Origin of the sequence: Pedobacter frigoris, from assembly GCF_005116445.1 — a bacterium.
In the GTDB taxonomy this organism is placed as follows: Bacteria; Bacteroidota; Bacteroidia; order Sphingobacteriales; family Sphingobacteriaceae; genus Pedobacter; species Pedobacter frigoris.
The window spans coordinates 1-922,746 of record NZ_SWBQ01000002.1 but is presented as its reverse complement, the minus strand read 5'-3'; the positions used below and the strand labels follow the sequence as shown (position 1 = coordinate 922,746).

Annotated in this window: 823 protein-coding genes, 9 tRNA genes and 2 pseudogenes; 532 read left to right on the top strand and 302 right to left on the bottom strand. The window is 40.1% G+C overall.

Annotated elements, in window-relative coordinates:
• The first annotated feature begins 237 nt into the window (after positions 1 to 237).
• Positions 238 to 1,620 carry a histidine--tRNA ligase gene (hisS, locus tag FA047_RS10540; protein WP_136835994.1) on the top strand — a complete coding sequence of 461 codons (1,383 nt, stop codon included), beginning with the start codon at positions 238 to 240 and terminating at the stop codon, positions 1,618 to 1,620.
• Between the two features lie 22 nt (positions 1,621 to 1,642).
• Here the strand turns inward: hisS and FA047_RS10535 are convergent, their stop codons facing one another.
• Positions 1,643 to 2,116, bottom strand: a complete 474-nt coding sequence (locus FA047_RS10535) for a nuclear transport factor 2 family protein (protein WP_136835993.1) — start codon at positions 2,114 to 2,116, stop codon at positions 1,643 to 1,645.
• A 126-nt stretch (positions 2,117 to 2,242) separates the two neighbouring features.
• Between FA047_RS10535 and ku the strand changes: the two genes are divergently transcribed.
• The gene (gene ku / locus FA047_RS10530; protein ID WP_136835992.1) at positions 2,243 to 3,013 is read left to right on the top strand and encodes a non-homologous end joining protein Ku; all 771 of its coding nucleotides are present in this window, start codon (positions 2,243 to 2,245) and stop codon (positions 3,011 to 3,013) included.
• Here the strand turns inward: ku and FA047_RS10525 are convergent.
• The 3 genes from FA047_RS10525 to FA047_RS10515 all read right to left on the bottom strand — a co-directional run bounded on the left by FA047_RS10525 (position 3,010) and on the right by FA047_RS10515 (position 5,596).
• Entirely contained in the window at positions 3,010 to 3,402 is a 393-nt protein-coding gene (locus tag FA047_RS10525; protein ID WP_136835991.1) for a response regulator transcription factor, read from the bottom strand. The two genes, ku and FA047_RS10525, sit on opposite strands and share 4 nt — an antisense overlap.
• Positions 3,403 to 3,634: 232 nt before the next feature.
• A complete protein-coding gene (locus FA047_RS10520) occupies positions 3,635 to 4,936 on the bottom strand; it encodes an ABC1 kinase family protein (protein ID WP_136835990.1) in 1,302 nt (433 codons plus the stop codon).
• A 6-nt stretch (positions 4,937 to 4,942) separates the two neighbouring features.
• The gene (locus tag FA047_RS10515; RefSeq protein WP_136835989.1) at positions 4,943 to 5,596 is read right to left on the bottom strand and encodes a TetR family transcriptional regulator C-terminal domain-containing protein; all 654 of its coding nucleotides are present in this window, start codon (positions 5,594 to 5,596) and stop codon (positions 4,943 to 4,945) included.
• A gap of 200 nt (positions 5,597 to 5,796) precedes the next feature.
• Between FA047_RS10515 and FA047_RS10510 the strand changes: the two genes are divergently transcribed.
• From FA047_RS10510 to FA047_RS10500, 3 genes are all read left to right on the top strand, one after another.
• A complete protein-coding gene (locus FA047_RS10510) occupies positions 5,797 to 6,138 on the top strand; it encodes a hypothetical protein (protein WP_136835988.1) in 342 nt (113 codons plus the stop codon).
• A 131-nt stretch (positions 6,139 to 6,269) separates the two neighbouring features.
• Positions 6,270 to 8,570 (top strand): TonB-dependent receptor, encoded by a 2,301-nt coding sequence (locus tag FA047_RS10505; protein ID WP_136835987.1) that lies wholly within the window; start codon positions 6,270 to 6,272, stop codon positions 8,568 to 8,570.
• 202 nt (positions 8,571 to 8,772) lie between these two features.
• On the top strand, positions 8,773 to 9,762 hold the full coding sequence (locus FA047_RS10500; RefSeq protein WP_136835986.1) for an alpha/beta fold hydrolase: 990 nt from the start codon (positions 8,773 to 8,775) through the stop codon (positions 9,760 to 9,762).
• Here FA047_RS10500 and FA047_RS10495 read toward each other — a convergent pair.
• Positions 9,757 to 10,539: a M90 family metallopeptidase gene (locus FA047_RS10495; protein ID WP_136835985.1), complete on the bottom strand. Its 783-nt coding sequence runs from the start codon at positions 10,537 to 10,539 to the stop codon at positions 9,757 to 9,759. The two genes, FA047_RS10500 and FA047_RS10495, sit on opposite strands and share 6 nt — an antisense overlap.
• Positions 10,540 to 10,542: 3 nt before the next feature.
• The gene (locus FA047_RS10490) at positions 10,543 to 11,556 is read right to left on the bottom strand and encodes a Gfo/Idh/MocA family oxidoreductase (protein WP_136835984.1); all 1,014 of its coding nucleotides are present in this window, start codon (positions 11,554 to 11,556) and stop codon (positions 10,543 to 10,545) included.
• Positions 11,557 to 11,614: 58 nt separating this feature from the next.
• On the opposite strand from FA047_RS10490, the gene FA047_RS10485 reads away from it, so the two are divergent.
• On the top strand, positions 11,615 to 11,962 hold the full coding sequence (locus FA047_RS10485; RefSeq protein ID WP_136835983.1) for a hypothetical protein: 348 nt from the start codon (positions 11,615 to 11,617) through the stop codon (positions 11,960 to 11,962).
• A gap of 145 nt (positions 11,963 to 12,107) precedes the next feature.
• Here the strand turns inward: FA047_RS10485 and FA047_RS10480 are convergent, their stop codons facing one another.
• From FA047_RS10480 to FA047_RS10450, 7 genes are all read right to left on the bottom strand, one after another.
• On the bottom strand, positions 12,108 to 12,788 hold the full coding sequence (locus FA047_RS10480; RefSeq protein WP_136835982.1) for an OmpA family protein: 681 nt from the start codon (positions 12,786 to 12,788) through the stop codon (positions 12,108 to 12,110).
• A 164-nt stretch (positions 12,789 to 12,952) separates the two neighbouring features.
• Entirely contained in the window at positions 12,953 to 13,651 is a 699-nt protein-coding gene (locus FA047_RS10475; RefSeq protein ID WP_136835981.1) for an ABC transporter ATP-binding protein, read from the bottom strand.
• The gene (locus FA047_RS10470) at positions 13,648 to 15,126 is read right to left on the bottom strand and encodes a DUF5687 family protein (RefSeq protein WP_136835980.1); all 1,479 of its coding nucleotides are present in this window, start codon (positions 15,124 to 15,126) and stop codon (positions 13,648 to 13,650) included. Before FA047_RS10470 ends, FA047_RS10475 begins: the two co-directional genes overlap by 4 nt.
• Position 15,127: 1 nt before the next feature.
• The gene (locus FA047_RS10465) at positions 15,128 to 16,408 is read right to left on the bottom strand and encodes a replication-associated recombination protein A (RefSeq protein ID WP_136835979.1); all 1,281 of its coding nucleotides are present in this window, start codon (positions 16,406 to 16,408) and stop codon (positions 15,128 to 15,130) included.
• Positions 16,409 to 16,435: 27 nt separating this feature from the next.
• Entirely contained in the window at positions 16,436 to 17,659 is a 1,224-nt protein-coding gene (locus FA047_RS10460; RefSeq protein WP_205943281.1) for a DEAD/DEAH box helicase, read from the bottom strand.
• Positions 17,660 to 17,702: 43 nt separating this feature from the next.
• Positions 17,703 to 18,446: a DUF4197 domain-containing protein gene (locus FA047_RS10455; protein ID WP_136835978.1), complete on the bottom strand. Its 744-nt coding sequence runs from the start codon at positions 18,444 to 18,446 to the stop codon at positions 17,703 to 17,705.
• A 5-nt stretch (positions 18,447 to 18,451) separates the two neighbouring features.
• The gene (locus FA047_RS10450; RefSeq protein WP_136835977.1) at positions 18,452 to 20,029 is read right to left on the bottom strand and encodes a vWA domain-containing protein; all 1,578 of its coding nucleotides are present in this window, start codon (positions 20,027 to 20,029) and stop codon (positions 18,452 to 18,454) included.
• A 135-nt stretch (positions 20,030 to 20,164) separates the two neighbouring features.
• Here FA047_RS10450 and FA047_RS10445 point away from each other — a divergent pair, with 135 nt between their 5' ends.
• The gene (locus tag FA047_RS10445; RefSeq protein ID WP_136835976.1) at positions 20,165 to 20,743 is read left to right on the top strand and encodes an RNA polymerase sigma factor; all 579 of its coding nucleotides are present in this window, start codon (positions 20,165 to 20,167) and stop codon (positions 20,741 to 20,743) included.
• Positions 20,736 to 22,100, top strand: coding sequence for an energy transducer TonB family protein (locus FA047_RS10440; protein WP_136835975.1), 1,365 nt, complete (start codon positions 20,736 to 20,738; stop codon positions 22,098 to 22,100). Before FA047_RS10445 ends, FA047_RS10440 begins: the two co-directional genes overlap by 8 nt.
• Here the strand turns inward: FA047_RS10440 and FA047_RS10435 are convergent.
• From FA047_RS10435 to FA047_RS10400, 8 genes are all read right to left on the bottom strand, one after another.
• Entirely contained in the window at positions 22,097 to 23,107 is a 1,011-nt protein-coding gene (locus FA047_RS10435; RefSeq protein WP_136835974.1) for an inorganic phosphate transporter, read from the bottom strand. The genes FA047_RS10440 and FA047_RS10435 overlap by 4 nt on opposite strands.
• Before the next feature lie 12 nt (positions 23,108 to 23,119).
• Entirely contained in the window at positions 23,120 to 23,761 is a 642-nt protein-coding gene (locus FA047_RS10430) for a DUF47 domain-containing protein (RefSeq protein ID WP_136835973.1), read from the bottom strand.
• Between the two features lie 86 nt (positions 23,762 to 23,847).
• The gene (locus tag FA047_RS10425; protein WP_136835972.1) at positions 23,848 to 24,873 is read right to left on the bottom strand and encodes a sensor histidine kinase; all 1,026 of its coding nucleotides are present in this window, start codon (positions 24,871 to 24,873) and stop codon (positions 23,848 to 23,850) included.
• 94 nt (positions 24,874 to 24,967) lie between these two features.
• Positions 24,968 to 25,735: a TIGR03915 family putative DNA repair protein gene (locus tag FA047_RS10420; protein WP_136835971.1), complete on the bottom strand. Its 768-nt coding sequence runs from the start codon at positions 25,733 to 25,735 to the stop codon at positions 24,968 to 24,970.
• A gap of 79 nt (positions 25,736 to 25,814) precedes the next feature.
• Positions 25,815 to 27,071 carry a putative DNA modification/repair radical SAM protein gene (locus tag FA047_RS10415; RefSeq protein WP_136835970.1) on the bottom strand — a complete coding sequence of 419 codons (1,257 nt, stop codon included), beginning with the start codon at positions 27,069 to 27,071 and terminating at the stop codon, positions 25,815 to 25,817.
• Between the two features lie 45 nt (positions 27,072 to 27,116).
• A complete protein-coding gene (locus FA047_RS10410; RefSeq protein ID WP_136835969.1) occupies positions 27,117 to 27,752 on the bottom strand; it encodes an HD domain-containing protein in 636 nt (211 codons plus the stop codon).
• A gap of 262 nt (positions 27,753 to 28,014) precedes the next feature.
• On the bottom strand, positions 28,015 to 28,527 hold the full coding sequence (locus FA047_RS10405) for a hypothetical protein (protein ID WP_136835968.1): 513 nt from the start codon (positions 28,525 to 28,527) through the stop codon (positions 28,015 to 28,017).
• A gap of 78 nt (positions 28,528 to 28,605) precedes the next feature.
• Positions 28,606 to 29,796 (bottom strand): THUMP domain-containing class I SAM-dependent RNA methyltransferase, encoded by a 1,191-nt coding sequence (locus FA047_RS10400; protein ID WP_136835967.1) that lies wholly within the window; start codon positions 29,794 to 29,796, stop codon positions 28,606 to 28,608.
• Positions 29,797 to 29,868: 72 nt separating this feature from the next.
• Here FA047_RS10400 and FA047_RS10395 point away from each other — a divergent pair, with 72 nt between their 5' ends.
• Both FA047_RS10395 and FA047_RS10390 read left to right on the top strand, forming a co-directional pair.
• On the top strand, positions 29,869 to 30,237 hold the full coding sequence (locus FA047_RS10395) for a DUF3127 domain-containing protein (RefSeq protein WP_136835966.1): 369 nt from the start codon (positions 29,869 to 29,871) through the stop codon (positions 30,235 to 30,237).
• Between the two features lie 174 nt (positions 30,238 to 30,411).
• A complete protein-coding gene (locus FA047_RS10390; RefSeq protein WP_136835965.1) occupies positions 30,412 to 30,873 on the top strand; it encodes a hypothetical protein in 462 nt (153 codons plus the stop codon).
• 20 nt (positions 30,874 to 30,893) lie between these two features.
• On the opposite strand, the gene FA047_RS10385 is transcribed toward FA047_RS10390, so the two are convergent.
• Positions 30,894 to 31,367 (bottom strand): pyrophosphohydrolase domain-containing protein, encoded by a 474-nt coding sequence (locus FA047_RS10385; RefSeq protein WP_136835964.1) that lies wholly within the window; start codon positions 31,365 to 31,367, stop codon positions 30,894 to 30,896.
• 388 nt (positions 31,368 to 31,755) lie between these two features.
• Between FA047_RS10385 and FA047_RS10380 the strand changes: the two genes are divergently transcribed.
• The 3 genes from FA047_RS10380 to FA047_RS10370 all read left to right on the top strand — a co-directional run bounded on the left by FA047_RS10380 (position 31,756) and on the right by FA047_RS10370 (position 35,707).
• Positions 31,756 to 32,931 carry a DUF5690 family protein gene (locus FA047_RS10380; RefSeq protein WP_225872696.1) on the top strand — a complete coding sequence of 392 codons (1,176 nt, stop codon included), beginning with the start codon at positions 31,756 to 31,758 and terminating at the stop codon, positions 32,929 to 32,931.
• Positions 32,932 to 33,090: 159 nt separating this feature from the next.
• A complete protein-coding gene (locus FA047_RS10375; protein WP_136835963.1) occupies positions 33,091 to 34,932 on the top strand; it encodes a sensor histidine kinase in 1,842 nt (613 codons plus the stop codon).
• Between the two features lie 79 nt (positions 34,933 to 35,011).
• The gene (locus FA047_RS10370) at positions 35,012 to 35,707 is read left to right on the top strand and encodes a response regulator transcription factor (RefSeq protein ID WP_136835962.1); all 696 of its coding nucleotides are present in this window, start codon (positions 35,012 to 35,014) and stop codon (positions 35,705 to 35,707) included.
• Here FA047_RS10370 and FA047_RS10365 read toward each other — a convergent pair.
• A complete protein-coding gene (locus FA047_RS10365) occupies positions 35,704 to 36,486 on the bottom strand; it encodes a GLPGLI family protein (RefSeq protein ID WP_136835961.1) in 783 nt (260 codons plus the stop codon). The genes FA047_RS10370 and FA047_RS10365 overlap by 4 nt on opposite strands.
• Before the next feature lie 8 nt (positions 36,487 to 36,494).
• Entirely contained in the window at positions 36,495 to 39,290 is a 2,796-nt protein-coding gene (locus FA047_RS10360; RefSeq protein WP_136835960.1) for an outer membrane beta-barrel family protein, read from the bottom strand.
• A gap of 373 nt (positions 39,291 to 39,663) precedes the next feature.
• Between FA047_RS10360 and FA047_RS10355 the strand changes: the two genes are divergently transcribed.
• Entirely contained in the window at positions 39,664 to 41,940 is a 2,277-nt protein-coding gene (locus FA047_RS10355; RefSeq protein ID WP_136835959.1) for a helix-turn-helix domain-containing protein, read from the top strand.
• On the opposite strand, the gene dapF is transcribed toward FA047_RS10355, so the two are convergent.
• Positions 41,937 to 42,722, bottom strand: a complete 786-nt coding sequence (dapF, locus tag FA047_RS10350; protein WP_136836058.1) for a diaminopimelate epimerase — start codon at positions 42,720 to 42,722, stop codon at positions 41,937 to 41,939. The genes FA047_RS10355 and dapF overlap by 4 nt on opposite strands.
• A 167-nt stretch (positions 42,723 to 42,889) precedes the next feature.
• Here dapF and FA047_RS10345 point away from each other — a divergent pair, with 167 nt between their 5' ends.
• The gene (locus FA047_RS10345) at positions 42,890 to 44,422 is read left to right on the top strand and encodes a Do family serine endopeptidase (protein ID WP_136835958.1); all 1,533 of its coding nucleotides are present in this window, start codon (positions 42,890 to 42,892) and stop codon (positions 44,420 to 44,422) included.
• Positions 44,423 to 44,520: 98 nt separating this feature from the next.
• Here the strand turns inward: FA047_RS10345 and FA047_RS10340 are convergent, their stop codons facing one another.
• The gene (locus tag FA047_RS10340) at positions 44,521 to 45,453 is read right to left on the bottom strand and encodes a thioredoxin family protein (RefSeq protein WP_136835957.1); all 933 of its coding nucleotides are present in this window, start codon (positions 45,451 to 45,453) and stop codon (positions 44,521 to 44,523) included.
• Positions 45,454 to 45,739: 286 nt separating this feature from the next.
• Between FA047_RS10340 and FA047_RS10335 the strand changes: the two genes are divergently transcribed.
• The 3 genes from FA047_RS10335 to FA047_RS10325 are packed head-to-tail and all read left to right on the top strand — an operon-like array spanning position 45,740 to position 49,217.
• A complete protein-coding gene (locus tag FA047_RS10335; RefSeq protein ID WP_136835956.1) occupies positions 45,740 to 46,420 on the top strand; it encodes a succinate dehydrogenase cytochrome b subunit in 681 nt (226 codons plus the stop codon).
• Positions 46,421 to 46,444: 24 nt separating this feature from the next.
• Complete coding sequence (locus FA047_RS10330) at positions 46,445 to 48,424, top strand: fumarate reductase/succinate dehydrogenase flavoprotein subunit (protein ID WP_136835955.1); 1,980 nt, start codon at positions 46,445 to 46,447, stop codon at positions 48,422 to 48,424.
• 22 nt (positions 48,425 to 48,446) lie between these two features.
• Positions 48,447 to 49,217 (top strand): succinate dehydrogenase/fumarate reductase iron-sulfur subunit, encoded by a 771-nt coding sequence (locus FA047_RS10325; RefSeq protein WP_136835954.1) that lies wholly within the window; start codon positions 48,447 to 48,449, stop codon positions 49,215 to 49,217.
• A gap of 118 nt (positions 49,218 to 49,335) precedes the next feature.
• Here FA047_RS10325 and FA047_RS10320 read toward each other — a convergent pair whose 3' ends face one another.
• From FA047_RS10320 to FA047_RS10305, 4 genes are all read right to left on the bottom strand, one after another.
• Complete coding sequence (locus tag FA047_RS10320; RefSeq protein WP_136835953.1) at positions 49,336 to 51,351, bottom strand: M56 family metallopeptidase; 2,016 nt, start codon at positions 51,349 to 51,351, stop codon at positions 49,336 to 49,338.
• Positions 51,348 to 51,725, bottom strand: a complete 378-nt coding sequence (locus tag FA047_RS10315) for a BlaI/MecI/CopY family transcriptional regulator (RefSeq protein ID WP_136835952.1) — start codon at positions 51,723 to 51,725, stop codon at positions 51,348 to 51,350. Before FA047_RS10315 ends, FA047_RS10320 begins: the two co-directional genes overlap by 4 nt.
• Before the next feature lie 217 nt (positions 51,726 to 51,942).
• On the bottom strand, positions 51,943 to 52,725 hold the full coding sequence (locus tag FA047_RS10310) for an ABC transporter permease (RefSeq protein WP_136835951.1): 783 nt from the start codon (positions 52,723 to 52,725) through the stop codon (positions 51,943 to 51,945).
• Position 52,726: 1 nt separating this feature from the next.
• A complete protein-coding gene (locus FA047_RS10305; RefSeq protein ID WP_169304378.1) occupies positions 52,727 to 53,635 on the bottom strand; it encodes an ABC transporter ATP-binding protein in 909 nt (302 codons plus the stop codon).
• A gap of 672 nt (positions 53,636 to 54,307) precedes the next feature.
• Here FA047_RS10305 and FA047_RS10300 point away from each other — a divergent pair.
• Both FA047_RS10300 and FA047_RS10295 read left to right on the top strand, forming a co-directional pair.
• A complete protein-coding gene (locus tag FA047_RS10300; RefSeq protein ID WP_225872695.1) occupies positions 54,308 to 55,123 on the top strand; it encodes a sensor histidine kinase in 816 nt (271 codons plus the stop codon).
• Complete coding sequence (locus FA047_RS10295; protein WP_136835949.1) at positions 55,120 to 55,869, top strand: LytR/AlgR family response regulator transcription factor; 750 nt, start codon at positions 55,120 to 55,122, stop codon at positions 55,867 to 55,869. The genes FA047_RS10300 and FA047_RS10295 overlap by 4 nt, the downstream gene beginning before the upstream one ends.
• On the opposite strand, the gene FA047_RS10290 is transcribed toward FA047_RS10295, so the two are convergent.
• From FA047_RS10290 to FA047_RS10275, 4 genes are read right to left on the bottom strand one after another with little or no spacing between them, the layout of a single operon-like run.
• A complete protein-coding gene (locus FA047_RS10290) occupies positions 55,866 to 56,618 on the bottom strand; it encodes a lysophospholipid acyltransferase family protein (RefSeq protein ID WP_136835948.1) in 753 nt (250 codons plus the stop codon). The genes FA047_RS10295 and FA047_RS10290 overlap by 4 nt on opposite strands.
• 43 nt (positions 56,619 to 56,661) lie before the next feature.
• Positions 56,662 to 57,216: an NUDIX domain-containing protein gene (locus tag FA047_RS10285; protein WP_136835947.1), complete on the bottom strand. Its 555-nt coding sequence runs from the start codon at positions 57,214 to 57,216 to the stop codon at positions 56,662 to 56,664.
• Positions 57,217 to 57,250: 34 nt separating this feature from the next.
• Positions 57,251 to 59,644: an outer membrane beta-barrel family protein gene (locus tag FA047_RS10280; RefSeq protein WP_136835946.1), complete on the bottom strand. Its 2,394-nt coding sequence runs from the start codon at positions 59,642 to 59,644 to the stop codon at positions 57,251 to 57,253.
• A gap of 9 nt (positions 59,645 to 59,653) precedes the next feature.
• Positions 59,654 to 62,164 (bottom strand): TonB-dependent receptor domain-containing protein, encoded by a 2,511-nt coding sequence (locus tag FA047_RS10275; RefSeq protein WP_225872694.1) that lies wholly within the window; start codon positions 62,162 to 62,164, stop codon positions 59,654 to 59,656.
• A 72-nt stretch (positions 62,165 to 62,236) separates the two neighbouring features.
• Between FA047_RS10275 and FA047_RS10270 the strand changes: the two genes are divergently transcribed.
• Complete coding sequence (locus tag FA047_RS10270; protein ID WP_136835945.1) at positions 62,237 to 62,836, top strand: thioredoxin family protein; 600 nt, start codon at positions 62,237 to 62,239, stop codon at positions 62,834 to 62,836.
• A gap of 11 nt (positions 62,837 to 62,847) precedes the next feature.
• Here the strand turns inward: FA047_RS10270 and FA047_RS10265 are convergent, their stop codons facing one another.
• Entirely contained in the window at positions 62,848 to 63,129 is a 282-nt protein-coding gene (locus FA047_RS10265; protein ID WP_136835944.1) for an ATP-dependent Clp protease adaptor ClpS, read from the bottom strand.
• Positions 63,130 to 63,206: 77 nt separating this feature from the next.
• On the opposite strand from FA047_RS10265, the gene FA047_RS10260 reads away from it, so the two are divergent.
• Positions 63,207 to 64,256 carry a 3-oxoacyl-ACP synthase III family protein gene (locus FA047_RS10260; protein WP_136835943.1) on the top strand — a complete coding sequence of 350 codons (1,050 nt, stop codon included), beginning with the start codon at positions 63,207 to 63,209 and terminating at the stop codon, positions 64,254 to 64,256.
• A 4-nt stretch (positions 64,257 to 64,260) separates the two neighbouring features.
• Here FA047_RS10260 and FA047_RS10255 read toward each other — a convergent pair whose 3' ends face one another.
• The 4 genes from FA047_RS10255 to dcd form a co-directional block, all read right to left on the bottom strand.
• Positions 64,261 to 65,136 carry an SDR family oxidoreductase gene (locus FA047_RS10255; protein WP_136835942.1) on the bottom strand — a complete coding sequence of 292 codons (876 nt, stop codon included), beginning with the start codon at positions 65,134 to 65,136 and terminating at the stop codon, positions 64,261 to 64,263.
• 2 nt (positions 65,137 to 65,138) lie between these two features.
• Entirely contained in the window at positions 65,139 to 65,900 is a 762-nt protein-coding gene (locus FA047_RS10250; RefSeq protein ID WP_136835941.1) for an enoyl-CoA hydratase/isomerase family protein, read from the bottom strand.
• A 9-nt stretch (positions 65,901 to 65,909) separates the two neighbouring features.
• Positions 65,910 to 68,588: a TonB-dependent receptor plug domain-containing protein gene (locus tag FA047_RS10245; protein WP_136835940.1), complete on the bottom strand. Its 2,679-nt coding sequence runs from the start codon at positions 68,586 to 68,588 to the stop codon at positions 65,910 to 65,912.
• A gap of 85 nt (positions 68,589 to 68,673) precedes the next feature.
• Positions 68,674 to 69,210, bottom strand: a complete 537-nt coding sequence (gene dcd, locus FA047_RS10240) for a dCTP deaminase (protein ID WP_136835939.1) — start codon at positions 69,208 to 69,210, stop codon at positions 68,674 to 68,676.
• A 149-nt stretch (positions 69,211 to 69,359) separates the two neighbouring features.
• Between dcd and FA047_RS10235 the strand changes: the two genes are divergently transcribed.
• The 5 genes from FA047_RS10235 to FA047_RS10215 all read left to right on the top strand — a co-directional run bounded on the left by FA047_RS10235 (position 69,360) and on the right by FA047_RS10215 (position 72,305).
• Positions 69,360 to 70,001 (top strand): 4'-phosphopantetheinyl transferase family protein, encoded by a 642-nt coding sequence (locus FA047_RS10235; protein WP_136835938.1) that lies wholly within the window; start codon positions 69,360 to 69,362, stop codon positions 69,999 to 70,001.
• Between the two features lie 27 nt (positions 70,002 to 70,028).
• Positions 70,029 to 70,724 carry a lipoyl(octanoyl) transferase LipB gene (lipB, locus tag FA047_RS10230; protein ID WP_136835937.1) on the top strand — a complete coding sequence of 232 codons (696 nt, stop codon included), beginning with the start codon at positions 70,029 to 70,031 and terminating at the stop codon, positions 70,722 to 70,724.
• A gap of 91 nt (positions 70,725 to 70,815) precedes the next feature.
• Complete coding sequence (locus tag FA047_RS10225) at positions 70,816 to 71,136, top strand: CD225/dispanin family protein (protein WP_136835936.1); 321 nt, start codon at positions 70,816 to 70,818, stop codon at positions 71,134 to 71,136.
• 81 nt (positions 71,137 to 71,217) lie between these two features.
• Positions 71,218 to 71,538 carry a DUF2752 domain-containing protein gene (locus FA047_RS10220; RefSeq protein ID WP_205943289.1) on the top strand — a complete coding sequence of 107 codons (321 nt, stop codon included), beginning with the start codon at positions 71,218 to 71,220 and terminating at the stop codon, positions 71,536 to 71,538.
• A gap of 122 nt (positions 71,539 to 71,660) precedes the next feature.
• The gene (locus FA047_RS10215) at positions 71,661 to 72,305 is read left to right on the top strand and encodes an SGNH/GDSL hydrolase family protein (protein WP_225872693.1); all 645 of its coding nucleotides are present in this window, start codon (positions 71,661 to 71,663) and stop codon (positions 72,303 to 72,305) included.
• Here the strand turns inward: FA047_RS10215 and FA047_RS10210 are convergent, their stop codons facing one another.
• The gene (locus FA047_RS10210) at positions 72,306 to 73,040 is read right to left on the bottom strand and encodes an RDD family protein (protein ID WP_136835933.1); all 735 of its coding nucleotides are present in this window, start codon (positions 73,038 to 73,040) and stop codon (positions 72,306 to 72,308) included.
• Between the two features lie 87 nt (positions 73,041 to 73,127).
• On the opposite strand from FA047_RS10210, the gene FA047_RS10205 reads away from it, so the two are divergent.
• Genes FA047_RS10205 through FA047_RS10180 form a run of 6 tightly spaced genes read left to right on the top strand, consistent with a single transcriptional unit; the run spans position 73,128 to position 79,224 of the window.
• Entirely contained in the window at positions 73,128 to 74,072 is a 945-nt protein-coding gene (locus FA047_RS10205) for a stage II sporulation protein M (protein WP_136835932.1), read from the top strand.
• Between the two features lie 5 nt (positions 74,073 to 74,077).
• The gene (locus FA047_RS10200) at positions 74,078 to 74,971 is read left to right on the top strand and encodes a hypothetical protein (protein WP_136835931.1); all 894 of its coding nucleotides are present in this window, start codon (positions 74,078 to 74,080) and stop codon (positions 74,969 to 74,971) included.
• Positions 74,937 to 75,707, top strand: a complete 771-nt coding sequence (locus FA047_RS10195; RefSeq protein ID WP_136835930.1) for a hypothetical protein — start codon at positions 74,937 to 74,939, stop codon at positions 75,705 to 75,707. Before FA047_RS10200 ends, FA047_RS10195 begins: the two co-directional genes overlap by 35 nt.
• A complete protein-coding gene (locus FA047_RS10190) occupies positions 75,704 to 76,885 on the top strand; it encodes a DUF4350 domain-containing protein (RefSeq protein ID WP_136835929.1) in 1,182 nt (393 codons plus the stop codon). The genes FA047_RS10195 and FA047_RS10190 overlap by 4 nt, the downstream gene beginning before the upstream one ends.
• Before the next feature lie 3 nt (positions 76,886 to 76,888).
• On the top strand, positions 76,889 to 77,866 hold the full coding sequence (locus FA047_RS10185) for an AAA family ATPase (protein WP_136835928.1): 978 nt from the start codon (positions 76,889 to 76,891) through the stop codon (positions 77,864 to 77,866).
• A gap of 11 nt (positions 77,867 to 77,877) precedes the next feature.
• The gene (locus FA047_RS10180; RefSeq protein WP_136835927.1) at positions 77,878 to 79,224 is read left to right on the top strand and encodes a DUF58 domain-containing protein; all 1,347 of its coding nucleotides are present in this window, start codon (positions 77,878 to 77,880) and stop codon (positions 79,222 to 79,224) included.
• Here FA047_RS10180 and FA047_RS10175 read toward each other — a convergent pair.
• The 12 genes from FA047_RS10175 to FA047_RS10120 all read right to left on the bottom strand — a co-directional run bounded on the left by FA047_RS10175 (position 79,221) and on the right by FA047_RS10120 (position 96,587).
• A complete protein-coding gene (locus FA047_RS10175) occupies positions 79,221 to 80,648 on the bottom strand; it encodes an L-serine ammonia-lyase (protein WP_136835926.1) in 1,428 nt (475 codons plus the stop codon). The genes FA047_RS10180 and FA047_RS10175 overlap by 4 nt on opposite strands.
• 17 nt (positions 80,649 to 80,665) lie before the next feature.
• Positions 80,666 to 81,322, bottom strand: a complete 657-nt coding sequence (locus tag FA047_RS10170; RefSeq protein WP_136835925.1) for an MgtC/SapB family protein — start codon at positions 81,320 to 81,322, stop codon at positions 80,666 to 80,668.
• A 39-nt stretch (positions 81,323 to 81,361) separates the two neighbouring features.
• Positions 81,362 to 82,396 carry a PorP/SprF family type IX secretion system membrane protein gene (locus FA047_RS10165; protein WP_317130914.1) on the bottom strand — a complete coding sequence of 345 codons (1,035 nt, stop codon included), beginning with the start codon at positions 82,394 to 82,396 and terminating at the stop codon, positions 81,362 to 81,364.
• A gap of 2 nt (positions 82,397 to 82,398) precedes the next feature.
• Positions 82,399 to 87,846: a PKD domain-containing protein gene (locus FA047_RS10160; protein ID WP_136835924.1), complete on the bottom strand. Its 5,448-nt coding sequence runs from the start codon at positions 87,844 to 87,846 to the stop codon at positions 82,399 to 82,401.
• A gap of 180 nt (positions 87,847 to 88,026) precedes the next feature.
• On the bottom strand, positions 88,027 to 89,667 hold the full coding sequence (groL, locus tag FA047_RS10155) for a chaperonin GroEL (protein WP_136835923.1): 1,641 nt from the start codon (positions 89,665 to 89,667) through the stop codon (positions 88,027 to 88,029).
• An 87-nt stretch (positions 89,668 to 89,754) separates the two neighbouring features.
• The gene (locus tag FA047_RS10150) at positions 89,755 to 90,045 is read right to left on the bottom strand and encodes a co-chaperone GroES (RefSeq protein ID WP_136835922.1); all 291 of its coding nucleotides are present in this window, start codon (positions 90,043 to 90,045) and stop codon (positions 89,755 to 89,757) included.
• Between the two features lie 246 nt (positions 90,046 to 90,291).
• Positions 90,292 to 90,642 carry a preprotein translocase subunit SecG gene (secG, locus tag FA047_RS10145; RefSeq protein WP_136835921.1) on the bottom strand — a complete coding sequence of 117 codons (351 nt, stop codon included), beginning with the start codon at positions 90,640 to 90,642 and terminating at the stop codon, positions 90,292 to 90,294.
• Positions 90,643 to 90,657: 15 nt separating this feature from the next.
• Entirely contained in the window at positions 90,658 to 91,731 is a 1,074-nt protein-coding gene (locus FA047_RS10140) for a hypothetical protein (RefSeq protein ID WP_136835920.1), read from the bottom strand.
• 33 nt (positions 91,732 to 91,764) lie between these two features.
• The gene (locus tag FA047_RS10135) at positions 91,765 to 92,262 is read right to left on the bottom strand and encodes an LptE family protein (protein WP_136835919.1); all 498 of its coding nucleotides are present in this window, start codon (positions 92,260 to 92,262) and stop codon (positions 91,765 to 91,767) included.
• A 2-nt stretch (positions 92,263 to 92,264) separates the two neighbouring features.
• Positions 92,265 to 93,500 (bottom strand): sigma-54 interaction domain-containing protein, encoded by a 1,236-nt coding sequence (locus FA047_RS10130; protein ID WP_136835918.1) that lies wholly within the window; start codon positions 93,498 to 93,500, stop codon positions 92,265 to 92,267.
• A gap of 84 nt (positions 93,501 to 93,584) precedes the next feature.
• Entirely contained in the window at positions 93,585 to 95,123 is a 1,539-nt protein-coding gene (locus FA047_RS10125) for a MiaB/RimO family radical SAM methylthiotransferase (protein WP_136835917.1), read from the bottom strand.
• Positions 95,124 to 95,390: 267 nt separating this feature from the next.
• Entirely contained in the window at positions 95,391 to 96,587 is a 1,197-nt protein-coding gene (locus FA047_RS10120) for a hypothetical protein (RefSeq protein ID WP_136835916.1), read from the bottom strand.
• Between the two features lie 202 nt (positions 96,588 to 96,789).
• On the opposite strand from FA047_RS10120, the gene FA047_RS10115 reads away from it, so the two are divergent.
• The 14 genes from FA047_RS10115 to FA047_RS10050 all read left to right on the top strand — a co-directional run bounded on the left by FA047_RS10115 (position 96,790) and on the right by FA047_RS10050 (position 112,747).
• A complete protein-coding gene (locus FA047_RS10115) occupies positions 96,790 to 97,416 on the top strand; it encodes an OmpA family protein (protein ID WP_136835915.1) in 627 nt (208 codons plus the stop codon).
• Positions 97,417 to 97,442: 26 nt separating this feature from the next.
• The gene (locus tag FA047_RS10110) at positions 97,443 to 97,925 is read left to right on the top strand and encodes a PRC-barrel domain-containing protein (protein ID WP_136835914.1); all 483 of its coding nucleotides are present in this window, start codon (positions 97,443 to 97,445) and stop codon (positions 97,923 to 97,925) included.
• A 90-nt stretch (positions 97,926 to 98,015) separates the two neighbouring features.
• Positions 98,016 to 98,816 (top strand): TIGR04325 family methyltransferase, encoded by an 801-nt coding sequence (locus FA047_RS10105; protein WP_136835913.1) that lies wholly within the window; start codon positions 98,016 to 98,018, stop codon positions 98,814 to 98,816.
• Positions 98,809 to 99,816 (top strand): glycosyl transferase, encoded by a 1,008-nt coding sequence (locus tag FA047_RS10100; protein ID WP_136835912.1) that lies wholly within the window; start codon positions 98,809 to 98,811, stop codon positions 99,814 to 99,816. The genes FA047_RS10105 and FA047_RS10100 overlap by 8 nt, the downstream gene beginning before the upstream one ends.
• Positions 99,800 to 100,186, top strand: coding sequence for a sugar 3,4-ketoisomerase (locus FA047_RS10095; protein ID WP_136835911.1), 387 nt, complete (start codon positions 99,800 to 99,802; stop codon positions 100,184 to 100,186). Before FA047_RS10100 ends, FA047_RS10095 begins: the two co-directional genes overlap by 17 nt.
• Positions 100,183 to 101,265: a DegT/DnrJ/EryC1/StrS family aminotransferase gene (locus FA047_RS10090; protein WP_136835910.1), complete on the top strand. Its 1,083-nt coding sequence runs from the start codon at positions 100,183 to 100,185 to the stop codon at positions 101,263 to 101,265. Before FA047_RS10095 ends, FA047_RS10090 begins: the two co-directional genes overlap by 4 nt.
• Before the next feature lie 57 nt (positions 101,266 to 101,322).
• Positions 101,323 to 101,808 (top strand): CHRD domain-containing protein, encoded by a 486-nt coding sequence (locus FA047_RS10085; RefSeq protein ID WP_136835909.1) that lies wholly within the window; start codon positions 101,323 to 101,325, stop codon positions 101,806 to 101,808.
• Positions 101,809 to 101,811: 3 nt separating this feature from the next.
• Positions 101,812 to 102,450 (top strand): RNA polymerase sigma factor, encoded by a 639-nt coding sequence (locus FA047_RS10080; RefSeq protein ID WP_225872692.1) that lies wholly within the window; start codon positions 101,812 to 101,814, stop codon positions 102,448 to 102,450.
• Positions 102,451 to 102,460: 10 nt separating this feature from the next.
• Positions 102,461 to 103,450, top strand: coding sequence for a FecR family protein (locus tag FA047_RS10075; RefSeq protein WP_136835908.1), 990 nt, complete (start codon positions 102,461 to 102,463; stop codon positions 103,448 to 103,450).
• Complete coding sequence (locus tag FA047_RS10070; protein WP_136835907.1) at positions 103,431 to 105,986, top strand: TonB-dependent receptor; 2,556 nt, start codon at positions 103,431 to 103,433, stop codon at positions 105,984 to 105,986. The genes FA047_RS10075 and FA047_RS10070 overlap by 20 nt, the downstream gene beginning before the upstream one ends.
• 1 nt (position 105,987) lies before the next feature.
• A complete protein-coding gene (locus FA047_RS10065; protein ID WP_136835906.1) occupies positions 105,988 to 106,827 on the top strand; it encodes a DUF4249 domain-containing protein in 840 nt (279 codons plus the stop codon).
• Between the two features lie 51 nt (positions 106,828 to 106,878).
• Entirely contained in the window at positions 106,879 to 108,717 is a 1,839-nt protein-coding gene (locus FA047_RS10060; RefSeq protein ID WP_136835905.1) for an AsmA family protein, read from the top strand.
• A 49-nt stretch (positions 108,718 to 108,766) separates the two neighbouring features.
• On the top strand, positions 108,767 to 110,566 hold the full coding sequence (locus tag FA047_RS10055) for a hypothetical protein (RefSeq protein WP_136835904.1): 1,800 nt from the start codon (positions 108,767 to 108,769) through the stop codon (positions 110,564 to 110,566).
• Positions 110,567 to 110,608: 42 nt separating this feature from the next.
• Positions 110,609 to 112,747: a prolyl oligopeptidase family serine peptidase gene (locus FA047_RS10050; protein WP_169304377.1), complete on the top strand. Its 2,139-nt coding sequence runs from the start codon at positions 110,609 to 110,611 to the stop codon at positions 112,745 to 112,747.
• A gap of 127 nt (positions 112,748 to 112,874) precedes the next feature.
• On the opposite strand, the gene FA047_RS10045 is transcribed toward FA047_RS10050, so the two are convergent.
• The 5 genes from FA047_RS10045 to FA047_RS10025 form a co-directional block, all read right to left on the bottom strand.
• Positions 112,875 to 114,995: a S9 family peptidase gene (locus tag FA047_RS10045; protein WP_136835903.1), complete on the bottom strand. Its 2,121-nt coding sequence runs from the start codon at positions 114,993 to 114,995 to the stop codon at positions 112,875 to 112,877.
• A gap of 91 nt (positions 114,996 to 115,086) precedes the next feature.
• Positions 115,087 to 116,151, bottom strand: a complete 1,065-nt coding sequence (locus tag FA047_RS10040; RefSeq protein WP_136835902.1) for a branched-chain amino acid aminotransferase — start codon at positions 116,149 to 116,151, stop codon at positions 115,087 to 115,089.
• Positions 116,152 to 116,221: 70 nt separating this feature from the next.
• On the bottom strand, positions 116,222 to 117,193 hold the full coding sequence (locus FA047_RS10035) for a tryptophan 2,3-dioxygenase family protein (RefSeq protein WP_136835901.1): 972 nt from the start codon (positions 117,191 to 117,193) through the stop codon (positions 116,222 to 116,224).
• A gap of 47 nt (positions 117,194 to 117,240) precedes the next feature.
• Complete coding sequence (locus tag FA047_RS10030; RefSeq protein WP_136835900.1) at positions 117,241 to 118,539, bottom strand: HAD-IB family phosphatase; 1,299 nt, start codon at positions 118,537 to 118,539, stop codon at positions 117,241 to 117,243.
• A gap of 1 nt (position 118,540) precedes the next feature.
• Entirely contained in the window at positions 118,541 to 119,512 is a 972-nt protein-coding gene (locus FA047_RS10025) for an NAD-dependent epimerase/dehydratase family protein (RefSeq protein ID WP_136835899.1), read from the bottom strand.
• Between the two features lie 75 nt (positions 119,513 to 119,587).
• On the opposite strand from FA047_RS10025, the gene FA047_RS10020 reads away from it, so the two are divergent.
• The 3 genes from FA047_RS10020 (at position 119,588) to FA047_RS10010 (ending at position 123,273) form a co-directional block, all read left to right on the top strand.
• On the top strand, positions 119,588 to 120,769 hold the full coding sequence (locus FA047_RS10020) for a formimidoylglutamase (protein ID WP_136835898.1): 1,182 nt from the start codon (positions 119,588 to 119,590) through the stop codon (positions 120,767 to 120,769).
• Between the two features lie 125 nt (positions 120,770 to 120,894).
• Positions 120,895 to 122,034, top strand: a complete 1,140-nt coding sequence (locus FA047_RS10015) for a TlpA disulfide reductase family protein (protein WP_136835897.1) — start codon at positions 120,895 to 120,897, stop codon at positions 122,032 to 122,034.
• Positions 122,035 to 122,160: 126 nt separating this feature from the next.
• Positions 122,161 to 123,273 carry an acyltransferase family protein gene (locus FA047_RS10010; RefSeq protein ID WP_136835896.1) on the top strand — a complete coding sequence of 371 codons (1,113 nt, stop codon included), beginning with the start codon at positions 122,161 to 122,163 and terminating at the stop codon, positions 123,271 to 123,273.
• Positions 123,274 to 123,386: 113 nt separating this feature from the next.
• Here FA047_RS10010 and FA047_RS20470 read toward each other — a convergent pair whose 3' ends face one another.
• Together FA047_RS20470 and purD are read right to left on the bottom strand one after the other, a co-directional pair.
• Positions 123,387 to 123,527 carry a DUF6266 family protein gene (locus tag FA047_RS20470; RefSeq protein ID WP_169304376.1) on the bottom strand — a complete coding sequence of 47 codons (141 nt, stop codon included), beginning with the start codon at positions 123,525 to 123,527 and terminating at the stop codon, positions 123,387 to 123,389.
• 310 nt (positions 123,528 to 123,837) lie between these two features.
• Positions 123,838 to 125,109: a phosphoribosylamine--glycine ligase gene (gene purD / locus FA047_RS10000; RefSeq protein ID WP_136835895.1), complete on the bottom strand. Its 1,272-nt coding sequence runs from the start codon at positions 125,107 to 125,109 to the stop codon at positions 123,838 to 123,840.
• 156 nt (positions 125,110 to 125,265) lie between these two features.
• On the opposite strand from purD, the gene FA047_RS09995 reads away from it, so the two are divergent.
• From FA047_RS09995 to FA047_RS09960, 8 genes are all read left to right on the top strand, one after another.
• Complete coding sequence (locus tag FA047_RS09995) at positions 125,266 to 125,568, top strand: hypothetical protein (protein WP_136835894.1); 303 nt, start codon at positions 125,266 to 125,268, stop codon at positions 125,566 to 125,568.
• Between the two features lie 131 nt (positions 125,569 to 125,699).
• Positions 125,700 to 129,011, top strand: a complete 3,312-nt coding sequence (gene secA / locus FA047_RS09990; protein ID WP_136835893.1) for a preprotein translocase subunit SecA — start codon at positions 125,700 to 125,702, stop codon at positions 129,009 to 129,011.
• 67 nt (positions 129,012 to 129,078) lie between these two features.
• Positions 129,079 to 129,522, top strand: coding sequence for an SPOR domain-containing protein (locus FA047_RS09985; protein WP_136835892.1), 444 nt, complete (start codon positions 129,079 to 129,081; stop codon positions 129,520 to 129,522).
• Positions 129,515 to 130,702 carry a M20 metallopeptidase family protein gene (locus tag FA047_RS09980; protein WP_136835891.1) on the top strand — a complete coding sequence of 396 codons (1,188 nt, stop codon included), beginning with the start codon at positions 129,515 to 129,517 and terminating at the stop codon, positions 130,700 to 130,702. The genes FA047_RS09985 and FA047_RS09980 overlap by 8 nt, the downstream gene beginning before the upstream one ends.
• Complete coding sequence (locus tag FA047_RS09975) at positions 130,702 to 131,649, top strand: hypothetical protein (RefSeq protein WP_136835890.1); 948 nt, start codon at positions 130,702 to 130,704, stop codon at positions 131,647 to 131,649. The genes FA047_RS09980 and FA047_RS09975 overlap by 1 nt, the downstream gene beginning before the upstream one ends.
• A gap of 23 nt (positions 131,650 to 131,672) precedes the next feature.
• Positions 131,673 to 133,652, top strand: coding sequence for a DNA primase (gene dnaG / locus FA047_RS09970; RefSeq protein ID WP_136835889.1), 1,980 nt, complete (start codon positions 131,673 to 131,675; stop codon positions 133,650 to 133,652).
• 1 nt (position 133,653) lies between these two features.
• Entirely contained in the window at positions 133,654 to 134,016 is a 363-nt protein-coding gene (locus tag FA047_RS09965) for a YraN family protein (protein WP_136835888.1), read from the top strand.
• A complete protein-coding gene (locus FA047_RS09960) occupies positions 133,997 to 135,088 on the top strand; it encodes a glutaminyl-peptide cyclotransferase (protein WP_136835887.1) in 1,092 nt (363 codons plus the stop codon). The genes FA047_RS09965 and FA047_RS09960 overlap by 20 nt, the downstream gene beginning before the upstream one ends.
• 42 nt (positions 135,089 to 135,130) lie before the next feature.
• On the opposite strand, the gene FA047_RS09955 is transcribed toward FA047_RS09960, so the two are convergent.
• A complete protein-coding gene (locus FA047_RS09955; protein WP_225872691.1) occupies positions 135,131 to 135,664 on the bottom strand; it encodes a DUF4251 domain-containing protein in 534 nt (177 codons plus the stop codon).
• A 122-nt stretch (positions 135,665 to 135,786) separates the two neighbouring features.
• Entirely contained in the window at positions 135,787 to 137,433 is a 1,647-nt protein-coding gene (pgi, locus tag FA047_RS09950; protein WP_136835886.1) for a glucose-6-phosphate isomerase, read from the bottom strand.
• A 209-nt stretch (positions 137,434 to 137,642) separates the two neighbouring features.
• Here pgi and FA047_RS09945 point away from each other — a divergent pair, with 209 nt between their 5' ends.
• The 3 genes from FA047_RS09945 to FA047_RS09935 all read left to right on the top strand — a co-directional run bounded on the left by FA047_RS09945 (position 137,643) and on the right by FA047_RS09935 (position 140,182).
• Entirely contained in the window at positions 137,643 to 138,140 is a 498-nt protein-coding gene (locus FA047_RS09945; RefSeq protein ID WP_136835885.1) for a hypothetical protein, read from the top strand.
• Positions 138,141 to 138,193: 53 nt separating this feature from the next.
• A protein-coding gene (gene prfB / locus FA047_RS09940) for a peptide chain release factor 2 (RefSeq protein WP_136835884.1) occupies positions 138,194 to 139,268 on the top strand; the annotation gives its coding sequence in 2 pieces (ribosomal slippage) (positions 138,194 to 138,253 and positions 138,255 to 139,268; 1,074 coding nt in all).
• Positions 139,268 to 140,182: an alpha/beta hydrolase gene (locus FA047_RS09935; protein ID WP_136835883.1), complete on the top strand. Its 915-nt coding sequence runs from the start codon at positions 139,268 to 139,270 to the stop codon at positions 140,180 to 140,182. The genes prfB and FA047_RS09935 overlap by 1 nt, the downstream gene beginning before the upstream one ends.
• On the opposite strand, the gene FA047_RS09930 is transcribed toward FA047_RS09935, so the two are convergent.
• Positions 140,177 to 141,046 carry a transglutaminase-like domain-containing protein gene (locus FA047_RS09930; RefSeq protein WP_136835882.1) on the bottom strand — a complete coding sequence of 290 codons (870 nt, stop codon included), beginning with the start codon at positions 141,044 to 141,046 and terminating at the stop codon, positions 140,177 to 140,179. The two genes, FA047_RS09935 and FA047_RS09930, sit on opposite strands and share 6 nt — an antisense overlap.
• Positions 141,047 to 141,081: 35 nt before the next feature.
• On the opposite strand from FA047_RS09930, the gene FA047_RS09925 reads away from it, so the two are divergent.
• The 3 genes from FA047_RS09925 to FA047_RS09915 all read left to right on the top strand — a co-directional run bounded on the left by FA047_RS09925 (position 141,082) and on the right by FA047_RS09915 (position 144,583).
• Positions 141,082 to 141,864, top strand: a complete 783-nt coding sequence (locus FA047_RS09925; protein WP_136835881.1) for an O-methyltransferase — start codon at positions 141,082 to 141,084, stop codon at positions 141,862 to 141,864.
• A 107-nt stretch (positions 141,865 to 141,971) separates the two neighbouring features.
• Entirely contained in the window at positions 141,972 to 142,337 is a 366-nt protein-coding gene (locus FA047_RS09920) for a BlaI/MecI/CopY family transcriptional regulator (protein ID WP_136835880.1), read from the top strand.
• A complete protein-coding gene (locus FA047_RS09915; RefSeq protein WP_136835879.1) occupies positions 142,337 to 144,583 on the top strand; it encodes a M56 family metallopeptidase in 2,247 nt (748 codons plus the stop codon). The genes FA047_RS09920 and FA047_RS09915 overlap by 1 nt, the downstream gene beginning before the upstream one ends.
• A 4-nt stretch (positions 144,584 to 144,587) precedes the next feature.
• Here FA047_RS09915 and FA047_RS09910 read toward each other — a convergent pair whose 3' ends face one another.
• A complete protein-coding gene (locus tag FA047_RS09910; protein WP_136835878.1) occupies positions 144,588 to 145,718 on the bottom strand; it encodes a BamA/TamA family outer membrane protein in 1,131 nt (376 codons plus the stop codon).
• A 373-nt stretch (positions 145,719 to 146,091) separates the two neighbouring features.
• Between FA047_RS09910 and FA047_RS09905 the strand changes: the two genes are divergently transcribed.
• The 20 genes from FA047_RS09905 (at position 146,092) to FA047_RS09810 (ending at position 166,056) form a co-directional block, all read left to right on the top strand.
• Positions 146,092 to 147,072: a deoxyhypusine synthase family protein gene (locus FA047_RS09905; RefSeq protein WP_136835877.1), complete on the top strand. Its 981-nt coding sequence runs from the start codon at positions 146,092 to 146,094 to the stop codon at positions 147,070 to 147,072.
• A gap of 252 nt (positions 147,073 to 147,324) precedes the next feature.
• Complete coding sequence (locus FA047_RS09900) at positions 147,325 to 148,614, top strand: c-type cytochrome (RefSeq protein ID WP_136835876.1); 1,290 nt, start codon at positions 147,325 to 147,327, stop codon at positions 148,612 to 148,614.
• A 47-nt stretch (positions 148,615 to 148,661) separates the two neighbouring features.
• Positions 148,662 to 151,748, top strand: coding sequence for a TAT-variant-translocated molybdopterin oxidoreductase (locus FA047_RS09895; protein WP_136835875.1), 3,087 nt, complete (start codon positions 148,662 to 148,664; stop codon positions 151,746 to 151,748).
• 32 nt (positions 151,749 to 151,780) lie between these two features.
• Positions 151,781 to 153,253, top strand: a complete 1,473-nt coding sequence (gene nrfD / locus FA047_RS09890; protein ID WP_136835874.1) for an NrfD/PsrC family molybdoenzyme membrane anchor subunit — start codon at positions 151,781 to 151,783, stop codon at positions 153,251 to 153,253.
• A 2-nt stretch (positions 153,254 to 153,255) separates the two neighbouring features.
• Positions 153,256 to 153,792 carry a DUF3341 domain-containing protein gene (locus tag FA047_RS09885; RefSeq protein ID WP_136835873.1) on the top strand — a complete coding sequence of 179 codons (537 nt, stop codon included), beginning with the start codon at positions 153,256 to 153,258 and terminating at the stop codon, positions 153,790 to 153,792.
• Positions 153,785 to 154,393 carry a c-type cytochrome gene (locus FA047_RS09880; RefSeq protein WP_225872690.1) on the top strand — a complete coding sequence of 203 codons (609 nt, stop codon included), beginning with the start codon at positions 153,785 to 153,787 and terminating at the stop codon, positions 154,391 to 154,393. Before FA047_RS09885 ends, FA047_RS09880 begins: the two co-directional genes overlap by 8 nt.
• Before the next feature lie 14 nt (positions 154,394 to 154,407).
• The gene (locus FA047_RS09875; protein ID WP_136835871.1) at positions 154,408 to 155,619 is read left to right on the top strand and encodes a quinol:cytochrome C oxidoreductase; all 1,212 of its coding nucleotides are present in this window, start codon (positions 154,408 to 154,410) and stop codon (positions 155,617 to 155,619) included.
• A gap of 62 nt (positions 155,620 to 155,681) precedes the next feature.
• Positions 155,682 to 156,902 carry a cytochrome c oxidase subunit II gene (locus FA047_RS09870; protein WP_136835870.1) on the top strand — a complete coding sequence of 407 codons (1,221 nt, stop codon included), beginning with the start codon at positions 155,682 to 155,684 and terminating at the stop codon, positions 156,900 to 156,902.
• A gap of 20 nt (positions 156,903 to 156,922) precedes the next feature.
• Positions 156,923 to 158,815, top strand: a complete 1,893-nt coding sequence (locus FA047_RS09865) for a cytochrome c oxidase subunit I (protein ID WP_205943280.1) — start codon at positions 156,923 to 156,925, stop codon at positions 158,813 to 158,815.
• An 85-nt stretch (positions 158,816 to 158,900) separates the two neighbouring features.
• Positions 158,901 to 159,965, top strand: coding sequence for a COX15/CtaA family protein (locus tag FA047_RS09860; RefSeq protein WP_136835869.1), 1,065 nt, complete (start codon positions 158,901 to 158,903; stop codon positions 159,963 to 159,965).
• A gap of 11 nt (positions 159,966 to 159,976) precedes the next feature.
• Positions 159,977 to 160,858, top strand: coding sequence for a heme o synthase (cyoE, locus tag FA047_RS09855; RefSeq protein ID WP_136835868.1), 882 nt, complete (start codon positions 159,977 to 159,979; stop codon positions 160,856 to 160,858).
• A 6-nt stretch (positions 160,859 to 160,864) separates the two neighbouring features.
• Positions 160,865 to 161,455 (top strand): cytochrome c oxidase subunit 3, encoded by a 591-nt coding sequence (locus tag FA047_RS09850; RefSeq protein ID WP_136835867.1) that lies wholly within the window; start codon positions 160,865 to 160,867, stop codon positions 161,453 to 161,455.
• Between the two features lie 30 nt (positions 161,456 to 161,485).
• The gene (locus tag FA047_RS09845; protein WP_136835866.1) at positions 161,486 to 162,193 is read left to right on the top strand and encodes a cytochrome c oxidase subunit 3; all 708 of its coding nucleotides are present in this window, start codon (positions 161,486 to 161,488) and stop codon (positions 162,191 to 162,193) included.
• A gap of 18 nt (positions 162,194 to 162,211) precedes the next feature.
• On the top strand, positions 162,212 to 162,571 hold the full coding sequence (locus FA047_RS09840; protein ID WP_136835865.1) for a cytochrome C oxidase subunit IV family protein: 360 nt from the start codon (positions 162,212 to 162,214) through the stop codon (positions 162,569 to 162,571).
• The gene (locus FA047_RS09835; RefSeq protein ID WP_136835864.1) at positions 162,571 to 163,278 is read left to right on the top strand and encodes an SCO family protein; all 708 of its coding nucleotides are present in this window, start codon (positions 162,571 to 162,573) and stop codon (positions 163,276 to 163,278) included. The genes FA047_RS09840 and FA047_RS09835 overlap by 1 nt, the downstream gene beginning before the upstream one ends.
• A 19-nt stretch (positions 163,279 to 163,297) precedes the next feature.
• On the top strand, positions 163,298 to 163,864 hold the full coding sequence (locus tag FA047_RS09830) for a DUF420 domain-containing protein (RefSeq protein ID WP_136835863.1): 567 nt from the start codon (positions 163,298 to 163,300) through the stop codon (positions 163,862 to 163,864).
• A gap of 29 nt (positions 163,865 to 163,893) precedes the next feature.
• Positions 163,894 to 164,148 carry a hypothetical protein gene (locus FA047_RS09825; RefSeq protein ID WP_136835862.1) on the top strand — a complete coding sequence of 85 codons (255 nt, stop codon included), beginning with the start codon at positions 163,894 to 163,896 and terminating at the stop codon, positions 164,146 to 164,148.
• Complete coding sequence (locus tag FA047_RS09820) at positions 164,132 to 164,530, top strand: DUF983 domain-containing protein (RefSeq protein ID WP_136835861.1); 399 nt, start codon at positions 164,132 to 164,134, stop codon at positions 164,528 to 164,530. Before FA047_RS09825 ends, FA047_RS09820 begins: the two co-directional genes overlap by 17 nt.
• Positions 164,527 to 165,189: a DUF2461 domain-containing protein gene (locus tag FA047_RS09815; protein ID WP_136835860.1), complete on the top strand. Its 663-nt coding sequence runs from the start codon at positions 164,527 to 164,529 to the stop codon at positions 165,187 to 165,189. The genes FA047_RS09820 and FA047_RS09815 overlap by 4 nt, the downstream gene beginning before the upstream one ends.
• 24 nt (positions 165,190 to 165,213) lie before the next feature.
• Positions 165,214 to 166,056 (top strand): OmpA/MotB family protein, encoded by an 843-nt coding sequence (locus FA047_RS09810; RefSeq protein ID WP_136835859.1) that lies wholly within the window; start codon positions 165,214 to 165,216, stop codon positions 166,054 to 166,056.
• Between the two features lie 40 nt (positions 166,057 to 166,096).
• On the opposite strand, the gene rfbC is transcribed toward FA047_RS09810, so the two are convergent.
• From rfbC to FA047_RS09795, 3 genes are read right to left on the bottom strand one after another with little or no spacing between them, the layout of a single operon-like run.
• Entirely contained in the window at positions 166,097 to 166,651 is a 555-nt protein-coding gene (gene rfbC / locus FA047_RS09805) for a dTDP-4-dehydrorhamnose 3,5-epimerase (protein ID WP_136835858.1), read from the bottom strand.
• A gap of 5 nt (positions 166,652 to 166,656) precedes the next feature.
• Positions 166,657 to 166,959, bottom strand: coding sequence for a DUF4286 family protein (locus tag FA047_RS09800; protein WP_136835857.1), 303 nt, complete (start codon positions 166,957 to 166,959; stop codon positions 166,657 to 166,659).
• A gap of 16 nt (positions 166,960 to 166,975) precedes the next feature.
• Entirely contained in the window at positions 166,976 to 168,787 is a 1,812-nt protein-coding gene (locus FA047_RS09795) for a tetratricopeptide repeat protein (RefSeq protein WP_225872689.1), read from the bottom strand.
• Positions 168,788 to 168,929: 142 nt separating this feature from the next.
• Here FA047_RS09795 and FA047_RS09790 point away from each other — a divergent pair, with 142 nt between their 5' ends.
• From FA047_RS09790 to FA047_RS09780, 3 genes are all read left to right on the top strand, one after another.
• Positions 168,930 to 170,909: a S9 family peptidase gene (locus FA047_RS09790; RefSeq protein WP_225872688.1), complete on the top strand. Its 1,980-nt coding sequence runs from the start codon at positions 168,930 to 168,932 to the stop codon at positions 170,907 to 170,909.
• 56 nt (positions 170,910 to 170,965) lie between these two features.
• On the top strand, positions 170,966 to 172,588 hold the full coding sequence (locus tag FA047_RS09785) for a sensor histidine kinase (protein WP_317130913.1): 1,623 nt from the start codon (positions 170,966 to 170,968) through the stop codon (positions 172,586 to 172,588).
• A gap of 156 nt (positions 172,589 to 172,744) precedes the next feature.
• Positions 172,745 to 173,434 (top strand): response regulator transcription factor, encoded by a 690-nt coding sequence (locus FA047_RS09780; protein WP_136835855.1) that lies wholly within the window; start codon positions 172,745 to 172,747, stop codon positions 173,432 to 173,434.
• On the opposite strand, the gene FA047_RS09775 is transcribed toward FA047_RS09780, so the two are convergent.
• The 6 genes from FA047_RS09775 to FA047_RS09750 form a co-directional block, all read right to left on the bottom strand.
• Positions 173,431 to 174,321 (bottom strand): UbiA prenyltransferase family protein, encoded by an 891-nt coding sequence (locus FA047_RS09775; protein ID WP_136835854.1) that lies wholly within the window; start codon positions 174,319 to 174,321, stop codon positions 173,431 to 173,433. The two genes, FA047_RS09780 and FA047_RS09775, sit on opposite strands and share 4 nt — an antisense overlap.
• Positions 174,322 to 174,337: 16 nt before the next feature.
• Entirely contained in the window at positions 174,338 to 175,627 is a 1,290-nt protein-coding gene (locus FA047_RS09770; RefSeq protein ID WP_205943279.1) for a metallophosphoesterase, read from the bottom strand.
• 20 nt (positions 175,628 to 175,647) lie between these two features.
• Positions 175,648 to 177,144, bottom strand: coding sequence for a P-loop NTPase family protein (locus FA047_RS09765; protein ID WP_136835853.1), 1,497 nt, complete (start codon positions 177,142 to 177,144; stop codon positions 175,648 to 175,650).
• Between the two features lie 114 nt (positions 177,145 to 177,258).
• Complete coding sequence (locus FA047_RS09760; protein WP_136835852.1) at positions 177,259 to 178,353, bottom strand: vWA domain-containing protein; 1,095 nt, start codon at positions 178,351 to 178,353, stop codon at positions 177,259 to 177,261.
• A 106-nt stretch (positions 178,354 to 178,459) separates the two neighbouring features.
• Positions 178,460 to 179,341, bottom strand: a complete 882-nt coding sequence (locus FA047_RS09755; RefSeq protein WP_136835851.1) for a cupin-like domain-containing protein — start codon at positions 179,339 to 179,341, stop codon at positions 178,460 to 178,462.
• A 241-nt stretch (positions 179,342 to 179,582) separates the two neighbouring features.
• Entirely contained in the window at positions 179,583 to 180,134 is a 552-nt protein-coding gene (locus tag FA047_RS09750; RefSeq protein ID WP_136835850.1) for a fasciclin domain-containing protein, read from the bottom strand.
• Positions 180,135 to 180,276: 142 nt separating this feature from the next.
• Here FA047_RS09750 and FA047_RS09745 point away from each other — a divergent pair, with 142 nt between their 5' ends.
• The 3 genes from FA047_RS09745 to FA047_RS09735 all read left to right on the top strand — a co-directional run bounded on the left by FA047_RS09745 (position 180,277) and on the right by FA047_RS09735 (position 184,726).
• Complete coding sequence (locus FA047_RS09745; RefSeq protein WP_136835849.1) at positions 180,277 to 182,217, top strand: DUF1800 domain-containing protein; 1,941 nt, start codon at positions 180,277 to 180,279, stop codon at positions 182,215 to 182,217.
• A gap of 16 nt (positions 182,218 to 182,233) precedes the next feature.
• Positions 182,234 to 183,499: a DUF1501 domain-containing protein gene (locus tag FA047_RS09740; protein ID WP_136835848.1), complete on the top strand. Its 1,266-nt coding sequence runs from the start codon at positions 182,234 to 182,236 to the stop codon at positions 183,497 to 183,499.
• Positions 183,500 to 183,580: 81 nt separating this feature from the next.
• A complete protein-coding gene (locus FA047_RS09735; protein WP_136835847.1) occupies positions 183,581 to 184,726 on the top strand; it encodes a formylglycine-generating enzyme family protein in 1,146 nt (381 codons plus the stop codon).
• A 69-nt stretch (positions 184,727 to 184,795) separates the two neighbouring features.
• On the opposite strand, the gene FA047_RS09730 is transcribed toward FA047_RS09735, so the two are convergent.
• Positions 184,796 to 186,100, bottom strand: a complete 1,305-nt coding sequence (locus tag FA047_RS09730; protein ID WP_205943278.1) for a DUF3472 domain-containing protein — start codon at positions 186,098 to 186,100, stop codon at positions 184,796 to 184,798.
• 152 nt (positions 186,101 to 186,252) lie between these two features.
• On the opposite strand from FA047_RS09730, the gene FA047_RS09725 reads away from it, so the two are divergent.
• Positions 186,253 to 189,411 (top strand): glycoside hydrolase family 2 TIM barrel-domain containing protein, encoded by a 3,159-nt coding sequence (locus FA047_RS09725; protein ID WP_136835845.1) that lies wholly within the window; start codon positions 186,253 to 186,255, stop codon positions 189,409 to 189,411.
• Positions 189,412 to 189,617: 206 nt separating this feature from the next.
• Here the strand turns inward: FA047_RS09725 and FA047_RS09720 are convergent, their stop codons facing one another.
• Positions 189,618 to 190,403 (bottom strand): SDR family oxidoreductase, encoded by a 786-nt coding sequence (locus FA047_RS09720; protein WP_136835844.1) that lies wholly within the window; start codon positions 190,401 to 190,403, stop codon positions 189,618 to 189,620.
• A 21-nt stretch (positions 190,404 to 190,424) separates the two neighbouring features.
• Positions 190,425 to 191,564: a radical SAM family heme chaperone HemW gene (gene hemW, locus FA047_RS09715; protein WP_136835843.1), complete on the bottom strand. Its 1,140-nt coding sequence runs from the start codon at positions 191,562 to 191,564 to the stop codon at positions 190,425 to 190,427.
• A 209-nt stretch (positions 191,565 to 191,773) separates the two neighbouring features.
• On the opposite strand from hemW, the gene FA047_RS09710 reads away from it, so the two are divergent.
• The 8 genes from FA047_RS09710 (at position 191,774) to FA047_RS09675 (ending at position 198,939) form a co-directional block, all read left to right on the top strand.
• Positions 191,774 to 192,847, top strand: coding sequence for a site-specific integrase (locus tag FA047_RS09710; RefSeq protein WP_136835842.1), 1,074 nt, complete (start codon positions 191,774 to 191,776; stop codon positions 192,845 to 192,847).
• 1 nt (position 192,848) lies between these two features.
• Positions 192,849 to 193,784, top strand: a complete 936-nt coding sequence (locus FA047_RS09705; protein WP_136835841.1) for a hypothetical protein — start codon at positions 192,849 to 192,851, stop codon at positions 193,782 to 193,784.
• Positions 193,785 to 193,917: 133 nt separating this feature from the next.
• Positions 193,918 to 194,271 (top strand): helix-turn-helix transcriptional regulator, encoded by a 354-nt coding sequence (locus FA047_RS09700; RefSeq protein WP_136835840.1) that lies wholly within the window; start codon positions 193,918 to 193,920, stop codon positions 194,269 to 194,271.
• Positions 194,272 to 194,279: 8 nt separating this feature from the next.
• Positions 194,280 to 195,479, top strand: coding sequence for a primase-helicase family protein (locus FA047_RS09695; RefSeq protein ID WP_136835839.1), 1,200 nt, complete (start codon positions 194,280 to 194,282; stop codon positions 195,477 to 195,479).
• 234 nt (positions 195,480 to 195,713) lie between these two features.
• Positions 195,714 to 196,589, top strand: coding sequence for a toprim domain-containing protein (locus FA047_RS09690; RefSeq protein WP_136835838.1), 876 nt, complete (start codon positions 195,714 to 195,716; stop codon positions 196,587 to 196,589).
• Positions 196,590 to 196,970: 381 nt separating this feature from the next.
• Positions 196,971 to 197,348: a plasmid mobilization protein gene (locus FA047_RS09685; protein ID WP_136835837.1), complete on the top strand. Its 378-nt coding sequence runs from the start codon at positions 196,971 to 196,973 to the stop codon at positions 197,346 to 197,348.
• Positions 197,338 to 198,312, top strand: coding sequence for a relaxase/mobilization nuclease domain-containing protein (locus FA047_RS09680; protein WP_136835836.1), 975 nt, complete (start codon positions 197,338 to 197,340; stop codon positions 198,310 to 198,312). Before FA047_RS09685 ends, FA047_RS09680 begins: the two co-directional genes overlap by 11 nt.
• 30 nt (positions 198,313 to 198,342) lie before the next feature.
• Entirely contained in the window at positions 198,343 to 198,939 is a 597-nt protein-coding gene (locus tag FA047_RS09675) for a hypothetical protein (RefSeq protein ID WP_136835835.1), read from the top strand.
• Positions 198,940 to 198,978: 39 nt separating this feature from the next.
• Here the strand turns inward: FA047_RS09675 and FA047_RS09670 are convergent, their stop codons facing one another.
• Positions 198,979 to 199,617, bottom strand: coding sequence for a histidine phosphatase family protein (locus tag FA047_RS09670; RefSeq protein ID WP_136835834.1), 639 nt, complete (start codon positions 199,615 to 199,617; stop codon positions 198,979 to 198,981).
• A gap of 406 nt (positions 199,618 to 200,023) precedes the next feature.
• On the opposite strand from FA047_RS09670, the gene FA047_RS09665 reads away from it, so the two are divergent.
• The 5 genes from FA047_RS09665 to FA047_RS09645 all read left to right on the top strand — a co-directional run bounded on the left by FA047_RS09665 (position 200,024) and on the right by FA047_RS09645 (position 203,291).
• The gene (locus FA047_RS09665; RefSeq protein WP_136835833.1) at positions 200,024 to 200,668 is read left to right on the top strand and encodes a Crp/Fnr family transcriptional regulator; all 645 of its coding nucleotides are present in this window, start codon (positions 200,024 to 200,026) and stop codon (positions 200,666 to 200,668) included.
• A 114-nt stretch (positions 200,669 to 200,782) separates the two neighbouring features.
• On the top strand, positions 200,783 to 201,250 hold the full coding sequence (locus FA047_RS09660; RefSeq protein ID WP_136835832.1) for a hypothetical protein: 468 nt from the start codon (positions 200,783 to 200,785) through the stop codon (positions 201,248 to 201,250).
• A 24-nt stretch (positions 201,251 to 201,274) separates the two neighbouring features.
• Positions 201,275 to 202,300, top strand: coding sequence for a helix-turn-helix domain-containing protein (locus FA047_RS09655; protein ID WP_136835831.1), 1,026 nt, complete (start codon positions 201,275 to 201,277; stop codon positions 202,298 to 202,300).
• Between the two features lie 168 nt (positions 202,301 to 202,468).
• Positions 202,469 to 202,918, top strand: a complete 450-nt coding sequence (locus FA047_RS09650) for a MauE/DoxX family redox-associated membrane protein (protein WP_136835830.1) — start codon at positions 202,469 to 202,471, stop codon at positions 202,916 to 202,918.
• Between the two features lie 82 nt (positions 202,919 to 203,000).
• Entirely contained in the window at positions 203,001 to 203,291 is a 291-nt protein-coding gene (locus FA047_RS09645) for a hypothetical protein (protein ID WP_136835829.1), read from the top strand.
• 72 nt (positions 203,292 to 203,363) lie between these two features.
• Here FA047_RS09645 and FA047_RS09640 read toward each other — a convergent pair whose 3' ends face one another.
• From FA047_RS09640 to FA047_RS09620, 5 genes are all read right to left on the bottom strand, one after another.
• Positions 203,364 to 204,875, bottom strand: a complete 1,512-nt coding sequence (locus tag FA047_RS09640) for a TlpA family protein disulfide reductase (protein ID WP_169304375.1) — start codon at positions 204,873 to 204,875, stop codon at positions 203,364 to 203,366.
• Positions 204,876 to 204,921: 46 nt separating this feature from the next.
• On the bottom strand, positions 204,922 to 206,316 hold the full coding sequence (locus FA047_RS09635) for a RagB/SusD family nutrient uptake outer membrane protein (RefSeq protein WP_169304374.1): 1,395 nt from the start codon (positions 206,314 to 206,316) through the stop codon (positions 204,922 to 204,924).
• A gap of 4 nt (positions 206,317 to 206,320) precedes the next feature.
• Positions 206,321 to 209,821: a SusC/RagA family TonB-linked outer membrane protein gene (locus tag FA047_RS09630; RefSeq protein WP_169304373.1), complete on the bottom strand. Its 3,501-nt coding sequence runs from the start codon at positions 209,819 to 209,821 to the stop codon at positions 206,321 to 206,323.
• A gap of 172 nt (positions 209,822 to 209,993) precedes the next feature.
• On the bottom strand, positions 209,994 to 211,109 hold the full coding sequence (locus FA047_RS09625; RefSeq protein WP_136835825.1) for a FecR family protein: 1,116 nt from the start codon (positions 211,107 to 211,109) through the stop codon (positions 209,994 to 209,996).
• An 81-nt stretch (positions 211,110 to 211,190) separates the two neighbouring features.
• Entirely contained in the window at positions 211,191 to 211,748 is a 558-nt protein-coding gene (locus FA047_RS09620) for a sigma-70 family RNA polymerase sigma factor (protein WP_136835824.1), read from the bottom strand.
• Positions 211,749 to 212,230: 482 nt separating this feature from the next.
• Here FA047_RS09620 and FA047_RS09615 point away from each other — a divergent pair, with 482 nt between their 5' ends.
• The 4 genes from FA047_RS09615 (at position 212,231) to FA047_RS09595 (ending at position 217,448) form a co-directional block, all read left to right on the top strand.
• Positions 212,231 to 212,605, top strand: a complete 375-nt coding sequence (locus FA047_RS09615; RefSeq protein ID WP_136835823.1) for a bacteriophage CI repressor — start codon at positions 212,231 to 212,233, stop codon at positions 212,603 to 212,605.
• A 33-nt stretch (positions 212,606 to 212,638) separates the two neighbouring features.
• On the top strand, positions 212,639 to 213,898 hold the full coding sequence (locus FA047_RS09610) for an AAA family ATPase (protein WP_136835822.1): 1,260 nt from the start codon (positions 212,639 to 212,641) through the stop codon (positions 213,896 to 213,898).
• Between the two features lies 1 nt (position 213,899).
• Positions 213,900 to 214,661, top strand: coding sequence for an HNH endonuclease (locus FA047_RS09605; protein WP_136835821.1), 762 nt, complete (start codon positions 213,900 to 213,902; stop codon positions 214,659 to 214,661).
• Between the two features lie 1,488 nt (positions 214,662 to 216,149).
• Positions 216,150 to 217,448, top strand: a complete 1,299-nt coding sequence (locus FA047_RS09595; protein ID WP_136835820.1) for a hypothetical protein — start codon at positions 216,150 to 216,152, stop codon at positions 217,446 to 217,448.
• Positions 217,449 to 217,473: 25 nt separating this feature from the next.
• Here the strand turns inward: FA047_RS09595 and FA047_RS09590 are convergent, their stop codons facing one another.
• Positions 217,474 to 217,947: an aminotransferase-like domain-containing protein gene (locus FA047_RS09590; protein WP_136835819.1), complete on the bottom strand. Its 474-nt coding sequence runs from the start codon at positions 217,945 to 217,947 to the stop codon at positions 217,474 to 217,476.
• A 242-nt stretch (positions 217,948 to 218,189) separates the two neighbouring features.
• Here FA047_RS09590 and FA047_RS09585 point away from each other — a divergent pair, with 242 nt between their 5' ends.
• The 9 genes from FA047_RS09585 (at position 218,190) to FA047_RS09545 (ending at position 227,229) form a co-directional block, all read left to right on the top strand.
• Positions 218,190 to 218,894: a metallophosphoesterase gene (locus FA047_RS09585; protein ID WP_169304372.1), complete on the top strand. Its 705-nt coding sequence runs from the start codon at positions 218,190 to 218,192 to the stop codon at positions 218,892 to 218,894.
• Between the two features lie 479 nt (positions 218,895 to 219,373).
• Complete coding sequence (gene istA / locus FA047_RS09580) at positions 219,374 to 220,912, top strand: IS21 family transposase (protein WP_262709978.1); 1,539 nt, start codon at positions 219,374 to 219,376, stop codon at positions 220,910 to 220,912.
• A gap of 14 nt (positions 220,913 to 220,926) precedes the next feature.
• Positions 220,927 to 221,682 (top strand): IS21-like element helper ATPase IstB, encoded by a 756-nt coding sequence (istB, locus tag FA047_RS09575; protein WP_110829120.1) that lies wholly within the window; start codon positions 220,927 to 220,929, stop codon positions 221,680 to 221,682.
• Between the two features lie 141 nt (positions 221,683 to 221,823).
• On the top strand, positions 221,824 to 222,123 hold the full coding sequence (locus FA047_RS09570; protein ID WP_136835816.1) for a hypothetical protein: 300 nt from the start codon (positions 221,824 to 221,826) through the stop codon (positions 222,121 to 222,123).
• A gap of 122 nt (positions 222,124 to 222,245) precedes the next feature.
• Positions 222,246 to 223,001: an NERD domain-containing protein gene (locus FA047_RS09565; RefSeq protein ID WP_136835815.1), complete on the top strand. Its 756-nt coding sequence runs from the start codon at positions 222,246 to 222,248 to the stop codon at positions 222,999 to 223,001.
• A gap of 380 nt (positions 223,002 to 223,381) precedes the next feature.
• Complete coding sequence (locus FA047_RS09560; protein WP_136835814.1) at positions 223,382 to 225,094, top strand: hypothetical protein; 1,713 nt, start codon at positions 223,382 to 223,384, stop codon at positions 225,092 to 225,094.
• A 38-nt stretch (positions 225,095 to 225,132) separates the two neighbouring features.
• Positions 225,133 to 225,522, top strand: a complete 390-nt coding sequence (locus tag FA047_RS09555; RefSeq protein WP_136835813.1) for an energy transducer TonB — start codon at positions 225,133 to 225,135, stop codon at positions 225,520 to 225,522.
• Positions 225,523 to 225,989: 467 nt separating this feature from the next.
• Positions 225,990 to 226,457, top strand: coding sequence for a hypothetical protein (locus tag FA047_RS09550; protein ID WP_136835812.1), 468 nt, complete (start codon positions 225,990 to 225,992; stop codon positions 226,455 to 226,457).
• Positions 226,458 to 226,536: 79 nt separating this feature from the next.
• Entirely contained in the window at positions 226,537 to 227,229 is a 693-nt protein-coding gene (locus FA047_RS09545; RefSeq protein ID WP_136835810.1) for a hypothetical protein, read from the top strand.
• Between the two features lie 13 nt (positions 227,230 to 227,242).
• On the opposite strand, the gene FA047_RS09540 is transcribed toward FA047_RS09545, so the two are convergent.
• The 3 genes from FA047_RS09540 to FA047_RS09530 form a co-directional block, all read right to left on the bottom strand.
• The gene (locus FA047_RS09540) at positions 227,243 to 227,470 is read right to left on the bottom strand and encodes a hypothetical protein (RefSeq protein WP_136835808.1); all 228 of its coding nucleotides are present in this window, start codon (positions 227,468 to 227,470) and stop codon (positions 227,243 to 227,245) included.
• A gap of 393 nt (positions 227,471 to 227,863) precedes the next feature.
• Positions 227,864 to 229,003, bottom strand: a complete 1,140-nt coding sequence (locus tag FA047_RS09535; RefSeq protein WP_136835806.1) for a sensor histidine kinase — start codon at positions 229,001 to 229,003, stop codon at positions 227,864 to 227,866.
• Positions 229,004 to 229,197: 194 nt separating this feature from the next.
• Positions 229,198 to 229,404, bottom strand: coding sequence for a hypothetical protein (locus tag FA047_RS09530; protein WP_136835804.1), 207 nt, complete (start codon positions 229,402 to 229,404; stop codon positions 229,198 to 229,200).
• 284 nt (positions 229,405 to 229,688) lie between these two features.
• Between FA047_RS09530 and FA047_RS09525 the strand changes: the two genes are divergently transcribed.
• Positions 229,689 to 231,548 carry a tetratricopeptide repeat-containing sensor histidine kinase gene (locus FA047_RS09525; protein ID WP_169304371.1) on the top strand — a complete coding sequence of 620 codons (1,860 nt, stop codon included), beginning with the start codon at positions 229,689 to 229,691 and terminating at the stop codon, positions 231,546 to 231,548.
• Positions 231,549 to 231,616: 68 nt separating this feature from the next.
• On the opposite strand, the gene FA047_RS09520 is transcribed toward FA047_RS09525, so the two are convergent.
• Together FA047_RS09520 and FA047_RS09515 are read right to left on the bottom strand one after the other, a co-directional pair.
• The gene (locus FA047_RS09520; protein ID WP_136835800.1) at positions 231,617 to 232,339 is read right to left on the bottom strand and encodes a LolA family protein; all 723 of its coding nucleotides are present in this window, start codon (positions 232,337 to 232,339) and stop codon (positions 231,617 to 231,619) included.
• Positions 232,340 to 232,352: 13 nt separating this feature from the next.
• Positions 232,353 to 233,327, bottom strand: a complete 975-nt coding sequence (locus tag FA047_RS09515) for a c-type cytochrome (RefSeq protein WP_136835798.1) — start codon at positions 233,325 to 233,327, stop codon at positions 232,353 to 232,355.
• Between the two features lie 264 nt (positions 233,328 to 233,591).
• Between FA047_RS09515 and FA047_RS09510 the strand changes: the two genes are divergently transcribed.
• The 3 genes from FA047_RS09510 to FA047_RS09500 are packed head-to-tail and all read left to right on the top strand — an operon-like array spanning position 233,592 to position 236,211.
• A complete protein-coding gene (locus tag FA047_RS09510) occupies positions 233,592 to 234,098 on the top strand; it encodes a DUF6252 family protein (RefSeq protein ID WP_136835796.1) in 507 nt (168 codons plus the stop codon).
• Positions 234,099 to 234,144: 46 nt separating this feature from the next.
• Positions 234,145 to 235,068, top strand: a complete 924-nt coding sequence (locus FA047_RS09505; protein WP_136835794.1) for a phosphate/phosphite/phosphonate ABC transporter substrate-binding protein — start codon at positions 234,145 to 234,147, stop codon at positions 235,066 to 235,068.
• Positions 235,069 to 235,092: 24 nt separating this feature from the next.
• Positions 235,093 to 236,211: a serine hydrolase domain-containing protein gene (locus tag FA047_RS09500; RefSeq protein WP_136835792.1), complete on the top strand. Its 1,119-nt coding sequence runs from the start codon at positions 235,093 to 235,095 to the stop codon at positions 236,209 to 236,211.
• Between the two features lie 239 nt (positions 236,212 to 236,450).
• On the opposite strand, the gene FA047_RS09495 is transcribed toward FA047_RS09500, so the two are convergent.
• The 3 genes from FA047_RS09495 to FA047_RS09485 all read right to left on the bottom strand — a co-directional run bounded on the left by FA047_RS09495 (position 236,451) and on the right by FA047_RS09485 (position 238,843).
• Positions 236,451 to 236,684: a hypothetical protein gene (locus tag FA047_RS09495; RefSeq protein WP_136835790.1), complete on the bottom strand. Its 234-nt coding sequence runs from the start codon at positions 236,682 to 236,684 to the stop codon at positions 236,451 to 236,453.
• 208 nt (positions 236,685 to 236,892) lie between these two features.
• On the bottom strand, positions 236,893 to 237,636 hold the full coding sequence (locus FA047_RS09490; protein ID WP_136835789.1) for a carboxypeptidase-like regulatory domain-containing protein: 744 nt from the start codon (positions 237,634 to 237,636) through the stop codon (positions 236,893 to 236,895).
• Between the two features lie 37 nt (positions 237,637 to 237,673).
• Entirely contained in the window at positions 237,674 to 238,843 is a 1,170-nt protein-coding gene (locus tag FA047_RS09485) for a hypothetical protein (protein ID WP_136835787.1), read from the bottom strand.
• A 349-nt stretch (positions 238,844 to 239,192) separates the two neighbouring features.
• On the opposite strand from FA047_RS09485, the gene FA047_RS09480 reads away from it, so the two are divergent.
• Both FA047_RS09480 and FA047_RS09475 read left to right on the top strand, forming a co-directional pair.
• Positions 239,193 to 241,616 carry an outer membrane beta-barrel protein gene (locus FA047_RS09480; RefSeq protein ID WP_169304370.1) on the top strand — a complete coding sequence of 808 codons (2,424 nt, stop codon included), beginning with the start codon at positions 239,193 to 239,195 and terminating at the stop codon, positions 241,614 to 241,616.
• A gap of 151 nt (positions 241,617 to 241,767) precedes the next feature.
• The gene (locus FA047_RS09475) at positions 241,768 to 242,274 is read left to right on the top strand and encodes a cupin domain-containing protein (protein WP_169304369.1); all 507 of its coding nucleotides are present in this window, start codon (positions 241,768 to 241,770) and stop codon (positions 242,272 to 242,274) included.
• On the opposite strand, the gene FA047_RS09470 is transcribed toward FA047_RS09475, so the two are convergent.
• Positions 242,271 to 242,990: a LytR/AlgR family response regulator transcription factor gene (locus tag FA047_RS09470; RefSeq protein WP_136835781.1), complete on the bottom strand. Its 720-nt coding sequence runs from the start codon at positions 242,988 to 242,990 to the stop codon at positions 242,271 to 242,273. The two genes, FA047_RS09475 and FA047_RS09470, sit on opposite strands and share 4 nt — an antisense overlap.
• Before the next feature lie 12 nt (positions 242,991 to 243,002).
• Positions 243,003 to 244,121, bottom strand: coding sequence for a sensor histidine kinase (locus FA047_RS09465; protein WP_136835779.1), 1,119 nt, complete (start codon positions 244,119 to 244,121; stop codon positions 243,003 to 243,005).
• A 293-nt stretch (positions 244,122 to 244,414) separates the two neighbouring features.
• Between FA047_RS09465 and FA047_RS09460 the strand changes: the two genes are divergently transcribed.
• From FA047_RS09460 to FA047_RS09445, 4 genes are all read left to right on the top strand, one after another.
• Positions 244,415 to 245,080 (top strand): GIN domain-containing protein, encoded by a 666-nt coding sequence (locus FA047_RS09460; protein WP_136835777.1) that lies wholly within the window; start codon positions 244,415 to 244,417, stop codon positions 245,078 to 245,080.
• A 133-nt stretch (positions 245,081 to 245,213) separates the two neighbouring features.
• Positions 245,214 to 245,846 carry a YceI family protein gene (locus FA047_RS09455; protein ID WP_136835775.1) on the top strand — a complete coding sequence of 211 codons (633 nt, stop codon included), beginning with the start codon at positions 245,214 to 245,216 and terminating at the stop codon, positions 245,844 to 245,846.
• Positions 245,847 to 246,291: 445 nt separating this feature from the next.
• Positions 246,292 to 247,584, top strand: a complete 1,293-nt coding sequence (locus FA047_RS09450) for an OmpA family protein (RefSeq protein ID WP_136835773.1) — start codon at positions 246,292 to 246,294, stop codon at positions 247,582 to 247,584.
• Between the two features lie 157 nt (positions 247,585 to 247,741).
• Positions 247,742 to 249,880 (top strand): tetratricopeptide repeat protein, encoded by a 2,139-nt coding sequence (locus tag FA047_RS09445; RefSeq protein ID WP_136835771.1) that lies wholly within the window; start codon positions 247,742 to 247,744, stop codon positions 249,878 to 249,880.
• A 235-nt stretch (positions 249,881 to 250,115) separates the two neighbouring features.
• Here FA047_RS09445 and FA047_RS09440 read toward each other — a convergent pair whose 3' ends face one another.
• Positions 250,116 to 250,988 carry a PKD domain-containing protein gene (locus tag FA047_RS09440; protein ID WP_136835769.1) on the bottom strand — a complete coding sequence of 291 codons (873 nt, stop codon included), beginning with the start codon at positions 250,986 to 250,988 and terminating at the stop codon, positions 250,116 to 250,118.
• 465 nt (positions 250,989 to 251,453) lie between these two features.
• Between FA047_RS09440 and FA047_RS09435 the strand changes: the two genes are divergently transcribed.
• The 12 genes from FA047_RS09435 to FA047_RS09385 all read left to right on the top strand — a co-directional run bounded on the left by FA047_RS09435 (position 251,454) and on the right by FA047_RS09385 (position 261,387).
• Positions 251,454 to 252,272, top strand: coding sequence for a helix-turn-helix domain-containing protein (locus FA047_RS09435; RefSeq protein ID WP_169304368.1), 819 nt, complete (start codon positions 251,454 to 251,456; stop codon positions 252,270 to 252,272).
• Between the two features lie 56 nt (positions 252,273 to 252,328).
• Positions 252,329 to 253,219, top strand: a complete 891-nt coding sequence (locus tag FA047_RS09430; protein ID WP_136835765.1) for a hypothetical protein — start codon at positions 252,329 to 252,331, stop codon at positions 253,217 to 253,219.
• A gap of 11 nt (positions 253,220 to 253,230) precedes the next feature.
• Positions 253,231 to 253,686, top strand: coding sequence for an anthrone oxygenase family protein (locus FA047_RS09425; protein WP_136835764.1), 456 nt, complete (start codon positions 253,231 to 253,233; stop codon positions 253,684 to 253,686).
• 51 nt (positions 253,687 to 253,737) lie between these two features.
• Positions 253,738 to 254,247, top strand: coding sequence for a hypothetical protein (locus FA047_RS09420; RefSeq protein WP_136835762.1), 510 nt, complete (start codon positions 253,738 to 253,740; stop codon positions 254,245 to 254,247).
• Positions 254,248 to 254,385: 138 nt separating this feature from the next.
• A complete protein-coding gene (locus tag FA047_RS09415; protein ID WP_136835760.1) occupies positions 254,386 to 255,051 on the top strand; it encodes a hypothetical protein in 666 nt (221 codons plus the stop codon).
• A gap of 32 nt (positions 255,052 to 255,083) precedes the next feature.
• Positions 255,084 to 255,467, top strand: coding sequence for a hypothetical protein (locus FA047_RS09410; protein WP_136835758.1), 384 nt, complete (start codon positions 255,084 to 255,086; stop codon positions 255,465 to 255,467).
• Positions 255,468 to 255,493: 26 nt separating this feature from the next.
• On the top strand, positions 255,494 to 255,592 hold the full coding sequence (locus FA047_RS21135) for a hypothetical protein (RefSeq protein WP_225872687.1): 99 nt from the start codon (positions 255,494 to 255,496) through the stop codon (positions 255,590 to 255,592).
• Positions 255,593 to 256,278: 686 nt separating this feature from the next.
• Positions 256,279 to 257,127 carry a helix-turn-helix transcriptional regulator gene (locus tag FA047_RS09405; RefSeq protein ID WP_136835756.1) on the top strand — a complete coding sequence of 283 codons (849 nt, stop codon included), beginning with the start codon at positions 256,279 to 256,281 and terminating at the stop codon, positions 257,125 to 257,127.
• Positions 257,128 to 257,271: 144 nt separating this feature from the next.
• Positions 257,272 to 258,522 carry an OmpA family protein gene (locus FA047_RS09400; RefSeq protein WP_169304366.1) on the top strand — a complete coding sequence of 417 codons (1,251 nt, stop codon included), beginning with the start codon at positions 257,272 to 257,274 and terminating at the stop codon, positions 258,520 to 258,522.
• Between the two features lie 34 nt (positions 258,523 to 258,556).
• Positions 258,557 to 259,501, top strand: a complete 945-nt coding sequence (locus tag FA047_RS09395; RefSeq protein ID WP_136835752.1) for a collagen-like domain-containing protein — start codon at positions 258,557 to 258,559, stop codon at positions 259,499 to 259,501.
• Between the two features lie 44 nt (positions 259,502 to 259,545).
• Complete coding sequence (locus tag FA047_RS09390) at positions 259,546 to 260,331, top strand: hypothetical protein (RefSeq protein ID WP_136835750.1); 786 nt, start codon at positions 259,546 to 259,548, stop codon at positions 260,329 to 260,331.
• Between the two features lie 21 nt (positions 260,332 to 260,352).
• Positions 260,353 to 261,387 carry a hypothetical protein gene (locus FA047_RS09385; RefSeq protein ID WP_136835748.1) on the top strand — a complete coding sequence of 345 codons (1,035 nt, stop codon included), beginning with the start codon at positions 260,353 to 260,355 and terminating at the stop codon, positions 261,385 to 261,387.
• Positions 261,388 to 261,398: 11 nt separating this feature from the next.
• Here FA047_RS09385 and FA047_RS09380 read toward each other — a convergent pair whose 3' ends face one another.
• Entirely contained in the window at positions 261,399 to 261,782 is a 384-nt protein-coding gene (locus FA047_RS09380) for a nuclear transport factor 2 family protein (RefSeq protein ID WP_136835746.1), read from the bottom strand.
• A 125-nt stretch (positions 261,783 to 261,907) separates the two neighbouring features.
• Here FA047_RS09380 and FA047_RS09375 point away from each other — a divergent pair, with 125 nt between their 5' ends.
• From FA047_RS09375 to FA047_RS09295, 17 genes are all read left to right on the top strand, one after another.
• Positions 261,908 to 263,182, top strand: a complete 1,275-nt coding sequence (locus FA047_RS09375) for a hemolysin family protein (RefSeq protein ID WP_136835744.1) — start codon at positions 261,908 to 261,910, stop codon at positions 263,180 to 263,182.
• A gap of 86 nt (positions 263,183 to 263,268) precedes the next feature.
• Positions 263,269 to 264,138 carry a universal stress protein gene (locus tag FA047_RS09370; RefSeq protein ID WP_136835742.1) on the top strand — a complete coding sequence of 290 codons (870 nt, stop codon included), beginning with the start codon at positions 263,269 to 263,271 and terminating at the stop codon, positions 264,136 to 264,138.
• Between the two features lie 29 nt (positions 264,139 to 264,167).
• Positions 264,168 to 265,151, top strand: coding sequence for a PstS family phosphate ABC transporter substrate-binding protein (locus tag FA047_RS09365; RefSeq protein ID WP_169304365.1), 984 nt, complete (start codon positions 264,168 to 264,170; stop codon positions 265,149 to 265,151).
• A 2-nt stretch (positions 265,152 to 265,153) separates the two neighbouring features.
• Entirely contained in the window at positions 265,154 to 266,041 is an 888-nt protein-coding gene (gene pstC / locus FA047_RS09360) for a phosphate ABC transporter permease subunit PstC (protein ID WP_205943277.1), read from the top strand.
• The gene (pstA, locus tag FA047_RS09355; protein WP_136835739.1) at positions 266,034 to 266,897 is read left to right on the top strand and encodes a phosphate ABC transporter permease PstA; all 864 of its coding nucleotides are present in this window, start codon (positions 266,034 to 266,036) and stop codon (positions 266,895 to 266,897) included. The genes pstC and pstA overlap by 8 nt, the downstream gene beginning before the upstream one ends.
• A complete protein-coding gene (pstB, locus tag FA047_RS09350; protein ID WP_136835737.1) occupies positions 266,873 to 267,670 on the top strand; it encodes a phosphate ABC transporter ATP-binding protein PstB in 798 nt (265 codons plus the stop codon). The genes pstA and pstB overlap by 25 nt, the downstream gene beginning before the upstream one ends.
• Before the next feature lie 18 nt (positions 267,671 to 267,688).
• Positions 267,689 to 268,342, top strand: coding sequence for a phosphate signaling complex protein PhoU (gene phoU / locus FA047_RS09345; RefSeq protein WP_136835735.1), 654 nt, complete (start codon positions 267,689 to 267,691; stop codon positions 268,340 to 268,342).
• A gap of 604 nt (positions 268,343 to 268,946) precedes the next feature.
• A complete protein-coding gene (locus FA047_RS09340) occupies positions 268,947 to 269,513 on the top strand; it encodes an RNA polymerase sigma factor (RefSeq protein ID WP_136835733.1) in 567 nt (188 codons plus the stop codon).
• Between the two features lie 185 nt (positions 269,514 to 269,698).
• Positions 269,699 to 270,826 carry a FecR family protein gene (locus FA047_RS09335; protein WP_136835732.1) on the top strand — a complete coding sequence of 376 codons (1,128 nt, stop codon included), beginning with the start codon at positions 269,699 to 269,701 and terminating at the stop codon, positions 270,824 to 270,826.
• A 161-nt stretch (positions 270,827 to 270,987) separates the two neighbouring features.
• A complete protein-coding gene (locus tag FA047_RS09330; protein WP_136835730.1) occupies positions 270,988 to 274,365 on the top strand; it encodes a SusC/RagA family TonB-linked outer membrane protein in 3,378 nt (1,125 codons plus the stop codon).
• Positions 274,366 to 274,376: 11 nt separating this feature from the next.
• Complete coding sequence (locus FA047_RS09325; protein ID WP_136835728.1) at positions 274,377 to 275,831, top strand: RagB/SusD family nutrient uptake outer membrane protein; 1,455 nt, start codon at positions 274,377 to 274,379, stop codon at positions 275,829 to 275,831.
• Positions 275,832 to 275,848: 17 nt separating this feature from the next.
• Positions 275,849 to 276,622 (top strand): DUF4843 domain-containing protein, encoded by a 774-nt coding sequence (locus tag FA047_RS09320; protein ID WP_136835726.1) that lies wholly within the window; start codon positions 275,849 to 275,851, stop codon positions 276,620 to 276,622.
• 17 nt (positions 276,623 to 276,639) lie between these two features.
• Positions 276,640 to 278,169: a PKD-like family lipoprotein gene (locus tag FA047_RS09315; RefSeq protein ID WP_136835724.1), complete on the top strand. Its 1,530-nt coding sequence runs from the start codon at positions 276,640 to 276,642 to the stop codon at positions 278,167 to 278,169.
• Between the two features lie 80 nt (positions 278,170 to 278,249).
• On the top strand, positions 278,250 to 279,638 hold the full coding sequence (locus FA047_RS09310; protein ID WP_136835722.1) for a TlpA family protein disulfide reductase: 1,389 nt from the start codon (positions 278,250 to 278,252) through the stop codon (positions 279,636 to 279,638).
• Between the two features lie 63 nt (positions 279,639 to 279,701).
• Entirely contained in the window at positions 279,702 to 280,850 is a 1,149-nt protein-coding gene (locus tag FA047_RS09305) for an AhpC/TSA family protein (RefSeq protein ID WP_136835720.1), read from the top strand.
• Positions 280,851 to 280,887: 37 nt separating this feature from the next.
• Entirely contained in the window at positions 280,888 to 281,808 is a 921-nt protein-coding gene (locus FA047_RS09300; protein ID WP_136835719.1) for a retropepsin-like aspartic protease, read from the top strand.
• Positions 281,805 to 282,947, top strand: a complete 1,143-nt coding sequence (locus tag FA047_RS09295) for a thioredoxin family protein (protein ID WP_136835717.1) — start codon at positions 281,805 to 281,807, stop codon at positions 282,945 to 282,947. The genes FA047_RS09300 and FA047_RS09295 overlap by 4 nt, the downstream gene beginning before the upstream one ends.
• Before the next feature lie 149 nt (positions 282,948 to 283,096).
• Here the strand turns inward: FA047_RS09295 and FA047_RS09290 are convergent, their stop codons facing one another.
• On the bottom strand, positions 283,097 to 284,074 hold the full coding sequence (locus FA047_RS09290; RefSeq protein ID WP_136835716.1) for a GlxA family transcriptional regulator: 978 nt from the start codon (positions 284,072 to 284,074) through the stop codon (positions 283,097 to 283,099).
• 142 nt (positions 284,075 to 284,216) lie between these two features.
• Between FA047_RS09290 and FA047_RS09285 the strand changes: the two genes are divergently transcribed.
• From FA047_RS09285 to porN, 8 genes are all read left to right on the top strand, one after another.
• Positions 284,217 to 284,591, top strand: coding sequence for a DoxX family protein (locus FA047_RS09285; RefSeq protein ID WP_136835714.1), 375 nt, complete (start codon positions 284,217 to 284,219; stop codon positions 284,589 to 284,591).
• Positions 284,592 to 284,597: 6 nt separating this feature from the next.
• Complete coding sequence (locus FA047_RS09280) at positions 284,598 to 284,981, top strand: VOC family protein (protein ID WP_225872686.1); 384 nt, start codon at positions 284,598 to 284,600, stop codon at positions 284,979 to 284,981.
• Between the two features lie 230 nt (positions 284,982 to 285,211).
• On the top strand, positions 285,212 to 286,192 hold the full coding sequence (locus tag FA047_RS09275; protein WP_136835711.1) for a DUF4271 domain-containing protein: 981 nt from the start codon (positions 285,212 to 285,214) through the stop codon (positions 286,190 to 286,192).
• Positions 286,193 to 286,207: 15 nt separating this feature from the next.
• Entirely contained in the window at positions 286,208 to 286,978 is a 771-nt protein-coding gene (locus FA047_RS09270; RefSeq protein WP_136835710.1) for a uroporphyrinogen-III synthase, read from the top strand.
• 115 nt (positions 286,979 to 287,093) lie between these two features.
• Positions 287,094 to 288,461, top strand: coding sequence for a T9SS ring complex lipoprotein PorK/GldK (gene porK, locus FA047_RS09265; protein WP_136835708.1), 1,368 nt, complete (start codon positions 287,094 to 287,096; stop codon positions 288,459 to 288,461).
• Between the two features lie 55 nt (positions 288,462 to 288,516).
• Entirely contained in the window at positions 288,517 to 289,332 is an 816-nt protein-coding gene (gene porL / locus FA047_RS09260) for a type IX secretion system motor protein PorL/GldL (RefSeq protein ID WP_136835706.1), read from the top strand.
• Between the two features lie 48 nt (positions 289,333 to 289,380).
• Positions 289,381 to 290,919 carry a type IX secretion system motor protein PorM/GldM gene (gene porM / locus FA047_RS09255; protein ID WP_136835705.1) on the top strand — a complete coding sequence of 513 codons (1,539 nt, stop codon included), beginning with the start codon at positions 289,381 to 289,383 and terminating at the stop codon, positions 290,917 to 290,919.
• A 7-nt stretch (positions 290,920 to 290,926) separates the two neighbouring features.
• Positions 290,927 to 291,817, top strand: a complete 891-nt coding sequence (gene porN / locus FA047_RS09250) for a type IX secretion system ring subunit PorN/GldN (protein WP_136835703.1) — start codon at positions 290,927 to 290,929, stop codon at positions 291,815 to 291,817.
• A gap of 157 nt (positions 291,818 to 291,974) precedes the next feature.
• Here porN and uvrC read toward each other — a convergent pair whose 3' ends face one another.
• Genes uvrC through porW form a run of 3 tightly spaced genes read right to left on the bottom strand, consistent with a single transcriptional unit; the run spans position 291,975 to position 298,797 of the window.
• The gene (gene uvrC, locus FA047_RS09245; RefSeq protein WP_136835701.1) at positions 291,975 to 293,771 is read right to left on the bottom strand and encodes an excinuclease ABC subunit UvrC; all 1,797 of its coding nucleotides are present in this window, start codon (positions 293,769 to 293,771) and stop codon (positions 291,975 to 291,977) included.
• Between the two features lie 24 nt (positions 293,772 to 293,795).
• Positions 293,796 to 296,018, bottom strand: coding sequence for a transglycosylase domain-containing protein (locus FA047_RS09240; RefSeq protein ID WP_136835699.1), 2,223 nt, complete (start codon positions 296,016 to 296,018; stop codon positions 293,796 to 293,798).
• A 1-nt stretch (position 296,019) separates the two neighbouring features.
• On the bottom strand, positions 296,020 to 298,797 hold the full coding sequence (gene porW / locus FA047_RS09235) for a type IX secretion system periplasmic lipoprotein PorW/SprE (protein ID WP_136835698.1): 2,778 nt from the start codon (positions 298,795 to 298,797) through the stop codon (positions 296,020 to 296,022).
• 68 nt (positions 298,798 to 298,865) lie between these two features.
• On the opposite strand from porW, the gene FA047_RS09230 reads away from it, so the two are divergent.
• The 8 genes from FA047_RS09230 (at position 298,866) to atpG (ending at position 304,653) form a co-directional block, all read left to right on the top strand.
• Positions 298,866 to 299,090, top strand: a complete 225-nt coding sequence (locus tag FA047_RS09230) for an AtpZ/AtpI family protein (RefSeq protein ID WP_136835696.1) — start codon at positions 298,866 to 298,868, stop codon at positions 299,088 to 299,090.
• A gap of 145 nt (positions 299,091 to 299,235) precedes the next feature.
• Complete coding sequence (locus FA047_RS09225) at positions 299,236 to 299,523, top strand: hypothetical protein (protein WP_225872684.1); 288 nt, start codon at positions 299,236 to 299,238, stop codon at positions 299,521 to 299,523.
• A gap of 17 nt (positions 299,524 to 299,540) precedes the next feature.
• On the top strand, positions 299,541 to 300,668 hold the full coding sequence (atpB, locus tag FA047_RS09220) for a F0F1 ATP synthase subunit A (protein ID WP_136835695.1): 1,128 nt from the start codon (positions 299,541 to 299,543) through the stop codon (positions 300,666 to 300,668).
• Positions 300,669 to 300,709: 41 nt separating this feature from the next.
• Positions 300,710 to 300,919 (top strand): ATP synthase F0 subunit C, encoded by a 210-nt coding sequence (gene atpE / locus FA047_RS09215; RefSeq protein WP_062551197.1) that lies wholly within the window; start codon positions 300,710 to 300,712, stop codon positions 300,917 to 300,919.
• Positions 300,920 to 300,997: 78 nt separating this feature from the next.
• The gene (locus FA047_RS09210; RefSeq protein WP_136835694.1) at positions 300,998 to 301,492 is read left to right on the top strand and encodes a F0F1 ATP synthase subunit B; all 495 of its coding nucleotides are present in this window, start codon (positions 300,998 to 301,000) and stop codon (positions 301,490 to 301,492) included.
• Positions 301,493 to 301,521: 29 nt separating this feature from the next.
• Positions 301,522 to 302,070, top strand: a complete 549-nt coding sequence (atpH, locus tag FA047_RS09205; RefSeq protein WP_136835692.1) for an ATP synthase F1 subunit delta — start codon at positions 301,522 to 301,524, stop codon at positions 302,068 to 302,070.
• Between the two features lie 62 nt (positions 302,071 to 302,132).
• Positions 302,133 to 303,707: a F0F1 ATP synthase subunit alpha gene (gene atpA / locus FA047_RS09200; protein ID WP_136835690.1), complete on the top strand. Its 1,575-nt coding sequence runs from the start codon at positions 302,133 to 302,135 to the stop codon at positions 303,705 to 303,707.
• A 58-nt stretch (positions 303,708 to 303,765) separates the two neighbouring features.
• Entirely contained in the window at positions 303,766 to 304,653 is an 888-nt protein-coding gene (gene atpG / locus FA047_RS09195; protein WP_136835689.1) for an ATP synthase F1 subunit gamma, read from the top strand.
• A gap of 54 nt (positions 304,654 to 304,707) precedes the next feature.
• On the opposite strand, the gene FA047_RS09190 is transcribed toward atpG, so the two are convergent.
• On the bottom strand, positions 304,708 to 306,324 hold the full coding sequence (locus FA047_RS09190) for a DUF4139 domain-containing protein (protein ID WP_136835687.1): 1,617 nt from the start codon (positions 306,322 to 306,324) through the stop codon (positions 304,708 to 304,710).
• Positions 306,325 to 306,452: 128 nt separating this feature from the next.
• Here FA047_RS09190 and FA047_RS09185 point away from each other — a divergent pair, with 128 nt between their 5' ends.
• Together FA047_RS09185 and FA047_RS09180 are read left to right on the top strand one after the other, a co-directional pair.
• Positions 306,453 to 306,668, top strand: coding sequence for a hypothetical protein (locus tag FA047_RS09185; protein WP_136835686.1), 216 nt, complete (start codon positions 306,453 to 306,455; stop codon positions 306,666 to 306,668).
• A gap of 167 nt (positions 306,669 to 306,835) precedes the next feature.
• Positions 306,836 to 307,693: a DUF4349 domain-containing protein gene (locus tag FA047_RS09180; RefSeq protein ID WP_136835684.1), complete on the top strand. Its 858-nt coding sequence runs from the start codon at positions 306,836 to 306,838 to the stop codon at positions 307,691 to 307,693.
• Between the two features lie 44 nt (positions 307,694 to 307,737).
• On the opposite strand, the gene ruvC is transcribed toward FA047_RS09180, so the two are convergent.
• On the bottom strand, positions 307,738 to 308,301 hold the full coding sequence (gene ruvC / locus FA047_RS09175) for a crossover junction endodeoxyribonuclease RuvC (protein ID WP_136835682.1): 564 nt from the start codon (positions 308,299 to 308,301) through the stop codon (positions 307,738 to 307,740).
• Positions 308,302 to 308,345: 44 nt separating this feature from the next.
• On the opposite strand from ruvC, the gene FA047_RS09170 reads away from it, so the two are divergent.
• The 6 genes from FA047_RS09170 to FA047_RS09145 are packed head-to-tail and all read left to right on the top strand — an operon-like array spanning position 308,346 to position 314,148.
• Positions 308,346 to 309,323, top strand: coding sequence for a lysylphosphatidylglycerol synthase domain-containing protein (locus tag FA047_RS09170; protein ID WP_136835681.1), 978 nt, complete (start codon positions 308,346 to 308,348; stop codon positions 309,321 to 309,323).
• Entirely contained in the window at positions 309,301 to 310,437 is a 1,137-nt protein-coding gene (locus FA047_RS09165) for a glycosyltransferase family 2 protein (RefSeq protein ID WP_136835680.1), read from the top strand. Before FA047_RS09170 ends, FA047_RS09165 begins: the two co-directional genes overlap by 23 nt.
• Positions 310,438 to 310,474: 37 nt before the next feature.
• Positions 310,475 to 311,086: a ribonuclease HII gene (locus FA047_RS09160; RefSeq protein WP_136835678.1), complete on the top strand. Its 612-nt coding sequence runs from the start codon at positions 310,475 to 310,477 to the stop codon at positions 311,084 to 311,086.
• 18 nt (positions 311,087 to 311,104) lie between these two features.
• Positions 311,105 to 312,307 carry a glycosyltransferase family 4 protein gene (locus FA047_RS09155; RefSeq protein ID WP_136835676.1) on the top strand — a complete coding sequence of 401 codons (1,203 nt, stop codon included), beginning with the start codon at positions 311,105 to 311,107 and terminating at the stop codon, positions 312,305 to 312,307.
• Positions 312,308 to 312,347: 40 nt separating this feature from the next.
• On the top strand, positions 312,348 to 313,427 hold the full coding sequence (gcvT, locus tag FA047_RS09150) for a glycine cleavage system aminomethyltransferase GcvT (RefSeq protein WP_136835674.1): 1,080 nt from the start codon (positions 312,348 to 312,350) through the stop codon (positions 313,425 to 313,427).
• A 7-nt stretch (positions 313,428 to 313,434) separates the two neighbouring features.
• Positions 313,435 to 314,148, top strand: a complete 714-nt coding sequence (locus FA047_RS09145) for a 2-phosphosulfolactate phosphatase (RefSeq protein WP_136835672.1) — start codon at positions 313,435 to 313,437, stop codon at positions 314,146 to 314,148.
• On the opposite strand, the gene FA047_RS09140 is transcribed toward FA047_RS09145, so the two are convergent.
• Together FA047_RS09140 and gldB are read right to left on the bottom strand one after the other, a co-directional pair.
• On the bottom strand, positions 314,145 to 314,936 hold the full coding sequence (locus FA047_RS09140; RefSeq protein ID WP_136835671.1) for a patatin-like phospholipase family protein: 792 nt from the start codon (positions 314,934 to 314,936) through the stop codon (positions 314,145 to 314,147). The genes FA047_RS09145 and FA047_RS09140 overlap by 4 nt on opposite strands.
• Positions 314,937 to 314,940: 4 nt before the next feature.
• Positions 314,941 to 315,981: a gliding motility lipoprotein GldB gene (gldB, locus tag FA047_RS09135; protein ID WP_136835669.1), complete on the bottom strand. Its 1,041-nt coding sequence runs from the start codon at positions 315,979 to 315,981 to the stop codon at positions 314,941 to 314,943.
• Positions 315,982 to 316,038: 57 nt separating this feature from the next.
• On the opposite strand from gldB, the gene FA047_RS09130 reads away from it, so the two are divergent.
• Complete coding sequence (locus tag FA047_RS09130; RefSeq protein WP_136835668.1) at positions 316,039 to 316,710, top strand: porin family protein; 672 nt, start codon at positions 316,039 to 316,041, stop codon at positions 316,708 to 316,710.
• A 36-nt stretch (positions 316,711 to 316,746) separates the two neighbouring features.
• Positions 316,747 to 318,387: an NAD+ synthase gene (locus FA047_RS09125; protein ID WP_136835667.1), complete on the top strand. Its 1,641-nt coding sequence runs from the start codon at positions 316,747 to 316,749 to the stop codon at positions 318,385 to 318,387.
• On the opposite strand, the gene lnt is transcribed toward FA047_RS09125, so the two are convergent.
• The 3 genes from lnt to rsmI all read right to left on the bottom strand — a co-directional run bounded on the left by lnt (position 318,362) and on the right by rsmI (position 321,560).
• The gene (lnt, locus tag FA047_RS09120) at positions 318,362 to 320,008 is read right to left on the bottom strand and encodes an apolipoprotein N-acyltransferase (RefSeq protein WP_136835665.1); all 1,647 of its coding nucleotides are present in this window, start codon (positions 320,006 to 320,008) and stop codon (positions 318,362 to 318,364) included. The genes FA047_RS09125 and lnt overlap by 26 nt on opposite strands.
• Positions 320,009 to 320,016: 8 nt before the next feature.
• Positions 320,017 to 320,670: a PH domain-containing protein gene (locus tag FA047_RS09115; RefSeq protein ID WP_136835663.1), complete on the bottom strand. Its 654-nt coding sequence runs from the start codon at positions 320,668 to 320,670 to the stop codon at positions 320,017 to 320,019.
• A 179-nt stretch (positions 320,671 to 320,849) separates the two neighbouring features.
• A complete protein-coding gene (gene rsmI, locus FA047_RS09110; protein WP_136835662.1) occupies positions 320,850 to 321,560 on the bottom strand; it encodes a 16S rRNA (cytidine(1402)-2'-O)-methyltransferase in 711 nt (236 codons plus the stop codon).
• A gap of 131 nt (positions 321,561 to 321,691) precedes the next feature.
• On the opposite strand from rsmI, the gene serS reads away from it, so the two are divergent.
• Positions 321,692 to 322,963, top strand: coding sequence for a serine--tRNA ligase (gene serS / locus FA047_RS09105; protein ID WP_136835660.1), 1,272 nt, complete (start codon positions 321,692 to 321,694; stop codon positions 322,961 to 322,963).
• A gap of 247 nt (positions 322,964 to 323,210) precedes the next feature.
• Here serS and FA047_RS09100 read toward each other — a convergent pair whose 3' ends face one another.
• The 5 genes from FA047_RS09100 to ileS form a co-directional block, all read right to left on the bottom strand.
• Complete coding sequence (locus FA047_RS09100; RefSeq protein ID WP_136835658.1) at positions 323,211 to 323,525, bottom strand: hypothetical protein; 315 nt, start codon at positions 323,523 to 323,525, stop codon at positions 323,211 to 323,213.
• A 125-nt stretch (positions 323,526 to 323,650) separates the two neighbouring features.
• Entirely contained in the window at positions 323,651 to 324,358 is a 708-nt protein-coding gene (locus FA047_RS09095) for an SIMPL domain-containing protein (protein ID WP_136835657.1), read from the bottom strand.
• A 74-nt stretch (positions 324,359 to 324,432) separates the two neighbouring features.
• Positions 324,433 to 325,035, bottom strand: a complete 603-nt coding sequence (locus FA047_RS09090; RefSeq protein WP_136835655.1) for a lipoprotein signal peptidase — start codon at positions 325,033 to 325,035, stop codon at positions 324,433 to 324,435.
• Positions 325,035 to 325,415, bottom strand: a complete 381-nt coding sequence (locus FA047_RS09085; RefSeq protein WP_084237845.1) for a TraR/DksA family transcriptional regulator — start codon at positions 325,413 to 325,415, stop codon at positions 325,035 to 325,037. The genes FA047_RS09090 and FA047_RS09085 overlap by 1 nt, the downstream gene beginning before the upstream one ends.
• A gap of 5 nt (positions 325,416 to 325,420) precedes the next feature.
• Positions 325,421 to 328,813, bottom strand: a complete 3,393-nt coding sequence (gene ileS / locus FA047_RS09080; protein WP_136835654.1) for an isoleucine--tRNA ligase — start codon at positions 328,811 to 328,813, stop codon at positions 325,421 to 325,423.
• Between the two features lie 255 nt (positions 328,814 to 329,068).
• Between ileS and FA047_RS09075 the strand changes: the two genes are divergently transcribed.
• The 5 genes from FA047_RS09075 (at position 329,069) to FA047_RS09055 (ending at position 332,718) form a co-directional block, all read left to right on the top strand.
• A complete protein-coding gene (locus tag FA047_RS09075; RefSeq protein ID WP_169304364.1) occupies positions 329,069 to 330,583 on the top strand; it encodes a M60 family metallopeptidase in 1,515 nt (504 codons plus the stop codon).
• Between the two features lie 124 nt (positions 330,584 to 330,707).
• Positions 330,708 to 330,926 carry a sulfatase-like hydrolase/transferase gene (locus tag FA047_RS21050; protein WP_136835651.1) on the top strand — a complete coding sequence of 73 codons (219 nt, stop codon included), beginning with the start codon at positions 330,708 to 330,710 and terminating at the stop codon, positions 330,924 to 330,926.
• A 162-nt stretch (positions 330,927 to 331,088) separates the two neighbouring features.
• Complete coding sequence (locus tag FA047_RS09065; RefSeq protein WP_136835649.1) at positions 331,089 to 331,715, top strand: GDSL-type esterase/lipase family protein; 627 nt, start codon at positions 331,089 to 331,091, stop codon at positions 331,713 to 331,715.
• Positions 331,716 to 331,735: 20 nt separating this feature from the next.
• Positions 331,736 to 332,365: a YdeI/OmpD-associated family protein gene (locus FA047_RS20655; protein ID WP_205943276.1), complete on the top strand. Its 630-nt coding sequence runs from the start codon at positions 331,736 to 331,738 to the stop codon at positions 332,363 to 332,365.
• 71 nt (positions 332,366 to 332,436) lie between these two features.
• Positions 332,437 to 332,718 carry an isoleucyl-tRNA synthetase gene (locus FA047_RS09055; protein WP_136835648.1) on the top strand — a complete coding sequence of 94 codons (282 nt, stop codon included), beginning with the start codon at positions 332,437 to 332,439 and terminating at the stop codon, positions 332,716 to 332,718.
• A gap of 5 nt (positions 332,719 to 332,723) precedes the next feature.
• Here the strand turns inward: FA047_RS09055 and FA047_RS09050 are convergent, their stop codons facing one another.
• From FA047_RS09050 to FA047_RS09015, 8 genes are all read right to left on the bottom strand, one after another.
• Positions 332,724 to 335,084, bottom strand: a complete 2,361-nt coding sequence (locus FA047_RS09050; RefSeq protein ID WP_136835646.1) for a phosphocholine-specific phospholipase C — start codon at positions 335,082 to 335,084, stop codon at positions 332,724 to 332,726.
• Between the two features lie 62 nt (positions 335,085 to 335,146).
• Positions 335,147 to 336,499, bottom strand: coding sequence for an alkaline phosphatase family protein (locus FA047_RS09045; RefSeq protein ID WP_136835645.1), 1,353 nt, complete (start codon positions 336,497 to 336,499; stop codon positions 335,147 to 335,149).
• A 12-nt stretch (positions 336,500 to 336,511) separates the two neighbouring features.
• Complete coding sequence (gene eboE, locus FA047_RS09040) at positions 336,512 to 337,720, bottom strand: metabolite traffic protein EboE (RefSeq protein ID WP_136835644.1); 1,209 nt, start codon at positions 337,718 to 337,720, stop codon at positions 336,512 to 336,514.
• A 2-nt stretch (positions 337,721 to 337,722) separates the two neighbouring features.
• The gene (locus FA047_RS09035) at positions 337,723 to 338,901 is read right to left on the bottom strand and encodes a 3-dehydroquinate synthase (protein ID WP_136835643.1); all 1,179 of its coding nucleotides are present in this window, start codon (positions 338,899 to 338,901) and stop codon (positions 337,723 to 337,725) included.
• A gap of 16 nt (positions 338,902 to 338,917) precedes the next feature.
• A complete protein-coding gene (eboC, locus tag FA047_RS09030; protein WP_205943275.1) occupies positions 338,918 to 339,838 on the bottom strand; it encodes a UbiA-like protein EboC in 921 nt (306 codons plus the stop codon).
• Positions 339,839 to 339,840: 2 nt separating this feature from the next.
• Entirely contained in the window at positions 339,841 to 340,863 is a 1,023-nt protein-coding gene (locus FA047_RS09025) for a TatD family hydrolase (RefSeq protein ID WP_225872683.1), read from the bottom strand.
• Positions 340,838 to 341,548 (bottom strand): EboA domain-containing protein, encoded by a 711-nt coding sequence (locus tag FA047_RS09020; RefSeq protein WP_136835642.1) that lies wholly within the window; start codon positions 341,546 to 341,548, stop codon positions 340,838 to 340,840. Before FA047_RS09020 ends, FA047_RS09025 begins: the two co-directional genes overlap by 26 nt.
• 3 nt (positions 341,549 to 341,551) lie before the next feature.
• Complete coding sequence (locus tag FA047_RS09015) at positions 341,552 to 341,932, bottom strand: transmembrane 220 family protein (protein WP_225872682.1); 381 nt, start codon at positions 341,930 to 341,932, stop codon at positions 341,552 to 341,554.
• Positions 341,933 to 342,127: 195 nt separating this feature from the next.
• On the opposite strand from FA047_RS09015, the gene FA047_RS09010 reads away from it, so the two are divergent.
• Positions 342,128 to 343,534 (top strand): PQQ-dependent sugar dehydrogenase, encoded by a 1,407-nt coding sequence (locus FA047_RS09010; RefSeq protein ID WP_136835640.1) that lies wholly within the window; start codon positions 342,128 to 342,130, stop codon positions 343,532 to 343,534.
• Positions 343,535 to 343,594: 60 nt separating this feature from the next.
• Here the strand turns inward: FA047_RS09010 and fabV are convergent, their stop codons facing one another.
• Positions 343,595 to 344,788: an enoyl-ACP reductase FabV gene (gene fabV, locus FA047_RS09005; protein WP_136835639.1), complete on the bottom strand. Its 1,194-nt coding sequence runs from the start codon at positions 344,786 to 344,788 to the stop codon at positions 343,595 to 343,597.
• Between the two features lie 75 nt (positions 344,789 to 344,863).
• Positions 344,864 to 345,436: an acyl-CoA thioesterase gene (locus FA047_RS09000; protein WP_136835638.1), complete on the bottom strand. Its 573-nt coding sequence runs from the start codon at positions 345,434 to 345,436 to the stop codon at positions 344,864 to 344,866.
• A 269-nt stretch (positions 345,437 to 345,705) separates the two neighbouring features.
• Between FA047_RS09000 and FA047_RS08995 the strand changes: the two genes are divergently transcribed.
• The 5 genes from FA047_RS08995 to rlmF all read left to right on the top strand — a co-directional run bounded on the left by FA047_RS08995 (position 345,706) and on the right by rlmF (position 348,157).
• A complete protein-coding gene (locus FA047_RS08995) occupies positions 345,706 to 346,140 on the top strand; it encodes a diacylglycerol kinase family protein (RefSeq protein WP_225872681.1) in 435 nt (144 codons plus the stop codon).
• Positions 346,141 to 346,142: 2 nt separating this feature from the next.
• On the top strand, positions 346,143 to 346,868 hold the full coding sequence (gene recO / locus FA047_RS08990; protein ID WP_136835637.1) for a DNA repair protein RecO: 726 nt from the start codon (positions 346,143 to 346,145) through the stop codon (positions 346,866 to 346,868).
• A gap of 104 nt (positions 346,869 to 346,972) precedes the next feature.
• Positions 346,973 to 347,050, top strand: a tRNA-Val gene (locus FA047_RS08985).
• 46 nt (positions 347,051 to 347,096) lie between these two features.
• A tRNA-Val gene (locus FA047_RS08980) sits at positions 347,097 to 347,171 on the top strand.
• 35 nt (positions 347,172 to 347,206) lie between these two features.
• Positions 347,207 to 348,157 carry a 23S rRNA (adenine(1618)-N(6))-methyltransferase RlmF gene (gene rlmF / locus FA047_RS08975; protein WP_136835635.1) on the top strand — a complete coding sequence of 317 codons (951 nt, stop codon included), beginning with the start codon at positions 347,207 to 347,209 and terminating at the stop codon, positions 348,155 to 348,157.
• Between the two features lie 27 nt (positions 348,158 to 348,184).
• Here the strand turns inward: rlmF and FA047_RS08970 are convergent, their stop codons facing one another.
• Positions 348,185 to 349,468 (bottom strand): DUF2130 domain-containing protein, encoded by a 1,284-nt coding sequence (locus tag FA047_RS08970; protein ID WP_169304363.1) that lies wholly within the window; start codon positions 349,466 to 349,468, stop codon positions 348,185 to 348,187.
• A 14-nt stretch (positions 349,469 to 349,482) separates the two neighbouring features.
• A complete protein-coding gene (locus tag FA047_RS08965) occupies positions 349,483 to 350,145 on the bottom strand; it encodes a metal-dependent transcriptional regulator (protein WP_136835633.1) in 663 nt (220 codons plus the stop codon).
• 113 nt (positions 350,146 to 350,258) lie between these two features.
• Between FA047_RS08965 and FA047_RS08960 the strand changes: the two genes are divergently transcribed.
• Positions 350,259 to 352,538: a TonB-dependent receptor gene (locus tag FA047_RS08960; RefSeq protein WP_136835632.1), complete on the top strand. Its 2,280-nt coding sequence runs from the start codon at positions 350,259 to 350,261 to the stop codon at positions 352,536 to 352,538.
• Positions 352,539 to 352,561: 23 nt separating this feature from the next.
• Complete coding sequence (locus FA047_RS08955; protein WP_136835630.1) at positions 352,562 to 353,704, top strand: putative sensor domain DACNV-containing protein; 1,143 nt, start codon at positions 352,562 to 352,564, stop codon at positions 353,702 to 353,704.
• Positions 353,705 to 353,706: 2 nt separating this feature from the next.
• On the opposite strand, the gene FA047_RS20465 is transcribed toward FA047_RS08955, so the two are convergent.
• A complete protein-coding gene (locus FA047_RS20465) occupies positions 353,707 to 353,865 on the bottom strand; it encodes a hypothetical protein (protein WP_169304362.1) in 159 nt (52 codons plus the stop codon).
• Between the two features lie 289 nt (positions 353,866 to 354,154).
• Here FA047_RS20465 and FA047_RS08950 point away from each other — a divergent pair, with 289 nt between their 5' ends.
• Both FA047_RS08950 and FA047_RS08945 read left to right on the top strand, forming a co-directional pair.
• Positions 354,155 to 354,508: a PadR family transcriptional regulator gene (locus tag FA047_RS08950; protein ID WP_136835628.1), complete on the top strand. Its 354-nt coding sequence runs from the start codon at positions 354,155 to 354,157 to the stop codon at positions 354,506 to 354,508.
• A 4-nt stretch (positions 354,509 to 354,512) separates the two neighbouring features.
• Positions 354,513 to 356,057 (top strand): PspC domain-containing protein, encoded by a 1,545-nt coding sequence (locus FA047_RS08945; protein WP_136835626.1) that lies wholly within the window; start codon positions 354,513 to 354,515, stop codon positions 356,055 to 356,057.
• 43 nt (positions 356,058 to 356,100) lie between these two features.
• Here the strand turns inward: FA047_RS08945 and FA047_RS08940 are convergent, their stop codons facing one another.
• Positions 356,101 to 358,824: a carboxypeptidase-like regulatory domain-containing protein gene (locus FA047_RS08940; RefSeq protein WP_136835625.1), complete on the bottom strand. Its 2,724-nt coding sequence runs from the start codon at positions 358,822 to 358,824 to the stop codon at positions 356,101 to 356,103.
• A 171-nt stretch (positions 358,825 to 358,995) separates the two neighbouring features.
• Here FA047_RS08940 and FA047_RS08935 point away from each other — a divergent pair, with 171 nt between their 5' ends.
• A complete protein-coding gene (locus FA047_RS08935; RefSeq protein WP_169304361.1) occupies positions 358,996 to 359,982 on the top strand; it encodes an outer membrane beta-barrel protein in 987 nt (328 codons plus the stop codon).
• Positions 359,983 to 360,027: 45 nt separating this feature from the next.
• On the opposite strand, the gene FA047_RS08930 is transcribed toward FA047_RS08935, so the two are convergent.
• Both FA047_RS08930 and msrA read right to left on the bottom strand, forming a co-directional pair.
• Positions 360,028 to 360,501: a copper resistance protein NlpE gene (locus FA047_RS08930; RefSeq protein ID WP_136835623.1), complete on the bottom strand. Its 474-nt coding sequence runs from the start codon at positions 360,499 to 360,501 to the stop codon at positions 360,028 to 360,030.
• Positions 360,502 to 360,547: 46 nt separating this feature from the next.
• Positions 360,548 to 361,147 carry a peptide-methionine (S)-S-oxide reductase MsrA gene (gene msrA, locus FA047_RS08925; protein ID WP_136835622.1) on the bottom strand — a complete coding sequence of 200 codons (600 nt, stop codon included), beginning with the start codon at positions 361,145 to 361,147 and terminating at the stop codon, positions 360,548 to 360,550.
• Positions 361,148 to 361,402: 255 nt separating this feature from the next.
• Here msrA and FA047_RS08920 point away from each other — a divergent pair, with 255 nt between their 5' ends.
• Positions 361,403 to 362,368 carry an isopenicillin N synthase family dioxygenase gene (locus FA047_RS08920; RefSeq protein WP_136835621.1) on the top strand — a complete coding sequence of 322 codons (966 nt, stop codon included), beginning with the start codon at positions 361,403 to 361,405 and terminating at the stop codon, positions 362,366 to 362,368.
• Positions 362,369 to 362,546: 178 nt separating this feature from the next.
• On the opposite strand, the gene FA047_RS08915 is transcribed toward FA047_RS08920, so the two are convergent.
• A complete protein-coding gene (locus FA047_RS08915) occupies positions 362,547 to 364,364 on the bottom strand; it encodes a serine hydrolase domain-containing protein (RefSeq protein ID WP_136835620.1) in 1,818 nt (605 codons plus the stop codon).
• Between the two features lie 140 nt (positions 364,365 to 364,504).
• Between FA047_RS08915 and mutL the strand changes: the two genes are divergently transcribed.
• The 7 genes from mutL (at position 364,505) to FA047_RS08880 (ending at position 372,523) form a co-directional block, all read left to right on the top strand.
• Positions 364,505 to 366,376 (top strand): DNA mismatch repair endonuclease MutL, encoded by a 1,872-nt coding sequence (gene mutL / locus FA047_RS08910; RefSeq protein WP_136835619.1) that lies wholly within the window; start codon positions 364,505 to 364,507, stop codon positions 366,374 to 366,376.
• A 6-nt stretch (positions 366,377 to 366,382) separates the two neighbouring features.
• A complete protein-coding gene (locus tag FA047_RS08905) occupies positions 366,383 to 367,135 on the top strand; it encodes a rhomboid family intramembrane serine protease (RefSeq protein WP_136835618.1) in 753 nt (250 codons plus the stop codon).
• Complete coding sequence (locus tag FA047_RS08900) at positions 367,128 to 367,994, top strand: rhomboid family intramembrane serine protease (RefSeq protein WP_136835617.1); 867 nt, start codon at positions 367,128 to 367,130, stop codon at positions 367,992 to 367,994. The genes FA047_RS08905 and FA047_RS08900 overlap by 8 nt, the downstream gene beginning before the upstream one ends.
• A 2-nt stretch (positions 367,995 to 367,996) precedes the next feature.
• Complete coding sequence (locus FA047_RS08895) at positions 367,997 to 369,109, top strand: endonuclease/exonuclease/phosphatase family protein (RefSeq protein WP_136835616.1); 1,113 nt, start codon at positions 367,997 to 367,999, stop codon at positions 369,107 to 369,109.
• 18 nt (positions 369,110 to 369,127) lie between these two features.
• Complete coding sequence (gene cysS / locus FA047_RS08890; protein ID WP_136835615.1) at positions 369,128 to 370,588, top strand: cysteine--tRNA ligase; 1,461 nt, start codon at positions 369,128 to 369,130, stop codon at positions 370,586 to 370,588.
• Positions 370,589 to 370,664: 76 nt separating this feature from the next.
• Positions 370,665 to 371,522, top strand: coding sequence for a DUF4440 domain-containing protein (locus FA047_RS08885; RefSeq protein ID WP_136835614.1), 858 nt, complete (start codon positions 370,665 to 370,667; stop codon positions 371,520 to 371,522).
• A gap of 113 nt (positions 371,523 to 371,635) precedes the next feature.
• Complete coding sequence (locus FA047_RS08880) at positions 371,636 to 372,523, top strand: glycerophosphodiester phosphodiesterase family protein (protein WP_136835613.1); 888 nt, start codon at positions 371,636 to 371,638, stop codon at positions 372,521 to 372,523.
• Here the strand turns inward: FA047_RS08880 and FA047_RS08875 are convergent.
• The 3 genes from FA047_RS08875 to FA047_RS08865 all read right to left on the bottom strand — a co-directional run bounded on the left by FA047_RS08875 (position 372,515) and on the right by FA047_RS08865 (position 375,440).
• A complete protein-coding gene (locus tag FA047_RS08875) occupies positions 372,515 to 373,477 on the bottom strand; it encodes an AAA family ATPase (RefSeq protein ID WP_136835612.1) in 963 nt (320 codons plus the stop codon). The genes FA047_RS08880 and FA047_RS08875 overlap by 9 nt on opposite strands.
• A gap of 5 nt (positions 373,478 to 373,482) precedes the next feature.
• Positions 373,483 to 374,847 (bottom strand): peptidylprolyl isomerase, encoded by a 1,365-nt coding sequence (locus FA047_RS08870; protein ID WP_136835611.1) that lies wholly within the window; start codon positions 374,845 to 374,847, stop codon positions 373,483 to 373,485.
• 65 nt (positions 374,848 to 374,912) lie between these two features.
• Positions 374,913 to 375,440 (bottom strand): hypothetical protein, encoded by a 528-nt coding sequence (locus tag FA047_RS08865; protein ID WP_225872680.1) that lies wholly within the window; start codon positions 375,438 to 375,440, stop codon positions 374,913 to 374,915.
• A gap of 174 nt (positions 375,441 to 375,614) precedes the next feature.
• Here FA047_RS08865 and FA047_RS08860 point away from each other — a divergent pair, with 174 nt between their 5' ends.
• Complete coding sequence (locus FA047_RS08860; RefSeq protein WP_136835609.1) at positions 375,615 to 376,214, top strand: hypothetical protein; 600 nt, start codon at positions 375,615 to 375,617, stop codon at positions 376,212 to 376,214.
• On the top strand, positions 376,214 to 376,786 hold the full coding sequence (rdgB, locus tag FA047_RS08855; RefSeq protein WP_136836039.1) for an RdgB/HAM1 family non-canonical purine NTP pyrophosphatase: 573 nt from the start codon (positions 376,214 to 376,216) through the stop codon (positions 376,784 to 376,786). Before FA047_RS08860 ends, rdgB begins: the two co-directional genes overlap by 1 nt.
• On the opposite strand, the gene FA047_RS08850 is transcribed toward rdgB, so the two are convergent.
• Entirely contained in the window at positions 376,764 to 379,088 is a 2,325-nt protein-coding gene (locus tag FA047_RS08850) for an OstA-like protein (protein ID WP_225872679.1), read from the bottom strand. The genes rdgB and FA047_RS08850 overlap by 23 nt on opposite strands.
• Before the next feature lie 29 nt (positions 379,089 to 379,117).
• Between FA047_RS08850 and tilS the strand changes: the two genes are divergently transcribed.
• From tilS to bshA, 3 genes are all read left to right on the top strand, one after another.
• Positions 379,118 to 380,443: a tRNA lysidine(34) synthetase TilS gene (gene tilS, locus FA047_RS08845; RefSeq protein ID WP_136835608.1), complete on the top strand. Its 1,326-nt coding sequence runs from the start codon at positions 379,118 to 379,120 to the stop codon at positions 380,441 to 380,443.
• 88 nt (positions 380,444 to 380,531) lie between these two features.
• Positions 380,532 to 381,014 carry a hypothetical protein gene (locus FA047_RS08840; RefSeq protein WP_136835607.1) on the top strand — a complete coding sequence of 161 codons (483 nt, stop codon included), beginning with the start codon at positions 380,532 to 380,534 and terminating at the stop codon, positions 381,012 to 381,014.
• 80 nt (positions 381,015 to 381,094) lie between these two features.
• Positions 381,095 to 382,240 (top strand): N-acetyl-alpha-D-glucosaminyl L-malate synthase BshA, encoded by a 1,146-nt coding sequence (bshA, locus tag FA047_RS08835; protein ID WP_136835606.1) that lies wholly within the window; start codon positions 381,095 to 381,097, stop codon positions 382,238 to 382,240.
• A gap of 85 nt (positions 382,241 to 382,325) precedes the next feature.
• On the opposite strand, the gene FA047_RS08830 is transcribed toward bshA, so the two are convergent.
• Together FA047_RS08830 and FA047_RS08825 are read right to left on the bottom strand one after the other, a co-directional pair.
• Complete coding sequence (locus tag FA047_RS08830; RefSeq protein WP_136835605.1) at positions 382,326 to 383,435, bottom strand: lactonase family protein; 1,110 nt, start codon at positions 383,433 to 383,435, stop codon at positions 382,326 to 382,328.
• A gap of 6 nt (positions 383,436 to 383,441) precedes the next feature.
• Positions 383,442 to 384,920: a pseudouridine synthase gene (locus FA047_RS08825; RefSeq protein ID WP_136835604.1), complete on the bottom strand. Its 1,479-nt coding sequence runs from the start codon at positions 384,918 to 384,920 to the stop codon at positions 383,442 to 383,444.
• Positions 384,921 to 385,216: 296 nt separating this feature from the next.
• On the opposite strand from FA047_RS08825, the gene FA047_RS08820 reads away from it, so the two are divergent.
• The 4 genes from FA047_RS08820 (at position 385,217) to FA047_RS08805 (ending at position 391,061) form a co-directional block, all read left to right on the top strand.
• Positions 385,217 to 386,008, top strand: a complete 792-nt coding sequence (locus tag FA047_RS08820) for a lytic transglycosylase domain-containing protein (protein WP_136835603.1) — start codon at positions 385,217 to 385,219, stop codon at positions 386,006 to 386,008.
• A 94-nt stretch (positions 386,009 to 386,102) separates the two neighbouring features.
• Positions 386,103 to 387,155: a ferredoxin--NADP reductase gene (locus FA047_RS08815; protein ID WP_136835602.1), complete on the top strand. Its 1,053-nt coding sequence runs from the start codon at positions 386,103 to 386,105 to the stop codon at positions 387,153 to 387,155.
• 100 nt (positions 387,156 to 387,255) lie between these two features.
• Complete coding sequence (gene uvrA / locus FA047_RS08810; protein ID WP_136835601.1) at positions 387,256 to 390,099, top strand: excinuclease ABC subunit UvrA; 2,844 nt, start codon at positions 387,256 to 387,258, stop codon at positions 390,097 to 390,099.
• Between the two features lie 17 nt (positions 390,100 to 390,116).
• The gene (locus FA047_RS08805; RefSeq protein ID WP_136835600.1) at positions 390,117 to 391,061 is read left to right on the top strand and encodes an NAD(P)H-hydrate dehydratase; all 945 of its coding nucleotides are present in this window, start codon (positions 390,117 to 390,119) and stop codon (positions 391,059 to 391,061) included.
• Here the strand turns inward: FA047_RS08805 and FA047_RS08800 are convergent.
• From FA047_RS08800 to lipA, 3 genes are all read right to left on the bottom strand, one after another.
• Positions 391,024 to 391,914 carry an anti-sigma factor gene (locus FA047_RS08800; RefSeq protein WP_136835599.1) on the bottom strand — a complete coding sequence of 297 codons (891 nt, stop codon included), beginning with the start codon at positions 391,912 to 391,914 and terminating at the stop codon, positions 391,024 to 391,026. The genes FA047_RS08805 and FA047_RS08800 overlap by 38 nt on opposite strands.
• Before the next feature lies 1 nt (position 391,915).
• Complete coding sequence (locus tag FA047_RS08795; protein WP_136835598.1) at positions 391,916 to 392,467, bottom strand: RNA polymerase sigma factor; 552 nt, start codon at positions 392,465 to 392,467, stop codon at positions 391,916 to 391,918.
• Positions 392,468 to 392,698: 231 nt separating this feature from the next.
• Complete coding sequence (lipA, locus tag FA047_RS08790) at positions 392,699 to 393,577, bottom strand: lipoyl synthase (protein ID WP_136835597.1); 879 nt, start codon at positions 393,575 to 393,577, stop codon at positions 392,699 to 392,701.
• 124 nt (positions 393,578 to 393,701) lie between these two features.
• On the opposite strand from lipA, the gene FA047_RS08785 reads away from it, so the two are divergent.
• A complete protein-coding gene (locus FA047_RS08785) occupies positions 393,702 to 394,106 on the top strand; it encodes an OsmC family protein (RefSeq protein ID WP_136835596.1) in 405 nt (134 codons plus the stop codon).
• Here FA047_RS08785 and FA047_RS08780 read toward each other — a convergent pair.
• A complete protein-coding gene (locus FA047_RS08780; RefSeq protein WP_136835595.1) occupies positions 394,096 to 395,004 on the bottom strand; it encodes an alpha/beta hydrolase in 909 nt (302 codons plus the stop codon). The two genes, FA047_RS08785 and FA047_RS08780, sit on opposite strands and share 11 nt — an antisense overlap.
• 513 nt (positions 395,005 to 395,517) lie before the next feature.
• Between FA047_RS08780 and FA047_RS08775 the strand changes: the two genes are divergently transcribed.
• From FA047_RS08775 to FA047_RS08760, 4 genes are all read left to right on the top strand, one after another.
• Positions 395,518 to 395,724, top strand: a complete 207-nt coding sequence (locus FA047_RS08775; protein ID WP_136835594.1) for an RNA polymerase sigma factor — start codon at positions 395,518 to 395,520, stop codon at positions 395,722 to 395,724.
• 29 nt (positions 395,725 to 395,753) lie between these two features.
• The gene (locus FA047_RS08770) at positions 395,754 to 396,029 is read left to right on the top strand and encodes an RNA polymerase sigma factor (RefSeq protein WP_262709977.1); all 276 of its coding nucleotides are present in this window, start codon (positions 395,754 to 395,756) and stop codon (positions 396,027 to 396,029) included.
• A gap of 278 nt (positions 396,030 to 396,307) precedes the next feature.
• Complete coding sequence (locus FA047_RS08765) at positions 396,308 to 397,333, top strand: helix-turn-helix domain-containing protein (protein WP_136835592.1); 1,026 nt, start codon at positions 396,308 to 396,310, stop codon at positions 397,331 to 397,333.
• Between the two features lie 100 nt (positions 397,334 to 397,433).
• Positions 397,434 to 398,639 carry an ATP-binding protein gene (locus FA047_RS08760; RefSeq protein WP_136835591.1) on the top strand — a complete coding sequence of 402 codons (1,206 nt, stop codon included), beginning with the start codon at positions 397,434 to 397,436 and terminating at the stop codon, positions 398,637 to 398,639.
• 44 nt (positions 398,640 to 398,683) lie between these two features.
• On the opposite strand, the gene FA047_RS08755 is transcribed toward FA047_RS08760, so the two are convergent.
• From FA047_RS08755 to FA047_RS08730, 6 genes and pseudogenes are all read right to left on the bottom strand, one after another.
• A complete protein-coding gene (locus tag FA047_RS08755) occupies positions 398,684 to 399,961 on the bottom strand; it encodes an erythromycin esterase family protein (protein ID WP_136835590.1) in 1,278 nt (425 codons plus the stop codon).
• A 105-nt stretch (positions 399,962 to 400,066) separates the two neighbouring features.
• Positions 400,067 to 400,549 (bottom strand): annotated as a pseudogene (locus FA047_RS20805) (PDDEXK nuclease domain-containing protein).
• 387 nt (positions 400,550 to 400,936) lie between these two features.
• Positions 400,937 to 402,649 carry a glycosyltransferase family protein gene (locus tag FA047_RS08745; RefSeq protein WP_136835589.1) on the bottom strand — a complete coding sequence of 571 codons (1,713 nt, stop codon included), beginning with the start codon at positions 402,647 to 402,649 and terminating at the stop codon, positions 400,937 to 400,939.
• Between the two features lie 29 nt (positions 402,650 to 402,678).
• Entirely contained in the window at positions 402,679 to 403,695 is a 1,017-nt protein-coding gene (locus FA047_RS08740; protein WP_136835588.1) for a hypothetical protein, read from the bottom strand.
• Positions 403,696 to 403,706: 11 nt separating this feature from the next.
• On the bottom strand, positions 403,707 to 404,771 hold the full coding sequence (locus FA047_RS08735) for a hypothetical protein (RefSeq protein WP_136835587.1): 1,065 nt from the start codon (positions 404,769 to 404,771) through the stop codon (positions 403,707 to 403,709).
• A 36-nt stretch (positions 404,772 to 404,807) separates the two neighbouring features.
• Positions 404,808 to 405,506, bottom strand: coding sequence for a hypothetical protein (locus FA047_RS08730; RefSeq protein WP_136835586.1), 699 nt, complete (start codon positions 405,504 to 405,506; stop codon positions 404,808 to 404,810).
• 306 nt (positions 405,507 to 405,812) lie between these two features.
• Between FA047_RS08730 and FA047_RS08725 the strand changes: the two genes are divergently transcribed.
• A complete protein-coding gene (locus FA047_RS08725; RefSeq protein ID WP_136835585.1) occupies positions 405,813 to 408,083 on the top strand; it encodes a peptidase domain-containing ABC transporter in 2,271 nt (756 codons plus the stop codon).
• Positions 408,084 to 408,119: 36 nt separating this feature from the next.
• Positions 408,120 to 409,469 (top strand): HlyD family secretion protein, encoded by a 1,350-nt coding sequence (locus FA047_RS08720; protein WP_136835584.1) that lies wholly within the window; start codon positions 408,120 to 408,122, stop codon positions 409,467 to 409,469.
• Positions 409,470 to 409,491: 22 nt separating this feature from the next.
• Here FA047_RS08720 and ytxJ read toward each other — a convergent pair whose 3' ends face one another.
• The 3 genes from ytxJ to FA047_RS08705 all read right to left on the bottom strand — a co-directional run bounded on the left by ytxJ (position 409,492) and on the right by FA047_RS08705 (position 411,285).
• On the bottom strand, positions 409,492 to 409,824 hold the full coding sequence (gene ytxJ / locus FA047_RS08715; protein ID WP_136835583.1) for a bacillithiol system redox-active protein YtxJ: 333 nt from the start codon (positions 409,822 to 409,824) through the stop codon (positions 409,492 to 409,494).
• Positions 409,825 to 410,048: 224 nt separating this feature from the next.
• Positions 410,049 to 410,540 (bottom strand): 6,7-dimethyl-8-ribityllumazine synthase, encoded by a 492-nt coding sequence (gene ribH / locus FA047_RS08710; protein WP_136835582.1) that lies wholly within the window; start codon positions 410,538 to 410,540, stop codon positions 410,049 to 410,051.
• Between the two features lie 76 nt (positions 410,541 to 410,616).
• Positions 410,617 to 411,285, bottom strand: a complete 669-nt coding sequence (locus FA047_RS08705; protein WP_136835581.1) for a tetratricopeptide repeat protein — start codon at positions 411,283 to 411,285, stop codon at positions 410,617 to 410,619.
• A gap of 187 nt (positions 411,286 to 411,472) precedes the next feature.
• Between FA047_RS08705 and recF the strand changes: the two genes are divergently transcribed.
• Both recF and FA047_RS08695 read left to right on the top strand, forming a co-directional pair.
• Positions 411,473 to 412,576 carry a DNA replication/repair protein RecF gene (gene recF, locus FA047_RS08700; RefSeq protein WP_136835580.1) on the top strand — a complete coding sequence of 368 codons (1,104 nt, stop codon included), beginning with the start codon at positions 411,473 to 411,475 and terminating at the stop codon, positions 412,574 to 412,576.
• Positions 412,569 to 412,859: a DUF721 domain-containing protein gene (locus FA047_RS08695; protein WP_136835579.1), complete on the top strand. Its 291-nt coding sequence runs from the start codon at positions 412,569 to 412,571 to the stop codon at positions 412,857 to 412,859. The genes recF and FA047_RS08695 overlap by 8 nt, the downstream gene beginning before the upstream one ends.
• Positions 412,860 to 413,110: 251 nt before the next feature.
• Here FA047_RS08695 and FA047_RS08690 read toward each other — a convergent pair whose 3' ends face one another.
• Together FA047_RS08690 and FA047_RS08685 are read right to left on the bottom strand one after the other, a co-directional pair.
• Complete coding sequence (locus FA047_RS08690; RefSeq protein ID WP_136835578.1) at positions 413,111 to 413,857, bottom strand: FKBP-type peptidyl-prolyl cis-trans isomerase; 747 nt, start codon at positions 413,855 to 413,857, stop codon at positions 413,111 to 413,113.
• A 93-nt stretch (positions 413,858 to 413,950) separates the two neighbouring features.
• The gene (locus FA047_RS08685) at positions 413,951 to 414,370 is read right to left on the bottom strand and encodes a nucleoside-diphosphate kinase (RefSeq protein WP_136835577.1); all 420 of its coding nucleotides are present in this window, start codon (positions 414,368 to 414,370) and stop codon (positions 413,951 to 413,953) included.
• A gap of 144 nt (positions 414,371 to 414,514) precedes the next feature.
• Here FA047_RS08685 and FA047_RS08680 point away from each other — a divergent pair, with 144 nt between their 5' ends.
• The 5 genes from FA047_RS08680 (at position 414,515) to FA047_RS08660 (ending at position 419,874) form a co-directional block, all read left to right on the top strand.
• A complete protein-coding gene (locus FA047_RS08680; RefSeq protein ID WP_136835576.1) occupies positions 414,515 to 415,525 on the top strand; it encodes a DHH family phosphoesterase in 1,011 nt (336 codons plus the stop codon).
• Positions 415,526 to 415,530: 5 nt separating this feature from the next.
• Positions 415,531 to 416,520, top strand: coding sequence for an FKBP-type peptidyl-prolyl cis-trans isomerase (locus tag FA047_RS08675; protein WP_136835575.1), 990 nt, complete (start codon positions 415,531 to 415,533; stop codon positions 416,518 to 416,520).
• Positions 416,521 to 416,598: 78 nt separating this feature from the next.
• The gene (locus FA047_RS08670; protein ID WP_136835574.1) at positions 416,599 to 417,366 is read left to right on the top strand and encodes a TatD family hydrolase; all 768 of its coding nucleotides are present in this window, start codon (positions 416,599 to 416,601) and stop codon (positions 417,364 to 417,366) included.
• Positions 417,367 to 417,368: 2 nt separating this feature from the next.
• Complete coding sequence (locus FA047_RS08665; RefSeq protein ID WP_136835573.1) at positions 417,369 to 418,385, top strand: asparaginase; 1,017 nt, start codon at positions 417,369 to 417,371, stop codon at positions 418,383 to 418,385.
• Positions 418,386 to 418,458: 73 nt separating this feature from the next.
• Complete coding sequence (locus FA047_RS08660) at positions 418,459 to 419,874, top strand: MBL fold metallo-hydrolase (protein WP_136835572.1); 1,416 nt, start codon at positions 418,459 to 418,461, stop codon at positions 419,872 to 419,874.
• Here FA047_RS08660 and FA047_RS08655 read toward each other — a convergent pair.
• Positions 419,871 to 420,866 carry an alpha/beta hydrolase gene (locus tag FA047_RS08655; protein ID WP_136835571.1) on the bottom strand — a complete coding sequence of 332 codons (996 nt, stop codon included), beginning with the start codon at positions 420,864 to 420,866 and terminating at the stop codon, positions 419,871 to 419,873. The two genes, FA047_RS08660 and FA047_RS08655, sit on opposite strands and share 4 nt — an antisense overlap.
• A gap of 72 nt (positions 420,867 to 420,938) precedes the next feature.
• Between FA047_RS08655 and FA047_RS08650 the strand changes: the two genes are divergently transcribed.
• Complete coding sequence (locus tag FA047_RS08650; RefSeq protein WP_136835570.1) at positions 420,939 to 421,910, top strand: polyprenyl synthetase family protein; 972 nt, start codon at positions 420,939 to 420,941, stop codon at positions 421,908 to 421,910.
• A gap of 61 nt (positions 421,911 to 421,971) precedes the next feature.
• Positions 421,972 to 423,420 carry a M28 family peptidase gene (locus FA047_RS08645; RefSeq protein WP_136835569.1) on the top strand — a complete coding sequence of 483 codons (1,449 nt, stop codon included), beginning with the start codon at positions 421,972 to 421,974 and terminating at the stop codon, positions 423,418 to 423,420.
• Here FA047_RS08645 and xrtN read toward each other — a convergent pair.
• The 6 genes from xrtN to FA047_RS08615 all read right to left on the bottom strand — a co-directional run bounded on the left by xrtN (position 423,391) and on the right by FA047_RS08615 (position 430,385).
• The gene (gene xrtN, locus FA047_RS08640) at positions 423,391 to 424,701 is read right to left on the bottom strand and encodes an exosortase N (protein WP_169304360.1); all 1,311 of its coding nucleotides are present in this window, start codon (positions 424,699 to 424,701) and stop codon (positions 423,391 to 423,393) included. The genes FA047_RS08645 and xrtN overlap by 30 nt on opposite strands.
• Positions 424,698 to 427,214 carry an XrtN system VIT domain-containing protein gene (locus tag FA047_RS08635; RefSeq protein ID WP_136835567.1) on the bottom strand — a complete coding sequence of 839 codons (2,517 nt, stop codon included), beginning with the start codon at positions 427,212 to 427,214 and terminating at the stop codon, positions 424,698 to 424,700. The genes xrtN and FA047_RS08635 overlap by 4 nt, the downstream gene beginning before the upstream one ends.
• Before the next feature lie 2 nt (positions 427,215 to 427,216).
• Positions 427,217 to 428,584, bottom strand: coding sequence for a cell envelope integrity protein CreD (creD, locus tag FA047_RS08630; protein WP_136835566.1), 1,368 nt, complete (start codon positions 428,582 to 428,584; stop codon positions 427,217 to 427,219).
• Between the two features lie 50 nt (positions 428,585 to 428,634).
• Positions 428,635 to 428,937: a winged helix-turn-helix domain-containing protein gene (locus FA047_RS08625; RefSeq protein WP_136835565.1), complete on the bottom strand. Its 303-nt coding sequence runs from the start codon at positions 428,935 to 428,937 to the stop codon at positions 428,635 to 428,637.
• On the bottom strand, positions 428,934 to 429,554 hold the full coding sequence (locus FA047_RS08620) for a hypothetical protein (RefSeq protein ID WP_136835564.1): 621 nt from the start codon (positions 429,552 to 429,554) through the stop codon (positions 428,934 to 428,936). The genes FA047_RS08625 and FA047_RS08620 overlap by 4 nt, the downstream gene beginning before the upstream one ends.
• Positions 429,555 to 429,620: 66 nt before the next feature.
• The gene (locus tag FA047_RS08615; protein ID WP_136835563.1) at positions 429,621 to 430,385 is read right to left on the bottom strand and encodes a DeoR/GlpR family DNA-binding transcription regulator; all 765 of its coding nucleotides are present in this window, start codon (positions 430,383 to 430,385) and stop codon (positions 429,621 to 429,623) included.
• 198 nt (positions 430,386 to 430,583) lie between these two features.
• On the opposite strand from FA047_RS08615, the gene FA047_RS08610 reads away from it, so the two are divergent.
• The 8 genes from FA047_RS08610 (at position 430,584) to FA047_RS08575 (ending at position 443,433) form a co-directional block, all read left to right on the top strand.
• On the top strand, positions 430,584 to 432,185 hold the full coding sequence (locus tag FA047_RS08610) for a glycerol-3-phosphate dehydrogenase/oxidase (RefSeq protein WP_136835562.1): 1,602 nt from the start codon (positions 430,584 to 430,586) through the stop codon (positions 432,183 to 432,185).
• Between the two features lie 130 nt (positions 432,186 to 432,315).
• A complete protein-coding gene (locus FA047_RS08605; RefSeq protein ID WP_136835561.1) occupies positions 432,316 to 435,591 on the top strand; it encodes a SusC/RagA family TonB-linked outer membrane protein in 3,276 nt (1,091 codons plus the stop codon).
• Between the two features lie 11 nt (positions 435,592 to 435,602).
• Positions 435,603 to 437,237 carry a SusD/RagB family nutrient-binding outer membrane lipoprotein gene (locus FA047_RS08600; protein WP_136835560.1) on the top strand — a complete coding sequence of 545 codons (1,635 nt, stop codon included), beginning with the start codon at positions 435,603 to 435,605 and terminating at the stop codon, positions 437,235 to 437,237.
• 33 nt (positions 437,238 to 437,270) lie between these two features.
• Positions 437,271 to 438,818, top strand: a complete 1,548-nt coding sequence (locus tag FA047_RS08595) for a DUF5689 domain-containing protein (RefSeq protein WP_136835559.1) — start codon at positions 437,271 to 437,273, stop codon at positions 438,816 to 438,818.
• Between the two features lie 101 nt (positions 438,819 to 438,919).
• A complete protein-coding gene (locus FA047_RS08590) occupies positions 438,920 to 440,329 on the top strand; it encodes a calcineurin-like phosphoesterase C-terminal domain-containing protein (RefSeq protein ID WP_136835558.1) in 1,410 nt (469 codons plus the stop codon).
• Between the two features lie 76 nt (positions 440,330 to 440,405).
• Positions 440,406 to 441,308 carry a glycerophosphodiester phosphodiesterase family protein gene (locus tag FA047_RS08585; RefSeq protein WP_136835557.1) on the top strand — a complete coding sequence of 301 codons (903 nt, stop codon included), beginning with the start codon at positions 440,406 to 440,408 and terminating at the stop codon, positions 441,306 to 441,308.
• Positions 441,309 to 441,367: 59 nt separating this feature from the next.
• A complete protein-coding gene (gene glpT, locus FA047_RS08580; protein ID WP_136835556.1) occupies positions 441,368 to 442,729 on the top strand; it encodes a glycerol-3-phosphate transporter in 1,362 nt (453 codons plus the stop codon).
• Positions 442,730 to 442,743: 14 nt separating this feature from the next.
• Positions 442,744 to 443,433, top strand: a complete 690-nt coding sequence (locus tag FA047_RS08575) for a GDSL-type esterase/lipase family protein (RefSeq protein WP_136835555.1) — start codon at positions 442,744 to 442,746, stop codon at positions 443,431 to 443,433.
• Between the two features lie 3 nt (positions 443,434 to 443,436).
• Here FA047_RS08575 and FA047_RS08570 read toward each other — a convergent pair whose 3' ends face one another.
• A complete protein-coding gene (locus tag FA047_RS08570) occupies positions 443,437 to 444,585 on the bottom strand; it encodes a fatty acid desaturase family protein (RefSeq protein WP_136835554.1) in 1,149 nt (382 codons plus the stop codon).
• Between the two features lie 476 nt (positions 444,586 to 445,061).
• Here FA047_RS08570 and FA047_RS08565 point away from each other — a divergent pair, with 476 nt between their 5' ends.
• Positions 445,062 to 446,024 carry an acetyl-CoA carboxylase carboxyltransferase subunit alpha gene (locus tag FA047_RS08565; protein ID WP_136835553.1) on the top strand — a complete coding sequence of 321 codons (963 nt, stop codon included), beginning with the start codon at positions 445,062 to 445,064 and terminating at the stop codon, positions 446,022 to 446,024.
• A 378-nt stretch (positions 446,025 to 446,402) separates the two neighbouring features.
• Here the strand turns inward: FA047_RS08565 and FA047_RS08560 are convergent, their stop codons facing one another.
• Entirely contained in the window at positions 446,403 to 449,429 is a 3,027-nt protein-coding gene (locus tag FA047_RS08560) for a DUF2723 domain-containing protein (protein ID WP_136835552.1), read from the bottom strand.
• Positions 449,430 to 449,825: 396 nt separating this feature from the next.
• Here FA047_RS08560 and FA047_RS08555 point away from each other — a divergent pair.
• The 4 genes from FA047_RS08555 to pth all read left to right on the top strand — a co-directional run bounded on the left by FA047_RS08555 (position 449,826) and on the right by pth (position 452,152).
• Positions 449,826 to 449,896 (top strand) — tRNA-Gln (locus FA047_RS08555).
• Between the two features lie 73 nt (positions 449,897 to 449,969).
• On the top strand, positions 449,970 to 450,911 hold the full coding sequence (locus FA047_RS08550) for a ribose-phosphate pyrophosphokinase (protein WP_136835551.1): 942 nt from the start codon (positions 449,970 to 449,972) through the stop codon (positions 450,909 to 450,911).
• Positions 450,912 to 450,935: 24 nt separating this feature from the next.
• Positions 450,936 to 451,514 (top strand): 50S ribosomal protein L25/general stress protein Ctc, encoded by a 579-nt coding sequence (locus FA047_RS08545; RefSeq protein WP_136835550.1) that lies wholly within the window; start codon positions 450,936 to 450,938, stop codon positions 451,512 to 451,514.
• A 77-nt stretch (positions 451,515 to 451,591) separates the two neighbouring features.
• Entirely contained in the window at positions 451,592 to 452,152 is a 561-nt protein-coding gene (gene pth / locus FA047_RS08540) for an aminoacyl-tRNA hydrolase (protein ID WP_136835549.1), read from the top strand.
• Here the strand turns inward: pth and FA047_RS08535 are convergent.
• From FA047_RS08535 to FA047_RS08515, 5 genes are all read right to left on the bottom strand, one after another.
• Positions 452,142 to 453,728, bottom strand: a complete 1,587-nt coding sequence (locus FA047_RS08535) for a response regulator (protein WP_136835548.1) — start codon at positions 453,726 to 453,728, stop codon at positions 452,142 to 452,144. The two genes, pth and FA047_RS08535, sit on opposite strands and share 11 nt — an antisense overlap.
• A gap of 23 nt (positions 453,729 to 453,751) precedes the next feature.
• Positions 453,752 to 454,579: a CheR family methyltransferase gene (locus FA047_RS08530; RefSeq protein WP_136835547.1), complete on the bottom strand. Its 828-nt coding sequence runs from the start codon at positions 454,577 to 454,579 to the stop codon at positions 453,752 to 453,754.
• A 1-nt stretch (position 454,580) separates the two neighbouring features.
• Positions 454,581 to 458,081, bottom strand: a complete 3,501-nt coding sequence (locus FA047_RS08525) for a response regulator (protein ID WP_136835546.1) — start codon at positions 458,079 to 458,081, stop codon at positions 454,581 to 454,583.
• A 93-nt stretch (positions 458,082 to 458,174) separates the two neighbouring features.
• The gene (locus FA047_RS08520) at positions 458,175 to 458,858 is read right to left on the bottom strand and encodes a LytR/AlgR family response regulator transcription factor (protein WP_136835545.1); all 684 of its coding nucleotides are present in this window, start codon (positions 458,856 to 458,858) and stop codon (positions 458,175 to 458,177) included.
• Positions 458,859 to 458,867: 9 nt separating this feature from the next.
• Positions 458,868 to 460,277: a sensor histidine kinase gene (locus FA047_RS08515; protein ID WP_136835544.1), complete on the bottom strand. Its 1,410-nt coding sequence runs from the start codon at positions 460,275 to 460,277 to the stop codon at positions 458,868 to 458,870.
• A gap of 115 nt (positions 460,278 to 460,392) precedes the next feature.
• On the opposite strand from FA047_RS08515, the gene FA047_RS08510 reads away from it, so the two are divergent.
• The 3 genes from FA047_RS08510 to FA047_RS08500 all read left to right on the top strand — a co-directional run bounded on the left by FA047_RS08510 (position 460,393) and on the right by FA047_RS08500 (position 463,594).
• Positions 460,393 to 460,740: an arsenate reductase gene (locus FA047_RS08510; protein WP_136835543.1), complete on the top strand. Its 348-nt coding sequence runs from the start codon at positions 460,393 to 460,395 to the stop codon at positions 460,738 to 460,740.
• A gap of 46 nt (positions 460,741 to 460,786) precedes the next feature.
• Positions 460,787 to 461,551, top strand: coding sequence for a carboxypeptidase-like regulatory domain-containing protein (locus FA047_RS08505; protein WP_136835542.1), 765 nt, complete (start codon positions 460,787 to 460,789; stop codon positions 461,549 to 461,551).
• Positions 461,552 to 461,683: 132 nt separating this feature from the next.
• Complete coding sequence (locus tag FA047_RS08500; protein WP_136835541.1) at positions 461,684 to 463,594, top strand: M1 family metallopeptidase; 1,911 nt, start codon at positions 461,684 to 461,686, stop codon at positions 463,592 to 463,594.
• A 47-nt stretch (positions 463,595 to 463,641) separates the two neighbouring features.
• Here the strand turns inward: FA047_RS08500 and FA047_RS08495 are convergent, their stop codons facing one another.
• Positions 463,642 to 464,277: a hypothetical protein gene (locus FA047_RS08495; RefSeq protein WP_136835540.1), complete on the bottom strand. Its 636-nt coding sequence runs from the start codon at positions 464,275 to 464,277 to the stop codon at positions 463,642 to 463,644.
• Between the two features lie 54 nt (positions 464,278 to 464,331).
• On the opposite strand from FA047_RS08495, the gene FA047_RS08490 reads away from it, so the two are divergent.
• The 6 genes from FA047_RS08490 to rpsJ all read left to right on the top strand — a co-directional run bounded on the left by FA047_RS08490 (position 464,332) and on the right by rpsJ (position 469,449).
• Positions 464,332 to 464,553, top strand: coding sequence for a VF530 family protein (locus FA047_RS08490; protein ID WP_136835539.1), 222 nt, complete (start codon positions 464,332 to 464,334; stop codon positions 464,551 to 464,553).
• Positions 464,554 to 464,847: 294 nt separating this feature from the next.
• The gene (locus FA047_RS08485; protein WP_136835538.1) at positions 464,848 to 465,702 is read left to right on the top strand and encodes an AraC family transcriptional regulator; all 855 of its coding nucleotides are present in this window, start codon (positions 464,848 to 464,850) and stop codon (positions 465,700 to 465,702) included.
• A 351-nt stretch (positions 465,703 to 466,053) separates the two neighbouring features.
• Positions 466,054 to 466,467: a 30S ribosomal protein S12 gene (rpsL, locus tag FA047_RS08480; RefSeq protein WP_008244597.1), complete on the top strand. Its 414-nt coding sequence runs from the start codon at positions 466,054 to 466,056 to the stop codon at positions 466,465 to 466,467.
• Between the two features lie 16 nt (positions 466,468 to 466,483).
• On the top strand, positions 466,484 to 466,951 hold the full coding sequence (gene rpsG, locus FA047_RS08475) for a 30S ribosomal protein S7 (RefSeq protein WP_136835537.1): 468 nt from the start codon (positions 466,484 to 466,486) through the stop codon (positions 466,949 to 466,951).
• A 16-nt stretch (positions 466,952 to 466,967) separates the two neighbouring features.
• Positions 466,968 to 469,082, top strand: coding sequence for an elongation factor G (fusA, locus tag FA047_RS08470; RefSeq protein WP_136835536.1), 2,115 nt, complete (start codon positions 466,968 to 466,970; stop codon positions 469,080 to 469,082).
• Positions 469,083 to 469,143: 61 nt separating this feature from the next.
• Positions 469,144 to 469,449: a 30S ribosomal protein S10 gene (rpsJ, locus tag FA047_RS08465; protein ID WP_008244591.1), complete on the top strand. Its 306-nt coding sequence runs from the start codon at positions 469,144 to 469,146 to the stop codon at positions 469,447 to 469,449.
• A 69-nt stretch (positions 469,450 to 469,518) separates the two neighbouring features.
• On the opposite strand, the gene FA047_RS08460 is transcribed toward rpsJ, so the two are convergent.
• Positions 469,519 to 470,124 (bottom strand): hypothetical protein, encoded by a 606-nt coding sequence (locus FA047_RS08460; RefSeq protein WP_136835535.1) that lies wholly within the window; start codon positions 470,122 to 470,124, stop codon positions 469,519 to 469,521.
• An 80-nt stretch (positions 470,125 to 470,204) separates the two neighbouring features.
• Here FA047_RS08460 and FA047_RS08455 point away from each other — a divergent pair, with 80 nt between their 5' ends.
• The 31 genes from FA047_RS08455 (at position 470,205) to rplQ (ending at position 486,598) form a co-directional block, all read left to right on the top strand.
• Positions 470,205 to 471,041, top strand: a complete 837-nt coding sequence (locus tag FA047_RS08455; protein ID WP_136835534.1) for a sulfite exporter TauE/SafE family protein — start codon at positions 470,205 to 470,207, stop codon at positions 471,039 to 471,041.
• Positions 471,038 to 471,433, top strand: a complete 396-nt coding sequence (locus FA047_RS08450; protein ID WP_136835533.1) for a DUF1634 domain-containing protein — start codon at positions 471,038 to 471,040, stop codon at positions 471,431 to 471,433. The genes FA047_RS08455 and FA047_RS08450 overlap by 4 nt, the downstream gene beginning before the upstream one ends.
• Positions 471,434 to 471,615: 182 nt before the next feature.
• Positions 471,616 to 472,233, top strand: coding sequence for a 50S ribosomal protein L3 (rplC, locus tag FA047_RS08445; RefSeq protein ID WP_136835532.1), 618 nt, complete (start codon positions 471,616 to 471,618; stop codon positions 472,231 to 472,233).
• A 4-nt stretch (positions 472,234 to 472,237) separates the two neighbouring features.
• Positions 472,238 to 472,867, top strand: a complete 630-nt coding sequence (rplD, locus tag FA047_RS08440; protein WP_136835531.1) for a 50S ribosomal protein L4 — start codon at positions 472,238 to 472,240, stop codon at positions 472,865 to 472,867.
• A gap of 1 nt (position 472,868) precedes the next feature.
• The gene (gene rplW, locus FA047_RS08435; protein ID WP_136835530.1) at positions 472,869 to 473,159 is read left to right on the top strand and encodes a 50S ribosomal protein L23; all 291 of its coding nucleotides are present in this window, start codon (positions 472,869 to 472,871) and stop codon (positions 473,157 to 473,159) included.
• Positions 473,160 to 473,182: 23 nt separating this feature from the next.
• A complete protein-coding gene (rplB, locus tag FA047_RS08430) occupies positions 473,183 to 474,007 on the top strand; it encodes a 50S ribosomal protein L2 (RefSeq protein WP_136835529.1) in 825 nt (274 codons plus the stop codon).
• Positions 474,007 to 474,273, top strand: coding sequence for a 30S ribosomal protein S19 (gene rpsS / locus FA047_RS08425; RefSeq protein ID WP_008244581.1), 267 nt, complete (start codon positions 474,007 to 474,009; stop codon positions 474,271 to 474,273). The genes rplB and rpsS overlap by 1 nt, the downstream gene beginning before the upstream one ends.
• 7 nt (positions 474,274 to 474,280) lie before the next feature.
• Positions 474,281 to 474,643, top strand: a complete 363-nt coding sequence (gene rplV, locus FA047_RS08420) for a 50S ribosomal protein L22 (RefSeq protein WP_012780780.1) — start codon at positions 474,281 to 474,283, stop codon at positions 474,641 to 474,643.
• Positions 474,644 to 474,648: 5 nt separating this feature from the next.
• On the top strand, positions 474,649 to 475,506 hold the full coding sequence (gene rpsC, locus FA047_RS08415; protein ID WP_136835528.1) for a 30S ribosomal protein S3: 858 nt from the start codon (positions 474,649 to 474,651) through the stop codon (positions 475,504 to 475,506).
• 38 nt (positions 475,507 to 475,544) lie between these two features.
• Positions 475,545 to 475,967 (top strand): 50S ribosomal protein L16, encoded by a 423-nt coding sequence (gene rplP, locus FA047_RS08410; protein WP_008244578.1) that lies wholly within the window; start codon positions 475,545 to 475,547, stop codon positions 475,965 to 475,967.
• A 72-nt stretch (positions 475,968 to 476,039) separates the two neighbouring features.
• A complete protein-coding gene (rpmC, locus tag FA047_RS08405) occupies positions 476,040 to 476,249 on the top strand; it encodes a 50S ribosomal protein L29 (protein WP_136835527.1) in 210 nt (69 codons plus the stop codon).
• A gap of 13 nt (positions 476,250 to 476,262) precedes the next feature.
• Complete coding sequence (gene rpsQ, locus FA047_RS08400) at positions 476,263 to 476,517, top strand: 30S ribosomal protein S17 (RefSeq protein ID WP_048907439.1); 255 nt, start codon at positions 476,263 to 476,265, stop codon at positions 476,515 to 476,517.
• 1 nt (position 476,518) lies between these two features.
• The gene (gene rplN, locus FA047_RS08395; RefSeq protein WP_008244575.1) at positions 476,519 to 476,887 is read left to right on the top strand and encodes a 50S ribosomal protein L14; all 369 of its coding nucleotides are present in this window, start codon (positions 476,519 to 476,521) and stop codon (positions 476,885 to 476,887) included.
• Between the two features lies 1 nt (position 476,888).
• Positions 476,889 to 477,227 carry a 50S ribosomal protein L24 gene (rplX, locus tag FA047_RS08390; RefSeq protein WP_136835526.1) on the top strand — a complete coding sequence of 113 codons (339 nt, stop codon included), beginning with the start codon at positions 476,889 to 476,891 and terminating at the stop codon, positions 477,225 to 477,227.
• Positions 477,227 to 477,793 carry a 50S ribosomal protein L5 gene (gene rplE, locus FA047_RS08385; RefSeq protein ID WP_136835525.1) on the top strand — a complete coding sequence of 189 codons (567 nt, stop codon included), beginning with the start codon at positions 477,227 to 477,229 and terminating at the stop codon, positions 477,791 to 477,793. Before rplX ends, rplE begins: the two co-directional genes overlap by 1 nt.
• The gene (rpsN, locus tag FA047_RS08380; RefSeq protein ID WP_012780786.1) at positions 477,793 to 478,062 is read left to right on the top strand and encodes a 30S ribosomal protein S14; all 270 of its coding nucleotides are present in this window, start codon (positions 477,793 to 477,795) and stop codon (positions 478,060 to 478,062) included. The genes rplE and rpsN overlap by 1 nt, the downstream gene beginning before the upstream one ends.
• A gap of 112 nt (positions 478,063 to 478,174) precedes the next feature.
• On the top strand, positions 478,175 to 478,573 hold the full coding sequence (gene rpsH, locus FA047_RS08375; protein ID WP_048907435.1) for a 30S ribosomal protein S8: 399 nt from the start codon (positions 478,175 to 478,177) through the stop codon (positions 478,571 to 478,573).
• A gap of 18 nt (positions 478,574 to 478,591) precedes the next feature.
• A complete protein-coding gene (gene rplF / locus FA047_RS08370) occupies positions 478,592 to 479,149 on the top strand; it encodes a 50S ribosomal protein L6 (RefSeq protein WP_136835524.1) in 558 nt (185 codons plus the stop codon).
• A 5-nt stretch (positions 479,150 to 479,154) separates the two neighbouring features.
• Complete coding sequence (rplR, locus tag FA047_RS08365) at positions 479,155 to 479,508, top strand: 50S ribosomal protein L18 (protein WP_136835523.1); 354 nt, start codon at positions 479,155 to 479,157, stop codon at positions 479,506 to 479,508.
• Between the two features lie 18 nt (positions 479,509 to 479,526).
• On the top strand, positions 479,527 to 480,045 hold the full coding sequence (rpsE, locus tag FA047_RS08360; protein WP_008244566.1) for a 30S ribosomal protein S5: 519 nt from the start codon (positions 479,527 to 479,529) through the stop codon (positions 480,043 to 480,045).
• A 4-nt stretch (positions 480,046 to 480,049) separates the two neighbouring features.
• Entirely contained in the window at positions 480,050 to 480,229 is a 180-nt protein-coding gene (rpmD, locus tag FA047_RS08355; protein WP_136835522.1) for a 50S ribosomal protein L30, read from the top strand.
• Positions 480,230 to 480,340: 111 nt separating this feature from the next.
• Positions 480,341 to 480,787 (top strand): 50S ribosomal protein L15, encoded by a 447-nt coding sequence (gene rplO, locus FA047_RS08350; protein WP_136835521.1) that lies wholly within the window; start codon positions 480,341 to 480,343, stop codon positions 480,785 to 480,787.
• A 3-nt stretch (positions 480,788 to 480,790) separates the two neighbouring features.
• Positions 480,791 to 482,125 (top strand): preprotein translocase subunit SecY, encoded by a 1,335-nt coding sequence (gene secY, locus FA047_RS08345; protein ID WP_136835520.1) that lies wholly within the window; start codon positions 480,791 to 480,793, stop codon positions 482,123 to 482,125.
• 9 nt (positions 482,126 to 482,134) lie between these two features.
• Entirely contained in the window at positions 482,135 to 482,920 is a 786-nt protein-coding gene (gene map, locus FA047_RS08340; protein ID WP_136835519.1) for a type I methionyl aminopeptidase, read from the top strand.
• A 71-nt stretch (positions 482,921 to 482,991) separates the two neighbouring features.
• Complete coding sequence (infA, locus tag FA047_RS08335) at positions 482,992 to 483,210, top strand: translation initiation factor IF-1 (RefSeq protein WP_048907428.1); 219 nt, start codon at positions 482,992 to 482,994, stop codon at positions 483,208 to 483,210.
• Between the two features lies 1 nt (position 483,211).
• Entirely contained in the window at positions 483,212 to 483,328 is a 117-nt protein-coding gene (gene ykgO, locus FA047_RS08330) for a type B 50S ribosomal protein L36 (protein WP_008244551.1), read from the top strand.
• A 112-nt stretch (positions 483,329 to 483,440) separates the two neighbouring features.
• Positions 483,441 to 483,818, top strand: coding sequence for a 30S ribosomal protein S13 (gene rpsM / locus FA047_RS08325; RefSeq protein ID WP_048907427.1), 378 nt, complete (start codon positions 483,441 to 483,443; stop codon positions 483,816 to 483,818).
• Between the two features lie 21 nt (positions 483,819 to 483,839).
• Complete coding sequence (gene rpsK, locus FA047_RS08320; RefSeq protein ID WP_136835518.1) at positions 483,840 to 484,229, top strand: 30S ribosomal protein S11; 390 nt, start codon at positions 483,840 to 483,842, stop codon at positions 484,227 to 484,229.
• A gap of 65 nt (positions 484,230 to 484,294) precedes the next feature.
• On the top strand, positions 484,295 to 484,903 hold the full coding sequence (gene rpsD / locus FA047_RS08315; RefSeq protein ID WP_136835517.1) for a 30S ribosomal protein S4: 609 nt from the start codon (positions 484,295 to 484,297) through the stop codon (positions 484,901 to 484,903).
• Positions 484,904 to 484,981: 78 nt separating this feature from the next.
• A complete protein-coding gene (locus FA047_RS08310; RefSeq protein WP_136835516.1) occupies positions 484,982 to 485,974 on the top strand; it encodes a DNA-directed RNA polymerase subunit alpha in 993 nt (330 codons plus the stop codon).
• A gap of 90 nt (positions 485,975 to 486,064) precedes the next feature.
• On the top strand, positions 486,065 to 486,598 hold the full coding sequence (gene rplQ / locus FA047_RS08305; RefSeq protein WP_136835515.1) for a 50S ribosomal protein L17: 534 nt from the start codon (positions 486,065 to 486,067) through the stop codon (positions 486,596 to 486,598).
• 58 nt (positions 486,599 to 486,656) lie between these two features.
• Here the strand turns inward: rplQ and FA047_RS08300 are convergent, their stop codons facing one another.
• Positions 486,657 to 487,211: a 2'-5' RNA ligase family protein gene (locus FA047_RS08300; RefSeq protein ID WP_136835514.1), complete on the bottom strand. Its 555-nt coding sequence runs from the start codon at positions 487,209 to 487,211 to the stop codon at positions 486,657 to 486,659.
• 57 nt (positions 487,212 to 487,268) lie between these two features.
• Between FA047_RS08300 and FA047_RS08295 the strand changes: the two genes are divergently transcribed.
• Positions 487,269 to 488,480 carry a class I SAM-dependent methyltransferase gene (locus tag FA047_RS08295; RefSeq protein WP_136835513.1) on the top strand — a complete coding sequence of 404 codons (1,212 nt, stop codon included), beginning with the start codon at positions 487,269 to 487,271 and terminating at the stop codon, positions 488,478 to 488,480.
• Between the two features lie 166 nt (positions 488,481 to 488,646).
• The gene (gene dnaK / locus FA047_RS08290; RefSeq protein ID WP_136835512.1) at positions 488,647 to 490,563 is read left to right on the top strand and encodes a molecular chaperone DnaK; all 1,917 of its coding nucleotides are present in this window, start codon (positions 488,647 to 488,649) and stop codon (positions 490,561 to 490,563) included.
• 67 nt (positions 490,564 to 490,630) lie between these two features.
• Here dnaK and FA047_RS08285 read toward each other — a convergent pair whose 3' ends face one another.
• The 7 genes from FA047_RS08285 to FA047_RS08255 all read right to left on the bottom strand — a co-directional run bounded on the left by FA047_RS08285 (position 490,631) and on the right by FA047_RS08255 (position 498,872).
• Complete coding sequence (locus tag FA047_RS08285; protein WP_136835511.1) at positions 490,631 to 491,530, bottom strand: nucleotidyltransferase family protein; 900 nt, start codon at positions 491,528 to 491,530, stop codon at positions 490,631 to 490,633.
• Between the two features lie 102 nt (positions 491,531 to 491,632).
• Positions 491,633 to 493,183: a helicase HerA-like domain-containing protein gene (locus FA047_RS08280; RefSeq protein ID WP_136835510.1), complete on the bottom strand. Its 1,551-nt coding sequence runs from the start codon at positions 493,181 to 493,183 to the stop codon at positions 491,633 to 491,635.
• A gap of 132 nt (positions 493,184 to 493,315) precedes the next feature.
• The gene (locus FA047_RS08275) at positions 493,316 to 494,431 is read right to left on the bottom strand and encodes a M42 family metallopeptidase (RefSeq protein ID WP_136835509.1); all 1,116 of its coding nucleotides are present in this window, start codon (positions 494,429 to 494,431) and stop codon (positions 493,316 to 493,318) included.
• Between the two features lie 52 nt (positions 494,432 to 494,483).
• A complete protein-coding gene (locus tag FA047_RS08270) occupies positions 494,484 to 494,903 on the bottom strand; it encodes a GNAT family N-acetyltransferase (RefSeq protein ID WP_136835508.1) in 420 nt (139 codons plus the stop codon).
• A gap of 3 nt (positions 494,904 to 494,906) precedes the next feature.
• A complete protein-coding gene (locus FA047_RS08265) occupies positions 494,907 to 496,070 on the bottom strand; it encodes an MFS transporter (protein WP_136835507.1) in 1,164 nt (387 codons plus the stop codon).
• Positions 496,070 to 497,611: an acyl-CoA carboxylase subunit beta gene (locus FA047_RS08260; protein ID WP_136835506.1), complete on the bottom strand. Its 1,542-nt coding sequence runs from the start codon at positions 497,609 to 497,611 to the stop codon at positions 496,070 to 496,072. Before FA047_RS08260 ends, FA047_RS08265 begins: the two co-directional genes overlap by 1 nt.
• A 25-nt stretch (positions 497,612 to 497,636) precedes the next feature.
• Positions 497,637 to 498,872 (bottom strand): porin, encoded by a 1,236-nt coding sequence (locus tag FA047_RS08255; RefSeq protein WP_136835505.1) that lies wholly within the window; start codon positions 498,870 to 498,872, stop codon positions 497,637 to 497,639.
• A 195-nt stretch (positions 498,873 to 499,067) separates the two neighbouring features.
• Between FA047_RS08255 and FA047_RS08250 the strand changes: the two genes are divergently transcribed.
• The 15 genes from FA047_RS08250 (at position 499,068) to FA047_RS08180 (ending at position 515,609) form a co-directional block, all read left to right on the top strand.
• Positions 499,068 to 499,406 carry a hypothetical protein gene (locus FA047_RS08250; RefSeq protein WP_136835504.1) on the top strand — a complete coding sequence of 113 codons (339 nt, stop codon included), beginning with the start codon at positions 499,068 to 499,070 and terminating at the stop codon, positions 499,404 to 499,406.
• An 81-nt stretch (positions 499,407 to 499,487) separates the two neighbouring features.
• Positions 499,488 to 501,092, top strand: coding sequence for a SulP family inorganic anion transporter (locus tag FA047_RS08245; protein WP_136835503.1), 1,605 nt, complete (start codon positions 499,488 to 499,490; stop codon positions 501,090 to 501,092).
• Positions 501,093 to 501,103: 11 nt separating this feature from the next.
• On the top strand, positions 501,104 to 501,739 hold the full coding sequence (locus FA047_RS08240) for a carbonic anhydrase (RefSeq protein ID WP_136835502.1): 636 nt from the start codon (positions 501,104 to 501,106) through the stop codon (positions 501,737 to 501,739).
• Positions 501,740 to 502,450: 711 nt separating this feature from the next.
• Positions 502,451 to 503,065 carry a GNAT family N-acetyltransferase gene (locus tag FA047_RS08235; protein ID WP_136835501.1) on the top strand — a complete coding sequence of 205 codons (615 nt, stop codon included), beginning with the start codon at positions 502,451 to 502,453 and terminating at the stop codon, positions 503,063 to 503,065.
• Between the two features lie 17 nt (positions 503,066 to 503,082).
• Entirely contained in the window at positions 503,083 to 504,195 is a 1,113-nt protein-coding gene (locus tag FA047_RS08230) for a M20 family metallo-hydrolase (protein ID WP_136835500.1), read from the top strand.
• A 10-nt stretch (positions 504,196 to 504,205) separates the two neighbouring features.
• Positions 504,206 to 505,540: a sigma-54-dependent transcriptional regulator gene (locus FA047_RS08225; RefSeq protein ID WP_136835499.1), complete on the top strand. Its 1,335-nt coding sequence runs from the start codon at positions 504,206 to 504,208 to the stop codon at positions 505,538 to 505,540.
• A 182-nt stretch (positions 505,541 to 505,722) separates the two neighbouring features.
• Positions 505,723 to 506,076 carry a zinc-binding metallopeptidase family protein gene (locus tag FA047_RS08220; RefSeq protein ID WP_136835498.1) on the top strand — a complete coding sequence of 118 codons (354 nt, stop codon included), beginning with the start codon at positions 505,723 to 505,725 and terminating at the stop codon, positions 506,074 to 506,076.
• Between the two features lie 275 nt (positions 506,077 to 506,351).
• Positions 506,352 to 506,429, top strand: a complete 78-nt coding sequence (locus tag FA047_RS08215; RefSeq protein ID WP_136836037.1) for a potassium-transporting ATPase subunit F — start codon at positions 506,352 to 506,354, stop codon at positions 506,427 to 506,429.
• Between the two features lie 10 nt (positions 506,430 to 506,439).
• Positions 506,440 to 508,158 carry a potassium-transporting ATPase subunit KdpA gene (kdpA, locus tag FA047_RS08210; RefSeq protein ID WP_136835497.1) on the top strand — a complete coding sequence of 573 codons (1,719 nt, stop codon included), beginning with the start codon at positions 506,440 to 506,442 and terminating at the stop codon, positions 508,156 to 508,158.
• 11 nt (positions 508,159 to 508,169) lie between these two features.
• Entirely contained in the window at positions 508,170 to 510,200 is a 2,031-nt protein-coding gene (gene kdpB, locus FA047_RS08205; RefSeq protein ID WP_136835496.1) for a potassium-transporting ATPase subunit KdpB, read from the top strand.
• Between the two features lie 22 nt (positions 510,201 to 510,222).
• A complete protein-coding gene (kdpC, locus tag FA047_RS08200) occupies positions 510,223 to 510,789 on the top strand; it encodes a potassium-transporting ATPase subunit KdpC (RefSeq protein WP_136835495.1) in 567 nt (188 codons plus the stop codon).
• A gap of 160 nt (positions 510,790 to 510,949) precedes the next feature.
• Positions 510,950 to 512,023: a porin gene (locus tag FA047_RS08195; RefSeq protein WP_136835494.1), complete on the top strand. Its 1,074-nt coding sequence runs from the start codon at positions 510,950 to 510,952 to the stop codon at positions 512,021 to 512,023.
• Positions 512,024 to 512,245: 222 nt separating this feature from the next.
• Complete coding sequence (locus FA047_RS08190) at positions 512,246 to 513,376, top strand: sensor protein KdpD (RefSeq protein ID WP_136835493.1); 1,131 nt, start codon at positions 512,246 to 512,248, stop codon at positions 513,374 to 513,376.
• Between the two features lie 20 nt (positions 513,377 to 513,396).
• A complete protein-coding gene (locus tag FA047_RS08185) occupies positions 513,397 to 515,151 on the top strand; it encodes a HAMP domain-containing sensor histidine kinase (RefSeq protein ID WP_136835492.1) in 1,755 nt (584 codons plus the stop codon).
• A gap of 5 nt (positions 515,152 to 515,156) precedes the next feature.
• Positions 515,157 to 515,609, top strand: coding sequence for an Lrp/AsnC family transcriptional regulator (locus tag FA047_RS08180; protein ID WP_136835491.1), 453 nt, complete (start codon positions 515,157 to 515,159; stop codon positions 515,607 to 515,609).
• 126 nt (positions 515,610 to 515,735) lie between these two features.
• Here the strand turns inward: FA047_RS08180 and FA047_RS08175 are convergent, their stop codons facing one another.
• The gene (locus tag FA047_RS08175; RefSeq protein ID WP_136835490.1) at positions 515,736 to 516,638 is read right to left on the bottom strand and encodes a prohibitin family protein; all 903 of its coding nucleotides are present in this window, start codon (positions 516,636 to 516,638) and stop codon (positions 515,736 to 515,738) included.
• Between the two features lie 436 nt (positions 516,639 to 517,074).
• Complete coding sequence (pruA, locus tag FA047_RS08170; RefSeq protein ID WP_136835489.1) at positions 517,075 to 518,709, bottom strand: L-glutamate gamma-semialdehyde dehydrogenase; 1,635 nt, start codon at positions 518,707 to 518,709, stop codon at positions 517,075 to 517,077.
• Positions 518,710 to 518,791: 82 nt separating this feature from the next.
• Between pruA and lpxK the strand changes: the two genes are divergently transcribed.
• The 3 genes from lpxK to FA047_RS08155 are packed head-to-tail and all read left to right on the top strand — an operon-like array spanning position 518,792 to position 522,646.
• On the top strand, positions 518,792 to 519,835 hold the full coding sequence (gene lpxK / locus FA047_RS08165) for a tetraacyldisaccharide 4'-kinase (protein WP_225872678.1): 1,044 nt from the start codon (positions 518,792 to 518,794) through the stop codon (positions 519,833 to 519,835).
• Positions 519,807 to 520,622 carry a purine-nucleoside phosphorylase gene (locus tag FA047_RS08160; RefSeq protein ID WP_136835487.1) on the top strand — a complete coding sequence of 272 codons (816 nt, stop codon included), beginning with the start codon at positions 519,807 to 519,809 and terminating at the stop codon, positions 520,620 to 520,622. Before lpxK ends, FA047_RS08160 begins: the two co-directional genes overlap by 29 nt.
• The gene (locus FA047_RS08155) at positions 520,622 to 522,646 is read left to right on the top strand and encodes a putative porin (protein ID WP_136835486.1); all 2,025 of its coding nucleotides are present in this window, start codon (positions 520,622 to 520,624) and stop codon (positions 522,644 to 522,646) included. The genes FA047_RS08160 and FA047_RS08155 overlap by 1 nt, the downstream gene beginning before the upstream one ends.
• 226 nt (positions 522,647 to 522,872) lie before the next feature.
• Here the strand turns inward: FA047_RS08155 and FA047_RS08150 are convergent, their stop codons facing one another.
• On the bottom strand, positions 522,873 to 524,054 hold the full coding sequence (locus FA047_RS08150; protein WP_205943274.1) for an asparagine synthetase B: 1,182 nt from the start codon (positions 524,052 to 524,054) through the stop codon (positions 522,873 to 522,875).
• Between the two features lie 175 nt (positions 524,055 to 524,229).
• Between FA047_RS08150 and FA047_RS08145 the strand changes: the two genes are divergently transcribed.
• The 4 genes from FA047_RS08145 (at position 524,230) to FA047_RS08130 (ending at position 526,760) form a co-directional block, all read left to right on the top strand.
• Positions 524,230 to 524,667 (top strand): peptidylprolyl isomerase, encoded by a 438-nt coding sequence (locus tag FA047_RS08145; protein WP_136835485.1) that lies wholly within the window; start codon positions 524,230 to 524,232, stop codon positions 524,665 to 524,667.
• Positions 524,668 to 524,669: 2 nt separating this feature from the next.
• Positions 524,670 to 525,200 carry a DUF5606 family protein gene (locus FA047_RS08140; RefSeq protein WP_136835484.1) on the top strand — a complete coding sequence of 177 codons (531 nt, stop codon included), beginning with the start codon at positions 524,670 to 524,672 and terminating at the stop codon, positions 525,198 to 525,200.
• 389 nt (positions 525,201 to 525,589) lie between these two features.
• Positions 525,590 to 526,240, top strand: a complete 651-nt coding sequence (locus FA047_RS08135; protein WP_136835483.1) for a Crp/Fnr family transcriptional regulator — start codon at positions 525,590 to 525,592, stop codon at positions 526,238 to 526,240.
• A gap of 64 nt (positions 526,241 to 526,304) precedes the next feature.
• On the top strand, positions 526,305 to 526,760 hold the full coding sequence (locus FA047_RS08130; RefSeq protein ID WP_136835482.1) for an Lrp/AsnC family transcriptional regulator: 456 nt from the start codon (positions 526,305 to 526,307) through the stop codon (positions 526,758 to 526,760).
• A gap of 204 nt (positions 526,761 to 526,964) precedes the next feature.
• On the opposite strand, the gene rlmH is transcribed toward FA047_RS08130, so the two are convergent.
• Entirely contained in the window at positions 526,965 to 527,438 is a 474-nt protein-coding gene (gene rlmH / locus FA047_RS08125) for a 23S rRNA (pseudouridine(1915)-N(3))-methyltransferase RlmH (RefSeq protein ID WP_136835481.1), read from the bottom strand.
• Between the two features lie 95 nt (positions 527,439 to 527,533).
• Between rlmH and FA047_RS08120 the strand changes: the two genes are divergently transcribed.
• The 3 genes from FA047_RS08120 to FA047_RS08110 are packed head-to-tail and all read left to right on the top strand — an operon-like array spanning position 527,534 to position 531,200.
• Complete coding sequence (locus FA047_RS08120) at positions 527,534 to 529,351, top strand: MutS-related protein (protein ID WP_136835480.1); 1,818 nt, start codon at positions 527,534 to 527,536, stop codon at positions 529,349 to 529,351.
• A 37-nt stretch (positions 529,352 to 529,388) separates the two neighbouring features.
• On the top strand, positions 529,389 to 530,726 hold the full coding sequence (locus FA047_RS08115) for a GH1 family beta-glucosidase (RefSeq protein WP_136835479.1): 1,338 nt from the start codon (positions 529,389 to 529,391) through the stop codon (positions 530,724 to 530,726).
• Positions 530,727 to 530,762: 36 nt separating this feature from the next.
• A complete protein-coding gene (locus FA047_RS08110; RefSeq protein ID WP_136835478.1) occupies positions 530,763 to 531,200 on the top strand; it encodes a putative signal transducing protein in 438 nt (145 codons plus the stop codon).
• Positions 531,201 to 531,279: 79 nt separating this feature from the next.
• On the opposite strand, the gene FA047_RS08105 is transcribed toward FA047_RS08110, so the two are convergent.
• Both FA047_RS08105 and FA047_RS08100 read right to left on the bottom strand, forming a co-directional pair.
• Positions 531,280 to 533,559 carry an aconitate hydratase gene (locus FA047_RS08105; RefSeq protein WP_136835477.1) on the bottom strand — a complete coding sequence of 760 codons (2,280 nt, stop codon included), beginning with the start codon at positions 533,557 to 533,559 and terminating at the stop codon, positions 531,280 to 531,282.
• Positions 533,560 to 533,875: 316 nt separating this feature from the next.
• Positions 533,876 to 534,493 carry a polysaccharide deacetylase family protein gene (locus tag FA047_RS08100; protein WP_136835476.1) on the bottom strand — a complete coding sequence of 206 codons (618 nt, stop codon included), beginning with the start codon at positions 534,491 to 534,493 and terminating at the stop codon, positions 533,876 to 533,878.
• Between the two features lie 91 nt (positions 534,494 to 534,584).
• Between FA047_RS08100 and FA047_RS08095 the strand changes: the two genes are divergently transcribed.
• The 4 genes from FA047_RS08095 (at position 534,585) to FA047_RS08080 (ending at position 538,852) form a co-directional block, all read left to right on the top strand.
• Entirely contained in the window at positions 534,585 to 536,033 is a 1,449-nt protein-coding gene (locus tag FA047_RS08095) for a TolC family protein (protein ID WP_136835475.1), read from the top strand.
• Between the two features lie 10 nt (positions 536,034 to 536,043).
• The gene (locus FA047_RS08090; protein ID WP_136835474.1) at positions 536,044 to 537,384 is read left to right on the top strand and encodes an efflux RND transporter periplasmic adaptor subunit; all 1,341 of its coding nucleotides are present in this window, start codon (positions 536,044 to 536,046) and stop codon (positions 537,382 to 537,384) included.
• Positions 537,385 to 537,464: 80 nt separating this feature from the next.
• A complete protein-coding gene (locus tag FA047_RS08085) occupies positions 537,465 to 538,463 on the top strand; it encodes an NAD(P)H-dependent glycerol-3-phosphate dehydrogenase (protein ID WP_136835473.1) in 999 nt (332 codons plus the stop codon).
• Between the two features lie 50 nt (positions 538,464 to 538,513).
• The gene (locus FA047_RS08080) at positions 538,514 to 538,852 is read left to right on the top strand and encodes a hypothetical protein (RefSeq protein WP_136835472.1); all 339 of its coding nucleotides are present in this window, start codon (positions 538,514 to 538,516) and stop codon (positions 538,850 to 538,852) included.
• 60 nt (positions 538,853 to 538,912) lie between these two features.
• Here FA047_RS08080 and FA047_RS08075 read toward each other — a convergent pair whose 3' ends face one another.
• Positions 538,913 to 540,799 (bottom strand): DEAD/DEAH box helicase, encoded by a 1,887-nt coding sequence (locus FA047_RS08075; protein WP_205943273.1) that lies wholly within the window; start codon positions 540,797 to 540,799, stop codon positions 538,913 to 538,915.
• A gap of 84 nt (positions 540,800 to 540,883) precedes the next feature.
• Positions 540,884 to 541,348 (bottom strand): DUF4293 domain-containing protein, encoded by a 465-nt coding sequence (locus FA047_RS08070; protein WP_136835471.1) that lies wholly within the window; start codon positions 541,346 to 541,348, stop codon positions 540,884 to 540,886.
• An 84-nt stretch (positions 541,349 to 541,432) separates the two neighbouring features.
• Between FA047_RS08070 and truA the strand changes: the two genes are divergently transcribed.
• The 13 genes from truA (at position 541,433) to FA047_RS08005 (ending at position 563,371) form a co-directional block, all read left to right on the top strand.
• Positions 541,433 to 542,200: a tRNA pseudouridine(38-40) synthase TruA gene (gene truA, locus FA047_RS08065; RefSeq protein WP_136835470.1), complete on the top strand. Its 768-nt coding sequence runs from the start codon at positions 541,433 to 541,435 to the stop codon at positions 542,198 to 542,200.
• 3 nt (positions 542,201 to 542,203) lie between these two features.
• The gene (locus tag FA047_RS08060) at positions 542,204 to 544,000 is read left to right on the top strand and encodes an ABC transporter ATP-binding protein (protein WP_136835469.1); all 1,797 of its coding nucleotides are present in this window, start codon (positions 542,204 to 542,206) and stop codon (positions 543,998 to 544,000) included.
• Between the two features lie 160 nt (positions 544,001 to 544,160).
• Positions 544,161 to 546,188 carry an ATP-binding protein gene (locus FA047_RS08055; protein ID WP_225872677.1) on the top strand — a complete coding sequence of 676 codons (2,028 nt, stop codon included), beginning with the start codon at positions 544,161 to 544,163 and terminating at the stop codon, positions 546,186 to 546,188.
• A gap of 122 nt (positions 546,189 to 546,310) precedes the next feature.
• The gene (locus tag FA047_RS08050) at positions 546,311 to 546,889 is read left to right on the top strand and encodes an RNA polymerase sigma factor (RefSeq protein ID WP_225872676.1); all 579 of its coding nucleotides are present in this window, start codon (positions 546,311 to 546,313) and stop codon (positions 546,887 to 546,889) included.
• Positions 546,890 to 546,971: 82 nt separating this feature from the next.
• On the top strand, positions 546,972 to 548,015 hold the full coding sequence (locus FA047_RS08045; protein ID WP_136835468.1) for a FecR family protein: 1,044 nt from the start codon (positions 546,972 to 546,974) through the stop codon (positions 548,013 to 548,015).
• 210 nt (positions 548,016 to 548,225) lie between these two features.
• Positions 548,226 to 551,510 (top strand): SusC/RagA family TonB-linked outer membrane protein, encoded by a 3,285-nt coding sequence (locus tag FA047_RS08040; protein ID WP_169304358.1) that lies wholly within the window; start codon positions 548,226 to 548,228, stop codon positions 551,508 to 551,510.
• Positions 551,511 to 551,531: 21 nt separating this feature from the next.
• On the top strand, positions 551,532 to 553,412 hold the full coding sequence (locus tag FA047_RS08035; protein WP_136835466.1) for a RagB/SusD family nutrient uptake outer membrane protein: 1,881 nt from the start codon (positions 551,532 to 551,534) through the stop codon (positions 553,410 to 553,412).
• Positions 553,413 to 553,429: 17 nt separating this feature from the next.
• Positions 553,430 to 553,903 carry a DUF5018-related domain-containing protein gene (locus tag FA047_RS08030; protein WP_136835465.1) on the top strand — a complete coding sequence of 158 codons (474 nt, stop codon included), beginning with the start codon at positions 553,430 to 553,432 and terminating at the stop codon, positions 553,901 to 553,903.
• Between the two features lie 128 nt (positions 553,904 to 554,031).
• Positions 554,032 to 556,962 (top strand): glycoside hydrolase domain-containing protein, encoded by a 2,931-nt coding sequence (locus FA047_RS08025; RefSeq protein WP_136835464.1) that lies wholly within the window; start codon positions 554,032 to 554,034, stop codon positions 556,960 to 556,962.
• A gap of 120 nt (positions 556,963 to 557,082) precedes the next feature.
• Positions 557,083 to 558,258, top strand: a complete 1,176-nt coding sequence (locus FA047_RS08020; protein ID WP_136835463.1) for a hypothetical protein — start codon at positions 557,083 to 557,085, stop codon at positions 558,256 to 558,258.
• Positions 558,255 to 560,060 carry a right-handed parallel beta-helix repeat-containing protein gene (locus FA047_RS08015; protein ID WP_136835462.1) on the top strand — a complete coding sequence of 602 codons (1,806 nt, stop codon included), beginning with the start codon at positions 558,255 to 558,257 and terminating at the stop codon, positions 560,058 to 560,060. The genes FA047_RS08020 and FA047_RS08015 overlap by 4 nt, the downstream gene beginning before the upstream one ends.
• Positions 560,061 to 560,071: 11 nt before the next feature.
• A complete protein-coding gene (locus FA047_RS08010; RefSeq protein WP_225872675.1) occupies positions 560,072 to 562,471 on the top strand; it encodes a glycoside hydrolase family 95 protein in 2,400 nt (799 codons plus the stop codon).
• 90 nt (positions 562,472 to 562,561) lie between these two features.
• Positions 562,562 to 563,371, top strand: a complete 810-nt coding sequence (locus tag FA047_RS08005) for a 3-keto-disaccharide hydrolase (protein WP_136835460.1) — start codon at positions 562,562 to 562,564, stop codon at positions 563,369 to 563,371.
• A gap of 310 nt (positions 563,372 to 563,681) precedes the next feature.
• Here the strand turns inward: FA047_RS08005 and FA047_RS08000 are convergent, their stop codons facing one another.
• The 4 genes from FA047_RS08000 to FA047_RS07985 are packed head-to-tail and all read right to left on the bottom strand — an operon-like array spanning position 563,682 to position 567,228.
• Positions 563,682 to 564,287 carry a hypothetical protein gene (locus tag FA047_RS08000; protein ID WP_136835459.1) on the bottom strand — a complete coding sequence of 202 codons (606 nt, stop codon included), beginning with the start codon at positions 564,285 to 564,287 and terminating at the stop codon, positions 563,682 to 563,684.
• Entirely contained in the window at positions 564,288 to 565,529 is a 1,242-nt protein-coding gene (locus tag FA047_RS07995; protein ID WP_136835458.1) for a hypothetical protein, read from the bottom strand.
• A gap of 16 nt (positions 565,530 to 565,545) precedes the next feature.
• Positions 565,546 to 566,712, bottom strand: a complete 1,167-nt coding sequence (locus FA047_RS07990; protein ID WP_136835457.1) for a 6-bladed beta-propeller — start codon at positions 566,710 to 566,712, stop codon at positions 565,546 to 565,548.
• A 39-nt stretch (positions 566,713 to 566,751) separates the two neighbouring features.
• Positions 566,752 to 567,228, bottom strand: coding sequence for a hypothetical protein (locus FA047_RS07985; protein ID WP_136835456.1), 477 nt, complete (start codon positions 567,226 to 567,228; stop codon positions 566,752 to 566,754).
• A 351-nt stretch (positions 567,229 to 567,579) separates the two neighbouring features.
• On the opposite strand from FA047_RS07985, the gene FA047_RS07980 reads away from it, so the two are divergent.
• The 3 genes from FA047_RS07980 (at position 567,580) to FA047_RS07970 (ending at position 571,145) form a co-directional block, all read left to right on the top strand.
• Complete coding sequence (locus tag FA047_RS07980) at positions 567,580 to 568,662, top strand: carboxypeptidase-like regulatory domain-containing protein (RefSeq protein ID WP_136835455.1); 1,083 nt, start codon at positions 567,580 to 567,582, stop codon at positions 568,660 to 568,662.
• On the top strand, positions 568,659 to 569,669 hold the full coding sequence (locus tag FA047_RS07975) for a hypothetical protein (protein WP_136835454.1): 1,011 nt from the start codon (positions 568,659 to 568,661) through the stop codon (positions 569,667 to 569,669). The genes FA047_RS07980 and FA047_RS07975 overlap by 4 nt, the downstream gene beginning before the upstream one ends.
• A 379-nt stretch (positions 569,670 to 570,048) precedes the next feature.
• Positions 570,049 to 571,145, top strand: a protein-coding gene (locus FA047_RS07970) for an IS3 family transposase (protein WP_136835453.1) whose coding sequence is annotated in 2 segments (ribosomal slippage) — positions 570,049 to 570,301 and positions 570,301 to 571,145 — 1,098 coding nt in all. Because the reading frame shifts where the segments join, the coding sequence is not laid out codon by codon here.
• 266 nt (positions 571,146 to 571,411) lie between these two features.
• Here the strand turns inward: FA047_RS07970 and FA047_RS21130 are convergent.
• The 7 genes from FA047_RS21130 to FA047_RS20800 all read right to left on the bottom strand — a co-directional run bounded on the left by FA047_RS21130 (position 571,412) and on the right by FA047_RS20800 (position 577,519).
• Positions 571,412 to 571,747 carry a DUF2304 domain-containing protein gene (locus FA047_RS21130; protein WP_136835452.1) on the bottom strand — a complete coding sequence of 112 codons (336 nt, stop codon included), beginning with the start codon at positions 571,745 to 571,747 and terminating at the stop codon, positions 571,412 to 571,414.
• A complete protein-coding gene (locus FA047_RS07960; protein ID WP_136835451.1) occupies positions 571,737 to 572,459 on the bottom strand; it encodes a glycosyltransferase family 2 protein in 723 nt (240 codons plus the stop codon). The genes FA047_RS21130 and FA047_RS07960 overlap by 11 nt, the downstream gene beginning before the upstream one ends.
• Positions 572,416 to 573,897, bottom strand: coding sequence for a hypothetical protein (locus FA047_RS07955; RefSeq protein ID WP_136835450.1), 1,482 nt, complete (start codon positions 573,895 to 573,897; stop codon positions 572,416 to 572,418). Before FA047_RS07955 ends, FA047_RS07960 begins: the two co-directional genes overlap by 44 nt.
• Positions 573,898 to 573,974: 77 nt before the next feature.
• Complete coding sequence (locus tag FA047_RS07950; protein ID WP_136835449.1) at positions 573,975 to 575,270, bottom strand: MBL fold metallo-hydrolase; 1,296 nt, start codon at positions 575,268 to 575,270, stop codon at positions 573,975 to 573,977.
• A 42-nt stretch (positions 575,271 to 575,312) separates the two neighbouring features.
• Entirely contained in the window at positions 575,313 to 575,783 is a 471-nt protein-coding gene (locus FA047_RS21125) for a GtrA family protein (protein ID WP_136835448.1), read from the bottom strand.
• 26 nt (positions 575,784 to 575,809) lie between these two features.
• Positions 575,810 to 576,799 (bottom strand): glycosyltransferase family 2 protein, encoded by a 990-nt coding sequence (locus FA047_RS07940; protein WP_136835447.1) that lies wholly within the window; start codon positions 576,797 to 576,799, stop codon positions 575,810 to 575,812.
• A 285-nt stretch (positions 576,800 to 577,084) separates the two neighbouring features.
• Entirely contained in the window at positions 577,085 to 577,519 is a 435-nt protein-coding gene (locus FA047_RS20800; RefSeq protein WP_136835446.1) for a hypothetical protein, read from the bottom strand.
• A 158-nt stretch (positions 577,520 to 577,677) separates the two neighbouring features.
• Here FA047_RS20800 and FA047_RS07930 point away from each other — a divergent pair, with 158 nt between their 5' ends.
• Complete coding sequence (locus tag FA047_RS07930; protein WP_136835445.1) at positions 577,678 to 579,048, top strand: DUF3472 domain-containing protein; 1,371 nt, start codon at positions 577,678 to 577,680, stop codon at positions 579,046 to 579,048.
• A gap of 3 nt (positions 579,049 to 579,051) precedes the next feature.
• On the opposite strand, the gene FA047_RS07925 is transcribed toward FA047_RS07930, so the two are convergent.
• Positions 579,052 to 579,867: a winged helix-turn-helix domain-containing protein gene (locus FA047_RS07925; RefSeq protein ID WP_205943272.1), complete on the bottom strand. Its 816-nt coding sequence runs from the start codon at positions 579,865 to 579,867 to the stop codon at positions 579,052 to 579,054.
• Positions 579,868 to 580,182: 315 nt separating this feature from the next.
• Between FA047_RS07925 and FA047_RS07920 the strand changes: the two genes are divergently transcribed.
• The 10 genes from FA047_RS07920 (at position 580,183) to fabG (ending at position 589,887) form a co-directional block, all read left to right on the top strand.
• Positions 580,183 to 580,746 carry a YceI family protein gene (locus FA047_RS07920; protein ID WP_317130916.1) on the top strand — a complete coding sequence of 188 codons (564 nt, stop codon included), beginning with the start codon at positions 580,183 to 580,185 and terminating at the stop codon, positions 580,744 to 580,746.
• A gap of 116 nt (positions 580,747 to 580,862) precedes the next feature.
• Positions 580,863 to 581,735 carry a succinate--CoA ligase subunit alpha gene (sucD, locus tag FA047_RS07915; RefSeq protein ID WP_136835443.1) on the top strand — a complete coding sequence of 291 codons (873 nt, stop codon included), beginning with the start codon at positions 580,863 to 580,865 and terminating at the stop codon, positions 581,733 to 581,735.
• 138 nt (positions 581,736 to 581,873) lie between these two features.
• Positions 581,874 to 582,368 carry a methionine-R-sulfoxide reductase gene (locus tag FA047_RS07910; RefSeq protein ID WP_136835442.1) on the top strand — a complete coding sequence of 165 codons (495 nt, stop codon included), beginning with the start codon at positions 581,874 to 581,876 and terminating at the stop codon, positions 582,366 to 582,368.
• A 110-nt stretch (positions 582,369 to 582,478) separates the two neighbouring features.
• A complete protein-coding gene (locus tag FA047_RS07905; protein WP_225872674.1) occupies positions 582,479 to 582,934 on the top strand; it encodes a septal ring lytic transglycosylase RlpA family protein in 456 nt (151 codons plus the stop codon).
• A 375-nt stretch (positions 582,935 to 583,309) separates the two neighbouring features.
• Complete coding sequence (locus FA047_RS07900) at positions 583,310 to 584,284, top strand: ribonucleoside-diphosphate reductase small subunit (protein ID WP_136835441.1); 975 nt, start codon at positions 583,310 to 583,312, stop codon at positions 584,282 to 584,284.
• A gap of 109 nt (positions 584,285 to 584,393) precedes the next feature.
• Positions 584,394 to 586,778, top strand: a complete 2,385-nt coding sequence (locus FA047_RS07895) for a ribonucleoside-diphosphate reductase subunit alpha (RefSeq protein ID WP_136835440.1) — start codon at positions 584,394 to 584,396, stop codon at positions 586,776 to 586,778.
• A gap of 106 nt (positions 586,779 to 586,884) precedes the next feature.
• On the top strand, positions 586,885 to 587,088 hold the full coding sequence (locus FA047_RS07890; protein WP_136835439.1) for a cysteine-rich CWC family protein: 204 nt from the start codon (positions 586,885 to 586,887) through the stop codon (positions 587,086 to 587,088).
• Between the two features lie 57 nt (positions 587,089 to 587,145).
• Positions 587,146 to 588,021, top strand: a complete 876-nt coding sequence (locus FA047_RS07885; protein ID WP_136835438.1) for a carbon-nitrogen hydrolase — start codon at positions 587,146 to 587,148, stop codon at positions 588,019 to 588,021.
• Between the two features lie 21 nt (positions 588,022 to 588,042).
• Positions 588,043 to 589,113 (top strand): agmatine deiminase family protein, encoded by a 1,071-nt coding sequence (locus FA047_RS07880; RefSeq protein WP_136835437.1) that lies wholly within the window; start codon positions 588,043 to 588,045, stop codon positions 589,111 to 589,113.
• Between the two features lie 30 nt (positions 589,114 to 589,143).
• Positions 589,144 to 589,887: a 3-oxoacyl-[acyl-carrier-protein] reductase gene (fabG, locus tag FA047_RS07875; RefSeq protein ID WP_136835436.1), complete on the top strand. Its 744-nt coding sequence runs from the start codon at positions 589,144 to 589,146 to the stop codon at positions 589,885 to 589,887.
• Between the two features lie 68 nt (positions 589,888 to 589,955).
• Here the strand turns inward: fabG and FA047_RS07870 are convergent, their stop codons facing one another.
• Positions 589,956 to 590,654, bottom strand: a complete 699-nt coding sequence (locus FA047_RS07870; protein WP_225872673.1) for a L,D-transpeptidase family protein — start codon at positions 590,652 to 590,654, stop codon at positions 589,956 to 589,958.
• A gap of 118 nt (positions 590,655 to 590,772) precedes the next feature.
• On the opposite strand from FA047_RS07870, the gene FA047_RS07865 reads away from it, so the two are divergent.
• On the top strand, positions 590,773 to 592,857 hold the full coding sequence (locus tag FA047_RS07865; RefSeq protein WP_136835434.1) for a hypothetical protein: 2,085 nt from the start codon (positions 590,773 to 590,775) through the stop codon (positions 592,855 to 592,857).
• Positions 592,858 to 592,863: 6 nt separating this feature from the next.
• A complete protein-coding gene (locus FA047_RS07860) occupies positions 592,864 to 593,475 on the top strand; it encodes a trimeric intracellular cation channel family protein (protein ID WP_136835433.1) in 612 nt (203 codons plus the stop codon).
• Here FA047_RS07860 and FA047_RS07855 read toward each other — a convergent pair.
• The 7 genes from FA047_RS07855 to carA form a co-directional block, all read right to left on the bottom strand.
• Entirely contained in the window at positions 593,472 to 593,771 is a 300-nt protein-coding gene (locus tag FA047_RS07855) for an FtsB family cell division protein (protein ID WP_136835432.1), read from the bottom strand. The genes FA047_RS07860 and FA047_RS07855 overlap by 4 nt on opposite strands.
• Before the next feature lie 31 nt (positions 593,772 to 593,802).
• Complete coding sequence (locus FA047_RS07850; RefSeq protein WP_136835431.1) at positions 593,803 to 593,994, bottom strand: hypothetical protein; 192 nt, start codon at positions 593,992 to 593,994, stop codon at positions 593,803 to 593,805.
• An 88-nt stretch (positions 593,995 to 594,082) separates the two neighbouring features.
• Complete coding sequence (gene eno, locus FA047_RS07845; protein WP_136835430.1) at positions 594,083 to 595,378, bottom strand: phosphopyruvate hydratase; 1,296 nt, start codon at positions 595,376 to 595,378, stop codon at positions 594,083 to 594,085.
• Between the two features lie 146 nt (positions 595,379 to 595,524).
• Positions 595,525 to 596,217 carry an aquaporin Z gene (aqpZ, locus tag FA047_RS07840; protein WP_136835429.1) on the bottom strand — a complete coding sequence of 231 codons (693 nt, stop codon included), beginning with the start codon at positions 596,215 to 596,217 and terminating at the stop codon, positions 595,525 to 595,527.
• 233 nt (positions 596,218 to 596,450) lie between these two features.
• Complete coding sequence (locus FA047_RS07835) at positions 596,451 to 597,542, bottom strand: ABC transporter permease (protein WP_136835428.1); 1,092 nt, start codon at positions 597,540 to 597,542, stop codon at positions 596,451 to 596,453.
• Positions 597,543 to 597,556: 14 nt separating this feature from the next.
• Positions 597,557 to 598,324, bottom strand: a complete 768-nt coding sequence (locus tag FA047_RS07830) for an ABC transporter ATP-binding protein (protein ID WP_136835427.1) — start codon at positions 598,322 to 598,324, stop codon at positions 597,557 to 597,559.
• 47 nt (positions 598,325 to 598,371) lie between these two features.
• The gene (carA, locus tag FA047_RS07825; RefSeq protein ID WP_136835426.1) at positions 598,372 to 599,484 is read right to left on the bottom strand and encodes a glutamine-hydrolyzing carbamoyl-phosphate synthase small subunit; all 1,113 of its coding nucleotides are present in this window, start codon (positions 599,482 to 599,484) and stop codon (positions 598,372 to 598,374) included.
• Positions 599,485 to 599,766: 282 nt separating this feature from the next.
• Here carA and panB point away from each other — a divergent pair, with 282 nt between their 5' ends.
• Together panB and FA047_RS07815 are read left to right on the top strand one after the other, a co-directional pair.
• The gene (panB, locus tag FA047_RS07820; protein WP_136835425.1) at positions 599,767 to 600,582 is read left to right on the top strand and encodes a 3-methyl-2-oxobutanoate hydroxymethyltransferase; all 816 of its coding nucleotides are present in this window, start codon (positions 599,767 to 599,769) and stop codon (positions 600,580 to 600,582) included.
• A complete protein-coding gene (locus FA047_RS07815) occupies positions 600,582 to 601,268 on the top strand; it encodes an RluA family pseudouridine synthase (RefSeq protein WP_136835424.1) in 687 nt (228 codons plus the stop codon). The genes panB and FA047_RS07815 overlap by 1 nt, the downstream gene beginning before the upstream one ends.
• Here FA047_RS07815 and FA047_RS07810 read toward each other — a convergent pair.
• Positions 601,265 to 601,756 (bottom strand): hypothetical protein, encoded by a 492-nt coding sequence (locus FA047_RS07810; protein WP_136835423.1) that lies wholly within the window; start codon positions 601,754 to 601,756, stop codon positions 601,265 to 601,267. The two genes, FA047_RS07815 and FA047_RS07810, sit on opposite strands and share 4 nt — an antisense overlap.
• A gap of 190 nt (positions 601,757 to 601,946) precedes the next feature.
• On the opposite strand from FA047_RS07810, the gene FA047_RS07805 reads away from it, so the two are divergent.
• Both FA047_RS07805 and FA047_RS07800 read left to right on the top strand, forming a co-directional pair.
• The gene (locus FA047_RS07805; protein ID WP_136835422.1) at positions 601,947 to 602,918 is read left to right on the top strand and encodes a FecR family protein; all 972 of its coding nucleotides are present in this window, start codon (positions 601,947 to 601,949) and stop codon (positions 602,916 to 602,918) included.
• Between the two features lie 169 nt (positions 602,919 to 603,087).
• Positions 603,088 to 603,660 (top strand): HPP family protein, encoded by a 573-nt coding sequence (locus tag FA047_RS07800; protein ID WP_136835421.1) that lies wholly within the window; start codon positions 603,088 to 603,090, stop codon positions 603,658 to 603,660.
• Here FA047_RS07800 and FA047_RS07795 read toward each other — a convergent pair whose 3' ends face one another.
• The 3 genes from FA047_RS07795 to FA047_RS07785 form a co-directional block, all read right to left on the bottom strand.
• A complete protein-coding gene (locus tag FA047_RS07795) occupies positions 603,661 to 604,398 on the bottom strand; it encodes a ThuA domain-containing protein (protein WP_136835420.1) in 738 nt (245 codons plus the stop codon).
• A gap of 89 nt (positions 604,399 to 604,487) precedes the next feature.
• Positions 604,488 to 606,545, bottom strand: coding sequence for a TonB-dependent receptor (locus FA047_RS07790; RefSeq protein WP_136835419.1), 2,058 nt, complete (start codon positions 606,543 to 606,545; stop codon positions 604,488 to 604,490).
• A gap of 49 nt (positions 606,546 to 606,594) precedes the next feature.
• On the bottom strand, positions 606,595 to 609,312 hold the full coding sequence (locus tag FA047_RS07785; RefSeq protein ID WP_136835418.1) for an outer membrane beta-barrel protein: 2,718 nt from the start codon (positions 609,310 to 609,312) through the stop codon (positions 606,595 to 606,597).
• Positions 609,313 to 609,601: 289 nt separating this feature from the next.
• On the opposite strand from FA047_RS07785, the gene FA047_RS07780 reads away from it, so the two are divergent.
• Complete coding sequence (locus FA047_RS07780) at positions 609,602 to 611,821, top strand: NADP-dependent isocitrate dehydrogenase (RefSeq protein ID WP_136835417.1); 2,220 nt, start codon at positions 609,602 to 609,604, stop codon at positions 611,819 to 611,821.
• Positions 611,822 to 611,925: 104 nt separating this feature from the next.
• Positions 611,926 to 612,351: a hypothetical protein gene (locus tag FA047_RS07775; protein ID WP_136835416.1), complete on the top strand. Its 426-nt coding sequence runs from the start codon at positions 611,926 to 611,928 to the stop codon at positions 612,349 to 612,351.
• Here the strand turns inward: FA047_RS07775 and FA047_RS07770 are convergent.
• Positions 612,348 to 614,201 (bottom strand): DNA polymerase III subunit gamma/tau, encoded by a 1,854-nt coding sequence (locus tag FA047_RS07770; protein WP_136835415.1) that lies wholly within the window; start codon positions 614,199 to 614,201, stop codon positions 612,348 to 612,350. The genes FA047_RS07775 and FA047_RS07770 overlap by 4 nt on opposite strands.
• 92 nt (positions 614,202 to 614,293) lie before the next feature.
• Here FA047_RS07770 and FA047_RS07765 point away from each other — a divergent pair, with 92 nt between their 5' ends.
• The 5 genes from FA047_RS07765 (at position 614,294) to mtgA (ending at position 617,496) form a co-directional block, all read left to right on the top strand.
• Positions 614,294 to 615,517, top strand: a complete 1,224-nt coding sequence (locus FA047_RS07765) for a hypothetical protein (protein WP_136835414.1) — start codon at positions 614,294 to 614,296, stop codon at positions 615,515 to 615,517.
• Between the two features lie 90 nt (positions 615,518 to 615,607).
• A complete protein-coding gene (gene rpsF / locus FA047_RS07760) occupies positions 615,608 to 615,970 on the top strand; it encodes a 30S ribosomal protein S6 (RefSeq protein ID WP_136835413.1) in 363 nt (120 codons plus the stop codon).
• Positions 615,970 to 616,233, top strand: coding sequence for a 30S ribosomal protein S18 (gene rpsR / locus FA047_RS07755; protein WP_131594648.1), 264 nt, complete (start codon positions 615,970 to 615,972; stop codon positions 616,231 to 616,233). Before rpsF ends, rpsR begins: the two co-directional genes overlap by 1 nt.
• Before the next feature lie 10 nt (positions 616,234 to 616,243).
• Positions 616,244 to 616,687 carry a 50S ribosomal protein L9 gene (gene rplI / locus FA047_RS07750; RefSeq protein WP_136835412.1) on the top strand — a complete coding sequence of 148 codons (444 nt, stop codon included), beginning with the start codon at positions 616,244 to 616,246 and terminating at the stop codon, positions 616,685 to 616,687.
• 86 nt (positions 616,688 to 616,773) lie between these two features.
• Entirely contained in the window at positions 616,774 to 617,496 is a 723-nt protein-coding gene (gene mtgA / locus FA047_RS07745; RefSeq protein WP_136835411.1) for a monofunctional biosynthetic peptidoglycan transglycosylase, read from the top strand.
• A gap of 8 nt (positions 617,497 to 617,504) precedes the next feature.
• On the opposite strand, the gene FA047_RS07740 is transcribed toward mtgA, so the two are convergent.
• Positions 617,505 to 617,984, bottom strand: a complete 480-nt coding sequence (locus FA047_RS07740) for an ABC transporter ATPase (protein WP_136835410.1) — start codon at positions 617,982 to 617,984, stop codon at positions 617,505 to 617,507.
• Between the two features lie 50 nt (positions 617,985 to 618,034).
• Here FA047_RS07740 and FA047_RS07735 point away from each other — a divergent pair, with 50 nt between their 5' ends.
• Entirely contained in the window at positions 618,035 to 618,517 is a 483-nt protein-coding gene (locus FA047_RS07735; RefSeq protein WP_136835409.1) for a hypothetical protein, read from the top strand.
• On the opposite strand, the gene FA047_RS07730 is transcribed toward FA047_RS07735, so the two are convergent.
• The 3 genes from FA047_RS07730 to FA047_RS07720 are packed head-to-tail and all read right to left on the bottom strand — an operon-like array spanning position 618,483 to position 621,403.
• Positions 618,483 to 619,280 carry an MBL fold metallo-hydrolase gene (locus tag FA047_RS07730; RefSeq protein WP_136835408.1) on the bottom strand — a complete coding sequence of 266 codons (798 nt, stop codon included), beginning with the start codon at positions 619,278 to 619,280 and terminating at the stop codon, positions 618,483 to 618,485. The two genes, FA047_RS07735 and FA047_RS07730, sit on opposite strands and share 35 nt — an antisense overlap.
• On the bottom strand, positions 619,270 to 620,070 hold the full coding sequence (locus FA047_RS07725) for a (Fe-S)-binding protein (RefSeq protein WP_136835407.1): 801 nt from the start codon (positions 620,068 to 620,070) through the stop codon (positions 619,270 to 619,272). The genes FA047_RS07730 and FA047_RS07725 overlap by 11 nt, the downstream gene beginning before the upstream one ends.
• Positions 620,071 to 620,107: 37 nt before the next feature.
• On the bottom strand, positions 620,108 to 621,403 hold the full coding sequence (locus FA047_RS07720; RefSeq protein ID WP_136835406.1) for a 4Fe-4S dicluster domain-containing protein: 1,296 nt from the start codon (positions 621,401 to 621,403) through the stop codon (positions 620,108 to 620,110).
• Between the two features lie 211 nt (positions 621,404 to 621,614).
• Between FA047_RS07720 and FA047_RS07715 the strand changes: the two genes are divergently transcribed.
• The 3 genes from FA047_RS07715 to hflC all read left to right on the top strand — a co-directional run bounded on the left by FA047_RS07715 (position 621,615) and on the right by hflC (position 623,826).
• Positions 621,615 to 621,687 (top strand) — tRNA-Phe (locus FA047_RS07715).
• Between the two features lie 197 nt (positions 621,688 to 621,884).
• Positions 621,885 to 622,886 carry an FtsH protease activity modulator HflK gene (hflK, locus tag FA047_RS07710; RefSeq protein WP_136835405.1) on the top strand — a complete coding sequence of 334 codons (1,002 nt, stop codon included), beginning with the start codon at positions 621,885 to 621,887 and terminating at the stop codon, positions 622,884 to 622,886.
• Between the two features lies 1 nt (position 622,887).
• Positions 622,888 to 623,826: a protease modulator HflC gene (gene hflC / locus FA047_RS07705; protein WP_136835404.1), complete on the top strand. Its 939-nt coding sequence runs from the start codon at positions 622,888 to 622,890 to the stop codon at positions 623,824 to 623,826.
• A gap of 39 nt (positions 623,827 to 623,865) precedes the next feature.
• Here hflC and FA047_RS07700 read toward each other — a convergent pair whose 3' ends face one another.
• Positions 623,866 to 624,444, bottom strand: coding sequence for a sigma-70 family RNA polymerase sigma factor (locus FA047_RS07700; RefSeq protein WP_136835403.1), 579 nt, complete (start codon positions 624,442 to 624,444; stop codon positions 623,866 to 623,868).
• Positions 624,445 to 624,574: 130 nt separating this feature from the next.
• On the opposite strand from FA047_RS07700, the gene FA047_RS07695 reads away from it, so the two are divergent.
• The 6 genes from FA047_RS07695 to FA047_RS07670 all read left to right on the top strand — a co-directional run bounded on the left by FA047_RS07695 (position 624,575) and on the right by FA047_RS07670 (position 634,076).
• Complete coding sequence (locus tag FA047_RS07695) at positions 624,575 to 625,723, top strand: FecR family protein (RefSeq protein WP_136835402.1); 1,149 nt, start codon at positions 624,575 to 624,577, stop codon at positions 625,721 to 625,723.
• Between the two features lie 198 nt (positions 625,724 to 625,921).
• A complete protein-coding gene (locus FA047_RS07690) occupies positions 625,922 to 629,245 on the top strand; it encodes a TonB-dependent receptor (RefSeq protein ID WP_136835401.1) in 3,324 nt (1,107 codons plus the stop codon).
• Positions 629,246 to 629,257: 12 nt separating this feature from the next.
• Positions 629,258 to 630,898, top strand: a complete 1,641-nt coding sequence (locus FA047_RS07685; protein ID WP_136835400.1) for a RagB/SusD family nutrient uptake outer membrane protein — start codon at positions 629,258 to 629,260, stop codon at positions 630,896 to 630,898.
• Between the two features lie 18 nt (positions 630,899 to 630,916).
• Positions 630,917 to 632,044, top strand: a complete 1,128-nt coding sequence (locus tag FA047_RS07680; RefSeq protein ID WP_136835399.1) for a SusE domain-containing protein — start codon at positions 630,917 to 630,919, stop codon at positions 632,042 to 632,044.
• Between the two features lie 6 nt (positions 632,045 to 632,050).
• On the top strand, positions 632,051 to 633,208 hold the full coding sequence (locus FA047_RS07675) for a glycoside hydrolase family 76 protein (RefSeq protein ID WP_136835398.1): 1,158 nt from the start codon (positions 632,051 to 632,053) through the stop codon (positions 633,206 to 633,208).
• Between the two features lie 310 nt (positions 633,209 to 633,518).
• Complete coding sequence (locus tag FA047_RS07670) at positions 633,519 to 634,076, top strand: carboxypeptidase-like regulatory domain-containing protein (RefSeq protein ID WP_136835397.1); 558 nt, start codon at positions 633,519 to 633,521, stop codon at positions 634,074 to 634,076.
• 34 nt (positions 634,077 to 634,110) lie between these two features.
• On the opposite strand, the pseudogene FA047_RS21120 reads toward FA047_RS07670, so the two are convergent.
• Positions 634,111 to 634,245: pseudogene (locus tag FA047_RS21120) on the bottom strand (LacI family transcriptional regulator); the annotation flags it as partial.
• Between the two features lie 300 nt (positions 634,246 to 634,545).
• On the opposite strand from FA047_RS21120, the gene FA047_RS07660 reads away from it, so the two are divergent.
• The 5 genes from FA047_RS07660 (at position 634,546) to FA047_RS07640 (ending at position 637,070) form a co-directional block, all read left to right on the top strand.
• Positions 634,546 to 635,013, top strand: a complete 468-nt coding sequence (locus FA047_RS07660) for a mobile mystery protein A (RefSeq protein ID WP_136835396.1) — start codon at positions 634,546 to 634,548, stop codon at positions 635,011 to 635,013.
• The gene (locus tag FA047_RS07655; protein ID WP_136835395.1) at positions 635,004 to 635,606 is read left to right on the top strand and encodes a mobile mystery protein B; all 603 of its coding nucleotides are present in this window, start codon (positions 635,004 to 635,006) and stop codon (positions 635,604 to 635,606) included. The genes FA047_RS07660 and FA047_RS07655 overlap by 10 nt, the downstream gene beginning before the upstream one ends.
• Before the next feature lie 103 nt (positions 635,607 to 635,709).
• On the top strand, positions 635,710 to 636,057 hold the full coding sequence (locus tag FA047_RS07650) for a hypothetical protein (protein ID WP_136835394.1): 348 nt from the start codon (positions 635,710 to 635,712) through the stop codon (positions 636,055 to 636,057).
• A gap of 160 nt (positions 636,058 to 636,217) precedes the next feature.
• A complete protein-coding gene (locus tag FA047_RS07645; protein WP_136835393.1) occupies positions 636,218 to 636,817 on the top strand; it encodes a Crp/Fnr family transcriptional regulator in 600 nt (199 codons plus the stop codon).
• 49 nt (positions 636,818 to 636,866) lie between these two features.
• Positions 636,867 to 637,070 carry a response regulator gene (locus FA047_RS07640; protein WP_136835392.1) on the top strand — a complete coding sequence of 68 codons (204 nt, stop codon included), beginning with the start codon at positions 636,867 to 636,869 and terminating at the stop codon, positions 637,068 to 637,070.
• Here the strand turns inward: FA047_RS07640 and FA047_RS07635 are convergent.
• The gene (locus FA047_RS07635) at positions 637,067 to 637,630 is read right to left on the bottom strand and encodes a type 1 glutamine amidotransferase domain-containing protein (protein WP_136835391.1); all 564 of its coding nucleotides are present in this window, start codon (positions 637,628 to 637,630) and stop codon (positions 637,067 to 637,069) included. The two genes, FA047_RS07640 and FA047_RS07635, sit on opposite strands and share 4 nt — an antisense overlap.
• 835 nt (positions 637,631 to 638,465) lie before the next feature.
• Entirely contained in the window at positions 638,466 to 639,020 is a 555-nt protein-coding gene (locus FA047_RS07630) for a YciE/YciF ferroxidase family protein (RefSeq protein ID WP_136835390.1), read from the bottom strand.
• 290 nt (positions 639,021 to 639,310) lie between these two features.
• Here FA047_RS07630 and FA047_RS07625 point away from each other — a divergent pair, with 290 nt between their 5' ends.
• The 3 genes from FA047_RS07625 (at position 639,311) to FA047_RS07615 (ending at position 641,081) form a co-directional block, all read left to right on the top strand.
• Positions 639,311 to 639,919: a DUF4142 domain-containing protein gene (locus tag FA047_RS07625; RefSeq protein ID WP_169304355.1), complete on the top strand. Its 609-nt coding sequence runs from the start codon at positions 639,311 to 639,313 to the stop codon at positions 639,917 to 639,919.
• Between the two features lies 1 nt (position 639,920).
• Positions 639,921 to 640,721 carry an inorganic diphosphatase gene (locus tag FA047_RS07620; protein WP_136835388.1) on the top strand — a complete coding sequence of 267 codons (801 nt, stop codon included), beginning with the start codon at positions 639,921 to 639,923 and terminating at the stop codon, positions 640,719 to 640,721.
• Between the two features lie 165 nt (positions 640,722 to 640,886).
• Complete coding sequence (locus FA047_RS07615) at positions 640,887 to 641,081, top strand: hypothetical protein (RefSeq protein WP_136835387.1); 195 nt, start codon at positions 640,887 to 640,889, stop codon at positions 641,079 to 641,081.
• Positions 641,082 to 641,180: 99 nt separating this feature from the next.
• On the opposite strand, the gene FA047_RS07610 is transcribed toward FA047_RS07615, so the two are convergent.
• Both FA047_RS07610 and FA047_RS07605 read right to left on the bottom strand, forming a co-directional pair.
• Complete coding sequence (locus FA047_RS07610) at positions 641,181 to 641,501, bottom strand: YtxH domain-containing protein (RefSeq protein ID WP_169304354.1); 321 nt, start codon at positions 641,499 to 641,501, stop codon at positions 641,181 to 641,183.
• Between the two features lie 113 nt (positions 641,502 to 641,614).
• Positions 641,615 to 641,767, bottom strand: a complete 153-nt coding sequence (locus tag FA047_RS07605; RefSeq protein ID WP_136835385.1) for a lmo0937 family membrane protein — start codon at positions 641,765 to 641,767, stop codon at positions 641,615 to 641,617.
• Positions 641,768 to 641,919: 152 nt separating this feature from the next.
• Between FA047_RS07605 and FA047_RS07600 the strand changes: the two genes are divergently transcribed.
• From FA047_RS07600 to FA047_RS07590, 3 genes are all read left to right on the top strand, one after another.
• Positions 641,920 to 642,375 (top strand): ferritin-like domain-containing protein, encoded by a 456-nt coding sequence (locus FA047_RS07600; RefSeq protein WP_136835384.1) that lies wholly within the window; start codon positions 641,920 to 641,922, stop codon positions 642,373 to 642,375.
• Positions 642,376 to 642,631: 256 nt separating this feature from the next.
• On the top strand, positions 642,632 to 643,264 hold the full coding sequence (locus FA047_RS07595; protein ID WP_136835383.1) for a BRO-N domain-containing protein: 633 nt from the start codon (positions 642,632 to 642,634) through the stop codon (positions 643,262 to 643,264).
• Between the two features lie 32 nt (positions 643,265 to 643,296).
• A complete protein-coding gene (locus tag FA047_RS07590; RefSeq protein ID WP_136835382.1) occupies positions 643,297 to 643,557 on the top strand; it encodes a DUF6266 family protein in 261 nt (86 codons plus the stop codon).
• A gap of 114 nt (positions 643,558 to 643,671) precedes the next feature.
• Here FA047_RS07590 and FA047_RS07585 read toward each other — a convergent pair whose 3' ends face one another.
• Complete coding sequence (locus FA047_RS07585) at positions 643,672 to 644,406, bottom strand: SRPBCC family protein (RefSeq protein ID WP_136835381.1); 735 nt, start codon at positions 644,404 to 644,406, stop codon at positions 643,672 to 643,674.
• A 162-nt stretch (positions 644,407 to 644,568) separates the two neighbouring features.
• Between FA047_RS07585 and FA047_RS07580 the strand changes: the two genes are divergently transcribed.
• Positions 644,569 to 645,192 carry a hypothetical protein gene (locus FA047_RS07580; RefSeq protein ID WP_136835380.1) on the top strand — a complete coding sequence of 208 codons (624 nt, stop codon included), beginning with the start codon at positions 644,569 to 644,571 and terminating at the stop codon, positions 645,190 to 645,192.
• Position 645,193: 1 nt separating this feature from the next.
• Here FA047_RS07580 and FA047_RS07575 read toward each other — a convergent pair whose 3' ends face one another.
• Together FA047_RS07575 and FA047_RS07570 are read right to left on the bottom strand one after the other, a co-directional pair.
• Entirely contained in the window at positions 645,194 to 646,411 is a 1,218-nt protein-coding gene (locus FA047_RS07575) for an erythromycin esterase family protein (protein ID WP_136835379.1), read from the bottom strand.
• Positions 646,412 to 646,521: 110 nt separating this feature from the next.
• Positions 646,522 to 646,857: a hypothetical protein gene (locus FA047_RS07570; RefSeq protein WP_136835378.1), complete on the bottom strand. Its 336-nt coding sequence runs from the start codon at positions 646,855 to 646,857 to the stop codon at positions 646,522 to 646,524.
• A 634-nt stretch (positions 646,858 to 647,491) separates the two neighbouring features.
• Between FA047_RS07570 and FA047_RS07565 the strand changes: the two genes are divergently transcribed.
• The 5 genes from FA047_RS07565 (at position 647,492) to FA047_RS20450 (ending at position 651,609) form a co-directional block, all read left to right on the top strand.
• Entirely contained in the window at positions 647,492 to 648,541 is a 1,050-nt protein-coding gene (locus FA047_RS07565) for a response regulator (protein WP_136835377.1), read from the top strand.
• 115 nt (positions 648,542 to 648,656) lie between these two features.
• Entirely contained in the window at positions 648,657 to 650,036 is a 1,380-nt protein-coding gene (locus tag FA047_RS07560) for an alpha-L-fucosidase (protein WP_136835376.1), read from the top strand.
• A 328-nt stretch (positions 650,037 to 650,364) separates the two neighbouring features.
• Positions 650,365 to 650,730 (top strand): hypothetical protein, encoded by a 366-nt coding sequence (locus tag FA047_RS07555; protein WP_136835375.1) that lies wholly within the window; start codon positions 650,365 to 650,367, stop codon positions 650,728 to 650,730.
• Positions 650,731 to 650,830: 100 nt separating this feature from the next.
• On the top strand, positions 650,831 to 651,358 hold the full coding sequence (locus FA047_RS07550; RefSeq protein ID WP_136835374.1) for a ferritin: 528 nt from the start codon (positions 650,831 to 650,833) through the stop codon (positions 651,356 to 651,358).
• A gap of 113 nt (positions 651,359 to 651,471) precedes the next feature.
• Positions 651,472 to 651,609: a hypothetical protein gene (locus FA047_RS20450; RefSeq protein ID WP_169304353.1), complete on the top strand. Its 138-nt coding sequence runs from the start codon at positions 651,472 to 651,474 to the stop codon at positions 651,607 to 651,609.
• Here the strand turns inward: FA047_RS20450 and FA047_RS07545 are convergent, their stop codons facing one another.
• Complete coding sequence (locus FA047_RS07545) at positions 651,610 to 655,677, bottom strand: hybrid sensor histidine kinase/response regulator transcription factor (protein ID WP_136835373.1); 4,068 nt, start codon at positions 655,675 to 655,677, stop codon at positions 651,610 to 651,612.
• Between the two features lie 242 nt (positions 655,678 to 655,919).
• On the opposite strand from FA047_RS07545, the gene FA047_RS07540 reads away from it, so the two are divergent.
• The 6 genes from FA047_RS07540 (at position 655,920) to FA047_RS07515 (ending at position 669,170) form a co-directional block, all read left to right on the top strand.
• Entirely contained in the window at positions 655,920 to 657,362 is a 1,443-nt protein-coding gene (locus FA047_RS07540) for a right-handed parallel beta-helix repeat-containing protein (RefSeq protein WP_136835372.1), read from the top strand.
• A gap of 176 nt (positions 657,363 to 657,538) precedes the next feature.
• Positions 657,539 to 660,436, top strand: a complete 2,898-nt coding sequence (locus tag FA047_RS07535; RefSeq protein ID WP_169304352.1) for a SusC/RagA family TonB-linked outer membrane protein — start codon at positions 657,539 to 657,541, stop codon at positions 660,434 to 660,436.
• A gap of 10 nt (positions 660,437 to 660,446) precedes the next feature.
• Positions 660,447 to 662,096: a RagB/SusD family nutrient uptake outer membrane protein gene (locus FA047_RS07530; RefSeq protein WP_136835370.1), complete on the top strand. Its 1,650-nt coding sequence runs from the start codon at positions 660,447 to 660,449 to the stop codon at positions 662,094 to 662,096.
• A 37-nt stretch (positions 662,097 to 662,133) separates the two neighbouring features.
• Positions 662,134 to 665,250, top strand: a complete 3,117-nt coding sequence (locus tag FA047_RS07525; protein ID WP_169304351.1) for a SusC/RagA family TonB-linked outer membrane protein — start codon at positions 662,134 to 662,136, stop codon at positions 665,248 to 665,250.
• A 10-nt stretch (positions 665,251 to 665,260) separates the two neighbouring features.
• The gene (locus tag FA047_RS07520) at positions 665,261 to 667,015 is read left to right on the top strand and encodes a RagB/SusD family nutrient uptake outer membrane protein (RefSeq protein WP_169304350.1); all 1,755 of its coding nucleotides are present in this window, start codon (positions 665,261 to 665,263) and stop codon (positions 667,013 to 667,015) included.
• Between the two features lie 91 nt (positions 667,016 to 667,106).
• Positions 667,107 to 669,170, top strand: coding sequence for a glycoside hydrolase family 2 protein (locus tag FA047_RS07515; protein ID WP_136835367.1), 2,064 nt, complete (start codon positions 667,107 to 667,109; stop codon positions 669,168 to 669,170).
• An 8-nt stretch (positions 669,171 to 669,178) separates the two neighbouring features.
• Here the strand turns inward: FA047_RS07515 and FA047_RS07510 are convergent, their stop codons facing one another.
• Positions 669,179 to 669,772 (bottom strand): thymidine kinase, encoded by a 594-nt coding sequence (locus FA047_RS07510; RefSeq protein ID WP_136835366.1) that lies wholly within the window; start codon positions 669,770 to 669,772, stop codon positions 669,179 to 669,181.
• A 99-nt stretch (positions 669,773 to 669,871) separates the two neighbouring features.
• On the opposite strand from FA047_RS07510, the gene FA047_RS07505 reads away from it, so the two are divergent.
• Positions 669,872 to 670,954: a hypothetical protein gene (locus FA047_RS07505; RefSeq protein ID WP_136835365.1), complete on the top strand. Its 1,083-nt coding sequence runs from the start codon at positions 669,872 to 669,874 to the stop codon at positions 670,952 to 670,954.
• 3 nt (positions 670,955 to 670,957) lie between these two features.
• Here FA047_RS07505 and FA047_RS07500 read toward each other — a convergent pair whose 3' ends face one another.
• From FA047_RS07500 to purN, 10 genes are all read right to left on the bottom strand, one after another.
• Positions 670,958 to 671,785 (bottom strand): glycoside hydrolase family 16 protein, encoded by an 828-nt coding sequence (locus FA047_RS07500; RefSeq protein WP_136835364.1) that lies wholly within the window; start codon positions 671,783 to 671,785, stop codon positions 670,958 to 670,960.
• A gap of 93 nt (positions 671,786 to 671,878) precedes the next feature.
• Positions 671,879 to 673,147 (bottom strand): rod shape-determining protein RodA, encoded by a 1,269-nt coding sequence (rodA, locus tag FA047_RS07495; RefSeq protein WP_136835363.1) that lies wholly within the window; start codon positions 673,145 to 673,147, stop codon positions 671,879 to 671,881.
• On the bottom strand, positions 673,144 to 675,129 hold the full coding sequence (gene mrdA / locus FA047_RS07490) for a penicillin-binding protein 2 (RefSeq protein ID WP_136835362.1): 1,986 nt from the start codon (positions 675,127 to 675,129) through the stop codon (positions 673,144 to 673,146). The genes rodA and mrdA overlap by 4 nt, the downstream gene beginning before the upstream one ends.
• Entirely contained in the window at positions 675,129 to 675,644 is a 516-nt protein-coding gene (gene mreD / locus FA047_RS07485; RefSeq protein ID WP_136835361.1) for a rod shape-determining protein MreD, read from the bottom strand. Before mreD ends, mrdA begins: the two co-directional genes overlap by 1 nt.
• The gene (gene mreC, locus FA047_RS07480) at positions 675,634 to 676,473 is read right to left on the bottom strand and encodes a rod shape-determining protein MreC (RefSeq protein ID WP_136835360.1); all 840 of its coding nucleotides are present in this window, start codon (positions 676,471 to 676,473) and stop codon (positions 675,634 to 675,636) included. The genes mreD and mreC overlap by 11 nt, the downstream gene beginning before the upstream one ends.
• Before the next feature lie 51 nt (positions 676,474 to 676,524).
• A complete protein-coding gene (locus FA047_RS07475) occupies positions 676,525 to 676,893 on the bottom strand; it encodes a four helix bundle protein (protein ID WP_136835359.1) in 369 nt (122 codons plus the stop codon).
• A gap of 36 nt (positions 676,894 to 676,929) precedes the next feature.
• Entirely contained in the window at positions 676,930 to 677,952 is a 1,023-nt protein-coding gene (locus FA047_RS07470; protein WP_048907325.1) for a rod shape-determining protein, read from the bottom strand.
• Between the two features lie 87 nt (positions 677,953 to 678,039).
• On the bottom strand, positions 678,040 to 679,566 hold the full coding sequence (purH, locus tag FA047_RS07465; RefSeq protein ID WP_136835358.1) for a bifunctional phosphoribosylaminoimidazolecarboxamide formyltransferase/IMP cyclohydrolase: 1,527 nt from the start codon (positions 679,564 to 679,566) through the stop codon (positions 678,040 to 678,042).
• Between the two features lie 176 nt (positions 679,567 to 679,742).
• Complete coding sequence (locus FA047_RS07460; RefSeq protein WP_136835357.1) at positions 679,743 to 682,322, bottom strand: TonB-dependent receptor; 2,580 nt, start codon at positions 682,320 to 682,322, stop codon at positions 679,743 to 679,745.
• A gap of 332 nt (positions 682,323 to 682,654) precedes the next feature.
• Complete coding sequence (gene purN, locus FA047_RS07455; protein WP_136835356.1) at positions 682,655 to 683,233, bottom strand: phosphoribosylglycinamide formyltransferase; 579 nt, start codon at positions 683,231 to 683,233, stop codon at positions 682,655 to 682,657.
• A gap of 699 nt (positions 683,234 to 683,932) precedes the next feature.
• On the opposite strand from purN, the gene FA047_RS20445 reads away from it, so the two are divergent.
• The 15 genes from FA047_RS20445 (at position 683,933) to FA047_RS07395 (ending at position 697,334) form a co-directional block, all read left to right on the top strand.
• Positions 683,933 to 684,100 carry a hypothetical protein gene (locus tag FA047_RS20445; protein WP_169304349.1) on the top strand — a complete coding sequence of 56 codons (168 nt, stop codon included), beginning with the start codon at positions 683,933 to 683,935 and terminating at the stop codon, positions 684,098 to 684,100.
• Between the two features lie 427 nt (positions 684,101 to 684,527).
• Positions 684,528 to 684,668 (top strand): hypothetical protein, encoded by a 141-nt coding sequence (locus FA047_RS20440; protein WP_169304348.1) that lies wholly within the window; start codon positions 684,528 to 684,530, stop codon positions 684,666 to 684,668.
• 182 nt (positions 684,669 to 684,850) lie between these two features.
• Complete coding sequence (locus FA047_RS07450) at positions 684,851 to 685,222, top strand: hypothetical protein (protein ID WP_136835355.1); 372 nt, start codon at positions 684,851 to 684,853, stop codon at positions 685,220 to 685,222.
• Positions 685,141 to 685,671, top strand: coding sequence for a C40 family peptidase (locus tag FA047_RS07445; protein ID WP_225872672.1), 531 nt, complete (start codon positions 685,141 to 685,143; stop codon positions 685,669 to 685,671). Before FA047_RS07450 ends, FA047_RS07445 begins: the two co-directional genes overlap by 82 nt.
• A 17-nt stretch (positions 685,672 to 685,688) precedes the next feature.
• Positions 685,689 to 685,862: a hypothetical protein gene (locus FA047_RS20435; RefSeq protein WP_169304347.1), complete on the top strand. Its 174-nt coding sequence runs from the start codon at positions 685,689 to 685,691 to the stop codon at positions 685,860 to 685,862.
• Complete coding sequence (locus FA047_RS07440) at positions 685,856 to 686,353, top strand: DUF6266 family protein (RefSeq protein ID WP_225872701.1); 498 nt, start codon at positions 685,856 to 685,858, stop codon at positions 686,351 to 686,353. The genes FA047_RS20435 and FA047_RS07440 overlap by 7 nt, the downstream gene beginning before the upstream one ends.
• A gap of 128 nt (positions 686,354 to 686,481) precedes the next feature.
• A complete protein-coding gene (rpsT, locus tag FA047_RS07435; RefSeq protein WP_136835353.1) occupies positions 686,482 to 686,736 on the top strand; it encodes a 30S ribosomal protein S20 in 255 nt (84 codons plus the stop codon).
• A gap of 75 nt (positions 686,737 to 686,811) precedes the next feature.
• Positions 686,812 to 687,510: a RadC family protein gene (gene radC, locus FA047_RS07430; protein ID WP_136835352.1), complete on the top strand. Its 699-nt coding sequence runs from the start codon at positions 686,812 to 686,814 to the stop codon at positions 687,508 to 687,510.
• A gap of 43 nt (positions 687,511 to 687,553) precedes the next feature.
• The gene (gene pheT, locus FA047_RS07425) at positions 687,554 to 689,953 is read left to right on the top strand and encodes a phenylalanine--tRNA ligase subunit beta (RefSeq protein WP_136835351.1); all 2,400 of its coding nucleotides are present in this window, start codon (positions 687,554 to 687,556) and stop codon (positions 689,951 to 689,953) included.
• A gap of 10 nt (positions 689,954 to 689,963) precedes the next feature.
• Positions 689,964 to 690,254, top strand: a complete 291-nt coding sequence (locus FA047_RS07420) for a hypothetical protein (RefSeq protein WP_136835350.1) — start codon at positions 689,964 to 689,966, stop codon at positions 690,252 to 690,254.
• A gap of 32 nt (positions 690,255 to 690,286) precedes the next feature.
• Positions 690,287 to 690,577 (top strand): cell division protein ZapA, encoded by a 291-nt coding sequence (locus FA047_RS07415; protein ID WP_136835349.1) that lies wholly within the window; start codon positions 690,287 to 690,289, stop codon positions 690,575 to 690,577.
• 309 nt (positions 690,578 to 690,886) lie between these two features.
• Positions 690,887 to 692,449 carry a ribonuclease Y gene (rny, locus tag FA047_RS07410; protein ID WP_136835348.1) on the top strand — a complete coding sequence of 521 codons (1,563 nt, stop codon included), beginning with the start codon at positions 690,887 to 690,889 and terminating at the stop codon, positions 692,447 to 692,449.
• A 94-nt stretch (positions 692,450 to 692,543) separates the two neighbouring features.
• Positions 692,544 to 693,065, top strand: coding sequence for an Mpo1 family 2-hydroxy fatty acid dioxygenase (locus tag FA047_RS07405; RefSeq protein WP_136835347.1), 522 nt, complete (start codon positions 692,544 to 692,546; stop codon positions 693,063 to 693,065).
• 113 nt (positions 693,066 to 693,178) lie between these two features.
• Positions 693,179 to 695,995 (top strand): TonB-dependent receptor, encoded by a 2,817-nt coding sequence (locus tag FA047_RS07400; protein ID WP_136835346.1) that lies wholly within the window; start codon positions 693,179 to 693,181, stop codon positions 695,993 to 695,995.
• A 133-nt stretch (positions 695,996 to 696,128) separates the two neighbouring features.
• Positions 696,129 to 697,334: a hypothetical protein gene (locus FA047_RS07395; protein ID WP_136835345.1), complete on the top strand. Its 1,206-nt coding sequence runs from the start codon at positions 696,129 to 696,131 to the stop codon at positions 697,332 to 697,334.
• 58 nt (positions 697,335 to 697,392) lie between these two features.
• Here the strand turns inward: FA047_RS07395 and FA047_RS07390 are convergent, their stop codons facing one another.
• Together FA047_RS07390 and FA047_RS07385 are read right to left on the bottom strand one after the other, a co-directional pair.
• Entirely contained in the window at positions 697,393 to 698,604 is a 1,212-nt protein-coding gene (locus FA047_RS07390) for a hypothetical protein (RefSeq protein ID WP_169304346.1), read from the bottom strand.
• Positions 698,605 to 698,813: 209 nt separating this feature from the next.
• Entirely contained in the window at positions 698,814 to 700,565 is a 1,752-nt protein-coding gene (locus tag FA047_RS07385; RefSeq protein ID WP_136835344.1) for a lysophospholipid acyltransferase family protein, read from the bottom strand.
• 110 nt (positions 700,566 to 700,675) lie between these two features.
• Between FA047_RS07385 and FA047_RS07380 the strand changes: the two genes are divergently transcribed.
• The 3 genes from FA047_RS07380 to FA047_RS07370 all read left to right on the top strand — a co-directional run bounded on the left by FA047_RS07380 (position 700,676) and on the right by FA047_RS07370 (position 703,045).
• Entirely contained in the window at positions 700,676 to 701,608 is a 933-nt protein-coding gene (locus FA047_RS07380) for a ComEA family DNA-binding protein (protein ID WP_136835343.1), read from the top strand.
• Between the two features lie 8 nt (positions 701,609 to 701,616).
• Complete coding sequence (locus FA047_RS07375) at positions 701,617 to 702,144, top strand: adenine phosphoribosyltransferase (RefSeq protein WP_136835342.1); 528 nt, start codon at positions 701,617 to 701,619, stop codon at positions 702,142 to 702,144.
• 163 nt (positions 702,145 to 702,307) lie between these two features.
• Positions 702,308 to 703,045 (top strand): response regulator transcription factor, encoded by a 738-nt coding sequence (locus FA047_RS07370; RefSeq protein ID WP_136835341.1) that lies wholly within the window; start codon positions 702,308 to 702,310, stop codon positions 703,043 to 703,045.
• Positions 703,046 to 703,058: 13 nt separating this feature from the next.
• On the opposite strand, the gene FA047_RS07365 is transcribed toward FA047_RS07370, so the two are convergent.
• Positions 703,059 to 704,096 (bottom strand): P-loop NTPase family protein, encoded by a 1,038-nt coding sequence (locus FA047_RS07365; RefSeq protein ID WP_136835340.1) that lies wholly within the window; start codon positions 704,094 to 704,096, stop codon positions 703,059 to 703,061.
• 199 nt (positions 704,097 to 704,295) lie between these two features.
• On the opposite strand from FA047_RS07365, the gene FA047_RS07360 reads away from it, so the two are divergent.
• The gene (locus FA047_RS07360) at positions 704,296 to 705,468 is read left to right on the top strand and encodes an acyl-CoA dehydrogenase (RefSeq protein ID WP_136835339.1); all 1,173 of its coding nucleotides are present in this window, start codon (positions 704,296 to 704,298) and stop codon (positions 705,466 to 705,468) included.
• Positions 705,469 to 705,548: 80 nt separating this feature from the next.
• On the opposite strand, the gene FA047_RS07355 is transcribed toward FA047_RS07360, so the two are convergent.
• Positions 705,549 to 705,920, bottom strand: coding sequence for a hypothetical protein (locus FA047_RS07355; RefSeq protein WP_136835338.1), 372 nt, complete (start codon positions 705,918 to 705,920; stop codon positions 705,549 to 705,551).
• Between the two features lie 155 nt (positions 705,921 to 706,075).
• Here FA047_RS07355 and rpsU point away from each other — a divergent pair, with 155 nt between their 5' ends.
• The 18 genes from rpsU (at position 706,076) to FA047_RS07265 (ending at position 721,565) form a co-directional block, all read left to right on the top strand.
• Positions 706,076 to 706,270 (top strand): 30S ribosomal protein S21, encoded by a 195-nt coding sequence (gene rpsU, locus FA047_RS07350; RefSeq protein WP_012781007.1) that lies wholly within the window; start codon positions 706,076 to 706,078, stop codon positions 706,268 to 706,270.
• A 131-nt stretch (positions 706,271 to 706,401) separates the two neighbouring features.
• The gene (locus FA047_RS07345; protein ID WP_136835337.1) at positions 706,402 to 707,286 is read left to right on the top strand and encodes a tyrosine-type recombinase/integrase; all 885 of its coding nucleotides are present in this window, start codon (positions 706,402 to 706,404) and stop codon (positions 707,284 to 707,286) included.
• 16 nt (positions 707,287 to 707,302) lie between these two features.
• A complete protein-coding gene (gene hpf / locus FA047_RS07340) occupies positions 707,303 to 707,650 on the top strand; it encodes a ribosome hibernation-promoting factor, HPF/YfiA family (RefSeq protein WP_136835336.1) in 348 nt (115 codons plus the stop codon).
• Between the two features lie 207 nt (positions 707,651 to 707,857).
• Positions 707,858 to 707,930, top strand: a tRNA-Thr gene (locus FA047_RS07335).
• A gap of 7 nt (positions 707,931 to 707,937) precedes the next feature.
• Positions 707,938 to 708,020 (top strand) — tRNA-Tyr (locus FA047_RS07330).
• An 88-nt stretch (positions 708,021 to 708,108) separates the two neighbouring features.
• Positions 708,109 to 708,181: transfer RNA gene (locus FA047_RS07325), tRNA-Gly, on the top strand.
• A gap of 83 nt (positions 708,182 to 708,264) precedes the next feature.
• A tRNA-Thr gene (locus tag FA047_RS07320) sits at positions 708,265 to 708,336 on the top strand.
• 119 nt (positions 708,337 to 708,455) lie between these two features.
• Positions 708,456 to 709,643 carry an elongation factor Tu gene (gene tuf / locus FA047_RS07315; protein ID WP_136835335.1) on the top strand — a complete coding sequence of 396 codons (1,188 nt, stop codon included), beginning with the start codon at positions 708,456 to 708,458 and terminating at the stop codon, positions 709,641 to 709,643.
• 133 nt (positions 709,644 to 709,776) lie between these two features.
• A tRNA-Trp gene (locus tag FA047_RS07310) sits at positions 709,777 to 709,847 on the top strand.
• A 13-nt stretch (positions 709,848 to 709,860) separates the two neighbouring features.
• Positions 709,861 to 710,058, top strand: a complete 198-nt coding sequence (secE, locus tag FA047_RS07305; RefSeq protein WP_108206554.1) for a preprotein translocase subunit SecE — start codon at positions 709,861 to 709,863, stop codon at positions 710,056 to 710,058.
• Positions 710,059 to 710,068: 10 nt separating this feature from the next.
• Positions 710,069 to 710,611 (top strand): transcription termination/antitermination protein NusG, encoded by a 543-nt coding sequence (gene nusG, locus FA047_RS07300; RefSeq protein WP_136835334.1) that lies wholly within the window; start codon positions 710,069 to 710,071, stop codon positions 710,609 to 710,611.
• 69 nt (positions 710,612 to 710,680) lie between these two features.
• Positions 710,681 to 711,124, top strand: coding sequence for a 50S ribosomal protein L11 (gene rplK, locus FA047_RS07295; protein WP_037443979.1), 444 nt, complete (start codon positions 710,681 to 710,683; stop codon positions 711,122 to 711,124).
• Between the two features lie 23 nt (positions 711,125 to 711,147).
• Positions 711,148 to 711,846, top strand: a complete 699-nt coding sequence (gene rplA / locus FA047_RS07290; protein ID WP_136836028.1) for a 50S ribosomal protein L1 — start codon at positions 711,148 to 711,150, stop codon at positions 711,844 to 711,846.
• 2 nt (positions 711,847 to 711,848) lie between these two features.
• The gene (gene rplJ / locus FA047_RS07285) at positions 711,849 to 712,370 is read left to right on the top strand and encodes a 50S ribosomal protein L10 (protein ID WP_136835333.1); all 522 of its coding nucleotides are present in this window, start codon (positions 711,849 to 711,851) and stop codon (positions 712,368 to 712,370) included.
• Between the two features lie 62 nt (positions 712,371 to 712,432).
• Complete coding sequence (gene rplL, locus FA047_RS07280; RefSeq protein WP_008243131.1) at positions 712,433 to 712,807, top strand: 50S ribosomal protein L7/L12; 375 nt, start codon at positions 712,433 to 712,435, stop codon at positions 712,805 to 712,807.
• A gap of 154 nt (positions 712,808 to 712,961) precedes the next feature.
• Positions 712,962 to 716,765: a DNA-directed RNA polymerase subunit beta gene (gene rpoB / locus FA047_RS07275; RefSeq protein ID WP_136835332.1), complete on the top strand. Its 3,804-nt coding sequence runs from the start codon at positions 712,962 to 712,964 to the stop codon at positions 716,763 to 716,765.
• 89 nt (positions 716,766 to 716,854) lie between these two features.
• Positions 716,855 to 721,141 carry a DNA-directed RNA polymerase subunit beta' gene (rpoC, locus tag FA047_RS07270; RefSeq protein WP_136835331.1) on the top strand — a complete coding sequence of 1,429 codons (4,287 nt, stop codon included), beginning with the start codon at positions 716,855 to 716,857 and terminating at the stop codon, positions 721,139 to 721,141.
• A 109-nt stretch (positions 721,142 to 721,250) separates the two neighbouring features.
• Complete coding sequence (locus FA047_RS07265) at positions 721,251 to 721,565, top strand: DUF3467 domain-containing protein (protein ID WP_136835330.1); 315 nt, start codon at positions 721,251 to 721,253, stop codon at positions 721,563 to 721,565.
• Here the strand turns inward: FA047_RS07265 and miaA are convergent.
• The 6 genes from miaA to FA047_RS07235 all read right to left on the bottom strand — a co-directional run bounded on the left by miaA (position 721,562) and on the right by FA047_RS07235 (position 727,161).
• Positions 721,562 to 722,470, bottom strand: coding sequence for a tRNA (adenosine(37)-N6)-dimethylallyltransferase MiaA (gene miaA / locus FA047_RS07260; protein ID WP_136835329.1), 909 nt, complete (start codon positions 722,468 to 722,470; stop codon positions 721,562 to 721,564). The genes FA047_RS07265 and miaA overlap by 4 nt on opposite strands.
• A 9-nt stretch (positions 722,471 to 722,479) precedes the next feature.
• Positions 722,480 to 723,127 (bottom strand): IS1096 element passenger TnpR family protein, encoded by a 648-nt coding sequence (locus FA047_RS07255; protein ID WP_136835328.1) that lies wholly within the window; start codon positions 723,125 to 723,127, stop codon positions 722,480 to 722,482.
• An 81-nt stretch (positions 723,128 to 723,208) separates the two neighbouring features.
• Complete coding sequence (locus FA047_RS07250) at positions 723,209 to 724,615, bottom strand: CCA tRNA nucleotidyltransferase (RefSeq protein WP_136835327.1); 1,407 nt, start codon at positions 724,613 to 724,615, stop codon at positions 723,209 to 723,211.
• 25 nt (positions 724,616 to 724,640) lie between these two features.
• The gene (locus FA047_RS07245; RefSeq protein WP_136836027.1) at positions 724,641 to 725,207 is read right to left on the bottom strand and encodes an L-threonylcarbamoyladenylate synthase; all 567 of its coding nucleotides are present in this window, start codon (positions 725,205 to 725,207) and stop codon (positions 724,641 to 724,643) included.
• A 2-nt stretch (positions 725,208 to 725,209) separates the two neighbouring features.
• Positions 725,210 to 726,337: a glycosyltransferase family 4 protein gene (locus FA047_RS07240; RefSeq protein ID WP_136835326.1), complete on the bottom strand. Its 1,128-nt coding sequence runs from the start codon at positions 726,335 to 726,337 to the stop codon at positions 725,210 to 725,212.
• Between the two features lie 5 nt (positions 726,338 to 726,342).
• Positions 726,343 to 727,161, bottom strand: coding sequence for a 2,3,4,5-tetrahydropyridine-2,6-dicarboxylate N-succinyltransferase (locus FA047_RS07235; RefSeq protein WP_205943271.1), 819 nt, complete (start codon positions 727,159 to 727,161; stop codon positions 726,343 to 726,345).
• A 74-nt stretch (positions 727,162 to 727,235) separates the two neighbouring features.
• On the opposite strand from FA047_RS07235, the gene FA047_RS07230 reads away from it, so the two are divergent.
• On the top strand, positions 727,236 to 727,634 hold the full coding sequence (locus FA047_RS07230; RefSeq protein ID WP_136835325.1) for an RNA-binding S4 domain-containing protein: 399 nt from the start codon (positions 727,236 to 727,238) through the stop codon (positions 727,632 to 727,634).
• Here FA047_RS07230 and FA047_RS07225 read toward each other — a convergent pair whose 3' ends face one another.
• The 3 genes from FA047_RS07225 to FA047_RS07215 all read right to left on the bottom strand — a co-directional run bounded on the left by FA047_RS07225 (position 727,635) and on the right by FA047_RS07215 (position 729,551).
• A complete protein-coding gene (locus FA047_RS07225) occupies positions 727,635 to 728,360 on the bottom strand; it encodes an EcsC family protein (protein WP_136835324.1) in 726 nt (241 codons plus the stop codon).
• 48 nt (positions 728,361 to 728,408) lie between these two features.
• On the bottom strand, positions 728,409 to 728,891 hold the full coding sequence (locus FA047_RS07220; RefSeq protein WP_136836025.1) for a nucleoside deaminase: 483 nt from the start codon (positions 728,889 to 728,891) through the stop codon (positions 728,409 to 728,411).
• A gap of 66 nt (positions 728,892 to 728,957) precedes the next feature.
• On the bottom strand, positions 728,958 to 729,551 hold the full coding sequence (locus FA047_RS07215) for an OmpH family outer membrane protein (protein ID WP_136835323.1): 594 nt from the start codon (positions 729,549 to 729,551) through the stop codon (positions 728,958 to 728,960).
• A gap of 158 nt (positions 729,552 to 729,709) precedes the next feature.
• On the opposite strand from FA047_RS07215, the gene gyrB reads away from it, so the two are divergent.
• The 6 genes from gyrB to FA047_RS07185 all read left to right on the top strand — a co-directional run bounded on the left by gyrB (position 729,710) and on the right by FA047_RS07185 (position 740,510).
• Positions 729,710 to 731,668 (top strand): DNA topoisomerase (ATP-hydrolyzing) subunit B, encoded by a 1,959-nt coding sequence (gene gyrB, locus FA047_RS07210; protein ID WP_136835322.1) that lies wholly within the window; start codon positions 729,710 to 729,712, stop codon positions 731,666 to 731,668.
• 344 nt (positions 731,669 to 732,012) lie between these two features.
• Positions 732,013 to 732,591 carry an RNA polymerase sigma factor gene (locus FA047_RS07205; protein WP_136835321.1) on the top strand — a complete coding sequence of 193 codons (579 nt, stop codon included), beginning with the start codon at positions 732,013 to 732,015 and terminating at the stop codon, positions 732,589 to 732,591.
• Positions 732,592 to 732,709: 118 nt separating this feature from the next.
• Entirely contained in the window at positions 732,710 to 733,861 is a 1,152-nt protein-coding gene (locus tag FA047_RS07200; RefSeq protein ID WP_136835320.1) for a FecR family protein, read from the top strand.
• Positions 733,862 to 734,104: 243 nt separating this feature from the next.
• Complete coding sequence (locus tag FA047_RS07195) at positions 734,105 to 737,542, top strand: SusC/RagA family TonB-linked outer membrane protein (protein WP_136835319.1); 3,438 nt, start codon at positions 734,105 to 734,107, stop codon at positions 737,540 to 737,542.
• An 11-nt stretch (positions 737,543 to 737,553) separates the two neighbouring features.
• Entirely contained in the window at positions 737,554 to 738,984 is a 1,431-nt protein-coding gene (locus FA047_RS07190) for a RagB/SusD family nutrient uptake outer membrane protein (protein ID WP_136835318.1), read from the top strand.
• Between the two features lie 11 nt (positions 738,985 to 738,995).
• Positions 738,996 to 740,510 carry a TlpA disulfide reductase family protein gene (locus FA047_RS07185; RefSeq protein WP_136835317.1) on the top strand — a complete coding sequence of 505 codons (1,515 nt, stop codon included), beginning with the start codon at positions 738,996 to 738,998 and terminating at the stop codon, positions 740,508 to 740,510.
• 105 nt (positions 740,511 to 740,615) lie between these two features.
• Here the strand turns inward: FA047_RS07185 and FA047_RS07180 are convergent, their stop codons facing one another.
• The 3 genes from FA047_RS07180 to mdh form a co-directional block, all read right to left on the bottom strand.
• Positions 740,616 to 741,035 (bottom strand): SRPBCC family protein, encoded by a 420-nt coding sequence (locus FA047_RS07180; protein ID WP_136835316.1) that lies wholly within the window; start codon positions 741,033 to 741,035, stop codon positions 740,616 to 740,618.
• 110 nt (positions 741,036 to 741,145) lie between these two features.
• Positions 741,146 to 741,574, bottom strand: a complete 429-nt coding sequence (locus FA047_RS07175) for a retropepsin-like aspartic protease (protein ID WP_136835315.1) — start codon at positions 741,572 to 741,574, stop codon at positions 741,146 to 741,148.
• A complete protein-coding gene (mdh, locus tag FA047_RS07170; RefSeq protein WP_136835314.1) occupies positions 741,575 to 742,513 on the bottom strand; it encodes a malate dehydrogenase in 939 nt (312 codons plus the stop codon).
• 215 nt (positions 742,514 to 742,728) lie between these two features.
• Here mdh and FA047_RS07165 point away from each other — a divergent pair, with 215 nt between their 5' ends.
• The 4 genes from FA047_RS07165 to FA047_RS07150 all read left to right on the top strand — a co-directional run bounded on the left by FA047_RS07165 (position 742,729) and on the right by FA047_RS07150 (position 749,116).
• On the top strand, positions 742,729 to 743,211 hold the full coding sequence (locus FA047_RS07165) for a lipocalin family protein (protein WP_136835313.1): 483 nt from the start codon (positions 742,729 to 742,731) through the stop codon (positions 743,209 to 743,211).
• Positions 743,212 to 743,311: 100 nt separating this feature from the next.
• Positions 743,312 to 747,739 (top strand): DNA polymerase III subunit alpha, encoded by a 4,428-nt coding sequence (dnaE, locus tag FA047_RS07160; protein WP_136835312.1) that lies wholly within the window; start codon positions 743,312 to 743,314, stop codon positions 747,737 to 747,739.
• 71 nt (positions 747,740 to 747,810) lie between these two features.
• Complete coding sequence (gene trxA / locus FA047_RS07155) at positions 747,811 to 748,128, top strand: thioredoxin (RefSeq protein WP_136835311.1); 318 nt, start codon at positions 747,811 to 747,813, stop codon at positions 748,126 to 748,128.
• A 67-nt stretch (positions 748,129 to 748,195) separates the two neighbouring features.
• Positions 748,196 to 749,116 (top strand): DUF58 domain-containing protein, encoded by a 921-nt coding sequence (locus tag FA047_RS07150; protein WP_136835310.1) that lies wholly within the window; start codon positions 748,196 to 748,198, stop codon positions 749,114 to 749,116.
• A gap of 102 nt (positions 749,117 to 749,218) precedes the next feature.
• Here the strand turns inward: FA047_RS07150 and FA047_RS07145 are convergent, their stop codons facing one another.
• From FA047_RS07145 to FA047_RS07120, 6 genes are read right to left on the bottom strand one after another with little or no spacing between them, the layout of a single operon-like run.
• On the bottom strand, positions 749,219 to 750,406 hold the full coding sequence (locus FA047_RS07145) for an aspartate aminotransferase family protein (protein WP_136835309.1): 1,188 nt from the start codon (positions 750,404 to 750,406) through the stop codon (positions 749,219 to 749,221).
• A gap of 26 nt (positions 750,407 to 750,432) precedes the next feature.
• On the bottom strand, positions 750,433 to 750,882 hold the full coding sequence (locus FA047_RS07140) for a hypothetical protein (protein WP_136835308.1): 450 nt from the start codon (positions 750,880 to 750,882) through the stop codon (positions 750,433 to 750,435).
• Between the two features lie 11 nt (positions 750,883 to 750,893).
• On the bottom strand, positions 750,894 to 751,535 hold the full coding sequence (locus tag FA047_RS07135; protein WP_136835307.1) for a hypothetical protein: 642 nt from the start codon (positions 751,533 to 751,535) through the stop codon (positions 750,894 to 750,896).
• A gap of 34 nt (positions 751,536 to 751,569) precedes the next feature.
• The gene (locus tag FA047_RS07130) at positions 751,570 to 752,130 is read right to left on the bottom strand and encodes an RNA polymerase sigma factor (protein WP_136835306.1); all 561 of its coding nucleotides are present in this window, start codon (positions 752,128 to 752,130) and stop codon (positions 751,570 to 751,572) included.
• 27 nt (positions 752,131 to 752,157) lie between these two features.
• A complete protein-coding gene (locus FA047_RS07125) occupies positions 752,158 to 753,117 on the bottom strand; it encodes a transketolase family protein (protein WP_136835305.1) in 960 nt (319 codons plus the stop codon).
• Positions 753,118 to 753,127: 10 nt separating this feature from the next.
• Positions 753,128 to 753,973: a transketolase gene (locus tag FA047_RS07120; RefSeq protein ID WP_136835304.1), complete on the bottom strand. Its 846-nt coding sequence runs from the start codon at positions 753,971 to 753,973 to the stop codon at positions 753,128 to 753,130.
• A 189-nt stretch (positions 753,974 to 754,162) separates the two neighbouring features.
• Here FA047_RS07120 and FA047_RS07115 point away from each other — a divergent pair, with 189 nt between their 5' ends.
• The 4 genes from FA047_RS07115 (at position 754,163) to FA047_RS07100 (ending at position 760,066) form a co-directional block, all read left to right on the top strand.
• Complete coding sequence (locus FA047_RS07115) at positions 754,163 to 756,061, top strand: heparinase II/III domain-containing protein (protein WP_136835303.1); 1,899 nt, start codon at positions 754,163 to 754,165, stop codon at positions 756,059 to 756,061.
• A gap of 63 nt (positions 756,062 to 756,124) precedes the next feature.
• Complete coding sequence (locus tag FA047_RS07110; RefSeq protein WP_136835302.1) at positions 756,125 to 756,856, top strand: endonuclease; 732 nt, start codon at positions 756,125 to 756,127, stop codon at positions 756,854 to 756,856.
• Positions 756,857 to 757,025: 169 nt separating this feature from the next.
• The gene (locus tag FA047_RS07105; RefSeq protein WP_225872671.1) at positions 757,026 to 758,309 is read left to right on the top strand and encodes a sugar MFS transporter; all 1,284 of its coding nucleotides are present in this window, start codon (positions 757,026 to 757,028) and stop codon (positions 758,307 to 758,309) included.
• A 185-nt stretch (positions 758,310 to 758,494) separates the two neighbouring features.
• The gene (locus tag FA047_RS07100) at positions 758,495 to 760,066 is read left to right on the top strand and encodes an ATP-binding protein (protein WP_136835301.1); all 1,572 of its coding nucleotides are present in this window, start codon (positions 758,495 to 758,497) and stop codon (positions 760,064 to 760,066) included.
• Between the two features lie 51 nt (positions 760,067 to 760,117).
• Here the strand turns inward: FA047_RS07100 and bcp are convergent, their stop codons facing one another.
• From bcp to FA047_RS07080, 4 genes are all read right to left on the bottom strand, one after another.
• Entirely contained in the window at positions 760,118 to 760,585 is a 468-nt protein-coding gene (gene bcp / locus FA047_RS07095) for a thioredoxin-dependent thiol peroxidase (protein ID WP_136835300.1), read from the bottom strand.
• Positions 760,586 to 760,589: 4 nt separating this feature from the next.
• A complete protein-coding gene (locus FA047_RS07090) occupies positions 760,590 to 762,314 on the bottom strand; it encodes a M23 family metallopeptidase (RefSeq protein ID WP_136835299.1) in 1,725 nt (574 codons plus the stop codon).
• 5 nt (positions 762,315 to 762,319) lie between these two features.
• Entirely contained in the window at positions 762,320 to 762,931 is a 612-nt protein-coding gene (locus FA047_RS07085; protein ID WP_136835298.1) for a fumarylacetoacetate hydrolase family protein, read from the bottom strand.
• 87 nt (positions 762,932 to 763,018) lie between these two features.
• Complete coding sequence (locus FA047_RS07080) at positions 763,019 to 763,540, bottom strand: T9SS type A sorting domain-containing protein (RefSeq protein WP_225872670.1); 522 nt, start codon at positions 763,538 to 763,540, stop codon at positions 763,019 to 763,021.
• Positions 763,541 to 763,750: 210 nt separating this feature from the next.
• On the opposite strand from FA047_RS07080, the gene FA047_RS07075 reads away from it, so the two are divergent.
• Positions 763,751 to 765,703 (top strand): KUP/HAK/KT family potassium transporter, encoded by a 1,953-nt coding sequence (locus tag FA047_RS07075; protein ID WP_136835297.1) that lies wholly within the window; start codon positions 763,751 to 763,753, stop codon positions 765,701 to 765,703.
• Between the two features lie 311 nt (positions 765,704 to 766,014).
• Here the strand turns inward: FA047_RS07075 and FA047_RS07070 are convergent, their stop codons facing one another.
• From FA047_RS07070 to yihA, 4 genes are read right to left on the bottom strand one after another with little or no spacing between them, the layout of a single operon-like run.
• On the bottom strand, positions 766,015 to 767,970 hold the full coding sequence (locus FA047_RS07070; protein ID WP_136835296.1) for an amino acid permease: 1,956 nt from the start codon (positions 767,968 to 767,970) through the stop codon (positions 766,015 to 766,017).
• 57 nt (positions 767,971 to 768,027) lie between these two features.
• Entirely contained in the window at positions 768,028 to 769,743 is a 1,716-nt protein-coding gene (locus FA047_RS07065) for a M3 family oligoendopeptidase (protein WP_136835295.1), read from the bottom strand.
• Positions 769,744 to 769,748: 5 nt separating this feature from the next.
• The gene (locus tag FA047_RS07060) at positions 769,749 to 770,615 is read right to left on the bottom strand and encodes a UbiA-like polyprenyltransferase (protein ID WP_136835294.1); all 867 of its coding nucleotides are present in this window, start codon (positions 770,613 to 770,615) and stop codon (positions 769,749 to 769,751) included.
• Between the two features lie 8 nt (positions 770,616 to 770,623).
• Positions 770,624 to 771,253, bottom strand: a complete 630-nt coding sequence (gene yihA / locus FA047_RS07055) for a ribosome biogenesis GTP-binding protein YihA/YsxC (RefSeq protein ID WP_136835293.1) — start codon at positions 771,251 to 771,253, stop codon at positions 770,624 to 770,626.
• 52 nt (positions 771,254 to 771,305) lie between these two features.
• Between yihA and ubiE the strand changes: the two genes are divergently transcribed.
• The 14 genes from ubiE (at position 771,306) to FA047_RS06985 (ending at position 784,810) form a co-directional block, all read left to right on the top strand.
• A complete protein-coding gene (gene ubiE / locus FA047_RS07050) occupies positions 771,306 to 772,037 on the top strand; it encodes a bifunctional demethylmenaquinone methyltransferase/2-methoxy-6-polyprenyl-1,4-benzoquinol methylase UbiE (RefSeq protein WP_136835292.1) in 732 nt (243 codons plus the stop codon).
• Positions 772,034 to 772,762 carry a type IX secretion/gliding motility protein PorT/SprT gene (gene porT, locus FA047_RS07045; RefSeq protein ID WP_136835291.1) on the top strand — a complete coding sequence of 243 codons (729 nt, stop codon included), beginning with the start codon at positions 772,034 to 772,036 and terminating at the stop codon, positions 772,760 to 772,762. The genes ubiE and porT overlap by 4 nt, the downstream gene beginning before the upstream one ends.
• 49 nt (positions 772,763 to 772,811) lie before the next feature.
• Positions 772,812 to 773,570, top strand: a complete 759-nt coding sequence (locus FA047_RS07040; protein ID WP_136835290.1) for an SDR family NAD(P)-dependent oxidoreductase — start codon at positions 772,812 to 772,814, stop codon at positions 773,568 to 773,570.
• Positions 773,571 to 773,578: 8 nt separating this feature from the next.
• Complete coding sequence (locus tag FA047_RS07035; protein WP_136835289.1) at positions 773,579 to 774,025, top strand: GatB/YqeY domain-containing protein; 447 nt, start codon at positions 773,579 to 773,581, stop codon at positions 774,023 to 774,025.
• Positions 774,026 to 774,139: 114 nt separating this feature from the next.
• The gene (locus tag FA047_RS07030) at positions 774,140 to 774,904 is read left to right on the top strand and encodes an alpha/beta fold hydrolase (RefSeq protein WP_136835288.1); all 765 of its coding nucleotides are present in this window, start codon (positions 774,140 to 774,142) and stop codon (positions 774,902 to 774,904) included.
• Positions 774,904 to 775,566, top strand: a complete 663-nt coding sequence (locus FA047_RS07025) for a CBS domain-containing protein (RefSeq protein WP_136835287.1) — start codon at positions 774,904 to 774,906, stop codon at positions 775,564 to 775,566. The genes FA047_RS07030 and FA047_RS07025 overlap by 1 nt, the downstream gene beginning before the upstream one ends.
• Positions 775,567 to 775,639: 73 nt before the next feature.
• Complete coding sequence (locus FA047_RS07020; protein ID WP_136835286.1) at positions 775,640 to 776,521, top strand: NAD kinase; 882 nt, start codon at positions 775,640 to 775,642, stop codon at positions 776,519 to 776,521.
• Between the two features lies 1 nt (position 776,522).
• Positions 776,523 to 777,347: a type IX secretion system protein PorG gene (porG, locus tag FA047_RS07015; protein WP_136835285.1), complete on the top strand. Its 825-nt coding sequence runs from the start codon at positions 776,523 to 776,525 to the stop codon at positions 777,345 to 777,347.
• 19 nt (positions 777,348 to 777,366) lie between these two features.
• A complete protein-coding gene (locus FA047_RS07010) occupies positions 777,367 to 778,107 on the top strand; it encodes an isoprenyl transferase (RefSeq protein WP_136835284.1) in 741 nt (246 codons plus the stop codon).
• 63 nt (positions 778,108 to 778,170) lie between these two features.
• The gene (bamA, locus tag FA047_RS07005; RefSeq protein WP_169304345.1) at positions 778,171 to 780,717 is read left to right on the top strand and encodes an outer membrane protein assembly factor BamA; all 2,547 of its coding nucleotides are present in this window, start codon (positions 778,171 to 778,173) and stop codon (positions 780,715 to 780,717) included.
• Between the two features lie 15 nt (positions 780,718 to 780,732).
• A complete protein-coding gene (locus FA047_RS07000; RefSeq protein ID WP_136835283.1) occupies positions 780,733 to 781,263 on the top strand; it encodes an OmpH family outer membrane protein in 531 nt (176 codons plus the stop codon).
• A 55-nt stretch (positions 781,264 to 781,318) separates the two neighbouring features.
• Positions 781,319 to 781,876, top strand: a complete 558-nt coding sequence (locus FA047_RS06995; RefSeq protein WP_317130912.1) for an OmpH family outer membrane protein — start codon at positions 781,319 to 781,321, stop codon at positions 781,874 to 781,876.
• Positions 781,877 to 781,972: 96 nt separating this feature from the next.
• Positions 781,973 to 782,809, top strand: a complete 837-nt coding sequence (gene murI, locus FA047_RS06990) for a glutamate racemase (protein ID WP_136835281.1) — start codon at positions 781,973 to 781,975, stop codon at positions 782,807 to 782,809.
• Positions 782,810 to 782,908: 99 nt separating this feature from the next.
• Positions 782,909 to 784,810: an amidophosphoribosyltransferase gene (locus FA047_RS06985; RefSeq protein WP_136835280.1), complete on the top strand. Its 1,902-nt coding sequence runs from the start codon at positions 782,909 to 782,911 to the stop codon at positions 784,808 to 784,810.
• A 52-nt stretch (positions 784,811 to 784,862) separates the two neighbouring features.
• Here FA047_RS06985 and FA047_RS06980 read toward each other — a convergent pair whose 3' ends face one another.
• Positions 784,863 to 785,489, bottom strand: coding sequence for a LysE family translocator (locus tag FA047_RS06980; RefSeq protein ID WP_136835279.1), 627 nt, complete (start codon positions 785,487 to 785,489; stop codon positions 784,863 to 784,865).
• A gap of 239 nt (positions 785,490 to 785,728) precedes the next feature.
• On the opposite strand from FA047_RS06980, the gene FA047_RS06975 reads away from it, so the two are divergent.
• From FA047_RS06975 to FA047_RS06955, 5 genes are all read left to right on the top strand, one after another.
• Entirely contained in the window at positions 785,729 to 787,159 is a 1,431-nt protein-coding gene (locus FA047_RS06975; RefSeq protein WP_136835278.1) for an MFS transporter, read from the top strand.
• Positions 787,160 to 787,254: 95 nt separating this feature from the next.
• Complete coding sequence (locus FA047_RS06970) at positions 787,255 to 787,704, top strand: deoxycytidylate deaminase (RefSeq protein ID WP_225872669.1); 450 nt, start codon at positions 787,255 to 787,257, stop codon at positions 787,702 to 787,704.
• An 8-nt stretch (positions 787,705 to 787,712) separates the two neighbouring features.
• A complete protein-coding gene (gene guaA, locus FA047_RS06965) occupies positions 787,713 to 789,242 on the top strand; it encodes a glutamine-hydrolyzing GMP synthase (protein WP_136835277.1) in 1,530 nt (509 codons plus the stop codon).
• Positions 789,199 to 790,428 carry an ABC transporter substrate-binding protein gene (locus FA047_RS06960; RefSeq protein WP_136835276.1) on the top strand — a complete coding sequence of 410 codons (1,230 nt, stop codon included), beginning with the start codon at positions 789,199 to 789,201 and terminating at the stop codon, positions 790,426 to 790,428. The genes guaA and FA047_RS06960 overlap by 44 nt, the downstream gene beginning before the upstream one ends.
• Positions 790,425 to 791,588 (top strand): RsmB/NOP family class I SAM-dependent RNA methyltransferase, encoded by a 1,164-nt coding sequence (locus FA047_RS06955; protein WP_136835275.1) that lies wholly within the window; start codon positions 790,425 to 790,427, stop codon positions 791,586 to 791,588. Before FA047_RS06960 ends, FA047_RS06955 begins: the two co-directional genes overlap by 4 nt.
• Before the next feature lie 137 nt (positions 791,589 to 791,725).
• Here the strand turns inward: FA047_RS06955 and FA047_RS06950 are convergent, their stop codons facing one another.
• The 3 genes from FA047_RS06950 to FA047_RS06940 all read right to left on the bottom strand — a co-directional run bounded on the left by FA047_RS06950 (position 791,726) and on the right by FA047_RS06940 (position 796,405).
• Positions 791,726 to 792,295, bottom strand: a complete 570-nt coding sequence (locus tag FA047_RS06950) for a MarC family protein (protein ID WP_136835274.1) — start codon at positions 792,293 to 792,295, stop codon at positions 791,726 to 791,728.
• A gap of 101 nt (positions 792,296 to 792,396) precedes the next feature.
• Complete coding sequence (locus FA047_RS06945; protein WP_136835273.1) at positions 792,397 to 793,887, bottom strand: amino acid permease; 1,491 nt, start codon at positions 793,885 to 793,887, stop codon at positions 792,397 to 792,399.
• Between the two features lie 124 nt (positions 793,888 to 794,011).
• Positions 794,012 to 796,405 carry a sodium-translocating pyrophosphatase gene (locus FA047_RS06940; protein ID WP_136835272.1) on the bottom strand — a complete coding sequence of 798 codons (2,394 nt, stop codon included), beginning with the start codon at positions 796,403 to 796,405 and terminating at the stop codon, positions 794,012 to 794,014.
• 282 nt (positions 796,406 to 796,687) lie between these two features.
• Between FA047_RS06940 and FA047_RS06935 the strand changes: the two genes are divergently transcribed.
• From FA047_RS06935 to FA047_RS06880, 12 genes are all read left to right on the top strand, one after another.
• Positions 796,688 to 798,115: an APC family permease gene (locus tag FA047_RS06935; protein WP_136835271.1), complete on the top strand. Its 1,428-nt coding sequence runs from the start codon at positions 796,688 to 796,690 to the stop codon at positions 798,113 to 798,115.
• 248 nt (positions 798,116 to 798,363) lie between these two features.
• A complete protein-coding gene (locus FA047_RS06930) occupies positions 798,364 to 799,215 on the top strand; it encodes a sigma-70 family RNA polymerase sigma factor (RefSeq protein ID WP_136835270.1) in 852 nt (283 codons plus the stop codon).
• 12 nt (positions 799,216 to 799,227) lie between these two features.
• A complete protein-coding gene (locus FA047_RS06925; protein WP_136835269.1) occupies positions 799,228 to 799,482 on the top strand; it encodes an RNA recognition motif domain-containing protein in 255 nt (84 codons plus the stop codon).
• 463 nt (positions 799,483 to 799,945) lie between these two features.
• Positions 799,946 to 800,542, top strand: a complete 597-nt coding sequence (locus tag FA047_RS06920) for an RNA polymerase sigma factor (protein ID WP_136835268.1) — start codon at positions 799,946 to 799,948, stop codon at positions 800,540 to 800,542.
• Between the two features lie 70 nt (positions 800,543 to 800,612).
• Complete coding sequence (locus FA047_RS06915) at positions 800,613 to 801,800, top strand: FecR family protein (protein ID WP_136835267.1); 1,188 nt, start codon at positions 800,613 to 800,615, stop codon at positions 801,798 to 801,800.
• 212 nt (positions 801,801 to 802,012) lie between these two features.
• A complete protein-coding gene (locus FA047_RS06910; RefSeq protein WP_136835266.1) occupies positions 802,013 to 805,384 on the top strand; it encodes a SusC/RagA family TonB-linked outer membrane protein in 3,372 nt (1,123 codons plus the stop codon).
• Between the two features lie 35 nt (positions 805,385 to 805,419).
• Positions 805,420 to 806,976: a SusD/RagB family nutrient-binding outer membrane lipoprotein gene (locus tag FA047_RS06905; protein ID WP_136835265.1), complete on the top strand. Its 1,557-nt coding sequence runs from the start codon at positions 805,420 to 805,422 to the stop codon at positions 806,974 to 806,976.
• A gap of 42 nt (positions 806,977 to 807,018) precedes the next feature.
• Complete coding sequence (gene eat / locus FA047_RS06900; RefSeq protein ID WP_136835264.1) at positions 807,019 to 808,335, top strand: ethanolamine permease; 1,317 nt, start codon at positions 807,019 to 807,021, stop codon at positions 808,333 to 808,335.
• Positions 808,332 to 809,690, top strand: a complete 1,359-nt coding sequence (locus FA047_RS06895; protein WP_136835263.1) for a glutamine synthetase family protein — start codon at positions 808,332 to 808,334, stop codon at positions 809,688 to 809,690. Before eat ends, FA047_RS06895 begins: the two co-directional genes overlap by 4 nt.
• 14 nt (positions 809,691 to 809,704) lie before the next feature.
• Entirely contained in the window at positions 809,705 to 810,853 is a 1,149-nt protein-coding gene (locus FA047_RS06890) for an iron-containing alcohol dehydrogenase (protein ID WP_136835262.1), read from the top strand.
• 20 nt (positions 810,854 to 810,873) lie between these two features.
• A complete protein-coding gene (locus FA047_RS06885) occupies positions 810,874 to 811,587 on the top strand; it encodes a gamma-glutamyl-gamma-aminobutyrate hydrolase family protein (RefSeq protein ID WP_136835261.1) in 714 nt (237 codons plus the stop codon).
• Complete coding sequence (locus FA047_RS06880; protein ID WP_225872668.1) at positions 811,584 to 812,951, top strand: aldehyde dehydrogenase family protein; 1,368 nt, start codon at positions 811,584 to 811,586, stop codon at positions 812,949 to 812,951. Before FA047_RS06885 ends, FA047_RS06880 begins: the two co-directional genes overlap by 4 nt.
• Here the strand turns inward: FA047_RS06880 and FA047_RS06875 are convergent.
• The 10 genes from FA047_RS06875 to FA047_RS06830 form a co-directional block, all read right to left on the bottom strand.
• Positions 812,948 to 814,021 (bottom strand): SO2930 family diheme c-type cytochrome, encoded by a 1,074-nt coding sequence (locus FA047_RS06875; RefSeq protein ID WP_136835260.1) that lies wholly within the window; start codon positions 814,019 to 814,021, stop codon positions 812,948 to 812,950. The genes FA047_RS06880 and FA047_RS06875 overlap by 4 nt on opposite strands.
• 3 nt (positions 814,022 to 814,024) lie before the next feature.
• Complete coding sequence (locus tag FA047_RS06870) at positions 814,025 to 815,305, bottom strand: parallel beta-helix domain-containing protein (RefSeq protein WP_169304344.1); 1,281 nt, start codon at positions 815,303 to 815,305, stop codon at positions 814,025 to 814,027.
• 16 nt (positions 815,306 to 815,321) lie between these two features.
• Complete coding sequence (locus FA047_RS06865) at positions 815,322 to 818,069, bottom strand: TonB-dependent receptor (protein WP_136835258.1); 2,748 nt, start codon at positions 818,067 to 818,069, stop codon at positions 815,322 to 815,324.
• Positions 818,070 to 818,147: 78 nt separating this feature from the next.
• On the bottom strand, positions 818,148 to 819,020 hold the full coding sequence (locus FA047_RS06860; RefSeq protein WP_136835257.1) for a LytTR family DNA-binding domain-containing protein: 873 nt from the start codon (positions 819,018 to 819,020) through the stop codon (positions 818,148 to 818,150).
• 15 nt (positions 819,021 to 819,035) lie between these two features.
• Positions 819,036 to 820,559, bottom strand: coding sequence for a serine/threonine protein kinase (locus FA047_RS06855; RefSeq protein ID WP_136835256.1), 1,524 nt, complete (start codon positions 820,557 to 820,559; stop codon positions 819,036 to 819,038).
• A 22-nt stretch (positions 820,560 to 820,581) separates the two neighbouring features.
• Positions 820,582 to 821,859, bottom strand: a complete 1,278-nt coding sequence (locus FA047_RS06850; RefSeq protein ID WP_136835255.1) for a serine/threonine protein kinase — start codon at positions 821,857 to 821,859, stop codon at positions 820,582 to 820,584.
• Positions 821,860 to 821,898: 39 nt separating this feature from the next.
• Complete coding sequence (locus FA047_RS06845) at positions 821,899 to 822,693, bottom strand: FHA domain-containing protein (RefSeq protein WP_225872667.1); 795 nt, start codon at positions 822,691 to 822,693, stop codon at positions 821,899 to 821,901.
• Positions 822,690 to 826,691 (bottom strand): FtsW/RodA/SpoVE family cell cycle protein, encoded by a 4,002-nt coding sequence (locus FA047_RS06840; protein ID WP_225872666.1) that lies wholly within the window; start codon positions 826,689 to 826,691, stop codon positions 822,690 to 822,692. The genes FA047_RS06845 and FA047_RS06840 overlap by 4 nt, the downstream gene beginning before the upstream one ends.
• A gap of 9 nt (positions 826,692 to 826,700) precedes the next feature.
• Positions 826,701 to 828,146: a protein phosphatase 2C domain-containing protein gene (locus FA047_RS06835; protein ID WP_136835253.1), complete on the bottom strand. Its 1,446-nt coding sequence runs from the start codon at positions 828,144 to 828,146 to the stop codon at positions 826,701 to 826,703.
• A gap of 94 nt (positions 828,147 to 828,240) precedes the next feature.
• Entirely contained in the window at positions 828,241 to 829,188 is a 948-nt protein-coding gene (locus tag FA047_RS06830; RefSeq protein WP_136835252.1) for a hypothetical protein, read from the bottom strand.
• Positions 829,189 to 829,626: 438 nt separating this feature from the next.
• Between FA047_RS06830 and FA047_RS06825 the strand changes: the two genes are divergently transcribed.
• The 4 genes from FA047_RS06825 to FA047_RS21045 all read left to right on the top strand — a co-directional run bounded on the left by FA047_RS06825 (position 829,627) and on the right by FA047_RS21045 (position 835,117).
• Positions 829,627 to 831,435: an alpha-L-fucosidase gene (locus FA047_RS06825; protein WP_136835251.1), complete on the top strand. Its 1,809-nt coding sequence runs from the start codon at positions 829,627 to 829,629 to the stop codon at positions 831,433 to 831,435.
• A complete protein-coding gene (locus tag FA047_RS06820) occupies positions 831,435 to 831,779 on the top strand; it encodes a DUF6122 family protein (RefSeq protein WP_136835250.1) in 345 nt (114 codons plus the stop codon). The genes FA047_RS06825 and FA047_RS06820 overlap by 1 nt, the downstream gene beginning before the upstream one ends.
• 180 nt (positions 831,780 to 831,959) lie before the next feature.
• Positions 831,960 to 834,647, top strand: coding sequence for a glycoside hydrolase family 2 protein (locus tag FA047_RS06815; protein ID WP_136835249.1), 2,688 nt, complete (start codon positions 831,960 to 831,962; stop codon positions 834,645 to 834,647).
• Between the two features lie 311 nt (positions 834,648 to 834,958).
• Complete coding sequence (locus FA047_RS21045) at positions 834,959 to 835,117, top strand: hypothetical protein (protein WP_205943270.1); 159 nt, start codon at positions 834,959 to 834,961, stop codon at positions 835,115 to 835,117.
• 3 nt (positions 835,118 to 835,120) lie between these two features.
• Here FA047_RS21045 and FA047_RS06805 read toward each other — a convergent pair whose 3' ends face one another.
• From FA047_RS06805 to FA047_RS06795, 3 genes are read right to left on the bottom strand one after another with little or no spacing between them, the layout of a single operon-like run.
• Positions 835,121 to 836,497 carry a putative oxidoreductase C-terminal domain-containing protein gene (locus FA047_RS06805; RefSeq protein WP_205943269.1) on the bottom strand — a complete coding sequence of 459 codons (1,377 nt, stop codon included), beginning with the start codon at positions 836,495 to 836,497 and terminating at the stop codon, positions 835,121 to 835,123.
• Positions 836,497 to 837,927, bottom strand: a complete 1,431-nt coding sequence (locus FA047_RS06800; protein ID WP_136835248.1) for a Gfo/Idh/MocA family protein — start codon at positions 837,925 to 837,927, stop codon at positions 836,497 to 836,499. Before FA047_RS06800 ends, FA047_RS06805 begins: the two co-directional genes overlap by 1 nt.
• A 35-nt stretch (positions 837,928 to 837,962) precedes the next feature.
• Positions 837,963 to 838,829: a ThuA domain-containing protein gene (locus tag FA047_RS06795; RefSeq protein ID WP_225872665.1), complete on the bottom strand. Its 867-nt coding sequence runs from the start codon at positions 838,827 to 838,829 to the stop codon at positions 837,963 to 837,965.
• A gap of 129 nt (positions 838,830 to 838,958) precedes the next feature.
• Here FA047_RS06795 and FA047_RS06790 point away from each other — a divergent pair, with 129 nt between their 5' ends.
• The 3 genes from FA047_RS06790 (at position 838,959) to uxuA (ending at position 841,993) form a co-directional block, all read left to right on the top strand.
• Entirely contained in the window at positions 838,959 to 839,990 is a 1,032-nt protein-coding gene (locus FA047_RS06790; protein WP_136835247.1) for a LacI family DNA-binding transcriptional regulator, read from the top strand.
• Positions 839,991 to 840,055: 65 nt separating this feature from the next.
• The gene (locus FA047_RS06785; RefSeq protein ID WP_136835246.1) at positions 840,056 to 840,808 is read left to right on the top strand and encodes an SDR family NAD(P)-dependent oxidoreductase; all 753 of its coding nucleotides are present in this window, start codon (positions 840,056 to 840,058) and stop codon (positions 840,806 to 840,808) included.
• A gap of 21 nt (positions 840,809 to 840,829) precedes the next feature.
• Complete coding sequence (uxuA, locus tag FA047_RS06780; protein ID WP_225872664.1) at positions 840,830 to 841,993, top strand: mannonate dehydratase; 1,164 nt, start codon at positions 840,830 to 840,832, stop codon at positions 841,991 to 841,993.
• Positions 841,994 to 842,172: 179 nt separating this feature from the next.
• Here the strand turns inward: uxuA and FA047_RS06775 are convergent, their stop codons facing one another.
• Positions 842,173 to 843,480, bottom strand: coding sequence for a Fic family protein (locus tag FA047_RS06775; protein WP_136835244.1), 1,308 nt, complete (start codon positions 843,478 to 843,480; stop codon positions 842,173 to 842,175).
• A 56-nt stretch (positions 843,481 to 843,536) separates the two neighbouring features.
• Here FA047_RS06775 and FA047_RS06770 point away from each other — a divergent pair, with 56 nt between their 5' ends.
• The 3 genes from FA047_RS06770 to FA047_RS06760 all read left to right on the top strand — a co-directional run bounded on the left by FA047_RS06770 (position 843,537) and on the right by FA047_RS06760 (position 846,130).
• The gene (locus FA047_RS06770; protein WP_205943268.1) at positions 843,537 to 843,998 is read left to right on the top strand and encodes a DUF805 domain-containing protein; all 462 of its coding nucleotides are present in this window, start codon (positions 843,537 to 843,539) and stop codon (positions 843,996 to 843,998) included.
• Between the two features lie 124 nt (positions 843,999 to 844,122).
• On the top strand, positions 844,123 to 845,151 hold the full coding sequence (locus tag FA047_RS06765; protein ID WP_136835243.1) for a nucleoid-associated protein: 1,029 nt from the start codon (positions 844,123 to 844,125) through the stop codon (positions 845,149 to 845,151).
• Between the two features lie 64 nt (positions 845,152 to 845,215).
• Complete coding sequence (locus FA047_RS06760) at positions 845,216 to 846,130, top strand: alpha/beta hydrolase (protein ID WP_136835242.1); 915 nt, start codon at positions 845,216 to 845,218, stop codon at positions 846,128 to 846,130.
• A 29-nt stretch (positions 846,131 to 846,159) separates the two neighbouring features.
• On the opposite strand, the gene FA047_RS06755 is transcribed toward FA047_RS06760, so the two are convergent.
• Positions 846,160 to 846,747 (bottom strand): hypothetical protein, encoded by a 588-nt coding sequence (locus tag FA047_RS06755; RefSeq protein ID WP_136835241.1) that lies wholly within the window; start codon positions 846,745 to 846,747, stop codon positions 846,160 to 846,162.
• Between the two features lie 103 nt (positions 846,748 to 846,850).
• On the opposite strand from FA047_RS06755, the gene FA047_RS21115 reads away from it, so the two are divergent.
• Positions 846,851 to 847,039, top strand: a complete 189-nt coding sequence (locus FA047_RS21115; protein ID WP_136835240.1) for a PLDc N-terminal domain-containing protein — start codon at positions 846,851 to 846,853, stop codon at positions 847,037 to 847,039.
• A 6-nt stretch (positions 847,040 to 847,045) separates the two neighbouring features.
• Here the strand turns inward: FA047_RS21115 and FA047_RS06745 are convergent, their stop codons facing one another.
• Entirely contained in the window at positions 847,046 to 847,963 is a 918-nt protein-coding gene (locus FA047_RS06745; protein WP_205943267.1) for a helix-turn-helix domain-containing protein, read from the bottom strand.
• 20 nt (positions 847,964 to 847,983) lie between these two features.
• Positions 847,984 to 848,748, bottom strand: a complete 765-nt coding sequence (locus FA047_RS06740; protein WP_136835238.1) for an SDR family NAD(P)-dependent oxidoreductase — start codon at positions 848,746 to 848,748, stop codon at positions 847,984 to 847,986.
• Between the two features lie 159 nt (positions 848,749 to 848,907).
• Here FA047_RS06740 and FA047_RS06735 point away from each other — a divergent pair, with 159 nt between their 5' ends.
• Positions 848,908 to 849,684 carry a hypothetical protein gene (locus tag FA047_RS06735; RefSeq protein ID WP_136835237.1) on the top strand — a complete coding sequence of 259 codons (777 nt, stop codon included), beginning with the start codon at positions 848,908 to 848,910 and terminating at the stop codon, positions 849,682 to 849,684.
• Between the two features lie 72 nt (positions 849,685 to 849,756).
• Here the strand turns inward: FA047_RS06735 and FA047_RS06730 are convergent, their stop codons facing one another.
• Positions 849,757 to 850,344, bottom strand: coding sequence for a hypothetical protein (locus FA047_RS06730; protein WP_136835236.1), 588 nt, complete (start codon positions 850,342 to 850,344; stop codon positions 849,757 to 849,759).
• A gap of 321 nt (positions 850,345 to 850,665) precedes the next feature.
• On the opposite strand from FA047_RS06730, the gene FA047_RS06725 reads away from it, so the two are divergent.
• The 13 genes from FA047_RS06725 (at position 850,666) to FA047_RS06670 (ending at position 863,594) form a co-directional block, all read left to right on the top strand.
• Positions 850,666 to 852,375: a hypothetical protein gene (locus FA047_RS06725; RefSeq protein ID WP_136835235.1), complete on the top strand. Its 1,710-nt coding sequence runs from the start codon at positions 850,666 to 850,668 to the stop codon at positions 852,373 to 852,375.
• A gap of 1 nt (position 852,376) precedes the next feature.
• Positions 852,377 to 853,276: a hypothetical protein gene (locus FA047_RS06720; protein ID WP_136835234.1), complete on the top strand. Its 900-nt coding sequence runs from the start codon at positions 852,377 to 852,379 to the stop codon at positions 853,274 to 853,276.
• Positions 853,277 to 853,400: 124 nt separating this feature from the next.
• The gene (locus FA047_RS06715) at positions 853,401 to 855,110 is read left to right on the top strand and encodes a hypothetical protein (protein ID WP_136835233.1); all 1,710 of its coding nucleotides are present in this window, start codon (positions 853,401 to 853,403) and stop codon (positions 855,108 to 855,110) included.
• Between the two features lie 232 nt (positions 855,111 to 855,342).
• Positions 855,343 to 856,911, top strand: a complete 1,569-nt coding sequence (locus FA047_RS06710; RefSeq protein WP_136835232.1) for a hypothetical protein — start codon at positions 855,343 to 855,345, stop codon at positions 856,909 to 856,911.
• 25 nt (positions 856,912 to 856,936) lie between these two features.
• Entirely contained in the window at positions 856,937 to 857,605 is a 669-nt protein-coding gene (locus FA047_RS06705; protein WP_136835231.1) for a hypothetical protein, read from the top strand.
• Positions 857,606 to 857,638: 33 nt separating this feature from the next.
• Positions 857,639 to 859,165 carry a hypothetical protein gene (locus FA047_RS06700; protein WP_136835230.1) on the top strand — a complete coding sequence of 509 codons (1,527 nt, stop codon included), beginning with the start codon at positions 857,639 to 857,641 and terminating at the stop codon, positions 859,163 to 859,165.
• Complete coding sequence (locus FA047_RS06695) at positions 859,162 to 860,100, top strand: hypothetical protein (RefSeq protein WP_136835229.1); 939 nt, start codon at positions 859,162 to 859,164, stop codon at positions 860,098 to 860,100. Before FA047_RS06700 ends, FA047_RS06695 begins: the two co-directional genes overlap by 4 nt.
• 6 nt (positions 860,101 to 860,106) lie before the next feature.
• Positions 860,107 to 860,793 carry a hypothetical protein gene (locus FA047_RS06690; protein ID WP_136835228.1) on the top strand — a complete coding sequence of 229 codons (687 nt, stop codon included), beginning with the start codon at positions 860,107 to 860,109 and terminating at the stop codon, positions 860,791 to 860,793.
• A gap of 58 nt (positions 860,794 to 860,851) precedes the next feature.
• A complete protein-coding gene (locus FA047_RS20430; protein WP_169304343.1) occupies positions 860,852 to 861,004 on the top strand; it encodes a hypothetical protein in 153 nt (50 codons plus the stop codon).
• Between the two features lie 89 nt (positions 861,005 to 861,093).
• Positions 861,094 to 862,038, top strand: a complete 945-nt coding sequence (locus FA047_RS06685) for an SRPBCC family protein (RefSeq protein WP_136835227.1) — start codon at positions 861,094 to 861,096, stop codon at positions 862,036 to 862,038.
• Between the two features lie 38 nt (positions 862,039 to 862,076).
• Positions 862,077 to 862,460, top strand: a complete 384-nt coding sequence (locus FA047_RS06680) for a hypothetical protein (RefSeq protein WP_136835226.1) — start codon at positions 862,077 to 862,079, stop codon at positions 862,458 to 862,460.
• 25 nt (positions 862,461 to 862,485) lie between these two features.
• A complete protein-coding gene (locus tag FA047_RS06675; RefSeq protein WP_136835225.1) occupies positions 862,486 to 863,193 on the top strand; it encodes a DUF2071 domain-containing protein in 708 nt (235 codons plus the stop codon).
• Positions 863,194 to 863,207: 14 nt separating this feature from the next.
• The gene (locus FA047_RS06670) at positions 863,208 to 863,594 is read left to right on the top strand and encodes a DUF805 domain-containing protein (RefSeq protein WP_136835224.1); all 387 of its coding nucleotides are present in this window, start codon (positions 863,208 to 863,210) and stop codon (positions 863,592 to 863,594) included.
• A gap of 55 nt (positions 863,595 to 863,649) precedes the next feature.
• Here FA047_RS06670 and FA047_RS06665 read toward each other — a convergent pair whose 3' ends face one another.
• On the bottom strand, positions 863,650 to 863,904 hold the full coding sequence (locus tag FA047_RS06665) for a hypothetical protein (protein WP_136835223.1): 255 nt from the start codon (positions 863,902 to 863,904) through the stop codon (positions 863,650 to 863,652).
• A 516-nt stretch (positions 863,905 to 864,420) separates the two neighbouring features.
• Between FA047_RS06665 and FA047_RS06660 the strand changes: the two genes are divergently transcribed.
• The 4 genes from FA047_RS06660 to FA047_RS06645 all read left to right on the top strand — a co-directional run bounded on the left by FA047_RS06660 (position 864,421) and on the right by FA047_RS06645 (position 869,233).
• A complete protein-coding gene (locus FA047_RS06660; protein ID WP_169304342.1) occupies positions 864,421 to 865,704 on the top strand; it encodes a TlpA family protein disulfide reductase in 1,284 nt (427 codons plus the stop codon).
• Positions 865,701 to 866,690: a TlpA family protein disulfide reductase gene (locus FA047_RS06655; protein WP_136835221.1), complete on the top strand. Its 990-nt coding sequence runs from the start codon at positions 865,701 to 865,703 to the stop codon at positions 866,688 to 866,690. Before FA047_RS06660 ends, FA047_RS06655 begins: the two co-directional genes overlap by 4 nt.
• 39 nt (positions 866,691 to 866,729) lie before the next feature.
• Positions 866,730 to 868,250: a TlpA family protein disulfide reductase gene (locus tag FA047_RS06650; protein ID WP_136835220.1), complete on the top strand. Its 1,521-nt coding sequence runs from the start codon at positions 866,730 to 866,732 to the stop codon at positions 868,248 to 868,250.
• A 356-nt stretch (positions 868,251 to 868,606) separates the two neighbouring features.
• A complete protein-coding gene (locus tag FA047_RS06645) occupies positions 868,607 to 869,233 on the top strand; it encodes a cyclic nucleotide-binding domain-containing protein (protein ID WP_136835219.1) in 627 nt (208 codons plus the stop codon).
• A gap of 3 nt (positions 869,234 to 869,236) precedes the next feature.
• Here FA047_RS06645 and FA047_RS06640 read toward each other — a convergent pair whose 3' ends face one another.
• Positions 869,237 to 870,028, bottom strand: a complete 792-nt coding sequence (locus FA047_RS06640) for a hypothetical protein (RefSeq protein WP_136835218.1) — start codon at positions 870,026 to 870,028, stop codon at positions 869,237 to 869,239.
• A 305-nt stretch (positions 870,029 to 870,333) separates the two neighbouring features.
• Between FA047_RS06640 and FA047_RS06635 the strand changes: the two genes are divergently transcribed.
• From FA047_RS06635 to FA047_RS06605, 7 genes are all read left to right on the top strand, one after another.
• On the top strand, positions 870,334 to 870,702 hold the full coding sequence (locus FA047_RS06635; protein WP_136835217.1) for a DUF805 domain-containing protein: 369 nt from the start codon (positions 870,334 to 870,336) through the stop codon (positions 870,700 to 870,702).
• A 205-nt stretch (positions 870,703 to 870,907) separates the two neighbouring features.
• On the top strand, positions 870,908 to 871,969 hold the full coding sequence (locus tag FA047_RS06630; protein ID WP_169304341.1) for a ComEC/Rec2 family competence protein: 1,062 nt from the start codon (positions 870,908 to 870,910) through the stop codon (positions 871,967 to 871,969).
• Positions 871,962 to 873,065 carry a serine protease family protein gene (locus tag FA047_RS06625; protein WP_136835215.1) on the top strand — a complete coding sequence of 368 codons (1,104 nt, stop codon included), beginning with the start codon at positions 871,962 to 871,964 and terminating at the stop codon, positions 873,063 to 873,065. Before FA047_RS06630 ends, FA047_RS06625 begins: the two co-directional genes overlap by 8 nt.
• A complete protein-coding gene (locus tag FA047_RS06620; RefSeq protein ID WP_136835214.1) occupies positions 873,055 to 873,555 on the top strand; it encodes a hypothetical protein in 501 nt (166 codons plus the stop codon). The genes FA047_RS06625 and FA047_RS06620 overlap by 11 nt, the downstream gene beginning before the upstream one ends.
• Entirely contained in the window at positions 873,543 to 875,462 is a 1,920-nt protein-coding gene (locus tag FA047_RS06615; protein ID WP_136835213.1) for an AAA family ATPase, read from the top strand. The genes FA047_RS06620 and FA047_RS06615 overlap by 13 nt, the downstream gene beginning before the upstream one ends.
• A gap of 58 nt (positions 875,463 to 875,520) precedes the next feature.
• Positions 875,521 to 875,850: a nucleotide pyrophosphohydrolase gene (locus FA047_RS06610; protein ID WP_136835212.1), complete on the top strand. Its 330-nt coding sequence runs from the start codon at positions 875,521 to 875,523 to the stop codon at positions 875,848 to 875,850.
• Complete coding sequence (locus FA047_RS06605) at positions 875,847 to 878,042, top strand: DNA/RNA helicase domain-containing protein (protein WP_136835211.1); 2,196 nt, start codon at positions 875,847 to 875,849, stop codon at positions 878,040 to 878,042. The genes FA047_RS06610 and FA047_RS06605 overlap by 4 nt, the downstream gene beginning before the upstream one ends.
• Positions 878,043 to 878,081: 39 nt before the next feature.
• Here the strand turns inward: FA047_RS06605 and FA047_RS06600 are convergent, their stop codons facing one another.
• On the bottom strand, positions 878,082 to 878,525 hold the full coding sequence (locus FA047_RS06600; RefSeq protein WP_136835210.1) for a hypothetical protein: 444 nt from the start codon (positions 878,523 to 878,525) through the stop codon (positions 878,082 to 878,084).
• A gap of 648 nt (positions 878,526 to 879,173) precedes the next feature.
• On the opposite strand from FA047_RS06600, the gene FA047_RS06595 reads away from it, so the two are divergent.
• The 3 genes from FA047_RS06595 to FA047_RS06585 all read left to right on the top strand — a co-directional run bounded on the left by FA047_RS06595 (position 879,174) and on the right by FA047_RS06585 (position 882,767).
• Positions 879,174 to 880,757 (top strand): HEPN domain-containing protein, encoded by a 1,584-nt coding sequence (locus tag FA047_RS06595; protein WP_136835209.1) that lies wholly within the window; start codon positions 879,174 to 879,176, stop codon positions 880,755 to 880,757.
• A 172-nt stretch (positions 880,758 to 880,929) separates the two neighbouring features.
• Positions 880,930 to 881,796, top strand: a complete 867-nt coding sequence (locus FA047_RS06590; RefSeq protein WP_136835208.1) for an Abi family protein — start codon at positions 880,930 to 880,932, stop codon at positions 881,794 to 881,796.
• A gap of 308 nt (positions 881,797 to 882,104) precedes the next feature.
• Positions 882,105 to 882,767: a hypothetical protein gene (locus FA047_RS06585; RefSeq protein WP_136835207.1), complete on the top strand. Its 663-nt coding sequence runs from the start codon at positions 882,105 to 882,107 to the stop codon at positions 882,765 to 882,767.
• Between the two features lie 371 nt (positions 882,768 to 883,138).
• Here FA047_RS06585 and FA047_RS06580 read toward each other — a convergent pair whose 3' ends face one another.
• The 8 genes from FA047_RS06580 to FA047_RS06545 all read right to left on the bottom strand — a co-directional run bounded on the left by FA047_RS06580 (position 883,139) and on the right by FA047_RS06545 (position 887,324).
• Positions 883,139 to 883,375 (bottom strand): YcxB family protein, encoded by a 237-nt coding sequence (locus tag FA047_RS06580; protein WP_169304340.1) that lies wholly within the window; start codon positions 883,373 to 883,375, stop codon positions 883,139 to 883,141.
• A gap of 141 nt (positions 883,376 to 883,516) precedes the next feature.
• Entirely contained in the window at positions 883,517 to 883,864 is a 348-nt protein-coding gene (locus tag FA047_RS06575) for a hypothetical protein (protein WP_136835205.1), read from the bottom strand.
• 75 nt (positions 883,865 to 883,939) lie between these two features.
• On the bottom strand, positions 883,940 to 884,290 hold the full coding sequence (locus FA047_RS06570; protein WP_136835204.1) for a hypothetical protein: 351 nt from the start codon (positions 884,288 to 884,290) through the stop codon (positions 883,940 to 883,942).
• A 263-nt stretch (positions 884,291 to 884,553) separates the two neighbouring features.
• Positions 884,554 to 885,126 (bottom strand): dihydrofolate reductase family protein, encoded by a 573-nt coding sequence (locus tag FA047_RS06565; protein ID WP_136835203.1) that lies wholly within the window; start codon positions 885,124 to 885,126, stop codon positions 884,554 to 884,556.
• A gap of 5 nt (positions 885,127 to 885,131) precedes the next feature.
• Positions 885,132 to 885,581, bottom strand: coding sequence for a GyrI-like domain-containing protein (locus FA047_RS06560; protein ID WP_136835202.1), 450 nt, complete (start codon positions 885,579 to 885,581; stop codon positions 885,132 to 885,134).
• A gap of 44 nt (positions 885,582 to 885,625) precedes the next feature.
• Positions 885,626 to 885,838, bottom strand: a complete 213-nt coding sequence (locus tag FA047_RS06555; RefSeq protein ID WP_136835201.1) for a helix-turn-helix domain-containing protein — start codon at positions 885,836 to 885,838, stop codon at positions 885,626 to 885,628.
• Positions 885,839 to 885,841: 3 nt separating this feature from the next.
• Positions 885,842 to 886,792: a DUF2975 domain-containing protein gene (locus tag FA047_RS06550; protein WP_136835200.1), complete on the bottom strand. Its 951-nt coding sequence runs from the start codon at positions 886,790 to 886,792 to the stop codon at positions 885,842 to 885,844.
• Positions 886,793 to 886,943: 151 nt separating this feature from the next.
• A complete protein-coding gene (locus FA047_RS06545) occupies positions 886,944 to 887,324 on the bottom strand; it encodes a PH domain-containing protein (protein ID WP_136835199.1) in 381 nt (126 codons plus the stop codon).
• A 128-nt stretch (positions 887,325 to 887,452) separates the two neighbouring features.
• On the opposite strand from FA047_RS06545, the gene FA047_RS20785 reads away from it, so the two are divergent.
• Positions 887,453 to 887,656, top strand: coding sequence for a DUF5808 domain-containing protein (locus FA047_RS20785; protein WP_225872663.1), 204 nt, complete (start codon positions 887,453 to 887,455; stop codon positions 887,654 to 887,656).
• A gap of 7 nt (positions 887,657 to 887,663) precedes the next feature.
• On the opposite strand, the gene FA047_RS06540 is transcribed toward FA047_RS20785, so the two are convergent.
• Both FA047_RS06540 and FA047_RS06535 read right to left on the bottom strand, forming a co-directional pair.
• A complete protein-coding gene (locus tag FA047_RS06540) occupies positions 887,664 to 888,116 on the bottom strand; it encodes a DinB family protein (RefSeq protein ID WP_136835198.1) in 453 nt (150 codons plus the stop codon).
• A 14-nt stretch (positions 888,117 to 888,130) separates the two neighbouring features.
• A complete protein-coding gene (locus FA047_RS06535) occupies positions 888,131 to 888,550 on the bottom strand; it encodes a DinB family protein (RefSeq protein ID WP_225872662.1) in 420 nt (139 codons plus the stop codon).
• A 151-nt stretch (positions 888,551 to 888,701) separates the two neighbouring features.
• On the opposite strand from FA047_RS06535, the gene FA047_RS06530 reads away from it, so the two are divergent.
• The 4 genes from FA047_RS06530 (at position 888,702) to FA047_RS06515 (ending at position 891,228) form a co-directional block, all read left to right on the top strand.
• Positions 888,702 to 889,334, top strand: a complete 633-nt coding sequence (locus FA047_RS06530; protein ID WP_136835196.1) for a hypothetical protein — start codon at positions 888,702 to 888,704, stop codon at positions 889,332 to 889,334.
• A gap of 55 nt (positions 889,335 to 889,389) precedes the next feature.
• Complete coding sequence (locus FA047_RS06525) at positions 889,390 to 889,848, top strand: DUF4112 domain-containing protein (RefSeq protein WP_136835195.1); 459 nt, start codon at positions 889,390 to 889,392, stop codon at positions 889,846 to 889,848.
• 18 nt (positions 889,849 to 889,866) lie between these two features.
• Complete coding sequence (locus FA047_RS06520) at positions 889,867 to 890,790, top strand: bestrophin family protein (protein ID WP_449415935.1); 924 nt, start codon at positions 889,867 to 889,869, stop codon at positions 890,788 to 890,790.
• An 87-nt stretch (positions 890,791 to 890,877) separates the two neighbouring features.
• Positions 890,878 to 891,228, top strand: coding sequence for a DUF2200 domain-containing protein (locus tag FA047_RS06515; protein WP_136835193.1), 351 nt, complete (start codon positions 890,878 to 890,880; stop codon positions 891,226 to 891,228).
• A 65-nt stretch (positions 891,229 to 891,293) separates the two neighbouring features.
• Here FA047_RS06515 and FA047_RS06510 read toward each other — a convergent pair whose 3' ends face one another.
• Together FA047_RS06510 and FA047_RS06505 are read right to left on the bottom strand one after the other, a co-directional pair.
• Positions 891,294 to 893,171 carry a M60 family metallopeptidase gene (locus FA047_RS06510; protein WP_136835192.1) on the bottom strand — a complete coding sequence of 626 codons (1,878 nt, stop codon included), beginning with the start codon at positions 893,169 to 893,171 and terminating at the stop codon, positions 891,294 to 891,296.
• 391 nt (positions 893,172 to 893,562) lie between these two features.
• Positions 893,563 to 894,918, bottom strand: coding sequence for a serine hydrolase domain-containing protein (locus tag FA047_RS06505; RefSeq protein ID WP_136835191.1), 1,356 nt, complete (start codon positions 894,916 to 894,918; stop codon positions 893,563 to 893,565).
• 102 nt (positions 894,919 to 895,020) lie between these two features.
• On the opposite strand from FA047_RS06505, the gene FA047_RS06500 reads away from it, so the two are divergent.
• From FA047_RS06500 to FA047_RS06490, 3 genes are all read left to right on the top strand, one after another.
• The gene (locus FA047_RS06500; RefSeq protein WP_136835190.1) at positions 895,021 to 895,635 is read left to right on the top strand and encodes a CDP-alcohol phosphatidyltransferase family protein; all 615 of its coding nucleotides are present in this window, start codon (positions 895,021 to 895,023) and stop codon (positions 895,633 to 895,635) included.
• Between the two features lie 143 nt (positions 895,636 to 895,778).
• Positions 895,779 to 896,258, top strand: a complete 480-nt coding sequence (locus tag FA047_RS06495) for a DUF3347 domain-containing protein (RefSeq protein ID WP_225872661.1) — start codon at positions 895,779 to 895,781, stop codon at positions 896,256 to 896,258.
• Positions 896,259 to 896,268: 10 nt separating this feature from the next.
• The gene (locus FA047_RS06490) at positions 896,269 to 898,437 is read left to right on the top strand and encodes a multicopper oxidase family protein (protein WP_136835189.1); all 2,169 of its coding nucleotides are present in this window, start codon (positions 896,269 to 896,271) and stop codon (positions 898,435 to 898,437) included.
• Here the strand turns inward: FA047_RS06490 and FA047_RS06485 are convergent.
• A complete protein-coding gene (locus FA047_RS06485) occupies positions 898,434 to 899,003 on the bottom strand; it encodes a hypothetical protein (RefSeq protein WP_225872660.1) in 570 nt (189 codons plus the stop codon). The two genes, FA047_RS06490 and FA047_RS06485, sit on opposite strands and share 4 nt — an antisense overlap.
• On the bottom strand, positions 899,000 to 899,266 hold the full coding sequence (locus tag FA047_RS20780; protein ID WP_225872659.1) for a hypothetical protein: 267 nt from the start codon (positions 899,264 to 899,266) through the stop codon (positions 899,000 to 899,002). Before FA047_RS20780 ends, FA047_RS06485 begins: the two co-directional genes overlap by 4 nt.
• A gap of 165 nt (positions 899,267 to 899,431) precedes the next feature.
• Between FA047_RS20780 and FA047_RS06480 the strand changes: the two genes are divergently transcribed.
• Positions 899,432 to 899,926, top strand: coding sequence for a DinB family protein (locus FA047_RS06480; protein WP_136835188.1), 495 nt, complete (start codon positions 899,432 to 899,434; stop codon positions 899,924 to 899,926).
• Here FA047_RS06480 and FA047_RS06475 read toward each other — a convergent pair.
• On the bottom strand, positions 899,923 to 901,494 hold the full coding sequence (locus tag FA047_RS06475) for an ATP-binding protein (protein WP_136835187.1): 1,572 nt from the start codon (positions 901,492 to 901,494) through the stop codon (positions 899,923 to 899,925). The two genes, FA047_RS06480 and FA047_RS06475, sit on opposite strands and share 4 nt — an antisense overlap.
• 168 nt (positions 901,495 to 901,662) lie before the next feature.
• Here FA047_RS06475 and FA047_RS06470 point away from each other — a divergent pair, with 168 nt between their 5' ends.
• The 3 genes from FA047_RS06470 to FA047_RS06460 all read left to right on the top strand — a co-directional run bounded on the left by FA047_RS06470 (position 901,663) and on the right by FA047_RS06460 (position 903,544).
• The gene (locus FA047_RS06470; RefSeq protein WP_136835186.1) at positions 901,663 to 901,980 is read left to right on the top strand and encodes a hypothetical protein; all 318 of its coding nucleotides are present in this window, start codon (positions 901,663 to 901,665) and stop codon (positions 901,978 to 901,980) included.
• 104 nt (positions 901,981 to 902,084) lie between these two features.
• A complete protein-coding gene (locus tag FA047_RS06465) occupies positions 902,085 to 902,546 on the top strand; it encodes a hypothetical protein (RefSeq protein WP_136835185.1) in 462 nt (153 codons plus the stop codon).
• Positions 902,547 to 902,587: 41 nt separating this feature from the next.
• A complete protein-coding gene (locus tag FA047_RS06460; protein WP_136835184.1) occupies positions 902,588 to 903,544 on the top strand; it encodes a TIGR01212 family radical SAM protein in 957 nt (318 codons plus the stop codon).
• Here the strand turns inward: FA047_RS06460 and FA047_RS06455 are convergent.
• Positions 903,523 to 904,005, bottom strand: coding sequence for an SRPBCC family protein (locus FA047_RS06455; RefSeq protein WP_136835183.1), 483 nt, complete (start codon positions 904,003 to 904,005; stop codon positions 903,523 to 903,525). The two genes, FA047_RS06460 and FA047_RS06455, sit on opposite strands and share 22 nt — an antisense overlap.
• Positions 904,006 to 904,347: 342 nt before the next feature.
• On the opposite strand from FA047_RS06455, the gene FA047_RS06450 reads away from it, so the two are divergent.
• The 3 genes from FA047_RS06450 (at position 904,348) to FA047_RS06440 (ending at position 907,443) form a co-directional block, all read left to right on the top strand.
• Entirely contained in the window at positions 904,348 to 905,730 is a 1,383-nt protein-coding gene (locus FA047_RS06450; protein WP_136835182.1) for an ammonium transporter, read from the top strand.
• A 43-nt stretch (positions 905,731 to 905,773) separates the two neighbouring features.
• Positions 905,774 to 906,796 (top strand): outer membrane beta-barrel protein, encoded by a 1,023-nt coding sequence (locus tag FA047_RS06445; protein WP_136835181.1) that lies wholly within the window; start codon positions 905,774 to 905,776, stop codon positions 906,794 to 906,796.
• Between the two features lie 62 nt (positions 906,797 to 906,858).
• Positions 906,859 to 907,443 (top strand): DUF4468 domain-containing protein, encoded by a 585-nt coding sequence (locus FA047_RS06440; RefSeq protein ID WP_225872658.1) that lies wholly within the window; start codon positions 906,859 to 906,861, stop codon positions 907,441 to 907,443.
• 1 nt (position 907,444) lies between these two features.
• Here the strand turns inward: FA047_RS06440 and FA047_RS06435 are convergent, their stop codons facing one another.
• Positions 907,445 to 907,918, bottom strand: coding sequence for a ribonuclease H-like YkuK family protein (locus FA047_RS06435; protein WP_136835180.1), 474 nt, complete (start codon positions 907,916 to 907,918; stop codon positions 907,445 to 907,447).
• Positions 907,919 to 908,166: 248 nt separating this feature from the next.
• Here FA047_RS06435 and FA047_RS06430 point away from each other — a divergent pair, with 248 nt between their 5' ends.
• The 4 genes from FA047_RS06430 to FA047_RS06415 form a co-directional block, all read left to right on the top strand.
• Entirely contained in the window at positions 908,167 to 908,385 is a 219-nt protein-coding gene (locus tag FA047_RS06430; protein ID WP_136835179.1) for a hypothetical protein, read from the top strand.
• A 23-nt stretch (positions 908,386 to 908,408) separates the two neighbouring features.
• A complete protein-coding gene (locus FA047_RS06425; RefSeq protein WP_136835178.1) occupies positions 908,409 to 909,716 on the top strand; it encodes a DEAD/DEAH box helicase in 1,308 nt (435 codons plus the stop codon).
• A gap of 1 nt (position 909,717) precedes the next feature.
• A complete protein-coding gene (locus tag FA047_RS06420; RefSeq protein ID WP_136835177.1) occupies positions 909,718 to 909,957 on the top strand; it encodes a DUF1456 family protein in 240 nt (79 codons plus the stop codon).
• Positions 909,958 to 910,261: 304 nt separating this feature from the next.
• A partial coding sequence (locus FA047_RS06415; RefSeq protein ID WP_136835176.1) for a DUF7927 domain-containing protein occupies positions 910,262 to 922,746 on the top strand: 12,485 nt, incomplete at its 3' end.

Sequence of the window (922,746 nt, the reverse complement as noted above, 5' to 3'; positions counted from 1 at the left end):
ATCCTCAAATAAATTCAGGACGACGAAGTACATAAGAAAGGTTGTTTGCCTATAAAGCAGACAACCTTTTTATTTTACCTCATCCTGAGAACAGATTATTAAAAGTATAAAGAAGTAGCGAAGACGTCATGCCATAGGCTCCTCGTCATCACCTGTCAAGAGGTCTTTCTATCCCGGATCCTGAAATAAATTCAGGATGACGAAGAGCATAACTGTTACTTTTTGTACTTTTGCGCCATGTCGAATATCAAACCCTCTTTAGCTAAAGGAACCAGAGATTTCTCTCCCCTGGAAATGGTGAAGCGCAATTATATTTTTGATACCATTAAAACGGTATTCAAAAAGTATGGTTATGCAGAGATACAAACTCCTTCAATGGAAAATCTATCTACACTAACAGGGAAATATGGCGATGAGGGAGATAAGCTGATATTTAAGATCCTGAACAGCGGGGATTACCTTGTCAAGGTAAAGCCGGAATTGCTTGCTCAGGCACAGTCAAATGCAATGATCTCCTCGATCAGCGAAAAGGCTTTGCGTTACGACCTGACTGTTCCTTTTGCCCGGTATGTGGTGATGCACCAGAATGAGATCTCCCTTCCCTTCAAGCGATTCCAGGTGCAGCCGGTATGGCGTGCCGACAGGCCTCAAAAGGGACGATACAGGGAGTTTTATCAGTGCGACGTGGATGTTGTAGGATCGGATAGTTTATTGAACGAGGCAGAGTTTATATTGATCTATCAGGAGGCGCTGAGCAATCTGGGGTTAAAAGACTTTACCATTAAGATCAATAACCGTAAAATATTATCAGGGATAGCCGAAGTAATAGGTAAGCCAGAGCTGATCATAGACATGACTGTCGCCATTGATAAGCTGGATAAGATCGGCCTGGATGGTGTCACTAAGGAGCTTATCGAACGCGGCTTTACAGCGCAGGATATCGAGAAATTAAAGCCTGTTATTTTACTGGAAGGTAATAATGAACAAAAGCTGGATAGCTTGAAAAGTGTGCTTGGATCTTCCGCAACTGGTCTTGCAGGAATTCAGGAGATAGAGACTGTATTTGACTATGTAAAAGCGATGCTTGGCTCAGGATCAGGACTCAATCCGGATGTCGAACTGGACATTACGCTGGCCCGCGGACTGAACTATTATACCGGATGTATTTTCGAAGTGAAAACCAATGAAGTGGCGATGGGAAGTATTGGCGGGGGCGGAAGATATGATGACCTTACCGGTATGTTTGGTTTAAAAGGCCTAACCGGAGTGGGTGTGTCATTTGGTGCAGACAGGATCTATGATGTATTGTATGAACTGAATCTTTTTCCGGAATCTGCCGCTGCGGGAACTAAGGTGCTCATCAGTAACTTCGACAAGGAAGCCGAAAAATATGCCTTGCCGATCTTACAGCAACTTCGTGCTGCGGGTATTGCTGCAGAGCTTTATCCATCTTCTGCCAAACTGAAAAAGCAAATGAGCTATGCCGATGATAAACACATTCCTTATGTAATGCTAATCGGTAGTGACGAGATGCAGAGCGGACAGCTGACTTTGAAGGATATGCAAAGTGGACAGCAGCAGAAATTATCTGCAGAAGCAATAGTTGGTTTGCTGAAATAGTTGCTTTACCACTACATCACGTTCAGGATTTAACAGAGGCCATAAAGTTCTCCAGATTCTTCTTTGCAGTTTTGCTTATTTTATCTCTAAGGAAGGATGTCCAGCCAAGAAGCAGACCAGTAAAGCCCAGGGCTTGCCTTGACCAGTTGTAGAAGCTGAAATGGTCTCTGTGTGCTACAATTTTTCCATCCCGGATTTCAAAAGAAGCTTTGATACGGTTCAAGACCTTATTTCCCGTCAGGGAGAAAGTATACCAGGCATCCCATTCTGCAGTTGCGCCGGTATCAGTTCCTTTGACATTTCTAAACTGCATTCTCATATCTTTACCGTTTTTAATGAGCATTGCCCACATGGCGCGGACTTGCTGTGCATCAAGGTTGGTAAATACAGGATCGCTGAAAGTGGCATTGTCTGCATAACAGTTTTGCATAGCCTGTACGTCCTTCTGTTGAAAGTTGAGGTAAAAATGATTGATAAGCTCTTCATTGCTGTTCATGGGAATTCAATTGTATCTATCTAATTTAGTGATAAGATTTGCATTTGAGGTGATTTGTGCCGTATTACTATTGACGGTTTGAAACAATGCATTAAAACGCTTGTTAATAATGTAAAATACGATGATATGAAAGCAATTTGGAAAGGCTCCATTGGTTTTGGGTTAGTTAACATACCCGTAAAGCTTTTCTCGGCAGTTCAAAATAGCAATCTGGATTTTGACATGCTGGATGAAAAAGATCATTCGAGGATTAAGTTTAAGCGCATTAATGAGCAGACCCGCAAAGAGGTGCCTTTTGATAAGATAGTCAAAGGTTATCTGCTCAATGAAAAATATGTGATCTTGGATAATGAAGATTTTCAGGATGCAAGTCCGGAGAAAACCAAAATGATTGAACTGGAGAACTTTGTGGATATCAAGGAAATCAATCCAATATACTACGAGACCTCTTATTATACGCAGCCCGAAACGCAGGGAAAAAAAGCTTATGCTTTATTGGTAAAGGCACTGGTCAAGTCTCAAAAAGCAGGGGTCGCCCGTTTCGTATTGAGAAGTACAGAGAACTTATGTGTAATACATCCAATGGGGGATGTACTGGTGATTACCAAGATTCGTTTTCCGGAAGAAATCCGTTCAACTGAAGACATTAATGTGCCGTCCATAAGTACGATCAATAAAAAGGAGCTGGATGTGGGCCTTGCCTTGATCAAGCAATATACGGCTGAGTTTAATATTGAAAGCTTCCACGATGAGTACAGTCGCGAACTTTTAAAAATTATAAAGGCAAAGGCAAAAGGAAAACGCGCCACGGTTAAAAAACTGAAACCACGTGAGGAATTAAGTGACGATTTGTATGGTCAGCTGATGAGAAGCCTGGATAAGAAAAAAGGAGCCTAATAGGTTTTTCCTGCAAGAATCCCTTCGATTCTGTCTAGTAGGTCGTCTATATCGAATGGTTTGGCTAAAAAACCATTTGGTTTATATTCCCCGTGTTGGATGTTCTCTTCAGTATAGCGTGCAGAGATGAGTAATACAGGGATATGTTCCGTTTTGATATTGGTACGCAGTTGCTTTAGAATGTCTCTGCCATCACCGTCAGGAAGCATGATGTCCAGGATAACCAGGTCAGGTTCTGACTCCTGAATATGTGCCATCATATCAATGCTTTTATTGAGGCCAGTCACTTTATAGGCTTCGCTTTGCAGGATCAAAGTGATGACATCGAGGATTGCATGGTTGTCCTCAATTACTAATATGTTTTTGTAAACTATGGAGCCTTTTGCCAAAACGGGATTCTTTAGGATGCAAATATATCAAGTAGTTTGATTTGTTTATGGTTTATTTGTTTTTTATAAACAAATTTTTACAATTCTCTATAGCGATAGCCCTTTAAGGTTGTTTAGAGGTGATCGAAAAATAATTAGAGCTAGAATGAAACCTTTTGAACTTTTAATAGTCAAATGTGTAGTTTTTAGTTTTAGGTTAGGTAAGGGTACAGCCGTGGCGACTGTACCTTTCCTATTTTATATGGGGTTTATAAGTGTCTGTATTTACTACAGCTTTTAATTCCTGAAGTATGGTGTAAAGCCCGAAGTTGGTGCGGTTTACATAAATGAAATGCTTCACTCCTCTGGCTTGTTTAAACTCAGGCATTTTCGAGATCTTATCTCCATAATTGTACAATTGCTGAAAGAAGTCGGGATTGTCGAAATCAAAGGTTCTGCTGGTATAAGGCTTTGCAAACAACACAATCATTTCCAGGTACATTTTATGGTAGAAAGTAATCTGCTGTTCATTGTCATTTGGAAGGATCATCTCTAGCTTTCGGAATGCCTCAATGGTTTTCTCTTTATCATTAATGATATCTGTGGAGATGAGAGAAAAGAAGGGGAAATAGAAATCGTCAGGCATCTCTTTGATGCAACCAAAATCTATCACGCCTAATTTTTCATCAGGGGTAATCAAAAAATTGCCAGGATGGGGATCAGCATGCACTGCTTTTAATTCATGCTGCTGGAAATTGTAGAAATCCCACAGCGCCTGACCGATCTTATTTCTTAATTCCTGTGAAGGATTTGTTTTTAAAAACTCTTTCAGGTGCATGCCTTCAATCCAGTCCATGGATATAATTCTTTTACCTGATAATTCAGGATAATAGGTAGGGAATACCACATTGCTAAGGTTTCTGCAAGCTTCAGAGAACTGAATGGAACGCCGTACTTCCAGCTCGTAATCCGTCTCTTCCAGTAAACGTTCTTCAACTTCCTTGATGTAGATGTTTAAATCCTTTTCACTCATATTGAGTAAACGGAAGGCAAATGGTTTTACCAGCTTAAGATCAGAAGAAATACTATCTCCAACGCCCGGATACTGGATTTTGACAGCTAGTTTTTTACCATTCAGCTCAGCAGTATGTACTTGTCCGATTGAAGCAGCATTGGTGGATTTCAAGTTGAACTTATCAAAGATCTTTTCAGGCGGTTTTCCGAAGCTCTTGCTAAAGGTTCTAACAATTAGCGGTCCCGAAAGTGGGGGAGCATTGTATTGTGACTGAGTGAATTTATCGACATAAGATTTTGGAAGGATGTTCTTATCCATGCTGAGCATCTGCGCGATTTTCAGCGCACTTCCTTTTAGCTCGCTTAAAGACTTATAGATATCTGTTGCATTGTCCTCATTTAGCTCGTCTCTGCTAAGGTCGGGATTAAACAGTTTTTTTGAATAATGTTTAATGTAGTTGCCGCCGATTTGAATTCCTGTCTTTACGAATTTAGCTGACCGTTGGGTTTTGGTAACAGGAATACTTTTTTGCTCTTTCATGACGCCTTATAATCCCATCTTTTCTTTAAACCTGCTGTTTCTGGAGAGGAATTTTCCATATTCCAGTAAGTTGTCTATCGGTGAATGCTGAAACAGATCGAAGGTAACATTGATGCCTTTTTCTATCGCCTCGTCTGTCTTTTCAAAATCAGCACTCTCGTCATTCATCCAGAATTTTACGATAAAGGCAAACTGGAGCCATACCGCATCTTTATATTTTTTGCTTATAAATCTGCGCTCAGCCAGCTCTCCGCTTTCGAGGCCTTCATTGATGATCTCTTCTGCAAAATGCTCAAAGATGGGTTTGACACCAGAAAGTACATCAGGTGTTGAGAAGCCGTTTCGACTTGATCTTATGGTATACAGTACGAAACTTCTTTGTCTTTTGAGGACTTCAACGTAGCTGTAAAAGAAGGCAAGGATTTTATCTCTTGAAGAGTATTCGTTCCATACCTCCTGCTGTTGCAGCGTATCTATGGTTTCAATGGTAAGCTCTGCCCAAACAACTTTCTCTATGCTTTCGAATGAGGCATAGAATTCGTAGAATTCAGGTTCAGAGATCTTAAGTTTTTTGGTAAAGCTGTAAACTGATTTGGGTTTTTCATCGTGGGTCAGGACATAGTCGATATAACCCTTTTTTATTTGCTGAGCGGTGGCCATTTCTTTTTATTCTATATAACGAATAAATGGATTGCATAGTTTGCAAGACGCTTAAAGTTAGGAGATTATTGTATCATCTTTGTGTAATAAAAGATATAGAGGGTGCTGAAGATTTGGTTTGTTAGTCCAGTCATACGTTGGCAATGTTATCAAACAAATGTTTGGAATTGTATAGAATTGACTAATTTTGGCTTTTGAAATTGAAAAAGAAGCTTCTACATATCCATCAGTTGATGTCGGTCTTGCTGCTAATGGTATTTGCCATTGCCCTGACCCCTTTTTCAGCGTTTCATAATCACCACCATCAGGAGGAGGTCGCTTGTAAAAAAGACCATAAGGACTGCGGACATAGATTTCATATCCATAGTAGTTCTGATGACTGTCTGATTTGTAAAGCACATTTTGAAAAGAACTATACACATGTACATCATCATTATCAGCTATTCAAAGATGTAAAGTTTGTGTCTAAGTATTTTATAGTAGCTCAGGGCAATTACGCTGAGCTCATCAGTCTGGCCCTAAGAGGTCCTCCTATAGCTTAGCATTGTCTTCTTCGGGATACTCTCCTAATTAAATTATATTTTATAAGAAATCAGCACTTCTTTAGATGCGCTATGTATTGGCATAGGCCTTAAAGATGATGTTTGTATGCTGATTTTTCAATCACACATTCATGAAAAAGATAAAACTTTTATTAGCAGTAATGCTATATACATTTATAACAACAACGGCCTTTGCAACTGAATTAGCAGAGTTTAAGGGGAAGGTCATTGATGCATCAACCCAGGAACCGCTTGCTGGGGCTACAATTTATATTACCGATTTAAAAGCTATTACGACCACAAATTCAGACGGTGAGTTTACCCTGAAAAATGTTCCTGCAAAAGGGAGGTTTCTGTTGGAGGTACGCTTTATTGGCTATAAAACACATTCGCAGATGATAGATCTGGCAGTGCCGACAAAGCTAAATATAACTATGCAGCCTTCGATTATAGAAAGTGCTGAAATCGTAATTACAGGCTCTCCGTTCAGTTCAAATAATAAAACCAATAGCTTGTCCGTGGTAACCGTTGGGAAAGAAAAATTGACCCAGGCAGGAGGTACGAATTTAATTGACGCAGTAGCCAAAGTGCCCGGGATTTCACAAGTGAGTACTGGCGGCGCTATTTCTAAACCGGTAATCCGCGGATTAGGTTACAACAGGGTACTGACCATGGTAGATGGTGCGAGGGAAGAGGCTCAGCAATGGGGCGATGAACATGGTATCGAGGTAGATCAGTTTTCAGCCGCAAGGGTTGAAATCCTGAAGGGGCCGGCGAGTTTACTTTACGGTTCTGACGCATTAGGAGGGGTTATCAATATTATTGATGATCTGGTTCCTGCCCCTGGAACGCATCAAGGAAATTTTATCAGCTCATACAGTACGAATAATGGGCTTACAGCATCTTCTTTAATGATGCAGGGTAATGACAATGGGTTTGTGTACAGAGGACGTGCGTCTTATAAAAATGCATATGGATTTAGTTACAAAAATGCGGTAGTTCCCAATTCAGGATTTAATGAATTTAACCTGAATGGCATGGTGGGGCTGAACAAAAGCTGGGGATATTCTCATTTAACTTTCTCCAGATTCAACACCAACGTAGGACTGGTAGAGGAAGGACCGGATGACAGTGGGGATTATCTGGATGAGGATGGAAATCAAATTGACAGATCAACGGCACAAAGAAGAGACCTTAATCTGCCATTTCAGAATATCAACCATTATCGTGCTGCGCTCAACAGTAATGTTATCCTTGGAAAAGGACAGTTGAGAACTACTTTTGCTTTTCAGCGCAACATCCGCAAAGAGTTTGAGGAAAGTAGGGCTGAGCCGGGGTTGAATCTGAACCTGAATTCGTACACCTATGATTTGAAGTATTATTTCCCTAATGCAGGAAAATGGGAGCCGGCAATTGGTGTTCAGGGTATGTACCAAGAGAACAGCAATCATGGAGATGAATTTTTAATTCCTGATTATACAAGCAACAACATCGGAGCATTTGCTTATCTGAAACGTAATTTTGAAAATGGGGCAATCAACATTGGTGCCCGATATGATTATAAAAAGGTAGATGGAGAAGGGCTTGTATTCGATGGAGAAGAGGTTTTTAGTGCTTTCAATAACAAGTTTTCCAATGTGTCAGGTTCCCTTGGCTTCGCATTTGAAGTGGCTAAAGACCTGGTCATTAAAGGAAACGCCGGATCAGGGTTCAGAGCTCCGAATATTGCAGAGTTGGGTGCCAATGGACGTCATGAAGGGACTTTCAGATATGAAATTGGTAATAGTAATTTGAAACAGGAAACAAGTTTGCAATTCGATCTGGGGCTAGAATATACTGCACATCATATCACTTTCGGGTTAAATGGTTTTGCCAACCGCATCTTCAATTACATCTACCTCGGCAATTTTAACAATGAAAGTAAAGAGCTTGAGAATGAAGATGGAGGACTTGAGACTTTACCGGTTTATCGTTTCGTACAGACTAAGGCCGATCTGATAGGCGGAGAAGCTTCAGTAGATTTCCATTTGGTGAAGTCATTGCATTTTGAGAACTCTTTTTCTTATGTGAAAGGGATCAACCGCGCTGATGATAGTCCGCTGGCTTTTATCCCCGCTGCAAGTTTAAATAATGAGCTGCGTTTTGAGCCGGAAATCAAAGGCTTTGATGGCGCTTACATTAAAATCGGGGTTACTAACGTTTTCAAACAAGCCCGCTTCGATAGCTTTGAAACCCAAACAAATGGATATACGTTACTCGATGCAGGTATAGGCACAAGCATTAAGACGGCGAAAGGTAAATTCAATTTATGGGTGACCGGACAGAATCTTTTAAATAAAGAATATTACAACCACCTGAGCAGATATAAGCTGGCAAATATTTACAATCCGGGAAGGAATGTGACTTTTGGAATTAGCTTGCCTTTCATGTAAAAGGTATGGCTTACCAAAAAAGGGCAGGTAAATTGTTTACCTGCCCTTTTTTGGTACATTACTTTTTTGTCTCCAAGCCGCCCACTGAGTATATTTCCGCAAAAACATAAATAATGCTTAAGTTTAGTGTTTTCAGGTCTGATTATTGTTTCTTACCGGAAGCTAACTTAACTGAAGAAAGCGGCTTATTAATACCTAACTTATGATTAAAAGAAACTTATTTTTTGTTGTTCTATTTCTTTGTGCATCGATGGCTGTCAAAGCCCAGAAGACTGATACGTTATCCATTAACCTAGAGAATGTAAAGTATCCATATCCGGTAAAGTTTTTTAATGTAAGTGCCGAGGGGCAGGATTTGAGAATGGCATATATGGATGTGCCTGCGGCAAAAATGGTTAATGGACGGACTGTAATACTTTTTCATGGAAAGAATTTCGGGGGATATTACTGGACAAATGTAATTCAGGCATTGAGTAATAGGGGTTTTAGGGTGATTGTGCCAGACCAGATTGGATTTGGAAAATCATCAAAAGCCTTTATTCATTATAGCTTTCATCAAATGGCACAGTGGAATAAGGCATTGCTAGATCAGCTAGGTATTCAAAAAGCTAGCGTTTTAGGGCATTCTATGGGAGGCATGCTAGCTACACGCTTTGCGCTGATGTATCCGGAGCAAACTGAAAAGCTGCTGCTGGAGAATCCCATCGGACTGGAAGATTACCGCCGGTTTATTCCCTATGTAAGCACAGAGGATCAATATAAAACTGAATTGAAATCGACAGCTGAAAGTGTAAGGAAGTATTATCAAAGTTCTTACTTTACGGTTTGGAAGCCTGAATACGAAGAACTGGTACGCATTGCCGGCGGTGTTACCAACAGTGCTGATTTCCCCCGCTGGGCAAAAGTAGCTGCGATGACCTTTACTATGATCTATGAACAGCCGGTAGTGTATGAATTTTATAACATTAAAGTACCGACAGTTTTGTTCATTGGCAAGGAAGATAAGACAATTGTAGGTAAAGGTTTATTGAGCCCGGACCAACAGGCCTTATACGGCCAATACAGATTATTGGGAAAACAAACAGCTGCCAAAATACCAGGGGCTAAGATCATAGAATTTGAAGCCTGCGGACATATTCCTCATATTGAAATACCAACAGAGTTTACTGTTGCGCTATTAGGAAGTCTATAACTGCTTAGCAGCAGCGGGATCCTGTAAGAAAATAGCAGACAAACGATCGTAAAGTTCAGGATGTTTGGTCCTGAACTGATCTGGTTTTTCAAAAAAGTATTCCGATACAACAGCAAAGAATTCTGCCTCATTGGTAATTGCATAGGGGTTAATGTCTGATTTTCCCTTCTCAATTCTCTCCATTTCTTCGTGGATCATTTTAATCCAGGGAATGCTGTATTCATGTCTCATCAGGTTTTCCGGAATGCCGTCTGTGGCACCGTCTGATTTATCCAGCAAATGAACAAATTCGTGTATGGCGGTATTTTCTTTGTCGGCAGCATTGGAAAAGCCAAGCAGAAGCGCAGATCTGGACAAGATCATTTGCCCGTTCATATACCCGCTGCCCACCATGCCGAGAATATTTCTATCTCCACCCTCATATTGGAACTCAGTATTAAACGTGTCTGGATAGAGCAAAACATTACTGAGGTTATTGTACTTCCATGTAGTGAAACCAAATATAGGTATTACGGCGCTGGAAGCAACCAGGAGCTTGTCAAGGGGAGTAACTGGCGTTCCTACCCCTTCAATATGAACATAGCTTAAAAACGAGGAAATCTTATCTTCAAACTTTAACCGGTCATCTACATTTAAATGTTGATAAAAAACGACGTTTTTGAATAGCAATTCCCTATCAGCTTCACTGAGCTGTACATAGTTTTTTCTATTGTCCTTTCTGAGGATGAAGTAAAATACCAAAAGCAAGATCGGAATTAAAATAAAGAAGCTCTCCATGGGTTAAGCCTCAAGTATTTCAAGTTGTGTAAGGATTTGCTCTTCAGTTATAGGGTATGGGATATCATTGGTCAGTGACTGATAGACAGCCTCAAACAAACCCATATAGTTTCCATGTTCAGACTCTACCAGACTTAGGTGAGGCGTTCCCTGCTCATCCATAATGGTCAGGTGTCCCTTGTCTTCCGGGGCTTCTATCCCCAATGCAGGATTACTCAACTTCATGCCTGCCAGCAATTGTCCTTCCTGTACATCCGAACGGCCTTTTACAAAGGAGCCTGCAGACCCATGCAGCACAAAAGCTTTCTGAGGATCGGCAATTAGCAGACCAGAGGTTAGAAAGACATTTAGGTCATTAGGATAAGAAAGGTGGATCATGAAATAATCATCCACTTTGGTGTTTTCTCTATGCTTGCCCAATACTTTATAGAACGATGTTGGTTTGCCAAAAAGACTGATAGCCTGATCGAGCAAATGAGGACCAAGGTCGTACATTAAGCCGCTTGCAGGCTGAGGTTCTTCCTTGAAAATTTTAGGGCCTATGGCCTTTCTGTAGCGGTCATAACGGTAATGGACTTCAACAAGCCTGCCCAGTTTGCCGCTTTCCACTACTTTTTGAATAGAGGTGCAATCACTATCCCACCTGCGGTTGTGGTAAATAAAAATCTGTTTTCCTACACTTTTAGCAAGTTCAAACAGCTCTTTCGCTTCGGCAGACGTAGGAGTAAAGGGTTTTTCTATCAGCACATGCTTTCCGGCCAGTAGACTACGGCGGGTATAATCTGCATGCGTAAAGTTAGGCGTATTTACAATCACCAGTTCAATCTCCGGATCGGCAATGAGGGCTTCAAAAGTATCGTAGCTTTTCACTCCGGGATATGCTGCTGCAGCACTTTTCTGATTGCGTTCCAGGACTGCATGAAACTTAAATCCTGGGTGGGCATCTATAAATGGTGCATGAAATACTTTGCCGGACATTCCGAAGGCTAATAAGCCAGTTACAATTGCTTTTTCCATAGGCCTAAAATTAGCGTTTTTATCACAAAGCTCCAGCACTAAATTGTATCTTTGCAGCATGAAGCCTGCAGAAATACATGTAAAATGGAAAGAGTTGCAAAATAAAATAGCACAAGAGTTTGATTCAGATATTCCCGATCTTAAGGTAGTGCTGTTTTTAATCGGCGTTCAGGAGTTGGGCAAAGGGCCGGGTAAATACAGTAAGCGCCAGAAAGAGGAGCTGATGCATATCGCAACTTGTCGCTTATTGAGTGAAATGGGCTTTTATGAATTAGAAGGACTTGACCAGGATGGCTGGCCGCATTGGAAACTGGTAAAGGCTGTGCCTTCCTATGCCATGATGGAGCAAGAGTTATTGTTGAAATCTCTGGCTGTACAATATTTTGAAGACATTTACAAAGATTAGATATTTATGATTTTAGAATTGCGAATTAAGATTGGCAATTAGCAGTTTGACAAATCGTAAATCTAAGATCATACATCGTAAATCAAAAAACCCGAAGTACATCAGTACAACGGGTTTTTACTTTTACATAGGTAGATGTAATATTTTATTTGCCTTGTTGCTTAGCTTCGTTCTTCAATGCATCATTCGCAACGATAACCACTTCAACACGACGGTTAGCAGCTCTTCCATCTTCAGTTGCATTGTCAGCAATTGGCTCAGAGAAACCTTTACCTAAAGTGATTAGACGAGACGAAGGAACACCTTGAGAAACTGCATATGCTTTAACGGCAGCAGCTCTTCTTTCAGAAAGACTCATATTGTAAGATTCAGTTCCTTTGTTATCAGTATGGCCAATTACTTTAATGTCAGTACCAGGATATTGATTTAATGAACCTGCGAGTGATTTTACATTTGATTTAGCTGTAGCTGTTAAATCTGATTTATCAAATCCGAATAAGATGCCGCTATCAAATTTTACAATGATACCTTCACCTTCACGGATTACTTCAGCATTAGGGATTGCATTTTGAATCTCAGCCGCCTGCTTATCCATTCTTTTTCCGATGAAACCACCTGCAGTACCACCAACAGCAGCACCTATTATAGCACCAACTGCAGTATTACCTGCTTTTTTACCTATAATAGCGCCAATTACACCGCCAGTTGCCGCACCGATACCTGCTCCTTTTTGTGTTTTAGTTAAACTATCGCAACCTTGAAATGCCATTGCACCAAGTGATAATGCGATACTGAATGTTGCTATTTTAAATTTTGAAGTAATCATAACGTAATTATTTGTTTTGTTTTCACGATAACTCAAACCTAGTGCCAGTTTTATTGTTTGGCCGTTTTTTTATTCTGCTGCGTTATAATTTTGCTGTCTGATGTATTGAAATAAGTCTTTTAACACTTAACGTATCGTGATTGTGACCATAATTTAGTACAGCGCTATACTGAAAAATAAGCTTCCAGTTCTTTTAAGGTATTTTCATTGGTCTGGAAATCTTTGATGATCAGCCCTTTTTCTAAGAGAATAATTCTGTCACAAACATCAGTTACATGATTTAGATCATGGCTCGAAATTAATGTGGTCATTTTATCGCCGGTCTTTAGTAATTTAATCAATGACTTTAACCGAATTTGAGTCGTTGGGTCAAGATTTGCAAAGGGCTCATCCAGTACCAATAGCTCGGGATTCTGCATCAACGCTGCGGCTATGCCTATTTTATTTTGATTCCCTTTTGAGAAGTCCCTGATGTATTTTCCTTTACCGAGTATTTCTCCATTGAAAAACTCTTCATAGCTTTTCAGGTAATCCAGTACATGCGCCTCACTTAAATTATGGAGACTGCCGATGAAGAAGAAATATTCCTCAGAGGTTAAGTAATCTATTAAAAAGCCTTCGTCAAGGTAAGATGCCGTATAGTTTTTCCATTGGTCGCTTGCGGCAACATTTTCTCCTTTGGAAATGATTTGCCCTTCATCCGGACGGATGAGGTCAAGTAACATTCTAAAGAGCGTTGTTTTGCCAGCTCCATTGTTGCCAACTAGTCCGATCGTTTCTCCTTCATTGATCTGAAGTTCATTTATGTTGACAACGGTTCTTGAACCATAAGTCTTTTTCAGGTTAGAAATTTCTAAAATCATGGTGTTTGTCTGAAGCCTTCGGCAATTTTGTATTTTCTTTTATTAAACTCTCTCAATATAAATTCTATCCAATAGCTGCGTGTTAGCAGGCCTGTCAGTCCAAAAAAACCAAGGCAGATCAGTCCGTAGTAGGGTTTGCCTGCAGAAGCAAAGGGCTGGTAGAAAAGATAAGGTAATGCAAAGTAAGGGATCATGAGTACAAACTGGCTTGCGCTAACTCCCTGGTAATTGAATGTAGAGCCTTTGCTCAGGTCTATCGCTTTATAATTTCGTGTAGCAAAATAGAGAATGACCACAGTACCTAAGCCAATATTGTAAAGGTATGCAGCGAATTGTACCGCCAGGATTTTCCAGCTCAGGAATCCGTAAAAAGTTATGATGCAGGTAGTGATCGTAGACATAATCGTAAACAGTAGGAACTTTGCTTTTATGAAGTTTCTAAAGTTGGTCTTGTTGGCCAGAAGTCCATCAAAATAAGAACCCTGCCAGCCAAACATAAACTGTCCATATATGGTAACAGCGCTTCCCGTCATAAATGTGGCAGCAAAAATAACCATACCTAAAGCGTCTTTTTTCAGCACATCTTCCTTATAGAATAAAAAGCCATAAAAAATAAACAGCAGACTCATCATCAATGCACTTCTCGTTCTTTTATGTCTTAAAATTAATTTTAACTCCAGGGCTACCAGGGTTCCGGCTTCTCCAAAGTGGTTTAGTAAGGGGTAGTCGGTGCTAGTTTTTTTCTCTTCGGAAGATCCGAGTTCTTCGGTATACAGGTTTTTGCGCAGGTATTTTGCATTCACGATAAACATCAGGATGGCAATACCTGTAAAACCCAGCGCCACAACAGGCTGCTTGCTGATTGTTCCAAAAACTGCATTAGAAACTGCTTTGATAGAAAATATTTTATAATACTCTAATGCGGCGAGCAATGAAATTGCCACAATAGTCACGATCACATATTTGGTGCTGGCAAGTGTAAGTCGCTTCACATAAAGCGCAGTGTAATTGTTGAATACAATCAATGAAAGGATAGAAACGCAAAACATCAATGAAGCATATGCCCCATGAACATCTGAAATGTAAGTGCAGCAAAAAGGAATAAAGAGGAATAGCGGGAGTATATTAAATGCATTGAAAAGTGCCCTGGCATTTAAAAAATTAACTATTTTCCTTTTTGGGATGCGTAGATGCAGGTATGGAACGATACTCATTGTCGGTAGTTCCTGCAATTGTAACCTCATGATGAAATCTATGGCGAAATAATAGATAATGATACCATTGAATATCACACCTACATCTTTACCAGGGCTATACTTCCCGATGAAGAATTCCAGGAGAAAGCCCAGAATTATAGCCAGCGTTAGCAGGTAAAGTGTAAAAAAGCCAATGAGTATATTTGCAGCGATGGTGCCCCCTTTGCTCTTGGAGCGCCAGAAGCCTTTCCATTGGTGGCTTAAAAAAGTTGTGAGCATATTAGTAATTGTATTTGTTTTTCCAGTTCTGTTTTAGCTTTTCTCTCAGCTTTTCTTCCGCCGGATTCTTGCCCGGATCATATAATTTAGTGCCACTGAGCTTTTCGGGAAAGTACTCCTGTGCGGAGAAATTTCCTTCATAACCATGAGCATACTGATAGTCTTTTCCATACCCAATATTCTTCATAAGTTTGGTGGGCGCGTTTCTTATATGTAATGGGACTGGCAAATTGCCGGTTTGTTTCACTAAAGCCTGTGCTTTATTTATTGCATCGTAGGACGCATTACTTTTAGCAGAGGAAGCTAGATAGGTAACCGCCTGGGAAAGGATGATCCTGGATTCGGGGAACCCGATTACATTTACAGCCTGAAAACAATTGTTGGCTAATAACAAAGCATTGGGATTGGCATTGCCGATATCTTCTGACGCGAGAATGAGGAGCCTGCGCGCGATGAATAAAGGATCTTCTCCTCCTTCTATCATCCTGGCAAGCCAATACACTGCTGCATTTGGATCGCTGCCACGAATGGATTTGATAAAAGCCGAGATGATGTCGTAGTGCTGCTCCCCCGCCTTATCATAAAGCGCGAGATTTTGCTGCGCGTGAGCGAGCACATTTTCATTGGTCAGGACGACTTTATTCCATCCAATTCCATTGATCGCAATTTCCAGTACATTCAGCAATTTTCTGGCATCTCCACCAGATAATCTGATCAAGGCCTCGTGCTCTTTAATGGTGATGTCCTTTTCCTTCAGCACCACATCCTGTTTTATGGCAGTTTTCAGTAAGCCGGAAAGCTCAGTTTCATCCAGTGCTTTCAGTATGTATACCTGGCAGCGGGAAAGCAAAGCGGAGATGACTTCAAAGGATGGGTTTTCCGTTGTTGCGCCAATCAAAGTCACCAGTCCCCGTTCCACTGCTCCAAGTAAACTGTCTTGTTGTGATTTACTAAAGCGATGGATCTCATCAATAAATAGTATAGGTAGGCCCAGCAGACTATCTTTTAGCAATGCAGCTTTGTCTATTACTTCACGAATATCTTTAACACCAGAGTTGATCGCGCTCAGGTTGAAAAAGGGACGGTCCAGTGTTTTCGATATGATAGAGGCAAGTGTTGTTTTCCCCACACCCGGAGGCCCCCAAAAGATCATCGATGGAAGTTGTCCACTTTGAATAGCTTTTCGGAGTACGGCATCAGGCCCTACAATGTGTTTTTGCCCAACATATTCATCCAGGCTTTGCGGCCGCATACGTTCAGCTAAGGGAGGTAGGTTTTGCATATTAGTAAAGATACAAAACCCAAAGTATTATGCCTTCTTTTTAAAGAATTTGCGTTTAGGATTGCTTGATGGCCTATGTGAAGCGCTTCCTGAAGCTGGTTTGTGTTCTGTAGAAACCGGGATGTTTGCCAGATGTTCAGGAACTGCTATTCTCGGAATCTCTTTTTCAATCAGTTTCTCTATGCTGGCCAGTTTACGCTTGTCCCTGCTGTTGACCAAAGTGATCGCCGTGCCTTTGGTAGCCGCACGTGCGGTACGTCCGATTCGGTGTACATAATCTTCTGCATCATGTGGTACGTCAAAATTAATAACCAGGTCAATCCCTTCCACATCGATACCCCGACTTAAGACATCAGTGCCGATAATGATCGGCAGTTGCCTGTTTTTAAACTTCAGTAAAATCTCTTCTCTCTCTTTTTGTCCCAGATCAGAGTGAAATGATTCGGCTTTCAGTCCCAAATTTCGGAATACTTTGCCCAGATTCTTCACCTTCTCTTTAGTTGAGGCAAAAACAATGATGCTTTTATAGTCGCCGGATTTTAAGATCTCAGTAAGTAAGGGTACTTTCTGTTCATCATAAGCCATATATACCTGCTGAGAAATTCCCTCAGCCGGTTTTGAGATTGCAATGTTGATCTGCTCAGGATGTTTTAAAAGGTTCCCTGCCAGTTTTCTGATCTTTGGCGGCATCGTTGCGGAGAACATTACCGTTTGTCTTTCTTTTGGTAGATAACTTACGATGCGCATGATGTCATCATAGAAACCCATATCCAGCATACGGTCGGCTTCATCCAACACAAGGTGTTGCAACTGGTCCAGTTTAAGTACTCCCGAAGAAAGGTGTGATATTAATCTGCCAGGGGTAGCGATGATGATGTCTACACCTTCACGCATTGAACGTTTCTGTTGTTCATAAGCTATGCCATCACCTCCACCATACACAGTTAGCGAACTGATGTTGGTAAAATAGGAGAGTGCTTCAACCTGAAGATCAATTTGCTGTGCTAGTTCCCTTGTCGGGGCCAGGATCAATGTATTGTTATGTCGCTCCTCTGTTCCAGCAATCATGTTCATGATAGGCAGGAGATAGGCTCCGGTTTTTCCTGTCCCTGTTTGCGCACAGGCGATTAAATCTTTTTTATCTAAGATAAGCGGAATCGCATCTTGCTGAATCGGCGTGGCATTGCGAAATCCCATTGCCATAAGACCCTCATATAAATCAGGGTTGAAATTAAAATCTTTAAAATCCAATCTTCTATTAAGTTGTTAGTTTTACCGGATAAAAGTAACCTTTTTATTTGGTTTTATTCTTATCGGCATAACCGAACACTTTTTGCAGCAATGAAGTTGAGCGTGCACCAATATTTTCCCTGATTTTCAGCTCTTCCTGGGCTACCTGGATAAACATTCCATCAATCGCTTTTTGGGCAACATAAGCCGATAAATCTGTGGAAACCGGTTTTACCAAAGGGATTTTATTGTATTGGTTTGCCGCATCACCCCAGTATTTGGTAGCGCCTACTTTGCTCAAGCTGGCAGTGATTACTGGTTTAAATTTTTCCATTAGCTGCGCAGTAGTAACTCTTTTAAAGTAATTGGTAGCAGCATCTTTTTGTCCAAGGAGGATGTTTGTCGCATCAGCAATGGTCATCTGCTTAATTGCTGATATGAAGATCGGCTTGGCCTCTTTTGCCGCATCCTCAGCAGCACGGTTTAAGCTGGTGATTACGTTGTCGGCCAATGAACCCAAACCGATGGTACGCAAAGTTTTCTCTACTTTTTGGGCCTCCGGAGGGAATAAGATTTTTACAGCCATATTTCCCAAAAAGCCATCTTTTGCAGAAAGCAGATCTGCGCCCCTTGAAGTTCCAATTTCCAATGCCTGTTTTATACCCAACCCTATTTCTGAGGTAGTTGGATTACCACCAGTAGGAATTTGTTTGAGGATACTTCCCAGCTGTGCCTGACTTTGTACATCACAGCTATTGAACAACAGTCCGCTAAGCAGGGCCAGGGAAAGGAGTTTGATTTGTTTCATGGTCTTCATTTATCAGTCGAAGATAACAATTCTCCTGCCACGTTTGAGTCCAGCCCTGCATATTTCCTAATGAGCCTGTTTAGCAATGCATTAAGTTGTTCTACCTGGTAGCTTCCCGTTGTGGGTTTGAGGTGGGAATTCCCTATTCCGCTGTCATCAGTGAGGAAAACATATGTGCCATTTGTACCCATCGCCATTAAGCGCATGAGGAATTCCGTGTTTTTATCAATCCCGCTTGCCACTACAGGGATCATTGTAATTCCTTTAGCCGCGGCTTCTTTAACAGAACGCTGAATGCTTTTTACTCTTGCCTGATCATGGTGTGGAGGGGCATCAAGGATCATAAACATGAGCTTGGCTGCAGGGCCCTGTGTTGTCCATTGTTGCTGATAAATTGCACTTTCCATGGCTTCTTCCACTGCCTCCTCAAAATCACCACCACCAGAAGCATATTGCTTGGACAAGTTGTTTTTGACATTCATCAGGTTGGCGTCAAATCCAAAATCACGTACCACATATTCGTCGCCTTTGTCTCGATAAAATACCAGCCCTGTCCTCGTTTTGATCGGACTAGCATTGTTTAGGTGCCCGATGATGTCTTCCAGCTCGGACTTCAAATAATCTATTTCATCACCCATTGACCCGGTTGCATCTACCATAAATAAGACATCAAGATTTTTGATGCTTTCTGCCTGACGGTTTAAAGTTATATCCAGCTTTCGCACATTCTTTGCAAAGTCTTTTTTATACAGTTCCTTGCCATCTGCAGCATTAACCACGATTGTCAACCCCTCTTTTTCATTGTTGAATAATGATGGCCAAAGCTCTGCCTTTCCTTCAAAATTACTCTGTGCTTTCCAGAGTGGCGTTCCGTTGCGCAATGCCGTAACCGAATAATTAATCAGTGGTTGCTGGTTTTTACTTTTCAGGGTTACACTTACCCTGTTGGCCGTATAAAATGCCCAGTGAGATCGTTTGGCCGACCAGTCCTGATTGTTCATCAAATCTTTCCAGAAGTCCCAGTTTTTAAGGTCATTCCATTCGCCTGCGGTAAGCAGATTCGACTGAGGCTTTTCCTTTCCCGGATGCCTGTCTTCGATCTTAAGCGCTTCTGCACCTGGCTTGTCAAAGGTTTTGATGGAGGTGGGTCTTTCTCCTTTGCGAGGGGATAAACCGGCTACTTTTCCTGTAAGCATAGAGGTTGCGTCTGCAGCACTTCCAACACTAATCGATTTGGATTTTGAAATGTATCCAGCTACAACTACTTCGTTGAGATCTGCCTTATCTGCGGCGAGGGAAACATTGATCTCTTTGCTGTTGTTTATTTCTATGATAGCTGGGGCATATCCAATAAATGCAAACCTTAAAGTCTTTTCTTTTTCATCTATGTTTATGGAATATCTTCCGTCCGCACCAGTACTGGTTTTTACTTTTCCACCTGAGGTACTTACGGTAACCCCCGGTATAGGATTGCCGTTGTCTTTATTTTTCACGGTTCCTGTAATGGTTTTTAGTACAGTACTGTCGGGCTTAAAAGCTGCAAGCAGCAAAATAATAATGGTCGGAAGCAATAACTTTTTCATGGCTTTTCTCTTTTACTCATGATGTATGCTTTAAAGAAATTCCATACTGGTCTCGAAAAATATTTTTATACTTGATAAAACGATTGTAAGTTTACAGCTTACAACAGATCTACTTATCGTTATAATTGATCCCTTTTGAAGTTTATAAAGAACAACGCCCGAATACAGGAGCAGGATGATGCTGCTCTGATTGCCAGCTATAAAGCCAATGGCAATCTTGAGGTATTGGGTACGCTTTATAACAAATACATGCACCTGGTTTTTGGTGTTTGCCTCAATTATTTGAAAGATGAGGAGCAAAGTAAAGATGCAGTGATGCAAATCTTCGAGGAACTCGTACTCAAACTAAAGATTCATGAAGTGCAGAATTTTAAAAGTTGGCTGCATGTACTCGCCCGGAACCATTGTTTAATGGCTTTGCGCAAGCAATCAAAGAATACAACCGTTTCATTAGAAGATACTTTTGTGGAAAACACAGAATTTGTGCATCTTGATATCGATGATACAAAAGAGACGAAGCTTACCATTATGGAAAAGTGCATGGAAACACTTCCTGAGGAGCAACGCGTGAGTGTGGATTTGTTCTACCTGCAGGAGAAATGTTATAAGGAAGTAGCAAACATTACAGGCTTCGATATGCCTAAAGTAAAAAGCTATATCCAGAATGGGAAAAGGAACTTGAAAATTTGTATAGAAAAGAATAGTGGTGAATAAGGATTGGTTAGATATCGCAATTTTGGAAGATTACCTTGATGGTAAGCTTGATGCCAAAACCATGCATCGGGTAGAGCGTGAAGCGCTTGAAGATCCCTTTGTGGCTGAAGCACTGGCGGGTTTAAGCGAATCGCCTAAGCGCTCATTAAACTCTATTTCTTTACTTCAAAAACAATTGCAGGAACGGATCGCTGAACAGCATGTCATAAAAAAACGTTCTGTAATAACCTGGCAACGCTTAAGTATTGCGGCTACGGCGGCAGTAATGTTTATCGCTGTGAGTGTTGTTTTCTGGATGAAGGAAGATAACAGGCGTAAACAAATGGCCGCATTACCTAAGAAAGTAGATGTAACCATTGCCCAGAAAAAGACTGAAGCTCCCGTGCAGACGGCAGCAGCAGATAAAGCTCCGGTTGCTATCGAAGAGGCGATAAAATCGATTAAGAAAGAGTCATATGCCAGCTTAAAAGCTAAAAAGAAGTCAGTAGCAGATCCTGTTCAGGCAGAAAACCCGGTGCTGAATGAAGCAGTTGTCATGGCCGCTCCTGCGGCTGAGGCAAAACAAGCTACAGCAGCCACTCCATTGATGCTTAGAGGTGTTAGCACTATGAATTTTGTAAGAAAAAATGCGTTCAGCGGAACGGTAGTGGAGCAGAATAACGGAAAGCCAATACCAGGAGTTAGCGTCAGCGTGGCAGGAACCAGTCTTAATGCGGTAACTGATGCTTACGGTAAATTCACCATCAATTCAGATACTTTACTTAAGGGTAACGTTATTGCCAATTATATCGGGTATAAGCCTGCAGAGGCAAAGCTGAATGCCAATCAACCTATAAATCTTTCTCTGGTAGCTGACAACAACTCACTGAATGAGGTGGTTGTAGCGGGATATGTACCAAAGGCTAAATCGCTCAACGCAGGGAGTGCTGAAAACATAATATCAGGAAAAGACATTAAGGCTGTGCCTGCAGAAAACGTTGTGAGTCTGTTGCAGGGGAAAGTAGCGGGACTTAATATTCAGAATAACACAGACGTTCCCACCTCAAAAAACAATATCATGATCAGGGGCATAAGCACAGGTTCTCCGGCCTATAGTCTTTCAGAACCTGAAGGCGGATGGGAAAAATTCACTGCCTACCTCAAAAAAAATAACCGATTCCGCAATGAAGCGAAAATCGGTCAGACTGTTATTCTTACATTTACTGTGAGTAAGAAAGGCAAACCTGAAAATATAAAAATACTTAAAGGTATTGCCGAAAAATATGATCAGGAAGCCATAAGGCTGATTCTAAAAGGACCAAAATGGGCTCAGCCCACAGCTAACGACCTACAACTTATGGCTGCTGTTGACTTTTAAAAGAAAAGGTGTATAATGCTGTAAACAAGTGCAGCTAAGGTAGCAGAAACCGGAATGGTTAATACCCATGCCCAAAGTAAGCTTACCGTAACACCCCAGCGCACAGCAGATACCCTTTTTAATAAACCAACACCTACAATCGAACCCGTAATGGTATGTGTTGTAGATACCGGGATACCAAAATGTTCTGTGATACCTAAGGTTACTGCGCCTGCTGTTTCAGCAGCCACACCTTCAAAAGCATTTACTTTAGTGATTTTAGAACCCATTGTTTTTACAATCTTCCATCCGCCACTCATTGTTCCCAGCGCAATCGCTGCGTAACATGAAATCGGGATCCATTCGGGCATTGCATCTCCGGTTTTTAGTACGTTTGCGGCCACCATGGCAACATAGATAATACCCATTACTTTTTGGGCATCGTTACCACCATGAGTAAAGCTAAGTGCAGCTGAAGAAATCAACTGAAGTCTTTTGAACCACTTTTCTGCAACAGATGGCCTTGCGTTTTTGGAGATGTGTAAAATGATAATCGAAATAACTACCGAAATGACCATCCCGATCACCGGGGCAAGGACAATAAAAGCCACAACTTTTAAAATAGGGGCAAGGTTGATTGCTGACATAGCACTGGCGCCAACTGTTACCGCCTTGGCCATACCTGCACCAGCAAAACCGCCAATTAAAGTATGTGATGAACTTGAAGGGATGCCAAACCACCAGGTAAAAAGGTTCCAGGTAATTGCGGCTATCAATCCTGAAAGGATCACTTCAAGCGTAATGAAATTTTCAACGACAGTTTTAGCAATTGTATTGGCTACTTTGTGGTCAGTGAAATAAAAATAAGCAGCGAAGTTAAATACTGCCGCCCATAATACCGCCTGAAATGGCGATAGTACTTTGGTTGATACGATTGTCGCAATCGAGTTTGCCGCATCGTGAAAGCCGTTTATATAGTCGAAGGCAATAGCCATGACAATTACAACGACCAATAAGGTAGTTACCATTTTTTAAAGGTTTTAAGCGTTCTTTACCAAAATAGATTCCAACACATTCGCTGCGTCCTCACATTTATCCGTAGCCAACTCTAAAGTTTGCAGTACTTCTTTTTGTTTGATCAGTTCAATTGCATTGGTCTCAAATTCGAACAAACGGGCAATTGCAAGATTACAAACATAATCTGCCTGATTTTCTCCGCTATTGATCCTGACACAGGCATCAGCTATTACACGGATATTTTTGAAACTTCTTAACTCTTTGATTGCTTTTTCCAAATCGGTACACATTTCCACCAGCAACTCTGCAAGTTTGATCATTGCATCACCAATATTCGATACGTTATACAGTTCTATGTTGCTTGCTGAAGCATGGATGTAATCTGCGATGTCATCTACAGCACTGGCAAGTGCATGAATATCTTCCCTGTCAAAAGGAGTGATAAAATTTTTGCTCAGCTCCAGGAATATTGAATGGGTAATGTCATCGCCAACGTGCTCAAGACGTTCAACTTCTTTGATATATTCCTTACGTTTTTCCAGATCAGTAGCGCTTAATGCAAGTAGCAAAGCCTCAGAAATTTTCAATACATTACTTCCTGCCTGTTCAAACAAAGGCTGAAATTTTTTGTCTCTTGGGGTAAAGAACTTAAAAATACTATTCATCTTTTCTATATAATATGGTACAAAAGTATGAGTGTAATGTTAAGTTAGTGTTAAGTGTTAAGTTTTTTTAACCATGCTTAACGTTGCTAACCAATCTTTTCCAGTGTAAAGGCAAATGTGGTTCCGATCTGTAAAGTGCTTCTCACAGAGATAATCTGCTGGTGTGCTTCTAAAATGTGTTTTACAATGGCGAGCCCAAGACCTGTCCCTCCTTCTTCCCTTGATCTGTGCGTATCTATTCTGTAAAATCTTTCAAATAAACGAGGCAAATGCTTCTCGTCAATGCCGATCCCATCATCAGTTACCTCAATTAAATACTGGTCATGCAATTCAAATATTTTAATTGCTGTAGAACCTCTTTCACGACCATATTTTAAAGAATTTTCGATCAGATTTACCATCACCTGGCGTATTTTCTCCCGGTCGGCCCTGACAAAAGCAGGATGGGTATATTTTTCTTTAAAAGACAAAGTAATTCCTCTCGATCTGGCCTTATCTTCCAACAACTCCATTACCTCTTTGGCCAGCATAACAAAGTCAAACTTTACATAGTTTATCGGGATTTCACCAGTTTCTAATTTGGAGATAGAATCAAGGTCATTGATCAGGTAACTTAATCGTTCTACATTATTTCCCGCCTTTTTTAAAAACTTTACTGCCATGTCCGGATCGTCTACAATACAATCCTGAAGCGTTTCAATGTAGCCTTGTATGGCGAATAAGGGGGTTTTAAATTCATGAGATACGTTGGACAGAAATTCCCTTCTGAACTGCTCCTGCTTTTTCAATACCTCTATTTCGCGTTTTTTTGCCCCGGCCCATTCTTTTACTTCCTGTTCCACATCATTGATAGGGTCAGAACTCACGTATTCGCCCAGCGCATCTTTAAGGTCTTTGCCGAGCTTCAGATTATGGATCAGCTTATAGATCAAAACAATCTTTGAATATATGTATTTTTCAAGCAGGTAATAAAAGACAATAAAGCAGGTAAAAAATGAAACGCCAAAAGAGATCAGTAGGTAATACCAGCTTTGCTGGAAATGGTAATTTACCAAGCCAATCGATAGCGCTACTGCAAGTGAGGTAATTAGAACGAGAATGCTTAATTTCATAATATTTTTGCCGGTCGTCATCCTGAACACAAAGGAGCTGCAAAGCAAAATAAATTCAGAGTGACGCTTGTACTAAGGCAAGTTACAAGATATTTTATAAAACGTCCTGTTTTTCAGTAAGATATTTCCAATATCTTTTCGGCACGTGCTGCACATGTAATTTCGTGTTTTTTCTAGCTACAATATTGGTGCTTTTAAAGTAGTCTTTCCAGAGTGTAGCGTACAAAGCTTCTTTTTCGGACAGCAGGTTTTCGGCAGGTTTGTAATTGGTTTTCAGTCTTGCTTCCTCCATCTCGATCTCCTCCACCTTGTTGAGATCATAGAATAAGCCATAATGCCGTTTGAGATCATAAATGATCCATTGCTGATCGGCATACCTGTTTTTAAAATGCTGCATGATCAATGGCAATACATTGAAATCAGGATCAATACCACAGTAGAACATTCCGTCTGTAGTATGTTGAAACCGGATAAAGGCTTCCATCCGGTGCTTTTCTCTTTCCACCTTTCTGGCTGTCTGGGCTACAGCCAGTACGAAGGGGTTCCCATAATTTGATTCTGCACCATTAGAATTGGAAAATATGTAACAGGCAAATTCAAACAATTTGGTATAAGCTTCAGGTGTTTCTGAAAGAAATGTGCAATAAAACTTCCGCATCCATCCCCTGGCGAGCTTTTTCTGCAAGCCTGTCCACACGCGATCCGCTTTTTTCGGGTCTTTGTGAACCAAAAATACTTCAGTAAAAGCATCAGGTTGATGCTGGCTTCCCAGTTGGACCGATACTTTGCCGGGCTTGTGTTCGAACCACTCAAACACCGCGCAAAGCAGGCTCTCCAGGCTTCCATCTATCAGGTATATCATTCTATTTATTATCTGCCTGTCATCTCAAAAATACGAGAGATGACGGGTTGCTTTTCCATGCGATCTACTGTGTGCTCTGTTAAAATAAAATCAGCTGTTGCACGCTGTTTTTTAAATACTTACTCTGACTTTCTGCCATGATAAACGATTTAATCTGAGTAGCCTGATAGTCTTTCAGCTGATAAGGCGTATCAGCGCAGACTATGAAATGCTTCGCCCGGTTGTATGCTACACCAATCTTTTTCAACTGATCAATCCGAAGGCGGCCAAACTTCCTTGCCTGAACGATCTTTTGTGCTGAAGTTACCCCAATCCCGGGAATGCGAAGGATCATCTTATACGCCGCCACATTAATATCTACAGGAAAAAACTGCAGGTTACGCAAAGCCCAGCTCAATTTAGGGTCCATGTCAATATCCAGATGCGGGTTCGCATCGTTTAGCAATTCATTCACATGGAAGCCATAATATCTCATCAGCCAATCTGTTTGATAGAGCCTGTTTTCGCGAATTAACGGAGGTTGGGAACCTAAGACAGGCATCCTGCTGTCATTACTTATAGGAATGTAGCCGGAATAGTAAACCCGTTTTAAAGAAAAATTTTTGTAAAATGCAGCTGCAGTGTGCATAATATCCTTGTCCGTTTCAGGTGTTGCGCCAATCACCATTTGAGTACTTTGTCCGGCCGGTACAAATTTCGGGATGCTCTTGATTAGTTTCCGCTCATCTTTTAGCTGAATGATCTGACTTTGTACTAAAGCAAGCGGCTTTTTCACATCTTCGTGGCTTTTCTCGGGAGCCAGCAATTTCAATCCGCTTTCTGTTGGCATTTCAAGATTGATACTCATCCTATCAGCATACAGGCCAGCTTCTTTGATCAATTCGTCGCTGGCACCGGGAATGGTTTTCAGGTGAATATAGCCGTTGAAACGTTCTTCCAACCGCAATTTTTTTACTACTTTCAGCAAGCGCTCCATGGTAAAGTCAGCATTTTTAAATATGCCTGAACTCAGGAACAAACCTTCAATATAATTGCGCCGATAGAAATTGATAGTAAGTGATACCACTTCTTCAACAGTGAAAGCTGCCCGCTCTATGTCGTTGTTTTTACGTGAAACGCAGAAAGCACAGTCATAAATGCAATGGTTGGTGAGCAGGATCTTTAACAGAGAGACGCAACGGCCATCTTCAGTGTAAGTATGGCAAATTCCTGAACTGTGACTGTCGCCCAGACCCTTGTTGTCGTTCTTTCTCGTTCCTCCACTGGAGGAGCAGGAAACATCGTACTTCGCCGCATCCGCTAATATGCTTAGCTTTTCTCTTATCCGCTCAGACATGTTACTATATTTTTGCTAACAAATATAGTAAAAATACTAATTAATTTAGATTTCTGAATAAAGTTGTTCTAAATATGCGCACATAAACTCGTGTCTGTTATTTGCCATAGACCTACCCTCACTTGTTTTCATAAGATCTTTTAATAGCAGCAGTTTTTCGTAAAAATGGTTGATGGTAGGGGCCTGAGTATTTTTGTATTCCTCTTTGGACATATGGAGGTTGGGTTTAATCTCCGGGTCATAAAGCACCCTGTTTTTATAACCCCCATAGGTAAATGCCCTTGCTATGCCTATTGCACCTATCGCATCCAGCCGGTCTGCATCCTGAACGATATCCAGCTCTTTAGATTGGAAAATAATTGTACCAAGGCTCGCTTTATAGCTTAGGTTTCTGATGATCTGCTGAACGTGTTCAATAATTTCATTCTCCAGGTGCAAGCTTTTGAGGAAATCACCGGCTATTCTGGGGCCGATTTCTTCATCGCCATTGTTGAATTTAGCATCAGCAATGTCATGCAACAAAGCAGCAAGCGCTACGATCAGTTTGTCGCCTTTTTCCGTAGCATTGATTCTTTTTGCATTGTTGTATACACGCTCAATGTGAAACCAGTCGTGACCCGCTTCGGCATCAGCCAAAGTGGCCTTAACAAATGTGATTGTTTTTTCTATAATTTGTTCCATAAACATTCTATTTGAAAACACAAAGATAGCAGATCAGCTGTCAACTGCGGGGAAAGGTATAAATTGTTAATTCATTTAACTTATATGACACCTCATAAGGCATACAACGATATGTTAAATTTATAGTGAGCCCACCATGACCCCACGTTTTTACGGAAAAACGTGGGGTCATGGTGGGTTAACTATAGGTTAATGGTGCTGTTAGTGCAAACTTGTATGGTATCTTAAGTGGATCAGGTCATATTTTAACCCTTTGGCTCTTTTAAATCCTGCCTGCTTCTTTTTTGTTTTCCCTGCGTTCTTGTCTTTTTTCTTTTTGCTCTTCCTGAAAATCTCTTTTAAGTTCTCTCAGGTCTTCCTTCATTTCTCTGCGCGCTTCTCTTTTTTCTGAAGCATCGTCAAAAGAATCATTTTTAAAATCTTCGATGATCTCTTTGCGTTCAGTTTCGTAGTCAGCTTTATCGGTTGCCGCTTCCATTTCATCAGACATCATATCAAACTTGAAAACACTCTGTTGAAGAGATTTAGGGTCAAGATTTGTAAGTTTATCCGGATCGATGTTTTTCAACTGCTTGATCATGACTTTTGCAATATCTTTAGGAACGCTGGTCTTGATTTTCTTTTCCAGCTCTTTCCATTCTTTTTCAGAAAAGGTCTTTTTGGCAGTATCGATAACTTCGGAATGCTGGAATGCTTGTAGCTGTGGTTTGCTTTCAGCAGCAAACAAGGTGCCGAATGGCAATAGTGCCAGCACCGGGATCAATAGGTTTTTCATAGACTTGTGTGTTAATACAAATCTAATATACAAATATTTGAGAAACAGACATTAGGTTGCTTACATGTAATAAGAATATTAATCTTCTTTTACAGGTCTTTCGTTTTCCGGTCTGCGCGTGCCATCATATAATTCATACTCCAGCATTCTACAATCCAGTTTACCATTATAGAACTCGATTTTGCGTGTGGCTTTTAATCCGATTCTCTTTGCAAGGTCGGGGTTGCCGGTAAAGATATAACCGAAATAACCCTTACATTGCTGTTTCATGAAATCGCCCATACGCTTATAGGTCAGTTCCAGTTTGGAATGTACACCAAGGCGTTCCCCATATTCAGGGTTGAAGACAACTACGCCTTTACCACCTTCAGGTACTGGGGTTTCAGCAAAATCACAAACCTCAAACTGGATCAATGTATCTACACCGGCAGTTTTTGCATTTTTGCGGCTTACATCAACAGCATCTTCGGAGATATCTGTCGCGATGATCTGCAGGTCTACATTTTTTATCACCTGATCTTTCAGTATTCTGCGTTCAGCAAAGAACTCTTGCTCATCATAGCCCATGATGTGCATAAAGCCATAGTTCATACGGTACAGGCCGGGTCTGCGGTTCGTCGCAATCAGTGCAGCTTCAATGGCAAGAGTACCTGAGCCACACATTGGATTTACAAAAGGTGATTTTTTGTCCCATTGCGTACTCATAACCACACTCGCTGCAAGTGCTTCCAGCATCGGAGCTTTACCGGGAATTTTACGATACCCATGTTTTGCAAGGGTTTCTCCTGAAGTATCTATAAATACGTCAGCCTCGCTATCTTTCCAGTATAAATGGATCACTGCTTTATTGGCATCAGAACCCGAATTCGGACGGATTCCTTTCTTCTCTTTTATACGATCTACGATTGCGTCCTTTACTTTAAGATTGGCAAATAAAGGAGTGGTAATCGTTGGGTTATCCACATTTGAGGTTACGGAAAAGTATCCCGAAAAATCAATCAGGTCTTCCCATGCGATAGCTACCATTTCACGATAGAGTTCTTCAGGATTATTAGCTTTGAAGCTGCTCAGACAGTATAAAATCTGGCTTGCACATCTTAAATTCAGGTTTAGTTTGATGCATTCCGTTAAGGTAATGTTCAATTCTACACCTGTTGGAAAATCCCTTACGATCTCATAACCCAGGTCTTTGACCTCTTCTAATAAATAGGAGGAAAGGCGCTTATTGCAGGTTATAATAACCTTACTTTTTGTGTGGAAAACTTGCATAATTAATTCTACGAAGTTATCAATAAAAATATAGAGATTTGAACTTCGGATAAGAATAAAATAGTATTTGATATGGAAATTAAAGGAAAAGTGCATGAAATTGGTGCATTACAGCAGGTGAGTGAGACTTTTAAGAAACGTGACCTGATTATAGAATATGCAGAAAACCCTACTTATCCTGAATACATCAGGTTTGAGGCCTTACAAGATAAAACAGCTTTGTTTGATACTTTAAAACAAGGAGATGATGTTGAGGTTTCTTTCAACTTGCGCGGTCGTCCATGGACAGATAAAGCCGGAAAAACATCTTATTTCAATAGTTTAGTAGTATGGCGTATCAATGCCTTACAGGCAGGTGCTCCAGTTGCATCTACACCAGCATATGCACCTCCGGCTGATTTAAACAGTGCGCCAGGTGAAGATGATGATCTTCCTTTCTAAAAAGACCTTTTTTAAATAAACAAATTGACCACCGTGCCGCCCTTCAACAGGGGCGGCATTTTTTTGTCCTGAAATACAGGCTTAATATGAAAGCTTTTGGCACTGGAATACCCGTTTAACTCTCCAGTGAGTATTATTTTTGCACTGTTTTAATCGAATTTAAATTTTGTAGTAATGCAGGATAAGGCAGAAGATAAATTGGCAACATATATTCCTTTGCTTGAAAAGGCGATGACGGGGTTAAAGAGCCGTTCAACTCAGGTAATCTCTTTTGAGGAGCTGCTGAAGAATGACAGGGAGAAAATTTACAACATGGCAGCGCTTTTACTGCCATTTTCTATCCTTCAGCCTGAAGATCTTTTAAATGTTCTTTTAAAGGATGATACACGTAAATATGTGAGCAGTCGGGATACGCTGGTTAAACAGGTGACAGATATTCTGACAATGAGGATAGGTGGTTTGCTGGATTCCGGTCAGGTAGTGCTTGCAGCAGATTTAACAACTTCGATGATCAAAGTTATAGAGGATGATTTTCTTAAGGGAGGTTGTAAGAGTGAGCTGCATAAAGAAATACTTGCCAGGGCTAGTGATTTCATGATTGGACTAATGGACGTAGGGTTGTCAGAATTTGAATAAAGTTTTAAAAAAAGGTTGTTTTAAATGTCTTGCAGCATGCCTTTAATGTTTGCCGGCGAGTAGTTGATTGATTTCAATGTTTTGTTGTCATTAGTTCTATATATTAGAAATAATGAATCCTCTTCTTTATGGTATGCATCACACTGGTGGTTTTTACGGTAATGCTGTATGGTATCGTTAGCTTCTTCTATCGATTTACAGGCCTTACTCATATTTGAACGGTGTACCTCATCAAATAAGTCTTTAAACTTTTCACCAAGTCCAAATTCGAGTACCGCACCGCTAAGTACATATTGTAAATCGCATAAAGCATCAGCTACTTCTACAAAATCATTGCTTTCGATGGCTTGTTTTAGCTCCTGAAGCTCTTCCGCAAGTAGGGATACCCGCAAGTTTGCCCTTTCTTTTGAAGGAATACCTGGGGCGTCTCTAATTGGGTGCTTAAATGTTTTATGGAATTCTGCTACCTGATTTAATGGATTTGGTTCTTGCATGATGATCTGGGGTTTTTTAATAAGCTTTAAAATTACAGTTAATTTTCATCTGATAAAAATTGATCTTCTATTGTGATGAAGTTATCAAGGTTATTTGTGCCAGGTAGTAGATTGAAAAATCCTTTAGCAATGTTGGTTACAATTTGATAACATAGACTTTGTTTACTAATAATAAACAAAGTTTAGTATTGCATAACAATTGGTGTGATATGTTTAGTAGATTGATTTCGAGCCAGCAGGGTCTCCTGTTGGTTGTAAAGCGGGAGGTATAAGATGAAAAAAGCGCCTTATTGGTTAATAACCCTGATTGGAGGACTTGCTGCATTTGGCTGTTACACCAGCATGTATGCTTTTCGTAAAGCATTTGCGGCTGCCACTTTCGAACATAATGAACTTTTTTGGAGTAGATTACATGGTCTGGCTGGTTATTGTACAGATGATGGGTTATACCTTTAGTAAGTTTTACGGCATCCGGTTTATCTCAGAATCGGGCAAGCAGAATCTGGCCAAAAGCATCATTTTGCTCCTGTTAATCTCCTGGGTCGCCCTCCTTGGATTTGCCGTTATCCCTGCGCCTTATAATGTCTTATGTTTATTCGTGAACGGACTTCCTTTGGGTATGATCTGGGGATTGGTATTCAGTTATCTCGAAGGTCGAAGAACTACGGAGTTTACGGGGGCTGTGATGTCCATCAGTCTTATTTTTGCCTCAGGTTTTGTAAAGACCGTTGGCAGAAATATCATGGTTGTATTTTCTGTAAGTGAATACTGGATGCCTTTTCTAACAGGACTGGTGTTTTTAGTTCCCGCTCTTCTTTTTGTCTTTCTACTGGAAATTTTACCTCCTCCAAATGAAGAAGATTTGCGACTGCGTACCAAGCGGGTGCCGATGGATCAAAAACAGCGAAAAGCTTTTATCGCCAACTTTTTACCGGGAATTGTTTGTACAGTTGTCATTTATGTAGTGCTTACTTGTATCCGTGATTTGAGAGATAATTTTGAGGTAGAGATCTGGAATGGTTTGGGAGTTCACGATAATCATATTTATACGCAAATAGATACCATTATTTCATTAGTAGTATTGCTTATGGTTGGGTTTTTAATCCTCATCAAAAATAACCTCAGGGCTTTTACGATCATTCATGTTATGATCATTTCAGGTTGTATTCTTGTAGGTTTAAGCACTATTCTTTTTGATTATGGATACTTGAGCCCGGTTGCCTGGATGGCTGTTCTGGGCACCGGGTTATATATGGCTTACATACCTTACAATGCTATTTTTTTTGAAAGGATGATCGCGACGTTCAATTACAAAAGTAACATAGGCTTTATCATGTATGTTGCCGATTCCATCGGTTATGCAGGAAGCTTTTCGCTATTATTATTCAGGGAGTTCGGACACGTAGAGATTAGCTGGGTGCAATTCTTTAAAGAATGTCTGCTGGTAGTTCCATTAATCGGCGGCACATTCAGTATCCTGTCTCTGGTTTATTTTAGGAGGAAAAAAGCAGGTAAGCGCAGTATTGGCGAAGGGAAGTTTACAACGCCTGAGGTCAGTTTGTAACCTTGCCTGGCAGCAGTTTCTGTATAAGATTTATTGGGCCACAGCTCTTTGTTGTCAGAATATCAGCGGTAAGTTCTTGTAAATTAGAAAGGTATTCTGTTAAAAATTGTTAAATAGAGGTGATTCTGTGTTTGCTTCATTAATTTTGTATATCATATAATGAAGAAAAGAAGCCTTTGGTTGATCACCGCATTGATGACTTTAGCCTTGCTAGGGGTGTTTGTAATGCAGTTGTATTACATCAGGCAAGCCTATAATCTAAATTCACGACTTTTTCAGCAGGACGTAAATCAGGCATTGAATGCCGTGGTAAACAAAGTGCAGAAGAGAAATGCAGCCCTGCATATCAATAAAAGAGATCTTAAGCTGGAAAGAAATCGAGAGACCGAGATTCGTAATCAGGCACAGCAGCTGGTAGATTATAAAGAAAGGTATAAAGCCGAAGAGGAGAAACGGCTGATCAAGCTGGAAGGTCTTGTTTTTGCTGACCTCAATAGAACCGAAAAGGACATTGCAAGAGCCTATGTAAATCCGGTACGGATTACAGAGAATGAATTTGCGGCGGCTTCTGATATGAGTAATCCTTTGAGTTCTCCGGTGCATGTGGATGTGAATGTTGGTCTGGATGCTTATGGGAATGTGGTAGGCGGACAAATCAAATCAACTTTTGTTCCCCAGCGGGTGAAATCATTTAGCATTATTTCTAATGAGATACCGGATAGTATTCGGTACCATGCAATAGATCCCGTGACTGGTAAGTTGGTGCTGATCAGTGTAAAAACTATGGATAACGAGTTGGAAAGAAAGTTTAAGCTCGAAAGCGACCTGGCTAAAAGGAAATATGAAGAGGGGCTTAAAAGATTAATGACCGATACTTTGCCTTTAGAACCGGAGGCAAACCTGATGATCCAGGATGTGGCCAAGGAAATGAGGGAAGCAAATGTTCCGCTCAGTAAGTTGGTTTCCAGAGATATGCTGGATACACTTTTGAAAAAGGAACTGATGAACCGAAACATCAGTCTCAAATATGATTTCTGGGTGAGCCTGGCTCAGAAGGATTCTTTGGTGTATATGAAGGCTTCTAACGGTCATATTGATGAAGAATTTTTGCCCAAAAATACACATAAGGTAATGCTGACTAATTTCATTACCCGTGATCCCGGAATGCTTTACATTCATTTTCCAAATGAGAATTCATTGATTTTTTCAAATCTAAGTGTGGCTATGGCTTCTTCGGCCGGTCTACTGTTTATACTGGTATTCATATTTGCTTACACGATCTATGCGATTATGAAGCAAAAGAAAATCTCTGAAATGAAGACAGATTTCATCAACAACATGACCCATGAGTTTAAAACTCCTGTTGCGACGATCATGATTGCGAGTGAGGCTCTTAAAGATCCTGAGATCGCAGAGGATAAAGGAAGGATCAGCAGACTTGCAGGTATTATTTACGATGAGAATGTAAGACTTGGTAACCATATTGAACGTGTTTTAAGCATTGCAAGACTGGAAAAGAAGGAACTGAAACTGGAATACAGCGAATTGAATATGAACGATCTGATTGCTGTAGTGGTTGATAGTATGGGACTTCAACTACAGAAGAAAGATGCGGAATTGCTCTTGAATCTTAACGCAGAAAATCCTTTTGTTTTTGGTGATGAATTGCATCTGTCGAACGTGATCTATAATTTGATCGACAATGCAAATAAATACAGCTCTGGTGCTCCTAAAATTCAGGTTACAACGATAAATACCGGAAAAAATCTGATCGTCGAAATTGCAGATGAAGGAATAGGCATGACTAAAGAGCAGACTAAGCGTATATTTGATCAGTTTTACAGGGTGCCTACTGGCAATCTTCACGATGTAAAAGGATTTGGCCTGGGACTAAACTATGTTCAGGACATCATCACACAAATGAATGGAACGATTAAGGTGCATAGTGAGAAGGATAAGGGTACTGTATTTGAAATCAGCTTACCAATTAATAGAAATTAACTACATATGAAACTTATGACCGGCCAGGCTAACGCTTAAGGTCATCATAGCTTCATCGCCACATACAAAATAGAAACACATGAAAAAGATCCTATTGGTAGAAGATGACCCTAATCTCGGACTGTTACTTCAAGATTATTTGCAGATTAAAGGCAAGTTTGAGGTAGTACTATGTGCAGATGGGGATGAGGGCCTGAAAGCATTTACTAAGAAGGATTTTGACTTGTGTATCCTGGATGTGATGATGCCTAAAAAGGATGGGTTTACGCTTGGAAAGGAAATTAGGAAGATCAACCAGGATGTGCCAATTATTTTTGCTACTGCAAAGGCCATGATGGAAGACAAGGCTTCTGCATATGATCTTGGAGGTGATGACTACATCACCAAACCTTTCAGGATTGAGGAGCTCTTATTGAGAATTAATGCCTTGCTGAAAAGGGTTGCTGTTAAGGAATCTTCGGATGTGTCTCCTGCCCAGACCCTGTTTCAGATCGGTGACTACTCTTTTGATTATACCACGCAGCTGATCCATTATAAAGGTCAGCAGCAAAAACTATCGACAAAAGAGGCGGAATTGCTACAGTTACTTTGTCTGAAAAAGAACAGTGTGTTGACAAGGGAAGAGGCATTATTGAGTATCTGGCATGACGACAATTATTTTAATGGCCGCAGTATGGATGTGTTTTTAAGTAAATTAAGAAAATACCTTAGGGAAGACCCTAAGGTAGAGATACTGAATGTACACGGCAAAGGATATAAACTGCTGGTGAATTAAAGCGAAAATGCTTTAAGTGCAGATTTAGCATGGTCTCCCCAATCCTTTAATGCCGAATTGATGGTTTCCTTTAAACTTTTATAGGTTGCGGCTTTTCCTTTTGAAGGTATTTTCATTTCTGCTGTTGAAACGGATTTGTCGGTTACAGTCTTTGCGAACCAGGTTATATTTTCATGAGGGAGCGCTACGCCCAGAATCATTCCCGGTAAGCCGGTAAAAGATTCAGGACCACCAGATACAGGGATCTTGTCAGTATAAAATGCAACAACATAAATGGAATCAAGAATGATTGCATTGGCCCTTCGGCACTCATAACCAGCAATAGTTCGCATCTCGCTGGTTAACTTCCAATTTATTTGTCTGATTGTATCTTTTAACAGAAAGGTTTCCTCATAAACTGTCTTCTGTGCAGTGAACATTCCGGTTGCAAAATCTGTATGGATGGTGTTGTTTTGTGAAACGATAGGATCATTGCCGAAGAAAAAGCCTCTTTGAGCTTCTGTATCGGCGATGGGAGTAAAAACGGTTTTATTGGTTGAAAAGGCAAGTGTGCTCTTTAAAATCTTAAACTGAGGTTGGCTCCGCTTGTAATTGTCATACATGTCCCTCCAGAAGCTCCCAGAACTTTCGTTCATATTTTTCTTCATCATGGCAAACATGTTTATACTCTTTTCATATTCAATAACCCCACTGAAAGGGAATCTTGCATTCTGTGCGAAGCTGCAGGTAGCAGCAAGAAGGAGGCTTAAGAAGATGATTGTGGTTTGTTGTAATTTCATAAGATGCGTTATTTAGTAGGAGCTCCACCCATTTTGTTAAAATCCCAAACAAGGCTGAACAAGAAATATCTTTGAATAGTTGTATAGCTGTTTTGTGACTGCATGTTTGCACTGGCATACCTACTGAAGCCGACATTTTGATTGAGCAGGTCATTTCCGGAAATGGATGCCTTCAGGTTTTCCTGCTTAAAGAATTTCTTACTGATAGCTGCATTCCATATGATGCGCTTGAAGTCTTCATTAAATGTTTGCGTTTTTCCGGTATACTGAAAATTTCCATCGGTACTGAACTCTATTTTAGCAGGCAGATAGACGCTCAGGTTTCCATTGGCATCAAAGCCCCAGCCTCTGTTGGTGGTCCCTGTTTGAAGAGAGGAGCGGGTGTCGCTGTATCGTGGTCCACCAGAAATTCTGAAGCTATATTTTTTCTCGGCGTATTTTGATGCACTTAAGTTGCCTGTATAATTGTAAGTATTTGTGGTGTTAATTACATTATTGATCATACCGTAATTTTGATTGGCGTTGATTCCTACATCCAGCCCAACACCTATTCCTAAACTTTTAATTTTTCTTCCGGTATTGATGTTGAAATCAAAACTGGCTTGATTCCTGTCCAGATTGATCGACTGGTAGGTGCTGTTACCTGTTTCGGGATCAGTAACCCTGTTGCTGGTAATCGGATTGGCAGTAAAACTGTAACTAGCGTCAAGCCACATTGATTGTTCGCTCAAAATCTTGTACATCTCATACATTAGACTGAAGCCGTTTGTGAAAGAAGGTCTGAGATCCGGATTACCTAATCTGATGTTCTGAGGATCTGTGTTTTCCCTAATGGGCTGGATTTGATCGATACCCGGCTGGCTGGTACGTCCATTAAAACTTAGCCTAAGTGATTCTTGCTGTTTGAGGCGATATTGAAAGCTTGCATTGGGATTCCAGTTGATGAACGTTCTTTTGTAAGTCTTGTTGGTGTAGGCATCGAATTGTTTGAAGCTGACGCTTGTTGCATTACTCCCCAGCCTGATGTTGGTTTTTTCATGAGTATAGGATAGTGCCGCCCCTGCCTGATTTGACAGTTGGTTGAGCTGAAAGTCATTGCTAAACCTGGGGTCAAAGTTACTGTACTCATCTTTACCCGTTTTGTTGAATGACTTGCGATCTGAACTGCTGTTGTTGATATTCAGACCATAATTTAACGTCAGCGCTACTTTTTTAGAAATGGGCTCAGTATATGTCATGCTGGTATAGAATGAATGACTGAGGCTATTGTTTGTTTTGAACTGATTTATGTTGACTGTGCTGTCTATTTGTCCGGGTATTAACCTGTTGTAATAAACATTTTCTGAGATGAGATATCCTTCCGTGTCATTTTTGTTAATGGACTCCCTCATGTTGACTGAAATCGTTCTGCCTTTTTTCTTTAGTCTTTTTGAAAAGAAAGCCGATGCATTAAATAGTTGCTGATCACTTTCATTATCAAGGTTGCGCTCCCCAGTATTCAGCAGGTTGTTGCCGTTACCTCTGCTCGAGGAATTATAGCTGTCTTTGGTTGTGCTGTTTTTCAAGGTGCCGTCTACTGAGATTTTCAGTGTAGAAGTAGAGTCTAATTTCAGTGTATAAGTAGCATCCAGCTTTTGCCTGAACATCATGTTGTCGAAATTCTGGTCAGATACGTTAAGTAAATCGCCGCTGGGCAAGTTGTTTAAGCTCTGGTTGTTTCTATTTCCTTTTACGCCAACGGAGCCTAATTTGTAATTGGAATTTAGCGCATGTTTGTCGTTATTCCATTTGTCCTCGTAATGAAAACCACCACTATTTGCTGAAGGGATACCCTGACCATTGTATCTGCCGTCGAAAGAGTCAAAGTCATCTCCCCCACCGAAGGAGAACATCGTGCCTCCATCTATGGAAAAACCCATTTCGCCTGAAGAGCCATATTTGCTGGCATCTCCCCAGTTCAGACCGGTTTGTCCGGTATTTCCAAAGATACCATAGGCCGAAATCCTCTGCTTGCCTTTAAAATGATTGAACATGGCTTGTCCCTGATAGAACTTGCCGGTACCTCCGGCGAGATCTATTTTTCCGAAATAGCCATTCTTCTTATCCTCCTTTAACTTGATATTAATGGTTTTTGACTTTTCCCCATCATCAATACCAGTAAATGTTGCCTGATCACTTTTCTTGTCATAAAGCTGAACTTTGTCGACCATGTCTCCGCGGATATTTTTGGTGACGAGGGTCGGGTCATCGCCAAAGAATTCTTCGCCGTCTACTAATACCTTATTTACCGTCTGTCCCTGCGCAGTGATCTTTCCATCTTTATCAACCGTGATACCGGGCAGTTGCTTGAGCAGATCTTCTACTTTTGAATTTGGTTGAATGACATAGCTACCTGCATTGAATTCTGTGGTATCGCCTTTTATTTTTATGGCAGCGACTTTCCCCTTGATGATTATTCCTTCAAGCAAGTTGGATTTAAGTATAAGATCTATGTCGCCAAAATCTTTGACAGGATTGATGGAATCGAGGCTAAATTCTTCAGCATAATCTGCATATCCGGGATAAGTGAGCAAAAGTATAAATTTGCCGGCTTTCAAATCGTTTATAACAAAATGCCCATCGTCATTTGCGCGTGCGAATTTTACCAATGTAGAATCTTTTTGATTGATAATGGTGACACTAGTGTTCACCAGTTTGTAGGTAGCCATCGTATCCGTTACGGCGCCTTTTATTGCATATGGCTTTTGAGCAAAAGAAAATATTGCACAGCATATAAAAAGGGTGGTTAGAGCTATTAATTTCATATTGTGTGTTTGGTTAAGCTAAATTATAACTAAAAGCTTAGTAGTTAATTGCTTTTTTTGTTAAAAGATGTTAAAGTTTTAATAAGTGATTTTGCATGGCTCATTGCTCGCTATTCTGCTATTTTTATTGTACGAATATTTTCGTAATCAAATATACGAATCTATTCGTATACTAAAAATAGTTTTGTTTTCCGGTATTGTGATCAAACCTGGTGTGTAAATTATTTTGATGAAAATTCCGTGATTCTGGTGCTAGCACAACCTGGGCTAAAGTTATTTTTTGCCTTGTTTATAGTCATATTTAACTTAGCTTAAGTGGTAATGGTTTTTTGTGCATTAGGTTTAAGTAAGCAATTCTTGTTAGCTTTGTAACATGTTGAATTCAGAAACTGCTAATCCTGCCGGACTTGCTGCGAGATTTGTTAATTATACTTCTAAACACATTTTTCTGACAGGAAAAGCTGGGACTGGTAAAACAACCTTTTTAAGGAATTTAATTGACCTTACTCATAAAAAAGCTGTTATTGCTGCACCGACGGGTATTGCTGCTATTAATGCAGCGGGAGTTACGATACATTCATTATTTCAGCTTCCTTTTGGTACGTATTTGCCCAAGCAGCCCGCTGCCGATGGGGATCATAACGATCAGCAGTACAATACGCCGAAGTCTATCGTAAGACACTTGAATATGACTGCGACCAAGCGAAAAGTGTTGGTGGACATGGAACTGTTGATTATTGATGAGGTCAGCATGCTCCGTGCTGATCTGCTGGATGCTATTGACATGGTGCTACGCTATATCAGAAGAAATAATGCCAGTTTTGGTGGAGTGCAAATGCTGTTTATAGGAGATTTACATCAGTTGCCCCCCGTTGTCAAATCCAATGAGTGGAATTTATTAGGTCAGTATTATAAAAGTGTTTACTTTTTTGACGCCTTAGCGCTACAACAGGATCCTCCAGTTTATATTGAACTGGAAAAAATTTACAGGCAGGCAGATGGTGTTTTTATTGGCTTGCTGAACAACCTTAGAAATAATCAGATAACTCCACAGGATGTTGCATTGCTTGAGAAATATTATCAGGCTGATTTTAAGCCGTCTTTAGACGATAAATACATCACCCTTACTACACATAACAATAAAGCAGACACTTTAAATAAGCAGCGCCTGGAAGAACTAAAGTCTCCATCTTACTTGTATCGCGCAAAGGTGGAAGATGAATTCAGCGAATATGCGTACCCTGCGGAGAACATTCTAGAACTAAAAGTAGGTGCCCAGGTAATGTTCATCAAAAATGATCCGACAGGGGAGCAGCGGTTTTTTAATGGAAAAATAGCGACCGTTACTGAACTGCGAACGGATTTGATTGAGGTGCAGACAGAAGGCAACACTGAAAAAATTACACTCGAGAAATACAAATGGGAAAATATCAGGTATACTACTGATAAAGTGACTGGAGAAATAAAGGAAGAACTAATTGGGACATTTACCCAATATCCTTTGAAACTGGCTTGGGCAATTACGGTGCATAAAAGTCAGGGTCTGACATTTGACAAGGCAATAATTGATATTGGAAATGCATTTGCCCCTGGACAAATTTATGTGGCATTATCCCGGTTGCGCTCATTGGACGGCCTGATACTGACTTCACAGATTTCGGGAACAGGAATCAGACAAGACCAGAATGTGTCTTTGTTTTCAAGAAACAAGCAAGCAGTAGAAGAATTGGAAACAAGAATACACCAGGAAAGTGAGACTTTTCTTAGGTCCTACCTTTTGCAGTGTTTTGACCTTACGCCTCTTGATAATTACGTATATGAACATGTGCACTCCTATACAAAAGACATTAATAAATCAGCCAAACAAAAGCATGTAAAATGGGCTGGCCAGCTATTGAAAGATTTTAGTGAACTAAAAGTACATGCTAGTAAATTTCTTTTGCAGATTCAACGCTTGTGTCAGGTGAAAACAGTAGAGGGTACGGCAATACTTTTGGAAAGGACTGAAGCGGCCGAGAATTATTTCAACCCACTGTTGTCTGCCTTCTCCAAAAAGATTTTTGAAAGGATGGAACTGGTAAAGCAGGACAAGCAAGTAGTCGCCTACCTCACGGAACTTCTTGAAATGGAAGCTTTATTTTATGAACAGGTTAAGAAAATAAGTAAAGCTACAGGCTTGTTAAGAGCCACAATTAAAGGAGAGGAGTTTACGAAAAAAGATGTAAATGGCTTGCTAAATCAAGCGCAGCGTGCCGCAGAGATGGAAAAAGTGTATGCAATGCCGGGTAAACTTGATTTCACAGAAAAGAAATCGAGAAGCAAATCTACAGCTGTTAAGGATAAGGAAGCAAAACCAGATACCAAAGACTTGTCGCTGGAGCTTTTCCTGGAAGGCAAGGCTATCGCAGAGATTGCATCTGAACGTAAAATGGCTGTAGGAACAATAGAGGGACATCTCGCGCATTTTGTTGCCAGGCAGGAAATATCAGCGGAGGATATTCTAGGCCCTAAAAAACTGGAGAAGATTCTTCAGGCTATAAAAGTGCTGCAGACCATAAATATGACGCCTATCAGATCCCACCTTGGAGCCAAATTTAGCTTTGGAGAGATCAAAATAGGTGTGGCAGCCCATCTCGCTGAAAGAGATTAAAAAGTGATTTCCCCCTCAAATACCCTTTCCGCTGGTCCGCAGAGAAATACGTTGGTAAACTGCTTGCCGTCGTAATCGAATGTTATTTTCAAATCTCCACCCAATACTTTGACAGGAGTCTGGATATGACCGGTTTGGTTTTTATGTTTAGCGATGGAAATGGCTGCGGCAGTAACGCCGGTTCCGCAAGCGTAGGTTTCATCTTCAACGCCGCGTTCAAATGTACGTACGAAAAGATGATCGCCCTGGTCTTCCACAAAATTTACATTAATGCCGTTTTCTTTATAGGTATCATTATTTCTGATGGTTTTTCCATTATGATACACATCGAAATTAATCAGGTCTTGCTGCTGTATCACATAGTGTGGCGAGCCTGTATTTAGCACATAAGCTTTGCCATCTCTGTTTATCGTGTCAAGATCAATCATTTGTAATTCTATCCAATTGCCTTTTTCAGAAATTCTGGCATAATGAGGGCCGTCAACCGCCAGAAAGTCAGTCTCTTTGTCGATAATACCAAGGTGTTTGGCAAAAGCTACAATACACCTTCCGCCGTTTCCACACATACTTCCTGGTCTTCCGTCTGCATTAAAATAAAGCATCTCGAAGTCATATTCAGGATGTGCTGTCAGAAACATCAGACCATCTGCGCCGATTCCAAAACGCCTGTCGCAAAGTTGTTTAATGCTTTCATAATCAATATCTTTGATTGGACTAATGCGGTGGTCTATCAGTATGAAGTCATTTCCGGCTCCCTGATATTTATAGAAATGGACATCCATTTTTGACGAAGATTGGCTATTTAACATTTTTTAACAGAATTCGTGACGTACTACAGATGCAAATATCGTTTATATGGTATTAAATTTGACTATATCATTGAAAAGAAAATGATCATTTTGCTTAAAGATGAGAATGATATGAATTTTGGACTTAAAACAATATATAAATGAAAAGAATAGGAATAATGGTGGTTGCTGCATTTATAGGTGGTGCGGCTGCAATTGGGGGCTATAAATTATTAGAACCTAAAGGTGGTGATGCGTTATCATTTCAAGAACAACAAAATGTATTATTTGCAAGCAATCCAAAAGTTGCGTCGACAGGGGCGGTGGATTTTGTAGAAGCTGCTGCGTCTGTTTCGCCTGCGGTTGTGCATATTAAAACCTCTTATACCGGTAATAGCTCCAATCAAAGGGGTGGTTCGCCGTTTGATATGTTTGAAGATTTTTTTGGTGGTGGAGGAAGAGGGATGCAGCGTGCCCCAAGGGCAGCTTCAGGGTCTGGTGTGATTCTAACTCCGGATGGTTATATTGTAACTAATAACCACGTGGTAGATAAAGCTGATAAGATCGAAGTGATTTTGTCGGACAGACGTAAAGTGAGTGCCAAGGTAATTGGTAAAGATCCGAATACAGATTTGGCATTAATAAAGGTAGAAGCTACAAATCTGCCGGTAGTGAAAATGGGTAATTCTGACAATGTTCAGATTGGAGAGTGGGTTTTGGCTGTAGGTTTCCCTTTGGACTTGCAAACTACAGTTACCGCAGGTATCATTAGTGCAAAAGCACGTAGTATTGGTATTTTGGGAAGAAGTCAGCAACAACCTACTGAAGAGGAGTACGAAGAATATCAGAGAACAGGGAAGATGCCTACGAATAATAGTATCGAATCTTATATTCAAACAGATGCAGCTATCAATCCGGGTAACAGTGGGGGTGCATTGGTAAATGCTAACGGGGAGTTGATTGGTATCAATGCCGCAATCGCATCACAGACAGGTACAAATGTGGGTTATGGATTTGCTATTCCTGTTAATCTGGCTAAAAAGATCCTCGATGATTTCAGGAAATACGGCGCCGTGAAACGTGGTTATATCGGTGTAACTTTTGCTGCTCTTGATGCAGATGAGGCTGAGAAATTAAAAATCGACGATATTACCGGATTGTATGTAACTGATGTTGTACCAGGTAGTGGCGCAGAGGCCGCGGGATTAAGAAAAGGTGATATCATTAAAAAAGTTGGAGGTGCAACCATTTACGATTCTCCGGATCTGCAGGAAAAGATCGGTAGAATGAGCCCTGGAGATAAAGTACAGTTGACTTACCTGAGAGATGGACAGTTGAAAAATACGAATGTAACCCTTAAAGGCGAAAATAGTGTGGCTTCAACCTTAAAGCCTGCGGTTGCTAAAAACACTAATAAAGCAACAATCGATAAACTGGGAGCTTCCTTTGCGCCAGCTTCTGCTCAACTTAAAACTAGGTATAGAGTGCAAAATGGAGTAGTTGTGACCGGGATAGAGCAAGGTAAACTGTTTGATTCATGGGAAATTCCTAAAGGAGTATTAATTACTTCGATCAACGGAAAACCGGTAAACAGTAGTAAAGATGTGGAGGATGCATTGCCGGCAACCAGGAATGGAATGACGAGGATTTCCGGAGTAGGACCGGAAGGTGCATTTACCTTTAATATCAACTAGGCAACCTTGAAATATTTAAAAATGGCGGAAGAGTTACTCTTCCGCCATTTTTTATTTGGCTTTTGATAGCCAGTCTTCTATTTCAAAACTCAGATTAGTCAGCGGAATATCAGCAACGAGTATGATCCCGGCTTTATCTGTGATGGATATATAGGGCGCCCTGTAGTTGCTGAGTTTGCCAGGGTTGGGAGATTTTGAACCCAGTAGGTCCGAATATTGGGGCCATGTGAGGCCGTCCTTTTGATTATTGATTTCCACCACTTTTCATGTTTGTCGTAAGAAATGCCGATAAATTCAACATCTTTGCCGTTGAATTTTTTATATAGATCGACTAAACCCGGACTGTACTTTCTTGATTCCTGGTCGTAGGACATCCAGCAAATAAAGACATTTATCTTTTTTAAGATTTTCTGATCAAAAGGAAGGCCTGCAGGATTCTTTCCGTTAATTTCCGCCATCTTTTGGCTTGGTTGCATCTGTGTAATCCGGTCTATTTCTTTAAGTAGCATTTGAATATCTTCGCTTTCCCGAACCTCTGGACTAAGGTTTTTAATTATTGTTTTGTACTCGCGAGCAAATGATTCCGGACTACCAAAGCGATCTATAAGGATCGGAGTAAGCATAGATGCTGGATAACTCTTTGCAAATGATTCAATAACTGATGTCATGGCCCGCTTTGACTTATCTTGCCATTCATCGTATTCTTTTAAAGAAACTGCTATAGTTTCTCTGGGTGCTGTTTTCGTTTTTTTAAGGGCAATTTTGAGGTTTTTATTGGTCTCTCTTGATAGGCTGTCCTGAAGCTTGTAAAACTCTGCGAGCTCTTTCACCTGTTGGGAATTTGTATCCGCTAATGGATACTGCTTAATGTTTTCTCCATCCAGATTGACCTCATAAGTGTTACCGTCGAGATAGATCAGGAATTCCATTTTTTGGCGTCGTTCAGTATTAATTACCAGTCTGCCATACCCGGGAGTATTGGGTTTTATTTTGAAAGACCTGGGTTCATTTTTAAGGTTTTCTGTTAACAAAGGTTTTGATCCGGAGAGGCTATAAATCTCAATTACTGCGTTTGGGCCAAAATTCTCGGATTTAATGTTGAATGTTGTGTCTTTTGGTTTGCAAGAAAACAGGAATAAAAACAAGATCAGTACAATAGCTAAATATGGGGTTTTTTTTTCATTTTGTTTTCGGCGTTAAATCATTAAATCTTAGAACGTTTCTAAATAGCTTATTTGTCTGTTTTTTATGCAAAGGATTAACCAATTAATTCTTTTATTAAATACTTTTGCATGACAAAACTAAAAATAGATATAAATGGCTGGTTTCGGAAACGCTTTTTCCTCATCTATAGGAAAAAAATTAATAATGGGCATCACAGGCCTTTTTCTTATTTCATTTCTTGTGGTTCACTGCTTCCTCAATTCACTGATTTTTGTGAATGACGGTGGATTGACTTTCAATACAGGGGCTCATTTTATGGCAACGAACTGGTTGATCCGAGCGATGGAAGTGGTTTTATTTGCAGGTTTGCTTGCGCACATTATCCAGGGCTTTAGACTTGTGTTTCAAAACCAGTCTGCAAGACCCGTTAAATATGCAGTAACAAATGGTTCTGCTAATAGTAAATGGTACTCACGTTCTATGGGTTTATTGGGAACTTTGTTATTGATTTTCCTGATTGTCCACATCTCTAAATTTTGGGTAATTTCACGTTTTACCGGAATTCCTACTGTAGATGCAAACGGACATGATGATATGTTTGTGATTATGGTGGAAACCTTTAAAAATCCATTTATTGTGGCGCTTTATGTGTTTTCAATGTTTTCATTGGCGTATCACTTATTGCATGGATTTTCTTCTGCATTCCAGACCTTAGGATGGAATCACAAGAAATACACCCCACTTATTAAAGCGCTTGGGGTTTGGTATTCAATTATCATTTCATTGATTTTTGCTTCCATGCCTATTGCAATGTATCTGGGTCTTATTAAATAATTTTTGATCTTAAGTTTAAATAACATGGCAGAATTAAATGCTCATATACCCGAAGGAGAATTAACAGAAAAATGGACTAAGTTACGTTCTTCTATGCCATTGGTTAATCCGGCCAATAAAAGAAGCATAGAGATAATCGTTGTTGGTTCAGGTTTAGCTGGAGCTTCAGCTGCGGCTACTCTTGCAGAGATGGGTTATAAGGTTAAATGTTTTTGTTTCCAGGATTCACCAAGGAGGGCGCACTCTATAGCTGCTCAGGGTGGTATCAATGCGGCAAAGAATTATCAGAATGATGGCGATAGTACTTATCGCTTGTTTTATGATACTATAAAAGGTGGTGATTATCGTGCACGTGAGGCTAACGTTCATCGTTTGGCTGAGGTAAGTGCAAATATTATAGATCAGTGTGTAGCGCAGGGTGTTCCTCTTGCGAGAGAATATGGAGGTCTGCTTGACAACCGTTCTTTTGGAGGTACACAGGTTCAAAGAACCTTTTATGCGGCTGGACAAACAGGTCAGCAATTACTTCTAGGAGCTTACAGTGCTTTAGAGCGTCAGGTAGGTATGGGTAAGGTTGAGATGTTTACCCGTCATGAAATGCTTGAAGTAGTTGTTGTTGAAGGTAAAGCAAGAGGTATTATTGCCCGTAACCTGCTTACTGGTGAGTTAGAGCGTCATTCAGGCCATGCAGTATTGTTGTGCAGCGGTGGTTATGGTAACGTATTCTACCTTTCGACCAATGCAATGGGTAGTAATGTAACTGCCGCATGGAAAGCACACAAGAAAGGGGCTTTCTTCGGAAATCCTTGTTATACTCAAATTCACCCTACATGTATCCCTGTATCTGGCGATCATCAGTCTAAACTGACCCTGATGTCTGAGTCGTTACGTAACGATGGACGTATATGGGTTCCTAAGAAAAAAGATGATCCGCGTAAGGCTTCGGAAATTCCTGAAGATGAGAGAGATTATTATTTAGAGCGCAGGTATCCTGCTTTCGGTAACCTGGTTCCTCGTGATGTAGCTTCACGTGCAGCTAAAGAACGTTGTGATGCTGGTTATGGTGTAGGTAACTCTAAGCTTGCGGTATATCTGGATTTTAAAGCAAATACGGAGCGTTACGGAAGAATTGAAGCCAATAAGCAGAATATACATAATCCGGATAAGGAAACCTGTATGAAACTGGGCCGTGAGGTAATCAAAGAAAAATATGGTAACCTGTTTGATATGTATGCGCAAATCACCGGAGAAGATCCTTATGAATTGCCGATGCGTATCTATCCTGCTGTTCACTATACCATGGGCGGTCTTTGGGTAGATTATAATCTGATGACCACTGTGCCGGGTTTATATGCTTTAGGTGAGGCCAACTTCTCAGATCATGGTGCTAACCGTTTAGGTGCATCAGCTTTGATGCAGGGATTGGCCGACGGGTATTTTGTGATCCCTTACACTATTGGAGCTTACCTGTCTAAAGAGCTGGCAACTAAACCTATTCCACAAGATCACCCGGCATTCGTAGAAGCGGAGGCTAGCGCAAAAGCGATCATAGATCAATTCTTGTCCATTAAAGGGACAAAATCTGTAGATCATTTCCACAAGAAATTAGGAAAGATCATGTGGGATAAATGTGGTATGGCAAGGAATGAGCAGGGTCTTAAGGAAGCAATTGTAGAAATACAGCAGTTACGAAAAGATTTTTGGAGCGATCTGCGCGTACCTGGGACTGCGGACGAAATGAATCCTGAATTGGAAAAAGCTGGCCGTGTGGCAGACTTCATCGAATTGGGTGAATTGATGTGCATGGATGCATTGAACAGAAATGAATCATGCGGTGGTCACTTTAGAGAAGAGTACCAGACAGAAGAAGGTGAAGCGATGCGTGATGATGAAAACTATGCTTATGTAGCTGCATGGGAATATAGTGGTGATGTAACCTTTAAACTTCATAAGGAAGAGCTGAAGTTTGAAAATATCAAGGTTGCACAAAGAAGTTATAAATAGAAAGTACTAAAATCTCAATATCATGAGTACAGGAAATATGAATTTAACGCTGAAAATCTGGCGTCAGAAGAATAACAAAGCTAAAGGTAATTTGGTAGACTATAAGATATCGGAGGTTTCTCCCGATATGTCTTTCTTAGAAATGTTCGATGTCTTGAACGAGGATCTGGTTGCTAAAGGCGAGGAGCCAGTTGTTTTCGACCATGACTGCAGGGAAGGAATATGTGGCGCATGCTCTATGTTCATCAACGGCAGACCTCACGGACCTAAAGAAGGAATTACTACTTGTCAGTTGCACATGCGTTCTTTTAATGACGGGGATACAATTGTTGTAGAGCCATGGCGTGCAAAGGCTTTCCCGGTGATTAAAGATTTGATGGTAGATCGTACTGCATTCGATAGAATTATTGCTTCCGGAGGCTTTATTTCAGTAAACACGGGCAACGCACAAGATGCTAACAGTCTTCCTATTCCAAAAGTACAGGCGGATTCAGCTTTCGAAGCGGCAGCATGTATTGGTTGCGGAGCTTGCGTAGCTACTTGTAAAAATGCGTCTGCGATGTTGTTTGTATCTGCTAAGATTTCGCAATTAGCACAATTGCCACAAGGACAGCCTGAAAGATACAGACGTGTTCAGAGTATGGTGGCGCAAATGGATGCAGAGGGTTTTGGTAACTGTACTAATACAGGCGCATGTGAAGCGGAATGCCCTAAAGGAATTTCGTTAGAGAACATTGCACGTATGAATAGAGACTTTTATTCAGCAAAATTTGTATCTGAGGAAGATATTTAATAAATTTATACAACGAGACAAGGTTATTACACACAAAACGCCGGCTAATTTAGCCGGCGTTTTGTGTGTAAAGGAAATTCGAAAATTTAGAGTATAATCGAAAACGTAGTAAATGAAATTAATTTTTATCCTTTGAGTCCTTACCGGTTTTTGTTGTAATTATAATAACACCGTCTTTCCCTGCATCTCCGTATAATGCAATAGCATCAGAACTTTTCAGGATACTAATGGTCTCTATGTCTTGAGTTTTTACTAGTCCAGCCTTTTCTGTTTCCATCTTTTTCCCATCTACTACATAAAGCATGTTCTTTGAAAGATTGGCAGTCGCAGAGCCGATAGTTTGGCCTTTTATATTCTCCCTAATTAAGATTTGGTCTTTAAGAAGGCCGGTTTTGTTGCTTCCCATGTCTAAGGTAAAACTGATTGGAATGTTATATTTTACCCTTACAATTTTACCTCCAGCTACACCAGGAATCCATTTAATACTGTTTTTTATCACTCTCATTGCTTCTTCATCCGTTCCCCACCCAAGCTTTCTGTCTACTTTAATATTGGTAAGCGAACCGTCTTTCTCAACAATAAATGAAAGTAAAACTTTTCCCTGTACTTTATTATTCTGTGCTTCCTGAGGATATTTAACAGTTCTTTGAACATACTGGTAGAATTTCTCTATGCCTCCTGGGTAACTTGGGTTTTTTTCAAGAGTAGTAAAATCATACACTTTATCATCATCTGATGCAGTTCCGGTTATTACTACCTGAGATAAATTTCCGGTTCTTACTGTTTTGTCGCCCGCAAATGCAGATACTACCACTTCAGATAAGCTATTATAACCTTCAATAGCCGCTATGTTTTCATTTAAAACAGTAGATTTTGCTCCTTGCAATGTGAAGCTTGCAATAAAAGTGTATTTACCATTGGACACGTTTTTAAAATTCTTATAACTTAAAATCCTGGTAATAACCTCAGCATCAACTCCGGAACCCAATGTTTTGGAAGCTAAGGCCAAACCTTCTATTTCTCCATTTTCTATGGCAAATTTAACCTGGCATTTTCCTTGCATTTCGTTTTGCAGAGCTTGGGCAGGATATCTTAAATTCATTTGCATGTACTTGTAAAAGTCTTCCCAATCTGCAATAGTTTCTGCAACTGCAGGAATAATTGTGGAGGTCTGAATAGATTTGAAGCTTGTTTTTGGCATTACAATTTCCTTTACAGGCATAATGATAACATCTGTAATTGTTTCTTTGGCCAAAGAAAGAGGCTCTTCAAGAGGAATCTGATCTGCTATTTGTAGAATCTGTTCATTACTACGCACGGTGGCCGAAGACAATACAAGAGTGAGTGCGAAAAGGGGTACAAAAAGGCCATACTTCAGTACGGCCGTTTTTGCGGAGCGTTGTTTGTGTAACATAAAAATTCTTCTTTTAATTAGAGATTTATTGTAGAAACTATTTGTAAGGCTATTGGGGCTTATGCCAAAGGCACTGCTCAATAGTAATAAAGCATACTCTTCCTTGTCTCCCTGAAATCTGGCAGCTTCTTCATCAGCAAGATACTCATGGATGTTTTTTATAGTGTTTTTATAGAAATAAATAATAGGATTAAACCAGGTAATGGCTCCGAGTATTTCAAAAAATAGAACGTCTAAAGTATGCAGCTGGCGTACGTGGATTTCCTCGTGTCTGTCAATTGTATTACTATTTGGTAATTCGTTGTCCACCACTTTGTACTTGAAAAAGGAAAAGGCCAGACCGGATTTTTTTTGCTTTAGGGCCAATCTTATCGACAATAGCTGATAAATGAATTTAGTAATAAAAAATAAAACACCAGCTATATAGATCAGTACGACGAAATTTCCTAAACTAAAGCTTGTAGGGGTCTCTGGTGTCACCGCTATCTGAGTTACAAGTTGGTTTAATTGATCAACACCCACATATACTGGCTGGACAACCTGTTGCTGCGTAAACCACTCAAACCTTATGAAAGGGATGATAAGTGAGAATACGCCAGCAGATACTAAGTAAATCCGGTTTAGAATAAAATAAGTTTCTTTATCTAACAATAACTTATAAAAGCCATAAAATATAACCAGGTATATATTGACTTGCAGGATATAATGTGCCCAACTCATCTCGGTCTGTTTTTAATTTTGTTAATCATTTTAAGAATTTCATCTACATCGCTGAGATCGAGTTTTTCTTCTTTAACAAAGAATGAAAACATACTCTCAACTGAATTTTCAAAATAGCCACCAAGTAATTTTTCTGTAGCATGACGTTTGTAGTCTTCCTTGCTGATCAATGGATAATATTCATGAGCTTTCCCGAATGCTTCGTGGCCGATGAATCCTTTTACTTCGAGAATACGAATAATGGTAGATACAGTATTGTATGCTGGCTTTGGTTCAGGTAGGAAGTCCATTACATCCTTAACGAATCCTTTTTCTATCTGCCATACAATTTGCATGATCTGCTCTTCTGCTTTTGTTAAGTCTTTAATTTCCATGTTTTAAGTTTAGGTTTTTAATTCTTTGAAAGTCAAAATAATGCGCATTATTTTTCTATAACTAAGAACTTAGTATAAACTTAAAACTAAAATATTAGTTTTCAAAATATTTTATTATAAATTTTTATTCAGATGGTATTTTTACCAAATTGATGTATAAAAGAAAAGGCGGATGTAAATCCGCCATTCCTTAACTATTAAACTAAAACTAAACTTATTATTTCATGCTTTTTCTAGCCACAATGAAGTAACCTAATATGAAAAATATAGCAGCATATACAAGGCTGCTGTATATTTCCTGTGTGAAGAATACCTGCGGTTCTTTGCCCTTTGTCGCAGTTAATACCATGGCAGGATGACTATAAGGTATTAAATAAGCATATTCCCAGCCTTTAGTTGCTGTAATTATGCCTGCTATAATCCCAATGAAACCTATACCCATAGGTTTTAAAAAATCACTCCATATTAAACTGGCGATAAATTGCAGTGAGAGAATACCAAGTGAGGATAGAAACAATTTTAAATATACTTTTGAAAGTAATCCCAGAGGATTAACTTCATTGAAGTTATAGCCTTTGACCAGCAGATGTAATAGATTCCCGGAAAGGTAGGTCAGCAGAACAAATAGCGATAAACAAATAAATATCAGCAAAACTGCATAAAGGTACTTTGCTGCATATATAGAGAATTTATTTAAAGGTTGCGCAAACAAGGTTTTCCAGGTGTCATTCTTATGTTCTATATTATTCACTGAAAAGGCCATAAAAATAACATAGAATGGCAAGATCAGCATACCCATGACGCTTAGTGCTGAGCCGCTGTACATCATCCACAAGGCCTCTGCAGGGTAGTGAACTTTAGACATCCTTGCCGACTGGCTGAAAAAGCCGAAAGCAATCAATGAACAAATCAATAACGGGAGTAAAATAGCGGCCCAAAAGGCTAGTGTTTTTCTGGATTTGTAAAACTCAGATTTAAGGGATATCAATAGAGCGTGCATATTAATTGTTTTTTGTAATGTCCAGGAATAGATGTTCAAGGTCCTTTCTAACCTGATATATGCTTGAGACGGTAAAACCATTTTGAACCAGAAGCGTATTTATTTTGCCACTTTCTTCAGCCGATTTATACATTAAGCTTATTTTCTTTTCTTCAATTGTATTGACCTCAAAGCCATTTGATTTTAGGAATTCCGATGCCCGGTCAATATCTGATACCTCAATTTCTATGGTTGGTTTGCTTAGGTCATGGAGTTCTGTAATTGTTCCCTGAAATAGCAGCTTGCCTTTGTTGATAATCCCAACATGGGTGGCGATTCTTTCAATTTCACTCAGCAGGTGACTGGAAACAAGGATGGTCTTGCCGTGTTTGCTGGCCAATTCAATCATCAAATTACGAATTTCTATAATTCCATTTGGGTCAAGGCCATTAGTCGGCTCATCAAGCAGTAACAATTCAGGATCAGATAGTAAAGCCAGGCTGATACCAAGGCGCTGCTTCATTCCAAGAGAATACTTCCCTGCTTTTTTATCTGCAGCTTCTGTAAGGCCTACCAAAGCTAGCATTTCATCAGCCTTTCTTTTGTTAATACTCAACAAAATGCACCTGTTTATCAGGTTTTCTTTTCCGGATAAATGGGCATAAATAGCAGGTTGTTCCACCAGGGCTCCAAGTCTTTTCAGGCTTTTAATTCGGTTGCTGTTGATTTCTTTTCCAAACAGGTAGACTGTATCCTTCTGTGATTTTAACAGATTTAAAAGAATTTTAATGGATGTTGTTTTTCCTGCACCGTTAGGTCCAAGAAATCCATATATACTTCCTTTTTGAACTTTTAACGACAGATTGTCGACGACCTTCTGCTGACCAAAATAGTGGTTCAGTCCACGCGTTTCAATTACCAGTTCGCTCATTTATTATTTAGAAAAAGGATTACTTACTTTTATAATATTTGTGTTTGATGCTGAAGACTTTACAGTCATTTCTTCGTTCTGGCTATTGTTGCTATTTTTTGCCAGTGTTAACAGCATCATAACGAATACTGGTACTAAAAGAAGTAGAAATGGCGATACGTTTGTTAACTTTTTCATAGTTGTTTCGTTTTTCGAGTGTTTTAATACTGTTTGTGCTCTCTTAAGAGCTTGTTACACTCGGTTTGATGAAACAAATAGAATAATAAATTAAAGGCTATTAAAATGTTTTAGACCAAGTTCAAATAATTCTAGATAAACGCCTTAAAAGCATAGTTTTGTGATTAATTGGTTTATTTGGGGATTTGGTAGAAAAAAAAAGGCTGTTCGTCGAAACGAATTAACTAAAACGGTTAGATTCCGTTATTTTCGACCACTGGAATCTTTGTCAACAGGCATCTAATGAAGAGTAAAAAATCTTTTATAATACACTTGGTTTTTTGGTTAGCAACGCTTATTGTTCCAATAATAGGGGCTATTAATAGTGATTTAGGGTCGTACGATATCACCGTAAAATATGGATATTTTGCGATCATTAATTTGTCCATTTTTTATATTAACTACACGCTGCTGATTCCTCTACTGATTCAGCAGAAAAAAAGATATGGTCTTTATATGCTTGCTATAGTATTGGTAATTGTGATTATGGCGATTATCAAGACATTTTTAGCCGCTGTATATAGCAATATTATATTGTCGCATCATGTGATAGCCTCAAATGTCCCATTTTACGAAGAGTTAGGGACATTTGCTGTTCAGGCTATATTTACTTCCGGATTTTTTATTGTAGTAAGTGCTTTGCTTAAGTTTGCAATAGACTGGGTAGGAAATGAAAAAATTCAAAAGAACCTCGTTAGTGAGAAAAGAGAAATGGAGCTACAATTTCTAAAATCTCAACTGAACCCACATTTTTTGTTTAATTCGTTAAATAACATTTATTCCCTTGCTTATCAAAAATCAGATAAAACAGCTGACGCAATATTAAAACTTTCGGAAATCATGCGGTATATGATCTATGAAAGTAACGACAGCTGGGTCGCACTGAGCAAAGAAATAGATTACGTCCAGAGTTTTATTGAACTGCAGAAACTTAGATTTAAAGATGGGGCCGCTGTAGAGATGACTTTACAGGGGGAAATTGATGACCAGCATATAGTTCCACTTATTCTGATTTCATTCGTAGAAAATGCGTTTAAACATGGGATAGCCAACGATCCACAGAACCCAATTAAGATCAATATTATCGCTAATCAAAAAATCCTTCATTTCAGTATTACTAATAAAAAGAACACCTATAATAAAGATGAAATGGGAGGTGTTGGATTAAATAATGTCGAACGGAGATTACAGTTACTTTATCCGGACAGGTATAAATTAAATATTGTAAATTCGGCTACCCATTACACCAGTGAGTTAATGCTTGACATATGATAAAGTTAAAATGTATTGCGGTAGATGATGAGCCGCTGGCACTCGATATTATAGAAGATTATGTTTCTAAGGTGCCTTTTTTAGAATTGGTAAAAAGAACTGAAAATGCTATTGAAGCTCTACAAATGGTGCAAGCAGGGGGTATAGACCTTGTTTTTCTTGATATTCAGATGCCCGAGCTCACAGGAATCCAATTCCTTAAAATAGCCAATGGGAAAGCAAATTACATCCTCACAACAGCGTATTCTCAATACGCGCTTGAAAGTTATGATCTTAATGTGTCAGATTATCTATTAAAACCGATTGCGTTTGACCGATTCTATAAAGCAGTTGAAAAAGTACATAATCAGACGAAGCCCGCTGAACCAATTTCTCCTCCTCAGCCCCTTCTGACATCAGCCCCTTTTTCCACAACGGCAAATCCAATCCAGGATTTTATATTTGTCAAAACTGAACATAAAATTCAAAAGATTGAGCTTGATGACATACTTTATATAGAAGGTTTAAAGGATTACATCTCTATATATACGAAATCAGAACGCATCATTACACTTCAGAATATGAAGAAGATGGAAGAAACATTACCACAGGGTCAATTTATCAGAGTGCATAAATCCTATATTATTTCCCTTGATAAAATAGAGAGCATTGAGCGTAGCAGGATCTCAATATGTTGTAAAGTAATACCAATAGGTGATACCTACAGAGACGAATTCTTTAAGCGTATTGACAATAAGAATATTTAGTGTAGTTCCGTTAAAGATTTATTCAGCTTAGTTCTTATTGCATTTTCAGCGTCCATCGTGACTTCTTCAGGTTTTTTTCCTGCAGGCTCTAAAGGTTCTAAAACAGTCCAGCGGAGTCTTTCTCCAAAGCTTAAGGGGTAACTGCCATATTGCACTAGTTTCCATGAGTTTTCTATTGCTATCGGGACTATCAATGCATCAGGTACCACTTTTAAAAGTGTCGCGATACCACCTACCTGGAAAGGCTTTAGTTTTCCATCTTTAGATCTTGTACCTTCCGGGAATATCATCGTTGACCATGTGTTCTCTTTCATTCTCCTACCAAGCTTTATGATTTCTGATACAGCCTGTTTGCTGTCCTTGCGATCTATGTTTGCCCCGCCACCATATTTGAGATTGAATGAAATGGAAGGGATTCCCTTAGTCAGCTCTATTTTAGAAATGAATTTAACATGGTGTTTTCTCAGAAACCAAATAAGTGCAGGTATATCATACATGCTTTGATGGTTGGCTATAAAAATTATGGAACGGTTCGTTGGAATGTCAAATTTGTTATCAAAAGATATTGAGGAGCCCAAAAAAAGGTCACAATAAGTTAGGAAGAAATTGAGTATATCCACAGAAACCTTATGTGCTTTATATCCAAAAAGCTTATAACATACCCATTGAATAGGCTGGAAGATGACCAGGGTAAGGAAGAAAAGAAGATAAAAAAGAGGGCTAAATATGTAGCCTAAAAACTTGTTCATAATTGATCAGTAAAAGCCTTTACAATATTAAGGTATTTTTGAATTACAAAGCTCCCTGAAGCAATAGAATTTTCGCTTTGAGAATTGCAGCTACACTCATACTATCTGTTATTTGTCCATTCATAACCATTTGATAGGCTTCTTCAAAAGATACCTTCCGCACTATGAGCTGTTCTGTTTCTTCGGGTTCTGCGATCCCTTCTTTCAATCCTTTAGCGATATAAATAATCGCGAGTTCATTGCTTACAGAATTTGACAGGTGCATTCTCTGGATCTCAGTCCATTCAGTGGCTGTAAGACCTGTCTCTTCCAGGAGTTCCCTTTTGGCACTTTCCAGTGGTTCCTTGTTTAAGGGACCTCCACCTTCGGGAATCTCCCAGCTGTATGCCTTTAAAGGAAACCTGTACTGGCCGATCAGCCATGTATTCAGGTCATCGTCCAGGGGTAAAATTCCAATTGCATAATTTTTAAAATGGACCTCCCCATAAATGCCTTTCCCTCCGGAAGGATTGATAACCTGATGTTCAGTTAGCCCTATCCAGTTGTTTTCATAAATTTTATGGCTTTCTATAGTGATCCAGGGGTTGATATCTTCCATAACGACCAATATACAAATTCTGTTTTCAAATTTATCAGGGCTTTGTTGCCGGGGGTGGGATAGGTTTTGTTTTACTTACCTTCGTAAATCTGTAGTTGAGGCTTAGCGTCACATTACTGGTGTTGCTTGTGTAAAAGTTTTCCGATCGGAAGTTGATTCCCTCGTTGATAGAAGAATTGCTGCTCCTGCCGAATGGATCGCTTATGCTGATTCGCGCATTCAGTTTATTTTTAAGAAACACCTTTCTAGCGCCCATCCAAGTGGTAATGGAGCCTTTGTTTCTACCCTGAGCGGAAATATTATTATAATAATTTACATTTCCCTCAAATGCTGTTTTGAAAGGTAATTCCATCGATAAACCAATGCGTCCGCGAAGATTTTTGCCTTTTCTGTTTAGGGCACTGTTTCGGTCAGATTTATAGGCTGCCTGGCTAAAACTAAAATTGGCATTCGTAGAGATGGTCTTGTGCGGACGGTAATTGCCGATAAGGAATAAACTATATTCGGTATTGGAACCGACATTGTCAAAGGTTGTTTCTGAAACCCCTGTCTGGTCGACAAACCGATACCTTTCTATTACCGCTTTTCGGGTAGAGTATGCCAACTTTGGAATAAACGACCATAGCTTGCCATAGACATTAAAGCTGATGTCCATTTGGTGGGTCAACTCAGGTAGTAGGTTTGGGTTGCCATAGTTGATATTGAGCGGATCTGTATTGTTTACCTGCGGATTCAACGAGTTTTCCCTTGGCCTGTTTACGCGAACACTATAAGAAGCGCCAATGTTGTACCTTTTCCTAAAATTTCTGTTAATTGAAAAACTTGGAAACAGGCTAACATAAGGGTCTATGGTATAGCTTTCTCCCGAAGACAAGTCAAAATCAACCTTCGTTAATTCAGCTCTTAAACCTGCCTTGGCTCCCCAGTTTTTGCCTCTTAAATTATAAGTTGCATACCCTGCAAAAATGTCTTCTTTGTATAAAAATTGATTACTTAGGTTTTCATTAACTACATACTGACCTGTGTTAAAATCAAAGCTTTGAATCAATTGATCATTATTGTTGTTACGGAAATTGTACATCAAACCAAGCTCAATATGATCTCTTTTTTTGAACACCGGCCGGTCATAGTCCAATTTAAAACTCAGTCCGTTGTTGGTGATGCCATTTCTATTTTCCTGCAACCTCGAACTCCGGTTTGCGGGTGTATAGGTCGTGTTTTGTAACCTGCCGTTAAAATTATTATTGTCATTGTATGTAATTCCTGCTGATAATTTTCCGCCGGTAGTATCGGTCTGGATGTCATAGTCAGCGTCAAAAACGAAGGTATGGCCTGTCCGTTCCCCGGTTGTATTCTGATTTCTCAAACTACTCTCAATAAGGTCTTCATCCAAATAGTGATTGTATGCTCCGGATTTATTGTTGTTTACGTTGTTGTTGTAGTTTGTGGATACATGCAGATTTTGCTTCTTCGTAATATCCCAATCAAAATTTACTCTGTAATTGCCACCATCACCTGAGTCGCGGTTGTCATTAAAATTATTATAGTAAAAAGTAGTGTCTGAAAAGAAGTTTTCCCGGTAATTCTCATTTGTATTCTTTCGGATGTTATAACGGTAGGAGGCCCCTCCATTAATGGAATAAGTCTTGCTTTTATAGGATGCATTTGTGTTGACGCTGGTGTTACCTTCCAATCCAACAGAAGCTCCGGCATTTCCTCCAAGACCAATTTTGAAATTCTTTTTCATCACGATGTTGATGATACCTTCGCCATCACCGGAATATTTTGCCGGAGGGTTGGTCATGACCTCAATTTTTTCAATGGCATCCGAAGGCAAGACACTTAGCAGATCGGCAATGTTTGAGGTCATGTAATCCGAAGGCTTTCCGTCTATGAAGATCCGTGTATTTCTTTTTCCGGAAATTGAAGCATTCCCATCCAGGTCTACTTCCACCATTGGTACATTTTTTAAGATATCAGAGGCAGTGCTCCCTTCAGATTGGATAGACGACTCCACATTGTAAGTCATCATATCCGCTGCATACTGAATCAGGGGCTTTTCGGCATTTATGGTTATTTCATTTAAGCTGGTTTGATCTGCAACTAATTTTAAGGTACCGAGCCTTTTCTCATATTCTTTTTCTGTAAGAATGATATCGTTTATAACCAAAGGGCTAAAGCCGACGTAGCTGACTTTTAATGAATAGCTTCCATGCTTTAATGAACTGATCTTAAACAAGCCATTTTCATCAGTGGGCACCGTTATCAATGGCTGCTGTGTTCCTGTAATGTAAAGTGAAACTACAGCTGCCGGCACAGGGAGAGCTCCTATCTGCTCTACTATTTTCCCTGATATTATACCTTTGTCGGCCGCATACGTATGCAGAGTAATCAATACTAGACAGGATACAATGATCAAGCGTTTCATATGTGAGGCTTAGAATGACTCTTCGTCAGAGCGCATTTCCTGATCTAGCTTTTTGCTCTTCTTAAAATTGAAATCATTTTTACCAAAGCGATAAGAGAAGGTCAGATTGGCCATAGTACCCTGCATTCTTCTCCTGAAATCGATAATGGTATTATTTGCTTCAGTCGTCATGCTCCATTGGCGTGTATTAAACACATCTCTTACATTAAGACTTAGCGATGATTTCTTGTTTTTAAAGTCATATTTTGCTCCGGCATCAACAGCATACATCGCATTTCTTTTTCCTTGAGCCATCACCTCTGGTGCACGGTAATCACCTTTTAATTGCATAGTAATGTTGTATGGAAGTACAAAGTTGTTGGTCAAATTTGCATTCCAGCTAAAACCGGAATTTTCCAATATGCCATAAGAAGGCACGCCTTTAATTTTGCTTTGATATAAATTTACATTCGCGGTAAAATTCCAGGCCTTGCTCACATCTACCCGGCCTATAAATTCCATTCCGCTGTTGAGCTGACTTGTTAAATTCTGAGGAGTACTAATGGTAATCCCATTTTCGTCGGGATCTGTTCGTACACGCTGTATTACATCATTTGTCTGACGCACATAGACACTTGAAGTAAAAGTTATTTTAGACCAGAATTTCATATAACTCAGCTCAAAAGCATGAACATCTTCCGGTTTCAGATTCGGATTTCCCTGACGGTAGTTTAACGGGTCTGACACATCTAAGAAAGGGTTGGTATCCCAGCCTCGTGGTCTGTTTACACGTCTGCTATAGTTTAACTGTACTTGTTGCTCTCCCTTAAATTTTTGCGTTAAAAACATACTAGGATACAATCTGGTGTATTCTACTTTACCTGGGCTATATTGTAAGCCTGACGACGTATACATGCCGAGACGCGTATCCAAAGTGGCATCTTCTGCCCTTAGTCCAAATTGATATCCAAAGTCTTTTACCTGATTCTGATAATTTACATATAATGCATGAACCTGATCTTTACTGTTGAACTCATTGGTAAGTGAGTAATTCACCTCATATTCACCAGTAATGTTGTTGAATCGGTCTGAGTAAGTATTATTCTCGGCAAATTTAATCTGACTGCGGTATCCGGCTTCAATTTTTCCGGCTTTACCTACAGGCAATGTATAATCTGTTTGTATATTGTAATTCCTGTTAAGCCCATTTCCATCGTTGCGCTGAATATCAGGGAGAGTTCCCACAGCATTGCCACCTATGTTATAAATATTAGTGTTATAAATCTGATAATTGTCGTTTGTCCCCTCAGAGAAACTGAAATTAAAGGTGAGCTCTTCCTTGGGCTTATTGAATTTTTGTGTAAAATCCAGGTTCAAATCATAACTGCCGCCAGAACCCAGGTTTGAGTTATCACGATTGCTAAGCTCTAAAGGGGAATTTTGTTTGTTAAATTTGTCAATCTTCAGGAATTCATTTCTGTCATTGTCTCTATTGTTAAACCCCGCGGTAAAGCTCAATATGCTTTTATCAGTTACATAATAGTCTATCCCTGCTTTTACATTATGCCCTTTTTCCAGAGATTTTGAGTCCGTATTTTGATTTGCGTATGCAGTAGCAAAAGCACTGTTTAAATAGGTGATGTTGTTGTATCCTCCACCTAATCTATTTCCATATCTATAGCTGTAATTTCCGTAGATATTTATCTTTTTGTTCTGGAAACTCAAATTAGTGCTTGCATTGTAGTTATTTTGATTGCCACCGGTTAAGGCAACAGAACCATTAAACCCTAATTTTTTATTCTTTTTAAGGACAATATTAATGATGCCCGATTGTCCTTCTGCGTCATATTTTGCTGAGGGGTTGGTGATCAACTCAACACTTTCAATTGAACTTGCAGGCAGGGACTGAAGAATCTGGGCGACATTTCCTCCAGCAATTAAGGAAGGCTTTCCATCTATAAGTACCTTTACCCCGGTTGAACCGCGCAAGCTCACATTGCCATCTATATCTGTCTGAACTGACGGCACATTTTGAAGTAGGTCTGATGCAGATCCGCCTTCGCTCACCAAACTTTGATCTACTGAGAAAACTTTTTTATCTATGCCCAGTTGCATTGAGCTTTTTTGTGCCGTAATTGCTACTTCATTTAACACTGTTCCTTTGGCTGTCTTCATTTTGATTGTGCCAAGGTTAATCGTCTTAGCAGCATCAGAAATAGATATGGAGTCCCTTACCATAGTTTGATAACCTACATAGCTTATTTTAAAAGTAAATACGCCATTAGGTATCCCTGCTATTACCAAATTGCCTTCTGCGTCAGTTTGAGCTCCTTTTACCACTGCTTTTGTTTTTGTGTTGATGACAATGGCTGTTGCATAAGGCACACTTTCATTATTTTGTGCGTCAATTACTTTGGCAGTAATTTTACCATCTCCTGTAGTTTGTGCATTAAGTTTTACAGAAACAATACAAATAGCAATCGTTAAAAGCAGTACTTTGCACACATAATTCTTCATTGGGGATCTTTCTTTTTTCATCATTTATATAAGAGGGACAAAGAAACGGCGAGGAAGTTTAAAAAAATAGGGCGTAACTATTTTATTACAGCAATTATGATTAACTACAGTAATATTTTTGATAATGATGGTATAAGCTATTCTGCTTATAGGGATTTAATAGACAAACTTTTAAGTGAAGGCAAGACAACGGGCCCTGACGATTCGGAAGCAATGCTTCATTATACGAAGATGAATATACAGCGGATGAGCAGAGTAGATAAAACGCTTGAATTACAAGAATCACTTATCAATGTCCTTACTGATGTCAAAAATAAGCACCTTTTTTTAGTCGTAACTGAAGGCTGGTGTGGTGATGCAGCACAAATTGTCCCTGTTTTTAATAAGATCGTTATTGATTTCTCTGATAAATTTGATCTGAGGTTTGTTTTAAGAGATAAAAATTTGCCATTGATAGATGCCCATCTCACAAATGGTGGCAGGGCAATTCCTGTACTCCTGATCTTAAATGAAGAAGGTGCGCTATTAGACAGTTGGGGACCCAGACCTGCCGTGCTTCAGGAGCTATTGGCTCAATGGAAAAAGGAAACGACTGACATGATGGAGATTGCAGAAAAGCTTCATGGTTGGTACGCTAAAGATAAAACCTATACCACTCAACGAGAATTGACAAAGCTATTAAGGAAATTGAAATAGGCTCCCGTAAACTAATCAACAGAAACGGTCAAGCCTTCCTGTTGCAGAATTTTACGATAAACTTCCATTTCAGTAAATGAACCTTCCAAAACAGCACATTTGCCTTTGTTGTGTACCTCCCATGCAATTTTTTCGGCCTGATGTTCTGAATAGTCAAGGTATTTCATCATACAGTGTATTACGTGGTCAAAAGTATTTACATCATCATTCCAAAGTATTAAGCGATGAACCGTTTTTAATGAGGTAAGGATTTCTTCCAATGTAAATGTTTCTTCTTTAGTTTCTGTAGACATAGTGCAAAAATAAGCTAATTTCAAAATAATGTTGTAGTTAAAGTTATTTTTGCTTAAAATTAATACAAACTCCAAATATGATGCAGCGTTCAAAGATTGCCGGTATCGGATATTATGTCCCTAAAAATATTTATACAAATAACGATCTGTCCCGTTTCATGGATACCAACGATGAATGGATACAGGAACGCACTGGGATTAAAGAACGAAGGTTTGCCGATCGTCTTGAAGAGACAACTACAACAATGGGGATTGAGGCAGCCAAAATTGCTATTGAACGTGCCGATATTACTGCTCAGGATGTGGATTTTATTATTTTTGCAACATTAAGCCCCGATTATTACTTTCCTGGCTGTGGAGTCCTGCTCCAAAGGGAAATGAAGATGAAAGAAATCGGAGCACTTGATATCAGGAACCAATGCTCTGGATTTGTATATGCTTTGTCTGTTGCTGATCAATTTATTAAAACCGGAATGTATAAGAACATCCTGGTGGTAGGAAGTGAGAAGCATTCCTTCGCTATGGATTTCGAAACCAGAAGCAGGAATGTATCTGTAATATTCGGAGATGGAGCAGGGGCTGTGGTCCTTCAGCCGACAAATAATGAAAACCAGGGTATTTTAAGTACACACCTGCATAGTGATGGTGCCGATGCAGAAATCCTCGCTATGTTTTATCCGGGATCAAACGCTAATAAATGGCTTAAAGACAAGCCTGGATATCCTGATCAGGAACTAGGAGGGTTGTTTTTAACCACAGAGCAGCTGGAAAGTGGTGCAGCTCTTCCTTACATGGATGGGCCGGCAGTATTTAAAAAGGCTGTCGTTAAGTTTCCGGAAGTTATAAAAGAAGCCTTAAATGCAAATAATTTAAAGCCCGAAGATATTGATCTCCTTGTACCACATCAGGCAAATTTGAGGATAAGCCAGTATGTGCAGCAGTTGTTGGGCCTGCCAGACGAAAAGGTCTTTAATAATATTCAAAAATATGGCAATACTACGGCCGCGTCCGTTCCTATAGCCTTATGTGAGGCCTGGGAAGCAGGAAAAGTTAAAGAAGGGGACCTGGTTTGTCTCGCCGCATTCGGATCAGGATTTACCTGGGCCAGTGCACTAATCAGATGGTAAAAAATCAGCTGCCTTTTGCAGATCTTGTCATTTGCTCAAAAGCATCCCACATCTCGTTAGGTATAGCTTCTAATCCATTGAACTGACCGGCACCCTGTAACCATTCACCGCCATCAATGGTGATGACCTCTCCATTGATATAACCCGCGAAATCGCTAATGAGAAATGCAGCGAGGTTTGCGAGTTCTTGATGATCACCCACACGTTTCAGAGGGACACGATTTTTAAAATCAAACTTTTCAGCAAGATCACCGGGCAGCAGCCTTTCCCAGGCACCTTTTGTTGGGAATGGTCCTGGTGCTATAGCATTTGTTCGGATACCATATTTGCCCCACTCTACGGCGAGTGACCGGGTCATTGCCAATACGCCGCCTTTGGCGCAGGCAGAAGGTACTACATAAGCTGATCCAGTGAAAGCATAAGTGGTCACAATGTTTAAAACACTTGCGGCCTGTTTTTCACTAATCCAGTGTTTGCCGAATGCAAGTGTACAGTTTACTGAGCCTTTCAAAACAATATCTATAACAGCGGAGAATGCATTGGCAGATAAACGTTCTGTAGGGGCGATGAAATTCCCTGCAGCGTTGTTGATCAGTCCATCAACTTTTCCGAAGACCTTTATGCTTTCTCTCAGAACATTTTCTACCTGTTCGTACTCTCTGACATCACAGGCTACGGCAAGTACTTTTCCGCCTGTTTCTTTCTCCATTTCTGTCGCAGTCTTTTGAAGCACATCAACCTTACGACTTGTAATCACTAAATTTGCACCCAACTTTAGGAAATAAGTACCCATTGCCTTTCCTAAGCCAGTTCCTCCACCAGTAATTACTATGGTTTTTCCTTTTAACGCATCATCTCTTAACATGGATTGATTGTACATAGCTATTTTTTTTGAAGGTTATCTATTATTGTTTTAAGGATACTTCTGGTAGAAGGGGACCACCACTGCTTAAGCATAATTTCCAGTGATGCACTTTGATCCGCGCCAGCAACCGAGATCAGGCTCTGTCTTATATTTAGCTTGCTCTGTTCCCATGTATTGCGCTCCATAGCCATATACTTTCTGATTTTCCGTTCTGCTGCGGTAAGTATGCTGGCCGGATTTACAATTTCGTCTATCAAACCAACCTGAAGAGCTTCTTCAGGACTAAACAGTTTTCCTTCAAGCAAGCTTCTTGAAGCATTAGCCTGCCCAATCCAGAATGAATACAACTGGAATATACTGTTAGGTACTATAATTCCTACAGGTACCTCATTTAATCCTATGATATACTTTCCTTCAGACATTATCCTGTAGTCGCATGCAAGCGCAATTACACATCCTCCGGCGGGGCTATGTCCATTTACAGCAGCAACGATGGGTTTTTTAAATGAGATAATATTTGCCACAAAATCTAAAAATAGATTCCAGAATGATTTTACCTCTTTTTCTCCGTAATTATAAAGTTCTATCAGGTCCAATCCCGCTGAAAAGAAATGTTCCTTCCCTGTGATGATTACACCTGCTATATTTTGATCAGTTGAAATATTTTTCAATATGTCATTCAATTCTGTAATCATCTCAGCATTGAGGGCATTAGATTTGCCTCTGTTAAGGGTAATAATAGCCAAATGATCCTTTACACTAACTTTAATTGTGTTCATCGTTATTCCTTATTTAACTTCGTATGTATACACAGATCTGGCTAGATTTCCAGCCATATCTATCCCTTCAACAACAACACGGTAGTTTCCTGCTTCGTTTGAATTGTAAAAGCTGAACTGGCCTTTACCGCCTTCATTGGTTGAAATATGTGGAGCCCAATAGATCGTAGTCCTTGAATCAGTTGCACTATTTGGAACGTCGTATTTAGGTGAATAGAATTGACGGGGAACAGAATAGCCTTTAGGAGAGTAAGAGATGATACCAGGAACAAATGTAGACGCACTGGAGAACCCGCCACCTCTCTTCGTAGTAATAACCAATACGCCACCTCCACCGTTCGAACCATAAATAGCGGTATTGCCTATCGATTTAAGAACCTCGACACCTTCAATATCAGTGACATTGATGTTGTCAAGAGTTTCAGGTTCTATTTGCATGCCATCTAATGTAATGTGCATAGGTGTATTTCCATTTCTCATAAGGTAAGGTATTCCATTTCTGAAAATCAGCCCCGCTACCCTTCCTATCAGGCACTGAGAGATTGTGGTACAATTCTGAAGTTGCTCGGCAGTTATCACCGCATCTGCGTTTCTGCTGAGGTTAGAAGAGTTCTTAATTACATCTTTCTTCTCTACAATGCTCACTTCTTTCAAAGTGATGGTCTTCTCTAATAAACCACGTTTGGTCAGTTCATCAAAAAAGCTACTGCTTTTTCTTAAATAGCCCGATAGTGCTTCATTTACATTGATTTCAATATCACCATTGTTCTTGCTTTTTGTAATAATTTGACCATCAGTTACATCAAGCTTTATGTCTACATGTTTTTTGTCTTTAGCGTTTCGGGCCTGTACAATAAACTTGGTGCTGTCGTTGAAACTCATCGGTTCAAAACTAAAGTGACCCTGCTCATCTGTCAATGTGTCGGTTGCAAAAAAACCGCCGGATGATGAAAACAACGATATTTTGCCTTTAGGCACTGGTTTTCCTCCATAAGTAGTAAGGATGCCGCTAATTTTTAATGCCTTTTCAGGCTGGTATCTGATTATTGGGGCGAGGTCATTGATCACATTTTTCCAGATAAACCTTCTCCAACCCTGAGTTAGTAAAAGATTGTCCAGGTCTTGCAGTGTTTTTGAGTCCGAATTCAGGAAGTAGTAATTTGGCTTTTCTACGTATCCAACGATATCTGATGTCAGTAAAAGTGAAGTGAAGATATTGGTTTCATTTTCTTCATCAGGTTTAACTGAGGCCGTGTTTGTAACAGAAACAGAAAAGCTCCCCTGTACAGGTTTGTCAGCAAAGGCGGCTTGAATATCAATGTCTACTTTTTCCTTTCTCTGATAGGTTGTCTTGGAAGATGATATACTGGTTTTTATATTATCGTTGGGGTTTTTTACAAAAATAAGCCTCTCACACAATGGTGTATTATTTGCTGAAAATAATGTGAGTTGGATGATTCCAGATGGTAAATCTTTTTTAGGGATGTTGGTGATAAAGATTTGTTTCGATGAAGACGTTTTGGAAACAAAATAAACATTTCCATTATGCTGGGCAACCAGTTTTAATTCCCCGGTACCAACCAGGTTTTCGCTTCGTAAAACCTTGGCGGTTAAATTATCAGAAGAATTGTTTGTTGTCAGGATATATCCGCTTTGGAGAGATTTAGGTAAGTTAATCGTTCTTTCTGAGCCATCTTTAAACTTGACCTTAGCTGTATACGTTTTGCCGGGTTGTGGGTTAAGGATTAAGCTACCTATGCCCAGATGCTGAGTGCCAAATGTATTGATTTCAGTACCGTCGTTATCCACAACCGTACCTGTGATGTCTTCACCAAGACCAGAAGCATTAGTTGCTTTAATGCCTATTTTATTTGGTAGATTTTCTACCAGATTTCCGCTTTCAGGAAAGAATTGGACATCAACAGCGGTTGAGGTAGCCTTTACAGGAATATTTTTAATGACCTTTTTGTTTTCCGGAAGAGAGATTGTCGTAACAATCTTGCCTGATTTATAAATTGAAGGTTGGGCATTCAGAAAACTAATGTTGATTTCTCCCTGCTCATTGGTTGTTGCTTTTCCTTTTGCCTGATTCCTGAAGTTTAGCTCTACTTCATAAGACACATCTTTTTGTACATAAGGACTACCTTCCTTGTCTGTAAACCTGATTTTTGCATCAACTTTTTCTGTTTGATTTTGCTTGCTAAAGCTGTAAGTAGCATTCGTAAAAACACTATTAGCCCAGGAATTGCCAATTTTTATTGTTTTATCGAAAAAGAACTCAGTGCCCATATTTCTCATCCATTGGGTATAAGCTCTTATCCTGTAGTTGCCTTCAGATAAAGAATCAGGCAGCTTAAAATCCCCCCAGGTCAGGCCCGCAATAACAGGAAGCCTTACTTGTTTTTTTAGCGAATCTTTTTCATTGATTAGGTCAACGTATAATATGCCGCTTAAGTCAGATGGTTTCGAAGTTTGCGCATTGATGATGTATGCTTTAAACCAGATGTCATCGCCGATAGCATAATAAGGTTTGTCTAAATGCAGGTATACTTTCTCCTGAGGATTCTTTTCATTGTAGACTTCCAGCTTTTTCAAAAGCGCACTAAAAGGATCATCGTCGGCAGTATAAGCGAGAATGGTAAAAAATACAAAAAAGGAGAAAACTGGTAACGCTATTCGAAGTTTCATGAGCAATAAGCATTAGCAAAAATAATGCCTCAATATAAGAATATTGAGGCATTAAATCAATTTAAAACTTAGTTACAAATCGTACTTAAAATTTGTTTTTCCACATCATACTTTCCACGGGTTTAGTGGTTTTATTGTTGTATTTTGCGTTGTTCTTTGTATTGTACATGGTTTGAATATCGCCCTCTACGGTGAAATAGATCAGCTGACCAATTGGCATACCGGCATAAATTCTTACAGGCTGAGCACAGGAGATCTCTAAGGTCCAGGTATTGCAAAATCCAACATCTCCTTTTCCTGCAGTTGCATGGATATCTATTCCTAATCTCCCTGTACTTGATTTCCCTTCTAAAAATGGAATATGTGCATGAGTTTCTGTATACTCTAGTGTAACGCCAAGGTATAATGTTCCCGGGTGTAAAACGTAACCTTCTTTCGGGATCTCAAAATGATCAATTTTATTGTGGGCTTTTGCGTCCAGGATCCTGTCTTTGTAAGTGGCCAGATACTTGCCCAAATGAACATCATATGAATTTGTGCCCAGGCATTCTGCTTTAAAAGGTTCAATAATTATTGTTCCTTTATCTATTTCTTCAAGAATTCGTTTGTCGGACAGTATCATTTCTCGTTAAATGTGAATGTTTTTGATTGGCTATGAAGCTTGCGATACTCACTTATCAGTATTCCCAATTGTAAGTTTTGCAACAATCTAGCATTTGGACGAAATTATGATTAATTTAAGATACTTTTGCATAGTTTTCTAAAATAGACATGCCCGTAGTTTTTAATAAAAAAATTGACGATGATACCATGCTGGCGGTATGGAAGATCGAAGAAACTGAAGAGCAGCTGATATCAGGTCTGCAGTTGAAACAGCATGAGCTGGATTTTATTTCTTCCTTAAACAACGGGAAGCGCCTATTGCATTGGCTAAGTACTAGAGTATTACTGCGGACAATGTTAAACACTTCTGAATATATCGACTGTAGGATGGATGAGCATGGTAAGCCTTATCTGCCAGATCTTGACTATCACATTTCATTAAGCCATTCTTATGATTATGCCTCAGTGATTATTGGTAAAGTCAAGAAAGTAGGTGTAGATATAGAATTGATTAAACATAAAATCAAGAGCATCAGACATAAATTTCTTTCAGATTCGGAACTGGCGCAGAAGCAAATAGGAGATAATATCAACGGACTTTATATCTGCTGGTGTGCAAAAGAGGCAATCTATAAATGGAATGGACGTAAAGGACTTGAGTTTAAAAAGGACATCCATATTAAACCATTCAAATTAAAAGATAGCGGTAGCTTAAGTGCTTTAGTAGACCTGCCTGAAGGAACACAGGAGCTTACAGTAAACTATTTTAAAACTAATGATGGCTACATGCTGGGCTATGTAGTCGGCTAAACAGGATTAGGTAATCCATTTGTTAAAATGAATAAAAGAGTTGAATTTATAGATTGGGGACTGACCGATTATCAGATTGCCTGGAACAACCAGGAAGAGATATTTAATCGTACAGTAGCTGTAAAAACACAAAATAGAACCAATAGTGCCCACTTGGATACGCCCAATTATCTTGTGTTTTGCGAGCATCCGCATGTCTATACGCTTGGTAAGAGTGGTCATCCTGAGAACCTGCTGCTGGACGAGAGTGAACTTAAAGCGAAAAATGCGACCTATTACAAGATCAACAGGGGAGGAGACATTACTTATCACGGTCCCGGACAGATTGTAGGCTACCCCATTCTGGATCTGGATAACTTTTTTACAGACATACATCTTTACCTGCGCACATTAGAAGAAGCGGTTATCCTTACTTTAAAAGATTATGGAATAGAATCTGGCAGATATCCCGGCTTTACCGGAGTGTGGCTGGATGCTGACAATGACAAAGCCCGCAAAATATGTGCTATGGGCGTAAGGTGCAGCAGGTGGGTTACCATGCATGGTTTTGCATTTAATGTTAACGCCGATCTGGATTATTTCAAGAACATTGTCCCTTGCGGGATCGATGATAAGGCAGTGACCTCCATGCAAAGCGAATTAGGATATGCTTTGGATATGAATGAGGTAAAAGAAAAATTGAAAAACCACATTGCGAGTCTTTTCCATATGGAGCTAGTTTGAGAAAATTAATCCCTTCACTATTTCATCTTTAATTTAAAAAATCTACATTTAGAAAAGGTTTCACTTAAAAAATTAAAATCTAAATCAATCTATGGAAAATCAACAATCTCAAGGCCAGCCATTTGGCCAACAACCTTTTGGCAATGCGCCAACTCCTCAGCCTAAAAATTGGTTGGTAGAATCAATTCTTGTTACTTTATTCTGCTGCCTTCCACTTGGAATAGTCGGTATAGTTAATGCTGCAAATGTAAATAGCAGGTATGGAGTTGGAGATTATGCTGGTGCTCAGGCCGCTTCGGACGCTGCAGGTAAGTATACAAAAATAGGCTTCTTCGTAGGTATAGGTGTAATCGTTTTATATATCCTATTTTTCGTAGTAATGGGTCTGGGAGGAGCAATGTTTAGCTCTTAAGTTTTGATAAAATTAAAATACATCTTGGGGTTAGTTGTGGTTATTGGCCTGGCCATTTTATATTACAAGTATGACCCTAAGATGTACGATTTTTTTCCTGAATGTCCATTTCACAAGTATACAGGGCTGGATTGTCCTGGGTGCGGCTCTCAAAGAGCTGTTCATGCATTGCTGCACGGCAATATTTTGCTAGCCTTGAATTACAATTCCTTACTGGTAATTAGTATTCCATTTCTGTTCATTCATCTGATCACAAAAATTATATCTTATTTGACACAAAAAGATTTCATTTGGAAAATTTGGTACAACCCAATTACTCCCAAAGTAATATTTGTTATAGTTATAGTTTTTTGGATTAGCCGTAACATTCCCTGCACTCCTTTTGATTATTTAGCAGCCTAAAGCTTTTTAAACCCCATGAAATCTACCACCATGCATTCTACGTAAATAGCATCATGAGATTTTCTATTTTATTTACATCATTATTCTTAATATTGGCCTGCAAAAAAGCAGAACTGAAAACTATGGATACAAAGGAAATTCCCACAAATGCTAATTCCGGCCAATTTAGCTATCTTGCTCTTGGCGATTCTTATACCATAGGTGAATCTGTCGAGCAATCAAAAAACTTTCCATATCAGTTGGTTGCACAGCTTAAAGCAAATGAGATTGCTGTCAAAAATCCTGTAATCATTGCAAAAACAGGATGGACTACAAGTGAACTGCAAACTGCAATTAAATCAGCCGCTTTAAAACAGCAGTTTGACATCGTAACGCTATTGATCGGAGTAAACAACCAATACAGAGAAGAGTCTAAGGAAACTTATCGAAAAGAGTTTAAAGAATTACTCCAAACCGCGATATGCTTCGCCGCTAAAGGCAGTTCCCGGGTTTTTGTAGTTTCAATACCCGACTGGGGGGTGACCCCTTTTGGTAAGCAGAGCGGAAGAGGTACAGAGAACATTGCAAATGAGATTGACGCGTTTAATGCCATCAATAAAGAAGAGACACTTAAAGCGGGAGTAAGCTATACTGACATCACACCTGCATCTAGACAGGCACTGAATGATCAGACATTAGTCGCCGCAGATGGACTCCATCCTTCCTCAAAAATGTATCTTGACTGGGCCCTGAATGTAGCCAAACCCATAATAAAAAGTGTGAAATAACTATTCTGCCACAGCAGTAATGTAATTATAGTCTTTTACTATCGTCTTCAGAAATTCCATTTGATTCATTCCTTCTGGTATAGTCAGAGACAGGTGATCTGCAATTTTTGCAGCCATCGAGTAGACAAGCTCAGGATTTCCAGTCTTATAATAAGTCGTGATCACTTCATGAATCAATTCCAGGTCACGGTCAGAGAGTTCGTGCGCATCATGAAATACAGCTGTATACTTCTCTTCTGTAGGATGGAAGGCGATGTGCTCAGAAGTTGTTCTTGGTACAGTTTTAATCACAGTAGTTCCGGCCACAATATCCCCAATCCTTTGTTTTTTTTCTGAAAGCGCAATACAGATCAACCCGCCTATCTGCGCAGTAAGCAGAAAATCTACCAGCCTGAATACCCAGCGGATAAAATATTGGCCTATACTTGCCTGCCCGCCATCCAAACTCACTACTCTGATCTTCATGAGCCTTTTCCCGATACATTGCCCATTCATAAAAACCTCACAAATAAGGTTGTAGAAAATGTAGGATGCCACATACAAGGAGATCACTACAATAAAAGCAATGTCCCCACTTGAGATCGTATTTGTCAGCAACGCTAAAAGTACAAATAAGATATATAGCCCGATAAAGCAAGCCAAATCTATCAATCTGGCGGCTATCCTTTCGCCTATGCCGGCAACAGGATAATCAATATCTACATGTTGGGAGGTATTTACCTTAACTGTTTCCATATAGGCTCAAATATAATATTGTTTAATTTATTCTTGTAAAATTGTTTTTTGTGGTATTTTAACAAAAAATTATACGCCTTAAAATCTATGAGAGAGTCTTTATTTGTAAAGCAGAATTCCGCTAAATGGAAATCTTACGAGCAAATGCAATCAGCAAGCCCCGATGAGCTGGCTGATCGATTCATAGATATCACAAATGACCTGGCCTACGCCAAAACCTTTTATCCTAAATCCAGGACTACAGCTTATCTCAACGGAATCGCTTCGGTACTCCATCAATCCATCTATAAAAACAAAAAAGCGGATAGCAACCTGTTTATCAATTTCTGGAAAACTGAATTGCCATCTTTATTTTATACCTACCGCAGACCTTTGTTGTATGCTTTCATATTCTTTGTAATATCCTCCTTAATAGGAGCGCTTTCTGCAAAATATGATGATTCTTTCATCCGTCTCATTCTTGGTGATGGTTATGTGAACATGACGAATGAGAATATTGCCAAAGGCGATCCCTTCGGGGTATATAAGCAAGACGGAGAGTTTTCTATGTTCCTGAAAATAGCCAGCAACAATATCTATGTTTCCTTAGTGATGTTCCTGAGCGGTATTTTTCTTTCTGTTGGCCCTGTCTTCTTTATTTTAAAAAACGGAATTATGCTCGGCTCATTTGAATATTACTTTTTTAGTAAAGGATTAGGTTTGGAATCTGTGTTGGTCATCTGGATTCATGGCACCCTGGAAATCCTAGCAATTATCATTGCAGGCGGTGCGGGACTAGTGCTTGGGCATGGCCTATTATTTCCAAAAACCTTTACAAGATTTCAGGCATTTCAGCAGAGTGCTAAAGACGCTACAAAAATAGCTTTAGGTATATTACCCATCATCGTCCTTGCAGCGATATTTGAAAGTTTCGTAACCAGACATACCGATATGCCGATATGGTTAAGCGTTTCCATTTTGGCGGGATCACTTTTATTTATGATATGGTATGTAATTATATATCCAAGACAAATTGTTAAACGCACTCAATAAAAAAAATGGCAGAAAAAGTAGAGTTCAAAAAGATCAGAGATTTCGGGGAAATCATTAATGATACCTTTTTATTTATAAAGCAGAATTTTAAACCGCTGATGAAGGTGTTTATCTACCTTTGCGGATTCTTTATCCTTGCAGCAATGCTGTCTGCGATTATGCAGCAAATCGGTTTGCAAAATGCAATCAGAAGTGGCATTGGTGCTGGTTCTGATGGCGATGCTGCCCTAACCAGGTTCGCACAGGTATTAACACTGGATTCCCTGATATTAATTGTTTTTTCAATGGCAAACTATACGGCGATCTACGTTACCGTCATTAGTTTTATTGCATTGTACGTTGAAAAAGGAAAAATTGCACCATCAGTGGAAGAGGTATGGGCCTATTTTAAGTATTATTTTTTCCGTGTTTTAGGAAGTAGTATTATCGTTGGTTTGTTTCTGATCTGTTGTTTTGTAGCATGTTTTGTCCCATTCGTCTATGTATTTCCGGCAATGTCCCTATTTTTCCCTATCATGATATTGGAAAATGCAGATTTCGGGTATTCATTCAGCAGGTCGTTTAAGCTGCTAAAAGATCAATGGTGGGTAAGTGCGGGGACTATATTTGTACTGTGGATCATTACTTATGCGTCTATGTCTTTTGCCTCATTGCCTGCCATCATTCTTAGTATCTTTAGTGCTTTTACAGAAGGCGCAAACGGCATATCAAATACGGTAATCATTATATCTACTATTATCCGATACCTTTGCCAGATCTTTATGGTGCTGCCTGTCATCGGTATTTGTCTGTGCTATTATAACCTCAACGAACGTCAGGACAATACAGGTTTGCTTGAAAGGATTGATAAATTCGGAAAACCCAATGCGGACATTAATCCTATTCCTGAAGAATATTAATATGCGCTTTCTGCTTTCAGCTTTTCTATTATTTGTATCATTGCAGATCCGGGCAGTTGATAAACCAGGGACCTTGCCTTCACATCCGGCAGTGGTGAAAACAGATAGTAGTAAGGTTGCGCTCCGCAGCTTTGATGCAAAAAAGCTCAACAGCTTTAAAGCATCAAAAGATTTTCAATATGATGATGTGCCCCCTCAGCAGGAAAGTTTATGGGACAGATTCTGGAGATGGTTCTGGAGTTTAATCAGCCGGCTTTTTAGTAATATTCATTCGCTCTCAGGTAGTGGGAGCTTCATCAAATATTTGGCAATCACCGTTTTTTTTGCACTGGTAGTTTTTGCGGTAATCAAAATAATCGGCGCAGATCTGGCCATTTTTTCGAAAAAGTCTAAAGCCATCCAAATTCCATATTATGAAACTGACGATAATATTCATGAGATCAATTTCAATGAAGAAATCGATAAGGCCATATCCAGCGGGAATTACAGACTTGCAGTTCGCTTGCTTTACTTATTGTCGCTAAAACAACTTAATGATAAAAGTCTGATCCACTGGCTTCCGGAAAAAACAAACCAGACCTACCTCAGTGAGATAAAAGATGAAAACAACAGGATACAGTTCTCCACCCTTACCCGGCAGTTTGAGTACATTTGGTATGGTGAGTTCATGATCAGTAAAGATAATTTTACGCTTGTAAAAAACTCCTTTGAACAATTCAATTCTCAAATATCATGAAAGGACTGAGGAGATATCTGATTGTGAGTGCGATCCTGCTGGTCGCATATCTGGTCGCACAATATTATAAACCAAAGCCCACGGATTGGACACCTACCTATTTAAAAGAACATAAGATTCCTTTTGGAACTTTTATCCTTCATCAGCAGATCCGAAACATTTTTCCTAATGCACAATTAAAAATAGCCAATAAAAGAGCATACAATACACTTAAGGATAAAGCACATAAAAATGCCGTTTATCTGCTAATTGCCTCGAAAATAGATCTTGATAAACTTGATCTGCAGGAACTGATGAAGTTCATGTCTTCCGGTAACCATGTTTTTATCGCCTCATTTGATATCGCCAATATATTGAGTGATACTTTAAAATTGAAATCGACATCTTCATATAACTATGTCAACAAGAAAAGCGATGGAATTAATTTTACAAATCCACAGCTAAAATCGCGGAATGCTTATCATTTTAAGAAGGGATTAGGCGATCAGTATTTTAGTGAATTCGACACAGCCAGAGCAATCGTATTGGGTAAAAACGAGAGAGGAAATGCCAATTTTCTGAAGTACACTTTTGGTAGGGGTGCTTTGTATATTTTGCCAAATCCTCAATTGCTAACTAACTATAGCTTACTAATGCCTTCCGGGGCAGATTATGCCACTAAAGCATTATCGCATCTGCCTTCATCAGAAACACTGATTTGGGATGAATTTAATACCAAGCCGGATACCGGCGACACCTCGGTATTGCGCGTCATCTTTAGAAATGAACACCTGAGATGGGCATATTACCTTGCTTTAATCGGTTTGGTCATTTTTGTCATTTTTGAGATGAAACGCAGACAGCGCATCATACCTATCGTAGCGCCATTAAGTAACTCCTCTGTAGACTTCGTGAAAGTCGTAGGACAGGTATATTACCAGCAACGTGACAACAGGGATATAGCCAACAAAAAATCCAGCTATTTTCTGGAGCACATCAGGAGTACTTATCACTTTAAAACTGCTGAGCTGGATGAAGAACTTCAAGAAAAATTAAGTATAAGATCTGGTGTCAAAGCAGATACAATAAACCAGCTGTTTAAGCTCATCAAACAGATTAATGGCAGCCATAAGGTCGATGACCAATTGCTCATTGACTTTAATAAACTAACTGAACAATTTTATAAACAAGCCCAATAAATTATGGAAACGGAAATGTTTAACGAAAGAACCGATTTAACTCAATTAAATATAGCTGTAGAACAGATTAGAAAAAGTTTGGGCAGTATCATCATCGGCCAAAATGAAACCATTGATTTTTTAATTGCAGGACTACTGGCTGATGGTCATATCCTGCTGGAAGGCGTTCCAGGTGTAGCCAAAACACTCAGTGCCAAATTGGTCGCAAAAAGTATCGATGCCTCTTTTTCACGGATACAGTTTACACCTGATCTCATGCCTTCCGATGTATTAGGCACCTCTATATTCGACCCCAAGTCTTCCGCTTTTGAATATAAAAAGGGCCCTATTTTCGGGCATATCATATTGGTTGATGAGATCAATCGCGCACCAGCTAAAACGCAATCTGCGCTATTTGAGGTAATGGAGGAACGGCAAATTACTGTTGATGGACATACTTATCTGATGGATGAACCATTTATGGTGCTGGCGACACAAAACCCCATAGAACAGGAGGGTACCTACCGTTTACCTGAAGCTCAGCTGGATCGTTTTCTTTTTAAAATAGAAGTAAGATATCCAAGCCTGGAAGAAGAAATCCTTATCCTTCAGAACCAGCACCACCGAAAACTTGACGTTGAGATTGAAGCAGTAAAACCAGTGCTTAGTATTGATCAGATCAAATCCTGTCGTGCCATTATTAAAGCAATTCATGTAGAGCCTAAATTGATTGAGTATGCGGCGAAGGTTATTCATGAAACCAGAAATAATAAATCCCTTTACTTAGGGGCGTCTCCAAGAGCTTCTCTGGCATTGATCAACAGCGCCAAAGCAATAGCAGGAATGCAGGGACGGGATTTTATTACTCCTGAGGATATCATTAAAGTTGCTGCTCCCGTACTTGCCCATCGAATCATGCTCACACCTGATAAAGAGATGGAAGGACTTACAGCTGCCGATGTTGTTGCGCAGATTATTCAAAAAATTGAAATACCAAGGTAAACCTAAAGCAGTTGAAAAACCTTTTTAAAATATACTACAAAGATCTGTTTCTGGGCAAAAGGCTTTTTGTTGGAATTGGAATATGTGTTAGTCTTTTTCTTTTCACTTTCTTTTTGCCATGGCTTGGCGATCTGCCGTATATCGCTTTTTGTGCACTGATCGCATTGGTGACAGTAGACTTTTTATTGTTATACAACCATAAAAGAGGGGTTTTTCTTCGAAGGGATGTCCCCGAAAGATTGAGTAACGGGGATGAAAATGAACTCAATATATATGTAGAGAATTTTTACTCATTCGGTATTAATATCGGTGTGATTGATGAAATCCCATTTCAGTTTCAGAAGCGGAACCTATGGTTTAAAGCCACTCTGAATGCTAAAACCCATAAAACCATCAATTATACATTAAGACCTACCAAGCGTGGGGAATATGTATTCGGTATGGTCAGGTTATATGTACAGTCTCCGTTGGGGCTGATTACGCGAAGGTTTAATTTTGAAACGGATAAAACAGTGCCGGTTTACCCTTCATTCCTACAGCTGCGTAAATATGAACTTATGGCCATATCCAACAGGCTGAGTGAGGTAGGCATAAAAAAGATCAGGCGCATAGGGCACAGTATGGAATTTGATCAGGTAAAAAACTATGTAAAGGGCGATGATTACCGGACCATCAACTGGAAGGCTACTGCCCGAAGGGGCGACCTCATGGTAAACTCGTTCACAGATGAGAAATCGCAGCATGTGTATAGCATAATTGATAAGTCAAGGGTCATGAAAATGCCATTTGACGGTCTTACACTGCTAGACTACGCAATCAATGCAAGTCTCGTGCTTTCTAATGTAGCATTGGTCAAGGACGATAAGGCCGGCTTAATTACAATAGCAGAAAAAACAGGAAGTATAGTGTCCGCCGACAGGAGACCTGCACAGCTTGGAAAGATCATGAACGTGCTTTATAAAGAAAAGACACGTTACCTGGAAACGAATATGGAAGCGTTATACATCAGCATCCGTGGCCTGATCAAACAAAGAAGCCTGATTGTATTCTACACAAATTTTGAAAGCATGTCTGCATTAAACAGGCAGCTTCCATTTCTAAAGCGAATAGCAAAATTTCACCTGCTGCTCATCGTTTTCTTCGAAAACACGGAGTTAAAAACCCTGACGGAAAAGCCTGTAAATAATGTAGAGGATATTTACATCAATACAATCGCAGGAAAATTTGCCTACGAAAAAAAGCTAATGGTAAAAGAACTTGCCAAACACGGCATACTCAGCATACTGACGCCACCAAACAAATTGACCATAAATGTGGTCAACCGATATCTTGCAATTAAAGCCCAGCAGAAAATCTAACACTCCGGCAAACTGATCGGAATGTTCGTCGCCAATCCGCCGTCAGAAGTTTCTTTGTATTTGGAATTCATGTCAAGGGCTGTCTCCCACATCGTATTTACTACAGCATCCAGACTCACTTTCGCCTTATCTGGATTGCTTTGCAATGCAAGCTGACTGGCAGTAATCGCCTTGATCGCACCCATGGTGTTTCTTTCGATGCATGGAATTTGTACCAGACCTCCAATAGGGTCGCAGGTAAGCCCGAGATGATGCTCCATCGCAATCTCAGCTGCCATCAGTACTTGTCGCTGAGAACCGCCCAGACATTCCGTTAAAGCAGCTGCGGCCATCGCTGAAGATACACCTATCTCGGCCTGACAGCCTCCCATTGCTGCAGAAATTGTCGCGCCTTTCTTAAATATACTTCCGATTTCAGATGCACATGCAATGAACTGAATGATCTTATCATCAGAAAAACCATCGCAAAAAGCGATGTAATATTGCAACACCGCTGGTATTACACCTGCTGCGCCATTTGTTGGAGCCGTAACAACCCTGCCAAACGAAGCATTCTCTTCATTTACAGCAAGTGCAAAGCAACTCACCCAGTCAAGGGTGTAATTGAATCCGTTACCACCACTTTTAATGGCAGTTACCCAGCTTTCATAGTCGGTATATATGTTGTTTCCGATCAATCGTTTATTTAATGCCGCCGCTCTTCTGCCTACATTTAGTCCCCCTGGTAAAAATCCAGAGGTATGGCAACCGCGATAAATGCACTCTTTCATCACATTAAAATGCTGCATAATGCCTTTTCTGGTCTCTGCTTCGGTACGCCAGGCCAGCTCATTTTCCATGACTACTTCGGACACCTTTAATCCGGTGGTCAGGCACCAGTGCCACAGGTCATTTGCTTTTTCAACGGGAAAAGGGAGTTCTACCTGTTCTTTTTCATTCCCGCTTTCTCCTTCTTTCACCACAAATCCTCCGCCTATAGAATAATAGGTTTCAGAAATTGCTTTACCTGAGCTTAAGAATGCCTGAAATGTCACTGCATTGGGATGAAATGGAAGGCTTTCAAAAAATAGAAAAATCAGGTCTTCATCGTAGTTAAATGGCAGCAACTTTTCTCCGCCAAAATTGATCTGCTGTTCCTTCTTGATCGCATCTACAGTCGAGTCTATTGCATTCACATCGAAAGTAACAGGATCGCCGCCATGGAGACCCAGTAAAATGGCAATATCTGTACCATGGCCTTTGCCCGTCTTTGCAAGGGAACCATAAAGCAGGATCTTTATTTGTTCTACTTCATCAAGAACCCCCTGTTGTTTCAGAGAAGCCGTAAATTGCTGTGCGGCCCTCCATGGACCCAAAGTATGTGAGCTCGAAGGCCCGATTCCTATCTTAAAAATATCAAATACCGATATCTGTTCCCTTTGCATATCTACAAAGCTAAAACTTAAAAATCAAATGCAATGATTTTCTTATCCTGAAGCATTCTGTCTACGAATTTTTTATGGTTCTTAGGGCTTCCAATAGCAATCCAGGTCCCGCTGATGATGCCGTTTGCAAGCTCCTGTTTACCACGGGTAAACTTTAATCTAGAAGTCCGGATGTATTCTTCATAAGTCTCCAGGCTTTCATCTTCATATTTTTTTACGATCCTGTATATCCGCTTGGTAAAACGTCGTTCAGCCATCTCTTCCAGGTAGGGGAAGATGAGTAGAGCAAGAAGAACTACGACTGTTACGCCGATTGCCTGCTCGTAATATCCTGACCCGATCGCCATGCCTATTGCCGCCACAATCCAGATCACACAGGCTGTCGTTAATCCTTTTACCTGGTTGTCTTCCTTGAAAATAACGCCCGCACCCAAAAATCCGATTCCTGTCACAATGTTTGATGCGATGCGGTCATGACTGCTAAGGCCGATTTTCACAGAAAGAATCGTAAACAGCGTAGAGCCCAGTCCAATCATGATCATCGTTTTCAATCCCGCCTGTTTGCTCCTGAACTCCCGTTCTGCCCCGATCAGGCCGCACAGCAACGTAGCCATTAAAAATTTGTTCACTTCACTTACTGTAAGGAAATGGTCGTTGTTTAAAATATTCTCCATGGTTGATTTAACAACCTAAATATAACAAACAATTCTATTTTAATAGAAATGATAGCACCTCAGGCCATTAAATTTATTATAACCTGAGCTGTTAGGGAAATATTTTTCAAAGCCTATACTGGCTTCAGTTGTGCCGCTGGTGTTGGTGTAATTTATCTTTGAAGTAGTGGCATCATGACTGATTCCGAGTCTCAGTTTCTCGCCATTCTCTCTGTTGGTAAAGATGTCGAAGATAAAGGATACCACAATTGCATCCGGACTTCCCTGTCCGCTGCTGCGGTACCATAATCCAGTGTTTAAGTTCCTGTATTTAAATTGTGCACCGGCACTGACAGAGTTTACATTGGCCTGTTTGTAATAAACTACCGATGGGATCAGGTAAGGCCCGTCATCTTCCTGTCCGTAGCCATAGTAGGAACTCAAAGGAATTCTGAAACTTGCATTTGCCGTCAAACGCATCGGCAGCTTCGCCTGTGTTCCGGTAAATGACTCGTCGGGTTTATTGATATGATGTACAGCTGCTCCGGCCATAAAATTGCGGTAAACCAGGTTTACCCCTCCGGCAGCATCAAAATAGAACTTGCTCGAAAAATCAGGTACCTGCGCCGATGATGCGCTTCCGGGGACATAGCCCAATCTCATGTCTATCTGATCTGAAAAAACCAGTTTACCCCAATCAATCTGCCTGTTTGTAAAGCCGGCTTGGATACCGAATGACAATACCAGGTCTTCTCCGCCAACACTATAGGCGTAATTTGCCGCGATATTGTTTTTACGTAAATAAGCTGTTCCCTCACTGCTGCGGGTAAATAACAAGCCCACGCCGCCTCCAAACTTAGGAATATTCAAATCTGCAGAGGCACTCAGGTAGGAGAGGTCTCCGCTCAATCCCGACCATTGATTTCTATAGATCATGTTCAGCCTGATGTCACCTTCAAACTGACCGGTAAGTGCCGGATTCAAATAAGCAGGGGCATTAAAAAATTGTGAATAAATATGGTCCTGCGCAAATGCCGATAACCCGGTACACGTTATCAGAACTGCCGTTAAATAATTTTTGATCCCTTTCATCATCCCTATCTGATTAAATGTATTGCTCCTGTGCGTTTGGGTGCTGAGCTATTGTAGGTCATGCCCTTCCATTCAGAACCATTAATAAACTGTACGTCGATTTTCCAGAAGTAAATCCCCTGTGGCATAGGTGATCCCCTGAAGGTGCCATCCCAGCCTGCCGCGGGTTTTCCATCATTCAGGGATGTTGTCTCCCATAGCGTTTCTCCCCATTTGTCAAAAATGCTGAACCTCCAGGATTTAATTCCCATACCCTTGGCCTTGAATTCACGGAGCTCCGTCTGCTCACTTCCTGGAATAAAGGAATTCGGAACATACAGGAAACCCGGCACTCCGGTAATAGAAACTGATTTAAATGTCGTTGATGAACAATTGTTTTGATTGGTCACAGTTAGGGTCACTTTGTAAGTGCCAACATCATAATAACTGTGCTTTGGATTGCGCTGGGTCGATGTGGTACCATCCCCAAAGTCCCAGTGCCATATATCCGGGTTATTAGTGCTTTCATCAGTAAAGCTGAATGTGTAATTAGGGATACTGATTTCCACGCCTGGTTGTACGCTGAATTGTGCAACAGGCGGCGGCACAATATGAATGAAGTTGGTTAAAGTCGTTGTGCTGGAACATCCTAAACTGTTTTTAGCCGTAAGCGTTACAGTATAAAATTCCTGAGTACCACTGTAGGTGTGTGCAGGATTGGTTTCTGTTGAAAGTGCCGAACCATCTCCAAAATCCCAGGTATAGCTGATTCCCCCAACTGTCGTATTGTTAAACTTAACCTCAAGACCTGAGCAGCCCAGTGTTTTGTCTGCCGTAAATGCAGTTTGCGGTTGTGCCAGCACAACAATGGTCTCCGTTGTTGATGCCGTTGAACAATCATTGCTTGCCGTTAGTTTTACGGTATAAGTGCCCGCTTTTGTAAAGGTATGGACCACCTTTTCAGGAGCCGAAATTGTGGTAGTGGTATTGCCGTCATCAAAATCATAAACAAATGAATTTGCACCGCTGCTGTTATTGAAGAAATTTACTGTAAAAGGCGCACAGCCTCTTTTCTCGGTACTGTTTACAACAAGTTCTGCGACTACATTATTCGGAGCCACGCTGATCGTGTGTTCGGTAGTATGTTCTCCGCAGTCCCCCTTGGTTGTCATTCTAACGATATAAGTCCTCACAACATTGGTCGTCGTATAAGTGTGTGTGACGCCTGAACGGTCTGTTTTGACCTCAACAGGAGAGCCGTCTCCAAAGTCGAAAGTGTAAGTTGTATTGCTTGCAACAGGTGAGGTATTGCTAAAATTCACCAGCATAGGCGAACATCCTTCAGTCTTATCCGGGGAGAATACAGACAGGGCAGGAGCTTTCACCAGTACCGTAGCCGTGTAAGGTGTGGCTACTCCGCAGGATGTAGTGGCAGTCAGCGTAACGGTGTATGCTTTATCCTTCCCAGTGGCGTCGTAAGCAAAAACAACCGCATCAGGCATGATCTGGGTCGACGTTTGTCCGTTTCCAAAATCCCAACTGAAAGCAGTATTCGCCAATGAGGTGGAGGTGTTCACAAAGTTTACAGTGAACGGTCCGCATCCGACTGTTTTATCCTGGGTAAATGATAAGGTAATGTCCTGGCGGGTCGAGAAGGTTTGGCTCATTTCATCCGCACTGCAGCCCTGTCCGCTGGTCGTTACCAGCTTAATCACAACAGATGTGTTTCCGCTTGTAATCTGGTACCCGGGGAAATCAATTCCTGTTCCTATCGGCGTTCCATCGGCATACCAGGTATAGCTCGCATTCTGCGGATAAGAATCTGCTTTGATGTTTTGGGCGGTAATCGCAAATGGGGCACAACCATTATCAGCAGTAAATGTAAACAAGGCTTTCGCATTTGGGTTGATGGTAATGCGTACCTCATTACTTCTATTTTGTAAGTTTCCCGCACAGGCAGCAGTACTCACCAGCCGGCGGTATAAGGTGGTCATGTTCAGCGTTGGGGGACTGAAATCTTTTGATGAAGCATTGGTGATGTCAGTCCAGGTATTTCCATTGTCTACGCTGGATTGCCATTGATAAGTATATACCCCATCGCCGCCGGTTGGTACAGTTCCGATAAGCGGGTTAGATATACCTCCGCCACAAATTGCCTGATCTGCTGAAACCACATTATTGCCCAGAGGTGGCTGGGAATTAATCGAGACAGTATTGCTGACCAGCGTGCATGAGCCACTTTTTACCGTTCTCCGGAAGCTAAGTGTACTGGTCAGTATGTAGCTTAGGTTTCTGCTGCTCTCATTCGGAATGATCTCCCAAGTAGTACCGTCAACACTGCTTTCCCAGGTAAAAGTGTAAGTGCCATTGCCACCTGTAGGCAGGTCTCCTGAAATCAGGATGCTTTGTCCTGAGCATACTGTTGTATTTGTACTACTGATGCTGTTTTGCAACGGCAACAGATTGCTGATCTTTACATTCGCTGATGAGGCGCAGTTTGCGGGAGTAGTAATTGTCCATTTAAACACATAATCTCCGCCATCCTGCAAGCCCGAGACCACGGTGTTTGGATTGGTATCGTCCGCAAAAGTCACTGGCCCCGGACCGGAAACTAAAGTCCATTTCCCGGTGCCCACTACAGCCACATTTCCTTTCAACACATAGGTAGCGGTGCTGCATATGCTTTCATCTGCACCGGCATTTGCGACTGTAGGTGCAGGATTTATAACTACCGTCACACCTTCCGGTGTCCCATTGCACCCATATACAGAAACCGGCGTAATGATATAAGTAACGGTGCCACTTGTCGTTCCGGTATTTACCAGTAGATCACTGATTTGGGTGATTGTTGCTGAAACTGTAGCATTATTGCTGTTTCCGCTTATCAATGAATCAGATGTGGTGCTTGTCCAAAGGTATTTGGTGCCCGCCAGGTTAGATGTAACCGTAATTCCCGCTGGTTGCCCGCTGCATATTTCCGTACTTGCCAGACTTGGTGTAACGGTGGGAGTGGGGCCGATAGTTACCGTTAAATCAAAAGGATCTCCAGCACACCCGTCAAATGAAGGCACAATCCGATAGGTCACACTTGCATCCGCTGTTGCACTTGTATTGGTAATCTGGTCATTAATTGTTGCCCCGCTTCCCGTGGCCGCAAATCCCGTAGCAAGGTTCGAAGAAATGACTGTCCATGTAAAATCACTGCCTGCCAATGTAGAAACAGGGGTGTAGGCCACAGTACTGCCTGTACAGATTCTTTTTGTTGACGGACTGGTAATGGTGTTTTTTGGCTTTATATTGATGGTTGTAAAGCCCTCAATTATATTACAGGGAGCACCGAGTGAGGTCAACGCCCTCAATGTCAGGTTTACCTGGCCAGCGGTTCTTTCAGCTGGACTAGGCGTATAAACTGCGTTTAGCGTATTTCTGTTCGGGGCAAAAGTACCGCTGCCGCCTACCCATTCATAGCTGTCCACCGAGCCCGTAATGGTCGCGTTTAACTGTACAACATCGTCATGGCAGATCGCCGGATAATTCCCGGCATCAACTACCGGAGAAGCAGTGAAGGTTATATTCTGAACATCTGTAGCAGTACCGCAATCATTTTGATGCGAAACCGATATGGTATAAGTTTTATATTCGGTAAACTGAATGGTAGGGTATTTGGAACCGGCGTTCGTACCCCCTATGAAGTTATATGCCCCTCCTGAAATGGTCCAGGTATAGGTGCCTGCGGGAGCAGGATCCTGAGTCCCGGTAAGTGTTGTTTTAGTAGGGCCGCTCGTGGTATTGTTAAAATCATAAGCCGTTAAATTACAGACAATGATATTATCTGAGAGATTCGCTGTTGGCAGCGCATTGATGGTAATTGTTTGTTCAGGTGTCAAAAACTCTCCGCAGGAGGTGATGGATGCTGCCAGCTGTATTTTATAGGTGCCAGCTGCAGTAAATCTGATCTGAGGTTCAAAACTGGCCGCAGTTGTGCCATTTTCAAAAGTGAAACTGCCGCCGGTTATAATCCATCGGTAGGTAGTAGGGATGCAATTTTCATTAACTATGGAAGTGTTGATAGGTTTTAAGGTGACGGGGTTACATAGTGTAATGCCTGAACTACTCCCGTTAAGCGTAAAAGAAGGCTTTGGTGGTTCTTGTATGCATATGGTTTTGTAGTCTTCACTTGGCCTGCAAATGCCGACATTATTTGAAGCTACGAGTTTGATGCTATGTGTACCCGGAGTTGCAAATCCAGGATGAGTATAGGTTTCATTTGTGCTCATTAAAACCCCGTCAACGTACCACTCCCAGTTCATTGCCATAGAACAATCGGAGTTGTTCCCCTTGGTTGAGAGGTTGGATAAGACAATTGGGGTATTGGTGCAAATCGTTGTCGCAGCCGGATCAATTTTCGCTATTGGCCTGGAAAATACCTTAGGATAAATACTGGCACTAACCAGGTCATTCTGACAAAATGGATTGACACTGGTTACAGATACACGGTAAGCATTCAGGATTGAGGTTCCATTGCCGAGATCTATTGGAGGCTGCCCGCAAGAGGTCTTTTTGTAATTGTGGGTGATGATTCCGTTGCTGTTGGCCAGTTCACAGTGTGTCAGTATATCCTCTTGACCATCTCCCCAGGTGATGCTATATCTCGAGCCTGGATAATTGTTTTGGATGCCATTTGCACCTGTAATGTCTATCGCGTAGGAAATATCTGCACCAGTTCCTGCTATCGGATCAATACAGCCGAACGGCGATCCGTATGACTGTATACTTACTTTTGACAATACATTTAGCAGGAGATAAGACTTTGTTGATTTTACAGTTATACCCGCATTGGTAGTTTCTCCTGTTACTGTGACGGTGTAATAAGATTGTGCCAGACCTGTAATGGGATACATTTGATTTGCTGAAGAAAATTCCTGCACAGTTCCCGTTTTCTCATCTTTTATACTGAGCTTTTGCACAACAGGAGGATTCGTGTCATCTGTGAAAATGATGGATTTATTGTCCCCTACAGCACTTCCACACCAGCCAAACGTTTTTTGAGGTGATAAGACCTGGGCCGGGTTTGATGGCGCGGTACCTACAAAAGGTCCTGTGGCATTCACAACAGGGATCGTTCCCGGATAATCCGTTGAAGATAATGGACTTGTAGTTATAATTCTTAACTTATAGTTACCTGTTGTCAGATCTCCTGGTAAGGTGCCATTGATATAAGTGGAAAATGTTCCGCTGATCTCCCCGATCTTTCTTCCCGGACTAAAGTTCTGACTGGCATCGGAGATCCACAGTTCAAAAACATTTGATGCGGCGTAACAGGCGTTGGACGGTACGTTGATTGGTACAGCGATGCTACTGCCCCGCCCATACGGACCAGGATCAATCGTTCCAAAAGAGAGTTGAGCGTTAACTTTAATTGATGACACCAGACTGCATAACACAATCAGTGGCACGATTAAAATTTTTAACATACAAAAGCAATAGGGTACCTAAATGTACCCATTATTTTTAGTTTATTTCAAAATTTTGTAAACACATAGAAGTTTATTTGAAATAAATTCAGCTTTTTGAACAAATCAGATTTCCAGATACAAGAAAAAAGCCACAGATATATAATATCTGTGGCTTTTAAATAAGGTTTGAGTTAATGATTACATCATTCCGCCCATACCGCCGCCGCCCATTGGAGGCATACCGCCACCTGCAGGAGCTTCTTCCGGATCGTCAGCCAACACAACTTCTGTTGTCAACAACATAGCTGCGATTGAAGCTGCGTTCTCTAATGCTACACGACCAACTTTAGTTGGATCAATAACACCAGCAGCAATTAAGTTTTCGTAAACGTCAGTACGTGCGTTGTAACCGAAGTCAGCAGTACCTTCTTTAACTTTCTGAACTACGATAGATCCTTCGATACCAGCATTCTGGCAGATCTGACGTAAAGGCTCTTCGATAGCACGACGGATGATCTGGATACCAGTAGTCTCGTCATCATTAGATCCTTTCATACCTTCTAATGCTTCAATAGCACGGATGAAAGCAACACCACCACCTGCAACGATACCTTCTTCTACAGCCGCACGGGTTGCATGTAAAGCATCATCAACACGGTCTTTTTTCTCTTTCATTTCAACCTCTGAAGCTGCACCTACATAAAGAACTGCAACACCGCCCGCTAACTTAGCTAAACGCTCTTGTAATTTTTCTTTATCGTAATCAGAAGTAGTAGTCTCAATTTGAGATTTGATCTGATTTACGCGAGCTTTGATGTCTTCTGACTGACCAGCACCATTGATTACAGTAGTATTGTCTTTATCAACAACAACTTTCTCAGCAGTACCTAAATAAGTAAGGTCAGCATTTTCTAATTTATAACCTCTTTCTTCAGAGATCACTGTTCCACCAGTCAGGATAGCGATGTCTTCAAGCATAGCTTTACGACGGTCACCAAATCCTGGAGCTTTAACGGCAACAACTTTCAGAGATCCACGGATCTTGTTCACTACCAAAGTAGCTAAAGCTTCACCGTCTAAATCTTCTGCAATGATCAATAAAGGTTTGCCAGTCTGAACTTGTTTCTCTAAAACAGGCAACAATTCTTTCATGTTGCTGATTTTTTTATCGTAGATCAAAATGTAAGGGTTTTCTAATTCCGCTTCCATTTTATCAGCATTGGTTACAAAGTAAGGAGATAAGTAACCACGGTCAAACTGCATACCTTCAACTGTTTTTACTTCAGTCTCAGTACCTTTAGCTTCTTCAACAGTAATTACACCGTCTTTACCTACTTTACCCATTGCCTCAGCAATTAAAGCACCAATAACTTCATCATTGTTTGCTGAAATAGAAGCAACCTGTTTGATTTTGTTATTGTCTTCACCTACAGTCTGAGACTGAGCTTTAAGGTTTTCAACGATTGCAGTTACTGCTTTATCGATACCGCGTTTCAAATCCATTGGATTTGCACCGGCAGCAACGTTTTTAATACCTGCAGTTACAATTGCCTGAGCCAATACAGTTGCAGTTGTTGTTCCATCACCTGCGATATCAGCAGTTTTAGAAGCAACTTCTTTAACCATTTGAGCACCCATGTTTTCAATAGGATCTTTCAGTTCAATTTCTTTAGCCACAGTAACACCATCTTTAGTGATTGCTGGGGAACCAAATTTCTTGTCAATAATTACGTTACGACCTTTTGGTCCCAAAGTTACTTTTACTGCATTAGCCAATGTATCAACACCTCTTTTCAGGGCGTCACGGGCTTCTACATTATATTTTACTTGTTTTGCCATTGTTATTTTAGATTTTAGATTTACGAGTTACAATTTGCAACATCCTAAAACACAAATTTTGATTTTTACTTATTTGATTTGATACGTTTAGCCAAGTACAGCGTAGATGTCAGTTTCGCGCATGATCAGGTAATCTTTACCCTCATAAGGAAGTTCTGTACCACCATATTTACCGTAGATAACCACATCTCCAACTTTAACTGTTGGTTTTTTACCTTCTGAATCTTCTTCTGAAACGGATACTACAGTTCCTTTGGATGGTTTTTCTTTTGCAGTATCTGGGATATAAAGTCCCGATGCTGTCTTTTCTTCTGCCGCAGCAGGCTCAACAATTACTCTGTTTGCTGTACCTGAAATGGGTTTAAGGTTTAAAGCCATAACTTGATATTAATTATATTTTTAAGTTAAAATTTTAGTACGTATGTATACGTATCATTGATCGTATCAGTTTTTATGCCAAGCACTCTTTGCTTGACAAATTTACACAGCCTTGTCAGCTAATGGATTATGATCAGGTGATTTTGTGTCAGAGTGGCAGGGGGTATACGAAAAAAGCCTGAATCATGACTTATGATTCAGGCTTTTTTTGCTCATCGTCCCGTAGTATAGCGTGACGTGATTAGTTTATTTTTTAGTCGTATCGTTTGTAACCGGAGGTGTGTTTGCCGGAGCGGTTGTTCCGCCTCCCAGTGGAGATGGAGTAGGCGTTTTATCCAATTGCTGCTGAATCTTAGAATCTACACCCGAAGCTGAACCACCGGTTTTAGCAATTGTTGTAATAGACAAAGTAAGCACTACAATTAGGGCCAATAAAATCCATGTTCCTTTTTCAAGAACATCACCGGTACGCTGAACGCCAAACATATTGCTTCCCGATCCACCTGTAGCTAAACCGCCGCCTTTAGGGTTTTGTACTAAAACAAATAGCGCTAAAGCAATACAAATAATGATTAATAATATAATTAAAAAAAGCATAGTATGTTATGTTGTTTAAATTTTCTTTTCTATCGATTGAATAAGGTCGGCAAAGTAACGGCTTTTTTCTGGAAACTTCAAACTTAATTTTTCATAAGTCTCTATGGCCTTGTCATAAAGCATTTGTTCTATATAGATTTTTGCCAGGGTCTCAGATACGAGGTCATTGTGGTCCTCCGCACTCTTTTTCGCTTTATTCTCGTTATTGATCTGTTCTGGTTTTGGCGGACTGATCTGAGGTTCGTTTTTAATAAAACTTTCGATGATCTCATCGCCTTTGTTGTGGCGCTTGAAATGTGAAGGAACATAATCTGTCTCTTCTTCATTAAAAGGGCTTTGCATGTGGAAAATGTGCTCCACATATTGCTGCTGAAGTTCACTCTGCCGCAAAGGCTGCTGTTGTTCCGCTGGGGCTTCCTGACGTTTCGGAGAAGCATAAGGCTGAAAAATCTGCTGATGCTCTTTCCTTGTTTTTGCCAGCCACCATAAAAAGGTATAAGGCAATTTATCGTCATCGTATTTGCTGATCACCGTCTCTTCTGATTCCAGAGGCTCAGGCTCGACAAGTTCTTCGGTCGCAGGTTCTACTTTGAAATTATCCTGAAAAGCGAAGAAGTCAGTAGCTACAATGTTTTCCAGCACCAGTTCAGATTCAGCCCTCTGTTCCTGTCTGAATTCATTGATGTTAACCTCGCCAATCTCTTCGAAGGTCTCCTGTTCATCTGCTGTCGGTTTTTCTGTTGTTTCAGCTTGTACTTCGTCGATGGCTACCTCGTCCAGTGCTTCAGGCTGACTGGCATCAGTACCAAAAGTTGCCTGCATGACGACATTAAACTCCCGGCTGCTCCGCAATTCCCCCTGAACAAAATTGTGAAGCAATTGTCCGTTGGTATATAAAGCCGCATTTGCCAGATAAGCATTAGCGTCATTTGTGCCAAGAGCTGCTTTAGCAGCCAGTAAATGGATCGGTTGGAAATAAGGATACAACATAGCCAGCTCATTGAGCATAGGCGTATCCCGCTGAGATACTTTCCCGGGCTCTGCAATTAATTCTGCAAGCTGTTGTCTGATGTCTGTTTGCTGCTCCAAGTCGCTAAGTTACTAATTGATCTCTATTTTAGCCTACCATTGTGCAAAAGCGGCATTAAAAATATCTTCGGTAAGCATTGCTGTCACATCTTTCGCAATGCCCTGTTCCTGGATCTGAAGACTTCCTGCCAGTTTGAACACCTTATATTTTTCAAAACTCTGTTCAAAGCTCTGCTTAGGGTTCAGGTTATTGGTATACTTCACACTTACCCTGATGGTCAGGCGGGTTGCCCCGGCCGTTGGTCTGTTGTTATCGGTAATCGCTTCCGGCGTCAGGCTGTATCCTGTAATGTTTCCTGAAAAAACACCGTCTGCATCACCTGTGGTGATACGCAAACTCGTCTGGTTACGGATACGTGTTTTTAATTCCTCAGTAAAATTGGAGCTTAAAGTCGGTACTACCAACGGAGCATTGTTTTCAAAAACCCTGACGCTTACAGACTTCATTTCTGGTGGAATTGAAGCTCCGTTTAGTGCTATTTTGCAGCCGCTAAAGGCCAATAAGCAGATCAAGCCATACAAATATTTCATACCTAGTTTAAATTAAGTTCTTTAATCTTTCTATATAAAGTACGTTCAGAAATTCCGAGTTCCTGGGCAGCAAATTTACGTTTGCCTTTGTGTTTCTTTAGCGCCTTTTTAATCAGATCAGATTCCTTGTCTATCAAAGATAATGATTCTTCAACCTCTTCTGCCTCATGCGTATAGTTATAATCCACAGGTGCATTTTGCAAAGGCTTTTTAATCGTTAAGGTGTTGGAATCATGCCCTGTGGTCTGGTCAATCTCCTGGTAAAGCTGATTGATGTAATGCGGATTGTCAGCCATAACATGAGCAGTGTTGCCCCCATTCTGAATGATTTCGGCTACCAGTTTTTTCAATTCCATCATGTCCTTTTTCATGTCAAAAAGCACCTTGTACAGAATGTCCCTTTCCGTATAATCTTCTTTATTGTTCCCGTTGATGGCCACCGGCAAATTTGTAGCACTTTCATTAGGGATATAATTTAGTAAAGCTGCCGCAGTTACATTCCTGTCTTTTTCCAGTACGCAAATCTGTTCCGCTATGTTTTTCAGCTGTCTTACGTTTCCCGGCCAGCTGTAATTGCTCAGGATCTGTATCGCATCGGGCTCCAGTTGTATGCCCGGACTGCGGTATTTGTCGCTAAAGTCGGCCGAGAATTTTCTGAACAGCAGGTAAATATCCTCCTTGCGTTCATGCAAAGCCGGAATGCGCAAAGGCACGGTATTTAATCTATAGTAAAGATCTTCACGGAATTTTCCTGATTTCACACGGTTATATACGTCCACGTTTGTAGCCGCAATAATCCTTACATCCGTTTTCTGAACTTTTGATGAACCCACCCTCAGGTATTCTCCGCTTTCCAGGATCCTCAATAATCTGGCCTGGGTACCCAGTGGCAATTCAGCTACCTCATCCAAAAAGATTGTACCGCCATTTGCTACTTCAAAATATCCTTTGCGGGCCTCATGAGCACCGGTAAAAGAGCCTTTCTCATGACCAAACAGTTCAGAGTCAATAGTTCCTTCCGGTATTGCCCCGCAGTTTACGGCGATAAAGGCACCGTGTTTTCTGGTACTCATCTGATGGATGATGTGAGAAAATACTTCTTTACCACTACCGCTTTCACCGGTAATTAAAACAGACATATCGGTAGGGGCAACCTGTCTGGCTATATCTATAGCTCTGTTTAACAAGGGAGAGCCCCCAATTATTCCAAAGCGGTTTTTAATGTCTTGTATATCCATATTATGATTTACGAATTTTGATTTACGAATTACGATTGGCGTGTCTGTCGATCAAATCCACAATCGTAAATCTACAATCGTCAATTAATTCACAACCCTTCCGATCAGCGTGGCCGAGGTGCAGCGTTCTACATAAACATTTGCATATTCTCCAGGTTTTACGGTTTCTGTAACCGGAAAAACCACCATCGCATTCTCGTCGTTACGGCCTCTGTATTCTTTATCAGATTTTTTAGAAAAACCTTCAATCAGCACTTTCACTGTTTTGCCCACAAATTCCTCCAGGCAAGCCAGGGAATCTTCCTGTTGTTTTTTAAATATCTCAGCCAGACGACGTGCTTTTACCTCTTCCGGAACATCATCCTTATACTTTCTTGCTGCTAAAGTACCCGGGCGTTCCGAATAAGAAAAAGTATAGGCAAAGTTATACCTCGCATAGTCCATGATACTCAATGTATCCTGATGTTCTTCTTCTGTTTCCGTACAGAACCCTGCAATGATATCTGCTGAGATGGCGCAACCCGGAATGATGCGGCGTATGGCATCAATCCTGTTCATATACCATTCACGGGTATACGTTCTGTTCATCAGGGCCAGTATCCTGGAGTTGCCTGACTGAACTGGCAGGTGAATATAATTGCAGATGTTGTGGTATTTTTTTATCGTATACAATACCTCATCTGTAATGTCTTTTGGATGGGAGGTAGAAAAGCGTATCCTTAATTCAGGACTGATTTCAGCAACCATCGCCAGTAACTGCGCAAAATTTACATCAACATTGCTCAGCCCTGCTTTTAATCGATGCGCAGGCAATTCGCTTTCTTTGCTCAGTGCATCCAGCAAGGCATCGCCCGTTAAAGTATTGATGTCATCAGCAAGCGCATCAGTTTTAGGCTGATCCTCTGCCGACTTGTTCCATTGATAAGAATCTACATTCTGTCCGAGTAAAGTCACCTCTCTGTAGCCTCTTTCAAATAAATCATTTGCTTCAGCCAGGATAGAGTGCGGATCTCTGCTGCGTTCACGGCCCCTGGTGAAAGGAACCACGCAGAAAGAACACATATTGTCGCAACCCCTCATGATGGAAATGAAAGCTGTAATGCCATTTCCGCTTAACCGCACAGGACTGATGTCTGCATAAGTTTCCTCACGCGAAAGCAATACGTTGATGGCTTTCTGTCCGCTTTCTACCTCGCTCAATAGCTGTGGCAATTCACGGTAAGCATCCGGCCCTACAACAACATCTACCAGTTTTTCCTCATCGAGAAATTTAGATTTTAAGCGTTCAGCCATGCAACCCAGCACACCTACAATTAGTTTAGGATTTCTGCGTTTTTCAACACCGAACTGCGAAAGTCTGTTGCGTACCCTTTGTTCTGCATTTTCACGTATCGAGCAGGTATTGATGAATACCACATCTGCTTCTTTATAGTCGCCGGTGGTTTCAAATCCCTGATCCAATAGGATAGATGCAACAATCTCACTGTCAGCAAAATTCATCTGGCAACCATAGCTTTCAATATACAGTTTCCTGCCATTGCGAACTATGGGTGCGTCAATAATCAAAGCTTCTCCCTGGCGCTCTTCATCGTGTGTTTTATCTGTCAGCTGTAGATCAATCATAAAAGGTCAACATTATTGTGGGGATCAAAAATACACAATTTAATTTGTAAATGACAAATTGGCAGAGTGCTAAATGAAGATTTGGTGACAATGAATATTACTCCTGTTGAGAGCTGCTGTACAAGAGATCTGGGGCAGACAGGAGATTGGGACGTAAACAGTTATATTTGGGAGAAGTTGTGGTTTGAAGGCTTTAATGATTCCCGGATAAAGTCCGGGAATCATTAGTGTCAACAAAATCCAGGTACTAAGTTATTTTACTTAGATCTATGGTGCAGTTATGTTGATATTAGGTACTCCATTTACGAAACTAAACGAATAATTATAAGTTTTGACTACCCCATTCTGACAAATCAATCTGATTTTCATTTGGTAAGGGGTATTTGCCTTTTCATAGAGCTCGCTTACCTTCATATTGATATTAAAGGAAGTCCCACTACTGATGTCTTGTTTAAATGCAACCGCATTGTAGTCTGTATTACCACCTGTACCTTCATTATTAACATTTGGATCAAGGTAAATGTCGACAGATTTCACCGTCACCGTACTGGCAAAAGATCCACTGGCCTGAATGGTTTGGGTCGAGGCATTGTAGTTCGCAGTTAACGCAGTTAGTGATGAAGTAACGGCTCCATGATAAGTTATGGAAGTAGAATTTTGAAAAACCTGATTTTGATTTAAGATTGCACAATCTGCATGTGTTAAAAATGTCGGAGAAATTCCATAAGTATAATTTCCTGCGCCCATTAAAGCGGTGCCTAAGGCAGTAGTCTGGTAAACCTGACCCTTATTATGGGGAAGATTTAAACCGTGTCCCAACTCATGGGCCATTCCCCCAATCCATTTGGTAGCCCTGGTTCCAGCTGTACCCCCGGTGCCAAGTGCCGAATAGGCCATTCCATTATAATCAAGCGCATAACATACCCTGCCGGTTCCATAAAATGGTCCGCCACTTGGTTCTCCGCTTGCATTGTATGAATAAGCAGGAAGAATAATTAAATAATGATCACTATCGAATTCAGTCGGGTGGGCTGTTTTGTAAGCCTGCACTTCAGACCATACAGCGCCATTTCCCCCTGAATATGGGTATTGCGATTTACCATAAGCGCCGTTGATTGTTATGATTCTTACGTTGGCACCGTCTTTATAAAGACCAAACGTTTTCATGCCATAGCCGTTCCTTGACATTTCATTTTTGTAAAAGGTCTGCAGGTTAATCAAAATCTCACTCAGTCTGCTTTGATAATTAGCTACGGCAGGAACATCATTCGGAACAAAATAAACCACGTTGAGATTATAGGTATGGTCTGTTGTATAGGCCAGGGTAGTGATGGGTGCATTAACAGCAAGCTTGTTATCTAATGACAATCCTGCTGATACTGGTTCTTGCTGTGTTTCCTGTTTTTTACAGGCAGTGCTTAATAATAAAAGTAACAAAGGCAATAATGTTAGATTATTTTTCATTTCTAATTAGGTTTAAGGGTTGAATATTGGTTAGATTTTGTTGACGCTCTGAGAATACATTAAATCTAGCTATAGCATTAAACTACTACGGATGACGATCTCCCTTATTTGGGGTGAAAATCCCCTTTAAAACATTTTCTATTGGCGGGTGTTGTATCTCCGGTTTCAAATCAGGAACCACATCAACCTAAAAACGAGAAATATGGCACATTTAGAAGTAGAACCAAAACCGTCGAGGCCCTGGTGGGTCTGGCTGTTAATTGTATTGTTGGTCATCCTGCTGGCAGGTTTACTGATGAGTAAATGCAACAATGAAAGTACCACAGCAGATCCGGACACCATTGCTGCTGATAATACCAGGACACCAATCGCGAAGACTGCTCCGGACTGGGCCAGTATCGATTTCAATTCAGCGACACAAACAGATGCGGATATCACTGATGCGGATATCCAGACACGCAGCAGCGGAACCTATACCATTTATTCTCTTGGTGAAAACATTCTTTTCCCCACTGCAGGCAATGACTTATCTGAAAATGGGGTTCAGAAACTTAGAATGATTGCCGATGTGCTGAACAAACGTTTTGAGGGTGCAACCATAGGTGTGTTCGGAAGTACCGATTCAACCGGTCCCGCGGATGAAAACAAGGAGCTCGGCAAGGAGCGTGCTGCAACTGTGAGAAATTGGCTGACTGAAAAGGGTAGCGTTCCGGCCGATAACGTATCCGTACAATCGCTGGGCGAAACGGAACCGGTAGCGACTAATGAAACCAAAGCCGGAAGACAACAGAACCGGAATGTTTCTATTGTAGTATTTCCAAAACAATAGTCATCATCATACCTAAAAGAAAAAACATGGAACAAAATACGTATAGAAGCCTGCAAGAACTGACTGGCAGTGATTTTCAGATTGTTGACAACGAGCCTAACATCATTGGCTGGGAAGTAAAAGACGAAATCGGTACTTATATAGGCGAGGTGGAAGAACTGCTGTTTGATCCGCAGACACGTGCTGTTCGGTACCTTATCATAGATCTGGATGATAATGGAATGAACTTGGAAGATAAGAAAGTGATGATACCGCTAGGCATCGCTCACCTGCATTCGAATGACGATGAGGTAGTGCTTCCGGGGTTGCATATTGATCAGTACAATGCGCTTCCGGATTATGATAAAGATGACATAGGTCCGGATACAGAAGTGCTCATCCGATCTGTAATCGGAAGTCCGGCTGCGTTACGCATAGAAGATTCGATCACTGAGTTTGATCAGAATGAGTTTTATAACCATCATCATTTTGACAAGGGTAGATTTTATCAAAGAGGAGGAGGCCGATGAGCCTCCTTTTTTTATGTGAAATATTTTTTAAAATCGTATAGGACTTTTTGAACAAACCATTGTCTTGATATCAGAATCTGATATCAATATATGCTGAAAAGACTTTTCTCAAGATCTAAAAAGAATCCGTATGGTTGGTTTGGGGATTATTCATCCTGGTCTGCCGTACTTGAGAAAGCCGGCGGATATGATAAAGACATCATATTAGAACGTACAAAAAATGCATTGCTAAAGGTAAAAAATGGTGAGGCTGTTTATGAACGTGATTCGGTAACTTTCGATAAAAAAGAATATCCTTATGCCTTAATTGCTTTTCTGCAACTGAGCGCTTCCATAAAGAAACGGCCCATTCATGTTTTGGATTTTGGCGGCTCTCTGGGAACCACATACTACCAGGTAAAGGATTTTTTTACTGCTGAACAGTGTGCGAGCTGGAATATTGTAGAGCAGCCTCACTACGTAGATTGTGGTAAAGCAAATTTTGAAGACCAGACTCTTAAATTTTATAAATCTATTGAAGAATGTCAGGCTGAAAAAAAGGTTGATCTGGTATTGCTGTCCAGCTCTGTTCAATACCTGGAAAAGCCGCATGCTTTTCTGAGTAAACTGGCATTGTATAATTTTCCTTTCATTATTTTCGACAGGACAGCCTTTAACAATAGTCCGAATGACCGCCTGACATTACAGGTTGTTCCGCCTGAAGTTTATCCTGCATCTTATCCTTCCTGGTTTTTCCATGAAGAATTTTTTCTAAGCCACTTTTCCAATCAATATAAAGTAATAGCTCAGTTCCCTTCTTATGTAGAAGGTGAAGAGATTATGTGTATAGATGAAAAGCCGGTGGCAACCAACAAGGGTTTTTACTTAATTAACTTATCTGAAAATGCTTAAATTCTGTACGTTATTTAACGCTGCTTATTTATCCCGCGGTCTCGCCATGTACAATTCACTTGAGCAACATTGTGAAGATTTTCATCTTTATATTCTTGCTTTTGGTGATGACTGTTTTGAGGCAATGACAAAGTTAAATCTATCCAATGCGACCATCATCAGTCTAAAGGAATTTGAAAATGAAAAGCTGCTTGATGTAAAAGTAGGGAGGACGGCAACTGAATACTGCTGGACCTGCGCTTCTTCGTCTATCAAATACTGCATTGGAACGTATGACCTGGACCATTGTACTTACGTTGATGCTGACCTGCTTTTTTTCAGTAACCCAATTGCATTGTTTAATGAAATGGGTGAAAAGTCTGTTCAGATTACAAAACACAGGTATACACCCTGCTTTGACCAGTCTGAGACCAGTGGAATTTACTGCGTTCAGTACATGACCTTCAAAAATAACAAGGAAGGAATGGAAGTGTTGAACTGGTGGGTAGATGCTTGCCTGGAATGGTGTTTCTGCAGAATGGAAGATGGAAAATTCGGAGATCAGAAATACCTGGACAACTGGCCGAAAACATATAGCTGCGTGCAGGAACTTAAAAACCTGGGCGGGGGTGTAGCTCCATGGAATGTGCAGCAATATGCCTTTAAAAACGAATCGGGAAAAGTGAAGGGCACAGAGTTTTTTAGTAATAAGAAGTTTGACCTCGTATTCTACCATTATCATGCGTTTACCTATACCTGGAATAATAGCTTCAGATTGACAGGCGATACTTATCCGCTGAACAGCAACCAGATTAAACATGTCTATAAGCCATATGTGCTGGCCTTGTCGAAAGCCGAACAGATGATAGCTCACCTCAACGAAGACATCATGTGTTACAAAAGCTCAGAGGAAGGTGTATGGATCAAAAAGGTGATCGGACGTGCATTTTTATATACCGTAAGGGGATTTCATAAACAATATTACTCCAGAAGATTTTTTCAGTATGGCTTCTTTAATTAATCTTAAAACGTTTACGGACGACAGGGGAAACCTGACCGTAATTGAAAAGGTAGTCCCTTTCGACATCAAAAGGATCTTTTACATCTATGGTGTAGATGACAGCGAAAGGGGTGGTCACCGACATTTGAATACCATCCAGGCGGCGATTTGTATACGTGGGCATTGCATCATTTATAGCAACAATGGCATCAGTGAGTCTAGTTTTTTACTGGATTCTCCTGATAAATGCCTGCTGATACAGCCCGAAGACTGGCATACCATGCATAGCTTCAGCGATGATGCCATATTGATGGTACTCGCATCTGAGTATTTTGATGCGCAGGATTATATACATACACCTTATCCTTTTCAATATAGCAAAGCAGTATGATCGCATATGAAGACCTTTATTTGCTGAATGAACCGTTTATGCAGCAGTACCGCGAAAGTTTTGCGGACAGCCTGGATAAGGGGTGGTTTATTTTGGGCAATAAAGTGACTGCATTTGAAACGGAATTTGCCAGCTATTGTGGCGGCGGGTATTGTGCCGGACTGGCTTCAGGATTGGATGCCTTGGTGCTGGCACTTAAGTATTTTGAGTTTCCCGAGGGATCGGAAGTCATCGTGCCTTCAAATACTTACATCGCTACAATCCTCGCGATTTACAACAACGGGCTGGTGCCGGTATTGGTGGAGCCTGATATCAATACTTATAATATAGATCCGCTGAAAATAGCGGAGAGGATAACGGATAAGACCAGGGCCGTCATGGTAGTGCATCTGTATGGCAAATCTTGTGATATGGGTACAATAATGGATATCGCAGACAAACACGGACTCAGGGTAATCGAAGATTGTGCACAATCCCATGGCGCAATGTATAGAGGAAAACAAACCGGAACTTTCGGAGACTTTGGAGCATTTAGTTTTTACCCCACCAAAAACCTTGGTGCGTTAGGCGATGGTGGTGCATTGCTAAGTGCTGCTCCGGACCGGATTGAAAAAATAAAAGCCCTGAGGAATTATGGTTGTCATGAGAAATACTACAACAATTATGTAGGTGTCAATTCAAGACTGGATGAAATACAGGCGGGTTTTTTGTCGGTAAAGCTGCCTTTTCTGAATCAGATCAATGCGCATAAAAGAAAGCTTGCTGACCTGTACCATGAAGGATTGAAAGAGGATTTTATTCGTCCTGTAGTGCATGAAGATTACCATGATGTATACCATATTTACGCAATCAGACATCCAAAAAGGGATGAACTGAGGGCGTATTTGCTGAAACATGACATTAAAACAGAAATACACTATCCGGTGCCTCCTCATCATCAGCAAGCATTAAAAAATAAACTGGATGGAGCGTATCCGGTGTCTGAATTGATTCATCAGACTACTTTAAGTTTACCTGTTTCGTATTGCCATAACGAGCAGCAAATCAGAAAAGTAATTGATGTGATGAATGCTTTTTAGGAATAGGTTATAATATCTGAGAATTTAGTATTTTAGTCCTGAGTTAAAATACTTGAAATGAGGGGTAATGTAATTTGGTTTTTTTTACTGAGAATGGCTGTAGTCGTATTGCTGGCTGGTGCCGTTGGCTGTAAAAAAAATATAGCCAATGAAGACGATACAAGGATTAAACCTCCGGTGAGGACTTATATCGTGACGGCCAGGATAGATAAAAAAGGAACAAACAGCAGTTCGGAAGGGACTGCCGTTTTAAAAGGTGAGTATGATGAGCATACAAAATCGCTTGATTATTCTCTTGAATATAAGAATATAGATCCTCAGCTGATCGCTTTCAGGAGCGGTGCGAAAGGATCTGTAGGTACTTTGATAACTGAAATATATAAGAAAGGCGATGGAAAGCCTGTAGCAGATCCGATAAAAGGCAGCCTGGTGCTGACTCCGCTACAGGAAAGAAGTTTGCTGAAAGGACAATGGTTTGTTGTGGTAAACACGCTGGTCATGACCCCTGAAATCTCTGGTGTGCTCACATTCAAGCAGAAATAGAGCATGAGATTGAGAAGAGAAATGATCAGTCCGAAAGAGGAAGATGCTGCCTTTATTGATGCGATAGTACATCGCGATAAAAAGCAGTTTGAAATATTGTATAAAAAATATTATCAGCAATTGTTTGCCCTTGCATACAGGTATGTAAAACAGCAGCAGGTTGCAGAAGAAATAGTACATGATGTATTTATAAAAATATGGAGTAAGGCCAGTGAGCTGAACATTCAGTATTCGATGAAGAGCTATCTGTTTAAAGCAGTTGTGAATTCATCATTAAACTATATCAAAAAAGAAAAAATGGATACAGAGAAAAAAATGGTATACCTGTCTGCACATGATGTGGTGCCTGATGAAGGAGAGCGTGAGTCTGAAGAGGCTTTGCTGGCCGGACTTGAGGCTGCGCTCGAGCTTTTGCCTGCAAAATGCAGAGAGGTAATGTACCTGAGCCGTTTTGGAAAGCTGAAGCAAAATGAAATTGCCAGCCAGCTCGATATCTCTGTAAAAACAGTTAAAAATCACCTGACTTATGGATTTCAGAAGTTAAGGGATCATTTAAGTCAACACAAACAAATCATCATATCACCAATTACGGTCTCTGCTTTTTCAGCGCTCTCGACACTCTCGATGTTGTTAAAGTTTTAAATCATCTCCCATGGAACAATTTGAAACAAACGAAGAATTTATATACTCACTGATCATCGATGATCTGGACGGAACCATTTCCGCAACAGATAAGGTCATCCTGGACCAGTGGAGAAATGCTGCTGATGAAAACGAAAGGACTTACAATGACTTTCGTAACATACAGCTTGGAATGGATAAATTGTACAGTAGACATAGCACTGACCCGCAATTGTCCTGGGAAGCTTTGGATCAGAAAATAGCCTCAGAACCGCCGACTGTTGTAAAATCAGGTAATATTAAAATGTGGTACAAAATAGCCGCCGCAGTGCTGGTGATTTTATCGGTAGGCTATTACTTCGTGCTTGACAGCGGGTATGTGGTGATCCGTACAGAGGATAATGCAGCCATCACTCGTGTGGTTTTGCCTGATGGAACAGATGTTAATCTGAATGCCTCTACTGTCGTAAGGTACAATAAAGCAGATTTTTTAGATGACAGGAAGCTTGAATTGTTGAAAGGTGAAGTCTTTATTCATGTAGCGAATCATGAGCTCAAGTCGCAGTTTAGGGTTGCAATGGGTGAGCTAGAGGCACAGGACATCGGTACCAGTTTTAATATTGAAAAGCAGGATGGAAAAATTGCTGTGATAGTTGAAGCGGGGATTGTAGCCTTGAAACATGCCCCGACAGGAAAGCAGGTAGTGCTTGAGAGTGGTAAGCTGGGGGTTTATAATGAGGAGACCAAAGAACTGAGTACACTGAACAATTCGGATCTGAACTATAAGGCATGGATAGACCGTAAATTTACTTTCGTCGAAATCCCCTTAGCTGAAGTAGCGAAACAAATGGAAAAGGTTTACCTGATTCCAATCAGCCTAAAGGGAGACGGATTGAAAAATAAGAAGCTAACTGCCCGGCTACACTACCAGACTTTGGATAGCGCACTTGCTGTTATTTCCGCATCTTTACAATGCAAAGTGACGAAGGAGAGGGATAATTATGTTTTATCGGATAAGTAGACCTGTATTTCTAACATTTCTTTTTTTTATATTTTGTGGCATACAGTATGCTTTTGCACAGCAAAAGGAATTGCTTGAGACTCCTGTAACCATTAATTTGCCGCCGGATTCTTTAATCAGGTCACTTTCTAAACTGGAATACCAGACCAGAATCAATTTCGCTTTTAATCCTGATTTGCTCCGCAATAAAAAAACTGAAGGGTTTAGGTTCGTACATACCCCTCTTCGGAGCCTGTTGACCAGACTCTTGTTTGGTACTGGTCTGGGGTATAATCTTGTCGGAAATGATATTGTGATTTCTCCTCAGAGGATCATACTGCGGACCGTACATGGTCACGTTAGGGACAATTCTAATGGAGAGGAACTGATAGGGGCAACAGTACAGATCTCCGCATTGGAAGCTGGTGTCAATACCAATCAATATGGCTTTTATTCACTTTCTGTACCTGAAGGTAATTACCAGTTGCTCATTTCCAGTTTGGGCTACCAGTCTAAACTGATCAATATTCGTTTGGATGCCGACAAACAGGAAGAGATTGAACTTTCGCTTCAGGAGCGTAAACTGGAGGAGGTGGTGATCAGAAATTCCAGGGCTACTCCTAATCCTATTTTATTAAACGAACAAAATTATGCTGCCAAGCAGCTCAACAATGCACCTTACTATGCCGGGGAGACCGACGTGATGAAGAGGCTGCAAATGGAAAATGGAATTAAAGCCATTACAGAGGGGAGTTCCGGATTGTTTGTTAGAGGAGGGAATTCAGATCAGAACCTCATTCTTCTGGACGAGGCTATCGTATATAATCCTTCTCATTTGTACGGACTGGTATCTGTATTTAATTCTGACGCGGTAAATAACCTTCAGGTTTACAGGGATTATATGCCAGCCAATTTTGGCGGAAGATTGTCATCGGTTATTGTCAACAGGATGGCAGAGGGTAATAGTAAGGAATTTCACCTGAACGGCGGTGTAAACCTTATGTCGGCACGGGTTGCCGCTGAGGGGCCAATCGTTAAAGACAGGGGTTCTTTTATTGTCGCATACAGGCGCAGCTTGCTTGATGTTTTTCAGAGTAAATTCAAACTGTTCAATCCCAATTCAGTGTATTACGACCTGAATGCGAAGGCCAACTTTAAAGTTGATAAAGACAACAGTGTGTTTTATTCGGTTTATTATGGCAAAGATCACCTGTTGTCTGAAAATTCATATACTAATGAATGGGGCAACCTGACTTCAACATTGAGATGGAACCATATTTTTAATTCCAGGGTATTTTTAAATGTCTCTGCGATTTATAGCAATTACAGTAACCTGCTGGATCTGAATGCGGATACCTTATCGCAAAAAAGCCAATGGAGTACGGCCGTAAAAGACCTCACTTTAAAAGCCGATTATACCTATTACAGAAGCCCTTCCAATCAGATCAAGTTTGGTATTTCTGGTATCTATCACTCATTTGTACCAGGTGAAATGTATCGTCAGGAGGCATTTGAATTTAACATTTCAAGAGATAAATCTTACGAATCTGCAGTGTATTATTCACAACAAATGATCTTGAGTAAATCTTTTGAATTGAATTACGGGATGAGGCTGGGTGTTTTTAGAAATGCACAGGAGAAACGTAATGTCTTCGATGAAAATGGCAACAGGCTGGAGCAATATGAACATAAAGTCTACTTTAACCCGGAACCCCGGATCAACATCAGTTACCTGCCTCAGGCCAATCAAAGGTTCTTTATCACCTATAACCTGAATTATCAATATCAGCAGCTGATTCAAAACAGTACCCTGGCATTTTCTTCACTTGAGCCCTGGATCCCGGCATCAGTAAGGATCAAGCCACAGAGGTCTAACCATCTCGCGTTGGGTTACCGATATTCGCCACAGGTGTATATCATTTCTGCCAATGCCTATTATAAGAAACTGGACCACCAGCTGGACCTGATTCCTCATGCGCAGATCATTCGCAACCCTGACATCAGAAATCAGCTGAGGTCGGGAAGATCAGATGCCTGGGGAATGGAGTTCGAATTGAATAAGACCGAGGGAAGGTTTTCAGGTTCACTGGCCTATACCTATTCCAAAGTGTACAGGAAGATTAAAGACCTCAATTTCGGAGAAAGGTTTGTTGCAAATTATGACATCCCCCATGAATTAAAATTGAGTGCAAAGTTTGAACTGAGTAAGTCCTTCTCCTTCCAGTCATTTTTCACCTATTCTACAGGAAGGCCACTGACTTTGCCGGTAGGTTATTACCAGCATGATGGCTTGAATGTGCCCATATATGAGGGAAGAAATACTTCCAGGTTTCCGGACTTCAGCAGGCTTGACCTTTCGGCGCAATATAAACTCAAAACAAGGATTGCCGGCCAGCGTTTTATGGGACATACCTTTTCAATTGGGGCATATAATTTATATAATCGAAAAAACCCCTTATATTACCATTTGAATTCTTCTTCTTTTGGATCAGAAAAGAGTACCACAGAATATGGATTCGGATTTTATCCCTGGATTGCCTACAGCTTTAAGATATAATATGAACAGGTGCTGGATATATTTTTTGCTAACAGGATTGCTGATTGCTTTTGGCTGCAAGAAAAGTGCGCTTGATGATAATTCTTTTTTGAAGCCTGTAAGGCAGTACGATATGGCCATTGAAGGTGGTATCAATACCCGGACCACTGATCAATATATCAGACTGACCAAGCCTGCCCTTAGTCCGGATTCGTCGCCCGTGCCCATCAGAAAGGCAGTTGTGGTAGTGAATGATGGAAGAACGGACATTGCTTTTAAAGAAGTCGCCGCCACTCCGGGTGTGTATGTAGGCCTGACCAAAAGTGATCCGAACTACAACAAGGCGTACATACTCACGATTAAATACAACAACAAAACTTATACTGCTGTAGATACATTAAGACAGGTGGTCAATATTATTGATGATTTTCTACCCTTGTCGACTAGGGCGATGGCAGATAAATCTGTGAATGGGACCATACCCAAACATACATTCGGTTATTTGAATCCTAATAAATGGTACATTTCATACCCTGATCTACCGTTATGGAATCCGTCTAAGTTTGACCAGAGTAAATACTACAGCTATACCCATATATTAGGATCGCCGAATTCCCTTTATCCCTTGAATAATTTGAAAAGAACATTTGCAGTGGGGCAGGATGATTACATCTCAATCTATAAGATCTCGCTTTCTGAAAACTATGCCAAGTATTTGTATTCTGTGTTTATGGAGACCGACTGGAGTGGATTATTCAGCAGCGTGCCGGTTAACGTTGAAGGAAATGTATCTGGCAACGTACTGGGATATTTCTCAGTAAGTGACGTGGATTATCGAAGATATAAAGCCAAAGAGCTGTAACCTAAACATTGTGGCCCTGATATTGTTGATATTACTTATACTCACAATATTATGGCAACAAATCGACCAGGGAAATACAAAGTGCTCAAATGGGTAGGAGGCATCTTCGGTGTTTTACTCATTCTGATCGCTGCAGCTGCAATCTACTTAAGTGCCAAATGGAAGCCTATGCTTACTGAAAAGATCAAGGAGGGGGTTTACAATGGCTCACATCGTCTTTACCGGATAGATTTTAAGGACATTCATTTAAATCTCTTGACAGGCAGTGCCTCCTTGGATAGTGTGACGCTAATGCCGGATACTGTCGTGTTCAACCAGTTGAAAGCGCTAAAACTGGCGCCGGTACATTTGTTCCAGATCAAACTTGCCAGATTACGGTTGAGTCGTGTAGGTGTGCTTACTGCTTATTTTAAGAAGAGGATAGAAATGAATGCAATCGTGCTGGATCACCCGTCCATTAATATCATTCACAATAAGGTTGTAAAGCGACCCGATACTATAAAGGAGGAAAAGAGTTTATATGAGCAAATTTCCAAAACCTTAAAATCCATCCACGTTAAGTCCATTAAAATTGTGGATGCGGATCTGGATTACATCAATGGCGCGACATGGAAACCCCTGAACTCTATAAAACACCTCAACATCAATGTGAAGGATTTGCTGATAGATTCGCTTGCTCAGTTTGATACCACCAGGTTTTACTATACAAAAGACATCAGCTTTGAGCTGACCGGCTACAGGTCTACCGGTAAGGACAAGATGTATACCATGAAGATCGATACGGTTAAGGGTTCTGCAGCGGGAGGAAATGTTGTTGTAAAGGGATTTCAGATGATTCCGCTTCATCCTGACCTGGCTTTTACCAGGATGTATAAATACGGTAAGGACAGGTATGACCTGAAGTTTGATGAGATTAGGTTTGCTGGGGTAGATTTTGCGAAGTTAAACAGCGATGGGGATTTTCATGCCAGGTCGCTAAAGATCGGGCCGGCAAAAGCAGGGATATTTGTCAACCGGGAACTTCCCCCGCCCCCGGGTCTGGATAAGGTGAGGAATTTCCCTCATGTAGCATTGAAAAGAATGCCCATCCCAGCGATGGTTGATAGTGTGAATCTGGAGAATGTAGACGTGGCTTACACCGAGTACAATCCCATTAGTCAGAAGCGGGGAACAATTTATTTTCAGAACCTGACCGGAAACATTACCAACCTCACCAACGACTCTTTGCGCCTGTCGCAAAATAATCATGCCATTGCTCGTCTCCATGCTATGGTCATGAAGACGAGCAGGATAGATATCACAATAGATTTTAACCTTACGGATAAAAACGCGGCTTTCAGTTATAGCGGAAAGGTAGCGCCGATGAATATGACGGTACTGAATCCGGTAGCAAAAGATATGGGATTGGTAGAGATTGAAAGCGGCAAGATGCAAAGTGCAAGTTTCAATATAAAAGCAAATGCTTCAGGGTCTTCGGGTCTGGTTCGGTTCAATTATACTGATCTTAAAATTAAGCTGCTGAAAGAGGGAGAAGAGGGAGAACCGATCAAGAAAAAAGGTCTGCTTTCTTTCCTGGCAAATAGCCTCCTGATCAAGGATGACAACCCTTCTAAAGGCGAAGCCCCAAGAACCGCAAACATTACTTTTCAACGGACTTCCGCAGCGTCATTCTTTAACCTTCTTTGGAAAAGTTTTTTTATAGGTATGAGAGAAATCGTAGGCATTGGCATCGTGCCGGTGAAAACTCCTGAACAGGCATTGGAAAAGGTAAAGGATAAGAAGGAAGAGCGCAGAGAAAAACGTGCTGAGCGCAAGGCGGACCGTGAAAGAGAGCGTCTAAGAGAGCGTAAAAAGGACGAAGAGAAACGGGCTGAAAAAGAAAAGAATTAAGGCCTGTTCAACGGGAATTAATTTGTATCTTGGAATAAACCCCCTGCCTATGACCAAGAAAGTCCGAAAGAGTTACAATTCACTAAAATGGGTATTGGGTATCCTGCTCTTCGGTATTTTGTTGCTGGTCGCTATGTCCTGGTATTTAGGTGTTAAAATTCAGCCTGTGATCAAAACACAGGTGCGTACCATGGTTTTGAACGCTACCGATAGTCTTTACAGAATAGAATTTTCAGACGTAAGCACCAATTTCATCACAGGCTCTGCTACATTGAACGATGTTACCATCATACCTGATACAGTGGTATACAAGAAACTTACCGGCTTAAAATTAGCTCCAAATAATATTTACTACGTGCGGCTTAAAAAGCTAATGGTAAAGAATTTTCATCCCTGGAATGCTTTACGTTTCAGAAAGCTAAAAATAGACGTACTGCTTTTTGATAATCCGGATGTGGTGATGGTCAATAAACAGTTTGATTTCAATGAATCCAAAAGAGCGTATCCCGATAAGTCGCCTTATGACTATATTTCAGGATACCTGAAGGAACTAAAAGTGAAGACCATTGATTTCAAAAACATCAGGTTTAAATACGTAAATAACAATACTAAAGTGCCGCAGGTGGATTCCATTAAAAACCTAAATATCACGCTTAAGAACTGGCTCATCGATAAGAACTCTGCGAAAGATGTAAACCGCTTTTACCTGTTAAAGGACATTGTCATCAACCTCAATAATTACTCCTTTGCTACACCTGATAGTTTATACCACCTCAATCTAAATGAACTTAATTTTTCTGCTGCTTCCGGAAAGCTTTATATCAAAAGCTTTAAGGTAGTGCCTCGTTATGATGAAATGAAGTTTGGGCAGGTCGCAGGCTTTGCTAAAGACAGGTTCAATATCGAAATGAGTGACATGAGCCTGGAGGGAATTAACCTGCCGCTTTATATACGCAAGCAGGAACTGTATGCAAAAGAGATGAATATCTCCAATGGCTTTGTTCATGTATTCAATAACAATGCTTTACCAAAGGAAATGGAAACCAGGATCGGTAAATACCCTCATCAGTTGCTTCAGAAAGTAAAGGGCCTGGTTACGGTGAAACAACTTAACTTGAATAATGTAGACATCAGCTATGCTGAATTTGACAGGGACAGCAAGCAAAAAGGAAAGATTACTTTTGAAAAGACATCAGGAAGCATTACTAATGTCACAAACTCAGCCGTAGTAAAGGCACAGAATCATTATATGTTTGCCGGTCTGACCAGTTATATGATGGGGCGGGGCAGGCTGGACGTGAATTTCAGGTTTGACCTGAATGCGACGGATGGCGCTTTTACTTACTCCGGTAAACTGGGGCCGATGGATGGGCGTGTGCTAAATAGGATTACCAAGCCTTTGGGTATGGTAGAAGTAAAAAGCGGTAAAGTAAGGCAGCTTGATTTTAACATTAAGGCCAACGATTTGGAGGCCTCTGGAAAAGTGGATTTTGCCTTTAAAGATCTTTCAGTAGCCTTGTTGAAGAAAGATGAAGCACAGGGTCGTTTGGTAAAACAAGGTCTTATGTCCTTCTTGGCTAATGCAATGGTCATCAATTCCGATAACCCAAATGCTGCCGGAGTATCGCTCACCGCACCGATCAAATATGAAAGAGTAAAAACCGCTTCATTTTTTAATTTTATTTGGAAGACCTTGTTTCAGGGGATCAAATACAGTGTAGGTGTGACCCCTGAGAAAGAAAAGAAAATCAAGTTGCAGATCGCCAATTTTGAACAGATGAAATCTGACCGGGATAAGCGGCGTGCAGAGCGACAGAAGCGTAAAGCCAGGAAAGAAAACAGAAGATAAATAGCTATTTTAGTGCTTTCATTACTTATAAAATATATACCTATGAATTTTTTAAAGCAAGGCCTTTGGTTGATGGCTTCATTCTGTTCATTAACTGCTTATTCACAAAACAACAACCAACTGAAATCAACAATGACCTATCCTGAAACGAAGAAGACTGACGTAAAAGATACCTATTTTGGAACTGTAGTTGCTGATCCTTACCGGTGGCTGGAAGATGACCGTTCTGAGGAAACCAGGCGTTGGGTAGAAGCGCAAAATGCGGTAACACAGCAGTTCATGGCAAAGATCCCTTATCGCAATGTGATTAAGGAACGTCTTACCAAACTGATGAACTATGAGAAATATTCCAGTCCGTTTAAGGAAGGGAAATACACCTACTTCTATAAAAACACAGGACTGCAGAATCAAAGCGTTTTATACAGACAGGAAGAAGGAAAGGAAGCTGAAGCATTTCTTGACCCCAATACCTTTTCTAAAGACGCTACAACTTCACTGGCTGGATTAAGCTTTACGAAGGATGGGAGTATGCTGGCTTATCAATTGTCTGCAGGTGGTTCCGACTGGACCAGTATTGTCGTGATGAAGGCCTTAAATAAGAGCCTGATAGGAGATACGTTAACGAACATCAAATTTTCAGGCGTAGCCTGGAAAGGGAACGATGGGTTTTATTACAGCACCTATGATAAGCCTAAAGAAGGCAGCCAATTGTCCGGACTGACCCAATACCACAAACTTTATTATCATAAGTTGGGTACTGCCCAAACAGATGATGTGCTGATCTTTGGCGGAGAGAAAACACCAAGGAGATATATCGGTGCTTCATTAACTGAAGATCAGAAATACCTGGTGATATCTGCCGCGAATTCTACCTCCGGTAATGAACTGTACCTTCAGGATTTGACTAAGCCAAATGCGCCGATTGTTACAGTAGTGGGTAATTTTGAGAAGACCCACGATGTCATCGATAATATTGGTACTAAGTTATACCTGTATACCAATCTCAATGCGCCTAATGGACGTATTGTGACGGTGGATGCTGCGAATCCCCAGCAGCAGAACTGGAAGGAATTTTTAAAGGAGACAGAAAATGTATTAACTCCTTCTACAGGCGGAGGGAAGCTTTTTGCCAACTATATAAAGGATGCGGTGTCGCTCGTACTGCAATACAACATGGAAGGCAAACTGGAACATAGCATCACATTGCCGGGGATAGGTACTGCAGGAGGATTTGGTAGTAAAAAGACGGAAAAGGAGCTGTATTATACGTTTACCTCTTATGTATACCCGCCTACAATATTCAAATACAATGTGGAAACGGGAAAATCTGAGGTGTATAAAAAAGCAGGAGTAGATTTTAATCCTGCGAATTATGAATCCAAACAGGTATTCTACGCCTCTAAAGACGGCACGAAGGTACCAATGATCATTACTTATAAAAAGGGCATCAAACTAAACGGAAAGAATCCTACTATACTTTATGGTTACGGGGGCTTTAACGTGAGCCTGACCCCGGCATTTAGTACCGCTAACATTGTATTGCTGGATCAGGGTGGTGTTTATGCTGTAGCTAACCTGCGCGGAGGCGGTGAATATGGAGAGAAATGGCACCTTGCCGGTACAAAGCTAAGTAAACAAAATGTTTTTGATGATTTTATCGCTGCTGCAGAATACCTCATTTCTGAAAAGTATACTTCTAAAGATTATCTTGCAAGTATGGGGGGCTCCAACGGAGGATTACTGGTAGGGGCTACCATGGCACAGCGTCCAGACTTGTTTAAAGTTGCTTTCCCTGCGGTTGGTGTGATGGATATGCTTCGCTACCATAAATTTACTTCAGGGGCAGGCTGGGCATATGATTATGGCACGTCGGAGGACTCAAAGGAAATGTTTGATTACCTGTACAAATATTCGCCTGTACACGCCTTGAAAGCAGGAGTGAAGTATCCGGCTACGTTGGTGACGACCGCTGATCATGACGACAGGGTTGTCCCTGCGCACTCCTTCAAATTTGCGGCTAACCTGCAAAAAGATCAGGTAGGTGGTGCACCGGTATTGATCGCCATCCAGACCAATGCCGGTCATGGCGCAGGAAAGCCGACAGATAAGGCAATTGAAGAGATCGCCGACCGCTGGGCGTTTATGTTTTACAATATGGGAGTTATTTATAGAGACCAGTAAAAATGAGGCTGTTTTAGCATTTAATTATACGACACGTCATCCTGAATTTTTCAGTAGCATTCATTGATTTTTGTCTTCAAGAATACTACGTATTTTATTTCAGGATGACGAATGCGCAAAATATTAACTATTTCAGCCACTCTGCAGGAACAGGCTTGTTCAGTAAATTCTGATAATAGAAACGGGCGCGTTCTGCACCGTCATGAGGTGTTTTTACACCGCCCCATCCATGTCTGCCACCCGGATAGATCATCAGTTCAAAATGTTTGTTTGCATTCTGCAATTTATCTACCAGCTGAATGGTATTTTGCATATGCACGTTGTCATCCATATCGCCGTGCATGATGCGCAATAAGCCTTTGTAATTGTCAACGTAAGTCAATACTGAGCCATTTTTATAACCTTCCGGATTTTCCTGCGGAGTATCCATGAAACGCTCAGTGTAATTGGTATCATACAATTCCCAGCTGGTTACCGGAGCACCTGCATAACCGAAATCAAAAACATCAGCACCTTTAGTTAGGGCCAGACAAGTCATGTATCCACCATAGCTGTGACCGGTAATCAATAGTTTTTTATTGTCTACCCATGGTTTCGCTTTCAGCCATTTCCCAGCCGTCGCATAATCTTTCATTTCCCAGTTGCCCAGGTTGCGGTGCATCAATGCAACACCTTCCTTGCCAAACTGTCCCGATGCACGGTGGTCTACTGAGATCTGAACAATACCCTCATTGGCCCATAACTGGTTGCCCGTACCTTTCCAGGTATTTGTTACCGTACCTGCATTTGGTCCGCCATAAATGCTCATTACAACAGGGTATCTTTTGGTTTCATCAAAATCGGTAGGATAGGTAATTACTGCAGGCAGGTTATAACCATCTTCTGTAGGAATGGTGATCATTTCCGTCTTTCCGAATTTATAATCAGCAAAATCATCAGCTTTGCTATCACCAAGTTCCTTAATGATTTTGCCCTTATTGTCCAATAATGTTTTTTTAGGCGGAGTAGACACGTTAGAATAAGTCGTGATAAAGCTGGTTCCGTTTGGAGACATCAATACCTGGTGGGTATAGTCGCCAAATGTCAGACGCTTTAAGTTTTTGCCGGTATAGCTTACACTATAGAAATCGGTTCTTGTAGATGCCTCTTTACGTGCAGTAAAATAAACCACCTTATTCTTCTCATCTACATGAACAAGATTCGTCACCTGCCATTTGCCGCTGGTAATTGGGTTTACCAGTTTTCCATCTAAAGTATACAGGTAAAAGTGTGCCCAGCCTGTTTTGTCACTTTTAAGAATATAATGTTTTTTATCTTCAAGGTACTCTATACGGCCATCATAATCCAGATCAACCCACGATGGCTGCCTCTCGTCATAAATTTCTTTCTTCGCTCCCGTAGCGGGATTTACCGAATAGAATTTCAGGTTGTCCTGTCCCCGGTTCATCCATTGAACCATCAGGTTGCTACCATCAAAACTCCAGTAAGGCGTTCCGAAGTACTGGTCGTCTTTCTCATTGAAATCAGCCCATATCACTTTGCCACCTGTTACGGGAACAAAGCCTACCTTTACCTCAGGGTTGGGATCCCCGGCTTTAGGATAGCGGGTTTTTTCAGTATAGCCGTGTTGTCCTGTCGACCCATTGATCGGAAACATTGGAACCTTCGTGTCATCAAAACGCATGAAAGCAATGTTTTTACTGTCGGGAGACCACCAGAATGCTTTATAATTGGTAGATCTTCCCAGGATTTCCTCATAATATACCCATGACGACCAACCGTTGTAAATGACATCAGTGCCATCATTAGTATACCTTGTTTCTTTACCTGTGGCTACCTCAACTGCATATAAGTCGTTATTGCGGGTAAAGGCTACATACTTTCCGTCAGGAGACAACGTAGGGTTTTTCTCTTCATCTTTGTCATTGGTAAGACGTTTTACTTCTTCTGAACCATATTGAATGAAGATGTCGCCATTTCTTACGTTAACATTAACATTACTCTTTGGAGGAGCAGTATAAGGTGTTTTTGCTCCTGATTTAATATCTACAGCATACATTTTCCTCTCTTTCGAATCAATTTCAATGTAGTGCGAGTCGTCGCTCCATCCATTGGTTATTGGAATTGGTTTCGTAAGAGAGGGTTGGCGTCCAAGTATTTGTTGCTGCGTAAGTTTTTTGAGTTGTGCCTGTGCGGATATATTGATGAATAATGACATGGCTAAACTGGTCAATAAAATTCGTTTCATACTGCTGATACGGTTTGTTTGATTTGAGGGGTGGAAGATAAGCATAAAAAAAGCGCCTTTAAAAAGGCGCTTTGTAAAATGTGTGATGCGATTAAAGCACAAAGTTCCATCCGAATTCATCAGGAACGATTCCATAACGAATGTCATTTAATGTTTTTGCAATATTTGCAGAAACAGTACGGGTAGACACATCAGCTAAAGTATATACTTTACCCTGGTATCCGATTTCACCGATCGGTGTAACTGTTGCTGCGGTACCGGCTGCAAAAGCATCGGTTAACCGTCCGCTTTCTATCCCTTCGATGACTTCTTTTACGCTTACACGTCTTTCTTCAACTTCAATTCCGGCTTTTTTAGCCAGTTGAATAATCGTGTCGCGGGTTACACCGTCCAATACTGTACTTCTCACAGAAGGAGTAACTAACTTACCGTCAATTACGAAAATCAGGTTGGCAGTTCCGGCTTCTTCAATATACTCATGAGATACCGCATCTGTCCAGATCAACTGATCAAAACCTTCTTTTTGGGCTTCAGCAAATGGGTAGAGAGAACGCGCATAGTTGCCGGCAGTTTTGGCAAAACCAACTCCACCTTCATCAGCACGTGTGAATTCAGTTTCTATTTTAACTTTTAACGCTTTGCTGTAGTAAGGTCCTGTAGGAGTAGTCAATAGCGCAAAGGTATATTTATCAGATGGCTTAACACCAAGATATGGATCAGTAGCAAACATCACCGGACGTATATATAAAGAATAACCTTCTTGTGCAGGTACCCATTTTTCGTCGATATCGATCAAAGCAGCAATACCCTGCATGAAAATATCATGAGTAATGGCTGGCATGGACATACGGTTTGCCGACTTATTGAAACGCTCAAAGTTTTTATCCGCTCTGAATACACTGATTTTATCATCAGCCTGGCGATAAGCTTTCATGCCTTCAAAAATCGCCTGTCCATAATGAAGTGCAGAAATTGCAGGGCTCATTAAGATTGGTCCATAAGGCAACACCTGTAGGTTAGACCATTCTCCGTTATCATATTCCGCAATAAACATGTGATCGGAAAATACTTTTCCGAATGGTAATTGAGAGAAATCTGTTACCGTTAATTTGCTTTGATCAGCTTTAGTGATCGTTATATCCAATGTCTCGTTCATTATTGTAATATTTCGTAGGGGCAAAAATAAGAAAATTGCCCCTTTTATTCGCTTTTATTTTGTAATAAGGTTACGGTTGTTGCTCATTTTTAAGTGTTTTCAATACACTAAGCACCCATCCCTTACCCCATTCTTCCATTTGGTCTTCCGTCCAGAGGAAAGGATAGAAGATCCTTTTCTGAAAGCGTGGAGGCAGGTACTTCTGCCAGTTCGTTCCGCCCGTAGCAGCAATGTCTACCGGATCTTTTTCCAGGTACCTTACCGCCGACTTGTAATGTGACAGCGGCCATTCTACGTTCACGTACAAATCCAGTTTTCTAAGCTCTTCTGCCAATGCGCTTACATCCTGACCTTCAGCAGCCAGTTTATGGTATAACGCAGAGAAATTAGTATGCTCCCTGTCCTTAGCCAGTTGCCGGAATTGTGCAGCATATTTATTGATGAATTGTTTTAAGGTCAGGGTTTGTTTCCCCGTCGCCAATTCTGTAGCGCCAAACTTCCAGTAAATGTGTTCGAATTGCTCATCTATTGTTGCTGTGACCAGGTCAGACCTTTTACTCTTGTCTACCAGCTGTATGAAACTGGCCGCACTGATTTCTATCATGCGGTACTGACCGGATTGGAAACCGCTTGCTGGTAATAATGACATCCTGAATTTCAGGAACTGTTCTTTTTCCATTCCGTTTACCATCACTTCAAAAGAAGTAGTAAGTGCATTGAAATATGCATTGATCCGTTTTACACGATCAGTAATAAATTGCGCGGTTAAATTCGGATGTTCTGCAATTTGACGGCATTCATGCAGAGAAAGCTTAAAATACAGTTCCGTGATCTGGTGATACATGATAAAGATCTCCTCGTCAGGGAAAGGCGTTTTTGGGCTTTGCAGGCTCAATAAAGTATCGAGATGAATATAATCCCAGTACGTTAAGAAATCTGCATACAATAAACCATCCAGGTAGGCCGACATGTCCTGGCCCATTGCAGCATATTTCTCCTGCAACTGATCTAGTTTATCTTTAATTTGTGGTGTTAATTCCATTACAGTAAGTTAGTTGCCGGCAAATGTAATAAAACCGGGACTGACAGTTAATATAAAACCCTAAACTTTATTGTGTGTTCAATTTTCTTAAGGGATTTAAACAACTGTTTGTCGTACTCCGCATTGATGTCTGTGATCACATAACCGATCTCCGGGTTCGTCATCAGGAACTGCCCGACAATGTTGATGTCGTGTTTCGCAAAAATGGTGTTTACCTTGGCCATAATTCCCGGTACATTTTTGTGAATGTGGATGAGCCTGTGCGATTTTTCAATTCTCGGTAGCTGAAGGTTCGGGAAGTTACTGCTTAGATAAGTAGTTCCGGTATTCATAAAGTCAATCATTCTCTTAGGGATGAAATCAAGATTACGCGGGTTGTTCTTCGGGTCTTCAAATACCACAACCCCTTGCTGTATACAGGTCGCGATATCGACCCTGCCTTTTGAATTGCCCAGGTAGCCGATGGTTTTCAGTTTTACGGCACGTTTTAATTTTTCAAGTTCCAGCTTCTCGCCATCTGCCAAAAGCATCATGTGCACATCTGCCACGTATTTTTCTTCAAATGTCTCTTTATGACGGATAGAAAAACCATCTTTTTTTAACAGTTCTATGCTCAGCGGGTTTACCTCTCCTATGACAAGACAAAGAATCCTGTTTTTAGGATAGGAAATGGCCCTTGGCAGGTTATTCACATATAAAAACTCATCAAAGCTGGGCGTAATGTGATCCGCTTTTTTGACAATGCTTTCCCTTGAAATGTTCTCTGTAAAAGCATAGAATTTTTTGATCAGTCCGCTTTCGCGAAGCTGAAAGTCAGAATACCCATCGCCAATGCCGTATAGATCCCCTTCCAGGTTCAGCTGCTGCATTAGTTTAACTTTTCCACCTTCTTCACTTAACGGGTTGGAATGGTCGTAATCGATGATCTTTCCATCACCTGTGGTTACGAACGTATTGGCATAGATGTTCTCCTTTTTAATGTGGTACTGACTCACCACAGGAGTAATGAATTCTTTGAACCCACCGGAAACAATCAATACTTCATCAGCATGTTTTTTAAAGAACTCCGCATTGCGGGAAAATGAAGCAGATACTTTTTTCTTCAGTCTGGTAATCAGCTGCTTCAGGTGATCTTCTGTAGCTTCCAGTAATTTTACGCGCTGGGCAAGGCTTTCTCCAAATGAAAGTTTTCCTTCCATTGCCAGGTTGGTATAATCTTCGATTTTCTGAAATATAGCTTCTTTTTCAGGATGCTTTTTCAGAGAGATTCGGGCCAGCTCATCCAATGCCTCTACCTGTGTAAAGGTGCTGTCGAAATCGATGATGTAAATGTTCTTTTGCTTCATATCAATTGTTTTTTAACCGCTCGCAAACTTCTTCAATACTTTGCTTAAGTGGTTTAAATGCTATTCCGGTTGTGTGTTTTATTTTTTCGTTGCTGTATAAACTTTCATTGAGACTGCTGCGGGCGGCATCACTGGTGAGGGCGGCAGGCTTTCCTGTAAACATGGAGGCTAATTTAGCCGCTCTCCATGCAATACCCAGCATCCAGGGCCTCGCTTCTTTTGCCGGTGCTTTTACCCCAAATCCTTTGGCTATTTCTCCAAAGAACTGCTGGTAATGATAATTCTCTGCAGAGATGGTATAACGTTCGCCACTTTCCTTGCTGTTCATCAGCAGGATCATACTTTTCGCCACATCAGCTACATCTACAATCCCTGTCGCGCCCCTGGTATAAAAAGATAAACCTTGTTTTACCAGTTTAAATATGGCGCCGCTTCCCTCAAATCCTGCGCCCGGACCGATGATCACTGAAGGGTTTACAATGACAGCATCCAGGCCTTCAGCTATGCCGCGCCATACTTCCATTTCACCTTCGTATTTAGAAATCGCATAACTGTGCGATTTGGAATCATATTCCCAGAAATCCTTTTCCGTGATCAGAGAAGCCCCTTTTTTGGGGTTTCCCAGCGCTGCTACCGAGCTCACGTGTAGCAATCGTGCATTATACTCAGCACAAAGATTTACCACATTGCTGGTGCCTTCAATGTTGATCTTTAAAAGCTTTGTTTTGTCTTTCGGGTTGAATGAAACCAGTGCCGCACAGTGATATACCTGGCTGATTCCTTCGAAGGCATCATCCAGAGCAGAAAGGTCGTTAATGTCTGCCACAACCCATTCTACCAGGCTGTTGTCCTTTATTAAAGCAGGTAAAACAGAGTGCTCCCGTTTTAGTCCTCTTACCTTTAAACCTTGTTCAGTTAACTGATGTATTAATTCTGCTCCTAAAAATCCAGTAGCACCGGTAACCAATATCATTTCATTTTTTTTAGGATGTTCATTAAAATATGCTCTCAAAAATAGATATTTGATGCCATACATTTATAGTGCAATATGTCTTTATCAGATTTTTTTTCACCCTTAAGTCCGGACAAATTTACTCCAAAAGCAGGTTTTTATACCAGTCAGCTTGGTTTAAAGACTACTTTTTTTGTCGATAAATTTCCTGAACTTGACGAAAACGCTTATGATATTGCCATTTTTGGTGTTGAGGATGACCGTGCCGCGGTCAATAATGAAGGCTGTGCACTGGCTCCTGATTATTTCAGGGCGCAGTTCTACACTTTAAATGAGGGACCTTACACGACCAGGATCATTGATCTGGGCAATATCCGGGCCGGAGCATCTATCTCCGATACCTATGTTGCCGTAAAAATGGTCGTAGCCGAATTGGTGAAGCTAAACATCGTGCCTGTGATTATTGGCGGCGGACAAGACATTACCTATGCGCAGTACCTTGCTTATGAGGAACTGGAACAAAAAGTAGATCTGGTGGTCGTAGATCATAAATTTGACCTTGATGAAGACGATCAGGAGGGACTGGCGGCCAAGTCAGACACCTACCTGAACAAAATACTTTTACACCAACCCAATTACCTGTTCAATTTCAGTAATATCGGCTACCAGACCTATTATGTAAATCAGGAGAGTTTAAAGGTGATGAGCAAGCTGTATTTTGATGTACACCGACTCGGAGAATTTGCCGATGATATTTCCTTGACGGAACCCATCGTCCGTAATGCAAATATGATCAGTTTTGATATCGGAGCCATCCGTTCTTCGGATGCGGGTGCCAATTCAAATGCAGGTCCGAATGGCTTTTATGGAGAGCAGGCCTGTCGCATTTCGAGATATGCAGGTATGAGCGATAAGCTCACTTCGATTGGCTTCTATGAATTTAATCCTGCTTTTGACCGCAACGGACAAACAGCCATGTTGCTGGCCCAAATGGTCTGGTACTTCATGGATGGGTACTACAACCGTAAAAAGGATTTTCCGCTTATGCCTAAATCACAATACTTAATTTACCGGGCCAGTCTGAATGATGGTACGGGAGAACTGCTGTTTGTAAAAAGCAAGAAATCAGACCGCTGGTGGATGCAGGTTCCATATCCTACAGGGATTTCAAAAAACGAGCGCTTTCATTTGGTGCCATGCCGTTATGAAGATTATACAACCGCTGTAAACGGAGAAATGCCTGATCTGTGGTGGCGAACTTTCCAAAAGCTACTATAATTTTACAATCAGTTTTACGTTTTATTAATTGTTCAGTTCATACATTTACTCCTAATAAAAAAAACCTGAATGTTAAACCTATTGAAAAAGATCAGGTCTATTAACTTAAAATAAGTAGAAAAACGATGAAAAAACTATTAATCGCAGCGGTATGCCTATTACCTGCTGCAACTATGGCTCAAAGCAAATTTACCTTAAATGGTACAGTTGCTGGATTAAAAACACCGGCTAAGGCCTTTTTGTATTATGCGGCCAATGGCACAAGAGTTGCTGATTCTGCGGCTGTAACAGGTGGTAAATTTACTTTTTCAGCTCCTTTAGCAGGAATTACCCAGGCGCAGGTTGCTATAAAACGTGAAGGCGTAGTGGCAAAACCTGGAAAAGCTGATATGGTTTCAATTTATCTTGAACCAAAGGTGATGACACTAGAGTCTAAGACCGACTCTGTAAAGTATGCTACAGTGAAAAACTCACAGGTAAATGACGACAACGTAAAATACAACGCATTGACAAAAGCTGCTAATGAAAAAAGTGCTGCTTTAATGGCTGAATTTCGCGCTAAAGGACCTGATGCGCGTAATGATGAGGCATACATGAAAACTGTAATGGATCGCGATGGTGCTATTAGAAAAGAACTTAACGACATCAACAAACAATTCTACATGACCAACCGTGATTCTTATGTAGGCATCGTCGCTTTCAGAAGCGTTATGGATCTTGATGGCGATCCTGCTGGAACAGAATCAGAATTCAATAAGTTCTCTGCTGCTGTAAAGGCAACTGAAGTAGGAAAAGGTATTGCGCAGCAAATAGAAGCAGGTAAGAAAACTGCAATTGGTCAGGTTGCGATGGACTTTACACAGAATGATGTAAATGACAAACCGGTTAAATTATCTGATTTCCGTGGAAAATATGTATTGCTTGATTTCTGGGCTTCATGGTGTGGACCATGCCGTGCAGAAAACCCTAACGTGGTAAAAGCATACAATACTTACAAAGACAAAAACTTTACCGTATTAGGTGTTTCTTTGGATAACCCTGGTAAAAAAGCAGACTGGTTAGCAGCTATTGAAAAAGATGGATTAACCTGGACTCAGCTTTCTGATCTTCAGGGCTGGAAGAATGCTGCATCTACAATGTATGGTGTACGTGGTATCCCTGCTAATTACCTGATTGATCCAACTGGAAAAATTGTTGGTAAAAACCTTAGAGGCGAGAAGCTGGAAGCTAAACTTGCTGAATTATTAGGACAAGGCACTAAATAAAGTAGTCAATTATGTTTTTCTAAAGAGATCTTTTAGAAAAACATAATTTTAAAAAGCCCCAGACGTTCGTCCGGGGCTTTTTTTGTTTACGTCTTAACAAAAAGAAAGTATCTTTACGACTGTTACATGAGAACTGACCTAAATAATGAGCTGGCCACCAAGCCGCACTATCCTATATTAGACGGCCTTAGGGGTGTCGCCGCCATTATCGTCGTAACCTTTCACCTGGCCGAGCCATTCTCAACAAGTAATTTAGATAAATTTGTCAATCACGGTTACCTGGCTGTTGACTTTTTCTTTTTATTATCAGGATTCGTGATGGGTTATGCTTATGACGATCGATGGAATAAAATGACCGTTGGTAATTTCTTCAAACGCCGTGTCATACGTCTTCAGCCAATGGTAGTTTTGGGAATGACTCTCGGTGCCATCGGATTCTATTTTACAGATTCTACACTATGGCCACTTATTCATACCGTCCCTCTTTGGAAAATGCTGCTGGTGATGCTAGTCGGTTATACTATCCTACCAGTACCATTATCACTTGATATACGCGGTTGGGAAGAGATGCACCCCCTAAATAGTGTGGGCTGGTCATTGTTTTTCGAATACATTGCCAATATTCTTTATGCCGTCTGGATCAGGAAGTTTTCCAAAACAACATTAACTATCCTGGTAGGCGTAGCTGCTATCGCACTCGTACACCTGGCCATTACCAATGGCGATGTAAGCGGTGGCTGGACACTGAATGTAGAACAGGTGTGCATTGGACTAACGCGCGTTATGTTTCCGTTCTTTGCGGGTCTCCTGCTATCACGGATTGCCAAGCCGACTAAAATTAAAAATGCGTTGTTATGGTGCAGTCTTCTGGTAGCCATCGTACTTTATATGCCGCGGATTGGCGGCGCCGGGCATCTTTGGCTGAATGGAATCTACGATTCTGTTTGCATTATCATCGTTTTCCCGCTGATCGTGTACCTCGGTGCCAGTGGTGTGATGCAAAGTCAAAAAGAGCATAAAGTATGCAAATTCTTAGGTGACATATCTTATCCGCTCTACCTGGCGCATTACCCGATTGTGTATTTTTATGTGGCCTGGATCAGCAATAACAAAGGCATGACGATTGCACAGGCATGGCCGTATGCCTTGCTCATTTTAATGGGCAGTATCGTTTTGGCCTATGCCGCATTAAAATGGTATGATGAGCCTGTTCGCAAATGGTTGCGGAAATACTACTAACTTTCAATCCAAACACTATCACTTACACTCAGCCTGTCATCTCCAACGAAAGCGATGTAGGTATGTATTGTCTGTTCCAGTAGCTCCGGCTCTAAGGGCAGAAATCCCTAAGCTCACTCCCCTTTACTGACCAGTGCCTTACTAAAATCCATTGCTATATCCGGATATTCACCCTGCAAAGCAAACCGTTTATTGTAAGAAACTGCTTCATTATGCTGATTTCGCCTTGCCTTTGATGTCCTTTCGATCTGCATTCGTATAACGACACTCAAAATGAAATCACTATGCAATTCCTACACAACTGTTAGAAAAGCCGTGGCCCTTCCAACCCTTGAGTAGCCCCTATGAAGGGATTGTGAAGAGCTTTTGTAGATACGAACGCACACCGAAGGCATAGCAAAAGAAGAGCGAAACTACAATCTTCTAGAAAGTTCCAAATGCCCACCTAAGCCAATTTCAACTATTTTTTGAAGCGTGAAAATCAAACTTCTTATATTATTCTCAAGCTTAAAGTAGTACCTGTTTTTTCAGCCAGTTCTTGCTGTGTTAAACCTTTTTCTGATTTTACACTAAATCAAATCCGATGTCTTCTCTAAAATATTTGCCGTCGAAATAGATACGTGCGGCATCTGCTGTGGCAGATTGCAAAGCTTCAAACTGATTGTCCTGCAAACTCGTTACCGCAATTACACGACCACCATTTGTTTTTACAACACCGCCCTCTAATGCTGTGCCTGCATGAAATACAACCGATTGGCGAACATTATCAATACCGGTGATACTTTTGCCTTTCTCGTACTCGCCAGGATAACCTCCGGCTACAATCATCACGGTTGCCGCATTCTTATCGCTGATCTTCAGTTGATAATCTTTTAGTTTCTTTTTGGAAGTAGCAACGAAGAGCTCTACAAGATCATTCTCAATACGCGGAATCACACTTTCAGTTTCCGGATCGCCCATACGGCAATTGTATTCTATGATCATAGGCTTGTCGCCAACTTTAAACAGGCCGAAGAAGATAAAACCAGAATAGTCTATGTTGTCCTTTTTTAACCCATTTATCGTTGGGATGATGATGCTTTGCTCTACCTCATCAAGGAATTTTTTATCGGCAAAGGGTACAGGAGATACAGAACCCATTCCTCCGGTATTTAACCCGCTATCGCCCTGTCCGATTTTCTTATAGTCTTTCGCTTCAGGAAGAATCACATAATTCTCTCCGTCTGTAAGTACAAAAACAGAAAGCTCAATGCCATTCAGGTATTCTTCTACCACGACAAGAGAACCTGCGGTTCCGAATTTGCCGCCCAGCATCAGTTTCAGTTCTTCCTGCGCCTCAGCTACAGTCTGACAGATCAGTACACCTTTTCCTGCGGCCAGACCGTCGGCTTTAAGTACGATCGGGAGACTGTGGTTTTCCAGATAAGCAAGCCCTTCAGTTAAAGTTTCGTTAGTGAATGACTCCGAACCAGGTGTAGGGATGCCGTGACGGGCCATAAATTGCTTAGAGAAATCTTTACTTCCTTCGAGAATTGCGCCTTCTTTTTTAGGGCCTATCACAGGAATATTTGATAAAGCCTCATCGTTTATGAAAAAATCGTGGATTCCATTTACCAATGGTTCTTCCGGACCAACAACAACCAGTTCAATATTTTCTTTTAATACCAGTGCTTTTACAGCTTCAAAATCATTGGGGTTAAGCAGTACGTTTTTTCCGTAAGCGCCTGTTCCTCCGTTACCTGGAGCAATAAATAGTTTTGAGCAAAGAGCTGACTGGCTGATTTTCCAGGCAAAAGCGCTTTCTCTTCCTCCTGATCCTAGTATTAAAATATTCATTGTAAAATATGATTTAATTGTTGGTCTATGCCGGCAAATATACCGCTTTAACGATATTATTATAGCTTAAGTTGAAATATAAGCTATACAAAATTCAGTACGTCAGTGCGTTTAAATTTCTGTATGTAAAAGATTAAAATTAGATTTGCCCCCTGCATGAGACACATAGTTACGTTATCGCTGGTATTTTTTAGTCTTACCCATTTGGCAAAAGCCGAGAGGGTGGAAGGGCTAAGACTATTGACGGACCGTTACTGTAATAAGCATCAGATCAGTTTAAATTCTGCTGAAGCAGGCGCTAATCAGGTTGATGATCAGGATCATCCGTTTTTCTTAACCTATAGTGAACTGACTTCAATAGGAGTGTCTTTTGAAATCCGGGTGCCTAAGTACAGGGCGTACAATAACGTCATTGCAGACCTCACTATAAGGGATCAACCGAAAAATAACAGTCCCTAGGTTTCTTCTTCATCTCCGCCCTTTTAAATACAAATTAACTGCCAATGTGACTGAATAGTCTATTGGTCTGGTTGTTGTAATTTGAATCACACAATTAATTAAAGAATAATAATAAAACACAATCATAAAACATGTTAGGATTTTTAGCCAAGATATTTGGAAGCAAATCAGAAAGAGATATAAAGGTAATCCAACCTATAGTAGTCAAGATCAACGAAGAATACGCAAAGCTCTCTGCATTGAGCAATGATGAATTGCGTAATAAAACAGTTTATTTTAAAGAAATCATCTCAAAGGCCTTAGCTGAAATTGATGCAAAGATCAGTGGATTGAAAGCTGATGCTGAAAATCAGGAATTGTCATTGACGGAAAAAACAGCTATCTATGACCAGATCGATGCTTTAGGTAAAGACCGTGATAAAGAACTGGAAGTAGTTTTACTGGAGATTTTACCAGCTGCGTTTGCGGTAGTAAAAGAAACATCAAGACGTCTTTCTGAAAATGAATTCCTGGAAGTTACTGCTACGCAGTTTGACAGAGACTACGCTGCACGTAAAAAGAATGTAACCATTCAGGGTGATAAAGCGCTTTGGGCAAATAGATGGGATGCTGCGGGTACAGAGGTGGTTTGGAATATGGTACATTATGATGTACAGCTTATTGGCGGTATGGTATTGCACGGCGGTAAAATTGCCGAGATGGCTACTGGTGAGGGTAAAACCCTTGTAAGTACGTTGCCTGCTTACCTGAACGCACTTGCCGGACAAGGTGTACACATCGTAACGGTGAATGATTACCTGGCACGACGTGACTCTGAGTGGAACGGTCCTCTGTTTGAATTCCACGGTATTAAAGTAGACTGTATTGATAAGCACGAACCGAACTCTCAGGAGCGCAGGGATGCTTACCTGGCAGACATTACTTATGGTACCAACAATGAATTTGGTTTCGATTACCTGCGCGACAACATGTCGCAGACTCCGGATCAGCTGGTACAGCGCAAGCTACACTTTGCGATGGTGGATGAGGTCGATTCAGTATTGATTGATGATGCCCGTACACCTTTGATCATTTCAGGACCGGTTCCTTTTGGAGATCAACATGAATTCCATGAGCTGAAGCCACGTATTGAACGTTTGGTTACTGCTCAGAAAGATTATGTAAGCAAAGCTTTAAATGAAGCCAAGAAATTAATCAATGACGGTAAAGCAGGTCCTGAAGAAGGCGAAGGTGGTTTGGCATTGTTACGTGCCCACCGTGGTTTACCAAAAAATAAGGCGTTGATTAAGTTTTTAAGTGAAGGAAGTGTTAAGCAGACTTTACTGAAAACTGAAAACCACTACATGGCAGATCAGTCGAAGAACATGCCTAAAGTTGATTCAGAACTGTTCTTCCATATTGATGAGAAAAACAACCAGGTAGAGCTTACTGAAAAAGGGATTGAACTGATCACCAAATCAGGTGAAGACCATAATTTCTTTGTACTGCCTGATGTGGGTACTGAAATTGCGGAGATTGAAAAATCAGCATTGTCAGCAGAAGAGAAAATTGCACAGAAGGATGCCCTGATGCGCGATTATTCTATCAAAGCAGAACGTATCCACTCTGTGAACCAGTTGTTGAAAGCTTATACTTTGTTTGAAATTGATGTAGAATACATCATTGACGAAGGTAAAATCAAGATTGTAGATGAGCAAACGGGTCGTATCATGGATGGCCGTCGTTATTCTGACGGATTACACCAGGCGATTGAGGCAAAAGAGAATGTGAAGGTAGAAGATGCTTCACAGACTTATGCTACGGTTACTTTGCAGAACTTCTTCCGTATGTACCACAAACTTTGCGGTATGACGGGTACTGCAACCACTGAAGCTGGTGAGTTTTGGTCTATCTATAAACTGGATGTGGTTGAAATTCCGACCAATAGGGTGATCTCAAGAAAGGATCAGCAGGATTATGTATACCGTACAGTTCGTGAGAAATACAATGCGGTAGCAGAAGAAATCGTGAAGTTAACTGAAGCGGGCAGACCTGTACTGGTGGGTACTACTTCGGTAGAGATCTCTGAATTGCTGAGCCGTATGCTTAAGCTTCGCGGAATCAAACACAATGTACTGAATGCGAAGATGCACCAGAAAGAGGCTGACATTGTAGCTGAGGCTGGTCAGGCAGGACAGGTAACCATTGCAACCAACATGGCTGGTCGTGGTACGGATATTAAGTTAGGCCCAGGTGTTAAAGATGCTGGTGGTTTAGCTATCGTAGGTACAGAACGTCATGAGTCGCGTCGTGTAGACAGGCAGTTGCGCGGTCGTGCAGGTCGTCAGGGAGATCCGGGTTCATCTCAGTTCTTCGTGTCACTGGAGGATAATTTAATGAGGTTATTTGGTTCTGAAAGAATCTCTAACATCATGGTTAGAATGGGTATTGAGGATGGTGAAGTTATTCAACATTCGATGATCACCAAATCTATAGAGCGTGCGCAGAAAAAAGTAGAAGAGAATAACTTTGGTATCCGTAAGCGTTTATTGGAGTATGATGATGTGATGAACTCACAGCGTTCTGTGATCTATGCTAAACGTAGAAATGCCTTGTTTGGTGAGCGTCTGGATGTAGACATGAGCAACATGGTGTTTGACGTAGCCGAAGATATCGTAACAGAATATAAAGAAACGAGCAATTTTGAAGGTTTTAAGCTTGAGGTCATCAAAAACTTCTCTGCAGATACTACAATTGACGAGCATGAATTTAGTTCAAAAGGGGTTCATCACCTGACTGATAAGTTGTTTGAGGAAGTAAGCGCATTCTATGAAAGAAAATCAGATGTGATCATCAACCAGGCGATGCCGGTATTGAAACAGGTTTTTGAAGAGAGAGGTGAGCAGATCGAACAAATCATCGTTCCTTTTACAGATGGTATCCGTCACGTACAGGTGCCTGTAAGTTTGAGGAAAGCGATAGAGAACAACGGTCGTGAAGTGACCAAGTCGTTTGAGAAGACAATCGTGCTTGCATTGATCGACGAATCATGGAAAGAGCATTTGCGTGAGATGGATGAGTTGAAGCAGTCGGTACAGAATGCTGTTTATGAGCAGAAAGATCCACTGATCATCTATAAAATGGAAGCATTTAACTTGTTTAAAAACATGCTGAATGCTGTAAATAAAGAAGTGGTCAGTTTCTTGTATAAAGGCGGAATTCCTGTGCAAACTGATCCGAACGATGTAAGAGAGGCCCAGGCTCCAAGACCTGCTCCAAGCAAACTGAAGATGTCTAAGCCCGAATTTGCACAGTCGAGCAGCACAGGTATGCCAGAGATGGAAGATACACGCGAGCATGTTCCTCAGCAGCCTATTCGTAAGGATGTGGTGATTGGAAGAAACGAGCCTTGTCCATGCGGAAGCGGCAAAAAATACAAAAACTGCCACGGCGCAGGATTGTAATTTGTAATAAACATATAGAATGCCGATTTTTGTAAAAAAGTCGGCATTCTTTTTTTAAGCCTTATCCATGAAATTGTTATTTACTGTTATTCTTTCCTTTCTTTCTGCCGGTCTGTTTGCTCAGGCCAGGGGTGTGGTCACTGTGATTAAGGACCCTATGATCGATAGTCTTATTGCAAAGCGAATTGCATTAAATACGAGTATTCCGGCGACAGGAACGGTCGTAACAAAGCCGGCACCGATAGTTTCCAATATGGGGTACCGGGTTCAGATATTTTACGGATCCGACCGGCGGCAGGTGTACAGTGAGCAATCGAAGTTCAGCGCGCTGTATCCGACTTTAAATACCTACATTACTTACAAAGAACCCAATTATTATTTAAGGGTGGGTGATTTTAGAACAAGGCTGGAAGCTCAGAGATTAATCAGCGAGCTCAGACCTAACTTCCCAACGCTTTTTATTTTCAGGGAGAAGATTAATGCACCCAATTTAGATTACGACAATGATTAATAAAGATAAAATACAGGCAATTTCCAACGATATTTTTGAAAAGGTAGTTGGTTACCGCCAGCATATACACGCTAATCCTGAGCTGTCATTTCATGAATTTGAAACTTCAGCATATATCAAAAAACACCTGACAGAATGGGGTATTCCTTTTTCAGATATGGCTAATACAGGTGTTGTGGGTCTGATCACAGGAGGCATTCCTTCGGATAAGGTTATTGCTTTGCGCGCAGATATGGATGCTTTGCCAATACTGGAGGCCAATGAAAAACCTTATGCTTCTAAAAATGCAGGTGTAATGCATGCTTGCGGGCACGATGTGCACAGTTCATCTTTGTTAGGCACGGCTTACATCTTGAATAGCTTAAAATCAGAGTTTGCAGGTACGGTGAAACTGATATTTCAGCCTGCAGAAGAGCTTTTGCCGGGAGGCGCGAGCATCATGATCAAAGAAGGTGTGCTGGAAAACCCTAAACCAGAGGCAATCGTTGGCCAGCATGTAATGCCGTTGATTGAAACCGGTAAAGTAGGTTTTCGTTCCGGAATTTACATGGCCTCTACAGATGAGTTATATGTGACCGTACATGGAAAAGGCGGACATGGCGCACAGCCACATCAAAATATAGATCCTGTTCTGATTGCTTCTCATATCATCATTGCTTTACAGCAGATTGTAAGCAGAAATGCTGATCCGCGACTTCCATCGGTACTTTCTTTTGGAAAAGTACAGGCAAACGGAGCTACGAACATTATCCCCAATGAGGTAAAAATAGAAGGTACATTCAGAACGCTGAACGAAGAATGGCGAAAAGAAGCAAAGCGTCTGATGAAAAAAATGGCGGAAGGCATTGCTGAAAGTATGGGTGGCAGTTGTGACTTCAGGATTATGGATGGCTATCCTTACCTGATCAATGAACCAAAGCTTACTGAGAACGCACGCGCTTTTGCAGAAGACTACCTGGGTAAAGAAAATGTGCTCGACCTGGACATCTGGATGGCAGCTGAAGATTTTGCTTATTATTCACAAGTAACCAATGCTTGTTTTTATAGATTGGGAACAGGAAATAAAGAAAAGGGAACAACCTATTCCGTGCATACACCGAATTTCGATATTGATGAAGAGGCCTTGAGGACTTCTACAGGATTGATGGCTTACATCACACTTAAGCAACTAGGTAATTAATGAAAAAAGCACTCTTACTGGCAGGTTTGATGGTGGTTTTGCTGAAAGCTTCTGCCCAGGAGATCAACCGCTTTAATCCTGATACATTAAAGACCATTCAGCTGGATTCGGTGATCAACATCAAGGCCGAAAAACTGGGCGTAGAGAAATTCATCAACGCGATCATTACAGATAATAGCTTTTATCAGGCTTTCAGGAATATGAAGAAGTATGACTTCATTGCTGAGAACAGGATTTATACCTACAACAAAAAGAACAAGATTGACGGGCGGATTTATCGTAAGATCAAGCACAGCAATTCTGGGACTAATAAAATGCAATACCTGGTAAAACAGGATACCGGTAATGTGTATAAGAAGAATGGTAAATATCAGCTCTATACCATTGAGATGTTCGATTACATCTTTATGAACGCTTATCAGACCGATTTTGTAGCCGAAGGCCCTATGGCTGCAGGTAAAGCTGAGGATACTAACCAGAGTTATAAAGACAAGCTAAAAACATTAATATTTGCTCCCGGGAGGCCTATTAAAGGGTTGCCTTTTATAGGAAGTAAGACGCAGATCTTTACAGCGAATATGCGCCAGTATTATGATTATACTTACCATAGCGGTACTTATCTGGATTCCATCCCGGTCTACCGTTTTAAAGTAACTATGAAAGAAGATCTGAGCAGCGGTACTAAAGACGGTTTAATGATTAAGGAACTTACTACCATCTTTGACAAGCGGAATTTTGAGATTCTGGGCAGGTACGTAGATATGAAGTACAGCAATATGCTATTTGACTTTGATGTGCAGATGAATATCGAAACCAGTTATGTCGAGGGTGAAAAACTACCGGTGAAAATCACTTACCAGGGCAATTGGGATTACCCTTTTAAAAAGGAAGAACGTGCGAGTTTTTTAGTCCTTCATAAGGACTATAACCTTGGAAAAGGAAAGTAATTCCCTAACTTCGCAGATAGAAAATGATTAATCAGGATACCATAAATAAAATCATGGATACCGCCCGTATTGAGGAGGTAGTAGGTGATTTTGTATCCCTCAAAAAGCGCGGCACCAGTTTAATTGGTAACTGTCCTTTCCATAATGAAAAAACACCATCTTTTCATGTGTCTGTCGCCAAGGGTATTTACAAGTGCTTTGGCTGCGGCAAAGGAGGGGATTCTGTCCATTTCATCATGGACCACGAGAAATATTCCTATCCTGAAGCGTTAAAATTCCTGGCCAATAAGTACAACATTGAAGTTGAAGAGATTGTACAGTCGCCGCAGAATATTGAGGCCCAGAACGCACGAGAAAGTTTATATATTGTTTCAGAGTATGCAGCAAATTACTTCGCCAATGAACTGTGGACGGGAGAGCAGGGCCGTGCCATTGGCTTAAGCTATTTTAAAGAGCGCGGTTTTAGGGAAGACATTGTCAAGAAGTTTCAGCTTGGCTACTCCCCGGATGTATGGGATGCGCTGATTCAGAGTGCGGTAGCTGGAGGACATAAGGAAGAATACTTGGAGAAAACTGGTCTTGCGATCAGGAATGAAAAAGGCAAGCTATACGACCGGTTTAGGGGCCGGGTCATGTTTCCGATCCACAACTTTACAGGAAGGATCATTGGATTTGGCGGGCGTACCTTAAAAACAGATAAGAATGTTCCGAAGTATGTCAACTCTCCGGAAAGCGATATTTATCATAAGTCGAACGTACTGTATGGCTTGTTCCATGCGAAGAAAGCCATCAGGGAATTTGACAACTGTTACCTGGTAGAAGGATATGCTGACGTGCTGGCTGTACATCAGGCGGGTATTGAGAATGTGGTGGCTTCTTCCGGAACTTCATTGACAACAGAGCAAATCAGACTCATCGGACGTTTTACAGAAAATGTAACCATACTGTATGACGGAGATGCCGCGGGTATAAAGGCCTCTTTACGGGGCCTGGATATGATCCTTGAAGAAGGACTGAATGTGAAAGTAGTATCCTTCCCGGATGGGCACGACCCGGATTCTTACATGCACCATGTGGGGGCAGGGGAATTTAAAAAGTACATTGAAAATGCCCGTAAGGATTTCATCCTTTATAAAGCAGAAATACTGCTTAAAGAGGCAGGTACAGACCCGATCAAACGGGCAGGTATCATCAGGGATATCGTTGAGAGTATAGCCAAAATACCGGATGATATCAAGGCTGCGATCTTCATTAGAGAGTGTAGCGGTTTGCTGCAGCTGGAAGAGCGAATCTTACTTTCAGAACTCAATAAAATACGTGCTGCTAAGTTTAAAAAAGCAAGCAATAACAATAATTATAATACGCAGCAAAACCAATATCAGCAGGCAGACCCCTATCGGGATGGTCCGCCGGATAATTTGTTTGAAAATCCAGATCCACTGGCTGGTTTGGAACCGGAATCCAATGCTCCGGAGACTGACGAGATCCAGGAACAGGAAATTGTTCGTTTATTACTGGCCTTTGGTCATGAACTGGTGAATTGGGATAAGATCGATAACATGTATATCGGTTCATTTATCATGCAAAACCTTTCTGATGTAAGCTTTGAAGATAAGTTGTGCAAACGGATCATTGATACGTACAGAGACGAGATAGAAAACGGGCATTTGCCGGTTGCGAGTCAGTTCATTAAGGGCGAAGACAGGGAAATTGCCAATCTTGCCATAACGCTATCTACATCTCCACATACCCTCAGTGAAAACTGGTACAATAAACATCAGATCTACGTACGTGATGAAACGGTAAATCTTAAAGCGACAATTCTGGGAGGGATATTCCACCTCAAGAAGCGTAAGGTAGACAGGATGCTGCTCGATATTCTACAGGAAATAAAAACCGAAAGCGATCCGGTAAATCAGGAAATCCTGATGCAGCGCTACTCCTTTATCAAAGGAGTAGAAAAGGAAATCTCTAAATTCTTAGGCTCAGTTATATTAAAGTAAGATGGCAAGTCACAATGATCTGGGCAGACGGGGCGAGGAAATCGCAAAAGACTATTTAGAAAACATTGGATACCGCATTTTAAACCTAAACTGGGCATACGGAAGAGCTGAAGTAGACGTTATTGCTCATCATAATGGGGCAATCATATTTGTAGAAGTAAAGACGCGAAGTTCGACAGATTATGGAGAACCAGAAGATTTTGTAAACATCAAAAAGGAAAGACAGCTCGAATATGCGGCGGAAGCGTACATAGAAATGAGTGGTCACCAGGGAGAGATTCGTTACGATATTATTGCAATTGTTTTTGAAAATAAACACCTTTATAAAATTAATCATATAGAAGATGCATTCTGGCCAAGTTAAAAAAATCACTCCATCAGTATCTACGCTATGCTTATTGCTTAGCATCCTTTTTATCAGCTCTTGTAAAGATCAGGCTGGCAGTTCAGCTATAGGGTTTAAGCTGCCTGAGCAATATCAGAGTGTTGCCCTTGGTGAAGATGTTAAAGTTGAACTGGACGTTCCCAAAGATGCCAATATTACCTCTGCAACCTATCTGTTAGACGGAAAGGTTGTTGCCACTAAAAATAACGCCGAGTCGGTATTGTTCAAAACTACAGGACAGTCTGTAGGGATTAAAGTGATCACCGCAATTGTCGGGAATGAAGATAAGACGGATACATTGACGACAAACATAGAGCTGAGGTCAAATGTAAAACCAGAATTATATGGGTATAAGATCATAAAGACTTATCCTCATGATACCAGTTCTTATACTCAGGGATTAGAATACCACAATGGCAGGTTATTGGAAAGTACCGGGAAGGAGGGGCATTCGACATTGAGGTGGGTAGACATTTCTTCAGGTAAAGCTTTACAGAAGACAGACCTGGATAAACAATATTTTGGAGAGGGCTCTACGCTTGTGGGCGATAAGATCGTGATGCTTACTTATAAGACAAATACTGGGATGGTATATGACGCCAAGACTTTTAAACAGTTGAGTACATTTCCTTATCAGACCAGTAGAGAAGGTTGGGGGCTATGCTATAACGGTAAGCAATTGATCATGAGTGATGGCAGCAACAGGCTATATTTCATGGATAAAGATACTTATAAGGATCAGCACGCAATAGATGTTTACGACAATGAAGGTATGGTAGATTCGATTAACGAGCTGGAATATATAGATGGTAAGATCTATGCGAATATTTACACGAAAAACTATCTTGTGGTAATAGATCCTTCTTCCGGTATTGTAGAGAAGAAAATCGACCTTTCTGGTTTATTAGAAGATGGGTACTTTAAAACAGAAGAGGATATCAGCAATAATGTACTCAATGGGATTGCATGGGATAAACAAGGGAAACGACTGTTTGTGACCGGTAAAAAATGGCCAAAGCTGTTTGAGATTTCATTGGTTCCGAAGAAATAGCATAAAAAAGCCCGGTCTTAAAAAACCGGGCTTTTTTATGCTTTATTTTTTATCAGCAGGGTCGCTGATGTATCCCATGTAGGAAATGGATTGCCTGTTGTTACTGTTAACACTCAAAAAAGCATAACCATTAGTTCCGATAGTTAGCATCAGTTCCTGTGCGTCTTTGGTATCCTTAGGTTTTATGGTGATTACCCAGTTGCCCTTTTTCTTTTGTTCACTTTTATAAGTGAAGTTTTTAGACTTGAATTTGATCCCTGAATCATTAGGGTTCAGATTGGCAGTATAAGCTCTTCCAAAATAAGGGAGATAAGCTTCAACGCTATCTTTACTGATTTTTAGATCATACGATGACCCACTCAGTTGGATGGAACCACCGCCTCCCAAGCCGCCTGGCATTTTACTCAATACCGCATTTAAATCTGCAACAGCAAGTGGCTGAGCACTCGTCGCATTAAATTTAAGCGTCTTCGCATTTACCAGTCTGGTCGTTGTTTCTTTATCTGTCTGGGCTGATACTTGCATTGTTGTGAATACAGCTGCAAGTATTAAAAGATTTTTAAGCGTTTTCATCATTATTGATTTTATATAATTGATTATCCTAAATATACGTATAAAACCTGTTATACTACGGAGTTAGAACAAAGTAACCGATAAAAGGTTTAATGAGAAAACGCCTAGCAGTGTCATATTAATTGTTATCTCCAGGCTTTGTACTGGTTGATCAGTCCATTTGTGGAACCATCATGAGATGAAACTTCCTGTTCGCCTTCCAATTCAGGGAGGATGCTTTTGGCCAATTGTTTTCCAAGTTCTACACCCCACTGATCGAAGCTGAATATATTCCAGATAATACCCTGTACAAAGATTTTATGCTCATAAAAGGCAATCAGACTACCTAAACTAAAAGGAGTAACCTTCTTAAGTAAAATGGAATTGGTCGGTCTGTTTCCTTCAAATACTTTGAATGGTGCCAGTTTCTCGATCTCTTCAGCTGTTTTCCCATCTTTTTGAAGCTCTTCAACTACCTGTTCTTTTGTTTTGCCGTTCATGAGCGCTTCTGTCTGCGCAAAGAAGTTGGACAACAAGATGGGATGATGGTCGCCAATTGGGTTCAGACTCTGTGCCGGCGCAATGAAATCGCAAGGAATCAGTCGCGTACCCTGATGGATCAGCTGATAAAAAGCATGCTGCCCATTCGTTCCTGGTTCTCCCCAGATGATAGGGCCTGTCTCATAGCTTACATCGTTGCCATTGCGGTCGACATGCTTACCATTACTTTCCATATCTCCCTGCTGGAAATATGCTGCAAAGCGATGCATGTACTGATCATATGGCAATATCGCCTGGGTCTCTGCATTAAAGAAATTGGTGTACCATACACCGATAAGTCCGAGGATAACCGGGATGTTGATTTCAAACTCAGCGGTTTCAAAATGCTGATCAGCAGCATGCGCACCTGCCAGAAGCTGTTTGAAGTTGTCGAAACCAATGCTCAATGCAATTGGCAGTCCAATGGCGCTCCATAGCGAATACCTGCCGCCTACCCAGTCCCAGAACTCAAACATATTTTCGGTATCAATACCAAAAGCAGACACATCTTTAGCATTGGTAGACAATGCCGCAAAATGTTTGGCAATGTCTTCTTTCTTCGCGCCGTTATCTAAGAACCATGTTCTCGCCGTATTGGCATTGGTCATGGTTTCCTGAGTAGTAAAAGTCTTGGAGGCAATGAGGAACAAAGTAGTCTCAGGATCTACCTGTTTCAGTGTTTCTGCAATGTGTGTGCCATCTATGTTTGACACAAAATGCATATTCAGATGGTTTTTATAAGCTTTTAAAGACTCAGTTACCATTACCGGGCCCAGGTCTGAGCCGCCGATGCCGATGTTTACGATATCGGTGATCGGTTTTCCGGTGTATCCTTTCCAGTTTCCTGAAATTACAGCGTTACTGAATTTCTCCATTTTACTGAGTACCTGGTGTACATCAGTTACTACATTTTTACCATCAACAAGGATCTCTCCGTTTGCAGGTTCTCTAAGCGCAACATGCAGTACCTGTCTGTCCTCAGTCTGGTTGATCTTGTCTCCGCTGAACATAGCTTTGATGGCCTCATCGAGCTTACATTCCCTTGCCAGCTGAATGAGCAATGCAATGGTAGTATCATCAATCCGGTTCTTTGAATAATCTACCAGGATATCTTCAAATACCAGGGAGAATTTTTCAAAGCGACCGTCATCTTCAAGGAATAATTGTTTTAAGTTTTTTTCATTGATGCTGATGAAATGATCAGCAAGATATTTATAGGCAGCGGTTTCTGTAAAGTTTACTGTAGGAAGCATAATCTAAGTGTTTTTGTAAATGTAATGGTTTATTTTATTTCATAAAATCCAAATGAAAATATTTATAACGATAAATAAATTCCTACAGACATCTTTATTTTAACTCATAAAATGTATTGAAATAAACTGGTTTAAGCCTTGTTTTTAATGGAATTATTTTGATTACATTTAGTGTATAAAACGGTATTAATACCATTAAAACATCAACCATGATAGAAAATTTAAAACAACTTGTAAAAGAAAATGTTCAGGACGCAATTGTAAATAACAGCGCAGTTCCTAACGAACAAAATGAGGCTGCAATTGAGGCTACTTCAGGGTCAATTATAGATGCATTGAAAGCTAAGTTCGCTTCGGGGGATATTGCCGGACTGGTAGACGCCTTTAAAAATGGCAATAGCAGTGCCGTTGTGAACCAGGCTTCTTCAGGTCTTACAGAAAAGCTGGCCGGAATGGGTATCAACCTTGAGTCAGCAAAGAACATTGCTGCATCAGTTTTGCCTGGTATAGTAGATAAATTCATAAAAAAGACCAATGATCCGAATGACAGTTCTTTCAATATTCAGGATGTATTGAGTAAGGTTTCCGGTGATGACGGTAAATTTGACCTGTCGGATGTAACCAGGATGTTTACTGAAAAGACTGATACAAACGGAGACGGTAAAAATGACAGCATCATAGATAAAGTAAAAGGACTATTTAGTTAGGCCTCTGTACCTCCTCATCGCCTACTTTACAATTTTATCCTATATTTGCGATTATGACAAAAGAACAAATTCAGGATTTAAGGGACAGAGTAGCGTCGCTGAGGAGGTATCTTTGACGTCGAAAACCGTTTAGAAGATATCCGTATAGAGCAGGAACTCACCCTGCAGCCAAATTTTTGGGACGACCCAAAGAAAGCCGAAAAACATATTGCTGAAATCAACTCCAAAAAGGTGTGGACCGATGGCTGGCAACACGCCAATAGCCTGATGGAAGATACCCAGGTGCTTTTTGACTTCTGGCAGAGCGGAGACGCCACTGAAGAGGAAATGCAGGAGCAGTTTGACCTATGCTTAAATGTTATTGAAAGTCTTGAATTGAAGAACATGCTCAAGACCAAGGAAGACCAGCTGCCTGCGGTCATGCAGATCACTGCAGGTGCCGGAGGAACAGAAAGTTGCGACTGGGCGTATATGCTGATGCGCATGTACCTGATGTGGGCAGAGAAAAATGGCTATAAGGTAGCCGAACAGGATTATCAGGAGGGGGAGGTAGCCGGCATTAAAACGGTAACGATCGAAATCTCAGGTGAATTCGCTTACGGGTACTTGAAAGGAGAAAATGGAGTACACCGACTGGTGCGGATCTCTCCGTTTGATTCTAATGCAAGAAGGCATACCTCTTTTGCTTCCGTTTATGTATATCCCCTGGTAGATGATACCATAGAAATCGAAGTCAATCCCTCTGAAATTGAGTTTGAGACCTTCCGCTCAGGTGGAGCCGGCGGACAAAACGTAAACAAGGTAGAAACCGCAGTTCGCCTGTACCATAAACCTTCGGGAATCATCATCAAGAATCAGGAGTCCCGCTCACAGCTTCAGAATAAAGAAAATGCCATTCGCTTACTCAAATCACAGCTTTATGAGGTCGAAATGCGTAAGCGTATGGAAGCCACAGCTTTGGTAGAAGGCAGTAAGAAAAAGATAGAATGGGGTTCGCAGATCAGGAGCTATGTGCTGGACGACAGGAGGGTAAAAGATCACCGGACCAATTACCAGACCTCAAATCCTCAGGCTGTGCTCGATGGAGACATCAATGACTTTTTAAAAGCATACTTAATGGAGTTTTAATGAAATACTTTATAGCATTGCTCATGATACTGACATCTTCAACATTACTGGAGGCCCAGGAAATTGTTAAACTCTATGAGGGAAAGATTCCCGGATCGAAAATAGCTCCCGCTGACTATGTGGAAGAAGCTCAGGTTGGCAATGATAAAATGACCAGGATCAGTAAAGTGACAGTGCCGACGATAAGTGTATTTTTGCCCGCAAAGGAAAAAGCTACAGGAACAGGAGTAATTGTTTGTCCTGGCGGAGGCTATGGGATGCTTTCTATAGATCTTGAAGGCTATGAGGTTGCCAGGAAATTAAATGCGGCAGGCATTGCCGCATTTATACTCAAATACCGCTTGCCAAGCGACGCTGTTATGGAAGATAAATCTTCTGGGCCGCTGATGGATGTACAGCAAGCGATGTATCTGGTGCGAAAGAATTCGGAAAAATGGAATGTAAAAGCAGACCGTATAGGGGTTATGGGCTTTTCTGCAGGTGGGCATCTGGCTTCGTCCTTGGCAGTTCACTATGCTGATGCTAAGATTCCAAATAAAGAGAACGTTAGCCTGCGACCAGATTTTTCTGTTCTTATCTACCCTGTCATCTCTTTTACAGCATCCTACCATGCCGGATCAGTAAATAACCTGATCGGTAAAAATGCTGCGGAGGAAAAATGTGATTATTTTTCAAATGATAAACATGTCACCCCACAAACTCCGCCCACATTTCTTGTACATGCCAATGATGATGGCGGTGTCGCTGTTGAAAATAGCATTCTTTTTAACCAGGCCCTCGTTAAAAATAAAGTAAAAGCTGAGATGCATCTTTATCAGGCTGGTGGTCATGGTTTCGGACTGAACAACAAAACCACTACCGACGATTGGTTTGAACGCCTGATCAACTGGATGAAAGCCAATAAATTTCTATAAATCTGTATTAATAAGTATATCCTGGAGTTGCTTTAACTCATCCACCTTTTCCTTTGAGCCGAGGTTTTCATAAGCTGAGATCAGGTTACGAATGACACGTCTGATGATTTCTACATTGCTGCAAGGCGCATAGAAACCAGGCATTGGATCAAGATTGAGCTGGCGCAGAAACTGGTCTACATCATGTTTGCCGAAGATAGCCCCTTTATTGAAGGCATTGATGTAAAACAATACGCCAAATTCATGTTCTTCACGCTTGCTTTCATCAATATATCCCAAAATGAAATGTTGAGGCAGATTGACGCCGTAGACCGGAATGTCCAGTTTTTGAGCAAGGGTAGCATAAATGATGGCTAAAGAGATTTGGTTTCCTTTTTTACTCTCCATGACCTGGTTGATGTAGGAATTTTGAGGATCGTGGTGATTCTTGGTATTTCCGCTGAAGCCATAAATGTTATAGAACACGTGATTGATCAACTTAATTTTTTCAATAGAACTCATTTCATATTGCAGTCCCAGCCAGATCTCCCGTTTGATTTCTTCAATCTGAAGGATGATCTTTTCTTCGTCGAGGTCAGGGTACTGGTAGCGGTTGACAACAAGTGCACCCTGTAAAAGATCAAAAGCTCCGCTTTGGTACCATAAGTTGAGGTCTTCCTTTACGTTGGTGAATTGTATCTTGTGGACTATATTTTCAATCCGTTGTTGAAGCAGGGTGTCCAATGATTGTTCCCAGGCATTTTCCAGGTAATCGATGACTTCACTGCCATATTCTAAGAGACGTCCTTCCACATGCTGGTAGATTTCCTGATCAGGATCATCAAGTAATTTTACTAAAGCGCTTATTTCTTTAACGTTTTCCATTAAACATACAAATTTGAATGCCTATTTTTGCGGTTATGATTGTTAACTTTATCAGTGATTATCTGAAACATCGCTTTACCTCAAAAAGCAGACATGGTACACATTCCCCATTTGTTTATAAACTTACGGATGAGGTAATTTACGATTTTAGTCCTAAAAACGATTATAAAAGCATAGAAGCTCAGAGAAAAAAACTTTTTAATGACCATTCTGAGGTTACTGTGACCGATTTAGGGGCTGGTTCTCATTTGAATAAAAACAGAGTTAAGAAGGTAAGCGAGATTGCTAAAAATGCTTTGAAGAACCCGAGATTGGCACAGCTGATTTACAGATTGGCAAAAGAAAACAATCCTAAGAATATTATTGAACTGGGCACCTGCCTGGGCATCACCTCTTCATATCTGTCAAAGGCCGCGCCTGATGCTGATGTCATTACAGTAGAAGGATGTCCTCAAACTGCGAAGGTAGCTTATAGAAATTTCCAGGACCTTGAACTTGATAATGTAGAGTTACAGGTAGGTAATTTTGACCTGCTTTTCCCGGAAATCATTGAAAGTGCAGACCGTTTAGATTTCGTTTATATAGACGGCAATCACAGGAAGCAGGCTACTATAGATTATTTCAATTGGTGCTTGCCAAAAGTACATGAGGGATCGCTGCTGATATTTGACGATATCTACTGGAGTAAAGGAATGAAAGAGGCCTGGGAAGAAATCAAGAGCCATCCGGATGTAACTGTGACCATTGATTTGTTCTGGATCGGACTGGTTTATTTTAGAAAAGGTCAGGCTAAGGAACATTTTAAAATCAAGTATTAAAAATTATTTATTTGATTATCAGCATAATATAATTATAAAACTGATAAATACGTTTATTAACTGAATTTACAGTTGTAAAACTGAAAAATAAGTTATAGCTTTATGTTATGGAAGAATTAACTAAAGCAGAAGAGCGTATTATGCAAATCATCTGGAAGATTCAGAAAGGATTTGTGAAAGACATCATTGAGGAAATGGATGAGGAGCCTAAGCCCCCATACAATACCATTTCATCTATCGTAAGACTTTTAGAGAAAAAGGGCTACCTGAGCTATAAAGCTTACGGAAAGACGTATGAATATTACCCTGCGATTGGTAAGGAAGAATACGCCCGTACTACTTTCTCTAAACTCTTCTCCGGATATTTTGATAACTCACCGGCGAACCTGTTGTCTTTTATGGTAAAGGAACAGGCCTTAAGCGAGGCAGACATCGCTGAACTCAAAGCACTCATCAACAAAAACGAAAAATAATGGAATGGCTGACCTACCTGCTGAAAGTAAGCGCCTGCATGGGCTTGTTTTACGCGCTGTATTATTTGTTTTTACAAAGGCTTACTTTTTTTAGCTTCAATAGATTTTATTTATTGTCGACTCTGGTTGTTAGTTTTCTTATTCCCGCTTTGCAGCTGGAAGTAGAAAGGCAGGTAGAGGTACAGCAGGAGGTGCCGCAGGAAACACCAATATCCACTGTTGAATCATTTACTCCAGCTGGCGTTTCCAATGCAGAGGCTCCTATTGTACATGCGCTGCCGAATTCAGTATCAGAGGATTCTCTTTTTTCTGAATACAGCTGGCAGGAGATTATGAATGCTACTTACTGGCTGATCGCGGCAGTGATGTTGGTGTTGTTTGTTTATCAGATGGCACAGCTTTTAAGACATATTGCTAAAGTCAACAAAAAGGTAGGTCATTTGAAGGTTGTTTATAAACCCACAGGTTTTACCAATTGTTCCTTCCTGAACTACGTTTTTGTAGATCAGCAGGATCTGAAAGAAGAAGAGATTGCAGTGATCCTTCAGCATGAAGCAGTGCATGCCAACAGGCTTCATTCCCTCGACAAGTTGTTCGTGAATGTCTGCAAAGTATTTTTATGGTTCAATCCTTTGACTTATCTGTATGCACATGCATTGGAGCAGGTACACGAGTACGAAGCAGACCAGGAGGCTTCTTCAATTATCGGAAATACTTCCTATGCCAATTTGCTGCTGACTATAGCTGTTCGTAAGAACAACCCGCCTTTTGTGCACAGTTTTGTGAAAAGCCCATTGAAGGCACGTATTGAAATGTTATTCACTAATCAATCAAAAAATATGAAAAAGTTAGCGTATCTATTAACAGTGCCGGCATGTCTGGCATTGGGATGGTTGTTTGCAGTTCAGGTAGTTTATGCTGAAGTACCAAAAACAATCGCCAAAACAATTAATGGAACTGAGTCAGTTAGTTCCACTGGTTTCATAAAAGTGAAAAATACCTTTTTTGGAAATTCAACTGATCCTGCCATTTTAGTCGAAGTCAACTCACCCAATGGCAAGCAGATGAAAACAGGCGGACCACCTAACATTGTAGTGAAATTTTTTATAGATGATAAAGTATTTAGCTTAGAAGAAGCAAAAGCATTTACTCCCACATTCTTAAAATCATTAAGTTCAAAGCAGGGCTTGGGATCTGGGAGACAGTACGATGTCGATGGTTTAGATGAAAAAGATAATGTTTTTTGGTTTGGGAAAGAGCCTAAGCTCACTGAAGCTGAGACGAAAGCCCGCTATTACTCGTCGAAATATACAGGTAAAACTATTTACGGAAAATTAACAGGTTTCGCTTTCAGAGAAGATCGGTCTATAATGGACGGGTTTTTTATAAAGCTGAACAATGGCGAGCGAATCAAAGCGTATGTTGCTCCCGAGTCCGCTGTAGAAGTAAGCAAAAACCTTAAACTTGGTGATCAGATAAAGATTAAGGTGTTTCACGTTTATTATTCTGTGCTTAATGAATGTGCTCAAATTGGCTCCGGTACATATTCCAAAGGAAACAAAGTGATTTTTGATAGAAATAAATTAATGGTGAGCAATAATACGCTGAATCAACAGGAGCCATTTATAAAAACATCAACTAAGAAGTACAAGGATCATGTTCAATATGTTTACGACGTGAAGTCTCCAAAAGGGAAGAAGATGACAATAATCAAAGGTTTAGATAAACTGAAACCAATGTTTGTTGTTGACGGTAAGGTTTATTCATTCGAAGAAGCTCAGAAATTTGATCAGGCATTTTTAAACAAGTTAAGCGGTAATCAAGGTGGAGGTCCAGCCAGTCTTTATAGCCTGGATGGATTGCAAAAGGGAGATTGGGTTTTTTGGTTTGGTACAGAACCAAAGCTCAGCGACGATGAGAAAAGAAATAGAAGTATTTATGCTAAGTATAATGGGAAAACCCTTAAAGCAAAAGTAATGGGCTATTCTTATGGAACGCCAACTAGGAAACTTATGGATGGGTTCTACATAGAAACCAATGAAGGTGAAAAGATGAAGGTTTTCATCGAAGTGAAATTCGCAAAACAGATCAACGCACAACTTAAGGAAGGCGACCAGTTGACAATCTCCATATCTAATGCAAGTTACTGGCCAAAGGAAGAATCCATTGTAATTCACAACAGCAAGATTGAAAAAAACGGAAGAGTGCTATTCGATCGTAGCAGACCTGTAATAAACGAAGGATAATTTATTAAAACGCCTCCGCCAGACTGATGTAAAATCCGGTCTGGCGTTTTTCATTTGCACGCTTTTCGCCGATACCATAATCTACACGAACGCTCAATCCTTTTTCAGGATCAAAGAAATACCTTCCTCCTGCACCATACGAAGGCTTGAAGCTTTTTAAGGAAAGATCGCCATTGTCGAAAACTTGTCCGCCGCCACCAAATACCGCCAATCCAAAACGGTTATTGTATCGATACCTTAGTTCTGCTTGTGCGGCAAGCAGGTTGCGTTCTCTATATCTACCGGTATAATAACCCCTCATCATTTCGTCATTACCCATTTGTTGTAAAAGGTAAAAGGGGGTGTTTTTGCCTTGAACAGTATTGAACATACCATGTACACCGAGCACAAATTTGGGCGACAGCGACCAGAAATTGCGAATGTTGGCTTTGATTAAACTTCCCGTGAAGTTTTCCCCGCCCCAGAAATCGGGAGCGTATTGGTAGGAAATTTTCGCCATCATACCTTTTGTAGTATAATTATTGGAGCTTCTGGTATCGTAGGTTTGGGAAACGCCAGCATAAACAACAGATCCGCCAAATTTATGAACTATAGACTGGTCAGTGCTGAATATTCCGCCGACTTCTTTATCTGTGAAATGGTAATTTTCGAAACCTACTGAAAATCCGGTATACATATTCTGCCAAAACCGCTTTTCGGCCTCCAGAACCACTTTGATATAATCCTGCACTAACCTGTCTTTATCTGCCTCAATGGTTTCGTTGCCTATGCCGAAAAAATCAAAGGGCATTTTCCTAAAACGTACTTCGGCTATATAATGATGCTTATTCTTTTTTGTCCAGATGTCGCTTTTGAGAGAAATGTTGTACTGGCTTTTGGTGGAAACTGAAACCAGTCCGGAGAAATTTGAGCTCCTGTTTGTCAGGTCTTTTCTGTCTAAATATGCCGAATAAAGTATTCCTGCACCAAATTCAAGACCTATTTCCTGAGAATACCTTAAAATTGGCACTGGCATAAAACTCGCTCTGCGTGAAGAATCTGTCTTATTAGAAAGATAGCGATCAATAAATTTGTTTTGTCCCAACACATTCGCAGCTATCAAAACCAAAGTGGTGCATAGCGAAATTTTCTTCATAGGCCTAAAATAGCAGAAAGTTTTAGTTATTCGTTCAGCCAAGCAAGTTTAAGGCCATTAATTGAGTAATTACTGATTTCATACCAGATAGTTTATGTCTGGCTTGGATCAAGGTGCATGTGTGAGCATATTGAGAATATAATAAATGCAGGGTAAGTGCACCTTTTTTCTAGTAAAAGGTGCACTCACCCTGCACTCATGGTGCAGTCATGGTGCACTCACCTTAAGGTAGGTTAGCACAAATCCGTATTCAAATATATTCCAGGATTCTCATGATTACTGATGTTGTAATTAGGTGTTAGCCCTATTCTTTTTATGGAAGCTCTAATTAAATAGCTATTTTTGCGGCAAAGCAATAAAAATATAGATTAAGATGAGTACAACAAGAGGACCTATATCTCAATTCATGGAGCGCAATTATCTCCATTTTAATGCTGCGGCAATGATGGATGCGGCCAAAGGATATGAAACACATTTAGATGAAGGTGGTAAAATGATGATCACACTTGCCGGTGCGATGAGTACCGCAGAGCTGGGTATTTCATTGGCAGAGATGATCCGTCAGGATAAAGTAGCCATCATTTCATGTACCGGTGCAAACCTGGAAGAAGATATCATGAATCTTGTTGCGCATTCACATTATAAAAGAGTGCCTAACTACCGTGACCTGAGTCCTCAGGACGAGTGGGATTTGCTGGAAAATCATTATAACCGCGTTACCGATACCTGTATTCCTGAGGAAGAGGCTTTCCGCAGGTTGCAAAAGCATATCCATAAAATCTGGAAAGATGCAGATAATGCCGGCGAGCGTTATTTTCCTCATGAATTCATGTACAAAATGTTGCTGAGCGGTGATCTGGAACAATATTACGAAATCGACCCTAAGAACTCATGGATGCTGGCTGCGGCAGAAAAGAACCTGCCAATCGTAGTGCCGGGATGGGAAGATTCTACTATGGGCAATATCTTTGCTTCCTACGTGATGAAATCTGAACTGAAAGCAACCACGATGAAAAGCGGTATTGAGTACATGGGCTGGCTGGCAGATTGGTATATCGCCAATAGTGAAGGCAAAGGAATCGGCTTTTTCCAGATTGGAGGAGGTATCGCAGGAGATTTTCCTATTTGTGTAGTGCCGATGCTTTACCAGGATATGGAAATGGAAAACATTCCTTTCTGGAGCTATTTCTGTCAGATCTCAGATTCGACTACTTCTTACGGATCTTACTCAGGTGCAGTGCCTAACGAGAAGATTACCTGGGGTAAATTAGACATACATACACCGAAATTCATAGTAGAATCTGATGCGACAATTGTCGCTCCTCTGATCTTTGCATGGATCCTAAAAATGTAATTTAAATAAACAAGTCTTACCGAAATTGGGAGACAAATAAAAGATCAGCAGTTTTTTAAAAATTGCTGATTTTCTTCGTTTAAAGCATAAAAAACGAACTATTTAGATTGATTATAAATTGTATTTACTGTCATTTATTTGTCATTGGTAAGTTAATAAATTTTACTTTTGTGGACGTTTTGGTGGAGAACCTAAGTTTAAACATCAAATACGTTTTATAAGTTTTTTAAAAAATAGCATAAAATACTCATTATGAGGGATATCTCATTGATCGTTAGAAGAGTTTGGAAGTCGGCATTCATGTTTACGGCTCTATCTGTTTTAATCGTTTCTGGAACACAGGCACAAGATGTAGTAGAGGGCCGCAAGTTATTTAAGGATAATTGTGGGTCTTGTCATACTTTGGATCGTAACAGTACTGGTCCTGCATTAACTCCTAAATTGACTGAACTTGATGAAGCTTTTGCGATCAAATGGATCAGGAACTGGAAAGAGTTGGTTGCGTCAGGTGATCAGCAGGCAATAGAGGCAGCAAAGTTTTCTCCTGCGGAGATGACTACGTTTCCACGTTTGACCGATGATCAGATTAAAAACATCATCGCTTACTCTAAAGCGGGTGAACCTAAAAAAGAAGGTGATGCGGCTTTATCTGCAGCAGCAGGGTCAGACGAAGTTTCTGATTTTTCAATTGCTGGTATCGCAGCCATCATTATCATTTCAATAGTTATATTGGTAGTATTAGGTCGCGCTATCAAAATGTTGGAGCGTCTGATCTTGAAGAGACAAGGCGTAGAGTTGGCTGAAGAAGTGCCATTTAGCACAGGTATCAAGCATTTGTTTAAGAACAAGAAATTTGTATTCTTCTTTATACTGTGTGTAATCGTATGCTTAGGTTCATTTGGTTGGATGGGTATGTGGGAAACAGGTGTTCATACAGGTTATCAGCCGGTACAGCCAATTAAATTCTCACACGAACTACACGCAGGTACAAACAAGATAGATTGTCAGTACTGCCACACTGGAGCATTCAAGTCTAAGAATTCAACCATTCCTTCAATGAATGTTTGTATGAACTGTCACAAATCAGTACAGGCTACGGAGAAATATGACGGAGAGATCTCTCCTGAAATCCAGAAGATCTACAATGCTGTTGGTTATGATCCTGCGACAATGTCTTACGACAAGTCTAAAGAAAAACCAGTGGAGTGGGTACGTGTACACAATCTGCCTGACTTTGCTTATTTCAATCACTCACAACACGTTGTAGTTGGTGAAGAGGCGATCAGAAAAGAAAAAGGTTTACAGCCAAATGAGCCGGTATGTTTTGCATGTCACGGTCCGGTTGATACGATGGAAGAGATTTATCAGTACTCTCCACTGACCATGAAATGGTGTGTTAACTGTCACAAAGATACCAAGCTGGAGGTTAAAGGAAATGCATTCTATGATAAGGTTATAGAAGCGCATGAGAAAATCAAAAAAGGCGAAAAAATTACGCCGGCTGCTTTGGGTGGTTTAGAGTGTGGTAAGTGCCACTATTAATTAGAGTTTAATAAAAAGAACGTTCGATAAACAGTAATATAGCTTAAATGGAAAGCAATAAAAAATACTGGAAAGGCTTAGAAGAGTATAAAAACACTCCGGATTTTGTTGAAAACAACAAGAACGAATTTGCTGAGCCCCTTCCAATTGAAGATGTTTTAAATGAAGCAGGATTAAGTACAGTAACTCCGCGCCGTGACTTTTTAAAAGCGTTAGGCTTTGGGTTAGGTGCAGTTACACTGGCTGCTTGTCAGACAGCTCCTCTTCATAAATCAATCCCTTACGTAATTAAACCTGAAGAAGTAGTTCCTGGTATACCTAACTACTATGTGTCAAGTTTTAATGGTCAGAGTGTTTTGGTTAAAACCAGAGAAGGTCGTCCTATTAAGATTGAACCAAATCCAAATGCAGGTGTATTCAATTCCGGTACAGATGCACAGACTCAGGCTTCAGTTTTAGATTTATATGATGTATCTAAACTAAAATCTCCTGTATTAGATAAAGCAGAGGTTAACTGGTCTAAAGTTGATGAGTTTGTAAAAGGTGAACTGAATAAAGCCCAGGCTTCAGGAAAGAAAATCCGTGTTATTTCATCTTCAGTAAACAGCCCATCTTCTAAAGCTGTTATTGCTGATTTTATTACTGCATACCCAAATACTAAACATGTTCAATATGATGCTGTTTCTTATACAGGTATCATCAAAGCAAATGAAAACAGTTTTGGTAAGGCAGTAGTTCCTAAATATAATTTTGATAAAGCTGACCTGATCGTAAGTTTCGGTGCAGACTTTTTGGGTACATGGATCAGCGGTGAAGAGTTTACTGCCCAGTATGTATCTAACAGGGATGCTAAATCTTTGAAAGCAGGAAAAATGTCACGTCACTTCCAGTTTGAGGCTGGTATGAGCTTAACGGGTACTAACGCAGATACACGCGTTCCGGTTAAGTTATCTGAAGAAGGACCTGCATTGATCACTTTATATAATGCAATCACAGGAAATACTTTGGCTGGCGGAACATTGCCTAACAATGTAACTGCTGATAAAGCACTTAAGCTTGTAGCTAAAGAGTTACTTCAGAATAAAGGAAAAGCATTAGTAGTTTCAGGTTCAAATGATGTATCTACCCAGATTTTGGTAAATGCGATCAACTCTGCAATCGGTAGCTACGGTACTACAATAGATCTTGACAATCCTTGCAAGCGTTACGCAGGTAACGATGCTGAGTTTGCTGAGTTCATCAATGAAATGAACAGAGGCGAAGTTGCAGCTGTTTTCATTTTAGACAGCAATCCTGGTTATGACGCACCAAATGCAAAAGCATTTGCTGATGGATTGGCAAAAGTAGGTTTGAGAGTTTCATTCTCAGACAGAAAAGATGAAACTGCTTCACTATGTAATGTAATAGCAATCAACCACAACTATTTAGAGTCATGGGGTGATGCAAATGCATACGAAGGATATTATTCAATCGTACAGCCAACAATCAACCCGGTATTCAACTCTCGTCAGGCTGAAGAAAGTTTATTGATCTGGTCTGATGCACCGGTTAAAGAATACTACCAGTATGTACGTAACAACTGGGAGAAAACAATTTTACCTGCATTGGGTAAAACGTGGAAAGATGTATTGCAAACAGGAGTTTTTGCAGCTACAGCTAAGCCAGCAGGTGCTTATACATTTGGTTTATCACTTACAGCTGTAATTCCTTCTATCCTAAATAACAGCAAAGCATTAGCTAAAGATATCGAGTTGCAGGTTTACGAAAGCATCCCGATGCGTGATGGTAAACATGCAAACAATGCATTCCTTCAGGAATTACCTGATCCTGTTTCTAAAGTAACATGGGATAACTACATCGCACTTGCGCCTAAGTTTGCTGAAAAATTAGGTTTCAAAGAATTTGATGTAGTTTCTGTTAAGGATGATAGAGGTTATACTATTGAATTGCCAGTGCTGATTCAGCCAGGACAAGCTCAGGGTACAGCTTCAATCGCTTTAGGTTACGGACGTACTAAGGTTGGTAAAGCAGGTGACGGCGTAGGTCAGAACGCTTATCCATTTGTAAGCTTTACAAACGGCACCACTAAATATGCGACTACAGTTAAGTTAAGCGGCACAGGAAAGAGAGAAGAACTTGCTCAAACGCAAACTCACCACTCTTTTGAAGGTAGAAATATCATTCGTGAGACCACTTTCACAGAATACAAAAAAAATCCGGCAACTGGTTCAGGTAATGAGCACGGTAAACATAAATCATACGATCTATGGGATAAATATGAGAAACCAGGTAACAACTGGGTTATGGCAATCGATTTGAATGCTTGTACTGGTTGTGGGTCTTGTATTGTAGCTTGTAACGTAGAGAACAACATTCCTGTTGTAGGTAAAGAAGAAGTACGTAAGCGCAGAGAAATGCACTGGATCCGTATCGATCGTTACTACAGCTTCAACCAGGAGAATGATGGTCATGATGATCATGCAGCTCATGGTGCACACGGACACAGCAATGGTATCAATTCGGTAACTAAAGAGAAGGAAATTGCGGATCTTACAGAAGATAAGATGAATAATGTTTCTGTAGTTCACCAGCCGATGCTTTGTCAGCACTGTGATCACGCACCTTGCGAGACTGTATGTCCGGTATTGGCGACAGTACACTCGTCAGATGGTTTGAACCATATGGCTTACAACCGTTGCGTAGGTACACGTTACTGCGCGAATAACTGTCCATATAAAGTACGTCGTTTCAACTGGTTTAACTACTGGAATGATTCACGCTTTGACAACTACCTGAACAATGAGTTCACTCAGCTGGTATTGAACCCTGATGTAACTACGCGTTCAAGAGGGGTTATGGAGAAATGCTCAATGTGTATCCAACGTATTCAGGCAGGTAAACTGCAGGCTAAGATTGAAAAGCGTCCGTTGAAAGATGGCGATATCAAAATGGCTTGTCAACAAGCTTGTTCCGCAAATGCAATCATATTTGGTGACGGCAACGATCCTAACTCAGAAGTATCTAAAGCATTGCGTAGTGAGCGTATTTACTATGTTTTGGAAGAGATCAACGTACAACCGGGTATAGGTTATATGACAAAAATTAGAAATACAGATACAACAGTACAAGCGTAAGAGCGTAAGCTGATATTAAAAGAACATAAATTATGTCAGGACATAACGAATCAATATTAAGAGAACCATTAATTACCGGACAGGATATCACGTATGCAAAAATTACGGATGATATTTTGATGCCAGTAGAAAATAAGCCTAACAGGGCATGGTGGATAGGATTTATACTTTCACTTTGTGGTGCCACACTTTGGGTAGTAGCTGTAGGTTACACCTTCTGGTTTGGTATCGGAGCATGGGGTTTGAATAAAACAGTAGGCTGGGCATGGGATATCACCGGTTTCGTATGGTGGGTAGGTATCGGTCACGCAGGAACACTAATCTCTGCGGTACTATTACTTTTCCGTCAGAATTGGCGGAACTCCATCAACCGTTCTGCAGAGGCAATGACAATTTTCGCCGTTATTTGTGCGGCAACATATGTAGTATCCCACATGGGCAGACCTTGGTTAGCTTATTGGGTACTTCCTTTACCAAATCAATTCGGATCACTATGGGTTAACTTTAACTCGCCATTGGTTTGGGATATGTTTGCGATCTCTACTTACTTCTCGGTATCATTGTTATTCTGGTATACAGGTCTATTGCCTGATATCGCAACTATCCGTGACCGTGCAACAGGTGTAAGACGTAAAATTTATTCAATTTTCTCATTCGGATGGAATGGTAACGTAAAAACATGGCAGCGTTTTGAGGCGGTTTCCTTGATCTTAGCTGGTATTTCAACTCCACTTGTACTTTCCGTACACACGATTGTATCCATGGACTTTGCTACCTCGGTAATTCCGGGATGGCATACAACGATCTTCCCTCCTTATTTCGTGGCAGGGGCAATCTTCTCAGGATTTGCGATGGTATTGACCTTATTATTGGTAGCGCGTAAAGTATTGGGATTAGAGAACTACATCACCATGTTCCACATTGAATCGATGAATAAGATCATCATTCTGACGGGATCTATTGTAGGTGTGGCTTATTTGACAGAGTTCTTTATTGCATGGTATTCAGGTTCTGAATATGAGCAATATGCATTCATCAACCGTTCGACTGGTCCTTACTGGTGGGCATACTGGATGATGATGACTTGTAACGTAATTTCTCCTCAGTTGCTATGGTTTAAAAAGATCCGTACCAATATTCCAGCTACCTGGATCTTATCTATTGTAGTAAACATAGGTATGTGGTTTGAGCGTTTTGTAATCATTGTAACTTCATTGCACCGTGATTATATTCCTTCGAGCTGGGCGATGTTCTATCCGACATGGGTTGACGTGAGTGTGTTTGTTGGGTCGATCGGAGTGTTCTTTACTTTATTCCTGTTGTTCCTGAGGGTATTACCTTCAATTGCGATAGCTGAGGTGAAGATGATTTTGAAGAGCGCCAGTGAGAAAGCTAAATTAGAGCAGATTAAAGAAGGTCATTTGGATAAAGAACAAGTAGCAGAATACGTTGAGTCTTTAGAGAAATTTGATAGTGTTAAACAAGAAGAATACGCAAAAATATAACAATGAGTAATATCAAATATATTTTAGGCAGTTTTGGTGATCCTGATGAATTGATGCATGGCATTGATAAGTTGCAGGAAAATAACATTAAGATTTATGATGTTTATACGCCAATGCCTATTCACGGCATCGAAGCTAAATTAGGGATTAAAAGATCCAGGTTAGATATACTCGCATTTTTCTGCGGAATAACCGGAACGGCATCTGCATTTGCACTGATCTATCTGACCTCGGTAGTAGATTGGAAACACAATATTGGTGGTAAGCCGGCTCTGGCACTTCCGGATTTTATTCCGATTATGTTTGAGTTGACTGTTTTGTTCTGCGCATTCAGTTTGGTAGGTTCATATTATGCATCTACACATTTGTTCCCAGGAAGAGCACCAAGAGTGATGGACCTTAGGGCTACTGATGACAGGTTCATTATTGCTATCGATGCACAACAAAATGTTGAGCATAGTAAAATTGATGGTTTATTAAAAGATGCAGGTGCTTTGGAAGTAAAGCATAATGAAAGGAAGTATATTAGCTATGAATAAGAATAAAGTAGTTTTAGCCTCATTTTGTATCCTTGCAAGTGCTGTTGTATTTTCAGCATGCAGAGATAAGCAGAGCACAGGCTTGGAATACGCAAGGAATATGTATGATCCGATTGCACTTAATCCGGATCAACCAGTTTCAACTACAAATGAAATGTTAAAGAGCTTTAAAGGGCAAACTGCACAGACTCCGCCTAAAAATACTGCTCCTGTTGGATTTGTAGAAGATGATATTTATCCAAATACTAAAGAAGGTTTTGAAGCAGCAGGTGTTAACCTGGTAAATAACATGCCTTTGACAGAAGCGAATTTATTAAAAGGAAAGCACCTCTACATCGTTATGTGCGGACCTTGTCATGGTGAAAAGGGTGATGGTCAGGGCCATTTGGTTAAGATTGAAAAATTCAGCGGTGTTCCTTCATTCCACGATCCTTTGAAAGAATCGTCAAGAGGTGGCCTGATGAAAGATTTATCAGCAGGAAAGATTTATCATACCATTAAATATGGTGTTAACATGATGGGTTCTTATGCCTCTCAGTTGTCACCTGATGAAAGATGGAAAGTGGTATTGTACGTACAAGAATTACAAAAAGCAAAATAGTAAAGAAGAAATAAATGGGAACTCATAATTATAATTTAACTGAGCAGTTTGAGTTTACAGGTAAAGCAAAAACTTTAAGCATCGTCGCTATCGTAGTAGGGATTGTAGCTATAGTTTTAGGCTTTGTTCAAGGGGCGCATGAGCGTACTTTTGCTAACCTGTTGCTAATGGCTTATTACTTCGCTTGTGTTTGTATGTCCGGCGCATTCTTTTTAGCCGTTCAGTTCGTAGCACAGGCAGGATGGTCTGCTTCAATACTACGCGTACCTCAGGCTATGGCAAAGACATTACCAATTGCAGTAGTGATTTTAATCGCTGTCATAGGACTTGGTTTATACACACACAACTTATATCATCACTGGCATGCAGATGGTCTTACTGACCAGAACAGCGCGAATTATGATAAACTAATCGATGGTAAATCTGCATTTTTAAATGTGCCTTTCTTTATGGCACGTCAGGTGATCTTTTTAGGAGTGTACTGCATATTTGCTGTATTACTTGCTAAATTGTCTAATAACGAAGATTTAGAAGGAGGGTTAAACTCTTACAGAAAGAGCTTTAAATACTCATGTATATTTTTAGTAATCTACGGATTCACTACTCCAATCTTTGCTTTTGATACCGTGATGTCCTTAGAGGCACACTGGTTCTCTACCATGTTTGGATGGTATAACTTCGCTGCAATGTGGGTGAGCAGTTTGGCTACTATTGCTATCATCATCATTCTTTTGAGAAAATCAGGTTACATGAGCTGGGTAAATAATAGTCACCTTCACAACTTGGGACAGTTTATCTTCGGATTCTCTATCTTCTGGACTTACGTTTGGTTTGCTCAGTTTATGCTGATCTACTATGCGAACATACCTGAAGAGACTGTTTATTTTTACAAAAGATTTGAGCACTATGAGTTCTGGTTTTATTTGAACCTGATACTTAACTTCCTGTCTCCGGTATTGCTGTTGATGGACAGAGATAACAAAAGACAAGAGAATATATTGTTAACCGTATCTATTATTGTATTGTGCGGTCACTGGGTTGATTATTATCAAATGATCATGCCGGGAACTGTTGAAGAACACCATAAGTTTGGATATATTGAAATCGGTACGGCCATTGGTTTTGTAGGATTGTTTACCTTTACCGTATTAAATGCGTTGAGTAAAAAGCCTTTGATTGCAAAGAACCATCCGTTTTTACAAGAGAGTTTAAATCACCACTTGTAATTGGTGGATAGCATAAATAAATAATAGTATAGTAGAAGTACAGTGTTACTACTTTTAAGGAAATGAGTTTAAGAAAATTTATAAGTAATAAAACAATAGCGGCACTAGCAGTGATTGTAACTGCGTTTGCAAGTACAAGTGCATTTGCACAGGAAGCTGCCGCTGCGAAACCAGTTGACATGGGGCCGGTTTATAAATCGGTGATTTTTTACACCATGGCATTCTTACTGCTTTGCTTGTTCATCGCAATCATAGGTAAAGCACTAAAGGTATATGAATTGACCCGTGAGGCTCAGGACAAACCAAAAGGAATCAACTGGGATACAGTAAACGGAGTACTTTTTGCATTATTCCTTATTGTAGGTTTGTATGGTGTTTACTGGGAGTATACAGTACATGGTAACATGATCCTGCCTGAAGCAGCATCTGAGCATGGTAAGAAAATTGACCAGATGTTCAACATCACATTGATCATCACGACAATCGTATTTATCCTGACGCACATTGTGCTATTTGCCTTTGCTTATGTTTACAGATATACTGGTAAAAGAAAAGCTTACTACTACCCACACAACAATGCATTAGAGCGTCTTTGGACAATCATTCCTGCTGTTGTGTTAACAGTATTGGTACTGATGGGTTTCCTTACCTGGAGATCAATATTCTATAAAATTCCTGATCCTAATAACAAGCCATTGAGCATTGAGATCACTTCATCTCAGTTTGCATGGGCTATCCGCTATGCAGGTGCTGATGGTGTGGTAGGAGTGAAAAACTACAAACTGATCACTTCTGAAAATGCTTTGGGTATCGACTTTAAAGACAAGAATACATTAGATGATCAACTTGCTGAGGAAATGGTAATTCCTGTGAATAAGCCAGTTCGTTTGATCCTGACCAGTAAAGATGTTTTGCATAGTTTTTATATGCCTCACTTCAGAGTACAATTGAATACCGTACCTGGTATGACTTCTTATTTTGAATTTACGCCTACCATCACCACAGAGGAGATGAAGACTAAGACAAATGATCCTAAGTTTGAATATTTGTTCCTTTGTGCTAAAATCTGCGGTGAAGGTCACTACAAAATGCAGAGAAAAGTAAGAGTTGTTTCGCAACAGGAATATGATACCTGGGTTGCACAGCTGCCAACATATTTAACTGACGATTTGAGAAAGCAATTTAACATGCCTGTAACTGCTGCTCCTGCAACAGCACCAGCCGATACAGCAGCAAAAGATACTTCTGCAGTTAAGACAAATCAAATAGCTTTAAAAAAATAATAATACTGGAATAGCACATTATGTCAACTATATCATTACACGATACACATAACCACGATAGCCATGATGATCATGGACATCACAAAGAGACTTTTTTAACGAAGTACATCTTTAGCCAGGATCACAAGATGATCGCAAAGCAGTTCCTGATAACTGGTATTATCATGGCTGTAATAGCAATGGGCTTATCCATATTGTTCCGTTTACAATTGGCTTGGCCAGACAAAAGCTTCCCTATCCTGGAGACATTTTTAGGAAAATGGGCTGAGGGAGGAAGGATTAAACCTGACTTTTATCTGGCTTTGGTGACGATACACGGTACCATTATGGTATTCTTTGTATTGACTGCAGGTTTGAGTGGTACGTTCAGTAACTTATTGATCCCTCTTCAGTTGGGTGCAAGAGATATGGCATCGCCATTCCTTAACATGCTTTCATACTGGTTCTTCTTTACGGCTTGTGTGATCATGATGGGCTCATTCTTTATTCAGACTGGTCCGGCAAGTGCGGGATGGACTGTATATCCTCCTTTATCTGCTTTGCCTACGGCAATTAGCGGTTCAGGTTTGGGTATGACCATGTGGTTGATCAGTATGGTTCTCTTCGTTGCATCATCTTTGATGGGTGGTATCAACTATGTGAGTACTGTATTGAACATGCGTACAAAAGGTATGGATTTATGGAAAATGCCATTGACAATCTGGGCATTCTTCCTGACAGCTATTTTGGGTATATTATCATTCCCTGTTCTTGTAGCAGGTGTGGTATTATTGATCTTCGACCGTAGTTTTGGAACAAGTTTCTACTTGTCTGACATCGTTATGGGTACTCAGGTATTGCCTAATGAAGGTGGGTCGCCAATTTTATGGCAACACTTATTCTGGTTCCTTGGTCACCCAGAGGTATATATAGTAATTATGCCTGCATTGGGTATCTCGTCTGAGGTAATCTCTGTAAACTCAAGAAAACCGATCTTCGGTTACCATGCAATGATTTATTCATTGATCGGTATCACTATACTTTCGTTTATTGTATGGGGTCACCACATGTTTGTAACGGGTATGAACCCGCTATTAGGTGGTGTGTTTATGATCACTACTTTGATCATTGCTGTACCTTCAGCAGTTAAGACTTTTAACTACCTGGCTACATTATGGAGGGGTAATATCAAATTTACACCTGCGATGCTTTTTGCAATTGGTTTGGTATCTTTCTTTATCTCTGGTGGTTTGACCGGTATCTTCTTAGGAAATGCTTCATTGGATATTAACTTACATGATACTTACTTTGTTGTTGCCCACTTCCACCTTGTAATGGGATCTGCGGCAATATTTGGTATGCTTGCGGGTGTTTATCATTGGTTCCCTAAAATGTTCGGAAGAATGATGAGTAGCAAATTGGGTTATCTGCATTTTTGGTTGACATTTATTGCGGCTTACCTGGTATTCTTCCCATTACACTTCTTAGGACTTGATGGTGTACCTCGCCGCTACTATGCATTTACTGAATTTGAGTTCATGCAGAAATGGTTAACAGTAAACGTATTCGTAACATGGGCAGCTATATTCGGAGCATTAGCTCAGGTAGCTTTCTTATGGAACTTCTTCTATTCGATTTTCAGAGGCAAGAAAGCGCCGCAAAATCCTTGGGGAGCAAATACATTGGAGTGGACTACTCCTGTAGAACACTTGCATGGTAACTGGCCGGGAGAGATCCCTACAGTATACCGTTGGCCATATGACTATAGCAAGCCAGGTGCTGAAGAAGACTTTATTCCACAGACTGTACCTTTCTCTCAGACGATGAGTTCTAATATGCCTCATGATTTTGAAGGTGATGTAGAATCAGAACGCATCCAAAGAGAATGGGAAGCAAATAATAAAGCTGCTGACGATACAGAAAAATTAGACTAATTCATAGTTTATAATAGAATGGGGTATCTGCAGTAGGTAAGTACTTACAACAGATACCTCATTTTTTTTAACTCAAATACACACCATGGTTCCTAAATCTGAAAAGAGATTTATCAGGCTAAACCTCATTACTATAGTTGTTACCTTATTGCTGATATTGGCAGGGGGAATCGTACGTAGTACTGGTTCTGGTATGGGATGTCCGGATTGGCCTAAGTGTTTTGATCAATATATTCCCCCGACCCATGCTTCTCAACTTCCTGCTGATTATAAAGAAAAGTATGTTTCAGAGCGTGTAGCGAAAAATGAACGTTTTGCGAAGACGCTGGAAAGGATGGGCAAAGCTCATTTGGCAGATAGTATCAGGCATGATGAATCTATACTGCTTCCGGAGACTTTCAATGTGGCCAAGACCTGGACGGAATACATCAACAGACTAATGGGTGCAATAACAGGTTTTCTTTTATTGGGACTGGTGGTCTATTCTTTTGCTTATGTAAGATCAGCAAAGCGGGTGGTGGTATTGAGTTTTGCAAATTTAATCATAGTTGGGTTTCAGGCATGGCTGGGATCTATTGTAGTTTCTACCAATCTAATGCCATGGATAGTTACGGTTCATATGCTTCTTGCACTTGTAATTCTGGCGATCCTGGTATATACCTATAATTATACTCAGCAGCTACATAGGCAAACTACAGTAGTTATGGCGAAGGTAAACTGGCTGAAAGTAATTATTTTTGTTGCTATTTTAGGAAGTGTCTTTCAGATCGTTTTAGGAACGGAAGTTCGGGAGGCTATTGACGCAATTGCGAAAAACCTTCAATATACTGGTCGGGCAAAATGGGTTGAGATGGTTGGTAAAACTTTTTCATATCACAGGGATCTGGCGATGTTTGTGCTGATATTAAACATCATCATCTACAAATTGGTAAAAGATAGATTTAGTGGGAAGGCAACGGCTTTGATGGTCGCTAACGGGATCGCAATTACATTGATCATTCAGATTGTAACCGGGTTATTATTGTCTAACTTTGCACTGCCTCCATACGCACAGGCATTACATATTTTATTTTCTACCCTGTTGTTTAGTTTACAATATTATCTGTATTTGCTGGTTTACAGAACAGATACTTATCATCAGGGACATTAATCGTATATAATTTGAAACAGTTTTTAGCAGATTTCTCTAAGCTCATAAAATTCAGACTAACGTTTCTGGTTGTGTTTTCTGCGTCGGTTACTTTTCTGATTGGATCGAAGGTTTCCATCGGAGGGGGAGAAGCGCCAGGAATAGACTGGATAAACTGGCTGATACTAATCGTTGGAGGGTTTTTGGTGACTTCTGCTGCCAATTGCTTCAATGAAGTAATTGAGGTAGATCTGGATAAGCTGATGACCCGTACTAAAGACCGTCCGATGCCTGCCGGCCACATGACCACCGGTCAGGGGCTTGTTTCCGGATTGGTTATGGGTATGCTGGGTACCTGGCTCTTAGGTAAGTTGAATATAGAGACTGGGTTGTTGTCTGTTTTTTCCATCTTCTTATATGCTTTTGCTTATACACCATTGAAACGTAAAAGTCCAATTGCAGTATTTGTTGGCGCTATTCCGGGTGCATTACCCCCGCTTATCGGATATGTTGCGGCACATGGAAGAATCGACGGTATTGCTGTGATATTGTTTTTGGTTCAGTTTGTCTGGCAGTTTCCACACTTCTGGTCAATTGCCTGGGTACTGGACGATGATTATAAAAAAGCTGGATTCAGGTTGCTACCCACCACTAAGAGAGACAAAATCAGTGCTTTTATTACGTTTTTAAGCACGTTGATCTTAATTCCTGTAAGTTTGCTACCTACTTTTTATGGGTTTGGCGGTTATTATATAGCCGGGGTATCATTGTTGGCAGGATTGGTATTTGCCTGGCTGGCGTTTAAGATGTGGATAAATATGGATTTGGCGAGTGCAAGAAAAGTAATGTTTTGCTCATTCTTTTATCTTCCGTTAGTTCAACTGGTTTTATTATTTGATTTCATTGCTAAATAGATTAAAATGGTACATACATTAAATAAACAAGATATAAATGTAGACGCTGGAGAGGATACCAAGCCTAAGAAGTTTATTATGTGGCTTTTTGTAGTTTCATCTACAATTATGTTCGGTGGCTGGACGAGCTTTTACATTGTTTTTGCTGCGTCGAAAGGGAAAGGTCATGGTTTGGTACTGCCAGATGCATTCATGTACAGTACAGGAATTATACTGGCGAGCAGTGTTTGTCTTTTCCTGGCTGCAAGAGGTCTTAGAAAGGGAGATATTAGTTTATCAAGGATTTTTCTCCTGGCTACGATGGTTTTGGGGGTCGCTTTTGGTTATGTGCAATTTGATGCATGGAAAAGTATGGTCAATACGGGTGCAGTATTGACTAATAATAATGCAGCGATATCACTGATATATATCGTATCCGGATTCCATTTATTGCACATTTTTGCAGGTTTATGTATTGTATTGAATGCCTTTGTGGGCACTTATAAAGAGATGTCTTTAGAGCAGCGGAAATACCGGATGGAAATCGCTTCTATATTTTGGCATTTTATAGATATATTATGGATATATCTGTATGTTTTTTTACTTTTGAACAGTTAGATTTTTTAACAAACTATTACTATTTACAAAATGAGTTCATTATCACAATTAGATCAGGTAAAAACTACTCCATGGAGTGGAGGCCGCTCGCCGTGGTCAGTCGAATACGGCAAAATAATGATGTGGTTTTTTCTGGTTTCTGATGCATTCACATTTTCGTCATTATTGATTTACTATGGAGCTCAACGCTTCAGTAAGTTTACATGGCCAGATCCTGATTTGGTTTTCCAGTCAGTTCCAGGCTTAGCAGATGGCGGTTATCCACTAGTATTTGTGGGTATTATGACCTTTATCCTGATCATGAGCTCGGTAACTATGGTGTTGGCAGTAGAAGCTGGCCACAGACGTTCTAAGAGAGAGGTGATCTGGTGGATGGTTGCTACTATCATTGGTGGTTTTATGTTTTTGGGCTGTCAGGCAGCTGAGTGGACTCATTTGTTCCATGAAGGTTTCGGATGGGGTAAAATACCTGATATGGAAACACTGAAACATTTGTTTACAGGTGAGGTATCTACTGTATCTGCACTTCAGTTTTCAAACTTATTCTTTACCATCACAGGTTTCCACGGATTCCACGTATTTAGTGGTGTGATCATTAATATCATCATCTTGTGCATGACTATTAACGGTACATTTGAAAAACGCGGACATTACCTGATGATAGAGAAAGTTGGTTTATACTGGCACTTTGTTGATTTAGTGTGGGTATTCGTATTTACATTCTTCTATTTGGTTTAATCATTCAAAAAAAATATTATGTCGGAAATACATACAGAACACGGACACGATGATCACGGGCATGGCGAACATGCTGGTTTAGATAAGAAAAAGATTTGGCAGGTATTTGGTATTCTATTGCTGATCACGGTAATTGAATTCATCATTGCACTTTGGGTGTTGCCAAAAGGATATATGTCTCATGGCATAGGTAACTTTGTCTACATCGCATTAACATTATTAAAAGCATATTATATTGTTGCTTATTTTATGCACCTTAAATATGAGAAGCTTGGACTTCAGTTGTCTCTAACAGTTTCATTTATTTTTATCATTTACTTTATTGTACTGATGCTTATTGAAGGTGGATATTTACACTTACATATGCCATTGGTTTAATGAAGGGAGCTTCAATAAAAAAAGTATTAATCCTGGTCACCATATTAGCGGTACCAGGATTTTTATATTATTTACTTCAGGACCAGGGGAAAAATAGGTACAAACCGCTGCCTTTTTTTGGTAAAAAAGAAGTAGGAAAGACTTTTCACTCTGTGAGAGGCAAAATGATCCCTGACACGATTTATCATCATGTGAATGATTTTAAACTGGTTAATCAAAAAGGTGATACTTTATCCTGGAAAAGCTACGAAGGCAAAATAATTGTGTTAAATGTCTTTTATACAAAAGGTGCTACCGATGGGGTTGGTTTTGCAAATAAGGCGATGAAGGCTTTCGATGCGACATATGCGCACAATAAGGCTGTTAATTTTATTGGTCTGACTATAGATCCTGTGCACGATACACCTAAGGTAATTGCAGAGTTTGCTCAGAAATTATCGGCTCAGGCAGGTAAATGGGATATTCTTACCGGTGACAGTACTCAGCTATATAACCTAATCAATAACGGTTTGATCATTGATGCCAGACAGGAGCCGGTTCGGGGAGAAATGCGATTCGTGTATAGTAATATGTTTGTGTTATTAGATACAGAACGACGTATCAGAGGATATTACGAAGCGACCAGTCAGGAAGCTTTGTCTAAATTGGATGATGAAATTAAGGTGCTATTGGCAGAACAGCTAAGAAATACCAAAGACGGGAGATAATCCCTCAAATTATAGAGATATGAATGACAAATTCTTTTTACGCTTAATCTGGATCGTTACTGCAGTAGTGCTTTTAGTCGTAATTGCACTTAAACTGGTACCACCACCTCAGACCAGACCTTCATTTATTTATATACTGCCGCATTTAATTGGTGGTATCAATGCTACGTGTTCAATTCTGCTGATTGTTTCGTTGATTTTCATAAAGAACAAGAATATTCAGGCGCATAAGGTAACTAACGTGATTACTTTCATCCTATCTGCAATCTTCCTTGTTTTTTATATTGTTTTTCATCTCTATGAGAAGGATACAAAGTTTGGAGACATAGATCACAACAATATTGTTGATGCAGCAGAACTTGCCGCGGTAGGTGCCACGCGATACATATATTTCTTCATTCTTGCTACGCACATTATTCTTGCAGTAGTGGTACTCCCTTTGATTTTGATTAGCTTTTTAAGAGGGTTTAGTATGGAAGTAGAGCGACACAAAAAGATTGTTCGCTGGGCTTACCCAGTATGGTTATACGTAGCAGTTACGGGGGTTGTGGTTTATCTGATGATCTCTCCTTATTATAATTTTTAGTCCAGATTTTCTTTCCCTATATTTGTAGCATGAAAAGGATAGCATTTGTTTTTGTTCTTATTTTGCTGCTTGCGGGTTCATCCGTTACCCCGGCAAAAGCACAATGTGCGATGTGTACTATTAGTGCAGAGCAGAGTACAAAGAATGGAAATACACAAGGTAAAGGCCTGAACTCAGGTATCCTATATCTCCTTGCAATTCCATATCTTCTCATATCCGGAATGGGTGTATTGTGGTATGTAAAGTACCGTAAAAAATCGACTGGGTATGCAGGGAACATCTAAGCTCTATGCAATAGTAAAAGGTAAATGTCCTCAATGCAGAAGAGGCGACATTTTTACCGGAAGTCTCTACGGCTTCAACATACAACGTACCAATACAATTTGCGGCCATTGCGGTTTGCGCTTTGAAATCGAGCCTGGGTATTTTTATGCAGCAATGTATGTAAGTTATGCTATGAATTGTGCTGAGATGATCACGCTTGGTGTGGCAACTTATATATTATCGGGAGGTAATCTTGAGTTCGAATCGCTTTGGCTTTACCTTACTGTGATTTTTACAGGATGCTTACTTTTGGCTCCATTTAACTATCGTTATTCCCGCGTGATTTTATTACATTGGCTCTCGCCAAAAATAAAATACAAGGCCATTTACGATAAACCATGATTAAATCAGATACACTATCTTTTATAACTGATGTAGCTCAAAATAATAACCGCGAATGGTTTGCGGAGCATAAAGCCAGATATGAAACTGCGAAGGCAGATGTATTGGCTTTTGTTGATCAGTTGATTCCCCAATTAGCAGCAGCAGATCCAGAGTTTTCTGTGGATACTCAAGCTAAAAAATGTCTTTTGAGAATCTACCGGGATGTTCGCTTTAGCAAGAACAAAGACCCTTATAAAAACAATTACGGGATTTATTTTGCGGTAAAAGGAAAGAACGTGAATGAGCCAGGCTATTATCTGCACATTCAACCAGGCGGTTGTTTTTTTGCTGCTGGTGTTTGGATGCCTGAAGCTGCCGACCTGAAAAAAATAAGAGAAGAAATAGATTACAATACTTCAGAATTTCTGGATATTATTAATGCTAAAAAGTTTAAAGATCTTTTTCAACTCAGTAAAGAAGATACCTTAAAAAATGCGCCAAAGGGGTATGAGACTGACCACCCACATATTGAACTTTTAAAGTTGAAGAGTTTTATTGCTACTTTTCCAATTAAGGATGAAGAATTTTTAAAGCCGGGAATCGTTGATAAGTTGAAAACTGCGTTTGAAGCAGTCTATCCATTTATTGTATTTTTGAGAAACGCAGTAGCGGAATAAGAATTATAAACACCAAACACACAAATGAGAAAAATCAGTTTATTTTTATTTATAGGATTGCTGGCAAGCGCATTCAGTTCTTGTGTAATCCTGTCCCCAAAGAAGTATAAAGCTTTACTGGCCAAACAAGATTCATTAAGTACCGGATGGACAGAATCACAATTGATGAATGAAAACCTTGAAAGCCTGATTGCTAAACTTCGCAAGGATACAACAGGATTGAGCAGTGCCTTAAATGACTTAAGGAATCAGTATTCTGAAATGAACACTAACTATGATAAGCTACGTAGTAACAGTTCATCAGAAATTAAAAAACTTTCGAGCGATCTGGAAAAACGTGAGCAACGTTTGAAAGAAGTAGAGGAAATTCTGCGTAAACGGGATGCCGCTACTAACCAGCTAAAGGAGAAACTTCAGCAGGCCTTACTTGGTTTTACAAAGAATGGGCTGACTGTTGAAATCAGAAATGGGAAAGTATATGTTTCGCTTACTGACAAGCTTTTATTCCCGTCGGGAAGTATCATTATAGATGAAAAAGGTAAACAGGCATTAAGCCAACTGGCAGAAGTATTGAAACAACAACCAGAAATCAATATTGCTGTCGAAGGTCATACAGACTCACAGAAGATCAATAATCTTGGACAGATCAAAGACAATTGGGATTTGAGTGTTTTGAGATCGACATCGGTAGTGCGGTATTTAACTGAGGTGAGCAAAGTAGAGGCCGTGCGCATGACAGCTACAGGTAAAGGAGAATTCCAGCCGCTGGGAGCAAACACTACAGCGGAGAGCAGAAGTAAGAACCGCAGGATTGAAATTGTATTGTCTCCGAAGCTGGATGAGTTATACGATTTGATAAAGCAATAACAGAAAAAAGCCCCGGTAAATAATTGCCGGGGCTTTTTTGCTAAAATGGACTTTTAAAATCTTTAAATAGTGGTAGTCCCAGATCTTTCTCAGAAAACAGAAAATCTTCAGAAGCTACTTCGGTGCCCCAATCGATGTTCAAGTCAGGGTCGTTCCACATGACTCCAATTTCTGAGTTTTTGTCATAGTAGTTTGTTACTTTATAAGTGAAGATAGTCTCATCTTCCAGTGTCAGAAAACCATGAAGGAATCCAGGGGGAATCCACAGTTGTTTATGGTTGTCTCCGCTAAGTACAACATTGTAGCTCTGTCCAAAAGTTGAGGAATCTTTTCGAATGTCTACCGCAATATCCAGTACACTGCCCTGGATTACACGGACCAATTTGCCTTGTGCAAATGGGTCACTCTGTGCATGCAAGCCTCTTAATGCTCCCTTTTGTGAGAAAGACTGGTTGTCCTGGACAAAGTTTCCATTGATCCCTGCTTCGGCAAATAATTTGGCACTAAAGCTTTCATAGAAATAACCGCGGTTATCTTTCCACACTTTAGGTTCAATAATAAGAAGATCTTCTATTGGGGTTTTTGTGATGTTCATAAAGGCTAAGCTACATACTCCATTAAAGTCCTGAAAGAGACAGCCTGATTTGCAAAAAGTTCTGCTGCTTCGGCTTGTAGGGCGGGTGCAAATTGTTGCTGGTAGGTTTCATAATCTTCTATGCTGTCGGCTACGTATTGGGCGCAATAAGTTACGCCTTCATTTGGAGAATCAAGAACCTTAAGCAGACGGTGAGATACAAACATGCCGGTTGCCATTACCTGTGGGATGTGGACGTCCTGCATCCACTGCAGCCAGCGGTCCGCTGATGCGTCTTCAATTATTGAGGTTACATTGTATAATAACATCTTGCAAAGATATGAACTATGTGCCAACATTGTCTCCGCGAAGTTTTCTAAAACGTTTGCGGGCTTCAGTAGTAAACATACTTCCTGGATGATCATTGATTAGTTTTTGATATTGAATTTTAGCCTGTTCAATGTCTTTTAAGCTTTTTTCATAAAGATCGGCAAGTGTAAAAAGTGCATCGTCTGCCCAAATACTTGTTGTCTGGGTTTCGGTCAGTTCCTTTAGCATTTTTACAGCGTTGCCAATGTCATTATTCTTAATGTATATCCTGGATTTGGCCATCATTATGTCATCAGGAAGACTATTGTTTGGGTAGGCAATCGCAATGCTATCTAATTTTACTAAAGCCTGTGCCGACAAGTTTCTGAACTGCAGCATTTCTGCGTCAGCATACATTTTCAGCGCATTTGAGTCGACGGCAGATTGAAGATTGTCTGATATAAGCAAGCTTAGGTTTAACGCATCATTGGCTATCAACTGTGATGTTGAAGCCTTAAGAACATCGGCCTGTGACTTTGCATAAGTAAAATTGCCCTGATAGAAGGAAAGCTTTGCTGAACGGTAATGTGCTTCATTTCCGACAGATTGATTTTCAAATTGTTTAGCTACTTGTTCATAAACAAGGAATGCTTCCCAGGGCTGTTTGTTTAAAATATAAATATCGCCAAGCTCAAGTTTCATCTCACCGATTTCCGTGTTGCTTATACCTGGGATAGCAAGAGCTGTTTCGAGAGCCTTTTCTGCATTTTCCGGTTGATTAAGATAGTATGCCTGAAGGTGGGATAGTTTTTTTAACGCAAAAACTGTTTGTGCGGTTTTTCCGTATTCATCGATAATGGAGGTGTAGGCTACAGCAAGATCTGCAATTGCCTTTTTATCAAACTGACCAGCTATTACCAGTTGATATTGCGCATCAATCATTTCTACTTTTGCCGGTAGGAAATAAGGATTTTCTTTGCCTTTACTGATGATGTATTCAAAGGTCTTTATTGCAGTAAGGTAAGCCTTGTTCGTAAGGAACGTGTTGGCCGCATTAAATAATATTGCTCCATCGTCTTTGATGCGTTTATCTTGTGCAATTAATTGACGGAGTGCCATTTCATATTCCTGTTGCTGCAGGTATTGCCAAATAAGGAGTTTGCTGTACACTTCTGTTTGAGGATCTTTTTGTATTTTCTTTAGTAACGCAGTTTGCAGTAATTGATAGTCCGCATTGTCTTCGAATACCGTTGACAGTACACTTTCGGCCTGGGGCAACAATTCCGGCATTTCGGGCAAAGCATTTACATATTCCTGAACCAGCATGTTTTTGTCCTTCTTAAACCGGTAAATGGTGAGGAGCTCATAGGTAAACATCTTATTGTTATTTAATACCTTTCGGCCCTGCAGAAAAGTAGAGACAGCAAGGTCGTAAGCTTGAAAACTATAAAACTGGTTAGCTACTTCACGGATTTTAAATTCATCTGCAGGCAGCTTGTTTAGGGTTTCCATGTACATTTTATTGGCAGCATCAGTTTGTCCTTTTTCCTGGTAAACCCTCGCGAGTGCCATGCTATACTGCAGGTTTTGGGGACTTTGCCTAATGAGTTTTTTTATGACTTTTTCGGCTTCTTCATATTTCTTCAACTTGATTAACGATGAAGCATACAAGTTAAAATAAGCATCGTTTTTTGTAGTGCTGAATAGTTTTTCTAACAGGATTGAAGCCTCCTGGTATTTGCCTTGCTGATAATATTGGAAGGCCAGTGCATCATCAATATTGTCCTGACCAAAACAAAACAGGCAGGTCATACAGCATAGAACAATCACGGTTAATTTCTTCATCATTATGTATTGATCAACGGAAATCCTAAAATAGCAATTTGCAGGTTAAAAATATCTTTATTACCATAACAATAATACTGGTGCGTATTTTAAATGTTACTCAGAATTTGTTTTCATATTTGCGGAAATATCTATTTTGAACTTTATGAACACTGAAAGCTTCAAAGTAACAATGTTGGTGTATTGCCGCTTTACAAAGTTGGTGTTGTGTAGCTTTGCAGTAGAAAATAACATGATGGTATACAAAAGATACTTTTGCCTTTTCTTAATGCTGCTGGGGCTTTCCTGCAGTCAGGGGGAGGGGGTGCGTACCATGCCGGTCGAGGATTTTTTTAAATCCCAGGACAAAGTGGGCTACAGAGTATCGCCAGATGGCAAGAACTTGTCTTATTTGAAACTTGAGGGTAAGAATCAAAATCTATATATAGAGAACCTGGAAACGGGAAAGGATAAGAAGGTTACAAAACTGAAGGAAAAAAATATCAATTTCTATTTCTGGGTGGGGAACAACGACCTTATTTATTACAAGGAAAATGGGGATGCGAGCAGGGAATCTGACATTTTTATCATTAATAAGGATGGGAGTAATGAGCGACAGTTGACTGAAAACGAAAGAAGCAGGATAAGAGTACTTGACGACCAGCTAATGGATGATAAGTATTTGTTGGTTTCATCAAATAAAAGAGATTCGACTGTTTTTGATGTTTACCGCTTAAATGTACGTGAGGGGGCGATGGTTATGGCAGCAAAGAATCCAGGTAACATCACAGATTGGATCACTGACGCTGAAGGCAAACTGAGGCTTGCGATCAGCAGTGATGGCGTGAATGAAACTGTGCTTTACAGGGCAAATGAGGCATCGGCTTTTAAACCAGTGATGACCAATAATTTTAAGACCTCCGTGCGTCCTATAGCCTTTGCTCATAATCAGCCTAATATCATTTATGCGATTTCTGATGTAAACCGTGATAAGGCCGCTTTGGTTGAAATAGATTGTAATACGGGTAAAGAAAATAAGGTTCTATTTGGTAATGATACCATCAATATAACAGATGCGCAGTATTCACGAAAAAAGCAACGGTTGTCTTTCGTTGTGTATGAGACCTGGAAAAAGGAAAAGCACTACCTGGATGACTCCGCAAAAATACTATACAACAATCTAGACAAGCTATTACCCAAGACAGAGACACGCATCATGGACAGGGATAAGGCGGAGAATGTATATCTGGTGAGAACTTTTACCGATCGCAATCCTGGATCTTATTATCTATACGTTGCCGAGACTGGTAAGCTGAGGAAGCTGAGCGACTTTAATTCGGCGATCAGAGAGGAAGAAATGTGTGAGATGAAACCTATCGTTTATACATCAAGAGATGGGCTTAAAATTCATGGATACCTGACATTACCATTGAACAAAAAAGCAGAAAACCTACCTGTCGTAGTATTGCCGCATGATGGCCCCGTGGGTCGTAATTTATGGGGGTATAACCCTGAAGTTCAGTTTTTAGCAAATAGAGGATATGCTGTTTTTCAGGTAAATTACCGTGGATCTGCGGGATATGGAAAAGCTTTTATGGCTGCCGGTTTTAAAGAATGGGGCTGTAAAATCCAGAAGGATATCAATGATGGTGTAAAGTGGCTGATCAGTAAAAAAATTGCTGATCCTAAAAGGATTGCTATTTATGGAAGCGGGTTTGGCGGGCAAATTGCGCTAACAGGTTTATATTCAGGTAAAGGAACATATGTTTGCGCTGCTTCAAACTCCGGAATTATAAATCTCTTTACCTATCTTAAATCGATCCCCCCTTATCTGAAGCCAAGCCTCCAGATGTATTATGAAATCATTGGAAATCCTTTAACCGATGTAGAACGGATGAGACAAGCTTCTCCGTTGTTTCAGGTGGATAAGATTAATTTTCCGGTATTTATTGCACATAACACAAAAAGCAGGAACATCAATTCAGGAGAAACGATTCAATTCGTAAAGAACTTACAAAAGCGTAATATCAGTGTTAATTACCTGGAGATGGAGGGAGATCCATTTCATGGGAAAAATGATGAAAGCAGGCAGAAATTTTACCTGGGTTTAGAACAGTTTTTAGAAGCTAACCTGAAAAAGAAGTAACTTAGGGCATGTCCTCAGAGAAAAAAAGCGGATACCGTAAGAGTTTTTCATTGATTATGACCTTCATTATTATGATGTCGGTTCTCTTTGCTTTTTCGTTGTTACTCGCCTACCGCTTTAGTACAAAATTTATTGAAAATGAATTTGTATCTGAGAAGGTTAATGTGCTGGAGCAAAGTATCAAACCCTACAATGATTTCTTTCAAAAGAAGCTGCCTGAAGTATCTTATTACAATGGTTACCTGGATTCTGCCACCGCTTGCAATTTTGTAGATACAGTATTGCTCGAATATCCTTTTGTGGCCAAGGTTATCTTTTACGATTCTGAAGTTCGTAATACTCCTGTGGTAAATGATGGTCTGAATATAGGTCGATTGACTTTTAGCCCGAAGAATATTTATCAGTTTGGCAGCCTGGTGCCTGCAGATTCGGTTTTGCTGTTTACCAGGGATAAGACTGGTAACTTTAAGGTCGGAGACGATTTTAATGCGCTGGTATTAAAATTAGCCTCCTATATCCAGGGTTTGGATACGAGCAAGGTGCCTAGCCAGGAAGATTTGTTTAGTAACTTTAGTAATGTAAGGGCAAATAAGATCACTTATCTGAACATACCCAGAATAGAGGATTTAAAAGTTTATAAGTCGATGTCGCGCAGAACGCTTGATCCTCAGCCTGTTTACCAGCAAGATATGCTCTCATTTCATCTTGATCCGTATAAAATAAAGATCATCAATTCCCGTCCATTGCTGTATCAATATATTAAAATTGAACCTTTGACCTATGATCCACTGGATACATCGGATTCTTACCTGACTACGGAAATCACATTGCCAGGGCCATTCTCAGATTATAAGCTTTATTTCATTTCTTCAAAATCCTTTATCGACAAAGAGATTTTAAGTTATTTTTTGCCGATTGCACTGGGAATACTTCTTTTCTATGGCATCGTAGTGCTGGTCGCCGTTCTAATTTACCGCAATCTGAACATCAACCAAAAGATGTTTAAGTTGCAGTATGATTTTATGAATAATCTAACGCATGAGTTTAAAACCCCGGTTAGCGTTATTAAAATAGCAGGCAATAACATTAAAAGTGCATCGAGCTTAACCGATAGAGAGCTGAAAATGTATGGGAAGATCCTGGATGAAGAAGCAGATAAGCTCAACGGTTTGATGAATAAGTTGCTGGCTTTTACTCAGATTGAGAATAAGGCTATAGAACTCAATCAGGATAAGATCAACATAGAAGATTTCATAGAAAGTACTGTAGAATCTCACCGGTTAAAGCATCCTGATTTCAATTTTACCTATGAAGTAACGGGGTTCATGACTTTTGTGACAGATCCTGTATTACTGGGTAGTCTATTTGATAACCTTGCCGAGAATGCCTATAAGTATTCACCTGCAGAGCGTAAAAAACTGCATATTAGTGCTAGGTTGATCAAAGGGAAAGTTGTACTTAGGTTTACAGATCAGGGTATAGGTATTCCTGCATCAGAAATTAATAATATATTTAAGAAGTTTTTCCGCATTCAGAATCAATACAACCAGAATGGTAGTGTGGGTTTAGGTTTGGCTTTCTGTAAAGAACTGGTTAACTTTATGGATGGTGAAATTTCCGTTAAAAGTAAAGTAAATAAAGGAACAGAGTTTAAAATTGTACTGCCATATAATGATTAAGATTGTCTGTTGCGGCGGTTGTCATGCTGAATTTATTTCAGCATCCTGTTTGAGCGGATCTTGAATAGCATATCCGGGATGCTGAAATAAATTCAGCATGACGAGATGTATAAATGCGAGTGCGGAGTAGGTTTTATGTTAAATAAGAAATAAATTATGTCTAAAGGAATTAAAATATTAATAGTTGAAGACGATGAAAATTTACGTTTTTTAGTAGTACACCGCTTAAAAGCTGAAGGATATGAAGTTCTGGAAGTGGGAGACGGAGAGGCTGCTGAAAAGATGATATTAAGTGAAAAGCCTGATATTGTTCTTTTGGATTGGATGTTGCCAGGTAAACAGGGGGCTGAAGTATGCGAAGAAGTACGTAAGCAAGGATTTGAAAACCTGATTATTATGATGACAGCCAAAGCACAGGACGTTGATAAGATTGATGCGTACAATTTTGGCGTTTCTGATTATGTAACGAAGCCATTTAACATGGATGTATTGGTAGCAATGCTCGATAGTAAAGTGAAGTTCATATTAAATAACGATCGTTCGGAGATTCATCGCTTTGGGAATATGGAGCATCATCCTAATATCCATACTTTGTTTAGAGATGGCAAGAAGATAGAACTCACCATATTGGAGAATAGAATTTTACTTTACTTCTTAAGAAATCCCAGCAAAGTCATCAACCGTGATGAACTTATGCTGGTTGTATGGGGGTATAATTCTGATGTAAATACGAGGACATTAGATATGCACATCGTGCGGTTGCGTAAAAAGATTGAGATCAATCCTGACAATCCCCAATTGTTGCAAACAGTTCGCGGAGTCGGATATCGCTTTAATCCTAGCTAAATAAACACAGCAAGCCATCCAAAGAGGATGAGCATAAGGTATTGCAGTAACATGGTTCCATCGAGATAGAAGAAATAATAATATTCATTCTTTTTGATGTTAGATTTGAATATTAGCCAGCCTGTTAGGCCAAGGGTTAATGTTGTAGCGATTACATCAGCATAGGTAGCCTGTCTGAACAGTAACAATAGTGCAAGGTATCCGATTAATAAAAACTGACAGAAGATAAAAGCCTTTTTTTCTCCCAGCATTACGGGGATAGTTTTAAGGGCATATAGCTTGTCCTGAAACAGATCTCTGATGTCGAAGGGCACTGTGATGGCAGCTATAAATAAAAACCTCTTGGCGACCAGTAATAGGGTGTCTGCAGAAGAAATATTAATCTGATGGCTACGTTCCAGTTCTACAATCGGCAGTAATACACAGCTTACAGACCATACCAGTGAAATTAAGAATAATTTAATTCCAGGGATATTACGTAGTCCAATCTTTTGCTGGTTCAACGTTAAAAAAGGAACGTTATAACCGACAGCCAGCAGGCCTGTAAATGCCATCAATAACTTTGATTCAATGCTTAAATACCATAATCCGAGGGGAATGAGGCAAAGTAAAGAAATCAATGTGATTGAAATGATCATCCTATGGTGGGAGAATATCCAGCGGACTCTTATAAAGGGAGACTTTTCCGGATTAACTGGTTTTGCAAGCAGCATGCTAAAATTGTAAAGGCCTATGGTTGCGAAAAACAGAAAGGCCAGAATGTAGGCGTCTGCAGGTACCTGTAATAAGTGGTAGGTAACGAGACCTTGGGCTACAGCACAAATGCCAATAAACAAGTTGCTGAACAATAGAAAATCAAGAATAGCAAGCAGTCCTTTTTTTAACATTGGCAGAAGCGGTTTGTTATGCCCGCTTCAATTCAAATATCGTGATTTCCGGTAATATTCCAACTCTACCCGGATAACCTAAAAATCCATAACCTACATTGACGTATAATTGCTGGTTTTGTTCCCGATAGAGACCTGCCCATTCTTTGTACAGATACTGTACTGGACTCCACTGATACTGTTCCATTCTAACGCCAAACTGCATTCCATGCGTATGTCCACTAAACATCACATCTATTTGAGGGTAGTCTGTGAGTACCTGTCCCCGCCAGTGTGAGGGATCATGAGAAAGCAATAGTTTTACAGGAAGGTCATCCGTGTTTTTCACAGCAAGATCCATGCGGCCATATTTAGGGAACCGGCCCATTCCCCAGTTTTCGATGCCTAAAACACCAATTTCTTCGCCCTCAACTTTCAATCTCCTATGTTCATTCATTAATAAATCCCAGCCCATTACTTTGTGGGTTGCGATTAGATCTTTAAGGTTTTTAGTTTTTGCAGGTGAAGATTCTCTCCCGAACTGATAATCGCCGTAGTCATGATTTCCTAAAGTGGAATAGACTCCGAGAGGAGCTTTTACTTTGCTAAAGATATCCTGGTAATCCCTCATTTCTGTGGCAACATTGTTTACCAGGTCGCCCGTAAAGAAAACGAAATCAGGTTTTTCTCCCAGCAGCATTTCTACCCCTCCCAGTACAGCTTTTCTATTGTAAAAACTGCCGGAATGGACGTCTGATATCTGCCCCATCTTAATGCCATCGAAAGCTTTGGGCAGATTTGGCAGAATGAGTGTTCTGCGTTTGATCTTATAATCATAGGCTCCTGAAATGATCCCCCAACTCAGTGAACTCAAAGGGATGGCCGCGGTAACCATACCGGCTTTAATCAGAAATGAGGACCGGCTAATTGGAGGTCCGGTTGTCTCTGCTACAAGATTTGCTGTTTCATCCTTGGCAAGTGGGATATCCTTTTTATTAGACGATCTGGATAATGCAATTATTCCTCTTCTCAGATCATCGACTAATAAAAAAGGAAGCATGACTAATTTACATACTACGGTTAGGAAGAATGCGACCATAATTATTGAGCGCATACTCAAATAAAGCGGGATATAGGATGGCATAAAAATAGCAGCGAAGACACCGACTACCAGGATAGCGGTATATGTCCACCAGATGATGCTAAAAAGCTTTTTTGTACGGGGTTTCCAGTTTTTAAAAACAGATAAAATGGCTTTGAAACAATAGTAATCAAAAGCCAGAAGAAAAACTGATAAAATAATAAGCACTGGTAGTCTGCCTGTCATAAAATATTTATAATTAAAAATTATCTGAAATCAACATCGTCTTCGTCTTCCTCAAAATCACCGGTATTAAATAGACTTTCAAACATATCTGAAAAGCCAAAACCTCCATCAAGATACTTTTTATTTAATTGAGAATGTTCGGCAAGTCCATGGAGAACAAATTCCATTAATAAAAGTGTCTGGTTTTCACTTAGTTTGGGATGAAACTTTTTGACCAGATCATACAATCCCGGTACCTCCATTAACGTCTTTTTATATTTTGCTGACGTTAATGCATCAGATATATCCAGCGTGTTGCCTTCAGTAAACCATTCCGTAATGCTGGTATAGGGATTGGCAGACTTGCTCTTCTTTGCTTTTTCCGGATCCGGGAAATAGCGTGCAAACAAGCTCTTTACGGCTTTTCCTATTAAGGTGTTCGCTACTTTGGCCGGCCCTTCCAGTTCACCTTCATAAACAAGTTCAATTTTTCCAGTTACAGCGGGGATAATCCCTGTAAGATCGGAAAGGCGAACAAACGTGGTTTTTTCTTTATTGATCAGCATCCGCCGCTCTGCAGTGCTGATGAGATTTTCATATGCAGAGATGGTCAACCTTGCAGACACCCCGGATTTCTGATCAATGAATTCACTTTTGCGTGCTTCAAAAGCTACCTGCTCTACGAGATCCTTAACCAATCCATCTGCTTCTACAAGTTTCTGTTCTTCTGTGAGCCTTGCTTCCTGGAGAGTGATCTTTCTGGAAATGCTGATTGTTTTAGGGTAGTGTGTAAGGATCTGGCTTTCTATCCTGTCTTTTAGAGGAGTTACGATAGAACCGCGGTTGGTATAATCTTCAGGATTTGCAGTAAAGACAAATTGAATATCCAAAGGCAAACGTAGTTTAAAACCTCTTATCTGAATGTCTTTTTCCTGAAGCATATTAAATAAAGCTACTTGTATACGGGCCTGAAGATCGGGCAACTCATTAATTACAAATATGCTCCTGTGTGCACGTGGGATCAAACCAAAGTGAATTACCCGTTCGTCATTATAGGTGAGCTTTAAGGTGGCAGCTTTGATGGGGTCTACATCTCCAATTAAATCGGCCACCGTAACATCTGGGGTAGCCAGTTTTTCAGTATATCTTTCAGAACGGTGCTGCCAGCTGATTGGCGTATTGTCTCCATGGATCAATATTTCGTGTTTGGCAAACCATGAAATTGGATGGAGTGGGTCATCAAAGATCTCGCTTCCTGTTATGTAAGGGATGTATTCGTCCAATAGATTGACCATTAAGCGGGCTATTCGTGTTTTAGCCTGTCCACGCAATCCCAGCAGCAGGATATTATGTCTTGATAAAATAGCGGTTTGAAGTTCCGGGATCACTGTTTCGTCATAGCCGAGGACACCTTCAAATCCCGCTTCTTTATTTTGAAGCTGTTTGATCAGATTTTTACGAAGCTCTTCTTTTACAGATAAAGATTTATAGTTGGAAGCTTTTAGCTCTCCGAGGGTTTTTATAGTATTGTGATCCATGTTTTCTTTCTGTTTGCATCAACGTCATGCAGAAATGAATTCAGCAACCCGGACATGTTATTTTTCATTCTCTTCCGGGATCCTGAAATAAATTCAGGATGACGATGGCTTTAATTACCGTACTGTCTTTCTTCTATTTTTTATATAATCTTCAAAAATGTATTCACCAAGGCCGGTTAATGAGCTGTAAAATGCCCTACCTCCATTGATTTGAGTAAATTCCCTTACAAATTGTTGCAGGTAAGGGTCTTGTGCAATCATAAAAGTAGTGATTGGAATGTTAAGTCTTTTGCATTGAGCTGCCATGTTCAGGGTTTTATTGATCACTTTGCGATCCAATCCCATGCTGTTTTTATAATAACGGCCATTTTCCTTTAGACAAGTGGGTTTGCCGTCGGTGATCATGAATATCTGCTTGTTGTGGGTTTTTCTTCTACGCAGTAAATCCGCCGCAAGCTCCAGCCCCGCAAAGGTGTTGGTGTGATAAGGGCCGACTTGTAAATATGGGAGGTCTTTTATACTTATTGGCCAGGCATCATTGCCAAAAACGACAATATCTAGTGTATCTTTTGGATAACGTGTTTTAATCAATTCGGCCAAAGCCATAGCAACCTTTTTAGCAGGAGTGATGCGATCCTCTCCATATAGGATCATGGAATGTGAGATGTCTATCATGAGGACGGTAGAAGTTAATGTCTTATAATCCTTTTCTTCAACCTCAAGATCACGTTCTGTTAACGTGAAGTTGCCAATTCCATGATTAATTTGCGCATTCTGTATAGATGCAGTCATGTCGATCTGATCCAAGCTGTCACCAAAGGTGAATTCCCTTCTGTCGGCATTTTTTTCTTCACCGATTCCTGAGATGTTGGTATTGTGATTGCCTCTTCCGGCTTTTTTAAGTTTGCCAAATATTTCTTCCAGTGCAGACTTTCTAATGGTTTGCTCCGTTTTAGCAGTAATTTTTATATCGCCTTTACCGTCTTCTTTGAGATAGCCTTTTTCTTTGAGCTCATCTATAAAATCACCCATGCCATAATCGTTATTGGTGAACTTATATTTTTTATCCAGCTCATTCATCCAGGCCAGTGTTTCGCCCGCATCGCCAGCCGTATAATTTAGCAACTGCGTGAATAGCTTAAGCAATTCATCAAACCCGCCTTTTGGCAAGTCATCAGGCTGAAAATTAGAAAAATGAAAACCTCTCATATATTCATGATAAACGAATTATCGAAGTTAAAAGTTTGGCAGGCTATTAATGTTATACTGTTGTAAAATAAAAAGGCCTCATTATTTTTAAAATGAGGCCTTTTTATTATTTCGGGTTACCATTTGCCAGTGCTTTTTCGGCTCGTTTAACAGCGAGTTTTTCCCGCCAATGGGCATAAGGCGCTTTGAATGCCATTTTCAATACACTGTCTAAACCACCTTTAATAGCCAGGTTAAATACACTTTGAGCTTTGCGGGTCACAGAGGCATCCCAGGCTCTGAGGCTCAATGAAAAAGAACCATCGAGGTATTTCATCCAGTGCCACATGCCGGTAGGCATGAACAAGGTGTCGCCATGTTCCAGGAAAACCTCATAACCTTCGACTCCCTTAAGCGCAGGGAATTTTTCGAAATCAGGATTTGCCACATCGTAGTCTTCCAGTGCGTAAGTTGCATTTGGAATGCAATAAAGTCTCTTTTTCCACTTGTTATCAAACAAGATGATGTGCTTTCTCCCGCCAAAATGCGTATGAAAAAGATGAGGTAAATCTATATCGTAGTGCAGGAAAGTAACAGAGTTTGATCCGCCGAAAAACATGGCAGGCATACTTTCAATAAAACCTCCCATCAGGTCTTTAGGTATTACAATATCATTGATAAGGTCGGGGTGGTGTTTAAAAAGATTAAAAAAGAAAATACGCAACTCCGTAGGCTCTCTTTTGATCAGATCAAGATAGTCTCCAAACTTCATTTCGGCCACGGAGGCATTGATGGGCTTTGAAGGGTCTGCCTTGGAATTATCCATCAAACTAACCTTTATATCGCCACCTATCTGCTTTAAATAATCAGTTGTCCATTTTTCACGGGCGGGCCATGATTTTGTTAGACCTTTGATGATTAAAGGACGCCTTGCATCCAGGTAATTTTTTTTAAAATCAGCGGGGCTGATGCTCTCAACGGTATCTACCGGCTTTAAAATAAAGCTCATAAGTTTTGTTATAAAGTACTGATAAGAGGCTTAATGCCTGATTACCGACCTTATTTAAAACAAATGTAAATTATTTATTAGAATTTAGTATTGAGTAGTTAGTATTTAGACAAAATGTGTCTCCGGCGACCCAACAACTATTTTATAGAAAACAAAAAGTCAGAATGTATTAATTCTTAATAAAAAAAACCGGCGACATTAAATCGCCGGTCTCCTCAAATCCCCCTCTTACTTACTCCAATTATTTAGGCATTAATACGGTGTCAATTACATGGATGACGCCATTTTTTTGCATTACATTAGCTATAGTTACTGTGGCTGAACCACCTTTTTCGTCTTTGATCATTAATTTATTCTCTTCCATCCAGGCCCATAGTTTGCCTCCGCTTACCGTGGTTAATTCTGCTTTGCCTTTTCCTTTTTTAATTGCTGCGGCAATGCTTTTTGCATCCATTTTACCAGCTACCACATGGTAGGTTAAAATTTTAGTAAGCGTGGCTTTGTTTTCTGGCTTAATTAAAGTTGATACAGTTCCGGCAGGCAGTTTATCAAAAGCTGCATTGGTGGGTGCAAATACCGTAAATGGTCCGGCTGATTTTAATGTTTCCACTAATCCCGCTGCCTTTACTGCTGCAACAAGGTTCGTGTGATCTTTAGAATTTACTGCATTGTCGACAATGTCTTTGTTAGCATACATTGCTGCACCGCCTACCATTGGGTTTTTCTGTGCGTAAACTTGTGTGGTGAATGCCAAAGCTACTAAGGCAACTACTGATAAGATTATTCTTTTCATAATAAAGTTTTGTTTCTTTTACACAGTTACGATGAAAAGATAGCCGTGGTTTTAGAAGTAGAAAAATTATTATACACTCTTTAATCTTTTTGGCGTTTTAATTGTCTTAGTAAGTAATAAGTCTCAAATAATAGCAATTACTATGAAAGCGCCATTAAAGGTTATCTGTTCATTCGTATTTCTCCTGCTCTCTGCTTTATTGTTTTCCTCTTTTGACAAGGGAGGATCTAAAACAATAAAAATCGTATTTCCTTATAAGCAGGCAGGATTGACGGAACGCCAGGCCGCTGCACATTTGCTGAGCCGATTTACCTACGGTGCAAAATCAGGAGATGTCGACAGGGTGTTAAAAATGGGTTTGGAAAAGTGGTTTCAGCAGCAACTGGATGGTAATATTAAGAATGAGTCGCTGGATAAAATGTTGGACCAATATGAAGACATTAACCTGACGAATTCAGAGGTTGAGAATAAATATCCAAGACAAGCAAAAGTAGTAAGAATGGCCATTAGGGATGGCTTTGTGAATAAGGATTCCGTTGGAAAGGGTGATCAAAAAGCTTATCGCAAGCAGCTTCAGGATTATATGGCTGCTAATGGTCTGAAACCTGAAGGGGAGTTGTTGCGTCAATTCATCAATCAGAAAATACTACGGGCAGCTTATACAAATAACCAGTTGCATGAACTGCTAACGGATTTCTGGTTTAATCATTTTAATGTTTCACTTACTAAAAATCAATGTGCTTCATTCGTGCCGGCATTTGAACGGGATGTGATCAGACCAAACGTAACCGGAAAATTCCAGAATCTATTGATGGCGACGGCAAAATCGCCTGCAATGCTGGTTTTTCTGGACAATTTTACCAGTACAGGTGAGCAAGGTGCAACAACCAGTATAGAAGATATGCAGATGGGTGAAAAACTCAAGCCCGTCGCGCTGAAAAGATTGAAACAATTACAGAATAAAAAGAAAGCCGGCGGATTGAATGAGAACTATGCCCGTGAAGTAATGGAACTTCACACGCTCGGTGTAGATGGTGGATACACTCAAAATGATGTTACGCAAGCTGCCAGGGTTTTAACCGGGTGGACTTTGGCTCCTATGGGTACTGACGGATATGGTGCAGCTATGGAAAAAGTGATTGAAAAAGTTGGTGAAGCTAATCTTCAAAAAAGAGGGTTCGTAAGGAATGGAGATTTTTTATTTGTGCCTACACGTCATGATAACGGAGAAAAAACGGTACTGGGGAAAAAATTTGCTGCGGGAGGTGGCTATGAAGAGGGTGTCGAATTGTTGAGTATGCTGGCTCATCATCAGAGCACGGCTAAATTCATTTCTAAAAAGCTGGCTACACGCTTTGTCAATGATCATCCTGCTCAAAAATTGGTAGACAAGATGGCAAATACATTTAATAGTAGCGATGGAGACATTAAGCAGGTAATGATAGCAATGGTGTCTTCACCTGAATTCTGGACGTCAGATGCCCTTAGGGAAAAGACAAAATCGCCATTCGAGTTGGCCATGAGTGCAGTGCGGAGTCTGGATGCAGAAATTACACAACCCTACCAACTGTTTAGCTGGATCAATAAAATGGGTCAGAAAATGTATTACTATCAGGCTCCTACAGGTTTTCCGGATAGGGGACAATACTGGATCAATACCGGATCTTTGCTGAACAGGATGAATTTTGGTTTAGCACTGGCCTCACAGCGGATTCCTGGGATCAAGATCAATTTATCTTCTTTAAATAATAATCATGAGCCTGAGAGTGCAGAGGCGGCATTATTGACTTACGGTAAATTGATTATGCCTGAACGTAATTTGGAGGAGACTGTAAAGCGGTTGAAACCTATGCTTAACGATCCTGAATTGGTGAGCAAGGTGGAGAAGGCTGCAGCTAAAGCCCCGATAGCACAACCGGAAGTACAAATGAAAGAAGAATCAGGTGATATGATGATGGCAGGGCTTAATAAGGAAAGACCACGCAGAAATGCAAATGCCGTGCAGCTGGCAAATGGTAACAATACGATGCTTGCCCAGGTGGTGGGTGTAATTATAGGTTCTCCTGAATTTCAACGTAAATAATTAAAAAAAAATAGCCATGACATCAAGAAGAGGGTTTTTAAAAGCTGGCGGATTAGCGTTATTCGGTATAGGTTTAGGAGGTGTTCCAGGATTTCTAATGGACGCAGTTGCAGGTACAAAACCTTTAGGCTTATTTAAGCGAAGAAAAATCATGGTATGCATTTTTCAGCGTGGTGCAATGGATGGTCTGATGGCGGTGACTCCTTTTACAGACCAGTATTTGAAAGCAGCAAGACCTACGTTGTTTATGTCGGCCGCAAAGGGCTCGGCAGTCAAGCCGCTCATCGATCTCGACGGCCGTTTTGGGCTCCACCCTTCTATGGCAGGTTTTGAAAGTGTTTTCAGAGATAAAAGAATGGCAATAGTACATGGGATTGGTTCGCCTAATACGACAAGGTCTCATTTTGATGCACAGGACTATATGGAATCCGGTACGCCGTTTAAAAAAGGAACCGAGACAGGATGGCTGAACCGTGCTGTAGGGTTATTGGGGCATGATGCTGCTACGCCATTTCAGGGGGTTAGCCTGACTTCATCCTTACCAAGATCATTTTATGGGGACAACCCTGCGGTTGCAATCAGTAATCTTCAGGATTTTAATATACAGATGCGCGGCAATATAAAGGGAGCAAACCTGGCTGCCAAAAGCTTTGAAGACCTTTATGATCAAACTTCTTCCGGATTACTGAAAGAAACCGGAAAGGAAAGCTTTGATGCGATTAAAATGCTGCAAAAAACGGATACAAAGAATTACAAACCGGCTAACAACGCCATTTATCCAAATACATCATTGGGAAATTCCTTAAAACAAATTGCTCAACTCATTAAAATGGATGTAGGTATGGAAGTTGCGTTTGCTGAATCAGGTGGATGGGATACTCATTTTAACCAGGGTACAGATACCGGAATATTTGCACGTAACGTGAATGACCTTAGTGAGAGCATTATTGCTTTCTGGACTGATATGGGTACGCTGCAGGATGACGTGACGGTGATGACAATGACTGAGTTTGGCCGTACCGTTAAACAAAATGGCACAGGCGGAACAGACCATGGCAGGGCTTCATGTAATTTCATTTTAGGAAATGCAGTAAAAGGAGGCCTGGTGCATGGAACAATAAATCCACTTGCCATTGAGAATTTGGAAGATGGCAGAGATCTCGCAGTTACAACAGATTTCAGGAGTGTATTTAGTGAGGTCGCAGATAGGCACTTAGGAATTTCCAATGATAAAGTGTTGTTTCCGGATTGGAATGGTAACAAAATTGGTGTAATGAGTTAGCCCGGCTTTCATGCTAATGTTTTTATGGCTAATTTTCCGGTCACAACCTCAGGTGCTTAATCCAGGTACCGCTAATGTTATATGAAGAAACAGATTTTGTATTTATGTTTGGTGTTTTTGGCATCAGCCTGTCGCCAAAGTAATCAAAAGGACTCCTCCGCCTTAGATAGTACTTCACAGAATAGAGAAAACGCGGCCATGTCTGATAGTGCGATGAGCTGCAGTTCAAATTTACCAAAGCGATATGGTGGACTGGGAGAACTTGATACTGTAAAAAATGAAAAAAGCCCTGTTTCTCATAAGGGTATGAAATTTATTCCTGCTGGTACGTTTACAATGGGTGCGGTTGATAAGGAAGGCAGACGGGATGAATATCCCGCCCATCAGGTTAAGCTTAATGGATTCTGGATAGATGAGACCGAGGTGACTAATACACAATTTGCCGCTTTTGTAAAGGCTACAGGTTATGTAACACAGGCAGAGCGCAAGCCGGATTGGGAAGAATTAAAAAAACAATTGCCTCCCGGTACGCCTAAGCCTGCAGAAGAATTATTACAGCCAGCGTCGTTGACGTTTGTTCAGCCAAAGCAACAGGTAGATATCAATGATGTATCGCAGTGGTGGAGTTGGACTGTCGGTGCAAGCTGGAAACATCCTCAAGGACCGAAGAGCTCTATCAAGGGTAAAGATAATTATCCTGTTACCCAGATTTCCTGGATAGATGCGCAAGCTTATGCTAAATGGGCTGGTAAACGACTGCCTACTGAGGCCGAATGGGAATATGCTGCCAGAGGCGGCCTGAAATCAAAAAAATATCCCTGGGGTGATGAAGATCCTTTGTCTGGAAAAATCAAAGCAAATACCTGGCAGGGAGAGTTTCCTTATGCTGATAAAAAGACTGATGGGTTTGGTAACATGGCACCTGTAAAATCATTTGCCGCAAATGGATATGAACTTTATGATATGGCAGGTAATGTGTGGGAATGGACTGCAGACTGGTATACCGAGGATTATTATCAGACATTAAATGGTACTGCTGAAAATCCAAGAGGTCCGGTAAAAAGCTACGATCCTGCTGAGCCGACAGTGCCTAAGAAAACCGTAAGAGGAGGATCGTTTATGTGTCATTTTTCTTATTGTAAAGGCTATAGAGTCAGTTCAAGAATGAAAACATCCGTAGATACCGGGCTGGAAAATACCGGCTTTCGCTGTGTAAGTAGTAGATAGAGCTAAAAAATAGGAAGAGGCAGTCCATTTCGGACGGCCTCTTCTGTTGAAGATTAATCAATTTCTCTTTTAAGGCAGTTTATTGAAATCTATTACAGGATGTGGTTTTCCCGATGGTTTTCTTTGTAGCGGCGTTGATATTGGAGTGAAGTCACTAAAGAACCCACAATTTTTCAAGTAGAAAGATTTATCATCGGATCCACCTGCGTAATCCTTCCTATAGTTTTTCCTTGCAGTATTATCTGCAGAAAATCCTGCGCCAGTTACCTCGTGCCAGTTGCCTTTTGCGTCTATAGCCCATTGGTTTTTATAGTCGCCTCTTCTTGTTTGATCTCCTGTTTGAGGAGAGAAGCACTCCAGGAATGAGTGTAAGCCTTTCAGGTAAGTGCCTGATTTAGGTCGCTCAAAACTTGCTACTAATTGCCAATCGCCTTTTTGAACATCTTTGAAGTATGCCGTGTATATTGTAGATTTTTTAGCGGTATTAGGTTGTGCACGAATCAGGAAAGCATAAGTTTTTCCAGCTTCCCATGGATACAGCATATAGCTTTGTCCTCCGGAACCTTCATTCCCAAACTCTCCGGTCTTTGTATTCGGTCCCTTTTTTAACATGATTACTTTCATGCTGTCCGGAATTTCTTTTGGATTATCCGTACTGAATGGACTCCAGATAGAAAAAAGTACCCTGCGTTCTGTTGGGGAGTTGGTTTGCATACCGAAATATCCGCCGCTGAAACCATTGGCCATGTAATAGGTGCCTAATACATCATCACCTACCGGTACCGTTACTTCATTATAGAACCATTCTGTATTATCGTCAGCAGCACTTGGAATGCGATAGTTTAAGTGCACAGACGGGCCTCTGTGTCCCCAGTAAAAGAAGTTGCCTTCGTTATCTTTTACGTAGGCTGTACCTTTTTCTAGTGCTGGGCCACTTACGATAAGGTCTGATACCTCTGCGTATACCTGACCGGTTTTTGAAAGGCCTCTTAGTTCAACTTTCACATAGCCAGGATTTTTGATGTCGATAGTGCCAATTTGAACAATAGCAGACCCAAGATTACTTACTTCCTTCGTTAAAGTTGCTCCTGCGGCAGTTATGCTGATTTTGCTATTCCCTTCAGGTACACTAAGCTTTAAAGAAAGGTCAGCCTTACCGGCACTTTCCGTTCTAAAATAGATAGAAATTACATCTGATTCTGCTGACCAGTTTGTGATTCCGTTATTTCTAATTCGGGCTTTCGAATTTTTACTAACCCATCCATTTCCACCAAGTGGTACAGTAATGGGATCTACTGCCGCATTGTAATCTGCAAAGCAGATTGAGCTAAGGGTTAGCTGAAATGCGAACAGAATAAATAGGATTCTTTTCATATTCATTTGTTAATGTGTGGTTTGTATTGTTTATTGCTATGAATGTATGAAAAGGGCAAGGAATTTTTGCTGCTAAAATTCAGTCAAACGTTTGCGTTGGCGTTTTACTTAAAAATATATTAAGTTCGACTTAAATACAATCTAATACACAAATGAAGAATTTTTTTACAACATTTTCTCTATTATTAGCCTCTTCAGGGCTAATGGCCCAGCAGCTTCCAACTGAGCTTCAAACTCCTGAAGTTGTTTCTGTAAACAGGATGCCTATGCGGGCCTCGGCATTCGCTTTTGAAAACAAAGCGCTTGCGTCAAAAAGAGAGAAAGAGAAGTCAAACTATTTTTTAACGCTCAATGGACAATGGAAGTTTAACTGGGTACAAGACCCACGTAAACGTCCGGATGATTTTTATAAAACGGCATTTGATGATAGCAAATGGGATAATTTTAAAGTTCCCGCAAATTGGGAGACCAATGGTTATGGTCTGCCAATATATGTAAATCAGCCCTATGAATTTGCCGGACGCCGGAATACAGGTGCCAGAATGAATCCTCCATTTGATATTCCGGAGGATAACAATCCGGTAGGTTCTTACAGAAAGAAATTTAATCTTCCTCAGAATTGGGATGGCAGACAGGTCTTCATTCATTTGGGAGCGGTAAAGTCTGCATTTTTTATCTGGATCAATGGAGTTAAAGTAGGCTATAGTGAGGATAGTAAGCTCGCTGCGGAATTTGACATTACGAAATACGTGAAGGCAGGAGAGAATCTGGTTGCTTTACAGGTTTATCGCTGGAGTGATGGCAGCTATCTGGAGTGTCAGGATATGTGGCGTATTTCGGGTATCGAACGCGATGTTTATCTCTACTCAACACCAAAACTTGATATCAGGGATTTTAAGACAATAGCTACGCTGGATAAAAGTTATAAAAACGGGTTGTTGTCAGTAAGCGCTGAAATTGACAATTATAGGATTGACAGGAGAACCAATCACAGTAAGCCAGATACGTTTGCTGTAGAGCTGGAACTGATAGATCCAAAAGGCAAATCAGTTTATAAGGATGAAACAAAAGGCATCAAAACAGTGCTTGGCAATTTTAAAAGTACTGTTCAGTTCAACACTGAAGTGGGAGATGTTGCTCAATGGAGTGCCGAAATACCAAATCTTTATACCCTATTCATTACATTAAAAAATAAGAAGGGAGAGATTCTGGAAGTTATTCCGCAGCGTCTTGGTTTCAGGACTGTGGAACTGGTTGGCAATAACTTCCTGGTAAATGGCAAGAGGGTATTCTTTAAAGGAGTGAACAGGCATGAGCACAATGCTACACAAGGTCATACACTGACACATGAGGATATGCGTAAGGATATGGAAATGATGAAGAAACTGAACGTAAATTCAGTAAGGCATTCACATTATCCTCCAGATCCTTACTGGATGGAACTTTGTGATGAATACGGTTTATACGTGGTGGATGAGGCGAATATTGAATCTCATGGCCGTTATTATGATCTAGCTTATACTTTTGGTAATGATAAGCAATGGAGAATACCACATTTAGAGCGTATCAAAAGAATGTATGAACGTGATAAAAACCATTCTTCAGTAATTACGTGGTCATTAGGAAATGAGGCTGGTAACGGCGTGAATTTTTATGAAGGATATGATTGGTTAAAGGCCAATGACATGAGACCCGTTCAATATGAGCGTGCAGAGAATGATTACAATACAGATATGATCGTACCTCAATATCCTGATCCAAACTGGTTGAAAAGATACGCTAACAGTAATCCCAACAGGCCATTGATCATGAGTGAATTCGCTCACATTATGGGTAACAGCTTAGGGAACTTTAAAGAATACTGGGATGTGATAGAAAGTCAGCCGAATTTACAAGGTGGCTTTATCTGGGAATGGATAGACCAGGCGATTGATACTGTGAGAAATGGCAAGAGGTTTAATGCCTATGGAGGTGATTTTCCGCTAAGTGGCCCTGTAAATGAAGATTTTAGTGATAACAACTTCTCTGTAAAAGGCGTGGTAACCAACTATAGAGGAATGACTCCAATGGCTGTAGAGGTAAAAAAAGTTTATCAATACATCAAAACCGCTTACGAAGGAAACAACAAAATAAAAGTTAACAACTCTTACTTCTTTAAAGGGCTGGATAATGTAAAACTTGATTGGGAATTATTGGAGAATGGAAAGGTTGTAGAAAAAGGTACATTAAGTACGCTAAATATTGATCCAAGAACAGAAAAGGAAATTCTTCTTCCTGTTAAAACTAAGGCTAAAGCTGGTGCTGAATATTTTTTAAATGTGTATTACGATTTAAAAACCGCTGAGCCATTCTTGCCAGCTGGTTACAATATATCTGCTGAACAATTTGCCTGGAATGGAACTGCGGTGCCAGTTAAGATGGCTGCAACCAGCGCTAAAGTGACAATTGAAAAACCTGCAGGAAAGACACTGGTAAAAGGTAAAGATTTTTCCGTTGAATTTGATCTGAACAAAGGAACAATGACTGCTTACACCGTAAAAGGAACCCAGCTGCTAACTGAAGGGCCAACTCCTGGATTTTGGCGTGCTCCTACAGACAATGACATAGGTGCGGGTTTCAACAGAAATTTAAGAAAATGGCGTAATGCTTATACTGAAGGTAAATTGATCTCTGCAGATGTACAGTATGGTGCAGGGGGAGTGGCGATCGTTACGTTCAAAAAAGATCTGATAGACGGAGATGCCAGTGTGGAACAAGTATTCACAGTCAGAGGAGATGGAGCCATTAAAGTAGACAGTAAATTTACAGCAAATAAGGGTAAATATGCCTTGATGCTGCGTATAGGTAATGATTTGCAATTGAACAAAGAGTTCAGTAAAATCACATTTTATGGGCGTGGACCAGGTGAAAATTACTGGGACCGCAAAACCGGCTCGTTTGTGGGTTTATACAATCAAACCATAGACGATCAGTATTTTCCATATGCCCGTCCGCAGGAGAGTGGCAACAAAACAGATGTACGGTGGGTAAATTTTACAGATAAAAAAGGAAAGGGCCTGAGTTTTGGTATGGCGGATAGCTTATTGAGCTTTGCTGCGGTTCCATATTCTTTGGACGATCTGGATCCTGAAGTTGAAAAGAAACAATACCATTCCGGTGAGCTCGTTAAGCGCGATAAGATTTATATGCATGTTGACTTGATACAAAGTGGTATGCAGGGAATTGACAGTTGGGGTTCAATGCCAATGAAAGAGTATAGAGTTCCCTTTGCGAAACATGAATACTCATACTGGATAAAGCCAATTCAATAAATATTATTTGACGATACTAAAAAGGGTTTTCACAAACGTTTATGTTTTTGAAAACCCTTTTTTATTGGTTCTGTCATATTTTGGATAGAATGTTCTCGTTTTTTAACATGATGATTTGTAGACATTTGTGTTTTTAATTCTGTAATTATAGCGCAAACGTTTGCGCTGAACAATTCAATAGCGATGTTGCTGACTGTAAATACTGGTTAGGTTACTTTGGCCGTTCTGAGGTATTTTGAAAATCTCAGAGGGAAGAGCCGTTTAAATAAAACTCCTTTCACTTCTTTTCCTCCTATATATACCTCTTCTTTTTTTGATTTAATGGCATTGATGATCTGCATTGCACATTCTTCTGGCAACATGCCATTCTCCTGAGCGATATCCATAGTTCCCTGAGCTTCTCCTGTCGCAGTTAATGCATTTAGTGTCACATTGGTTTTTATAAAGCCAGGGCAAATGATGGTGATTTGAATATTCTTGTCAAATACTTCCGAACGCAGAGAGTCAAAATAACCATGAAGTGCATGTTTAGATGCTGAATATGCGGAACGCATTCTTGTGCCAAATTTTCCAACCAGGCTACTAATACACACTATAGTTCCTCCTCCATTTTTTATCATTACGGGTAGAACTGCCTTGCTGAGTATAACTGTACCCCAGAAATTAACATTCATGAGCCGTTGTTCAGTTTGGAGTCCTATCTCTAAGGCTAGTCCGCGCTGACTGATTCCGCCACTATTAATCAGGAGATCAATTGTGCCATAAATTTTAATGGCATCAGCTGCCTTATCTGTTAATGCAGCAGTATTTTCAAGATCTATCGGAAGCACATGTATGTTGACAGGACTTTTACAAGCCATCTTGACTCTGTATAATTCGTCACGGTTACGCGATGATATGATGAGCCTGGCACCAGCCTTGTCATAAGCGTAAACAAGTGCCTCACCTATACCGGATGACGCACCGGTAATCCAAACTACTTTATTCTTCATCTATGATTTTATTAATAATATTTAAAGATGATCATCTTGCATCAAAAATAACTCTGATGCGATGTAATCGGCGAATAATTTACCTTCCTGTGTCAGAATCAAATGATCATTCTGATTGATGAGCCATTGTCGTTCTATAAAAGGTTTGATTGCTTTTAATGTGTCTTCAATAAATAGTTTGCCAAATTCCATTTTTACCTTATTAAGGTCTGTTCCCCACATGGTGCGAATAGAGGTCATAATGTATTCATTAAATCTATCGTATTGATCAAGCTCTTCGATAGTTTCCGGTAATTCGTTTATAAGGAGTTTGTTCATGTACAAGGCATTATTGGCGATATTCAGATAACGAACGTATCCATCAAAACCATGAGCGGAAGGGCCGATTCCCAAATAGGGAATACCCCGCCAGTAATTGGTATTGTGGACAGCGTGTTTGCCTGGCTGACTATAATTTGAAATTTCATAATGCTCAAAGCCTGAGGCGCCCAGTTTTTCAGTCAATATCGTGAATTGAGCTGCGCTCTGCTCATCATTAACAGGTGGTTGCTGCCCTTTTTTTATTGCACTTGCAAGAGCCGTTCTCGGCTCAACTGTTAATGAGTAAGCAGAAATATGTGGTGTTTGAAATTCAACGGCTTTATTGATATTGCTAAGCCACTTGTTATCATTCAATAGCGGATAACCATAAATAAGATCTATGCTCAAATTTTCAAAGCCTGCATCCTGACTTCTTTTAATACATGTTTCTGCCTCTCCTGCATTATGGGCTCTGTTCATCCAGCGAAGATCCTCATCAAAGAAAGACTGAATACCTATGCTGAATCTATTTACAGGTAATTGTTTAAGCTCAGTAATTTTTTTTGCGTCCAGGTCATCAGGGTTTGCTTCAATGGTAATTTCAGCTCCGGATTTTATAGAAAAGTTTCTGGTAATGGTGTCGAATATCTTCTCAAAATGTTTCTGAGGTAGCACCGAAGGAGTTCCCCCTCCGAAATAAATTGTGCCTACCTGATCTGATATTCTATGTTTTTTTAAAGTGATTTCTTTACAGATGGCATCAGTTAGTTCATCAATGTATTTGAAAGAAGTGCTGAAATGAAAGTCACAGTAGTTACATGCTTTTTTGCAGAAGGGTATGTGGATATAAATTCCTGACATGTTACTGAGGTCGGTTAAATCGTAATAGATCAATATAGAATATCATTGTTATTTGCCTCATTTTCAATGTTTAGTGTATTTTATTTTTACTCCCATCTATTGTAGTTTACCGTAGTTTTCGTTATTTTTGTTACTCATTTGTTACTCGTTCACTTTTTTGAGTAACACGAGTAACAAAATATTGTTCAAACCTTAAAAAACGTAATCTCATGGTAAAGGTAAGGTATAAAAAATTGGCTAGTGGAAAGTTTAGTGCGTATTTGGATATTTATTCGAATAATAGTGGTGATGGGCCCCGCAATTATGAATTTCTCAAAATATATGTATCAAAGGACTATTCTGATCCCAAAACAAGGGTTGCTGAAGCCGACAAAGATAATATGAAGGTAATCAATGCCATCAGGAATTCCAGGGAGACCGACACGAACTTTTCTGAGAACGGGTATAAGAAGCCTGGTAAAACCGATTATAATTTGATCAATTATTTCCGGCAATGCCTAAAGAGTAAGTATAATTACAGGTTAGAATGTGTCACCATTCAACTTGAAAAATACTATGGGAAAAGAACCGTATACTTCCAGGACGTGGATAATGAATTATTGGATACTTTTCAAACCCATCTCCTTAACACTGTTGCGCAAAATACAGCTAACTCTTATATGTGTACTTTTCGCCAATTCTTCAATAAGTTGGTCACCAAGGGTATTTTAAAAACATCACCTTTCTCAACATTCAAAGTTGTAAGTGAAGCAGATGTTGAAAAGACCACCTTAACGATGGAAGAAGTTAGGGCACTTGCTGAATACGTTCCCAAGAGAGGCAATCCTCAAATAAAGGAGGCCTTTTTGTTTTCATGTTTTACGGGATTGAGGTTGTCAGATGTGAAGAAATTTACCTATGATGAAATTGTCGGTGATGAGATTGTTTTTCGTCCTGCTAAGACATCAAAAAAAATTGTTCGAGTGCCATTAGTTGATGATGCTAAAGCTATTATAGCCAGCATTCCGAAGCATCCAAAAAATTCTAAAGTTTTTTGGAATTTGCCATCTGGTCAAGTAATCAATACTTATTTAAAGTTTTTTGGTTTAGGGGCGGGGATTCAAAAAAATCTTCATTTTCATGCTGCCAGGCACACATTTGCCACAATAGGTTTAACTTATGGCATTGATATATATACAATGAAGGAGCTGCTGGGACACAGTAAAATTGAGATGACCCAAATATATGCGAAAATTGTTGACCAGAAAAAAGTAATGGAGATGGCTAAATTCCCAAAACTCTGATATGAAAAAGATATTTTTTGAAATTGGCCTGGTAATTATTTTTTCGCTGCTGTATTTGCTTTTTCCAACGGTACGAATAACTTTAATAGTCGTATTTAGTTGCTTGGCTATTTGGATTGTGCCAGTACAGTTATTTCTTTCCATAAACTTGCAGAACTGGTTGAATGAATTAGGTGGACGCTTCCATAAACTTACTCCAGATGATCGCCTGATGCAAATAAGAGGGACTTTTAAGGGCCTGGATTACATAGATGCAAGTAAACTTCGTAGATTTTATATCCATGTTAGCGTGTTTCATTATGTATTAATGATCCTCTTTGCCCTCGGCTTTTTAATGATGGGAATATTTTTTTTATTCTTAGGCGTCATATTCCCAGAACAGAGCATGGTTACAATAAGTCTGGTTGGATTTGTTATTACTAGTATTGTAGGCTACATCCTGGTAAATAATCTATTTCCCACCAGTGTCAAGAAAAATATTGACGGTGTTTTGTTTCTGTTTTGGGGTAAAGATTGGCGTAAGAAGTTATTTGGAGGAGCTGATGGTGAGGAAACTTTCGATACCATACCCCCGAGCTTCTTTAGTTATTGGCTTATAGGAAAAACACGAGAAGAAAAGGAGGCAAATTTTAAGGCATTTATTAATGACTTAAATAGTGCTAGTAAAAATGGTCAATTGTTCAATATTAGAGATGATGGAAAAATATTAATTAATGAGATTGCCTATGCAGGATCATTTAACAAATCCTTTTCGGGCTTCTTGAAGTATTGTATTGATGAGGTTAAAGTACTTTCAAGCGATATTCTTCGTAACAAAAAAAGGCATTTATTGAGGGAAGTTTTTGCGCTAGAGAACTCAAAATCTTTAATATTTCTTGAAGATAGCCGTATGAAGTCCGTTGGGGATGAGTACGTAAAGGTCTACAGGGTGAAGTAAAAAAACATAGTAAATTACTGTTGTAACTAAATTATGATAGAACTTTTTATTAGATCATTCGATAACGAACAATCGTTCGTATAGGTTTATTTTCTTCTATTTTTTTGCTTCCGTTAATCAAAACGGAGGTAAAATGAATATCAATGAAAACACCAGGCTAATAGATTTGAAAGTGTCCGATCTATTAACCATTCTTAAAGAAACAAATCCACCTATGGAGGGGAAAGCCCCTACTATGGGGCGCCCTGGAGAAGATGAGATCGGCGGTTATGAGATCGCCGAAAAGGTTACAGGTTATGCTCGGCAGACACTTTATCAGCTCAAGTCAGAAGGGAAAATTCCTTATATCGGATTGCCAAATGGTGGGGTCAGGTTCTCAAAAAATGCAATTTTGGAATGGCTTTTATCCCACAAAAAGTTAAGCGATGCTGAGGTAGCAGACAGGGCGGAAGATTTTGTTCTCAAACGCAAATTGCGAAGAAAGTGAGGGCTAATATGGAACAGGCGCACCCTTACATCCGCATTGGCACCAGCTATTATAAAACTGTCAGAAAACCTTTAGCTTCAGGAGATGCAATGGTTATGCTCGTCCCTTGGTCAGCAGAATGCATCAAGCAGGATCACGGGAAAAGCTATTTGTCTGAAATAGAAAAGTATGATGGCTTCTGTTTTGTTCCCAGCCATTTAAACTATCAGCGGATAGTTGAGAATTTTTACAACCGTTATTACCCTTTTAAACATAAAGCTAAGGAAGGTGAGCCGCTTACCAGCCTTAACTATCTCCGGCATATATTCGGTGACCAGTTGGAGATTGGCTTAGACTATTTGAAGCTCCTTTTGGAAAGGCCTATGCAAAGGCTCCCAATCCTTTGCCTGGTCAGCGCTGAGCGCAATACAGGCAAAACTACATTCCTAAACTGGCTGAAAGCCATCTTTGGTGACAACATGACGATCAATACCAATGAGGATTTTCGTTCCAATTTCAATGCGGAATGGACGCAAAAGCTGTTGATTGGTGTCGATGAGACTTTTCTTGAACGAAGAGAGGACTCAGAACGGCTTAAAAATCTGAGTACTGCCACATTCTACAAAACTGAAGCTAAAGGAATGGATCGGCAGGAGACGGAATTTTTCGGCAAGTTTGTCCTTTGCAGTAATAACGAAGATAACTTCCTGATCATTGATCCAGGTGAAACAAGGTATTGGATAAGGAGAATCCCGGTGCTTATCTCTGATAATCCAAATCTGCTAGCAAAATTGAAAGAAGAAATTCCCATGCTGGTATATTACCTAACTAAACGGAAAATGACCAGCGCTAATCAAACCAGAATGTGGTTTAGTCCTGAACAAATCTTCACGCCTGCCTTGAAAAAAGTAATTCGGCAGAACAGAGTTAAGCTCGAAGTTGAGCTTGCAGGGGTGCTACTGTCAATAGTAGACGACCAGGAATTAAAAGAGATCCGTTTTTGTATCGGTGATGCCCAGGGATGGTTAAACCGAAGAGGCATCCGAAGCCCGGATACTACCTCGATAAGACGAGTGCTGCAAAACGTATGGAATTTAAAACCAGCATCTAATTCCAATGCCTATATGCAATACAAATTTTCTACCGAAGGAAATATATATGAACAGGCAAGTAAAGGCAGATTTTATACGCTGGATATGGAAACCATTTTAAAACTAAATGATTGTTGATGATTTGATGACAATCAATATAAATAATTGATTATGAATAAAATAACTGTCATCAAAACTTCATCATCAGTTCATCAAATAGAGATGCTGATGAAGAGAAAATGATGGAACAAAAAGTGATGATGCGTTTGATGAACAATTGATGACGCTACAACATTCTGTAATACAGTATATTAGTGGTGCTGTTCATCAAATCATCAAAAAATAGAGTACGAACCCTATAAAGTAATTAGTATGAGTAATTTAACATGTGAGCAAGCAAGGTTAATTCCAATAATAGAATACCTGAAACACCTGGGTTTTAACCCGCAAAATAGCAAAGGATACAATCACTGGTATATATCCCCTTTTAGAAATGAGAAACACGCCTCTTTTAAAATAAATAGCCTTCGTAATATATGGTATGATTTCGGTGAGGGATGCGGTGGAAACCTTATTGATCTCGGTACCCGCCTGCATCAATGCAGTGTTTCTGATTTATTGCAAATGCTTTCAGGATCAAATTATACTCCGGTATTGATTCCAGTAGATAGAGCTGCCCTTAATAAACAGGAAGAAGAAAGTAAAGTTAAGATTATAGGTGCCTATGATCTGGTGGATCAAAGTTTATTAGCCTACCTGAAGAGCAGAGGAATCAACCTTAACATTGCCAAAAAGTATTGTCAACAAGCCGACTTTACAATATATCGAAAAAAATATACTGCAATTTCATTCGCCAATAAATCGGGCGGTTATGAATTACGAAGTTCATTGATAAAGGTTAGCTCTTCTCCAAAGGACTTTACCCTAATTGATAACGGATCAAAAAACTTAAAATCAGTGGAGGGTTATATGGACTTTTTGTCGCTGTTGACTATGCACCCTAAAGACCATGCCGATTTTAATTACTTGATCTTAAATTCGGTGAACATGCTCTCCAGGGCACTTGATATTATGGGCGACTACAAAAATATCTTCGCCTATTACGACCAAAACAGTGCTGGGAGAAAAGCAACGGAACTCGTCATGAATACCTTTAAGAATGCCGTTGATGCATCCGTTTTTTATCCCAAGTTCGAGGACGTTAACGACTATTGGGTTGACCAACTCAGTCGAGGGAAGCCCAGGTAGGTTTGATAAGAAACAGGACATATTCGTATAGCTGTATATCTGAATATTTGTATATCTAGATATTCAGATATATAGTATAGGTGATCTCGGATCTAATCGGATTGATGCTTTTATCTGTTATATCTGTGAACAAAATCCTGTTACCATTTTACGATCTGCCAGAACAATTGTCCTGTCGGCAGTCATGGGGAGTCTAGATCCTATTTACAGTTAAAAAAAAGTAAGATGAACCGCCAATCAGTTCGTACCCTCACTATTGGCGGTTGGTAAGGAGCGAGTTAATGTTTTTGCTATACAAAAACTCCCCGGCACCCCAAAAAGGTGCTTCGGGGAACTCGCTCCCGGTGGTCGACATTCCAAACAGTTTAATGAAGGAAATTAATGACAGCAACACAATCTAATCCCAAAGACAACAATAAGCGTCTGCCAGGCAGACCAAAAAAATTGATCAAAAAAAGTGATTTGCTGATGGTAAGGATGACTCCTACTGAACGCCTTTTTATAGAAAACAAATCTAAAGTTGCCGGAATGAAGCCCAGCGAATGGTGCCGCAAAGCGGCGAAAAGTGCAAAGGTAGTTCCACGCTTTTCAACCGAGGAAGTGGGCTGGTTCAGGGATTTATCAGGCTTGTCAAACAACCTCAATCAGCTGACACATCTAGCGCATGTTAATGGACTATTTAGCCTGGCTTTAAAGTGCCAGGCGCTACTGGTTCAAATAGAAAGTTTGTTAACTAAAATCAGTAATCATGATCGGTAAACCAATCACTGGAAAAAGCTTCGGAGGCTGCGTCCGGTATCTCCTGGATAAACCAGATGCGAAAATCCTTTCAGCAGAGGGGGTGAGGATTCAGGATGCAAAATCAATTACACAGGATTTTAATTTGCAACGCAAGTTGCGACCAGGTCTGGGAAAGGCTGTCGGGCACTTGGTACTCAGCTGGAGCAAAGAGGATTTGCCTAAGCTCAACGATGAGCAAATGGTCGCAAGAGCGCAGGAATACATGAAAAAAATGGGGATTGCTAATACACAATGTTTAATTGTGAGACATCATGACAGGGAGCATCCGCACTTGCATATCGTGTATAACCGGGTTGATAATTCCGGTCAGACAATTACTGATAAAAATGATTACCAGCGCAATATAAAAGCTTGTAAAGACATCACATTAAAGTATGGCTACCACCTTGGAGAAGGCAAAGAACTGGTCAACCGTCTCGCCTTGAAAGGAAAAGAAAGTCTGAAATATGAACTCTATGATTCCATTAAAAGTGCATTGAAGCAGTCGATCAGCTGGAAAGGATTTGAAAGTAAGTTGAATGCGAAGGGAATAGCCGTAGCCTATAAATACCGTAGTGGAACCAATGAGGTGCAAGGCATTTCGTTTGAAAAGGGAACCCTAAAAATGAAAGGTTCTTCAGTAGATCGTAGCTTCAGCTTTGCCCAATTGGATAGACAGCTGGACAGGAATTATCAGGTAAAACAGTACCAGGAAGCATTAGCAGCTAATAGGCCTTCTCTGGCTGATCAGTTGAGGGAAGCAATCCGAATTGACGTCCAAGCGGAACATCAGCACAGCCATGACCGAGGGGAAAGTTTATTGGATATTTTGTTTCGCAGTGAATTTATTCCGGCGCAATCAGATCCCATTGGCGATGCAGACAAACGCCGTAGAAAAAGGAAGAAACATGAGACCGAGCAATCCCAAGGCGTAACCAGATAGGTAAATATTTAACCCCAAAACCCACCTAGTATGAAAGAAATAGAAGAAAGAGTAAACATGTTAGAAGAATTATTTGAAGGATTTGTTGAAAGAGTAAAGGTCTTAGAAAGTGTAGTGCCTGAATATTTAGACACCTTTTTAAAACATTATAACAAGTCCATGACTGATATCTATGGGCAGATTGAAAAATCAAATAACAGATATGATCACTCTAAAATTCAACAAAACATCGATGAGGTCAAGCAAATTCTGGCTTCAACTCCGAAAGTTATAACAGTAAGAAACTCCCATCATTTCGGGGCATGGTCGAAAAATCTGATCATCGGTGTAGTGGTTTGCATTTTATTGACCACAAGTTCGGTTGGAACAGCCTTATACCTGAACCACCGTAACAATAGGCTCAATGATGAAGCCTATAATTTCTGGCTCATCAGGGCGCTATATCCTGAAGCGGCTAAAACCATACTCACCAAGTTAGGGGAAGATCCAAACGCACTGGTGGAAATGGCGGAAAAGGAGATGGCCAAACAGAATGCCATTATCGCAGCGCAGGCACAGGCTGAGCAGGCAGAAAAACAGCAGCAAGCGGCGAACGAAAATTTGAAAAAAGCCAAGTCAGGGCAGTAATTATAACGCAATAGAGGGAGGCGATTTGATCAAATCCCTTTATGTTTTTTCTATCGATTGTAAATTTGGATTTATAACCGTCCATTTATTATCATCATATTCACACTTGAAAATAGCCGTATTTTCAACAGAAAGCTTACTCATTTTGTCCCTGAAATAGCGCATACTTTGATTGTCTATATTCTCGTTGCTAGTCTGGATATATTGACATGTCGCCCGGATTACATGACCATGCACAAATACCAGAATAAAATTCTCACTTCGGTTTTGCAGTCGCTTAATCCCATTGATTACCCTACCTTTAAAGTCAATAAAGGACTCTGCGCCTGTTCCATGAACATACGTTGCCTCGCTCTTATTCCAGTAATCTCTTACCCAGGGCTTGCGATCTTCTACACTGGTCCCAATACATTGAGCTGGAGACAGAAAATCATATTCCTGCAACGGCCAAACTTCAATAGGCACATCTGGAAACTTAACTGTTGTTGGCTCGGCAGTTTGTTGAGTGCGTAGGTAAGGAGTCACTACAATTAATTCAGGTCGCTTATCTATAGTTTTGGCTAGGGCTTCTGCCTGGGATTTTCCCTTTGATGTTAGAGGTATAGTTCCCGGATCAGTAGTGGGTAATCCGGCATTAGCCGAACTTTCACCATGTCGTATAAACCAAACAACTTTCATGTCAAATAATTTTTAATTATCCAATATTACGAAAACGCTATTAAATTGTTCGTGCAGGACTTCCTTATTTGCTGGTCATAAAGCAGAAACTGTTTAGTTGTCAAGTGTTTTACTCGGATTTTAGAGCGCATTTAAAACCTAACTCATATAATTTAAATATTATATTTCTTTTGACAAATCGGCGGTGCTTTCATTTTGCTCGAAAAAGTGGGGATGGTCGTTAAAGAGAGGGTAATGCCCATTCTTCTCCTTTTATTTTTATCACCTAAAATCGATTATTAAGAGTTACTTGCGAATATGAAGATTTGCTTGTCTAGAAATTTTGGTCAATATTTGCATCTGCTGACAACTATTCTTAATTGAACTAAATATTAACCTCTGCGCTCGCAGTATTTTAATTCTTCCTATGGACAATCATCCCAAAAAAGCTCCGGTTACCCCTATATCCGACGAGTCCTTCGAAATTTTAATTGGCATTATGGGACATTTTATCGAATTAAGCAAAGAGTTTAAAGCTATGTTACGCCGCATGCTTTTTGAAGTAACTTACGGCAAAGGCAATACTATCCTAAGCCCTGGGGCAAAACAGAATATCGTGTGGTTTACAATTGATGGTCTGCTCCGGGAAATAAGTGTCGATAAAGATAGCTACGCCGAAAAAACTAGTTGGTTTTGGTTTGCCCTTACCTTTATCTACGCTATTCCTGGATTCTTTGACCAGGAGCCGTCCCAGGTCAAGATTAAAGTTGTCAAGGATAGTAAAGTCATATTCATCAGCTATGACAATTGGAAAATTTTAAAGGATACTTTTGCAGAGACAGATAAACTTACCGAGAAGATCCGGAGCGATTTTGAGGTGGCAAGGAAACAGCATGCGAACGATATTATTGATCTCAGTACAACAGAGCGTTATTTAAAGAAAGAGGTTGAACTGAATTTGCTTTTTCCCTATATACAGCTAAAATATATTGCTGAATATATGGGCATGTCTACCGATACGCTCGGCAAGCTTAGAAGGCGGTTTAAGAATAGACAACTACCCACCGTCTGAAAAAAAGCAGACCAAAGTCTGAAAAAAAGGCGACGCAGATCGTGTTTTTTTACGATCTGCGTCGCCTTTTTTTGATTATAAAGTTTCGAGCTTTAGGTAAGTTAAAGTACTGATATGAATAATCAAACAATCTACGCCGTCCAAGCACGGGATTGGGATGACCTGGATTCCGTCCATGCGATATTTGATAGTTTGGAGAAAGCGGAAAACTTTTTAGTCCGCTTCAAAACCAAACAGGATCTGAGAATTATTGATCTGATTTTAAACCCCGATTTTATCAGCGATAAAAATCAAGATCCTTATCGGGTAGAGCTGGCTGGCACCAAAACTATTCCCGACGATGTATCGATCTGTACGTCAATTGAAGATGCTGAGGAGGCGTTGGCCCGGACTTTTTTGGTTGAGGTATGTGCAAGCCCTGACATTGAGCAAGCTGATTTCTCCGTTAAGGTTTTCGCACAATCACCAGAGGAAGCTATTGATAAGGCAGTCAAAATCAGGAACGAAGGAATTGCACGTGGAGACTGGCAAACTGCACACCTTGAGATGTTAACACTGATAAAGAAACTGGAAAGTCGCTAGCGGCTCTCATTCCCCCATCCCTGAATGAAAGAGCCTCTATCCTTTAATTTTCCAGCGGAGCTGCTGAAAGAAATAAGCCATCATGATAAATGCCCGGACGATCTTGAGCCTAAGATTTCCTATGCGCAGGTGAATTACATTGTTGGGCCAAAGTTGCGTCTGCTGAAGCAATCATATAGCGGTTCCAATATTTTTATCACACTGTTTCATGCACATATAACCGATTCGTTTGCTGTCACTACTATAGTGCCACAGGCCTTTCTCGGTTTCTTTTATATAATGGAAGGGGAAATAAATTTTCTGATGCGGGGTAAATCAGAAATGATATGTTTAAAACAGGGAACATGCTTCGTTATGTATGTGCCCGCAGGTGAGTATTCATCTCCTTGGTTTCCTGGCAAAAGCATGGTGGCTTATTTCGTCTTGCATCCCCATCTTTTAGGGAAAATGCATGATGATTATCCAGAACTTCAATTGCCAATTAAAAAGCTTCTTCAAAATGATTCCGATCCGAACATATTCCATGTATGTGAAATTAGCAAGGCGATGCACTTATATTTGCGTAATCTAGGGAACTATACACAGCAGAGAATCCTTGGAATCGAAGCAGCAATCCTTAAACTTTTCAATGAACTGCTTGAAGCGCATTTGCAACAAGAAAGTCCGCAAAGGTTTTCTCAACCAGGACGGTTAGAAATTGTAATCAGAGTATATGAGTACATTAGATATCATTCTTTTTTGGGGCCACTTCCAACGGTGGAAGAATTCGCCGACATGTTCAATATTAGTCACCGTACCTTAGCGAGAACTTTTTTTAAAACCTTTAAGGTTACCGTTAAAGATTTTTGTGACCAGGAAAAAATGGATGCTGCACATTACTTAATAGCCCAAGATAATCTTTCAGTAAAGAGCGTATCAGAAAGATTTGGGTATGGAGATCCCCAATCCTTCTCACGGAAATTTAAGAAGCACTTTGGTTTTTCTCCTACGGATGCCAAAAAACATGCCCCTTTCCTTAATACCCGAAAAGTGTCCAAAATGGTTAGGTGATTTTGTCCAATTCGGTTAGGTGCTTTTTTTAACCATTGATTTAATTTTACTATACCCAACAGGGAAATTGATTGCCGGCTGTTCAATACGTCTTGATCAGCTGGTTTTTAAGCCTGAAATAAAACTATGATTGTGAACAACAATTTTTGAAATTAAGCGAACTTAAACATGGAAACTTCAATAAATAAACCAGGATTATTTCTGTGGACAGAAAAAAATAAGAGGATCATTTTTGATGCTATTACTTATCTATTTGTATTGCTATTTGTCTACACTGCTGGTGGTAAATTAATTACCATTGAAACATTTAAGGATGTACTGACGAAGTACCCACTCATTAGTGATTACAATACTATAATAGCCTACCTGGTTCCAATCACGGAATTGTTAGTGTCGGCACTGCTTATTATTCCTGCGACAAAAAAATATGGAATAATGGCATCATTAGGATTAATGACCTTATTTATTATATACATCATATACATGTTCCTGTTTAAACAGGAACTGCCTTGCAGTTGCGGGGGAATCATTTCTAAACTCTCATGGAAGCAACATATCTGGTTTAATTCAATTTTTCTCTTCCTGTCAATATTTGGGTTGATCATTTATAAGAAATAAAGATTTTGCTTAGGCAAGGCAGGTAAAGCCGTACCCTGGTTAAAGAAATATGGTAAAAAATCAAACCTTAATAAATACGATTATGAAAAAAGTATTTTTTGGCTTAGCAGTAGCAGCGGTTGCACTAAGCGCGAGTGCATTTACAAATGCGGTAAGGCTTAATCAAGCCTATGTAACAGGAGCAACAGGAACAGCTCCAAACAGAACATTTAGTTACAATCAAATTGAACAGGATTGTGAAGGTGATGAAAATCCCTGCAAGCTGATTTCGGCGGGTAGTTCTCCGTTCAATTTTGGTACTTCGGGAAACATTGCCGAATCAGTAGTGAATGGGCCAAATGTGGATATTGACTCGGAAAAAGGGGCGCTTTAATAATAAGGAGGAGGATTTCCTCCTCCTTATTGCCATTAATTATCTTCTGCAATATTTACTACAGACTTAGAGTCAGAGCAACTCATTAATTGCTGCTGTTAACAATTCCTCCTGATATAGATTGTTCGAGTTGAAAAATTTAATCCTGTTTTCCCTGTCTAATAAGATCACAAAGGGGTAGCCGGTGATATTGTTTCGGGTAACAATGGGATCTAAGGCCCGTAACCCATTGGTATAGACATTTTCTGCATCCAGGGAGGTATAAGTACCCTTTTTAACACTTTCTTTCCATACCGGTTTATCTCTGTCAATGGAAATGGAAAGAAATACGACATGCGGATTATCTTTGAATTTCTTTTCTGCTTTTATTAATGTCTTTCGGTAGAAGTCCTGGCAATGCCCGCATCCGGTATACCAGAAGTCAATTAATACAACTTTATTTTTGAAATCTTGTAGTGTTTTGAATAGACCATCGATGCTTTCCAGTTTAAAATCTGTGAATTTTTTACCTGGACTCCTAATCGATAATTCTTTTAACAGTGCGAGGTAGCTGGAGTCTTTAACGATAGTCCTTGCCATTGCATAATAAACTTCTGGGTTTTCAGCTAGTCTAAAGGTAGTAAGCTGCATCATTACCATTAATTCCTTGAGTTCGGGGTTAAAATGTGCATCTTTTGCTTTGTTAAAGATCCATTCAGGCGAATATTTACCAGTGCTCAGTCTTGATGCGGTTTGTAGCTTATTGGCCATGAAATGCAAAAAGTTTATTGATTTCGCCAGATACTTTTCCTCAATACCATAATTGTGTTCAAAGTCGTATGAATAATTGAACCTGTTGATGATAGCTTCCCGGGATTTCAAATCCAGCGTCGAGAATTGTCCGGAAGCAACAAATGCAGAAATCTCACCAAAATAAGCGCTCTTGCCAGCATATATTAAATTTGCTTTTAAAACGTTATAGCTTTCAGCACTGAGTTTTCTTTTGTAGTTTTCCAGTAATTGCAGTTTGGCTTGCGTTACTGTTGGTATTGCATCAAATTGATCATATTGGAGAATATTGCCATTCCATCCTTTAGGCCACATCTCAGTAATCTTTATTAGCTTGTTGTCTACAACTACATGTTTAAACTGATTAATCAGGTTGTATTTATCGGCTCCCCGGCCATTAAATTTACATTCTGCTCCTAATCCAAGCTTACTTTCTTTAAAACTTAATCGAATAGTTAAACTATCGTTGATTTCCCAAAATTGCGGTTCAAGTATAGATACGGATTTTTTAAAAGCGACTTCTCCCATTACCCTGTTTTTTCTCAAATCAAAATATCCTGAAGATTGAGAAACAGGTATTTCAAATCGGAAATAGCCTTTGTCATTTTTTACCGCTTTATAATCAGACCTGTTGTTCCTGAAAGCGGTTCCTTTTAAGGTAGCCAGCATATTTTTGCCCAGTGATACAGTTAATGTGTCTGCAGCTGTCGCTTCGGAGAAATAGATATTTAGGTATAAATACCCCTTGGTTAGTTTATTAGGTGCTGATTTAGTTACTGTTCCGCAAAACACATTGAAAAAAATAATTAGTAGCATAGCTTTATGAAAGCCAGTTGAATTCTTTATCATCGTAATATTTTATTTATCTATCATTCTGTTTAATTCCACTTAACCGGATTTCCTGAGTAGGAATGGGCAGTGTATAGCGTTTATCATTTGGAAGCAGGGTATATGAAGTTCCATTTACGCTTCGGGTAAGAGTCTTCTGAAATCGGGTTTCCTGATTCAACCTCCTCAGGTCTTCCCATCGGATATTTGCTGTTGCCGGAAATTCTTTCCTCCTTTCGTTGAGGATAATCTGTAGCGCATCATCTGCACTGGCAGTCGTTTTTTCAGTGAAGCTTCCGGATTTGAACCTATTTTTTAGTACTAAATTCAGATCTGCCAATGCGCCCGCTGCATCGCCATCTCTGGCACGGCATTCTGCGCGTATGAAATAAATTTCGTTAGCAGCTAAACCACAGAAATTTGGGGATCTTCCGGAGTACCCGCCTCTAAATTTTACTCCAGTACTTACGGTAGCAAAAAAATATACTCTTCTTAAATCCTCCTGTTCATAGGTTCCATATAAGTCCCGGTCTATGAATCCCCTGCTGGAGCTGCTGGCAAGAACCTGCGAGAATTGATTGCTTTCGGTATAGAACAATACCTCGGGGTTATTTTTGGCATATGCAGGAAACCTGTATGTCGTTGATAAATTAACAATGGTATCGTCATTGAAATCTAAGAGTTGGGGGCTTAGTGCTAAACATTTGTCCGCATACTGGGCGCCGTTGGTATAATCACCCATATTCAAATAGATTTTTGCCAGCAGCGCGTAAGCTGCTGATCGTACCGGACGTTGAACATAAGTTTGTGATGTTGCGAGTAGTTCTGTAGCAAGGAGCGCATCACTGATGATCTGTTCATAGGTCTGGCTTAAAGAGGCACGTTGTGTTATAACGGTTACGTCCGAATTGGTTCTAAGTGGAAGCCCAAGGTCTGTATTTGCTGATGGACTATAAGGGTGGCAAAATAACTGCGCCATATTGTAATAAGCAAAAGCACGGTGAAAAAGTGCCTGTCCCTTAATGTTATTGTATATTTCTCCCTTTGCCTCGATTTTGTTTAAGCCATCCAAGATTACATTTGCGAGTCCTATGGTTCTAAAACTGTAACTCCAGGTAATCGCATTGTCCAGGGACCAGATTTCCTTTTTCCAGGTATAGAGGTTTCGTTCATCTTGTGTGGAGGCTGAAAAAGAAGCATCTGTCAGATAAGTATTATCTGATCCTGGTAAACCAGCAGCAGAAGTTACGTTCATTCTGTCCGTATTATCCAATATAGCCTGGAAGTCTGTTAAAGTTTGTGGAACTACATCATTTTTATTTGCTTTGATGTCCAGCCAATCGTTTTGCTTTTTGCAACCAAGAAATATTAAGCAGGCAATTAAAAGGTACATGTAATTCATATGGAATAGTCTGTCAGTTCTTTTCATGAGTTTAAAAATTAGCATTTATACCGAACGAAATTGTGAATGGATTTGGGTACTGGCTCCTTGTTCTTGGATCAGTGGCTGGGTCAATACCTGATTTATTTTTTCTCCAAATGATTCCTATATTATTGGCAAAACCAAATACGTTTAGGGATGCCAGGCCAATTGCCTTTAAAGCTTGAGCGTTAAGCTCATATCCTAATCGAACATCCTGAAGCCTGATATGATCCCCGGGTTCCACTAGAATTTCAGAAAGTTGATAAAAAGAGTTTCTGTTCGAATCTCCTGGATAGATTATGGAGGGCACATTGGTGGAGCTTTCATCACCAGGTCTTTTCCATGCTAATTGATAATCAGCATGCCCCGCTTGTATAAGGTTCTCATAGCTTGTGTTCACCGAAGGTCTGCGAAAGACAAAACCAAGACGATAGGATATATTAACAGACAGACTGATCCCTTTTAAACTAAAATCATTTCTGAATGAACCATAAACACTCGGAATTTGAGATCCGTTAAATACTAAACTGTCAGGATTGAAATTGTTCCTGATGGCTAAATAGTCTTCACTGATTTGTCCATTTAGATAACCCCTTGGATTACCGTTAGCAGGATTTAAGCCTGCCCATTTGTAGCTGAATATGGAGTACAAGGGTTTACCCTCAACATAATCACCATTGCTTATACTGGACGCATTTAAAGGCGAATCATATTTTATGACCTTATCTTTTATGCAGCTCAATAAGAATGTCGTTGCCCACTTAAATTTTCCGTTGAGATTTTGACTTTTTAAAGTCAGGTCTATTCCTTTTGTTTGGGTGCTGGCTGTATTAGCCAGGTAGGTCATAAAGCCCGTTTGAGCGGGCAACTCGGTTGGCTGAATTAATTCCTTTCCGTACTTATGGAACAATTCTAAGCTACCTGTAAGGGTATTGTTTGCAATGCCAAAGTCTGCACCAAGATTGACGTTGTTAACGCGTTCCCACTGAAGCCGTGGGTTAGGAGCTGAGGTAATATAAATGGAACTAGCTCCTGTGGTATTATTGTTGGTGTAATATCCGGAAAGGTAAGCTGAGCTAAGTTCGTAGGTATTGCCCTGGTAGCCATAAGAGGCTCTTAAACGTAGATAAGGAAGCCATTGTAATTTGTAAAATGATTCCTTAGATAAATCCCAGCCCAGTCCTGCGGATAAAAAGGGTTTAAATTTATCATTCACTTTAGCCCCGAAGAGATTTGCGCCATCTTTTCTTACACTTACATTTATGGTATAGCGACTGTCATATTGATAAGTAGCTATAGAGAAGTAAGAAATGGTTCTCCGCAACATTCCGCCTACGGTCCCCAGCGGAGCAGGAATGTTTGCAGATCCGGATGGGTTTATGGGATAAAAAGTTTCATAGTTTAAGTTATTGACGGATAAGCCAAATTGGTCATTATAACCATAAGAGGTGCGGCTATAGGCTTCTGTTTCTAATTCGTTTACCTCTGCGCCAATCAAACCACTTATGGTGTGCTTGTTAATGGTTTTTTCAAAATTGACTTGTCCTCTTAGGTTGTTGCTTTGCCAGTTCACATTGGATAGATCCAATATGCCATTCTTGGGAAATGGATAGGAGATGCTTCCGGATGAAGCATCATAAGCACTAAACTGATTGATCAAATTGCGGGCATAATAGGTATCGATGCTTCGATAATTGCGATCTATTATGATCTGCTTCTCGCTTTGATAATTTAGCTGTATACTTAAATAGGGCAGAACCTGGTACTTAGCGCCAAATTTCAAAAGTAAATCGCTGTTTTTAATTTTATGGTCAGCGAGTTTGATCTCATCCAATGGTCTGAGATTCCAATCTAAAAACCCCAGAGAGCTGGTATTGTCAATGTATTGACGCCTTAGATTTTGCAATACAGGCAAACTATTGCCCTGATTATCCGCGAAACTGGCGTAGGGATAAATAGAAATATACGGATAAGCTAAACCTGTAAATGAACCATAGATGTATTCATTATTGGCTAAGGTTTCATTTTGGGAGTAATTTATTCCGGCTGTCAGCTCCAAATTTCTGATAGGGGTGTAGGTATTCAAAGAATTAATCGAAATCCTACTGTACTCATTTCTGATGAGGTTGTTTTTGTTTTTATCATAGCCTGCTGAAAGGGTATAGGTCATGTTGTTCGTGCCACCACGAATACCTAATGAATATTGCTGGTTAAGTCCCTTCTGATATAGATAGCGGCTGTAATCATCGCGGACATCACTAGCTTTAAGGAGGTTTAGTTCTTGTTGAATCTCATTGCGCTGTTGATCTGTAGTAGCTGATCTGTATTTTGTCATTAATTCAATAGCAGGTGTGATCGTTGGAAAGGTCACATCATCGGCTAGTTGACTGTCAAAATAGCCATTGTTAAACAAAACCTCTTCTACTTCAATATAGTCCTTAGAGCTTAAAAAGGCTTGGTCGTATTTAAGATTAGGTTTGTTGATAATGGTAAAATTGCTGCTGAAATCAATTTTTGTTTGCTGATTTAATTTGCCCCTTTTGGTCGTAATGACGATTACTCCATTAGCCGATCTTGCGCCCCAGATGGATGCTGCAGATGCATCTTTTAAAATTGAAATGCTTTCAATGTCATTCGGATTAATATTATTGACCTCACCCTCATAGGGGAAATTATCCAGGATAATCAAAGGCTCTTTTGATGCATTGAATGTACTTTGTCCGCGAACAGTTATTCCCGTACTTTTGGCAAGCGGGTTTGTAGTGATGCTATTTAATTGGGGATCACGATCCTGAAAATATACACCAGGGACCAAATCTTTAATCCGATCGATTAGGTTAGATGAAACACTTCTATTAAGAAGTTGATTGTCTATTTGCGCAAAACTTCCCGTTGTTTTAGACCTATCCAAAGTCTGATATCCTGTTGATACATTAACTTCTTCTAGCTGACCTGCTTTAAAACCTAACTTAATTATGCCGATATTTTCAGAAGCTGTAATTTCTAGTGTTTCATAGCCTATATAAGATATAACCAATATTGCATCCTCAGCAACATTTTGCATAAAAAATCTACCCTGACGGTCAGTCCTGACGATGGTGGTACTACTCTTAATTTTTATAGTTGCCCCGACAAGTGGCGATCCCGTTTCATCGACAATGGTTCCCTGGATATCTATATTGCTGAATTTATCTGCAAGCCTTTGAAATAGCGATGTTTTTTTTGCCGTTATTATGATGTTTTTTCCTTTAATCGAGTAAGTAAGTGGTTGACCTTTAAAGCATTTATCCAGAACCTCAGTAATACTGGCTTTGGTAACTGAAATAGTAATCAGGCCAACTTTGGAAATCTGTTGTTCCGAATAAGAAAAATCATAGTCACTTTGCATCATGATTTCTTCAAAAACAGCGCTAATGGATGCATTTTGCTTGTTTAAAGTAATGGTTTGTGCTTTGGATGAAGCCGTAACCTGTATCAAGGGTATGATCAAGAAGAGAAAACTTAGCTTCATAATGATCAAAAATTTGGCAGTGCAGCTCCTGGCGGGCGCACCGTATAAGTAAATATTGTACATTTGTCTCGGTTTAGTTGATCGTATCGTGTTATCGCATTTTTACTTTTGACTGAGCTAGACCGGCCCACAGTTCCTACGCTGGGGCCGGTTGCTATTCACCAGGTGATATTTATTTCATTACAAATACCTTCCTTTCTTCTATTTTAAATCGGACTTCTCCGGTGGTTTCCAGAAGGCTTAAGACTTCTGAAATATTTTTAGATCTGGAAATAGAGCCAGTAAACTTAGCTTCCTTTGGATAGTATTGATAAATTACCTCAATGTCATACCATCGGCTGATCATGTCCATGACAGATTTTAGATCTGCTCTTACAAATTGTATTTTGCCTTTTTTCCAGGCTAGCTCTAATTCTACATTCACTTTTTTAATCAATGTGGCGGCTTCAGAGGATATTGCCTGTTCCCCTGGTTTTAGATTAGATTTTCTAAAAGTCCTGTCTTTTTTAAGGCTAATTACTCTCACAGCCCCTTCTTGCAATGTTGTTTTTATAACTGCTTTCGGCTCATAGGCATTAATATTGAAATGAGTGCCCAACACCAATATTTCTTGATGTCCGACCTTAACGACAAAGGGACGGCTCTTGTCTTTAGAAACTTCAAAGTAGGCCTCGCCGCTCAAAGTCACCCTGCGCTTGTCCTCTCCACGCTCTCTAAAAGAGGTTGCAAAAGTTAACGTTGAAGCGGCGTTAAGCCATACTTTTGTCCCGTCAGAAAGGACTATGTGGTACTCACCACCTTTTGGTGTTGTGATTGTTGCTAATCCTGAAAAACTATCAGCATTGTTGCGAGAGATTTTTGTGCCATCATTGTATTTGATTTTAGCTGCATCAACTGCAATTCCTGTTTTAGCGCAACTTAAGTTTATGACCTTGCCGTTTGCAAAGGTGAGAGTAGCTTTATTACTCCCAGGAGCAATGTCTTGGACAATTTTACTTGTAATTGGGTGTTCTTCTGAGCGATAATTGAACAATATAACGCCAGCTGCAATTAGAGTGATAGAAACTACCGCAGCAATTACTGACCAGAGTTTGATGATTTTCGATTTGCCATCAAAGCCAGGAAGATTTTTAATTTGTTCACCTAAGCTCTCAATAGTTTTTGGAGAGATATTGACGTCTTGAACGTCCAGTTGCATATACCACTTCTCTAGTAATGCTTTTTCCTGGTCAGTGCAGTTTCCTGCATTGTATTTAGAAATTAATCGTTTTGCTTCTTCAGTTGTCATTATCAAAAGGTAATGGATTGAAGAAGTGTCGGTTTTACCGACGGGAATGGGAAAATAAAAAAGTATTTTTTTTAAAGGAGTTTAAAATAGAGCCGTCAGTTTGGTTTTTAATACTTTGATTGCACCGTTTATATGTTTTTGAACATTATTCTCAGTCGTATTAAGCTTTTTGGCTATCTCTTTATACGATAAATTGTCCGATTTATTTAGCTGAAATATTTGCCTCATTTTTTGTGGTAGCGACTGAATAGCCAAATCAATATATTTTTCCCACTCTCGCTCTCTGGTTAAATAGTCTGTATGAGCAATGTTTCCGGTATTGGCATAATCCGTTAAAGATGCAATGTATTTAGATTCAACATTCTGATGGTCAAAGAAGTCAAAAATGCGAAATTTTACCGCTGTAAGTAAATAACCAGCTAAGTTGTCGACGTCTGTTGATGTTTGTCGTTTTATCCAAAGATTTACAAAAAGTTCTTGTACAATGTCCTTTGTCAGTTCTTCATCACCAAGTTTTCTATAAGCCTCAATAAATACTAAATAATGGTACCTTTCGTGGATTTCGGTATAGGCAGCATGATCCCCATCTCTTAATAAAGAGATCAGATCAAGGTCAGAAAGGGTGTGATAGTCCGACATAGCTCATGAAATTTATTCCAATTTGAATAATTATGAGCTTCATTAGAACGGCAGTAAGTGTCTAGAATAACAATAGGGCACGGTAACTTGCCATCCTCTACTGCCTGGCTCTGGTGGGCCTACCAACCTTTTCAAGTTGGCGCAAAGTAAAGTATAAGCAAGCACCGCACCCTATAATTTATAGGGAGCAAATGCTATACTTACTCCACTTTGCAAAATTTACCAGATTTGGCAGCGAAGCTCGTTTTTAGCGATGCTTTATTATTTTCATAAGGGTACCGCTAAATTATAATTTTTTGTAATCTATTTTTTATATCATGTTATTAAATAAAAGGGAATGCTGTTATAATCAACAGTGTTACTTCATTCGCTTTATCAAATATACATTTTTTACAAATACTATCAAAATATCATAGTTTTTACTATTAATAAATTGTAGTGTCATCTGGGATATCTGTAATCCTGTTTTAGCAGCTTTGTATATGGCTGTAGTAATTGGCGAAATCATCCACAAATTGGTTAAAGAAAGCGGTCTGAAAGCTAAAGTTATTGCTGAACATGTAAATGTAAGCGAGTCCACACTTTTCGGAATTTACAAAAGAGATACAGTTGATATTGATAAGCTGATTTCCTTTTCAAAACTTCTTAATAAGAACCTCTTTCTATTTTATTTAGATGAAGAACCACTTAAAAGCATGTTTAGCAATGATACCGTAGCACTTCAAAATCGCATTATGGATTTAGAACTTGAAGTGAACGCTAAGAATGAAAAAATAAAAGATATGTCAGTCATCATTGAAACCCAAGAAAAGGTTATCGCCCTACACGAACAAAAGTCATACAAATCTAAAAAGTAGCTATCAACCAACCTAGGATTTAATTATTTCATAATGCAGATAAATAAGTTATATATCCAGAATTTTAGAGGGTTTGAAGAAAAGAATTTCAATCTTAATCCTTCTTTTACCGTAGCAATTGGGGATAATGGCACTGGAAAGTCAACCTTATTGCATGCTGTCCAGATAGCAACTGGTGCTTTTTTTCTAGGTTTGCCCTACGTTACCCGAAGAAATATAAATGAGAATGAAATTAAGTTTGCGATAAATATGCGTTCTAAGCAATCCGAATATTTCACCCCAACTATTGTGGAGGCTACAGGCTTTATAAACGGAAGTGGCGAATTTTCATGGCGTAGGATGATACTTGAACATGGAAAGTCAACTTCTCGCGACAAATCCGGCACTGCCAAAATAAAAATAATCGCTGAGGATTATGCAAAATCTTTAAATGATCTAGATCGACCGGTGCTCCCCGTTATTGTTTTCTTTGGCGTAAAGCAATTAGGTGGTAATGTTACCAGGAAAAGCAGAACCAAAAAAAACCGGGTGATCATTCGTGATGGCTACTATAATGCGCTAGGGGCCAAATCGGATGAGGACACTTTCACTCAATGGTTTTACTATTACAAGGAAAATCTAGAGGCTGATCTTGAATTTAAAGGTACCTATGAAGCCGTAATTGAAGCTATTGAAACCGCTATTCCATATCTAAAAAATGTTTCGTTTGATAACTTCAGAGTAGAACTTGTCGCTGATTGCGAAATTGAGGGGCAACAGACCAAACGGTTACCGCATTCATTAATGAGTGACGGCGTGAAACGAATGTTGGGGATTGTTACTGACATAGCTTATCGTTGTGTTATTTTAAATGGATTTAAAGGAAAAGAGGCAGTAAAGCAAAGTAGCGGCGTGGTTATGATTGACGAATTAGATATGCACCTGCATCCTAACTGGCAAAGAACTGTGGTTGCCAATTTAAAAAAAGCGTTCCCAAAAATACAATTTATAGTTACCACTCATTCCCCGTTTATTGTGCAATCGGTTAATAGTGACGAACTAATTAACTTAGATTTTATCATGGATGTGCCACCTAATGAAATGAAGATTGATGAAGTAGCAATAGACGTTATGGGTGTAGAAAGTGCATACGCAGTGGACAATACTAAACGTCACGATAAAGCAAAGAAAATTTTGCAATTAATGGCTTCCGAAACTAATCCAGATTTAATTTCAAAGGAAATCCAGGAAGTAAGTGATCCCGGATTGCGGGCATTTCTTGAACTTAATTACCTCTCGAAAGGAAAGAAATAATATGCGGCCATTAGACAAAGGTTTGTGTCCAACTGAAAATAACGTTGAAATAGTCGTTACCGATTATACCCATTGGAGGAATCACCTAATTCAAAGAATCGGTTACTATTGTGCGTATTGTAATATACCGCTAAGTCATAGTTTAAATGTAGAACATGTAGTTCCAAAAAATCCACATGACGGCGATCCCGTCGGAGATGTACTTACATGGGAAAATATGCTTTTAGCTTGTGGCCCTTGTAACAATGCTAAAAGTAACAACCCCGTAGATTTCTCTAAGCTATATTTTCCAGAAGAAAACAATACTTTACTGGCTTTTGATGTATCCACACATACTGATAATCCGCAAGCAAGTATCATTGTCCCCAAACTAGGGCTAACTCATGGACAGACTGAAAAAGCAGATAATACGATAAATTTATTAGGATTAACCGATGTTGACAATAGACCTAACATTGTAGATATTAGATGGAAACGTCGTCGAGGGGCATTAATTGCAGCAGAAGCGTCGCTTGATTTATTTAATAGAATAAAGCAAGTTGCTCCTGATGATATTGAAACGGCTGGAAAATATATTGCCATCAATGCTGCTGAAATAGGCTTCTTTATTGTTTGGTTTAAAGTATTCGCTAATGAACCAATTGTTATCAAGCATTTAACCGATACGGAATTAATCCCAGGTACCGCGCAGAGTTGTTTTGATGCAGAGCAGGATTATAATTTAATAAACCGTAATCCCGAGAACGAAATTGATCCGATTTGATTAGGCAACAACATCATATCGGCATGAGCTTCTTTCTTATCAGTAATAATTTTCTTATATTCTAGCATGACCATATCATTAGGCTATGTTACCAAAATGTGTCGCCACCGAAAAAGCCAGATTTGCTTCCATTCTGGAAGCTCGGTGCATTATGTTCAGTTTGAAATGGACGTATAAAAGCCGGAGGGATATTAACGGTAAACGGATCAAACATCGGCAGGGGCAGACTCGTACAAAAGATCGGCTTATCAATGTACACTTTGCGGGGGATACCATATCATCAAATGGAACGCAATAAAATTTGAAAACAACCTGCATTATCGGGATGAAAGGTTAAGTCTCAAACAACTTCACCTGTTCTAAATATTTTGATAACGGCGCCCAAATGCTGCCGAAAGGCAGCTACAACTGGCTTCCGCCATATCCGGCGGAGTATAGTAATCGGAATTTTGTATTCCTTGGCAAAATAATACCAAGTATAGTATTAAGGGGATTTTGTCAGCATAAATCTGACATATTTCTAAATAATTTGGAAGTCATACTTCCGATGTACCATCCTCATTTTATATCAATAGAAATATTTCCGTACTTTTGTGCTGAGAGCGTTAATACGCGGGGGATCGGAACCCAATTCCGGCCCCTGCTATTTGCACAACTCTTAACTTATTATTGTATTAGACAACGAACTCATAAACGCTCCATATAGTGGACATAATCATCCCATCTTATGTTACTTTCTGATAATCTCCCGAAAATTAATTGTGTCCATATATCAAAAATTGAAGCAGGTGTCGTTCTGGCAAATCTAGGCGAGCTTCTAGAAATTGAAGAACGTAGCGATTGCTACGCACTGATAATTTCAAGGATGAATGAAAAACAGGTATTCAAATTTGAGAAAAACACAGTATTGGTTACCATATAGTATACCATATTAAAGTATATGAGATAAAGAGGAAATGGGGGCGATGTAGTCATTTTTTCATTTGTTCTCCGGTGGTAACTGGTGGCTTTTATAGTTATAAAGAGAATTTTAATTAATCTCGCTTTAGTCGCGTATTACAGTTTCACGCATTTCTTCTATATCAATCACAGTAATCATTCTATTTTGGTCTCTTCACCTTTTCAACTCAAAAAGTACCGTTGTCATAAAATGTGGATTAAAGTGTTCCAACACGATCTTTTTAAAAGGAATTATCTCTTTAAAAATGCTCCTGTGCGCAAATTTTGCGCCTTTGCAGCTTTCTTGACTAGATAGCCAAAGGGGTGAAAAAAACAAATGGAACACAGACAGCTGCCATCTGCATTGCCTAAAATTGATTTGGTATTTTTTGAACTTGCTAAGTATGCCTGATAACCGGTCTGACCGGCTGACTTATATGCCATTTGACACCGATATGCTGTCGTATATCTCTAGAAAACAGTCGTATCGTTCCGAATGTTGTTTTCGGGGCAGACTGTCGACAGGTTTGTGGATTAATTTTAGTTCAAATGAAAAATATAAGCGTAAAAAAAATCGGGATAGATTTACAAAGATTGATCTTGCCCATCTGCCTGCTATTGATGATAGCCGGGCTGGAAGGCTGTAAGAAAAAGCCTGATCTGCCCAAGGAGGAGCCTCCTATGGAAACCCCAAACCATGGACAAGTGCTTGGTGAGATCACCGAGCAGACTATCGGTGCCTCGGGCGGACAACTGGCAACCGCCGATGGAAACGTTAAGCTCGTTGTCCCACCAGGAGCGCTGGATAACGATGTGAAGATTAGTATTCAGGAGGTTTCAAACACAATTGGCAAGGTAGGGGTGGGGAGAGCCTATCGCCTGTTGCCGGAAACAGTAAAATTTTTGAAGGATGTGGAACTGACCTTCGGATACACCGATGCCGACTATAGCGGGACAAGAAGGGAACTGCTGTACATGGCCTATCAGACCACCGATGGCAAGTGGCATAAGACTAATACCTCAGTCTATAACACCACGCAGAACCTTGTGAGCGTAAAGACCAGACATTTTAGCGATTGGAGCATCTATGCGGGCGCAAAGATCGTACATAACATCGGAAAGGACGAGCTTTTTGCAAGAGATGTTGCGAAGTTAGAGGTAATTTCAGTAGAACCGCCGAAGGAAAATAATGATGACGATTTGTTGTATCCCGTTGTAACAGCTGTAAAGATTAAAAGATGGTCACAGAGCGGTTCCTCGGAACATACTAGCGGGCAGCTGATAAATGAGGGGGAAAGTGCTACCTATATTGCCCCTAACGAGATTACCAGTGGCGGGGAACTGGAGATAATTGCGTATCTGGATATGACCTCAGTCCAATGGGATCCAAAAAGGCCATATCCTGATTTTGTCTATTTCCTGCGTGATAGGATGATTCTTCTGCCAGATGAATTCATCTACTGGGACCGTTATGGATCAAAAGTTTTTTCCCAGACCGTTGAAAAATCTTTCATTAAAGGAAAGATGGACATAAAAGGACTCTATAACTCAGAGACCCAACATGGCCAGACCGTAAGGATCTTCTGCGCCACACCTACACAAGGCATCCACAAGTTTGCGGGTCGTGATGACGCCTATGTGACGCACTATATTTCCGGGTTTTATTCAAGCTCGATCTACGAATGCGAGTATGTTGAGAAATATGAGAAGGGTTCGGTGCTGATTACAAAGGTTGAGGATGGTTACATCGAGGGGCTTGTTTCAGGAAATCTGCACTATACTGATAAGCCATGCATTGCATTCGCCTATGACAAGATGTTCATGAAGTTCAGGATCAAAAAAACGTAATGCACCAGATAAAGACAGCTGTTTCCTATTTCACTGTTTTGAATTGTGCCGCTAGCAGTCCAAATGCCTTTTCATACGTTTCAATATCTGGAGAACCAAACCCAGCCCTGATCCCAACTATCGGCAGCTTTGTGTCAAGTTGTGGGTTATCATTTGGTTGATAAATACCGATCTCGGCCAGTGGTGCCAGTATTGGCGATATGTGCTGATCTTGGTTCAATTTTATCCATGCACCTAATCCTCCGGAAGGCATATTAAACACTCCATACTTTGAAAGGTATTCATTGTAGACTACCTGGAGTCTTTGCAATTTCTCCTTATAATACAACCGCAACTTTTCCAAATCAGATGCATAAGAATTAGACTGTAGCATTTTTACTGCTTTCATGATCTTCTCATCCTCTGTTAGCGGACGGGCTGCATTTTCCTGTGGATTATATTTCAATAGTACAGGATGGCTATAGTCAGGGATTTCAGTTCCCAGGATAAGGAAATTCATTAGTCCGGCATTGAGTTATCGTAAATTGAAATTGTAGTTGTCAAAAATACATAATAATTGGGGGTTTCCGGTCGCCTCCACCGCTTTACGTTTTACATTCGGCAACAAATTGCCGTTCAATCCTGTTTTTATATAACTTCGCTTTGAATATTATTGTATGGAAAGACCATATCTGAAATTATTGCCGAAAAAAAACAAATTGATAGCCCGGAAAGAAAATACACCAAAAAGAGCCGATGTCTATGAAGCATATTTTTATTCCAGATTTACATGGCCGCAATAGCTGGCAGGATATTGACTTTAAACAATATAACAAGATCGTATTTTTAGGTGATTATGTGGATTCCTTTACTGAAGAAGATGAGGCTATCTATAACAACTTGGTTGCGGTTATCAAACTCAAACGCAAATACTGGAAAAGGGTTATATTGCTTTTAGGCAATCATGATGTGCAATACCTACATTTTCCCAGGTATCAGATTAAGGGTTTTCGCCCGAGTATGCAAAGGCGGTTAACCGAACTGTTCAATCAGAACAAAGATTGTTTTCAAATGGCTTACCAGCGAGGAAACTATATATTTACACATGCCGGAATTTCCAATTCCTGGTACCGGGAGTTTTTGAGATCGCCAATAATTAATGACATTAGGTACGATAATGATACTATCGCCGATCTCATTAATAAAGTTGAGGCAGAAGGAAGCCCACAACAACGGTATATGTTATATAGCGAGGGTATACACAGAGGCGAGCCAGGTGATCTGGGACTAGGTAGCCCGATATGGGCAGATCGAAAGGAAACTATGCTAGATATGCTCATTGGTTATCACCAGGTCGTAGGACATACCCAGGTGCCTGAGCCTGAAGCAATTCGCTACACTTGCAATTCTATCACCTATATTGATGTACTGCATACCATGACTTATTTTCATGAAATGGATATTTAATGCCATGTGAGCATTTGTTTATTTGGTGATTTCAAGACAATACATATATTTGCGATTGTCTAAACTGTTATCTACTGCATGTCACCAGGATGCAGCGACCGATTGAACACAATTTCTCCTACCGGAAGGACTGGCAAAGTCCCCGGAATTGTGTCGAGATGATCTTTCCATAATAACAGGAAAACTAATATTATTATATACTCCAATTCATTTGGGGCCGCCGCAGATTTAAGCACGAATTTTCCTATCGGAATGACTTCGAGGTTGCTGAAATAAGTGTTTATATGATCTGAGAGTATTAGAAAATCAAGTCATTTTATACCGATAGTTGCCGATACTTACCACTAACTAGGGGGTTAAAGCAATATGTTTTCAAAATGTAAATCACATGATCTTTCTTGTGTTCTCATGCTGTAGCGGCCTATTCAAGTTGGAGGATTTCAATAATCATTCAATTAATGGCTAATACCACTATAAGTATGAATAAAATCAGACAAATTCTAAGGTTGTATGACCAGGGGAAGGGAAAGCAAAAGATTGCTGACTATGTCGAAATATCCCGTAATACAGTAAAAAAATACATTGCCGCATTTGAAGCCTGTGATTATCCTATTAAGGATGTTGATGGCTTAGACGACGATGAATTGAACGATCTGTTTGGTGAGATCAAAGAAAAACCTAAATTAAAAAACCGACGTATGGAGGCGTTGGTACGCTGCTTTCCAAAGATGGAAAAGGAGCTAAAACGTACCGGAGTCACCAGGGCTACGCTTCATGAAGAATACATGAAAGAATTTCCTAATGGCTATAAGTACACTCAATTCTGCCATTATTTTAACTTATGGCAAGAGAAAGTCAGTCCAACAATGCACCAGACACATAAAGTTGGGGATAAGCTATTTGTTGACTTTGCGGGTAAAAAGTTGAGCTATACGGACATGGAGACCGGAGAGGTAATCGAGGTTGAGGTTTTTGTGGCGATCTTAGGCGCAAGCCAGCTTACCTATATTGAAGCTGTTGCAAGCCAGCAAAAAGAGGACTTTGTTAAGGCTTGTGAAAATACGTTGCACTACATTGGGGGTGTTCCCTCGGCTATCGTCCCAGATAATCTGAAAGCAGCCGTAATCAAGAGCCACCGTTACGAGCCGACCCTAAATCAAACTTTTGAATCTTTTGCACAACATTATGACACGTGCGTGCTTCCCGCCAGGGCCTATAAGCCAAGAGATAAGGCATTAGTTGAAGGAGCCGTCCGGATCATGTATACCCGGATATATCTTCCGGTTAAGCAGAAAGTCTTTCACTCCCTTGCAGAGTTGAATAAGGCCATTTGGAAAAACCTGGAACACCATAATAATCATTTACTAAAAGGGCGTGATTACAGCCGGAGAATGCAGTTTGAAGAGATTGAACGGAAAGAACTTAAACCACTTCCGGTTGATCGATTTGAAATCAAAGATCAGGTCTGGTCTAAGGTAAAAACCGATGGTCATGCCTATCTTGGTCAGGATAAACACTATTACAGTGTTCCGTTTCGCTTTGTCCATTCTAAGGTAAAGATCCTATATACGGCTTCTACTGTAGAAATCTTTTTCAAAAACGAACGTATTGCAGTCCATAAACGGGATAAAGCAAAATACGTTTATACCACCAACAAGAATCACCTAAGCCAACGGCACCAGTACTCCGCAGATCGTTCACCGGAACGGTATTTGGAACGGGCTGCGGCTATCCATGAAGATGTTAGGGCGGTTATTGCAGTGATGTTGGAAGGCAACCGGCACGTAGATCAGATCAACCGCTCATGTGAAGGCGTGTTGAGCCTGGTAAAAAAGTTTGGCCCCGAACGCCTTGCTGGTGCATGCCGAAGAGCAATGGACTTTGGTGTACATACCAAGTTCAAATCTATCCAATCGATTTTGGAGAGTAATATGGATGGCCACCGGGAAAACCCTTTTGCTGGCGAACTCCCGATGCCTAGCCACAAGAACATCAGAGGTGAAAAATATTATAAATAGACTTAACAATTATTATGAACAATTCAGACACATTAGATAAGCTAAGAGAAATGAAATTCTTTGGCATGTTCCACACCTTTAAAGCACAGTTAGACACTGGAAATACGGAGAAATATACTCCTGATCAATTTCTAGCAGAATTGGTGGAGGCAGAATACGAGGATCGTGTAAACCGCAGGATCAACAGGCTTATAGACGCAGCAAAATTCCGATATAAGGGTTCCATAGAGGACATCAACTTTCATCGTGACCGAAGCATCGACCGCAATCAGATCATGAGGCTTGCAGAATGTGGTTTTATTGAAAAGCATGAAGATGTGCTAATCACTGGCCCAACCGGAATAGGCAAGAGCTATATTGCCTCAGCACTAGGGTACCAGGCTTGTGCCAAAGAATACAAAGTGCTATACTGGAGTACGCCTAAGCTCTTCACCAGATTGAAACAGGCTAAGGCAGATAACAGTTACATTAAAGAAATGGCGAGAATCGAAAAAGCAGAATTGTTGATCCTGGACGACTTTGGTCTGCATCCGCTGGATGCCACATCCAGAGCGATGTTGATGGATATTATCGAGGACAGGCATGATAAAATGTCCCTGATCATTACCTCACAGCTCCCGGTGAAAGATTGGTACAATATCATTGGAGAAAAGACCATTGCTGATGCGGTGCTAGACAGGATCGTTCATAGTGCGCATAGAATTGATGCCACGGGAGAATCCATGAGAAAGACCCGTCCAAAAAAGACGGAAGAAAATAACTATGAATAACTAAAGAGGCGGTAAAAGTGGCCACTAGATCAAAGTCCGGCAGATCCGACAAAGGTGGCCACTCAATTCTCATTACTGTCGCAGAGTTCCGTTAGAAACTGACTTCGCCATTCAAGGCAGAGGCTTTGAATTCCATTTATTATGAAATCTAAACCATATACAGGCATAAAAAAGTATAGAATTGAAGAGCTGTTGGAATACCTTACAAACAAAGAATATAAATTTGTGATGAAAATTCTTCCAGGTATCCTCGGTATTTCACGGAGTACCCTAACAAATTATATGACCTTAGAAGAAGGCAGCCCAGGAGATATACCATATCAGAAAGTTGTTGCACTAGAAAGATTCATTGGTATAAAAGAAGGAGATTTAGCAAACATTAAACCCTGGGGGAAAACCTTTCGGGAGCTATATAAAATTTCGAATAAGGGCAAATTATGATTACAGTTATTTAGTAGATTAGTACCCGACTTTACATTTCTAAGGAAAGAGTTGGTTTCTGATCTCTTAAATATAACTTAATCATTAAAACGATATCTTGAAATGCGAAAACAGATTACACTATGCTAGATCTCAATGTAAATATTTGGATTTTAATTATCGTTATCGCCCTAGCTGTGATCTATTCAGTCTATAGAAGGCGACTAAAGGGCGTAATAGGAGAGAAAACCATAGCTTGGAAGCTAGCGAGATTACCCAAGTCTAAATACATGGTGATCAATAATCTGGTATTAGAAGTCGGAGATAGGGCATCACAGATTGATCATTTGATTGTTTCAAATTTTGGATTGTTTGTGATCGAGACGAAGAATTTGAAAGGTTGGATTCTTGGCTATGAGAATTCTGAGTATTGGACGCAGATTATTTATAGCCGAAAGGAGCGTTTTTATAATCCAGTACGCCAAAATTTGGGGCACATAAGGGCTTTAAAGGCTAATCTTGTCGGTTTTTACAAAATAAATTATATTCCTATAGTTGTTTTTACAGGTGATACAACTTTGAAGGTCGAATCGGATTCTGGTGTTATCTATTCCGGACAACTCTTGAGGACGATTAAAGCTTACAAAGAGGTCACACTCTTAGATATAGAAAAAGAGGCGATTTTTGATAAAATAAAATCCCTCAATATCAGTCGTAAGTTTAAGCGAAGCGATCATATAAGAAGTATTAGAAAACGTGAATATGAGCGTTCAAGATTAATCGATGGATATCTGTGCCCAAATTGTGGAGGCGCTTTGGTCATACGCAGTGGTCGGTTTGGAAAATTCAAAGGTTGCAACAACTTCCCTAATTGCAAGTTTACCACAAATAATAGATGAGTGATTTTATTTAGTTGTCTTATATAAATTAGCAGATAGAAAAAAACTGGTATTGGTTGCTTTTGGTGTCCGAGTGCAAAAAATCAAGAATGAAAGGCGTTTATGAAAGCTACTTTTTTGTATGGGAGCTTCGGCAAAACTGACCCCTGCATTCCGCAATTATACTCCGGCATAATACTTAATTATTGGGGGTCACTTCACGAAACGCAAACATTTTACGTAATAATTTAAATGTCCGTAAGTGATTATATTGGCTGTATATAATATCGTAAATTAATGAAACGGAAGAAAATGGTATTGATGATTAATTAATAATTATTTAATAATATATGAATGTATATATTAATATAATTTTTTAACTTTAGTTAAACCCTATTCTTATGAAAAAAACGCTCTCATTAATTTTCTCCGTTAGTATCATTATTTTTTATAGTTGTAAAAAAGATCTTTATCCTTTAAAGGCAACCGACAGCAACAAAATAGAGTTTATAGAACCATCCTCTCTTACTGGTACAAAAATAACCGGAACTCCGATTATTAAAAAGCTATGGTTTAACGAGGGGCAGAAAGTCAACAAACTAGCTTCTGAAGAATCAAGTCTACTATCTTTAAATGCTTTACCTACGACAGGCCCCGAATCACCAGCTGAAATTAGTTTTAGTACGAATGTATTGATAGATGAAGGTAGAGTAAGGCCAGCACAACCTCTTACTGCGGATATTATTAAAAACTTTTTTGCCGACACTACGCAAGCCACCTATTTTGAATGGGGTCTATATGTAGAAACTCCCTGGCCTGTAGTTCGTGACAATGTTTCCATGTATATCACAGGTGATGCTAAAATACACTTAGGACACTCATTTTTAAGTTTGTCAACCACAGATGCTGATGGTACCGTTAGGAGATTAAGCGTTGGTTTCTATCCCTCTGGCAATGATCGCATGGGCAAGGTTTACTCACCGGGATACATGTATAATAATGAAGCCCACCGTTATAATGTAAAATATTTATTTTCTGGTACAGGGGTAAACTATAAACTGGGTTTTCAAAAAATAGTTGATATGTTACAAAAAACAGAACAACAACCTTCAGCCCCTTTTGACTATTCCGGACAATTTGTGTTGTACGATACGCCATATGCCTGGCGATTAAATCCGAACTCTAAATATAAATACTCACATAATGATGCATCAAGAGTATTGAAATTATTTGCTCAGGCACGTATATTGCCAGCTGTATATTCTCCGAGTGTTAATTTTCCTTATGGCAGCCTACAAAGTCCTTACTTTTTCACGGCTGAATTTAATGGAAGACTTGCAAACCAGTTAGATTCCGCAAGAAGATTCCCAACTTCTAATTATGGACAGAATTATCTCAATGTGCAGGGCATTGATCCAAACTATCAAACCTTTTTTTGGAATACTCTAATTTCCACTAATCCTGATTATCAGTATTCTGTCATTGGAAGTAATATCAACATTACTAGTACCCCTTCTTTAACTGCCATTACCAAATCAAATGGAATGACCCAAACGCAGAATAATGTGTTAAACTCGACACTAACATCACAGCTAAATTTGTCATGTTATTATGGCAATGTCTATTCAGGATTAATTAATAAGTCCGTTAAGTTTAATTTCAATGTTAATACGAGTACAGCAGGCGCGTATAACTACACCAATAATAACCTATATTTTCAAAGCATTAACACTATTACTGCTAATGTTTTGACTGAAGAGTTATTCCACGCCTATCAGCATTATTTTTATCCGGGAGGTGGCTTGGCTCAATATACCAATGTCGGCAGGTCTAATATCGAGTTTGAAGCCAAATTAGCATTTGATATTAGCCAGGCAATTGAAGGGGGCGGCTGTTGTTTGGCCATAAGCAATGACACCGAATATTTAAATTGGATATACGATTTGGTAAATATTTCCGCAGTAGACCCTACATATCCAACGAGCGCAACCGTTGAGGCAAAGTATTATCACTTTTTACAGAAGTTCATAATCGCAAAACCACAATATAATTTTCCAATCAACTATAGCTTAAAACCTCTTGCCTACTATTCAATTGCAGATCAATGTAGATAACCTTTTAATTTAGTTTAAAAATCTTAAATTTAGAAATAATGACACGTATCATATATTTAATCGTTCTGACAGTTGGCATTTCCATAACAGGTTATGCACAAAGCAAAAAAGCTGATTCCTCAACAATCGAACAAGAGACTTTGCCGGAGTTTCCTGGAGGACAACTGAAAATGGTGGATTTCACGAAGAAAAACCTTTCTTTAGCTAAGCCATCTAATGCGGGTAAAGCAGCAAGTGGCAGAGTTGTAGTGAGTTTTATAGTCAAGGCAGACGGCTCATTAACTGATATTAAAGTCTTACGAGGAATGGGTGAGCCATATAATACGAACGCACTTAAGTTAGTTCGCTCCTTTCCAAAATTTAAACCAGCAACGAAAAATGGGAAAAATATCGACTATCCCTTCTCAATTCCGATACCCGTTAACTAAGAATTTAATCATAAGAGGCAATCGAAATAGAAATAGTGCCGATTCGTATCCTGCGGATAGAGTGTTAGTCCAGATTGCGGACTGAACCGATTATACGGGCTTATTTAAGGTGACTTTGAAATGCCTGGCATGATGGTCTAATCCGAAGGTTTGTTTGTTCTGAAAAGGCGGGTGAAGAGAATGATAGCGAGGTTGAGCTACTTTAGCTCAATGCAAGATCGGGGGTTGTTAAGAATTAATTATCTTTGATAAGACTTCGTGGGGCATTCGCTACCACGCTCGGCAGCCAGTCAGGTGGTCAGTTTGATCCGAAATGCAGGGGTCAGTTTCACTGAAATACGCAACACCTAAAAACTAGCTTTTTTAGCTAGAAAGCTATATATTTTAGCTAAAAAACACGTGTTAATCATCGTTATTTATTTCAACAAAAAGCCTAATTTAACTACAGCAAAAGTTTAAAGCAAATTATGACAAAAAGTGAATTTATAACATTACATATCGACGCAATTCTTGCCCTGACAACTGCTGATGCTAAAAAGAAAGAATTGACAGTCTTACTATTCCAATACCTGCTCAGTTTTAAAAAACGAGAAGTTGAGTTTCACATTGACCACTTCGCCAAATACTCAGGTCTGGCGGCATCATTTTTAAATCAACCTTATGATACCTATAAACAACCTGATTTTGCAGCTCCGGTAATGGATATTTTCGGACTTCGCCACCTGTTAATAGATGAAAATAAATATCAATCATTACTTGAATCCGCATTGATTTTATTGATGATGTCCAATATCGATATATTCCCGGAAAGATATTTCCATTATACTGTTATATCATCCATTCTAAAATCAGATAAACAGGACGAATTTTTTGCTTCGGAATTCCAGGCCCGCTTTTCCGAGGATTTCTGGGATCAACTTAAAACATTAAAGTAGTATCCCTAATATTGATTTAAATAAACTGCTCAATGTTTACCTTAGCGGTATTTATTCTAAGACACAAAACAAGCCCTAAATGACAATTAAAGAATATCCCATACTTAAATACTTGGACAACAATGAACTCACACGTGGTATTTATACGATGTTGGATAATTCGGGATATAATGAAGATGGCATAATTGACATTGAAAAGAGCTTTAAATATTTTGCCGGAAGAGCAATTCATATCAACCATATATCCCAAGAGGTGCTTGGCTCACTAGAAAAGACACCTAATTTCAACCGTGATAAGACACTATTGGCTGGAACGAAAGAAAGTGCAGGGTTACTTTTACTGCCAAAAACTATTTTACCAGATTTTAGCAATGTTCCTGAATATGCCGAGGCAAATCCGTCAGCTTATCCCATCAATGCCATATTGTATTCCTGGCTAAGTTTTAATAACCATGATATTATAGACGGGACTTTCGACCCTGAAGATGCTTATCGAGGTGATGAAGGTCGGTCATTGGTCATTATCCCAATTTGTGATGATCGAATTACCCAGGCGACAGATGAGTACCACATGACAAGCAACGATGAAATTTATGGTTGGCCTTGCAGTGAAAGTGAGGGCCGAGAATGGTACGGAACAATTCATGATATGATCATGTCACTGATTCTGGTGAATACTTTTCCTGACGTTTATGATCACATAATCACTAATCATCCTGCAAAAAGAGAAATCGTAGTCTGTAACTATAACGATATTGAAATGATCGCTTAAGCGGGGGGTAAAGTTATGTTTGGCCTGGCTGTAGCGCATATTTGTCGAAAACGGTGATTAACAATGCTTCGAACCGCTCTTTGTCATCTTCAATAAATTCAAATTTGTTATAACGTTCAAAGAGAGCTTTCTCATCACTATTGAAGATGTCATAATCAATGTATTCACTTCGTATTCGCTCATCAGAATCGTATTTAGACCGAACCACACAAAAGGCATTGTTTATGAAATCTATTGTCATGCCATAACTATATCCCTCAGCATTCCTTAGTATCGAGATTAAGATTGCATGGCCTTTATGTGGTTTTGTTTTTTTTTCTTACGGAAAAGACTAGTAAATTTCATTATGAATTTTTGTTATAATTTTAAACGTCTCACGCTGAAAAGTGGAAGCACATTCATATCAATACAAATCTTTGCAGTCCATTAAGTTAACAATTCTTAGCTGATGTACGATTAATTAATAGCCCCACGCACATTTGCGGCCTGTAAAAACAGCCATCCCCATAGTCCATCGCAGGTTTTTACTTCGGGTGTTTACGGGGAAAAGACGGGGAGGGTAATAGACGGCAGTGGTAGAACCGAAGCTTAGCTGTTTAAACTTACTTCCGTCTAATGGATCAGATAATTTAAATTAATTTAAACGGTGGACACTACAAGGAATCTCAAAGAAAAAAGTCGAACCACTTCCGGGTGTACTTTCCACCCAAAGTCTGCCTTGATGTCGCAAAATAATCTCATTGCACATATAAAGACCGATTCCTAGTCCTGAAATATGACTATTTGATTTATTCGCTCGATAGAACCGGTGAAATATTCGCCCTTGCTCTTCAACTTCAATCCCTATACCGAAATCCTGAACAGAAACATTCGCAACATCTTGCACAGCCGAAATACGAATTACCACATGATTTGCTTGATAGGAATATTTGGTAGCATTGGATATCAAATTTGTTATGACCTGTTCCATTCGTTTCTGATCTCCGGTAACCGAAAGTTCATCCCGATCACTATAGAGCGTGAGCTCATGGCTGGGATTGATACGCCGCATCATTTCAATTACCTCTTTAACAAGAACAATCAGGTTAAAGTCATTAGTCGATAAGTCCAAAGAGCCGGTTTGTAGTTCTGTAATATCGAGCAGATCGGCGATCAAGGTATTTAATTTGGCCAGTTGATATTGCGCCTTTGATATCAGGGTTTTAGTTGAGTCTTCTGGTGAGAACGTTCGTGCGATTAGTTGTAAGTAGGCTCCGATTGTGGTAACTGGGGTTTTCAACTCATGGCTGGCAAGGCCGATAAATTCATCTTTTCTTGCATCAAGAAGTCTCGTCTCATCAAGTAATTTTTGAATCTGGGCGTTTGATTTCACCTGATCAGTTATGTCAATCAGGGTATTAATGGCCCCGGTTAGATTACCTTCGTTATCATATAGCGGGACAGGGTGTGGAATTATATTCCTTTTAGCACCATCCGGACACTGCACAACAATCTTCGCTCCTGTAATAGGACGGTTTTCTTTTAAGGCCATGGCCATAGGACAAGTATCTAGCGGCATTGGGCTGCCATCTTCACCAAAAATCTTCCAGGAACCACACCAAAGGTCTTTTTTTAACTCTGGCTCTCTGCCCCATAAAGCGACCGCCGCTTTGTTATAAGACGTAATATATCCCAGCCTGTCACAAGTATATATTGCAACCGGCAAAGTATCAAACAATTCCGGTGGAAAAAATTCAGAACCAAATTTCGAAGTAAGTGAAGTATCTTGATTCATAATTACTGCCTGGAAACTCCTAGTGTAGAATTAAAAACTGGTTTTAATGGATAATTGCTAATAGAACGTTAACATCCTAAGTATAATTTTGTTCAATAAATATAAAATCACGATTTGTTAAGATGTGTTTACTACCAATTTAGATCAATGCAGTCAATTCATTCGTTATGATCGTAGATATTGATGCACTCCGTTTAAATATAATCTGTCATTCTTGAAGGATACCCCACAGAATTAATCCCATGTGCATCAAGAGTGCCGTTGGTTGCAATAAGCGCATTACCGGTAAACAAATCTTGGTTATGATATGCAGATAGAAGTCTGTCAGCTTTTTTGCCAATTTCTTGTGCCTGTACAAAAAAGTGAAATAATAGTAATAGTAAGAATAATAATGGTTTCATGTTTGTTTTTATTTTAGACTTTAAGCTTCGTTACATATTACAGATATAGTTATATGCTTAAAAAGCGGTTTTTATTTAAATTGCTGTATATCAAATTATTATAATTTCTCTGAAGATGAAAAGCATTGGTTTGTAGATAAACTGCAAATCCTTATACCAATTGCGCTTGTTGTTTGTCGACAAAATGATGCTATTTGTCTTAAAGTATAAGTTAAGATATGGCTGTTTACTGGTTACATTGTATATTCGTTAATTACACTAATTTATTTGCTCTAATGTCAAGAATGAAACTTAAAAGAATATCTTTTCTTTTCATCTTTTTTTGCACCATCTGCTCTACTTCTCAAGCGATTAATAGGCACTTTGCCATTCAGGAGAATCAAGTTAAAATTGATAATACTTTGGCCCAATTAGAAAAACTGGTTAAAGCTGGCCAACTCGATTCTGCTGAAAATATACTTAAACAATTATACGGTACTCACGGTTTTAGTTCGCCAGATAAAGCTAAGGAATATCAATTCTACAAGCTTTATAACTATGTGCTGTTTAAAAAATCGAGGTTTCTCGAAGCAAAAAAGATAGCTGCTATAATGTTAGAATTAAGTTTGGATATGAAGGATCCAGACATGATAGCCGGTTCATATTATATACTGGCCTCCAGCCAAAAAAAGTCAGGAGAATTAAATAAAGCGGCTGAGAGTATAACTAGAGCACTTAAAGCCGCTGAAAATCTAAATAACGAGGAGGAAAAGGCGAAATATTACTTCCTCTTGTCTGATATTTTTTTTGATCTGAGAGATACCAGAAAATCCCTATTCTATTCTTCAAAGGCGTATGGAATACTCAAGGATTGTGGAAATCCCGATTTAATGAAAGCTAAATTGACTGTTATTCTAAGCGAGATATTAAGTGGTCAGTTAGCCTCAGCCGAAAGGCATTTGAGAGAGGCAGAAAGAAATATCGATCCAAAAGAGCAACCATTGATAGCTGCAAAGATACACTTGCAATTAGGGCATCTGTATTTTGAGAAAAAGCAATATGCACATGCTATAGAGCAACTGAACCAAATCCCACAGTATTATAAATTTATCGATAACAAGTCTGAAATGCAGCTGCATACCGAAATGTCTATGGCAGAAAGTTATATCGAACTAAAGGATTATAAAAAGGCAGGCTACTACTACGAAAAAAACATCAATCAGGCTCTTAAAGAAATGGATGTTAATGATTTAAAGATCATTTTACAGATGGGGTTTAAGATATACGAGGCGTTGGGAGATAGTGCCAAAACCATTGACTATCTAAAAAAATATGCAGCATTTATTGATTCGGTGAGTAGAACCTCTATGCAGAAAGCTGTTCAGGAAACAGAGATTAAATACCAAACAACACTTAAAGAAAAAGCGATCTCGGACCAAAAACTACAGTTAATTAATAAAGATCTTGAACTGCAGAAAAAAAACAGGTATCTTATTTATGGTTTCTCAGCTTTGTTTTTGCTTCTGCTGTCGGCACTAATAGTATATTTAATTTACCGCAACAGAAACCAGGCTATAGAGTTAAGTTTGTTAAAGGCTCAAATTCATCCACACTTTCTTTTTAATACACTGAACAATCTGTATGCACTTAGCATAAGTAAATCTGATGCAGCTCCTGGTGTGGTAATGAGTTTATCAAGTATTTTACGGTATATTCTTTATGAATGTAATACGTTAAATGCTGATCTACAAAAAGAGATGGATATCATAGCTGAATATATTAGCCTGGAGAAGATTAGATATGGAGATGGACTTGAAGTAAACACTTATTTTGATAGAGATTTTACCGGTTATACTGTAGCTCCTTTATTGCTTTTACCACTTGTGGAGAATGCGTATAAGCATGGTGTAAGCAAATTAGAGAAAGATTCGTGGATTAATATTGAAGCCAAATTAAAGGGGGATAGATTTGTTTTTAAGATTTCTAATAATAAACCAATTAATAAAAATGTACTTCAGCAGAAAACAATATATGGAAATATTGGGCTAAAGAATATCAAAAAGAGATTAGCTATCATCTATCCTAAGCAGCATAAATTTAGGATTACCGAATCTGAAGATGTGTTTATTGTTACCCTTGAACTTGTGGCGAAAAGAAAGGTTTAAGTTAAATGTCATAAAAAAAGGTTTCAATGATTATCCATTAAAACCTTTTTTACTTATATCTTTTATAATTAATTTAACCAGTGTACTTTGCCAAATTGATTGGGATCGAATATAGCCTCATCCAGTTTAATGTTCGTTTTAAACTCGCTATACTCTTCCTTTTGCAACATTTTATTATTTTTATAGACATCAACAATAGTTTCATGCCAGGTATTACCAAGCTTTTGTTGCCCACTAAAGTGGACATCTAGCGTGGAATTTTCTTCCTTCTGGATGAATCTAACTAGGTATAGTTCTTTTGCGTCAAACCATAGTTGGGTTTTTGTGGCGTCATCTTTAGTCGTCCCAACAACCAGAACATTCTTTCCGTTCCAGGTATTCGTGCTTTCTAAGGTATGATCTACACCAATTTTTGATAGCTTGTTTTTTACGGTGTCTATGCTGTCAAAGTACATACCGCCAAGTAAATAAATAAGCGGATTGTTATTTTTACCAGTACGGGTTAGTTTGTTTTCTTTAAAATAATACTCTTTATCACCATCAAAAATAACCGTATTGCCCTTTTCCCTATTAAAATCTATTCTGAAATAGTTTGGTAAAGATCCCGCTTCGAACCATGTTTGTTTCACTTCTCCTTTGGGAGTGAAAAGGGTTGTTGTTTGCGTAAATGAAAGTGTTTTTGGCCATTTGCCACCATATCTGCCAATTACCTTGCTTAAGATATTTGTTTGTGCCTGCGTGTTTAAGTTTAGTGCTACCAAAGCAGCAAAAAATAATGATTTTTTTAGCATGTTATCTTTATAGTTACTTGTTAAATGTTCTTACAGTTACCTTATTTGGGCTGGGTTTTAAACTTTTTAGATAACCATAAATGGCTGCAAGATCAGTTTCTTTCATACCGGCGTACATTGTCCAGGGCATTGTGGTATTGAGGACGGTTGTGCCAACGCTTTCTGCTTTGTAATTGCTGTCGACATAAAATTTAAATCTGGCTATAAATGCATCTTTTGTCCAATTTCCTAAACCATTTGTTTTGTGCATAGTAATGTTAGGTGCCGTTAATGTACCCGTAGGAAACTTAAACTCCATACCTCCGCCAAATTCGGTGCCTTCAATAATTTTTCCTTTATCAGTTTTACTATGGCAGTCTATACAACCTGCCGCATTTACCAGATAGCCACCATATTTAACAGTATCAGCTTCTGATGGAATTTTTTGAAAATTTGCTTTTGTAGGTAAGGTTTTGTTAATCAGGTTAACAGGAAAATTTAACGCAGTTTGTGGTATATTTTTGGAAATAGGTTTTAGCAATCTGATGTAGGCAATAATGCTATAAATATCTTCTTGATCCATTTTTCCAAACCTAGGGTATGCCATTACCGGGAATAATGCCCTTCCATCTTTACTTTCTCCGGTGGTTATTGCCTTTAATATTTCTCCATCTGTCCAGCTGGATAAAGTATGTGGTGTAATATTTGATGAGTATATTTTTCCTGGAAAGCCCATGTTTTCCTCAAATTTTTCGCCACCACCGCCTAAAGTTCCATCAACCATTGGGCCTGCGTATTGTTCCCAATTTCTTGAGCTGTGGCAATCCATACAAGCTGCAACATGGTTGGCAAGGTATTTTCCTCTTAAAACTCGCTCAGGAGTGATATCAACTTTTACTGTAGGGGCAGTGCCGACATTTGGTAGTGCAAAATTTACAAATAAGCCTCCTGATAACGCGATTAGCACGATTGATACCAATATAATTGCAAGTACTTTTAATTTTTTCATTTCTATTAATTTTTGATAGCGTAAAAATGTTTAGAAATATATCGGCATAAAATCATTATCGACAGACGGCAACTTTAAGCCGACAGATTGTTTATTTATTTGATTTTTTGAATTAAACAGGTCGATTTAATTCTGGGTTAGGACAAATCTCATCTTACTATCGTAGCATAGGGTTTCTTAATAGTTGTTTGGCTATAATTCCCTGATTTCCGTCGCTATTTCTTGAATAAACACTTTGGTAATGTTTTTTTTGCATGACAAAAGATGAAGAAATATATATTAACACATGCCAATCTCTTTGCTTTACTTGCATTATGTGTGATGGTATCTTGTAAAAAGGACAGAAAGTTAATCCAAATGCCAAAATTAAAACAATTTGCCAGCTGGTCTTTGGATGGGAAAGCCATGAGGTCTGAAGTTGCCCGCTCATTTAATATCGGTGATCAACTGATTATTCTAGGGGAGCGAGATAAGGCATACTTTCACATCAAAATAAACAACGCTAAAAAAGGTGTTTTTCCATTCGGAAAAGACAACGAGAAAGGTAAATCGGTCTTTTCCGCTTTGGATAATACGCTAAGTTATTTCAGTGAACTCTTAGACTGTAATCTTGTAAGTCAGGATGCTGATGGTTATGTAGAAATTAAGAGCTTTGGGAAGGTTGGTGAATATATAACAGGGAATTTCTTAGGAAAAGCTCTTATCCAAGAAAATTGTGAAATAAGTCAAAAAGATATCAGCGGCTCTTTCAAAGTAATCCGCTCCAAATAGCCAGCTATAACTGCACTATATTTAATTTTTAATCGAAAATACTAAAATGAAAAAAATATTAATTTGCCTTCTTATTTTGTATACAACTATATCACAAGCGAAAAAAAGAAATGATGTGGCCTTCATAAAGCCGATTGTTATAGCAACCTATCAATATGCAGACAACAACCGATTGGTAAATATTCAGCCTTTAGCATCGCTCCTGGAGAAAGAAACAGGTTATAAAGTTACTGCTAAAAGTTATCCCACAATTTTTGAATTTATTTCTGCAATTAAAAATGGCGAGGTAGACATTGCCTTGATTAATACTTTTGGATATATGCTTCTGCAAGAATCAGGTAATAATATGTTAACCTCTGTTGCTTTAGAAGTACGAGCAGACGCAAAAGACAATTATAAAACAGCTATAGTTGTTCCTTCTACTTCAAAAATTTCTTCATTTGACGACATCAAGCAGGATACCGAAAATTTTAACCTTAAATTGGTTACGGAAGGTTCAACGTCTGGTAATCTTGTACCGAGATTATTATTCACAAAACTAAGTATAGGTGATGCAGAAAAACATTTTAAATCAGTTTCTTATGGAAAAACCCATAAACTGACCATTGAGGCTGTTGCAAATGGACTGGCAGATTTAGCCGCCATGGGGAGTGCCGAATATTTTTCTTTTATTGCCAACAATGAAAATAAGGATAAAGTACGTTTGTTGCAGCTTTCTCCCGAAATACCTCTTGGCCCTGTTCTTTTAAATAAAATGCTGCCTCTGCATTTCCGAAATAAGATAAACCTTGTTTTATTAGGGCTTCATGATAAAAACCCTAACGAACTTGAGTTTGTAAAAGCAGGTTGGACAGAAGCTCGCCAAGCTGAAAAATATGTTAAAATTAATCCTTCGTATTATGATGCATTCAAAAAAGCACTTGGTAAGAAAAAGGATTTGTTAAAGATAATAAAGCAATTCGCAAATTAATATTCAACAAATATTTATTTAAAGATGAAACAAATATTATTTATACTCACATTTTTCCTAAACCAGTATATATGCCTGGCGCAAACTAATTATAAAAAGCAAAATGACTCTGCAGAAGTCTTTATTCAACAAACGATTAAAGATTTGAATGTTAGTGGCCTGGCTGTTGCAGTCATAAAAGATGGAAAAGTTTTAAAAATGTCTTGCTATGGAAAGGCTAATTATGACTGGAATTTGAAAATAGATGCGCATACCAATTTTCAGATAGCCTCCACAACTAAACTCCTTACCTCAACATTAGTAATGAAAAGCCTTTATAATAAAAAGTTCGCTTTGGATGATCTTGTAAGCAATTATGTTGAAAATGCCCCTAACAGCTGGCAGGGAATGAAAATACGCCATTTATTAAATCATACCAGTGGTATAAGAGATTTTAAAGGTGATCGGTACACGAGTACCGATAAAGTAGTTAATTCTTTGAAGGATTCTACCTTAGCCTATCCGACAGGAACCAAGCAGGCCTATATGAGTGGTGATTTCACTATTTTATTACACATTCTGGAGAAGATATACAAAATGCCTTACCCCGAAATATTGAGAACCGAAATAACCAACCCTCTTAGAATGAAAGACGGTGCTTTTGATCGTGAACGGATGGTTAGTGAGTGGATGGAAACCGACTCGGTACACAACAAGGCATCCACTTATTATGTTAAAAATGGAAAAAGAATACCTTATAAATTTTTTTATCCACAGTTTACCTATACAGCTGGCGGATATTTTGCAAGCTTAACAGATTTAGTTAATTGGGCGATTGGAATCGATGAAGAAATTTTATTTCCATCTGTATTTGAGAAATCTATAGCCTATAAGGCTGATACAGTCGGAACTACCAAATCGGGATTTAGCCAAATAGGTCTCTCTATTGGCGATTTCAATGGGATGAGGTTTGGAGGACACAGTGGGGGGCCAGCTCTTGGAGATGTTTTGCGTTTTCCGGATGAAAAAATAACCATAATTATACTCTCAAATGATGGTGAATTATTGCCTTATTTTGCCCCAGCGATATTGACCTTTTATGTGCCAGGATTATTTTTTGAAAGGAAAGTTACCAAATTTAAAAGAACGCAAGCTTTAAAGTAAGGGTAGTATTTATGATAGAATTGAGATAAAAAGAAATATTATCAAGATTAATCAATTTAGATTATGGTTTGTAAAAAAAGGTTCAAATTATACTTAGGGGTAATTTGAACCTTTAATAAGTCTATTTAGATTTTTTAGTTTAATCTACTATGTGTTTTTTAAAATAATCTATTGAACTTGTTTGGCTCTAGTCAAACGGTCAATTACTTCCTTCGCTTCCTCATTATTTGGATTAAGAATTAAGGATTTTTATACATCTCAAGCGCTTCGGCCTTTCTTTCTGTTTGCAAAAGTGCTATACCAAAGCTATCATAGACATTCCAACTTGTGGGATATAGTATTGTGCAAAGTTTAGGTGCTTCCAAAGCAGCGTCCTCATGCTTGTCTTCTAATAGCTCCAATGCTAAATCATTAAGCTCTTGCTCACTTTTATAATATGTTTCAGTATCGTCTTTATGTACATTAAAAAACACAGCAGCTTGATTAATACCTTGAGCATATAAAACTTTTATGTACGCTGCAAATGGATATTCCGCTGCATGTCATGTTTGTTTTTTGAAATGGTATAAAAAAAATCATAAAAAGCTAATACCATCTCCTTTTGAAAATGGTATTCAGCTTTTTCATTTTGATATGAGCATCAATATAATAAGGGTGAGTTATTAAATTTTCAAAAATCTCCTACTGGTTATAAGAAATTCTCGCGATTGGAGTACCTGTGCTTATATACTGCTCAAATTCAATGCTCATTGTATTACTATATGCCTGGTTGCTGTCTAATTTTTTTAATCTTAAAGGCACTCCATTGTAAGTTGCAGATACAGTGTACTTACCCAATGGTATATCATGAACCATACCATAGCTGGTAACTATTGGGCGTTTGGTTAATGTAGTTCCTGCAGAGCCATCAATAAGGTTTCCTATCGGAATTAAAGTTAAAGTGATGTTGGCCTCATTAATGTAATAACCCGGTTCATTATAAAGTTCTATAGTTGAACCATAATAACCATCAAGTGCAACAGGTTTTTCTCCAGTTAATCGCCATTGAAAATCTCTAACCGCACCTTCATTTCCAAAAGCGTCATTATCATCGCAATGTAGCTCCAGTTTATATTGCTTACCATTAAAGGTTTTGTTTAGGTATGCCGATGCGTGGAATGTACCAACGTTCGATACTTTTATTTTATAAAGCCCTTTACTATCCGTTACTCCATTAGCGGTTGAATGATAGCCAACAAGCGTATTTTCTATAGCAACCTCAACTCCCGGAATTGGTTGTCCTTTTGTATCTGTTATTTTGCCTGTGGCATAACCTTGCTGAGTTCCGGCTTCGTTTTTTTTGCATGAACAGGCACTAACCGATATTATGGTAAGCAATGTTAGTACAATGATGTTTTTACCTATTTTATAGCTTTTTGTTGTCATTTTGATACTTGATTTATGTTAAATTATTTTTGATTTGTTAATTTCTAATGTCGTGCATGATGACACTGGTAGCAGAGTTATTTTGAAGTTTTACTAATTTTCCATCCTTCCAATAAACCGACGTATTTCCTTCAGTTCCACTTACAAAAATGTTTGTTCCGCTATCAAATATGCCATTAGTACTATAGCTTGAAGTACCATTTGTTTCAAGTAGTATTTTTTTAAGTGTAAAAGAAGCACCTTGTCCGTTTAGTTGATAATATTGTGCTGCTTTATCGCCAGCAACGTTTCCAAATAGAAGCACATTATTATCCTTAACTAACATCGTTCCCATACTAAAATTGCTTGGAAACCCTAATCTTTGAGATTGACTGGCCTTGGTATTAATGTTTACAGTTACATATAAATACTCGGTAGCTCCTGTAGGATCGTATCTGGCCGAGCAAATGAAAGCTGCCGTATGATCATTCACCATAACCATATCCATTGGATTGATATAACTAAAATCCTGAATTTCTAATCTATAATTGCCCAATGAATTGTTGTCACGATACATCGCAATATCAGTCCAGAATAACCTGGCATCGTAGGTATGCGATAGATATACCCCGGCGTTGCTGGCTGCAATAAATTTATAGTCTTTATTGGGCAGCAGGTGATGAACAGTTGGCGTTCCGTTTCTGTTAATTTTATAATAATAGCGTTTATCGGCAAGATCTGTTGCAGTTGCGGCAGCTAATAAATAGGCTGATTTGTTAAATGTTGTATGGGCGATAAAAGCTTCTGTAAAACTGGATGATAAGCCAAGGTTTAACTGATCAGCCAAGGTTGCATAATTTTTTTTGTTGAAATAGGTAATCCTTGATCTTGTTTGTGTAAATAGCTTTGAACCAAAAAAATGGACAGTTTTCGTTCCTGAATTTTCCTGAATAAATATGCCTTCTAAACCCGAACCTTCCAATGAATAATCGGTGAAGTTTTCTTTTAGCGTACGCTCTGCCCATAAAGCATAATTACCGGCATAACCTACGTATTTTGTGCCTAAAAGATAGATGTCTGCTGTTGCGGGGATTGTTTCAGTTCCATCACCTGTACCACCGCCATTTTCAATTGGGGGTATGGTTTCCGGATCAACAGGTTTTGGGTTTTTCTTGCACGAACTCAAACTGAGTGCAATAAGCATAGTGTAGATTAAAATTTGTTTCATGTTTTTTTGTAGATATTCCATCATGCAAAATTGGATGTCATGAAAATTTTGTTCAACTATTATCGACAGATACAGGTATAGTGTTGATAAACGGCTAAATATTGCCTGATTTATGACAATATACTTATAAGGCTAAGCCAAAACTGTAAACTGCCATTTTGAAGTCGTCTGTCGGCTAAAACCCCTCATTAATTGGCAAAGCTTTGAATGTATTTTGTACCAGCATAGCTTTGCCTTTAAATACAAGAAAGACCGTCAGCTTTGGAGCTTGACTTAACAATCAATTTATAATTATTCTTTTTCAATGAATTTTAGGTTCGCAATAATAAAGCCGGCAATACAATTGGTGTTGGCATTATTCATCTCAGTTTCTGCAGCGTTTGCACAACAAAATTCCTTTAAAATCTACGGTCGTGTTTTGGATGATAAAGGAAAACCCCTTGAGCAAATTAATATAGCTCTTTATACAGTTGCTAATGCTATGGCAGTTAAAGCAACAGTAACTGAACACGATGGTAAATTTAGCATTTCAGCACCCCAACTTGGAGAATACCTATTAAAAGCATCTTTAGCAGGGCAGGTAGCTTACCAGAGTAAACCAATAATATTAAAGGATGGTTTATTTGAAGTAAACTTAAACGACATTATAATCAAGATTAAATCAACAGAACTTAAAGAAATAGTAATTAGCTCAAAAAAAGCATTTTCAGAACTTAAGTCTGATAGGACAGTTATAAATGTTGATGCGTTGATATCTAATACAGGAATTAGCACTATGGATGTTTTGGCAAAATCTCCGGGAGTAGCTGTTGATGGTAATGGTTTGATTAGCCTAAAAGGAAAATCTGGTGTTAATGTATATGTTGATGATAAACCTACCTACATGTCTGGAAATGATTTGGAAAACTATCTTAGATCTCTTCCATCATCCTCTGTTGAGCAAATTGAACTGATTACCAATCCATCAGCCAAATATGATGCAGCAGGAAATGCAGGCATTATTAATATTAAAACAAAAAAAAGTAAAGCCGGTGGCTTTAATGGAACTCTTAATTTAAGCCTTAACCAAGGAAAACTAACCCGATTAAATAACAGTTTAAATTTAAACTATTATAAAAATAAAATTAATGCTTTTGCGAATTTTAGCCATAATCTAAACAATTCTTTTATTGATCTCGACTTACGTAGGATTTATAAAAATGAAGATGACTCTCCAAAATATTATTTTAATCAAAACACTTTTCTTAAACGTAACGGAAATACTTTTAATACCAAAGCCGGCATAGATTTTTATCAAACAAGTAAAACGACCTGGGGATTTGTATTTAATGGAACACTTAGAAAATCCTCGCAAACAAATCGTAATACAAGTAATCTGCTAAACGCTTTCAACCAGCTTGATTCAATAATACAAGCCTCAAATAATGAAAAATCGAGATTTGAGAATACTAATTTTAACCTAAATTATCGCCATAAATTTGGTAAAGAAACCGGCGAATTAACCTTTGATTTAGATTATCTAAATTATAGCCACCAAACCGAACAGCAATATTATAATTATAGCTATTTTCCGGATATGAGTTTGAAATATGCTGACCTGTTGACTGGTGAGTTGCCCTCTGGAATAGATATTTACTCGGCGAAGGTTGATTTTTCAAAACCTTTAAAAAATAACCTAAAATTAGAAACGGGCATAAAAAGTAGCCATATCATTACCGATAACGTTGCAGATTACCACTATGTTGTTGGGAATACCTCGGCTCCTGATTTCGAAAAAACAAATCATTTTGTGTACAAAGAAAATATTAATGCTGCATATATTAACTTGAGCATTCAAGGTAAAAAGCTTACAGTTCAAGCTGGCCTTAGGTTTGAGAATACCCGTTCTAATGGTCACCAACTTGGAAACCCGGTAAAACCCGATTCGGCATTTAATAGAACTTACAATAATCTTTTTCCTACTTTTTATCTTTCTTATAAACTTGATTCGGCTGCAAATAATCAAATTGGATTAAACTTTGGTCGCAGGGTCGATCGTCCATCATACCGTAGCCTTAATCCATTTTATATGCCGTTAGATAAATTTACCTACTATTTAGGAAATCCTTTTCTAAAACCTACGTTTACTAATGTTTTCGAACTGTCTTATACACATAAAAACAAATTTACCACAACCATTTCTTATAGCAGTATTAAAGATCAGGTAACCGAAACAATTGAAATTGTAGATGGAACTTATTATAGTAGGCCTGGAAATATTGGTTCGGGAAATATTAAAACTATTTCTGTTAATGCAGAAGTTGATTTTTATAAATGGCTTACCTTACATGCCTATGGCGAACTTTCTAATGTGGTAACTAAAACAGATTTTTATACCGGCTTTTTAACCACAAACGGCACTTATTTCAGAACAACTCCAAATCTGCAAATAAAAATTAGCCCCAGCTGGAATGCAGAAGTAAATTTTCTCTATCAAAGTAAATTTTCGAGTACCCAGTTTGTTAGAAATAGTGTGAACGAGTTTGGAGCTGCTATTCAAAAGAAGCTATCTGCTAAAAGTAACTTGAAATTTAATGTAACTGATATTTTTCGCACCCGTGTTTATGTAGGAACTATAAATAATCTGGCGGCTACTACTGCCGGATGGGTGAATAAATCTGATAGCAGAAACTTTATACTTACTTATAGTTATAGGTTTGGAAAGATGTTCTCCGCTCCGAAAAAATATAATCCTTCTGGTGCTGATACTGAAAAGCAACGGGCAGGCTCTTAATTATCAAAATTGTATTTATTTAGATCTTTTCACTCTACTAAGCTATATTTTAATTAAAAATTAACAAAAAATGATTTTAAAGTTGATCTGTGTTAAAGAATTGCCAGGACATGTTAAATTTTTAAACATTATTTCATATTATGATGAAATAATGAATGACATAACCGGGCAGAAAATAAAAATTATAGGTACCATTGATGATGTACTGGAGATGGAAACTGTTTATCCATCATTTTCAGAAGAACCACCAATGCATTTTCATCCAAAACAACAAGAGTATTTTGAAGTGCTTGAGGGCGAATTAACCGTACGTTATAAAGATAAAATAAAACATTACGAAAAAGGAAGTATCATTCATATACAGGCTAAACAAGCTCATGCCATGTGGAATAGCGGGTTTACACCTGCAAAAGTAACCTGGAAGGTAAAACCTGCATTAGCTACCGAAAAATTATTAAGGGAAACATTTAAACTGGCCAACGATGGTAGAACTGACCAGTTTGGAAAACCCTATCCGTTGGTGTTAATTTATTTGTTGAAGAAATATAGCGGTACATTTCGTTTAGCAAGGCCAAAGTTTATTGTAATTATGATACTTTATGTGCTATTTAGCCCAATATATTATTTTTGCAATTACAAGAGAAATTTATTCCACTAAGTTATTCTTAGGCGCTTTTGGCATTCGGCTTTATAGTTTCTTCCTATAGGTAATTCTTTTCCCAGTACATCAATTGAGTAGGAATGGTAACTTTCAATTTTATTTAAGGCCACGATAAAAGAGCGATGTATACGAATAAATTTATCTTCAGGTAATAGTTCTTCTAATAAACTAATTTTTTGTTTGCTGATCAATACCTTATCTTTTAGTACTACTTTGATATAATCTTTTAAACTTTCTACCCAATAAATATCTGCAACATTAACTTTAACCATTTTTCTTTCAACCCTTAAATAAAGAAACACATCGCTTTTTTGCACTACAGGCTGTTGTGAAATGCCAATGCTGTTGTTCGCTACCTTATATAATTCAAAAACTTTGTCAATGGCTTTCAAAAACCGATCAAACGGAATAGGTTTTAGTAAATAATCAACAGCATTTAAATCAAAACCTTCCAATGCATAATCCTGATAAGCAGTAGTGAAAATTGTTTTAGGCGGATTTTTTAAGCTTCTAACCAATTCGGTTCCCATTAGGCCGGGCATTTTTACATCCAAAAACATCAAATCTATTTTACCCTGTTGCAGAATTTGAAATGCCTGAATTGCGTTATTGCATTTTGCAACCAGTTCAATTTCCGAAAAATTCTGAATATATTTCTCAATAACCTCAATTGCATGAGGTTCATCATCAACTATAAGTGCTTTGATCTTCATATTCGTGTTGGTTTAATACTGCCCATTCTGTTTGTGGTGATTTTTTAATTCGCCCTGTCCATTGGTATTTATGCACTTATTGTTCAGGTTAATTTCAAGTATAGCGGCAAATAGTTCATCCTCATTATAAATGTTTAACTGGTAAGCATCTTTGTATAAAATATCCAATCTTCTTCGTACATTTTTTAATCCAATCTTTTTAAAATGAATTTCGGAATTTTGATTTTTTTGAAGTGGTTTGCTGTTGGCTACTTTAAATTTTAATTGATTTGGTGCGGTAACACTAATATTTATGGTAATCCAGGCATTTTTAAGCATTTCGCTGGTGCCATACTTAAATGCGTTTTCTACAAGCGGAAGCATTAAAAGAGGAGGAACATAGAGGTTATCCAAATTGCCGGTTATGCTCAGGTTTAAATCAAGCCTGTCCCCATACCTTATTTCTTCTAACATAACATAGTTTTTCAAAATTTCTATATCCCGGGCAAGCTTTACATTTTCTGTATTGCACTCATTTAACATATAGCGCAAAATTTCTGATAGACCAATTACGATAGAGGAAGATTTAGACGAATTTGTAAGTGTTAGGGCGTATAGGTTATTTAAAGTATTAAAGAGGAAGTGAGGATGAATTTGTGCTTTTAAAAAATTGAGTTCAGTTTGCAATGTTAATTGTTTGCGCTCATGCCACATCTTTAAAAACTTAATTGAAACAGCAAACCAAACAATTAAATTACTTTTTTCGAAGGCATTAATTAAGTGATAAGGATTGGTTAATTGTTGCACTATCGTTTGATCGACATTGATTAAGCTTATATAGGGACCGATTATAAAAATTTCGGTTAGCCGGTATAAAAATAAAACCAATACAGCCAAAGCGATGGTTGATAATATCATTTTTGTGTAGTGCTTTTTTTCAAGGTATTTAGGTACAATACAATAAGCTATGGTATAAAAATATAAGAAATGAACCGGAAGGAGAAAAAGAGAAACGATTAATGTCGATTGGTAATTTAGCGATGTAACTTGTATATTGTTTGTAACTGCTAGAAAAAACAAGGTAATTACCCAAAAAATCAGGTGGTTAAGTACACGTTGATTTTGATTTCTTTTCTTCAGATCCAACTTCATGTACAAATATACTTACTTGTTTAGGCAATTTTTATTTTGGCGATAAAGCGCATGATTTCGTCGACCAGATGCAGTAAAAATCCTTAAATAAGCTACGCATAAGCCTATTAAAATGCAACTAATTATAACAAAGTCGTAAATGGCAGTTACTGCTATCAAAATCTCATTCTTTTACAAAATATGGTCCTAGAAAAATGTAATTCATTGTTCGATAGCCGTTGTCTATCCACTTTTCTTGAAAGAATGAAACAAAACGGAGATGTTTGGTTTTTTAACATATAAATTTAAGTAAAATGAAAATCAAATTCAAGGTAAAATCAATGCTCTTTTGTATAGCAGCTATGCTATTACTGAGTTGTAGCAAAGAACGTTTAAACGCTAATGGTAACCAGGTATCACAAATTAGAGAGACCGGGTCTTTTAAAGCCGTTAATGTTTCTGGGGCATCCTCCGTATTTATTGCTTATGGCAGCACTTTTAAGGTAGAACTTAAAGGATCTGATAATTTAATTTCGAAATTTGTTACTCAAGTAGAGGGTGAGGAACTCATATTAAAATACAAAGATGTAAATGTAAATGGTGATGACCTGAAAATCTACATCACGATGCCCATGGTTACCAGCATAAAAACAAATGGAAGTTCGAATTGTGAACTTTCAGGAGATTTTGCCCAACAAGATAAATTTATTGCAAAGGTTTATGGTGCGGGAAATATAACCGTTTATGGAAATTTGAGAGCCAACATAGCCGAAGCTGAAGTTTTGGGATCTGGCAATATATCAATTGAAAAAGTATTGAGCAAGGGCGGAGAATTCAAAATCTCTGGCAGTGGAAATATCACAGCCGCAGTTTCAGAAAAGCTCAATGCAAAGATTTCAGGTAGTGGAAACGTTTATTACATCGGTACTCCGGATTTAACAACTGCTTATACAGGCTCTGGTCGAGTAATTAAGAAATAGAGATCTTAAAGTATTGTATTGTCTTTTGCTGCTAAAAACATGTTGTTTGTAAGCAAATGTTATAAATCTGTCTACAATGATTGTAACATAGTTCATTAAGGTTGATTTTTATCATTTAATTATAAAAATACCAATGAAAAAAATTATTTTAACTATTGGAGTATGCAGCGTACTCATTCTAAATTCCTGCAAAAGAGATGCTATCATAACAGAGCCTAAAGGAGTAGCATATGTGTTAGATGAAAAGTCTAAACTTAAATGGAAAGGTAAGGCAGCAGATGGCAATGCAAATGAAGGATTTATTAATATTGTTGGAAAAGCAGACAATGACTTCGATTTTGAATTATTTAATGGAGAGATTAGAAATGGAGGCTTTACCATACCAATATCAAGTATCGATGTAACAAATCTTCCATTAATCCAGAAGCAAATTTTAGAGGGGCATCTTAAAACGGCCGATTTCTTTTATATGGCAATTCATCCAACCGTGAAATTTAACCTTTTTTCTGGCAAACCCATGGCTTCAAATGCAAAAGGGGAGAATTATATGATTTTAGGTGAGATGATTTTGTTAGGAAATAGACATCCATTAGAATTTCCGGCAAAGGTTTTAATTACAGAGAGCAAACTACAAATTACAGCAGCCTTCACTTTTGATAGAAGTAAATGGGGAATGAACTATCATTTAGATAATTCCTATCCAGATAAAGATCGTATCCTCCCAGGCATTGAAGTAAGTTTTGACTTAACCTCGAAGGTGAAATAAAAATTTTATTAGCGCTAAATCATAATAGATAATGGTTAACCAAAAAGTTAAAATCATTATTGAGGCAAGCCATCACCATGTATTTAATTATGTTGCTGACCTTAGAAATGATGTTTTTGGAGGAAAGCGGTTCATTGGGTATTGCTAAATGAAAATTTTCGCATAGGTAGTATTGCGGTAGAATGCTCATTTCTTTCAAAACGTGTACCTAATTGGGAGTTTCGGCAAAGACAGACTGTCTTGTCCTGCTATAGCTTGTCCCATTTATTTTCATTAATCGACAAAATACCTAATTCTATACCCCAACTGCAATAAAAATATAATAAGTACAATTCAATCAATAAAAATGGTCATCTGTCGATATGATTGAGCTTTGAAGCCATTATATTTTTAACAATACCAGATTGATACTTTTTTTGTGGCTTAATCTATTAAAACAAAAAAAATGAATAAAAGAATAATATATCTAACGGCAATTATCCTATGTACAAGCTCCACCGCATTTTCGCAGGGGTTTTTAAAGAAATTGAAAGAAAAAGCAGCTAATGTAGGTAGCGATCTAATTATTAAAAAAAGTGCAGAAAAGGCTGAGAAAGTTGTAGACGGTAAAGGTGGAGATGGCAAGGTAAAAGACACCAAAACTGACAATGGAGAACAGATACAAAGTTCCTCTAAAGGAACCAAAGACGACAAGATTGGAATAACTGCTTATTCTAAATTTGATTTTGTGCCAGGTGAAAAAATCACCTATGCCGAAAATTTTGAGCAGGATGCAATAGGCGAATTCCCATTAAAATGGTTTACCACCGGTAGTGCCGAGGTGGTAACAGTTGAGGGAAAAGCCGGTAGATGGTTAAAACTGGTTGGGGGAAGAATGTTGAGCCCCAACATGATTTTTCCCGCAAATTTTAATCTGGAATATGATTTGTTGGTAAATATGCCGGTAGACCCAAAAAGGAACACGATCTCCCCATTTAAACCATGGTCGTTCCAAATATTTGATGGTGGTAACAAAACGCTCAAGTTTAGTTACGGTGGACATAAAATAAACAATAGCCTGATTGTTAACACTGATTTTCAAAAAGATTATGCAGACATTTCGCTGCAATCAGCCGAGAAGGCGCTATCTAAATTAAGTACCGGTAAATCTAGATTTACCGGATTTGGCGACTACTATAATGGAGGGGTAATACATGTTGCTATCTCGGTACAGGGTGAAAGACTAAGGATGTGGTACGATGCGCAGAAGGTATTGGATGTGCCAACTGGGGTTGCCGTGAACCATAATTTTAATCAATTTGAATTTGCGGCCAGTGTTCGCGAGGGCATGCCTGCCTACTATATCAGTAATTTTAAACTTACCGAGGGCAAAGCCGATACCCGTTCTAAATTGATGGATGAAGGTCGTTTTGTAACCACGGGCATTCAGTTCGATTCGGGTTCTGATCAAATTAAACCAGTTTCCTTTGGTGTGCTTAAAGAGATAGCTGCTGCGATTAAGGATAATTCAATAAAGGTTAAAATTATTGGACATACCGATAATGATGGCAACGCCGATTCAAATCTTAGCCTATCGAAAAGAAGAGCGGAAGCTGTAAAAAATGCCCTTGTTGCCGATTTTAGAATAGATGCTTCTGCCATTCAAACAGATGGAAAAGGGGCTTCTCAGCCAATTGGCGACAATAAAACAAGTACAGGCAAGGCCCAAAACAGAAGAGTAGAATTTGTTAAATTATAACAAAACGGAGTCTTAAACTCTGCTGTCATCATGGGAGTTTCTCAATATTTTAAATGTTAATAATGTTCAAATGGCAGTCCGAAGAAATGAGGGCTGCCGTTTTTAGTTCATACTTAAATGCCAATTATCCAATGTTCATTACCAATAAATTAAATCAATGAATAACCTAATTACAAATAGATTTATTTCCTGTTTTCTTACAAATTTTATTTCATTAAAGCTTAAACAGGCATTTCTTGTACTACTTTTTTTAATTGTTAATGTAGCCGCAATGGCACAAGGCATAAGTAAGCAAGAACTCAATAAGAAGATTGCCGAAGCAAAACAAAAAATGGGACAAGGTAATTTGTCTAATGAAGCATTCATGAAAAAGATGATGCAGTCTGTTCCAAAAGAGCAAACTAAAGGTACTATTGCTGCTTCACCTCTATATTTTCCAAAATTAAATCTGGCAGCGCTTCAGCGTATTCCTAAAAAAACGCTTTCGAAAGCAGAACTTGCAAGTTTAGTAAATAAAATTTTAGGCGAGGTTGAAGCAAAGGTGGAGCCATCTGAATTTAAGATGGTTTCATTACTAATAGATACAATGAAGAACCAGCCTGATTCTTTGGGACAAATGGCAGTTTTATTGTTTCATAATGGCGCACCATTTCAAGCGCTTTATATCTCTGGAAAAGTAGTTCTAATGAATAGTGATAACGAATTGAATATTAATAATTTTGGTTCAATGTTAAATCTATCTGGTAAGGAGGAGTGGGCTATACCTGTGCTTAAATCTATATTGAAGGGCAATGAGAAGAATGCTATGTTGTTAAATAATATTGGACAATCATTTGCAGGCTTAGGGCAGCGAGATAGCGCATTGTACTACTTTGATCGGTGCCTTAAAGAAAATCCATCTCAAGCAGCAGCACGTTCTACAGCTGCGAGAATTCAAATTTTAGAAGGAAATAAGACTAAAGCTGCTGAATTACTGGAAAACTCTGCGGATGAAATTCCATTAGAAGAAATGGAAGAACTTTCAAATTACGTTAAATTAAAAAATCCACCTCTTTTTACGCCATTTAAAAAGGTGCCAGATTATTTTAATCTTTATAAATTTAAGTACCCTGAGTTTCAGACCAATGTTTATGATTACGAAAAAGCATATCTTGCCCAAGATGAGTTTAAAAATTTAATAGACGTAGAAATTGCAAGATTGCAAGAAATCATACAACATGAACAAGAATTAGGCAAAGAGTCGATTAAACGGATGAGCTCTCCGCAAATTCCTCCAATAGTTGCAAGGGCAATAAAAATGATGAATAGTGGATATACCAATTCTGGGCAGTTAATGGCTATGGCTGCAGCTAAAACAAACTATGATTTAGCCAGACGGGATGCAAGGCAAAGGTATAATGCAATTATTGTAGAATTAGATTCTATTTATAGTGAAAAGATACAGAATTTGACTAAGAAGGTAGGAGAAGGTGGAGCAGTTTACAGAGAAGGAGTTGAGGAAGTGAGAAAGGAATTGTGCTCCAAAAAAAACTCGAAAGCCAATGCTTTTTTAATAGAATTAGCGGGTATATGCGAAGAATTTACTCAAAAACAACTGAACTATGCAGCCCAGCGTTTTCACTTTGAGAGCAAATGGAACAGGCTTGCCGGCTTAAATGAGCACATGGCAACCGCTAATTATTACCAAGCAGCCGTGCGATATCTGCAATCAATTAGGTTGGTTAATGATTACGATCTAATCCGTCCTTTCTGTAATGATTATGACCAAGATATGAACAAGCTTTTTGACAGAACTGCGATTTTTATTTCGGGCTGTCCTCTAAGTCTTAATTTTAGTGCGGGGCCAATATCGTATAAGCTCAACTGCCAAAGTGTAGCTTTCTCATGGACTACCCAAATTAGATTTAAGTTTACAAAAAATTTCGAAACTAAAAAATCACAAGTACAGTTAGGTCTTGGTCATCAGTTTAAAAAAGGTGGGAATGTGAAACTAACGCCTGGTGTTGATGCTACTGCGGTTGGTAAGGTTGACGTTGCTGCGGTTGGATATATTGATTTTGATGGCAATGGAAATGTGTCGGATGTAGGAGTAAAGGGAGTAGTAGTGGCAGCAGCTAATGTTGGACTTGAGTTTAAAGTTATTCCAAAGAAGGGAGGAGAACAGGCACCTATTAAGGATTATGAAATGACAAACCCTAAATTAACTATAGGAGGAGAGGTTGCTGCTGAAGGATCTTTGGGGATCAATTCAGGTGCTACAATAAAGGCAATGGGATTAGAGGCAAACTGGAAGTAACCATGTGGTCTAATTGTCGGATGTAAAGTGAAGAAACTCTTTGATATATTTTAGTGCCTTATCTTATCATTGGAGATACTTGCTATCCGCCAGACAACAATAATAATTAATAGTTGTGATAAATTAATTTTACGACTAAAAAGCTCCAAAACAGGTAGTGTTTTGGAGCTTTTTAAATTAAAATAACAGTCAATTTGTATTTACTAAGCTGAGTTAGCTCAATTAATTAAACCAATTAGGGAATAATTTTCATGGTAACTTTATAAGGCGCAGAAGTAAGTTGATCTCTTTTTGCAACCAGTTTAACTTCATAAGTTCCAGGATTAGTAAATTTAACTATCGCATGTTCATCTGTAATGGCAGTTGGACCGTTAGTGCCAAAACTCCATTCCCAACTATTGCTATTTTTTGATGTGTTTAAAAAAACAACTTCTTCACCAACTTTTCTGGTGGAAATCCAACCATCAGGAATGAAGCTGGCAATTGGATTTGGATCAGCTACAATCGCAATGGTTTCTTCAAATACCACAGAGCGCTTATTTCCTTTCATGGCAAAAAGTTTAACTGTATAATTACCAGGGGTGCTACATTGCATTTGCTCCGTGCCAATTGGGTTGGTAGAATTGACTGTTGATCCATTGATCTGCCATTCAAAAAAATTAGAGTTTACCGACTCGTTGGTTAAGATGATAGTAGTAGGCGGATAGGTTTTATTGTCTTTGTATGCGTAAGAGAATCTCGCTACAGGTTGGTCTGTATCTGCTACAATGACAATGCTTTTCTTAACAAATGATGATTTACCTCGATAAACTGCGGTAAGCATTACTTCATAAGTGCCCGGAGTTGAATAGGTTACTTTAGCCGGATTAGGATCGGTAGAAGTGGTGCCATCGCCAAAGCTCCAACGATAACTATCGGCCTTAGTACTTTTGTTGGTAAAATATACTTGGTTTGGATTATCTGGTATGGTATTCCAAGTAAATGCCACGGTAGGCGCCTGATATTCCTCTTCAGTAATTACAATCTTTTTCTTTTTGCATGCACAGCAAAAAAGTATAAATGTTAATGGCAATAAAATGTTTGTCTGTTTTAAGAATGGTTGTAGCATAAATATTTATTTTAGGAGCTAAAATAAATACCTAAATCTTTTTAATGAATTGTTTACGACCAACAACTCTTAAGCATAGACAGATTACAATTTATGTCGTTCAACATCAATTCTTCAATAATCATTGATGTGCTTTCATGCTCCAATTCTTACCAAGATCAGATAACAAACATCTTAAATCTGGCTAAATGCTTTTTAAGTAAAGTTGATCGCGGAGCATAAAATGATCGGCGAGAATCGGATAAAAGGGCAAGCGAATATTTTACCGTGCTTGCCCATTAGAGGCTGGTGCATATTTAATTACATTACTTAACTGTGTTTATTTCTGTGACGAATGTAATAGCCGATGGCGGAACAGAAGACAGTCATACAAAGGGAGCGAAGAAAATGCCAAAGACAATAATACTCAATGTATAGCCTTACATGCGAAATACTTTTTTTGTATCTTGTAGAAAGTTCTTGCTTATGGACCAGCTTGTTTCAGTCGTAGAGAAGAAGAATCCAACCAGCGTTCTTCAACCTTATATATCCGAATATGTATTCAGGGCAATAAGTGTACCTGATTGCCAGCCTCTGATTAAAGCTATGCCTTTTCGTGTGGGAGCGTCCGTTGATTTTTTCCTGGGTGACCCCTTTGATACGGTGAACTGCCATACCAAAGCGTTGGAATCATTTGAAAGATGTACCATACGTGGGGCCCGTACACATAAAAAATATACCATAACCATATCCGGACAATTTGTTTCTTTTAGCATTAGATTTAAGCCTACAGGTTTATATCGTTTATTAGGTATGCCGGCAAACCTTTTTTGCAATCAGACGGTCAATGGTGAATTGGTACACTCTTTTTTTAAAGAAGTAACTCAGAGGCTAATGGGCTGCATAAACATTTACAAGTGTATCCAAATCGTAGAACCTTATTTGTTGGGATTGTTATTAAAGCATACTAAAATCAGAGCCTCAAAACAAGTAGATCATATGGTTACCCTGATTTCATCAGCTAAAGCACCAGCAAATATCACCACTTTCCTACAGCAGGTTTGTTTATCAGAAAGACAACTGGAACGGAATTTTGTAAAAGAAATCGGTACTACGCCCAAGTTATACAGCAATATGACCCGTTTTGAAAACCTCCTGTATGATAGGATGAACTTCCCTGATCAAAGCTGGACGTCTCTGGCCTATAAATTTAATTATTATGATCAAATGCACCTTATCAGAACTTTTCAAAGTTTTTTAGGCGTAAACCCAAGTGATTTTGCGTGTGAGGACTTCGCTGTTTAGATAAAACGTCGGTTTTCTACTATGCGTATTGTGGGATTTTAACGGAATTTTGAACTATGAAACATATCGTTTTAGTAAGTTCAGTTATTTTTCTGGGTATGCTGACCGGGTGTAAAAAAAACAACCCTCCGTCAGTCACACCAGTATTGGCAAGTGCTGCTAAAGATTGTCTGATTCAAAGTTACCAGACCAACTGGACCGGAACTTACGGTTTCAATAACAATTACAAGTATGATAACAACAGCCGGATAGTCTCTTATGAGTCTACCGGGTTATCTGATGTTAAAATAACCCGTGCGGAGATAGGTAACCCATTGGATAGTGCCGTGAGCTCGATTGCATTTCATCAGTTTAATTCAGCTGGTGATCCTTCTATATTAACCACCACATATGGGTTTAATCGTGATGGTTTTCCGCAAACGCTTCCCACTACCGCACGATTGAGCCTTACTAAAATCCATAATCAGGTGTCTACTACTATCCCCGATTATGAGGACCACGTTTTTACCTGGAGTAAAGGTAAACTCGTTAAGGTAGAAGAGACCTCACCACAGCCTGGCGATTGGGAATGGATGCTTACCATTACATATAATGATAAGGGCAACGTAACCAGCATTAAGTACGAGTTAACTACTGGCCCCCGTGATGCGGTAACTTTGATTACTATCTCTGCTTATGATGACAAACCTAATCCTTATTCAGCTATGGCATACTGGAAGTTCATATTACCCACCCGATGGAATATAAGCGAGCCAGAACCATTGATTGTGGCACTGAGCCAGAATAATCCGCTCGATTTTAACTTCAATGACCAGAGTAGCAGAACGATGAAATATACCTACAATGAAAAAGGCTTCCCGATAACTAAAACTTACACCAATAAAAATATTCAAAGTGGGCAGACAGCCACTTTTAACGAAACATATGTCTATACCTGCAAACCATAAATTAGAAAGGCATGAACCTATTGATCATCAAATTTTTCAATCTTTTGCTGTCCGGATTAATGGCAGGAACACTTTTTGGCATATGGATCGGCTATAACCCAAAGCATTTGTCTGCTGAAACTTACGTTGAGCAATTGCAAAGTTCGATTAATGCTTTAAACACACTTATGCCTATACTTGGCCTGATTACTATTATTTTAACCTTGACAGCTGCATTTATGCAAAAGCAAAACCAGGCTGTTTTTTTAACCTTGTTAATCTCAGCATCCCTTTTAATTGCAGGCGGCCTGATTACAAAATTTGGTAATCAGCCGATCAATACCATTGTAATGACCTGGGATAAACATCACGTCCCGGATAACTGGATGTTACTAAGGGACAAATGGTGGTACTTACATACCATTCGGATGCTCACTACTGTTATTTCTTTTTGCCTTATTATCGCTTCAAACATCAAGCGTATATGATCTTTCAGCTATTGAATTCATGAATATTTAAATATTTTAAAAAGAAAACATATGAATAACCATAAAAGAATTTCAGCATTAATATTTCTTTCTGTAGCCATCATATTTGGCTGTAAAGACAATGACAAGGGTACCCCCAAAGATGAGGAATGCGGTTATACCATAACCATTACCGAAGCAGGCAACGCTTTTGCAAGCTACACCAACAATTGTACGAATGCCATTATCGGACAGTCTAACAACGAACTGTCGATGGTATTAAACAGCCCGGATACAAAATATTCCCTGACCATAAACATTAAGGGAGCTATCCAGGGAGATTATGTAGTGAAAAATGAACCTCCTTATGGAAGTGGAACCGCTACATTATTTTTAACTTCTGATCAGAGTAAAATACCAGGAGCCTTATCTTTTTTTCAGGGGAAGTTTATAATTACCAAATTCAAAGATCAAACCGCTGATGGAACGATGAATGCCACAGTTACCTCTACCGTTAATAAGAAAACCTACACATTAACTGGTGAATTTAAAAATATGCCTGTTAAAAAAATATTAATGTAAAATCTCACAATAGTTACTGAAGCTTCATAGCCTTAATAAATAAATTAACAGTACAATGAAACCATCATAAGCATACTACTTACAAACAGCAATGAATATGCTTATGATAGCTTCATAACCTATAAAAAATATATACTGATGAAAAATCTAATCTTTTTATTACTGTTTATAATGGCTTTGTTGTTTGTGGCATCAGGCTGTAAAAAAAGCAAAGAAGATGCGGAGCCGGACTATACTCCTTTATTTAAAAATACAACATGGTCAGGAGAGTTTATAGAAACGGGTGGTAAACTTCAACAACCTTACGTTATTTCCTTTAAGGATGATGGTACGTTAACATTTTTGCATGGCATTCTTATTCCTGAAACAGGAACATGGAAAATTGAAAAAAAGCAACTCATCATTGAATTACCGAAGGTTACATTAAAGACCAACATTACAGGTGAACGGTTTACAAATATACAGTGTTCAGATCCCAATAGGCTTTTCAGGTATCTGGAACTTAACAAAGTTGCAGACCAGGTATTAGATGGAACGATATGGCAAGGGTTATATGATGGCGTAGGTGGTAATCCAGCGCTTCATTTTTTTCCGGGTAAGAAAGTATTAATAGATGGTGGAAGTTATTCGGGCGGTATCACTTATACCTATTCCAGGACTTCAGCTATGTTCTACTATGGGTATCACTATAATGGAATCTATTACTTCTACTACGCTGCAATTATGGCAGATAATACGATTAGGGGGATAAGGTTTATAGGTCTGAAAGAGGAAATTACTTTTACACTTAAGATTATACCATGAGAATTAAATCAAGCCAATTTAACAATATCATTATGAGATTTTCAGCGATAACAATCGGATGCATCTGCGTGTTTTCAGCATGCCAGAATAAACAACAAAGTGATGCAAAAAATTTGAGAGACGAAATACAAAATACGGTAAAAACGAATAGCCCTGGTTTCGTGTCCACCACGAAAAACGGCTATTGGATGAGTGCAAAGCTGGACGGCAAGGATTGGGTAGCTTCGGCCATGATGCCAGTTGACAAAAGCACTTCAAAGAGAATTCAGGGCGAGCACAATGGTGAATCCATTGGATTTTATTTAGACATGAGGGGTCTGGAAGCTGGCAAGCACATAGCCTTATCGGATAACAAAGCGGCAGACCTGATGACCAATGATGATATTGGCATCTGGGGGGCAGAAATGGTGAAATAGTAATTACAAAAATTGATGATTCTGCAATGGAAGGCACTTTTAGCTTTACTGCCACTAGTAGCCAGACTAATAAAAAAATATTGGTTACCGATGGGGTTTTCCGTATTCCATTCACAGAGAAATAATGCCAAAATAGCCGTTGATTCCCCGTCGGAAGGGTGTGCAGTTTCTTTTCAGGAACAGGATTTTTAAGCGTTTGAGAATCTCCGTGATTTTCAAAGTTAAGAAAGTCATCTGCTCTTTCTCAAGTGCTGTGCCACTGATCTTATATTTTGCAATAGGTAACTCATCATTATACGGCGACGTTGCATTGTTACATATATGTTACTCGTTCATTATAATTTATTGATAATCAGTATAGTATTTTATTCCGGACAGATGCCATATATAACCATCAAAAAAAATACACGCATAAATAACAATGAACTAACTACTGGAGTTTATTACATCCTGCATAATTCCTACTATGATAACTAGAGATAATTGATATTGAAAAGAACCTTAAGTTTTTCGTCGGGAGAGAACTTCATATCCATCACGTATCCGACAGTTCTTGACTCGCTTGAAGAGTTTCTACTGTTATTCGCGCCTGTATTTTGTTGACGGGCCCAAAGGAATGATAGGGTTAGTGCTGTTCCCAAAAATATATTTCCCAACTGTAGCATGTTCCTGAATATGCGCAATAAAATCCGGTGGATATGGCAAGTAAACCAAACTGATAATATACAAAAAGAACATCATTGGTTGATGTAAGGCATACTGTATAGTACGTTAAATCTAAAAGATATAATTTAATACGTATTTTTATTAAATGCATACTATTGTTTACATACCGCATCCTGTCCTGCAACCCTATGTTCAAGTATACATGCATTCAAGTGTAGGCGGCCAGCGAGAGCGAGAACAAATGGAACTGGATTTATTTCCGGTAGGACATGGTGTACTGACTTTTATCCTGGACGAGGAACATTTTTTATATAATTCAGAACGTAATAAATATTATAATGTCCGCTTCAATTTTACCGGACAGTTAGATCGTCACCATCACCTCACCACATCATCTGCCTCGATGATTTACGCGATGTTCAAACCTTTTGGTGCTTTTAAAATTCTGGGAATACCACAACAACTATTGCTCAATGAATGTACTTTGATTTCCGATATGCTGGGAAGTCAGATCAATACGCTGTGTCGGAGAATGGAAGATGATGCTGATGATCCCATTTATGTCTTAAAATTGCTCGAAGACTGGTTAATAGGACAGTTGAAAAAGAATGAAAGTCTTAATACAGACAGGATCGCCCATGCCTGCCATCAGATCATGATCCATAATGGGAACCTGCCAATTATGGATTTATACAGCCTTTCCAATATGTCGAAAAGTTCGCTTGAACATCATTTTAAGGAACAGGTAGGATTATCGCCTAAAATGTTCAGCAGAGTTGTTCGTTTTAATCAGGTGAATAAATTTTTGAAAGATACGGCAACTTCCGATTGGCAGGAAATCATCTATCGCTACGGTTATTTCGACCAGTCCCATTTTATCCATGAATTCAAGCATTTTTTCGGCTATACGCCTTCTCAGATCCATATGAGCTCAGAGAACCTTTCCGGTCATGTTTCCGGCTTGGAAACAGGCGACAGCAAACAGTCTTATTAACTCCTAAACCACAACCTTCTTTACCCTATTTAAAATTTGGGTTTTTTTACAATCCGTCCTATTCGCTTCCTCCTAATTTTACATGTAGCCCTCAATAGCTTTTTTGAAAAAACCAAAAGCGACTGTGAATTAGAAGCAATGAAAATGAAAAATTACATTATTACCGCACTAATGCTTTTCTGTATTGTTGCATTTGCACAAAACAGTCATGCACAGATATTAAAAAAACTCGAAAAGAAAATCGAACGGAAAATCAATCAACGGATAGATAGAAAAACAGATAAGACAATTGACAAGGGTTTGGACAAAGTTGAAGAGGGTATCGATGGGAGGCCAGGGAACCAGACCAGTACTTCAGCTCAGAAAAATAAGTATACTAACGATAACAACCAAGCTGATTATGTATCTTCAAAATTTGATTTTATTCCCGGTGAAAAAGTCCTCTTTTTCGATGATTTTATCCATGAGGCAAAAGGGGATTTTCCGGTAAGATGGAACACCAACGGCTCGGGCGAAATTGTAACCATCCTTAACCTGAAGGGGAACTGGTTAAAAATACCTGATAATACCATTAGTTTTCCGGAGCTAAGGACTGTGCTACCTGAAAATTTCACGGTAGAGTTTGACTTGTTCTATTCTACGGGGATAACCCGACCTCCGGTAACTTTCGGATTTACGGAAGTGAATAACCCGGCCAAAACAACCATTCAGCATAAAAAACTGTTCTATTTTCATATTCCAGCAACGATAAAGGACAATGTTGGTTATTCAACCAGTCTGTACTCGGGCAGGGAAATTACCCAATCCTGGCCTGCAAATAAAATGGCAGGAAAAGTTATCCATGTGAGTATAGCTGTGAATAAGAACCGTATCCGGCTGTATATGGATGAACGTAAAATTTTTGATCTCCCAAAGGCATTCGACCCTAATATCCTGCGTAACAACTTTCATTTTCGTGCAGCGCCGCTCATTCCAAAACCCAATGATGGATTTTATGTCAGCAATCTGCGTATAGCTGAAGCGGGATTGGATGCCCGCAGCCAATTACTCAATAATGGTAAATACAGCACTACGGGTATCTATTTTGAAACGGGATCGGCTAACATAAAACCCCAATCCTATGGTATGTTGAAGGAGATAGCAGATGTATTAGACGAAACCCCGAATATGAAGGTGAAAATTGTCGGGCACACAGATAGTGACGGAGGTATGGGACTGAACATTGAGCTGTCTCGCAAGCGGGCCGCAGCCGTAAAAACGACTTTGGAAAAAGAATTCGGCATAATGGCCAGCCGTTTGACCGTTGATGGCAAAGGTGCATCCGATCCGGCATCGAACAATACTAGCCCCGAAGGTAAGGCAGCAAACCGAAGGGTTGAATTTATTAAAATGTAAAAGACACAATATCGAACATTTTAAATCAACAAAAATGAAAACACTATATATCATAAAAAAGGGAATTTTTATCCTCGCATTGCTATCGGTTATGGCAAGTTGCGGCAAAGACGGAAGTGTAGGGCCGCAGGGTTCAGAAGGTACACCCGGCATCCCCGGCAAGGATGGCGCAGTTATGCTTAGTGGAAACGGCGTGCCTGCCACAACGCTGGGAAATTCAGGCGATATGTATCTGGACAAAACGGCATCCAATCTTTATGGCCCAAAGACCGGTAGCGGATGGGGCATTCCCTTGGGATTAAAAGGATCTGACGGAACACCAGGTTCGCCAGGTACCCCAGGTGCAACCGGACCTTCTGGTACTGCCGGATCACGGATTTTGAGTGGTCTAACCAACCCAGAGGCAACCTCAGGTGTGCTGGGCGATTATTACCTCAACCGAACATCTGGCGATTTCTTCGGACCTAAAACGGCCTTGGGATGGGGTACGGCAATCAACCTTAAAGGTACGGCAAATGTGGTGGCGAGCACCTGGGTAGACTATAATTGGAACAACACCAACGCAAACACCCAGAAAATCATGGCTCACAGTATCCCTACACCAATATTCAATGCCATAGGATATCCTAACCTGCAAGTTTTCTATAATGCCGGTGGGGTGCTGCTGGTATATGGCAGAAATTATGGTTCAAGCCATAACGTTCTTTTCGATTATTCATTTCGCAATGCACGTTATTCATTAGCTGTTTCGCATTCAGCAATTCCAAATTATCAGTTTTTTATTAGCATAGAGAGTTTGAACGGGGCTAATTTGCTGGATACTGAATATAGTTCTATAAGAGGTAACCGGTTCCGTTATGTGTTGATACCTCCCGGAAGACAGCTGGATGCTTCAGCCGCAACGCTCAGGAACGGACAGCCGGACTGGAGTAAGAAAAGTTATACCGAGGTGAAAGAAATATTGGGTATCCAAGATTAACATCGGATATTTTATTCTTTCAATGAGCATTTAAATCAACAAAAATGAAAACAGTATTATTTACTATTATAGCAGCGATCCTGGTTATACTGGCTTCCTGTAGCAAAAAAAACAATCCAGAACCTAGGCAGCAGGGTTATTTTGTAAAGACTATCCAACTCACATTTCCCACTAGCGGAGCTATCAGAGAATCTACATTCGGGTATGACGAAAAGAACCGAATAAATAACTTTGATTTTAAAATAGGCACACTTACCTATAAAACTGTATTTGCTTATAATGAGCTGGATTTGGTCACACGGGCAGATATGGATGTATTAAACACCGCATTAGGCCGCAATTATGGATACATATACGAGTTTAGATATGACGATGACATTCTTGTGGAGTATAAATTTAATAGCACTACCTATCCGGTTACCTATAATCCTGTGAATAGCTCGTATGCTATTTCATTCCGACTCTACTATTGGGATGCAAATAACAACCTGAAAAGAATAACAAATAGTGCGGGCAGTACAACATATCTTGACATCAATTCTTTAAGTGGAACTGGTGTATTCAAAGAGGATAAGGTCCAGATGGCTTTCGCGATTTTTTCCGATCATTTGGCAGGTGGAACAGACCCAGGGCCCTTTCACCATGCGATGGAGCATTTTGCATTCAGTAAAAATGAAATCGGAGGTTTTAATCTTCCCGGACCCGTCAGGTATTTTTTTACCAGCACCCGGGACGATCAGGGAAATATTACTACCTATGAAGTGAAAAATAATGCTGGAGATTTATTACGTAGATATGCGATTACTTATGAAAAACGGGACATTGAATAATCGATTTAAACAACATTCAAAATGAACAGAATTATAAGAATATCCATTTCGAGATTGTTGTTCATGTTGATTTCAGGCATGTTCCTTTTCATTTCCTGCAAAAAAGAAAAAAGACCACCCATAAAATCACCTGATATTTACATAGCCGGTAACGAATATAATGGAACAAAAAGGGTGGCAAAGTACTGGAAGAACGGAAAAGAGGTGCTGCTGACAGACGGAACTTCCAATGCATATGCATACAGTATTGCTGTTTCGGAAAATAATATTTATGTTGCAGGGCACGAAGAAAACGCTTCAAAGAAAGTAGCTAAATACTGGAAAAACGGAGAGGCAATCCATCTCTCGGATGGTGTACAGGATACATATGCTACAAGTATCCAAATAGTGGGAAGTGATGTCTTCGTGGCCGGTTATGAGTACAATGGTGCCAAAAGAATCGCGAAGTATTGGAAGAACGGGGTTGCTTTTGTGCTTACGGATGGCTCTCAAGATGCTTATGGGCAAGATATTTTTGTATCGGGAAGCGATGTTTATGTATGCGGTATAGAATATAACGGTTCGCACTTAGTAGCCAAATACTGGAAAAACGGAGCAGAAATAGCATTAAGCGATGGTAGTAACGATTGCGTAGCAAAAGCTATTACAGTGTTAAACGGGATTGTTTATGTCACGGGATATGTTTCTGACGGACTTTCTATCTATGCAAAATACTGGAAAGACGGAGTGATGATGCCTTTGGCAAATAGTTCGGGGGCAATAGAGTCGGGAGCAAACGCTATCACCATTTCAGAAGGAAAGATTTATTGTGTGGGCAACGAATATACTGATGGTCGTGATGTGGTCAGATACTGGAAAGACGGAGGTGGCAATAGTATAGGAAATGCTTCCGCACATAGTTATGGGCAGGATATTCTGATCTTCAACAACGATATTTATATCACTGGCTACGAATTTAACGGAACCATTGATGTCCCTAAATTGTGGAAAAATGGGAAAGAGGTGATTTTGCAAGCTACCGGAGCTGCGCAAGCTCATGCAATTGCGGTGCAATAACTATAAGGCTATCATTTTTTGGCTGGAGTAACCATTGTCGATACACAAAGCCATTTTCCTTGTTTCCATATAAAAATGCTTGTTGACCATTCATAAAACTCGAAAGGTTGACCCTTGTAAGTTCCTGCACTTGTCCCCCGGCTTATGACTACACCTGTTTGACCATAAATCCGGATATCCGATTCATCAGCATCCATCCTGTTGTGGGTAAGGACACCACTTTCGATCAATTCCAGAAATGACGATTTAGATGTTATACCATCAGAACCAGTTATTACCCAGTCTTCTGACATAAACTTAGCTATTTCCAATACATCATTGTTTACAATAGCTTTATCCCATAATTTTCCGAACTCAATTAGTTCTTCTTCTGCCTGCATATTCCATTGCTCCATCGCACGGTCGTATAAATTAATCTATTAACAACCAAATCGGAATACTGTTTTAAAACTCAGGCCTGTGGTAACAAAACCATGATCTTATTTTTATCTATATTTGGAAGGCACTAAACAACCCGATTTTGGAATTACTGATCATATTTATCCTAACCTTATTGAACGGCTTCTTTGCTTTATCTGAAATTGCACTGGTTTCGGTTAAAAAAAGCAGGATTGAACATCTTGCTGCTCAGGGTAGTGCCAACGCAAAAACAGTCCTTAAACTGTTAGATAACCCAGAGAACTTTCTTTCCTCCGTTCAGGTTGGAATTACCCTTATTGGCGTTATTTCAGGTGCTTATGGGGGTGCAGCCCTTACGGATGATATGGTAGGTCTGCTTTCCGGACTAACTTTTTTGGGTGATTCCCTGCATACCGTTTCTTTGATCATTGTAATTGGAAGCATTACCTATTTTACAATTGTAGTTGGGGAGCTGGTACCGAAGACTATCGCCATGAATAATTCAGAGCGGATTTCTTTGTTCTGTGTTCCGGTGATCAGGATCTTTACATTAATTACTTATCCTTTTGTCAAATTACTTTCTATCTCCACCTCTTTAATTCTCAAACTGCTGGGAATTAAAGAAAATGAAGCTGAAAAAGTTAGTGAGGATGAGCTCAGGTTTATGCTGAAAACGGCTGGTAAACAAGGTGTTCTGGAAAATGAAGAAAGCGAAGCTTTCCAGAATCTTTTTTCCTTTACCGATCAGACTGCAAAGTCACTGATGACTCACAGCTCAGAGGTTGAATGGATCAATTACAACTGGAGTAAAGAAATTATTTTCAACAAGGTGAAAGAAAGTGTCCATTCCAGATTTATAGTTGCCGATGGCATTCTGGATAAGCCCATGGGCGTTATTAACATTAAAGACCTGTTGGAGAATTACAGTCAGGATGATTTTCATCTTGACCAGATTCTAACCAAGCCAATTTATGTAATTATGAATGCTCCCGCTTTTAAGATCCTGAATCTATTTAAGGATAAAAAGCAATACATGGGAGTGGTGGTGGATGAGTTTGGAAGCGTTCGCGGAGTAATCACACTCCATGATTTAATTGAAGCCATTGTTGGCGATCTGCCGGACGAAGATGAAATGGATAAAAATCATATCATTCGCAGGGAAGACGACAGTTACCTGCTTAACGGAAGGACTTCAATATTTGAGCTGAACCAGTTTTTTGCAAAGGAGATCATTGAAAACAATATCTCGCATTATTCAACAGTCTCCGGATTTATGATGGATCATCTAAAAGCAATGCCTCATGAAGGTGACATTGTTAAATATGAAAATTTTAAATTCGAGATTGTAGATATGGATGGAGTGCGTATAGATCAGGTTTTAATGACTAAAATTTAAGCTGACTTTATTTAGTACAACATCAAACCTTTCGGTTAATCAATTGTTTTATATTCAGTTCCGATAATTAAAACAGGAATTGTATCATGGCATCTTCAGCAGAACTTGGAAACAATGCAGGAACAATCGTCATTTTTACCGACTTTTCTGATGCTGCCTTAAGTGCAGCAAACTACGCTGCTGCTTTAGCCGGACAATTGAACGCTTCACGTCTTTTGATATGTTATTCGGAACACATTCCCACCACGATGGAAATGCACTCGCAGAGCATCAGACTTATAGAACAGGAACATCAAAGACACTTAGAACAGCTCAAGACCTTAAAGGATGAGCTACAAACCTGCTTAAATAAAAGAATAGTCATTGAAACCTATATAGACCAGCGCCCACTGGATGAGATTGTCAAGAGTTATAACGAGGATCAATCTGCTGAACTTGTAGTGATGGGTATAGCTGGTAAAAACCGGCTGGAGCGAACTTTCATTGGCAGCAACACGATCCATGTTGCCCGGATTACAGCTATTCCATTATTGATTGTGCCGGAACATACCATGTTTAGAACTATTGAAAAAGTGGTATTTGCCTGCGATCTGAAAAAGGTTTCAAAGACTACACCAGCACTTACCATAAAGCACATGGTAAATAGATTAGGTGCTAAATTATCTATCTTAAATGTAGATCATAATGAAGAACGCTTTAATCCTGATACCATTGCAGAAATGACGGACCTGCACCAGTTATGGGACAATGAGCAACCGGAGTATCACTATACCGACAATGAAGATATTGCCAAAGGCGTAATGGATTTTGCAGATGAACATCAAATGCAAATGGTAATTGCAGTACCTAAGGCCTATGGATTCTTTGAGAGCCTGTTTCACAGCAGCCTGACCAGAAAACTGGCCTATCATATTCATTTACCTTTATTATTGTTCAAAGAAGAAAAACCAAAATGACCTGCCCAGGCATTGTCAAACTGTATGATATGTTCAGATGCTACTTTTTGCTGCTTCTATGCCCGTTGATATGGTGTTCTTGTTTTAAAGCATATAAGGGGAAAATTAATATTGACGGTTCAAGTAGTGTTTATCCCTTAACAGAAGCAGTTGCCGAAGAATTCAGAAAACAGCATGCCGACATCAGGATCTCCGTTGGAATATCCGGTACAGGGGGAGGTTTTAAAAAATTTCTAAGAGGGGAAACTGATATCAGCAATGCTTCGCGCCCTATCAGTCCTGAAGAACTGAAAATAAGCAGAACAAATGGAATTGAATTTATTGAAATACCCGTTTGCTATGATGGGATGGCCATTGTGGTTAGCCCTAAAAATACTTTCGTGGATTATATAACCGTTGCAGAGCTAAAAAGAATGTGGTCACCTCAAAGCCAGGGAAAGATCAATAGCTGGAAACAGGTCAGGGATTCATGGCCGGATGTGCCGCTGAATTTGTACGGTGCCGGAACATCGTCGGGAACCTATGATTATTTTACTGAAGCCATAAATGGAAAAGCAAAAGCTTCAAGAGGAGATTATACAGCAAGCGAAGACGATAATGTTTTAGTCCAGGGCGTATCCTCGGATATCGGCGGGCTGGGATATTTCGGTTTAGCTTACTTTACAGAAAACAAAGCAAAACTTAAATTAGTTCCGGTTAAATATAGCACAGAAAGTGAAGCTGTTTTCCCGAATGATTCAACAGTTCAACATGGAAAGTACCAGCCACTTTCCAGACCTGAGTTTATTTATGTAAACCTAAAATCGGCAAAAAAAACCTACGTCCAGGAATTTATAAAATTTTATTTAGAGCACGCATCTTCATTAGCGCAAGAGGTTGGGTATGTTCCTCTGCCCCAGGCGGTATACCGTTTATCCCATCTCCGGTTTACCAGGGGGAGTACCGGTTCTGTTTTTGAAAACAAATCAATAGTGGGAGCAAACCTGCTGCAACTTTTATCCAAACAGGAGTAATTATGAATAGGATAAGAATCAGATCTGAGAAAGTTATAGAATGGATCATGATCCTGTGCAGCCTGGTTTCTGTACTGACTACTATAGGAATTATTTTAGTCCTGTCAGTTGATGCCTTTAAATTCTTTAAAGAAGTTCCCTTTGTCGATTTTTTAACCGACACGCAGTGGACACCCTTATTTGAAGATAAACACTTCGGCATTATGCCCTTGCTGTCGGGAACCTTGCTCACCACCACAATAGCCATTTTACTGGCAGTCCCTGTAGGGATCACCATTGCTGTATTCTTAAATGAGTATGCTTCTAAAAAATTTACTTCAGTGGTCAAACCCTTGCTGGAAGTATTGGCTGCTGTTCCAACAGTTGTTTATGGTTTTTTTGCCCTTCAGTTTGTAACTCCATTACTTCAAAAAGTCATTCCAGGGCTGGCTGGTTTTAATGCACTATCTCCGGGAATCGTAATGGGAATTATGATTATTCCTTACATCACCTCTTTGAGTGAGGATGCACTACGTGCAGTACCAAAATCATTACGGGAAGCAGCCTATGGACTGGGAGCAAACAGATTCCAAACGGCTTTTAAGGTGATTGTACCCGCCGCCAATTCAGGCATTGTAGTTTCAGTAATCCTGGCCATCTCCAGGGCACTTGGTGAGACGATGATTGTAGCTATAGCAGCAGGGCAACAACCCAGGCTCACTTTTAACCCACTGGAATCAGTTGAAACGATTACGACTTACATTGTCCAGGTCAGTATGGGTGATGTGCCCCAGGATTCGCTGGAATACCGCACCATATTTGCAGCTGGCATTACGCTTTTTGCATTTACCTTCCTGCTCAACAACATCAGTTTCTGGATGAGAAAAAAATATCAGCATCGCTATGAATAGGAAACATTTAATTAGTCCGAAATCCCAGGACAAACTTTTCAAAATATTTGCCGCATTATGCACCGGCCTGGTTCTGCTTACCTTATTGGTACTGTTGATTGATATTGGTATCAAGGGGATACAACGGATCAACTGGTCTTTTTTTACCAACCTCCCCTCCAGACATCCTGAAGAATCAGGAATTTATACGGCCCTTGCGGGAATGGTTGGACTTTTATTTTTTACTGTAATTATTGCCTTACCTATAGGTATATTATCAGGTATTTACTTGCAGGAATACGGCAAACGGAACAAACTGGCAAAGTTTATAGAGATCAACATTTCTAACCTTGCCGGGGTTCCTTCTGTTATTTATGGGATTCTTGGCTTACAGCTGTTTGTAAGGACCGCGGGGTTTGGCAACAGCATCCTTTCCGGGGCACTTACACTTGCACTTTTAATTATGCCAGTGATCATTGTATCCACAAGAGAAGCGATAAAAGCTGTGCCTGATTCTTTACGGGAGGCCTCATTCGGGCTTGGTGCCACCAAATGGCAAACTGTACGCAGAGTAGTTCTGCCCGCTTCCTTTGGCGGTATACTTACGGGCATTATCCTCTCTACTTCCAGAGCAATAGGGGAAACAGCTCCTTTGATTGTCGTTGGTGCATTAGCTTATGTTCCATTTGTACCAGAGGGGCCAATGGATCAATACACCTCTCTGCCCATTCAAATATTTAACTGGACATCACGTCCGCAACAAGGTTTCGTGGTCAACGCAGCCGCTGGGATCATTGTCTTGTTATTGTTTACATTTATACTTAATGGTACAGCTATTTATTTAAGAAACAGATGGTACAAAAAGACAGCTATATAACAGAAGGTAGCCCTTATGGTATTTATAAGTTAAGGGTTGAAGGGCTTAATTTGTACTATGGAACCAAGCAGGCGCTGAAAGATATTTCCATTAAAATAGCGCCAAATACGGTTACCGCCTTTATCGGCCCTTCTGGTTGTGGCAAGTCTACTTTTTTACGATGCTTTAACCGGATGAACGACCTGATTGAAAATGTGACCATAACAGGCAGTGTTATGGTAGATGATATAGATATCTACAAAAATATGATTGATGTATATCAGTACCGGAAAAAAATCGGAATGGTATTTCAAAAACCAAATCCTTTTCCTAAATCTATTTTTGAGAATGTCGCTTTCGGCCTTCGCATCAACGGAGAAAGTTCAAAGTCAGTTTTACAGGGAATTGTGGAAAGTGCGCTCAGGCAGGCAGCGCTATGGGAGGAGGTAAAGGACAACCTCAACAAATCTGCCCTAACCCTATCAGGCGGACAGCAGCAACGACTGTGTATCGCACGTGCCATAGCTGTTAAACCATCTGTATTGTTAATGGATGAACCTGCATCTTCACTTGATCCCATTTCAACAGCAAAAATTGAAGAATTGATCTATCAGCTAAAAGACCAGTTTACAATAGTAATTGTAACGCACAATATGCAACAAGCTGCCCGGGTGAGCGATAAAACAGCCTTCTTTTATCTGGGAGAACTGATAGAGTTCGACAAAACAGATAAAATTTTTACGAACCCATCAAAAGAAGCTACTCAAAATTACATTACGGGCAGATTCGGATAGCCATAAAAACAAAATGATATGACACACTTACAGTCAGAATTGAAATTATTAAAAACGGATATCATAGAAATGTGGGAATTGGTCATCGAGCAGCTGGATAAATCATTGATTTCCCTTAAAACATTCGATAAAGACCTTACCAGGGAAGTTGTTTCAAATGAAAAACGGGTGAACGCTTATGAGCTGAAAATTGACCGGGACTGTGAAAACATATTTGCACTTTTTAATCCGGTAGCTGTAGATCTTCGTATGGTGCTTGCTACCTTAAAGATCAACAGCAACTTGGAGCGCATTGGTGATATCGCTGAGGGGATCAGTAAATTAATTACCAGCGAAAAGGAACCCTTTGATCAAGTTTTACTGGAATGTACTAGGTTTCAGCTGATGTTTGAAGCGGCCATCCTTATCGTTAATGATGCGCTTACTGCTTTTGACAAAGAGGATACAAAACTGGCCAGAACTATTTTCAAGAAAGATGAACTACTGGATGAAATCAATGCCGACGCCCATCAATTCATTACGATATACATCAAAGATCATCTGGATAAAACCGAGCAGGCACTGAACGTACTCTCCATTATACGTAGGCTGGAGAGAGTTGGTGACCAGGGGAAAAATATAGCGGAAGAGATCATCTTTTATCTGGAGGCCAAAGTACTAAAACATAAGTAAGGCCCAAAACCACCCCTTATTTATCTATGGCTGCGCTAAATAATGACTCAGCAACTCTCGAAAGGAGAAATTGGCCTTCAAATAATAAATTCATAAGGAATAAATTAGTTGTACGAATTTATTCCTTATTGAGGAAATTTACCTGATTGTGTAAACTGCCTTTAATATAATATCAGATGATACGAAATTGATCTGGTTCTTATTAACTATTTTGGTGTCAATTCAGCAGTTGTAGAAATGTTTAGTTAAATTCTCAAAAACGAACCGTTTGAAAAAACTTAATTTAAATAAACTCTTCACATTTTCAGTAAAACCCCATCCTCATGATTATCTGGTAAGCCATTCAACGTGGTCTATATGAGAGTCTATTGTTACTTATTTGTTACTTCATTGGTGTAACTGTTTGATAATTAAGGATTAGTTCTATTCCTGACATCTTACAAAGATACTTACAATTTGATTATTTATCTATTTAGTGTTATCTTTGATAGTCATAGTGTTATTTATTTGATAAAGGAAAATCAGCAGCAATACTCTCCTAAATCATCAGTTTTTTGACATTTGATCTAAATATTTTTTAAAGTTCAATTTAATTGTGGGGGCAATGTTGACTTATAGTTCACTTTCTGATTTTGAATTAACAGACTTGTTAAGAAAGGATGATGCCTCTGCTTTTACCGTTATTTATAATCGCTATTTTGATGTTCTATATGTCCATGCCTACAATCGTTTGCAGGATAAAGATGAAGCACAGGATGTCATTCATGAACTGTTTGCTCACATTTGGAATAAGAGAAGAGATTTTTTTATTAAAACTAATTTGTCGGCATATCTGGCCACTGCAGTTCGAAATAAGATTCTTGATGTAATTTCTCATCAGGAAGTCGAATCAAAGTATGTGAGTTCCCTTCAGGGTTTTTTGGACGAAGGAGACTGTATTACTGATCATAGGGTGAGAGAAAGACAATTGGTTGAGCTGATAGATAAGGGAATTGCCGATCTGCCCCCAAAAATGCGCGAGGTTTTTGAATTGAGCAGAAGACACCAGCTAAGCCATAAGCAAATTGCAGAACAATTGAATCTGTCTGAACAGACTGTCAGAAAACAGGTTAATAATGCTTTGAAAATATTGCGTGTGAAGCTTGGATTGATGCTTTTCATTGGCTTATAAAATTTATTTTAAATTTTTATTAATTCTTTCTACTCCATACATACCCCACTTCCCGTCTATAGTTTAAAGGGGGTCTCTCTAAAGGGAGATGTCTTTTATAAACTAACTTATTTATCGCTTATACATGTATAGTAGGGGGAGCCTATACTAAGTATATATAAAAACTACAAACAGTTAAAAAACTGATGAAAAACAAAGATGCTGCACAATTATTATTAAAATACCGTCAGGGTAATTGCACTGAGGCTGAATTGGCTATAATTGAAAGCTGGTATGTAAATTATAATGAGGCGCCCCTATCTGAGCTTACCCCCGAAGCATTAGATGTTGCAAGAAATAAAGTTTGGGCATTCTTGCCTGTTCACCAACATAAGAAAACGGTAAGGCTTTGGCCTATGATGGCTGCTGCTGCTTCGGCCATTATAATTGTTGCCGCCGGATTGTTCTTTTTCCAAAATACTAAGGAAGCGGAGGTTGTAAAAAAGTCTGCAGAGTTGGTTGAGATTTTGCCTGGTGGAAATAAGGCTGTGCTTACGCTTGCTGATGGGTCTAAAATTTCGCTTACCGATGTAAAAGAAGGGAGTCTGGCCAATCAATCAGGGGTAACCATTAGTAAGACCAAGGATGGTCAGTTGGTTTATCATGTGAATAAATCGGATGTACAAAATGGAAGATCTATTGGATATAATACAATCAGCACACCTCGTGGTGGAAGATATGAAGTTAACCTTCCTGATGGAACCAAGATTATATTGAATGCAGAATCTTCATTAAGATACCCTACCGCATTTGTTGCAAACGAACGTAAGGTGGAACTTAAGGGAGAAGCTTATTTCGAAGTAGCTCATAATAAAAATATGCCATTTAAAGTTGTTTCAGATCATCAGACTATCGAAGTATTGGGGACTCACTTTAATGTCAATGCATATGATGATGAGGAAAATATCAAAACAACTTTGCTTGAAGGCAAAGTAAAAGTTAGCGTAGACAGAGGTTCTTCAGTGGTCATCAAGCGAGGTGAACAGGCGATTGCAGGCAAAAGTAATATCAAAGTGGATGAGGTGAATACAGATGATATTGTGGCCTGGACTACAAACACTTTTGTATTTAACAATGAAAATCTCGGAAGCATCATGCGTAAGATTTCAAGATGGTATGATGTAGATGTTGTTTGTCCGCCTGAACTAGCTAAAATGGAATTCGCGGGTACGATTTCAAGACAAAGAAATATTAAAGATGTACTTAAAATAATGGACTTAACGGAAACGGTTCACTTTAAATTCGAAGGAAGGAGGATTACTGTAATGCCATAAACTTTTACTTTCTCAAAACAGTAATCCGGAACAAAAAAAATCCAGGAGCGGTTGCGACGCCCCTGAATATGTTTTACTCCTAAAGAGTAGTTGTTCGGGACAGGCTGTTCATAAATCGACTTTACTAAACATTGGATCCTAAACCCAAACAAAACAAATGTATGAATTTTTACATGACATTTAAGCGATGCTTAACAGGCAATGCTTATGCCAAGATATTATTAAAATTGAAACTGACTTTTATAATATTAACCACAGTAATTCTGCAAGTTAGTGCTACTGGCTTTGCCCAAATTACGCTCAAGGAAAAGGCAGCTCCATTAGAGCAGATTATACAAAAAATCAGAAAACAGACAGGCTACGATTTCTTTTACAACGCCGGCATGTTAGCTAAAGCTAATCCGGTTACTTTGAACGTAAATGATGCTTCTGTAAAGGAAGTGCTTGATCTTTGTTTTAAGAACCAGCCATTAACCTATAGAATAGAGCAAAAAACAATTGTAGTACAATATGCTCCAGAGCAGGTAGTGTCTATGGCTAACACCGCAATAGTGATCACTGGTAAAATTGTAGATGAAAATGGAAAACCAATTCCCGGAGCATCTATTAGAATTAAAGGTACCAATGGAAGGGCTATTGCAAGTGCTGCTGATGGAAGCTTCAGAATTGTTGTTAATTCAGAAGATGACGTACTTTTGATTAATTATGTCGGTTATGAACCACAGGAGATTAAATTAAAAGGCAACCAGGGACCTCTTACGATCAAAATGAGTATAGCTGAGAGCCAGCTAAAAGGTGTTGAGATCATCAATACGGGATTGTTTAAAAAGTCTGATAAAAGTTTTACCGGAGCATCGACTACAGTAACTGCGAAGGAACTGGCAGAATTCGGTAACAGAAATCTAATTACATCTTTAAGAAATATAGATCCTTCTTTCAACATTATTGAAAGTAATGCGTTTGGATCAGATCCAAACCGTTTGCCTGAAATCCAGATTCGTGGTAACTCCAGTCTTCCTAACGTTGGAGAACTTCAGGACCAAACCCGTGTAGGGTTAAATACACCATTGATCATTTTAGACGGTTTCCAGTCGTCACTTCAAAAAATGCTGGATATCAACGAAAATGAGGTGGAATCCATTACCATGTTAAAAGACGCTGCAGCAACTGCTATGTATGGTTCCAGAGGTTCAAATGGCGTTATTGTTATTGTAACCAAGTCACCAAAAATGGGTAAATTACGTTTAAGCTACGGTGCCAACTTTAACTTTGAAGCACCTGACCTAACCGATTATAGCTTATTAAAAGCAAGAGAAAAACTTGATCTTGAATTAAAAGCAGGTTATTATAATAACGCGAGAGCAGAAACCGATCTTCCTTTAAAAAGATATTATAATTTCATCTTAAATGAGGTTAACAGCGGTGTTGAAACGGATTGGATGGCATTGCCTTTAAGATCCAGTCTTGGTCAGCGTCATAACCTTCGTCTGGAAGGTGGAGATCAGGCATTCCGTTATTCGGCATCAGCTCAGATCAACAATATAGCAGGTGTAATGAAAGGTTCATCCCGTAATACTTTTAATGGTAACATTACGCTGGCCTACACCTATAAAAATGTTAGGTTTAGAAATAACCTGCAGGTTCAGCAAAGTAAATCAACAGAATCTCCTTATGGAACATTTAGTAGTTATACACAAATGAACCCTTATTGGAGGGCATATGATGACAAAGGCAAGGCTTTAAAAGTGGTGGGTAACCCGGGAAATTTTGACTATACCAACTTCTGGAATACTTTGCCTGCAAATCCTTTATACAATGCAACACTGAAGACATTTGAAACGAAGGCAAATGCGGTACTCACCAATAACTCTTCAGTAGAGTGGAACATTCTACCTGAGATGGTATTAAGAGGGCAGTTCGGTATTACAAAAGGAACCGTTCAGGATGATAAATTCAGACCTGCCGATCATACAGCTTTTGCTAATTATATAGATCAGGATGTGTTCAGAAAAGGGGATTACGCATATGGTATCACGAACTCCCTTCAATACGATGGGTCTTTAAATCTTTCTTATTCCAAAACTATTGCAGGAAAGCATATTTTATTTGCAGGGATGGATTATAACGTGCGTCAGGACAAGCTCTCTTCTAATTCATTTTTAGCTGAAGGTTTCCCTAATGCAAGTTTTGACTTCCCTTCTATGGCATTACAATATGCTAAAGACGGGAAGCCATCTGGTACTGAAAGCCTGGTAAGATCTGTTGGTTTTACAGGTAACGTAAACTATAGTTATGCAAACCGTTATTTCATTGACGGATCAGTCAGGTTTGACGGATCTTCGCAGTTCGGTTCGAATAGAAGATTTGCGCCGTTCTGGTCTACAGGTTTAGGTTGGAATTTACATAGCGAAGAATTTCTTCAGGACAATAAATATGTCAACCGTCTGAAAATACGTGGTTCCATGGGTATTACCGGTTCGCAAAATTTTGCTGCTTACCAGGCATTGTCAACTTATCAGTATTATATGAATGACCGTTATTTCAGCTGGATGGGTGCAGACCTGATGGCCCTGGGTAACGAAAACCTGAAATGGCAGCAGGCGATGAAATACAATCTGGGTATGGATGCTGAATTCCTGAACAGGTATTTGAAAGTTACAGCAGATATTTATCAGGAAACCACTAATGGTCTGATTTCTTCAATTAACCTTCCTGTTTCCAATGGTTTTTCAACTTATATTGAAAACGTAGGTAAATTAAGAAACAGAGGATACGAGATCAAAGCAACAGGATTTTTAATGATGAACCCTAAAGGCTTTACCTGGAGCATTTCAGGAGCCTTAATGCACAACAAAAATAAAGTTGTAGAAACTTCTAAAGCGTTGAAAGACGCACAGGCTGTTACTTTAAATGGTACCGGAGATCCTGGCCGTTTATATATCGAGGGCTATTCAAGTAATGACATCTGGGTAGTTCCTTCTTTAGGAATTGATCCAAGTACAGGAAAGGAATTGTACCTGGGCAAAGATGGCCAGCCTACTTACACCTGGAAAGCAAGTGACGTTGTGGCGGTAGGTTCTACCGATCCTACAATTTTCGGAAATATCAGTACTATGGTGAGGTATAAAGATTTCTCTGTTAACGCTGCGTTCAGATATACAATGGGTAGTCAGCAGTACAACAGTACCTTAATCAGTAAAGTTGAATCAAGCAGCTATAAATATAACGTGGATTCACGTGTTTATGACAGCCGCTGGCAGCAAGCAGGAGATATTGCAGCATTTAAAGGCTTGCTGGTAACCACTCCTACTTACAAAACGTCACGTTTTGTTCAGGATGAAAATACCCTGGTATGCAGTAACATCAATTTCCAGTATGACCTGAGGTCTAAAAATATATTGCAGAAACTGAAGCTGGAGGCATTAAACTTTACGGCAAATATGGCTGAACCAATGTATTTATCAACCGTAAGAAGAGAAAGAGGAACTTCCTATCCTTTCTCAAGACAGTTTTCTTTTAGCATTAATGCAACCTTCTAAACTATATAGAAATGAAAAAAATAAGTTTTATCGCACTTGCTTTGTTTAGCACACTGTCCCTGATTTCCTGCAAGAAATTCCTGACGGTTGTTCCTAAAACACAAATGCCTCAAAATGTGCTTTTTAGTACAGAAGGAGGTTTTAAAGATGCACTAACAGGAGCGTATATCCAAATGAAAGGAACCGGGTTATATGGCGCTGCCATGACCCAGACGACATTGGAACAGCTTACTTCAAGCTGGGATGTGACCAGTAACAGTACGGAACAAAGAATAGGTCTGTTTAACTATGCGGACGCAGGAGTTGAGGGGGCTTTGGAAGGTATTTACGCAAATCAGTACGCGGTTATTGCCAGTCTAAATGCCATTTTAGCTCAAATTGACGCGAAAAAAGACGTGTTTACTACTTCGGGAATGTATGAGACCATCAAATCAGAATGTCTGGCTATGCGTGCCTATTGCCATTTCGACGTTTTGCGTTTATATGGCCCTCTTCCAGGTGCACCTGGAAGCACCAATATGCTTCCATATGTAACCAGGTTATCGACCACACCAAATCCAAAACTTACATACGATCAATTTAAGGAAGCTTTGTTTAAAGACCTGACTGAAGCCGAAGCATTGGTGAAAGACATAGATCCGATCACACAGTACAGTCTAGCTCAGCTTAAGTCACCATCTCAGACATCGGTGTTTAATCCGGCTGATACCTATATGGCCTATCGTTATTTAAGGTTAAATTACTATGCAGTAAAAGGAATTCAGGCCAGAGCTTATCTATGGTTTAATGACAAGGATAAAGCATATGAGTGTGCTAAGTTGCTGATTGATGCTAAAAACGCAGATGGAAGCGCGAAATTCAGACTCGGTACCGCAGCCGATATGACAGCACTGGATTATGTGCTGACTCCTGAGCATATTTTTGGTTTATATGATTTTAGCATGTATACTAAATATACAACTTACTACGGTGGGGGCGCTTTAAAGAAAGGTACAGCGGCGACAACCATCACAACCCAGCTCTATGGCAATACAGGAACCGATATCCGTGAGGCGAATCTTTGGGAGCTAATTACCCTTTCCAACCAGGCTAAATGTTACATTCCAAAAAAATATAAGGTCGCGGAAAAACCGGCAAGCCTTGCTCTTGACTTTAAACAGATCCCGATGATCAGAATCAGTGAGATGTACCTGATCGCAGCAGAGGCAGCACCACAGGCTGAAGGACAGGCATATTGGGCTACTTTCAGAACATCGAGGAATATACCGGCCACTACTCTTCCTACAGACCCTACATTGCGTGCTTTGGAGATTATGAAGGAGTTTAGAAAAGAATTTTACGCAGAGGGGCAATCTTTCTTTGCTTATAAAAGGGTAAATGCACCAAAGGCAAGTTTCTTGTTTGCACCAGCGGCTGCGACACTTAACTATTTGATCCCGGTTCCAAAAACAGATGCGATTAACTAATATTAAATTATAAAGAGATGAAAGCATTAAAATATGTGATTGTTGCAATGGTTGTACTGGCCTTTGCTTCATGTAAAAAAGACCAATATTATTTGTATGATGATGTAGCAAGGATCCAGTTTGGTCCTGAAAATTCACGAATCTATATAACATCTTATAATCTCGCAGACACACTTAAGCCTTATACCTTCTTTTATGAAGATGCAAGTGTAACTCAGGATACTGTTTTCTTTGATATCTATGCCATCGGTGGGGTTTCAAAAACAGACAGGACATTTACTCTTGAACAAGAGCAGGTAGCGGGTGCGACGAACGCTATTTCAGGAACACAATACGTGGCTTTTAATGATCCTAAAGCGACTAAAAATTTTGTGATCAAGGGTGGGACTGTTCATACCCGTGTGCCCATCGTTTTGTTAAGAGATGCCAGTCTGAAAACTTCAACGCCTGTGTTGAAATTTAAGGCAGTAGCTGATGGTAATTTTCAATTGGGTGAAATCAATAACCTTTGGAGGAAGATCGTGTTTACAGATAGGTTGAGCCAGCCGGCAGCATGGAATGCCAGTGCAACTCAGTACTATTTTGGAGCATACAGTGTTGCAAAACATCAGTTTATGATTGATTCGACGGGAGAAAAATGGGATCAGGATTTCATTACCAGTATAATGGCTGATTATGCCTTATTACAGTACTGGACCGGAACCTTAAAAATTTCCCTGATCGATTATAATAATTCGCATCCTGGAAATCCGCTTAAGGCTGAGAACGGAGAAATGGTTGTATTTCCTTAATTAAAACTAAAAAAGCGATGAAAAATATATATAGTGCCTTGACCCTTGGGCTGACGCTACTGATGTTTTCTTGTGCAAAAGACAAGAGTAACTATGACTATGCGCCAAATGAAAAGATAACTGTTACAGGCTTAGAAGCCGGGTACTCACCGATATCTGAGAAGGACCGCTTGGTGATTGAACCAACGGCAACTTCAACGGATCCCAATGCTAAATTTGAATACCTATGGGGTATTTATGAAACCAATGTACAGGGCTCAGCTCCGGTGTTAGATACCATAGGCAGAACCCAAAAACTGGATTATCTTGTTAAACAACCTGCAAAAGGATGGGTGTTGGTACTTCGTGTGAAGAATACCAACACGCAGTATACGCAGTATTTTACTGCTACCGTTAACGTAGTTACCCAGTTTACCAGAGGGTGGTATGTTGCAAAAGATGATGGAACGCAGGCTGATCTTGACTTGTTTCTTACACCTACAGCTATTACGCCAAACGGAAAGATTGAAAATGTGTACAGTATGATCAATGGAAAGAAACTCCAGGGAAAAGGACTGATCATGAACTTCTTTTCTAGTTATAAATCTATGGCTACAGGAGTATTGGGCAATACGAGAGCTTTTATTGTAGCGACGGAGAATGATGCCTCTGCTATAAACATCAATACAATGAAGGAGCTTAGAGGATTTAATTCCTTATTTTATCAGGCTCCTGCAGTAAAAGCACCAGGCTCGGTTTTCCTTGGCTCTTCGGCAGTTTATCTGGTTAATAACGGACAATGTCATAGTATATATTCAATGTCTGCCAATACAGGTCAATTTGGTGTGGCTAAGATTAAAAATGACTTGAATACACCTTACAGTCTTTCAAAGTATTTTCTGACAAGTTCTTTTGCAGACCCATTCTTTTTCGATGAAACCAGCAGCTCATTTATAGCTGCTACAGCAACAGGTGCTGTAATGACATCCGTTTCTGACGCACCGGATAAAGACGGGAAGAAAGAGACAGATATGCCAGCCAATAACAACAATAAGAAAATGCTGTATATGGGTTATAAGACCAGCAGCTTAGGCTATGCGGTGTTTCAGGATAAAACGGTTAGCTCTCTTAAGATCTTATCGGCTGTAACACCAAACAGAACAGCATTTAAGATGCTCAATGATACCTTGCTGACCACAAGCAAAATTTACAATGCTACCAGATTTGCATTATTAGACGGCGATGAGAACATGATCTATTTTGTGCTTGGCAACGAAATATGGTCAAGAAATCTGAGCAACAAATTCGAGCAGCTTCAATATACTGTTCCTGCCGGCGAAGAAGTTACTTTTGTTCGTCACAGAAAATCGACCGAAGCTGGTTATGCTTATAATTATGTCATGGTCGGCACCAAATCCGGAAGTAATTATAAAGTGCGCATGTTTACCAAATCATCTGGAAATCTGTCTGTGACCCCTGCATTCATCCTGGAGGGTGCAGGTATTGTCAGGGACGTGATGTACATGGCGCCTTCTGTTTCAGAATATACCTATAGTAATTCCTATTAATCATAATAAAGCTATCTGAGTTTCATTTGACTCGGATAGCTTTATTACCAACTTAATAACCACACATAAATAAACTAACAATGATTAAAAAACTATTTGGAGCAGCTTTATTACTAAGCTTCACAACAACTTCAATTTTTGCACAGTTGCCTGTAGAGGTAACGGGCGTATTGGTTAAAAAAAGACTTACACCTGTAAAGCTATTTAAAGTAGTAGAAGGCAAACCGGTTGAAATTTCAAACACTACACCTGAAGAAAAAGGTAAATTCGGATTTATATTTTATCCTGAATATGAAGGCCTATATGTTATCGGTACCGGTACAGTGGGCAGTCCTAACGATAATTACAAATTCTACTTTAAAGGTGGAGAAAAGTTGTCGGTATCTATCCTGGATTCAAGTTATGTACTTACAGGGAAGACAAATTCTAAGGAGAATATAGTTTTGACTCAATGGCATGACCTTGTTCATCCGATCGAGCATAAAGCAATTAACTTTATGAAAGTTCAGAGTACTTTTGTTGATTTCTTCCCGGATTTGGAAAGTATCACAGCTAAAGCCAAAACTTTCCTGACTGGAAAAGCTACAGGCAATGCTAAGTTTGATAAAAATATGAAGCAGTATATGGCTTGGGATCTTGCAAGTTATGCTACTAATTTTATCAATACCCCGCGCTCAGCTCACCCTTCAACAGAAGAATATAGCCCTTACTATGCAACACTTAAGGCTCAGGATTTTGCTAAAAATACCGGAAGTATCTATGCTTATCCATGGGGTGGCAGAACCTTGTCTGGTTTAGTAGGTCTTAATATGAGACAACAAAATATCAAATACCTTCCGGGTGTAGAGGGTTTAAAAAATACTTTTGCTTTAATTCCCAACGATACCCTTAAAGCAGATGTGTTACTGGACAGAGTAGCTGGAGTAAAAAGCTATAATGATTACAAAGATTTGAATGATGCTTTCGGAAAATATGTAGTTACCGCAAGTCAGAAAAAGAAAAACCTGGATATCCTGACTCCTCTGTTGACCCTTAAGCCAGGAGATAATGCCTATGCATTCTCTTATCCTGATAAAGATGGTAAGACGGTTAGCATGGCTTCATTGAAAGGAAAAGTTGTTTTAGTAGACGTTTGGGCTACTTGGTGTGGTCCCTGCAAAGCAGAAATCCCTCATCTAAAAAAACTGGAAGAGGAAATGAAAGGAAAAGATGTTGAAATCATTAGCTTATCTACTGACGCACCTGCTGACAAAGCAAAGTGGTTGAAGATGATTAAAGATGAAAACCTGGGTGGTACACAATTATTTGCTGGTGGTCCTGGAAATGAGTTTTCACAATACTATAAAGTAAATACTATCCCGCGTTTCCTGGTTTTTGACAAACAAGGAAAAATCGTTACGGTTGATTCTCCAAGACCATCGAATCCGGCACTTAAAGAATTGTTAGAAAAAACACTAGCAGCTAAGTAAATCATAAAATACAGGACTGGCAATCGCCAGTCCTTTTTTACATCTCTATATTTTTACAGCACAATGAGAGCAATTTTCGCATGTATCCCCCTGCTATTGTCTGTGACAATGGCAAAATCGCAGACCGACAGTATCACGATCTCCGGTCAGTTAAAAGGACTGAATAATAATAAAATCGGCATTTCGTATGTCGACGAGAATGGCAAAACACAATACACCTCTCTTCAGAGTATAAATGATAAATTTTCCGGAAAAGTAAAAGCACAAACCATACCTGCCGGAGCAAGATTGTCGGTAGCATGGCCAAGAGATCCTTCTGCTAAGCCTCAGATGCCTATGGCTCCCTTTAACTTCTTTGTATGGAATAAAAATTTATCCATAACAGGTGATGCGAATAGCGTCCCTACGATGCGGATCAAAGGGGACGAAGAGAATAACCTCTATGATCAATTGAAACAACAATCCGCTAAATCTGAAGTCAGGTACCAGGAACTCTTAAATATGCTGGGAAAAAAACTATCAGCTAAAGATTCTTTGGCATTGCATCAGGAGATCAGAGAAACTTCCCAGGCGGTATACGTCAGACAAAAAGAGTTAGTAAAAACTCATCCAAATAATTTTACCTCAGTATTTCTGCTGAGCCGTATGACCAATTTATATAGTGCTGATAATTATGTTGCAGCCTGGAATGCATTAGCCCCGACCTACAAAAACACTGAAGCGGGAAAAAGTATCCAGAAAACAGTTGAGAAACTCGCTCCGACTTTAGCAGGTACTGCTGTATTTGCCTTCGAACGGACAGATAAAGATGGCAATAAAGTTAGCCCCGCGCTGTTAAAAGGCAAAACTTATCTTTTAGATTTCTGGGGTAGCTGGTGCGGTCCCTGCAGGGCAAGCCACCCTCATTTGAAAGAACTTTACAAAAAATATAAAGGTAAAGGTTTCGAGATCGTAGCAGTTGCACAGGAAAGAGGCAAGACACTTGATGACAGTAAAGCGAGCTGGTTAAAGGCGATTCAGGATGACCAGATTACCTGGGTGCACATCCTAAACCAGGACGGAATAGAAAAGCAGGATATCGTAAAAACCTATCACGTTAATGCCTTTCCGACAAAAATACTTGTGGATGCGGAGGGTAAAATCATTTTACGTGTTACAGCAAGTGCTACGGACGATATAGACAAAGCTTTGGAAAAAATCTACGGCTTTTAATCAGCGTCTTAAATAAAACTTATAAAAATAAATACTGATGAAATTAAAATATAGCTCGGCGGCATTGACTTTTTTACTGATCTTAATCACTCAGTCATTTTCATATGCACAGCAGGCAAAAGAGGTGGCCAGAATTCCTTTTGAAAATCACAATGGAACAATCATTCTCACTGTCAAATTAAATGATTTTCCACGTCCGTTAAGACTATTGTTTGATACAGGAGCAGATGGGATGGCAGTAGGTCAGCCACTGGCTGACTCTATTGGTTTGAAAGTAGCCCGTACACAGAAGGCATCCGTAGTTGGTGGCTCTATGGATATTTCCGTTTCGACCGGCAACACGGTACATATGGGTAGCTTTGATTTTAAAAACCAGAGCATTGCCATATTTAAAGAGATGCACAAAGAGGGCACAGACGGCATTATCGGCAACACCTTGGCTCGGCACTACATAGTTAAAGTAGATTACGACGGTAAAGAAATGATCCTTTACAATTTCGGTGATCTTGAAGAAAAAGGTGGTACCGCAATTCCGTTTAGCATCCCATCGGGATTGTTTATCATTCCCGGAACATTGAGTATCACGATGGATCAGCCTCATACTGGTAATTTTGTTTTTGATACAGGCGCGGCCTACAATCTGATCTGTTTCAGGCCATTTGTGAAGCAGCATAAATTGCTGGTTAGCGGTTTTAAAGCCGATAGCCATGGAAGTACAACGAGCATGGGCATGAGTACGCCAACATTTGCAGGAAAAGCTGCTGCTTTTTCCTTTGCAGGAATGCAGCCCATTAAAGACATGTCGGTTACGCTGATGGCCGGAGGCGGACAAAGTGAAAGTTGGAACCCGGGTTTTGACGGCTCTATCGGCGTTGGACTGATCAGCAATTACAATTTCACGATCAACATGCAAAAGAAAGAAATCTATATTATTCCTAATAAAAAGAACAAAAAATGAAAGCATTAAAAATTTATTTGAGCCTGATGCTCCTATTTGTGCTGACTGCAAATGCGCAGGAAGGACAATTTATATCGTCAGTTACCGATTGGGACAGTCTGGTTGCCACGGCGAAGAAAGAGAAAAAGATGATATTCGTGGATAGCTACTTTGTTGGCTGTCACCCCTGCAAGCAAATGGATGATGAAGTATTTCCTATGCCACAGGTAATGAAATTAATGCAGGATAACTTCATTAGTGTGAAAATAGATTTCCTAAAGGAAGACCTGGGAAAACAACTTCAGGTAAAATATGCTGTTACAGGGTTCCCTACATTTCTTTTATTGAACAGTAATGCCGAACTGGTATCAAAGTTTTCCGGTTATCAGGAAGCTGATAAATTTCAAACCCTTTTAAAGGAGGCGATCGCTAAATCAAAAAAAGGAGAGACGTTGAAAGGCTTTAGCGCTTCAATGAAGGTAGAATATCCGGATTTTTATATTGCGGCTTTCAAAGAACGTAAGGCTTACACTGCACAGGATCTGGTAAACTATTTAAAAGGAAATAAAATTACAGAAGAGCGCTATGCTGTGCCATTTTTATTCAACAGGTCAGTAAGTCCGGAGTTGTCTGAATATTTGTTGACAAACTATTATCCTCTGGAAAAGATGTATGGTAAAGATATGGTTTGGGGCAAACGTATTGCAACAATGGCGGCTAAGCTAAAAACCAGCGTACCGGAACGTGACGATGTAAAGTTTGCGGCTTTCCTTGCAGAAGTTAAGCCATTGTTTTCTAAAGAAGACTGGCCATATGCGAAGCTTGATATTGCTGAAGAGTACTACTACAAGCAGTTAAAAGATCACAAAACCTTTTTTAAATATGCTGCTGAGAACTACAACGATGATGACAACAAAGTTCGTTATATGGCTTTTTATCTTTCATTACCTACTGTAGATGAAGAAGAAAAAAAGTTATATGCAGAATGGATGAAAAAGGTAGTTAGAGAGAGCTCAAGTTATGAATTATTAGGTACTGCCACGAGAATTATGTCGGCACAAAATGATAAACAAAAAGCAAAGCAATATGCCGGTTGGGGGATAAAAAAAGCCGAACTGGTTAATAAAAGCGATAAGCACTTTCAAGCCTCATTAAATTAACTTTCTCAACCCCTAAGTTTACAATTTATGCGAGAGCAATTAATCATCAACTCGGCTACCATAGGAGACTATGTTAGATATTTTAAATATGTTAATGCATCCTGAATAAGAATCTTAGAAAGCCCCTATTATTTAACGATAGGGGCTTTTTAAATCTCGTATGATACCCTAGCGAATCTATTTCTATACTCAATTGGAGTAAGCCCCGTTATCTTTTTAAAGGTATCCCTAAATGTTTTTGTATCCGTATAGCCTACGTCAAACATTATTTCTGATACATTCTTCCGTGATGCCTCAAAATATTTTTTGGCGGCTTCTATTCTTACTCTTTGTATATATTCTATGGATGTATTGTTGGTGGCATCTTTAAATCTTCTTTCAAATGTTCTACGGCTTGTATTAATTAGATTTGCGAGTTTATCTACCGTTATTTTATCTTCATAGTGCTTTTCAATATGATCCTGTACTTTTTGAATTTCCTCATCGCCGTGGTTTCTTTGCCCTTTAAACATCGCGAATTGGGACTGGCTATCTCTTCCGATGTCTAATGCAAAATATTTTGAAATCATTACAGCGGTCTCTCTATCGGCAAATTTTTCAATCAGATACAATACCAAATTCCATAGACTACTTGCTCCTCCGCTACTGTAAATATTATCGTGTTCTGTTATTATAGCCCCATCTTCTACTTCCACCTCCGGATATCTTTCCCTGAAATCGCTGATATGAGCCCAATGGGTAGAGCATTTTTTACCGTTTAGCAGGCCTGTCTCCGCTAAAAGAAAAGCTCCGATGCATAAGCTCGCAAGGCTTGAACCATTTTGATATAGCTTTTTAAAATAAGGTATCGCTGCTGCATTGGCCAGTATTCCTTTTGTGGTGTCGCCAAATGTAGGAGGTATAATCAATAAATCTGTTTCAGTAACGTCTTTAAGCAACCTATCTGTTTTGATGGTATACTCCCCATTGTTGGCCGGCACATACTCATTCAGCCCCACATATTCTACCTCAAAAATTGGCTTTTTACCAAATGCAGTTAAAAAATCATTGGCAGTATGAAAGCTTCTAAACGGAGGCGTCACTGCTTCAATTACCCCGTGTTGGGGCACAAATACTGAAATTCGCATATCAAACTATAAGATTTACAATACTAAGCTACGAAAATACTTATTGTCATAATTCACCTCTAATTTGTCGTGTTCACAACATACCCGATTTTATGTCCTGGCGTATCTTTGGATAATAACTAAATAAACAAATTTTATACATATGAAAAAGAATAAAGTAATTTTTTGGGTGGCAACTGGTATCATACTACTTTGGGAAGGAATAATGCCACTTGGTACTATGCTGTTTGCACCAGAATATGTGAATATGGGTACAAAACCCTTGGGATATCCCGATTATTTTGCCTACGCGCTGATCATCTGTAAAGTTCTCGGGGTTTTTGCTATTTCTTACCCTAAAACACCAACCAGGCTAAAAGAATGGGCCTATGCAGGACTCACATTTAGTTTGATCTTTGCTTTCATCAGCCATGCCTGTGTTGATAAAAATATCGGGTATATGGTCATGCCTCTGGTGGTCTTAGGTATCCTTGCTGTTTCTTATGTGTATAGCAAAAAGATTCAGCATAATGGTTAAAATATTGTGGTCGCGGTTTTTATAACATTCTCGGGAAATTGTAAAAAGGCCCTCAGCTTTTACCAAAGTTGTTTTGGGGGCCTATTACAATTTGAAACTTTTGAAAAAGAAGTAGATGGTTATACTGAAGTACCTGTGGTTAGCGGATCACTGGTTTCAGACAGGGTAATCATTTATGGTTCCGACCTGGTGCACAATGAAGGAAGAAAGGTCGGGAATTACATGTCTATTTTTTTGCGCTGCAAGAATACCAATGACAGAAAAGTGCTTATTAAAAAGCTGAAATTTCATAAAGATAATTTTTCTGTAGGTGATGACGATCAAAAACTCATTGAATTAACTGATGCTTTTGATGTGAGGTGGCTCCTATATGCTCCTGGCTCTTCCTGATCTCTTTTCTACTGCGGTCTAGTATGTCCCTTTTTTTCGCTGGTTAAAATGCTGCTCAAATCCTGGTATTTTCCTGCCTGAGCAAGACAATAGCAAGAGAGGAGCAAGAGAAAAGCAAGAGAAACGCAAGAGAGAATTTGAGCACAGCTCAACGTATATTGTATCCGATAATGGCAATTATTTCTGCTTAACCTATAAATGCTTCATCAGATTTATCTAAGTTTGCACTAATGAATTTAGGCCGCATAGCTTTTCTTGTATATGTACTTTGTCTGCTTGGCTTTGATCAGGCTATTGCGCAGGTTACAGTGCCTCCTACAGATACTATCGCCGTTGCAAATCCTTACAGGCGAAGAGTTGTGCGTGACTCAGCTTTTCTGGCGAGACAAAAATTTGTGACCGATTCCATCATGAGGCACACCTGGTTATTCCCGGATTCTGTGATCGACAGGGGAATGATTATAGACAGCATTGTCCGGGCTAACACTATCGGAAAATCCAATCTGTTGATGAGGTATAAGGATTTTGGTCCGAGGAAGCTGAGTAAGTATCAGGCAGGCAAGCCTGTTCCTAAAGGACAATTGTGGGTAATGGGCGTGGTTGCTTTATTGCTCATCCTGTTTGCTATCCTCAAAATATCCTTTACGAAGCAATTGCAGACTATAGTACAATCATTTTTTAGCAACAGGGTTTTAAACAATCTGAATAAGGAAGACAATCTGTTTACATCCTGGCCTTTTCTGCTGCTATTTGTGCAATTTGGTTTTACAGTTGGGATGTTTTTTTACCTGGTTTCGCAGTTTTACGGCATTGCATTTTCAGGGAGTGGTTTCCAGTTTTATTTAAGTATATCCATACTTATTGTCATACTCTATATTTTTAAAATTATCATTTTACGTCTTCTGGGTTACCTGTTTAACATTCAGAAACCGGTTAATGAATATGTTACAATATTATATTTAAGTTATTTTAACCTGTCTTTGGTCTTCATTCCTTTGGTGATTGCATTTGCCTTATCGCCGTTGAAATACGGTCCTTACTACATTGCAATATCATTTGTCCTTTTGATTATGATATTTGTATTTCAATTCATCAGGGCAGGGGTAAATATTTTATCTCATCATCGATTTTCAAAAGTCTATTTGTTTTTGTACTTTTGTGCCCTCGAAATTTGCCCCATATTAATATTGATCAAGGCAATAGGGTTATAACGCTGTAATTGTAAAATGCAAGAAAAGACAGAAGATAGGTTGCGTAAGGTAAAAAGTATATTAGTAACATTACCAAAGCCAGAAACGGAAAAATCTCCTTATTTTGATTTGGCAAAAAAATACAATTTGAAAATTGATTTCAGATCATTTATTCATGTTGAGGGAGTTCCCGCCAGAGATTTCAGAAAGGATAAAGTCAACTTAGTTGACTTTACGGCTGTAGTTTTTACCAGTAGAAATGCGGTAGATCATTTTTTCAGAATTTGTGAAGAAATGAGGTATGAAGTCCCTGCGGACCTGAAATATTTCTGTATTTCTGAATCAACTGCCCTGTATCTTCAAAAGTACATCCAGTACAGGAAACGTAAGATCTTTTTCGGAAAACAAACTGCTGCGGATTTGGCTGAAGTGCTGAAAAAACATGCGGGTGAAAAATTCCTTTATCCATGTTCTGATGTCGCTACCGAAGATACGATGAACTTTTTGCAGAAAAATGGTTATGATTTTACTCCGGCAGTATTGTTTAAAACCGTTGTTTCAGATCTTTCAGACCTGGCAGAGGTTTTTTATGATGTGATTGCATTTTTCAGTCCTTCAAGCATTCAGTCGCTGTTTACGAATTTTCCTGACTTTAAACAGAACAATACACGTATCGCCGCATTTGGTGTGAATACGCATAAAGCGGTTAAAGACGCGGGACTAATTGTAGATATTGCTGCTCCTTCACCGGAGGCGCCGTCTATGATTATGGCTATTGAAAATTATATCAAAAAGTCAAATAAGTAGACTGAAGTACAACGATATCTTGTTCATTTTTATTTTAGGGTCATATTTTTGTGACTAATAATTGTTTATATCAATGATAATTGATAAAATTGTTATAAAATTGCTTGATTATAATATGAAGAACATATATCTATTTGGATTTTTTATTGTTACCATCATACTTTCCAGTTGTGGAAAGGGCGGCCAGGGAGAACTGGTTGGTGTATATAATAAGAAATTCAGAAATAACAGAGTTCCTTTAGGGATGGTTTATATACCTCCCGGACGAACGCTTATTGGTATTTCCGACGAGGATATCAATAATTCTCAAAGCTCTCCAAGCAGAATGACTTCTTTTAGCGCTTTCTTTATGGATCAGACCGAAATTACAAATGCTGAATACAGGCAGTTTGTAAACTGGGTGAGGGATTCAGTGGCCATTACAATGCTTGGTCCTTCAGGTGCTCCAAATTTTTACAAGGCACAGCCTACTGGTGCTCAGGGACAAGCATCACTGGGAGGAGCCAGAAATATTGACTGGAAAAAGGTGGGTAACGGATCGGCGCTTTGGAGTACCAGGAATAATGGATTGGGCAATAAGCTGACGGATATGTATTACAGCGGTGCTGATGCCATTCCCGGAAGAAATGAAATTGACGTAAGAAAATTAAAATACGCATACAGCTATGTAAGTACGGATCTCGCTGCTGAGGGAAGAAAAGACCCAGATAAGAAAAGACAGGATTTCATTGTGACTTATACTGATATGCCTGATCCGATGAATCCTAATCATCATCCATCTATTTCCGTTTATCCGGATACTATGGTTTGGAAGATAGACTATTCTTATTCCCAGAATGATCCTATGGTGAAGACCTATTTCAACCACCCTTCATATGATGATTATCCGGTAGTTGGGGTAAACTGGGAGCAGGCTTCTGCTTTCTGCGTATGGCGTACCCGTTTTTATGAATCTGTGGCCGTTGCTAGAAAACAGCCTTTAAATGCAAGACCTGAATATCAGTTGCCAAGTGATGCGCAATTTGAGTATGCGGCAAGAGGGGGTAATGTGAAAACTAAATATCCATGGGGAGGTCCTTATGTACGCAATACCAAAGGATGTATGCAAGCAAACTTTAAAGTTGGAAGAGGTAATTACTCTGATGACGGTGGGTTGTATACTGTAAATGTAAAGTCTTATTTCCCTAACGATTATGGCTTGTATAATATGGCAGGTAACGTAGCGGAATGGACGATCACTGCTTACAACCAGTCTTCGGCACCAATGCTTTTGGATTTTAACCCGAACTATACTTATGTTGCTAAAACCGGTGACAGCAAATATTTGAAACGTAAAGTGGTAAGAGGTGGTTCATGGAAAGACATAGGCTTTTTCCTTCAAAACTCAGTAGGCACTTACGAATATCAGGATCAGGGCAGATCATATATCGGCTTTAGATGCGTATCTGCATATCCGGGAACTGATATTAGCTACAGAAACTAATACAATACTAAAACAAAAAACTAAATTCATAATCAGAATCCTTATTTAAAAGAAGATGGCAGCAAAGAAAAAATTTGATTGGTTACACGTGGCAATTTCCTGGGGTGCCAGTATCGTTATTTTAGGGGCGTTAGCCAAAATCGTTCACTTTGGCGGGGTTTGGGCTAATTATATTATTGGCTTTGGATTGGTGACGGAAGCTATCTTATTCTTTCTGACCGGGTTGAGACAACCTGAACAGGAACTTCCTTGGGAACGTGTATATCCGGAATTGAGACCTGATTTTGACGGCGAACTTCCTAAAGCGACTACAAGACCGGTAGCCACGCCTGCTGCGACAGGATTTTCTTCAACTGCGGCATTGGATAAAATGTTGGTTGATGCTAAAATCGGTCCGGAATTAATTGAAAGCTTAGGTACAGGCTTACGTACTTTCGGCGATAAAGTTGCAGCAATTTCCAATGTTGCTGATGCATCTACTGCGACAACTGAATTCACAGGAAAGGTAAAAACTGCTTCTGCAAGTTTTGATAACCTGAGTGGTGCTTTTGAAAAGGCTACTGCGCAGCTGGTAGAGATGGGTAATAGTAATGTAGGCGCTTCTGCTTATCACGATCAGGTAAATGCCCTGGCTAAAAACCTTTCTGCTTTAAATGCCGTTTATGAGCTGGAATTACAGGATTCAAGCGCTCACCTTAAATCGATGAACAAATTCTACCAGAACTTATCATTAACAATGAACAACTTCAATGAATCTATGGAAGATTCTAAGCAGTTTAAAGATGAGGTAGGTAAACTTGCTAAAAACTTAGCTTCTTTAAATGCTATTTATGGTAACATGTTGTCTGCGATGAATCAGCCACGTGTGTAATTAGTAATCAATTAGTTTTATTAATTAACCAAAACAGACCTATTTAAAATGGCCGGAGGAAGAGAGACAACGAGACAGAAGATGATCAATATCATGTATTTGGTATTGTTAGCTATGCTCGCATTGAACGTATCAGATACTATACTGAATGCTTTTAAAAACTTTAACGATAGTTTAGTGAGTTCTAAAACTAACGTAAATACCAGCATTGAGCAATTATTCTCATCGTTTCAAAATACAAAATTAAAAGATGAACCAGCAAGGGCCCAACCGATCTGGGAAAAAGCAAATAAAGCAAAAGCTTACGCTGATGAACTGAATAATCATGTCCAGAAACTGAAAGACCAATTTCATACTGCCGGAAACGGGATAGATGAAGAGACGGGAGACCTTGTAGAAAGAGGCAACCTGGATATTGCTCAGGGGATCATGATCAATCAGAAAGAAGGAGTGAAGTTGAAGAATAAAATCAATGAGACCCGCGAAAAACTGATTGCGTTGCTGGATGAGAAAGACCGTGCTGGTGTAACTTTCACTTTGGAGGCCAATGATGCAAAGAAAAACATCAATGGCAATAAGAGATGGGAAGACATCAATTTCGGTGAGGGAATGCCGCTTACTGCAGCGAATACTACCTTGAGTAAGATCCAGTCTGACGTAAAAAATGCTGAAGCAGAGATTGTAAAAAAATTATTTGGCAACATGGATAAAGCGCTGGTAAATCTTGACCAGTTCAATGCCGTGGCTGTTGCTCCGAGTTCGTATGTGATACAAGGGCAACCTTACACCGCTGAGGTATTTTTAACAGCGAGTGATTCAAGATCTACCCCTTCAATTACTGTAAATGGTAGTCCTTTGTCTGTAAAAAGTGGTAAAGGTACTTATACCGGTGGAACTGGAAGCGTAGGTGTGTTCAGATGGAAAGGTTTGATCCGCGTGAAACAGACTGATGGTCAGATAAAGGAATATTATACACCTGAGCAGAGCTACCAGGTTGCAAAGCCTTCGGCAACTGTTTCTCCTGACAAAATGAACGTAATTTATGCAGGTCTGGACAATCCATTCTCAGTTTCTGCCGCAGGTTTTCCTTTGGAAAGCGTAAGGGCTACTATGGATGGAGGTTCTATTCGTGGTGGAAATGGAAAGTATACAGTGAATGTAGGTGGTGCACAGGTAGGTAAAACATTAAGTATCAATGTTTCTGCTACAAATGCCGGAAAAACATTAAATTTAGGTTCGCAGCAGTTCAGGGTAAAGGCTTTGCCTACTCCGAGAGCTTATGTGAAAGGTAAATCGGGTGGTAATGTTTCCCTGGAGTTTATAGAAAGCGCAGGATCTATTGACACCCAATTGGAAGATTTTGTCTTTGATGTGAAGTTCAGGGTGATCAGATTTGCGGTTACTTTTATCAATCCTAAATCTGATGCAGTGACCATGCAAAACAGTGGTCCGGGATTTGGTGGACCTGTAAAAGCAGCGTTGAATTCATTGAAGCCTAATGCAACGGTTATCTTTAAGGATATTGTTTGCGAAGGTCCGGATGGCAGATCCAAGGTATTGGATGGTATTACATTTATCGCTAAATAAGCATATTATGAAAAACATATTAGGTGCTATAGTATTGGTTTTGCTGGGAATGAGTTCCTATGGGCAGAATACAGTTACACCAGTTAAGGCTGTAGCTGTCGATTCACTAAAAAAGACCAAAATCAAAACTCCACCGAGGGACGGATTTGTAGTAAGGAAAGAAGTTGATAGCAATATTATGGTTCCTTATGCTGATGTACGTGAAGAGGACGTTTATTATGCAAAAAGGATCTGGCGTGAGATTGATCTGAGAGATACGATCAATTCTGTTTTGAATGCTGCTGATTCTAAGCTGATAGATGTACTTCTTGAGGCGGTCAAGAATGAAGAGCTTACTGTTTATTCAAATAAGGATACTACTGCAGGCAAAATATTGGATGATAACGATTCTTTCAGAATTGCTTTGACCGCTCAACAAGCATTGCAAAGTGCACAAGGGGTGACTGAAGGTGTGATCGATTCTGTAAGCGGTAAGATCGGAGATCCTACCTTGAGGAGATTAAGATCGGATGAGTTTGTAAAATACAGAATTAAAGAAGATTGGATCCTGGATACGAAACGTTCTATTTTTGAACCCAGAATTGTGGGTATAGCGCCTATGAAACAGGTAGAGGGAAATTGGCAGCCTGTGTTTTGGGTGTATTATGACGACGCGAGACAGTTATTAAGTACAAAGCGTTTGGTGAATCCTGGAAATGATGCATCTACGTTGTCCTTTGATGACTTCTTCGTGAGACGACTTTTCTCCAGTTATGTGATTAAAGAAACAAATCCGGGGAATAAGAATATTACTGATATGTTGGGACTTACAGATCCAAAAGACCCAAGGAAGCTATATGAATCGGAAAGGATTAAAAAATCTATTTCCGACTTTGAGCAAAGTCTTTGGGAGTATTAGAAAAGATTTTGTGTTAACTTTTTCGTCATCTCGACGTTAGGAAAGATCTCTGGTTTAAATAATTCAAGAGATCTTTCCTAACGTCGAGATGACGTGTTTATAGCCCGAATGACGATTGTACAAAAGAAGGTATATCCAATGATGGTAACCCTATTTTTTATTTACTAAAGTAATCAAGCAGCGTCTGCACCTGTTTTTTGTTCAATACAGCGGCCAGTTCAGCTTCTGTAGCTTCTTTGATCTTTTTAACGGATTTGAAATGGATGAGTAGCTTGTCTGCTGTAGTTTTTCCGATGCCTGGTATCTGGGCAAGCTCCGTCTTTAACGTTCCCTGGTCCCGTTTCTTGCGATGGAAAGTAATTCCAAATCTGTGCGCTTCATCTCTGAGTTGCTGAATGACTTTAAGCGTCTCGGACTTTTTATCCAGATAAAGCGGATAGGAATCGCCGGGATAATATAATTCTTCCAGTCGTTTCGCAATGCCTATTACCGTTACCCGTTTCTCTATGCCGAGCTTTTTTAGACTAGTCATAGCCGATGACAGCTGGCCCTTACCACCATCAATGATGATGAGTTGAGGCAACGTGTCTTCTTCTTCCAACATGCGCTTATATCGCCTGTAAACAGCCTCCTCCATTGTGGCAAAGTCATTGGGGCCTTCTACAGTTTTTACATTAAAATGCCGGTAATCCTTTTTGGATGGTTTGGCGTCTTTAAATACCACTATCGCTGAGACCGGGTAATCACCCTGAAAATTGGAGTTGTCAAAACATTCGATGTGTTTAGGCAGTTGTGTCAGCCTCAAATCCTTTTGCATTTGCGTAAGGATCCTGTCTGTTCTGAGGTCTGGATTTAGTTTTTCATACTGATTCAGCTTTTCTTTCTTGAAGAAGAGTACATTCTTTTGAGAAAGTTCAAGCAGTTTTTTCTTTTCACCCAGTTTGGGTACAGTAAACTTAAGATTGGTATCTAGAAGTACAATCTCAAAAGGAACAATGATTTCTTTTGATGTACTGTGGAACTTGGTGCGAAATTCTGTGATGGCGATGGTCAGTAATTCCTCATCGGTTTCATCCAAACGTTTTTTTATCTCGATGGTTTGGGTCTGGATGATGCTGCCATTCATTACTTTGAGGTAGTTGACAAATGCATATCTTTCGTCTGAAGCGATGCTGACAACATCAATATTTGTGATGGCACTGTTTACAACGGTCGACTTGCTCTGATACTTTTCCAATACCAATAGTTTTTTCTGGTATTGATGTGCATATTCAAAATTGAGTTCTTCAGAGGCAGTTTTGATGATCTGTTTGACATTCCGGATCACATTGCCGATTTTTCCATTGAGGATGTCTTTTATTTCTTCAATATTGTCTTCATAATTTTGAAGTGTCTGGTAAGCCTGACACGGGCCTTTGCAGTTGCCGATCTGGTATTCCAAACATACTTTAAACTTACCGTCGTCAATATTTTTTGGCGTAAGGGGCAGATTACAGGTACGGAGCGGATAAGTTTCCTTGATGAGGTCGAGGATGGTATGCATCATCCCTACGGACGCATAAGGGCCGAAGTAGGTAGAGCCGTCTTTGACCATTTTACGTGTCCAGAATACCCGTGGAAAGGGTTCTTTCTTGATGATGATCCAGGGATAGGTTTTATCATCCTTAAGCATGATGTTGTACCTGGGCTGGTGCTTTTTAATTAGGCTATTTTCCAGCAGCCAGGCATCAATCTCAGTATCAACAATAGTAAAAGAGATTTTGCGGATCCTGGAAACCAGGACCCGGGTTTTCCCATTCATCTGGGTGTCCTTATTAAAGTAAGAGCCAACCCTGTTACGGAGGTCTTTTGCTTTACCTATATAGATGAGTGTGCCGTCAATATCCCAAAACTGGTAAACACCAGGTTTATGAGGAATATCGGCTACTGCCTTTTTATGATCAAAAGCACTCATTTAATTCAAAAGATTATATGCTAATTAAAAACCTAATTTTTCATCCAGCTCGGTTTTTTGTTCCTGTTGCTGATATTGATTACAGTCATAAATGATGGACACCCCATTTTTAGGAGCTTCGAAATCAGCCTGAGAAATCTTGAGCTTGGGATTTGCATATACACGTTTCATAAAACCGGCAAAGATGGGTAGGGCTGTTGTGGCACCATCACCCTGTACAGTACTGGTAAAATGGAAGGCACGGTCTTCACAGCCCGTCCAGACACCAGCAACGAGTTGAGGGCTGATGCCCATAAACCATCCGTCGGAGTTATTTTGAGTAGTACCTGTTTTCCCACCTATGGCAGCTTTTACGCCATATTTTCCGGCTAATCTCCAGCCTGTTCCATTGGTAATGACACCTCTTAGCATTCTGGTCATGATGTAGGCGACCTCTTCATTCATCACCGGAACAGGTATTGGTTTTTCGGTATGCAGTACTACTCCATTTTTATCTTCTATTCTTAAGATGTACGTTGGTTTCGTTAGTACTCCCTTATTGGCAAATACACTGTATGCGCCAACCATATCATAGACAGAGGCATCGAAAGAGCCCAGGGCAATGGAAGGGTATGCAGGAACTTCTGAAGAAATACCCATTTTTTTTGCAAGTCCGGAAACCGCTGTTGCGCCTACCTGTTTCATTAAAAAGGCGGCTATATAGTTTTGTGATAGGGCCAGCCCTTTTTGCAGGGTCAGATAACCAGGTACCGTTCCTCCCGAACGGGGAGTCCATGGGGCACTTCCCGGAATTTCAATAGTAACAGGTTCATTAAGTACAGTAGTGCATGGCGAGTAACCAACCTCAATGGCTACAGCGTAAGTAAACGGTTTCGCAGTTGAGCCCACTTGTCTCGTTCCCATTTTGACCTGGTCGTATTTGAAGTGCTCATAGTTGATGCCACCCACCCAGGCTTTTACATAGCCGGTTTGTGGGTCCATAGCCATCATGGCATTTCTCAATAGCATTTTGTAATACTTTACGGAATCGATAGGTTTCATCAGCGTATCGATGTTCCCTTTCCAGGTAAAGATGGTCAGCCTTGTCGGTGTATTAAAATCTTCTTTAATTTCTGCTTCCGATTTTCCTTCTATCTGAAGGGCTTTATATCTGTCGGAACGCCTGACTCCCTGCTCGATCTGCATTTCTTTGCCCTTAAAAGGATTACGGCCTCTCCAGCTCTTAGCGAAGGATGCCTGTAATATCTTCATATATTCTTTCTGAGCTTCCTCAGCATAGATCTGCATGTCGTAATTGATCGTAGTAATGATTCTCAAGCCATCTCTGTCCAAATCATAAGGACTACCATCCGGCTTAGTAATAGAGCGTTCTTCAAATATCCTTCTGATGTCGTTTTTCAATACAGCTCTAAAATAGGGGGCAATACCGTCATTGACAGTGGCCGCATTGAATCTTAAACCAAGCGGTTTTTCTTTATCACCGTCGTATTGTTGCTGAGTAAGGAAGTCTTCTTTCACCATTAGGCCCATAATGGTATTTCGACGGGCCAGTGACCTATCTGGGTTACGTGTTGGGGAATACCTTGTTATCCCTTTTAGAATTCCTACAAGTGTTGCTGCCTGAGGTACCGTTAATTTATCCGGTGTAGTATTAAAATAAACTCTGGCTGCCGATTTAATGCCATAGGCCTGGTTTCCGAAATCAACTGTATTGAGGTACATGACGATGATCTCCTCTTTGGTGTAGTTTCTTTCCAGTTTAACAGCTATGACCCACTCCTGGAATTTTTGGAGTAAGCGTTTTGCAAAGTTTTTTTGCCGGCCTTCTTCAGAAAAAAGGTTGAGGGCAAGCTGCTGAGTAATGGTACTTCCGCCTTGTTTTTTGCCCACCAGCGCATAAAGGAATATGGTAAATGTACGTTTGAAGTCAATTCCGGAATGCTCCTTGAACCGAATGTCTTCAGTAGCGATTAATGCATTGATTACATTTGGAGATATTTCCTGGTAAGTTACGTTTGAACGGTTTTGAACAAAGTAGGTGCCCAGAACTCTTCCGTCGTCTGTTACAATTTCAGAAGCCTGGTTGCTTTTCGGATGTTCTATGTCTCTGAAAGAAGGCAGCTCGCCAAATAAACCAAATCCTATTGCAACGATAAAGAGGGCAAATATGACCATTGCCCCGATCAGTAATTTCCACAATCTATAATTATACTTTCTGATGTCGTCCTGCGAAAGTGATTTATTCATTTTAATAGTTGTTTTTATAAAATTCCATATATCTGCTTAACAGCGATTTACTGCTAATCTTGTCAAAGTTTTCTTTGCTGATAATGAAACCGGTGTAAATGTTAACGGGAACCTTCATGATTTGTTTTAGCTGTGAACTGATCCCTGCAGCATAGGTTTTAGCATCGTCAAAATTACTAAAGTTCCCTACATAAATGAGCTGATCATTGTCAAATTCTTTAAGCTGATGCCTTAAATTGCTTTCAGCATAGTTTCCTCTATTAAATTGTCCTATACCAAAACGTGAGGAGCTAAGTGTTAAAGATGCATCCGCAACGTGGACGACATAATAATAAGCCGTAGATTTTGCATCTGTAAAAAGTCCATCAGTTCTAACAGCCGCTGGAAGAGGTTTTGCCGGCTCAGGAGTTTTTGTTTCTGTCGGCTTTTTTGCAGCCGGCTGAGGTTGCGTTGCAGACTTCGGAGCTTGTTCCTTCTGCTGAGTATTTTGGGCGATCTGATTATTGGAAGTTAGCTGCTGCGCTGCAAACGGAGGTTCATTAGGGTCAAAATCGATTAATGCTATTGTTCTTTTTTTGAAATCGGCAAGGTGCTGAGTAATATAAGCGGTATGATCTTTAACCAGCGGAGTGATCAGCTTGTCGTCCGGGAACTGTGTCGTAATTGCATTAAAAGCATTTAATAAGCTGTCTACATTATTGGTTCTGCCTACAGCAATTGCTTTTAAGTAGGCAAATTGAGGAGATAGGTAGTTTGAAGGGCTGCTTTTAGTAGCTTCATTTACCTGCTGGATTACGACATTGAAATCTTTCTTTCTGTATTGTTCGAAGATATCATTGTACTGTTTGTTTACTGATGTTTCCAATTCCGACTGCCTGATTGAGAAGGAAGGGTCAAGTATGATTTTGGCATAAGGAGAGCCAGAGAATTCTTTCAGTAACTTTTCTTTATATGTTGCCGATTTATTTGGATCAGCAGTTTTATTGATCAGGAATAGACTATAGTAAGTTGCAGCAAGATGTTGATTAGCCGGGAACCTGTTAAGTAACGTTTGGTATACCTCCTGAGCTTCTATTGGATCGTCCAGTTCCTGCAGATAGAAGCTGGCAATTTCATAATAAGCATCAATGATCTTTTGGTTTGACTTATTTAGAAGGTCGGTATTGACCGGAAGATTTTCGGTGTATTGTTTAGTTAGCGTTTCCTTGTCTTTAGTTGCGGCCACGGTATTTTCCGTGTTTGCCGATACTCCATTAGTGTTGTTTGCCAGTTCCTGTGTGGTTTCCTGTGCGGAAGTCCTTACGCTTTGTCGCCAGTTATTTTCTAGTTTCCTGTTTCCCCATTTTCTCTTAAAATCGGAGTATCCTATGCTAATTGCAGTTGGGTTGCTAAAATAAAAAGAGTTTTGTGGTTGTAGTTTGTTGTTTGTGCCTGCTCCATAATTCAGTTGACTATTGAAATTTGTGGTCACAGGATTAGTTGTTGCAGTTTCTACGGGGTTCACCAGGGCTTGTATTTTGGCGACCCTTGATGCTTCAGGCAATTTGGCTATAGCCTGTAGCGTGTCCTCCAGACTGATTATCTCATACCGATCTGTCAGGTATTGGAGGTTTTGATTCTTTTTTAAGATGAGGTCATATCCCGGATAGTTTTTTGGTAAAGTATTTACCGTGCTATCATAATATGTCTTGGCTTTCAGGTAATTTCTGAATTGTTTAAAATTCAGATCGGCAATTCTCAAATAAGACAGTCCTTTCTGGTATTGATTGATGGTACTTTTTTGAATGGACTGTGTATAATACTTTTCAGCCAATGGATAATCTTCATCTGCAGCATAAGTTTCTGCGATTTGATAATAGACCTGGTCATTATAGTCGAAGTTTTTATCGTCTTTTAGTAATGTGAGCAGTTCTTTTTGTTTGTCAGTTTTGACACCATTCTGCAAGCCCCTGATTTTTATGCGGCTGAGGTTGGCATTGAAATACATCTCGAATGGGGCATTGCTTTTTACAACTCTGCGGTAGCTGAGCATAGCATTTTGATAATCTTTTTGCTTCTCATAAAGTTGCCCTAATATATAAGTCCACCGTATTTTGTTTTGCCCTTGATTGCTTGCCTTGATAGCATCCCTTAAATAAGAGATTGCGGCAGTATCATTATTCAGATAAATGCACATTTGTGCAAGCGTAGCAAAAGGATCAGCAAGGTTGCTTTGTTTTTTAACCTCAGGAATGATATACTCAAGGCTATCTAAAGTTTGATTTGCTTCTTTAAGCCTTCTAAGCTGCATCAAACTTCTCGCTTTCCAGTTTAGTGCTTCAACGAAACTATTGATGTTGTTTCTATAAGTTTTAGCGGTGTAATCAAAGTATTCAGCGGCATTAAAATAATTGCCGTTGTAAAAGTTTGCTTTCCCCAGAAGGATGTAAGATTCATCTATATAGTTACTATAGCTTTTATCGAGGATAATTGCCTGGGCTTTTTTGATGATATCTTCCATTGGTTTCAGGTTCAACGAAACGTTGGCCTGCGCAATATCTACATCCGGGCCAAGGTAAAGGGGAAGTACCTGATCGTAATTATCTATATATGTTTCTGCGAGCGCTGTTTGGTGATTTGCGAGGATAACCTTTGAATTGTATATATAATTATATCGTGCGGAAAGATTTTGCATACTTCTGCTTGTGGCAGTGTCCTTTTGCGAGCCGCAGGAATATATTATGCAAATGCATAAACTAAATAATATTACCTTTAAATTGTGGGTAGCGTAATTTTTCATTTATACAAAAGTATTTTATTCATCAATAACTTCTTAACAAAACATAGATTATTTAATTGTACCAGCATATGACTGAGCCTAATGAAAAGAAAAAGAATGTAAACAATTTTGCGAAATATTCGTCCATCAGCTTTCAAATGCTGGCTACAATCGGTGTGTTTGCTTTTATTGGTTATAAGATAGATGAGCACAGAAAGAGTGATAAACCTATTTTTACTGCTTTGATTAGTCTGTTTGGCGTGGTTGTGGCTTTGTATCAGGTTGTAAAACAACTAAATAAAAATGACCGGTGATTGTTTTTCACGCAGGTAAATGCATACTTTTGTAAAAAAATAAATTTTGAGCATCGTACGTTTTACTCTTTGTTATCTATTGTTCAGCCTTGCCCTGGCTGTAATTGCTTATTTTCTTCCTTTTGCCTTTCCGGGCATAGTTATTTTGGCTAAGAAATTCTGGATAGTTTTTGGTTTTCTGGCAGGTATTACATTTATCGCATATATAGTGGCTGATTTGGGGATAAAACGTAATCCTGAAGTGGGAATTATGGCGATAATGGGGTCAATTGCTTTGAAGATGATTTTTTCAATGGCTTTTGTGCTGATTTACAGCTTAAACAGCAAGGAAAAGGGTATGGTTTTCGTGCTGAATTTTTTTTCTTTATATTTATTGTTCTCCTTCTTTGAAATATACTGTTTGTTACGTAACTTGCGCCACCAAAATAAATAGTAAAAATCTGCGACTAAATGGATTGTAGCCACGTTTTTGAGTTTAAAGTGAAAAGGTTAATTGTTGTTTTTACGCTTTTTTTAGCGTTTTTTTCTAGTTCCCCTGCCGCTTTTGCTCAGGTAGACACGACACACGTAACTGAGCATGCTCACGCTGAACCTGCGAAAAAGAAATTTGATATTGGCAAATTTGCCTTGCATCATATTGCTGACTCGCACAGCTGGCATGTAATAGGTGAGACTTACATCGGTCTTCCTGTTGTATTGTATACAAAAGATGGTTTCGTTACCTTCAATTCAAGTGACTTCAATCACGATGATGAGGGTAGAGTAGTAGTAGAAAGAAAAGGCCAGCGTTTTGTTAAAGTTCATGAAAAGATCCATTACGCTTCTGCGGTTGCAAATGAGCATGGACAGTTTGTTGATTTAGATGAGAAGCATCATGCCTTAAATGCACGTCCTTTGGATCTTTCGATGACTAAGAATGTTTGTACATTGATTATTTCCATGATCATTATTCTGGTTGTATTTCTTAATGTTGCAAATGGATATAAAAAACGCAAAGGTAAATCTCCAAAAGGCTTGCAATCCTGGATGGAGCCTATTATTCTTTTCGTTCGTGATGATATCGCTAAGCCAAATCTTGGGCATAAATATGAGCGTTTTATGCCGTATTTGTTGACTGTGTTTTTCTTCATCTGGTTCAATAACATGTTGGGTTTAATTCCGTTCCTTCCGGGAGGTGCTAACTTAACAGGTAATATTGCTGTAACCATGGTTCTTGCTCTGGCTACGTTTTGTTTGACTGTATTTAACGGAAATAAATATTACTGGAAACACATCTTTATGCCTGATGTGCCATGGTGGATGTATATCGTAATGGTTCCTGTTGAGCTTGTAGGTGTTTTTACAAAACCAATTGCATTGATGATTCGTTTGTTTGCGAACATCACAGCGGGTCACATCCTTGTATTGTCATTAATTTGCTTAGTGTTTGTATTTGATAGCCTTTATATTGCGCCTGTGTCAGTTGCCTTTGCTGTATTCATTGGGGCGATAGAGTTATTGGTTGCATTTATCCAGGCATTTATATTTACGATTTTGTCGGCCCTGTTTATTGGAATGGCAATAGAAGAACACCATTAATAAGAATTATTTTTTAACAACAATTAATATATAAAATCATGATTACAGGAAGTATTGCTGCAATTGGTGCAGGATTAGCTGCGATTGGCGCTGGTCTAGGTATCGGTAGAATTGGTGGTTCCGCTATGGACGGTATCGCTCGTCAGCCGGAAGCAGCCTCTAAAATCCAAACTGCAATGTTGATCGCTGCAGCATTCGTTGAAGCTGTTGCGCTTTTCGCAGTAGTAGTTGCCCTAATGGGTAATGGCTAAAAATTAATTTGTACCAGGTGAATGCCTGGTACATTTTTTTGTTAAAAAAAGAAAAAGAATATTTTAATACATACTTAGATGGACTTATTATTACCTGAATTTGGCTTGGTTATCCTTCAAACGATAGCGTTTTTATTGCTGATGTTTTTACTGGCTAAATTTGCCTGGAAACCAGTATTGGCTGCCATTAAAGAGCGTGAGCAATCAATTGATGAAGCTTTGAATAAAGCTGAACTTGCAAAACAAGAAATGACCCGTTTAACTGCTCAGAATGAGGAGTTAATGAAAGAAGCCCGTGAAGAACGTGACCGCATCCTAAAAGAAGCTAAGACTTTAAAAGATAGTATTGTTCATGAGGCAAAAACTCAGGCTCAAACTGAAGGAGCTAAGTTAATTGAGAAGGCTAAAATTGAAATTGAAAACCAAAAGAAAGCTGCTTTAGCTGAATTGAAGAATCAGGTTTCAACTTTATCTCTTGATATCGCTGAGCGTGTATTACGTACTCAATTGGAAGATAAAGCTAAGCAACAAGACTTAGTAGCGAATCTTTTGAAAGACGTTGAATTAAACTAGTTTTTGTTTAGCCAGATATACCGAATAAAATGTTAGAAAATAAAGCAGCATCAAGATACGCCAAGTCATTAATTGATCTTTCTACAGAGCAAAATGCTTTAGAGGATATTAAAAATGATATGGTTGTTTTAGAGCAGGTGATCGATGGTAGTCCTGAGTTGGAGGCGATCCTTAGAAATCCGATTGTTCCTTTGGACAAAAAAGCAGGGATATTAGAGGGCGTATTTGGAAATAGTGTTCATCAGTTAACTAAAGCTTTTTTAAAGTTATTGGTTAATAAAGGACGCTCGGCACTTTTGTTTGGTATCGCGAAATCCTTTATTACTCAATACAATCAAATTAAAGGAATCGTTACAGCAGAGGTAACTTCGGCTACTGAGCTTACTGAGGCGAACAGGACTGAAATTACAGCGATCGTAAAAAAAGAAATAGGTGCAAATGAAGTGTTGATCAGAGAAAAAGTGAATGCTAATCTGATCGGTGGCTTTATTTTAAAAGTTGGAGATAAGCAATTTGATGCAAGTATCTCAAGCGGACTGAATAAACTAAAAAAAGAATTTGCTCAGGGTATTGTTTAATCCGGGCTTAGAATAATAAAAGATAACATAATACTGATTTACAAAAGAAATAATATAAAATTATGGTAGAGGTAAGACCAGACGAAGTATCGGCAATTATCAGGCAACAATTGGCGGGCTTCAAATCAGAAGCAGAACTTGAAGAAGTTGGTACCGTATTGCAGGTGGGCGATGGTATTGCCCGTGTTTATGGTTTAACTAAAGTTCAATCAGGTGAGCTAGTTGAATTCGAAACAGGCTTACAAGGTATTGTTTTGAACCTTGAAGAGGATAATGTTGGTGTGGTACTTTTGGGCCCATCTGACAAGATCAAAGAAGGTGATACAATTAAACGTACTAAGAAAATCGCTTCTATCAGAGTTGGTGAAGGCATGTTGGGTCGTGTTGTAAACACACTTGGCGAGCCTATCGACGGTAAAGGACCAATTATTGGTGAGACTTATGAAATGCCAATCGAGCGTAAAGCTCCAGGGGTAATTTATCGTCAGCCAGTTACTGAACCTTTGCAAACTGGTATCAAAGCTATTGACGGTATGATTCCAATTGGTCGCGGACAGCGTGAGCTGGTAATCGGTGACCGTCAGATTGGTAAAACTGCAGTTTGTATCGATACCATTATCAACCAAAAAGAATTTTACGAAGCAGGTAACCCTGTGTTCTGTATATATGTTGCTTGCGGACAGAAAGCAAGTACTGTAGCAAACATTGTGCGTACTTTAGAAGAGAACGGTGCAATGCCATATACAGTAGTTGTTGCGGCTTCTGCTGCTGAACCTGCTCCTTTGCAGTTCTATGCTCCATTCTCTGGTGCAGCGATCGGTGAGTTCTTCCGTGATACTGGAAGACCAGCTTTAATTGTTTATGATGACTTGTCTAAACAAGCTGTAGCTTACCGTGAGGTTTCATTGTTGCTACGTCGTCCACCGGGCCGTGAGGCTTACCCTGGAGACGTGTTCTATCTTCACAGTCGTTTGTTAGAGCGTGCTGCAAAGATCAATTCTAATGATGAAATTGCTCAGGCAATGAACGATCTTCCTGAATCATTGAAAGGTATCGTTAAAGGTGGTGGTTCATTAACTGCACTTCCTATCATCGAAACTCAGGCAGGTGACGTTTCAGCGTATATTCCGACTAACGTAATTTCAATTACTGACGGACAGATCTTCCTAGAGAGTAACTTGTTCAACTCTGGTATTCGTCCGGCTATTAACGTGGGTATCTCGGTATCACGTGTAGGTGGTAATGCACAGATCAAGTCGATGAAGAAAGTTGCAGGTACTTTGAAACTGGATCAGGCGCAATATCGTGAATTAGAGGCTTTCTCTAAATTCGGTTCGGATCTTGATGCTGCTACTAAGTCGGTATTGGATAAAGGAGCACGTAACGTTGAGATCTTAAAGCAAGGTCAGTTCTCTCCAATGACTGTTGAGAAACAAGTTGCGATTATCTACATTGGTACTAAAAACTTGATGCGTTCTGTTCCTGTAAATAAAATAAAGGAATTTGAAGCGGAATATTTACAACAGCTTGAGTTGCGTCATCCAGAAACTTTACAGGCTTTAAAAGCAGGTAAATTTGATGATAGCATCACAGGAGTATTGGAAACTGTAGCTAAAGAATTATCAGGTAAATATTAATTAGACAAAAGTAATGGGTATCAATTATAATTGACACCCATTACTCGATACTAACAAAATGGCAAATTTAAAAGAAGTAAGAATTCGTATAGCATCAGTGCAGTCTACTCAGCAGATCACTAAGGCCATGAAAATGGTCTCGGCTGCAAAGTTAAAGCGTGCTACTAATGCAATTGTACAATTACGCCCATATGCTACTAAACTTAAAGAGATCTTAGGAAATCTTTCCGGAAGCCTTGAAGGGTCATCGTCACCTTTTATACAGGAGCGTGAACCAAACAAAGTTTTGATCGTAGTGGTATCTTCTAACCGTGGTTTGGCTGGTGCGTTTAATATGAACGTGATTAAAGCCACCAATAATTTAATTGCCGAAAAGTACAGTGAGCAATACAAAAATGGTAATGTAAGTATTGTTGCTATTGGTAAAAAATCTCAGGATTTTTATGAAAAGCGTAGTTACAAAGTAATTGGTAACAATAATGAAGTATATACTGCGCTTACTTTCGAAAATGTAACTAAGATTACCGATGCAATTATGGCTGGTTTTGAAAAGGGCGAGTTTGATAAAGTAGAATTGGTATACAACAGGTTTAAAAATGCTGCTGTTCAAATTCTAACTACTGAACAATTGCTTCCTTTACCAAAGGCTGAAACAGATCTTAAAGAAGTTAAATCTTCTGCCAACATTGACTATATTCTGGAGCCATCTCAGGAAGAGATTGTGGAGCAGTTAATTCCTAAATCTATTAAGATCCAGTTGTATAAAGCTGTATTGGATTCACACGCTTCTGAGCATGGTGCACGTATGACTTCAATGGATAAGGCAACTGAAAATGCTGGCGATTTGTTAAAGGCATTGAAGCTTTCATACAACCAGGCACGTCAGGCGGCAATTACCACAGAGCTTACGGAAATTGTAAGTGGCGCGGCGGCATTGAACGGATAATCGTCAAATTATAATATTTAAGCCCTCCGGATAATTATCCGGAGGGCTTTTTATTTACTGCAGGTTGAGTATGTTCTTGTCTTTGGGGTACTTCACAGAATAGCTGATTCGAATGGTTTCGGTGGCAGCAGGCTTCAGGTTAAGTTTCCAGCTAAGTACACCTGTCTCCTTATTTACTGTGGCACCACCGGAATTTATAAGTTCGACTTCCATATCCTTATCCGTCGACACCGGATACTGATCCTTCAGCAAAAGATCTATGGCTTCCTTTTTTCCATTACGCACACGAATTTCGTAAGTAAAGATTTGTTTTTTACTGTTCCCAATAAATTTAATACCTGTTTGTTCAGCTATCTTTTCTCTCTTAATGGTAATCTTTTTATCCCTTCCCATACTTAGGTTTAGCGTGTCCGTAGTGGCATTAGGGTTAATGAAAGACTTGCCTACGTAGCTGTTTTCAAAGATGATATTTGCTTCGCCCGGCAGGAGGTTCAATTTGTCATAATTTGTGATCTCGGCCATTAAAAATGCATCACCATCAATTTTAGGAACACTATAGTATTTAAAATTGGCTTGCTGACTAAACTCTTTTAAAATCACGCTGTGGGGTTTACTGTTGGAAGCTATATCATAAGGTATCTCAATGTCGAATGTGGCATTGAGCATATTTTCATTCTGTTGAACCGAAGGGCCACTCATTTTTTTCTTGACTGCGTCTGCTACTTCTTCCTTGAGCTCTGGCGCTGCAAAGGCCATGCTCTGAATCCTGTTCTGGTATAGTAACTTTTGATTTCTATAAGCAGATTCAGGTTCTCCGAACTGGAGGAACCAGGCCGACAGTAGGGGAGCAGTGCCATTTTGCGATGGGTTTCCGGTAGACAGGCTTAGTTTAACCTTTTTCCAATCCAGCCCGGTAGATTGTGTCACATTAGCTTTATATACTATTTTTAGCGGAAAAGTGGTGTTTTCTGCGCGAAGATCGTAAAAGGCAATCCAGGCCGCACTCGGACTAAGGTAGCTGATATTAAGATCAGCATTGGTAGCCGTTGTGGCCATCAGCTGTAAAATGATCTGCCCGGTAGTACCGCTTTTATCCAGGCTTAGCTCCTGCAGCTGACGCTGCATCCTGCCAATCTTGTTTTGTTGTAAAGCTTCGTCTTCTTTAAGACTAAAAATGTTGTTCCTCAATTCCAGTTGCTTGTTCTTATAATAGTCTGCAACTTTAATCAGCTCTGCTACATTTACACCTGTATTTGATCCGCCAATAGCCTGGTTCTTGTCCAGTAAAACAAGCAGGTTTTCCTCTACAATTCTTTTATTCTCCAGCTTATTCAGTTCTTTTTTTACGAATTGCAAACTATCTTCTACTTTGATATAGGCAGGACTTTTATTCTCATTTCTTAAAAAGTCTTTGGAAAAACTGGTTGATAAGATGGTTACATTAGAAGGAACGCTGATTTGGATACTGTTTTCATCAATTAGGTTAGCCATATTGCCCAGGATGATTTCACTGGTGCCCGCCGGCAGACTGACTTTTGCTTTATGATTTAGTTCGGCACCCAGACTGTAAACAGTCACGGATTCAAGCTGGCTGTTAAAAATACGTGGGGATTGTGCGGAGCTGTAATAAGCGCTTAGACTTGTAAAAAATAACAAAAGAATTCTTTTCATAAGATCATGTTTTCATTAAGATGCAATGATTAAACTTAATCCATAAGCTGATATAACTAAATTTTATAGTCACGTTATTCTGCTTTTTAGCTAATTAATATTATTTTTGTGTCATAATTAAAAACAGTATGGAACAGACACCAAAGCACAACACAGAAAGCATGAAAAGGGCTAACGAAGTATCAATTTATAAATTGATGACCGTAGGAATTTTAGTTAGTATTCTGGGTGTATACCTACGTTTTGCTGCTGATTCCGCAATGTTATCTATTGTATCTTGGGTAATTCTTTTGATCGGTTCAATCATCGCTTGCAAAGGGGTATTTAAAATATTGGCTGCTTAATATTTTACGCAGTTTTCTGACGAAGGCCTTATTAGTTTATAAACTAATAAGGCCTTCTTTTTTGTAACATTGCTGTTGTTCCAGGTTTTTATTTTCTTAGAAATGATTTTGGAAGGTTACCTAATCAGGTATTTGGTATTAAGGAAAAACCATCAATAATTAATACTATGAAAAAATATTTAATCTATTGTATATTTACAATAGCGGCTTTCGGCTGCAATAGTGAAAATAAGTTAGAGCGTTCAAGTGCAGATGTCACCGAAGCAAATCTGGAAGCGGCTGATACTACGTTGACTGAAAAGATTATAAAAACTGCTGATATGCGGTTCAGGGTAAAAGATGTACAGCGTACAAAAGAGAAACTAAGTACCGCTATTCGGTCTGAAGGAGGTACTGTAACTGAGTTTTCTATTCAAAGCAATATTCAGAATAGCGAAAAGGTAAGACAATCCGCCGATTCTCTTCTAGAGCTTACAGCTTACAGGACTGAAGGATACATTACTGCAAAAGTCCCTTCAGATAAGTTAGACGAATTCACCAATAAGATTGCAAAACTAGCTGTTTTTATTGATCAGCAGTCCCTTAAACTGGATGATCAGAGTGTTGCATATCTAGCCAATCAGTTAAAGAACCAAAATAGAGTTGAAGCAGTGGCCCAGCTGAACAAACATGCCAATAAAAAGAGCAACAACGTTGAAACCTCCTTGTCGCTGAAAGATGATTATGTAGATAAGAAGATAGAAAACCTGATTATAGATAGTAAAGTTAAATACAGCAATATCACTTTGAATTTTTATCAGGACAATACGGTTAAGAAGATGACTGTTGAGAATGATAATCTTTCTGATTACCGGCCGGGATTTTTTAAACGATTCTGGTTGAGTATACAGACAGGATGGGTTATATTCACTGAGATTATATTGACGCTGACTAATTTATGGGTTTTGTTTGTGCTTGGAATTATCGGCTATTTTGTATTTAAATATTATAAAAGGAAGCTGCGTCCAGTGGCTTTAAAACCTTAGTATCTATCAACTGAATAATCCGTCATAAACAGGGCGGTGACGGATTATTTTAAACGCTTCTGGTTGTCTTTCGCAAATGCCTCCCAGCCCGAGTAGGCTTTTCCTTTGCCTGTAGTGCTGATTTTTTGAAAAGAATGGCAAACAGCAACAGCGAGCCCGTCGGTAGCATCTAAAAATTCCGGTGTTTCTTTAAAGTTCAGGAGTCGCTGTAACATCGCAGCAACCTGTTCTTTACTGGTATTCCCATTGCCTGTGATTGACTGTTTAATTTTCTTGGGTGCATATTCAGTAATCGGAATATTTCTTGAAAGTGCAGCAGCCATAGCGGTGCCTTGCGCTCTACCCAGTTTTAGCATGACCTGGATATTTTTTCCATAAAATGGAGCTTCAAGTGCCATGGTATCTGGCTTGAATTCATCTAAAAGACTTATCGTTTTTTCAAAGATGCGCTGGAGTTTTAAGAAATGATCATCAAGGTGGTCCATTCTCACAATTCCCATAGTAATCAACTCAATTTTACTCCCTTTCTCTAATATCACACCATAACCCATAATCGAGGTGCCGGGATCTATGCCCATGATTATCCGTTCCTTTTTTTCCACCAACATAAGACAATATTAAGCATATTTGCAGAGAGTAAAAGAAAAAAAAGTTGACATCATCCTATAAAAAAATAGTTTCTTATATACTGAAGACGGCCATTGTTTTATTTGCTTTTTGGTTTGTTTACCATAAACTGACTGCAAATGAAAATCTAAAGGATTTTAGAAATCTGCTAAGAGGAATATCCAGGTCAGAAATTACGCTGGTGCTGGGTGTAGTATGTTCATTGATGCTTGTGAACTGGGGTCTTGAGGCATTAAAATGGAAGAGGCTGGTGGAGCAGGTTGAGAAAATATCGGTATGGAAAGCAATTGAATCTGTTTTTTGTGGGTTGACCTGGGCTGTATTTACCCCTAACAGGATTGGCGAGTACGGAGGAAGGGTGTTTTTCCTGTCACCTAAAAGAAGGATTATCGGAGTAGTTGCAATGGCCGTTGGAAACATTGGTCAGATGGTGCTCACAAATATTTTTGGCGCCATTGCGATATGTGTATTTATTTATCGGTTTGTTAGCCTTGATTACATACTGTTTTATGCACTTGTTTTTCTGGCGCTGGTATTTTGTGCATTTTTTATCGTATTTTATTTTAACATCAGGTGGCTAAACGGAATATTGCTTTCCATACGTTTTACCCGCAAATACAAGAAATTTTATGCCATTCTTGCCAGATACCATAAGCGAGAGTTGCTGAATATTTTGCTTTTTTGTTTGGCGAGGTACGTCGTATTTAGCACGCAATATTTCATTTTGTTTTATTGGCTGATTCCTGATATTCATTATTTAGATATTTTAATGATGGTGAGTATCTTGTTTTTTGTTCAATCAACTTTGCCATCTCTTGATCTTTTTGATGTTGGTGTAAGAAGTCTTACGGCATCTTATTTTTTTAGTTTTGTAACCCGTCAGGATGTTGCAGTCATTGCATGCACAGCAAGTATATGGCTGATAAATATTATAATTCCTGCTATATTGGGTTCTTATTTTGTTTTTAAACTTAATTTTTTTGGAAGTATACAGCGTAGTTAGTTATTTATCATCTTTCCTTACCATATTGTATGTGGTAGTTGTCATCGCATTCATCAGGGGTTGGCATAAACTAAGTAATTTTAAACCATCTGGAACTCCAGGTAAGACCAATGTTACAGTTATCGTTGCTGCACGAAATGAGGAGAGTGTTATTGAGAAAACAATAAAAGACCTGATTGCGCAAAACTATAATCGAGATTTAACAGAAATTATCTTTATAGATGACCACTCGACGGACAACACTGCTGAAATTATTGAGAGGTATGAAATAGATGGTGTGAAGCTGATCAAACTAAATGAAGATAAGGCACTCAATTCGTACAAAAAGAAGGCGATACAAACCGCAATTGGTCAATCACAAGGGAAGCTGATCATCACTACTGATGCTGATTGTAGAATGGGTGTAAATTGGTTAAGTACAATAGTGAATTTTTATGAGGAGAAAGGGTATAAAATGATCTCTTCGCCAGTTGCTTATTTCGAGGAGAAGAGTTTCTTTGAACGCGCACAGTCGCTGGAGTTTTTATACCTTATCGGACTTGGAGCTTCTACAATTGGAAATAATAAGCCCTCTACCTGCAATGGAGCGAATCTGGCCTATGAAAAGGAGGCCTTTTATGAAGTAGGGGGATTTAAGGGAATTGACGATCTGGCTTCAGGAGATGACGAACTGCTTTTGCATAAGATGGCTGCGCATTATGAGCAAAGAATAGGGTTTTTAAAACATGCGGATGCCGTGGTCTATACGCATGCGAAACCAACGCTTAGTGCATTTATTCAGCAGCGGAAAAGATGGGCTTCAAAAAGCACGAGGTATAAGAATAAATCGATTATTGTCCTGGGCGTTTGTATATGGCTATTTAACCTAAGCATACTTTTAAATATTGGAATCGGTTTGTTTATTGGGTTTTATTTAAAACTTGCCTTATTTCAGTTACTTACTAAAATTATTGTAGAGTTTTTGTTCCTTTTGGATGTAACAAGTTTTGCGAAGAGGAGAAAATTACTGGTTATGCTGCCGGCACTTAATTTATTACATATTTTATATATCGTATACATCGGAATTGCAGGGAACTCGGGTAAATACAATTGGAAGGATAGAATGGTGAAGTAATGTGCGCTAGAATTATTTTATTTAAATTTGTACTGCTATGCTGTTAAACTGCTATCAAAATGAATTATTGGAGGCTGGCTGTGATGAAGCTGGAAGAGGTTGCCTTGCGGGCCCAGTATTTGCTGCCGCTGTAATTCTCCCTTCGGATTTCGTTCCAGGCGAATTGACCGATTCAAAAAAACTCACGCATTTGCAGAGGACAAAATTGAGGTTGATCATCGAAAAAGAGGCTATAGCCTGGGCTGTGGCGGCTGTGGATAATATTGAAATTGATCAGATCAATATTCTGAATGCTTCTTTTTTAGCCATGCACCGGGCTGTTGAGCAGTTGAAGATCACACCTCAGTATTTGAGTATTGATGGTAACCGATTTAAGACGTATCCAAATATACCACATAGTTGTATTGTTAAAGGTGATGGGAAATATTTAAATATCGCGGCAGCATCAATTCTTGCTAAGACACATCGTGATGAATATATGGAGCGTATCTCCGCCGATTATCCTCATTATCAGTGGCATCAAAATAAAGGTTATCCTACGGTGGTCCATAGAATTGCTGCTTTGGAATATGGATTATCGCCATTTCACCGTAAAACTTTCAGTGTTACCCAACCTCAATTAGAGCTGTTTTCCGAAAACGAAGGATAATTAGTATTTTCACATGATTTGAAAATATTAATTCTTACAAATAGAGTCCCTTTCCCCCCGAATAGCGGGTATCCTATAGTAGTTTACAATACTATAAAGGGATTGTTGCGGCTTGATGTGGAAATAACTTTGTTTAGCATTAACACCAACAAACATAGGGTAGATGTAGACGATATTTATGATCCTGTTTTTGATGGTATTAAATTTCATTCTTTCAGTCTGGATACAGAAGTAAATGTTTGGGGGGCTTTTTTTAATATCTTTTCAAATCAATCATACAATGTTTCCCGTTATTTTGATGATGAAGCGGCCAGATTGCTGGAAGAGATTTTAAGGGAAACAGAGTTTGATGTCATTCAGTTTGAAGGCTTATTTGTGGTTCCTTATTTGGATATTGTTAAGGCAAATAGTAAGGCAAAAATAATATACAGAGCTCATAATATTGAGTTTGAAGTATGGGAACGGATTGCTATGACAGAGAGTTTTACGCCAAGAAGAAGATATCTTCAGTTTCTGGCCCGACGCTTAAAAGTCTATGAAACGGAACAGATCAACCGTTTTCATCATATTTTTGCCATCAGTGAGCAGGACAGGCAAAGCATCCTGCGTTTCGGCTGTCAGGCGGCTATTGAAGTCTTTCCTGTTGCCCTGGACTTTGAGAAATACGTTACTGATCCAAATAAGACAAGCTTTCCGACGCTGTTCCACCTTGGGGCTATGGACTGGCGACCTAATAAGGAAGGACTGGAGTGGTTCCTCGATGAAATATGGCCCGATATTGAAAAATTGAGCAGTGAACTGCGTTTCTATATTGCAGGTAAAAATATGCAGCGGCAGTTTTTTGAGTATGATTCTGAGAACCTCGTTGTAGAAGGTGAAGTTTTTGATGCCGTAGAATTTATCAATTCCAAAGCAATTATGATTGTACCATTACTTTCAGGAAGTGGTATGCGGGTAAAGATCATAGAAGGAATGGCCATGAGAAAATGCATTATTGCTACGAGCATGGCTGCTGAGGGGATCAAATGTGCACATGGTAAGGATATTCTGATTGCGAATACTGCGGACGAATTTTATCGTTCCATATTACAATGCATCACAAATCCGAATAAGTGGAGAGAAATTGGTGAAAATGCCAGAAAAACAGTGGAAAGAGATCACGATATCTCGACTATTTCTAAAAGAATGCTGAATATCTATCAAAAATTAGTAAGTGCCTAAATTTTACGTACTTTTGCCCACGTTTTTATAGATATATATTATGAAGAATACCGCGTTAACAGACAAACACATCTCTTTAGGTGCCAAAATGGTGCCGTTTGCAGGATATAATATGCCAGTTCAATATGAAGGAATCAATGCTGAACATGCAGTAGTAAGAACAGCTGTAGGTGTTTTTGATGTGAGTCATATGGGTGAGTTTATCCTAAAAGGAGAGCATGCGCTTGATCTGATTCAACGCGTGACCAGTAATGATGCTTCAAAACTTTACGATGGTAAGGTTCAGTATTCATGTCTGCCTAACGAAGATGGTGGTATTGTTGATGACTTACTGGTTTATCGTTTAGACGAAAAAACCTATATGCTGGTTGTGAATGCTTCGAATATAGAAAAGGACTGGAACTGGATACAGAAGTACAATGATAAAGGAGTAGAGATGCACAATATCTCTGACAAAACTTCATTGTTGGCTATTCAAGGACCTAAAGCTGCAGAAGCTTTACAGAGCCTAACCGAAGTAGACCTGGCTTCTATGGAATACTATAACTTCGTAAAAGGCACATTTGCCGGTATTGAAAATGTAATCATTTCGGCAACCGGTTATACAGGAGCTGGTGGGTTTGAAATTTATTTTGACAATGAGCATGCAGATCAGATCTGGAATGCAATTTTTGAAGCTGGAGCGCCTTTTAATATTAAGCCAATAGGTTTAGGTGCGCGTGATACGTTACGTCTGGAAATGGGCTTCTGTTTATATGGTAATGATATCGATGACACGACTTCTCCAATTGAAGCTGGGTTAGGATGGATTACCAAATTCACGAAGAAATTTACCAATTCTGAGGCTTTATTAGCACAAAAAGAAGCCGGAATAAAAAGTAAACTTGTTGGCTTTGAAATGATCGACAGGGGTATCCCTCGTCATGATTATGAAATCGTTGATGCAGAGGGGAGTGTAATTGGTAAAGTGACTTCCGGAACTCAATCTCCATCATTGCAAAAAGCGATTGGTATGGGCTATGTAGCCAAAGGAATGGATAAAGAAGGTACAGAGATCTATATCAATATCCGTAATACCAGGATCAAGGCTAAAATTGTAAAGTTTCCTTTCTATAAATAAGTATTAATTGAGAAGTATAGACGTTTGCCTAACCCCTGCACTACTAAACCTCTACGATATAGAAGATAGCATTGTAGTTGTTATTGATATACTCAGAGCAACTTCATCTATTGTCTATGGCATAGACAATGGCGCTACCGCAATTATACCTGTAGCGCAGGTAGAAGATTGTCTTAGTTATGCAGGTAATGGATATTTGCTGGCAGCAGAAAGAAATGGAGAAGTTGTAGAAGGTTACGACTTTGGCAACTCACCATTCTCCTATACAACAGAAAAGGTTGGAGGAAAGACGATTGTACTGACTACAACCAATGGTACTAAAGCCCTTCAAATGGCAAGAGAAAGAGCACATCAGGTAGTGATGGGCTCTTTTTTAAATTTAGGAGCTTTATGTGATTGGTTAAGAGCTCAGGATAAAAACGTGTTATTGCTTTGCGCGGGCTGGAAGGATAAATTCAATCTGGAGGACACCTTATTTGCAGGAGCTGTAGTGGCAGAACTACGCAAGGACTTTACACACATTGATGATTCATCGGTAGCTGCGGAGGATCTATATGAGTGTGCTAAAGGCGATTTAAGAAAGTACTTGCATAAGTCTTCACATAGCCACCGGCTTGCACAGCTCAATATTGAAGAAGATGTGAAGTTCTGCTTACAATTAAACATTTGCCAGGCCATTCCGGTGCTCGTTGGTGATGCGCTTGTTGCTTTAAAAGACTAGTCTATTTTTTTTCCATTTTCGCTGATCAGGGTTTTTAAAAGCTCATTATTTTTAATGGCCTTAAGCGTTTCCTCATAAGCCAGCCAGTAGATGGTTTCTGCTTTTTTTGTATCGAAAGTATTGATCTCACCCATGCCTTTTGGCTCAATCAATACGTTGCAGAATGCTGCTTTCTGCTCCATGTCGTTATTGATAGACATTACACCTGCCCGCGACATAAGACTGGTGATTCCGGTAATTTTGTCTACCGCTCTTAGATGGTTGCAAGAGGATCCAATAATGAAATCGCAGTTATTGAGTAGCGGTTCTATCGGGAAGTTGTTTAAAACACCACCATCTACATACATTTGACTGTCTATCATTATTGGTTTAAAGATGCCGGGGATACAGCTTGACGCCTGTATGGTCTTAATCAATGGGCCCTTATTGAAGTATACGATTTTTCCTTCGCTGAAGTTGGTCGCTGCAATTGTTAATGGGATTTTTAGACTTTCAATCTTATCATCGGGAAAATATTCTTTAAACAGATTAACGGTATTTTCCAGGTTCATGAGTCCCAGAGAACCTACTGCCGGTCTGATAAACTTTAATAATCGGATTTTAAGAAAAATATTGAGGGCTTCTTCCGGGTCTACGCCGGCCGCAAACAGGGCGCCTGCTATTGATCCTGCACTGGTCCCTGTGATGTGACTAAATTTGATTCCTGCATTACTGAATGCTTTTAAAACACCTAAATGTGCAATACCTCTGATTCCTCCTCCTGATAATACTATTCCAACTTTGGTCATGCGCCTATTTTTTAGGTTTATACTTTGAAGCATTTAATATTTTTTGTGCGTCGGTTTCCATCATGAGTTGCTGAAGGCTAATCTCCTGATTATTCTTCATGTACTTCTTCACAATTTGCCAACCCATCCATACACCCAATTTTGGTGCCGATTCATTTTTCTCACCCAGACCCGGGGTAAATGGCCCTTCGCTTAAGAATACCTGCATTTTCTGATAGTCGGTCTCAAAGAGCAGGTTATTCTCCAGATAATAGGCCCATATATCTGCCTCAAATCCTTTGCACCATTCTATTTGTGATTTGGTATATCCGATCTTCACAGAATCAGGAACTTCATCTGCGAGTACCTGATCCATGAAATACAGAATCTTACCATTATGGATCATCTTAGCGAGTAATGTCCGATCCTCATCGTGCTCTTTAAAAAGCTCTTCACGGGCGTAGGTTTCCGTGACTCTCGGCACGATATATTCCGGAGCGAATCGTCTGGATAAATAAGCGGGTACACTTTGTACTATAGCTTTATAGAATTTGCTGTCCTTGCCGAGAAACATGTCCAGACCAATGCCCATATAGTTGTCTCCTATGGGTGTCTGAACCGCAAATCCGGAGATAAACGAAATGAATTGAGGTGCCTGAACTTTTGGGTAATAATATTTAATGTATTTGAAAGCCTGTGTAAGCTCATTGTTTATTGGCGTGATGTCTTTAAAAACACTATCGGATTCCTTGCTTAAATCAGTATAGGCCTGGTCGTTGTAAAGTGTACTCAAAATTTCCCTGCTTGAATATTCGCCATTGCCGACCATCCGATTGGTGAAGTCATTGTAAAACCAGCCGTATTTCTTCTTCAGAAATTCATCCGTCTCTGCTATCTCTTTTGATTTACCGGCATATAAATCCTGATCGAAACGACTAATCTTTACATCTAAATGTATTGCGCTAACGTCGGGTTTATTACTTTGCCTGCAGGACAGCAATGAAAAAAAAGCAAGTACAAAAAGAAAAAATAGATAGCTTTGGCGGAAATTTACGTTGTACTTCATTGTAAACAAATATATAACTAAGTTTTTTCAAGCATCATACTATAAAAAAATATTCATATGAAAAGAACACTAATCGGACTGCTACTAATATTTATAACAGGTAATCTCTTTGCGCAGGAATCTGTGCTTTCTCAATACGGTTTCAGGTTAGGTTTGACCGCGCACCCCACAATCGGTTGGGTGAAACCTCAAATCGGGAAAAGCAATGGTGTATCTTTGGGGTTTGCGTATGGTTTGCTGGGTGATTTTAATTTTGCTGAAAACTATAGTTTTGCTACAGGTCTTACTATAAATACAATTAATGGAAAAACCACAGAAGTGAGAACATCACCTACGTTAGGCATGGGTACACCCAGCCAGTTTGCTTATGAGCTTAAATATCAATTGCAATACATAGAAGTGCCCCTTACCGTGAAGCTTAAAACCACAAAGATTGGTGATGTTCGCTGGTATGGGCAGTTTGGTCTATCAAATGACTTTAAAATAGGGGCAAAACAAGATGCTGACACCGAAGGTAAAATGGAATACAGAGATAAGGATGTTTCTAAATCTATAAAATTCTACAGGGCCGGACTGATCATAGGTGCTGGCGGAGAATTTGATATATCTGGTAATACCAGTTTATTTGGGGGATTAACATATAATAATGGCTTTACCGATATCACCGACGATAAGGATAACAATGTACGCAACCATTATGTCGGTGTTAATTTTGGCGTTTTCTTTTAATTGAATATATAAAGCTTTAATAACCTCTTTTGAAATATGAAAATTGCACTGGCCCAGCTCAATTACCATATAGGTAACTTTGAATACAACACGAAAAAAATAACCGACAACATTTTAAAGGCTAAAGCTGAAGGTGCAGATCTTGTTGTTTTTGCAGAGCTGGCAGTGTGTGGATATCCGCCACGAGATTTTCTTGAATTTGAAGAGTTTATCGATTTGTGTGAAAAGTCTGCACAAGAAATTGCAGTGCATTGTAAAGGAATAGCGTGTATTATCGGGTTGCCTGTAAGGAATGAGGTGCTGGCAGGTAAGGATTTGTACAATGCTGCTTACTTTATTGAAGAAGGTAGTGTAAAGTCTGTCGTAAAAAAGGCATTGCTTCCTACTTATGACGTCTTTGATGAGTACCGCTATTTTGAACCAGCCAATCAGTTTAAATGCATCACCTTTATGGGGCGTAAAATTGCGCTGACCATTTGTGAGGATCTGTGGAATATCAATAACAATCCATTGTATGTGTCCAATCCTATGGACGAGCTGATCAAGCAGAGCCCTGATATCATGATAAATATCGCAGCTTCTCCGTTTTCATATTGCCATGATGACGAAAGGGTTATTGTATTGGCCGATAATGCTAAAAAATATAACCTGCCTTTGTTGTATGTAAACCAGGTCGGCGCACAAACTGAGATTATCTTTGATGGAGGTTCACTTGCATTTGATAAGTATGGAAATTTGTTAGATGAAATGGCTTATTTCAAGGAAGAGCTTAAGATTTATGAGATAGAAGGTGATACCGTAATTGGCTACGGCAATAAATCCCATCAGGCATTACCTGATATAGAGCAAATTTATCAGGCACTTGTTTTAGGGATTAGGGATTACTTTGAAAAATCAGGCTTTAAAAAGGCTGTACTTGGTCTTTCAGGTGGGATCGATTCCGCAGTGGTATGTGCGTTGGCCTGCCGTGCCTTAGGCCCTGAGAATGTAATGGCAGTATTGATGCCGTCAAAGTATTCTTCAGATCATTCTATTAAAGATGCCCTTGATCTGGTAGAAAGTTTTGGCTGCAAACATGAGATCATTGCCATAAAGGAGGCTGCTGATGCCTTTGACAGCATGATGGCTCCTGCTTTTAATGGCCAGCCGTTTAACCTGACTGAAGAAAATATTCAGGCCAGGTGCCGTGGAATAGTTGTAATGGCCATGTCTAATAAATTTGGTTATATATTATTGAATACATCTAATAAAAGTGAGTGTGCAGTAGGGTATGGTACATTGTATGGCGACATGTGCGGTGCTATTGGTGTTATTGGAGATGTTTACAAAACCCAGGTTTACCAATTGGCACATTACATCAATAAAGATGGTATTGTGATTCCTGAAAACTCCATAGTAAAACCACCCTCTGCCGAGTTAAGGCCGGGACAGAAGGATTCTGATTCACTACCAGACTACGACACGCTGGATAAAATTTTGTATCAATACATAGAGTTAAAGCAAAGCTCTTCCGCTATTATTGCACAGGGATATGATCAAGCATTGGTTAGGCGGATCATTAAAATGGTAAATACCGCCGAATTTAAACGTTACCAGACACCGCCGATATTAAGGGTATCCCCTAAAGCATTCGGTATGGGCAGAAGGATGCCTATTGTTGGAAAGTACCTTTCTTAGGATTAATTTTGCTAGTCCATTTTTTATAAGCGATAAACAGCGCTAACAGCACACCGGTCATACAAAACAGATATGCTATCAGATCCCCATTTTTTACATAAAATGTCAGTTCATCATTCAAATTGATGTCTGCTTTTATTGCTGTGCGTTCCCACCATTTGGTTTTTTTTATTACATCCCCTTTCTGATTGATGAAACAGGATATTCCGGTATTAGCGGATCTTACTACATAACGGCGTGTTTCTATAGCCCTTAACTTTGCGTATAACAGGTGCTGGTCTTTTCCTGAGGTATTGCCCCACCAGCCGTCATTGGTGACTACTGCGATGAACTGAGCGCCATCCTTGACAGCCCTGCCGACCCAGTCGCCCCAGATAGATTCATAACAGATTACAGGTGCTACTCCAATTCCACTATAAGCATAGAATACCTGGGGTGAATCTTGAGAACCATAACCACCCACAGTGCCTCCAAATCCTTCAAAAACAGGTGCTAAAATAGATAATGCAGCAGGGAAAGGCATTTTCTCTACACCGGGAACGAGTTTAGACTTATGGTAAAACTGAACATTGGCAGAGTTTTCAATTTGAATAGCAGCATTAAAACCGTCTATGTATGTGCTGTTGTCGTACTTGCTCGACGAAAGTGTCTCTTTGCTATTATAAAATTTTTTGCTTTCTATTCCAGAGATCAGACTTCCATTCTTATACTTTGCTAAAAAGCGCTGTGCCATCAAGAAATCAGAATTGCTTCGGATATTATCTTCATCAGCTTCGTTCGGAATGGCGGTTTCCGGCCAGATAAAATATTCGGTATTTGGCTGGGCAATAGAATCCGAAAGGTGTGTAAGAATATTCAGCTGCTCTGCTGTTGAAAGGCCGCCAAATTTTTTGTAAGGATCAATATTAGGCTGTACTGAAACAACATTTACCGGGACTTCTTTCTCTTTGTACCCTGCATATTTTACCAGTGAAATTGCCGTCGGTACAATGATCCATAGAATCCAGAAGAATGCGGGTCTGAATTTTAAGAATCCTTTAGGAGAGGTTTTAAAGGTTTTGTATGCTTCAAATGCAAGGATATTACTTACCAGCATCCACACAGACCCGCCGTACACTCCGGTGTATTCATACCATTGAGCAAGTTGGTGCATGCCTGAGAATCCATTCCCTAAAGTCATCCAGGGAAACGACAGATCCCATGTCTGGTGCAGGTACTCCATCGATATGTAGAAGGAAATGAGGCCAAGATAGGCGACATATTTATTTGTTATGAGCCGGAGTCTGTAGTATAGCCAGAATGAAAAGGTCATCAATAGCGCGCCCAAGCCAAAGGGTATCAGTGACACGAAAAACGATACAACGGCGCCATTTACCGCGTTTATTGCATTGTACACCCAGTATATGGAAGCAGTATTCCATAGTAAAAAGGTTAAGCCAGCTGTCAGGAATATCTTTTTTCCTGTTTTCTCTGTGCTCCTAAGAATGATTTGTTCACAGGCGATTAACAAAGGTAAAAGGCCAATAAACAACAGGGGAGTAGTGTATGGAATTGGAGGCCAGGCCAGCCACATTAAAAATGCACTGGATATGGCCAGCAGGTAAGTTTGTTTTGAGTTCATCAAGCCGGCTATAAACTGTCTAGGATATCTGCCTTTTTTGCCTCATACTCATCCTGGGTGATGAGGTGCTTGTCATACAAGCTCTTTAGTTTTCTAAGCTTCAATGTAGTCTCATCTTCAGGTTCTTCAACAGGCACGGGAGGGGTAAATGAGGCGGCAGGCGGCATAAAAGCCTGAGGTTCTTCTATCGGTTCAGGAGTTGCAACGGTGTTTACCGTAACTGGAGAAGTAGTAGAACGTCTGTCTTCCAGATCAGCCTGTCTTTGTTGTTCTTTAAAGTTTTCCAGTTGTTCATAAGCCGCCTGATATAGTTTACGGGCCTGCACTTTTGGAATGTACTCAGTGATTATATTTTCACCATGAAGAGGTACACAAATGAATTTAGAACCAAATATTTCTTCTTTAAAGGATACCTCTTTGATGCTTTTCCAGGAGATATCTTTAAAATTCATGGTAATGCCAAAATTTCCAGGCTCGCAATAGAATAGACGTTTGTTACTTACAGCGATACAGTCAGGCAGCAAGTTTACAGCTGGTTTTTTTTGCACCGCCATGTAGATCAACTCTTCATTGGCTGTAAGCATATCATTTAGTTTTCCTAAAACTTTCTCAACTGCTTTAGGGTCTTGTTCATCACTTAAAAATCTATCAATTAATATCATGTCGTGTCTTTATAATGTTGTATTATTATTTGTTATTTATCATCTCGTCATCTCGATACTGAACCAAGTTCAGCACAGGCTATAGGAGAGATCTCTTGAAATATCCTTAGCCAACAGGTCTCTCTTTAGCATCTACAAGAGATCCCTCGGGTCCTCGGGATGACGTCTATGGTAAAATATCATTGTTCGTCTTTATATTTGTTTTTCTTCTTTACCTGTTCCTCTGCTCCGGCAATACAAATTACAAATTCTCCTTTTAATATATTGTTTTCAAAATGTGATTTTATTTCTATTAGTGTACCCCTTACTGTTTCCTCGTAAAGCTTTGTAAGCTCCCTGCTTACAGACGCCTGCCTGCTCTCTCCCATATATTGTATAAACTCTTCGAGGGTTTTCAGTAAACGATGAGGGCTTTCATATAAAATAATTGTCCTTTCTTCTTCAGCCAGCTTCTTCATCTTGGTCTGCCGGCCCTTTTTTACAGGTAAAAAGCCTTCAAATACGAAAGCATCGGAAGGAAGTCCTGAATTTACGAGAGCGGGAACAAAAGCAGTAGCGCCGGGAAGACACTCTACATGCAGTTCATTTTTGATGGTTTCCCTTACCAGGAAAAAACCAGGATCTGATATTGCTGGCGTACCGGCATCAGAAATCAGGGCTACATTTTTGCCCTCTTTTAAAAACCTGATGATTTCTGAGGTTGCCTGATGTTCATTGTGCTGATGATGAGAGTAGGCTTTTTTATCAATGCCAAAATGCTTCAGCATAGGCGCACTTGTTCTGGTATCTTCCGCCAGAATGATATCGGCTTCTTTTAAAATCCTGATCGCCCTGAAGGTCATGTCTTCAAGATTTCCAATCGGTGTAGGTACTAGATATAGTTTACCCATTTGTATTTACGGTTTACGATTTTTGATTTACGATTGATATGCAAAGACTCAGATTTATAGATTGAAAATCGTAATTCACCACTCTAAAATCGTCAATCAAAAAATCTTATCTTTGTGCAAAAAATAAAATAATGCTGCAAGTTAACTATATCCGCGAAAATAGAGAGAAAGTTTTAGAAGGACTAAGTGTACGTCATTTCAAACAGCCCGAACTGGTTGATGAAATTATTAATATTGATGAAGAGCGCAGACAATTTCAAACTTCGTTGGATAATCTTTCAGCCGTTGCTAATGCTGCTGCAAAGCAGATTGGTGAATTGATGCGTAATGGTAAAAAAGAAGAGGCAGAGGTGTTGAAAGCCGAAACCACTGCCAATAAAGAACAGCATAAGGTGTTATCAGATCAGCTTGCAAATGCCGAACTAAAATTGCACAATCTTATTGTACAATTGCCAAACTTGCCACACCATCTGGTGAAGGCAGGTAGTACAGCCGAAGAGAATGAAGTAGTATACGAGCATGGTAAACCAGCAGAACTGCCCTCTAATGCGCAGCCCCACTGGGAACTGACCTCAAAATATGACATCATCGATTTTGAACTGGGTACAAAAATAGCAGGTGCCGGATTCCCTGTTTATAAAGGAAAAGGCGCACGCCTGCAAAGGGCTTTGATCAACTTCTTTTTAGACCACGCAACTGCTATTGGCTATAGGGAAATGCAGGTTCCTCACCTGGTAAATGAAGCCTCAGGGTTTGGTACCGGGCAATTGCCTGATAAGGAAGGACAGATGTATCATGTTGGTGTAGACAATTTGTACCTCATCCCAACTGCAGAGGTACCCGTAACTAATCTGTATCGTGATGTGATCCTGAAAGAAGAAGAGCTTCCGGTAAAAAATACAGGATATACACCTTGTTTCCGCAGAGAAGCAGGTTCATATGGCGCTCATGTTCGTGGGTTAAACAGACTGCATCAGTTTGATAAAGTAGAAATTGTACAGATTGTACACCCGGATAAATCTTATGAAGCACTGGAAGATATGAGTGCCTATGTTCAATCTTTATTACAGAAATTAGGCCTGCATTATCGTGTTTTGAGATTGTGTGGTGGCGATATGGGTTTTACTTCGGCCATGACTTACGACATGGAAGTATGGAGTGCTGCACAACAGCGTTGGCTTGAAGTATCTTCTGTATCTAATTTTGAAACTTACCAGAGTAACAGACTTAAGTTGAGATTTAAGGGAGCCACTGGTAAAACGCAGCTTGCGCATACCTTAAATGGAAGCGCATTAGCTTTGCCGCGTATTGTTGCTGCAATTCTGGAAAACAATCAAACTGAAAAGGGGATTAAAATTCCTGAAGCCTTAGTGAAATATACAGGGTTCGAATATATTGATTAATCTTATCTGGTTAAAAAACACGAATGCTTCAGATCGGTTTATGACACCTTAGACTGTTGTCAGACTTTGCTCAGAGTCTTGTCAGAGTCTCGTTATACCCCAGGGTCAAACAAGTGACTGTTGAGTGCCAGAATATAAGCAAAGCTGAAGTTAACCAGTACAAAACTAAACTACTAAAGAAAACGAGGCTTCCAATTGGAAGCCTCGTTTTCTTTAGGTAGATATTAATAAGTAATAGGGGGCAATATTATAAGATCAGGATCAGCAATAAGATGATGATGATAATCGCTCCAACAGAAAGGTAAACACCACCACCCATTGCACGGGCTTCTTGTTTTAACTCTCTTAATTCTTTACGTAACGCTTTTTTCTCAACTCTTGATAATTCTGATTTATCCATCGCCTTAATTTCCTCTACACGGTCAGTGATTCTCTTCAACTGAATTTTCTGCTCGGCAGTCATCTCAGTTTTAACCTTGTCCTTCTTTTCAGCAGCCGTAACTGTGTTTGCGCTAATTGCCAGTGTGAAAACCAGCACTAATGAGTAAATTATTCTTTTCATACGATTTGAATTTTGTTGATATAGGAATAAATAACAAAAAACCTACCAAAAATCAATTGGTAGGTTTTTTAATTAAAATGCTATTGTTTTTTTAGAGACTGTATACAGTTCAGGTCAGAATTTTATTATCTGATCTCAAAAACTACATTCATTACGTAATTCAATTTGATCTTTTTAAAATCGATCTCTGGTGCAGAAGCGCCAGCCATGTCGGCACTTTCAGCTTTCATCATCATGACGTTCGCGCGGTACATTGGCTGAGGATATGCTTCATTATTGATCTCCTGAATATCTATTGCACTTCCTAGTTTATCACCTAATGCCTCTACAAGATAGCTTGCTTTGGCTTTAGCAGCTTGTAATGCTTTAATTTTAAGCTCCTTTTTTAGCGTTTCGATCTTAGAATAATCGTAGCTCTCTATATTGGTGTAAGCAATGCCTTTCGCATCTACTTCAGCAATGATTGCATTCCATTTGTTCAGGTCAGAAACCTTCAAACGATATTGCTTACTTGCCAGGAAATCAGGATTTTTCTTTTTCTCAGTAGCCCATGAGTAGCTCGACAGGTTATTGATGGTTAAGTTTTCTTTATCCAATCCGGCTTTTTGAATGGCATTGTACAATTGGGTTTCCAATGTAGTGATGTCCACCTTTTTCTTGTTGTTGTTGTCTTTAAAATATTCTTTTAAAGAGATGCTGATGTAGATGATATCCGGAGTGATTTCGGTCTCTGCAGAACCGCTGACACTGATCTTCTTTCTTAAATCTACTTGTTGGGCCAATGCACTTATACTTAATAATGTAGCGAAGGCAAGAGTTAATAACTTTTTCATAATGTAATGTTTTTCATTTGTGTATTTGATATTCAGATGTAATTATCATACCAATTCCACAAGCTTATGATAAATTAATCCTCAACTATCTCATTATTAGGTCCAATTTCTTCTTTTACTTCTTCTTTGAAATATGTCTTCTGGAAGATCAGGATGATGATTACACCCACAGAAATCGCCGCATCTGCAATATTAAATACTGGTCTGAAGAAAATATAGTCTTCTCCTCCCCACATCGGTACCCAGGAAGGGAAATTACCCTGTAAAATCGGAAAATAAAACATGTCCACAACCCGTCCGTGAAACAGGCCAGCGTAACCATAAATTACTCCATACAGTACAGAATCTATGATATTGCCCAATGCACCAGCAAAAATCAACGCAACATTTAATATCAGTCCTCTGTGGTACTTATGCTTAATGAGGTAATGCAATCCGTAGCCAATCCCGCCTACAGCCACAATTCTGAAAAGAGATAAAGCCAGTTTCCCGAACTCTCCTCCAAACTCTAAACCGAAGGCCATTCCATTATTCTCTGTAAAATGGATGATGAACCAATTTCCAATCATTTTAAACTCCTGGCCTAAAAACATATTGGTTTTGATCCAGGTCTTTAATACCTGATCGGCAAGCAATACTAAGAAAATAATTAATAAAGGTTTAGTATAGCCTTTCATTACGACTGCTTCAGTTTAGCTTCCATACTCAAAGTAGCGTGAGGCACCGCACGTAAACGTTCTTTTTGAATCAGTTTACCTGTTTCTCTGCAAATGCCGTAGGTTTTGTTTTCAATACGTACCAATGCTGCTTCTAAGTTTTCAATAAACTTCTTCTGGCGTGCCGCCAATTGGTTTAATTGCTCTTTTTCAAGCGTAGCAGAACCATCTTCAAGCGTTTTATATGTTCCGGAAGTATCTTCAGTTCCGTTAGAATTCGGACTGCTCAACGAGTTTGTTAAATCAAGAAACTCTTCTCTGGCCATACGTAGTTTTTCCTGGATCAATTCTTTAAATTCCTGAAGTTCGCTGTCAGAGTACCTTGTTTTTTCTTTTTCCATAATAATTATTGTTGTGCAATCGAGATTTGTAGTTCAACATCATCGATTACTATTTTGTTTCCATTATCTAAAGTTTCTGTTAACTCAATGTTATCTGCCAAAATTTCGGAGCAAATGTAGGTTTTATTTTGTGCTACAGCACCCGCTATTAAATTATGGTTTTGTAAAGTCACGGTAATCCTATCAGTAACTTCAAAATTCAGTTCTTTTCTTAAATTCTGAATTCTGTTGATCAGTTCCCTCGATAGTCCTTCCTGCTTCAGCTCATCTGTGATGGTTACATCAAGTGCAACTGTTAAATTGCCCATGTTCGTGACCTGCCATCCTGGTATGTCCTCAGCTATGATTTCTACATCGCTCAACTCAATAACATAATTGGTGCCACTAATTTCATATTTCCCTGCTGCTTCAAATTGGCTCAGTTGTTCCTGATTTAAGTTGCTGATGATTTCGGCAATCTGTTTCATGTCTTTCCCTACTTTTGGACCTAAGGCCTTGAAGTTAGGTTTTATCTTTTTTGTGATAAAGCCTGCAGTATCTGTAATGTACTCAATATCCTTGATGTTGGTTTCAGATAATATCAATTCTTTTACAAGGTCCACACGCTCAGCAAATTTGTTGTCCAGAACAGGGATCAGGATTTTTGCAAGCGGCTGACGCACGTTGATACTTGTTTTTTTACGCAGCGACAATACCATTGATGAAATGTCCTGAGCAAGTCTCATGCGCTCGTTCAGCTCGTTGTCAATCAGAGAAGCGTCGGCCGGTTCAAGGATTGTCAAATGCACGGATTCAATCTTATTGGCAGCATCACCGGCAGTAAGATTTTGGAATAACCAGTCTGCAAAGAACGGAGCAATAGGCGACATCAGTTGAGACAAACTAGTTAAACACGCGTAAAGCGTTTCATAAGCAGCCTTTTTATCCGCAGTCATCTCACCTTTCCAGAAACGGCGGCGAGATAAACGGATGTACCAGTTGCTCAGGTGTTCATCCACGAACGACTGGATTGCCCTGGCAGCTTTTGTCGGCTCATATGCCGCATAGCTTTCATCAACCTCCGCTATCAGGTTCTGCAGAAGCGATAAGATCCATCTGTCCAGCTCGCTGCGCTCAGCAACAGGTGTAAGGTTATTGTGGTCTATTTCAAACTTGTCGATGTTCGCATACAAAGCAAAGAATGCGTAAGTATTGTAAAGCGTGCCAAAGAACTTGCGGCGTACTTCTGCGATTCCTTCAATATCGAATTTTAGGTTATCCCATGGATTGGCATTAGAGATCATGTACCAGCGCGTTGCATCCGGCCCATATTCCTCTAGGGTTTTAAAAGGATCTGCTGCATTGCCCAGACGTTTAGACATTTTCTGTCCGTTTTTGTCGAGTACCAGGCCATTGGAAACCACATTTTTATAGGCAACCTTGTCAAAAACGAGTGACCCTATAGCGTGCAAAGTATAGAACCATCCACGCGTCTGGTCTACGCCTTCAGCGATAAAATCAGCTGGGAAGTCTTTGCCTCCGTCTATTTTGTCTTTATTTTCAAAAGGATAATGCCATTGTGCATAAGGCATGGCTCCTGAGTCAAACCAAACATCGATCAGGTCGCTTTCACGTCTCATCGGTTTCCCGGATGGCGAAAGCAATACAATCTCGTCCACTACATTTTTATGCAGGTCTACCAGGTCGTAATTCTCTTCCGACATGTTCCCGATCTCAAATCCTTTGAAAGGATTCTCCTTCATGTGTCCGGCCTCAATTGATTTTTCTATGGCATGGTACAGTTCTTCAACAGAACCAATGATCACTTCTTCTCTTTTGTCATCTGTTCTCCAAATTGGCAGAGGGATTCCCCAGTACCTTGAACGCGAAAGATTCCAGTCATTCGCATTTTTCAGCCAGTTTCCAAAGCGCCCTTCTCCTGTTGATTTTGGTTTCCAGTTGATGGTTTCATTCAGATCAAACATCCTGTCTTTGATGTCGGTCACTTTAATAAACCATGAATCCAGCGGGTAATATAAAAGAGGCTCATCAGTTCTCCAGCTATGCGGATAACTGTGGACATACTTTTCTACTTTAAAAGCTTTATTTTCTTCTTTTAAAATGATGGCTATTTCTACATCTACTGATTTCTCAGGAGCTTCGCCTTCATTGTAATACTCATTTTTTACATATTTTCCGGCAAAAGCACCCATGTGTGAAGTGAATTTTCCCTGGAGGTCTACCAGCGGTACAGCTGTACCGTTTTCATCCAGAACAAGCATAGGAGGAACTTCCGGGCTTGCCTCTTTAGCTACTTTAGCATCATCAGCGCCAAAAGTTGGTGCCGTATGCACGATACCGGTTCCGTCTTCTGTGGTCACAAAATCGCCTGAGATCACACGAAAAGCATTTTCAGAGTTCTGGTATGGTAATGTATATTGTAAAAGTTGTTCGTATTTAATCCCAACCAGCTCAGCGCCTTTAAAAGAAGCTAAGATCTGATAAGGGATCTTTTTATCTCCTGCATTAAAATTCTCAAAATCTTCAGCGGCGGTGCTTTCAAAGAATCCTTTGCTGAACTGTTTGCCTACCAGATTCTTTGCAAGAATCACATTTACAGGCAGGAACGTGTATTGATTAAAAGTTTTTACCAGTACATATTCGATCTTAGGGCCAACGGTTAAAGCCGTGTTCGAGGATAGTGTCCAGGGAGTGGTCGTCCAGGCCATGAAATGAATATCCCCGAAACCCTGTAAGAATGCAGGTAATGTTTCAGCAAGTGCCTTAAACTGAGCTATGATCGTTGTGTCCGACACATCGCGGTATGCGCCAGGCTGATTTACTTCGTGTGAACTTAATCCTGTTCCGGCTTTTGGAGAGTAAGGCTGAATGGTGTAACCCTTGTAAAGCAGGCCTTTATCATAGATCTGTTTCAATAACCACCATACAGACTCCATGTATTTAGATTTGTAGGTGATGTACGGATCGTCCATATCTACCCAATATCCCATTTTTTCAGTCAGGTCGTTCCACACATCGGTGTAGCGCATAACCGTTCTTTTGCAGGCCTCGTTGTATTCTTCTATGGAAATGGTTTTGCCTATATCTTCCTTCGTGATACCTAATTCTTTTTCAGTTCCCAGCTCTACTGGAAGGCCATGGGTATCCCAGCCAGCTTTGCGTTTTACCTGAAAGCCTTTAATTGTTTTATAGCGGCAAAAAATATCTTTAATAGCGCGGGCCATTACGTGGTGAATACCAGGCATCCCGTTTGCTGAAGGCGGACCTTCGAAAAAAGTAAATGGGTTCGATTCTGAGCGGGTAGAAACACTTTTTTCAAAGATGTTTTCTGCTTTCCAAAACTCTAGTATTTCTTTCCCTATTTTCGCTAGTTCTAACTGTTTAAATTCCCTATACATCAATCAAGTATCTCAAAAAAATTAAGGTTGCAAAGTTAAGATATTAGATTGAGAAATTGAAACCAAACTTCATGTGAATTAATCAGGCGATAGCAGATGGAATTGATACTTGAAGCCAATTACCACATAAATTTTACAAGCTTATCAAACGGTTGCGTAATAATAGGTTATACAGTTCTTTTGTAGCATTCGTAACTTCAATACTTAAACCAAAAACCACACAAAATGCTGACCAACAGAAATACTAAAATTTCCATGAAGAAGTTATTTGCTTTGGCACTCCTTACTTCCGCAGGTACGCCTTCCCTTTATGCCCAGGATGCAGCCAAAGATCCTGCAACAGTAGTCATTTCTCCTAAACACACCCTGTCCAAAAACGATCTTGAATTTAGAAAAGCCGTTGCGAAATGGAGTGATGATGTGTTGAAAAGCGCTGATTACCAAAATATAAAAGCACATCCTTCATCGGCCTTTTTTCCGGGAAGTGCTAAAGAAGGGTATAAATTCACGAAGCAAACGGTAAGCATTACACATAAAAAAATTGCAGACAGCCTCGTTAGTATCGTAAACACGCTGGGTTATTCAAATCCCTGGAATGATGTGCTGTACAGTACAGGTTTGTATGCCGTCGCCGGACAATATATTGAGATCAACGTACCTAAAAATGTAACCGCCGATGATTTAACAGTGCAGATTGGCTCACAGTCCGACCGCCTAAACTGGTGGGTTGCCGGAAAAGAAGATTGGCGCCGGATGCCTATCATTACCAAAACACAGAAATTAAAGAATGGCGCTAATAAAATAGCTTCACCTTTTGGTGGTTTAGTTTACATCGCCATTTCTCCGAAAAAAGACGGCAGGGTAGTAGAACTTTCTATTTCACGCGCCATTCAGGCACCGCTGTATGTCGCGGGCAAAACCACTAATGAGGAATGGAGCACCCAGTTGAAGAACAACAAAGCGCCATGGGGAGAAATTGCCAGCGACAATGTGATCTTAACTTTGCCCGATTCTGTACTGCAAACTGTAAAAAATCCGGCAGAAGTAATCAAGCTCTGGGACATGATCGTTGAAGGTGAAATGGAGCTTGCTCAAATAAAAATGCCGTTTTACAGAGCGCAGCGTATGGTTGTCGATGAGCATATCGGCGGGGGATACATGCACAGCGGTTATCCGATCATGATCCATCACTCCCCTTCAAGAAAAATGTTGAGTAATGAGATCATGGCCGACCCATCTTTACTGATGCAGCCAAGCGGCGGCGGCGCCAACTGGGGCTTTTTCCATGAAATTGGTCATAACATGCAAAACCTGGACTGGGTATTTGGGGGCACTACAGAAGTGAGTAACAACTTCTTCTCGCTGTATATGTTCGACCGCCTGGTAGGTGGCCGTGACAATGCCCACTCAGCCATCTCAAATGCCAATACACAAAAATCTATGAAAGCCTATTTTGCAGCCGGTCCTGCTTATGAGAAGTGGCAAAAGGATGCTTTCCTGGGTTTAATTATGTTCCGTCAGATGCAGGAAGGTTTCGGATGGGAGAGCTTTAAATCATTCTTTAAGGCATACCAGAAACTTGGCCCTACCATCGGCAGGTTAAACGACCAGCAGAAAAGAGACCTGTGGTTAAAAACCTATTCAAATATTGTACAAAGAAACCTGGCGCCTTTCTGGGAGACATGGGGGATTCCAATCAGTGATGATGTAGAAAAAGAGCTGTCTAAATACGATAAATGGATGCCATTTAACTTTCCACCTCAAAACTAACCAATCAGAATGAACTTAAGTAGAATTGTTTCCGGACTTGCCTTTATCACTTTTGCTTTGCCCGTTTTCGCGCAAAAAAAAGTACAGTAAGGTAGCTCCTGATCGCCAAAAACCAAATGTGATCATGATCTATGTAGATGATCTGGGGTATGGTGACCTATGCTGTTACGGGGTCACAAAAATTAGTACGCCAAATACGGATCAGCTTGCAAAAGACGGACTTCGGTTTACCAACGGTCATTGTACCTCGGCTACCTGTACACCCTCAAGATATGCCCTGATGACCGGAGAATATCCCTGGAGACAAGCCGGCACAAATGCCTGTTTACAAAAAAACAGGTAAGCCAGTACCGATGCCAGATCAATCTTTTTAATTATCAGTATTTTGTCTTTAGCTTCAGTGAGAAAATTACGTCTTCAGAAGAAGAACACTATGGAATGAAACTGAAGGAGTGGTAATGCCAGATGAGGTTTAAGTATTCATAAATAAAGACTCTTAAGTAAAATGCAAAATCTAAATAAATTTAAAAGGCTTACAGGGCTTCTATTTGCCTTAAATCTGTGCTTCAATACTGGATTCGCACAGTCAGTCATCAAAATTGCCTGTGTAGGCAATAGCATCACCTATGGTTCAGGAATCGTCGACAGAGAAAAAAATGCCTATCCTGCGCAACTGCAAGCTATGCTCGGTACAAATTACCAGGTGATGAACTTTGGTGTAAGCGGAACTACGCTACTTAAAAAAGGCAATATCCCTTATTGGAATACGCCTGCGTATAAAAAGGCTTTGGAGAGCAAACCAGATGTGGTGTTTATCAAGTTGGGTACAAATGATAGTAAGCTCGTGAACCGCGCTTTTTATGCTGAATTTGAAAACGACTATAAAGAGCTGATTAATTCTTTTCAGGCCGGAGGTGCTAGTCCAAGAATTGTTTTGTTATTGCCAGTCCCTTCGTTTTTAAAAGACAGTCCCTCAATTTATGATCCGGTCATCAAAAGCCAAATCATACCGAGGGTAAGAAAAGTAGCTTACGATATGGGTGCAGAGGTAATAGATCTGTATTCTTTGTTTACAGATAAAGCTGAATTGTTGCCCGACAAAATCATCCTTCAGCTCAAGGTGCCACAATAATTGCCAGACGACTGTTTGAAGTGCTCAAGCTTGATGAAAAGAAGGCCTATGATTCATTTAAGGCGATAAAGGAAGGTAAAAAACTAAGCTCATTTTATGGATTTGAATGTGCTGATTTTACGTTCAATAACAGGAACTGCAAGGTTGTAAAACCAAGGAAAGCAGTAGCTGGTTTACCCTGGGTGTGGCTGGCAAGGTTCTGGGGACATGAACCTAAGGCCGACATTGCTTTGTCGGAGCGGGGGTTTCATGTGGTTTATTGTAATGTTGCAGAATTGTTCGGTAACGGGAAATCGATTGACATCTGGAATAAATTCTATGCCTACATGCAAAAGCTTGGACTGGCAAAAAAAGTAGCTCTTCCTCCGGATGAGGAATTTATTAGCTTCATTGCGGAGGCAATGGAACTCAACGAAAAAGGCATTAAAGTGGTAGCTCCAAAATCTGAGAGGCCTAAGGTTTTAGAAACGCCTGATTATTTTTTGGCGAAACTGGAGCAAAATCCACAGGCCAAATCAGACTCTTTCCGTAAAGAATATATTGCCTGGATCAACGAGGCTAAAACAGAGGCTACCAGACAGAAAAGAATAGATGAAGCATTGGAGTGGATAGCAGAAGGCAAACTTAGATTCTGGAAGTATATGAAGTAACAAATGCAAAATTTTTAATGGTTTGATTTTTGTAGGTAGCTCTAAATCAGTCAATCTAAAAGCCTCTTGTTATGATTAAGATTTTAAAACTTCAAAAAGCAGTAATCGCCTTTATACTAGGTATTTTGGCTTTGATTGGTTATAAGGTGATGAGTGTAAATAAGATCGAGTCCAGCAATTATTTGCTGTCGTTGGCCGGAATTTTATTCATTACAGGAGCACTGATGTTTCTTTTTCCTATAATTTTTGCGAAGCAGAATAAACAGGGAGAGGTGGAATTGGATCCGGAAAAACAAGAAGAAGAGCTATTAGAAAATGAGAAGAAAGTGGCGACTGAAGAATCGCCACTTTAATATATTTATACTATCCCACCCATGTAAGGATCGGTAATAGAATCATGGCCATTTTCGGCATGACCTGCATACTGCTTGTTAAAAGAAGCATCTCCTTTAATGGTCACCGTCAGATCGTACCATCCGGAATTCTTTTGAAGGTCAATCGACAGGCTCGTTTTACTTCTTGCTTTTAATGCAATTGTGAGCTGTTCAGTGCTTTTGTAGGCATTGTCTGTAATCAAAATCTCGAGGTCTTTATCTCCTTTGTTTTCAAGTGCAATGACCAGATTTCCACTCGGTTTTTTGCTTAAAAATCCCTTTGACTCATATAGACAGTTTACATAAAGAGCAGGATCATTTTTACTGCCGTTAAATTCACGGTAGAAGCCGTTTGGCCCGGTGATGCAGACATTGTATTTTTCATTTGCAAAATCAACGATCTTTAACTGGTCGGCGATTTTGTCGCCAGCACTCACTGCATATGCCCATGTTTTCCCTGCAGCGCCTTTGTAAAGGGCCTTGGTGTATACATTAAATGGCGCACCAGATGGAACGGTGTGTTGTCCGAAATTTCCTTTTCCGGATTCAAAATAAAGTTCAATGCTGCTCTTGTCTGACGATAGACTACCCTCAGCAAAGAGCTGATATGGTAATGGACAGGCCTTGCTCGTGCCTTTTTCCTGTACCGCCATATTTCCTTGCTTGTTGATCTTATCGATCTCCGACTGTGATAATGTATCAGGTTTTAATTGTGCGGGCTTATTTTTGGCGTTCTGAATGTTAACTATGGTTGTTTCTTTCTTCAAAAGGGGAGGAACTACGGCTGGAATATCGGCTGCGGGTCTGAACACTGAAGTAAGGTCTCCGCAAATCGCTCTTCTCCAGCTGCTGATCTGGCTGCTCCTGATTTTCTTCCCTGTTTTTTTGCTTAGGAAATTTTCAAGGAACATCAGGCAGGAAGTATGGTCAAAAACCTGTGAGTTTACATATCCTCCTTTACTCCAGGGAGAGGCCACAAGCATGGGTACACGGTATCCTAAGCCAATAGGACTGCCTTTTTTATTCTCGTAATCTGAGGCTACATCAATGTTTTTAGAAACCTTGCCTGCTTCCGAATCATTCGGTTTAGGTACTACATAAGGAGGGATATGGTCAAAATAGCCATCGTTCTCATCGTAAGTAAGTACAAAAATTGTTTTCTTCCATACTTCGGGGTTCTTAGTAAGGATTTCTATGGCTTCTGATACATACCAGGTTCCGTAGAGTGGCGAACTGGTGTGGTCAGAAAATCTTTGAGGTGCAACCAGCCAGGATACGGTTGGTAATTTTCCGTTGTCTACATCCGATCTGAATTGGTGGAATATATCGTTTTTAGGGATATTTAAAGTCTGCTCTTTACCCTGATCATCAGTAAACGTAAATGGTGCCAGTTCGAGATAATTGAACGGAGCGTTGATGTTACTTGCGAAAGCTTTATCGATAAGGTTTTTCTCCCTTTGTGATAGTTTGTTGTATTTTTCTGTTACTTGAGCTGCGGTGAACTTGGTTTTTCCGGTGATATCGCCATTCTTACGGAAATAGGCAGAGAGTTTTACATTGTATCGTTTTACATACTCAATGGCATTGTCTCCGTAATTACCCAACCAGTCATCCACCGTATCTCCGGGAAGATCTGCCGACCATATTTCATTTTGGTAGATTTTCCAGTCGATGCCATTGTCTTCCAGTATCTCCGGAAAAGTTTCCCAGTCTACATAGGTATCTCCTCTCGATTCCGCCTGTGAGTTACTAACGGCGGCTACTGAAGTGCCATTGAGTTCCGGTCTGATGTTACCTGTCCAGAAGAACAAACGGTTTGGTGTAGTTCCCGTTAAAGAAGAACAGAAATTATGGTCGCAGATGGTAAAGGTATCAGCCATCGCGTAATAAAACGGAACGTCAGTCCTGTCGTAATAACCAAGGCACATCAATGACTTAACAGGTACCCATTTGTCATATTTTCCGTTGTTGCGGGCGGCTACCTGGTCAGACCAGGAATGTGGAAGGCCGCCCTGCCAGGTGATTTTGGTTTTGTTGATGTCTACATGGAATGGGGCATAAGTTTTTCCTGCGTTATCTTTCTGTAGCCATACTTTGTTTTGGTCCGGCAGGGTAAAAGCACGCGGGTCGTTGAATCCTCTTACGCCTTTTAGCTTCCCGAACATGTGGTCAAATGAACGGTTTTCCTGCATCAGAAAAACTACATGCTCTGCATCATAGAATGTAGATCCCGGGTCTGCACTGATGGCCATTGCCTTTTGAATAGACATGGGGATCACATTTGGGAGCGTAGCTGCACCTGATAACAGGGCTGCTTTTTTAAGAAATTCTCTTCTCGAGTCCATATTGGTTTATTGGTGTGTAAACCAAACTTAGGCAAAATTGAAGGAAATATAAAGGGATAATTTTAACTATTCAAAGCTTTCCATATGACATCAAATACCTGATTGGCTGCTATGTTTTTAGTGTTTAATCCCGTATCTGTGATCAGTAACGGGTGAAATTCATCTGGAGTGTCAATATTGCCGTGTGAACCTTTGATTAAGGTTGCATCCAAAGGAATTACATCCATAATATACCTGAACCCTGCCTTTTTTCTGAGTAGCTTATAGGCTGCACGTGGTTTGGACGACATGAACATCTCAACAGGATCATAACCTGGCTTCTTGTGAATGTCTACACACCTTGCATAATCCGGTGCTTTTGCAGCATCCAGCCAGAAATAATAGGTAAACCAGTATTCCGGAGCGGCAGATATTACGAAATCACCTGCTCTTTCGTGGTCGATATGGTGTTTTTTCTTTCCTTCTTCGTCGAGGATAAGCGCAATGCCCCGGGTATTTTCAAGAATGTTTTTTACCTGACCAGTTACCGAAGGATCGTTGATGTAAATGTGGGCAATCTGATGATCAGCCACGACAAATGCTTTTGAAGCACCTGCATCCAGCAATTCCAGTCCCCGCTCTACGCGGATTTGGAGCAATCCTTTTTCCCGGAAGATACGGTTCAGGTGTATGGGCTTGCTGACCGGGGCAATCCCATATTCAGAAAGGATGATGATGTTGGCATCTTTCTTTTCATAGAATTTGACGAGATCTTTTACAACTTCATCAATTTCTCCAAGCTCTTTGCTGATCTTGGAGAAGTCATTTCCGAATTTTTGCAGGCAATAATCCAGGTGAGGGAGGTAAACTAACGTTAGAGTTGGGTTGTGCAGCTCATCTGTGGCCATGGTTGCGTCAGCAATCCAGCGCGTAGATTTAATATTGGCGCCAGGTCCCCAGAACTGAAACAGCGGAAATTCGCCCAGTTTTTCCTTTAGTGTGTCGCGTAATTCGGCGGGATGCGAATAGAAATCAGGCATTTTCCTACCATCGGCGAGGTAATTTGGACGTGGGGTAGCGGAATAATCTGCATTGGAGTACATGTTGTACCACCAGAACATATTGGAACAGGTGAAAGCCGGGTCTGCCTTTTTTGCCTTATCCCAGATTTTCTCTGCCTGTACCAGTTTATTGGATTGTTTCCAGAATTTGATCTCAGCATCGGTGTGGTCATACCATCCGTTGCCAACGATGCCATGTTCAGACGGCCATTTTCCGGTTAAGTACGTAGATTGAACGGCTGTAGTTACCGCAGGCAGCATAGGGGTTATTTTGCCCAGGTTTTTGTCTTTGATGTATTGTTCAAGAAATGGGGTGTGCTTGCCAATCAGGTTGGCCGATAAGCCCACAACGTCTATGACTACAGTCTTCTTCATCTTAACTTGGTTTTATGCTAATGTATCTATCACCCAATTGAGCTCATTGCTGATGGACTGGGCTATCGGTAATTTCAAATGTTCAGGTAAAACTTCCCATGTATAGGTCTCCACTTCAAGGTGATTGGTAAAAGGTCTGGCTTTTTGAAGCTCAAGAACCTTACTGATGTCGCTTTGTGTGGATTGCAAAAGACCTATGTCATGCACAGAAATGGGAACATGAAAATGCGCCCTCCATTCTTTTGCCGCTTCATTTTCAAAATCATCCAATGCTTCCGGAAGGTCCTGATAACGTTTTACACCGCCGTCATTTTGAAGGGCTACTACCTGGTGAAGGTAGGTCGGCTCGTTGAATGTGGTAAAGCTTTGTTTGATCTGCTGCTTTTCTTCGCCTGATCCATCGAGGCTTGCTTTTAAGGCTGCACTGATCTGGATTTTGCCTACACGGATATTCTTTCGTTCCAATTCTGCTAATACCGCCCCGTGGTCTTCATAGCCAATGGCAAAATGGCAAACATCATAGCAAAGGCAAAGATGTTGTTTGATGATGGCTTCCGCTTCCTGATCCGTGGTATTGAAGAGGTTTTTAATTTCCGGGATTCCAATAGGTAAGAGGTACTGCTCAAACCAGTCTATAAATTCCCTTCCCGTTTCCAGTATGCCATCCGGTTCAGGTTCTATGTCTAAATGCAGCAACAAGCCTTGCTCGTTGTTGATTGAAGCAAGCACCTTGATGACTTCAATGATATTCAAAGTAGCTTTTTCTGTTGCCTCTTTTAATGCTTCAGGTGCTTTGAACCAATGCCGGTAACTTAAAGGAGAGGTAGATATTCCTCCATCCATTCCTTCTGGTACAAGAGATTTGAGGATATGGAATAACCTGACGGTGTAATCCTTACGGTCGTCTGTAGTCCAGTCAGGGGCATGCACATCTGCCTTGACTATCGTGTGATGGAAATCTCCATATGGGAATCCATTCATGGTAAAAACGTAGGCGTCATTTTCCTGAAGCCATTGTTTAAAAAGCTCAAGTTCAGCAGCATTTTGTAATTGAAGGCTGGCTGTGTTGGATAACCTTAAGCCCAAGCCCAAAGCTGCAGTAGGAGCTACGTTTTGCTTGACTATCGGAAAATTCTGTTTTAAGGCATTAAAGTCTTCATCCCAGTTTTTGCCGGCGTGAATATTCGTGCAATAAGTTAAGTGACCTGTGTTTACCTTCATAATTAGTGCTTGATGGTATTTTGACTAGTGTAATGTTGTGTAAATGCAGTTACGTATGCACTTGCCTTGATGAGCAGTTCATGATCCATTTCATGCACTTCTTTTCCCGTGCCGATATCAGTGAGCAATGTGATGGTTAGTAAGCCGCCCAGATGCTCCTGGAATTCTGATAAGCCCAATAGTATCGGCGACTGCTGATCATTTATCTGTATAATAGGGTCTGAGATATTGAAAGACAAGGCAGCGAGGACATTTAATATCTTCAATAACTTTTCTTCTGTAAGCATGCCTTTTAAGAAGGAGTAGGCACTGTCTAAAGCGATGCCCATGGCCACAGCCTCACCGTGCAATACTTCAAAATTACTGAGTTGTTCTAATTTATGCGCGCTCCAGTGTCCGAAGTCGAGAGGTCTGGCTGACCCTGTTTCAAAAGGATCATCACCACCAATGTGATTTAAATGCAGCTGTGCGCAATGTTTGATCAGGTAATTCATGGTGTCTGTGTCTCGCTGAGCAAGTTGTTGCGTATGTTTTTCAATCCAGTAAAAGAATTCGGGATCTTTGATCAGGGCAACTTTTATGGCTTCAGAGATTCCGGAGCGATAGTCTCTGTCCGTCAGCGTGGTCAGAAATTCATCGTCGTTAAATACAGATGCAGGGGGTGCAAATGTGCCCAGAAAATTCTTTTTGCCCTTATAATTGATGCCATTTTTGACACCTATCCCGGAATCGTTTTGAGACAATACAGTTGTGGGGATCCGGATGTGTTTGATTCCTCGATGGGAAACTGCTGCAGCATAGCCCACCAGATCAAGTACAGCGCCTCCGCCTATGGCAACGATATAAGAGTGACGGTCGATGCCATAGGTATTTACTGCCTCCACAATCTGCTCGAATAAGATAGGGTCATTTTTTGATGCCTCACCTCCCGGTACAATTAATACATGTTCTATCAGCTGCACATCCTGATGCGCAGTAAAGTAGGCTTTGATATCCTTTAAAAGATCGGGATGGGTATCAGCAACTCCCTGGTCTACTACAAAAAATATTTTGCGGACTGACTCCGATGGTCTCCCTTTAAAGAAATCGCTGAAGATAGGATTGCCGGTATCGAAAAGTGAACTGGTGAAAAATATTTTATATTCAAATTTTACACTGAACGATTGTTCTAAATGACTCATAGACTAAAATTGTTGACTAGGTAACAGCAAAAGCCTTACCCAGTAATATTGATACTGGTAATAAAATAACAATGAAAGCAGCAATGTGCCATACGCCAAAGGCACTTGCCCAGGCTGCATTCATCAGGATCAGGGCTATTACTCCTGCTTTTACGGCCTTGCCAATATTGGGGCCAATTGGATTTTTTAAAGCTTTTAGCAGCGGCATAAAAATCATGAAAGCAAATGGCAATACAAATATTAAAGTTGGCAGGAAATTCTGCTTTGTGTAAGCAAAACCAAGAATGCAGGAAATTACCACAGCATATAACACTCCTCCGAAATAGAGCATTTTCTTGCTCCCACCATGAACTTCGCCTCTGCTGATCATGGTAATGGATGCGATATAAATGATCGGAACAAATGCGAGGAACCACCATTGCTGAATAGCAGGTGCTATGATACTTATTCCTAACAGCAGATTTAAACCCCGGCATAAACCCATATTTAAGGGGCCGAATATTGGACTGTGTTTTAGGAATTTGTCGTACACCAAACAGGAGATCATGATGGCGCCGGCCAAGTACTGTGATTCTTTACTATATAGCCCCGCTGTAAAAATTCCTATAAAGAAGAAGACCCCGCCAAAGATTGTGGCTGCTTTTTTCGAGATTAATCCACTTGGTATTGGACGTTCCGGCCGCTCTTTTTCATCGAGCTTTGCATCAAAAACGTCATTCAGGATAATTCCTCCACTATACAGTCCTATTGTGGAAATGCAGAGCAGGAGAACAGGTAATAGGTAGTTTTCTGAAACCTGCACATATTCTGTCGCAGAAAAATAAGCTTCTGGCCCAAAAAAATATCCTGCAATAGCCATTCCTGCCAGTACATCTGCTACTGAGGTTACTACATTGGCTGGCCTCATCAGCCTCAGGTATCCGATTAATTTCTTCACGGCTAGGAAATAATGATCGAGTTTTTGTTTATTCTCGGCTGTTGTCCGCCCCGCAATATGGAATTGCTTTCAAATTTCTGACTTTGGTCGATGTTCTTTACTGTAACGAAATCATGCTCATCAATCTGGCCGCTTTGCGCAAAGGCGGTAATCGCATTGCGGTAAGTAACCAACTCAATATCCTTTAAACTGATGCCTGATTTTTTCATGAGTGCAGCCGTTTTCGGAACTGCCAATGGATCACTAATGCCCCAGTCTGCGGCTGAGTTGATCATGACCCTTTCCGAACCATATTGTTTCACCACCTCGACCATACGTTCATTGCCCATTTTGGTGAAGGGATAAATGGTAAATGCTGCCCAAAAGCCACGGTCTAAAACTTCCTTTACGGTTTCTTCATTGTTGTGGTCAACGATCACCATGTGCGGAGCAAGCCCTTGCTCAATGGCAATATCCATGCTGCGCTGGGTGCCTTTTTTCTTATCTCTGTGAGGAGTGTGAATCTGCACCGGCAATCCCGCCTCAAGAGCCAGATCTAATTGTAAGCGGTAATATTTTTCTTCTGCGGCAGTCTGGTCATCGAATCCAATTTCGCCTATACCTACCACGCCTTCTTTGAAAATGAATTGAGGAAGGATTTCCATCACCTGCTCCGCTAATTTTTCATTGTTAGCTTCACGGGAATTTAATCCTATAGTGCAGTAATGCTTGATTCCGAATTGTGAAGACCTGAATCTTTCCCAGCCGATTAAACTGCTATAATAATCTGTAAAGCTGTCTACCCCTGTACGCGGCTGTCCAAGCCAGAATGCGGGCTCAATGAGCGCTACGATACCTGCATCGGCCATTGCCTGATAATCATCCGTAGTACGTGAGGTCATGTGGACATGCGGATCGAAAAACTTCATTCCGCTAATGTCATTCAGATCAAGGATAGTTTGAATTTTTTCTCCTTCATTTCTTTCCTGAAAATTATCATTACAGCACATAATTCGTTCTTTATATTTTCTCTTTTGTTTGTTCAATAAGTTTGTAAATCTCCGGCAGTATCGTTCTGTGCGCAGCAAGGCGTTCCTGAACGTAATCCTCAAGCGTGTTGGCTAATGCTTTATTTAACCTTTCGTACAACCCAACGATAAGATTAACGTCTTTTTCTGTGAAAAATGCTTTCAATACCAGTTGGTTCCATGCACCCTCAGCTAAAAATGCGGCGGGGTAAGGATTGTGATACATGATGGCTTCCAGTACAGTGCCGATATTACTTCTGATGCCTTCTTCACATCTTGAGACCCATATTTCGGGATAATGAAATAAAGGGAGTGCAGAATAAAGGGCTACCTGCTCATTCATCTCCGATGCGGTAAAAAGGCCATTTATTTTTTTGAAATAAACATCCTGATCATCCGCAGGTACCTGCATGAGGAGCCATACCCGGCAAAGTCTGTCGAGCGTCCAGTCTGTGATCTTAAATCCGTGAAGCAATTGTGCAACGGCTTTATTTTCTTCCGGTTCGATATTTATGTCAGCTTTTGAAGAAAACCTGGGCAGGTGGGCAAATGCCATATTGAGCTGGAAGGATTTTCCCTCACTTTTTACCATTTCAGCCTTAGCCTTGAGCCAGGTCAGCGATTCGGCAGAAAGCTGGCGGCTGATGATTTGAAGGGAAATATGATCCAGGTCTCTTATTGCCTGTTTATCTGTTAAAGACATGTTTTACAAATTGATAGCCACAAAATAATTGATGGCAAGTGCGGCACTGATGATCAGCAAACCGAAAAACTCCCTGGTTTTTTCAATGTATGGTTTAGTCGCCTGCATACTTTCTACAAGACTAGGTCTTCTGTATTTTGAAATCCAATCCCGCACCCCATCTTTTGCGAAGAATAATATACTCGCATAAATAAGGTAGAAAGATATGGCTCCTAAGTAGATATTAGGGTAAAATTGATTAAAAATGGCAAATCCACAACAAATGGCAGCTACCATATAAATAGGCACCCAAAGCCAGGGGTCAATGTCATTTAAGTTCAGATAAGCAAATACAACGAATGCGATGCAAAAAATAGCGTTTAATATGCTAAGTAGAATAATCATGAAAATTTCAATTTGTGTGTGTTGAATTACTAAATACAAATAAACAGATAATTAACTCGATTTAGCAAACCTTCAATGTAAAAATTGAATTATAGAATTCAGTATGAGCAACATTAGAATTGATATCAATTATATTACTTGTGAAAAGAGTTTTTGTAACTGATAAACCGTATTTTCATTCTACAAATGATATTTATGCGTAAAAATTTAGGAATTTTGGTTATGCTGACCGCAATTATTGCTGTTTGTATGAGCTTCAATGTTGGAAAAAAGCAGCCTTTGGTTAAAGATGCTGCTACGAATTATAAGACATACTGTGCGGGTTGCCATGGAGAGAAGATGGATATGTTCGTTGACAGGAACTGGAAGCATGGGAATAAAAAAGAAGATTTATTTAAAGCCATTAAAAGCGGGTATGCCGACGAGGGTATGCCTTCTTTTGGGGAAAGCATGACTGATCAGGAAATTAATGCACTTGCTGATTACATCCTTACTGGAATAAAAAATGTCGGGAAATATACCTCGAACGACAGGCCTAAGTCTGACATTTTTAAAGCCGAGGCAATGACCATCAAACTGGAACTTGTTGCCGAAGGGTTGGATGTTCCTTGGGGTATTGCATTTTTGCCTGGTAATGAAATCCTCGCTACCGATAGGAGCGGGAAATTATACAGAGTAAAGAATAAGTCCCTTCAGGCAATAAGTGGTGCCCCTCAGGTATTGGCCCGTGGACAAGGAGGTTTAATGGATGTAATACTTGATCCGGATTTTGCATCAAGCAATATGATATACCTTTCTTATTCTAAGTTTAAAAATGAGGGTGGCGCTACCTTGGCCACAACCGCGATCATGAAAGCGAAACTTACCGGAAATGCATTAACAGAGCAAAAGGACATTTTTGTAGCGGAACCTTACTCAAGAACCCAACACCATTATGGCTCCAGAATGCAGTTTGGTAAGGATGGTTACCTGTATTTCTCAGTTGGTGAGCGTGGGAACGAAAAAGAGAATCCTCAGCAGATCAAAGGTAATGACCTTGGTAAGGTGCATAGGATAAAAAAGGATGGAAGCATTCCTGCGGATAATCCGTTTGTAAATACCCCGGGAGCAGAAGCCTCTATTTTTTCTTACGGACACAGAAATCCTCAGGGTATGACCATTCATCCGGTAACCGGAAAGATCTGGACTAATGAACACGGCCCGAGGGGTGGGGATGAAATAAATATTGAAGAACCTGGTAAGAACTACGGCTGGCCGATAATTACTTACGGGATCAATTACAATGGAAAACCAATCAGTAACCTTACGGCAAAAGAGGGGATGGTTCAGCCTTTACATTATTGGATACCTTCTATTGGTCCGAGTGGACTTGCGTTTGTGACGGGTAACAGGTATAAAGGCTGGGAAGGTAACTTGCTTTCAGGCTCCCTTCGTTTTCAATTCCTGCAGCGCTCTGTGCTTAAAGGCAATAAGGTAGTGAAAGAAGAGATTTTGTTTAAGAACATTGGCAGGGTGAGAGATGTACGCATGGCTCCTGATGGATATATTTACATCGCTGTAGAATCGCCGGGCAGAGTTTATAAACTGGTGCCACAAAGCTAAGGTGGTTTAATAAAAAGGGGCGTGACTTAAAAAGTCATGCCCCTTTTTATATAGAGTCGATTAGGCCTGAAGTCCCGGGACTTCAACTACTTCGTTTACGTCTGCGTTATAATCAACTTTAGGTACTTCAAAGCCGAATAAGTTAAAGAAGTCTGTTTTGTAGCCTTCTAAATCTCCGATTGCCGGTAAGGTTTCTGTTGTCGCTTCTGCCCAAAGTGCAGTCACTTCATTTTGTACATCTTCCCTCATTTCCCAATCGTCAATTCTGATTCTTCCTTTTTCATCAACAGGAACGCCATTTTTAGCGTACAAATTATCTTTAAATAAGCGGCTGATCTGTTCGATACATCCTTCATGAATTCCTTTTGCTTTCATCACTTTGTAAAGTAATGAGATGTAAAGTGGGATCACGGGAATAGCAGAGCTGGCCTGAGTTACCAATGCTTTATTTACTGAAACATAAGCTTTTCCATTGATGTCTTTCAACTGATCAGTTATATCGAGAGCAGTGGCTTCAAGATGGTCTTTTGCACGACCTATGGTTCCTTTGCGGTATACCGGCTCTGTAAGCGCTGGTCCGATATAGGAATAAGCTACTGTCGTAGCTCCGGGAGCTAGCAAGTTCGCCTCTTTTAGAGCCGTTATCCACATCTCCCAATCTTCACCACCCATTACTGCGACAGTATTAGCAATTTCTTCTTCATTTGCAGGGTCTATTGAAACTGTAGAGACAATGCCTGTATGAAAATCAACTGTTTTATCACTGAAACTGCCTTCAATAGGTTTTAAAACTGAATTAAAAGTTTCACCTGTTGCGGGATGTGTTCTTCTTGGAGATGCGAGACTATAAATAACAAGATCTACTTGTCCAAGGTCTGCCTTGATCAGGTCGATTGTCTTTTGCTTGATCTCATTAGAAAAAGCGTCACCGTTAATACTTTTGGCATATAAACCTGCTTCATTTGCAAAAGTTTCAAATGCTGCAGTGTTATACCATCCCGGAGAAGCTGGCTTGCCCGGTGCAGATGGTTTTTCAAAGTATACTCCTATGGTTGATGCATTTGATCCAAATGCGCTTGTAATTCTTGAAGCTAAGCCAAATCCTGTGGATGCGCCGATTACCAATACCTTTTTGGGGCCATCTGTCAATCCCTGGGATTTTACGTAGTTGATCTGTGTCAGTACATTTTGTGCACATCCTTCAGGGTGTGATGTAAGGCATATAAAACCACGTGTTCTAGGACTAATAATCATAAATTGTTTGTGTTGTAGTTATACGAATAATATGTGAGTCAAAATTCTGACAAAGCTAGAACTTTTATTCAGAACTTAAGCAGAGATGATACAGCGCTCTCCTGAAAGCTCCTGCATACAAAGCTCGTTGTTTATAGGGACATTGATTTGTTCCACTTCTTTGCGGTAGTTTTCTTTAATTTCTTTTCGGGATTTTGCTTCGATAAAGCGTCTGATCTGATCGTTGGTTTCCAGTATCAGGCCAGGTACTTTTACCGTTTTGTTCTGTTCATCTTTCGCAACCATAGTGAAATAGCTGGTATTGGTATGTTTAACCTTGTTGGTCTTTACATTTTCAGAAATCACTCTGATCCCCACAACCAATGAGGTATTTCCTACATAGTTGATGGAAGCCATTAGTGAAACCAGTTCCCCAACCTCTACCGGTTCCAGGAAATTAACAGCATCTATGGACGCTGTAACACAGTAATTGCCGGCATGCTTTGCTGCACATACATAGGCAACTTTGTCCATTAATGATAATAAGATTCCTCCATGTATCTTTCCTCCAAAATTGGAGTAGGAAGGGATCATCAGTTCTGTAATGGTTGTTTGTGAAAAGCTTACTGGTTTATAAGATGCAGTTTCAGGTGTTTGGGTGCTGGTCATTGTAAATAAAATTAGCTGGTATGGTCGTGCTGACCTGCTATAAATCTAATGCAATAGTTTTTCTTATCCAAAGACTAATGGCGGACAAGTAAAGAAGAAGTTTTGTGCAATAAAAAAGCCTCTTAGGTTTCTGAAAGGCTTTTAGTGGGAGATACTGGGTTTCGAACCTTGTCCCTCCCGATGTGAAATCGGGATGTTATGACCTAGCTGAGTTAATCTCCCTTAGGAGCAAGTTTAAGTTTTTTGGCCTGTTATCAAAATTAAAGTGCATGAAATTAACAAATCAGCAACAGTCGATATTAACCATTGGATATATAAGAAAGCATGTCGTACTTTGTAATGGCAAAAATACGATCATGCAAAAATTCTTCAATAGCTTTAAGTATGCGTTTTCAGGGCTGCATTATGCATTTAAAACACAGTTTAACTTCAAGTTCCATACGGTAGCTGTTTTGGTTGCCGGGATTGCGGGCTGGATTTTAAAGCTTTCGACCGCTGAATGGCTTTGGGTCATAGCGGCGATTTCAACTGTACTAATATCAGAACTGCTGAATACCGCGATTGAGGTGCTGGTAGACCTTGTCTCGCCCAGCTATAATGAAAAGGCAAAAATCATTAAAGATGTATCAGCAGGAGCAGTACTCATCGCTGCGGTATTTGCTGTTGCCGTTGCTCTGATGATATTTATTCCCAAACTCGCCTGAGTATGCTGCATAAGACCAGGGGAATAGTACTGAAAACTACTTTATATAGCGAAAGCAGTGTGGTGGTGCAGATTTTTACCGAGAAATTCGGTATCCAGTCTTACATGATCAACGGGGTTAAAAAGCCAAGAGCTAAGATCAGTATGAACATGCTGCAGCCGCTTCATTTGGTAGATATGATTGTCTACCACAAAACAAATAGCAACATACAACGTGTATCTGAACTGAGACCTTCGCCGGTATTCAGTACCATACCTTATGATATCATAAAAAGCACGATGGTTATTTTTTTAAATGAAGTGTTGTATAAAAGCATCAGGCAGCAAACTACAGATGATAACCTTTTTCACTTTATCTTTAATGCAGTCTGCTGGTTAGATGCGCACAAGGCCGCAAACGTAAATTTCCACCTGTCCTTCTTATTGAAGTTGTCCAGATTTCTGGGTTTTGCGCCTAGTACTCAAACCAAAAGCGACCAGAGTTACTTTGATTTGCAGGAGGGGGAATTCAAATCAAATACTCCTGTTCATCCGCATTTTCTGGAAAAAACGGAAGCAATGCTTTTCATTTCCTTATTTGCAACTCCTTTTGAAAAAATTAATGAAATTAAAATTGATAACAACACCAGGCGAATCATTTTAGATAAAATACTGATTTACTATGCCTTACATACGGCTTCGTTTGGTGAAATAAAATCGCATCAGGTTCTTGAAGATGTACTTTCCTAAAATCTTATAAAAGTTTTTGGAGTTTTAATTTAGAGGTGTATATTTGCACTCCCCAATGTAAGGGGACATGACCGACTCAGTCAAATATAACGAGTAGAACCAAGGGGAGATTAGCTCAGCTGGTTCAGAGCACCTGCCTTACAAGCAGGGGGTCACTGGTTCGAACCCAGTATCTCCCACCAAAAAACAGCTTACTCTGCTGTTTTAAATTAAAAGAGTATAACCGAAGGGAGATTAGCTCAGCTGGTTCAGAGCACCTGCCTTACAAGCAGGGGGTCACTGGTTCGAACCCAGTATCTCCCACTAAAGACCACTTCAAAAGAGTGGTCTTTTTCATTATGTACGAAAAAACTGCCCTGCATCCAAGAAACAAGCACCGTTCAAGATATGATTTTCCTGAACTGATGAAAATGCTGCCACAGTTAAGAGATTTTCTAAAAGTGAATGCTTATGGAGACCAATCTGTTGATTTTTCTGATCCTGCTGCGGTTAAGACACTGAATAAAGCACTGCTTAAGTATTTTTATGAGATCTCTAATTGGGACATCCCTGATGGGTATTTATGTCCGCCAATTCCCGGTAGGGCAGATTACATCCATTACATTGCAGATTTATTGGCCCAAAGTAATGCTGGGATTGTTCCCAAAGGGAAATCAATAAAAGGACTTGATATCGGCATGGGTGCAAATTGTGTGTATCCGATCATTGGTCATCAGGAATATGGCTGGAGTTTCCTTGGTTCTGAGGTAGACATGGGTGCGGTTAAAGCGATAAAGGCAATTCTATCAGCAAACCCGCAACTCACAAATGCAGTGACATGCCGTCACCAGACCAATCCTGGTCATATATTTAATGGTATTGTTAAGTCAGGGGAAATTTATGATTTTACGCTATGTAATCCACCATTTCATGCATCGGCAGAAGAGGCACGTGCAGGGACACAGCGTAAACTTCAAAATCTTGGAAAGCAAAAAGGAAAGACTGTTACCTTAAATTTTGGCGGACAAAATAAGGAGCTTTGGTATGAGGGAGGCGAGGTTGGCTTTATCCGTAATATGATTGAGGAAAGCAACAGGATCAAAGATCAATGCTTCTGGTTTACGACGCTTGTTTCCAAGAGCAGCAACCTGCCTTTTATTTTTAATGCGCTTAAAAGAGTTGATCCCTACGAAGTAAAACAAATAGAGATGGCTCAGGGTCAAAAGATCAGCCGGTTTGTTGCCTGGACTTTCTTGTCGACTGAAAAGCAGCGGGAATGGGCGGCAAAAAGATGGAACGTTGAAAAATAAGCAAGGTGCTGGATCATAAGCGCTTGTTTAGTCTAAGAGCAGTGGATCGTCATCGTCAGTCAGGCTCAACTGAATGCTATCTGTTCCGGCAATTCCTTCAATAGACCCGCGAATATGGGCAGCATTTAACATTACTTTTTCCAGTTGTTTTTCCCTTGCTTTCCATAATTTTTCCATGGCATCACGTTCCCGCTGAATGGAAAGTTTCATGCTCATGAAGCCTTCCCTTATCGCTTTCCACTGTTCGGAAAATTCATTGCTCGTTAAATAATCATAAAGCATGTGCATTTTATCTCCGCGATTTTCCTGGGATTTAGATGCACTAAACAATTTCACAATACCGTCACGTAAGATGTAGGAAACGGCTTTTACTTCATCAAATGAGCAGATCCATACCCCGTCTCTTTCTCCAAAGCAATCCATCCCTTTTGGGTAACACTGCGTCACAATTACCGCTACGTCAACGCCCATACTGCGCATGTCCTTTTTCAATTTTTCTATCCATTCCATAGAAAAATCTTTTGTGCGCTTACTCTCATAGATGATTTTACCGCAGTCCTGGCCAAACTGGTTTCTGATGTGGTGGACACAATCTGCCCCCCGCACTCCCTTACCTACTTCTGTGATCAGATCGAAAGGAAAAGCATTGCGGAGTAATTCTTCTAATATGAGCTCCTGAACTTCTCCCTGCAATTGCATAGAGCCTTGTTCGGCTTTTCTTTTCATCTCTTCGGCCAGTTTTTTCTGGTCGTCGAGTTGTTTTTCCAGCTCTTTGACACGGAGTTGATGTTCAGTGTCTTTTATATTATTTTTTTCGGCCTCTTGCTTTCTGATCTGTTCGGTCATTTCAGCACGTTGCTCCTGAAGTTTTCTTTGAAGCTGCAATTCCAGTTCTGCTTCCTTGTCCTTCATAGCCTGCTCTTTTTTCAGAAAGTCCAATTCTTTGGCCCGTGCAAGTCTTAGTTTCTCTTCATTTTCTTTTTGCGCATTGTCCAGCATCTGCAGCTTATTTTCGAAATCTATAGAGATGCTTTTGCGCAGGCTTTCCTCTAATGTACTTTGAAGCTGTTTTTTTTCTTCTGCCAGCTTCTGCTCGTAGGCGAGTGCCTGCTGTTTCTGCTGTTGTTCAAAAGTAGCCTCCTGTTGTTTTTGCTGCACCAGAAACTCCTGTTGTTTCTTTGCGAATTCTTCTTCCTTCTGTTTTGTAAAAGATACCATCTTTTCCCTGAGGTCTTTTTTATATTCCTCGGCCATCACCTCTTCGATAGGGAAGGTATGCGCGCAATTAGGACATTTTATTTCTGTAGACATACTGCAAACTTAAATTAGCTTTGTACAAATAAACTCTCTGCAAACTTCATAGATATGCTCCTAGGCTCCTCGTTTTCTATCTGGATGCTCAATGAGCCGTCGAACGCTATTACTTCGATGACCTTCAAAGTAGTGCCTATGGTAATGTGCAATTTTTCAAGATACTGAAGAAATAGAGTGGAGGTATCTTTTACCGCGGCCACTTTACAAGTTTGTCCTGCTTTCATTTCAGAAAGCAAAGTTTTGGCTGTAGCTGGTATTTCTCCATTAGCTTTAGGAATAGGGTCTCCGTGAGGATCAAATTCCGGAAAACCCAGAAATTCTTCGAGCTTATCTACGAGTTTTGCCGATTGGATATGCTCCAGCTGTTCTGCGACTTCATGTACCTCATCCCAGCTAAAGTCAAGCTTTTCATAAAGGAAGGTTTCCCATAAACGATGCTTTCTTAAGATAGCAATCCCATTTTTCTTACCACTTTCAGTAAGTAAAATTTTGCCATATTTTTTGTAGGTCACTAAATCCTTCTCCTTTAGCTTTTTCAGCATGTCGGTAGCGGTTGCCGGCTTTACCCCCAGGTAAGCAGCCATTTCATTGGTTCCTGCCTCAGGTCTTTCTTCATTTTGAAAGCTTAGTTTCAATAATGCTTTTAGGTAGTTCTCTTCTGTATAAGATAGCATAATACAAAAATAGCTTTTATCTAAAACAAATAGCTAATAATAAATGTCAAATTATATTTGTTAGGTTAGTCTAACTTTCATAGTTTTGTGGTGTTGTTTTTAGAATTAGATAAATGAAAATACTCAAAACTATATTAGCCGTTACCCTCCTGTTTTTATGCATTTCAGTAAATGCGCAGACTTCGTCACTTAAGGGAACAATTGTGTCTGAAGGTATCCCCTTGTCGTCGGTAAGTGTTACGTTACAGAATACTGGTATTGCCGGCAAAACGGATACAGTTGGTAATTATACTTTTGAAAGAATGAAGCCCGGATCTTATAAGGTGCTGGTAACAGCAGTAGGTTTCAGAAGGCTGGTTAAGGCTACCACAATAACTGAAGGTCAAAACCAACTCGATTTTGACCTCAGTAACCTTCAGAATGATTTGGACGAAGTAGTGATTACCGGTACTTTAAAAGAGGTCAAGCGGCTTGAGAGCCCGGTGCCGGTCGAAGTTTATACCGCCGCCTATTTTAAGAAGAACCCTACACCCAATATCTTTGAGGCCCTTCAGAATGTGAATGGCGTGAGACCCCAGTTAAATTGCAATATTTGCAACACCGGAGATATACATATTAATGGTTTGGAAGGCCCATATACCATGATTCTAATTGACGGAATGCCCATAGTAAGTAGTTTATCTACAGTATACGGACTATCTGGAATCCCCAATTCACTGGTGGAACAAATGGAAATTGTTAAGGGGCCGGCATCTTCGTTGTACGGAAGTGAAGCTGTAGGAGGGTTGATTAATATCATTACGAAAAAGCCTCAAAATGCACCATTAATTTCAGCTGATCTTTTCTCTACTACATATGGAGAGTATAATGCCGACTTAGGCCTGAAATTCAACATAGGTAAGAAAGTTACGGCAACTACAGGGATTAACTATTTTAAATATGGAAGTCCCGTGGATCATAATCATGATAATTTTACAGATGTAACTTTACAGGATCGCATTTCGGTATTTCAAAAGTGGAATATAGAACGGAAGAGTAAAAGAGTTTTTACGCTTGGCGCCAGGTATCTGTATGAAGATCGATGGGGGGGTGAGATGCAGTGGAATAAGTCTTATAGGGGAGGAGACCAGGTATACGGAGAAAGCATCTATACCAGCAGATGGGAATTGATTGGAAATTATCAGTTGCCGGTTGAGGAAAAGCTATTTCTTGCGTTTTCTTATAACGATCATAGTCAGGATAGCCGGTATGGCACTACGTCCTATGTAGCTGAGCAGAAGATCGGCTTTACACAAATGACCTGGGACAAAAAACTTGGTAGTCATGATTTATTAGTTGGAGCAGCACTCAGGTATACCTTCTATGATGACAATACGCTTGCGACCGCTGTGCATAATCAGGGTATCGCCCGAAATACCTGGCTTCCAGGAATCTTCGTTCAGGATGAAATTACATTGGCAGACCGGCATAAGTTCCTTGCAGGATTTAGATATGATTACAATTCCGTACATGGCCATATTTTTACTCCAAGATTCGCTTATAAGTGGAGCCTTAATGATAATAACATCCTTCGTTTAAATGCGGGGACAGGATTTAGGGTGGTTAATATTTTTACGGAAGATCATGCGGCGCTTACGGGTGCCCGGACGGTTGAAATCCCTAACGAGCTAAAGCCGGAAAAAACTTATAATGTAAACCTAAATTACCTGAAGAAAATTTACACCGATAACGGAACATTTTTAGGTATTGAAAGCTCTGCCTTTTACACCTATTTTAATAATCGTATTATAGGGGATTTTGATACAGACCCTAATAAAATTATTTATGATAACCTAAATGGTTATGCAGTCAGTAAAGGACTAAGTGCCAACTTCGACCTTACTTTTAAAAATGGTCTGAAAGTCATTGCAGGTGCTACTTATCAGGACGTTGCTACCTACGAAAACGGGAGTAAAATGCAGCAGATACTTACAGAAAAATTCTCGGGCAACTGGGCAATATCTTATAAACTGAAGCCTTTGAAGCTTGCCATCGATTATACCGGCAATATTTATAGTCGTATGAGGCTTCCTCTTTTAAGTAAGTTGGATCCGCGTAAAGAATTTTCGCCCGTATGGAGTATTCAGAATATTCAATTCACCTATTCAGGATTCAATAAATTTGAATTATACGGCGGGATTAAAAACCTGCTAAACTGGACGCCAAATAAGGGGAATCCTTTTATTATCGCCAGAGCTAATGATCCTTTTGATAAGAATGTTCAACTGGATCAAAATGGTCAGGTAATGGTCACAAATAACAATCCTTACGGACTAACATTTGATCCAAGTTATGTTTATGGCCCCAACCAGAGAATCAGGGGATTTTTTGGCGTTAGGTATACCATAAAATAAATTCAATACATTAACTTTATGGCATGATCTATCCATCTACCTATCAGGCAGCACGGCTCATTGCACCAAAAGTTGAGGCAATATTTGCTGCTCACCTTGCTGCTGCCCGTGATAAAGGTGAAGATGATCTGGCCCCCTTGCCTTCTGCACATATAGTAGAAGCTATTATTGATGCCACCTTTTGGGCTAGCTTGAGAAAAGAAGAAGGACATTCACCAAAAATATCACTTGCATTTCTTCCTCCCGAACAAGCCGGTAATCCGCTGCTTTTCAAGCAAAGGTTTCCTTTGAACCCTGGTACATTAACTAAGCTTGCTCCTGGCATAGAACGTGCAGGAATACATTTGGGGATATGGGAAGAAGATGGCGGACTCTACATCTGGGGAACTACTGTAAGTATCCCTAATTTTTGTTTTGTACTGGATGTATCTGAGCCTGCGCTTCTGGTGATTAAACACCGGAGAATTTATGGCTTTGGAAAATTTACAAACATAGCGGTTCTTAAAGGTGACCAGGTGAAAATGGTTGACGGACACAGTACTAACTTGCCTGACTGTCCACCTATACTTTTGTCCCTACTGGATCTCACAGCATTGTCCTATTGGAATGATTCTGTCAATGTGCTCATTCAAATAGCTGTGTCTATGAGGGCGCATGGAAGAGGCGGGACGCTGCTTGTCGTTCCTAATGAGACTAGTAATTGGTTACAGTCCATTATAAAGCCAATCCAGTATTCTATACAGCCCTCTTTCACAGGGTTGTCTAAATTATTACAGCAGGACAGGAAAGAAGCAAGCCAGATCTTCTGGCAAACTGCATTGAAAAGAGAAGTTGAGCATTTGGCAGGGTTAACTGCGGTTGATGGAGCTACTATAATCAGTAGTCAATACGAATTGCTTGCTTTTGGCGCAAAAATAGGAAGAGCGAAGGGTAAGGATAACATTGATGAACTTTCATTTTCAGAACCTATTGAAGGAGGCGAAGCGATAGTGATGCATCCTGCGAAAGTAGGAGGAACAAGACACCTGTCTGCCGCCCAGTTCATTCATGATCAGCGCGACGCCACCGCATTGGTTGCCTCGCAGGATGGTCATTTTACCATTTATACTTGGTCTGCGCTACAAGAAAGGGTGCAAGCACATAGAATCGATACTCTCCTGCTCTAAGGCTAAGAAAATACGATTGCACCTATAATCACGCTTAAAAAAATTACAACCATTACTACTCTGTCCGCATTGATCCATTGTGTCCTGGTAACCTCTTTTTGCTTTACCTCTTCTTTTTGCCTTGCAAACGCCTGGAGGACTGTAAGTGATTTGATTAACATAGGTAGATGTATTTTGTAGGTGCAATTAGATTAATACAAACAATAAGCCAAATGGAAGCCGAAATGTTAAAATGTGAATAACTTTCACTTTCTGTTGATTTCTCTTCACACAGCTGTATACATTTTGATCCAATTCAATCAAAGTAATTTGATTTTAACCGGTCATGTATGTTTTTACAGACAGCGGTTTAAAATTATTGTATTGATATTCAGGCCAATATGTATGTTTTTTGTTTTTATATAGTACTATGTATTGCATATTACTATATAAAACATATAACTTTGTATTATGATAGCAGAAAATACGCAAACCCAAATGCGGAAGGGCATACTAGAATATTGTGTGCTTCTGATTATATCAAGAGGTGAGATATATGCCTCAGATATTATCTCCGAACTTAAATCGGCCAGGTTACTTGTCGTGGAGGGGACATTATACCCTCTGTTAACCCGCTTAAAGAATAATGGATTACTGAGTTACAATTGGGTAGAATCTACTTCTGGCCCTCCCAGGAAGTATTATATACTCACTCTAGAGGGCAAATCCATATTAACTCAGCTTGATACAACCTGGCAGGAACTTTCCTATGCGATCAATACCTCAAAGAAAGTAGCCGACAATACTAACCCAAAAAATTCATAATCAAATGAAAAAGACACTCAACATAAATATTGGCAACTCTATCATTTATATCGAGGAGGATGCCTATGAAATGCTTACAGTTTATTTGAATGAAGTAAAACAGCATTTTGCAAAAAGTGCCGATGATTTTGAAATCGTTACTGACATAGAAAATCGCATTGCTGAAATGTTTGCCGAGAAACTTGAGGAACAGCAAAAACAGGTCGTTAACATTGAGGATGTAAGATATATCATTAGTCAGATGGGATCGGTTAAAGATTTCGAAACTTCTGAAGAAGAAAATCAAGACTCAGTTCATCAGGAACTACCAGCCTTCAATTCTGTAAAAAAATTATACAGGGATACTGACCGAGGTGTAGTAGCGGGTGTTTGTATCGGATTGAGCCACTATTTGAATGTAGATGTCATCTGGATCAGGCTTTTTGCATTCCTCAGCATTTTTTTAGCGGGTTCAGGCTTCATTGCCTATGCGGTGTTGTGGATTATGGTGCCAAGGGCCCAAACAAGAGCTGAGAAAATGGAAATGATGGGAGAGGAAACAAACCTTAAAGGGTTTGCAAACAGCCGGCACCAATTGGTAAGCCAGTCGCGAGGTTTTATCGGAGAATTTTTTCATGTAATCGGCAATTTTATTGAAAGTACAGGAAAGGTTATTTTTAAGATTATTGCTGCAATTATTGTATTTTTTGGTTCAATGTTTCTGCTTTTCATGATTGTTGCCCTTGCTGCTTTTCTAGGCTTCTGGGATTCTGATATGGTACATTATTTCCCAGTTAGTATTGTAAACGAAGAGTATTTGTCAAGTCTGACTTTTGCAGCATTCATCACTTTCAGTGTTCCTGTTTTAGCCTTGGTTTTATTCTCTATAAGGGTGGCTTTTAACGGGAAGCCAATTAACAAAACGCTGTCCTTTGGCTTATTGATCATATGGATTGTCGGTGTAGTAACAGGGATCTTTTATGTTGCCAAAATTTCCTCGGAATTTAAAGAAGGCGCCGAGTTTTCTCAGGTCGCTCCATTACAACCATTTAAGGAATATACCCTCCAAATAGATCGGACACGATTTTTTACCAAAGAAGATAGTCTTCAGTACAATATTGATGCGCAAAATTATAAAGGAAGAGCAATTCTTGAAGATCTTGACAATGAATTTGATAAGCCAAGGAATATCAGGTTGAACATAGAAAAAAGCGAGGATGGAAAGACCACACTTACTCAGAATTTTAAATCCAGGGGTAAAACTTTTGAAGTTGCTTTAAAGAGCGCACAACAAATCCACTACGGTTTTCTCCAGCAGGGTGCGGTACTCAATTTTAGTCCTGTTCTCTGGTTCCCTAAAAATGCCAGTTGGCGTGGGCAGGAAGTTGAACTAACTATAAAAATACCGGTTGGTACCAATGTTAAAATCAGTAAGGAATTTGGACGATACCTAACAGGCTATCGCTATTGGGATTGTGATCACGATCCAAACAGTGGATTTACAGAGTGGGTGATGACGGATGCCGGCTTTAAATGTAAATATGAATACGAGGAAAAAGAACCTGAATAAAAAGAGGGGCATTTAAGCCCCTCTTTTTATTTTTAATCTTTGATTATTTAACCGTATATCGATATACATACCTGGAAACATTTCCATTTTTATCTATACCTTCAATTACCGCACGATAAGCACCATTTCCATCGGCATTATAATATTCCAATGTAAGCGGCCCTGTAGCCGTAGTGGCAACATTAGGATTCCAATAGATGGTAGTACGCAGGTCATTAAAGTTATAAGTGTTGGCAGGATTTACATATTTGGGCAGATAAAATTCTCTTTGCTTGCTGAAGCCTTTGGGTCTTATCTTCAAGATGTTTGCTTCAGGCATCATCTTTTTTAATTCTTCAAGGCTGATTTTTGTTCCTTTGACAGGCTTTTTAGTGTTGATCACCAACACCCCATTGGTATTGTACATCCTGTTTACAGTACCCAGTTCGTCTTTCGGAAATACTTCTACAGATTCTACCTCCGTTGGTTGAACGCTCGTAAGTCCGAAGTAATCTATAGGAGTTCCGTTTAAGAAAATCTGAACAGGCACACGGCTGCCTGCCTGATAGTCCCTACTTACATAAAAATTGTTCTCAAAATAAGTCAATCCCATTGCCATTGTTTGCAGGCAAAGTGCCATTGAATTACAGCCCTTAAATCTTTCTCCTTCAATGAGCGTCCCAGAAATAGAACTCAATCCTGCCAGTGACGAATGGTCGGCATGACTCGGTCTTTTTACCTTTGTCTCAATTTTGACTTCCTTTAGGGTCCGCAGGAAATTATATTGCTTTTTGCTGTTATTAAGGTATGGCGCCAGTGCACTGTCGATATTAACGATTTCGTCAGGAGTGGATACGCCTTTAGTTAGCGGAGCTGCATTTTGGGGATCCATTACGATCATCAGATTAGATCCGTTTGCGCTATATTTTGCATTAATTACAACTTCTGATGAATCAGGAATAGTCAGATTAGGAAAAACAAACTTTCCGCTTGGGCTTGTCAATGTCTCCGCTGCATACCTTGAGCCGGTTACAGTTAGCCTTAATGCTCCCTTTCTTACGGGCATACCCGTACGATCTCTTAAAGTTCCGCTAAGACTCATGTCCTGCTCAGGTAAAATAGAAATTACCGGAAACTTTCCCGCCATAATGTCCTTGTAATTAAAGCGACGAAAACCCTGGGTTAGCATCAATACATCCAGGTCAGCTGTCTTTTTTTCACTTGGTTTGTTAAAATAATAATTGGGTTTTTCGATATATCCTTTTAGCTCGGAGGTTAATAAAAGTGAACTTAAGATGGTGATTTCATTATCTTCATCAACAGGTACTTTTTGAGCATCCGTAACTGAAATGGAATAATCGCCTTCTACAGGTGTCGTTGCAGTTTTTGCGGTGACGGTTAATTTTGCTTTTTGCTTCGGTTTATATGTAGGAAGGTCAGTCTTCAGTGTAACGCTTACATTATTTGCTGAAGGATTAAAAGTGAGTCGTTCACTAATAGGGTCGCCGGTTTCAGAAAACAAGGTTATCTGGGTAATCCCTGTCGGAAATTTATCTCTTGGGATTTTGGTCGTAGTCAGTTGCGTGCTCAATTTGGTTTTAGCTGCATAATAAATAACACCTCCATTCGAACCTATAATAAACAAAGTCTTGTTTTTATTAGCCGAAAAATAAAGATCATTGGCAATCATTTTCAGATTAATCGCTGTGGGGTCAGTATTGCTGATTTGTAAAGTGACGCCTGACGGTAATGCCTTTGGTAAATCAAAGCTCTTTGTAGAGCCGTCCTTAAAAATGATATTTGCTTTGTAGCTTTTAGCTTCATCCGCGGTTAAATAAAATGAACCCATACCCAAATGAGAGGATTCAAAAGTATTGAGAACAGCTCCACTGTTGTCAACAATGGTGCCCTTTAAATCTATTCCTAATCCGGAGGGATTAACTGCCTTAAAACCAATTCTGGAGGCAACACCACTAATGATTTCACCGCCTTCGGGGAAGAACTGCATGTCATGAGTTCCTTGCGGAGGTTTTATCTTAAATGATGAACTTACAACATCATTCTCCGCTATTGCCAATTCGGTAATCAATTCTCCATTTGTGATTGCTTCGCTTTTTTTCGAATCAATTTTTATCCTCAGGAATCCATTCTGGTCAGTTGTCCCTTTCCCCCGGGTAACTACATCATAATTGGAAAGCATCCTCCAGTTGACCGTTTTATTGGTCTGAACCATATTGTCCCTGTTTCTGAACTGAACCACGGCGTCTATTGTCTGGTTTTTATCCGTTTGGCTTGTCTTGAAGCTAAAGTGAGTAGTCAATTGTTTATCTATTGCCTCTCCAATTGGTATGGTCTTGCTAAAATAGTAAGCTTCGCCGAAATTTATCATCCAAAGCGTATACGCTTTGATGTAATAATTGCCTTGTAGATAGGTCCCTTGATTCAAAGGAATATTTCCTGTTGCCATTCCTTTTACAACTGGGATTTTGATGCTTTGTACCAAAGAGTCTTTACTATTCAGCACATCTACATATACAATTTTACTCAGCAGAGAGGGCAGATTTTGCTCCATTGTAAGGTAAGCCTTAAACCAAATTGTATCTGCTACACTGTAATAAGGTTTGTCAAAATGCAAATAAACCTTCTCTATTGGATGTTCTTCCGCCAGTTTTTTGCTCTTATCAAGAATGTTATTAAGAATTACGCTGTCTGGCTGCTGTCCAAAAGCAGAGATCTGAATAGTAATTGAAAGCAATATAAAAGCTATGATGAAGTTTGAAAATCTCATATCGCTAATATATTCATTTATGGATGGAGTCGGTCAATTGTAACGCATCTTTAACATTTTTTTACAAATGTTGCTACATAAAATGATCACGAAATATGACAAACTATTTTATCGGGTTCAGCGTTAATTATTATGCATGCATACAATGTGTGTCGCTAAATATAAATGACTATGAAAAACAAATTAATTCTATCTACAGCTTTATTAGCCGCTGCTTCTTTGACCACCTTAGCGCAAGAAAAAGGCTTCTACATTAAACCTACCGGAAGTTATTTTATGAAAGTGACCCCTGTCGAGTTCCCAGCTATAAATGGACAACTTGCCAGGGATAAGACGACAACCATAACCGGAACCGGCGCCTCGGCTACAACCTCTACTTCTGAGACTGCGTTGACCGGATCATTTGGTCAAGGTTTCCGGGCTGGTTTAGTTGGAGGCTACCAGTTCAATAATGTGATAGGTTTAGAGGTCGGACTGAACTATTTTTCCAGTGAAAAGCAGGATATGCTAAAACAAACAGTTATAAATAATGGGACGACCGCATTGAGTTTACATGCCGTTGGCCAGGTTAAGGCTTTTGATGTTGCGCCGGCATTGGTATTTCGTTTGCCAGGCAGTGGTAAATTTCAACCTTACAGTAAGATTGGTGTGATTGTTCCAGTTGGGGGCTACCTGGAAATAAATACCGCTATTAATGATCAAACTGGTCAGATTTCCGCCTCACAGGGTACAGTTTCTCCTCCGGGAACCAGAACTACATTGGTGCTGTCCAGAGAAGAACGCATCAATCCGAAGGCTACTGTTGGTTTTCAGAGTGCATTAGGATTTGATTATAAAATCGGTAATGTTGTAAGCTTGTTCTCTGAATTGGAATATAGAAACATCTCTGTTGGCGGAAAAGACAAAGAGTTAAGGAAATACGATGGAACAGCGACTGTAGTGGTCAATGCCACAAATACACCGGCAGGATCTAAAACACTTACACTGGCTGATCAGCCGACAGGCGATAAGGAGGTGAACTATCATAAAACAATAACCAGTTCAATGAATGTGAAGGGGCAGGCAAATTATGATGCTTCCAAGCCGTCTGATGATTTAAGGTCGTATATTAATATCGGTGGCCTTGGGCTGAATGTGGGGATTAAGATTGGCATTTAAATAAAAAGGGGGCAATTGCCCCCTTTTTATTTTTTTCTTTTCTTATTACTTCTTAAGGACGTATTTATCCGATAATGCCCCGGTGATTTTCTTACCATCTATATCAAGCTGAGTTAAGGTATTCTCACCTACAAAAAATTTTGAATGGCGGTCCTTAACATCATTTAAAACAATTACAGAGCCAGTTTTGTCCCAGCTAAAACTTCCGTTTTCCTGAAATACTTTGGTGTCTTTTCCAAGGTACTTTGCTTTTATGATATAGGTAGCATCATTATTTAATGTGATTTCAGTTTCTATCCCCTCACAATCTGCACACGGGGTCGTTCCCTTGTAAGAGCCGGCCCAGTCGAGAGAATTTTGAGCATTGTGGTCATCTGCGATTAGCGTCGAGTCCTCCTGAATTGTATCTGATTCAATAGGTGATACTGTATCTATGCTTACTGTGACTGTTTTTGTATCTACATTACAACTCCACAAAGCTACAGATACGAGTGCGAGCGCCAAAATTTGTTTTTTCATCGTTATATTTTTAGGTATCGAATGCCCACACAAATAGTGCCTGATTTTAGTGTTTCAGTTTTGCTTTAAATACCTTTTCCAGTTTTTCCATTTTGGGTAGAATTACCAGACGGCAGTATGGTTGGTTGCCATTGTTGTTGAAATAATCCTGGTGGTAATTATCGGCAACATAAAAAGTCGACGACTTATCAATTTGTGTGACTACAGGTTTGTCAAAAGCTCTGGTATCATTTAACTCTTTTTTGTAGGCTTCTGCAAGTTGCTTTTGCTGATCAGTATTGTAAAAGACCACCGAGCGGTATTGTGTGCCTACATCTGCACCCTGACGGTTAAGTGTGGTTGGGTCATGGCTTTTCCAAAATACCTCAAGTAACTCCTCATACTTTATTTTCGAAGGGTCATAAGTAACTTCAATAACTTCGGCATGACCAGTTGTGCCTGTACAGACATCTTCATAAGAAGGGTTGTCTACGTGTCCGCCCTCATATCCTGATCTTACTTTTGTGACACCATCCAGTCTTTCAAAAAGTGCTTCAGAGCACCAGAAACAGCCCATGCCAAAAGTTGCTTTTTCCAGTTTTTTTGATTGTGCATCAGCACTGTTGAGCGATAATAATATAAGGGCCATAATTGAAATATATTTCATGATTTCTATTGTTTATGCAAATGGAGAATCATTTGTCTCGTAAAATTACGTAACGCTCAGAGATATAGTTTGGTTGAAAATTAGATGATTCCCTAACTTTACAATTGACTGATAATCCAAATTTAACCTCTGGTATTTGTGAATAACTTAAATTAGTTATTTGCAATTTGTTAAACAACATAAGCTTTTATATTTAATGTTTATTAACAATAGTTTCTTAAATTTATCTAGTTATTAATCATAAAAATACATCAAATGGCGACACCATATATCCCTAGTTTAGATTTGGGTTCATACATCAATGGAGATGATGAACAACGTAAAAAGTTCTCTGAAGAACTTGGGCGTGCATTCAATGATTCTGGTTTTGTGACCATAACCAATCATGGTGTAAGTCAGGAACTGATCGATAAGCTTTATAAGAATATACAAGCAGTATTTAATTTATCTCCGGATCAAAAGAAAAAATATGAGAAGGTTGAACTCGCCGGACAAAGGGGATACACAAGTCCGGGTAAGGAGACTGCAAAGGGAGCAAAAACAGCTGATTTAAAGGAATTCTGGCAAATAGGACAGGAGGTGATGGATGGTGATCCAATTAAAAGCCAATATCCTGACAATGAGTTTTTAGAGGAAATCCCTGAGTTTAATGAAGTAACCAGAGAGATTTATCAACGTCTGGAAGCTAACGGTAAGCATCTACTGAGGGCAATTGCTTCTTATCTTGATCTTCCGGTTGATTATTTTGATCAGCACGTACACAACGGAAATTCTATATTAAGAGGTATTCATTATTTTCCTATTCAGGATCCTGATTCCCTACCTGATGATGCCGTGCGAGCCGGAGCTCATGAAGACATTAACCTAATTACTTTGCTGATTGGTGCAAGTGCTGATGGACTGGAGGTGCTTACCCGAAGTAATGAATGGTTGCCAATCAAAGCGGGACATACTGATATTGTAGTAAATGTTGGTGATATGTTGCAAAGGCTAACTAATAATAAATTGAAATCAACCACCCATAGAGTTGTAAACCCTCCGCGTGAACTGATGAAAACTTCACGCTTTTCTGTTCCATTCTTTTTACATCCACGGAGTGATATGGACTTGACATGTTTAGGGTCATGTATTGATTCTGAAAATCCAAAATTGTATACTGATATGACAGCTGGTGAATATCTTGATGAAAGATTGAGGGAGATCGGACTTAAAAAAATGTAAAGGAAAAATGCGTATGCCTTCCTTTAGGTATGCGCTCGCTTTTGCTGCGCTACAACTGGGCTTCTTCTGCGGTGCCGCTGGGGTATTGCTGGGCTCGTGATCCCAGCAATACCCCAGAAGGAGCGAAGCAACACCCCAGTTGATACGAACGCATGGCGAAAGCAGGGCAGCCTCTTTGTTATTTTATTCCGCTATCAATAGCCTTATTAATCACATCCTGTATTCTTCCCCTGATCTTCATATTGCCTAGTTTTTCACTAACAGTTGGATGAACCCGGTTCGATAAGAAGACATATACCAATCCTCTGGATGGATCAACCCAAACACAGGTTCCGGTATAACCTGTATGTCCATATGTTTGAGCTGAGGCCAGTTCAGATGGATACTTCTTGGTTAAGTCCGGATCCCACCTGTCAAAGCCAAGTCCTCTTCTGCTCACATTGGATTGTTTAGAAGTAAATGACTGTACGGTTTCAGGTTTAAAATACTGCTGTCCGCCATAGGTTCCTTTATTGAGGAGCATTTGGTAAATGATCGCTACGTCGTTAGCACTTCCAAATAGCCCGGCATGCCCGGATATGCCACCTGCAAGTGCAGCCCCCTGATCATGAACATAGCCCTCAAGTAATGTCTTTCTGAAATAAGTATCCTGTTCTGTGGGTACAATCTGATCCTTACTGAACCGGTTTCTCGGAAGAAAGCCTGCAGTTTGCATGCCCAGGGGTTTGTAAAAATTATCAGCAGCATATTGATTTAGAGGAATCCCACTGATGCGTTCCACGATGTCTTTCATGACGTACATGCTAATGTCGCTATATACATATTTCCCCCTGGTTTTGATAGGGGAGTTCAGCATTTTTGGCCACATGACATCCTTAAAGAAGTTTTTCCTAATGTAGTAATTGTCGGCAACCTTTGTCGGGTACACTGCACTGGAGTCTCTGCTATAATCTCCCGGTTTTACATAATCATGGAAAGGTATGAAAGGTATAAATCCTGCCTGATGAAGCATAACCTCACGCACTTTAATTTCATTCATAGGAGAGTTGCGTGCTTTAGGTATATAAGCTCCGATGCTGGTGTCCAGATTTAATTTGTTCTGCTCAACCAAGCGCATGACTACTGGAGTAGTGGCCGTCGTTTTTGTCACCGAAGCCAGATCAAATATATCAGTCAGCTTATCAGGGATGCCATTTACATAGGTATGATTTCCATATGCTTTATTGAAAATCACTTTTCCGTCTTTCGCCACCAGTACCACAATTCCAGGAGTTGCCTGTGCTTTAATTGCTTCATTCGCAATATTGTCTATGCCCTTCAGATTGTCGGCGTTTACATCCGCGTCTTCAGGTAATGTGTATTTTAGACGTGAAGCCGTAGTGCTGAAGCCAGAACCTGCGGTGTATTTTGGCGATAAATTGTTAGCCAGCTTTTTGCTGATCCCGATGCCTCCGAATATGATCTGTGGAATGACTGTAGCGGCCATTGGTGTATTCTGATCTGTCCATACAATTGGGGTCTTGATTGCATCCAAGGAGCCTAAAGTTCTGCCATCTCCAAAAACAGCCACAATTACCTCTTTATTGCGGGCGATATTTAAAATGAAATTGGTATTTCTCACATCATTCGCAGCGGCTGAAGGGATGCTCACTACAACAGTATTAAAATATTTAAGGTCATCCTCAAGATCGTTCAGTGTTGTTGAGTTTTGATAATCAACCGAAGAGAAAGAGGTGATCTTAGTGTATTTATTGAGCAGGCTGTCGAATACAGTTTGGTTACTGAAGCCCAGACTTACTGAAGCTATATTTTTTTTATCGAGATTCTTTAGAGGGACTATTTGCTCATGATTATTTAAAAGTACAGTATTGCTGGTAATGTTATTGACAACAGTAAGGATTTGTTCATTTTGCTTGTGTTCCTGTGCGCAGGCACTCCATGTAAATACGGCAATAAAACTAATGGTAATGATGCTTGCAAGGTTGTTTTTCTTCATATAATCTCTATCTCTGTATTGGGCTTGTTAGAACAACGTAAAATTAGGGTTTTTGATCTATGGATTTTTAAAGATATAAAAAGATAGTCCTTATTGAGGCTTATTTTGCCTAAATTAGCAGCCTTTACCAAGGAATATAGATGTCAGATATTATACAACTTTTACCCGATAGTGTTGCCAATCAAATTGCGGCAGGAGAGGTGGTGCAACGCCCCGCATCGGCAGTAAAAGAACTTTTGGAAAACGCCATAGATGCAGGTGCGAATAAAATTCAACTGATTATCAAAGATGCCGGTAAGGCATTGATTCAAGTGATAGACAATGGCTGCGGGATGAGTGTTACTGATGCGCGAATGTGTTTTGAACGCCACGCCACATCAAAAGTCCGCAAGGCAGAAGACCTATTCGCGATAAGGACCATGGGGTTCAGGGGAGAAGCAATGGCTTCTATTGCCGCGATAGCCCAGGTAGAAATGAAGACCCGCAGACACGAAGATGAAGTAGGTACACTCATCGAGATCGAAGGCGCGACTTTTATCAAACAGGAGCCCGTAGCTACCTCAGAAGGTACAAGCATTTCTATTAAAAATCTGTTTTACAATACACCGGCGAGAAGAAATTTTCTGAAAAGTAATCCGGCAGAAACGCGTCACATTATCGACGAATTTCAGAGAGTTGCAATGGCTCATCCTGGTATTGCATTTAGCTTGCACCATGACGGAGCAGAAATTTACAGGCTGCCATCTTCGCCATTGAAGCAGCGTATCGTTCATTTATTTGGCAATAACTACAATGAACGCCTGATCCCGGTTGAAGAAGAAACCACTATTATCAACTTAAAAGGTTTTATAGGCAAACCTGAGTTTGCCAAGAAAACAAGGGGCGAACAGTTCTTTTTTGTAAACAACCGTTACATTAAAGATGCTTACCTAAACCATGCCGTAAACAGGGCTTACGAAGAGTTGCTGGCAGACGATAATTTTCCTTTATATGTGCTGTTCATCGAAATTGATCCGGCAAAGATAGATGTGAATGTTCATCCTACTAAAACAGAGATCAAGTACCTGGATGAGAAATCTATTTATGCCATACTGCATTCCGCAGTTAAACGGTCACTGGGAAGATTCAATATTAGTCCGACAATAGATTTTGATCAGGAAACTGGATTTAGCAATATGATCACTCATAAAGCACCTGAGGAGATTGTGCCCCCAAGTATTAGCTTCAATCCTGATTTTAATCCCTTTGCGGATGAAAAATCTGCTTCTACCAGAGACGCTGCTTATGCAAGTTTCTCTAAAAATTATGGTGGCGGCGGAGGAGGAATGTCCCCAAGTACAAAGAACTGGGGTTCTCTTTACGAGATTGCGAAAGAAAGTCCGGCAGAACAATCGTCTCTTGATTTGCCTGAAACAAATACAGATGGCCAATTTGCTCCGGTACAGAAGCAACTGATGCAATTGCACAACAGGTATATCATTTCACAGATCAAATCAGGGTTGATGTTGATTGACCAGCAGGCAGCCCATGAACGGATCTTGTACGAAAGATTTATCCTGCATCTGGAAGACAGGAAGGGAGCTTCGCAGCAAAGTTTGTTCCCGCAGACAGTTACTTTGAGCCCAAATGACTACGAGCTTGCAAAAAGCCTGTTAGATGATATAAAAAGTTTGGGTTTTGAAGTAAGAGAATTCGGTAAAAATACGTTAGTGATAGAAGGGATTCCTGTAGATCTGGGAAGTAATAATATTAATGAAACACAGTTGTTTGAACACCTGATAGAGGGCTTTAAGAATTCTCAACAGGAGCTAAGACTGGATAAGCGTGATTCACTGGCCAGAAGCATGGCACGCAACAGTGCCATTAAAAGTGGTACGGTATTGGGACAGGCAGAAATGAATACCCTGATTGAACAGCTTTTTGCCTGTAAAACTCCTAACTTTAGCATTAGCGGCAGACCGGTAATACAAACGATAGGGTTGACAGAATTGGATAAGAAATTTGATAAATAGAAAAGAATGAATAATATTGACATACCACCAGCAGTAAAAAACCTGTTGATCATCAACGTGCTTTTTTTTGTAGCTACGCTTGTGCTCCAGAATGTAGGTATAGCAGATCTTAGAAGTTTACTTGGTGTCTATTATATAGACTCTGAATTGTTTAGGGTTTGGCAGTTGCTGACATACATGTTCATGCATGCGGATTTTTTCCATCTATTCTCTAATATGTTTGCTTTGTTTATGTTCGGCGGTATGCTGGAGAAACGCTGGGGAGCAAAACGTTTTCTAAACTACTATTTGATCACCGCTCTTGGCGCCGTAGCTTTACAAATGGGTGTTCAGGCTTACGAGGTTTATCACATCACCGGATCTGCACTAAACAATCCAATTACAGACTTGGTTAGAAGCGGAAATGGGATTAGTGCAAACGTTCATATTCCAAATCTGACCGGAAGTGAAGGAGATACTTTATTGGGTATTTACGGTGGTTCTATGGTGGGTGCTTCAGGTGCAATATTTGGTATTTTGGTAGCTTTTGGTATGTTGTATCCCAATACTGAACTCATGATGCTATTTTTTCCGGTACCAGTTAAAGCAAAGTATTTTGTAATTGGTTATGTGATATTGGAGCTTACATCTGGTGTCGCCAAAGTGCCGGGAGATTCAGTGGCTCACTTTGCACACCTTGGGGGAGCATTAATTGGCTTCATTCTGGTGAAGCTTTGGAAGGATAAGGACAATAATAGATTTTATAAATATTATGAATAACAGCCCTTTAAAAGAACTGAAACATAAAATATTTCAATCCGGAGATCCATCCTATTTATACATTGGGATAAACGTCATCATTTTTGTGGTGTTTGCGCTGATCAACATTCCTTTTTTCCTGTCAGGAAATGGGAGCATAGCTGGTGGGGACTGGGTCAGGGAGTATTTCGGATTTCCGGCATCACTGGTTAAACTGCCTGTCAGGTTTTACACGATATTAACCTATCAGTTCTTTCATGGAGGGTTCCTTCATTTGTTGTTCAATATGCTGTGGCTGTTTTGGATGGGAAGAATATTTTTAGACTTTTTAAAGCCCAGACAATTTCATTTTGTGTACCTATCGGGAGGCGTTGCCGGTGCATTAGTGTACCTTATTGCCAATAATATATTCCCTGTTTTTGCTTCATCTGCATCAGTCGCAACCGTTATTGGAGCATCTGCAAGTGTAATGGCTATTGTGGTCGCAACAGCCACTCTTGTGCCAGATTACAGCATCAGGCTTATGTTTTTGGGAGATTTGAAATTGAAATTTCTTGCTATTGCATATGTAGTTTTAAACCTTATTGGTATAGGAACTTCAGATGCGGGTGGTAGTTTTGCACACATCGGTGGTATGATTATGGGTTTTACTTTCATCAAATTATTGCAAAGCGGAAATGACCTGAGCAATGTCTTCAAGAAAAAACCAAAACTGAGGGTTGTAAAGAAGGACTCGACAGCCCCTTCTTCTGTAAAGAAAAAAGAGATTACCGTAGATCAAAAAGAAATAGATACAATCTTAGACAAGATTTCTAAAACAGGGTACGATAAACTGACCAGGGAAGAAAAGGAAACACTGTTTAAGGCAAGTAAACATTAATTATGAAGAGATCCAAGCCCTCATTTCTTGATAAACTGGTACGCTTAGTCGCCATAATTTTGGCAATTGCTTTTGTATTAGGCTTCATGGCCGGGAGGTTTGACCCACGTGATTATAAATACCTTCCATTCTTCGGGCTTGCTTACCCATTCTTGCTGCTATTTAATGTACTGATGATATTGTGGTGGTGCCTTAGAAAGCGCTGGAATTTTGCCATAGGCACTACTGTGCTGATCTTGATCGGTTGGAATGCATTAACGGCTACTCTTGGCTTATTCGGCAATGCCGGAAAAGGAGCAAAAGACAAGCCGGATCATATCCGTATGATGACCTATAACGTCCATAGTTTTAAACCTTACGGACTTGAAAATATAGAGCCGGTAAAACAACAGATGCTGGAGGTAATTCGGAATGAAAATCCGGATATCATCTGTTTTCAGGAGTATTTTACCAGAAGAAAGGGTTCTTTTGACATCACCGATAGCTTAAAGCGGATTCTAAAAACACCTTATTATTACTTTGTACCATCGGCAGAAAACAGTTATGAAGCTACCGGACTGGCTATATTTTCAAGATATCCAATAAAGGATAAGGGCATTATCGTGTTTGGAGAGAATTTTGGGGGAAATGCAAGTATATATGTTGATCTGCTAATCAATAAACAAAAATTGAGAGTGTATAACATTCATCTTCAATCCATTTCTTTTGACAAGCAGGACTACAACTATATAGATAAGGTCACTAAAAAGATGGATGCCGAACTGATGCCGTCAAAAAGAATCATCAGTATGTTGAGAAGTGCTTTTTTAAAGCGCAGCGCACAGGTAGACATCATGAAGCAGCATCTGGCGACTTGTCAAACGCCTTACCTGATTGCAGGAGATTTTAATGATACTCCAGCTTCTTATGCTGTAACCCAATTGACCAAATCGCTGAATAATACCTTTAAGGAACAGGGCACCGGGCTAGGGAGAACGTATAATGGGAAGTTCCCGAATTTTCAGATTGACTATATTGCCACTACAAAAGACATAAAAGTTCACAACTATCACATTATAGAAGCTAAATTGTCAGATCATTTTCCTGTTCGCAGCGATTTGACGTTAAATCCCTAAATTTTTTACCTTTGCAAGATGAATACAGCCTTACAGCTATACAATACCCTAACACGTAAAAAAGAACCTTTTAGACCGTTAAGCGCCCCTAACGTAGGGATGTATGTTTGCGGTCCTACCGTTTACAGTGATGTTCATCTGGGTAATTGTCGTACTTTCATATCCTTTGATTTAATTTTCAGATACCTGAAATATAGTGGTTACAAGGTTCGCTATGTAAGGAATATAACTGATGCAGGACACCTAGAGGGAGATCGTGACGAAGGAGATGATAAATTTGCAAAAAGGGCAAAGCTTGAACAGCTGGAACCTATGGAAATAGTTCAGAAGTATACTTTGGGCTTTCATGATGTATTGAGAATGTTCAATACCCTGCCTCCAAGTATCGAACCTACAGCCACTGGCCATATTATTGAGCAAATTGAGATGATTCAGGAAATCATAAAAAATGGTTATGCTTATGAAGCAAATGGAGCTGTTTATTTTAATGTAGAAAAATACAGTAAGGAATACAACTATACGATCCTGACCAACAGAAACCTGGAAGACATGCTGGCCAATACGCGCGAGCTGGATGGACAGGATGAAAAGCATGGAAGGCTTGATTTTGCATTGTGGATAAAAGCAAAGCCTGAAACGCTAATGCGCTGGCCATCACCCTGGGGTGTTGGATTTCCAGGTTGGCATATCGAATGTTCTGCAATGAGTGCAAAATACCTTGGTGAAGAATTCGATATTCATGGTGGAGGGATGGATCTTGCTGCTACTCACCATACCAACGAAATCGCCCAGTCTGAAGCTTGCAGTCATAAACAGCCGGCTAAGTATTGGATGCATACCAATATGCTCACTGTAAACGGAACAAGAATGTCCAAGACTGCAGGTAATGGTTTTTTGCCGGGTGAACTTTTTACCGGCGACCATCCATTATTGGAAAGAGGATTTAGCCCGATGACCGTTAAATTCTTTATGCTTCAGGCACATTACCGCAGTACACTTGATTTTTCTAATGAAGCGCTTGATGCATCAGAAAAAGGCTTTAGAAGATTGATGAACGCAGTTAGCCTGCTTGATAAATTGGTTGCATCTGAAAGCAGTGATTTTGAAGTACAGCCTATCATTGCCAATTGCTTAAAAGCAATGAATGATGATTTTAACAGCCCTGTAGTAATCGCCGAACTATTTGAGGCAGTGAGAATTATCAATACTGTTCACGACGGAAAAGGTAAAATATCTGCTGTGGAGCTGAGTCATCTGAAAAAGCTAATGAATGATTTCGTATTTGATATTTTTGGATTGAAAGATGAAGATACTTCAAATACTGAATTGAACTCAGTTCTAGACCTGGTTATCGATATCCGTACTTCGGCTAAAGAAAATAAGGACTATGCGACCTCTGATAAAATAAGGCTGGGATTGCAAAGTATGGGAATCCAGTTAAAAGATAGTAAAGAAGGTACAACCTGGAACAAGATCTAGTATTGTGCAATTGTTAATTACTTTTTAAACAATAAAACATAGCAAATCTTATATTCGCTCTAACTATTTAAATACTATGATGAATAAATTTCTTTATACAATTGTTGCTGCGTCAATTACCATTGGGGCATATGCTCAAAAATCTGATGGTACTACCAAATCTCTTTTAAAAGCAGAAAAAGAATTCGCGGAAATCCTCGCTAAAAATGGCGCTAAAGTAGCTTTTACAACCTATTCAGCAGATAATGGATTGGTGTTCAGACCTAATCCGGTGAATGCGAAAACTTATTATGCAACTCAGGGTGATACCAAAGACCTCAGCTGGACTCCTGCCTATGCAAGGGTATCCAAAAGTGGCGACTGGGGATTTACCACGGGACCATATATTTATAAAGGAACTGAAACAGCCTATGGTGAATATTTCTCTCTGTGGAAAGTAAACGATGGTAAATGGCAATTGGTGCTTGATTTAGGTACTGAACACAATAAGCCTTTAAATAAACCAACAAATGAATTTATAGAACCAAAGGAATTCTATAAACCAAAATTCTTAAATGATAAGCAAAGAGAAGCGGGGGCAAACATCATTGCTACTACGGAGAAAACGTTAAACGCAACGCTTAAGTCTTATGGAATTTCAGCTTTTGCAGGCTTTGTTAATCCAGATGTAAGAGTGCTTTTCCCAGGATATGAGCCAATATTAGGAAAAGACAAGGCTTTGGCTTTCTTCAATAGCATGATTAGCAAAGTAGCTTTAAAAACGACTAAGATAGATAAAGCAGATGGCGGTGATTTTGCTTATTCTTATGGTGTTGCTGCGGTTGATTACAAAGCTGACCTAAGAGAGAGCTTTAATTATGTATTTGTTTATGAGCGCCAGGCTGATCACAACTGGAATTTAATCTCTATAGTATTTACTCCGGCTGATCGTTAATATATTATATTACTTATAATACAGGGGTTTCTTAAAGGAGTAATTTAAGAAACCCTTTTTTTATACTATTGGCAGTAGCTTTCATGGTGGTGCTGATAAATAAATATTTACTGATGAAAAGACATTTGTTACTTATTGCTGTTCTGTTTGCCTTCACTAAGGCCTCAGCTCAAAAATTTGATTTACAGGGCAATCGTGGTGCCAGGGGAATCATGCCTGAAAACACCATTCCCGGTATGTTGCGCGCATTAGATCTGGGCGTAAATACGCTGAATATGAATGCCGTGATTTCTAAAGATAAAAAGGTCGTATTGTCTCAGGAACCTTATTTTAATCATGAGATAAGCTTAATGCCGGATGGTAAAGCAATCACACTGAAAGATCAGAAGAAATATAATATTTATAAGATGGATTATGCTGAAGTTCAGAAATTCGATGTTGGAAGTAAAGTCCATAGCCGTTTTCCTTATCAGGAGAAGATGGTGATCGGTAAGCCCTTGCTTGAAGAAACGATTGATGCCATTGAAGATTATGTGAAGAAGAACAAGCTGCCAAAACCAAATTTTAGTATTGAGACAAAAGCAATCCCTAAAGGAGATAACGAGTTTCAGCCGGAACCCGCGGAATTTGTAGAACTCATCATGGAGATCGTGAACAATAAAAAGATAGCTAAACGTGTGACGATACAATCATTTGATATGCGTACACTACAGTATCTGCATGAGCATTACCCGAAAATGAAAACGGCTTTACTGATAGACGAAAAGATCGATTTTGAAGTGAATGTTGGTGAACTGGGTTTTATGCCTACTGTCTACAGCCCTTATTCCGTATTGGTAGGCAAGGGATTGATTCGGCGCTGTCATGATGCAGGCGTTAAAATCATTCCTTGGACGGTGAATACAGAGAAAGACATGAAATACCTGATCGAACTAGGTGTCGATGGTGTAATAACAGATTATCCTAATCTATATAAAAAGGTCTCTGAAAGCCTAAAATAAGTTTTTAATGATCTGCTCAATAGACAGACCTTCGGCTTCAGCACGATAGTTTCTCACGATACGGTGTCTCAGTATCGCTTCAGCTACAGCCTGAACATCTTCAATATCCGGTGAATATTTACCTGAAATTGCTGCATGGCATTTAGCCCCTATAACAAGGAATTGTGAGGCCCTTGGACCTGCACCCCAACTGATGTATTTATTGACATCTTCTGTCGCCATTGGTGTGTGAGGACGTGTTTTGCTGACAAGCTTTACCGCATATTCTACTACATTATCTGCAACAGGAATATTTCTGACCAGCTTTTGAAAGTATTGGATCTGCTTCGCATCAATTATTTTCTTCAACTGAACATCACTATTGCTGGTTGTATTTTTTACAATGGTGAGCTCATCATTGAATGTCGGATAGCCGAGATGAATGTTGAACATAAACCTGTCCAGTTGAGCTTCCGGAAGGGGATAAGTGCCTTCCTGTTCAATTGGATTTTGTGTTGCCAGTACAAAGAAAGGATTGGGCAGCACATGTCTTTGTCCTGCGGCTGTAACTGCCTTTTCCTGCATCGCCTCTAGCAATGCCGCCTGAGTCTTCGGGGGTGTTCTATTGATCTCATCAGCAAGAACAATGTTGGAGAAAACCGGGCCGTTGATGAATTTAAAATTTCTGTCTTCTCCCAGAATCTCTGCACCAATGATATCACTGGGCATCAAATCCGGTGTAAACTGGATCCTGTTGAAATTCAGGTCCAGTACATCTGCAACAGTTTGAACCAATAATGTTTTTGCTAGTCCGGGCACTCCAACCAACAGGCAATGACCATTGCTAAATATGGAGATCAGAACCGATTTAACGACTTCTTCCTGTCCTATAACAACCTTACCTATTTCCGATTTGATGTTATTGTATGCCTGGTGTAGCGCGTCTACAGCTTTTATATCATTGTCAAACTGCATAAGGTTTATTTTTTTGAATTTTTAGACCAGATCTTTAATTCATCGCAGTCGTCATAATCTCCATCAATTCTGATGTAGGTATTCTCTCTTCTTTTCTCAAACCACTCACTCAATTTAAGGTTGATTTTATCTTGTTGTGCACGCTCTTTAAATTTAGCATAATCCTGATCAAGGTTTCCTTTGTGAGGAGGTATCTTCGATTTCAGATAAAGAATTTTATAACCTTCTTTCCCATCAGGATCGGAAAAAGCAACTGGTGAAGAGATGCCACCAACTTTCATGGTATCTACAACAAGAAACACTTTAGGATCAAGTTTGTCAGCAGGAATGAAGGTTGTTCTCTGACTAACATCATCAGCATAAAGCAACATACCACCATTGTACTGAGATTCTTTATTATCTGAATAAAGAGATGCAGCTGCAGAGAAAGGAATTTTTTTGGTGATCAGGTTTCTGTAGATCGTATCAGCTTGAAGCTTAATGCGCTCCAAACTTGTCGGGGTAGTTTGGGGTTTAACCAAAATATGACGGGCATTAACCTGCTCTCCGCGACGTTCAATTACCTGTAAAATATGGAATCCATGCTCTGATTCAAATACCGGAGAAAGCTCACCCGGTTTTAATTTGAAAGCCTGTGCAGTAAATTCTTTTACCATTCTCTGCCGATCGAAGAAACCTAGATCTCCACCATCTGGAGCAGAACCGCCATCTTCAGAGTAAGATTTAGCTAAGAAAGCAAAGTCTTCACCACTTTTAACCCTCAATCTCAATGCGTCTATCTTATCGTAGAACTTTTGTTTTTCAGCTTTAGTCAGTTTTGGATGAAGAACGATCTCTCCAATTTCAAATTCAGTAGGGATATCCGGAAGACTGTCTTTTTTATAGCTTTCAAAATAACGTTTCACTTCCAGAGGCGTAACATTTACGTTCTCAGTTATCTTCTGCTGCATTTTATTGGAAATCAACTGTTCCCTAAGATCAGGTCTGATCTCATCTTTGTATTGCAATACAGACCGATTAAGGAATGTTTCAAGCCTTTCTTGTCCGCCTGCCTTTGAAATCATCGAACGCATCCTTCTGTCTACCTCATCATCAACCTGAGATTCATCAACCATTACTGAGTCAATTTCTGCCTGTTGTTTAAGTAGCTTTTGGGTAAGCATTTGCTGCAGGATAAAACATTTTACCTTAGGGTCATCAGGATTTCCACCATTCAAATACTGTGCGTACTGCTGATTCAGGTCAGATAACAGTATGATGTTATTGCCCAATACCGCTACAACTTTATCTATATTCTTTTTGGGACCCTGAGCTTGTGCATTTAAAAACAAGCAGAAAAATCCACTTGCGATTACTAAAAATTTCCTCATTCTATGATTGTTCAATTGTATTCTTTTTTTGCAAATTTAATATTATCTATCCTATTGACCAGCATTTATAATTTAGCCAGTTTTCTCACTTCATCCTGGTTGACCTTTATAGCATAACGCTTCCTTAAACCGATTACCCATTCATCCTCCATTTTTTGCTGATAATCAGCGATCACTTGTCCCCTCGCTTCATCAAAAGAGCTTTGCTGGTATTGATTTTTATGATTCTCATAAAAATTACGCAACTGGTTCTCATCATTCTGTGCCCGCTCCCATATTTTTTTCTCTGAGATATTGAACATCAGAACAGCTTCTCTATATTCATTCAGAATAAACGAATACTCGGCATTTGATTTTGATATCCTTTTTTGAGTACGTAAAGCCGACTCATAATTCTCAATTTCTTTTGTGTAGGCAGTATCCTTATCAAGTCCTGTTTCCCTTGCATCCAGTACCTTTAATTTGAAGTTGATGTACAGGTTGAGGTACGCCTCCAGGTCTTGGTAAGTAGCGCTTGCATTGCCGGAGTGGTTTTTTTTATAAAACCACATGAATTCTTTATTACTTATTGGTCTCCCGTTGATAACAGCCACATTTTGAGCAAATGCGCCTGCAATGCAAAAGGATAGAATAATGACGCAGCAAACTTTTCTCACAAAAGATCTTTCGTATTAATTTTTAAGGCATAAAAGTAATAAATAAAGGCACTATAATGAGATATTTAACTAATTTTAACAGAAAAAAGATTTCCAACAAAATTATCATTAATGGTTAACCAACTTACCACCAGCGGAGACGGCCTGAGATTGTTTTTTACAGATGATGTTTACCTCGTAAATGAACCTCAAAGTTCATTGAGTCAACAGGTTCGTATCGTTGAAAATGAGAAGGCAGTGTCTGCCAATGCAGAGGTGGTAACACAGGTGCCCGTAATGATAGCCGAACCGGCAGCGGAGCGCATACAGGCGATAGTTGAAAAGATCGAATTTAAATACCTGGGGAAAAATCAGCGCAATATTTTAATCCTGGTGAATGATGCGGATCATGAGGTTAGTGATGAAAACGGAAGGGAATTATTGAGGAAGATTGTAAAATCAGTAAACCTAAGTGCAAATGATTTTGCTTTATTGAACTACCACAATTACCAGACAGCAACCTACCGCCACCTGATGGATCATTTTTCAAGCACCATCATCTTTGCCTTTGGGGTATCGCCATTACAATTAAAACTTCCTGCCCATCCTGAAAACACAGTCATCAGAGAAGAAGGGGTCATGATGATATTCTCTGCAGAACTGAAAAGACTTCATGAGGATCAGCATGCGAAGAAAACGCTTTGGGGAAGTCTTAAACAACTTGGATTATGATGCCGGAACTTGTATTTGCGACCAATAACCGACACAAAACTGAAGAAGTCGGTTCACTTTTAGATGGACAATATAAAGTCTTAAACTTAAGCGATATTGGCTGTACTACTGATATTCCTGAGACTGGGGCTACCTTTGCAGAAAATGCAACTTTAAAAAGCAGGTATGTGGTAGACCATTATCAACTGGACTGTTTTGCAGACGATAGCGGACTCGAGATTGAGGCGTTGAATAACGAACCCGGAATTTTCTCCGCCCGTTACTCCGGTATTAAGGATGACGGAGCAAATCTAAAACTGGTATTGCAAAAAATGGAAGGAATTGCCAACCGCAAAGCCAACTTCAGGACGGTGATATCATTGATCCGGAACAACGAAGTATTCCTCTTCGAGGGTGTGATCTATGGCAACATCAGAGAAACTCCGGCAGGAAGTCAGGGATTTGGTTACGATCCTATATTTGAACCTCTTGGTTATGACTATACCTTTGCTGAAATGACTATGGCAAAGAAAAATCAGATCAGTCACCGAGCCCTCGCAATGCAAAAGCTTATAGCTTTTTTAAAGGGCTAGATTCCAGTTTTTTAATCAGACTGTCCGGTTTAATACGCTGAATTGAATCCGCGGCTTTAATAACCTCCTTTTTAATAGCAGGGTCAACCTTGTTCAATAAAGAATCGGCTTGTTTGATAGTACCTTTCAGCATATCTGCCTTAGCATCAGGCTTTTTAATTATCGCTCCCTTTTTTGCTGTGGTATTGGCTTTGGAAGCTACAACAGGTTTTTTAGCAGGGGCCTTTGGTTTTAGCTTTCCGGTGATGATGTCCTTCTTTGAAAGCGGCTTCAATTCAGGCTTCCATATAAATCCTGTCAGCAAAACATCTTCTTTCAATTCTTTTATGGGAATTCTAAGGGCCTCAGGATCCCTGATCGCCAGTAGCTTAGTGATCTTTTTGTTCTTAAAAAGAATTTTAATCCTGCTGCTCACCGTCTGGTTCATATCAGTATATGCGCTGTCTTTGTCAGTAGCATAATAAACGCTTTCCGCATTTCCATCTACAAACACGTTACTGATTTCACCATTGGTAAAGAACGCAGTAATGAGTTTTCCTTTAACCTGGTTGAATTTCGCGGAGTCGGTGTTAACATTTACCATAAAGCTATTCTGTACAGCCTGTAAGGTATTTAATTTCTTGTTTTTCAGACGTAGATAAATGGTGTCTCCTGTTTGCTGGGAATTCTGCGACCAGAGGATGGGCTTGCCATACCAGCGAAGGGTAGAATCTGCATTTGTATAAAAAAGAGAATCAGCAACAGCCTGCATATTTGATTTATAAACCCTCACATTGTGATAAGCTTTGATGATCCTGGTCCTTACCGTGTCCAGCGGATTGAATGCTGCAGTGTCCTTAGCCAATGCTGCTTTAGCAGTTCCTGCCTTCGCGACAACTCCTTTCAATGCCCCTTTCGCTGGAGTCGTTCCCTTCAGTACTGCTTTCGCCTTGTCTGCCGTCACACCTGTTTTTTTCGTCAAGCTATCAGTTTTTTTACCTGCCACTACGGGTTTCTTAAGCAGGCTGTCTGCCATTTTTTTCAAGCTGTCCGCCGCCCTTTTTATTTTAAGCGAATCTGTGGAAATGCTGTCCGGCACTTTCAACTTGATGCTGTCGCTAATCAAGCTGTCTGCCTTTAGATCGGGGAGTTTAACCTTTCCTTCCCTGATTGCTTTATCGAGTGCCTTCTGTTCTTTTTTGCTGAGTTTTTTGACTGGCGCAGTTTTCGTAGGAGGTAAAGCTTTGTTTGCAGGTTTCGCCGCAGACTGTCCGGCGGTTTTCGGTGCATCACCTTTTTCCTCTGTTTTTTCTTCCTCTCCAAGCTCATTATCCTTTTTAAGGACAGGCGATTCAATTAGTATCAGCTTTTTTTGTAAAGCCATTTGAGTTTCCAATGTATCAGCACCCAGCCAAATGCTGTCGGGCTGCATTTTCTTGCCTACCTTAACCGAATCAGCAGTGCCGAGCCCTACATATGCATTTTTCGTGACCAGGGCACGCTCGTCAGCCTTATAGTAGTAACCGAGCTGCCCATACATGATGGTCTTATCCGATGTATCCTTGAAGACAATATTCTTCACTGCTCTACCAACCCCCTGCACGCCATTATAGTAAAGACTATCCCCTTTTAACGATTTGGAACCATTGGTATATAAGTTCTTTTTACCGAAGAAAGCTTGTTCGTTTTGGGTATTGTAAGCTCCATTCTCCGTATACAGGTTGTCGCCCTTACCCTTGATGTTTGTCGGACCATAGAAGTAGGTGATCTTACTAATTGTGTTGTACCTCATGGTATCCGAAGTGATGCGCACTTCCGGAGTTACTGTAACCACGTCGTAGCGAAAATAAGTGTCTTTATACGTACCCAGATAGTGGCCGTTTTTACTTGTTACAGTTACATCCTTACTGACAATTTTCCCTCCATTCACATACGTGCCATTTTGAGTTCCGGTATTGTAGGTGAAATTATCCGTTGTCAGCACATTTAGGTTGTCCAGCATTCTGACGTTTCTGGTTAGAAGGGCTATTTTTGTATTGCCATCATAGATCAGATGGTCTGAAAAAATGTTTATCGTATCTCCTTGATTGATGTGCACATTACTGAAAGCTTCAAAAACATTACGTTCTGAATAGAGTATTGCACTGTCGCAGCTGAGGGTGGCACCTTCATGTAGGAATACAGGCTTTTTAAGGTGAGTTGCGTTTGTCTTGGCGTCCATTCTACCCGCCTCATTGCTCTGCAAAATGATTTTCGTTCTCTGCTGAGCAAACAGAGAGATTGGGAATATAAATAAAATAAACAAAAGGTGTATTTTCTGCACTTTACAAAGTTAGTTGTTATTTTTGAAAGATGTTACCCCTTACAGACTTTAAACGCTTTATTCAGCAACACCTGCTCTTTGCAGAGGATGAAAAAATTCTGCTTGCCGTGAGCGGGGGTAAGGATTCTGTATTGATGGCCCATTTGTTTAAAAATTGCGGATATCAGTTTGGCATTGCACATTGTAATTTTGGTCTGAGGGCCGACGAGTCTCAGCGCGATGAAAGCTTTGTTCACCTCCTTGCAGCAACCCTCGGAGTTCCGTTTCATGTAACGCATTTTAAGACCAAAGATTATGCTGCGCAACAAAAGGTATCTACTCAAATGGCTGCGCGTATGCTGCGCTATGAGTGGTTCGAAGAGATCAGACGTGAAAATGGCTATACTGCAATTGCATTGGCACAGCACCAGGACGATGCCATAGAAACAGTGCTGCTCAACCTGACCAGGGGAACAGGCATTGCCGGACTGCACGGCATCTTGCCAAAACGAGATCAGCTGGTCCGCCCCCTACTGTTTCTTTCCCGACAAGATATCGATCGGCTGATCATCTCAGAAAACATAGATTTTGTAGAGGATAGCAGCAACCTGACTACCAATTATGCCAGGAACAAGATCAGGCTTAAGGTAATTCCCCAGCTCAAAGAAATCAATCCCAATCTGGAGCAGACATTTGAACAGAACATTCAACGGTTCGCCGATACAGAAATGGTCATCCAGCAAGTCGTAGCAGGTTTGCGCGATGAGCTGCTCATCAAGCACCATCAGGAGATTCATATTTCTATAGCTAAGGTCAGGTCTTTAAAGCCGCAAAGGTTATTGCTTTTTGAATTGCTCAGACCCTATGGGTTTTCAGAATCTGTTACGCTGGAAATCTTTCAATCACTTGACAGGCAGAGCGGGACTTCTTTTTATAGCCCTACACATCGCATAACACTGGATCGCAAAATATTGATCCTAAGTGAGTCAAATACAACAACTCCGCAAAATGTTTTCATCCATGGCAATGAAGAACTGGTAGAAGTTGGCCGCCAAAAAATACTGATGTCTTATTCCGGCACTCCGTATTTTGAAAAAGAGAAGACGAAAGCGTTTGTAGACAGCGACCTGCTGATCTATCCATTGGTGATCAGGAGCAGGCAGGAGGGCGATAAGTTTGTGCCTATCGGAATGAAAACAATGAAAAAGCTGAGTGACTTTTTTATCGATGAAAAGGTGCCGCTTATTGAAAAAGATCAGGTTCCTATACTCATCAATGGCAATGGCGATATCATCTGGGTAGTAGGTTTAAGGCAGGACAATCGCTATAAAGTCACCGGACAGACTAAAAAAGTAGCCATCTTCGAGTTGCGCTAAAGACCGTCGGTTCATCCCAGCTTCATAACCGATAAAAAGAAATAGGTACTATTGAAAAAACGAGTAACTTTATTGGAAATTTACACAAATGGGAAACCGCTACGCTTTTTTTGAGAAACAATACATTGGCCGGGATTATATCCGCATATGTATCAGGCTGGTAATGGCAGCATTCTGTTTTGCCGCTTATGTCTACGAGCGCGACCGTGACAATACACAGGACTTATTTCTGGTTGTAGGTTTCAGCATCATTGCGGTTTCCATAGCTTTGCTCTTTTTGATCCAGTATAAAACCATCATTGACAATAAACGCATCATCATAGATGGTCTATGGTCGGCCAAACGTGTAGAGATCGATCTGAATACCATCAAAAACGTAAGAAAAGATACCTACAGCAATTATTTTTTCAATAACCCTGTCTACAATCTGCACCGAAAAGGAAGCATCCGTTTTTATTCCTCCGGAAAGGATGTGGTGGTACTTACAGATATGGACGGCTTTGAATATTACATCGGCACACAAAGGCCAAATGAGATGTATCTCGTGATACAGGCCGAAATGAAGAGTTAGCTAAATAATTGCAATAGTTTAACACAAAGCTCGGTTTAAGTGCAGTAATTTGTATTCGAATCTAAAAGCAATTATTCTCGATGAAAATAGGTATTGTTTGTTACCCAACCTTTGGTGGAAGTGGTGTTGTAGCCACCGAACTAGGTAAAGCATTAGCTGATGAGGGGCATCAGGTACACTTCATCACATACAGCCAACCGGCACGTCTGGATTTTTTCTCAGCCAATTTATTCTATCATGAGGTGTCGGTAAGGGACTATCCCTTGTTTGATTATGCTCCATATGAGTCCGCTTTGGCTAGCAAATTAGTAGACGTAGTCCGTTTTGAACAGTTGGATATCCTGCATGTGCACTATGCAATTCCGCATGCTTCTGCCGCATTTATGGCCAAGCAGATTCTGGAAACTTATGGAATCAATATTCCGTTTGTAACTACACTGCATGGTACAGACATTACTTTGGTGGGCAAAGACCCAACCTATAAACCAGTGGTTACCTTTTCTATCAATAAATCAGATGGCGTAACAACGGTATCTCAAAGCCTTAAAGACGATACTGAAAATCATTTTGAGATCACCAATGAAATAAAAGTAATTCCCAATTTCATAGATTTTACCAGGTTCAGTTTAAAACCAAAAGATCATTTTAAAAAGGCAATTGCCCCAAACAATGAGCGCATACTCATCCATACGTCCAACTTTAGAAAAGTAAAACGTACTGCTGATGTGATCAGGATGTTTCAAAAGATCCAGGAGGTTATACCCTCAAAACTGCTGATGGTAGGAGATGGGCCTGAAAGGGCTTATGACGAACAGCTGTGCAGAAGCCTCAATATTTGTGAGCATGTCAGGTTTTTAGGCAAGCAGGATGCGGTAGAAGAGATTCTTTCTGTGTCAGATCTTTTCCTGATGCCCTCAGAATCTGAGAGCTTCGGATTGGCGGCACTTGAGGCTATGGCTTGTAAAGTTCCTGCAATTACTTCCAATGCCGGTGGCTTACCAGAACTGAACATCGATGGTTTTTGCGGCTATATGAGTAATGTCGGTGATGTGGATGACATGGCAGCTAAGGCGATATCCATCCTGAAAGATGATGCTGTATTGCAGCAGTTTAAAGAAAATGCACTAACAAGGGCTAAAGATTTTGACCTGAAAAAGATCCTGCCGGAATACATTAGTTATTACAACCAGGTGATAGAGGCACAGTTGAAATTGAATCATTCTTAGGTATTCGTCATCTCGAACGCAGAGAGAGATCTCTCACGATGTTCGAGATGACGTGTAATACCTCATATGAGTTTCTGTAAACGCCTTACTTAACCGGCGCAAACACCAGACATACCGGAGATCCTACATTGATCCGTTTGCCAGTATCTTTCAGTGCTCCGCTGGAAGCATCACGTTCAAAAATTACAATATTGTTATCGTACTGATGACCTACCAGTAAATATTTTCCTGTAGGGTCAATGATGAAGTTCCTTGGGCCTTTACCTCTTGTACTTACCATACCTCTTCTGCTCAGCAAGCCACCCTTTTCGATAGCGAATATGGTGATCTTGTTTTCGCTTCCTCTGTTGCTGGCATATAAAAATTTCCCATCAGGTGAAATGTGAATATCGGCAGCGCCATTTTCTCCGTTAAATCCATCAGCAGTAATTTTAGTTTCCTGCATCTGCTCTAATGAGCCGTCATTGTAACTGAAGACCGTGATCGAGGCAAACATTTCATTAATCAGGTAAGCATACCTGCCATCATTGCTGAAAATGATGTGTCTGGGCCCTGAGCCAGCCTCAGTAGCAACACTGTCCTGAGGCGTCAACACATCAGCAACAGCGCCTGCATTGTATTTGTAGAGGTAAACTTTGTCTGTACCCAGGTCATTAACCACTACAAATTTATGATCAGGTGTAAACTGCACCATGTGTACATGCGGACTGTTTTGCCTGTCTTTATTTACGCTTTTTCCGCTATGCTGTATTGTCTGCTTTAAGGCAGACAAAGAACCATCCGGCTGTATGCCATACACAGAGGTATTTCCTCCCGAATAATTAGCAGAAATTACATGTTTACCATCAGAAATGATGTAACAAGGATCCTGTCCGCTTGGCTGCTTATTCAGAAACTTCAAGCCGCCCTTTACACCATCAAAAGCAAATGCACTTACGCTGCTTGCCTTGCTGCTTTCATTTACGCTGTAAACAAATTTATTGTCTGCGCTAACAGCAAGATAGCTAGGGTTCTCTACACCCTTAGCTAGTCCTTTTTGGTTGAAATCTCCTGTAGCGGTATTGAAATTATAAACATAGATACCTTCACTTCCACCCGGTTTTGTATAAGTCCCAACAATTAAGTTCAGATCGGTTTTCTGCGCGCAACTTTGCATAGCCAACAATATTAAGGGTAAAAGAAAGGTTCTTTTCATGTTTAATTATTTAATAAGATGCTTGATCTGAATCAATTCATGTTCTTCAAGGAAGCGCCATCTTCCACGTGGAAGGTCTTTCTTGGTCAGGTTCCCGTATACCACACGGTCAAGTTTTACCACATCATATCCCAGGTGTTCAAATATCCTGCGGACAATCCTGTTTTTACCACTGTGTATCTGGATGCCAACTTCACGTTTCGAGCCTCCTGTTACGTAAGATACAGAATCCGGTTTAATGATACCGTCTTCCAGCTCCAATCCAAACTGAATTTTGTTCAGGTCGCCCTGACTCAAACTTCTGCTCAATTCTACATGGTATATTTTAGTGATGCCATTTTTAGGGTGAGAAAGCTTATCAGCCAGGTCGCCATCATTGGTCATTAACAATAAACCTGTGGTGTTCCTGTCTAGTCTTCCAACCGGATAAATACGTTCTCTGCTTGCTTTTTCTACCAGTTGCATTACCGTTCTGCGTTCCTGAGGATCGTCAGTAGTAGTGATGTAATCTTTTGGTTTGTTCAATAAAACGTAAACTCTTTTCTCACGTTTCAGCAATTCACCATTGTAGCGGATCTCATCTTTCGAAGGATCAACTTTTTGTCCCAGTTCAGAAACTACCTCGCCGTTTACAGAAACTACTCCTGCAGCGATCAGTTCATCCGCTTTACGGCGTGAACAAATTCCTGAATTGGCAATGTAACGGTTCAGGCGGATCAGTCCATCGTCTTTTGCTACCGCATTTTTTCTGCTGCGCAGGTTAGGGCCATTGTCAATGCGCTCGCCTCTGTCCTGAAAATTAGGTTGTGAATCTCCGTCTCTTTTTCTGAATGGCCTGCTGTCCGTACTTCTGGATACACCACCTTTTTTATCTTCGAATTTCCTAAAAGGCTGATCTCCTTTAGTATTGAAATTATCCTTCTTTATGTAACTGCGTTTTTCTCCAGGAGGGGTTTCTCTTGAGCTTCCTTCTTTATACGCCCTTGGTTTGAAATCCCTGCTATCCCCATCTCTGGATGTTCTTGGCTTAAAATCACCACCAGATCTTGGCTTAAAGTCGCCGCCCGATCTTGGTTTAAAATCACCGTCCGCTCTCGGAGCTCTCGGTTTATAATCGCCTGAGCCGGTACTTCTTGGTTTGTAATCGCCGTCGTTACTTCTTGGACCTCTTGGGTTGAAATCTCCGGTGCTTCTTGGGCCCCTTGATTTAAAGTCTTTATTGTCGTTGTCGCCTCTTGGTTTAAAATCTCTCGAATCTCCCTCTCTTTTTCCTCTTGGCGTGAACTCTTTACTATCTCCATCTCTCGGTGCCCTTGGTTTGAAATCCTTTGAACCACCAAATTTTTTATCTTTTCCTTCTTTATCGTCAAACTTGCTTTTGCCCTTGTATGAACTATCTGTTCCACTTGGTCTTCTGCCAGTTGTGCTTCGGTTTCCCGGTTTGGACTTGTCATCCCGACTGTTCCTGCTATTGTCTTTTGTCATGATACGCTATTAACCGCAAAATTATGCGGGCAGCAAAGTTAGTCAAAATTGAGGAGTTTCACAATTTTTGCTGTATGACTCAGTAGAGCCTCAGATTCAAGTGGCGATGAACGGAAACCCGTAACATGATCAGTAGAAAAGAACGAATTTTAAGGGATTTTTAACACTATTAGAATCTTGCTTTAAGGCTATTTAAACGTTGATTTTAGAAGGTTTATTTGTAATTGCTTGATAATTAGGTTAATATGTTGTATGTTTGCAACTGTTTTATATTGTTAACCAAAAAAAGGAGGAAAATGATAAAGAAACACATAATAACATGTACGGTAATAATTGCATTACTGGTTATGGCAAAAGTGTTTGCTTACAACATGCCCCAAGCAGCAAAAAGTCTTTCAAAAGAAGAAAAATTAACAACAACAGATACATTAAAAACAACAACAAAAGCTAAGCCGGTATCTCTAATGGCAAAGCTTAATTTCGCGGAAGAGACCTTACCACTGGGCGATGCCAGAGTGGAACGTAAGATGAAAAAGATACTCGCCGCGTTCAATTACAGTAAAATACAGACCAATCGCCTGCATACAAAAGCAGCAGAATGGTTTCCTGTGATAGAACCAATCCTTGCCGCTTACGGAATTCCAGAGGATTTTAAATATGTTCCATTAGTAGAATCAGGTTTGCAGGGCGGAACTTCGCCGAAAGGTGCTTCGGGTTTCTGGCAGTTTATGCCCGGAACAGCGCGTACTTACGGATTAAAAGTAAACTCGAAAGTTGATGAGCGTAAAAATTTACGGAAGTCGACCATTGCAGCAGCTAAATACATCAAAGAACTTTACAGCATTTTCGATAGCTGGACATTGGTTGCGGCTGCTTACAATGTTGGTGATAACCACATGAAGAAACAGATTAACAGACAAAATCAGGACAATTATTTTAAAATGACACTGAACAGGGAAACTGCTAGTTACGTTTATAAATTGATTTCCATGAAAGAGATCGTGGAAGATCCTATTCGTTATGGCTACAGGGCTCCAAGAGCACTATTGGCGTATAATGCTGAAAAAGCTGCTAACGCGGCCGAATAAATAAGAGAAAAGACTGCACACACAAATGGGGAAAGCCGTTTTGATTTATCAGAACGGCTTTTTGTTTTGTGCGAATTTTGCTAATTTACTGGCCATGGCATTAATGGAACTGCGGATAGAACACATGACATACAGTGCGGGTGAAACCCTAGTGCTGACCTTTGAGGTATTGAACGGAGAGAAACCACAATATCTTGCCGGACAATTCCTTACCCTGGTGTTTAATATCAATGGACGGGAACTTCGAAGGTCTTATTCACTCTGCAGTTCGCCGGATGTAGACGAACCCTTAGCTATTGCAATAAAACGTGTAGAGAATGGTGAGATTTCACGGTTGCTGCACCATAAAACCACTGTTGGCGATACATTGTACGCCCTGGCGCCCAATGGGCAGTTTGTTTATCAACCGGAAGAACAGCTCGAAAGAACAGTTTTCCTTTTTGGTGCAGGCGTGGGGATTACCCCTCTTTTTTCTATTATAAAGACTGCTTTACTTAAAGAGGAAAGCTCCAGACTTGTACTCATTTACAGTAGCCGCATAGTAGATGAAACCCTTTTTTACGATCAATTGAATGACTTGCAGGAACAATACCCTGAAAGATTCAAGATCATCTACGTGTCCAGTCAATCTAAAAACCTGCTGATGGCGAGGTTGAATGTATTCCTGATAGAGAAGATCGTGAAGGAAGACATGAGCTTTGACGGCTCGGATGCGTTATTTTATACTTGCGGACCAATAGATTATATGGTTACCTGCCGTATTAAATTGCTGGAAATGGGTTTTGACATCAGCCAGATTAAAAGAGAGACCTTTGTGCTTCCGGAAGACGAAGTGGACGAAGATGACATGACCGAAAAGGAAGTGAAAGATACCAATACTTATTCCGTAGTACTGAATTATAGGGGCAAAGAGCATCATATCAGTGTGCCTTATAACAGGACTATACTGGATGTGGCGCTGGCAAATAAAATAGACCTGCCTTATAGTTGCCATGCAGGTATTTGCAGTACCTGTGCCGCTACCTGTAGAAAAGGGGGTGTGCGTATGGATTATAATGAAGTTTTAATGGACGATGAAATTGCAGCAGGACGGGTATTGGTGTGTACTGGTCATCCTACAGAAAATGACACTACGATAGTTTGGTAATGCCAAACATATGCGTGTAAATTCTGTTCTGTTATTCAGTAAAATAGGAGTTTTTTTCCTTATAATGGGCTACCTTTGTAAATTCGTTTTTATATAGAATATGAGCAAAAATACCGTTGATCTCGGCGAGCAAAAAGATGTAGAAGTATATGGAGCCCGGGTACATAACCTTAAAAATATAGATGTTTCCTTTCCAAGAAATAAATTGGTAGTGATTACCGGTTTAAGTGGCAGCGGCAAGTCTTCACTGGCATTTGATACCATTTATGCCGAGGGACAGCGCCGTTACATGGAAACCTTCAGTGCTTATTCCCGACAGTTTATGGGGGGAATGGAAAGACCGGATGTAGACAAAGTATCGGGATTGAGCCCGGTTATTGCCATTGAGCAAAAGACCACCAGTAAAAATCCGCGCTCTACTGTAGGGACCATTACTGAGATCTATGATTTCATGCGTCTGCTTTACGCGCGTGCCGCCGATGCTTTCTCTTACAATACAGGGGAAAAGATGGAGCGCATGAGCGAAGATCAGATCTTGAACAACATCTTCAATAAATACAATAATATCGCTGTCAATATCCTTGCGCCGGTAGTAAAAGGGCGTAAAGGTCATTACCGCGAGTTGTTCGAACAGATTCGCAAGCAGGGTTACGTGAAAGTCCGCATTGATGGAGATATTCAGGACATCACGCCCAAGATGCAGGTCGACAGGTATAAGATCCATGACATTGAGATCGTGGTGGATAGGCTGATCATCGACAGAAAAGACACCAAACGCCTGCAGGATTCATTGCAAATCGCCATGCGACTGGGAAAAGGCATTATCAAGATCAGTGATAAGGAGAATAACGTATCACATTTTAGCCGTTTTCTGATGTGCCCTACAACGGGTATTTCATATGACGAACCACAGCCAAACAGCTTTTCTTTCAACTCACCATACGGTGCTTGTGAAAACTGCGACGGACTGGGTTACATTTTTGTGGTCGATAAGGAATCTGTGATGCCCAATCCTAAACTGAGCATCATCAACGGCGGACTCGCTCCTTTGGGAGAATATCGCGAAATCTGGATGTTCCAGGTATTAAAAGCGCTGGCAAAGAAATATAACTTCTCACTTTCCACTCCGCTGGAGAAATTGAGCGAAGAAACCATCAACATCCTGCTAAACGGTACTCATGAATTATTGAGTGTTGCTGTGGAGTATAACAAATGGAACGTACAGAATTACCAGATCACCTTTGACGGGATCATCAAGCTGTTGGAAGAGCAACAGGAGCGCAAGGGAGAAGGTGCAGTGGATGACATGGAGAACTTCCGCAAGCTGAAAACCTGTCCTGTTTGTAACGGTGCAAGGCTTAAGAAAGAAAGCCTGAATTTTAAGATTGATGGAAAGAACATCTTTGAACTGGCAGAGATGGACATCAACAGCCTGAAGAACTGGTATGTTGATGTAGAAAGCAGGCTGAGCGAGAGACAAAATACCATAGCCAAAGAGATCCTTAAGGAGATCAAGGCAAGACTCGGTTTCCTGAGTGATGTGGGCCTGAATTATCTTTCCCTGGATCGTACGGCGCGTACTTTATCTGGGGGTGAGGCGCAGCGGATCAGGCTGGCTACTCAAATTGGCTCACAGCTGATGAACGTGATGTATATCCTAGATGAGCCAAGTATCGGTTTGCACCAGCGTGACAACGAACGACTAATTCACGCACTAAAAAACCTGCGCGACCTTGGAAATACGGTGCTGGTAGTAGAGCATGATAAAGATATGATCATGGAAGCAGACCATGTGATCGATGTTGGTCCTGCAGCTGGAGTGCATGGCGGACAAATCGTTGCTGAAGGTACGCCCGCACAAATTTTGAAATCAAATACCTTGACTGCAGCTTATCTGAATGGTAAGAAGGGAATTGAAATCCCTAAAAACCGCAGAAAAGGAAACGGACATAAACTTTCCATCATTAAAGCCAGCGGACATAACCTTAAAGATGTGTCTGTCGATTTTCCTTTAGGGAAGTTCATCGCAGTAACAGGAGTCTCCGGCAGTGGTAAATCGAGCTTGATTACCGAAACATTATATCCTGTACTAAACCATCATTTCTTCAGGGCTAAAAAACATCCTTTGCCTCACGAAAAGATCAATGGATTAAAAGAAATTGATAAGGTGATAGAGATAGACCAGGCGCCTATCGGGCGTACACCAAGGTCTAACCCATCTACTTATACAGGCGTATTTTCTGACATCAGAAATTTATATGTGCAATTGCCCGAAGCCAAGATCAGGGGATATAAGCCAGGTCGTTTCTCTTTTAATGTAAAGGGTGGACGCTGTGAAACTTGTCAGGGTGGCGGAATGAAGGTCATCGAGATGAACTTTTTGCCGGATGTGCAGGTGCCATGCGAAGAATGCGGAGGCAAGCGCTATAACCGGGAAACGCTGGAGGTTCGTTATAAAGGAAAATCTATCAGTGATGTCCTGGATATGAGTATCGAAGATGCCTGCAATTTCTTTGAAAACATGCCTGCAATTTACCGCAAGATCAAGACGCTTAAAGACGTAGGTTTAGGTTACATTACACTGGGTCAGTCCTCTACAACATTATCAGGAGGAGAGGCACAGCGGGTGAAACTGGCTACAGAACTCTCTAAAAAGGATACAGGAAGAACATTTTATATACTGGACGAGCCCACAACAGGTTTGCATTTTGAGGACATTAGTGTACTGCTGGGCGTGTTGAACGAACTGGTAGATAAGGGAAATACCGTATTGGTGATAGAACATAACCTCGATGTAGTCAAAGTAGCAGACTGGGTGATTGATCTGGGAGAAGAAGGCGGAGCTGGCGGTGGCCGGATCATCTTTGAAGGCACGCCAGAAGGATTAATCCAGAACCCAATCAGTCTTACCGGAAAATTCCTGAAAAAAGAAATGGGCGTATAGCATCTAAAACATAAATTATGGCGGTCTTTTTAAGTACTTTTCTACCTGATACAGATGCCGAAAGTAAAGTGCAGCTTGTAGCTACAGGTCTTGGTAAACAACCTTCGAAGGAAGAGAATGCGACACGTTACCGTTTAGTAACTGAGGCAGACGTTAAGAACATCATTAAACCGAGGAAGGAATTTTCTCATAAGGGCACTTATGGTCATGCTTTAATTATAGCCGGGACTACACAAACCATGGGCGCTGCGCTGTTGGCTGCTAAAGGAGCTTTGGTTGGCGGTGCCGGACTCACCACGCTTACGATCCCGGAAAGCGGATTGGTTGCTTTGAATACGGCTTTGCCGGAGGTCATGTATACCAAGCGTAAAGCGCTGCTTAAAGAGAAAGCGCTGGATAAATATACTGCCATTGCCGTTGGGCCTGGAATAGGGAAGGGTGCTAAAGCAGAGCAGATTTTAGAGCAATTGTTTAGCCTGAAGAGGGAGTTTGTAGCTGATGCAGATGCATTAAACATATTGGCGGGCCGGCCAGATCTATTGAACAAGATCGAAAAGCATGCTATTCTTACCCCACATGTAAAAGAATTTGACCGGTTATTTGGTGCTCATGAAAATTGGTGGAACAGACTGCAAACAGCTATTCGTAAGGCTGTAGAATTGGGCGTTGTCATTGTATTGAAAAACCAATATACATTTATTGTTAGTCAAAGAGGAGAGGTCTTTATCAATCCGACAGGTAATCCTGCTATGGCACAAGGCGGTATGGGCGATGTATTGACAGGCCTGATTACAGCTTATATAGCACAAGGATATAGTTCCACTGATGCAGCAATCTTAGGATGTTATATTCATGGGATGGCAGGAGATGAATTGGCGAAGGATAGGTTTAACATTACAGCGTCTCAGCTTGCCGAGCAAATTCCTAGATCACGTTACCAGCTACAATCATCTGATTCATAGTAGGGCTCGGACTTCCGCCACGTTTTTCAAGCGTAACCGCAAATGTCTGAGCAGAAGCAATTTCTTTCATGTTTACCAGAATCGATGATGTATCAGGTTTCACATCAAATACACCCAGGTCGACAGGTTTGCCATTCACTAAGGCCCACAATTGGTATTGATGGTCTTTATCATTTACAGGAAGATCCATTTTGGAGTTGTCCATCATCACATGTTTTCCGCTCACATGCCAGTATACCGTCATCTTAGCAGCAGGATCCATAGGAGTACCGGCCAGTTTCACTGTTTTCCAGTCCGGGTCATTGCCCATAGCTATGATCTTTTGAAGGTCCGAGTTGTTTTGCTTCATGAAGTTTACAGTACTTGTAAACTGTTGCTTGTCTGCGCTTAAACTGGCAATCTGATTTCTCGCATCGCCAAGCTCATTATGGGCAGAAAAAAGTGCGATTACCGAAACAATTAACAGTGCGATACAAGCGGCCAGGGCCACACGTAAAGTTCTGATTTTTGAATCAGTGCCAGTATTTAGAGGCACAATCTGAGCTTCGGTTCTTTCTTGTGGCTTTTGGATTGGAAGTTCTGCGTTCTGATTAACAGGAATATCTGTTATTGACTGCTGATTTTGCTGAAGATCGATTTTCTCAAATATTTTGAGATCCAAACCTTTTGAAGGCTCAATAGCCTGCGCTACCGCATATTGTTCCATAGCAATTTCAATGGCCTCAATCTCCTGTTTTACCTCAGGATGTTTGGCTGCCATTGCTTCAACCTCACGTTGCTCCTGGTCATTTAGCTGACCGAGAACGTAAAGTTCAAGTATGCCGGATTCAATATATGCTTTTGCTTCTTCCACTTTAATTAAAATACTTTCTTAATTCCATTATCGCCATTCTGATACGTGTTTTTACGGTACCTAATGGCAGGTTTAATTCTTCTGCTGTTTCTACGTGTGTATACCCCTTAAAATACACCATGTTTAATACGTCATTATATTCTGGTTTCAGGGCAGTAACCATATCCTTTAATCCCAAAAGATCCGCATTAAAGGTAATCTCTTTTTGCGTATCAATGAAATCTACGTTATTTTCAATGTCTTGGTTTTTGCTGGAGTTTTTAAAGTCTTTTGAGCGCAGTTTGTCAATTGACAGGTTGCGGGCAATGTTCATCATCCAGGTAAACAGGCGACCTTTGCTGCTGTCATAGCTTCCGGCAGAATTCCATATTTTAATGAAAGTTTCCTGTAAAAGATCTTCGGCTACTTCTGTTTGTTGAATTATCCTCGAGATTACACCTAACAGCGCTCCGGAATACATGTCGTACAGAGCCTGTATCGCTATAGTATCCTGAGATTTCAGTTTACTTACTAGCTCTTCTTCCGAGAGTGATATTTTTTTAGTTGGTGCCAATGATTTGCTAATATACAGAAACAACAACAAGAAAAAAGAGGGAATTGTTTTTATATTGTAATGTGAAGATTGTTTTCTTGTTTTAAGATAGTAATCAAGCTAAGAGGTTCGTTCAATCGGGCGTCATCCTGAATTTATTTCAGGATCCCGCACCTGCAAAGCGGTCTTTCTATTCCGGGATCCTGAAATAAATTCAGGATGACGGCGTACAATAACCAGGTTATTCCAATATTAAAAATCAAAAAGGTGCTTTTCTGCATGATAAGATGACCTTACCAGTGGCCCGCTTTCTACATATTTTAATCCTTTTGCCATTCCTGATTCTTTATATTTTGCAAACTGATCTGGGTGAATCCAGTCTATAACAGGGTGGTGATTTCGGGTAGGCTGCAGATACTGACCTAACGTCAAGATGTGAACGCCATTTGCTACCAGCTCGTCCATTGCTTCCAAAACATCTTCTTCCGTTTCGCCTAAACCAAGCATAATACCTGTTTTAGTTCTCAATCCAAATTCAGAGATGCGTTTCAATGCTTCAAGACTTCTGTCGTACTTGGCTTGTATGCGCACTTGTCTGGTCAGGCGCTTTACCGTCTCCATGTTGTGCGACACTACTTCAGGTCTTTCTTCCAGCACGCGGTAAAGGTTATCCCACTGACCTTTAAAATCGGGTATCAACGTTTCCAGCGTAGTTTGCGGGCTTTCCCTGCGGATCGCCTGTAAAGTTTCAGCCCAGATGATAGAGCCTCCGTCTTTAAGGTCATCACGGTCCACCGAGGTAATCACACAATGTTTCACCTGCATCAGTTTTACTGAGTTGGCTACACGATTCGGTTCATCAGTATCTACCGCAAGTGGCCTTCCCGTTGCTACAGCACAGAAAGAGCAAGAACGTGTACAGATATTTCCCAGGATCATGAAGGTAGCAGTACCAGCTCCCCAGCACTCACCCATATTCGGACAATTGCCGCTTTCGCAGATGGTATGAAGCTTATGCGTATCTACCAGGCTGCGTACCTGTGCATATTCTTTACCTACAGGAAGCTTAACTCTAAGCCAATCTGGTTTACGTTGTACTGGGTTCTCTGAAACAACCGGAAGTGCGATCATGATGCAAAGTTAAGCAATAGGATTCAATTGTAATAAAACCATGATGAGTTTACAATCATAGTAAGATCATAAAAGCAAGCTGTTGATGTTTAAAATGTTTAATTTTACAGGATAATTTTTACATATGGCTACTTCAAAAATAACTTACAACGGAGGTTTAAGAACAACCTCGGTACACGAACGTTCAGGAAATGAAATCATCACAGATGCCCCTGTAGACAATAAAGGAAAGGGAGAGGCTTTTTCACCGACCGATCTGCTGGCGACATCTTTGGGCAACTGTATGCTGACCATTATTGGCATCGCAGCAAACGAACATGGTTTTAATATCGATGGCACTACCTGTGAGATCACCAAGATCATGGCCGAAAATCCAAGAAGAGTGTCGGAGATTGTAGTTAATTTTCAATTCCCGGCAAATGATTATTCAGAAAAAGATAGAAAGGTCATAGAAAGATCAGCAAATACTTGCCCGGTGATGTACAGCTTACATCCGGACATCAAGAAAACTGTATCCTTTAATTATTAGGAAGATTATAAAGGTCCTTAAAGCTGACTTCCATTTGGTAATGCTTTTTTTGTTGGATGTATGTATGGATAAACCACATGATGTCATCCAGGTTTTTTGACATCGGTGTACCCGCTATCTCGTGTCCGCGTCCTTTTGCACTTTGGAAATAATACGGATAATTTTTCTTTTTAAACAGCTCCGCCAGGTAGGCGGAGCCAAACATCCCGCGGTTGAAGAGTTTAACTTTATTGTAAACTACGATTTTGTCTGCAGTGCCATGGAACATCATAGTTGGTGCAGGCGGGATTTGATAAACGGGCTTGCCAATATAGCTTAGTATTGCACCAGCAAATGCGATGACACCTTTATATTGGAATTGAGCGGGAAGGACGTGAGTGGAGGCCATGCTATTTCTTTTTTCCCAGTCGGCCTGTAAAGTGGCAACTGCACCTGCACTGGAGCCTGAAACGATGATCATTGAGGTGTCAATATCCAGCTTTTCTGCATTGGCAATAAGGTAAGCTGTCGCATCATACAAATCTGATACAGCCATAGCAATTGCCTTTTTCAATACCTGGGTATTAAATACAGTAGGCCATTTCTGACCTTTTAGGCCTAATCTGTAATCGATAGATATGACCTTAAAGTTGTTTTGTGCAAGCTTTTGGAAGTAGGCGCTGTATAATTTGTTATCCCGCTCCCCATGCATGAAGCCTCCGCCAAACATGAAGATTACGCAAGGCTGTTTTGTGACCGGTTTGGCATTGGTAAATAAATCCAGTTTCAATTCAAGGGAATCTTTAGTGCCATAAACCATGGTAGATTTATGGATATCGGCAGGTGTTACCTGTGCTGTTACATCAAATAGCAGAAAGCTACAGCAGATAATCAGAAGAGCAGAAATTCTAATATTCATATCCTAATATAACCAATTTCCATTCGGATATTAAAAAGACAGGTTCTTTTAATTGCCAGGAAGAATTAAATACCAGGTCTTGGGCTGATTCGGGATTTGGCAAGGATTGCTTTGGGTTTTCATGGGTTAAGGTACCTTTTATCCCAAGGAAGCCCAGAGCAAGCCCGAAGCAGACCTTGCGGAAGATCTATGTAAATTTTATTGAAATCCGTACTTTACTTCTACTCGTGATATGTAAGGTCTATTTTTAGTTTTTTTGAGCGGAATTTTGAATGGCTTCTTCGAAGTCAGGATGACGGCCACGTTAAGACTATAGTTGAAATCCCTTTTAATCCCTTTAGCAAGAAAAACTAAAATTTATTTTTCGTTGTAGTTGGTTATACCCGAATAAGTTAAATAATATTGCAACCTGCGAGGGCTTTCAACCCGAAGCAGGCTTCATTACAAAAATGATGATTAAACACTTAATGAAAACTTTTTGTTAAATTAGTATAAGGGGATAACCAAAATATCATGGCTGCTTATAGCGCATATACCGATCAGGAACTATTGTCTATGCTCAGATACGAGGACAGGCGTGCTTTTGATGAGTTGTATGAGCGCCATCGGCAGGTGGTGTACAATCAGACTTTCAAAAAGCTGCATGACCCTGATCTGTCAAAGGACATTACACAGGATGTTTTTATTTACTGTGGAATCACCGTGGGGCCAATTATATAGATAACCTTCCGGCGTATTTATTTTCTGCTGTGAGAAACAATGTGTTTAGGGCCTTAAAGAAAGAAGGGCGTTTCATACCGATAGATGATTTGCTGGTTGAGGTTCAGCTTTTCTATCCGGATGCAGATTCAGATTTGTTGAAGAAGGAGTTTTTTAAAACTTATGATGCCCTGGTTAATGCAATGCCCCCTGCACGGCAAAAGATTTTCAGAATGCATTATCATGAAAACCTTTCTACTAAAGAGATTGCGGAAATGCTAAAGCTTTCAAGGGGCACAGTTCAGAACCAACTACCCAGGCAGTAACGTTGTTGAGGGCTTCGCTGCTGAGCATCGCTTTGTTAATGAGTCAGTAATAGTTATAAAATTATGTTAGTTGTAATAATAGTACAAGAGTCGCCCAATCCTTAAACGAAGATATAGTTCCTATACAGGTATAAAAGATATGTTGAATGGATAAGTTGAGAGATTGGTTGCACATACAACTATAAGTAGCGCAATTACAACCAACAGTAGTTGTATTTTTACTGGACATGGAGGTGAATCTGAATATCTTTGCCCTGTAGAAACAAAGAAATATAACTATGTTAAATACCAGGATGATTGGCAATAAGATTGCTGAAGCACGAAAGAAGATAAATATTTCCCAGGCCCAGCTCGCCGAGCGTTTGTTTATTAGTCCCCAGGCTGTAGGGAAGTGGGAGCGGGGAGAATCTATGCCCGATATCATTACTTTCACGCGTTTGTCTGAAATTTTCGGTGTAGATCTTAATTATTTTTCAGGAGATTTCGGGCCTGAGAATGTTGGGGCAGTTGAGCACTTGATTCAGGAAGCCGTTGTACAGACATCCGGAAAGCGGGAGAAAAAACTTAGCTGGGATATGTCGTATGGCAGCTGGATAGATGCTGACTTTTCCGGTTTGAAAAATCTGCATGAAAAATTCAGCTCCTCCAATATGCAGCGCTGCAAGTTTATTGGTTCAGATTTATCGGGACTTCTTCTCAAAAGCAATAATCTTGATAGCTGTGATTTCTCCGGTTCCGACATCAGTGGTAGCCTTGTTCAAAGTTCCCATTTAGACAACAACCTGTTTAAAGACAGTTCATTGAAAACAGCTAAATTTCTAAAGAGCTATATCAAATGCTGTGACTTCTCAGGTTCTGATATTAGCAGCAGCGAGATTCAGCGTTCGCACTTAAGCAGTAGTCTGTTTAAGAACAGTTCGCTGAAAGATGCTGAGTTTTTGAAGAGCCATATTGAAGGCTGCGATTTCTCCGGAGCCGATTTTACCGGTATGACATTTAAATCCGGAGGGTTCGAGAATAGCAAAATTGCAGGTGCAATGTGGAACAACAGCTCTTTTATCGATACACAGATTGCCGATATAGTCTTTGAAGGTACTTTAGAAGACTGCTATTTTGAAGACTGTGTGTTTAACTGGGTGAAATTCCAGAATGTAACACTTACGAATACTTTCTTTAAAAATAACAGGTTTAAACGGATCCGGTTTGTTGACTGCGTGGCAGACAGGATAACCTACGAATTCCTGAAAACCACGAAAGCAGATTTGAGCGGGCTTGCTTTATTAAGCTTATCATGTGGTGCTTAGGGCTTCGTTGCTATCCATTGCTTGTTGATTAGTCAACAATAGGAAAAGTATACGGTATACATGAAACTTTTTGTATTTTTGAATAAAGTATACGATATACATGAAACTTATTCAAAGACCAAACTATACTGATAAGGTAATTCCTTTTATCAACAAACAAGTAATTAAGGTATTTACAGGTCAACGACGTGTGGGGAAAAGTTATGTAATGCTTCAATTGATCGCACATATAGAACGTTCCAATAAAAATGCCCATATCGTCTATATAAATATGGAACTAGACGACTATACCCACATCAAAACCCATACAGACTTAAGTGAATATCTTGAAGACAAGTTTATAGCAGGCAAAAATAACTATTTCTTTATAGATGAGGTGCAGGAGGTACAGGAATTTGAACGGACCTTACGCAGCTTGCTGGCCAAGGGAACATGTGATATTTATTGTACGGGAAGTAATGCCAATATGCTATCCGGAGAACTGGCTACTTTTTTATCTGGCAGATATGTTGTGTTTCATATCCATAGTCTGAGTTTCCAGGAGTTTTTGCAGTTTCATCAGATTGAAAAGTCATTTGAATCTTTGTTGCTTTATCTAAAATATGGTGGTATGCCTTTCTTGTCCAATATTGGATTGCAAGAAGATCTGCCCTATGAATATCTTCGCAATGTGTATTCTACAATCTTATTAAAAGACGTGGTAGCGCGGGAAAACATCAGAAATGTTTCTTTTTTAGAAAACCTCGTCACTTATCTTGCTGATAATACCGGCAGCCTTTTTTCCGCTGCAAATATTAGTAAATACTTGAAGTCGCAAAAAGTGGATATCTCCACCCAGCTTACGATTAACTACCTGAAGGCATTGAGCAATACTTTTTTTGTACATAAGGTGGTTCGGTCGGAAATCGGAGGGTTGAAAATATTTGAAATCGGAGAGAAGTACTATTTTGAGGATTTAGGGTTACGCAATGCAATTGTCGGGTTCAATCAACGTGCAGATATTCATAAACTGATGGAAAATGCAGTTTATTTGTATTTAAAACAGCAGGGCTACCAGATCTTTGTTGGGAAACTAGATGATAAAGAAGTTGACTTTGTTGCAGAGAGAAATGGCGCAAAGGTGTATGTTCAAGTGAGCCTCACAGTAATGGATGAAAATACAGCGAACAGGGAGTTTGGAAATCTTTTGAAGATTGAAGATAATTATCCAAAGTATGTAGTTACTTTAAATGACGTACTCATTGGCGATAGCAATGGTGGAATTATTCAACAAAACCTGATAGATTTTTTAACGAATGCACTTTAAGCTGAAAATTAGACTCATGCCAGGCATTAAAAATAGGTAACGGGTTAAAAGACTATTTCCGCAGCATTCGTAGTTTGCTTGAAAAACACAACACCATCATATGCCCTGTCGACTCTGATCGGAAGTAAAATATCCTGTTCAGTACGTACCACCTGGGCTCCGAGTGCTCTGGTTAAAAGTGGCTTTGAAAAATAAGTCCTCAGCGTTTTATCCTCAATTCCACGGCCTGTAGGCAAAAAGGAATTTGAATATTTCAATTGCTTAAGTACAAACTCAAACTGGCTAGTGTTTTGAATAGCCGGTAATTGTGCTTTATGAAACGGGATAGCGTTACGGGAATCCCATAACCTGGCATAACCTTCTCCAACTGCAAGACCCAAGGCGTAATACCGGCTTTTTAACTTCCTGTGGAGATGCATTCCTGTTGATTTATAACCCCGCCATTTGTCTGTGCAGATGTGTCCGTTGTGTCCCCATATTGCCAGCGTCTGCTTATCGGTTGTTTTATTTAAAAGCCATAATACATTCTCTGCCATATGCGCATCACGCTGAGTGTTCAATTGGATGTCATCCAGATTGATCATGCGCAGCGATTGGACGAGTAGGTGTATATAGTGGGAATAAATCTCCAGCGAATCCGGAGTGAGTTTATCCTGAACAATAGCAGCCAGCCTGTCTGCAATACTAAGGAGATACTTTTTCTTTGCCTGTCCAAAATCCCTGCGCTCAGGCATTGACCTGATGTCAGCCAGATCTTCTTTGAGCTTCTGACCCAGGTGAGGAGACAAAGACTTACTTTGCAGTATTTTGGAGGCGATGTGATGTGGCATATTCGCATCCATGCCAGCAATGATTACTCTATCGTCAGCAGGCTGATTTAAATTAAATGCTTTAATCCATTGAATCAAATCTGCCACCTCCTGTGTCCTGTAGATATCAAACAGTCCATAATTACTCATGGCCTTTTCTAAAGTCAGGCCTGCCTTATTCAAAACATAGTCATTGATGCTTTCCATACCCACCATGTCCGATTCAAATACAAGCACCCTCAGCCCCTGATGTTCGACCAGGTATTTGATGAGTTTGGCCTTATACAGATAAAACTCTCTGGTTCCATGAGTAGCTTCTCCCAGACCGATCACTTTAAATCCCGATATCTCCTTCTTTAACATACTAAATTCAGAGGTATCAGTACTGTCGAATGATTTCAATTCAAAAATTCTGTGGTTCAAGGCATCCAGGAGCATTGAACCATTTTGCTGCGCGTGAGCATTGACAGCACACATACCAATCAATATGGCAACTACTTTAATCACATTCATTTCAGCTCAATTAACTTGAAATAAGACGGCCCTGCAGGGGGAAAGGTTGCATCATGATTCCTCTACCATTACAAATAATGTAGTTTACATCTTTTAGTGGCACTGTTAAAACACCTTTATCTCAGCTGTTATAAAGTCCTGTAATTGCTTTTTGTTCGGTAGTTGAAGTAAATAACTGCTCACAAAAACCTGATTGTCTAACCCCGCTAAAGCGTATTCTACTAATGGATTATTTTTATCTGCAACCATTAGTATTCCGATTGGCGGATTGTCAGAATCTTCTTTGATTTCCTTCTTATAATAGTTCAGGTACGTGTCCAGTTGCGAAATGTGTGCATGATTAAATTTATCAGATTTAAACTCTATCAGAACATGTCATTTCAGAATTCTATGGTATAGTACCATATCAATAAAGAAATATTCATCACCTATTAATATTCTCTTTTGCCTTGCTTCAAGACAAAACCCTCGTCCCATTTCTAATAAAAAATCTTGGAAATGATTTAAGAGAGCCTGTTCTAAATCACTCTCCTCTACTATTGTTTTTCCTTTGATTCCTAGAAACTCAAACGCAAAGTGTGATTTTATAAGATCAGAAGTATTGCTGTTCAGCCCCTGATTGAGTTTTAATACTCATTTGCACCGGACTTCCACTTAAGCCTGGGGGTTATCCTAAAAGTGGCCACTTTTTTTTATCCAAAGTGTATCACCTAAACCGTCAAAGGTATATCTTTCATCTTTGAACAACACCTTTCAATCGAAGTAAGGCAATTCAAAATTCCATTTACTATAAACATGATTATAATATGTATACCAGCTTACAGCTAAATAAGTACAAAAAACGATTGCTGAGAAGGATATTAAAAACAAGAATATTTTTTTCATTACGATTAAAGACGCACAATGCTGTTCCAAACCTACTAAGATATTGCCACTTTTTTTTATAATTGAGTGGTTGAATATGACGGAAAATATTTAGGACATCCCGCTATTTACCCATGGCCAGCTTTTCACATATTTTTGCAAATCATTTTTCTTCATATTACAGATTTTCAGGTACTCCTTGTCAAATTGTATATTGACCATATTGTCCTGTGGCTTGGAACTTTCACCTCGATAATGGTTCAGATGTATAAGTGCCCCTTCGGTACGGTACAACTTGTACCCTAAAATCTGCACTCTTTTTGCTCTTTCTATATCATCTCTTCCCCACGACGAGAAAAATTCATTTTCCAATCCACAATCCATATATTCTTCTCTATTAATAAAACAACAGCCCCCGTAGGAATGCCTGATGTGCCTGGCGTTGTTGTCAAAAAAATGGCCCAGGAGATCAAAGTTCAGTTCGCTGGAAAGTTTTTTGGTAACAAACCGGCCCATGTTGATGAAAGTTCCATCGTAAGGATATGAAAGAGTAGCCAGTCTGTTCCGTATTGCCGATATCGCTTCCATGATGTTTTCAGGATTCGCAATTACATCCGAATCATAAATCGAAATGATGGGTGTTTTGCAGTTGATTATAGCCTGATTTAAAATTCTCGTTCTGTGGAAATCCCTGTTTCTATCCTCGATGAAAGTATAACTCACTTCTTTTAGCAGGGCCCGGGGATTAATTCTTGGAATGTCATCCTTTTCTACAATTAGTATCTTTGTATCGAAATGTTTCTTTAAAAACCGGGTAATCAAATCCAAATTCTGCAGTCTGTCTTCGGAATCCATTCGGATGGGAATGATGAACGTAACATCATTCAGATCGTGTCTTTTCAGCGTTTTGGCGTAAGCGCTGATTTCTTCGACGTACTTAACCGAGCACTTATTTTCCGGTACAAAAGAAAAGTTTTCATGATAGGGCACATGTGTTGAATACAGGCTTTTGAAGAAATAATCCTTTTCCTGGTTTCTTTTCACGCCGGCATTATGAAATATTTTACACTTGTCCCAGTAGTCAATGTCTTGCATAGGCCAGCTAAAATTCAGTTCCGGATGTATTGCTATCTGATGTCCGAGTTTCAGGCCATTCCACAGCACGGCCCACATGTCAGCGCACCAGGCTTGTATAGATCTTGCATCTTTTTCTTTTTTTAACAGTTCTTGATTGAACTCAAATAAGCAGATAAAGATTTTCTCACTATCGGTTTCTACCCGCTCCCAAAACTCATAATTGATATTTTTTATTACATACTGTGCACCCCCCGAATTATCTTCGTTGTTTTCTATTAAAAGAGGATCAATGCCGACTATAGCACACATTGCATGAAATATATCGTCACCAAATTTTTTGATGTAAGAAGGTGCAATGTAATTTCGGGTATCGGATAGGTACCAGGTATCAGTTGCTGTTAATACATCAGTATCTAGGGGTGCTCTGAAAATGATGTCGCTGTCGTGATAGAAAATGGTTTCATTTTCTAAATAGCGGTTGAGTTTGAAATGCTTTTTAAGAATGTTTGGTCTGACTGATGACAGGTAAACTTTTTTGATCCTGTCGTCAGGATAAGCAAAGAAACATGCTTTATCGTTGTTCTCAATCAGGGTTTTAAACTCCTCCCTGAGTCCAGATTCAGGATTGTACGCGATAAGCACATGAATCGCCTTTTTAGGGATTCCCAGCCTTTTAAAATTATATAGCTGGACTTCAATCTGCCATAGAAAATATAAATCGTCGGGTTGTGCTGAAATATAAATCATCTCATATAAAATATTAGCTCGGTAAATGATCAGCTCAGTAAAATGGTCTCATCCCAGGTCAGGCATTCCTTTGAAAAACCAGACAAAATGGTTAAGCCCAGGCCTGAAATTCCTGTTAAGCCGGATTTTCGCAGAGGGTTCCCGTTTCTGCTCAGGTTATCTGTAAGCGTGTGGATCCTGTCATTTGCTGCCTTATTAAAGTAACTATCTGTTGTCGCCCAATACAACCTGTTGAATTGCTGGATCAGTTGTATCTCATTGAAAGATACCAGATCAAAGGAATGAGGATGCATTCTTTGGTTTTCGAACTCGTATATCTCTGAGAGGTAAAAATCAGATTCCGCCGTGCGGTTAAGTAATAGGTTGCTTTGCCATAAATGATACAGCAATTGAAACTTTACAGGTTGAATCCATGCCTCGTTTTTGTGGATTGTTTGTTTCAGACCCGTTTCTATGGAAACGAAAATGCGGTTTACTATTTCCGGATAAAAAGCCTTTGCTGTTATTTTGGCCATCAGGAGCATGGCTTTTGATAAATCCTGGATGTGGGTTCCATTCAGCCGGATTTGCCTTTCCAGTTCATCTATAGCTAAAATCAGGGTCTCATAATATCTTGCCTGTTCCAGGTTTAAGTTTTCAGGGTCACATTTTTCCAGGCGATTAAAGATGAAGAGTATAACACCTGTTATCCCATTTTCCAGCGATAAGGCATTTATCTCTCCGTAAATCAGTTTCTGGAATATATCTTCATCCAACTGCTTAAAAGCGCCCGAGACATCAGTGTCAGCAATCTCGAATTTATCGAGATTTTGGAACACACCTACACTCCCGATTATGCCACTGAAATCATTGGTATTGTACTGGTTGTTACGGTAAGCACCATAAACCTTTGAACTGAGCGCTATACCTTTGTCAATGGCAGTATCATTGGCCTGGTACAAGTTTAAATAGTACAGAAAAAGAATATCAGCAGCGCTGCCGTCATACAAATCAATATCTTCTGTTTCTTCGTTTCCGGTGATCAGGTTCGTTAGTGTTGATAGCATTAATCAGGAAATCAATTGTTCTGATCTATAAGTTTGATCGCTTCCGGATGAAGTTGATAGCCCATTTCTTTTGCTTTCTGATAAGAAATACGGGCGTTTACTTTATCCGCTAAGCCTTCAAGAGCCACTCCCCTGATATAATAAAAGCTACTGATCTGTCGATTGGTATTTTTTTCGTTTTTTATGGGTTGCTCAGGAGATTTCTTTAGCTGGATGTAAAGATTGATCGCTGCGGTTGCTGTCTTTATAGACTCCGCATAATTTCTCAGGGCCAACTGCATGTTGGCATACATGATTTTATCCTCCAGGCGATAAGGGTCTTTCTGGAATAACTTTTCTAACGCCAGCGCATCTTTTTTCAGGATTTCAGGGGTGTTCAGGTGTTTGAATTTACCAAAATAGACAGTTGTGGAATCCGTCTTATCTCTTTTCATCTGATTATCTGGCCTGAATGTTACCAGTCCCCAGGTGTCATAAACTTCTTTGATCGCTTGTTCCAGTTTACCCACTTCATAATTGTAAGTAAGCCAGATTGCGCCCAGGTCGTTCTTAACAATGGTAACATATAAATGCGAGTAGAGTTTGCCGTTGTACCTGACGGTATCTTTACCTCGTGACCTTAATAGACTGTCTGTTGCCAATCGGATTAATGCCTTATCGGCATTAATCCGTATTGTATATTTTTTCGGTACAGAAATGACATTATTTACTGTGTCCAAAGGTAACCCCCGAAGGGTCAGTAATGTATTGTTACCGCGGGTATAATAATCCGTTTGGTCCGGATATATACTGCCAAGGCTACGGTTGTTTAGCGTTTCTGTTACCGTTATGTAACTATCCGTTCCATTTTTTCTAAAAACATCGACTACAAACGGACGTCTTATTTTGCTCTCCAGAAAGTTACTCAGTTCATCCCCGTTCAGTAAGCTGTAATTTTTGGGTGCTGTTAAGTCTAAATTTAATTCTGGGTAGTTTTTAGACAAGGCTGTTTGTCCACAAGCAGTATCTGTAAGCAGTAAACAGCAGAAAAAAGTAAACAGTCGTTCAAGCCATAGCTTTTTAAAGATTGTGCTCATTGTCGAAATTAAGAAGGTTGGAATTGGAGTTATTTATTAAAATTCTGTTGTGGTACCTCCAGCAAATTCTGTTGTAGACTCAGGGTATTCTGAAGTGGTAGGATAACCTTCCCATTCCGTAGTTGTCTCTGGTATGGCACCAGGGTCGGTTGCATTTTCGGATGTAACGCCAGGTCTTTTGTAGACACTAAACGCGGATGCGATACCCGAATCATTTTTGTTGGTGGTCACTTTACTCAGACCCTGTCCGCTAGTGTCTACCAGTGTCATCTTGCCGTTACTGTCAATACTTTCTACTTTATAGACGTGACTAACACCTAAATCAGGGTTAATATAACTCACCATCATCGGGTTCCCAGACGCGAAAGTGCTGGAAAGATATGACCCCATTTGGCTACTGCCGAAATTGTCACTTCTGACCGCTCCACCGAAATTATATGGACAATATTGGTTGTAGGTGCTAGTACCCAGGAACAGGGCTTGGTTATTAGAGTTTACTCCAGTGGTTGGTGCGCTTCCCATTATAGAAGTATACTGACTTTGCAAGCTGGCAGAGCTGTACGATAGTGGCAAGTTCAGGGAGTTCAGCATGCCCGCTAATGTTGCAAAAAAGCAATCGGTTCTTGGAGGTCCATCTGTGCCGCCAAATATGCTCCTGTTTTCTGATACGCTTAACACCAGCATTTCCTGCTCCATTTGTTCAAATGATAGTTTTGGTAGGTTGTTTCTTTTCATTGTCGTTAATTTGAATTAATATATTCGAAAGTAAATTTTAAAATTTATGAACGTGTAAATAGTTTGACGCAAACGTTTGCATTGTAAGAAAGGGCTACTAAATCATATTATCTACAGGAAAAATACTTGATGTGGTGTGAATGGCTTTGATTTATAGCTGATTCTGGATTTGAAAAAGTCGCTGAGAAATAAAATTAAGTAGATGACATCATCTAAAAGCTTAGAACAAACGTTTGCGCTTTATTTCGTGTAAAGTAATTAGTCAAACCCTGATTCACAGTCTATCTTCGTGTAAATCTAAATCTGATGCCCTTTACTAAATTTCCGCTCAACCTGCAACTGGACATGATGGACTGTGGTCCGGCTTGTCTGACAATGATCGCCAAGCATTATGGCAAATTTTATAGTTTGCAATACCTTCGTGATCAATGCGGAATTACCAAAGAAGGAGTTTCCTTTGCCGATATCAGTCATGCATCAGAAAGTATCGGGCTTCGTTCGCTGTCACTTAAATGCACTGTAGATGACCTGCTGTTAAAAATACCGCTGCCGGCCATAATACATTGGGACAATAGTCACTTTGTGGTAGTCTATAAAGTAAATGCCGAAAAGCGAAAAATTTATGTGGCAGATCCTGCAAAAGGTTACGTGAGTTATAGCGACAAGGAATTTGTTGCAAAAACTATAAAAAAGAGTGGGGCAGCTACATTGATTCCTGAGGTTCAGGAGAAATTGGTCTTGATGGTTGTAGAGCCTCAAGCCGATTTTTATGAACGCAGAGCAGGAGAAAAAATAGAGCGTTTAAAGACATTTGAAAATTTCATCGGGTATTTTAAGCCCTACAAAAAGAGTTTTGTGAACCTCTTTTTCATTATGCTCCTGGTTACTATTCTTCAGGGGATGATGCCCTTTATTAGCAAAGCGATTATAGATGTGGGGATCCAAACACACGATATCGATTTCATAAATATTATCCTGATTGCCAATATTGCCATCATTATCAGTGTGTTGCTGAGCAATATGGTGCGTGACTGGATTTTACTGCACATTACATCCAGGATCAACATTGCGTTAATTTCAGATTACCTGATTAAATTGATGCGCCTGCCCATTACTTTTTTTGAAAATAAGCAATCCGGTGATATTCTTCAACGGGCGCAGGATCATGAGCGGATCCGTTCATTTCTGATGAACAATTCTATAGGGATGATTTTTTCGGTGCTGACGTTTGTGGTGTTTAGCATCATTCTTTGCATTTACAACCCGATCATTTTTTATATTTTTTTGGCAGGAAGTGCACTTTATGTAATCTGGGTGATGGGTTTTTTGAAACTTCGCAAAAAACTGGACTGGGAGTATTTTGACCTGGTCAGTAAAAACCAAAGCTACTGGGTAGAGACCATTGCGAGTATTCAGGATATAAAAATCAACAACTACGAAAAGCAGAAACGCTGGAAATGGGAGGGTATACAAGCCCAGCTTTATAAGGTAAACTTAAGAGTAATGAGCATCACTAATACCCAAAACCTGGGTGCGCAGTTTATAGATCAGTTTAAAAACCTGTTCATTACGTTTTACTGCGCAAAAGCGGTAATTGCCGGCGATATCACTTTCGGTGTAATGATTTCTACACAGTTTATTATTGGGATGCTGAATGCTCCGGTAAGTCAGTTTATCCAGTTTATCGTTGGTTTTCAATTTGCCCAGCTCAGCTTTCTGCGGTTGAATGAAATACACCAGTTGCCAGATGAGCATGACAATGTTGGTCAGAACAATATGGAGTTGCCGGAGCAAAAGAGTCTGATGATCAATAACGTCGGATTTCAATATACACCGGCAGGTAAACCAATTCTGCAGGGAATCCGTTTAGTGATCCCACAGGGAAAAGTAACTGCAATTGTGGGAGATAGCGGTAGTGGCAAATCTACCTTGCTCAAATTACTGCTGCGCTTATATAAACCAACATATGGCGATATTAAAATTGGGGATATGAATATCAATAATATCAGTTTGCGACAATGGCGGGAAAAATGTGGGGCAGTAATGCAGGATGGTAAAATATTTAATGATACCATACTGAACAACATTGTTTTGGATGATGAAAAGGTGGATTACAGCCGGTTGAAAAAAGCTTTACAGACTGCTAATATTTCGCAGGAAATAGAAGCTTTGCCACTTGGATACGAAACTGTAATGGGTGAGCAGGGGAGAGGCCTGAGCGGCGGACAAAAACAGCGAATCCTGATTGCAAGAGCACTTTATAAAAATCCTGATTATTTATTTTTTGATGAGGCAACCAATTCGCTGGATACCATTAATGAACAAAAAATAACCGCTGCACTGGATGATGTTTTTAAAGGTAAAACTGTTATTGTTGTTGCCCACCGATTGAGTACCATCCGCAAAGCAGACCAGATTGTAGTGATGCAGAACGGGACTATTGTGGAGGTAGGTAGTCACGATTTGCTGATGCAGGTAGAAGGAAGATATTATCAACTTGTCCAGTCGCAGCTTGATTTGACGAGTACAGTCGCGGTTCCTTCCGCAGTTGACAGAGAAGCAGTTTTGTCGGAATAACAATGCAGGTATAAACCATCATTTTAACATAAATTAATGAACCAACAACCAGAATATTCAGCTACTGAATTTACGAAACTAGAAGCTGCGCTGCAATCACAGCGTTCTGAAGAAGTCACAGCAATTATTGAGCGGATGCCAACACGGTTTGGATTGGCGGTAACTGGTATTGTATTGTTTATCTTTATCATGATGGCTATTTTTGGCTGGCTCAGTCGCTACCCGGATATCGCACAAGGACAGGTTGTTGTAAATGGCAGTAGTGCACCAATCAAATTAGTGGCAAACTTTAGTGGTAAATTGAAGCTTAACGCCGTTCGTTCATTAGGAGAGGTTAAGGAAGGACAAATAATTGCTTACCTGGAGAATTCGACCACCCCATTTATTGTTGATTCTGTTCTTAATCAGCTAAAAAAATATAATCCTTCATCGGATGATGTTAATATGATGCAGCGTGACCTTCCGAAAAACATTTCATTAGGCGAACTGAACGTCAAATACTACACCTTCATTGATGCCATCCGCCAGTTTTTAAATTATAAAGAGGATAAATTCTACGATACCCAAAAAGCAAATTTAAACACGATTTTAGCTGAGCAACAAAATACAATCAATAGTGCTAAAAGTCAGTTGTCTATCGCCAAAAGCTCACTCGGGTACGTTTATAAGTTTTATAAGAGAGACTCTCTGCTGTTTAAGAGAAAAGTAATCAGTGAATCTGAACTTGATCAAACTGAAATGAGTTATCTGAATGCCAGAGATAAGGTTCAATCGTCAACTAATGCAATAATTGTAGCCCGGCAAGTCTTGCAGGAAACTCAAAACAAGTTACAACAATTGCATATCGAAGATCCGGAAAAAGAAAAGGAACTACATCTGATGCTCATCTCTGCTTATAACGACCTGATCGATAACATTAAAAACTGGGAGCAAAAATATGTTTTCAGGGCTCCATTTGCCGGTAAGCTGCAATACTTAAAGTTTTATAATGAAAATCAATTTGTACAGGCGGGTGATCCTGTTTTTACTATAATTCCCATACATCATCAGCCTTATGGACAGGTGTTGCTTCCGGCAGCTGGAGCGGGTAAAGTTATGATCGGGCAGGAGGTAATCGTGAAGCTGGATAATTTCCCATATATGGAGTATGGATCTGTGTCAGGCCGTGTGAAAACGATATCTCTGACCACCAATACAGAAAAAACGCAAAACGGTGACGTAGAAACGTATTTGATCACCGTAGATTTTCCAAAGGGTATGCAAACCAATTATGGAAGCGTGCTGGATTTTAAATATGAAAGTAAAGGCACCGCCGAGATCATCACCAATGACAGAAAGTTAATCGAAAGACTGTTTGATAATTTAAGGTATGCGATTAAAAAATAGTCGGAATTAAAGCTGTATTAGCTTAGCCCACTATCACCTCAGCAACTTCTTCGGCTGAGATATCACTATGTGAAGCATCAAGTACGCAATCTCCATCTTTGATCAGAAGAATCTGAGGTGATTCATGGTGGACCTCAAACGTCTCAGCAATTTGTGCTGAAATGTCGCGGTAACTGATTAAATCCAGGAAGTAAAGCGAAGTATCAGCGGGTATTGCTTCCCAGTCCATTTCAAAACGGCGTTTGGCCATTGCACTCACTGAACAGCGTGTGCTATGCTTAAATATTAAACTGTAACCTTGTTTGTCTTTGATTTCGCTGATCTGATTTAAATCAGTTATATTTTTCCACTGCATCTGATATCGTTCTTAAAGGTTAGGCTGGTTTATCTATCTTCTTCTTCTGCCTTCAGGATATGAGCTGTAGGCAGGGCATAAACGGCTGGAGCAAGCCTCTAAAACTGTTATGGCAAGAAACACACCAAGCAATAATATCGCTACTTTCTTCATTGGTTTGGATTATTAAATTCTTTACTAATCTACAATTTTTGGATTAAGTATCAAATACTGAATCAGGTTAATTAGATAGTAGTGGCAAGTTCCGCCATTTTAAGTGCTGTAATAGCTGCTTCGTCGCCTTTGTTGCCATGTTTGCCTCCTGCTCTGTCAATCGCCTGTTGCTGATCGTTTGTGGTCAATACACCGAAGATTACCGGCTTACTGTGTTTGACACTCACCTGGGTGATTCCATTGGCAACAGCATCACAAATGAAATCGAAATGTCTCGTTTCTCCCTGGATTACACAGCCAAGGCAAATCACCGCATCAAGGTTTTTGTGTTTTTGCAAAAGCATATCTGCTGCGGAGCTGAGCTCAAATGTGCCGGGAACTGCAATGGATGTGATGTTTTCCTCAGCGACACCGTTATCAGTAAGTGTTTTTAGTGCCCCATTGTATAGTGCTCCCGTAATTTCCGCATTCCACTCTGCTACAGCAATTGCTATTTTGTAAGGACTGCCGTTTGGTATTGTAGTATGAGAAAAGTCTGAAAGGTTTTTTAATTGTGTTGCCATAGCGCAAAATTAGAGAAAGATTGGGTATAAAAAAAGGCCAGCTGGTCAGCTAGCCTTTTAAAATATCGTGATAAGCTTACTTTACCTGTACTGATGCACGTGCGATATATTCATCAATCATTGCAGCTTCCTGACTTTCAGGATACTGTGTTTTGATTTTTGTATAGGCTTCTTCAGCGTTTTTGTACTCTTTAAGTTGCTCATATACCAATCCAAGTTTTTTAAGGAACATTGGAGATGTAAATTTGTTGCTTGCTTTGTCAGCCGCTTTTTTATAGTAAGTAACTGCTTGTTTGTAATCTTTTAATTCGCTGTAAGCATCACCCAAAAGACCAAGTGCCAATGGATCTGCTACCGGACTACCAGTGTCAGAATATTTTCCTAAAGACTCAACTGCTTTTTGATACTCACCTTTACGTAAATAAATACCGCCTAGATAAAGGTTAGCCAGGTTTGCAGATTTTGTATTTTCATACTCTTTTGCAATCTGATCTAAACCAGGATATCCGCCCTCACCATTTATTGCTTTGTTGGCCAGTGAATCTACACCTAGAAATCCTTCTGCTTTGTACATTTTAGCTGAAGCTTCTTCTGCTCTGTTTTTTAAATATACGTTCTGGTACCAAAGGTAAACTCCAATTAATACTACAATTGCTCCTGCGATGAACAAAAGGCTCTTTGAGTTTTCCTGTAAAAAAGGACCCTTTTTCACTTGTGGATTTATTTCTTTTTCTGTTGTGGACATTTTATTTAAAAAAATTAAGGATTGCAAAAATACATTTTTACATCAAAGTATCAACTGCTTTGCGCTATTAATTTAAACTTTAGGCTTTTGAGTCGGGAATGATGGGGCTGAATGGCTTTCCATATCACATGTCCCTGAACAGATGTTATGATATAACAAAGGGAAACGGTAACTTTGAAAGGACAATATGTGGTTGAAAAATATTACCCTTCTTAACTTTAAAAACTATGCAGACGCCAGTGTTAGTTTTTCTAAAACGGTAAACGCTTTTGTAGGTAATAACGGCGCTGGTAAAACTAATTTACTGGATGCCATTCATTATTTATGCTTATGTAAGGGGTATTTTAACCCAATCGATAGTCAGCAAATTAAAACTGCTGAAGACCTTTTCTTAATTCAGGGAGACTTTGACAGGAAGGAAAAGAACGAAAAAATTACCTGTGGGGTAAAGCGCAATCAGAAAAAACAGTTTAAACGAAATAAAAAGGAGTACGACAAACTTGCCGATCATATAGGCTTATTTCCCTTGGTGATGATTTCTCCCTATGATACCAATATCATTACGGATGGGAGTGAAGAACGCAGGAGATTTATGGACAATGTGATCTCACAAACTGATGCACATTACCTGGATGAGCTGATCTTGTATAACCGTCATCTCCTGAACCGGAATGCATTGTTGAAGCAAATTGCCGTGACAAGAAGCTACGATCCTACTTTGCTGGAGATCTATAATGAGCAATTGGTAGCGTCAGGATTAAAAATATTTGCCAAGCGTCAGCAGTTTATGATTGATTTTATACCGTTGTTTGATAAATATTACCAGTTTTTAACAGATGACAACGAGCGTGTAAGTCTGCAATACCAAAGCCAGCTTGCAGAAACGAACTTCGGGGAGCTACTGGCCAAGTCTATAGAGAAGGATAAGGTATTGGAAAGGACTACCACAGGAATTCATAAGGATGAACTGGTCTTTGCCATTGCTGATATGCCTTTAAAGAAGTTTGGCTCACAAGGTCAGCAGAAATCTTTTTTAATTGCGCTAAAACTCGCACAATATGCTTATCTTCAGACTCATAAAGGATTTAAACCTTTGCTGTTGCTCGACGATATTTTTGATAAACTGGATGATAACCGGATGCGTAAGCTAATGGAGATGGTCTCTCACCAGGACTTTGGACAGATTTTTATAACCGATACGGGAAGAGAAAGGGTGCTGGCATTGTTCAATAAGATCAATGTCCCGGTGACTTTGTTTGAAGTAAATAATGGATCAGTAAATCATGCGTAAACCTAATGACATTACTTTAAAAGAAGGAATCGGAAAGCTGCTCAATACCTACAGACTGAAGGGAAAGTTTGATGAAACTTCTGTAATCGCTTATTGGCCTGAGCTGATGGGGAACGCTGTGGCCAACAGGACTACGCAGATTTATATCTCTCAGAAGAAATTATTTGTGAGGCTGGAATCGTCAGTAGTTAAGAATGACCTGATGATGGTAAGAACCGGCATCATTCAAAAAATTAATGAACGTGCCGGTGCTGAAGTGATTGTTGATATTGTGTTTCTGTAGACAAACGCCGTTAGAAAACTTTACTGATTAGCCAGATGATTAGTGCAAGCACTAATACAACTACAATGACGCCGGTCCAAACACCAGCTTTAAAAATGCCCTCAACTAATTCACAACTAGATAACGTAGTGGTTAGGAAGGCAAGAATAGCGAGCGGGAAATATCTTTTAATTGTCATAAGCTTTTGTGTTTTATTGTTTAACAAAAAACTATGAGAATGGTTTTTTTGATTTATCCGTATCGCAATCTGATTATTGTTTTGGCGGAGTAACTTTAAGCAGTTCTATTTCAAATATCAATGTGCTGTATGCAGGTATGTCCTGTCCCATAGCACGTTCGCCATAAGCAAGGTCATATGGGATGAAAAATTTATATTTAGACCCAGTTTGCATCAATTGAACTCCTTCGGTCCATCCCTTGATTACTCCATTTAATGGCAATGCCAGAGGCTCATTTCTTGAATAAGAACTGTCAAATTCTTTTCCATTCAGCAATGTACCTTTATAATGTACAAGTACCGTATCTGTAGCCGCAGGCTTAACACCTGTACCTCTTGTGAGTACCTGGTATTGAAGTCCGCTAGGGGTAATCTGTACGCCCGTTTGTTTTTTGTTGTTTTCCAGGAAAGCTTTGCCTTCAGCGATGATTGGGGCATTTTTCTTTGCGCTGATCGATTTAAATAGATTGTTGCTTGCCTGACGCGATTGTTCTTCTGTCAATAAGGTTTTTCTGCCATTTAATGCATCCTGAAAACCTTTAATTAACAATTCGTAGTTTAAGGTTATCAATCCCTCACTTTTCATGCTGCTCCCCATTCCTATTCCAAAGGAATAACTGGCCGAGTCTAAGGTAGATTTAAATGTTGGGGCGGTGGTTTTACCAGCAGTTGTTGCTTTTTTTACAGTAGTGGTTTTTTTTGAAGGCACAGCTTTTTTTGTTTGAGCTAATGCCACCAGTGTGCATAGTGGTAGTAAAAATGTAATGATGATCTTCTTCATTTGTGAATAAATTTGTGATGAAAGGTACAAACTAAATAACATAAAAAAAGAGGATGTCAGACAGCCTCTTTTTTATAATTTTTTGGTATCAGCTTAGAAACGCTCGTCTGCTGTAAAGAAGAAATCTCCTTCAATTGCAGCGTTCTCATCTGAATCAGAACCGTGAACTGCATTTGCATCGATTGATTTAGCATATTTGTTACGGATAGTACCTTCTGCTGCTTCAGCCGGATTAGTAGCACCGATCAATGTTCTGAAATCTTCGATCGCATTGTCTTTCTCCAAGATTGCTGCTACGATAGGGCCTGAAGACATAAAGCCAACAAGATCTTTGTAGAACGAACGTGCCGCATGTACTTCGTAAAACTTACCCGCTGTTTCAGGAGTCAGCTTAGTATATTTTAATGCAATGATTTTGAAACCTGCTGCAGTAATGTCATTAATAATTGCACCAATGTGGCCGTTTGCAACCGCATCAGGCTTAATCATGGTAAAAGTTCTGTTTGTAGCCATTTTTTTATTTCGAATTTTTTGCAAAATTACGTTTTATACTGTTAATATTAAAGTTTGAAACTTAGATAAATTATCTGGCCATTTTTAGCCGAAATTTAATAGGCTTCAATTTATCATTAAATCGTTAGCTTTGCGAGGAATATTATGTTGTCTATTTCGGAAATAAAGGAACTGCTGGCTACGCCGCAAAAAATAGTAATTACTACACATCATAAACCCGACGGTGATGCAATGGGTTCATCATTAGGGTTATATGCTTATCTGATTCAGATGGGACATCATGTTAAAGTGATTACTCCTACTGATTATCCTTATTTTTTACATTGGCTCCCGAACAATTCTGATGTCATCATTTATACGGAACAGACTGCCGAAGCAGCTAGACTGGTTGAAGAGGCGGCAATGATTTTCTGTCTGGATTTTAATACGCTAAGCAGAATAAACGAATTGGGAGAATTGGTAAGGGCATCGGCGGCTTACAAGATCATGATTGATCATCATCTGGAACCTGAGGATTTTGATGATTATCGTCATTGGAGCATCAATGCATGCGCTGCGGCACAACTTGTTTATGAGTTTATTGTAGATGAGCTGCAAGACGGCAAACGCATGAACAAGGACATTGCAACTTGTTTGTATACAGGTATTATGACGGACTCCGGTTCGTTCCGGTTTCAGTCGGCAGATTCAGCTGTGTACAGAATTGCTGCCGATCTTATTGATCTGGGAGCTGAGCACTGGAGGATTCACCAATTGGTATACGATAATGCGACAGAAAACCGTTTGCGTTTTCTGGGCCACTGTATCAGTAACAAATTAGAGATACTGAGAGAATTCAATACGGCTATAATTTCGGTGACTAAAGAAGAATTGCGTGAGTTTAATATAGTTACGGGAGATACGGAAGGTATAGTGAATTATGCACTTTCGGTAAACGGAATCAGACTCGCTGCATTTATTATTGAAAGAACTGATAAAGTTAAATTATCTTTGCGCTCCACAGGGGATTTCCCTGCTAATGAGATTTGTAAGAAATATTTTAACGGAGGTGGTCACAGGAACGCTGCCGGCGGATTTTCTGATAAAAACTTAGAAGATACAATACAAGAATTTAAAACGATATTAACAGAATATAAAACTCAATTATTACAATAAACCACATGAAGAAAGGTATAATAATTCTTTTCGCGGCTACACTTGGATTAGCTGCTTGTAACAACTACAAAAAAGGACCTGGAGGTCTGATGTATCAAATCCACAATGATGGTGGTAAAGAAAAAATTAAGGAAGGTGACATCGTTAAATTGAATTTCATCCAGAAAAATGAGAGAGATTCAGTGATGTTCAATACTTATGACATGGAGCAGCCTCAAATATTTCCTGTAGGCAAAAAAGTTTATGCAGGTGATATGAACGATGTTCTTTATTTGTTCGGTGAAGGTGATAGTGCTACGTTCAAATTGAACCTGGATACTATGGCTAAACATTCCGGTCAGCCAAAACCACCGCAAAATGCAAAAGATACTTATATCGTATTTACTGTTAAAGTAGAAAAAGTATTAAAGAAAACTGCAGGTGAAGCAGATTCTGCTTTCCAAAAGAAAGCTCAGGAGTTTTTCCAGAAAGACTATCAGGCTGATGTAGCTAAGAAAAAAGGTGCTGAAGCTGGTAAGATCAAAAACTTCATCGAGGATAAAAAATTAAAAACTCAAACTACTGCTACAGGTTTACAATATGTAATCACTAATCCTGGAACTGGTCCAAAACCTGTTTTGGGTGATACGATTATGCTGAATTATACAGGTAAATTGTTGACCAAAAAAGCTGATGGTTCTGAGAAAATATTTGATACTTCTATCGAGAAAGTAGCAAAAGATGCTAAAATTCACAATGCTATGGCTCAATATGCACCTCGTCCATTTACTATCGGTAATGCAATCCCGGGATTTGACGAAGGTTATCAGTTGATCGGTAAAGGTGGAAAAATCACTTTGATCATTCCTTCTTCATTGGGTTACGGTGAAGGTGGTCAGCCTCAGGCAGGTATCGCTCCTTTTTCTCCTTTATGCTTTGAAGTAGAAATTGTAGATATTAAAAAACCTAAAACTGCACCAGCAGCAGCTCCGGTAGCTCCTGCACCAGTAAAATAAAGTTTCCGCAAAGCGGATAGCAAGAATAGAACCCTGTAAGGTATGTGCCTTACAGGGTTTTTTTTATTAACTTCGCCCATGCTTTTAACGGATACCCATACACATCTGTATTATGAAACAGATGAGGAAAAACTCGCTCAGCTGATGCAGCGTTGTTTTGATAACCAGGTAGAGAGATTGTTTCTCCCAAATGTAGACGTAGCTTCTATAGCCAGAATTGAAGACCTGGTCTCTAAATATCCCAATAATTGTTTTGCCATGGCCGGACTACATCCTTGTGATGTAAAGGAAGATTATGAACTGGTATTGGATGAGATTTGTCAGAGTATAGTCGACCGTAATATTTATGCCATTGGTGAAATCGGCATTGATCTGCATTGGGATAAAACTACGCTGGAGATTCAAAAGACAGCCTTTAAAGAGCAAATTAAATGGGCAAAAGATCTCGATCTTCCTATAGTCATTCATTGCAGGGAAGCATTCGATGAGATCTTTGAAGTTCTGGAAGCTGAAAAAGGCCCGGATCTAAGAGGAATCTTTCATTGTTTTACCGGAAACCTGGATCAGGCTAATAAGGCCATTGAGCTAGGGTTTTATTTGGGCATAGGAGGGGTAGTAACGTATAAAAAGGCCGGCCTTGATGAAGTGCTGAAAAATATCCCGATTTCTAAAATTGTATTGGAGACTGACTCGCCGTATTTAGCCCCGGTTCCATTTAGAGGTAAGCCAAATGAAAGCAGTTATTTGGTGCACATTGCAGAGAAAGTGGCTGAAATCTATAACGTAAGTGTAGAGGAAGTCGCTAACATCACAACAGCTAATTCTAAGCTCATCTTTAACATCTAATAATGACTAACATACTGATTATATATACTGGTGGCACAATAGGAATGGTGAATGATCCTAAAACTGGGGCACTTATTCCATTTGATTTTAAGCAGATCCAGCAAAATGTTCCTGAGTTGGAACGTTTAAACTACAATCTGGATGTGTATTCATTCGATCCGATACTGGATTCTTCTAATATGACTCCGGAAATCTGGGCTGATATAGCCAAACTTATCCGGGATAAGTATGATGATTTTGATGGCTTTGTGATTTTACACGGATCGGATACAATGGCATTTACGGCCTCGGCTCTAAGCTTTATGCTGGAAAATCTGAGTAAACCAGTAGTCCTTACCGGATCTCAGTTGCCAATTGGAGAGATCAGAACAGATGCTAAGGAGAACTTGATCACCGCACTGGAAATTGCCGCAACGAAGAAGAAAGGTAAGGCCATGATACCTGAGGTTTGTATATATTTTGACTATCAGTTGTTCAGAGGTAATCGTTCTATCAAATATAATTCAGAGAAATTTGAAGCTTTCCGTTCTCCGAACTATCCAATTCTGGCGGAAGCCGGAGTAACTTTGTCGTTTTTTAACAACTACATTTTGCCTCAGCCTTCGGAAAACTTCAAGGTCCACCTTGAACTTAATCCGAATATTGGTGTATTAAAACTTTATCCGGGTATTTCGCCTCAGGCAGTAAAGGCCATTACACTTTCTTCTGTTGATGCAATAGTGATGGAGACATTTGGCTCAGGCAATACGACAACTGTTGAATGGTTTACGGATTGTTTGGAGGAAGCTATTAAAAATGGAAAGATCATTGTAGATATTACACAATGCCAGCGGGGGTCAGTGGAACTGGGTATGTATCAAACCAGTAAGAAGTTACAGCAAATGGGTGTTTTGAGTGGTTATGACATGACTTTTGAAGCCACCACCACCAAGTTGATGTATCTGATGGGACAGGGCTTGGATAAAGCTGAAATTGCAAGATTAGTTGAAAAACCTTTGAGGGGAGAATTGACTGTTTAAAGTAAAAGTTGAAGGGCAGGTTTTCTGCTGAGTAATTATATATTATTTTTGTGTTTAACTAACGAATTGGATCATGAATATAGAGCAAATTTATACAGGGTGTTTGGCAGAAGCTGCCTATTATATTGAAAGTAACGGCGAGGCTGCGATTATCGATCCGCTTAGAGAAGTGGAACCTTATCTTAAAAAAGCGTCGAAAGATAATGCCCGTATCAAATATATTTTTGAAACTCATTTTCATGCCGATTTTGTTTCGGGTCACGTGGATCTTGCAGAGAAATCGGGTGCCGCAATTGTGTATGGGCCAACTGCAAATACTACTTTCAAATCTCATATTTCGAAAGATGGAGAACAATTTAAGGTTGGGGACTTGACGATTACCGTGCTGCATACCCCTGGTCATACGCCTGAATCTACCACCTATTTACTCGCTGATAAAGACGGTAAGCCTTATTGTATTTTTACCGGAGATACTTTGTTTATCGGAGATGTAGGACGGCCGGATCTTGCTCAGAAAGGTGCATTGACCATGGAGGACATGGCTGCTACGTTATATGATTCTTTGCAAACAAAAATATTGACGCTTCCTGATGATGTACTGGTATATCCTGCTCACGGTGCGGGTTCAGCTTGCGGAAAAAACATGAGCAAGGAAACCTTTGATACTTTAGGTCATCAAAAGGAAGTGAATTATGCACTTAAAGCAACGACTAAAGATCAGTTTGTAAAAGAAGTAACGGATGGGATATTGCCCCCTCCTCAGTATTTTGCAAAAAACGCAGCTATGAATAAACATGGTTATGAGAGCTTTGATGATGTTTATGAAAAAGGATCTAATCCTTTATCTGCTGAAAACTTCGAAGTGCTTGCAAACCAGACAGGAGCTTTGATTCTTGATACGAGAGATCCTCAGGTATTTGCCAAGGGATTTATCCCTTCTTCAGTAAATATTGGACTGAATGGTCAGTTTGCCCCATGGGTTGGGTCGTTGGTCACTGATTTGAAACAGCCTTTGCTGCTTATTGTAGAAGAAGGTAAGGAAGAGGAAGCAATTACCAGACTGGCACGTGTAGGTTATGACAATACCATCGGATATTTGGCAGATGGCATTGCTGCCTGGGAAGCTGCGGGTAAGGACGTGGACACTGTTAAGTCGATTTCTGCCGTTGAATTTGAAGGCATTGTGACTGATCAGCCGGATATCCATGTTCTGGATGTTAGAAAACCGGGAGAATATGAGGCCGAACATTTAGAAATGACGGCGACCAGACCTCTGGATTACATTAATGACTGGACCGGAGAGGTAAATCCTAATGAAACCTATTATATTCATTGCGCAGGTGGTTATCGTTCGATGATTGCCGCTTCAATACTTAAGGCAAGGGGCGTGGATAATGTAATAGATATAGCAGGAGGATATGGCGCGATTAAAGCTACGGGATTAAAACGTACAGATTTTGCTTGTCCTTCTAAAGCCATGAAGGTTTAATAGAGCTTAGTCTTCAAAGTGGTGGAAACGAACCTGTCAATGGCGTTTTCTACCGCTGGGATGTCTTTAGATGTAATGTAAGAAGCCAATACATGGTTTGCGCCATTCGGAATCGCTACTTTTGACTTTAGTTTTGCAGGGGTTCCGAGTTCGTCAAACATTTTCATCATTGCGTCGACTCTTACTACCGGGTCCTGCTCTTGTTCATTCTTATAATAGTAAAGCAAAAGCGTGGGTTGTTTAACCTGGCTGAAAGTTTGTTTATTCATAGTGGTGGCAACAAGCTCCTGGAGTTGTACTACAGATTCGAGTCTATACTTGGTATACCAGTATTTTTTATATTCTTCAGATTTGCCATCAACTATTCTGTCGTCTCCTCCCATAACCATTCTAGATATTTCCAGCCCCCAGGGTTGATTGAGTAAGAATGCAAGTTTGTCATTGATCGCAATATTCGGCGAAATGAGTATGAGGCTGTTTATTTTGTCAGGATATGTTGCTGCAAGTTTAAGTGCTAATGTACCGCCTGTTGATGTGCCAATCAGAATTACTTTTTTGCCCAATCTACGCCCTATTTCTACTGCGTGTTTTGCGCTTTCCCATAGCCTGTCAGCAGTTGAATATTCCATCGCCGATGTAGTGTCTACCCCATGATCAGCCAATCGGGAAAGATATAAGTTTGCTTTTAATCTTTTTGCAAGGTGTGTGTGGACCGGGTTTCCCTCTTCTTTAGACGCGGAATATCCGTGCAGGTAAACTAAAGCGTATTCTGTCTGCCGCTTAAGCGAATCGGCCCAGACTATTTCTGCCTCATTCTGAGGTTTAATTTTATGCTTGCTTTCTATTTCTTTTATATAATTCTCCAGCTGATTAAGCTCAGGGACAACCGGTGTTCCATCGGCATATTGAGGATGAACAGGCGTAGGCCCGAGAAAATAAACAATAATAGCTATCGTAATTAAGACTGATAGGATAATTAATGCTGTTTTCATCTTAAACTTTTTACTAAAAGTACGCTTTTAAAGGAATTTAATTTATGTTTGCACACACATTTTTTTACCTGAATGCCGGGAATAAATCAGATAAAACAACCGATAGCTGCAGACATTGCTGTATTTGAAGAAAAATTCAAATCCTCTATGCATAGTGATGCCCCTTTATTAGACCGGATTACACATTATATTGTAAAGAGGAAAGGCAAGCAGATCAGGCCCATGTTTGTTTTCTTTGCTGCAAAACTTTGCGGCGGAATTATTGAATCGACCCATAGGGGAGCTGCATTAGTTGAATTGTTACATACTGCTACGCTGGTTCATGATGACGTAGTCGATAATGCCTACGAACGCAGGGGGTTCTTTTCTATAAATGCATTATGGAAAAATAAAATAGCCGTCCTTGTAGGAGATTATTTGTTGGCAAAAGGATTATTACTGTCAGTAAATAACGGCGAGTTTCGCTTACTGCAAATCGTTTCAGAGGCTGTAAAGCAAATGAGCGAAGGAGAATTACTGCAGATTGAGAAGGTGAGGAAGATGGATATCAGCGAGGAGTTGTATTTTGATGTGATCCGCCAGAAGACAGCTTCTCTAATCGCTTCGTGTTGTGCCTGCGGTGCAGCCTCAGCCGGTGCCGATGAAGAGACGGTCGAAAAGATGAGGCTGTTTGGCGAGAAGGTTGGCATTGCATTTCAGATTAAAGACGATACATTTGACTTCGGCACAGACGACGTGGGTAAGCCACTAGGTATTGATATTAAGGAGAAGAAAGTGACCCTTCCTCTAATCTATGCCCTAAACAGATGTGATAAGGCCGAGAAAAAAAGAATCATTAATCTCGTAAAGAACCATCAGGATATCCCCGAGAAAATTCAGGAGATCATAGACTTCGTAAATGCTAAGGACGGTGTTCATTATGCCAATCAGAAGATGCTTCAATATCAACAGGAGGCATTTGATATTCTGCACAGTTTTGAACCGGGAGACGCAAGAACCGGCCTGGAGCAACTTGTGAGGTATACGACTGAGCGTAAAAAGTAATATATTTATTGTGCATATCGATTGCACTGCCTTTTAACAAATCAATTTTCTGTAATCCAATATGAAAAGATTCCTCTTTTTAATTATTAATTGTATTGTAATTCTGCATGTTCAGGCGCAAGATGATTTTGGTCCGGTATTTAAGAAAATAAATGCCGAAGTTCATGCCAATTCCAAGGCCTACGGGAACTTAAAAGAAGCCATTGAGTTGATAGGACACCGGCTGACTGGATCTGAAAACGGGAGAAAGGCAGAGGAGCATGCTTTTAAGCTTTTGACATCCTATGGATATGATGTGAAATATCAGCCTTTTGAAGTCGAGAGCTGGAACCGATTGACCAATGAGACTAAAGTAGGGGATACCCGCGATAATCTGAATAAAATAACTTCTGTCACACTTGCCCATTCGCCGGTAAAAGCTGATGTGCTGGCTGAAATCATAGACCTGGGCAATGGTCTTGAAGCGGATTACAAGCTTGATTCAGGAAAAATTAAAGGGAATATTGCATTGGTGTATCTTGGGATTCTTCCGGGCTCTCCGACAGGTACACAGTCACTGCACCGATCAGAAAAAGCGGCTATTGCCGTAAAGTACGGTGCTTCTGGTATCATTATTATTAATGGTGTAAAAGGTGGTGTATTGCTCACAGGAACTGCATCTGTAACTGGAAAGCTGATTTCTATCCCTGCGGTATGTATTGGGCTGGAAAATGGCATGAGGCTTAAAGAGAAGCTAAAAACAGGAAAGCAATTTGCGAATTTAAAAATGACCAACTTCTCGGGAAAAATTAGGGCCCGGAATGTCATCGCTACCTTGAAAGGAAATGGAGCTCCCGAAGAAAAAATTGTTGTAGGTGCACACTTGGATAGCTGGGACTTGGCAACCGGCGCAATAGACAATGGAATTGGTGCTTTTGGACTCATAGATATGGCGAGAACTTTTAAAGCGCTTAATTTGCCGTCTAAACGCACGGTTGAATTTGTATTGTTCATGGGTGAGGAGCAAGGTTTGCTGGGCTCTAAGGCATATGTAGATGTTGCCAGGCATTTAAATAGATTGGATCAGATCAGGTTTATGCTCAATTATGACATGACCAATGATCCAAAAGGTTTTTCTTCGAGCAGGAAAGAAATGAAAACTCTTTTTGGAGCATGGGGTGCTGAGATTAATAAAATTGATACCGGATTCGAGAATCTGTTCTATACGGGCGCATGGCTGCATAGCGATCATCAGCCTTTTATGCTGCAGGGAATTCCGATAGGCGGGGGGACGGGAGGAAGTTTGCCTAATAACTCCGCACCTTACTATCACTCGGATGGAGATGTCTTCAAACTTGTAGATGAGCAACAACTTAAAAACACAGTCCGTTATAGTACAATGCTGATCTATGGGTTGGCAAATGTTTCGGAAGTGCCTGTTTCCAGGCAAGAAGAGCACGTACTAAGAGATTTTTTAAAAGAGAATAATCTTGAAGTTCCTTTAAAGATTGCCGGCGAATGGCGATGGTAATAATGTTGCGGTTATTCTTTTAAGGTCTTCCGGTCTGGATGCATTAACATTAACAAGGTAGAAATTGTTGCTTTTAACGCCATTCCATCGCCAGCTGAATTGACTTACTGTTTTGATCTTTCCATTATCGAACCACCAGGATGCATAAATTCGGTCTTTCCCTTTTGCAAGGATTCCTGTATATATCTCTATTCCTTTTATGTGGTCTTTTTTGATGAATTGGAATTCATATCCGCTTCCTCTCCAGCAGATCATAGGGTTGTGCTCCGGTGCATAAAATGGAGTTGGTTTGATGTAAATCAGTGCCTCTTTGTTTTCGAATTTTAGCACTTTATTGGCCAGACAGGTTTTTTTGTAGCCACTAAGATTGATCCTGTTACTATTGTTATGGCTAAACTGGTTTACATTGTTTGTTGTTATGGAGAGGTAGGTGACCACTGCAAATAGCAATAATTGCAGGTATTGGAACTTTAAAATGGGGTTAATTCCCCGGTAGTGACTTTCTTTATCGTAAACAGGTTTTAACTTCCCCAGTCGCTGAACAAAGATCCTGATAAACCATATTAATGGCAGGATGACATAGATCATCATGCAGACCACTCCTATGATCTCATGCATTGCAGTGCCGGGCATGATCTTAAAAATCACAATTGCCATGATCCTAAAGAAATTAGAGAGGACATTAAAACTAAAAGTGATCAATAACAGCGCCATTAGTTGTAAGAAATGTAGTTGTGTGTTCGTTTTTTTTTGATGGTAGGAAATGATAAAAAGACAGAGCAGCATTGATACATTTAGCATGTTGAGACCGGCGCAGGCCTGGTCAATGTAAAAATCGTAATTGTCTATAGAAATCATATTCCCGTTTGCCCTGGCATGCATCCCTGCAAAGGCCATGGATTCGGCAACAACAGTGCTTAACCATAGCCTAAGTGGGAAGCCGAGCGTGTCACTAAAGAACTTAAAGATGGGAGAGATGAGTATAAGCACAAAGAAGAAGGCCATATTGATCCTGCCCTTAAAACTTTCAAATAGCAACAACATGGTAAAGACCAATGTGAAAAATAAGGTCGATCGCGTAGGGATAAATAAGGCAAATACGGCGCATATCAATGTAGGGATTAAAAAACGGGTTGATAATATGCCTTTTTCAATACTAAATACAAAGGGTACTATGGCTAAACCTATGTATAAACTGATGTCCCATTGAATATAGCCATTGAACAGCCTGATGGCTATAACCACGTAAGACAGGCATATTATTAACCACGTTATTTTCATGCTGATCTGACTTTGCTGAAATAAGATGATTTGTATCCGAAATAAAGAATTACTCCTGATGCAATCAGGATAAGCAACCATTCATGAGGTTCAGGTGCCGCACCTGAAGACTTCATGGAAGCGTTCTGTAAACTGTTCTTACTGCGCTCGATGTTAAAACGCTCGTAGTCTTTTTGAGTTTCCAATACAATAAGACTTGAAACAGGGGATACAATGAATGCCTGATCTGCAATTTTTAATAGATCTTCGCTGACGTAATCCTTCTCGAAATATGTTTGGCCGACTCGTTTCAAAATGTCATTATAAGCAAAAAGTCTGAGTAAGTGGTCTGGTGCTTGATTGTCGCTGCTGTCTGCAGTTTTTTCAATGAGCATCTCTGTTTCACCGATCATTAGTGTATTGGCATTTTCCTTTGATTCTGAAAAGCTATGTTGTTTCAATTGTTTAGTTAGGGTGTTCAGTCCGCCAGCCTGATATCTGAAAGTACGGAATTCCTTCAGTGTCTTCAGATAGGGACTGATGTCGCCGCTCAGCATAAAAAGGCGGAACGGAGTTGATTTTGCGAAATAGGCGGAAGTACTTTTGGCAAATTCACTTCCTGAAAGATCATTTAAATTTGGAGATGTTTTCGTGCCTTTTGTGATTACCAGGGCATTTCCAGGATCTTTTATTTCATAGAAAGGGAACATGCTGAAATTTAGTTTTTGCAATTGCTCATAAGTGTCTTTCAGATTCTTGTTATTTAATCGCAGCATTTTATCTGTATAGGCATATACGTTAGATGTTTTGATTTCCTTCCATAAGGTATTGATTTCCTCTTGTGACCAGGAACTGTTGATATCCAGGTAAATGGCTGTTGGCCTAAATGAGGTGTTCATCATTGAGGTGCTGCTTAGTTTGTAGCTGGAACCGCCAAAGGAAAATGTATTGGCAGACAGAGGGACACTGGTAAAAGTTAAGTCCCAGTTGTCTTTGTAGTTTCTGCTTAACAGATAGCTTCCGTCTTTTTGTGGCTTAAGATCGGTTTCCAATTCTTTGGGTCGGCTAGAGAAATTGACCTGAACGATTTCCAGCGCATTTTTAAAAGTTGGTCCACTAAAATCGGCGTTTTGATAAGTCAGGGTTTCATTTTCTTTTTTTAGCGGACTGGTGATGCCTATTTTGAATTTCCTGTTCTCTTCTGTAGTGCATGGGAATACCCGGACACTTACTGTGTTTCCTTCCTGCCAATGTATCACAGAAGGATCTCTGTTTTCTACACCAACTATTGTTTTGTATGCTGAATCTGCTTTGTTTTTCGTGGTGAGGTGTGCTTTCTCTTCTATTCCATTGATCCAAAGTGATAACGAGCTCACTACAGCGCCCTCAGGGAGTTGAAAAGTATAGATCGCCTCCTCTGAATTTCTCCATCTTCGCGTATTGGTGTTTTGTATGGTCAGCTTTTTTTCGGTATAGGCCATGCGGTACTCAGGATAGATCATGATGTTACTCACTACGTTTATTGTCTCCAGGTTGTCTCCAGACCATAGTCTGTTTTGTGCCAGATGGCGGGAGTTGTACATGGATTTAATGATGCTGATTTTATCTTTGTCGTCCAGCATAGTTTTCCCAAAAAGTAGTGAAGCAATCATTACTAAAGGGTCGTGTTTTTTAGGCTCGTCAAAAGAGTTCCCTCCCGGATCTCCCCAAAACCAGTTGTTGTTTTCTCTGGGTGTCGTATATACCAGGTCTGCCTTTAGGTATTTTTCTGTTACGAAGTTTTTCGGAAGCTGTTGGGCTACGGAAACCCAGACAGGTAACTTGTCTTCCTTTAATGTGCTTAGGTTTGCTATTAACCCCGTAGTTTCATTTACCTGCCTCCATTGATAATTGAACCAGGCACAAATCATTAGCGGAATAACGATTCCGGCGAGTACTGCGAATTTTAATTTGGGCGTGCTTTTAATCAGTCGAAGGAGAGCTATAATTGTAACTATTGCGAGTAAAAGTGGGATAAATGTATGTAGCGATAACCCTATAAATATTGCTGCTAATATGCTCATTGCATATAAAGGAAACAAATATGCTGCATAGTAAATAAATAACACCAGGGCCGCTGCCAGAAGAAAAGCAAGGAGCGGTTTTATATAGGAAGGAAGCCAATCTTGTAAGGTACTTGCAATGACCGCCGTTGAAGATAGACAGATGTATACAGAAAGCCAAATAGCCGAACTGTCAAATACATTCATCTCTTTGTTTAAGGCAAAAGCACTAATAAACCAAAGGATTAACATTAGAGTAGTGTATGTTATTTTTGCTTTTGAGAGTTGCCAGCGGTGTATATAGAAAGCTCTTCCAAATACAGTTATAGTGTAAATGACCGTAATGCCGTAACAGAAGAAAAAGCATGGCATTGCATTGCGTTCTATGTTGACGTAATCAAACGACATCAGGACAGTAATTGATGTCAGGATTGTCAACAGCCCGCCGAAGCGGAACTTATCGGCAATTAAAAAATTTTTCAACCTTTTCATAGTTAAGCGTTAGCAGATTGAGGTTTGTTATGATTGATCTTAACAGAGAAGTACATCAAACAAGCAACTGTAATGAACAGACCAATACTTCCAAATAATAATGCAAGGTCTTGTAGCTGAATGATAACATAGATGAAAATGTAGAAAATGCTGAGAATCACAGCAAATACCGCAGCAGCTTTTCTATTGCTGAGAAAAGCACCTATAAACGTGCTTATCAGGACAATTGTAGAGACTGATGCTACCAGGTAAGCTACAGCGAATCCTACGCGTTCTGTAAAAGACAGAAGTAAGCTATAATAGATGATCATTGCTGCACCTATGAGTACATATTGTAGGAGATTTACTCTCACCTTGTTTAGCAATTCAATAAAAAACAGGGAAATGAAACTAAGCAGTATAATCAATATTGCATACTTGGCCGAGCGTGTGGCTTTTTGATAATGATCTACTGGCAATAGAAATTTAATTCCAAACGTGGCTTTTTCTTTGTTCTGATTGGTTAAGGCATTGTTGCTTGCTTCCCATTGCTGTGGAAAAGGACGACTGAAATTTGACATCTTCCAGGCTCCTGTAAAATCTTTCGATTCGGTATTGCGCTTTTCAGGAAGATAGCTCCCCGTAAAGCTTGGATTGTCCCATTTTCCTGCAACATTTACTGTGGTGTTCTTCCCTAAATGTAAAAAGTTCAATTCTCCACTCCCTGCTAATTCCATATCAATATTGAAATCTAAAGACGTATTTTTTGTAGATGTGAGGTTGGTTTGTATGGCGAGACTGTTGCTAAACAGGTTTTCTTTCGAGAAGTCTGGCTCTGCAGTATAAAGAGAATCTCCGAGCCTGATCACAGGATTGCTTTTTAATCCCTTAAAATCGCTTATTCCGGCAGTTATTTTCACTTTACTCCAATCAATCATATCAGGATTTATTCCCGATTTCTTCAGTTCAAGTTGGCTAAAACCTCCCTTTATTTTGATGCGTGCGTTATATACCACGGCAGTAAATATTCCTCTCTTTAGCTCTTGTGGGTTGATCTGACTTTGAATATTTAGGTTTTCGGGGAGGATATAAATTGTTGATATAACTTCTTTGAAAGTTACTTTACCAGCAGCATCTGTGACTTTTAACGAGGTTTTATAGGGCAGTTGCATTACCGGACTTTCGATTAACTGGGAGCCGGCCCATTTTTCTGAGATTTCGTTAATTGCCTCTTCCTGTCTCTGTTCCCGCTCAGAAATGAGCGACTGAATCCAGGAAGAGGGGATTAGGAGCAATAGTGTGAGTACTCCAATTAGAAAGAGTTTTGCGGCTACAGAATCTTGCAGCTGACTTAAGAATGATTTCTGTTGTGGTATTTGCAGTGAGTCCATGTTGGTTGTTTTAAAAGTACTTTGATTTTCAAAGTATCTGGTTAAAAAAATTATTGTTTTTGTTGTTTGATTAAATTTTCAAGTGCCTGGAGGTGTTTTTTGAATGCCATTATTCCTAATTCAGAGGCAGAATAAGTAGTATTGGGCTTGCGCCCGAGAAAAGATTTATAAATAGTAATATACTGTTCTTTTTCCAAAGCTTTCAGATGAGACGCAAGATTGCCATCAGTCACCAACAATAAATCTTTTAAGGAATTAAAGTCGTAGCTGTCATTGGCAACCAGCACGCTCATGATTTGCAAGCGGATACGATTTTCAAAGGCTTTATCGAAATGTTCTAATGCTGATTTCACCTGTCGTATTTAAAGTGCATAATAGAACCATAAATAATGTGAAGTATTCCAAAGCCAATGGTCCAGAATACAATGCCATAACCAGGCAACAAGGTAGCTAACAGGCCTAATATGATCTCCAGCATCCCGAGCCATTTAACATCGTTATAAGTGTAGTGGCTGGCTGAAACCAGTGATAACCCATAGAATATCAGACAGGCAGGGGCAATGATGCCATAGTAGCCTCTGAATAGTATAATTAGAATGAAAATCCCACCTGTGAAAAGCGGTACGGCCATGTTATACAGTAAGTTTTTACTCGCCGGATTCCATACATTTTGTTTTTTTTTACTTGCTTTCTTTATCGTAAGCCAGATCCCGGTAATTAAGGATAATGCTAATACTCCGAGCGCAATGAAAAACAGTTTCCAAAGTATTTCCTGCTCTGAAATATAGTAAATACGATATCGCAGGCCGCCATGGGATCCATAAACAATGTAATACCCTAAACCAGCACCGATAAGTGCGTAGATTCCCGCCATAATTCCTGATAATCCACTTAAGGATATAAATTTGGCAGAGCGTTCCATCAGGTTTCTGATAGAATTAAGCTCGGTATAAATTTCTTTGTCTTCCATAAAAGTACTTTGTTATTCAAAGTAAAGTATTAATTTTTATAAATACAATTATTAAATCAGAAAAATCTAAATGATAGATACTTTAATCCCCAGATCCTTGAGCGCATTTATGGTATGATTGGAAATGCCACTATCCGTAATGATGTGATCTACCTCTTCTATACCGCATATTCTTCCGAAACCACGTTTGCCGAATTTTGTTGAATCAGCAAGAACAATGATTTTCTGTGAAGAGTCAATCATCTGGCGATTTAAATAAGCCTCCGAGGCATTGGTAGTCGTCAGGCCAAATTCCAGATCTATTCCATCCACCCCCAGAAATAGTTTACTGCAGAAGACATTCTTGAGTACATTGTCTGAGTATGGTCCGGCAACAGAGGAAGATGTTTTTCTCAACAGGCCACCTAACTGTATAACTTCTATGTTGGAATTGTGTACGAGTTCCAGGGCTACGTTAAGGGCTGAAGTGATCACGGTAAGCATGCCTTTGGGTTTGATACATCTGGCGAGGGCAAGAACTGTAGTGCCTGATGCGATGATTATAGAGTCATTGTCTTCAACAAGCTCAGCTCCGAGCGCTCCAATCCGCATCTTTTCCGCTGATTGTAAATGCTCTTTTTCATTTACAGGCTTATCTACCGTATAAGGATTGTTGAGTGTGGCACCGCCGTGAGTTCTGAATAATAAGTTTTTATCTTCGAGGAGTTTCAGATCCTTTCGAATAGTTACTGAAGAAACATTTAATTCCTTACATAAACTTTGGACATCCAAAGAGCCGTTTATTTGGATTTTATTGAGAATATATTGGTGTCTTTCCGCTATGTTAATCATTCAGTTTAAATATTTGATGACATTAATATAGGTAATTTTTTCAATTGCAAAGTTAACTGTGTAACAAAAATAATGGTCAAAAATAATTTGTTATTTTGTTTTTATTATAAAATATTTTTGTTTAGTTTCGTTTAGTTGTTTTTTGTTTTGAAAATGAAAGTTTTTGAAACTTGAATATGGAAATAGAAAAATAAACGAATGGTTTTTAGCAGATCGGCATTTATAGCGCGCATAGAAGAAAAGAGTGATTGGGATGTAATTATTATTGGAGGTGGTGCCACGGGTTTGGGAACTGCTGTGGATGCGGCGACCAGGGGGTATAAAACACTCTTATTAGAGCAGTCCGATTTTGCAAAAGGTACTTCCAGCAGGAGCACTAAGCTGGTGCATGGGGGGGTTAGGTATTTGGCACAGGGGGATATTGCTTTGGTATATGAGGCTTTACATGAAAGGGGATTGTTGTTAAAAAATGCTCCGCATTTGGTAAAGGATCAGGAGTTTATTATTCCATGTTATTCCGTATTTTCTAAATTTAAGTACCGGATCGGGTTGAAGTTTTACGATTTGCTTGCGGGGCGCAGCGGTTTTAAGAAGTCATCATTTTTATCTGTAGCGAAAGTTCTTGAAGCTATTCCAGGACTTAAGCCAGATGGATTGATTGGAGGCATTAGCTATAGTGACGGTCAATTTGATGATGCGCGTCTTGCTTTAAACCTGGCGCAGACCTCTGCTGAATACGGTGGCGTTATATTAAACTACATGAAGGTTGTCGGTTTAATCAAAAATGGAAATTCGCTTAGCGGGGTTGAAGTCATAGATAAGGAAACTGATAAGCGTTATTCTTTAAATGCGAAAATTGTCATTAATGCAACTGGTGTGTTTGTTGATGATATTTTAAAAATGGATAAGCCAACAGGTAACCCTATGGTCAGACCAAGTCAGGGTGCGCATGTTGTTCTTGATCGTTCGTTTTTAAAGGGAGAGAGTGCATTAATGATCCCTAAAACTTCTGACGGAAGAGTTCTTTTTGCTGTACCATGGCACGGAAAGGTATTGGTCGGTACTACTGATACACCTTTAAATGAGCATAGTCTGGAGCCCAGACCTCTCGATGAGGAAATTGATTTCATATTGAATACTGCAGGTAAGTACCTGACAAGAGTACCAGTTAAAGCAGATATTCTTGCTGCTTTTGCAGGACTTAGGCCTTTGGCCGCCCCAGGTAAAGATACCAATAGCACAAAAGAGATCTCAAGGAGCCATAAACTGATTGTGAGCGATTCCGGTATGATCACCATTACCGGTGGAAAGTGGACCACCTATCGAAGAATGGCTATGGACGTGGTAAATAAGGCTATAGAACTAGGCAAGCTCCAAACTAAAGCATGTTCAACACAAAATGTCAGGATTCATGGTTATACTCCTCAAATGGACTATGGGGATTTGGGATTGTATGGAGCTGATGCTATAGAAATCAATAAATTAATTAATGAAAATCCTGCGCTCGCTGAAAAATTACATCCTGATTTTAAATATCAGAAAGCTGAGGTGATTTGGATGGTCAGGAACGAAATGGCTCGTACGATTGAAGATGTGTTGTCACGCAGAATGCGGTTGTTGTTTCTGGATGCAAGAGGGGCTTTGTCCCTGGCCCCTGCCGTTGCCCGTATGATGGAAGTGGAATTAGGTAAAGATGAGCAATGGTCTGCATTGCAGATTCATGAGTTTTCAAATTTGGTAGGACAATATTTACTGCACGCGCCGAAAGAAAAGACTAGTAAGATGAAGGCTACCGCATAAGCGGCCTAAATTAATGCATACTTAACATAGAGTTAAAATTGCAAAATGGATATTTGCAGCAAATTAATATGAATCGAAATGAAACGAAATGTTGCAAAGCAAAACAAAAGAACCAAATATTATAAGTAGTATGAACAGAACTTTTACTCATTATCTGCAGCCCAAGAAATCGTGGAAATACCTTATAGGTATGCTTGCCATATTACTTGTGCATTTACCTGGATTAACAATGGCGAGGCCATATCCGGATAATCACACATTGTACTTTCAGGAAATCATAACACTAAAAGGAACGGTGAAGGACGATAAAGATGGTCTTGCACTTCCTGGTGCGACAATCCTGGATAACCAGCGTAAAGTTATCGGTGTAACGAATGAGAGCGGCGCCTTTAATATTAAGGTGGTTAAGGGTACAGAAATCTCTTTTAATATGATTGGTTATAATGTTGTTAAACGCATAATCAACAACAATCAGGATCTCGCAATAAGGTTGGTTGCTTCTGAAAACCAACTTAGCGAGGTTGTTGTGACTGCTTTAGGTATTAAAAGGGAAGAAAAATCTTTGGGTTACGCGGTGACCAAAGTAGATAGCAGTCAAATTACCAATGCAGTTGCGTCAAACTGGACAGACGCGCTTTCTGGAAAAGTTGCAGGTTTAAATCTTGTACGTAATAGCGGACCGGCAGCTTCTAATAAAATTATTTTGAGAGGAGAGAATAACCTTACTGGTGATAATGAGGCCCTGATCGTGATCGATGGGGTGGTGGCCAGCAGTAGCTCTAGAAGAACTGCTGCTACTGGTGGTGGTGCTTACGGTACAGGTGGAGATATCATGCCGGTGGATTTTGGGAGTGGTTTAAATGACTTAAATTCTGAAGACATCGAAAGTGTTACGGTACTAAAGGGGCCAGCAGCTTCCGCACTGTATGGGCAGAGGGGTGCTAATGGAGCAATTATCATCACTACTAAATCAGCTACTAAGAACAGAAAGGTCATGGGGATTACCTTTACTTCGAACAGTTCCTGGGAAGAAGTGAATCGAAAACCTAAAAGACAGTTTGAATATGGGCAGGGATCTAATGGTGCTAATTACTACCAATGGGGTACAGGAGCTGTAAGTCACGCATATGGACCTCCATTAGGAGCAGGTTTAGAGTTTTATCAGTACGATCCTGTAACTCAGACGCGCAGTACAACGCTTACGCCATGGGTAGCCTACGAGGATCCTATTGATGCTTTTTTTGTTACTGGATTTGAGCAGTCGAATGCTGTAACTTTAGATGGTACCTATAAGGGTGTTGGTTTGCGTTTGTCGGCTAGTCATGGTGAAAACGAATGGATCGTACCTAATACAGGTTTAGAGCGTACAAACGTTACCTTGAATGCCAACACTAACATTACAAAAAGATTAAGCATCAACCTAAAAGCGCAGTATAGCAATAGGAATGCCGATAACTTGCCGACCACCGGTTTTGGTAATCAATCTATTATGTACTGGTTCGCATTTTCACAACCTAATGTCAACACCGATTGGTATAGGGATTACTGGAAAAGAGGTAGAGAGCACCTGGAATTTACAGATGTGACAACTTCCTTCCCGGAAGGACCTTATGGTATTTCTGAACAGTATTTGAACGGACAGCGTCGCAATGGCTTTTTGGGTAATATACAGGCTGTTTATAAATTTACCGATAATTTAAGCTTAATGGTTCGCGCCTCTGGCGATTTAAATAAAGATACCCGTGAAACCAAGCGTCCATACGGAGCTAACGGCACAGGTTGGGCACAAGGCGCTTATCGAGTAAACAATGTGCGTTCTTACGAGCTCAACGCCGATTTCATGCTGAAGTACGATAAGAAACTCAGCAAAGATTTGAATATGTCTGCAAGTTTTGGCGGTAGTCAAATGCGTAACGAATACAATAGATTAGAAGTGCGTGCCGATGGTTTGAGAAGAGAAGCAGATCAAACTACACCTACGATCTACAGCTTAGATAACAATGCAAATCCTTTGGTGTATGTTCCGGATACCACCCGTTATAGGATTAATAGTTTTTATGCTACAGCATCATTTTCATATAAAAACTATTTGTATTTAGATCTGACCGCTCGTCAGGATTGGAATAGTACATTAGCTACAGTGCTAAGAACAGATAACGCAGGCTTTTTCTATCCATCTGCCAGTTTGGCTTTCGTAGCTTCAGATTATTGGCAAATGCCAGCATCTGTTAGTTTGGCCAAATTTAGAGCATCATGGGCGCAGGTAGGTAGTGGTAGTACAGTGCCTTATCGTACTGATTATTATTATCAGATTGCGGGAAACAATATGTATCCAGGTAATGTGATGACCAACCCTACAGTATTGCCTAATCCTAATCTTAAACCGTTGATTACAACAACAGTGGAGTTAGGTTTAGACTTAAAGATGTTTAAAAGCCGCTTAAATCTTGACGTTGCTGTTTATTCAGGTAATACGAAAAATCAGATACTTAACCGTATTATCGATAGAGCTTCAGGTTATAATGTTGCTGTTTATAATGTTGGTAGGGTAGATAATAAAGGTATAGAGATCGCTTTGAACACCACGCCTGTAAAAACAAAAAACTTTAGCTGGACAGTTAACGGGACATTTTCAGCCAACCGTAATGAAATAAGGGAGCTTGCTGATAGTGCAGTAGTACTACGTACCGGAGGTTTTGGTAACGGAGGGCAAATCGTTGCAACCGTAGGTGGTAGTATGGGCGACTTGTATGGTAATGGTTTCTTACGTTCTCCGGATGGTCAGATTGTTTTCGACGAAACTACAGGGGCACCTCGGATTAACGATAATGTAAGATATTTGGGCAATACCATTCCTTTGTTCCGCTATAGCTTTGGTACCGGTATATCTTACAAGCAATTTAGTACCAATGTGCTATTTGATGCTCAGTTAGGAGCTGTAGGTCACTCAATGACTATTACCCAGTTGGTACGTTTCGGTAAATCTGCGCTCACTTTACCTGGCAGATACAATGGTATTGTTGGAGAGGGTGTGATAGAGAACAAAGATGCCAGTGGCAACTATCTCGGTACTTATCGTAATAATGATGTGGTGGCTACCAACGTTCAAAATTATTATGAGGTTATTGGTTACAATCAGGCAGAAGGAAGTATTTACAGTACAGATTATCTAAAGTTTAGAGAAGCTAATATTACTTATACTTTCAACAAGAAGTTCTTGCAAAAAATTGGTTTTAGCAAAATGACGCTTAGTGCTTATGGCCGTAATCTATATATATGGTCACCTTGGCCTGCATTCGATCCGGAGTTTGGTACACTGGCCGGTTCAGATATTCAACAAGGTTTTGAAGTTGGACAATTGCCATCGACCAGAAACTTTGGGTTGCGTTTAGTTGTGGGGATTTAATTCATAAAGAGATGAAAAAGAATAGAAAAAATATTGCATATATACTTTTAGCTGGCTTAAGTTTATCTGTACTTTCATGTACAAAAGATTTTACAGATGTAAATACTGATCCGATAGGAGAAGTGAGTGTAGCTCCCGAGCGGCTTTTGGCGCCTACATTGGTTAATTTGATGTCTACCAATATGTTGCGTAACCGTAACTTTAACAATGAACTGATGCAGGTTACTGTTAATGTGGGTGATTCCGAGGGTAGGATATTTAGATACGACGTCAGACGTACGCAGGCAGATAATACATGGAATAACTGGTATGTAAGTCTAACCGACATTAAAGATATATATACTACCGCCGGTAAGCCAGAGAATTTGAATAAATCGTATCAAGGGGTGTCACTTATTGTACAAGCCTGGATATATCAATTATTAACTGATACCTATGGCGATGTTCCCTACACAGAAGCTAATCGGGGTAAAGAAAGCCTTCAGCCTTCTTCAGATAGTCAGAAGTATATACAGCCGGCTTTCGACAGACAGAAAGACATTTATCTGGATTTGTTCAAAAAGTTAGAAGAGGCCAATGAGTTGCTTAAAGCAGGAACCGCTATTGTTCCAGATAGTGATCCTGTGTATAAAGGTGACATAGCCAAATGGCGTAAATTGGGTAATTCTTTGTATTTAAGATTGTTGATGCGTATTGCGGGCAAGGCGGAAGTTTCAGCTTCTGTCAGAGCTAAAATAAAGGAGATAATTGACACCAATCCAGCCAATTATCCTGTGATGCAGAACAATGATGCAAGCACTACCAGTCCTAACGGTGATAATGGAAGAATACTATGGAACGGCTCAAATTCAGCAGCATCATTATACGCATCGCCTTATATAGTTAATGTTCGTCCTAATGATTTCAGACTAATAGGCTTGTGTGATTTCTTTTTAGGTAAATTGGTTACCTGGGGCCATCCTTGCGTGACAAATATGGATGCGCCTTCATATACTTCGCGTTGGAGTATTGATGGGGTAGATGGTATTCCCAGTGGTTATGCTCCAGGTGAAATTAGCGACATAGAAGCTCATTTTAATTCTGATCAAGATGTGGATGGTACAGGAACAGCTCCAAGGAAAAAAACTTACAACTTACAAAGGGATGCCTATACAGGTATCATTATGACAGTTGCCGAGCTTAGTTTTATTAAAGCAGAAGCTGCGGCTAAAGGTTGGATTAGTGGAAATGCTGGTGATTTCTATCATAAGGGCATCGCCGATGCTATTAACTATTGGAGACCAAATCTGATCACCAGTACAAGCCAGACAAATTTTGTAAGTTATTTAACTACTAATAATTTACTATGGAATCCAGCTTTGCCATTAGATAATTTAACCTATGGAAGCAATAGTCAGATGGAGATGATACACTTGCAAAAATACTACGCATTGTTTTTAGTAGATTTTCAGCAATGGTTTGAGCATAGACGTACAGGACATCCTATTTTGCCAAAGGGAAATGGTTTAGTGAATGGAGGGAAAATGCCGGCAAGATTGTTTTATCCAACCATTACTCAGTCTACCAATCCAGCCAACTATAAAGATGCCGTTGCAATGCAGGGTGCAGATGATATCAACACATTGGTCTGGTGGCAAAAGCCTTAATTTTCAACATCATTGAATTAATTAAAAGTTGTTATGAAAAAGATTAAAAAATATATAGTTGGAGTTGTGGCGCTTACCGCAATGTTGTCCGCTTGTAAAAGAGATACAGATATTAATATTATAAAAGGGACTGCCAGTGAATATATAGCCAACTTAGACTTGCGAAGGATATATCGGGGTAGCAATGTTTCACTCACAAAACAAGCTATGCGTGAGGCCGCTTATATCAAAGGACAAGTTATTTCCGATCATTCGGCAGGCAATATGCCAACAGGCTTACTTTTCGTTCAAAACGCCAAAAATATGGGCGGTGGTATAGATTCGCTGCGTGGTATAGCTATTAATATAGGAGATGCTGCTGCCAGTTATTTACCTGGTGACTCTGTGCACGTGAAAATAGAAGGGGGAACAATAACAAGAGTAAATGGTATTTTGCAAATTACAGGCTTAACGGCTGCTAATGTCGAAAAAAAGACATCAGGGGTTCCTTTAAGAGTTGTTCCTGTTTCTACCATAGATCTAAAGGTATCGCCGGAAAGATATGAAAGTTGTCTGAGTATTATATATAACTGTAACTTCGATCCAAATATTGGTGTTGAAACCATCGAAGGTTTAAAGACCTTCAATGAAGGGTCTGGTGATATGCAGATGAGCGTAAGTAATGCGGCCAATTTTAAAACAGAATTTTTACCATATTCTGCCAATATAAAGGGGATTATTATTCCGTCAGCCACAGGTGGACCTCAAATACGCCCTCGTGTTAAGGCTGATTTTACCCCAACTAGTATCACTGTTGATGCAAGCATTCCTCTGGGGCCTAACCCAGTAATTATTACAGGTTTCCTTCCGGATCCAACCGGTACTGATGCCAACTACGAGTATATACAGTTGATGGCTACACAGGATCTAGATTTTAGACAAAAGCAATTTTCTGTATTTACTACAAATAACGCTGGATCTACAAATCCATTTCCAGTAAATGGCTGGGCTACAGGAGGTATAAGAACTTATAAATTTAATCTTACTAGGGGTACGGTTAGAAAAGGTACATTCTTTTATGTGGGTGGCTTTAAATTGGTTAACGGCGTAGGATCTGCTGACATCAGTAGTGCCAACTGGGTGGTAAGTAAGCTTTATGCTAATGAAGACGGCGATGATGGCATCGGTACTAAGACCACTAACGTATTGGCCAATACTGGTAATGCAGCAGGTATTGCAGTTTTTGCAACTACAAATGTTGGTTTAAATACAGTTCCTTCGGATGTTGTTTTTTATGCCGGAACTGGTGGCAATGCGTTTGGAAGTGGAGTAGGCTATGCCATAACTGATAACGATTTTTATAAACGACTTAATGGCACTGTTTCCCAACCGTTTTACCTTCAGGGAAATAATACTGGAAGGGTAGTGGCAGGAAATCCGACAGCAACTTCCTTTGTTTATCTGGGAGGTGTATATGATGCTGCAGCAAAGAAATGGGCCAATCCTGTAAGTCAGCCTACACGTAAAGGACAATTTGTAATTACACCTTCGTCTTTAGTGGCAATAGAGAAAATGGCTGACGCGACAAAAGTTATTAATTAATAGAGAGGCTTCGTGTAACAGCTAAACGAGTCTAAGCAGTAGTCAACCATAATCGGTTGATTACTGCTTTTATTATGATGTTAAGTACCCAAAAAGTATATATGAACCGCAGAATTTTCTTAGAGAGATTAGGACTACTTGCCACTGGAATGGTAGTCAGCCTGAAATCAAATGCCTTTAATCAACTCACACATGGTGGCACAATTACCGGAATTGTAAGCGATGGAAACAAAGCCATTGCTAACGCGGTGTTATCCGATGGTTTTGAAGTCGTAAAAACCGATGCCAATGGCCGTTATACCATCAACTTAAACGATAAATCTGAATTCCTGTTTTTAAGCACACCATCTGGTTACGACTTTAAGACTGATACCGAAAGCGTGAACCGACAATATGAAAGTTTGGGTGCGCGTAATGAAATCAACTTCAAACTAAAGAAGCTAAAAAAAGACGACAATAAGCATAACTTCATCATTTGGGCAGATCCGCAGGTCAAAAACAAGAAAGATGTAAAGCAGATGATGGATACTTCTGTTCCTGATGTTCAGCAATTGACAAAGTCTATGGGCCCCGATGCGCTTATTCATGGTATTGGTGTAGGTGATTTGGTATGGGACAATCATGCCTTATTCCCGGATTATAATGGAGCAGTAGCTCAAATGGGCATCCCGTTTTTCCAGGCATTGGGTAATCACGATATGGATTACCGCATGGGCGGAGATGAAACGTCCGACAAGACCTTTAAACAAATGTACGGGCCAACTTATTATTCATTTAACAGAGGAAAAGCACATTATATCGTGCTGGATGATGTTCGCTACCTGGGCATAGAACGTACTTACGATGGATACATCAGTGAGGAACAACTTGCATGGATGGCTAAAGATCTGCAGCACGTCGCAAAAGATCAGCTGGTGATCATTTGTCTTCATATACCGGTACACAACGGTGTGAAAAACAGAGAGGCATTTTACGCCTTACTGGAAGGTTACCAGCATGTTCACGTCATGTCCGGCCATACACATTACAATGTCAATAAAATCCAAAACGGGGTATACGAACACAACCATGGCGCAGTATGTGGAGCATGGTGGACTGGCCCCATCTGTAGTGATGGTACTCCCAGGGGATACGGTGTGTACGAAGTTAACGGCAATGATCTAAAATGGTACTATAAAGCTACCGGCCAGAAAAAGGATTACCAGCTTAGCGTGTTTGTCGAAACACTGACCAATCAAAAACGTATGATTGCCAATGTCTGGAACTGGGATCCTGAGTGGAAGGTGGAATATGAATTGGATGGAAAACCTATGGGTGCACCAGAAAAAATAGACGGCTACGATCCGCTTTCCGTGGAACTTTATAAGGGTGAAAAACTTCCTGTAACCCGCAGTTTTGCCGAGCCTCATAGAACAGACCATTTGTTTATGGCACATTTTGGCCCTGCTGTTCAAAAAGTAAAAGTGATTGCGACTGACCGCTTTGGACAGAAATTTATAGCAGAGTCCTAATTCAAAAAATGATTGATTTGGCTTAGTTTGACAACTGTTACAACTAACGCACTATTGAAAAAACAATGATATGCTTATGAAATATTATATTTTTTTAGGGTTCTTTGGTCTGATATCCATCGCTGGATGCAAATCAACCTATCAGCAAAAAAACATGCAATTAAGTTTTCCGGCTTTTAGTGCCGAAGCGCATCGCGGAGGCAGAGGTTTGATGCCTGAGAATACCATCATAGCTATGATCGATGCCATGAAATACCCGAGCATCACTACGTTGGAAATGGATACGCATATCACTAAAGATAATCAGGTGGTAGTGACTCACGATGATTACCTGAGTCCGGGGTTTATGCTGACTCCGGAAGGTAAGGAAATACCTGCCAGTGACGCTAAAAAATATGCGGTCTTTCAAATGAACTATGATTTGCTTAAAACTTTTGACATTGGTACAAAGGTCAATTCATCATTTACCCTGCAGAAAAAGACTAAAACCTATATTCCTTTATTGAGCGATTTAATCGATAGTGTTCAGCAGCACATTAAGCTGAAAAATAAAAAGCAGTTTTTCTACAACATAGAAACCAAATGCGACGCAAAGGGGGATGGTATCGCTAATCCTTCACCGGAAGTATTTGTGAAGCTTTTGATGGATGTAATCGAGCAAAAGAAAATAACTCCATACGTAGTGATACAGTCTTTTGATAAGAGAACAATCCAAATCATCAACCGGAAATATCCTAAAGTAAAAACCTCTTTCCTGATTTCCAACAAGAAAAGTTATGAGGAAAATATTGCAGATTTAGGATATAAGCCTTTTATATACAGCCCGGAATGGAAGCTGGTAGATGCTAATTTAATAAATAAAGCACATGCGGATGGCGTAAAGGTAATCCCCTGGACTGTTAATACAAAAGAAGACATTAATCATTTAAAGTCGTTAAAAGTCGATGGAATTATCTCAGATTATCCAAACCTGTTTTAAAGACCATTTATAAGATGAATTTTTAACACCTGAACCTTAAAACTAACCGAACAAAACATATGGGTTTCAATCTTTTTCCGCCACCTGCGGCACATCAGCCATTATTGCCGAAAGAGCAAGTAGATAAACAATACAAAACACAGCGGATCAAAGTCTTTCTGGGTATTTTTCTCGGCTACGCGGCTTACTATTTTGTCCGTAAAAACTTTTCATTTGCCATACCTGAGCTTCAAAAGCTGGGGTTTAGCAAGGGTCAGTTGGGCTTTGCACTATCTGCATTATCCATTGCCTACGGGTTCAGTAAGTTTTTGATGGGTAATATATCAGACAGGAGTAATGCAAGGTATTTCTTGTCAATCGGCCTGGTACTTTCTGGTTTTACTATGATCTTTATGGGACTAATCCCTTTTGCCACTTCGTCCATTGCCATCATGTTTGTTTTATTGTTCATTAATGGATGGGTGCAGGGAATGGGCTGGCCTGCATGCGGGAGAGTCGTTGCACATTGGTATTCAATTAGAGAAAGAGGAACGGCAATGTCTATCTGGAACTTAGCGCATAACTTTGGGGGCTTTCTGGTGGGGATATTAACCGTATGGGGGTTTGAGATTTTTGCAGATTGGCATGCCAAGTTATATTTTCCGGGAATGGTAGCTGTTTTGTTCGCTTTGATAGCATTATTCTTAGTAAGAGATACGCCTCAGTCTGTCGGTTTACCGCCGATTGAAGAATATAACAATGATTATCCCAAGACCTACGATGCGAAAACCCAGGAAAAAGAATTCTCAGCTAAGGAGATTTTCCTAAAATATGTGCTGAACAACAGGCTCCTTTGGTATATCGCAGTAGCAAATGCCTTTGTCTACCTGGTTAGAAATGGTATTATAAACTGGGCACCGACCTTTTTACAAGAGGCTAAGGGTTATACACAATCAGAGGCAGCATGGTCATCTGGCGGTTATGAATTAGCGGCTATACCAGGAACCATCCTATGCGGGGTGATGAGTGATAAGTTTTTCAAAGGCAGAAGAGCACCAGTAACAATTTTTTATATGACAATGACTTTAATTGCGGTATTGGTTTATTGGAAAAATCCCGGCGAAAGTCACCTCATTCAAAATCTTTCCCTTTGGGCAATTGGTTTCTTTATTTACGGACCTGTCATGTTAATCGGGGTACAGGCGATAGACCTTGTTCCTAAAAAAGCTGCGGGAACGGCTGCTGGCCTAACAGGCTTGTTCGGTTACTTTATAGGAGATTTGCTGGCAAATGCAGCATTGGGCAGCATAGTAGATAAAAGCGGCTGGGATGCGTGTTTTATGGCAATTGCGATCTCATGCCTTTTAGCTATTTTCTTTACGGCATTTACATGGAATAGAGAAAAGAAAAATTTAGCTAATTTAACCCCCTTATCTCACTAAACAATTTTGACACTATGAAACTACTTTTCAAGCACGTTTTATTCTTATTCTTGCTTCAGTTGTTGGCTTTTGGTAATGCAAATGCCCAAACTGTAAGGTGGGACAGTACTTACCGGCCTGCGAAATACAAAGAACTAACAGCGAAATTCCAGGCAGAAGAAAAGTCGAAAAAGGAGTTTGTGTTTCTTGGTAACAGCATCACCGCTGGTACAGACTGGTCTAAATTACTGAATTTGTCAAATGCAAAGAACAGGGGGATTTCCGGCGACATTACTTTTGGCGTATTGGAACGTCTGGACGAGGTCATTTCTAGAAAGCCTGCAAAGGTTTTTGTGCTGATAGGAGTTAATGATGTTTCAAGAAATATACCCGACAGCTTGATCCTTCGGAATTATAAATTGATCATCGATCGGCTGAAAAGAGGTGCTAAGAAAACCAAGATCTATTTTTATACCTTGTTGCCAGTCAACAGCACATTTGAGAAGTTTAAAAATCATTATGGTAAAGACGAACATATTCTTTGGTTAAATGATCAGATCAGGAAACTGGCAGACAGAAAAGTCACGGTTATAGATTTATATCCTCATTTTTTAGATGAGAATAAGCGCCTAAAAGCGGAACTGACCATGGATGGTTTACACCTTAAGCCAGAAGGTTATCAGGTATGGTCTAAGATACTAAATGATGGAGGATACCTTAACTAGTGGCTAACTGTGTATTGCAGAAACCTTGCGCGTAAGCAAACAGGAAGATTTATTTACATACCTATTTTCTTCATAAGCTTCTTTTCCCAGGCGGCGAAGTGTCTTGTAGTGCGAAACCAGCGCAGCACTAAATGTTGTGCTTTCTATATAAGGTAAGCCAAATTCCAGTGCAGTTTCTTTTACAATTTTCCCAATTTGAGGATAATGAATGTGACATATCTTTGGGAATAAATGATGTTCTATCTGTCTGTTTAAACCTCCACAGAAAAATGCTGCTATCTTACTGTCTACCGAAAAATTGGCAGTGGTTCTCATTTGGTGTTCGGCCCAGGCCTCTTCTATATTCCCTTTTTGATCTGGAGAAGGGAATGAAGTGCCTTCAACAACATGGGCAAGTTGAAATACAAGACCAAGTACAAGACCCTGTGCGAGCTGCATCGTTAAGAATCCAATGAGAAATTGCCACCAGGTAATATCCATTACCATTAGAGGAAGTACTATGAACAGAAAATAATAAATCCCTTTATATACAAATAGCTTAAAATATTCTGCTCTAGGGTGGTCTAAGACATGCTCACCTATTTTTTTTTGAAAGAATTTCTTGAAATCCTTTCTGAAGACCCAGGATAACATCGCAAAGCTATAAAGTACAAAAGCGTAAAAATGCTGGTAGCGCTGCAACTTATTGACAGTCTCTGATTCAGAAAATCTAATTAGACCAGGAGCAACATCTATGTCTTCATCATGCCCCGCAATGTTTGTATAAGTATGGTGAACGATGTTATGACATATATTCCAAACATATGGGCTGGCCCCTATGAGGTTAAATATAAAACTCAAGGCTTTATTTACGTTGGCATTCTTCGAAAATGCTTTATGAATGGCATCGTGACAAATGTTGAATCCTACAAACGCGCCAAACATGCCCAACAATACGGTCAACGTCAATGTGATGTATGCGTTGAAATTTCCAAGGAGTATCAATAGATAACAGGCAGTGAGGCCTGTTAAAAAAAACACAGCTTTGACCCACATGGCTGCATTTGCATTAACGGAAATGGAGTTTTCAATGAAATAAGCGTCGACTCGCTTCCTTACAGTGGCATAAAAAGTAGATTTATTGGCATTAATGAATGTGACTTTTTTTGCCATTTGTTGTTTTATAGATGAAATGATGCTTTTTATCCCTGTTATAATTAGCTAATGTAACACAATTATGATGAGATCTATGATTCTTCATATTAATATCTAATTACGAGAATGTAACCAGATTGGTTTTGTACCTGCAAAGTATTCGTAATTTTTGGAGCTCCTTGAGTAAGTTCGTGTGTTCTCAAGTCAGGTTGACCGGTTTAACTACGGGTTATTTTCAAATGATGTGCAGTATTTTTGTTTTGCTATTCTTTTGCTTTCCTTTTGCTATTGTTTTGCTATCCTTTTGCTATTGGCAAAAGAAAGGCAATATCATAGCAAAAATTTGGCAATAAAAAAGCATAGTATATATCGGGAACACCCACTGCAGAGCGAGGGTACAATAACAGTTAAATAGTTGATTATTTGAGTCGGGCAATGAAACATAAACAGCCTGTGAGAGATTTAAAATAAAATCCTTATTTTTACAGCCCCTTATGGAACAGATAAAAACATCATTTGATTTTGAAAAGCCTTTGACTGAACTTGTTCAGCAAATTGAGAAGGTGAAACAGGTTGCGGATAAAACAAAAGTAGATATGTCTGCTACCCTAACAGAACTGGAAGAAAAGCTGGTACAGACACAGCAGTCTTTATATAGCAACCTTACCGGTTGGCAAAAAGTTCAGATGTCAAGGCATGCTGAACGACCTCAGACGCTGGATTACATCAGCCTGATTTGCGATGACTTTATAGAAATGCACGGTGATAGAACCGTTAAAGACGATAAGGCCATTATAGGCGGTTTTGCTACCATCGATGGGCAGACGGTTATGATTATCGGTCATCAGAAAGGTAAAAATACCAAAGAGCGTCAATACCGTAATTTTGGTATGGCCAATCCTGAAGGCTATAGAAAGGCATTGCGTCTAATGCGTTTAGCAGAAAAATTCAATAAACCGGTAATCTCTTTTATTGATACGATGGGTGCTTACCCGGGCCTTGAGGCAGAAGAGCGCGGTCAAGGTGAAGCTATCGCTCGCAATTTGCTTGAAATGTCTGTATTGAAAGTGCCTATCATTTGTTTTGTTGTAGGTGAGGGTGCTTCAGGAGGTGCTTTGGGTATTGGTATTGGCGACAAAGTTTACATGTTGGAACATACCTGGTATTCTGTAATTTCTCCTGAGTCTTGTTCGTCTATCTTATGGAGGAGCTGGGATTATAAAGAAAGAGCTGCAGAATGTCTGAAGTTGACTTCTGATGACATGTACAGCAACAAGCTAATTGACGGGATTATTAAGGAACCACTTGGTGGAGCACATCAGAATCCGGAGTTAATGGCGGAAACTGTTAAAGAGCAGATTTTGAAAGATCTTAAAGAGCTTAAAAAAGAGAAAACAGAGAAAATGATTGCGACGAGAATTGAGAAGTTCTGTGCAATGGGGGTTGTCAACGAGTAAGCTCGCATTCTGATTCTCCGGCTGCATAATTTGGCTCTGAAGGGAGCCAAAAGACGCTATGCCGGTTCACAGAATACTCGCTTCTAGGCTAACCAGCGACTTCCGGAAACTCGAGTTTGCCATGCGGAAGTAGATGCCTTCATTGATGGTTAATACGTTTCATACATTAAGCAAGACAATCGAATTAGTTATTAGATAAAGAGTAAAATTTACACTAGATAATAAAAGGGAGAAGGCCTGCGATTAATCATCGCAGGCCTTCTCCCTTTTATTAGTTTGGGCGTACTAAGCGCGAGTATGCTGCGAACCGGCATAGCGTCTTTTGGCTCCCTTCAGAGCCAAATTATGCAGCCGGAGAACAGCATAGGAGCGCCCCCTTTATTGGGGCGCAAAGTATCTTGAGAACCTTGATTCCAGAGCTGCAAACTGATTATTTAACTTTTCAGTTAGTTTAGTCTGTTTGTATTTAGCCGTTGTTTTTGACATTTGATTTAAGAATGACATGCCCAACTGAACGTTTTGATTACCAATAAACTTATTCTTGCTTTGTGATACGTCTCCAAGGTAAGTAAGTTCTTTCTGTATATAATCTGCGGCTTTTTCAATCAAAGCATTGGCTTTAGGGATATCATTAAGGTCATACAGGTTCTCTGCCATGAAATAAGTTCCCATCATAGAGCGCATGCCATAGAACTGATCAGGCATTGTCTCAAAATAACGGTTAGCTACTTTTTTAGCATCTTCAATTTTTCCTTCTCTAAGCAGGCCGGTAATGGCGTTATTAAATACATTCGTGAAAATAGAGATGTCATCAGCAGACTGTGTATCAAGATAGCTTGCATTTTTAACATTGCCCCATACGAACTTGTTCATCAGGTTATTGTATAGTACGGGAGTGTTTATCAACTCGCTTCTGCTAACAGTAGTGTCGGCTTTTAATGGTAATAAACGAAGTGCCAGCCCCTCATTGTAAAGGTAATTGTCGAGGCCATTGTATTGCTCTGAAGGTACTGTACTTGCAAAATAGATTGGTCTCTTCCAATTGTTGTGGGCCAATAGATCAAGCATAGCCAATGTACCTTTGGTCACATAGTTTTTATTGAATTTCCATTCTAGCTCTGGTGCAATTTTCGACGAGTCGGCAATGCTTACAACACCGTTTTTGATCACATCTTCGCGGTTTACAGTAAGTTTGAAGTTCTTTGTAGGAATAAAGTTGACTTTTTTGCCATCGTTCATTGGCAGTTTGTCTTCGTCATTGTCTGATAACAATAGATCGACGATGTTCTTCAGTTCTATTGAACCTGCGATTTTATAATCCTGGAAGTACATCACATCTCTGACTCCCTGAACGTATTGTGATTCATTCATAGATAGCGGCAATGGATCTGACTCGTTTTGTTTGCGCTTCATCCCATTGATGTACCAGTCAGTATCGAATAAGCTTAGGTTTACCAATCTGATATCCGGTCTGATGTTTTCTACTTCCTGCGCGTACCATAGTGGGTAAGTATCGTTGTCACCGTATGTAAATAAGATTGCATTTGGGGCACATGACTGCAGGTAATCAACGGCAATATCATGCGCAACCATTTTGGTTGAGCGGTCATGATCATCCCATCCCTGAGCGGCCATGATAACAGGAGCAGCAAAAAGTCCGATTACGGTAGCCAAAACAGCACCCGTTGCCGGAGTAATCTTTTTAAATAACCATTCCCTGATGGCAAGTACACCAATTCCTATCCATATGGCAAATGCATAGAAGGAACCTGCATAAGCATAATCCCGCTCTCTGGGTTCCAGAGGCTTTTGATTCAGGTAGAGCACGATTGCAATCCCTGTAAAGAAGAATAATAAAGCAACAATACCAGCATCCTTTTGATCACGTTTAAAGTGCCATATAGCTCCAATTAAGCCTATGATCAGCGGAAGGAAGAAGAAGCGATTGTAAGCTTTGCTTTCAGTTATGGAAGGAGGGAGGTGGCTTTGATCGCCTAAGCGAATCGCATCTATAGGTTTTACCCCACTTAGCCATTGGCCTTCATATAGACTTCCTTGTCCCTGATCGTCATTTTGACGGCCTGCGAAGTTCCACATAAAATACCTCATGTACATTTGTCCGATCTGGTAACTGAAGAAGAATCCAAAGTTGTCTACCAGATTAGGGAAATGGGTTTCATCCAGTCCCATCATTTCACGGTAGTATTCTACGTGTCTTGGATCGTCACTATACATACGTGGGAAGGGAGTAGTTTTGTCGTACTCAGTCTCAGTTTTCTTACCTGCTACCTCATATTTTTCGGCACCTTTTCTATATAAGGTCTTTCCTTCTTTATAATTAACAGGCTCTGAGTTATAATTGGGCCCAAATAGTAATGGTCTGTCTCCGTATTGTTCCCTGTTTAGGTAACCAAGGAATGAGAAGGCGTTGTCCGGATCACTATTGTTTAAGTTAGGGTCGGCTTTTGCACGAATAATGATCATAGCAAAAGAACCATAACCGAAGATGATCAGTACAGTTGACAATAGCGCCAGGTTAAGTATTTTTTTCTGGTGTTTGATGGAGTAACGGATACCCCAAACTAAAGCGCCGATCAGCAGGAGGGCAAAGAAAATAACCCCCGAACCAAATCCCATTCCTAAGGTATTGACAAAGAAAAGATCGAAATAAGCGCCGAATGATACCAAGTATTGAATGATGCCATATTGAATAACTGCAAGGATAAGTACACCTACTATCCCTGCTTTAATAACACCGGATGAAGTTGGTTTTTTGGTCTTTTTAAAATAATAAACAAAGCCAATTGCCGGGATAGTCAATAGGTTCAATAAGTGGATACCAATTGACAGACCCATGATATAGGCGATGAATAATAACCAGCGGTCGGCGCGGGGCTCTTCAGCCACAGCTTCCCATTTTAATATGGCCCAGAAAACAATTGCGGTAAATAACGAAGAAAGTGCGTATACCTCTGACTCAACAGCTGAGAACCAGAAGCTGTCAGAAAATGTATAAGCAAGCGCACCAACGGCACCAGCACCCATGATGCTGATCAGATTGGCTTTTGTGATTTCTTCATCTTGTTTGATTAATACCTTTTTTGCCAGGGCCGTAATGGTCCAGAATAAGAACAATATGGTTGCAGCGCTGGCAATGCCAGAACCCACATTCATAAAGTAAGCGACTTTAGTCACGTCACCAAAAGCAAATAGAGAGAAAAAGCGCTGAATCATCAGGAATAACGGGGCACCAGGCTGGTGAACTACCTGCATTTTTAATGCAGAGGCGATAAACTCTCCGCAATCCCAGAAACTTACTGAAGGTTCTAATGTTAAAATGTAAGTTAAAGCGGCAATTCCAAAACAGATCCAGCCGGTGATGTTATTAATCTTTGAATAATTCATTTCCTTATTAAGTAGTTATTAATAGTGAGCCTACTAAAGCGCAGCCGAAAATAAAGAATAAGATTGATAATCGTATAAAGTAATAAGGAGTTTAACAAATTTTAAAGCTTGTAGAGCCCCTTTTGTAAGTTTTTGTACTCATTTATACAGCGTGTTTTCTCTATACTGAGGGGAGGATCATGTGATTGTTGGTAATAGATCACGGTGTATATGGGAATGGGCGTGTTTAATCGAAAAAAAAATGCTTGATTTAAGGTACTGATTTACTGGGAATAATTGCTTTTGAAAGCTGGCGGGCAAAAAATATTTCACATTTTTTTTATTTGGGGCTTGCAGAAATGAAAAATCTGCGTAGATTTGCATTCCGTTTCAAAGCAAGCCTTTTAAATGGAAGATTGCCCGATAGTATAAAGGTAGTACAACGGTTTTTGGTACCGTTTGTCTAGGTTCGAATCCTGGTCGGGCAACAAACAATATTCGGATTGTGAATTAAACAGCGCAATCCGATTTTTTTTAACCAGCATTGATATCCAATCGATCATGCCATTGCAATTTAACCCAGTTAAACTTTTTGCCGGAACGGGTACAAAAGATTTGGCAATCAAGATTGCCGAACAGTACGGCAAACCTCTAGGTGACGTTACGCTAAACAGGTTTAGTGATGGTGAGTTCCAGCCTTCTTATGATGAAACGGTGAGGGGATGTGATGTGTTCCTGATTCAGTCTACTTACCAGCCTTCTGATAATTTAATGGAATTGTTGTTGATGGTAGATGCTGCTAAAAGAGCGTCTGCACATTACATCACTGCAGTAGTTCCTTATTATGGTTTGGCCAGACAAGACAGGAAAGATAAACCACGTGTGGCAATTGGTGCAAAGCTTGTTGCCAATTTGTTGAAATCTGCAGGGATCCACAGGATCATGACGATGGATCTGCACGCAGCTCAGATCCAGGGTTTCTTTGATATTCCGGTTGATCACCTTGATGGTTCAGTGATTTTTGTTCCTTATATCAAGAGTCTGGGTTTAGAGAATCTTACGATAGCTTCTCCAGACATGGGTGGATCTTACAGGGCACGTACTTTTGCAAAGTTCTTTAATGCGGAGGTGGTTATTTGTGACAAGCGCCGTAAACGTGCCAATGAAATCGAATCTATGTCGATCATAGGTGACGTGACAGGGATGGACATTGTGCTGATCGATGATATTTGTGATACAGCAGGTACACTTGCAAAAGCAGCCGCTCTGATTATGGAGAAAGGCGCGAAGAGTGTTAGAGCGGTATGTACGCATCCGGTATTATCTGGAAAAGCGTATGAGACTATAGAGAATTCTATGCTTACAGAGCTGATTGTAACAGATACAATTCCTTTGAAGCAACAGAGTCCAAAAATAAGGGTACTGAGCACAGCTCCTTTATTTGCAAAGGCAATTGCCAATGTAAATGAGCATGGGTCTATCAGCGATCTTTTTAACGTTTAATTTAACAAAAATAAAAATAGAAAAATGAAAACAATCGCAATTAGCGGTTCTCCTAGAGAGAACGTAGGGAAACGCGATGCTAAAGAGCTTCGCTATGAAGGCAAAGTTCCTGCAGTATTGTATGGTGGTAAAGAGCAACAACATTTTGCTGTAGTAACAACCGAATTAAAGGATGCTATTTATACTCCGGAAGCTAACTTTGTTGAGATTACTTTAGGAACTAAAAAAATCAAAGCTATCATTAAAGAATTACAATTTCACCCACTTACTGACCTTTTGTTACACGTAGATTTTCTACAGTTGTTTGATGAGAAAGAAATCCTTATGGAGATCCCTATCAAATTGACCGGAACTTCTCCAGGTGTTAAAATGGGTGGTAAACTGGTTCAAAAATTACGTAAACTTCGTGTTAAAGCATTACCTAAAGATATGCCTCAGACAGTTGAAGTGAGCATCGCTAAATTAGAAGTCGGTAACTTGTTCCGCGTACGTGACCTTGGTAAAGGTGACTATGTAATAACTAACACTCCTGAAGATACAATCGTTTCTGTAGGAATGTCTAGAGCATTGAAACAAGCTGAACAACAAGCTGGTAAAAAATAATTTACTGCATTAGCTACAAAAAAAGCAGTCCTGAATGGGACTGCTTTTTTTGTTTTTACTCTTATCTTTGTCGCATTATGAAATATCTGATAGTCGGTCTCGGGAATATAGGTCCTGAATATGCAAATACAAGACATAATATAGGATTTAACATCGCTGATGAGTTGGTGAAGCAATTGGGCGGCACTTACTCCAATCTGAGGCTGGCCTACTATTCCGAGCTGTCTTTTAAGAGCAAAAAACTGTATGTGATCAAGCCAACTACTTATATGAATTTGAGTGGCAAGGCTGTAAATTACTGGATGCATGAATTGAAGATCCCTTTGGAAAACATACTTGTAATAGTAGATGACCTGGCATTGCCACTTGGCAAACTAAGATTGAAACTTCAGGGTAGCAGCGCGGGGCATAACGGATTAAAAAGCATTGAAGGACTGTGCGGAGGGCAAGGATATCCGCGACTGAGATTTGGAGTCAGTGATAATTTCCCAAAAGGAAGACAAGCAGATTATGTACTTGCCCCCTTTGATAGAGATGAGCAACCCGAATTGCCAGCATTGATTGACAAGAGTGTGGAACTGATCAAAAGCTTCGTTACTGTTGGTCCGGCGCTGACAATGACTGCATTTAATAAGTAGTGTATTTCGTGATTTTTTGATGTAATACTTCCAGTTCGAATGGCTTACTCATCACGTCAGTCGCACCAGCGTCAATTGCAGTTTTCTTATCATTGTCCATTACGGCAGCAGAGAAAGTAATGATGGGGATATTTTCTTTACCCGGAGCATAACCGTCACGAATCAGTTTAATTGCATCTAGTCCATTCATTACGGGCATGAAGGTATCCATTAAAACGATGTCGTAGTGGTTTTCTTTAAGCTTGTCTATTGCATCTTTGCCATTTTCTACTACATCTGCATTGATCATCCAATCCTTGAGGATTTTAACGATCAGAAATTTATTAATTGGGTTATCCTCTGCTACAAGGACCTTTACATTTGGAAGCGGAGTGAGTTCTTCTTTAACACTTTTCAGATCAGGGGTTGATTCACGTACAACCTCATACCAATTGGTGAAGCAAAAAGTACTGCCTTTGTTTTCGTCACTAAATACTTCGAGCAAACCACCTTTAAGTTTAGCCAGGTTTTTAACAATAGACAGACCTAACCCGGTTCCTCCAAACTTGACAGTGGTTTGTTCATCTGCCTGTTCAAAAGTTTCAAAGATCTTTTCGATGTTTTCAGAGGCAATTCCTATTCCGGTATCAACGACAGAAAATTTAATGCGGATATTATTCCCTTTGCTATTGACGATTTCAACTTTTAAAGTAACACTGCCGGCCGTTGTAAATTTAATTGCATTGCCGATTAGGTTCATGAGGATCTGATTTAACCGCAATGAATCTGCCAGTATATGTTTTGGCAATTCAGGATCCAGTTCCGTTGTCAGATTCAGCTTCTTTTCCTTAGCTCTGATACGGAGTAAATTAATTACACCGCTGCACATACTCGCAATATCGGTTTCTGTTCGGTTGATCTTGAATTTACCAGCTTCTATTTTTGAGAGGTCGAGGATATCATTAATTACGCCTAAGAGAGAGCTGGATGAGATCTCCAGAAGATTAATCATCTCCTTTTGTTCCTCATTTAATGGTGTTCTTTCAAGCAGGTGTGCAATACCAATGATCCCATTGATTGGAGTACGAATCTCATGACTCATGTTGGCGAGAAAGTTTTCTTTAATCCTCTTGCCTTGCTCTGCCTGCTCCTTTGCTTTTATCAGTTCTTTTTGATAGGCCTCAAGTTCTTTGTTCTTTTGTTTTATTTCCCTTTGATTCCGAATAAACTGTATGAACGAATCAACTTTAGCAGAAGTAACGAAAGGGTCAAGCGGCTTGTATAAATAATCGACAGCACCTGTATTCAGACCCTTAACAGCATATTTTGTTTCTTTTGATATAGCAGTAACGAATATAATGAGTATGTCTTTGGTGCGTGGGTTACTCTTTAGGATCTCGACAAGTTCAAAGCCATCCATTTCTGGCATTTGAACATCTACCAGAGCGATGGCAATATCCATTTCCCATGAAATTCTTAATGCTTCATTGGGGTTCGTAGTGCTGATCAGGTTAATGTCATTCCTTTGCAGCAGTGCCTCAAGAGCAATTATATTCTCAGGTCGGTCATCAACAATCAATATGTTAATTTTTTCCATGGTGGTGTTTTTCAGTTTTAGCACTAAGCTATTTTTTGGTAAATGTTATTTTTCTTGTCGATCGTTTTAAACCGTCCAAGTTCTGTGCTCCTCAGTGTCTCTTTAGAGCCAAGACATAAAAAGCCAAAATTAGCTAAACTATTGTAAAATAGCTCTATCACTCTTTTTTGTAGTTCTAAATTAAAATATATTAATACGTTGCGGCAAGAAATCACCTGAAATTCATTGAATACACCATCTGAAGCCAGATTGTGGACAGAAAACAGTACGTTCTTTTTCAGCGAATGATTGATCTTTACCGCATCATATTTCGCTGTATAATAATCAGATAAGGTATGTTTTGTGCCTGTTTTGGTATAGTTTTCGGCGTACTGCTTCATTTTTTGCGGGTCATAAATGCCATTTCTGGCATATTCCAGCACATCCATATTGATGTCTGTTCCGTAAAAAAAACACCGCTCATAAAGGTTTTCTTCTGAAAATAAGATGGCAAATGAGTAGAGCTCTTCTCCGGTGGAGCAGCCAGCATTCCACACCTTTATTCTCTGATAGGATTTTAAATACGGAATCACATTGCTGGCAACTGATTTAAAAAACTGAGAATCTCTGAACATTTCAGTCACGTTTACAGTAACTTCAATGAGAAATGATTCAAAGTAATCATTGTCGTTTGTCAGCAATGTTCTAAGATCGAACAAAGTCAATCTTTGAAGCTGCATGATACGCGTAACCCTTCGTTTTAAAGATGCGGCAGAATAGTCTCCAAAATCAAAGCCATGGATGTTCTTTATAAGATCAACTAAATCGGTTAATTGATCATATGTGATGGTATCGGTAGTTTGATCATTCATATTAACTTAGCCAGACTCTAAGCATTGATAAAAGTTTGTCCATATCAACAGGCTTAGATATGTAGTCATTTGCACCTGCTTCAATACATTTTTCTCTGTCATTTTTCATTGCTTTGGCCGTAAGCGCAATGATAGGGAGTTTTGAAAATCGCTTTTCACTGCGGATGGCCTTCATGGCTTCATATCCATCCATTTCTGGCATCATGATATCCATTAAAACCAGATCTATCTGCTCTGTTTCATCCAGTTTTTCGAGTGCTTCCCGTCCATTATTGGCAATTACAATGTTCATATCATACATCTGCAGTGCACTTGAAAGTGCGAAGATATTTCTCATATCATCATCTGTGATGAGTACGGTTTTATCTTTGAGTGCTTTTTCAATTGTGGAGACACCCTTGTTTTTACTGCTGGAAGCTGAAGTGGATGGGCTATGGTTTTCAGCTTGTTTCAGCTTATTCATGAACAGGCTTACCTCGTCAATTAATCTGTCGTTAGATTTATTTGATTTTAAGACCATGGCCTCAGTATATTTCATGATATGAGCCATTTTTTCATCATCGAGCTCCATTGCGGTATTGATAATAACCGGAACATGTACCAATGCGGGCTGTAATTTGATCACATCCAGAAGATCAAAACCCGATATGTCAGGTAGTTTAAGGTCTAGTATGATGCAGTCAAATGTATTGACTTTTAGAAGTTCGAGCGCCTCCTCACCACTAAATGCTTGTTTGACCTCAACACCCTTTTCGGTAAGTTGTTCTGTGAGCAGTGCACTGTGTAATTCCTGATCCTCGATGAGCAATACCTTATTAAAGTTATATTTGGCGTGGGCAGTACTCAAGAGCTTAAATGCTTCATCAAGCTGCTCCTTCTCTACCGGTTTTTTTAGGAATCCAATTGCGCCTTCCTGTTTCGCTTTACTTTCTTTCTCATTGCCTGCCGACATCATATGTACAGGGATATGTTTCGTTCTTGGGTCAGACTTTAGTTTTTTAAGTATGGTCCATCCATCCATTACCGGCAGCATAATATCTAATACGATTGCATCTGGCAGTTCTGATACAGCCATCTCAAGTCCTTTGTCTCCACTATGTGCAAGAATTGGTTTAAAGCCTTTTTCTATTGCATAGTCATGGAGCACGTCAGCAAATACAACGTCATCTTCAACTATCAGCAAAGTTTGAGGCTGCCCATTTAAATTGCCTGCAGGTAATGGTGTAAGTTCTTTAACGAGCGGGGTGGCTTTTTGTATGGATTCTTCAACCTGCTTCGGTATTTCCGGAAGGGAATTATTTTCAGCGACGACATGACGCTCGGGGATAAATAGTGTGAATAGACTTCCAACATTTGTTTCGCTTTCCACTTGTATTTCTCCGCCAAGTATATATGCGAGCTCTTTGCTAATAGAAAGACCCAACCCGGTACCTCCGTATTTTCTGCTCGTAGACCCGTCAGCCTGTTGGAAGGCTTCAAATATAAGCTTTTGCTTGTCTGCGGGAATTCCAATACCTGAGTCCTGTACGGATATTGCTATTATGTTTTCCTTCGTATTTTTTAGTTGCTCTGAAAAATAGGTTGTTTGCTTCCCGGAGCCCGCGATCTTTAAAGTAATATTACCATGTTCGGGGGTAAACTTAAACGCATTAGAGAGGAGATTCTTTACGATTTGCTCCAATCTGGCCTGATCTGTTATGATCAGTTCCGGTAGATTTTGCTCAACAATTGTTTGGAACTTGATCTTTTTACTCCTGGCAAGCTCAGCGAACAGCGCCTCCATGTCGTTTTTGACAACTACCGGTTTAAGCGGTTCAATAGATAAGTCTATTTTTCCTGACTCTATTTTTGATAAGTCGAGAATGTCATTGATCAGGGTGAGGAGGTCGGTTCCTGCATTATGAATTACACCTGCGTATTTGATTTGGTCCTCGTTCAGGTTTTCCGGACGATTTTCTTTTAATATCCTCGCCAGGATAAGGATGCTGTTTAATGGGGTTCTCAGCTCATGGCTCATGTTGGCCAGGAATTCAGACTTGTACTTGCTGGATATTTCAAGTTCCTCTGCTTTAAGGCTCATGGCCTCACGTGCCTGATTTACGAGGATGTTGCGTTCTTCAAGCAGTTGAGCTTTCTCCTCTAATTCTGCGTTGGTTTGTCTAAGCTCTTCCTGCTGAACCCGCAACTCTTCTTCCGATGCCTGAAGCTGTTCAGATTTGTAAACGAGTTCCTCGTTTGTAGTACGCAACTCTTCTTGCTGGCTTTCAAGTTCTTCAGCCTGTTGCTGCGTCTGTTCAAAAAGGGACCTGAGTTTTACTCTGGCTACCGCGCTATTAATTCCTACTCCGATACTTTCCGTAATGGTGTTCAAAAACAATAAAACAGAATCATTTGGTTCGGTACTTAATCCAAATTCTATGACTGCCAGTGTTTCATTTTCGAATAGCACAGGAAGTAAGAATATACATTGCGGAAGCGTGTCTCCAAGACCAGATTGAATTTTGATATAATCCTTAGGTATATTTTTAAAAAGTTTAGGTTGTTTTTCGAAAGCTGACTGTCCGACAAGTCCTTCTCCAAAGTGATACTCCTTTGCATTTCCTTTTGTGGGTTGAAAAGCGTAGCCACCGGTGAATTTAATTGTTTTTTTAGCGTTATTGACGAGGAATAAGGATCCTACCGGGGCGTCTATATAATTACATATTGATGTTACTATGTTTATGGCCAGTTCTTCAACTTCCTGTTCGCCACGCATGGCCTCATTGACCGCCGTTGCACCCAAAAGCAACCAGTTTTTCTGTTCGTTTTCTGCAGATATTTTTTCGAGTTGTATATTGGAATCTCTGATGTGTATTTCGGTTTCCTTTTGCTGATCGAATGTTTTGCGGATATAGGAGAAGAGAAAAAGAATCAGGCCGAATATAACAGCCGCACTTAACAGTACGATCCATTCACTTTGTTTGCTACTGTCTGCAGTGGCTTCCTTTCTTTTCTTTAACAGTTGATATTCTACTTCAATTATTTTTCCGCTAATTTTTAGAATTTGGTTTTTGTAAGTTTGTCCAAGACCCTTCATGACTCTAGTGGAAGCCGCTTCCTTTCCCTGGCTATCATTGATTCTTAAGACTTCATGCATTTCATCAATTTTAGCCAGAGCATAAGAATTAAGGGAGTCAATTCTGACATACTGTTCCGGATTGTCGGATACCAGATTCTTTAAGTCCTGGATTGCGGGAAGAATTTTGGGGGCGCTTTTGTTATATGGGGTAAGGTATGCTCTTTCTCCGGAAAGTATAAACCCGCGGATGCCGGTTTCTGAGTTTAGGACATTGGTTTCAATATCTTTTACAAGATTGATGACATCGTAAGTATGACTTTGCCATTTTGTATCTTCATTTAAATTTTTTATACTTAAATGTGACGTTATTGCAGATAACAGGACAAATAACAGTGATATACCAAAGCCCGTTAATACCTGCTGCTTAAAGGATAGTTTAAACATATATAAGTTATAAATGAAGCGCCTATAAATACTAAATACAATATTAACGATAATATCTTATTTGAAAGTTTTTGTTGAACTATTTGCCGAATTTTAATGTAAATCCACGAGGCACTGCGCATAAGTCGGTCCTATTGGTATAATCTCGCTGTTGATCCAGATTTGACTGCGGTCAAATTTTGTGATTTTGTCCCTGGCAATAATGAAGGCACGATGTGTTCTAATGAATTTTTTAGGAGGTAGCAGTAGCAGCATTTCGTTTAAGGGAACCCTTGTACTGATCAATTTATTATTTAGGCTATGGATTAGTGTGTAATTTCCGGAGGCCTCTATATACAATATATCCTCAAGAAATACCTTTATTTGTTCATAGCCATCTTTGATGAAAAAGAAGTTGTTCTCTGTAGTTTCTATCTTAGTACGAAGGTTATATAGTTCTTGAGCCTTGTTGCAGGCTTTTAAAAATCGAGCAAGAGAGAAAGGCTTTAAAAGGTAATCTATCGCATCCAGCTCAAAGCTTTTCACTGCATGTTCAGAATATGCAGTGGTAAAAATAACCATCGGGGGCTTACTTAAGCTATTCAGGAAATCAATACCGTTAATGTCTGGCATTTTTATATCTAAAAAAATCAGATCAACTTTATTTTCCTGTAAATACTTAACCGCAGAAAAGGCATTTGTAAAGGAGGCCTGAAGTTCTATAAAAGGAACTTTGGATGCGTGTGATTTGACTACATCCAAAGCTATCGGTTCATCATCTATGGCGATTGCAATCATGCATTAAAGCTAATTATTTCCTTCGAGTTGCAATGTGAGGTGAATAAAAAATTCTTTGGCATTTTCCCTGATGATGAGTTCGTGTTTATTGGGATAAATTAATGCAAGGCGTTGCTTTACGTTTTGAAGCCCTATTCCGCTTTGTAATCTCTCAGGATCGTTGTCTTTTTTTACATGAATACTGTTGTGTACATCAAAATAAAGTTTGTTTTTGTCTGTTTGCAATGTGATTTTGATGTGAGAAAGATATTGCAAACTGATTCCATGTTTAAATGCATTCTCAACAAATGGTATGAGCAGCATTGGCGTGATCTGCAAGTTATTGTGCTGCTCTTCAATCTGGGTTTCAATCACTATATCGGGTGAGATTGAGGTCCTTAATTTTTGAATCGAAATATAATTATTGAGGTAATCAACATCACGGCTTAAAAGGATTTTATCTTCGATGTTTTCCTGGAGCATGAACCGCATCATATCGCCTAATTTTTGTATACCTTCTCCAGTGCGCTCTGCTTTTTCCTGAAGAGCAGTACCATACAAAGTGTTTAGTGAATTGAACAGGAAATGCGGGTTAATCTGTGACTTTAAGAAGTTAAGATTGGCATCTGATTTTCCAAGTTCAGTTTTTAGACTTAGTATTTCTTCATTGTTTTTTCTAAGCCTTGATTTATAAACATTCCAGGTGAAGAGTGGAACGAGAATGAGCTGTACGGGTAGGTTAACGATTAACAGTATTTTCATAATGTCATCATTGTAACTATTGCTGTAATCATTGTTGGGAAAAAAAATACTGACTAATGCGAAGACCGGTATGTAGGTAATGATAGTAGCGAGTATTGTAAAACCTATATATCTTAACCATGCAAAGCGTTTTTGCTTTGTAGAAGGCAGATACATGTACATGTCATATAGGTAATGCAGGATGGCTATGGGTGTAATTACAAGGAAAAAGCCGATAATGTAATGATGTCCATTTAATAATATCACACTTGCGTGAATAAAAATGGAGCAAGCAAAAAGCGCCAGGGCTTCTTTATGCAGTTTATTACCTGGGTTATGCTTGTTGGCTGTGAAATAAATCACTGCCATTCTTAATGAAAGCAGAATGGTGAAATAGATGTTTATGATTTCTGTAATGAAACAAACGTTTATGAGTATGCAGATTAGTATGATGGCATTTGATGGAGGAGTATCCCCTTGCTCCATTTCATTTTGCACATAAAGACACAAAATAAGATAAGCAATACATGTGATCATGTGGCTGAATAACAGTGAGATCCAGAAATTATTGTAATAAATGTGGTTTTCTGTGCTATAGTGTTCACTTATAGCTTGTGCGGTTGAAAAGAGCAGTGCCAGTATAATGCAGCCTGTAAATGCCAGGAGTTCAATCTTTGTGGATTCTTTTAGTTTTATCATTTCTTTGGTCTTGATTTTATTTGTAGGGCAATAGTACAAAGCTTAAGGGGTGCAATTTTTAAAATGTGATAAAACCTCTAAAAAATGTGACGAATTATCATTTAAATTTGTCGGTATGACTGTATATGGGATACCAAATTGTAATACTGTGAAGAAAGCTATGGACTGGCTTGCTGAAAATGGTTTTAAACCAGAGTTTCATGATTTTAAGAAGAAAGGCATTACCGCTGAGCAGCTGAATGAATGGTGTGATACATTTGGCTGGGAAAACGTGCTGAACAAGAAAGGTACGACGTGGAGAAAATTATCATTGGAACAGCAGCAGGAGGTAATAGATCAACACAGTGCAATTAAGGTATTGCTAATGAATACCAGTGCTATAAAGCGTCCGGTAGTAGAAGTGGATGGAAAAGCTGTTTTGATCAGCTTTAATGAAGAGGCTTATGAAAGGCTGTTGAAGTAAAATAGGTGGAACATTTCCTGTTAAAGTTTGTTAAATACTCAGGTTAATGTTTAAACAGCATTACTTTTGGGGTATGATTAAGAAATTGATGCTTCTTGTTTTATGCTTACTTCCGTCAATATTGCTGGCACAAAATTCTGTGTCCGGTAAAGTTTACGACTTTGAAAATAAGAGATCACCAATATCAGGAGCTCAGGTCAGAAATTTATCCAATAAACAATCTACCAAGACATTGAGTGGGGGGAATTTTAACATTGCGGCAAAGATTGGTGACTTGATCGAATTTTCCTATGTTGGATATCATACCGATACGGTTTACCTGATTAATTTATCGCCAAGAGCGATTTATTTGCCGGCTAGTTCTACGAATCTAAAAGAAGTTTCTATAAGGGGAGCTAAGATTAATTCTTCGATTTTATCGCCAGATCCGGAGGCCAAAGAATTCAAACGTTTTGAAAGCGATGGACTGAGGGGAAAAGGAAACAACGACAGGGCGGGTGGATTGGCGTTTAATCTTGGATACGGGAAATATAAACGGCAGCAAGAACAGGTTAAGAAATTGGAGGAGCGGGATTTTTATGAGACAGAGATCAATACTGTTTTCACAGAAAAATATGTTTCTGAGCTGGTAAAGCTGAGTGGACAGGATTTGAAAGATTTTATGTCATTATATCGGCCGTCTGTAGGTCTTGTGCAAACGGAACGACCATTTAACTATGCGTATTATACGGTTAAGGCTTATCATACCTGGTTGAAACTGCCACCTGCGCAGCGACGACCGCCAGCTGTGCCCAAATTAAAAAGTAATTAATAATACCGTTACAATGGCAAAGTAGCTCATTGGTTTTTATACCTTTATGGTAAAACTTTAAACCAACGTTATACTATGTTAAATAAGTCAACCTTGCTATTGACGCTCTTGTGCGTCTTTGGTTTAACTGCGATGTCTCAACAACCCGGGGCCATACTGGGGAAATATGATGCTCATGCTGCATTCGGACCATTGTTCTATACTCAGAATGGTAACGAATTTCGTTCTGCAAATGGATATCCCGGCCCAAAATATTGGCAAAATAAGGTAGACTATAGTATCGTTGCTAATCTTGATGATGCCAACAATAAGGTTAGCGGTACAGTTACGATCACCTATAAAAATAACAGTCCTGATAAACTCCCGTTTTTATGGTTGCAATTAGATCAGAATTTATTTTCACCTGAATCTAGAGGCAATGCTTTGATTCCTGCGGGTAGCAGGTATGGAGCCAGAGGAGAAAAACTTGAGGGAGGATATAAAATTGAGGGTCTATCGGTTGTTCAGAAATTAAAACCAGTCAAGTTTACTTCTTTGATAGAGGATACAAGGATGCAGATCAGATTGGATGAACCTATGGCGGCAAATGGAGATGTGATTACAGTTAAGATGAATTTTTCATTTACGGTACCTGTTAATGGTTCGGACAGAATGGGACATTTAACAACAAAGAACGGTGAGATTTTTTCGATTGCACAGTGGTTTCCAAGGATGTGTGTGTATGATGATATTTTGGGCTGGAATACTTTGCCTTATTGGGGAGCGGGTGAGTTTTATTGCGAATATGGGGACATTGACTTTGCGATAACTGCACCTGCCAGTCATATAGTAATGGGTTCGGGAGAACTTTTGAATCCTCAGGAGGTGTTTACAGCTACGCAATTGCAACGATGGAATGCGGCGAAAAACAGTGATAAAATAGTAACCATAAGATCAGAATCGGAGGTTAATGATCCTAAATCTCGCCCTGCTAAAGATAAGCTTACGTGGAAATTTAAAATTAAAAATACCAGAGATGTAGCCTGGGGGTCTTCTAAAGCATTTGTTTTAGATGCCGCAAGGATTAATTTGCCAAGCGGTAAAAAGTCGCTCGCTGTGGCTGCGCATCCTGTGGAGAGTAATGGACGAGATGGCTATGGAAGAGCTGCAGAATATGTAAAAGCATCTATTGAACATTATTCAAATAAGTGGTTTGAATACCCTTATCCAATGGCCATAAATGTAGCGAGTAATGTAGGTGGGATGGAATATCCGGGTATTGTGTTTTGTGGCTGGAAAGCAAAAAATGGAAGTGCATGGGGTGTAATAGACCATGAATTTGGTCATACCTGGTTTCCAATGATTGTAGGTAGTAATGAAAGAAAATATGGCTGGATGGATGAAGGATTTAATACATTCATCAATGGAATTTCTACAGATGCATTTAACAATGGAGAGTATAAAAAAGAGGCGGAAGATATGCATCAAATAGCTCAGTATCTGCAAAGTGCCGAAGTGGAATATATGATGTTGACTCCTGATGCGATGAGAGAACGTAATATAGGTGTAAACTTATACAGTAAGCCAGGATGGGGATTGGACATATTGAGGAATGAGGTATTGGGAGCCGATCGTTTTGATTACGCATTTAAAAATTATATAGCCCAGTGGGCATTTAAACATCCAACTCCATTTGATTTTTTCCGCTCTATGGAAAATGGGGCAGGTGAAGATCTTTCGTGGTTCTGGAGAGGTTGGTTTTTAGAAAACTGGAAAATGGATCAAGCCATTGCAAAAGTAACAGAAGAGAAGAAAGACGGGAAGACTACAGGTTACAATATTGTGGTGTCTAATTTGGAACAGATGCCTATGCCAATAATCCTTGAGGTTACGACGAAAAGTGGTAAAAAAGACATGGTGAGGCTGCCGGTTGATGTTTGGATGAGAAATAATTCCTGGACTGTCCGTTATGCTACAAGCGAAGAGGTTGTAGGGGTAGTTTTAGATCCAAAGCATGTACTTCCGGATGTCAATAGTTCAAATAATAGCTGGAAAAAGAATTAGAAATTACTGTAGAAACAGGGGATTGGCATGTAGCCAATCTCCTGTTTTTATTTAAAGAAGCTCGCTTTTAGTTTATCGGCATCAATTATTGCTTCTGGCTGGTCCAGTTTAATCAACCAGCCCTTTTGTTTTAACAATGTGATCTCCTGTTTTGCAACGGATAAATCTTTGCCTTTTATAGACTGATGAAATACGATAGGCGGCTTAGGTGCTATATTTAAGCTGGTGTGATATAGTATTTCGAGTCTGAATTTTGGCCATGAATGAATATCGCCAAGCTGCGCTGAATATATCTTTTTCGTTGAACCGGCTGCAATGATATTTACAAATTCACCTTTGAAATTCCCTCCCTGTTCTGTGCTAAAGCTAACGGGCAGTTGAAATGATGTTTCATTTACCAGGTAAAAATGACCAACAGAATTGCTGTGCTGGTCAGAAACAATAGCCAGATAAATGCCGTCAGATACAAAAGGAGTTTGGGCAGTTATGGTGGTTTGTTTGCTTGCAGTAATTTCGTCTTCCGGTACTTCTCCGTGCACCAATGTTACTTTGGATGCGAGCACGGGAATTTCAAAATCATTGGCATCAGTTACGCCGATGGTATCTTTGTCGATAATTCTGGTGATGTAACCTTCTAAGTTCTCGTCTACGAAACGTACAAAGTCTCCTAATTTATAATTCATGTTTAATATTTTTATAAGGCGGTCAAATTTAGTTATTCTTATTATTTTTACACCATGACATTACAGGAGCAAAAAAACAATCCACTGCATGGTAAGACGCTTGAGTTCATCCTTAAGCAGCTGGTATGGCATTATGGATGGGAAGAACTTGGTCTTTTGGTCAAAATCGATTGTTTTAACAACAATCCCACTATGAACTCCAGTTTAAAGTTTTTGCGTAAAACGGATTGGGCGAGGAAAAAAATAGAAAAATTGTATTTAAATACTTTCCATTAAGAAGGCATTTTCAGTTAAAACATATTGTCGCTATTTTTTTATATTAAGTTTGTTTAATGTAATTATTATTATTTAAATTTGTTTTAAGTAAATTCAGTTAGATGAATCTCAATGCTTTATGATTTGAGATCATCATTATTGATTATACTATATAGCCTAAATTTTATTGTAAAAACATCATCCCAAAGCAAGACCGATTGATGTGGTCATGATTGATGAAAAAGAATTGATAGTCTGCATTGTCGGACTAATAAAAGAATAGGATAATAGTAAATTAATATATAGTGCTTTCAAATGAACGAACCTGCTACTGAATATATACATTCTTTATTGCCTTTCCATAAGCTATTTGGAAAGAAGTTAATTGATGTTTGCCGTTTTGATAGCATTTCTCAGTATTATTCTTATGAGCCGCACCGGCATGCTTTTGATGTGGTAGTGTGGGCAACAAAGGGCAAAGGTGTTCAGAGTATTGATCATATTGATTATGATCTGCTCCCGGGCAGACTGTTTTTTGTGAGGTCTGGTCAGCTTCATCAGATTAAGCAATATGCAGAAGACGGGTGGATGATATTGTTAAATGAAGAGGCGCTCAGGAATTTGAATGATACTCTTTTGAACAATTTTTACCGTCAGCCATATCTTGATCTTAAAGAATTATCATGTGAAATTTTTATGGGATTATTTAGTTTGCTGCAGCTTGAGGCCAGGCAGGTGAATCCTAATGCCATGATGATTACCAACTTACTTAATGGTATGTTGCTTTGTGCGGAACAATGTAATCCTTTTGTGGGTACGGCTGGTAATTTAGACAGGAGGTTTTCAGTTGTTAAAAAGTTAAAGTCTTTAATAGAGAGGGAATATAAGAAGCGTAAAGATCCTGACTATTACTACGATGCAATCGGATTGCCTGGTCGTCGGATTAACAACATAACTAAGCCATTGTTGGGTAAGACTGTTTATGAGTTGCTCCAGGACCGGTTGCTGCTGGAGAGTAAAAGCTTGCTGAGTGAAACTACACTTACCGTTAAGGAAATTGCGGTGGAACTGGAATTTAATAGTCAGGGGTACTTCTGTCGTTTTTTTAAGAAGATGACTGGAATAACGGCTCTTGATTACAGGACTTCTTATCATTCGGCTGCCGTTTAAAACCATAAAGTGCAATACTTAGGTATTAAAGTACAATAGATTGTGTCTTTCTGTTTTTAACTTTGAAAAGTTTAATACAATTCGTTAATGACGAAAGGGGTAAATAAACTGTATTTTTTTTTGATTTAATATTGAATTTATTATAAAGGCTTTGTCGTTCTTTTTTTTGATTAGAATGATAAAATTTAGGGAAGTTAATAAGTAATAGGGCGCTCTGGATGGACGCCCTATTTTTTTATGTCTATTTTTTATGTTAACCCCTTGATTTATAAAATGTATTGTCTTACCTTTGCAGTCCCTTATTGAGGGGTAAAGTTTTTAAACATAAAATAAGAAAAACAAAAAAGAACAATGCCAACCATTCAACAATTAGTTAGAAAAGGTAGAGTAGCACTGGAGTTCAAGAGTAAGTCTCCAGCGTTGGACAGCTGTCCACAGCGAAGAGGTGTATGTACACGTGTATATACTACTACCCCTAAAAAACCAAACTCAGCAATGCGTAAAGTTGCACGTGTACGTTTAACCAATGGTAAAGAGGTTAATGCTTACATTCCTGGAGAAGGTCACAACCTACAGGAACACTCTATCGTATTGATCCGTGGTGGTCGTGTTAAAGATTTGCCAGGTGTACGTTATCACATCATCCGTGGAGCATTAGATACTTCAGGAGTTGCTGGTCGTAACCAACGTCGTTCAAAATATGGTACTAAACGTCCTAAGCCAGGACAAGTAGCTGCGGCACCAACAAAAGGTAAAAAGAAATAATTAGGAGGAAAGAAAAATGAGAAAGTCAAAACCAAAAAAGAGAATTATCCTTCCTGATCCAAAATTTAACGATGTTCAGGTGACGAGATTTGTGAACAATATGATGTACGATGGTAAAAAATCTATCGCATATGATATTTTTTATAATGCTGTTGAATTAGCAGAGAAAAAATCTGGTGAGAACGGCTTAGAAGTATGGAAACGTGCTTTAGCTAATGTAATGCCTGCTGTAGAGGTTAAGTCACGCCGTGTAGGTGGAGCTAACTTCCAGGTTCCTACAGAAGTAAGACCAGATCGTAAAATTGCTTTAGGTATGAAATGGTTAATTTCTTATGCACGTAAACGTGGAGAGAAAACCATGAAAGAAAAATTAGCAGGTGAAATCGTTTCGGCAGCTAAAGGTGAAGGTGCAGCAGTTAAAAAGAAAGAAGATACGCATAAAATGGCTGAAGCTAACAAAGCGTTCTCTCATTTCCGTTTCTAATAATTGAACTTATATAATGTCAAGAGATTTAAGATTTACAAGAAATATCGGGATTGCAGCTCACATTGATGCGGGTAAAACCACAACAACAGAGCGTATCCTTTATTATGCTGGTGTTAGCCATAAAATTGGTGAGGTGCACGAAGGTGCCGCAACAATGGACTGGATGGCACAAGAGCAGGAGCGCGGTATTACCATTACTTCGGCTGCTACAACAGTAGGTTGGAAATACAGAGGTCAGGATTACCACATCAACATTATCGATACACCTGGACACGTGGATTTTACCGTTGAGGTAAACCGTTCGTTACGTGTATTAGATGGATTGGTGTTTTTGTTTTCTGCAGTTGATGGTGTTGAGCCTCAATCTGAAACTAACTGGCGTTTGGCTAACAACTATAATGTTGCCCGTATTGGTTTCGTTAATAAAATGGACCGTTCCGGAGCAGACTTCTTGAAAGTTGTTGGACAGGTTAAAAGTATGTTAGGTAGTAATGCAGTTCCCTTGCAATTACCTATCGGTGCTGAAGATAGCTTTACCGGTGTTGTTGATTTGATCAACAATCGTGGTATTGTTTGGAATGAGCATGATAAAGGTATGACCTTTACTGAAGTGCCTATCCCTGAGGATATGATTGATGAGGTTGCTGAGTGGAGAGAGAAATTATTAGAATCTGTAGCTGATTATGATGAGTCTTTGATGGAGAAATTCTTCGAAGATCCTAACTCAATTACAGAGCGTGAAATCCTTGATGCTTTACGTAAAGCTGTATTGGACGCGAAAATTGTACCTATGGTTTGTGGTTCATCTTTCAAAAACAAAGGTGTACAAACTATGCTTGACTATGTGATGGAATTATTGCCTTCACCAATGGATTCAGAAGGTATTGTTGGAACTAATCCTAATACAGGTGAAGAAGTGTTGCGTAAACCTGATGAAAAAGAACCTTTTGCGGCTTTAGCTTTTAAAATTGCGACAGATCCTTTCGTTGGCCGTTTATGTTTCATCCGTGTTTACTCAGGTAACTTAGAAGCAGGATCATACATTTACAACGCACGTTCTGAGAATAAAGAGCGTATTTCACGTATATTCCAAATGCATGCCAACAAGCAAAACCCGATTCCTAATGTAGGTGCTGGTGATATTGCTGCGGTTGTAGGCTTTAAAGATATCAAAACAGGAGATACACTTTGCGAAGAGAAAAATCCTATCGTTCTTGAGTCTATGAATTTCCCTGAGCCGGTTATCGGTTTAGCTATTGAGCCTAAAACTCAAGCTGATATTGATAAGTTGGGTATGGGATTATCTAAGCTTGCTGAAGAGGATCCTACTTTTAGAGTACAAACTGATGAGGAAACTGGTCAGACTGTTATCTCTGGTATGGGTGAGCTTCACCTTGACATCCTGATTGACCGTCTTAAGCGTGAGTTTAAGGTTGAGGTTAACCAAGGAGCTCCTCAGGTAGCTTACAAAGAAGCAATCTTCGGTACAACTCAACACCGTGAGACATATAAAAAACAATCAGGTGGTCGCGGTAAATTCGCGGATATCCAGGTTGTTATCTCTCCAATTGATGCAGATTTCGAAAAAGGTGGTTTACAGTTTGTAAATGAAATTTCAGGTGGTTCAATTCCTCGTGAGTTTATTCCTTCGGTAGAAAAAGGATTTGCAGCAGCAATGGCTAACGGTGTATTGGCTGGTTACCCGCTACCAGACATGAAGGTTCGTTTAATTGATGGTTCATTCCACGCAGTCGATTCAGATGCTTTGTCATTTGAGCTTGCAGCTAGAATGGCTTATCGTGAAGCGTTACCTAAATGTAACCCGGTATTGATGGAGCCTATCATGAAAATTGAAATCCTAACTCCAGAGGAGAATATGGGTGATGTAATTGGTGATATGAACCGTCGTCGTGGTCAGCTTCTAGGTATGGATACTCGTGCAGGAGCACAAGTTATTAAAGCAACTGTACCATTATCTGAAATGTTTGGTTATGTAACTCAGTTACGTACGATCACTTCAGGTCGTGCAACTTCAACAATGGAATTTGACCATTATGAAGCTGCTCCTAGAAACGTGCAGGACGAAGTAATTGCTAAATCAAAAGGCAGAGTTAAATCAGCCGATTAACAAAAGAAACATCGCAGATGGTTATTAATAGCTCTAACCATCTGCTTTAAATAAAAATAAGATGAGCCAAAGAATCAGAATTAAATTGAAATCTTACGATTACAATCTGGTAGATAAATCTGCTGAGAAAATCGTTAAGACAGTAAAACCTACGGGTGCAGTGGTTAGCGGACCGATTCCGTTGCCTACAGAAAAGAAAATTTTCACAGTTTTGCGTTCACCACACGTGAACAAAAAAGCGCGTGAGCAGTTTCAGTTGTGCGCATACAAACGTTTGTTAGATATTTATAGCTCTAACTCTAAAACAGTTGATGCGTTGATGAAACTTGAATTGCCTAGCGGCGTTGAAGTAGAGATCAAAGTTTAACTTTATACAGTTAACCATAACAAAAAGGCCTTCCTGAAATTTCAGGAAGGCCTTTTTGTTGGTGTAGATTTATGATCTGCCTTTTAGTTCCTCAAGTTTGTTGCGTTCGTCTTGTAGTTCACGTGCGAGTTTCTTTTCTTTTTCGTTGGCTTTTACTTTGTAACTTTGATATTCCTGCGAAATCTCCTCATATAGGTTGCTTCTATATTTCGATTCATGGATGTGTTTTGAGGATCGAAGGATGACAATTGCTAAGGCAATCCCCAGCGCTATTATTAGACCCCATACGACAATATTGTAGTTGGACTTAGTAAATGCTATGCCAAGGAAGGTGATTTCATTTAGTCTGGCATTGGTGCTGGCTAATGATGATTCTGTTCCTGATATATTTTTCTTCAGCGTCTGTATTTCTTTCTCCTGCTCATTTAGTTTTTTGCGGACTTGTGCAAGTTGTTTGTGTGAAGTTACGATTGTATCTCTCACGTTTTGCCAAAATGTAGAGAGCCTGCTTGGGTTTACCAACTTATATCCATTTAGTGTTTTGGATTTGGATAACATCAATTGGTACTGACCTCTCAGGCTTGGATCTGTTTTACTGGTATCATTTGTTAATTGGGCTTTGCCGGAAAGGCCAATTAATAACACCGCAATAAATAGGGATAGAATTTTTTTCATGTTTGAATAGTTTACGTCTAATTTAACATTCATAATTTAATTTTATTGTGTTTTGTTGGTAGATAGTATATTTGCAGGCGATGTCCGTATTACTATTTACTATCATAGTCCTTGCCGGAGCTTTCCTTGCTGGATTGGTTGGGTCTTTAACCGGGCTTGGTGGTGGAGTAATAATTATTCCACTGTTAACATTAGGGTTAGGCGTTGATATTCATTATGCAATAGGCGCATCGATAATTTCTGTTATTGCGACATCTTCAGGCTCTGCAGCTGCATATGTAAAAGAGGGCATAACGAATATACGAATAGGAATGTTTCTGGAGATTGCTACGACAGTCAGTGCAATTATAGGAGCGGTGGTAACTGTGTTTATAGATCCTGGTTATATCGCCGTAATCTTTGGATTGATCTTGTTGTTCTCAGCGGCGATGATGGTCAGAAAAAAAATAGATCGCTCCGATAACGATACTTCCGGAAAACTGGCTCTTTTTTTAAAACTAAATGGAACTTATCCGACCGAAGATGGTGTGAAGAAATATGCTGTGCATAATGTGTTAGGAGGATTCTTGATGATGTTTATTGCTGGTATCATATCAGGATTGCTGGGGATAGGCTCAGGCGCACTTAAAGTGATAGCAATGGATAATATCATGCGTATACCATTTAAGGTATCTACGACCACCAGTAATTTTATGATGGGGGTTACTGCGGCGGCCAGTGCGATTGTGTATTTGCATAGGGGGCAAATTGATCCTGGAATTGCGATGCCGGTTACAATAGGAGTCTTGGTGGGGGCAACAATTGGGTCAAAGATTCTTGTGAGAACTAAAACGGATAAATTGAAAGTTGTTTTTGCAGTTGTTGTTACATTTTTAGCGTTGCAAATGATTTACAATGGATTAGCAGGGAGACTATGATTAAAGACAGCAAGAATTTTTTCGCAGATAAAGATGTTCAGGTTATACTTGGTACGCTATTGCGTGTGGGGGTAATTTCATCTATGAGTGTAGTATTTGTCGGCGGTTTAATATATCTTTTTTCAAATTATTTGGGCATAGTGGATTATGAAAAATTTAACCCAGGTAAGTCGGGACTGTCGTCAATAAATGCAATTTTTTCAGGATTGAAGCGTGTCGACGGCAGTGCGATTATCCAATTTGGGACGTTATTGTTGATTTTTACACCGATTTTACGTGTTGTTTTCTCTGTGTTTAGTTTTCTGATAGAGCGGGACTACCTTTATGTTTTGATTGGTTTATTTGTTTTGTGTGTTATTCTATTTAGTTTAAGCAATAAGCTGGCCGGTTAGGGCAGTATTTATTGATATCGTAATTCCGTCGGAAAAAATATTTTGCACTTATTTGAAAAAATAATGAGCTAACTATTTGAAAATTAAGATTTCTTTCCTATTTTTGCCGTCCCTTAACGGGGATGTGTATCCACCTTGAACGAAGCCCTACTGCTTCGATGGGTGTTAAATTAAAATAGAAAATGTCAGGTATTATTGGAAAAAAAGTAGGAATGACCAGCATTTTCGACGCCGATGGGAAGAATATTCCTTGTACGGTGATCGAAGCTGGGCCTTGTGTAGTTACACAGGTAAAGACCGCAGAGAAAGACGGTTACGTTTCAGTTCAGTTAGGTTTCGACGAAGCTAAAGAGAAGAACACAACTCAGCCTTTAAAAGGCCACTTTGCGAAAGCAAACACTACCCCAAAACGCAAATTGGTTGAATTCGAGCCATTTGAAGAATCATTAAATTTAGGTGATACTGTAACGGTTAGCATCTTTAATGAAGGCGATTTTGTGGATGTTGTTGGTACTTCAAAAGGTAAAGGTTTCCAGGGTGTTGTAAAACGTCATGGTTTCGCTGGTGTTGGTGGACAGACTCACGGACAGCACAACAGAATGCGTGCGCCGGGTTCATTGGGTGCTGCTTCTTATCCTTCACGTGTATTTAAAGGCATGCGTATGGCGGGAAGAATGGGTGGAGACAGAGTGAAAATTCAAAACTTACAGGTTTTGAAAGTTTATGCTGATCAAAATCTTGTTGTAGTTAGTGGTTCCATTCCAGGAGCTAAGGGTTCTTACGTAATCTTAGACAAGTAAGCAGATGGAAGTTAAAGTATTAAACATTTCAGGAAAAGAGACAGGTGCCAAGGTGCAGCTTCCTGAGTCGGTATTTGGCATAACGCCTGTTGACCACGCAATTTATTTAGATGTAAAGCAGTATTTGGCTAATCAACGTCAAGGAACGCACAAGTCTAAGCAACGTAATGAAATTGCTGGTTCAACCCGTAAATTATATAAACAAAAAGGTACTGGTGGTGCTCGTGCCGGAAGTATTAAATCTCCATTGTTCAATGGTGGTGGTCGTGTGTTTGGTCCTCAGCCACGTGATTACAGCTTTAAATTGAATAAGAAATTGAAAGTGTTGGCTCGTAAGTCTGCATTATCTTACAAAGCACAGGATCAAAATGTTGTTGTTTTAGAAGACTTCACTTTTGATTCGATCAAAACTAAAAACTATATCAATTTAGTTAGCGCTTTGAATTTATCAGGAGAAAAGACATTGTTGGTTTTACCTTCACAAAATAACAATATCTATTTATCAAGCAGAAACATTCAGAAAGCGAAAGTAATTACTGCAGATCAGTTGAATACATATGATGTATTAAATTGTGGTAAGCTTTTGTTGACTGCTGATTCTCTTAAAACATTGGAGGAGGCATTTGCCAAGTAATATGGAACTTTTAAGAAAACCGATATTAACAGAAAAAGCTTCTGCATTAACAGAGAAGTCTAACCGCTTTACCTTTAAAGTAGATCACAAAGCTAATAAATTGCAGATTAAGCAAGTTATTGAAAAGATGTACGGCGTTAACGTTTTGGCTATTAACACAATGGTTGTAGAAGGTAAAGTTAAGTCTAGAAATACAAAAGGCGGATTAGTTACTGGTCGCAGCCCGAAATACAAAAAAGCTATCGTGACACTTAAAGCAGGTGAAACAATAGATTATTACGCGAATATTTAATAAGAATTGAATAATTTATAACTATGGGCTTAAGAAAATTTAAACCAGTTACTCCGGGAACCCGCTTTAGAGTTGGTGCCAGTTTTACGGAGATTACAGCAACCAAGCCCGAAAAATCATTGGTTGTATCTTCTAAGAAATCGGGAGGACGTAACAATACAGGAAAGATGACTATGCGCTATATGGGTGGTGGTCACAAGAAATCTTATCGTTTAATTGATTTTAAACGTGATAAGTTTGATATTCCTGCAACAGTAGCTACTGTTGAATACGATCCAAACCGTACTGCACGCATTGCATTACTACATTATGCAGATGGCGAGAAGCGTTATATTATTGCACCGGAAGGATTGCAAGTAGGGCAGAAAGTAGTATCGGGTGATACTGCAACTCCAGAAGTTGGAAATACTTTGAAGTTAGCTAATATCCCATTGGGATCAATTGTACACAATGTGGAGATTCATCCAGGTCGTGGAGCTCAATTGGCACGTAGTGCAGGAGCTTATGCTCAGTTAGCTGCTCGTGATGGTAAATATGCTACATTAAAAATGCCTTCAGGCGAGACAAGATTAATCTTGACGGCTTGTTCTGCAACAATAGGAGCTGTTTCAAATTCTGATCATGCAAATGAAGTATTAGGTAAAGCAGGTCGTAGCCGTTGGTTAGGTCGTCGTCCTAGAACACGTCCGGTAGCGATGAACCCTGTGGATCACCCAATGGGTGGTGGTGAGGGTCGCTCATCAGGAGGTCAGCCTCGTTCAAGAAACGGTATGTATGCTAAAGGCTTCAAAACCCGTTCACTTAAAAAATACTCAAATCGTTTCATCATAGAGAAAAGGAAGAAATAATGGCTCGTTCGATTAAAAAAGGACCTTATATTGACCATAACGTAGAGAAGAAAGTAGTATCTATGAATGATTCAGGCAAGAAGTCTGTAATTAAAACTTGGTCACGCAGATCAATGATCTCACCAGATTTTGTGGGTCATACATTTGCAGTACACAACGGTAATAAATTTATACCGGTATACGTAACAGAAAACATGGTTGGTCACAAGCTGGGAGAGTTTGCTCCAACCAGAACATTTAGGGGTCACTCTGAAAAGAAAAAATAATTAAGAGATGGAAGCAGTAGCGAAATTAAACAATTGTCCAACCTCACCACGTAAGATGCGTTTGGTTGTAGATCTTATCAGAGGTGAGCGTGTTGAGAAAGCTTTACATATTTTAAAGTTTACCAATAAAGATGCAGCAATAAGAGTTGAGAAGCTTTTATTATCAGCTATCAAAAACTGGGAGACTAAAAATGAAGGTTCTCGCCCTGAAGAAAACCAATTATACGTGAAAACGATAATGGTAGGCGGTGGTCGTCAGTTAAAAAGATTAAGACCAGCACCTCAAGGACGCGGTTACAGAATACGTAAACGTTCAAACCACGTGACTTTGATAGTAGATAGTAAAAACGTTGAAACTCAAACTAATTAACAGAAATGGGACAAAAAGCACATCCAATAGGAAACAGGTTAGGAATCATCAAGGGTTGGGATTCTAACTGGTTCGGTGGCAACAACTATGCTGATAAATTAGTTGAGGACGAAAAAATAAGAAAATACCTTTCTGCACGTATCGCAAAAGGCGGTGTAGCTAAAGTGGTAATTGAGCGTACTTTAAAACGTATTACAGTTACAATTCACACAGCTCGTCCGGGTATTGTGATCGGTAAAGCAGGACAGGAAGTTGACAAGATCAAAGAAGAGTTGAAAAAATTGACTAAAAAGGAAATTCAGATCAACATTTTTGAAATTAAACGTCCTGAGCTTGATGCACAATTAGTAGCAGAAGGTGTTGCAAAACAATTAGAGGCAAGGATCTCATTCCGTAGAGCAATGAAATCTACTATTGCATCAACAATGCGTATGGGCGCTGAAGGTATCAAGATAATGACTTCTGGTCGTTTGGGTGGTGCTGAGATGGCTCGTAGCGAACAGTATAAAGAAGGAAGAATTCCTTTGCATACTTTCCGTGCAGACATTGACTATGCACTAGCTGAAGCTTTAACTACTTATGGTAAAATAGGTGTGAAGGTTTGGATTTGCAAAGGTGAGGTTTACGGTAAACGTGATCTTTCTCCAAACATCGGTGCCGTGAGCAATGCTCCAGGTAAAGGTGGCAGACCAGAAGGTGCATTTGCCGGAGGTAGAGACAGAGATAACCGTGGCGGTGGCGACAGAAGAAACGATAACCGCGGTGGTGGTAATCGTGGCGGAAGAGGCCCTGGTCAAGGCGGTCCTGGCGCAGGAAGAGATAATAGAGGTGGAAATACTCAAAATAGAGGTCCTCGTAAATAATTAGTTAACAGATCGTTTAACGATAATATTAGAATAAAATGTTACAGCCAAAAAGAACGAAGTTCAGAAAGATGCAAAAGGGCAGAATGAAAGGTTTAGCAACTCGTGGTGCTGAATTGTCATTCGGGTCTTTCGGGATTAAATCTTTAGAGTCGACTTGGATTACCAGTCGTCAGATAGAGGCAGCCCGTATTGCGGTAACTCGTTTCATGAAACGTGAAGGCCAGGTGTGGATTAGAATATTCCCGGACAAACCGGTGACTAAGAAGCCGGCTGAGGTACGTATGGGTAAAGGTAAAGGTGCTCCAGAATACTGGGTAGCTGTAGTTAGACCCGGACGTATTATTTTTGAAGCCGAAGGAGTTCCTTTAGAAATTGCTAAAGAAGCGATGAGACTAGCGGCTCAAAAATTACCGATCCAAACAAAATTTGTAGTACGTAGAGATTACGTAGAAGCATAGAAGGTTTTGGGTTGAATGTTGTAAGTAACTTGTTATTACAACCTCTAGACCCGCAACATAAAAATTAATAAAATGAAAAACTCAGAAATAACAGGGCTTTCACAAGAAGAACTAGTAGCCAGGATTGCAGAAGAAAAGGAAAACTTAGTAAAGTTGAAATTTGCGCATACAATATCGGCTATTGAAAATCCTTCCCGTATACAAAAGGTAAGAAGAGATATAGCCCGATTAAACACTGAAGTGACTAAGCGTAAAGCTGAGTCTGCTACTGAAACTAAATAACTTTAGAGTCGAAATGGAAAGACAATTAAGAAAAACAAGAACCGGGTTGGTGGTAAGCAACAAGATGGATAAATCTATTGTTGTAGCGGTAGAGCGTAAAGTGAAACACCCGATCTATGGTAAGTTTGTTAAGAAAACTACCAAATTTATGGCTCATGACGAGAAAAACGATTGCGGTATTGGTGATACAGTACTGATCATGGAGACTCGTCCGCTGAGTAAAAACAAGAACTGGAGATTAGTGGAAATTTTAGAAAGGGCTAAATAACATGGTACAACAGGAATCAAGATTAAACGTAGCCGACAATAGCGGCGCAAAAGAAGTATTGGTTATCCGTGTACTTGGTGGTACTGGAAAGAGATATGCTTCTATTGGTGACAAAATCGTTGTTACCGTTAAAAGTGCATTACCTTCTGGAAACATTAAGAAAGGAACAGTTTCTAAAGCAGTTGTTGTAAGAACAAAGAAAGAGATCAGACGTAAAGATGGTTCTTACATCCGTTTCGACGACAATGCAGCAGTATTATTAAATGCACAAGATGAGCCGCGCGGTACACGTATTTTTGGCCCGGTAGCGAGAGAACTGCGTGAAAAACAATTCATGAAAATTGTATCATTAGCACCGGAGGTATTATAAAATGAAAAATAAAGTAACTACACCAAAAGTAAAAATCCGTAAAGGAGATTTAGTAAAGGTTATTGCCGGCGATTCAAAAGGTCAACAAGGTACAGTGCTTTCAGTATTAGCTACTAAAAGCAGAATATTAGTTGAGGGCGTTAACCTTGTATCAAAACATACAAAACCAAATGCTGCTACACCAAATGGTGGTATCATTAAAAAAGAAGCTGCTCTTCATATTTCTAACGTGGCGTTAATTGATCCTAAATCAGGAAACATTACACGCGTTGGCAGAAAGCTTAATGCTGATGGGAAATTAGTTAGGGTTAGTAAAAAATCAGGAGAGGAGATCAAATAATGGCTTACGTACCAAGATTAAAAAGTAAATATAAAGAGGAAATTGTAACGGCGCTTAAAGATAAGTTCAATTACAAAAGCGTTATGCAGGTTCCTAAGTTGGAGAAAATTGCTATCAACCAAGGTGTTGGCCGTTATTCTGTAACTGACAAGAAAGTTATGGACAGCTCTATTTTGGAGATGACAACAATTGCCGGTCAGCAAGCTGTAGGTGCAAAGTCTAAAAAAGATATCTCAAACTTTAAATTGCGTAAGGGTATGCCTGTAGGCGTACGAGTAACTTTACGTGATAACAACATGTATGAGTTTTTAGATCGTTTAATTTCCGTAGCTTTGCCACGTATCCGTGATTTCAAAGGTATCAATGATAAAGGTTTTGATGGAAAAGGTAATTATACTTTAGGTATTACTGAGCAAATCATCTTTCCTGAGATCAACATCGATAAAATCAGTAAGATTTTAGGAATGGATATCACTTTTGTAACAACAGCTACTACAGATGTTGAGGCATTGGAACTTTTAAAACAATTTGGATTACCATTTAAAAATCAAAAAGCAGAACAATAATGGCAAAAGAAGGTGTAAAAGCTCGCGAAATTAAGCGCCAAAAATTGGTAGCTAAGTATGCAGAAAAACGTGCAGAACTTAAAGCTGCTGGTGATTATGAAGGATTAGATAAGTTACCTAAAAACTCATCTGCTGTTCGTTTGCACAACCGTTGCAAATTGACTGGACGTCCTCGTGGTTACATGCGTACTTTCGGTATATCAAGGGTGTTATTCCGTGATATGGCTTTAGCAGGTAAAATACCTGGAGTAAGAAAAGCAAGCTGGTAATACAGCTTCTTTGTGCTTGGGGTTGAGGCCTCAAGCAATAACAAAAAATTAACCGATGGCAGGTCGTCCCGAATAGGTCAGGAAGGAAACCACTATCACAATTATATAAAAAATGAATACAGATCCAATAGCAGATTATCTTACAAGGGTAAGAAATGCCATCAAGGCAAATCACAGAATTGTAGAAATTCCTGCATCAAACCTTAAAAAGGAAATTACTAAAGTACTTTTTGACAAAGGTTACATCGCTAACTACAAATTTGAGGATACAACAGCTCAGGGAACAATTAAAATTGCGTTGAAATACAATGCGATCACAAAAATCCCAGCTATCCGCACATTAGTACGTATTAGCAAACCAGGTTTAAGGCAATATGCCGGCGTTGAAAATATGCCGAGAGTATTAAATGGTTTAGGTATCGCAATCTTGTCTACATCTAAAGGTGTTATGACTGATAAAGAGGCTGCTAAACTAAACATCGGTGGCGAAGTTTTGTGTCACGTTTATTAATTAAAGGAGGATAGCAAAATGTCAAGAATAGGAAAAGCCCCGATTACTATACCTGCTGGTGTAACAATTACTGTTTCTAAAGATAACGTAGTAAGTGTAAAAGGACCAAAAGGAGAGTTAACTCAAGCAGTAGATTCAGATATCACTGTAAGTCAAGAAGATGGCGTACTAACTGTACAGCGTCCATCAGAGCAAAAAAGACATAAGGCGCTACATGGTTTGTATCGTTCTTTGTTGAATAATATGGTTATTGGTGTAACAGAAGGTTATAAAATACAACAAGAATTAGTTGGTGTGGGTTACCGTGCGACTAACCAAGGAAATACTTTGGATCTTGTTTTAGGTTATTCTCACCATTATGTGTTCCAATTGCCGGAAGAAATTAAAGTAACAACAACTTCAGAAAAAGGTCAGACTCCTAAGATTATCTTGGAAAGTATAGACAAACAACTGATTGGTCAGGTAGCGGCAAAAATACGCTCATTACGTGCTCCGGAACCATATAAAGGTAAAGGTATCAAGTTTGTTGGCGAAGTGTTAAGAAGAAAAGCAGGTAAATCAGCTTCTAAAAAATAATCATCATGGCAGGGAAAAAATTATCTCGTAGAGATCGTATAAAAAAAGGAATCAGAAAAAGATTAACAGGTTCTGAAAGCCGTCCACGTTTATCGGTTTATAGAAGCAATAAAGGAATTTATGCTCAAATCATTAACGACGTAACCGGCAGTACAATTGCATCAGCTTCATCTTTATCAAAAGATTTTTCTGGTACTGGTAACAAATCTGAGCAATCGGTAGCTGTAGGTAAATTGGTTGCTGAAAAAGCAATCGCAGCTGGTGTTAAAGAAGTTGTTTTCGATAGAAATGGCTACTTATACCATGGACGTGTTAAATCGTTGGCAGAAGGTGCTCGCGAAGCTGGTTTAGTATTTTAATCTGAAAATAGGATAAGAATGTCAACTATCAATATAAAAAGAGTTAAGACTAGCGAGATCGAATTGAAAGATCGTTTAGTTAGCATACAACGTGTAGCCAAAGTAACTAAAGGTGGACGTACTTTCAGCTTTTCAGCCATTGTGGTTGTGGGTGATGAGAACGGGATCGTAGGTTACGGATTAGGTAAAGCGAAAGAGGTTACAGAAGCCATTGCAAAAGGCATCGATGATGCTAAAAAGAACTTGGTAAAAGTTCCTTTGTTGAATGGTACTGTCCCTCACGAACAAATAGGTAAATTCTCTGGAGGTTTTGTATTAATCAAACCAGCAGCAGTAGGTACCGGTGTTATTGCGGGTGGTGCGATGCGTGCAGTATTAGAGAGTGCTGGTGTACATAATGTATTGGCAAAATCTAAAGGTTCATCAAATCCTCACAACGTGGTAAAAGCAACTGTTGATGCGTTAACAAAAATGCGTGATGCGTATACTGTAGCTCAACAACGTGGTGTAGATTTAAATAAAGTTTTTAACGGATAATATTATGGCGAAGATCAAAATAACCCAGGTAAAAAGCATTATCGATAGAAGCGAACGCCAAAAAAGAACGATGCAAGCTTTAGGTTTAACTAAAATGAACCAAAGCGTAGAGGTTGAAGCAACTGCTGCCATCATAGGTATGGTAAGAAAAGTTAATCACTTAGTTGCTATCGAGAATTTATAATTATTGGAGGTTGTAAATGTAGTTTATATAATTACATTTGCAACCTTTGTATATGTTTAACCGTTGACCCTGATTAGTGAAAGCGAAGGGCAACACAATAAGTTTCAAAAAATGAACTTAAGTAATTTAAAACCTGCAGCAGGTTCTACTAAAAATAGTAAGAGAATTGGTCGTGGTACCGGTTCTGGTCGTGGTGGTACTTCTACCCGTGGTCATAAAGGTGCTGGATCTCGTTCGGGACATTCAACTAAAATTGGATTCGAAGGTGGTCAGATGCCATTACAACGTCGTGTACCTAAAGTAGGGTTTAAACCTATTAACCGCGTTGAATATGTTGGTGTAAACCTTGATGTTTTGCAAGGTTTGGCTGAAAAATTTAATTTAACAAGTATAGATTTTGCTACCTTGCAAGAACATGGTTTGGCATCTAAAAACGATCTTGTTAAAGTTTTAGGTCGTGGTGAAGTTAAATCTAAATTGGAAGTTAAAGCACATGCTTTTTCTGCAACTGCACAAAAAGCTATTGAGGCTGTTGGAGGCTCAATCGAAAAATTGTAATTAATGAAGAAGCTGTTTACTACTTTAAGTAATATTTGGAAAATTCAAGAATTAAGAGAGCGTATTGTATTTACGCTCATGATTCTTTTGATATATAGATTTGTATCGCATGTGGTTTTGCCGGGTGTGGATGCAACTCTTTTAGGCGATAATGAAAAATCTGGCCTTTTAGGTCTGTTGGATATGTTTGCCGGAGGATCATTTTCCCGAGTGTCAATTTTGGCATTGGGTGTTATGCCTTATATTTCTGCATCAATCGTAGTTCAGCTATTGGGAATTGCAGTACCTTCATTTCAGAAGATGCAAAAGGAGGGTGAAAGTGGTAGAAAGAAGCTGAATCAAATTACACGTTATCTGACTGTGGCCATTACTGCAGTACAAGCTGTTGGTTATGTTAAAACACAAGTACCGCAGCAGGCAATTGTAATTGATCATACACTGTTTTTCGTTTTAGCAACGTTTGTATTAGCTGCAGGAACATTATTTGTAATGTGGTTGGGAGAGAAAATTACTGATAAAGGTATTGGTAATGGTATTTCCCTGATCATTATGGTAGGTATCATCGCAAGATTACCTATGGCACTTTATCAGGAAGTAACTTCGAGATTTGTTGGTGAGGGTGGAATGATTTCCCTTGTAATCGAGATAGTAGCTTTATTTGCAGTTGTTATGTTCACAATAATGATTGTTCAAGGTGTTAGAAAAGTTCCGGTTCAATATGCAAAAAGAATTGTTGGGAACAGACAGTTTGGTGGAGTTAGGCAATATATTCCATTGAAAGTTAATGCTGCCGGTGTAATGCCTATCATTTTTGCTCAGGCATTAATGTTTATTCCTGCAACTTTAACTCAATTTTTCCCTTCATTGCAGAATACCTGGTTGGTTCAATTTAGCGATTACACTTCCCTGGCTTATAGTTTGACATTTGCATTTTTAATTATTGCATTTACATTTTTCTATACTGCAATAACAGTAAATCCAACTCAGATGTCGGACGATATGAAGAAGAATGGCGGATTTATTCCTGGAATTAAACCAGGATTGTCGACCTCTTCTTTTATTGATGATGTCATTTCTAAGATCACGTTTCCAGGAGCAATCTTTTTAGCTATTATTGCTATACTTCCCTCAATCGCAGTTAAATTCGGAATCAAATCTGAGTTTGCCCATTTTTATGGTGGAACTTCATTGTTGATTTTGGTGGGTGTGGTTTTAGATACACTCCAGCAAATTGAAAGTTATTTATTGATGCGTCACTATGATGGATTGATGAAAACTGGAAGGGTTACTGGTAGAACAGGAATTCCAGCTGCCAGTGGTAGTAATGCTGTGATTTAATAAGCATTAATGTCTAAGATCTATTACAAGTCTCTTGAGGAGATAGAATTAATAAGAGAAAGTTCTCTATTGGTTTCAAAGACTTTGGCTGAAGTAGCTAAAGTTATAGGACCAGGCGTTACCACAAAGAAGTTGAATGAATTGGCCGAGACCTTTATCAAAGATCATGGAGCAATCCCGGCCTTTTTAAATTACAATGGATTTCCTTATTCCTTGTGTATATCACCAAATGAACAGGTGGTTCATGGTTTTCCAAGCGATTATGTAATCCAGGAAGGAGATTTAATTTCTGTAGACTGTGGTGTCATTAAGAATAGTTATTTTGGAGATTCTGCTTATACTTTCTCTATAGGTGAAGTAAATGAAGAGAAGAAGAAATTGGTTGAAGTAACCAAAGAATGTTTGAGGTTGGCAGTTGAGAAGGCAGTAGTTGGATCCAGAATAGGTGATATAGGTTTTGCTGTTCAGGACTTGGCAGAGCGTAACGGGTTTGGTGTAGTTAAGGAGTTAGTTGGACATGGCGTAGGGGTTAAACTTCATGAGAAACCTGAAGTACCTAATTATGGTAAGCGTGGTAGCGGGATAAAGTTAGAGGAAGGTATGGTGATTGCTATTGAGCCTATGATTAATGCCGGTATTGCAGCTGTAAAATTTTGGTCAGACGGCTGGACAGTTACAAGCAAAGACAACAGACCTTCTGCACATTTTGAACATACAGTGGCTGTAAAAAAGGGGAAGGCAGATGTTTTATCGACCTTTTCATTAATTGAAGAAGTTTTAATAGAAAAAAAGTAAATAATTAAAATTTTTTATTTAATTTTGCAACCCTGTTTAATAGCAGCTAATTAAGTAAAAATCAATATTATATGGCTAAACAAGCCTCAATTGAACAAGACGGTGTAATAAAGGAAGCGTTATCAAATGCCATGTTCCGAGTGGAACTAGAGAATGGTCATGAAATAATCGCTCATATTTCGGGAAAAATGAGGATGCATTACATCAAAATTTTACCGGGAGATAAAGTAAAATTAGAGATGTCGCCTTACGATTTATCAAAGGGCAGGATTACTTATAGATATAAATAAAATGAAAGTTAGGTCATCAATTAAAAAACGTAGCGCTGATTGTAAGGTTATTCGTCGTAAAGGTAAACTTTACGTTATAAACAAGAAGAACCCTAAATTTAAGCAACGTCAAGGTTAATTAAAATTTAGATTTTAGATTTACGAATGTAGATTGGATTATTAAGAACATTGCTTCTTTAGTCGTAAATCGTAAATCCAAGATCGTAAATCAAAAATCGCTAAATACAAATATGGCAAGGATATCAGGTATAGATTTACCAAGAAACAAAAGAGGCGAAATCGGATTAACTTATATCTTCGGAATAGGTAGATCAACTGCACAACGTATATTGACTGAGGCAGGTATCGATTTGAGCAAAAAAGTACAGGACTGGTCTGATGATGAGTTATCGGCAATCCGTACAATTATCAATGACGGCGTTAAAGTAGAAGGTGCTTTACGTTCAGAGGTTCAATTGAACATTAAACGTTTGATGGACATAGGTTGTTACCGTGGTTTACGTCACAGAAAAGGTTTGCCAGTACGTGGTCAACGTACCAAAAACAATTCTCGTACACGTAAAGGCAAGAGAAAAACAGTTGCGAACAAGAAAAAAGCTACTAAATAAAATTAGTACTGAATAATAATTATGGCTAAGAGTAAAAAAGTTACCAAAAAGCGTATTGTTGTTATCGAGCCTGTTGGTCAGGCGCACATCAATGCTACTTTTAATAATATCATTGTTACCCTAACAAATAACAACGGTCAAACTATTTCATGGTCTTCAGCAGGTAAAATGGGATTCAAAGGTTCTAAAAAGAACACTCCATACGCTGCAGGACAAGCCGCATCTGATTGCGGTAAAGTAGCATTTGACTTAGGTCTGCGTAAAGTAGAAGTTTTTGTTAAAGGTCCGGGTTCAGGTCGTGAGTCAGCAATTAGAACATTGCAGGTTTCAGGTTTGGAAGTTACCTCAATCAAAGATATTACACCGCTTCCACACAATGGATGTCGTCCTCCTAAGAAGAGAAGAGTTTAATTTATTAATTTTTAAAGCTAAGAGTCTGCAATTATAGGTTGCATGATACTTTAAAACAAAAAGCAATGGCAAGATATACAGGACCAAAGTCCAAAATCGCGCGTAAATTCAGAGAGCCAATTTTCGGCCCTGACAAAGTATTAGACAGAAAAAATTATCCTCCTGGACAGCACGGTGCGTCTAAAAGAAGAGGAAAACAATCTGAGTACGCAGTACAGTTAATGGAAAAACAAAAAGTTAAATATACTTACGGAGTATTGGAGCGTCAGTTCCGTAACTTGTTTACCAAAGCATCTTCGAGAGAAGGTATTACTGGAGATAACTTATTGCAATTATTGGAAGCTCGTTTAGATAACACAGTTTACAGATTGGGTATTGCAACTACACGTTCAGCTGCTCGTCAGTTAGTTAGCCATAAACACGTAACAGTTAACGGTGAAGTAGTAAATATTCCTTCTTATCAGTTGAAAGCTGGTGATGTTGTAGCTGTTCGCGAGAAATCTAAAACATTAGAAGCCATCACAAATTCAGTAGCAGGAAGAGTAATCAATAAATTTAATTGGTTAGACTGGGATGCACGTGAATTAACAGGTAAGTTCTTGGCTTACCCTAATCGTGATGAGATTCCTGAGAATATCAAAGAAAACCTTATAGTAGAGTTATACTCTAAGTAATATATTTAATTAGTTGCCTTATTGGCAACTAATTTTTTTACGTTACATAATTTTAATAACGATCTAAAAACATTATAAATGGCAATTTTAGCATTTCAGAAACCCGATAAGGTAATCATGCAGAAGTCGACTGATTTCGATGGTATATTTGAATTTCGTCCTTTAGAGCCCGGCTTCGGTGTAACAATTGGTAATGCCTTAAGAAGAATATTGCTTTCTTCATTAGAAGGTTATGCCATTACAAGTATTCGTTTTTCTGGTGTATCGCATGAGTTTTCTACGATGAAAGGTGTTGTAGAAGATCTAACTGAAATCATACTTAATTTGAAGCAGGTTCGCTTTAAAAAAGTTGGTGATTCAGGTGATTCTGAGAAAGTTTTTATCGTAGTGAATGGACAAGAGCAATTTGTTGCTGGTGACATCACTAAGTTCTCTAATAACTTTGAGGTGCTTAATCCGGATTTCGTTATATGTAATATGGAGAAGTCTGTTACTTTAGAGGTGGAATTATCTATCAATAAAGGACGTGGTTATGTGCCTGCAGAGGAGAATAAAGTAAATGATGCGGTTGTAGGTGTTATAGCTATTGATTCGATCTTTACTCCGATGAAAAACGTAAAATACACGATTGAAAACTATCGTGTTGAGCAAAAAACGGATTACGAGAAATTAATACTAGATATCTCTACAGATGGATCTATTCATCCTGAAGAGGCATTGAAAGAGGCTGCGAAGATTTTAATTCAGCATTTCATGTTATTCTCTGATGAGAATTTGGTGCTAGAATCTCAAGCTAAAGAAGAAACTAAAGAAGTTGATGAGGAAATCTTGCATATGCGTAAGATACTTAAAACTGAACTAGTTGACCTTGATCTTTCAGTACGTGCATTGAACTGTCTAAAAGCAGCAGATATTCGTACGTTAGCTGACCTGGTTTCTTACGACGTTGCTGACATGTTAAAGTTCAGAAACTTTGGTAAAAAGTCATTGACTGAAATTCAGGAGCTTGTTAAATCTAAAAGTTTATCATTCGGAATGAACTTATCTAAGTTCAAACTTGATGAAGAATAATTAGTCAATAAATAAATAACATATTGTTAATAGTGTGTAATTCCCTCGGATTAAGTTCATAGAGACGGTATACACTGAATAAATTTAAAAATGAGACACGGTAAAAAAGTAAACCACTTAGGAAGAACAGATTCACATCGTAAAGCGATGTTAGCTAACATGGCTTCATCGTTGATTAAGCACAAAAGAATCTCTACGACCTTGGCTAAAGCAAAAGCTTTGCGTATGTATGTAGAGCCTATTATCACTAAATCTAAAAATGATACTACTCACTCTCGTCGTATTGTATTTAGCTATTTACAAGATAAAGAAACTGTTACTGAGTTGTTCCGTGATATTGCAGCAAAGGTTGCAAACCGTCCAGGGGGTTACACAAGGATCATTAAGTTAAACAATCGTTTGGGTGATAATGCTGAGATGGCATTGATCGAACTGGTTGACTATAACGAAGTTTACGGAAAAGAAGCAGATACAGCTGAAAAGAAAACTACTCGTCGTGGTAGAAGCAAAGTTAAGAAATCTGACGCTCCAGCTGCTAAGGCTGAGAAAGCAGAAGAAGTTACTGAAGAGACTGCGCCTGAGGCACCTGTTACTGAAGAAACTAAAGAAGATAAAGGCGAATAATTCATTCCCTGATTATCATAATAAAAACCCAGATCGATTTCGGTTTGGGTTTTTTGTTTTAGAAGTTCATTGTATATTGCTGTTCCTGTGGTCTGGATTCAAATTCTTTAACTAAATTCCATTTCTTTCCATTATGTTTTAGGAGTACGAATTTATCGACATTAAAGCTTGCCCGGAAAGATCTTCTACTATAAACTTCTATAATTCTTTCATATACATCCTGCAGGACATCTCTATAAGCAATCGTGATGTGCGGGGTGATTGATCCTGAGCTTGTTTTTAGGTATTTTTTCAGTTTTACTCTAAGTATTTTATGTAGATACGTAATTCCTGGATTCTTATCTGCAACAATAAATACTACTCCTGGAGGAAAGCCATCAAAATCATTAAGTTCCTGTTCAAATGATTGAAAATTTCTACAATGTTCAAGATCTGTGATTAATCTAGCTTCAAATACTGAATCTAGTTTGAACGGTGGGATAAGTGTAATGTGAACCGGAGGTTTAAGCGCGCTGTATACCTGATATTCGATTGAGCATTGTTTTCTTATTTCATCGATTTCTGAGCTTAGCGCTACTGGCGGCAGTATAGCGACAAAAAATAGTGATTCCATAAACCTAATTTACTATTCCTTTTCTAAATGGGTATCTTTGTTTTGTAATCAAATTTCATGTCTAATCAACACCATTTACAACAATTTAAAGATCAGCTGACAGCTAGTATCTCGTCTAATGTTTTTGTTAAAATTTCATTGGGTAATTACCAGGGAAATGAAAAGGAATTAAAGCAAATTCATATCAGAAGAGTAAAGATAAAAAGGACGGACATGCTGTCGTTTACTTACCGTTATAAGACGCGGGATATTATAAAGAACTTTCCGGTATCAGAAGGGATTACTTTAATTAGCCATTTTATCAGTAATGATTTTAAAATAGCCACGCTGTTTACTGCAGAAAAAGAGGTTATTCTGGAGCATGGAAATAAGCAGCAGATTTCTATTAGAGAACAAACGTCTGGCAAAGCTGTAAAGCCAGATTTAACTCATAATAAGGAGAAGAAAAGATTGATTCAGCCGATTGGCAAGCCTTACCTAGTTCAGCTGAAACTAACAGATAGTGAAGGGAACGTTTTTAAAAATGCTCAGGACAAATACAAACAGATCAATCAATACATTGAAATTTTAAATAGCCTGGTCAAAGAATTACCTGCAGGTTCCGTTAAACAGGTAGTAGATATGGGGTCTGGCAAAGGCTATCTTACTTTTTTGCTTTATGATTATTTCCAGCAGGTATTGAATGAAAAGGTTAAAGTTACTGGAGTTGAATATCGTGAAGATATGGTTCAGTTGTGTAATACGATTGCTAAACAGTCCGGATTTGAACAGCTGGACTTTGTTCAGGGAACTATTGAAGACTATGATGTGGCAGGTATTGACTTATTGATTGCCTTGCACGCTTGTGATACTGCGACAGACGACGCTATATTCAAAGGGATTAAGGCAAATGCCAAACTTATTGTAGTTGCCCCCTGCTGCCATAAACAAATAAGAAGGGAAATGGAAAAGAGTAAGGTGAAGAATGAAATTTCTGTATTGACGAAGTATGGAATATTTTTGGAAAGACAAGCTGAGATGGTCACAGATGCGATCAGAGCACTAATCTTAGAATATTTTGGTTATAAAACCAAGGTTTTTGAATTCATTTCTGATGCGCATACTCCAAAGAATGTATTGGTTGTTGGTGTGAAATCGGCCAAATCGGAATCTTACAATATAGAAACCAAGAAGTTAGAAATACTACAGAAAATTTCAGAAACAAAGGCTTATTTTGGAATTAGCTATCATCATTTGGAAAGGCTTCTTGGACTAGATCAGCTCGTTTAAAAACATCGCTTCTGTCATACTGTCACATTTTTGTAACAGCTTTCGGACATAAAATTCTTTAATTATTCTATATCAGAAGGATTATCTGCCAAAAACCAATTGGCACATTGCTTGTTAAACAGTTGTAAAATAATAAGATTTCATAACATAAACAGAGATAAATAGCATGTCAAAAATTATTGGTATAGACTTAGGAACAACAAACTCTTGCGTAGCCGTAATGGAAGGTAACGAACCTGTAGTTATAGCCAACAGTGAGGGTAAACGTACTACGCCATCCATTGTTGCTTTTGCAGAGAATGGTGAGCGTAAAGTAGGAGAGCCGGCGAAACGTCAGGCGATTACTAACCCAACGAAAACAATTTCTTCAATTAAGCGCTTTATGGGAAGCAGCTTTGCTGAGGTTTCAAAAGAAGCTGGTAGAGTACCTTATAAAGTAGTTAAGGGCGACAATAATACACCACGTGTTGAAATTGACGACCGTAAATATACTCCTCAGGAGATTTCAGCAATGATTTTGCAGAAGATGAAAAAAACTGCAGAAGACTTTTTGGGTCATGAAGTAACAGAAGCAGTTATTACTGTGCCTGCTTATTTTAATGATGCACAACGTCAGGCTACTAAAGAAGCCGGAGAAATTGCTGGTTTAACAGTTAAACGTATCATTAACGAACCAACTGCAGCAGCTTTGGCTTATGGTCTGGATAAGGCACATAAAGACATGAAAATTGTTGTGTTTGACTGTGGTGGTGGTACTCACGATGTTTCTGTATTAGAATTGGGTGATGGTGTGTTTGAGGTAAAATCAACTGATGGTGATACTCACTTAGGTGGTGATGATTTTGATCATATTATCATAGAATGGCTAGCGGCTGAATTTAAGATCGAGAATGGCATGGATCTACACCAGGATCCTATGGCATTACAGCGTTTAAAAGAAGCTGCTGAGAAGGCAAAAATTGAGCTTTCTAGCACAACTTCTACTGAAATCAATCTTCCGTACATTACGGCTGATGCAACAGGTCCAAAACACTTAGTTAGAACATTAAGCCGTGCTAAATTTGAGCAACTGGCAAGTGACTTAATTAAACGTACAATTGACCCTTGTAAATCAGCTTTGAAAAACGCCGGTTTAAAAACAAGTGACATTGATGAGATCATTCTTGTTGGTGGATCTACACGTATCCCTGCTATCCAGGATGCAGTTAAAGCTTTCTTTGGTAAAGAGCCTTCAAAAGGTGTGAATCCAGATGAGGTAGTAGCTATCGGTGCTGCAATTCAAGGTGGTGTATTAACAGGAGAAGTTAAAGATGTATTATTATTGGACGTTACTCCACTTTCTTTAGGTATTGAAACTATGGGTGGTGTAATGACTAAGCTTATTGAAGCCAATACAACTATTCCATCTAAAAAAGCAGAGACTTTCTCAACAGCAGCTGATAATCAGCCTTCAGTAGAAATCCATATTTTGCAAGGTGAGCGTCCAATGGCTGCTCAAAACCGTACAATTGGTCGTTTCATTTTGGATGGTATTCCACCAGCACCACGGGGAGTTCCTCAAGTTGAAGTTGCTTTTGATATTGATGCTAACGGTATATTACATGTAAGTGCTAAAGATAAAGCGACTGGTAAAGAGCAAAAGATTCGTATTGAGGCTTCATCTGGTTTAACTGATGAAGAGATCAAAAGAATGAAAGAAGAAGCAGAAAAAAATGCTGAATCAGATAAAGCTGCAAAAGAAGAAGCAGAAAAAATCAATGGTGCAGACGCTTTGATCTTCTCCACTGAGAAACAATTGAAGGAGTTTGGTGAGAAAATTTCTGAAGATAAAAAGGCTCCTATTGAAGCAGGTTTGAAGAAATTGAAAGATGCTCATGCAGCAAGAAACTTTGCTGATATCGATGCGGCTCAGGAAGAACTTCAAAATGCATGGAATGCAGCTTCTGAGGAAATGTATAAAGCAGGTCAGGATGGTGCTGCACAACCAGAAGGAACTAATGCAAATGATGGTGCGCAAACTTCTGACAGCGCAGATAATGTTACTGACGTTGACTTCGAAGAAGTAAAAGACGATAAAAAATAATTATCCGTCTTAATAAAAGAAAAGCCCCTTGTCATATGATGAGGGGCTTTTCTTTTATTAGAACTATTTAATTCCAAAGATTCTCAGGATAAGCGCCTTCTTTAATTAATTTATCGATGCTTTCCTGTACAATAGGTTTATCTTCCTTATAAGTAACACCAAACCATTGACTGTCTGTTGGTATAACTTTAAATGAAGCAGTATTGGTTTTAACCAGGTTCTCTCCAATCAACGGAATGAAGAATTCAGCCTTTGGTTTATCTTTATTTTCAATTGCAAAAGTTCTGAACAATTCTTCTGTAAGTTTAAAAACGGCAGGTGTGAATCCCCAGAAATTCATAGAAACAGGGGTGTCAAATTCCAAGGGGTATTCAACTCCATTTTCTTCATAAACAATGGCATCTCCTTTTTTATAAACCTGTGTTCTTTCTGTGATCTCTTCAAGATAACCAGCGTCGTTTGTTTTGCAAACGCCACGTGAAACAGAACCGAAATCCGACAAAGTTTTACCCATTTTGTATCCAACAATTGAGTAATTACTATCGGAAGCTTCTGTTGTCAGGAATTTAACCATTTTCTGAAATGAGTCAAGTCCATAATAATCATCAGCATTGATTACACAGAAGGGCTCTTTAATTGCATTTCTTCCCGACAGTATAGCATGTGCAGTTCCCCATGGTTTTTCACGGTAGATTTCTTCCTGAATGCCAAATTGCTTTAAGTCGAAGTTTTGAAATACGTAATCTGTTTCAATCTTGCCGTTAAGTTTGGCTTCAAAAATAGCTTTAAAATCTTCTAAGAACTCTTCTTTGATAATAAATACTACTTTACCAAAACCCGCTTTAATCGCATCGTATATAGAATAGTCAATAATTGTTTCTCCATTCGGGCCGAACCCGTCAATTTGTTTCATACTGCCATAGCGACTTGCCATACCAGCAGCTAGTATTAATAAGGTTGGTTTCATTCAGCGAAAATAATCATTAGGTTTATATTCATGGTAAAAAACGCTTTTGTTTTTTGAAAAATTTAATTTATCCTTTTTTGTATGATATGGATATTGAGGAAGTTAAAATCCGAAAAAACCTTTTCCTCCCGTGCTGCGAGGCTTTTTTCCTGTTAACATTCCGAAGATTCCCCTGACAATTTCTTTGCCTATCTGTCTGGTTATGGTTGCCCCCATTACTTGCTCCACTATGCTTTTTTCCGCTTTTTTAGATGAAACTTCTTCCTGCACGGCTTCATCCTGTTCTTCAGCAAGTTTATCATTTACTCTTTTGGTGAGTATTTCGTAGGCGCTTTCAGGATCTATAGATTTTTCGTATTTTTCAGTTAATGAACTTGCCTGGATCAGACTGTTGTAATCAGCGATACTCAATGGTCCCATTATAGCTCTTGGCGGAGTCAGCATTGTTGCAGATACCTCCGTTGGGATTCCCTTTTCATTTAGCACCGTTATTAATGCCTGTCCGGTTCCTAATGAGGTCAGGATTTTATCAATTTCATAGAATTCTGATTTTGGATAAGTATTAACGGTTTTTCTAAGTGCATCAACATCATTGGGTGTAAAAGCCCTTAATGCATGTTGTACCCTGTTCCCAAGTTGGGACAGTACGCTTTCCGGCACATCAGTAGGAGCCTGAGTACAGAAAAAAACACCTATTCCTTTCGACCTGATCAGTCTTATAATTGTTTCAATCTGTTCAAGGAATGTTTTGGAAGAATTTTTAAAAAGTAGATGTGCTTCGTCAAAGAAAAATACCAGCTTAGGTTTGTCCAGGTCACCGACTTCAGGCATACTATAAAATATCTCGGCCAGTAAACTCAGGAGGTAGGTCGAATAAAGCACAGGCTGATTTTGCACATCAGAAATGTTTAACAAACTAATTACCCCCTTACCATCAGTTTTACCGAATAGATCCTCAATATCAAATGATGTTTCTCCAAACATGGCGCCTAATCCCTGCTGTTCGATAGTAACTATTTTTCTTAGGATTGTTCCCGATGTAGCCGCCGATATTTTGCCATAAGACTCCTTAATTTCGTCTGCGCCCATGCCATCGGCTAAATAAGATACCAATTTCTTAAGGTCATTAAGGTTTATAACAGGTAGTTTGTTATCATCTGCGTATTTGAAGATCACAGCGAGCACCCCCGTCTGCGTATCATTGAGATCGAGGATCTTTGCCAATAGGGTTGGCCCGAATTCCAATATCGTAGCCCTCATCTGCGCCCCCAGTTTACCTGAAAGTGAGTAAATCTCTACAGGAAAACCTGATGGACTAAATGGCTTATTTAATTGAGCGGCTCTTTCTTCTATTTTTGGGTTGATTGATCCAGGTTTATTTAACCCCGACAGGTCGCCTTTCACATCCAACATGAATACAGGCACACCCGCATCAGATAACTGTTCAGCAAGAAGCTGTAAAGTCCTTGTTTTCCCTGTGCCTGTTGCGCCTGCAATCAAACCATGGCGGTTCATCATTTTGAGGGAAAGATTTACCTCAGCATCAGCCAATACCTGGCCGTCTAACATACCGGCTCCTAAATAAATACAGGGGCCAGTTGGTTTATATGATACCTGAATTTTCTCTATAAATTTCGCTGATTGATCGCTCATAATGAAGGGTAGTTTTACTGTTAATAAGATGTTTTTATAAATAGATGATTTATAAAAGTAATAAATAGAGATGATATAAATAAAAAGCGTGTCTGGAACAGATCCAAACACGCTTGATTATCAACGTGGTTTTTATTTTGAATATTTAAAGTCGTGGTCTTTTTTGATATTCAGCAGTGAATGATAGATCAGGCTGATCACATTGTCAACATCTTCTTTATGAATCATTTCTACTGTAGTGTGCATATAGCGCAATGGCAAAGAAATTAGCGCTGAAGGTACACCGCCATTAGAGTAAGCAAAAGCATCAGTATCAGTGCCTGTTGAGCGCGATGATGCCTGACGTTGAAAAGGGATATCATTCTTTTCAGCAGTTTCTATCAGGAGTTTATTTAAATTAGTTTGTACTGCCGGAGCATAAGAAACAACGGGACCTTTACCACATGATAAGTCGCCTTGTGTAATCTTATTGATCATAGGAGTAGAAGTATCATGCGTTACATCTGTAACAATTGCTACATTGGGCTTAATTCTGTGGGCAATCATTTCTGCACCTCTCAATCCAATTTCCTCTTGTACGGAATTTACGATATACAAACCAAAAGGCAATTTCTTTTTATTTTCCTGCAATAAGCGGGCAACTTCAGCTATCATAAAACCTCCCGCTCTATTGTCTAATGCCCGGCCTACATAGTAACGGTCATTGAGTACCATGAATTCATCTTCATAGGTGATGACACAACCAACATGTACGCCGAGTTTTTCCACTTCCTCCTTAGAAGTACAACCGCAGTCGAGGAATATGTTCTTAAGTGCAGGAGCTTCTTCTTTTTCGCCGCCACTTCTGGTATGTATTGCGGGCCATCCAAATACGGCTTTAACCATACCTTTATCAGTATGTATGTTTACTCTTTTTGAAGGGGCAATCTGGTGGTCAGATCCACCGTTTCTGATCACATAGATCAGGCCGTCGGCAGTAATATAATTTACAAACCATGAGATTTCATCAGCATGGGCTTCAATTACTACTTTGAAATCTGCTTTTGGGTTGATCACGCCAACTGCGGTGCCATAATTATCTATAAAGCTTTCATCTATATAAGGTTTCAAATAATCAAGCCATAGTTTCTGACCAGGATATTCGAATCCTGTAGGCGAAGGATTATTGATGTATTTTTCAAAAAACTGAAGCGATTTCTTATTAACTACAGAAACATGTTTCTGTTTATCATCTTTTTTCTTTGTCATGTTTAATGTTGTAATTCTAAACAAATATAGAAACTAAGGCAAAAGCGCCAAGTTAATTGTCAAGTTGTAACTCCATAATGACAAAATCTATATTGTAGTTTCTGGATATTTTATTGGTTTTAACAAAACCGAATCTTTCATAAAATCCTGCCGCTGACACACGGGCGTTACACCAGAGCATTTTGGCTCCCATAAAGGTTACATATTCAATGATGTGTTTCAATAGCGCAGTGCCATAACCTTTACCCTGAGCATCAACTGCAGTGGCAAATTTCCTGAACCGATATGTGGTCCCTTCACTGAATATAGAAACTACAGTACTAAGCTGGTCGCCCGCATATAGCCCAAAGTGCGTCCCTTCACTGTCATCTTCCAGCTTAACGGCTTCTAATGGTAAATCAGGATACATCGCCTCATGCCTGATTCGCCAGGTCAGGTCATCCCTTATTTGTTCAATTTGAATCTCCGACATAATTTACTTTTGAAGTTTATGATTGTAAACATAGTAAATAATGATATTCAGGGTGATGACTATTGCACTTCCGAGGCAGAATAAAGGCCATTGCCCTTTGTCCCAAAGCCAGAGACCGAGTGCAGAGCCGACGGATGCTCCGACAAAACTGATAGACATAAAAACGGTATTCAGTCGGTTACGGGCTTCGGGTAAGATAGCATATATCCTTGTCTGATTGGTAACGTGGATGGCCTGTTGTCCAATATCAATTAATATAATTCCGATTACAAACAAATACAAATGATTGCCGGTAAAATAGAATGTAAGTATGCTGATTAATTGCAGGCTTAATCCTACAATTACATTATTACGCGGATTTTTGCCTCCACTAAGTTTTCCAACCAAAGGAGCCGCCAGTGCACCTGCAGCACCAGCTATTCCGAATAGTCCGATCTGCAGTGTCTGAAAACTGAAAGGCGGGTTGGCCAGGAATAAAACCATAGTAGTCCAGAATGCACTTAGGATGGCAAATGCCAGAAAGTTGATCAGAGAAGCCTCTCTTAGGACGGGTTGAGTTTTAATGTAGTGCCACATGGACCACATTAGTTCGGTATATGTTCCCTGAAAAGATGGTCTGCTTACGGGGAATCTCCGTGCCATCAGGCCCAGTAATAGTGTGCATATTCCAGCTGCCATAAAATATACCGAGCGCCATCCCCAGATGAAACCGATACTGCCGCTTACTGCTCTGGATGCAAGAATTCCAATCAGTAGTCCACTCATAATAATCCCTATAGTCTGACCACGTTCTTCATCAGAACTCAGATTCGCAGCCATCGGCAAAATTAATTGAGGAACGATAGAGCTGGCCCCGATGAGGACACAGGCTACCTCTAAAAGAAAAAAGGAGTGTGAAAAAGCGGCAAGAAGCAAAGCAGCAATTGCCAGGCCTGTAATCAATAAGATTTGCTTTTTGCGCTCAAACATATCCCCCAGAGGGACGATTAAGAATAAACCTAAGGCATACCCTGCTTGTGTGAGGTAACTTATTTTTCCGGCAGTGCTTTCGGTCAGTCCAAATTCTTTTGCGACCAGAATTACCAAAGGTTGGCAATAATAGATGTTGGCTACTATCAGGCCGGTACAAAATGCCATCAATAATATGTCCGTACGGCTCAATTTCATTATAGTGGGATATTTCCGTGTTTTTTGCGCGGCAGGTTTACTACTTTATTTTCCAGCATTTTAAATGCTTTGATGAGTTTCGTCCGCGTCTGTGCTGGTTCTATAACCTCATCGACAAAGCCTCTCTCTGCTGCCCTGTAAGGGTTCGCAAAGATATCCGAATAAAGCTTTTCCTTTTCCAGCCATTTCTCTCCAGGGTTTTCAGCGGTTGAAATCTCTTTTTTAAATATAATTTCAGCGGCACCTTTGGCTCCCATTACTGCAATTTCAGCAGTTGGCCAGGCATAATTCAGGTCGGCACCAATATGCTTGGAATTCATTACGTCATAAGCCCCGCCATAAGCTTTCCTGGTGATCACGGTAATTCTCGGGACGGTCGCCTCACTAAAAGCATATAAAAGCTTGGCGCCATTGGTTATAATGCCATTCCATTCCTGGTCCGTTCCGGGTAAAAATCCAGGGACATCTTCAAAAACAAGCAGTGGGATATTAAAACAATCGCAGAAACGCACAAATCTTGCAGCTTTTGTAGAAGCATGGTTGTCAAGTACACCAGCAAGATACGCAGGCTGGTTGGCTACGATGCCAATACTTCTGCCAGCGAGTCTGGCAAAACCAACTACAATGTTTTCTGCATAAGCTGCATGTACTTCCAGAAAACTTTCCTCATCAGCAATCTCATTAATGACGGTTCTTACATCATAAGGCTGATTAGAATTTTCAGGCATGATCACATCCAATGAATTTCTGGTCTCATCCGTAACGGTATAAGGCAGGTTGGCTGGTATTTCCTCACAATTTTGAGGCATGTAGCTCAAAAGCTTTTTTACATGGTTTATGGCATCAATTTCATTTGCGCAGGCAAAATGTGTCACACCCGATTTTGTAGCATGTGTAGTTGCGCCTCCAAGTTCTTCAGAGGTAACCTCTTCATGAGTAACTGTTTTCACTACATTTGGTCCTGTTACGAACATATAAGAAGTATTTTCCACCATTAATATAAAGTCGGTGATGGCGGGAGAATAAACGGCACCGCCTGCACAAGGGCCCATGATTGCAGAGAGCTGAGGAATCACGCCTGAAGCCTGTACATTTCGGTAAAAAATATCTGCATAACCGCCAAGTGAAACTACGCCTTCCTGAATTCTGGCACCTCCACTATCATTTAATCCGATCACTGGAGCGCCATTTTTCATGGCCATTTCCATGATCTTACATATTTTCTCAGCATGAGTTTCCGATAGTGAGCCACCAAAAACCGTGAAATCCTGGGAGAACACATACACCAGTCTGCCATTTACATTTCCGTATCCTGTTACCACCCCATCGCCCAGGTATTTCTCACGTTCCATACCAAAATCCGTACTGCGATGTGTTACAAGCATGCCAATTTCTTCGAATGAATTTTCGTCCATTAAAAAGTGAATGCGTTCACGAGCCGTTAACTTTCCTTTCTTATGCTGACTTTCAATTCTGGCTTCGCCACCACCGGCATGAGCTTTTTTAATTTTATCCTGAAGTATTTCTATTTTATTCTTCATCTACGTGCTATTAAAAACTTAACTATTACCAGCGATATTGCAATCTGGTAGTGAATACATCATCTTTTAAATCATCAATATACTGTGGCAATTGAGTAGGTTCATTTACTACGTGTTCATTGTATACAGTAAGTTTTAAACGCGGATTTATCAGGTAAGTTAATCCATACCCCAAAGTACTAAATTTGACATCTCCGGCGGTAGTAAAGCTATTGGCGGCTCCAATTTCTTTTTCATTGATATGTTTGTTTGGGTCGTAAACATCATAACCAACCAGAGCAGTTAAATTTGTCTTTGCAATCTGCTGCGTAAACCAAATATAATATCCCGAAAATGAGCGCAGGTATAGGTCTGTCGCAGGCTGAGCAGAAAAACTTGTACTGGCCACGGGGCCACTAATAGATGAGGATGTTCCCACACCTGGTTGTGACCCGCTTATATATTCTGCTTTTAAAGAAGAAGACCCAAAAGTATTGTCGTACTGGAGCTGAAGATTGGCGCCATAATAATCACGTTTTGTATACCAATCTACATTACCTGCACTGGTGTTTTTTACATAAGCATTGTCTTGAAGGCTGAGATAGGTTTCGGTGTCACTGCGTACAAATCCCTTATAAACAGAGCCCCCGAATCCGATATGTAATTTTTTATTGGCCAGACTATCAAATTTAAAGCCCAGGTTTCCCACGATATCCTTTTTAGAATCGTAATCCCTTGCACTGTGTCCACTGCCATTTATTACGGCAACTTCAGCAGTGATGAACTTAAAATCTTTTTTCGGGCGGAAGGAGATCATTGCACCCAAATCACGCTCTCTCGGCATTAACGTTTGAAAAACCCTTGCCCGTTCAGGAAAATCCCTGTAGCCGGATGAATATACTATAGAGTAACCAAAAGGGCGGTTGAATAAACCAGCAGTAAACAGGAATGTTTTTGAACCGGGTTTATGGAATTGTATAAATGCATCCATGAGCTGAACTCCATTTTGTGTAGCATCTATCTGAAATACAACACTGGAGTATTTATCCACCCTGTCAATTTTTAATCTTCCCCTTCGGATCATGAATCGTTCACTGGAGTTTTTTCCAAAATCACCTCCTGAGAAAGAATAGATTCCTGATAATTGAGCTTTTTGATATTGTGTTTGCAGGTATCCCGTTATTGTGATGTCATGCAGATCATAAGACGAAGGGGCGTTATTGCTTTGCGAATATGCTAAAATAGGGCATAATAAGGCTAAACTGAATAATAGTTTTTTCATGAAAAATTATAACGTTGTAGTCGATTTGGCTAAATTACAGTAAAAGCTGCATTTATCTATAAAACACTATCTTTTTTCGAGGCATCCCCGTTCAATTTGAATCGGCAACAACTAAATTACATTTTTTTTACAAGTTAATTTGTTAGTAAGGAATCTTTGGAGTTATTTTTGACAGGTAAAGAAAAAAAAATAAAAATGTTCCTTAGGAAATATCGTGTATTATTAGTCATCGCCTTTCTTGGCATCTTTTCTGCGAAGATGGTGATTTCAGGTGCGCCGGTATTTTTTAGTCATATTGATAAGGAAATTATGAATTCTGTGATCATGCAGATTGAAGCAGAACACAGTGCGGATGGAGATGGCGGTAAAGCCAAGGTAAAACTTTGTGATTATAAAGTGGATTTTCATCATGATTACAATCTTTCGTTTGTACTTAATCAATCCGGTATAAAAAACAGCTTCATAGAACACTTTAAACGGTATGTTGATCCATTTCACCCTTCCGTTCCAACTCCGCCACCTAACCGGTGCTAATTTAACATAGGCCCTGCTCCCTTGTTTACGCAAGCTATGCCGGGTAATATTATAATTAGTTAAACATTAAAACATCGTTTTATGCAAAGTGGAAACTCAATCTTTTCAAGATTGGAAGTGAAGAAATATATATTAAAAAAGAATTTAAAGCGTGATTTACCGGCAAGCATTGTGGTGTTCCTCGTAGCATTACCACTTTGTCTTGGTATCGCATTGGCATCCGGAGCACCCTTATTCGCGGGTCTTGTTACCGGAATTGTAGGGGGGATAGTTGTGGCCAGTTTAAGCGGATCACAACTGAGCGTTAGTGGACCTGCGGCAGGCCTTACAGCTATTGTGATTGGGGCAATCGCCCAGCTGGGTGGCTACCAGGTATTTGTACTGGCAGTGATACTGGCAGGTGTAATGCAATTGATCCTCGGTTTATTAAAAGGAGGTACCATAGGAAATTATTTTCCCTCAAGTGTTATAGAGGGCATGTTGGCCGCTATCGGATTAACACTTATTCTGAAGCAGTTGCCTCATGCTTTAGGGGTCGACTCTGATTTTTTCGGAGACGAAAGCTTTTTTCAGAGCGATAATGAAAATACATTCTCTGCAATAGCCTCTGCATTAAATCATTTCAGTTTGGCCGCAGTAGTGATCAGTGTACTATCTATCTTGATATTGATTTTTTGGCCAAAGTTCAAAAAATTGGCCGTAGTGCCTGCACCGCTTATTGTGGTTGTTCTTGGAGTACTATTGTCAATAGCATTCCAGAATGCCGGTAGTGGGCTTAGACCTGAACAAATGGTGGTTATCCCTATGGTAAACAGCTGGGCTGAATTTACGGGATTGTTTGTTACACCTGATTTTTCCCAGATCACCAATAGTAAAGTATGGGTAGTCGCTGCTACAATTGCTGTTGTGGCTAGTTTGGAGACCTTGTTAAGTATTGAAGCAATAGATAAGATAGACCCAATTAAACGTGTGTCACCTACCAATAGAGAGCTAATGGCCCAAGGTACCGGAAATATCGTTAGCGGTTTATTAGGAGGGCTGCCGATGACCTCGGTTATCGTAAGAAGCTCCGCCAATGTAAATGCTGGAGGAAGAACGAAGATGTCGGCAATTTTTCATGGTACCTGGTTACTTTTATCTCTGCTTTTTATTCCAGGCCTCATAAATATGATACCTTTGGCATGTTTAGCTGCCATATTATTAGTGACAGGTTACAAACTTGCAAGAGTGGACTTATTTAAACATATGTTTCATAAAGGCTGGGATCAATTTATCCCTTTCGTGGTGACTATTGTAGCCGTATTGCTTACCGACCTGTTAAAAGGAGTGGCAATAGGTATGTTACTCTCTGTATTTTATTTACTGCGTACGAATATGCGCAATCCTTATTTCTATAAGATACAGGAAGAAGGAGATAAAAAACACCTGAGGATTCGCCTGGCCGAAGAAGTTTCTTTCTTAAATAAGGCAGCCATACAGGTTGTATTGAATAAGATCCCGAAAGAAACCGATGTCATTATAGATGGCACCAATTCACGGTATATAGATCCAGATGTACTGGAAACCATTTTTAATTATAAGCATAACGCTTATACCAAGGGGATTATCGTTACTTTAGAGAACATCAAAAAACATTACACGGTTCCCAAATTAAATAATAAAGTCATAGAAGAAATTAATAATTAAGAATAAGACTAATGAAGGCACATACTTTAGAAACACAAGCAACAATTACCCCTGAAAGAGCATTTGAAATACTCAGGGAGGGTAATGAAAGATTTGTACAAAATTTAAAAGCCAATAGGGATCTGCTTGCACAAGTAAATGATACCAGGGCAGGACAATGGCCATTTGCCGTAATATTGAGCTGCATAGATAGTCGTACGTCTGCAGAATTGATCTTTGACCAAGGACTAGGAGATATTTTTAGTGTGAGAATTGCGGGGAACTTTGTAAATCAAGACATTTTGGGTTCTATGGAATTTGGCTGTAATGTTGCAGGATCTAAGCTAATTGTTGTTTTAGGACACTCAAAATGCGGAGCTTTAAAAGGCGGATTAGATGCTGCTGCAATACGCGAGACAGGAATGGAAAATCTTAGTCATTTAGTAGATCATTTTAACCCAATTATTGATGAAATTATTAACGACGGAGAAGAACGTTCGTCTAAAAATAATGATCTGTTGGAAAGATTGAACATACAAAATGTGAAAAAAACCATAGCAGATATCCGCAATCAGAGCTCCACTTTAAATCAAATGGAGAAAGATGGAAAGATAAAAATAGTAGGAGCCAATTATAATGTAGAAACCGGTATTGTAAACTGGCTATAGTATTTCTTTTTTCAAAATAAAAAGGTTCATTAAATAAATTTTACCAATTTAAATGACTTATGAGTTCCGTGAATTTTCTCCGGTATTCAAAATCCGAAAGCAGGAATTTAATTGTCAGGTACCAATAAAAAAAACTCCCGGCATTCACCGGGAGTTTTTTTGTGCAGTTATATCTCATAATTTCCGCGCCTTTGAGGTTAAAGAGTAGCTGGAATTTATCCTCTCCAGGATGAAAGATATAGAAACATGCACTTTTGTTCATCTCCTTAGCCTTTTTTGCGGGCGTTTGTTGAGAAGCTAAATGAAACCTAACGGTTGCAGCATGAACTTATTCAGAAGGAAAAAATATACTTAAAAGTAGATTGAAGTGATCGGTGACATGGTAAAGAGAATTGCTTAGCGAGATTACAATACCCGAATAGATAATTAATAGGGAGGCAGGGCTTATGCAGGAAACCGTGTAATGGTTCATATGTCGTTGCCATTTTAAAGCAAGATTTATTCAATTCGTTCCAGGCTCATAGGCTTTGTTAACATTAGGTGAATTCACTCGAAACGAAAATAACCCTGCCATTTTGAAAGGGCATTGTTTTATCATTTTTCTCTTCTAAATAATTATTGTGCGTTTTTTGAGCATTGAAGCGTGTTTTTTATTCCTAGGATAAAAGAGGCACTGCATTTGGAACACGCGTTTCAATCAAGAAATCAAAAATGAACAATCAAATGATATTTGTGCGTATTGCTACCATAAATGATATCAGATACGCTGGTAAAATCATCAGGGAAACAGAGGCCTCGGCCATTGCAAGAGGAACTGGCATTGCCAAACGGACACCTGAATCTGTTGCTCAAAAAATGCGGGATGGAAAGGCCGTCATTGCATTAACCAGCAATGGGAAATGGGTGGGTTTTTCTTACTTTGAAGCCTGGGAGCAAGGAAAATTCGTTTCCAATTCAGGCCTGATTGTTGCCCCTGAATACAGGCATTCCGGTGTGGCCAAATCTATCAAGGATAGAATCTTCAAAATTTCCCGCAGGATGTACCCTTCGGCCAAGGTCTTCAGCATTACATCAGGAACAGCAGTTATGAAAATGAATTCCCAACTGGGCTTTCAGCCGGTTGCCTTTTCCGAGATTACCCACGACGAACAGTTTTGGGAGGGCTGTAAAAGCTGCCCCAACTATGACATTCTGGAACGCAAAAATAAATGCAACTGTCTGTGTACCGCCATGCTTTTTGATCCGTTGGTCTCAGCAACCCACAGTATCTTGCCCGGACAGAACCTGTCTCAAAGATATGTGCATGATGCCGTTATCAATCATTAATCCTAAACATTTTGTATATGAAAAAATTATATGAACAGGCTGTAGCCCTGCTTGAAAAGTTAATCAAAACCCCATCTTTTAGCAGAGAAGAAAGCTTCGCTGCTGATCATGTCGAAACCTTTTTAAATGAACGCGGTGTAACTACTATACGCAAATTCAACAACTTATGGTGCTATAATAAATATTTCGATCTATCGAAACCCGTTATCCTGCTCAATTCACATCTGGATACAGTAAAACCAAATTCTCAATATACGAACGATCCCTTTACACCGGTCATCAGAGACGGTAAGCTTTATGGTCTGGGCAGCAATGATGCCGGAGGCCCGCTAGTCTCACTCATTTCTGCCTTCCTCTATTTTTATGAAAGAGCTGACCTTCCTTTTAACCTTTGCCTTGCTGCGACAGCCGAAGAAGAGAACTCCGGACAGAAAGGCATCAAATGCATTTTAGATGATCTGATGCCACTCACTTTTGCAATAGTTGGGGAACCTACAGGTATGCAGATGGCGATAGCAGAAAAAGGATCTATGGTTCTGGATTGTGTATCGACCGGCCGATCCGGTCATGCGGCAAGAGAAGAAGGGGATAACGCGATCTATAAAGCAATCAGGGATATCCATTGGTTTTCAAGTTATGCTTTCCCGATAGAGGCCGATCTTCCTGATCCGGTGAAAATGACCGTTACCCAGATCAATGCGGGGTTACAGCACAACATTATACCCGGGGAATGCAGCTTTACCGTTGACATCAGGTTTGATCACAGCTATACCTCGAAAGATATCCTCAATACCATTAAAAACCATACTTTCTGCGATACCACTTTGCGTCCGAATGTATTGACTCCTTCTTCAATTGACATTATGCACCCTATTGTAAAGGCCGGTTTGGCCATTGGCAGAAAGACTTACATGTCGCCTACCAGTTCAGACCAGGGTTGGTTAGATATACCTTCGGTAAAAATGGGCCCGGGTGATTCAGTGCGCTCCCATACTGCTGATGAATACATTCACCTGACCGAGATCAGTGACGGCATTACCATTTATATCGATCTGCTGAATTCTATATTTCCGTATCTTGCAAACAATCCTACACTGGACCTGCAAATTTATGAATCACAATACCAATAAAATGCCCGTTATGCAAGACACTGTTCTGATCATTGATGATGAAAAGAAAATATGCAGCCTGCTCGCCCGGATCATCGAGCTGGAGGGTTTTAAGGTTTTTCAGGCTTATACAGGTAAGGAAGGCATTAAGATCTTAAAGGCTGAAGATATCCTGGTAGTGATCAGTGATGTGAAACTACCGGATTATAACGGGGTTGAGCTGGTCAAAGAAATTAAAAAGATCAGGCCCGGTGCTGAAGTGATCAACCTGACCGCTTTTGGAACCATATCCGATGGGGTAATGGCCATGCGCAATGGGGCCTTTGATTATATTACCAAGGGAGATGACAACGACAAGATTATCCCGCTGGTTTATAAGGCTATGAATAAAGCCAAACTGAATGCACGTATTTACGAATTGGAAAATAAGATCACCAGGAAATACAATTTTGATTCTATTTTAGGTAAGTCCAAAGCCATCAAAGAAGCAGTAGCTCTAGCCCAGAAGGTTGCCGGAACAACAACGACCGTTTTGCTACTTGGGGAAACAGGGACAGGTAAGGAGGTATTCGCCCAGGCTATCCACTACGAAAGCCAGAGAAAGCTAAAGCCTTTTGTAGCGGTCAATTGCAGTGGCTTTAACCCTGCGCTACTGGAAAGCGAGCTGTTTGGATATAAGGAAGGGGCTTTTACGGGGGCAGTAAAGGATAAAAAGGGTCTGCTCGAAGAGGCCAATGAGGGGACGATATTCCTGGACGAGATCGGAGAAATGAATCTGGATCTGCAGGCCAAACTCCTCCGAGTGTTGGAAAACCAGACTTATATCAAGGTCGGAGACACCCAGACCAGCCAGGTCAATGTAAGGATCATTGCCGCTACTAACCGTGACCTGAAGACCGAAGCAGAAGCCGGTAATTTTCGGCTGGATCTTTTTTACCGGCTTTCTATTTTCTCTATTGAACTGCCCCCGCTTTCTCACCGCAAAGATGATATCCTGCCGATTGCTATGCATTACCTGGCTGAATTTACAGCTAAAGTGAACAGACCGGAATTTACCATAGATAAGGAGTTTTCAAAACTATTGACCAGTCATAGCTGGAAAGGAAATATCCGTGAGCTCAAAAACGTGATGGAACGGGTTGTGATCCTGGCTGAAGGCGACGTCATTGGTCCAAACTTGCTGCCATTTGAATTTCATACCCAAACCAGGGGTACTGATCCGCTGAACATGCAGGACATGGAAAAGCAGCATATCGTTAAGGTGCTGAAATACACGAGGGGTAATAAAACGGAAACTTCAAGACTGCTCGGTATTGGACTGACTACATTGTATCGTAAGATCGATGAATATAAAATTGACACCTGATGACGCTTACTCATTCCGAAAAAACCCTTCCATAAGAGAAGGGTTTTTTTATTCCCTGAAAATCTGAAAAAATATTTTTTTTATTTCTTAGATCAATAGACCCCATTTTTCTCCTTGCCGGTAGCTCATGGCATTCCCTTTGGAACCCGCCTGATATAATTTTTATTTAAATGAATAATGAAATGATACCCTCCGCAGACCAGCAGCAAGTGATGACTCTGGACTGCACCGCTTACCGCCGTTATAGCCTTGTCCAGAATGACGAGGGCACCAGGGCTATATGCACGGCCTTAAAAGATATTTTATGGTTTTCTGACTTTGTATTTCCAGCTGCCGGCAACCAGCATGAACTGGTAAAAATGACCGTCATCAGTGTGGATTTAGATCAGGAATGCTGCGCTGAGTGTTGCAGGTTCAGTGTCGAGGTAAGATACCACGGCTATTGCCGGCAAGAGATCTTGAAAACTATAAAAAAGCAGATATTTTCGAGGTTTGTGGTCAGAGCAGACCGGATGGAAGTGGAAAATGCAGCCTAACGACTGGATTTTATTTTGAATACCACCGATATGATAAATACCCTTCCAAAATGGAAGGGTATTTATAGTTTAAAATCGGTTATTTTTATTTTTTAACGATTCAATTATTTGATTTGCAATTAGTTATGTTGGCATCTAAATAAATGGCATTCCGATTGGCATAGGGTATTCAAAAATAAAAATATCATGTTAACAATCCTACTATTTCTGGCCCTGCTGACCTTAAGCTGGGTGTGTTACAAATCCATTGACTGGTTCGAAAAAATCTAAAAATTATGACTGCATTATTTGTTATCGCCATCGCCGTCTTCATTTACATGATCTACGTGCTGATCAAACCCGAAAAATTTTAATTAAACACTCATGAATACTGAATTACTTGGAATCATAGCCACTTACGGACTCACGCTGGTGATCGCTATTCCCCTGGGCAAGTACCTGGCCAAGGTATTTGCCGGAGAAAAAGTCTGGACAGACTTTTTAAAACCTATTGAATCCGGGATCTACAAACTCTCGGGCATTAACTCTAAAGAAGAGATGAACTGGAAGCAGCACCTGAAAGCACTGCTCACCATCAATCTGGTCTGGTTAGTTTATGGCTTTTTTGTGCTGATGTACCAGGATAAATTGCCGCTAAATCCCGACGGCAACCCGGGCATGACACCAGATCTTTCCTTTAACACCATTATTAGTTTCGTAGTGAACTGCAACCTGCAACATTACTCAGGAGAATCTGGTGTGACTTATCTCACGCAGCATTTTGTGTTGATGTTCCTGCAATTTGTAAGTGCAGCTACAGGAATTGCCGCTGCTGTGGTCTTCTTTAAAGCATTCCGGGACAAGACCAGTGTTAAACTGGGCAACTTCTGGGAATTTTTCGTAAAATCTATCACCCGTCTGCTGCTTCCTTTATCATTGGTTATGGCAATCATTCTTGCTTTTAATGGTACGCCGAGCAGTTATGAAGGTAAAGATCAATTTATATCTGTTCAGGGCGATACGGTGAATGTATCCAGAGGTCCTGCAGCCGGTTTTATTGCCATCAAACACTTAGGTACAAATGGCGGAGGCTGGTTTGGAGTGAACTCTTCGCACCCGCTGGAAAATCCGAACTACCTAACCAATACCATTGAGCTTGTTGCGCAGGTAATTATTCCTATTGCCATGGTCATTGCATTTGGTATTTTCATCAGACGCAGGAAACTGGCCTGGGTAATTTTTGGTGTCATGACCATTGGTATGCTGCTGCTGCTGATTCCGACTGTTAGTTCCGAACTTGGAGGAAACCCCGCAATTGCAAAAATGGGTGTCTCACAAACTACAGGTGCTATGGAAGGTAAGGAAGTGCGTTTTGGCCCTGCCATATCCGCTTACTGGAGCACAGTTACGACTATCATTTCGACAGGTTCGGTAAACAGTATGCACGATAGTACCATGCCGCTCACAGGCTTATGGCAGCTGCTGGGCATGATGATCAACTCGTTTTACGGAGGTTGTGGTGTCGGAGTACTGAACTATTTCATTTACCTGATCATAGCGGTATTTATATCCGGACTGATGGTGGGAAGAACGCCGGAGTTTCTGGGTCATAAAGTTGAGGCACGTGAGGTGAAGATCGCTGCCCTGATCACGCTTTTAAGCCCATTCCTGATCTTAGCCGGAACAGCTATTGCGGGCTATGTATTTACTACGCATGGTGAGGCTGCATGGGCAGTACAGCCAAAGAATTGGTTAAATAACCCAGGCTTCCATGGTTTTTCAGAGATGCTTTATGAGATGACTTCATCCAATGCGAACAATGGATCAGGTTTTGAAGGTCTGGGAGACAACAACGTATTCTGGAATGTGGCTACAGGTTTTGTTTTACTACTTGGGCGCTTCCTGCCGATTATCGGCCCTGTTGCTATAGCAGGCTTGCTAGGATCTAAAAAATACATTCCTGAATCTGCAGGAACGCTCAAAACAGATACCATGACTTTCGCACTGATGACCTTTGCAGTGATCGTCGTACTGAATGCACTTTCTTATTTCCCTGCCCTGGCTTTGGGTCCGCTGGCAGAATACTTTACCATGCTTAAATAGATTACGAGATTATGAAAACCTCATCAAATAAATTATTTGAACCTGCTTTGGTGCAAACCGCACTGAAACAGTCCTTCATCAAGCTTGATCCAAGGGTGATGATCAAAAACCCGGTCATGTTTACCGTAGAGATCGGAACCCTGATTATGGCTTATGTAACGGTGTACTCTATGAGTAATACCGGACAGGGCTCTCCTGCATACAATTTTATTATTTTCCTCATCCTTTTGCTGACTGTATTGTTTGCTAATTTCGCGGAGGCGATTGCCGAAGCAAGAGGGAAAGCACAAGCGGATTCCTTAAGAAAAACAAGAGAGGAAACACCGGCCAAGGTAGTTTTGGCTAATGGAAAAACTGAAATCCGTTCTTCTTCGTTACTTAAAAAAGGTGATGTATTTATCTGCGAAGCCGGTGATACCATCCCAACAGACGGAGAGATCATTGAAGGCATCGCAACCATTGATGAATCTGCCATCACAGGCGAATCAGCTCCAGTGATCCGTGAGTCAGGAGGTGATAAATCATCTGTGACCGGTGGCACCAAAGTGCTCTCAGATCAGATCAAAGTGCAGGTAAACACCCAGCCTGGTGAAAGTTTCCTGGATAAAATGATTGCTTTAGTTGAGGGGGCATCCCGTCAGAAAACACCTAATGAGATTGCATTGACGATCCTGTTGGCCAGTTTTACGCTGGTGTTTATCATTGTGTGCGTGACATTAAAACCATTTGCTGATTATGCAAATACCCCAATCACGATTGCTGCGCTGATTTCACTGTTTGTATGTTTGATTCCAACTACTATAGGAGGCTTGTTATCTGCGATCGGTATCGCGGGTATGGACAGGGCGTTAAGGGCTAATGTCATTACCAAATCGGGTAAAGCGGTTGAAACAGCGGGTGATATCGATGTGCTGCTTTTGGATAAAACGGGCACGATCACCATCGGTAACCGTAAGGCTACCAGTTTCTATCCTGCCCCTGGAATTGAAATGAAAGCCTTTATCGAAGCCTGCGTGATGAGCTCACTTGCTGATGAAACCCCGGAAGGAAAATCTATTCTCGAACTGGCCACCGCGCAGGACTTTAAAGTTACCTCAGCACCGGCAGGATCTACGTTTATCAAATTTACAGCAGAAACACGTTCAAGTGGTCTGGATACCGCAGATGGCAAAAGAACCCGTAAAGGTGCATTTGACTCGATCCGCAATATGGTATTGATGGCTGGAAATCCATTTCCTGTGGAGACGGAAGATCAGGTTAAGAAAATCTCCAGCAATGGAGGGACACCACTTGTGGTTGCGGTCAATGAAAAAACAATGGGTGTGATTGAATTGCAGGACATCATTAAACCCGGTATCAGCGAACGTTTTGAGCGTCTTAGAAAAATGGGTGTGAAAACCGTGATGGTAACCGGTGATAACCCATTAACTGCAAAATTCATTGCTGAAAAGGCTGGTGTTGATGATTTTATTGCCGAGGCCAAGCCAGAGGATAAAATGAACTATATCAAAGAAGAACAGGCATTGGGCAAACTGGTTGCCATGATGGGTGACGGTACCAACGATGCTCCGGCTCTTGCCCAGGCAGACGTGGGTGTAGCCATGAACAGCGGTACACAGGCAGCCAAAGAAGCTGGAAATATGGTGGATCTGGATAACGATCCGACCAAATTGATCGAGATTGTTGAGATCGGTAAGCAGCTTTTGATCACCAGGGGTACGCTGACCACCTTCTCGATTGCCAATGATGTGGCTAAATATTTTGCTATCGTGCCGGCTTTGTTCATCGCATCGATTCCGGCATTACAAAGCCTGAACATCATGGGATTACATAGCCCTGAAAGCGCCATTCTCTCGGCTGTGATCTTCAATGCGATCATCATCCCGATCCTGATCCCACTGGCTTTAAAAGGTGTGGAATACAAACCAATCGGTGCCAGCGCATTGCTCCGCAGGAATCTTTTAATCTACGGTGTGGGCGGTGTAATTGCACCTTTCATTGGGATCAAACTCATCGATTTACTGGTAGGCTTATTTGTATAAGCAATTTAAAAATATAGAAATTATGAAAAAGTACATCTTACAATCTATACGCCTAACTGCAGTTTTAATGGTACTGCTCTGCGTTGTCTATCCGCTTGTTGTTGCTTTTGCCGGAGGGTTTTCTAAAGGCAAGGGTGGTGGTGAAAAGCTCACCAAAAACGGAAAAGTAGTGGGTTATGCCCTGCTTGGTCAGTCCTTTACCAAACCGGAATATTTCTGGGGCAGGCCATCTGCTGTAGGTTACAATGCGGCAGGATCTGGGGGTTCAAATAAAGGCCCGTCTAATCCTGATTACCTGCAACAGGTATCTGATAGGATCGACACCTTACTAAAATACAATCAGACCATTAAAAAAGCAGATATCCCGGCAGATATGGTTACTGCTTCAGGTAGCGGGTTAGATCCTAATATTTCTGAGCAAGGTGCCATTATCCAGATTAAAAGAATTGCAGCTGTGCGTCAGTTAGATGAAAGAACGGTAGCAGAGCTGGTGGTTAAAAATACACAGGGACCTTTGCTAGGTATGTTTGGCCCGACCTCAGTGAACGTCTTGAAGCTGAACCTTGCACTGGACGCATTGAAGCAATGACGTCATCTCGATACTGAAACAAGTTCAGCACAGGCTGTAGGAGAAATCTCTTGGTTATGCACAGTTCAAGAGATCTCCCGTCGCTTAGCTTCCCTCGAGATGACGTGAGCATATTAAAAAACAACACTCAAGAACAAAACAACACTCAACAAATCATTAAATGAAAAAACTATTAGTATTAGCTGCAGCATTAACTACAGGATCCATTGCCTACGGACAGGAACAACAGCAAAAGATCAAAGTAAGTGGATACCTGGAAACTTATTTCGGTTACGATTTGAATAAACCAACAGATAACAACAGACCTGGATTTATCTATTCTCACAACCGCCATAACGAAATAAATTTAAACCTGGGTTTCATTAAGGGGAATTACGACAATGGAACCATTAGGGCAAATGTAGCGGTAATGGCGGGAAGTTATGCCAATGCAAATTTAGCAGCAGAACCTGGGGTATTAAAGAACATCTATGAAGCAAATGCCGGGGTGAAACTTTCCAAAACGGCAAATTTGTGGTTGGATGCAGGGATATTCTCCTCACATATCGGCTTTGAAAGCGCTATTTCCAAAGATTGCTGGGTATTAACCAGAAACATCTCATCAGAGAATACCCCCTACTATGAATCGGGTGCAAAAATCACCTACGGTACAGCAGATGGAAGATTTACTGCCACAGCTTTTTATTTGAACGGCTGGCAAAGAATTACCCGTCAGAATGGGAACAGTCAACCTGCCGGTGGTGTACAACTAACATGGAAACCAACGGATAAAATTACGGTCAACTATAGCAATTACTTGGGAACGGAAGGTGCTGACTCTATTCGGGTAACACGGTTCTATCATAATGTTTATGGGGTATTTCAGGTAACCGATGAGTTTGGATTAACCCTTGGCTTTGATTACGGAACACAGCAGAAAACAAAAGGAAGCAGCGATAAAAATGAAGTGCTTTCTCCTGTAGCCATAGCCCAATATAAGATTAACAGTAAGTGGGCAATTGCGGGAAGAGCAGAATACTATCAGGATAAAAATGGTGTTTTTATCGCCACCGGAACACCTAATGGCTTTAAAACCACGGGCTATTCACTGAATCTGGATTATGCACCGGTTAGTAATGCCGTGATCAGACTGGAGGGAAAAATGTATAGCAGTAAAGACAAAATATTTACACGCAACTTAAACGCTGTGGACAACAATGGAGCAATTACCGCAAGCATTGCTGTCTCGTTTTAAGCTTAGCTCATTGTGATTTAAACTTACGGAACTCCTTTTAAACCAGGCGAGTTCCGTAATTGTTAAAAATAAAATATATGCTATGAAAAAATGGACATTCCGGGATTTTATTAATCACCCTTTTGGCAAGCTGATACTTTGTTTTGGTATCGGCTTGATTATCGGTTCGTTATGGTATTTAACGAGTAACCATTATATCATTATTAAATGGTAAATTAATACATGGAAGAAGAAGATAAAGCAGGATCTGTAAGAAAATTTCTTGACCTAGTCAAAAAATCCAGACGTGGAAAATTTAAGGTGTATATCGGCATGAGCGCAGGTGTAGGCAAGACCTACCGCATGCTGCAGGAAGCCCATGCACTCTTGAAAAATGGCATCGACATACAGATCGGCTATATAGAAACCCATAACCGGGCAGAAACACATGCGCTTCTGGACGGTATTCCATTGATTCCCAGGCGGCAGCTGTTTTACAAAGGAAAAGAACTGGAAGAAATGGATGTTCAGGCGGTCATCAATAAACACCCGGAGGTGGTGATTGTTGATGAACTGGCCCATACCAACGTGGAAGGCAGTAAAAACGGAAAACGATGGCAGGATGTTGCAGATATTCTTGATGCTGGAATCAGTGTGATCTCGGCTGTGAATATCCAGCACCTGGAAAGCATGAATCAGGAGATCGAGACCATTACCGGTATTCCGATTACTGAAAGGATACCAGACAAGATTCTGGAAACAGCCGACGAGATTGTCAATATCGATTTAACTGCCGATGAGCTGATCGACAGGTTGAGGGCGGGAAAGATTTATGACCAGACCAAGATCAAGCGTGCACTGGATAATTTTTTCCAGCCGGAAAGGATATTGCAATTGAGGGAATTGGCATTGAAGGAAGTGGCGCATCACCTGGAAAGAAAGATCAATGTGGAAGTCCCCAAACAGATCAAGCTTCGTCCTGAAAAATTCCTGGCCTGCATTTCCACCAATCATGAAACAGCAAAGATCATCATTCGTAAAACAGCAAGACTGGCCTCTTATTATCGGTCCCCCTGGATCGTGCTGTATGTGCAGCGCAGCCATGAGGGAGGAGACCGGATCAAGCTGGATCTGCAGCGGCACCTGATCAATAACTTTAAACTTGCAACCGAACTTGGTGCGGAAGTACTTAAAGTAAAAAGTGAAGATGTGACAGAGACGATAACCAGGATTGCGGCTGAAAAAGAAATTACGACGATTTGTATCGGTAAGCCACATTTGAATCTGTTCCAGGTGATCATGCGAACCGCTATCTTTAACAAACTTTTAAAAAACATAGCTGAAACGGAAACCGACCTTGTGATTCTTTCCTGAAAAATTAATTTTATAAAATCATGAAGATAAAAACAAAACTTCGCCTCGGATTCGGATTCTTATTCGTGGTAGTCATCTTCTTCGGGGGCATATCCCTGTATTACATGAATAAGATCTCCATCAGCTCTAAGGTTATTCTGAAGGACAACTATGAAAGTCTGAAATATGCCCGGGAAATGCGGACGATACTGGATGACAATGAACTGCCGCTTGTCCCGATTGTTAAAGATAAATTAGCCGCCCAGCTGCAGCTCGAACAAAAAAACATCACGGAGAAGGGGGAAGCCAAGGCTGTTGCTGCATTTGCCAAAGCCTTTGGAGAATTGACACTGCCGGGCGTAGGCCAGGAAGCCCAGCGGGCGGCAGTCCGTAAAATGCACCTGCAGCTCCGGGTCATTGATGAAGTCAACATGCAGGCTATAGTGAGGAAAAATGATGCTGCCCAGGCAAGCGTAGAGAAAGCAGCTACTTACCTGATGTTTGCCGCGTCGCTGTGCTTCATCGTCCTGTTCTCTTTTAGTGTGAACTTCCCGGGTTTTGTAGCCAATCCCTTGAGAGAGTTCTCTGAAGCCATCAAAGCCATCAGCAGGAAAAACTACAAACAGCGCCTGGAATTTAAGGGCAATGACGAGTTCTCTGAACTGGCAGAAGAATTCAATGCCATGACCGCCCAGCTCAATAAATGGGAGAACAGTAACCTGGCCAAATTGCAGTCTGAAAAGATGAGGATAGAGGCCATTATCGGACAGATGCAGGATGCGATCATTGGTCTGAACGAGAAAAATGAGGTGCTGTTTTTGAATCAGGTAGCCGGGCAGCTTCTGAATCTGAACGAGAAAGAGGTAATTGGGTCAGATGCGCTGGAACTCATGAAAAAAAATGACCTGCTCAATACCCTGATGCAGTCAGGAGGTAATACCAAACCGATGAAGATCTATGCAGATGGTAAGGAATCTTACTTTAAGCTGGAGCGACGGGAGATCCTGGTACCTGTTTTTGAGGACCAGCATGACAATGTGATCAAAGAGTCGAGAAGAACAGCAGGTGAAGTCTACATTCTTAAAAACGTAACCGAATATAAAGAACTGGATGAGGCCAAAACCAATTTTATAGCTACCGTATCACATGAACTCAAAACCCCGATCTCCTCTATAAAAATGAGTCTAAAGCTACTGGATGATGAGCGTGTAGGCGGTATGAATAAAGAACAGAAAGAACTGATCCAGCACATCAAGGAGGATTGCGGCCGTTTGCTGAAGATTACAAGTGAGCTGCTGGATCTGTCACAGGTAGAAACCGGCAACCTGCAACTGAATTTCGTGAAGTCCGATCCGCGTAAGATTGCCATTTATGCGATGGACGCGGTCAGGTTCCAGGCAGAACAGAAAACTATAGAACTGGAGCTGATTTCAAGAAATGACCTGCCAAAGGTAAATGTAGATACCGAGAAAACGGCCTGGGTACTGGTCAATTTCCTGTCCAATGCCATGCGGTACAGTTCCCAGAAATCCAAAGTAGTTATCCAGATCATACAAAAGGGAGGAAATATAGAATTTTCTGTCAGGGATTTTGGCAAAGGGATTGATGAACAATACCAGAAGCGGTTGTTCGACCGCTATTTCCAGGTGCCAACTGATGGCAATAATAAGTCCGGATCGGGGCTGGGACTGGCGATTTCAAAAGATTTTATTGAAGCAGAGGGCGGGAAGATCTGGGTAGAGAGCGAAATTGGTGAAGGAAGCAGGTTTTGCTTTTTATTACCAATAGCAGAATAGAAAAAATGAACCCTATAGATGAGTTTGATTTACAGATTTTAAAGCAACTGGAAAAAGACGGACGTATGGCGTATTCAGCTATTGCCCTGACTTTAGGCGTATCTAACACCATGGTACATCAACGGATTTCAAGATTGATGGAGAATGGTATATTAACAGGAATTAAACCCGCTATAAATGAAAAAAAAATAGGCTATGATTGGGGAGCTTTTACTGGCATAGCACTTGAAAAGGATCATGATTCAAGTCAGATCATTGAAACTTTAAAGAACATTCCGGAAGTAACAGAGTGTTATTATATTACTGGCGTTTATACCTTATATATAAAAATTGTTGCCAAAAATCATGAACACATGAGACAACTGCTGTCTGAAAAAATAGACAACATTCCCGGGATTGCTAAAACAGATTCCATTATTGAACTTGGGTGTGCATTCAAACGGAATATTATCGGTTAGTATTGCAGTGATTAATTATCTAGGATAAACATCAATTAAGTGCTGCCGGGAGCTGAGCGACATTAACAAGGGCACTCAAAGAAGTGCCCCTTATTTTTTTGCCGTTAACATGTATGATGATTACTTTCAGTTTCCGCCTAGAATTATAGGATTTTTTCCATTCCCCATTAAGATGATCTTGGTATTTGGAGATAGCGCAATGTCTTTTTGAGCAAGTATTGACTCATATTGCAATTGCTTATCAGTGAGCCCTGTCGAAAGGATGCGCTGATAATCGGCTATACCCTGGGCTTCTATCCGCTTACGTTCGGCCAACTGCTTTTCTTTTTGCAGGACAAACTGCATTTTCTGTGCGTCTTGTTCCGCATTGATCTTGGATTCGATGGCCTTGCGGACGGATTCGGGAAGCGTGACATTTCTAACCAGCAGCTGCTCGAGTTTTAGCCCCCTTTTAGCGAAACTCTGGTCGATGGCAGCGAATATTTTGTTTTGAAATTCCTGCCTTTTTATGGAATACAACGCAACAGCTTCATAAGAAACGGCATTGTCACGGATTGCTGTGCGCGCAATGGGCCGGACAATCTTGTCCAGGTAGTCGTCACCAATTTCTTTTAAGATCCTGGGTGCATCTTTGGGCGTGACACTGAACAAGACCGAAAGATCAATCGTTACTTCCAGTCCGTCAGAAGTAAGGATCCGGATCGCGTCATCACCCGACTTATTGCCTTCGTCGTGCACCGCCGACATGGTGTAGTTCTGGGTCTTAACATCAAATGTAGTAACTTCTACCAGTGGGTTCACCACATTCAGTCCGCTGTACAAGACATCGTCATCTACTTTACCATAAAGTGTCTTCACGCCGACCTGACTGGCGTCAATGACTTTAAACATGGAGAGCGCGGCACCCAGGAGGGCCACAACAATACCAGCTACACGGATCATGCCACTGTACCTGGTTAAAGGACTGTCGCCCCTTGCAATAAAAAAGCTTATTATGGCAATAAGCGGGCCTAAGATAATGAGAAACATACTTTCCTTTTTTAGTTAGACAAACAAGGCGGCAAAGCAGGTGCCTGATGTTCGCTAAACTGATAAAAGACTGTCGGAGTAACACAAATGACTTTTTTTATTTTTTAGGCAAAAAGGCTTGCTGAGGTAAGTCTTTCAAAATGGAAGGGTGTTTTTCATTTTGATCAACCATTTACGAGTGTATTTTCTTTTTAGATCACTGTAACCTTTGACAAATCAACCGCCAACAAGCTTTTAAGCGCCTGCATACGTGAGCAATTATAGGGATTATTGGAGTGGGAATATTCGGATACCTAATAGGTAAGGTGGGTAGGGCAGTTGAGGAGAATAACTGTTTTAAAGTAAAAAGAGCCTGATCATCAGGCTCTTTTTGTGTGGATGCGGCATGTTGGATCAAGTCCGGTATGGCGACCGTTTATTATTTATCCTGTTTTATTTAATCATTTGCTAAAAATGGATAACGGTAATCTTTAGGTGGATCAAATGTTTCTTTGATCGTACGTGGAGAAACCCAACGCAATAAATTGATCATTGAACCTGCTTTGTCGTTAGTACCGGAACCTCTGGCGCCGCCAAATGGCTGCTGACCAACTACTGCACCAGTACATTTATCATTGATGTAGAAGTTGCCTGCTGCATTTCTCAAACGTTGAGTCGCTTTTTCGATTGCATAACGGTCCTGAGCAATAACTGCGCCCGTTAAAGCATAGATTGAAGTAGAATCAACAATGTCTAAAACCTTATCGAAGTCTGCATCATCATATACATAGATGGTCAGTACAGGGCCAAATAACTCTTCGCACATGGTCGTGTACATTGGATCCTGAACTACCAATACTGTTGGTTCGATAAAGTATCCTTTAGATTTATCATAATTTCCACCGGCAATTACCTCAACTGAACTGTCTTTTTTAGCTTCATCAATATATTTAGCTAATTTATCAAAAGAGTTTTCGTCGATCACCGCATTGATGAAATTGCTGAAGTCTTCAGTTCCACCCATTTTAAAGGTGGCAAGATCGCGCAGCATATATTCTTTAACCTTAGGCCACACGCTCTTTGCAATATATACACGTGACGCAGCAGAACATTTTTGTCCCTGGTATTCAAAAGCACCACGAATAATAGCTGTGCTTGAAGACTCAGCTTCTGCAGAACCGTGTATAAGGATAAAATCCTTACCACCGGTTTCACCAACAATACGAGGATAAGTTTTGAATTTATGGATATTATTACCAATCGTTTTCCAAATATTTTGGAAAACACCAGTAGAACCTGTAAAGTGGATACCTGCAAAATCAGGGTGACTGAAAATCACGTCACCTGCATCAGGACCAGAAACATAAACCAGGTTAATTACACCGTCAGGAAGGCCAGCTTCTCTGAAGATCTGCATCAATACGTTTGCAGCAAATATTTGTGTATTTGCGGGTTTCCATACTACAACATTGCCCATCATGGCGGCAGATGTGGGTAAGTTACCAGCAATAGCAGTAAAGTTAAACGGAGTTAAAGCAAACACAAAACCCTCAAGCGGACGTTGCTCTACCCTGTTCCACGACCCTTTAGGAGAAACAGGGGGTTGTTGCTTATATATTTCGCTCATGTAGCTTACATTGAAACGAAGAAAGTCGATCAGCTCACATGCAGCATCAATCTCAGCCTGGTAAGCATTTTTTGACTGGCCAAGCATTGTAGCCGCATTTAATTTGTAACGATAAGGACCTGCAATTAAGTCTGCAGCTTTTAAGAATATAGCAGCACGATGCTCCCATGCTAAATTTTCCCAATCAGCTTTAGCTGCCAATGCAGCATCAATAGCTTGTTGTACATGGGTTTTGTCACCCTTGCTGTACTGACCTAAAACATGTTTATGGTCATGCGGAGGAGTAGTAATTCCTTTGTTATCGGTATGTACTTCCTTACCGCCTATATACATGGGCATTTCAATTTGTTTGGAACGGGCATCGGCTAAAGCAGCCTTCAAAAGTTCACGTTCTTTACTTCCTGGCGCGTAACCCAAAATGGGCTCATTCACAGGAGCTGGTACGTTAAAAAATCCTTTAAGCATGATATAAAATATTATTTCCGCAAAGATAACAGTTTTTGAGCTGTAATAATTCTTATTTTTGATCCGATCCATGATAAAATATTTGCGATTACTCCTACTTCCGTTTTCTGTACTATATGGCCTTATTATTCTGGTTAGGAATAAGCTATATGATGCAGGGGTGTTAAAATCTGTAAGATTTGAGCTGCCTGTAATTTGCGTAGGAAACCTGGTGGTAGGAGGTTCGGGCAAGAGCCCTGTGACGGAATATCTGGTCGATTTATTTCCAGATAAGCGCATCGCGATCCTCAGTCGTGGCTACGGAAGAAAAACAAACGGCTTTATACTTGCCGACGCATCATCAACTGCCAGTACAATTGGCGATGAACCTTTGCAGTTTTACAATAAATTTCCCAAAGTGACAGTAGCAGTATGTGAAGACAGGGTGACAGGGATCAATCAGTTAAAAGATCATCATGACCTGATTATTTTAGATGATGCCTTTCAACACCGGAAAGTTCATGCAGGGTTCAACATCCTTCTTTTCGAATATCAAAAATTGCGAAGTCCACAGTTTTTATTGCCTGCGGGCAATTTGAGAGAATCTTTTGGTGGATGCAAAAGGGCGCAGGCACTACTTGTAACTAAAGCTCCTGCTGATATTTCCGCAGGGCAACGACTGGCCTGTAAGAGAAAGTTTGCAAATTATGAAAGACAAAAGCTTTCATTTTCTTTCCTGAATTATCAGCAATTAATTCCTTTATTTACTAAAAGGGATTCCATGACGGTTACGTCCGATATGTCCGTATTTCTCTTAACAGGTATAGCCGATCCAAAACCATTGCTTTCATATCTAAGAGAATTTACAAGATCTATACATCATCACGACTATCCGGATCACTACCAGTTTAGTCTCCAAAATATCAGAAAGCTGGTAAAGGATTATCAGGAAGACCCTTCATTAAAAAAAATCATCCTCACAACAGAAAAAGATGCACAACGTTTATTAGATGATGCATTAAAAGAATTACTTTTAAATTTGCCGGTGTATTATTTACCAATCAGGGTTGAGATACAAGCAGAAGATAAAGCTACATTTGATCAAAAGATTTTAGACTATGTTTCAAGCACTACACGAAACCGTTGAATATATAAAGCGTAAAACAGATAATTTTCAACCTGAAATTGGAATAGTTCTGGGAACAGGTTTGGGCGGTCTCGTAAAAGATATCGAAGTAGAGTACCAGTTGATGTACTCAAATATCCCTAATTTCCCCATTTCTACGCTGGAGTTTCATTCAGGCAAATTGATCTTTGGAAAGCTAAATGGGAAAAAAGTAATCGCAATGCAAGGCAGGCTCCATTATTATGAGGGATATAGTATGCAGCAAATTACCTTTCCGATCAGGGTGATGAAAGCATTAGGCATCGCTCATTTGTTTGTATCGAACGCTGCGGGCTCTTTAAATCCTGAATTTAAGAAAGGGGATCTGATGGTGATCAATGACCATATCAATTTGCAGCCAGAAAGTCCTTTGAGAGGAAATAATGATGCAGATATGGGACCACGGTTTCCTGATATGAGTCAGCCTTATGATAGAAAGCTTGTAGAAAAAGCATTAAACATAGCTAAGGAAGACAACATAACTTGTCATCAGGGCGTTTACATAGCCGTAACAGGGCCTAATCTTGAAACCAAAGCAGAATACAACTACCTTCGTATTATAGGTGGTGATGCAGTGGGAATGAGTACTGTGCCTGAAGTAATAGTTGCCAAGCATATGAATATACCTGTATTTGCGATTTCTGTACTCACGGATGAAGGATTTCCGGAAGTTCTGGAGCCAGTAAGTTTAGAGGAAATACTGGAGACAGCTAAAGCGGCGGAACCAAAGATGACTAAAATATTGAGCCAGTTAATATCAACTTTATAATGTATAAAAACATTGCTTTCATTGTTTTTTGCTTAGTCATTCTGGGTGGCGGGCAATCATTTGCTCAGGATTTAAAAACATCCGTCAATGACAATAAGGAACTGGACTCCCTGAGGAAAAAGGAAGAAAACGCTAAAGATTCCATTATTTTCACTTCCCGGTTCATCAGGTATACGACGCTTCGGCTTACTAAAGACAGCATACAGACGCTCGCTTTAGATACCACATTGCAGGGGTTTCATAATTTCAATATACTGATACAACCAAAACGCCCGACAGTTGGCATAGGAAACCTTGGATTATCAGCTATGCCACTTTTGTTTGAGCCTGTTAAAACCATAGGCTTTGATGCGGGTTTTCATACACTGGATTATTACGTGCTTACCCACGACGATATTAAATATTATCAGGCCAGAACTCCATTTACCAGTTTATACTATGTTAGTGCAGGTGAAGCAGAGCAGGTGTTTCGGATAATTCATTCTCAGAATATCAAGCCTAATTTTAATATAGGAGCCAATTTTAACCGTATCGGAGCGAATGGATATTATAACAGACAACGTGGTGATGACCTGAACGGATCTTTATTTTCCTGGTACCAGTCGCCCAACAAGCGTTATAACTTATGGACCAGCGCGGTATTCAATACCCTAAAGGCTAATGAAAATGGAGCAGCAACTAATGATACCCTCTTTACAGGTACGGGAGTAAAAATAGACCACTTGTCTGAGCCTGTAAGACTTTCAAATTCAAGAAGAATTTATCGTCAGAGTTCTTTCATGTTAAAACAGACGTATTTCGTAGGGCGTATAGACAGTCTTGCCCAGGAGATCACCAAAAAAATATTGCCGACCAACAGGATCAGCTATACCTTTAAGTACAATGCCAATTCCTATGGATTTAGAAAGGACCAGGCAGATGACCATAGCATTTTTCCTAAAGGTATGATCGACTCTGTGTTTACAAATGACAGCACGAGGTATACACAGGTTCAGAATGAGTTCATCTATAGCTTTTTTCTCAGGGCTAAATCAAGTTCCCTTATTAAAAATGAGCTGAAGTTAGATGCCGGGATCAGGCACGACTTTTATAAATATAACCAAATGTCGTTGTATAAGAATAACATGCGGTCTTATGATTATTCTTCAAGCTTTCAGAACGTAACTTTATTGGGGACTGCCGGATACAGGTTCAGTAACAGGATAGACCTGAATGTTGATTTACAGCAAATCTTTCAGGGAAGAAATACGGGTGATTTTCTTTACGAAGCAAAAAGTAATGTCCTGTTGAGTAAATCAATAGGTCGCATTGTACTAGGGGCATATTTCCAGAATAAGTCGCCCGAAGAGATTTACAATAATTATGTTGGTAATCATTACAGCTGGTCCGGAGATGCCAAAGGTTTTAGCTTTGATCGTACGAAGACCATCAATATGTCTTTCAACTACATTATAGACAAGTTAAACCTGGATGCAGGGGCTCAATACTTTTTAATAGACAAATACCTGTATTTTGAGCAGGTTGGTACTACAGGTCCGGATACGGTAAGTATCCGTCCGGCGCAGGCTGGATCCACCATCAATTTGCTGAAAATAACCCTGGGCAAGAAAATAACTTTTGGCAAGTTTAACCTGGACAGTTACATCGTATATCAGAAGACCGACAATAGCAATATCCTGCGGACACCTGAAGTGTATACTTTCAATAGTTTCTATATTGATCAAACCTTTTTCAAAGTTTTAAAAACCAATGTAGGTTTTGACATTAGGTACAATACGCCGTATTATGCTTATTCTTATTCTGTACCTGCCGGACAGTTTTATATCGGCGATAAGATCAAGTATAAATCGGAACCGGTTCTTGATGTTTGGGTAAAGGCCAGTTTGCGCAGGGCAAATCTTTTTGTAAAATGTGATTATGTCAATCAGGGATTGCTTTCCAAAGGGTATTATACTGTCAAAAATTATCCAATGCCCGACAGGCTATTGTTTAAGTTTGGTGTGAGCTGGAATTTTTACGATTAGTGCTGCCGTTAATTGGTTATTTTTTAACCTTCCGTCATCTCATTCCTTCATTTTTATCACCTTTGCCGTCATCTCGAACATCGTGAGAAATCTCTTGGTTAGACCGGTATAGTTCAAGAGATCTCTCCTCGTGCCTCGTTCGAGATGAAGATCGCACCAGAATCGCACTAGAATAGTCGCACGAGAATGATCTCAAAAGGATGACGAGTATATTATAGCACGGCGTTTAAGTCTTTTGCGGTTTCTTTTTAGCGGCGGGGAATAGTACGTTGTTTAGAATCAAACGGTAACCCGGCGAGTTTGGGTGCAGGTTCAGGTCTGTTGGCGGATCACCCACCTGATGCTGATAGTCTTCAGGATCATGACCTCCATAAAAAGTAAACTGGCCTTTGCCGATCACTCCGTTTAAGTAGCGTACTTCTTCAGCTCCTTTATTTTCACCAAGTACGGTAACGCTAGGCTTTACCAGCCGCTTTCTGAAAGCGGTAGTTTGGCCCATGAAACCTTTGATCACCTTATCATGATTTTGTGTAAGCATTGTTGGTACCAAATCCCATTTAGCGGAAAAATCAAATAAGGTAAAGTAATCGTTTGATTGCTCCAATTTTCGGGTTAGGGTCACATCAATGTCTGAAAACTCATATTCATTAGGATTTACATTGAGCCTGAAGTCCTTGAAGGCATAAGTTTTGTTGAAATTGATCTTTGCCTGTGCCTGTGCATCGGCCCCGTCGCCATCAAACATGCTTTCGCAGATGTCTACACCTTCTGCACTCAATGCGATGTCAAAACTATCTGTACCGGAGCACATGGCAAATAAAAATCCGCCGCCGGCGCAAAAATCCCGTATTCGTTTGGCTACCTCCAGCTTCATTTGAGATACTTTATTAAACCCGTTTCTTTTTGCCGTGGCCTCCTGGTTTTTTACATCCTCACGGTACCAGGTCTGGTTTCGATATGCACTCCAGAAACGTCCGTATTGACCGGTAAAATCTTCGTGGTGCAGGTGTAGCCAGTCGTATCCGGATAACTTGTCTCTCAATACATCATCATCATAGACTACTTCGTAAGGAATCTCTGCATAAGTAAGTACCATAGTTACCGCATCATCCCATGGCAGTTTGCTTTTCGGCGAATACACGGCAATTTTTGGGGCTTTCTCTAACTTCACCATTTCCATATTCACCTGCGGATCACTAATCTCGTTTAAGATGGCGGTTACCTTGCCGTCGGCGAGAACCTGGTAGGAGACACCTCTGGTTTTGCATTCATCTTCTATGGTCTTGTTATAACCAATTAAAAAACTACCGCCACGGTAATTCAGCAGCCAGCTGACGTCGGCATTTTGTTTAATGCTCCAGTAAGCAATACCGTATGCTTTCAAATGATTTTTTTGATCTTCATCCATGTAAATAAGAATTGAAGAGGCCCTGGCAATGATGCTAACGGTCAACAAAAAAAATAGGATAAGGGATCTTTTGAACATCATAAATAGTGAAATCGGTAAATACGAATGTAAGAAAAAGGCCGCATATTGCATATCATTACAAATTTAGCTAAGTTTGGCATTTACAAAATATCACATGAGCAAAGCAATAATTAAAACAGATAAAGGCGATATGACCGTTCAGTTTTACGATCAGGATGCCCCAAATACAGTTGCTAACTTTAAAAAATTAGCCAACGAAGGATATTATAATGGTGTTACATTTCACAGGGTGATCCCTAACTTTGTTGTTCAGGGAGGTGATCCCACGGGTACTGGTGCTGGTGGCCCGGGCTATAAAATTGATTGTGAGTTAACAGGAGAGAACCAATACCATGATCGTGGCGTATTATCAATGGCACATGCCGGAAGAAATACAGGTGGATCACAGTTTTTCATTTGCCATAGCAGAGATAATACTGCGCATTTAGATAGAAACCATACTTGTTTCGGTAAAGTAATTGAAAATGTCGATGTTGTTGACAGCATTAAACAAGGGGACAAGATTTTAGGAATAGAAGTAATAGAAGATTAATTATGAACTTAAGAGGAATCGTTGCTGTATCCGGAAGACCGGGCCTATTCAAATTGGTAGGACAAAATAAAGGCGGATATGTTTTGGAAAGCCTTGATGCCCAGAAGGTAAAAATTGTAGCTAATATCACTACAACTAAACTGGCTTCTCTGGAAGATATCACTATTTATGGTGAAGATGAAGATCTGAAACTTGTAGATGTTTTGGCTAATATCACAGCTGCTAAAGGAGCTGTTCCTGATGCCAAAGCTGACGGGCCAACACTAAAGAAATTTTTCCTTGAAGTTGCTCCTGCACACGATCAGGAAAAAGTTTATGCTTCTGATATGAAGAAGATCGTAAGCTGGTTTCATATTTTGAAAGAACTTCCTTTATTTACTGAGGCTGCTCCTGAAGCTATTGATCAAGACGGAGTTAAAGTTGAGGAAAAAGCAGAAAAGAAACCAAAGGCTACACCTAAGCCTGCAAACGTTAAAGCGACGAGCAAAGCGCCTGCTAAGAAAGCAAGCATGACAAGTAAAAAAGGCGTTTAAAGTTAGAAACGAAATATTATAAAGCTCCCGGCAAACCGGGAGCTTTTTTTTTGCAAAAAAAATCAAAGGGATGGTTCTGGCTACAGAGATTTGTATTGCGTTCTTTGTCTTTTCGATCTGCGTTTGTGTAAATAAAATCGAAACGTAGGGGGAATACAGGTGTTGCGAAAGTATTGGAGAGGCTGTGGCCCTAGCAACCCTTGAGAGACCCTTAAGAAAGGCTTAAGGAAGACTTTTGTAAATGCAAAGAGATATCGAATGCAGGACGAAAATAAATCAAAAGATTTTTATATGCAGTAGGCCCAGCTAAATAGATTTAGGTAAAAATTCCTTTACAAAAGGTGGTTTCTCAGCATTGTTCTTATATATATTAGTCGAAAAATTAAATTATGTCATATAAAGAAAAGTTTTTTGTTGCTAATAATTTGACGGGTACTCCGGAGGGAAACCTGCTGGAAAGTTTGGGAGAACTTATGAATCTTACTGATGAATTTTATTCCAACATTCTGCCGATGTTGAAACATCAGTCTTCACGCAAAGTGGTAAAGGTTACCAGCGAAGGTGATATCTGTAAAACAGCTTATTGGATAGATTCTGGCTATGGCAGGTTTTACAGAGTTGTGTATAAGGATGGTGTAAGGACTGAGGTCACGTTTAAATTTTTTATGCCGGGTAGTATTATGGTAATTCCGGAGTGTTTTTTTAACGGCAAGCCTTGTGATTATTATGCTGATTTTACGAAAAATGCTGTAGTCATAGCTTTTACTGCTGATAACTTTAGCACATTAAAACTAACTGCTTCAGAAGCAGAGGCGCTTGCCAACAGAGTGCTTTCACTTTCAAATCCGGGGAGCAACAAAAAGAACGAAATACTTAACCTTAAACCTACACCTCGATATGAAAAATTCCTTGAGGTGTTTGGGAAGGAAAGCACCCGGTATTGCAAAGTAAAGGACATGGCCAGTTTCTTATTAATAGTTCCGCAAACTCTGAGTAAAATAAGGGCCAGAATTAAAAGACGAGATCAGTCAAAAAGGTAATTATGGTCACTTTTTCGTAGCCCGGAAACAACATAGTTTTGATTGAACTAAACCACCACAACTTATGATTAAAGAAATTGATGAAATAGATCTGAATATTTTGACGCATATGCAAGCAGATGCCAAAATCAAAATGAAAGACCTGTCAAAAAAAGTTCATTTATCAATAAGCGCAGTATCCAAGCGAATAAGCCGGCTGGAAGAATTGAATGTGATTAAACATTATGCCGCGATATTAAACAATGAGTTACTGGGACTTGGATTTACAAGTAATGTTTGCGTGAGACTGGTGAGTAATACAAGCGCCCATGTGGCTAAGTTTAAAGAAGAAATACGTGAATTCAGTGAAATAGTCAGTTGTTATGTTGTAAATGGAAAGTATGATTTTATACTCAAAGTGCGGGTAAAGAATTCCACAGAGTACAATCTTTTCTATAATAATTGCTTAGGAACAATCGCCGGTATTGCCAATTTATGTTCATTTGTCATTGTAGAAGAAGTAAAGTCTGACATAGGATAAACATGGCAAACTTTCTAAAAAAAGTACCATAGGATTGCAAACACGATAATCGATATCACAATTGCGATGGTATAACTTAAGCGATCCTTTTTAGGGTCGCTTTTAAATTTATAGTCTCTTTTATAATCTGATGGCAAACGCATAATAAATTCTCCTTTTAACTAATGATGATGTTGATTTAAAATTTCCATAAAATGAAATGTATTATTCGTGGTGATAGGGCTCGCCTTTTAAAATACTAAATGCTCTATAGAGCTGCTCTACAAAAAACAGACGAACCATCTGATGTGAAAAAGTCATATCTGATAAGGATATGCTTCCGTTTGAACGGTTGTAAACACTTTCGTCAAATCCGTAAGGCCCGCCTATGATGAACACCATATGCTGAACACTTCCGATCATCTGTTTGTTCAGGTAATTTGCAAAAGAAACTGAACTGTATTTTTTTCCTTTTTCATCCATCAATATCACCATATCTGAATTGCTGACCTGTTTCAATATCAATTCAGCTTCTTTACTCTTTTGTTGGGCCTCTGTAAGGTTCCTGGTGTTTTTGATGTCTGGTATCACTGTTAGTGTGAAGCCAATATAATGCTTCAGACGATTCAGATATTTCTCAATCCCCTCAATCAGGTATTTGTCTTCCGTTTTACCTACTACAAGTAAAGTGATCTTCATTTATTTTATCTTTAGCAACTAAACTACCCGTAACATCTTATTCATATAAGGGTCAAAGTTTAAGTATCCGTCAATTATTCAGGAATTCAAAGATAATGGTAAAAACAAAACATAGCATCTTAACCGACTATCAAAATCACATAAATACTCAGCAGGCGCTGGTAGATGGTCTTAAGAAAAAACTAAATCAGATTTCTTTTTCCAGGCTTGGACTTTTCATCATGGAGATCCTGATCGTAGCGTCGATCATTAGCATTGGCTTTTTCTGGTTTTTAGGACTCTTTGCAATAGTTCCTCTTTTGATGTTCATGGTACTCGTAAAAGAGCAAATCAAGGTGCAGAAGGAGCTGGATTATGCACTGAGGCTATTATGGGTATATCAGAATGAAGTTGACCAGCTGACGACAGGAAAGAATGGTTATGCCGATGGAGTACATTATGGCGATGAACAGCATCCATATTCTTCAGATCTTGATATTATGGGGCCACGCTCCTTGTATGCAAATATCAACCGCTGCAATACTGCAGCAGGATTGGATATACTTGCTGCAAGCCTGTTGGAGCCGTCAGACAAATTAAAGATTGCGTCGCGCCAGCAAGCCATAACTGAATTGGTAGCACATATAGAAGACACTTTTCATTTCAGGGCAGAATTGCAAGACCATAAACCGGATCAATTGCAAATAATTAAACATAAGCTGGAGCAACAGTTGCCTGCCCAGCTTTCTTTTACAAGAAACAGATTGCTGAGAGGATATGTAAAGGTCGTGCCTTTTCTCACCATAGGATTATTGGTTCTTGCAATTATACTCGGGGGCATTGCATGGAAAATCTTTGCGTTAGCTGCGGTATTTAATGGTGCCCTCACCTTCTTTAAACTGGCGAACATCAATAAGGTTTATTATGGTTTTACTGGAGGTTCAAATCAGTTAAATGCTTTTGCCGGTACAATCAAATGGACTGAGGATGTAGCATGGCAAAGCCCTTATATTAAAAGCTTATTTCATGCGGGGGAAAATTCGGGGATTCCGGTAAGCAGGCAGATCAAACAACTGGCATCGATTATACAGGCTTTTGATGCCAGGCTAAATATCCTGGTTAGTGCTGTGCTTAATCTGTTTTTTTTGTGGGATCTTAAATGTTCTATTAATTTGTCCGACTGGCACGACCGATCTTCGGTTTCCCTGATTCAGGGATTATACAGGATCAGCCAGTTTGAAGAACTGATCTCGTTGGCTACCCTGACCTATAACCATCCTGACTGGAATTTTCCTGAAATTGACGAAGGCTTTCAATTCCGTGCCCTTGAGATTGGTCACCCATTGATAGCCGAACAGGAACGTATTGTAAATGATTTTGACCTTGCTGCACAAACTACTGTTGATATCGTGACGGGCTCTAACATGGCAGGTAAAAGCACGTTTCTGCGTACAGTAGGTATCAATATGGTGCTTGCATTTGCCGGCGCGCCTGTGTGTGCCAAAGAAATGTCTCTTTCTATATTTAAGGTGTTTTCTTATATGCGGATAAAAGATTCTCTAAATGACCATACTTCTACATTTAAGGCTGAACTGAACAGATTGAAAATGATTCTTGATGCGATTGGAACTATTCCAAATTCATTTGTACTGATAGACGAGATGTTGAGGGGTACAAATAGCCGCGACAAGTACCTGGGCTCAAAGGTATTTATTGAAAAGTTGATAGAGCAGGGTACTCCGGCTTTATTTGCAACACATGACTTACAGCTTTCAGAAATGGAAGCAGATCATCAGGCTAAAGTTAGAAATTATCATTTCGACATACAGATAGCAGAAGGTGAAATGAAATTCGATTACAAGCTGAAACATGGGCCATGCAAAACTTTCAATGCGGCTTTATTGTTGAAAGAGATCGGCTTAACGTTAACTTAATATGATTATGCCATATTGCCATTTGTAATAAATAGCTATGATAAAAGCATCTGATTTTGGCAATGATTTTTCATGGGGTGTTGCAGTTGCTGCGGCACAGATAGAAGGTGCTGCGGAACTATATGGCAAAGGCCCGTCCATATGGGATACCTTCTCTAAAAGATCCGGTAAAATTAAAAAGGGGCATTTGCTGCAGGTAACCTGCGATTTTTACCACAGATATCAGGAGGATATCGCTCTGGTTAAAAGTCTGGGATTTGATGTGTTTCGCTTTTCCATTTCCTGGCCCCGCGTTTTGCCTTTGGGGCAGGGGCAGATCAATCAGGATGGTATCAGGTTTTATCATGATGTCATTGATGCCTGTTTGCTAAATGGGCTTGTTCCTTATGTTACTCTTTATCACTGGGATTTGCCTGAAGCGCTGGAGGTAGAGGGGGGCTGGACAGCATATGCAGTAAATCATGCTTTTAATGAATTTGTCAGCTTGTGTGCCCGTGAATACGGCGATAAAGTAAAAAACTGGATTGTACTTAATGAACCGTTTGGTTTTACCTCCCTTGGGTATATGCTGGGTGTTCATGCGCCGGGTAAGACAGGTCTGACCAACTTTTTTTCTGCCGTACACCATACCGCCATAGCGCAGGCAGACGGAGGCAGGATTCTTCGTGCCGAGGTTTCGGGGGCCAATATCGGCACCAGTTTTTCTTGTTCTGAAATTATTCCCTACACGCAAAGTGAACCAGATCTAATTGCGGCCAAACGGGTAGATTGTCTAATGAACAGGCTCTTTATTGAACCCGCATTAGGCATGGGATATCCAGGCGCCGACTGGGAAGTGATGGAAAAATTCTCAATCCAGCATTCAACCTGGAGACATACGGAACGACTTACTTTTGATTTTGACTTCATCGGCCTGCAGAATTATTTTCCGTTGACCATTAAATACAATGCATTCATTCCTGTTGTGCAGGCTTGGGAGGTGAAAGCTAAAAACCGGAAGAAGCCTCATACGGCTATGGGCTGGGAGATAAATGCAGATAGTTTTTACAACATCATCAAGCAGTTTGCGGCCTATCCAAACATTAAGAAATTGATGATTACAGAGAATGGAGCTGCCTATCATGATAAAATTGCTACTACCGGAATTCATGATGCTGATCGCATTGCTTATTTTGAACTATATCTGTCAGCACTGCTGAGGGCTAAAAATGAGGGACTGAATATTTCTGGTTATATGGCCTGGACATTAATGGATAATTTTGAATGGGCCGAAGGATTTAATGCACGTTTCGGCTTGGTGCATAATGATTTTAAGACTCAGAAAAGAACAGTTAAAGATTCAGGTCATTGGTTCAGGAACTTTCTTAGCAGTTAGCATAATTTTTGTATATTGAGATGAAACACAAAACGCATGGATAAAATTGTAATATTTGAAACTTACTATAACCCAATTGAGGCCAGTATAGTGAAGGAAAGACTGATCGATAGCGGAATACAATGCTTCCTTTCTGATGAAAATACAATTACTATTAATCCTTTATACAATCAGGCCTTGGGTGGGGTAAAACTGCATTTATTCGAGCGCGATGTAGAAGCAGCGAAGAGTATCCTTCAGGATGAAGATGTGCAGATTCATCTGAAAGAAGTTACGGATGCGGAAGAGGAAGCTCCTGTTGATGTTCAGTCGACTGAAATTTGTCCCAATTGTGGATCAGCCCATGTAGGCTATGTTCAGGCTACAAAGAAGCGCTTTGGTATATTTACCATGATCATTTCTCTGTTACTCATGGTATATCCATTTAGCGCAAAAAAAACACATCATTGCTTCAATTGCGAATACGAATTTTAAAAGAAATGGTAAATAGGGCATAAAAAACTCCCGCTGTTAAGGCGGGAGTTTTTTATGCTTTGCTTTTTTATGATCACATTTATAATGCAGCTTTAGCAGCAGCTTCTCTGCGGATGATGTTTAACGCACCACCTGCCCTGAACCATTCAATCTGCTGGTCATTATAGCTATGGTTTACAGTGATTTCTTCTTTTGTGCCATCTGCATGGTGTAATACCAATGTTAATGGAACATTAGGTGTAAATGTAGTCAGACCAATGATGTCGATTACATCGTCTTCAAGAATTCTATCGTAGTCATCTTTATTTACGAAAGTTAATCCAAGCATACCTTGTTTTTTAAGGTTGGTCTCGTGGATACGTGCAAAAGATTTTACCAGAACAGCACGTACGCCTAAATGACGCGGCTCCATCGCAGCATGCTCGCGGCTTGATCCTTCTCCGTAGTTTTCATCGCCTATGACAATAGAACCTAATCCAGCTGCCTTGTAAGCACGTTGAGTAGCTGGAACCGGCCCATATTCGCCCGTTAGAGCGTTCTTTATGAAGTCAGTTTTCTCATTGTAAAAGTTTACTGCTCCGATCAGCATGTTGTTGGAAATGTTGTCTAAGTGACCACGGAATTTTAACCATGGACCGGCCATAGAAATATGATCAGTAGTGCATTTTCCTTTTGCTTTGATCAGCAATTTTAGACCCATAAGATCTGTGCCTTCCCACGCTGCAAATGGATCAAGTAGCTGTAATCTGCTTGAAGTAGGCGAAACCAATACCTGAACACCCGAGCCGTCTGCGGCAGGTGCCTGATAGCCTGAATCTTCTACAGCATATCCATTTACCGGAAGTTCATCCCCTTTTGGCGGATCTAATTTTACCTGCTCGCCTTTGTTATTTGTCAAGGTATCCGTAAGCGGGTTAAAGCCTAAATCACCTGCAATAGCAATTGCTGCTACTACTTCCGGAGAAGTTACGAATGCAAATGTATTTGGATTTCCGTCGGCGCGTTTAGCAAAGTTCCTGTTGAATGAGTGTACTATTGTATTTCTCTCCTGTTTTTCAGCACCAACCCTGTCCCACATTCCGATACACGGACCGCAAGCGTTGGTAAAGATTGTTGCATTCAGGTCTTCAAAAGTACCCAATAAGCCATCACGATGTGCAGTATAACGTACCTGTTCAGATCCGGGGTTGATGCCGAATTCTGCTTTTATTGTTAAGTCTTTGTCGATTGCTTGCTGAGCAATAGAGGCAGCTCTTGATAAATCTTCGTATGAGGAGTTGGTGCAAGAACCGATCAGGCCCCATTCTACTTTTGAAGGCCATCCATTCGCTGCAGCCACTTCTTTCATTTTAGAAATAGGGGTGGCCAGATCCGGAGTGAATGGACCATTTATATAAGGTTCAAGTTCTGATAAGTTGATTTCGATCAATTGATCAAAGTATTTTTCAGGTTCTGCATAAACTTCAGCATCACCAGTTAAGTGTGCTTTAATTTCGTTGGCAGCATCAGCTATATCAGCTCTGTTTGTAGCACGGAGATAACGTTCCATGCTTTCGTCGTAACCAAATGTAGAAGTAGTAGCGCCTATTTCTGCACCCATGTTACAGATCGTACCTTTACCTGTACAGCTCATGCCGGTAGCACCGTCACCAAAGTACTCAACGATAGCACCCGTGCCGCCTTTTACTGTAAGGATACCTGCTACTTTAAGGATCACATCTTTTGGAGAGGTCCAGCCATTTAATTTTCCTGTTAATTTAATGCCGATCAGTTTAGGAAATTTAAGCTCCCAAGGCAATCCGGCCATTACATCACAAGCATCAGCACCACCAACACCAATGGCAACCATACCTAAACCACCTGCATTAACCGTGTGAGAGTCGGTTCCGATCATCATTCCGCCAGGGAATGCATAATTTTCAAGAACTACCTGGTGAATGATACCTGCGCCTGGCTTCCAGAAGCCTATGCCATATTTGTCGGAAACTGAGGCAAGAAAGTCGAAAACTTCTTTACTTTCTGTATTTGCTGCAGGTAAATCTATCTCTGCTCCATTTTTTGCTGTGATCAGGTGATCGCAGTGAACCGATGAAGGAACTGCAACCTTTGGTCTGCCTGCCTGCATAAACTGCAATAATGCCATTTGTGCAGTAGCATCTTGCATGGCCACACGGTCAGGAGCAAAATCTACATAATCAGTACCTCTTGAATAAGCTGTACTTGCATTTCCATCCCAAAGGTGGGTGTAAAGTATTTTTTCTGAAAGTGTTAAAGGTCTGCCTACTAATTTACGGGCTGCCTCTATGCGAGGGCCAAAGTTTGCATACACCTTTTTGATCATTTCTATATCAAAAGCCATTGATAATATGTGTTAAAAGGGTAAGTATTCTTATTATTTTTAGCGAATTTACAAAAAAAAACAGGGGTAGGGGATCATTGTCAGATCATTATATTATTTATACATATTCTAAATAATGTAGAGTGCGGGTTGTAGAGGGTATTGTCGGGGCTGGCGACTGGCCGATTATGACCACTATTGTTCATTTTTGAACAGGGGGTAATTATGTGTTAATCGTAAATTATTGAAAATCATTTAATTATGTTTGTTCATTTGTTTGGCTCAAAGTTCGCCATGCCATAGTTAAGTTGAGGATGATAGGAAGTGTATGGTGTGCCTAAAGCTTTTCGAATTTATAACCTGCATTGCTGAAATGTGCCAGGACTTTGGGTAAGGCATAACGCATCCTGTCAAATGCTTTGAGGCTGTCGTGAAAAACGATGATCGATCCATTCCTGGTATTTTGCAGCACATTTTTGCAGCATTTTTCCGGACTGAGGTTAATATCGAAGTCGCCGCTTAGTACATCCCACATGATGATTTGCAGATCAGGATATATGGCTCTGATTGACCTGATCTGGGATTTTTTGATGCGGCCATAGGGCGGGCGAAAGAGGTTTGTAGCGGTTTGTTCCTGACACATTTGAAAGTTTTTTAAGTATATTTTGTCTGGAGTTTTCCAGCCTTTCAAATGGTTGAACGTATGATTTCCGACGCTATGCCCATCGTTCTTGATTTGATTAAAAACATCGGGATGCTTACGGATGTTGTCCCCGATGCAAAAAAAGGTAGCTTTGGCATTGAAGCTTTTTAAAGTTTTTAATGCAAAGTCTGTAACATCAGGTATAGGTCCATCGTCAAAGGTTAAATAAATAACTTTACGGTCTCTTGGTTTATTCCAGGTAAGCGATGGATAATACCATTTTAATAAAATTGGAGATTTTGTAAGGTACATTTTCAAACTTAGATAAAAAATCAGGTTTGTTGTACCTTAAAATTTACAAAAATGATTAAGTTGTTTATATTAATATTGTGAAATTAAATTTATGAAAAGAACTATCCCTAGTAGTACATTATCCAGGCTTACCTTGATTTTTTCTCTTGTTTTCGTAACTGGTTTTGTACAACAGGCCAGCGCTCAGGAGGTAATCACCATACAACAGGCGATTGAAGAAACATTAAATAATAACCTGCAGATTAAACAAGCACGTTTGAGTGAAAGCCTGACTGATGAGAGCTTAAAGCAGTCTAAAGCATCCTTGTTTCCTACGCTTAATGGAAATGGAAGTTACAACGTAAACTTCGGACGCAGTCTGGATCCTTCTACACAGTCCTTTAGCAGTCAGCAATTTTCTTCATTTAATGGAGGTGTATCTACCAGTATAGATTTATTTCAGGGCTTTCAAAAGCTAAACCAAATTAAGCAAAATAAGCTCCTGTTAGATGCTGATAAGACTTATACTGAAAAGGTGAAAAATGACCTTGTGCTGCAGGTGATAACATCTTATATGCAGATTTTGTATAATAAAGATTTTCTCGTAGCAGCAAAACAGCAGTTAGCCGTAGCTCAGCAACAAATGAAACAGCAGCAGGAATTACTCGATGTAGGGAATAAGACATTAGCTGACATTGCCGAATCGAAATCATTGGTAGCTACTGCCGAACTTGATGTAACCACAGCATTGAATGCATTGACTATCTCTTACATCACATTGGCACAATTAATGGATATACCTTCAGCAACTAAATATGACGTAAAACCACCAGATGTGTCAAGCCTCACAGGAACCGCTGCTGTATATAATCCTGAAGAAGTATACGAGCAGGCCCTGTCGCTTTTTCCAGATATCAAGCTTGCAGCTATCCGCACTGAAGCCGCTAAAAAAGCAATAGATATAGCAAAAGGAGCGTACTATCCGAGTATTTCCTTGGGGGCTGGTTTAAATACGAATTACTCAAGTGGCAGAAAAACAGTATTAGATGTAGTGCAGGACGGAGAGAGAGAGATTGGGTATACAGCCAGCGGGGAAAAGGTCTTAACTGCAATGTTTAGAGAATTGTCAGAAACTTATCGGTTTAATGATCAGCTACGGGATAATTTTGGCCAGTATGTAGGTGTGAGTTTGCAAATCCCAATTTTCAATGGTTTCAGAACCAGAACGACGGTGAGAAGATCTAAAATTACGCTGATGCAGAATCAAAATGAAGAACAACTTGCTAAAAATAACCTGAATAAGGTAATTTACCAAGCTGTGGCTGACTTTAGAGCTGCTCAAAGCACATTTGAATCCGCTACGAAAACATTTAACGCGAGAAAGGAAGCGTTCTCAGTAATTGAGCAGCGATATAATGTTGGATTGGTTAATTCGCTGGATTACAGCACATCGCTAACCAATAAGAACAAGGCAGAGATAGACATGATACGTGCTAAGTACGATTTGCTGTTTAAGGCAAAGGTGATTGACTACTATTTAGGGAAACAGATAATTTTTTAAACAACAACAGATGAAATTAAAGACCATATTGATAATTGTAGGTGTGCTGATTGCGCTCCTGGTAGTCGCAAAACTCACCGGCTTAATTGGAGGCGAAAAGACAGAGAAGGTCACAATTGAGAAAGCCGGCGAAAAGGAGGTAATTGAAACGGTTACGGCGAGTGGCAAAATTCAACCGGAAACAGAAGTAAAATTAAGTTCAGAAGTGTCAGGAGAGGTTACAGAGCTTTTGGTTAAGGAAGGTGATGTGGTAAAGAAAGGGCAATTGCTGATCAAAGTGAGACCAGATGTTTTGAAGTCAGGCTATGACCGTGCGGTAGCATCGTTTAGTTCTCAAAAAGCCGGTGTATCTGCTTCACAACAAATGCTGAAGCAAAACGAAGGCAATTTTGTCAATGCAGAAGCTACATATAAACGTAATGTAGAGCTTTTTGGTAAAAAGGTGATCTCAGCGTCTGAGTTTGATGCTGCCAAGGCGGCTTATCTGACTGCTAAAACGAATCTGGCAAGGGCCAAAGAAGATGTGATAGCAGCTAAGTTTCAGTTGGAGCAGACCGGAGCAAATGTGCAGGAAGCAAGTGCTAACCTTGCAAAAGCAACGATATTTGCGCCTGTAGACGGAGTGATCTCTAAATTATCAGTAGAATTGGGAGATCGTATTTTAGGGACAGCCCAGATGGCCGGTACAGAGATTATGCGCATATCTAACCTGTCATCAATGGAAGTAAATGTTGATGTGAATGAAAATGATATCAATCGCGTAAATGTTGGCGATAATGCGACAATCGAGGTCGATGCCTTTGCTGATAAAAAGTTTAAAGGAATTGTAACTGAAATTGCAAGTTCATCCAAAGATGTGGGTACTACTACCAGTGTTGACCAGGTGACTAATTTTATTGTGAAGGTGCGTATCCTTGCAGAGTCTTACAGTAATGTTAAAGGCGGTGCAAAAGATCTGCCTTCTCCCTTCAGGCCAGGGATGTCTGCAACGGTGGACATTGAAAGCGAATCGTTGAAAGGTATGGCGATACCTATCCAGTCTGTTTTTACAGAAGATAAATCCAAGGCAAAACCCGGTACTGAAAATGCGGATGACAATACAGATAAACAAAAGTCTAAGCTGACAGATAAAACTGTGAAACAATATGTCTACCTGTTTAACAACGGCACAGTCAAACGGGTTGAAGTTACAACAGGAATTCAGAATGATCAGTACATCATCATCAAGACTGGCTTAAAGGCCGGACAGGAAGTCGTTACAGGTCCTTATTCTGCAATTCAAAACAGGTTGAAAGATGGTATGAAGGTAGAAAAAACCACTAAGGATCAGCTCTTTGCTGCCCCCAAGTAAAAAGTAAAGGATATCAGTCATTTTAAATAAGTAAATTGCCCAGGTTTAAAACATTAAACCTGGGTTTTTATTTAGATACTATGACACCTAAAGTTGCGATGATTGGTGGCGGTAGTTGGGCTACTGCGATCATAAAAATGCTTTCAGATAATTTTACAGAGAAAGAGATTTTTTGGTGGATGAGGAGTGCTGAAGCAATTGCGCATGTGCAACAGTATAAGCACAACCCGAGCTACCTGAGTTCTGTGGAAATCAGAGTTCCTGAAAAGAATATTTCTAATGACATTGAGTCAATTATAGCTGCGGCGGATTACGTCATTTTAAATGTTCCTGCCGCTTTTCTAAAAGATACACTGGCCTCTGTAACTCCTGAACAATTGAGTGGTAAAAAGATCATATCTGCGATCAAAGGAATAGTGCCTGATGAGAACCTGATCATTGGAGAATTCCTGAACCAGAAGTATCATATACCGTTTGAGGATATTGTAGTCATCAGCGGTCCTTGTCATGCAGAAGAGGTAGCATTAGAGAAACTGTCTTATCTGACGATAGCAAGCGTAGACCTTAAATTGGCGGAGCGGTTTGCCGGCTTGCTGAATACACGTTACATTAAAACCAATATTTCTGATGATATATTCGGTACTGAATATGCTGCGGTTTTAAAAAATATTTATGCAGTAGCCAGCGGCATCTGTCACGGTGTAGGCTATGGTGATAATTTCCAGGCGGTTTTAATTTCAAACGCAATCAGGGAGATTAACAGGTTTGTTGAGGCTGTCCATCCTATTTCGAGGGACATCAAAGAATCAGCTTACCTTGGAGACCTATTGGTGACTGCCTATTCTCAGTTCAGCCGTAACCGTACTTTTGGAAACATGATCGGAAAAGGTTATACCGTGAAATCTGCCCAGCTTGAAATGAACATGATTGCTGAGGGGTACTATGCGGTAAATTGTATGCACCACATCAATAAAAAATATAAAGTAGATATGCCTATTAGCAGGGCGGTTTATGCTATTCTCTATGAAAAGCATTCTCCGCAGATAGAAATGCGGTTGCTGACAGAGCAGCTGAACTAAAAGCCAAACAAAAGCCTTTCATATTTGTTTTTTGTGTAAACATGAAAGCTATGAAAACAAAATATTTGATTGGTATGCTTGCACTCGCTTTGAACGTGGGTGTGGTGTCAATCTCAGGAGCTCAGGAAAAGAAGAAAGAAACGGTAGGAGAGTCTCTCGATAAAACAGGTAAGGCAATCGGTAAAACAGCGACGAAAGTAGGTAATAAAACAGCTGAAGTTGCCGTGAAGGGGGGAGCGAAAGTTGTAGACCAGACTTTTAAAGGTAAGGTAGCACCAGATGGTTCAAATGTGTATATCGACGGGAAGAACCGGAAATATTACATCAATAAAAAAGGAGCAAAGGTTTATCTTAAAGCTTCGCAAATAAAAGATAAGCCAAAACAATAAATTAAAAAGCAAAATAAAAGCCTCCCGATATATATCAGGAGGCTTTTTTATGGTTGAATGTTAAGATCTGCGTTTTCTGTCACTGCTTCCGCCTTCACGTCTGCCGCTTCCGCCTCTATCTTCACGGCTTCTTCCAGAGAAATCTTTGAATCCGCCGCCGCTGTTTCCACCGCTTCCGCCTTCACGTCTGCCGCTTCCACCGCTGCTTCTTCTATCACCGCTTCCGCCTTCACGTCTTCCGCTGCCATAGCCTCCGCCACCGCTTCTTCTTTCGCCACCGCCAAAGCCACGACCACCGCCGCCACCTCTACGTTCTCCTCCACCATCACCATCTGCAGTTTTTTCAATCCTTACACCGCGGTTGTTGAACTCAACACCTTTAAAGTTGTTGAACAAAGAATCAACATTTGCGTTTTCAACTTCAAAGAATGAATACACACCTTTTAAGTCAATTTTACCAATGCTTTTTCCGCTGATTTTACCGTTGTTGCAAACAAAAGATAACAAGTCACCTCTTGTAAAGTCATCCACTGAACCTAAGTTGATGAATAAGCGGGTATAACCTTCACTGCTTCTTCCTCTTTCGCCACGTTCACCGCGATCACCTCTGTCATCAGCAGAAGAATTAAGATCAGGAGCATTTTTGTAATACTCCAGGAAGCGGTTAAACTCTAATGAAGAGAAGCGTTTGATTACTTCTTCTTTGCTCAATTCAGCAAACTCATCCATAATACGAGGGATATACTGCTCAATCTGAGCTTCGTTAACCTCTACATTATGCACTTTGTGTACAAGGGCAAATAATTGTTTCTCACAAACATCGAAGCCAGTAGGCAAATCAGCTTTAGTAAACTGCTTGCCAATGATTCTCTCAATCTGACGGATTTTGCCAATCTCTTTAGAGTTTACGATACAGATAGAAATACCCGTTTTACCAGCACGGCCGGTACGACCACTACGGTGGGTATAACTTTCAATTTCGTCTGGTAAAGAGTAGTTGATTACGTGAGTAACGTTGTTTACGTCGATACCACGTGCAGCAACATCAGTAGCAATTAACAACTGCATGTTACGATCGCGGAAACGTTGCATTACTTTATCACGTTGTTGTTGAGAAAGATCTCCGTGTAAAGCATCAGCATTGTAACCATCTTTAATCAGATGCTCAGCAACATCCTGCGTATCCAGTTTGGTTTTGCAGAATACTACGGCAAAGATTTCAGGGTTAAAATCTACGATGCGTTTTAAGGCAGCGTATTTATCTCTTGCGCGTACAATGTAGTACTCGTGCTCAATATTTACGTTACCAGTGTTTTTTGTTCCCATGGTCAGCTCCACTGGAGAGTCCATGTAATTTTTAGCTATTCTTCTAACCTCAGGAGGCATAGTAGCGGAGAATAACCATGTTTTTTTGTCATCAGGAGTCGTCGACAAAATGTCGTTGATGTCTTCCTGGAAGCCCATGTTCAGCATTTCGTCAGCTTCATCTAAAACTACATACTTCACGTTAGTGAAATCTATAGCCTTACGGCCAATAATGTCCAACATGCGGCCCGGTGTAGCCACTACTATTTGTACACCGTTTCTAATTTCACGCAGCTGCTGCATAATGTTTGCGCCACCGTAAACGGCAACGACATTAGCACCAGAGATGTTTTTTGAGAAATTTTTGATGTCGCTTGTAATCTGTAAGCAAAGCTCTCTTGTAGGGCATAAAATTAATGCCTGAGGCTTGTTGCTTTTAAAGTCGATCAATTCTAACAGAGGTAAACCGAATGCGGCTGTCTTTCCTGTTCCTGTTTGGGCCAAACCAACAAAATCGTTATTGCCCTCTAACAGCACAGGAATACTTTGTTCCTGAATAGGTGTTGGATTTTCGAAACCTAAATCCTTTACGGCATTAACAACGTCATCACTTATCCCCAATTTACTAAATGGGTTTATCATGTATAATAATTTATTAAGCCGCAAAGGTACAGTTAATATTTGGTATTTTACAGATGTGTAACTAAATAAAAATCAGACAATTAATTATCTGAGCCTGTCGGCCGATCTCAATAATTGCTCATCTTTTCTAATTCCCCGGATCGAGAGCATACAAAATATAAGTGCCAGCACAAATAAAGATGACCCAATGTGAACAGAAGCCCCATTCATCCCGCCCGGCAGCAAAGAGGCATTTAAAGCCGATAAAGCCGCCGCAACGATGATCAGGATCATATTGATCATGATGAGACGTTTTTGCATTGGACGGTTTTTGAATTGAAAAATACTGATCAAACAAACCAATATGGCGATACCGTTCACAGTCATAGCTCCTATCTGGGTGCCGTTAAGCTGCGTGCCGTCGACGATCTTGGTTGATTGATGGTATCCATCTATATAAAGCCTGTATTCTGTAGTGTCAACATTCTTGCTCATTATGGGAGTAAAAAACAGGCAAATCAGGGTTAATGCTGCTAGAAGAAGCCATATAGATTGTATTCTTTGTATCATATCAATTCAATAATTTTAACAAAGATATTAAAAGGCCTAAACTAAGCAATCTGATATACGATATAAAAAGATAAATTTGCAGTATTGAATACACAACGTTACTTTATCGAACTGTCATACAATGGCACCGCATATCATGGCTGGCAAATACAGCCCAATGCCATTACTGTACAGGAATGCCTAGACAAGGCGTTGTCTGTTTATTTCAGGCAAACTTTGGCTACTTTAGGCTGCGGACGTACAGACAGCGGTGTGCATGCTACTCAGTTTTACGCACATTTTGACCTGAAATTTGATACCCCAAATGCTTTGAGGCCTTCGGATCCCTCACGGTTTATCACTGGTATCAATTCCTTATTGCCATATCAAATCGCCATTAAACGGGTCTTCGAAGTACATAACGATGCCCATGCCCGGTTTGATGCAACTGAAAGGGCTTATCATTATCACATCCATTTTCATAAGGATCCTTTTAAGCTTGAGCGCTCCTGGTTATTCAAAGGGGAATTAAATATAGAAGCAATGAATGAGGCAGCGACAGTTTTACTGGATCATACTGACTTTTCCTGCTTTAGTAAATCAAATACCCAGACCTTTACAAACAACTGTAAAATAATGGAAGCTCATTTTCAGTTTAAAGAAGAAGATCTGTTGTTTACCATCAGGGCCGATCGTTTTTTAAGAAATATGGTGCGTGCGATTGTGGGTACATTGGTAAGGGTTGGCAAAAATGAAATAGATCTGGCGCAGTTCAAAGAAATCATAGCGAGTAAGAACCGTAGCAATGCAGGTCAGTCGGTACCTGCTTGTGGTTTATACCTGGTCAATGTGGTTTATCCATATGTAAAATAAAATATGTCTAAGATAACAGGAGATGCTTTTAATGTAGGGTTATTGAAACGGGTTTTTCAATATGTGAAACCCTATCAGGGCATTTTTATATGGTCAGTGATATTGACGATACTATTGGCAGCAATAGCTCCGCTACGGCCTATTCTGATTGGATACACACTCGATCACCACATTCTTAAAGGAGATTATCAGGGCTTGCTGAATATGACAGTGCTCATGTTTGTCTTGTTGATTCTCCAAACGGTTTTTCAGTATAGTCATACCTTGCTCACCAATACCCTTGGGCAGTCAGCGATCCGTGATCTGAGAATCAACGTATTCAATCACATTACAAAATTAAGGCTTAAATACTTCGATAATACACCTATTGGCCAGCTGATTACCCGTACAGTATCCGATCTGGAGACAATTGCTGAGATTTTCTCTGAAGGGCTTATTGTGATTATTGGTGATATCCTGATGGTCATCGTAATTATTGGGGTCATGATTTACAGAGACTGGACGCTCACTATCGTTGTGTTGCTCCCCATGCCATTGCTGATCATGGCTACCTCAGTTTTTCAAAAGGCAATTAAGTCGGCCTTTCAGGAAATCCGTACCGAAGTCTCAAATCTGAATACCTATTTGCAGGAACACATTACCGGAATTTCTATCATCCAATATTTTGCGAGGGAAAAACAGGAGTATAAAAAGTTTGTAAATATCAATGCTCGCTACCGTGATGCTAATATCCGTTCAAATTGGTATTATTCTATATTTTTTCCTGTTGTTGAGATCATTTCGGCCATGTCACTTGGCTTGCTGATCTGGTATGGCGCTAAAACCATTCTGAAAGATTCAACTGTTCAACCTGGTATCATTACAGAATTTATTATGTTCATCAGTATGCTGTTCAGGCCGATCAGGGAGCTTGCAGATAAATTCAATACGCTGCAAATGGGAATGGTAGGAGCAGAAAGGGTATTTAAAGTGCTGGATACAGATGAGGTTACTGAAAATAAAGGTGTGCTGACCCCGGTAAAAATGGAAGGTCAAATCTCTTTCCAGCAGGTATGGTTTGCCTATAATGACGAAAACTATGTTTTGAAGGACATCTCTTTCGAGGTAGAGGCTGGAAAAACCATTGCATTGGTTGGCGCAACCGGCGCAGGGAAATCATCGACGATCAATATCCTGAACCGTTTTTATGAGATTCAGAAGGGCGAGATTAAAGTGGATGGCATAAAAATACAGGATTATGAACTGAATTACCTGAGGAGTAATATCGCAACAGTTTTGCAGGATGTATTTCTCTTTTCCGATACGATATTCAATAACATTACATTGAATAATCCTGAGATTACTATGGACGAAGTGGTTGATGCCGCTAAGAAAGTTGGAGCTCATGAGTTTATTGAAAGATTGCCGGGAGGTTATCAGTACAATGTAATGGAGAGGGGCGCTACGTTATCTGCCGGACAAGCGCAACTCATTTCTTTTATCAGGGCGTTGGTTTACAATCCCTCTATTCTGGTACTGGATGAAGCAACATCCTCTGTAGATACGGAAACAGAAATGCTGATCCAGCGCGCTATTGAAAACCTGATGGAAGGACGTACTTCCATCGTCATTGCCCACCGTTTGTCGACCATTCAGAAAGCCGATAAAATATTGGTGCTGGATAAAGGCGAGATTAAGGAAATGGGTACCCATCAGCAGTTGCTGAAACTGGACGGGTATTACAAGAAGTTATATGACCTGCAATTCAATTCTTCGGGGGTGAAAATAGGGGGCAGGGAGGATAATTCATGTCCAAGGTGATTTTTTAGGGCATGGAAGGTTCCTGCATGGCGCTTGCTGAGCCTCCGAATAAATGTAAGGTATATACCCTGCGTATTTTTAACGCTTTTGGAGATATTATATCTATCTGTTAAACAAAAACCATAGATATTCGTTATTCTGTAAATCAATCAGTTTGCCTATGCTATTTACAGATGCAGAAGATTTTAACTATACGATACTTAATGCACCGATCGGTATTTGCATATTAAATGCAGATACGCTTGTAGCAGAAATTGTTAATGATAAGTTTCTTGAGGTTGCCGGCAAACCTTACAACGCCATCTATGGGCAGTACTACTGGGACGCTTTTGCAGAAGTCCGGTCTAATGACGAGGCGGCCCTGGCTACAGTTGTGGCAACGGGTGAGACCTATTATGCGGACGAAGTAGAGCTCATGCTGATTCGTTATGGAAAACCGGAAATGATCTTTGTCACTTTTGTATATGCCCCGGTAAAGAATAAGGAAGGTAAAGTAAAAAAAGTTGCTGTGTGGGTGCTGGAAAATACCAGACAGGTTACCGAGCGAAAAAAGGAGGCTATGATGCGGATACAGGAGGAACTCCGCGAAGTCAGGAGACATGCAGACCAGCAGCGAAGAGTCTATGAAGCAATTGCCTCAGGAACACCAGACCTAATGTATGTATGGGATCTTCAGTATCGCTTTATCTATGCCAACAGTGCCTTGCTGAACATGTGGGGTAAGACCTGGGATACCGCTATCGGGAAGGGCTTACGGGAAAATGGTTACGAAGAATGGCACGCGGCAATGCACGAACGCGAAATTGATCATGTTGTAGCAACAAAGGAATCTGTTCGCGGTGAAGTCGCCTTTCCTCATGCCGTTTTGGGCAATAGGATTTATGACTATATCCTGATCCCGGTATTCAATGAAGCAGGAGAAGTGGAAGCGGTGGCAGGGACAACAAGAGATGTTACTGACCGCAAGGAAATGGAGCAGACTCTGGCGCAGAGTAGTGAAGAATTGCAGGCCATTAATGAGGAGCTATTGTCTGCAAACGAAGAGCAGGCTGCTTCCAATGAAGAGCTTATTGCGACTAATGAAGAGCTGGCTATCGTAAACCAGCAACTGAGGGATGCCTGGCACAAGATTGAAGAACGTGAGATAGCACTGCGCCTTGCCGTTGATGCTGCCAACTTCGGTACCTGGTTCATTCATTCGGTAACGCGGGAATTTATTACAGATGCCCGGTTGAAAGAGTTATTCGGATACTATCCTGAAGAGGAGCTTTCCATAGAACAGGCGCTTGCACAGATCACCGATGAATATCGTGATTTTGTATCCACTAAACTGGAAAATGCACTTTACAACAACGGCGATTATGATGTGACGTATCCGGTTATAGGTCTGCATGATAACCGTCTGCGGTGGCTTCGCGCCATCGGCAACCTAAAAGCAGATCCCTCCGGTGCGTTCTCGGCATTTACCGGCGTAGTGATGGATATCACTGAGCAGAAAATCGATGAAATCCGAAAGAATGACTTTATCGGAATGGCCAGTCACGAACTAAAAACGCCCCTGACTTCGATGAAAGGCTATATACAAATGCTGATAAAGGTAAACAGGCAAAATAATGATCTCAATACTGATATGCTGGAAAAAGCAAATAGCCAGGTCGGGAAAATGACGGCTATGATCAATAGCTTCTTAAATGTATCCCGGCTTGAATCAGGGAAGATTTACATGGAGATTCAGGAATTTGATCTTGCTGAGCTTATAGAAGAAGCTGAAGAGGAAACAAATGCCACGATTTCGAGCCATATTGTGATCTTCAATCCGGTTGTTGAACCCATGGTGGTCAATGCCGACCGGGATAAGATCGGGCAGGTGATCCACAACCTGATCAGTAATGCCCTTAAATACTCGACAGCCGGAAGTACGATTGAGGTATCGTGCTTTAAAGACAAAGGAATGGTAAATGTGAGCGTGAAAGACCGAGGCATGGGTATAAAATCCGATGATCTTCCGAATATTTTTGACCGTTATTACCGTGTTGAAGGAAGCCAGATGTTTTCTATTTCGGGCTTTGGCATCGGCCTTTACCTTTGTAAAGAAATCATTGAGCGGCACAAAGGTGAAATATCTGCAATAAGCGATTTTGGAGTTGGATCTACTTTTACTTTCAGTCTTCCCTTACTTAGTACATGATGCATTAAAGGATGGCAGTAATTTTATTGAAGGTTATCAGAACATTAAATTAATAAATATTTAATTGACAGATAATTCATATAATTGCTAATGTAACCAAATAATTACGGGACGCCCACCCAATGAACAAAAAAGATCTTCCTATTGTTGATGACATCACCATACATAGCTTGTGGTGGGAAGCGATGTGTACTGGCGATAGGAAAGCTTTTCTGGATCTATACAAAGGCCTTTATCGAAGTCTTTCTGTGTTTGGTCTAAGGGTTTGTTCAGATCCAGATGTTGTGAGCGATACCCTAAATCAGGTTTTTCTGGAATTGTGGGAAAAGCATGAATTCTTACCCAGGGTGGATCAGGTTGAATCTTATTTGAGAACCATCCTTAAAAGAAAAATTCTAAAGCAGATCAGCCATCAGCAAAAATTAGACAGGGTTATTTCTGCAATTGCAAAAGATGGTGACTTGATTGAAATGCCATATGAGGAGCTCATCGTCAAAATCCAGTCGGATGACTTGGTGAAGAGACGATTAAGCCAGGCATTGGAAAAACTTAGTCTTCAGCAGCGGAAACTTATTCAGTTACGGTTTTTTGAAGGACTGAGCTATGAAGAGGTCGCCAGACTGAGCCAGATGACCGTTCGTACTGCTTACAACACCATTTATGAGGCGTTGAAGGTGCTTAGAAAATATTTAATTCACTAATTATTAGCGATTTATAATGTTTTTTTAAAAAGCACCGGTAAAAGTCAAACAATTCGGACACTGATATATAAAAGGCAGCCGAATGATTAACGATTATTTACAACCAGAGGATTTTTTAATGGATGACACCTTCAAGAAATACTGCGAAGGCAGTGACGAGAGGTGTATCCAGTTTTGGGAAAAATGGGTTATTGATAATCCTTCGAAATCTCATCTGGTGGAGAAGGCACGGTACATGTACCAGATTCTGAGTGCGAACATAACGCCAATGAATGTTCAGGTTAATAAAATCAATGAAGCGCTGCAGCCTCAGAAAGAATTGCGGAAGCGTTATATTTTATGGTATGCGGCAGCTGCTGCCTGTTTTTTTATAGTGCTAATGGCCGGACTCTTTTATTATGTAAATAAGCCCGAAAAGCCTGTCCTTTATTCTAAATCATTCGAAACGGGTTTAGGAAGTAAAAAGAAAATCGTTCTTCCAGATGGAACGATTGTTTATCTTAATTCGGATAGCGAAATCAAAATGGAAGAAGGTTTCAATGAAGAAACCAGATCGGTAAAATTAATCGGAGAAGCATATTTTGATGTAGCACACAACAAGGAAAAACCATTCAAGGTATTGACGGACAATTTTAAAGTCACTGTTTTGGGGACTATATTCAATTTAAAGGCTTATCCAAAGGAAGGATTCTCTGAAGCCTCTCTGGTTAAAGGATCAATCAAAGTGGAGAGTACTGATGGAGATCAGGAAAACACGCTGACTTTAAGGCCAGGACAGAAAATGAAGTTTTATCAGAATGAGAAAAAATCAATAGCTGGTGTAAAAGCATCACCTCAACTTCCGAAAATAGAGTTGGGGCGCCTCACGAAACTTGATACCAACATCGTGGAAACTGCATGGGTAACAAATAACCTTGTTTTTGATGCACTCACCTGGAAGGAAATGCAACCAATAATTGAGCGGTGGTACGGTATTGATATAGAATTGGGAGATGAAACTGTTGCCGGTTACCAATATACGGCCACTTTCAGCAAAGAAAATATTTTTGAGGTTCTTAAACGCCTTCAGGAAGTAAAATCATTTAAATATAAAATGAAAGGAGGACAAATCATTATTACTAAATAACTACCAAGCCAAATAGAAAGATTAAAAAATAAAAAGGGGCGATGCTGGAACACCGCCCCGGGATTTTTTGATTCTTTATGTGATCGGGTATGTCACGTAGCAAACAGTAAATACCACAATCAAGCTAACCAAAAAAACAAAAGTATGATAAATTATTACTTCACCAAAGAGCCATCCTGGAATCGAGTGCGCTCCAAACTCATTTTAACAATGAAACTAACATTTTTAATGGTGATGATCGCCTGCTTAAATGTGTCTGCAAAGGTTTTTTCGCAAGAGAAGCTGTCTTTTGATATGAAGAACATGGAGCTGAGCAGGGCCCTTAAATTGATAGAAAAACAAAGCTCATTTCGCTTTGTTTACAGCCCAACTGAAGGACCTTTTAATAAACAGATAAGCGTAAAAGTAAATAAAGCACCCATAACTGATATTCTTGACCAGCTTTTAGAAGGCACTTCATTGGTTTATGCCATTGAAGGGGATAACCTGGTTACCATTTCCTCGAAAGGAAAATTATTAAAAGATATTACTGTAACTGGTATTGTAACAGATGCTGCAGGATTGCCATTGCCGGGGGTAAGTGTTAGCGTGAAAGGCGTAAAAGGCCTTGGCGCAATGACCGATGGAACCGGGAAATTCAGTCTGAAGGTTCCGGATAATGCTATTCTCGTATTCTCGTTTGTGAGTTACGAAACCCAAGAAGTTGCCGCAGTTGCTGGAAGCACAATGCGTATTCAACTTAAGGAATCAAACAATAACCTTGATGAAATCGTAGTGCAGGCTTATGGTACTACAACTAAAAGAAAAACAACTAGTGCAATATCTACTTTAGATATGAAAAACGTTGCGCCATTGCCAGTTCAGTCTATTAATGATGCTGTAGCGGGCCGATTGGCAGGTATAATTGTAACTACTACGAGTGGAGCTCCAGGTACTAAAAGTGTTATTTCTATTCGTGGTGGAGGCACTCCCTTATTTGTGATTGACAATATCATTCGTTCCTCCAATGATTTTTCTAACTTGAACCCTAACGATATACAAGACTATTCAGTATTGAAGGATGCAGCGGCAACTGCATTATATGGTGTTGCAGCAGCAAATGGAGTAATTGTGGTGACTACAAAAAAAGGTACCGAAGGAAGTACCAATATCAATTACTCATACAACCAGATATTTTCTCAGCCGACATTATTCCCTACAAAAGTTAGTTCATATGAGCAATTGAAAGCCATCAATGACGTATACGTCGCTGAAGGAATTCAGCCGCCAACTAAACCTGAGGATCTTGAAGGGTTTCGTTTAGGCACAGATCTGATTAAGTATCCAAATACGGACTGGCGTAAAGTGGGCATGAAGGATTTTGCACCAGAAATGCGACACGACCTATCACTTAGTTCTGGTGGTAAGGTCACAAAATACTATGCCTCTGTTTCATATTACGATCAGGGTACAATATTAAGAACTGATAAGAATTTTAATCGCAGAACGACTTACCGGTTAAATACAACGAGTAACTTCGATAATCTAAACTTAACTGTGACGACCAATCTGGATGGTTTTGTTGAAAACAATTCTCAGCCGGGAGTTAGTTATGGTAATCTATACAGTCACATTCAAAATAAGCAACCTAGACAGCAAGCCTATAATGAGTTTGGCCTGCCTTCAAATAATACAGTGGATAATCCTGCTGTTGAGTTGCATCCACAATCTGGATACATCCGTAATCTAAGCCGGGTTTTTAATGGTAATCTTGGTGTAGAATATGCTGCCCATTTCCTCGAAGGTTTGAAATTCAAGTTCAATGGCGTTTACAATATGTATAACAGCATAGGGAAAAGCTGGAATGCCCTGGCTCCTAGTTATGCTAATGGTAGTACCACACCCATTTATGCAAATCCACCGAGCTTAACCAGTTCTTCAGGCGAAGGTAAGAGCATTACGTTGCAGGGATATGTGACCTATAACAAGACTTTTGGTGATCATTCTGTTGATTTTTTGGGTGTGTATGAACAGCAGCAATTTTATTCTTCAAGTCTGAGCGGACAGCGTACTGCTTACCAAATACTGTTTGACCAATTGCTAGCAGGACCGACTTTAAACCAAAGTGTTGGTGGCAGCGAAGGCGAAAGTGCAAGATCTGCCTATCTCGGAAGGTTAAACTATACTTATAAGTCAAAATATTCAGCTGAATTGTCTGTACGCAGAGATGGAAGTGATTTGTTTGTGCCTGGAAAACAGTGGGGTACATTCTATGCTGTTTCAGCAGGTTATTCTATCTCCGAAGAAAATTTCATGAAAGGGCTTAAAGACAAACACATCTTTGATTACCTTAAGTTTCGGGGTTCTTATGGGGTTACCGGAAATTCAGATGGAGTTGGACGATTTTTATATATACCCGGATATGGTATTTCTTCTGTTGGTTGGGTTATCGATGGTAAAGCTGTACAGGGTACATCAGAACCGGGTTCATTACCTAGTGTGAATTATTCCTGGCAGACTATCAAATCACGAAATTTCGGATTCGACTTTGCTTCCCTAGATAATCATTTAAATGGTAGTGCTGAGTATTATTACACGCGTACTACGGGATTTGTGGTAGGCGATCCAAAGTTCTCGCAAACTCTAGGTATCGGATTGCCTCCTATAAATTTTGCTGAGGGTGCGAATCGTAAAGAAGGATATGAGTTTAACCTTAGTTGGAATAACAGCGTAGGAAAATTAAATTATAAAGTGGGCTTGAACTTTACCAGGTTTAATACTTTAACGGAGCGTAATACTGAAGACCAGGCTACTTTACAAAATCCATTTACCCGTGGCTCGGGAGTTGCAAATGATTTTCTTAGAACAGGTTATTATAATGCAGGATTCTATACCGATTATAGCCAGTTGCTTTCAGGTGCGAGAATTATAAATGCCAATAATGTTACTGCCGGTGACTTACGCTATCAAGATACTAATGGGGACGGACAAATTAATGGAAGTGATAACAGAAGAATTGGAACCAATACAATGCCTAGATCAAATTATGGCATCACCGTGGATTTGGATTATAAAGGATTTTTCTTTACCACAGTAATTCAGGGAGCAGGAAACAGGGATCGTTATATTGGTGATGTGGTTCAAGGTGCAAGCGGACAAACTTTGTTAACTTATGATTTTCAAACGGACTACTGGAGGCCTGACAACACAGATGCATTATTTCCAAGACAAGTATCTACCCCTAGTGTCAACGGCAGTCAAAATTATCAGATCAGCGACTTTTGGTTAATCCAGTCAAAATACCTGAGATTAAAATACTTGCAATTGGGCTACGATTTCAAGCATAGCTTGTTGAAGAAATCCGCTTTTCAGCAGTTAAGGGTCTTTGCATCAGGTACCAATTTGCTGACATCAGCAAAAAGCCAGAAGTATTTTATAGATCCTGAGTCTGAGACTAATAACTATGGGTATCCTGTACAAAGAACGATCTCTTTTGGCATAAGCGCAGGATTTTAATCATCAAATAACACTAAGATAATGAAAAGATATACTATACTAACCTCGGGGATTTTGGCAGCAGTATTTGCGCTGAGTTCCTGTAAAAAAGTGTTAGAAACAGAACCATTTGATAGAATAAGCGAAGATGTAGTTTGGAGTACAAAAGCTAATGCTGAAACCTTCATATACAGTACTTACAGTATCATGAACTCATATGCCGGGGGTGAGGGGACCGATCCAAGAACCACTAATATCCTGGGATTTGATGGTACGTACAACAATTCTTCCGCAATCTTCACTGAAGCAGTAACCCGTTCAAGTGATTATGGGTTTAACAATTGGGCCGCTATACGAAGATGCAACCAAATTATCGAAAAAGTGGGTGCTTCTGCCGGCATATCGGATGCGGATAAAAAAGCATTGATTGCAGAGGGTAAATTTTTAAGAGCAATGTCTTACTATAACATCGCAAGAAGTACTGGCAGGATTGTTTGGATAGATCGGGTGCTGACTCCGGAGGATGAGTTAAAATTAGCTTCCACCGCAAACCCTACAGAATCTTATGCTTATATCATTAAGGATCTCGAGGATGCTGTTGTGGATTTGCCAACTATCAAAATTTCAGGTAGAACTAATAAATATGTAGCAGCTGCATTTTTAACTGAAGTTTGCCTGCAGGCACTTGCTTATAAAAATTATCCTAATGCAGCGGCTATAAGTCAGACCGACCCTCTTCTGGATAAAGTCATCAGCAATGCACAGAAGGTAATTACTGAGGGTGGTTATAGCATGGAGGCCGATTACGGAGGCATGTTTAACGAAACGAAGAAAACCTCTCCAGAGATTATCTTTGGAATCTATCGACTGGCTATCAACACAACCGTTGACGGTACTCCAATGCAGACAATCGTTCCGAACTTAAACAATACACGTGTTGTTCAAAATTTAGGAAGTCCGCTTTTAAATAACCAGAATGTATTTGAGGCATGGTGCTCTAACTTTCCATCGCAGAATTTTGTGGATGACTACCTTACAAAAGACAAAGCCAACCCTTTGATTGCCCTGCCATGGAACAAGACCTCTCAATATCTAGCTGCTGTAGATGAGGGTGTAACTATTCCTTCCACAGGAACCAATCACGATGTGATTCCTAGAGCGAACGGAGAAGCCTTGATGAAAACAGGGAAAATAAAATCAGGAAGTACTGAAACTATCTGGAATTTAGCCAATGAAAACAGGGATGCCCGATGGAGAGCATCGGTTTGGAGTGATTCTACAGATAGAATATATGGGGAGCTCCTGACCATGACCATCCGGGGAAATGCAAATCGCTGGATGAAAACAAACGGATATGCGTATTATGCGAGTTTAAGTAATATGTACTGGAGAAAGGGACTTTATACCAATGTAAATCCAAGACCTTATGTTGGTGTTGCTACCGATTACCATTATGTTCCTATGCGTTTGGGCCGGGTTTATCTTAATATGGCTGAAGCATACTTGTTGAAGGGTGATCTAGCGAATGCATTGATTAATTTGAACAAAACGCGTGTAGTCCATGGAAATTTACCTGCTGCTATATCGCCGACGATCGCTGAAGCCTGGAAAGACTATAAACGTGAACGCCGCGTAGACCTGGTTATGGAAAATGACTATTACTTTAGCCTTCTACGCTGGGGTAGGTATGGCGGTGATGCCAATTCTGGCCTAGCTTCAGGAAAAACTATCCCTGAACTAACTGAATCGATACGTGTGATGGATGTGAGCAAGGATAGAAAATCTTTTGTCCTGGTAACAGGGGGATTTGGAGGTGTAAATAACGCTAGGGTATTTGATGAAAGCAGACGTTATTTATTCCCGATTGCACAAAGTTATCTGGATAATAATCCAGCTTTTGGACCTCAAAACCCAGGATGGTAAAACGTAAATTTTAGAATATGAAAAAGACTTTAATAAATAAAATTGCCTTGTTAGGCCTAATGATTTCGGTTTTATGTTCATCCTGTTTAAAAAAGGATTTACCTGAATATCCGGCCTTTGATGCGAATGAAATTACGCTGGTAAACGTTGAACATAGATTTGCAGGGACTTCGACAAATGGGCAGCCTGTTGTTATTTATCAAAAATTAACGTTGGCACAGCAGGTAGATAAAACAACCTCGACGATTAATGTTCAGATTACTGTTCCAGCTGCTACTGGCCAGTTCACAACTGCAGAGAGAGCTAAAGTGGCACAAAACAAGTTGTGGTTTTATATGAACCTATCTACTGCGGCTGTCATAGCGCCGACAGATGGAACGCCAAAATTGGGTGACCCTACTGACGGCACTAAGCCGTTGAAATATATTGTAACCGCAGCAAATGGGGCAACCCGGACCTGGACAATAAATGTCACTGCGTTTAATCCATAACCTGGATATAGAAGGTTATGAAAAATACTGAACTTAGGTTAGTTAGTTAAATTGGTGAGGGTGCACGTAGTTACTGCACCCTCTTTTTTGCTTGACAATTCCCGTTCTCAAATTACACACATACACAAATGAAATTTATATCAACCGTTGCTTTATATATTCTCTTTGGCATTTCTGCGTATGCCCAGGAAATGAGCTATACGATTTCAAAACAACTCTGGCCGGATGTATTAGGTAACCATCGGGCTGTAATTTCAGTCGGCAAAAATACTGATGCTGCTGAGGTAAAAATAGAATGGCGAAGAAGGGATTGGGATGCCGATCAAAAGGCCATTATCATCACAGACGAAAAAGGAAATAAAATAGACAATATATACCGGATCCACATAAACTCTGAAGAAGGACATTTTGTTTTTCAACCCACAGGTGGTGCAGGAAAATATTTTGTTTACTACTATGCCTGGAGCGGGCGCAAAGGCAATGGTGGATTTTCTGGTAATTACTTGAAAAAAGAAAAGGAACCAAATGAAGATTGGGTTGAAAAAAATAATTTAACCACCAGCAAATTAAAGCTTGAGCAGGCCAAAGTGATTGAGATTCAATCCCGGACTGCTTTTGATAGCTTTTTTCCAATGGAAATCGTGGCAAAGAAATCGGAAGTAGAAAACCTGGTGAAAAAATCTGCTTCACCATACCTCGTGTTTCCCGAAGACCGGAAATTTCCGATCAAAATGTTTGATGATATTCCCTATAAATGGGTCACTAAAGGCTCTTCAGCATTGTTCACGGGCACTGCCCAACGGAATGAGTATTATGTCTTCCAATTGGGGGTGTTTGCCTTAGTACAGGATCTTGAAAATATTAAAATAGAATACATTAAGTCGCCCTTTTCCGCTACCTGTTTCAATACAGAAGGTTACGATAGCAAAGGAGACTTCTTTACAAAGATCGTAAATGTAAAGAAGGGTAAAGTGCAGCCTTTATGGATTGGGCTAGATATTCCAAAGGATGCCAAGCCAGGCTTAAAAGAATTCCAGGTCAAAGTAAAACCAGAAAATGCACCTGCTAAAATCATCAATGTAAAGATAAATGTGACGAATGAGGTGCTGGCAAACCGTGGGGATGATGAATCCTGGAGACATTCCAGATTGAGGTGGTTAAATTCTAAACTGGGAATTAATGATGATGTGGTTAAGCCCTATCGTAGCCTTGAGGTCACAGGTCAAAAAATTTCTACTTCAAGCGGACAAGTTACTTTAAAACAAGATGGACTTCCATCAGAAATTATGGCGAACGGAAATTCATTGCTCGCCGGACCATTGACATTTAATATTTTAATGGACAATCAGGCGGTTACTTTTAGCCGCCATGATTTCCGGTTCTTAAAGAAGGAACCAGGGAAAGTCACCTGGGAAAGTACGATGCTCAGCGACAAGCTAAAACTCACATGTAGGGCGAGTATGGAAGCCGACGGCTATCTGCGCTATAAAATTAGTGTGGCTCCTTTGCATGACACGAAACTGGATGACATACGGCTTCAAGTTCCTGTCAAAAAAGAATTGGCCAGGTACTTCATGGGAATGGGATTGCCTGGATCTAAGTGTCCTGATAATTACGACTGGAAGTGGAAAGGACCTCAGGATTCCTACTGGATAGGTGATGTGGATGCTGGTCTGTTTTGCGAAATGCGTGGAGCATCCTATAGCGGACCATTATTAAATCTGTACCATCCGGCCGCACCTCCAGCTTGGTATAACAATAACCTTGGCGGATTTAATGTTTCAGAGAAAGATAATGTGGTGAATACACAGACTTATAGCGGCACCAGAACAATGAAGGCGGGAGAGACTTTGGATTTTGAATTTGCTATGCTCATTACGCCGGTAAAACCATTGGATACAAAAAGTCAGTTTGTAAACAGGTATTATCATAATGGAAATCAGCCCGAACCGCCCCTGAGCATTTTAGAGTCAGGCGTTAAAATTATCAATGTACATCATGCCAATCTAATCAATCCATATATTAATTATCCTTTTGGTAGTGTAGATAGTATAAAACGGTTTGTATCAGATTGGCATAAAAGAGGTGTGAAAACTAAGATCTATTATACCATCCGCGAGTTGAGCAATCAAGCGACAGAACTCTGGGCTTTACGCAGTTTAGGTACGGAAGTGCTGGCTGATGGAAATGGTGGTGGATATACCTGGCTGAGGGAACATTTGGGTTCCAATTATAATGCGCAATGGTTCACCCCAATTAATGGAATGGAGGCTTGTGATGCAGCTGTCTTAACGAGTGGGGAGTCCAGGTGGTACAATTACTATGTGGAGGGGTTGCGATGGATGATCAGGAATACTGATCTGGATGGTTTATACCTGGATGATGTTTCGTTTGACCGTGATCTATTGAAAAGGGTGAGGAAGGTGATGGATATGGTGAAGCCGGGTTGTATCCTGGATCTTCACTCTAATACCGGTTTTTCCAGAGGCCCGGCCACCCAGTATATGGAGTTCTTTCCTTACATAAATAAGTTATGGTTTGGGGAGAGTTTTCAATATGACAAAATGCCTCCAGAAAACTGGCTTGTTGAAGTATCCGGAATTCCCTATGGCTTGATGGGCGATATGCTGCATGCAGGTGGAAATCCCTGGAGAGGAATGGTTTATGGAATGACGGTTCGTTATCCCTGGTTTACCGAAGGTGTGAACTGTGATCCGCGTGAAATATGGAAAGTATGGGATTCATTTGGAATTGCTGATGCTAAAATGGTTGGGTATTGGGAAGAGCAAACACCGGTTCGAACCAGTGATCCGGGTGTTTTGGCGACTGCCTATATTAAAGACGACAAATTGCTGATTGCTGTGGCCAGTTGGAATAAAAATGCTACTGCAGTAAAGTTAAACATCGATTGGAAGAAGATAGGATGGGAGCCGCAGGAGATAATGATTTGTCCGGCAATTGAGAACTTTCAATCTGCAAGAACTCTCGGCTTAAAGGATGCTATTGAAATAGATCCGACCAAAGGTTATCTGCTGATTATTAATAAAATTGTCCATTAGAACACGGATTTTGTTCATTGTCCTGAATTTGGAAAGGGCTTATATTTAATTTTTTGTAAAGTATTGATGCCTTTTTTGGTAGGCCAAAAACGTTAAGTAAAGAAATAAAAATACACAAATATGTTTAAACTAAAATTCAAATTAGCAATGCTTTGCATGTGTTTTGCATACCTGGTAAATGCTCAGGTGTATGAAATAGATGCCGGAGCAAAGACAGCTCAGGAAAAAAGTGCATTGCCCTTTAGCGGTAAAAACCCGGCAGGAGTTATCTACTCGGCAAATAACAAATACTTTGAAAAAAATGGCAAGCCATGGCTGCCGGTGATGGGAGAAAACATGCCTGACAAGAATGTAAGCGTAAAAGTGAAGCTTGATCAGGAAACCATAACTTTCTCCTCAATGCTGTTAAAGGGACAAACAACAGCCACTTTGCCTTTCAATTTGAAAGCGGGTGGTGCATTGATTAAATATGTGACCGCACAGCCATTGGCGAGACTAATGAACGGTAAGCACACAACGATATTCTTTCAGGAATTGCCGGGTGTGAGTCCACAACTGGCCTTTGATGCTGGGAGCATAGCGACCACAAGTTTTGAAGGATGGGCGACCGAAAAATCAGTTGGTATGGTGCAGCTGAAAGCTGTAGATAATAAAACACTCATCGTAAAAGATAAAACAGGAAATACGATAACACTGGTATTCCTTAGCCGTAAACAGGCAGAAAATGCATGGCGCTTAAAATTGAAAGGCCAGGAAGCACTGATCATTTCAGATGCCGATTTGATGATAGAAGACAGTAAAATTACTCTTCAGCAAATATATAGTGAAAACTTTAATGTTCAGATTTACCCAAGGTCTCTGAATGCTTTTGCCGGCCTTAAACCTCAAGCTGGAAAGACTGCTATCTTCGACAGCTACACGGTGAAAACAGCGCCGTACACATCTAAACTAACTATTACCTATCCGGAAAAGCAAAAGGCCGTAGTCCAATTGCCAAAAACCTTGCCGTCTAATGTGGCCAACCTGATTTTAAATGTGGATTATCTGGGCGGAAGTGCTTTGTTGCTGCAGAGCGGAAAGCATATCACCGATAACCTTTACAATGGAACCACCTGGCAAATTGCGGTTCAAAGATTTATGAACGGAGGGGAGATCACACTAAACCTCCAGGATTGGAACAATAAAATTACAGGAGTGGCACCATCACTGGTAAAAGAAATAAGCGAAAAAGGCACTATGTTTAAGGGATTAGATGCTGTGCCTCAATACCAAACTATTCTAAATATAGCTAAATGAAAAGATTTTTAATGATCCTGCTTTTAGGCGGGAGCCTGAACTTAAATGCCCAGACCATTGATGTAACCAGATTTGGTGTAGTACCCAATAGTTTTGCTGATGCGACTGAAGGCGTTAAAAAGGCCCTTGAGATAGCAAAAGATCAGGAAAATACAGTAGTCAATTTTCCAAAAGGCAGGTATGACTTTTGGCCTGATCAGGCAACGGAAACGAACTATTATATATCAAACACATCATCCGAACAAGAGTTTCCTGTAAAGAAGCAAAAGGTAGGCTTGTTTTTGAAGGGCATGAAAAATGTAACTATTGAAGGTAATGGTTCGGTTTTTATATTTCATGGTAAGATGATCACCTGGGTGATGGATGGCAGTGACAACATTACCATTCGAAATCTCTCGGTCAGTTATGAGCGTCCGGGCATGTCGGAGATGACCATCAAGGAAATAAACGGAACATCTGTAATTGCCAGTGTGCACCCCGATTCTAAGTTTGCCATTGTCAATGGCCAGCTGGAATGGTATGGTGAGAAATGGATTACCAGGAATTATCATGCTATATTGGTGCGCCCTGATAAAGGGATGCTGTTCTATAGCTCATGGGATCCATTTATGAAAAGTAAAGCAGAAATACTGGGGCCGCTTCAAGTGAAATTCTCCGGCGATTTTTCAAAATTCCGGGCGCAGCCCGGAGATGTTTTAACCATCAGGGACCGCTACAGGGATTATGTTGGAGCATTCAACTACCGCTCTAAAAACGTCAGGCTGCAAAACGTTCATATGAATTCGATGCATGGCCTGGGAATTGTTTCTCAGTTTTCAGAAAACCTAAACTATGACAGTGTTTATGTAGAGCCCGAAAAAGGCAGCGGCAGGGTGATAGCTTCTTCGGCAGATGGCATGCACTTTTCAGGATGTAAAGGTCAGATTACCATCAATAACTGTAGGTTCAATGGAATGCATGACGATCCGGTAAATGTACACGGTACACATTTAAGGGTAACTGAGGTTGTGTCGGCAACTACCCTGAAGCTGCGGTTTATGCACCACCAGAGTTATGGTTTCGATGCTTTTATACCTGGAGATACTGTCGCATATCTGCATAGTAAATCTTTGCAGATTTTTGAACAAGGGGTGATCAAGTCGGCCAAACTAATTTCAGAAAGGGAAATGCTGGTTGAGCTGCAGAAGCCTTTTTCTGAACAGCTAAAAGCAGGTGACGCGCTGGAAAATGTGACCTGGACACCATCGGTAACAATAAGAAATTCAAGATTCGAGGGTACCATATCCCGTGGTACGCTGATCACAACACGACGTAAGGTATTAATTGAAAATAACGTATACTACCGTACCGGAATGCATGCGATTTTAATAGAAAATGATGCTGAAGGTTGGTATGAATCCGGACCGGTAAATGACCTCACTATCCGCAATAATCAATTTATAGAATGTGGCTTTAATTCTGCCCCTAATAACTATATAATCAGCATTAATCCTCAAAACCATGAAGCCGTGCCGAATTATTGGGTGCATAAAAACATCAGGATTGAGGGGAATACGTTCAAAGTTTACGATAGTCCGATATTGTCTGCGCAGAGTACAAGCGGCCTCTACTTTACGAACAATAAGATAGAGTTAACAAATTTTTTACCTGTCAGAAATACCAGGCCAGCCATCAATCTGATAGGTTGTACAAAGGTAAGAATCAACGGCAACTTGTTTGATAAAGTGGCAGTCTCTGGAATAGAGGCTAAAAAAATGGCTAAAACGGATATTAAATCCGATATTCCGTATCAAATTAAATAAAGGTTACAATTGTGAAAGCAAAAATATTATTCTTCTACCTGAGTTGTGTATTATTCCTGCCTGCGCTGGCGCAGGAAAACAAAGCTTTAAAACTGTGGTATACCAAGCCTGCCGGACAGTTTGAAGAGGCATTGCCATTGGGTAATGGCTGTTTGGGCGCTATGGTTTATGGTGGTATAACGCAAGAAAGAATTTCGCTGAACGAGGCTACGCTATGGTCCGGTAAACCTATAGACGCTGCAAACATAAACCCAAATGCACACAAATACCTGCAGCCGATAAGAGATGCACTTTTTGCTGAAGACTATAAGAAGGCAGATAGTTTACAGCATTTTATGCAGGGGCCATATTCTGAAGCATACATGCCTTTAGGATATCTGTTTTTCAATTTTGATCATAAGGGAGAAGCGAGCAATTATAAACGGGAACTCGACATACAGAATGCCATCTCAAAGGTTACTTATCAAATAGATGGAACGACTTACATGCGGGAGACTTTTGTATCAAACCCGGATCAGGTGGTGATCTTCAGGTTGACAGCAACGGGTAAGAATAAGCTTAATTTTACAACGCATTTCAACAGCAAGCTGATCGCAAAAAGCCAGGGCAAAAATAAATTGCTGACCATGAAGGGATGGGCACCGGTTCATACTGAGCCCAACTACCGTGGTAATATACCAAATGCAGTGGTTAATGATACGCTAAATGCGATGCGATTTACTTCCGCATTAAGGGTGCTGAAAACAGATGGACAGCAATCTGCATCAGATACTACACTTCGAATCAGCAATGCTACAGAAGCCATACTGGTACTTTCCATGGCCACTAGTTTTAATGGTTTTGATAAGCATCCCGCAAGGGAAGGTAAAGATGAAACTGCATTGGCAAATCGCTATTCTAAACGTGCATCCAGAAAGAGTTATCAGAAGCTCAAAGATGCGCATATAAAGGACTTTAGGGAATATTTTGACAGAGTTTCTATTCAACTTGGAGATACTCAGAATGAAGAATTGGAAACCGTAGACCGGTTGAACCGTTATGCTACGGGAAAAACGGACAACAGTCTGATTGCCTTGTTTTATCAATATAGCCGGTATTTATTGATCAGCTCGTCCAGTCCGGACGGAATTCCGGCCAATCTACAGGGTTTGTGGAACGAGTCTATAAGGCCGCCATGGAGTAGTAATTATACTACGAACATCAATGCAGAGATGAACTACTGGGGTGCTGAAACCGGAAATCTCAGCGAAATGCACAAGCCCTTGTTTAGTTTCATTGAACGCCTGTCTAAGACCGGGGCAATCACTGCAAAAAACTATTTTAATGCAGGCGGATGGGTGTGCAATCACAATAGCGACATCTGGGCGATGACAAATCCTGTAGGTGATTCGGGTGAGGGTGATCCCAGTTGGGCCAACTGGCCGATGGGCGGTGTATGGTTGTCGACCCACCTGTGGGAACATTATGCATTCAACCTGGATAAGAAATATCTGAAAAAACAGGCCTATCCGCTAATGAAAGGTGCAGTTCAGTTCTGTCTGGATTTCCTCACAACTGATCAAAAAGGAAATCTAGTTACCGCGCCTTCTACCTCTCCGGAAAACGTATACATCACTGATAAGGGGTACAGAGGCCAAACGCTTTATGGAAGTACTGCTGATCTGGGAATGATTAGAGAGTTGTTTGTTGATTACCTGAAATCTGCAGCTGTACTCGGGTTGGATCTGGATTTTCAGAAAAAAGTAAAAGAGGCACTGGAGAAAATATATCCTTATCAGGTGGGTAAGGATGGGAATCTGCAGGAATGGTACCACGACTGGAAAGATCAGGATCCCAGGCACAGACATTTATCTCATTTATTTGCTGCATATCCGGGAGCCAGTATCACCAGCTCAGCAACCCCTGCGCTTGCAGATGCAGTAAGGAGGTCATTACAGATCAGAACGAACGATGGAACAGGGTGGGCCATTGCTTGGCGGATTAACCTGTGGGCAAGAATGCAGAATGGCGAACGAGCCTATGATGCGGTTAAAAAGCTCATGCGTTTTGTAGGTAAAGATGCCGCCATTAAAATGGGTGGAGGTGGAGTATACACCAACTTATTTGGCGCACACCCGCCTTTTCAGATCGATGGAAACTTTGGCGGTGGAGCAGGTATTGCCGAGATGCTCTTGCAAAGCCATCAGGGCTATGTTGAACTATTGCCAGCACTTCCTGTAGAATGGCAATCAGGATCAATTAAAGGTTTTGTTACCAGAGGTGGTTTTGTAGTGGATATGGACTGGAAAGCTGGAAAGCTGATTAGCGCAAAAGTATACTCACGTAATGGCGGGACATGCGAGGTGAAATACGCAGGACAGTTGAAAAAGTTAGATACCAAGGCGAAACGGAGTTATGATATTAACTTCTAAAATAGTGCTGAGTAATAAATCTATTATACTGCGATAAGTTATGGTGTAATTCTGTACTTTGCATTTCAAATCAAACCCAAATACTGAAAAATGAAAAATGCCATTTACGCTGCCCTGCTAACCTGCCTTATTTTTGTTGGTTGTGGCGGATTGAAACAAACCAATACTGCACAAAATGATACCAAAGGATGGAAGCCATTGTTTAATGGTAAAGACATCAACGATTGGTTTGTGAAAATCCATCATCATGAAGTAGGTGTGAATTTTGGAAATACTTTCAGGGTAGAGGATAGCATCATTAAGATCAGGTATGATCATTATGGTGATTTCAATGACCAGTTTGGCCATTTATATTACAAAACACCATTTTCTTATTATCACCTTAAATTCGAATATCGCTTTGTAGGAAAGCTGCAAAAAGGAGCGCCGAGCTATACTTTACTAAATAGTGGAGTAATGTTCCATTCTCAGGACCCGAGAGGTATGCTTAAGGAACAGGATTGGCCTATCTCAGTGGAAATGCAGCTCTTAGCAGGACTGGGAGATGGCAAGCCAAGGCCTACAGGTAATATGTGCTCGCCAGGAACCAACGTGGTTTATCAGGGTAAAATCGCTGCATCGCACTGTTTGAATTCAACATCAAAAACATATGATGGCGAACAATGGGTACGCGGGGAACTGATTGTATTGGGAGATTCCCTGATTAAACACATCATCAATGGAGATACTGTTTTGGAGTATTCAAAACCACAGATCGGGGGAGGTACTGCAAACGGATATGATCCGAAGATTAAGATCGACGGCAAATTGCTAAGCAGTGGTTTTATCGCGCTACAAAGTGAAGGTCAGCCAGTAGATTTCAAAAATATCTACATCAAAGATTTGTCTAAAGGGAAGTAAAAGGCGTACTGTACTGAATTACTGAGTAGCTGTTGGTGATTGCCTAGTTGATCATGTGACTCAAAACGTCCTGTTCCCTCAGTAATTTGGATTCTAATTAGCGCCAAAGGTAATTTGCAAATCTGCAGGAAGGATAGCAGATTTTTAAGCCTTAGCGAAATTGGCCCCCTTCCTAGTCTTGATCTATTACTGTTTCCAGGTACTTTTGACCCGCCCTCCTAAAAACTGGATATTGAAAGTAGAAATTGCGTCAATCGTTTGTTTAAAACAACCGAATTTAAGAGAGATTTTCTCACACAGTTAAATTCACTTATTTGTTCAAGACATCTTGAATTGTAGACAAATATACATCTAAATCATTACCTAACTCTTTCATTGGAAAGTAGAAGCGGGTCGCCACACCTTCAGGGTTCAGAGTAAATAATATTGGTTGATTTTTATTCTCATTTAAAAAACCCAGAGGTTCACTGCCGATGTTAAATATTTTAACAGGGCTTTTAGTATGCTTAATTTTTATAGCAAAATCCCTTTTTGAAAATGAGTCATTTAAAATGAGTGTATTTTCACGTAAACCTTTGAACTCTGCTTTTCCTAAATGAGTCATTAACGTATCTATGCACATTTCACAGTCTGCAAATGAATATCTTAGGATCAATTTCGGTTTTGGAACTAATTGTCTCAATCTGTAAGAATTATCTTGGTCATCGTAAATAATCCTGCCCATATTAATTTTTTTACCATCATCGCTCCAAGCGTCTTTTACATAAGTTTTGTAGTTGTCAAGCCTTATTGCGTCTAATCGATTGAATTGTTGATGCTTAGCTGGGTTCGCAACCGGTGTTCTGAGAAAAAGTGCCCATAAGGCAGTAATAACTGCAAAAACTGAAATCACCCTTGAAATATTTAAGTTGGCCATTTATATATTGTATTGTGCGTATTGAAAAACTAAAGAACTGGAACTGTAAAGTAAGTAACCCCCATATATTAGCAGGAGAACAATTGTGTAATATGGAGTTGATTTATGTTTTATGGAATCAAGGCCGTAAAACACTAGATAGATAATAATTAATAAAATTCCTATCAGAGGGATATAAGCATATCTGTTCGCCAACATAGACTGTCTATGTAAAGGCATGAGATGTACACTAAGCAATAAATTTATGCCAAATGTTAATGATCCGACTAAGATTATCTTCCAATTAATCTGCTTTTTGATACTGAGCATCAAAAAGACGAGAGAAAATAAGATTATAGGAAAAACATAAAGTTGAACTGATGGATTACTGCTGCTGCTGAATTCAAACGGGTAATAGTAAGATAACTTTAAAGGTAATATTGAGTTGAAAATATAAAAACAAATACTATAAATAGATAATAATATTCGATGGCTTAATGATAAGTGATCGTAAACCAAAGATAATTGACCGTCATCTTGACTGGTCAAAAATCCAATTACTGTAAAAATCAGCATGATGGTAACAAAGGGTAGCACAAAATACCATTTGGTATCTTTTGCGAATAAATAGTGTAAAAGCACCACCATCATACATAGCAGAACTGCTTGTTCTTTACATAAGCAAGAAATTAAAAATGCTACAACGCTAAACAAAAATATTAATTTCGATTTGCTAACAAGGAATTTGAGATATCTTATTAAAGATAAAAGACCAAAAAAAGAATATAACGGAATTTTAGATGCTGAAATCCATACGACACTTTCAACATTCAATGGATGGATACACCATAAAATAGCAACTAACGGAGCAATAAGCAGATTTTTATGTTGTATAAAAATCAGAATCTGATTTATGAATATATATATTAGATAGGTGTTTATTGTATGCAACAATAAAGATCCTAAATGGAAATATAGTGGGTTTGGACCAAAAATTTTATAGAGAACCACATAATATAAAGTATTAACAGGAGAATACTGGCCACCGTAAAATTCGCTAAAAATACTTATAAAATATTTCGCTGAAAATTTAGCATTTATTACAAATGGATTCTCTAACAACATCCAACTATCATCATTTTTTGAAAATCCAAGCAATCTTAAATTGCCGTAAATAATAAGCGATAATACAATCGTTAAAATGATAAAGTCAAAACTGGTTATTTTACTATCTGTAAATCTCTTTAAAGTGTTAGATTTCATTTTATATGTGCAGTGATTACAACCAGTTTTTTTTAGGATATGCTTTGATAAGTACAGGATTGCTATGGACAGTAACTTTATTCAGTTCAGACCAATACTGAGTAGCGAAAGGCGCTATGGATTCCTTGAATGCTGATTTACGCAACATCTTTACGAAAAAGGAAGCAGGCATTGAACTTATAAATGAACCATTGTCTACGCCTAAAGTAGCAATGCCAATAGGGTTCTCCTGTTTAAATACAGAATATTTAAATATCTCATTTGTTTTCAAAAGCTTTTGTTGATTAATATTATATATAAAGTTGAAAAATCCGAAAGTGGATACCACCTGAAAGCTAACAACCCCATTAGCTTCGAAACAATTGTTCAGGCCAACAATATATTTGCCGTGTTTAATATTATACTTTAGATCCTTTAAAAAATTCGCGTCTGACAATGGAATAGATGCCTCCTTATCAATTTTAATGGTAATCTTCTTAGTACAACTTGTCGGAGTAATCGAAAATATTTCCGTAGAGTATTCTGGTGTAAACAGTGTTATAGAATCTGATCTGAAAAAACATCTACCGGTAGAAATAACGTTTTCTTTAGAAAGTAAGATGTTTTCGTTGTTAAGGAAGAACTTATATTCCTTCCCTTTAAATATTCCGAGATTATGCGAATTGTAAGGAGCGTAATTAGACCGGTCGTAACCATAGTATTCAGCGTGACTAATACTGTCTAATTCTATAATGTTTTTGAAGTAATGATTTGATTTTGATTTGCTTACTTCTTCGCCGTCTAAATTATACGCAAGAATTTCATTTGCTTTTTTCGAATTGAAAAATTTGATTAAATGATTGTCGATCCAAAAATTCCACGTATTGACGTTTTCTATCAGATTAATAAATTTCCCGGTTTTAGTGTAAATACTAATTGTTTTAGAATCTTTGTCTAAGACAATATATCTTTCCGATTCGATCTCCAATTGATCAATTTTAGCAATTAAATTTCTACTATTTGTTTCCAGTGGAATATAGACTACAGAATCATAAATTTTGCTGCTTCGAAGTAAGTTTGTATCTGTTCGATAACTGGTGATATCAATATTCAAAGATTTGTTCTCAACGTTTTCAGAACATCCGGCATAAAAAAAAGTGATTATTAGAATGATGGATAAGTGGTAAAAATATTTTTTTTGCATTTAAAAAAAAATTATCAGGCGTTTAAGATTATTTATTTTTTACATAGTAGAGCAAGGCCAAGTCCCATCATATTGATCTGAGCAACTACCGGGCTCTCTTTGCCCCATTACAAATACTTTGGCGCAATATTTAGTAGAATCAGAAGACGGTTTGCACCATACTTCGTAAGAAGCTTGCCAAGTTTGAGTTGCTTTAAAAGTAATATCCTCGAACCCATATCCATTGTTAAGTATATTATCTCGTGAATCATCACATCCAGTGGATTCTACCGTATATTCACAAGAATAGCAGTCAACCATGAGGTCGTGGTCCCATTCAGAATACTGCTCTTCAGGCTCAGTATGGAGGCCACAAGTATTGGCTGTGGGAATGGTGTATAGTGGTGGTAAACTAGTGCCGCCACTAAAATTTTGATTTGCGAAAGTACCATTAGCAGCATTACTTGGCGTTCCTACAAAGTAGAACGAAGTAGCTAGCAAAACTGCCAACGTAATTTTAAGTGTATTTTTTTTCATAATTTTTTATATTAATGCCTGATAATTTTTTTGTTTTAGATATTGAATAATAAAGGTAATAGTGGAAACTATTCTTATAGTAGGAGAAATTAATGCTACGTAAGCCATAAATTTAAGAGCGTCTAGGAATGAGTACTATTTCATTTGCGTTAAATGAATCACTTGCGGTGTGATCTTATACAATAATAATAATTTTTTAATGTATTTACATAAATTGAATAATTATTTTCATTATAATCCCGACATGGTATAGCTATTAGATCTTTTTTTGAAAAGCAATACCTTCTTAATTTGATTCATGAAATTTTGATAACAATTAAAATATTGTTATCATTATAAAAATCTACTTCTATGAAAATAACATGCCTACTTCTTTTATTTTTGGCCCTAAACCTAACAGCCTTTTCACAAGCCATAAAGGGTAAGATTGTTTCGGTCAATGATAAAGAGCCAATCCCCTATGCGACAGTTAGGCTGAATGAGAAAGTTACGCAGACGAATTTGCGGGGTGAATTTGAAATTGTAGTCGGTGAAAATGCGACGGATGGAATCCTGACTATAACTGCCATTGGTTACGTTACTGCGAATATCCCGTTAAGCAAGTTGCCAAAAGACAAAATTATTAGTTTAAAAGAAGATGAGCAAACCCTGAAAGAAGTGCAGATTGACGGAGGAAAAAAGAGATTTAAAATGCTCAATGAATTCGATTACTCAGAAGTGGCTTACACTATAGAAAGGGATAGAGACCGCCGTTTCATTAGCTCAAAATTCCCAATAGCCAAATTATTTACCGCCAACGTAGATAGCTTTAAACTGGAATCGGTCAATGTATGGAGATTTTTAGAAACTCCTGTAATGGTAGTTCCAACAACTGTTGGAACCGCATCCAGATCCAGATCCCCATGGGAAAAACGAGCTATATTTTACGATTTCAAAAAACATGCGTACAATAAAAATGGCCGTAGGGCTATATTTAATCTATATTTAATCTATCCAGATTCAGTTGGCACACCAATGGCATTATCAGATGCAATAAAAATTCCTCTTGACATCAATAACTTAGATCCGGATATAGAAGTCGATTTAAGAAGCTATAACATTAGACCCAGGCAGCGTCAGTTTTTTATAGCCATTGAATGGTTAGATATTCTCCCAAACAAAAATTACAGTTTAGGGCTTGGTGGCAAAGCGACGTTATCCCGTCAAGTCGCTTGGCCAATGCCAGATGACGAAAAAAATAACAGTTTTCCTATCGCGTTAATCTATCAATTAGGATACGAACCATTGATCGCCATATATAAAACAGAAAAAGAAAATGCTACAATAAAATATGTGTGGCTGCAAGACAGGTGGACGCCAGTTGATCGGCAACCAACCGATAGATTCGATGACGAATTGGCGCTTTCCGCAAAGATATCTTACTATCAAAGATGAAAAAAATAATCCTATGGTATTGCTCACTTTGTCTGGGCATGACAGTACAGGCACAACAAAATAGGTTGCATAGCAAACTGGAAGTTCAGGATGCACAGTCTGGTAAAAATATTGCTTATGGCATGCTGTGTTCCCTCAATTCTGGAAAATGCTTTGAAATCGAAAATGGCAAAGTTGAGATTAATTATACCCAGGAAAACTTGGCAGATACGCTCTTCATAGATGCGCAAGGTTATATGAATCATAAAATGACGATTTCCGATCTGTTGAAAGAGGGTAAAATGAAATTAAATGCACGGCCTAAGCCAATTATATATGCCTCAACTAATGCTGGTAAAAAGGAACTGCTGAATGGCTATGATAAACAATCCATAGGACAATGGCTCGGTCTTCCCGATAAAGATCGACCCTTTCGCTACATACAAATGGGGCAGATTTTTGATAACTCATACCCTGGTGCTACGCTAAACAAAATTACTTTAAACCAACTCTTGTTTGACCTGCCAAAAGATATAGTTCGTGACAATGGGCGCATTCTTTTATTTCGTGGAAACACTGATCCGATCACGGGTACAGATAAAAGTAGTTATATGCGCAGCTACATCTTGAATCAAATACAATCTAGTGCGTTTAGACTACGTATTTATCAACTTGATAACGATAACATGCCCATTGCAGAGCTTTGCCAAAACCAAATAAAAATAACTCCAGGGTTTCCGGAGGAAAATATCCCTGTCAATTTAGCTAAACACAACATTGTTTTACCGAAAGGTAAGTTTATGGTGGCTGTAGAATGGATTCAAACACCAGGCAACTTCAGCTATATTGTTTGGGAGCAGGGCAAATATAATAATGGCCAAAGTCTTCGACCTTTTATTGGCGTAAATGATAAAAAAGGCAATAAATTAAATGTAATGGCATTGGATTTGGGCGGCAACTGGAAACCTTTCGATTATTTATCTCCATACTATACCGACTTGGCAATGGCCTGTGAAATTAGTTATTAGTGAGTTATGGTTTCTTACTTGATATTTGTTTCTAGTAGAGTATAGGCTACAGCATCATAAATTTTGCCACTTCGAAGTAAGTATGTATCTGTTTGATAATCGGTGATATTAATGTTCAAAGATTTGTTTTCAACGTTTTCTGAATATCCACTCTTAAAAAAGTGATTATTAGAATGATGGGTAAATGGTAGATATAGTTTTCTGCATTGAAAAAAATTATCAGGCGTTTAAAGTTGTTTATTTTTTACCAGTTTTTACAAGGCCAAGTCCCACTAAATATATTTAAGCAATTGTTAAATGACCTCTCTCCGAAAAACCACACTGCTGAAAAGTCGAAAAAATCCGGGCAATTACTTAACTTAAACATACAGTAATTGTTATGAAAAAAAGCAAATTTACAGAAGCGCAGATTGCATTTGCACTGCAACAGGCAGAAACGGGTTCCTCCGTTGAAGAGGTATGCCGGAAAATGGGAATTCACCAGGCAACTTTTTACAACTGGAAGAAGAAATTCGGCGGTCTGGGAGTTACTGAACTCAGGCGTCTGAGGCAGCTTGAGGATGAAAATACTAAACTGAAACAACTGGTAGCAGATTTAAGCCTGGACAAACATATGCTGCAGGATGTACTTAAAAAAAAGCTTTAAGGCCAGCCCAATTGAAGGGGCTGGCCGAAGCTTTAGTGGTCAACTACAAAGTTTCTGTGCACAGGGCTTGTGAGGTCACCAAGTTTTGCCGCTCGATGTGGTATTACAAAAAGATAGGTCGTGATGATCAGGTAATCAGAATGCGTATGAAGGAAATTGCAGAAACTAGGGTCAGATATTGCAGTGAACGAATCTTTACATTGCTTCGCCGAGAGGGTTTTAAAGATAGCTATAACAGAGTTTACAGGCTATATAAGCTGGAAGGATTGAACCTGCGCAGTAAAAGGCCGAGAAGAAATCGAGCCGGCGCACATCGTTTAGAGCGGATGCCACCCTCGCATTTACATGAATGCTGGAGCATGGATTTCGTGTCCGATCAACTCTTCGACGGACGGAAATTTAGATCCTTAACTATAGTGGATAATTATACAAGATTTTGCCTCGATATTTACCCAGAACAAGGTATCAAAGGGGAGCAGGTAGTGACAGTACTTGAAAGATTAAAGGAGGAATTTAAAGCTGTTCCAGAAAAAATTAGAGTTGATAATGGAAGTGAATTCATATCTAAGGCACTGGATAAATGGGCATATGAGAATCAAGTTATCCTAGATTTTTCCCGTCCCGGAAAACCCACAGATAATGCATATATTGAATCTTTTAATGGAAGCTTTCGAGATGAGTGCCTTAATACCAACTGGTTCTTGTCAATGGAAGATGCCATAGCAAAAATTGAAGCATGGAGAATAGAATATAATACCTTTAGACCACATAGTTCTTTGGTAGGATCAACGCCTCAGGAGATGCGGAAAAAAAGCCGATTAAAGCCCTGATTTTCGAGTTTAGCGTGTCTGAAAATTGGGGGGAGGTCATAAATTTGAATTCTCGTTAGCAAACCGGTTCGAAATCCGGGAGGGTTACAATTCTAATTGTAATCTCGATATCGTAAAGTAATTAGGCCCTTCAACTTCAAATTGACATTATAGATAGACTGTGTAATTATTTTTGGTCAAAACCGTAAGCACTGTTTGCAAACGCTGACAGCTGTACGCTAACTTTCAGGTTATCCATGCAAATCGTTTCAACAATAGTACAGCAGCTATAATTTCTTACTATTTGAGTTAACGGCACGTTCGATTGCAATATCTCTTATCAATTGGGCAAGCTTTTGTTCGAGTCGTCTATTTTTTTTGTAGAGAAAAATGATACAAAAGTATGCAAAGAGAAAGGCTAGATAAAAGATAAAATCTACTCCACGGTGAACCCCAAAATGATTTGCAATAATCGTTGTATATTGTGGAATGAATACTAAAACAACAAATAATAATGTGGTAGTAAAAATCAGACCTCTGACTAATAAAGTTTTTTGGAGTTTCATCCAACTATATATCCCTATGGATATAATGATAGAAGAAAGGAGATATTTAATCAGCATTTCTAAATAATTTAAATAAAAAGATGTCAAAAAAGAGGTTAATAGAAGAGATATTTCTTTGACCCTTCTTTAAAGAGTAATCTGTATATCTTGTATTTGTTGGACACTCTGCATATTTCATTGTATATTTTTTTGCGATAAATAGTAGTTCGGTGGCATGAGCCATACGATTCTCGGAAAAATTAAGAGACTGTAATTGTGTTCTTTTAAATGCTCTTAAACCATTATGCGCGTCTGATAATAAAATACCTGTAAATAAATAATTCACAATGATTCCAAATTTTAATACTAACTTTCTCATTTTTGGCATCTTGTGTGTACCGTTTAGGAATCTGGAACCAAAGACAATATCGTAGTCATTATTAGCGAGTGTATCTAAAAGATTGATAATGTCATTAGGGTTGTGTTGTCCGTCTGCATCAAAAGTCACAACATAGGGATGTGGAAGGGATTGTGCATACTGGAATCCTGTTGTTAACGCAGCACCCTGACCTAAGTTTATTGGATGTTTTATATAATGTATTGAAAAATATTTTAAAATTTCTGCACTATCATCATTAGAACAATCATCTACAACTACGATATCAAACCCTTTGGATATAAGTTCACAGATAACTTCTTTGAGGACGGTCGACTCATTAAAACAAGGAATTATCACCAAAGTGCTTTTAACCAAGTTTTCTCTTGAAGATAACATAGGATTCATTTTCATAAACTTGTTTAAAACGATGGGTAAATAATGCTGAATTTAAAAAAGGATCAGAATGTTGAATTTGGCAAATTACATTATTTTTATTTATCACAAGGTAATCTCCAATATCAAATACTCGATTTTTATCGTTACCAAAAATCATCACTGACTTTCTGTTAGTATATAAAGACATGGCTCTTGCTCTAAAAAATATTATAACACTTTTGGGATCTGTTTTTGCAGAAACAAAATTGAACATCTTTGCAGCATCTTTTTTGTAAGGACCTTCGATTTCATTTCGCGTAAAGTTTTTTTCCTCAATTATTTCTTCGCCATTTCTGATTAATGAAAACATGATTGCCAATATAGTTAGCGTAAAAAAAACAGTCTTGTATTTTTTTGCTAAGTAGAGCTTCAATATAGACTTAAGTCCATCCAATATAAAATATAGAGCAAATGGTAATATCAAAAAGGCATATCTAATTTCAAAAAATGGCCATATCATGTAAAGTATGATTAGAAAAGTGGTGTAAATAACTAATATTTTATTGTGAGGAAAATTCTTAAATAATCCATATAGCATAAAACCAAAGAGTGTAAACGAAAAAACATAACTATATTTCGGTATTAAAAATGACGAGACAATATTGATATAAGAGGCGCTGTTTCCAATAATAGAAGATATAGATACTTTTGAATAGAAATTAATGTGAGAGACAAATCCAGCAGGCAGGAAGAGACCAGTAATAAATGTCAATAAAACAAAGATAAAAGGTGGTGTTATCACCCATATTATCGCTCTTATTTTAAAAAAAGATCTGAAGTTTTTAATTATTTCAAATGATTGAAAAAACAATAAACTGCCTAGTAACAGAATGCCCTCAGTTCTAATTTGGCTACATATGAAAATAAGCACTCCAATTAGTACGGATTGAGAAAGCCTGTATTTATTTAATTTATATCCTGTCATAATTAACAACGTGACCATGGAGAAAAATAAATAGGGGAACTCTGTTTGAACAGCTGATGTGTGAGAAGCAAGAGCGGGAATAACTATAAGAAACAAGGTATAAATGAACGATATTGTTTTTGTATGAAATTTGTTGCAGAAACTATAAAACGAAAATATAAATAGTATGTAAAATAATGCAATTAATGTTTTGAAAACCTCTATGTTTAGACCGAAAAATTGATATAAAGGAGTAAGCAGACAAGGAAGGCCCCAAGGCGCTAGAGTTGGACTAAAATCGTGGAATGAAGAGTTGTTTATTGCAAACAGGTTAGTTTCAATCAATTCATTAATTCCGTTCAGCATCAATGCTTTTGCTTGGTGAATATATAAGGCAAAATCGTCGCCCCAATAATGGCCCTTTCTATGATACAATATACACGATAATATAGAAAGAGTTAATATTGCTAACTTGTATATATCAAAACGCTGATAAAAAGATATTTTCATGCCAGTATTGCCATATTTTTAGAACAAACTTATTTTATATAAAATGGTTTCAATCAATCAAAGCATGCTATTGAATCTTAATCATGGTAGTCTGCGCTAAGTTTCCGTTCTAGTAATATCCCAACAATTTCTTCACGCCTATTTAGTAAAAATTCAAGGCCTTTACGGCTAAATAACATACTAAATAAATGCTTAATACTTAGTTTATTGTCGATTAAAATTCCAAAGATGATCTGCCATTTCAAAGGAATTTTATTATTACTCGATATTTTAAAATGTGCGCCAACTACAAAACTATCTGTTCCATACACATCATTAAACCAGTTAGCTAAAGCTGTACTGTGTGCTTCAATGTGATGTTTTCCATGATTGATTTTACGCAACCCTTTTGATGCACTAAACTTCACGATTATATCAAGATCTGTAACTTTTATGAATAAGTCTGGAAGTGTATAAACAAACAGGCCGAAATTTTTTCGCAAATTGATTAAATACTTTTCAGCATAAGGTAAAAGTATGTCTAAATTAACAGAAGTCTTCCTCTTCAAAGAATCTATTTCATTCTTTTTAACGTATCCAGTCTCTGAGATAATTTCTACGGCACTTTTTGAATATTTTACAGTGTCCCCAACTTTAACATTTAAGATGTTTGATTGTAAAGGAATCAAATCAGTTACATCAAGCATCGATTCATTCTGGTCGAGACTTTCCATCGCTCTATAATAATGGTATGAAGCAAACGGAAAGACGTAATGTGGGTTGAAATTTTTAAAGTTATCGACAAAGTTCTTTTTAAGCTTATTTTTGATATCAAGATGGTTTATTGGAGGTGAAACTAAAAGTTTACCAGCATGATTAAAGTTTGACATGAAAATATCTACGGGGCCTATTTTCTTTGCCAACTGTTTTTGCGCCCATCCAGAAAGATTGCAGTCATTGTAGTTCAAAATGTTGCCATAATCTGATTCGATTAATAGCATATTATCAATTCCTGTAGTCGGATACCTGACCAAGGATATGTGGTCTGTTATTTTCATTTTTTTTCTTTCATGAAAACAGATGATATTCTTAAATCCAATTTTGCGGCCCACTTGATCAAAACTAAAATTGAATGATTGATTTGCGATTAAAATAATTTCCGGATTGGCGTTCAAGATTCGCTTTAACGTACGTAAATGATAATGATCGGAATGAAAATGAGAAATCCACAAATGGGTAGCCATGGTAGCTAATTCTATATCAAGAGTATTGTGATATCTTAGTCCCCAACCCTCATCGAAACAAAATCCAGTAAACCACGGATCTACTAATAATTTTATATTATCAATACTAATTAGGACACTTGCATGGTTGATGTAGGAAATTTCTATCATATGCTATTGATTTGAATATCAGATTATCACAAAGATCTGAAACTACCTAAAAGAAATTAATTTTTGGAAATAAAATAAGAAAATTTGGGTAACAAAAATACTAACCAGAAATGATACTGTTACATTAAGGCATAGATTGATTATAAATATGTCAAGTATATTCTTTGAGAGGAATAATGAAAGCAAAATCGAAACGGAATAACGAAATAATTGCGTATTTTCCTTTAATTTACTGCTAAAAACAAAGTTCTTTGTCAGATAAAATCCGATCGGCACGGTAATAACCATTGAAGTTAGGAGAGACATCAGATTGTTGTTGAAAAAAATATTTTGATTTAGATTGTTTATAAAAAAGTAATAATAACTGAAATGAAAAACTCCCATGTTCAACAGAAAACAAATACCACCGACAGCAAGATATCTATAAAGTTCAAATGAAACATGTTTTCTGAATATTGGATAGGGTATATCAAGTAAGCGAGCTAATTTCTGTTTAAAATTAAATGTTTTCATTAAGTTTACAAACAAAGATTGCAAGACTAAATTTGGATTGTATTGCCAATTGTAAGTGTTTCTTGAATTTTAAAGCGAGATTCCGAGATAATATATCCTGGTCTACCCTTAGTTTGCATAAAGCTTTTGCCAACATACTCACCTATAATACCTATCATAATGAATTGAAGGCCAGTGATAAATAGGAAACTAACTATTATTGAGGTCCAACCCAAAATAGTTTGATTAGTAAAAAAATGAAGGTAGATTGCGTAAAACCCATAAATAAACGACATAATCGAGAATAAAAATCCTATCCCTGAAGATAAGCGTAGAGGATTAATTGTTGATGAAGTAATGCCTTTCAATGATAGGGAGACCATTTTCCTAAGCGAATATTTGGATTTTCCATATAGTCTTTTGTCTGCCTCAAAACTTATGCATGTTTGACTAAATCCAGCCCAAGAAATCATTCCACGTAAGAAAGGTTCGTTTTCATTCATTTTTCGAACTATATCGACCACTTTTTTGTCCAACAATCTGAAATCAGCTCCATTTCTGATTAATTTGTCTTTGGAGATAAAATTGATTATTCGGTAGAAAAAAACACTCGTAATACGCTTGAATACTGATATATGGTTTGTATCGATTCGTTGTGTATTAACAACGTGGAAACCTTCATTCCACTTTTCAATTAATTTACTTATGACATTTGGAGGATGCTGGAAGTCTCCGTCTATTGTGATTAAGCAATCTGCAAAAGTATTATCTAAACCAGCTTTGAGTGCGTTCTGATGTCCAAAATTTCTTGACAAATCGATATATGATACATTATCATCTGTCGCATGAATTGACTTCAAGATATCGAGCGTTCTATCAGTGCTTCCGTCATTAACGAATACAATCTCATATTGATAACATTTCAATTCTTCTTTAATGGCGTTATAAAGTGGAATTAGATTTTCAGCTTCATTGAAACAAGGAATTATTGCCGCTATTTTTGTAGGATTGTAATTGGATTTTAATAGTGAGGCCATTTTTAGATAGTTATTGAACTGCTATATTAAGTATAGTAATTCAATTAATCAAATTGGAAAAGTAAAGTCTTTTTATAAGTTTAGATCCCGGGATCATAGAGCGAGTATTGGGGGATAAGTGTATTTCATAGAGGGAAATACGGAAGTACGAATAAGCTTGTGGGATTAGAATTTAGTATAAGACGAGGCGTAAGAGCAGCATCAGGTACTGCGCGGATTGGGTGAGGGGGTGTGTGCAATGAACAAAATATTATGAAAAATATTGCTGGCACACCTGCTGATATATCAGGCATTTTCATCAGCTATTACGACAATATCTTTGTCTAATTTTACTGTATGGATGACTTTGGTTCGCTCACTGTAGACAACAACTTTGTTTTCATCAAGGTATTGCACCAGCATGTAAGGCTCTGAATTCTGAATGTATCTCCATTGGGTATAGAATTGTTCTTCGGGTTTTCTTTCCTGCGGCAGAAAAGTGATGATGGCCTCAACGTCTGTTATGGTTCGGATGAAGAACCGATCGTTGGTGCTCAATACTTTTTGTGCCTTAGGATTGCTATTGAAATCCTGGATCACCAGCTCCCTTAATTCTGTGGCAGATTTGCTTGGATTTCTATCAATAACGTCAACAATCAGGTTGCTTACCTCGTTTTTGGTTTTGAGGTATTTTCCATTTCCTGTATGTGTGATTCTAAAATATATCTTGAGTGGTTGCATAACTTAGTAAAGCTACATATAAGACTTGAATCTTTAAATATTTCTTTAATTAGTCGAAAACATTTAAATTTTTTATCAAAATCACGCTATTAAAAAAAGCTTTTCTTCGTTTATTGCCGTTTTTAAATGGTTTATTTGCCGATATCAGTGAACACAAAATGAAAATCAACTTTATTTTAATCGTATTTACCTTTTTAGGACAACTATCATTTGCACAAAATAGTCAGGACTTTGTGGTGCCTGCAAACAAAGCTTATGTAGAACCTTTCACTTCCCAGAGGCCAGGGGTCAGGGTGCCGGTGGGTTGGGTTGAAACCAGGGATGTAGTATCTAGTTGGAGAGACCAAACCAAAAGTGTAGTGTGGATAGTTTATCAGAAACCGGGTGATTACGATTTGTTATTTGATCATGTAGTTGCTGCAGATAAAAACCTTGAATTTGAGCTGAAGGTCAATGCCACTTATCAGGATTCCGGTTTTAAACCATTTAGTAAAAAAATAACATTTAAAGGTGACGGTAAGGCCGATTCTTTATTTGCATCAAAAATAAAGGTTCCAAAAACAGGCTATTTCAGGTATGAGCTAAAACCAATTTCCGATCCCCAATCATCCATTACCATTAAGTCTTTGATATTTCGATCATCAACTACAGGGGCACATGTAAACCATATCGATTATCAATCTACACCATCGGTACATTTAGCTTTTAGTTCTACAGCACCAAACAGTAAAATCTACAATTGGATGTACCAGGAAATTTTGGTGCCAAAAGGAGGCGATGCATTGGCTACTTATTATATGAGTTTGGGCTTTTTTCGTGGGTATATGGGCATACAAACCAATTCAGCAACCGAGCGCAGGGTATTGTTCTCTGTTTGGGATAGTAAAGATGCTGAGCATGATACTACGATAACCAAACATGATTATGTTTCTTTAGTTGATAAAGGTGATTTGACAACGGTTAATAATTTTGGCGGAGAAGGCACTGGCGGTCAATCTTACGTAAAAACTGCCAATTGGAAAACCGGCGAACCTGTCAAGTTTTTAATGAATATTGCTAAAACCGATAGCAATTCAGTGGTACTTTCGGCGTGGTATAAAGTAGAAGGTCAGGATTGGATTTACGTAGCCAGCTGGCGGGCACCTAAGGAGCAGCGCATGTTTGATGGGTTTTACTCTTTCTTAGAGAATTTTGGCTATACCAATGGACAGTTCCGCAGAGAAGCTTATTATTATAATGCTTACGGCAAAGATGCCAAAACCGGTCAATGGATTAACTTCAACAAAGTCAGGTTTTCTAATACCGATGGGCGTGTAGGACAACGGGATGATTTTGAACAGGGTGTTTCTCCAAAATATCCTGATCGTTTTTATATGGTTGCCGGTGGCTATACACCTACTCTTAAAACAGCAAATGAAATCCCTTTGGCTACAAAACCATTTGTGTTTGATTTAAAGCCCTTTGAACAACGGGTAGAACTGGCTCTGAAAAACGAACTGAAAAATAGGGAGCTGATAAAACGGAAATAATATTTATGAATTGATTTCGAGTTTGTATCCCTTACCATGAATGTTAACAATTCTGACGGTTGGATCGTATTCGAGTTTTTTTCTCAGTTTTGATATGAATATATCCAGACTCCGTCCTACGATAACGCCATCGTCTTCCCATACTTCCTTTTGCAACCTGTTTCTATCTATAATCTGGTTTGGAGAGGCAGCGAAAATATGGAGTAGCTTCGCTTCTTTTATAGTCAAGTCTGTTTTTACCTGATCAACGGTCAGATATTGTTTTTCGTAGAAAAAATTATATTTACCAATTCTGATTCCATCTTCCGGAATGTCAATTTGTTTTACTTGATTATCTGCCAAAGATTTCCGTCTGTAATATTTGACGGACAATACTAAAATTATCAATACCGCTAAAATGGATAAGACTTTACTTTCTGTTTTAAAAATCACTCCCTGAGCTCTGAACTTAAGATTGATGAAGTAGCATTTTTTTTTCTGTATTCTGCCTATGCAAGGTATCACATTTTTTTGGCCGTTCCCTGATATGGTATAGCCGAATACTACTTCTTTATTCAAACAATCCATTACGCTTACTACATATTCCGGTGAAAGCTTATTTTCTGAAACTACCTTTTTTACGATTTGAACCAGGAAGTTGGGATCAAAAATAAACTCCTTTTCAAATTGTATCTGGTATTCATTTTCAGCTAATCGCTTAACCGGCAAAACCCTTGAGGTGCTGTCACCGGAGTGAAGTAGTATTTCATGGCCGATTTTCCTGATCACGATCTCCTCCTTTGCCAATTCATAATCTTCATTTGAATTACCGCTATCCATTAAACACGCTGAAAGAACTGATAGAAGAATAACAAGTCCCGAAAGAAATTTTAAATGCATAGCTAAAAATAGGGCTTTCAAATGAGGAAAGGATGAATCTGTTCGGATTTTACAGTCGTTTACATTCTTTTTACAACTCTTTATACTGGCTGGGGACCATGAGTCATTAAATTCGATTTCAGTTTAATCACATATTAGTTCACCATAATATCAGCAAAACATGAGACATTTTAATTATTCTTTACACAGGAAGCTAATACAAGTAAGCTCCCTCACAATCCTGCTTTTTTTGCCTGCTTATTAAACAGTTTTAAAATAGGAGACCATAAACAAGATAACAAGGGCATTTATAAAATAGATAGTAAACTAAGCTCCATGACCTGGAGAGGATATTACGTGTTTTTATTTGATCAGCACCACGGAAGTATTCAGCTTGTTAAAGGACAAATAGCAACTGAAAATAATGAGATTATAAAAGGAGAGTTTGAGATTGACATGCAAAGCATTAAAAATCAGAATCTGAGCATTAATAATGGCCGTACTGAATTGGAAAATCATTTAAAAAGTGACGATTTCTTCTCTGTAAACAAATACCCAAAGGCTAAATTTACCATTACCAAGATTAAAAAAGAAAAGGATGCCCCTCCGGGAGAACGATTGATAACCGGAGATCTGACAATTAAAGATATAACACACCCAGTTACCTTTCCTGCCTCCATTTCTTTTACGAAAAACTCAATGAAAACAAGTACAAAATTTAAGATTGACCGGACTAAATGGGGCATAAAGTTTGACTCAGGGAGTTTTTTTAGAAACCTGGGAGATGGGGCGATCTCAGATGCAATAGGGATAGAATTAAATGTTGTCTCCGTTAAATAGATAATTATGAGCTGGAAATGCTTCAACAAGCGAAATTTTAATAATTTATAAATTTTTAGATGTTTTCATGAATGCTTCGCAGTTTTATCTTAAGTTTGCACAAAAATTAAAGATACATGAGTGTTTTAGTAAATAAAGATTCAAAAGTTATAGTTCAGGGCTTTACAGGAAATGAGGGTACTTATCATGCTTCTCAGATGATTGAGTATGGAACAAACGTTGTTGGTGGTGTTACACCAGGAAAAGGTGGCCAGACTCACTTAGACAAACCGGTATTTAATACTGTTAAAGATGCAGTTGATAAAGCCGGTGCTAATGTATCTATCATATTCGTTCCACCTGCATTCGCAGCAGATGCTATTATGGAAGCTGCTGAGGCTGGAATTAAAGTAATTGTTTGTATTACTGAAGGTATCCCGACTAAGGATATGATTCAGGTTAAAGAATATATTTCCGGCAGAGATTGCCGTTTGATCGGTCCTAACTGCCCGGGAGTAATTACTGCTGATGAAGCTAAAATCGGTATCATGCCAGGTTTTATCTTCAGAAAAGGTACAGTAGGTGTCGTGTCTAAATCAGGTACTTTAACTTACGAAGCTGTTGATCAGGTAGTAAAAGCAGGATTAGGTATCACAACTGCAATCGGAATTGGTGGTGACCCAATCATTGGCACTACTACTAAGGAAGCTGTAGAGTTGTTAATGAACGACCCTGAAACAGAAGGTATCATCATGATCGGCGAGATCGGTGGCGGTATGGAGGCAGAAGCTGCACATTGGATCAAAGAAAACGGTACTAAGCCTGTTGTTGGTTTTATCGCCGGACAAACTGCTCCTCCGGGACGTAGAATGGGTCATGCCGGTGCTATCGTTGGTGGTGCTGATGATACTGCTGCTGCTAAGATGAAAATCATGGCTGAATGCGGAATCCGTGTTGTAGAAAGCCCTGCTGAAATCGGTGCTGCTATGGCAGAGCTATTAAAGAAATAATAAGATCTTCTTGCATAATGCAAAAAGCTCTGGTGATCTAATCATCGGAGCTTTTTTTTAGGATGACAATTTTATGGCATCCGTCAGAAACTACTTACCGATCTTTAAACGTATATTGATTAACCAATTTTACAGAAAATGAGAGCTTTGATCAATAAAACATTTATGTTGATGGGTTTGTTAGTCATCACAAGTTTGGTGGCCTGTGCACAGAAACCCAATCCAAAAGAAACCGTTAAACAAAATGTAGTCATAAAGAAGAGCAATATGGAATGGAATAAGTTAACCAAAGAGGAAGAGGATGTAATTGTACGTAAAGGCACAGAGTATCCGGGTACAGGTAAGTTGCTGAACAATAAAACAAGAGGAACTTATACTTGCAGACGTTGTGATGCCGCATTATACCGTTCTGAAACCAAATTTGAGTCGCACTGTGGCTGGCCCAGTTTTGATGATGAGATAAAAGGGGCAGTTGAAAGAATTCCTGATGCAGATGGACAGCGTATAGAGATTGTGTGTGCAAATTGCAAAGCGCATCTCGGACATGTTTTTACTGGTGAAGGTTTTACGAATAAGAATACCAGGCATTGTGTGAATTCAATTTCTATGAATTTTGTGCCAGATAAGAAATAATTTGTTTAAGGATGATATTACTATAATGCCCGATGATAACTTGTCGGGCATTGTTTGTTTATAACAACTTAGTTTACTTATGTTTGCAGGATTCACCAACTAAAGTAAATATGAAGTATTGTTTATTGTTATGTGGTATGCTAATGTCTTTTGTCGGTTTTGCACAGGAGACTACGGGAGATCAGGGAGCAGGCACGATTGCTATTAATGAAAGTAAATCCACATCAGTTAATTCAAAAATAACTGAAGAAGGCGAATCAGAAGTCATATCCAAGACAGTTTACGCGACGTATTATCATAGAAAGTTTGAAGGTCGCAGAACCACCAGTGGTGTACGCTACCGTGGCAAGAAGCTCACTGCTGCACATCTTACATTGCCTTTCGGTACGATAGTGACAGTAACGAATCCGGAAAACGGAAAATCTGTTGACGTAGAGATCAACGATCGCGGACCTCATTCAAAGAAGTTTAAAATTGACCTTTCTGAAGCGGCGGCGAAACAGATAGGTATGTTTGGAAAAGGGGTGGCTAAAGTGGAAATCAGTTACCTTCCTGAAACTGAATAACTGCTTAACTTTTTAAGCAGTAAAGTCAGTTTTTTTAAATTATTAACAATTAAAAATTTTCCCTATCCCCTAAAAAAGAAATAATTAGCTTTTTTGTTGGTTGATTATGACTAAAATCTGATCTTTTTAAAGCAGTTATCCCACACCTTGTTAACAACTTTGTTCGATAAAAAATCCCTCATGCTTTATATTTGTTTAAGTAAGATTCTTTAATAAATCACACATAGATTTTTAGTTAAAGGTTTAATATTTAGTTGTTTAAGGTTGTCGAAGAATTCCGAGTCTTTTAATCTTTTAAAATTAAGTATGGTTTCCCCGACTGTGTGATTTAACAAAGGTTCCAAAATTCAATCATTCACAAATAAAAAGAGGCTTATGCAAGAAGAAGAGTTATTATTAAAGGAAAACAAAGACCGCTTTGTTCTTTTACCGATTAAATATCCTGCAATTTGGGAGATGTATAAGAAAAGTGAGGCTAGTTTCTGGACTGCAGAAGAAATAGACCTCTCGGATGACCAAAAACATTGGGATAACCTTAATGACGGTGAAAGACACTTTATTTCTCATATTCTTGCTTTTTTTGCTGCCAGTGATGGTATTGTAAATGAAAACCTGGCTGTAAATTTCATGAGTGAAGTACAGCTTCCTGAGGCACGTTGTTTTTATGGTTTTCAAATCATGATGGAAAACATCCACTCGGAGACCTATGCTTTATTGATTGACACTTATATTAAAGATCCTGATGAAAAGGATCGTTTGTTCCATGCTGTTGAAACTGTACCGTGTGTAAAGAGGAAAGCAGAATGGGCATTGAGATGGATAGAGGGTGGTAATTTTGCAGAGCGCCTGGTGGCATTTGCAGCTGTTGAAGGGATTTTCTTCAGCGGAAGTTTCTGCTCTATCTTCTGGCTAAAAAAACGCGGACTGATGCCGGGACTTACATTTAGTAATGAACTGATTTCAAGAGACGAGGGTATGCACTGTGAATTCGCTTGTTTATTGTACAGCATGCTGCAGACAAAACTGACCGAGGAACAGGTACATGGCATTATTAAAGATGCTGTAGAAATAGAGAAAGAGTTTATTACTGATGCACTTCCTGTTGCATTGATCGGTATGAATGCAAAATTAATGTCTCAGTATATTGAGTTTGTAGCCGACAGATGGGTTCAGGAGTTGGGTTATACTAAAATATATAACGCAACCAATCCGTTTGACTTTATGGAGATGATTTCTCTGCAGGGAAAAACAAACTTCTTTGAGAAAAGGGTAGGTGACTATCAGAAAAGCGGCGTATTGACTTCTACTGAAGACAAAGCTTCTGCATTCTCATTAGATGATGATTTTTAGACCTTATTGAGGTTAGACAATAAGGAAATTAGATAAATAGTTAAAATTCGGTGCCGATGCTGGACTTGCTCATCACAAATTCAATACGCACCATAAATGCCTGAAAAATATGTTTGTAATAAAAAGAGATGGCCGCAAAGAGGCGGTACGGTTTGACAAGATAACGGCTCGTATCGAGAAGTTGTGCTATGGTTTTAATGCTGAACTTGTAGATCCTATTGATGTTGCCAAGAAGGTAATTGAGGGTTTATATGATGGCGTAACTACCTCCGAACTGGATAATCTTGCTGCTGAAACCGCAGCCTCTTTAACCACTAAGCATCCTGATTATGCTTTGCTGGCTTCACGTATTGCTGTTTCTAACTTACATAAAAACACTACGAAGTCGTTTTCTAAGACGATGGAGATGCTGTATAAATATATAGATGACAAAACTGGTAAACCGGCTTCTTTGATCGCTGATGATGTTTGGGAAGTAATCCAGGAGAATGCTGATATATTAGACAGTACAATTATATACGACAGGGATTTTGGTTTTGATTATTTCGGGTTCAAAACTTTAGAGAAATCTTACCTGTTGAAAGTTGACGGACAAATTGTAGAGCGTCCTCAGCATTTATTTATGCGTGTAGCTGTAGGTATTCACAAAGCTGATATCGATAGTGCTATTGCTACATACAACTTAATGAGCGAGCGCTGGTTTACACACGCTACCCCTACATTATTCAATGCAGCTACTCCTAAACCTCAAATGTCATCATGCTTTTTATTGACCATGCAGGACGACAGCATTGAGGGAATTTATGATACGTTAAAACAAACTGCTAAAATTTCACAAAGTGCCGGTGGTATTGGTTTGAGCATTCACAATATCCGTGCTACGGGATCTTATATCGGTGGTACCAATGGTACAAGTAACGGTATCGTACCAATGCTTAAAGTATTTAACGATACAGCACGTTATGTAGATCAGGGTGGAGGTAAACGTAAAGGTGCTTTTGCAATTTACCTGGAGCCTTGGCATGCTGACGTATTGAGCTTCCTGGATCTGCGTAAAAACCATGGTAAAGAAGAATTACGTGCACGTGATTTGTTCTACGCACTTTGGGTTTGTGATTTGTTCATGAGACGTGTAGAAGAAAATGGCGAATGGAGTTTATTCTGTCCGCATGAAGCACCAGGATTGGCAGATTGCTTCGGTAAAGAATTTGATGCTTTATATGAGCGTTACGAAAAAGAAGGAAGAGCGCGTAAAACCATCAAAGCTCAGGAATTGTGGTTTGCTATCCTTGATTCACAAATTGAAACAGGTACTCCTTATTTATTGTATAAAGATGCTGCAAACAGCAAATCAAACCAGCAAAACCTGGGTACAATCAAAAGCTCTAACCTTTGTACTGAGATCATAGAGTATACTTCTAAAGATGAGGTAGCTGTTTGTAATCTTGCTTCATTGGCTTTACCTAGATTCGTAATCAACGGTGAGTTTGATCACCAGAGATTATACGATGTTACTTATCAGGCTACAGTAAACTTGAACAAGATCATCGATTATAACTACTATCCTGTAGAAGAAGCGAGAAATTCTAACATGCGCCACAGACCGGTTGGTTTAGGTGTACAAGGTTTAGCTGATGCTTTTATTCTAATGCGCTTACCTTTTGAAAGTGAAGGTGCCCGTATTTTGAACAAAGAGATTTTCGAAACTATTTATTTTGCGGCAATGACAGCATCTCATGATCTTGCAGTTCAGAATGGTCCTTATCAGACCTTCAAAGGTTCGCCTTTGTCTGAAGGTAAATTCCAGTTCGATCTGTGGAATGTAACACCAGACAGCGGAAGATGGGATTGGGAAGTATTGCGTGAGAAAGTTGTTAAAGATGGTGTATATAATTCACTATTGGTAGCGCCGATGCCTACAGCATCTACTTCACAGATTCTTGGTAACAATGAATGTTTCGAGCCGTATACTTCTAATATCTACACAAGAAGGGTATTGAGCGGTGAGTTCATTGTAGTAAATAAACACTTATTGAAAGACCTTGTTGCTTTAGGCTTGTGGACACCGGCAATGAAAGACAGGATCATTTTAGCTAATGGTTCTATCCAGGACATCGCTGAGATTCCTGATTACATCAAAGAATTATACAAAACAGTTTGGGAGATCAAAATGCGTAGTATTATAGATATGGCTGCTGACAGGGGAGCTTATATTTGCCAGTCGCAATCATTAAACTTATTTATCAATGCGCCTAATACTTCAAAATTAACTTCAATGCACTTCTATGCATGGAAAAAAGGTTTGAAAACAGGTATGTATTACCTGCGTACACAAGCTGCTTCACAGGCTGTTAAGTTTACAGTAGAGAATCAGGCAGGTAAAAACATGGAGCCGGTAATTCCTGAACACATTTCTCAAAGCCAAAGTGCTGAAGAGATTATCGAAGGCCCGGTTTGTACAATGGAAGAAGGCTGTATCAGCTGTTCAGGTTAACTAACCACGTCATCCTGAATTTATTTCAGGATGACTGTCGTACAAAAAAAGCTGTATCATTTTATATGATGCAGCTTTTTTTGCTGTATAACGTATCTTTGTGCCAATGGCTAAACACGAAATTATACCCTGCGAGCGTTGTGGTGCACCTATTGAGTGTAAGGCCAACTCATATACCAAATGCCAGTGTAGTGTGGTGCAGCTCAATCTAAATGAAGTTCAATACATTAGCGAGCTTTATGAGGGTTGCCTGTGTGCAAAATGTCTGTTTGAATTGCAACAGGAGTATAGAGATAACGTTGCCTCCTAGTTATCAGCCCAATCTTTTATTTTTTTTGGCTAACTTTGGACACAAATTTTAAGACCGATGAAGAAAGTAAAAGTTGGCTTGGTGCAGATGAGCTGCACTAAAGATAAACAGGAGAATTTAGATAAAGCGATTTTAAAAGTAAGAGAAGCAGCTGCAAAAGGCGCTCAGATTGTTTGCTTGCAGGAGCTTTTTACTTCTCTGTATTTTTGTGATGTCGAAGACTATGATAATTTTGATCTCGCTGAATCCATTCCAGGCCCGTCAACGGATGCTTTGCAAGTCATTGCAAAAGAATTGGGTGTAGTGATCATTGCTTCATTATTTGAAAAACGTGCGGAAGGACTTTATCATAATACTACTGCCGTTTTAGATGCCGACGGCTCTTATTTGGGTAAGTACCGCAAAATGCATATTCCTGATGATCCTGCTTATTACGAGAAATTTTACTTTACACCAGGCGATTTGGGTTATAAAGTATTTCAAACCAGATTTGCTAAAATCGGCATATTGATTTGCTGGGATCAGTGGTATCCTGAGGCATCACGTATTACTGCGTTAATGGGTGCAGACATTATGTTTTACCCGACGGCTATTGGCTGGGCAACAGACCAGGATGAAGAAACAAATAAGGATCAATATGATGCATGGCAAACCATTCAGCGTTCACATGCTGTAGCAAACGGAGTTCCGGTAGTGAGCGTAAATCGTGTAGGTTTTGAGCAGGATGGGGCAATGAAATTCTGGGGTGGAAGTTTTGCTACCAATGCACAGGGCCGTATCCTTTACCTTGGCTCCCATGATAAAGAAGAGACGGAAGTGGTAGAACTGAATTTATCCGACTCTGATTTTTATCGCAAGCACTGGCCTTTCCTTAGAGATCGCAGGATCGATTCCTATCAGCCCATCACAAAAAGGTATATTGACGAAGATTAAGAGCGTATTTAAGATTTAGGAATGTCCTCATTTAACGAAGTAATATTTAATAACAGCCCTAAAAAGAAGGGCTATAGCTTTCCCGCCGAATGGGTGAAGCATGAAGCCACATGGCTTAGCTGGCCTCATAAAGAGGCTTCATGGCCAGGTAAACTTGAGACTATATATGAGCCTTACTGCCAGTTTATAAAAATTGTAGCAGAGGGTGAAAAGGTAAGGATCAACATCAATGATGAAAGTACAAAAGCTTTTGCGATTGAGGAACTTAAAAAAGTAGGTGCAGATTTGGATCAGATCGAATTCTACTTTAATGAAAGTAATGATGCTTGGTGCAGAGATCACGGTCCGGCTTTTTTACTGGGTAGGGAATCAGGAGAAAAAGCGTTGGTAGACTGGGGTTATAATGCATGGGGAGATAAATATCCTCCATATGACCTTGATGATGTCATCCCAACAAAAATAGCGCAACACTTCGGCTTGCCCGTTTACCATCCGGATATTGTGATGGAAGGAGGATCGGTGGAATTTAACGGTGCGGGCGCCATCATGACGACTACTGCTTGTTTATTGAATGAAAACAGGAATCCTCATCTGAATAAAGAGCAGATCGAACAATACCTGATGGAGTTTTATGGTGCGGAGCAGGTACTTTGGTTGGGCGATGGTATTGTTGGAGATGATACAGATGGGCATATCGATGACATCACACGTTTTGTAAATGAAGATACTGTATTGACAGTAGTGGAAAGTAATCCTTTAGATGAAAACTATCTGCTTTTACAGGAAAACCTGGAAATGCTAAAGACTTTGCGGTTGTTAAATGGAAAACCATTGAACATAGTTGAATTACCTATGCCGTCTCCGGTGATCCATGAAGATACCCGTTTACCAGCCTCTTACGCTAATTTTTATATTGCAAATGCAGCAGTTGTAGTGCCTACGTTCAGAGATGTCAATGATGAGAAAGCATTGAAGATCATTCAGGGAGTGTTCCCTGATAGAAAAGTAGTGGGTATAGATTCCACAGATATCATTTGGGGACTCGGAAGTTTCCATTGTTTGAGTCAGCAGGAACCTGCGTTACAGAAATAAACCAATAGATAACCAAACAAAATAGTATACATGAAATTATTAGAAGGAAAAACAGCACTGATCACCGGTGCTTCTAAAGGAATAGGTCGCAAAATAGCGGAAAAATTTGCTGAGCAGGGTGCTAATGTAGCTTTTACCTACTTGTCTTCAGTAGAGAAAGGTCAGGCACTGGAAACAGAACTCCAAAGCTTTGGAACAAAAGTTAAAGGGTATCGTTCAGATGCCTCTAAGTTTGGCGAGGCTGAGCAACTCATCAATGATATCGTTGCTGATTTTGGTGCATTGGACATTGTTGTCAACAATGCTGGTATCACTAAAGATGGCTTGCTGATGCGTATGAGCGAAGAGCAGTGGGATGAGGTGATTAACGTGAACCTTAAATCTGTTTTTAACGTATCTAAGGCTGCATCTAAGGTAATGATGAAGGCACGTAAGGGTTCTATCATCAACATGAGTTCCGTAGTTGGTGTGCAAGGTAATGCAGGTCAGGCAAACTACGCTGCTTCAAAAGCTGGTATTATTGGTTTCTCTAAATCACTGGCAAAAGAATTGGGCTCACGTAATATCCGTACTAACGTAGTCGCTCCCGGTTTTATCCGTACGGAGATGACCGACGTTTTAGATCCTAAGGTAGTTCAGGGTTGGGAAGAAGGCATTCCTTTGAAAAGAGCAGGAGAAACTGAAGATGTAGCAAATGCATGTTTGTTCCTTGCTTCAGACATGAGTGCTTATGTAACCGGACAAGTATTGTCTGTTTGCGGCGGAATGTTGTAAAAAAACAGACTTTCAATAGCGAAGGCTGCGCGAGAAGAATAAACTATCATTTCGGGCAGCCTTCTTTTTTACTTGATTATATATTTACCGTTGAGTTCGGTTACAGTTGGGACTAGTTTATTTTTTTCAAAGTAATCATATCCGACTCTCAATGTCTCCCATAAATTTTTCTGCTGAGGAAACCTCAACAGTTGTTCATTGAGATTAGCAGTACTCATTTTGAAAGGGAAGATATGGATAGGGATTTGCTGTTGTCCTGCATTTTTTGCTTCTGTAGCAAGCACATAAACTTCTTTAATTTTATTGTCGGTCAGCGGAATGCAGCCTACGGTTACACAACTTCCATGAATGTAAATGTCTCCTCCCGGTTTTTCTTTGCCACTCCTTAAGCGATCGACGCCATTGGGATAATTTACTCTGAGTGACAGGAAGAAATTACTTTTAGGATTGAATGCATGAATGTGATAAAAACCTTCCGGAGTTTGAAGATCACCCTCTTTTAGTTTTGGTCCAAGTGTTCCGGAGCTGGCACAAAAGCTATATACCTTAAATAGCTGGTATTGCTTTTTGTCCGTGTCTTTAACCCATAGCTCTAATCTTGATTCATTTTTGTAAGCGGCGATGTAAAGATTAAAAGCACCCATTATACCGGCAGTTGCCAGCTCTGCCTTCAAAGCCGACCATTTTTCTTTATAAGCTGTCCTTACCCTTTCAAATGTCAATTGACGCGCTTTAAAATCTGTCTGGGCTATTGTTGTTGAGGTCATAAAAAACAATAAAAAGAGCGTGAAAAACCATTTCATAATACACGTTAATTTCTAAAACAAACTTAGAAAAAATGCTTCGCAGTTTATTTTAAAATTTAGCATCTTTACCCAAACACATATGAGCGAATCATTTAATTTATACACTTTACTCACATTAACAGGATGTCTGCTTGCGGGTATTGGGCTTTCCTGGCTGCTGTATCGCAGAAGCGATCATTTGGATAAAAGACTGCGTTACGGACTTGCAGTGTGCAGGGCCATAGTGATTACATTGATTGGCTTTTTGTTGTTTTTTCCACTAGTACGCAATATCTCCTATACGCTTGAAAAACCCATTATCGTCATTGGGCAAGACAATTCCATTTCAGCAGGTAGTATTGTAGCGGCAGGTTTTAATAAGCAGCAGTATGAAAGGGATCTTAAGTCTTTATCAAGCCGGCTTTCTGATAAATACGAGGTGAAAATATACAATTTTAGCGATAGTGTTAAAAGCGGCTTTGATTTTAAAAATGAGGGTAAATTAAGCAATGGGGCGGGATTTATAAACAAGCTGAATGACGAGCTGGTAAATCGTAATGTCGGTGCTATAATCATGGCTTCTGATGGTATTTTTAATCGTGGAGGAAGTCCTTTATATGATCTGAATAAATTAAAGGCACCTGTTTATACCATCGGACTTGGAGACACGGTACCTAAGAAAGACCTAATGCTCTCCAATGTAAATCACAATAATCTGGCTTATCTGGATAATGAATTTACAATTGAGGCACAGATTCAGGCGTTTGAGGCGAAGGGTGCGGAAAGCACAATTTTAGTTGTGGAGAATGGAAAGAGCGTATACACTGATAAGTTTCAGATCACATCAGATGCATTTGCTAAAACCATACCTATAAAACTGAAAGCATCCAAACTCGGACTTCAAAAATATACGATCATGGTAAAGCCCATTGCCAATGAGATTTCTGATCGAAATAATATACAACACATCTTCATTGATGTGATAGATGCCAGGCAAAAGGTATTGATTGCGGCTTCTGCCCCACATCCTGATATTGCCGCTTTAAAGCAGGCCATCATGATGAATAAACATTATGATTTAAAAGTAGTCCTGGGTGATGATCTGAATGCGATTAACCCCAATGACCATGGATTGATCATCATGTATCAACTTCCTTCTTTGCAAAATGACGCATCGGGCTTTATAAATAAAGTCAAAGAAAGCAACGCCCCCTTATGGTACATTTTAGGTGCTCAGAGTAATTTAAATGTCTTTAATCAATTGCAAAACTCCGTAAATTTTAGTGGGAGTAACCAAACTTTGCAGGAAGCTTTTCCAGTAGTTAACCTTAATTTTACAGCATTTAGCCTTGATCCGGCAAACGTAAAGCTGATAGAGGGATTTGATCCTTTGCAGGCACCCTTTGGGCAATTGAACGCACGTGGTGATGCTATTGTCGCCCTAAAACAGCGTGTCGGTAAGATTAAGACAGAATCACCGCAGTTGTTCTTCATGAATGACAATGGTAAAAAAACAGGTTATCTGATTGGTGAAGGATTATGGCGCTGGAAGCTTTCGGAAGCTCAGGAAGAGCAGATTTCAACTGTTTTTAACACGCTGGTCAGCAGCTCGGTGCAATATTTGTCCGTAAAGGACGATAAGAGGAAGTTTAAGGTTTATACTGCAAAAAACACATTTGATGAAAATGAAAGCGTATTAATCAATGCAGTATTGTACAATGACACCTATGTTGCGGTTAATACATCTGATGTCAGTATACAGATTAAAAACGGAGAAGGGAAAGCTTATAATTTTCTTTTTTCAAAGACCGAATCTGCTTATCAACTGGATGCGGGGGCACTGCCAGCCGGCAATTATACATATGTAGCAAGTACGGTCTTGGGAGGGAAAAAATATACCGCGCAAGGTATTTTTTATGTGAATGCGTTGCTGGCAGAATATCAGCAGACCACAGCTAATCACCAGTTGCTAAATACCATGTCGGCAGGGACCAATGGAAAGCTATACATGCCTCAGGATCTGCTTAAAATAGTAAAAGCTATAGAAGGTAATGATCAGATTAAAACGTTGAGTTATGAAGACAGAAAGTACGAAGAGCTGATTAACTTTAAGTGGCTGTTTGTACTCATCATGGTTTTACTGACATTAGAATGGTTTTTTAGAAAGAGAAATGGCGAAATATAAGAGTTTATGCAGATCAGTACGTTAGAAGCCATAGAGATCCTGGGGACTGTTGCTTTTGCAATATCTGGCTCTTTTGCGGCGATGCAAAAGCGTTTGGATCCTTTTGGAGTGTTGATCATTGCCTTTGTGACTTCTATTGGTGGTGGTACTGTCCGGGATTTGCTTTTGGGAGATACGCCGGTAGCCTGGATGAGGGATGTCAATTATTGTTTGCTGATTCTGCTTACTTCTATAGCTACCATCTTTTTCAAAACACATATCAAAAAGTTTAAAGTAACCTTATTTTTATTTGACTCCCTGGGCCTCGGGCTGTTTACTATGCTAGGGATCCAGAAGGGTATTGTTTTTGGACTTAGTCCCGGTATTTGCATCGCATTGGGTACAATTACCGGTTGTTTTGGAGGGATTATACGTGATACTTTGCTGAATACGATTCCGCTGATCTTTAAAAGGGAAGTTTATGCTACTGCGTGTATCCTCGGTGGTGTGCTATACTATGCGCTATTGTACTTTAACCTCAAAGATGATGTTGCCCAGATCGTTGTTATGGCTTTTATTTTTGCTTTAAGGATAGTGGTAGTAAGGTATAAACTTACGCTTCCCAGATTCGGATTTTAATCCTTTGGTGTTTCTTTGATGATTACGAAAACATCTTCATTGTCTTTTTTCATGAAGTATTTTTCGCGAGCAAACTTTTCTGCGGTATTTAAATTGGTGTTCAGTTCGTTGAGGTCTTTCTTAACAGTGGCGATCTCCTTAGTATAAAAATCCTTTTCCTCCTGTAATTTATTGACTTCTGATCGGTACTCATATTGAGCAATTACATCGTTCTTGTCAAAGAATAGCATCCATACCACAAAAGTGGCTACAGAAAGGAAGTATTTATTGCTTATAAGTTCGAGTAAACGATTCATGATAACAAATATAGAAATATCATTTAAGCTTTTATAAAGGTTTGTACAATTGTACAGCAAAAACTAGACTGAATGCAATTGCCGCTATTACACCAACCACAGACAGCGTACTCACTTTATTTCCCTTGAGCCAGCCAGTCAGAACGAACAATAGTGCAAAAGGAGGGAATACGCTCAATAACGAGACGATGCTGCTTATTTCTTCCTTTTTATTCTTTGTCATGCGATTTGATTTAGGTAATGTATATGCAATATAACAAAAAAGTCCTGCAATTGCATGCAAGACTTTTTGTATTTAGTTTAAGCTCAGCTTATTTCCTTGCGTATTTAAAATCTTTACCGATGAAACGTGCAGCAGCACCTAGTTCTTCTTCAATACGTAATAACTGGTTGTATTTTGCAATCCTGTCCGAACGTGAAGCTGAACCGGTTTTGATTTGTCCGCAGTTTAACGCTACAGCCAAATCAGCAATAGTTACATCTTCAGTTTCACCAGAACGGTGAGACATTACAGAAGTATAGCCATTCGTTTGAGCTAAAGTAACCGCGTTGATGGTTTCAGTTAATGAACCGATCTGGTTTACTTTTACAAGGATTGAATTTGCTGTATCTGTATCAATTCCTCTTTGAAGTCTTTTAACGTTGGTAACGAATAAATCATCACCAACCAGTTGAACACGGTCTCCGATTTTTTCAGTTAATAATTTCCAACCATCCCAGTCATCTTCACCCATTCCATCTTCTATGGAGATGATCGGATATTTTTCAGTTAATGAAGCCAGGTAGTCAGCTTGTTCTGCACTTGTACGGATCGCGCCTTTCTCACCCTCAAATTTCGTATAGTCGTATTTTCCGTCTTTGTAGAATTCAGAAGCAGCGCAGTCAAATGCCAAAGCGATTTGCTCACCTGGTTTGTAACCAGCTTTTTCAATAGCTTGAAGGATAGTTTCAACAGCATCTTCAGTACCACCGAAAGTAGGGGCAAAACCACCTTCATCACCTACAGCTGTAGAAAGACCTCTATCATGAAGGATAGCTTTCAGGTTATGGAATACTTCAGTTCCCCATCTCAATGCTTCAGAGAAAGAAGAAGCACCAATCGGCATGATCATGAATTCCTGGAATGCAATAGGGGCATCAGAGTGAGATCCACCGTTTACAATGTTCATCATCGGGATAGGTAAAGTATTGGCATTTACACCACCGATGTAGCGATATAACGGCTGACGGCTTTCCTGAGCAGCTGCTTTAGCTACAGCTAAAGAAACACCAAGGATTGCGTTAGCTCCCAAATTACCTTTATTTTCTGTTCCGTCAAGTTGGATCATTAGGCTATCAATTGCATTTTGTTCGAATACATCAATTCCTTTTAATTCATCAGCGATTTTATCATTTACATTGGCTACAGCTTTTAAAACGCCTTTGCCCATATAAACTTTTTTATCACCATCTCTTAGCTCCACGGCCTCATGCATACCGGTTGAAGCACCAGATGGCACAGCAGCACGGCCAAGAATTCCATTTTCAGTAATTACATCTACTTCAATAGTAGGATTGCCGCGGGAGTCAAGGATCTGCCTTGCACGAACATCAATTATTAAACTCATTTTTATTGGTTTTTATTAGTAAATAAGCCTTAGTGTATAAATTACAATTACTAAGGCAATATCCAAAGTTATAATAAATTTTAAATTATAAACAAAAAAGGCCGTAATTACTTACGACCCTTTAGTTTAATGAATTTTTAATATGATTATGCGGTTTCAGCTTTAGCTGAAAAGATTGCTTTATAAACTAATCCTGCTAATATCGCACCTGCAATTGGCGCTAACCAGAACAGCCATAGTTGGTTTACAGCTTCACCGCCAACGAATATTGCCTGACTGGTACTTCTTGCTGGATTTACAGATGTATTGGTGACAGGTATGCTGATTAGGTGGATTAGTGTCAGTCCTAAGCCTATCGCCAAGCCGGCAAAGCCTTTTGGGGCACGGTCATCTGTAGCACCAAGAATGATTAGTAGGAATATGAAAGTCATCACCACTTCAGTGACCAATGCTGCGGTCATGCTGTATTTGCCCGGAGAGAGGTCGCCATAACCATTGGTTGCAAATCCTCCGATGGAACTTCCATTTCCCGTAGCGATGACATAAAGAACAGCAGCTGCTGCTGTGCCACCCAATACCTGAGAAATGATGTATGGAATCAGGTCTTTGCCCTCAAATCTACCGCCAATCCACAATCCTACAGAAACTGCTGGATTTAAATGTGCACCTGAAATGTGCCCAAGCGCATAAGCGATAGTCACTACCGTCAGGCCAAAAGCAAGGGCTACACCGGCAAAGCCGATTCCTGCACCAGGATAATTACATGCGAGTACGGCACTGCCGCAACCGCCAAGAACTAACCAAAAAGTTCCAATGAACTCTGCTACTAATTTTTTCATTTTCTAAAATGTTTAGAGTTATAGATATTTGTTTAATCAAATTAGACAACAAATGTTCCGTTAGTAGTGAGGGAAGAGCTAGATATTGTGTTGAGGTGATGCGATAATCTTAATGGTCTGATTTATATCATTTTAGCTGGTGATAATATGAATAAATTTATCAAAAAAGTACCCCTACCCCTGATCTTTTAAGAAAGAGGACTATAGGAAAAATTACCCAATAAAAGGAAAGATTATTCCCATTTAAAGACTTTGACTGCTACTGCATAAATGCCGATCCCCCAGATCACCATGATGAGGATCTGCTGTTTTACGTCCCATAATCCTGCACCTTCAAATGCCACTTTTCTCATGGCATCATTTAGGTAGGTCAGGGGTAATGCCCGACTGATCGGCTGCAGCCATGACGGAAAAGCATCAATTGAGAAAAACGTACCTGAAAGCAGAAATTGCGGCAGCGTAATAATATTTGAAATAGGAGGTATAGTACTTTCACTTTTGGCAATGCCCGATACCACGAATCCAAACCCCATAAACACAATCAGGCCTATGACCGAAAGCAACAACATATTTAATACTGTGACTATGCCGTGTATGAGTGTAAAATGAAAGAAGAAGTGGCCTACGAGTATGATGAACACGGCACCCAATAAAGCAAAGCCTATTCTTGCCAATCCTTCACCAAATACAATACTTGATCTCCGGACAGGTGTTGCAAAAAAGCGTTTGATCACCAGATTCTGACGAAGACCAAAGAATACAAAGGCAGTTCCGAATACTCCTGTGCTCAAAAGAGAAAACCCCAGTTGTCCCGGCAGAATAAAATCAATCGTCCGGTATATCCGGCCTTGAATCGTACTCTCTTGTAGTTTAGCAATAGCCGGTTCCGTATTTTGAGTATTTAAAGTATAGAGCAAACTACTCATAACAGATTTAAAAATGCTCCCTTTGTCGATAGAAGCCGAGGTGTATTGAACGTTTGCCAGATAAGCCGGAATACCTGCTTTGTTTTTTTGCACAGTGATAACGGCATCAATCGTTCCTTTTTCAAGGCCTCTCTTGATTTCCTGAGGGTCCTTATCAATAAGCAGGTGAACCACACTATGGTGTTCCAGTGCATTGATTACAGGGTTTTCCAAATCAGATCCCGGACTTACGGCAACGTCTACTTTTATACCGCCACCACCTAAAAATCCAAAAACAAGGATGAATATTAAAGGAAATGCGAGGGTGAAAACAACGGCTGAAGGGCTGCGCATAATGGAACGGAAACTTGCTTTTGCAAGTGCCAGCGTAGCTTTGGTATGGTTATATGGTTTACTCATGTTTTTGCTGTTGATTATCCTTCACGCCATTCTTTGCCCGTAAGGTTGATGAAAACATCTTCCAGGTTGGCCTTTTTAACTTCTTTTTTACGCTCAAAACCAGTACTCACCAGTTTATCGATAAGGTTATCCGGTGTGTCAAGTGCAATGATTTCACCCCGCTCTACGAAAGCTACACGATCGCATAACTGTTCAGCTTCATCCATGTAATGCGTAGTAATCACCACCGTAGTACCATTGTTTCTGATGTCGATGATTAAATCCCAAAGGTTACGGCGGGCCTGAGGATCAAGACCTGTAGTAGGCTCATCCAGAAAGATAATTTTAGGAGAATTGATTAATGTAGTTGCTATCGAAAAGCGTTGTTTTTGTCCGCCGGATAGCGCTTTGTATTTTACCTTTGCCTTGTCCTGAAGATTTACCTTCTCCAGCATGTCCATTGGTTTGATGTCTACCCCGTATAAACCTGAGAAGAGTTCCATGAGTTCAACAAGATTTAGGTTTGGATAATAGCCCGCGGCCTGCAGTTGTACACCGATGATCCTTTTGATTTTAATGGAATCTTTATCTACTGAAAACCCGTCGACAGTAATTTCTCCTGAAGTTTTTTCCCGAAGCGTTTCTATAATTTCAAGGGTAGTCGTTTTTCCTGCACCATTTGGTCCCAGAAGGCCAAATATTTCATTTTCATAAACATCAAAGCTGATGCCTTGAACTGCAGTGAAATCGTCATATTTTTTTACCAGGTTTTTTACACTGATAATGGTATTTGTTTTATCCATGTTATAAAATGTAAAAAGGTTTAGTCTGAAAGACTAAACCTTTTGTTTTACCAGGCTAGTTCGCCTTTTATCATATTGATGAAATCATCAAACAGGTAACGTGAATCGTGCGGGCCAGGTGAAGATTCCGGGTGATATTGCACCGAGAATGCTTTCTTTCCTTTTACGCGGATACCTTCAATCGACTGGTCATTTAAATTGATGTGCGTGATCTCTACTTTGTCAGAACTTCTCACTTCTTCCGGAATTACACCAAAACCGTGATTTTGGGAAGTTACCTCGCAGTGATTTTTGATGATGTTCTTTACAGGATGGTTTAGACCCCTGTGCCCGTTGAACATTTTCATCGTTCCGATACCATTCGCTTCTGCCAGTAACTGATGTCCTAAACAGATACCAAATAGTGGTTTGTCGGCAGCCAGTACATTTTTAACAGTTTCAATTGCATAAGGCATTGCCGAAGGGTCACCAGGGCCATTCGAAATAAAATAACCATCCGCACCCCATTTGTCCATTTCTTCGAAAGAAGTCTTGGCCGGGAAAACCTGTACATATATATCCCTGTCTGCAAAGTTGCGCAGGATGTTTTTCTTGATTCCTAAGTCAAGCGCTGCAATTTTATAGGTTGCATCAGGAGAACCATAAAAATAAGGAGTTTTAGTAGAAACCTGTGAAGACAGCTCCAAGCCATCCATTGAAGGAACTTCAGCCAATTTCTGTTTCAATTCATCCAGATTAATGATTTCTGAAGAAATGATGGCATTCATCGCACCTTTATGTCTGATGTGACGTACCAGTGCACGTGTATCAATATCAGAAATACCTACAATGTTCTCATTCTGGAAATAATCCTGGATAGATTCAGAAGCCTCTTTACGGCTAAAACCGATATTGTAATTTTTACAAACCAAGCCTGCAATTTTAATGCTGTCAGATTCGATTTCCTCCCTGTGGATACCATAATTTCCAATGTGGGCATTGGTAGTTACCATGATCTGTCCGAAATAAGAAGGGTCAGTAAAGATTTCCTGATATCCCGTCATTCCTGTATTGAAACAGATCTCGCCGGTTGTGGTGCCAATTTTTCCGGCTGCTTTACCATAATAAACGGTGCCATCAGCCAGTAACAAGATTGCAGGTAACTTGATGTAATTAGTCATGTAAGTGATTATGAGAAATTATTGTTGTAAAAAAAGGAAAAAATGAGGGTTTTGTTACAGCTTTAACGCTGTTTTTGCAATTAACAAATGTGCTGTTAAGTAACTCCTTCATTTCGGAGTACAAAGGTACGTTTTTGATGCTTTTATATCAAGAGGTTTTTTCATTTGCTTTTCTTTTATAATGAAGCCCTCCTGATGAAAATTCCTTTAATGTCACAAAAACAATAAAACTCACCAAGTTTCAGATGTAAAAACTAATTTTGTCATACAAAACTAGAAACCATGTCTGTAAATAAAGAAGTCAAAAGGATCACTACACACATACTTCAGGAAATGAAACACCGTGGAGAAAAAATCGCGATGCTCACAGCCTACGATTATTCCATGGCAACCATTCTTGATGATGCAGGTCTTGACGTATTATTGGTTGGCGATTCAGCTTCAAATGTAATGGCAGGACACGAAACTACACTTCCAATCACCCTTGATCAGATGATTTATCATGCCCAAAGCGTAGTAAGGGGTGCTAAACGTGCATTTGTGGTAGTAGATCTTCCTTTCGGAAGTTATCAGGGCAATTCTAAAGAAGCACTAAATTCTGCCATTCGCATCATGAAAGAGTCAGGTGCCCATGGTGTAAAACTTGAAGGAGGAACCGAAGTAGTAGAATCAGTTTTACGTATTATAACAGCAGGAATACCAGTGATGGGACATTTAGGACTTACACCTCAATCCATTTATAAGTTTGGTACTTATACCGTAAGGGCCAAGGACGAGGTGGAGGCTGAAAAGCTAAAAACAGATGCGCTTGCACTACAGGAAGCAGGTTGTTTTGCTATTGTGCTCGAAAAAATACCCGCAAAACTGGCTAAGGAAGTTTCCGAAAGCCTGCACATTCCGGTAATAGGCATAGGTGCCGGGCAAGACTGTGACGGACAGGTGCTTGTTGTAAATGATATGATTGGACTAACTAAAGGCTTTAAACCACGTTTCCTCCGTCAGTACGTAAATTTATACGATGGTATATTAGATGCTGCTCAATCCTATATTAAAGATGTCAAGGCAAAGGATTTCCCTAACGAAAAGGAACAGTATTAATGCCGGTAACTGATAAAGACGTATTATATGAAGACAATCACCTCATTGCGGTTAAAAAACGCGCGGGTGACATTGTACAGATAGATGAAACAGGAGACGAACCTCTGGACGAACAGGTAAAAAAATACCTTGCCATTAAATATAATAAACCGAACAGTGCATTCTTGGGTGTTGTTCACCGTCTCGACCGGCCCGTAAGCGGAGTAATTCTTTTCGCTAAAACCAGCAAGGCACTGGAACGTATGAATGCAGTGTTTAAAAACAGAGAGGTAAAAAAGACCTATTGGGCGGTCGTGCGAAACAAACCGGCTAAACCATCAGGAACACTCATACACTGGCTGATAAAGAATCCACAGAAAAATGTAGTTACGCCTTACAATACAGAAGTACCGGGTAGTCAGCGGTGTGAATTGAGCTACAAGTTAATCGGCGAACTCGATGGTTATTACCTCATTGAAGTTGATCCCCTGACAGGACGCTCACACCAGATCAGGGTACAACTGTCAACCATGGGTTGCCCTATTGTAGGCGATAACAAATACGGCTATCCAAGAGGAAGTAGAAAAGGCAGCATTTGTCTGCATGCACGTAGGTTGCAATTCATTCATCCTGTAAAGAAAGAACCGGTAAATATTTTTGCGAAATTACCGGGTGATGGTTTTTGGGAGAAGTTTGAAAATTTCTAGTTACACGGTACTTTAGATAATACAACAGCATCGCCAAATTTAAGTTGTGACCTGTCCGTAAATACCACTTTGCCGACTTTTTCTGTTGTATGACCAAAGCCTTCATAGAGCTTTCCATCTTTTCTGATAAAGACGACATCCCTTACCGACCTCATGCCTTCCGCGTCAAACAGATATTCAGCAATGATGGTATCACCTTTCAGTTCCCCGGCAAAAGTGCAGGAGTTCCTGTCCTTTTCAAACCATTTATAATTGAGGTCTCCCGTCAGCTCTTCTCCTTCAATGTTCAATGTCATTGATACCGTATCTTTATTCTTAACGAACTGATAGCACTCTGTATTTTTTTTGATTACAGGAATTGTAGCGGTGAAAGTAGTGTCTTCAGCTATCATCTCCGTAGTGTCGCTTACAGCCGGACTCCTGTTCTCATTATTACAGGATATGATGAAGAAAGCAATAAGTGCAATTAATAAGGTTGATGGCTTCATATATTTCTGTTTTTAATTAAAAGTAACAAACTGAAAAACTTATTGTTTTGATTTTCAGCCTGGGGTCAAAATAGCGGTCCCAATCCTATCGCTTTGTGCAATTATTCTGCTTAATTCACAAATTATGTATAATATTGAATGGACGATTTCTTAAATTAGGGGATAATTATTGATATAATAGGAGTTTTAAATGGAGAAACAACACAATGTAATTCCTTTCTATAAAACCCGGGCATTTATTTACCTGACAGCAGCGTGCATTGCTTTAATGGTGGCCGGTCTGGCTACACTCTTCTACAATTACCCCGGGGTAAAGTTTAAAAATTTTACTGTGGAACTGCAGGAAGAGGACATTGCACCTGGAGGAAATAAGGCAACTTTGACATTGGCCGACGGAAAAGTAATCACATTGAATGAAGCTGCTGATGGTGAACTGGTCAATGAGTCAGGAATCGTCATACGTAAAACAGGGAATGGGCAGGTTGTTTATGAGGTGACAGGTAACAACGGGTCTCAAAAAAGGCCAGTTTATAATACCATTTCTACTCCTAAAGGAGGAACTTATCAGATCGTATTGCCGGATGGTACCAGGGTATGGCTGAACGCCGCTTCAACGCTAAAATTTCCCTCTACTTTTGCTAATTTGATGAATAGAAAAGTAGAATTGAGCGGCGAAGCCTACTTTGAGGCTGCAAAAGATAAAGATCATCCTTTCATAGTTAAAAGCCATGATCAGGAAGTAAAGGTTCTTGGAACACATTTCAACATCAGCAGCTATACTGATGAAACCCAAACAAAGACAACGCTGCTGGAAGGAAAGATAGAGGTTGTGTCAGGTGGTAAAACAGCATTACTCAAGCCAGGGCAGCAATCGACAGTCCAGGCAACCCGAGCAATTAATTTAGCAAATGCTGATGTCGAGGCTGAAATGGCCTGGAAGAACGGACTTTTCATATTTGATGATGAACCGTTGGAAAGCATTATGAGAAAAATTTCGAGGTGGTATGATGTAGAAGTCGTTTATCAGGATATAGATAAAAATAGACTTTTTGGAGGAAGTGTATCGCGTTTCGATCATGTGTCCAAGGTTTTGAGGCAACTGGAGTTGACTGGTAGAGTGCACTTTAAAATTGAAGAGGGGAAAATCATTATTACGAAATAGCCGTTATTTGATATCTCAGGATAAATAAAAAAAGCGGGAATGATCATACCGACCACTCCCGCTTATCTAAATTAACGCTCTCGTAATATAATACGCTCAGGCAATTGGAATATTGTATGGTGCTTGAAATATTTTTTAATCCTTACTTTTGCGGCAACAATAGAGTCGAATGCCTGGAAAGAGAATTAGAAAACACTACCGCAGGGCCAGGTATGTATTGTACCGTGAAACCCTGATTGATACCAAGGAACATATCCTTACATTTATAGGTTCTTTTGTAGGAATTGGTCTCATAGGCTTGCTAAACAGCCAATACCTGGTGGCCAATGACAACCTGTTTTTAATTGGCTCCTTTGGTGCATCTTCAGTATTGATCTATGGAATTCCCAATAGTCCACTGGCACAGCCCCGCAATTTAATAGGCGGGCATGTGATTTCAGCTATTATCGGCGTTACAGTCCTGAAACTTTGTCCATCCGAACTTTGGCTTGCCTGCGCTTTGGCTGTATCCTTGTCGATTGTTGCTATGCAAATCACAAAAACTTTGCACCCGCCCGGTGGTGCTACAGCTTTAATAGCAGTTACAGGGGGAGCAAAGATCAAGGCTATGGGTTACCTATATGTGTTATCACCAGTGCTTTCCGGGGTGCTGATTTTATTCGTAGTTGCAGTGATCTTTAACAATCAAAGACACAGAAAATACCCGACAAAACCGCTGTTTAAGAGTAGAAGAATTAAATAACTATTCCATTTTTTTAACACCCATGGCATATTGGATGCCGCCAAGAATGTGCTTTAAAAACAAGGGATCTGTATAAGATTCTTCCACGTGTCCAAGTGCGGTGTAGAATGACCGGCCGCCGTCAAAATCCCGGTACCAGGCTACAGGATGTTCTGTGCCATTGATTCCACCCTTGTAACTTTTTTCATCCAGGTTGATCAATACTTTTAACCCTTTCTGAATGTCTTTAAAGTTGTACCATTCATCTTTTCTTTTCCATATAGCCGGAAGGTGTTTTGTAGCAATGGTCTTATTGTTTAGCACCTGAAGTTCTGCTATCTGTTGAGCAGGGTGGCTGGCAAAGTATGCGCCAGCTAACTTTCCATACCAGGTCCAGTCGTATTCTGTGTCCGTTGCTGCATGAATCCCTGCATAACCACCACCCGCACGTATATAATCTTCAAAGGCTTTTTGTTGCTCATTATTAAAGATGTCGCCAGTAGTACTCAAAAAAACAACTGCGGCATATTTTTTAAGATTCTTTGCGGTGATCAGTTCAGAATTTTTAGTGGTATCTACATCAAAATTATTTTCTAATCCTAGTTTTTGAATTGCAGCAATCCCTTCATCGATGGACGAGTGATGGAAGCCGGCAGTTTTAGAAAATACCAATATCCGTTTCTTTTTTGCAGAAACCGGGTTGCTGAAAGATAACAGACAAACTACTGCCAGCATGAAAAGGGTTAAGTATCTATACATTGTGTGTTGTTTTGTAAGGCAAGTTAGTAAATAAATTTCAGGAGAGAAATAGGACGAGTCACCAAGAGATGTTGCGTATATACAACGAGTCACAGTTTAACCTCCAGTCCTGCATAATAATTCCTGACCGGCGCCGCGTTGAAATACCTTCCACCAAAGGCGTTTAGGTCATTTCCAAGGCTGTATTTTTGATTCAGGAGATTATCTGCAGCTGCAAAGACTGCAATATTTGCTTTCCCAATCCTCAAGGCTCTAAGTCCTATTTTTGCTTGTAGCACGTGATAGGCTTTTGCATACATGGAATTGGCATCGTTGAGTGGAATACTGGAAGTATAATTGTGCTGCAGGAACAGATAGAATTTTTTAGGCAATTCAAGATCTATATTACTCACCAGGGTAGTCTTTGGTACACCTGTAAGTTCATTGCCGGAAAAATCATCCGTAACGTTCAGGTAGTCTCGAAACCTGAAATGACTGAGGGTATAGGCGGTTCCAAGTTGCAAACCCCTGAGCATTCCAGAAGCCTTAGATGGGATGAGGGAGATAGACAGGGAGCTTTCCACTCCCAGTTGTTTAGTTCCTCCGGCGTTGATGAAATATTCCGTGTTATTCTCGTTCAGACGCCGCACGATGGCATTTTTTAGTTGATAAGAAAAGCCTGTAAGGTCGAAAAATACCCTGTTGTTTTGGCTTTGAATTCTAAAGCCAGCCTCATAATTCCAGCCATGTTCCGGTTTCAGATCTATGTTGATGACATTGTCAGAAGCCCTTACTTCACTTAAGGTAGGCGGAGAGTATCCTTTGCTCAATGAAGCACGAAGGGAAAGCTGTTTGCCAATTAAATAGGAAACTGCTGCTCTTGGCATGAGCTGTAAATCAAATTTATTGGTCTTGTAAGGAATGGCCATAGGTGCAATGCTTCGATATCCATATTGATAAAGATTGGCGCTGGCTGATAATTCAATGAGTAACCGATCAAAGAAATCTGCACTGAGATGAACAAAGGCAAAGTTTGAAGCGGCCGTTAAATCGTCTGAGGCCTGGTTGGTAGTGTATTTCCCTTTGTCGTTGTTGTAGTTGTCAAAATTGGTGGAAGTTTGCGTGCTTTCGAGTCCAAGGTTGAACTTCCAGTTTGCAGCCCTGCTTTTCTGCACATATTCCAGGTAGGATCTCAATCCCAGTGTAAACTCATCTCTCTTCTCATAATTGCTGATGAATGGGTTCTTGAAATTGGTATAGGAAGTGAATGCGGCTAGTACATGTCTGAAATGTTTACCGATCTGCCAATCATGAGAAACCCCTCCATATAAAGTTTTGCTGTAGATTCCTGCCTGCTGTTCAATGGCACTTTTTGAGGTGCCAGCTGCGGGCCGGGATGCTTCGGGATTTAAATCGTATTGCGCCGCTGTTAACCCCCCGGGCGTGTTGTAGTGGAGATCGGAATAAAAGATTAGAGATTTTAAACTTGCATTGGAAGCATAACCTATGTTCTGAAGAATCTGGAAGTACTTTCTGTCCATGGCACTGTGGTCGCGGTAGCCATCACTTTGCTGGTAAGCCTGGGTGATGCTTAATCCGTAATTGCGCGACTGGTGCTGCAGGTTGGCATCTTCACGAAAGGAGCCAAAAGAACCTGCTTCAGTTTTTAATCCTACAGAGGTACTGTCAATTGTCGGTTCCTTTGGATTGATGAGTACCACACCTCCGGAATTAGCTCCGAAAATATTGCCATGCGGCCCCTTAAGTATTTGTATCTGTGCTGTGCCGGCTACATCAAGTGCATTAAGGTAAGTATTGCCTCCGGCATCTGTAAGGGGAAAATCATCGAGGTAGATTTTTACATTTCTGACTCCAAATGGAGATCTTAATAAACTGCCGCGTATGGAAAGCCGATAGCTGCCCGGTGAACGTTCCTCCATGCGAACGCCAGATATTGTATTGATGGCGCCGACAAAGGAAGTAGATGGCTGTTTGTTTAGCGCTTCCTGGTTGAGGACTCCGATAGAGCCGGTAGCCCGCAGGAGGGGTTGACTGCTGAAATAAGGTTTGATGACCACCTCATCCAGTTTTCGGGTGCTGTCAGGTTTGGTCTGCGCCAGACTTATTGACGCGGTAAGTATAAGGCTGGCGGTTAAAAATGATCTCATCTCTAACAAATCTAGAACTTACCCCGTAATAATAGGGCTTGGTAACCGGTTATTTACCTTTGTATATATTTATTTTATACTGGTAAGTGGCCAGGAAATATCTTTTTAAGATTTGTTGCTCTGAAATACTTACTGCATTGTTGTAAGCATACCTTGATACGGAGATATTTTGATCCAGTAAATCATAAACTGATAATTTTAATTGTCCCCTGTCTTTCTTTAACATCTGCAATGTTACGGCAAGATTCAAAATATTAGCGCTTTTTGAAAAGCCCTGCGAAATCTGAGGGTTGTAGTTGTAATTGTACTTGGCGTCAAAAATGATTCTTTTAGGCCAGCGCAGACTAAACTCGGTGCCCAGCGTATGTGTATAGGTATTGATGGCTTTATAGGCTACATCTTTATATTCTGTAATGGATTTTCTGAAATCGTATTTTGTATTGATACTCAAAAGGGAATTGTAATTGAAATTGATTCCTTGGCCTATACCAAAGCTATAATTATACTGCGTGCCTTCATCCTGATTTAAGAAAAAAGGATTACGCTGGATGTTTGCATTTAAGTTTGCATTCAGTCCGATTTGCCAGTTTTGAGATTTTTTAAACTGCTTGCCTATATTCCCTCCAAAGTAACCATACATACCCCCATCTTTATTGATTGTAGTGCTGGTTGTAGCACCATTGACATCAATTGTGTTCTTGTTTACAGTCGTATTGTTTGAAAAATTGATGCCTGTATAGCCATTGTAATTGAGCTGTTTTTCATGATTGTACTTGTAAAAGTTTCCTGAAAATTCGTAGGTGTGTTTTGGCTTCAGGTCTGGATTTCCAATCGATTTATAAAGTTGGCTGTATTCACGAACTATCGGTTGCATTTGAGAAATTTGAGGTTGCTCTATGCTTTCTCTATAACTAATGGAGAAGCTAGGTCCATCAAAGGAAAGTGTTGGAAGCAGGTTAAAGTAGTTTTGGCGTTGGTCCTTTATTGTGCTGTTAAATTTGTTGATTACATTTTGCCATTCCGCATTCACCCCAATTCTCAATGAATATTCATCATTGAATTGATAAGCCAGTTGCGGTCTGAAGTTTTGGACCCATGTATTCCTTTTTAACAAATTACTTTGATTGGGTAAAAAGGAGTCGTAGATGCCTGTTTGAATATTTTTATCAAACGTAGAAAGTGATTCTGTTGAAGTTGAATAGTTCGCGCCTGTGTTCAACTCTGCAGTTAGTTTTTTGATAATAGGATAGTCGTAATTGACGGATAATTCAGCTGAGTTGGATTTTGTATTGTTGTCTGCATAACGGTCGAGGACCTCTGATCGGATATCATCCGTAAATGATTTAATATCGTTTATGGAGTAGTTGTCAGAATTGGTTTTGTTCAGGGAAAGAGAATGGGTAATGTTTAAAGATTCTCCTTCTTTTTTAAGCCTCCTGTAATAGGAAAATGAATGAGAAAATGCGGTAGAATTATTGTCAGAGCTTGTGGAACCCCTTGACTCATTCAGCAAAGGTTTAAGGGTGTTAAAACTCTTTCCGGATGATGTATTTCTGTCACGCTGATCACTGAGGTCTAGTTTTGGCTCATATCTGAATCGATTCAGTGTATCAGGATTCCATTCTATAAGTCCTCCAATTGCATGTTTATTACTGATGTCCGAACTTTGATAAAGTGAATTGGAGGTAAGTTTCGTTTCGGCGATGGATTGCTCATTAAATGAGCTTCCATTATAAGTTTTTTCAGTATTGGTATAAAAATAAGTCAGATTCATTTTTAACTTCTTACCATAGTCGTTGTTGATATTTATACCTCCGGAAGCTACTTTTTCCATAGCGCCACCCCATCCACGGCCACCAAAAGTTCCATCGTATACCTGTGAGCCTCCAGACCTGTTGAATCCGCCCATATTGTACAGCTCATCCTGAGAAAAACCTGTTTTGTTCAGGTTATTTCCCAAGCCAATGATACTTACCTGCAGGGTATCTCTGAAATTGCTTAAAATTCCTCCGGCTTCATATCTGTCCCGGGTTCCGCCACCACCATACAGCTTACCGAGGGTGCTTTTCTTAATTTTGCTTTTTAATTTCAGATTAATAATCTTACCGACCTTTGTAGCGCTGACTTTATGGTCGGGATCATTTTCCCGGTCATCATACACCTGGATCTTATCAATAAGGTCAGCATCCAGGTTTTTAGTGGCTACTTTTGGATCAGTGCCAAAAAACTGCTTCCCGTCTATAAGTAGTTTGCTGATCGCTTTTCCATTGACCAGGATGGAGCCGTCGTTATTGACCTGTACTCCCGGTAATTTTCTCAGCAGCTCTTCCACAACCGCATTAGGCCTGGTTTTGAAGGCTTCAGTATTGAATTCAATGGTGTCTTTCTTGACCACTATTGGTGAGCGCTCACCTTTAATTACTACTTCATTCAGGTTATTGCCACTAAAAAGGATAGTGCCAAAGTCTTTGGTCTCGCCTTTTGTCAAATTCAGATTTTGACGAATCGTTTTGTAGCCGACATAGGAGATGATCAGTTTAGTAGGCCTGTCGGTTGGCAGCCCGGAAAGGTTGAACCCCCCTTTTTTATCGCTCAGTGTATAGGAGATGAGCGATGTGTCTTTTGCATTTACTACCGCAACGGTTGCATATTCAAGTGGATTTTTTGTTAGTGAATCGGCCAGTATACCCTTTATGACCGATTTGTTTTGCGCATAGCTTCCTGCTGCTATAAATAGCAGCATCAGAGAGACGGTAATTTTGTTCATTTGGTTTTGTTTGTGTGTGTTGTTTGTTGGTAATAACTGTGTTTGCAGTAAAGCTCAATATTACTGTTTTCTAAAATATCCCTGTGTTAAATAGTGTTAAACGTTTGTCGGGGTATTTGATGTAAAAAGGGAAAGGATGTTACAGAACATCAGGATTAACTCATTTATAACATTTCAATGCCATGAAATTCATCGGTTTATTATATCTTTAGACGATTTTAATCTAAAGCCTGTTTTGTCATAAACACGCTGTTTTTATTTTTCATTTACACAATCGTATTTATAAAATATGTCAGACACATCAAAAATTATCTATACCAAAACTGATGAAGCGCCAATGTTGGCAACCTATTCATTCTTACCAATTGTTCAAGCTTTTACAGCCTCAGCTGGCATTGATGTAGAAACCAGGGATATTTCTTTAGCCGGAAGAATTTTGGCAAACTTTCCTGAGTTTCTAAAGGAAGATCAAAAAATTGGAGATGCATTGACTGAACTGGGTAAGCTGGCTACAACTCCGGAAGCTAATATTATTAAATTGCCTAATATTTCTGCATCTATTCCGCAGCTGACTGATGCAATTGCTGAATTACAATCTCAGGGATTTGCTATTCCCAACTATCCGGATAATGCGCAAACAGACGGAGAAAAAGCAATCAAAGCTAAATATGCTAAAGTTTTAGGTTCGGCAGTGAATCCTGTTTTACGCGAAGGTAATTCAGACCGCAGGGCACCTAAAGCAGTCAAGAATTATGCAAAGGCCAATCCGCATTCAATGGGAGCATGGTCTGCAGATTCTAAAACTAAAGTGTCAAGTATGACTGAGGGTGATTTTTACGGATCGGAGAAGTCAGTTACTGTAGCAGATGCAGCACAGTTTAAAATAGAGTTTGTAGATGCAAGCGGCGCTGTGACTGAACTGAAAGGGCTGTCGCCTTTAAAAGGAGGCGAAGTGATCGATAGCTCTGTGATGAGCCTGTCGGCATTAAAATCTTTCGTCGCGAAAGCGATTGAAGAAGCAAAGGCTGCCGGAATTCTTCTTTCTGCGCACTTAAAAGCGACGATGATGAAGGTTTCTGACCCAATCATTTTTGGTGCAATAGTAGAGGTATATTTTGCTGGTGTTTTTGTTAAATATGGCGATCTGTTCAAAGAATTGAATATAGATACCCGAAATGGCTTAGGCGATGTTTATGCTAAAATTGCAGGCAATGCAAAAGAAGCAGAAGTGAAAGCTGCAATTGATGAAGCGATTGCTAATGGCCCGGCACTTGGCATGGTTAACTCAGACAAAGGGATTACCAATCTTCATGTGCCTTCTGATGTGATCGTTGATGCGTCAATGCCGGCAATGATCCGTACATCGGGTCAGATGTGGAATAAAGACAATAAGCAACAAGATACGATAGCTATTATTCCAGATCGTTGCTATGCCGGAGTTTATACTGCTACTATTGACGATTGTAAAGCTCATGGTGCTTTTGACGTAACTACAATGGGTTCTGTGCCCAATGTGGGTCTGATGGCGCAAAAAGCAGAAGAATATGGTTCGCATGATAAAACTTTCCAGGCAACTGATTCAGGGACAGTTCGTGTCACTGATGCTGATGGCAAGGTATATTTTGATCAAAAAGTTGAAAAGGGTGATATATTCCGCATGTGTCAGACTAAGGATGCGCCAATTCAGGATTGGGTTAAGCTTGCTGTAAACAGAGCACGTTTATCTGCAACACCTGCTATTTTCTGGTTAGATGAGAAAAGGGCGCATGATAGAGAAATCATTTCAAAAGTAAATAAGTACCTAACAGATCATGATACTGCAGGTTTAGATATCCGTATTTTATCTCCAATTGAAGCTACTAAGTTTACTTTGGAAAGGATCCGCAAGGGAGAAGATACAATTTCAGTAACTGGTAATGTATTGCGTGATTATTTAACCGATTTATTTCCTATACTGGAACTGGGTACATCGGCAAAAATGTTGTCTATTGTTCCGTTGATGAATGGCGGTGGTTTGTTTGAAACCGGTGCTGGTGGCTCTGCCCCAAAACACGTAGAGCAGTTCCTTCAGGAAGGTTACCTTCGCTGGGATTCACTTGGAGAGTTTTTAGCTTTGGCTGTTTCTTTAGAACATTTAGGTCAGACACAAAATAATCCAAAGGCTTTGGTTTTGGCTGAAACACTTGATGCCGCAACTGAGAAGTTCCTGGCCAATGATAAGTCACCTGCCCGTAAAGTAGGTCAGATTGACAATAGAGGTTCTCATTTCTATCTGGCTTTGTATTGGGCACAAGGTTTGGCTGAGCAAACTAAAGATGCTGACTTAAAGGCAAGGTTTGCAGCATTGGCTAAAGTACTGACTGAAAACGAAGTGAAAATATCAGCAGAGCTGATAGAGGCACAGGGTAAGTCGCAAGATGTCGGTGGTTATTACCATCCTAATGATGATTTAGCTTTTGCAGCAATGCGTCCGAGTGAAACATTGAATACTGCACTGGCAAGTTTATAACATAAGCCACATAAATAGAAAGGCCCTTTGCATTTGTAAAGGGCCTTTTTTATAAAAACAATTTTTGTTTTTTTTACGTTATCTTTAATATAAAATTTACCATTATGGCAGCTGATCAAAATAAATCCAATGGAGCAATGAAAGCAAATGATAAGCTTCATCCAATGAATCTGGGAGAGATCAAAGATTTTGATAATTTATCTTACGATAAAGACAAAAACAGTTTTGAATTTGATGTGAAGAACGGGGATACTGAATATGATCATCCGCTGCCTTACGATACATCTGCTCCTAATGGTGAAGATAGTATTTCTTCTTATGATGAAGCAAATCCATATATCGGCTCAGAATACGATGATGAGAAGCAACGTGATGAGAACCTCGAAAATTCAGGCATGCGCATAGAAGATGAGGATATTCTTGAAGTAAGTCCTGAAGATGAAATGCTGGCACGTACAGATGAAGACAACAGGGATGACTTGGATGAAGAAGGATACCCAATAAATGACAGGCCTAAGAAATTCTTTTAGGAGTTTACATCAAGGTTAAACCTTTTTCGCATTTCTTCCAGCTTGGGATTCTTTTCAATCAGGTACTGGTACTTTTCTACATTAGTATAAAGGCGGTTTACTACTGCACGCGCTACCTGTTTTGATTTGATGGTCAGGTGAAAGTTCTTTAGTCTCGGTCTCAGGAAGTTTAGAAAATCGATCATTTCATCCTGAAGCTGTCCCTCCTGGATTTTATGTTCTACATGAACCGTTACTTCTTCTGGGCTGTCCAGCACAGGGTCTGAACTGGTCAGGAGGGTATATACGTTGATTTTATTGTCTTCCTTAGCTTTGGTTGCATACTGATTCCAGTAAAACATCAATTGCTCGTAAGTAAATGCTTCCCTTGCTTCTCCTGTAATGTATTTAGGGCCGTCGTTCTCTTCCTCTTCAGCCCGTCTTTCCAGGTCGGTGAGAGATGGGATCAGCGTGCTGATTTTTGCATTCGCATTATTGTTCAGCGCTATTTTTGCTGTAGGCGCAGGGTTGGTCAGTGGTATTGGAGGTGTGTTCTTTGGCTGATCATGTAGTGGCTGCGGTACAACCGGCAACGGTTTGCTTTCCTGTTGAGGGATTTTTTGGACAGTTTCTGTTGAATCAACTGGTGCCGAAGTAATGTTGTTTGCAAATTCCTGAACAGCAGGTTTCGATGGAGCCGCAGAACTTAGATTAGTTTTTTTTTTAATCTGATCTTCGTCAGTTGCGGAATTGCCGTTAGGCTGGGCTAGTTGAAGTACCGAAGGAATGTGGCACATTTTAATCAGCGAAAGCTCTACCTGAAGCCGCTGGTTTTTGCTGTTTTTATAATTCAGGTCACATTGGTTGGCCAGATTCAATGCGGTCAGGATGAACGAAACCGGTGTTTGCTGACTTTGTGTAATGTATTTCTGTTTGATGGTTTCACTTACTTCCAGCAACTTGGTGGTCTGCGGGTCTTTGGCAACCAGCAGATTTCTGAGGTGGTTTGCCAGTCCATTGATGAAGTTATTGCCGTCAAATCCATTATTTAATATTTCATCAAACAGGATCAGTGAATTGCTTACATCAGTAGTATTCAGGTATTGGGTAAGTTTAAAATAGTAATCATAATCCAGGATGTTCAGATTGTCAATTACTGATTTGTAAGTGAGGTTTTTATTGGTGTAACTTACAATCTGGTCGAACATGGAAAGGGCATCCCTTAATCCGCCATCCGCTTTTTGAGCAATGATGTGCAGACCGTCTGCTTCTACAGATATGTTCTCCCGTTGTGCGATCTTGTTTAGATGCCCTGAAATATCATCTACCTGTATACGGTTGAAATCAAAGATTTGACAACGTGATAAGATGGTTGGCAGAATCTTGTGCTTTTCTGTGGTAGCCAATATAAATATGGCATAAGATGGCGGTTCTTCAAGTGTCTTTAAGAAAGCATTAAAGGCATTTGCAGATAGCATATGCACCTCATCTATAATATATATCTTATATTTCCCCGCTTGTGGCGGAATGCGTACCTGGTCAATCAAACTCCGGATATCATCAACCGAGTTATTGGATGCAGCATCCAGCTCGTGAAAGTTGAAAGAATGGCCTGTTTGGAAAGAGATACAAGATTCACAGGTGCCGCAGGCTTCCTGCTCTGCTGTTAAATTTGTACAGTTGATTGTTTTGGCAAGGATACGTGCGCAGGTAGTTTTACCGACACCACGTGGCCCGCAAAACAGAAATGCCTGTGCCAGCTGATTATTTTTGATGGCATTCTTTAGTGTGCCTGTAATGTGGTGCTGTCCAACAACGGTCTCAAACGTTGCCGGGCGGTACTTACGGGCCGATACTATAAAATTTTCCATTCGCCAACGAAATTAGAAATTTTTTAGGTAGCTACAGGGATTTGTGGAAAATAAATCTCCTATGTATATATTTGCCGCCTAATCTAAAAAAAATGAAACGTTTTCTCATCGGCCTTTTGCTGGCCTTTCCTGTATTTGCCCTGGCGCAATCTAATTTTCAAAAAGGATATGTAATCACAGTCTCAAATGATACTATAAAAGGTTTTATAGATTATCGTGAGCGTAAGTCGAATCCTGAAAGTATCAGATTCAGACTGAATAATGATGCACCGATCCAGACTTATAATGTGCTCAATTGTATAGCTTTTGGTCTGGATGGATTGGAGACTTATCAAAGGTATGATGTAAGGCTTAGTATGAATGAAGAGGCAATTTCCAAGCTCTCAGGTAAAGCTGATTCTATATCAGTGCGGGATACGCTGTTTTTAAAAGTGCTTCAGACTGGAAAAGTGGTAAGATTATATGAATATACAGATGAAATAAAGAAGCGGTTTTTTCTAGCTGAATTAAATGGAGCACCTTACGAGCTGATCAGAAGATTGTATCTGGATGAAAATACCAATAATATGGTTACAGCTGATTCTTATTTAAATCAGCTCTCACAGGCCAGCTACAGGCTAGGATTTGCGGCAAAATTTGACAGACGTAAGCTGATGAATGTTAAGTACCGGACAGCAGATTTGCTCAAGGTCACATCAGTATTAAACGGTGTTGAACCCATTAAAGTTAAAGGAACCAAGACCCGCGTTCTTGCAGGTGCGGGTATAAATTATTTAAATGGTATTTATAAAGGCAGTCATTTGCTTGCACGTCCGGATGCTAAATCCAAAGTTTCTTACAGTCCTTTTATAAATCTTGGAGTGGATGTTTTTAGTAATCCCGCAATTGGTAAACTGATCTATAGAGCAGAGCTCTCAGCTTACAAGAGTCAAAATGAGATTTCTTCCCCTTCAAGATTCCATTCTTTCGATCAATTGACCATATCTGCGGCTCCTCAACTGATTTATAATGTGTATAACAAAAGCAAAATTAAAGTTTTTATTGGTGGGGGGATGGCCTTTAACTACTCAATTGTTGACAATGATGTGCAAAAAAGATACAATACTTTTAAAAATGAATTCGTTGTTCTTGAGGAGCCATTGGATTTTGAGAAATTCAGCGTGTCTTTCGTAGGTAAGGCAGGCATTGTATTGAATAAAAGGATAGAAATTTATGGTGGATACTCTACCCGAAATGTAGTGAGTCACTATGCAGCGTTTAATATAGGTTCTAAAAGAATTGCAGGAGGGATTAACTACCTCTTTGGTAAACCATAAACTTTTGATTATCCTATTGATTAATAGAAATTTATTATTACTTTTGCAACCCGCAATAATAGCGGATTAATTAAAAACAAATAAATAACAATGAATCAGTACGAAACTGTTATCGTTCTAACCCCGTTGTTATCAGAAGAAGTTGCTAAAGAAGCATTAGCTAAATTTAGCAAAATCATCACTGATAGCGGAGCCGAAATTGTTCAAGAGGACAATTGGGGTTTGAGAAAATTAGCGTATCCGATTGAGAAAAAAGCAAGCGGATTCTTTCACCTAACTGAGTATAAATCTTCAGGTGAAGTGATTAGTAAATTAGAATTGGAACTTAAGCGTGATGAGCGTGTTCTACGTTTCTTGACCATTAGATTAGACCGTCATGCGGTTGCGTATAATGAGAAAAAACGCAGTGGTGCTTTCAACAAAAAACCTAAGAAAGAGGAGGTTGCAGGATAATGGCTAAAGATCAAATACAATATGTTACTGCTCCAAAAGTGGACGATAACAGAAAAAAATATTGCCGTTTCAAGAAGAATGGTATTAAATATATTGATTACAAAGACGCAAACTTCTTGTTGAAATTTATCAATGATCAAGGTAAACTTTTACCACGCCGTTTAACCGGTACTTCATTGAAATTCCAACGTAAAGTTGCTCAGGCAGTAAAACGTGCACGTCACATCGGTTTGTTACCTTTTGTTGCTGACCAATTAAAATAGGAGCTGAGAGATGGAAATTATTTTAAAACAAGATATCAAATCCCTAGGGGAAAAAGATGATATCGTTTCTGTAAAGCCAGGATACGGCCGTAACTACCTAATCCCTCAGGGATTTGCTCAGTTGGCTACTCCTTCAGCTAAGAAAGTATTAGCAGAAAACTTAAAGCAAGCTGCTTTTAAACAAGATAAAATTAAGAAAGATGCTGAAGGTATCGCTGAGCGTTTAACTGAAGTTAAACTATCAATCGGTGCTAAAGCTGGTGAAACAGGTAAGATCTTTGGTGCAGTAAATACCATTATGATCGCTGATGCATTGAAACAACAAGGTTTTGATGTTGACCGTCGCCGTATCACTTTCGAAACTGAACCTAAATTTGTTGGTGAATATGTTGCCAACTTAAACTTACACAAAGAAGTGAAAGTTAAAGTTCCTTTCGAAGTTGTAGCTGAGTAATCTTAATTACAAAATACAGGAAAGCGCTCCATAATCGGGGCGCTTTTTTTGTTTAAAATCATTCCGATAACTCTTACCTTTGGCCAATGGCAACTCGCAAACAGACTAAAAGCAAAGCAAAATCGACTACTTTTAAACGGATCACTTCAATAATTACCAGGATATTCATTTGGTTTCTGCTGGTTACCGTGTTATGGGTTTTGGTTTATCGGTTTGTTAATCCTCCAATCACACTATTGATGATTCAACGTAACATGGAGCGCAATGCTGCGGGTAAAACTGCCAGGATGGAAAAGAAATGGGTAGACTTTGAAGATATGTCTGATAACATGAAACGGGCGGCGGTTTCTGCTGAAGATCAGTTGTTCTTAAAGCATGTGGGCTTCGATCTCAAAGCTATAGAAAAGGCTTTTAAGGCTAATCAGAAAGGAAAGAAGATAAAAGGTGGAAGCACCATTTCCCAGCAAACAGCAAAGAACGTTTTTCTTTGGCCCGGCCGCTCATGGGTAAGAAAAGGATTCGAAGCTTACTTTACCTTGCTGATAGAGATTCTGTGGAGCAAAGAACGTATACTGGAGGTATACTTGAATGTGATTGAGATGGGAGACGGGATATATGGTGCAGAAGCTGCTGCACAGCAGTATTACAATAAGTCATGTACTCGTCTGACCAGAGCTCAGGCAGCATTAATAGCGGCCTGCTTTCCAAATCCAATCAGATGGACACCTAAAAAGGCAACACAATACATCAGGCACAGACAGTATCTGATCATGAGAAATATGCGGCGCCTGGGTCCGTTAGATTTTTAAGGGTTTGATTATAAAAGGTGTGCGAAGACTTTGCCATGCCAGCTTTGCTCAAAGGGAACTTCCCATTTAGTCTCGAATTCTGAAAGGGTTTGAACCATGTTGTTGAATACAATAGTCTGCGGACCAACTGCTTTGATGTTAACCAGTGTTTCAAAGTCTTCTTTGTTAGCCACAATTACCTTATCATCCACTTTGTAAGCCATGTTAAACCTGTTGAACAGATCAATCTGATATTCCTGTTCGATTTCTTTAATAACGCGAACAGACGAGTCTATAGAACATCCTGTTACGTTGGCAGAAGCCTCATCTACCGTAAATACAATAAAGAAATTATATAAGATAGCTGCTTTTGCATCCAACTGATGACCATGAGCTTTCCACTGGGCAGTAAAATCATTTAGCTTTTGCTGCAAAGTCTGCACTTCGTTGTCCGTAAACGCACGGTTACTTTGGTAGACCCAAACTCTGGATTGTGGAGAAAAACTCATACTCAAAAATACAAAATTATTTAACTTAACATCGCTAAATAGTTAACGTCATGAAGAAGTTTACATTGTCCTTAAAAATGTTTTTCTTTTTACTGCTGTCCATGGTTTTTATGGCCTTTGCAGCAAGTATAGCGTTGGATGAAGACACTGCTTTTATACAAAAAATGCTTGCTGATCATTATGACGATACCCAGGAAGCAAGCCTTCTAAAAAAATATGAACTTAATGTTACCAACACTGGTTTTTGCAGGTATAAGCGCTATTTCTCAAGTGGGAAAGTAGAATATTTCTCTTTCAATCTTAAGAAATTTAAAGACATAGATTATTTGGGCAGTGATAAACAAGGAAGATTGTATTTGCATACAAAAGGAGAGGATGTGATTGTTCAGACCTATAATGATAGAAAGAATGGTGATATTGATAGTATGGCGGCTTACATGGTCATTCCGCTAAAAAATATGGAACCACAGGATCTGATAGCTATCTCTGAGCGGTTGGTTAAAACGAATGCACAGCTACTGGTTCAGAAATAGCATACACAGCTGTTTCTTCGTATCGTGAAGCGACTATAATTTCCGTACCGTTTGAATGTTCAGTAAACAGCTTGTGGACTAGCTCAGGACAGTTGTTGTCTTTAGATAAGTGTGCTAACAGCAGGTGCGACATGAAGCTTGGTCTGTGTGCTGTGAATACCTCTAGCGCCTGCTGGTTTGACAAGTGTCCCTGACCCCCGCTGATCCGGCGTTTAAGGAAATAAGGATAGGCACTCTTTGCTAATAGCGCATCATCATAATTGGTTTCCAGGAAAGCAGCGTGACATCGTTTGAAATGATGAATCAGCTGTTCACATGCAGCGCCGATGTCGGTAAACACACCAACGTTAGTGCCCCCGCATGAAATCATGAAACTGTGTGGTTCTGCGGCGTCATGAAGCTTTGGGAAACCTGTGACGACAAGATCTCCCACCATAACAGGTAAATTGCTGTGTAGGGTTCTGATCAGGTCTTTTCGTAATAAGAATCTACAGCCGGCTAAAGTTCCCGGAGTGATGTATACCGGGAGGTTGTATTTGGCTGATAAAGTACAAAGACCTTTGATATGATCAGTATGTTCGTGTGAGATAAATATTGCTTTTACTTTAGTCATAGACAAGCCCAGGCGAAGCATTCTTTTTTCTGTTTCCCTGCATGAAATGCCGGCGTCTATAAGTATTGCCTCATCGTCATTACCTACGTAATAGCAGTTTCCGTTGCTGCCGGAATTTAAAGAGGCAATATATAACTTGTTACAAGCCATTCGCCCTTACTGTGATTTCAGCAATATCTAATACCTGTACATTTTGATCCTGGTCTTTCAATTTAACACCATCACGAAGCATGGTCATGCAAAAAGGGCAACCTGCGGCAATTACATGAGGTTGTGTCTCCAATGCCTCTTCAATTCGTTCAATGTTGATGTCTTTATTGCCTTTTTCAGGTTCTTTGAACATCTGTGCACCACCGGCGCCACAGCACAAACCATTTGACTTGCAGCGTTTCATTTCTACCAATTGTGCATCGAGGATCTCCAGTGCTTTACGGGGAGCTTCATATACGCCATTTCCGCGTCCAAGATAACAAGGGTCATGGTAAGTGATCTTTTTACCTTTAAAGCTTTCTCCGCCCTCTGCTTTAAGCTTTCCTTCATCTATCAGCTGCTGTATCAACTGGGTATGGTGGATTACTTCGTAAGTACCGCCTAATCCCGGGTACTCGTTTTTAATGGTATTGAAACAATGTGGGCAGCCTGTTACTATTTTCTTAATGTTGTAAGCATTTAGTACCTCAATATTGGTCATGGCCTGCATCTGGAAAAGAAATTCATTTCCTGCGCGTTTTGCCGGATCTCCGGTACAGCTTTCTTCAGTGCCAAGGACAGCATATTTGATTCCCACATGGTGCAGTATTTTGCAAATATCGCGTGTTGTTTTTTGCGCTCGTTCATCATAGCTTCCGGCGCACCCAACCCAGAATAATATTTCTGGTTCTTCGCCTTTGGCTATCAGTTCCGCCATGGTTGGCACTTCAAAATTTAGTTGCTCGCTCATCTTTTACGCTATCTTTAAGCCTTAATAGTTGTTTGTATTAGTTCTCTTTTGCCCAGTTTAACCGGTCTGCCGGTGAATATTTCCATGGTGCACCATTATTTTCAATATTACCCAGCATCGCATTGATACTGGCCGGAGATTGCGATTCCTCCATCACTGCATATCTTCTCAGTTCCGTAATGATTGCCAGAGGATCTATATTGATCGGGCATGCCTCTGTGCATGCATTACAGCTTGTACAAGCCCAGATCTCTTCTCTGCTGATGTAGGTGTCTATCAATGACTTTCCGTCGTCAAAGCCGTTGCCTGTTTTATCAATATTTTTACCCACCTCTTCCATCCGGTCTCTCGTGTCCATCATGATTTTACGTGGTGAAAGCAGCTTTCCGGTAATGTTGGCAGGGCACACTGAAGTGCATCTTCCGCACTCTGTGCAAGTATAGGCATTCATCAGGTTTACCCATGTCAGGTCATTCACATCTTTGGCACCAAAGCGACCTGCTTCAGCCTCAGGAGGTGTAAAAGAAGGGTCGAGCATGGCTTTTACTTCATTGGTTACACTTTGCATATTGGTGAATTCACCTTTAGGCTCCAGATTGGAGAAGTAAGTATTTGGAAAGGCAAACATAATGTGGAAGTGCTTTGAATAAGGCAGGTAATTTAAAAAGCCCAGAATTCCAATGATGTGGAACCACCAGCATCCTCTTTCAATAGCAACCAGGGCACTTTCGGTATTTGGTAGGATAGCCTGAAGGTACTGGCTTACAGGGAATGCACCTGCAGCGGTGTAATGTCCGGATCCGAGTGCCTGCAGTTTGGCATCTGCAGCATTCATAATCAGAAATGCAGACATCAGCAGTATTTCAGTAATCAGGATATAATTGGCATCAGATCTTGGCCAGGGTGTCATTTCGACGCCACTGAACCTTTTTAGTTTGATGATATTTCTTCTGATCAGGAATATCGCACAGGCCAGCCAAACGCCTAAAGCAAGGATTTCAAAAGAGCCTATCAATACATCATAGATGGCTCCCAGACCTCCAAAAATCCGGTGTGTACCGAATATCCCATCAATCATGATCTCCAGTACCTCAAGATTTATAATTACAAAACCTGCGTAAACGATAAAATGTAAAAATGCCGGAACAGGACGAAAGAACATTTTTGTTTGTCCGAATGCTACTTTGAGCATGGTCATTATCCGTTTTTGAGGCTGATCTGTTCTGTTTGCCGCTCTTCCCAGCCGGATATTGCGAATCACTTTTTTAAGGTTGTAACTAAAAAAAGCTATTGCAGCTAGTGTAATTGCTATAAATAGGATTTGTGACACCATTCTTGAAATATCTAATATAGTACGCGCTAAGTTAAACAAATACAACAAAACAAATTACTATGCATGCATAAAATATAAAATTTAGAAGGTTTTTAAATAAAACAGATTTATTTTTAAATATTTTCAAAAAAGATTTTGACATTCAAAAAAAGACACTACATTTGCACTCCCAACCGAGGGGAACATGATTAATTCATGTTAATAATAAGATGGTACGGTAGCTCAGTCGGTAGAGCAATGGACTGAAAATCCATGTGTCGCCGGTTCGATCCCGGCCCATACCACTGCAAGAAGCCTTAGAGAAGTCTAAGGCTTCTTTGTTTTGCGACCAATTCTTTAGCCGATAAAGAAGTCAATATCAATAAATAAAACCTCGCTTTTCCGACAATTCCATTCGTTTTTTGAGTAAAAATTCGATATCTTTCTCTGCGGCGCAGGCCGATTTACGAGAACGAACCGGATTTTTTAATAGCTAATCATTATGGAATTTAAGGAAAGAGACTTTACAAACCAATTTGCCAAATCAACAATCCTGACCAGGATCAGAGAAAATTTAAGATTTATTTTAATCGCGCTCTTCGTGGTGATCCTGCTATGGGGAACTATTTTCCAGATAGGTACTGAAGAAGTGGGCGTGATCACCAGGGTAGGCAGATATACCAGGACTGTAGATCCGGGACTGAACCTCAAAATGCCTTTTATAGAGACCGTGCATAAAGTTCCGGTAGAGCGCCAGCAAAAACTGGAGTTTGGCTTTCGCTCGATGGGGGCGGTCGACAACCAGTCTGAATATGCAAAGGATGGCTTAAGGGATGAATCACTGATGCTAACGGGGGACCTGAACCTCGCCGATGTAGAATGGGTAGTACAGTACAGGATCAATAATGCGTACAATTATTTATTTAAAGTGAGGGATCCCGAAAGCACGCTAAGAAATATATCAGAGGCAGCCACCAGGCAGATTGTAGGAGACCGAACAGTAAATGAGGTATTGACGATAGGAAGAACTGAGATTACCGTAAAGTTGCACCAGCTGATCCAGGAGATCTGTAATGAATATAACATCGGGATTAAAATAGAACAGGTAGTGTTACAGGATGTAAACCCGCCGGATCCGGTTAAGGCGGCTTTTAACGCAGTAAATGAAGCGCAGCAAGAAAAAGAAACGCTGATCAACCAGGCCAAATCTGAATACAATAAAGTAATTCCAAAAGCAAGCGGAGAGGCTAAGGCTACCCTACAAAAAGCTGAAGGATATGCGATAGAGCGGGTAAACAATGCACAGGGTGAATCAGCCAGGTTTAATGATCTTTACAATCAATATATAAAGGCGCCTGAAGTAACTAAAAAGCGGATTTACCTGGAAAATATGACAACCATCCTATCTAAACTGGGCAATGTGATTGTGACCGATCAGAATGGAGCGAACGTATTGCCGCTCCTCCAGATGCAATTGAATAAGGATAACACTAAAAAGAACTAAGATGAGCCAAAAACAGATACTATTAGGATTATTGGCATTTTTCGCGCTGTTGTGTTTGCTGACCAGCACCTTTACTGTCAGGGAGTACGAGCAGGTTGTGGTTACTCAATTTGGACGACCCATTGGTAATGCCATCACTAAACCAGGAATAAATTTTAAACTGCCGTTTATACAGACCGCTAATGTTTTTGAAAAGCGCTTTATGGAATGGGTAGGTGATCCTAACCAGCTGCCTACCAAAGACAAGAAATTCATTTTTGTGGAGACCTATGCCAGGTGGCAGATTACCGACCCGCTGCAGTTTTTTAAACGGCTTACAAACGAACGCGGAGCTCAATCCAGACTGGATGATATCCTTGATGGGGAGACAAGAAATGTGGTGGCCAAGAACAATATTGAAGAACTGGTACGAAGCAGTAACAGAAAGCCTGAATTGGATTCGATAGGGGAAGTGCTGGGCGATTCATTGACTCAGGTTTATGTAGGACGTGATAAGATGCAGGATATGATCCTTAAGTCTGCTAATAAACAGGCTATTGAATTGGGAATAAAGATTCTGGACTTCAGGTTTAAAAGAATCAATTATGTGCAGGAGGTACAGACCCAGGTTTACGAGCGTATGAAAAGTGAGCGTTTCAGGATTGCAGATAAGTTTAGATCAGAAGGTCAGGGTGAGGCCTCAAAGATAAATGGCGATAAGGACAGGGAATTAAAGAACATTCAATCTGCAGCTTTTAAAAGGGCCGAGGAAATAAAAGGTAGAGCTGATGCCAGTGCTGCATCCATCTACGCATCTGCTTATAATCAATCTGCGCAATCCAAGAGCCTTTATGGTTTTCTAAAATCCATGGAAACACTTGACAAGACATTTAGCGAAAAGACCTCGGTGATATTGTCTACCAACAGCGAGATCTATCAATATCTGAAAAAGTCCAATTAAGCCCAGACATAGGATTGTTCATCTTCCCGATAGCATTGCTTATAAATTCAGCAATGCCAATAGAATGCTCAATTGTTTTAATACAAACCGCAAGTGTTTTAAGACATTGGTAATTTGATTTTCTACAGTCCTTTTCGAAATGGAAAGTTTCACAGCGATCTCATCATTGGAAAGATTTTCTTTTCTGCTCAGCAGGAAAATCTCCCTTGAACGGTTTGGCAATTTGCTCAGTTGCGCATCAATTCTGGCCTCCAGTTCAGTATAGTCGAATTGCTCAGCAGCCGTATTGTTTACTGACCTTTGCTGAACTTGCTCGTAGTCATCTATGTATTGAATGTCTAATGATCTGACTCCCTGCTTTCTTTTGTAGACATGGTAACGGGCGGAAGCCGACAGATAAGCTTTAACTGAGAGGATATTTAGCTGAGCTCTTTTATTCCAGATGTTTAAAAATATATCATGTGTGATTTCATAACAAACTTCTGTGTCTTTGATGTATTTATGCGAAGTGGTGAACACAGCAGACCAATGCCTGTCGAAGAGCATATTGTAGGCCTTGGCGTCATTGTTCTTGACAGCAGCCCATAATTCAGCATCATTGAGTCCTTCTAATTGCATACTTGGTGAAATAAAGCTAGGATTTATATTCTAGTTTCCTGCATTAAAGATTTATTTTCAAATCCAGTGTGTGTGCTCCTTCGAAACAGACTCTATATACATAACCAATAATAAACCTAAACGCAGCTTCATGGAGAAACATGAATATATTACGCTGTTCGAAAAGCACCTTGCAGGAAACACAAGTGCAGAAGAAGAACAGATGTTAATGGACCATCGCGATGAATTCAAACTTTTGGATTTGCCATGGGACAGCATTACAATGGGCAATCAGTCGCAGGTAAAAGAAAGGCTATACAACAGTCTTCAGGCTCAAATAAATCCAGTTCCCGTAAAGCGTATACCTGCCAGATTCTGGTATGCCGCCGCCTCAGTATTGATCATTTTCTCCAGCGCATTATACTACGGCTTAGGCCTGCGTACCCAAGAAAGGTCAGCTCAGCCAGTGGTAAAAACTGCAGCTCCTGCCATTATCCCCGGTGGAAACAAAGCCATACTTACCCTTGCCAATGGTTCACAGGTCGATCTGAATGATAAAGATGCCGTTAAGGCACTTCAACAGGGCGATGCTTTAGTGTCCAATAAAGAAGCAGGATTGCTGGTTTACAATAGACTTAAGTCCGGTAAAAATCAAGCTCAACAGTTCAATAAAATCAGTATCCCGCGCGGTGGAAAATACGATGTGATCTTATCAGACGGAACTAAGGTATGGCTCAATGCATCCTCATCATTATATTTTCCAACTACTTTTTCCGGTGATGAACGCAGGGTGGTTGTTACAGGAGAAGCGTATTTTGAAGTTGCTAAAAATGCAGCGATGCCGTTCAAGGTAGAAGCAAACGGAACAGTGGTCCGCGTGTTGGGTACTCATTTCAATGTAATGGCTTATGAAGATGAGGCAGCAACGAGCACCACTTTGCTTGAGGGATCCGTAGAAATCTCAAATAACTCAGGGAAAGCATTACTCAAACCCGGACAGCAGGCACTTGTCAATAAATCTACCGGTACAATCGATGTAAACCAGGTGAACGCAGCTCAGTTTATGGCCTGGAAGGAAGGCAAGTTTGTCTTTACTGACGATGGAATAGAAGAGATCATGCGGAAACTGTCGCGCTGGTACGATGTAGAAGTCGTGTACAGGGATAGGAATTTGGCCGATAAAATTTTCAATGGAACCATATCGAGGTACGAAAACATATCAGAAGTATTGAGTATGCTCGAACAAACGGGTACAATTCACTTTAAGGTTGCAGGAAGGAGGATTACCGTAATGCCTTGACAACGCCACTCAGGAGGAGGCATTGGTAAAAACCGGAAGCGGTCGTAACGCTCCCGGATGAATTCCAGGCCAACCCTATAACAATAGAATATCGAACATCCTAATTATTGATTAAACCCAAATATCAAATGTATGAATTTTTACTTTCTGTTTAAACGGAGGATGCTATCCTTCGTACCATTAAAATTTCTGCTGGTTATGAAACTAACTATCTTTTTATTGGCTGTATCACTAACGCATGTATTTGCAACAGGATATGCCCAGAACGTAACCATCGACAAGAAGAATGCCGAGCTGGGTGCTGTTTTGCAAGACATCCAGCAACAGACCGGGTATAATTTTTTGTATAATTCAAAGATGATCCGCAAGGCCAACCGTGTTGATGCTACTTTTAAGGGAATGGAACTGGAACGGGCACTTAAAATTATCTTCGATGATCAGCCACTCACCTTTGTCATCGATAGAAAAACAGTAATCGTTAAAATGAAACCCGAACAAACTGCGAGGGACCTGATCACTGTATCAGGAAAAGTGTTTGACGAGAATAAAACAGGCATGGCGGGCGTAACCATCAAAGTGCAGGGTTTGCCAACCGGAGCGGTAAGCAGTGCAGACGGAAGCTATGCTGTAAAAGTTCAGGATGATGGTGCACTTGTTTTTAGCTATACAGGCTATACGTCACAAACGATAAAAGTCGACAAACGCACTACGATCGACGTAACTATGGTTCCTGATCCGCAATTATTGGAGCAGGTTGTTGTAATCGGTTATGGCACACAAAGGAGATCCAGTGTAGTAGGAGCGATCGATCAGATCAAATCCAGCCAGATTGAAAACCGTCCGGTGGGCAATGTGACCCAGGCGCTTCAGGGTACTTCACCAAGTATCGTGATTCAGCAGCGGAGCATGAACCCAAATGACAATAGCCTCAATATTAACCTTCGCGGTGTAAGCACAATGGGCAATAATTCGCCTTTGCTGGTGATTGATGGAGTGATCAGTGAAAGTATCAATGATATGAATAACTTGAATCCGAACGATATAGAAAGTGTTTCTGTATTAAAGGATGCAGGTAGTTCGGCCATTTACGGATCCAGATCTGCAAACGGTGTATTGCTCATCACCACCAAAAAGGGCAAAAAAGGAATGGACCCGGTAGTCAGGCTAAGCGGAATCCTTGGTTCTCAAAATCCGGAAGTTCTAGTAAAACCTTTAAAAGGCTATCAAAATGCTTTACTGAGAAATGATTCCTATTTCAATGTAGGCGCAAACCCAATATATTCGGCCGCGCAGATTGAACAGTTCGCAACCGGAGATTCTGAATATTTTCTGAAAGGGATATTGAAAGATGCTTTCCAGCAAAACTACAATGTGAGTGTACAGGGTGGGGCAGAGAAAAGCACCTATATGGTCTCTCTCGGTTATTATGATCAGGAGAGTAACTATAAAGGTCCGGACTTTGGACTAAAACGTTATAACCTTCGTTCAAACCTGACTACAGATATTGGCAGGCTAAAATTGTCTACCATTCTTTGGTACGATAGAAGTGAAGGCAAGGCATATCAGGGCGACAATGGATTCCTGATCGCAGATGCTTCCCGTATACCTGTTTACAACACCTACCGGTTAAAAGGTGATGATGGTAAATATTATGTCAACGATGTATTGACCCAGGGAAACCCGCTGGCCAATCTGGAACGCGGCGGTTATACCAACACCAATAACGATCATTTCCAGGGAAGCTTAAACGCAGAGCTGAACATCATTGACGGATTAAAGGCTAAGGGATTGCTGGGTTTAGACCTTCGTCCTGAAAATCGCCTGATCAGAAGATTTTACTGGCCTACCTACAATGAAGCAGATTTGACCACACCTACAAATGCATCCAGTTCTAATGCTTATTCCATAGAGGATTATCAGGGAAAATCTACCTTGCTGAATATGCAGGCTATCCTGGACTACAACAAAACCTTCGGAGGTGTTCACAATGTGACGCTCCTGGCGGGTTATTCCAATGAATCTTACCGCAGACGCGCATTTGAACTCAAAAGAAGTTTGGTAGATCCGATACTTGGGGTTCCTATCGAGGGTACAATAATAGACGAAGCAGGAAGTTATAATACCATCGGCGGCACTGTAGAGAGAAGCCTAAACTCTTACTTCGGCAGGGCAGGCTACAATTTTGCAGACAAATATTTTATCGAAGGAAGTTTCCGTTATGATGGCTCATCAAAATTTGACGCTGACAATAGATGGGGCTTTTTCCCTTCTGTCTCTGCCGGATGGAGATTAAGTGAAGAAAGCTTCTTCAGTTTCTGGAAAGAGAAAGTGGGAGATGTAAAGATTCGTGGTTCATATGGTCAGCTGGGCAATCAGAACGTAGATGACTATCAGACCTATACCACTTATACAATTTATCAGAACCAGTATGGTTTTAACAATTCTGCTGTTCCCGGAACCGGCTATACACTCGGAAATCCATTATTACAATGGGAAACTGCAAACTCATTTAATATAGGTGCAGATGCTACGTTCCTGAAAGGTTCCCTGACTGCTGCTTTCGATTATTTCCATAAAACCACCAATGATATCCTGCTGCTTCCGCCGAGTCCATTGACTTTGGGAGGCGGAGTGCCTAAGCAAAATATAGGCTCTATGGTTAATCAGGGCTGGGAGCTGACGGTGAACTATGGGCTTAAGCACGGTGATTTCAGTCATAACTTCGGTCTGAACGTGGGTGATTCCTGGAATAAGGTGACCAAACTGGTAAACAACGAACAAATAGACAGATCAGATGAGATCGAAAGGATCATGCGTGTAGGCTTGCCATTGTATGCCTATTATGGATACAAAACTGATGGCCTGTTTCAGAATGAAGACGAAATCAAGGATGCTGCATTGCCGATTGGCGTGTTGCCTCAACCGGGTGATGTCAGGTACAAAGACCGTGACAATGACGGGATCATTACCGACAATGACCGTTATGTGCTTGGACATGCCTTCCCTCGTCTGACTTTTGGTTTTAACTACGATGTGAGGTGGAAAGGTTTTGATATGAATATGCTTTGGCAGGGCGTTGGTAAACGTGACATGGCCGTGAGGGGTGAAACCATCGAGCCATTCCACGGAGGTTATTCATTTGTGATGTTCGAACATCAGCTGGATTACTGGACACCTGCCAACCCGGATGCACGCTGGCCGAGACTTACACCTCCAAGTGTGGCGTCAACGGTCAACAACTACGGAAAAGGTTCAGATTTCAACATATTGAATGCCGCTTACCTCCGTCTGAAGAATATCCAGGTCGGCTATACTTTGCCTAACCGAATTTCAAATAAGATAGGAATGAGAAAACTCCGCGTGTTTTTGAACGGGCAGAACATGCTTACTTTCAGTAAGCACTCATTCATCGATCCCGAATCATCAGAATTCGGTTCCAGTATGAATGCTGCAGGTGCAAACAGCGGGCGTAATTATCCTTTGCTGAAGTATGTAGGCGGTGGTTTTGACATTGAGTTTTAAAGACTAGAAATTATGAAAAAGAAATTTATAACATATACTCATCTGATCTTTCTTGGGCTGGCATTGTTTTCTGCAGGTTGCGTTAAGCAGGAAGTGGTACCTACAAACAGGTTTACTGACCCTACCTATTGGACCTCAGAAGATAAAGCCAATTCAGTGGCAAATATGGCCTACAGACAGATGTTTAGCAGTGACGATCATTTTGGTAACGAGTTGCTGAGCGATAATGTTTATAACGGCTATGGTTCTACAAATGAGAAATTGATTGCTACAGGTTTGGCTGATGCGTCGAACCCGCGTTTTGCGAATGACTGGGGCGATGCTTACGGCGGCATTAAAACCTGCCATACATTTCTTGAAAATGTGGACAGGGTGACTGCTATGAGCGCTGAACTCCGCGAAAGAAGAAAGGCAGAAGTTCGTTTTATCCGTGCTTCATTGTTTCTTCAGTTGACCACCTGGTACGGCGATGTGCCTCATTTTACGAAGGACATCAGCTACGAAGAGTCCAAAGTGGTTACCCGGACTCCCCAGGCACAGATTCTTTCCTGGATACATCAGGAACTCGATGAAGTAGCCGCCATCCTGCCAAAGCGTGAGGATTATGCTCCGGCAGACAATGGCCGCATCACCAGCGGTGCAGCCGTGGCTTTAAATGCCCGTGCTTACCTTTATGAAAACAACTGGACCAAAGTTGCGGAGTATACCGATAAACTGATCAATTCAGCTACTTACGGCAGGTATTCGTTGTTTCCGAATTATGAGGAATTGTTTTGGGTGAGAAACGAGTACAATTCAGAGATCATTCTGAGCCTGCAGTACGTTCCCGAAGTCAGGACATGGGGCACTTTGGTCGACTATGCGCCGATGTCTGCAAATGCGAGGTTGTCGCTCGCGGCGCCTACACAGCAACTGGTAGATAGCTACCTGATGAAAAGTGGTAAAAAATGGACTGAAGCAGATCCGGCCTATGCAAATCGTGATCCTCGCCTAAACGCTACAGTGGTGTACGATGGTTCAAAATGGAGAGACCGTGCAGGAGTAGAATATACCGTAGTGATCAATCCTGACGGGCCAAACCGTACCGACGGAAAACCATCAGATAAATATACGGGTGCGGGAACTGCGCAGACTGCTACCGGTTACTATTACCGTAAATATGCAGATCCTGCGGCTTCATCCTACACCGGTGGAGGTGGCATTTGGGAATCTAACCTAAATATTCCCCTGATCCGTTATGCAGATGTGCTGCTGATGTACGCAGAGGCTAAAAACGAACTGGGGCAGATGAATGCTACGGTTTGGAATCAAACCATTCGTGAATTGAGAAGAAGGGCTGGTTTTGATAACACGGGAGAGGCGCTGGATATACAAACTAATGATCAAAACCTTTTGCGTGACTTGATCCGCGACGAACGCAGAGTAGAATTGGCTCTGGAAGGTTTGAGGGTGTTTGATATCCGTCGCTGGAAAATCTCTGAAACCGTTTTAACCCAGGCTCCGCGTGGTGCTAAATTCGAAAAGAATGGAGGCACCTTTAATTACATCACCTATCCTGCAGGCAATTTTAGCCGCAACCGCGATTACTTGTGGGGGGTGCCAAGATCGGAACGCAACATCAATCCAAATCTTTCACAAAACTCAGGCTATTAACCATTAATCAGACAAACAATGAAAACGAATATATTATCAAAACTTGCATTTTCCCTAATTGTGTTACTCACCTTTAGCGGATGTGCTAAAGAGGAGAAGTTTAAAGAAGTAACCGTTACTGAAGTCACCACACTTTACGCTCCAGACAATGGAAGAAACGTTACTTTACAGGCATCCGGCAATCCAAGCCTTTATTTTGAGTGGGAAAAGGCAGTTGCCCAGGATAACGGACTGGTTTATTATGATGTGGTTTTTGACAAGGAAAGCGGCGACTTCTCTAAACCAATATATGTAGCTCCTGCAGACAATAATGGCATCAGCAGGGGAGCGGTGATCACCCATAAGGTGTTGAACCAGATTGCTGCCCTTGCCGGTATCCCAAGTGCTACACAGGGGACGATTAAGTGGACAGTGAAATCATCACGCGGACTTACCAAGGTGATGTCTAAACAAATCAGGACACTTACCATCACCAGGCTGAGCGGTATAGATGCACCTACATCCGTATTCCTTACAGGTGAAGGATCCGAAGGAGGAACGAATCTGGCTCAGGCCCTGAACATGAAAGGACTGACCGGTGGTAATGAATTTGAGATCTTCACGAGATTACTTGCAGGCAAGAAATACAGTTTCGTAGATTCTAAGACCAGCGCATCCAGAACGTTCTCTGTAGATGCTTCGGGTACTACTTTCAAAGAAAATGCCAACGGTGGTACAGTAGCTAAAGATGGTATTTACAGAGTTAAGCTCGACTTCCTTACCGGATCTGCATCTATAGTTGAGGTCAATAAAATCGACTTATGGATGTGTACCCCTCAGAAAAGAAATGCACTGACCTACCAGGGCAAAGGCGTATGGAAGCTAACTGACCTGGTGCCAGACTTTACTTCAGGAGGCTTTGGAGATGACAGGTACTTCTTCTGGATTACCATGGGAGGTGTAGAACAGAAACTGGGCAGCATAAACCGCGATAACCAGCCACCGGCTGCGGGTACCGGACCTTACTTTAATGTGTACATCAACGAAAGCGATAAAGACAGATGGAACTTCTCGTTCAAATTCCCTAACAGGAGTGCTACGAAGTGCAGCATTACGCTAACCTTAAGTCCGGACGTTACAGATTACAATCACGCTATTACTTATTAATCAGCTATGAAGAAATTAATTTATATGTCCGCACTTGCGCTGATCATCAGCTCTTGCGGAAAAATAGACGATGAATTCATTGACCGTCGTGCAAAGTATAACATCAACTGGACTACTGCTGCTGATAGCAGTAGCACCAGCTTTGTAAACGTCTATTGGAATTCTACAAAACATCATTTTAATAATGATAATTTCGGGGCCATAGGTCAGTACGACTATTGGCCGGAAGCTCATGGTCTGGAAGTGATGTTAGATGCTTATGCTCGGACCAAAAATGACATCTATAAGCAAAAAATCTATGATTTCTATGAAGGGGTAAAAGCGAAGAACAATAAAAGCTTTTACAACAACTATTATGATGATATGGCCTGGCATGGAGTTGCACATCTCCGCGCGCTGGAAATCACCGGAGATGCACGCTATGAGACTTCAGCTACCCAATTATGGAAGTGGATCCTTGAAGGATGGAATGACTTTGACGGTGGAGGTATCGCATGGAACCATGAAAATAATACAGCGGGGAAAAGCAAAGGTGTTCCGTCAAATGGTCCTGCGGCAATCATCGCTGCAAAACGCTGGCAAAAGTATGGGGAATCTGAAAAGATCAATGGCTTCAATAACCTTGAATGGCTTTCTAAAATCTACAATTGGATCAAGGAAAACCGTGTGGTGCAGCAATCCGGAAGGGTCTTTGAAAACATCAACGATAAGAATGGTGACTGGACCTACAATGCAGGTACCTATATGGGTGCAGCACTGGAGTATTACAAAATCACAGGAAACAAGGTATACCTGAACGACGCAATCAAGACTGCGGACTGGGCAACTAGCACCCTTGTCAATGCCAATAACAAGGTGCTGAGTGACTGGGCAGAGCAGGAAGATCATGATGTAAACTTGTTCAAAGGGATCTTTGTACGTTACCTTACCCAATTGATCAGGCACAAAGATTTGCCCGAAGCCAGCAGAAAGCGGTATGTCAATTTCTTAAAGAACAGCGGCCAGTTGCTCTGGACTAACGGAACAACAAAAAGTCCTGTAGTGTTGTTTGGTTATCACTGGTGGCAGGCACCTACAACCGGAAAAGCAGGATTGAGGGCCCAGATCAGTGGAGCTGCTTTGATGGAATCCATTACATTGCTTAAAAATGAAGGTTATTTATAGCAAATAAATATTTTGCAGACGAACAGCCCTGCAGTCAAACTGCGGGGCTGTTCTTGTTTACCTGCTATAGCCCTGATAGTACACAGGTGGCAGGTTGCTTCGCAAATGGTACCTGTTTTGTGAAGCAGACCCGAACCAGCCTGCCAGCAGTGTGGAAGCAGATTTGCATTCGACGATTCTTTCATCGCTAACGTGTTAACCTAACTATAACACCTTATTAAGAATTCCTTAATCGGAAAAAGTTTACAAATGTTAAGTATTAATGGGTTTTTGTGCCATAAATTTTACATATACTAATCATTTAAGCGTGATGAAAAAAATCACTTTTTTAGCTACCCTTAGTTTTTTATTTTTTTCCTTAACTGCTCTCGCTCAAACAGGGTCAGTAAAAGGCAAGGTGCTTGACGCAAAATACCCGCTCCCCAGTGCGACGGTAAAAGTCAATGGAACTCAAAAAAACGTCATAACAGATTTCGACGGAAACTTCACCATCACCGGTATTTCCCCCGGTAGCTATTCCATCACCGTGGGATATTTGGGTTACGAGCAGGGAAATGAAAAAATCATGGTAGAGCCCGGTAAAGTCACTATTGTTCCGGATGTCTTACTAAAACCGGTCTCCAATACTTTAAATGAAGTGGTGATCTCGTCAAACGGCGGCAACAGATTAAGTGAGGCCAGGGCATTGAATATTCAAAAGAACGCTGTGAATGTACTTAATGTTATAGCGGCAGACGGAATAGGCAAACTACCCGACAGAAATGCAGCCGAGGCCGTTCAGCGCATACCCGGCGTTTCGATCGAACGCGATCAGGGTGAGGGCAGGTATTTAGCGGTAAGGGGATTACCAGCAGAATGGGGTCATTAATAGCAAAAATCGCATCAGGTCTGGGTGACAGCGCCAAAAAATAATCGATATAAGTACTCACATTCGAAACAGATAAATCGTAATGAATGATCAAATTTTCGTCAACAGGAATACCATGTTTCTCTAAAGCTTTTAAATAACCGGCTTTTCTTGTCTTGCAGACATTCAAGATTTCAGGGCCAGAAAGATGAGTTATTCTTTTCTTTCCACGTTTAATCAGATGTTGCTACTGCAACAAGCACACCTTCAAAGTCATCAACAATAACCTTCGGTACGATCATTTCATTACAAATGCGATTGAAAAATACAAGGGGAATAGCTTTTCTTTGAAAATATTGAATTGAGAAGTTTTTGCTGTTTAATTAATGCTGTAGCTTTAATTTTTTTACATATAATAAGCGTATTACTTTAAATATATCACTTTTTTTAAAGTTTTAGATTTATATTAGTAAATTAAAAATATCTGTTTATGAAACTTAAAAACAGTAAACTAATGATGATCAGACAGCTGGATAAAAAACTGCGATTGTACGGCTCATTATCAGTATTATCAGTTCCTTCATCTGGATGGATTAACAGTGTGCGTAAGGCTTTGAATATGTCCTTAAGGCAATTTGGGCAGTATTTGTCAATATCTCCACAAGGTGTGAAAGATTTAGAAAGACGGGAATCAGAAGGTTCTATAAGTCTTAAATCTTTAAGGGAAGCTGGAGAGGCTATTAATATGAAGCTTGTTTATGGGTTTGTTCCAATGGAAGGGTCATTGGAAACTATGATTGAAAATCGTGCGCGGAAAATAGCAATTGAAATTGTAAAACGCACCTCGGTTACGATGTCACTCGAAGATCAGGCTAACACCAATGAACGTTTAACCCAGGCTGTTGAAGAGATGACTCAAGACCTTAAAAGAGAAATTCCAAAAAGCTTATGGGACTAGAGATCGATTATATTGATGGGCAAACTCCACTTGATGAAGAAGAAAAGGATGGTCTCCTAATCCCATTTATTACAACAAGAGGAGAATTGGACGAGGCAGAGCAACGTAATATTGAAGAAGCTATGCTCTGGTTAAGACAACGGAGGAAAAGGTTTACAGCATTGGAGATTCTGAGCGAGCAGTTTATACTTACACTTCATGTGAAAATGCTCTCTGGTGTTTGGCGTTGGGCAGGTTCATTTCGGAAATCGGAAAAGAATATTGGTGTAAAGTCTTATCTAATAAGTGCTGATTTACGTGCGTTGCTTGATGATTGTAAATATTGGGTAGAACATATGACTTATCATCCAAACGAAATTGCGATTCGATTTAAACATCGTATTGTATCTATTCATTGCTTTGAAAATGGTAATGGACGGCATTCAAGGCTCATTGCTGATGTGGTAGTGAATAAAATATTTGAACTTGATGCGTTTACATGGGGAGGTCACGGCTTAACACAAGGAAGTGATATGCGGACGAAATATATTGCTGCTTTGCGTAATGCTGATAAAGGAAATTTTGAACCTTTAATCAAATTTGCCAGATCATAAATCTGATAGGTTTCTCAATTCAATAATTTTTGTAATGATGCTATTAGGTGCTGATGTGCCTGATATGAGTCGCAGCCTTTGTTGATGGTTTAGATCCTTCGCTATGCTGGATGACAAAGGAGGTGCTATGGGCCAGGATTATAAAGCTTTATACGAAACAGTAATATTGGAACTGGAGTTTCAGAAGTGGGAAAGGGAAAAGCTGAAAGACGAAAATGCGTTGTTGGATGGGGTAAGGGAGATTCAGACTGAGCATTTGTTGAAGAGAGAAAAGATGATCAAGGAATGGGAGGGAAGGTTTAGATCCTTCACATACGTTCTGGATGACAAAAATGGCGCTCAGGGCGTGCGCCAATGGTTAGTTCCAGCGGCGGCTCTTTTAGAGAGCGGAGCCGTTGCTGGGCTAATCTTAATCAAAAAATTGATAATTAATAACTCTTTCTGGATTTAGAGTATAAAAAAGAAATCCTGAACTGAACTTTAAACATGGAGAAATTATGAAATGACAAATTAAAATGGAGAGATCCTGAACCAAGTTCAGGACGACGAAAGGGGACAATCATATATGGAGGATCGTATTAAAACTATACATCTAACGATTTAAAACATATATGTTAACTATTAAAAATGCTTTTGAAAGATTAATGCGCTTGCTGAGGAGCATAAAACCTGAACAACCTCTTCCTGTATTACTGGAGCCTTATCTCTTGAAAAACATGGATGAGTATAGTCCGGCCTCGGGGGAGGTGCTGGTGAAACAGGGTGAGAAACCTAAATTCGCTTACTTTATTATCAGGGGATACATTTATGTGTATCTGCATGATGAAAACGGAGGGAAGCATGTGAAACGTTTCTACAGGGAAAACAGGATTGTTGCTTTTCTGAGTTTCCTGGAGCTGACGAACTCGCCGTATACGATCGTTGCCGGTCATGATACTTTGGTTTCAAAGATCGGTATAGAGGAAATGACAGTGATTTACGACACCTGGAAAGGGATGAAGGAATTTGCACAACTAGTAGTGATGCAATACGATGAGGTAAAGGAAGGGCAACACCTGAAATTGCTGAATATGGCTGCAGATGACAGGGTAAGGGAATTTTACAATTTGTATCCTTGTATGTGGCCACCCCTGAAAGCGAGAATGGATGACGAAATAGCTGAATACCTGCAGATCAGTGCGAGAACGCTAAGGAGGATTAGAAAACAGTAATTGGAATGTTTTTAAAGACCCGGTAGAAATGCCGGGTCTTGTGAAAACTATGAATACTCCGAAACCTCGCATTTATGTAGTTGAAGACAATTATGACATTGGATTTGTCCTTGAGTTATTTTTAAACGATGAAGGCTTTGAAGTTAGATTACTGCCTACAGACTTTTGGATTCTTGGTACTGGCCGGAAAATATTCGAAGTGAATGGCGTAAAGTTTGGCATTGCCATTTGTCATGAGTATGGTATTTATTAAAGATGTTGGCCTTCATGAATTCCTTCTGCAAATTCTTCTACAATTTTATCGTTAAAGGCTGGGAGATCTTCCGGACTCCGACTGGTGACGAGGCCCTCATCTACAACAACTTCCTGATCATACCAATCGGCGCCTGCGTTAACCAGGTCAATTTTTATCGTTTTTGTGGAAGTTAGCTTTCTATCTTTTACTACTTCTGCTGTAATTAATACTTGAGGTCCATGACAAATGGCTGCAACTGGTTTTCCTGAAGCAAAAAAGGCTTTTACAAAAGCAATTGCATCTTCGTTCTTTCTTAAGGAATCGGGATTCAATACTCCGCCAGGAATTAAGAGCCCATTATAATCCTCAGCATTGGCTTCAGTAATGGTTTTGTCTACGTCTATTTCTATTGTCCACTGATGATCGCCCTTCATAGCTTGTATTTTACCTGATTTTGAAGAGATGATATGCACCTTTGCTCCTTCTTCTTTTAATCTTTGAACCGGACTTGTTAATTCGGTTTCTTCAAAGCCGTTTTCTGATAAAACAGCGATAGTTCGATTACTTAATTGTCCCATGATATTTTCTTTAATTCTAGTTTTCTGTGTGATAATTACAAATAAAAGTTTGTTCTTGTTTAAACTTCTTGAATATTTTAACTGTACTCATGCAAGTGTGAAATTCGGTAAGACCAAAATTGTTTGAATTGTAATAGGCACCATGATCATTATGTTCTTATATAATAGGTGAACCGTTATGCTATCATTTTGTTTTAAACGAATCAATCCTTGTAAATCAAAAAAATTGTTTTCAACTCCCTACAGTTTATAGGCGTATTGCACGGATTGATCATCCTTCTGGTCAAATTAAAGTTCAATTCCATGCGCAATGCAGGCTGATTATTGTTTAAGTTGGTTTGGAAGATCAGCTTATTAGCGGATTGTCATTTACTTGTAACGATACGCTTTTTGTAAATCTGTTTAGCTTTCTCAGTCGCTTATTAAACAGATGGAGTGAAATGGAATGGTGAAAATGAGTTGAGGGTGGACACACAGGTAGATTTGTTGAGAGGGAGAAAAGCCCGGTCCAGTATGGCCGGGTTTTTCGTTATAGGTGTATGCTTAACGCTGTTGGTTCAAATGAGCCGCTACCGCGTTCAACAGGTTTTTCGGTATATCGTCACATGTCAAGTGCTCGACTGGATGAATTTCGTTTGAATGCTGGGGGATGAATACTCCGGTAATTGCATCATATTTTAAATATCCCATGTCAAAATAACGTTCCTGTAATGATGGTGGAAAGGCAGCCGCCACTTAGTTTCTTCGCGCCCCAGGCAGCGATTGTTCATAATGCAAGACTTTCTGTTGTTGAAAACCCCTTGTCGCCCGGCCAAGGGGTAGGGGAACTTATTCGTTATTCAGCTGCTGCCTGCTCGTTGATTGAGCTGACCGCGATTTCAGTAAGGGCTACATCCGTTGCTTTTTCGTTGTCCAGGGTAAATTGCAAGAGTTCAGCTACATCATTATGTCCCATGTTTTGGGCAAACACGACTAGTGTGCCGTAGGTTGCAATTTCGTAGTGCTCTACCTTTTGGGCGGCAAGAATAAGTCCTGCGTCGCGGATCATGGTATCAGCATCGGTATCTTCAATGACACTTTCAGCTTCTTTTAACAATCCCTCCATGGCATCGCATTTTTTGGCCTGGGCTTTTTCATCCAGCAGCTGAAAAACCTGCTCCAGGGTTGCGATGTGATTATTGGTTTCTTTAGTATGTTTTTCAAAGGCGGCTGCAAGTTCCGGACTGGTTGCTGCTTTTTTCATTTTTTGGAGGGCTTTTGAAAGGTGTTTTTCTGCCCAGTAGATATCTTTCAGTTCGTCCACAAAGAATTCATGGAATTCTGAATTTTCCATTTTCCCTGTTTTTGATTTTGTGGCGGTCTTAGCGCCGGTTTTTGTTGTAGTTGCCATAATTTTAGTTTTTTATAAGTAAATAATTCTTCATTGCTCTAGATGTCAATGCTGCATTACAATCAACTGCGAGCAAATAACCAGCAGCATTAAGAATTTGTTTAAACTTTTTTAAAAAGGATAATTTTTGCTGAGAACTATAGCTGAAGTGTAATGCTAATGTATATGGTAACATTGGTGGCATGGGATTGTTTTGTTTTTGTTCGTTACTTTCTTGGGAAGGGATTTAAAACTTTTTGCTGCTACAGTGGTTAATGCTTTTATCTATTATATATCTAATCCTCAAGACTATGGAAACTAAAAGTATGTTAAAAATTTGTGCCGGACTTATGATTCTTGCGGAGCTTACGGCCTGTCAGCATACAGACAGAAGTGGCAGTGCACAATTAGATAGTGCTCCGGTTGGTAGCGATTCTTTGCGTAGGGCTGACAGTTCAGATGCGCCCAGTGATGTGACCCATATGAGTAAGGTAGATGTTGACGGTGCGGCTTTTATGGATACAGCTGCTGTTGGCGGGATGATGGAGGTTGATTTGGGTAAACTGGCACTTGAAAAGTCTTCCAATGCAGAGGTTAAGAAATTTGCCGCGCAAATGGTTGCCGACCATACCAAGGCTGGCACGGATTTGAAAGCGGTTGCGGCGAAGCTGGAGCATTTGTTGCCCTCGACCTATCCTGCCGACGTAAAAATGCATATGGATGATATGAAGAAGTTAAGCGGAAAAGCGTTCGATAAGCATTATATGGATATGATGGTGAATGACCATGTCAAAACTCTTGACTTGTTTAGATCAGCGAGTAGTTTAAGAGGGGAGATTAAGGATTTTGCTGCCAGTACGCTTCCGGTTTTGGAAAAACACCACCAGATGGCAACCCAGATCAATGCTGCATTGAAATAGTATGGATACAGTTACCGTAATCATTGAAACGCCCAAGGGAAGCGGTCAGAAGTATGACTATGATCCGCAGACGGGAAAGATGAAGCTGAAAAAGGTAATGCCACTGGGTCTGGTATTTCCGTTTGATTTCGGCTTTATTCCCGGAACAGCCGGTGGAGATGGAGATCCGCTTGATGTCTTGATAGTCTCCGAAGTTTCAACTTTCTCGGGTTGTGTGATGGATTGCAGGATCATAGGTGCGTTTAAGGTTGTACAGCAGGAACGTAATGGTGAGCGTATGCGCAACGACCGGCTAATTGCCGTTCCTGAAGTTTCCCAGCGTTATGCAGATGTGACTTCCCTGCGCGATCTTTCCAAAACGATCGTGGAACAGGCGATCGCTTTTTTTACCAGTTACAATGAGCAGGCGGGCAAGAAATTCAGTGTGCTGGAAAAGTTAAGCGCGGCTAAAGCTTTCCAGCTCATTGAAAGAGGTCGCCTGGATTTACCCATGAACAGGCTGGTGGAAATTTTTCTGCCTTTGCGTGATGCCAAGGGTGAGGTGTTCCCTGAAAAAAAATATGCTGAACTTCGACATGAGCTAACAGCTAAGTTTGGAGGCTTAACCGAATATTCCAGAAACCCGGCGAAAGGTTTCTGGAAACCAGATGCGGGGAAAGCTGAGCATGATGAGCTTTTGGTGTTTGAAGTGATGTGCGCTGAAATAGATACCAAATTCTGGGACAAGTTGAAATTACGGTTATTGAAGATCTTTAAACAGGATTCGATCGTCATCAGGTGTTCTCAAGTAGAAGTCCGGTAAAGCTTTAGTTTATCGCAATAGTAAATGTTCAGTTCAACATTGGGGTGTAAGTTTTTGTTTAATAAAATATTAAGATAACTTTTATGAAACATTCTGTTTAACAAAGTGTTGGACTTACGCTGGCATAAAACGTCTGGCATGAACCAAGTTCCTTAAAAAATAAACATGGCTAAGAAACAAATTACACCATCCACTCCGGTAGGTCCCAGGGATGGTTTAGACAATACAGGAACGCAAGGGTATGATTCCCTCAGCGATGATGCTTTTACAGGTTCTTCTGACAAACCGGAGGAAAATCCTGGAGACGATGAGAGTCATACCGGAAGTTCTTCGGAAGATTTTAATGATAAAGAGGATTGATTGTGGAAGATATAGTAGCCGTCGAATCATCCTGTTTTTCTCCAAGTCGTAGTCTTACTTAAAATCCTCGTCTGGATGGAGTCATAAATATTACCTCTATTAGCCCGGACTGTGTTCGGTATGTGCTGCAGCTGCATGTGCATTGTGGATGATGTTTTTAATGTCAGACTTCGGCCTTTTCCGCGCATGATTTTCTTTTGGATGTGAAGCAGGTTCTGAACATTCATTTGTTTGCTGATGGTCAAATAAACTACTGAAAGAGTCGCAAATTTTTTGTCGTACCTCTTTTCCCTTTTTGGTTGTGAACAAAACACCTATTGCAGCACCTACAGCTAAACCTCCGATAAGCAGTGTAATGGCAGTTGTTCTGCCAGAAGATGCTGGTGTCAGTATTGATTCGAATATTTTTTTAGTTTTCACAGTGATCGGTTTATTCGTTAACATGCTGGTTTATTCTCCTTTTTTTGGTCTTTTTAATTCTCTGAACCCAGCCTGATTATTCACAGGCATGGGCAGAGAATTTTTAGGGAGTACTAAGCGGCCCTTCGGATTACGCCAAGAACGATTGCGATAATGGCAATGACGATCAGGACGTGAATGATGCCGCCAGTATAGAATCCGCCGAAAAAGCTAATGGCCCAGATGATGACCAGAATGACTGCGATGGTATAAAGTAAGTTTCCCATAATTTTGTTTTTTAAGGTGTGATTTTTGTTTACAACTTAACAAGGGCACTTTTTGTTTTGTTTTATAATTTTTTGGTTGGTGTTAACTTTCATTTTGTCATAAACTTTTCCCTTTCCTTTGTTGTTCATTATAGACAAAAATCTATATACCTATGGAAACAAATAATGAGATCATTAGCGACCTGAAAGGGTTGGTCAATATTGTAAATGATGGAAAAGAGGGTTATGAATCTGCAAGTGAGGCTACTGATAGCATTGAGCTGAAAGGTTTATTTTTAAAATATTCAGCGCAGCGCGCCGGTTATGCTATGGAACTTAAGGATCATATTACAAAGCATGGTGGAAATTCGGATAATGAAGAAGGTGGTATCCTGGGTGTTTTACATCGTACGTGGATTGATATCAAACAAGCTTTGAGCATCAAAGAGGATGTGGCAATTTTAGCTGCAATAGAGACTGGTGAAAAGGCTGCTATAGAAAAGTTTGATAAAGCATTGGAAGATTATCAGGTTCATGCGGATCATATTGAGTTGTTGCAAAGGCAGCGTACAGGGATTCTGGAAGCACTTAAGGAGATTGAAACTTATCATCTTCGGTTAGTGAGATAAGATTATGAATTTTAACCTTAGTTCCAAGCTTGGGTTGGTTTAGGCCTGGATAAATCCGGGCTTTTTATTTTTAAACTAAGAGTTAAGAGTGGGTGTATACTACAAAGGCATAGTTGGTACAGGGAAAAATTGAGAGGAAAGGGGGATGTTGTGTTATTAGGGGCCCAGGATAGCTTGGGGATTATCAGTAATTAACCGGATAATCTGTGGTTTACTGGATTAAAAGTTGGATAACTTTGCTCTTAATCTTTATAATATGGATATCAAACTGTTTGAAAGCAAGCGAATCCGCTCTGAATGGAGCGAAACTGACCAGAAATGGTATTTTTCTGTGATCGATGTAATTGAGGTTTTAACGGAGAGTACTGTGCCCAGAAGGTATTGGAGTGATTTGAAAAAGAAGCTTCATGCTGAAGGAAGTGAACTTTACGAAGAAATCGTACAGTTGAAAATGAAAGCGGAAGATGGCAAAATGCGTGAAACTGATGTCGCTGATACTCAATCTTTACTTCGTTTAATCCAATCTATACCATCGCCCAAGGCTGAGCCATTTAAAATGTGGTTAGCGAAAGTTGGTTACGAACGCATGCAGGAAATATCTGATCCTGAACAAAGCTTGGACAGGGCAAGAGAAAACTGGCAAAAAGCTGGTAGAAGCGAAAAGTGGATTCAGCACCGCATGTCTGGTCAGGAAACCCGTAACAAATTGACGGATTACTGGCAGGAGCACGGTGTGCAAAAGGGAGATGAGTTTGTCTTATTGACAAATATCATTCATCAGGAATGGACGGGTATGACCGTAAAGAAGCACAAGGATGTGAAAGGCTTGGAGCGTCAGAATCTCCGTGATCACATGACCGAAGCGGAACTGTTGTTTTGGTTTCCTTGATTAAGGAGTTGCTTTGTTTAGTCGATTGTATATTGAATATAAAATGGTATAATGGGCCTGAAACTGCATTTTCAAGGTCAGATGACAGGGCAACTTTCATTGTGTACATTACGGTTAAGAATACGTTTGTAACGTTTAAAGATGTGACTGTCCGTGAGGCTCAGGAAGTGAACCTGAAAATGCCGAAAAAGCATCAGGGGGATTATGTGCATATTTGGATGCAGTATGTGGATGCCGTGGGAAATGCGGTAAGTACAAGTGTATATGTAGGGGAGGGCACGGTATTAGTGTAATGGGGAGGTGAGGTGCGAAAAATGGGTTATTTGTATGGTTATTTTTAACCATACAAATAACCGGGGCTAAATTATATAATATACCTACTGGTTCTACGTGCTGGCCTTCATCTTTTAACTGCTTAATCCGGCATAGGCCCTGAAATCCTCAGTTTCTGCGTGTGCCTTGAAGTTTTGAATGTCTTCACGGATCATGCGTTCAAACGCACCGTTGAACAACGAAGTAATGCCTCTTCCAACACTACCGGCAGGAGGGAAATAGTCGATCTCGATGTGCAGCTCAGTACCAGTCCCGCTCAGGGTTTCTTTGAATTCCACTTTGCCGGCATTGTCAATCATAGAATCCTCAATCGACTGCCAGCCAATGTAACTACCTTCTTCTTCGCGGGTGATCTGCGCGTTCCATTTCAGGTCGACCAGGCCGCCAGGGGTATTGGCCGTCCATACCGAAATGTCTCGGTTAAGTTCCTGGACACTTTTCAGGTGCTTCATGAATTTTGGTAGGTTGGAAAGATCCCGCCAGAATGCGTAAACCTTGTCTATCGGAACGTTGACGGTGATGTCTTCGGTAATGTTGATGGCCTCGGGATCTGTAGTATCTTTACCTAATTGCTGGTAAACCGGGCATACACCTGTTGCGCCACGATAGAGCATGAGTCCGCCGGCTGCTACGCCCTGAAGTGCTAGAAATGGATGTTTGCCGATACTTTTCAGGCTTTTGTACAGTAGCCAGCTTCCGGCCAGCACCGAAACAATTCGTTCTCCCTGGTCTATATTCTCTTTGCCGCTCGGGCTAATGCTTAAGCCTTTCAGGCTGTCGATGATTTGATTGCTTAATTCGTTTTTCATAAGTTGTGAATGTATCGAAAGAACAACATCGCGACACTTTGGTTTGAAGAATAGTAAATATTTCGTTTTCAAAACATTTCCTCATGCCGGCGGTTAATGATCCTGACCGTCTTGCTACTGACGCTATTACCTCGTAAAAGATAAACCTAACCTGTAAAAAACATGCAAACAAATAAGGAAGACATTGAACCTGGAGCGGCACATGTACCACCTCAGCACACGGGATCAGAAATGAATGCGGTAGAAAAGATCGAACTGGCTTCTGAGGCAGAAGCAGTTCACTTTTTTAAAACGGTAAAGGAACGCTTGCTTGATGTGAACCGCTGGACGGAAATTGCTGGCGGAGTGATGTCAGACTTTTTTCTTACAGATGCAGAAGGAAACCTTGTGCACCGAAAAGCGACAAGCGGTGATCACATCCGGATTGATATTCCGGGGCCGGGTACTCAAACCGGCGGTGGTTACGACTGGGTAACTATTGAAGAGATTAAAGCACAGGTGCTGGATGATGCAGAGGTATTGAGCATGACCGTAAGACCGTCCGCAAATCCTTTGACCCGCGGTGAAGATACCGCACATTTTCTAACCGACGAGGCAACATCTACTTTCCAGGTGAAGTGCATCGGTCGTACGATCTATGCGGAAGAACATGGCCGGAATGAGGTGCCTAATACCGATACGGAAAGTACGATAGACAATATCCGCAATACTTTTGTGGGCTGGGGTGCTAAGGCTGGTTTCTCCTATCCTCAATGGAAGACTTTGGTTAAAGGCCTGTTGAAATAACTTAATTAAACATGCTGTTTGTGCTGTTAAAGTATACGATCATGTCGAAGTTTTTAGCTATGGATAAGTTCTTTCGGTCTGGGATACTCAATGAGCCAATCATCCGCATATCCTTAGGTTTGGTTAAAAATGAATTTAACACAGGATCATTTTTTGCAGAACCGACATCAAGAATGAAGTTTTTGAACTGGCATTGCTTAAAATAATATTCATAAGCTTTATCTGAATTGACCTCAGCGTAATAGAGAGGCTGAAAACCGCCTAATGGTTTATTCTTAGCTGTAAATATGTTTACATGAACTTTTCCGTAATTGATATCGGTAGCAATGACGAAATATTTTGAACCGTACTTTTTGTCCAGGTAGGTTCCCATGGTAGGGTTTTTATATAACGCCGTTTTTGCAACATGACCATTGTGTACCCATACGATCACCTTATTGTTTTTTGCCTGATCTTTTATCCAGGTGGTATTATCGGCCATCACCTGATCTCTCATTCCAATCTTCTGCTCTTTATATGCATCTATCAACTGATCAAGAAGATTCAGATAATGCTGATGCAGGCCATTGTCTGTCACTTTTTTCATATCATTTATTGAAGCCCTGAGTGCATTGATATCGTCCTTTTTGATTTCGTTATACCTTTTGCCTTTTATCTTTTCCAGCAACTGTCTGTCTGAGTCGGTAATCGAGGGAATTACCTGCAATATTCTGTTGATAATGTTCCCAAAATTCCTGACCTCCAGGCCATACACATGCACTTTATCTTCCTCAACTTTTGTGAGGTTATAGCTCCTGAGCCATTCAAACATACGACGGTTGGTATTGATCAGGTTTGCGCCATATTGAAATTTCAAGCTGTCTGTTTTTCCTGCTATATATTCATCAATATATTCCAATGCAATATGGTCGGCCTCAAAACCTATCGCCCTGTAACCGCTTTCTGAAACCAGGAAACGGACCAGCCTGTCTTTGTAATTGTAAATTTCAAGTGTGCCATGGGTGGCCTCACCAAGAGCGATGATTTCCCTGTCTTTTATGGTTTCTTTTAGAAAAGCGATATCATCGAAGCTGCTGTCGGGTTTTAAAGTTTTTACGGGTTTAATGACCTTGTCAAGACTGCTGATAATTTGTTTTATGTCTTCCTGTGCCGATAAATTCCAGGGAAAAAGGAAAGAGAAGAGCACAATAAGCGCTGCGTTAAATTGGAGAGATTTCATATCAAGTTTTTGTGATACCGCTAATGTAGGGTTTGTAAGTAACGTTGCATTTTAATTAACGTTATTTAACAAGGTGGTGCTTAAAGAGGACGACTGGCACCCCAGTGGCGTTAAAACTGCGCGCCCGTTTTCAGGTCCTTAAGTTGAAAATTTTTGAATTCACCTATCCCTGCAAAAGATATCTTTACACCCATGACGTGACCTATCGGATTGCTATAGTGCGTCTTATATGCTTGTTTGTCGTCTATAGAAAGTGTAACTTTTTTGTTCCTGATATGAAGTTTTAAGGTGCCGCCTTTACTAAAATCATGGCCAAAAGCTCTGAGGTCATACTTGCTTCCGTCTTTTACGTTTTCCGAGAACTGGTAACTCGTCCAGACCGTACATTCTGGCTTAATGATACTGAAATGATGTTGGTATTCTTCACCGAAGAGTGTGACATCCACTTGTGAGCATCGGACGCCAGCCCTGTTGCGGAGGTTTTCAGCTCCACTGAAAGTTCAAAATTGTCTGCGCTGATATTGGTGGGTTTTACATTCGAATATGCAACAAAGAAAGTCTTTAATGTATCCACACCCGCACGGAACATATCGCCTGCGGAGGCGGACAGGGTTTCCTGCGAACCAATATTTGATGGAGCTGAAACCGGATAAACCCTGGTTGTGTCGTACATGTTAGAGCCTATAACTGACCAGCCCTTGGTTTGGAGATAAACATGAGCGGTATCTTTCCTGATCAAGGGATTTGATAAAAAGACCCTGCATCTAACCCACAGTGCTGAACCCGTTGTTTTTGAATTGAATGCTGCTGGCATAGTTGGCTTGATCTGTTTGTAGTAGGTTTTTATTGTGTCATGACAGTCTCGGAAACGCACAACAGGGATCTGAATTTTATAGAACCAGAATGATAATGGTTTTTCTCTAGCGCTTTAATAGGTGGTTCATTCGTTCTGACCATGATCAAAATAAAAAGTGATCATGGTCACTTTAATTCATTGTTAACTTTTGATATTTGTGATCAATATTATATTTAACTTTCAAACTATAATATTCACGCTTTTTCACCCTAGTCAGATTTTATATGGAGACCATTCTAATTATTGAGGACAATATCGACATCCGTGAAAGTACAGCAGAAATACTGGAGCTCGCCGGATATGAAGTGTTACAGGCCGATAATGGAAAGAAAGGCGTGGAAATTACAAACCATACCAAACCAGATCTGATACTTTGTGACATCATGATGCCTGAACTCGATGGTTATGGTGTTTTGTATCTTTTGAGCAAAAATCCGGATACGGCAGATATTCCCTTTATTTTCCTTACCGCCAAAGCGGAGCGCATTGATTTTAGAAAAGGAATGGAAATGGGCGCAGACGACTATCTCACTAAGCCTTTTGATGATCTGGAACTGCTAAACGCGGTTGAAAGTAGGCTGATCAAAAAACAACGGGTAGAAGGGTATTCCAATCAGTCGCTCAAAAGTCTTCAAAGGCTCGCGGTAGGAAATGAAAGCGGACTAAAAGAATTAAATGATTTAATTGCCGGACGCAAAGTCAGGCATGTAAAGAAAAAGCAGGTTCTTTATTATGAAGGAGATCAGCCGCAAGGCCTCTATTTATTGTTGGAAGGTACTATTAAAACCATAAAATTTTCCGAAGATGGCAGGCAACTGATGACCGGCTTATACAAACCCAATGATTATTTTGGTATAAATGCGCTGCTGCTGAATGAAAATTTTACTGAAATGGCAGAAGCCCTTGAGGATTCCGCAATATGTCTTTTGCCTAAAGACGCCGTTGTTGATTTACTTAATAAATATCCTGATGTCAGTCGGCAATTTATCAAAATCCTCTCCAATGATGTGAGAGAAAAAGAAGAACAGTTACTGGAACTGGCTTATCATTCTGTTCGCAAGCGTCTGGCACAGGTGCTGGTCAAATTGAATAAACTGTCGAATGACGAGTTGCAGTTTAAAGCAACAAGGGATGAACTGGCAGCCATGGCGGGAATGGCTTCAGAAACCGTAAGCAGAACCCTGACAGACTTTAAAGAAGAAGGCCTGATAGAAAAAAAGGGTAGTCAAATTGAGATCCTGGATCTGGCACGGTTAACGAAAATGAAAAATTAATAATCCTGATTGTCAAAATCACTTAATATTTAGGCAATTAAGCAAAATTTTTTTATCTGGAATTCCCTTTCTTTGGATAACAAACACCAAATAAAGAACCTTATAACTAATTTTGATGAAAATCCTAAAACTCGTAGCCGTGTTGGCTTTGCTGGTATTATTGAAGCCTTTTATCTCTTCCGGACAAACCCGACCGGCATGGGCGACAGAAACCAAAGAACAAAAAGAGAAAAGAATGAAATGGTGGACAGACGCCCGGTTTGGGATGTTTATCCATTGGGGTTTATATGCAGTTCCTGCACGTCATGAATGGGTGAAGTTTAATGAAAAAATTCCTGACCAGGAATACCAGAAGTACTTCAACCTTTTTGAACCGGATTTGTATAATCCTAAGCAGTGGGCTGCCATGGCAAAAAAAGCGGGAATGAAATACTTTGTGATCACCACCAAACACCATGAAGGATTTAGTTTATGGGATACCAAGTATTCGGATTACAAGGCAACAAAAACACCTATCGGCAAAGATCTGATAAAGCCAATGGTAGAAGCTTTTAGGGCAGAAGGTATCAAGGTAGGTTTTTATTACTCTCTGATCGACTGGCACCACCCTGATTTTACTTTTGATGGCAGTCATCCACCTGTCCCGACGAATAAGGAAGAGCGTGCTAAGCTCAATGAAACAAGGGATATGAAAAAGTACCAGACCTACATGAAAAACCAGGTCACTGAGTTACTGACTCAGTTCGGACAGATCGATATACTTTTTACCGATTTTTCTTATAACGGAAAGGGACACAATGAATGGGATTCAGAAGGTCTTTTGAAGTTGATCCGCAAACTGCAACCAAACATCATCGTAAACGACCGTTTGGATTTAAACGATACCGATTGGGGCTGGGACATCAAAACTCCGGAACAGTTTATGCCGCGCGAATGGGTAACCGTCAACGGACAAAAAGTGCCATGGGAAACCTGCCAGACCTTTTCTGGTTCATGGGGGTATCACCGTGACGAGAACTCATGGAAAAGTGTTCCGCAGTTGATCGCAATGTTGATTGAAACTGTTAGTAAAGGAGGAAATCTTTTACTGAATGTCGGCCCAACAGCAAGGGGTGAATTTGACGAAAGGGCAAATGAAAGGCTGGAAGGCATGGGTGCATGGATGAAGCAGCATAGCAGGGCTATTTATGGTTGTACGCAAGCTCCGGAGACATTTAAAGTGCCTCAAAATTGTTTCCTAACTTACAATCCTGAACGTAAAAGATTATACATCCATTTAATGCAATGGCCATTCAAATCACTTCACCTTGAAGGTTATAAGGGTAAGTTTAAATATGCCCAATTGCTAAATGACGGATCAGAAATTAAGTTTTATTCGCCAACTAAGGGAGGTGGCCATACTACTGAAACGACGAAAGAAGGGGATGTCATACTGAACCTTCCTGTTCAGAAACCTAATGTGGAAGTTCCAGTTATTGAATTGATTTTGGAATAATATCAAGGATACCTGTAATAGAACTGGAATGCCTTTGAGATTTATATTTAAGGGGCTGTCCAAAAAGTTACGTTCGTCATCCTGAATTTTTCAGTAGTATTAATTGATTTTTGTCTTCAAGAATGCTACGCATTTTATTTCAGGATCCCGGCCATGTTATTAAAACCTCGCTTAAACGGGACCCTGAAATAAATTCAAGATGACGTAACGCATAGTCAAATAGCAAGCGTACCTTTTTGGACAGCCTCTTAAAAAAATAATTCTATATGATTTGGATTAATTCTAAATAATACCAATCTTTGCAATCAACAAATAGTGAATGCGAATTATGCAAGAAACAGCTATACTGACAAACATCCATTTCGAAGAAGTATTTAGTACCTCAAAAGGTGCTATCTATCAATCTGACAGTGAGAATTGCTGGTATATTGATTTTGCAGGTAAGCTTGCCCGTTTTGATTATCGTAACTTATTGAAGCTAAAAAAGGCTGTCTACCAGATAGACATCGAAAACCTTCTTTTAGACAATACTAAAACTCCGGATCTAGAGATTATATTCATCTGCGCATGTGATCACTGTTATGTCCTTTCTTTACTACAGATTATAGGTCTTAAGGAATTACTGCAGGGCACATTTGTCATGCTGGAGTTAAATCATATCATCTATGACAGGTTACACAGGATAGTTGCCTGATTAACTTAGAATTAGAATCTTTCCATATTGCCTTATTATTCTTTGTTGTTGATTTATAGCACTAATTTTGTTATCATAATATCAATAAATCGATACAAATATGAAAGACATCATTCGGACTAAGTGTTTAATCTCATCAGATGTAGAGGCGCTTATCAATCAGCAAATAAAAAAAGAAGCTCATTCGTCAGCAATATATCTTTCAATGGCTTCATGGTGCAATCGTAACGGATACGATTTTTCATCTGAGTATTTTTTCAAGCAGGCAGAAGAGGAAAGAGCACATCAGCTTAAATTCTATAAATACGTATTGGATATGGGAGGAACAGCAATATCTCCTGATATCACGAATATTAAAATTGAATACAATTCTTTCCGTGAAGTGTTTGAAGAAGCTTTGGATCAGGAAATCAGCGTAACACAGTCTATCAAGAACATCGCTGCACGTTGCCATAAAGAACAGGACTATGTGACACTTGAATTCTTAAACTGGTTCTTCAGAGAACAAAGAGAAGAAGAATATAAAGCCCGTCGTGCACTGGAATTGTTTGATGTGATCGGAGAAGAAGGAACAGGAAGATGGCAGATCGATAAACACGTCGGTGGTATCGAGTACGCTGAAGGATAATCAGTTTCTATAAGGCCTGTTAAGAGATTACAGGGTTATTTTTGAAGGTACATATTGGTGCAAATGCAAACAATATGTACCTTTTTTAGTATATTGATGTCAGAGGAGGGGTTATGTCAAAGAAAAAGAAAGATAAAAAGGATAAAAAACACAAGAAGGATTCAAAGAAGCACAAAAAGGATAAGAAGAAAGAAGAGTGCTGCGAGAAATACCTTAGAGGAAAACGCTGCGGAAGCTGTCCTTTTGGATAACTAATCCACTTTTTCAATATACTCGCTTGGCGTCAGGCCAAACTGCTTCTTAAATTCCCGGCTAAAATACTTTCGGTCGGCAAATCCAACCATATAGCCTATCTCATATACTGTGTTCTGTTTCTGTTTGAGCAGTTGTGCAGCTCTTTTTAAACGTATGGATTTCGAGAAGTCATTTACAGACATGTCCGTAAGTGCTTTAATCTTTTTATAAAGGACAGACTGGCTCATACCTATTTTTTCTGAAAGCATATCTACACCAAAGTGCTCATTGTCCATATGTTCTTCTATGATTTGTATCAGCTTGGAAAGAAACTTCTCATCTAAAGAGTCAACAACGACCTGAGCTGGTTCCAGTACAAATGACCTGCTGAATTTTTTACGCATCGTTTCGCGGCCAATTAAAAGGTTTCTTACATGAAGCTGGAGTATCTTATTGCTGAATGGTTTGGTGAGGTAATTGTCTGCCCCGCCAGACAGTCCGCTGATCTGGTCATTTTCGGAGCTTTTAGCGGTCAATAGTATTACAGGGATGTGGCTGGTCCGATCATCTGTCTTTAGTTGGCTACAAAGCATAAAACCATCCATTTTAGGCATCATTACATCGCTGATGATCAAGTCAGGGATCTCCACGATTGCTTTTTCCCAGCCCTCAAGACCATTTTTTGCAATGATGATGTTATAACTGTCTTCGAGTGATTCTTTGATGAGCTGTCTCAGCTCTGAATGATCTTCTACAATCAGTATGGTTAGCTTTTTGTCTGCTTCCTGCGAGGTTTCTTTCGGTTGAAAGGTTTCAGGTAAATGATTGACAGGCGATGTTGCGGGCTGGTGTTGAACAGCTACAGGTTGCAGAAAGGTAGTATTCTTAAAATGCTGGAAGCCTGATAATAGCGTTACCGTAAAACTGGTGTGGCCGGATCTGTTGTCTTTTGCCGGTATACTGGTTACGTTGATGTCGCCCTTATGCAATTCCACAATGTTTTTTGAAAGTGCAAGTCCGATACCGTATCCCGTATTTTGGATGTTATGGTCGTCTACCTGGAAGAAATTGGTAAATAGCTGGTCAAGGTATTCAGTGGCAATCCCGCGACCGGTATCCTCAATATTGATGGAGACCTTTCCGTCTTTTTTGTGTATCTGAATAGTGATGCCACCCCCGGAAGGTGTAAATTTAAAGGCATTTGAGATCAGGTTGAAAAATACTTTCTCCAGTTGCTCTTTATCAAAGTATAAGAGGATTGGATCTTCTTCGTATACGATCGAGAGGTTAATTTTCTTTTTATTGGAGAGCTCTTCAAATGAGCTGTAAATATCTTTTAGGAATGAAATCAGGTCATGCTCTGCAATGTGGAGCTTCAGATGTTTGGTTTCAGCTTTCCTAAAATCCATTAGTTCACTAACAAGTCTCAGTAAACGGTCGGCATTGTGTTTTACATTGGTCAGGTGTTTACTTATTGTCGCATTATTCTGGTTCTCGTCTATCAGTTTTTCTATTGGTGCCATGATGAGCGTAAGGTGGGTTCTGATCTCATGTGACACATTGGTGAAGAAGTTCAGCTTGATCTGGTGAAGTTCCTCGTCCTTGGTGATCAGTTGCCTTAAATAGAAAAATCTGGTGATAAAGAAGAGTACGATGCCCAGGATGATTGTATAGAGACAAAATGCCCACCATGTTTTGTAAAATGGAGGTAGTATTTCTATTTGAAGGCTAACCGGAGTACTCCATACGCCATCGTTATTGGCTCCTTTGACCAGCAAATTGTAGGTTCCTGAAGGCAGATTCGTATATGCTGCGGAAGGGATATTGGTTTCTACCCACTGATCGTTGATGCCTTCGAGCTTATAGGCATACTTGTTTTTGTTTGATTTAACAAAATCCAGCAACGCAAATTCGATGGTAAATATATTTTGGTCATGCCTGAACTGAAGTTTTTTGGTAAAGCTCACGTCCTGCTTCAGCAATTTGTCCGGGCCGTTTATTCTGACTGGAGTGCTAGACAGGCTGAGCCTTGTAAATTGAATCCGGCCTTTGTAGTTGTTCTTCTGAATTTGATTTGGGAAGAAGTGCGTAAGCCCATTGTAACCACCAAAAAACAGTTCTCCATTTTTATTTGCGAAGAACGAGTTGTAATTAAACTCATCACCTGCCAGTCCATCACTGGTGGTGTAGTTCTGAAATATATTATGAACAGGATCAAATTTATTGAGCCCGTTTGATGTACTGATCCACAATTGCTGCTTGGTATCTTCGATTATTCCCAGGACGTTATTATTGGACAATCCATCTTTGGTTGTATACGTAGCGGTAAATTTCTTATTTCCTGGATTGTAGCAAGTTAACCCACCATAGTACAGCCCTATCCAGATATTACCTTTAGAATCTTCCTGAATACAATTGACGTAATTGGAGTTGTTGCTCACACTATTACTTCCTTTTGGGAGTTTATAGGTCAATATCTTACTGGAAGTTCTTGAGTATACAAATAGCCCAGTTGTGGCGGCAATCCATATGTTTTTCTTTGAATCTTCGAAGAGGACTTTAATGTTTTTGTCCTCAAAAGGCTTAAGTATTGCCGGAACATTAAAGGTGGTAAGATTGGATTGTTCTTTGTTGAAGATCCTCAGACCGGTCTGGCTGCCCACCCAAAATGTGCCGTAACTGTCTTCGAGTATCGCTACAATTTCCGAACGCGTGGTATTTAAATCAGACTTGTGGGTCAGAAACCGTTTAAATTTGTTGGTTGCAGGATCGAAGAGGTTCAGTCCGCCGCCATGTGTTCCAATCCATATATTGCTGGTTTTGTCTTTATAAACCACTTTTACCAGGTCCGATCCAAGGCTTTGCGGATCGGAAGCTCTGTGTTTATATGCCGTAAATCTTCCGGTGGCCCAGTTGTAGTAATTTAGTCCGCCGCCTTCTGTGCCGATCCAAAGGTTATTGTTTCCAGCTTCTATAATAGAACTTACCACATTATGGTTTATTCCGGGTAGCTTTTCGTTGTACTGCCAAATTTTAAAATTGGTGGGGGAGGCGTACGTTACATTCACGCCGCCATAATAAGTGCCTATCCATACGGAGCCATTCATATCCTCATATATGCTGTATATGGAATTTTGATTTAAGCTCTTTAGATTGGCTTTACGATGCTGGTAGGTCCTAAATGTCCTGGTCAGCGGATTTAAGATGCTCAATCCCTCCTGTGTACCTATCCAGAGTTCTCCTGAACTATTCTTGATGATCCTTCTGATTGCATTGTGTACAATACTATTGCCGTTGCCCTCGTCGTGTAGAAAGGAGATAAATGTTTCTGTGTTTTTATTGAACAGATTCAGACCGCCATTTTCAGTGCCTATCCACAGATTTTTCTGATCATCTTCTATAATCCCTGTTACTGCATTATCACTAATGCTTCCCGGAGTTTTTGTGCTGTTAAAGGTTTTTACCGCATATATCCTTTTGTTGAATAAAAAGCGTGTGAGGCCGTTGTTTGTTCCAATCCATAAATATCCTTCATCATCCTCATATATGCTTAGTACTTCACCCTTAGCGATCTGGGGTATTAGCCCAAAACGACCGGCAGAGATAAAATGATTGGTCTTGCGATCCAGCAGCAGGTAAAGTCCATGATTTGTTGCAATCCATAAGTGTCCTTTTTTATCCTGATAAATGTTCTTGATCCCGTTGTATCTGTTTGGTCCGTTTTCCTGAGTTAAGTAGATTCTTTCGAAAGTATTTTTCCGGGAATTGAACCTGTTGAGCCCATTAGCCGTGCCCACCCATAATGTGCCCTGGCTATCACTAAACAATGCAGTTACATAGTCGTCTGTCAGGGTATTTGAATCGGTTGTACTGCTTTTATATAGTTTGAACTGGTTACCGTCATATCTGTTTAGTCCAAACCTCGATCCATACCACATGAATCCCCTGTTATCCTGGGTAATTGCAAATATGGAATTCTGGGACAAGCCGTTTTCCGTCATCAGGTGGTTAAAGATCAGTTCCTGTCCTTTAACGCATAAATGCAGCATCACAATTGAGAGCATCAAGATGGTTCTTTTTATCATCACCTGTTTCCTGACGTTGTTTATAACATAGATTTAAATCATGCATTTGGTTGAAGCTAAATTTACGATTTCAAAAATAATTAAACATGTTGTAAAGCTTAGATTTCGTATTTTTAATAGGAAAACAGGATTTTCGCCCCATATAAACAGATCCTTCACCCCTTGTATTTTTTTATTCTTTGGAATTTTACTTTAACCAAACAGGATATTGCCAGGGAGTAATATAAACTTAGAGAACTTGTATGACTAAACTTTACTATTTCATTTTATTGGCCGCTATTTTCATCGTACCTAAAGGCGCTAATGCGCACACGCTGTCTCTGCTAAGTAAATACTATATAGACGATGTAAATGGGAGTGATAGCAATAATGGCGCTACTCAAAAGCAGGCTTGGAAAACATTGGATAAGATAAATGCGCAGACCTTCAAACCCGGCGATCAGATACTTTTTAAAAGAGGAGGAAAATGGCAGGGACAATTAGCCCCCAAAGGTTCAGGTTCCAAATCAGATCCTATCATTTTCAGTGTCTATGGAAAAGGTAATCTGCCTGTAATTGCTGCCGAAGGAAAATTTACAGACGCGGTACTGTTAAAGAACATGAGCCATATCGCACTGGAATTTTTGGACATATCTAATCTTGATCCAGCGGTTAAGGAGCAAAAAACAGGCCCTACCGGTGTACGCATACTTTCAGAGGATATCGGCACTATTGCCAACATCAGACTATCTAATTTATATGTTCATGATATCAATGGAGACAATAAAAAAGGCAGTAAAGAAGGGCACGGCATTTATTGGGACTGCCAGGGCCCCAAGCCAAGTAATATCGACGGTTTACTGATCGAAAACTGTAAAGTGGTACGTGTGGATAGAAATGGCATCAGGGGAAACGGCACTTTTGGTTTTCGAAACAACTGGTTCCCAAATAGAAATCTGGTGATCAGGGGATGTACAATAGAAGACATAGGTGGTGACGGGATCGTCGTGAAGGCTTTTGATGGTTCGGTAGTAGAATACAATAAGTTATTTCATATCAGGACCAGGGCAAAAGATAATGCAGTAGGAATATGGCCGCACAGCAGCGATAATACGCTGATCCAGTTTAATGAAGTAGCCTATACACAAAATGACGACTGGTCTAATGATGGTCAGTCATTTGATATTGATGGCAACTGCAACAATACCATTATACAAAATAACTATAGCCACGATAACGAAGGCGGTTTTATGCTGGTGATTTCTGATGCCATCAATGCTAAAAGTAAGATGACGAAAAACAGCATCATCAGGGATAACCTAAGCATTAATGATGGGAACAACAGAAGGCGGCTTTTCAATTTTGCATTGGTAACGGATAGTACAATGATTTCAGGAAATGTGTTTTATAACAATACAAAGGATTCCGTGAAAATGGAGATGGTGGACATAGAGCATGGCATCCCAAAGAATATCGTTTTTGAAAACAACATTTTTAGGTTTGAGCAGGGCGCAACAGCGGTTTTTACCAAATCAGAAAAACAATATGGTGCTGTAACCTGGAAGAAGAACACATTTAATGGAAATATCATAGGGAGCAATAAATTATTGAATGTAACTGAAGGTAAAACTTCAATTAAAGAAAAGGATATGAAAAAGTGTCCCTGGACACTACTTAAAAAGTTGAATATGTACAGGGAATTATAGCAGGGATTTAAACAACACCAAACCTTCTTATAATACAATTTAAAATGGATTTGCAATCCAACAGGGAGGGATTTTGCCTGTGAATTTGCGAGGATAATAAACCAACTAAAAACAATATGAGAAAAAACTACTTACTAAAACTATTTTTTCTGTTTTTGATACTGCCCTTATCAGCAATGTCACAAAACATAAAATTTAAAGGAAAGGTTGCTGATCCCCAGGGGAGCCCTTTGTCTGACGTATTGATTACATTGGAAGGAACAGAAGTTACAGCGATTACCGATCGCCTGGGAGCTTTTGAAATTAAAGCTTCAGCCGGACAAGTACTTGTTGTAACTCTGGATGGATACACCACTGTTAAAGTACAGGCTGATGCTAAGGCAGTCAGCAATATTGTATTGAAAACAAGTATCAAAAATCACTTCGATTTACTTTATGGAACAATAGACAGGTCTAAAAATCTGCAGTCAGTGTCGCAGGTAGAGAATGTAGACCTGGTAAAAGCGCCGGTAAATAACCTTCGTAATGCAATGACGGGCAGGCTTACTGGACTGTACATTTTAGGTAGTACGGGTAATCCGATTTTTGACGCTTCTACACTAACATTAAGGGGTACAACACCGTCTATTATGATTGATGGGGTATTTAGAGACTACCTCTCTATGGCTCCTGAAGAAATTGAATCCATTACTGTGCTGAAAGACGGATTGTCTACAGCTTTGCTGGGACAGCGTGGTGCAAATGGAATTGTATCCGTAAAAACCCGCAAAGGTAGTATAGGTAAGCTGGAAGTATCTTTGAAAGCTCAGGCTGGTGTACAAACACCTATTGGGTTTCAAAAACCTTTAGAGGCCAGTCAGTGGGCTATTTTATTTAATGAAGCAATGGTCAATGACGGCTCCGCCCCAGTGTATACGAATGCAGATATTGAGGCTTATAAAAATGGATCTGATCCGCTTGGGCATCCCAATGTAAATTGGTTCAATACGTTGCTGGAGCCTAACTCCGCTTATTCAAGATATAACCTATATGCTTCTGGCGGTACCAGATCAGCAAGATATTTTACCTCTGTAGACTACCTCTCAAATGATGGGCTATTTAAGACAGATGCTGTAAATCCGTATAATACAAATACCAACTTTACGCGTGCTGCGATAAGATCTAATGTGGAGGCTGATCTGAACAAATCCCTGACACTTGGTTTGGGTATTTTTGCAAGGGTACAAAGCGGTAATGAGCCGGGAACCAGTTCAGATAATATTTTTACTGCATTGTACAACACCCCTAATAATGCCTATCCGGAATTTGTAAGGGCAGATAGTTTGGGTACTTCAGCTGATTATCAGAATAACCTTTGGGGACTTTCCACACGTTCAGGTTACACTCAAAGATACAATAGGGATCTTTCTTTTGATGTTTCATTAAGGAAAAGCCTTGATGAAGTAACCAAAGGATTGTGGGTAAAAGCAAGTGGTACTTATAATACCACATTGCAGGAAATTACCAATCGTAATAAGACCTATGCTGCTTATCAGCGTATCGTAAATCCGACCACCAGTGCGGTTACTTATCAGCAATACGCGAGCAATGGTCAGCTGGGAAATCCTTCCGCCATTGTTTCTACCATTTCGAGAAACATCTATTTTGATTTTATGGCAGGGTATGACAAAACCTGGGATGACCATGAACTCAATTTGTTTATGATTGCCAATACACAAAGTGTGGTTTCCGGGGCTTCCAATTTACCTTATAACTACAACTTGATCGGTACCAGGGCCAACTATGCTTACAAAAATAAATACCTGGCAGAATTGGCTATAAGCTACAGCGGACACAACATGTATGCGCCGGGAAATAGATACGGCTTCTTTCCTGCAGTAGGTCTGGGCTGGGTGCTTTCAGAAGAAAGATTCATGGAGAATGCTAAGGTTTGGCTTAACAACTTCAAGATCAGGGGAACCTACGGTCATAATGGAAATAACAATGTTGGCTATTATGTCTACAATCAATATTATGGAAGCGGAAGTGGTTATATGATAGGAAGCGGTGCCACTACTGTTTCAGGTATCACTATGGGTTCGCTCGCAAATCCTAACATCAGCTGGGAAAAAGCAAATAAATTCAACATAGGTTTTGATGCAGCATTGGTTGACAATAAGATCAGTGTCTCTTTTGATTACTACAATAACAAATACTATGATCTTGCACAGGTAAGAGGTAAGAATTCTGCCTTATTAGGGGATGATTTTCCAAATGAAAACATTGGAAAGCGCCGCTATTACGGACTAGAGCTTGATGTGACTTACCAGGGAAAGGTTAATGAATTCAACTATTTCATTTCAGGTAATTTCTCTACCCAAAATAGCAAATTGACTTACTTTGATGAGGTCAATCAACCCTATGAGTGGATGTGGAGAACCGGTCAGCGTGTAGGACAGACCTTCGGCTACCTTGCTGACGGCTTTTACAATACCGATGCAGAAGCTGCTGCAAATGCAAGTACAGAAGGTTATGTGCCCAGAGCAGGGGATATCAAGTATGTTGATTTAAACAAGGATGGCGTGATCAATTTCCTGGATCAGACTTCATTGTTGTCTAACAAGCCATTGTATTTCTATGGCGCAAACTTAGGGTTAAGCTGGAAAGGCTTTGATGTTTCTGTGCTGCTTCAAGGTGCAGCAAACAGAAGAGCAAATATTTCTGGTAACACAGCTTTTGCGTTCTCAAATAACGGAAAAGGACAGGCATGGCCAATCAATATGGAAAGATGGACTCCCGAAACAGCAAATACTGCAGAATATCCGCGTTTGTCGATCAGCAACTCTTCACATAGCCAGGCATTGTCATCATTCTGGATCAAAAGAGCCGATTATTTAAGGTTAAAAAATGCGGAGATAGGTTATACCCTTCCACGTGCATTTACTTCAAAAATTAAACTGTCTATGATCAGGTTCTTTGTAAACGGACAAAATTTACTAACGTCTTCTATGCTTGATTATCAGGACCCAGAAGGATACAGCGCGCTGTACCCAATGCAAAGGGTGATCAACGGGGGTATAAATGTTAAATTTTAATTAAATGGATATGAAAAACTTAAATTATATATTTCTGTTTACCTGCACCTTGGTTTTCTTTTCCTGCAAAAAGGATGTAATCGAGAGTGAGCCATTGCAGAATTTAAAAGAAGACAATGTGTTTGACCCAACTGATTCTATCGGGTTTTATACAGAGCAATACTTAAATGGCATCTACGCTAATATTCCTGTTGGATATAACAGGATCAGTTCAAATTACCTGGATGCAGGTTCTGATGATGCCATTGCTTCGGCGTTAAATACAACTGTTGAGCGTTTTACAAGATCAACGCTGACCTCAAATAATAACCCTGACGATGCATATGCAAAAAACTATGCGGGTATCAGGTCGGCCAATATCTTACTGGCAAATATGGACAAGATCAACCTAATCGCATCCAATGCAGCTAATAAAGGCTACTGGAAAGCTGAAGCGAGGTTTCTAAGGTCTTTGCTTTATTTTGAACTCATAAAACGTTACGGCGGCGTACCCTTAATTGGAGATAAGGTCTTCAATTATACTGATGATATGAATATTGCCCGCAATACTTATGATGAGTGTGTGAACTATATAGTGACCGAATGTGATGCAATTATTCCGGATCTTAGAACTGACCCTATAGATAACACCAATTTAGGAAGAGCGACTAAGGGTGCAGCAATGGCGTTGAAAGCCAAGGCATTGTTATACGCTGCGAGTCCGTTATTCAATGTCAATAACGACCTGGACAAATGGAAGGCTGCTTACACCGCTGCGGAAGACATTACTAAAATTGCAACTGGTAAGTTTGCATTGGAAACATCATACATCAATGCATTTACTTCAAGAACCAGCAGGGAGATCATTTTTGCACAACAGCAGGCCAACAATAATACAGTAGAGTACGCAAATGCTCCGGTAGGCTATATTGCCAATAATACAACCAGTCAGGGACAGACCAGCCCAACAGAAGAATTGGTAAGGGCTTTCGAAATGGCGAATGGTAAGTCTATTGATGACAATACTTCAGGTTATATTGCTTCTAATCCTTATGCTGGCAGAGACCCTCGTTTTTACCTGACCATATTCCATAATGGGATGACCTGGTTGGGAAGACCGGTAGAAACTTTTGATGGTGGTAAGGACAGACCAGGAGGTGTTGCCAGACAAACACGTACCGGTTATTACGCACGCAAATTTTTGGGCAATAACCCATCTGGAAGTACTTATGCTACAGTTACACACAATTTTCCAATCTTCAGATATGCGGAAGTGCTGCTGAATTTTGCAGAGGCGAAGAATGAGTTTTCGGGCCCGGCAGAAGATGTGTTTGCTGCAGTTGAGTCTATTAGAAGAAGGGCAGGTTTAAGTCCATTCGCCATTGCAAGAACAAAAACAAAAGATGAGCTGAGAGAGGTCATCCGTCATGAACGACGCGTGGAAATGGCTTTCGAAGAACAACGCTTCTGGGACATCAGAAGATGGAAGATTGCTGAACAGGTATTAAATAAACCGCTTACTGGTATTAGGATTACAAAGAATGCAACTACAGGAGCACTCACTTACACGAGGGAAAATGTAATTACTGCGGTATTTACAGCGCCGAAGATGTATCTGTACCCGCTCCCTTACAGCGAGGTTGTCAAGAGTGACAAGCTGATCCAAAATACCGGTTGGTAAATTAATTAAGACGATGATTTTTAATATAAATATGATCATGATGAAGAAATGTTTATTTAATGCTTTTGTAGGTGTATTGTGCGCATTTTTAACAATGCATACTGGCGTAGTCCAGGCACAGACGCGTACAGTTACGGGCACAGTATCAGATGCTAAAGGCCCGCTGCCCGGAGCGAGTATATATGAAAAGGGACTGCTGCAAAATGGTGGGACGACGGATGATAAGGGCCAGTTTTCAATTACTTTGAGAAGAGGGAATGTATTGGTGGTTAAACTGATCGGATACCTGACTAAGGAAGTTACGGTGGCGCCTAATGCGAAAACGGTGTTTGTCAATCTCGCCGAAGATACAAAAGGTCTTGAAGAGATCATTGTGGTGGGGTATGGTACCCAGAAGAAATTAACCAATACGGGTTCTGTAAGTACCATCACCAATAAAGAACTGAAGCAAAATCCAAGCACCAGTGTTCAGAATTCATTGGTAGGCCGACTGCCAGGTTTTTTTGCAGTGCAAAGAAGCGGTCAGCCGGGACTTGATGCATCCCAGTTTTTCATTCGTGGGGTGTCTTCTTATGTCGGAGTCAATGCAGCAAACGGTTCAAGTAGTAGTGTTGCAGGAACCACAGCGCTGGGAAGCTCCAACAATGCCCTGATCATTGTTGATGATATTGAATACAATATGAGTGATGTTCAGCGTCTGGATCCCAATGAGATTGAAAGTATCTCCATTTTAAAGGATGCTGCATCCACTGCAATTTATGGTTTAAGAGGTGCGAATGGTGTGTTGGTTATTACCACAAAAAGAGGGCAGAGCGGAGTACCTTCAATCAACCTCAGACAGGAATTTGCAACACAGAGCTGGTCTTACAGGCCTAAGTTTTTACGCTCTTATGAATCGGCTTTGTTGCTGACAGAAAGCGAAACAAACGGAGGACAGGCAACTACAACTTTTACACCGGCAGACCTGGAGTTGTTTAAATCGGGCGCTGACCCTTACGGACATCCTGATGTGGACTGGTGGGGTGAACTGACTGAAAAATCAGCTCCTCAAATGCGTACGAACATAGACATCTCGGGAGGTAGCAATACGGTGAAGTATTTCATCTCGGGAGGATACGTGTCGCAGGATGGTATGTTTAAAAACTTTGGTGAATATTCGGGCTTTAACAATGCTTTCTGGTACTCACGCTATAATTTCCGTTCTAATCTTGATATCCAGGCCAATAAAAACCTTTCTTTCAGGGTAGACGTCAGCGGACGTTTCGGACAAACCAATTCTCCTATCAATGGAGGGTCGATATATAGTGGCTTGCTGATGACGGAATTGTTTATCCTGGCACCTTATGCTTACCCAATTTACAATCCAAACGGTACATTCGGCGAAGGAAAACTATCCAATTCTTCATCAAATATCGTAGGTAAATTGTCGACCATGGGATATAGCAGATCTTATGCGAATGACCTCAATGCCGTGTTTGGCGCAACTCAGAAACTGGATTTCCTTGCAGAAGGATTCTCTGCTAAACTGACGGTTTCTTACTCGAGTAACCAAACCAATACCAGGTCTCTGAGCAGAGGAAGTTTCCCTTCTTATTATTACAACCCGGTAGACAATAGTTATCGGTTGACTACAGCAAATCTTTACAGGTTGCCGCCGCTTTCTTTGTCTTCAGGAATTAACCTGGCATTAAAAGTATTGCAGGTGCAACCTATGTTAAACTACGATCATAATTTTGGTGACCATAGGGTTTATGCTACAGCATTGATTGATCAGAAATCGGATGTTGGGCGTGACGGAACAAACCTGCCATGGGTATACAGAAGATATACAGGGCGTGTGGGTTATAATTATAAGCAAAAGTATCTTATTGAGTTTGTCGGCGGATACAACGGCTCAGACCGTTTTGAGAAGGCCAATCGTTATGGCTGGTTCCCGGCAGCCTCTGTGGGCTGGAACGTTGCGGAAGAGAGTTTCTTTCATAAAGCATTACCATTTGTTGATGTATTTAAACTGCGGGGATCGCACGGTCTGACCGGAAATGATGGTGTAGCAGGAAACTTCGGCTACGTATACCAGCAAACCTATACTACAGGAGCAGGAACACAGTTTGGACAAACTCCCGGAACAACATCTAATGGTGTTATTGAAGGACGTCTGGCTAACCTAAATGTAACCTGGGAAAAGGATTTGCAGACGAATATAGGTCTGGATGTAAACATGTTTAAAAACAAGCTAAACTTCGTCGTAGACCGATTTTATGGCAAACGTTATGATATCCTGACCAACAGGTCAAGTGTATCCGGAATCTTCGGTGTGGCACTGCCTCCGGTAAATCTTGGTATTGTGAAAAGAAATGGATGGGACGGAGAGATCACCTACAGAAATACGGTTAAGAATTTCAACTACAATATCAATGCTACATTTAGTTTCACAAAAAACACCATCATAGAAAAAGATGAGGCGCAACCGCGTTACCCATGGCTGGCTGAAACAGGGCATTCTATCGGACAAAACTTCGGTTACCTGTTCAATGGATTCTATTCAATTGTGGACATTACTGATCCGACTGTTGCTAAACCGGTAATTTCACCGAGAGCTGGAGATTTGAAGTATAGGGACATCAATGGCGACCTAATCATCGACGCATACGACAGACAGGCTATCGGCAATTCAAGTTTGCCTGTAAACGTACTTGGTTTGAACCTTGGGTTCAATTACAAAGGGATAGGTTTAAACCTTGCCTTCCAGGGATCTTACAACTTTAGTGTGGCATTGAACTCTGAAGGTTTAGGATTCAACAATTTTCAGCCATTGCACTTAGAAAGATGGACGCCTGCGACAGCGGAGACTGCACAGTTTCCGGCGCTTGGAGGTACATTAATTAACGATGCACGTACCAACTTCTCTGATTTCTGGCTGATCAATGCCTGGTATCTGAGGTTAAGGACAGCAGAGCTTTCGTACCAACTACCTGATGTTTGGGTTAAGCCAATTGGTTTAAGAGGCGTAAGGGTATATACCAACGGCAACTTATTGTTCACCAAAACAAACGTGAATAAAAAATACCAGATAGATCCGGAATCGGTAGGTGGCGCAAATACAGGGTATCCTGCGCAACGCACATTCAATTTAGGTATCAATGTTTCATTCTAATCAGATCGTCATGAAAAGAAATATTCAAAAAATAGCATTATTGGCAGTAGCAGTAGTTATGCTATATGCTTGTAAAAAAGGGGATGATTATCTAGATCCTAAAGTATCTAATGACCTTACTGCGGATGCAGTATTTCAAGACAGTGCAAATACAGTTAACTTTTTGCACAGGATTTATTATGATATCGGTTTTACCTTTCAGATGAGCGATGGATACCAGGGCTTATCCAGGTATGCAGCCGGAGGACATATGGTCACTGGTAATGAGGCAAGCCCTCAGCGTTACAATGGCGCTCAAAACACAGCTCCATTGATGGCCCTTGGGAATTTAACGGCAGAAGTAGTTGTCGCCGGAGTAGTAGAGAACTGGAATGTGCCGTGGCAAAATATCCGTAGGTCTAACCTGCTGATGAGCCGTATCAACGAGAGTCCAATCTCTGCGCCTAGAAAAAAATACATGATCGCGCAGGCAAGATTTTTAAGAGCCTGGTACTACTTTTTGCTGGTGCGTACCTATGGAGGAATGCCTTTGATAGGGGATAAGGTATTTGATATTGCCGATGAAATTGATATTCCCAGGAATACTTTTGAGGAATGTGTGAATTACATCACCTCAGAACTTGACGCTGCCGCACAGGATCTGCCGCCGGTAGAAACCCAGCTGGCAGAGGATTACGGCAAGGCAACTAAAGGAGCTGCATTGGCAGTAAAGGCCCGTATGTTGTTGTACGCTGCAAGTCCGTTATTCAACGGTGGTTCTACATCGACAGACCCTGTGCTAAAAGCGCTTACCTCTTATCCCACCTATGATAAGGAAAGATGGAACAAAGCTTTGCAGGCTATGGAAGCTGTTAAAAACCTGGGTATTTATCAATTGTACGTAGACAATACTACGCGCAAAGGATACGGTTATTACAGAACCTTCCAGATCAGGTACAATATGGAGTATATTCTTGCGAAAATGGAAGGAAGAAATACCACACTTGAAAGCTGGCTGCGTGTTCCATCGCTAGGTGATGGTTACCGTGCTGTACCTACAGAACGCATGGTAAGGTCGTATTTCATGAAAAACGGACTGCCGATTGATGACCCTAATTCACTATATGATCCGGCAAATCCGTATAGCAACCGTGATCCAAGATTTTATAACAGTATCATTTACAATGGCGCCGACTGGTTCAATACCAGCAATGCAAAAGTTAAAATATGGACACATGTAGGCGCAACTACTGCTGATGCCATGCCTGCATCCGGTGGGGTGGCTACCGGATACTTTATCCGCAAAATGCTGAATGAGGATGGTACGGGACAAACTGAAAGATGCTGGCCATTGCTGCGCTATGCCGAGATATTGCTTGGATATGCAGAAGCTAAAAATGAATACTCAGGACCTGTTTCCGATGTTTATGATGCTTTAAAGCAAATCCGTGTCAGGGCTGGCATCGATGCAGGTGTTGATGACAGCTATGGTCTGAAACCTAACATGACTACTGAGGAAATGAGAAAAGTAATTCAGGACGAGTATAAAATTGAACTTGCCTTTGAAGAGCACCGCATGTGGGATGTACGCCGCTGGAAAACAGCAGAGGTAGAATTGAATTACCCTGCGGAGGCCACTTACATCACAAAAAATGCCAATGGAACCTTTAACTATTCTACAGTAATCAGGTACAATTACCTGTTCAATAAAAGATTTTACTTGTTCCCAATCACAAGTTTAGAGATAGGAAGAAGTCCGGCGCTGGTACAAAACCCTGGCTGGTAAGATATGGTTAGTTAGTAGAAAGGTATGAGGATGTCTGAAAGACATCCTCTGCTTTTAATAATTAAAATACAAGAAAGAACAATTTTATACCATGCATATTAAAAGTATCATTACCAGATCCCTTATTATTTTTAGCCTTGCTTTTAGTCTAAAAGCAACAGCAGCACCGATTGATCCAGGCCGACAATCCATTTCTTTAAACAGCGACTGGCAATTTTACTTTACGTATAATTTTGAACAGAATATTAAAAAGGAAAAAGTAAATCTGCCACACACCTGGAATGCGCAGGAAACATTAAAGGGTGTGGCAGATTATAACCGGACATCAGCCATTTATGAAAATACGCTGGAGGTAAAACCAGAATGGAAAGGTAAACGGCTTTTCCTCTACTTTGAAGGAGTGAACAGCGTAGCCACCATATTGGTGAACAATAAATTTGTGGGGGAGCACTATGGCGGATACACAGGCTTTTGCCTGGAGGTCACCAATTATGTAAAACCCGGAAGCAATTCAATAACAGTGCAGGTAAGTAATGCCTACCGCCTGGATGTGATCCCTCTGCATGGTGATTTTAATCTTTATGGGGGTATTCATCGCCCTGCTTCTTTGATCATCACCGATCAGGATTGCATCACGCCATTGGATTACGGATCTTCAGGAGTATATGTTAGCCAGAAGGCAGTCTCGGATCAATCAGCGGAAATAGAAGTTTCCAGTAAACTTTCACTAAAGAACGGAAACGGATTGTCGTTGAAAACGACCATCTATGATCAGAATAAAAAAATCGTTTCCTCGTCGCTGAGTATCATCAGTGATGTCAATACAAATGAGGTCAAACAGCCTTTTAAGATCATAAAGCCGCATTTGTGGAATGCCAAATCTGATCCCTATCTCTATACCGCTGAGGTTCTTTTATTAAAGGATAATAAAGTGATCGACCAGATCTCCCAGCCTTTGGGGCTTCGGTATTTTCATGTCGATCCCGACAAAGGCTTCTTCTTAAACGGCAAATACCTGGATTTATATGGTGTCGGAAGGCATGAGGATGTGTCGGGAAAGGGCTCAGCGCTTACAAATGCTGATCATGACAATGACATGAATCTCATCAAAGAATTGGGTGCCACTGCTGGACGCTTAACCCATTATCCTCAAAACCGGCATTTTTATGACCTGTGTGACCAGAATGGTATCGTGCTCTGGTCAGAGATCCCATTTGTAGGTCCCGGCGGTTATACGGGAGCGGGATACATGAAAAATCCAAATCTGGAAAATAACATCAGAACCATGCTGATCGAACTGATCAGGCAAAATTATAACCATCCTTCTATTTGTTTCTGGGGGATGTTTAATGAATTGAAACTAAACTATGACGACCCTCAACCATTTATCAGGGAGCTCAATGCCCTCGCAAAAAAGGAAGATCCAAGTCGCCTCACTACATTAGCTTCCAATCTGGGCGCCAATGAGTTTAAAGACCTGACTGACCTGATGGGCTGGAACCAGTACTTTGGCTGGTATGGTGGAGACTTCGATGAGGTAGGCGCATGGGCAGATGAAGTACATCAAACTATACCGGATAAACCCATTTCGGTCAGTGAATATGGCGCCGGGGCAAGTCCTTTTAAACACACAGAGGGATTGGAAAAGCCTTCTCCAAAAGGAAGGTTTCATCCTGAAGAATGGCAGACCGCATTTCATGAAAAGCATTGGGCAGAATTTAAGAAGAGACCATTCATCTGGGGTAAGTTCATTTGGGTTCTTGCCGATTTTGGGTCATCTATAAGAACAGAAGGTGATCATGACGCTATCAATGATAAAGGTCTGGTTACTTACGACCGTTCAATTAAAAAGGATGCCTTCTATTTTTATAAAGCAAACTGGAATCCCGAACCAATGCTGTATATCGCAGAGCGAAGAAATACAGAGCGGACAAAGCCTGCCGCAAGTGTTAAGGTTTTTGCCAACGTTCAAAATGCAGAGCTCTGGGTGAATGGAAAGGAATACGGTAAAAAAGAGAAAAATGACCTCAATACCATACTGTGGGAGAATGTATTACTGAAGCCGGGCAAGAATACCATCCTGGTAAAGTCTAAGGTGAAAGGAAAATGGCTGGAAGATACTTGTGAATGGACCTTAAAACAACCGGCACCTTAATTAAGGTGTTAGTTTAAGTTTATTGCACTGTCACTTAAATGAAAGCAACGTCTGCAGCGGGGTTCATAGCTATCCTTTTCGCCGAGTAATACTTTGGCCTCGCTGGCAGCTGTGCGAAATGAATACATCGCCGGACTACCGCAGCGTACGCAAACAGCATTTACTTTGGTTACGAGTTCTGCTATGGCCATCAACGCAGGGATGGGGCCGAAAGGATTACCTCGAAAATCCATATCCAAACCGGCTACAATAACCCTGATTCCTTTCTGAGCAAGTTTATTGCAAACTTCAGGCAGGTCTTCATCAAAAAATTGTGCCTCATCTATACCCACTACCTGAGTATCAGCATTTAATAGTAAAATCGATGAGGAGGTTTCCACCGGGGTAGACTGAATAGAATTCAGGTCGTGGGATACTACGGCATGCTCATCATACCTGGTATCGGTTTTGGGTTTAAAAATTTCGACTTTCAGCTTCGCGATCTGTGCCCTTCTCAATCTTCTCAGTAATTCTTCCGTTTTGCCCGAGAACATAGAGCCGCAAATTACTTCTATGCTGCCGCAAAATTCTCCTCTTCTGTAATTTTGTTCGCTGAATAACATGTGTACTGTGGTACTTTAAGGGAGCTAATATCAGAATTTTGTAGTACTTTTGAGTGTTAAGTTACCAACATAAAAAGTCAATTTTCCCGTTATTAAACTATGATGAACCAAGAGGATATTTTTAAAAAGATAGGACAGATACTAAACGAACTGCAGGATCAGTACGATTTTTTAGCTCAGAATCCACAACAGCTTAATGAGTTGGAGCTGGAGCTTTTTCTGGCAAACGCTAACTTTTTATCTGATCATGTCCAGATTGTAAGAAAAATAAACAACAACAAGGCTTTAAAGGAACTGCCTGCTCATGAGGAGTCGAAAATTGAAGCCGTACCGGTACAACAGGAAATAGCCCGGGTTTATGAGGAGCCTTTAAGAATTGAAGAAGAGACGATCACCAACCTGGATGAATTTGCAGAGGAGGAGGCAGAGCAACCTGAAGAGGTGATTGCTGCTGTCGAGGCTCCTGCATTTGAACAGATTGAAAGGGAAGAACTTCAACAGGAAGATGTTCAGCCGCTGGACAATACCACCCCCACATTTAAATTTATTTTAAACGAAGAACCTGAAACTGATAAGTTCGAATTTGAAGAGAAAAAATCAGTAGTAGAGATATTTAACCGTCCGCTTAGTGACGAGGAGCAGCAAATTATTGCTCATAAGCAGAACGTAAAAGAAGCAGCTCCTGCAGAGGAGGAAGAAGAGGGAGAGATGGCCCCAGAGCCGTTTTTAATGTCTTCTCAGCCTGCATTTGCAGCTGATAAAGTAGAAGAAAAAGAGGTGCCTCGGGTTCGTGTTGAGGCTCCCGTTATTGATAAAGTTGAAGAGAAGATCGTTCAGCCGGTCGTAGCGGCGGTACGACCTACCTTAAATGATCTTCTTGCGGCTAAAAATGGCAGTTCTCATGCACCCGGTATCAATGATGAAAATGCTATGAAGCCAACGATTGCAGATTTGAAAGGGGCAATCAATCTGAATGAAAAGCTACTTTACATAAAAGACCTCTTCAATGGTTATAACCTCGCTTATTCTGAGGCGATAGACCTGATCAATAAAATGCCTGACCTGAAAACGGCTGACACATTTTTGAAGAATAACTATGCACAAAAGAACAACTGGGAGGCAAAGCAGGCTACCGTCGATAAGTTCTATGATTTATTAAAGCAGCGTTTTCCAGAGAGCTAATTCTCATTTCGGTTTGTACACACGTACATAATCAAAGGTGATCTGATCGGGATAAGTCCCTAAGGAAGGAGTGCCTCCATAGCCGGTCAACTCTGTACTTAAGATAATATATTCCGGTATTTTTGAGATCGCCTCAGTGGTGCGCCATGTTTCTATTCCATCTACATAGAAGACGTATTGCGTTTCAGTCCACTCTAATGCAAACGTATGGAACTGTCCGTCGTCTATATTTTTTGCAGCCACTACAGTTTCCTTGGTTTTATGAGCAGTCCCATAGCCATCCCAATGCAGGTTATGGTTTATTTTATCCGGTGTTTTACGGTGGTATTCAAAGATGTCTATCTCTACACCATTGTTGGCAGGATCATTTGTTGTGGTTCCCATGGTATTCGATTGCAGCCAGAAGGCAACGTGTGGCCCGATACTGCTATTCATTTTTGCACGACATTCGAAATACCCATAGCGGGTAGAAAACAGACCGTCAGTAGTGGTCTGGCCTACATAATACTTCCCTGATTCGTCTTTAGTGACCTTGATGAGCAGATTGCCTTTCCCATCCAGGGAAATGGTGTTCCTGGAAACGGTTGCGTGTTGCCTTACAGAACCCTCTGCCCTATATTTCCATTTTGTGAGGTCTAATGTACTGCCATTAAATTCATCCTGCCAAAAGAGATTATAGTCTTTAATGATATGGGCAGGCCTGTAATCTGTAACTGCTGGTTTCTCTTCAATCGGTTCTTGTTTTACAGCTTTACTTTTCTTACAGGCTATCGAAGTAATAAATACTATAGATAGTCCCGTTAGTATCAGTGTTTTGTTTATGGCTCTCATATTGATGTGGTTTGGGTTGTATTCAAATATATCAACAGTCTCCGTTTGGAAGGGGTGAGATTTCAGGCTATTTGGGGTGAAATCTCAGCTTCCTTAAATAAAGCCCATCCGGTTAGAATCCAGTTTCAGAAATATAAACAAGAGTATGGTAAAGCTCCACAATGAAGATCCTCCATAACTGATAAATGGCAATGGAATGCCGATAACGGGCACAATACCGATCGCCATGCCAATATTAATGAATACGTGGAAGAATAGTATACAGGCCACGCAATAGCCGTATACGCGTGAAAAAGAAGATCGCTGTCGCTCGGCAAGATTGACCAATCTAATCAACAAGAACAGGTACAACCCGATGACGGTAAATGAACCTATAAATCCCCATTCTTCACCAATGGTAGAGAAAATAAAGTCGGTACTTTTTGCGGGCACATAACCATATTTGGCCTGTGTGTTTTGCAGGAAGCCACGGCCTGTAAGCTGTCCGGAGCCAATGGCAATCTTAGACTGGATCACATTATAGGCTACACCTTTTGGATCCAGTTTCAATCCCAGCATCACTTCTATACGGTTCCTTTGATGAGGTTTTAATACTTTATCATAGGCCAGTTTCACCACAAACAAATAAGCGATCGCTATTACTGTAACTGCAATGGCAGAGAACATGATCTTTTGCTTGCGCCTGTTCTGATAAATGAATATCCCGCCAATTGCCAGTATCACCGGAACGAGGACAGACATAGGAACCAGGAAATCGGCAACGAACAATACTATCATTCCCAGGAAGATCAACAGAAAATAGCCCGACAGGCCCTCCCTGTACATCGGAAACATAAAAGCGAGGAATACCAATGCAGAACCTGTATCTGGCTGTAACATGATCAAAAGAAGTGGGATCCCTATAATGAGTGCAGCAAAGGCAATCGATTTAAAATCTCTGAACTTTGGATTAAAGTTACTGATGTATCTAGCAAGTAGCAGTGCCGTTCCAAATTTTGCAAACTCCGAAGGCTGCAATCTAAAACCACCCGGGAGAGGTATCCAGGCTTGGTTTCCACCGATTTTTTTCCCGACAAAAAGCACCACAATAAGCAAAAACATTGTTACGCCATAAACAATGGGAGAGAAGACACTGAAAAACTTGGCGTCAAATAACAATATGGAAAATCCAAGAACAAGTCCGGCGAGTATAAAAATCAGCTGTTTTCCTGAATCAGTTGAAAAGTTGAACATCGACGTATTTGCCTCATTGTATAAAGAAGCGTAAATATTCACAAAGCCAATGGTACAAAGTGCCATGTAAATCAGAATGGTGATCCAATCTACATTAAAGAAGAAACGGTTTCCTTGCTGATTGTTCATTTTGTACTGGTTACTTGCTTTGTTAAATTAGTTGGCTTTACATCTGAAATGACACGCTTAACAGGAGTGGCGGGACTAACCGGAACTTTACCTGTAGTGTCTTTTTTTGTAGAATCCGTAAGCTTTGTGCCGGGTTTGATTTTGGGTTTGGGTGGGTCTGGTAACATTACTTTTTTCTTCATCCATTCTACTTCCTGTGCCCTACTTCCTGTAATGCTGTCTCTAAGGTATTTTTCTACCATATAACTTGCCATAGGAGCCGCATAGGTACTTCCAAATCCTGCATTTTCTACTATTACTGCAATGGCTATCTTAGGATTGTCCCTTGGGGCGAAACCAATAAAGACAGAGTGATTTTTACCACGTGAGTTCTGTACAGTTCCTGTTTTACCACACAAGATAATATTTGGGATCCTTGATGCAATCGCAGTGCCCCAAGATGCATTTACTGCGTCCTGCATACCATCGATGACTGGTTCAAAATGCCTTGCCTCAATATCAACGTAGTTTTTCTTTACGTACTCTTTTTTAATGGCATGATTTTTACCAATTGACTTGATCAAATGGGGCTTAATATAATATCCCCTGTTTGCGATGATTGCCATTATATTGGCCATTTGAAGCGGGGTGGCAGCCATTTCGCCCTGGCCAATTCCTAAGGAGATTATGTTGGTATACCCCCAGCGGTTTTTATACAGCTTATTATATTGTTCAGCGGTATATAACGTTCCGCTTCTTTCGAACGGTAAATCAACATCCAGCGGCGATCCTAATCCCCACTTTTTAACTTTTTCATACCAGGCTTGATAAGCGATCCGCTGATTCTTATATTTTTTCTGAGTAATCAGCTTTTGAAAAACATAGCAGGCATAGGTATTGCATGATCTGGCCAGACCTCTTCTCAAGGCAATATCAAAATCCTGATGTTCACATCTGATCTTTTGCTTGCCTGCCATAAAGTATCCGGGGCAGTAGAAGGTCGTATTTGGATCAATAACACCTTCCTGCAAACCAATTAGCGCATCTAGGGGCTTAAATGCGGAACCCGGCGAATAATGTCCTTTAATAGGACGGATGGTAAGTGGCTTGTTAGGCTCTCCGACAATCTTCATATAATTGTTTCCCGATTGGCGGCCTACCAATAAATTGGGGTCATAACTAGGGCTGCTAACAAACGCCAGTAATTCACCAGTAGCCGGTTCGATCGCTACAATTGCACCAACTTTGTTTCTCATCAGCTGCTCACCTAGCTTTTGTAGTTGTGCATCTAAGGAGGAAATCAACTGATCTCCCGAAACCGCTGCGGTGTCGAATTTTCCATCAGCGTAACTACCTTTAGGTACATTCTTCGCATTATAAAGCATATTCACTACACCTCTTTCCCCGCGAAGAAATGTTTCATAATATTTTTCAACACCTATCTTTCCGTTGTAGTCACCGGGACGGTAATAACCTCCGGAATTCTTAATGTCGTCAGGTGTTACTTCTTTGATGTAACCCAGGAAATGGGCGGCAATGCTATCGGGATATTGCCTCATCGTTCTGCTTTGTACAAAGAATCCTGGAAACCTGGAGAGTTGTTCGGATAAGGACTGGTAAGTCTGTACCGAAAGTTGTTTCTCTATAATACTGGGCTGGAATGCTGACAGCTTACGCGCTTTCCGGAAGTTTTTTCTAAACTTTACAGTGTCTACACCTATGATCTGACAAAGCGCAACTGTATCAAATTCCGGAACATCATTAGGAATGGCCATCAAATCGTAAACAGGCTCATTCTGAACCAAAATCCTTTCCTTGCGGTCCAGGATAACCCCTCGTGCCGGAAAAGTATAAATAGGGCGCAAGACATTACTTTTAGCAGAGAGGAAATACTTATCGCTATAAACCTGTATATAAAATAAAGTGCCGAGTAAAATAAGGCCAATTGCAATGAATAACCCCTGTATCACGTATTTTCGGTTAAACAGATTGTAATTGTCCATTAGCGCGCCTTTCTGTTGTAAAATATAAACTCTATCAGTATAACCACAAAAAGCGTAAAGATGCTGCTCGTCAAGCTCCTCAAAAGCGTGTAAGAAAATTCAGTAAGCCTGAAGGTCTCTAAAAAGAACAGTACAATATGATGTGAGAATACACACAGGACCGCATAAAACAGGAACCATTTAAATCCCATATTACCAAGAGTAGGCTCCGGCTCATCAAAGCCATCACGGTTTACCGTAACTGCAATAAATGAGATCCTCACAAAAGCAAGCATCACGCAGGCGGCGGTATGTACACCCAACGTATCATAAAACGCATCCAGTGTAAGCCCTGTAATAAATGCAATCAGGTAAAGCAACAGATTGGGAATACCAAAAGGAAGCAGCAACAAGAATAACACATATACAAAAGGTGTGGCCATGTTGTAGAAGCTCAGGTTCCTCAGCAAGAGGATCTGAAACAAAAGGAGTACAAACCACCGTACTATATTTACCAATATTAATTTACTGTTCATTCGGCAATTTTGCTTCTAATTCTTCCTGTTCTTTTGCAAATTTATTCTTAATCACATATACATATTGTAAGGAGCTGAAATCGTTAAACAAGGTCACTTCTACAGTTTTAAAATTCTCTCCCTGTGAAATGCCCGGATTGCTTACTACACCCACTAAAGTACCCAAAGGGTATTTGGAATACATCGAAGTAATGATGGTATCCTTCAGTTTCAGTTTAAAATGATTAGGAATCTCTTTGATCTGCGCTTTTCTGTAATCAAAATTGTTTTCTCCCCAGACCATTGAACCAAAAGCTTTTGTGTTCTTTACACTTACGCTGATGTAGGTGTTTTTGTGCAACAGCGATTGAATGGTTGCCAGGTGCTCTGAAACATCTTTGATAGAACCTACAACACCTCTTCCCGGCGAAATCACCGGCATGCCTTCCGCGAGGCCATCTGCTTTACCTTTGTTGATGGTGATGAAGTTATTACGGTTGGTAATGGAATTCTTAATTACCCGTGCCGACAAATAAGTATATTGAGGTACGCCGGCAGTATCTTTTACAAGGACATCCTTAGCCGTATCGACATGCTGCATTGCAAGAATGGTAGTTTTCAGTTTGGCATTTTCAGCAGCCAGACTATCATTCACCGTACCCAGGTTGATGTATTTCTTTAAGACATTGAGGTTATTGTAAACATCACCCACTACCTTATTGGTAGAGTTTACCGTTACACTGCGCTGGTAAGCGTTGTTTTTTATCGTCAGGAATATACCTAAGGAAAAGAAAATGATGAAAAAGAAAAACGCGTTATATCTGCTTATGAAGATCCAAAGGTTACGCATTTTGATTTACGATTTTTGATTTTTGATTTACGAATATTGCTACCGTTTAATTTATGATTTTAGAATTTGTGCTTTGTTACGTATTGTCATAATTGAGGCAACAATAATAGATAACAGCTCATTTCCTTCATCCCAGTTTTTTTTAATTTCTGGAACTAAAGCTGGATTAAATTCCTTCAATAGTTCCAGAAAAAACATAGTTTCATCTAATTCCTCTTCAACAATCTTCAATTTATTTAAAAAATCAGCAGTTGATTTTGCTCTGCATGCTGCCCGATAATTTGCACCTACAGAGCTTGAACACCTAATTAGCTGATTTGAATAATTTCTATTAATAATATTGACTGGTAAATCAATTATAAATTTAGCGATTGATATTGAATATGCTTTTGTTCTTTGTTTTAGAAGTTCGCTATTCATAAATCTTCAATCGTAATTCTAATATCGTAAATCTCCTTACTGCATTAAAAATTTAAAACCACCTATGTTTTTCAAGGCGATACCTGTACCGCGTACAACCGCACGAAGAGGATCTTCTGCAACGTGAACAGGTAACTTAGTTTTTGCCGCCACACGTTTATCCAACCCGCGAAGCAATGCGCCACCACCGGTAAGGTAAATACCAGTCTGGTAAATATCAGCGGAAAGCTCAGGAGGAGTGATCTCCAATGCTTTAAGAATTGCTTCTTCAATCTTTGAAATTGACTTGTCAAGGCAATGTGCAATTTCTGTGTAAGAAACTGTGATCTGCTTAGGCACACCTGTCATCAAATCCCTTCCCTGTACTGCAAAATCAGCAGGAGGATCCTGAAGCTCAGGCAATGCAGCGCCAACTTCGATCTTAATTTTCTCAGCTGTACGGTCACCAATCATGATGTTGTGCTGGCGACGGATATAATTAACAATATCAGAGTCAAAGTTATCACCCGCTACGCGGATAGACTGGTCGCATACAATACCTGATAATGCGATTACAGCAATTTCTGTTGTACCGCCACCTATATCAATGATCATATTACCCATTGGTTCTTCCACATCAATACCAATACCCACAGCTGCAGCCATTGGTTCGTGGATCAGGTATACTTCCTTCGCACCGGCAATTTCTGCCGAATCCCTTACCGCACGTTTCTCTACCTCTGTAATGCCCGAAGGAATACAGATTACCATTCTCAAAGAAGGAAACATCCAGCCTTTACCGCCGTTTAACATGCGGATCATACCTTTGATCATGGCTTCAGCAGCATTAAAGTCGGCGATAACACCGTCTTTCAAAGGCCTGACCGTACGGATATTGTCGTGCGTCTTACCTTCCATCTGCATGGCCTGTCGGCCAATAGCTATAATCTTATTTGTTTGTCTGTCAAAAGCAACAATTGAAGGTTCATCAACTACTACTTTATCGTTATGTATGATCAAGGTGTTTGCGGTACCTAAGTCGATAGCAACCTCTTGCGTAAACCAATTAAATAAACCCATTTATAGGTGATAATTTAAGTATAAAAAATTCTATGTACTATACTAATGTAAAACTACGTCTTTTTATTGTATTCAGTAGTAAATAAATTAGTGTTTAAAATGTCTGATACCTGTAGTAACCATAGCAATTCCTTTTTCATTTGCCTTATTGATTGAATCTGCATCTTTTATCGAGCCTCCTGGCTGCAAAACTGCAGTAATTCCGGCTTCAGAAGCAATTTCAACACAATCAGGGAAAGGGAAAAATGCATCAGACGCCATCACTGAGCCTTTTAGATCGAAGCCAAAAGCATCAGCCTTGACAATTGCCTGTTTTAAGGCATCAACCCTTGAAGTTTGGCCTACACCGCTTGATAAAAGCTGGTCGTCCTTCACAAAAACTATGGTATTTGATTTGGTATGTTTAACGATCTTATTGGCGAAGAACAAATCTTTCAATTCCTGTGCAGTAGGTGCTTTTTCAGTCACTGTGGTCATTTGCTCCGGACCTTCAATAATCAGGTCTTTATCCTGTTCAATTACACCGTTCAATAAAGTCTTGAATTGTTTTTTGCTCAGTTCTACTTCATTACGCTGTAAAATCACTCTGTTCTTTTTAGCGCGGAAAAGTTCTACAGCTTCCGGCTGATATGAAGGAGCGATCAATACTTCAAAAAATAACTTATTGATCTCTGTAGCAGTAGTCAAGTCAATTTCGCGGTTGGCGATCAGTACACCACCAAAAGCGGAAACAGGATCGCAAGCCAATGCAACGTTCCATGCATCAAGGATACTTGGTTTTGAAGCCAGTCCGCAAGCATTGGTATGTTTCAAGATTGCAAAAGTAGGCTCTGTAAACTCATCTATCAGCGCAACAGCAGCATCTACGTCTACCAGGTTGTTGTATGAAAGTTCTTTACCATTCAATTTGGTAAACATTTCATCAAGATTACCATAGAATACACCTTGCTGATGTGGGTTTTCACCATATCTTAAAGTTTGTGCCTGCGCGATGCTATGTTTAAATACCGTAAGCGGCTCTTCAGTATTGAAATAATTGAAGATCGCAGTATCATAGTTAGATGAGGTATGAAAGGCTTTTTTAGCGAATGCCTTACGTTGTTCAAGTGTAGTCTCTCCGTTTTGAGCCTCCAGTTGCACCTGTAAAGTTGAATAATCATCTTTAGACGCAAGGATTACTACATCATTAAAGTTCTTTGCAGCAGCCCTGATTAAGGAAATACCGCCAATGTCGATCTTTTCAATAATTTCTTCTTCAGTTCCACCAGCTTTAAGTGTTTCTTCAAAAGGGTATAAGTCTACGATGACCAGGTCTATTTCCGGGATCTCGTACTGAGCAATTTGCTCCTGGTCAGAAGTTAAGTTTCTGCGGTTTAAGATACCGCCGAATACTTTGGGATGTAAAGTTTTAACCCTTCCGCCTAAAATTGAAGGGTAGCCAGTAAGGTCTTCAACAGCAGTAACAGGTATATTCAGGTCTTTAATAAACTGTTCAGTGCCTCCTGTAGAGAATAACTGTACACCTTGCTGTGCAAGTAAACGAACCAGAGGTTCTAAACCATCTTTGTAATAAACTGAAATTAAAGCGTTTTTGATCTTTATGGATTGACTCATTGGAGAAAAATTTTGAGCCGCAAAGATACCCGTTTTTCTTTTAATGGCAAATGGTAGTTTTTAGTATTTTAAGTAGGGGAAAGTAGTGACATGATGAGGAATGATTAGCGAGCATAAAAAAGAATCCCGGACATGGCTGCCGGGATTCTTTTTTATATAGCTATTGAAATATTCAATTAGAAAGCAAAACGGAGTGTGGCCCCAAAAGTTCTTGGATCACCAAGTACACCGGCATACAATCCTGAATTACCGGCAGCAGCCTGCAGCTGTTCGAAATATTTGGTATTTCCAATATTTCTGCTCCATCCGAAGATGGAGATCTTGTCTGATTTAAATCCAAATCTGGCGTTCAGCAAGGTATAGCCTTCCACATTCAGCACTTTTGAAGGTGTTGGATTTGAAGAGTACTCTGAGCGGTAACTTATATCACCAGCGATAAAGAATCTGCCATCTCTTGTGCCCACTTTACCATGAATACTCACCTCCGCACCACCAGAAGTGTTCCATTTCGAGATACCCGGCAATCTGCCTCCTGAAGCATCTTTAAATGCAACCTGGGTAGCTACATTGTTTACAAGTTCAGTATGTCCCGTTTCTTCCAATGGAAGCGGTGCGTTAGTAAATTTGTCATATTTGCCATCAAGATAAGCTACTGCGGCGTTTAAACTCAGGAATCTTCCCAGTTGATAGGTTCCATCGATTTCCAGTCCTTTTACGATCACTTTTTCAGCATTGGCAAGATAACCCCTGTTTACTCCTAATTGTGGTGACTGTACATTGGTTTGGTAATCTTTGATATCAGTTTGAAAAGCCGTGATGTTTAAAATGGCACCTTTCACGGGTTTAGTTTTGGCACCTATCTCATAATGCTGAACATATTCGGGTTTTACTACAGCAAGAGAAAGATCCGCTTCTCCCGTCGCAGTTGTTGGCAAACCACCGACGTTCACACCAACCGGTTTGTAGGCAGTAGAGAACGTACCGTAGACATTTAACCTGGTAGTAGGGCGGTATGATACGGTGACGTTACCTGACAGATTCTCGTTATCTGTACTGGTGTTGAATTTTTGATTGGCATAAACAGCAGTTTTGAGTACTAATAAGGCAGCATCAGAAGTTTGAAGGCCGCCATACGTTGTCCTGTCATAATCCACATTTTTTTTATCATAAGTGAATCTCAGGCCCGGCAGGATATGCAGGTGTTCGGCAAATTCCCAGTCAGCCTGTGCAAAAATTGCAGCACTTAGCGACTTAATGGTAGAATTGGTCTTGATGCCGTAACCATCTAACAGACCAGGAGTTGAATATCCTGCCTGAGTACCTGAGGCGGACGTTTGAACGAATCTCCACTGATCTTTGCCAACCTCTTCAGTCTGAGACAAGCCTTTTAAATTTTGTGCCAGGGCAAATACTCCAATTACACCACTTACTTTTTCGGCAATGTTACCAGCGTATCTGACCTCCTGCGAGTATTGGTCATGACGGGAGTTACCCTGCGATTTTGTCAAGGCAGAAAATTCCGTAAAATCCCTGTCGTTTGTAGGATCCCAGTTCCAGAATCTCCATGCTGTAGTAGAGGTTAATGTTCCATTGCCAATTTTGTAATCTATATTTACAGATACCCCACCAATAGATTGATTTTGTTTCCACGGTGTATTGGTATAGATCTGTCTCGAAAAAGGATCTACTTTAGGCTGCTGATAGCCAAGGTCACTGATGATTTTAGCATATTGGCGATAGGCACTTCTTTCAGTCGGAGTGATGCCTGCGACAACTAAAGGATAGCCGGCAGGGTGCTGGAAACTCGCATCGCCGCTCAGCAATATCTGTAATCTTTCTGAAGAAGTGTAATATAGCTGACCTTTTAAACCAAGGTTGTTTTGACCGCTGTATTTGCGTTCTTCCGTCACGTTAGTGATCGTACCATCTCTTTGTGTGCCTGACAAAGATAACTTTGCAGCAAGATTTTTCGCTATAGCTCCGGAAACTGAGGCCTTCGCCTGGATAAAATTATAGTTGCCGACACTAAATTCTGCTTTGGCTGTTGGTACCACGCTCGGTTTCGTTGTAGTGATGTTAAATGCACCCGCTGTCGTATTTTTGCCAAACAAGGTTCCCTGAGGACCACGCAAAACCTCTATCCGCTCGATATCAAGGAAATCTGTTGAGGTGGCAGCAGGACGGGCCTGGTAAACACCATCAACATAAAAGCCAACTCCCGGGTCAATACCATCGTTGGTCAAACCAAATGTTGATCCAAGACCCCTGATGTTTAATGTGGTATTACGTGCATTTGACGCATAAAGCTGGACAGAAGGAACCAGCTCTTTTAAACGGTTCACATTAAAGGCACCAGCATTTTCTGCGGCCTGACCACCGATTACCGTAATCGCAATTGGCACATCCTGTAAAACTTCTGAACGTCTTCTTGAAGTTACGACGATCTCATCAAGATCTGCATTTTCGACCAGCGTAAATTCCAAAGGAGTTTCCTGAAATTTTAAAACCTGGAAATCCTGTGGCTTATAGCCAACTGAACTGACCTGAAGATAAAATGGCGGTTCTTGTTTTGTACTGATACTGAATACACCCTGATCGTCGGCGATCGTAGTGATTTTAGTACCTCTGATCAATATGGTTGCCTTGGGTACAGGAACACCGTTAGCTCCTTTAATGATACCCGTTACCGTGCTTTGGGCAAAAACATAGCTTGCCGAAAACAGAAGTGTGAAGATAAAAAGTAATGCTTTTTTCATAATTAATACTTAAATGTTTTGTTGTAGTAGGTCCATAAGAAATCCATTAGGGTTTTTTATGTCCTTTCCTGGGTTGCATAGAAATTTTGTTAATTGGATTTGTGCAGGTTACCGCTATCGCCGGCAACTGATTGCAATGTGATTGTTCAACAACAACAGTACAACAGGAAGTTGTTTAAATCTGCTTTCATTTTTATTCGTTTTTTGAACTTTACGGTTAACATAGTGGGGCAAATATATTAACATTCTTTATCAAAACAAATAAAATCTATAGAAATGGTAGATTATATTGAAATAGTTCAATAATCGCGGTCTATTCTACAATAAGCTTATTATTTTTTTATCTTTTTGATGATCGTCTCTACAATGCGCGGGTAATGCTGATGTTCAAGCTGCTGGCCTTTGAACTTGACCATCTCCAGGTTGTCGTCTTTATCAATGCGATATTTTGCCTGGTAGATGTACTCACCCTCATCGTAGTTTTCATCTACATAGTGTATGGTGATTCCGCCTTCAGTTTCGCTTGCTGCCATTACAGCATTGTGCACATGATCTCCATACATACCTTTGCCGCCGTATTTAGGCAGGATGGCGGGGTGGATATTTACTATGCGGCCGGGATATTCAGCGATAAGGTTTTTAGGAATGAGCCATAAAAAGCCGGCAAGCACGATGAGGTCTATTTCCAGGTTTTTCAGTATATCGATTACACCATCAGTCTGATAGAATTCTTTTTTATCAAAGATGTGCGAAGGAATCTCAAAATTGTCTGCACGTTGTAATACATATGCATCCGGATTGTTTGTTAGTACCAGTGCGATCTCCACTTCGGTACTGCGTTTAAAATGTTCCATCAGTTTTTGGGCGTTAGATCCCGATCCTGAAGCAAATATTGCAATGCGTTTTTTCATCCGGTGTGTATTTCATTTGTGATGAAGCCGCCTGAGATGGTTTCATCAACTGTAAAGATATTTTAATGCAGGCAGTTTTACAAATGATTTTTATTGAGGCTAAGTCGCAGAGGGTGATTATAGCTTGTGGTCTGTTCAATCCCGCTGCTCTAGGGGTATAACAGCGCTGCACTTCCGGTGCTATTTCGGTCGTGACCGGAAATGGACCGCTAGAGCAGCGGCAAAGAAGCAGTGTTCGGGCAAGTGGAGGGTATTGTCTTACCCTACATACAGTAGAGAAGGGGGCACGGCATCTTACACACCATGTCATCTCAACACCGAAACAAATTTCAGCACAGGCTAGAGGAGAGATCTCTTGAACTACGCCTTAATATGAAATTACTCGGGACTAAAAATGGCCAAAGATCCAAATACCCGCGGACAGGGTCTGTTTTACTTGTTTTTGCTGTTTAAACTCAAACGGATTTCTCTAACGTATTCAAGGGACACTTCAGCAAATTTCCGCTGCTTTTTCGTCGGAAACACCAAGTTTGGTAAGGAGATTTTCTACAACTTTATTTAAAGCAATCCTGAAAGAAAAATGCCGCCAGGCTTTTCAGATGTATTTGCAAATGGAAAATATTTGAAAGGAATGTCAATTATGAGGCATTTGTCGTTCATCGTAAAAAGTAATATATTTATAACTAACTGACTAAGAGTATGAAAACGAAACAAGGAACCTTCACAATTGATAACAACATAGGTAATCATAGCAATGATCCTTTTGTTGTAAAAAAATTGGAGTCTGCGAGAAAAAGAATTGAAAAATATGGTCTACCCCCACAGTTATTGGAACTTCATTCTGTGCAGACCAAGAAGCGTGGTTAAATAGTAGAGAGCTTTAATAATTATATCATAAAAAATTTGATCCCTGAACTGTCTGTTCGGGGATTTTTTTGCCTGGATTTTAGCGCGGGAGTCCCAAGTCATTCCAATTTTGTCCCAGATTGTTCCAAAGTGATTAGTGCTGTAGGAGGATGCAATTGAGGTGTTTATATTTGTTTTGCTGCGCAGCTACTGCGTGGTTAAGAGTTCGGCCGGACTTTATAATTAACAAATTGATAAACATTTAAATTGTAAAAACAATGGGAAAGTTAACAGGAGGAATTGACTACGACATGATTGGCCTCACGGGAAATCACGTAGGTAGAAGAGTAAAAGGAGAGAACATTATCTCGATGCGTCCGGCCAAATCTAACAAGCCGCCGACTGCGGCTCAATTAGCGCAGCGCTTAAAGATGAATTTGTGACGCTGATGGGTGCTGCGGTTCGTTCTGCTGAAGAGTATGAGTTGCAGCTTCCGCTGGATTGGACAGGGGATGTTGTACATGTAGTAAGTGCTGATGGTAAGTTGGTTAGTGACACGCAATATGTAGGGCAACTGACAGTCGTTTAGTTCTGAAAAAAGTGGGTGATCTCTTCCGGGCTGCCGCCAGCTAAGCTTCGCAAACCTGACAAATGCCCGTCAGAGACACCGGACTTTTTTCTGCTAGCGAACTAAGCTACGTGTCGAGCAGAGCCCCACATAATTGAGTGTACAGGAGGGGAAGTCCTCACAAAAATTAAAATCAAAAAATTATGAAAGTATTGAGTTTAAGGTCGGTTTGGATGCCGACAAGGAAAAGTATTGAGTGTGTTTTGCAGCTGGTGATTGTGTTGCTGGTTTGGTATACAGCACCCCTGGTGTTTGAGTTGCCGCAGGGGAATTCTATTGAGATCGCAAAGAGTATTGGTTTGATGTTGGTTTTGGCACTGGTGGCGTTTGTAGTGGTCATTGTAGTTTGCTGGTGGTTGCTGAATAGGATGTTAGTGGCATTGGCGCTACCGGGTATTGGTGATATGGTTTTATGTTTTAACGAATTAAGTCGATGGGAGCAAATAAAGGTTGGTTTTGGGCTGTTTGCATTGTTTGTGTTTGCGGCGGTAGCGGTTATAGTAGCAGTATTGTAGATTATAACAAGAAAAATGAATATGAAAGAATTATCGAAATCGCCCGAAAAGAAATCGGGGTTAGGGAAGCTACTAATCGAAACGATGGTCAGCGTGTTGAAGGATATCTTGGTTATGTGGGTTTCAAAAAAGGTGCGCCGTACTGCGCGGCGTTTTTAAGTTGGTGCTTCGGACAAGCGGGATATTCACAGCCACGAACAGCTTGGAGTCCCGCGCTTTTTCCGGCTTCAAGGTTGGTTAAGGAACCTCTGCCCGGAATTGTTTATGGGCTTTATTATGCTGGTTTGGGTCGCATTGGTCACTGTGGGTTGGTCGAAAATGTAAGAAATGACTGGGTTTATGGGGCGGAGGGCAACACGAACGAAGCAGGGGGTCGGGAGGGGCAGGGTGTTTATAGAAAGATAAGGCATAAGAGGACGATACATGTGTATTCGGATTGGGTAAGATGAATTTAAAACTAGAAATTATGGGAATTATAGATGGTGATTGTATAAGAGGTAGGGTAGGTAATAGGATTTATTATGTATCTAACGGTAAACAATGTGTGCGGATGGCTGGTCGTCGTAAGCCTGCGACGGAGAAGCAATTGAGCAGTCAGCATGGAATAAGGGTAGCGGTTGATTTTCTAAACCTATCCTGACTTTTATACAAGCAGGCTTTGGTGTTGAGGCCAACCAAAAGAGTAAGGTTGCGTATCATCTGGCAGTTGGTGCTAATAAAAGGTATGCGCTAAAGGGAAATTATCCCGATATTGCGATTGACTATCAAAAGGTAGTGCTGAGTGTAGGCAAGCTAAGGGGCTTGATGGATGCTTCGGTACTGCTGGCAGGCAATCCTGAAGATGGTTTGTCGCTCTGGTTTAGCTGGGAACTGACGCAGGAAGATCTGGAATGGCCGAGGTGTGATGATCAGGTAATGCTGATGGCTTATTTTCCTGATGAGATGTTTGAATATCCGGCATATTACAAGGTGGCTGGTGCAAAACGTAAGGCTGGACAGGATGTACTGGAAATCCCAGTTGCGATGGCAGGGAAGTCAATGGAAGTCTATATCGCGGTGATCGCGGAAGACCGCTCGGATGTTTCTCGTACTCAATACCTCGGAAGGATTGTGGCTCCGGATGTGACTTAAGAGAAAAGATTGAAAAATATTTTCTGTAACGTTTTGTAATTTAAAAACATTAGTCATATATTTGCAGTCCGAAAAATAGAAAGAATAAAGGGGGCTTGGCTCCAAGATAAAAATATTAATAACAAAAAATGGCAAATCATAAATCTTCACTAAAAAGAATTAGAGCAAACGCAACTAAACGTTTACGTAACAGGTACCAGGCAAAAACAACTCGTACGTTTATCAAAAGATTGCGTGCTGCAGAAGATAAAAAAACTGGCTTAGAATTACTTCCTAGAGTAGTTTCTATGTTAGATCGTTTGGCTAAAAAGAGCGTTATTCACAAAAATAAAGCAGCTAACAATAAATCAAAATTAACTAAATTTGTTAATGGCTTAAAATAAGCTGAGCTTTACAATATTGAAAAGGGATATGCAACGCATATCCCTTTTTTTATTTCAAAAATATTGTATCGCTATATGGAATTATATCAGGAAAAACTGGGGATAAAACTTTGGGCTGAAGCCGACAGACCCAGAGAAAAACTACTGCTGCACGGCAGAAGACACCTTACCGATGCTGAACTGATCGCAATTTTGATCGGATCGGGTAATAAAAATGAAAGTGCCGTTGATTTAAGTAAGCGCATACTTGCGTTTTATAAAAATGATTTGGATACTCTGGGAAAGATCTCTGTAAAAGACCTGTCTAAATTTAAAGGGATCGGTGAAGCGAAAGCCCTTTCCATAGTGGCTGCACTTGAGCTGGGTAGAAGAAGAAAGGAAACCGAAACACCGGAGGTAGTAAAAGTGACTTATTCAAAAGATGCTTATCTGGTATTGTTGCCTGTTTTTCAGGATCTCAATCATGAGGAATTCTGGATACTGCTATTGAATCAGGCAAATATTATCATCGGCAAACAATTGATCAGTAAGGGTGGACTCGCAGGCACTGTTTCTGACCCCAAAATTATTTTCAAAATCGCACTGGAGCATAGCGCGGCCAGTATTATTCTGGCTCATAATCACCCTTCCGGAAATATAAAGCCCAGTTCGCAGGATTTGTCTATTACTAAAAAACTGGTCGAGGCTGGTAAAATGTTAGATCTTTATGTTTTGGATCATCTGATTGTGACCAATAAAATGTTTTATAGCTTTGGTGATGAAGGATTAATTTAATTAAATAATATCTTTGCGTTTTACTAAGAGCGTTAAAAATAAAATGAAGATATCATATAACTGGCTTAAACAATTCATACAAACAGATAAAACACCACAAGAACTTTCTTTAGTCCTGACCAATATTGGTTTGGAGATAGAAAGCCTGGAAACAGTACAAGCTGTTGCGGGTGGTTTAGAAGGATTGGTAATTGGTCATGTTTTGAGTTGCGTACAGCACCCAAATGCCGACAGATTAAGGGTAACTACCGTTGATGTCGGTGCTGCGGAAGCTTTACAGATCGTATGCGGTGCGTCAAATGTGGCACAAGGGCAAAAAGTTGTAGTGGCCACGGTAGGTACAGCTGTACACCCTAACGAAGGTGAGCCATTTAAAATCAATAAATCAAAAATCAGGGGCGAGGTTTCAGAAGGAATGATCTGTGCTGAGGATGAGATTGGTTTAGGTGTTTCTCATGATGGCATCATGGTGTTACCTGAGGACACTGTTGTAGGTACTGCCGCCAAAGCTTATTTTAACCTGGAAGATGATTATCTTTTTGAGATTGGATTGACCCCTAACAGGGCTGATGCTGCGTCACATCTTGGTGTGGCAAGAGATCTAGCTGCGTATTTCCGTGCGGATCTGCAAATGCCGGACATTGCGTCTTTTAAAACAGCGAATGAAAACCTGGTTATTGAGGTAAAGGTAGAAGATACGGCGGCTTGTCCTCGATACAGCAGCGTGAGCATTACGGGTGTTACTGTAAAATCATCACCAGACTGGTTACAGGATAAATTGAAAGTGATTGGCATCAGACCGATCAACAATATTGTAGACATTACCAATTATGTGCTTCATGATTTGGGACAGCCATTGCATGCCTTTGATGCAGATAAAATTAAAGGGGGTAAGGTGCTGGTTAAGAAATGTGCTGAAGGTACACCTTTCGTGACACTTGATGGAGTAGAACGCAAGCTTGGAGTAGAGGATCTGATGATCTGCAACGCAGAAGAGCCGATGTGTATTGCCGGTGTTTTTGGTGGTATACAGTCGGGGGTAAGTGAGACTACTACCAATATCTTTTTGGAAAGCGCTTATTTCAATTCAGTATCGGTACGTAAAACTTCTAAGAGACATGGTTTAAAGACTGATGCATCGTTCAGGTTTGAGCGTGGTACAGATCCGGATATGACGGTTGTGGCTTTGAAAAGAGCAGCGATGCTGATTCAGGAACTAGCTGGTGGAGTGATCTCATCATCAGTATCTGATATCTATCCTGAGCCTGTAAAGCCATTTGATGTAGCGGTAAGCTATTCCAATATCAATAAACTGATCGGAGCAAACATTCCGGATGCAGAGATTAAAGCAATCATTGTGGCATTGGGAATTGATGTGGTGACTGAAACTGCTGAAGGTCTTGAACTGAAAGTGCCGAGTTTTAAAGTGGATGTGACACGTGAGTGTGATGTGACTGAAGAGGTGTTGAGGATTTATGGCTATAATAATATTGAAATACCAAGTAAGATCAATGCTTCATTGTCTTACAGCAATAAACCAGACAGGGAGCAGACGCAGCATGTAATAGCTGATATGCTGACTGCAAATGGCTACCTGGAGATCTGGTGTAACTCATTGACAAAAGGTTCCTATTCAAAAAATCCTGAAGAGGCAGTTCAGATCCTGAACCCGTTGAGCTCAGATTTGAATGTGATGCGTCAGGAATTGCTGATGCCGGCTTTGGAAAGTGTGGCCTACAACCTGAACAGGAAAAGTGCTGATATTAAATTTTATGAGTTTGGTAAGACGTACCATCTGAGCGGTGGAAAGTATGTAGAGCGTCCGCGTTTACTGATCGTGCTTTCAGGAGCAGTTCAGTCAGAGCAATGGAATCATAAACCAGCTCAGGTAAGTTTTTATAACCTGAAATCGGCGGTTGACGCGGTTATAAGTCGTTTGGGCATCAGTAATTATCAATCTGAAGAGTTGAAGGACGAGAATTTTGCTTATGGATTGAAATACTTCAGGGCAGATAAGGCGATTGTATCTTTTGGTGCGGTGACTACGGCAGACAGGAAAAAGGCGGATATAGATAAGGATGTTTATTATGCTGATTTTGACTGGGCATTGCTCCTGGATATCGTGAGAAAAAACAAGATTGTGAATAGAGAGGTGCCTAAATACCCTGCGGTGAGAAGAGATCTTTCGATGTTGGTAGATACGGCGGTTACTTTCGATGAGTTGAAGACCATTGCATTTAAAACAGAGAAAAAGCTGGTTAAGAATGTACAGGTATTTGATGTGTATGTAGGAGATAAATTGCCTGAAGGTAAAAAATCTTATGCGTTGAACTTTACTTTACAGGACGAAGAACAAACGTTAACAGATAAACAAATTGATGCCGTTATGCAAAAGATTATATATAACTTAGCGCAGACAGCGAAAGCAGAAATTAGAAAATAAAATATTTTTCATGTCAACAGTTGCCGATCAGTTAAATTCAGTACTACAAAAAACAGCTCGTTTAATAGAGCTTTGTAACGCTTTGCAGGAAGAAAATGAGCTGCTAAAGGTTGAGAATCAATCGGTAAAAGTTGCCCTTGACGGATCGAAAATCAAGAGTACTGATCTGGAAGAAAAGCTAAGGGTTTTAAAGTTGGCGAAAAGTATTGACGGTACTAGTGAAAAGACACTTGATATAAAGCAAAAAATTAACGATTTTGTGCGTGAAATAGATAAGTGCGTTGTGCTGCTTAAGAAATAAGTAGCATTGGAACAGTGAAACTAAGCTAAGAAATGGGAGAAATCTCGATAAAAATAACTATTTCCGACCGTATCTATCCCTTAAAGGTAAATACGGAAGAGGAAGAAATTGTAAGGCGGGCAGCCAAGATTATCAATGAGCGCATAAAGGACTACCAAGAAAATTATGCGGTTAGAGATAAACAGGACTTGCTTTCTATGGCAGTATTGCATTACGCAACGGCAGTGCTGAGGGTAGAAAACAAGGTTCAGGATCAGGATAGTGCCGTAGCTGAGAAGGTGGAAGAGTTGGATAGTTTATTAAACGGGTTTTTCTCCAAATAGGAGCGTTCTTTATAGATTAGTTAAAAGATAACAAAGATAATAGCCGTAGCTAGATTTTTGGGTTTCACTATTTTTAAAACTTAACACTTCAATATTTATAGGATTGAGAGGGTGTATTTCATCTGCATTCGTGCACCTGAAAATGACTTAAATCCTAATTATAATTAGTTGAGGTTTTTAAAACGAGGGGCTCAAGGATTTAGTTGCGGTTTTTTTTTAAAAAGGATTTTAATGGTGAAGCAGCATGCATGGGCTTATTCATCGTCACTATAAAATGATAAACTCATGCAAGCTTTTATATAAAACAGAATGGAAATATTAGGAATAATAGGATATGTACTTGCCGGTTTGGTAATCGGTATTGTAATAGGCAGGTATCTGCTGCGCAGCTTGCTTAAGAAGCAGGAAGCTGCAGTTCAGAATAAGGTAAAGAAAATACTTAAGGATGCAGAGAGTAATGCAGAGATCCTGAAAAAGGACAGAATGCTGGAGGCTAAAGAGAAGTTCTTACAGATGAAATCTGAGCATGAACAGGAAGTAAATGCTAAGAACAACAACATCAATCAAAGAGAAAATTCTTTGAAGCAAAAAGAGCAGTCTTTGAATCAGAAACTGGAAAATGCAACCCGCAAAGATCAGGAGCTGGATGGCCACAAAAAGAACCTTGAAAAGCAAACTGAGATTGCCCTTAAAAAGCAGGAAGAAGTAGAGCTTTTGAAAAATCAACACGTAAAGCAGTTGGAAACAATTGCCGGTTTAAGTGCTGAGGAAGCTAAAAGTCAACTGGTAGAGACCATGAAACAAGAAGCGCGTACACAGGCCATGATCCAGGTGAAGGACATTGTTGATGAGGCTAAGTTGACTGCAACTAAGGAAGCTAAGAAGGTAGTAATACAAACTATACAGCGTACTGCTGTAGAAGCTGCTATTGAAAACACAGTTTCAATATTTCATATTGAAAGTGATGAGATTAAAGGCCGGGTAATTGGTCGTGAAGGTCGTAACATCCGTGCGCTGGAAGCAGCTACGGGTATTGAGATCATTGTAGATGATACCCCTGAGGCTATCATTTTATCAGGATTTGATCCTGTAAGAAGAGAGATCGCCCGTTTGGCTTTACACCGTTTGGTTACTGATGGAAGGATTCACCCAGCCCGTATTGAAGAAGTTGTAGCTAAGACTAAGAAGCAGATTGAAGATGAAATTGTAGAGATCGGTGAGCGTACTGTAATTGACCTGGGCATCCACGGTTTGCATCCAGAACTGATCAGGATGGTAGGGCGTATGCGTTACCGTTCATCTTATGGACAAAACTTATTGCATCACTCACGTGAGGTAGCGAATTTCTGTGCTACTATGGCAGCTGAGCTGGGATTGAATGCTAAAATGGCTAAACGTGCAGGATTACTACATGATATAGGTAAAGTGCCTGATGATAATCCGGAATTGCCACACGCAATTTTGGGTATGCAGTTGGCTGAAAAATACAAGGAACATCCTGAAATCTGTAATGCAATTGGAGCTCACCACGACGAGATCGAGATGACTTCAATGATCTCTCCGATCATTCAGGCTTGTGATGCGATATCAGGTGCGCGTCCGGGTGCCCGTCGTGAGGTAGTAGAAAGTTATATTAAGCGTTTGAAAGAGCTGGAGGAACTTGCACTTTCTTACCCGGGTGTTGAAAAAACATTTGCGATCCAGGCCGGTAGAGAATTAAGGGTGGTTGTAGAAAGTGAAAGGGTAACTGATCAGCAGGCTGAGTTATTGGCGGCAGATATTTCTAACCGCATACAGACTGAAATGACTTATCCGGGACAGATTAAAGTAACGGTGATCCGTGAAACAAGGTCTGTTGCGTTTGCGAAGTAAGTAATTAACCGTCGAGATGACGTATAGATTATTAGATAAAAGCGATGGATAATCCCATCGCTTTTTTTATTTTTACATAGTAAACCCAAATAAGATGAAGAAGCAAAATACTGCGGTACAGGCTGAGCCTAAGAAAGAGGTAGATGTACTTTTTGATAAATATGCAGAAAGCCATCAGAATCATTCCAATGAGGTGATACATTGGATTTGCGTTCCCCTAATCGTTTTTAGCTTACTTGGTTTGGTTTGGGCTATCCCATTTCCCAGGTTAGCCTTTTTGGGTAAATATGCAGACTACCTGAACTGGGCTTCTTTTCTAATTGCTTTTTCTGTTTACTACTATTATAAGTTGTCCCCGGTATTGTCTTACCTGATGCTGATCCTCATCTGCATTATGAGTTACGGGATTGTTTCTATAGAACAATGGGCCAATAACGGCGGTCCGGCAATGTGGCTTGTTTTTACGGTGATATTTGTTCTAGCCTGGATTGGTCAGTTTATAGGTCATAAAATTGAGGGAAAGAAGCCTTCTTTTTTAGATGATGTTAAGTTCCTGTTAATCGGTCCAATCTGGTTATTGCACTCTATCTGCAAAAAAATAGGGTTAAGATATTGAACCAAACAGGCGTTAACATTTAGTTAACATTACCATAAGGTAATGGTAATTTATATCTAACATATACCTAACATTGTGGTAATAGCTTTGCTGAAAATTAATATACAGCAAAATTGAAATCACAACTAAATCTCAAGAAGGCATTAATTACTATTTTATTTGTAGTTATTGGCACAGCAGTATTTGCACAAACGGGCAAAATTTCAGGTAGGGTAATTGATAAAAGCACCGGAGAAACTATGATCGGTGTGTCAGTTAAAATAGCGGGAACTACTAAGGGAATCAGCACTGATACAGCAGGAAGATATGTTATCGGTGCGGTTGCAGCCGGTAAGTATACCATCGAGGCATCTTATATAGGTTACGCAGTAAAAAACGTAACTAACGTAGAAGTAAAATCAAATCAAACGACTGTTGTCGATTTTTCATTGGAAGAATCAAGCACACAAAAACTGAAGGAAGTTTCGGTTACTTTTCAGGTTAACAAAGAAACGGAAACTGCAATCCTGACCAGTCAAAAAAATGCGGTCGAGATAAAGCAGGGGATCGGAGCACTCGAGTTAACAAGAAAAGGAGTAAGTGATGTTGAGGAAGGGTTGACTAAAATCACCGGTATCACTAAAGTTGACGGTCGTGGATTATTTGTAAGAGGATTGGAAGACAGATACAACAATTTGTTAATCAACGGACTTGCAGTTCCGTCTAATAATCCTTTCAAGAAGATAATTCCGCTTGATCAGTTCCCGACAGACATTGTAAGTGTGCTGGAAACGTATAAGACATTCAATTCAAGTCTTTATGGTGATTTTGCGGGAGGTACGTTTAATATAGTTACGGCAAAAGCAGATAAAAGTATCACTAAGATTAATATAGGAGCAGGATTTATTTCGAACAGTACTTTTAAGAAATTTCTGAGAGCGGAAGACGCTACTTCCATTGGCGATTATTTTGGTTTTACGGGAAACAACCGAGAAATGCCTAAGTTGTTTGGAAAAGTGCCTTCAACATATACCATGTCGAAAGATGAAGCAAATACCCTATTACGTTCAGGATTTGATTTAAATAGTGACAAAGCACCTTTAAACAGCAACGTCAGCATTTTACATGCAAATAAAATAAGCCTGGAAAATGAACGCTTTTTACAATATCTGGTTTCCGTCAATACAGAGAACGGTTTTCAGGTGAGAGAAGGTGTAGATCGATTTTTCAGTACTTCACAGGGTATTTACGATAATAACCTGTATACTACATCTTACAGATTTTCTACCAATTCATCATTATTAGGTGCCATAAATTATGGGAGTAAACGCTTAAGTCTGAATTTGAATGCATTTTATCTGAAAGGCACAGAAAACCTGATTCAGGACCAACTTGGATATACTAACAGTCAATCGACCGTTAATAATGCTTTTATCCGGTTAAATCAACTTCAAAAAACAGATTTATTTACGGGGCAGCTGTTTGCCAATTATAAATTGACGGCAGACGATGCACATAGTATCAGGGCTGGGGTTTCTTATTCTAAAACCAAATATCAATTACCTGACAGAAAGTCCTATAAAGGAGCTAGAATTGATGAGAACACTACCGGCGTAAGTTATGCAGGTAATAGTATTGTTAGACAATATATGGACTTTGATGGTGATTTCTATAGCTCAGGTTTGTTGGAATATAACTGGAAATTTGGAAATGAAGATTTGACAAAAGCACATAAATTATCATTAGGCTATAATGGTTCATTTTCTAAAATGGAATCAAGCTTCAGGTTTTTAGGATCTCAGGATCTGGCTACTAACGGTATTAATTTTCCGACAAATCAGCCGGATGATGTATTTAGATCAGAGATTTCCAAAGGCAACTTTACCTATAGCGAAAGATCTAACTCTACCTATAGAGCAAAAATGCAGGAAGGGGTTAATGCAGGTTATTTTGACTTAGCGCTGAGATTTAATGATAAATTGAATTTGAACGTTGGAACCCGGTTTGAACAATCACAAAGGATTACCAGGTATAGAAACTCAGGAAGTTTTAATGACCCATTCCAAAAAATCACTAAAGACAATTTTGATATTTTACCGGCAGCTAACTTAAAATATGCTTTAACTGAGCAGGCTAATTTTAGAATATCAGCTTCTAAAACATTGACAAAACCAGTGGTAATGGAGGCATTCCCATTGGAGTTTGTTAATCCTGATGCCACAATTGAAAACGGTAATCCGAATGTGATCAATAGCAAAAATTATAATCTGGATTTAAAGTATGAATGGTTTCCAACAAACAAAGAATTGATTGCCGTTACCGGTTTCGCCAAATATTTGCAGAATCCTATCGAAAGGTTATTTGAACAAACAGCCGGTAGTGGTGGTTTGATAATTACCTATGGCAACTCCAAGAAGGCTGTCCTATATGGTGCCGAACTAGAATTGCTCGTTCAAATGAGTAGAATCCATGAATCATTATCTAAGTTTTCGCTTGGCTTTAATACTTCTCTGATGGTTACAGAAGCTACTATAGACAGGGTAAAAAACAGTGCCGAAGTGGCAACGCTTGGCGATAAAAGTACGAGGAAATTGCAAGGTGCGTCACCATGGTTGATAAATGCTGATATCAAGTATGATACTGAACTTAGTAAGAAATGGAAAAGCACGATGACATTGGCTTATAATATCTATGGTGAGCGTATTTATGCAGTAGGCACCAATGGACTGGATAATTACTACGAGAAACCATTTGGTAAGCTGGACTTTATTTGGAATAATAAGATTGCAAATAAATGGGATCTAAAACTTGGAGTAGAAAACATCTTAAATCCAACGTATCAGATTGAGCTGGGCGAGAAGAGTAAAATTGATATTCTTGAAGACGATCTGACAGTTAAGGATTACAAACGAGGTATAGGCGTATCATTGGGATTGGGCTACACCTTTTAGAAAGGTAAATTGGTTAACATTATCTTAACCAATGGGTAATGTAATCGTAAAGAAGGGTTAACGTACACGCAATATCCAACAGATACTTTTGTATCGAAGAAAAATAAACAGATAAACACAAATCTTTTAAGAAATGAAAAAAGTATTTTACGCAATGGCAATCGCTGCATCAGTATTTACAGGATGCTCCAGTGACGATGATGAACCAATAGTAAAAGCCCCGGTAGAAGGTGAGATTAGTGGAGATATTACCTCAAACAAGACTTTTGCTTATGGCAATTATACTTTGAAGGGTATGGTTAAAATAGCTGCGGGCGTTACTGTAACTATCGAAAAAGGCTCTACAATTACAGCTGATAAAAGAGATGGCGAAGATGGACTTGTTGTATTGAAAAATGGAATCCTAATAGCTAACGGTACTGCTGATGAACCTATTGTTTTGACTGAACAATCAAAAACAGCCGGATCATGGGCCGGTATTATCATGTATGGCGACGCACCAATTATCACCACTGGTGCCGCTACATCTGCGAAATCTGAAGATGGTTTGAATGAGAGTTATGGCGGTAATAATGAGAATCATAGCAGCGGTTCGTTAAAATATGTAAGAGTAGAATATGCAGGGCAGGTAATTACCACAAATAATAAAGAGCATAACGGTTTTTCATTTTATGCTGTAGGTGCAGGAACTGTACTTGAAAATCTGGTTTCTTATAAAGGTAATGATGATGGTTTTGAATTTTATGGAGGTACTGTTAGTGCTAAAAATTTAATTTCATATGGTAACTCTGATGATTCTTTCGATTGGCAAGATAGCTGGAAAGGTCAAGCCAATACCAACTGGTTCGCTTATCAAACTGTTAAAGCAAACTACGGAATGGAAGTAGAAGCTAAAGGTAATAACAATGCATTCTTTCCAAAAGTGACTAATATCACTTTAAGAAGAGCTACTGGTACTACAACAGAGGCTCCAGGTGGGACTGAAATTCAATTAGATGCATTCCAATTCAAATCCAATGGAAATGGCGACTTCAGCAATATCGTAATTGATGGTTATGTTAACCAAACTACACCAACAAGTGTTACAGGTGGTGCTGTTCAGGTCTTAGATTTGAATACATATAATAACCAGGTACTTGGTGGTAAGATTAAATTAACTAATGTTAAAATCACAAATACACCTACTCTTTTCATCTCAGGAGCTGTTACCTTTACATTAAATGCAGCAAGCTTCCTTCCAGGTACTAACTGGGGACCAACCACTACAGCTACAGGAGCTTCACTTACAGCTGGTAAATGGGCTACTATTGATGGTGTAAATTTGTTAGCAAACTTGTAAGAATTATAACGCTTTCATTAGCAAGAGAAGGTTGCATTCATGTGAATGCAACCTTTTTTTATTTAAATGGCGGCTCATACGCATACACTACCTTAAATGGCACATTTCTAAGGTTCGATGGCGCTTGTCCTATGTTTAAATTTTCCTTTTGTGGAGTTGGCTCACAAATGGAATAGGTTTTTCCGTTGTATACGATCGGATCGCCAACAGGTTTGTCAAACTGTACAGCCATGGTGATGTGTGTAGGATAAAGCAAAGCGATCATCGGGAGATCGTAAATCTCTTTGACCAGGTAGAAGAACAGGGCCGCTCTGTCGTCGCAGTCACTGGATTTGGAGAAAAGTGTTTCTTCTGGTGAAAGGCGTTTTTCCTTGCCAAAGTTTTCATCATCATCTTCATATAAAAAAGCATACCGGGTAAAGCGCATCAGATAGTCTATGCCTTTTTTCTGTTTCATGCCGCTGAGGTTTTTCTTGAGTATCGGTATCAAAGAGCCATAGGTTTCTTTGCTCAAAGGGATGTTGAAATAGGATTCAAAATCGACCACAGGATAATTGGCAAAAATCTTTTCGACTTCTGAATTGAGCTTGATGTTGAAGTGGTAGACTTTATGCTTGTAGCTAAATTGTATTGGCTTTTCATAATAGTCCTCAGGCTTAAATTCGGGCATACGGGTTACCTTATAGGAAAATGCCTGTTTTCCTTCCGGAATGCTAAGCATCCTGTAGGGCGGGACTTTATTTAAGTCGGCATAGGCATAATCATGGCGGTTCAGGCACATGTATTTTTTATGCTGGTACATCGCAAAAGGGATATCGGAAATGTCCTCATCGTTGTAAACGTAGAATATGATCCTGTTGTCCGAAATCGTCAGCCGCGCATCATATCCTGACTTTCCTAGAAGAAACCATTTATAAAAAGTATAACGCTCATAGTTTTCTTTTTTTGGACTGATGGCCTGGGCTGTTTTTCTGATGAGCTGGTAATAGAGCCAGTCATTTAGCTGGTGGGTCTTCTTATAAGCCAGCAATGTATCCAGTATGGCGAGGTACTTGCCCTCTGTTACTCTGTTGTAGCAAGATTTGATGTAAGTCTCCGATAAAGTGGTATCTGTACCTACAATAATGGAGGAATCGATCTGCAGGTTGAATGTGTCATTGTAAAACTCAAAACTAATGTTATAACTGTTGCGTTGGCCATAAGCTTGATGCATGGTCAACAGCACGAATAGCGCAGAGAACGTACCGAATATTTTGAGCAAACGGTTCATAGCTGGTTAACATTTTGTTAACATTAAATATACATATAATTAACGTTGGATGTATATTAAGCTTTTTGCCTGATTTTTTTTATAGTAATCAACAATTAACAACGCCTTAACATGGCCGTCTTACTTTTGTCGCATAAATATTTGGTTAGTATTTATACGTTTAGGTTTAGTTGATAATAAAAGCCCCGGTGGATGTCGGGGCTTTTGTTTTAGAAATTCTTACCTATTTTTTCCAGCATTTCGGCCGGAATATTTTGCATATCAACCACTAAAAATCCATCCAGACAATCTGAAAACTTAGGATCTATGTTGAAGCATATGATCTTTGCATTCAGGTTCATGTATTGTCTTAATAAGACCGGAATTTTGATGTGTGAGTTTTCTATGTCAGAGATCAGGCTATCCAGGTCTTTTAGAGATTCACTGCTTTCAATCAGGAGGTCTTTATCGATCGCTGAGAGATCTGCTTTGAACTTGTTTTTCGGTTTTACATAGTGTGCAAGTTCGTAATCGAAGTGATTCTTAGTGATGTAATTCACGATCAGTGATTTCGAGAACTTGGAGAAATTATTGCTGATACTCACAGGGCCAAACATGTACCGGTATTGCGGATTGTCAAGCAAGTATTTTAAGATTCCTTTCCAGAGGAGGAAAAGCGGCAATGGTTTTTGCTGGTACTCTTTACGAATCCAGGATCTGCCGAGTTCAATTCCTTTTCTCAATATAGGATAGAAAGGTTCTTTGATTTTGAACAGCTCCGATAAGTAGAAACCGCGGCGGCCCATGGTATTCAGAATCTCATCGCCTTTGCCGATTCTATAAGCACCTACGATGTTCTGCAGGTCTTTGTCCCAGATGAAAAGGTGGTTGTAATATATGTCGTAGTTGTCTAGATCTATTTTTTTGTTTGTACCCTCACCAACCTCTCTGAATGTAATTTCCCTTAGTCTGCCAATCTCTCTTAAAATATTTGGAATATTTACAGTCGGGGTGATGTACACTTCATAGTTTTTCTCCTGCCAGACCCTAAAGCTTTCCAGTTGTTCTACTTCCTCGACGATCTTATTGCGGTCAGTTTCTTCAATGATGGCTTCAGGTTTTTTCTTTATTTTGAAGAGGTTGATCGGGTTGAATAGTTTCTTTTCTTCATCCAGTCCGGTTCCCAGGGCATAAGTACGCGCCCTTAGAAAATCAAGTAGCTTATTGGTGTTGTTGCGGTAAGAAATGTCTTCTATATTGATAGGTTTTCCAATCCTTACTTTGATTTTGAGGCCTTGCTTGTTCAGGAATTCAGAAGGAAGCTTTGCTGTTCTTAAAGTAGGGTGGATGAAGCTGAGTATATTAAACAGTACCCCATTGTTGCCATGAAAGTATATAGGCACTACCGGGAGTTTTGAGCGCGCAACCAGCTTGCCGACCACCGGATGCCAAAGCCTGTCGGTAATCTCCTGCTTGTCGAGACTGAAAGTTGATACCTCGCCTGCAGGGAAAATTCCTATAGGAATACCACTTTGCAACAGGTCGAATGTAGACTTTAGTCCGCTGATGCTGGAGGAGTGCTGTACATTTTCAAAAGGATTTACGGCGACAAAGAATTCACTTAGATTTGGAATTTTTTTAAGGATGAAGTTGACCATTACTTTTGCCTCCGGACGTACTGTGCAAAGCAGCTTCACCAATGCAAGTCCTTCAACACCACCGTAAGGGTGATTGGCTATGGCTATAAAACCGCCTGTTTTTGGTATGTTTTTGAGATCGTCTTCATCAAAATCAATACTTACACCAATGGTTTCCAGTATTTTATCAACAAATTCTAAACCACTGAAATGCTGATTTTGAGAGAATACTTTGTTGATGTCATTGAGTTTCATCATCTCCATGAGTAAGGCCGCGAGGCCGGGTACGCCAAGCTTATCAATCTTGGTAGCTTTTGCGAACTCCTGGGTGGTTATGATCTTCATTTAGATGCCGGGTTTTAAAAATTATCCAATCTCAAAAGTAAGGTTTATATTTTTATAACATAGATTGTAAATGTTAAAAATGATAGGCATAGCTTATTGAGTTGGTTATTTTGAAATATCTGAACGAGCTTCACGGCATGAAGAAATGGATGAATACTTATTTTGGTTTGAGCAAAGGGGAGTTTAACGGGATGCTCTTGCTCGTTGTTTTAATTGTAACGGCTGGTCTTATTCCTGACGGCTATAATTATTTAAAACGTGATGTTGCGGATGTAAATGTGCGGGAGGCGATCCGGAGATTGGAAATAAACGATGAAGAGCGCGAGAGGAGCGGAAGCTTTAAAGAAAATAGACCTGAAAAGAGAACAGGCGTTAAGAAAATTATTCCATTCTATTTTGATCCCAATACCATTGGGGTTAAAAAGTGGCAGCAATTGGGACTTTCAGAAAGGCAGGCAGCTGCGATATTGAAGTACCTTGCTAAGGGCGGACGTTTCAGAAAGCCGGACGACCTGCATAAAATGTATACTATTAGCGATCGGGTTTGTAAACTTATTTTACCTTATGTCCGCATAGCACCTGCTGAAGCAAAAATATATCCTGAAAAAGGAATATATAAAAAAGGTAATTATGTTAAGCCAATGCTGAAAATTATTGAGGTGAACGGGGCAGATAGCCTTGAGCTGGAAGAAATTAGAGGTGTGGGACCGGCCTTTGCAAAAAGGATTATTAGATACAGGGAAAGATTGGGCGGCTTTTATAAAAAGGAACAGTTGATGGAAGTTTTTGGACTGGATTCTTTGAAGTTTGAGGAGATCAGGGAACAAATAGCAGTAGACGATTTAAAATTGAAAAAGATCAATATCAACACAGCAGTATTTGAAGATTTTAAGCATCATCCTTATATAAGGTATAAACAAGTAAACGCGCTGATACAATATAGAAAACAACATGGAAATTATAGTAATATTGCAGACTTAAACAAGGTGGCCATTTTAGATCCTGAAACAATTGCCAGGCTGGCTCCTTATTTTACTTTTTAAGAGGTATTATGATCGCATCAAAAATAAAAGCAGCCGTACGGGATGTACATGATTTCCCAAAACAGGGGATAATATTTAAGGACATTACCCCTATATTGAAAGACCCGGGTTTGTGCAAAGAGATTACCACTGCTTTGGCAGAACAGCTTAGGGGTTTGGAAATTGATGTGGTGGCAGGTATTGAGAGCCGGGGATTTTTATTTGGTCCGTCATTGGCGCAACTCTTAGGTATTCCTTTTGTACCTATACGCAAAGCAGGGAAATTACCCTATAAAACCATTAGCCAGTCGTATGATCTTGAATATGGCAGTGCGACTATAGAGTGCCATGAAGATGCTTTGCTCGCAGGGCAAAAGGTATTGATTCATGACGATTTACTGGCTACGGGGGGTACGGTAGTTGCTGCGTCTAAACTGATCATGCAGCTGGGTGCAAGTGTAGCCGCATACTCTTTTATTATTTCCCTTGATTTTTTGAATGGCAGGCAAAGACTGGTGCCTTATGGAGATCAGGTGTTTTCTTTGGCAGACTACTAGATTATCAGGGCATTAATTGTCAATGCCTGATATATACACAATGCAAATAACGCAATTGCAATAAGTTTGAGAATAAGTTAGAAAAATTTAAATTTGCTGTAAAGCTATCGTGTTTTCGAGTGTTATCAACTGTGAAAATATTTAGTTTAATTGACGTATATCTATGAGCGAGAAGAAGAATTTTGGAGATTATTCCAGGAATTTCATCACTAATATCCCTGCAGATTTAGAAAGTGAGCAGGCTAAGTATTTCAGACAAACTATTCCCAAGTTTCCTGATGAAGCCATCTATATCTATTCGTTTAAGGAGAACAGGATGATATTTGCTCATGGCTGGGAAGAAGTGGTTGGTTATAAGGATGATGAGATTAATATGCTGGCTATTGTAAACATGTCGGCACCTGAATTTGCTCCGTTCTCCCATGATCTGAATGACAAAGCGCTTCAGTTTATCCACGGTAAAACAAAGAATCTCGAATCTTATAGCTTTACCATTGAATTGAAAAAAATCCATAAAAATGGTGTGCATGTGCCGATGATTGTAAGGGTTGGGGTTTTTAGCTCAGATAATGGCAGGATAGAATCGATTATTGGACGCTTTCAAATCAACCGTAGTTTGATTTTTGGTAAAGTAATGCGTTATGCAGCGTATGGCCCGGAAAAGGAAAAGTTTGAGGAAGAGCTGAATAAGATTCTATTTTATCATTTGGCTATATCTAATAAAGAAAAGGAAGCATTGTCGCTCGTGGCCAGAGGGTATTCGTTTAAAGAGATTGCACACGAACTGAATGTTTCTCATTCGGCAATTGAAAAGAGGATCATTCCGCTGTATAAACGCTTTAATGTGAAAAGCCTTACGCATCTGGTAAGTTTCGCTTATGACAACAATATACTGCCATAGTACTTGGATTGGGTCAATCGAGATCGATGGTAGTGATGTTGGATTTAGGTACCCCGATCTGTTGGAGCAGATTTTCCCATTTTTCTTCCAGTAGGTTTGTAGGGTCATCGCTTCCCATTACCCAAATGATGTTTTTTTCCTTGAGGTGTTGAATGTTATCCTGTCCACAATCTACATTGTTTAATATCTCATAGAATAGTTCTGTTGTGATGATATCACTTTTTACCGGTCTTCCCGGATTGATATCATCTATAACCAGCAAATTACAGTTGCGCCATGACCAAAGTCTATTCCATTGCGGAGGGTTAGATGTTTCGAAAAACAAGCTCAATAGTTTTACTGCAGTGAGGTAGCAGCAACAATTGTTTCTGATGGAAGCTTCAGTGGCGATACTTACAGACAAACTTGTTTTTCCACTGCCCCTGGATCCGAATATGAGCATGTGCCTGCCTTGTTCCTTATTGTCAAGGAAATTGAGTACAGCCGTTTTATGCTCATCTCTTATGTTTTGATTCCATTGGCTTAAGCGGAGCTGAAAGGGATACTCTGCATTTTGTAAATACATTTTTGTGGTATACCAATAATATGCAGGATAACCGACGAGGACAAGGAGCATGATTAGCGCAAGTAAAGCCTCGGGGTGATAACTGCAGATTAGACTTGCAGCCATGGCGCCTATCCCAAAGTAGATAATGTCGGTGGCGGTATCAAAAGCCAGGTTGAGCCATGATGGGGTAAATGTGTATTCGCCTTTGTTGAGTGCTTTGAGTTTGGTAGGTACTTTGAGCAATAGTGGTCCGAGGAAATTATAAACCTCGAAGAGCATCCAGGCAAGCCATACACCTAATGATGCCCAGAGTTCCGGATATTGCAATTCCGGCTTATCTTTGATAAAATGATATATAACGACCGTAGGAATAAAACCAAGCGAGAAATGGCCAAACTGATTGGCCAGCCAGGAATAAGTCAGCGTGACACCGCGGTAAGAATCTTTCCCTATTAAATCCTTTTTTAATTGCTGGATAATTTCACTTCTGGTAATGGTTTTCATTAAAAACTAAGTATTGTTTGGTTTTGGTCGTTAAAGCTAAAAAAAATAAAAAAACTTTTTGTAGGTATTTCACAGGCCTAAAATAAGGGGATAAGGTTAATGAACTAAATACCATTTCGTTCTACCAAAAAGCGAATTTCTAAGTGTGGTTCCTATTGTTTTTATTGTTTATAATTGCCTCAATTCAAACAATAAAACTATGTTGGAAACAATGGATGATTCTGTAGGATATAATTTTAGTATCTCGGAAAATCAGGAACTGATCAGAAAGATGGTGAAGGACTTCGCCGAAAAAAATATAAGACCGAATGTGATGGAATGGGATGAAGCTCAGCATTTTCCGGTAGCTGTTTTTAAAAAGCTAGGTGAGCTTGGGCTTATGGGGGTGCTGGTACCGGAAAATTATGGGGGATCTGGTTTTGGCTATCAGGAATATGTAGACGTAATTGTGGAGGTAGCTAAGGTATGTGGCTCAATAGGACTATCTGTGGCGGCGCATAATTCATTATGTACAGGACATATTCTGGCTTTTGCAAATGAAGAACAAAAACAGAAATGGCTTCCAAAACTGGCTACGGCAGAGTGGATCGGCGCATGGGGCCTTACTGAGGCAAACACCGGGTCAGATGCATTGAGGATGATGACCACAGCGGTTTTGGATGGAGATGAATATGTAATCAACGGAGCGAAGAACTGGATTACCCATGGTAAGACGGGAGATGTTGCGGTGGTAATGGTAAGAACGGGAGAGAAAGGTGACTCGAAAGGAATTTCAGCTATTGTGGTGGAACGCGGAACACCTGGCTTTTCTGCCGGGAAGAAAGAGAATAAATTAGGAATGAGAGCGTCAGAAACCACTGAGATGATTTTTGACAATTGCAGGGTGCCTAAGGAAAACCTTTTGGGAAATGAAGGAGACGGCTTCAAACAGGCGATGAAAGTATTGGATGGTGGGCGGATTTCTATTGCGGCTTTGTCGCTTGGAATTGCCAAAGGTGCTTACGAGGCAGCCGTAGCTTATGCGAAAGAGCGTCACCAGTTTGGACAACCGATTGCCAGTTTCCAGGGGATTAGTTTTAAATTGGCAGATATGGCCACAGAAATTGAAGCATCAGAATTGCTGATCAGACAGGCTGCAGATCTAAAGAACAGAGGTAAGGCCATGACGAAAGAATCGGCGATGGCGAAGTATTTTGCCTCGGAGGTAGCGGTGAGGGTATCAACAGATGCGGTACAAATTTTTGGGGGCTATGGTTATACTAAAGATTTTCCGGTAGAAAAATTCTATAGGGACAGTAAATTGTGTACTATTGGGGAAGGTACATCAGAAATACAAAAAATTGTTATTGCAAGAGAAGTTCTAAAAGATTAAATTAGAGCTGCAGACTAAACGAGAATATTCTAACCAAATATAAACTATAGATCCGATGCCTGTTGTGGGCATCGGATCTTTTACTTTATAGATATGATTTTGTCGACGATGAAAGGACTGTAGCCTCTCCATGGGAGCGTACTAATGTATTCTTTGTAATGAAGTTCAAATGTTTTTCCGCTGTTCATCATCATTTTCTCAGCTATGGCTTTATCTTCTACAGAAAATTCGAATTCATTGGACTGTATGTTGCCAGTCTGTTTGGAACGTATGCCACTCTGAATGAGTTTGCCTTCATAAGTTTTGAACAGATATCCTTTTCTTACGACGTAGTTTAATTCCCCAGCTTTGACGCCATCGCCGAATACAAAGAAATAGCGATAGTATAAAAATCCGCTGAGTAGTGCGATTAAGATTCCCAAGGCAATGTATAGCGGTTTTTTAGATTTCATATGATTTAATTAGTTGCTTAAAAATAAGTATAAATAGTGTGCCATGTATTTGATTTGGGTTAATTGTTAACTAATTTAAACTTATTGTTTTGATTATCAAATGAAAGCTATATCTTTGCAGTCCTAAAAACAACGAGAGGAGGTATTTTTACGTTATGATCATTATCAATATTAAAGACGGCGAATCACTAGATAAAGCCCTTAAACGTTTCAAAAAGAAATTTGAAAAAACAGGTGTGTTAAGAGAATTACGCAGTCGTCAGGCATACGAAAAGAAATCCGTAGCTCGTCGTACTCAGGTTAAACACGCGATTTATAAGCAAAATATGCAACTAGAAGGAACTATATAGTTCTGATAGTCTACATTATAGATTTTGAAGCGCCATCGATCATATCGGTGGCGCTTTTTTTGTGTAATAAAAAGAAATTGTTAATGTAATGTTTCGTATATTCACTTTATCGAGCAATACAAATAGTTTCTATGGCTGTTGACCAATTTCTAACATATCTGCAACACGAGAAGCGCTATTCTCCGCATACTGTACAGTCTTACAGAACAGACCTTCTTGAGTTTAGGGATTTTATGTCTCAAACATTTGAGTTGACACTCGCTGATGTGGTGTATGTGCATGTCCGGGATTTTATGGTGTGGTTGATGGAGAAGGGGAGTTCGGCGTCTACTGTGGGACGGAAACTGTCTTCGTTACGAAGTTTTTACAAACATCAGGTACGGGTAGGTGTTGTTCATGTAAACCCTATGGTGATGATTAAAGCACCCAAATTACCAAAGCGATTGCCTGTGTTTGTTGACGATCAGAAACTTGACCAGCTTTTGGATTCGGCGGAGATCTTTAATGACAGTTTTGCATCGGTGCGGGATAAGCTGATAATTGAAACGCTGTTTGGAACGGGAATCAGGCTGGCTGAATTGCTGGGTATGCGTGAGGCTGATATTAATTTTTATGAATCGAGTATCAGGATCCTGGGAAAAAGAAATAAAGAACGAATTGTTCCTGTTGGCGAACAGCTTGTGGTTCAGCTGAAAAACTATATTGAGCTAAAATCATTGCAAAATTTTGATAACAAAAGTGATGTATTGTTCGTTACAGATAAAGGAGCGGATGCGTATCCAAAATTAGTTCACAGAATTGTGGGGCGTTATTTGACATATATTTCGACACAGGACAAGAAGAGTCCGCACGTGTTACGTCATTCGTACGCTACAAGTTTGTTGAACAGGGGGGCGGATTTAAATGCGATAAAGGAGTTGTTGGGGCATGCCAGTCTGGCTGCTACCCAAGTTTATACTCATAATTCAGTAGAAAGACTAAAAACAATATATAAACAAGCCCATCCAAAGGCATAAAAAAGAGGAGGTAAATATGAAAATTACAGTTCAGTCGATCCATTTCAATGCAGACCAAAAATTGTTAGACTTCATTCAGAAGAAAGTAGATAAGTTAGATCAGTTTTTTGACCAGATTATAAGCGGGGAAGTTTATTTAAAGCTGGAGAATGTAGATGATGAGGCTAACAAGATCAGCGAGATCAAGCTGATTGTGCCTGGAGGTACAATGTTTGCGAAAGAGCAATGTAAATCGTTTGAAGAGGCCACAGATTTGGCGATAGAATCCTTAAGAAAGCAAATTACTAAACATAAAGATAAGACGAGAATAAAACTTAGTGAGCATAAAGCGCTTTTGAATGCTAATGAAGTGTCTGATTACTAGGGGACTATTTTTCGAGTTTCAAATATCAAGATTGACGGGACAGAATCCCGTCAATTTTTTTTTAAAATAATTTTGCATCGTATTTAAATTCGTGTACATTTGCATTCCGTTTCAGAGAGGTCGTTAGTCCAATACTAAAAACGGAAAGTTCTATGAAAGATTAATATTATAAAAATTCGTTACTTTAATTGGTAATGAACGATATAAGCCTCCTTAGCTCAGCTGGTAGAGCAACTGACTTGTAATCAGTAGGTCATTGGTTCGATTCCGATAGGAGGCTCTTTTTTGGGGAGATACCAGAGTGGCCAAATGGGACAGACTGTAACTCTGTTGTCGCAAGACTTCGAAGGTTCGAATCCTTCTCTCCCCACAAAAAGGATTTTAGATTGTAGATGTACGATTTTAGATTGAAGATTTTTCAATCGTATTTTGTAAATCTAAAAATCATAAATCAAGAAGCGGAAGTAGCTCAGTTGGTAGAGCGATAGCCTTCCAAGCTATAGGTCGCGAGTTCGAACCTCGTCTTCCGCTCAAAATGGAAAAAGGTGGGCAATCGGCACTGAAGGAAAAGTTTAACTGATGAGGTTAAATATGATTGCAAGCTGAGATTAAAAGCCGAAGTAGCTCAGCGGTAGAGCACTTCCTTGGTAAGGAAGAGGTCGTGGGTTCAAGTCCCATCTTTGGCTCAAAAAAATAAGATGCTTTGTTAAATCTGCGATATATCAGAGAGAACAAGGTTTTTTGTATTGAATTGTATCAAAACAATAAATAAATAAAAAGTTAACCTACTAATAAGTATAAAAACATGGCAAAAGAAAAGTTTGACCGCAGCAAGCCGCACTTAAACATCGGCACAATCGGTCACGTTGACCACGGTAAAACAACCTTAACAGCAGCTATCACTAAAGTGTTATCTGATGCTGGTTTATCTGAGGCGCGTTCATTTGATTCAATTGACTCTGCTCCAGAGGAAAAAGAAAGAGGTATCACTATTAACACAGCACACGTTGAGTATTCAACTGCTAACCGTCACTATGCACACGTTGACTGTCCAGGTCACGCGGATTACGTGAAAAACATGGTTACTGGTGCTGCGCAAATGGATGGAGCTATCATCGTTGTAGCTGCTACAGATGGTCCGATGCCACAAACTCGTGAGCACATTCTATTGGCTCGTCAGGTAGGTGTTCCTTCATTGGTTGTATTCATGAATAAAGTGGATATGGTTGATGATCCGGAATTGCTTGAATTAGTAGAGATGGAAGTTCGTGAATTGTTATCATTCTATGAATTCCCTGGTGATGATATCCCTGTTATTCAAGGTTCTGCTCTTGGTGGCTTGAACGGAGATCCTAAATGGGTTGGTAAAATCATGGAATTAATGGATGCTGTTGATAATTACATTCCAATTCCTCCACGTTTGACTGAGCTTCCATTCTTGATGCCTGTTGAGGACGTATTCTCGATCACTGGTCGTGGTACTGTTGCAACCGGACGTATTGAGCGTGGTGTAATCAACTCTGGAGATCCAGTTGAGATCTTGGGTATGGGTGCTGAGAACTTGAAATCTACTGTAACAGGTGTTGAGATGTTCCGTAAGATCCTTGATTATGGTGAAGCAGGAGATAACGTAGGTTTATTGTTACGTGGTATTGAGAAAACTGATATCCGTCGTGGTATGGTTATTTGCAAACCAGGTTCTGTAAATCCTCACACTGATTTCAAAGCTGAGATCTATGTATTGTCAAAAGCAGAAGGTGGACGTCACACTCCATTCTTTAACAAATACCGTCCTCAATTCTATTTCCGTACTACAGACGTAACTGGTGAGATTTCACTAGCTGAAGGAACTGAAATGGTTATGCCAGGTGATAACGTTACGATCACTGTTAAATTGATCAACGCAATTGCAATGGAAAAAGGTCTACGTTTCGCTATCCGTGAGGGTGGTAGAACAGTAGGTGCTGGACAGGTAACTGAAATTTTAAAATAAGTTCTTAGGTTTCCCGAAAGGGTTACCGGACAGTTTGAAATAAAAGAAGCAAAGTACTTAGGCTTTGATAGCTTAAGTACTTTGTTCTCTAACACCTAATTGTAATTCTCTTAGCAGAGGGTAATCAATACACACGGGAATAGTTCAATGGTAGAATAGAGGTCTCCAAAACCTTTGATCAGGGTTCGAATCCTTGTTCCCGTGCAAAAAATTAATTATGGCTAAAGTAGTTCAATTTGTTAAAGAATCGTATGAAGAAATGACCCAGAAGGTTACTTGGCCTACATGGGGAGAATTGCAAAATTCTGCGGTGCTGGTTTTGGTAGCTTCACTTATTATTGCATGTGTAATATTTGCAATGGATAAGGGATCTACTTTTGTTTTAGATACTTTTTATAAATCACTTTCTAATTAATATAGCTTAAATGAACGATCAGTTGAAATGGTATGTAGTTAGAGCTGTTAGCGGTAAAGAAAAGAAAGTAAAACAGTATATCGATTCTGAAATTAGCCGTTTAGGATTTTCTCATCTTGTTCCTCAGGTATTGATTCCTATGGAGAAATACTATCAGATGAAGGATGGGAAGAAGATTGCAAAAGAGCGCAATTTTTATCCTGGATATGTTTTGATTGAAGCTATTTTAGATGGAGAATTAGAGCACATTATTAAGAATGTTAATAGTGTGATTGGCTTTTTAGGAGATAAGGGTGGAAATCCTGTTCCTATGCGTCAGGCAGAAGTTAACCGCATTTTAGGTAAAGTTGATGAGATGAGCCAGCAGAGCGAAACCATGAACGTAGCTTATTATGTAGGCGAGAATATAAAAGTTATGGATGGGCCATTTAATGGTTTCACCGGCGTTATTGAAGAGGTTAACGAAGAGAAGAAAAAATTGAAGGTTATGGTTAAGATTTTCGGAAGAAAAACTCCATTGGAGCTTAACTATATGCAAGTAGAAAAAGAGTAGATAAAGATCTTAAATGTTACATGCTTCCACATTTTAACATTGAGTATTACAAATTAACAAAAACAGAAAATGGCAAAAGAAGTCAGTGCACTTGTTAAGTTACAGATCAAGGGTGGAGCTGCAAATCCATCGCCACCGGTAGGACCTGCGTTGGGTGCTAAGGGGGTGAACATAATGGAGTTTTGCAAGCAATTCAATGCTCGTACCCAAGATAAGCCCGGTAAAGTATTACCAGTTGTAATTACTGTTTATGCTGACAAGTCTTTCGAATTTATCATCAAAACTCCTCCGGTTGCAATCCAGTTAAAGGATGCTACTAAATTAGCGAGTGGTTCTGCTGAGCCCAACCGTAAGAAAGTTGGTTCGGTGACTTGGGATCAGGTTAAGTCAATTGCTGAAGATAAAATGACTGATTTAAATGCTTTCACTATCGAGTCGGCAATGAGTATGGTTGCCGGTACAGCACGCAGTATGGGAATCACCGTTAGCGGTGACGCACCTTGGACAAATTAATTAACAAAAAACAGTTTACAACAGTGGCTAAATTAACAAAAAATCAAAAAAAGGCACATGCTAAACTAGAATCTGGTAAAACGTATTCTTTAAAGGATGCGGCTGCTTTGGTTAAAGAGATTACTACAACTAAATTTGATGCATCGGTTGATATCGATGTTGCTTTGGGTGTAGATCCGCGTAAAGCGAATCAAATGGTTCGTGGTATCGCAACTTTACCACATGGTACAGGTAAAACTGTACGTGTTTTAGTTCTTTGTACTCCTGATAAGGAAGAAGAGGCTAAAGCTGCAGGAGCAGATTTCGTAGGTTTAGACGAATATGTAGCTAAGATTGAAGGTGGATGGACTGATGTTGACATTATTATCACTACTCCTGCTTGTATGGCAAAAGTAGGTAAACTGGGCCGCGTTTTGGGTCCACGTAACCTTATGCCAAACCCTAAATCAGGAACTGTTACTAACGAAGTTGGTAAAGCAGTTACTGACGTAAAAGGCGGTAAAATTGATTTTAAAGTTGACAAAACAGGTATTATTCATGCTTCAGTAGGAAAAGTATCATTCCCGGCGGAAAAAATATATGAAAATGCATTAGAAGTACTTCAAGTAATTTCTAAGCTAAAACCATCTGCTGCAAAAGGAACTTATTTTAAGAGCATTCATGTTTCTTCTACAATGAGTCCTGGAATTGCAATCGAAACTAAATCAGTAGCGGGGATCTAATTATGAACAGAGAAGAAAAACACGAAGTCGTTTCGGCTCTTCAAGTGAAGATGCAGGAATTCGGTAATTTTTACATTGCCGACACATCAAGCTTATCTGTTGAGAAAATAAACGGTATCCGTCGCAAATGTTTTGAAAGCGGGATTGAAATGCAGGTAGCTAAAAATACTTTGATCAGAAAAGCGATCGAAGGATTAGAAGGTGATGCATCAGAGATCTTTGTTGCGCTTAAAGGTCAGTCAGCATTATTGTTCTCAACAGTAGGTAATGGTCCAGCTAAGCTGATCAAAGCCTTGAGAAAAGGATCTGATAAACCAGTGCTTAAAGCAGCTTATATCGATTCAACAGTATTTGTTGGTGATAATCAATTAGATACTTTAGTGAGCTTGAAATCAAGAGAAGAGCTTATTGGAGATATCGTTGGATTATTACAATCACCAGCTAAAAATGTTATTTCGGCACTTAAGTCAAGCGGTGGCAAAATTGCAGGAATTGTTAAAACTCTACAAGAGAGAGAAGGTTAAGGAACACCTTATAAGTTCATATTAATAAATTATTTTACGTAAATTTTTAAAAATCTATAAAAATGGCAGATTTAAAAGCGTTTGCTGAGCAATTGGTAAACTTAACAGTTAAAGAAGTTAACGAATTAGCTCAAATCTTAAAAGACGAGTATGGTATTGAACCAGCTGCTGCTGCAGTTGCTGTTGCAGGTCCTGCTGGTGATGCTGCTCCTGCAGCTGAAGAGAAATCAACTTTTGATGTAATCTTAAAAGAAGCTGGTGGTCAGAAATTAGCAGTTGTTAAATTGGTAAAAGACTTAACTGGTTTAGGTTTGAAAGAAGCTAAAGATCTAGTTGACGGTGCACCTAAAGAATTAAAAGCTGGTGTTGCTAAAGACGAAGCTGAAGCTTTGAAAAAACAATTAGAAGAAGCTGGAGCTGTAGTTGAAATTAAGTAATCGCTTAATTTTAATATAACTTTAACCGTAGACTCCGACTGAATAGTCGGAGTCTATACCTGTTTATAAACATTTCATCTTGTTTGGTTGGTGAGATTGTTTAACGGCTAACCAAACAAATAGTTTATTCTTAAAGTAAATTAACTTTAGTCCATTGGCAAATAAAGTCGACCAAAGAGTAAATTTTGCACGTAGTAAGCATATCATAGATTACCCAGATTTTCTAGATGTGCAGTTGCAATCATTCAGAGAATTCTTTCAGATAGAAACAACTTCGGATAACCGTCATACTGAGGGATTATTTAAGGTGTTCGCTGAAAACTTCCCAATCACTGATTCCAGAAACATCTTTGTTTTGGAGTTCCTTGATTATTTTATTGACCCACCACGTTATGATATACCTGAGTGTATTGACCGTGGGTTAACTTATAGTGTTCCGTTGAAAGCAAAGCTTAAGCTTTCTTGTAACGATGCAGAACACGAAGATTTTGAAACCATCATTCAAGATGTATACCTGGGAACCATACCATATATGACTCCTAAGGGTACGTTTGTGATTAACGGTGCAGAGCGTGTGATTGTATCTCAATTGCACAGGTCTCCAGGAGTGTTCTTCGGTCAAAGCCGTCACACTAACGGAACTAAACTTTATTCTGCCCGTGTAATTCCTTTCAAAGGATCTTGGATCGAGTTTGCAACTGACGTAAATAATGTCATGTATGCATATATCGATCGTAAGAAAAAATTCCCGGTTACCACATTATTGCGTGCTATCGGTTATGATTCTGATAAAGACATCCTTGAATTGTTTGATCTTGCCGATGAGGTAAAGGTTAGCAAGTCAGGATTGAAGAAATATATCGGTCGTAAACTTGCTGCAAGGGTATTAAGAAAATGGGTTGAAGATTTTGTTGATGAAGATACCGGTGAGGTAGTTTCTATAGATCGTAACGAAGTAATCTTAGACAGGGATACCGTTTTAGAAGATGACCATATTGATATGATCATTGATGCTGGTGTTAAGACGATCATCTTATCAAAAGATGATGGTGCAAGCCAGGCTGATTATACCATTATATATAATACTTTACAAAAAGATACTTCTAACTCTGAGAAAGAGGCTGTTGAAAACATCTATCGTGCTTTGCGTAACGCAGAACCACCTGATGAGGAAACTGCAAGAGGTATCATTGAGCGTTTGTTCTTCTCGGATAAACGTTATGACTTAGGTGATGTGGGTAGATACCGTATCAACCGTAAGTTGAAAATGGATACCCCTGATCATGTAAAAGTTTTAACAAAAGCAGATATTATTGCGATTGTTAAATACCTGATCAAACTGATCAACTCTAAAGAAGAGGTGGATGATATTGATCACTTGTCGAATCGTCGTGTTCGTACAGTAGGTGAGCAATTGTACGCTCAATTTGGTGTTGGTTTAGCACGTATGGCTCGTACCATCCGTGAGCGTATGAACATTCGCGACAACGAGGTCTTTACTCCAACGGATTTGATCAATGCCCGTACTTTATCGTCGGTTATTAATTCATTTTTTGGTACCAACCAGCTGTCGCAGTTCATGGACCAGACTAACCCATTGGCTGAGATTACACACAAACGTCGTTTGTCAGCTTTAGGTCCAGGTGGTCTTTCACGTGAGCGTGCCGGTTTCGAGGTGCGTGACGTTCACTACACTCACTACGGTCGTTTATGTACCATTGAAACACCAGAGGGACCAAACATTGGTTTGATTTCTTCACTGTGTGTTCATGCTAAAATAAACAACTTAGGTTTCATTGAAACTCCTTATAAAAAAGTAGATAATGGTGTTGTGTCTGTAGACGAGCCTGTTATTTATCTTTCTGCTGAGGATGAAGATGGTAAAACAATTGCACAGGCGAATGCCGAGTATGATGATAAAGGTAATTTCACTACTCCTCGTGTTAAAGCACGTTATGAGGGTGACTTCCCGATCATTGAGCCAGAGAAACTGGACTTAATGGATGTGGCTCCGAATCAGATTACTTCAATTGCAGCTTCATTAATTCCTTTCCTTGAGCATGATGATGCGAACAGGGCATTGATGGGATCGAACATGCAACGTCAGGCCGTACCATTGTTGCGTCCTGAAGCTCCTATAGTTGGTACAGGTTTGGAAGGTCGCGTTGCACGTGACTCAAGAACACTGATCAATGCAGAAGGTGACGGTGTTGTTGAATATGTGGATGCTAATGAAATTACCATTAAATATGTTAGGAACGACGGAGATCGTTTGGTTTCTTTCGAAGGTGATAGCAAAACATACAAATTGATTAAGTTCAAAAAAACCAACCAGAATACTTGTATCAACTTGAAACCAATCGTTAAGAAAGGTCAGAAAGTAGTAAAAGGACAGGTACTTTGCGAGGGATATGCTACAGAAAATGGCGAGTTGGCGTTGGGAAGAAACTTAAAGGTTGCTTTCATGCCTTGGCAGGGATATAACTTTGAGGATGCGATCGTAATTAACGAGCGTATTGTCAGAGAAGATATCTTTACCTCTTTGCACATTGAAGAGTTTGAATTGGAAGTACGTGATACAAAACGCGGGGAAGAGGAATTGACACCAGATATCCCTAACGTTTCTGAAGAAGCTACTAAAGATTTAGATGAAAACGGTATCATCCGTATTGGAGCTGAGGTTAAGGAAGGTGATATCCTGATTGGTAAAATTACGCCTAAGGGAGAGTCCGATCCTTCACCGGAAGAGAAATTACTACGTGCGATATTTGGAGATAAAGCAGGTGATGTAAAAGATGCATCATTAAAAACTCCTCCATCTATTAAAGGTGTTGTAATTGATACTAAATTATTCTCAAGAGCTAAGAAAACTACTAAAGCTGAAGAAAAATCTGCGATAGAGAAGTTGGATAAGAGATATGAGATCGCTACTACAAATCTTAAGAACGAACTGGTAGATAAATTGTTCCAGATTGTAAATGGTAAAACCTCACAAGGTGTTTACAACGTTTACAAGGAATTGTTGTTCCCTAAAGGAGCTAAGTTTACGCAGAAAAGTTTAGCGGATTTGGAATATGCACACATCAACCCATACAAATGGACAACTGATGATGACAAAAATGATCAGATTAAGCTGTTGATACACAACTATGGTATCCGTGTGAACGAAGAACTGGGAGCGTATAAACGTGATAAATTTGCCATTAGTGTTGGTGATGAACTGCCATCTGGTATTGTACAAATGGCTAAAGTTTATGTGGCGAAAAAACGTAAATTAAAAGTAGGTGATAAGATGGCTGGACGTCACGGTAATAAGGGTATTGTTGCCCGTATTGTACGTGATGAAGATATGCCATTCTTAGAAGATGGAACTCCGGTTGATATCGTGTTGAACCCACTGGGTGTACCTTCACGTATGAACCTTGGACAGATCTACGAAACTGTATTGGCATGGGCCGGTAAAGAACTGGGTGTGAAATTCGCTACTCCGATCTTTGATGGTGCTAAGCACAATGAAGTTGAGGATTGGATCGCTAAAGCAGGATTACCAGCTTCGGGCCGTACTTATCTGAATAATGGTTTAACGGGTGAGAAATTTGACCAGCCGACAACAGTAGGTATTATTTACATGCTGAAATTGGGACACATGGTTGATGATAAGATGCACGCCCGTTCAATCGGACCATACTCATTAATTACACAACAACCATTGGGTGGTAAAGCCCAGTTTGGTGGTCAGCGTTTTGGTGAGATGGAGGTTTGGGCATTGGAGGCATTTGGTGCTGCCAATATTCTACAGGAGATATTAACTGTTAAGTCGGATGATGTTATCGGTAGAGCTAAAACTTACGAGGCCATTGTAAAAGGTGAGAATCTTCCTACACCTGGTGTACCAGAATCATTCAACGTATTGGTGCATGAGTTACGTGGATTAGGTTTAGATATTACGTTAGACTAATGTTGAAAGTTATTTCGTTGGAGTGTTTACAAGCTTGTCTGAAGGACACTCCAACTTTTTAAATTTTTCAACTTTCAAACAAAAGAGCTATGTCTTACAAAAAGGATAATAAATTAAAAAGCAATTTCACCTCGATTACCATTAGTTTGGCATCGCCGGAGGCTATTTTAGAGCGCTCAAGTGGTGAGGTGTTGAAACCTGAGACTATCAATTACCGTACTTACAAACCTGAGCGTGATGGTTTGTTTTGCGAACGTATTTTTGGTCCTGTAAAAGATTACGAATGTCATTGCGGTAAATACAAGCGTATCCGTTATAAAGGTATTGTTTGTGACCGTTGTGGTGTTGAGGTAACTGAAAAAAAAGTACGCAGAGAGCGTATGGGACACATCAATTTGGTGGTTCCTGTTGCGCACATCTGGTATTTCCGTTCATTACCAAATAAAATCGGTTACTTATTAGGTTTACCTACTAAGCGCTTAGACCTGATCATTTACTACGAACGTTATGTAGTAATTCAACCAGGATTAATGGCTGAAGAAGGTATTCAGTATATGGACTTCTTAACAGAAGAAGAGTATCTGGATATTTTAGATAAGTTACCTAAAGAGAACCAATATTTAGACGATAAAGACCCTAATAAATTTGTAGCCAAAATGGGTGCAGAGGCTTTAGAAGATTTGTTGAAACGTATTGATTTAGATACTTTATCATACAACCTGCGTCACCAGGCTGCAAACGAAACTTCTCAGCAACGTAAAAATGAGGCTTTAAAACGTCTTCAGGTTGTAGAGGCTTTCCGTGGTTCAAGAACACGTATAGAGAATAATCCTGAGTGGATGATCATCAAGATCGTTCCGGTTATTCCACCAGAATTACGTCCATTGGTTCCATTGGAAGGTGGTCGTTTTGCGACTTCTGACTTAAATGATCTTTACCGTCGTGTGATCATCCGTAACAACCGTTTGAAGCGTTTGATCGAGATCAAAGCTCCAGAGGTAATTTTGCGTAATGAGAAACGTATGTTACAGGAAGCTGTAGATTCGTTATTTGATAATTCACGTAAAGTTAATGCAGTAAAAACTGAAGGTAACCGTGCTTTGAAATCTCTTTCAGATATTTTGAAAGGTAAACAAGGTCGTTTCCGTCAGAACTTATTGGGTAAACGTGTGGATTATTCAGCACGTTCGGTAATTGTTGTAGGGCCAAACCTAAAATTACATGAATGCGGTTTGCCTAAAGATATGGCAGCTGAGTTGTTCAAACCATTCATCATTCGTAAGATGATTGAAAGGGGTATTGTTAAAACAGTAAAATCTGCGAAGAAAATTGTAGACAGGAAAGACCCTTTAGTTTGGGATATTCTTGAGAATGTTTTAAAAGGACACCCAGTATTGCTAAACCGTGCGCCTACGTTGCACAGATTGGGTATCCAGTCTTTCCAGCCTAAATTGGTTGAAGGTAAAGCGATCCAGTTGCACCCATTAGTTTGTACAGCATTCAACGCGGATTTTGACGGTGACCAGATGGCAGTTCACTTACCATTGGGTCATGCCGCAATATTAGAGGCGCAAGTATTGATGCTTGCTGCACACAACATTTTGAACCCTGCAAACGGAACTCCTATTACTGTACCTTCACAGGATATGGTTTTGGGTCTTTATTACATTACTAAAGGCCGCAGAACTGATGAAACCCGTGTAGTTAAAGGACAAGATTCGTTATTCTATTCTCCTGAAGAGGTGATCATTGCTTACAATGAGAAACAAATTGATCTTCACGCATTTATTAAAGTAAAGGTAAATGTGAAAGATGAGAATGGAAATATTGTAAATAGGCTAACAGAGACTACTGTTGGACGTGTTTTATTTAACCAGATGGTTCCGGAGGAAGTAGGATATATCAATGAGCTACTGACCAAAAAATCTCTTAGAGATATCATTGGTGAGGTAGTAAAGATCACTGGTATGGCACGTGCTTCTAAGTTCTTGGATGATATCAAAGAATTAGGATTCCAAATGGCCTTCAGAGGAGGTTTATCATTTAATTTACAAGATGTAAACATTCCTGTTGAGAAACATACACTATTACAACAGGCTTCTGCTGAGGTTGAAGAGGTAAGGAATAACTATAACATGGGATTCATTACCAACAACGAGCGTTACAATCAGATCATCGATATCTGGACTCGTATCAATAACCGTTTAACATCATTCGTGATGAACCAGTTATCGAGCGACAACCAAGGTTTCAACTCTGTGTATATGATGCTTGATTCAGGTGCCCGTGGTTCTAAAGAGCAGATTCGTCAGCTTTGCGGAATGAGGGGATTGATGGCCAAGCCTCAGAAATCGGGTTCAGGTGGCGAGATTATCGAAAACCCGATCTTATCTAACTTTAAAGAAGGATTGTCAGTTTTAGAATACTTTATCTCTACCCACGGTGCGCGTAAAGGTTTGGCAGATACGGCGTTAAAAACTGCAGATGCTGGTTACCTGACACGTCGTTTGCATGATGTGGCTCAGGATATGATCGTAAACTCTGAAGATTGTGGTACTTTGAGAGGTATGTATACTACTGCCCTTAAAGATAATGAGGATATCGTTGAACCATTATATGACAGAATCTTAGGTCGTATTTCACTGCATGACGTGTTCAATCCATTGGATGGAAAGCAACTTGTCGGCGCGGGAGAGGATATCACAGAAGAGATTGCAAAAGCAATTGAGGAATCACCTGTCGAAGGCGTAGAGATTCGTTCGGTATTGACCTGCGAAAATCAAAGAGGAGTTTGTGCATTGTGCTACGGACGTAACTTAGCTACTGGTAAACGCGTTCAAAAAGGAGAAGCTGTCGGTGTAATTGCTGCACAGTCGATCGGTGAGCCTGGTACACAGTTGACACTTCGTACATTCCACGTGGGTGGTACTGCATCTAACATTGCTGCAGAATCTCAGATCATTGCTAAGTTTGATGGTATCATCGAATTTGAAAATGTTCGTACCGTATCTACCAAGACTGAAGATGGCGAGACTCAAATTGTATTGGGCCGTTCAGGAGAGTTCAAGATTGTTGAGCCAGGTACTGGTAAAGTGATCATGACTAATAACATTCCTTACGGTTCATTCTTGTATGTTGAGGATGGTGCTAAAATCACTAAAGGAGACAGAATTTGTTCATGGGATCCATATAATGCTGTTATTATCTCGGAATTTGCAGGTAAGATCGAATTTGACGCAATCGTTGAGGGTGTTACCTTCCGTGAGGAATCAGATGAGCAAACTGGTCACCGTGAGAAAGTAATTATTGATACACGTGATAAAACTAAAAACCCTTCTGTAAAAGTTGTAGATAAAAAAGGAGAACTGATCAGAGGATATAACATCCCTGTTGGTGCCCACATCGCGATCGACGAAGGAGATATGGTTCAGACTGGTCAGATCTTAGTTAAGATACCTCGTGCAACTGGTAAAACAAGGGATATTACGGGTGGTTTACCACGTGTAACTGAATTGTTTGAGGCGCGTAATCCTTCTAATCCTGCTGTAGTAACAGAGATCGATGGTGTGGTAACTTTAGGTGGTGTGAAACGTGGTAACCGCGAGATCACTATTGAATCTAAAGACGGTGAAGTAAAAAAATATCTGGTTCCATTGTCTAAACACATCCTGGTACAGGATAATGACTTTGTAAAAGCTGGTATGCCATTGTCTGATGGTTCTATTTCACCTGCTGATATATTAGCAATTAAAGGCCCTGCTGCTGTACAAGAATACTTAGTGAATGGTATCCAAGAGGTTTACCGTTTACAAGGTGTAAAAATCAACGATAAACATTTCGAGGTTATTGTACACCAGATGATGCAGAAAGTACATATCGAAGATCCGGGAGATACCAGTTTCTTAGAGAACAATTCTGTAGACCGTTGGGACTTCATGATAGAGAATGATGAGATCTATGACAAGAAAGTTGTAGTTGAGGCCGGTGATTCAAACGCTGTAAAACCAGGTCAAATTCTTTCGTTACGTAAATTAAGAGATGAGAATTCTCAATTGAAACGTAAAGATCTGAAACAAATTGAGGTTCGTGATGCAAGGCCTGCAACAGCGAGTTCAATTCTGCAAGGTATTACACGTGCTTCATTGGGTACGAAATCATTTATCTCTGCGGCTTCATTCCAGGAGACAACAAAAGTATTGAACGAAGCAGCAATTGCTGGTAAACGTGACAATATGCTTGGATTAAAAGAAAACGTAATTGTTGGACACTTAATTCCTTCAGGTACAGGTGTACGTGGATATGAGCGTATCATTGTTGGTTCTCAGGAAGAATACGATAAGTTATTAGCTTCGAAACAAGAAGAAGTAGAAGCATAATTTTAGTTAATTTTTTAGAGTCCCCCTTCTTAATCGTCGGGGGACTTTTTTTATGCATTATATTTTAAATCTATGGTAAATGCTTGTACAGTTTTTTTAAGTTTGTTATATGGAAGAACAAAATCAAGACAATCAATTAAATATTGAGCTTTCTGAGGAAGTAGCAGAAGGTATATTTTCAAATCTTGCAATCATCACACACTCTAATACAGAGTTTGTATTGGATTTTATCAGGGTGATGCCTGGGGTTCCTAAAGCACGGGTGAAGTCAAGAATCATCCTGACTCCCGAACATGCTAAAAGATTGCTTGGAGCAATGCAGGATAATATCGAAAAATATGAGGCGATCAATGGACGGATAAAGACCCAGGATGAGCCTCCGGGCTTTCCTATGAACTTTGGCGGGCCAGCAGCTCAGGCTTAATCTATAATTTTATGGATATGATTGATGACAGCATTAGTTTGGTTTGGTTCAAACCAGGTGATGCTGTCATCTTTTCTAAACCAGGTTAACTGCCTTTTGGCGAATCTCCTTGTGTTTTGCTTGATTTTATCGACAGCTTCCTGAAGTGTGCTTTCTCCATCCAGGTAATCGAATAATTCTGAATAACCAACAGTATTCAATGCATTGTAACTTCTGAAAGAAGACAGACCTCTTACTTCATCCAATAATCCAGCTTCCATCATATGGTCTACTCTGAGATTAATACGTTCATATAGCTTATTTCGGTCTGTATTTAATCCGATTTTAATGGTGTCAAACGGTCTGCTTTTCTTACTATTGGTGAGAAATGAAGAGAGCTTGTGTCCGGTTGAAAGGTAGAATTCAAGGCCTCTTATCATTCTCTGGGGATTGGCCTGATCGACTTTTGCATAGTATTCAGGATCGTATTCACGCAATTGTTTTTTTATGAGTTCAATACCTTCCTCAGCCAACAGTTCGTTCAGTGAATTTCTGATGTTGGGGTCTGTCTGAGGTAATTCATCCAGGCCATTGCATACCGCATTTATGTATAGGCCGGATCCGCCTACCATAACTAAAAGGTCATGCTTTTTATACAGTTCATCCATCAAAGCAAGTGCCTGTAACTCAAAATCACCAGTGCTAAAGAGTGTTTCTATACTATGGGAATTGATGAAATGGTGAGGTGCTTCGGCCAGCTCCTCCGGTGAGGGCTTTGCTGTACCTATTTCCATTTCTTTGAAAAACTGGCGGGAGTCAGCGGAGATGATTTCGGTAGAAAACTGCTTTGCTATCTCAATAGCTAAAGCAGTTTTCCCGATGGCTGTAGGTCCTACAACCACAATTAGTGTTTTATTTGATGCCATAATCAGGCATTAATAATCTTCTTCTTTATATTCTTCGTCTTCGTAGGTGTCATTATCAGAAAATTCATCAGCTTCTTCTGATTCATCTTCTGCATCGTCAGACTTTTCTTCAGTATTGATTCCTCTGCCCCCCATTGCTTCCAACTCTTCTGTATCTTCAGGTACGAAATCCATTTCATTGAGAAAATCAAATTCTGTAGATACAGGATTTGATGATACCGCTACTGCACCGAAGTTATTCTTGTCAATGATTTTTGGTGCTTCTCCTGTACTTTTAACCAAAAAAGGGTATTCGATATTCGGATCTGTTTCCAGGATGATTTTAATAAGCTCTACGTGGAAATCAAAGGGTCTGTCAAAGTTGTAGATATAGTAAAATTTTTGATGCGGGTCTTCAATAAAGCTGCTCAATTTAGATTTCTCCATTAATGCAACGCCTCTGTCGATTTTGCGCTGATTTGGTAAATAAGCGATTTCATCACCTTTGATCCAATTGTCTGTGCTCACAAAAAAAGATGAAGATTTTTCTGCTGAATACCCAGTTGAGCGGTGTATTGCTTTATGCAAATCTTCAAATGTCTGGGTTGATTTTATATCGATTTCCCTTACTACTTCATCGAAATCTTCAAAACTTATTCTAAATCTGTAAATTGCCATTTGAGCTTATTTTCTAGCTATAAAATTAAAAAATAAAATATACTTTCTATAATTTGTATTCATGTGTAACCTGCAAATCTGCTAATTGTTTACAGGAGAGAGGCCTAATTCTTTTGCTTTGCGAAGCATGAACTCCATAGCTTCTTCGTAGGAGTTGGTGATTTCGCCTTCCAAAATTGCTTCCCGGATTGCGTTCTTAATCAGTCCGACTTCCTTTCCTGCACCCAGACCAAAGGTAGTCATGATGTCATTTCCACTGATGGGTGGCTGCCAGTTTCTGATCTTATCCCTTTCTTCGACATCCTTTAATTTCTGTTTTACCAGTTCAAAGTTATTGCGGTATTTCTTTACCTTATATTCATTTTTTGTGGTGACATCTGCGTTGCAGAGTACCATCAGGCTTTCAATATCTTCACCGGCATCAAACAGCAATCTTCTTACTGCAGAATCGGTAACTACTTCCTGGGCGAGCACAATGGGACGCAGGTGCAGTTGTACCAGTTTTTGTACATACTTCATTTTCTCGTTCAGCGGTAATTTCAGCTGAGCAAAAATCTGAGGAACCATCCGGGCACCTTTGTCTTCGTGACCGTGGAATGTCCAGCCATGACCTTCCTCAAATCGCTTTGTAGCAGGTTTTGCAATGTCGTGAAGAATTGCGGCCCACCTTAACCAAAGATCGCCTGTAGCCTCGCATATGTTATCCAAGACTTGTAATGTATGGTAGAAATTATCTTTGTGTCCTTTCCCATTGATGACTTCCACACCGTACAAATTGGCCATTTGAGGAAATATCAGGTGTAGTAGGCCCGTGTCAAATAAGTATTTGAAACCAACTGAGGGGAGGGGTGACAGGATTATTTTATTGAGTTCATCAGTAATACGCTCTTTGGATACAATGCTGATCCTGGTTTTTTGCAGACTGATGGCATTTAACGCTTGCTCATCTATAGAAAATCCAAGTTGTGACGCAAACCTGATGGCCCGCATCATACGCAGCGGATCATCTGAAAATGTAATCTCAGGATCCAGGGGCGTTCTCATCAATTTGTTTTGCAGATCCTCAGTGCCATTAAAAGGATCAACGAGTGCTCCGTAAGAATCCTTGTTTAACGATATTGCCAGGGCATTGATGGTAAAATCCCTCCTGAGCTGATCATCTTTGATGGTGCCGTTTTCTACAATTGGTTTTCTTGAATCAGAGCGGTAGGATTCTTTTCTGGCGCCTACAAATTCGATTTCAAGATCCTGAAATTTTAACATTGCAGTGCCGAAGTTCTTAAAAACTGCAACTTTTGTTTTGAGTTGCGCGGCAACCAGTTCTGCAAATTCAATCCCATTGCCCAATACGACAATGTCAATATCCTTTGAAGGTCTATGAAGAAAAATATCACGTACATATCCGCCTATGACATACGCTTCAATGCCATGCTTAGCGGCAGTATCGGCAAGAACCTTGAAAACAGGATGTTGTAGATGTTTCTCCATTGCTGAACTGCAAAAGTACTAAAACTTACCTTCTAATAAAGGAAAATTGGCCACCTGGGGCTAATTTCATTATGGTAGATGGTTTTTTGCGTTCACGTAGGTCCTGTTCCAGGTCTACCACTAAATCCACAGCCTCTATGATTTCATCACTGATTTCATCGAAAATAGTTGGTGTGGGTTGCCCGGATATGTTAGCGGAGGTAGAGGTGATCGGCTTCCTGAAGCGTTGTATCAACTGCTGGCAGAAGTCGTGTTTTACCACACGTATACCTACGCTTCCATCTGCATTGATTACATTTTTTGCCAGATTTTTAGCGTTGGAAAAGATAATGGTCAATGGGTTTTCTGCATATTCTATCAGGTCGTAAGCTACATCAGGAACATCGTTTACATAGCTCTGCAATTTATTGTCAGTATCCAGAAGAATGATGAAGCTTTTGTCTTCAGTGCGCCCTTTGATTTTGGCTATTTTAGCTGCTGCCTCTTCATTAGTAGCATCACAACCCAGTCCCCAAACAGTATCTGTGGGATACAGGATGACGCCTCCGTTTTTAAGAACAGTCAGTGCTTTTTCTATTTCTTGTTTTAACATCATTAGTTGTTTTTAGCAGATAATGTCGTGTTGTAGACGTTGATCATATCATTGGCGATTACGTCATTGTCAAAACGTTTTACATGGGTCAGACCTTCAGTTATCATTTTTTGGTGTAATTCAGGGCTGGCAATGATTTGATTAATTGCTGAGGCCAATGCAGCATGATCTAAAGGAGAAACATAGAGACTCGTATTTCCACCAGCTTCTTCCAGGCAAGAACCTGTTGCCGCAACTACCGGTACTTTGCTGAAAATGGCTTCTGTAATTGGTATTCCAAATCCTTCATATAGAGACGGGTAGGCAAAAACTTTAGCCATTTGATAGATGGCAGGAAGTTCGTTGAATGGAACATTTTGAAGGAATATGACACGTTCTCTTAATCCCAGTTTGTCGATTTCCTGATTCACCAGTTCCATATAGCCGGTTTTTCTACCTACAACTACCAACTTGTAGGTGGAATCTACATTCTTTAATGCTTTGATGAGTGTTACCAGGTTTTTCCGGGTTTCGATAGTGCCCACATTTAAAATGTAGTTTGCAGGTAGTGAAAATTTGGCGCGAACGGTTTCATTAAATTTAGCGTCTGCATCAGCTTTGAAGCTATCGTCGCAACTTTGATAAACGACATCAATCTTATTGGGACTGATATTAAAAAAACTGACGATGTCTCTTTTTGTACATTCACTAATGGCGACGATCCTGTCAGCATGCCTGCAGGCATATTTGGCCTTCAACTTGTAAATGAAGCGGTCGATGACTTTGAAATACCGGGGGAATTTTAAAAAGATCAGGTCGTGAATGGTAACGACACTTGCGATTCCCGTTTTATTTATTCCAAAGGGAATCTCATGACTAAGACCATGAAAAAGATCTAATTCATCGCTAATGAGCTGTTTTTTTATTCCTGAAGTCCGCCAAAGCAAACCCGGTTTTTGAGGCAGGCAAACCTTGATCTGTTTGTCTTTTAAGAAATCGGCGACCTGAGGATGGTCTTTTATTTTTTGGATATAAACTAAATATTGGTTTTGAGGGAAGAAGGATGCAAGTTGTGCAATTAACGAGCGACTGTAATTTCCGAGGCCCGTAAAGTTGTTTGCTGCTCTTTTTCCGTCAAAACCAATCTTCATTATGTTTATACAGCTACGTTGTTTTCTCTCAATGCATTGTTCAGAGAAGTCTTTTTATCTGTAGATTCTTTACGCTGACCGATGATCAATGCGCAAGGCACATGGTACTCTCCGGAAGGGAATTGCTTTGCATAACTACCAGGGATTACAACAGAACGAGCAGGAACGATACCTTTGTATTCAACAGGAGTTGGTCCGGTTACATCAATGATCTTAGTTGACGCCGTAAGTACCACGTTGGCACCTAATACCGCTTCAGTTTCCACACGAACACCCTCTACAACGATGGCTCTTGAACCTAAGAAACAGTTGTCTTCAATGATCACAGGAGCAGCCTGAACCGGTTCCAACACACCACCTATACCAACACCGCCACTTAAGTGAACATTTTTGCCAATTTGCGCGCAAGAACCCACAGTTGCCCATGTATCTACCATGGTACCTTCATCTACATAAGCACCTATGTTTACATAAGAAGGCATCATGATTACTCCCTTAGATAAATAAGCGCCATAACGTGCACTCGCACCAGGAACAACCCTTACACCTAATTCTTTATAATTGGTTTTAAGTTTCATTTTGTCATGAAAGACAAAAGGACCAACTTCTGTAACTTTCATCTCTCTGATCGGGAAATAAAGAATTACTGCTTTTTTCACCCATTCATTGATTCCCCATGAATTTAGCACAGGCTCAGCAACACGCAGTTCGCCCTTGTCTAACTGCATAATTACAGTTTCAATTGCCTCGCAATACTGGCTGTATTCTAATAAAGTTCTATCTTCCCAAGCGGCTTCTACCAACTTTTTTAATTCTGCTATCATGATTTTTTTAAATTTTTGACCAAAATAAATGAATTTTATCATAATCCTTCAATATTATCTATTTTTGAAGAGCTATGAGTGAACAGGAAAAATTACGAATTGATAAATACTTGTGGGCAATACGCTTATTTAAGACCAGAAGTCTGGCTACAGACGCCTGCAAAGCAGGTCGTATTAAATTTAAAGGACAAAACCTCAAGCCTTCAGCAATTGTGAAACCGGGAGATGTTTATCAGGTTTCCAAAGGGATAGAGAAAAAAGTAATAGAGGTGGTCGAATTGCTTTACAATAGGGTAGAGTCTAAGATCGCGGTGACGAAATACAAGGACATCACCCCGGTAGAGGAGACCCATGCTTTTAAATCGATGTTCCATGCACCTGCCCTAAAAAGGGACAGAGGGGCCGGCAGGCCAACCAAAAAAGACAGAAGAGAGACGGATGATCTGATAGAGGGGCTGTTTGAAGAGCAATAATCAGGATTTTTCCAGGAGTCTCATTCTGTATGCCATCATAGCTGTTTTTCCGAGTTTTTTTAAGAGTTGATAATTGGCCACAGCGCCTACAGCCGCACCGACTACTGGTAACATTTGAGCCAGCTTGGCAATATCGATGTAATCGCGGTATTCCTGCTGAAAAGTCTTCCAGTCGAAATTGTCGGAGTTATCAGGCAGGATATGTAATTTTTCATTCCAGTCTTCCAGATGCAGGTATATTTTAGTGGCACCACGCTGACTTGAAAACGAGAGCTGGAAGATGTAAAGAATGTAGAGCCGTTCGCGGAAGTCTTTTACGTCAAATCCATAAAGTGCCGTAATTTCAAAAAGCATTTTCATTTTAATTCCGATGAGTAGGGGAAAATCGGCCATACTCATCAGGAATCCTCCGGCACCGGTGATGCCGCCTTCAGCAGCTCCGGTCCTACTGTAGCTTTCAATTTTGTCTTTTACCAGTGCTTCACGATGAATCATGCTCATGTCCATCGCCGGCAAAGCAGATGTGGTGTATTCTGAACCGAACAACACTGCGCGGATCATCGCTTTTATTGCGGTAGTGATGGCATCGTGAACTTTATCCGGGATGTAACTGTTGATCTTTTTCTGAACCTTATCAGTCACATTGTTCAGCAAAGAAGGTTTTTTCATCATCTCCCGCTTCCAGAATTCAAGTTCTATTTTTACATGCGCTGTATAATTGTCCATGCTTTTTAGACGTTATTGTTATCTTTAGGTTACAAATGAAGTACGTTGTCAGTAGTCATTCCGCATGGCCGACTGGTCCCATAGCTTAAAGGCCTGCTGTGCTTCGTCTCTGAGTAACTGTTTAATTGGAAGCTGGCGTTCAGACATTGGCTTGTTGATCTCCTCGTAGATGAAGTTGTCATCAAAGCCGATATTTGCTGCATCAACCTTGGTATTGGCGTAATAAATGATTTGGATTTTCGCCCAGTAAATGGCGCTTAAGCACATTGGACAAGGCTCACAGCTGGTATAGATGATACATCCGCTAAGGTCGAATGTATTTAATGCCTGACAGGCTAATCTGATGGCCGATACTTCTGCATGAGCAGTCGGGTCATTGGTTGTGGTTACCAGATTTGCACTTTTGGCAATGACTTGATTGTCTTTCACGACTATAGCTCCGAACGGCCCACCAAGACTGTCCAAAACATTGGTTTCGGACAGCTGAATGGCCATTCTCATAAACTCTTCATGTACCTGTTTTTGCTCCATCATAAATTCAGCACAAAAAAAATGCCCCGGTTTAAAGCGGGGCATTTTAATGATCATTTTATCAGATTATTTTTTCCCTGGTTTGTAAGCATCGTTCAAGCCAACGATTACTTCGCTGGTTACATCCAGGCTTTCATCAGCAAACAGGATTGTTCCGTTTCCTTTTGAATAACTAAGTACCATTTTGTAGCCTTTCTTTTTTGCATATTCTTTCAGGTAATCAGCTACTTTATCATAAAGTTTTTCATTTTCAGCTGCCTGCTCATTTTGAAGAGCTGCACCTGCATTTTGCTGATAAGCTTGTAATTCCTGTTGTTTACGTCCCAGTCTTTCTTCAGTAGCAGCCCTTTGATCAGCAGCCATTGTACTTTGCTGTTGCTGATATTGAGCAGCTTCACGCTGGAAGGCCTGGCCTTTAGCAGCCATGTCCTGTTGGGCAGCTTTCGCTTTAGCTTCAAGTTTTACTTTCAGGTCTTTAAAGTACTGATATTTAGTAAGTAAAGAATCAGAGTTCACGTATACAATTTTCTCGCTATCGGCCACTGTAACCGCTGGTTTATCAGTTGTTTTGGTAGTCGTTTCCTTGTTTTGGCAAGCCGCCATTAGTGACACTATCGCTACTGCAGAAGCAATACCAGTAAATTTTGTTGTTAATTTCATTCTTATTTAATTTTAATAATTATTGTCTATCTCCAATAGGGGGTAATTTCAGCAAACTTAGATAAAAAATGTAATTTATCAAGCTTAATAGTTATCCACATTTGCGGTTAATTGGCCATAAATGGTTAAATTTGAATCTAAATGTTTTATTTAAAAATATGAGCGAAGAAAAAGATCCAAAGTCAAATTATTCGGCAGATAATATACAGGTATTAGAAGGTTTGGAAGCGGTGCGTAAGCGCCCTTCGATGTATATAGGCGACACCGGAATTAAAGGTTTGCACCACTTGGTTTACGAGGTTGTAGATAACTCAATTGATGAGGCATTGGCAGGACATGCTGATACCATATATGTAAATATACTTAAAGACAACTCTATCAGGGTTGAAGATAACGGTCGTGGTATTCCAACTGGTATCAATACAAAAGAACAGAAATCAGCACTTGAAATCGTAATGACGGTTTTACACGCCGGGGGTAAATTTGATAAGGATACTTATAAAGTTTCCGGAGGTTTGCACGGTGTGGGGGTAAGTTGTGTTAACGCTTTATCCACACATTTAAAAGCAGAAGTACACCGCGAAGGAAAGATCTGGGTACAGGAATATAATATTGGTAAACCGCTATATGAGGTAAAATCAATCGGTGATACAGACAAGCGTGGAACAATCGTGACTTTCACGCCTGATGCGACCATTTTTACGCAAACTACAGAGTATCGTTATGATACACTTGCGGGCAGGCTTAGAGAGCTTTCATTCTTAAACAAGGGTATTAAGCTTACACTTACTGACGAGCGTGAAGAGCTGGAAGATGGTTCTTTCTTTAGTGAGGTATTCCATTCACAAGGTGGATTGAAAGAATTTGTGCAATTCCTGGATGGTAACCGTCCTTCGTTGATTGAAGAACCTATCTATGTGGAAGGAATTAAGAATGGTGTTCCTGTGGAATTGGCATTGCAATACAATGACAGCTACGCAGAAAACGTACACTCTTATGTAAATAACATCAATACCCATGAGGGTGGAACACACATTGCAGGTTTCAGAAGAGGTCTAACGAGAACGCTTAAGGCTTATGCTGATAAATCGGGCTTGCTTAAGAACGTGAAGTTTGAAATAACCGGTGATGACTTTAGAGAGGGTTTGACTGCGGTAATATCTGTGAAAGTACAGGAACCTCAGTTCGAAGGTCAGACCAAAACCAAGCTTGGTAACACAGAGGTGATGGGCGCAGTGGATATCGCTGTAGGTGAGGCGTTGAACAACTACCTGGAAGAGAATCCAAGAGAAGCCAAACTGATCATCAATAAGGTAATCCTTGCCGCTACAGCACGTGCTGCTGCACGTAAGGCACGTGAAATGGTACAGCGTAAGAGTGTTATGGGAGGTTCAGGCCTTCCGGGCAAACTTGCCGATTGTTCAGACAGCGATCCGGAAAAATGTGAGCTTTATCTGGTGGAGGGAGACTCTGCGGGTGGTACTGCAAAGCAAGGGCGCGACCGTAACTTTCAGGCAATCTTACCGTTGAAAGGTAAAATCCTGAATGTAGAGAAAGCGATGGAGCATAAGATCTATGAGAATGATGAGATCAAAAATATGTTTACCGCATTGGGTGTTAGCATAGGAACTCCTGAGGATGATAAGGCTTTGAACTTAGTCAAACTACGTTACCATAAGATTGTAATCATGACGGATGCTGATATCGACGGATCTCACATTACGACATTGATCCTTACATTCTTCTTCAGGTATATGAAGGCGTTGATAGAGGCTGGTTATGTTTACATTGCAGCACCTCCATTGTATCAGGTTAAAAAAGGTAAAGAGTTTGAATATTGCTGGAATGATGTACAGCGTGATGCTGCGGTACAACGCCTAAAAGGCGCCGGTAAAGAAGAGAGCGTACACATTCAGCGTTATAAAGGTCTTGGAGAGATGAACGCTGAGCAGCTTTGGGATACTACATTGAATCCGGCTACGCGTACATTGATGCAGGCTACTATAGAAAATGCAGCAGAATGCGATCATACTTTCTCTATGCTAATGGGTGATGATGTTGCTCCACGCAGGGATTTTATCGAAAGAAATGCGAAATATGCGAAGATCGATGCTTAATTGCCAGGTCTTTTAATAAAAAAGGCTTCCGGAATTCCGGAAGCCTTTTTTATGCGCTGATATACCTTGCTAAAAATGCCGTACGGACACTACAAAACCCCACCTTGTTGCCACCTCAATATTACCTCAATATTACCTCATGCGTACCTCGTTCGCAAATAAGGTACTGTTTTGCGAACGAGGTAATACTTAGGTACGAGCAAGGTACGCAGGAGGTGGTAAAAAGCTGTGTATTGTCTTTATAAAAAAAATACACACTTTTGCGATTGATTTAAGGGAGCTGTGCGCCAGGAGAGATCAGTATTGTTAGGGAATGCGTATATTTAAGAATATGAGGTATAGCTATGACCGGTTATAGGGAATCAACAGATTTGCAGCTTGCTGCCCTGCTTAGTCAGGGTGACAGATCGGCCTATACCGAGATTTTCGAGCGATACAGCAGGGTCATGTACGTATATGCTAAAAACCTGGTTCGGGACAAGGATGAAGCCGAAGATATGGTTCAGGATGTTTTTACTTCACTCTGGGATAAGTCGCCCAGGCTCGAACTTAAAGGTTCGCTCTCTTCCTATTTATATAGTGCAGTTCGGTACAAGTTCATCAATCTGGTGGCTAAAAAAAGGGTGCGTACTGATTATGCCGAGGCTTTCCAGTTACTGATCGATGAGGGCGATTATAATATAGATAGTTACATCAATGAAAAAGAATTACTGGCACTAATCGAGAAAGAAGTCGCCAAATTGCCGGAAAAGATGCGGAAGGTGTTTGAACTCAGCCGTAATGCCGGTTTATCCCATAACCAAATAGCCCAGCAGCTCAACCTATCCGAAAAAACTGTCAAAAATCACATCAACCATGCGCTGAAGGTTCTTCGTGGTAAATTTGAGGTGGCTTTCATTATGGTTTATTTATTGAGTAAATAATTTTTTGATTTTCTTTTGGGCCCAGAGCGGTACTTAGCTGACATACTTATAAAAGGTATATTAAGCGAGCTTTAATTAATGTCAATTTAAGCTTGTTTTTTTAAGATCTGCGGATAATATGAAAAGGACAAATGCTGAAGAACTTCTAATTAAATACGCCGAAGGACGTTGCACAAATGAGGAGCGCTTATTGGTGGAAGCAGGTTTTGTAACCGACTTTAAAAAACATTATAAGGAAGTATCGGCGGAAGAAACTGAAGCCGCGCACCTGAAGATCAAAAGTCGTCTGGATGAATATGTGCTGTCAAAGCCCAAGGCCAGGAAAGTAATCTTATGGCAGGCTATGGTGGCAGTTGCAGCCGTGGTAATGATCATGATGGGAATTTATTTCTTTAAGGCTCCTCGCCCGATTGTAAACCGTCATACTGAAATTGTAAATAAAAATGATGTAGCTCCCGGAAAGATGGGCGCGACGCTAACCTTAGCTAATGGTAAAAAAATTCGCTTGTCAGAGGCGGCCAATGGTCAGCTCGCTGTAGAGTCGGGAGTTTCGATTTCCAAGACTTCGGAAGGACAGGTTGTATATAAGTCTACCGATCAAAGCTCCGCTCCAGTTAGCCAAAATACAATGAGTACCGAAAAAGGAGAAACGTATATGCTTACTTTACCCGACGGCTCAAAAGTCTGGCTTAATGCGGCTTCCAGCATAACTTATAATGCAGGTCTTGTGGAGTCTGGAAAAAGGAAAGTGAAATTGACAGGTGAGGGTTATTTTGAAGTAGCTAAAGATAAAATGCATCCTTTTGTTGTTCAAACCGGTAATCAGGAGGTAGAAGTTTTAGGCACACATTTCAACATAAATGCCTACCTGGATGAGCAATCTGTCAATACAACTCTAGTAGAAGGAGCAGTAAGGGTAACCAGTCAGCAAGAAGTATTCAAATTAAAACCAGGACAACAAACATTGGTTTCCTATCGGCCAGGACAGCGTGTTCAGGTCATCAACAATGCCGATATCGGAGGCATTATCGCCTGGAAGAATGGCCTGTTTAAGTTTCACAAAGCGAGCCTGCGGGATGTGATGAGACAATTGTCCAGGTGGTACAATGTAGAAGTCAAATACAATGGTGAAATCAGTAACAGGGTATTTACCGGCGAAATTACCCGCAATGTCAATCTTTCACAAATACTCGAGCTGTTGAGGTTCCTTGATCTTGAGTTTATTATTAGCCAAAAGAATCAGAAAACAACTATAACTGTAACTCAATAAATAACCAATCAAATAAATGCACATGGAAAAATAACTACGAAACCAACCACCAGGGGTTAAATTAAAAAACGCAGAAGTGTTGGTACCACTCCTGCGCTAAAATTTGGATTAACCCATCCGTAAAACGGAAAAACTGATTAAGCTATTCAACGTATTAACCCAAACTAAACAAATGTAATGAATTTTTATTCTTTTACTCTTGCTGCACCGGAGGTGCGGTTTTTTAACAAAATATTAAAGGTTATGAAATTAACCACGCTAATTCTACTGGTAGGACTTGCACAGGTAAGTGCTAAAGGCTATGGTCAGAAAATTAATCTGGATGAAAGAAATGTACGGCTGGAGAAGGTGTTGGAGACCATCAATATCCAGTCCGGGTATCATTTTTTTTATGATGAAAAAGACCTGCCTCAAAAACGGATCAGCATACGTCTGAAAGACGCCAGCATCGAATATGCATTAGGTGCGTGTTTTAAAGACTTTGCGTTAACGTATAAGATCGTGGGTAAAAACGTAATCTTAAAACAAAAAGAACCTGACGATCCGGCTATGCTGCGGCAGGTTGCAGTAATAATGATTACGGGAAAAGTCACTGATGAGAAAAACATCGGCCTGCCGAATGTAAATATTGTCAACAACAGAACCAAAGCGGTTACTCAAAGTCAGAAAGACGGTAGTTACAGCATCAATGCAGAACGGGGTGATGTATTGGTATTTAGCTTTGTGGGCTATCAAAGTAAACAGGTTACGGTAGCCGACGGATCGGTGTATAATGTGAGCTTGCTTTTTGCAAATGCGGCGCTGGAACAAGTAGTTGTGGTGGGATATGGAACGGTAAAACGAAAAGATCTGACTGGTTCAGTTGCTTCGATCAATATAGCCGAGGTGAAAGATGTTCCTTTTGCTACCATCGACCAGGCATTGAGTGGTAAAGCTGCGGGTGTGCAGGTCGTACAGGCCGATGGCTCACCAGGTGGTGTAGCTAAGATCAGAATCAGGGGAGGAACGTCGCTTTTGGGGGGGAATGATCCCTTGTATATCATAGATGGAGTACAGATGCAGATCCAAAACAGATATTTGCAAAGTGCGGCAGAGATTGTTAGCCCGGTAGAGAGCTATGGAGGCGACAATGCCAGCCAGACCATATCTGGCTCTTTCGCAAGAGGCTTAAACAGTCTTGGTGGCTTGAATATAAACGACATTGAAACCATAGATATCCTTAAGGATGCTTCGGCAACCGCAATCTATGGGTCACGGGCGGCAAATGGTGTGGTAATCATCACCACAAAAAAAGGACTGCGTAACCAAAAGCCTGTTTTTGAAGCCAATTATTACACTGGCGTGAGCAGCCCTATCAAAGAGAAATTGCTGGACCGGAATCAGTACATCATGATCATGAAAGAGGGAGCTCAAAACTTAAACAATACAAGAGCTGCGGCTACGCCTGCGCTCGCACCTGATGCAACTGCGACCAGTATCCTTACTAATCCCGATTTCCTAGGCACAGCTAATACCGATTGGCTGGACCTGGTATTGCGTACTGGTATCACCCAAAATGCAGACATCTCCGTAAGGGGTGGAGGTACCGGTTCGCGCTATTACACCTCTCTCGCATACAATAAAAATAATGGTACCATCAGGGGAACAGATTACAATAGAATTGCCGGAAAAGTAAGCCTGGACAATGAGATCAATTCCAGACTACGAATCAATACAAACCTGGATTACGGTTTCAGCACCAACAATATTACCAACGGAATGTATTCACAAGCCCTCTTTGCACCACCTACGGTAGATGCATACAATCCGGATGGGAGCATAAAGATCATCAGTCCGAGTGCAAATGGAACCTATGGGTTCGAAGGTTTTCAGAATCCACTGCTCTTGCTGAAAGGTATCAATAAATCCAATAACGTTAGCCTGATTGGCTCTCTGGCTGCAGAATACGATATTTTGAAAAATCTGAAGTTCAGGTCGACCGTCTCTGTGAATTTTAATAATTACCGTCAGACTAATTACGTGCCGAGTACCGCGCAGGTTTCCGGGGCCGGAGGTTTTCCTACGGGATCGAAAAACGGAGTGGCTACCCAGGGACAGTCGCAGTCTGTAAACACGTTCTACGAAAACCAGATTACCTGGGACAAAGAATTTAATGAAAATAACAGGATAAATGTATTGGCAGGTACGTCGTGGCAGTTGACCAGAAGCAGTGCCTTCTCGGCAGCAGGACAGGGCTTCCCTGATGATGATTACCTGAACAACCTTTCTTCGGCCGCATTAACGCTGCCATCTACAGGCACTTCAGCACAAAATTCATTACTCAGTTTCTACATGCGGGCCAATTATGCGTTGTATGAAAAATACCTTTTCACATTTACCGGCCGTTCTGATGCCTCGTCGAAGTTTCCGGAAGGCAACCGTGTGGGGTATTTCCCTTCAGGCGGTATTGCCTGGCGCATTTCACAGGAAAACTTTCTGAAAAATGTCGAATGGATCGATGAAATCAAGCTGAGGGCGAGTGCCGGTTCTACCGGAACACAGAATATTGGCGACAATCTTTTTTATACTTTGTATTCACCAGTTTCTTATGCAGGTCTAAACGGTCTGGCGCCTAGCCAACTGGGTAACGATAAGATCCGGTGGGAGACTACGCGACAAAAAGACGCGGGTATCGACTTTGCCTTCTTCAAATCCAAGCTGAGTGGTGGGATCGGGTACTACGAAAAATCCACAAAGGGCGTATTATTTCCGGCAACAGTAGCCAGAAGCTCAGGTTTCACCGGAGTGACCGCCAATATTGCTGACATCAGGAACCGTGGTCTGGAACTCTCTCTGCAGGGCGAATTCCTTCGTTTGAAAAACTTCCAGTGGTCTGGTACTTTGAACATTTCCGGCAACAGGTCTAAAGTCCTGTCATTGTCGAATGATTTCTCCGATCCTTCTAATCCAAAAGTATACCGCTACGGTAATACCGCGCTGCAGGTGGGTCAACCTTTGGGCTTATTGTATGGATACCAGTTTGATGGATTGTTGAGGACTGCAGAAGAAGTCGCAGACTATAAAAGTAAGAATCTATATGCGCAGAGTGGTTTTTATCCTTATTTGGGGATTGGCGATGCCAGGTATATGCTTGATCCTGCGACCAGGTTTAATAAATATGATATTGTAGGCAGGGCAGAGCCAAAATATTATGGTGGTTATACCAACACGCTTACCTACAAAAACTTTAGTCTGATTACCCTGGCTACCTTCTCTTATGGTGGAGATGTCTTCTACCTGGCAGATATCCAGAATGCTGATGTAGGTGCCAGAACCAACAAGGGCATCAGGATCCTTGACCGCTGGACACCGGAGCATCAGGATACAGAACGTCCAAGACTTATTCTTGGACAAGGCAATAACCCACAGTATGCGGCGAGTAACAACGTGTATGATGCCTCTTTCATCAGACTGAAATCACTCACGCTGAACTACCAGTTTTCTCCGGCATTGATGAATAAACTGAAGATGAACTCGGCCGCTGTTTACATCTCGGCTACAAACTTATTCACGATCACCAACTATCCGGGAGCAGATCCTGAGGTGAGTAATGATCCATATAGTTTGATTGGCGGTTACAGTGACTCCGGAGGTTACCCGACAGTAAAACAGTTTAGTTTTGGACTTCGTTTTGGATTTTAACACTTATACAGATGAACACATTATATAGATATATGACTTTTGTGATGCTTATGCTCACACTTTATGCCTGCAAAAAAGAATTGGGTGTATTGCCAAAAAATGCGAAGGTAGATGCCAATACAATATTGGATCAGGGAACTGCACAAATTGCCCTAAATGGCGCTTATTACCGGTTTGCGAATGCTACAATTACTAAGACCGCATGGCAGGAGCACGAACTCAAGCCGGCCATGCTTGCCGGATACATGGGTATGTATTCCAGTATACTTGCTGAAGAGGAAAACCGTAATGACCGCGCATCCATCAATTACTGGGCTGAGACTTATGTGCTGCTGAATGCTACGAATGGCGTCATCAGAGGAGTCAACGCCCTGCCTGACGCTAAGTTTACCGGCACCAGAAAAAAAGAAATCATTGCAGAAGCACGTTTTCTAAGAGCCTACGCCCATTTTAAACTGCTTACGTTCTATGGTGAATGGTACAAGCCCGACAGTGAGCTCGGTGCGCTTTTGAGAGACGAGCTTTCTACCCTGAGTAATATTCCGAAGAAAAGAAGTACTGTTCAACAAAGTTATGATTATATCCTGGCCGATTTGGATGAGGTCATTGCGAGTGCTCCGGCTACAGCGCCTACGCATTATGTCACTAAATGGGCGGGTATGGCCTTAAAGATGCGGGTATTGATGTGTCGTGGTGCAGCTGCAGATTATCCGGTTATCATCTCTCTGGCAAATACCCTCATTCAAAGTAGTCCTTATCAGTTGGAGGCTGTTGCCGAGGATGTATTCCATAAGAATGGCCTGGCTAGTAAAGAAGTAATTCTGGGTGTAAAACCGCAGGCCAATCAGGAAAAAGAAACCTACAGCAGAAGTGCCCAGTATTTTCCGGGAGCCTCATCTTTGTATGTGGCAAAAGCGCCTCTGAATACGCTGTTTGGCAGTGACCCACGTAAAAGCTGGATCATCGGCAGTGCCAGACCAAAAGCAGGTTATTACTATTTTACCAAGTATATGAAAGAAGGTGGAGTGTCTTCGGCTCTTACTGAAAGTTATTATGCTTTGCGTCTGACTGAGATTTACCTGTTAAAAGCAGAGGCCATAGTACGTTCGGGTGGAAGTTTGGGCGATGCAAAGGCCGTAGTGCATGAAATCCAGGCGAAAGCAGGTATTACTGCACTGGTTAATAATACCAGCTACCTTGCTGTGGAAGCCGCAAATACACCTGCGACCTTACTAGTACAGATATTTAATGAAACGGTAAAAAGCTTAATCGCGGAAGATGGAATGGAATGGCTGGCCATGTTGAGGTTGCCTTTTGATACGGTAAAGTCTTTAAAGCCTACCATTACTACTCAGGTACAATACATTCTGCCTGTACCGAAAGATGAGTTTTTATACAATCCGATTTTTGGCGAACAAAATACAGGTTACTCGAAAAATTAAAGAACCAGATCATGTTTAAAAATAGCATCACTATACTAGCCATCACTTTGTGTTTGGCGGGGGCGGCCCTTGCCCAGGATGTAAAGCCCGATAAAGAAGCAGCTGCGGCCTGGATGGCCAGTATTAAGGATCTCACAGTGGAAGAAGCGAAAATTTATGCTGCGTTGAAAAACGCTACAGACGATGAAGCGGAAAAGCTGGAACTGCAGATCAAGGATATAGCGGCAAAAAAGCTGGAAAGAAAAGCGGCTTACATCAGTAAATATCCCAACAGCGATTTCAGTCTCAGTCTGGTCAATGACGAGCTGATTTTTCTCGGGAACTATGAAGATGGGAATCTGTTGTATTCCAAATTGGGTAAAGCGGCAAAAAGTAAACCTGCAGCCAAAAAGATTGAAGAAAGACTGGCTGTTCTGAAGCATAGTGCAATAGGGGAGCAGATGCCAGACTTTACACAGCCCGATACCGAAGGTAAGCCTGTAAAATTATCAGATTTTAAGGGGAAATATGTGCTTGTTGATTTTTGGGCCAGTTGGTGTCATCCCTGCAGGGCGGAGAACCCCAATGTGTTGAAGGCATACGGGCAGTATAAGGACAAAGGCTTTACTGTGCTGGGGATTTCTTTGGACGACAAAGCGGAGCGCTGGAAAAAGGCTATTGAAGAAGATCAAATGCCCTGGACACAAGTTTCGGATTTGAAGGGATTTAAAAATGAAGTGTCAAGCTATTATGGAATCAATGCCATACCAAGCACTTTGCTGATAGATCCAAGGGGTAAGATCATCGCAAAAGATCTTCGTGGCAAAGCACTGCATAGAAAGCTGGAGGAGCTGTTAGGGAGTGTAACAGATGCAAAGAGTCTGAATGACTCCATCAGTAAACTAAAAAGACCTGAGCGTCTTAAATGGATTGAAGGATATGCAGCTCAAAATCCCGGTTCCCCTTCCGGGCCTTATTTTTTGAGTGAATTTTTGAAGTTTGATTACCAGACCACGATGGAACAACAGGAAGCCATCATGGACAAATTCAAGGGTGCAGCTAAAGCCACTCCTGAATACGTATCAATGGCTAAAGATCTGGAAAGCAAAAAGAAGCTTTTACCAGGCTATATGGCGCCTGATTTTACTTTGTTGAAACCCGATGGTAAACCATTGACACTTTCCGCCATGCGGGGCAAGTACGTGCTCATTGACTTTTGGGCAAGTTGGTGTGTGCCATGCCGCAAGGCAATCCCGCATTTGAAGGAAGTCTATGCGAAGTATAAAGCTAAGGGATTTGAGATTCTGAGTTTATCTGGCGATCAGAACCAGGAGGCATGGAGAAAGGCTATGGATCAGGAACAAATGCCTTGGCCGCAGGTTTGTGATGATTTTCCGGAAAAGTTTAAGCCATCACGTGTAGGGGGTATTTATCAGACGCGTTTCATTCCTTTTTATGTACTGTTAGACCCCAAGGGGAAGATATTGGTGTATAGCGGTCAGGAATCAGATGTAGAAAAAGAACTGGAACGTATATTCTCTAAATAGTTATCACAAGGTTCAATACCTAAAATATTGCCGAATGAGCACCTTTATTGGGTGCTCATTCGGCAATTTAATATACGCTTATGATGCACGAGTCATCGCAACTTATTAAAGCAAAGTTTCAGTATATTTTTTAAAGTTGTCTAAGATTGCCTGCCAACCGCCCTGCTGCATTTCAATTGGGTTGGTGTTTTCTGCATCAAAAGACTCAACAACTTTAGTTGAGTCGCCCTGATCGGTAAAGGAAATTTTTACTTTTCTGCCATCAGCCATTGCATATTCAATCAGCTTGTGTTCTTCTACGTTAGAATATATTCCTTCAAAATCAAAGCTCATGCTTCCGTCTTTGGCCGCCATTGTGGATTTGAATTTTCCTCCTGTACGGATGTCATTGTAGGCATAAGGGGTATGCCAGTCATCAGAAGCAAAGCTCCATTTGGTGATGTGTTCGGGATTTGTCCACGCTTCCCATACTCTTGCCACAGGGGCGTTAATTGTGTTCTCTACTGTAATTACTGTTGGTTCCATATCTTTTATTTTTAGGTCTTTTTTTGATGTAAATTAAGAGATGGGTTTTAAAAACTGAATCTATGGTAACGACAATTTAGGGGGGGATTTACGACTGATGGAAATTATGATTAAAAAGACTCGTAGAGATAGAGCTTCATTTTCTTGTAATTGATGATGGCCTGGTATTTTAACAAAAGGTCGCTTCCTATAATGGCGATCACCTGTGGATGTCCCAGATCTTGATAGGCCTGGTTTACGGTTTCAAGATCCAGGGCTACAGCATTGTAATCATGAAGTTTCAGTCGGCCTATTTTGAGTTTAGGTATGATGGCCTGGAAAGTGCTGGAGGTAGCAAATAAGGTGGTGGCGTGTGTTTCCTCTGGCGTTTCCAGGTCTTCAATGTGTGCTTTGATAAAAGTTTGGTCAAATACCGATCTGGAGGCACCAGTATCTACTACGGCGAGTAATTTCTGCCCGAAAACAACAATTTCCACTAATAAGTGGAAACCGTCGTCTTGTAAGCTTATTAAAATAAGGGGAACAGTAATTGTCCTCATCTATATCAATTTCATTTCAGTCAGCACATTGTTCATGTTTCTTACCGCATCAGCGCTTTTATTAAATGTAGCCTGTTCTTCATCACTCAATTTAAAATCAAGGATCTTTTCAACTCCATTTTTTCCAAGGATGACAGGGACTACCAGCGAAATGTCTTCCTGTCCATATTCACCTTCGAGGTACACTCCGGAGGAGATTAGTTTTTTCTCATCGCGAACGATACTTTCCACCATCGCTGCGGTACCTGCACCTGGTGCATACCATGCAGAAGTTCCTATAAGACCTGTCAGCGTGGCTCCGCCAACCATCGTAGCTGCTACGACTTTATCCTGTTGTTCCTTGCTTAACAATTGGGTAACAGGGATGCTATTCCAGGTTGCGTGATTGATTAAAGGGATCATAGTGGTATCTCCATGACCGCCGATTACAACAGCATTAAGATCTGAAGGAGAACATCCAAGTTCCTGACTCAGGTAATATTTGAACCTTGAGGAATCCAGTGCGCCTCCCATTCCGATGATGCGGTTTTTAGGTAGGCCGGAAGTTTTGAATGTCAGGTAATTCATGGTGTCCATTGGATTGGATACCACAATAATAATCGCATCAGGAGAATGTTTTAAGATATTCTCAGTAACACCCTTTACAATACCAGCATTAATGCCGATCAATTCTTCACGGGTCATTCCCGGTTTGCGGGGAAGTCCGGAGGTAATGACAACTACTTCAGATCCTGCGGTACTTGCATAATCATTGGTAACACCTTTGATTTTCGTATCGAAGCCTAATAAAGCGGCTGTTTGCATCATGTCTATTGACTTGCCCTCTGCAAATCCTTCTTTGATGTCTAATAGAATAAGTTCTTCTGCTAACTCTTTTCTGGCAATATTATCCGCGCAAGTGGCGCCTACTGCTCCTGCACCTACAACCGTTATCTTCATAGTATTAAAATTTTAAAGGTTACAGAATTTGCATTTATTTTTTGTGCAAATCCATTTTCTTATGTACTTTGGTTAGGTAACTAAATGAATCTCTTCATGCCGAAGTTATAAATTTAGCTTAGTTAAAAAAATGCTTTTGAAAACTTTATTCTAAGCCATTGGTTTTATGATAAAGAATTTACATTTGCTGCAAAGAGATAAATAACGGGGGTAATATGGATAATGTACCGGTACAAAAAGTTGATATTATGGCCTATGCGGGGAGGTGGTTTTCCTTGTATTCTATTCCCGGTTTTTTGGATAAGGATTGGAAGCAAACTGTACAGACGTATGTCATTCATCCTGATGGATATTATGCCGCATTTACTACATATAGAGTTCCCGGAGAAGAGAAACAGAAGTATATACGCTCAAAACTGGCTGTAGTAAGAGGTACAGGAAATGCAAAAATGAAGGTACAGGTCATATGGCCTTTTAAAATGGATTATTGGGTAATTGAACTGGCGGCCGATTATTCTTATACGGTTGTAGGTCATCCAAAGCATAAGCATCTTTTCATTATGGCACGAAAACCAGAAATCGATGAGACTCTTTTAGCGGCTATTATTGAGCGTTGTCATGAAAAAGGTTATGATACTTCTAAACTGGCATCTCAAGAGCACAAAAGCACACCATTCCTGGAAATTGTGCCCGCCTGATCCAAACTAATTTTTTCAACGTCTGATATTAGGCGGTTAAAATTCCTTATTTTTGATCAATCATTTTTGATTTCTGAAAGGAGCAATTTTTACTACCGCTATGTACTTAATTTTCGATACAGAGACTACAGGTTTACCACGTAACTGGAATGCGCCGATTACCGACACGGATAATTGGCCAAGGTGTATACAGATTGCCTGGCAGCTTCACGATGAATTGGGAAACCTGATTGAAAACCAGGACTACCTGGTGAAACCGGATGGCTTTAATATTCCTTATGATGCGGAAAGGATCCACGGTATATCTACCGAGCTTGCTGAAGAACAAGGGGTCGGGCTTGCTGAAGTTTTAGAGAAATTTAATGCTGCATTGGCAAAATCAAAATTTATTGTTGGTCAGAATATCGGATTTGATGTCAACATTATGGGCTGTGAATTGCATAGGATGGGCGTCGAAAGTACACTTGGACAAATGCCTGTTTTGGATACCTGTACGGAGACCACGGCCGACCTGCTGAAACTTCCTGGAGGTAGGGGGGGGAGGTTTAAACTTCCAACCTTAACTGAGTTACATCAATACTTATTCGGAGAGCCTTTTTCTGAAGCTCACAATGCTACCGCCGACGTGGAGGCTACTACGCGCTGTTTTTTACAGTTGATTAAATTGGAGGTTTTCAGACAGGACCAGCTGCAATGTACACCGGACTATTTAAAGCGGTTTAAGGAATATAACCCTGGTTCAGTAAATAAGGTTGGATTGACGCATATCAATCTGAAAGCTGCGTCAGATGACATTAGAAAGCGCCTTAAGAAAACCAGCGGTGGCCCGTCGAAAGAAGCTTTACAGGTTAATAAAGAGGAGCTTAAAAATGCTGCTTTTGCCCATTTACATAACCATACACAATTTTCAGTATTACAATCTACCATTAATATCCCAGACCTGATTAAAGCTACGGCTGCGCAGAAAATGCCTGCTGTTGCAATGACTGACCATGCGAATATGATGGGTGCATTCCATTTTGTAAGCCAGGTACTGAACTATAATAAGGGAGCTGAAGCCAAGAATACAGCTGCAGTAGAAAAAGGAGAAGAGCCTACTGAAACCATCATAAAACCGATTGTTGGATGTGAGTTCTTTGTTTGTGATGATCATGAAGATAAAAAGAGGAAGGACAATGGCTACCAGATCGTGTTGCTGGCGAAGAATAAGAATGGCTATCACAATCTGGCAAAACTTTCTTCAATAGCTTATACCAAAGGGTTTTATTATGTGCCCAGAATTGACCGTGCGGTTATTGAAAAATATAAGGAAGACATTATTGTGTTGTCTGGAAATCTTTATGGGGAGATTGCCAGCAAGTTGTTAAATATCGGTGAGCGTCAGGCTGAAGATGCTTTACTGTGGTGGAAAGAACAGTTTGGTTCGGATTTCTACATGGAGGTGATGCGCCACAATCAGGATGATGAGAATATTGTGAATGCATCCTTAATTTCGCTTGCAAAGAAACATGAAGTAAAATTGGTGGCGACCAATAACACCTATTATATCAACAAAAAAGATGCAAATGCACACGACATTTTGTTGTGTGTAAAGGATGGTGAGAAGCAGGCTACGCAGAAAGGGAGTGGACGCGGCTATCGATATGGGTTGCCTAATCAGGAGTATTATTTCAAATCTTCTGATGAAATGAAGGCCCTGTTTGCAGATCTTCCTGAAGCCATATTGAATATCCAGGAGATTGTAGACAAGATTGAGATCTTTAAACTGGCACGTGAGGTACTCTTGCCTAAATTTGATATTCCGGAGCAGTTTTTAGTAGCAGAGGATGATGAAGACGGAGGTAAACGCGGAGAAAATAAATACCTGCGCCACCTGACTTATGAGGGTGCTAAGAAACGATATGGGGAACTGACCCCGGATATTATTGAGCGTCTGGATTTTGAGCTGAAGACGATCGAAAAAACGGGTTATCCCGGATACTTTTTGATTGTACAGGATTTTATCCGGGAAGCAAGAAATCTGGATGTGTCGGTGGGACCGGGTCGTGGTTCTGCGGCGGGTTCTGTAGTTGCCTATTGCTTGTGGATTACGAACATCGATCCGATTAAGTATGATCTCCTTTTTGAGCGTTTCCTGAATCCTGACCGTGTGTCGATGCCCGATATTGATATTGACTTTGACGATGAGGGCCGCGGACGTGTAATGGATTACGTAATTCAGAAATACGGTTCGAATCAGGTAGCTCAGATCATTACCTATGGTACGATGGCGGCCAAATCTTCGATAAGAGATACGGCCCGCGTGTTGGACCTGCCATTATTTGAGGCGGATAAAGTAGCCAAACTGATCCCAAACATGAAGCTCGCGAAGATCTTCAATCTGGAGGAAAAGGTGCTGAAAGAAGCTTTACGTGCGGATGAATATGAGAAGGTTCTGGAACTAAAAGCCATGGCCGGGGCTAAAAACCTGACTGCTGAGACTATCATGCAGGCTCAAATCCTGGAAGGTTCATTAAGAAATACTGGTATTCACGCCTGTGGTGTAATCATCACCCCTGATGACATTACCAATTTCGTACCTGTGGCAACGGCCAAGGATTCAGATTTGTATGTTACTCAATTTGACAACTCTGTTGTTGAAAGTGCCGGATTGTTGAAGATGGACTTTTTGGGCTTAAAGACGCTGACGCTCATAAAGGATACTGTAAAACTGGTGAAATTGGGACATGGAATAGCGCTTGATCCTGATATTTTTCCAATAGACGATGTCAAGACTTACGAGCTGTTCCAAAGAGGTGAAACGATAGGTATATTCCAGTACGAGAGTAATGGTATGCAGAAATACATGAAAGAGCTAAAGCCTACAGTTTTTGGTGACCTGATCGCGATGAACGCATTATACAGACCGGGGCCTTTGGAGTATATTCCAAGCTTTGTACGTAGAAAGAATGGTGAAGAAGAGATTAAATATGACCTTGATGCTTGTGAAGAATACTTAAAAGAGACTTACGGAATTACAGTTTACCAGGAGCAGGTGATGCTTTTGTCGCAAAAACTGGCTGGTTTTACCAAAGGTGAGGCCGACGTTTTGCGTAAGGCAATGGGTAAGAAGCAGAAGGATGTACTGGATAAGATGAAGCCTAAGTTTGTAGCTCAGGCCGCTGAAAAAGGCCATGATGCAGCTACATTGGAGAAGATCTGGAAAGACTGGGAAGCATTTGCATCCTATGCTTTTAATAAATCACACTCTACCTGTTACGCCTGGATTGCATATCAAACTGCCTATCTCAAAGCACATTATCCTGCGGAATATATGGCTGCGGTTCTTTCGAACAATATGAGCGACATTAAGCAGGTGGCTTTCTTTATGGAGGAATGTAAGCAGATGGGTGTGCAGGTACTGGGCCCCGATGTTAACGAGTCTGATATTAAGTTCTCCGTAAATGCACAGGGTGAAGTTCGTTTTGGATTATCTGGAATTAAAGGTGTGGGCGACAAGGCCGTAGAAAGTATCATAGAAGAACGTGTAGCAAAGGGTATGTACGCTGACGTGTATGACTTTGCGAGGAGATCGAATACCCGTACTGTAAACAAGAAGGCGTATGAGAGTTTTGTGTATAGCGGGGCTTTTGATGGCTTTGGCTCACACAGGGCGCAATACTTTTTTGTAGGGATGAACGATAGGATGAACGGCATTGAAAAGCTGATCAAATATGCGAATGACTTTCAAAATAATGAGTCGTCCTCTCAGTCCTCTTTATTCGGTGGCGGAGTAGCCGATCTGATCTCTGAGCCATCACTCCCGGTAGCTCCTGAATGGAGTTTGATAGACCGTCTGAAATATGAAAAGGATGCCATTGGGATCTTCCTGAGCGGACACCCTCTGGATAACTATCGACTGGAACTCGATCGTTTTTGTCAGCAAAATGTGAAACACCTTTCCATTGTGAATAAGATTCGTAGTGGTGATACCAATGAGGAAGTACTTGCGGAATTTGAAGGTATTAAAAACAGAGAGCTGGTAGTAGGTGGATTGGTAGTTATGGCTGCTCAGCGAATGACAAAGACAGGTAAGCCATTCGGAACGATGATGTTTGAAGATTATGATGACAGTTGTGAACTGGCTTTGTTTGGCGATGATTTCATAAAGTTTAAGCAATTCCTTACAGAAGGATACTTTTTACAGATCAGGGGTAGAGTAGGCGAACGTTTTAGAAAAGAGGGAGATTGGGAGTTTAAGATTACTTCAATTAACCTGCTTTCAGAATTACGTGATAAATTGGCAAAAAGCGTTACCATACAAGTTCCTATAGAGCGGATTACCGATGATTTTATGAGTCAGATTCATGCCATACTGGAAGACAATAAGGCAACAACAGATATTCAGAATTGTCAGCTTCTTTTTGAAATTTACGACAGGGAACAAAACGTAAATATCAAAATGCCTTCCAAGTCAGTTAAAATCAACCCCTGCAATGATTTATTAGAACAATTAGAAACTTTAAACGTTAATCCTAAGTTGAACTAATGTCATTTTGACATTAGTAGATTGATGGCATTACAATTGATTATATATTTGCAAAATAAAAAATAGAAATTATGGCTTTGGAAATTACAGATGCAAACTTCGAGGAAGTTGTATTAAAATCAGATAAACCCGTTTTGGTTGATTTTTGGGCAGAGTGGTGTGGACCATGTCGCATGGTAGGACCAGTTGTAGACGAGATCTCAAAAGAATATGAAGGGAAAGCAGTTGTTGGTAAGGTAAATGTTGACAACAATCCTCAAATCTCTACCCAATTTGGTATCCGCAACATTCCTGCATTATTGTACTTCAAAAATGGTGAAGTTGTAGACAAACAAGTTGGTGCAGTTCCAAAATCTGTATTGGCACAGAAATTAGACAAACAGTTGTAATTTTTACAACACAGCATACTTTAAAAGCGTTCATAAATTTATGAACGCTTTTTTTTATATTTACATTATGCAGTCACCATTTAATGAACAAGCCTCACACTTCAACAGTAATTTAGAATTGCTTGCCCGGCAGGTAGTTGAGGGGTTTATTACTGGGCTGCACAAAAGTCCTTTTCATGGTTTTTCGGTTGAATTTGCAGAACACAGATTGTACAATGTCGGCGATAGTGTCAAAAATATAGACTGGAAATTATTTGCGAGAACAGATAAGCTATTTAGTAAGCGTTATGAAGAGGAAACCAATTTGCGCTGTCAGTTTATTGTAGATGTCTCGTCATCTATGTATTTTCCTATGGAGGGATATAATAAACTTAATTTCTCGATAGAGGCAGTAGCGGCGCTTATTTATTTGCTCAAGCGACAAAGGGATGCCTTTGGCCTTAGTCTGTTTACAGATCACTTGATTTTAAATACACCGGCAAAGTCTACCACTACACATCAGAAATATCTATTTACACATCTTGAGCAGATCCTCCGGGCAAAGAAAATGGATGTAAAAACAAATGTGGAGCAGGCCCTTCATCAGATTGCAGAGTTCATTCATAAACGTTCACTTGTCGTTATTTTTAGCGATATGCTGAATACGATACAGGATGAAAATCATACAGAAGCTTTGTTTTCTGCCTTACAGCACCTGAAGTTCAATAAACATGAAGTGATCATTTTTAATGTGACTGACAAGGCTAAAGAAGTAGATTTTGAGTTTGAGAACAGGCCGTATGAATTTGTGGATATGGAAACTGGGACAGTGCTGAAGGCCCATGCATCTAAGGTCAGGGAAGCATACCTGGAAAAAATGAATGCTTACAGGCAGGCTATACAATTGAAGTGTACGCAATACAAGATCGATATGATCGATGCAGATATCAGTAAAGGGTTTTTCCCGATACTACAAGCTTATCTGATCAAGAGACAGAAAATGAGTTAATTAGTATTTAGACAATCATCGCTCCCGTCATTGCGAGGAGCTCTTTGCGACGCGGCAATCCCATCATGAGATTGCTTCGTGCCTCGCAATGACGATGAGTGATTAAGCAATTGCTTTAACATTCTTCAAAATCACCTCACAGGCCCATTCAATCTCTTCTTCGGTAATAATCAATGGCGGAGCGATGCGCATGGAATTGCTGCAGTGCAGAAACCAGTCGCTGATGATTCCATCTGCTATACATGCATCTATGATCTTTTTGTTAGTCTGGAAATCTTCAAATTCTATTGCAATCATTAGACCTATACCACGAACTTCCTTTATTGCCGGATGTTTCAATAACTTTTTAAACAGATTTCCTTTTTCGGCTACATCTCTTACGATGTCTTCTTTCAAAATCGTTTGAAGGGTAGCTAATCCGGCAGCGCAACTTACCGGGTGACCACCGAAAGTAGTAATATGGCCTAATATTGGATTTGTAGCCAGAGATATCATAATCTCTCTTGAGCTCACAAAAGCTCCGATAGGCATGCCGCCTCCAATACCCTTTGCTAAAAGCAAGATATCAGGAACAATATCAAAATGCTCAAACCCAAAAAGCTTTCCTGTACGCCCGAAACCGCATTGAATTTCATCTAAGACTAACAATGTACCTGTAGCCGTGCATTTCTCTCTAAGCGCTTTAAAATAGGCTTTGTCGGCAATTCTAATGCCTGCTTCGCCCTGTATGGTTTCAATGAATACAGCTGCGGTCTTGTCAGTAATCTGATCCAGGTCTGCCGTTACATTGTAATTGATGAATTTGATGTGTGGTAATAATGGTCTGTATGCTTGCTTGAACTCTTCATTGCCCATTAAACTCAAAGCTCCTTGTGTACTCCCATGATAGGAATGATTACAGGCAATAATCTCAGTTCGGCGGGTATAACGTTTGGCTAATTTCATGGCACCTTCAACAGCTTCAGCACCTGAATTAACAAAATAGGTAGAATTCAGGCTTTCAGGAAGCACATCAGAAAGAGCTTTGGCAAAGTTAACCTGGGGGCTTTGAACAAATTCCCCGTAAACCATGATGTGCATGTAACGTTCAGCCTGTTGTTTTACAGCATTGACAACTGCAGGGTGGCAATGGCCTACATTGCTGACGCCGATACCGGCAATCAGATCCATGTATTTTTTGCCTTCAGTATCATATAGATACATACCGCTTGCCTTTATAAATTCGAGAAGAAGTGGTTCTAAAGTGGTTTGTGCGTTGTGCTGCAGAAATAACTGACGTTGTGTAAGCATGGCACAAACTTACGAAATTATTCTTTTTACTGCGGTCTGCCCCCTCTGTACTTGTTCAGGAGTTCTCTCTTAAAAGCCTCCTGGGCACGATAGAATTTGCCGACAATTTTTATTGGAAGACTAGTCTTTAACTTTCTATAGTAGATGACATCCAGGTTTAATTCTCTCTGCCTCATCGCAAAATCATTCTGAATTAAGGCCTGCACTTCACTATCAGACAGGTTTTCTATTTCACTGATCTTTCTGAAACTGATCATCTTTTGCTGACGTTCTTTACGAAGATCGGATTGTTGTTTTTGCCAGCTGGTATAGATTGGCCAGAATATTTTTGCTTCTTCCGGACTTAAGTCAAGTTTCTGCGTTAAAAAGGCAATCTTATAAGCTTCAATTTCCTCACCCCTGTCTCCTCCGGGCCTTTGCGCCAAAGCAAAGAATGGCAGGGAAAAGAACAGCGTTATGATAATTATGTGTTTCATTATATCGTTAATTATAGACCAGCAATTTCATTTTGTGAATAGTTGTTAAGTATATAACTCTCAAGCGCAACATCAGAAGCAGATGCCTGAGCCTGTCTAGGTTCAGTAGCTTCGATATGTTCGATAATTACATCCTCATCAATATCGTACAGCATTTGTTCAGTAACCAACTCAGCGGTAAGCGATTTCTGCTCTGCAGGTTGACTGTTTAAATAAATTGTACCGACACCCGCGATGATAACAAAACATGCTGCTGATGCATATTTTACCAATTTAGAATGCCATAAACGAAGAATGGTTGGCTCAGCTTTTGCCTGAGAATCCTGAATTATTTTGGCAAGGATGCTGGATTGCATTTGCTCAAAATAGTTAGCAGGAATTCCAAAACCTTCTTGCGGAATTGCCGCCTTTAGCTTTTCAGCAAAAATAGCGGCATTAATATTTTCATTAAGCCCATCAAAGTAATTTTCCGGAGTGCTAAATCCACTACCATTTACTTTTGCTTTCAATCCCTCAAGATATACAGCGTTGGAAATTTCATTACCTAACCCCTCAAAATACCCTTCAGGAACTACGAAAGGATTGTTTAAAGGCAGGCTCGCCAATAGCGGGGCTTCCTTTTTCCAATCGTTATTTTCTAAATTCTGTTCCATTATGTATCTATTGATGTATTAATTGGCAAAAGGTTTAAAAGGTAATGTCTTCATTTAGCATAAAAACTTCAATTTTTTTAACGGCGATATGAAAAGATGCCTTTAAGGCTCCTACACTCGTTCCCGTGATTTCAGCAATTTCCTCATACTTAAGCTCATTAAAGTATTTCATATTGAATATCAGGCGTTGTTTTTCCGGTAAAGTGAGTAAAGCCTTTTGTAATTTGAGCTGAATTTTATCTCCGTTGAAATAAGATGCGGCAACCAGGCTTTCAGCCAGTTCACCAGAGACTTCATCCATTGGAGTGTTATTCTGTTGTTTCTTTTTATTGAGGAAGGTGATGGACTCGTTGGTGGCAATCCTGTAAATCCATGTGTACAGCTGAGAGTCGCTGCGGAATTTTTCAAGGTTTTTCCATACCTTGATGAATACGTCCTGGACAAGATCATCTGTGTCATCATGATTGATCACCAGTCGACGGATGTGCCAGTAAATTTTTTGCTGATATTTATTTAAAAGCAGGTTAAAGGCTTCATTACGAGTTTTTTCATTGGAGAATTTCTCTAATATCTCTGAATCTTCAACCTGCTTCATTATTTTCTTTTTATTAGCTGCTATTGGTTATTTACCTGCTCTTTTCAGTACTTTTTGAGCAGCTTCGATAATGTTAGCACTGTCTAATCCGTACTTAGTCATCAACTGATCAGGAGTACCACTTTCACCGAAACTGTCGTTCACTGCTACAAACTCCTGAGGAGTTGGTAATTCAGTAGAAAGCAATCTTGCAACACTTTCTCCAAGTCCGCCATATTTATTGTGCTCCTCACAGGTAACTACGCACCCGGTTTTCTTAACTGATTTTAAGATGGCTTCTTCGTCCAGAGGTTTGATGGTGTGGATATTAATGATTTCAGCATCTATGCCAAGTTCAGCTAGTTTTTCCCCGGCTTCGATTGCTTTCCATACCATATGTCCTGTGGCGATGATCGTCACGTCCGTACCTTCATTTACCATCCATGCTTTACCGATTTCAAATTTCTGATCCGGATCAGTAAATACAGGGATTACAGGGCGACCGAAACGCAGGTAAACCGGGCCATGATGCTCTGCAATGGCAATAGTCGCCGCTTTGGTTTGGTTGTAGTCACAGGTGTTGATCACAGTCATTCCAGGAAGCATTTTCATCAAACCTATATCCTCTAGAATCTGGTGAGTAGCACCATCTTCACCGAGTGTTAAGCCAGCATGTGAAGCACAGATCTTTACATTTTTATCAGAATAGGCTACCGATTGACGAATCTGGTCATAAACACGGCCTGTAGAGAAATTGGCGAAAGTTCCTGTAAAAGGAATTTTGCCACCTATGGTTAATCCGGCAGCGATGCCGATCATATTTGCCTCAGCAATACCAATCTGGAAAAAGCGCTCAGGAAACTCTTTGATAAATGCATCCATCTTCAAAGAACCTATAAGGTCAGCACATAGTGCCACTACCTCGGGATTTTTCTTTCCTGCTTCCAGTAATCCAGCTCCGAAACCAGAGCGTGTATCTTTTTTTTCTGTATATGTATATTTTTTCACGATTTCTATCTTAATAATCTTTCTGGGTACTTGTTAATTGAGCTAAAGCAGTTGCCAATTGCTCATCGTTAGGAGCAACACCATGCCATTTGTGAGATCCCATCATGAAATCAACACCGTATCCCATTTGGGTACTCATCAGGTTCAGGATTGGTTTACCTTTTCCAGTCAATGATTTGGCATAATGCAAAGCTTTTACGATCGCATCCATATCATTACCATCAGAATTGATCACATGCCATCCAAAAGCCTCAAATTTAGCCTGAAGGTTTTCAAGAGAAAGAACTTTTTCAGTTGGACCGTCGATCTGCTGACCATTATAATCCACGGTACAGATCAGGTTGTCAACCTTATTGAAAGGAGCATACATGATGGCTTCCCAGTTTTGTCCTTCCTGCAATTCACCATCACCATGTAAAGAATATACAATAGAATAATCTTTATTTAGTTTTTTTGCTTGCGCAGCGCCAATCGCTACAGACATTCCCTGTCCTAATGAACCAGAAGCGATCCTGATGCCAGGTAGACCTTCGTGAGTAGTAGGGTGTCCTTGTAATCTTGAATTCAGTTTTCTGAAAGTCACCAGTTCACTAATGTCAAAATAACCAGATCTGGCAAGAACACTATAGAAAACCGGAGAAATGTGTCCGTTTGAAAGGAAAAACAGGTCTTCTCCTTTTCCATCCATAGTAAAATCAGTAGAGTGGTTCATTACCTCAAAATAAAGTGCAGTAAAGTAATCTGCACAGCCTAATGATCCACCTGGGTGGCCCGATTGGCAGGCATGTACCATTCTAACGATATCTCTTCTTACCTGAGTAGCGATATCTTCTAATTCTTTAATTGTATGTTTCATTAATTGGGGTTTGTTTATTAATAAGACAAACTTATATAAACTATGCAAGTATTCATGCAGATAGTTCGAAAAAAAGTAAATATCTGGATGAAATGTATTTATGGAGGTTTAAAGGAAATAAAGAATTATTTCTACATTTAGATTTGGAAACGTTTTCATAATAGGTCAAACCAAATTATTCTCGATATCATGAAGTTAATCAAATCCTCTATAGTGTTATTTACGGTCATTTTAATCACAGCTGTAACTCCAGCTCTGGCCTTTCAAAATCAGTCAGCTTCTTTGGCTGATACGGTAGTCACAGCAGCATGGATCAAAGCAAATCTTAGAAAGAAAGGACCTCATTTAATATTAACTAATGAGGCTTTAAATGAAATTAAATCTACCGTAGTTAAGGATGATGCCTTGAAAGCCTATTACCAATTTCTGTACAAAAATGCAGAAGCACTTTTAACTACTCCCGTTTTAGAAAGAAAACTGGAAGGGAGGCGTCTGCTCGGCGTTTCAAGAGAAGCGGTAAAGCGGATAGGAACACTATCCAGTGTTTACGCCATTTCAAAGGAGCCACGTTTTTTGAAGCGTGTGGAGGCCGAGTTGCTGAATGTATGTGACTATTCGGACTGGAATCCCAATCATTTTTTGGACGTGGGCGAAATGGCCTATGCTGTTTCAATTGGATTAGACTGGACAATCGGTGATTTACCGCAGTCTACAAGGGAGATCGTCAGAGCAGCGCTGATTGATAAGGCATTGAAACCGAGTTTAAAAGAAAATCCCAAAGGCTGGATTTCAGGCACCAATAACTGGAACCAGGTGTGCCATGGAGGCATGGTAGCGGCAGCTGTGGCTGTTGCTGATCAGGAACCTGAACTATCCGCGCAAATCATATCAAGGGCATTAAAAAATATTCCCAGGGCATTAAAGGCATATGCACCTGATGGAGCTTATCCAGAGGGCGCGTCTTATTGGGCTTATGGCACCACATATACATTGATTACTATTTCTGCATTGGAAAGTGCCTTTGGTATTGATTTCGGAATTTCGCAATCACCCGGATTCATTCAGAGTGCCTTGTTTGTGAAAAAACTGGCAGGCCCTTCAGGCTTGTACTACAACTATTTTGATTCGGGAAGCGGAGGCGATAACAATCTTGAAAATCAGGAATTGTTATCCTGGTTTGCACATAAATCCGGTAATGCTGTTTATTTTGATAAAAATCAACTGAAAGATTTGGTTGGCAAATCAGTTGCCGATGGTAAAAATACATCCAAATTAAATGGAATGGCGCTGGTCTGGATGGTCAAAGCAAAAGAGACAAATCGCAAAGAACTCCCTATAAACTATAAAGGAGACGGAGTAAACCCGGTGGTAATTTTCGGAGCCGGGAGTAACGATAAATCTGGTTTTTACCTGGGCGCAAAAGGAGGAGCGGCGAACCTGAGTCATGGAAATATGGATGCCGGCTCTTTTGTATTTGAACTGAATGGAGTGAGGTGGTCGGTCGATCTTGGCATGCAGAACTACCTTCAGTTGGAAAGTGTGATCGGAGTAAACGGATTGTGGAATTCTGCGCAGAACAGCCCAAGGTGGACGTTATTGAGTAAGAATAACTTTGGACATAGCACCTTGACCATCAATGAGCAGTTGCACAATCCAAGTGGTTTCGCTCCGCTGGTTCATTTTAAAGATTCGAAAACTAATCCGGAGGCAAGTTTTGACCTGACCGCTATTTATAAAGGCCAGCTTGGTTCTGCGAAGCGGAATTTTAAAAGAAAGGACGCAAAGACTTTAATCGTTGAAGATCTTCTAAAATTGTCTGATCAGACGCAAAGTATCACCTGGGCAATGATGACGCAGGCAGATGCTGAGGTGATTGAAGGGGGAGTATTACTAAGACAAAACGGTAAGTCACTTAAGGTGATGATTAAAGACCTGAAAAATGTGGAACCCAAAATAGTATCTAAAGATCCGCCGCCGCTGCAGTATGATATGAAAGTGGAGGGATTGAAAAGATTAGAATTCAGGATTCCGGCAAAAGCCTTTAAAAATTCCGAGGCCAGGATTATTGTCGAATTGAGTGGCGTTTAAAAAACCTGAGCCCCGGATAAAAACATTGTCTGGCATAAGCTGGTTTTATAAGAAAACCAGCTTATGCCAGAAGGACCGTCGATTGTCATTTTAAAAGAAAAGATCTCTTACCTCAAACATAAGATTGTTTTAGAGGCATCAGGGTATGCTGATGTGGACATGGATGCAATCCATCATAAGAAGATAATGAACTTTAAAAGCTGGGGTAAGCATTTCTTTATCTGTTTCAACGACTTCACGATCAGGATTCATTTTGGATTGTTTGGCAGCTATCAGCTTCACAAACCAAAGAAAGTAAATCCAAAAATAGCATTGCATTTTAATGATGATGATGTCTATTTCTACGTGTGTACAGTAAGGCGTATTGACCAACCATTAGATGAGGTTTATGATTGGGAGGCAGATGTAATGGGCGATCAGTGGAATCCATCGAAAGCGCTTCAAAAAGTAAAAAGTCTGGGCCCTAAGAAGATCTGTGATGTGCTTCTGGATCAGAATATTTTTGCAGGAGTAGGAAATATCATCAAGAATGAAGTGTTGTACCGCAGCAGAGTACATCCAGAAAGCATTATTGAAAAGATACCAGAGGAAAAGCTGAAAAAAATTATAAAGGAATGCAGGGTTTATAGTTTTGATTTTTTTAGATGGAAGAAAGACAATGAGTTGTCGAAGCATTTTGAAGTTTACGAGCAAAAAGAGCTTAAAAGTAACGGAGAGGAAGTGGTGAGGAAAGAAACGGGGGCTACTAAACGGATCAGCTACTTTATAGAAAAAGCGCAAAAGCTATATGTATAAAGGGTTTTAAAAGGACATATATAGATTTATATTATAAGAAGTTTTTTAGACAAACGTTTGCGTAGAAAAAGTAGATTTGATCTTGTTTATATTTTTATACTTTAGCACCTGAAGTTTTTTTAATAACTTAAAAACTGAGCACCTTACAAAATTAAATCTAAACCAACTAATGAACCAAATCCAACCTCAAAACAGAACACCTGTATTTACAATGGTGATATGCTGTGCGTTTTATTTCATCTTAGGCTTTATAACATGGGCCAATGGCTCTTTAATTCCATTCGCTAAAAAAGCATTTGATCTGGACAGTGACTTACAGGCATTTCTGGTAACCTTTGCTTCTTACATTGCTTACTTTTTCCTGGCAATTCCTAGTTCTTGGATACTTAAAAAGATCGGCTTCCATAATGGATTAGTTCTCAGTGTAGTAGTTTTAGGGGTAGGATCTTTAATATTTATTCCGGCAGCGGAAAAAAGTAGTTATGTGCTCTTCCTGATAGCAATTTTTGTACAGGGTTCTGGTATGGCTTTGCTGCAAACTGCAGTGAATCCTTATCTAAGTATCATCGGGCCAATTGACAGTGCCGCGCAACGTATAGCAATAGCCGGTTTCTGTAATAAGGCAGCTGGGATGATTGCACCGATTGTACTCGGTAGCCTGCTTTTAAAAGGTGCAAATGCAGCTGAGGCGCGCCTGGTACAAGCTACAACTGAAGTGGAGAAACAAACGATCTTAAATGAATTGTTAGATCAGCTTCATGCACCGTACATCGCATTGGCCATTATGCTGGCAGTGTTTGCAATAGGGCTTAAGTTTGTTAGCCTGCCTGAAGTAAATACTGAAGAGGAAGATGTTAATGAAAAGGCTTCGAATAGTTCTAAAACTATATTCAGTTATCCGCATTTGTTTTTAGGATCGCTGGCGATTTTCTTTTGTGTGGCTGTAGAGGTAATGGCAGGAGATATCATCGGAACATATGCAAGGGAACTGGGTGCAGTGCCTCAGGTATTTAGAGATAATGCTACTGCATTTACTTTAGGATTTATGCTGGTAGGTTACTTAATCGGTATCATTACGATCCCAAGATTCATCAGCCAGCAAGCAGCGCTTAGGGTATGTACTAGTGTGGGTATTTTATTTACTGTGCTTTCTGTGTTTACCACCGGAGTAGTTTCCTTTTGGTTTGTTGCTTTGCTAGGTCTGGCCAATTCATTATTGTGGCCGGCTATTTTCCCGCTAGGCATTAAAGGCCTGGGTAGGTTTACAAAAACCGGCTCGGCAATTATGATTATGGGTATTGCAGGAGGTGCGGTTTGGCCTTTGTTGTATGGTTATATGAAAGATGAATTACATATAGACTTCCAACATGCATTTTTATATGCAATGATCCCGGCTTATTTATATATCGTTTATTTTGCTTCAGCCGGTCATAAAGTTAAATCAAGAGGTTAATTCTTAACTAAATTTATAGCTGTCAGGGGGATGATCCTATTAGGATCATCCCCCTGATTTTTTTGGTATTTCGGCTGGCTACAGTTGAACGAAATGAACAGCTTGAATACAGGCGGATTTATTAGCAAAACCCTATTTTTATCAATATGCAAAGAAAATAGGGTTGCATAATTTAACGCATTATTATGTTCATTTCCAACTTACGCAGGAGACTGAATGATATTTCTATCTCCAGGAAACTGTATTTTACAATAGGTTTTACAGCGTTATTGGTAACTATAGAAATTTGTGTGCTATGGGTATCACCTAAAACAGATCTTGTATTGAAAGTGTTTCTCGCTGTATCAATTACAACGGCGATTTCCAGCATATTGATCATTTTGTCGGTTAATTACGGCCTGAAAAGAGCGCTTAATACTATTACCGCAGGAGCAGAAAGAATAAAAAGAGGCGAACTGAGAAGTCGCGTAGAGGTTTACTCTAAAGATGAAATAGGTATTCTTGCCACAGCCTTTAATGATATGGCTGATACATTGGATAATAATATCAGAGAGCTAAAGCTTACTGAAAAACATTTGATCAAAGAAAAGGAACGTGTTGAGCAATCTGAAAAAGCCAAACAGCATTTCTTAATCAACATGAGCCATGAGATCCGTACACCGATGAATGCAATCCTCGGGTTTGCCAGGCATTTAGAGGAATCCCTAAATGATAAGGATCAGCAGGAGTCTATTAAAATGATCATAAAATCAGGTGATCATTTGCTGATGACTTTTAACGATATCCTGGATTTCTCAAGGATAGGAACCGGTGAAATTAATTTTATGGCCCTGCCATTTAATTTGAATGAAACGATCCAGTCTATCTTTATGCTTACTGAACCTAACGCCAGGTTTAAAAAAGTAGGGTTAACGTATTCAATTGATGAAAATATACCAAAGATGCTCTATGGCGACTCTGTGAAACTTACTCAAATCTTGTTGAACCTGACTTCAAATGCGATCAAGTTTACAGAGCGGGGCGGCATTGTAATTTCAGCAGCAAAAACTGAAGAGGATTCAAATCAGGTCGTGGTGGAGTTCAGGATCAAAGATACAGGTATAGGGATACCATCAGATAAAATTGATAAGATCTTTGATGTCTTTGAGCAGGGAACAAATAGCATGTCGCGCAAATTTGGGGGAACCGGCGTAGGCTTAAGTATTGTAAAGCAACTGGTCACCTTACAGGGTGGTAAAATATCCGTGGAGAGCGTTTTGGGACGAGGATCGGAGTTTTGTTTTAGTCTGCCTTTTTCAACACAAAATTTACCTGATGATGAAAAAGGAATAGAAGGAAATTCGCGTCAGAATGCAGATGACAGGAAAGACGGTAAGGGGATAAAGGTCCTCATTGTCGAGGACAACGCGATTAATCAATTGCTGGTGCTTAAATTATTGCATAAACATGGTTATGATACCACTGTTGCTGAGAATGGGAAGATCGCTTTACACAAATTCAATAAGGCTGATTTTGATATTATATTAATGGACTTGCAGATGCCAGAAATGGATGGTTATGAAGCCACCATACAAATTCGTAAAATGGACTCCTATAAAAGGTTTGTGCCAATAGTTGCCATGACTGCCTATACCATCAAAGGTGAATATGAAAAATGTATGTCAACAGGAATGAATGACTATATATCCAAGCCATTCAGGGCTGCGGAACTGTATGAAAAGATACAGTTTTTGGTAAGGACGGAGCAGCAGATTTAAACGATTGTAGCTGCAGGTTGTTAATACCTGCAGCCGATCTTGTGTTTTAAGCTATTTTTGGGTCAGCAGTTCCAGCACTTGTGCAGTTGAATTTTTGGTGTCTACTTTTTTAATGATGTGCGAAATATTTCCATTTTCATCGATGAGAAAAGTAGTCCTGTTGGTGCCCATATATTTTTTACCATACATGTTCTTTTCACCCCACACGCCGTAGGCTTCAACTATTTTTTTATCAGGGTCGGCAATCAAAGTAAATGGCAGACTGTGCTTTACAGCAAATTTTTGGTGTGATTTTTCATCATCTACACTTACTCCGAGGACAACAATGCCCTGAGCTGTCAGCCCCTGGTAATTGTCCCTGAAATCACATGCTTCAGCTGTACATCCGGGAGTATCGTCTTTTGGATAAAAATAAAGCACTACTTTTTTGCCTGTAAACTGGCTTAAGGATATGGTATCTCCATTTTGATCTTTCGCCGAAAAATCAGGAGCTTTTTGGCCTTCTTTTAATTCACTCATGAGGTTATTTATAAAAAGTAATTGAATAATTTTTGTTATTGTCTTTCATGTCGGCAACAATGACTTCGAGGGTGTGTTTTCCTGAAGTTGTTTTTTCATCAAATGTATGCCATAATGAGGCGGTTTTTGTATCAAATTCCATTAAGATCCATTTGCCGTCTATATAGCCGTTAAAGCTCTTTATTCCTGAAAGGTTGTCTCTTATTTTGAATGACATCTTGGAGATTCCATTCATGTTTTTTCCATCGGCGATATTTACAGGGATTATGGTTGGCGGTAAGGTGTCGATGGAAATAAAATAACTGCCAAAGGTTCTGGGTTTGGCCTTTACATAACCATTTTCAAAATATCCGCCTTGCGATCCTCTTCCTGTGTTTACGATCAGGGCCTTTTCTTTATATTTATTTAAGGTGCTGTCTGCTTTTATCCATATCTCGAAACCTGTATGAAGAGGTGTCAGGTTGTTGTGGATCTGGTGAATGTCAGAATAAGCATTTACAACAGGTTTTGGTAGTTTCTTATATTGAAAGTTGAGTTCATTATACAGTGTTCCTTTCGGGAGAATTACTTTTACTTCAGGTGTGTTAAACTCATTTAAATTGTTGTAGGCATAAATGGTTGAGCCAGCAGGAGGCTGTGGTGCATCGATAATGGCTTTTGCGTCTGATTGAACGATAAATGAAAGTATGCTTTTATTCCCTTTGCCGTCGGTGATCGTGTACTTAAGTTTATGAAGTTCTCCATCCGTAAATTCAATACGGCCGTTATTTATCAGGTTGCTGTAGATTTGAAGTGGATTACCCGGATCAACAAAGCTTTTTTGTATGCTTTTTTTGGTTGTGATGTAAGTTGGATAATCGATGTGTGAATTGATAGCCTTGCTGTTCTCAAACTGAAATCTTTCGAGTGCGGAAGTGTATACCGGCTTGTCGTCCAATTCAAGTTCTATTGAATACACCCCGTTGGTTCCTGATGCGCCATTGTGCTTGTCAGTAGCTACAATCCCGAAACCAACCTCTCCGCTTAGGTTGATGGTGTTTACTTTGTTGAGACGGTAGGTCCCATTTGCACCCGTTACCTGGAAATATTGTTTTGGAATGGATTGATTAAAAGTTTTTTTATTTAAACGGTATATATACATTGAATAAATGACTGGAGGAACATTGTCAGGGATATCCAGGCCGAAAAGCTGAGGATTTATTGTGGCTTCAGTTTTTGTATTCCTGATCTCAAAATGCAGGTGGGGGCCGCCAGAACTGCCGGTATTTCCTGTGTAGGCTATGACGTCTCCTTTGCGGACTGGTATCAACAGCGAGTTCGGAAATTCATCAATTTCGTAAGATTTCTTCTGGTATTGTATTGACTTAACCTGCTGGGCTATTTTAGCGCCAAATCGCTGTAAATGGCCATATACAGAAGTGTATCCATTTGGATGATTGATGTAAAGCGCAAGGCCAAAGCCACTATTCTGAATACGTAACCTCGAAATGTAGCCATCTGCAATAGCATAGACAGGATACCCTTCACGTTGATTGGTTCTGTAGTCCATTCCGGAATGGAAGTGATTGGCTCTTAACTCTCCAAAAGAGCCGGCAAGTGCAGGTGGTACCAAGTCTAAGGGAGCTCTAAAATCGACCAGTGGGTATTTGCTGTTGCTGAATATTTGCTGGCTTTGAGCTGTTAATGAGGATATGAGTAAAACAGTGAATGTTAAAAGAAATCGGATCATTAAATTTATTTTATATCAAAACTAAGTAATTGAATACTCTCCATTGAGGCTTCAAGTTTGTCTCCATGCAAAACTCTTCCGACTCCTTCAGGTGTGCCGGTGAAGATGAGGTCGCCCTTTTTTAAGGTGATATACCTGGATACAAATGAAATGATGAAGTCAAATGAAAACAGCATATTCCTGGTATTTCCATTTTGCCTGCTTTCTCCATTTATTTTTAGCTCAAACTGTAAATCATGTAAGTCGGCAATTTCAGTTTTGGGAATGAAATTACTAACGGCAGCGGAGTTGTCAAATGCTTTTGCCAGCTCCCAGGGCAGGCCTTTCTCTTTGTGTTTAGTCTGGATGTCCCGCGCGGTGAAGTCGACACCAAGACCAATCTCTTCGTAATATTTTGAGGCAAATTTCTCTGAGATGTGTTTCCCTTCTTTGCATATTTTCAAGACTACTTCCAGCTCGTAGTGTATGTCGGACGAGAAATCAGGGATATAGAAAGGTTTGTTATCTTTTAATACTGCAGTATCAGGTTTAAGAAATATAACAGGGTTTTCAGGGACAGGGTTATTGAGCTCGTTTGCATGTGCTGCATAGTTACGTCCGATTGCAATTATCTTCATCTTATGATTTTTAAGGCTAATACTGCGAAAATATGGAATTCTGCTGAAACCGGAATGGATTTAGCGTCACAAAGCTAATTGGGTTGGTTATAAAACGGATATACGTTTTACTACGGTTTCATTCCCGGCAACAATTTTAAGGAAGTAAATTCCTGTATTGAGGCGGTTCGGAATGGTGTAGCTTTTAGTTTGTTCTCCAGAGGAGACCCGTTCATTTGAAAGGGTAACCACCTCATTTCCCAGAAGATCCATAATCTTCACCGAAAGATTTGACTCTTTATCCAGTCTTAGCAATAAATTAATCTGGTCGTCAACTGGATTGGGATAAACTTTTATTACCGAAAGAACTTTATCCTGTTTAGCCGGTGTTTGGGCAATTGTTTTAGAGCTGGATATAATATCGCTATACTGAATAAAGCCGAGATTGTATTTAGGTTTATAGGTAGGGATATTGACTTTGATCTGGGGTGTTTTGTTAATCCTTTTGGATCTGATTGAATTGATAGAACTATCAGGCTTCTGGGCAAAAACATTGGCGCTGCCAAAAACACTGATGCATATTATGCAAAAGATATTCAGGAGAAACGCTATTTTTTGGTTCTTGCTCATGTTTGGATACTGCCAAAAATATAAATAATAAAACAAAAAAATCAATGATTTTGTTGATTAAATAAATATTTAACAATATTTAACAGGTTCCGACGTTTGTGAAAGCTGATTTGTAGTGTTCTTTAACGCGCTAAAAGATTAAAAAACCTTTGGATATTGCTGTTATAGTGCATAATTACTGTAATTTTATCGCCTAATTTAAATTAAAAAGTGACGAGTCAAAAGAAATTAAACGCCCTCACCGCCGGAGGACTACTGGTTAGTTTAGGTATTGTTTATGGAGATATAGGAACATCACCGTTATATACGCTTAAAGCTATTTTCAATGCGGTTGTAAACGGAGGGCAAAACATTGATACAAATCTTGTGCTTGGTGCATTATCCTGTATTATATGGACTTTAACCCTGCAGACAACAGTTAAGTACGTTTTGATTACGTTAAGAGCTGACAATAAGGGTGAAGGGGGTATTTTTTCGCTTTATTCACTAGTGCGAAAGAATGCAAAATGGCTGGTAATACCAGCAGTGATTGGTGGCTGTGCGTTGTTGGCAGACGGGATTATTACGCCTAGCATCACTGTTACATCTGCTATCGAGGGATTACAGTTGAAATTTCCTAATGTCCAGGTGATCCCTATAGTTATAGCCATCATTACAGCTTTATTCATTATTCAGCAGTTCGGGACTGATTTGGTGGGTAAATTATTTGGTCCGGTCATGTTCCTTTGGTTCGGTACATTAGGGGTTCTGGGACTGCTTTTCGTGGTGCAGGATTTTAGTATTCTACGGGCTTTGAATCCGTATTATGCAGTCAATCTGCTTATTAACAACCCTATGGCATTGTTGATATTAGGGGGTGTATTTCTGTGTACAACGGGAGCTGAGGCACTCTATTCCGATATGGGGCATTGTGGAAGAAAGAATATAAGGGTGAGTTGGATCTTTGTAAAAACGATGCTGATTCTTAATTATTTGGGACAGGGTGTTTGGGTGCTTAAACATGGGAATTACGATTCCTCACTGAATCCGTTTTTTGAAATTGTACCTTCTCAGTACTTGTTGTTTATGGTGGCGCTTGCTACCTGCGCAGCGGTTATCGCCAGTCAGGCTATGATCACAGGATCTTTTACATTGATTTCTGAGGCTGTGAGATTGAATCTTTGGCCAAAGGTCCGGATCAATTACCCTAGTAATCAAAAAGGGCAAATTTATGTGCCTTCAATCAATTGGATATTATGGGGAGGATGTTTAGGTATTGTGCTGATTTTTAAAAGTTCAGGAGCAATGGAGGGAGCTTACGGCTTAGCCATTAATCTTACCTTTCTTGCTACTACCATACTCATTGCGGCCTATATGAAACGTAAAAAGATTCCGTTGTATGCCATTGTGATTTTTCTGATCATCTATGGGGTACTGGAGTTGACTTTTCTAATCGGTAACATGGCGAAGTTCTTTCACGGGGGATGGGTAACTGTTATGATAGGGATGGCATTGTTTACTGTAATGTGGAGTTGGTATATTGCCAGAAAGATTAAGAATCGTTTTGTAAAATATGTTGAGATTGAAGATTACTATCCGATTATAAGTGAATTGAGTAATGACATATCTGTTCCTAAATATTCTTCACAACTGGTTTACCTTACCAGTGCGAATTTTAAAACGGAAATAGAATCAAAAATTATTTATTCGATTATTCAAAAAGAACCAAAAAGGGCAGATATATATTGGCTGGTCCATGTTGATGTTGTAGACGAACCATATACCCGGGATTATAAAGTTGAATTTCTTATTCCAGGTAAATTGATACGCATCGATTTTAAACTCGGGTTTAGAGTTGAACAACGGGTGAACCTGCTTTACAGAAAAGTCATAGAAGAGCTGGTTAAGAATGGTGAGGTAGACATTACAAGTCAGTATACCTCTCTCAATAAGCATAAGATTGCCGGGGATTTTAGGTTTGTATTGTTAGAGAAGCACTTGTCCAAATTTTCGAAGCTTAGCTTTTATGAGCGAACAATCATGGATTATTACTTTGTGCTGAAGCGGCTTAGTCTCTCTGAAGAACGCAGTTTCGGGTTAGATTCCAGTTATGTTGATGTTGAAAAGGTGCCGTTGATATTTGTTACGCCTGATGATATTGAGTTGAACAGATTGCCGGTATAGGTCATAAAAAAAGGCTCCGGGCGGAGCCTTTATTGCGGTCGTCCGACCAACAATTTTATAGGGATAATTAGGAGGGTAATTTTAACAGGAAATCCTGTTAGGTTTTAATACTATCTAATGTAGAGAATAATTCTCAAATTGTAGAATATTTTTTTAAAAAAATAGTTTATTCCTCAAAAAAATGATTTATTGGGTATTTATTTCTACAGTTATATTGCAATAGACATGTTTTGTTACTTTTTGAAAGGAGTAACGAAAGAGTTTTCAAGCCTGACTACTCCATTTCCTATTCAGGAGAGAGGCTTTTATGCTTATTGAGGATTGCTTTGAAGATTGAGTTTGCTGTGTTTAAAACCATATAAAAAATAAACAACCAGCCCTATGATCAGCCAAATCCCAAAGCCTACCCAGTTTGATATCCCCAGCTCACACATCATGTACAGGCAACTGATCAGACCAAGTACAGGGATGAGCGACAGGTTCTTGGTAATGCAATAGTAACTAATAACAACGCAAATCATCAGGAATATCCACATGGGTATTTTATGTTTAAATAAACCCCAGCCTGTTTCATACTTTTTATCATGATCAACAGATGAATTAATTATGAACTGTTCATATTGCGACGAAGATAGTTTATTTAGGTATGCCTCTGCATCAACGCTGGTATTTAATATTCCTTGTTTAACCTTAATAGCTTTTATCTCTTCTTTTATTGTGTTTAACTCAGCATTATCTAATGAAGTGATAAAGCTGACAGGTTCATATATTCTTGGCTTGTTGGATATAAATGCCATAGTTTCTGCCTTGTAATTGGTGAAGGCGAGAAGTACAGATCCGATAAAAATTACAGGAACAATGAATTTTGAATTGACATAAGGGATCTTAAATTTCCCTCTCTTAATATCTGGTCTGTTTTGCAAAACAAGTACGCCGGCACATACCAGTACAAACGCAAACAAGGTACCAATAGAGCATAGATCTGTTACGATCGTCAGGTTCATGAAAAGGGAAGGGATGGCAACTACAAATCCAACTACAACAGTGGCAAAGGAAGGTGTTTTGTATTTAGGATGAATTCTGGAGAATGACTTTGGCAGAAGACCGTCTCTACTCATACTCATCCATATCCTGGGTTGCCCCATTTGAAATACCAATAAAACGCTGGCCATCGCAAAAACAGCACTTACCGCAATAATGCCACTCATTAATTTTAGATCTATCTGATCAAATACGAATGCAAGCGGATCACCAACTGCAAGAAACTTGTAGTTTACGATTCCGGTTAATACAAGTGCAATAGCCACGTAAAGAATAGTACATATGATGATGGCCCACATCATGCCCCGGGGAAGATCCCGTTGTGGGTTTTTACACTCTTCTGCAGTGGTTGATATGGCATCAAAGCCTATATAGGCAAAAAATACTGCTGAAACACCTTTCAGTACTCCTGAAGCACCATTGGGCGCAAAAGGATTCCAGTTGCTGGTATCTACATAAAAAATCCCTACGGACAGTACCAATAGGATAACAGCAAGCTTTACGATCACCATTGCGTTACTGGCATTCCGGGATTCTTTCATTCCCCGGTAAACAAGCCAGGTAATAAAAATAATGATTCCAAGCGCAGGAAGATCTGCTACAAGGTGAAAGTTACCTATGCGGGGAGCTGTAATCCAGGCATTGTTTGCAATTCTCGTAGCTTCATCCAAGTTTGCAAAGCTTTTTCCTGCATTTAACAATGCTTCGGCATGTTTGTGCCCATTGAAAGCCGTCAGGTAGTCCATCGTCATCCAATCGGGCAGATAGATGCCCTTTATGTTCAGTGCCGGGATCTGAATGGAAGAGAGTAATCCCGTAAAGTAATCAGACCATGATATGGCCACAGTTATATTGCCGATGGCATATTCCATAATCAAGGACCAGCCTATTATCCAGGCTACCAATTCGCCGAAAGCTACATAAGAATAGGTATATGCACTGCCTGATACCGGAACCATTGATGCAAACTCCGCATATGCAAAGGCCGCAAAACTACAGGCTATGGCAGTGAAAATAAAAAGAAATATAACAGCAGGACCTCCGTCAGCACTCGCTTTCCCTATGGTGCTGAAAATACCTGCACCGATAATGGCTGCAATACCAAATGCAGTAAGATCCCTTACTCCAAGTGTTTTATGTAAAGATGTTCCATGCTCTCCATATCCCTTTTCAGCATCTTCTAATATTTTGGTAATGGACTTTTTTCTGAAAAGCTTTTCAAACATACATTATTGTGTTAGGTTAAGGTTGTAGTATTCAAACTTAAAAATTAAGTTGTAAACTTAACCTAATTTCTGTAATTCATCTTTTACGAAAGTAGCAAGTTCTTCGACATAGCTCAGACTGAAATCGAATTTAATACCAGCTGTTTCGTAGATCTCATTAATAGGTTTACTGTAACCTAAAGTTAGTGCTGCAAGGTATTGCTGTAAAGCTTTTTCAGGATGCTCTTTGTAATTTTTCCATATGGCGATAGCTCCAAGCTGAGCAATGGCATATTCAATATAGTAGAAGGGAACTTCAAAGAGATGCAACTGTTTCTGCCACACATTACCAAACTCTTTTTCTAACCCATCCCAGTTCGTAAATCCAGCCCCAAATCGTTCGTATATTTGTTTGAAAGCCTCCTCTCTGTCCGCGGCATTGTGTCCCGGATTCGTGTAAATCCAATGTTGGTACTGGTCAATTACTGCGACCCAAGGCAGTGTTTTAAGTACGTCTACCAATTGTTCTTTTTTTGCACGGATCAGGTCCTCCTCATTGCTGAAGAAAATGTGCCAATTGTCCATAGAAATGAGTTCCATACTCATTGAAGCCAATTCGGCTACTTCTGAAGGACAATGTTTGAAATCATTTAATTCTAAGTTTGCAGTAAGAAAGGTGTGTATAGCGTGACCTCCTTCATGTACCATCGTAGTCAGATCTCTCAAAGAATTTGCTGAGTTCATAAAAATGAAGGGAGCCCCTGTTTCTGCAAGTGGATAGTTGTAGCCACCCGGTGCCTTGCCCTTCCTGCTTTCTACATCAAAAAGATTGTTGGCTTTCATTGTGGCCAGCATCTGTCCGAGTTGAGGATTGATTGCATTGAAGCAATCTATGCTTTTATCGATTAAGTCAGCGCCGTCTTTAAATGGCTTTAATGCGGGTTTTCCGGTAGTACTTACGTCCATATCCCAGGGTTTTAATACCTCTATTCCAAGAGATTCAGCACGCCTGGCAGCTTGTTCTCTTAAAATAGGGACAATCTGTTTTTCAATCGCTTCATGGAAATGGTAGCAGTCCTGAGGTGTATAATCGAATCTTCCTAATGCCTGGAACATATAATCCCTATAATTTTCAAAGCCTGCATTTAATGCAACCTGGTGACGCATGGCAACCAATTCATCAAAGAGCATGTTTAATTCGTCTTTGTCTACCAACCGGCGCTGCTGGATGGTTTCCCATGCCTGCTGTCTGACCTCACGATTTGGATCTTTTATGAAATTGGCAGCTTGTTCCAGCGTATATTCCTGATCATTGATGACCACACTCATGGCTCCGGTTATAGACTGGTACTTTTGCTGTGTTACCTGTAGCTTGGTAAGCAATTCAACATTCTCTTCCCTGTAGATCTCAATAGCCTTTCTAATGGCTCTGATGAAAACAAAGTATTTGTCATGATCCAGCTCATCAATAAATGGGCTGTCGTTGAACTTTTGATTTAACTGATTGGCAATAGGCGAAATTTTTGGTTCTATTTCAGTAGCAAAATATTGAAAATCTTTTACCAGACTTTCATTAGCCGTATCGCAACTCATCTTGATATACCGCCATGCAAAATCTTCTTCCAGTGCTGCTTCAAGTTCACTTTTGTCTTTTAACCACTGTTCAAGCTCATGTACGTTTTCTATAGGGCGAACCAGTAGTTCATTTAATATCGGCTCCAGATTATCCCATTTGATTTGAAGGTCTTGAGGGATATAAATTCTTTTCTTTTTGGGTATGGTCAGGTTAATCATTGTCTTTAAAAATTAAAATTAGTTCTCAGAAAAGCATCAATCAAAAAGCAAGCTGCAAAGACTACGGAAGCATATCCGTTGGTGGTTGCGAATGCGCGGTTCACCTTGCTGATGTCATTAGGCTTAACCAGCAAGTGCTGGTAAATGAGCATAAAGCAAAAGAAAGCTATCCCTGCATAATAGAAATAGCTAAAAGAAGTGAAAAACACAGGTAGTATCACACATAGTGCAGAGAAAACATGAAGCACTACGGAGAGTTTCAAGGCATTTTTAATGCCCAGAGCTGCAGGTATGGAATGAAGCTTCTCATTTTTGTCAAAATCTTCGTCCTGTAAGGCATAAATGATATCAAAACCACTCACCCAGAACAATACAGCAAAGGAATAAAGGACAGGGACGATGTCAAATTGCCCTGTTACCGCAATGTAAGCTCCTATGGGTGCCAAAGATAAACCCAGGCCAAGAACCATGTGGCATAATGCCGTAAATCTCTTAGTGAAGCTATAAAATAAAACTACAAACAAAGCTACTGGAGATAAATAGAAGCATAGGGAATTGATAAATGCTGTGGTTGTGATGAAGAGTACGCAATTGATGATGACAAATATCAATGCTTCATTTGCAGATACTTTTCCTGCGGGTATATCCCGCATTTGCGTGCGGGGATTTTTAGCATCTATATTTCTATCCAGATACCTGTTGAATGCCATAGCTGCATTTCTGGCAAAGACCATGCATAGCAATACCTGTAGGAGCAACATCCAGTTGAACGGATTTTCGGTGGTAGTAATGCCAAGGAAAAAACCTATTAATGCAAAAGGTAAGGCAAAAACAGAGTGTGCAAAGAGCACCAATGAAAAATACTTCTTCATGCTTGTGTCTATTGATCGTCTTTTGGAGTTAAAACGGGCATAACAAAATCATGGTTAACTTCTTCTATAAAATCAAGCACCTTGTCTCTCCCAACATTTTTCTCAGCTGATGTAACAAAATAAGGTGGGATTTCTTCAAACCAGCCCCCCAACGCTTTTTTGAATGCGGCAACGTTCTGATCGGTTTTTACGGTAGATTGCTTGTCTGCTTTTGTAAATACAAGCGCAAATGGAATTTGTATTTCACCCATCCAGCAGCAAAATTCCAGGTCTATCTTTTGAGGTTCCAGGCGGCTGTCAATCAGCACAAATACACATTGAAGGCTTTCGCGTTTTGTGATGTAATTGCGTATGAATTTCTCCCATTTTTCCCTGCTGCTTTTGGAAACCTTGGCATATCCATAACCGGGTAAATCTACGATGTACCATTTCTCATTGATTAAAAAGTGGTTGATCAATTGTGTTTTTCCGGGTCTTTGGGATGTTTTGGCTAAGCCATGTTGGTTGACCAACATGTTGATCAAAGAGGACTTCCCTACATTTGAACGGCCAATAAAAGCATATTCCGGCATGTTGGCTACAGGCAATGCTGAAACCTTTGTATTGCTGCAAATAAATGTTGCTGATTTTATAATCATTTGACAAAGGTAGAAAATTAGTTTTCAACAATACTTATCTTTGCTGCTCACCATGAACGAAAACATCACACCATATCAATCTGAGACGGCAACAAAGAAGGAGCAAGTTGCCAGTATGTTTAATAATATCTCCAAAACTTATGATTTTTTAAATCATTTCATGTCACTGGGAATTGATATTATCTGGCGTAAGAAGGCTATAAGAGAACTAAAATCACTTCAGCCCAAAATTATGCTTGATGTTGCTACAGGTACCGGTGATTTTGCATTTGAGGCTATAAAAATTCTTCAACCTGAAAAAATTATTGGTGTTGATATTTCTGAGGGAATGCTTGATGTGGCCAGAAAAAAAATCCATGACAGGGATTTACAGCATATTTTCTCTGTTCAGGTTGGCGATTCGGAGGGTCTGCACTTTGACAACGATCATTTTGATGCGATAACTGTTGCATTTGGTGTAAGGAATTATGAAAATCTGGAAAAAGGCCTGCAGGATATGCACCGTGTTTTAAAACCGGGAGGAAAGATTGTGATCCTTGAGTTTTCTAAACCCAGAAAATTTCCGGTTAAACAAGGTTATAATTTTTATTTCAAGTACATTACGCCCACGCTTGGGAAAATATTTTCGAAGGATAGCCGCGCATACACCTATCTTCCTGAATCTGTTTCCGCATTTCCTGATGGCGAGGATTTTTTAGCACTCATGGACAAGGTCGGATTTAAGAATACTAAAGACAGGAGACTGACGTTTGGTATAAGTGCAATTTATACAGGTACGAAATGAAATTAAAGTCCGCCTTACTTCTCTTATGCTTATTTGTATCGGTGTCTTTAAGGGCCCAAAATTGGGGAGGTGGTGTAGATGACGATAACATACACTTTGGTTTCACTTTTCAATACTTGTCTTCCGAATATAAAATCTTAAAGAAGAGTGATTGGAGGACACCCTATCCTGACATTGATGCTACAGTCATGACCTCGCCATTAATTGCGATCTCATCAAAACCATCTGCAGGATTTGGGATTGGTTTTGTAGTAAATAAGAGGATTAGTGAAAATGCAGATGTAAGGTTTACACCGATATTGGTTTTTAATGACCGGATCATGTCGTATCAGTTCACGGACTCTAAATTTGATATTGAAAAAAAGGTGCAGTCGACACTTGTTGAATTTCCGTTGGGATTGAAGATAAAGTCGAACAGAAGAAATAACTTCAGGGCTTATATCCTGGGTGGTGCAAAATATTCAACAGATATATCCTCAAAAAAGAAGACAAACAATGATTTGGTGACAGATCCTGCGGAAAAATTTTTAAACAATAAACGGAGCTTTATCTCTTATGAAACTGGTTTAGGATTTGATCTCTATTTTGAATATTTTAAAATGTCGCCAGAGCTTAAGTTGTCTTATTCTCTAAATAGTGTTCTGAAAGATGAGCCTAATCGTTATGCGGCACCTATAGACAAACTCATGTTGCGTCACGTTACATTCAGTTTATTTTTTGAATAGCCTTAGCGTTCAAAAAAATTATAGCTTTGTTCAATAAATAAAATCAAGGATGTCAAAGATTGCATTAATTACAGGGGCGACTTCGGGTATTGGAGCTGCTTGCGCTCACTTGTTTGCAGCTCAGGGTTATAACTTAATTTTGCTTGCGAGACGTGAGCAGTTACTAATCGAATTGGCAAAGCATCTGGAAGATAAGTATTCCTTAGAGATTAAGCGTATTGTTGCAGATGTAAGGGATCAGGAAGACCTTTCCTACAGATTGGAAACGTTACCCGCCCAATGGAAAAAAGTAGACGTACTGATCAATAACGCTGGTTTAAGTCAGGGCCTGGATCCCATTGATAAAGGAAATATAGCAGATTGGGATACCATGATAGATACAAATGTGAAAGGTTTGCTGTATACTACCAGGATAGTTTCAAACTGGATGGTTGCCCAAAAGAGTGGTCATATTATAAATATCGGTTCCATAGCAGGGCAGGAAGTTTACCCTAACGGAAATGTTTACTGTGCTACAAAACATGCAGTTGACGCTTTAAATAAGGGAATGCGAATCGATTTACTGCCACATGGTATTAAAGTGACGGCTATAAACCCAGGGATGGTAGAAACAGAGTTTTCCAAAGTTCGATTTAAAGGAGATGAGGGAAGGGCAAAAAAGGTTTATGATGGACTGGAACCGCTTGTCGCAAATGATATTGCAGAAGCAATTTGGTTTGTTGTCAGCAGGCCTCCACATGTCAATATAAATGATATGCTGATCATGCCGACTGCGCAAGCCACAGGTACAATTATAGATAGGAAATAAGACAAGATATGATATCAAATACAATAGATCAGGAAATAAAACAGGCCATGCTGGCTAAAGACCAGGCCAGGCTAAGAGGTTTAAGAGCAATTAAAGCAGCTTTATTGCTGGCTAAAACTGAAAAGGGTTCTGCAGAAGAAATTACTGAAGAAGCTGAATTGAAAATCTTACAGAGATTGATTAAACAACGTAAAGAATCGGCGGATATTTACAAACAACAGGGAAGGGAAGATTTGAGTAACATAGAAGAGGAGGAAGTTGAAGTGATCAGTGCGTTTATGCCTAAACAACTTGACAGAGCCGAAATTGAGCAATTGATTTCAGTAATTATTAAGAATTCGGGTGCAAGTTCAGCAAAAGACATGGGTAAAGTAATGGGCTTGGCGAATAAGGAGTTGGCAGGTAAAGCGGATGGAAAACTGATTGCGGAAATTGTCAAATCACAATTGGCATAAATTGTGCTGCTGATTTAGAATCATTTGACCGGTTTTCCTAAAAATAATATTTTAAATTACATTAATTTAATTTTAGTCTACTAACTTAGTAGCATACCATACATAATTATTTATATGACATACGAAGTAATAGAAGAAGACGGGTTTAAATATATAGAAGCGGGAAAAGGTGAGACCCTGGTATTACTTCATGGTTTAATGGGTGAGTTGAGCAATTGGGAGCCAGTAATAGATTATTTTAAAGACAAATATCATATTGTTGTTCCTATTTTGCCAATTTATGAACTTCCTATCCTGACATTGGGAGTAAGAAGTTTATCCAAATACATCAACAAATTTATAAAGTATAAAAAGTTAGGACAGGTGGTGTTGATCGGAAATTCCTTAGGCGGACATGTCGGACTTGTATTTACCACATCACATCAGGAAAATGTGAAGGCGCTTGTACTGACAGGGAGTTCTGGTCTATATGAAAATGCCTTTGGAGGATCATTCCCGAGAAGAGAAAGTTATGACTACGTGCGTGAGAAAGTTGAGTTTACTTTTTATGATCCTGCTACTGCAACTAAGGAGCTTGTAGATGAGGTATATAAGAGTGTAAATGAAAGGTCGAGAGTGATACGGATACTGGCACTTGCAAAATCTGCAATCAGACATAATATGGCCAAAGATCTTTCAAGAATAACCATTCCCGTTTCTTTAATATGGGGAAAGCAGGATAAAGTAACTCCGCCAGAGGTAGCCGAAGAATTTCATGAACTTTTGCCGAATTCAGAGTTGAATTGGGTAGATTTATGTGGTCACGCACCAATGATGGAGCGGCCTGAAATCTTCAACGGTTACCTGGAGAAATTTTTAAATAGAGTATTACTTAAATAATGTTTGCATCAGAGCTCATATCCAATTCAATCCCCCCTCTAAAAACGTCTGATTCTGTTCAGAAGGCTTTGGAAAGGATGACTGAGTTCAAATTGTATCATTTGCCCATTGTAAATGAAACGCAGTTTTTGGGACTGCTTGCTGAAGAAGAATTGATAGAAGTAAGAGATGCCAGCCAGCCAATAGGGGGTTTATCTTTGTCGGTCTTAAATCCGTTTGTTTACGAAGATGCCCATGTTTACGATATCATCAGACTTTTTAATCAATTGCATCTTTCTGTCGTTCCCGTTCTGGATTATAAGAAGAATTATCTGGGTTTGATATCTGTTAATAACCTGCTGGAATATACTTCTAACATTTACGCTGTTAAAGAATACGGAGGGATCATTGTACTTGAAATCAGTAACCGGAACAATTCTTTGGCACATATGGCTCAGATAGTTGAGGCAGATAATGCGCAGGTGTTGTCGTCTTATGTGCAATCTTTCCCTGATTCTACCAAGCTGGAAGTGACACTAAAGATCAATAAAACAGATCTCTCGGGTATTATATCTTCTTTTGAACGCTATAATTATCAGGTTAAGGCAGTCTTTAACAGTACAATTTCGGATAATGGGACAGAAGACAGGTTTAATTCATTTATGAATTACTTAAATGTTTAATTCCTATTTTTGTACGCTATAATGGTAATATCTAATAGAAAAATAACATAGCTTACAAAACCAACATAACTTAATGAAGATTGCAATTTACGGTAGGGAGTTCAATAACAGTGTTTTGCCCTATGTGCAGGAAGTTTTTAATGTTCTTGAGTCGAGCCAGACGCCAATCTTGGTTTACAAAAAGTACCTTGATTTTATAAAAGATAAGGTAAAGCTTCCTATAAATATTGAAGTTTTTTCGGGGCATAAAGAACTACTGGGAAAAGCAGATGTTTTGATCAGCCTTGGAGGAGATGGAACTTTGTTAGATACATTGTCGCTGGTACGCGATTCTGGAATCCCGGTTATCGGAATCAATTTCGGAAGACTTGGTTTTTTAGCAAGTATCAATAAGGATGAAATCAAAACTGCAATTCAGGCATTGCAAAACAAGGAATATTCTTTGGATAAGCGAAGTCTGCTAAATGTTGAATCTAAACAAGGATTGTTTGGAGATGAGAATTTTGCGCTCAATGACATTACGATTCATAGAAGAGATAATTCAGCGATGATGATCATTCATGCTTATATGAATGATGAATTTGTGAACTCATATTGGGCAGATGGATTGATCATTGCGACTCCTACAGGATCTACCGCTTATTCTTTAAGTTGCGGTGGTCCAATCATTTATCCAAGTTCCCAGAATTTTGTGATTACCCCAATTGCTCCACATAATTTGAATGTTCGCCCAGTGATTATTCCTGATGATGTCTCTTTAACGTTCGAGATAGAAGCAAGAAGTTCGAAATTCCTGGTTTCCTGCGATTCCAGAACTGAGACTGTAGACCGGTCCGTAAAGGTGACACTGCATAAAGCTGCTTTTCACGTGAATCTCATTCGTTTAAACAATGAAAGCTATTTAACTACGTTAAGGAATAAATTACTTTGGGGTATTGATACCCGTAATTACTAGGATGCAATATAAAAGACCATTATTTTACCTTTTTCTACTTTCCCTGTTTGGCGTGGCTTCAAAGGCTCAGACATGGGAGTTAGGTATTCATGGCGGTGGGGCAGGTTATCTTGGAGACCTGAATCAGACTAAACCCTTAAAGCTAAGTGGTTTTTCTGCCGGTGGTTATGTGAAAATAAATTTTGACCCATATTGGGCGCTGGGCGCTCACTACACCTATGGGAAAATAAAGGCCGATGATCTTAAATCAGACAATGAAGATTTTAGAAATAGGGGATTGAATTTTAATACGGGATTAAATGAAGTGAGTCTTCAGGTAGATTTTAATTTTCTGGAGTATTTTGCAGGTGGCGGAGCCAAAGGATTCACACCTTATATTTATACAGGGATAGGTGGTGTTTTTTTTAGTCCCAAGGCAAGTTATCCAAATGATCCTGTACTGGGTGATGAAACTTATAAATTGAGATTTTATAAAACAGAAGGGCAAGCGGAGCCCTATAAGAATTATGCTTTGACTGTTCCTTATGGGGTTGGTATGAAATTCAGATTAAAGGAAAATTGGGGTATGTTTACACAGATTGGATATCGATCCGCATATACAGATTATCTGGACGATGTGAGCGCAAAATACCCGGATCCAAATAATTCGAACTGGCCGGCCGATAACAATTTATTAATCAGGCAAACGCTTTCCAATCCTTCTCAGGTTGCGGGTTATGGCTCTCCTGGCACACAGAGAGGTGATTTTAGAAAAAGAGATACATATATGTTTGTAGGTATTGGCATATCTTATACCTTTGTGTCCCAAAAATGTTATACATTTTAGGCATATTTGCACAGAATTAATGGGATTTAAAGAACAAATTGACGTTACACGCTTACCGGAGCATATTGCAATCATCATGGATGGCAATGGAAGATGGGCAAAAAATCAGGGCAAATTCAGGCACTTTGGTCATGAAAGTGGCGTGTTGTCCGTGAAGGACATCGTGGAGGGCTGTGCTGATATAGGAATAAAGCACCTTACAGTTTATGCTTTTTCTACTGAGAACTGGAACAGACCCATTGAAGAGGTTAATGCTTTGATGGAATTATTGATCTCTACCATAAATCAGGAAACAGCTACGCTTACAAAAAATAACATCAGACTGAATGCTATTGGTGATATCGCCTCTCTTCCACAAAAATGTATTGAAGATTTAAAAAGTGCGATGGATAAAACGGCTGGTAATACACGTTGTACTTTGACACTTGCTTTAAGTTATAGTGCAAAATGGGAGCTGATACAAGCAGCGAAAAAGTTGGCCCAGCTTGTAAAGGATCAGAGCCTTCAGATAGATGAGATTAATGAAGAAAATTTCGCGGCTCAGTTAACAACATTGAATATTCCTGATCCGGAACTCATGATCAGGACAAGCGGCGAACATAGAATAAGTAATTTTTTGCTTTGGCAAATGGCATACACGGAACTGTATTTTACAGATACGTTGTGGCCCGACTTCAGAAGAGAAGATTTGTTTGAAGCTATTGTAGACTACCAAAAACGCGAACGCCGCTTTGGTAAAATTAGTGAACAATTGAACTAATTTTACTTTTAACACTTTTTAACATGTGTTTAAATTAACTTAGCATCGATTTTTAGATTGTAAATGAAAAGAATATATCAACTCATATTATTGTTATTGATCGGGTCACCGTCAATGGCACAGATCACACGTCCTCAGCCAAATCCTACGCCGCCTAGCTTGAAAGTTAATGGGTTGGATCTTGATTATTTCAATCCGAAAGAATATATCATAGGCGGAACAACATTAAGCGGAACGAAATATGTGGAAAAAGACGTAATCATAACGCTTTCAACACTCATCAAAGGACAGACTATAACATTGCCGGGAGAAGCGACTTCTAATGCAATTAAGATTCTATGGGCTCAAGGGTTATTTGATGACATAAAACTTGACATCACAAAAATTGAGGGCGATTCTGTTTTCTTTGATATTGATGTGGTTGAACGTCCTCGTTTGGCTTCTTTTGAGATCAATGGAGTAAGTAAATCACAAAAAACGGATATTCTTGAAAAGATTAATGAAAAAAGTGGTAAAGCGATCATAAATGATAATTTATACAATTCAACCACTACTACTATTAAGAAGTTTTTACTGGACAAAGGTTATTTCTTTACTGCTGTAGATTACAAAACCAAACCTGATCCTAATATGGAAAATGGTATGATTTTGCAAGTGTTCATCGACAAGGGGAGAAAGGTTAAAGTTCACGAAATTAACTTTTCGGGTAATAAAGACTTTTCATCTGCAAAATTGAGAAAGTATCTGAAAAAGACGAAGCAACAGGCTTTCTACAAAGTGTTTGGATCTGGGAAGTTTAACAAGGAAAAATACGAAGAAGATAAACTTAAATTAATTGCAAAAATGCAGGACAATGGATACCGTGATGCGGTGATCCTGAAGGATAGCGTTTATCAGTATAGTGAAAAGGCCGTTGGTATTAAAATAGATCTTTATGAAGGCCCTAAATACTATTTTGGAAATATTACCTGGGTGGGAAATGCGAAATATGATACTCAAACTTTAGAAAGAGTTTTGGGTATCGAAAAGGGCGAGGTATTTAGTGAAGAAAAATTAGAAAAGAAATTAAGAGGTAGCGCAAACGGAGATGATGTTTCCAGCGTTTATCTTGATGATGGATATCTTACCTTTCAGGTAGATCCAGTACAAACTAAAATCTATAACGATACTGTTGAGTTAGAAATGCGCATTTATGAAGGCCCACAGTATACAAACAATCGCATTACTGTTAAGGGTAACACAATTACCAACGACAGGGTAGTGCTAAGAGAGCTCAGGACTAAGCCGGGAGAGAAGTTCTCTAAAGCTGCATTGATCCGTACGGTTCGTGAAATTGGTGCATTGGGTAACTTTGATGAATCAAAAACAAATCCGGTTCCAAAACCAAACCCTGCGGATGGTACAGTAGATATCGAATATACAGTAGAAGAAAAACCCTCAGATCAGATTGAATTGTCAGGTGGTTTTGGTGGTGGCAATATCATCGGTACGCTTGGACTGACATTTAACAACTTCTCGTTAAAGAATTTGTTTAATCTCGATGCCTACAAACCATTGCCTAAAGGTGATGGACAGAAATTGAGTCTACGTGGACAAACCAATGGTAAGTATTACCAGTCTTATAGCTTCTCTTTCTCAGAGCCATGGTTAGGTGGGAAAAAGCCAATCAGTTTCGGAGTGAGTGCATTCACTTCACTGCAATCAAATGGTGCAAGTGTAACGGATTCAAGATTTCAAAAAATACGTTTGAACGGTGTTACTGTTAGTTTGGGTAGAAGATTGAATTTTCCGGATAACTATTTCCAGTTGAGTCATTCCATTAATGCACAGCAGTATATTTTGAATAATTACCCTGGATACCTATTCAGTTCAGGTACCTCGTATAACTTCAACTTAACTCAGGAGTTGAGCAGGGATTCCAGAAATCATCAGATCTTCCCGACGGAAGGGTCTTATTTCAGATTCACTATTCAAGCTACTCCCCCGTATTCATTAATGAACAAATTAAACTATTCAACTGCATCCGATAAGCAACGTTACAAGTTCACGGAATATCATAAATGGAAATTTGAATCACAGTGGTTCCAAAAACTGGCAGGAAAATTGGTTGTAAAAGCTCAGGCTCAGTTCGGTTTCTTAGGTTTATATAACCGTGAGGTTGGACAGTCCGCTTTCGAACGTTTTAAACTAGGTGGTGATGGTATGCAAGGATTTGACTTTTTACAAGGATCGGAATTGATCGCTATGCGTGGATATGCTAACAATACAGTAATTCCCGTTGGAGCTAATCCAACCATCGCTCAGAATTCTGGTAGCCCAATATTTACTAAATATGTAATGGAGCTTAGATATCCTGTTATTGCAAGTCAGCAGGCAACTGCCTTTGTGGTTGCATTTGCTGAAGCGGGTAATACCTGGAATAATTTCAGCGACTTCAATCCTTTTAATGTTAGGAGGTCAGTAGGTTTGGGAGCAAAGATATTTTTACCGATATTCGGACTGTTGGGGATAGACTATGGTTACGGATTTGATAAAATACCAGGCTTGCCTGATGCTAATAAAGGTCAGTTCCATTTCAGCATTGCTCAACAGCTAGGTGGATTTAACTAATTAATGCTTAAGAAAATGAAGAAGTACTTTTTAATTTGCTTTTTGTTATTTGCCGGATTTGGTGCCTTTGCACAAAAGTTTGCTTATGTAGATACGGAATATATATTGAAACATTTGCCAGAATATAAATCCTCATTGAATCAATTGAATGTGTTGTCTCATCAATGGCAGCAACAGGTAGATAATAACTTTACAGAAATTGATAAAATGTATAAGACTTATCAGGCAGATCAGGTATTGCTTACTGAAGATATGCGCAAGAGAAGAGAGAATGAGATTATTGAAAAAGAAAAACAGGCCAAAGAATTTCAACGTAAGATTTTTGGTCCGGAAGGTGAACTTTTTCAAAACCGTACCAAGCTATTGAATCCTATACAGGCAAAAGTTGCAAAGGCTGTATCTGAAGTTGCGAAAGTTAAACTGCTAGATTTTATTTTTGACAAAAGCAGCGAAGCTACAATGATGATTTATGCAAGCAGTACTTACGATGTAAGCAATGATGTAATCACCAGATTGGGATATAAACCGGGTTCAATCCTTCAATAAGAATATAGAATAAACTAAAAAACAATTATTAAGAAAAATAAAGATGAGAAAGTTAATGAACGCATTTTTTGTAGCAGCAGGATTATTATTTACTGCTAACATTGCAAATGCACAACAAAAATTGGCACATTTGAATTCAGCTATGATTATTGAAGCGATGCCTGAAGTTAAAAAAGCCAAAGAAACCCTTGAAGCTTTGAACAAAACAAAAACTGCTGATATTGAGAAAATGATCACTGAGTATCAAGGCAAATATCAAGCTGCACAGGCCAAAGAAAAAACCCTGAGTGAGGCTAATAAAGAAGTTGTAGGTAAAGAATTACAGACAATGGGCGCTGAGTTGCAGGATCTTGAAAAACGGATTACTGATGCAAGGACAAAAGCTCAGCAGGAAATGGAAGCGAGAAATGCAGAGTTGTTTAACCCGATCCAGGTAAGAGCTGATGCTGCGATTAAGGCAGTCTCTAAAGAAAAAGGTTTTGCTTATGTATTTGATACTGCAAATCAGGCTTTGGTATATTGGGATGGTGGAGAAGACATTACCAATTTAGTAAAAACTAAATTAGGTATTCCTTTGACAGCAGCAGCACCAGCTCCTGCACCTAAAAAGTAATTTACAGAAATAAGACTTAGACCTGAATGAAAGGTTTGGGTAAAAATATTTAAATTGCGGGACCGGATGATAAAATCCGGTCCCGCTTTTTTTTAAATGGATACTAAACATTCTATTGGTATTTTTGACTCTGGTTATGGTGGCCTGACTGTATTTAAATCTATAGCCCAGAAATTACCTCAGTATAACTATATTTATTTTGGTGACAATGCCCGTTCGCCTTATGGTGACCATTCTTTTGAAACAGTATACCAATATACACTGGAGTGTGTAGAGTGGTTATTTGCGCAGGGATGTCCGCTTGTGATTCTAGCCTGTAATACAGCTTCTGCAAAGGCATTAAGGTCCATCCAGCAAAAGGTGCTTCCAGTTAAATATCCGAATCACAGAGTGCTGGGGGTGATTAGACCGACCGCAGAAATTGTGGGTGCGTATACCGAATCCAAAACCATAGGAGTAATGGGGACGAGGGGGACAGTCAACTCGGAGTCTTATCTTCTTGAGATCAAAAAATTCTTTCCGGAAATTAATGCATTTCAACAAAGCTGCCCAATGTGGGTGCCTTTGGTTGAAAATAATGAACACCTTGATCCTGGAGCCGACTATTTTGTGAAAAAATATGTAGAAGAGTTATTGCAAAAGAAAAAGGAAATGGACTGTATTCTTCTTGCATGTACCCATTATCCTTTGCTCATTCCTAAAATCAAAGCTATACTTCCCGAAGGTGTTAGTCTGTTGGGGCAGGGAGAAATCGTAGCAAACAGTCTTGAAGCCTACCTTGCGAATCATCCTGAAATCTCCTCCGTTATTGGTGCAGATGGTTTTAAATCGTTTTTTACTTCAGGAGATCAGAAGATGTTTGATGAACATGCATCCATTTTTTTTGGCGCAGAGGTAAACTCCGAACATATAGATCTCAAACCAATTTTTTAGATGTTTGAACATTAAATTATAATCTGAATGAAAGATTCTATTTCTTTCTAGGTTCTAATTATTTTTAACGGTAAATTTGCGGCTCAAATAACACACCTAATGAGTGACTCGATAAAACACGAATGCGGAATAGCCTTTATCCGCCTTTTAAAACCGCTCTCATACTACCAGGAAAAATACGGGACTGCACTTTACGGACTAAATAAGCTTTATCTTTTGATGGAAAAGCAGCACAACCGTGGGCAGGATGGAGCCGGTATCGCAACTATTAAACTGGATGTGAAACCAGGGAACCGTTACATCAGCAGGTACCGTTCAATGGCTCAGAACGCAGTTGCAGATATTTTCGGATATGTACAAAACAAATTTGTAGACATCCAGAATGAAACCCCTGAATTGATGCAGGATGCGGAGTGGTTAAAATCAAATGTGAGTTTTATTGGTGAAGTTTTACTGGGACACTTGCGTTACGGAACACATGGAAAGAACAGCATTGAAAACTGTCACCCTTTTCTGCGCCAGAACAACTGGATGACCCGTAATCTTGTTATTGCCGGTAATTTCAACATGACTAATGTTGATGAGTTATTGGAGCAGTTATACGAACTGGGCCAACATCCAAAAGAAAAAGCGGATACTGTAACAGTACTTGAAAAAATCGGACATTTTCTTGATGATGAAAATCAGGAGTTGTTTGATGAATACAAAAAAGAAGGCCTCGACAATGTTGAGATCACACATAAAATTTCAGAACACCTTGATATTGCAAAAATACTAAAACGTTCAGCAAAAAACTGGGATGGTGGTTATGCTATTTCAGGTATTGTAGGTAACGGAGACGCATTTGTATTACGTGACCCTTCTGGAATTCGTCCTGCTTACTATTATCAGGATGATGAGATTGTTGTAGCGGCGTCTGAAAGACCGGCTATACAAACAGCCTTCAATATTGCATTCAAGGACGTAAAGGAAATTGAACCAGGACATGCGTTGATCGTTAAGAAGAGCGGCAAAGTAACTCAGGAGATATTTAGAGAACCTCAGGAAAAAAGAGCATGTTCATTTGAACGAATTTATTTCTCAAGAGGCAGTGATGCTGAAATTTATAAAGAGCGTAAGCACCTTGGGGCATTGTTATGCAAACAGATTTTAAATGCTGTAAGCGCAGACTTAAAAAATACAGTTTTCTCTTTTATCCCTAATACTGCCGAGGTTTCATTTTATGGAATGGTAGATGGTTTACATGCCTACATCAGGGATTTTCAAAAAGAAGCCTTATTACATCGTAAAGATGTATTGGATGATACAGAACTTGATGAATTGCTTTCTATGCGTCCAAGGGTTGAGAAACTGGCTATAAAGGATGTGAAGTTAAGGACGTTCATTACCCAGGATGCAGATAGGCAAGATATGGTAGCCCATGTTTATGATACAACTTATGGGGTAATTAAAAATCATACAGATACTTTGGTTGCGGTTGATGATTCTATTGTTCGTGGTACAACGTTGAAGCAAAGTATCATTAAAATTATTGACAGATTACATCCTAAAAAGATCATTATCGTTTCTTCTGCACCTCAGATTCGTTATCCGGATTGCTATGGTATTGATATGTCGAAGATGGGGCAGTTCGTTGCTTTTGAGGCGGCAATTCAATTGCTGAAAGCCCGTGGGATGGAGCGTGTTATTGAAGAAGTATATCAGAAATGTAAAGCTTCGCTGTTGCTTCCTAAAGAAGAGATTACAAACCACGTTAAGGATATTTATCGACCATTTACTCAGGAAGAAATTTCAGCGCAGATCACAAAGATCATCACTCCTGAAAACATTAATGCTGAAGTTGAGGTAATTTATCAGACTTTGGATAATCTTCATGTAGCATGTCCTAATCATACAGGTGATTGGTATTTCTCAGGAAACTATCCAACTCCCGGAGGAAATAAAGTGGTGAATAAGGCTTTTGTAAACTGGAAAGAAGGAAACAATCAGAGAGCTTATTAATAGATAAAAATTTTAAAATAAAAAGAGGCTGGTCATCATGACCAGCCTCTTTTTATTTATAGTATTTTAGAATCACCTCAATGAATATGCGGATTGCAAATATTATGATTACTGCTCCTGCTATTTTATTTAGAGTCTGTATGTTTTTCTCTTTAATCCGGTACCGCAGTTTGGCTGCATAATAAGTTTTGATGCAATCTACAGAAAGCTGAGTAGCCATAGCGATGACAAAAAATACAACCTTTTCTGTCATATCATAGTGGAGCTGAACAGAAATGATCCCTCCAACCATAATCCAGAACATTAGGGTGGAGGGAGAAAGCAGGCACATTAAAAAACCCTTTAATATATATCCTCTTTTTTTGATTCTGACAGTTTCGGAAATATCATAGTTGACTTTTACTTTATTGAATAAATAATAAAGGCCTATCCCAAAAAGAAACAGACCTCCGATTATTCCAACATATTGATTGTATTCGGAATTATAATCAACAAATTGGGAACCGAATATAGTTAGTGTAATGAAAATGATGTCACTGAAAATGACGCCGATAGCTAACGAAAATCCTGCTTTGAAACCTTTTTCTATGCTTGTTTTAATCATGGAAAAAAACACGGGACCCGTCAAAAACGAAAATAAAATACCCGCACCTATCCCTTGTAATATTGCTTCAAACATTCGGCTAAACCTTATATATTATGCTAATATGCAATTTTAAACATAAAGTACAGTTATTTTTTTGTGAAGTTTTATCTCAGAAATGCTACACTAAGCACTCGATAAATAATGGGTAATATTAACTATTCATTTGTATTTAGTTTGAGGTTTAATAAAAATAAACCGTTTTAGCATATCAATGCTTTACCTTACAATTTTTTTTATTTATGTTTAGAAAACCAAATTTTTATTAAACATATATGGAACAACAATCACAAACCAAATGGGGGCAGTTTATCCCCTTAGTCACGGTATTCTTTTTTTGGGGATTTGTCGCTGCAAGTAACGACATTTTAATACCTGTATTTAAGCATGCGTTTGATTTGTCTCAAAGCCAGAGTCAGTTGGTGTCATTGGCTTTCTACATCGCCTATACCGTAGGCTCTCTGATTTACATGGGAATATCTATGCTGATAAAGAAGGATGTTGTAAATACTATCGGGTATAAGAACAGTCTTGCATTAGGTTTGGTTATCTCCGCAGTGGGTACGTTATTATTTTATCCAGCGGCAAATTTAGGCTCATTTCCTTTGATGTTATCCGGATTATTTATTGTAGCACTCGGGTTTTCGCTACAGCAAACAGTTGCCAATCCATTGGCCATTGCTTTAGGCCCGATTACAACAGGATCGCAGCGTTTAACATTAGCAGGAGGAATAAATAACTTCGGAACAACAATTGGACCGCTGATCGTAAGTTTTGCAATCTTTGGTTCAATTTCGGAGGACGGTGCAGATGTGAGTATCGAAAGTGTAAAAATCCCTTATCTGATTTTAGGTGCAGCTTTTATCCTAGTTGCGATATTTTTAAAAATGTCTTCACTTCCTGATAAGCCAACATTGGTGGAAGCTAAAATCGACGACGCCAGTTTAAAAGGCTCAGCTTTAAAATACCCTCAGCTGGTATTAGGGATGATTGCCATTTTTGTTTATGTAGGTGTTGAAGTATCTACGGCAAGTAATCTTCCTGCTTACATGGAAAAAGATCTTGGCTTTGATATAAAAGACATTGCACCTTACATCTCCCTATATTGGGCAAGTATGATGATTGGAAGGTGGACCGGCGCGGTTGAAGCTTTTACCGATAATGTAAACAAACAAAAAGTATTAAGATTCATTGCCCCATATTTAGCTTTTGGTATCTTTTTAGGTGTAAATGCAATGTTTAATCATGATCTGGCGCCATTCTATGTTTACGGATTAATTATTTTAGTATTGATTATCGCCGATATGGCAAGTAAAGGAAACCCAGCAAGAATGTTGTTAATCTTCTCTTTTGTTGGCATCACCGCCTTAATTATTGGTATGTTCACAACCGGCATGGTAAGCGTCTACGCCTTTACCAGTGTTGGGTTGTTCTGCAGTACATTGTGGCCATGTATCTTTACGCTTGCCGTTAGCGGTTTGGGTAAACATACCAGTCAGGGAAGTAGCTTTTTAATCATGATGATTATGGGCGGCGGCATCATCAGCTGGTTACAAGGATACGTTTCCGAATTTACGGGTATTCAGTATAGTTATATCATAGGTATCCTTTGTTTTGCTTACCTGGCATACTATGCATGGAAAGTAAGTGGGATTTTAAGAAAGCAAGGAATTTCCTTTGATAAGAAGCTTTCAGGCGGACATTAGAAAATAACATCCAGAAAAACTTCCCTCCTCTTATAAAGGAGGGAAGTTTTTTTTTACTTTATATTTGCTCCCCCCGTTTTATAAAAAAGAACCCAATGAAAAAATCATTTAAAGAAATTTACATGAATCTGGCTACCGATCTTGCTTTCAGATCTCACTGTGTGCGTGCTCAGGTAGGTGCAGTACTTACCAAGGATACAAGGATTATTTCAATAGGTTATAATGGGCCTCCCGCAGGTACTCATAACTGTGATGAAGAATGGCCGGATACTGGTTGTGCCAGGGATTCGAGAGGCAGTTGTTCGCTTGCTTTGCATGCAGAAGAGAATGCGATCCTGTATGCCGTAAAAAATGGTTCTAAGATAAGTGGTTCTACATTGTATACGACACTTTCCCCATGCATTGCCTGCGCAAGGCTTATTTTGTCCTCCGGGATAAAAACGGTCTTTTATAAAGACTCTTATGCTGAGTATAAAGGCTTGCCGAGTGATGAAGGGGTAGAATTTCTAAATCGGTTCGGTGTAGAAGTAATTAAATATTCTTAACTTTGGCCATGCTAGAAAAAATCATAATCCTCGATTTTGGTTCCCAATATACACAGTTAATTGCCCGCAGGGTACGCGAATTAAATGTTTATTGCGAAATTCACCCTTTCAATAATATCCCTGAAATCTCATCTGACGTTAAAGGCATCATTTTTTCAGGTAGCCCTTACTCTGTTCGTCAGGAAGACGCGCCACAGATCGACTTAAAAAAGTTTCATAACAACTATCCTGTACTTGCTGTTTGCTATGGTGCACAATACATTGCACAGCATTCAGGTGGAGAAGTTCAACCATCTTCTACTCGTGAGTACGGAAGAGCTAATTTGAATTATGTAACTTCAAATAATAAATTATTTAAAAATATCAGTACAGGTTCGCAGGTTTGGATGTCACATGGTGATACCATTACCAAAGTGCCTGAAAACTTTGAGCTGATCGCAAGTACAGATAGTGTAAAGGTTGCGGCTTATCAGGTCAAAGATTCTGAAACTTATGCAATACAATTCCACCCGGAAGTTACACATAGTACTGATGGTAAACAATTGCTGGAAAACTTCCTAGTAGACATCTGCGGTTGTAAGCAGGAATGGACACCTGATGCATTTGTAGAGACTACCATTGCCGGGCTTCAGGAGAAACTGGGTAATGATAAAGTAGTTCTTGCACTTTCTGGAGGTGTGGATTCGAGTGTAGCAGCAATTTTGCTTCACAAGGCTATCGGTAAAAACTTGCATTGTATTTTTGTAGACAATGGATTATTACGTAAAGGTGAATATGATGCTGTTCTGGAACAATACAAACACCTTGGCTTGAATATAAAAGGTGTTGATGCAAAAGAACGTTTCCTAAGTCAACTTGCTGATGTAAAAGATCCTGAATTAAAGCGTAAGGCAATTGGACGTGTATTCATAGAGGTATTTGATGATGAAGCACATCTTGTACAGGATGTAAAATGGCTTGCACAGGGTACCATATATCCTGATGTAATTGAATCCGTATCGGTTAAGGGCCCTTCGGCAACCATCAAATCTCACCACAACGTAGGTGGCCTACCAGATTTCATGAAACTGAAAGTAGTAGAGCCATTAAACACTTTGTTCAAAGACGAAGTAAGAAGAGTAGGAAGGTCACTTGGACTGGAAGACTTCATCATTGGACGTCACCCTTTCCCTGGTCCAGGCTTAGCCATCAGAATCCTTGGAGATGTAACTGCGGAAAAAGTAGCCATCTTACAAGAAGCAGATGCTATCTACATCAATAACCTGAAAGAAGCTGGTTTATATGATAAAGTGTGGCAGGCAGGAGCAATCTTCCTTCCTGTTCATTCAGTAGGTGTAATGGGAGATGAGAGAACCTATGAAAATGTAATCTGCTTACGTGCAGTTGAATCTGTAGATGGGATGACAGCGGACTGGTGTCATTTGCCATATGAAGTACTCGCTAAAATTTCTAATGAAATAATTAACAAAGTAAAAGGAATTAACCGCGTCGTATATGACATTAGTTCAAAACCACCAGCTACAATTGAGTGGGAATAAATATTGGCTAATTATTTTTATCATACTGTTCATCTCGGCTTGTTCACCAAAGGTACAGAAGACAGTTGTTAAAAAGCCCGATGTTCCCAAGGTAGAGAAAGAAGTAGAAAAGCCTGCGTTAAAATTTACGCAGGCTAATATTTCTTTGCTGGTCCCTTTCAGGCTAAACGACCTTAAACTAAAAACTGCGACTAAGTCGGAAATTGAAAAAGCTGCTATGGCCATTGATTTCTATCAGGGCTTTAAACTCGGTGTAGATTCTGCAGCTTCACTCGGCCTTAATTTTAAACTTAAGGTGTTTGACTCACGTAACAGTAATGCTCGTCTTGATGAGTTAATTAAAGATGGGGATTTAACTGGTAGCAATTTGATTGTGGGCCCTGTTTTTCCCGAAAGTTTAAAACACATTGCTAAATATTCTACCTCTAAAAGCATACCTGTCGTAAGCCCATTGGCGGCCACACATCCAAATGAATTTAACAACCCCAATCTTATTTCTATTGTCAATAACATAGATTTACATGCTAATAAATTGGGGGACTATATTACATCTGCCTATAATCCTGCAAATACTGTAGTCGTTCTCATAAATCCCAAAACTCCGGACGATGGGGTAATGGCAGCACCTATAAGGGCCTATTTTGCAAATAGTAAAAAGCAATTTACTTTTCAGGAGTTTGCTTCAGTTTTTACAATGGAGACAAAACTGATTAAGAATAAAAAATATGTGATTATAGTAAGTAGTGATGATAGGAAATTTGTTGTGCCTACGATAGATAAGCTAATTAAAATCAAGAATACCGGTCTTGCTATTGATTTGTTTGGGCATCCGGATTGGGTAAAACAAAACTATAATGTAGACAAGCTGCAGGCATTGCGTACAGCCGTAACTTCATCTTATAAGATTGACTATACCAGTAGTACTGTCAATAATTTTATCAGAAAGTATCGGCAGCAGTTTAATTTTGAACCAGGAGAATATGCATTCAAAGGTTTTGATATCGGTTTTTATTTTTCAAAACTCCTGGCAGAACACGGGATAGATTATCTTGCATATTTAACCAAAGAAAAGTATAAAGGGTTGCATAACAGATTCTCATTTTATTACGATGAGAAACTTGGCTATATCAATACAAGTTTGATGCTGCTGAGGTACCAGAATTTTGCTTTAAATATCATTGAATGAGAGTAGAACATCAAATAAGAGCATTTGAACAGATCTTCGATAAATATGATGGTACTACACCGCTGCATCGTTTTCTTTTCGCTTATTTCAAGCAAAACAAACAGATGGGCTCATCTGATCGCAGATGGGCAACACGGTATATCTATAGCTTTTTCCGCTTGGGGAAAGCAATGCCAAAGGCTGATCAGATCCTCCGTTTAGCAATAGGCGATTTTTTATGCAATCAGACTCCCAGTTTAATCATAGCTTCAAAATTACCTGAACTTCAAGAGCAGTTAGGTCGATCAGTGAAAGATAAAATTGCATTGATTATTGAAAACCATCCTGATTTTAAACCCGCGGACGTATTTTGTTTTCACGAGAATCTCAGCAATAGTCTCGAAAAAGAAGACTTCTATGAATCTTTTTTTACGCAGCCGGATTTGTTTGTCCGCGTGCAAAGAAGCAGATTTGAGCAGCTTGTAGCGACCTTAAAGCAGACGGAAATTAATCCGGAGATTATTGGAGAGCAAACTTTGGCTTTACCTAATGGCACTAAACTGGAGAAAATAATTCCTGATCAAAAATACTATCAGGTGCAAGATCTTTCTTCGCAAAAAACCAGCGCTTTCTTTCTGCCTCAACCCTGGGACTATTGGTGGGATTGCTGTGCAGCCTCAGGAGGTAAATCTTTGTTATTGTACGATCTGGAACCCAGTGTACAATTGCTGGTTAGTGATATTCGTGAAAATAGCTTAAATAACCTGGATGAACGTTTTCAGGAAGCAGGGTTGAAAAAGTATCAGAAGAAAGTGCTTGACTTACTGCAAAACAATGAGCAGGATTTACATCATTACGAATTTGATGGAATCATACTGGATGCCCCTTGTTCGGGATCGGGCACCTGGGGACGTACTCCAGAGATGCTTTATTATTTCGATGAACACAAGATTAGCTACTTTTCAAAACTGCAAAAGACGATAGCGGAAAATGTGGTCAGGTACCTTAAGGAAGGAAAACCGTTAGTTTATATTACTTGCTCTGTATTTAAGCAGGAAAATGAAGAAGTAGTAGAATGGATGCTCCAGAACCTTCCTGTGAAGCTCGAAAAAATGGAACTGATCAAAGGATATCACAGTAAATCAGATACCATGTTTGCTGCTCGCCTGATCAAACAGTAATTTAAACCGAATGGCGGCTTATAAGAGGTTAGACTGTTATTGGACTCTTGTCAGACTCTCGTCAGAGTTGTGTTAGACCTTAGGTCTAACGCAAGGCTCAAATAATACAGAAGATTCACTGTAGATAATCAGGGTTGTTACAGGCCGGTATTATTGCGAAACAGTTTTATAGCAATTGCTAATAGAATAATCCCAAATGCCTTCCGGAGTACATTCAGCCCTGATTTCCCAAATAACCTTTCCAAACGCTCGGTGTTTTTTAGCACAAAGTATACAAACAGCATATTGATTAGGATACCAACAATGATATTCTGAGTAGCGTATTCAGTTTTTAAAGATAATAACGTAGTCATTGTACCCGCTCCTGCAATCAAAGGGAATGCAAGGGGAACGATAGAAACTGTTTCGGGTGCATCACCTTCTTTAAAGATGGTGAGTCCCAATACCATCTCCATCGCAATAAAGAAGATAACAAATGAACCTGCTATGGCAAAAGACTCTACATCTAATCCAATCACCTTCAAAAGCGTCTCTCCTGCAAACAGAAAAATGATCATTAAGACGGTAGCTACGATGGTCGCTTTTTCGGATTGAATGTGACCGGCTTTCTTTCTTAGCTCAATGACAACCGGTATCGCTCCTAAGATGTCAATAATAGCAAAAAGTACCATTGAGGTAGATAAGATTTGGCTGAAATTAAATTCCATAGCAGTTAATTTTATAAGACAAAGGTAGAATTAAATCTAATAAAAAAAGCCGCCTGAAATTATAACGCCCCTAAATCCAGATGATTTAGGGGCGAATAAGGTTATTCTTTCTTTCCAGGATTGTTCAAGTGGGAATTTTTCTTGCTATAACCAAAGTAAATTATAAAACCTAGAACTAACCATCCAGCTAAACGAAGCCAGTTCTCTAAACCTAATCCGAAGATCATAGCTCCACAAGCTACAATACCTAAGATAGGTACGGCAGGAACCCAAGGTGTTTTAAATTGACGAGGAAGTTCCGGGTTGGTTTTTCTAAGTATGATTACCGCAAGGCATACAAGCATAAAGGCAAACAGTGTGCCTATACTCGTCATGTGGCCTACTACGTCTCCAGGAACAAAAGCAGCAAAAATACCTACCAAAATAAGAATTACCAGGTTACCTTTATAAGGTGTTTTGTATTTAGGATGCAATGTTGAAAATACTTTCGGAAGCAGACCATCCTTACTCATAGAATAGAATACACGACTTTGGCCTAAAAGCATTACCAGAATTACAGAAGAGAATCCTGCAAGAATCGCAACAGTTACTGACTTGCTCAGCCAGCTATATGATGCAGGCATGCCTTCTTTAATTGCAGCTACAACAGAAGCCTCTCCACCTTTAGTTGGATCTCTAAAGAATTCTAATGGAGCTAAACCTGTCAGTACATGTGCAAATAAAACATAAAGGATTGTACATACAGCAAGTGAACCCAGGATACCGATCGGCATAGCTGTTTTAGGGTTTTTTGTCTCTTGTGCTGCAGTACTTACAGCGTCAAAGCCGATAAATGCGAAAAAGACAGTTCCAGCAGCTCCAAGGATTCCCATTATTCCTCCAAAACTATAGCTGATGCCCTGATGGTCTGTATAGGTAGTTGGTTCCGGGATATATGGTGTATGATATGAAGAATTGATATAGCCCCATCCTAACGCTATAATTAATATAACGATAGCAACTTTTACAATCACGATCAGGTTATTTACCAAAGCAGATTCTTGCGTACCTCTAATGAGCAATAAACTTAAAACCGTTACAATGAATAATGCAGGTAGGTTGATAATCCCGCCTACGCCGTTTACAGAAGTCTGGAATGGCGAGTGGCACCATTCATAAGGGACGGGACTCGTCCCGACGACTTCGACGAGAAAATTATTTAGATACTCGCTCCATGCAATACCTACTGTAGCAGCTCCTACAGCATATTCCAATATTAAATCCCATCCGATGATCCATGCCAGTAATTCACCCATTGTAGCATAGGTATACGTATAGGCACTTCCAGAAATGGGGATTGATGAAGATAATTCCGCATAGCATAACCCGGCAAGAGCACATCCTATCGCCGCTACGATGAATCCAATTGTGACCGAAGGGCCTGCGTTTTGTGCTGCGGCAGCAGCGGTGCGCACAAAAAGACCTGCGCCAATGATCGCGCCTATACCTAATGCTACCAGGGATCCTGCCGTCAATGTACGTTTCAGTCCTTTACCTGATTCACCTGCTTCCCCAAGGAGCATACTGATAGGCTTTTTGATAAATAAACTCATGTATTAGTTTTAGATTAGTATTTAGTTTTAGTTTGGTAATTTGAATGTCAAACCTAAATAAAATATATTAAAAAATAAAAGGGATTCTTTTTCAAGATCCCTTTTATTGGTAACAATTATAATGTTATGGTACGGTGTCAATTGTAGTTTCTGATGTTGCTTGATCAGCTTGTTTCTGCATTTGTTCTATTTGTTGTTGCATTTGCTGTTGAGCCTCTTTCATCTGTTTTTGCATTTCCTCAGCCTGAGATGTAATGTCAGTGGCTGTAGCACCAGTTTGTCCTGGAAGCTGCTGCATCATTTGATTCATCTGCTGTTGCAATTGTTGCTGCATCTGCTGTTGCATCTCCAATACTCCCTTTTGCATTGTTGCTGCATCAGGAGTGGCGATTGCGATATAAGGTGCAATAACCAGGGATACAATGGACATCAATTTGATCAAAATGTTCATTGAAGGACCAGATGTATCTTTAAATGGATCACCTACAGTGTCACCTGTTACAGAAGCTTTATGAGGTTCTGATTTTTTGTAATACATCTCTCCATTTATTTCCACACCTTTTTCAAATGATTTCTTTGCATTGTCCCACGCACCGCCCGCATTACTTTGGAAGATGCCCATTAATACCCCGGTAACAGTAACACCTGCCAATAAACCTCCTAAAACCTCAGGTCCAAATGTAAAACCTACGAGAACCGGCGTGATTAGCGCAATTGCCCCTGGCATCATCATTTCGCGAATAGATGCTTTGGTTGAAATGGCTACACATTTTTCATATTCAGGCTTTGCCTTATATTCCATAATTCCCGGAATTTCCCGGAATTGTCTGCGCACCTCCTGAACCATATCCATTGCAGCTTTACCAACTGCCTGAATGCACAATGCAGAAAATACGAATGGGATCATACCACCCACAAATAAACCTGCAAGAACAGGGGCCTTATAGATATCTATCGCGGATATGCCTGCGATGCCAACGAAAGCAGCAAATAATGCTAATGATGTCAATGCAGCTGAAGCAATCGCAAATCCTTTTCCTGTGGCTGCCGTAGTGTTACCTACCGCATCTAAATTATCTGTACGCTCACGAACTTCAGGTGGCAACTGGCTCATTTCTGCAATACCTCCAGCGTTATCTGCAATCGGTCCAAATGCATCAATCGCTAACTGCATCGCAGTTGTCGCCATCATTCCTGCAGCTGCTATCGCTACACCATAAAGACCTGCAAAGTAATAAGATGCCATAATACCTCCGGCTAAAACCAGGATTGGAATTACAGTGGATTTCATACCCACCGACAATCCGGCGATAATATTCGTCGCGTGTCCGGTTGAAGATTGTTGTATAATCGAATTAACCGGTCCTTTGCCCATAGCTGTGTAGTACTCCGTAACAATACTCATGATAGTTCCGACTACAAGGCCAACGATAATAGCGTAAAAAACATTCACGTTTGAAAACTCATAACCACGAAGACTTAAGGTTTCAGGAAGCATCCACATTACAATGAAATAAGAAGCAATACCTGTAATCACAATAGAAGACCAGTTTCCAAGGTTTAATGCATTCTGAACATTTGAATGTTCATCTTTGATCGTCACAAACCAGGTTCCTATGATGGAGAAAATAATACCAAGTCCGCAAATTACCATTGGTAGCAAAATTGGAGACATGCCTCCAAACTTGTCAGTTACCGTAATTTCCTGTCCTAATACCATTGTTGCAAGAATTGTCGCCACGTAAGATCCGAACAAATCGGCACCCATACCGGCTACGTCACCCACGTTGTCGCCCACATTATCTGCAATTGTCGCAGGGTTACGTACATCATCCTCAGGGATACCCGCTTCTACCTTACCAACTAAATCAGCACCTACATCGGCAGCTTTGGTATAAATACCACCACCTACACGGGCAAACAAAGCAATGGATTCAGCACCCAATGAAAAGCCTGTCAGTACCTCAATGGCAGTTTTCATGTGAACGGCGTCTACACCATTTTCACCGATTACATTAAAATATTTTAAGAAGACAATAAATAGTCCTCCCAATCCTAATACAGCCAGTCCTGCCACGCCCAGACCCATTACAGTACCGCCTGTAAAAGAAACCTTTAATGCTTGTTTTAAACTCGTTCTTGCTGCTTGAGTGGTACGTACATTAGCTTTCGTCGCCGATTTCATACCAATATATCCCGCAGTAGCAGAAAACACTGCTCCGATTACAAAAGAAATGGCAATGATCCAACTGGAGTGAATAGCTTTTCCGTTGATTTCAGTTATTGTTCCTGAATAAGCCAATAGAGCACTAGCAAAAAGCACGAATATGCTTAGTACTCTCCATTCAGCTTTTAAAAAAGCCATTGCTCCGTCGGCAATATAGCCGGCAAGCTCCTGCATGTTCTTATCACCTGCATCCTGTTTGTTTACCCACGCGCTTTTAATTGACATCACGATGATGCCAATTAATCCCAAAGCCGGAATAGCATAAATTAAATTGTTTTGTAAAAACTCCATAGGTTAATTTTTCTCGTTTAGTTTGTAAGTTCTGTTTATACTTGGTTAGTCTTATTATTCCCTTACTTTAAAGCTTTATGCAATGTGGTTCAGAAAGGGGTGGGATGCAAAAATAAGTGTGTTTATGAAATTACCAAATTTTTAATGAATTGATTGACCTGCTATTTCTTAACATTTAAATTGTCGTCCTAATGGAATGTAATATAGTTTTTTTTTAAATATCTTAGCATGCCTGAACCAAAACTTTATTGGTTCAAAAAAATAACCAACCAAACCGAAAAAATGAAAGAAGAAATTCAAGAAGACGGCTCTTTTAAAAGAGAGCTGGGCCTGTTAGATGGTACAATGCTCGTAGTAGGCTCTATGATTGGCTCCGGGATCTTTATCGTGAGTGCAGATATAGCCCGTAATGTGGGTTCAGCAGGATGGCTGATCCTGATCTGGGTACTCACAGCAGTAATTACTGTTATTGCTGCCGTAAGTTATGGAGAACTAAGTGCGATGTTTCCTAAAGCCGGCGGACAATATGTTTATCTTAAAGAAGCATACAATAAGCTGATCGCATTTTTATACGGATGGAGCCTCTTTGCAGTAATCCAGACGGGTACTATTGCTGCGGTTGGGGTTGCATTTTCTAAATTTGCAGCATACTTATATGAACCATTCAGCAATGAAAACATCCTGTATCGTGCAGGTTCTTTTGAATTGAATGCGGCACAGCTTGTCTCTATTGTTACAATAGTATTACTTACATATATCAATAGCAGGGGAGTTAAGGACAGCAAAATGTTGCAGACTGTTTTAACAATTATTAAAATTCTCTCTTTGTTTGGTCTAATCATCTTTGGCTTTGCACTGGCTGCAAAAGCTGAAGTATGGAATGCCAATTGGACAAATGCATGGCAAACGCGTTCTTTTAGTCTGGATACCATGACTTGGTCTCCTATTAGTGGAAGTTTATTGCTTTCAGGAATTTCTGCAGCAATGGTTGGCTCCCTGTTTTCCAGTGACGCCTGGGCTGGAGTAACCTTTATTGCTGGAGAAATTAAAAATCCGCAACGAAATGTAGGTCTCAGCCTTTTTTTGGGGACATTTATTGTCAGTATAATTTATATTCTGGCTAATCTGATGTATATATCTGTATTGCCGCTTGACGAGATTACAACCGCCAAATCGGACCGGGTTGCAGTAGTGGCCGCCCAATATATTTTTGGGCCTGCGGGTACAATTATCATTGCGGTGATGATCATGATATCTACTTTCGCATGTAATAACGGATTGATCATGGCCGGGGCAAGGGTGTATTATACAATGGCAAAGGATGGTCTTTTCTTTAAGAAAGCTGCCAACCTGAATGCATCTGACGTGCCAGGTTGGGCATTATGGGCACAAGGAATATGGGCTTCTGCACTATGTTTAACCGGTCAATACGGTGCTTTACTGGATTTTGTGGTAATCATAGTGATGATCTTCTATATCCTTACTATATATGGTATATTTATTCTTAGAAGAAAGATGCCCAATGCAGAACGCCCTTACAAAGCATTTGGCTACCCGATCTTACCGGCCTTATACATTATCCTGGCTTCGGCACTTTGCATCGGTTTGTTAAGGTATAAATTCGAAACCTGTGGCTGGGGAGTTTTAATTATGCTGTTGGGTATTCCGGTTTATTATTTCACCAAAGAAAAAGAAGATAGTCAGTCTTAATTACTGAGTTTTTCCTGAAAAATAAAGACAAGGGTTCCGGCAATGCCGGAACCCTTGTCTTTTTAACAGTTTTGATGTATTCTGATTATTCAATTCTGCTTCCGGTTTAAGGATACGTTTTCTTCAAAAATTATTATTTCGATAATATTTGTCTCTAGAGTTCATGTAATTGGAACTGGAGTGACTGATTAACTGTGCATTAGCTGTTATTTTTGCAGACCAAATAAATGGAGCTAAATATAACGTAAATGAGAGCACTAAGAATTAATCAACTGGCTACGACTCATACCGCAATACTTGATCGGTATCTTGCCGAGATAGGTAAATACGAACTTATTCTTCCCGACGAAGAGGTTCTACTCGGACAGAAAATTAAAAATGGAGATAAATCAGCATTAGATAAGCTGGTAATTGCTAATCTTAAATTTGTGGTGTCAGTTGCTAAAAGATATCAGAACAATGGTCTCGCATTGGAAGATTTGATCAGCGAAGGAAATAAAGGGCTTATCAGGGCAGCACAATCTTTTGATCCCACCAGAGGATTTAAGTTCATTAGTTTTGCAGTGTGGTCGATCAGACAGTCCATTATGCGAGCGATTAGTGAAAAGAGAAGGATTGTCAGACTACCTGGAAATCAAATTGTCGCTATAGCAAAACTGTTTCACGCTGATGGAGAACTGGAGCAGCGCCTGGAACGAAAACCTACTACGAGGGAGTTAGCCGATTACATGGCAATTGACGAGATCAAAATTGCAGATTATTTTGCGCATTCCGCTTTTGCAGTCTCACTAGATAGAGAATTTGAGATAGCTAATGGAAAAATTGGCAGTATGCTGGATCTGATAGATAAAAATGAGATAAAATCTGATACCCAGTTAATATATGAATCTGATTCAATTCAATTAGAGAGATTGTTAAATACATTAAAAAAGAGAGAAAGGTTAATCGTCAAGCTCAGTTATGGTATTGGTGCCGGATATGGCTTGGATACAGGAGACGTAGCTGAGAAAGTAGGCTTGAGTAAGGAAAGGGTTAGACAGCTTAGAATGAAGGCCATTAAGAAGTTAAAGAAGGTAGCAAAAGTTGAAATGTTTTATTAATCAGTGGATCTCATGGTAAAATTACACGTAGTAGGTTTTCCCTCTCATTTTGGAGAAATTGAATTATTAGAACTTTTTAGTTTATACGTTATCGTAGATGATTTATATTTTGTGACTGACCGCAATACAGGGTTAAAACTTGGCTATGCATTTGTTGGTTTAAAAGACGAGATCGCAGCCGATAGAGCCATAGCCAACATAAATGGGAGTATGATTGGCAGGAATAAGCTGAAAGTAAGTCTTGCAATTACCAGATCTTCAAAATGACAATTCTCTGATAATGGGTGGTCAAACATCTATTACATTTGTACCCGAGAGCGTTAATTTAAAGGGGGGTAAGTCGTCTGACTTATTCCCCTTTCTTTTTATAACCAAATTTAGTTCCAGTTCTTTCCAGCCAACATGGAATCTCATTTCCGCATCACATCATATTTTAATTAGCTTTAGTATCCCTAAAAAAGGAACAGGGATAAACTGTATCAGCTATCCCTGTTTTATAGATGGTTGACCCACCACAGATCAACCTAAACCAAACAAACCAACACTATAACGCAGGATGTTGCAAAAAAGTTTTGTTCATTTAAAAAAAAATAAAAAAAGCCTCCCTGTACTAATTAAAGGTTTTAGCTCTGGAATACACAACCCTTTGATTAGCAATCATATTTCTTAATTTGGAAACAATTATGTAACATTAATTTTATTTTAATAATTTAGGTTTGGTGTTTTAAAAATGGAAAAATATAGCACATCATCGTCCGATCAGTACCTAAAGGCTAATCTAATAGCAGGGAAAGAATGTGCTTTTGCCGAACTTCATCAAAAATATAGCTCATCCATTTTCAACTATATTAAGAAGTTTGTGAATTCTGCTGAAATTGCTGAAGATCTGACGCAGGAGGTATTCATTAAAATATGGCAGGTTCGTGCCAGATTACATGATGTCCAGTCATTAAAAGCTTACCTTTTTATCATCGCCAGAAATCATACTTTAAATAGTCTTAAAAAAGCATTCCGCACTGATATTGCCATGGCAGAGGTCATCAATTCTTTTGTTGAAGAGCGAAGAGATACTGAAGAAGATTTACTTAGTAAAGAATACCTTGATTATCTGCAAAAGGCACTGGACACATTGGCACCCAGAACAAGGGAGATTTTTATGCTGTGTCGTGAGCAGGGCAAAAGTTATGATGAAGTCGCGGAGGCATTGGGGATCTCCAGGAATGCAGTAAAGAATCACATGGTAAGCTCCATGAAGATTTTGAAAGCAGCTGTTGAAAAAGATTTGGGTGTATCTTTAAGTGTGTTGTTAGCCATCTTATTAAAATAATTTCAAAAAAATAATTTTTCTGCTACCCTCGGCCAACTGATTATTGTCTTAGTAATATAAGGCCCTTAGTATGGAACAGAAAGATTTTTATCAAACACTCGTTCAGCGTTACCTAAATAAACAATTGACAGATAAAGAGCTGGAATTGTTTGTGGAGTTAGTCAAAGATGACAAACTCGACGAATACCTATTGGCGGCAATGAATCAGGAAGCAGGCATTACTGAGGCTGATGAAAAGGATTATGAAACGGCAAATAAAGTAAGACGAATCTGGTATAAAATTGCAGCTGCGGCCGCAGTTTTCTTCATCCTTTCTTTTGGATTATATTTTTACCTCGCAAAAAATCAGGTTACTTCCCATCAGGTAAATCAAGAGCTATCAAAAACTAATGACATAGAACCAGGGAGCAATAAGGCTACATTAACTCTTGCCAATGGGTCTACGATTTCAATTACAGATGCCGATATTGGTAAATTGGCTGAACAGGCTGGTGTAAAAATTACCAAGAGTACCAGCGGGAAATTGGTTTACGAAGTTTTGCCATCATCGGCTAAAAATAAAACAGGAGTTAAATACAATACCATATCCACTCCAAGAGGTGGCGATTTTCAGGTCAATTTGCCGGATGGGACAAAAGTCTGGTTAAACGCCGCTTCTTCTATAAAATTTACCACAGATTTTGCAAATGTCAATTCAAGAAGGCTCGAACTTCATGGAGAAGCTTATTTCGAAGTAGCCAAAAAATTCAAGTCAATAAACGGAAGGCGCACTCAACAGAGAGTACCTTTTGTAGTGGTTACCGACAAACAAGAAATCGAAGTGCTGGGTACTCACTTCAATGTCAACTCTTACGATGACGAACTAAATACAAAAACAACACTCCTTGAAGGATCGGTAAAGGTCTCTTTGTTGAACGGAAAGTATCCGAAGTCTGGCATTTCCAGGGTATTGAAGCCTGGTGAGCAGTCCGTTGTTACTCGTGCGGCTACCGATGTTCAAATTAGCAAAGCAAATATAGGTCAGGTAATGGCATGGCAAAAAGGATATTTTCATTTTGAGAATGATGATCTACAGTCGGTCATGCGCCAGTTGTCGCGTTGGTATGACGTAGAAGTGATCTATCACGTTAAGCGTCCGGATGATGAATTCATCGGAGACATTCCACGTGCGGTAAAACTTTCAGAAGTATTAAAGATGCTGGAGTTTGGAGGTGTGAGTTTTAAAATTGAAGGAAGAAAGTTAATAGTGATTAAATAAGTCAATATAATAACCAGATAATTTTTAACCCTAAAATCAGCAAGTATGGAAAGATAAATACTCAAATGCGCAAACTGATGAAAAAATAACCGGACCCTGGTTGCAACAGGATCCGGCAGAACCATTCATCATATCAGAATGGAACAAATGTTCCGGTCGATCTCAAAAAATACCTTGTAAATAATTAATGAATTAACCAAACATTCAAAAATATGAATTTAAATCTATGTAGGAAAGTCCCTGTTTTCAGGTGGCTGTTCTCATCTAAGCATTTACTGGCGATGAAATTAGCTGTAGTATTAATTGTAATAGGTTGTCTTCAGGTCTCTGCAAAGGGGTTCTCACAGATAATTTCACTATCAGAGAAGAATAGTACGTTGAATAACCTTTTTGAAAGCATCAAAAAACAAAGTGGTTATACTTTCTTCTACAATAATAAACTGATCAAACAAGAAGGGCGAATCAGTATTGAATTAAACAACGTTAGTCTGGAAGCAGCACTCGATCAGATTTTTAAAAACAGGCCATTCTCTTACAAGATCATGAACAATACGGTTGTGATCAAGAAAGAGTCTTCTATGCTCGCAAAAACAATGAGTAGCCCTGCCGTCCAGATAAACATTAAAGGAAAAATTTTAGATAGAGATGGCAGTCCTTTGTCGGGTGCTTCGGTAATGATTAAAGGTACCACAAGAGGTACATCTGCCAATGCTTCCGGAGATTTTTCAATCGATGCCAAGGAAGGCGATATACTGGTTATAAAATACCTGGGGTACATGACTAAAGAAATCCTGGTGAAAGCAGGAACAACTAGCCTTGATATTGTTCTTGAAGCTGAATTACAGGATCTTTCTGAAGTAGTGGTAACTGCTTTGGGGGTTAAAAGATCTGAAAAAGCATTGGGATACGCAGTACAGAAAATTGGCGGTAAAGAACTACAAACGGTTAAAGGCGTAGATCTTGGAACTTCACTGACGGGGCGTGTTTCCGGATTGGTGGTTAAAAATTCTACAGAATTTAATGCAAGACCGACTATTGAATTGAGGGGTGAGGGTGCTTTATTAGTTGTCGACGGTATTCCTTATGGAAACCTCAACCTAAGAGATATTCCTACTGATGATATTGAAAGTATAGATCTGCTAAAAGGTTCTACAGCTTCAGCTTTATATGGTTCCCGTGCTAAAGGTGGTGTGTTGATGATTACTACAAAAAAAGGTGCGGCAGGTAATGGGTTTTCTGTAGATATTAACAGCAATACCATGTTCCAGTTGGGATATCTGGCAATTCCGGAAGTACAAAGTTCTTACGGTCGTGGTCAGAATGGACAAATAGATAACGATTATGTTTGGGGACCAAAACTGGATGAGGGTAATACTGCAAGAGACTGGAATCCGGAAACTAAACAGTTTGAAGATGGAAGGCCATTAGTTTCTATAGGAAAAGACAACCTGAAAAACTTTATGAATACAGGTATAGTTACCAACAACAATATTGCGCTGGCGCAAAGCACCGAAAATGGAAGTTTTAGAATAGGGCTGAACCACATTTTTCAAAAGGGGCAGTTTCCAAATCAGAAATTAAACATGATGAACCTCACTTCTGGCGGAGAAATTAAAGTAAATGATCATTTCAAAGTAGAAGGACGTTTTGGTATCAGCAGGGGGGCTACTCCGCAAATGTGGGGAAGCGGTTATGATAACCAGGGATATTTATACCAAATGGTCATGTGGACCGGTACTGAGTACGACATTCGTGATTACAAAGATTACTGGATCGTGCCCAATAAAACGCAAAACTGGATGTACACCAACTGGTATGATAATCCTTACTTGATTGCCCATGAAAAACTAAATGGGGAGATCAGAAATAAAGTAAATGGAAATGTAACAGCCAATTACAAATTCAATAACGATTTCAACCTAATGTTGCGTCTGGGATATGATAATTACAATAACAAAACTACTAAGCAAAACCCAACCGCAAATATCTTCTCTACACGAGGTGGATGGAACGCCAGGGGGATGTATGAAACCAATGACCAGACTGGGTTCTCTACTAACGATGACCTGATCCTTACTTATAATAAGAAAGTAAGTAAATGGTCTTTTGAGGGATTAGCAGGAGGAACACTTTATTATTATAAAGACGATGGTTTCAGGGCTACTACCAAAAACGGTCTGATCTCTCCAAGATATTTTTCTTTAAAAGGCTCAGTGGAGCCAGTTACCATCACCCCAGGCACCAACTGGTCGCAACAGATCAATAGTCTTTATGCAAGGACCTCTGTGAGCTGGAATGATGCGGTTTTCTTCGATGCTACAGGAAGAAATGACTGGAATTCTGCACAGCCAGAATCTTCAAGATCATTCTTTTATCCGTCATTAGGATCGAGTGTTGTGATTTCCGAATTGGTGAAATTGCCTGCTGTTGTAAATATGTTCAAACTGCGTGGTTCATGGACGCTTTTTAAAAATGCTTTTGATCCTTATGCAATCAACAAAACATTTTCAACAACTACTTCGGCATGGAATACCCTGAACTCTGCTAACTATCCTTCAAAACTGATTGGCGAGAGTTTGCTTCCAAGTACACAGCGCACATGGGAAATAGGTGCTGCAGCTTATTTATTCAACAAACGCCTGCATCTTGACCTAGCTTATTTTGATAAGTACTACTACAACAGACAAGTAAATATAGATATTCCCGGATCATCAGGCTTTGCTACCATCCTTGGGAATATAGACGAGACTTATGCCAGAAGAGGTGTTGAAATCACAGTAGATGCAGCTGTAATCAAAACAAGTGATTTTGAATGGAACAGTATTGTCAACTGGTCTAACCAGCATCGCTATTATGTTAAGATAGATCCCGAACGTTCAGCAGACAATCCTTGGGTGAAAAAAGGCCAAAGGTTAGATACATACCTTAGTTCTTATTGGCTAAGAGATCCTAGTGGTAATGTAATCTATAATAATGGCTTTCCTGTAGAAAGCGATTATAATAAAAAGTATGGTTATGGCGAACCTGATTTCAGCATTGGCTTTATCAACAATTTCAGATATAAAAACTGGAATCTGGGTGTAAATATTGATGGACGCATTGGCGGATTAATGTATAACTACATGTATGATAAAATGTGGGATACTGGTACAAATCCTGAATCTGATAACCAATACCGTTATGATCAGGTGGTAAATGGCTTGAATAATTACGTAGGTAAAGGGGTTAAGGTAGTTTCAGGTGAAGTGAAATTCGATAAATATGGCAATATCACTAGTGATACGAGACAGTATGCTCCTAACGATGTTCAAGTAGGCTATCAGGATTTTGCACAAACTTTCAGGGGTGGTGATATGGGGATTCAAAAAGAAACTTTCATCAAGCTTCGTGAAGTATCCCTTGGATATAGTTTCCCGGCAAAATTAGCCAGCAGACTCGGTGCTAAAAGTGCCTCATTCTCACTTACTGGTCAGAACTTGTTGCTGCTAACCAACTTTAAATTTTCAGATCCGGACATAGATACAGAAAACCTGAATTCTCCTTCATCCCGTATGATTGGTTTTAACCTTAAGGTAGGATTTTAGTACTAGGTATTTCGTTCATAAATAATTATATCAAGATGAAAAGATTTTTAAAATATACGTTGATCTTCCCAGCAGTGGTAATTTTGACCAATGGCTGTAAAAAGTTTGAAGATATCAATACCAATCCAAGTGAAACTACTCAGGTAAATTCAGGAATGCTTGCTACGAGTATGATCCTTAGTATTACCAGGGGAGACATCAGTTCTACAAAAGGTTTCATGCAGCCCTTTCTATTAGGCAAATACCTGACCTGGGGTGAAGGACAAGAGGGATTTCAATACAATAGACTGGGTCGTACGGATTTTAACCGCATTACCTTATTGCGTAATATTTCATCCATGGAAAGCTATGCGACTAGTGAGGGACTTAAAAAATCTTACCAGGCTCTTGGGCATTTTATCCGTGCATGGCAGTTTTTTATGACTACTATGCAGGTTGGGGATATACCTTATGCTGAAGCGGTAAAGGGGGAGTCAGGACTGTTAAAACCAAAATATGATTCACAGAAAGCAGTGTTTTTAGGTATTCTGAACGAACTGGATCAGGCCAATCAATTGTTTTCTGAAGGAACAAACTTCGACGGCGACCCGATCTATGGAGGAAAAGTTGACAACTGGAGAAGGCTGGCCAATAGCTTTCAGCTTCATGTGCTGATCAACCTTCATAAAAAGACAGGGGATGCTGACCTTAAGGTAACCGACAGATTTAAAGATATCGTTGCTAATCGTCCCTTGATGAGAGACTATAAAGATAATTTTGCACTTGCCTATAACAATACTGCTGGTCAGAATTATCCTTGGTCTGATGTGCCAGCAGGTTCAGGTAACTCATTTGTGAAGTCAAATTATACAATGCTCACTAACACGCTGCTTGGACCAATGAAGGCAACTAACGATAGAAGGTTGTTTTATTATGCAAAACCATCACCTGTGAAAATAACAGCGGGTGTGTCACAGTCGGATGTTAATGCCTATCCTGGAGTAGAGCCTTCCGATGCATTCTCTACTTTGCAGACTAAACGTGTAGGTAAAGATTATGCAGATTTGAATAACCGTTATGTACAATTGGTAAATGCAGAGCCTGTGAGTGTGTTCAGTTGTTGGGATATGCAGTTTGCATTGGCAGAGGCTACCCTAAGGGGCTGGATTACCGGTACACCTGCCCAGACTTACTATGCTGCTGGCATTACCAATTCTATGAATTCGGTTGCTGTAAACACACCTGACCTCGCGGATTATCACCACAATATGAAAATGGATGCTGCATATATCCTTGCATTCCCGGCAACAGCTGGGGTCGCATTGGCCGGAACCAACGAACAACAGATTGAGCAGATCATCACTCAAAAATACCTGGCCAATTTCTTACAGGGAGGGAAGTACCAGTCGTGGTTCGAAAACCGCAGAACAGGTTATCCGGTGTTTACATTGAACAGTACTACAAATCTAAATACACCTTCTGCTAAATTCCCGTTGCGATGGCTTTATCCTTCAAACGAACTGAGCTATAACTCCGCAAATCTGGATGTGGCAGTGAAGAGCCAATATGGTGGCAGTGACGATACTAACCAGATAATGTGGTTGTTAAAGTAGTATTTAATCTTATATTTATAATCATGTAACAACGCTAATCAAATGACACAAAACAAGGGTTTAAAGAAAACACTAACTCCCTTTATGTTGTGGGGGCTTGGAGTAGGGTACGTTATTTCAGGCATGTATTTTGGTTGGAATCTCGGACTGGAAAAAGGGGGTACAGGCGGCATGGCTGTCGCGACGTTGACCATCATGCTGATGTACATCACATTTACATTCAGCTATGCAGAGCTTGCCTGCGCCATTCCTAAAGCAGGAGGGGTATTTGATTATGCAAACAAAGCAATGGGGCAAAATATCGGTTTTATAGCCGGTATTGCCCAAATTGTTGAATTCATACTGGCGCCACCGGCAATTGCCTTTGCTATTGGCGCCTATTTCAATGCCTTCTTCCCGCAGGTGCCTATCCTGACCAGTGCAATAGCGATCTATTTTATATTCACGGCACTCAATGTCTACGGTGTAAAGGCAGCAGCTTCATTTGAAGTCATCGTTACGGTATTTGCCGTCGGCGAATTGCTCCTATTCTCCGGCATTGCAGTACCGAGATTTGAAATGTCAAATATGGTACACAATGCCTGGCCGAATGGCTGGACTGGCGTGTTCGGTGCTATACCTTTTGCCATCTGGTTCTTTCTGGGAATAGAAGGGATTGCCAATGTAGCAGAAGAAACTAAGAATCCCCAGAGAGACATCAGTAAAGGCTTCGGATGGGCCATATTTACACTGGCAATTTTATGTATCCTGATCTTTTTTACAGCGACGGGGATTGCCGGTTGGGAAGCCATCGTCTATAAAAATGGCGTGGGTGGTGAAACCTCAGATTCCCCGCTGCCACTTGCCCTGGCCAAAATAACAGGCGACAGCCACCTCATGTATCACTTGCTCATTACCGTAGGTCTGTTCGGATTGGTGGCTTCTTTTCACGGATTGATTCTTGCCGCTGGCCGCTCTACTTACGAGATGGGACGTGTACACAACGTACCGTCGTTTTTAGGTAAGATTTCCCCGCGTTTTCATACACCCGCAAATGCACTGATTGGCAATATGGTCATCGGTATACTGGCCCTCTTATCCGGAAAGACTTCCGAGATCATCATTGTATCTGTTTTCGGTGCACTCACATTATACATCATTTCCATGATCTCGATCATGATACTGAGAAAGCGGGAGCCGGATTTGCCAAGGCCATTTCGTGTGCCTTTTTATCCTGCATTTCCCATTATCTCATTGATCATTGCGACTGTATCTATCATTGCAATGCTTATTTTTAACCTAAAACTCGGGCTGATCTATTTCTCTATTTTGCTGATCACCTTTTTGTTGTATAGAATTTTTAAAAGATCTGATTCATGACCACACAAGAAATTTTAGAATATGTAAAGCACCACCCTTCAGGTAAAGTCAAAGTGGCGGTCACGGATATCGACGGCGTACTGCGCGGCAAATACATTTCAGCTGAGAAGTTTTCTTCTGTAGCTGCCGGCCGACTGGGCTTTTGTGATGTAACCTTTGGCTGGGACATGAATGATGTAGCCTATGACAATGTGAAGTTTACCGGATGGCATACAGGCTATCCTGACGCTTTGGTCAAACTGGATCTGGAAACCTTTCGCACAATTCCCTGGGAAAATGACATCCCTTTCTTTCTTGGAGATTTTATTGATGAGCAGGATAAAGCAGGTGTAGTTTGTCCCAGGCAATTGCTCAGGAAAGTATTGTCAGACACGCAACAGGCTGGCTTCTTTCCTTACTTTTCACAGGAATTTGAATGGTTCAATTTTGTAGAGACCCCCGAAACTGCACATCAGAAAAACTTTCAGAACTTAACTCCCCTGAGTCCGGGAATGTTCGGATATTCCATTTTACGCAGCAGCCTGAAAAATGAATACATGAGTGATTTATTTGATCAGCTCTGTAAGTTCGGGGTACCCATAGAAGGACTGCATACGGAAACCGGTCCGGGAGTATATGAGGCAGCTATTAAATACGCGCCTGTTTTACAAGCTGCTGATCAGGCAGTATTATTTAAAACAGCTGTAAAGGAAATTGCCTATAAACATGGAGTGATGGCCACTTTCATGGCCAAGATCAATGAAAATCTGCCAGGTTGTAGCGGACATGTTCATCAGAGCTTATGGGATGCAGATACAAAAAACAACCTCTTCTATGATGAAGCAGATGATCGTCAAATGAGCAGCCTGATGAAAAGCTATATTGCTGGACAACTTCATTGTTTGCCGCACATTTTGCCCATGATCGCTCCGACCATCAACAGCTATAAACGTTTAGTAGAGGGGGCATGGGCACCAACTACATTAACCTGGGGAATAGATAACCGTACCGTAGCGCTGCGGGCATTGCCTGGCAATCCCAAAGCCACCAGACTGGAAACCAGGGTTGTCGGCTCCGATACCAATCCTTACCTGGCATTATCAGCCTGCCTGGCTGCGGGATTGTATGGCATTAGAAACAACATGAAGCTGGAAAAGGCCGCTACTGAAGGCAATGGCTACCGCGATACCTCAAACGGGGTGTTGCCTGGAAATCTTCATGAAGCGACCCAGCGCATGAAGAGTTCCGCTGTAGCCAAAGAACTGTTTGGTGAAGCCTTTGTCGAGCATTTTACCCTCACAAGGGAATGGGAGTGGCGGCAATATGCTAAGGTGGTTACCGACTGGGAGTTTAAAAGGTACTTTGAAATTATTTAAGCGAATAAAACGATATGACATTTGATAAAGTTTATCAGTATAATTTTCCCACAACCATCCGGTTTGGAGCGGGAGCAATTAAAGAATTACCGGCTTATTTAAAGCAGCATGGATTAAATCGGCCTATGATCGTCACTGATCCTACCATCGCTACGCTCCCTTTTTTTAAGGCAATTGTGGCAGACCTTGAGCAGCATCAGTTATCGGTAGAGGTTTTCAGCGACATCCATAAAAACCCGGTTAAAAGCGATGTGTATAAAGGTTCAGATCTTTGGGATGGCACATCGAGAGACAGCATCATCGGTATCGGCGGGGGTGCGGCACTTGATGTCGCCCGTGCAATTGTATTGCGTGTCAACCACCGTGAAGACCTGTTCAAGTACGATGACCTCATTGGAGGAGATGTTCACGTAACCAATGATGTTCCTCATTTCATCACCATCCCTACCACCTCAGGTACGGGGAGTGAAGTCGGCAGAAGCGCAATCATTGCCGATGATGAAACCCACCAGAAGAAAATCCTTTTCTCTCCAAAGCTGATGGCAAAGATCGTGTTTGCTGATCCGGTGCTGACCATGGATCTTCCTCCATTCATAACTGCAGCCACGGGTATGGACGCCCTTACGCACAATATGGAGGCATTTCTTGCCAAAAACCCACATCCGCTATGTGACGGGATTGCACTGGAAGGCATATCACTGATCAAAGACTCATTGGTGCAGGCCACCAATAAACCGGATTTAGAAAGCAGAAGCAAAATGCTGATGGCTTCTATGATGGGTGCCATTGCTTTCCAAAAAGGATTGGGTGTGGTACATTCACTGGCGCATCCGCTTTCTTCTTTATTAGATACACATCATGGACTGGCCAATGCGGTAAACCTGCCTTATGGAATGGAATTCAATATCGCAGGGTTTGAAGACCGGTTTCGTCGCATTGCCCGGACGCTTGATCTGAAAGAAGAAACTGGTGAGGCAGTGGTAAAATACCTTTTCGATTTGAATACCCAGGTCAATATTTCGCATCATTTAAGTGATATAGGTGTAAAAGAAGCACACATAGAGACGCTTTCAGATCTGGCTTTTGCAGATTTTGCACATCCAAATAATCCTAAACCAGTGAGCAGGGAAGATTTTAAGCAGCTATATTTAAAGGCACTTTAATTTTTGATCTTAAGAGACCGATGAAGAAAAAAATAGGCATCAGCTTTAGTGAAGCTAATTTTCATAATTACTGGAACTGGTTTACCCCGGAAGACCTTGGCGAAGAAATTGAATTGGTAGAGCTTTCATTTGAGAAAAACAATACTGAAGATATTACAGCTTGTGATGGTTTTGTGCTCACCGGCGGAATTGATGTTGTGCCGGCTATATATGGAGGAGCTGAAGAGTATCCTCATAAACCCGATGAATTCCTTCCTGAAAGGGATGAGTTTGAGGGTAAGATTTATGCTCATGCACAAACAGCGAAAATTCCTTTGCTGGGGATTTGCAGGGGCATGCAATACGTAAATATACTCGAAGGCGGTTCTGTTCTTGAAGACAATGGAGAGGCGGCCAATCAACTGCACAAGAAAGGGACAGAGGATAAAGTACACGAGGTCTCTATCGACAAACAAAGCTTGCTACACACCATAACCGGCCTCACTAAAGGCTCGGTAAACAGTGCACACCACCAGTCTGTAAAGCCTGATCAGTTGGGAGACAACCTCATGGTCAGTGCCTATTCAAATACCCCTGACCGGACCATCGAAGGATTAGAATTTAAAGACAAAACAGGAAAGGCCTTCATGCTTTGCGTGCAATGGCATCCTGAGCGTATGAAAGAGAAGGAGCAAAATCCGCTTTCTCAAAAGATCAAAGAACAATTTATTAAGGAAGTCAAAGACCATAAATGATGAACATAGTAAACCCTGCTTCAGCAGAAATGATTACGACAGTCAATGAAGACGACAGCAAGTCGCTGGCACATAAATACCTGTTGCTTAAGTCCGGACAGGTCGCATGGGCATCCAGAAGTCTGGATGAGCGAATTGCAGTCTTGGAGAAATTTTATCAATTACTGGATGAAGAAAAGGAACAACTCGCCTCAGTGTTGACTTCGGAAGTCGGCAAGCCTTTGCAGCAATCCAGAAATGAGATCAATGGCGCAAGGGCGAGGATCCGCTGGATGCTGGATCACGCTGTGCAATACCTTTCTGATGAAACGGTAGTCAATGGCCCTGATCTGAAAGAGCTGATCTCTTATGAGCCTTTGGGTGTCATATGTAACATATCAGCCTGGAATTATCCTTACCTGGTTGGGGTAAATGTTTTCATACCCGCTTTACTGGCTGGTAATGCGGTCATGTACAAGCCTTCGGAATATGCCACACTTACCGGTCTTGAAATTGAAAAACTGCTGAAAAAGGCAGGAGTGCCTGATGATGTCTTTAAGGTTGCCATTGGTGCTAAAGAGACTGGCGAACACTTGTTGTACATGAATTTTGACGGGTACTTTTTCACCGGATCCTACCAGACCGGGAAATACATATACGAACGCGTGGCACCTAAGATGGTGCCATGTCAACTGGAGCTTGGTGGTAAAGATCCTTTGTACGTAACCGATGATGTAAAGGATATTGCAGGCATAGCTGCGGGAACAGCCGATGGGGCATTTTACAACAACGGACAAAGCTGCTGCTCTGTAGAACGCATTTACGTTCATGAAAAGGTATATGATGCATATGTAGATGCTTTTGTAAAAGAAGTTAAATCCTGGAAAATAGGTTCGCCTACAGAAGATGGTGTTTACATCGGTGCTTTAACCCGCAAAGAGCAACTCAGTCTGCTGGAAAACCAGGTCAAAGATGCGCTGCTGAAAGATGCGACATTAGAGACGGGAGGGAAAGCCATCGACCATAAAGGCAATTATTTTGAACCCACAGTCCTCACCAACGTAAACCACAGCATGAAAGTCATGCAGGAAGAAAGCTTTGGTCCGATCATAGGCATTATGAAGGTAAAGGATGATCAGGAAGCGTTGAAGCTCATGCAGGATACTCCTTATGGTCTTACTTCTGCTGTCTATTCTGAGAATATGGAACGGGCCCGACACATCCTTTCTCAGATAGACTCCGGTACGGGATACTGGAACTGCTGCGATCGGGTCAGTGCCGGACTTCCATGGAGCGGTCGTAAACATTCTGGCATCGGGGCTACTTTGTCACATCAGGGACTCCGGGCTTTTACTAAACCAAAAGGCTGGCACCTCAGAAGTTAAGGCTTATTTGATAGGCTGTTTACCCAGTCGCGTATCAGCTGCACGCCTTCTTTATGGATCACAGTACGGGCCAGCTCCGGCATTGCCGTTCCAGGTTCAGTACTGTTCATCCTGTAAACCAGGATCGAGTGCAGCGCATCCCCAGGTATAACGTCATAATCGAGTCCGCCGGCACCGCCTCCCGCTGATACCGGAGCTTTGTGCATTCCCAAATGATTTGGATCTGTTTGCTCGTATTCCAGAAACAAGCCGGTATTATAAGCATCGCCGCCTTTGGTATGACAGTGTGCACAATTGATATCCAGGTACGCCCTTGCACGCTGATCCAGCGTATAGTGTTTCGCATCAGTCCAGTTTGGAAGCTGAGCCATTTTTCCCGATGTCGGCATTCCTGCCAAAGCACCTCTTGCTGCCCATTCTTCCAGTTGGCTTTGTTTGCTGCCAGCCAGAGTTAGGTTCAGATTCCTGACTTTCGGACCGATAGGGATCAGCTCTCCGTCTCTAATATGGCAGCGTTTGCAATCATTAGTGTTGGGCACCTGATAATTGGTAGTGAGTTGCTGACCTTCATTATCGAGCAGGGTAATGGGGATTTTAGCGCCAGTAATGTGTTTGGTCGCATCAGTCTGTTCTTTATTCCACAGGTAGTTCATCACTTTCCAGCTTTTGTCCTTAGCGTCTTTTACCAGCAACCGCGTTTCTATCATCACCTTTTTATGCTGCGCATTGGTATACGCAAAATTCTTAATGATGATGGTAGAATTAGGAAAGTCCAGCACTCCCTGAGCGGTATATCTCATCGTTTTTCCCTTTGGCAATACAATGAAACGGTCCTTCACTGCATAATCAGTAAATAAGGGGGTATTCAGTTCATAGGGCAATATCCCATCTTTAGGATCAAGAGATGAAAGCTTGCCTTTAAAAAATCCATATTCCGAAAGTTTCCCTTTGAACTCAAAGGAACCGTCTGAAGTGTTTCCGGCTTCTTTACTGGTACAGCCTTGCTGACTTAAAATAGAAACCCCGGTAGTAAAAATAAGCAGAACGGCTAGTAGATATGTTTTTCGCATGGATTACTTGCAGTTGTATGGGCTAATATTGGTATTCGGTTTCCACTGCTCCGGATTAGAGAGGTTCAGAAAATCAGCATTTACAAAGGTGTTTTCTCCTTTCTGACTGATGCAGATGCCATCCGGATTGATGCCGGTTCCCTTTGTCAGGATATTGGTCGAAATCCCATCGTACATGATCAATGGAATGCGCTTGTTTTTTCTTGAGGGATCTACAGCATTTAACCTTTGTTCTATAGAAATCAGTAATTTTCCCATGCGGTGTTCATATGCAGGTGCAGGAAATGCCGGACCCATCTCTATGGTATTGTTGTGGATCTTTACATTTTTGGGAATGGGAAAGTAATTGGGGTTTATTTTTTCTGCTGCCTTTTCATCTACTACAAATCCGGAAGCTATGGTGATAGACGAAGAATTGTTGTTGATGATGCGGTTGTCGTGGATGTCAATATCTGAAGCTGCCAGAATGATCACCCCGCTACCCGGTGAAGCATTTCCTACACCCCATGTGGTACCAAAACTTCCGGCCTTCGCAAAATTCCTGAAGTTGTTGTCGTGGATATAGTTGTTGTACACTTTTACATGTCCGCCTCTCTTCGATAAGTCCGGCAGATCAAAAATCAGGAAGCCTGCAGTGTTGTTATAAAACTCATTATCGTATACCTGTGCATTCGAAGTGTTCTCAATTTCACACCCTGCTACATTCTTTGCCGCTTTACATTTCCTCACAATGGCACTATCCGTCTGGCCTACATAAATGCCGGCATCCGAAGATCCTTCTGTATAGCAGTTCTCTATCAGTACATTTTTGCACATCACCGGGTAAATGGCATAGCCCCCGCTGGTTGAATCAGCCTTGCTCCATACTGCATGCAGGTTGGTCACCGTCACATCCCTGCTCTTGTTTATTTTAAGCAGGTCACCCTTGGAGTCTTTGATGGTCATGGCATCAATAGTAAAGCCTATTACATCTGTCACCCGAATGCCTTCACCACCCTGGCTTTGCGACGTAAAATCCAGTATGGTCTTGTCATGCCCTTCACCCTGAATTTTAATGTGCTTTACCTGGGCAATGCTCAGGTTGTCAAATTTATAGGTGCCTGCCTTCAGCAAAATGAGTGTGCTGTCCTTCATCGACAGGAATGCTTCGGCTATCTTAGTTTCCTCACCCGGATTGAAGCTAAGTTTAGTTTTGAAAGCATCGTTATTGCCCTGTTCCTTTTGGGTACAGGACAATGACATGCTTGCGATCAGAATAAGAGCGGTGTATAACAGGTTTTTCATTGTGTGTGTTTTGTATTTAAAGAATGTTGTAAGCATAGGTTACGTAGTAAACTGCTCCGATATTAGGATTGGCAACGCCGGTAGAGTAGTATTTGTTCGTGATGTTGGTTGCACCCAGCCTGATTCCTGAACGGGCTTTAATCAGCTTGTAGCTCAGCTGTGCATCAATTACTGCTGATGTAGGTACCCTTCCTGCGGCCAGTCCGCCGGATACCACATAGTAATAGCCTGGTTTATACCTCAATGTAGTACCAAAAGACCATTCTTGTTTTTTACCAAAGCCGCTGTTACCAAATTCCATATTGATATGGTATTTCGGGGTATTAAAGTTATTGATCTGACTGTTGTTCTTGTTTTTAATGTGGTCTGAAAAATAGTTGACCTTAGCCAAGAAGTTATGGGATAAATCCACGCTCACACTGGCTGCATAGCCATAGGTGTTTACCATTTGTCCGCCGTTAAACGCAATGTTGTATTGAATGTAAGTACTATGGTCTTTAAAAGCGGTTACATCATTGGTGCCGGGAGTATTCGCCACATTTGCATAACCGATGAAGTTTTTCCAGGTTGAATAATAGCCAAGTACATCAAATAATACCCTTTTTCCGATCAGTGCAGCATAGCCCAGTTCAAAGGCATTGACCGACTGCGGTTTAATGTCATTGTATTCAAAGCGCGTCAGCTTTGTCGGATCATTCGATTGCTGGTAGGCTGACACACTTTCCAGTGTATAGGGAGGATATTTATCAAATTGGTAGTTGTCGTTCAGCAGGAGCGAAGAGCCTCCTGATGAGAAGCTGTTGTAGCCACTCATGGTATTCTGCAAAGCTTGTATATTGGATGGGAAACTGTAAGCGTTCTGGTAAGAAAACCTGATGAAATTCTCTTTCACCGGTTCGTATACAGCCGACGCCCGGGAAGTAACTTTAGGCGAGGAGAACAAAGTATTCTTATCATACCTGAATGAGGCGTTCAGATTCAGTTTATCCGCTGCGAGTCGTTTGCCCAGTTGTACATATGCACTGTACTCTTTTACGTTGATCGGTTTGTCTTTGTCCGGAAACAGTGTGTTTTTACTGTTCAGACTATACAGTCTCCAGTTTACTCCTGCAATGACACTCATGAATTTCACCATGTCACTAAAGTTATATTGGGCCTCAGCGTTGTATAGCTTACTGCGGTCAAGGAATAGTGTTCCGCCTTCAGAGATGGGTGTATTGGTAATGCTGTCTTTAAGCTGGTTAAACCTCGGACTCCCCAATTCTGCACGTCCCTGATCTGCGAATGCCCTTGCAGCGAGGTGTGCATCTGTTAAACTCGAGCCATTTGCCAGTGCATTGAGTAAGCCCGCTGTATATTCAGGATACCAGCCACCGGTACCTCCATCATAGCTCGTTTTCCAGGATTCGTTGATGTACTGTGCTGTTGGTCCGGCAATTACAGTCCTGCCTGAATTTTCTTGTGTCGTGTAGGTGCGCACAAACCAGTTGTCGCTTTTCAGTTCCAACCTGTACTGGCCAACCTTGAAATCCTTCAACTGGTACCTGGTGTCATTCGTGTATACGATGTTACCGGTTCCATAGGTGCCCGACATGATCGCTTCTACTTTAGCATTGAGTTTATACCTCAGCTCTGCGTTGATTTTAAACAGGCGGGCTTTATTGTCCAGATAACCGAACTCAGGGTAACCTGTCCTGGCTACATAGTTTGGCTTGGCCAGCAGGGGTTCTATTATTGGAGCCAGCGCCGGTTCTCCTGCCAAAGCGCCTTCCAGGAATGGATTGATGTCAGTAGAAGTAGCACCGCCATAAAAATTCACTCCATTGTAATTGGGATCTGTAAACCTGGAGCCTGGTCCGCTTTTGTTGGTAGAGTCATTGGCTACCCAATCTTTAGCTTGGGTATATTGGGAGTTGACCTTAAAAGCCAGTCTGTCATTTACCTTTTTTGCATACCGGATTGCCCAGTCGTAATATGGGGAAGGAGCTACCGGATCACCATTGTTCTTATTGTTCACATGGTTTACACCCTGTGTCACCAGTACACTCAGCCCCTGATATTTAAAAGGATCTTTTCCGGTCATCACCATAGTCCCATTCAGTCCCCTCGAACCATACAACGCTGAGGAAGCGCCTGAGAGCACTTCGATGTTGTCTACATCAAGTTGCGTCAGACTGATAGCTGATCCTAGGGGGAAGTTCAATCCCGGAGCCTGGTTGTCCATTCCATCAACAATCTGCGTAAAGTTGGTATTCCCACTGGTATTGAATCCTCTGGTAGAGATACTGGTAAAGCCAATACTCGAAACCGTCACATCCACACCCCGCAAACCCTGGATCATGTCCATATAATTGAGCTGCGGCGAATTGCTGATTTCTTTACTGCTGATCTGTTCTATGGTAACTGGCGACGATAATTTCTTTTGTACCACCCTGCTGGCAGAAACTACCACTTCTTGTCCAAGTATAGCACCTGGGTCGAGACTGATTTCAATTGGTGTATTGAACTGTAATACTTCTACTTCTTTCGGCTCGTAACCTATAGAAGAAATCAAAAGTGTAATCGGCAATTTCCTTTTAGTGCTCAGTTGGAAACGACCCCTGTCATCGGAGTAAGTTCCTTCGGAGGAATTTTTAAGGCGAACAGACACCGCATGTGCCGGCTCCCGTGTCGCACTATTTTTAATAATGCCTCTGATCACTTGTGCATCTAACGCCGTCCAGATGCAACAATTTAATATAAATAAGAGTAGCAGTTTTTTCATGTATGGTTTTATTTGGTTAATGCAATATAGATTGCAAAAAGCCTGGCATCCATTGAAAAAAGGGTGTTTGGGACGAAACTAGTCTATAATGGGGTGAATGGACTGAGCTTGGTTGCTCAGGTATTGCTCAAACTGTTTTTGATGAGAAGCAGAGACAGGAATTTCCAATTCAGGGATATGGTCGAATTGCAGGATATATCCTTTTACTGTCTTTTTTGAAGTGGAGATGTTCCTTGCATTAATGGTATATGATCGGTGTATTCGGATCAAATCATGATGTTGACATTTTTCTTCTATCTTCTTGAGTGTAGTCCGTATCAGCTCTCTTTTTACCGTATTGCCGATGAGGTAATAAACATCTACGTAATTGTCTTCTGATTTGAAAAAAAGAATGTTCTGTGGCTGAAGGCTGAGGATCAGTTTCCCTTTTTCATCTTCGATAGGTAATGCCTCAAGGGAAGAAACGTTTGCTTTGATCTTCATCGAAAGGCTGCTCGCCAGTTGGTACTGTTGTGCAGCAAATAAGATCAGTAAACCAAGCACATAAGGAATGATGGCAATCAGTAATGTGTACTTGAAGGTCAGCAGGTAATAATCTACAGAAATGGCAGGATGATTATTGAGGAGCCAGTCGATAAAAGTTGTGATCACAGAAAGAAACATAATTTCACCTATGAACCACAAGAAATACTGGCCACAGCTAAATACGTTCAGGTGAAACCACTTTCGGAGACAAAATTGTGTAAACACAAGTGTTAATCCTGCAGAAAGAGAAAATGCTATAATGATATTTAATAGCGACATTCTGTCCATATCATACCAGGTGTTGAAATTAAATGGTACGAATGTGTAGATGAAGAAAAAGCTGAAAATCGCACACATCAGAATAAACAAGGTCTTTTCACGACCCGTGTTCAGTAAAGGGAAACGACGATCAAGAGCAATTTTCATTACATTCAACAGGTTTTACTGGACTTCTTTCAGGTCTGCTATTTTTAACCATCCTTTGGTTATTTCCCCATCATTATTGGTATGCGTCACGTATATAAAACCATTCTGCTCATCTACCTGCTTAAACTTGGCATTTGTCCATAGGCCAAAAATAGATTTTTTAGGGGCAGAGGCATCGGGGATTTCATAGAAGTTCAATGTCCCCTTCGGAAGCTGGTATTTTTTTCCATCACTGAACACAACCGGATCGGCGGTTGGCTTCTGCACAGGTATCACCGGCTTATCTGCTGTGCCGATCTGGCGCTCAAATTCTTTCTGCAGACTGTCCACATTTGTTTGCTGTACTGCGGTATCTACGATGATGGGTTTTATTGTAGTAGTGTCTAATGGGATATTATTTTCCACAACAGCAGTAGTATCCTGATGGCTTACCGCTGGTGTATCTGCATAAACGATCTGCTTCCGGTCGGCATTGTTCAGGAATGCCGAGTAAACTGCAAACATCGCCAGCGCTACCAGGCAAAGCACCATTACGTAGAACAAGGGTTTTGCAACGGCTATGGTGTCGGGGTTCGCCTGAGGCTCAGGTACCACTTGCTGCACAGCTGCGGCTACAGGAACAGCCTGTATCTGTTCCGTACTATGGTGCGTAAATGCTTCCTGCAGTTCTTGTCCGTTTGCAAAGCGTTTTTCAGGGTCTTTCTCCAGACATTTTTCAATGATGCGTAATAACCATGAGGGCACATTCATCTCCCTGGCTTTAATGGTATCCGGCCAGTTTTCAGGCAAATGGTTCCTGCGCTGTACCAGCAGATCGGGCACTGGTTTTTCCATGTGTGCGAGCATCACTTGATTTCTCGAGGTTTCACCCTTATTGTTGAGTGGAAAAGGTACTATTCCGGCGAGCAATTCATAAAGGATTACACCATAGCTGTACACGTCAGTCTGGAAAAACATCTCTCCATCGTGTTGCTCGGGAGCCATAAATTCAACTGCTCCGGCATGTCTCACACTGCTACGTCGCTGCTCGTCAGACATGATGGCCAGACCAAAATCCAGCAGAATATAGTTTCCCGTATCGGTATTGAACTTTACATTGTTGCTTTTGATGTCACCATGCTTCACACCAACCCTATGGCAATGTGCCAGGGCATTGGCCAGTTGATCTGCCAGCTTAATGGTTTCCCGGATCGTGAAAATAGGTGCATGAGGTTCTTTCAGCAACTCTTCCAGGTCAGGGCCTTCAATGTACTGCATTTCAATGAAGGGAAATGAACCACTTTCAGTAAGTCCGGAATTGAGTATTTTAACTACATTAGGATTAGGTATTTCATTTACCTTTTTCAATTTCTCCACCTCATTCTTGAAATTCCTGAAGCTTCTATCCTCCGTATTTTCTGTGTGAATTGGAGTAGGCAGAATTTTAACCGCCGTGATGATTGCCCCCATTCGCTTACCTTTGTAAACAGAGCCTTGTCCACCGGTACGCAATGCACCCATGTTTTCTAATCCTTCTGTTATGGTAAATACTTTGCTCATAATGTGTTGTTAAAATTATTGTTTAAAAATACGGTACATCATCAACTAATCCGTCTTTTGTTTTTTTGTTTTTTTTTTTCTCTTTGTCCTTTTTACCCTGGTCGGTTTCGCTATTATCCGGATTGTTTTGAGGCTGTATAGGTTGTGCTACGGTTTTGAGGCTATCGGCCCTTATGCTATCGGCAATGCTATCCTTAACGCTTCCTGTCTCGCCTTTCTTATCAAATGTAGAATTAATGGCAAATAATGCCAGTATAGCGAATAGTAGAACTCCTGCTACTGCCAAAATCTTCGGTTTTGCCAGCCGTTTATAATTGTTCAGCTGGTTGCGCAGCTTCTCATTTTCATTTTGCAGATCATTCACAGCAAGGGCTACCTCCTCATTGCTCAGCATCCCTTCATTGTTGCTGCAGATCGCTTCGTACAGTTCCATCCCATTGGCAAACCTATGTTCCGGATTTTTCTCCAGGCATTTAGAAAGGATGAGCAGGAGCCAGGTAGGGACTTTCATCTCCCGTGTCCTTTTGTCCTCATCCCAGTTTACCGGAAGGTGGTTGCTGCGGAGTTCTATCACATCGGGCAATTGCTTTTCAATATGAGACAACATCACCATATTACGTGAGGTCTCCGTTTTATTGATCAAAGGGAAAGGCACAGAACCTGCCAGCAGTTCATAAAGAATGATGCCATAGCTGTAAATGTCCGATTGGAAAATCATCTCCCCATTGTGCTGCTCCGGCGCCATAAACTCTACTGCACCGGCATGGCGTAAACTGGATCTGCGCTGTTCATCCGACATCACTGCCAGACCAAAGTCTAGCAGCACATAATTTCCTGTATCTTTATTGTACTTTACGTTATTGCTTTTGATGTCACCATGTTTCACACCCACTTTATGGCAATGAGATAGGGCATTCGCAAGGTGATCCGCCAATTTAATGGCTTCACGTATGGTAAATACCGGTGGATGCGGTGGTTTCAATAAATCTTCCAGGTCAGGTCCTTCTATGTATTCCATTTCAATAAATGGAAGAGAGCCACTTTCCGTCAAGCCTGAATTCAGGATTTTCACCACGTTCGGACAAGGTTGCTCATTCACTTTCTTGAGCTTTTCTACCTCGTTCTGAAAGTCCCGGAAATTCTTGTCCTCCGCATTTTCAGCATGTATGGGCGTAGGCAAGAGCTTTACGGCAGAAAGAATGGCGCCCATCCTTTTGCCCTTATAAACAGAGCCTTGCCCGCCGGTGCTCAGCGCACCCATGTTCTCCAGTCCTTCTGTTATTGTAAATACTTTAGCCATTGTCGTTTATTATAATTCAATTTTCAATGAAATGCAAATTTAGTGTTGATCTTTGGTATAGCTGAACACCAGTACAGCTGATTCTCCCAGGATGATCTGATCACCTTCCTGCAGGGCATGGCCCAGTTCGGTAAAGGTAAGCTTCACCGGGTTATGGTCGCCCACAGACCTGATCTTCACCTTGTTGCGTGGGGGCACACCTCCGTCATCTGCAAAGAGCATAAAAGAACCGGCGTCATTGTTCCACTCTATATGCGCATGTTGCCTGCTGATGTATTTATTACCCTCATTAGTACTTTCACTGGGAAAAGCGATGTTGTTTTCCCTGATGAAACCTTCACCGTCTTTGGCGTGCCGTTCTCTGCCTATATTCACCCTTCCCGACGAGGATGAAAGTGTATATTCCGGCTGTTCAGCTTCCCCGTTCAATACCCTGATGTAAGCAGTCCCTGATTTCTGAACTACCGCATGCTCGGGTGTTTTGATGTAAAGCGCAGCATCCAGCTGAGGTACTTTAATCGCTTCCGGAGGCAACTCATCCGCAAATAAGATCTCCATTTTCCAGTTCTCCGGCAGGTCAATGGCAAAATCATCCGCGATGCGCTGCAGTTCATTTTTAAACCTGCCTTCCTCTTCCATGAAGACTGCTGATTCATACATGTAGCGTTCTACCGGCGGACAAGCGATGAAGAGTTGAAATCCTTTAATGTGTTTTCCTTCACCACCTTCCATTTTCTGCATTTCCTGCTTGATGAAAACAATCAGGGCTTCCCTGATGGCTTTTACATCCTGAGGTTTTTCGGGGGTGTTTTTATTAAATAAATTAAACATCATTCTTCAGTTTTAGTGGCTTTTGCAAGCACAGTTTTAAAATCTTTAATATACCCTAGTTTTAAGAGGGCAGGTACCACATGTTGTCCGGCCAATAAAACCGCCTTACTTGATCCCTTGGTTTTTTCAATACGGATACAAACCACTACGTGCCCCGGCCCACTTTGCTTCGGCACAAAAAAAGTATACCAGCCATCATTTATACGTTCACCCTTCCAGATCCTTTCCGGCGTTCCTGTTTTTCCCGCTACGGTAATCCCCAATGTCCAGGTTTTTCCGGCACTTTGCTTTAGCATGTAATCTGTCATGAGTGCTGCATAATGCGGATCATTTGCCAACTTGATGCCTGGATTTACAGCAGTCGCAGAATCACTGATCTTCAATACATAACGGTTGTTGATGATTGTTCCTTTGTTTGCAATCCCAGAAACCATCCTGGCTACGGAAGCAGGACTGGCAATCAGCTCGCCTTGTCCCCACGACATGCCTGAAATGCCCTTCGCACGTGTACGCCTGATCCTGGCTGGATCATATGCAGGCTTAGTCTTAAACTCCGTCCGCCGCCAGAGCTCCTTCCATTTCTCTTCTTGTTTCTCATTGTTTTGAGGATGGTCATAATAATAGCCGCCAACACCCCTTAAAAACATACCTGTTTTCAAATAGACATCGGCCATTTCCTCTTGCAGGTGCTGCTGGTTGGCCAGTTTAATGAAATAGACGTTATTGGATTTCACTACTGCTTTTTCCAGTGTAATGATACCTGTTTCATCCGGCTCAATGCCCTTTGTCCTGATCCTTTCGTTCATGTATACCGGGTAGGTTTGCTTTGCTGCGGCCAGTCCCAGTTTATTAAAGGAAGCCATCGTCGTCGCCAGTTTCGCTGTTGATCCCGGTTGTGTAGCGTAGGTAAAGCCAAGGTCACTGGTGGTCATCCAGCCCGAAAGTTTATTTTGTTCAGCAGCGGTCATGGTCAGTTGTTCCCAGTCCTTTACCGGCGGAAGCGGATAAACAGCGGAAGTCAATACATCTCCAGTATTGTCTTCCATGATCACCACCGATACCCGGCTTTTCTTCAAGGAGTCATCCTGCATCATCGTATGTTGTATGGTCGACTGTAACCTTGCATCTATCGTCAGTTTTACGTCCCTGTTGCGCTTCTTAAAAGCCTGTACATCACTGCTGTTGATGCCTGAAAGGAGCAAAGGTGCAAGGGCAGAATAATCCCTTTTGCTTACCGTCATTTCTTTCACACCGCGTGGCAGGAAACGGTCTTCCTGGTATTTACTTGCTTTGGTGTTGAATGAAGTCGTTGGTGTGTGGAAACCCCTAAGTTCAGCCGCGTGTTCATATTCCGCAAAGTAACCGTTTGTACTTCCGTTGAATACCCCTGTATTGGCATCTCCAGTCCAGAAAAAAGCCTGCTCTTCAAAAGGATAATACCTGTCTACACGTTTATGTACGGCTGAATCCAGGTTGTAATCTACTCCGGAGGCCCGTAACGTGTTCTTTTGTTTTCTTACAAAATCCGGATTACTGGTCGCCAGGAGGCGGCCTTTCCGGTCGTAAAGTTGTCCGGCCTCCAGCTTATTCATCAATATGGCAATACGTGGGTTATAGCTGAACATCCTCACACCACTGCGGTCGGCCACAAGGGAAGGCTGTACCACCCATTTTTTATTATTGGCAATGTATTTTGATACCGTCACCGTCAACAAAACTACTGCTACACTGGCCGACAACAATGCCGGCACCAGGTTTTTATCCTGCTGTTTGGTGATGAATTCCATTTGCAGTTTGGAGCCCCTCACCAGTGATACGGACATCAGGATGCCTGCGGCCAGCATATTCGCTACGAGCGAAGATCCCCCATAGCTGATAAAAGGTAAAGCTACCCCCGATAATGGCAATGCACCAGTTGAGCCTCCTGCAATGAGCAGGAACTGCACAAACATACTGATCCCTATACCGGCACAGAGGTAAAATAAGAATGGCGTGCCCGATTGCCGGCCTATAACAATCGCGCGGTTCAGGAAGACCAGGAACAGTATAAAAATGCCTACAATACCGGCCCAGCCAAATTCCTCGCCTATCGCAGGGAGGATCATGTCGGTATGCGCCTCAGGGATGGTCTTGGCAAAACCTTCACCCACACCTTGTCCGCTGATGCCGCCGCTAGACATGGCCCAGATGCCATTGGCTACCTGGTCTCCTCCGTAAACTTCATTGTTCCAGGGATCCTGCCAGATCGACTTCCGTTCCGTCAGCCTGTTCACCGGTCCGGGGATCAGCTTGTCCAGGTAGGGAATCTGGTCTATCAGCAAAAATCCTGCGATGATCATGATCACCATAATGGCCGATTCACTGGTCTGTTTTTTATTAAAAAACATGATCAAGGTCACCAGCACAACCGTAATCAAAGAGGCAATCCAGATGTTCAGGAACCATACGGTTAAGGTATAGGTCAGGATGGCGATCAGCATCATCATAAAATCCCCGCGCGAAAACGAAAACAGGATGATGAAAGTAAAACACACCACCATTGCCGGACCCAGATCGCCGAGCATCAGGTACATCAGGATCGCAATGCCCATGGCGATCAATGCAAATGAAAAGAAATACCAGCGTTTCTGCCAGCTTCTGTATTCTGTGATGAAGCGCTCATTGGTAGCAAAGAAGCCTGCCAGAAATAAAATAATACCATATTTAACAATCTCACTCGGCTGTACGCCGAAGAGGTTCACTTTAACACCGCTGCCCTCTGGTCCGCTACCGAAAACAATCGTCAATGCCAGTAAGCCTAGCGCCAGTGCTGCCCATTGCCAGCCATTTGCTTTGGCGTTGACTTGCGGCCTCAGCACAAACATCCGGTAGAAACGTGAATCTACAGTCAGCTTCCGGAAATTGATGAACAGCATGATGGCGATTCCCAAAATCCCCATTCCAAAAAAGACCAGCGAATCGCGGGCGAGGAAACGATCCCTCAATGGATCCTGTAAACTCAGTAAGGTGATGAACGACAATCCCGTCATGAGCATCACCACCGGAAGGATCAGCTGGTCGGCCTGAGGAAATTTAAAGTTCATCAACAGCTGAAGCAGGAAGAAGCCCGCAAAAAAGCTGAGCACAATAATGCCAAACCATTTGTTGTATTCTTCAGGAGTACGTACAATCAGTGATTTTTCCTTTTTAAGAATCTTAAAATCCCGTGCAGAAAATAACCTGATGGTATGTGGACTTTGCTTAAACGTAAAATTGGCATCGCTGCTCAGTTCCTGTACACCCTGCGACCTGCCAAACTGGAATCCCGGTTGTAAGGGCAATACCGAAAAAGCCTTGTCGTCCGGCAGGTTTTGGAAAGCATATGCTCCGTCTGTTCCTGTTCGCACATAGGCTGTTAAATTTCTTTTTTTGATCCGGCTGTCGCCTTCCATATAAGCATCTTCATCTTCCGCATAAGCACTGTCTTGGGGCAGGATCATCTGCAGTTTCACCAGTACGCCCGACACCGGTTGCTCCTTGCTGTTGATGATCTTTCCGCTGATGCTATGGCTGCCCATTTTCAGGTCGGTCGCAGCATCCAGTGCAGGAGGGTTCTTCCTTTCCTGTTTGAACCTCAGGGAATCATCCCCGGTATAACCCAGTAAAGCCCGGGAATCACTTACGCGCTTTTTAAAATTCTGGCCACCATTGCTGAAGGCATAATCTGCCTCAACAAAAAAACGGCGCTTATTCAGCTCCCCAATATTATCGATTGAAGTAAAGGATTTAGCGCCCTCTGTCACTGCTTTTTCAATGAGTGCAATGTCTTTTTTATCCTCAAAATAATAACCTTTGATCAGCAATGTCTTAATAAGACTGCCCGGGTTCTTCTCATTCAGGTTCACCATCGTGCCGTTTTCCAGTCTCGTCTCTACATCCGAAAAACCCTTCTGCAGCTGATCGAAGAGGGTGTAGAATAAAGCACCCAGCACAACAGTAATCAGTAAAATAAAAAAGCGCATTTTAGTCATCTATGGTTTGGCTAGGGAATCTGTTTTAAAAGTACTTCGGGTAATTTGACCGTTTACAAACTTTCCTTCCGCAAACTGGTAGGCCGCGGTAATTCCGCTCTGACAATTGACAAACCTGATATTTTTTAGCACCAGGGCATTGTTCTGAGATGAAATGGCAGTATTGAAATGGTCGAAAGTCAGGTTTTCCAGGTAAATGTATTTACCCGCAGGCTTTACCACAATGGCGCTTCCCTTAAAGGCTGAATCACTTTGGATCGCGATATTACCCTTGGCCTTGATGAATAATGTGTCCCTGTTGATTAGTAAAGCTTCAGTCAGGATGATCGGCGATTTGAATAAGGAATCACTCAGAATAAGTACATTGCCTTTCACATTATTGATGGTGTCCTGTAGTTTTACTTCCTGTGGATTGCGTATATTCTTAGTGGCAGTAAGCCTGTGTTGTTTGACGTTGTTCAATTGCTGACTGGTTTGCCAAAGGAGGTATACCGATAACAGCAGGAACACCAGGCACAATACGGAAAGCAGGGTAATGATGCCCTTATTACTTTTTTGTTCCTGTTTGATATCCTGAGCTTGCTGTGCAACAGCAGAAACAGGAACTGCCTCCACAACTTCGCGCAGCACCGGTTTATTTGGCTGCGGTTTCCTTTCAGGTTTGGCAATGGGCTTTGTGGCCTCATGAACCAGCGACTCGTTGTCGTTTTTCACCAGCACTACCGTGATGTTGTCCAGTCCGCCATTTTTATTGGCAGTAACGATCAGTTCCTCTGCCTTCGTTTTTAACTCAGTATTCCTGACCAGGATTTGAGTAATTTCCTGACGGTTTACCATGTCAGACAACCCGTCACTGCAAAGCAGTAGCAAGTCGCCTGGCAGAAAAGGGGATTGTCCCATTTCAATATAATCTTCCTGCACTGCTATTCCTGAGCCAAAGCCCAGTGCTTTATTGATCTCATTACGCTTGGGATGCTTCATGGCCTGTTCTTCAGTAAGTCGGCCACTATCCTCCATAAAACCGACAAAACTCTGGTCTTTGGAGATCTTCACGAGTGAATTGTCCCTGAGCAGGTACAAGCGGGTATCGCCCACATGGGCATAATGGAATTGATTTCTTTTCAGGTCTACCACAGCAAGGGTAAGTACGCAAGCCATACTTTCATGCTCTTTTACCTTTTGCTTTTCCGCCATGATCTGCGCGTCGGCCGCAACAATAGCCTCCCTCATCAGCGTTGTCAGATCCCCGGAAGGAGTTTTCAGACGCTTAAGTATGCATTGCCTTGCGATGGCAGAAGCGATTTCACCACCGGCATATCCACCTACGCCATCTATGACGCAGGAGATGATGTAATCTATACCGATGGTCCGTTCAGCAATGAAAGTATCCTCATTGTTGTCCCTTACCTTGCCGGTATCGGTCAATCCAAAATAATTTTTCTCCATTCTATTTAGGCGAGTTTTTAATGTCTCTAAAATGTGCGATCAGCAGGAACACACATATGATCAATAACGCAATTGCGAGTACATGCGACATAAATCAGGATTTAAATATGTTAACACCGATAATCCCGTTCAGTATGATCCTGGAATTCAGCGGCACTTCAGTCCATTTCGGACCTGCAATGTCACTTCTCTCAATGAGGTTTTCATTCACAATGGTCTTTTCTCCAAAGGATGCCAGGAAGAACTTGTCTTCAGCATCGTTGTACCTGATCTTAAGGTGAGGCGTATTCACCCATTCAGAAGGGATTTTAAAAATACCGTTCCCCTCCCTGGTTTCCTCATTTCCAGACACGGTAATGTCGGCTACTTTCATCAGAAACTCGAGCTTCTGTCCGGCATAGGCCCTGTCGGGTATGGTGGTTTCAAACCTTGCGATCAGCGCATTTTCAGCAGATTTAGTCTTCTGCTCATATTTCAGGTTATCCACATAAGGTATTTCATAATAACCTTCACTGTAAAAAATAAAATCCTTCAGCACATCATTGTTGATGTCGAAGGTCTGTGCCATTCCCGTTTGTCTGGGAATGAAGGTTACACGCAGATTTTCCTCTTTCTGGTTACTGTCTGGCAGCAGCTTACCAATGAAACCAATATCTCCCGGTTTATAATCAGGATGAGAAACAAACCTGAACACCCATTTATTGCTCGATGGTTCTGCTTTTTTTCCCTGCGCTACTTTTTGGTTCAGGATCTCATAAAAGCTCTTTACTGATTCCTGGGCTATTAGTCCAAGTATCCCTTTCTTATTATCCATAAACTCACGGTAGTCATCCACATTGAGGCAGATGATGTATTCATGATAAAATACAATGCGCTCGGCAAAGGACAGTTCGGACATAGACTGTTCGAACTTTTCAATGATGTATTTGTAAACAACATTAGGTGTAAGGTGCTTTAAACTGGCTGATGCGGCAGTTCCATTATTGGATAAGAACCAATCCTGAACGCCTATTCGTTGCCAAAAAGAAGGTTTTGTAGTCATTTATACTTATTGTGTTGTTATGATAACTGAATATAGTAATAAAGGTGTGTAATTGTTAACAAAAGATTTTAATTGATGGTTTGCATACTTTGCTTTATAGCAAATATTCTGCCATATAGCGGTCATAAACATCATCAGTAATTTATTTAGTGCGTAATTGATATCAGTTTAGGGTCCGGTTATATTGTGTTTATATCTGACGCTGATTTCAAGCAGATTTGGTACGGATGCTAAACGGGTTTGCTACGGGTTTTAGCCGTACCAAACCCGCTTGAAACCCGTACCAAATCCGCTCCAAACCCGTAGCAAACATAAACAGAGTTCGAGTCAGGATAGAGCTGACTACATACTGATACAAACTGGAGCAACAAGGGTACTCCGGTTCAGAGATTAATTTATTATATTCAGCCTGTAAAAATTTAGGTTAGAACTTTAACAATGAAAAAACACACTTTATTATTTATTCTGATACTGAGCGTGGTGGCTCGCAGTTTTGCTCAGGAACCACAGCCTTATGAAGGAGTGCCCGGGTGGGCAGAAACAAAAGACCAGCGATTGAAATGGTTTAGAGAAGCACGTTTTGGCCTTTTTATCCATTGGGGACTATACAGTGCCGCAGGGGGCTCCTGGAATGGTAAAGTCTATCCTCAGCATTATGCAGAATGGATTCAAACCTGGGCCAGCGTGCCAAGTAAAGAATACAGTGAAACCCTAAAACCAAAGTTTACCGCCGCCAAATTTAAACCCGAAGAATGGGCTTCTCTTGCAAAAGAAGCGGGTATGAAATATATGGTCATTACCTCCAGACACCATGAAGGGTTTACCATTTTTAACAGTAAAACTCCATATTCTCTTAACAATACCTTAACAGGCGGGACGAATGTTTCTCCTAAAGGAAGGGACTTATATGGAGAGACTGTAGCTGCCTTTAAGAAGGCCGGCCTCAAAACCGGGGCTTATTATTCCCTGATCGATTGGCAGCACCCTGATTCTTACACTGCCTTTAAAATTAATCCGCGTGCAGCAGGAAGCAAGCCGAGCTATGAGGCTTTTAAAAATTACCTGTATGACCAGGTTAAGGAACTGGCTAATAACTATGGTAAAATGGATGTGCTCTGGCTGGATTATAGTTCAAAGAACCTGCAGGGTGAAAGCTGGGGGACCAAAAGAATCCTGACTGACCTGGTCAAATGGCAGCCGGGAATCATAGTGAATAACCGTTTTTGGGATGGCCTGGAAAACAAGAACGGAGATATCGGTACACCTGAAAAATATGTTCCGCCTGCGGGTTTACCTGGCATGGACTGGGAAGTTAACCATACGATGAACGAAAGTTACGGCTATAGTGATCATGATCAGAACTGGAAATCCTATGACAAGATGATGAACGTTTTCCTGGAAACAGTAAGCAAAGGCGGAAACCTTTTGTTAAATATTGGTCCGGATGGCGAAGGACAGATCCCTGCACCAGCCGTGAAAATCATGAAGGAAATGGGTGCCTGGATGAAGGTGAACAGTGAAGCCATTTATGGAACTACTGCCAGTCCTTTTCAATCGACAGACTGGGGTTACTGTACACAAAAGCCAGGTAAATTATATCTTGAGATTTTCAATACACCAGCAAACGGAACTTTGGAGGTGCCTTTATCGAGCGCCATTAACAAAGCTTATATTTTAGGAGCTAAGGGTAAATTGCTGACTGTTAAAACTACGGCCAATGGCAAGACCATCCAATTACCTAGTGATTTCTCAGGACCTAAGCCAATGGTTGTGGTCGCCGAGATCAAAGGTGCTCCCGCTGTATTTGCCGATAAGGTGAATTCACTTAAAGATGGTAGCATTGTACTAACAGCCAATAATGCGAAACTGAACGGAACGGGTGGTATTAAACTGAAAGGCGCATCTACGCACGACCCGAACAGGCCAAATACAATTGCTTTCTGGACCGCTAAAAGTGATTATGCTTTTTGGGATTTAAAGATCCAGAAACCGGGTAAATATAAGGTGTTGGTTAACTATGCTTCAGCAACCAATGCTGCGGGAACATTTAGCCTTAACCTGGAAAACAATATATTGAACTGCGTTATTGAAGCCGGAAATGAAGGTTTCAAAGAAATAGAAGCAGGTGTCTTCGAAATTTCCCAACAAGCTTTAGGGACAGCCTCATTGAGGTTAGAATTGAAGGCAAGTCAGGTTACAGGCAAGTCCATGCCAGAGATCAGCCGGATTACATTGAAACCCATTTAATGTTATCTGCCATTGAGCTTGTGAATTTCTCAAGACCCCTGGTGCATTACAGTTTACACTTATTGGCACCAGGGGTTATTGCATTCCTGTTTTTTAGAGATCAATGGAAGCGGGCATGGCTCATTATGCTTGCAACCATGCTGGTAGATGCAGACCACTTATTGGCTACACCCATATTCGATTCCACAAGATGCAGCATAGGTTATCATCCGCTGCATTCTTATTATGCCATTGCTGTTTATTTTATGCTGCTGTTTTTTCCTAAGACAAGGATCATTGCTCTGGGATTGCTGTTTCATATGTTTACAGATTGGCAGGATTGCCAGTGGCATATATTCCTATAAAAGTTTACGAATAGTTAAGCTATTGCCTTTCAAGATTATTGTCCATTTGATACATTAAAATGTCCATTGTATAAAAACTGGTTTATGGGTTATTTAGATTCTCGAATCAAATGAACCAATAAACCAATATGGATGCTAAATTTGAAGCACAAGCTTTAGCACCTCATACAATTTTAACACATGGCCCGTATCCTCTTTTTCTTTCTCGTTTTCAATGTTGCTTTTATCAGTTCCTCAAATGCCCAGGATCGCATTTCATTAGCAGGTACATGGACTTATTCACTGGATACCAATGCCCGGACTTTCAATAAAACCATTCAGTTACCCGGAACATTGGATGATGCAGCTATAGGCGAGGCGCCCAAGGTGTCTCCGGAGCAAATGAGCAAAGAAATTATGATCGGATTGTGGAGAAAAAATCGTTACGTGGGGGTTGCATCCTACAAAAGAGAAATCACCATCCCGGCCGGATTCAGTAATAAAAACCTTGAACTTTACTTAGAAAGGGTGATCTGGAAAACTTCGGTATGGGTAGATGACCGCAAAGTTGGGGATGCGGTAAGCCTTAGTGCGCCGCAGACCTTTCGATTGCCTCAACTGGCACCAGGTAAACATACGATTACACTGCGTATCGACAACAGGCAGCAATTTCAAATCGGAGATGCCACGCACGCTTATACCGACGGCACGCAAATCATCTGGAATGGGGTGATCGGAAAGATGCAGCTCGTTGCACGTCAGGCTACTATCGAACAGGTAAGTATTACTCCCGATGTAGACAATTCAAAAGCAGGTTTTAACATCAGTGTAAAGCTTCCTGCTAATGATCAAAAAGGATACCGCCTGCAGACCAGCATCAGTTTTAAAGGAAAGACTATTGCTCAAAAGTCAGTTCAGCTTTCCAATAGCGTTGCAACCCTAGACTTCCCTATTGCAAATCCTGTGCTTTGTGATGAGTTTAATCCGGCTTTATATACTTCAACGACAAGATTAACTAAAAATGGAAAAGTAGTTGATGAATACAAATCGCAGTTTGGCATGCGAAAAGTAACCAATCAAAATAGCCAGCTGCAATTGAATGGAAAGCGTATTTTTCTGAGAGGCACGCTGGAATGTAATATTTTCCCGCTTACCGGTCACCCACCAATGGATAAAGCAGGATGGCTTAAAGTGATGACCACCGCTAAGCAGTACGGACTTAACCACCTTCGTTTTCATAGCTGGTGCCCTCCGGAGGCTGCCTTTGCAGTAGCAGATTCAATGGGCATGTATTTGCAGGTGGAACTGCCGCTTTGGACTACAATAGGTAAAGATAAAGCACAACATGATTTTCTGAACAGCGAGGCAGACCTGATCCTGAAGAACTATGGCAACCATCCGTCTTTCTGCTTTTTCAGTATGGGAAATGAACTGGAAGGGAACTTCGTGTGGCTAAATGAGCTCGTAAAAAAACTAAAATCCGGAGACAAAAGAAGGCTATATGCCACCACGTCCTTTTCGTTTGGTCAGAAAAGCTGGCCACAACCACAGGATGATTTCTACATCACGCAGTGGACGGTAAAAGGTTGGGTACGCGGTCAGGGTATTTTTAATGATAAAGCCCCGGCGTTTAATACAGATTATACCAAGTCAATCGATAGTCTGCCTGTGCCTATCGTTACCCACGAAATAGGACAATATTCCGTCTATCCTAACATAGATGAGATCAAAAAGTATACAGGCGTTTTGACTCCTTTAAATTTTATGGCGGTAAGAAATGACCTCTCAAAAAAAGGACTGCTACCCCTGGCCAAATCTTATCTTCTGGCCAGTGGTAAGCTCTCTGCCAACCTGTATAAAGAGGAAATTGAACGGGCATTGAAAACTCCGGGCTTCAGTGGCTTCCAGTTACTCGACCTTCATGATTTCCCGGGACAGAGTACAGCACTCGTTGGTTTACTTGATGCATTCTGGGAAAGTAAAGGCATCATCAGTGCTAAAGAATTCTCCAGCTTTTGCGGACCTGTAGTTCCCTTGCTGAGGTTTAAAAAAGCGGATTATACCAATGATGAAAGATTTACTGCCACAGCAGAGATCGCAAACTTTCTGAACAAAGCGATTCAGCCATCTACCGTCCTATGGGAAGTAACTGATGCCGGAAAGAAGGTAGTTGCCAAAGGTGAATGGCGTACCAAAGAAATTCCGGTAGGAAATGAAAATGTAGTTGGACAAATAGACCTTGATTTATCTGGCATAGTAAAGGCCGAGGCTTTAACAGTAAGTGTCAGCATAAAAAACACGGACTATAAAAATCAATGGAACTTTTGGGTATATCCTGCAAAGCAGCCATCTAACATCCAGAACGTATCATTTACTACTTCTATAAAAGAAGCGATCGACAAGCTGCAGCAAGGGGAGACGGTATTGCTGAACCCTGATACATCGGCTATCAAGGGCGTAGCAGGCCGCTTTGCACCAGTGTTTTGGAGTCCGGTACATTTCCCGAGCCAGCCAGGTAGTATGGGACTGCTCATCAATGATAAAAGTGCTGCTTTTGCGAATTTCCCTACGGAAAACTATACGAATTGGCAATGGTGGGATTTGGTGACACACTCAAAATCCCTGATGCTGGACAGTATTTCCAAGGGAATAAATCCACTGGTAAGGGTGATAGACAATTTCTTTAAGAACAGAAAGATGGGGACTGTGATTGAAGCAAAACTAGGTAAAGGAAAGCTGATCATTTGTTCGATGGATATCCATACCGACTTGGAGAAGCGGACCACCGCGAGACAATTGCGTTATAGCCTGATGAAATATGCTTCGGAGAAGTCATTTGAGCCAGAGCTGCAGTTGACGGAAGAAGAATTGAAAGGGTTGTTTAAGTAACCGAAATGGAGTGTTTTACTCCTTCCGTCATCTCGACGATAGGAGAGATCTCTTGCCCGAGTTACGCATAGTTCGAAAGATCTCTCACATTCGTTCGAGATGACGGCCGCTATAAGCAAAGCGGCCTTTCTAATCCGGCATCCTGACCTGTAGCGCAGCGGAAAGCTACGCAGTAAAATAACATGTGTAGCATTCTTGAAGACTAAAATCAATGAATACTTAAAGGACAAAAGAAGTACTTCCACTCCGGCATAAAGATTTATAACAACCAGTTTGAGACCTTTGATCAGCCCATCCTATATGCAAAATCTGTGAACGGGCTGGTATTCAAAGTCAATACGATTAAAACAAACACTGAATACCCGGCATTTCACTGGAACAAGAAACGTACCCTTTTTGAACGCGTAACAGGAGCAGAATTTAGTGGCAATCAGGTGAACGAAAAAGTAGTAGATTTACAGGAGAAGTAACCGTTACTTCTCCTTAGATTTCCTTGCAAGCTCCAAAGCTGCGGTGGTCAGGTAATATTTGGCAATCATATTTGGTACTTCCCATGAAGGCATGTTTTTGTTTTTCAGGTAGTCCAGGAACTTTTCTGTAACCCTTGCAAAGTGCATTTCATGACCCTCTTTATACTTGTCAGGAATTACGATCTGCCATCCTTTGTGTGTCTTCTTTATATCGATGCCAGGGAATTTAACCTGCAGTTTCTTTAAACCGGCGGACAGTGCTGCTTCAAAAGCAGTATCTCCTGATTTGACCGGCTCGATGTATAATTCAGGCTTAAATTGCTGTTCCGCTCCCTGTCTGATGATCAGGTTGGCCCTTGTTCCGCGCATAATAGAATAATGCGTGTCACCGGTACCTTCCGGGGCTTTATAATTCCATTTCACCGAAACTTTAGCATGAATACCCTTTAATTTATAGTTGATTTCTCCGTTTGAAAACACTTTAAGCAGGCTGTCATGTACTACATCCTTCTTCAGGTAAGCGGGAAAGCCATTGGATTGGGTCACTGTATTAAACTCGCTTAAGGTCAGCTCGGTAGCCGATCTTGTTGCAGACAACAGCTCAATGTCTTTTTTATAATCAATGATTTGTCCGGGAAAACATTCCCATTGAACCAGGTCTACCAGATGCGTAGTGACATCTACAATACCCTCACCTTCCTGTGCTACATCCATAAACCATGCCGGTCTTACCAGGGCTTTCCCTGACACATATTTATAAAAATGATGCACGCTTTCTTTGGTCACAGCGGGATTATCCGGACTGCCTTTTTCGAGCTGGCCGAACACCTCGGGCAGCATAGAGAATTCCTTTTGCAGCATGGTGCTGATCTCATAACGTTCGGTCATGATATCATACAATAACAAGTCCTTGTCTGCGGCAGTTTTAAACGCAGCCTGCAGCACATCAAAACTCGCCTTGTCAATTGCCATAGGCTTATCGGCGAGTACATTTAACCCGGCCTCAATAGTTCTCCCGATATATTCCGTTTTTTTCTGATTGTTGCCGGCCAGAACAACTACATTTCCTTTCTTTTCAGAAAGCATCTTTTCAAAATAATCATTTCCCAGATAAAGCTCTTCCTTCCATTGGGTCGGTTGATCTGTGCGCTGATTATACGTGCCAATTTTTGCCAGATGTAATTGTACATCATTGCCTTCCGGCGCATACACTTGAACTGTCGAATCTACACCAGGATACATCGATTTTTGTACCAGGGCAGCATGAAAGTGCCCCGGGTCCAGTGTGATAAATCTAACAGTATCTATATTTTTATTTTCAGGCTGGCCACAGCCAAACAGTGCCGTTAAAGTAATTGCCATTAGCTTATTCTTCATCATCAGCCCTTCTTATTAACAATGTAATTCGTGCCATAAGGATAACGCTGAGGTCTCGATAATAATTTATTGGCCTCAATATCGTTTTTAAATACTTCTTTCTTAGGATCCCAATACAATTTCTTTGGAGATTTCATGGCAGCATGAGCCACGAGGCAGGCACTGCAGGAGCGGTGTGCTACTTCTACCGGGCTAATGGTCGGTTTTCCGCTTTGTATGCAATCCAGCCAGTTTGCGTGTTGTTCCGGACTTTCATACAAATGGACCTCATTAGGTTCTATCTTAGAAGTGAGTAGGCCAGGGTCGCTCGCATAAAAAGCCTTACTTGGTGGTCCACCAGCACCAGGGTCAGTCTTGGTCACCCCAACACTGCCGCGGGTTACAAAGATCCAGCCGTCAGTCCCTTCAAATTTTATCCCGTTGGGGTTTTTGCTGTTTATGAACATGTCCACTCCGTTTGCATATTTTGCATGAACCTCATAACTGCCATGTACATTCCATAAGCCATTTTTAGGGAATTCCGCTTTAGCCTCAATCTCTATCGGCCCGGTATATTCTGTATTCATTCCCCAATGCGCAATATCGATGTGATGCACACCCCAGCCGGTAATCATGCCTGCGCCAAACTGTTCACACCTCAGCCATCCGCCGCGCGACTCCACATCCGCTGAGTGAACCCTGTCCTGAGTATAATAGATATAAGGAGTAGAGCCCAGCCACATGTCATAATTGAAATTAGCCGGGATCGGCATTTCCGTTGCGATACCACCAGCCGGATCAGAAGGAAGACCGATCTGTACGCTTTTCAGTTTCCCGATTCTGCCGTTCCTAACCAGTTCACAAGCCCTTTTAAACTGTGGCCATGGATTTACTGAGCGTTGCTGACTGCCCAGCTGAAAAATAACCCCTGATTTTTTGACCATATCGCTCATCGTCCTGCCTTCCTCTATTGTCAAAGAAGTGGGTTTCTGAAGATAAATGTGTTTCCCGGCCAGGGCAGCCTCTATAGCAGGCTGGGCGTGCCAGTGATCGGGGGTACTGATCATCACCGCATCAATATCTTTATTGGCCAGCAGTTCCTGGTAGTTGTCATAAGTTTTAATGTCGATGTAATTGGAGTTGCCGGTCTTTTTGGTATACCAGCCTTCCACCAGCTTTTTACCGCCCTGCAACCTGTTGCTATCCAAATCTGCGATTGCCACAATGCGTGCGCTTTCGTGTTTAAAAGTTTCTATCAGATCATGCGTTACAGCAATCCTGCCACAACCGATCTGTCCTATATTGATTTTATTACTAGGTGCATTTTTACCAAATACAGAAGCGGGAACTATAGTCGGGAAGCCACTTACTGCAACAGACGTAAGCACAGCTCCTTTAACGGCAGTTTTCACAAAATCCCTTCTGCTATAAGGAAGTTTTTCATTTTCATTCATAACGATCAGTATATATTATAATTGGTTAGGGTTGATTAATAGCGCAGAGGGGTGTCTCTGGAATCCGCATATGCTTTACTGTAATCTAGTTTTTTGTATTGCCCTACAACGAAATTGATGCCCTGAAGCACATGTTTCACAAAGACAGGATCTTCATAGTTCTCTTTGTCATGGCCCAGCGCGGTAATCCAGACATTGCCGCCATCAAATTTCTGATACCATACTGCAGGGTATAGCGTTGAGAAAGGAGCGGAGAATTTATTGATCATGTTTGCTGTTGCTGGTACTGAGGAATCCAGCGAAGTCACGTCATGTGCCATCACCACTTTAATTCCAGGGTATAACTCTTTAGCAAAATAACACTCATCCTTTCTTTCCCAAACCATAGGTAGTCCTTTTACAGATGGGTGGGAGGGATCTATCACTTTAACAGAAAATTTCTGATTTACCGCATGCCAGGAAAAAGTACCGCCCAGCATTTGTTTAAACCAGGTCCAGTTTCTTTCCGTACCGGTGACCGAATGCAGGCCGACAAGTCCGCCTCCAGCTTCAATGTATCTTCTGAACGCCAGTCTCTGCGCATCCGTATCGAAAACATCATTGTTGGTGCTTGGGAATATCAAACAGGTATACTGTTGTAAATTGGCTTCAGTAAAAACAGCAGGATCATCAGAAACTACCGTTTCAAACCCATTCTCTTTTCCTAGTTTTTCAATACACTTTACAGCATAAGGAATATTGTCATGTACGAAGCCTTTTCCGTTTTTGGTATAGACCAATACTTTAACCTTTTTTAAAGCCGGAAGATTTTCAACAGCCCGGGCAGGGTGGATAAATAGTATCCCCACTACAAAAAGTAAGATAAAAGCTTTTAATTTAAGTGTTAAGATTTGCATTTTCATTTGGTTGTTTTAGTATTTCTATGGTTAAAGCTATAAATAATATTTAAGAATGCAACCGATAGCATAAATAATAAATCGTAGTATTGTATTTAGGTATAAATGATTTAAAGGATCAGATCTCAAATATTGATGTATTCAGAAAAAGAAGTAACCATTTATGACATTGCCAAAAGGCTTGATCTTTCTGCTACTACAGTTAGCCGGGGGTTAAAAGATAACCCTGCCATCAGCAAGAAGACTAAGAAAAGGATCACAGATGTCGCTGTTGAAATGGGCTATCGTTTCAATACTTTTGCCAGCAACCTCAGGAGCAAACGCACCAATACCATAGGTGTGATCATTCCGAGAATGAACAGCAGTTTTATGTCTGATGTGCTTGCGGGAATGGAAAAAGTAGCCAATGAAGCAAATTACAACCTGATTATCAGTCAGTCGCTGGAGTCGGCCGATAAAGAAGCTGTAAACATAAAAACCATGTTCAATAACCGCGTTGACGGTTTAATGGTGTCTGTGGCATACAATACAAACGGAGTATCCCAATTTGAAATGCTATTGCAAAAAGGAGTTCCTGTGTTGTTTTTCGACCGTACCTTAGACCATCCCATGTGTCCGGGGATTATCATCGACAATCAGAAATCGGGCTATCTGGCCACGAGGCATTTGCTGGACCAGGGATGTAAAAACATCATCCACATTACAGGAAACCAGGAAAGAAATGTTTATTCAGAACGTCAGAAGGGATATGAGTCAGCACTCGCCGAAGCAGGTATTGAATTGAATAAGGACCAGACGTTCGTAACCATGTTAGATGAACAGGCAGGGATAGACTGTGCTGAGCAGATTCTGAAAATGAGCCCTTTACCCGACGGCGTGTTTGTAGACAATGACAACTGTGCGGCAAATTGTATGATGAAACTCATGGATTCAGGAATAAAAATTCCTGAGGATATTGCTTTTATCGGATTCAATAACGACCCTATTTCAAAGATAATCAGGCCTGCTCTATCTACCATCAGCTATCCGGGTGTAGAAATGGGGCAAATAGCCGCCCGTAAATTGATCTCACATTTAAATGGACAGCAGAACATAAACTCTACAAATTCAATAGTACTCCGGTCCGAACTCATTGTAAGGGACTCATCTTTATGCAACCGATTGTAATTTTATAATATTTATAGCTACATTCGGTTGTTATAATAACGATAAACCTTCAACCGAATGCCTTAATGAAAGCTGTTAAAGAAAGAAAGATTGCAATAGTAACCGGTGGCGGCTCAGGCCTTGGATTTGCGATCGCCCAATGTTTTGTAAAAAACGACATTTTTACCATACTTATAGGTAGAAATGAACAAAAACTGAAGACCGCATGTGAACAGCTGGGTGAACTAGCCACCTACGTTGCTTTTGATGTCCGCCTCCTGGACAAGATCCCTGAGCTGATCCACGACATCAGTGCCCGTTACGGCAAAATAGACATCCTGGTAAATAATGCGGGGATTAACTCCAAAAAACCATTCATAGAAGTAACGGATGAAGATTTTAATGAGATCATCCTCACAAATCTTGTATCTGTATTTTCCCTCACACGAGAAGTTTCCAAAATCATGCTTGCCGAAAAATCCGGCAGTATCATCAACATCAGTTCGATGGCCTCACAATATGGCATTCCGAAGGTGATCGCTTATACAGCGGCTAAATCGGGCATTGAAGGGATGACGAGGGCGCTGGCTGTGGAACTCTCTCCGTCTGGCATCCGTGTGAATTGCATTGCACCTGGGTTTATCGCGACAGACATGTCGGCTAAAGCGCTGGACAACGATCCGGAAAGAAAAAACAAGGTATTGTCCCGGACTCCGATGGGTGCATTGGGCATGCCCTCTGATATCGGAGCGGCAGCTTATTTCCTGGCCTCAGATCAGTCGAAATACATTACTGGAATCGTGATGCCGGTCGATGGCGGTAATTCAATCGGCTTTTAACAATTGAGCGTTATGCAAAAAATGGAACAAACAATGCGGTGGTTCGGCCCCAGTGACCCGGTTAGCCTTCAGGATATCCGCCAAAGCGGAGCGTCCGGTGTTGTTACTGCCCTGCACCACATTCCCGTTGGTGCAGTTTGGCCACTTGCTGAAATAAAAAAGCGCAAGGCTGAAATTGAAAGTGTGGGCTTAACCTGGACGGTGATAGAAAGCCTACCTGTACATGAAGACATCAAGAAAAGGACTGGCGACTACGAACTGTATATTGAAAACTATAAGCTCAGCATGCGCAATGTAGCCAAATGCGGCCTGAAGGTTATCACCTATAATTTCATGCCCATATTGGATTGGATGCGTACCAATGTTTCCTATGAGCTTGAAGACGGCAGTAAAGCACTGTATTTTGAAAAAGCTGCTTTCATTGCATTTGATGTTTTTTTGCTGAAACGTCCGGATGCAGAAAGAGACTACGATCAGAAAGATCTGCTCAAAGCAGGGAAATACTTTATCGGACTAAGTCAGGTTGAAAAAGACACCCTCTACGGAAATGCATTGCTGAGTCTGCCGGGAACGGGGGAGCCGTTCAGGGCCGAAGATATTTTGAAGGCTTTAAAGACCTATGCGCATATAGATACAAATAAACTGAAAGCTCACCTCTATGCTTTTTTGGAGGCCATAATTCCTGTAGCAGAACAAGAAGGCCTTCAGATGGCAATCCATCCAGACGATCCTCCATTCTCTATATTGTCGTTACCAAGGATCATGTGTACCGAGGCCGATGTAAGAGAAATGCTGGATGCTGTTCCTTCGCCGAACAATGGGCTCTGCTTCTGTACGGGCTCATTTGGCGCACGTGCAGACAATGACCTTAAGGGGATGATCGGCAGGTTGGGTGCGCATATTTTCTTTCTCCACCTGCGCAGCACCCAGCGCAATGATGAAGGCGATTTCTATGAAGCCAACCATCTGGAAGGCGATGCCGATATGTTCGGCGTGGTGAAGGAAATCGCAAAGCTTCAGCAGCGGTTAAATGTATCTATACCAATGCGTCCCGATCACGGTCACCAGATGCTGGATGATCTGCATAAAAAGACATATCCGGGTTATTCTGCTATTGGAAGACTAAAAGGACTGGCTGAGTTGAGAGGACTGGAGCACGCAATTTTAAAGTTTATCTCCGCGTAACAGTTTCCAGAGATGATCAGTTGACGGTGATTTGAGATGACTCCGTTTTTTGTTAGATTAGTGACATGAACACAAGAACGAGGTATAAATTTAAACTGCTGTTTATCCTGATTTTTGCCTGGCTTACTGTGGGATTGCTGGGGTGATTATTTTGCGACATAGGTTATTCGTAGGGGTCTTTACTTTAGTTTCTCATCGATGAATGCTGTATGAGCCTTAGCTAGTGCTCTTGATATATACTCAATTTCTCCAACTGTCAATTGAGTATTGTATCCTTTTGTGATACTTTCATTTCCAAATTCTAATTTATATCCTTTGGTCAGATCAAAATAAATATTAATGACGCATTGATAGTTAAATTCCCTCAACGATGGACGGTTGAGTTCCTCATATGCGTAAAGGAAATTAATATAACTCGTGTTGTCTGTAAACACGGCAGATAGAGGGGGAAATAAATCTTTGTTTGTCCATGTAAAACCATCGGTTTCAACATACAATCTACTGCTCAAGTAAAATTTATCAAATTTTGCGCATGTGGCAAGAAAACCGTTCCACAATGGTTCAATGGAGGTTTTGGATATTTCTACTAGTGTAGTTTTTGTTTTAGTAACTTCGAGTTTCTCGCCATGGGTTTTCAATCTCTGTTCCAGAAGGGCTATTTCTTTATCCACATCATCCGGCTCTTCAATAGATTCGCCTTTGGCGCCTGCAATCATGATTTCTAGTGAACGAATCAAATTTACTGCGATGTAATCAATAAAAGGCTGGATAATACTTGCATCTGCTTGTCTTAAAGCTCCAAAATAATTTTCCTTATCATCGGTCTTGGTGATTACCGGCGGATAGCCAAACTTCATTAATATAAAGTTCATTAGAATTCTGGCTGTTCTCCCATTGCCATCATCAAAAGGATGGATACGGATAAAGCGATAGTGAAATTCGGCGGCCAAAATAATTGCGTTGACATTAGGTTCTTCACTTTTTGTACGGTACCACTCAATCAGGTCATGCATCTTTGCCGGAGTTTCTTCAGGGGTGGCAAATCTGAAAATCTCTCCTGTTTTGGTTTGTACATGGTTGGGGGCAGTCTTATATTGCCCTACATTTATTCTGCGTTTGGTGGGTTGTCCGTCAGGAGTGATTGCTTTTACTTCATAGCTTTCCTTTAAAAGCAATTGATGAAGCTGTCTGATGAAATACTCTGTCAGATCCTGATCACCAGAAACCAATTCAGTTACCCATTTAATTGCTTCATCGTGACCAGTAATTTCGAAATGATCTTTTAATGGTTTGCCTTGCGCAGTAATGCCAAAAAGAATTAAGGCCTTTGTTTCTCCGAAAGTGAGGGAGTTACCTTCCAGATTATTAGAATTATAGTTCCAATCCAAGCGAAATTTCTGCATAATAATGGCCTCCTGTTCCTTATCTAAAGGACGCAAGCTGGCTAAGGTGTCTGCTAATTCTGATGCTTTTTGTATTGGCTCCATGCAGTAAATATAAGAATATCCGAGGCGTTTTGCCTAAAATACCATCATGTTATTAAATGGAATTGATACCTTTGAATGATATAATTAACCTCTTGATGTTTAAAAATCCTTTTTCATTTCATGGCCGCATTCGCAGGCTGGAGTATTGGTTCAGCTGGGTGATATACTATGGCTATAGCGCTATAGTAAATTTCATATTGGTATCGTTGGGTATCATAGAACATATGGTTGTTCCTATTAAACATACGATAATCCCAATAGATTTTCCGGCTTTAAGAATACCCGACAATGCAATTCATGCTTCAATTGTGTTTATTACTTATGTCCCGCTAGTTGTATTCATAATTACTCAAAGAGCCAAACGATGCCACGACAGGGGCAATAGCGGTTGGTTTCAGATCATCCCGTTTTATGGTTTATGGATGCTTTTTGCTGATGGTGAGATCGGAGACAATCAGTATGGACCAAATCCTAAGGGTAAAAGTTATCATTTTTTGAAACCGGATAGGGAGTTTTAATTCAAGTAAACTACTAAGATCTTATTTGCTATTTTTGTCGCCGTTGTTGTCGCTTTGTCATCCATAGCGCAGCGAAGGATCTTTTGAATCCGCTATAGCAACCATTGAACACAATAGACAAAGAATGATAGAGATAACTGATGTTTTTTTAAAGAAGGTGATGATGCATAGGGTGAGCTATGTGGAAAGTCAGGCCCGTGCGGGAGAAGAAGTTTTCGACCTGATCGATGAAACCCTGTCGGATGTACTGAAAAATATGTTCCTGAAGCCGTTCACCAATAACGTTTCTTCACAGGAATTTCACCATACCATAGACCTCAATTTCAATGTACTGTTTAGCTTGTCGAAGCAAATCCGTGAGAACGGCAACTTCATAGAGCTTTCCAAGAAAATCTTTGATCACCTGATGTCGGTGAGCGACAATGCCAACATCAAGGATGGTGACGTGTTTGTTGCGCGCTTTGATGACATCAAGCTAAATGAAAACTTTTATGAAGGTCTGGGCATCTTTAAGTTTGAAGACAAGCAGTCTTTTGTAGAGACCGATCTGACCTCCAGCAGCCTTACTCATTCGCTGCGCAAGGGCATCGGCGCTAAGAAGCCGGAAAAGGCTGTATTGATTCTGTTTACTGAAGAACCTTATAACTTGCTAGTCATAGATAATAGTACTGCCGAAACCGACTATTGGCAAAACAAGTTTATCGGCAACAGGCAAAAGGCAGACTTCGTGAACAATACCACTGATCTGCTATTGATGGCCAAGAATTTCATTACAGAACAGATTCCGCAGGAGTTTGACATCACCAGGGCTGATCAGATCGATTTGCTGAATAAATCTTTCCATTATTTCAAGGAAAAGGAAAGTTTTGATATGGAAGAGTTCTCACAGCAGGTCATAGCCAATGACGAGGGGATCGCAGCCTTTAAAACCTACAAGCAGGCTTTTGATGAAGGTTTGGACACACCGATACCTGATAGTTTCGATATTTCAGAGAAGGCAGTGAAGAAACAAGCCAAGGCTTACAAGAGCGTACTCAAGCTGGATAAGAACTTCCATATTTACATTCATGGCGATAAAGAACTGATCGAGAATGGCTTTGATGATGGCAAGCGAATGAATTATTACAAGGTGTATTACCATCAGGAGGAGTAAATTCGCTATTAGCCTTGACGATGATAGCGGAACGGTTTTTGTTTTAGTTAATAAAAATATCCCTATGAAAAGCTTAACTGTTTATTTTACTTTATGTGCCTTTTTGGTACTGACTTCCTGCAAGAAAGACAAGAAACTGACCACCGAAGCACAGGTGATCACCAATATCAGCTTTGGTGCAGACCCAGCTCAAAAAATGGATGCCTACCTGCCGGAAGGTCGTAATGAACAAACGCCAGTGGTAGTGATGCTGCATGGTGGTGGATTTGTAGCTGGCGATAAAGCCGATGTTTCTGCACGGGCCCAACAATTGTCTGCCCAAGGTTTTGTGGTACTGAATGTGAACTACCGATTGGTGAATATAGATGGCGTGCTGAGTAACCCTATTGTACATAAACCCAGTCCTGTAAAAATTGCAGATCAGTTGAACGATATTCAAGCGGCCGTTAACCTCGCTGCGGCTAAAAGCAGTGAATGGAGGATGAGCAGTGATAAATGGGCTATAGCGGGGCATAGCGCAGGTGCAACCTTAGCTTTGCTTTACGCATATGGAGATAAAAATACCGTTGGTAGGGTCAAAGTCGCGGCCAACTGGGCTGGGGCTACTAATTTTGCTTTTCAGGATGAATCAGAAGTAGCATTACTTGATCCACGGATTGTCGAGGTGATCTATCGTGCGGTGGGTGCAGAGCCTGTGCAAGCGAATATATTGGCCTATATGGCTGCCAGTCCGATGTGGCTGGCTATCCAGGGCAAGGCATTGGCGACTATCAATATTCGCCCTGAATTTAACAACGTTGGTGATCTTCCAGATGGAAGCAAAACGGAATACGACAAGTTTACCCAGATACTGACTGAAAAGGGCGTGACGAACAAGAGGGTAGAAGTTGCCGGTGCCGATCATGGATTTTCCAAAGCGGGCAACTGGGACCTGGTCATCAATGAAACTTCAGCATTCTTCAAAGCTCGTTTGCAATAAGCGACGGGCTGATTACCTTCTCGGGCCCATTATTTACCGTTATACTCTACTACCAGTGACCTTACAAAATCAAAGGTAAATTTATCTTCGTTTTTATAGCGTTGTAGTACATGCTCATTATCGCTGATCAGGTCTGAAAATGCATTTTTTCTATCCTTCCTGCTACCCCATATACCATTGGATTTTACTTCAACCAGGTCACCGGCATTTTTTTGAGCGTACCAACGTTGCTTGCTGTAGCTGTAGCCAGGGCTCATAAAACCGCCGGTACCATTGAACGTCGGACCGGTCTGGCCATTAACGAGATACTCGTACAGTTTGATCTTCCCGTCTTCCAGTACATGTAAAAATGGGCGGTTGTTCGTATTCAAAGCTATTGAACGGAAAGTCCCATCTCCGGCTTTATAAAACTCGTTAACCTGTTCGGGGTTGTACTTTACGGCCTTCTTTTGACCAGCGGGAACAAATTTTAAGCTTTTTACATTGTATTTTTTTACTTCTCCCATGGTCTTGGTTCCGTCATTGCTGATGACATAATCCGTCTGCGCGGAAGTCCGAATAGCAATTAAACTAAGGAAAATCAAAAAAGCGAAAGTGATTGAGTGTAGTTGTTTCATTTTGAGCGATATTTAGCTGAACCAAAATTATATTAATTTTATAAAGCAAACAATTTTTAGATAAGTTTAAGCGAAGTTTGACTTTGGTAAGCGCCAGCAAAAAATGATTTACACTATCCTCATTCTGTTTTTACTTGGCTATATGATTTATGGACTTGTTCAGGTTCTTAAAAACAAGTCCCTGACATTGATGAGTAAGGTCGTCTGGATTTTTATAGTTGTCTTTCTCCCTGTTTTGGGGACTGCCGGTTATCTGCGAACAACATTTAAAGAAAGGCATGGCAGATGGTAGCCCAGTCTAGGCGAACGAAGCTCTGAACTCCAAAGGCGACAACCTGGTCTTAGTCTTAAACAATTTACTAAACGACTGAGGGTGTTCGAAGCCCAATCCATAAGCGATCTCACTCACCGAAAGATCGGTTGTAGAAAGTTTTTCTTTTGCCTTTTCAATCAGTTTGTCATGAATGTGCTGCTGGGTACTCTGACCGGTCAATACCTTCAGCAGTCCGCTCAAGTAGCTGGCAGATATATTTAAAGCATCGGCAACATACTGAACAGAAGGTAGTCCTTTTTGACTAAGAGCATCATTCGCAAAATAATCCGTCAGCAATTTATCTACGCGATCCAGCACTTGGTGGTTCGCTATTTTCCGGGTGATGAACTGTCGCTGGTAAAACCGTTCCGAATAGTTCAGTAGCGTTTCGATCTGCGAAATGATGATGCTCTGGCTGAAGCGGTCTATATTGGCCTGGTATTCCTGGCGGATATTTTGGATCAGGTTATGCAACACCAGTTCCTCTTTTTCCGAAAGAAACAAGGCTTCATTTACCGAATAATTGAAAAACTCATAGCGCCTGATGGCTGCGGCCAAAGGCGTGTTCCAGAGAAAGTCCGGATGAATCAGCAAGATCCATCCGGATGGTTTAGGCTCCATATCATCTACCACCGGAGTAGTTTGTAAAACTTGGCCCGGTGCCATAAAATACATCACGCCATCATCAAAATCATAGCTCTGCTGCCCATAGCGCATCTTTTCCCGCAGATCGCGCTTTACCGAAATCGAATAATAATCGGCCACGATGGTATTGACTTCACTATGCTTCTTCGCAGCCACCAGTTCGGCATAATCTACCAGACTGATGAGCGGATGCTCAGGTTTTGGCAACTGAAAGATGCTGTGAAATTCACTGATGGTTTTGAGTCTGTGGGGCTTCATAAGGTAAATATAAGCAATAGTTAGATGGCCTGTCCGCCCGATACCTCAATCCTTTGGGCGTTGATCCAGTAAGCATCCTCTGAGCACAGGAATGCCACCACGCCACCAATATCATCAGGTAAACCAGTGCGTCCAAGTGCGGTAATCCCTGCAATTTGGTTGTTGATGTCTTGGTTGTCCCTTACGCGACCTCCACCGAAATCCGTTTCTATGGCGCCCGGAGCTACTACGTTTACTCTGATTTTGCGCTCGCCCAATTCCTTAGCCTGGTAACGCGTCAATGTTTCTACTGCTGCTTTCAATGAACCATATACCGATGAGCCAGGCATTGAGATTCGGGTAAGGCCAGAAGAGATGTTGACGATGCCACCACCATTGTTCAGGTAGGGCAGCAGTTTTTGGGTCAGGAAAAACACGCCTTTGTAATGGATATTAAATATGGCATCCATCTGCACCTCCGTAGTTTCAGTGATTGGGGAATAAAGTGCTGTGCCAGCGTTGTTCACCAGAAAATCGATGTTAGGGCTTCCAGTTTCCGCTGTAAGGTGCTTCGTCAGGCTGTCCACAAATGTATCAAAGCCAGTGATATCGCTCGTGTCCAGCTGAAAAGCGGTAGCATTTTGTCCCATCAATTGAATCTGATCAATTACTTGATCCGCCGCTTCCTTATTGGAATTGTAAGTGATCACCACGTCTATACCTTTTTTAGCGATGGCTAATGCCATATTTCTGCCCAGTCCGCGGCTACCACCAGTAATCAGGGCTATCTTGTTTTTTGTTTCCATGTTTTATTGTTGATTATATTAACAGTTTTGATGAAACAAAGTTCCGCATCATTTGTCAGTTGGATGTAGCCGAATCTATTGAGGCTGTAGTCTAAATTACTTTTTTAAAATTGGATTGGGTTTTTAAGTACATTTGCTGCACACACAAATACAAAACTTATGAAAAACGCTTTATCAAAACAGCATCTGCGGATGCTGTGCCTGGCCTTCGTTGCCATCTCCACACTATTTGTCTCCAGTTGTGAGAAAGGTACACCAGTAGATGTTCCGGTGGCAATCGAGCCAGAAGTTAAGATGAAATATGATAGTGTCTATTTCGAGATCGGAGGAAAGTCATTTTCCGGCGAACCTGGTTTAGGAGGAATGAATCAAATAGGAAACAGCGGATACAGAATGAAATATCTCGACGCGCCAAAAGCCGGGATGACCATTTACACTGAATACGGAATGACTAAAAGAGGATGGTATGCACCTACAGACTCGATTTACTTTACCTGTGCAAACACAAACTATAGAATAGGGAATGAACTTCTAGTTATTTCATTTAGTCAGGGCTTCCATAAAAAGGATATGAATAAATATGGAAGTTTTTATTTTCCGAAGGATGTCAGGAATTTGCTGAACAAAGGCAAGCTTACTTTCGCCACCGACTATGAAAGTACAAACTCCAAAAATGGTGTAGCCATTTCTTTTGCTGCTTATGGCAGAACCAGTAAACCTGAGTCCGCTTTTGAAGAGCCATTGACGAATTATCCTCAGGATGACTCTGTTTTTGAGATTATAAAGACTGAGCAAATTGACAAGGATTCTTATTATGTGGAAGCGAAATTTGAATTGAACCTATTCGATAACAATGGTACTAAACACCGTGTCAGGAATGGTTTTATCAGGTTTACACTGATGGGAAGAAACGTATTTGGGTATCTCTTTCAGTAGATCAATGGTATAATATTCCGAAGCTGACAGCATGGACGTTGATGAAGATTTTTATGTATTTGCATACTTTCATCATTTACCGTTATACTCTACTACCAGTGACCTTACGAAATCAAAAGTAAATTTATCTTCGTTTTTATAGCGTTGTAGTACATGCTCATTATCGCTGATCAGGTCTGAAAAAGCATTTTTTCTATCCTTCCTGCTACCCCATATGCCATTAGATTTAACTTCGACCAGATCACCACCATTTTTCTGAGCGTACCAACGTTGCTTGCTGTAGCTGTAGCCAGGGCTCATAAAACCGCCGGTACCATTGAACGTCGGACCGGTCTGGCCATTAACCAGATACTCGTACAGTTTGATCTTCCCGTCTTCCAGTACATGTAAAAATGGGCGGTTGTTCGTATTCAAAGCTATTGAACGGAAAGTCCCATCTCCGGCTTTATAAAACTCGTTAACCTGTTCAGGGTTATACTTTACGGCCTTCTTTTGACCAGCGGGAACAAATTTTAAGCTTTTTACATTGTATTTTTTTACTTCTCCCATGGTCTTGGTTCCGTCATTGCTGATGACATAATCCGTCTGCGCGGAAGTCCGAATAGCAATTAAACTAAGGAAAATCAAAAAAGCGAAAGTGATTGAGTGTAGTTGTTTCATTTTGAGCGATATTTAGCTGAACCAAAATTATATTAATTTTATAAGCCAAGCAATTTTTAATAAGTTAACTGATGTTTGACTAGGTAATACTATTGGGAAAATCATTTACACAATCCTCAAAATTTTATCTACCCCATACCCCCACCGTTTGCCGTCTTACTTTATATAACCAAATATAAACGCTCTCTCATGGATCTCAATAAGCAAATCTTAAGTATTTATATACTTTCAAATCCATTGCGAATTGGCATTGCCATTAAACGCCCTGATTTCTATTCTTATCTGCGAAGCAGCCATTCCGAGATGAAACAAATTAAATACATGAACATAATAAACACGAAGACGCCTCTATGTGTCGTATTACTGCTTGGCATAATATTGCTAGGTAACTCCTGCAAGCGTGGCCTGGAAATTCAAAATCAGCCCGAAGTAGTTGTCAATGAAACCATTTTAAAAGCAAAAGCCCATGTAGAGTCCATTTTGGAAGAACAAGGCTCTGACTCATTCGTCAAAAAAATGCGCTTCGAAATGAATTGGGAAAAAGCAATTATTGATAGTGCTGATAACATACGTGTACCCATTTATTTTGATTTAAGTAAACTAAAACCCAAAGACGGCAAACAAAAGGCTCCTGCGGAAATCAAAGCCGTTTTTGAACTTTATATTAAAAATGTAAGTGGGCAAACTGAAGTCAGCATCATGCAATTTATGAATGTTGGCGGAAAATATTATCCCTTACGTTTAACCTTAACCGGAGAATTAAAAACAAAGCTAAAGGCTAGTGTTTTCAAGAAAGATGTACTGTCTATAGGAGGAAATGGGGGCAAGATTCTCTCATCAGCGTTTAATAAAAAAATGATAACTGAAAGTGGGTTTATGGAACTTATTCAAATGAGTTATGGATCAAATTATTTGGCGGTGGTGATAAGAGAGTGTCAAATGGGTACTTGGTTTAACCCAACAACTTGCATGTGTGATTGGCCTGAGAATGTTGATTCGGGAGGGTTTTACCCGGAGATATTTATGATAATTATAGATGCAGCCAGTAATTATCAATATTTACCATATCCATTCTCTTTTCATCCTTCGTCTATTACCCCTGATCCTGAATATCCTGAAGGACCAATTGGTGGTGGTGGTAATACAGGCGGGAACGTAGATTGTGCAGGTGTCACCGGAGGAACTGCTCATATGGCTGATTGTGGCTGTATTGGCGGTACAACAGGAATTCAAAACTGTGACCAAATGTGTACAGTAAGCGCAATGCTGTCTTCAATTGCCTCAACGGTGAGGCCGGGTACAAACATTAACCTGAACGCAACCATTACCACTAGCGGTGCAGTTTCTATAACTGATAAGGCCTTTGAAGTATACTATCAGGATACCTGGTTGGAAGGATCAATTAAATTCGACACGGAGTTCGACCAAGGTAATACCTACGCAATCAATAATGCTGAAATCAATGTATTGGGCGCGCTTAAATACCGGTTGAAAATAATATATACCTGTAATGGCGTGGAATCGACAACCTATTCAAATGAAGTCAATACGTATTCACGGTATACAAGTACGGAGTTCCTGTCTGAATTCGCCTCTCAAATGTCATCTGCCTGGTCTCAAACTGTGGCAAGTACAACCGCTAGTCAGGGTACAAAATTCGAGCATGGGTTCGCTGTCTATTACAGGGCAGCTACACGGAATGTTGAACTTGATGGAGCGACAGTTAGTGCAAGCGCTGCTTGTGGCGTAGCTACATTTGGTGTGACGCTCTCTGAAAGAACACTCTCCGGTACAATTGATCCATTTTACGGTGCCAATTTTACTGTCGGCAATTTCCATACTCATCCCCCGCTCACTTTTTGTAGCTCCAACGAGAGTCTGGCACCCGGACCAAGTAATGTAGACCTGGGTTTTACCACAAATTATCCGAGAATAGTACGAACCTATACCAATACCGTAAGCGGTGGGCATAACATTAACCTGTCCCTCACCGATCATTTAACCCATTCTAAAACCGTTACCGATTATTAAGATGAAAAAAATCTCACTCATTACTGCAATTCTGTTGTTGCTAAACGCCTACAGCTATGGCCAAAAGGGCAAAGTCCAGACTACTACCATTAAAGGCCGGGGCAATGCCCTCGATACGGTCGTTACGAGAAAAACCGAGCTCTCGTTTAACAAGAATTTTCCCAACAGTTACAAAAAGAAGGAATCGGTTGTACAGACTTTAAGACCATACCTGGTTTCAGAGATTGTGGATCCCAGAAACCATTCCCACCCAATTTACTCGAATCATGTTAGGGATGCCCGGGAAAAATTGCCAGAGGCCAAAGCTGCACTTCTTCAGCATATAAAAACAAGTAGCAGCTATAAGGAATACATGAACAAATATAATATTGCTAGTGAGGCCGATCTCAATTCGATCACCTTTGTGCATATTCCCATGTATTACATTACACCTAATATTGTATTTTTTCAAAATAGCGAGAACGTCGCAAAATATTACAACCTTGGAACCGGAGGGTTGAAATACCTGATGTTAAAGAACAATAGCCTCATTGGTTATCTGGACTTTTACAATAGCAAAAGTGTATTTAGGGAAATACCTAAGCTTCTGACAGAGAGCTATTATCAGATAAAAAGGTTAGGTAAAAGTCCGATTATGCTATCTCAATCCATTTCTACATCAGATCCGAAAAAAATAATTGGAGGGATCAATATGTTCGGCTACGTGGACCAAGGGCATCTAATCTTCTCTATGTACGAGGAAGGAACTCTACAAAAAAATGAGTCAATTCTTAAAAAAAGAGTTTTTCGTAAAGATTATGTACTTCAAACCGCCGGATCTTTTTTATCTGATGAGCAAGGTGCCCCCGCCATTCAGCAATGGTTAAATACCAAAATTAATAGTTTGAAAAAAAGGCCGTAAAAGGAAAGATGGTTAGTAAGGAGTATGAAGGAGGTGGTGGAAGATGGGAAGAGACGCTCAATAAACAAACACAAACAGGAGTACCGTGCGAAGCGGGCACTCCGATGTGAAACCAATTAAATGTATGAAGAAAATAAACATCAAGGCACTTTTATTTGTCGTATTACTGCTTAGCGTGGTATTGCTCGTGAACTCCTGCAAGCGTGGCCTGGAAATTAAAGATCAGCCACAAGTAGTTCTTAATGAAGCCATTTTAAAGGCAAAAGCTCATGTAGAATCCATTTTACAAGAACAGGGCTCTGATTCATTCGTCAAAAAAATGGGCTTCGAAATGAATTGGGAAAAAGCGGTTATTGATAGCACTAAAAACATACGTGTGCCCATTTATTTTGATTTAAACAAACTAAAACCACTAGACAGCAAACAAAAGGTTCCTGCGAAAACCAAAGACGTTTTTGAACTTTATATTAAAAATGATAAAGGGCAAACTGAAGTCAGCATTATGCAATTTATGAATATCGGTGGAAAATATTATCCTTTACGCTTTACTTTAACCGGAGAATCAAAAACAAAACTAAAGGCTAGTATTTTCAAGAAAGATATACTAGCTATAGGAGGAAATGGAGGTAAGATTCTCTCATCAGCCTTCAATAAAAAAATGATAACTGAGAGTGGGTTTATGCAGCTTCTTCAATATGCTTATGGATCTGGTTATGTGGCTGCGGTGATATATGAGTGTCCAATGGGCACTTTGTTTAATCCATTAATTTGCGCCTGCGATTGGCCTGAAAATGTGACTTCGGGTGCCCTTTATCCGGAAATATATATGATCATTATAGATGCATCAAGTAATTTCCAAATTGTTCCGTATAACTTTTCTTTCCATCCATCGGAGATCCAGAATGACCCTGAATATCCCGAAGGACCAATTGGTGGTGGTGGTAATACCGGTAGTAATGTAGATTGTGCAGGTGTCACCGGAGGAACTGCTTATATGGCTAGTTGTGGCTGCATCGGAGGTACGACAGGAATTCAAAACTGTGACCAGATGTGTACAGTAAGTGCAATGCTATCTTCAATTGCCCCAATGGTGCGGCCAGGTACAAACATTAACCTGAGCGCTTCTATTACCACTAGCGGTTCAGCTACCATAATTGATAAGGGCTTTCAAGTGTACTATCAGGGTACCTGGTCGGAACTATCCATCAAATTCGACACGCAGACCGACCAAGGTAATACCTACGCACTCAACGATGCTGAAATCAATGTATTAGGTGAGCTTCGATACCGTTTGAAAATCGTCTATACCTGTAATGGTGTGGAATCGACGGTCTATTCAAATGAGGTCAGTACCTATTCGCGGTACACAAGTACGGAGTTTCTGGCTGAATTCGCCTCCCAAATGTCATCTGCCTGGTCTCAAACTGTGGCAAGTACAATCGCTAATCAGGGTACAAAATTTGAGTATGGGTTCGCTGTCTATTATAGGGCATCTACACGGAATGTTGAACTTGATGGATCAATAGTTAGCGACAGCGCTCCCTGTGGTACAGTTACATTTGGTGTGGTGCTCAATAACATAACACTCCCCGTTACAATTGATCCATTTTATGGTACCAGTTTCACTGTCGGCAATTTCCATACTCATCCTCCAATCACTTATTGTAGCTCCAACGAAAGTCTGGTACCAGGGTCAAGTGACAAAGACCTGGGTTTTACTACAAAATATCCGAGAATAGTACGAACCTATACCAATACCGTAAGCGGTGGACATAACATTAACCTACCCCTCACCGATCATGTAACCCATTCTAAAACCGTTACGGATTATTAAGGCAATCGGTGGTTGACAATATCCTTTGAGATTTATCTACCCCATACACCCGCCCTTTGCCGTCTTTACTTTATATAACCAGATAAACGCTTTCTCACATGGCTCTCAATATGCAAATCTTAAGTATTTACCTACTTTCAAATCCATTGCGAATTGGCATTGCCATTATGCGCCCTGATTTCCTATTCTTAGCTGCGAAGGAGATATTTCCGAGATGAAACAAATTAAATACATGAACAAAATAAACATGAAGGCACTTTTATGTGTCGTATTACTGCTTGGCACGACATTGCTCGTGAACTCCTGCAAGCGTGGCCTGGAAATTAAAGATCAGCCTCAGGTAGTTCTTAATGAAGCCATTTTAAAGGCAAAAGCGCATGTGGAATCCATTTTGCAAGAACAAGGTTCTGACTCATTTGTTAAAACAATGGGCTTCGAGATGAATTGGGAAAAAGCTATTGTTGATAGCGCTAATCACATACGTGTACCCATTTATTTTGATTTAAGCAAACTAAAACCAAAAGACAGCAAACAAACTGCCCCCGCAAAAACTAAAGACGTTTTTGAACTTTATATTAAAAATGTCAGGGGGCAAACTGAAGTCAGCATTATGCAATTTATGAGTATTGGCGGGAAATATTATCCCATGCGCTATACTTTAGCCGGACAATTAAAAACAAAACTAAAGGCTAGTGTTTTCAAGAGAGATGTGCTGTCTATAGGAGGAAATGGAGACAAGATTCTCTCATCAGTGTTTAATAAAAAAATGATAACTGAAAGTGGAGTTATGGAACTTATTCAGATGACTTATGGATCAAATTATTTGGCGGCAGTGATATATGAGTGTCCATTAGGCACTTTATTTGATCCAGTAGCTTGCCTTTGTGATTTTCCTGAGAATGTCTCTTCAGGCGCGATTTATCCTGAATTATTTATGATGATTATAACTGCATCCAGTACTTATCAAATTGTTCCGTATACCTACTCCTTTCATCCGTCAGAGATCACGGATGATGACCCTGAATATCCCGATGGACCAGTTAATAACCAAGTAGGAGATTGTGCGGGTGTTACCGGAGGAAATGCATATAACACATGTTGCGGATGCATTGGAGGATCAACTGGTATATCGGATTGTTCTGAGTTCTCAGATTCCCCTACGTTAACACCTACAGCATCTATTGCAGAAGTGTCTCCATCCGCTGCGGCTATAACTATGCTTGGAGGTGATTGGGGCTTAGCTTTAGATGAAAGCATAGATCTTGAAATTGGTGCAAGTCTATCTGATTGTGTCTGGAAAGCAGTATTGAAAAGTGCAAAAGGCAATTATTCTGTACAAGCCCGTCTTGTAGCGGGGTGCAGTGAAGTAGGAGGTACTAATTCGTATAATTATTGTGCCCAAGTAACTGATTTAAAGGCGTTGGGCAATGCTGCCGGGCTCTGGTACATGGTCTCAGCTGTACGGGCACACGAAAATGTACATGTAACGCGAATATTGCCATCTTTAAATTATGTCTTATCGACTATTCAGGCTAATGTTAAAACACTAACAGTGCCCGCAATTGGGCAAACTAAAGCTCAGGCAATAGCACAGCTTATGAGTTTAGCCGCATTTCAAGCTGTTAAGAATGACGCCGAAACAATTTGGCGTGACGAATACTGGGGTACAGTAGAAGCTGATCATCTTGGTTCGTGTTTGACTGCTGAACATAATATTGTAGATCCTGTTGGAATCGTTATATGCAATAATGCAAGTACCTATACTCCTGCGTGGCCAGCATGCACTAGCTGTCCTTATTAATTTTTAACTTCAAAAAACATTTAAAATGAAAAAAATATCAGCCTACATCTATTTAGTTTGCCTTGGGTTATTATTAAACAGCAGTACAATTAATGCACAAACAGGCAGCGAGATTAAATTTAAATTGTTAAATGAGCAGTTGGCTGGTGACAAAAATTTAGTGACAGTTAGTGCTGTTATTAATGCTGCACAGTCGGTATCAGGGAATGGTATACATTTTGCATTGATAGTAAAAAATAATTCGGGTAATGCCATCTCCATTAAAAATATTGCTGACGTTTTAACGGTTACGTTATATAATAAATTAGGACTTGATATTGCGATTACGAATCAATCTTTAGCTCCCATAAATAGACGTCCAAGTGATCGCAAATGGAGATTCCGCTCAGAATCAGTTGTTCCGGATAAGTTTTATATCAATGGTAAAGAAGAAAAAAGCAATCTCAAAAATCAGCAATATATTGAAATTCCTGCTGGTGGTAATTGTAAAGTCAATTTGAGAATAAAAGATGTAAAACAAGTTGAAACACCCCAAGATGTACAAAATAAACTTCTTAAACCAACCATAAAATTGGCTCCTGGAAACTATAAATTAAAATTATACCTATCAATAGTTCCAGCCCAACAAAATAAATTAGCGGGGCGCAGTGCAATCTATTTATCTCCAATGATAGATATTGATTATACAAAGTAAGGAGGTTAAACGCGGACTGTACAGGTTCATAATATGAAAAATACAATACTTTTTGCGGCATTCCTGTTGTTAACTGCTTATAGCTATGGTCAAACCGAAAAAGCCGATCAGCAGAGTATTCGCATGGATACCATAAAAGGTTGGGGCGGTGCTCTTGATACGGTCATTACTAGAAAAACTGAGCTTTCGTTTAACAAGATCTTTCCTAACAATTACAAGAAAGATAAATCAGTTTTAAAGGCATTGAGGCCCTATTTGGTTTCGGATATTGTGGACCCCACAAACCATTCGCATCCCTTTTATCTAGAACGCCTTAAGAATGCCAAAGAAAAGTTGCCACTGGCGAAGTCTGAACTCCTGGAGCTTATGAAAGCCAGTCCTGACTATAGGCAAAAAATGGCCAAGTTTAATATCACAAGTGAAGCTGATCTCAATTCGATCAACTTTGTGCATGTTCCGATGTATTACATTACCCCTAACATCGTTTTTTTTAAAAATGGAGAGAATATCGCAAAATATTATAACCTTGGAAGGGGTGGGCTGAAATACCTCGCCTTCAAGAACAACCGCTTGTTGGGCTATCTCGATTTTTATGAGAAAAGAAGCAGCTTTAAAAGCGAGTTTATTCCGGCACTTCAACCTTCAGTGGAGAGCTATAACCAGATCATAAAAATGGGCGAGACACCAATTGCATTGAATCAAAGTATTTCCAAGGATCCGAAAAATGTGGGAGGGGGTGGGCATGTCCATATGTTCGGATACGTTGACCAGGAGCATTTGATTTTTTCCTACTATAGTGAAGGGGTTGTTAAAAAAGTGGCTACCGATGCATATGTAGCTCCTGACCCGCGTTTCCATAAAGAATATACTCTTCAAACCGCTGAGGCCTTTTTCTCTGGGAGTGGCAGTCGTTCCACCCTTAGCCGGTGGCTTGACAATACAATTAGTACCTTGACAATCATTGCGCAAACCGGCAGTAAGGTGAAATTTAATTTATTAAAAGAGCCTTCTGCTACTGACAAAAATTTGATAACAGTTAATGGTGCTATCAATGCCAAGCAGCCTATATCAGGCAAGGGTATTCATTTTACACTGATTGTAGAAAACAATTCGAGCAACGCTATCTCCATTAAAAATATTGCTGATGTTTTAACAGTTGCATTATATAATAAATTAGGATTTGATATTGCGGTGCCTAATAATGCTTTAGCACCAATCAATAGACATCCAGATGATCGCAAATGGAGATTCCGCTCAGAATCAGTTGTTCCAGATAAGTTTTATATCAATGGGAAAGAAGAAAAAAGCAATCTCAAAAATCAGCAATATATTGAAATTCCTGCTGGTGGTAATTGTAAAGTCAATTTGAGAATAAAAGATGTAAAACAAGTTGAAACACCCCAAGATGTACAAAATAAACTTCTTGGACCTACCATAAAATTGGCTCCTGGAAACTATAAATTAAAATTGTATCTGATCATAGCTTCGGCCCAGCAAAATAGCTTAGGGGCATACGGAGGAGTCTATTTATCTCCGATGATTGATATTGATTATAGATGAAAAAGATAGCGCTCATTGCCGTATTTCTATTGTTAACTGCTCATAGTTATGGTCAAACTGGAAAGACAAGCCAGAACAACGTTCGCATCGATACCATAAAAGGCCGGGGCGGTGCCCTTGATACGGTCATTACGAGAAAAACCAAGCTTTCGTTTGACACAAACTTCCCTAACAATTACAAGAGAGACGAATCAGTTGTGCAGGCTTTAAGCCCCTACCTGGTCTCGGAGATTGTGGACCCCACAAACCGTTCGCATCCCTTTTATCTGGAACGTGCCAGGGATGCCAGGGAAAAACTGCCACTGGCGAAGGCCGAACTCCTGAAGCGTATGAAGGGCAACAGTGATGACAGAGCAAGAATGGCCAAGCTCGATATCAACAGTGAGGGCGATCTCAATTCAATCACCTTTGTGCATGTTCCGATGTATTACATTACCCCTAACATTGTCTTTTTTAAAAATGGAGAGAATATCGCAAAATACTATAACCTTGCTGGGCTCGGACTTAAATACCTCGCCTTGAGGAACAACCGCTTGTTGGGCTATCTTGATTTTTATGAGAACAAAAGCGGATTTAAGAGCAACTTTATTCCCGCACTCCGACTTTCAGTAGAGAGCTATAACCAGATCACAAAACTAGGCAAGACACCCATTGCATTTACACAAGATATTTATGCCGTAGACTCAAAAAATGCCGGAGCAGGAGGGCATCCCAACGTGTTCGGATACGTCGACCAGGGGCATTTGGTGTTTTCCTACTATAGTGAAGGGATCGTCAAAAAAGTGGGTACCGATGCTCATGTAGCGCCTGACCCACGTTTCTATAAAGAATATACCTTGAAAACCGCTGAGGCGTTTTTCTCCGGAAGTGGCAGTCGTTCGACCATTAACCGATGGCTTGATAACACCGTTAGTACTTTGAAAAGCAGACCATAAAGGAAGATGATGGAAAAAATATCACTCAAAATAAAAAAAATATTAGCTTGTATCTCTTCGATATTTTTTTGCTTGTTGTTATGCGGTGGTGCTGTGACAGCACAGTCAGGTAGCGAGATAAAATTTAATGTTATGGATGACATGTTTGCTACCGACAAAAACCTGGTATCGGTTAGTGCCATCGTCAATGCCAAGCAATCTGCTGAGGATGGGATCCATTTTTCAGTTGTCGTGAAAAACAATTCGGATAAAACCCTTTTTATTAATAATACTGCCAGTCAATTATTTGTTTCCTTATTTAATGAATTTGGATTTGATATCACTGTAAAAAGTGTTTATCAACGTTCCTCTGCTAACGAGAGGGACGGTAGCTGGAAATTCCGGTCAGAATCTGTTTTCCCCAGTAAATTATATACTAATGGGAAAGAAGAAAAAATAGATATAAAAATGAGACAATATTTTGAGGTTCCCGGCGGTGGCACTTCCAGAGTTGATTTAATTATTAAAGATGTAAAAAAGGTTGAAAATACTGAAGATTCAAAAGATCAATATCTTAAACCCATAGTCAAATTAAACCCCGGGAAATATAAGTTACAAATGTTTTTGGGGATTATTTCAAAGGATAAAAGTAAATCTGGAGGCTTAATTGCGGGTTTTCACCTTCCAAGTATTGATATTGATTATACCAGATAAATAGGTTTTGACAATCTATACTTTCTGAAACAAAGTTCCATAACGTATGGTGGACGAAATGGCGCGGAATCTACGACCGCAATTGGTTTCCATTGCTTATAGCTTTGGTCTAGTTTCTTTTCATAGTGCGAATGGATATTCTAAAACCAGCCTCATGGCGTTGGGAATAGGCTTCGGTAAAGAAGATGGCCATGAAGAAGATTACGAATGAAAGAGTCGTTTTCATACTTGGATATAAATAGCTTATAAAGATAACGAAATCAATAATTCCCTATATTTACTTCCATAATTCAAATCCGCATGAACCTGCTCTCTTACTTTCCGCAAAACCCTAAAACCAGATTATATTTGTCAGTTCTTGGATCCACTATAATTTGCGGCTTGCTCACTTTACTTGGGATTTACGGTATTGGATCTTATGGCATGTATTTGTTCGTTTTGATACCTCTGCTGATGGGCATTAGTGCTACCTGGCTTTATACTTTTGGAAGAGAAGTAGCGTATAAACATAAAGCCGCCTTTTTAACTTTACTGGTTTCTCTGTTACTACTGCTTGTATTTGCGATTGAAGGATTGATCTGCATCGGCATGGCTTCTCCGATTTTATTGTTGTTTTTATGGACCGGCAGTTATATTGGATATGGGATATCGAGAAAAAAAATAGTACATGGTCAGGCTGTGATTTTGTTTTTATTCTTAGTTACGCCATTGACTGCTTTTGTAGAAACAACAATCCCGCCCGTTGTGCGACCAGTAACCACTTCTATTGTTATAAAAGCCAGTCCGGAAGAAGTCTGGAAAAATGTGGTTGAATTCCCTGAATTGAAAGCACCAACAGAATTTATATTTAAAACAGGTATTGCTTACCCCATTAACGCTGTAATTGAAGGTAGGGGTGTTGGGGCGGTCAGGCATTGTAACTTTACGACTGGTAGTTTCGTAGAGCCCATTACTGTTTGGGATGAGCCGAGACTTCTTAAATTTAATGTGCAGGAACAGCCTGCACCTATGAAGGAGCTTAGTTTTTATGATATCGATGCGCCTCACCTGCATGACTATTTTGTATCCAAGCGTGGTCAGTTTAAGTTAACCAAACTTGCCAATGGGAATACATTATTGGAAGGTACAACATGGTATTTTCATAATATCAAACCGGAACTTTATTGGAGTCTGTGGAGCAAATATATAATACACAAAATCCATATGAGGGTACTGGAGCATATTAAAGAAAACTCAGAAGGGTAAGTTTAGTCTTGGTTACTATCCTCAAAATATAATTACTCATGAACTTCAAAACTAAACATGTGATAAGGTTGCTGATCTTATTGTTTTGTATCAACTATTGCTACAACAATTTCTTTATATCAAAACAAATCACTGGTACTTATCTGGTTAAGAATTTTTATGGAGAGCCTTTTTTAATGGAGATTCCTTACTCTTGGGATACATTATTCCTTTATAAGGATGGTCGTTTTAAAAGTGGGTACTATGGTTCGGGTACGTATCATATCTCATATGATCTCGGGGGTACTGATATAGAGTTGAGTTATCATGACGATTATGCGGGTAAGGTCTATTTTAACACTTCAATTGAAAGATTTAGCTGGGGCGATCCTAAGATTCTATTAGACGAAATTCATAACCGTCATTACGAGAAGATTAGGTAAATTATAACAAACAAATAACTCGACAATGAAAATCCCCACCATACACGGATACATAGATAGGAGAATACTGATCAACTTCAGGGCAGATCCAGAGGTGGTGGCGAAGATAATTCCATTTCCCTTTAGGCCGAAACTCTATAAGGAGAAAGCAATCGTTGGGATTTGCCTGATCAGACTGAAACACGTAAAGCCCAAAGGGTTTCCCAACTTCATAGGAGTGAACTCAGAAAATGGTGCACACAGGATAGCTGTGGAATGGGATGAAAACGGCGAGACAAAATCGGGAGTTTATATCCCGCGCAGGGACACTTCTTTGGGCTTTAATGCTCTTGTTGGTGGTCGGCTATTCCCAGGAAAACACTACCAGGCGAAATTTAATGTGGCAGAAAAAGATGGGCATTATCATATCGATTTTAAGAGTTCGGATGATACCAGTATCTCAATAGATGCTACTGAAACCACTTCCTTCAATGATCAGTCAATCTTTGGAACGTTAGATAGTGCATCGGCCTTTTTTGAAGCCGGCGATCTTGGATATTCGCCAAATAAAACGAAATTTGAAGGGCTTAGACTGAAAGCATATAAATGGGAGGTAAGGCCGCTTGAAGTAACGAAAGTGAGTTCCAGCTTTTTTGAAAACGAGGAGTTTTTTCCAAAATATTCGGTTACTTTTGATAATGCACTGCTGATGACAAACATTGAGCATGAATGGGAAAGTGAAACTGATAAATAATTAAAAACGATTGTATGTTTAAAAATCCTTTCTCCTTTAAGGGTAGAATCAGAAGACTCGAATATGGGCTAAGTGTGATCATCGGCTTTACGGCGATGCTCGTTGCCGGAAGCTTGTCTGCAGCACAGTCTTCAAACGCAGTTATGGTTGTTGTCGTTCTGATTTACGTTCCGAGTATTCAGTTTCTGCTCGCACAGGGTGCAAAGCGTTGCCACGACAGAGGTGCTACAGGCCTATGGCAAATTATACCGTTTTATGGCTGGATCATGCTATTTGGAGAAGGCGATCCGGGGAGCAATGAATATGGGCCAAACCCTAAGGGAATTGAGTACCATGACGACTGGGATCCAATTGCCAATGAAACAAAGGAAAAAGAGGCAAGTAATCAAGAATTCAACTAATATTCTTGGGGTCTTGGTAATCATGAAGCACCCCATACCATCCAAATGAAGTTATTTAGCAGCTCATTAAGATGGATCGGCTTCTGGAAGGTTGAACCTTCAGTTCGGAAAGTATTCTTAGAAAATCCTCGTTAGGGATAAACTGTATGTATCTATCATCAGAAGATTCTCCAGATGGTATGATTATATAATTGCCCCAATCTGATAATCTTTTATGCATTTCAGAAACAGAATGCTCTTTGGGTTCTAGTAATTTACTATCAATGTTGAGGATAAAGCTTACTTCTTGCAGGTTGTATTCGGTTGACATGCCATCCTTGTTTATAGAAATCAAGCCGTTTTTTATTGTCGCTATATCTAATTTTTTGAAGAACAAAAAAGGGAGGCTAAGCAAAATTAGTATGGTGATAAATGCGACGCAGAGAGAGAATAAATATACTTCTACGTTTGAAACCTCGTTGTCAAACCAATTTAAAATAAGCGATGCCAGTAAAAGTATAAATGAAATTATGAGAGATAGATTCTGATAGGACTTAAGCTTTCCAAGGAAGAGTGGGTATATCAGAGTTAGCGCCATATTCAAATGTAAGTAGAATTAATTGATCGAGGTATTGATGACTATTGTTTTTTGAGCTAAGAGATGATGAAAAAGATAGGACTTAAACATTCTAAATTTTCTTTCAAATATTGCTTACAACGTTTGGTTGTTAGTTAGAAATTGATAATATTTGGTTAATCTCTCCTGATGAATTGTATGTCATTGATACAGTTTGACTTTTGACGCTGCTTAACCATGATCTTTTATTGCAAGATGAATCGCCATTATATGCTCATATTTATTCTTGTCCTCTTTGTACATACTGCGAGTGGACAAGAATTAGAAATTTCTCTTCATCAGAATGGCATATATTCAGAGGTATTGTCTATAAAAAAAGAGGAAAATGTGACATTGTGTAAGAACTTTCCTTACAAAAACCAGCCTTATTTTAGTTTACGCAGTTTGCCTTATGATGCAATGCAGAACCTCTATGAAAAAGTTCTTGATGGAACGTGGACAGAGAAATTTTACAAGGACTTTGTGCACAAAAATATTTTGGATACTAGTTATGTTTTTAAGCAAAGTCTTCCAGGAAACAGAATTTACATTGCCACGGCTATAGATGAATTGGGAATAAAACATGTTATGGTTGATGCCAATAACAACCATGATTTCGGAGATGATAAAGAATATGTATTCAACTTAAAATCTCAAGAAAAGAAAACGCAAAATATTGCAGCATGGGTTGATTATTATGATGGCAAAGCCATTAGAAAACTTAAAGTTGATTTATCAATAGATCCGTATAATTATCTTTATGATGAGGAGTCTTATAAAATTGAAAAAGATATTAGAGAACTGGACGTAAGTATATTCAAGATTTCGAAGAATCTTGTTGGGCGATATATACTAAACCAGAAGGCATATGATATCACAATAGCCGACTATAATGACAAAAGGAAAGACAGCTTTAGATTAACTATAGAGACTAAAGACGCAAAAACCAAATCAATAACTTCCTATAGTTATAAGCCTGCCGATACGATTGACATCAGTTACGGTCGCTACAAAATCTTAAAAGTTGACGATAAGCGCCTGGTATTGTCACTAATTGGCAAACAGGAATTTGCAGGTGCTGAATTAAACAGTTTGGCTCCAGAGATAACCGGCCAAGATGTTATCACTTCCAGAGATTTTTCATTAAAAAAGCAATTAGGCACCTATATTCTAATAGATTTTTGGGGTTCATGGTGCCGGCCGTGTATTGAGGCAATTCCCGAGCTAAAACTGGCTTTTGGGAAATATGGTAAAAAAATAAAGATTGTTAGTATAGCATTCGATAAGAGAAGCGACCTGGGGAAAGTGAAAAATTTGATATCACAATATGAGATGACATGGACGCAATTATTGGATGACAGAGAAATAAATCAAGGTAAAATTTCTGATAATTATAAGGTGCAAGAGTTCCCAACAAGCATCTTGATTGATCATAATGGAAAAGTTGTATTTCGTGCTGTTGGTGCTATAGGACTTAAAAATTTGATGGCCTATCTTGATAATTGTGAAATATGAAAAATAAATTAATCTGCTTTTTACTAGTATTAATACCCACTGTACTATTTGCACAAAAGAAATTTCAGATCAGTGGTACTATTGACAGAAAAATGGATGGTCATATGATAAAAATGAATATCATATTACCTCCATATGCTAAAGGTTTGCCTGAACAAGTTACAGCAATTAAGGATGGGAAGTTCTTTTTTCAATCTGACAGGTCAGGATTTGAGTTATATGGTTTCACTATTAGTCATGCTGGTAAGCTCTATAATCAAATAATCAGGTTACTTCCGAAAGACACAAAAATTGAATTTCAAGATACGCTGCTAAAGAAGTACAAAGTATTTGATGATGGTTTTCAACTGGTTTTTGCCAGGGAAAGTGCAAAGATCAAAAATGATAGCCTCCAACTTCTGAAAAATATAGAGGCTAATATCAAACAGCCATTCGGTAGCTATCTGCTATTTTCCCATATGGATAGAATTCCTGAATCGGAGGTTATCAGATTGGAGAAAATGATACCAAATCGGTTTCGGGATAATTCCTGGTACGTGAGTCTTAAAATGAGGATATCTAAGTTTATGATTGGTAAACCTGCATTGGAATTCAGCCAAAATGATCCCGGGGGTAATCTTTTTAAACTTTCAAATTTAAAGGGGAAATACGTTCTACTCGACTTTTGGGCTTCTTGGTGCATACCATGTAGAAAAGAAAATCCAAATCTGGTTAGGGCTTTCAATAAATTTAATGGTAAAGGTTTTGAAATTTTAAGTGTATCACTTGATACGGATAAAAATCAGTGGGTAGCAGCAATAAAAGCAGATGGACTTACATGGCATCATGTAACTGATTTGAAGGGTTGGGAAAACAGTGTATCACGAGGGTTATATCAGGTTCAGTCAGTCCCGCAAAATTATCTTATAAATCCTGAAGGAATTATTATTGCTAAAAATCTATATGGCAATGAAATTGAGAAAATACTTGAAAAAGTTATTCCCTAAAGTTGAAAGTGTAAATTGCTATTATAAAATCAAATACCTATGACAAAATTGAAAGGATTAAATTTTCTTTGCATATGCTGCTTTTTGTTCTTGTTGTCAGGTAAACCATCTGATGATGGGGGACTAAGCAAACCTGCTATCGTTGCAGGTACAGCTAAAATAACGGGAAGAATAATAAAGACAAATACCACAAATAAAGATAGCACAGTTGTAACTGTAATAGTGCTACAACCAATTTCTGGAGAAAATGCTCAATACAACGTGCTTGTTGATCAATCAGGAAAGTTCAGTATAGATGTTGAGGTGGAAACAGATGTTTCTCTGGTTGGATTATACACTGATTTAAATGTAAGGAAACTCCTTTTTGTTACATTAAAAAGTGGTAGTGTCACTAACCTTGATATTGCTTATAATTCGGATAATGCTATTGAAAATATTGACATCACGCCAGCTATTAATCAGAATGATGTAACTAGGGGTTTTGAAGTGGCAGATAAAATGAATCAATATAAATCAAATAGCCCGTCTCAATCTTTGTATGATAAGAGCCCAGATTATTTTCTAAACAATGTTAAAACTAGTATATCGAAAAGATTAGCGATTGTACAAAATGATACTTTATTGTCAGAAGAATTAAAAGAAGTACTGACTAATGATCTGCGTTTATGGATGTATAAAATAAATGCCTTTAGTTACGAACAATTGATGATGCTTAATTATCGCAATATAACTCGTGATACGAGCAAAAAACCTGAAATCCAAAAGATTGATAGACCCTATTATCGTTTTTTGAAAGATCTTAGGCTCAACGATATACAATATCTGAACTGTTTCACGTTCCAGGGATTTCAAAAAGAAGTTCTTCGGAATGAAATAATAGGGCTTCCTGAGGTGGGAGAAAGCGATATCCCCTCCTGGTTAAAAAATGCGAAAGCTATCTTATCCGATTTAGTCGGATTTGATGATGGTCAATATTATGATATTTTAGTTGCCAATGCTTATGGCAGGCAACTAAGTGAAGAATTAAGATCGTTTAGCGAAAAGCAAAAAGAAAACATCAGGAGTTATTTTAAAGACGGAGAGATTGCAAAGATTTTATTTAGGAAAAACCAAAAGGTTGTTGAACTAGACAAGTTTAAAACACCTGTTGTTGTAAATGATATCCCATCAGTATCGGACGATAAAGTTATGGCAACAATCGTGTCCAAATATAAAGACAAGGTTGTTCTTATTGACCTTTGGGCAACATGGTGCGCTCCTTGTTTAGAGGCAATGAAGGAATTCAGAAGTACAAAGAATGAGTTTCACGATAAGGATGTTGTGTTTGTGTATTTAACAAATGGGTCTTCACCTAAAAAACTATGGGAAGAAAAAATTAAAGGAATAGGAAGTGAGCATTATTATCTGAAAAATACTCAGTGGGACCATATGATGGACAATTTTGGGTTTAATGGTATTCCTTCCTATTTGTTATATAACAAAGAAGGTGTGCTCATCAATAAATTTACAGGCTTTCCTGGAAATGATAAAGTGAAAAAGATGATTAACGATTTGTTGTAAATTAGCATACGTTTTGGGATGATAGATCTTCCCGGACATGTCCCGGCAATTCCCCTACTATTAGAAAGGCCAATTTACAACCAGTCTAAACCCAGTGAAATCCCATACCTGCAGGGGTGTTGGTGGGGCCTTGGAGCGGGGTTGCTCCGGTCTCAGACCGGCCAACCCCCCATCAACACCGCCCCAAGACCGCTCCAAGCCCCCACCAAATAAGGCATTTCTATGGCCTTTGTATGGCCTTTCTATGGGTATTCAAATATGGAATGCAGTGTCAATTGATAGATGGATTGCTGGATATCAGAAAAATATAAATATATTTAGTTAACCAAATGTAAACTATAGGTTAACGTCATCTTATGGACCACCAACACCTGGATGAAAGCAGGCCGGTAGGCAGGCTCATCATTTATCTGTCCCAAAGGGCCAAACTCAGTGAACAATTCCTGATCACCATATTCCCCATGCTGGGGGAAAGTAAACAGAAAACCGATTTTGAATGTCAGAAGGAAGAAGGCGTTTCTAAAGTCGCCTATTGGATAGATGAGGGTTTTGGCTACTGTTATGAGATTGTGGCGGATGAGAACGGAACAAAATCGAATGTGATCATTGGCATCTATCCTAAGGGAACCATCATGTTGGATGAACATGGTTTTTTCAATGGTGCGGCTTCTGACCTGCACTATGCGGTGAAGAGGGAATCGGTGTTCATCCCATTTAGCACGAAAGATTTTGAGGCGCTGGCCACGAGGGCACCCGAAGCGGCGATACTGGCTATAAATGTGGTGGCAGAAAATAAGAGCTTTGCCCAAGACCGCTCACAGCTGTTGCGGATGGATAAATTGGAAAGAAGGGATGCTATGCTTGCGTTTTTTGGGAGAGAGATAGAAGAGGCTTTTACCTTCAAGGAGTTGGCTGGCTACCTGGACATGACGGAACAATACTATTCTAAACTGAAGAAAGAGAGTTTGATGAGGAAAGGGTAGGGGTTATTGCTTTTTCTTAAATTTATCGAGTAGCGTTATATTCGACTCATACAGTTGCTGATAATGGTTGAACAATTTCGTGTCAGCGGGAGAGAACTCAGAATAAGAATAACGTATAGTCCCTCTGACACCACTGTCTGTTATACCATCTATATACACGATAGCCCCACCACCAAAGTGTTGTGTGATTTTTTCACTTACAAAAGGGAAAGCATAAGATGTGAGCTTCGGGTTAATGGCTAAACGGAATTGTACGATCTTTTCCATCTTGATACCTTTATATACATTCTGTATCACTTTAGTTCGTTTTATCATAATGCATTTTTGACCATTAATTACCGTGTCTTTTTCTTTCACATAATCAGTTAGAGATAAATCTTTGGTAAGAAACGGTTCATTAATAAAAGTGTGACCTTTTTTAGGCGTTTCTTGGTTAAATTGATAGGGTTGAATTGTTTTTGCAGAGGGTTTCTCGTTAATATCGAAAGTCATTCCTACCATCTCTTGTAAATTGGTAAAACAATACCACCGCAATCTTGAGCCAGATGAAATCTCTCTACGAGAAGACTTAGTACTTGTAGTACTCAAAATAATTTCATCTGATGAATAAAATACCTTAACTGGCTCCAAAGTAAAATTGTTCCTCACGAGAATAGTATCTATGAGCGTTTTCGCAAAACCACGCTTAGCATCAATCATCTCGTTTTTTATTGCTACAATAGCCTGATTAGGAACCACTTGCGCCTTACTTGTGATGACACAAAATAAGAACAAAATAGGTAGAAGATTTTTCACAATTGAGATTAAAATTTTAGGTCATTTTTTATTAAACGTATGTTTAATTATTTGTTATAGCAAGTGTTTGATGTAATAGATCAATTCAGCAGTTTGTTAAGTCGGTCGTCATTGCGGACATGATCCAGAATCCGCAGTTGTCAGTTCTCTCTGTTTAGGACACTGACCATGCCGTAATTGCGGAGTAAATAAAAATATTTTCAAAATAGTTAAAATAAATCTTCTTGTTTGAGGTAAGTTGTTCGTTTTGTTTGTAATCGCCCCTAGTAAATAAACAAACTAATAACCATCTAAATAACCTCTGTATGTTTAAAAACCCTTTCTCTTTTGAGGGGCGAATTCGCAGGCTCGAATATGGGCTGAGTAACGTAGTTTATATGCTGTTGCTTTTTGGAGTAGTAGGTCTGCTAATGGCATTCGGCGATCCTCGTGGTCCTTTTACTAATATTTTCATGTTGTTGCTTTGGATTCCTTTAGCCTGGTTCATGCTGGCTCAGGGAGCGAAGCGTTGTCATGACAGGGGCAATAGCGGCTGGTGGCAGATCATTCCGTTTTATGGGATTTGGATGCTGTTTGCAGATGGGGAGATCGGGGATAATGAGTATGGCGGAAATCCGAAGGGGATGGTTCAGGACACGGAGGCTGTGTATAAAAATGGAGAAGAAGCCAATTGATGATGTGACAAAGTAATTAAAGAATGAAATTATGTTCCAGACGATAGCAGTTATATGCTTAGCTGATACATATTTATAATGCGAAAACTAACAAACAACGAAATAGGTCTTATGATCTTTATCAAAAACTTGAAATTAAATATCTTATTCTATTATAACTCACTTGCCACAGCATAATATAATTCACCCGAAGACGCACTTTAAAGTGCTGAAAGCATTTCACGGAGATTCAATTCTAATCAATACCTATGATGCTCATGGGCAAGCTTTTAATATACTAATTGATGGAGGTACATCTAAAACTTTCGACACTGTCTTGAAACGTGAGCTAAAAGCAGTGCTTAAAATTAATCTGATGATTTTAACCCACATTGATTCTGATCATATTAAAGGATTAATAAAGTTTATTAAGAGCAACCATTTTGATGCTAGTCAGGTGTTACACTACTGGTTCAATTCTAAGAACATAAAATTCATTATTTCCGGAGAAAACATCAGTTATGGCCAGGCAAAGAATTTTGAGGAACTATTAATCGAGAAAAAAGTTAATCCCGCAAAGATCACTGAAGGAATCACTGCCGAAAATACAAAAGTACTAGCAGATGGGATCTCTGCCGTAATTTTGTCGCCAACTCAAGCAATTTTAGACAGGCTATATAAGGATTGGGAAGAATTGAAAGTTCAATTTTTTTTACCTGTAAATGATGTGCCCATGTCAAAGATAGTTCAGTCTCAGATTGTACGTGGCAAGTTGAATATACTTGCTTTGGAAAGGTTCAAGCCTGATAAAACAGTACTTTCAGATATCTTTAATAGCTCATCAATTGCAATGATTCTCAATACATTCGATCTTAAATTGCTACTTCTAGCAGATTCTAGACCTGAGATTGTTATCGCAGAACTTCAAAGACTTGGCTATTCCGCTAATAATAAGCTCAAAGTTGACTATGTCAAAATTTCTCATCATGGCAGTATTAACAATACCAGTAATGATCTTTTAGATTTAATTGACTGTGACAGATTCATTATCTCCACCAACGGCGGATCAGGAAAACATCATTTTCCTGACAGGGAAGTTATTGCCAGAATCATTCATCACCCTGAACGTGTGAAAAATGACTATCCCACCAAACGCTTTATCTATTTAAATTACCCACTTGATTCTGTAGAGAAAAAAAGTGGTCAATTGGTTTGCAATGATGATTTCATTGAGGGAAAATGGGAATTGATATCAAATGTAAATTTATATTCTGTTGCAGATGAGTGATGTATTAAATCAAATAAGCGTGAGAGTTACCATTTTCAATGAAGGATTACCGGTAAATCAGGGTAGTGGATTTATGCTGAAAAGCGGATCATTATTCTATGTCGTTACGGCATATCACTGTGTCTATGGTGAGAACGACGAATTCATTGACTTACCAATAACTTCTATAGCCATTGAGCGGCAAGAAACTTTCAATTCAGAATTCCACCCCTGTAGTGTTATTGAAGTTGTAGAATGTCATAAGGGAGAAGACTGGGCAGTCATTAGGATAGGTTACACTGATGAAGATTCAATTTTTCCCGAATATCACCTTGCAGGTGTTTTTAACACAAATGAAAGTGTCAGCTTTCGAGGCTACCAGAACGTTGATCCAGAAACAGGACGCACTTTTGGTTCGAGAGTCTTAGAAAAATCATCAAACAACGAGTTTAAGATCACTTTAAATCCCGGCGAGTATTTTAAAGAAGGAAGTGCTGATGCAAAAGGACTGTCAGGAAGCGGAGCCTTCATTATGGCAGACGACAAATTATACGTTTTAGGTTTGTTAAAAAGCGTTAAGGGTGAGGAAGCGTTAAATAACGATATTAAATGTTGTCCAATTTCTGCTTTTCATACCTTATTAGGAAGAGAATTGGTAGATATTGGAGTGCCGTCAGACTTTGATAAAACTGCTGAAGAAGAATTTGAAAAAGTTAATATTTCAGATGCCAGAGATTTAAATGAAAAAATTATAGGAGTTTGTCCGGAAATTCCTATCTACAGGCTAGCTAAGTATGCTAGGGATCTTTCTACAGGAAAAGTTGAGTTGGAACGATATTCTCAACGAGAAATGAGTGCTGTTAAATTTAGAGTTTTTGAGGCTTGCCAGGAAGATTTGATGAATTTTGTAGAACATAGGCAGGCTGAGAATGTTACAGTTGAGGAAATAAATGACTTGATCACAAGATATACTCAAAAAGCATCCTCAATTATAGCTACAAAATCCGTGCTCTATAAATACCCAAAATTAGATGATGATTTGTTGAGACGAGTTGTGCTTGACCTAATTAATGATTGTTTTTTATCCTTTGATAAAGCTGGAATCTATGAAGAATAAAGCAAGTGCAAAAAAGCGGCTGATGTTTATTCAGAAGGAGGACTATAATTATTTAGCATATAATCTTCTTATTCTGTTGGATACACTAGGGTGTTCCAATTCAAGCAAGAAATTTCGGGATTTTAGAAAGATTGCCTATCTGGTAGATTTTATTAACGAAGGGGGAGACGTAAAAAGGTACGATCAAAGAGACCTCGGTATTATTTATTCGCGCGCTCAAATTAAGAAAAAATTGCTCCATCATTTGTTGGTCATCCTCAAGAACAAAGGATATATTGGGTTAGATTTAAACACAACTTATAGAAGTATTGACGTTTGGATAAACAAACAAAATATTCCGAAGGACTTTTTTGATAAAGAGGTATTTAAGAAGGAGATTGAAAATATTAACCAATTGAAAACTCAAGTATGGTCATTGAAAGCTGGAAATATGAAGGATCTAACAGATAAGATATTTAAAGAAAATAACATTTTAACATGGGAAATTTAGTCGTCAAGCAGGTCAAATATAATGGTGATTTGTATCGGTACGAATCACCGATCCTTTCTAATGGAATAAATGTAGTAGTCGGAGATAACGGATCGGGCAAAAGTACATTTTCTTATTTTATTGAGTTCGCACTCGGAGGAACCATAAGACCTTTTGTTAATGATGGTAAGGGGGATAAGTATATAGAGATACTAGAAGACACCAACAATTATGTTGAGCTCACTATTCTAATCAATGACGACGAATATACTCTTAAAAGATTTATTGGTTTTAATCAGATATTTTACACTGAGAATAACGAAATCAAAGTTTTGCCTTTGACAAGAGACAAAGATACTGCCCCGGTTATTTTTTCTGACTGGCTCTTGGAAAAGCTGAATATTCCTCAGTTTGAGTTGAATTTGGGAACAATGACTTGGATTTTTAATTTTATTGATCTATTTAGATTGTTGAATTATGATCAAGACACTGAGGCTAAAAAAATCTATAAAGCGCCCAAAGCTGATAATTTTATTTCTGATTCGGGGATAATTAGAAAAGCGATCTTTGAGATTTTGCTGGGTATTTCCTCTGCTGAATATTTTAAAGCTGCTGATGTTTTAAAAGCCGCCATTAGGGCACGTGATGTTGCAAAGGGATTATTGGAGAGTTTTAATGAAAGATATGGAGCAGAGATCAAAGATAAAAACGTCCTCCAACTAGAGATAACAGACTTGCAAACTCAGATAACCAAATTAGAACAATCAAGGGAAATCTATTTGAAATCAAATACTACAGTTGATGATAGATTGGGTGAACTTGCTGGTCTGCAGAACGAAATTGTCGAATTGGAACTCAAAATTTCTAGAGTTACGATCAACATCAAAAACTATGAGGAAGAACTAAATAAGGTTGCTAAACTATACGAAAACCAGGTTTCAGAAATAGGACAAATTCAGAAAATAATATTTACACATGAAAAACTGGATTTATTCTCCATGGAAATTTGTCCATTCTGCATGACAGATAAAGGCAATCGTCCTGAAGGATATTGTATTTGCGGAAGCAAATATAGCGATGACGATTATGAAAAATTTGTTTATAATGCCAGCGAGTACAAAGACATTTTGCAGCATAAACAGAAAAGTATTAATGCTGTGAAATTTGCTGAGGAATCCTATGAAGAAGAAATCTCAGAGCTAAAAAAGCTGCTTGAATTAGAAACAGCTAAATCTATTGCGGTCAAGGAGAAGTTGGAAGCTATAGTTCGTACTGCAGAATTTGCGGGTAATACTACAATGATTGAAAGTCTAAATCGTAAGATCATTGAGCTGCGAGATCAAGTTCACGGATTAAATGGCGTACTGGACATCAGTAAGGAAGCTAGAGCACTTGAGGATTCTTATAACAGTAAGAAGATAGCTCATTCCAATGCTTACAGGAATTTTATAACTGCTAAAGCGAAATTCGAAGAAAACAATGTTAATACAATAATAGAATTCAATCGAATATATGGCCAGTTACTTAGTGAATCGTCGTATAAAAGTGAGAGCGCATATATTGACGAAGACTATATGCCGGTAATAAATGATAGCGCCTATAAAGCTAAAAGTTTCGATGTGCCTCGGAGATTAATGTATTATTTAACTATTCTAAGCCTATCTTTAAAGTTTGATTCAGTTAAGCACCCTAGATTTTTACTTATTGATACTCCAGAGGGATCAGGGATTGACATAGATAATTTAAAGCTAAATTTAGAGTTACTGGAAACAGCTATAGCACTCTCAAAAGATAATCCAAATGACGAACCTAGAGACTTTCAAGTAATCTTGACAACTGGTTATGGGAAATTGCCAGATGATTTTGAAAAATATGTAGTCGAAAAGTTCAATACTTCCGAGGGAAAATTTATACTGGAGCTGAAATAAGAATTTGGAGCTTCTATTTAGTTCCTTTTTTTCTTATTTTACTCAAGTTTTGAAAAATATGAATGACTGGAAAGATTTAAAAAAAGCTTTGATTAACTTTCGCAACGAACGCGATTGGGAGCAATTTCACAATCCTAAAGATCTTGCGCTTGCGCTTTCTATTGAGGTAGCAGAGCTGAATGAACTTTTTCTTTGGAAAAAAGCTGAAGATGCCAATAAGGAAAAGATTAAGGAAGAATTAGCCGATGTATTTGCCTATGCTATACTACTTGCAGAAAAGTATGATCTGGATATTAATGAAATAGTACTAGCAAAAATTAAGAAAAACGCAGAGAAATATCCAGTAGATAAAGCCAAGGGTACTGCAACGAAGTATACTGATTTATGAGTTTATCATTTGACCTCTCAGTTGAAGTTTCCGAGCAATATGATTTTAATAGGCTCTCACTAGATAAAATTGAACAAAATACCTGGGTAAAGAATCAATGGCCGTTACTTTACTTTCTACAAAATGACCAAAAGAGGATTGCATATGTGGGAGAGTCTACGAATGCTGGTAGCAGGGTAAGAAACCATTTGGCGAATCCTAATAAGAATACTGTATTCAATAAGATATCCATTATAGGTAGTGACAAGTTCAACAAGTCTGCCACTCTTGATATAGAATCTAACCTGATCCAATACATCACTGCAGAAGGAACATACGAGCTTCAGAACGGCAATTTTGGACTGATTAACCATAACTATTATCAACAAGACCTTTACAGAAACTTATTCAAGGAGATTTGGACAAAGTTGATGGCAAAAAAGGTTGTTTCTAAATCGCTACATGAAATTGAGAACTCTGAATTATTTAAGTTCTCACCTTATAAAGCCCTTAACGAAGATCAATACAATTCGGTCATCGAAATTCTAGATGGGCTTACAACCAAGCAATCACAACGCATTTTTGTTCAAGGAGGTGCGGGCACTGGCAAAACGGTCCTTGCAACGTATTTAATCAAATTGTTGTGTTCCAAGATTCAGAATGATGACTACGACGATTACAATGAAGACGAACTAAAGGAAATACGTTACATACAAGCTTTCCAAAGCAAATATCCCAATGCCAAAATAGGATTGGTAATTGCTATGACCTCACTGCGGGAAACTTTGGAAGATGTTTTTAGTAAAGTACCGGGGTTGAAATCATCGATGATAATTAACCCTTCCGGGACGTTTAAAAAGGAAAAATATGATCTTTTGATCGTAGATGAGGCACACCGGCTACGCCAGTTTAAGAATATCAGCTGGATGGGTGCATTCAGGAAAAACAATCAAAAATTAGGTTTAGATGATACTGGTACGGAACTCGACTGGGTAATAGCCAATAGTAAAAATCAGATCTTTTTTTATGATGCTGGGCAGTCGGTTAAGCCTTCAGACGTGAGGGCAGAGAACTTCAAATTATTAATTGAAGATAGTAATACGCTTCGTTTGGAACTTAAGTCCCAGATGAGAGTTAAAGGAGGCAGAAATTATATTGAGTTTATAGACCAGTTGTTGCACGTACAGCGCAGTAAATCTGATAAGTTCGAGTCATCAGATTATGAACTTTTCGTGTTTGATTCTCTTAATGATCTATATGCTGAACTGGGTAAGAAAGAAGAAAAGCATGGACTTAGCAGGTTGGTTGCCGGTTACTCTTGGCCATGGTTGTCAACGGAGAAAGGTAATGAAAAAGCAATCGATATTAGGATTGAAGATTTAGAATTTCAATGGAATCAGACTCAAGAGGATTGGATCAATTCCCCTAACGCTTTCAAAGAAATTGGGTGTATCCACACAACTCAGGGATACGATCTTAATTACACCGGGGTTATTTTTGGACGTGAAATCACATTCAATAAAGTCGAAAATAGGATAGAGATAAATCCGAAACTTTATTTTGATAGGTTTGGTAAAGCAGGCACAAGATCGGATGATTTAAAATCTTACATCATAAATATATATAAGACAATTATGTATCGTGGTATTCGCGGTACTTTTATTTATGCTTGCAATGAAGATCTGCGGGATTATTTAAAAACTCATATTGTTTCCTACGAACCAAAACTACCTTTTAGGGTTCTAAAATCAGATGAAATAAAACCTTATATTAATTCTGTACCTCTGATTGACATTACTGTAGCAGCAGGCGAATTTGGTGAGATTCAGAAGCACTCCGATTTGCAGTGGATCGAGCTACCAATGAACGTTGCAGTAAAGCGGGGCTATTTTGTGTGTAAAGTGGTAGGGGAATCTATGAATAAGAAAATACCAAACGGTTCTTATTGCTTATTCAGAGAAGATCCAGGGGGAAGTAGGGAAGGGAAAATTGTTTTGGTGCAAAGTACTGACGTTCATGATGCAGACTTTGGTTCGGGGTACACTGTAAAGGAATACCACAGTTTCAAGAACTCTAGCGATGATGAATGGAGCCATAAGGCTATTAGTCTTAAACCGCTTTCGCATTCCGCCAATTATAAAGTTATTGAGCTGACCGCAGATGAATTGACTTCATTTAAGGTTGTGGGTATTTTCGAATGCGTTTTAATTTGACGGCATTATACGATATACTTATCCAAGCTAACTAATAAATTATTTTTTTATGGCCATGCCGCTAATTGTCACGTTTTTTGTGGTAAATACAAACTTTAAATTGATTATGCCATTCGCACCTTTTTTGAGAGCCTGTTTATAGACCTCATCAATAAGGTCTGATCTATCTGCCAAAATCAATTTATCACCATAACGCGTCGTTGAAGTGTGGAAACTGTGTTCTGCCATCAATACATCATCATTGCGCTCACGTTCTTTAACAGAAGAAACAACCTCATATCCGGACTCGTTATATGCATTAATTGATCCGATTGGAATATAGTTGAAATTTACTGAGTTGGATTCCGAAAAGAAAAAACCTTTGTCAGCATATTTTGAATAATCAAAAATGTATACATCCTTAATGTAACGAGGTTTAACTATTGGTGCAGAACAGCTAGATAGCGATGCGATTAGCGCGAAAGCAAAATAGATTTTTTTCATGGTGGTTAATTTGGCCTGCACGAATATAAATCAAACTAACCTGATTGCGAATTACTGTTAATTTCAAACTTCGAAAAGTACTAACTCTTGCAAAAACTAGATATGTTATAATCCCCGGATTGCAGTGATATCCTGCCATAGTTGGCAAAGGAAAATCAACACACTCTCAAAATACTGGAAAGTCAACCGATATTTTAGATAATAATACAGAATATTAATTAAAGAGAAATATTTGGTTGTTTCAGTTATCTTACATAAGTTTGCCGTATCAATATGAAAAACAAAATTGTAACGATTATCTAGATCAATAGCCAATGAAATAAAGAAATACAACGAAATATCACTACTTCTTAAATGAGGTATTAATTCAAGAGTCTCGACTATCAAATTCTCACAACTATAGGGAAGAGACAGTAGGTTAATGCCCATGACAATATTTGTTGTACTTTCGCAGGTGCAAATAGTGTTGTGGGCTCTATTGTAAACCCGTTCCCAAGGCCGTGAGAAGCCTGATAGTCCGGTATTTAGAGCCCCCGCTATTTGCATCTTCGTTTTTTCTGGTACTGTCTTGATTAGACAGAATTTAAGAAGCATAGCCTCCTTCTAAATCCCTCCGGGACTCATTTTTTAACCATTAAAAATGAGCTTATGGCAAATCAAAACAACCTTCAAATCTCCGGCGTGCTGAACAAGCATGATTTCATCAAGAGAATAACCCAACTGATGCCTGTAGAGCGCATCTATATCAGTCATCATTACAATGCTCAAGAAAGCCAGGTCAAGGAACTGACCTTCGTGCTTCCCAGGGTTAGTAAAATCCACACCGCGGAGGCTAAGTTATTGATCGGTATGATCATGGCCGATTATCCTGAATACAGCTTCTCTGTATTCACCGTACAGGAGATCAAACGCGCATTGCACTATGGCAGCATGATTTTTTATACGATTTGCAAGGAAGAGAATTTACTGTACCAGTCGGAAGGGATTGTTGAGTTGCTGTCTGCCGATATGACCGCCAAAGCGGTACTGAAAAAAGCGAAGCGCAATTTTGAAAAGGAATGGAAGAAAATAATAGGTTTTGGTGAGGGTTTTCAGTTCTATTTTGATCAGGCCAAGTATGATTTAGCAGCTTTTATGCTTCATCAGGTTGTAGAGCTCAGTTACCGGACAGTAGAGTTGCTGGTGATCGGCAAGGATAAAGCCGTACATTCCATCCGTCATCATCAGAGCCTCATGAAGGGCTACCTCAGAGAATTGGGTGTTGTTTTTAATGAGGAGGATGAGGCCGAGATGGCTTTGCTTACACTTTTGGATGGGGCCTATCGCTCGGTCCGTTATGAGCTGGATTATGAAATCAGCCAGGAGCAATTGCAAAGGCTATCCGCCAAAGCGGATTTGGTGAAAAACCTGGTGTGGAGAATGTATGAGCAAATGGTATCGGATTTTAAAGAGGAACAACCGCTGGATCTGATCATCGCTAAAATCTGCGACCTAGTTCCGGTAGTGCAGATCTATAAACTGGCGAGGTATGCGAAAGCGGATGTGAGATTGGGTATGTTCTCCTCTGCTGAGAAAGAGCCGGTAGAGGTGCATTACTATCTGCTGGTGATCTGCGATGCTCCTTGTACATCGGAGGTATTTAATGTGCAGGGCATCATCAAAGGGGTGACCTTGCTGATGCACAGTGCAAAAGATGCACAGGATGCTTTGCGGGATAATCAGCTCTTTTTCCATGAACTGCTGCGCAAGGGGGAATTGATTTATGGGGCGGAATCAGTCGGGTTTGCTATTCCGGAATTGGACGATAAACAGGTGTTGTTGCACAAAACACAGCTTTGGTACAACAGGTACAATAGGGCAGTAGCCTTGGTAGAAGCAGCGGCTGATGTGACGGAAGAGGAAAATGGCATCGTGATGTCGTCTATGCTGAGCCAGGCAATGGTACAGATCTGCCTGGTGTATATTGAGGACAATATTTCATATCGACCCAATCAGCTGAGTTTGAAACACCTTTTTGCGCTGTGCAGGATGATAGATCCTTTGATAGATGAGGTATTTCCAACGAGTAGGGATGAGGATAGGAAGCTGTTTGAAGTCTTGCTGGATGCGGATAGGAACCTCAGGTATAGGGTGCATGCTTGTGTGAATACTACGGATCAGTGTATGTTGCTCAGGAGGTGTAATGATTGGTTGGAAAGGGTGCGATCTAGTGCCCGGCTAGACAAGCTTTAGTTGAGCACTGGCCATTTAGGATGGGATTTTGTTTTAACTTTGGATGCCGGTTTGATCAGTTTAGCGTTCGCCATCAAATCATCACTATCAGACTTTCCGGAATATTGGCATATATTATTTGGATGTGAGCGGATTGCTTAATATACTTGCATCCAAAATAAATAAAACGCCCATGGCTAGTAAAGCAACAACTGTTGATGAACAGATCCAGATACTGAAAAGTCGTGGTATGGTGATAGCGGACGAACTCAAAGCCAAAGAAATACTACTTGATATCGGTTATTACAGGCTCGGCTTTTATTGGAACTGCTTTGAATGTGATGATAAGCACAATTTAAAGGAGGGAACAAAATTCGAAGATGTAGTTTCTTTATATTATTTGGATGTTGATTTAAGAGAACTACTTCTAAAATATATTTATCGCATAGAGGTGCATTTTCGTACCCAAATAGTTTATCTTGTTTCAAATGAGCACCCGAACTCACCTACCTGGTTCGTAGACAGCAAAGTAGTAGCTGCAGGTTACATAACAAATTTCCATAAATTCTACACAGACGATTTCAAAAGAAATAACAAACCAATAGATAAGCATCATAAAAAATACATAAATGATAAGTATGCACCTGCTTGGAAAACTATTGAATTCATGACGTTCGGCGCCAGTCTTAAATTATTTAGATGTTTGAAAGATGAACCATTAAAACAAAAAATAGCTTTATCATATAACCTAAGGTCTTTAAAGGTTTTTGATAATTTTATTCAATCCGTGGTTTATGTTCGTAATATGTGTTCACATGGCGGGGTTTTATTTGATTTGTCTCAGCCCTTAGGCATAAATAAGATACCTGGTAACAATTATCTTTTTAGCAATCGTCACTCTTTAGATGCTTCGATAAAAGCAATACGTTATTTACTCGCTCAAATATCCAAAAATAAAGAAAATGACTTAAAAGATAAGCTGGACGAATTGCTTCGTCAGCACCATGATAATGATCCGATTAAGCATGTGATTGAAACAAAAATTGGTTATAAATTGTAATCACAATAAGTTTCTAATGTTAATATGTTTTGCAATTATCAACATTAACACTACCTTTGTGCTACAGTGCCCGGCTATACAAAGCATTAGTCCTGCACTTAAAAAAAAGAACATTTAAAACCCGAGCAAGCCTCGGGTTTTTTATTTAAAGACCTTCTCAGTTCAGAGCCCTTCCAACTGGATTACTAGGCCATTACCCATCCTTATAGTATAATCTTAGCAGTTCAATCAAAATAATTTCCAAGCCTGCAAAGCTTATAGCGACCGATTAAACGTTCTTCTTCCTCATTTAATCTTATCTTTAATTCATGAAATTTACACTCTCCGTCATTCTACTTCTAATGGGCCATCTTGCGTCAGCTCAAACTGGCTATAAGCAAAAGGTAACTGATTATTCATCGGTAGTCTTTCCAGGGCAACCTGTTCACATAGATACCTTAGGACAAAATTGCTATAAATATGTCGACTCTTTAGCAGTTTATCTGGTAGCTATAAGAGAGGGCAAAGAGGAGGACGATGTGTTAGATGCTGCTAAGCTTTCTGAATATTACGAGGGCGTTATTAAAGGTATTTTAAGAGTTACTAATGGTAAGTTAATAAGTAAAAAAGCATTTGACACCCAGGGCTTAAAAGGCATCGATTTTGTCTATACTTCTACTCAAAATCCAAATGTTCCTTATCTAAGATTTCAAAGAATCATATTTATAAATAATGCGTTAATTGCAATACACTTTTTTACTTTTTCTGAGAATAAAGCAGCGGCTGAAATTGCCAGTAATAAATTCTTCAATTCGTTTGTTATAAATGCGTCAGGTACGGAATTGAGTCAAGGCGTAGATCACCCTTCTGCGGTTAAGCTCGCGTCTTTATTAGCGAAGTTGATTACCTGGACTTTAACCTATGGAGTCTTAATAGGTGGTGGGGCCATCATAGTCTTCATCGTTAGGAAGTTTACAGTTAGGTCTAAGTGATGAGAGCCATTTTACAACAAATATCGGAACTTGCAATTGAGGAAGGCGATGTCGATTTTACTCTTACCAAGCTGATGTCAAGATCACTCATAAATATTGGGAAGTAAGTGACTATCGTTTGGTTTTGATGGAAATCAGAATGATCCCTATTATGAGTGTTGGAAACCAGAGCATAAAACTAGCCATCGCCAGCTTGGATAAAAAGCGGTTTGGTATATAGGTGGTAAATCCATATATGCCTATGAAGAACATAATGACTCCAGCAGCTCCTAAGACACTGCCAATTTTTCTATGAATTTGCATAACCAATCCGTTTTTATCGTCTATATCTTCAAACGTTATTTAAAGTGATTACAATTGTATATGCCATTTTACCACTTCCAACCAAGATCCTGAACATGCTTTATATTGAATTTCTGAATTATAGTCTCTATCTCCTTATTTAATTCAGGAATGGTTTTAGGAATAACAAGCACTTGTCCGGGGCTCAGTTTTAGAAAGTAAATATCCCGAATCTCATCTACGGATTTCACTTCACTTAGCTTTACAGAACTGTCGGAAGCATCATCTATTACCCTGATACGCTCATCGCCAATCTCAATTTGCACAAAGCCATTAGATGCGTTTTCCAGCCTGTTTTTTACATGTTTGGTGTAGTGTTTTTTATGTTTCCATTTAATGTAGATATTTCCAAAACATAAAACTAGTAGCGAATGATAACACAGAATGACAAGATTCCCTGACTAAAATTAAGGACTTATGGTTTCTACTCCGTGCTCGTCCGTTGTGCTTTCTCCGCTTTTATCGTCGGATGTTTCAGGTTCATCTTTTTCAGTTATTTCCGGTTTATCCTTTTCTTCCTCTGTTATTTCGGGCTGATCTTGGCGATCGGTATCGTCAGTATGATCAGCCATGTCAGCGGTTTTCTGATCAGATCCGGCAGCAGGTTTGGCTGCTTCAGGGTTGTTTTCAGTGGAAGGCTCAGTCTTTTCTGCATTCGGGATTACTGTTTCAATTTCAGCACCCGGATCGGCATTTGGTGCAGGGTGAGTATTGTCTTCTTTCAGATCTTTATTCTTATCGTGTGTGTTTTCCATGGTTGTAGATTTTTGTTCTAGTTCAACAGATCAAAGCCCTCACATGTTTGAACTATTTATTGCTAGATAGGTGACTTATAATATAAAATTGATTTGTTGTTTTATCACCTTTGTGTTTCCTTCGCTGATGTATTCAGATAAATGTAAACGTTTATTTCTCATGCTCGATAATTGAATCTGTGTGCCGCCATTTCGTATTATAGTCTTGCTGAATAACGCCCCGAATAACTTGAAGTTTCTAGGGCCATACCCCGTTCTCCATAGCGGCACATAATGTATCTTTTGCGTCGACGGGTTGTCCATTTCTATTTCAATTGATTTTCCCAATCGTTTTGATACGAGTAAGCGACGTTCGTGATCTATATATACATTTTGAAGCACTTCATGAAGAACATGATTGACAAATAACAGAAAATTTGCGCTCATTAAAAAGCCGCCCAACAGTGAAAATATGATAACAATGAGGTTTTTGGTGACCAAACAAATATAAATAAGGCCTATACCCAGAACACAATAGATCAGCAAATACATGCAATACCAAACAAGCTCAAGCGCGGTATACTTGAATTTCCGATTTACGAAACTCGGTGCTTTATTGGACTGCCGAATGACCCGGTCAACAAGTGTAGTAAGGATCAAAACTATTACGATAAGGATGAGTAATCCTATTATTACGTTTTTAGTAAACATCAAATATCATCATTCATATTCCCGCTGCTATACCGCAACGCGATACACCCGGAACTCAGCGTTTCGGAACTAGTCAGCTTTAAACCCACGTTTTCTGGCAAAAACATTTCGGTAAACAGTCGCCGCCCTTCGCCAACAATAACCGGATGAACCACTATGTGGAATTCATCCACCAGACCCAGTTTAATCAATTCTGCTGGCAATTCGACACCACCCGTAGAGATGTCTTTGCCAGGTTGCTGTTTTAGCCTGAGGATTCCCTCTTTTAGGTTATCCCGAATGATGGTTTCTTGTGGATCATCTGTATCTGTTAAGGTTCGTGAAACCACTACGCGCTTAAGACTTGCAAATACTGTAGCGAAAGCGTTTGTCGCACTATCCATAGATTGCGTGCGGGCTACTTCCGGCCAAAAGGGAACCATGAGCTCGTAGGTCTTTCGGCCGTAAATCACTGTGTCAGTATTCTTCATCAACGCGAGAAAATAGTCGTGAATATCATCTCCACCGCTAAACTTGGTATGATCACAGCAACCGTCCAAACTAATGTTGATCCCATAAATAAGCTTTCTCATAGCCGCTACTTTACAGAGATAAAAATCTCTACTTCTGACTCCGCGCCATTTTGTGATTTGGCGCCATAAAGCTCATAATCATAAGTATAATTCCTGTTCAGTTCCGCATCCCTGTTCCATACATCCATCCAAACGTCCACAACAGCCTGCGGCATATCGCCCCTGGCAATGAACTTTTGGAAATTCTCCGCTGGAAACTCACGGCCTACCAAACCTGCAGGAACCTCATCAAGCGTAGCAACAGGCATCCCGATAATTGTGGTGTATTCTTCTGTGAAGTCGCTCTTATAATCCGTATAAATCGCTAAGATCTCGTTCGAGCATTTGTTAGTAATGCTATTCATTAAATCTTTAGCAAAGAAGTCTCCCCAAAGCTTGCCCAGATCGGTCTGAGCCTGATTGTCCTTATTGGTAGTTCTCGTCGCAATTCCTATTATTTTAAATCCGTTAGTCATGATCTCTTGATATATTCCTCCGAAGATAAAAGTAATATTTATTATTATTTCTTTATCTCTGAATACTCCAGGATATCTCCGGGCTGACATTCCAGCACTCTACAGATCGAATTAAGCGTCTCTATCCGAATGGCTTTGGCTTTGCCTGTTTTAAGAATCGAAAGGTTTGAAATGGTAATTCCTACTTTTTCGCTCAATTCGGATAAAGACATTTTTCGCTTAGCGAGCATCACATCAATGTTTATAATTATTGCCATAGCTTAAACCGTTAGGTCTTGTTCGTCTTTTAGTCTTTTTCCTTGTCTGAATGCGAAATACAATGCCGTAAAGATAAGACCTAATATTGCAGGTTTCCACAGAAAAGCCCATATATCAGCACTCATCTTGACATCAGGAGTGAAATAGCGTTGGAAAATCAGGTATAGCAGCGAGTTGAATGAAAATAAAAATATGGGAATGGCAAATAGAATAGTGGCCATGCGCTTCAGTCTTTTGACATTGGTTTCAGAAAAAGGATTGCCTCTCGCAATTTCGAAAAGAAACTGAATGAAACCGCCGAATAAGAAGTAAATAACCCCTATAAAAGTAATTGCAAGAGAGATCGGAAACATGATAAACATGACGTCAACAGTAGTTTTGCTTACCGGTATCATGATGCTTTTGTTATCAGGATTGTAACGAAATGGAATGGGTACATCAATTTCTTTACACTTGTAAGCAGTTAAATTCGCTGTCTTAGATTTTATGGATTGGCATTTCGTTTTCCTTAAGTAGGCTTTGTCGTCCTTCACATAATATTTTATGGGATTTTCCCATGTTCCCGTGTCCAATGTCCACCATTGAAGCATGATCATATAGATTCTTTTTTTAGGGTTTTCATTTGGATCGAAAACGAAATTTTCTGAAGATGCTTTTTTCGCTCCAATACCAGGTAAGCTAACACTATTTCCAAATGTGCCATTTAGGAGTTTCCGTTTAAAGCGGATACTGTCAGTTTTTTGTTTATACTGGTCATACGGTAGCGTACGGGGAATTTCGGGATCAATAGGGGGCAGTTGATCTGTAAGATCATGAGTTGAAATAATAGTGGTTCCTGTAGTACTGGTACTGCGACTAGTCTGGAACAGTAATATTACAAAGCCAATAAAAAGTATGGCCAAACCACCAATGGTAATGTTGATGGTTTTTTGAGAGGGGATTATTATTTTCATCTGTAAATAATTTGGTTAAAAAATTATAAAGTGGTTAGTCGCTATATTTTTTGTAAAGCAAATAACAACAAATATTTATTGATTTACAATAAATATTTGTTAAAAAATAATAATTTATGGAGTGGGGTGTACTTGTTGTGATTTTGGATTTCTAGCCAAGCACATGATAAGCCAGCACTTTCTGCACATCAAATACATTGACAGACTTGTTGAATTTCTTCCTGACACTTGGTACCGGCTCGCTTGAGATCCAAATCTTCAATTCTGCGTCCAGGTCGAACGTTCCGGCAGTTTCAATACTAAACCTGGATATTGACTTGTAGGCGATAGAAACGTATTCGGTTTTGCTGCCTGTAAGCCCTTGTACGTCGACAATGATTAAACGCTTACTGGTGAAGATGAAGGTATCTCTGATCAATTTGAACCCCAATTCTATTTCTTCATTTTCAATCAGTAGTGTTCCGTAATTTTTCAAAAGGTCGTCTTTACTGACTGCTCCTGCATTGCCCATAAGGGCTGAAAATAGTCCCATGTTTTTCTAGTTTTGTTTTTGATTAGACTAAAAGAGGGAATTTTGTTACAATACTTGCTTTATTTATGGTGATGTATGTTGCTACTCCCAAACCATTAAAAGTTTATTTTAATTTCTTAAATTGAAACATGAAAATAACTGATCGAAAATACTGGAAGCTTGGCTTATTTTATTACAACCCCGATGATCCTGCAGTCTTTGTTGAGAAAAGATTTGGAATTGGATTCGATTTCAACTGGGCTCATAGAAAATCATATTATTATTTGATAATGATCCTGTGTGGAACTATTTTGTTCACAGGGTTGGTTACCTATTTGGTAGGTAAACTGTGAAAATAATCTACATCCTTACGTACTGGATATAATCTGTATTGACAGGCTCTAAACCACTTTCCTTCATTTGCCTGGCAATCTGCGCGCGGTGGTAAGTGCCATGATTGAAAACATGCAGTAGTATATCTTCAACAGAGGTTTCAAAAACAGCACCTGTAGAGGTTTTGTAGATGATAATACGGTCTTTATCATGATCGTTTTCTACGACCTCGTTCAGCTCATTTCCGCTCTCTAGAAGCATGCTTTTACATGTGTTTAGGTCATGCAGCTGCCATACGCTTACCGTTTGTGCGGTACCGCGGATGCGGCTGGACCAGATTTGTTGCGCATTGGCGATGTGACTCAGCAACGTGATGCAATAGTCCGGAATTGAAGTGGCATGTGTTTCTACAGCCTCAGTAAGGGCATTCACCAATAGGGAATTTGCCCAGTTGTTGTATTGACAAAGTTTTAATAGCATCTTTTTTTATTTTACTAATTTTTGTCTAAAAGCCTGCGATGGTAGTTGATCTGTCCAAGATGATACGCAAGGTGAGTAGACAGGTGAGTTAAGAAATAACCTGTAGTCAGCTTTTCTTCGGCGATGAGCTGCGGGTATTCTTCCGCTAGGCGATCATCATTTAACTGGTTAAGTGTTGAAGCTACCATATCAATAGTATCATCTATACTTTTTAGAAGTTCTGTACGTGGCACGTTACGTAGTGAAAACTCCAATGGTCTGTCGCGGACATATCCTGTATTACCTAATTCTGCTCCAATATAGGTATTCAGGTTCCCTATAAGATGTAGACAAAGATTGCCAGCTGAATTGGCGATTTCGCCTTCTGTACGCCAGAGCTTTTGCTCATCACGGTATAGTTCGATTTCACTACGAAGTTTGGCTAAGTCGCGCAAAAGAAGCTTTTTTATTATGGAGACAAACATGATGATAGATTTATAGGATGAAAGTATTGATTTTTTCTATTGTTGTTCTGGTAATTTCATTACTTTCAGAGATATTTTATAGCATGAATAAATTGGATGTTTACGCAGATACAGCATCATCATGAGTGTGTTGAAGTCTTTTATCGTTTACGATGGTCTCCCTTTAAAGTCAGGGGGTGGACATCAATTAAATAAGCATAGTAACGATGAGATATTTGATTCAATAACCCAATTTATAGCTTTGTATACTGATAGTAAAACTTCATATGTCAGTATTTCGATGACTCAGTTTAAATTGGGACAGTTACTAAAAAACAGCCTGCGTTTTGGATTTCCTCGTTTCCATTTCTGGAGTTATATGGCGATTCGCAAGAATTTGGTTTCATGGAATGTATCATCCCGGTCGCTGGAGCGAAAAATCAGTTTGATTACAGCGGATGATAATTTATTGATTGCTATCCTGTGGCGGTTCTACTTTGTAAATCCTGAAACTGGTGAGGTATTGCCAGGTCAAAAGGAACTGCCTGTTGTGGAGATTAGAAAGCCCCAGTCTGAAGTATACGTACGTTTATCCAATTCAAGTAAAACTGTTTCAGTCTGGTTCGCATTGCCATTTGAGGAATTAAACGAGGGTGAGCTTAACTATATCAATGCATTAAAGGGGGCACTGCCATTTAGGTTCTCTTCTAAAAGCTGGCGCACCTATCAACGTTCAAAAGACGATAGTTGGTTTGCGAGGAAACTGGAGGTTTAGTATAGGGAATGAAACAATAACGAACCATGACTGTTGTCGTTAAAGATGTATTAAAATGAACAACAGCAATAACAAGTTCCCTTTTCTGAGCAAGATTTCCTATTTAATGGATGAGCAGTTTAGGTTCCCAGGCACAAAATTTCGTTTTGGACTAGATCCTATACTCAATTTGATTCCGATTGCTGGTGATATGGCCGGACTGGTGATTTCTGCGGGAATGCTACTTGCTATGGCCAAAAAGGGGGCTAGCAACAAGCTTGTGGTATTGATGTCGCTAAACATCTTGCTGGATGCAACTATAGGCGCGATTCCTATCGTTGGTCAAATATTCGACTTCTTTTTTAAAGCCAATTCTCGGAATATTGCATTGATGAAAGCACACTATCTGGAGGGTAAGCATCAGGGAAGCGGAAAAAATATCATTGTCGTGGTCATTATTGTGCTGGTCATAGTGCTGGCTTTACTGTTTTATGGTTTATACCAACTCGCAACTTGGTTGTGGACATCCATATAAAGAATTCGTCTCTGGCATTTGGATTGCTTAATCGAGCATAAAAATAATACTATGTTGATCAATTCAAATATTCGCTTAAGCAGGATCATCCGTAATACCTGGAGGGTAGATCTGATCATGTTGGCTTCCTGCACTGGGGCTTATATGATCAGGGAATATTTAATCGCCAATCACTTCACTATCCCTGCGATTATACCTACGTTGCTGGGTACTGCAATCGCCTTTTTTGTCGGGTTCAACAACAACCAGGCATATGACCGATGGTGGGAGGCGCGTAAGGTGTGGGGTTCGCTGGTCAACGATTCGCGTTCATTTGCTAGAGCGCTGATCAACTACACCGGGGGCGAAAGGGAGATCTGTCACAGGATGATCTATCGTCATATAGGTTTTTTATATGCCCTGAAGTCTTATCTGAGGGGAACCGTTAATGATACGACACACCGGTACCTGAACGATGAAGACGAACAGGAAATCGCTGCTGCAAGTAACAAACACAATGCTATCCTGATGATACAGGCACGTGAACTGCAGCAACTCTCGGCAGAAGGACATATCGATGGGTTCAGGTTCATTGAAATTAATGAGATGTTGACGCGCTTTTGTGATTCTATGGGTATGAGTGAGCGAATCCGAAACACCATATTTCCTACTACTTATTCCTATCTTACTAAAGTGTTTATCTGGTTGTTCGTGGTCACGTTTACACTAGTGATCAGTGACAGCGCGGGGATATTTTCGATTTTTCTGGGCTGGATCATCAGTTTTGTATTTGTCTCTACCCAGATCAACGGTATGAGCCTTGTCGATCCTTTTACCAATAATTCTGCAGGTGTACCGCTCAACCAGATTACCCGCACCATCGAAATAAATCTATTGGAAATGATTGGCGCAGAGGACATCCCGGAAGCCATTAAACCGATTAACGGAGAATACGTGCTGTAGGAATTTTTCTTAGATTTAAGATAGCAGAAAGTAATCAAAAGAGAGGATGAGTTATTGCCAATAAGAGAATGTTTAGTTACAGTAGAAATGAAAAATACCAAAGTATTTAAGATGTCTTTTGCCAGCGTTTATCCGCATTACGTGGTGAAAGTGGAGAAAAAAGGTCGCACAATTGCAGAGTTGCATGAAGTGATTTTCTGGCTTACGGGTTATAATGAACCATCATTGCAGCAACTGATCGAAAACAGGACAGACTTTGAAACCTTCTTTGCTGGGGCACCGCAGATCAATCCTAATGTATCCAAAATTACCGGGCTCATCTGTGGATATCGTGTAGAGGAAATCGAAGACCCCCTTATGCAGCAGATCCGTTATCTGGATAAGCTGATAGATGAACTGGCAAAAGGTAAGGCAATGGAAAAGATTTTAAGAAAGTAGGAAATCATAAACCGCAAGCACGAAAATGATATCGCGCCTGCGGTTTGCTGATCAAAGATTTTAGCTTAATTGAGCTTCACAAATTTGAATTTCTGTGCAGTACCTCCATTAGAAGTCCAGATTTTCAAGATAGTACCATTTGCGGTACTCGAATTATTCACATCAAGAACTAAAGTAGGTGCATTTCCCGGCGATAAGGTGTAGTTAATGTTGTCAGTTGTGGTCGGTTTCCATTTCTGCGCATTTGTGCCATTCGCCGTGTACATTTGAATGACTGTTCCGGCGGTAGACGTTCCATTTTTTACTTCCATTACTTTGGTGGTATCTGCTAAAGACTTAAATATAAAATAACCACTTCCAGCACTTCTTGCTAACCATTTTTGGTTATTCCCGCCACCGTTATCAGTCCATAACGTAATTGGAGTGGCATTTACCGGAGCTGAGCTGTTGCAATCGATTAAACTGGTGTTGTTGATTGCGGTGGCGATTTTATAGATCCCTCCATTTTGAATTGGCAATACATTGTCTTCAGTTAAAGTACTAGGCTCTACACTTGGTTGAGGAAGACCTAGATTGGCAATTTCTGTGTATACACTTTCCAGGGAAACTGCGCTGCCATTTACCGTGGCTGTCTTAAACGCCCAGTTGCGGAAGAAATTGGTAAGGTTACGTCCGGTTACCTGACATGATGAAAGCATAAAATAACGCATCTTCTGGAATTCTGTGGTGTTGCTTGGGTTATCTACCCTGGTCTTTTTATGCAGTTTAATATAAAAATCATCTCCATAAGCCAAATACAGCTGGTGGAACATGGCGAGCATGGTAAAGGCCCAGTTTCCTTTGTCTGTCGTAGAATTGAAGTTTTTGGCAGGTGCTGTACTGGCCAAATAAGTTAGTACCTGAGGCCAGATATTATCTCTTTTTAAGCGCGATGGAGAAATGCCCAGTTCGCGTTCTGCTTTTAGAGAATAAATGTTGACAGCTACCTCAGTCAACTCACCCCAATACCATGACGGTTGTTGCATCTGGTGACCAAACTCGTGCCATACCCCCCAGCCTTGTGTTTGAGCGATAAGCGGTGTGAATACTTCAGAGGTAGCGCCCGGGTAATAAGCCGTGGCGTGATTTACCGCAACCCCGTACCAATGCGCCTGAAATAACGTTTGTACCATCAGCATGCGGTTGTGTACCGGCAGCTGGTGTTGCGGTGCACTTCCGTCCAAACCTGAGATTTGAGTCTCCCAATCCCAAATGTTATCAGCTGTTGAGATTACAAAATTGTTGTTTTGTGCTTGATAAGTCTGGGCGGTACTTCTGCTAATGATCTGTATCACTCTATTCCCAACAAGCAATACATCAGGGGCTGTGTAAGTTGACAATTGATTGGTCCATACTGCTTGTGTGGTCACGTTTTTAAAAAATACGGCGGCTCTTTGGTGACCGCTATTGAACGTGATCCTTACTTTGCCGTTTGGTGTTTGTGTAGTGTTGTACCTGACCCAAAGTAAACCTCCATATTGTCCACTGGAAATGCTGTTTGATCCTGCTGTAAGTTGCACCTCCGTTGGATTTCCCGGATCCGAGGCACGAAGTTTTGTACCTACAAGTAATGTAGGTAAACGTGTTCCCGTAAGTTGCTGTACAGTAAGAGTAAACGTAGTGTTGGGTGCTACATAGATTCCTGTAGCTTCGTAGTCCGTCCATGGTACTCTGACTTTCAGTCTGTTGAATTCCGCCTGGATGTTGGGCAGTTCGTTAAACTCCTGCACATTTGTACCCAGGGTAGAGGCATAGGCCGGATTACCTTCTACAGAATGAGCCAAGGCTTCAGCTTTGTAGCTTTTTGACTCCGCCTGCTCTAAATTGTTTCTTTTGCAACCCATGGCCAAGACCATACAAGATGCAATTGTAAGTCTAAACAGGGTAAAGTGATTTTTAATCATGTTTAATTGGGTTTAGGGTTAATATTATTTTGTTAATGTTGATTTGTACAACACAATCTAAATTATAAGTTGTATGTACATGATTAACAATGTATTACTGCGCAAACGGTTGTTTGCTACCAATTAGGCGATAAAAAATGAAATATCTGGAAATATTTCAGCGAAAAAGCTTGATAATCAAGTGAATTTGCTCAAAAATTTACTTGATTATCAAATCTATTAAAACTATAAAGTCCTGTGTTATCCTTTTATCTTATTAAAAATACATTTATTTTTAAATCAGGGGGCATAAATTAATATTGTCATACATAACGCGAGATAAAACAAACGTTTGCGTAAATATTTCGTTAAATGAGCTGATAGAGAAGGTTTTAAGGAAGTAGCGCAGTCTTTATTTCTCAATCACATAGTGAAAGTTTTTTCCTCCCTGGATTAAGGTCATTTCGTGCTTCTCTCTATCAAATTTTAGTAAGACGTCGTATTGCTCCTGTTTGAATTCATCTTTGCTAACTGCATCAAGGGGGAAAGGAGTCTGACCAGTCGCCTGTGCCATTAATGTTGATCCCGATTTTGTGATGCTAATCTTTAAAGGCAAGTCTTTGCTGGTATAGTTGCCTAATAATGCATTCAGATCCTCGGTTTTTAGATCGACAGTTTTGAAGACAGGAATTTTGTAAGGTTTGTCGTAATAAGCATTCAGCATAGCGAGTGTAATGTCGTTCATGGAAAAGTTCGTCATGCCATTGGTCGTAAACGCAAGGGACATTCCATCGTCCGTGTTCGCATACATGTTGCTAATGCTTCCATAGGTGCCTCCATTGTGTCCGATAAAAGTCTTTTCGTAAAAAGGGATCCTAAAAAGTCCCATTCCTGTCGGATTAAAGTCTTTTTCCGACCCTTCGAAGCTTTTCATTTTTTTAAAGCTTTCTGCACTCACCAGTTTACCTGAAGTCAGCGCGTTTATAAATACAATAAGGTCTTGTGGCGTAGACAGGATATCGCCCACGGCAACTACATTTGGAAAATAAATATCCTTTACAGCCGTCCATTGCCCGGTGAATTTGTAAGGTCTGGCTTCCAGTTTCTGACTGTTGTTGATGGTGCCGGCGATGATGCTTTTAGTACCGATCTTATTTGTAATCCTTTGTTTCAAAGCGGCGGCATAAGTTTTTCCGGTGACCTTTTCGATGATATATCCGAGCAGCAGGTAGCCGCCATTGGAATATCGGATCTTCGCACCGGGTTCGAAGTGAGGCTTGACTTTAGCTATTTTATCCAGTAATTCTGCCTTTGTGTGAGGGTTTGTAATCCACTCTCCATTCTCATTGACGTGATCAGCCAGTCCGCTACTATGGTTGAGTAGGTTCGCAATGGTGATGCGATCGGCATTAGGCATCTCCGGAAAGAATTTGGACAATTTGATGTCCAGGGATAGTTTCTTTTCGTCAATAAGCTGGAAGATCATTGTCGCGGTAAAGGTCTTGGTAATAGACCCAATGCGGTATTGTGTCTCAGCAGTGGCGGGTATCTTTTTGTCTTCCTCAACCTGACTATAACCAGTTGTTTTGTGGTAGATAATTTTGCCGTCTTTAGCAATGACGAAGCTTCCCATCACGCGATTATTATTAACCAGCACATTGAAAAAGCTGTCCAGTTTGGCGGTATTGATCTGTTGTGCCTGGGTATTTGACGAAAAGAATAAGGTGCTAAGTAGGAGCGCTATAAGGAATGCGTTAATGTTTTTCATTGTATTTTTAAATGTAGGGTTGTTATGATTAGAAGATGTAAAGGAATGATTGTTACAATATATTGTTTATAATTGTTTTAGATATCGCTGGTATTCAGAAAAATGAGAAAGTATTACATACACATTCCAATTTCGTTAATTTATAGCCGTTTATTGTTCAGTGTAGTAATATTGTTGCTGAGTTTTACTCAACCGGATCATTTCAGGCTAATAATTAATACATTACTGATAATTGGACTGCTGACCGATGTTTTTGATGGCATTATTGCCAGAATGCTAAATATCTCGACGGTTAAACTTCGCCGTTTGGATTCCTTCATAGATCAGGTTTTTTGGTTAAGCGCTTTAGTCGGGGCGTATGTAACCTGTAGCCAATTCTTCAAGGAAAATGCGGTTTTGCTAGGTATGTTGCTGGGAGCAGAGGCGCTGACTTACATCGTGAGTTATCTGAAATTTAAAAAGGAGGTGGCCACGCACGCCATTCTTTCGAAAGTCTGGACGTTGACTATCCTCGCAACTTTGATACAGATCATCAGTACCTGTGATTCCAGCTGGTTGTTCATCACTTGCTTTTATATGGGAATGATTACCCGAATGGAGATCATCGCTATTCTTTTCATTATAAGCAAATGGGAGAATGACGTGCCGAGTCTTTATCATGCGGTATTGATCCGAAAGGGGAAGGCCAATAAAAGGAATAAATTATTCAATGGCTGATAATTTAGCTTAAAAGTATTCGAATGAAAGCGGCCAGTTTTAAACATACATGATTCTCATTTATGTTGAATTCAGCGACATCATATAAATCTTTCACTGAATTATATAAATTCTTTAGTTCATAAGTGCCGAACTTTGTGACTATGAAAAAGATATTTTTATTGTTTGCCTTTATTGCAACAGCATTTGTACAAACCGGATTTGCACAACAAAACAATACTTCTGAAAAAACAGTTGCTATCCTTCCTTCATATTACCAGCTTAAAGACGCACTTGTAGCAGGAGATGCTGTTCTTGCAGCAAGCAAGGCCGCCGAACTCATTAAAGCAGTCGGCAATGCTGATGATAAAATAGTAAGCAAAGCCGGTAAAGCGGATCTTGTGGAGCATGCCACTAAGATTGCCAAAGGCAAAGATCTGAATGGGCAGCGTGAACATTTTGCCGGACTTTCTACCGGTATGATTGCGTTGGCTAAGGCGGCTAAGCTATCTGCGGAGCCGATTTACCTACAATACTGCCCGATGAAGAAAAGCAGCTGGCTGAGTACTGAAAAGGCCATTAAAAATCCTTACTATGGCAGCAGTATGCTCACCTGCGGAAAGATAACGGAAACCATAAAGTAACCCGCATCTTATGAAAAAAGTTGTTCTATATATATTCGTCATGGGTATGTGGGGGCTTGCCTTTGCACAAAATAAAGGTGTCACTGCTGTGGCCCGCACGGTACGTTATGACCTGTATGTAGCGGATACAACGGTGACTTTTGGTAAGAAATCAAAACGTGCGATTGCCGTAAATGGGCAGATCCCAATGCCTACACTGACTTTTACGGAAGGCGACACGGCAGAGATCCATGTACACAATAACCTGGATGAGGAAACATCCCTCCATTGGCATGGTTTGTTTTTGCCGAACAATATGGACGGTGTTCCTTTTCTTACCCAGATGCCTATAAAACCACATAGTACTTATGTCTACCGCTTCCCGATTATTCAGCATGGTACGCATTGGTACCATAGTCATAGTGGTCTGCAGGAACAGATCGGAATGTACGGAGCTTTTATTATCAACAAGAGAAAGGAATCGGACATACCGACTTTACCGATTGTGATCAGCGAGTGGACAGACATGAAACCCATGGAGGTACACCGTAGTCTGCATAGTGCCACCGATTGGTTTGCCATTCAAAAAGGCGCAACGCAGAGTTATTGGGAGGCTGTTAAAACCGGGAATTTTAAAACCAAGCTCAACAATGAGTGGAAGCGCATGAATGCCATGGATGTGAGTGATGTCTACTACGATACTTTCCTGATCAACGGTAAAAATCAAAATGAGCAGCCTCAGTTTAAAGCTGGGGAGAAGGTAAGGCTCAGGATTGCAAATGCAGGTGCCTCAGATTATTTCTGGCTGACCTATGCAGGGGGTAAGATTACGGTAGTAGCCACGGATGGGAATGATGTGGAGCCGGTCGACGTAGACAGGCTGATCATTGCGGTGTCGGAGACCTATGATGTGGTGGTAACCGTGCCGGAAAATAAAAGCTATGAGTTTCTGGTGACGCCTGAAGACCGTACCAAATCTGCTTCTCTATGGCTGGGGAAGGGTGAGAAGGTGTCGGCAAAACCCCTGCCCAAACTAAAGTACTTTGCGGGTATGAAAATGATGAACGACATGATGGACATGCAGGGAGATATGGTGCAGATGGAAGGTATGAAAATGCAGAACCAGATCATGGATATGAATACAGTGATGTATCCTGAGATGAACGGCGAAGAAAAGGGCAGCAAGGACATCGTGACGCTTAATTATGATATGCTCCGCGCTACTCAAAAAACAACATTGCTCAAAGGCCCCTGGAAAGAACTGAAGTTTGACCTGACCGGAAATATGAACCGTTATGTCTGGACACTGGACAACAAAACGGTTTCGGAAACAGATAAGATCCTGATTAAAAAGGGAGAGAATGTACGGATCATCTTGTATAATAACAGCATGATGCGTCATCCTATGCACCTGCATGGCCATGATTTTAGGGTGGTAAATGCACAGGGTGAGTATGCGCCTATGAAGAATGTGCTGGATATTATGCCCATGGAGCGTGATACGATTGAATTTGCCGCTACTGAATCTGGTGGAGATTGGTTTTTTCACTGCCATATTTTGTATCACATGATGAGTGGTATGGGCAGGGTATTTAGCTACGAGAATTCGCCTCCCAATCTGGAACTGCCGGATCCTGCATATGCCCGAAGAAAACTGAATGCGGATGACCGGGAATTTCATTTGATGGGAAATATTGGTCTGGAAAGTAATGGTAGTGACGGAGATCTGATGATAGGGAACACGCGTTACCGTTTTTCTACTGAATTCAGGTTGGGCTTAAAGGCCGAACACGGCAATGAGGTAGAGGCCTATTTTGGACGGTATATGGGAAAGATGCAGTGGCTGATGCCTTTTGTAGGTTTTGACTACCATTATAACCGTATGGGCAACATGGAGGAAAAAAATATGTTTGGGCAGATGAGCAACCAGATGAACAGGAAGGCTGCGGTGATAGGACTCCAGTATACTTTGCCGATGTTAGTTACAGCAGAGGCCAGGGTGGATAGCAAAGGAAAACTGAGGTTTCAGCTGATGCGTGAGGACATTCCTTTGAGCAGCAGGCTTCGCCTGAACATCATGGGGAATTCCGATAAAGAATATATGGGAGGACTACGCTATATTGTCACGAAGTACTTTTCATTTTCAACCCATTACGATAGTGATATGGGTTATGGAGGAGGGATTACATTGACGTATTAGCCCCCTCCTAAAACTATTTTCTGTATAATGGGCACCATCAAGTACTCCAGCGGACTGGAGAATGAGCCGTCTGTATTGGCAAAAAATGCTTTATGACTTTGGTTATAAATACTGGCATTGGTATCCATGTAAATGTGCAGACTTACCGATACTTCGTAGTTTTGTGCAGCATTGCTGGTGCTTGATCCGTAAGAAGAAACACCTTTGATGTTTTTGTCGTTGTCGGTTTTAACTTTTGTATTTGAACTGCCGCTGGTGTAACTGGTTTGGTAGCCCTTATTTTGTGTTACGGTGCCATCAATCACATATTCTACACCTAGTATGGCGCAGATCTCTTTCATGGTGAAGTTCATCATTTTGCCTTTGGTGACACCGCCTTTTGCCAGGGCAGCATTGGTAGTCCTGGTATCTATGATCGTATATCCTGCGGAATGTTTAGAAAGAAATGCATAGGTATCATCCTGCGCTTTATAACCGATCGCATCAGCTCCGGGTTGGTTTTCCAGCAGATAGGTAAATGGAAGTATGGGGATTTTGTTGTGGTTGTCGGCAGGGGAGGCGGTCATGGCCACGGCTTCTTGTTGACGTACCTGGGCTGGGATGTTTGCAGAACAATCTTGGTGGCGATCTCTGATTTTTTGATCACGTACTCGGCAGTTTCGCCGGTGTAAACAAACGTAACCTCGCAATCTGTGATTTTAATAACTTTTCCGGTCATTTCTTCTCCATTTGTCTTTTGGATAATGTCTGGTTTTGTGTTATTTCCTGTTTGAGCAAGGATATTCAAGGAAATAAAGGCTAAGATGAGGAAGGTATAAAGGCGTTTCATAAGAATTAAATCATATATGATATTTTAAAACTACAAATTATTGTTTAAAATGTTTTTGATGGACTTCTTTTTTAATTGTCGCAAATGCCCCCTTTAATTGTCCGGTTATCACCGCTTATTGTGAGATACATTAGTTAATTTTATTAAATACTAATTGATTACCTTATGGGAACAAAAACAGCAAGTACAAGGATTGAGGGTTTATTGCCTCTGTTTGATATGCATACTACTTTTTTCGCAAGAGCAATTGAAGGCATTTCTGAAGAAGATATGTACAAGCGATTAAATACAAAGGCCAACCATATGGCTTGGCTGACGGGGGCCTTGGTCGGACAACGTTATTACATGATCCAGGATACACATCCGAAATTGAAACAGACTGGAGATGAACTCTTTAAAGACAATAAGGGACTTCAGGAAGATGCTAAGTACCCGACAATCGCTGAATACCTGCAGGATTGGGAAAAGGTAACACCTCTTGCCCGTCAGGCGCTCATCTCAGTTGATGATCAAAAGCTGGACAGCATTATTGATATGGGCTTTATGAAGCTCAGTCTTTATGAAATGACATCTTTTACCATATATCGCGAGGCGAGTATGATCGGTCAGCTTGCATTATGGCGCAGACTGTTAGACTATCCGGCAATGCGGTACGACTAAGCCAGAGGAAGGTCAAAGAAGAAGGTTGAACCTACACCACTTTGACTTTCTACCCAAATACGTCCTTTATGGTGCGCGATGATTTCGGCACTCAGGTAGAGACCTATGCCAAATCCGGATATGTTTTCCGTATGCTTGGTCTCTATCCTGTAAAAGCGGTCGAACAATCTTTGAAGGTCATGGGGCTTGATGCCCATTCCTTCATCACGTATGCTGAAATGGAGCTTTTCATCTTCTTCTCTGCATTTAATATCTATTTTTCTGCCTTTTGGTGAATATTTAATGGCATTGTTCAGCAGATTGGAGATGACTGCCGCAATTTTATCTCTGTCTGCAAACAGTGTTAAGGAGCTTGGACATTCAAAAGTGATCTCATGACCCGATGTGGTCATTTCTGCTTCTTCTATGATCTGTTGAATCAGTTCATTTAAGCAAAAAGATTGTTTGTTGATCTGTATTTTTCCAGACTCTAAACGTGAAATATTTAGAAAACCATTGATCAGACCGGTCATTCTTCTGATCTGGGCATTCATCTTTACCAGGGCAGGGCTCATGAAGTCGTCCTCTATTTTCCGGGTCTTGATCATGAGCATCTGGATGTAGCCGGTCAGCGAAGTCAGTGGTGTTTTTAATTCGTGAGAAACCATTCCGATGAAATCATTCTTGCGCATTTCATCATTCTTTTGTTCTGTGACGTCCAGCATCACACCGCTGAATCTAAATACTTCGTTTTTTTCATTGAACATGGCTTTTCCTTTGGCCCTTACGTGTCGGGGCATCGGATCCAGTGGATTGATGATGGTATACTCAATGTCATAGCCGCCACCGTTTTCAATAGCTATAGCGGCCTCTATGGCCTTTGAGACACGTTCCCTATCCTGTTCTGCAATAACGGCGATAGCCCTCGACAATTCTATATTTGATTCTGGCGGCAAGCCAAACCAAGATTTCAATCGTTCATTGCCTATGAATTTTCCTGTAGCAGGATTTAAATCCCAGGTGCCCAGTTCGGCCGATGTAATGGCGAATTCCAGCTCATCCTTTGCAAGCTCCAGTTCATGAAAAGAATTGATTTGTTTGGTGGTCTCGTTGCAAATTACCAGAACGCCTCCGGGTTTGCCGTATTCGTCGTTTACCCTGCTATAACTGAAAGTCCAGTAAACATTTTCCAAATTGCCGTTTCTGTAAATAGGGATCAGCTGATCTTCACTCCAGGTAGATTCTCCTCCGGCCATAACCTGGTCGATAAGCGGCTTAATCACAGGCCAGATCTCGGGCCAGCATTCTTCACCCCTTTGCCCCAAAGCACCGGGGTGTTTACCTTCATTTCCCAAGCTGGGTCTGTAGGCATCGTTATAAAACTGGATCAGTTCCGGTCCCCACCATAGAAACATGGGGAATCTGGAATTGAGAATAATACTGATTGTGGTAAGCAAACTTTGCGACCAGTTTTCAGGAGAACCAAGTACTGTAGATGACCAATCAAATGAGCGGGTAAGTTCGCCCATCTTTCCACCTCCGGAGAGACACTGATGGTAAGAGTTTTTAGGTTGGTCTACAGTCTCCATGACGTTGTTTTATCGTGAAATAAAGGTAGTATTTTTTCTCGCTTACCTATCGGACATTATAAAATTGTTGCTTAAGGACAGGAGAATTCAGTTAATTGACTTAATCCTGTCATTTATTACCTTAATATTATTTACTTTTGCTAATATTTGTAGTATTTAGGATTAGACATGACAGTAACTGTACTCCCGATTATTGAGCCGTATACAAAACCAGCGCCTCCGTTGACCAAGGTTATGAATGAGAGACTTCAGCGCTTAGCGAAAGAATTAGAAATGATGCATCTTAAAGACTTGCAGGCTATAGAACCTTTGTTTGAAGACGTGGTAATCTACATCAGCTATAACAGTAAATACAGCTTACGCTGGAAAATTGTAAATGATGTGCCTGAAGAAGTGGAAAATATCGTGGCAGAACAATGTGGGAAATTGGGTTATATTAGATGGAAATTCTCTCCTTATGTGATCAATCAACGTAGAGAAGATTGATGAATACAGCGCCCATGTTAATACAAAAGACTATATTTCTTTTTTTAATATTCTCGTCTCTCTGCAGTTCTTTATCTGCGCAACAGAAGTCGGATTGTGATAAAGTGCTAGATACGGAGCCTTATTTTGTCAGGAATAAAAGTGGGGAAAAGGACCGGTCGTTGATCCGGGATATTGAAATATTAAAGCGTTGCGGTAATTTTAACAGTACTGATAGCACATTTTTGAAAGGCCCCATTTTAGGCGTGCTGATGCTGGAGCAGGTCAACGCAGGAAAGCCGGCAACTTACCGTACCATAGTAGACTTTTTTACAGAATTCAGGAAATCCAGCAGATACAGGGATTTTGAGTACGGTCTTTCTCTGTACAAAAAGATAGGGCAGAAACGTATAGATCTTAAAACCTGGGATGCAGATCAGGAATTGTTTGTGAGGATGGGCTTTACAGTAAATGATCTGAACGATTTCAAAAGTTTTATCGCTAAACCTGAACATGCAGACCTTACATATATGTCGGCCCTGACAAAGTACATGACTGAAATTGAGGCCATGAGTGTCGATAAATAAAATAATAAATTAAAAAGCTGTATTTTTGCAAGAAAAAGAAATTGGGAACTCTACTGGATCAAGGCATTAAAGGATATAATAATTACGGCACTCACCTTAAGGAGAAATATAAAGGTCAGCGTGTATTTAAAGTAATTGTGGATGGAGGATTTACTTGTCCAAACCGTGATGGGAGCAAAGGCTACGGCGGCTGTACCTATTGTAATGTAGACTCTTTTACCCCAGAGCTTTCCCGTAAACTACCTACCATCCGCGAACAATTGGAGCAGGGGATGGAAAGAGGAAAGGGCTTTTATAAAGCCGATAAATTTATAGTCTATTTTCAGCCGAATACCAATACCTATGCGCCGGTTCATTATTTGAAGATGATGTACGACGAAGCTTTGTCTATCAATACAGAAGACGTGGTAGGTTTTTCTGTGGGTACCAGGCCAGATTGTATCGATGCGGAAAAGGTGGCTTTACTGGAAAGTTATGCAGATCGATTCGATGTAGATTTGGAAATGGGGATGGAATCTATTTACGATGAGACCCTTGATCAGATCAACAGGGGTTGTAGTCATGGTGAATTTGTGGAGGCTGTAAAATTGCTGGATAATTCAAAGCTAGACCTGTGTGTGCATACTATTTTTGGCTTTCCCTGGGAAACAGAAGAAATGATGATGGGGTATATCCATGAAATCAACCGTTTTCCTCAGATTAAATTTGTCAAGTTCCATCACCTTCATATTGTAGAGGGATCCATTATGGGTGTGAAATATAAAAAGAACCCCTTTAAGTTGTTCTCCCTAGAGGAATACACCGATTTGTTGTGTAAATTGATTCCTCTATTGAGACCGGATATCGTTATTCAGCGTTTGTTTGGTATTTCAGATTGGGATTTGCTGATTGCTCCAAACTGGGGTTTGAATAAGTCTGCTATTCAGACTTATATAGATAAGGAGATTGAACGTAGGGGTGTCGTTCAGGGTTCTGCTTATAGAACCGTTGGCGTGTAATCTCCGAACAACTCAGTAGTCTTCTGTTTCCTGTATTCAAATATTTGCTGCAGTTTTCTGCCAACGAATATTTCATTTGCCATTCTTCCAAAAATACCCATTGGTAGTCCATAGGTGAGTATGTCTCTCATTTCCGTGCCGCCCGGTATTGCTTTAAAGTGATGCTGGTGGTGCCAGAACTTATACGGCCCAAATCTTTGTTCGTCAATAAAGTATTTTTTGTCCTCCATTTGCGTGATCTCTGTCATCCAGTTTAGGTTAACTCCAAGCATTGGGGATACCTTATAAGTAATGAGCATTCCCGGGTACATGTGTTTGATGTGGTTTGGGTCGGAAGTGACCCGAAATAACATGTCGGCAGGGGTTATTTTGACCAGGTTCATCGGGGAAGAGAAAAATTCCCATGCTTCATTTATGGAAATTGGAAGCGACTGTGTGAAAGTAAGGTGATATGATTTCATAATTGTATTTAAGATACAATCATTGTGGTAAAATTGTTTTTAGAATGATTTTACGCTCGTCTTTTTGATTTTGTCCGATATTTTTGACTTTTTAATTATAAAATAGGTATGATTTTTATTTTTTCATTAAAAATTACATGGTATTTGTGTTTTAATATTGAATATATTTAAAATATTGGGGTTAAAATTTAAATATTGTTAGCTTTTCTGTTGTTTTGTCGCTTTTATATTGTCTTTTATAGGGGTATTTTTTGTTAAAAATGTAAAATGATAGAAATAAATCATACTTTTATCAAAATAAATCAAACAAATTATAATTATAACTAGTAAAATCTAACAATTATGGCAAAAGTTTTATTCAAACAGTGGGGTCCATTTGCAGTTTTATTGATAATTGCGATTCTTGCCCTGTTTATTCCCTTACTTCCTAATTTTGATGAGGGTAAATACAGCGGACCGGACATCGCTTTTGTGTTGATAGCTGCAGCGCTTGTGTTTTTGATGACTCCAGGTCTTGCTTTCTTTTATGGCGGGATGGTTCATCGTAAAAATGTATTGTCGACCATGATCAAAAGTGTCGTAGCAGCAGGGGTAATCTCTGTGTTATGGGTGGTTGTAAGCTTTAGTCTTGCATTTGGAGATTCAATCGGCGGATTGATAGGTAGCCCTCAGACCTTTTTCTTTTTTCAGGGTGTAAATTCAAGTCCTTCATGGAGTCTTGCAGCAACTATTCCGCTTTCTTTGTTTGCAGTTTTTCAATTGATGTTTGCGATTATTACACCAGGACTGGTTGTTGGTGCTGTTGCAGAGCGTATCCGTTTCACATCTTATATCCTTTTTATTGTATTATTCTCTCTATTGGTATATTCTCCATTGGCACACTGGACATGGCATCCTGAAGGATTGCTTTTTAAAATGGGTGTCCTTGACTTCGCAGGTGGTACGGTAGTGCATATTTCTGCTGGTATGGCAGCTCTTGCCGGTGCATTGGTATTGAAAAGAAGAAAAAGTCATCAGGAACATCAAGAAGTTCCTCCTGCTAACATCCCATACGTATTAATAGGTACAGGATTACTTTGGTTTGGATGGTTTGGTTTTAATGCAGGCTCTGCATTAGGTGCAAACAGTCTGGCGGTTTCAGCATTTCTTACTACAAATATTGCAGCAGGAGCGGCAGGATTGTCCTGGATGTTCTTTGATGTATCAAGAGGTAAAAAACCTTCTGTATTGGGATTCTGTATTGGTGCGGTAGTTGGTCTTGTTGCTATCACGCCAGGAGCGGGTTTCGTAAGTATCCCTTCAGCTATATTTATCGGAGTAATCGCCGCTGTAATCTCTAATCTTGCAGTTTCATGGAAACAAAAAACCAGCCTTGATGATACATTGGATGTTTTCCCTTGCCATGGTGTTGGTGGTATCGTAGGTATGTTGCTTACCGGGATATTTGCTACTAAAACAGTGAATGGTGCTGGTGTAGACGGTCTATTGTATGGTAATCCTGCTTTCTTTCTGACTCAGTTAAAAGGTGTTTTAATTACAGTAGTATTCAGTTTTGTAATGTCGTTTGTGATCTTCAAACTGATCAATCTTGTGCAGCCAATCAGGGTGTCAGAAGAAGAAGAAGCGGAAGGTCTGGATGCAAGTCAGCACAATGAAAAATATTTCCAGGGCACATTGATTGTTGCTTCAACCGGCGAAGAACTAGAGAACGAACCAGCTCTATAAAAACATAAACCATCTAAATTTCAACCTCAAACCTAAACAAATTATGAAACTAAAATCACTACTGACCATAGCGACTTTATCATTTGCATCTGCAACTTACGCCCAGGAAGCTACGCCACTACAGCTTTCTGGGTCTGTAGACACTTATTTCAAGTATGACTTTGCAAAAACACCCAATATCAAAACGTACTTTGCTTCAGAGCAGAATTCAGTTTCGATAGGAATGATTGATCTTGCATTGAAGAAAAGTACTGGCAAAGCATCGTTTGTTGGCGAGCTTTCTTTCGGCCCGAGAGGCCAGTATGAATCGATAGGGAATGGTCCTGATGGCAATTCCTTTCATATTCAGAATCTTTACGTGAATTATGCTTTTACTGATAAATTCAGTCTTACAGCTGGTTACATGGGAACATTTGTCGGTTATGAAGTGATCTCTCCTGTCGCAAATTTCAATTATTCCACTTCGTATCTTTTTGGTGCAGGACCATTCCAGAATGCCGGTATTAAGGGTTCTTATGTATTCTCGGATAAAGTAAGCCTGATGGTAGGATTATTTAATGATTGGAATGTATATCAGGACTTCAATGGGGTGTCACATGTTGGCGGGCAATTGACGGTTAATCCAATTGAAGGCTGGACTGCTTACTTAAACGTTTTATCCGGTTATTCAGCTGGAGCCGGTGGTACCGGAACTATATTTGACCTGACTACTGCTTATCAGGTGACGGAGAAATTTAAATTAGGCCTTAATGCTGCAGATTATTCAGTGACGAATGATAATGGTGGTTACACCGGTGCAGCGTTGTATCCTCAATACGCCTTTACACCAGCTGTTTCTCTGGGCCTAAGAGGTGAATACTTTAACATAAAAGGTGCTGGCGGCGCTTCTGATGCTGCAATCACTTCGGTGACTTTATCTGGCAATATTAAAGCTGGTGGTTTGACTTTCATTCCGGAGGTTCGTTTTGACAATGATGAAGAGCAGTACTATCAGTTCGTTAAAAGTAATGGTTCGTTAACTAAGTCTGCAGCTCAGTTTTCTTTAGCCGCAGTTTACGCTTTTTAGTCTCGATTACGTTAATCTTAGGCCACCGGACAATTTCCGGTGGCTTTTTTATATATTTAAACATGAAATGTATATCCAGTCTGTTTTTTTTACTGATGATTAGTTTAGCAGGTGTGGGGCAGGATCAATCGCTGTCTTATGATGAAAGAGGTAAGTTTATTCACTATGAAGTGGTAGAGCAGAGTGGAGTTTCCAAGGTTAATTTGTCGGCCAGGGCAAATCGCTTTTTTAAGCAAAAGGCTAAACTGCTTAAAATGACATCTAAAGTTGCCGATACGATAATGCAGGCTGAAGGTAAGTTTATTATCAATAAGACGGCATTGGTGCTGAATCGGCCATCGGGAGAAGTTAAATATAATTTCTATATAGAATGCCGGGATGACAAGTATCGTTTTTGGTTGACGGACTTTGTATTCATACCTTATCAGAGGGATCGTTATGGAAATTTTGTTGCTTCTACGACGGTAGGTACTCCGCTTGAGAATGAGCCGGGGAAGTTAAATGCTGCGGAGTGGAAGGGGTATATCAATAATACCGGTAAGGAGGCAGAAATCCTGACGGCTCAGTTTAAGGAAAGCATGGCCGATAAGCAGGAGATCAAGCCTGCCACTAAGTCAAGAGAGACGATTTCAACGAAAAAATGGTGAACTAGTGGACCATTTTATCAGCACAAGTTGAGCTGGCAAAAGCTTCCGGCTTCGCTTTGAAAATAAAGCCCATGCTTAAGATATAACCCATAGCTTCGTTCAATGCCTTATTCGATTTAAACATTGGGTTTGTGTTGATGTCAGCATGTACTTCCAGGTCTACATCATATAAATCCAGCAGATCACAAATGGCATACGCTGTTTCTATTGATTTCTGAACTTCTACCAGCATCCTTTCCTTGATGCTCATCTTTTGAGGAGTTTTATCCTGGTGTATGTACATGAATCCCCCATGATGTTCCCGGAGTAAAACAATTACAGTAGCAAAGTCTGTAAGTGCCCCTTTTACCTGTGAGTCTGTTCCTATGCAGACTTTGAGTTTATAGCCACTTTCAGTTTCTCTGACGATTGCATTTTCGATTTCTTCTAAAATTGGCGAGTGGATCACTTCGCCGCTAAATTTCTTCCAGGTCATACGTTAATTGAGTTATGATAAAAACAACCCGTATTCAGGTTTCTTAAAAATAAGGCTATTAAATTAAAATGAGGTTAATTTCATATTGTTTAATTGCTAACAATCTGCTGCTTGTCAACACTTTAGTTTGTTTCTGAAAGAAAGTTGTGCCGAGATACCTGCTAATAAATTTTAAATAGAAGTCAACAAACCTTTAAAATATTCGTTAAATGTATAGTACGAGTATTTATTACCTAAATATAATCATTATGAAAGCAGAATTGATCAATGAGTTTTATTTGTTACAGCAAAGTAGGGTTGCAAACAAGTATAATGATGTATTGGAAGAGCAGGTTTATGCGCCGTTAAAGGATGCGAATCATAAAATGACCACCTGGATTTCAGAAAGAGGGCATATGTTGATGAGTTTAGATGTACGCTTATACAACTCCATGAAGCACTTACGTAAGAAATACCTGAAGTTCTAATATATCCAGTTATCTTTGACACCATGATGGTAGATAAGATACTGGAAAAACTGAAGATTGCTTCTTTAAATGACATGCAAACCGCTGCGCTTGCATCTGCCAAAAAAGGTAATGATCTGGTTTTACTGGCACCTACGGGGTCTGGTAAGACACTCGCATTTTTAATTCCGGTGCTGACTAAGCTAAAGTCAGATTTAAAAGGTGTTCAAGCTTTAATTCTGGTTCCATCACGTGAACTGGCTTTACAAATTGAGCAGGTATTCAAACAAATGGGTACCGGCTTTAAAGTAAATTGTTGCTATGGAGGACATCCCGTGCGGACGGAACGTAATAATTTTGAGCAACCACCTGCTTTACTTATCGGTACACCAGGAAGAATTGCTTATCATTTGAGGCATGAAAATTTTGATGAATCAGGAATCACAACATTGGTTCTTGATGAATTCGATAAGGCACTGGAGTTTGGATTTCAGGAAGATATGTCTTATATCATAGGGAAATTGCTTTCTCTTAATCAAAGAATACTTACTTCTGCCACTGCAATGGAAGAGATTCCTGACTTCACGAAAGTTAATCAGCCCGTGGAGATTGACTTTTTGAAAGATGTAAAAGTTGCCCCTGATCTTAAACTTAAAAAGGTGGAAACAACTGCGGCGGATAAGCTGGATACTTTGTTCCAACTGATATGCAAAATAGGAGACCAACGGACGCTGATCTTTTGTAACCATAGAGAAACAGTGGATAGAATCAGCGATCTGCTAATTGATAAAGATCTGGCTCATGATATATTTCACGGGGGAATGGAACAGGACGAAAGAGAGCGAGCATTGTTGAAGTTTAGAAATGGAAGCATTAAAATATTAATTACGACAGATCTTGCTGCCCGTGGACTTGACATACCTGAGGTAGAATGCATCATTCATTATCAGTTGCCTTATACTGAGGATGCGTTTTTACATAGAAACGGACGAACCGCGAGGATGAACGCGAAAGGGACGGCTTATCTTGTCATAGCTGAAGATGAAAAATACCCTTTTCTAAAGCAAAATATAGAGACTGAAAGTTTAAAAGGTAAATTTGCATTGCCAAAAGATAGCGAATGGCAAACTTTATATATTGCCGCAGGTAAAAAAGATAAAATCAATAAAATCGATATTGTGGGGCTCTTGTTGAAAAAAGGTGGCTTGCAAAAAGAAGATGTGGGTTTGATTGAAGTAAAAGATCAGACTTCATATGTAGCAATAAAGCGTAAAATGGTGGGAAAAGTGCTTTCTGCACTTACTAATGAACGTATAAAAAATAAAAAGGTAAAAATAGAAATTGCAATGTAATATGAGTAACAATGACATTTTAAAGAAACTGCGTGTAGCGCTTGAACTTAACAATGAAGAGATCATTAAGATTTTAGCCCTGGTTAACTTTAAGGTAACCAAAAGTGAGCTTGGCGATATGTTCAGAAATGATGAACATCCCAACTATAAACCATGCAAAGATCAAATATTACGCAACTTTTTAAATGGTCTTGTGATTTATAAACGCGGTCCAAGGGAGCCTAAGGCTGAAATCAAATAGTTTGTTGTCTCTGATTCCCAAAATGTGGAATTAAATAGGCAAGCTTAAATCCCGCCTGTGGTGTAATCATAAGGTAAACCACTTTAACCAGCAGTAAATAATTAAAACCCTTTGTGGAATAGATTTTGAAAAGAACCATATTTTATGGTTCTTTTTTTGATTATAGGGCAAACGTCACGATGTTCTCAAAATTTAATTTGTCAAAACGGACAAAAAATGTTGATAAATATCAAAATGTTTATAACTTTAATTAAATAAAGGGACCTACTTTTTTCACGCCTATCTAAAATTATTATCTGCTCCTATGGTAAGATCTCTACGCGCACGCAATTTCTATATCTTTAACTCAATTGATTTTTTAAATCGGGTTAGGAACGTATTCTGCTTGTTTTTATTGCTATTTGCAGTAGTTCAGCAAACCTCAGCTCAGTTTACAATTACTGAAAATTTCAAGGGAAGTGTGTCTTCCAACATCATTGTAGGCGGACCCGGAGGTGCTCAAGGAACGGCATACCTGACTTCAGGAAACGTAGATCCGGTAAACGCAGGATGGCTGAGGTTGACAAGTTCTTCTACCAGTCAGCGGGGCTATGCTTATATCAATAAATCCTTCCCTTCTACACTGGGAGTGTTGATCGATTTTGAGTATAAAATGTGGCGGAATGCGGCCAATACTAACAGTGATTATAATGGAGGGGATGGTATTGGTATATTCTTGTTTGATGCCAATGCTACCTTTGCTTTAGGTGGCTATGGGGGGTCGCTGGGATATGCTCCTAATACTACGGCAGGTATTCCTGACGGTTTAGCTGGAGGTTACGTTGGAATTGGTTTGGATGCATTTGGTAACTATGGAAATAACAACGAGGGAAGAATAGGGAGATACGATCCCAAAGATGCGAATAATGCAAATGAAGTGCCTAATGCGGTTATTTTAAGAGGACCAACCACAACTAATAAAACTACAGCTGTAGTGGGTGGTATACAACCAACCAACCGGCTTTTAGCTGGTGCAAAACTGGGAGACAGAACTGGTACGACAGGTGATATTCGCCTAAGAAATGAGCTCGATTACAATACCATCCCATTTAATGAAACTCGTCCGACTGATGCCCAGTTTTACAGAAGGGTGCAAATAGAGATCAAACCAACCGGAACGGGTCTATATAATGTTGTTGTAAGGTGGACTAAAACTCCGAACGGGGCTTTTACTCAACTGATCAGCTATACTACTCAGGATATTCCTCCAACAAATATGAAACTTGGTTTCGCAGCCTCCAGTGGCGGTGCAATCAATTATCATGAGATTAGAAATTTATTGGTAACTACTCCTGGAAATGTCAGGGTAGTTAAACAAGCTAATAAGGATTTTCTGCGCTCTATACCAGGAACGGGAAGCCAAAATCAGATTAGCTACAGCATTGATGTTATCAATGACACTGATGCGCCATTAAGTAACATCGATTTTTCTGATGTACTTACTGATGGGAATGGTACGCTGATTACACCGAGTATGTTTACGATAAACAGCATCTCGAATTCAGGCTTCGCGGCCGGTACGGTACTTCCTTCTACTTCAGCTACCAACCAGTTTACAGGTAAGCTGAATCTGGGGGCTAATACAGTCGGGAAAATTACAGTTACGGGAACCCTATCCGGTATACCTGTAGGTAATACACTGACAAATACCACTAAGATCAATCCCACAGATATTCAGGATCAGGATTTGGACAATAATACATCGGTGGTAAATACTCCGGTGTTTGCTGAAAACGTAGATTTAATTGTTAATAAGTCTGTTAATAATTCCTGTTTAGATAAAACTAATGGCAATACATTTACATTAAATGTTGCTAATGTTGGGTCGTTGAATGCAACTTATGCCGCAGGAGCTAATAAAATAGTAGTTACCAAATCCTTACCTACGACTTATACATTTACCCAAGCCGCAAGCGATTATACAGGTTGGACCAGAACATCGGCTACTGCTTCAGGGGTAATTACATATACTTATACGGCAAATGGCACGGGAACACTTGCGTCTGGGACAGTGTTGCCTTCAACGATTACGTATAAGGTAACGGTACCCGCTGCGGTGAATTCTTATGTTGATGCTGCGCAAGTACAGTACCAGAATAATCTCTCGGCAGATATTGAGGTTATCGCCAATAGAAACAACAATACATCATCTAACATATTAAATAACGTTCCGTCTCCGCCTACCGTAAGCAGCCCTGTTGTTTATTGTCAGGGAGCTACGGCCACCGCACTTGTGGTTGCCCCTAATGCCGGAAATACTTTAATTTGGTATCGATCTATAGGTGGAATTGGAAGTCCTAATGCGCCAGTTCCGGTTACTACAACTGCGGGAAGTACTACTTATTATGTGAGTCAGACCAATGGTAGTTGTGAAAGTCCACTTTCGAGTATTGTCGTAAATGTCTTGCCTACACTGACTCCTGGAGTTGTGGCAGCAGATCAGATATTCTGCGTAAGCGGAAATCCAGCTGCATTTACACAGACAACAGCCCCGTCCGGAGGTTCAGGTACTTATACTTATCAATGGCAGAAATCAGTTACAAGTAATTCGGCGGGTTTCGCTAATATCACGCTTAACGGAACATCAGTAACTTATGATGATCCTGCAGTGATTACTCAGACAACCTATTATCGCAGATTGGTCAGTTCAGTAGGAGGTGGGTGTGGTCCGGTAATTAGTAATGTCATTACTGTTACTGTTAATCCCGCGCTAACACCAGGAACGGTTGGTGCTGATCAGACGTTTTGTGTAACTGGAGATCCTGCGGCGTTTACAGAAACTACAGCTCCTACGGGGGCTAATGGTACATATACCTACCAATGGCAAAGCAGCGTTGATAACATTACTTTCAATAATATTGGAGGTGCTACGAGCGCAACTTATGATGCGCCTGCCATTACAGCAACTACTTATTACAGAAGGGTTGTAAGCTCTGCAGGATCTGCCTGCGGTAGTCAAAACAGTAATGTAATTAAAGTCACAATCCAACCTGTTTTGGCTAATAATACCATCACAGCCCCAGCTAACACTGTATTTTGTGTTACTGGTGATCCGGGAGTAATTAACGGAACAGTTCCGACAGGAGGAGACGGTGCAAATTATACCTATCAATGGCAAATTAGTACCGATAACGTGACTTTTACTGACGTCAATGGTGCCACCGGTGCTACTTATGATCCACCAGTGATTACACAAACTACTTATTACCTGCGAAAAGTAAGTTCAGGTTCATGTACTGTTCCACTGAATAGTAATACAGTTACTTTTACAGTTAATCCTGTATTGACCGCCGGTACGATTGGTGCCGGTCAGACTTTCTGTGTGAACGGAGATCCAGTGTTGTTTACACAACTTACTGCTCCGTCGGGAGGAACTGCAACTTATACTTATCAATGGCAAATCAGCACAGATAATGCAAATTTCACAGACATCAATGGAGCTACAGCGGCAACGTATGATGCACCTGCAATAACTCAGACTACTTATTACAGAAGAGCAGTGAGCTCGGTTGGAGTAGGCTGTGGCCCAGTATTTAGTCCGGCAGTTACGGTAACGGTGAATCCCGCAATTACTGGCAACTCACTATCTGCTCCTGCTGTTACAGCTTTCTGTGAAAGCGGAGATGCGGCTGTCATCACAGGATCAACGCCTTTAGGCGGGAGCGGAACTTATACCTACATCTGGGAACAGAGTATTAACAATGGAACAACCTGGACTACGGTTGCCGGAGCTTCAGGAAAAGACTTTGATCCTCCTGCTGTAACCGTAACCACACAATATAGGCGAAACGTAAGTTCGGGTACATGTAGTTCTACCAGCAATGTAATTACCATAACAGTCAGTAAAACCCCAAGTGTCGCAGCAGCAGGACCTGATATTAACCAATGTGTGCAGAACTTATTTACGATGGCAGCAAATACACCAGCTGTTGGTACTGGTGCATGGGCTTTGGTCTCTGGTTTAGCTACAATTAATAATCCTGGCTCAGCTACCTCTACGGTAAATGTCCCTCAGGGGCAGTCTGCTGTTTTATCATGGACAATTAGCAGTGGTGCTTGTGCACCTTCTGTAGACTTTGTGACTTTAACAAATTACGCTACTCCTACAACTGCAAATGCAGGATCTGATATTACTCAAAACAACTCCGGGATTTTTACGATGCAGGGGAATTCGCCAGCCATAGGAAATGGGACCTGGACGGTAAAACCTGGAAGTGGTACGGCGGTTATAGCTGACCCGACCAATCCAAATACAACGGTTACGATAGCTGCCAATTCTTCAGCAATTTTAATATGGACCATTACCAATGGGCCGTGTGGAGCATCGACTGACGAAGTTACCATTAACTATATCAGTGCTGCTGATATTAAAGTGGTGAAATCAGTGATCACGCCAGGGCCTTTTGTTGCCGGACAAAACATCACTTATCAGATAATAGTAACCAATGCAGGTCCAAGTAATGCAATCGCATTGGCTATTGCTGATGCGGTACCAGCTGAAATTCTTGTTTCAGCTATCAATGCAAATGCAGCGGGAACTGCTTCAATCGTTCAAAATACCTCATCGGGAAATAATGTAAACGTTGTTGCTAATATTGCCTCCGGAGCAGGAAATACAGTGACGATTACCGCGACAGGTAAGGTGCGTGCAGATTATGCCGGGACCTTGAACAATACAGCAACTGTTACCTCACCAAACCAGCCCGATCCGGATGGAGCTACTTCTACCGTTACCTCACCTGTGACCAGGAAGCCACAATTGACTGTAGTGAAAAATGGTCCGGCTAACGTAATTGCAGGACAGGCCATCAGCTATAAAATCACAGTAAGTAATACCAGCGCAGGTGATGCGATTGGAACATTAATTACAGATGCGATTCCAGCCCAGGTAAGTAATGTAAGTTGGGTTGCGGCTAAAACCGGAACAGCTTCTTTTGTAGGAGCAGGCACGGGCACAGGAAATAATGTAAATCTTACAGGCTCGATACCAGCAGGAGCTGGAAATACTATCGTTATCGATATTACCGGTACTGTACTTCCTTCAGCTACGGGAAGCTTCGACAATACTGCAAAAGCAGCAGCAACGGAGCCAGGTGTGCCTGAGGTCAATTCAAATACTGTTACTACCAACATTTCGAGTGTAACCGGTTTAGCCATGTTAAAAAATGGGCCTTCTTCAGGTGAAGCAGGTAAACCTATCAGTTATACGTTAAAAATTACAAATAATGGATTAAGTGATGCAAAGAATACAATTATCAATGACCTTGTTCCACCTGAGATTAAAAATGTAAACTGGTCTGCAACTGTAACCGGTGGCGCAGTAATCAATGGTGCTTCAAATGGTTCTGGTAATTCCATTAACCTGAATGCTAATATTCCAACCGGAGCTGCAAATGTGGTTAATGTTACAATCAATGGTACTATAAGTGCCGGATTTAGTGGGGATTTGACAAATACGGCCACTGCATCACCTTCGGAGGCAGGAAGTTTACCTTCCAGCTCAACTGTAGAAACTACTGTGACGCGTACTCCTGTGGTTGCAATTGCCAAAACAGCTCCAGGAACATTGACCGCCGGACAGCCGATCACTTATACTATTGAGGCTACCAATACAAGCTTTGCAGATGCAAAAGCTCTGACCATAACAGACAATATACCTGCTCAGATCAGCAATGTCATTTGGGTAGCCAGTGCGGCCGGACAAGCGGCGGTTACCGGAACAGCCAATGGTACTGGCAATACAATCAGCATCACCGGGGATCTTCCAACGGGGGTTAACAATAAAATAACAATTACAGTTACCGGAACGGTCAGTGCATCATTCAGCGGGGCTTTAGAAAATACAGCAACAGCTACTCCGGCTGAACCTGGAACAACGCCGCAAACTGCAACCGCAACCACACAGGTTGCCAGAAAACCGGTACTTGTTGTTCAAAAAAATGCACCTGCTGCAATCAATTCGGGCCAGCAGATCACATATACTATTGACGTTACAAATGCGAGTACTTCAGATGCAATTGATATCAGTATTCAGGATATCGTTCCTGCAGGAATCAATAATGTAAGCTGGTCTACTTCTGTAGTAGGAGTAGCGGCGGTTACTACCGGCATTAATGGAGGTGGAAATACACTTGCGTTAACTGGAAATATTCCGGCCGGGGCCAGCAATAAAATTTCAATTGTCGTAACTGGTACAATCGACCCTTCATTTAGCGGGGTATTGAGTAATACAGTTAAAGCAACACCTTCAGAAGCCGGAACAACTCCGGTAACTTCTACAGCAACCACAACTGTGAGCAGAATTCCGGTGATACAACTCACAAAAGCAGGTCCTGCATCACTTATAGCCGGTCAGCAGATCAGCTATACCATTGAAGCCACAAATTTAAGTACTTCTGATGCCAAAGCACTTGCTATTGCTGACAACGTGCCGGTACAAATTTCCAATGTTACCTGGACTGCCAGCGTGGCTGGAGCAGCAGTTGTAAATGCTCCGTTAAGCGGAACTGGCAATGCCATTAATATTACAGGAGATTTACCTGCAGGTACCTCAAATAAAATTACAATAACCGTCAGCGGAACTGTTAATCCTTCATTCAACGGAAGTTTCACCAACTCCGTAACAGCTACTCCTGCTGAACCAGGGGCTACTCCTAAAACTGCAGCCAGTACGACCACAGTAAGCAAGACTCCGGTATTGACGGTTCAGAAAAGCGGACCCGGCAGCATATCTGCTGGTGAACAGATTTCTTATACATTAATCATTAAAAATACTGGTACTGCAAATGCTGACGGAGCAACCCTTCAGGATGCTGTTCCCGCAAATATTAGCAATGTAAGCTGGACAAGCGTTGTTACGGGTTCGGCGTTGGTTACCGATGCCGCAACTGGTACAGGAAATACTATTTCGCTTAAGGCGAATGTCCCTGCGGGTGTCGGAAATTCAGTAACTGTTACCATTACAGGTACTGTGCTAGCATCAGCGACAGGTACGTTATCCAATTCTGCTACCGTTACCCCTGCAGAACCTGGTACCACTCCAAACACATCAACCGTAGCTACTACCATTAAAAATACACCAGCAATTAGTCTGGTTAAAACAGGCCCTGCTTCCATTTCGGCAGGCCAGATTGTTACTTATACTTTAACGGCTACAAATAATGGACCTTCTGATGCGAAAACATTAGCAATTAGCGATGCAGTTCCTGCGATTCTAACCAATGTAACCTGGTCAGCAACTAAAACAGGAACAGCAGCAGTGCTGACAGGGGCAGCAGGAACAGGCAATACTGTAACGGTTAGCGGAGATATCCCTGCCGGTGCTGCAAATACAATTGTAATCAACATTACCGGTACTGTGCCGGCGGCGTCGGGTACAGGTTCGTTTTCGAACAGTGCTATTGCCACACCGTCTGAACCAGGTATCGCTCCGGTAAATTCAAATACTGTGACAACTACTCTTGATCAGCAAGTCGGTATATTAGTCCAAAAATCTGCTCCCGCAACTCTTTTTGCCGGAGAAAATATCACCTATACTTTAGTTGTAACCAATAATGGTCCTAGTAATGCCAAGGGATTGGTAATTACTGATGCAATTCCTGCAGGCATCACAAATGCAAACTGGAGCACAGCAGTACAAGGAGGAGCGACCATGTTATCGGGAGTAAGCGGTACTGGTAATGCTGTCAACCTTAGTGTCGATCTGCCTGCGGGTGTAGCCAATAAGGTTACGGTAACCATTACAGGAAAAGTTAATCCTAAGTTTGCAGGTACGCAGCTGGTAAATACGGCAGTGGCAACACCTGCTGAAGCAGGTAATCCACCTGTTAATTCCAATACTACAACTACACAAATCAGTAAACGTGCTGATATACAAATTAATAAATCAGGCCCGGCTACTGCTGTAGCGGGATCTGCTATAACTTATACAATTCAGGTCAATAATAATGGCCCAAGTGATGCTGAAAATGTCACCGTTGTAGATAACATTCCGGCAGGCATTCTTAACCCAACCTGGACTGCCTCAGTACAGGGTGGCGCGACATTGCCGGGAGCTTCAAGTGGTGCAGGTAACATCAATATGTCTGCAGGACTTCCTGCGGGTACGGGTATTTTGACCATTGTGGTAAATGGTACCTTATCTCCGGATTATACTGCGGCGACATTGATAAATACCGCTACAGCAACACCGGAAGCGGGTGTGACAGATCCTACACCAGCCACAAGTACAGTTACCACTCAGACCACGAGAGTAGCCAATGTAAGGATTGTTAAATCAGGCCCGGCAAATATCGGTGCCGGTGAAACCATTTCTTATACTTTAAGAATAGTAAATGATGGACCAAGTAACGCTCCTGGAGTAGTCATTGCCGATATAATACCTTCACAAATTTTAACACCTACCTGGACAGCAACAGTTGCAAACGGAGCGACGGTTAGTGCACCTTCTGGTTCAGGTAATATAAATCTGACAGGGAGCATTCCGTCGGGAACAGGCGTAATCAATATTACCGTAACAGGGACAGTTAATCCTGCAACCCTTAACATGATTAACTTTACGAATACCGCTACTGCGAACTTCCCGGTTGGAAGTCCTGTTACAGATCCTGAGACCTCATCAAACACCAGCAGTGTTTCTACTGTAGTGAATAATGACCCTGTACTCAGAGTGTCGAAAAGTGGGCCAGCGACCATCAATATCGGAGATCCTATTACTTACAAAATTGTTGTAGCAAATGGCGGAAGCGGTAACATCACAAATGCTCAGATTACAGATAATGTACCTGCAGACGTCGAAGTGATCAGCTGGACTGCAGTTGCACAAAACGGTGCCGTATTAAATAATGCCTTAAACGGAACTACAAGCGGAACAAGCAGTGCGATCAGTCTGACAGGAGATATCCCTGCGGGCGATCCGTTGACGATGATCACCATTACCATTAATGGTAGGGTCAGTACCTCAGCGCATCCAACATTTACAAATACAGTAAGCGTGGTGGCTAATGGAGTAAGAGAAAGTTCTGTAGTTACCGCTGTGAATACCTCAACAGACATTATTGTTGAAAAAACAGGTCCTCAGACCATTATGGCCGGCGAACCAGTCAACTATACAGTCAAAGTTTCCAATGCAGGTCCTGTTAACACTGTCGGACTGGCCATCAATGACATCATACCTGCTGCGGTTCAAAACGTAAGCTGGACAGCCAAGGCCTTTGGGTCTGCAAGTGTTGCTGCATTGAGCGGAAATACCAATACCATTCAGACTACTGCAGATATTACTGCGGGTGTCGGCAATTATATTCTTTTCAATGTTACCGGAACAATTAATCCTTCGGCACCGTCCGGCAACATCGTCAATACTGCATCAGTAGTTATGCCTGCCGGAGAGACTGATTTTAATGCGGCTAATAACACCAGTACAGTGACTACCTCAGTAGTTTCAAAATCTGGATTTAGTGTGATTAAATCTGGCCCTTCACAAGCATTGTCAGGTACGGGAATTACGTATACCATTAAAGTAGCCAACGCAGGACCAAGTAATGCAAATCAGGCGGTCATCAAAGATAATGTACCCGCTGGAATTAATAATGTAAGCTGGATTGCCACTAAAACAGGCCTTGCCAATATTACTTCAGGAGCATCAGGCAGTGGTTCGACAATAAATGTAGTTGCTGATTTCCCTGCCGGAGCTGGCAATGAAGTAACAATAACTGTTAATGGAACTATCGATGCAGGTTTTACAGGCAACCTTGTGAATAGTGCTTCAGTAGAACCTGCAGAGCCTGGTAATCCACCGGTGGGATCAGGAAATGTGACTACAGTAGTAACCAACAAATCTGGAATTTCAATTGTAAAATCGGGTCCTTCAACAGCAGACGCAGGAAAAACATTTACATACCTGCTTGAGGTGACCAATTCAGGCCCGGGTAATGCTTTAAACGCAGCCATATCTGATGTGGTTCCCGCTCCGCTTACTGATGTTACCTGGACAGCCACTGCGGCTTCGGGAGCTGTAATTAAATCGGGTGCAACAGGTGCTTCAAATAATGTAGCTGTTGTTGCAGATCTTCCTGCCGGACCTGGAAAAGTCCTGGTTACAATAACAGCCCGTGTACCTGCCAATGCAGCTACCGGAAATATTACCAATACAGCAAAAGTAACTCCGACAGAACCAGGTAACCCTGAAGTTCCTTCAGACCCTGTAGTTACTACAGTGGTTCAGAATTCAGGTTTGACTTTAAGTAAAAATGGACCTGCATCGGCCAATGCGGGAGAAATAATTACCTATACTTTAAATATTGGCAATTCAGGGCCGTCAAATGCTACTTCTGCATCATTGTCAGATGTGGTTCCTTCAGATATCAAAAATGTAAGCTGGACAACTGCTTTAAGCGGAGGTGCAGTTATAAATACAGGAGCTACCGGAACTGGTAATAATGTAAATCTGTCTGCTAATGTACCAGTAGGTGGAACTATTGCCGTTACCGTGACTGGTACGGTAGATCCATTATTTACCGGTAATCTGATCAATTCAGCAACCCTGACACCTTCAGAGGCTGGCAAAACACCATTAACCTCTGCGGTAACTACCACGGTGGCTAAACTTACAGCTTTAAAAATCACCAAGAGTGGTGCTGCTACCGCAACTGCGGGTCAGCAACTTACCTATCAGATCAATGTTTCAAATACAGGTCCAAGTACGGCAACAGCTGCGGTAATCACGGATGCGATACCAGCAGGTCTGAAAGATGTGACCTGGAGTACTATTGCTTCGGGAGCTGTTCTGGTGACAAATGGTGCTACTGGATCTGGTAATAGTTTGAGCATCACAGCTACCATTCCAGCAGGACTGCCAAATTCATTGGTGGTTAATGTTCAGGGAACAATTGACCCTGCGTTTGCGGGAACACTAAGTAATATAGCTAAGGTATTACCTGGAGAACCTGGTGGGGTAGAGGTGGTAACGCCTCCTGTTGAAACTGTTGTGACGCAGCATCCTGTGATTACAGTTGCAAAAACAGGCCCTTCAACAGCCGTTGCGGGTGCTACTATTAGCTATGTGATTGAAGTAAATAACACAGGGTTCAGCAATGCAGCTAATCTTGCTATTGCTGATGATGTGCCTGTTAACATAACAAATGTAAGCTGGCAGGCTACTGTCAGCGGAACAAGTACTATAGTTGGTGCATCCAGCGGTAACGGAAATGGTGTTAGCCTGGTTGGGAACATCCCGGCGGGAGCTGATAATAAGATCAGGATTACCGTGACGGGAACTATAGATCCTTCATTCGTGGGAACGTTGAGTAATACTGCGAAAGCGACCCCATCCGAACCGGGTAATCCGCCGGTAACCTCTCCGGCTGTCCAGACACAGGTTGATCAGAGACCGGTGATCGCGATCACAAAATCAGGTCCTGCAACAGCAACCGCAGGCACAACAATCAGTTACATGATTGAAGTGAGTAACACTGGTTTGAGTAATGCGAATAACCTGGCGATATCAGATGTGGTACCAGCGGCATTGACCAACGTAAGCTGGACAACAAATACAGAAGGTACAGGAGTGGTTATTTCTGGTGCTACCGGAACCGGTAACAATGTGAGCCTGGTAGGACGTATTCCTGCAGGAGCTGCAAATAAAATCCAGATTTTTATCACTGGAAAAATCAATGCATCATTTGGCGGTAACATAAATAATATCGCTACAGCCACACCTTCTGAAGCAGGCAATCCACCTGTGGTAACATCTCCGGTAGTGACCCAGGTAGAATTACATCCTGCTATTGCAATTACCAAAACTGGTCCTGAGAAAGCAATTGCCGGATCCGAGATCACTTATACCATAGAAGTAACTAATGGCTGCTTGAGTAATGCCAAAGATTTGCTGATTACAGATAATGTATCAACACATTTAAGTAATGTAAGCTGGACAACAAGCGTGATCGGTTCAGCTGTTGTGAAAACAGGTGCTACAGGCACAGGTAATACAATTAACATTACCGCAGATATCGCAAGCTGCCCTGGTAATAAAATAATCATTACAGTTAAAGGCACAATTGATCCGGCTTTTGCAGGAATAATTAATAACACTGCTACGGCTACACCAGCTGAGCCAGGCAATCCGCCAGTGACCACACCTCCGGTGGAGACTATAGTTGATCAAAAATCTAATGTTGTCTTGACCAAGGTTGGACCTGCTACTGCTATTGCAGGTTCAGAGATCAGTTATGTGATCGAGGCGAGCAATACGGGGTTGAGCAATGCTGCGAACCTGGTGATCAGTGATGATGTTCCAGTTCAGCTGAGCAATGTAAGCTGGACTGCAGTGAGTTCCGGTGCTGGCAGTATCAACAGCGGCGCAACAGGCAGTGGCAACACCGTTTTGCTGGATGTGAACCTGCCTGCGGGAGCTGGCAATAAAGTGACCATCACGGTAAAAGGTACGGTTAATCCATCGTTTGCAGGCAAGCTGAGCAACACGGCAAAAGCAAGCCCTTCAGAACCTGGCAACCCGCCAGTGGTGACCCCGCCTGCAGAAACCGATGTGACCCAGAAGCCAGTCATCGTGCTGAGCAAAACCGGTCCTGCCAGTGCTGTTGCGGGTTCAGAGATCAGTTATGTGATCGAGGCGAGCAATACCGGTTTGAGCAATGCGGCTAACCTGGTGATCAGTGATGTTGTCCCTGCTACATTGAGCAATGTGAGCTGGACGGCAAGCGTTTCAGGCAGCAGTGTGATCAACAGCGGAGC

Excerpts from the sequence above, each read along its gene's own strand:
- FA047_RS08805 (WP_136835600.1), top strand. The coding sequence starts at position 390,117 with ATGGCGGTCTTTTTAAGTACTTTTCTACCTGATACAGATGCCGAAAGT.
- rdgB (WP_136836039.1), top strand. The coding sequence starts at position 376,214 with ATGCCGGAACTTGTATTTGCGACCAATAACCGACACAAAACTGAAGAA.
- FA047_RS20465 (WP_169304362.1), bottom strand. The coding sequence starts at position 353,865 with ATGTTAATCAAATCACTTACAGTCCTCCAGGCGTTTGCAAGGCAAAAA.
- FA047_RS10020 (WP_136835898.1), top strand. The coding sequence starts at position 119,588 with ATGTCTTTATCAGATTTTTTTTCACCCTTAAGTCCGGACAAATTTACT.
- FA047_RS10095 (WP_136835911.1), top strand. The coding sequence starts at position 99,800 with ATGGCTTCTTTAATTAATCTTAAAACGTTTACGGACGACAGGGGAAAC.
- FA047_RS09825 (WP_136835862.1), top strand. The coding sequence starts at position 163,894 with ATGAAAAGGATAGCATTTGTTTTTGTTCTTATTTTGCTGCTTGCGGGT.
- FA047_RS06765 (WP_136835243.1), top strand. The coding sequence starts at position 844,123 with ATGATAGAGATAACTGATGTTTTTTTAAAGAAGGTGATGATGCATAGG.
- hflK (WP_136835405.1), top strand. The coding sequence starts at position 621,885 with ATGGAATTTAAGGAAAGAGACTTTACAAACCAATTTGCCAAATCAACA.
- FA047_RS07560 (WP_136835376.1), top strand. The coding sequence starts at position 648,657 with ATGAAAATCCTAAAACTCGTAGCCGTGTTGGCTTTGCTGGTATTATTG.
- FA047_RS08830 (WP_136835605.1), bottom strand. The coding sequence starts at position 383,435 with ATGAAAAGAACCTTTCTTTTACCCTTAATATTGTTGGCTATGCAAAGT.
- FA047_RS10050 (WP_169304377.1), top strand. The coding sequence starts at position 110,609 with ATGAATTTTTTAAAGCAAGGCCTTTGGTTGATGGCTTCATTCTGTTCA.
- FA047_RS06870 (WP_169304344.1), bottom strand. The coding sequence starts at position 815,305 with ATGAAAAACCTGTTATACACCGCTCTTATTCTGATCGCAAGCATGTCA.
- FA047_RS08920 (WP_136835621.1), top strand. The coding sequence starts at position 361,403 with ATGGCGACACCATATATCCCTAGTTTAGATTTGGGTTCATACATCAAT.
- FA047_RS08570 (WP_136835554.1), bottom strand. The coding sequence starts at position 444,585 with ATGGCAAAAAAAGTCACATTCATTAATGCCAATAAATCTACTTTTTAT.
- FA047_RS07690 (WP_136835401.1), top strand. The coding sequence starts at position 625,922 with ATGAAACTAACTATCTTTTTATTGGCTGTATCACTAACGCATGTATTT.
- FA047_RS07675 (WP_136835398.1), top strand. The coding sequence starts at position 632,051 with ATGAAGAAATTAATTTATATGTCCGCACTTGCGCTGATCATCAGCTCT.
- FA047_RS08245 (WP_136835503.1), top strand. The coding sequence starts at position 499,488 with ATGCAAAGTGGAAACTCAATCTTTTCAAGATTGGAAGTGAAGAAATAT.
- FA047_RS07010 (WP_136835284.1), top strand. The coding sequence starts at position 777,367 with ATGGGATTTAAAGAACAAATTGACGTTACACGCTTACCGGAGCATATT.
- FA047_RS10365 (WP_136835961.1), bottom strand. The coding sequence starts at position 36,486 with ATGAAATTACAACAAACCACAATCATCTTCTTAAGCCTCCTTCTTGCT.
- FA047_RS08080 (WP_136835472.1), top strand. The coding sequence starts at position 538,514 with ATGAAAACAAAATATTTGATTGGTATGCTTGCACTCGCTTTGAACGTG.
- FA047_RS08285 (WP_136835511.1), bottom strand. The coding sequence starts at position 491,530 with ATGAAACCAACCTTATTAATACTAGCTGCTGGTATGGCAAGTCGCTAT.
- FA047_RS09930 (WP_136835882.1), bottom strand. The coding sequence starts at position 141,046 with ATGGAAAACGTTAAAGAAATAAGCGCTTTAGTAAAATTACTTGATGAT.
- FA047_RS08860 (WP_136835609.1), top strand. The coding sequence starts at position 375,615 with ATGGTTAACCAACTTACCACCAGCGGAGACGGCCTGAGATTGTTTTTT.
- pgi (WP_136835886.1), bottom strand. The coding sequence starts at position 137,433 with ATGCTTCCTACAGTAAACTTTACAGAAACCGCTGCCTATAAATATCTT.
- aqpZ (WP_136835429.1), bottom strand. The coding sequence starts at position 596,217 with ATGAAAAAATTAGTAGCAGAGTTCATTGGAACTTTTTGGTTAGTTCTT.
- uvrA (WP_136835601.1), top strand. The coding sequence starts at position 387,256 with ATGAGCAAAAATACCGTTGATCTCGGCGAGCAAAAAGATGTAGAAGTA.
- FA047_RS07120 (WP_136835304.1), bottom strand. The coding sequence starts at position 753,973 with ATGAAACATACAATTAAAGAATTAGAAGATATCGCTACTCAGGTAAGA.
- FA047_RS07025 (WP_136835287.1), top strand. The coding sequence starts at position 774,904 with ATGTTTGCATCAGAGCTCATATCCAATTCAATCCCCCCTCTAAAAACG.
- FA047_RS06440 (WP_225872658.1), top strand. The coding sequence starts at position 906,859 with ATGAAATGTATATCCAGTCTGTTTTTTTTACTGATGATTAGTTTAGCA.
- uvrC (WP_136835701.1), bottom strand. The coding sequence starts at position 293,771 with ATGAGTGCTTTTGATCATAAAAAGGCAGTAGCCGATATTCCTCATAAA.
- FA047_RS06890 (WP_136835262.1), top strand. The coding sequence starts at position 809,705 with ATGACATTTGATAAAGTTTATCAGTATAATTTTCCCACAACCATCCGG.
- FA047_RS06865 (WP_136835258.1), bottom strand. The coding sequence starts at position 818,069 with ATGAAAAAACTGCTACTCTTATTTATATTAAATTGTTGCATCTGGACG.
- rpsD (WP_136835517.1), top strand. The coding sequence starts at position 484,295 with ATGGCAAGATATACAGGACCAAAGTCCAAAATCGCGCGTAAATTCAGA.
- FA047_RS06625 (WP_136835215.1), top strand. The coding sequence starts at position 871,962 with ATGAGTGATGTATTAAATCAAATAAGCGTGAGAGTTACCATTTTCAAT.
- FA047_RS07780 (WP_136835417.1), top strand. The coding sequence starts at position 609,602 with ATGTCAGACACATCAAAAATTATCTATACCAAAACTGATGAAGCGCCA.
- FA047_RS09810 (WP_136835859.1), top strand. The coding sequence starts at position 165,214 with ATGAGAAAAATCAGTTTATTTTTATTTATAGGATTGCTGGCAAGCGCA.
- FA047_RS08230 (WP_136835500.1), top strand. The coding sequence starts at position 503,083 with ATGAAAAAATTATATGAACAGGCTGTAGCCCTGCTTGAAAAGTTAATC.
- FA047_RS06585 (WP_136835207.1), top strand. The coding sequence starts at position 882,105 with ATGAAATTTACACTCTCCGTCATTCTACTTCTAATGGGCCATCTTGCG.
- ribH (WP_136835582.1), bottom strand. The coding sequence starts at position 410,540 with ATGGCAACACAATTAAAAAACCTTTCAGACTTTTCTCATACTACAATA.
- FA047_RS07205 (WP_136835321.1), top strand. The coding sequence starts at position 732,013 with ATGACCGGTTATAGGGAATCAACAGATTTGCAGCTTGCTGCCCTGCTT.
- FA047_RS10375 (WP_136835963.1), top strand. The coding sequence starts at position 33,091 with ATGAAGAAAAGAAGCCTTTGGTTGATCACCGCATTGATGACTTTAGCC.
- FA047_RS20780 (WP_225872659.1), bottom strand. The coding sequence starts at position 899,266 with ATGAAACGCCTTTATACCTTCCTCATCTTAGCCTTTATTTCCTTGAAT.
- FA047_RS08180 (WP_136835491.1), top strand. The coding sequence starts at position 515,157 with ATGAACCCTATAGATGAGTTTGATTTACAGATTTTAAAGCAACTGGAA.
- FA047_RS09780 (WP_136835855.1), top strand. The coding sequence starts at position 172,745 with ATGTCTAAAGGAATTAAAATATTAATAGTTGAAGACGATGAAAATTTA.
- rplP (WP_008244578.1), top strand. The coding sequence starts at position 475,545 with ATGTTACAGCCAAAAAGAACGAAGTTCAGAAAGATGCAAAAGGGCAGA.
- FA047_RS06495 (WP_225872661.1), top strand. The coding sequence starts at position 895,779 with ATGAAAAAGATATTTTTATTGTTTGCCTTTATTGCAACAGCATTTGTA.
- FA047_RS07090 (WP_136835299.1), bottom strand. The coding sequence starts at position 762,314 with ATGATCCGATTTCTTTTAACATTCACTGTTTTACTCATATCCTCATTA.
- FA047_RS09630 (WP_169304373.1), bottom strand. The coding sequence starts at position 209,821 with ATGAAGCTAAGTTTTCTCTTCTTGATCATACCCTTGATACAGGTTACG.
- FA047_RS09595 (WP_136835820.1), top strand. The coding sequence starts at position 216,150 with ATGAAAAATATAAGCGTAAAAAAAATCGGGATAGATTTACAAAGATTG.
- FA047_RS07680 (WP_136835399.1), top strand. The coding sequence starts at position 630,917 with ATGAAAACGAATATATTATCAAAACTTGCATTTTCCCTAATTGTGTTA.
- FA047_RS08240 (WP_136835502.1), top strand. The coding sequence starts at position 501,104 with ATGAAGGCACATACTTTAGAAACACAAGCAACAATTACCCCTGAAAGA.
- FA047_RS08730 (WP_136835586.1), bottom strand. The coding sequence starts at position 405,506 with ATGAAAAGAAACAACCTACCAAAACTATCATTTGAACAAATGGAGCAG.
- FA047_RS06510 (WP_136835192.1), bottom strand. The coding sequence starts at position 893,171 with ATGATTAAAAATCACTTTACCCTGTTTAGACTTACAATTGCATCTTGT.
- FA047_RS08495 (WP_136835540.1), bottom strand. The coding sequence starts at position 464,277 with ATGAATTATAAATTAGGAGACTTTGTACGTTTCGTAGACGAGAACTTA.
- FA047_RS08220 (WP_136835498.1), top strand. The coding sequence starts at position 505,723 with ATGATACCCTCCGCAGACCAGCAGCAAGTGATGACTCTGGACTGCACC.
- FA047_RS07070 (WP_136835296.1), bottom strand. The coding sequence starts at position 767,970 with ATGTTTGAAAAGCTTTTCAGAAAAAAGTCCATTACCAAAATATTAGAA.
- rlmF (WP_136835635.1), top strand. The coding sequence starts at position 347,207 with ATGTACGAAAAAACTGCCCTGCATCCAAGAAACAAGCACCGTTCAAGA.
- FA047_RS09800 (WP_136835857.1), bottom strand. The coding sequence starts at position 166,959 with ATGTTATTATACAATGTAACCTCAATAATTGAAGACGCATCAGCGGAC.
- FA047_RS07930 (WP_136835445.1), top strand. The coding sequence starts at position 577,678 with ATGAAAATCAACTTTATTTTAATCGTATTTACCTTTTTAGGACAACTA.
- FA047_RS08295 (WP_136835513.1), top strand. The coding sequence starts at position 487,269 with ATGTCTAATCAACACCATTTACAACAATTTAAAGATCAGCTGACAGCT.
- FA047_RS07670 (WP_136835397.1), top strand. The coding sequence starts at position 633,519 with ATGAAAAAAATCACTTTTTTAGCTACCCTTAGTTTTTTATTTTTTTCC.
- FA047_RS10070 (WP_136835907.1), top strand. The coding sequence starts at position 103,431 with ATGTTTTATCGGATAAGTAGACCTGTATTTCTAACATTTCTTTTTTTT.
- FA047_RS09740 (WP_136835848.1), top strand. The coding sequence starts at position 182,234 with ATGACATCAAGAAGAGGGTTTTTAAAAGCTGGCGGATTAGCGTTATTC.
- FA047_RS08075 (WP_205943273.1), bottom strand. The coding sequence starts at position 540,799 with ATGATAAACCCATTTAGTAAATTGGGGATAAGTGATGACGTTGTTAAT.
- FA047_RS08955 (WP_136835630.1), top strand. The coding sequence starts at position 352,562 with ATGATCTATCCATCTACCTATCAGGCAGCACGGCTCATTGCACCAAAA.
- FA047_RS09370 (WP_136835742.1), top strand. The coding sequence starts at position 263,269 with ATGGCATCTTCAGCAGAACTTGGAAACAATGCAGGAACAATCGTCATT.
- FA047_RS07730 (WP_136835408.1), bottom strand. The coding sequence starts at position 619,280 with ATGGCTTGTAACAAGTTATATATTGCCTCTTTAAATTCCGGCAGCAAC.
- FA047_RS07925 (WP_205943272.1), bottom strand. The coding sequence starts at position 579,867 with ATGGATAGCGGTAATTCAAATGAAGATTATGAATTGGCAAAGGAGGAG.
- FA047_RS06490 (WP_136835189.1), top strand. The coding sequence starts at position 896,269 with ATGAAAAAAGTTGTTCTATATATATTCGTCATGGGTATGTGGGGGCTT.
- FA047_RS08655 (WP_136835571.1), bottom strand. The coding sequence starts at position 420,866 with ATGAAAACAGCATTAATTATCCTATCAGTCTTAATTACGATAGCTATT.
- FA047_RS09140 (WP_136835671.1), bottom strand. The coding sequence starts at position 314,936 with ATGACCAAAGTTGGAATAGTATTATCAGGAGGAGGAATCAGAGGTATT.
- FA047_RS06730 (WP_136835236.1), bottom strand. The coding sequence starts at position 850,344 with ATGAAACAACTACACTCAATCACTTTCGCTTTTTTGATTTTCCTTAGT.
- FA047_RS09785 (WP_317130913.1), top strand. The coding sequence starts at position 170,966 with ATGACCTTCATTATTATGATGTCGGTTCTCTTTGCTTTTTCGTTGTTA.
- FA047_RS09710 (WP_136835842.1), top strand. The coding sequence starts at position 191,774 with ATGGTAAAGGTAAGGTATAAAAAATTGGCTAGTGGAAAGTTTAGTGCG.
- uxuA (WP_225872664.1), top strand. The coding sequence starts at position 840,830 with ATGGAACAAACAATGCGGTGGTTCGGCCCCAGTGACCCGGTTAGCCTT.
- FA047_RS06800 (WP_136835248.1), bottom strand. The coding sequence starts at position 837,927 with ATGAATGAAAATGAAAAACTTCCTTATAGCAGAAGGGATTTTGTGAAA.
- FA047_RS07855 (WP_136835432.1), bottom strand. The coding sequence starts at position 593,771 with ATGAATCGTTTACTCGAACTTATAAGCAATAAATACTTCCTTTCTGTA.
- FA047_RS09380 (WP_136835746.1), bottom strand. The coding sequence starts at position 261,782 with ATGGAGCAATGGAATATGCAGGCAGAAGAAGAACTAATTGAGTTCGGA.
- FA047_RS09680 (WP_136835836.1), top strand. The coding sequence starts at position 197,338 with ATGATCGGTAAACCAATCACTGGAAAAAGCTTCGGAGGCTGCGTCCGG.
- FA047_RS09665 (WP_136835833.1), top strand. The coding sequence starts at position 200,024 with ATGGACAATCATCCCAAAAAAGCTCCGGTTACCCCTATATCCGACGAG.
- rplN (WP_008244575.1), top strand. The coding sequence starts at position 476,519 with ATGGTACAACAGGAATCAAGATTAAACGTAGCCGACAATAGCGGCGCA.
- FA047_RS08500 (WP_136835541.1), top strand. The coding sequence starts at position 461,684 with ATGTCTCAACAACCCGGGGCCATACTGGGGAAATATGATGCTCATGCT.
- FA047_RS06530 (WP_136835196.1), top strand. The coding sequence starts at position 888,702 with ATGAGTGTGTTGAAGTCTTTTATCGTTTACGATGGTCTCCCTTTAAAG.
- FA047_RS21130 (WP_136835452.1), bottom strand. The coding sequence starts at position 571,747 with ATGCTGATTAAATATCTCCTTTCTTCTATCATTATATCCATAGGGATA.
- FA047_RS07035 (WP_136835289.1), top strand. The coding sequence starts at position 773,579 with ATGATATCAAATACAATAGATCAGGAAATAAAACAGGCCATGCTGGCT.
- FA047_RS07510 (WP_136835366.1), bottom strand. The coding sequence starts at position 669,772 with ATGTTATTCAGCGAACAAAATTACAGAAGAGGAGAATTTTGCGGCAGC.
- FA047_RS06645 (WP_136835219.1), top strand. The coding sequence starts at position 868,607 with ATGGACCACCAACACCTGGATGAAAGCAGGCCGGTAGGCAGGCTCATC.
- FA047_RS06500 (WP_136835190.1), top strand. The coding sequence starts at position 895,021 with ATGAGAAAGTATTACATACACATTCCAATTTCGTTAATTTATAGCCGT.
- FA047_RS07080 (WP_225872670.1), bottom strand. The coding sequence starts at position 763,540 with ATGAGCAAGAACCAAAAAATAGCGTTTCTCCTGAATATCTTTTGCATA.
- FA047_RS07420 (WP_136835350.1), top strand. The coding sequence starts at position 689,964 with ATGTCAACAGTTGCCGATCAGTTAAATTCAGTACTACAAAAAACAGCT.
- FA047_RS06420 (WP_136835177.1), top strand. The coding sequence starts at position 909,718 with ATGAGTAACAATGACATTTTAAAGAAACTGCGTGTAGCGCTTGAACTT.
- FA047_RS07085 (WP_136835298.1), bottom strand. The coding sequence starts at position 762,931 with ATGAAGATAATTGCAATCGGACGTAACTATGCAGCACATGCAAACGAG.
- FA047_RS10415 (WP_136835970.1), bottom strand. The coding sequence starts at position 27,071 with ATGTCTGAGCGGATAAGAGAAAAGCTAAGCATATTAGCGGATGCGGCG.
- FA047_RS06660 (WP_169304342.1), top strand. The coding sequence starts at position 864,421 with ATGCTCATATTTATTCTTGTCCTCTTTGTACATACTGCGAGTGGACAA.
- FA047_RS08175 (WP_136835490.1), bottom strand. The coding sequence starts at position 516,638 with ATGTTTCTCATTATCTTAGGCCCGCTTATTGCCATAATAAGCTTTTTT.
- rplE (WP_136835525.1), top strand. The coding sequence starts at position 477,227 with ATGGCTTACGTACCAAGATTAAAAAGTAAATATAAAGAGGAAATTGTA.
- FA047_RS07145 (WP_136835309.1), bottom strand. The coding sequence starts at position 750,406 with ATGCTTACACAACGTCAGTTATTTCTGCAGCACAACGCACAAACCACT.
- FA047_RS08595 (WP_136835559.1), top strand. The coding sequence starts at position 437,271 with ATGAAAAAGATTAAAAAATATATAGTTGGAGTTGTGGCGCTTACCGCA.
- FA047_RS07795 (WP_136835420.1), bottom strand. The coding sequence starts at position 604,398 with ATGTATAGATACTTAACCCTTTTCATGCTGGCAGTAGTTTGTCTGTTA.
- FA047_RS07265 (WP_136835330.1), top strand. The coding sequence starts at position 721,251 with ATGGAAGAACAAAATCAAGACAATCAATTAAATATTGAGCTTTCTGAG.
- FA047_RS07685 (WP_136835400.1), top strand. The coding sequence starts at position 629,258 with ATGAAAAAGAAATTTATAACATATACTCATCTGATCTTTCTTGGGCTG.
- FA047_RS07575 (WP_136835379.1), bottom strand. The coding sequence starts at position 646,411 with ATGAAATCTCTCCAATTTAACGCAGCGCTTATTGTGCTCTTCTCTTTC.
- FA047_RS09815 (WP_136835860.1), top strand. The coding sequence starts at position 164,527 with ATGATTAAATCAGATACACTATCTTTTATAACTGATGTAGCTCAAAAT.
- FA047_RS07835 (WP_136835428.1), bottom strand. The coding sequence starts at position 597,542 with ATGAGTAAACCATATAACCATACCAAAGCTACGCTGGCACTTGCAAAA.
- FA047_RS08020 (WP_136835463.1), top strand. The coding sequence starts at position 557,083 with ATGTTTAAACTAAAATTCAAATTAGCAATGCTTTGCATGTGTTTTGCA.
- FA047_RS10045 (WP_136835903.1), bottom strand. The coding sequence starts at position 114,995 with ATGAAACGAATTTTATTGACCAGTTTAGCCATGTCATTATTCATCAAT.
- FA047_RS06805 (WP_205943269.1), bottom strand. The coding sequence starts at position 836,497 with ATGATGAAGAATAAGCTAATGGCAATTACTTTAACGGCACTGTTTGGC.
- FA047_RS07065 (WP_136835295.1), bottom strand. The coding sequence starts at position 769,743 with ATGATTAACCTGACCATACCCAAAAAGAAAAGAATTTATATCCCTCAA.
- FA047_RS10535 (WP_136835993.1), bottom strand. The coding sequence starts at position 2,116 with ATGAACAGCAATGAAGAGCTTATCAATCATTTTTACCTCAACTTTCAA.
- rplV (WP_012780780.1), top strand. The coding sequence starts at position 474,281 with ATGGAAGCAGTAGCGAAATTAAACAATTGTCCAACCTCACCACGTAAG.
- FA047_RS07215 (WP_136835323.1), bottom strand. The coding sequence starts at position 729,551 with ATGAAATTAACAACAAAATTTACTGGTATTGCTTCTGCAGTAGCGATA.
- FA047_RS07100 (WP_136835301.1), top strand. The coding sequence starts at position 758,495 with ATGTTCATTTCCAACTTACGCAGGAGACTGAATGATATTTCTATCTCC.
- FA047_RS07625 (WP_169304355.1), top strand. The coding sequence starts at position 639,311 with ATGGAAACTAAAAGTATGTTAAAAATTTGTGCCGGACTTATGATTCTT.
- FA047_RS06985 (WP_136835280.1), top strand. The coding sequence starts at position 782,909 with ATGAGTGACTCGATAAAACACGAATGCGGAATAGCCTTTATCCGCCTT.
- FA047_RS09675 (WP_136835835.1), top strand. The coding sequence starts at position 198,343 with ATGAAAGAAATAGAAGAAAGAGTAAACATGTTAGAAGAATTATTTGAA.
- FA047_RS09190 (WP_136835687.1), bottom strand. The coding sequence starts at position 306,324 with ATGAAAAGAATTCTTTTGTTATTTTTTACAAGTCTAAGCGCTTATTAC.
- FA047_RS08000 (WP_136835459.1), bottom strand. The coding sequence starts at position 564,287 with ATGGCCAACTTAAATATTTCAAGGGTGATTTCAGTTTTTGCAGTTATT.
- FA047_RS10100 (WP_136835912.1), top strand. The coding sequence starts at position 98,809 with ATGCTTAAATTCTGTACGTTATTTAACGCTGCTTATTTATCCCGCGGT.
- FA047_RS09300 (WP_136835719.1), top strand. The coding sequence starts at position 280,888 with ATGAAATTAAAATATAGCTCGGCGGCATTGACTTTTTTACTGATCTTA.
- FA047_RS08270 (WP_136835508.1), bottom strand. The coding sequence starts at position 494,903 with ATGTCGGAGATTCAAATTGAACAAATAAGGGATGACCTGACCTGGCGA.
- FA047_RS08915 (WP_136835620.1), bottom strand. The coding sequence starts at position 364,364 with ATGAAGAAAAACAACCTTGCAAGCATCATTACCATTAGTTTTATTGCC.
- FA047_RS09570 (WP_136835816.1), top strand. The coding sequence starts at position 221,824 with ATGAAATCTAAACCATATACAGGCATAAAAAAGTATAGAATTGAAGAG.
- FA047_RS08735 (WP_136835587.1), bottom strand. The coding sequence starts at position 404,771 with ATGAGCACAATCTTTAAAAAGCTATGGCTTGAACGACTGTTTACTTTT.
- FA047_RS09875 (WP_136835871.1), top strand. The coding sequence starts at position 154,408 with ATGGGAACTCATAATTATAATTTAACTGAGCAGTTTGAGTTTACAGGT.
- FA047_RS10195 (WP_136835930.1), top strand. The coding sequence starts at position 74,937 with ATGCGGACATTAATCCTATTCCTGAAGAATATTAATATGCGCTTTCTG.
- FA047_RS09325 (WP_136835728.1), top strand. The coding sequence starts at position 274,377 with ATGAAAAAAATAAGTTTTATCGCACTTGCTTTGTTTAGCACACTGTCC.
- FA047_RS08255 (WP_136835505.1), bottom strand. The coding sequence starts at position 498,872 with ATGAAAAAACTATTATTCAGTTTAGCCTTATTATGCCCTATTTTAGCA.
- FA047_RS08590 (WP_136835558.1), top strand. The coding sequence starts at position 438,920 with ATGAACCGCAGAATTTTCTTAGAGAGATTAGGACTACTTGCCACTGGA.
- FA047_RS07550 (WP_136835374.1), top strand. The coding sequence starts at position 650,831 with ATGAAAGACATCATTCGGACTAAGTGTTTAATCTCATCAGATGTAGAG.
- FA047_RS06720 (WP_136835234.1), top strand. The coding sequence starts at position 852,377 with ATGAAAAAAATCTCACTCATTACTGCAATTCTGTTGTTGCTAAACGCC.
- FA047_RS10400 (WP_136835967.1), bottom strand. The coding sequence starts at position 29,796 with ATGCAAGTTTTCCACACAAAAAGTAAGGTTATTATAACCTGCAATAAG.
- FA047_RS06825 (WP_136835251.1), top strand. The coding sequence starts at position 829,627 with ATGAAAAAACACACTTTATTATTTATTCTGATACTGAGCGTGGTGGCT.
- FA047_RS10465 (WP_136835979.1), bottom strand. The coding sequence starts at position 16,408 with ATGCAAAACCTACCTCCCTTAGCTGAACGTATGCGGCCGCAAAGCCTG.
- FA047_RS09695 (WP_136835839.1), top strand. The coding sequence starts at position 194,280 with ATGGAACAGGCGCACCCTTACATCCGCATTGGCACCAGCTATTATAAA.
- serS (WP_136835660.1), top strand. The coding sequence starts at position 321,692 with ATGCTGCAAGTTAACTATATCCGCGAAAATAGAGAGAAAGTTTTAGAA.
- FA047_RS06920 (WP_136835268.1), top strand. The coding sequence starts at position 799,946 with ATGGAAAAATATAGCACATCATCGTCCGATCAGTACCTAAAGGCTAAT.
- nusG (WP_136835334.1), top strand. The coding sequence starts at position 710,069 with ATGAACGATCAGTTGAAATGGTATGTAGTTAGAGCTGTTAGCGGTAAA.
- FA047_RS07975 (WP_136835454.1), top strand. The coding sequence starts at position 568,659 with ATGAAAAAAATAATCCTATGGTATTGCTCACTTTGTCTGGGCATGACA.
- FA047_RS06735 (WP_136835237.1), top strand. The coding sequence starts at position 848,908 with ATGAAAAACGCTTTATCAAAACAGCATCTGCGGATGCTGTGCCTGGCC.
- mreC (WP_136835360.1), bottom strand. The coding sequence starts at position 676,473 with ATGCGTAACCTTTGGATCTTCATAAGCAGATATAACGCGTTTTTCTTT.
- FA047_RS09965 (WP_136835888.1), top strand. The coding sequence starts at position 133,654 with ATGGCAAGTCACAATGATCTGGGCAGACGGGGCGAGGAAATCGCAAAA.
- ykgO (WP_008244551.1), top strand. The coding sequence starts at position 483,212 with ATGAAAGTTAGGTCATCAATTAAAAAACGTAGCGCTGATTGTAAGGTT.
- FA047_RS06710 (WP_136835232.1), top strand. The coding sequence starts at position 855,343 with ATGAACAAAATAAACATGAAGGCACTTTTATGTGTCGTATTACTGCTT.
- FA047_RS09500 (WP_136835792.1), top strand. The coding sequence starts at position 235,093 with ATGAAACAAATATTATTTATACTCACATTTTTCCTAAACCAGTATATA.
- rpsF (WP_136835413.1), top strand. The coding sequence starts at position 615,608 with ATGAATCAGTACGAAACTGTTATCGTTCTAACCCCGTTGTTATCAGAA.
- FA047_RS10355 (WP_136835959.1), top strand. The coding sequence starts at position 39,664 with ATGTTGAATTCAGAAACTGCTAATCCTGCCGGACTTGCTGCGAGATTT.
- FA047_RS09795 (WP_225872689.1), bottom strand. The coding sequence starts at position 168,787 with ATGATGAAGAAATTAACCGTGATTGTTCTATGCTGTATGACCTGCCTG.
- FA047_RS08870 (WP_136835611.1), bottom strand. The coding sequence starts at position 374,847 with ATGAGGAAATTTTTAGTAATCGCAAGTGGATTTTTCTGCTTGTTTTTA.
- FA047_RS09880 (WP_225872690.1), top strand. The coding sequence starts at position 153,785 with ATGAATAAGAATAAAGTAGTTTTAGCCTCATTTTGTATCCTTGCAAGT.
- FA047_RS09605 (WP_136835821.1), top strand. The coding sequence starts at position 213,900 with ATGCGGCCATTAGACAAAGGTTTGTGTCCAACTGAAAATAACGTTGAA.
- FA047_RS09995 (WP_136835894.1), top strand. The coding sequence starts at position 125,266 with ATGAGACACATAGTTACGTTATCGCTGGTATTTTTTAGTCTTACCCAT.
- FA047_RS09725 (WP_136835845.1), top strand. The coding sequence starts at position 186,253 with ATGAAGAATTTTTTTACAACATTTTCTCTATTATTAGCCTCTTCAGGG.
- FA047_RS06910 (WP_136835266.1), top strand. The coding sequence starts at position 802,013 with ATGAATTTAAATCTATGTAGGAAAGTCCCTGTTTTCAGGTGGCTGTTC.
- FA047_RS07800 (WP_136835421.1), top strand. The coding sequence starts at position 603,088 with ATGCCTGGAAAGAGAATTAGAAAACACTACCGCAGGGCCAGGTATGTA.
- FA047_RS10205 (WP_136835932.1), top strand. The coding sequence starts at position 73,128 with ATGAGAGAGTCTTTATTTGTAAAGCAGAATTCCGCTAAATGGAAATCT.
- FA047_RS09610 (WP_136835822.1), top strand. The coding sequence starts at position 212,639 with ATGCAGATAAATAAGTTATATATCCAGAATTTTAGAGGGTTTGAAGAA.
- FA047_RS08995 (WP_225872681.1), top strand. The coding sequence starts at position 345,706 with ATGAAATTAACAAATCAGCAACAGTCGATATTAACCATTGGATATATA.
- recO (WP_136835637.1), top strand. The coding sequence starts at position 346,143 with ATGCTGCATAAGACCAGGGGAATAGTACTGAAAACTACTTTATATAGC.
- pheT (WP_136835351.1), top strand. The coding sequence starts at position 687,554 with ATGAAGATATCATATAACTGGCTTAAACAATTCATACAAACAGATAAA.
- FA047_RS06830 (WP_136835252.1), bottom strand. The coding sequence starts at position 829,188 with ATGACTACAAAACCTTCTTTTTGGCAACGAATAGGCGTTCAGGATTGG.
- FA047_RS10255 (WP_136835942.1), bottom strand. The coding sequence starts at position 65,136 with ATGTACAATCAATCCATGTTAAGAGATGATGCGTTAAAAGGAAAAACC.
- FA047_RS10345 (WP_136835958.1), top strand. The coding sequence starts at position 42,890 with ATGAAAAGAATAGGAATAATGGTGGTTGCTGCATTTATAGGTGGTGCG.
- FA047_RS10200 (WP_136835931.1), top strand. The coding sequence starts at position 74,078 with ATGGCAGAAAAAGTAGAGTTCAAAAAGATCAGAGATTTCGGGGAAATC.
- FA047_RS08905 (WP_136835618.1), top strand. The coding sequence starts at position 366,383 with ATGAATAATATTGACATACCACCAGCAGTAAAAAACCTGTTGATCATC.
- FA047_RS09720 (WP_136835844.1), bottom strand. The coding sequence starts at position 190,403 with ATGAAGAATAAAGTAGTTTGGATTACCGGTGCGTCATCCGGTATAGGT.
- FA047_RS09865 (WP_205943280.1), top strand. The coding sequence starts at position 156,923 with ATGTCAACTATATCATTACACGATACACATAACCACGATAGCCATGAT.
- FA047_RS09450 (WP_136835773.1), top strand. The coding sequence starts at position 246,292 with ATGAATAAAAGAATAATATATCTAACGGCAATTATCCTATGTACAAGC.
- FA047_RS08045 (WP_136835468.1), top strand. The coding sequence starts at position 546,972 with ATGATTAACGATTATTTACAACCAGAGGATTTTTTAATGGATGACACC.
- rpsH (WP_048907435.1), top strand. The coding sequence starts at position 478,175 with ATGAATACAGATCCAATAGCAGATTATCTTACAAGGGTAAGAAATGCC.
- FA047_RS08505 (WP_136835542.1), top strand. The coding sequence starts at position 460,787 with ATGTTTAAACAGCATTACTTTTGGGGTATGATTAAGAAATTGATGCTT.
- FA047_RS10300 (WP_225872695.1), top strand. The coding sequence starts at position 54,308 with ATGCTTGCTATAGTATTGGTAATTGTGATTATGGCGATTATCAAGACA.
- FA047_RS09160 (WP_136835678.1), top strand. The coding sequence starts at position 310,475 with ATGCTGTTAAACTGCTATCAAAATGAATTATTGGAGGCTGGCTGTGAT.
- FA047_RS08600 (WP_136835560.1), top strand. The coding sequence starts at position 435,603 with ATGAAAAAGAATAGAAAAAATATTGCATATATACTTTTAGCTGGCTTA.
- FA047_RS09410 (WP_136835758.1), top strand. The coding sequence starts at position 255,084 with ATGAGATTTTCAGCGATAACAATCGGATGCATCTGCGTGTTTTCAGCA.
- FA047_RS06670 (WP_136835224.1), top strand. The coding sequence starts at position 863,208 with ATGTTTAAAAATCCTTTCTCCTTTAAGGGTAGAATCAGAAGACTCGAA.
- FA047_RS06565 (WP_136835203.1), bottom strand. The coding sequence starts at position 885,126 with ATGAGAAAGCTTATTTATGGGATCAACATTAGTTTGGACGGTTGCTGT.
- secY (WP_136835520.1), top strand. The coding sequence starts at position 480,791 with ATGAAGAAGCTGTTTACTACTTTAAGTAATATTTGGAAAATTCAAGAA.
- FA047_RS06575 (WP_136835205.1), bottom strand. The coding sequence starts at position 883,864 with ATGGAAAACACACACGATAAGAATAAAGATCTGAAAGAAGACAATACT.
- FA047_RS08775 (WP_136835594.1), top strand. The coding sequence starts at position 395,518 with ATGGCTGCTTATAGCGCATATACCGATCAGGAACTATTGTCTATGCTC.
- FA047_RS06540 (WP_136835198.1), bottom strand. The coding sequence starts at position 888,116 with ATGCTATTAAAACTTTGTCAATACAACAACTGGGCAAATTCCCTATTG.
- kdpC (WP_136835495.1), top strand. The coding sequence starts at position 510,223 with ATGAAAAAGTACATCTTACAATCTATACGCCTAACTGCAGTTTTAATG.
- FA047_RS10175 (WP_136835926.1), bottom strand. The coding sequence starts at position 80,648 with ATGCAAAGGGAACAGATATCGGTATTTGATATTTTTAAGATAGGAATC.
- FA047_RS09645 (WP_136835829.1), top strand. The coding sequence starts at position 203,001 with ATGAAAAAAGTATTTTTTGGCTTAGCAGTAGCAGCGGTTGCACTAAGC.
- FA047_RS09465 (WP_136835779.1), bottom strand. The coding sequence starts at position 244,121 with ATGAAGTTGGATCTGAAGAAAAGAAATCAAAATCAACGTGTACTTAAC.
- FA047_RS07255 (WP_136835328.1), bottom strand. The coding sequence starts at position 723,127 with ATGGCAATTTACAGATTTAGAATAAGTTTTGAAGATTTCGATGAAGTA.
- kdpB (WP_136835496.1), top strand. The coding sequence starts at position 508,170 with ATGAAAACCTCATCAAATAAATTATTTGAACCTGCTTTGGTGCAAACC.
- FA047_RS07460 (WP_136835357.1), bottom strand. The coding sequence starts at position 682,322 with ATGAAAAAAGCATTACTTTTTATCTTCACACTTCTGTTTTCGGCAAGC.
- istB (WP_110829120.1), top strand. The coding sequence starts at position 220,927 with ATGAACAATTCAGACACATTAGATAAGCTAAGAGAAATGAAATTCTTT.
- FA047_RS08090 (WP_136835474.1), top strand. The coding sequence starts at position 536,044 with ATGAAATTAAAGACCATATTGATAATTGTAGGTGTGCTGATTGCGCTC.
- rpmD (WP_136835522.1), top strand. The coding sequence starts at position 480,050 with ATGGCGAAGATCAAAATAACCCAGGTAAAAAGCATTATCGATAGAAGC.
- FA047_RS09335 (WP_136835732.1), top strand. The coding sequence starts at position 269,699 with ATGAAAAACAAAGATGCTGCACAATTATTATTAAAATACCGTCAGGGT.
- FA047_RS10410 (WP_136835969.1), bottom strand. The coding sequence starts at position 27,752 with ATGGAACAAATTATAGAAAAAACAATCACATTTGTTAAGGCCACTTTG.
- FA047_RS07605 (WP_136835385.1), bottom strand. The coding sequence starts at position 641,767 with ATGGGAAACTTACTTTATACCATCGCAGTCATTCTGGTCATCATCTGG.
- FA047_RS06545 (WP_136835199.1), bottom strand. The coding sequence starts at position 887,324 with ATGGGACTATTTTCAGCCCTTATGGGCAATGCAGGAGCAGTCAGTAAA.
- FA047_RS10290 (WP_136835948.1), bottom strand. The coding sequence starts at position 56,618 with ATGAACAAGTTTTTAGGCTACATATTTAGCCCTCTTTTTTATCTTCTT.
- FA047_RS09445 (WP_136835771.1), top strand. The coding sequence starts at position 247,742 with ATGAATAACCTAATTACAAATAGATTTATTTCCTGTTTTCTTACAAAT.
- FA047_RS09455 (WP_136835775.1), top strand. The coding sequence starts at position 245,214 with ATGAAAAAAATTATTTTAACTATTGGAGTATGCAGCGTACTCATTCTA.
- FA047_RS07615 (WP_136835387.1), top strand. The coding sequence starts at position 640,887 with ATGGCTAAGAAACAAATTACACCATCCACTCCGGTAGGTCCCAGGGAT.
- rpsU (WP_012781007.1), top strand. The coding sequence starts at position 706,076 with ATGATCATTATCAATATTAAAGACGGCGAATCACTAGATAAAGCCCTT.
- FA047_RS06690 (WP_136835228.1), top strand. The coding sequence starts at position 860,107 with ATGATGGAAAAAATATCACTCAAAATAAAAAAAATATTAGCTTGTATC.
- rodA (WP_136835363.1), bottom strand. The coding sequence starts at position 673,147 with ATGAACAATCAGCAAGGAAACCGTTTCTTCTTTAATGTAGATTGGATC.
- FA047_RS08780 (WP_136835595.1), bottom strand. The coding sequence starts at position 395,004 with ATGAATATTAGAATTTCTGCTCTTCTGATTATCTGCTGTAGCTTTCTG.
- rpoC (WP_136835331.1), top strand. The coding sequence starts at position 716,855 with ATGTCTTACAAAAAGGATAATAAATTAAAAAGCAATTTCACCTCGATT.
- lipA (WP_136835597.1), bottom strand. The coding sequence starts at position 393,577 with ATGATCGCACTTCCGGTTGTTTCAGAGAACCCAGTACAACGTAAACCA.
- miaA (WP_136835329.1), bottom strand. The coding sequence starts at position 722,470 with ATGGCATCAAATAAAACACTAATTGTGGTTGTAGGACCTACAGCCATC.
- FA047_RS08970 (WP_169304363.1), bottom strand. The coding sequence starts at position 349,468 with ATGTCTACAGAAATAAAATGTCCTAATTGCGCGCATACCTTCCCTATC.
- FA047_RS07415 (WP_136835349.1), top strand. The coding sequence starts at position 690,287 with ATGGGAGAAATCTCGATAAAAATAACTATTTCCGACCGTATCTATCCC.
- FA047_RS09230 (WP_136835696.1), top strand. The coding sequence starts at position 298,866 with ATGACTGAGCCTAATGAAAAGAAAAAGAATGTAAACAATTTTGCGAAA.
- FA047_RS10130 (WP_136835918.1), bottom strand. The coding sequence starts at position 93,500 with ATGGATATACAAGACATTAAAAACCGCTTTGGAATAATTGGGGGCTCT.
- FA047_RS07020 (WP_136835286.1), top strand. The coding sequence starts at position 775,640 with ATGAAGATTGCAATTTACGGTAGGGAGTTCAATAACAGTGTTTTGCCC.
- FA047_RS09535 (WP_136835806.1), bottom strand. The coding sequence starts at position 229,003 with ATGAATCAAGATACTTCACTTACTTCGAAATTTGGTTCTGAATTTTTT.
- FA047_RS07805 (WP_136835422.1), top strand. The coding sequence starts at position 601,947 with ATGGAGAAACAACACAATGTAATTCCTTTCTATAAAACCCGGGCATTT.
- hflC (WP_136835404.1), top strand. The coding sequence starts at position 622,888 with ATGAGCCAAAAACAGATACTATTAGGATTATTGGCATTTTTCGCGCTG.
- secA (WP_136835893.1), top strand. The coding sequence starts at position 125,700 with ATGTTAGGATTTTTAGCCAAGATATTTGGAAGCAAATCAGAAAGAGAT.
- FA047_RS08745 (WP_136835589.1), bottom strand. The coding sequence starts at position 402,649 with ATGATTTATATTTCAGCACAACCCGACGATTTATATTTTCTATGGCAG.
- FA047_RS06685 (WP_136835227.1), top strand. The coding sequence starts at position 861,094 with ATGAACCTGCTCTCTTACTTTCCGCAAAACCCTAAAACCAGATTATAT.
- FA047_RS08040 (WP_169304358.1), top strand. The coding sequence starts at position 548,226 with ATGAAACTAACATTTTTAATGGTGATGATCGCCTGCTTAAATGTGTCT.
- FA047_RS06970 (WP_225872669.1), top strand. The coding sequence starts at position 787,255 with ATGAAAAAATCATTTAAAGAAATTTACATGAATCTGGCTACCGATCTT.
- FA047_RS08610 (WP_136835562.1), top strand. The coding sequence starts at position 430,584 with ATGGTTTTTAGCAGATCGGCATTTATAGCGCGCATAGAAGAAAAGAGT.
- FA047_RS09075 (WP_169304364.1), top strand. The coding sequence starts at position 329,069 with ATGAAGAAGTTATTTGCTTTGGCACTCCTTACTTCCGCAGGTACGCCT.
- FA047_RS09845 (WP_136835866.1), top strand. The coding sequence starts at position 161,486 with ATGAGTTCATTATCACAATTAGATCAGGTAAAAACTACTCCATGGAGT.
- FA047_RS09475 (WP_169304369.1), top strand. The coding sequence starts at position 241,768 with ATGAATGACATAACCGGGCAGAAAATAAAAATTATAGGTACCATTGAT.
- FA047_RS08100 (WP_136835476.1), bottom strand. The coding sequence starts at position 534,493 with ATGTACCTTACAAAATCTCCAATTTTATTAAAATGGTATTATCCATCG.
- FA047_RS08575 (WP_136835555.1), top strand. The coding sequence starts at position 442,744 with ATGAAACTACTTTTCAAGCACGTTTTATTCTTATTCTTGCTTCAGTTG.
- panB (WP_136835425.1), top strand. The coding sequence starts at position 599,767 with ATGTCTGTAAATAAAGAAGTCAAAAGGATCACTACACACATACTTCAG.
- FA047_RS09830 (WP_136835863.1), top strand. The coding sequence starts at position 163,298 with ATGAATGACAAATTCTTTTTACGCTTAATCTGGATCGTTACTGCAGTA.
- FA047_RS06925 (WP_136835269.1), top strand. The coding sequence starts at position 799,228 with ATGGTAAAATTACACGTAGTAGGTTTTCCCTCTCATTTTGGAGAAATT.
- FA047_RS08650 (WP_136835570.1), top strand. The coding sequence starts at position 420,939 with ATGCCGGGAATAAATCAGATAAAACAACCGATAGCTGCAGACATTGCT.
- rplL (WP_008243131.1), top strand. The coding sequence starts at position 712,433 with ATGGCAGATTTAAAAGCGTTTGCTGAGCAATTGGTAAACTTAACAGTT.
- FA047_RS08085 (WP_136835473.1), top strand. The coding sequence starts at position 537,465 with ATGACACCTAAAGTTGCGATGATTGGTGGCGGTAGTTGGGCTACTGCG.
- FA047_RS10110 (WP_136835914.1), top strand. The coding sequence starts at position 97,443 with ATGGAACAAAATACGTATAGAAGCCTGCAAGAACTGACTGGCAGTGAT.
- FA047_RS07740 (WP_136835410.1), bottom strand. The coding sequence starts at position 617,984 with ATGAGTTTTTCTCCACAATCCAGAGTTTGGGTCTACCAAAGTAACCGT.
- FA047_RS09125 (WP_136835667.1), top strand. The coding sequence starts at position 316,747 with ATGAAAATTGCACTGGCCCAGCTCAATTACCATATAGGTAACTTTGAA.
- rny (WP_136835348.1), top strand. The coding sequence starts at position 690,887 with ATGGAAATATTAGGAATAATAGGATATGTACTTGCCGGTTTGGTAATC.
- FA047_RS10235 (WP_136835938.1), top strand. The coding sequence starts at position 69,360 with ATGCCCGTAGTTTTTAATAAAAAAATTGACGATGATACCATGCTGGCG.
- FA047_RS06595 (WP_136835209.1), top strand. The coding sequence starts at position 879,174 with ATGGCAAATCAAAACAACCTTCAAATCTCCGGCGTGCTGAACAAGCAT.
- FA047_RS10335 (WP_136835956.1), top strand. The coding sequence starts at position 45,740 with ATGGCTGGTTTCGGAAACGCTTTTTCCTCATCTATAGGAAAAAAATTA.
- FA047_RS07235 (WP_205943271.1), bottom strand. The coding sequence starts at position 727,161 with ATGATAGCAGAATTAAAAAAGTTGGTAGAAGCCGCTTGGGAAGATAGA.
- FA047_RS06430 (WP_136835179.1), top strand. The coding sequence starts at position 908,167 with ATGAAAGCAGAATTGATCAATGAGTTTTATTTGTTACAGCAAAGTAGG.
- FA047_RS06615 (WP_136835213.1), top strand. The coding sequence starts at position 873,543 with ATGGGAAATTTAGTCGTCAAGCAGGTCAAATATAATGGTGATTTGTAT.
- FA047_RS09900 (WP_136835876.1), top strand. The coding sequence starts at position 147,325 with ATGAGGGATATCTCATTGATCGTTAGAAGAGTTTGGAAGTCGGCATTC.
- porW (WP_136835698.1), bottom strand. The coding sequence starts at position 298,797 with ATGAAAAATTACGCTACCCACAATTTAAAGGTAATATTATTTAGTTTA.
- dapF (WP_136836058.1), bottom strand. The coding sequence starts at position 42,722 with ATGGATGTCCATTTCTATAAATATCAGGGAGCCGGAAATGACTTCATA.
- FA047_RS07950 (WP_136835449.1), bottom strand. The coding sequence starts at position 575,270 with ATGATAGAAATTTCCTACATCAACCATGCAAGTGTCCTAATTAGTATT.
- FA047_RS08785 (WP_136835596.1), top strand. The coding sequence starts at position 393,702 with ATGGCTACTTCAAAAATAACTTACAACGGAGGTTTAAGAACAACCTCG.
- FA047_RS08225 (WP_136835499.1), top strand. The coding sequence starts at position 504,206 with ATGCAAGACACTGTTCTGATCATTGATGATGAAAAGAAAATATGCAGC.
- FA047_RS09530 (WP_136835804.1), bottom strand. The coding sequence starts at position 229,404 with ATGAAACCATTATTATTCTTACTATTACTATTATTTCACTTTTTTGTA.
- FA047_RS09705 (WP_136835841.1), top strand. The coding sequence starts at position 192,849 with ATGAAAAAGATATTTTTTGAAATTGGCCTGGTAATTATTTTTTCGCTG.
- FA047_RS08280 (WP_136835510.1), bottom strand. The coding sequence starts at position 493,183 with ATGAGCGATCAATCAGCGAAATTTATAGAGAAAATTCAGGTATCATAT.
- FA047_RS08620 (WP_136835564.1), bottom strand. The coding sequence starts at position 429,554 with ATGGAAGACAAAGAAATTTATACCGAGCTTAATTCTATCAGAAACCTG.
- rpsQ (WP_048907439.1), top strand. The coding sequence starts at position 476,263 with ATGGAAAGACAATTAAGAAAAACAAGAACCGGGTTGGTGGTAAGCAAC.
- FA047_RS10115 (WP_136835915.1), top strand. The coding sequence starts at position 96,790 with ATGGCACATTTAGAAGTAGAACCAAAACCGTCGAGGCCCTGGTGGGTC.
- FA047_RS10065 (WP_136835906.1), top strand. The coding sequence starts at position 105,988 with ATGAACAGGTGCTGGATATATTTTTTGCTAACAGGATTGCTGATTGCT.
- FA047_RS10120 (WP_136835916.1), bottom strand. The coding sequence starts at position 96,587 with ATGAAAAATAATCTAACATTATTGCCTTTGTTACTTTTATTATTAAGC.
- rpsL (WP_008244597.1), top strand. The coding sequence starts at position 466,054 with ATGCCAACCATTCAACAATTAGTTAGAAAAGGTAGAGTAGCACTGGAG.
- FA047_RS07385 (WP_136835344.1), bottom strand. The coding sequence starts at position 700,565 with ATGAAGATCATAACCACCCAGGAGTTCGCAAAAGCTACCAAGATTGAT.
- FA047_RS08685 (WP_136835577.1), bottom strand. The coding sequence starts at position 414,370 with ATGGCTACAAACAGAACTTTTACCATGATTAAGCCTGATGCGGTTGCA.
- FA047_RS10085 (WP_136835909.1), top strand. The coding sequence starts at position 101,323 with ATGAGGGGTAATGTAATTTGGTTTTTTTTACTGAGAATGGCTGTAGTC.
- rplO (WP_136835521.1), top strand. The coding sequence starts at position 480,341 with ATGAACTTAAGTAATTTAAAACCTGCAGCAGGTTCTACTAAAAATAGT.
- FA047_RS06550 (WP_136835200.1), bottom strand. The coding sequence starts at position 886,792 with ATGAAAATAATAATCCCCTCTCAAAAAACCATCAACATTACCATTGGT.
- FA047_RS07230 (WP_136835325.1), top strand. The coding sequence starts at position 727,236 with ATGAGTGAACAGGAAAAATTACGAATTGATAAATACTTGTGGGCAATA.
- secE (WP_108206554.1), top strand. The coding sequence starts at position 709,861 with ATGGCTAAAGTAGTTCAATTTGTTAAAGAATCGTATGAAGAAATGACC.
- FA047_RS09095 (WP_136835657.1), bottom strand. The coding sequence starts at position 324,358 with ATGAAAAAGTTATTAACTCTTGCCTTCGCTACATTATTAAGTATAAGT.
- FA047_RS07600 (WP_136835384.1), top strand. The coding sequence starts at position 641,920 with ATGGAAACAAATAATGAGATCATTAGCGACCTGAAAGGGTTGGTCAAT.
- FA047_RS06975 (WP_136835278.1), top strand. The coding sequence starts at position 785,729 with ATGGAACAACAATCACAAACCAAATGGGGGCAGTTTATCCCCTTAGTC.
- FA047_RS09270 (WP_136835710.1), top strand. The coding sequence starts at position 286,208 with ATGCAAGAAAAGACAGAAGATAGGTTGCGTAAGGTAAAAAGTATATTA.
- FA047_RS08510 (WP_136835543.1), top strand. The coding sequence starts at position 460,393 with ATGACTGTATATGGGATACCAAATTGTAATACTGTGAAGAAAGCTATG.
- infA (WP_048907428.1), top strand. The coding sequence starts at position 482,992 with ATGGCTAAACAAGCCTCAATTGAACAAGACGGTGTAATAAAGGAAGCG.
- FA047_RS10210 (WP_136835933.1), bottom strand. The coding sequence starts at position 73,040 with ATGGAAACAGTTAAGGTAAATACCTCCCAACATGTAGATATTGATTAT.
- FA047_RS07695 (WP_136835402.1), top strand. The coding sequence starts at position 624,575 with ATGGAGAAACATGAATATATTACGCTGTTCGAAAAGCACCTTGCAGGA.
- FA047_RS06675 (WP_136835225.1), top strand. The coding sequence starts at position 862,486 with ATGAAAATCCCCACCATACACGGATACATAGATAGGAGAATACTGATC.
- FA047_RS06480 (WP_136835188.1), top strand. The coding sequence starts at position 899,432 with ATGGGAACAAAAACAGCAAGTACAAGGATTGAGGGTTTATTGCCTCTG.
- FA047_RS06845 (WP_225872667.1), bottom strand. The coding sequence starts at position 822,693 with ATGATGTTTAATTTATTTAATAAAAACACCCCCGAAAAACCTCAGGAT.
- FA047_RS09540 (WP_136835808.1), bottom strand. The coding sequence starts at position 227,470 with ATGACAATAGATTTCATAAACAATGCCTTTTGTGTGGTTCGGTCTAAA.
- FA047_RS07645 (WP_136835393.1), top strand. The coding sequence starts at position 636,218 with ATGTTAACTATTAAAAATGCTTTTGAAAGATTAATGCGCTTGCTGAGG.
- fabG (WP_136835436.1), top strand. The coding sequence starts at position 589,144 with ATGAAATTATTAGAAGGAAAAACAGCACTGATCACCGGTGCTTCTAAA.
- rpsT (WP_136835353.1), top strand. The coding sequence starts at position 686,482 with ATGGCAAATCATAAATCTTCACTAAAAAGAATTAGAGCAAACGCAACT.
- yihA (WP_136835293.1), bottom strand. The coding sequence starts at position 771,253 with ATGATTATAAAATCAGCAACATTTATTTGCAGCAATACAAAGGTTTCA.
- FA047_RS10320 (WP_136835953.1), bottom strand. The coding sequence starts at position 51,351 with ATGAGTTGGGCACATTATATCCTGCAAGTCAATATATACCTGGTTATA.
- rpsR (WP_131594648.1), top strand. The coding sequence starts at position 615,970 with ATGGCTAAAGATCAAATACAATATGTTACTGCTCCAAAAGTGGACGAT.
- lipB (WP_136835937.1), top strand. The coding sequence starts at position 70,029 with ATGAATAAAAGAGTTGAATTTATAGATTGGGGACTGACCGATTATCAG.
- FA047_RS07880 (WP_136835437.1), top strand. The coding sequence starts at position 588,043 with ATGTCCTCATTTAACGAAGTAATATTTAATAACAGCCCTAAAAAGAAG.
- FA047_RS09440 (WP_136835769.1), bottom strand. The coding sequence starts at position 250,988 with ATGCTACAACCATTCTTAAAACAGACAAACATTTTATTGCCATTAACA.
- FA047_RS09240 (WP_136835699.1), bottom strand. The coding sequence starts at position 296,018 with ATGAATAAATCACTTTCGCAGGACGACATCAGAAAGTATAATTATAGA.
- FA047_RS10470 (WP_136835980.1), bottom strand. The coding sequence starts at position 15,126 with ATGCTCACAACTTTTTTAAGCCACCAATGGAAAGGCTTCTGGCGCTCC.
- FA047_RS08880 (WP_136835613.1), top strand. The coding sequence starts at position 371,636 with ATGAAAAGACATTTGTTACTTATTGCTGTTCTGTTTGCCTTCACTAAG.
- FA047_RS09985 (WP_136835892.1), top strand. The coding sequence starts at position 129,079 with ATGAAATTGTTATTTACTGTTATTCTTTCCTTTCTTTCTGCCGGTCTG.
- FA047_RS07865 (WP_136835434.1), top strand. The coding sequence starts at position 590,773 with ATGAGCGAATCATTTAATTTATACACTTTACTCACATTAACAGGATGT.
- FA047_RS07770 (WP_136835415.1), bottom strand. The coding sequence starts at position 614,201 with ATGGAAAATTTTATAGTATCGGCCCGTAAGTACCGCCCGGCAACGTTT.
- FA047_RS09330 (WP_136835730.1), top strand. The coding sequence starts at position 270,988 with ATGAATTTTTACATGACATTTAAGCGATGCTTAACAGGCAATGCTTAT.
- FA047_RS21125 (WP_136835448.1), bottom strand. The coding sequence starts at position 575,783 with ATGAAAACATTTAATTTTAAACAGAAATTAGCTCGCTTACTTGATATA.
- FA047_RS08680 (WP_136835576.1), top strand. The coding sequence starts at position 414,515 with ATGTTGTCTATTTCGGAAATAAAGGAACTGCTGGCTACGCCGCAAAAA.
- FA047_RS09285 (WP_136835714.1), top strand. The coding sequence starts at position 284,217 with ATGAAAAAGAATAAAGTAATTTTTTGGGTGGCAACTGGTATCATACTA.
- FA047_RS09955 (WP_225872691.1), bottom strand. The coding sequence starts at position 135,664 with ATGATGAAAACGCTTAAAAATCTTTTAATACTTGCAGCTGTATTCACA.
- FA047_RS10520 (WP_136835990.1), bottom strand. The coding sequence starts at position 4,936 with ATGAAAGAGCAAAAAAGTATTCCTGTTACCAAAACCCAACGGTCAGCT.
- FA047_RS09485 (WP_136835787.1), bottom strand. The coding sequence starts at position 238,843 with ATGAAACAAATTTTAATCTACACTATGCTTATTGCACTCAGTTTGAGT.
- FA047_RS08760 (WP_136835591.1), top strand. The coding sequence starts at position 397,434 with ATGAAACTTATTCAAAGACCAAACTATACTGATAAGGTAATTCCTTTT.
- FA047_RS08635 (WP_136835567.1), bottom strand. The coding sequence starts at position 427,214 with ATGAAAAGGTTGAAAAATTTTTTAATTGCCGATAAGTTCCGCTTCGGC.
- FA047_RS09365 (WP_169304365.1), top strand. The coding sequence starts at position 264,168 with ATGTTCAGATGCTACTTTTTGCTGCTTCTATGCCCGTTGATATGGTGT.
- FA047_RS07720 (WP_136835406.1), bottom strand. The coding sequence starts at position 621,403 with ATGGTGTCACAAATCCTATTTATAGCAATTACACTAGCTGCAATAGCT.
- FA047_RS09975 (WP_136835890.1), top strand. The coding sequence starts at position 130,702 with ATGAAAAAAGCACTCTTACTGGCAGGTTTGATGGTGGTTTTGCTGAAA.
- FA047_RS20800 (WP_136835446.1), bottom strand. The coding sequence starts at position 577,519 with ATGCAACCACTCAAGATATATTTTAGAATCACACATACAGGAAATGGA.
- rpsC (WP_136835528.1), top strand. The coding sequence starts at position 474,649 with ATGGGACAAAAAGCACATCCAATAGGAAACAGGTTAGGAATCATCAAG.
- FA047_RS10490 (WP_136835984.1), bottom strand. The coding sequence starts at position 11,556 with ATGGAAAAAGCAATTGTAACTGGCTTATTAGCCTTCGGAATGTCCGGC.
- dnaE (WP_136835312.1), top strand. The coding sequence starts at position 743,312 with ATGTACTTAATTTTCGATACAGAGACTACAGGTTTACCACGTAACTGG.
- bamA (WP_169304345.1), top strand. The coding sequence starts at position 778,171 with ATGAAAAGAATATATCAACTCATATTATTGTTATTGATCGGGTCACCG.
- FA047_RS08150 (WP_205943274.1), bottom strand. The coding sequence starts at position 524,054 with ATGGATGAAGATCAAAAAAATCATTTGAAAGCATACGGTATTGCTTAC.
- FA047_RS09885 (WP_136835873.1), top strand. The coding sequence starts at position 153,256 with ATGAGTAATATCAAATATATTTTAGGCAGTTTTGGTGATCCTGATGAA.
- FA047_RS08120 (WP_136835480.1), top strand. The coding sequence starts at position 527,534 with ATGGTAAAAACAAAACATAGCATCTTAACCGACTATCAAAATCACATA.
- FA047_RS07580 (WP_136835380.1), top strand. The coding sequence starts at position 644,569 with ATGCAAACAAATAAGGAAGACATTGAACCTGGAGCGGCACATGTACCA.
- FA047_RS07240 (WP_136835326.1), bottom strand. The coding sequence starts at position 726,337 with ATGAAGATTGGTTTTGACGGAAAAAGAGCAGCAAACAACTTTACGGGC.
- FA047_RS06940 (WP_136835272.1), bottom strand. The coding sequence starts at position 796,405 with ATGGAGTTTTTACAAAACAATTTAATTTATGCTATTCCGGCTTTGGGA.
- FA047_RS06725 (WP_136835235.1), top strand. The coding sequence starts at position 850,666 with ATGAACATAATAAACACGAAGACGCCTCTATGTGTCGTATTACTGCTT.
- FA047_RS06505 (WP_136835191.1), bottom strand. The coding sequence starts at position 894,918 with ATGAAAAACATTAACGCATTCCTTATAGCGCTCCTACTTAGCACCTTA.
- purD (WP_136835895.1), bottom strand. The coding sequence starts at position 125,109 with ATGAATATTTTAATACTAGGATCAGGAGGAAGAGAAAGCGCTTTTGCC.
- FA047_RS06715 (WP_136835233.1), top strand. The coding sequence starts at position 853,401 with ATGAAGAAAATAAACATCAAGGCACTTTTATTTGTCGTATTACTGCTT.
- FA047_RS09835 (WP_136835864.1), top strand. The coding sequence starts at position 162,571 with ATGAAGGGAGCTTCAATAAAAAAAGTATTAATCCTGGTCACCATATTA.
- FA047_RS09130 (WP_136835668.1), top strand. The coding sequence starts at position 316,039 with ATGAAAAGAACACTAATCGGACTGCTACTAATATTTATAACAGGTAAT.
- gyrB (WP_136835322.1), top strand. The coding sequence starts at position 729,710 with ATGAGCGAAGAAAAAGATCCAAAGTCAAATTATTCGGCAGATAATATA.
- ku (WP_136835992.1), top strand. The coding sequence starts at position 2,243 with ATGAAAGCAATTTGGAAAGGCTCCATTGGTTTTGGGTTAGTTAACATA.
- rplX (WP_136835526.1), top strand. The coding sequence starts at position 476,889 with ATGAAAAATAAAGTAACTACACCAAAAGTAAAAATCCGTAAAGGAGAT.
- FA047_RS08930 (WP_136835623.1), bottom strand. The coding sequence starts at position 360,501 with ATGAAAAAACAAATTTTGGCGCTCGCACTCGTATCTGTAGCTTTGTGG.
- FA047_RS06935 (WP_136835271.1), top strand. The coding sequence starts at position 796,688 with ATGAAAGAAGAAATTCAAGAAGACGGCTCTTTTAAAAGAGAGCTGGGC.
- FA047_RS09470 (WP_136835781.1), bottom strand. The coding sequence starts at position 242,990 with ATGAAGATCAAAGCACTTATAGTTGATGATGAACCTCATGCAATTGAG.
- FA047_RS10455 (WP_136835978.1), bottom strand. The coding sequence starts at position 18,446 with ATGAAACAAATCAAACTCCTTTCCCTGGCCCTGCTTAGCGGACTGTTG.
- eno (WP_136835430.1), bottom strand. The coding sequence starts at position 595,378 with ATGAGTTTAATAATTGATGTTCGTGCAAGGCAGATCCTTGACTCCCGC.
- FA047_RS06955 (WP_136835275.1), top strand. The coding sequence starts at position 790,425 with ATGAGAGTAGAACATCAAATAAGAGCATTTGAACAGATCTTCGATAAA.
- mreD (WP_136835361.1), bottom strand. The coding sequence starts at position 675,644 with ATGAACAGTAAATTAATATTGGTAAATATAGTACGGTGGTTTGTACTC.
- FA047_RS07505 (WP_136835365.1), top strand. The coding sequence starts at position 669,872 with ATGATGAACCAAGAGGATATTTTTAAAAAGATAGGACAGATACTAAAC.
- FA047_RS07555 (WP_136835375.1), top strand. The coding sequence starts at position 650,365 with ATGCAAGAAACAGCTATACTGACAAACATCCATTTCGAAGAAGTATTT.
- FA047_RS07105 (WP_225872671.1), top strand. The coding sequence starts at position 757,026 with ATGAACCAAATCCAACCTCAAAACAGAACACCTGTATTTACAATGGTG.
- FA047_RS08740 (WP_136835588.1), bottom strand. The coding sequence starts at position 403,695 with ATGCTATCAACACTAACGAACCTGATCACCGGAAACGAAGAAACAGAA.
- FA047_RS09000 (WP_136835638.1), bottom strand. The coding sequence starts at position 345,436 with ATGACCAGCACCCAAACACCTGAAACTGCATCTTATAAACCAGTAAGC.
- FA047_RS10225 (WP_136835936.1), top strand. The coding sequence starts at position 70,816 with ATGGAAAATCAACAATCTCAAGGCCAGCCATTTGGCCAACAACCTTTT.
- atpB (WP_136835695.1), top strand. The coding sequence starts at position 299,541 with ATGGATTGTAGCCACGTTTTTGAGTTTAAAGTGAAAAGGTTAATTGTT.
- FA047_RS06860 (WP_136835257.1), bottom strand. The coding sequence starts at position 819,020 with ATGAAAATTGCTCTTGATCGTCGTTTCCCTTTACTGAACACGGGTCGT.
- FA047_RS10295 (WP_136835949.1), top strand. The coding sequence starts at position 55,120 with ATGATAAAGTTAAAATGTATTGCGGTAGATGATGAGCCGCTGGCACTC.
- FA047_RS07175 (WP_136835315.1), bottom strand. The coding sequence starts at position 741,574 with ATGAGGACAATTACTGTTCCCCTTATTTTAATAAGCTTACAAGACGAC.
- FA047_RS10190 (WP_136835929.1), top strand. The coding sequence starts at position 75,704 with ATGAAAGGACTGAGGAGATATCTGATTGTGAGTGCGATCCTGCTGGTC.
- FA047_RS10075 (WP_136835908.1), top strand. The coding sequence starts at position 102,461 with ATGGAACAATTTGAAACAAACGAAGAATTTATATACTCACTGATCATC.
- fusA (WP_136835536.1), top strand. The coding sequence starts at position 466,968 with ATGTCAAGAGATTTAAGATTTACAAGAAATATCGGGATTGCAGCTCAC.
- FA047_RS09420 (WP_136835762.1), top strand. The coding sequence starts at position 253,738 with ATGAATAACCATAAAAGAATTTCAGCATTAATATTTCTTTCTGTAGCC.
- rpsK (WP_136835518.1), top strand. The coding sequence starts at position 483,840 with ATGGCTAAGAGTAAAAAAGTTACCAAAAAGCGTATTGTTGTTATCGAG.
- FA047_RS07365 (WP_136835340.1), bottom strand. The coding sequence starts at position 704,096 with ATGAAAACCATTACCAGAAGTGAAATTATCCAGCAATTAAAAAAGGAT.
- FA047_RS09945 (WP_136835885.1), top strand. The coding sequence starts at position 137,643 with ATGATAGAAAATTTAAAACAACTTGTAAAAGAAAATGTTCAGGACGCA.
- FA047_RS08235 (WP_136835501.1), top strand. The coding sequence starts at position 502,451 with ATGAACAATCAAATGATATTTGTGCGTATTGCTACCATAAATGATATC.
- FA047_RS08725 (WP_136835585.1), top strand. The coding sequence starts at position 405,813 with ATGCCCTTTACTAAATTTCCGCTCAACCTGCAACTGGACATGATGGAC.
- FA047_RS07140 (WP_136835308.1), bottom strand. The coding sequence starts at position 750,882 with ATGAAACACATAATTATCATAACGCTGTTCTTTTCCCTGCCATTCTTT.
- FA047_RS06795 (WP_225872665.1), bottom strand. The coding sequence starts at position 838,829 with ATGAAAATGCAAATCTTAACACTTAAATTAAAAGCTTTTATCTTACTT.
- FA047_RS07390 (WP_169304346.1), bottom strand. The coding sequence starts at position 698,604 with ATGAACCGTTTGCTCAAAATATTCGGTACGTTCTCTGCGCTATTCGTG.
- FA047_RS08115 (WP_136835479.1), top strand. The coding sequence starts at position 529,389 with ATGATAAAAGCATCTGATTTTGGCAATGATTTTTCATGGGGTGTTGCA.
- FA047_RS08675 (WP_136835575.1), top strand. The coding sequence starts at position 415,531 with ATGAAGAAAGGTATAATAATTCTTTTCGCGGCTACACTTGGATTAGCT.
- dnaG (WP_136835889.1), top strand. The coding sequence starts at position 131,673 with ATGATTAATCAGGATACCATAAATAAAATCATGGATACCGCCCGTATT.
- porG (WP_136835285.1), top strand. The coding sequence starts at position 776,523 with ATGCAATATAAAAGACCATTATTTTACCTTTTTCTACTTTCCCTGTTT.
- gcvT (WP_136835674.1), top strand. The coding sequence starts at position 312,348 with ATGAAGAATACCGCGTTAACAGACAAACACATCTCTTTAGGTGCCAAA.
- FA047_RS06945 (WP_136835273.1), bottom strand. The coding sequence starts at position 793,887 with ATGAGTTTATTTATCAAAAAGCCTATCAGTATGCTCCTTGGGGAAGCA.
- rlmH (WP_136835481.1), bottom strand. The coding sequence starts at position 527,438 with ATGAAGATCACTTTACTTGTAGTAGGTAAAACGGAAGACAAATACCTG.
- FA047_RS10480 (WP_136835982.1), bottom strand. The coding sequence starts at position 12,788 with ATGATTACTTCAAAATTTAAAATAGCAACATTCAGTATCGCATTATCA.
- FA047_RS10370 (WP_136835962.1), top strand. The coding sequence starts at position 35,012 with ATGAAAAAGATCCTATTGGTAGAAGATGACCCTAATCTCGGACTGTTA.
- rpsM (WP_048907427.1), top strand. The coding sequence starts at position 483,441 with ATGGCAAGGATATCAGGTATAGATTTACCAAGAAACAAAAGAGGCGAA.
- FA047_RS10055 (WP_136835904.1), top strand. The coding sequence starts at position 108,767 with ATGACCAAGAAAGTCCGAAAGAGTTACAATTCACTAAAATGGGTATTG.
- FA047_RS08550 (WP_136835551.1), top strand. The coding sequence starts at position 449,970 with ATGCCATTGCAATTTAACCCAGTTAAACTTTTTGCCGGAACGGGTACA.
- FA047_RS10250 (WP_136835941.1), bottom strand. The coding sequence starts at position 65,900 with ATGAACACAATTAAAGTTAGTGTAAAGGATCATTTGGCTATTATTACC.
- fabV (WP_136835639.1), bottom strand. The coding sequence starts at position 344,788 with ATGATTATTAGTCCTAGAACACGTGGTTTTATATGCCTTACATCACAC.
- FA047_RS09910 (WP_136835878.1), bottom strand. The coding sequence starts at position 145,718 with ATGAAGAAAATTTCGCTATGCACCACTTTGGTTTTGATAGCTGCGAAT.
- FA047_RS21135 (WP_225872687.1), top strand. The coding sequence starts at position 255,494 with ATGGAAGGCACTTTTAGCTTTACTGCCACTAGTAGCCAGACTAATAAA.
- FA047_RS06560 (WP_136835202.1), bottom strand. The coding sequence starts at position 885,581 with ATGACTAACGGATTTAAAATAATAGGAATTGCGACGAGAACTACCAAT.
- FA047_RS07900 (WP_136835441.1), top strand. The coding sequence starts at position 583,310 with ATGCAAGAAGAAGAGTTATTATTAAAGGAAAACAAAGACCGCTTTGTT.
- FA047_RS08460 (WP_136835535.1), bottom strand. The coding sequence starts at position 470,124 with ATGAAAAAAATTCTATCCCTATTTATTGCGGTGTTATTAATTGGCCTT.
- kdpA (WP_136835497.1), top strand. The coding sequence starts at position 506,440 with ATGAATACTGAATTACTTGGAATCATAGCCACTTACGGACTCACGCTG.
- FA047_RS10105 (WP_136835913.1), top strand. The coding sequence starts at position 98,016 with ATGCTGAAAAGACTTTTCTCAAGATCTAAAAAGAATCCGTATGGTTGG.
- FA047_RS07130 (WP_136835306.1), bottom strand. The coding sequence starts at position 752,130 with ATGAAGCAGGTTGAAGATTCAGAGATATTAGAGAAATTCTCCAATGAA.
- FA047_RS08145 (WP_136835485.1), top strand. The coding sequence starts at position 524,230 with ATGAGCAAAGCAATAATTAAAACAGATAAAGGCGATATGACCGTTCAG.
- FA047_RS09870 (WP_136835870.1), top strand. The coding sequence starts at position 155,682 with ATGAGTTTAAGAAAATTTATAAGTAATAAAACAATAGCGGCACTAGCA.
- atpH (WP_136835692.1), top strand. The coding sequence starts at position 301,522 with ATGTTAGAAAATAAAGCAGCATCAAGATACGCCAAGTCATTAATTGAT.
- FA047_RS09055 (WP_136835648.1), top strand. The coding sequence starts at position 332,437 with ATGATTAAGATTTTAAAACTTCAAAAAGCAGTAATCGCCTTTATACTA.
- FA047_RS10080 (WP_225872692.1), top strand. The coding sequence starts at position 101,812 with ATGAGATTGAGAAGAGAAATGATCAGTCCGAAAGAGGAAGATGCTGCC.
- pruA (WP_136835489.1), bottom strand. The coding sequence starts at position 518,709 with ATGCTTAAAGGATTTTTTAACGTACCAGCTCCTGTGAATGAGCCCATT.
- FA047_RS07470 (WP_048907325.1), bottom strand. The coding sequence starts at position 677,952 with ATGGGTTTATTTAATTGGTTTACGCAAGAGGTTGCTATCGACTTAGGT.
- FA047_RS06820 (WP_136835250.1), top strand. The coding sequence starts at position 831,435 with ATGTTATCTGCCATTGAGCTTGTGAATTTCTCAAGACCCCTGGTGCAT.
- FA047_RS10310 (WP_136835951.1), bottom strand. The coding sequence starts at position 52,725 with ATGCACGCTCTATTGATATCCCTTAAATCTGAGTTTTACAAATCCAGA.
- FA047_RS09515 (WP_136835798.1), bottom strand. The coding sequence starts at position 233,327 with ATGAAAAAATTAAAAGTACTTGCAATTATATTGGTATCAATCGTGCTA.
- FA047_RS09660 (WP_136835832.1), top strand. The coding sequence starts at position 200,783 with ATGAATAATCAAACAATCTACGCCGTCCAAGCACGGGATTGGGATGAC.
- FA047_RS08615 (WP_136835563.1), bottom strand. The coding sequence starts at position 430,385 with ATGATTAACATAGCGGAAAGACACCAATATATTCTCAATAAAATCCAA.
- FA047_RS08130 (WP_136835482.1), top strand. The coding sequence starts at position 526,305 with ATGATTAAAGAAATTGATGAAATAGATCTGAATATTTTGACGCATATG.
- FA047_RS07895 (WP_136835440.1), top strand. The coding sequence starts at position 584,394 with ATGTTTGTAATAAAAAGAGATGGCCGCAAAGAGGCGGTACGGTTTGAC.
- hisS (WP_136835994.1), top strand. The coding sequence starts at position 238 with ATGTCGAATATCAAACCCTCTTTAGCTAAAGGAACCAGAGATTTCTCT.
- FA047_RS06650 (WP_136835220.1), top strand. The coding sequence starts at position 866,730 with ATGACAAAATTGAAAGGATTAAATTTTCTTTGCATATGCTGCTTTTTG.
- FA047_RS10165 (WP_317130914.1), bottom strand. The coding sequence starts at position 82,396 with ATGATGAAAGGGATCAAAAATTATTTAACGGCAGTTCTGATAACGTGT.
- rpsE (WP_008244566.1), top strand. The coding sequence starts at position 479,527 with ATGTCAACTATCAATATAAAAAGAGTTAAGACTAGCGAGATCGAATTG.
- glpT (WP_136835556.1), top strand. The coding sequence starts at position 441,368 with ATGGGTTTCAATCTTTTTCCGCCACCTGCGGCACATCAGCCATTATTG.
- FA047_RS08450 (WP_136835533.1), top strand. The coding sequence starts at position 471,038 with ATGATTAAAGACAGCAAGAATTTTTTCGCAGATAAAGATGTTCAGGTT.
- porK (WP_136835708.1), top strand. The coding sequence starts at position 287,094 with ATGAAGAACATATATCTATTTGGATTTTTTATTGTTACCATCATACTT.
- FA047_RS07375 (WP_136835342.1), top strand. The coding sequence starts at position 701,617 with ATGATCGCATCAAAAATAAAAGCAGCCGTACGGGATGTACATGATTTC.
- FA047_RS06905 (WP_136835265.1), top strand. The coding sequence starts at position 805,420 with ATGAAAAGATTTTTAAAATATACGTTGATCTTCCCAGCAGTGGTAATT.
- FA047_RS09045 (WP_136835645.1), bottom strand. The coding sequence starts at position 336,499 with ATGAAGAAGACTGTAGTCATAGACGTTGTGGGCTTATCGGCCAACCTG.
- bcp (WP_136835300.1), bottom strand. The coding sequence starts at position 760,585 with ATGAGTGAATTAAAAGAAGGCCAAAAAGCTCCTGATTTTTCGGCGAAA.
- FA047_RS20785 (WP_225872663.1), top strand. The coding sequence starts at position 887,453 with ATGAAAATAACTGATCGAAAATACTGGAAGCTTGGCTTATTTTATTAC.
- FA047_RS10390 (WP_136835965.1), top strand. The coding sequence starts at position 30,412 with ATGCAGGATAAGGCAGAAGATAAATTGGCAACATATATTCCTTTGCTT.
- FA047_RS10275 (WP_225872694.1), bottom strand. The coding sequence starts at position 62,164 with ATGATGAAAAAAGAAAGATCCCCAATGAAGAATTATGTGTGCAAAGTA.
- FA047_RS07660 (WP_136835396.1), top strand. The coding sequence starts at position 634,546 with ATGAAACTTAAAAACAGTAAACTAATGATGATCAGACAGCTGGATAAA.
- FA047_RS09185 (WP_136835686.1), top strand. The coding sequence starts at position 306,453 with ATGGAACAGACACCAAAGCACAACACAGAAAGCATGAAAAGGGCTAAC.
- porM (WP_136835705.1), top strand. The coding sequence starts at position 289,381 with ATGGCCGGAGGAAGAGAGACAACGAGACAGAAGATGATCAATATCATG.
- FA047_RS07775 (WP_136835416.1), top strand. The coding sequence starts at position 611,926 with ATGGCAGCTGATCAAAATAAATCCAATGGAGCAATGAAAGCAAATGAT.
- FA047_RS08310 (WP_136835516.1), top strand. The coding sequence starts at position 484,982 with ATGGCAATTTTAGCATTTCAGAAACCCGATAAGGTAATCATGCAGAAG.
- FA047_RS08670 (WP_136835574.1), top strand. The coding sequence starts at position 416,599 with ATGCTTTTAACGGATACCCATACACATCTGTATTATGAAACAGATGAG.
- tilS (WP_136835608.1), top strand. The coding sequence starts at position 379,118 with ATGTTACCCCTTACAGACTTTAAACGCTTTATTCAGCAACACCTGCTC.
- atpG (WP_136835689.1), top strand. The coding sequence starts at position 303,766 with ATGGCAAATTTAAAAGAAGTAAGAATTCGTATAGCATCAGTGCAGTCT.
- FA047_RS08945 (WP_136835626.1), top strand. The coding sequence starts at position 354,513 with ATGAAAAAGACACTCAACATAAATATTGGCAACTCTATCATTTATATC.
- FA047_RS10450 (WP_136835977.1), bottom strand. The coding sequence starts at position 20,029 with ATGAAAAAGTTATTGCTTCCGACCATTATTATTTTGCTGCTTGCAGCT.
- FA047_RS08275 (WP_136835509.1), bottom strand. The coding sequence starts at position 494,431 with ATGACAAAGAAAAAAGATGATAAACAGAAACATGTTTCTGTAGTTAAT.
- FA047_RS06620 (WP_136835214.1), top strand. The coding sequence starts at position 873,055 with ATGAAGAATAAAGCAAGTGCAAAAAAGCGGCTGATGTTTATTCAGAAG.
- purH (WP_136835358.1), bottom strand. The coding sequence starts at position 679,566 with ATGAGTCAATCCATAAAGATCAAAAACGCTTTAATTTCAGTTTATTAC.
- rplD (WP_136835531.1), top strand. The coding sequence starts at position 472,238 with ATGGAAGTTAAAGTATTAAACATTTCAGGAAAAGAGACAGGTGCCAAG.
- FA047_RS06895 (WP_136835263.1), top strand. The coding sequence starts at position 808,332 with ATGACCACACAAGAAATTTTAGAATATGTAAAGCACCACCCTTCAGGT.
- FA047_RS10315 (WP_136835952.1), bottom strand. The coding sequence starts at position 51,725 with ATGGAAATTAAAGACTTAACAAAAGCAGAAGAGCAGATCATGCAAATT.
- FA047_RS09860 (WP_136835869.1), top strand. The coding sequence starts at position 158,901 with ATGGTTCCTAAATCTGAAAAGAGATTTATCAGGCTAAACCTCATTACT.
- FA047_RS09585 (WP_169304372.1), top strand. The coding sequence starts at position 218,190 with ATGAAGCATATTTTTATTCCAGATTTACATGGCCGCAATAGCTGGCAG.
- FA047_RS10170 (WP_136835925.1), bottom strand. The coding sequence starts at position 81,322 with ATGGAGAATATTTTAAACAACGACCATTTCCTTACAGTAAGTGAAGTG.
- FA047_RS09090 (WP_136835655.1), bottom strand. The coding sequence starts at position 325,035 with ATGAAAGGCTATACTAAACCTTTATTAATTATTTTCTTAGTATTGCTT.
- FA047_RS10245 (WP_136835940.1), bottom strand. The coding sequence starts at position 68,588 with ATGAAACTTCGAATAGCGTTACCAGTTTTCTCCTTTTTTGTATTTTTT.
- pstA (WP_136835739.1), top strand. The coding sequence starts at position 266,034 with ATGAATAGGAAACATTTAATTAGTCCGAAATCCCAGGACAAACTTTTC.
- FA047_RS06745 (WP_205943267.1), bottom strand. The coding sequence starts at position 847,963 with ATGAAGCCCCACAGACTCAAAACCATCAGTGAATTTCACAGCATCTTT.
- FA047_RS10515 (WP_136835989.1), bottom strand. The coding sequence starts at position 5,596 with ATGGCCACCGCTCAGCAAATAAAAAAGGGTTATATCGACTATGTCCTG.
- FA047_RS08135 (WP_136835483.1), top strand. The coding sequence starts at position 525,590 with ATGTCATATAAAGAAAAGTTTTTTGTTGCTAATAATTTGACGGGTACT.
- FA047_RS08585 (WP_136835557.1), top strand. The coding sequence starts at position 440,406 with ATGAAATATTATATTTTTTTAGGGTTCTTTGGTCTGATATCCATCGCT.
- FA047_RS20470 (WP_169304376.1), bottom strand. The coding sequence starts at position 123,527 with ATGCAGATCGAAAGGACATCAAAGGCAAGGCGAAATCAGCATAATGAA.
- FA047_RS09755 (WP_136835851.1), bottom strand. The coding sequence starts at position 179,341 with ATGAGCTTTATTTTAAAGCCGGTAGATACCGTTGAGAGCATCAGCCCC.
- rpsN (WP_012780786.1), top strand. The coding sequence starts at position 477,793 with ATGGCAAAAGAAGGTGTAAAAGCTCGCGAAATTAAGCGCCAAAAATTG.
- FA047_RS07985 (WP_136835456.1), bottom strand. The coding sequence starts at position 567,228 with ATGAAAAAAAATACACTTAAAATTACGTTGGCAGTTTTGCTAGCTACT.
- FA047_RS09590 (WP_136835819.1), bottom strand. The coding sequence starts at position 217,947 with ATGAATTTCCTTATCCTGGGAACTGAAATCCCTGACTATAGCCATCCT.
- FA047_RS09315 (WP_136835724.1), top strand. The coding sequence starts at position 276,640 with ATGAAAAATATATATAGTGCCTTGACCCTTGGGCTGACGCTACTGATG.
- FA047_RS07405 (WP_136835347.1), top strand. The coding sequence starts at position 692,544 with ATGAAGAAGCAAAATACTGCGGTACAGGCTGAGCCTAAGAAAGAGGTA.
- FA047_RS09415 (WP_136835760.1), top strand. The coding sequence starts at position 254,386 with ATGAAAAATCTAATCTTTTTATTACTGTTTATAATGGCTTTGTTGTTT.
- FA047_RS08545 (WP_136835550.1), top strand. The coding sequence starts at position 450,936 with ATGAAAACAATCGCAATTAGCGGTTCTCCTAGAGAGAACGTAGGGAAA.
- FA047_RS09790 (WP_225872688.1), top strand. The coding sequence starts at position 168,930 with ATGAACACTGAAAGCTTCAAAGTAACAATGTTGGTGTATTGCCGCTTT.
- FA047_RS08535 (WP_136835548.1), bottom strand. The coding sequence starts at position 453,728 with ATGGAAAAAATTAACATATTGATTGTTGATGACCGACCTGAGAATATA.
- FA047_RS08900 (WP_136835617.1), top strand. The coding sequence starts at position 367,128 with ATGAATAACAGCCCTTTAAAAGAACTGAAACATAAAATATTTCAATCC.
- FA047_RS08140 (WP_136835484.1), top strand. The coding sequence starts at position 524,670 with ATGAACTTAAGAGGAATCGTTGCTGTATCCGGAAGACCGGGCCTATTC.
- FA047_RS20450 (WP_169304353.1), top strand. The coding sequence starts at position 651,472 with ATGTCAAAGAAAAAGAAAGATAAAAAGGATAAAAAACACAAGAAGGAT.
- FA047_RS10330 (WP_136835955.1), top strand. The coding sequence starts at position 46,445 with ATGGCAGAATTAAATGCTCATATACCCGAAGGAGAATTAACAGAAAAA.
- FA047_RS10435 (WP_136835974.1), bottom strand. The coding sequence starts at position 23,107 with ATGGTAACTACCTTATTGGTCGTTGTAATTGTCATGGCTATTGCCTTC.
- ileS (WP_136835654.1), bottom strand. The coding sequence starts at position 328,813 with ATGTATAGGGAATTTAAACAGTTAGAACTAGCGAAAATAGGGAAAGAA.
- FA047_RS08695 (WP_136835579.1), top strand. The coding sequence starts at position 412,569 with ATGCGTAAACCTAATGACATTACTTTAAAAGAAGGAATCGGAAAGCTG.
- FA047_RS09460 (WP_136835777.1), top strand. The coding sequence starts at position 244,415 with ATGAAAATCAAATTCAAGGTAAAATCAATGCTCTTTTGTATAGCAGCT.
- FA047_RS08070 (WP_136835471.1), bottom strand. The coding sequence starts at position 541,348 with ATGATACAAAGAATACAATCTATATGGCTTCTTCTAGCAGCATTAACC.
- FA047_RS06915 (WP_136835267.1), top strand. The coding sequence starts at position 800,613 with ATGGAACAGAAAGATTTTTATCAAACACTCGTTCAGCGTTACCTAAAT.
- FA047_RS10495 (WP_136835985.1), bottom strand. The coding sequence starts at position 10,539 with ATGGAGAGCTTCTTTATTTTAATTCCGATCTTGCTTTTGGTATTTTAC.
- FA047_RS09210 (WP_136835694.1), top strand. The coding sequence starts at position 300,998 with ATGGACTTATTATTACCTGAATTTGGCTTGGTTATCCTTCAAACGATA.
- FA047_RS06470 (WP_136835186.1), top strand. The coding sequence starts at position 901,663 with ATGACAGTAACTGTACTCCCGATTATTGAGCCGTATACAAAACCAGCG.
- FA047_RS08565 (WP_136835553.1), top strand. The coding sequence starts at position 445,062 with ATGGAACAGATAAAAACATCATTTGATTTTGAAAAGCCTTTGACTGAA.
- FA047_RS09925 (WP_136835881.1), top strand. The coding sequence starts at position 141,082 with ATGATTGTTAACTTTATCAGTGATTATCTGAAACATCGCTTTACCTCA.
- FA047_RS07905 (WP_225872674.1), top strand. The coding sequence starts at position 582,479 with ATGAAGTATTGTTTATTGTTATGTGGTATGCTAATGTCTTTTGTCGGT.
- FA047_RS08950 (WP_136835628.1), top strand. The coding sequence starts at position 354,155 with ATGATAGCAGAAAATACGCAAACCCAAATGCGGAAGGGCATACTAGAA.
- FA047_RS09050 (WP_136835646.1), bottom strand. The coding sequence starts at position 335,084 with ATGGACTCGAGAAGAGAATTTCTTAAAAAAGCAGCCCTGTTATCAGGT.
- rplF (WP_136835524.1), top strand. The coding sequence starts at position 478,592 with ATGTCAAGAATAGGAAAAGCCCCGATTACTATACCTGCTGGTGTAACA.
- FA047_RS07725 (WP_136835407.1), bottom strand. The coding sequence starts at position 620,070 with ATGAGCGAGCAACTAAATTTTGAAGTGCCAACCATGGCGGAACTGATA.
- FA047_RS07395 (WP_136835345.1), top strand. The coding sequence starts at position 696,129 with ATGAAAAAAGTATTTTACGCAATGGCAATCGCTGCATCAGTATTTACA.
- FA047_RS08490 (WP_136835539.1), top strand. The coding sequence starts at position 464,332 with ATGACATTACAGGAGCAAAAAAACAATCCACTGCATGGTAAGACGCTT.
- FA047_RS07200 (WP_136835320.1), top strand. The coding sequence starts at position 732,710 with ATGAAAAGGACAAATGCTGAAGAACTTCTAATTAAATACGCCGAAGGA.
- mutL (WP_136835619.1), top strand. The coding sequence starts at position 364,505 with ATGTCAGATATTATACAACTTTTACCCGATAGTGTTGCCAATCAAATT.
- FA047_RS07960 (WP_136835451.1), bottom strand. The coding sequence starts at position 572,459 with ATGAAAATGAATCCTATGTTATCTTCAAGAGAAAACTTGGTTAAAAGC.
- FA047_RS09180 (WP_136835684.1), top strand. The coding sequence starts at position 306,836 with ATGAAAAAATATTTAATCTATTGTATATTTACAATAGCGGCTTTCGGC.
- FA047_RS09730 (WP_205943278.1), bottom strand. The coding sequence starts at position 186,100 with ATGAAAAGAATCCTATTTATTCTGTTCGCATTTCAGCTAACCCTTAGC.
- FA047_RS08560 (WP_136835552.1), bottom strand. The coding sequence starts at position 449,429 with ATGAATTATTCAAAGATTAATAACATCACCGGCTGGATCTGTTTTGGA.
- FA047_RS10385 (WP_136835964.1), bottom strand. The coding sequence starts at position 31,367 with ATGCAAGAACCAAATCCATTAAATCAGGTAGCAGAATTCCATAAAACA.
- FA047_RS07110 (WP_136835302.1), top strand. The coding sequence starts at position 756,125 with ATGCCAGAAGGACCGTCGATTGTCATTTTAAAAGAAAAGATCTCTTAC.
- atpA (WP_136835690.1), top strand. The coding sequence starts at position 302,133 with ATGGTAGAGGTAAGACCAGACGAAGTATCGGCAATTATCAGGCAACAA.
- FA047_RS08035 (WP_136835466.1), top strand. The coding sequence starts at position 551,532 with ATGAAAAGATATACTATACTAACCTCGGGGATTTTGGCAGCAGTATTT.
- FA047_RS07185 (WP_136835317.1), top strand. The coding sequence starts at position 738,996 with ATGTTTAAAAATAGCATCACTATACTAGCCATCACTTTGTGTTTGGCG.
- FA047_RS09550 (WP_136835812.1), top strand. The coding sequence starts at position 225,990 with ATGACAAAAAGTGAATTTATAACATTACATATCGACGCAATTCTTGCC.
- FA047_RS06755 (WP_136835241.1), bottom strand. The coding sequence starts at position 846,747 with ATGAAACAACTACACTCAATCACTTTCGCTTTTTTGATTTTCCTTAGT.
- pstB (WP_136835737.1), top strand. The coding sequence starts at position 266,873 with ATGGTACAAAAAGACAGCTATATAACAGAAGGTAGCCCTTATGGTATT.
- recF (WP_136835580.1), top strand. The coding sequence starts at position 411,473 with ATGTGGTTGAAAAATATTACCCTTCTTAACTTTAAAAACTATGCAGAC.
- FA047_RS10270 (WP_136835945.1), top strand. The coding sequence starts at position 62,237 with ATGATTAACTACAGTAATATTTTTGATAATGATGGTATAAGCTATTCT.
- FA047_RS10035 (WP_136835901.1), bottom strand. The coding sequence starts at position 117,193 with ATGGAATTAACACCACAAATTAAAGATAAACTAGATCAGTTGCAGGAG.
- FA047_RS07525 (WP_169304351.1), top strand. The coding sequence starts at position 662,134 with ATGATGAAGAAATGTTTATTTAATGCTTTTGTAGGTGTATTGTGCGCA.
- FA047_RS07620 (WP_136835388.1), top strand. The coding sequence starts at position 639,921 with ATGGATACAGTTACCGTAATCATTGAAACGCCCAAGGGAAGCGGTCAG.
- FA047_RS09290 (WP_136835716.1), bottom strand. The coding sequence starts at position 284,074 with ATGCGAATTTCAGTATTTGTGCCCCAACACGGGGTAATTGAAGCAGTG.
- FA047_RS07250 (WP_136835327.1), bottom strand. The coding sequence starts at position 724,615 with ATGGAGAAACATCTACAACATCCTGTTTTCAAGGTTCTTGCCGATACT.
- FA047_RS08660 (WP_136835572.1), top strand. The coding sequence starts at position 418,459 with ATGAATATAGAGCAAATTTATACAGGGTGTTTGGCAGAAGCTGCCTAT.
- groL (WP_136835923.1), bottom strand. The coding sequence starts at position 89,667 with ATGGCAAAACAAGTAAAATATAATGTAGAAGCCCGTGACGCCCTGAAA.
- FA047_RS06740 (WP_136835238.1), bottom strand. The coding sequence starts at position 848,748 with ATGGAAACAAAAAACAAGATAGCCCTGATTACTGGTGGTAGCCGCGGA.
- secG (WP_136835921.1), bottom strand. The coding sequence starts at position 90,642 with ATGCTTTTTTTAATTATATTATTAATCATTATTTGTATTGCTTTAGCG.
- FA047_RS20435 (WP_169304347.1), top strand. The coding sequence starts at position 685,689 with ATGGGAATTATAGATGGTGATTGTATAAGAGGTAGGGTAGGTAATAGG.
- ubiE (WP_136835292.1), top strand. The coding sequence starts at position 771,306 with ATGAACGAAAACATCACACCATATCAATCTGAGACGGCAACAAAGAAG.
- FA047_RS09765 (WP_136835853.1), bottom strand. The coding sequence starts at position 177,144 with ATGGATCACAATACTATAAAAACCCTCGGAGAGCTAAAAGCTTCCAAC.
- FA047_RS07530 (WP_136835370.1), top strand. The coding sequence starts at position 660,447 with ATGAAAAACTTAAATTATATATTTCTGTTTACCTGCACCTTGGTTTTC.
- FA047_RS07940 (WP_136835447.1), bottom strand. The coding sequence starts at position 576,799 with ATGGCCTCACTATTAAAATCCAATTACAATCCTACAAAAATAGCGGCA.
- FA047_RS08260 (WP_136835506.1), bottom strand. The coding sequence starts at position 497,611 with ATGAAGAATAAAATAGAAATACTTCAGGATAAAATTAAAAAAGCTCAT.
- mrdA (WP_136835362.1), bottom strand. The coding sequence starts at position 675,129 with ATGGACAATTACAATCTGTTTAACCGAAAATACGTGATACAGGGGTTA.
- FA047_RS09010 (WP_136835640.1), top strand. The coding sequence starts at position 342,128 with ATGCGTAAAAATTTAGGAATTTTGGTTATGCTGACCGCAATTATTGCT.
- FA047_RS07520 (WP_169304350.1), top strand. The coding sequence starts at position 665,261 with ATGAAAAGAAATATTCAAAAAATAGCATTATTGGCAGTAGCAGTAGTT.
- FA047_RS09100 (WP_136835658.1), bottom strand. The coding sequence starts at position 323,525 with ATGAAAAGAATAATTTACTCATTAGTGCTGGTTTTCACACTGGCAATT.
- FA047_RS10030 (WP_136835900.1), bottom strand. The coding sequence starts at position 118,539 with ATGAAGCAAAAGAACATTTACATCATCGATTTCGACAGCACCTTTACA.
- FA047_RS06655 (WP_136835221.1), top strand. The coding sequence starts at position 865,701 with ATGAAAAATAAATTAATCTGCTTTTTACTAGTATTAATACCCACTGTA.
- FA047_RS06695 (WP_136835229.1), top strand. The coding sequence starts at position 859,162 with ATGAAAAAGATAGCGCTCATTGCCGTATTTCTATTGTTAACTGCTCAT.
- FA047_RS09020 (WP_136835642.1), bottom strand. The coding sequence starts at position 341,548 with ATGTCTTTAACAGATAAACAGGCAATAAGAGACCTGGATCATATTTCC.
- FA047_RS06515 (WP_136835193.1), top strand. The coding sequence starts at position 890,878 with ATGAAAAATACCAAAGTATTTAAGATGTCTTTTGCCAGCGTTTATCCG.
- FA047_RS10135 (WP_136835919.1), bottom strand. The coding sequence starts at position 92,262 with ATGAAATATTTGTATGGCTTGATCTGCTTATTGGCCTTTAGCGGCTGC.
- FA047_RS07885 (WP_136835438.1), top strand. The coding sequence starts at position 587,146 with ATGAAGAAAGTAAAAGTTGGCTTGGTGCAGATGAGCTGCACTAAAGAT.
- FA047_RS09425 (WP_136835764.1), top strand. The coding sequence starts at position 253,231 with ATGAACCTATTGATCATCAAATTTTTCAATCTTTTGCTGTCCGGATTA.
- FA047_RS10025 (WP_136835899.1), bottom strand. The coding sequence starts at position 119,512 with ATGATATTGGTTACCGGTGCTACTGGATTTTTAGGAGCAGAATTAATA.
- FA047_RS09685 (WP_136835837.1), top strand. The coding sequence starts at position 196,971 with ATGACAGCAACACAATCTAATCCCAAAGACAACAATAAGCGTCTGCCA.
- FA047_RS08520 (WP_136835545.1), bottom strand. The coding sequence starts at position 458,858 with ATGATTGCAATCGCCATAGATGATGAACCGATAGCTTTGGATGTAGTC.
- xrtN (WP_169304360.1), bottom strand. The coding sequence starts at position 424,701 with ATGAAAATAACGTGGTTAATAATATGCCTGTCTTACGTGGTTATAGCC.
- FA047_RS07980 (WP_136835455.1), top strand. The coding sequence starts at position 567,580 with ATGAAAATAACATGCCTACTTCTTTTATTTTTGGCCCTAAACCTAACA.
- FA047_RS10060 (WP_136835905.1), top strand. The coding sequence starts at position 106,879 with ATGGCAACAAATCGACCAGGGAAATACAAAGTGCTCAAATGGGTAGGA.
- FA047_RS06815 (WP_136835249.1), top strand. The coding sequence starts at position 831,960 with ATGGCCCGTATCCTCTTTTTCTTTCTCGTTTTCAATGTTGCTTTTATC.
- FA047_RS06960 (WP_136835276.1), top strand. The coding sequence starts at position 789,199 with ATGACATTAGTTCAAAACCACCAGCTACAATTGAGTGGGAATAAATAT.
- FA047_RS08765 (WP_136835592.1), top strand. The coding sequence starts at position 396,308 with ATGTTAAATACCAGGATGATTGGCAATAAGATTGCTGAAGCACGAAAG.
- FA047_RS10325 (WP_136835954.1), top strand. The coding sequence starts at position 48,447 with ATGAGTACAGGAAATATGAATTTAACGCTGAAAATCTGGCGTCAGAAG.
- radC (WP_136835352.1), top strand. The coding sequence starts at position 686,812 with ATGGAATTATATCAGGAAAAACTGGGGATAAAACTTTGGGCTGAAGCC.
- FA047_RS08530 (WP_136835547.1), bottom strand. The coding sequence starts at position 454,579 with ATGAATGATCAAACTACCGATACCATCACATATGATCAATTAACCGAT.
- FA047_RS09920 (WP_136835880.1), top strand. The coding sequence starts at position 141,972 with ATGGAAGAATTAACTAAAGCAGAAGAGCGTATTATGCAAATCATCTGG.
- FA047_RS10260 (WP_136835943.1), top strand. The coding sequence starts at position 63,207 with ATGATGCAGCGTTCAAAGATTGCCGGTATCGGATATTATGTCCCTAAA.
- dnaK (WP_136835512.1), top strand. The coding sequence starts at position 488,647 with ATGTCAAAAATTATTGGTATAGACTTAGGAACAACAAACTCTTGCGTA.
- rpsJ (WP_008244591.1), top strand. The coding sequence starts at position 469,144 with ATGAGCCAAAGAATCAGAATTAAATTGAAATCTTACGATTACAATCTG.
- FA047_RS09745 (WP_136835849.1), top strand. The coding sequence starts at position 180,277 with ATGAAAGCGCCATTAAAGGTTATCTGTTCATTCGTATTTCTCCTGCTC.
- lnt (WP_136835665.1), bottom strand. The coding sequence starts at position 320,008 with ATGAACTCAAAACAAACTTACCTGCTGGCCATATCCAGTGCATTTTTA.
- FA047_RS07765 (WP_136835414.1), top strand. The coding sequence starts at position 614,294 with ATGAAACGTTTTCTCATCGGCCTTTTGCTGGCCTTTCCTGTATTTGCC.
- rplQ (WP_136835515.1), top strand. The coding sequence starts at position 486,065 with ATGAGACACGGTAAAAAAGTAAACCACTTAGGAAGAACAGATTCACAT.
- FA047_RS06680 (WP_136835226.1), top strand. The coding sequence starts at position 862,077 with ATGAACTTCAAAACTAAACATGTGATAAGGTTGCTGATCTTATTGTTT.
- FA047_RS07345 (WP_136835337.1), top strand. The coding sequence starts at position 706,402 with ATGGCTGTTGACCAATTTCTAACATATCTGCAACACGAGAAGCGCTAT.
- FA047_RS06525 (WP_136835195.1), top strand. The coding sequence starts at position 889,390 with ATGAACAACAGCAATAACAAGTTCCCTTTTCTGAGCAAGATTTCCTAT.
- FA047_RS07545 (WP_136835373.1), bottom strand. The coding sequence starts at position 655,677 with ATGATAAAAAGAACCATCTTGATGCTCTCAATTGTGATGCTGCATTTA.
- FA047_RS09340 (WP_136835733.1), top strand. The coding sequence starts at position 268,947 with ATGTTGACTTATAGTTCACTTTCTGATTTTGAATTAACAGACTTGTTA.
- FA047_RS07060 (WP_136835294.1), bottom strand. The coding sequence starts at position 770,615 with ATGAAGAAGTATTTTTCATTGGTGCTCTTTGCACACTCTGTTTTTGCC.
- FA047_RS20445 (WP_169304349.1), top strand. The coding sequence starts at position 683,933 with ATGAAAACGAAACAAGGAACCTTCACAATTGATAACAACATAGGTAAT.
- FA047_RS09690 (WP_136835838.1), top strand. The coding sequence starts at position 195,714 with ATGAGTAATTTAACATGTGAGCAAGCAAGGTTAATTCCAATAATAGAA.
- FA047_RS06855 (WP_136835256.1), bottom strand. The coding sequence starts at position 820,559 with ATGAGCAAAGTATTTACCATAACAGAAGGATTAGAAAACATGGGTGCA.
- FA047_RS07225 (WP_136835324.1), bottom strand. The coding sequence starts at position 728,360 with ATGGACAATTATACAGCGCATGTAAAAATAGAACTTGAATTCTGGAAG.
- FA047_RS07445 (WP_225872672.1), top strand. The coding sequence starts at position 685,141 with ATGGGAGCAAATAAAGGTTGGTTTTGGGCTGTTTGCATTGTTTGTGTT.
- rsmI (WP_136835662.1), bottom strand. The coding sequence starts at position 321,560 with ATGGGTAAACTATATCTAGTACCTACACCGATTGGAAATCTTGAAGAC.
- FA047_RS08190 (WP_136835493.1), top strand. The coding sequence starts at position 512,246 with ATGGAAGAAGAAGATAAAGCAGGATCTGTAAGAAAATTTCTTGACCTA.
- purN (WP_136835356.1), bottom strand. The coding sequence starts at position 683,233 with ATGAAAAAACGCATTGCAATATTTGCTTCAGGATCGGGATCTAACGCC.
- rplK (WP_037443979.1), top strand. The coding sequence starts at position 710,681 with ATGGCAAAAGAAGTCAGTGCACTTGTTAAGTTACAGATCAAGGGTGGA.
- FA047_RS06435 (WP_136835180.1), bottom strand. The coding sequence starts at position 907,918 with ATGACCTGGAAGAAATTTAGCGGCGAAGTGATCCACTCGCCAATTTTA.
- FA047_RS06770 (WP_205943268.1), top strand. The coding sequence starts at position 843,537 with ATGGAATTGATACCTTTGAATGATATAATTAACCTCTTGATGTTTAAA.
- FA047_RS10305 (WP_169304378.1), bottom strand. The coding sequence starts at position 53,635 with ATGAGCGAACTGGTAATTGAAACGCGTGGACTGAACCACTATTTTGGT.
- creD (WP_136835566.1), bottom strand. The coding sequence starts at position 428,584 with ATGGACTCACTGCAAATACCACAACAGAAATCATTCTTAAGTCAGCTG.
- FA047_RS07565 (WP_136835377.1), top strand. The coding sequence starts at position 647,492 with ATGGAGACCATTCTAATTATTGAGGACAATATCGACATCCGTGAAAGT.
- FA047_RS07700 (WP_136835403.1), bottom strand. The coding sequence starts at position 624,444 with ATGCAATTAGAAGGACTCAATGATGCTGAATTATGGGCTGCTGTCAAG.
- FA047_RS06790 (WP_136835247.1), top strand. The coding sequence starts at position 838,959 with ATGTATTCAGAAAAAGAAGTAACCATTTATGACATTGCCAAAAGGCTT.
- FA047_RS10015 (WP_136835897.1), top strand. The coding sequence starts at position 120,895 with ATGAAAAAACTATTAATCGCAGCGGTATGCCTATTACCTGCTGCAACT.
- FA047_RS07535 (WP_169304352.1), top strand. The coding sequence starts at position 657,539 with ATGTCACAAAACATAAAATTTAAAGGAAAGGTTGCTGATCCCCAGGGG.
- FA047_RS10125 (WP_136835917.1), bottom strand. The coding sequence starts at position 95,123 with ATGATTGATCTACAGCTGACAGATAAAACACACGATGAAGAGCGCCAG.
- FA047_RS07475 (WP_136835359.1), bottom strand. The coding sequence starts at position 676,893 with ATGAATAGCGAACTTCTAAAACAAAGAACAAAAGCATATTCAATATCA.
- FA047_RS07245 (WP_136836027.1), bottom strand. The coding sequence starts at position 725,207 with ATGTTAAAACAAGAAATAGAAAAAGCACTGACTGTTCTTAAAAACGGA.
- FA047_RS08110 (WP_136835478.1), top strand. The coding sequence starts at position 530,763 with ATGGATAAAATTGTAATATTTGAAACTTACTATAACCCAATTGAGGCC.
- FA047_RS08055 (WP_225872677.1), top strand. The coding sequence starts at position 544,161 with ATGCTATTTACAGATGCAGAAGATTTTAACTATACGATACTTAATGCA.
- FA047_RS06880 (WP_225872668.1), top strand. The coding sequence starts at position 811,584 with ATGATGAACATAGTAAACCCTGCTTCAGCAGAAATGATTACGACAGTC.
- FA047_RS07810 (WP_136835423.1), bottom strand. The coding sequence starts at position 601,756 with ATGAAGCCATCAACCTTATTAATTGCACTTATTGCTTTCTTCATCATA.
- FA047_RS10280 (WP_136835946.1), bottom strand. The coding sequence starts at position 59,644 with ATGAAACGCTTGATCATTGTATCCTGTCTAGTATTGATTACTCTGCAT.
- FA047_RS08815 (WP_136835602.1), top strand. The coding sequence starts at position 386,103 with ATGGCATTAATGGAACTGCGGATAGAACACATGACATACAGTGCGGGT.
- FA047_RS08195 (WP_136835494.1), top strand. The coding sequence starts at position 510,950 with ATGAAAAAACTATTAGTATTAGCTGCAGCATTAACTACAGGATCCATT.
- FA047_RS10150 (WP_136835922.1), bottom strand. The coding sequence starts at position 90,045 with ATGGCTTTAAACCTTAAACCCATTTCAGGTACAGCAAACAGAGTAATT.
- FA047_RS09750 (WP_136835850.1), bottom strand. The coding sequence starts at position 180,134 with ATGAAAAGAATAATCTTATCAGTAGTTGCCTTAGTAGCTTTGGCATTC.
- FA047_RS08885 (WP_136835614.1), top strand. The coding sequence starts at position 370,665 with ATGATGAATAAATTTCTTTATACAATTGTTGCTGCGTCAATTACCATT.
- FA047_RS08755 (WP_136835590.1), bottom strand. The coding sequence starts at position 399,961 with ATGAATGTGATTAAAGTAGTTGCCATATTGATTGGTATGTGTGCTGTC.
- FA047_RS09490 (WP_136835789.1), bottom strand. The coding sequence starts at position 237,636 with ATGACAACAAAAAGCTATAAAATAGGTAAAAACATCATTGTACTAACA.
- FA047_RS06700 (WP_136835230.1), top strand. The coding sequence starts at position 857,639 with ATGAAAAATACAATACTTTTTGCGGCATTCCTGTTGTTAACTGCTTAT.
- FA047_RS07630 (WP_136835390.1), bottom strand. The coding sequence starts at position 639,020 with ATGGCAACTACAACAAAAACCGGCGCTAAGACCGCCACAAAATCAAAA.
- FA047_RS09305 (WP_136835720.1), top strand. The coding sequence starts at position 279,702 with ATGAGAGCAATTTTCGCATGTATCCCCCTGCTATTGTCTGTGACAATG.
- FA047_RS06665 (WP_136835223.1), bottom strand. The coding sequence starts at position 863,904 with ATGTCAACCGAATACAACCTGCAAGAAGTAAGCTTTATCCTCAACATT.
- FA047_RS07995 (WP_136835458.1), bottom strand. The coding sequence starts at position 565,529 with ATGAAATCTAACACTTTAAAGAGATTTACAGATAGTAAAATAACCAGT.
- FA047_RS09085 (WP_084237845.1), bottom strand. The coding sequence starts at position 325,415 with ATGGAAAAAGAAAAAACAAGGTACTCTGACAGCGAACTTCAGGAATTT.
- sucD (WP_136835443.1), top strand. The coding sequence starts at position 580,863 with ATGAGTGTTTTAGTAAATAAAGATTCAAAAGTTATAGTTCAGGGCTTT.
- FA047_RS09510 (WP_136835796.1), top strand. The coding sequence starts at position 233,592 with ATGAAGAAATATATATTAACACATGCCAATCTCTTTGCTTTACTTGCA.
- FA047_RS07910 (WP_136835442.1), top strand. The coding sequence starts at position 581,874 with ATGAGAGCTTTGATCAATAAAACATTTATGTTGATGGGTTTGTTAGTC.
- FA047_RS06980 (WP_136835279.1), bottom strand. The coding sequence starts at position 785,489 with ATGTTTGAAGCAATATTACAAGGGATAGGTGCGGGTATTTTATTTTCG.
- dcd (WP_136835939.1), bottom strand. The coding sequence starts at position 69,210 with ATGATACTGTCCGACAAACGAATTCTTGAAGAAATAGATAAAGGAACA.
- mtgA (WP_136835411.1), top strand. The coding sequence starts at position 616,774 with ATGGCAACTCGCAAACAGACTAAAAGCAAAGCAAAATCGACTACTTTT.
- FA047_RS07955 (WP_136835450.1), bottom strand. The coding sequence starts at position 573,897 with ATGAAAATATCTTTTTATCAGCGTTTTGATATATACAAGTTAGCAATA.
- FA047_RS08825 (WP_136835604.1), bottom strand. The coding sequence starts at position 384,920 with ATGACAAAAGACAATAGCAGGAACAGTCGGGATGACAAGTCCAAACCG.
- phoU (WP_136835735.1), top strand. The coding sequence starts at position 267,689 with ATGACACACTTACAGTCAGAATTGAAATTATTAAAAACGGATATCATA.
- FA047_RS07450 (WP_136835355.1), top strand. The coding sequence starts at position 684,851 with ATGAAAGTATTGAGTTTAAGGTCGGTTTGGATGCCGACAAGGAAAAGT.
- FA047_RS07635 (WP_136835391.1), bottom strand. The coding sequence starts at position 637,630 with ATGGGACAATTAAGTAATCGAACTATCGCTGTTTTATCAGAAAACGGC.
- FA047_RS06555 (WP_136835201.1), bottom strand. The coding sequence starts at position 885,838 with ATGGCAATAATTATAAACATTGATGTGATGCTCGCTAAGCGAAAAATG.
- FA047_RS09655 (WP_136835831.1), top strand. The coding sequence starts at position 201,275 with ATGAAAGAGCCTCTATCCTTTAATTTTCCAGCGGAGCTGCTGAAAGAA.
- FA047_RS10500 (WP_136835986.1), top strand. The coding sequence starts at position 8,773 with ATGATTAAAAGAAACTTATTTTTTGTTGTTCTATTTCTTTGTGCATCG.
- FA047_RS09555 (WP_136835813.1), top strand. The coding sequence starts at position 225,133 with ATGACACGTATCATATATTTAATCGTTCTGACAGTTGGCATTTCCATA.
- FA047_RS07850 (WP_136835431.1), bottom strand. The coding sequence starts at position 593,994 with ATGACAAAGAATAAAAAGGAAGAAATAAGCAGCATCGTCTCGTTATTG.
- porL (WP_136835706.1), top strand. The coding sequence starts at position 288,517 with ATGGCAGCAAAGAAAAAATTTGATTGGTTACACGTGGCAATTTCCTGG.
- FA047_RS07830 (WP_136835427.1), bottom strand. The coding sequence starts at position 598,324 with ATGGATAAAACAAATACCATTATCAGTGTAAAAAACCTGGTAAAAAAA.
- murI (WP_136835281.1), top strand. The coding sequence starts at position 781,973 with ATGGATACTAAACATTCTATTGGTATTTTTGACTCTGGTTATGGTGGC.
- FA047_RS09115 (WP_136835663.1), bottom strand. The coding sequence starts at position 320,670 with ATGATATTAATTGATAGATTTTTAAGTGATGAACAAGACCCTAAAGCA.
- FA047_RS09430 (WP_136835765.1), top strand. The coding sequence starts at position 252,329 with ATGAAACATATCGTTTTAGTAAGTTCAGTTATTTTTCTGGGTATGCTG.
- rplJ (WP_136835333.1), top strand. The coding sequence starts at position 711,849 with ATGAACAGAGAAGAAAAACACGAAGTCGTTTCGGCTCTTCAAGTGAAG.
- FA047_RS07030 (WP_136835288.1), top strand. The coding sequence starts at position 774,140 with ATGACATACGAAGTAATAGAAGAAGACGGGTTTAAATATATAGAAGCG.
- FA047_RS08515 (WP_136835544.1), bottom strand. The coding sequence starts at position 460,277 with ATGATAAAACTAAAAGAATCCACAAAGATTGAACTCCTGGCATTTACA.
- FA047_RS07735 (WP_136835409.1), top strand. The coding sequence starts at position 618,035 with ATGAAGAAGTTTACATTGTCCTTAAAAATGTTTTTCTTTTTACTGCTG.
- FA047_RS08105 (WP_136835477.1), bottom strand. The coding sequence starts at position 533,559 with ATGGCTTTTGATATAGAAATGATCAAAAAGGTGTATGCAAACTTTGGC.
- FA047_RS09625 (WP_136835825.1), bottom strand. The coding sequence starts at position 211,109 with ATGACAACTGAAGAAGCAAAACGATTAATTTCTAAATACAATGCAGGA.
- guaA (WP_136835277.1), top strand. The coding sequence starts at position 787,713 with ATGCTAGAAAAAATCATAATCCTCGATTTTGGTTCCCAATATACACAG.
- FA047_RS09565 (WP_136835815.1), top strand. The coding sequence starts at position 222,246 with ATGCTAGATCTCAATGTAAATATTTGGATTTTAATTATCGTTATCGCC.
- FA047_RS10265 (WP_136835944.1), bottom strand. The coding sequence starts at position 63,129 with ATGTCTACAGAAACTAAAGAAGAAACATTTACATTGGAAGAAATCCTT.
- FA047_RS10405 (WP_136835968.1), bottom strand. The coding sequence starts at position 28,527 with ATGAAAAACCTATTGATCCCGGTGCTGGCACTATTGCCATTCGGCACC.
- FA047_RS09960 (WP_136835887.1), top strand. The coding sequence starts at position 133,997 with ATGCATTCTGGCCAAGTTAAAAAAATCACTCCATCAGTATCTACGCTA.
- pth (WP_136835549.1), top strand. The coding sequence starts at position 451,592 with ATGAAATATCTGATAGTCGGTCTCGGGAATATAGGTCCTGAATATGCA.
- FA047_RS06605 (WP_136835211.1), top strand. The coding sequence starts at position 875,847 with ATGAGTTTATCATTTGACCTCTCAGTTGAAGTTTCCGAGCAATATGAT.
- FA047_RS07355 (WP_136835338.1), bottom strand. The coding sequence starts at position 705,920 with ATGAAATCTAAAAAACCGCTATACATTGCCTTGGGAATCTTAATCGCA.
- FA047_RS10395 (WP_136835966.1), top strand. The coding sequence starts at position 29,869 with ATGGAAATTAAAGGAAAAGTGCATGAAATTGGTGCATTACAGCAGGTG.
- FA047_RS10185 (WP_136835928.1), top strand. The coding sequence starts at position 76,889 with ATGGAAACGGAAATGTTTAACGAAAGAACCGATTTAACTCAATTAAAT.
- FA047_RS07990 (WP_136835457.1), bottom strand. The coding sequence starts at position 566,712 with ATGCAAAAAAAATATTTTTACCACTTATCCATCATTCTAATAATCACT.
- FA047_RS06850 (WP_136835255.1), bottom strand. The coding sequence starts at position 821,859 with ATGGCTAAAGTATTTACAATAACAGAAGGACTGGAGAACATGGGTGCG.
- rpmC (WP_136835527.1), top strand. The coding sequence starts at position 476,040 with ATGAAAAACTCAGAAATAACAGGGCTTTCACAAGAAGAACTAGTAGCC.
- FA047_RS06785 (WP_136835246.1), top strand. The coding sequence starts at position 840,056 with ATGAAAGCTGTTAAAGAAAGAAAGATTGCAATAGTAACCGGTGGCGGC.
- FA047_RS07180 (WP_136835316.1), bottom strand. The coding sequence starts at position 741,035 with ATGGAACCAACAGTAATTACAGTAGAGAACACAATTAACGCCCCTGTG.
- FA047_RS09670 (WP_136835834.1), bottom strand. The coding sequence starts at position 199,617 with ATGAAAGTTGTTTGGTTTATACGACATGGTGAAAGTTCGGCTAATGCC.
- FA047_RS07195 (WP_136835319.1), top strand. The coding sequence starts at position 734,105 with ATGAAATTAACCACGCTAATTCTACTGGTAGGACTTGCACAGGTAAGT.
- FA047_RS09840 (WP_136835865.1), top strand. The coding sequence starts at position 162,212 with ATGTCGGAAATACATACAGAACACGGACACGATGATCACGGGCATGGC.
- FA047_RS08455 (WP_136835534.1), top strand. The coding sequence starts at position 470,205 with ATGTCCGTATTACTATTTACTATCATAGTCCTTGCCGGAGCTTTCCTT.
- FA047_RS06425 (WP_136835178.1), top strand. The coding sequence starts at position 908,409 with ATGATGGTAGATAAGATACTGGAAAAACTGAAGATTGCTTCTTTAAAT.
- FA047_RS07370 (WP_136835341.1), top strand. The coding sequence starts at position 702,308 with ATGAGCGAGAAGAAGAATTTTGGAGATTATTCCAGGAATTTCATCACT.
- FA047_RS09915 (WP_136835879.1), top strand. The coding sequence starts at position 142,337 with ATGGAATGGCTGACCTACCTGCTGAAAGTAAGCGCCTGCATGGGCTTG.
- FA047_RS09620 (WP_136835824.1), bottom strand. The coding sequence starts at position 211,748 with ATGTCGGACTATCACACCCTTTCTGACCTTGATCTGATCTCTTTATTA.
- FA047_RS09395 (WP_136835752.1), top strand. The coding sequence starts at position 258,557 with ATGAAAACACTATATATCATAAAAAAGGGAATTTTTATCCTCGCATTG.
- FA047_RS09435 (WP_169304368.1), top strand. The coding sequence starts at position 251,454 with ATGGACCAGCTTGTTTCAGTCGTAGAGAAGAAGAATCCAACCAGCGTT.
- cysS (WP_136835615.1), top strand. The coding sequence starts at position 369,128 with ATGAATACAGCCTTACAGCTATACAATACCCTAACACGTAAAAAAGAA.
- hpf (WP_136835336.1), top strand. The coding sequence starts at position 707,303 with ATGAAAATTACAGTTCAGTCGATCCATTTCAATGCAGACCAAAAATTG.
- ruvC (WP_136835682.1), bottom strand. The coding sequence starts at position 308,301 with ATGTTGGTGGAAAAAAAGGAACGGATAATCATGGGCATAGATCCCGGC.
- FA047_RS06445 (WP_136835181.1), top strand. The coding sequence starts at position 905,774 with ATGAAACTAAAATCACTACTGACCATAGCGACTTTATCATTTGCATCT.
- FA047_RS10420 (WP_136835971.1), bottom strand. The coding sequence starts at position 25,735 with ATGATATACCTGATAGATGGAAGCCTGGAGAGCCTGCTTTGCGCGGTG.
- pstC (WP_205943277.1), top strand. The coding sequence starts at position 265,154 with ATGAATAGGATAAGAATCAGATCTGAGAAAGTTATAGAATGGATCATG.
- FA047_RS10220 (WP_205943289.1), top strand. The coding sequence starts at position 71,218 with ATGTACGATTTTTTTCCTGAATGTCCATTTCACAAGTATACAGGGCTG.
- FA047_RS09640 (WP_169304375.1), bottom strand. The coding sequence starts at position 204,875 with ATGCTACTAATTATTTTTTTCAATGTGTTTTGCGGAACAGTAACTAAA.
- FA047_RS09560 (WP_136835814.1), top strand. The coding sequence starts at position 223,382 with ATGAAAAAAACGCTCTCATTAATTTTCTCCGTTAGTATCATTATTTTT.
- FA047_RS10430 (WP_136835973.1), bottom strand. The coding sequence starts at position 23,761 with ATGAATAGTATTTTTAAGTTCTTTACCCCAAGAGACAAAAAATTTCAG.
- FA047_RS09895 (WP_136835875.1), top strand. The coding sequence starts at position 148,662 with ATGGAAAGCAATAAAAAATACTGGAAAGGCTTAGAAGAGTATAAAAAC.
- FA047_RS07135 (WP_136835307.1), bottom strand. The coding sequence starts at position 751,535 with ATGGAACAGAATTTAGAAAATAACGATTGGAAAAAGGAAGCCCCGCTA.
- FA047_RS06995 (WP_317130912.1), top strand. The coding sequence starts at position 781,319 with ATGAACGCATTTTTTGTAGCAGCAGGATTATTATTTACTGCTAACATT.
- FA047_RS08605 (WP_136835561.1), top strand. The coding sequence starts at position 432,316 with ATGAACAGAACTTTTACTCATTATCTGCAGCCCAAGAAATCGTGGAAA.
- FA047_RS08690 (WP_136835578.1), bottom strand. The coding sequence starts at position 413,857 with ATGAAGAAGATCATCATTACATTTTTACTACCACTATGCACACTGGTG.
- FA047_RS08250 (WP_136835504.1), top strand. The coding sequence starts at position 499,068 with ATGTTCCTTAGGAAATATCGTGTATTATTAGTCATCGCCTTTCTTGGC.
- FA047_RS07165 (WP_136835313.1), top strand. The coding sequence starts at position 742,729 with ATGGATAATGTACCGGTACAAAAAGTTGATATTATGGCCTATGCGGGG.
- FA047_RS09520 (WP_136835800.1), bottom strand. The coding sequence starts at position 232,339 with ATGCTAAAAAAATCATTATTTTTTGCTGCTTTGGTAGCACTAAACTTA.
- FA047_RS09635 (WP_169304374.1), bottom strand. The coding sequence starts at position 206,316 with ATGAAAAGAACTGACAGACTATTCCATATGAATTACATGTACCTTTTA.
- FA047_RS08155 (WP_136835486.1), top strand. The coding sequence starts at position 520,622 with ATGTATAAAAACATTGCTTTCATTGTTTTTTGCTTAGTCATTCTGGGT.
- msrA (WP_136835622.1), bottom strand. The coding sequence starts at position 361,147 with ATGAAATATATTTCAATTATGGCCCTTATATTATTATCGCTCAACAGT.
- rpsG (WP_136835537.1), top strand. The coding sequence starts at position 466,484 with ATGAGAAAGTCAAAACCAAAAAAGAGAATTATCCTTCCTGATCCAAAA.
- FA047_RS10215 (WP_225872693.1), top strand. The coding sequence starts at position 71,661 with ATGGATACAAAGGAAATTCCCACAAATGCTAATTCCGGCCAATTTAGC.
- FA047_RS06475 (WP_136835187.1), bottom strand. The coding sequence starts at position 901,494 with ATGGAGACTGTAGACCAACCTAAAAACTCTTACCATCAGTGTCTCTCC.
- FA047_RS09775 (WP_136835854.1), bottom strand. The coding sequence starts at position 174,321 with ATGTTAAAAAAAGGACTGCTTGCTATTCTTGATTTTCTATTGTTCAGC.
- FA047_RS07790 (WP_136835419.1), bottom strand. The coding sequence starts at position 606,545 with ATGAGATCATTTTTAACCGCCAGCCTTATACTTACCGCGTCAATAAGT.
- FA047_RS08665 (WP_136835573.1), top strand. The coding sequence starts at position 417,369 with ATGACTAACATACTGATTATATATACTGGTGGCACAATAGGAATGGTG.
- FA047_RS06950 (WP_136835274.1), bottom strand. The coding sequence starts at position 792,295 with ATGGAATTTAATTTCAGCCAAATCTTATCTACCTCAATGGTACTTTTT.
- FA047_RS08215 (WP_136836037.1), top strand. The coding sequence starts at position 506,352 with ATGACTGCATTATTTGTTATCGCCATCGCCGTCTTCATTTACATGATC.
- FA047_RS09015 (WP_225872682.1), bottom strand. The coding sequence starts at position 341,932 with ATGATTATTCTACTTAGCATATTAAACGCTATTTTTTGCATCGCATTC.
- FA047_RS07220 (WP_136836025.1), bottom strand. The coding sequence starts at position 728,891 with ATGGAGCAAAAACAGGTACATGAAGAGTTTATGAGAATGGCCATTCAG.
- FA047_RS09295 (WP_136835717.1), top strand. The coding sequence starts at position 281,805 with ATGAAAGCATTAAAAATTTATTTGAGCCTGATGCTCCTATTTGTGCTG.
- FA047_RS08705 (WP_136835581.1), bottom strand. The coding sequence starts at position 411,285 with ATGTCCACAACAGAAAAAGAAATAAATCCACAAGTGAAAAAGGGTCCT.
- FA047_RS07040 (WP_136835290.1), top strand. The coding sequence starts at position 772,812 with ATGTCAAAGATTGCATTAATTACAGGGGCGACTTCGGGTATTGGAGCT.
- FA047_RS09505 (WP_136835794.1), top strand. The coding sequence starts at position 234,145 with ATGAAAAAAATATTAATTTGCCTTCTTATTTTGTATACAACTATATCA.
- FA047_RS07655 (WP_136835395.1), top strand. The coding sequence starts at position 635,004 with ATGGGACTAGAGATCGATTATATTGATGGGCAAACTCCACTTGATGAA.
- FA047_RS06835 (WP_136835253.1), bottom strand. The coding sequence starts at position 828,146 with ATGGAGAAAAATTATTTTGGATTGACCGATACCGGCAAGGTAAGGGAC.
- FA047_RS10010 (WP_136835896.1), top strand. The coding sequence starts at position 122,161 with ATGAGAACTGACCTAAATAATGAGCTGGCCACCAAGCCGCACTATCCT.
- FA047_RS06635 (WP_136835217.1), top strand. The coding sequence starts at position 870,334 with ATGTTTAAAAACCCTTTCTCTTTTGAGGGGCGAATTCGCAGGCTCGAA.
- FA047_RS08645 (WP_136835569.1), top strand. The coding sequence starts at position 421,972 with ATGAAAAGATTCCTCTTTTTAATTATTAATTGTATTGTAATTCTGCAT.
- FA047_RS09980 (WP_136835891.1), top strand. The coding sequence starts at position 129,515 with ATGATTAATAAAGATAAAATACAGGCAATTTCCAACGATATTTTTGAA.
- FA047_RS06570 (WP_136835204.1), bottom strand. The coding sequence starts at position 884,290 with ATGAGCGCAAATTTTCTGTTATTTGTCAATCATGTTCTTCATGAAGTG.
- FA047_RS07640 (WP_136835392.1), top strand. The coding sequence starts at position 636,867 with ATGAATACTCCGAAACCTCGCATTTATGTAGTTGAAGACAATTATGAC.
- rplC (WP_136835532.1), top strand. The coding sequence starts at position 471,616 with ATGTCAGGTATTATTGGAAAAAAAGTAGGAATGACCAGCATTTTCGAC.
- FA047_RS07585 (WP_136835381.1), bottom strand. The coding sequence starts at position 644,406 with ATGAAAAACGAATTAAGCAATCAAATCATCGACAGCCTGAAAGGCTTA.
- FA047_RS07500 (WP_136835364.1), bottom strand. The coding sequence starts at position 671,785 with ATGAGAGCCATAAACAAAACACTGATACTAACGGGACTATCTATAGTA.
- FA047_RS09310 (WP_136835722.1), top strand. The coding sequence starts at position 278,250 with ATGATTAAAAAACTATTTGGAGCAGCTTTATTACTAAGCTTCACAACA.
- FA047_RS10160 (WP_136835924.1), bottom strand. The coding sequence starts at position 87,846 with ATGTTAAAAATTTTAATCGTGCCACTGATTGTGTTATGCAGTCTGGTG.
- rplB (WP_136835529.1), top strand. The coding sequence starts at position 473,183 with ATGGGCTTAAGAAAATTTAAACCAGTTACTCCGGGAACCCGCTTTAGA.
- FA047_RS10505 (WP_136835987.1), top strand. The coding sequence starts at position 6,270 with ATGAAAAAGATAAAACTTTTATTAGCAGTAATGCTATATACATTTATA.
- FA047_RS06705 (WP_136835231.1), top strand. The coding sequence starts at position 856,937 with ATGAAAAAAATATCAGCCTACATCTATTTAGTTTGCCTTGGGTTATTA.
- FA047_RS06450 (WP_136835182.1), top strand. The coding sequence starts at position 904,348 with ATGGCAAAAGTTTTATTCAAACAGTGGGGTCCATTTGCAGTTTTATTG.
- FA047_RS06590 (WP_136835208.1), top strand. The coding sequence starts at position 880,930 with ATGGCTAGTAAAGCAACAACTGTTGATGAACAGATCCAGATACTGAAA.
- FA047_RS06485 (WP_225872660.1), bottom strand. The coding sequence starts at position 899,003 with ATGACCGCCTCCCCTGCCGACAACCACAACAAAATCCCCATACTTCCA.
- FA047_RS07515 (WP_136835367.1), top strand. The coding sequence starts at position 667,107 with ATGCATATTAAAAGTATCATTACCAGATCCCTTATTATTTTTAGCCTT.
- rplI (WP_136835412.1), top strand. The coding sequence starts at position 616,244 with ATGGAAATTATTTTAAAACAAGATATCAAATCCCTAGGGGAAAAAGAT.
- FA047_RS20440 (WP_169304348.1), top strand. The coding sequence starts at position 684,528 with ATGGGTGCTGCGGTTCGTTCTGCTGAAGAGTATGAGTTGCAGCTTCCG.
- rplR (WP_136835523.1), top strand. The coding sequence starts at position 479,155 with ATGGCAGGGAAAAAATTATCTCGTAGAGATCGTATAAAAAAAGGAATC.
- FA047_RS09820 (WP_136835861.1), top strand. The coding sequence starts at position 164,132 with ATGCAGGGAACATCTAAGCTCTATGCAATAGTAAAAGGTAAATGTCCT.
- FA047_RS09035 (WP_136835643.1), bottom strand. The coding sequence starts at position 338,901 with ATGAGTCATTTAGAACAATCGTTCAGTGTAAAATTTGAATATAAAATA.
- FA047_RS21050 (WP_136835651.1), top strand. The coding sequence starts at position 330,708 with ATGATCTATGTAGATGATCTGGGGTATGGTGACCTATGCTGTTACGGG.
- FA047_RS10360 (WP_136835960.1), bottom strand. The coding sequence starts at position 39,290 with ATGAAATTAATAGCTCTAACCACCCTTTTTATATGCTGTGCAATATTT.
- FA047_RS08265 (WP_136835507.1), bottom strand. The coding sequence starts at position 496,070 with ATGAAATTGAGCCGTACGGACATATTATTGATGGCATTTTGTACCGGC.
- FA047_RS06610 (WP_136835212.1), top strand. The coding sequence starts at position 875,521 with ATGAATGACTGGAAAGATTTAAAAAAAGCTTTGATTAACTTTCGCAAC.
- FA047_RS08720 (WP_136835584.1), top strand. The coding sequence starts at position 408,120 with ATGAACCAACAACCAGAATATTCAGCTACTGAATTTACGAAACTAGAA.
- FA047_RS07150 (WP_136835310.1), top strand. The coding sequence starts at position 748,196 with ATGCAGTCACCATTTAATGAACAAGCCTCACACTTCAACAGTAATTTA.
- FA047_RS06760 (WP_136835242.1), top strand. The coding sequence starts at position 845,216 with ATGAAAAGCTTAACTGTTTATTTTACTTTATGTGCCTTTTTGGTACTG.
- mdh (WP_136835314.1), bottom strand. The coding sequence starts at position 742,513 with ATGAAGATAACGGTTGTAGGTGCAGGAGCAGTAGGCGCCACTTGCGCG.
- FA047_RS06840 (WP_225872666.1), bottom strand. The coding sequence starts at position 826,691 with ATGCGCTTTTTTATTTTACTGATTACTGTTGTGCTGGGTGCTTTATTC.
- rfbC (WP_136835858.1), bottom strand. The coding sequence starts at position 166,651 with ATGAACATCACAAAAACCCCAATAGAAGATCTTCTTATTATTGAACCT.
- FA047_RS09385 (WP_136835748.1), top strand. The coding sequence starts at position 260,353 with ATGAACAGAATTATAAGAATATCCATTTCGAGATTGTTGTTCATGTTG.
- FA047_RS06885 (WP_136835261.1), top strand. The coding sequence starts at position 810,874 with ATGAAGAAAAAAATAGGCATCAGCTTTAGTGAAGCTAATTTTCATAAT.
- FA047_RS07115 (WP_136835303.1), top strand. The coding sequence starts at position 754,163 with ATGAAGTTAATCAAATCCTCTATAGTGTTATTTACGGTCATTTTAATC.
- FA047_RS20430 (WP_169304343.1), top strand. The coding sequence starts at position 860,852 with ATGGCGCGGAATCTACGACCGCAATTGGTTTCCATTGCTTATAGCTTT.
- istA (WP_262709978.1), top strand. The coding sequence starts at position 219,374 with ATGAATAAAATCAGACAAATTCTAAGGTTGTATGACCAGGGGAAGGGA.
- FA047_RS10380 (WP_225872696.1), top strand. The coding sequence starts at position 31,756 with ATGAACTTTTTTGGAGTAGATTACATGGTCTGGCTGGTTATTGTACAG.
- FA047_RS08965 (WP_136835633.1), bottom strand. The coding sequence starts at position 350,145 with ATGCTATCTTATACAGAAGAGAACTACCTAAAAGCATTATTGAAACTA.
- FA047_RS09760 (WP_136835852.1), bottom strand. The coding sequence starts at position 178,353 with ATGAGAGGTTTTCATTTTTCTAATTTTCAGCCTGATGACTTGCCAAAA.
- porT (WP_136835291.1), top strand. The coding sequence starts at position 772,034 with ATGAAATTAAAGTCCGCCTTACTTCTCTTATGCTTATTTGTATCGGTG.
- FA047_RS09935 (WP_136835883.1), top strand. The coding sequence starts at position 139,268 with ATGAAATACTTTATAGCATTGCTCATGATACTGACATCTTCAACATTA.
- FA047_RS08025 (WP_136835464.1), top strand. The coding sequence starts at position 554,032 with ATGAAATTTATATCAACCGTTGCTTTATATATTCTCTTTGGCATTTCT.
- FA047_RS09905 (WP_136835877.1), top strand. The coding sequence starts at position 146,092 with ATGAGTACAACAAGAGGACCTATATCTCAATTCATGGAGCGCAATTAT.
- bshA (WP_136835606.1), top strand. The coding sequence starts at position 381,095 with ATGAAAATAGGTATTGTTTGTTACCCAACCTTTGGTGGAAGTGGTGTT.
- FA047_RS09850 (WP_136835867.1), top strand. The coding sequence starts at position 160,865 with ATGGTACATACATTAAATAAACAAGATATAAATGTAGACGCTGGAGAG.
- FA047_RS09065 (WP_136835649.1), top strand. The coding sequence starts at position 331,089 with ATGCAAAATCTAAATAAATTTAAAAGGCTTACAGGGCTTCTATTTGCC.
- FA047_RS09735 (WP_136835847.1), top strand. The coding sequence starts at position 183,581 with ATGAAGAAACAGATTTTGTATTTATGTTTGGTGTTTTTGGCATCAGCC.
- FA047_RS07000 (WP_136835283.1), top strand. The coding sequence starts at position 780,733 with ATGAAGAAGTACTTTTTAATTTGCTTTTTGTTATTTGCCGGATTTGGT.
- FA047_RS07860 (WP_136835433.1), top strand. The coding sequence starts at position 592,864 with ATGCAGATCAGTACGTTAGAAGCCATAGAGATCCTGGGGACTGTTGCT.
- ytxJ (WP_136835583.1), bottom strand. The coding sequence starts at position 409,824 with ATGCAGTGGAAAAATATAACTGATTTAAATCAGATCAGCGAAATCAAA.
- nrfD (WP_136835874.1), top strand. The coding sequence starts at position 151,781 with ATGTCAGGACATAACGAATCAATATTAAGAGAACCATTAATTACCGGA.
- FA047_RS08820 (WP_136835603.1), top strand. The coding sequence starts at position 385,217 with ATGATAAAGAAACACATAATAACATGTACGGTAATAATTGCATTACTG.
- FA047_RS09405 (WP_136835756.1), top strand. The coding sequence starts at position 256,279 with ATGCATACTATTGTTTACATACCGCATCCTGTCCTGCAACCCTATGTT.
- FA047_RS08940 (WP_136835625.1), bottom strand. The coding sequence starts at position 358,824 with ATGAGATTTTCAAACTTCATCATAGCTTTTATATTGCTTTCAATTACT.
- FA047_RS09650 (WP_136835830.1), top strand. The coding sequence starts at position 202,469 with ATGGAAACTTCAATAAATAAACCAGGATTATTTCTGTGGACAGAAAAA.
- FA047_RS09545 (WP_136835810.1), top strand. The coding sequence starts at position 226,537 with ATGACAATTAAAGAATATCCCATACTTAAATACTTGGACAACAATGAA.
- FA047_RS06875 (WP_136835260.1), bottom strand. The coding sequence starts at position 814,021 with ATGCGAAAAACATATCTACTAGCCGTTCTGCTTATTTTTACTACCGGG.
- FA047_RS10285 (WP_136835947.1), bottom strand. The coding sequence starts at position 57,216 with ATGGAAGATATCAACCCCTGGATCACTATAGAAAGCCATAAAATTTAT.
- FA047_RS07870 (WP_225872673.1), bottom strand. The coding sequence starts at position 590,654 with ATGACCTCAACAACAATAGCCCAGACAGATTTTAAAGCGCGTCAATTG.
- FA047_RS09770 (WP_205943279.1), bottom strand. The coding sequence starts at position 175,627 with ATGACAGGCAGACTACCAGTGCTTATTATTTTATCAGTTTTTCTTCTG.
- FA047_RS21115 (WP_136835240.1), top strand. The coding sequence starts at position 846,851 with ATGATTTACACTATCCTCATTCTGTTTTTACTTGGCTATATGATTTAT.
- trxA (WP_136835311.1), top strand. The coding sequence starts at position 747,811 with ATGGCTTTGGAAATTACAGATGCAAACTTCGAGGAAGTTGTATTAAAA.
- FA047_RS07890 (WP_136835439.1), top strand. The coding sequence starts at position 586,885 with ATGGCTAAACACGAAATTATACCCTGCGAGCGTTGTGGTGCACCTATT.
- FA047_RS08030 (WP_136835465.1), top strand. The coding sequence starts at position 553,430 with ATGAAAAAGACTTTAATAAATAAAATTGCCTTGTTAGGCCTAATGATT.
- rplW (WP_136835530.1), top strand. The coding sequence starts at position 472,869 with ATGGAACTTTTAAGAAAACCGATATTAACAGAAAAAGCTTCTGCATTA.
- FA047_RS06600 (WP_136835210.1), bottom strand. The coding sequence starts at position 878,525 with ATGAAAAAAATCTATTTTGCTTTCGCGCTAATCGCATCGCTATCTAGC.
- FA047_RS10425 (WP_136835972.1), bottom strand. The coding sequence starts at position 24,873 with ATGAAATTAAGCATTCTCGTTCTAATTACCTCACTTGCAGTAGCGCTA.
- FA047_RS08095 (WP_136835475.1), top strand. The coding sequence starts at position 534,585 with ATGAAAAGAACTATCCCTAGTAGTACATTATCCAGGCTTACCTTGATT.
- FA047_RS08060 (WP_136835469.1), top strand. The coding sequence starts at position 542,204 with ATGTCTAAGATAACAGGAGATGCTTTTAATGTAGGGTTATTGAAACGG.
- map (WP_136835519.1), top strand. The coding sequence starts at position 482,135 with ATGTCTAAGATCTATTACAAGTCTCTTGAGGAGATAGAATTAATAAGA.
- FA047_RS09700 (WP_136835840.1), top strand. The coding sequence starts at position 193,918 with ATGAATATCAATGAAAACACCAGGCTAATAGATTTGAAAGTGTCCGAT.
- FA047_RS08840 (WP_136835607.1), top strand. The coding sequence starts at position 380,532 with ATGGGAAACCGCTACGCTTTTTTTGAGAAACAATACATTGGCCGGGAT.
- FA047_RS08015 (WP_136835462.1), top strand. The coding sequence starts at position 558,255 with ATGAAAAGATTTTTAATGATCCTGCTTTTAGGCGGGAGCCTGAACTTA.
- FA047_RS06930 (WP_136835270.1), top strand. The coding sequence starts at position 798,364 with ATGAGAGCACTAAGAATTAATCAACTGGCTACGACTCATACCGCAATA.
- FA047_RS06775 (WP_136835244.1), bottom strand. The coding sequence starts at position 843,480 with ATGGAGCCAATACAAAAAGCATCAGAATTAGCAGACACCTTAGCCAGC.
- FA047_RS09400 (WP_169304366.1), top strand. The coding sequence starts at position 257,272 with ATGAAAAATTACATTATTACCGCACTAATGCTTTTCTGTATTGTTGCA.
- FA047_RS08935 (WP_169304361.1), top strand. The coding sequence starts at position 358,996 with ATGAAAAACAAATTAATTCTATCTACAGCTTTATTAGCCGCTGCTTCT.
- FA047_RS08895 (WP_136835616.1), top strand. The coding sequence starts at position 367,997 with ATGAAGAGATCCAAGCCCTCATTTCTTGATAAACTGGTACGCTTAGTC.
- FA047_RS10090 (WP_136835910.1), top strand. The coding sequence starts at position 100,183 with ATGATCGCATATGAAGACCTTTATTTGCTGAATGAACCGTTTATGCAG.
- eboE (WP_136835644.1), bottom strand. The coding sequence starts at position 337,720 with ATGAAGGTAAACACAGGTCACTTAACTTATTGCACGAATATTCACGCC.
- hemW (WP_136835843.1), bottom strand. The coding sequence starts at position 191,564 with ATGTCAGGAATTTATATCCACATACCCTTCTGCAAAAAAGCATGTAAC.
- FA047_RS08300 (WP_136835514.1), bottom strand. The coding sequence starts at position 487,211 with ATGGAATCACTATTTTTTGTCGCTATACTGCCGCCAGTAGCGCTAAGC.
- FA047_RS07190 (WP_136835318.1), top strand. The coding sequence starts at position 737,554 with ATGAACACATTATATAGATATATGACTTTTGTGATGCTTATGCTCACA.
- FA047_RS07815 (WP_136835424.1), top strand. The coding sequence starts at position 600,582 with ATGCCGGTAACTGATAAAGACGTATTATATGAAGACAATCACCTCATT.
- tuf (WP_136835335.1), top strand. The coding sequence starts at position 708,456 with ATGGCAAAAGAAAAGTTTGACCGCAGCAAGCCGCACTTAAACATCGGC.
- FA047_RS07360 (WP_136835339.1), top strand. The coding sequence starts at position 704,296 with ATGTTGGAAACAATGGATGATTCTGTAGGATATAATTTTAGTATCTCG.
- FA047_RS07785 (WP_136835418.1), bottom strand. The coding sequence starts at position 609,312 with ATGAACAAAATTACCGTCTCTCTGATGCTGCTATTTATAGCAGCAGGA.
- FA047_RS06455 (WP_136835183.1), bottom strand. The coding sequence starts at position 904,005 with ATGAAATCATATCACCTTACTTTCACACAGTCGCTTCCAATTTCCATA.
- FA047_RS09615 (WP_136835823.1), top strand. The coding sequence starts at position 212,231 with ATGGCTGTAGTAATTGGCGAAATCATCCACAAATTGGTTAAAGAAAGC.
- porN (WP_136835703.1), top strand. The coding sequence starts at position 290,927 with ATGAAAAACATATTAGGTGCTATAGTATTGGTTTTGCTGGGAATGAGT.
- FA047_RS08960 (WP_136835632.1), top strand. The coding sequence starts at position 350,259 with ATGAAAATACTCAAAACTATATTAGCCGTTACCCTCCTGTTTTTATGC.
- FA047_RS10485 (WP_136835983.1), top strand. The coding sequence starts at position 11,615 with ATGAAGCCTGCAGAAATACATGTAAAATGGAAAGAGTTGCAAAATAAA.
- FA047_RS09390 (WP_136835750.1), top strand. The coding sequence starts at position 259,546 with ATGAAAACAGTATTATTTACTATTATAGCAGCGATCCTGGTTATACTG.
- FA047_RS08185 (WP_136835492.1), top strand. The coding sequence starts at position 513,397 with ATGAAGATAAAAACAAAACTTCGCCTCGGATTCGGATTCTTATTCGTG.
- rpsS (WP_008244581.1), top strand. The coding sequence starts at position 474,007 with ATGGCTCGTTCGATTAAAAAAGGACCTTATATTGACCATAACGTAGAG.
- FA047_RS09275 (WP_136835711.1), top strand. The coding sequence starts at position 285,212 with ATGAATTTAGGCCGCATAGCTTTTCTTGTATATGTACTTTGTCTGCTT.
- FA047_RS10040 (WP_136835902.1), bottom strand. The coding sequence starts at position 116,151 with ATGAACGAGACATTGGATATAACGATCACTAAAGCTGATCAAAGCAAA.
- FA047_RS10475 (WP_136835981.1), bottom strand. The coding sequence starts at position 13,651 with ATGATTTTAGAAATTTCTAACCTGAAAAAGACTTATGGTTCAAGAACC.
- carA (WP_136835426.1), bottom strand. The coding sequence starts at position 599,484 with ATGACTAATTACATCAAGTTACCTGCAATCTTGTTACTGGCTGATGGC.
- gldB (WP_136835669.1), bottom strand. The coding sequence starts at position 315,981 with ATGAAGTACAACGTAAATTTCCGCCAAAGCTATCTATTTTTTCTTTTT.
- FA047_RS09525 (WP_169304371.1), top strand. The coding sequence starts at position 229,689 with ATGAAACTTAAAAGAATATCTTTTCTTTTCATCTTTTTTTGCACCATC.
- FA047_RS07595 (WP_136835383.1), top strand. The coding sequence starts at position 642,632 with ATGGATATCAAACTGTTTGAAAGCAAGCGAATCCGCTCTGAATGGAGC.
- FA047_RS08005 (WP_136835460.1), top strand. The coding sequence starts at position 562,562 with ATGAAAAATGCCATTTACGCTGCCCTGCTAACCTGCCTTATTTTTGTT.
- FA047_RS08160 (WP_136835487.1), top strand. The coding sequence starts at position 519,807 with ATGTTTCAAGCACTACACGAAACCGTTGAATATATAAAGCGTAAAACA.
- FA047_RS07650 (WP_136835394.1), top strand. The coding sequence starts at position 635,710 with ATGCTGGATGACAAAGGAGGTGCTATGGGCCAGGATTATAAAGCTTTA.
- FA047_RS08050 (WP_225872676.1), top strand. The coding sequence starts at position 546,311 with ATGAACAAAAAAGATCTTCCTATTGTTGATGACATCACCATACATAGC.
- FA047_RS08875 (WP_136835612.1), bottom strand. The coding sequence starts at position 373,477 with ATGCAGTTTGACAATGATATAAAAGCTGTAGACGCGCTACACCAGGCA.
- FA047_RS09320 (WP_136835726.1), top strand. The coding sequence starts at position 275,849 with ATGAAAGCATTAAAATATGTGATTGTTGCAATGGTTGTACTGGCCTTT.
- eat (WP_136835264.1), top strand. The coding sequence starts at position 807,019 with ATGACACAAAACAAGGGTTTAAAGAAAACACTAACTCCCTTTATGTTG.
- FA047_RS08525 (WP_136835546.1), bottom strand. The coding sequence starts at position 458,081 with ATGTTTAAACTATCCTTTAAGCAGCAGGTATTAACGGGCTTTGGTATA.
- FA047_RS07540 (WP_136835372.1), top strand. The coding sequence starts at position 655,920 with ATGACTAAACTTTACTATTTCATTTTATTGGCCGCTATTTTCATCGTA.
- FA047_RS08485 (WP_136835538.1), top strand. The coding sequence starts at position 464,848 with ATGAACGAACCTGCTACTGAATATATACATTCTTTATTGCCTTTCCAT.